856 protein-coding genes, 12 tRNA genes, 8 pseudogenes and 2 riboswitches (2 of these 878 cut by a window edge) are annotated in these 902105 nt (G+C 62.6%); of the genes and pseudogenes, 498 read left to right on the forward strand and 378 right to left on the reverse strand.

From position 1 onward, the window contains the following. The 4 genes from FA04_RS01050 to FA04_RS01065 all read right to left on the reverse strand — a co-directional run. Window positions 1–682, reverse strand: partial view of an LTA synthase family protein gene (locus tag FA04_RS01050; RefSeq protein WP_034797021.1) — the start only. It extends 911 nt beyond the left edge of the window; 682 of the gene's 1593 nt are visible here — the first part of the coding sequence; its start codon is at window positions 680–682; the stop codon falls past the left edge of the window. 97 nt (window positions 683–779) lie between these two features. After that, window positions 780–1619: an SDR family oxidoreductase gene (locus FA04_RS01055; protein ID WP_051659368.1), complete on the reverse strand. Its 840-nt coding sequence runs from the start codon at window positions 1617–1619 to the stop codon at window positions 780–782. Between the two features lie 84 nt (window positions 1620–1703). Continuing rightward, a complete protein-coding gene (locus FA04_RS01060; protein ID WP_034797019.1) occupies window positions 1704–3119 on the reverse strand; it encodes an aminotransferase class I/II-fold pyridoxal phosphate-dependent enzyme in 1416 nt (471 codons plus the stop codon). Then, window positions 3116–10627: a type I polyketide synthase gene (locus tag FA04_RS01065; protein WP_034797018.1), complete on the reverse strand. Its 7512-nt coding sequence runs from the start codon at window positions 10625–10627 to the stop codon at window positions 3116–3118. The genes FA04_RS01060 and FA04_RS01065 overlap by 4 nt, the downstream gene beginning before the upstream one ends. A 408-nt stretch (window positions 10628–11035) precedes the next feature. On the opposite strand from FA04_RS01065, the gene FA04_RS01070 reads away from it, so the two are divergent. The 3 genes from FA04_RS01070 to pncB all read left to right on the forward strand — a co-directional run bounded on the left by FA04_RS01070 (window position 11036) and on the right by pncB (window position 14352). Beyond that, complete coding sequence (locus FA04_RS01070; protein WP_034797015.1) at window positions 11036–12223, forward strand: polysaccharide biosynthesis/export family protein; 1188 nt, start codon at window positions 11036–11038, stop codon at window positions 12221–12223. A gap of 179 nt (window positions 12224–12402) precedes the next feature. Further along, window positions 12403–13002, forward strand: coding sequence for a bifunctional nicotinamidase/pyrazinamidase (pncA, locus tag FA04_RS01075; protein WP_034797595.1), 600 nt, complete (start codon window positions 12403–12405; stop codon window positions 13000–13002). 45 nt (window positions 13003–13047) lie between these two features. Further along, window positions 13048–14352 (forward strand): nicotinate phosphoribosyltransferase, encoded by a 1305-nt coding sequence (pncB, locus tag FA04_RS01080; RefSeq protein WP_034797014.1) that lies wholly within the window; start codon window positions 13048–13050, stop codon window positions 14350–14352. 346 nt (window positions 14353–14698) lie between these two features. Here the strand turns inward: pncB and FA04_RS01085 are convergent, their stop codons facing one another. Then, window positions 14699–15412 carry a DNA helicase gene (locus FA04_RS01085; RefSeq protein WP_034797013.1) on the reverse strand — a complete coding sequence of 238 codons (714 nt, stop codon included), beginning with the start codon at window positions 15410–15412 and terminating at the stop codon, window positions 14699–14701. A 324-nt stretch (window positions 15413–15736) separates the two neighbouring features. Further along, window positions 15737–15811, reverse strand: a tRNA-Thr gene (locus FA04_RS01090). A gap of 151 nt (window positions 15812–15962) precedes the next feature. Between FA04_RS01090 and FA04_RS01095 the strand changes: the two genes are divergently transcribed. The 10 genes from FA04_RS01095 (at window position 15963) to FA04_RS01140 (ending at window position 22508) form a co-directional block, all read left to right on the forward strand. Beyond that, window positions 15963–16214 carry a hypothetical protein gene (locus tag FA04_RS01095; protein WP_060644096.1) on the forward strand — a complete coding sequence of 84 codons (252 nt, stop codon included), beginning with the start codon at window positions 15963–15965 and terminating at the stop codon, window positions 16212–16214. A 259-nt stretch (window positions 16215–16473) separates the two neighbouring features. Continuing rightward, window positions 16474–17766, forward strand: a complete 1293-nt coding sequence (gene murA, locus FA04_RS01100; protein WP_034797010.1) for a UDP-N-acetylglucosamine 1-carboxyvinyltransferase — start codon at window positions 16474–16476, stop codon at window positions 17764–17766. A gap of 106 nt (window positions 17767–17872) precedes the next feature. Then, entirely contained in the window at window positions 17873–18313 is a 441-nt protein-coding gene (locus FA04_RS01105; RefSeq protein WP_034797590.1) for a DUF2948 family protein, read from the forward strand. A gap of 43 nt (window positions 18314–18356) precedes the next feature. Beyond that, window positions 18357–19661: a histidinol dehydrogenase gene (hisD, locus tag FA04_RS01110; RefSeq protein WP_034797008.1), complete on the forward strand. Its 1305-nt coding sequence runs from the start codon at window positions 18357–18359 to the stop codon at window positions 19659–19661. Next, window positions 19658–20134: a UPF0262 family protein gene (locus FA04_RS01115; RefSeq protein WP_034797007.1), complete on the forward strand. Its 477-nt coding sequence runs from the start codon at window positions 19658–19660 to the stop codon at window positions 20132–20134. The genes hisD and FA04_RS01115 overlap by 4 nt, the downstream gene beginning before the upstream one ends. A gap of 14 nt (window positions 20135–20148) precedes the next feature. After that, complete coding sequence (locus FA04_RS01120; protein WP_034797006.1) at window positions 20149–20616, forward strand: arsenate-mycothiol transferase ArsC; 468 nt, start codon at window positions 20149–20151, stop codon at window positions 20614–20616. 271 nt (window positions 20617–20887) lie between these two features. Beyond that, window positions 20888–21106, forward strand: a complete 219-nt coding sequence (gene infA / locus FA04_RS01125) for a translation initiation factor IF-1 (protein WP_004435948.1) — start codon at window positions 20888–20890, stop codon at window positions 21104–21106. Between the two features lie 147 nt (window positions 21107–21253). After that, window positions 21254–21874 carry a Maf-like protein gene (locus FA04_RS01130; protein ID WP_034797002.1) on the forward strand — a complete coding sequence of 207 codons (621 nt, stop codon included), beginning with the start codon at window positions 21254–21256 and terminating at the stop codon, window positions 21872–21874. After that, window positions 21843–22091, forward strand: coding sequence for a DNA gyrase inhibitor YacG (gene yacG, locus FA04_RS01135; protein ID WP_051659366.1), 249 nt, complete (start codon window positions 21843–21845; stop codon window positions 22089–22091). The genes FA04_RS01130 and yacG overlap by 32 nt, the downstream gene beginning before the upstream one ends. A gap of 341 nt (window positions 22092–22432) precedes the next feature. After that, a tRNA-Phe gene (locus tag FA04_RS01140) sits at window positions 22433–22508 on the forward strand. Window positions 22509–22585: 77 nt separating this feature from the next. Here FA04_RS01140 and FA04_RS01145 read toward each other — a convergent pair. Further along, window positions 22586–23485 (reverse strand): LysR family transcriptional regulator, encoded by a 900-nt coding sequence (locus tag FA04_RS01145; RefSeq protein WP_034796999.1) that lies wholly within the window; start codon window positions 23483–23485, stop codon window positions 22586–22588. Between the two features lie 98 nt (window positions 23486–23583). Here FA04_RS01145 and FA04_RS01150 point away from each other — a divergent pair, with 98 nt between their 5' ends. The 7 genes from FA04_RS01150 to FA04_RS01180 all read left to right on the forward strand — a co-directional run bounded on the left by FA04_RS01150 (window position 23584) and on the right by FA04_RS01180 (window position 31380). Further along, the gene (locus FA04_RS01150; RefSeq protein WP_034796997.1) at window positions 23584–24654 is read left to right on the forward strand and encodes a 4-oxalomesaconate tautomerase; all 1071 of its coding nucleotides are present in this window, start codon (window positions 23584–23586) and stop codon (window positions 24652–24654) included. A 54-nt stretch (window positions 24655–24708) separates the two neighbouring features. Then, window positions 24709–25689 carry a Bug family tripartite tricarboxylate transporter substrate binding protein gene (locus FA04_RS01155; RefSeq protein ID WP_234798726.1) on the forward strand — a complete coding sequence of 327 codons (981 nt, stop codon included), beginning with the start codon at window positions 24709–24711 and terminating at the stop codon, window positions 25687–25689. 1 nt (window position 25690) lies between these two features. Then, window positions 25691–26212: a tripartite tricarboxylate transporter TctB family protein gene (locus FA04_RS01160; RefSeq protein ID WP_082566601.1), complete on the forward strand. Its 522-nt coding sequence runs from the start codon at window positions 25691–25693 to the stop codon at window positions 26210–26212. Window position 26213: 1 nt separating this feature from the next. Beyond that, window positions 26214–27719, forward strand: a complete 1506-nt coding sequence (locus FA04_RS01165) for a tripartite tricarboxylate transporter permease (protein WP_034796995.1) — start codon at window positions 26214–26216, stop codon at window positions 27717–27719. Between the two features lie 196 nt (window positions 27720–27915). Beyond that, on the forward strand, window positions 27916–28962 hold the full coding sequence (locus tag FA04_RS01170) for an acyltransferase family protein (protein ID WP_034796993.1): 1047 nt from the start codon (window positions 27916–27918) through the stop codon (window positions 28960–28962). 177 nt (window positions 28963–29139) lie between these two features. Continuing rightward, entirely contained in the window at window positions 29140–30903 is a 1764-nt protein-coding gene (locus tag FA04_RS36660; protein WP_034796991.1) for a flagellin N-terminal helical domain-containing protein, read from the forward strand. Between the two features lie 255 nt (window positions 30904–31158). After that, a complete protein-coding gene (locus tag FA04_RS01180; RefSeq protein WP_034796981.1) occupies window positions 31159–31380 on the forward strand; it encodes a hypothetical protein in 222 nt (73 codons plus the stop codon). Between the two features lie 104 nt (window positions 31381–31484). Here FA04_RS01180 and FA04_RS01185 read toward each other — a convergent pair whose 3' ends face one another. The 7 genes from FA04_RS01185 to FA04_RS01215 form a co-directional block, all read right to left on the reverse strand. After that, window positions 31485–32732, reverse strand: coding sequence for a glycosyltransferase family 2 protein (locus FA04_RS01185; protein WP_034797586.1), 1248 nt, complete (start codon window positions 32730–32732; stop codon window positions 31485–31487). A 470-nt stretch (window positions 32733–33202) separates the two neighbouring features. Further along, window positions 33203–33589 (reverse strand): DUF930 domain-containing protein, encoded by a 387-nt coding sequence (locus FA04_RS01190; RefSeq protein WP_034796975.1) that lies wholly within the window; start codon window positions 33587–33589, stop codon window positions 33203–33205. Window positions 33590–33709: 120 nt separating this feature from the next. Next, complete coding sequence (locus FA04_RS01195; RefSeq protein ID WP_034796972.1) at window positions 33710–34171, reverse strand: YbaK/EbsC family protein; 462 nt, start codon at window positions 34169–34171, stop codon at window positions 33710–33712. 89 nt (window positions 34172–34260) lie between these two features. Further along, entirely contained in the window at window positions 34261–34449 is a 189-nt protein-coding gene (locus FA04_RS01200) for a hypothetical protein (protein ID WP_034796970.1), read from the reverse strand. 127 nt (window positions 34450–34576) lie between these two features. After that, a complete protein-coding gene (locus tag FA04_RS01205; RefSeq protein WP_034796969.1) occupies window positions 34577–34831 on the reverse strand; it encodes a GlsB/YeaQ/YmgE family stress response membrane protein in 255 nt (84 codons plus the stop codon). A 156-nt stretch (window positions 34832–34987) separates the two neighbouring features. Next, window positions 34988–36283 carry an L-rhamnose catabolism isomerase gene (gene rhaI, locus FA04_RS01210; RefSeq protein ID WP_034796968.1) on the reverse strand — a complete coding sequence of 432 codons (1296 nt, stop codon included), beginning with the start codon at window positions 36281–36283 and terminating at the stop codon, window positions 34988–34990. 14 nt (window positions 36284–36297) lie between these two features. After that, window positions 36298–38397 carry a bifunctional rhamnulose-1-phosphate aldolase/short-chain dehydrogenase gene (locus FA04_RS01215; RefSeq protein ID WP_034796967.1) on the reverse strand — a complete coding sequence of 700 codons (2100 nt, stop codon included), beginning with the start codon at window positions 38395–38397 and terminating at the stop codon, window positions 36298–36300. A 203-nt stretch (window positions 38398–38600) separates the two neighbouring features. Here FA04_RS01215 and FA04_RS01220 point away from each other — a divergent pair, with 203 nt between their 5' ends. From FA04_RS01220 to FA04_RS01250, 7 genes are all read left to right on the forward strand, one after another. Further along, window positions 38601–39413, forward strand: a complete 813-nt coding sequence (locus tag FA04_RS01220; protein ID WP_034796966.1) for a DeoR/GlpR family DNA-binding transcription regulator — start codon at window positions 38601–38603, stop codon at window positions 39411–39413. Between the two features lie 117 nt (window positions 39414–39530). Then, entirely contained in the window at window positions 39531–40520 is a 990-nt protein-coding gene (gene rhaS, locus FA04_RS01225; protein WP_034796964.1) for a rhamnose ABC transporter substrate-binding protein, read from the forward strand. 269 nt (window positions 40521–40789) lie between these two features. After that, entirely contained in the window at window positions 40790–42286 is a 1497-nt protein-coding gene (locus FA04_RS01230; RefSeq protein ID WP_034797583.1) for a sugar ABC transporter ATP-binding protein, read from the forward strand. Continuing rightward, on the forward strand, window positions 42283–43263 hold the full coding sequence (locus FA04_RS01235; RefSeq protein ID WP_034796963.1) for an ABC transporter permease: 981 nt from the start codon (window positions 42283–42285) through the stop codon (window positions 43261–43263). Before FA04_RS01230 ends, FA04_RS01235 begins: the two co-directional genes overlap by 4 nt. Further along, on the forward strand, window positions 43263–44267 hold the full coding sequence (locus FA04_RS01240) for an ABC transporter permease (protein ID WP_034796962.1): 1005 nt from the start codon (window positions 43263–43265) through the stop codon (window positions 44265–44267). The genes FA04_RS01235 and FA04_RS01240 overlap by 1 nt, the downstream gene beginning before the upstream one ends. Window positions 44268–44274: 7 nt before the next feature. Further along, window positions 44275–44589 carry an L-rhamnose mutarotase gene (gene rhaM, locus FA04_RS01245; RefSeq protein ID WP_034796960.1) on the forward strand — a complete coding sequence of 105 codons (315 nt, stop codon included), beginning with the start codon at window positions 44275–44277 and terminating at the stop codon, window positions 44587–44589. Between the two features lie 4 nt (window positions 44590–44593). Next, on the forward strand, window positions 44594–45982 hold the full coding sequence (locus tag FA04_RS01250; protein WP_034796958.1) for an FGGY-family carbohydrate kinase: 1389 nt from the start codon (window positions 44594–44596) through the stop codon (window positions 45980–45982). Between the two features lie 51 nt (window positions 45983–46033). Here FA04_RS01250 and FA04_RS34960 read toward each other — a convergent pair whose 3' ends face one another. Further along, a complete protein-coding gene (locus FA04_RS34960; protein ID WP_156552927.1) occupies window positions 46034–46276 on the reverse strand; it encodes a hypothetical protein in 243 nt (80 codons plus the stop codon). Window positions 46277–46671: 395 nt separating this feature from the next. Between FA04_RS34960 and FA04_RS01255 the strand changes: the two genes are divergently transcribed. The 13 genes from FA04_RS01255 to visR all read left to right on the forward strand — a co-directional run bounded on the left by FA04_RS01255 (window position 46672) and on the right by visR (window position 59524). After that, entirely contained in the window at window positions 46672–48288 is a 1617-nt protein-coding gene (locus FA04_RS01255; RefSeq protein ID WP_034796956.1) for a globin-coupled sensor protein, read from the forward strand. Between the two features lie 41 nt (window positions 48289–48329). Continuing rightward, window positions 48330–48623: an STAS domain-containing protein gene (locus FA04_RS01260; RefSeq protein WP_034796954.1), complete on the forward strand. Its 294-nt coding sequence runs from the start codon at window positions 48330–48332 to the stop codon at window positions 48621–48623. A gap of 4 nt (window positions 48624–48627) precedes the next feature. Then, window positions 48628–48993, forward strand: a complete 366-nt coding sequence (locus FA04_RS01265) for a response regulator (RefSeq protein WP_025425897.1) — start codon at window positions 48628–48630, stop codon at window positions 48991–48993. Window positions 48994–49012: 19 nt separating this feature from the next. Beyond that, window positions 49013–51304: a chemotaxis protein CheA gene (locus tag FA04_RS01270; RefSeq protein ID WP_034796950.1), complete on the forward strand. Its 2292-nt coding sequence runs from the start codon at window positions 49013–49015 to the stop codon at window positions 51302–51304. A 5-nt stretch (window positions 51305–51309) separates the two neighbouring features. Beyond that, window positions 51310–51780, forward strand: coding sequence for a chemotaxis protein CheW (locus FA04_RS01275; RefSeq protein ID WP_034796948.1), 471 nt, complete (start codon window positions 51310–51312; stop codon window positions 51778–51780). Then, window positions 51777–52685 (forward strand): protein-glutamate O-methyltransferase, encoded by a 909-nt coding sequence (locus FA04_RS01280; RefSeq protein ID WP_034796945.1) that lies wholly within the window; start codon window positions 51777–51779, stop codon window positions 52683–52685. Before FA04_RS01275 ends, FA04_RS01280 begins: the two co-directional genes overlap by 4 nt. Then, complete coding sequence (locus FA04_RS01285; protein WP_034796943.1) at window positions 52682–53740, forward strand: protein-glutamate methylesterase/protein-glutamine glutaminase; 1059 nt, start codon at window positions 52682–52684, stop codon at window positions 53738–53740. Before FA04_RS01280 ends, FA04_RS01285 begins: the two co-directional genes overlap by 4 nt. Next, on the forward strand, window positions 53740–54129 hold the full coding sequence (locus FA04_RS01290; RefSeq protein ID WP_025425902.1) for a response regulator: 390 nt from the start codon (window positions 53740–53742) through the stop codon (window positions 54127–54129). The genes FA04_RS01285 and FA04_RS01290 overlap by 1 nt, the downstream gene beginning before the upstream one ends. Further along, a complete protein-coding gene (gene cheD, locus FA04_RS01295) occupies window positions 54126–54680 on the forward strand; it encodes a chemoreceptor glutamine deamidase CheD (protein ID WP_034796938.1) in 555 nt (184 codons plus the stop codon). Before FA04_RS01290 ends, cheD begins: the two co-directional genes overlap by 4 nt. A 73-nt stretch (window positions 54681–54753) precedes the next feature. Beyond that, a complete protein-coding gene (cheT, locus tag FA04_RS01300) occupies window positions 54754–55146 on the forward strand; it encodes a chemotaxis protein CheT (RefSeq protein WP_034796935.1) in 393 nt (130 codons plus the stop codon). Between the two features lie 359 nt (window positions 55147–55505). Next, window positions 55506–57182 (forward strand): flagellar basal-body MS-ring/collar protein FliF, encoded by a 1677-nt coding sequence (gene fliF, locus FA04_RS01305; RefSeq protein ID WP_034796933.1) that lies wholly within the window; start codon window positions 55506–55508, stop codon window positions 57180–57182. Window positions 57183–58024: 842 nt separating this feature from the next. Next, the gene (gene visN, locus FA04_RS01310) at window positions 58025–58765 is read left to right on the forward strand and encodes a transcriptional regulator VisN (protein ID WP_034796931.1); all 741 of its coding nucleotides are present in this window, start codon (window positions 58025–58027) and stop codon (window positions 58763–58765) included. A gap of 12 nt (window positions 58766–58777) precedes the next feature. Further along, window positions 58778–59524 carry a transcriptional regulator VisR gene (gene visR / locus FA04_RS01315; protein ID WP_051659365.1) on the forward strand — a complete coding sequence of 249 codons (747 nt, stop codon included), beginning with the start codon at window positions 58778–58780 and terminating at the stop codon, window positions 59522–59524. Window positions 59525–59630: 106 nt separating this feature from the next. On the opposite strand, the gene FA04_RS01320 is transcribed toward visR, so the two are convergent. The 6 genes from FA04_RS01320 to motA all read right to left on the reverse strand — a co-directional run bounded on the left by FA04_RS01320 (window position 59631) and on the right by motA (window position 64900). After that, window positions 59631–60071, reverse strand: coding sequence for a hypothetical protein (locus FA04_RS01320; protein WP_034796929.1), 441 nt, complete (start codon window positions 60069–60071; stop codon window positions 59631–59633). Between the two features lie 5 nt (window positions 60072–60076). Further along, window positions 60077–61153, reverse strand: a complete 1077-nt coding sequence (gene flhB, locus FA04_RS01325) for a flagellar biosynthesis protein FlhB (protein WP_034796927.1) — start codon at window positions 61151–61153, stop codon at window positions 60077–60079. 198 nt (window positions 61154–61351) lie between these two features. After that, entirely contained in the window at window positions 61352–62383 is a 1032-nt protein-coding gene (gene fliG, locus FA04_RS01330; RefSeq protein WP_034796925.1) for a flagellar motor switch protein FliG, read from the reverse strand. Between the two features lie 29 nt (window positions 62384–62412). After that, entirely contained in the window at window positions 62413–63021 is a 609-nt protein-coding gene (fliN, locus tag FA04_RS01335; RefSeq protein ID WP_034796923.1) for a flagellar motor switch protein FliN, read from the reverse strand. Window positions 63022–63081: 60 nt separating this feature from the next. After that, window positions 63082–64017, reverse strand: a complete 936-nt coding sequence (locus FA04_RS01340) for a FliM/FliN family flagellar motor switch protein (RefSeq protein WP_034797578.1) — start codon at window positions 64015–64017, stop codon at window positions 63082–63084. Window positions 64018–64021: 4 nt separating this feature from the next. Continuing rightward, on the reverse strand, window positions 64022–64900 hold the full coding sequence (gene motA / locus FA04_RS01345) for a flagellar motor stator protein MotA (protein ID WP_034796921.1): 879 nt from the start codon (window positions 64898–64900) through the stop codon (window positions 64022–64024). Between the two features lie 182 nt (window positions 64901–65082). Between motA and FA04_RS01350 the strand changes: the two genes are divergently transcribed. The 14 genes from FA04_RS01350 (at window position 65083) to fliP (ending at window position 74824) form a co-directional block, all read left to right on the forward strand. Further along, the gene (locus FA04_RS01350) at window positions 65083–65862 is read left to right on the forward strand and encodes a DUF1217 domain-containing protein (RefSeq protein WP_034796919.1); all 780 of its coding nucleotides are present in this window, start codon (window positions 65083–65085) and stop codon (window positions 65860–65862) included. 2 nt (window positions 65863–65864) lie between these two features. Next, a complete protein-coding gene (gene flgF / locus FA04_RS01355) occupies window positions 65865–66590 on the forward strand; it encodes a flagellar basal-body rod protein FlgF (protein WP_034796916.1) in 726 nt (241 codons plus the stop codon). A gap of 18 nt (window positions 66591–66608) precedes the next feature. Continuing rightward, window positions 66609–68000, forward strand: a complete 1392-nt coding sequence (gene fliI / locus FA04_RS01360) for a flagellar protein export ATPase FliI (RefSeq protein WP_034797576.1) — start codon at window positions 66609–66611, stop codon at window positions 67998–68000. Then, window positions 68000–68554, forward strand: a complete 555-nt coding sequence (locus FA04_RS01365; RefSeq protein ID WP_034796913.1) for a hypothetical protein — start codon at window positions 68000–68002, stop codon at window positions 68552–68554. Before fliI ends, FA04_RS01365 begins: the two co-directional genes overlap by 1 nt. Before the next feature lie 179 nt (window positions 68555–68733). Then, window positions 68734–69114 (forward strand): flagellar basal body rod protein FlgB, encoded by a 381-nt coding sequence (gene flgB, locus FA04_RS01370; protein ID WP_034797574.1) that lies wholly within the window; start codon window positions 68734–68736, stop codon window positions 69112–69114. Between the two features lie 5 nt (window positions 69115–69119). Then, a complete protein-coding gene (gene flgC / locus FA04_RS01375; protein ID WP_034796910.1) occupies window positions 69120–69539 on the forward strand; it encodes a flagellar basal body rod protein FlgC in 420 nt (139 codons plus the stop codon). Continuing rightward, on the forward strand, window positions 69539–69880 hold the full coding sequence (fliE, locus tag FA04_RS01380) for a flagellar hook-basal body complex protein FliE (RefSeq protein WP_034796908.1): 342 nt from the start codon (window positions 69539–69541) through the stop codon (window positions 69878–69880). Before flgC ends, fliE begins: the two co-directional genes overlap by 1 nt. An 11-nt stretch (window positions 69881–69891) precedes the next feature. Continuing rightward, entirely contained in the window at window positions 69892–70680 is a 789-nt protein-coding gene (gene flgG, locus FA04_RS01385) for a flagellar basal-body rod protein FlgG (RefSeq protein WP_034796905.1), read from the forward strand. 17 nt (window positions 70681–70697) lie between these two features. After that, window positions 70698–71207 (forward strand): flagellar basal body P-ring formation chaperone FlgA, encoded by a 510-nt coding sequence (gene flgA / locus FA04_RS01390; protein ID WP_051659364.1) that lies wholly within the window; start codon window positions 70698–70700, stop codon window positions 71205–71207. Further along, the gene (locus FA04_RS01395; RefSeq protein WP_034796902.1) at window positions 71204–72319 is read left to right on the forward strand and encodes a flagellar basal body P-ring protein FlgI; all 1116 of its coding nucleotides are present in this window, start codon (window positions 71204–71206) and stop codon (window positions 72317–72319) included. The genes flgA and FA04_RS01395 overlap by 4 nt, the downstream gene beginning before the upstream one ends. Beyond that, a complete protein-coding gene (locus tag FA04_RS01400) occupies window positions 72316–72855 on the forward strand; it encodes a MotE family protein (protein ID WP_034796899.1) in 540 nt (179 codons plus the stop codon). Before FA04_RS01395 ends, FA04_RS01400 begins: the two co-directional genes overlap by 4 nt. Then, window positions 72852–73565 carry a flagellar basal body L-ring protein FlgH gene (gene flgH / locus FA04_RS01405; RefSeq protein ID WP_034796898.1) on the forward strand — a complete coding sequence of 238 codons (714 nt, stop codon included), beginning with the start codon at window positions 72852–72854 and terminating at the stop codon, window positions 73563–73565. The genes FA04_RS01400 and flgH overlap by 4 nt, the downstream gene beginning before the upstream one ends. An 18-nt stretch (window positions 73566–73583) precedes the next feature. Next, complete coding sequence (locus FA04_RS01410) at window positions 73584–74078, forward strand: flagellar basal body-associated FliL family protein (protein WP_034796896.1); 495 nt, start codon at window positions 73584–73586, stop codon at window positions 74076–74078. A gap of 8 nt (window positions 74079–74086) precedes the next feature. Continuing rightward, on the forward strand, window positions 74087–74824 hold the full coding sequence (fliP, locus tag FA04_RS01415; RefSeq protein ID WP_034796894.1) for a flagellar type III secretion system pore protein FliP: 738 nt from the start codon (window positions 74087–74089) through the stop codon (window positions 74822–74824). A gap of 212 nt (window positions 74825–75036) precedes the next feature. On the opposite strand, the gene FA04_RS01420 is transcribed toward fliP, so the two are convergent. Next, window positions 75037–76950 carry an O-linked N-acetylglucosamine transferase, SPINDLY family protein gene (locus FA04_RS01420; protein ID WP_034796892.1) on the reverse strand — a complete coding sequence of 638 codons (1914 nt, stop codon included), beginning with the start codon at window positions 76948–76950 and terminating at the stop codon, window positions 75037–75039. A gap of 369 nt (window positions 76951–77319) precedes the next feature. Here FA04_RS01420 and FA04_RS01425 point away from each other — a divergent pair, with 369 nt between their 5' ends. The 22 genes from FA04_RS01425 (at window position 77320) to FA04_RS01530 (ending at window position 97801) form a co-directional block, all read left to right on the forward strand. Continuing rightward, window positions 77320–78261 carry a flagellin N-terminal helical domain-containing protein gene (locus FA04_RS01425; RefSeq protein WP_064816979.1) on the forward strand — a complete coding sequence of 314 codons (942 nt, stop codon included), beginning with the start codon at window positions 77320–77322 and terminating at the stop codon, window positions 78259–78261. 289 nt (window positions 78262–78550) lie between these two features. Beyond that, complete coding sequence (locus tag FA04_RS01430; RefSeq protein WP_064816980.1) at window positions 78551–79492, forward strand: flagellin N-terminal helical domain-containing protein; 942 nt, start codon at window positions 78551–78553, stop codon at window positions 79490–79492. Between the two features lie 377 nt (window positions 79493–79869). Beyond that, the gene (locus FA04_RS01435) at window positions 79870–80844 is read left to right on the forward strand and encodes a flagellin N-terminal helical domain-containing protein (protein WP_034800723.1); all 975 of its coding nucleotides are present in this window, start codon (window positions 79870–79872) and stop codon (window positions 80842–80844) included. A 451-nt stretch (window positions 80845–81295) separates the two neighbouring features. After that, window positions 81296–81949: a hypothetical protein gene (locus FA04_RS01440; protein ID WP_034801362.1), complete on the forward strand. Its 654-nt coding sequence runs from the start codon at window positions 81296–81298 to the stop codon at window positions 81947–81949. After that, the gene (locus tag FA04_RS01445) at window positions 81946–83217 is read left to right on the forward strand and encodes a MotB family protein (RefSeq protein WP_034800725.1); all 1272 of its coding nucleotides are present in this window, start codon (window positions 81946–81948) and stop codon (window positions 83215–83217) included. Before FA04_RS01440 ends, FA04_RS01445 begins: the two co-directional genes overlap by 4 nt. A gap of 5 nt (window positions 83218–83222) precedes the next feature. Further along, window positions 83223–84524 (forward strand): chemotaxis protein MotC, encoded by a 1302-nt coding sequence (gene motC, locus FA04_RS01450; protein WP_034800729.1) that lies wholly within the window; start codon window positions 83223–83225, stop codon window positions 84522–84524. 20 nt (window positions 84525–84544) lie between these two features. Beyond that, the gene (gene fliK, locus FA04_RS01455) at window positions 84545–85936 is read left to right on the forward strand and encodes a flagellar hook-length control protein FliK (RefSeq protein ID WP_234798728.1); all 1392 of its coding nucleotides are present in this window, start codon (window positions 84545–84547) and stop codon (window positions 85934–85936) included. Next, window positions 85887–86444 (forward strand): transglycosylase SLT domain-containing protein, encoded by a 558-nt coding sequence (locus FA04_RS01460; RefSeq protein ID WP_034800733.1) that lies wholly within the window; start codon window positions 85887–85889, stop codon window positions 86442–86444. Before fliK ends, FA04_RS01460 begins: the two co-directional genes overlap by 50 nt. Window positions 86445–86713: 269 nt before the next feature. Continuing rightward, the gene (rem, locus tag FA04_RS01465) at window positions 86714–87385 is read left to right on the forward strand and encodes a transcriptional activator Rem (protein ID WP_034800735.1); all 672 of its coding nucleotides are present in this window, start codon (window positions 86714–86716) and stop codon (window positions 87383–87385) included. A gap of 91 nt (window positions 87386–87476) precedes the next feature. Next, complete coding sequence (locus FA04_RS01470; RefSeq protein WP_034800738.1) at window positions 87477–88688, forward strand: flagellar hook protein FlgE; 1212 nt, start codon at window positions 87477–87479, stop codon at window positions 88686–88688. A gap of 23 nt (window positions 88689–88711) precedes the next feature. Then, window positions 88712–90169 carry a flagellar hook-associated protein FlgK gene (gene flgK, locus FA04_RS01475; protein WP_034800740.1) on the forward strand — a complete coding sequence of 486 codons (1458 nt, stop codon included), beginning with the start codon at window positions 88712–88714 and terminating at the stop codon, window positions 90167–90169. Window positions 90170–90171: 2 nt separating this feature from the next. After that, window positions 90172–91218: a flagellar hook-associated family protein gene (locus FA04_RS01480; protein WP_034800742.1), complete on the forward strand. Its 1047-nt coding sequence runs from the start codon at window positions 90172–90174 to the stop codon at window positions 91216–91218. Between the two features lie 34 nt (window positions 91219–91252). Next, complete coding sequence (gene flaF / locus FA04_RS01485) at window positions 91253–91600, forward strand: flagellar biosynthesis regulator FlaF (protein WP_034800744.1); 348 nt, start codon at window positions 91253–91255, stop codon at window positions 91598–91600. Beyond that, on the forward strand, window positions 91597–92046 hold the full coding sequence (flbT, locus tag FA04_RS01490; RefSeq protein WP_034800746.1) for a flagellar biosynthesis repressor FlbT: 450 nt from the start codon (window positions 91597–91599) through the stop codon (window positions 92044–92046). The genes flaF and flbT overlap by 4 nt, the downstream gene beginning before the upstream one ends. Then, window positions 92037–92447, forward strand: a complete 411-nt coding sequence (gene flgD / locus FA04_RS01495; protein WP_034800748.1) for a flagellar hook assembly protein FlgD — start codon at window positions 92037–92039, stop codon at window positions 92445–92447. The genes flbT and flgD overlap by 10 nt, the downstream gene beginning before the upstream one ends. Window positions 92448–92454: 7 nt before the next feature. Then, window positions 92455–92721, forward strand: a complete 267-nt coding sequence (gene fliQ, locus FA04_RS01500) for a flagellar biosynthesis protein FliQ (protein WP_034800750.1) — start codon at window positions 92455–92457, stop codon at window positions 92719–92721. A gap of 131 nt (window positions 92722–92852) precedes the next feature. Next, window positions 92853–94940, forward strand: coding sequence for a flagellar biosynthesis protein FlhA (gene flhA, locus FA04_RS01505; RefSeq protein WP_034800753.1), 2088 nt, complete (start codon window positions 92853–92855; stop codon window positions 94938–94940). Next, complete coding sequence (fliR, locus tag FA04_RS01510) at window positions 94937–95689, forward strand: flagellar biosynthetic protein FliR (RefSeq protein WP_034800756.1); 753 nt, start codon at window positions 94937–94939, stop codon at window positions 95687–95689. Before flhA ends, fliR begins: the two co-directional genes overlap by 4 nt. A gap of 4 nt (window positions 95690–95693) precedes the next feature. After that, entirely contained in the window at window positions 95694–96107 is a 414-nt protein-coding gene (locus FA04_RS01515) for a hypothetical protein (RefSeq protein ID WP_034800758.1), read from the forward strand. An 80-nt stretch (window positions 96108–96187) separates the two neighbouring features. Then, window positions 96188–96742 carry a rod-binding protein gene (locus tag FA04_RS01520; protein ID WP_034800760.1) on the forward strand — a complete coding sequence of 185 codons (555 nt, stop codon included), beginning with the start codon at window positions 96188–96190 and terminating at the stop codon, window positions 96740–96742. A gap of 124 nt (window positions 96743–96866) precedes the next feature. Further along, window positions 96867–97235 (forward strand): hypothetical protein, encoded by a 369-nt coding sequence (locus tag FA04_RS01525; protein ID WP_034800762.1) that lies wholly within the window; start codon window positions 96867–96869, stop codon window positions 97233–97235. Further along, window positions 97235–97801 carry a hypothetical protein gene (locus tag FA04_RS01530; protein WP_034800764.1) on the forward strand — a complete coding sequence of 189 codons (567 nt, stop codon included), beginning with the start codon at window positions 97235–97237 and terminating at the stop codon, window positions 97799–97801. Before FA04_RS01525 ends, FA04_RS01530 begins: the two co-directional genes overlap by 1 nt. 67 nt (window positions 97802–97868) lie before the next feature. On the opposite strand, the gene FA04_RS01535 is transcribed toward FA04_RS01530, so the two are convergent. Next, window positions 97869–98858 (reverse strand): glycosyltransferase family 2 protein, encoded by a 990-nt coding sequence (locus FA04_RS01535; RefSeq protein ID WP_034800766.1) that lies wholly within the window; start codon window positions 98856–98858, stop codon window positions 97869–97871. A gap of 155 nt (window positions 98859–99013) precedes the next feature. On the opposite strand from FA04_RS01535, the gene FA04_RS01540 reads away from it, so the two are divergent. Genes FA04_RS01540 through FA04_RS01550 form a run of 3 tightly spaced genes read left to right on the forward strand, consistent with a single transcriptional unit; the run spans window position 99014 to window position 101948 of the window. Then, complete coding sequence (locus tag FA04_RS01540) at window positions 99014–100246, forward strand: glycosyltransferase family 4 protein (RefSeq protein ID WP_064817017.1); 1233 nt, start codon at window positions 99014–99016, stop codon at window positions 100244–100246. After that, window positions 100243–101058 carry a WecB/TagA/CpsF family glycosyltransferase gene (locus FA04_RS01545; protein ID WP_034800768.1) on the forward strand — a complete coding sequence of 272 codons (816 nt, stop codon included), beginning with the start codon at window positions 100243–100245 and terminating at the stop codon, window positions 101056–101058. Before FA04_RS01540 ends, FA04_RS01545 begins: the two co-directional genes overlap by 4 nt. Before the next feature lie 11 nt (window positions 101059–101069). Continuing rightward, window positions 101070–101948 (forward strand): DUF6492 family protein, encoded by an 879-nt coding sequence (locus tag FA04_RS01550; protein ID WP_034801367.1) that lies wholly within the window; start codon window positions 101070–101072, stop codon window positions 101946–101948. Window positions 101949–101963: 15 nt separating this feature from the next. Here FA04_RS01550 and FA04_RS01555 read toward each other — a convergent pair whose 3' ends face one another. Then, on the reverse strand, window positions 101964–103238 hold the full coding sequence (locus FA04_RS01555; protein ID WP_034800771.1) for a lipopolysaccharide biosynthesis protein: 1275 nt from the start codon (window positions 103236–103238) through the stop codon (window positions 101964–101966). 260 nt (window positions 103239–103498) lie between these two features. Here FA04_RS01555 and FA04_RS01560 point away from each other — a divergent pair, with 260 nt between their 5' ends. Together FA04_RS01560 and folD are read left to right on the forward strand one after the other, a co-directional pair. Beyond that, on the forward strand, window positions 103499–105511 hold the full coding sequence (locus tag FA04_RS01560) for a GumC family protein (RefSeq protein WP_051659563.1): 2013 nt from the start codon (window positions 103499–103501) through the stop codon (window positions 105509–105511). A gap of 251 nt (window positions 105512–105762) precedes the next feature. After that, window positions 105763–106662 carry a bifunctional methylenetetrahydrofolate dehydrogenase/methenyltetrahydrofolate cyclohydrolase FolD gene (gene folD / locus FA04_RS01565; protein WP_034800773.1) on the forward strand — a complete coding sequence of 300 codons (900 nt, stop codon included), beginning with the start codon at window positions 105763–105765 and terminating at the stop codon, window positions 106660–106662. Window positions 106663–106710: 48 nt separating this feature from the next. Here folD and FA04_RS01570 read toward each other — a convergent pair whose 3' ends face one another. Next, window positions 106711–107742: a substrate-binding domain-containing protein gene (locus FA04_RS01570; RefSeq protein WP_034800775.1), complete on the reverse strand. Its 1032-nt coding sequence runs from the start codon at window positions 107740–107742 to the stop codon at window positions 106711–106713. A 294-nt stretch (window positions 107743–108036) separates the two neighbouring features. On the opposite strand from FA04_RS01570, the gene FA04_RS01575 reads away from it, so the two are divergent. The 7 genes from FA04_RS01575 (at window position 108037) to FA04_RS01605 (ending at window position 115664) form a co-directional block, all read left to right on the forward strand. Next, window positions 108037–109395 carry an ABC transporter substrate-binding protein gene (locus FA04_RS01575; RefSeq protein WP_034800777.1) on the forward strand — a complete coding sequence of 453 codons (1359 nt, stop codon included), beginning with the start codon at window positions 108037–108039 and terminating at the stop codon, window positions 109393–109395. A 192-nt stretch (window positions 109396–109587) separates the two neighbouring features. Continuing rightward, window positions 109588–110601, forward strand: a complete 1014-nt coding sequence (locus tag FA04_RS01580) for a carbohydrate ABC transporter permease (protein ID WP_034800780.1) — start codon at window positions 109588–109590, stop codon at window positions 110599–110601. 1 nt (window position 110602) lies between these two features. Beyond that, window positions 110603–111748, forward strand: a complete 1146-nt coding sequence (locus FA04_RS01585; protein WP_034800782.1) for a carbohydrate ABC transporter permease — start codon at window positions 110603–110605, stop codon at window positions 111746–111748. Window positions 111749–111776: 28 nt separating this feature from the next. After that, window positions 111777–113429, forward strand: coding sequence for a beta-galactosidase BglA (gene bglA / locus FA04_RS01590; protein ID WP_371273163.1), 1653 nt, complete (start codon window positions 111777–111779; stop codon window positions 113427–113429). A 49-nt stretch (window positions 113430–113478) separates the two neighbouring features. Continuing rightward, window positions 113479–114567: an ABC transporter ATP-binding protein gene (locus FA04_RS01595; RefSeq protein ID WP_034800786.1), complete on the forward strand. Its 1089-nt coding sequence runs from the start codon at window positions 113479–113481 to the stop codon at window positions 114565–114567. A gap of 228 nt (window positions 114568–114795) precedes the next feature. Continuing rightward, window positions 114796–115203, forward strand: coding sequence for a hypothetical protein (locus tag FA04_RS01600; RefSeq protein ID WP_034800789.1), 408 nt, complete (start codon window positions 114796–114798; stop codon window positions 115201–115203). A 77-nt stretch (window positions 115204–115280) separates the two neighbouring features. After that, the gene (locus FA04_RS01605; RefSeq protein ID WP_234798730.1) at window positions 115281–115664 is read left to right on the forward strand and encodes a GFA family protein; all 384 of its coding nucleotides are present in this window, start codon (window positions 115281–115283) and stop codon (window positions 115662–115664) included. A 40-nt stretch (window positions 115665–115704) separates the two neighbouring features. Here the strand turns inward: FA04_RS01605 and edd are convergent, their stop codons facing one another. From edd to FA04_RS01630, 5 genes are all read right to left on the reverse strand, one after another. Continuing rightward, window positions 115705–117525, reverse strand: a complete 1821-nt coding sequence (edd, locus tag FA04_RS01610) for a phosphogluconate dehydratase (RefSeq protein ID WP_034800791.1) — start codon at window positions 117523–117525, stop codon at window positions 115705–115707. A 195-nt stretch (window positions 117526–117720) separates the two neighbouring features. Continuing rightward, complete coding sequence (gene pgl, locus FA04_RS01615) at window positions 117721–118419, reverse strand: 6-phosphogluconolactonase (protein ID WP_034800794.1); 699 nt, start codon at window positions 118417–118419, stop codon at window positions 117721–117723. Window positions 118420–118427: 8 nt separating this feature from the next. Further along, entirely contained in the window at window positions 118428–119903 is a 1476-nt protein-coding gene (gene zwf / locus FA04_RS01620; protein ID WP_034800796.1) for a glucose-6-phosphate dehydrogenase, read from the reverse strand. A 96-nt stretch (window positions 119904–119999) separates the two neighbouring features. After that, complete coding sequence (locus FA04_RS01625) at window positions 120000–121286, reverse strand: NAD(P)/FAD-dependent oxidoreductase (RefSeq protein ID WP_034800797.1); 1287 nt, start codon at window positions 121284–121286, stop codon at window positions 120000–120002. Between the two features lie 15 nt (window positions 121287–121301). Then, window positions 121302–122738, reverse strand: a complete 1437-nt coding sequence (locus FA04_RS01630; RefSeq protein ID WP_034800800.1) for a glutamine synthetase family protein — start codon at window positions 122736–122738, stop codon at window positions 121302–121304. 123 nt (window positions 122739–122861) lie between these two features. On the opposite strand from FA04_RS01630, the gene FA04_RS01635 reads away from it, so the two are divergent. The 3 genes from FA04_RS01635 (at window position 122862) to FA04_RS01640 (ending at window position 127308) form a co-directional block, all read left to right on the forward strand. Next, complete coding sequence (locus FA04_RS01635) at window positions 122862–124046, forward strand: BaiN/RdsA family NAD(P)/FAD-dependent oxidoreductase (RefSeq protein WP_034800802.1); 1185 nt, start codon at window positions 122862–122864, stop codon at window positions 124044–124046. A 235-nt stretch (window positions 124047–124281) separates the two neighbouring features. Then, window positions 124282–124428 (forward strand): hypothetical protein, encoded by a 147-nt coding sequence (locus FA04_RS35535; RefSeq protein WP_089044690.1) that lies wholly within the window; start codon window positions 124282–124284, stop codon window positions 124426–124428. A 354-nt stretch (window positions 124429–124782) separates the two neighbouring features. Beyond that, entirely contained in the window at window positions 124783–127308 is a 2526-nt protein-coding gene (locus tag FA04_RS01640) for a methyl-accepting chemotaxis protein (RefSeq protein WP_034800805.1), read from the forward strand. Between the two features lie 90 nt (window positions 127309–127398). On the opposite strand, the gene FA04_RS01645 is transcribed toward FA04_RS01640, so the two are convergent. Continuing rightward, window positions 127399–127602 (reverse strand): hypothetical protein, encoded by a 204-nt coding sequence (locus FA04_RS01645; RefSeq protein WP_034800807.1) that lies wholly within the window; start codon window positions 127600–127602, stop codon window positions 127399–127401. 89 nt (window positions 127603–127691) lie between these two features. On the opposite strand from FA04_RS01645, the gene FA04_RS01650 reads away from it, so the two are divergent. Continuing rightward, window positions 127692–128573 carry a LysR family transcriptional regulator gene (locus FA04_RS01650; protein ID WP_034800810.1) on the forward strand — a complete coding sequence of 294 codons (882 nt, stop codon included), beginning with the start codon at window positions 127692–127694 and terminating at the stop codon, window positions 128571–128573. A gap of 64 nt (window positions 128574–128637) precedes the next feature. On the opposite strand, the gene FA04_RS01655 is transcribed toward FA04_RS01650, so the two are convergent. The 3 genes from FA04_RS01655 to aceA form a co-directional block, all read right to left on the reverse strand. After that, on the reverse strand, window positions 128638–129747 hold the full coding sequence (locus tag FA04_RS01655) for a helix-turn-helix transcriptional regulator (RefSeq protein WP_034800812.1): 1110 nt from the start codon (window positions 129745–129747) through the stop codon (window positions 128638–128640). 269 nt (window positions 129748–130016) lie between these two features. Beyond that, on the reverse strand, window positions 130017–130256 hold the full coding sequence (locus tag FA04_RS01660) for an SMc00767 family acetate metabolism repressor (protein ID WP_034800815.1): 240 nt from the start codon (window positions 130254–130256) through the stop codon (window positions 130017–130019). Window positions 130257–130376: 120 nt separating this feature from the next. Next, window positions 130377–131666: an isocitrate lyase gene (aceA, locus tag FA04_RS01665; RefSeq protein ID WP_034800818.1), complete on the reverse strand. Its 1290-nt coding sequence runs from the start codon at window positions 131664–131666 to the stop codon at window positions 130377–130379. A 228-nt stretch (window positions 131667–131894) separates the two neighbouring features. Between aceA and FA04_RS01670 the strand changes: the two genes are divergently transcribed. Continuing rightward, window positions 131895–133304, forward strand: a complete 1410-nt coding sequence (locus FA04_RS01670) for a helix-turn-helix domain-containing protein (RefSeq protein WP_034800820.1) — start codon at window positions 131895–131897, stop codon at window positions 133302–133304. Here FA04_RS01670 and FA04_RS01675 read toward each other — a convergent pair. Then, window positions 133298–134266 carry a fatty acid desaturase family protein gene (locus FA04_RS01675; RefSeq protein ID WP_051659564.1) on the reverse strand — a complete coding sequence of 323 codons (969 nt, stop codon included), beginning with the start codon at window positions 134264–134266 and terminating at the stop codon, window positions 133298–133300. The genes FA04_RS01670 and FA04_RS01675 overlap by 7 nt on opposite strands. A 335-nt stretch (window positions 134267–134601) precedes the next feature. Here FA04_RS01675 and FA04_RS01680 point away from each other — a divergent pair, with 335 nt between their 5' ends. From FA04_RS01680 to FA04_RS01695, 4 genes are all read left to right on the forward strand, one after another. After that, window positions 134602–135696: a polyamine ABC transporter substrate-binding protein gene (locus FA04_RS01680; protein ID WP_034800823.1), complete on the forward strand. Its 1095-nt coding sequence runs from the start codon at window positions 134602–134604 to the stop codon at window positions 135694–135696. Between the two features lie 104 nt (window positions 135697–135800). Further along, window positions 135801–136943, forward strand: coding sequence for an ABC transporter ATP-binding protein (locus tag FA04_RS01685; protein ID WP_034801375.1), 1143 nt, complete (start codon window positions 135801–135803; stop codon window positions 136941–136943). Window positions 136944–136947: 4 nt separating this feature from the next. After that, window positions 136948–137859 carry an ABC transporter permease subunit gene (locus FA04_RS01690; RefSeq protein WP_034800826.1) on the forward strand — a complete coding sequence of 304 codons (912 nt, stop codon included), beginning with the start codon at window positions 136948–136950 and terminating at the stop codon, window positions 137857–137859. 3 nt (window positions 137860–137862) lie between these two features. Then, complete coding sequence (locus FA04_RS01695) at window positions 137863–138681, forward strand: ABC transporter permease subunit (RefSeq protein WP_034800828.1); 819 nt, start codon at window positions 137863–137865, stop codon at window positions 138679–138681. A gap of 78 nt (window positions 138682–138759) precedes the next feature. On the opposite strand, the gene FA04_RS01700 is transcribed toward FA04_RS01695, so the two are convergent. Continuing rightward, the gene (locus tag FA04_RS01700; RefSeq protein WP_034800829.1) at window positions 138760–140577 is read right to left on the reverse strand and encodes an AsmA family protein; all 1818 of its coding nucleotides are present in this window, start codon (window positions 140575–140577) and stop codon (window positions 138760–138762) included. A 186-nt stretch (window positions 140578–140763) separates the two neighbouring features. On the opposite strand from FA04_RS01700, the gene FA04_RS01705 reads away from it, so the two are divergent. Further along, window positions 140764–142716, forward strand: a complete 1953-nt coding sequence (locus FA04_RS01705) for an acetoacetate--CoA ligase (protein ID WP_034800830.1) — start codon at window positions 140764–140766, stop codon at window positions 142714–142716. Window positions 142717–143005: 289 nt separating this feature from the next. On the opposite strand, the gene FA04_RS01710 is transcribed toward FA04_RS01705, so the two are convergent. Next, window positions 143006–144688 carry an ABC transporter permease gene (locus tag FA04_RS01710; RefSeq protein WP_034801377.1) on the reverse strand — a complete coding sequence of 561 codons (1683 nt, stop codon included), beginning with the start codon at window positions 144686–144688 and terminating at the stop codon, window positions 143006–143008. A 92-nt stretch (window positions 144689–144780) separates the two neighbouring features. Further along, the gene (locus tag FA04_RS01715; RefSeq protein WP_034800832.1) at window positions 144781–148479 is read right to left on the reverse strand and encodes an ATP-binding protein; all 3699 of its coding nucleotides are present in this window, start codon (window positions 148477–148479) and stop codon (window positions 144781–144783) included. A 230-nt stretch (window positions 148480–148709) separates the two neighbouring features. Between FA04_RS01715 and FA04_RS01720 the strand changes: the two genes are divergently transcribed. Both FA04_RS01720 and FA04_RS01725 read left to right on the forward strand, forming a co-directional pair. Next, window positions 148710–149159 (forward strand): phasin, encoded by a 450-nt coding sequence (locus FA04_RS01720; RefSeq protein WP_034800834.1) that lies wholly within the window; start codon window positions 148710–148712, stop codon window positions 149157–149159. A gap of 189 nt (window positions 149160–149348) precedes the next feature. Continuing rightward, window positions 149349–149425: transfer RNA gene (locus FA04_RS01725), tRNA-His, on the forward strand. 49 nt (window positions 149426–149474) lie between these two features. On the opposite strand, the gene FA04_RS01730 is transcribed toward FA04_RS01725, so the two are convergent. Continuing rightward, on the reverse strand, window positions 149475–149675 hold the full coding sequence (locus tag FA04_RS01730; protein WP_034800837.1) for a hypothetical protein: 201 nt from the start codon (window positions 149673–149675) through the stop codon (window positions 149475–149477). 248 nt (window positions 149676–149923) lie between these two features. Here FA04_RS01730 and FA04_RS01735 point away from each other — a divergent pair, with 248 nt between their 5' ends. After that, window positions 149924–151687, forward strand: a complete 1764-nt coding sequence (locus FA04_RS01735) for an adenylate/guanylate cyclase domain-containing protein (RefSeq protein ID WP_034800838.1) — start codon at window positions 149924–149926, stop codon at window positions 151685–151687. 31 nt (window positions 151688–151718) lie between these two features. On the opposite strand, the gene FA04_RS01740 is transcribed toward FA04_RS01735, so the two are convergent. Continuing rightward, on the reverse strand, window positions 151719–152600 hold the full coding sequence (locus FA04_RS01740; protein ID WP_034800840.1) for a LysR family transcriptional regulator: 882 nt from the start codon (window positions 152598–152600) through the stop codon (window positions 151719–151721). A 128-nt stretch (window positions 152601–152728) separates the two neighbouring features. Here FA04_RS01740 and FA04_RS01745 point away from each other — a divergent pair, with 128 nt between their 5' ends. The 3 genes from FA04_RS01745 to FA04_RS01755 all read left to right on the forward strand — a co-directional run bounded on the left by FA04_RS01745 (window position 152729) and on the right by FA04_RS01755 (window position 156594). Continuing rightward, window positions 152729–154225 carry a CoA-acylating methylmalonate-semialdehyde dehydrogenase gene (locus tag FA04_RS01745; RefSeq protein ID WP_034800841.1) on the forward strand — a complete coding sequence of 499 codons (1497 nt, stop codon included), beginning with the start codon at window positions 152729–152731 and terminating at the stop codon, window positions 154223–154225. A gap of 232 nt (window positions 154226–154457) precedes the next feature. Then, window positions 154458–155549 (forward strand): YjgN family protein, encoded by a 1092-nt coding sequence (locus FA04_RS01750; RefSeq protein ID WP_051659565.1) that lies wholly within the window; start codon window positions 154458–154460, stop codon window positions 155547–155549. Continuing rightward, complete coding sequence (locus FA04_RS01755) at window positions 155539–156594, forward strand: M48 family metallopeptidase (RefSeq protein WP_034800842.1); 1056 nt, start codon at window positions 155539–155541, stop codon at window positions 156592–156594. Before FA04_RS01750 ends, FA04_RS01755 begins: the two co-directional genes overlap by 11 nt. Before the next feature lie 80 nt (window positions 156595–156674). Here the strand turns inward: FA04_RS01755 and FA04_RS01760 are convergent, their stop codons facing one another. Next, on the reverse strand, window positions 156675–157694 hold the full coding sequence (locus FA04_RS01760; RefSeq protein WP_370689548.1) for a Fe(3+) ABC transporter substrate-binding protein: 1020 nt from the start codon (window positions 157692–157694) through the stop codon (window positions 156675–156677). A gap of 213 nt (window positions 157695–157907) precedes the next feature. Here FA04_RS01760 and rirA point away from each other — a divergent pair, with 213 nt between their 5' ends. Further along, the gene (gene rirA / locus FA04_RS01765; RefSeq protein WP_034801384.1) at window positions 157908–158372 is read left to right on the forward strand and encodes an iron-responsive transcriptional regulator RirA; all 465 of its coding nucleotides are present in this window, start codon (window positions 157908–157910) and stop codon (window positions 158370–158372) included. A 64-nt stretch (window positions 158373–158436) separates the two neighbouring features. Here rirA and FA04_RS01770 read toward each other — a convergent pair whose 3' ends face one another. Together FA04_RS01770 and FA04_RS01775 are read right to left on the reverse strand one after the other, a co-directional pair. After that, window positions 158437–158892, reverse strand: coding sequence for a response regulator (locus FA04_RS01770; protein WP_089044704.1), 456 nt, complete (start codon window positions 158890–158892; stop codon window positions 158437–158439). A gap of 10 nt (window positions 158893–158902) precedes the next feature. Continuing rightward, on the reverse strand, window positions 158903–159616 hold the full coding sequence (locus tag FA04_RS01775) for a helix-turn-helix transcriptional regulator (RefSeq protein ID WP_051659566.1): 714 nt from the start codon (window positions 159614–159616) through the stop codon (window positions 158903–158905). 646 nt (window positions 159617–160262) lie between these two features. On the opposite strand from FA04_RS01775, the gene FA04_RS01780 reads away from it, so the two are divergent. The 8 genes from FA04_RS01780 (at window position 160263) to FA04_RS01810 (ending at window position 167803) form a co-directional block, all read left to right on the forward strand. Beyond that, window positions 160263–161858 carry an ABC transporter substrate-binding protein gene (locus FA04_RS01780; RefSeq protein ID WP_034800843.1) on the forward strand — a complete coding sequence of 532 codons (1596 nt, stop codon included), beginning with the start codon at window positions 160263–160265 and terminating at the stop codon, window positions 161856–161858. A 204-nt stretch (window positions 161859–162062) separates the two neighbouring features. After that, a complete protein-coding gene (locus tag FA04_RS01785) occupies window positions 162063–163067 on the forward strand; it encodes an ABC transporter permease subunit (RefSeq protein ID WP_034800844.1) in 1005 nt (334 codons plus the stop codon). A 10-nt stretch (window positions 163068–163077) separates the two neighbouring features. Continuing rightward, a complete protein-coding gene (locus FA04_RS01790) occupies window positions 163078–163986 on the forward strand; it encodes an ABC transporter permease subunit (protein ID WP_034800846.1) in 909 nt (302 codons plus the stop codon). A gap of 2 nt (window positions 163987–163988) precedes the next feature. Further along, window positions 163989–164831, forward strand: coding sequence for an ABC transporter ATP-binding protein (locus FA04_RS01795; RefSeq protein WP_082566271.1), 843 nt, complete (start codon window positions 163989–163991; stop codon window positions 164829–164831). After that, a complete protein-coding gene (locus FA04_RS01800) occupies window positions 164828–165658 on the forward strand; it encodes an ABC transporter ATP-binding protein (protein ID WP_034800847.1) in 831 nt (276 codons plus the stop codon). Before FA04_RS01795 ends, FA04_RS01800 begins: the two co-directional genes overlap by 4 nt. 181 nt (window positions 165659–165839) lie before the next feature. Further along, window positions 165840–166187 (forward strand): RidA family protein, encoded by a 348-nt coding sequence (locus FA04_RS01805; RefSeq protein ID WP_034800849.1) that lies wholly within the window; start codon window positions 165840–165842, stop codon window positions 166185–166187. A 177-nt stretch (window positions 166188–166364) separates the two neighbouring features. Beyond that, window positions 166365–166535 (forward strand): hypothetical protein, encoded by a 171-nt coding sequence (locus FA04_RS35540; RefSeq protein ID WP_090425577.1) that lies wholly within the window; start codon window positions 166365–166367, stop codon window positions 166533–166535. Window positions 166536–166672: 137 nt separating this feature from the next. Then, on the forward strand, window positions 166673–167803 hold the full coding sequence (locus FA04_RS01810) for an AI-2E family transporter (protein ID WP_370689547.1): 1131 nt from the start codon (window positions 166673–166675) through the stop codon (window positions 167801–167803). Window positions 167804–167821: 18 nt separating this feature from the next. Here FA04_RS01810 and FA04_RS01815 read toward each other — a convergent pair whose 3' ends face one another. After that, the gene (locus FA04_RS01815; protein ID WP_034800852.1) at window positions 167822–168619 is read right to left on the reverse strand and encodes a response regulator; all 798 of its coding nucleotides are present in this window, start codon (window positions 168617–168619) and stop codon (window positions 167822–167824) included. A gap of 188 nt (window positions 168620–168807) precedes the next feature. Between FA04_RS01815 and FA04_RS01820 the strand changes: the two genes are divergently transcribed. Further along, a complete protein-coding gene (locus FA04_RS01820; protein WP_034800854.1) occupies window positions 168808–169026 on the forward strand; it encodes a NepR family anti-sigma factor in 219 nt (72 codons plus the stop codon). A gap of 47 nt (window positions 169027–169073) precedes the next feature. On the opposite strand, the gene FA04_RS01825 is transcribed toward FA04_RS01820, so the two are convergent. Beyond that, the gene (locus FA04_RS01825) at window positions 169074–169322 is read right to left on the reverse strand and encodes a glycine zipper domain-containing protein (RefSeq protein ID WP_034800856.1); all 249 of its coding nucleotides are present in this window, start codon (window positions 169320–169322) and stop codon (window positions 169074–169076) included. Window positions 169323–169813: 491 nt separating this feature from the next. On the opposite strand from FA04_RS01825, the gene FA04_RS01830 reads away from it, so the two are divergent. Continuing rightward, a complete protein-coding gene (locus tag FA04_RS01830) occupies window positions 169814–170137 on the forward strand; it encodes a hypothetical protein (protein WP_034800858.1) in 324 nt (107 codons plus the stop codon). A 61-nt stretch (window positions 170138–170198) separates the two neighbouring features. After that, entirely contained in the window at window positions 170199–170396 is a 198-nt protein-coding gene (locus FA04_RS01835; RefSeq protein ID WP_034800861.1) for a CsbD family protein, read from the forward strand. Between the two features lie 106 nt (window positions 170397–170502). Here the strand turns inward: FA04_RS01835 and FA04_RS01840 are convergent, their stop codons facing one another. Continuing rightward, window positions 170503–170697, reverse strand: coding sequence for a hypothetical protein (locus FA04_RS01840; RefSeq protein WP_034801404.1), 195 nt, complete (start codon window positions 170695–170697; stop codon window positions 170503–170505). Between the two features lie 224 nt (window positions 170698–170921). On the opposite strand from FA04_RS01840, the gene FA04_RS01845 reads away from it, so the two are divergent. The 3 genes from FA04_RS01845 (at window position 170922) to FA04_RS01855 (ending at window position 173062) form a co-directional block, all read left to right on the forward strand. Next, complete coding sequence (locus tag FA04_RS01845; protein ID WP_034800864.1) at window positions 170922–171086, forward strand: DUF1328 domain-containing protein; 165 nt, start codon at window positions 170922–170924, stop codon at window positions 171084–171086. Window positions 171087–171241: 155 nt separating this feature from the next. Next, window positions 171242–171745 carry a TIGR00645 family protein gene (locus tag FA04_RS01850; RefSeq protein ID WP_082566270.1) on the forward strand — a complete coding sequence of 168 codons (504 nt, stop codon included), beginning with the start codon at window positions 171242–171244 and terminating at the stop codon, window positions 171743–171745. Between the two features lie 63 nt (window positions 171746–171808). Next, window positions 171809–173062 (forward strand): NAD(P)/FAD-dependent oxidoreductase, encoded by a 1254-nt coding sequence (locus tag FA04_RS01855; RefSeq protein ID WP_034800866.1) that lies wholly within the window; start codon window positions 171809–171811, stop codon window positions 173060–173062. A 74-nt stretch (window positions 173063–173136) separates the two neighbouring features. On the opposite strand, the gene FA04_RS01860 is transcribed toward FA04_RS01855, so the two are convergent. Beyond that, complete coding sequence (locus tag FA04_RS01860; RefSeq protein WP_082566269.1) at window positions 173137–173931, reverse strand: 3-oxoacyl-ACP reductase family protein; 795 nt, start codon at window positions 173929–173931, stop codon at window positions 173137–173139. A 51-nt stretch (window positions 173932–173982) separates the two neighbouring features. Here FA04_RS01860 and FA04_RS01865 point away from each other — a divergent pair, with 51 nt between their 5' ends. Beyond that, on the forward strand, window positions 173983–174600 hold the full coding sequence (locus tag FA04_RS01865) for a TetR/AcrR family transcriptional regulator (RefSeq protein WP_034800870.1): 618 nt from the start codon (window positions 173983–173985) through the stop codon (window positions 174598–174600). Between the two features lie 127 nt (window positions 174601–174727). Here the strand turns inward: FA04_RS01865 and FA04_RS01870 are convergent, their stop codons facing one another. Next, window positions 174728–175144, reverse strand: coding sequence for a hypothetical protein (locus tag FA04_RS01870; protein WP_051659567.1), 417 nt, complete (start codon window positions 175142–175144; stop codon window positions 174728–174730). 261 nt (window positions 175145–175405) lie between these two features. On the opposite strand from FA04_RS01870, the gene FA04_RS01875 reads away from it, so the two are divergent. Then, the gene (locus tag FA04_RS01875) at window positions 175406–176545 is read left to right on the forward strand and encodes a fumarylacetoacetate hydrolase family protein (protein WP_034800872.1); all 1140 of its coding nucleotides are present in this window, start codon (window positions 175406–175408) and stop codon (window positions 176543–176545) included. 36 nt (window positions 176546–176581) lie between these two features. On the opposite strand, the gene FA04_RS01880 is transcribed toward FA04_RS01875, so the two are convergent. From FA04_RS01880 to FA04_RS01915, 8 genes are all read right to left on the reverse strand, one after another. After that, window positions 176582–176830: a hypothetical protein gene (locus FA04_RS01880; protein WP_034800874.1), complete on the reverse strand. Its 249-nt coding sequence runs from the start codon at window positions 176828–176830 to the stop codon at window positions 176582–176584. 126 nt (window positions 176831–176956) lie between these two features. Then, window positions 176957–177220 carry a hypothetical protein gene (locus tag FA04_RS01885; RefSeq protein WP_034800877.1) on the reverse strand — a complete coding sequence of 88 codons (264 nt, stop codon included), beginning with the start codon at window positions 177218–177220 and terminating at the stop codon, window positions 176957–176959. 24 nt (window positions 177221–177244) lie between these two features. Further along, complete coding sequence (locus FA04_RS01890; RefSeq protein ID WP_034800879.1) at window positions 177245–177733, reverse strand: hypothetical protein; 489 nt, start codon at window positions 177731–177733, stop codon at window positions 177245–177247. A 17-nt stretch (window positions 177734–177750) separates the two neighbouring features. After that, window positions 177751–178962, reverse strand: coding sequence for a gluzincin family metallopeptidase (locus FA04_RS01895; RefSeq protein ID WP_034800881.1), 1212 nt, complete (start codon window positions 178960–178962; stop codon window positions 177751–177753). A 62-nt stretch (window positions 178963–179024) separates the two neighbouring features. Then, complete coding sequence (locus FA04_RS01900) at window positions 179025–179783, reverse strand: TfuA-like protein (protein ID WP_034800884.1); 759 nt, start codon at window positions 179781–179783, stop codon at window positions 179025–179027. Beyond that, complete coding sequence (locus FA04_RS01905; RefSeq protein ID WP_034800886.1) at window positions 179773–180939, reverse strand: YcaO-like family protein; 1167 nt, start codon at window positions 180937–180939, stop codon at window positions 179773–179775. Before FA04_RS01905 ends, FA04_RS01900 begins: the two co-directional genes overlap by 11 nt. A gap of 6 nt (window positions 180940–180945) precedes the next feature. Next, the gene (locus FA04_RS01910; protein WP_034800888.1) at window positions 180946–183924 is read right to left on the reverse strand and encodes an ATP-binding protein; all 2979 of its coding nucleotides are present in this window, start codon (window positions 183922–183924) and stop codon (window positions 180946–180948) included. Window positions 183925–184137: 213 nt separating this feature from the next. Beyond that, window positions 184138–184211, reverse strand: a tRNA-Gln gene (locus FA04_RS01915). A gap of 317 nt (window positions 184212–184528) precedes the next feature. Between FA04_RS01915 and FA04_RS01920 the strand changes: the two genes are divergently transcribed. The 4 genes from FA04_RS01920 to FA04_RS01935 all read left to right on the forward strand — a co-directional run bounded on the left by FA04_RS01920 (window position 184529) and on the right by FA04_RS01935 (window position 189296). Then, window positions 184529–186118, forward strand: coding sequence for a Ppx/GppA phosphatase family protein (locus FA04_RS01920; RefSeq protein ID WP_034800890.1), 1590 nt, complete (start codon window positions 184529–184531; stop codon window positions 186116–186118). After that, complete coding sequence (locus tag FA04_RS01925; protein ID WP_034800892.1) at window positions 186115–186852, forward strand: RlmE family RNA methyltransferase; 738 nt, start codon at window positions 186115–186117, stop codon at window positions 186850–186852. Before FA04_RS01920 ends, FA04_RS01925 begins: the two co-directional genes overlap by 4 nt. A 1-nt stretch (window position 186853) precedes the next feature. Beyond that, window positions 186854–187234, forward strand: a complete 381-nt coding sequence (locus FA04_RS01930; protein WP_034800894.1) for a VOC family protein — start codon at window positions 186854–186856, stop codon at window positions 187232–187234. A 295-nt stretch (window positions 187235–187529) separates the two neighbouring features. After that, window positions 187530–189296 carry a peptidoglycan D,D-transpeptidase FtsI family protein gene (locus FA04_RS01935; RefSeq protein ID WP_034800896.1) on the forward strand — a complete coding sequence of 589 codons (1767 nt, stop codon included), beginning with the start codon at window positions 187530–187532 and terminating at the stop codon, window positions 189294–189296. Between the two features lie 51 nt (window positions 189297–189347). Here FA04_RS01935 and FA04_RS01940 read toward each other — a convergent pair whose 3' ends face one another. Further along, entirely contained in the window at window positions 189348–190757 is a 1410-nt protein-coding gene (locus FA04_RS01940) for a DHA2 family efflux MFS transporter permease subunit (RefSeq protein WP_034800899.1), read from the reverse strand. 180 nt (window positions 190758–190937) lie between these two features. Between FA04_RS01940 and FA04_RS01945 the strand changes: the two genes are divergently transcribed. The 5 genes from FA04_RS01945 (at window position 190938) to FA04_RS01965 (ending at window position 196327) form a co-directional block, all read left to right on the forward strand. Next, the gene (locus FA04_RS01945; RefSeq protein WP_234798731.1) at window positions 190938–191924 is read left to right on the forward strand and encodes an MBL fold metallo-hydrolase; all 987 of its coding nucleotides are present in this window, start codon (window positions 190938–190940) and stop codon (window positions 191922–191924) included. A gap of 204 nt (window positions 191925–192128) precedes the next feature. After that, a complete protein-coding gene (guaB, locus tag FA04_RS01950; protein ID WP_034800902.1) occupies window positions 192129–193631 on the forward strand; it encodes an IMP dehydrogenase in 1503 nt (500 codons plus the stop codon). A gap of 83 nt (window positions 193632–193714) precedes the next feature. Continuing rightward, window positions 193715–194131: an MAPEG family protein gene (locus FA04_RS01955; protein ID WP_034800904.1), complete on the forward strand. Its 417-nt coding sequence runs from the start codon at window positions 193715–193717 to the stop codon at window positions 194129–194131. Window positions 194132–194273: 142 nt separating this feature from the next. Beyond that, the gene (adhP, locus tag FA04_RS01960; RefSeq protein ID WP_034800906.1) at window positions 194274–195302 is read left to right on the forward strand and encodes an alcohol dehydrogenase AdhP; all 1029 of its coding nucleotides are present in this window, start codon (window positions 194274–194276) and stop codon (window positions 195300–195302) included. Between the two features lie 149 nt (window positions 195303–195451). Next, the gene (locus tag FA04_RS01965; RefSeq protein WP_034800909.1) at window positions 195452–196327 is read left to right on the forward strand and encodes a dienelactone hydrolase family protein; all 876 of its coding nucleotides are present in this window, start codon (window positions 195452–195454) and stop codon (window positions 196325–196327) included. 12 nt (window positions 196328–196339) lie between these two features. On the opposite strand, the gene FA04_RS01970 is transcribed toward FA04_RS01965, so the two are convergent. Then, window positions 196340–197251 carry a hydrogen peroxide-inducible genes activator gene (locus tag FA04_RS01970; RefSeq protein WP_034800912.1) on the reverse strand — a complete coding sequence of 304 codons (912 nt, stop codon included), beginning with the start codon at window positions 197249–197251 and terminating at the stop codon, window positions 196340–196342. 172 nt (window positions 197252–197423) lie between these two features. Here FA04_RS01970 and katA point away from each other — a divergent pair, with 172 nt between their 5' ends. Next, window positions 197424–198908, forward strand: a complete 1485-nt coding sequence (gene katA / locus FA04_RS01975; protein WP_034800915.1) for a catalase KatA — start codon at window positions 197424–197426, stop codon at window positions 198906–198908. A gap of 91 nt (window positions 198909–198999) precedes the next feature. On the opposite strand, the gene FA04_RS01980 is transcribed toward katA, so the two are convergent. Continuing rightward, complete coding sequence (locus FA04_RS01980; RefSeq protein WP_034800917.1) at window positions 199000–199950, reverse strand: LysR substrate-binding domain-containing protein; 951 nt, start codon at window positions 199948–199950, stop codon at window positions 199000–199002. A gap of 206 nt (window positions 199951–200156) precedes the next feature. Between FA04_RS01980 and FA04_RS01985 the strand changes: the two genes are divergently transcribed. Then, a complete protein-coding gene (locus tag FA04_RS01985; RefSeq protein WP_034800920.1) occupies window positions 200157–200453 on the forward strand; it encodes a DUF1127 domain-containing protein in 297 nt (98 codons plus the stop codon). 299 nt (window positions 200454–200752) lie between these two features. On the opposite strand, the gene FA04_RS01990 is transcribed toward FA04_RS01985, so the two are convergent. The 6 genes from FA04_RS01990 to FA04_RS02015 all read right to left on the reverse strand — a co-directional run bounded on the left by FA04_RS01990 (window position 200753) and on the right by FA04_RS02015 (window position 207326). Then, window positions 200753–201583, reverse strand: a complete 831-nt coding sequence (locus FA04_RS01990; protein WP_034800922.1) for a DUF937 domain-containing protein — start codon at window positions 201581–201583, stop codon at window positions 200753–200755. A 126-nt stretch (window positions 201584–201709) separates the two neighbouring features. Then, window positions 201710–203083, reverse strand: coding sequence for a glutamate--cysteine ligase (locus tag FA04_RS01995; RefSeq protein WP_034800925.1), 1374 nt, complete (start codon window positions 203081–203083; stop codon window positions 201710–201712). A 243-nt stretch (window positions 203084–203326) separates the two neighbouring features. Next, complete coding sequence (locus FA04_RS02000) at window positions 203327–204064, reverse strand: 16S rRNA (uracil(1498)-N(3))-methyltransferase (protein WP_034800927.1); 738 nt, start codon at window positions 204062–204064, stop codon at window positions 203327–203329. 11 nt (window positions 204065–204075) lie between these two features. Further along, window positions 204076–205581 carry an inorganic phosphate transporter gene (locus FA04_RS02005; protein ID WP_034801417.1) on the reverse strand — a complete coding sequence of 502 codons (1506 nt, stop codon included), beginning with the start codon at window positions 205579–205581 and terminating at the stop codon, window positions 204076–204078. A gap of 136 nt (window positions 205582–205717) precedes the next feature. Then, window positions 205718–206224, reverse strand: a complete 507-nt coding sequence (locus FA04_RS02010) for an NUDIX hydrolase (protein ID WP_034801419.1) — start codon at window positions 206222–206224, stop codon at window positions 205718–205720. Window positions 206225–206537: 313 nt separating this feature from the next. Further along, window positions 206538–207326 (reverse strand): FadR/GntR family transcriptional regulator, encoded by a 789-nt coding sequence (locus tag FA04_RS02015; RefSeq protein WP_082572963.1) that lies wholly within the window; start codon window positions 207324–207326, stop codon window positions 206538–206540. 270 nt (window positions 207327–207596) lie between these two features. On the opposite strand from FA04_RS02015, the gene FA04_RS02020 reads away from it, so the two are divergent. Continuing rightward, on the forward strand, window positions 207597–208871 hold the full coding sequence (locus tag FA04_RS02020) for a DUF3422 family protein (RefSeq protein WP_034800929.1): 1275 nt from the start codon (window positions 207597–207599) through the stop codon (window positions 208869–208871). Between the two features lie 72 nt (window positions 208872–208943). Here FA04_RS02020 and FA04_RS02025 read toward each other — a convergent pair whose 3' ends face one another. Continuing rightward, complete coding sequence (locus FA04_RS02025) at window positions 208944–209840, reverse strand: LysR family transcriptional regulator (RefSeq protein ID WP_034800931.1); 897 nt, start codon at window positions 209838–209840, stop codon at window positions 208944–208946. Window positions 209841–209946: 106 nt separating this feature from the next. Between FA04_RS02025 and FA04_RS02030 the strand changes: the two genes are divergently transcribed. The 4 genes from FA04_RS02030 (at window position 209947) to glcF (ending at window position 214413) form a co-directional block, all read left to right on the forward strand. Further along, window positions 209947–211386: an FAD-linked oxidase C-terminal domain-containing protein gene (locus FA04_RS02030; RefSeq protein ID WP_034800933.1), complete on the forward strand. Its 1440-nt coding sequence runs from the start codon at window positions 209947–209949 to the stop codon at window positions 211384–211386. Then, window positions 211383–212594: a glycolate oxidase subunit GlcE gene (gene glcE / locus FA04_RS02035; protein WP_034800935.1), complete on the forward strand. Its 1212-nt coding sequence runs from the start codon at window positions 211383–211385 to the stop codon at window positions 212592–212594. The genes FA04_RS02030 and glcE overlap by 4 nt, the downstream gene beginning before the upstream one ends. A gap of 31 nt (window positions 212595–212625) precedes the next feature. Next, window positions 212626–213006 carry a DUF4870 family protein gene (locus FA04_RS02040; protein ID WP_034800937.1) on the forward strand — a complete coding sequence of 127 codons (381 nt, stop codon included), beginning with the start codon at window positions 212626–212628 and terminating at the stop codon, window positions 213004–213006. A 111-nt stretch (window positions 213007–213117) separates the two neighbouring features. Then, window positions 213118–214413: a glycolate oxidase subunit GlcF gene (gene glcF / locus FA04_RS02045; protein ID WP_034800940.1), complete on the forward strand. Its 1296-nt coding sequence runs from the start codon at window positions 213118–213120 to the stop codon at window positions 214411–214413. Window positions 214414–214479: 66 nt separating this feature from the next. On the opposite strand, the gene FA04_RS02050 is transcribed toward glcF, so the two are convergent. Further along, a complete protein-coding gene (locus tag FA04_RS02050) occupies window positions 214480–215175 on the reverse strand; it encodes a L,D-transpeptidase (RefSeq protein WP_034800943.1) in 696 nt (231 codons plus the stop codon). 191 nt (window positions 215176–215366) lie between these two features. Beyond that, window positions 215367–216140, reverse strand: coding sequence for a L,D-transpeptidase (locus FA04_RS02055; RefSeq protein ID WP_034800946.1), 774 nt, complete (start codon window positions 216138–216140; stop codon window positions 215367–215369). A 256-nt stretch (window positions 216141–216396) separates the two neighbouring features. On the opposite strand from FA04_RS02055, the gene FA04_RS02060 reads away from it, so the two are divergent. After that, window positions 216397–217041: a DNA-3-methyladenine glycosylase I gene (locus tag FA04_RS02060; RefSeq protein ID WP_034800948.1), complete on the forward strand. Its 645-nt coding sequence runs from the start codon at window positions 216397–216399 to the stop codon at window positions 217039–217041. 60 nt (window positions 217042–217101) lie between these two features. On the opposite strand, the gene copM is transcribed toward FA04_RS02060, so the two are convergent. Continuing rightward, entirely contained in the window at window positions 217102–217488 is a 387-nt protein-coding gene (gene copM / locus FA04_RS02065) for a CopM family metallochaperone (protein WP_034800951.1), read from the reverse strand. A 108-nt stretch (window positions 217489–217596) separates the two neighbouring features. Then, the gene (locus FA04_RS02070; protein ID WP_034801425.1) at window positions 217597–218025 is read right to left on the reverse strand and encodes a hypothetical protein; all 429 of its coding nucleotides are present in this window, start codon (window positions 218023–218025) and stop codon (window positions 217597–217599) included. 536 nt (window positions 218026–218561) lie between these two features. Between FA04_RS02070 and hisS the strand changes: the two are divergent. The 7 genes and pseudogenes from hisS to FA04_RS02100 form a co-directional block, all read left to right on the forward strand. After that, window positions 218562–219803, forward strand: a pseudogene (gene hisS, locus FA04_RS02075) (histidine--tRNA ligase); the annotation flags it as partial. A gap of 46 nt (window positions 219804–219849) precedes the next feature. After that, window positions 219850–220107: a zinc finger domain-containing protein gene (locus FA04_RS36665; protein WP_371273162.1), complete on the forward strand. Its 258-nt coding sequence runs from the start codon at window positions 219850–219852 to the stop codon at window positions 220105–220107. Then, complete coding sequence (locus FA04_RS02080; protein ID WP_371273164.1) at window positions 219992–221125, forward strand: ATP phosphoribosyltransferase regulatory subunit; 1134 nt, start codon at window positions 219992–219994, stop codon at window positions 221123–221125. Before FA04_RS36665 ends, FA04_RS02080 begins: the two co-directional genes overlap by 116 nt. After that, on the forward strand, window positions 221122–221817 hold the full coding sequence (gene hisG, locus FA04_RS02085; protein WP_034800957.1) for an ATP phosphoribosyltransferase: 696 nt from the start codon (window positions 221122–221124) through the stop codon (window positions 221815–221817). Before FA04_RS02080 ends, hisG begins: the two co-directional genes overlap by 4 nt. Before the next feature lie 146 nt (window positions 221818–221963). Continuing rightward, window positions 221964–222671 carry a glutathione binding-like protein gene (locus FA04_RS02090; RefSeq protein WP_034800959.1) on the forward strand — a complete coding sequence of 236 codons (708 nt, stop codon included), beginning with the start codon at window positions 221964–221966 and terminating at the stop codon, window positions 222669–222671. A gap of 87 nt (window positions 222672–222758) precedes the next feature. Further along, a complete protein-coding gene (locus FA04_RS02095) occupies window positions 222759–223982 on the forward strand; it encodes an NAD(P)/FAD-dependent oxidoreductase (protein ID WP_034801428.1) in 1224 nt (407 codons plus the stop codon). A 216-nt stretch (window positions 223983–224198) separates the two neighbouring features. Next, a complete protein-coding gene (locus FA04_RS02100) occupies window positions 224199–226997 on the forward strand; it encodes a bifunctional diguanylate cyclase/phosphodiesterase (RefSeq protein WP_034800961.1) in 2799 nt (932 codons plus the stop codon). Window positions 226998–227115: 118 nt separating this feature from the next. Here the strand turns inward: FA04_RS02100 and FA04_RS02105 are convergent, their stop codons facing one another. The 3 genes from FA04_RS02105 to groES form a co-directional block, all read right to left on the reverse strand. Continuing rightward, complete coding sequence (locus FA04_RS02105) at window positions 227116–227565, reverse strand: hypothetical protein (RefSeq protein ID WP_034800963.1); 450 nt, start codon at window positions 227563–227565, stop codon at window positions 227116–227118. A gap of 736 nt (window positions 227566–228301) precedes the next feature. After that, complete coding sequence (gene groL, locus FA04_RS02110) at window positions 228302–229942, reverse strand: chaperonin GroEL (protein ID WP_034800965.1); 1641 nt, start codon at window positions 229940–229942, stop codon at window positions 228302–228304. A 62-nt stretch (window positions 229943–230004) separates the two neighbouring features. Next, entirely contained in the window at window positions 230005–230301 is a 297-nt protein-coding gene (gene groES / locus FA04_RS02115; RefSeq protein ID WP_004675403.1) for a co-chaperone GroES, read from the reverse strand. Between the two features lie 433 nt (window positions 230302–230734). Between groES and FA04_RS02120 the strand changes: the two genes are divergently transcribed. From FA04_RS02120 to FA04_RS02140, 5 genes are all read left to right on the forward strand, one after another. Continuing rightward, complete coding sequence (locus FA04_RS02120; RefSeq protein ID WP_034800971.1) at window positions 230735–231583, forward strand: TIGR01459 family HAD-type hydrolase; 849 nt, start codon at window positions 230735–230737, stop codon at window positions 231581–231583. A gap of 13 nt (window positions 231584–231596) precedes the next feature. Next, a complete protein-coding gene (locus FA04_RS02125) occupies window positions 231597–232583 on the forward strand; it encodes a bifunctional riboflavin kinase/FAD synthetase (protein ID WP_034800973.1) in 987 nt (328 codons plus the stop codon). Between the two features lie 244 nt (window positions 232584–232827). After that, entirely contained in the window at window positions 232828–235737 is a 2910-nt protein-coding gene (gene ileS, locus FA04_RS02130; protein WP_034801431.1) for an isoleucine--tRNA ligase, read from the forward strand. Window positions 235738–235864: 127 nt separating this feature from the next. Next, window positions 235865–236485, forward strand: a complete 621-nt coding sequence (locus tag FA04_RS02135; RefSeq protein WP_034800975.1) for a hypothetical protein — start codon at window positions 235865–235867, stop codon at window positions 236483–236485. A gap of 114 nt (window positions 236486–236599) precedes the next feature. Further along, the gene (locus FA04_RS02140) at window positions 236600–237079 is read left to right on the forward strand and encodes a GNAT family N-acetyltransferase (RefSeq protein WP_034800977.1); all 480 of its coding nucleotides are present in this window, start codon (window positions 236600–236602) and stop codon (window positions 237077–237079) included. A 23-nt stretch (window positions 237080–237102) separates the two neighbouring features. Here the strand turns inward: FA04_RS02140 and FA04_RS02145 are convergent, their stop codons facing one another. Further along, window positions 237103–237552, reverse strand: coding sequence for a nucleoside deaminase (locus FA04_RS02145; protein ID WP_034800979.1), 450 nt, complete (start codon window positions 237550–237552; stop codon window positions 237103–237105). Window positions 237553–237625: 73 nt separating this feature from the next. Here FA04_RS02145 and FA04_RS02150 point away from each other — a divergent pair, with 73 nt between their 5' ends. The 3 genes from FA04_RS02150 (at window position 237626) to FA04_RS02160 (ending at window position 241233) form a co-directional block, all read left to right on the forward strand. Next, on the forward strand, window positions 237626–239701 hold the full coding sequence (locus FA04_RS02150) for a pseudouridine synthase (protein WP_034800981.1): 2076 nt from the start codon (window positions 237626–237628) through the stop codon (window positions 239699–239701). Window positions 239702–239707: 6 nt separating this feature from the next. Next, entirely contained in the window at window positions 239708–240268 is a 561-nt protein-coding gene (gene rsmD / locus FA04_RS02155) for a 16S rRNA (guanine(966)-N(2))-methyltransferase RsmD (RefSeq protein WP_034800983.1), read from the forward strand. 83 nt (window positions 240269–240351) lie between these two features. Then, window positions 240352–241233: a patatin-like phospholipase family protein gene (locus FA04_RS02160; protein WP_034800986.1), complete on the forward strand. Its 882-nt coding sequence runs from the start codon at window positions 240352–240354 to the stop codon at window positions 241231–241233. 71 nt (window positions 241234–241304) lie between these two features. Here the strand turns inward: FA04_RS02160 and FA04_RS02165 are convergent, their stop codons facing one another. Next, the gene (locus FA04_RS02165; RefSeq protein WP_034800989.1) at window positions 241305–243140 is read right to left on the reverse strand and encodes a monovalent cation:proton antiporter-2 (CPA2) family protein; all 1836 of its coding nucleotides are present in this window, start codon (window positions 243138–243140) and stop codon (window positions 241305–241307) included. A 147-nt stretch (window positions 243141–243287) separates the two neighbouring features. On the opposite strand from FA04_RS02165, the gene FA04_RS02170 reads away from it, so the two are divergent. The 6 genes from FA04_RS02170 (at window position 243288) to lpxK (ending at window position 249219) form a co-directional block, all read left to right on the forward strand. Then, a complete protein-coding gene (locus tag FA04_RS02170; RefSeq protein ID WP_034800992.1) occupies window positions 243288–244634 on the forward strand; it encodes a TldD/PmbA family protein in 1347 nt (448 codons plus the stop codon). Between the two features lie 84 nt (window positions 244635–244718). Then, window positions 244719–245534 carry a 3'(2'),5'-bisphosphate nucleotidase CysQ gene (locus FA04_RS02175; RefSeq protein ID WP_034800994.1) on the forward strand — a complete coding sequence of 272 codons (816 nt, stop codon included), beginning with the start codon at window positions 244719–244721 and terminating at the stop codon, window positions 245532–245534. 60 nt (window positions 245535–245594) lie between these two features. Beyond that, window positions 245595–245831: a DUF4170 domain-containing protein gene (locus FA04_RS02180; RefSeq protein WP_034800996.1), complete on the forward strand. Its 237-nt coding sequence runs from the start codon at window positions 245595–245597 to the stop codon at window positions 245829–245831. Between the two features lie 91 nt (window positions 245832–245922). Next, complete coding sequence (waaA, locus tag FA04_RS02185) at window positions 245923–247236, forward strand: lipid IV(A) 3-deoxy-D-manno-octulosonic acid transferase (protein WP_034800999.1); 1314 nt, start codon at window positions 245923–245925, stop codon at window positions 247234–247236. 24 nt (window positions 247237–247260) lie between these two features. Beyond that, on the forward strand, window positions 247261–247965 hold the full coding sequence (locus FA04_RS02190; protein ID WP_034801001.1) for an HAD family hydrolase: 705 nt from the start codon (window positions 247261–247263) through the stop codon (window positions 247963–247965). 213 nt (window positions 247966–248178) lie between these two features. Beyond that, a complete protein-coding gene (gene lpxK, locus FA04_RS02195) occupies window positions 248179–249219 on the forward strand; it encodes a tetraacyldisaccharide 4'-kinase (RefSeq protein ID WP_034801004.1) in 1041 nt (346 codons plus the stop codon). 53 nt (window positions 249220–249272) lie between these two features. On the opposite strand, the gene FA04_RS02200 is transcribed toward lpxK, so the two are convergent. Both FA04_RS02200 and mutL read right to left on the reverse strand, forming a co-directional pair. Then, complete coding sequence (locus FA04_RS02200; RefSeq protein WP_034801006.1) at window positions 249273–249506, reverse strand: DUF2093 domain-containing protein; 234 nt, start codon at window positions 249504–249506, stop codon at window positions 249273–249275. Between the two features lie 90 nt (window positions 249507–249596). Next, on the reverse strand, window positions 249597–251414 hold the full coding sequence (gene mutL, locus FA04_RS02205) for a DNA mismatch repair endonuclease MutL (protein WP_034801009.1): 1818 nt from the start codon (window positions 251412–251414) through the stop codon (window positions 249597–249599). A 381-nt stretch (window positions 251415–251795) separates the two neighbouring features. Here mutL and FA04_RS02210 point away from each other — a divergent pair, with 381 nt between their 5' ends. Continuing rightward, window positions 251796–253514, forward strand: a complete 1719-nt coding sequence (locus tag FA04_RS02210) for a response regulator (protein WP_034801011.1) — start codon at window positions 251796–251798, stop codon at window positions 253512–253514. A gap of 263 nt (window positions 253515–253777) precedes the next feature. Beyond that, entirely contained in the window at window positions 253778–255124 is a 1347-nt protein-coding gene (locus FA04_RS02215) for a putative bifunctional diguanylate cyclase/phosphodiesterase (RefSeq protein WP_051659581.1), read from the forward strand. 6 nt (window positions 255125–255130) lie between these two features. Here FA04_RS02215 and FA04_RS02220 read toward each other — a convergent pair whose 3' ends face one another. Next, window positions 255131–256069, reverse strand: a complete 939-nt coding sequence (locus FA04_RS02220; RefSeq protein WP_034801015.1) for a LysR substrate-binding domain-containing protein — start codon at window positions 256067–256069, stop codon at window positions 255131–255133. 92 nt (window positions 256070–256161) lie between these two features. Here FA04_RS02220 and FA04_RS02225 point away from each other — a divergent pair, with 92 nt between their 5' ends. Continuing rightward, window positions 256162–257712, forward strand: coding sequence for a trimethylamine methyltransferase family protein (locus tag FA04_RS02225; protein ID WP_034801018.1), 1551 nt, complete (start codon window positions 256162–256164; stop codon window positions 257710–257712). A 25-nt stretch (window positions 257713–257737) separates the two neighbouring features. Here the strand turns inward: FA04_RS02225 and FA04_RS34965 are convergent, their stop codons facing one another. Both FA04_RS34965 and FA04_RS02235 read right to left on the reverse strand, forming a co-directional pair. Further along, window positions 257738–258316: a hypothetical protein gene (locus FA04_RS34965; RefSeq protein ID WP_034801020.1), complete on the reverse strand. Its 579-nt coding sequence runs from the start codon at window positions 258314–258316 to the stop codon at window positions 257738–257740. A 116-nt stretch (window positions 258317–258432) separates the two neighbouring features. Beyond that, on the reverse strand, window positions 258433–259071 hold the full coding sequence (locus FA04_RS02235) for a PRC-barrel domain-containing protein (protein ID WP_034801021.1): 639 nt from the start codon (window positions 259069–259071) through the stop codon (window positions 258433–258435). A 355-nt stretch (window positions 259072–259426) separates the two neighbouring features. Between FA04_RS02235 and FA04_RS02240 the strand changes: the two genes are divergently transcribed. Further along, the gene (locus FA04_RS02240) at window positions 259427–260521 is read left to right on the forward strand and encodes a hypothetical protein (RefSeq protein WP_051659570.1); all 1095 of its coding nucleotides are present in this window, start codon (window positions 259427–259429) and stop codon (window positions 260519–260521) included. Window positions 260522–260584: 63 nt separating this feature from the next. Here the strand turns inward: FA04_RS02240 and FA04_RS02245 are convergent, their stop codons facing one another. The 5 genes from FA04_RS02245 to FA04_RS02265 all read right to left on the reverse strand — a co-directional run bounded on the left by FA04_RS02245 (window position 260585) and on the right by FA04_RS02265 (window position 265628). After that, the gene (locus FA04_RS02245) at window positions 260585–262309 is read right to left on the reverse strand and encodes an IlvD/Edd family dehydratase (RefSeq protein WP_034801023.1); all 1725 of its coding nucleotides are present in this window, start codon (window positions 262307–262309) and stop codon (window positions 260585–260587) included. A gap of 96 nt (window positions 262310–262405) precedes the next feature. After that, complete coding sequence (locus tag FA04_RS02250; protein WP_034801025.1) at window positions 262406–263290, reverse strand: SMP-30/gluconolactonase/LRE family protein; 885 nt, start codon at window positions 263288–263290, stop codon at window positions 262406–262408. Then, a complete protein-coding gene (locus tag FA04_RS02255; protein WP_034801028.1) occupies window positions 263290–263925 on the reverse strand; it encodes a 2-dehydro-3-deoxy-6-phosphogalactonate aldolase in 636 nt (211 codons plus the stop codon). Before FA04_RS02255 ends, FA04_RS02250 begins: the two co-directional genes overlap by 1 nt. A gap of 15 nt (window positions 263926–263940) precedes the next feature. Continuing rightward, the gene (locus FA04_RS02260; protein WP_177235696.1) at window positions 263941–264861 is read right to left on the reverse strand and encodes a 2-dehydro-3-deoxygalactonokinase; all 921 of its coding nucleotides are present in this window, start codon (window positions 264859–264861) and stop codon (window positions 263941–263943) included. Continuing rightward, window positions 264858–265628, reverse strand: coding sequence for an SDR family NAD(P)-dependent oxidoreductase (locus FA04_RS02265; protein WP_060529839.1), 771 nt, complete (start codon window positions 265626–265628; stop codon window positions 264858–264860). Before FA04_RS02265 ends, FA04_RS02260 begins: the two co-directional genes overlap by 4 nt. Window positions 265629–265782: 154 nt before the next feature. On the opposite strand from FA04_RS02265, the gene FA04_RS02270 reads away from it, so the two are divergent. From FA04_RS02270 to FA04_RS02325, 12 genes are all read left to right on the forward strand, one after another. Next, a complete protein-coding gene (locus tag FA04_RS02270) occupies window positions 265783–266601 on the forward strand; it encodes an IclR family transcriptional regulator (protein ID WP_051659582.1) in 819 nt (272 codons plus the stop codon). A 195-nt stretch (window positions 266602–266796) separates the two neighbouring features. Then, entirely contained in the window at window positions 266797–267537 is a 741-nt protein-coding gene (locus FA04_RS02275; RefSeq protein ID WP_034801035.1) for a LuxR family transcriptional regulator, read from the forward strand. A gap of 142 nt (window positions 267538–267679) precedes the next feature. Further along, window positions 267680–268453, forward strand: a complete 774-nt coding sequence (locus tag FA04_RS02280) for a LuxR family transcriptional regulator (RefSeq protein WP_051659571.1) — start codon at window positions 267680–267682, stop codon at window positions 268451–268453. A gap of 460 nt (window positions 268454–268913) precedes the next feature. After that, window positions 268914–270077 (forward strand): Mrp/NBP35 family ATP-binding protein, encoded by a 1164-nt coding sequence (locus FA04_RS02285; RefSeq protein WP_034801037.1) that lies wholly within the window; start codon window positions 268914–268916, stop codon window positions 270075–270077. A gap of 362 nt (window positions 270078–270439) precedes the next feature. Beyond that, complete coding sequence (locus tag FA04_RS02290) at window positions 270440–271417, forward strand: magnesium transporter CorA family protein (RefSeq protein ID WP_034801039.1); 978 nt, start codon at window positions 270440–270442, stop codon at window positions 271415–271417. Window positions 271418–271433: 16 nt separating this feature from the next. After that, on the forward strand, window positions 271434–273335 hold the full coding sequence (locus tag FA04_RS02295) for a potassium transporter Kup (RefSeq protein WP_034801041.1): 1902 nt from the start codon (window positions 271434–271436) through the stop codon (window positions 273333–273335). 346 nt (window positions 273336–273681) lie between these two features. Then, the gene (locus tag FA04_RS02300; protein ID WP_051659572.1) at window positions 273682–274803 is read left to right on the forward strand and encodes a cell wall hydrolase; all 1122 of its coding nucleotides are present in this window, start codon (window positions 273682–273684) and stop codon (window positions 274801–274803) included. A gap of 301 nt (window positions 274804–275104) precedes the next feature. Further along, window positions 275105–275464, forward strand: coding sequence for an AtpZ/AtpI family protein (locus FA04_RS02305; protein WP_034801042.1), 360 nt, complete (start codon window positions 275105–275107; stop codon window positions 275462–275464). Window positions 275465–275524: 60 nt separating this feature from the next. After that, entirely contained in the window at window positions 275525–276277 is a 753-nt protein-coding gene (locus tag FA04_RS02310) for a F0F1 ATP synthase subunit A (protein ID WP_034801044.1), read from the forward strand. A gap of 82 nt (window positions 276278–276359) precedes the next feature. After that, a complete protein-coding gene (locus tag FA04_RS02315; RefSeq protein ID WP_025426100.1) occupies window positions 276360–276587 on the forward strand; it encodes a F0F1 ATP synthase subunit C in 228 nt (75 codons plus the stop codon). A 76-nt stretch (window positions 276588–276663) separates the two neighbouring features. Further along, the gene (locus FA04_RS02320) at window positions 276664–277281 is read left to right on the forward strand and encodes a F0F1 ATP synthase subunit B (RefSeq protein WP_034801046.1); all 618 of its coding nucleotides are present in this window, start codon (window positions 276664–276666) and stop codon (window positions 277279–277281) included. Window positions 277282–277294: 13 nt separating this feature from the next. After that, the gene (locus FA04_RS02325; RefSeq protein ID WP_034801048.1) at window positions 277295–277780 is read left to right on the forward strand and encodes a F0F1 ATP synthase subunit B; all 486 of its coding nucleotides are present in this window, start codon (window positions 277295–277297) and stop codon (window positions 277778–277780) included. 299 nt (window positions 277781–278079) lie between these two features. Here FA04_RS02325 and FA04_RS02330 read toward each other — a convergent pair whose 3' ends face one another. Then, complete coding sequence (locus tag FA04_RS02330) at window positions 278080–278730, reverse strand: ribonuclease HII (RefSeq protein ID WP_034801051.1); 651 nt, start codon at window positions 278728–278730, stop codon at window positions 278080–278082. Between the two features lie 217 nt (window positions 278731–278947). Continuing rightward, on the reverse strand, window positions 278948–280105 hold the full coding sequence (locus FA04_RS02335) for a PA0069 family radical SAM protein (RefSeq protein WP_034801053.1): 1158 nt from the start codon (window positions 280103–280105) through the stop codon (window positions 278948–278950). Window positions 280106–280280: 175 nt separating this feature from the next. Here FA04_RS02335 and FA04_RS02340 point away from each other — a divergent pair, with 175 nt between their 5' ends. Further along, complete coding sequence (locus FA04_RS02340; RefSeq protein ID WP_034801056.1) at window positions 280281–280802, forward strand: glycosyltransferase family protein; 522 nt, start codon at window positions 280281–280283, stop codon at window positions 280800–280802. 293 nt (window positions 280803–281095) lie between these two features. Here the strand turns inward: FA04_RS02340 and moaB are convergent, their stop codons facing one another. The 4 genes from moaB to FA04_RS02360 form a co-directional block, all read right to left on the reverse strand. Then, the gene (gene moaB / locus FA04_RS02345; RefSeq protein WP_034801059.1) at window positions 281096–281638 is read right to left on the reverse strand and encodes a molybdenum cofactor biosynthesis protein B; all 543 of its coding nucleotides are present in this window, start codon (window positions 281636–281638) and stop codon (window positions 281096–281098) included. Window position 281639: 1 nt separating this feature from the next. After that, the gene (locus FA04_RS02350; RefSeq protein ID WP_034801062.1) at window positions 281640–282551 is read right to left on the reverse strand and encodes a 4-(cytidine 5'-diphospho)-2-C-methyl-D-erythritol kinase; all 912 of its coding nucleotides are present in this window, start codon (window positions 282549–282551) and stop codon (window positions 281640–281642) included. A 7-nt stretch (window positions 282552–282558) separates the two neighbouring features. Continuing rightward, entirely contained in the window at window positions 282559–284394 is a 1836-nt protein-coding gene (locus FA04_RS02355; protein WP_034801065.1) for a tetratricopeptide repeat protein, read from the reverse strand. Window positions 284395–284554: 160 nt separating this feature from the next. Beyond that, entirely contained in the window at window positions 284555–285571 is a 1017-nt protein-coding gene (locus FA04_RS02360) for a polyprenyl synthetase family protein (RefSeq protein ID WP_034801067.1), read from the reverse strand. 107 nt (window positions 285572–285678) lie between these two features. Between FA04_RS02360 and FA04_RS02365 the strand changes: the two genes are divergently transcribed. The 6 genes from FA04_RS02365 to FA04_RS02390 all read left to right on the forward strand — a co-directional run bounded on the left by FA04_RS02365 (window position 285679) and on the right by FA04_RS02390 (window position 289593). Then, window positions 285679–285900, forward strand: coding sequence for a putative signal transducing protein (locus FA04_RS02365; protein ID WP_034801069.1), 222 nt, complete (start codon window positions 285679–285681; stop codon window positions 285898–285900). Between the two features lie 11 nt (window positions 285901–285911). Continuing rightward, entirely contained in the window at window positions 285912–286682 is a 771-nt protein-coding gene (locus FA04_RS02370) for a tRNA1(Val) (adenine(37)-N6)-methyltransferase (RefSeq protein ID WP_034801071.1), read from the forward strand. A 173-nt stretch (window positions 286683–286855) separates the two neighbouring features. Beyond that, window positions 286856–287722, forward strand: a complete 867-nt coding sequence (locus FA04_RS02375; protein WP_034801074.1) for a S49 family peptidase — start codon at window positions 286856–286858, stop codon at window positions 287720–287722. Between the two features lie 34 nt (window positions 287723–287756). Beyond that, window positions 287757–287948 (forward strand): membrane protein, encoded by a 192-nt coding sequence (locus FA04_RS02380; RefSeq protein WP_034801076.1) that lies wholly within the window; start codon window positions 287757–287759, stop codon window positions 287946–287948. 125 nt (window positions 287949–288073) lie between these two features. Continuing rightward, on the forward strand, window positions 288074–289030 hold the full coding sequence (locus FA04_RS02385; RefSeq protein ID WP_060516372.1) for a glycine--tRNA ligase subunit alpha: 957 nt from the start codon (window positions 288074–288076) through the stop codon (window positions 289028–289030). Beyond that, window positions 289027–289593 (forward strand): AAA family ATPase, encoded by a 567-nt coding sequence (locus tag FA04_RS02390; protein WP_034801080.1) that lies wholly within the window; start codon window positions 289027–289029, stop codon window positions 289591–289593. Before FA04_RS02385 ends, FA04_RS02390 begins: the two co-directional genes overlap by 4 nt. On the opposite strand, the gene FA04_RS02395 is transcribed toward FA04_RS02390, so the two are convergent. Then, window positions 289586–289783, reverse strand: coding sequence for a cytidine/deoxycytidylate deaminase family protein (locus FA04_RS02395; RefSeq protein ID WP_034801082.1), 198 nt, complete (start codon window positions 289781–289783; stop codon window positions 289586–289588). The genes FA04_RS02390 and FA04_RS02395 overlap by 8 nt on opposite strands. A gap of 246 nt (window positions 289784–290029) precedes the next feature. Here FA04_RS02395 and FA04_RS02400 point away from each other — a divergent pair, with 246 nt between their 5' ends. The 6 genes from FA04_RS02400 to FA04_RS02425 all read left to right on the forward strand — a co-directional run bounded on the left by FA04_RS02400 (window position 290030) and on the right by FA04_RS02425 (window position 297317). Beyond that, entirely contained in the window at window positions 290030–290578 is a 549-nt protein-coding gene (locus tag FA04_RS02400) for a LemA family protein (RefSeq protein ID WP_034801085.1), read from the forward strand. Window positions 290579–290650: 72 nt separating this feature from the next. Next, window positions 290651–291922 carry a 3-phosphoshikimate 1-carboxyvinyltransferase gene (locus FA04_RS02405; RefSeq protein WP_034801088.1) on the forward strand — a complete coding sequence of 424 codons (1272 nt, stop codon included), beginning with the start codon at window positions 290651–290653 and terminating at the stop codon, window positions 291920–291922. 109 nt (window positions 291923–292031) lie between these two features. Then, window positions 292032–293972, forward strand: coding sequence for a DUF2207 domain-containing protein (locus FA04_RS02410; RefSeq protein WP_034801090.1), 1941 nt, complete (start codon window positions 292032–292034; stop codon window positions 293970–293972). Between the two features lie 112 nt (window positions 293973–294084). Beyond that, window positions 294085–296250: a glycine--tRNA ligase subunit beta gene (gene glyS, locus FA04_RS02415; RefSeq protein WP_034801093.1), complete on the forward strand. Its 2166-nt coding sequence runs from the start codon at window positions 294085–294087 to the stop codon at window positions 296248–296250. A gap of 120 nt (window positions 296251–296370) precedes the next feature. After that, window positions 296371–296751 (forward strand): cupin domain-containing protein, encoded by a 381-nt coding sequence (locus tag FA04_RS02420; RefSeq protein WP_034801096.1) that lies wholly within the window; start codon window positions 296371–296373, stop codon window positions 296749–296751. Window positions 296752–296813: 62 nt separating this feature from the next. Continuing rightward, complete coding sequence (locus FA04_RS02425) at window positions 296814–297317, forward strand: 2-thiouracil desulfurase family protein (protein WP_034801098.1); 504 nt, start codon at window positions 296814–296816, stop codon at window positions 297315–297317. 118 nt (window positions 297318–297435) lie between these two features. Here FA04_RS02425 and FA04_RS02430 read toward each other — a convergent pair whose 3' ends face one another. The 5 genes from FA04_RS02430 to FA04_RS02450 form a co-directional block, all read right to left on the reverse strand. Continuing rightward, entirely contained in the window at window positions 297436–297957 is a 522-nt protein-coding gene (locus tag FA04_RS02430) for a plant virulence effector HPE1-like domain-containing protein (RefSeq protein ID WP_034801101.1), read from the reverse strand. A gap of 105 nt (window positions 297958–298062) precedes the next feature. After that, window positions 298063–299334 carry a phosphoribosylamine--glycine ligase gene (purD, locus tag FA04_RS02435; protein WP_034801104.1) on the reverse strand — a complete coding sequence of 424 codons (1272 nt, stop codon included), beginning with the start codon at window positions 299332–299334 and terminating at the stop codon, window positions 298063–298065. A gap of 108 nt (window positions 299335–299442) precedes the next feature. Beyond that, window positions 299443–301812 carry a putative bifunctional diguanylate cyclase/phosphodiesterase gene (locus FA04_RS02440; RefSeq protein WP_034801106.1) on the reverse strand — a complete coding sequence of 790 codons (2370 nt, stop codon included), beginning with the start codon at window positions 301810–301812 and terminating at the stop codon, window positions 299443–299445. Then, window positions 301809–302849 carry an ABC transporter substrate-binding protein gene (locus tag FA04_RS02445; protein WP_034801108.1) on the reverse strand — a complete coding sequence of 347 codons (1041 nt, stop codon included), beginning with the start codon at window positions 302847–302849 and terminating at the stop codon, window positions 301809–301811. The genes FA04_RS02440 and FA04_RS02445 overlap by 4 nt, the downstream gene beginning before the upstream one ends. A gap of 172 nt (window positions 302850–303021) precedes the next feature. Then, complete coding sequence (locus tag FA04_RS02450) at window positions 303022–304218, reverse strand: MFS transporter (RefSeq protein ID WP_034801111.1); 1197 nt, start codon at window positions 304216–304218, stop codon at window positions 303022–303024. 109 nt (window positions 304219–304327) lie between these two features. On the opposite strand from FA04_RS02450, the gene FA04_RS02455 reads away from it, so the two are divergent. The 3 genes from FA04_RS02455 (at window position 304328) to ubiA (ending at window position 307154) form a co-directional block, all read left to right on the forward strand. Continuing rightward, complete coding sequence (locus FA04_RS02455) at window positions 304328–305143, forward strand: AraC family transcriptional regulator (protein WP_034801113.1); 816 nt, start codon at window positions 304328–304330, stop codon at window positions 305141–305143. A gap of 170 nt (window positions 305144–305313) precedes the next feature. Continuing rightward, window positions 305314–306120 (forward strand): MipA/OmpV family protein, encoded by an 807-nt coding sequence (locus FA04_RS02460; RefSeq protein ID WP_051659573.1) that lies wholly within the window; start codon window positions 305314–305316, stop codon window positions 306118–306120. Between the two features lie 74 nt (window positions 306121–306194). Beyond that, a complete protein-coding gene (gene ubiA, locus FA04_RS02465; protein WP_034801116.1) occupies window positions 306195–307154 on the forward strand; it encodes a 4-hydroxybenzoate octaprenyltransferase in 960 nt (319 codons plus the stop codon). A 400-nt stretch (window positions 307155–307554) separates the two neighbouring features. On the opposite strand, the gene FA04_RS02470 is transcribed toward ubiA, so the two are convergent. Beyond that, window positions 307555–308121: a DUF6101 family protein gene (locus FA04_RS02470; RefSeq protein ID WP_034801118.1), complete on the reverse strand. Its 567-nt coding sequence runs from the start codon at window positions 308119–308121 to the stop codon at window positions 307555–307557. Window positions 308122–308464: 343 nt separating this feature from the next. On the opposite strand from FA04_RS02470, the gene FA04_RS02475 reads away from it, so the two are divergent. Further along, window positions 308465–310939, forward strand: coding sequence for a DUF1217 domain-containing protein (locus FA04_RS02475; RefSeq protein WP_034801120.1), 2475 nt, complete (start codon window positions 308465–308467; stop codon window positions 310937–310939). A gap of 69 nt (window positions 310940–311008) precedes the next feature. Here FA04_RS02475 and FA04_RS02480 read toward each other — a convergent pair whose 3' ends face one another. The 3 genes from FA04_RS02480 to FA04_RS02490 all read right to left on the reverse strand — a co-directional run bounded on the left by FA04_RS02480 (window position 311009) and on the right by FA04_RS02490 (window position 314238). Next, entirely contained in the window at window positions 311009–312442 is a 1434-nt protein-coding gene (locus FA04_RS02480; protein WP_034801122.1) for an FAD-binding oxidoreductase, read from the reverse strand. Between the two features lie 144 nt (window positions 312443–312586). Further along, window positions 312587–313561: an L-threonylcarbamoyladenylate synthase gene (locus tag FA04_RS02485; RefSeq protein WP_034801125.1), complete on the reverse strand. Its 975-nt coding sequence runs from the start codon at window positions 313559–313561 to the stop codon at window positions 312587–312589. Window positions 313562–313638: 77 nt separating this feature from the next. Then, entirely contained in the window at window positions 313639–314238 is a 600-nt protein-coding gene (locus FA04_RS02490) for a DUF6656 family protein (RefSeq protein WP_034801127.1), read from the reverse strand. A gap of 317 nt (window positions 314239–314555) precedes the next feature. Further along, a riboswitch (cobalamin riboswitch) is annotated at window positions 314556–314756 on the forward strand. A gap of 104 nt (window positions 314757–314860) precedes the next feature. Here FA04_RS02490 and FA04_RS02495 point away from each other — a divergent pair. Then, window positions 314861–316105, forward strand: coding sequence for an aromatic ring-hydroxylating oxygenase subunit alpha (locus FA04_RS02495; RefSeq protein WP_034801129.1), 1245 nt, complete (start codon window positions 314861–314863; stop codon window positions 316103–316105). Between the two features lies 1 nt (window position 316106). Beyond that, on the forward strand, window positions 316107–317201 hold the full coding sequence (locus tag FA04_RS02500; RefSeq protein WP_034801131.1) for an FAD-binding oxidoreductase: 1095 nt from the start codon (window positions 316107–316109) through the stop codon (window positions 317199–317201). Window positions 317202–317422: 221 nt separating this feature from the next. On the opposite strand, the pseudogene FA04_RS02505 reads toward FA04_RS02500, so the two are convergent. Next, a pseudogene (locus FA04_RS02505) lies at window positions 317423–318460 on the reverse strand (glycoside hydrolase family 25 protein); the annotation flags it as partial. A gap of 416 nt (window positions 318461–318876) precedes the next feature. On the opposite strand from FA04_RS02505, the gene FA04_RS02510 reads away from it, so the two are divergent. Further along, a complete protein-coding gene (locus tag FA04_RS02510; RefSeq protein ID WP_034801454.1) occupies window positions 318877–319305 on the forward strand; it encodes a BA14K family protein in 429 nt (142 codons plus the stop codon). 131 nt (window positions 319306–319436) lie between these two features. Here the strand turns inward: FA04_RS02510 and FA04_RS02515 are convergent, their stop codons facing one another. Together FA04_RS02515 and FA04_RS02520 are read right to left on the reverse strand one after the other, a co-directional pair. Beyond that, on the reverse strand, window positions 319437–319871 hold the full coding sequence (locus FA04_RS02515) for a VOC family protein (RefSeq protein ID WP_034801133.1): 435 nt from the start codon (window positions 319869–319871) through the stop codon (window positions 319437–319439). 87 nt (window positions 319872–319958) lie between these two features. Next, on the reverse strand, window positions 319959–320948 hold the full coding sequence (locus tag FA04_RS02520) for a transporter (RefSeq protein ID WP_034801135.1): 990 nt from the start codon (window positions 320946–320948) through the stop codon (window positions 319959–319961). A gap of 289 nt (window positions 320949–321237) precedes the next feature. Here FA04_RS02520 and FA04_RS02525 point away from each other — a divergent pair, with 289 nt between their 5' ends. From FA04_RS02525 to FA04_RS02540, 4 genes are all read left to right on the forward strand, one after another. Next, window positions 321238–323019 carry an acyl-CoA dehydrogenase gene (locus tag FA04_RS02525; protein ID WP_034801137.1) on the forward strand — a complete coding sequence of 594 codons (1782 nt, stop codon included), beginning with the start codon at window positions 321238–321240 and terminating at the stop codon, window positions 323017–323019. 11 nt (window positions 323020–323030) lie between these two features. After that, window positions 323031–323783 (forward strand): crotonase/enoyl-CoA hydratase family protein, encoded by a 753-nt coding sequence (locus tag FA04_RS02530; RefSeq protein WP_034801139.1) that lies wholly within the window; start codon window positions 323031–323033, stop codon window positions 323781–323783. Window positions 323784–324140: 357 nt separating this feature from the next. Then, window positions 324141–326240, forward strand: a complete 2100-nt coding sequence (gene mcpU, locus FA04_RS02535; protein WP_034801141.1) for a methyl-accepting chemotaxis protein McpU — start codon at window positions 324141–324143, stop codon at window positions 326238–326240. Between the two features lie 300 nt (window positions 326241–326540). Beyond that, window positions 326541–328757, forward strand: a complete 2217-nt coding sequence (locus FA04_RS02540) for a methyl-accepting chemotaxis protein (protein ID WP_034801143.1) — start codon at window positions 326541–326543, stop codon at window positions 328755–328757. A gap of 128 nt (window positions 328758–328885) precedes the next feature. On the opposite strand, the gene FA04_RS02545 is transcribed toward FA04_RS02540, so the two are convergent. The 7 genes from FA04_RS02545 to FA04_RS02575 all read right to left on the reverse strand — a co-directional run bounded on the left by FA04_RS02545 (window position 328886) and on the right by FA04_RS02575 (window position 336508). After that, the gene (locus tag FA04_RS02545; RefSeq protein ID WP_034801145.1) at window positions 328886–330136 is read right to left on the reverse strand and encodes a class I SAM-dependent RNA methyltransferase; all 1251 of its coding nucleotides are present in this window, start codon (window positions 330134–330136) and stop codon (window positions 328886–328888) included. Beyond that, window positions 330133–330903 (reverse strand): TlyA family RNA methyltransferase, encoded by a 771-nt coding sequence (locus tag FA04_RS02550; protein WP_034801147.1) that lies wholly within the window; start codon window positions 330901–330903, stop codon window positions 330133–330135. Before FA04_RS02550 ends, FA04_RS02545 begins: the two co-directional genes overlap by 4 nt. Before the next feature lie 138 nt (window positions 330904–331041). After that, window positions 331042–332955, reverse strand: a complete 1914-nt coding sequence (gene dxs / locus FA04_RS02555) for a 1-deoxy-D-xylulose-5-phosphate synthase (protein WP_034801149.1) — start codon at window positions 332953–332955, stop codon at window positions 331042–331044. 246 nt (window positions 332956–333201) lie between these two features. Beyond that, window positions 333202–334125 carry a pirin family protein gene (locus FA04_RS02560; protein WP_034801152.1) on the reverse strand — a complete coding sequence of 308 codons (924 nt, stop codon included), beginning with the start codon at window positions 334123–334125 and terminating at the stop codon, window positions 333202–333204. Between the two features lie 165 nt (window positions 334126–334290). Next, window positions 334291–334542, reverse strand: a complete 252-nt coding sequence (locus FA04_RS02565) for an exodeoxyribonuclease VII small subunit (RefSeq protein ID WP_034801154.1) — start codon at window positions 334540–334542, stop codon at window positions 334291–334293. A 2-nt stretch (window positions 334543–334544) separates the two neighbouring features. Continuing rightward, on the reverse strand, window positions 334545–335474 hold the full coding sequence (locus tag FA04_RS02570; protein ID WP_034801156.1) for a histone deacetylase family protein: 930 nt from the start codon (window positions 335472–335474) through the stop codon (window positions 334545–334547). 62 nt (window positions 335475–335536) lie between these two features. Beyond that, a complete protein-coding gene (locus FA04_RS02575) occupies window positions 335537–336508 on the reverse strand; it encodes a zinc-dependent alcohol dehydrogenase family protein (RefSeq protein ID WP_034801158.1) in 972 nt (323 codons plus the stop codon). 16 nt (window positions 336509–336524) lie between these two features. Between FA04_RS02575 and FA04_RS02580 the strand changes: the two genes are divergently transcribed. Further along, window positions 336525–336926 (forward strand): acyl-CoA thioesterase, encoded by a 402-nt coding sequence (locus FA04_RS02580; RefSeq protein WP_034801160.1) that lies wholly within the window; start codon window positions 336525–336527, stop codon window positions 336924–336926. Window positions 336927–337113: 187 nt separating this feature from the next. Here the strand turns inward: FA04_RS02580 and FA04_RS02585 are convergent, their stop codons facing one another. From FA04_RS02585 to FA04_RS02605, 5 genes are read right to left on the reverse strand one after another with little or no spacing between them, the layout of a single operon-like run. Next, the gene (locus FA04_RS02585) at window positions 337114–338295 is read right to left on the reverse strand and encodes a thiolase family protein (RefSeq protein ID WP_034801161.1); all 1182 of its coding nucleotides are present in this window, start codon (window positions 338293–338295) and stop codon (window positions 337114–337116) included. After that, on the reverse strand, window positions 338273–339775 hold the full coding sequence (locus tag FA04_RS02590; protein WP_034801164.1) for an AMP-binding protein: 1503 nt from the start codon (window positions 339773–339775) through the stop codon (window positions 338273–338275). The genes FA04_RS02585 and FA04_RS02590 overlap by 23 nt, the downstream gene beginning before the upstream one ends. A gap of 4 nt (window positions 339776–339779) precedes the next feature. Then, window positions 339780–340343, reverse strand: coding sequence for a biotin transporter BioY (locus tag FA04_RS02595; RefSeq protein WP_034801167.1), 564 nt, complete (start codon window positions 340341–340343; stop codon window positions 339780–339782). A 36-nt stretch (window positions 340344–340379) separates the two neighbouring features. Then, a complete protein-coding gene (locus tag FA04_RS02600) occupies window positions 340380–340985 on the reverse strand; it encodes a CbiQ family ECF transporter T component (RefSeq protein ID WP_082572959.1) in 606 nt (201 codons plus the stop codon). Further along, window positions 340979–341659 carry an energy-coupling factor ABC transporter ATP-binding protein gene (locus FA04_RS02605; protein ID WP_034801169.1) on the reverse strand — a complete coding sequence of 227 codons (681 nt, stop codon included), beginning with the start codon at window positions 341657–341659 and terminating at the stop codon, window positions 340979–340981. Before FA04_RS02605 ends, FA04_RS02600 begins: the two co-directional genes overlap by 7 nt. A 132-nt stretch (window positions 341660–341791) precedes the next feature. On the opposite strand from FA04_RS02605, the gene FA04_RS02610 reads away from it, so the two are divergent. From FA04_RS02610 to FA04_RS02620, 3 genes are all read left to right on the forward strand, one after another. Next, window positions 341792–342988 (forward strand): winged helix-turn-helix domain-containing protein, encoded by a 1197-nt coding sequence (locus FA04_RS02610; RefSeq protein WP_034801172.1) that lies wholly within the window; start codon window positions 341792–341794, stop codon window positions 342986–342988. Between the two features lie 136 nt (window positions 342989–343124). Beyond that, window positions 343125–344540 (forward strand): metalloprotease TldD, encoded by a 1416-nt coding sequence (tldD, locus tag FA04_RS02615; protein ID WP_034801178.1) that lies wholly within the window; start codon window positions 343125–343127, stop codon window positions 344538–344540. Window positions 344541–344546: 6 nt separating this feature from the next. Further along, window positions 344547–345203: a hypothetical protein gene (locus FA04_RS02620; RefSeq protein ID WP_051659574.1), complete on the forward strand. Its 657-nt coding sequence runs from the start codon at window positions 344547–344549 to the stop codon at window positions 345201–345203. A gap of 25 nt (window positions 345204–345228) precedes the next feature. Here FA04_RS02620 and FA04_RS02625 read toward each other — a convergent pair whose 3' ends face one another. Further along, window positions 345229–346506 carry a D-alanyl-D-alanine carboxypeptidase family protein gene (locus FA04_RS02625; protein ID WP_082572958.1) on the reverse strand — a complete coding sequence of 426 codons (1278 nt, stop codon included), beginning with the start codon at window positions 346504–346506 and terminating at the stop codon, window positions 345229–345231. Between the two features lie 245 nt (window positions 346507–346751). On the opposite strand from FA04_RS02625, the gene FA04_RS02630 reads away from it, so the two are divergent. Beyond that, entirely contained in the window at window positions 346752–347783 is a 1032-nt protein-coding gene (locus tag FA04_RS02630; RefSeq protein WP_034801463.1) for a polysaccharide deacetylase family protein, read from the forward strand. 33 nt (window positions 347784–347816) lie between these two features. Here the strand turns inward: FA04_RS02630 and FA04_RS02635 are convergent, their stop codons facing one another. Then, a complete protein-coding gene (locus FA04_RS02635) occupies window positions 347817–348023 on the reverse strand; it encodes a GNAT family N-acetyltransferase (protein WP_256385271.1) in 207 nt (68 codons plus the stop codon). A gap of 397 nt (window positions 348024–348420) precedes the next feature. Next, window positions 348421–349110, reverse strand: a complete 690-nt coding sequence (pdxH, locus tag FA04_RS02640; RefSeq protein WP_082566261.1) for a pyridoxamine 5'-phosphate oxidase — start codon at window positions 349108–349110, stop codon at window positions 348421–348423. 71 nt (window positions 349111–349181) lie between these two features. Between pdxH and FA04_RS02645 the strand changes: the two genes are divergently transcribed. The 4 genes from FA04_RS02645 to FA04_RS02660 all read left to right on the forward strand — a co-directional run bounded on the left by FA04_RS02645 (window position 349182) and on the right by FA04_RS02660 (window position 352604). Continuing rightward, window positions 349182–349634, forward strand: a complete 453-nt coding sequence (locus FA04_RS02645; protein WP_034801195.1) for an RT0821/Lpp0805 family surface protein — start codon at window positions 349182–349184, stop codon at window positions 349632–349634. Between the two features lie 219 nt (window positions 349635–349853). Then, window positions 349854–350945, forward strand: a complete 1092-nt coding sequence (locus tag FA04_RS02650; protein ID WP_034801202.1) for a DnaJ C-terminal domain-containing protein — start codon at window positions 349854–349856, stop codon at window positions 350943–350945. Window positions 350946–351153: 208 nt separating this feature from the next. After that, entirely contained in the window at window positions 351154–351972 is an 819-nt protein-coding gene (fabI, locus tag FA04_RS02655; protein WP_034801205.1) for an enoyl-ACP reductase FabI, read from the forward strand. A 47-nt stretch (window positions 351973–352019) separates the two neighbouring features. Further along, window positions 352020–352604 (forward strand): histidine phosphatase family protein, encoded by a 585-nt coding sequence (locus FA04_RS02660; RefSeq protein ID WP_034801207.1) that lies wholly within the window; start codon window positions 352020–352022, stop codon window positions 352602–352604. 156 nt (window positions 352605–352760) lie between these two features. Here the strand turns inward: FA04_RS02660 and FA04_RS02665 are convergent, their stop codons facing one another. Next, a complete protein-coding gene (locus FA04_RS02665) occupies window positions 352761–353021 on the reverse strand; it encodes a DUF1344 domain-containing protein (RefSeq protein ID WP_034801209.1) in 261 nt (86 codons plus the stop codon). A gap of 296 nt (window positions 353022–353317) precedes the next feature. Between FA04_RS02665 and FA04_RS02670 the strand changes: the two genes are divergently transcribed. The 3 genes from FA04_RS02670 (at window position 353318) to ribB (ending at window position 358849) form a co-directional block, all read left to right on the forward strand. Next, window positions 353318–356497, forward strand: coding sequence for a bifunctional diguanylate cyclase/phosphodiesterase (locus tag FA04_RS02670; protein WP_051659576.1), 3180 nt, complete (start codon window positions 353318–353320; stop codon window positions 356495–356497). 114 nt (window positions 356498–356611) lie between these two features. Next, complete coding sequence (aroC, locus tag FA04_RS02675) at window positions 356612–357709, forward strand: chorismate synthase (protein ID WP_034801213.1); 1098 nt, start codon at window positions 356612–356614, stop codon at window positions 357707–357709. A 39-nt stretch (window positions 357710–357748) separates the two neighbouring features. Further along, a complete protein-coding gene (ribB, locus tag FA04_RS02680) occupies window positions 357749–358849 on the forward strand; it encodes a 3,4-dihydroxy-2-butanone-4-phosphate synthase (protein ID WP_034801216.1) in 1101 nt (366 codons plus the stop codon). A 130-nt stretch (window positions 358850–358979) separates the two neighbouring features. Here the strand turns inward: ribB and FA04_RS02685 are convergent, their stop codons facing one another. Continuing rightward, window positions 358980–359510, reverse strand: coding sequence for an invasion associated locus B family protein (locus tag FA04_RS02685; protein WP_034801218.1), 531 nt, complete (start codon window positions 359508–359510; stop codon window positions 358980–358982). A 366-nt stretch (window positions 359511–359876) separates the two neighbouring features. Between FA04_RS02685 and coxB the strand changes: the two genes are divergently transcribed. The 13 genes from coxB (at window position 359877) to rnhA (ending at window position 369834) form a co-directional block, all read left to right on the forward strand. Beyond that, window positions 359877–360758, forward strand: coding sequence for a cytochrome c oxidase subunit II (coxB, locus tag FA04_RS02690; protein ID WP_034801222.1), 882 nt, complete (start codon window positions 359877–359879; stop codon window positions 360756–360758). A gap of 20 nt (window positions 360759–360778) precedes the next feature. Then, a complete protein-coding gene (ctaD, locus tag FA04_RS02695; RefSeq protein ID WP_034801224.1) occupies window positions 360779–362467 on the forward strand; it encodes a cytochrome c oxidase subunit I in 1689 nt (562 codons plus the stop codon). Window positions 362468–362565: 98 nt separating this feature from the next. Next, window positions 362566–363522, forward strand: coding sequence for a heme o synthase (locus FA04_RS02700; protein WP_034801469.1), 957 nt, complete (start codon window positions 362566–362568; stop codon window positions 363520–363522). After that, window positions 363522–363662, forward strand: coding sequence for a hypothetical protein (locus tag FA04_RS34970; RefSeq protein WP_034801226.1), 141 nt, complete (start codon window positions 363522–363524; stop codon window positions 363660–363662). Before FA04_RS02700 ends, FA04_RS34970 begins: the two co-directional genes overlap by 1 nt. Window positions 363663–363673: 11 nt before the next feature. Continuing rightward, window positions 363674–364267, forward strand: a complete 594-nt coding sequence (locus FA04_RS02705; protein ID WP_034801235.1) for a cytochrome c oxidase assembly protein — start codon at window positions 363674–363676, stop codon at window positions 364265–364267. A 64-nt stretch (window positions 364268–364331) separates the two neighbouring features. After that, a complete protein-coding gene (locus tag FA04_RS02710) occupies window positions 364332–365210 on the forward strand; it encodes a cytochrome c oxidase subunit 3 (protein ID WP_034801236.1) in 879 nt (292 codons plus the stop codon). Window positions 365211–365310: 100 nt separating this feature from the next. Further along, entirely contained in the window at window positions 365311–365799 is a 489-nt protein-coding gene (locus tag FA04_RS02715; RefSeq protein WP_034801239.1) for a L,D-transpeptidase family protein, read from the forward strand. After that, the gene (locus FA04_RS02720) at window positions 365796–366179 is read left to right on the forward strand and encodes a DUF983 domain-containing protein (RefSeq protein WP_034801241.1); all 384 of its coding nucleotides are present in this window, start codon (window positions 365796–365798) and stop codon (window positions 366177–366179) included. The genes FA04_RS02715 and FA04_RS02720 overlap by 4 nt, the downstream gene beginning before the upstream one ends. After that, the gene (locus FA04_RS02725) at window positions 366148–366915 is read left to right on the forward strand and encodes an SURF1 family protein (RefSeq protein WP_034801243.1); all 768 of its coding nucleotides are present in this window, start codon (window positions 366148–366150) and stop codon (window positions 366913–366915) included. The genes FA04_RS02720 and FA04_RS02725 overlap by 32 nt, the downstream gene beginning before the upstream one ends. Window positions 366916–366969: 54 nt before the next feature. Further along, window positions 366970–367335, forward strand: coding sequence for a DUF1304 domain-containing protein (locus tag FA04_RS02730; protein WP_034801245.1), 366 nt, complete (start codon window positions 366970–366972; stop codon window positions 367333–367335). A 3-nt stretch (window positions 367336–367338) separates the two neighbouring features. After that, entirely contained in the window at window positions 367339–368349 is a 1011-nt protein-coding gene (gene ispH / locus FA04_RS02735; RefSeq protein ID WP_034801247.1) for a 4-hydroxy-3-methylbut-2-enyl diphosphate reductase, read from the forward strand. Window positions 368350–368389: 40 nt separating this feature from the next. Further along, window positions 368390–369370: a homoserine kinase gene (locus tag FA04_RS02740; RefSeq protein WP_034801252.1), complete on the forward strand. Its 981-nt coding sequence runs from the start codon at window positions 368390–368392 to the stop codon at window positions 369368–369370. After that, window positions 369367–369834, forward strand: coding sequence for a ribonuclease HI (gene rnhA, locus FA04_RS02745; RefSeq protein ID WP_034801253.1), 468 nt, complete (start codon window positions 369367–369369; stop codon window positions 369832–369834). The genes FA04_RS02740 and rnhA overlap by 4 nt, the downstream gene beginning before the upstream one ends. A gap of 49 nt (window positions 369835–369883) precedes the next feature. Here rnhA and FA04_RS02750 read toward each other — a convergent pair whose 3' ends face one another. Then, window positions 369884–370369 (reverse strand): peroxiredoxin, encoded by a 486-nt coding sequence (locus FA04_RS02750; RefSeq protein WP_034801256.1) that lies wholly within the window; start codon window positions 370367–370369, stop codon window positions 369884–369886. A gap of 73 nt (window positions 370370–370442) precedes the next feature. After that, the gene (locus tag FA04_RS02755) at window positions 370443–371285 is read right to left on the reverse strand and encodes a protein-disulfide reductase DsbD domain-containing protein (RefSeq protein ID WP_034801258.1); all 843 of its coding nucleotides are present in this window, start codon (window positions 371283–371285) and stop codon (window positions 370443–370445) included. A 169-nt stretch (window positions 371286–371454) separates the two neighbouring features. On the opposite strand from FA04_RS02755, the gene FA04_RS02760 reads away from it, so the two are divergent. Further along, the gene (locus FA04_RS02760; protein ID WP_034801471.1) at window positions 371455–372060 is read left to right on the forward strand and encodes a YqgE/AlgH family protein; all 606 of its coding nucleotides are present in this window, start codon (window positions 371455–371457) and stop codon (window positions 372058–372060) included. A gap of 115 nt (window positions 372061–372175) precedes the next feature. Here the strand turns inward: FA04_RS02760 and FA04_RS02765 are convergent, their stop codons facing one another. From FA04_RS02765 to thrC, 4 genes are all read right to left on the reverse strand, one after another. Continuing rightward, window positions 372176–375085, reverse strand: a complete 2910-nt coding sequence (locus tag FA04_RS02765) for an EAL domain-containing protein (protein WP_034801269.1) — start codon at window positions 375083–375085, stop codon at window positions 372176–372178. Then, window positions 375085–375696: a GNAT family N-acetyltransferase gene (locus FA04_RS02770; protein ID WP_034801272.1), complete on the reverse strand. Its 612-nt coding sequence runs from the start codon at window positions 375694–375696 to the stop codon at window positions 375085–375087. Before FA04_RS02770 ends, FA04_RS02765 begins: the two co-directional genes overlap by 1 nt. 306 nt (window positions 375697–376002) lie before the next feature. Next, complete coding sequence (locus FA04_RS02775) at window positions 376003–377304, reverse strand: M16 family metallopeptidase (protein WP_034801274.1); 1302 nt, start codon at window positions 377302–377304, stop codon at window positions 376003–376005. Between the two features lie 16 nt (window positions 377305–377320). Then, complete coding sequence (thrC, locus tag FA04_RS02780) at window positions 377321–378721, reverse strand: threonine synthase (RefSeq protein ID WP_034801276.1); 1401 nt, start codon at window positions 378719–378721, stop codon at window positions 377321–377323. A 281-nt stretch (window positions 378722–379002) separates the two neighbouring features. Here thrC and FA04_RS02785 point away from each other — a divergent pair, with 281 nt between their 5' ends. Beyond that, window positions 379003–379554, forward strand: coding sequence for a hypothetical protein (locus tag FA04_RS02785; protein WP_034801474.1), 552 nt, complete (start codon window positions 379003–379005; stop codon window positions 379552–379554). Between the two features lie 68 nt (window positions 379555–379622). Here FA04_RS02785 and FA04_RS02790 read toward each other — a convergent pair whose 3' ends face one another. Further along, window positions 379623–380729, reverse strand: coding sequence for an ABC transporter substrate-binding protein (locus FA04_RS02790; RefSeq protein ID WP_034801278.1), 1107 nt, complete (start codon window positions 380727–380729; stop codon window positions 379623–379625). 229 nt (window positions 380730–380958) lie between these two features. Beyond that, window positions 380959–381654: an HAD family hydrolase gene (locus FA04_RS02795; protein WP_034801280.1), complete on the reverse strand. Its 696-nt coding sequence runs from the start codon at window positions 381652–381654 to the stop codon at window positions 380959–380961. A 180-nt stretch (window positions 381655–381834) separates the two neighbouring features. Between FA04_RS02795 and FA04_RS02800 the strand changes: the two genes are divergently transcribed. Further along, window positions 381835–382503 carry a GntR family transcriptional regulator gene (locus FA04_RS02800; RefSeq protein ID WP_034801282.1) on the forward strand — a complete coding sequence of 223 codons (669 nt, stop codon included), beginning with the start codon at window positions 381835–381837 and terminating at the stop codon, window positions 382501–382503. A gap of 20 nt (window positions 382504–382523) precedes the next feature. On the opposite strand, the gene FA04_RS02805 is transcribed toward FA04_RS02800, so the two are convergent. After that, window positions 382524–383204, reverse strand: a complete 681-nt coding sequence (locus FA04_RS02805; RefSeq protein WP_034801284.1) for an ArsR/SmtB family transcription factor — start codon at window positions 383202–383204, stop codon at window positions 382524–382526. A gap of 93 nt (window positions 383205–383297) precedes the next feature. Between FA04_RS02805 and FA04_RS02810 the strand changes: the two genes are divergently transcribed. The 4 genes from FA04_RS02810 (at window position 383298) to FA04_RS02825 (ending at window position 385944) form a co-directional block, all read left to right on the forward strand. Next, on the forward strand, window positions 383298–383618 hold the full coding sequence (locus tag FA04_RS02810; protein ID WP_034801286.1) for an NIPSNAP family protein: 321 nt from the start codon (window positions 383298–383300) through the stop codon (window positions 383616–383618). A 3-nt stretch (window positions 383619–383621) separates the two neighbouring features. Next, window positions 383622–383972: an antibiotic biosynthesis monooxygenase family protein gene (locus tag FA04_RS02815; RefSeq protein WP_034801289.1), complete on the forward strand. Its 351-nt coding sequence runs from the start codon at window positions 383622–383624 to the stop codon at window positions 383970–383972. A 198-nt stretch (window positions 383973–384170) separates the two neighbouring features. Further along, window positions 384171–385301, forward strand: a complete 1131-nt coding sequence (locus FA04_RS02820; RefSeq protein WP_034801293.1) for a site-specific DNA-methyltransferase — start codon at window positions 384171–384173, stop codon at window positions 385299–385301. A 241-nt stretch (window positions 385302–385542) separates the two neighbouring features. Then, window positions 385543–385944, forward strand: coding sequence for a YkvA family protein (locus FA04_RS02825; protein ID WP_034801295.1), 402 nt, complete (start codon window positions 385543–385545; stop codon window positions 385942–385944). Window positions 385945–386001: 57 nt separating this feature from the next. Here FA04_RS02825 and FA04_RS02830 read toward each other — a convergent pair whose 3' ends face one another. The 3 genes from FA04_RS02830 to mutY all read right to left on the reverse strand — a co-directional run bounded on the left by FA04_RS02830 (window position 386002) and on the right by mutY (window position 388798). Beyond that, on the reverse strand, window positions 386002–386934 hold the full coding sequence (locus FA04_RS02830; protein WP_034801297.1) for a hypothetical protein: 933 nt from the start codon (window positions 386932–386934) through the stop codon (window positions 386002–386004). 98 nt (window positions 386935–387032) lie between these two features. Next, the gene (locus FA04_RS02835) at window positions 387033–387650 is read right to left on the reverse strand and encodes an HAD family hydrolase (protein WP_034801299.1); all 618 of its coding nucleotides are present in this window, start codon (window positions 387648–387650) and stop codon (window positions 387033–387035) included. 59 nt (window positions 387651–387709) lie between these two features. After that, window positions 387710–388798: an A/G-specific adenine glycosylase gene (gene mutY, locus FA04_RS02840; RefSeq protein WP_034801301.1), complete on the reverse strand. Its 1089-nt coding sequence runs from the start codon at window positions 388796–388798 to the stop codon at window positions 387710–387712. 92 nt (window positions 388799–388890) lie between these two features. Here mutY and FA04_RS02845 point away from each other — a divergent pair, with 92 nt between their 5' ends. The 3 genes from FA04_RS02845 to FA04_RS02855 all read left to right on the forward strand — a co-directional run bounded on the left by FA04_RS02845 (window position 388891) and on the right by FA04_RS02855 (window position 394022). After that, window positions 388891–389397, forward strand: a complete 507-nt coding sequence (locus FA04_RS02845) for a DUF721 domain-containing protein (RefSeq protein WP_034801304.1) — start codon at window positions 388891–388893, stop codon at window positions 389395–389397. A gap of 221 nt (window positions 389398–389618) precedes the next feature. After that, complete coding sequence (locus tag FA04_RS02850; protein WP_034801306.1) at window positions 389619–390455, forward strand: DsbA family protein; 837 nt, start codon at window positions 389619–389621, stop codon at window positions 390453–390455. A 105-nt stretch (window positions 390456–390560) separates the two neighbouring features. Next, window positions 390561–394022, forward strand: coding sequence for a chromosome segregation SMC family protein (locus FA04_RS02855; protein ID WP_034801308.1), 3462 nt, complete (start codon window positions 390561–390563; stop codon window positions 394020–394022). 1 nt (window position 394023) lies between these two features. Here FA04_RS02855 and FA04_RS02860 read toward each other — a convergent pair whose 3' ends face one another. Together FA04_RS02860 and FA04_RS02865 are read right to left on the reverse strand one after the other, a co-directional pair. Continuing rightward, window positions 394024–395793 carry a caspase family protein gene (locus FA04_RS02860; RefSeq protein ID WP_051659577.1) on the reverse strand — a complete coding sequence of 590 codons (1770 nt, stop codon included), beginning with the start codon at window positions 395791–395793 and terminating at the stop codon, window positions 394024–394026. Between the two features lie 59 nt (window positions 395794–395852). Then, window positions 395853–397733, reverse strand: coding sequence for a caspase family protein (locus FA04_RS02865; RefSeq protein ID WP_034801311.1), 1881 nt, complete (start codon window positions 397731–397733; stop codon window positions 395853–395855). A gap of 317 nt (window positions 397734–398050) precedes the next feature. Here FA04_RS02865 and ppdK point away from each other — a divergent pair, with 317 nt between their 5' ends. After that, window positions 398051–400717, forward strand: a complete 2667-nt coding sequence (ppdK, locus tag FA04_RS02870) for a pyruvate, phosphate dikinase (protein WP_034801313.1) — start codon at window positions 398051–398053, stop codon at window positions 400715–400717. A 49-nt stretch (window positions 400718–400766) separates the two neighbouring features. Here ppdK and FA04_RS02875 read toward each other — a convergent pair whose 3' ends face one another. Then, entirely contained in the window at window positions 400767–401039 is a 273-nt protein-coding gene (locus FA04_RS02875) for a hypothetical protein (RefSeq protein ID WP_034801317.1), read from the reverse strand. A 355-nt stretch (window positions 401040–401394) separates the two neighbouring features. Next, on the reverse strand, window positions 401395–401778 hold the full coding sequence (locus FA04_RS02880; RefSeq protein ID WP_034801319.1) for a hypothetical protein: 384 nt from the start codon (window positions 401776–401778) through the stop codon (window positions 401395–401397). A 267-nt stretch (window positions 401779–402045) separates the two neighbouring features. Here FA04_RS02880 and FA04_RS02885 point away from each other — a divergent pair, with 267 nt between their 5' ends. Then, window positions 402046–402954 carry a DUF1499 domain-containing protein gene (locus FA04_RS02885; protein ID WP_034801322.1) on the forward strand — a complete coding sequence of 303 codons (909 nt, stop codon included), beginning with the start codon at window positions 402046–402048 and terminating at the stop codon, window positions 402952–402954. Between the two features lie 25 nt (window positions 402955–402979). On the opposite strand, the gene FA04_RS02890 is transcribed toward FA04_RS02885, so the two are convergent. From FA04_RS02890 to FA04_RS02905, 4 genes are read right to left on the reverse strand one after another with little or no spacing between them, the layout of a single operon-like run. Next, window positions 402980–403591, reverse strand: a complete 612-nt coding sequence (locus FA04_RS02890; RefSeq protein ID WP_060644842.1) for a DUF4166 domain-containing protein — start codon at window positions 403589–403591, stop codon at window positions 402980–402982. Next, complete coding sequence (locus FA04_RS02895; protein ID WP_034801324.1) at window positions 403588–404040, reverse strand: thiol-disulfide oxidoreductase DCC family protein; 453 nt, start codon at window positions 404038–404040, stop codon at window positions 403588–403590. The genes FA04_RS02890 and FA04_RS02895 overlap by 4 nt, the downstream gene beginning before the upstream one ends. Before the next feature lie 2 nt (window positions 404041–404042). Continuing rightward, window positions 404043–404966 (reverse strand): MBL fold metallo-hydrolase, encoded by a 924-nt coding sequence (locus FA04_RS02900; RefSeq protein ID WP_034801327.1) that lies wholly within the window; start codon window positions 404964–404966, stop codon window positions 404043–404045. A 17-nt stretch (window positions 404967–404983) separates the two neighbouring features. Continuing rightward, a complete protein-coding gene (locus FA04_RS02905; RefSeq protein ID WP_034801330.1) occupies window positions 404984–405280 on the reverse strand; it encodes a cupin domain-containing protein in 297 nt (98 codons plus the stop codon). A gap of 203 nt (window positions 405281–405483) precedes the next feature. Between FA04_RS02905 and FA04_RS02910 the strand changes: the two genes are divergently transcribed. After that, window positions 405484–405558, forward strand: a tRNA-Gln gene (locus tag FA04_RS02910). A 125-nt stretch (window positions 405559–405683) separates the two neighbouring features. Further along, window positions 405684–405866, forward strand: a complete 183-nt coding sequence (locus FA04_RS02915) for a YegP family protein (protein WP_034801332.1) — start codon at window positions 405684–405686, stop codon at window positions 405864–405866. Window positions 405867–405929: 63 nt separating this feature from the next. Here the strand turns inward: FA04_RS02915 and FA04_RS02920 are convergent, their stop codons facing one another. Beyond that, on the reverse strand, window positions 405930–406367 hold the full coding sequence (locus FA04_RS02920) for a hypothetical protein (RefSeq protein ID WP_034801335.1): 438 nt from the start codon (window positions 406365–406367) through the stop codon (window positions 405930–405932). A 318-nt stretch (window positions 406368–406685) separates the two neighbouring features. Here FA04_RS02920 and FA04_RS02925 point away from each other — a divergent pair. The 3 genes from FA04_RS02925 to FA04_RS34975 all read left to right on the forward strand — a co-directional run bounded on the left by FA04_RS02925 (window position 406686) and on the right by FA04_RS34975 (window position 407545). Continuing rightward, a tRNA-Pro gene (locus FA04_RS02925) sits at window positions 406686–406762 on the forward strand. A 343-nt stretch (window positions 406763–407105) separates the two neighbouring features. Then, complete coding sequence (locus FA04_RS02930) at window positions 407106–407372, forward strand: hypothetical protein (protein ID WP_156552932.1); 267 nt, start codon at window positions 407106–407108, stop codon at window positions 407370–407372. Next, entirely contained in the window at window positions 407369–407545 is a 177-nt protein-coding gene (locus tag FA04_RS34975; RefSeq protein ID WP_156552934.1) for a hypothetical protein, read from the forward strand. Before FA04_RS02930 ends, FA04_RS34975 begins: the two co-directional genes overlap by 4 nt. Window positions 407546–407710: 165 nt before the next feature. Here the strand turns inward: FA04_RS34975 and FA04_RS34980 are convergent. Next, window positions 407711–407818: transfer RNA gene (locus FA04_RS34980), tRNA-OTHER, on the reverse strand. Between the two features lie 131 nt (window positions 407819–407949). On the opposite strand from FA04_RS34980, the gene FA04_RS02935 reads away from it, so the two are divergent. Then, complete coding sequence (locus FA04_RS02935; RefSeq protein WP_034801340.1) at window positions 407950–408210, forward strand: hypothetical protein; 261 nt, start codon at window positions 407950–407952, stop codon at window positions 408208–408210. A 155-nt stretch (window positions 408211–408365) separates the two neighbouring features. Here the strand turns inward: FA04_RS02935 and FA04_RS02940 are convergent, their stop codons facing one another. The 3 genes from FA04_RS02940 to FA04_RS02950 are packed head-to-tail and all read right to left on the reverse strand — an operon-like array spanning window position 408366 to window position 409594. After that, on the reverse strand, window positions 408366–409004 hold the full coding sequence (locus FA04_RS02940; RefSeq protein WP_051659579.1) for a hypothetical protein: 639 nt from the start codon (window positions 409002–409004) through the stop codon (window positions 408366–408368). Beyond that, window positions 409004–409258 carry a hypothetical protein gene (locus FA04_RS02945; RefSeq protein ID WP_034801343.1) on the reverse strand — a complete coding sequence of 85 codons (255 nt, stop codon included), beginning with the start codon at window positions 409256–409258 and terminating at the stop codon, window positions 409004–409006. Before FA04_RS02945 ends, FA04_RS02940 begins: the two co-directional genes overlap by 1 nt. Window positions 409259–409261: 3 nt before the next feature. After that, on the reverse strand, window positions 409262–409594 hold the full coding sequence (locus FA04_RS02950) for a hypothetical protein (RefSeq protein WP_034801346.1): 333 nt from the start codon (window positions 409592–409594) through the stop codon (window positions 409262–409264). An 89-nt stretch (window positions 409595–409683) separates the two neighbouring features. On the opposite strand from FA04_RS02950, the gene FA04_RS02955 reads away from it, so the two are divergent. The 5 genes from FA04_RS02955 to istB (FA04_RS02975) all read left to right on the forward strand — a co-directional run bounded on the left by FA04_RS02955 (window position 409684) and on the right by istB (FA04_RS02975) (window position 413199). After that, on the forward strand, window positions 409684–409968 hold the full coding sequence (locus FA04_RS02955) for a hypothetical protein (protein WP_034801349.1): 285 nt from the start codon (window positions 409684–409686) through the stop codon (window positions 409966–409968). 374 nt (window positions 409969–410342) lie between these two features. Further along, window positions 410343–410657, forward strand: a complete 315-nt coding sequence (locus FA04_RS02965) for a hypothetical protein (RefSeq protein ID WP_034801356.1) — start codon at window positions 410343–410345, stop codon at window positions 410655–410657. After that, entirely contained in the window at window positions 410654–410809 is a 156-nt protein-coding gene (locus FA04_RS34985) for a hypothetical protein (RefSeq protein WP_156552936.1), read from the forward strand. The genes FA04_RS02965 and FA04_RS34985 overlap by 4 nt, the downstream gene beginning before the upstream one ends. 73 nt (window positions 410810–410882) lie before the next feature. Then, window positions 410883–412415 carry an IS21 family transposase gene (gene istA, locus FA04_RS02970; protein ID WP_034804397.1) on the forward strand — a complete coding sequence of 511 codons (1533 nt, stop codon included), beginning with the start codon at window positions 410883–410885 and terminating at the stop codon, window positions 412413–412415. Beyond that, window positions 412405–413199, forward strand: coding sequence for an IS21-like element helper ATPase IstB (gene istB / locus FA04_RS02975; RefSeq protein WP_034804394.1), 795 nt, complete (start codon window positions 412405–412407; stop codon window positions 413197–413199). The genes istA (FA04_RS02970) and istB (FA04_RS02975) overlap by 11 nt, the downstream gene beginning before the upstream one ends. 127 nt (window positions 413200–413326) lie before the next feature. On the opposite strand, the gene FA04_RS02980 is transcribed toward istB (FA04_RS02975), so the two are convergent. Further along, a complete protein-coding gene (locus FA04_RS02980) occupies window positions 413327–413845 on the reverse strand; it encodes a hypothetical protein (protein WP_034802292.1) in 519 nt (172 codons plus the stop codon). A gap of 449 nt (window positions 413846–414294) precedes the next feature. Here FA04_RS02980 and FA04_RS02985 point away from each other — a divergent pair, with 449 nt between their 5' ends. Beyond that, on the forward strand, window positions 414295–415062 hold the full coding sequence (locus FA04_RS02985; protein WP_034802317.1) for a hypothetical protein: 768 nt from the start codon (window positions 414295–414297) through the stop codon (window positions 415060–415062). On the opposite strand, the gene FA04_RS02990 is transcribed toward FA04_RS02985, so the two are convergent. Together FA04_RS02990 and FA04_RS02995 are read right to left on the reverse strand one after the other, a co-directional pair. Further along, a complete protein-coding gene (locus FA04_RS02990) occupies window positions 415059–415310 on the reverse strand; it encodes a hypothetical protein (protein ID WP_034802290.1) in 252 nt (83 codons plus the stop codon). The two genes, FA04_RS02985 and FA04_RS02990, sit on opposite strands and share 4 nt — an antisense overlap. Further along, a complete protein-coding gene (locus tag FA04_RS02995) occupies window positions 415307–415669 on the reverse strand; it encodes a hypothetical protein (RefSeq protein WP_034802288.1) in 363 nt (120 codons plus the stop codon). Before FA04_RS02995 ends, FA04_RS02990 begins: the two co-directional genes overlap by 4 nt. Before the next feature lie 327 nt (window positions 415670–415996). Here FA04_RS02995 and FA04_RS03000 point away from each other — a divergent pair, with 327 nt between their 5' ends. Beyond that, on the forward strand, window positions 415997–416500 hold the full coding sequence (locus tag FA04_RS03000; protein WP_034802285.1) for a thermonuclease family protein: 504 nt from the start codon (window positions 415997–415999) through the stop codon (window positions 416498–416500). Window positions 416501–416872: 372 nt separating this feature from the next. Here FA04_RS03000 and FA04_RS03005 read toward each other — a convergent pair whose 3' ends face one another. From FA04_RS03005 to FA04_RS34990, 12 genes are all read right to left on the reverse strand, one after another. Further along, entirely contained in the window at window positions 416873–417703 is an 831-nt protein-coding gene (locus tag FA04_RS03005; protein ID WP_167550692.1) for a PAN domain-containing protein, read from the reverse strand. Between the two features lie 77 nt (window positions 417704–417780). Next, window positions 417781–418479, reverse strand: coding sequence for a PAN domain-containing protein (locus FA04_RS03010; protein WP_034802280.1), 699 nt, complete (start codon window positions 418477–418479; stop codon window positions 417781–417783). A 76-nt stretch (window positions 418480–418555) separates the two neighbouring features. Continuing rightward, window positions 418556–419680 carry a glycoside hydrolase family 3 protein gene (locus FA04_RS03015; RefSeq protein ID WP_234798733.1) on the reverse strand — a complete coding sequence of 375 codons (1125 nt, stop codon included), beginning with the start codon at window positions 419678–419680 and terminating at the stop codon, window positions 418556–418558. Window positions 419681–419724: 44 nt separating this feature from the next. Further along, complete coding sequence (locus tag FA04_RS03020; RefSeq protein ID WP_034802278.1) at window positions 419725–420609, reverse strand: PAN domain-containing protein; 885 nt, start codon at window positions 420607–420609, stop codon at window positions 419725–419727. Window positions 420610–420649: 40 nt separating this feature from the next. Further along, a complete protein-coding gene (locus FA04_RS03025; protein ID WP_034802275.1) occupies window positions 420650–421393 on the reverse strand; it encodes a PAN domain-containing protein in 744 nt (247 codons plus the stop codon). A gap of 53 nt (window positions 421394–421446) precedes the next feature. Next, complete coding sequence (locus FA04_RS03030) at window positions 421447–422490, reverse strand: hypothetical protein (RefSeq protein ID WP_034802272.1); 1044 nt, start codon at window positions 422488–422490, stop codon at window positions 421447–421449. Next, entirely contained in the window at window positions 422490–425204 is a 2715-nt protein-coding gene (locus FA04_RS03035; protein WP_051659623.1) for a virulence factor SrfC family protein, read from the reverse strand. The genes FA04_RS03030 and FA04_RS03035 overlap by 1 nt, the downstream gene beginning before the upstream one ends. Before the next feature lie 14 nt (window positions 425205–425218). Continuing rightward, window positions 425219–428338, reverse strand: a complete 3120-nt coding sequence (locus tag FA04_RS03040) for a virulence factor SrfB (RefSeq protein ID WP_034802269.1) — start codon at window positions 428336–428338, stop codon at window positions 425219–425221. 37 nt (window positions 428339–428375) lie between these two features. Beyond that, the gene (locus FA04_RS03045) at window positions 428376–429662 is read right to left on the reverse strand and encodes a hypothetical protein (protein WP_034802267.1); all 1287 of its coding nucleotides are present in this window, start codon (window positions 429660–429662) and stop codon (window positions 428376–428378) included. 6 nt (window positions 429663–429668) lie between these two features. Next, entirely contained in the window at window positions 429669–430595 is a 927-nt protein-coding gene (locus FA04_RS03050; RefSeq protein ID WP_034802265.1) for a hypothetical protein, read from the reverse strand. Window positions 430596–430864: 269 nt separating this feature from the next. Then, window positions 430865–431311, reverse strand: a complete 447-nt coding sequence (locus FA04_RS03055; protein WP_051659622.1) for a flagellin N-terminal helical domain-containing protein — start codon at window positions 431309–431311, stop codon at window positions 430865–430867. Window positions 431312–431528: 217 nt separating this feature from the next. Beyond that, window positions 431529–431711, reverse strand: coding sequence for a hypothetical protein (locus FA04_RS34990; RefSeq protein ID WP_156552940.1), 183 nt, complete (start codon window positions 431709–431711; stop codon window positions 431529–431531). A 641-nt stretch (window positions 431712–432352) separates the two neighbouring features. Between FA04_RS34990 and FA04_RS03065 the strand changes: the two genes are divergently transcribed. The 3 genes from FA04_RS03065 (at window position 432353) to FA04_RS35825 (ending at window position 435637) form a co-directional block, all read left to right on the forward strand. Next, window positions 432353–433450, forward strand: coding sequence for a hypothetical protein (locus FA04_RS03065; protein ID WP_051659621.1), 1098 nt, complete (start codon window positions 432353–432355; stop codon window positions 433448–433450). Further along, on the forward strand, window positions 433447–434343 hold the full coding sequence (locus tag FA04_RS03070; protein ID WP_156552942.1) for a helix-turn-helix domain-containing protein: 897 nt from the start codon (window positions 433447–433449) through the stop codon (window positions 434341–434343). Before FA04_RS03065 ends, FA04_RS03070 begins: the two co-directional genes overlap by 4 nt. A 130-nt stretch (window positions 434344–434473) precedes the next feature. Continuing rightward, window positions 434474–435637 (forward strand): 3'-5' exonuclease, encoded by a 1164-nt coding sequence (locus FA04_RS35825; RefSeq protein WP_156552944.1) that lies wholly within the window; start codon window positions 434474–434476, stop codon window positions 435635–435637. Window positions 435638–435727: 90 nt separating this feature from the next. Here FA04_RS35825 and istB (FA04_RS03080) read toward each other — a convergent pair whose 3' ends face one another. Together istB (FA04_RS03080) and istA (FA04_RS34210) are read right to left on the reverse strand one after the other, a co-directional pair. Further along, the gene (gene istB, locus FA04_RS03080) at window positions 435728–436504 is read right to left on the reverse strand and encodes an IS21-like element helper ATPase IstB (RefSeq protein ID WP_060644370.1); all 777 of its coding nucleotides are present in this window, start codon (window positions 436502–436504) and stop codon (window positions 435728–435730) included. A gap of 12 nt (window positions 436505–436516) precedes the next feature. Further along, window positions 436517–437821: an IS21 family transposase gene (istA, locus tag FA04_RS34210; RefSeq protein ID WP_257785191.1), complete on the reverse strand. Its 1305-nt coding sequence runs from the start codon at window positions 437819–437821 to the stop codon at window positions 436517–436519. 59 nt (window positions 437822–437880) lie between these two features. Between istA (FA04_RS34210) and istA (FA04_RS03090) the strand changes: the two genes are divergently transcribed. The 11 genes from istA (FA04_RS03090) to FA04_RS03140 all read left to right on the forward strand — a co-directional run bounded on the left by istA (FA04_RS03090) (window position 437881) and on the right by FA04_RS03140 (window position 447969). Beyond that, window positions 437881–439413, forward strand: coding sequence for an IS21 family transposase (gene istA / locus FA04_RS03090; RefSeq protein WP_034804397.1), 1533 nt, complete (start codon window positions 437881–437883; stop codon window positions 439411–439413). Next, window positions 439403–440197 carry an IS21-like element helper ATPase IstB gene (istB, locus tag FA04_RS03095; protein ID WP_034804394.1) on the forward strand — a complete coding sequence of 265 codons (795 nt, stop codon included), beginning with the start codon at window positions 439403–439405 and terminating at the stop codon, window positions 440195–440197. The genes istA (FA04_RS03090) and istB (FA04_RS03095) overlap by 11 nt, the downstream gene beginning before the upstream one ends. 35 nt (window positions 440198–440232) lie before the next feature. Continuing rightward, window positions 440233–441363 carry a hypothetical protein gene (locus FA04_RS03100; RefSeq protein ID WP_156552946.1) on the forward strand — a complete coding sequence of 377 codons (1131 nt, stop codon included), beginning with the start codon at window positions 440233–440235 and terminating at the stop codon, window positions 441361–441363. Between the two features lie 12 nt (window positions 441364–441375). Continuing rightward, complete coding sequence (locus FA04_RS03105) at window positions 441376–441741, forward strand: hypothetical protein (RefSeq protein ID WP_034789153.1); 366 nt, start codon at window positions 441376–441378, stop codon at window positions 441739–441741. A gap of 203 nt (window positions 441742–441944) precedes the next feature. Further along, window positions 441945–443831, forward strand: a complete 1887-nt coding sequence (locus FA04_RS03110) for an AAA family ATPase (protein WP_034789156.1) — start codon at window positions 441945–441947, stop codon at window positions 443829–443831. A gap of 2 nt (window positions 443832–443833) precedes the next feature. After that, the gene (locus tag FA04_RS03115; protein WP_034789159.1) at window positions 443834–444373 is read left to right on the forward strand and encodes a metallophosphoesterase; all 540 of its coding nucleotides are present in this window, start codon (window positions 443834–443836) and stop codon (window positions 444371–444373) included. Then, a complete protein-coding gene (locus tag FA04_RS03120) occupies window positions 444373–444657 on the forward strand; it encodes a hypothetical protein (protein WP_034789161.1) in 285 nt (94 codons plus the stop codon). The genes FA04_RS03115 and FA04_RS03120 overlap by 1 nt, the downstream gene beginning before the upstream one ends. Next, entirely contained in the window at window positions 444657–445274 is a 618-nt protein-coding gene (locus FA04_RS03125; protein ID WP_034789164.1) for a hypothetical protein, read from the forward strand. Before FA04_RS03120 ends, FA04_RS03125 begins: the two co-directional genes overlap by 1 nt. Continuing rightward, window positions 445264–445737, forward strand: coding sequence for a hypothetical protein (locus FA04_RS03130; protein WP_034789166.1), 474 nt, complete (start codon window positions 445264–445266; stop codon window positions 445735–445737). The genes FA04_RS03125 and FA04_RS03130 overlap by 11 nt, the downstream gene beginning before the upstream one ends. Window positions 445738–445963: 226 nt before the next feature. Continuing rightward, on the forward strand, window positions 445964–446485 hold the full coding sequence (locus FA04_RS03135) for a hypothetical protein (protein WP_156552948.1): 522 nt from the start codon (window positions 445964–445966) through the stop codon (window positions 446483–446485). A 14-nt stretch (window positions 446486–446499) separates the two neighbouring features. Beyond that, window positions 446500–447969 carry a site-specific integrase gene (locus FA04_RS03140; RefSeq protein WP_034789180.1) on the forward strand — a complete coding sequence of 490 codons (1470 nt, stop codon included), beginning with the start codon at window positions 446500–446502 and terminating at the stop codon, window positions 447967–447969. A gap of 271 nt (window positions 447970–448240) precedes the next feature. Here FA04_RS03140 and FA04_RS03145 read toward each other — a convergent pair whose 3' ends face one another. Continuing rightward, window positions 448241–449173: a ribose-phosphate pyrophosphokinase gene (locus FA04_RS03145; protein WP_034789183.1), complete on the reverse strand. Its 933-nt coding sequence runs from the start codon at window positions 449171–449173 to the stop codon at window positions 448241–448243. A 289-nt stretch (window positions 449174–449462) separates the two neighbouring features. Here FA04_RS03145 and FA04_RS03150 point away from each other — a divergent pair, with 289 nt between their 5' ends. Both FA04_RS03150 and FA04_RS03155 read left to right on the forward strand, forming a co-directional pair. Continuing rightward, window positions 449463–449876 carry a hypothetical protein gene (locus FA04_RS03150; protein ID WP_034789415.1) on the forward strand — a complete coding sequence of 138 codons (414 nt, stop codon included), beginning with the start codon at window positions 449463–449465 and terminating at the stop codon, window positions 449874–449876. Window positions 449877–450232: 356 nt separating this feature from the next. Continuing rightward, complete coding sequence (locus FA04_RS03155; RefSeq protein ID WP_051659149.1) at window positions 450233–451069, forward strand: glycosyltransferase family 8 protein; 837 nt, start codon at window positions 450233–450235, stop codon at window positions 451067–451069. 68 nt (window positions 451070–451137) lie between these two features. Here the strand turns inward: FA04_RS03155 and FA04_RS03160 are convergent, their stop codons facing one another. Next, a complete protein-coding gene (locus tag FA04_RS03160; protein WP_034789185.1) occupies window positions 451138–451317 on the reverse strand; it encodes a hypothetical protein in 180 nt (59 codons plus the stop codon). 490 nt (window positions 451318–451807) lie between these two features. Here FA04_RS03160 and FA04_RS35545 point away from each other — a divergent pair, with 490 nt between their 5' ends. Then, on the forward strand, window positions 451808–451951 hold the full coding sequence (locus FA04_RS35545; protein ID WP_090294740.1) for a hypothetical protein: 144 nt from the start codon (window positions 451808–451810) through the stop codon (window positions 451949–451951). Between the two features lie 130 nt (window positions 451952–452081). Here the strand turns inward: FA04_RS35545 and cysN are convergent, their stop codons facing one another. The 4 genes from cysN to FA04_RS03180 all read right to left on the reverse strand — a co-directional run bounded on the left by cysN (window position 452082) and on the right by FA04_RS03180 (window position 457487). Continuing rightward, window positions 452082–453587 carry a sulfate adenylyltransferase subunit CysN gene (gene cysN / locus FA04_RS03165; RefSeq protein ID WP_034789186.1) on the reverse strand — a complete coding sequence of 502 codons (1506 nt, stop codon included), beginning with the start codon at window positions 453585–453587 and terminating at the stop codon, window positions 452082–452084. Then, the gene (gene cysD, locus FA04_RS03170; RefSeq protein ID WP_034789188.1) at window positions 453587–454540 is read right to left on the reverse strand and encodes a sulfate adenylyltransferase subunit CysD; all 954 of its coding nucleotides are present in this window, start codon (window positions 454538–454540) and stop codon (window positions 453587–453589) included. The genes cysN and cysD overlap by 1 nt, the downstream gene beginning before the upstream one ends. A 43-nt stretch (window positions 454541–454583) precedes the next feature. Next, window positions 454584–455342: a phosphoadenylyl-sulfate reductase gene (locus tag FA04_RS03175; RefSeq protein WP_034789190.1), complete on the reverse strand. Its 759-nt coding sequence runs from the start codon at window positions 455340–455342 to the stop codon at window positions 454584–454586. Window positions 455343–455573: 231 nt separating this feature from the next. Then, the gene (locus FA04_RS03180) at window positions 455574–457487 is read right to left on the reverse strand and encodes a HAMP domain-containing methyl-accepting chemotaxis protein (RefSeq protein ID WP_034789192.1); all 1914 of its coding nucleotides are present in this window, start codon (window positions 457485–457487) and stop codon (window positions 455574–455576) included. Between the two features lie 382 nt (window positions 457488–457869). Between FA04_RS03180 and FA04_RS03185 the strand changes: the two genes are divergently transcribed. Continuing rightward, complete coding sequence (locus FA04_RS03185; RefSeq protein ID WP_034789195.1) at window positions 457870–458259, forward strand: DUF6152 family protein; 390 nt, start codon at window positions 457870–457872, stop codon at window positions 458257–458259. Then, a pseudogene (locus FA04_RS03190) lies at window positions 458256–458734 on the forward strand (DUF2214 domain-containing protein). The gene FA04_RS03185 and the pseudogene FA04_RS03190 overlap by 4 nt, the downstream one beginning before the upstream one ends. 8 nt (window positions 458735–458742) lie before the next feature. Here the strand turns inward: FA04_RS03190 and FA04_RS03195 are convergent. The 6 genes from FA04_RS03195 to betI all read right to left on the reverse strand — a co-directional run bounded on the left by FA04_RS03195 (window position 458743) and on the right by betI (window position 466172). Further along, complete coding sequence (locus FA04_RS03195; RefSeq protein WP_034789198.1) at window positions 458743–459378, reverse strand: flavodoxin family protein; 636 nt, start codon at window positions 459376–459378, stop codon at window positions 458743–458745. Between the two features lie 165 nt (window positions 459379–459543). Beyond that, window positions 459544–460437, reverse strand: a complete 894-nt coding sequence (locus FA04_RS03200) for a sigma-70 family RNA polymerase sigma factor (RefSeq protein WP_051659150.1) — start codon at window positions 460435–460437, stop codon at window positions 459544–459546. A 219-nt stretch (window positions 460438–460656) separates the two neighbouring features. Next, window positions 460657–462306 carry a choline dehydrogenase gene (gene betA / locus FA04_RS03205; protein WP_034789201.1) on the reverse strand — a complete coding sequence of 550 codons (1650 nt, stop codon included), beginning with the start codon at window positions 462304–462306 and terminating at the stop codon, window positions 460657–460659. 266 nt (window positions 462307–462572) lie between these two features. Continuing rightward, window positions 462573–464036, reverse strand: a complete 1464-nt coding sequence (gene betB / locus FA04_RS03210; RefSeq protein ID WP_034789204.1) for a betaine-aldehyde dehydrogenase — start codon at window positions 464034–464036, stop codon at window positions 462573–462575. Window position 464037: 1 nt separating this feature from the next. Beyond that, window positions 464038–465573, reverse strand: coding sequence for a choline-sulfatase (betC, locus tag FA04_RS03215; RefSeq protein WP_034789207.1), 1536 nt, complete (start codon window positions 465571–465573; stop codon window positions 464038–464040). Then, complete coding sequence (gene betI / locus FA04_RS03220; protein ID WP_034789209.1) at window positions 465570–466172, reverse strand: transcriptional regulator BetI; 603 nt, start codon at window positions 466170–466172, stop codon at window positions 465570–465572. The genes betC and betI overlap by 4 nt, the downstream gene beginning before the upstream one ends. A 146-nt stretch (window positions 466173–466318) precedes the next feature. Between betI and FA04_RS03225 the strand changes: the two genes are divergently transcribed. Further along, on the forward strand, window positions 466319–466867 hold the full coding sequence (locus FA04_RS03225) for an HdeD family acid-resistance protein (RefSeq protein ID WP_034789210.1): 549 nt from the start codon (window positions 466319–466321) through the stop codon (window positions 466865–466867). Between the two features lie 2 nt (window positions 466868–466869). On the opposite strand, the gene FA04_RS03230 is transcribed toward FA04_RS03225, so the two are convergent. Then, window positions 466870–467445: a TetR/AcrR family transcriptional regulator gene (locus FA04_RS03230; protein WP_034789212.1), complete on the reverse strand. Its 576-nt coding sequence runs from the start codon at window positions 467443–467445 to the stop codon at window positions 466870–466872. Between the two features lie 83 nt (window positions 467446–467528). Here FA04_RS03230 and FA04_RS03235 point away from each other — a divergent pair, with 83 nt between their 5' ends. The 4 genes from FA04_RS03235 to FA04_RS03250 all read left to right on the forward strand — a co-directional run bounded on the left by FA04_RS03235 (window position 467529) and on the right by FA04_RS03250 (window position 471508). After that, complete coding sequence (locus FA04_RS03235) at window positions 467529–467930, forward strand: hypothetical protein (RefSeq protein ID WP_034789430.1); 402 nt, start codon at window positions 467529–467531, stop codon at window positions 467928–467930. 34 nt (window positions 467931–467964) lie between these two features. After that, a complete protein-coding gene (locus FA04_RS03240) occupies window positions 467965–468399 on the forward strand; it encodes a DUF3995 domain-containing protein (protein WP_051659152.1) in 435 nt (144 codons plus the stop codon). Window positions 468400–468617: 218 nt separating this feature from the next. Beyond that, window positions 468618–470414 carry a GGDEF domain-containing protein gene (locus FA04_RS03245; RefSeq protein WP_034789215.1) on the forward strand — a complete coding sequence of 599 codons (1797 nt, stop codon included), beginning with the start codon at window positions 468618–468620 and terminating at the stop codon, window positions 470412–470414. A 95-nt stretch (window positions 470415–470509) separates the two neighbouring features. Beyond that, window positions 470510–471508, forward strand: a complete 999-nt coding sequence (locus FA04_RS03250; RefSeq protein ID WP_034789217.1) for an NAD(P)H-quinone oxidoreductase — start codon at window positions 470510–470512, stop codon at window positions 471506–471508. A gap of 12 nt (window positions 471509–471520) precedes the next feature. Here the strand turns inward: FA04_RS03250 and FA04_RS03255 are convergent, their stop codons facing one another. The 3 genes and pseudogenes from FA04_RS03255 to FA04_RS03265 form a co-directional block, all read right to left on the reverse strand. Continuing rightward, window positions 471521–471817 (reverse strand): hypothetical protein, encoded by a 297-nt coding sequence (locus FA04_RS03255; protein WP_034789220.1) that lies wholly within the window; start codon window positions 471815–471817, stop codon window positions 471521–471523. A gap of 10 nt (window positions 471818–471827) precedes the next feature. Next, on the reverse strand, window positions 471828–472313 hold the full coding sequence (locus FA04_RS03260) for an NUDIX hydrolase (protein WP_034789222.1): 486 nt from the start codon (window positions 472311–472313) through the stop codon (window positions 471828–471830). 89 nt (window positions 472314–472402) lie between these two features. Then, window positions 472403–473136, reverse strand: a pseudogene (locus tag FA04_RS03265) (DUF3750 domain-containing protein). 71 nt (window positions 473137–473207) lie between these two features. Between FA04_RS03265 and FA04_RS03270 the strand changes: the two are divergent. Further along, window positions 473208–474215, forward strand: coding sequence for an asparaginase (locus tag FA04_RS03270; RefSeq protein ID WP_034789224.1), 1008 nt, complete (start codon window positions 473208–473210; stop codon window positions 474213–474215). A 63-nt stretch (window positions 474216–474278) separates the two neighbouring features. Here the strand turns inward: FA04_RS03270 and FA04_RS03275 are convergent, their stop codons facing one another. Continuing rightward, window positions 474279–475031, reverse strand: a complete 753-nt coding sequence (locus FA04_RS03275; RefSeq protein WP_034789225.1) for a DeoR/GlpR family DNA-binding transcription regulator — start codon at window positions 475029–475031, stop codon at window positions 474279–474281. A gap of 92 nt (window positions 475032–475123) precedes the next feature. Between FA04_RS03275 and FA04_RS03280 the strand changes: the two genes are divergently transcribed. Together FA04_RS03280 and FA04_RS03285 are read left to right on the forward strand one after the other, a co-directional pair. Further along, window positions 475124–475495 carry an NUDIX hydrolase gene (locus FA04_RS03280; protein ID WP_034789226.1) on the forward strand — a complete coding sequence of 124 codons (372 nt, stop codon included), beginning with the start codon at window positions 475124–475126 and terminating at the stop codon, window positions 475493–475495. Between the two features lie 256 nt (window positions 475496–475751). Continuing rightward, complete coding sequence (locus tag FA04_RS03285) at window positions 475752–476372, forward strand: glutathione S-transferase family protein (protein WP_034789436.1); 621 nt, start codon at window positions 475752–475754, stop codon at window positions 476370–476372. A 17-nt stretch (window positions 476373–476389) separates the two neighbouring features. Here FA04_RS03285 and FA04_RS03290 read toward each other — a convergent pair whose 3' ends face one another. Beyond that, on the reverse strand, window positions 476390–477295 hold the full coding sequence (locus FA04_RS03290; RefSeq protein WP_034789227.1) for a bestrophin family protein: 906 nt from the start codon (window positions 477293–477295) through the stop codon (window positions 476390–476392). A 165-nt stretch (window positions 477296–477460) separates the two neighbouring features. Here FA04_RS03290 and FA04_RS03295 point away from each other — a divergent pair, with 165 nt between their 5' ends. Beyond that, entirely contained in the window at window positions 477461–478051 is a 591-nt protein-coding gene (locus FA04_RS03295; protein WP_234798734.1) for a dihydrofolate reductase family protein, read from the forward strand. Here the strand turns inward: FA04_RS03295 and FA04_RS03300 are convergent. Continuing rightward, window positions 478027–478407: an MmcQ/YjbR family DNA-binding protein gene (locus FA04_RS03300; RefSeq protein ID WP_034789228.1), complete on the reverse strand. Its 381-nt coding sequence runs from the start codon at window positions 478405–478407 to the stop codon at window positions 478027–478029. The two genes, FA04_RS03295 and FA04_RS03300, sit on opposite strands and share 25 nt — an antisense overlap. A 40-nt stretch (window positions 478408–478447) precedes the next feature. Then, window positions 478448–478642 carry a hypothetical protein gene (locus FA04_RS03305; protein ID WP_034789229.1) on the reverse strand — a complete coding sequence of 65 codons (195 nt, stop codon included), beginning with the start codon at window positions 478640–478642 and terminating at the stop codon, window positions 478448–478450. An 89-nt stretch (window positions 478643–478731) separates the two neighbouring features. Between FA04_RS03305 and FA04_RS03310 the strand changes: the two genes are divergently transcribed. Then, window positions 478732–479670 (forward strand): LysR substrate-binding domain-containing protein, encoded by a 939-nt coding sequence (locus FA04_RS03310; protein WP_034789230.1) that lies wholly within the window; start codon window positions 478732–478734, stop codon window positions 479668–479670. 28 nt (window positions 479671–479698) lie between these two features. Here FA04_RS03310 and FA04_RS03315 read toward each other — a convergent pair whose 3' ends face one another. Next, entirely contained in the window at window positions 479699–480361 is a 663-nt protein-coding gene (locus tag FA04_RS03315; protein ID WP_034789232.1) for a glutathione S-transferase family protein, read from the reverse strand. A gap of 197 nt (window positions 480362–480558) precedes the next feature. Here FA04_RS03315 and FA04_RS03320 point away from each other — a divergent pair, with 197 nt between their 5' ends. The 4 genes from FA04_RS03320 to FA04_RS03335 all read left to right on the forward strand — a co-directional run bounded on the left by FA04_RS03320 (window position 480559) and on the right by FA04_RS03335 (window position 485858). Continuing rightward, a complete protein-coding gene (locus FA04_RS03320) occupies window positions 480559–480927 on the forward strand; it encodes a hypothetical protein (RefSeq protein WP_060644840.1) in 369 nt (122 codons plus the stop codon). Window positions 480928–481051: 124 nt separating this feature from the next. Beyond that, window positions 481052–482422 (forward strand): PepSY-associated TM helix domain-containing protein, encoded by a 1371-nt coding sequence (locus tag FA04_RS03325; RefSeq protein ID WP_051659154.1) that lies wholly within the window; start codon window positions 481052–481054, stop codon window positions 482420–482422. Window positions 482423–482596: 174 nt separating this feature from the next. After that, on the forward strand, window positions 482597–484930 hold the full coding sequence (locus FA04_RS03330; RefSeq protein ID WP_034789234.1) for a putative bifunctional diguanylate cyclase/phosphodiesterase: 2334 nt from the start codon (window positions 482597–482599) through the stop codon (window positions 484928–484930). A 139-nt stretch (window positions 484931–485069) separates the two neighbouring features. After that, window positions 485070–485858: a L,D-transpeptidase family protein gene (locus FA04_RS03335; protein WP_034789236.1), complete on the forward strand. Its 789-nt coding sequence runs from the start codon at window positions 485070–485072 to the stop codon at window positions 485856–485858. Between the two features lie 74 nt (window positions 485859–485932). Here the strand turns inward: FA04_RS03335 and FA04_RS03340 are convergent, their stop codons facing one another. Continuing rightward, window positions 485933–486409: a MarR family winged helix-turn-helix transcriptional regulator gene (locus tag FA04_RS03340; protein ID WP_034789238.1), complete on the reverse strand. Its 477-nt coding sequence runs from the start codon at window positions 486407–486409 to the stop codon at window positions 485933–485935. A 116-nt stretch (window positions 486410–486525) separates the two neighbouring features. Between FA04_RS03340 and FA04_RS03345 the strand changes: the two genes are divergently transcribed. Beyond that, entirely contained in the window at window positions 486526–486948 is a 423-nt protein-coding gene (locus tag FA04_RS03345) for an organic hydroperoxide resistance protein (RefSeq protein WP_034789240.1), read from the forward strand. Window positions 486949–487037: 89 nt separating this feature from the next. On the opposite strand, the pseudogene FA04_RS03350 reads toward FA04_RS03345, so the two are convergent. From FA04_RS03350 to FA04_RS03360, 3 genes and pseudogenes are all read right to left on the reverse strand, one after another. Further along, window positions 487038–487318: pseudogene (locus tag FA04_RS03350) on the reverse strand (DUF1236 domain-containing protein). A gap of 454 nt (window positions 487319–487772) precedes the next feature. Next, a pseudogene (locus FA04_RS03355) lies at window positions 487773–487974 on the reverse strand (PhnA domain-containing protein). 80 nt (window positions 487975–488054) lie between these two features. Then, a complete protein-coding gene (locus FA04_RS03360; RefSeq protein ID WP_034789241.1) occupies window positions 488055–489629 on the reverse strand; it encodes a helicase HerA-like C-terminal domain-containing protein in 1575 nt (524 codons plus the stop codon). A 250-nt stretch (window positions 489630–489879) separates the two neighbouring features. Here FA04_RS03360 and FA04_RS03365 point away from each other — a divergent pair, with 250 nt between their 5' ends. Beyond that, window positions 489880–490272, forward strand: a complete 393-nt coding sequence (locus tag FA04_RS03365; RefSeq protein ID WP_034789243.1) for a hypothetical protein — start codon at window positions 489880–489882, stop codon at window positions 490270–490272. 75 nt (window positions 490273–490347) lie between these two features. Here the strand turns inward: FA04_RS03365 and FA04_RS03370 are convergent, their stop codons facing one another. Both FA04_RS03370 and wrbA read right to left on the reverse strand, forming a co-directional pair. Then, window positions 490348–491550 (reverse strand): MFS transporter, encoded by a 1203-nt coding sequence (locus FA04_RS03370; RefSeq protein WP_034789245.1) that lies wholly within the window; start codon window positions 491548–491550, stop codon window positions 490348–490350. After that, window positions 491550–492182, reverse strand: a complete 633-nt coding sequence (wrbA, locus tag FA04_RS03375) for an NAD(P)H:quinone oxidoreductase (RefSeq protein WP_034789451.1) — start codon at window positions 492180–492182, stop codon at window positions 491550–491552. Before wrbA ends, FA04_RS03370 begins: the two co-directional genes overlap by 1 nt. Window positions 492183–492290: 108 nt before the next feature. On the opposite strand from wrbA, the gene FA04_RS03380 reads away from it, so the two are divergent. Beyond that, complete coding sequence (locus FA04_RS03380) at window positions 492291–493202, forward strand: LysR family transcriptional regulator (protein WP_034789456.1); 912 nt, start codon at window positions 492291–492293, stop codon at window positions 493200–493202. Here the strand turns inward: FA04_RS03380 and FA04_RS03385 are convergent. The 3 genes from FA04_RS03385 to FA04_RS03395 form a co-directional block, all read right to left on the reverse strand. Continuing rightward, a complete protein-coding gene (locus tag FA04_RS03385) occupies window positions 493199–494359 on the reverse strand; it encodes an MFS transporter (RefSeq protein ID WP_034789246.1) in 1161 nt (386 codons plus the stop codon). The two genes, FA04_RS03380 and FA04_RS03385, sit on opposite strands and share 4 nt — an antisense overlap. 93 nt (window positions 494360–494452) lie before the next feature. After that, the gene (locus FA04_RS03390; RefSeq protein WP_034789248.1) at window positions 494453–495289 is read right to left on the reverse strand and encodes an aldo/keto reductase; all 837 of its coding nucleotides are present in this window, start codon (window positions 495287–495289) and stop codon (window positions 494453–494455) included. A 104-nt stretch (window positions 495290–495393) separates the two neighbouring features. Further along, window positions 495394–496575 carry an MFS transporter gene (locus FA04_RS03395; protein WP_034789250.1) on the reverse strand — a complete coding sequence of 394 codons (1182 nt, stop codon included), beginning with the start codon at window positions 496573–496575 and terminating at the stop codon, window positions 495394–495396. A gap of 139 nt (window positions 496576–496714) precedes the next feature. Between FA04_RS03395 and FA04_RS03400 the strand changes: the two genes are divergently transcribed. Then, window positions 496715–497608, forward strand: coding sequence for a LysR family transcriptional regulator (locus tag FA04_RS03400; RefSeq protein WP_034789251.1), 894 nt, complete (start codon window positions 496715–496717; stop codon window positions 497606–497608). 21 nt (window positions 497609–497629) lie between these two features. Here FA04_RS03400 and tam read toward each other — a convergent pair whose 3' ends face one another. The 6 genes from tam to FA04_RS03430 form a co-directional block, all read right to left on the reverse strand. Continuing rightward, window positions 497630–498403: a trans-aconitate 2-methyltransferase gene (gene tam, locus FA04_RS03405; protein ID WP_034789252.1), complete on the reverse strand. Its 774-nt coding sequence runs from the start codon at window positions 498401–498403 to the stop codon at window positions 497630–497632. 12 nt (window positions 498404–498415) lie between these two features. Further along, the gene (locus tag FA04_RS03410; protein WP_034789254.1) at window positions 498416–499078 is read right to left on the reverse strand and encodes a haloacid dehalogenase type II; all 663 of its coding nucleotides are present in this window, start codon (window positions 499076–499078) and stop codon (window positions 498416–498418) included. Window positions 499079–499268: 190 nt separating this feature from the next. Continuing rightward, the gene (locus FA04_RS03415) at window positions 499269–499829 is read right to left on the reverse strand and encodes a phosphatase (protein ID WP_034789256.1); all 561 of its coding nucleotides are present in this window, start codon (window positions 499827–499829) and stop codon (window positions 499269–499271) included. A 105-nt stretch (window positions 499830–499934) separates the two neighbouring features. Continuing rightward, window positions 499935–500618: a YoaK family protein gene (locus FA04_RS03420; RefSeq protein ID WP_034789257.1), complete on the reverse strand. Its 684-nt coding sequence runs from the start codon at window positions 500616–500618 to the stop codon at window positions 499935–499937. 108 nt (window positions 500619–500726) lie between these two features. Further along, window positions 500727–501767, reverse strand: coding sequence for a zinc-dependent alcohol dehydrogenase family protein (locus FA04_RS03425; RefSeq protein WP_034789258.1), 1041 nt, complete (start codon window positions 501765–501767; stop codon window positions 500727–500729). Then, window positions 501764–502297 (reverse strand): GNAT family N-acetyltransferase, encoded by a 534-nt coding sequence (locus FA04_RS03430; RefSeq protein ID WP_051659155.1) that lies wholly within the window; start codon window positions 502295–502297, stop codon window positions 501764–501766. Before FA04_RS03430 ends, FA04_RS03425 begins: the two co-directional genes overlap by 4 nt. A 152-nt stretch (window positions 502298–502449) precedes the next feature. Here FA04_RS03430 and FA04_RS03435 point away from each other — a divergent pair, with 152 nt between their 5' ends. After that, window positions 502450–503331 (forward strand): branched-chain amino acid aminotransferase, encoded by an 882-nt coding sequence (locus tag FA04_RS03435; RefSeq protein WP_034789259.1) that lies wholly within the window; start codon window positions 502450–502452, stop codon window positions 503329–503331. Between the two features lie 75 nt (window positions 503332–503406). Here the strand turns inward: FA04_RS03435 and FA04_RS03440 are convergent, their stop codons facing one another. The 3 genes from FA04_RS03440 to FA04_RS03450 all read right to left on the reverse strand — a co-directional run bounded on the left by FA04_RS03440 (window position 503407) and on the right by FA04_RS03450 (window position 505145). Continuing rightward, on the reverse strand, window positions 503407–503922 hold the full coding sequence (locus tag FA04_RS03440; protein WP_034789260.1) for a hypothetical protein: 516 nt from the start codon (window positions 503920–503922) through the stop codon (window positions 503407–503409). A gap of 184 nt (window positions 503923–504106) precedes the next feature. After that, complete coding sequence (locus FA04_RS03445; RefSeq protein ID WP_034789261.1) at window positions 504107–504694, reverse strand: TetR/AcrR family transcriptional regulator; 588 nt, start codon at window positions 504692–504694, stop codon at window positions 504107–504109. A gap of 112 nt (window positions 504695–504806) precedes the next feature. After that, window positions 504807–505145: a hypothetical protein gene (locus FA04_RS03450; protein ID WP_034789460.1), complete on the reverse strand. Its 339-nt coding sequence runs from the start codon at window positions 505143–505145 to the stop codon at window positions 504807–504809. A 218-nt stretch (window positions 505146–505363) separates the two neighbouring features. On the opposite strand from FA04_RS03450, the gene FA04_RS03455 reads away from it, so the two are divergent. Beyond that, window positions 505364–505966, forward strand: coding sequence for a superoxide dismutase (locus FA04_RS03455; RefSeq protein ID WP_034789262.1), 603 nt, complete (start codon window positions 505364–505366; stop codon window positions 505964–505966). 84 nt (window positions 505967–506050) lie between these two features. On the opposite strand, the gene FA04_RS03460 is transcribed toward FA04_RS03455, so the two are convergent. Next, on the reverse strand, window positions 506051–506734 hold the full coding sequence (locus FA04_RS03460) for a helix-turn-helix transcriptional regulator (RefSeq protein ID WP_034789264.1): 684 nt from the start codon (window positions 506732–506734) through the stop codon (window positions 506051–506053). A gap of 130 nt (window positions 506735–506864) precedes the next feature. Here FA04_RS03460 and FA04_RS03465 point away from each other — a divergent pair, with 130 nt between their 5' ends. The 4 genes from FA04_RS03465 (at window position 506865) to FA04_RS03480 (ending at window position 509931) form a co-directional block, all read left to right on the forward strand. After that, a complete protein-coding gene (locus tag FA04_RS03465) occupies window positions 506865–507500 on the forward strand; it encodes a LysE family translocator (protein WP_034789271.1) in 636 nt (211 codons plus the stop codon). Between the two features lie 230 nt (window positions 507501–507730). Continuing rightward, the gene (locus FA04_RS03470) at window positions 507731–508177 is read left to right on the forward strand and encodes a c-type cytochrome (protein WP_034789273.1); all 447 of its coding nucleotides are present in this window, start codon (window positions 507731–507733) and stop codon (window positions 508175–508177) included. Window positions 508178–508283: 106 nt separating this feature from the next. After that, on the forward strand, window positions 508284–509198 hold the full coding sequence (locus tag FA04_RS03475; protein WP_034789275.1) for a c-type cytochrome: 915 nt from the start codon (window positions 508284–508286) through the stop codon (window positions 509196–509198). Window positions 509199–509256: 58 nt separating this feature from the next. Further along, window positions 509257–509931 carry a nitroreductase family protein gene (locus FA04_RS03480; RefSeq protein ID WP_034789276.1) on the forward strand — a complete coding sequence of 225 codons (675 nt, stop codon included), beginning with the start codon at window positions 509257–509259 and terminating at the stop codon, window positions 509929–509931. A gap of 52 nt (window positions 509932–509983) precedes the next feature. Here FA04_RS03480 and FA04_RS03485 read toward each other — a convergent pair whose 3' ends face one another. The 8 genes from FA04_RS03485 to FA04_RS03520 all read right to left on the reverse strand — a co-directional run bounded on the left by FA04_RS03485 (window position 509984) and on the right by FA04_RS03520 (window position 518889). Further along, a complete protein-coding gene (locus FA04_RS03485; RefSeq protein WP_034789277.1) occupies window positions 509984–510571 on the reverse strand; it encodes a DJ-1/PfpI family protein in 588 nt (195 codons plus the stop codon). 10 nt (window positions 510572–510581) lie between these two features. Continuing rightward, window positions 510582–511085: a GNAT family N-acetyltransferase gene (locus FA04_RS03490; RefSeq protein WP_034789278.1), complete on the reverse strand. Its 504-nt coding sequence runs from the start codon at window positions 511083–511085 to the stop codon at window positions 510582–510584. A gap of 214 nt (window positions 511086–511299) precedes the next feature. Continuing rightward, the gene (locus FA04_RS03495) at window positions 511300–511713 is read right to left on the reverse strand and encodes a MerR family transcriptional regulator (protein WP_034789279.1); all 414 of its coding nucleotides are present in this window, start codon (window positions 511711–511713) and stop codon (window positions 511300–511302) included. A gap of 125 nt (window positions 511714–511838) precedes the next feature. Further along, the gene (locus FA04_RS03500; protein ID WP_034789280.1) at window positions 511839–512714 is read right to left on the reverse strand and encodes an alpha/beta hydrolase; all 876 of its coding nucleotides are present in this window, start codon (window positions 512712–512714) and stop codon (window positions 511839–511841) included. A 230-nt stretch (window positions 512715–512944) separates the two neighbouring features. After that, window positions 512945–513412, reverse strand: coding sequence for a hypothetical protein (locus tag FA04_RS03505; protein ID WP_034789284.1), 468 nt, complete (start codon window positions 513410–513412; stop codon window positions 512945–512947). A gap of 104 nt (window positions 513413–513516) precedes the next feature. After that, the gene (locus FA04_RS03510) at window positions 513517–515850 is read right to left on the reverse strand and encodes a glucose/quinate/shikimate family membrane-bound PQQ-dependent dehydrogenase (RefSeq protein ID WP_210338948.1); all 2334 of its coding nucleotides are present in this window, start codon (window positions 515848–515850) and stop codon (window positions 513517–513519) included. 424 nt (window positions 515851–516274) lie between these two features. Continuing rightward, window positions 516275–517780 carry a protein adenylyltransferase SelO gene (locus tag FA04_RS03515; protein WP_034789286.1) on the reverse strand — a complete coding sequence of 502 codons (1506 nt, stop codon included), beginning with the start codon at window positions 517778–517780 and terminating at the stop codon, window positions 516275–516277. Between the two features lie 152 nt (window positions 517781–517932). Further along, a complete protein-coding gene (locus FA04_RS03520; RefSeq protein ID WP_034789288.1) occupies window positions 517933–518889 on the reverse strand; it encodes a homocysteine S-methyltransferase family protein in 957 nt (318 codons plus the stop codon). Between the two features lie 238 nt (window positions 518890–519127). On the opposite strand from FA04_RS03520, the gene FA04_RS03525 reads away from it, so the two are divergent. Beyond that, window positions 519128–519742, forward strand: a complete 615-nt coding sequence (locus FA04_RS03525; RefSeq protein ID WP_034789290.1) for a TetR/AcrR family transcriptional regulator — start codon at window positions 519128–519130, stop codon at window positions 519740–519742. A gap of 52 nt (window positions 519743–519794) precedes the next feature. Here the strand turns inward: FA04_RS03525 and FA04_RS03530 are convergent, their stop codons facing one another. The 5 genes from FA04_RS03530 to gstA form a co-directional block, all read right to left on the reverse strand. After that, window positions 519795–520313, reverse strand: a complete 519-nt coding sequence (locus FA04_RS03530; protein WP_034789292.1) for a DUF1697 domain-containing protein — start codon at window positions 520311–520313, stop codon at window positions 519795–519797. Between the two features lie 71 nt (window positions 520314–520384). Further along, window positions 520385–522493 carry a S9 family peptidase gene (locus tag FA04_RS03535; protein WP_034789294.1) on the reverse strand — a complete coding sequence of 703 codons (2109 nt, stop codon included), beginning with the start codon at window positions 522491–522493 and terminating at the stop codon, window positions 520385–520387. 147 nt (window positions 522494–522640) lie between these two features. Then, window positions 522641–522853: a tautomerase family protein gene (locus FA04_RS03540; protein ID WP_034789296.1), complete on the reverse strand. Its 213-nt coding sequence runs from the start codon at window positions 522851–522853 to the stop codon at window positions 522641–522643. Between the two features lie 9 nt (window positions 522854–522862). Next, window positions 522863–523258: a nuclear transport factor 2 family protein gene (locus FA04_RS03545; RefSeq protein WP_034789298.1), complete on the reverse strand. Its 396-nt coding sequence runs from the start codon at window positions 523256–523258 to the stop codon at window positions 522863–522865. Beyond that, entirely contained in the window at window positions 523255–523872 is a 618-nt protein-coding gene (gene gstA, locus FA04_RS03550) for a glutathione transferase GstA (RefSeq protein WP_327437309.1), read from the reverse strand. The genes FA04_RS03545 and gstA overlap by 4 nt, the downstream gene beginning before the upstream one ends. Before the next feature lie 134 nt (window positions 523873–524006). Here gstA and FA04_RS03555 point away from each other — a divergent pair, with 134 nt between their 5' ends. After that, on the forward strand, window positions 524007–524438 hold the full coding sequence (locus FA04_RS03555; protein WP_051659156.1) for a winged helix-turn-helix transcriptional regulator: 432 nt from the start codon (window positions 524007–524009) through the stop codon (window positions 524436–524438). On the opposite strand, the gene FA04_RS03560 is transcribed toward FA04_RS03555, so the two are convergent. Next, window positions 524398–525318, reverse strand: coding sequence for a LysR family transcriptional regulator (locus FA04_RS03560; RefSeq protein WP_034789469.1), 921 nt, complete (start codon window positions 525316–525318; stop codon window positions 524398–524400). The genes FA04_RS03555 and FA04_RS03560 overlap by 41 nt on opposite strands. Before the next feature lie 147 nt (window positions 525319–525465). On the opposite strand from FA04_RS03560, the gene FA04_RS03565 reads away from it, so the two are divergent. The 3 genes from FA04_RS03565 (at window position 525466) to FA04_RS03575 (ending at window position 527139) form a co-directional block, all read left to right on the forward strand. Further along, the gene (locus tag FA04_RS03565; protein WP_034789305.1) at window positions 525466–525738 is read left to right on the forward strand and encodes a DUF2798 domain-containing protein; all 273 of its coding nucleotides are present in this window, start codon (window positions 525466–525468) and stop codon (window positions 525736–525738) included. Between the two features lie 164 nt (window positions 525739–525902). Further along, a complete protein-coding gene (locus FA04_RS03570; RefSeq protein ID WP_051659157.1) occupies window positions 525903–526268 on the forward strand; it encodes an SH3 domain-containing protein in 366 nt (121 codons plus the stop codon). A gap of 112 nt (window positions 526269–526380) precedes the next feature. Then, window positions 526381–527139 (forward strand): class I SAM-dependent methyltransferase, encoded by a 759-nt coding sequence (locus FA04_RS03575; RefSeq protein WP_034789309.1) that lies wholly within the window; start codon window positions 526381–526383, stop codon window positions 527137–527139. A 64-nt stretch (window positions 527140–527203) separates the two neighbouring features. Here FA04_RS03575 and FA04_RS03580 read toward each other — a convergent pair whose 3' ends face one another. Together FA04_RS03580 and FA04_RS03585 are read right to left on the reverse strand one after the other, a co-directional pair. After that, entirely contained in the window at window positions 527204–529363 is a 2160-nt protein-coding gene (locus tag FA04_RS03580) for an inverse autotransporter beta-barrel domain-containing protein (protein ID WP_034789310.1), read from the reverse strand. Between the two features lie 166 nt (window positions 529364–529529). Then, window positions 529530–530369: an SDR family oxidoreductase gene (locus FA04_RS03585; protein ID WP_034789312.1), complete on the reverse strand. Its 840-nt coding sequence runs from the start codon at window positions 530367–530369 to the stop codon at window positions 529530–529532. Between the two features lie 130 nt (window positions 530370–530499). On the opposite strand from FA04_RS03585, the gene FA04_RS03590 reads away from it, so the two are divergent. After that, the gene (locus tag FA04_RS03590) at window positions 530500–530856 is read left to right on the forward strand and encodes a winged helix-turn-helix transcriptional regulator (protein ID WP_034789314.1); all 357 of its coding nucleotides are present in this window, start codon (window positions 530500–530502) and stop codon (window positions 530854–530856) included. A 61-nt stretch (window positions 530857–530917) separates the two neighbouring features. On the opposite strand, the gene FA04_RS03595 is transcribed toward FA04_RS03590, so the two are convergent. Then, window positions 530918–531796 carry a VOC family protein gene (locus FA04_RS03595; protein ID WP_034789472.1) on the reverse strand — a complete coding sequence of 293 codons (879 nt, stop codon included), beginning with the start codon at window positions 531794–531796 and terminating at the stop codon, window positions 530918–530920. Between the two features lie 300 nt (window positions 531797–532096). Here FA04_RS03595 and FA04_RS03600 point away from each other — a divergent pair, with 300 nt between their 5' ends. Both FA04_RS03600 and FA04_RS03605 read left to right on the forward strand, forming a co-directional pair. Continuing rightward, window positions 532097–532519: a universal stress protein gene (locus FA04_RS03600; protein ID WP_029742913.1), complete on the forward strand. Its 423-nt coding sequence runs from the start codon at window positions 532097–532099 to the stop codon at window positions 532517–532519. A 65-nt stretch (window positions 532520–532584) separates the two neighbouring features. Next, on the forward strand, window positions 532585–532929 hold the full coding sequence (locus tag FA04_RS03605) for a TraR/DksA family transcriptional regulator (RefSeq protein ID WP_029742914.1): 345 nt from the start codon (window positions 532585–532587) through the stop codon (window positions 532927–532929). A gap of 2 nt (window positions 532930–532931) precedes the next feature. On the opposite strand, the gene FA04_RS03610 is transcribed toward FA04_RS03605, so the two are convergent. Further along, the gene (locus tag FA04_RS03610; RefSeq protein ID WP_034789317.1) at window positions 532932–533402 is read right to left on the reverse strand and encodes a GNAT family N-acetyltransferase; all 471 of its coding nucleotides are present in this window, start codon (window positions 533400–533402) and stop codon (window positions 532932–532934) included. Between the two features lie 243 nt (window positions 533403–533645). Here FA04_RS03610 and trhA point away from each other — a divergent pair, with 243 nt between their 5' ends. Continuing rightward, window positions 533646–534302, forward strand: a complete 657-nt coding sequence (trhA, locus tag FA04_RS03615; RefSeq protein WP_034789319.1) for a PAQR family membrane homeostasis protein TrhA — start codon at window positions 533646–533648, stop codon at window positions 534300–534302. A gap of 7 nt (window positions 534303–534309) precedes the next feature. Here trhA and FA04_RS03620 read toward each other — a convergent pair whose 3' ends face one another. From FA04_RS03620 to FA04_RS03630, 3 genes are all read right to left on the reverse strand, one after another. Further along, window positions 534310–534834: a hypothetical protein gene (locus FA04_RS03620; RefSeq protein ID WP_051659158.1), complete on the reverse strand. Its 525-nt coding sequence runs from the start codon at window positions 534832–534834 to the stop codon at window positions 534310–534312. Window positions 534835–534940: 106 nt separating this feature from the next. Then, on the reverse strand, window positions 534941–535348 hold the full coding sequence (gene msrB / locus FA04_RS03625; RefSeq protein WP_034789321.1) for a peptide-methionine (R)-S-oxide reductase MsrB: 408 nt from the start codon (window positions 535346–535348) through the stop codon (window positions 534941–534943). A gap of 86 nt (window positions 535349–535434) precedes the next feature. Continuing rightward, window positions 535435–537027, reverse strand: coding sequence for an EAL domain-containing protein (locus tag FA04_RS03630; protein ID WP_051659159.1), 1593 nt, complete (start codon window positions 537025–537027; stop codon window positions 535435–535437). Between the two features lie 423 nt (window positions 537028–537450). On the opposite strand from FA04_RS03630, the gene FA04_RS03635 reads away from it, so the two are divergent. The 8 genes from FA04_RS03635 to mucR all read left to right on the forward strand — a co-directional run bounded on the left by FA04_RS03635 (window position 537451) and on the right by mucR (window position 544216). Next, on the forward strand, window positions 537451–539811 hold the full coding sequence (locus tag FA04_RS03635) for a putative monovalent cation/H+ antiporter subunit A (RefSeq protein ID WP_034789323.1): 2361 nt from the start codon (window positions 537451–537453) through the stop codon (window positions 539809–539811). After that, on the forward strand, window positions 539808–540227 hold the full coding sequence (locus FA04_RS03640) for a Na(+)/H(+) antiporter subunit B (RefSeq protein ID WP_034789325.1): 420 nt from the start codon (window positions 539808–539810) through the stop codon (window positions 540225–540227). Before FA04_RS03635 ends, FA04_RS03640 begins: the two co-directional genes overlap by 4 nt. After that, the gene (locus tag FA04_RS03645; RefSeq protein WP_034789327.1) at window positions 540227–540604 is read left to right on the forward strand and encodes a Na+/H+ antiporter subunit C; all 378 of its coding nucleotides are present in this window, start codon (window positions 540227–540229) and stop codon (window positions 540602–540604) included. Before FA04_RS03640 ends, FA04_RS03645 begins: the two co-directional genes overlap by 1 nt. 7 nt (window positions 540605–540611) lie before the next feature. Then, window positions 540612–542174 (forward strand): Na+/H+ antiporter subunit D, encoded by a 1563-nt coding sequence (locus FA04_RS03650; protein WP_034789329.1) that lies wholly within the window; start codon window positions 540612–540614, stop codon window positions 542172–542174. Next, on the forward strand, window positions 542171–542647 hold the full coding sequence (locus FA04_RS03655; RefSeq protein WP_034789330.1) for a Na+/H+ antiporter subunit E: 477 nt from the start codon (window positions 542171–542173) through the stop codon (window positions 542645–542647). Before FA04_RS03650 ends, FA04_RS03655 begins: the two co-directional genes overlap by 4 nt. Beyond that, complete coding sequence (locus tag FA04_RS03660) at window positions 542644–543027, forward strand: cation:proton antiporter (RefSeq protein ID WP_034789332.1); 384 nt, start codon at window positions 542644–542646, stop codon at window positions 543025–543027. The genes FA04_RS03655 and FA04_RS03660 overlap by 4 nt, the downstream gene beginning before the upstream one ends. Further along, the gene (mnhG, locus tag FA04_RS03665; protein WP_034789334.1) at window positions 543024–543383 is read left to right on the forward strand and encodes a monovalent cation/H(+) antiporter subunit G; all 360 of its coding nucleotides are present in this window, start codon (window positions 543024–543026) and stop codon (window positions 543381–543383) included. Before FA04_RS03660 ends, mnhG begins: the two co-directional genes overlap by 4 nt. A gap of 401 nt (window positions 543384–543784) precedes the next feature. Next, a complete protein-coding gene (gene mucR, locus FA04_RS03670) occupies window positions 543785–544216 on the forward strand; it encodes an exopolysaccharide biosynthesis transcriptional regulator MucR (RefSeq protein WP_034789336.1) in 432 nt (143 codons plus the stop codon). A 132-nt stretch (window positions 544217–544348) separates the two neighbouring features. Here mucR and FA04_RS03675 read toward each other — a convergent pair whose 3' ends face one another. The 3 genes from FA04_RS03675 to FA04_RS03685 all read right to left on the reverse strand — a co-directional run bounded on the left by FA04_RS03675 (window position 544349) and on the right by FA04_RS03685 (window position 546288). After that, window positions 544349–544771, reverse strand: a complete 423-nt coding sequence (locus FA04_RS03675) for a SufE family protein (RefSeq protein WP_034789482.1) — start codon at window positions 544769–544771, stop codon at window positions 544349–544351. Window positions 544772–544945: 174 nt separating this feature from the next. Continuing rightward, on the reverse strand, window positions 544946–545656 hold the full coding sequence (locus tag FA04_RS03680; RefSeq protein WP_034789338.1) for a hypothetical protein: 711 nt from the start codon (window positions 545654–545656) through the stop codon (window positions 544946–544948). Between the two features lie 185 nt (window positions 545657–545841). Next, window positions 545842–546288, reverse strand: coding sequence for a DUF5330 domain-containing protein (locus FA04_RS03685; RefSeq protein WP_034789484.1), 447 nt, complete (start codon window positions 546286–546288; stop codon window positions 545842–545844). A gap of 641 nt (window positions 546289–546929) precedes the next feature. On the opposite strand from FA04_RS03685, the gene FA04_RS03690 reads away from it, so the two are divergent. From FA04_RS03690 to FA04_RS03705, 4 genes are all read left to right on the forward strand, one after another. Then, window positions 546930–548495 (forward strand): sensor histidine kinase, encoded by a 1566-nt coding sequence (locus FA04_RS03690; protein WP_082572955.1) that lies wholly within the window; start codon window positions 546930–546932, stop codon window positions 548493–548495. Continuing rightward, entirely contained in the window at window positions 548467–549429 is a 963-nt protein-coding gene (locus tag FA04_RS03695) for a peptidoglycan-binding domain-containing protein (RefSeq protein ID WP_034789342.1), read from the forward strand. Before FA04_RS03690 ends, FA04_RS03695 begins: the two co-directional genes overlap by 29 nt. 79 nt (window positions 549430–549508) lie before the next feature. Beyond that, window positions 549509–549868 carry a DUF1491 family protein gene (locus FA04_RS03700; RefSeq protein ID WP_034789344.1) on the forward strand — a complete coding sequence of 120 codons (360 nt, stop codon included), beginning with the start codon at window positions 549509–549511 and terminating at the stop codon, window positions 549866–549868. A 65-nt stretch (window positions 549869–549933) separates the two neighbouring features. Further along, window positions 549934–550857: a MerR family transcriptional regulator gene (locus FA04_RS03705; protein WP_034789346.1), complete on the forward strand. Its 924-nt coding sequence runs from the start codon at window positions 549934–549936 to the stop codon at window positions 550855–550857. Between the two features lie 62 nt (window positions 550858–550919). Here the strand turns inward: FA04_RS03705 and FA04_RS03710 are convergent, their stop codons facing one another. Next, on the reverse strand, window positions 550920–551993 hold the full coding sequence (locus tag FA04_RS03710; RefSeq protein WP_034789485.1) for a DUF2336 domain-containing protein: 1074 nt from the start codon (window positions 551991–551993) through the stop codon (window positions 550920–550922). A gap of 294 nt (window positions 551994–552287) precedes the next feature. Here FA04_RS03710 and FA04_RS03715 point away from each other — a divergent pair, with 294 nt between their 5' ends. From FA04_RS03715 to FA04_RS35550, 3 genes are all read left to right on the forward strand, one after another. Continuing rightward, window positions 552288–552989 (forward strand): SH3 domain-containing protein, encoded by a 702-nt coding sequence (locus FA04_RS03715; RefSeq protein WP_051659161.1) that lies wholly within the window; start codon window positions 552288–552290, stop codon window positions 552987–552989. A gap of 154 nt (window positions 552990–553143) precedes the next feature. Beyond that, window positions 553144–553425 (forward strand): hypothetical protein, encoded by a 282-nt coding sequence (locus tag FA04_RS03720; protein WP_034789348.1) that lies wholly within the window; start codon window positions 553144–553146, stop codon window positions 553423–553425. Window positions 553426–553747: 322 nt separating this feature from the next. Next, window positions 553748–553918 (forward strand): hypothetical protein, encoded by a 171-nt coding sequence (locus FA04_RS35550; RefSeq protein ID WP_164475067.1) that lies wholly within the window; start codon window positions 553748–553750, stop codon window positions 553916–553918. A 182-nt stretch (window positions 553919–554100) separates the two neighbouring features. On the opposite strand, the gene FA04_RS03725 is transcribed toward FA04_RS35550, so the two are convergent. From FA04_RS03725 to FA04_RS03735, 3 genes are all read right to left on the reverse strand, one after another. Beyond that, the gene (locus FA04_RS03725) at window positions 554101–554646 is read right to left on the reverse strand and encodes a DUF1254 domain-containing protein (RefSeq protein ID WP_034789350.1); all 546 of its coding nucleotides are present in this window, start codon (window positions 554644–554646) and stop codon (window positions 554101–554103) included. After that, a complete protein-coding gene (locus tag FA04_RS03730) occupies window positions 554639–555226 on the reverse strand; it encodes a DUF1214 domain-containing protein (RefSeq protein WP_034789353.1) in 588 nt (195 codons plus the stop codon). Before FA04_RS03730 ends, FA04_RS03725 begins: the two co-directional genes overlap by 8 nt. A 156-nt stretch (window positions 555227–555382) precedes the next feature. Beyond that, a complete protein-coding gene (locus FA04_RS03735; protein WP_060644838.1) occupies window positions 555383–557599 on the reverse strand; it encodes a transglycosylase domain-containing protein in 2217 nt (738 codons plus the stop codon). A gap of 152 nt (window positions 557600–557751) precedes the next feature. Here FA04_RS03735 and FA04_RS03740 point away from each other — a divergent pair, with 152 nt between their 5' ends. Further along, window positions 557752–558219 (forward strand): YcgN family cysteine cluster protein, encoded by a 468-nt coding sequence (locus FA04_RS03740; protein WP_034789489.1) that lies wholly within the window; start codon window positions 557752–557754, stop codon window positions 558217–558219. A 56-nt stretch (window positions 558220–558275) separates the two neighbouring features. On the opposite strand, the gene FA04_RS03745 is transcribed toward FA04_RS03740, so the two are convergent. Further along, window positions 558276–558614 (reverse strand): MmcQ/YjbR family DNA-binding protein, encoded by a 339-nt coding sequence (locus FA04_RS03745; RefSeq protein ID WP_034789357.1) that lies wholly within the window; start codon window positions 558612–558614, stop codon window positions 558276–558278. A gap of 308 nt (window positions 558615–558922) precedes the next feature. Beyond that, window positions 558923–559063 (reverse strand): hypothetical protein, encoded by a 141-nt coding sequence (locus tag FA04_RS35555; protein WP_164475066.1) that lies wholly within the window; start codon window positions 559061–559063, stop codon window positions 558923–558925. A gap of 807 nt (window positions 559064–559870) precedes the next feature. Between FA04_RS35555 and FA04_RS03750 the strand changes: the two genes are divergently transcribed. The 12 genes from FA04_RS03750 (at window position 559871) to FA04_RS03805 (ending at window position 574361) form a co-directional block, all read left to right on the forward strand. Continuing rightward, on the forward strand, window positions 559871–560125 hold the full coding sequence (locus tag FA04_RS03750; RefSeq protein ID WP_034789359.1) for a hypothetical protein: 255 nt from the start codon (window positions 559871–559873) through the stop codon (window positions 560123–560125). 140 nt (window positions 560126–560265) lie between these two features. Then, window positions 560266–560937: a two-component system response regulator FeuP gene (gene feuP, locus FA04_RS03755; protein ID WP_034789361.1), complete on the forward strand. Its 672-nt coding sequence runs from the start codon at window positions 560266–560268 to the stop codon at window positions 560935–560937. After that, the gene (locus tag FA04_RS03760; protein ID WP_034789363.1) at window positions 560927–562312 is read left to right on the forward strand and encodes an ATP-binding protein; all 1386 of its coding nucleotides are present in this window, start codon (window positions 560927–560929) and stop codon (window positions 562310–562312) included. The genes feuP and FA04_RS03760 overlap by 11 nt, the downstream gene beginning before the upstream one ends. A gap of 237 nt (window positions 562313–562549) precedes the next feature. Then, window positions 562550–562990 (forward strand): membrane protein, encoded by a 441-nt coding sequence (locus FA04_RS03765; protein ID WP_034789364.1) that lies wholly within the window; start codon window positions 562550–562552, stop codon window positions 562988–562990. Between the two features lie 130 nt (window positions 562991–563120). Continuing rightward, entirely contained in the window at window positions 563121–564263 is a 1143-nt protein-coding gene (gene ccmI / locus FA04_RS03770) for a c-type cytochrome biogenesis protein CcmI (protein ID WP_034789365.1), read from the forward strand. Continuing rightward, complete coding sequence (gene ccmE / locus FA04_RS03775; RefSeq protein WP_034789366.1) at window positions 564260–564712, forward strand: cytochrome c maturation protein CcmE; 453 nt, start codon at window positions 564260–564262, stop codon at window positions 564710–564712. The genes ccmI and ccmE overlap by 4 nt, the downstream gene beginning before the upstream one ends. Continuing rightward, window positions 564709–566697, forward strand: a complete 1989-nt coding sequence (locus FA04_RS03780) for a heme lyase CcmF/NrfE family subunit (RefSeq protein WP_034789367.1) — start codon at window positions 564709–564711, stop codon at window positions 566695–566697. Before ccmE ends, FA04_RS03780 begins: the two co-directional genes overlap by 4 nt. Next, the gene (locus FA04_RS03785) at window positions 566694–567149 is read left to right on the forward strand and encodes a cytochrome c-type biogenesis protein (RefSeq protein WP_034789377.1); all 456 of its coding nucleotides are present in this window, start codon (window positions 566694–566696) and stop codon (window positions 567147–567149) included. Before FA04_RS03780 ends, FA04_RS03785 begins: the two co-directional genes overlap by 4 nt. Before the next feature lie 327 nt (window positions 567150–567476). Continuing rightward, a complete protein-coding gene (locus tag FA04_RS03790) occupies window positions 567477–569036 on the forward strand; it encodes a Do family serine endopeptidase (RefSeq protein WP_034789379.1) in 1560 nt (519 codons plus the stop codon). 186 nt (window positions 569037–569222) lie between these two features. After that, complete coding sequence (locus tag FA04_RS03795) at window positions 569223–569921, forward strand: response regulator transcription factor (RefSeq protein ID WP_034789385.1); 699 nt, start codon at window positions 569223–569225, stop codon at window positions 569919–569921. Further along, the gene (locus tag FA04_RS03800; protein ID WP_034789387.1) at window positions 569918–571324 is read left to right on the forward strand and encodes a sensor histidine kinase; all 1407 of its coding nucleotides are present in this window, start codon (window positions 569918–569920) and stop codon (window positions 571322–571324) included. Before FA04_RS03795 ends, FA04_RS03800 begins: the two co-directional genes overlap by 4 nt. 82 nt (window positions 571325–571406) lie before the next feature. Then, entirely contained in the window at window positions 571407–574361 is a 2955-nt protein-coding gene (locus FA04_RS03805) for a bifunctional [glutamine synthetase] adenylyltransferase/[glutamine synthetase]-adenylyl-L-tyrosine phosphorylase (RefSeq protein WP_051659162.1), read from the forward strand. Window positions 574362–574420: 59 nt separating this feature from the next. Here FA04_RS03805 and FA04_RS03810 read toward each other — a convergent pair whose 3' ends face one another. Both FA04_RS03810 and pepN read right to left on the reverse strand, forming a co-directional pair. Further along, complete coding sequence (locus FA04_RS03810) at window positions 574421–576748, reverse strand: PAS domain-containing sensor histidine kinase (protein ID WP_034789389.1); 2328 nt, start codon at window positions 576746–576748, stop codon at window positions 574421–574423. Window positions 576749–576930: 182 nt separating this feature from the next. Then, window positions 576931–579579: an aminopeptidase N gene (pepN, locus tag FA04_RS03815; protein ID WP_034789400.1), complete on the reverse strand. Its 2649-nt coding sequence runs from the start codon at window positions 579577–579579 to the stop codon at window positions 576931–576933. Window positions 579580–580008: 429 nt separating this feature from the next. Between pepN and FA04_RS03820 the strand changes: the two genes are divergently transcribed. After that, the gene (locus FA04_RS03820) at window positions 580009–580947 is read left to right on the forward strand and encodes a DMT family transporter (protein ID WP_034789404.1); all 939 of its coding nucleotides are present in this window, start codon (window positions 580009–580011) and stop codon (window positions 580945–580947) included. Between the two features lie 8 nt (window positions 580948–580955). On the opposite strand, the gene FA04_RS03825 is transcribed toward FA04_RS03820, so the two are convergent. From FA04_RS03825 to FA04_RS03835, 5 genes are all read right to left on the reverse strand, one after another. Then, window positions 580956–582248, reverse strand: coding sequence for an MFS transporter (locus FA04_RS03825; RefSeq protein WP_034789411.1), 1293 nt, complete (start codon window positions 582246–582248; stop codon window positions 580956–580958). Between the two features lie 197 nt (window positions 582249–582445). Then, window positions 582446–582601 carry a hypothetical protein gene (locus FA04_RS35000; protein ID WP_089043881.1) on the reverse strand — a complete coding sequence of 52 codons (156 nt, stop codon included), beginning with the start codon at window positions 582599–582601 and terminating at the stop codon, window positions 582446–582448. Window positions 582602–582675: 74 nt separating this feature from the next. Continuing rightward, complete coding sequence (locus FA04_RS35005) at window positions 582676–582852, reverse strand: hypothetical protein (RefSeq protein WP_089043882.1); 177 nt, start codon at window positions 582850–582852, stop codon at window positions 582676–582678. Window positions 582853–583030: 178 nt separating this feature from the next. Continuing rightward, on the reverse strand, window positions 583031–583915 hold the full coding sequence (locus FA04_RS03830; RefSeq protein WP_034789494.1) for a uracil-DNA glycosylase: 885 nt from the start codon (window positions 583913–583915) through the stop codon (window positions 583031–583033). Between the two features lie 97 nt (window positions 583916–584012). Continuing rightward, entirely contained in the window at window positions 584013–585311 is a 1299-nt protein-coding gene (locus FA04_RS03835) for an Hsp70 family protein (protein WP_034789413.1), read from the reverse strand. Window positions 585312–585766: 455 nt separating this feature from the next. Between FA04_RS03835 and FA04_RS03840 the strand changes: the two genes are divergently transcribed. After that, on the forward strand, window positions 585767–587428 hold the full coding sequence (locus FA04_RS03840; protein WP_064816983.1) for an electron transfer flavoprotein-ubiquinone oxidoreductase: 1662 nt from the start codon (window positions 585767–585769) through the stop codon (window positions 587426–587428). An 81-nt stretch (window positions 587429–587509) separates the two neighbouring features. Here FA04_RS03840 and FA04_RS03845 read toward each other — a convergent pair whose 3' ends face one another. Next, window positions 587510–588415: an alpha/beta fold hydrolase gene (locus tag FA04_RS03845; protein WP_034804224.1), complete on the reverse strand. Its 906-nt coding sequence runs from the start codon at window positions 588413–588415 to the stop codon at window positions 587510–587512. A gap of 91 nt (window positions 588416–588506) precedes the next feature. On the opposite strand from FA04_RS03845, the gene FA04_RS03850 reads away from it, so the two are divergent. The 3 genes from FA04_RS03850 (at window position 588507) to FA04_RS03860 (ending at window position 591309) form a co-directional block, all read left to right on the forward strand. Beyond that, window positions 588507–589079 (forward strand): CGNR zinc finger domain-containing protein, encoded by a 573-nt coding sequence (locus FA04_RS03850; protein ID WP_034804222.1) that lies wholly within the window; start codon window positions 588507–588509, stop codon window positions 589077–589079. Between the two features lie 231 nt (window positions 589080–589310). Further along, window positions 589311–590309, forward strand: coding sequence for an ABC transporter substrate-binding protein (locus FA04_RS03855; RefSeq protein ID WP_034804335.1), 999 nt, complete (start codon window positions 589311–589313; stop codon window positions 590307–590309). 112 nt (window positions 590310–590421) lie between these two features. Then, window positions 590422–591309 (forward strand): ABC transporter permease, encoded by an 888-nt coding sequence (locus tag FA04_RS03860; RefSeq protein WP_034804219.1) that lies wholly within the window; start codon window positions 590422–590424, stop codon window positions 591307–591309. Window positions 591310–591382: 73 nt separating this feature from the next. Here FA04_RS03860 and FA04_RS03865 read toward each other — a convergent pair whose 3' ends face one another. Beyond that, window positions 591383–592291 (reverse strand): DMT family transporter, encoded by a 909-nt coding sequence (locus FA04_RS03865; protein WP_034804216.1) that lies wholly within the window; start codon window positions 592289–592291, stop codon window positions 591383–591385. A gap of 151 nt (window positions 592292–592442) precedes the next feature. On the opposite strand from FA04_RS03865, the gene FA04_RS03870 reads away from it, so the two are divergent. Together FA04_RS03870 and FA04_RS03875 are read left to right on the forward strand one after the other, a co-directional pair. After that, a complete protein-coding gene (locus FA04_RS03870) occupies window positions 592443–592916 on the forward strand; it encodes an Lrp/AsnC family transcriptional regulator (RefSeq protein WP_034804213.1) in 474 nt (157 codons plus the stop codon). A 167-nt stretch (window positions 592917–593083) separates the two neighbouring features. Next, window positions 593084–594007 carry a diacylglycerol/lipid kinase family protein gene (locus FA04_RS03875; protein WP_034804210.1) on the forward strand — a complete coding sequence of 308 codons (924 nt, stop codon included), beginning with the start codon at window positions 593084–593086 and terminating at the stop codon, window positions 594005–594007. Here the strand turns inward: FA04_RS03875 and FA04_RS03880 are convergent. Both FA04_RS03880 and FA04_RS03885 read right to left on the reverse strand, forming a co-directional pair. Next, window positions 593944–595473, reverse strand: coding sequence for an ArnT family glycosyltransferase (locus tag FA04_RS03880; protein WP_051659670.1), 1530 nt, complete (start codon window positions 595471–595473; stop codon window positions 593944–593946). The genes FA04_RS03875 and FA04_RS03880 overlap by 64 nt on opposite strands. Continuing rightward, entirely contained in the window at window positions 595466–596443 is a 978-nt protein-coding gene (locus FA04_RS03885; protein WP_034804195.1) for a glycosyltransferase family 2 protein, read from the reverse strand. The genes FA04_RS03880 and FA04_RS03885 overlap by 8 nt, the downstream gene beginning before the upstream one ends. A 130-nt stretch (window positions 596444–596573) precedes the next feature. Here FA04_RS03885 and FA04_RS03890 point away from each other — a divergent pair, with 130 nt between their 5' ends. Further along, window positions 596574–597527, forward strand: coding sequence for a lysylphosphatidylglycerol synthase domain-containing protein (locus FA04_RS03890; RefSeq protein WP_034804192.1), 954 nt, complete (start codon window positions 596574–596576; stop codon window positions 597525–597527). A 42-nt stretch (window positions 597528–597569) separates the two neighbouring features. Here FA04_RS03890 and FA04_RS03895 read toward each other — a convergent pair whose 3' ends face one another. The 5 genes from FA04_RS03895 to FA04_RS03905 all read right to left on the reverse strand — a co-directional run bounded on the left by FA04_RS03895 (window position 597570) and on the right by FA04_RS03905 (window position 600700). Continuing rightward, a complete protein-coding gene (locus FA04_RS03895; RefSeq protein ID WP_034804189.1) occupies window positions 597570–599072 on the reverse strand; it encodes an AMP nucleosidase in 1503 nt (500 codons plus the stop codon). Window positions 599073–599155: 83 nt separating this feature from the next. Continuing rightward, on the reverse strand, window positions 599156–599476 hold the full coding sequence (locus FA04_RS03900) for a YnfA family protein (RefSeq protein ID WP_034804329.1): 321 nt from the start codon (window positions 599474–599476) through the stop codon (window positions 599156–599158). Window positions 599477–599621: 145 nt separating this feature from the next. Further along, complete coding sequence (locus FA04_RS35010; RefSeq protein ID WP_162251053.1) at window positions 599622–599798, reverse strand: hypothetical protein; 177 nt, start codon at window positions 599796–599798, stop codon at window positions 599622–599624. 72 nt (window positions 599799–599870) lie between these two features. Beyond that, window positions 599871–600044: a hypothetical protein gene (locus FA04_RS35015; RefSeq protein WP_034804185.1), complete on the reverse strand. Its 174-nt coding sequence runs from the start codon at window positions 600042–600044 to the stop codon at window positions 599871–599873. A 314-nt stretch (window positions 600045–600358) separates the two neighbouring features. Beyond that, window positions 600359–600700, reverse strand: a complete 342-nt coding sequence (locus tag FA04_RS03905) for a DUF2147 domain-containing protein (protein WP_034804181.1) — start codon at window positions 600698–600700, stop codon at window positions 600359–600361. A gap of 595 nt (window positions 600701–601295) precedes the next feature. On the opposite strand from FA04_RS03905, the gene FA04_RS03910 reads away from it, so the two are divergent. Beyond that, entirely contained in the window at window positions 601296–601562 is a 267-nt protein-coding gene (locus FA04_RS03910; RefSeq protein ID WP_034804178.1) for a sel1 repeat family protein, read from the forward strand. Window positions 601563–601613: 51 nt separating this feature from the next. On the opposite strand, the gene FA04_RS03915 is transcribed toward FA04_RS03910, so the two are convergent. The 3 genes from FA04_RS03915 to FA04_RS03925 all read right to left on the reverse strand — a co-directional run bounded on the left by FA04_RS03915 (window position 601614) and on the right by FA04_RS03925 (window position 603805). Next, the gene (locus tag FA04_RS03915; RefSeq protein WP_034804174.1) at window positions 601614–602729 is read right to left on the reverse strand and encodes a pyridoxal phosphate-dependent aminotransferase; all 1116 of its coding nucleotides are present in this window, start codon (window positions 602727–602729) and stop codon (window positions 601614–601616) included. A 120-nt stretch (window positions 602730–602849) separates the two neighbouring features. After that, a complete protein-coding gene (locus tag FA04_RS03920; RefSeq protein ID WP_034804171.1) occupies window positions 602850–603227 on the reverse strand; it encodes a PilZ domain-containing protein in 378 nt (125 codons plus the stop codon). 221 nt (window positions 603228–603448) lie between these two features. Next, window positions 603449–603805, reverse strand: a complete 357-nt coding sequence (locus FA04_RS03925) for a hypothetical protein (protein WP_034804168.1) — start codon at window positions 603803–603805, stop codon at window positions 603449–603451. Between the two features lie 293 nt (window positions 603806–604098). Here FA04_RS03925 and FA04_RS03930 point away from each other — a divergent pair, with 293 nt between their 5' ends. The 3 genes from FA04_RS03930 to FA04_RS03940 all read left to right on the forward strand — a co-directional run bounded on the left by FA04_RS03930 (window position 604099) and on the right by FA04_RS03940 (window position 608300). Continuing rightward, the gene (locus FA04_RS03930; protein ID WP_051659669.1) at window positions 604099–606318 is read left to right on the forward strand and encodes a caspase family protein; all 2220 of its coding nucleotides are present in this window, start codon (window positions 604099–604101) and stop codon (window positions 606316–606318) included. Window positions 606319–606505: 187 nt separating this feature from the next. After that, a tRNA-Ser gene (locus FA04_RS03935) sits at window positions 606506–606595 on the forward strand. Window positions 606596–607259: 664 nt separating this feature from the next. Continuing rightward, complete coding sequence (locus tag FA04_RS03940; RefSeq protein WP_034804167.1) at window positions 607260–608300, forward strand: porin; 1041 nt, start codon at window positions 607260–607262, stop codon at window positions 608298–608300. A gap of 151 nt (window positions 608301–608451) precedes the next feature. Here the strand turns inward: FA04_RS03940 and FA04_RS03945 are convergent, their stop codons facing one another. The 3 genes from FA04_RS03945 to FA04_RS03955 form a co-directional block, all read right to left on the reverse strand. Further along, window positions 608452–609339, reverse strand: coding sequence for an alpha/beta fold hydrolase (locus FA04_RS03945; protein WP_034804166.1), 888 nt, complete (start codon window positions 609337–609339; stop codon window positions 608452–608454). Window positions 609340–609499: 160 nt separating this feature from the next. Then, window positions 609500–610030 (reverse strand): BA14K family protein, encoded by a 531-nt coding sequence (locus FA04_RS34225; RefSeq protein ID WP_060644858.1) that lies wholly within the window; start codon window positions 610028–610030, stop codon window positions 609500–609502. A 109-nt stretch (window positions 610031–610139) separates the two neighbouring features. After that, entirely contained in the window at window positions 610140–612206 is a 2067-nt protein-coding gene (locus tag FA04_RS03955; RefSeq protein WP_034804164.1) for a lytic transglycosylase domain-containing protein, read from the reverse strand. 293 nt (window positions 612207–612499) lie between these two features. Between FA04_RS03955 and dapA the strand changes: the two genes are divergently transcribed. After that, window positions 612500–613384: a 4-hydroxy-tetrahydrodipicolinate synthase gene (gene dapA, locus FA04_RS03960; protein ID WP_034804162.1), complete on the forward strand. Its 885-nt coding sequence runs from the start codon at window positions 612500–612502 to the stop codon at window positions 613382–613384. Further along, window positions 613384–613863, forward strand: coding sequence for an SsrA-binding protein SmpB (gene smpB, locus FA04_RS03965; RefSeq protein ID WP_034804150.1), 480 nt, complete (start codon window positions 613384–613386; stop codon window positions 613861–613863). Before dapA ends, smpB begins: the two co-directional genes overlap by 1 nt. Window positions 613864–614055: 192 nt before the next feature. Here smpB and FA04_RS03970 read toward each other — a convergent pair whose 3' ends face one another. Continuing rightward, window positions 614056–614637 (reverse strand): LabA-like NYN domain-containing protein, encoded by a 582-nt coding sequence (locus FA04_RS03970; protein WP_034804147.1) that lies wholly within the window; start codon window positions 614635–614637, stop codon window positions 614056–614058. A 464-nt stretch (window positions 614638–615101) separates the two neighbouring features. On the opposite strand from FA04_RS03970, the gene rpoZ reads away from it, so the two are divergent. The 8 genes from rpoZ to era all read left to right on the forward strand — a co-directional run bounded on the left by rpoZ (window position 615102) and on the right by era (window position 621987). After that, window positions 615102–615509: a DNA-directed RNA polymerase subunit omega gene (rpoZ, locus tag FA04_RS03975; protein WP_034804144.1), complete on the forward strand. Its 408-nt coding sequence runs from the start codon at window positions 615102–615104 to the stop codon at window positions 615507–615509. A 213-nt stretch (window positions 615510–615722) separates the two neighbouring features. Continuing rightward, window positions 615723–617957 carry a RelA/SpoT family protein gene (locus tag FA04_RS03980; RefSeq protein WP_034804141.1) on the forward strand — a complete coding sequence of 745 codons (2235 nt, stop codon included), beginning with the start codon at window positions 615723–615725 and terminating at the stop codon, window positions 617955–617957. 165 nt (window positions 617958–618122) lie between these two features. After that, on the forward strand, window positions 618123–618272 hold the full coding sequence (locus tag FA04_RS03985) for a DUF3563 family protein (protein WP_064816984.1): 150 nt from the start codon (window positions 618123–618125) through the stop codon (window positions 618270–618272). Between the two features lie 187 nt (window positions 618273–618459). Beyond that, window positions 618460–619014: a DUF2062 domain-containing protein gene (locus FA04_RS03990; RefSeq protein ID WP_034804125.1), complete on the forward strand. Its 555-nt coding sequence runs from the start codon at window positions 618460–618462 to the stop codon at window positions 619012–619014. Continuing rightward, complete coding sequence (gene acpS, locus FA04_RS03995; protein ID WP_034804122.1) at window positions 619011–619430, forward strand: holo-ACP synthase; 420 nt, start codon at window positions 619011–619013, stop codon at window positions 619428–619430. Before FA04_RS03990 ends, acpS begins: the two co-directional genes overlap by 4 nt. Window positions 619431–619589: 159 nt before the next feature. Beyond that, window positions 619590–620333 carry a signal peptidase I gene (lepB, locus tag FA04_RS04000; protein ID WP_034804110.1) on the forward strand — a complete coding sequence of 248 codons (744 nt, stop codon included), beginning with the start codon at window positions 619590–619592 and terminating at the stop codon, window positions 620331–620333. After that, window positions 620333–621049: a ribonuclease III gene (gene rnc, locus FA04_RS04005; protein ID WP_090294803.1), complete on the forward strand. Its 717-nt coding sequence runs from the start codon at window positions 620333–620335 to the stop codon at window positions 621047–621049. The genes lepB and rnc overlap by 1 nt, the downstream gene beginning before the upstream one ends. 8 nt (window positions 621050–621057) lie before the next feature. Next, the gene (gene era, locus FA04_RS04010; RefSeq protein ID WP_034804323.1) at window positions 621058–621987 is read left to right on the forward strand and encodes a GTPase Era; all 930 of its coding nucleotides are present in this window, start codon (window positions 621058–621060) and stop codon (window positions 621985–621987) included. A gap of 75 nt (window positions 621988–622062) precedes the next feature. Here era and arsC read toward each other — a convergent pair whose 3' ends face one another. Both arsC and FA04_RS04020 read right to left on the reverse strand, forming a co-directional pair. Next, window positions 622063–622491, reverse strand: a complete 429-nt coding sequence (gene arsC, locus FA04_RS04015) for an arsenate reductase (glutaredoxin) (RefSeq protein ID WP_034804105.1) — start codon at window positions 622489–622491, stop codon at window positions 622063–622065. Between the two features lie 102 nt (window positions 622492–622593). After that, a complete protein-coding gene (locus FA04_RS04020) occupies window positions 622594–623583 on the reverse strand; it encodes a glycerophosphodiester phosphodiesterase family protein (RefSeq protein WP_034804103.1) in 990 nt (329 codons plus the stop codon). Window positions 623584–623761: 178 nt separating this feature from the next. On the opposite strand from FA04_RS04020, the gene FA04_RS04025 reads away from it, so the two are divergent. The 4 genes from FA04_RS04025 to FA04_RS04040 all read left to right on the forward strand — a co-directional run bounded on the left by FA04_RS04025 (window position 623762) and on the right by FA04_RS04040 (window position 629346). Beyond that, window positions 623762–624760, forward strand: coding sequence for a glutathione S-transferase family protein (locus tag FA04_RS04025; RefSeq protein ID WP_034804100.1), 999 nt, complete (start codon window positions 623762–623764; stop codon window positions 624758–624760). Between the two features lie 316 nt (window positions 624761–625076). Continuing rightward, entirely contained in the window at window positions 625077–626384 is a 1308-nt protein-coding gene (locus FA04_RS04030) for an SAM-dependent methyltransferase (protein ID WP_051659668.1), read from the forward strand. A gap of 139 nt (window positions 626385–626523) precedes the next feature. After that, window positions 626524–628833 (forward strand): Tex family protein, encoded by a 2310-nt coding sequence (locus FA04_RS04035; protein WP_034804319.1) that lies wholly within the window; start codon window positions 626524–626526, stop codon window positions 628831–628833. A 195-nt stretch (window positions 628834–629028) separates the two neighbouring features. Next, complete coding sequence (locus FA04_RS04040; RefSeq protein ID WP_034804097.1) at window positions 629029–629346, forward strand: hypothetical protein; 318 nt, start codon at window positions 629029–629031, stop codon at window positions 629344–629346. 33 nt (window positions 629347–629379) lie between these two features. Here the strand turns inward: FA04_RS04040 and rkpK are convergent, their stop codons facing one another. The 3 genes from rkpK to FA04_RS04055 all read right to left on the reverse strand — a co-directional run bounded on the left by rkpK (window position 629380) and on the right by FA04_RS04055 (window position 632280). Continuing rightward, window positions 629380–630693 carry a UDP-glucose 6-dehydrogenase gene (gene rkpK, locus FA04_RS04045; protein ID WP_034804094.1) on the reverse strand — a complete coding sequence of 438 codons (1314 nt, stop codon included), beginning with the start codon at window positions 630691–630693 and terminating at the stop codon, window positions 629380–629382. A 169-nt stretch (window positions 630694–630862) separates the two neighbouring features. Beyond that, the gene (locus FA04_RS04050) at window positions 630863–631879 is read right to left on the reverse strand and encodes an NAD-dependent epimerase (RefSeq protein ID WP_034804092.1); all 1017 of its coding nucleotides are present in this window, start codon (window positions 631877–631879) and stop codon (window positions 630863–630865) included. Window positions 631880–631956: 77 nt separating this feature from the next. After that, window positions 631957–632280 carry an ArsR/SmtB family transcription factor gene (locus FA04_RS04055; RefSeq protein WP_034804089.1) on the reverse strand — a complete coding sequence of 108 codons (324 nt, stop codon included), beginning with the start codon at window positions 632278–632280 and terminating at the stop codon, window positions 631957–631959. A gap of 50 nt (window positions 632281–632330) precedes the next feature. Between FA04_RS04055 and FA04_RS04060 the strand changes: the two genes are divergently transcribed. Further along, window positions 632331–632813, forward strand: coding sequence for an SRPBCC domain-containing protein (locus FA04_RS04060; protein WP_034804086.1), 483 nt, complete (start codon window positions 632331–632333; stop codon window positions 632811–632813). Window positions 632814–632916: 103 nt separating this feature from the next. On the opposite strand, the gene FA04_RS04065 is transcribed toward FA04_RS04060, so the two are convergent. Beyond that, the gene (locus FA04_RS04065) at window positions 632917–633660 is read right to left on the reverse strand and encodes a L,D-transpeptidase (RefSeq protein WP_034804083.1); all 744 of its coding nucleotides are present in this window, start codon (window positions 633658–633660) and stop codon (window positions 632917–632919) included. Window positions 633661–633874: 214 nt separating this feature from the next. On the opposite strand from FA04_RS04065, the gene recO reads away from it, so the two are divergent. Further along, the gene (recO, locus tag FA04_RS04070; protein ID WP_034804316.1) at window positions 633875–634621 is read left to right on the forward strand and encodes a DNA repair protein RecO; all 747 of its coding nucleotides are present in this window, start codon (window positions 633875–633877) and stop codon (window positions 634619–634621) included. Between the two features lie 16 nt (window positions 634622–634637). After that, window positions 634638–635147 carry a PaaI family thioesterase gene (locus tag FA04_RS04075; protein ID WP_034804064.1) on the forward strand — a complete coding sequence of 170 codons (510 nt, stop codon included), beginning with the start codon at window positions 634638–634640 and terminating at the stop codon, window positions 635145–635147. A 180-nt stretch (window positions 635148–635327) separates the two neighbouring features. Here the strand turns inward: FA04_RS04075 and FA04_RS04080 are convergent, their stop codons facing one another. After that, window positions 635328–637340 carry a PhoX family protein gene (locus FA04_RS04080; RefSeq protein ID WP_034804061.1) on the reverse strand — a complete coding sequence of 671 codons (2013 nt, stop codon included), beginning with the start codon at window positions 637338–637340 and terminating at the stop codon, window positions 635328–635330. A gap of 195 nt (window positions 637341–637535) precedes the next feature. On the opposite strand from FA04_RS04080, the gene FA04_RS04085 reads away from it, so the two are divergent. From FA04_RS04085 to FA04_RS04095, 3 genes are all read left to right on the forward strand, one after another. After that, window positions 637536–640415, forward strand: coding sequence for a DUF2339 domain-containing protein (locus FA04_RS04085; protein ID WP_051659667.1), 2880 nt, complete (start codon window positions 637536–637538; stop codon window positions 640413–640415). Window positions 640416–640421: 6 nt separating this feature from the next. Next, entirely contained in the window at window positions 640422–641078 is a 657-nt protein-coding gene (locus FA04_RS04090; protein ID WP_034804057.1) for an HD domain-containing protein, read from the forward strand. A gap of 180 nt (window positions 641079–641258) precedes the next feature. Beyond that, window positions 641259–642110: an MOSC domain-containing protein gene (locus FA04_RS04095; protein ID WP_034804054.1), complete on the forward strand. Its 852-nt coding sequence runs from the start codon at window positions 641259–641261 to the stop codon at window positions 642108–642110. A 46-nt stretch (window positions 642111–642156) separates the two neighbouring features. On the opposite strand, the gene FA04_RS04100 is transcribed toward FA04_RS04095, so the two are convergent. Further along, window positions 642157–643089, reverse strand: a complete 933-nt coding sequence (locus tag FA04_RS04100) for a phytanoyl-CoA dioxygenase family protein (RefSeq protein WP_034804051.1) — start codon at window positions 643087–643089, stop codon at window positions 642157–642159. 127 nt (window positions 643090–643216) lie between these two features. Here FA04_RS04100 and FA04_RS04105 point away from each other — a divergent pair, with 127 nt between their 5' ends. From FA04_RS04105 to nadC, 5 genes are all read left to right on the forward strand, one after another. Next, window positions 643217–644083: a helix-turn-helix domain-containing protein gene (locus tag FA04_RS04105; protein WP_034804048.1), complete on the forward strand. Its 867-nt coding sequence runs from the start codon at window positions 643217–643219 to the stop codon at window positions 644081–644083. 98 nt (window positions 644084–644181) lie between these two features. Then, on the forward strand, window positions 644182–645420 hold the full coding sequence (locus FA04_RS04110) for an MFS transporter (protein ID WP_034804045.1): 1239 nt from the start codon (window positions 644182–644184) through the stop codon (window positions 645418–645420). A 173-nt stretch (window positions 645421–645593) separates the two neighbouring features. After that, entirely contained in the window at window positions 645594–646673 is a 1080-nt protein-coding gene (gene nadA / locus FA04_RS04115) for a quinolinate synthase NadA (RefSeq protein WP_034804309.1), read from the forward strand. A gap of 55 nt (window positions 646674–646728) precedes the next feature. Then, window positions 646729–648327, forward strand: coding sequence for an L-aspartate oxidase (locus tag FA04_RS04120; RefSeq protein ID WP_034804041.1), 1599 nt, complete (start codon window positions 646729–646731; stop codon window positions 648325–648327). Window positions 648328–648376: 49 nt separating this feature from the next. After that, window positions 648377–649285 (forward strand): carboxylating nicotinate-nucleotide diphosphorylase, encoded by a 909-nt coding sequence (gene nadC / locus FA04_RS04125; RefSeq protein WP_034804039.1) that lies wholly within the window; start codon window positions 648377–648379, stop codon window positions 649283–649285. A 132-nt stretch (window positions 649286–649417) separates the two neighbouring features. Here the strand turns inward: nadC and FA04_RS04130 are convergent, their stop codons facing one another. The 9 genes from FA04_RS04130 to FA04_RS04170 all read right to left on the reverse strand — a co-directional run bounded on the left by FA04_RS04130 (window position 649418) and on the right by FA04_RS04170 (window position 655099). After that, the gene (locus FA04_RS04130; protein WP_077961811.1) at window positions 649418–649663 is read right to left on the reverse strand and encodes a hypothetical protein; all 246 of its coding nucleotides are present in this window, start codon (window positions 649661–649663) and stop codon (window positions 649418–649420) included. A gap of 155 nt (window positions 649664–649818) precedes the next feature. Next, complete coding sequence (locus tag FA04_RS04135; protein ID WP_034804035.1) at window positions 649819–650841, reverse strand: NUDIX hydrolase; 1023 nt, start codon at window positions 650839–650841, stop codon at window positions 649819–649821. Further along, window positions 650789–651328: a tyrosine phosphatase family protein gene (locus tag FA04_RS04140; protein WP_034804033.1), complete on the reverse strand. Its 540-nt coding sequence runs from the start codon at window positions 651326–651328 to the stop codon at window positions 650789–650791. The genes FA04_RS04135 and FA04_RS04140 overlap by 53 nt, the downstream gene beginning before the upstream one ends. A gap of 1 nt (window position 651329) precedes the next feature. Beyond that, entirely contained in the window at window positions 651330–651938 is a 609-nt protein-coding gene (locus tag FA04_RS04145; protein ID WP_034804032.1) for a YfbR-like 5'-deoxynucleotidase, read from the reverse strand. Further along, on the reverse strand, window positions 651935–652783 hold the full coding sequence (gene ygfZ, locus FA04_RS04150) for a CAF17-like 4Fe-4S cluster assembly/insertion protein YgfZ (protein WP_034804031.1): 849 nt from the start codon (window positions 652781–652783) through the stop codon (window positions 651935–651937). Before ygfZ ends, FA04_RS04145 begins: the two co-directional genes overlap by 4 nt. A 155-nt stretch (window positions 652784–652938) precedes the next feature. Then, window positions 652939–653733 (reverse strand): hypothetical protein, encoded by a 795-nt coding sequence (locus FA04_RS04155; RefSeq protein ID WP_034804030.1) that lies wholly within the window; start codon window positions 653731–653733, stop codon window positions 652939–652941. 15 nt (window positions 653734–653748) lie between these two features. Then, window positions 653749–654018, reverse strand: a complete 270-nt coding sequence (locus FA04_RS04160) for a hypothetical protein (protein ID WP_089043914.1) — start codon at window positions 654016–654018, stop codon at window positions 653749–653751. A gap of 158 nt (window positions 654019–654176) precedes the next feature. Further along, on the reverse strand, window positions 654177–654629 hold the full coding sequence (locus FA04_RS04165) for a TIGR02301 family protein (RefSeq protein WP_034804029.1): 453 nt from the start codon (window positions 654627–654629) through the stop codon (window positions 654177–654179). Continuing rightward, window positions 654626–655099, reverse strand: a complete 474-nt coding sequence (locus FA04_RS04170; protein ID WP_051659666.1) for an NUDIX hydrolase — start codon at window positions 655097–655099, stop codon at window positions 654626–654628. The genes FA04_RS04165 and FA04_RS04170 overlap by 4 nt, the downstream gene beginning before the upstream one ends. 58 nt (window positions 655100–655157) lie before the next feature. Here FA04_RS04170 and FA04_RS04175 point away from each other — a divergent pair, with 58 nt between their 5' ends. Further along, window positions 655158–655937 (forward strand): SOS response-associated peptidase, encoded by a 780-nt coding sequence (locus FA04_RS04175; RefSeq protein WP_034804304.1) that lies wholly within the window; start codon window positions 655158–655160, stop codon window positions 655935–655937. Window positions 655938–655957: 20 nt separating this feature from the next. Here the strand turns inward: FA04_RS04175 and FA04_RS35560 are convergent, their stop codons facing one another. Continuing rightward, complete coding sequence (locus FA04_RS35560) at window positions 655958–656101, reverse strand: hypothetical protein (protein ID WP_164475065.1); 144 nt, start codon at window positions 656099–656101, stop codon at window positions 655958–655960. 414 nt (window positions 656102–656515) lie between these two features. Here FA04_RS35560 and cysS point away from each other — a divergent pair, with 414 nt between their 5' ends. The 8 genes from cysS (at window position 656516) to rarD (ending at window position 663624) form a co-directional block, all read left to right on the forward strand. After that, window positions 656516–657907, forward strand: coding sequence for a cysteine--tRNA ligase (cysS, locus tag FA04_RS04180; RefSeq protein ID WP_034804027.1), 1392 nt, complete (start codon window positions 656516–656518; stop codon window positions 657905–657907). 102 nt (window positions 657908–658009) lie between these two features. Then, entirely contained in the window at window positions 658010–658393 is a 384-nt protein-coding gene (locus FA04_RS04185; RefSeq protein WP_034804024.1) for a VOC family protein, read from the forward strand. A 12-nt stretch (window positions 658394–658405) separates the two neighbouring features. After that, complete coding sequence (locus tag FA04_RS04190; RefSeq protein ID WP_034804016.1) at window positions 658406–658897, forward strand: GFA family protein; 492 nt, start codon at window positions 658406–658408, stop codon at window positions 658895–658897. Then, the gene (locus tag FA04_RS04195) at window positions 658894–659370 is read left to right on the forward strand and encodes a GFA family protein (protein ID WP_034804014.1); all 477 of its coding nucleotides are present in this window, start codon (window positions 658894–658896) and stop codon (window positions 659368–659370) included. Before FA04_RS04190 ends, FA04_RS04195 begins: the two co-directional genes overlap by 4 nt. Further along, on the forward strand, window positions 659343–659864 hold the full coding sequence (locus FA04_RS04200) for a GFA family protein (protein ID WP_034804013.1): 522 nt from the start codon (window positions 659343–659345) through the stop codon (window positions 659862–659864). The genes FA04_RS04195 and FA04_RS04200 overlap by 28 nt, the downstream gene beginning before the upstream one ends. Before the next feature lie 2 nt (window positions 659865–659866). Further along, a complete protein-coding gene (gene pip, locus FA04_RS04205; RefSeq protein WP_034804012.1) occupies window positions 659867–660835 on the forward strand; it encodes a prolyl aminopeptidase in 969 nt (322 codons plus the stop codon). 24 nt (window positions 660836–660859) lie between these two features. Further along, entirely contained in the window at window positions 660860–662476 is a 1617-nt protein-coding gene (gene cimA, locus FA04_RS04210; RefSeq protein WP_034804010.1) for a citramalate synthase, read from the forward strand. Between the two features lie 215 nt (window positions 662477–662691). Beyond that, a complete protein-coding gene (gene rarD, locus FA04_RS04215; RefSeq protein WP_034804008.1) occupies window positions 662692–663624 on the forward strand; it encodes an EamA family transporter RarD in 933 nt (310 codons plus the stop codon). 68 nt (window positions 663625–663692) lie between these two features. Here rarD and FA04_RS04220 read toward each other — a convergent pair whose 3' ends face one another. Next, window positions 663693–664313 carry an LOG family protein gene (locus tag FA04_RS04220; RefSeq protein WP_034804006.1) on the reverse strand — a complete coding sequence of 207 codons (621 nt, stop codon included), beginning with the start codon at window positions 664311–664313 and terminating at the stop codon, window positions 663693–663695. A 244-nt stretch (window positions 664314–664557) separates the two neighbouring features. Between FA04_RS04220 and FA04_RS04225 the strand changes: the two genes are divergently transcribed. The 4 genes from FA04_RS04225 to pssA all read left to right on the forward strand — a co-directional run bounded on the left by FA04_RS04225 (window position 664558) and on the right by pssA (window position 670176). After that, the gene (locus FA04_RS04225) at window positions 664558–666321 is read left to right on the forward strand and encodes a LysM peptidoglycan-binding domain-containing protein (RefSeq protein ID WP_034804004.1); all 1764 of its coding nucleotides are present in this window, start codon (window positions 664558–664560) and stop codon (window positions 666319–666321) included. A 205-nt stretch (window positions 666322–666526) separates the two neighbouring features. Next, window positions 666527–668413 carry an ABCB family ABC transporter ATP-binding protein/permease gene (locus tag FA04_RS04230; protein ID WP_034804301.1) on the forward strand — a complete coding sequence of 629 codons (1887 nt, stop codon included), beginning with the start codon at window positions 666527–666529 and terminating at the stop codon, window positions 668411–668413. Between the two features lie 179 nt (window positions 668414–668592). Then, window positions 668593–669291 (forward strand): phosphatidylserine decarboxylase, encoded by a 699-nt coding sequence (locus FA04_RS04235; RefSeq protein WP_034803995.1) that lies wholly within the window; start codon window positions 668593–668595, stop codon window positions 669289–669291. A gap of 9 nt (window positions 669292–669300) precedes the next feature. Continuing rightward, on the forward strand, window positions 669301–670176 hold the full coding sequence (gene pssA / locus FA04_RS04240) for a CDP-diacylglycerol--serine O-phosphatidyltransferase (protein WP_051659665.1): 876 nt from the start codon (window positions 669301–669303) through the stop codon (window positions 670174–670176). A gap of 107 nt (window positions 670177–670283) precedes the next feature. On the opposite strand, the gene FA04_RS04245 is transcribed toward pssA, so the two are convergent. From FA04_RS04245 to alr, 5 genes are all read right to left on the reverse strand, one after another. After that, a complete protein-coding gene (locus FA04_RS04245; protein ID WP_034803992.1) occupies window positions 670284–671024 on the reverse strand; it encodes an SDR family NAD(P)-dependent oxidoreductase in 741 nt (246 codons plus the stop codon). A gap of 12 nt (window positions 671025–671036) precedes the next feature. Continuing rightward, on the reverse strand, window positions 671037–672524 hold the full coding sequence (gene purF, locus FA04_RS04250) for an amidophosphoribosyltransferase (protein WP_034803990.1): 1488 nt from the start codon (window positions 672522–672524) through the stop codon (window positions 671037–671039). A 145-nt stretch (window positions 672525–672669) separates the two neighbouring features. Beyond that, entirely contained in the window at window positions 672670–673293 is a 624-nt protein-coding gene (locus FA04_RS04255; RefSeq protein ID WP_034803987.1) for a CvpA family protein, read from the reverse strand. Window positions 673294–673417: 124 nt separating this feature from the next. Then, on the reverse strand, window positions 673418–674821 hold the full coding sequence (radA, locus tag FA04_RS04260) for a DNA repair protein RadA (protein WP_034804296.1): 1404 nt from the start codon (window positions 674819–674821) through the stop codon (window positions 673418–673420). A gap of 149 nt (window positions 674822–674970) precedes the next feature. Beyond that, window positions 674971–676110 carry an alanine racemase gene (gene alr / locus FA04_RS04265; protein ID WP_034803986.1) on the reverse strand — a complete coding sequence of 380 codons (1140 nt, stop codon included), beginning with the start codon at window positions 676108–676110 and terminating at the stop codon, window positions 674971–674973. 150 nt (window positions 676111–676260) lie between these two features. On the opposite strand from alr, the gene FA04_RS04270 reads away from it, so the two are divergent. From FA04_RS04270 to FA04_RS04280, 3 genes are all read left to right on the forward strand, one after another. Continuing rightward, the gene (locus FA04_RS04270) at window positions 676261–677118 is read left to right on the forward strand and encodes an AraC family transcriptional regulator (RefSeq protein WP_034804294.1); all 858 of its coding nucleotides are present in this window, start codon (window positions 676261–676263) and stop codon (window positions 677116–677118) included. 156 nt (window positions 677119–677274) lie between these two features. After that, a complete protein-coding gene (locus tag FA04_RS04275; RefSeq protein WP_051659671.1) occupies window positions 677275–677928 on the forward strand; it encodes an AzlC family ABC transporter permease in 654 nt (217 codons plus the stop codon). Then, a complete protein-coding gene (locus FA04_RS04280) occupies window positions 677925–678224 on the forward strand; it encodes an AzlD family protein (protein WP_034803985.1) in 300 nt (99 codons plus the stop codon). The genes FA04_RS04275 and FA04_RS04280 overlap by 4 nt, the downstream gene beginning before the upstream one ends. A gap of 117 nt (window positions 678225–678341) precedes the next feature. On the opposite strand, the gene FA04_RS04285 is transcribed toward FA04_RS04280, so the two are convergent. Further along, the gene (locus tag FA04_RS04285) at window positions 678342–679844 is read right to left on the reverse strand and encodes a replicative DNA helicase (protein WP_034803984.1); all 1503 of its coding nucleotides are present in this window, start codon (window positions 679842–679844) and stop codon (window positions 678342–678344) included. Between the two features lie 332 nt (window positions 679845–680176). Here FA04_RS04285 and FA04_RS04290 point away from each other — a divergent pair, with 332 nt between their 5' ends. The 3 genes from FA04_RS04290 to FA04_RS04300 are packed head-to-tail and all read left to right on the forward strand — an operon-like array spanning window position 680177 to window position 683454. Further along, window positions 680177–680620 carry a MarR family winged helix-turn-helix transcriptional regulator gene (locus tag FA04_RS04290; protein ID WP_034803983.1) on the forward strand — a complete coding sequence of 148 codons (444 nt, stop codon included), beginning with the start codon at window positions 680177–680179 and terminating at the stop codon, window positions 680618–680620. 5 nt (window positions 680621–680625) lie between these two features. Beyond that, on the forward strand, window positions 680626–682338 hold the full coding sequence (locus FA04_RS04295; RefSeq protein WP_082572951.1) for an MFS transporter: 1713 nt from the start codon (window positions 680626–680628) through the stop codon (window positions 682336–682338). Between the two features lie 18 nt (window positions 682339–682356). Then, window positions 682357–683454, forward strand: coding sequence for an HlyD family secretion protein (locus tag FA04_RS04300; RefSeq protein ID WP_051659664.1), 1098 nt, complete (start codon window positions 682357–682359; stop codon window positions 683452–683454). Window positions 683455–683557: 103 nt separating this feature from the next. On the opposite strand, the gene rplI is transcribed toward FA04_RS04300, so the two are convergent. From rplI to FA04_RS04330, 6 genes are all read right to left on the reverse strand, one after another. Further along, on the reverse strand, window positions 683558–684133 hold the full coding sequence (gene rplI, locus FA04_RS04305) for a 50S ribosomal protein L9 (RefSeq protein WP_034803982.1): 576 nt from the start codon (window positions 684131–684133) through the stop codon (window positions 683558–683560). 32 nt (window positions 684134–684165) lie between these two features. Beyond that, on the reverse strand, window positions 684166–685119 hold the full coding sequence (locus FA04_RS04310) for a membrane protein (protein WP_034803975.1): 954 nt from the start codon (window positions 685117–685119) through the stop codon (window positions 684166–684168). Between the two features lie 192 nt (window positions 685120–685311). Beyond that, complete coding sequence (gene rpsR, locus FA04_RS04315) at window positions 685312–685560, reverse strand: 30S ribosomal protein S18 (protein ID WP_025426448.1); 249 nt, start codon at window positions 685558–685560, stop codon at window positions 685312–685314. A gap of 26 nt (window positions 685561–685586) precedes the next feature. Then, complete coding sequence (rpsF, locus tag FA04_RS04320; protein WP_034803973.1) at window positions 685587–686033, reverse strand: 30S ribosomal protein S6; 447 nt, start codon at window positions 686031–686033, stop codon at window positions 685587–685589. A 274-nt stretch (window positions 686034–686307) separates the two neighbouring features. Next, window positions 686308–686820: a ClbS/DfsB family four-helix bundle protein gene (locus FA04_RS04325; protein WP_034803970.1), complete on the reverse strand. Its 513-nt coding sequence runs from the start codon at window positions 686818–686820 to the stop codon at window positions 686308–686310. A gap of 19 nt (window positions 686821–686839) precedes the next feature. Continuing rightward, complete coding sequence (locus tag FA04_RS04330) at window positions 686840–687883, reverse strand: aldo/keto reductase (RefSeq protein ID WP_034803965.1); 1044 nt, start codon at window positions 687881–687883, stop codon at window positions 686840–686842. Between the two features lie 339 nt (window positions 687884–688222). Here FA04_RS04330 and fabD point away from each other — a divergent pair, with 339 nt between their 5' ends. The 7 genes from fabD to gmk all read left to right on the forward strand — a co-directional run bounded on the left by fabD (window position 688223) and on the right by gmk (window position 695348). After that, complete coding sequence (gene fabD / locus FA04_RS04335) at window positions 688223–689167, forward strand: ACP S-malonyltransferase (RefSeq protein ID WP_034803962.1); 945 nt, start codon at window positions 688223–688225, stop codon at window positions 689165–689167. 39 nt (window positions 689168–689206) lie between these two features. Continuing rightward, window positions 689207–689944: a 3-oxoacyl-[acyl-carrier-protein] reductase gene (fabG, locus tag FA04_RS04340; protein WP_034803959.1), complete on the forward strand. Its 738-nt coding sequence runs from the start codon at window positions 689207–689209 to the stop codon at window positions 689942–689944. Between the two features lie 333 nt (window positions 689945–690277). After that, window positions 690278–690514, forward strand: a complete 237-nt coding sequence (locus tag FA04_RS04345; protein WP_003531676.1) for an acyl carrier protein — start codon at window positions 690278–690280, stop codon at window positions 690512–690514. A gap of 221 nt (window positions 690515–690735) precedes the next feature. After that, complete coding sequence (fabF, locus tag FA04_RS04350; RefSeq protein ID WP_034803942.1) at window positions 690736–692001, forward strand: beta-ketoacyl-ACP synthase II; 1266 nt, start codon at window positions 690736–690738, stop codon at window positions 691999–692001. Window positions 692002–692464: 463 nt separating this feature from the next. Further along, window positions 692465–693664, forward strand: a complete 1200-nt coding sequence (mltG, locus tag FA04_RS04355; RefSeq protein WP_034803938.1) for an endolytic transglycosylase MltG — start codon at window positions 692465–692467, stop codon at window positions 693662–693664. A gap of 133 nt (window positions 693665–693797) precedes the next feature. Continuing rightward, window positions 693798–694685 (forward strand): YicC/YloC family endoribonuclease, encoded by an 888-nt coding sequence (locus tag FA04_RS04360; protein WP_034804285.1) that lies wholly within the window; start codon window positions 693798–693800, stop codon window positions 694683–694685. 3 nt (window positions 694686–694688) lie between these two features. After that, the gene (gmk, locus tag FA04_RS04365; RefSeq protein ID WP_034803935.1) at window positions 694689–695348 is read left to right on the forward strand and encodes a guanylate kinase; all 660 of its coding nucleotides are present in this window, start codon (window positions 694689–694691) and stop codon (window positions 695346–695348) included. A gap of 82 nt (window positions 695349–695430) precedes the next feature. On the opposite strand, the gene rsmA is transcribed toward gmk, so the two are convergent. The 6 genes from rsmA to lptF all read right to left on the reverse strand — a co-directional run bounded on the left by rsmA (window position 695431) and on the right by lptF (window position 703019). Next, the gene (gene rsmA / locus FA04_RS04370; RefSeq protein ID WP_034803932.1) at window positions 695431–696258 is read right to left on the reverse strand and encodes a 16S rRNA (adenine(1518)-N(6)/adenine(1519)-N(6))-dimethyltransferase RsmA; all 828 of its coding nucleotides are present in this window, start codon (window positions 696256–696258) and stop codon (window positions 695431–695433) included. Beyond that, on the reverse strand, window positions 696258–697286 hold the full coding sequence (pdxA, locus tag FA04_RS04375) for a 4-hydroxythreonine-4-phosphate dehydrogenase PdxA (protein WP_034803929.1): 1029 nt from the start codon (window positions 697284–697286) through the stop codon (window positions 696258–696260). Before pdxA ends, rsmA begins: the two co-directional genes overlap by 1 nt. A gap of 13 nt (window positions 697287–697299) precedes the next feature. Then, the gene (locus FA04_RS04380) at window positions 697300–698241 is read right to left on the reverse strand and encodes a SurA N-terminal domain-containing protein (RefSeq protein ID WP_034803927.1); all 942 of its coding nucleotides are present in this window, start codon (window positions 698239–698241) and stop codon (window positions 697300–697302) included. A 184-nt stretch (window positions 698242–698425) separates the two neighbouring features. Beyond that, window positions 698426–700774: an LPS-assembly protein LptD gene (locus tag FA04_RS04385; protein WP_034803926.1), complete on the reverse strand. Its 2349-nt coding sequence runs from the start codon at window positions 700772–700774 to the stop codon at window positions 698426–698428. Beyond that, window positions 700774–701853 (reverse strand): LPS export ABC transporter permease LptG, encoded by a 1080-nt coding sequence (gene lptG, locus FA04_RS04390; protein ID WP_034803924.1) that lies wholly within the window; start codon window positions 701851–701853, stop codon window positions 700774–700776. Before lptG ends, FA04_RS04385 begins: the two co-directional genes overlap by 1 nt. Then, window positions 701850–703019 carry an LPS export ABC transporter permease LptF gene (gene lptF / locus FA04_RS04395; protein WP_034803922.1) on the reverse strand — a complete coding sequence of 390 codons (1170 nt, stop codon included), beginning with the start codon at window positions 703017–703019 and terminating at the stop codon, window positions 701850–701852. The genes lptG and lptF overlap by 4 nt, the downstream gene beginning before the upstream one ends. A 421-nt stretch (window positions 703020–703440) precedes the next feature. On the opposite strand from lptF, the gene FA04_RS04405 reads away from it, so the two are divergent. Together FA04_RS04405 and FA04_RS04410 are read left to right on the forward strand one after the other, a co-directional pair. Beyond that, window positions 703441–704934, forward strand: coding sequence for a leucyl aminopeptidase (locus tag FA04_RS04405; protein WP_034803917.1), 1494 nt, complete (start codon window positions 703441–703443; stop codon window positions 704932–704934). 41 nt (window positions 704935–704975) lie between these two features. Next, window positions 704976–705425, forward strand: coding sequence for a DNA polymerase III subunit chi (locus tag FA04_RS04410; protein ID WP_034803915.1), 450 nt, complete (start codon window positions 704976–704978; stop codon window positions 705423–705425). A 73-nt stretch (window positions 705426–705498) separates the two neighbouring features. Here the strand turns inward: FA04_RS04410 and FA04_RS04415 are convergent, their stop codons facing one another. Further along, complete coding sequence (locus FA04_RS04415) at window positions 705499–706425, reverse strand: Gfo/Idh/MocA family protein (RefSeq protein WP_034803912.1); 927 nt, start codon at window positions 706423–706425, stop codon at window positions 705499–705501. Window positions 706426–706649: 224 nt separating this feature from the next. Here FA04_RS04415 and FA04_RS04420 point away from each other — a divergent pair, with 224 nt between their 5' ends. Then, window positions 706650–707492 carry a GNAT family N-acetyltransferase gene (locus tag FA04_RS04420; RefSeq protein WP_034803909.1) on the forward strand — a complete coding sequence of 281 codons (843 nt, stop codon included), beginning with the start codon at window positions 706650–706652 and terminating at the stop codon, window positions 707490–707492. Between the two features lie 32 nt (window positions 707493–707524). Here FA04_RS04420 and FA04_RS04425 read toward each other — a convergent pair whose 3' ends face one another. Beyond that, window positions 707525–709414 carry an ABC-F family ATP-binding cassette domain-containing protein gene (locus FA04_RS04425; RefSeq protein ID WP_034803907.1) on the reverse strand — a complete coding sequence of 630 codons (1890 nt, stop codon included), beginning with the start codon at window positions 709412–709414 and terminating at the stop codon, window positions 707525–707527. 312 nt (window positions 709415–709726) lie between these two features. On the opposite strand from FA04_RS04425, the gene FA04_RS04430 reads away from it, so the two are divergent. The 3 genes from FA04_RS04430 to FA04_RS04440 all read left to right on the forward strand — a co-directional run bounded on the left by FA04_RS04430 (window position 709727) and on the right by FA04_RS04440 (window position 710977). Further along, on the forward strand, window positions 709727–710014 hold the full coding sequence (locus tag FA04_RS04430; RefSeq protein ID WP_034803904.1) for a hypothetical protein: 288 nt from the start codon (window positions 709727–709729) through the stop codon (window positions 710012–710014). A 144-nt stretch (window positions 710015–710158) separates the two neighbouring features. After that, on the forward strand, window positions 710159–710434 hold the full coding sequence (locus FA04_RS04435) for a hypothetical protein (protein WP_051659663.1): 276 nt from the start codon (window positions 710159–710161) through the stop codon (window positions 710432–710434). 90 nt (window positions 710435–710524) lie between these two features. Beyond that, window positions 710525–710977 (forward strand): MarR family winged helix-turn-helix transcriptional regulator, encoded by a 453-nt coding sequence (locus tag FA04_RS04440; RefSeq protein ID WP_034803889.1) that lies wholly within the window; start codon window positions 710525–710527, stop codon window positions 710975–710977. 10 nt (window positions 710978–710987) lie between these two features. Here the strand turns inward: FA04_RS04440 and FA04_RS04445 are convergent, their stop codons facing one another. Then, window positions 710988–712061, reverse strand: a complete 1074-nt coding sequence (locus FA04_RS04445) for a GGDEF domain-containing protein (protein WP_034803886.1) — start codon at window positions 712059–712061, stop codon at window positions 710988–710990. Window positions 712062–712338: 277 nt separating this feature from the next. Here FA04_RS04445 and FA04_RS04450 point away from each other — a divergent pair, with 277 nt between their 5' ends. After that, on the forward strand, window positions 712339–714939 hold the full coding sequence (locus FA04_RS04450) for an AMP-binding protein (protein WP_034803882.1): 2601 nt from the start codon (window positions 712339–712341) through the stop codon (window positions 714937–714939). On the opposite strand, the pseudogene FA04_RS04455 reads toward FA04_RS04450, so the two are convergent. Next, window positions 714925–715421: pseudogene (locus FA04_RS04455) on the reverse strand (DinB family protein). The gene FA04_RS04450 and the pseudogene FA04_RS04455 sit on opposite strands and share 15 nt — an antisense overlap. A gap of 148 nt (window positions 715422–715569) precedes the next feature. Here FA04_RS04455 and FA04_RS04460 point away from each other — a divergent pair. Together FA04_RS04460 and ndk are read left to right on the forward strand one after the other, a co-directional pair. Next, window positions 715570–716259 carry a glutathione S-transferase family protein gene (locus tag FA04_RS04460; protein ID WP_034803880.1) on the forward strand — a complete coding sequence of 230 codons (690 nt, stop codon included), beginning with the start codon at window positions 715570–715572 and terminating at the stop codon, window positions 716257–716259. A gap of 102 nt (window positions 716260–716361) precedes the next feature. Further along, a complete protein-coding gene (gene ndk / locus FA04_RS04465; protein ID WP_034803877.1) occupies window positions 716362–716784 on the forward strand; it encodes a nucleoside-diphosphate kinase in 423 nt (140 codons plus the stop codon). A 91-nt stretch (window positions 716785–716875) separates the two neighbouring features. Here the strand turns inward: ndk and FA04_RS04470 are convergent, their stop codons facing one another. Together FA04_RS04470 and FA04_RS04475 are read right to left on the reverse strand one after the other, a co-directional pair. Next, window positions 716876–717385: a hypothetical protein gene (locus FA04_RS04470; protein WP_034803874.1), complete on the reverse strand. Its 510-nt coding sequence runs from the start codon at window positions 717383–717385 to the stop codon at window positions 716876–716878. Next, entirely contained in the window at window positions 717382–717942 is a 561-nt protein-coding gene (locus FA04_RS04475) for a CGNR zinc finger domain-containing protein (RefSeq protein ID WP_034803871.1), read from the reverse strand. The genes FA04_RS04470 and FA04_RS04475 overlap by 4 nt, the downstream gene beginning before the upstream one ends. A gap of 67 nt (window positions 717943–718009) precedes the next feature. Here FA04_RS04475 and FA04_RS04480 point away from each other — a divergent pair, with 67 nt between their 5' ends. After that, window positions 718010–718906 (forward strand): branched-chain amino acid ABC transporter permease, encoded by an 897-nt coding sequence (locus FA04_RS04480; RefSeq protein ID WP_034803868.1) that lies wholly within the window; start codon window positions 718010–718012, stop codon window positions 718904–718906. A gap of 16 nt (window positions 718907–718922) precedes the next feature. Here FA04_RS04480 and FA04_RS04485 read toward each other — a convergent pair whose 3' ends face one another. The 5 genes from FA04_RS04485 to FA04_RS04505 form a co-directional block, all read right to left on the reverse strand. Next, window positions 718923–719387 (reverse strand): molybdenum cofactor biosynthesis protein MoaE, encoded by a 465-nt coding sequence (locus tag FA04_RS04485; RefSeq protein WP_034804281.1) that lies wholly within the window; start codon window positions 719385–719387, stop codon window positions 718923–718925. Window positions 719388–719391: 4 nt separating this feature from the next. Next, entirely contained in the window at window positions 719392–719652 is a 261-nt protein-coding gene (gene moaD, locus FA04_RS04490) for a molybdopterin converting factor subunit 1 (protein WP_034803865.1), read from the reverse strand. Then, entirely contained in the window at window positions 719649–720236 is a 588-nt protein-coding gene (gene pgsA, locus FA04_RS04495) for a CDP-diacylglycerol--glycerol-3-phosphate 3-phosphatidyltransferase (RefSeq protein WP_034803862.1), read from the reverse strand. The genes moaD and pgsA overlap by 4 nt, the downstream gene beginning before the upstream one ends. A gap of 129 nt (window positions 720237–720365) precedes the next feature. Further along, window positions 720366–722390, reverse strand: coding sequence for an excinuclease ABC subunit UvrC (gene uvrC / locus FA04_RS04500; protein ID WP_034803860.1), 2025 nt, complete (start codon window positions 722388–722390; stop codon window positions 720366–720368). Then, window positions 722387–723151, reverse strand: coding sequence for an SDR family oxidoreductase (locus FA04_RS04505; RefSeq protein ID WP_034803857.1), 765 nt, complete (start codon window positions 723149–723151; stop codon window positions 722387–722389). Before FA04_RS04505 ends, uvrC begins: the two co-directional genes overlap by 4 nt. A 368-nt stretch (window positions 723152–723519) precedes the next feature. Between FA04_RS04505 and FA04_RS04510 the strand changes: the two genes are divergently transcribed. Then, window positions 723520–724158, forward strand: coding sequence for an outer membrane protein (locus FA04_RS04510; protein WP_034803854.1), 639 nt, complete (start codon window positions 723520–723522; stop codon window positions 724156–724158). Window positions 724159–724218: 60 nt separating this feature from the next. Here the strand turns inward: FA04_RS04510 and FA04_RS04515 are convergent, their stop codons facing one another. The 4 genes from FA04_RS04515 to FA04_RS04530 all read right to left on the reverse strand — a co-directional run bounded on the left by FA04_RS04515 (window position 724219) and on the right by FA04_RS04530 (window position 726951). Continuing rightward, window positions 724219–724809: a glutathione S-transferase gene (locus FA04_RS04515; RefSeq protein ID WP_034803852.1), complete on the reverse strand. Its 591-nt coding sequence runs from the start codon at window positions 724807–724809 to the stop codon at window positions 724219–724221. A 61-nt stretch (window positions 724810–724870) separates the two neighbouring features. Beyond that, window positions 724871–725587 carry a ribonuclease T2 family protein gene (locus FA04_RS04520; RefSeq protein WP_082572950.1) on the reverse strand — a complete coding sequence of 239 codons (717 nt, stop codon included), beginning with the start codon at window positions 725585–725587 and terminating at the stop codon, window positions 724871–724873. Between the two features lie 2 nt (window positions 725588–725589). Further along, window positions 725590–726030 (reverse strand): hypothetical protein, encoded by a 441-nt coding sequence (locus FA04_RS04525; RefSeq protein ID WP_034803848.1) that lies wholly within the window; start codon window positions 726028–726030, stop codon window positions 725590–725592. 51 nt (window positions 726031–726081) lie between these two features. Further along, complete coding sequence (locus FA04_RS04530; protein ID WP_034803845.1) at window positions 726082–726951, reverse strand: 23S rRNA (adenine(2030)-N(6))-methyltransferase RlmJ; 870 nt, start codon at window positions 726949–726951, stop codon at window positions 726082–726084. A 69-nt stretch (window positions 726952–727020) separates the two neighbouring features. Here FA04_RS04530 and FA04_RS04535 point away from each other — a divergent pair, with 69 nt between their 5' ends. The 5 genes from FA04_RS04535 (at window position 727021) to FA04_RS04555 (ending at window position 734817) form a co-directional block, all read left to right on the forward strand. Further along, window positions 727021–729156, forward strand: coding sequence for a molybdopterin-containing oxidoreductase family protein (locus tag FA04_RS04535; protein ID WP_034803842.1), 2136 nt, complete (start codon window positions 727021–727023; stop codon window positions 729154–729156). 32 nt (window positions 729157–729188) lie between these two features. Continuing rightward, a complete protein-coding gene (locus FA04_RS04540; protein WP_034803839.1) occupies window positions 729189–730082 on the forward strand; it encodes a cation diffusion facilitator family transporter in 894 nt (297 codons plus the stop codon). A 43-nt stretch (window positions 730083–730125) separates the two neighbouring features. Then, window positions 730126–730722, forward strand: a complete 597-nt coding sequence (locus FA04_RS04545; RefSeq protein ID WP_034803837.1) for an NUDIX domain-containing protein — start codon at window positions 730126–730128, stop codon at window positions 730720–730722. Window positions 730723–730825: 103 nt separating this feature from the next. Then, window positions 730826–733435, forward strand: a complete 2610-nt coding sequence (gene mprF / locus FA04_RS04550) for a bifunctional lysylphosphatidylglycerol flippase/synthetase MprF (RefSeq protein ID WP_034803834.1) — start codon at window positions 730826–730828, stop codon at window positions 733433–733435. Window positions 733436–733494: 59 nt separating this feature from the next. Then, a complete protein-coding gene (locus FA04_RS04555) occupies window positions 733495–734817 on the forward strand; it encodes a virulence factor family protein (protein ID WP_234798751.1) in 1323 nt (440 codons plus the stop codon). 311 nt (window positions 734818–735128) lie between these two features. On the opposite strand, the gene purN is transcribed toward FA04_RS04555, so the two are convergent. Both purN and purM read right to left on the reverse strand, forming a co-directional pair. Beyond that, complete coding sequence (gene purN / locus FA04_RS04560) at window positions 735129–735797, reverse strand: phosphoribosylglycinamide formyltransferase (RefSeq protein WP_034803831.1); 669 nt, start codon at window positions 735795–735797, stop codon at window positions 735129–735131. Beyond that, window positions 735794–736864 (reverse strand): phosphoribosylformylglycinamidine cyclo-ligase, encoded by a 1071-nt coding sequence (gene purM, locus FA04_RS04565; RefSeq protein ID WP_034803829.1) that lies wholly within the window; start codon window positions 736862–736864, stop codon window positions 735794–735796. Before purM ends, purN begins: the two co-directional genes overlap by 4 nt. A gap of 259 nt (window positions 736865–737123) precedes the next feature. On the opposite strand from purM, the gene FA04_RS04570 reads away from it, so the two are divergent. The 4 genes from FA04_RS04570 (at window position 737124) to ppx (ending at window position 742747) form a co-directional block, all read left to right on the forward strand. After that, window positions 737124–738245, forward strand: a complete 1122-nt coding sequence (locus FA04_RS04570) for an AI-2E family transporter (RefSeq protein WP_034803826.1) — start codon at window positions 737124–737126, stop codon at window positions 738243–738245. A 26-nt stretch (window positions 738246–738271) separates the two neighbouring features. Further along, entirely contained in the window at window positions 738272–738961 is a 690-nt protein-coding gene (gene hdaA, locus FA04_RS04575) for a DnaA regulatory inactivator HdaA (RefSeq protein WP_034803824.1), read from the forward strand. A 64-nt stretch (window positions 738962–739025) separates the two neighbouring features. Next, complete coding sequence (locus FA04_RS04580; RefSeq protein WP_034803821.1) at window positions 739026–741212, forward strand: RNA degradosome polyphosphate kinase; 2187 nt, start codon at window positions 739026–739028, stop codon at window positions 741210–741212. An 11-nt stretch (window positions 741213–741223) separates the two neighbouring features. Further along, window positions 741224–742747 carry an exopolyphosphatase gene (ppx, locus tag FA04_RS04585; protein ID WP_034803818.1) on the forward strand — a complete coding sequence of 508 codons (1524 nt, stop codon included), beginning with the start codon at window positions 741224–741226 and terminating at the stop codon, window positions 742745–742747. Between the two features lie 62 nt (window positions 742748–742809). On the opposite strand, the gene FA04_RS04590 is transcribed toward ppx, so the two are convergent. Then, window positions 742810–744168, reverse strand: coding sequence for an esterase-like activity of phytase family protein (locus FA04_RS04590; RefSeq protein ID WP_034803816.1), 1359 nt, complete (start codon window positions 744166–744168; stop codon window positions 742810–742812). Between the two features lie 205 nt (window positions 744169–744373). Then, window positions 744374–745270 carry an AraC family transcriptional regulator gene (locus tag FA04_RS04595; RefSeq protein ID WP_082572949.1) on the reverse strand — a complete coding sequence of 299 codons (897 nt, stop codon included), beginning with the start codon at window positions 745268–745270 and terminating at the stop codon, window positions 744374–744376. Between FA04_RS04595 and FA04_RS04600 the strand changes: the two genes are divergently transcribed. Further along, a complete protein-coding gene (locus FA04_RS04600) occupies window positions 745269–745676 on the forward strand; it encodes a DUF2000 family protein (RefSeq protein ID WP_034803813.1) in 408 nt (135 codons plus the stop codon). The two genes, FA04_RS04595 and FA04_RS04600, sit on opposite strands and share 2 nt — an antisense overlap. Before the next feature lie 46 nt (window positions 745677–745722). On the opposite strand, the gene FA04_RS04605 is transcribed toward FA04_RS04600, so the two are convergent. The 4 genes from FA04_RS04605 to FA04_RS04620 form a co-directional block, all read right to left on the reverse strand. After that, on the reverse strand, window positions 745723–746772 hold the full coding sequence (locus FA04_RS04605) for an adenylate/guanylate cyclase domain-containing protein (RefSeq protein ID WP_034803810.1): 1050 nt from the start codon (window positions 746770–746772) through the stop codon (window positions 745723–745725). A gap of 161 nt (window positions 746773–746933) precedes the next feature. Next, window positions 746934–748106: a ribonuclease D gene (gene rnd / locus FA04_RS04610; RefSeq protein WP_034803806.1), complete on the reverse strand. Its 1173-nt coding sequence runs from the start codon at window positions 748104–748106 to the stop codon at window positions 746934–746936. A gap of 77 nt (window positions 748107–748183) precedes the next feature. Continuing rightward, the gene (locus tag FA04_RS04615) at window positions 748184–749584 is read right to left on the reverse strand and encodes a multicopper oxidase family protein (protein WP_034803803.1); all 1401 of its coding nucleotides are present in this window, start codon (window positions 749582–749584) and stop codon (window positions 748184–748186) included. Between the two features lie 93 nt (window positions 749585–749677). Next, complete coding sequence (locus FA04_RS04620; RefSeq protein WP_034803801.1) at window positions 749678–750919, reverse strand: MFS transporter; 1242 nt, start codon at window positions 750917–750919, stop codon at window positions 749678–749680. A 327-nt stretch (window positions 750920–751246) separates the two neighbouring features. Between FA04_RS04620 and aspS the strand changes: the two genes are divergently transcribed. Then, window positions 751247–753034 carry an aspartate--tRNA ligase gene (gene aspS, locus FA04_RS04625; RefSeq protein WP_034803798.1) on the forward strand — a complete coding sequence of 596 codons (1788 nt, stop codon included), beginning with the start codon at window positions 751247–751249 and terminating at the stop codon, window positions 753032–753034. An 80-nt stretch (window positions 753035–753114) separates the two neighbouring features. On the opposite strand, the gene FA04_RS04630 is transcribed toward aspS, so the two are convergent. Continuing rightward, complete coding sequence (locus FA04_RS04630; RefSeq protein ID WP_327437301.1) at window positions 753115–753546, reverse strand: serine hydrolase domain-containing protein; 432 nt, start codon at window positions 753544–753546, stop codon at window positions 753115–753117. Between FA04_RS04630 and FA04_RS04635 the strand changes: the two genes are divergently transcribed. Further along, entirely contained in the window at window positions 753533–754111 is a 579-nt protein-coding gene (locus FA04_RS04635; RefSeq protein ID WP_234798735.1) for a TetR/AcrR family transcriptional regulator, read from the forward strand. The two genes, FA04_RS04630 and FA04_RS04635, sit on opposite strands and share 14 nt — an antisense overlap. Before the next feature lie 22 nt (window positions 754112–754133). On the opposite strand, the gene groL (FA04_RS04640) is transcribed toward FA04_RS04635, so the two are convergent. The 5 genes from groL (FA04_RS04640) to FA04_RS04660 all read right to left on the reverse strand — a co-directional run bounded on the left by groL (FA04_RS04640) (window position 754134) and on the right by FA04_RS04660 (window position 760330). Continuing rightward, on the reverse strand, window positions 754134–755759 hold the full coding sequence (gene groL, locus FA04_RS04640) for a chaperonin GroEL (RefSeq protein ID WP_034803792.1): 1626 nt from the start codon (window positions 755757–755759) through the stop codon (window positions 754134–754136). Window positions 755760–755854: 95 nt separating this feature from the next. Continuing rightward, window positions 755855–756088, reverse strand: coding sequence for a hypothetical protein (locus FA04_RS04645; protein WP_034803790.1), 234 nt, complete (start codon window positions 756086–756088; stop codon window positions 755855–755857). A gap of 134 nt (window positions 756089–756222) precedes the next feature. Further along, window positions 756223–757230, reverse strand: a complete 1008-nt coding sequence (locus tag FA04_RS04650) for a lysophospholipid acyltransferase family protein (RefSeq protein ID WP_051659661.1) — start codon at window positions 757228–757230, stop codon at window positions 756223–756225. Further along, the gene (locus FA04_RS04655) at window positions 757217–758545 is read right to left on the reverse strand and encodes a cytochrome P450 (protein WP_226020675.1); all 1329 of its coding nucleotides are present in this window, start codon (window positions 758543–758545) and stop codon (window positions 757217–757219) included. The genes FA04_RS04650 and FA04_RS04655 overlap by 14 nt, the downstream gene beginning before the upstream one ends. 585 nt (window positions 758546–759130) lie before the next feature. Continuing rightward, entirely contained in the window at window positions 759131–760330 is a 1200-nt protein-coding gene (locus FA04_RS04660) for a hypothetical protein (RefSeq protein ID WP_034803785.1), read from the reverse strand. A gap of 446 nt (window positions 760331–760776) precedes the next feature. Between FA04_RS04660 and parC the strand changes: the two genes are divergently transcribed. Next, window positions 760777–763053 carry a DNA topoisomerase IV subunit A gene (gene parC / locus FA04_RS04665; protein ID WP_034803783.1) on the forward strand — a complete coding sequence of 759 codons (2277 nt, stop codon included), beginning with the start codon at window positions 760777–760779 and terminating at the stop codon, window positions 763051–763053. 173 nt (window positions 763054–763226) lie between these two features. Next, window positions 763227–763520, forward strand: a pseudogene (locus FA04_RS04670) (transcriptional regulator); the annotation flags it as partial. Window positions 763521–763646: 126 nt separating this feature from the next. Here FA04_RS04670 and FA04_RS04675 read toward each other — a convergent pair. From FA04_RS04675 to hemB, 4 genes are all read right to left on the reverse strand, one after another. Beyond that, complete coding sequence (locus tag FA04_RS04675; protein ID WP_034803781.1) at window positions 763647–764543, reverse strand: DMT family transporter; 897 nt, start codon at window positions 764541–764543, stop codon at window positions 763647–763649. Window positions 764544–764546: 3 nt separating this feature from the next. After that, complete coding sequence (locus tag FA04_RS04680) at window positions 764547–765335, reverse strand: arginyltransferase (protein ID WP_034803779.1); 789 nt, start codon at window positions 765333–765335, stop codon at window positions 764547–764549. Window positions 765336–765522: 187 nt separating this feature from the next. Beyond that, the gene (locus tag FA04_RS04685) at window positions 765523–765987 is read right to left on the reverse strand and encodes an RDD family protein (protein WP_034803777.1); all 465 of its coding nucleotides are present in this window, start codon (window positions 765985–765987) and stop codon (window positions 765523–765525) included. Between the two features lie 88 nt (window positions 765988–766075). Further along, window positions 766076–767092 carry a porphobilinogen synthase gene (hemB, locus tag FA04_RS04690; RefSeq protein ID WP_034803774.1) on the reverse strand — a complete coding sequence of 339 codons (1017 nt, stop codon included), beginning with the start codon at window positions 767090–767092 and terminating at the stop codon, window positions 766076–766078. A 183-nt stretch (window positions 767093–767275) separates the two neighbouring features. Here hemB and FA04_RS04695 point away from each other — a divergent pair, with 183 nt between their 5' ends. The 7 genes from FA04_RS04695 to FA04_RS04725 all read left to right on the forward strand — a co-directional run bounded on the left by FA04_RS04695 (window position 767276) and on the right by FA04_RS04725 (window position 773890). Then, window positions 767276–767713, forward strand: a complete 438-nt coding sequence (locus tag FA04_RS04695) for a DUF6163 family protein (RefSeq protein ID WP_034803767.1) — start codon at window positions 767276–767278, stop codon at window positions 767711–767713. 130 nt (window positions 767714–767843) lie between these two features. Then, window positions 767844–768356, forward strand: coding sequence for a transcriptional regulator LdtR (ldtR, locus tag FA04_RS04700; protein WP_034803764.1), 513 nt, complete (start codon window positions 767844–767846; stop codon window positions 768354–768356). Window positions 768357–768849: 493 nt separating this feature from the next. Beyond that, window positions 768850–770178 (forward strand): L,D-transpeptidase family protein, encoded by a 1329-nt coding sequence (locus tag FA04_RS04705; protein WP_034803761.1) that lies wholly within the window; start codon window positions 768850–768852, stop codon window positions 770176–770178. A gap of 184 nt (window positions 770179–770362) precedes the next feature. Then, window positions 770363–771658 (forward strand): serine hydroxymethyltransferase, encoded by a 1296-nt coding sequence (gene glyA, locus FA04_RS04710; RefSeq protein ID WP_034803759.1) that lies wholly within the window; start codon window positions 770363–770365, stop codon window positions 771656–771658. Window positions 771659–771668: 10 nt separating this feature from the next. Next, on the forward strand, window positions 771669–772142 hold the full coding sequence (gene nrdR, locus FA04_RS04715) for a transcriptional regulator NrdR (RefSeq protein ID WP_034803756.1): 474 nt from the start codon (window positions 771669–771671) through the stop codon (window positions 772140–772142). Between the two features lie 18 nt (window positions 772143–772160). Beyond that, a complete protein-coding gene (gene ribD, locus FA04_RS04720; RefSeq protein ID WP_034803754.1) occupies window positions 772161–773270 on the forward strand; it encodes a bifunctional diaminohydroxyphosphoribosylaminopyrimidine deaminase/5-amino-6-(5-phosphoribosylamino)uracil reductase RibD in 1110 nt (369 codons plus the stop codon). Beyond that, complete coding sequence (locus FA04_RS04725; protein WP_034803751.1) at window positions 773270–773890, forward strand: riboflavin synthase; 621 nt, start codon at window positions 773270–773272, stop codon at window positions 773888–773890. The genes ribD and FA04_RS04725 overlap by 1 nt, the downstream gene beginning before the upstream one ends. Before the next feature lie 73 nt (window positions 773891–773963). On the opposite strand, the gene FA04_RS04730 is transcribed toward FA04_RS04725, so the two are convergent. The 4 genes from FA04_RS04730 to FA04_RS04745 form a co-directional block, all read right to left on the reverse strand. After that, the gene (locus FA04_RS04730; RefSeq protein ID WP_034803749.1) at window positions 773964–774314 is read right to left on the reverse strand and encodes a hypothetical protein; all 351 of its coding nucleotides are present in this window, start codon (window positions 774312–774314) and stop codon (window positions 773964–773966) included. A gap of 282 nt (window positions 774315–774596) precedes the next feature. Next, window positions 774597–775172, reverse strand: coding sequence for a GNAT family N-acetyltransferase (locus FA04_RS04735; protein WP_051659660.1), 576 nt, complete (start codon window positions 775170–775172; stop codon window positions 774597–774599). 24 nt (window positions 775173–775196) lie between these two features. After that, a complete protein-coding gene (locus FA04_RS04740) occupies window positions 775197–775697 on the reverse strand; it encodes a cupin domain-containing protein (protein ID WP_034803747.1) in 501 nt (166 codons plus the stop codon). Window positions 775698–775888: 191 nt separating this feature from the next. After that, window positions 775889–776581, reverse strand: a complete 693-nt coding sequence (locus FA04_RS04745) for an HAD family hydrolase (RefSeq protein ID WP_034803745.1) — start codon at window positions 776579–776581, stop codon at window positions 775889–775891. Between the two features lie 230 nt (window positions 776582–776811). Between FA04_RS04745 and ribH the strand changes: the two genes are divergently transcribed. The 4 genes from ribH to FA04_RS04765 all read left to right on the forward strand — a co-directional run bounded on the left by ribH (window position 776812) and on the right by FA04_RS04765 (window position 781318). After that, window positions 776812–777273: a 6,7-dimethyl-8-ribityllumazine synthase gene (gene ribH / locus FA04_RS04750; RefSeq protein WP_034803742.1), complete on the forward strand. Its 462-nt coding sequence runs from the start codon at window positions 776812–776814 to the stop codon at window positions 777271–777273. Further along, complete coding sequence (gene nusB / locus FA04_RS04755; RefSeq protein ID WP_034803740.1) at window positions 777270–777752, forward strand: transcription antitermination factor NusB; 483 nt, start codon at window positions 777270–777272, stop codon at window positions 777750–777752. The genes ribH and nusB overlap by 4 nt, the downstream gene beginning before the upstream one ends. Before the next feature lie 5 nt (window positions 777753–777757). Beyond that, window positions 777758–778987 carry an MFS transporter gene (locus tag FA04_RS04760; protein ID WP_034803737.1) on the forward strand — a complete coding sequence of 410 codons (1230 nt, stop codon included), beginning with the start codon at window positions 777758–777760 and terminating at the stop codon, window positions 778985–778987. 195 nt (window positions 778988–779182) lie between these two features. Then, window positions 779183–781318: a sodium-translocating pyrophosphatase gene (locus FA04_RS04765; protein ID WP_034803733.1), complete on the forward strand. Its 2136-nt coding sequence runs from the start codon at window positions 779183–779185 to the stop codon at window positions 781316–781318. Between the two features lie 70 nt (window positions 781319–781388). Here FA04_RS04765 and FA04_RS04770 read toward each other — a convergent pair whose 3' ends face one another. Then, complete coding sequence (locus FA04_RS04770) at window positions 781389–781895, reverse strand: outer membrane protein assembly factor BamE (protein ID WP_034804258.1); 507 nt, start codon at window positions 781893–781895, stop codon at window positions 781389–781391. Between the two features lie 138 nt (window positions 781896–782033). Between FA04_RS04770 and FA04_RS04775 the strand changes: the two genes are divergently transcribed. From FA04_RS04775 to FA04_RS04800, 6 genes are all read left to right on the forward strand, one after another. Continuing rightward, window positions 782034–782573 (forward strand): ubiquinol-cytochrome C chaperone family protein, encoded by a 540-nt coding sequence (locus tag FA04_RS04775; protein ID WP_034803730.1) that lies wholly within the window; start codon window positions 782034–782036, stop codon window positions 782571–782573. Between the two features lie 88 nt (window positions 782574–782661). Then, window positions 782662–783213, forward strand: a complete 552-nt coding sequence (locus FA04_RS04780) for a YceD family protein (protein ID WP_034803727.1) — start codon at window positions 782662–782664, stop codon at window positions 783211–783213. 202 nt (window positions 783214–783415) lie between these two features. Continuing rightward, entirely contained in the window at window positions 783416–784474 is a 1059-nt protein-coding gene (plsX, locus tag FA04_RS04785; protein ID WP_034804255.1) for a phosphate acyltransferase PlsX, read from the forward strand. A 4-nt stretch (window positions 784475–784478) separates the two neighbouring features. Next, window positions 784479–785450 (forward strand): beta-ketoacyl-ACP synthase III, encoded by a 972-nt coding sequence (locus FA04_RS04790; protein ID WP_034803724.1) that lies wholly within the window; start codon window positions 784479–784481, stop codon window positions 785448–785450. A 92-nt stretch (window positions 785451–785542) separates the two neighbouring features. Next, window positions 785543–785881, forward strand: a complete 339-nt coding sequence (locus tag FA04_RS04795) for an integration host factor subunit alpha (protein ID WP_034803721.1) — start codon at window positions 785543–785545, stop codon at window positions 785879–785881. Window positions 785882–786021: 140 nt separating this feature from the next. Then, window positions 786022–786558 carry a MerR family transcriptional regulator gene (locus FA04_RS04800; protein ID WP_034803717.1) on the forward strand — a complete coding sequence of 179 codons (537 nt, stop codon included), beginning with the start codon at window positions 786022–786024 and terminating at the stop codon, window positions 786556–786558. A 190-nt stretch (window positions 786559–786748) separates the two neighbouring features. Here FA04_RS04800 and FA04_RS35565 read toward each other — a convergent pair whose 3' ends face one another. Further along, window positions 786749–786913 carry a hypothetical protein gene (locus FA04_RS35565; protein ID WP_089043959.1) on the reverse strand — a complete coding sequence of 55 codons (165 nt, stop codon included), beginning with the start codon at window positions 786911–786913 and terminating at the stop codon, window positions 786749–786751. A 396-nt stretch (window positions 786914–787309) separates the two neighbouring features. On the opposite strand from FA04_RS35565, the gene FA04_RS04805 reads away from it, so the two are divergent. Further along, window positions 787310–787386 (forward strand) — tRNA-Pro (locus tag FA04_RS04805). Between the two features lie 335 nt (window positions 787387–787721). After that, window positions 787722–788015: a hypothetical protein gene (locus FA04_RS04810; RefSeq protein WP_034803714.1), complete on the forward strand. Its 294-nt coding sequence runs from the start codon at window positions 787722–787724 to the stop codon at window positions 788013–788015. A 95-nt stretch (window positions 788016–788110) separates the two neighbouring features. Here the strand turns inward: FA04_RS04810 and FA04_RS04815 are convergent, their stop codons facing one another. The 5 genes from FA04_RS04815 to FA04_RS04835 are packed head-to-tail and all read right to left on the reverse strand — an operon-like array spanning window position 788111 to window position 793923. Then, window positions 788111–789304 carry a glycosyltransferase gene (locus FA04_RS04815; RefSeq protein WP_051659659.1) on the reverse strand — a complete coding sequence of 398 codons (1194 nt, stop codon included), beginning with the start codon at window positions 789302–789304 and terminating at the stop codon, window positions 788111–788113. 2 nt (window positions 789305–789306) lie between these two features. After that, window positions 789307–790551, reverse strand: a complete 1245-nt coding sequence (locus FA04_RS04820) for an O-antigen ligase family protein (RefSeq protein WP_034803711.1) — start codon at window positions 790549–790551, stop codon at window positions 789307–789309. Further along, the gene (locus tag FA04_RS04825; RefSeq protein ID WP_034803694.1) at window positions 790548–792110 is read right to left on the reverse strand and encodes an undecaprenyl-phosphate glucose phosphotransferase; all 1563 of its coding nucleotides are present in this window, start codon (window positions 792108–792110) and stop codon (window positions 790548–790550) included. Before FA04_RS04825 ends, FA04_RS04820 begins: the two co-directional genes overlap by 4 nt. 59 nt (window positions 792111–792169) lie before the next feature. After that, window positions 792170–793342, reverse strand: a complete 1173-nt coding sequence (locus FA04_RS04830; RefSeq protein WP_034803691.1) for a glycosyltransferase family 4 protein — start codon at window positions 793340–793342, stop codon at window positions 792170–792172. A gap of 5 nt (window positions 793343–793347) precedes the next feature. Then, window positions 793348–793923 carry a polysaccharide biosynthesis/export family protein gene (locus tag FA04_RS04835; protein WP_034804249.1) on the reverse strand — a complete coding sequence of 192 codons (576 nt, stop codon included), beginning with the start codon at window positions 793921–793923 and terminating at the stop codon, window positions 793348–793350. Window positions 793924–794126: 203 nt separating this feature from the next. Here FA04_RS04835 and FA04_RS04840 point away from each other — a divergent pair, with 203 nt between their 5' ends. Beyond that, a complete protein-coding gene (locus tag FA04_RS04840) occupies window positions 794127–796310 on the forward strand; it encodes a GumC family protein (protein ID WP_034803689.1) in 2184 nt (727 codons plus the stop codon). Window positions 796311–796367: 57 nt separating this feature from the next. On the opposite strand, the gene FA04_RS04845 is transcribed toward FA04_RS04840, so the two are convergent. From FA04_RS04845 to FA04_RS04855, 3 genes are all read right to left on the reverse strand, one after another. Then, window positions 796368–797612, reverse strand: a complete 1245-nt coding sequence (locus FA04_RS04845; RefSeq protein WP_034803686.1) for a GNAT family N-acetyltransferase — start codon at window positions 797610–797612, stop codon at window positions 796368–796370. Window positions 797613–797764: 152 nt separating this feature from the next. Beyond that, on the reverse strand, window positions 797765–798505 hold the full coding sequence (locus FA04_RS04850) for a metallophosphoesterase family protein (RefSeq protein ID WP_034803683.1): 741 nt from the start codon (window positions 798503–798505) through the stop codon (window positions 797765–797767). A gap of 33 nt (window positions 798506–798538) precedes the next feature. Continuing rightward, window positions 798539–798751, reverse strand: a complete 213-nt coding sequence (locus FA04_RS04855; protein ID WP_034804246.1) for a DUF2842 domain-containing protein — start codon at window positions 798749–798751, stop codon at window positions 798539–798541. Window positions 798752–798923: 172 nt separating this feature from the next. Here FA04_RS04855 and FA04_RS04860 point away from each other — a divergent pair, with 172 nt between their 5' ends. Beyond that, window positions 798924–800027 (forward strand): COX15/CtaA family protein, encoded by a 1104-nt coding sequence (locus FA04_RS04860; protein WP_034803680.1) that lies wholly within the window; start codon window positions 798924–798926, stop codon window positions 800025–800027. Window positions 800028–800103: 76 nt separating this feature from the next. On the opposite strand, the gene argC is transcribed toward FA04_RS04860, so the two are convergent. The 3 genes from argC to FA04_RS04875 all read right to left on the reverse strand — a co-directional run bounded on the left by argC (window position 800104) and on the right by FA04_RS04875 (window position 803063). Next, entirely contained in the window at window positions 800104–801036 is a 933-nt protein-coding gene (gene argC / locus FA04_RS04865) for an N-acetyl-gamma-glutamyl-phosphate reductase (RefSeq protein WP_034803677.1), read from the reverse strand. Between the two features lie 145 nt (window positions 801037–801181). Continuing rightward, window positions 801182–802144: an agmatinase gene (gene speB / locus FA04_RS04870; RefSeq protein WP_034803674.1), complete on the reverse strand. Its 963-nt coding sequence runs from the start codon at window positions 802142–802144 to the stop codon at window positions 801182–801184. A gap of 127 nt (window positions 802145–802271) precedes the next feature. Continuing rightward, a complete protein-coding gene (locus tag FA04_RS04875; RefSeq protein ID WP_034803671.1) occupies window positions 802272–803063 on the reverse strand; it encodes a phenylalanine 4-monooxygenase in 792 nt (263 codons plus the stop codon). A gap of 113 nt (window positions 803064–803176) precedes the next feature. Here FA04_RS04875 and FA04_RS04880 point away from each other — a divergent pair, with 113 nt between their 5' ends. Beyond that, the gene (locus FA04_RS04880) at window positions 803177–803650 is read left to right on the forward strand and encodes an Lrp/AsnC family transcriptional regulator (RefSeq protein ID WP_051659658.1); all 474 of its coding nucleotides are present in this window, start codon (window positions 803177–803179) and stop codon (window positions 803648–803650) included. 35 nt (window positions 803651–803685) lie between these two features. Here the strand turns inward: FA04_RS04880 and FA04_RS04885 are convergent, their stop codons facing one another. From FA04_RS04885 to FA04_RS04900, 4 genes are all read right to left on the reverse strand, one after another. Continuing rightward, the gene (locus tag FA04_RS04885) at window positions 803686–804024 is read right to left on the reverse strand and encodes an antibiotic biosynthesis monooxygenase family protein (protein WP_034803669.1); all 339 of its coding nucleotides are present in this window, start codon (window positions 804022–804024) and stop codon (window positions 803686–803688) included. A 90-nt stretch (window positions 804025–804114) separates the two neighbouring features. Beyond that, a complete protein-coding gene (gene rpsI, locus FA04_RS04890; protein ID WP_034803667.1) occupies window positions 804115–804582 on the reverse strand; it encodes a 30S ribosomal protein S9 in 468 nt (155 codons plus the stop codon). A 2-nt stretch (window positions 804583–804584) separates the two neighbouring features. After that, a complete protein-coding gene (rplM, locus tag FA04_RS04895; protein WP_034803665.1) occupies window positions 804585–805049 on the reverse strand; it encodes a 50S ribosomal protein L13 in 465 nt (154 codons plus the stop codon). Window positions 805050–805273: 224 nt separating this feature from the next. Then, window positions 805274–805705 carry a PaaI family thioesterase gene (locus FA04_RS04900; protein ID WP_034803663.1) on the reverse strand — a complete coding sequence of 144 codons (432 nt, stop codon included), beginning with the start codon at window positions 805703–805705 and terminating at the stop codon, window positions 805274–805276. A gap of 166 nt (window positions 805706–805871) precedes the next feature. On the opposite strand from FA04_RS04900, the gene FA04_RS04905 reads away from it, so the two are divergent. After that, a complete protein-coding gene (locus FA04_RS04905) occupies window positions 805872–806693 on the forward strand; it encodes an enoyl-CoA hydratase (RefSeq protein ID WP_034803661.1) in 822 nt (273 codons plus the stop codon). Between the two features lie 3 nt (window positions 806694–806696). Here the strand turns inward: FA04_RS04905 and FA04_RS04910 are convergent, their stop codons facing one another. After that, the gene (locus FA04_RS04910) at window positions 806697–807533 is read right to left on the reverse strand and encodes a DMT family transporter (protein WP_034804240.1); all 837 of its coding nucleotides are present in this window, start codon (window positions 807531–807533) and stop codon (window positions 806697–806699) included. Between the two features lie 186 nt (window positions 807534–807719). On the opposite strand from FA04_RS04910, the gene FA04_RS04915 reads away from it, so the two are divergent. From FA04_RS04915 to FA04_RS04925, 3 genes are all read left to right on the forward strand, one after another. Beyond that, window positions 807720–808148 (forward strand): CoA-binding protein, encoded by a 429-nt coding sequence (locus tag FA04_RS04915; protein ID WP_034803659.1) that lies wholly within the window; start codon window positions 807720–807722, stop codon window positions 808146–808148. A 204-nt stretch (window positions 808149–808352) separates the two neighbouring features. Then, window positions 808353–809636 carry an O-acetylhomoserine aminocarboxypropyltransferase gene (locus FA04_RS04920; RefSeq protein WP_034803656.1) on the forward strand — a complete coding sequence of 428 codons (1284 nt, stop codon included), beginning with the start codon at window positions 808353–808355 and terminating at the stop codon, window positions 809634–809636. 50 nt (window positions 809637–809686) lie between these two features. Then, window positions 809687–810031 carry a cupin domain-containing protein gene (locus tag FA04_RS04925; RefSeq protein ID WP_034803653.1) on the forward strand — a complete coding sequence of 115 codons (345 nt, stop codon included), beginning with the start codon at window positions 809687–809689 and terminating at the stop codon, window positions 810029–810031. Between the two features lie 35 nt (window positions 810032–810066). Here the strand turns inward: FA04_RS04925 and FA04_RS04930 are convergent, their stop codons facing one another. Then, window positions 810067–811305 (reverse strand): cytochrome P450, encoded by a 1239-nt coding sequence (locus FA04_RS04930; RefSeq protein ID WP_034803650.1) that lies wholly within the window; start codon window positions 811303–811305, stop codon window positions 810067–810069. A gap of 205 nt (window positions 811306–811510) precedes the next feature. On the opposite strand from FA04_RS04930, the gene FA04_RS04935 reads away from it, so the two are divergent. The 9 genes from FA04_RS04935 to FA04_RS04975 all read left to right on the forward strand — a co-directional run bounded on the left by FA04_RS04935 (window position 811511) and on the right by FA04_RS04975 (window position 824121). Then, window positions 811511–812158: a VOC family protein gene (locus tag FA04_RS04935; RefSeq protein WP_034803637.1), complete on the forward strand. Its 648-nt coding sequence runs from the start codon at window positions 811511–811513 to the stop codon at window positions 812156–812158. A gap of 159 nt (window positions 812159–812317) precedes the next feature. After that, window positions 812318–813175 (forward strand): endonuclease/exonuclease/phosphatase family protein, encoded by an 858-nt coding sequence (locus FA04_RS04940; RefSeq protein WP_034803635.1) that lies wholly within the window; start codon window positions 812318–812320, stop codon window positions 813173–813175. Between the two features lie 19 nt (window positions 813176–813194). Next, window positions 813195–814754 carry a phospholipase D family protein gene (locus FA04_RS04945; RefSeq protein ID WP_034803632.1) on the forward strand — a complete coding sequence of 520 codons (1560 nt, stop codon included), beginning with the start codon at window positions 813195–813197 and terminating at the stop codon, window positions 814752–814754. A gap of 287 nt (window positions 814755–815041) precedes the next feature. Beyond that, complete coding sequence (locus FA04_RS04950) at window positions 815042–815674, forward strand: ATP-dependent Clp protease proteolytic subunit (protein ID WP_034803630.1); 633 nt, start codon at window positions 815042–815044, stop codon at window positions 815672–815674. Window positions 815675–815958: 284 nt separating this feature from the next. Continuing rightward, window positions 815959–817236, forward strand: coding sequence for an ATP-dependent Clp protease ATP-binding subunit ClpX (gene clpX, locus FA04_RS04955; RefSeq protein ID WP_034803621.1), 1278 nt, complete (start codon window positions 815959–815961; stop codon window positions 817234–817236). A gap of 384 nt (window positions 817237–817620) precedes the next feature. After that, the gene (gene lon / locus FA04_RS04960; protein WP_034803619.1) at window positions 817621–820041 is read left to right on the forward strand and encodes an endopeptidase La; all 2421 of its coding nucleotides are present in this window, start codon (window positions 817621–817623) and stop codon (window positions 820039–820041) included. Between the two features lie 220 nt (window positions 820042–820261). After that, window positions 820262–820537, forward strand: a complete 276-nt coding sequence (gene hupB, locus FA04_RS04965) for a DNA-binding protein HupB (protein ID WP_034803616.1) — start codon at window positions 820262–820264, stop codon at window positions 820535–820537. Window positions 820538–820661: 124 nt separating this feature from the next. Further along, a riboswitch (FMN riboswitch) is annotated at window positions 820662–820844 on the forward strand. Window positions 820845–820931: 87 nt separating this feature from the next. After that, the gene (locus FA04_RS04970; protein ID WP_034803614.1) at window positions 820932–821846 is read left to right on the forward strand and encodes a DMT family transporter; all 915 of its coding nucleotides are present in this window, start codon (window positions 820932–820934) and stop codon (window positions 821844–821846) included. Window positions 821847–821913: 67 nt separating this feature from the next. Further along, a complete protein-coding gene (locus FA04_RS04975) occupies window positions 821914–824121 on the forward strand; it encodes an esterase-like activity of phytase family protein (RefSeq protein ID WP_162253358.1) in 2208 nt (735 codons plus the stop codon). 95 nt (window positions 824122–824216) lie between these two features. On the opposite strand, the gene FA04_RS04980 is transcribed toward FA04_RS04975, so the two are convergent. Both FA04_RS04980 and FA04_RS04985 read right to left on the reverse strand, forming a co-directional pair. Continuing rightward, the gene (locus FA04_RS04980; protein ID WP_034803611.1) at window positions 824217–824693 is read right to left on the reverse strand and encodes a MarR family winged helix-turn-helix transcriptional regulator; all 477 of its coding nucleotides are present in this window, start codon (window positions 824691–824693) and stop codon (window positions 824217–824219) included. A 228-nt stretch (window positions 824694–824921) separates the two neighbouring features. Next, window positions 824922–826760: a HAMP domain-containing methyl-accepting chemotaxis protein gene (locus FA04_RS04985; RefSeq protein ID WP_034803609.1), complete on the reverse strand. Its 1839-nt coding sequence runs from the start codon at window positions 826758–826760 to the stop codon at window positions 824922–824924. A gap of 379 nt (window positions 826761–827139) precedes the next feature. On the opposite strand from FA04_RS04985, the gene FA04_RS04990 reads away from it, so the two are divergent. From FA04_RS04990 to FA04_RS05000, 3 genes are all read left to right on the forward strand, one after another. Further along, complete coding sequence (locus FA04_RS04990; protein WP_034803605.1) at window positions 827140–828420, forward strand: metallophosphoesterase family protein; 1281 nt, start codon at window positions 827140–827142, stop codon at window positions 828418–828420. After that, window positions 828420–831875 (forward strand): ATP-binding protein, encoded by a 3456-nt coding sequence (locus FA04_RS04995; protein WP_034803602.1) that lies wholly within the window; start codon window positions 828420–828422, stop codon window positions 831873–831875. Before FA04_RS04990 ends, FA04_RS04995 begins: the two co-directional genes overlap by 1 nt. Before the next feature lie 87 nt (window positions 831876–831962). After that, complete coding sequence (locus tag FA04_RS05000) at window positions 831963–832361, forward strand: (R)-mandelonitrile lyase (RefSeq protein WP_034803594.1); 399 nt, start codon at window positions 831963–831965, stop codon at window positions 832359–832361. A 225-nt stretch (window positions 832362–832586) separates the two neighbouring features. Here the strand turns inward: FA04_RS05000 and FA04_RS05005 are convergent. Continuing rightward, a tRNA-Val gene (locus FA04_RS05005) sits at window positions 832587–832662 on the reverse strand. 458 nt (window positions 832663–833120) lie between these two features. On the opposite strand from FA04_RS05005, the gene FA04_RS05010 reads away from it, so the two are divergent. The 26 genes from FA04_RS05010 to FA04_RS05135 all read left to right on the forward strand — a co-directional run bounded on the left by FA04_RS05010 (window position 833121) and on the right by FA04_RS05135 (window position 858618). Next, window positions 833121–833197 (forward strand) — tRNA-Asp (locus FA04_RS05010). A gap of 76 nt (window positions 833198–833273) precedes the next feature. Then, window positions 833274–833350 (forward strand) — tRNA-Asp (locus tag FA04_RS05015). A gap of 299 nt (window positions 833351–833649) precedes the next feature. Beyond that, on the forward strand, window positions 833650–834015 hold the full coding sequence (locus tag FA04_RS05020) for an NADH-quinone oxidoreductase subunit A (protein WP_034803593.1): 366 nt from the start codon (window positions 833650–833652) through the stop codon (window positions 834013–834015). After that, entirely contained in the window at window positions 834006–834584 is a 579-nt protein-coding gene (locus FA04_RS05025) for a NuoB/complex I 20 kDa subunit family protein (protein WP_034803591.1), read from the forward strand. The genes FA04_RS05020 and FA04_RS05025 overlap by 10 nt, the downstream gene beginning before the upstream one ends. A gap of 18 nt (window positions 834585–834602) precedes the next feature. Next, on the forward strand, window positions 834603–835208 hold the full coding sequence (locus FA04_RS05030; RefSeq protein WP_034803588.1) for an NADH-quinone oxidoreductase subunit C: 606 nt from the start codon (window positions 834603–834605) through the stop codon (window positions 835206–835208). Between the two features lie 57 nt (window positions 835209–835265). Beyond that, the gene (locus FA04_RS05035; protein WP_034803585.1) at window positions 835266–836456 is read left to right on the forward strand and encodes an NADH-quinone oxidoreductase subunit D; all 1191 of its coding nucleotides are present in this window, start codon (window positions 835266–835268) and stop codon (window positions 836454–836456) included. Continuing rightward, on the forward strand, window positions 836456–836713 hold the full coding sequence (locus FA04_RS05040) for a hypothetical protein (protein ID WP_034803583.1): 258 nt from the start codon (window positions 836456–836458) through the stop codon (window positions 836711–836713). Before FA04_RS05035 ends, FA04_RS05040 begins: the two co-directional genes overlap by 1 nt. 16 nt (window positions 836714–836729) lie before the next feature. Continuing rightward, the gene (locus tag FA04_RS05045) at window positions 836730–837860 is read left to right on the forward strand and encodes an NADH-quinone oxidoreductase subunit E (protein WP_034803582.1); all 1131 of its coding nucleotides are present in this window, start codon (window positions 836730–836732) and stop codon (window positions 837858–837860) included. Window positions 837861–837871: 11 nt separating this feature from the next. Beyond that, on the forward strand, window positions 837872–839176 hold the full coding sequence (gene nuoF / locus FA04_RS05050) for an NADH-quinone oxidoreductase subunit NuoF (protein ID WP_034803581.1): 1305 nt from the start codon (window positions 837872–837874) through the stop codon (window positions 839174–839176). A gap of 7 nt (window positions 839177–839183) precedes the next feature. Further along, on the forward strand, window positions 839184–839834 hold the full coding sequence (locus tag FA04_RS05055) for an NADH:ubiquinone oxidoreductase (protein ID WP_034803576.1): 651 nt from the start codon (window positions 839184–839186) through the stop codon (window positions 839832–839834). A gap of 109 nt (window positions 839835–839943) precedes the next feature. Then, complete coding sequence (gene nuoG, locus FA04_RS05060; RefSeq protein WP_034803574.1) at window positions 839944–842025, forward strand: NADH-quinone oxidoreductase subunit NuoG; 2082 nt, start codon at window positions 839944–839946, stop codon at window positions 842023–842025. Between the two features lie 20 nt (window positions 842026–842045). After that, a complete protein-coding gene (gene nuoH / locus FA04_RS05065) occupies window positions 842046–843089 on the forward strand; it encodes an NADH-quinone oxidoreductase subunit NuoH (RefSeq protein ID WP_034803570.1) in 1044 nt (347 codons plus the stop codon). A gap of 64 nt (window positions 843090–843153) precedes the next feature. Next, on the forward strand, window positions 843154–843645 hold the full coding sequence (nuoI, locus tag FA04_RS05070) for an NADH-quinone oxidoreductase subunit NuoI (protein ID WP_025426590.1): 492 nt from the start codon (window positions 843154–843156) through the stop codon (window positions 843643–843645). Window positions 843646–843783: 138 nt separating this feature from the next. After that, window positions 843784–844398 (forward strand): NADH-quinone oxidoreductase subunit J, encoded by a 615-nt coding sequence (locus FA04_RS05075; protein WP_034804235.1) that lies wholly within the window; start codon window positions 843784–843786, stop codon window positions 844396–844398. Window positions 844399–844426: 28 nt separating this feature from the next. Continuing rightward, on the forward strand, window positions 844427–844735 hold the full coding sequence (gene nuoK, locus FA04_RS05080) for an NADH-quinone oxidoreductase subunit NuoK (RefSeq protein ID WP_034803568.1): 309 nt from the start codon (window positions 844427–844429) through the stop codon (window positions 844733–844735). A 7-nt stretch (window positions 844736–844742) separates the two neighbouring features. Continuing rightward, entirely contained in the window at window positions 844743–846737 is a 1995-nt protein-coding gene (gene nuoL / locus FA04_RS05085) for an NADH-quinone oxidoreductase subunit L (RefSeq protein WP_034803566.1), read from the forward strand. Then, window positions 846737–848248, forward strand: coding sequence for an NADH-quinone oxidoreductase subunit M (locus tag FA04_RS05090; protein WP_034803564.1), 1512 nt, complete (start codon window positions 846737–846739; stop codon window positions 848246–848248). The genes nuoL and FA04_RS05090 overlap by 1 nt, the downstream gene beginning before the upstream one ends. A 19-nt stretch (window positions 848249–848267) precedes the next feature. Next, a complete protein-coding gene (nuoN, locus tag FA04_RS05095; protein WP_034803562.1) occupies window positions 848268–849710 on the forward strand; it encodes an NADH-quinone oxidoreductase subunit NuoN in 1443 nt (480 codons plus the stop codon). Then, entirely contained in the window at window positions 849710–850474 is a 765-nt protein-coding gene (locus tag FA04_RS05100) for a biotin--[acetyl-CoA-carboxylase] ligase (RefSeq protein WP_034804231.1), read from the forward strand. Before nuoN ends, FA04_RS05100 begins: the two co-directional genes overlap by 1 nt. 25 nt (window positions 850475–850499) lie before the next feature. After that, window positions 850500–852167 carry a ribonuclease J gene (locus tag FA04_RS05105; protein ID WP_034803561.1) on the forward strand — a complete coding sequence of 556 codons (1668 nt, stop codon included), beginning with the start codon at window positions 850500–850502 and terminating at the stop codon, window positions 852165–852167. 57 nt (window positions 852168–852224) lie between these two features. After that, window positions 852225–852629, forward strand: a complete 405-nt coding sequence (mce, locus tag FA04_RS05110) for a methylmalonyl-CoA epimerase (RefSeq protein ID WP_034803559.1) — start codon at window positions 852225–852227, stop codon at window positions 852627–852629. Between the two features lie 130 nt (window positions 852630–852759). Beyond that, entirely contained in the window at window positions 852760–853029 is a 270-nt protein-coding gene (locus tag FA04_RS05115) for a DUF1467 family protein (protein WP_034803557.1), read from the forward strand. Window positions 853030–853777: 748 nt separating this feature from the next. Then, the gene (gene proS / locus FA04_RS05120; RefSeq protein WP_034803555.1) at window positions 853778–855106 is read left to right on the forward strand and encodes a proline--tRNA ligase; all 1329 of its coding nucleotides are present in this window, start codon (window positions 853778–853780) and stop codon (window positions 855104–855106) included. A 19-nt stretch (window positions 855107–855125) separates the two neighbouring features. Beyond that, window positions 855126–856436: a lipoprotein-releasing ABC transporter permease subunit gene (locus tag FA04_RS05125; protein WP_064816985.1), complete on the forward strand. Its 1311-nt coding sequence runs from the start codon at window positions 855126–855128 to the stop codon at window positions 856434–856436. Window positions 856437–856452: 16 nt separating this feature from the next. Then, complete coding sequence (locus FA04_RS05130; protein WP_034786709.1) at window positions 856453–857139, forward strand: ABC transporter ATP-binding protein; 687 nt, start codon at window positions 856453–856455, stop codon at window positions 857137–857139. Window positions 857140–857307: 168 nt separating this feature from the next. Continuing rightward, window positions 857308–858618: a lipoprotein-releasing ABC transporter permease subunit gene (locus tag FA04_RS05135; protein ID WP_064816986.1), complete on the forward strand. Its 1311-nt coding sequence runs from the start codon at window positions 857308–857310 to the stop codon at window positions 858616–858618. Between the two features lie 168 nt (window positions 858619–858786). Here FA04_RS05135 and FA04_RS05140 read toward each other — a convergent pair whose 3' ends face one another. Together FA04_RS05140 and FA04_RS05145 are read right to left on the reverse strand one after the other, a co-directional pair. After that, window positions 858787–859254, reverse strand: a complete 468-nt coding sequence (locus FA04_RS05140) for a DUF5680 domain-containing protein (protein WP_034795326.1) — start codon at window positions 859252–859254, stop codon at window positions 858787–858789. 83 nt (window positions 859255–859337) lie between these two features. Continuing rightward, window positions 859338–859907 (reverse strand): hypothetical protein, encoded by a 570-nt coding sequence (locus FA04_RS05145; RefSeq protein WP_034795336.1) that lies wholly within the window; start codon window positions 859905–859907, stop codon window positions 859338–859340. A gap of 418 nt (window positions 859908–860325) precedes the next feature. Here FA04_RS05145 and dnaE point away from each other — a divergent pair, with 418 nt between their 5' ends. Further along, a complete protein-coding gene (gene dnaE, locus FA04_RS05150; protein ID WP_034795337.1) occupies window positions 860326–863823 on the forward strand; it encodes a DNA polymerase III subunit alpha in 3498 nt (1165 codons plus the stop codon). Between the two features lie 109 nt (window positions 863824–863932). Here dnaE and FA04_RS05155 read toward each other — a convergent pair whose 3' ends face one another. The 4 genes from FA04_RS05155 to FA04_RS05170 form a co-directional block, all read right to left on the reverse strand. Beyond that, the gene (locus FA04_RS05155; RefSeq protein ID WP_034795339.1) at window positions 863933–865162 is read right to left on the reverse strand and encodes a L,D-transpeptidase family protein; all 1230 of its coding nucleotides are present in this window, start codon (window positions 865160–865162) and stop codon (window positions 863933–863935) included. A gap of 139 nt (window positions 865163–865301) precedes the next feature. Then, entirely contained in the window at window positions 865302–866594 is a 1293-nt protein-coding gene (locus tag FA04_RS05160) for a DNA polymerase IV (protein WP_034795342.1), read from the reverse strand. Between the two features lie 167 nt (window positions 866595–866761). Continuing rightward, window positions 866762–867403, reverse strand: coding sequence for a hypothetical protein (locus tag FA04_RS05165; RefSeq protein ID WP_034795346.1), 642 nt, complete (start codon window positions 867401–867403; stop codon window positions 866762–866764). Between the two features lie 2 nt (window positions 867404–867405). After that, on the reverse strand, window positions 867406–867675 hold the full coding sequence (locus FA04_RS05170) for a DUF3572 domain-containing protein (protein ID WP_034795349.1): 270 nt from the start codon (window positions 867673–867675) through the stop codon (window positions 867406–867408). Window positions 867676–867831: 156 nt separating this feature from the next. On the opposite strand from FA04_RS05170, the gene FA04_RS05175 reads away from it, so the two are divergent. Beyond that, window positions 867832–868203 carry a response regulator gene (locus FA04_RS05175; protein ID WP_003537642.1) on the forward strand — a complete coding sequence of 124 codons (372 nt, stop codon included), beginning with the start codon at window positions 867832–867834 and terminating at the stop codon, window positions 868201–868203. Window positions 868204–868220: 17 nt separating this feature from the next. Continuing rightward, on the forward strand, window positions 868221–869588 hold the full coding sequence (locus FA04_RS05180) for a PleD family two-component system response regulator (RefSeq protein WP_034795354.1): 1368 nt from the start codon (window positions 868221–868223) through the stop codon (window positions 869586–869588). A 579-nt stretch (window positions 869589–870167) separates the two neighbouring features. On the opposite strand, the gene rpmG is transcribed toward FA04_RS05180, so the two are convergent. The 10 genes from rpmG to FA04_RS05230 form a co-directional block, all read right to left on the reverse strand. Further along, a complete protein-coding gene (gene rpmG, locus FA04_RS05185; protein ID WP_034795357.1) occupies window positions 870168–870335 on the reverse strand; it encodes a 50S ribosomal protein L33 in 168 nt (55 codons plus the stop codon). A gap of 93 nt (window positions 870336–870428) precedes the next feature. Continuing rightward, complete coding sequence (locus tag FA04_RS05190; protein WP_034795359.1) at window positions 870429–871613, reverse strand: MFS transporter; 1185 nt, start codon at window positions 871611–871613, stop codon at window positions 870429–870431. A gap of 13 nt (window positions 871614–871626) precedes the next feature. Continuing rightward, window positions 871627–872331 (reverse strand): NUDIX hydrolase, encoded by a 705-nt coding sequence (locus tag FA04_RS05195; protein WP_034795362.1) that lies wholly within the window; start codon window positions 872329–872331, stop codon window positions 871627–871629. Next, window positions 872328–872783, reverse strand: a complete 456-nt coding sequence (locus FA04_RS05200; protein WP_034795645.1) for a DUF983 domain-containing protein — start codon at window positions 872781–872783, stop codon at window positions 872328–872330. Before FA04_RS05200 ends, FA04_RS05195 begins: the two co-directional genes overlap by 4 nt. Before the next feature lie 26 nt (window positions 872784–872809). Beyond that, window positions 872810–875182, reverse strand: coding sequence for a ribonuclease R (gene rnr / locus FA04_RS05205; RefSeq protein WP_034795365.1), 2373 nt, complete (start codon window positions 875180–875182; stop codon window positions 872810–872812). Window positions 875183–875184: 2 nt separating this feature from the next. Beyond that, a complete protein-coding gene (gene topA / locus FA04_RS05210) occupies window positions 875185–877851 on the reverse strand; it encodes a type I DNA topoisomerase (protein WP_034795369.1) in 2667 nt (888 codons plus the stop codon). A 229-nt stretch (window positions 877852–878080) separates the two neighbouring features. Beyond that, window positions 878081–879229 carry a DNA-processing protein DprA gene (gene dprA / locus FA04_RS05215; RefSeq protein WP_034795371.1) on the reverse strand — a complete coding sequence of 383 codons (1149 nt, stop codon included), beginning with the start codon at window positions 879227–879229 and terminating at the stop codon, window positions 878081–878083. Then, window positions 879229–879840, reverse strand: coding sequence for a glycerol-3-phosphate 1-O-acyltransferase PlsY (gene plsY, locus FA04_RS05220; protein ID WP_034795374.1), 612 nt, complete (start codon window positions 879838–879840; stop codon window positions 879229–879231). Before plsY ends, dprA begins: the two co-directional genes overlap by 1 nt. 30 nt (window positions 879841–879870) lie before the next feature. Then, the gene (locus FA04_RS05225) at window positions 879871–881163 is read right to left on the reverse strand and encodes a dihydroorotase (protein ID WP_034795376.1); all 1293 of its coding nucleotides are present in this window, start codon (window positions 881161–881163) and stop codon (window positions 879871–879873) included. Beyond that, window positions 881160–882101 (reverse strand): aspartate carbamoyltransferase catalytic subunit, encoded by a 942-nt coding sequence (locus FA04_RS05230; RefSeq protein ID WP_034795379.1) that lies wholly within the window; start codon window positions 882099–882101, stop codon window positions 881160–881162. Before FA04_RS05230 ends, FA04_RS05225 begins: the two co-directional genes overlap by 4 nt. Window positions 882102–882258: 157 nt before the next feature. Here FA04_RS05230 and FA04_RS05235 point away from each other — a divergent pair, with 157 nt between their 5' ends. Next, window positions 882259–883911: an acyl-CoA dehydrogenase family protein gene (locus tag FA04_RS05235; protein WP_034795383.1), complete on the forward strand. Its 1653-nt coding sequence runs from the start codon at window positions 882259–882261 to the stop codon at window positions 883909–883911. 48 nt (window positions 883912–883959) lie between these two features. Here FA04_RS05235 and FA04_RS05240 read toward each other — a convergent pair whose 3' ends face one another. Next, a complete protein-coding gene (locus tag FA04_RS05240) occupies window positions 883960–884895 on the reverse strand; it encodes an AEC family transporter (RefSeq protein WP_034795385.1) in 936 nt (311 codons plus the stop codon). A gap of 241 nt (window positions 884896–885136) precedes the next feature. Between FA04_RS05240 and FA04_RS35570 the strand changes: the two genes are divergently transcribed. Both FA04_RS35570 and FA04_RS05245 read left to right on the forward strand, forming a co-directional pair. Further along, complete coding sequence (locus FA04_RS35570; RefSeq protein ID WP_089045732.1) at window positions 885137–885277, forward strand: hypothetical protein; 141 nt, start codon at window positions 885137–885139, stop codon at window positions 885275–885277. Continuing rightward, window positions 885274–885615, forward strand: coding sequence for a DUF6105 family protein (locus FA04_RS05245; protein ID WP_034795388.1), 342 nt, complete (start codon window positions 885274–885276; stop codon window positions 885613–885615). The genes FA04_RS35570 and FA04_RS05245 overlap by 4 nt, the downstream gene beginning before the upstream one ends. On the opposite strand, the gene ruvX is transcribed toward FA04_RS05245, so the two are convergent. Beyond that, the gene (gene ruvX, locus FA04_RS05250) at window positions 885561–886046 is read right to left on the reverse strand and encodes a Holliday junction resolvase RuvX (protein ID WP_034795390.1); all 486 of its coding nucleotides are present in this window, start codon (window positions 886044–886046) and stop codon (window positions 885561–885563) included. The two genes, FA04_RS05245 and ruvX, sit on opposite strands and share 55 nt — an antisense overlap. 81 nt (window positions 886047–886127) lie before the next feature. On the opposite strand from ruvX, the gene FA04_RS05255 reads away from it, so the two are divergent. The 5 genes from FA04_RS05255 to FA04_RS05275 all read left to right on the forward strand — a co-directional run bounded on the left by FA04_RS05255 (window position 886128) and on the right by FA04_RS05275 (window position 890924). Further along, window positions 886128–886832: a metal-dependent hydrolase gene (locus tag FA04_RS05255; protein WP_034795392.1), complete on the forward strand. Its 705-nt coding sequence runs from the start codon at window positions 886128–886130 to the stop codon at window positions 886830–886832. A 109-nt stretch (window positions 886833–886941) separates the two neighbouring features. Next, window positions 886942–887229, forward strand: coding sequence for an Asp-tRNA(Asn)/Glu-tRNA(Gln) amidotransferase subunit GatC (gatC, locus tag FA04_RS05260; RefSeq protein WP_034795408.1), 288 nt, complete (start codon window positions 886942–886944; stop codon window positions 887227–887229). A gap of 50 nt (window positions 887230–887279) precedes the next feature. Then, window positions 887280–888761 carry an Asp-tRNA(Asn)/Glu-tRNA(Gln) amidotransferase subunit GatA gene (gene gatA / locus FA04_RS05265; protein ID WP_034795412.1) on the forward strand — a complete coding sequence of 494 codons (1482 nt, stop codon included), beginning with the start codon at window positions 887280–887282 and terminating at the stop codon, window positions 888759–888761. An 87-nt stretch (window positions 888762–888848) separates the two neighbouring features. Continuing rightward, complete coding sequence (locus FA04_RS05270) at window positions 888849–889340, forward strand: GNAT family N-acetyltransferase (protein WP_034795414.1); 492 nt, start codon at window positions 888849–888851, stop codon at window positions 889338–889340. Window positions 889341–889472: 132 nt separating this feature from the next. Next, on the forward strand, window positions 889473–890924 hold the full coding sequence (locus FA04_RS05275) for a GGDEF domain-containing protein (protein WP_082572948.1): 1452 nt from the start codon (window positions 889473–889475) through the stop codon (window positions 890922–890924). Window positions 890925–891001: 77 nt separating this feature from the next. Here FA04_RS05275 and FA04_RS05280 read toward each other — a convergent pair whose 3' ends face one another. Both FA04_RS05280 and FA04_RS05285 read right to left on the reverse strand, forming a co-directional pair. Continuing rightward, window positions 891002–891256 (reverse strand): YjhX family toxin, encoded by a 255-nt coding sequence (locus tag FA04_RS05280; protein WP_034795416.1) that lies wholly within the window; start codon window positions 891254–891256, stop codon window positions 891002–891004. 207 nt (window positions 891257–891463) lie between these two features. Beyond that, window positions 891464–891742 carry a DUF1294 domain-containing protein gene (locus FA04_RS05285; protein ID WP_034795432.1) on the reverse strand — a complete coding sequence of 93 codons (279 nt, stop codon included), beginning with the start codon at window positions 891740–891742 and terminating at the stop codon, window positions 891464–891466. A 160-nt stretch (window positions 891743–891902) separates the two neighbouring features. Between FA04_RS05285 and gatB the strand changes: the two genes are divergently transcribed. From gatB to FA04_RS05310, 5 genes are all read left to right on the forward strand, one after another. Next, a complete protein-coding gene (gatB, locus tag FA04_RS05290) occupies window positions 891903–893405 on the forward strand; it encodes an Asp-tRNA(Asn)/Glu-tRNA(Gln) amidotransferase subunit GatB (protein WP_034795650.1) in 1503 nt (500 codons plus the stop codon). 2 nt (window positions 893406–893407) lie between these two features. Continuing rightward, complete coding sequence (locus tag FA04_RS05295) at window positions 893408–893902, forward strand: GNAT family N-acetyltransferase (RefSeq protein WP_034795435.1); 495 nt, start codon at window positions 893408–893410, stop codon at window positions 893900–893902. Window positions 893903–894004: 102 nt separating this feature from the next. Next, on the forward strand, window positions 894005–894496 hold the full coding sequence (locus FA04_RS05300) for a GNAT family N-acetyltransferase (protein ID WP_234798736.1): 492 nt from the start codon (window positions 894005–894007) through the stop codon (window positions 894494–894496). Window positions 894497–894604: 108 nt separating this feature from the next. Then, window positions 894605–895000, forward strand: coding sequence for an NADH:ubiquinone oxidoreductase subunit NDUFA12 (locus FA04_RS05305; protein ID WP_034795438.1), 396 nt, complete (start codon window positions 894605–894607; stop codon window positions 894998–895000). 125 nt (window positions 895001–895125) lie between these two features. Then, window positions 895126–895578: a DUF2155 domain-containing protein gene (locus FA04_RS05310; RefSeq protein ID WP_034795441.1), complete on the forward strand. Its 453-nt coding sequence runs from the start codon at window positions 895126–895128 to the stop codon at window positions 895576–895578. A 37-nt stretch (window positions 895579–895615) separates the two neighbouring features. Here the strand turns inward: FA04_RS05310 and aat are convergent, their stop codons facing one another. The 5 genes from aat to FA04_RS05335 form a co-directional block, all read right to left on the reverse strand. Next, window positions 895616–896230, reverse strand: a complete 615-nt coding sequence (gene aat / locus FA04_RS05315) for a leucyl/phenylalanyl-tRNA--protein transferase (RefSeq protein ID WP_034795444.1) — start codon at window positions 896228–896230, stop codon at window positions 895616–895618. Between the two features lie 10 nt (window positions 896231–896240). Then, complete coding sequence (accC, locus tag FA04_RS05320) at window positions 896241–897584, reverse strand: acetyl-CoA carboxylase biotin carboxylase subunit (protein WP_034795446.1); 1344 nt, start codon at window positions 897582–897584, stop codon at window positions 896241–896243. A 12-nt stretch (window positions 897585–897596) separates the two neighbouring features. Continuing rightward, on the reverse strand, window positions 897597–898076 hold the full coding sequence (gene accB, locus FA04_RS05325) for an acetyl-CoA carboxylase biotin carboxyl carrier protein (RefSeq protein ID WP_034795447.1): 480 nt from the start codon (window positions 898074–898076) through the stop codon (window positions 897597–897599). A 25-nt stretch (window positions 898077–898101) separates the two neighbouring features. Further along, window positions 898102–898548: a type II 3-dehydroquinate dehydratase gene (gene aroQ / locus FA04_RS05330; RefSeq protein ID WP_034795448.1), complete on the reverse strand. Its 447-nt coding sequence runs from the start codon at window positions 898546–898548 to the stop codon at window positions 898102–898104. Between the two features lie 106 nt (window positions 898549–898654). Then, window positions 898655–899422 (reverse strand): DsbA family protein, encoded by a 768-nt coding sequence (locus tag FA04_RS05335; protein ID WP_034795449.1) that lies wholly within the window; start codon window positions 899420–899422, stop codon window positions 898655–898657. Between the two features lie 233 nt (window positions 899423–899655). Between FA04_RS05335 and FA04_RS05340 the strand changes: the two genes are divergently transcribed. Further along, window positions 899656–900813: a pyridoxal phosphate-dependent aminotransferase gene (locus tag FA04_RS05340; RefSeq protein WP_034795655.1), complete on the forward strand. Its 1158-nt coding sequence runs from the start codon at window positions 899656–899658 to the stop codon at window positions 900811–900813. A 114-nt stretch (window positions 900814–900927) separates the two neighbouring features. On the opposite strand, the gene FA04_RS05345 is transcribed toward FA04_RS05340, so the two are convergent. Beyond that, window positions 900928–902105: the end of an Rne/Rng family ribonuclease gene (locus FA04_RS05345; RefSeq protein ID WP_034795450.1), read on the reverse strand. The gene runs 1627 nt beyond the window's last position; the window shows 1178 of its 2805 coding nt (coding positions 1628–2805); the start codon falls outside the window, past its right edge — the gene reads right to left on this strand; it ends in the stop codon at window positions 900928–900930.

Consider the following 902105-nt stretch of genomic DNA (forward strand, 5'->3'; position numbering starts at 1 on the left):
TTTCGCGACGCACACCGAGCCAGATGATGAAACGGAAGACGACCGAGCCGAAGGTACCGAAGCGCACCGTGTTCATCTTGACGTCGAGGACCTTGAGCAGCCGCTGTACCAGCGCGGCCGTCGGGCGGTTCACCGGGCCGTAGAAGAGCAGGAGCCAGGGACCATAGGCGATGCCGAGCATCACGAGGATCCAGAAGGCCTTCCCCCGGTCCGGCAGAATCGCCGGCTCGAAGTACATGTAGAGGCCGGAAACGCCAAAGACGTAGAGGAAGGCGACGGTCCAGAAGACGACGTTCAGTGAGCTCGCATAGAAGATCGTCTTGTACTTGAACACGTCGACGACCAGCGCGATGTCGGAAAAGATCAGCGGTTCACGGATGAACTTGAACTTGGCGCGGGAAATGCCGGTGAAGATGATGAAGAAGCTCATCGTGCCCGCCGCCGCATAGAGCGGACGCCAGGATCCGGCGAAGAAACCGGCAAAGACCAGAGCGATGACAGGTAGGCGGGCAAGCACGTCGATCACGTCCTGCGTGCGTCCGAAAGGCGAAGGATTGGCGCGCCGCTCCCGCTTCGGCAGGGCGAAACGGTCGGTGAAGAAGATCACCGCGCAGGACAGCAGATAACAACTAAGCGTCAGTGTTATCGGATAGTCGTGCAGCTGAAAGGGAAGCAACGCCAAGCGGAAACCTTCATGTCTTCATGCCGGCCGATGCCGCTTTATGCGGCACAGCGTCCGCCCGACACTTAGATCTTATCGATGCTAGGTACAAGCACCGTCAGGTCCGGTGCTCGGACACTCCACGATTATGCGTCGCCGTGTTGCCGCACCGCACAATCGCCCGGTCGAACCACCAGTTGAGCAGGGGACGAACGGCGGGAGCGAAGCGTCCAAGTAGAAACAATGTCGTGCCGAAATAGACTTCGAACCGGCCGCGGTCGGTTCCCTTGACGATCCGCTTGGCCACCGCTTCGGCCGGCCAGGGCCGGACCGTGCCCATGATCGTGGCCGCTTCCGGCGGTCGCGCCGCCAGCTCGCGCTGAAACTGCGGCGTTTCCGTATCCGGCGGAAAACAGACGGAGACACTGACGCCGTGCGGACGGGCTTCTGAACGCAGCGCCTGGGCGAAGCCGTGCACGGCGAACTTGGAGGCGCAATAGGCCGAATAACCATAGATGCCGAGTAGCCCTGCGCCGGACGAGATCATCATAATCCGGCCCCGCCGGCGCCGCTTCATGCTGTCATAGACCGCCCGGACCGCATGCACCGTGCCGGAGAAGTTGGTGTCCATCTGCTGCCGGAACGAGGCGCTGTCGAGCTCCTCGAACCGGCCGGGTTCGACGATGCCGGCCGATGCCACCAGGATGTCGCAGGGGCCGAAGGCCTGTTCGCACCGACGAATGGCCGCTTCGACGTCGCTTTCCACCGCGACGTCGGCGGCCTCGATCCGGATGCTGTCGGCGTTCGCCCCACTGGATGCGATAAGTTTTGCCTGCGCGCCTTCCAGGAGGCCACGGGAGCGGGCAATCAGCGAGAGGCGCGCCCCGCGCGCCGCGTAGATCGATGCGACCGCAAATCCGATACCGCTCGAGCCACCGGTAATGATCACATGCGCCATGCTGGTATTCCGCTCCAGAGTTCGGGAGAGTGCGAAGCGGCTCTGCTTCCGCGACCACCTGACCCGGCAGCAAATGCGATCGGGTCAGCGCGCCGAGAGCGCTTTCATCATCTGGTCGATGTCGATGCCGCCAAGGCCGAAGTTGCGTTCGGTAAGGTCGGCCAGACGCTCGGCCGTGAGTGTTACCGTGCGCCGGATCTGCTCTTCCGTGTGGTCGCTGGTGATGAAGAAGCGCAGCCGAGCCAGGCCTTCCGGGACCGCCGGGTGGATGATCGGCAGCGCATTGACCCCTTCGGCAAGCAGGTCGTTCGACAGCTGCACCGCACGCAGGGAATCGCCAACCAGAACCGGAACCACGGAAAATCCGCTGCTGAGGCCGGTGTCGAGCCCCGCTTCCTTGGCAAGCTTGAGGAAGAGCGCGCCGTTGCGGCGCAGCGCCGCCGTGCGCGTCGGCTCCCGTTCCAGCACCTCCAGGCTTGTGGTTGCCGCGGCCGCCAGAACCGGCGCAAGGCCGACGCTGTAGACGAAGCCGCCGGCCGATGCCTTCAGCACCTCGACCAGCGCTTCGCTGCCGGCGATGTAGCCGCCGCAGCTCGACGTGGTCTTGGAGAGCGTGCCCATCCAGATGTCGATCTCGCGGGGATCGACGCCGAAATGCTCTGCAAGCCCGCGGCCGGTCTTGCCGAGAACGCCGAGCGAATGCGCTTCGTCGACCATCAGCCAGAAGCCATATTCGGCCCGGAGCTTCAGAAGCGCCGGCAGGTCGGCGACGTCGCCGTCCATCGAGTAGATGCCCTCGACGATGACCATGATGCGGCGATAGTCGCCGGCGACCGTGCGCAGCACGTGTTCGAGGTCGGCGACGTCATTGTGCTTGAACAGGCGTCGTGTCGCGCCCGAGAGCTTGACGCCGGCAAGGGCGCTGTTGTGGATGAACTCGTCGTGGACGACGAGGTCCTTCGGTCCCATCAGGCAGCTGATGGCGGCGACATTGGTGAGATAGCCGCTGACGAAACAGACGGCGGCATCGACGCCATAGAAGTCGGCGATCTTCTCTTCCAGCGCCACATGCACCGGACGCTCGCCGGCGACGAGGCGGCTCGCCGAGGCGGAAATGCCGAAGGTGCCGATGGTATCGCGTGCCCGCGCAAGCACCTCCGCATGGCGATTGAGGCCAAGATAGTCATAGGAGGCGAAGTTGATCAGCTTGCGGCCATCGATGACGGTGGTCGCGCCGGCGGCCGTCTGATGGGCACGATAGAACGGATTGGCGATGCCGAGCTGTTCGCTTGCAAACTTCTGCGTCATCACCTGCTTGTATTCCGGCAGGTCTTCGAAACGGGCCTGCTGCCGGCGCGCCGGCGGCGGCATCTCCCGCTCCGAGCGCGCCATGCGGTTGCGCTCGGAGGATTGATGCGTGTTTCTCATCCGGTCCAGCAGGTTCTCTTTGAGGCTGCTGGTCATCTTGGATGCGCCTGGACCGTTTCCGTTCGTGCTCATTGGCCTTGTGCTTTTTCCTTCGCCGTTCCGACGTGCCGCTGCGCAAGTTCGCTGACAATCTTGTCGTCGGCGGGCTCGGCATCGTCGCTCTGGTCGCGCTTGCTCACCTTCTCATAGAGCTTGCGGGCGACATCGCCAACCGTCGTGTTGTCGGCGACGCCGCTGAGCGGCATGTCGAAGCCGGTGTTCTGCTGGAAGCTCATGCCGAGTTCGACGGCCATGAGGCTGTCGAGCCCGATTTCCTTCAGAACCTTGCTGCGCGTGACCGTATCCTTCGATACGCGCAGGATTGCGGCGATTTCGCCGGCGACGAGGTCGAAGAGAATGTCTTCGGCTTCCTGCGGCGACTTGCCCTCGATCATCACGACGAGGTCCATCTTGGTGCCTTCGCCGCCCGTCGCATGCTGGTCGGCGCTGCGCAGGATGACTTCGAAGAGCGCGTTCTTGGCGACAGGCAGATTGCGTGCCGCCGACCAGTCGATCTCCGAGATCATCACGGTTGCCGCATCGACGGTGCCTGGATCGAAGGCCAGGTGGCTCTCGACCATGTCGAGTGCCGTCTGCGCCTTCAGCGCGGTCTTGCCGATGCGCTTGGCGAGGATGTCGTTCACATCCGTGTTCTGGACCAGATAGCCCCTGTCGGCGATGGCGCCGAACCCGACGGCGAGACCCGCAAGGCCGCGTGCGCGACGGGCGCGGGCGAGACCTTCGAGATAGCCGTTGGCTGCGACGTAATTCGCCTGTCCGGGGTTGCCGACGAGTGTCGTCGCCGATGAGAACAGGATGAAGTTGTCGATCTTGTCGTTGCTGGTCAGTTGATCGAGAACCGCGGCACCCTTGGCCTTGGTGTCGATGACCGGCCGGTTTCGCTCGCGGTTGAGGTTGCTGATCAGCGCGTCGTCGAGCACCATCGCGGCATGGACGATCGAGCGCAGCGGTGCCACGGCGCGCAACGTCTTGAGCAGGCGCTCCGTCGCTGCCGGATCGGTGACGTCGCAGGCATGAACCGTGGCGGATACGCCAGCCTTCGTCCAAGCTTCGATCATTGCCGTCGTTTCGGCGTCCGCCAGGCCGCGGCGTGAGCAGAGCGCGACCTTCGTCGCACCCTTTTCGACGAGCCAGTTGGCGGCAGCCAGGCCGAAACCGCCGATGCCGCCGACGACGAGATGCATGCCGTTCGGATCGACCTTCATGCCGCCATGCGGACGCTTGGCAACGCGATGCGTGCCGGCGACCGGAGGAAGCACGACGATTTTGCCGATATGCCCGGCATTCTGCATCAGTCGGAAGGCGTTGCCGATCTCGTCGAAGTCGAAGGCGCGATAGGGAAGCGGCGTCAGCTTGCCGTCTTCGAACAGCGCACCGATCTCGGTGAAGATCCGCTTGGTCAGCTTCGGCTGATTGACCAGCAACTGGTCGGCGTCGATGCCGAAATAGCTGACATTGCGGCGGAACGGCCGAAGGCCGATCTTGCTGTCGGCGTAATAGTCGCGCTTGCCAAGCTCAAGGAAGCGGCCAAAGGGCTTCACCAGCGCCAGGCTCTGCTCCATGGCCTCGGCGAACAGCGAGTTGAGCACGAGATCGACGCCTTCACCGCCCGTCACGGCGCGAACGTCGTTGACGAAATCGAGCGAACGGGAATCGAAGACGTGATCGGCACCCAGCATCGACAGGAAGCGACGCTTCTCGCGCGATCCTGCCGTGGCGATGATCCTGGCGCCCTTCAGCTTTGCGACCTGCAGCGCGGCAAGGCCGACGCCGCCGGCGGCGCCATGGATGAGGATCGTTTCGTCAGGCTGGATCCGTCCAAGCTCGACCATCGCGTAATAGGCAGTCAGGAACGCGACCGGAACCGTCGCCGCGGCGACGGGGCTGACCGATTGCGGCAACCTGGCGACGCCGGCGCGCGAAACGACCGCGTGGGTCGAGAAGGCGGAGGATGCAATCGCCATGACGGCATCGCCCACGGCGAGGTCATCGACGCCGTCGCCGACCGCGACCACGTGGCCGGAAAGCTCCATGCCGATCGTCGCGCCTGCGAAGCCGTCTTCGAGCGCCTCTTCCGGCAGAAGGCCCATCGCCCACATTACGTCGCGGAAGTTGAGGCCGGTGGCTGCGACCGCGACGACGACTTCACCCGGGCCTGCCGAGGGGATGTCGCTTTCTTCCCAGACGATGCTGCCCACCTGAGAGCTGACGCGCTGGCGGATGGTTGCAGCCTTGAAGTCAGCCGTTGCCGCGTGCCCATTGTCGACTGGGCCAGGCACGGCGCGGATCTCCGAAAGCGCAGCGCCAGCTTCGCCTTCGAGCAGCCATTCGCGGTTTACTCCCATCGCGCCAAGCAGCGGCAATGCCGCAGCCATCTGAGCATCCGTCGTCGGCGAACCGTCGATGTCGAGCGAGTGGACGTCGAGGAACTCGTATTCGTTCTGAAGCACGCGTGCGAAAGCCCAGAGGCCGGCATTGACGCCGTCGCTTGCGACCGCCTCGCCGACCGTCCGGCTGGCGATCGGTGCGCCGCCGGGCGCGACAAGCAGGAGACGGGGCCGTTTGTCCTCCGCTGGCTCCGCACCGCCGATATGCTGGCGCAATGCTTCGGCAAACGTGCCGAGCGCGAGGATCTGTGTTTGTAGAGAGGCGGAATCGTCGGTGCGCGACGCGGCCGCCGGCAAGGCAAGGAAGACTGCCCGAAGCGGTTGGCCCCCCAGCGTCTCGAAGGCTGGCAGGAGCGCGGCCTTGTCCGCAGCCGCATCGCCGGTCAGGCTGACACGAATGGCTGAATCAGAGGGCTCGCGCTGCTCGCGCCCCGCGATCTCCAGCAGGAGGTGGGGGACGGATGCCGGCACCGCCGCGTCTGCGGCAGCAGTTGCTGCGCCACGCGCTTCGAGCAGGATGACGTTGCCGCTTGCACATTCGCGGTCGGCAATGTCGGTGTCCCGCAGGTCGAGATCGTCGAGGCATTTCTGCCAGTGCGGCGCCGCCGCGAGGTTGCCGATCGGAAACTCCGCCGTCTGGCTGCGCGCGAACCAGCCCTCGGACAGGCCAAGCGCGAAGTCGTTGAACAGCGATGGCGCGCTGACCGCGGCAATCAGCCCACCCGTAGGGCGCAGTGCCGTGCGCAACGCTGTGCGAACCGCCACATCGTCCTCGATCAGGCCGTAGAACGCGTCGGACGCGCTGACAGCAAGATCGAAGGCCGCAAGCGTCGCGAGTTCGCCCTTCTTGAGGATGTGTACATGGGCGTCGTTTTCGAAGGCCAGCTCAAGGCCGCGCTGGGCGTTATCGCGTGCTTCGAACACGGTGAGGCTTGCACCATGCTTTTCGGCAAGAGTGGCCAGACGCTTAGTGAAACCGGCGGATACGCTGCCGAGTTCGACGATGCGCAGGCGCGCTCCGGCGGACTGTGCCGACAGCGCCGTTTCGACAGCCTCCAGCACGAAGGCCATGCGCTGGCGGCTTGCCTCCGAATGAACCGCCTGATGGTCGATCGTGGCGTCGCTGATGAAGCTCGATCCCGAGGCCGCTTCGTCGCCCGCATGCAAGGCATCGATGCGGGCAAGGGCTTCCGCATAGGCGTTGTTGATCAGCACGGCCTCGACGGCGCGGTCAGGCCGCTCGCCGTAAAGTTCGCTCAGAATTTCAGGCACGCTCGGCAGGTTGAATTCCTGCGCGACGGTCCACACACCATCCTTGTGCTCACAGAGCCCGGCATCTTCGAGCACGTAGAGGCAGCTCGTCAGAAAACACTGGAAGGCGAAATCGCCAGGCAGATTGCCGCCCTGGATCGTGGAACGCCCCTTACCGAGCTTGAGGGCGATCTCCTGGCAGGCGCGGTAGATCGCGGCATTGAAGAGCAGCGTCGCATTGTCGACACCAGCCTCGCCGGCGGCCGGCATTGCGATCGATACCGGCGCAAGGCTGTTGCGCAGAAGGCTTGGCAGGGCGGCTTCCGATTGTACTGCCTCGTAGTGGAAGGACAGCGCATCGAGCGTCTTGTGCTTGCGCAGATAGGTGCGGCGGAAACGGCAATCCTCGAAATGCGCGATCGGCTCGCCCGACTGGCCGAAGAAGTGGAACTTCGCCTTGATCGAATTGGTGCTGACGCGTTCAATTTCGATCATCGCGCGCGCGATCGGCAGGCCGCCATTGACGACACGAACCGAACCGAAGCGGACGGGAATATAGGGTGCGCCGCTCTTGTCGCCAGTGAATCGGTCGAAGAGCGCCACCAGCGCGTGGAAGGTCGCATCGACCGAGATCGGGTTCAGGGCATAGCTGACCAGCGGGTGTCCGGTGGCTTCGGCCGTCTTCAGCTCGACATCGACCAGGCGGTCGCCATAGGCAACCGCTTTTGCGAGCAGCTGGAAGCGAGGACCGTAGTCGAGGCCGAATTGCCGCGCCGTCTCATAGGCGCGACCCGGTGCCACCGTTGCCGTCTTGGCGAGGCCTGCGAGCGACGGATAGGCGCGGTCCCCGGCCGGCAGCGGCTTGCGGCAGCGGGCAACCGCGTGCACGGCCCAGTCGTCTTCCGACAGCCGTTCACGCGAGCGGATTTCGAGGTCGCCGGTCTCTGGCGAAAGGACGGTCGACAGCTCCATGATTTTTGTGTCGCTGAGTTCCAGCGGCCGGACGATTTCGAGATTGGTGATCTCGACTTCTTCGCTGCCATAGAACTGCTGTGCCGCAGCAACGGCGATCTCGATGAAGCCGCTGCCCGGCAGGATCGCCTTGCCGTCCACCACGTGTTCGGCAAGATCCGGGAAGAGATGGGCGTCGATATGGTTTTTCCAGCTGCCGCTGTTCGGATCGCTGCGCCAGCCGGTCAGGCGGTATGGTCTGGCAATCCGGCCGAACAGGTCGGTGGCATCAGTTGTTGCCGCCGGGCGCAGTTCGACGGGCTCGAAGGGCAGGCTTGGCAGGGCGATCGATGCATTGCGCTTGCCGAATACCCGGGTCGTATCCACGACGGCGCCGTGCGCAACGGCACGTGCCATCGCGGCCGAGATCGGATCCTGGCCGCTTTCGGCGACGTCTCTGAGCAGCGTGGGCACCACCATGCAGGGGGCTGCTGCCTGCTTGATCGTCTCCTTGACGTAGGACGACAGGATCGGGCGCGGCGAAATCTCGATGAACAGGCGGCAGCCCATTTCGATCGCGGCTTCCGCAGCCGCCTGGAAGCGGACCGGCTCGCGAACGTTCTTCCACCAGTATTCCGGATCGAGCTGCGTGCCCTCGAGCGCGGCACCCGTGACCGTCGAAAGGTAGGCGAGTTCGGTGCGGCGCGGTGCGATATCGGGGATGTCCGAGAGGAAGGCATCCTTCGCCCGATCGATGATCGGATGATGGAACGGATAGTTGATGTCGAGGATCTGGACCGGGATCTTCGCCTTGCGGGCGGCATCGCGGAAGGCCGAGATCTGGTCGGCCGGGCCCGAGATCGTCACGGAATTATGCGCGTTGACCGCAGCAACGCAGAGTTCGTCAAGACCGCGAGCCTCGGCAAAGGCGCGAGCAGCCTCTTCACCGAGCATGACGGCCGCCATCGTGCCGTGGCCGGCAAGCAGGTCCTGATGCAGCGAACGTTTCGCAACGATCGAAACGGCATCGACGAGCGACAGCGCGCCGGCCGCGTAGGCGGCGGCGATTTCGCCGACAGAGTGACCGAAGACGGCGACCGGCTTGATGCCCATGGCAACCAGCGAATCCGACAGGGCGGCCTGCACCGCAAACAGCAGCGGCTGGGCGATCTTGGTGTCGGCAAGCTTCTTGTCGAGATCAGGATCGGTCAGGAGATCGGTGAGCGCGATATCCGAATGGAACTTGAACAGCGCGCTGACCGAGGTGAAACACTGGCGGAAATGCAGGTTTTCGCGGAAGGCTTCCACACCCATGCCGGCCCATTGCGAGCCGTTGCCGGAGAACACGAACGCGACCTTGGCGTCGCGAACGACGGCCTCGCCCACCTCACCGATATCCGAGCCGGGCTTTTCCAGGTGGCTGGCGATCGCACGGACGATATCTTCGGGCTGGTCGCTGCGAGCGGCAAACCGATGGCGCATATGGGTGCGGTTGGCACCCGATGCGGCGATCATCGCACGGGCTTCACTCTTGGAAGCATGCGCGAAAGCGGTCTTGTAATCCTTGAGAAGGGCTTCCAGGCTCGACTGCGTATGAGCGCTTGCGAGGAACACATGTCCCGAAGACGACGGGTTTGCGGCCTTTTCATCGGCGGCCGGTTCCGGGTCGCTGATAACGACGTGCGCATTGGCGCCGCCGAAGCCGAACGAGTTGATGCCGGCAAGGCGCGCGCGCTTGCCGCGCAGAAGCTCGATCGGGTTTGCCGTGACGCGGACGTTCAGACCATCGAAGTCGATATGCTCGTTTGGCGTGTCGAAATGCAGCGAAGCCGGCAGGTAGTTGTTCTCAAGCGCCATCATGGCCTTCAGCATGCCGAAGAGGCCGGAGGCGGGTTCCGTATGGCCGATGTTCGACTTGATCGAGCCGATCGGCACAGGCGCCCGGCGCTTGGCGCCGATGACCGTTCCGATCGACCAGACTTCCGCCGGGTCGCCGACCTTGGTGCCGGTACCGTGGCCTTCGACGAAGGCCACCTGATTGGCGTCGATGCCGTTTCCTTCGTAGATCGCTCTCAGCAGGTTGGCCTGGGCTTCGCGCGACGGCAGCGAAATGCCGTTGGTGCGGCCGGCCGAATTCACGCCGGTCGCGACGATGCGCGCATAGCTGCGGTCTTTCTCGCGGCGCGCCCGGTCGGAACGGCGCAGCACGAAGACCACGCCGCCTTCGGCGCGCACGTAGCCGGCGCCGTCGTTGTCATAGGCGCGGCAGAGGCCTTCCGGCGACAGCATGCGTGCCTGGGCGAAGCCGACGAAGGGCAGGGGGTGGGCAAGGATGTTGACGCCGCCGACGATCGCCGTGTCGATCTCCCCGGCGTTGAGCGCCCGCATCGCCTGGTCGAGGGCGACCAGCGAGGAGGAACAGGCGGTGTCGACCGTCATGCTCGGGCCGCTGAGGCCGAAGATGTGCGAGATGCGGTTGGAGACGATCGACAGGGTGTTGCCGGTCATGAAGTACGGGCCAGCCGCGGCCGGATCCTCGACCGTCAGGTTGGCGTGGTCGAGGCTCGATGCGCCGATATAGACACCGACGTTTTCGCCGTGCAGCGACGTCGCCGAGATGTTGGCGTCTTCAAGCGCCCGCCAGGCGAGCTGGAGCAGCACGCGCTGCTGCGGGTCCATATACATGGCCTCGCGCTGCGACATGCCGAAGACGGCCGGATCGAAATCATAGAGTTGATCCAGCACGCCGGCCGCGAAGGAATAGGTCTTCCCCTGCGTGCCCATGACGGGATGCCAGAATCGCGCCACGTCCCAGCGATCCGATGGAATGCTGGTGACGGTGCACTTGCCCTGACGTAGAAGTTTGAACAACGCCGAGGGCGATTCTGCTCCAGGGGCGAGGCATGCACGCCCAATAATCTCAACAGCCATGTATGATCGAACGCTCTAAAATGCCGTTAAAGTTGCACCTGCGATTGCGCGGCGGAAGTTGAAATGCAATCGCCAATCGTCATGCTTGCGGGCTATCCCCAGCTATATTCGTTCCGCCTCATTAGTCAGCTTTTAACTTAAAGTCCCTAGCTTTCAACCCCAAAGACTGAAGATATACACGCTGTCAACGCCAGTCCAAGTCGGATTGGGCGACAAACCACGCTCAAGGTATCGAAGGTATGACCAGAAAGACGCGGGCTCAAATAAATTGCCCGTCTTGGTCTTGAGGTGACTTGTTGTGGGACGGCGATTGTGCTTTTCAGAGACCGGCGAAATTCCCTGCCGGGGGATGATGCGGCGCGGAACCATGAGCAAAATCATGGCTGTGCCGAATGTGGAGTGTCGTAGTTGAAACGAGTCAGTGCCCTTCTGCTTTGTTCCGCCCTCGTCGGGTGCCAGGCTGTGCCTGGTGAAGGGCCGCTGGCCGGAGCGATCGTCAAGGACGCCGGCCAGTCAGGCGCCGAGATCGGCCGCCAGAATGCAACGGTTTTCGACATCGTCGATGTGGACGGACGCTCCGCGCGTCTCGTTTCCGATTATGTCTCCTCGACGCTTAATCGCCGTTTCGGCATTGGCGGCGGTGTTGGCCGCGTCGTCATCGGCGTTGGCGACCAGCTTAAGGTCTCGATCTTCGAAGCCGGCAGCGACGGCTTGTTCTCGACGCAGGACTCCAAGCAGACGAGCATCGATCTCGTCGTTCAGCCGGATGGCAAGGCTGCCATCCCCTATGTCGGCCCGGTCAAGTTTGCCGGCCTGACACTGGAGCAGGCGCGCCAGGAAATTCTGGAAGCGCTGAAGCAGAAGGCGGTTGAGCCCGACGTCATCGTCACGAGCATGAGCACCGCCTCGCGTAACGTTACGGTTTCGGGTGCCGTCGGCAAATCGTCGGTGGTGCCGCTGAGCCTCGTCGACGAAACGATCAACGAGGTGATCGCCAAGGCCGGCGGCCCGGTCGCGCAGCCCTACGAGACCTTCGTCACATTGGTGCGCGGCAAGAAGACCGGAACGGTTCTCCTGAAGTCGATCATCGAGAACCCGTCGGAAAATATCCACGTCAAGCCGGGCGACCAGATCTTCGTGACGCGCGATCCGCGCCGCTTCACGATCCTCGGTGCGGTCAAGGCCAACCAGCGCGTCGAATTCGGCGCCAACGATCTCAATCTGCTCGAGGCGATGGGCCTTGCGGGCGGTGGCTCGGACTACACGCTCGACATGAAGGGCTATTTCATCTTCCGTTACGAAGAGCCTGATGTGGTCATGAGCCTGCTCGGTCAGCAGCGTTTCAACGAAATGCTGCGTAAGGGCATGAAGACCGACAGCGTGGGGCGCTACCCGATCGTCTACCGCTTTGACATGAGCAAGCCGGACAGCCTGATTGTCGGCCAGACCTTCCCGGTCAAGAACCGCGACGTCATCTATGCCTCGCGTCACCCGTCGGTCGATTTCTCGAAGTTCCTGAACTTCGTCGCCCAGCCGGTCGGCATCGCCAATTCCGGCTTCTCGATCGCAGATAACATCAACAATCTCGGAAACTGATCGTTTTCGATCGCATTTGTTCGAGGGCGTCGGCCATGGCCGACGCCCTTTTTGCTTATCTGCCCTTCCGATCTCGGAAGCCTGCGGAACTGGCTTGTCGTCGCTCAAATTCTGTGATTGATCTTGGACTTAAATCGATTTTGGTGATCGATAAGCAGTTGATCGTCCAGAGGTGAATGATGGCGGATAAAGCGTTGATCGTCGTGGATGTGCAGAACGATTTCTGCCCGGGCGGAGCGCTTGGTGTTGCGGGCGGCGACGAGATCGTGCCGATGATTAACGGGCTGATCGGCCGCTTCGAGCATGTGGTTCTGACCCAGGATTGGCATCCGGCCGGCCACTCCAGCTTTGCCTCCAGCCATCCCGGCAAAAATCCCTTCGAAATGATCGCCATGCCCTATGGCGCGCAGACGCTCTGGCCGGATCATTGCGTGCAGGGCAGCGCCGGCGCCGATTTCCATCCGGCGCTCGAATGGACCCGCGCCGAACTTTTGATCCGCAAGGGTTTCCGCGCGCAAATCGACAGCTATTCCGCCTTCTTTGAAAACGACCGCCGGACGCCGACCGGCCTTTCCGGCTATCTCAGGGACCGCGGTATCAAAAAGGTGACGCTCTGCGGGCTCGCGACCGATTTCTGCGTCGCCTTCTCCGCGCTCGACGCGGTGGCGCAGGGATTCTCGACCACGGTCGTTCTCGATGCCTGTCGGGGCATCGACCTCAACGGCTCGCTTCATGCCATGGTGACGCGTATGCGTGATGCCGGCGTCGAGCTGAACTAGCCGAGATGATCTAGCCTCGCCCAAGAGGAAGGAGCAATTTCACCGATGACGAAGACCGATATCGCCAGGCGCGTCTACAATCATGCCTGGAAACTCGACCCGATCGTACGCAGCCTGCTGGACACGGATTTCTACAAGCTCCTGATGCTGCAGATGATCTGGCAGCTCTATCCGGATGTCGATGCGACCTTCTCGCTGATCAACCGCACGAAGACGGTGCGGCTCGCCGACGAGATCGACGAGCAGGAACTGCGCGAGCAGCTCGATCACGCACGCGAACTGCGTTTCTCCAAGAAGGAAATGATCTGGCTTGCGGGTAATACCTTCTATGGCCGCAAGCAGATCTTCTCGCCGGAGTTTCTCGCCTGGCTCGCCAAGTTCCGCCTGCCGGATTATGAGCTGAAACGCAGCGATGGCCAGTTCGAGCTGACCTTCCGCGGCCGCTGGGCGGAGACCACCATGTGGGAGATCCCGGCGCTGGCGATCATCAACGAGCTGCGCTCGCGCTCGGCGATGAAGGGCCTCGGTCCCTTTACCCTCGATGTGCTCTATGCCCGCGCCAAGGCCAAGATGTGGTCCAAAGTCGAGCGGCTGCGGCAGTACCCTAACCTCAGGATCTCCGATTTCGGCACGCGCCGCCGCCACAGCTTCCTTTGGCAGCGCTGGTGCGTCGAGGCGTTGAAGGAAGGGATTGGCAGTTCGTTCTCCGGGACCAGCAATGTCTTGCTCGCGATGGACAACGATCTGGAGGCGCTTGGTACCAACGCACACGAATTGCCGATGGTGGCCGCGGCCCTTGCCCGCAACGACAAGGAACTGGCCGCCGCCCCCTACAAGGTGCTGCAGGACTGGAACCAACTCTATGGCGGCAATCTCCTGATCGTGCTGCCCGATGCCTTCGGCACAGCGGCGTTCCTGCGCGACGCGCCGAAATGGGTGGCGGACTGGACGGGCTTTCGGCCGGACAGCGCGCCGCCGATCGAAGGTGGCGAAAAAATCGTCGCCTGGTGGAAGAAGATGGGACGGGATCCCCGGGAAAAGCTGCTGATCTTCTCCGATGGTCTCGACGTCGACACGATCATCGAGACGTACCGCCACTTCGAGGGGCGCGTGCGCATGAGCTTCGGCTGGGGCACCAACCTCACCAATGATTTTGCCGGTTGCGCGCCGACGGAAATCAGCGGCCTCAGTCCGATCTCGATCGTCTGCAAGGTCAGCGAGGCGGATGGCCGGCCGGCTGTAAAACTCTCCGACAATCCGCGCAAGGCGACCGGTGACCCGGCCGAGGTCGAGCGCTACCTCAAGTTCTTTGGCTCGCAGGATTTCGTTGAGCAGGCGGTTAAGGTCTGACCGCCAAGTAACGCCTAAGTCAAACGACGCCGCGTGCTCAGCGATCTTGCAAAAAAAGAAACCGGCAGGAGCCGGTTTCAAAAGGGGATCAAAGATGTTGCGATTGTCCATCATCGCAATATCAAATCTGGCAGTGGAATCTTAAGGTTGCGTTAATCTGCCAACCTGCCGTTGCATTTTGCTTCTCTAGAATACGAACATGTAGAGAAGGATGATGACGATGAGCGGCACGCCCATAAGCCAGAGAACGATACCTTTCATTGAGAAGCCTCCGCGTTGCTGCCTTTGAAACGATAACGCAGCATCGGGAAATACGTTCCGGGTGTCAGCGAGGCAGGCTCTTGTTTCAGTTTATCGCCAGTAGCCTCGCTTCGCCCTTGTTCAAGAAGTAGGCCTTGTCGAAAAGCCGGAGATCGACGGGGTTCGGCATCCGGATATCGTCCAGGTCCGGAAGTGGTTTCACGGCGGCTTCGAAGGATCGATCGATCTGCGAGATGAAGATGATGATCAGCCCGCGTTGCCGCGCGAATGCCCTCAATTTGCGCACCTGATCGCCAAGAGCGGGATTGTCACGTCGCTGATCGAGAAGCTGGAGGTAATCGACGACCACCAGCGTGCCGGGATCGGCCTTGGACAGCTTGCCGACGATATGGTCGGCGCTGATCGTGTCGGAGCAATCGATCTCGAACAGCGGGGCAAACCGGCCATGGTCGGCCCCGATGGCCGCAAAACGCTCGATGACGTCCGTCACGGTATATTCCAGTGTGAAGAAGTAGGCGCGATGGCCGGCCCTCATCGCCTCTACGGCAAGCTCGAGGCTCTTCAGCGTCTTGCCCTGGCCGGGGCGTGCGCCGAGGACCACGAGATCTCCGGGAGCGAGCTGGGCAAGCATACTCGCCGCGGTGCCGGCAGTCGTTTGTCGTGCCGCAAGCAGGCTCCAAGTGGAGTAGCCCTCCTGAACGGCAATGCGATCAAGTGCTTCATGGAGCGGGATGGCTTCTTCACGGCACAGGCGTTTCGCCCTGCGTTTCAAATGGTAGATCGGTGCAGTCAGTTTCATCGGCAACCTCCTGGTACGAGCGATCGTCGCAGTCCCTCCTTGTGCGCATTGCCCCAACAGTCGGTTCGATGATGAGAGTGCCCGGTATGGAATCTACTTTCCCGATCGGAGGGGGGAGGCGTGGGCGCGCCCGAATCGCAGCATAACGCAGATGGCAGCAGGCGAAAATTGCATCCGATGAGAAATTCTGCGGCCTGGCGCGCGTCTTTCGCGGCGCCCTAGATCCTGCTCGTTTGGGGCGATAGGACAGGCGAAAACATTCGCAGACCGCAAAAGCACGCGGTGCTACGAGCGAGTATCAATTTGATTTCTTTAAGAGAAAACTGGTGCTGCTAGAGAGATTTGAACTCTCGGCCTCTCCCTTACCAAGGGAGTGCTCTACCCCTGAGCTATAGCAGCATCTCGCGGCCGGTTCGTGTGTCAGCCGCATCAAGCGAGGGGGCTATTGCCATAGCTCAGCGGCGAGTGCAAGCCGCAATTCGAAGTTTTTCGCGAAGAGCTGTGAGAAAAGTCACCGGCGCTTCCGAAGACCCTGGTTTTGCGCTATGGCATGGGCATGCAAACAGACGACGAAGAAGGCGGCAAAGCGGTGCCTCCGCCTGACGAACGGCAGGCGGATGGCAAGGTGCGCCAGAAAAAGATAAAGGATACGACCGAGGCGGACCTGAAAAAGGCGCGTCTTGCCAGGAACTTGCGCGACAACCTCATGCGCCGCAAGCAGCAGATGCGGGCGCGCCGATCTGGCGCTGCCGATGACGTCAGCGGTCTTCCTGCCGCAAAAACGGACGAATCCCAAGATTAGTACGGGCAGGAAGCGGCATCGCCGCTTCGTTCTCAATTTGCCGGTGGCATCTCCATCGGCGTTCGATTGCACAGGTTCGTAAATCGGGACCGATCGCGGGGGAAGCCGTGCAGCGACCTAAATGTTACAGCGCCAGGCGTCCGAAGGGATGCGCGGCGTTCAAGGCACTTCTAATTTCGCGGCGTCTCCACTAAAGAGGCGCCTTCAGACAACATCGGATTATTTTGGAAAGGCGGGCCAAGCCCGTTCGAGAGGCCTCATGGATCGCATCAGGATTGTAGGCGGCAACAAGCTCAACGGCGTCATCCCGATTTCGGGCGCCAAGAATGCGGCCCTGCCGCTGATGATTGCGTCGCTTCTGACCGACGACACGCTGACGCTCGAAAACGTGCCGCATCTGGCCGACGTCGAGCAACTGATCCGTATCCTCGGCAACCATGGCGCGGATATCTCCGTCAACGGTCGCCGCGAGCGCCAGGGCGAGAGCTACGCCCGCACCATCCATTTCACCTGCCGCAACATCGTCGACACGACCGCCCCTTACGAGTTGGTCTCGAAGATGCGCGCGAGCTTCTGGGTTATCGGCCCGTTGCTTGCCCGTGAAGGCAAGGCGCGGGTATCGCTGCCGGGCGGTTGCGCCATCGGCACGCGTCCGGTCGATCTCTTCATCGAAGGCCTGCAGGCGCTTTCCGCCAACATCGAGATCGACAGCGGTTACGTCAACGCGACGGCGCCGGCTGGCGGCCTGATCGGCGCGCGCTACACCTTCCCGAAGGTGTCGGTCGGCGCCACCCATGTGCTGATGATGGCAGCGACGCTTGCCAACGGCACCACGGTGCTCGGCAACGCCGCGCGCGAGCCTGAAGTCGTCGACCTCGCCAACTGCCTGAACGCCATGGGCGCCAAGATTACCGGCCAGGGCACCTCGACGATCACCATCGAGGGCGTTCGCTCGCTCTCCGGCGCCCGTCACCGCGTTCTTCCTGATCGCATCGAGACCGGCACCTACGCCATGGCCGTTGCCATGACCGGCGGCGACGTCATTCTCGAAGACACCGACATGGCGCTGCTCGACACGGCGCTGGAAGCGATCCGCCGCGCCGGCGCCGAGATCACCGAGACCAACAGCGGCATCCGCGTCGTGCGCAACGGCGCCGGCATTAAGCCGGTCGATATCGTCACTGATCCCTTCCCGGGCTTCCCGACCGACCTGCAGGCGCAGTTCATGGGTCTGATGACCATGGCGAAGGGCACCTCGCACATCACCGAGACGATCTTCGAGAACCGCTTCATGCACGTGCAGGAACTCGCCCGTCTCGGCGCCAAGATCTCGCTTTCCGGCCAGACGGCGAAAATCGAGGGCGTCGGCCGCCTGAAGGGCGCGCCTGTCATGGCGACCGACCTTCGCGCCTCGGTCTCGCTCGTCATCGCCGGCCTAGCCGCCGAAGGCGAGACCATGGTCTCGCGCGTCTATCATCTCGACCGCGGCTTCGAGCGGCTCGAAGAGAAGCTTACCCGGTGCGGCGCGCACGTCGAGCGCGTCAGCGACTGATTTGAACGGTTGCGCCTGATACCGTTGCGGTTTCAGGCGCAACATCCTATGTCCATTTCAATTGTGGCACGGCAAGATGTGCGGCGAAACGAAAGGAATGGATGGCATGACCGGATTGAAGCTGCTGGCGCTCGACGAGGAGGATCTCGCTGTCGTCTCCGCCCACGTCCAGGATGCCGTGTTCAAGGTTTCGGGCCTGGAATACGACGCGCGTCGCAAGCAGTTTTCTCTCATCGTCAACCGCTTCGTCTGGGAGACGGCCGATGGCAAGCGCCGCTCCTTTGAGCGCCGGCGTGCGGCTCTCCTCTTCAAACGTGTGAATGCAGTGCGCTCCGTCGGCTTCGACCGGCGTGACGGCGAGGCGGTGCTCGATCTGCTGACGCTGAAGTTCGCGCTGCAGGGCGAGGGGCCGGAAGGCACGCTGGAGTTGGTTCTGGCTGGCGACGCCTCGATCGCGCTTGACGTCGAATGCATCGAAACGCAGCTTGCGGATACCGGCGGGGCGTGGGAAACCGCTTTCAAGCCCAAGCATCCCGAAGGCGCTTGACGCTGATCGACCCGACCGACACTGGCATACAAGGACGTCCCCTTTGGCAATCAGGCTCAATTTTCTCGACGGTGACTTCGAACAAAAGTTCGCGGCATTCCTGACGACCAAGCGAGAGGTGTCCGAGGACGTCAATGCGGTGGTCAAGGCGATCATCGACGACGTGCGGGCACACGGTGACGCGGCGCTCGCCGAATACTCCAAGCGTTTTGATGGCGTCGATTTCCAGACGACGCCGATGGCGGTCAGCGCCGTCGAGATCGATGCAGCGATCCAGGCGGTCGAGCCGGAAGTTCTCGGCGCGCTAAAGGTCGCCGCCACCCGCATCGAGGCGCACCATGCCCGCCAGCGCCCGAAGGACGATATCTACCAGGACGCCATGGGCGTCGGCCTCGGCTCGCGCTGGACGGCGGTCGATGCCGTCGGCCTCTATGTGCCCGGCGGCACCGCGAGCTATCCGAGCTCGGTGCTGATGAACGCGCTGCCGGCAAAGGTTGCCGGCGTGTCCCGCATCGTCATGGTAGTGCCGGCAACCGGCGGCAAGGTCAACCCGGCGGTGCTGGCTGCTGCACGCCTTGCCGGCGTCGAGGAAATCTACCGCATCGGCGGCGCGCAGGCTGTGGCCGCCCTTGCCTATGGCACCGAGACGATTGCACCGGTTGCCAAGATCGTCGGCCCGGGCAATGCCTATGTGGCTGCGGCCAAGCGCCAGGTCTTCGGCACGGTCGGCATCGACATGATCGCCGGCCCCTCCGAAGTGCTTGTTATTGCCGACAAGCACAACGATCCGGACTGGATCGCTGCCGATCTTCTCGCCCAGGCCGAGCACGATGTCGGCGCCCAGTCGATCCTGATCACCGACGATGCGGATTTCGGCCAGGCGGTCGAGAGCGCAGTCGAGCGGCAGCTGAAAACTCTGCCACGCGCCGAAACGGCGTCGGCAAGCTGGCGCGATTTCGGCGCCGTCATCCTCGTGCCCGATCTTGAGAAGGCCGTGCCGCTCGCGAACCGCATCGCTGCCGAACACTTGGAGCTGGCGCTTGCCGACCCCGAGCCGATGGTGGCCAAGATCCGCAATGCCGGCGCGATCTTCGTCGGTCGCCACACGCCCGAGGTCATCGGCGACTATGTCGGCGGCTCCAACCACGTGCTGCCGACCGCTCGTTCCGCGCGCTTCTCCTCCGGCCTTGGGGTGCTGGATTACATGAAGCGCACGTCGATCCTGCGGCTTGATGCCGAACAATTGCGGATCCTCGGACCGGCGGCCATCGTGCTGGCAAAATCCGAAGGCCTTGAGGCCCATGCGCGCTCCGTCGCCATTCGCCTCAATCTCGGGGACGCTGGATGAAGGCGGACCGCAACCAGCGTCTCTGCGATGTCGTTCTGGACGAGACCATCGGCCGCTCGACCCCTGACGTGGAGCATGAGCGCGCGGTTGCGATCTTCGACCTGCTCGAAGAAAACCTGTTCGAGCCGGTCGGCCATCCAGGCGGCCCCTATAAGCTCAATCTCTCGCTCGTCGACGCCAAGCTCGTCTTTGCGATCTCGACCGACAAGGGCAGCGACGTCGCCACCCATATTCTGTCGCTGACGCCGTTCCGCCGGATCGTGAAGGACTACTTCATGATCTGCGAAAGTTACTACGAAGCGATCCGCTCGGCGACGCCGAGCCAGATCGAGGCGATCGACATGGGGCGCCGCGGCATTCACAACGAGGGTTCGCAGACGCTGATGGATCGCCTCTCCGGCAAGATCCGGCTGGACTTCGATACCGCCCGCCGCCTGTTCACGCTCGTCTGCGTGCTCTACTGGCGCGGGTGAGGGCGGCGACCGGCATGGCGGGAACCGAGGCTCAGCGCTTGAAAATGCCCCGCTCGGTCCTCTTCATGTGCGGCATGAACGCTATTCGCTCGCCGATGGCCGAAGCGCTCGCCAAGGCGGCGCTGCCGGCCGGAACCTATGTCGCCTCCGCCGGCGTGCGGCATGGCGAACGCGACCCCTTCGTCGACGTGGTCATGGCCGAAGTGGGCCTGAGCCTCGGTCGCCACCAGCCGCATACGCTCGATGAACTCGAGGATGACTATTTCGACCTTATCGTCACGCTGGCGCCGGAGGCGCATCACAAGGCGCTCGAATTGACGCGCTCCATGGCCGTCGACGTGGTCTACTGGCCGACGCCGGATCCGACGGTGGCTGCCGGCACGCGCGAGCAGATCGTCGATGCCTACCGCGCCGTGCGCGATCACCTATCGACGCTGATCAATCATCGGTTGATCGGCTCCAGGAAGTCGGAAGACGCTTGAGAGTGTTGCGAAAAATCCCGGCGCGGTCTGCAGTCTCCGTCGCTTCCATGCCGGCGTAAATCTCGATCGATTTAAGACTAGAGACATGGAGCGGTACGAAGTGCTATAGCGGCTTCGCGCTTCTGATCCGACGCGCGGCACAGTAGCCCGTCACAAAAGCGCAAAAGCCGGTCTTAGATGGTTCACAAATCCTCGTCGATTGTGTAGTTTCCGGCGAATTTTTCGGGATACCTGACGGTTCCCTAAACAAAGATAGAAAGAACAGTCCTACATGGCGAAAGAAGAAGTCCTTGAATTTCCGGGCGTGGTCACCGAATTGCTTCCGAATGCGACCTTCCGCGTGAAGCTCGAAAACGAGCATGAGATCATCGCTCACACTGCTGGTCGTATGCGCAAGAACCGCATTCGCGTGCTTGCCGGCGACAAGGTTCTCGTTGAAATGACCCCGTACGACCTTACCAAGGGCCGTATCACCTACCGCTTCAAGTAAGCCGCTCCGGCTCTTAGCAATTCCTGGAGCATTTCCGCTTCTTCTTCGAATCGCGAAAACGCTCTAACCTTTGGTTGGATTGCAATTCCAGACGTAAACCGCCTATCGCATTTTGCTGGAATTGCTCTGGAGTGACGGCTCGTTCCGATGACAGTGGCCAAGAAACTGATACTTGCGTCCGGTTCGCCGCGTCGCGTCGAGCTTCTGGCGCAAGCCGGCATCGAGCCCGCGCGCCTGATGCCGATGGATCTCGATGAGACGCCGAAGCGTGCCGAACATCCGCGTTCGCTCGCAAGGCGCCTGTCGGCAGAAAAGGCGCGAGCGGCGCTTGCTGCAGTCAAGGGCGAGGCCGGCTGGGACGGAAGCTACATTCTGGCAGCCGATACGGTCGTTTGCGTTGGCCGCCGCATCCTGCCGAAACCGGAACTCGTCAGCGAAGCCTCGAGCGCGCTGCATCTTCTTTCCGGCCGCAGTCATCGCGTCTACACCGGCGTCTGCCTGATCACCCCGGACAAGACCGTGCGCCAGAAGGTCGTCGACACCAAGGTGCGCTTCAAGCGCCTGTCCGGTTTCGATATCGAAAGCTATCTCGCCTCGGGCCAATGGCGCGGCAAGGCGGGCGGCTACGGCATCCAGGGCATCGCCGGCAGCTTCGTGGTCAAGCTCGTCGGCTCCTACAGCAACGTCGTTGGCCTGCCGCTTTACGAAACCGTCAGCCTGCTTGTCGGCGAAGGCTATGACGTGCACAATCGTTGGCTGGAAGGCTGAACGAGTGACCGACGAAACGAAGAAAAGCGCTTCGAACGTTGCGCCCCTGCGCGCACCGCGCCCGTGTCCGGAATGTGGCCGGCCGTCGCATCGGGAACACTATCCCTTCTGCTCCGACCGCTGCCGCAACGTCGACCTCAATCGCTGGCTCTCCGGCTCCTACGCTATTCCGGTCGCCGACGACGAGGCGAAGGCCGACGACGGCGACGACCGCTAGGCGTACCGCTGCGGCCGGACCCGCCGGTCCGGCTTTTCCTTCCCCACATCCTCTTTGCCGCGAACGACGCCTCGAAGATCCTCGCGCGTCACCGGGTGCGTGCAATCATCTTTTTCGGCTTCCAACGGCCACTTTCCACGAAAAATGGACCAGGGAGAGAATGCGATCTCTCTGAAACTCCTCGCTTTTTCGGCGTTTCGATTGTCCACAGGATTTCGGTCAAAAAACTTTCATTTGGCGCTGGACACCGCCGAACAAGATGCTATAACCCCGCTCGTTCCCAGGGCAAACACAAGCGCCCCGATGGTTCCGAAAGGAGCCGATGCCCGAAACGGCAGGATGCCCGGATAGCTCAGTTGGTAGAGCAGCGGATTGAAAATCCGCGTGTCGGTGGTTCAAATCCGCCTCCGGGCACCATCTTTCTTCTCGAAGATCTTGGTTCCTTCAAGCGCTGGCGTGTCGTTTCCTTGCGTCCACTATGCGGCTGCGCTCCCTCAATACGTCGTCCACTCCTGCACCAGCATCTCGCGAAAGCGGATGGCGGCCGGTGATAGTCTGCCGCCGCGGCGTTCGACGAGGCCGATGGTGCGGCTGACGGTGGGGGCGGTCAGCGGCACGGTGGCGATCACTGGGTGTTCGACCTGGGGTGTGGCCAGCCGCGGCATCACGGAGATGCCGAGGCCCGCCTCGACGAGGCCGAGCGAGGTCGACAGGTGGTTGACCTCGTAGAACCAGTTGAGCTGCACCTGGGCCGTTGTAAGCGCCCGGTCGAGCACGGCACGGTTGCCGCTGGTCTTGCTGACCCCGATCAGCGGGTGGCCGGTCAGATCCGCCCAGGTCAGTTGCTTCGAGGTCGCCAGCGGATGATCGCGGCGGCAGGCGAGCACGAACGGGTCGTCGACGAGCGGCGTGAAGCTGAGATCAGGGCGCGCCGCCCCAGTGATGTTGATGCCGAATTCGACCTCGCCGTTGGCGACCGCATCAAGCCCCTCATTGGCCGAGAGATCGAGGATTCGGAAGCGGATACCCGGGAATTTCTCGTTGAAGGATTGCACAACCCTGGGAAGAAAATAGAAGGCCGCGGTCGGGACCGAGGCGATGGTGACCTGGGCGCGGTGTCGCCCACCGAGGTCGCTGATCGAGAGGATCGATTCCTCGAATTCGTCGACCAGACGCCTGACCAGTGGCAGAAGCTCCCGCCCGACCTGCGTCGGCGCCACGTGCCGGGTCGTGCGTTCGATCAACTGCGCGCCGACGGAGGCTTCAAAGCCCTTGATCCGCCGTGAAAGCGCAGGTTGTGAAAGATTGAGCTGGCGGGCAGCTTCGTTGAACGAGCCGAGGTCGAGTACGGCGAGAAAAGCCTTGAGGTCGAGGAATTCGAAATTATTGCGCATATCGGAATAATTACGCCATTCTTTGCATTTCACAACAGATTTGATCCGTGAGATCCCTCCGATCAGCCGGTTGCGGCCGGTTCGAAGGAGCATGCGGAATGGATGACTTGATCAGGATACCCTGCGTGATGATGCGCGGCGGAACGTCGAAGGGACCGTTTTTTCTGTCTCGCGATCTTCCGGCTGATCCCGTCGAGCGCGACCGCCTGCTGATCGAAATCATGGGCTCCGGCCACCCGCTGCAGATCGACGGTCTCGGCGGTGGCAACTCGCTGACGAGCAAGGTCGCGATCGTCGGTCCGTCGAGCCGTCCGGAAGCTGATGTCGATTATCTCTTCGCCCAGGTGAAGGTGCTGGAGCGCAGCGTCGATACGGCGCCGAACTGCGGCAACATGCTCTCGGCCGTCGGCCCGTTCGCCATCGAGGCCGGCCTGGTTCTGCCGACCGGCGACGAAACGGTCATCAAGGTTCACAACGTCAACACCGGCAAGATCATCGACGCCCGCATTCAGACCCCCGGCGGCGCGATCGCCTATCAGGGAGAGGCCGCCATCGACGGCGTGCCGGGCAAGGCCGCCCCTGTCTATCTGGCCTTTCGCGATGCGATCGGCGCCAAGACCGGCCGACTGCTGCCGAGCGGCAAGGCGACCGATGTCATTCTCGGTCTTGAAGTAACGCTGCTGGACGGCGCAACGCCGGTGGTGATCATCACCGCCGAGGATATGGGCTACAGCGGCTCGGAGCCCGCTGCAGCTTTCGACGCCGATGCGGCTTTCATGGCCCGGCTCGAGGAAATCCGGCGGGAGGCCGGAAGGCTGATGGGGATGGGGGATGTCAGCCAGTCGGTTCTGCCGAAGCCGGTGCTGATCGGGGCGCCCGCGAGCGGCGGCGATCTGGCCGTGCGCTATTTCACGCCCGCCAATTGCCACACCGCGCTTGCAACGACCGGTGCCGTGAGCCTCGGTTTGGCGGCAACGATCCCGACCGGCCTCGTGGGTCGGCGTTTTCCGGAGCTTTCGCTGCCGGCGACGCTCGCCTTCGAGCACCCGACCGGTGAACTGCGGGTGAGGGTCGAGAAGGCAATAGGAGACAATAGCCCGACTGTGTCTGTGATGCGCACCACGCGTCGGCTGTTTGAAGGTGCGGCTCTTGTTCGCAAAGACGCTTAGGGTCTTGCAGAGCAACGTGTCGCGAATGCATTAACGAACTGGGAGGAGAACAAAATGCCCATGAAATTTACCCGTCGCGTCGCCCTGGCCCTGTGCGGGGCCGCCATGACCATGTCGGTCGCAGCCCCTATGATGGCGCAGGATGCGTATCCGTCCAAGCCGATCACGCTGGTGGTTTCCTATGCCGCCGGCGGCGGCACAGATGCCATCGCCCGCGTCTTTGCCGCGCGGCTTGAAAAGGCGCTCGGCGGTCGCGTCATCGTCGAAAACCGGCCGGGTGCCGCCGCCAACCTTGGAACCGAAGTCGCCGCTGCGGCTGATCCCGACGGCTACACCCTGCTGATCGGCAATCAGGGCCCGATGGTCGTCAACCCGCATATCTTCAAGCTGAAGGCCGATCCGGGCACGGACCTCGATCCGATCGCGATGATCGCGGATGCGTCCCTCGTCGTCGTTGTCGGACCATCGCTCAAGGTCAACACGCTCGGCGAACTGGTCGAGGCGGCCAAGTCCGGCGAGCTGGTCTATGGTTCGGCCGGCAACGCCTCGGCCAGCCATCTCGGCGCGCTGCTGCTCGGCCAGACCGCCGGCATCAAGGTCAGGCACGTTCCTTACAAGGGCGCAGGCCCGGCGGTGAACGATCTCGTCGGCGGCCACATTGACTTCATGGTCACCACCATTCCCTCGGCGATCGGGCTGATCGAGAGCGGCACGCTGAAGGCGCTTGCCGTCACCGGCGACAAGCGCTTTGCGAGCCTGCCGGATGTGCCGACCGCCATTGAAGCCGGCGTTCCGGGCTACACGGCCTCGGCCTGGTATGGCCTCGTCGGTCCGAAAGGCATGCCGGCGGACGTAAAGTCGAAGCTCGAGGCGGCGACGACCGAGACGCTCAGCGATGCCGACGTGCTCGACAAGCTGAAGAACGACGGCGCCGTGCCGTCCTCCATGGGCCCCCAGGCCTTTGCCGATTTCATGGCCAAGGAGCGCGCGCGCTGGGGCGACGTGGTGAAAGCGGCCGACATCAAGGTCGAGTAAGATGGAAGCCACGTCCACGAACACTGAAACCGAGCCCTCTGCGGGAGGGCTCGGCCGGGAGAGGCTTGCCGGCATCGTGCTGGTCGGCCTCGGCGGGCTTGGCCTGTGGGCCGGCTCCGATCTGCCCTTCATGACCTCGGAAGGCGTCGGCTCGGGGCTGATGCCGCGGCTGCTTTCCCTCGTCATCCTGGGGCTCGGGCTCCTGCAACTGGTGCTGAGCCGAAAGGATCCGGGGCCTTCGACCGGCCGCTGGGCGATCCGCGAGACGATCCCCGTCATCCTCGGCGTCGTTCTCTTTGCCGTTACGGTGCGTGGCTATCATCTCGGTCCGGTTACCATTCCCGGTCTCGGCCTCTCGATCGCCTGTCCGCTGGCGGTCGTCGCTTCCGGCCTGGCCGCGCGCGATGCCCGCCTTGGCGAACTTCTTGTCTTTGCCGCCGTGCTAACAGCCTTCTGCATCGGCCTCTTTCGCTATGCGCTCGGGCTTTCGGTTCCCGTTGCGCCCTGGCTTCTAGGATACTGAGATGCTGGACGTCTTTATCAATCTCGGCCTCGGCATGACCGTGGCGTTCACCCTGCAGAACATCGCGCTCTGCTTCATCGGCTGTCTCATCGGCACGCTGGTGGGCGTGTTGCCGGGCGTCGGCCCGGTTGCCACCATCGCGATCCTGCTGCCGGTCACCCTCTCGCTCGATCCGACCGGCTCGTTGATCATGCTCGCCGGCATCTATTACGGCGCCCAGTACGGCGGCTCGACCACGGCGATCCTCGTCAACATTCCCGGTGAGGCAACCGCGGTCGTCACCGCCATCGACGGCCACAAGATGGCCCAGAAGGGCCAGGCGGGGCTTGCGCTCGGCCTGGCGGCGATCGGTTCGTTCTTTGCCGGCACGGTTGCCACCATCGTGATTGCCGCTCTCGGCGTTCCGATGACGCGCATGGGCCTTCTCTTCGGCCCGACCGAGTATTTTTCGCTGATGATCATGGGCCTCGTTTTTGCCGTCGTGCTGGCGCACGGCTCGCTTCTGAAGGCGGTTTCGATGATCCTCATCGGCGTGCTGCTCTCCTGTGTCGGCGCCGATATGGAAACGGGTCGCGAGCGCATGACCTTCGGCCTTGAAATGCTCCAGGACGGCATCGAATTCGTCGTGCTGGCCATGGGCATCTTCGGCTTCGGCGAGATCTTCAAGAACCTTGCCGATCCGGAATCCCGCGATGTCGTGCGCAGCCGCATCGGCCGCCTGTGGCCGACGCTGAAGGAGCTGAAGGATAACTTCCCGCCGATCCTGCGCGGCACCTTCCTCGGCTCTGTCCTTGGCGTTCTGCCGGGCAACGGCGCGATCCTCGGCCCCTTTGCCAGCTATGCGGTGGAAAAGCGTATGTCGAAGCGGCCGCAGGACTTCGGCCATGGCGCACCGGCGGCCGTCGCCGGCCCGGAAAGCGCCAACAATGCCGGCGCGCAGACCTCGTTCATCCCGCTTCTCACCCTCGGCCTGCCGCCGAATGCGGTGATGGCGCTGATGGTGGGCGCGATGATGATCCAGGGCATCGTGCCCGGGCCACAGGTGATCGAGCGCAATCCGGAACTGTTCTGGGGGCTCATCGCCTCGATGTGGATCGGCAACCTCATGCTGGTCATCATCAACCTGCCGCTGATCGGTCTGTGGGTGAAGCTGCTGCGCGTGCCCTATCGCCTCCTGTTTCCGGCCATCGTCTGCTTCTGCTGCATCGGCCTCTACTCGATCGCCAACGATGCGGCCCAGGTAATGATGGCCGCCCTGTTCGGGATCATCGGCTACGCCCTCTACAAGCTCGAATTCGAGCCTGCGCCGCTGGCGCTCGGCTTCGTGCTAGGCCGCTTGCTCGAGGAGAAGCTGCGCCAGTCGCTGATCATCTCCGGCGGCAGCCCGCTGACCTTCCTGCAATCGCCGCTGTCGGCAATTCTGCTGGCGATCGCCGTCATGGCGCTTGTGATCGCCATCTCGCCGTCGATGCGGCGAAACCGCGACGAGGTCTTCAAGGAAGCCTAAGGTTTGCTTCTAAACGTTGGGAAGGCCACGGGCACGCCGCGCCCGTGGCCTTCCTGTTTTCGGGCAGGCGCGCGAGGTATCGTCGCCGATCGGTCAAGAACATCGCTCTCTTCACAAGTGCGCGGAAGCGGCGTAATCTCCAAGGATATTCTTAAGTAGAAATAATTTAAGTAATAGATCCTGCGGGGACAAAGGAATGGCTGCGACGGGAGCGCGCGGCGACAGGCGGGAGCAAATTGACGGGCTTCGCGTGATCGCCATGACGGGGGTATTGTACGTTCATTACTGGAACGAGCATCCCACACTTGAATCTGTTCGAGTTTCACTCTTCTTCATCATCAGCGGCTTCTTGATCGGGGTGATCCTGCTGTCGGCAAAAGACACCCAGGCAACGATCAACGTCACCAATTTCTACATTCGCCGCTCGCTACGCCTGCTTCCGGCGCTGTTCCTGATGCTGTTCGTGGCGGCACTGTTCAACATGGATGGCATACGCAACAGCCTGGCGTGGCACACGTTTCAGATGTCGAGCCTGTATTTCGCCATCACTCAGGACTGGGAGCCCTGGGTTGCCGCGCATCTCTGGAGCCTCAACATCGTCGAGCAGTTCTACCTTACCGCTCCGCTGATCATCATCTTCCTGAGCCGGCGGCACATATTCGTGGCCTATGTCCTCATCTTCACGATGTCGGTGATCGCCCGAACCTATAGCGACGAGCTCGGTCTTCTCGCCTGGTCAAACATCGTTCTTGCCTTTGACCCGGTGGCGGCAGGGGCGATCCTGGCGCTGGTCAAGGACAATGCCGATGTGCGGGCGGTTCTGACGAGCAAGCTCAACAACCTCGCATCTGTCGCGATCATCGCGTCGCCTCTCTTCGTCGGTTTCAAGTTCGGCCATTCGGAAACCTATAAGTTGCTTTGCATCTACGCGCTGGCCTCGATCGTTCTGAGTTCCTACATCGGATACAAGGGCGTGTCGGCCTATCTCCTGGCAAACCCCGTCACGCGCTTCCTCAGCCGCGTCAGTTACGCGACCTATGTGTACCACATGGCGCTCTGGTGGCTGGTCGCAGAACAGTGGCCGGCGCTCTACAGGGCGGGGCCGATGACGTTCCTTATCATGAGCACCATCACGGTCATCGTCGCGACGATTTCCTGGCATCTGGTGGAAAAGCACTTCGACGCCCTGAAAGCCCTGTTCCCCGTAACCCAACCGGTGCCGCTGGCGGCCGAGCGTGCCTGACCCCGCCTGCAGGGCGAGGAGCAAGGGCGCAATTATTGCCAACCATCGGAAGGGCTGACGCAATATTTGCGCCCCGAGGCGAGGTTTCTTAAGTCGGTGTTAACCACGTATTTGGTTGTATCGCCACAATCACAGCGGCCCATGAAGGGCATTTTTCAATTTTAAGATGTCACTAATATGGTCAGCATTCTCACGAACGCTGGAGCGATTTCTGCGCTCCAGACTCTGCGTACGATTAACTCCGACATGGCTCAGGTCCGCGGGCAACTGAACTCGGGCCTGAGAATTCAGACGGCGGCCGACAACGCCGCCTATTGGTCGATCTCGACAACCATGCGCTCCGACGCCAAGGCCGTGTCTGCGGTCCAGGACGCGCTCGGGCTGGGAGCGGCCAAGGTCGAGACGGCCTATGCGGCGATGGATGCCGTTACCGGTATTCTCAGCGAGTTCAAGGCCAGGCTGGTGACGGCGAGGGAGCCCGGCGTCGACAAGGGCAAGCTCCAGAAGGAGCTCGACCAGCTCAAGCAGCAGATCCTGAGCATCGTGGATTCGGCGAGCTTCAGCGGACAGAACTGGCTGAGAACCAATGTCTCCGACATCTATGACAGCGATCTGAATCGCACGTCCGTCGCCTCCTCGTTTTCGAGAGACGCCCGAAACGGCGTGTCGCTGAACACGGCCGACTTTTTCCTGCGGGACTCCTCGCTGTTCAACAGCACCGGCGGCGGCATCCTGCAGGCCGACACGCGGGATCTGAGGACCGTCGGCGGGATCCGCTTCGTGACCTCGGTCGATGTCGACGGCTACACCACCAACAGCAACTACAACAACCGGGCGGGCCAGGCTGGCGAATTCGTGTTCCATTTCACGGGGCCGCTCAGTTTTTCGAACGCGGGCGACAAGATCACGTTTGACGTCATCGTCGACAAGGACAGCAGCTCTCAAGGTCTCTCGCTGCCGCTACACGCCGGAAAGACGACCTCGGTCACCGTCGATCGCACCACCGTCGACACGGTGCTCGGCGCCACTGCCAACGGCGTGATATCGGACTACACGCAATATGCAGCAGTGCTCGACCACGCGGTCAAGCAGGCGGGGGCCGGCGCCACGGTCAAGACATATAGACACCCCTATGAGCCTTACGCCCCCATTATCAATCAAATCGGCTTCATGACACAGCAGAACTCCGGCCTCGACGGGTCCTATGTCGAGGTCGCCAATCTGGTCGTCAGCACGTCGAGCGGCGGCGGAGCTGGTCTCGTTGAAAACTCGGATTTCGGCGAGCGCGGATCGGAGATGACGCTGACGTTCGAGCAATTCGAGGTCTACAAGGACGTCGTCGTATCCTTCAATTTTTCGGTGAACGGCGAAGCTCCCAGCACCCATTCCTTCGACCGCAATCAGGTGAACGCGCTGCTGGGCAAGGATACCGGCAAGATCGAAACGGTCGACGAGATGGTGACGGTGCTTCAGTCGCTCATCACCCGGCCGAACACCATCATTCAGAACAACGGCTCAGGCGGCATCCTGATAAAGTCCGATCCGGCCGTCGATCGGAAATCCGGTGCCGGAACCTTTATCGGCTTCACCAACATTGACGTGAACATCGAACCGATCGCCCGCAGAAACTTCCTTGACGTCGATATCGCGGCCAACCCGCAATCGGTCGATTCCTATCTCCACTACATCGAAGTCGTCCTGCAGCGGACCATCGACGGTGCAGCGGCGCTCGGTTCGCTGCTGTCGCGCATCGACATGCAAACGACCTTCGCTCAAACGCTGATGGCGACGATCGACAAGGGGGTCGGGCGCCTGGTGGATGCCGACATGAACGAGACATCGACGCGGCTGAAGGCCTTGCAGTCGCAGGAGCAGCTCGGCATTCAGGCTTTGCAGATCGCCAACTCCGACGCTCAGAACATCCTGCAGCTCTTCCGCTGAGACAAGCCGCAGAGGTGGATTTGGAGGGCGCGATTAAGAGGGGAAAATATCGTCGGCTCTGCCGACCTGGCTTCGACTGACCCGGGAACTTAACCCAGCCGAGACTCCTCGGCTGTCACCTGCGTTACAGGCGTGTCGCAGCTTCTGCCTATTCTGGCGCCCGGGAGGACCTGAGCGGCGCAGTTCGTCGCCGCACAATTTAGGCCGCGACGTCCGGAAAAAACGGGGGCGCGGCCGGGTCAACGAGGATTAGACATGCGTAAACTTGCGACACTCTCTCTGGCAGCTTTGGTGACTGCGACGGTCGCCGTGGGCGGCGTTGCTCCGGCATTTGCCGGCGGAAGCTACTACAAGGGCGTATCGACAACGCCCATCAACGAAGGCCACAAGAGCGAGAAGTACAACCCTGAGGCCAAGGTCGTGAACCGCCCGCCGCCGCGCAACGGCGCCTATTACAAGGGCATCATGCGCAAGTAATGCGGTATCCGTGGGGCGTGCGTGGTCAAGCGGCCTTTTTGCCCGTCGCGCTACCCGGCATAACCTGCGAAACAAACGAGGGCGCCAGCGGCGCCCTTTATATTTTAAAGCAGAACGTGGTTGAGGATGTCGCTTTCGCTGACCACTAGGTTCGGCAGGTGCCCCTTGCGAAGATAGTGCTTGCGATCGCTGTCGGCCGTGACGAAGACGGCGGTGCGGCCAATTTCGTCCGGCGTGAGTTCCGTTGTACCGGGAACGACGGCGATATGGGAGCGCAGGCCAAGGTCACGCAACAGCTCTTCGATCGCACCATGGTCTTCGACGCCGTGCAGCACCAGACGATCGATCTCGGCGACCGCGTTCGTGTGCCACATCACCGTCTGCAGGGCGACCATGAGCGGCAGAACGCCCTTTGATCGCTGCAGTTCGGGATGGTGTTCGAAGCCGCCGAGCATCAGGCGAGTATAAAGCTCATAGGCGCGGATGTAGTCCTTCTTCGCGAGCCACATGCGCAGGGCGACCGTCATGCGCAGCATGGTGAAATCCCTCACCTGCGCATCGAGATAGGCCCGGCGCTCCGGTGTTAGCCGCACGGCGCCGCGCTTGGCACCGGAATAGAGAAAATATTCAAGGCCGCCGCGGTAGCTGTCCCAGGCGGTGAGCACGTCGGCATGGCCGGCTTGCGGTCGGTCGCGGGCGATCTTCGAACGGGTGACCTGTCGGTAGAACGGCTTTCTCAGGAAGGCGACGGCGCCCTGCTCCAGAAAATGGGCGAGATAGGCGAAGGCCCAGTAGGCGAAGTTCCTGGGCACCCAGGCCGACCGTAGCGCCGACGCCCGGTAGATGCCGATTTCCGGAAACACGTGTCGCTCGCAGAGGAAGTCGAACACTTCCTCGGAAGCGCGCTTCTTGAACTTCGTGTCCTTGTCGACGATGTAGAACGGCGGATCGTCGCGCTCCTCGACTTCGTCATGCGTGTACCAGGGCGCGTAGCAAGCGGTGACTTCCGGATTGAGATCCAGGTAGCGGATCGCCTCGCGCATGCCTTCGTTGATCAGGATGTCGTCGTCGGCGAGATAGAGCACATATTCGCCGGTCGCGCGGCTGAAGGCGCTGACGACGTTGGCGCCGGAACCGTAGTTCTCCGCCTGCCTGAGGTAGCGGATCGGCAGGCCCTTGGCGATGAAACGCTCGGCCACGTCGCGCGTGTCGTCCGTAGACGCGTTGTCGGAGATGATGATCTCGTACTTATAGGAGAATTGGTAAAGGTCGACGAAGTAGGCGAGCGACTTCTCGAGAAAGGCTGCGCGATTGTAGGTTGGAATGCAAATGCTCAGCTTAACCTGGCTCACGCGCCTCTCCATGGTGCTTTTCTCGCGCGGTTTCCAGTCTCTTCGGACGTTGCCGTTGCCCGCATCGCCAGCCTTGGCGCTGCCCGCACGGCGCAGGTGTTCCGCGCATACAGGGAACGCCCCCTGCACATTCCTTATTCCGCTTCGATCTTGTGTGAGCCTTGTCTTGGATAGGCGATGTCGGCCCCCTCTCGGCGCCGGTCGAGCGCAGTTAACGCTTTGTTAACCATGCTGGCGCACTCTCGGATCAGGCTCACGCCGCCCCTTGTGCGACGGACCGGAGCTGCCGGACGGGATACGCCGTCGCGTTCGTTCCGATGGAGCCGAGGTAAGGGTGTACGATATGGCAGAGCACATGATGAAAATGCTGATGAGCATCATGGCCGCGCTCTCGTTCGGCTCCCTGCTCTTTCTCGTGGCCATCCTCTAGGGCTCTCTGCCCTCAAGGCCACCGCGTCCTTCGACGCCTGTCAGGGATAAAGGTAGAATTCGTCCCAGCTCTCGTGCGGCACAAGCTCGCCGATCTTGTATTCGAAGGACAGGACATCCAGGTGCTCGGCGTCGGTGCGGCACTTGAACTTCAGCTTGTACCATTCGCCCTTGCTGCGGAACACGGCGCCCGGCGCCTTCATCTTGTCTTCCTTCACGACCGGTTCGGCGAAAGTATAGGCAATCACCTTGTCCGGTTTGAAGCTCGACTTGTCGGCGTTGATGCGCTCCATCGCTTCGGTGTCGCAGCGCTGCTCCAGGCGGGTCTGCGGGTCGAGCTTCTCGAACTGACGTACCAGGGACTGATCCATCGCCAGCGCCGGGGAGAATGTGGCGGTGAAGACGAGCGGGTACGCGAGTAGCTTCATGCTTGACGGACTCCTAGGAACGGAAAGGACCAACCCGGCAAATCACTGCCGGGGCGCGCCTGCGGTTTCAGTTAAGCTTTGTGGCCATTCCAAGGCAGGCCCCGTATCCGCAACGGCAAACTACGCTTCCGATACGTCGATCCACTCGGCGCCGGTCAGCTCGGCGATGCGGGTCGGGCTGATGTGCACAGCCGCATTGGTGGCACCGGCGGCCGGCACGACGATGTCGTAGGCCTTGAGCGACAGGTCGCAATAGATGCTGTGCGGCTTGGCGAGACCGAAGGGGCAGACGCCGCCGACCGGGTGGCCGGTCTCGGCTTCCACCTCGTCGAACCCAAGCATGCGGGCCTTTGTGCCGAAGCGGGCCTTGTACTTCTTGTTGTCGAGGCGGGCGTCGCCACGCGTGACGATCAGGATCACGTCGTCGCCGACGCGAAGCGCCAGCGTCTTGGCGATCTGGGCGGGCTCGACGCCGTGGCCCTCGGCCGCAAGAGCAACCGTGGCGGTGCTTTGTTGTAGCTCGATGACGTCGATATCTGGGGCGTGCTGGGAGAAGAAGTCTTTGACGGAGGTCAGGCTCATGGCGAACAGTTCACGCTATTGAAAAGGCAAGGGGCGGCCGCCGCGGCGCAAGAAGCGCTATGGTCCTTCGTGCCGGGCGCGCAAATCTCTCAATCGTCGTTGGAAGCGTCAAGGTCTTCCGGGCGCAGACCTTCCTGCTGCGGTGGCAGGTAGCCGTGATTGGTGAACCAGTTTTCGAGGATCGCGATGATCGCCTGATCCCGTGTCTGCATTCCCGGGTGATCCGCAATGAACGACTTGAGCGCCGTTTCGATCTTGTCGGTGTAAAGAGCGTTCATGCTCGCCTCCGTCTGGCTATGTGCGATGTCCCGTCCAGCAGATCACAGTGCTACAGCCCCCTTTGCGCGTCCAGATGGAACGGCCGGGGATATCCCGGGCGCGAAGGGTACTGCGGCCGACGATGGGTCAGGCCTGTTTGACAATGCGGATCAGCACCAGAAGGATGACGGCACCGATCGTCGCGTGCAGGATCGCTGAAAGGATGCCGGTGCCGAGGCTGATACCGATCGCCGGAAAGAGGAAGCCGGCGATGAAGGCGCCGATGATGCCGACGACCATATTGCCGATGAGGCCGAAACCGCCGCCCTTGACAATGAGGCCGGCGAGCCAGCCGGCGACCGCGCCGACGATCAGGAAGACGAGAATGCTTTCAATGCCCATGAACGGGTCCCTTTCCGTTGAATCTCCAAGGGAAAGATAGATCAGGAATTGAAATCAGATAGGGGGCAATTTCATCGCGCAGCGATTTTTTGAGCCGTCGAGCGTGGGATGCGGCGCCGGGCCTCAAATGGCAGCCCGGCGCCGCTCGTTTCAGGGTCAGACGATACCGCCCCCGCCGCCGGCAACGGCCGGGCGCTCAGCCGCGACTTTCGCGCGGTAACCGCTCTTGCGATAGGCCGCGACAGGTGCGATTGCGCCGCCGCTTTCGAGCCGCGCCATTGCGAGAATAGGCTCGACGTCGGTGCGGAAGGCTACCTTCAGCGTCTCGCTCGCCATCAGCGCGTCGTTGTCGTCCTGGTAGCCCGCGAGCGCCTGGCGGTCGACAATCAGCGCCTGGGCATAGGCGCGGCAGACCTCGGTGGCACTCGTCATCAGGCTTTCGATCGGGTCGGTGACGTTGTGGCTCTGGTCGAGCATGTGCGCCGGCTCGAACCCCTTGGCCTTGCGGGTCTCCGCATCGACGAGTTCGTTGAAGACGAGGAACAGCCGGTAGGGATCGATCGAACCGGTGTCGAGATCGTCGTCACCATACTTCGAATCGTTGAAGTGGAAGCCGCCGAGCTTGCCGAACTGGATGAGGCGGGCGACGATCATCTCGATGTTGACGTTCGGCGCATGGTGGCCAAGGTCGACAAGGCAGAAGGCCTTGGGGCCGAGCTCCTGGGCGATCAGGTAGTTGCTGCCCCAGTCCTGGACGACGGTCGAATAGAAGGCCGGCTCGAACATCTTGTGTTCGGTGTAGACGCGCCAGTCATCCGGCAGCGCCGCGTAGACCGATTTCATCGCGTCGAGATAACGCTCGAAAGCGCGGGTGAAGTTGCTCTGGCCGGGGAAGTTGGAGCCGTCGCCGACCCAGACCGTCAGCGCCTTGGACCCAAGCTGCCGGCCGATCTCGATGCATTCGAGATTGTGCTCCACCGCTTGGGCGCGCGTGGCGGCGTCGGCATGCGACAGCGAGCCGAACTTGTAGGAATGTTCCTGGCCCGGCGCGTCGGAGAAGGTGTTGGAGTTCATCGCATCGAAACCGAGGCCGAGCGACGTGCCCTTCTCCTTTAGTTCGGAAATGTCGCTCACCTTGTCCCAGGGGATATGCAGCGAGACGGTCGGCGTCGCCCGGGTCAGCTGCTGGATGACCGCGCAATCCTCGAGCTTGTCGAAGATGTTGCGCGGTTCGCCCTTGCCGGGGAAGCGGGCAAAGCGCGTGCCGCCGGTGCCGACACCCCAGGAAGGGACGGCAACACCGTAGGCGGTGACCTTCCGTTTGATCTCGTCGATCGCGATGCCGCGCCGGCTGAGCCTTTCGCCGAGGCTCTCATAATCCCGGCGAAGTGCAGTGAGCCGGCTTTCGTTCTCGGCCTCGACGGTCGCCTGGCTGATCATGGTGGTCGTCATGAAACTCTCCTCGATCAGCGGGTGAAGGACTGGGCGTTGCCCGCGTCGACATTGATGATGTTGCCGGTCGATTTCGCCGACATGTCGGAGGCGAGGAAATAGATCGCCTCGGCGATATCCTCGGGGAAGACGCTGAGCTTCAGCATCGAGCGCTCGCGATAATGCGCCTCGAGGTCGTCCACATCCATCTTGTAGGCGGCGGCGCGCTGTTCCTTCCACTCGCCAGTCCAGATCTTCGAGCCGCGCAACACCGCGTCGGGGTTCACGACGTTGACGCGGATCTGCGCGCCAGCCCCTTCGAGCGCCAGGCAGCGGGCGAGGTGGATTTCGGCCGCCTTGGCGGTGCAATAGGCAGATGCGCCGGGGGAGGCGGCAAGACCGTTCTTGGAGGCGACGAAGACGACGTTGCCGCCGGCCTTCTGCTGGCGGAAGATGCGGAAGGCTTCACGCGAGACGAGGAAGTAGCCGGTCGTCAGGATGTCGATGTTCTTGGTCCAGAGCGCCAGCGTCGTGTCTTCGATGGCGGCTGACGAGGCGAGGCCGGCATTGGAGACCAGGATATCGAGGCCGCCGAAGGCGAGCAGAGCGTCGGCAAAACCGCCCTCGACCGCAGCTTCGCTGGTGACGTTCATGCTGACGGAGCGGACGAAATCCTTGCCGTAGCGCTTGGACAGTTCGCCTTCGGCCGCCGCAAGCGCGGTCTCATCGATATCGGCGAGCACGACGCAGGCGCCTTCCTGCATCAGCCGGTTGGCCGTCGCCTTGCCGATACCGCCGGCGCCGCCGGTAACGAGCGCGATGCGGCCGGCGAGGCTCTTCGGCTTCGGCATGCGCTGCAGCTTTGCTTCCTCCAGCAGCCAGTATTCGATGTCGAAGGCTTCCTGTTCCGGCAGGCCGACATAGGTGGAAACGCCGGAGGCGCCGCGCATGACGTTGATGGCGTTGACGTAGAACTCGCCGGAGATGCGGGCGGTCGCCTTGTCCTTGGCAAAGGTGATCATACCGACGCCGGGCACGAGATAGACGACCGCGTTCGGGTCGCGCATGGCGGGGCTGTCTTCGTGCTTGCAGCGCTCGTAGTAGGCCGCATAGTCGGCGCGATAGGCGGCGATCGCTTCGGGCAGCGCTGCCAGCGTCTTGTCGACATCGGGACTGGCCGGATCGAAATCGACCACCAGCGGCCGGATCTTGGTGCGCAGGAAATGGTCGGGGCAGCTGGTGCCAAGAGCGGCCAGCGGCTTCAGATCCTTCGACGTGACGAAATCGAGCACGGCCTGGCTGTCGTCGAAATGGCCGACCTTCTTCTCGTCGGCGCTGATCAGCCCGCGGATGACCGGCATCAGCTTGCGGGCGACGTCGGCGCGGGCGGCCGCGTCGAGCGCCGGCTTCGCCGCGCCGCCAAAAGCAGGCTTGGTGTTCTCGGCCTCGAACCAGGCGATCGCCTTGTTGATGATCTCGACCGTCGTCTCGTAGGCTTCTTTCGCCGTGTCGCCCCAGGTGAAGAGGCCATGGCTTTCAAGCACCACACCGCGTGCGCGCGGGTTTTCCAGGCAGAACTTTTCCAGCCACAGGCCGAGCTCGTAGCCCGGGCGCTTCCACGGCAGCCAGCCGATGTCGTCGCCGAAGATCTTTGCCGTCAGCTCGCGGCTGTTCTTGGCCGCGGCAATCGCGATGATTGCGTCGGGATGCATGTGGTCGACATGCTTCTTCGGCACGTAGGCATGCAGCGGCGTGTCGATCGAGGCGGCGCGTGGATTGAGGTTGAAAGTGCAGTGCGGCAGGTAGCCGACCATCTCGTCTTCGAACGCGACACCGCGATAAATCGACTTCAGCGCGTTGAGCTTGTCCATATAGAGAGTGGCAAAACCGTCGAGCTTGATCGTTCCGACGTCGCCGCCCGAACCCTTGACCCAGAGCACCTCGACCGTGCCGCCCCCAAGCGGATCCTTCTCCATCACCTTGGCCGAGGTGTTACCGCCGCCGTAGTTGGTGATGCGCTTGTCGGAGCCGAGCAGGTTGGAGCGATAGAGCAGGCGCTCGGATTCGCTCATGCCGGCAGCCTTTGCCTCGTCCCAAAGGTTTGCAAGTCGCGCACCCTGCTGCTTGTCGAGCATCTCGAATTTCCTCCCGGTCTGATATCGCGCGGCTTGGCGACCGCGCAGAGATGTGGTTGGCATCAGATCACAGGACTTGAGCGTTAAAGTCAATCAAAAACGATCAAGTTCGCGCATATTGCGCTGCACAATGAAAAAATATGATTGTTTGTGATTGACAATGGTCGATCGTGATGGAAGCATGAACGCCATCGGAGGAACGCATGCACGAGAAAGAAAGACACCGGATCATTCAGTCGGCGGTTCAGGAAAAACCCGTCGTCACCGTCCAGGAGCTGGTCGATCTGACCGACAGTTCCGAGGCGACGATCCGGCGCGATATTGCAGCCCTCCACGTGCAGAAGAAGCTGCGACGGGTGCGCGGCGGCGCCGAGGCGATCAATCCGCCGCAATTCGTCGGCCTTGCCGGTCGTCCGTTCAAGGTCAACGAGGGCCTGCACGCCCGCGAAAAACAGGCGATCGCCAAGGAGGCGGTGGCGCTCTGCGAGGATGGCGAGCCGATCATCATCAATGGCGGCACCACGACCTTTCAGATGGTGCATTTCCTCAGCAATCGGCGAATGCAGGTTTTCACCAATTCCTTCCCGATCGCCGAGCATCTTTTGAAGCATTCGAAGAACACGGTGATGCTGTCGGGCGGCACGATCTACCGCGAGCAGAACATCATCCTCAGCCCCTTCGACAATGACGTGACGCGCAATTTCTATGCGCGCCGCATGTTCATGGGGGCACAGGGCTTAGGCCCGCTCGGCCTGATGGAGGCGGATCCGCTGTTGATCCAGGCGGAGCAGAAACTGATCGACCAGGCCGACGAACTCGTCGTGCTGGTGGACTCCTCGAAGTTTCACAAGCGGTCGAGCCTCATCCTTTGCGGGCTGAAGCGGATCGCCACTGTCATTACGGATTCAGGCATCGAGGACAGGCATGCCGCGATGCTTGAAAATGCCGGTGTGCGGCTGGTCGTTGCCAGCTCGAGAGCCGGCACAGATGCGGAGAACATGTCCTCGTCCGCCTGAGGGGTGGGCGAGGAGAGGGGAAGGTGACGCTCACGGCCGGAGGGGCCGGGGCATCGCCAATGGAGGAAATCGCGCCGGCGACGCTTGTCGCGTGCCGGTCATTGGGAGGAAATGAGCATGAAGATCCTGAAGTCACTGATGGTCACGGCCGCCGTTTCGCTGGCGCTGATGGCCAATGCCGCGCATGCGGAAAACAAGAAGATCGCGCTCGTGGTCAAGGCGCTCGGCATCGGCTTCTTCGAAGCCGCCAACAAGGGCGCGCAGGAAGCCGCCAAGGAGCTCGGCGACGTCGAGGTGATCTATACCGGCCCGACGACGACGACCGCCGAAGGCCAGATCGAGGTGATCAACTCGTTGATCGCCCAGAAGGTTGACGCCATCGCCGTTTCCACCAACGACACCGACGCCCTCGTTCCGGCGCTGAAGAAGGCGATGGATCGCGGCATCAAGGTCATCTCCTGGGACTCAGGCGTCGCCAAGGATGGCCGCCTGATGCACCTGAACCCGTCGTCGAGCCCGCTGATCGGCAACATGATCATCAAGCTCGCCGCCGACAACCTGCCTGAGGGCGGCGATGTCGCGGTGCTTTCAGCAACGGCGACCTCGACCAACCAGAACACCTGGATCGCCGAGATGAAGAAGGTCCAGGGCAACTACAAGGGCATCAATGTCGTCGCGACCGTTTATGGTGACGACCTCGCCGACAAGTCCTATCGCGAAACGCAGGGCCTTATTCAGTCCTATCCGAACCTGAAGGCGATCATCGCGCCGACCTCGGTCGGTATCGTTGCCGCCGCCCAGGCCGTCACCGACGCCGGCAAGATCGGCCAGATCAACGTCACCGGTCTCGGCCTTCCCTCGGAAATGGCCGGCCACGTGAAGTCGGGCGCCTCCAAGTCTTTCGCGATCTGGAACCCGATCGACCTCGGCTACTCCGCAACGATGGTCGCCTACGACCTGATCAACGGTGCCGAAGCCAAGCCGGGTGCTGAACTGAAGATGGGCCGCATGGGTGCCGTCAAGCTCGACGACAACAACGAAGGCGCGATGGCCGACCCGTTCGTCTACGATGCCAAGAATGTCGAGGAATTCGCCAAGATCTTCTGATCCGGCGAAAGCCCCTCATCCGCCTGCCGGTCCCTTCTCCCCGCTTGCAGGGAGAAGGGACAAGCGGCAACGGTTTGCCCCCCCCTTCCCGACGAGGAGGGAAGAGAGCGGCATGCCCGTGCCTTCTCACCGCATGCGGGGAGAAGGTTAGGGTGAGAGGCAAGCCGCGCGGGCGGATACGAGGGCATACGAGGCCCGAACGACTTCGCGTTAATCGAAACGACTGAATGGTGGACTGTCTCTTGCTGCAGGATACGCTCACATCGCGGATGAAGCCCGCCATTGCGCTCGAAGGGATCTCGAAGTCCTTTCCCGGGGTGAAGGCGCTCTCCGATGTTTCGCTGGCGCTCTATCCGGGGTCGGTGACCGCGCTGATCGGCGAAAACGGCGCCGGGAAATCGACGCTGGTGAAGATCCTGACCGGCATCTACCAACCGGACGAGGGCACGATCTCCGTCGGTGATCAGGAGGCTCATTTCCCGACGGCGCTGGCGGCCGCACGCGCCGGCGTCACCGCGATCCATCAGGAAACCGTGCTCTTCGATGAGCTCTCGGTCGCCGAGAACATTTTCCTCGGCCACGCCCCGCGCAATCGCTTCGGGCTGATCGACTGGAAGAAGCTCAATGCCGATGCGCGTGCCTTGCTTTCGCGCGCCGGTGCCGATCTCGATCCGACCATCCGCCTGCGCGATCTCGGTATCGCCAAGAAACATCTGGTCGCGATCGCCCGAGCGCTGTCGATCGATGCGCAGGTGGTGATCATGGACGAGCCCACGGCCGCCTTGTCGCACAAGGAAATCCACGAACTCTATGCCCTCGTCGAACGGCTGAAGGCAGACGGCAAGGCGATCCTGTTCATCAGCCACAAGTTCGATGAAATCTTCCGCATCGCCGACCGCTACACGGTGTTTCGCGACGGAACGATGGTCGACGAAGGGCTGATCGCCGATGTCAGCCAGGACGAACTGGTGCGCCTTATGGTTGGCCGCGCTGTCGGTTCGGTTTACCCGAAGAAGGATGTGGCGATCGGCGAACCGGTGCTCACGGTCTCCGGCTACCGCCACCCGACCGAGTTCGAGGACATCAACTTCGAGCTTCGCCGAGGCGAGATCCTTGGCTTCTACGGCCTGGTCGGCGCCGGCCGTTCCGAGTTCATGCAGTCGCTGATCGGCGTCACCCGGCCATCGGCCGGTGCCGTCCGGCTCGATGGCGAGGTGCTGGTGATCCGCAGCCCGTCCGAAGCGATCCGGGCTGGCATCGTCTATGTGCCCGAAGAGCGCGGCCGCCAGGGTGCGATCATCGGCCTGCCGATCTTTCAGAACGTCACGCTGCCGTCGTTGTCGCGCACCTCGCGCTCGGGCTTCCTGAAGCTTGCCAACGAGTTCGCGCTTGCCCGCGAATACACCACGCGCCTCGACCTGCGCGCCGCCTCGCTCGATCAGGATGTCGGCACGCTTTCGGGCGGCAACCAGCAGAAGGTCGTGATCGCCAAGTGGCTGGCGACGAAGCCGAAGGTGATCATTCTCGACGAGCCGACCAAAGGCATCGACATCGGCTCCAAGGCCGCCGTGCACGCCTTCATGAGCGAGTTGGCGGCACAGGGCCTGAGCGTCATCATGGTCTCCTCGGAAATCCCGGAGATCATGGGCATGTCCGACCGCGTCATCGTGATGCGCGAGGGGCGGATCGCCGGGCGCTTCGAGCGCGCCGAACTGACGGCGGAAAAGCTGGTGCGTGCCGCAGCCGGCATTCAGGAGGCCGCGTGATGGCAAACATCCTCAGGAATCGCGAACTGCTGCTGGTCGGCGCGATCGCCGTGCTGCTGGCGCTGATCACCTGGCGTTTCCCGCCCTTCGTCGCGCCCGCGAACCTCGGGCGCGTCTACAACGACACGTCGATCCTGATCATTCTGGCGCTTGGCCAGATGGCGGTGATCCTGACGCGCTGCATCGATCTTTCGATGGCCGCCAACCTCGCGCTCTCGGGCATGGTGGCGGCGATGCTGAACGCCGCCTTTCCGGGCCTGCCGATCCCGCTGATCATCCTTGCGGCAGTTGCGCTCGGCACTTTGCTCGGCATGATCAACGGCGCGCTCGTCTGGAAGCTTGACATTCCGCCGATCGTCGTAACCCTCGGCACGCTCACCATCTATCGCGGCCTGATCTTTCTCTTGAGCGGCGGCAAGTGGATCAATGCCCACCAGATGAGCGACGCCTTCAAGGCATTGCCGCGCGACGAGCTCTTTGGTTTCCCGGTTCTCTCCTGGCTCTCGCTGGTGATGATCGCGCTCGTTTTCCTGCTGATGAGCCGCACGGCGCTCGGACGCGCCTTTTATGCGGTCGGCGGCAATCCGCACGCGGCGGTCTATACCGGCATCGATGTCGGCCGCACCCGCTTCTCGGCCTATTGCATATCCGGCGCGCTTGCCGGGCTCTCGGGCTATCTTTGGGTGTCGCGTTATGCCGTCGCCTATGTCGACATCGCCGCCGGCTTCGAACTCGACATCATCGCAGCCTGTGTGATCGGCGGCATATCGATCGCCGGCGGCATCGGCACGGTAGCAGGCGCGGTGCTCGGTGCGCTGTTCCTTGGCGTGATCAAGAACGCCTTGCCGGTCATCAATATCTCGCCCTTCGCCCAATTGGCGATTTCGGGCATGGTCATCATTGTCGCTGTTGCCGTCAACGCCCGCGCCGAGCGGCGCAAGGGCCGCGTCATCTTGAGAAAGGCGGAGGCTGTCTGATGGCCGAGACGCACCTTACCCCACGACATATCCCCGATCGGCTGGAAGGCCGCAGCGCGCGCCTGCTGAAGAGCTGGGAAAGCCTGCTGCTTGTCGTCGCCTGCCTCATCTTTCTCGGCAACTCGCTGGCCTCGCCCTACTTCCTCGACCCGTGGAACCTCTCGGACGCGACCTTCAACTTCACCGAAAAGGCGATGATTGCCTTCGCCATGGCGCTGGTGATCATTTCCGGCGAGATCGATCTGTCGGTGGCCTCGATCATCGCGCTCGCCTCGACGGCGATGGGCTATGCCGTGCAACTTGGCTTCGACACGCCGGCGCTGGTGGTGATCGGTCTCTCTGTCGGGCTTCTTTGCGGTGCGATCAACGGCCTCTTGATCACCGGTCTCGGGTTGCCCTCGATCGTGGTGACCATCGGCACCATGAGCCTCTTCCGCGGTCTTTCCTTCATCATCCTCGGCGACCAGGCTTTCACCGGTTATCCCGACAGCTTCTCGTGGTTCGGCCAAGGCTATGTCTGGTGGGTGTTCTCCTTCGAGTTCACGCTCTTCGTTTCCCTCGCGGTCGTCTACGGCGTCGTCTTGCACAAGACAAATTTCGGCCGCGCGGTCTATGCCATCGGCAACAATCAGACGGCGGCGCTCTTCTCCGGCATCCGCGTTGCGCGCATCAAATTCATCCTCTTCCTCCTGACCGGGTTGATGGCCGGGCTTGCCTCGATCTGCCTGACCTCGCGCCTCGGCTCGACGCGCCCGTCGATCGCGCTCGGCTGGGAGCTGGAGGTGGTAACGATGGTGGTACTCGGCGGCGTCAACATTCTCGGTGGCTCCGGCACCATCCCGGGCGTCGTGCTGGCCGCCCTGATCATGGGTATGGTGACCTTCGGTTTCGGCCTGCTCAACGTGCCGGGCATCGTCATGTCGATCTTCATCGGCCTGCTGCTGATCTCGGTGATCGCGCTCCCCATTCTCTGGCGGCGCGCCCGTCAGCGTCTCGCACATTGAGGATCCGATGGAAAAATACGCGTTCCGTATGCGCCTGAACCCAGGCATGGCCGCCGAATACAGGGCGCGGCACGATGCCATCTGGCCGGAACTGGCCACCCTGCTGAAGGAGGCCGGCGTCTCCGACTACTCCATCCATCTGGACGAGGAGACCAGTCTGCTTTTCGGTGTGCTCTGGCGGACCGACGATCACCGCATGGCCGACCTGCCGTCCCATCCCATCATGCAGAAATGGTGGGCCTATATGGCCGATATCATGGAAACCCATGGCGATAACGAACCGGTGGCGGTGCCGCTGACGACCGTTTTCCATTTGGACTGAAAAGATGCGGGTTGTTGGCGTTATCGATATCGGCAAGACCAATGCCAAGGTCGCAGCCGTTGATCTCGACCGTTTCGAGGAGATCGCCGTCCGCAAGACGGCGAATGCGGTGCTGACTGATGGTCCTTATCCGCATTTCGATGTCGAGCGTCTCTGGGCCTTCCTGCTCGAAAGCCTCGCGTCACTCCATGCCGAACACGCCTTTGAGGCGATCTCGATCACCACCCACGGCGCGACCGCCGTCGTGCTCGACGCATCAGGCAACCTGGCGCTTCCGGTTTTAGACTATGAGCACGCCGGTCCCGACAGCCTCGCCGCCGAGTATGATAATGTCAGGCCGCCCTTTTCCGAGACCGGCTCCGCGCGCCTGCCGATGGGCCTCAATGTCGGCGCCCAGCTCTATTGGCAGCAGAAGACCTTTCCCGACGACTTCGCCAGGGTCGCCTCGGTCCTCACCTATGCGCAATATTGGACCTATCGACTGACAGGTACGCTCTGTAACGAGCTGACCTCGCTCGGCTGCCACACGGATCTCTGGACCCCACGGGCAGGGACATTCTCGTCTCTTGTCGAAAGCCAGGGCTGGACGCCCCTCTTCGCACCGGTGTTGAAGGCGAGCGATATCGCCGGAACGCTACTGCCAGAGCTTTGTTCGGCAACGGGCATTGCATCAGGGACCCCCGTCTATTGCGGCATTCACGATTCCAACGCCTCGCTGCTGCCGCATCTCCTGACACGTACCTCGCCCTTCTCGGTGGTCTCAACCGGCACCTGGGTGGTGATGCTTGCGGTCGGTGCCGAGGCGAAGATGCTCGATGAACACCGCGACACGCTGATCAACGTCAACGCGCTTGGCGATCCCGTACCCTCCGCCCGCTTCATGGGCGGCCGCGCCTTCCAGCTTCTGTTGGGGGAGGGGGCGCGCCCTGTGTCGCCGCAAACGGAAGAGGCCGTGGCCGGGGCCGGCCACATGCTGCTGCCGTCCATTCCCGAGGGATCCGGTCCCTTTCCGGCCGCAAAAGCGATCTGGACGACGGACGAACGGGAGCTTGGCCCCGCCGAACGCTTTGTCGTCGTCTCGTTCCATCTGGCGCTGATGACAGCCACCTGTCTCGACCTGATCGGCGCGCGCGGCGATATCGTCGTCGAAGGGCCCTTTGCTTCCAACAGGACCTATCTGCGCATGCTCGCCGCAGCGACGGGCCGGCCGGTCTTTGCCGATCCCCACAATATCACGGGTACGAGCCTCGGTGCTGCGTGTCTGGTTAAGGGATCCGCGGTCAGGACCGGGGTCGAGCCGCTTGCGGGCGAGATCGCGGAGAGCCTCGCCGCCTATGCGCAGGCATGGCAAAAGGCGACGCAGGACCATGTGTGCAAAGAAAAGCGGCCGTAGAACATCCGTCCCCGGCCGCAGAGATGCCTGGTTGTGTCAGTAAGAGACGGGCTAAAGCCCGATCAAAACACAGAGCTGCGCTTTGCCGACCGGTTGTGCTCGATGTTGAGCACGATCGATACTGCCATCATTGTCAGGATTGCTGTGAGTGCGGCGCCAATGCCAAGAACAATCATTGTTCGTTTCCTGTAAGCGCATCGTCATGATGTCGCTTTGCGTGATGCGAAGGTTTCTTCGCGCATGCAGCGCCCACTTCACTTTCGCTTCGATACGCGAGCGCAAGTCGAAGTACAATTCTAAACTCTTGTGATTGAGAACCTGTTGGTTTCAGGCGTGTTTATTACAGTTTTGTTGCAGCGCAAAAATGGCGCGTGAAAACACCCTGTGAATTTTAGTGATTCCGATTAGAGGCGAGGGACCGTTAACCTTCAAGCAAGGAATTAACCATAAACATGGTCCCACACGTCGGAATGGGATAATTCACAAGTCTCCTCAAGGCATGATGCCGCCCCGCCGTACCGGTTCCGGTCCGGTATCCATTCTTCACCGAATTTACTTGCGGGATGAACGACAGCAGACGCTTTTCGGCGGAGGCTGATCTCATCGATGTGGCGTGCACGTCCGGTGGACCGTGGCTCTCCCTGATGCTCCCCAGGCAAGTTCCGAACGTGCAGCACCGGGGATCAGCGTTGAGGCAGGAAGCATCGTCAGAACAGGCAAAAAAGGGCCAGGCAGGCAGCCTGCTGGAGCGCCTGCGCTTTGCCGGGCTCGACGACGAGAGCTGCAACCGCGTCCGCGATCACAGGCAAAAGCTTTCTCCCCGGATTGATCAGGCGCTTCGCGACCTCTTCCAGCGCCTCCAGACCTATCCCGACGCCGCCCGCCATTTCGACAGCGACCGCCAGATCGACCGCCTTCAGGATCTTCAGTCGTCGCACTGGAACGTGCTGACCGACGCACGCTTTGACGGGCTTTATGCCGAGCGCATCAAGGTGCTCGCAGACACCGCAAGCCGCATGGGCCTCGACCCGCGCTGGCAGATGGCAAGCCATGCCGTCGTGCTCGAACATCTCATCGTCGGACTGATCGAAGACGCCTGGCCGCGATCCTTCCTGCCGATTGGCAAGGCGCGCCGCCGCGAACTTTGCGACCTCGTCGCCGCTCTGGTGCGCACGACCTTCGTCGACAGCGAGATCGGCGTTTCGCTCCGCTTCAACGCCCTCCGCCAACAGCACCAGCGGCAGCTCGCCGAGCAGCGCAGCGCCGACGAGCTGGAGGTCAAGGCGCTCTTCGGCGACTTTGCCGAAGGCGTGAGCCAGGGTGATCTCGGCGCGCGGTTGCCGGAAACGGCGGTCGAAGCCTATCAGCCGATCGTGGCGAGCCTGAACGCGGCACTCGAACAGATCCAACAAAGTCTTCAGGCCTCCGATCAGCGCAGCCAGGCTGCCGGGGTACTGGTCGACCGCATGCGCGACGGCGCGACAGCCTTCACGGACAAGGCGAGCGCTGAAGCCGACGCGCTTTCCGGGCAGCTTGCCGTGCTCTCCGACATGGCCGGACGCATGGCGACCGGTTCGGGCCGGATCAGCGCCACGGAAACGAAGGCCAACGAGACCCGCATTGCCGTCGAGCGCAGCGGCGAGATAGCCGGCCAGGCGATTTCCGCCATGGCCGACATCGAGGCGTCGGCCGAAAAGATCGGCCAGATCATCGGCGTCATCGACGAGATCGCCTTCCAGACCAATCTTTTGGCGCTCAACGCCGGCATCGAAGCGGCGCGCGCCGGCGACAGCGGTCGCGGTTTTGCCGTCGTCGCCCAGGAAGTGCGTGCGCTGGCACAGCGCTCCGGCGAAGCGGCGCGCGAAATCAAGCAGCTCGTTTCCGGCACCAAGGCGCAGGTCGAGACCGGCGTCGAGATTGTCGGCCGCACCCAGGACGCGATCAGCAGCATCGTCGAGCAGGTCACGTCGATCAATTCCGCCGTCTCCGGCATCGCCCGCGAGGCGGAGCAGCAGGTCGGCGACCTCCGCGGCGTCGCGACCGAGATCGGCACGATCTCCAGGGGTGTCGAGGCAAGTGCCGCGCTGGCCGGCGAAACCGTCCGTTCGTCGGACGATCTTCATACGGTCATCGTCGAGCTCGGCGAGACCATCCGCCAGTTCCGCCTGGAGCGTCGCCATCCGGCCGCATCGGCGCGCGCCGGCCGCGAGCCCTTCCGTCACACATCCGCCGTCGTTGCCGAAGAGCCGGCCGCACCGTTGTTTGACGACGGGCTGCAGCGGCAGCTCGCCGGTTGGCAGCGCTGATATCAAGGGCAGTAGAGAGTTAGCAGTCGAGGAAGACAGAAATGGCCAGCAAGAAGACCGCCCAGAAGACGCTTAGCCTCGCTCCGGTTCTGGACCTGAATGAGGCAACGGCACTGCACGAGAAGCTGCTCGCGCTCAAGGGCAGCGATATCGTGATCGACGCTTCCGCGGTCGAGCGGGTCGGGACGCTTTGTGTCCAGGTGCTGATGGCCGGCGCCAAGACCTGGGAAGAGGAACATTTGTCTTTCACCTTCAGCAAGGTGTCGGACGCTTTCGAGAAAACGACACAGCTCATCGGGGTCGAGATCGACCACCTGATGGCAAAGGAGATTTGAGAAAATGAAGAAGCGAGTTCTGACGGTCGACGACTCCCGGACGATCCGAAACATGCTGCTGGTCACGCTGAACAATGCCGGTTTCGAAACGATTCAGGCCGAGGACGGCGTCGAGGGTCTTGAGGTCCTGGAAGAAGCCAATCCGGACGTGATCGTCACCGACATCAACATGCCGCGTCTCGACGGCTTCGGCTTCATCGAAGGCGTGCGCAAGAACGATCGCTACCGCGCCATTCCGATCCTGGTACTGACCACCGAAAGCGACGCGGAGAAGAAGAACCGCGCGCGTCAGGCGGGTGCAACCGGCTGGATCGTCAAGCCGTTCGACCCGACCAAACTCATCGATGCAATCGAGCGCGTAACGGCCTGAAGTCCGGGGATAGCCTCCAATGGATATGAACGAAATCAAAGAGATCTTCTTCCAGGAATGCGAGGAACAACTCGCCGAACTGGAATCGGGTCTGCTGAAGCTCAATGATGGCGACCGCGACCCGGAAACGGTCAATGCCGTTTTCCGTGCGGTGCACTCCATCAAGGGTGGCGCCGGCGCCTTCGGGCTGGACGACCTCGTCTCCTTCGCGCACGTGTTCGAGACGACCCTTGATTGCGTTCGTTCCAATAGGCTCGATCCCGGACCGGAAGTTCTGAAGGTGATGCTGAAGTCGGCCGACGTACTCGCCGACCTCACCAACGCTGCGCGCGATGGCGGCAGCGTCGACGAGGCGCGCAGCCGCCAGCTGATCAAGGAACTCGAGGCGCTCGCAAACGGCGAAGTTCCACAGGCGTCGGCAGCGCCGGCCGAACCGGTTGCCAAGCCCGTCGCTGCCGTGGCTCCGCCGCCCGTCAACGACGAAGGCTTCCAGCCGGTCGCCTTCTCCTTCGATGACTTCGACGCGGCTGAAGAGCCGCCGCTGATGGAAATGCCCACATATGAGATCGTCTTCAAGCCGAAGTCCGATCTCTACGCCAAGGGCAACGAGGCAACGCTGCTTCTGCGCGACCTCTCGCGCCTTGGCGAGATGAGCATCCATTGCGACATGGGCGCACTGCCGACGCTCGATCGGCTGAGCCCGGAGAGCGCCTATTTCTTCTGGAAGATCTCGCTCAAGACCGACAAGGGCGAGGACGCGATCCGTACGGTTTTCGAATTCGCCGAGTGGGATTGCGACCTGGAGATTTCGCTGGTCGAAGACGAGGCGACGCAGTCGGGCGAAGAGCTGCCGATGCAGCCCGTTCCCTTCGACCTGTCGATCCTTGACGACGAACCGGCGGTATCGGTCGGTGTCGTCGAGGAAGAAGAACAGCTTGCCTCCCAGCAGCAGGATCGCGACGCCGCGGTTTCAGCCGCCGGCACGGCCAGCAACGTGCTGCAGATGGCGCAGTCCGCCGCCCGCGCACCGGCTGAGAAGGCAGCTCCCGCGGCCAGCGCCGCCGCCCAGAGCGCTGCCGCCCAGCAGGCCGCTGCATCGGCTGCAACGCCGACCATTCGCGTCGATCTCGATCGCGTCGACCGCCTGATCAACCTTGTCGGCGAACTCGTGATCAATCAGGCGATGCTCTCGCAGAGCGTCGTCGAGAACGACACCAACGGCACGTCCTCGATCAACATGGGCCTCGAAGAGCTGCAGCAGCTCACCCGCGAGATCCAGGATTCGGTGATGGCGATCCGCGCCCAGCCGGTGAAGCCTGTCTTCCAGCGCATGTCGCGTATCGTTCGCGAAATCGCCGACATGACCGGCAAGTCGGTCCGCCTGATCACCGAAGGCGAGAACACCGAAGTCGACAAGACGGTCATCGACAAGCTCGCCGAGCCGCTGACCCACATGATCCGCAACGCGGTCGACCACGGCCTCGAAACGCCGGAGAAGCGCCTTGCCGCCGGCAAGAGCGCCGAAGGCACTGTGCGCCTGACGGCAAAGCACCGTTCCGGCCGCATCGTCATCGAGCTTGCCGACGACGGTGCCGGCATCAACCGTGAGAAGGTGCGCCAGAAGGCGATCGACAACGACCTGATTGCCGCTGACGCCAACCTCTCGGACGAAGAGATCGACAACCTGATCTTCCACGCCGGCTTCTCGACGGCCGACAAGATCTCTGACATCTCCGGCCGCGGCGTCGGCATGGACGTGGTCAAGCGCTCGATCCAGGCGCTCGGCGGCCGCATCAACATCTCCTCGAAGCCGGGCCACGGCTCGGTCTTCACCATGAGCCTGCCGCTGACGCTCGCCGTGCTCGACGGCATGGTGGTCACCGTCGCCAACCAGACACTGGTAGTGCCGCTGACGGCAATCGTCGAAACGCTGCAGCCGGAAGCCGCAGCGATCCATTCCTTCGGTTCCAACCAGCGGCTGATCTCGATCCGCAACTCCTTCTGCCCGCTCGTCGACGTCGGCCGGATCCTGAATTTCCGTGCCATCCAGGCGAACCCGGTCGAAGGCGTCGCCCTGCTCGTCGAATCGGAAGGTGGCGGCCAGCGCGCCCTGATGGTCGATGCGATCCAGGGCCAGCGCCAAGTGGTGATCAAGAGCCTCGAGGCCAACTACACCCACGTGCCGGGCATCGCCGCGGCGACCATTCTCGGCGACGGCCGCGTGGCGCTCATCCTCGATGTCGACGCGATCGTCGCCGCCTCGCGCGGGCATTCGCTGAAACCTGAAATGTCACTGGCTGCAGTCGGATAATGACAATGACCTATGCCGCAAAAAATCTGACCACGGACGGACGGGAGCTGATCGCTTTCCGCGTCGGTGATCAGGAATTCTGCGTAAACATCATGCAGGTGCGCGAGATCCGTGGCTGGACGCCTGCGACATCCATGCCGCATGCGCCATCCTATGTGCTCGGTGTCATCAACCTTCGCGGTGCGGTGCTGCCGATCGTCGATCTCTCGGCCCGGCTCGGCATGACTCCGGCCGACCCGACCGTGCGTCACGTCATCATCGTCGCGCAGGTCAAGAGCCAGGTCGTCGGCCTTCTGGTCGACGCCGTCTCCGACATCCTGACGATTACAGACGACAAGATCCAGCCGACGCCGGATGTCATCTCGTCGGAGTTCGAAAAGAGCTTCGCGCGCGGTGTGCTTGCGATCGAAGGCCGGATGATCTGTCTCATTGAACTCGAAGCGATCTTCCCGCAGGAAGAAAGGGAAGCCGCATGAGAAGTCAGCCCATCGCTGAACAGAAACTGTCGCCGGACGAGTGCCTGGCGAGCGGCGAGTATCCGTTGACCCGCCGCGATCTTACCGAGATCGCTGCGATGATCTATGCGGATGCCGGCATCTATCTCAACGAGACCAAGGCGTCGCTTGTTTATTCGCGGCTGTCGAAGCATATCCGCAATCTCGGGCTCAGGGGCTTCCGCGAATATTGCCAGCTGGTCGCTTCGCCCGCCGGTGCGGCCGCGCGGCGCGACATGCTTTCGCATCTGACCACCAACTTCACGCGGTTCTTCCGCGAGAACCATCACTTCGAGCACCTGAAGACCGACGTGCTGCCGGAGCTCATCGCGCGCGCTAAGGCCGGCGGCCGGGTGCGCATCTGGTCGGCCGCCTGCTCGGACGGCCAGGAGCCCTATTCGATTGCGCTGACGGTTCTGTCGCTGCTGCCGAATGCGGCCGACTACGACTTCCGGATCCTGGCAACCGACATCGACCCGAAGATCCTGGCGCTCGCCCGCGCCGGTGCCTACGACGCAACCGCGCTCGAAACCGTCAATCCGGCCATGCGCAAGCAATATTTCTCCGAGGTCAACAGCGGCGGCCGCTTCAAGTGGCAGGTCGACGATCGGGTCAAGCGGCTGATCACCTTCAACGAACTGAACCTGATGGCGCAATGGCCGTTCAAGGGGCCGTTCGACGTTATCTTCTGCCGCAACGTCGTCATCTATTTCGACGAGCCGACGCAGATGAAGATCTGGTCGCGCTTCGCCGGCATGCTGAACACCGACGGTCACCTTTATATCGGCCATTCCGAACGGGTGTCCGGTGACGCGAAGGCGCACTTCGACAACATCGGCATCACCACCTACCGCCACACCGGCAAATTTCATGGAGGACGGGCATGACCACTCCCGCTCGCGTTCTCGTCGTTGACGACTCCGCCACGATGCGTGGCCTGATTACAGCCGTGCTCAACGCGGATCCAGACGTGACCGTCGTCGGCCAGGCGGCCGACGCCATGGAAGCGCGCCAGGCGATCAAGCAACTCGATCCCGATGTCGTCACCCTCGACATCGAAATGCCGAACATGAACGGCCTAGAATTCCTCGACAAGATCATGCGGTTGCGGCCGATGCCGGTCATCATGGTCTCGACGCTTACCCACAAGGGCGCTGAAGCCACGATCGCAGCACTCGAGATCGGCGCCTTCGATTGTGTCGGCAAGCCGCATCCGGGCGATCCCCATCCCTTTGCCGGCCTCGTCGACAAGGTAAAGGCGGCCGCCCGCTCGCAGCGCAAGTTCATCATCACCGGCAATAAGGTCGCGGCGCCGGCTCCGGCCAATGCGAATACGGCGTCCGAGTACCGGGCCGGCCGCAAGATCATCGCCATCGGCGCCTCGACAGGCGGCGTTGAAGCCCTGATCACGGTGCTCCAGAAGTTCCCGGCCAATTGCCCGCCGACGGTCATCACGCAGCACATGCCGCACACCTTCACCAAGAGCTTCGCGGAGCGGCTGAACCGTCTCTGCGCGCCGGCGGTGCAGGAAGCGACGGACGGCGCGCGGCTCGAAATCGGCAAGGTCTACCTGGCGCCCGGTGGCGAGCGCCATCTGCAGGTCGCCAACCCGACGGCACCCTGCTGCCGCCTGGTGGACCGCGACCCGGTCAACGGGCATCGGCCTTCGGTCGACGTGCTGTTCGATTCGGTCGCCGAGCTTGCCGGACGCAATGCGATCGGTGTCATTCTGACCGGCATGGGGCGCGACGGCGCCTCCGGTCTCCTGAAAATGCGGCATGCCGGAGCAAAGACCTTCGGCCAGAACGAAAAGACATGTGTCGTCTACGGCATGCCGAGAGTCGCCTATGAATTGGGCGCCGTTGAAACCCAGCTCCCCCTCGGATCCATCGGGGAGGAGGTCCTGAAAGCAGCGGCGCTCCGCAAGGAAGGAAGCGAATAATGTCCATCGCCGAAAAAATCAAAGTTCTGATCGTCGACGATCAGGTGACGAGCCGCCTGCTCCTGGGTGACGCCCTGCAGCAGCTCGGCTTCAAGCAGATCACCGCCGCCGGTGACGGGGAGCAGGGCATGAAGATCATGGCTCAGAACCCGCACCACCTCGTGATCTCCGACTTCAACATGCCGAAGATGGACGGACTCGGCCTGCTGCAGGCGGTCCGCTCCAACCCGGCGACCAAGAAGGCGGCCTTCATCATCCTGACGGCCCAGGGCGACCGTGCCCTGGTTCAGAAGGCAGCGGCCCTCGGTGCCAACAACGTTCTGGCCAAGCCCTTCACCATCGAAAAGATGAAGGCTGCGATCGAAGCCGTATTCGGGGCGCTCAAATGAACATGGAAGCCGCCGGCAAGCGCGTGCATGTCATCCAGGGTGAGTACAAGGTCTTCAACGATCCGAACATCGTGCTGTCGACCATTCTCGGTTCCTGTGTGGCAGCCTGCATGCGCGATCCCGTGGCCGGCGTCGGCGGCATGAATCACTTCCTGCTGCCAGGTTCCGCGACGTCGCCCATGTCCGGCGGCGACGCGACCCGCTACGGGGTCCACCTCATGGAATTGCTCATCAACGGTCTCCTGAAACAGGGCGCCCGGCGAGATCGTCTCGAAGCCAAGATCTTCGGCGGCGCCAAGACCATCGCGCGGTTTTCCAATGTCGGCGAACAGAACGCCGCCTTCGCGCGCCAGTTCCTGCTCGACGAGGGCATCCGCATCGTCGGCGAGAGCACGGGCGGCGAGCACGGCCGCAAGCTCGAATACTGGCCGTCGTCTGGCCGCGCCCGGCAATACGCCCTGACCGGCGTCGAGACGCAGCGCACGGTGCAACTGGAGGAACGGCCGATCGTCGCGCCGAAGCCGGCCGAAAGCTCCATCGAATTCTTCTGATGCTGCGAGGCAGACGCCTCGCAGGCCTGAAATACGACTTCTACCGCAGCCCCGAGCCACGTGAGACATACACATGCAGACCGACTACCTGGGCCACATGCCGCACGTGGAAGAAGCGCTCCCCGAAGTGCTGATGCGCATCGTCACCGAATTGCATGACGTCGCCTATCTGATCGAGCGGATCGAGCCGCAACTGGCCGGTGACCACGGCGCCGATGCGCTTGCCAATCCCGACAAGATGATGGTGCTGCAGGGCATCGACCTTGCCGTGCAGAAGACCCGCGGGCTGGCCGAATTCATCGACACGATTACCGCATCGATCCCGGACGCCTGGATGGTCGACGTCACCACGGCCGTCAATCTGGTAAAGCTTGCCGATATGAAAAAGGCACTTGGCAACGGCATGTTGCGCCACGGCCACTCCCAACCGCTGACGAAGGCGGCCGGTGATTTCGAAGCCTTCTGACGCTCCCAGAGAGCGTCGCAGGACGCGGGTTCAAGAAACATCCATTTAAAATCAATGACTTGCTGCGCCGAATTCTGACGCGGCCGCGACTTTGTGCGCAGGTTTGGCTTCGTCCGACGGTCCGTTTCGCCCCAGTGGATAAGTTTTGCGGCGGCGCCTCCGCCGCTTCGGTCGGGCGCATCAAGCCAAGTTCGCGCAAGTTTCGTTTCCTACGGTCCGGATCGGGACTGGTGGATTCGCGCGCATTGGAAGTCGATACTCGGCATGTCGATACCCAGAAAACCCGAATGTTGGAACTGCGCAGGGCGCTCGGCCGATGATCGGCCCGTTGACCTTGCGATACTGGGTGCGGAAACAGAATGAGTCTGTTGGATCAACTCTCGACGTTCACGAAGAACCTGAGCAGTCTCGGGCAAGGCAAGCTGATCGCGTTGGCGGCGGCTGGCATTGTCGCGGTCGGCATGGTGCTCGGGGCCGGAATTTACGTCAACAGACCCTCGTTCGAGACGCTCTATGTCGGGCTCGAACGCAGCGATGTCACTCAGATCAGCATCGCGCTGGCCGAGGCCAACATCGACTTCAATGTCGGGGCTGACGGCGCCAGTCTGCAGGTTCCCGTTGGCATGACCAGCAAGGCGCGCCTGCTGCTCGCCGAGCGTGGCCTGCCGAGCAGCGCCAATGCCGGTTATGAACTCTTCGACAATGTCGGCTCGCTCGGCCTCACCTCCTTCATGCAGGAAGTGACCCGCGTGCGTGCCCTCGAAGGCGAAATCGGCCGCACCATCCAGCAGATTTCCGGTATCGCCGCCGCCCGCGTCCACATCGTGATGCCGGAGCGCGGCAGCTTCCGCAAGGCAGACCAGAACCCCACCGCCTCGGTCATGATTCGCGCCAGCGCCACGGTCGGCCGCAGCGCCGCCGCTTCGATCCGTCATCTCGTCGCCTCGTCCGTACCGGGGCTCGACGTCGATGACGTGACCGTGCTCGATTCGACCGGCCAGCTTCTCGCATCGGGCGACGATCCGGCCAACAGCGCCCTCAACCAGTCGCTCGGCGTCGTCCAGAACGTCCAGACCGAGCTTGAGAAGAAGATCGACAACGCGCTCGCTCCGTTCCTCGGCATGGACAACTTCCGTTCGAGCGTCACGGCACGTCTGAACACCGACACGCAGCAGATCCAGGAAACGGTGTTCGATCCGGAATCGCGGGTCGAACGCTCTACGCGCGTGACCAAGGAAGAGCAGAAGTCCAGCCAGCAGCAGCCGGACAATGCAGCGACGGTGCAGCAGAACATTCCTCAGGCCGCCCCGAAAGGCGGTGCCGGCCCGCAGTCGAGCGACCAGGCCGAGAAGAAGGAAGAGCAGACCAACTACGAGATCAACAGCAAGACGATCGCCACCGTCAAGAACAGCTATACGGTCGAGCGGCTCTCCGTTGCCGTCGTCGTCAACCGCGGCCGCCTGGCAGCGATGGTCGGCGAACCGGCCGATCAGGCCAAGATCGACGCCTATCTCGCTGACATGCAGAAGATCGTCGCTTCGGCTGCCGGACTCGATACCAACCGCGGCGACGTCGTGACCCTGACCGCCATGGACTTCGTCGAGACGCAGCTGCTCGACCAGGCGGTTGCCGGTCCGGGTGTGATGGAGACGCTCACTCGCAATCTCGGCGGCATCATCAACGCGCTGGCCTTCATCGTCGTCGCCTTCCTGGTGGTCTGGATGGGCATGCGACCGCTGGCACGCCAGCTCGGTCTCGGTGGCGGTGCCGGTCAGATCCAGGGCGAAGCAGCCGGCCTCGAACTGCCCGACTTCTCTCCGGCCAATGCCGGTGCCGGTGGCGCGCTCATGGACGGCTTCGGCTCGGACTTCGGCTTCGACAGCACCGACGACCTGCTCAGCATGGGCGACGACAGCGGCGGCTTCAACCGCCGCGTCAAGGAAGGGCCGGAGCGGCGCCTGGCCCGCATGGTCGAGATCAGCGAAGAGCGCGCGGCGAAGATCCTGCGCAAGTGGGCTCTCGACAAGGCGGCCTGACACTCAGAAAACAGCTTTGGAATTTCTTGCAAATCCCGCCCTCGTGGCGGGATTTTTCTTGTCCCCGCTGCCTGTGATCGCGCTCGCGATGGATTTCGATGTTCGGAGCAAATATTGCGGGAGTCCGGCCGCCGGTTTTCATCTGGCTTCAAAATTGCTTCAAGTTTCGAAGGGAGCTCGCGTGAGTCCCGGTGGAATCCCGGATGGTAATATTTTAACGATATCTTAATTTATAGATTCCGCGCGCCCGCATGACGTGCATTGTGCTGTGTCATCTACTATGACGGATTCGAGCAATACAGAGTTCAATCGAAATATATCTTTGTTATAGCCGAAATTAATTCTATGGCTTTCACAATTTATATATCGGTAAAATGAGCGTTGTCTGAAAATAGGCTGGTGCATTTGAGCAACAGCTATGTAAACAAAGTATAATATCGCGCCAGTTCGAAATTCTCTGTGCGCGAAGAACCGTCCTTTTTTGGGATGAAATTCCGCTATTTTCCACTTGCAACGCTGCATCGAATCCCGCCTGAGGCGCGGAAACCGCGGATTTTCAAGAGAAAAGCCTCGGTTTTTCAATGTGTTGCGATGCCGCGCCGGTTCCGGCGGTGGCGCAGGGGCGTTGGCAGGGGTGACTGATCGCGAATCGCGACATGCCAGCGGCACGAAGTAAATAGCCAGAAGAGGGCGATGTTTTTTTTCTCGCGTCGATGTACATTTTTAGCAGTTGATTCGTGTCCTGATCTGCGACTGGTGGTGATATTCGGCTTCGGCCGGCTGTTGGCGGCGGCAGCGCAAATGCAGTTCCGGGATGTGGATCCGGCACAGGGGCTGAACTCATGGACATTTCGCAAGCAGACATTGCTGTCTGGCCTTTGCCGACGGCACCGACACGCGCACGCGGCGGCGGGTTTTCGCGCGAGCAGCTTTTGCGACGACTGGGCGAAGTCGCCGGGCGCGGTGCTCTCGGAAGCGGCCTTTCGGCGCTGACGGAATATGTCGGCGCAAGCCATTATCTGTTGGCGCGCTATGATCTGTCACAGGACAGCGGTCTCGACCATGTGGTCTGCTCGGACTGGCCTTTCGACGTCGTCCGGCGGCTTTCCGGCGTGATCACCGCGCTTCATGCCAAGACCACCGAACTGGAAAAGTGCCTCGCGGTGTTGCAGCCGTGTTTTCATGCGCTGCCAGACAATACCGAGCTTCCGCGCGGCATCAGCCGCGAATATTGCGCGATCACCTTCAATGTCGGGCGCCTGCGTTTCTCCCTGATGCTTCTGGTCCCGGAAGACGTGATCCTGTCGCAGGAGAGCCTGCGTGACGTGACGTTGCTGGCGGGCTATCTGGCAAGCTTCACCACGCGCGCCGAAGTCCGCCATGACCGCGATTTCGAGCTTACGGAGCGCGAACTCGAGTGCCTGTTCTGGATTGCCGAAGGCAAGACGAGCGAAGAGATCGCGGTGATCCTCGGCATTTCGCGCAACACCATCAACAACTACATCACCAGCGTCATGCGCAAGACTGCGACCAGGACGCGGTCGGAAGCGATTGCCTACGCGGTGCGCAACAATCTTGTGTAAGGGACGGGCGCGATGACGCATTTTCTTGGCGGCGGGCGGATCGAGGACGAGCAGAAGCTCGCGAGGAACGGCAACCGCGCCGCGCGAGCGGCCACCTTGGTCACGCGCCTGCAAGCCATGCAGCGTCAGATCAACGCCAAGCACTTTGCAGTCCTGCGGCTCAACGGCAAGGGAACCGGCTGCGCCCGAAAGCTCACCTGTGTCCTCGACAACTGGGGCGTTGCTGCCGAAGCGAACGCCCATGATCTCGTCAATGCCTATGGCGAAGAACTCGTCGCTCATCTCGACCAGTCGCTGCTGCCGGTCCTTTGGGACGGCGCCGGCGAGCACCAGGCGGCAGAGCTTTCCGAGCTGGCGCCTTTCGCGCATCGCCTGAAGGGCCGCAAGCTTCCCTATTCCGGCATCGCCTTTCCCGTCAGGCTCGGCGCCCAGGGCAACGGCTATGTCGTCTTCGCAGGCAGCTATGTGGACGCCTCCACCGAGCAGGTGGTCGATCTGCACGGCCGCAGCTGCATGATCATGACCGATCTGCTGGCGGCCGACGAGAAGCGTGTCGCACCGGCGGAAACCTTGAGCGACCGCGAGATCGCCTGCCTGCAGATGGCGGGCGACGGTCACATCAGCGAAGAGATCGCCGAGCGCATGGGACTTTCGGTCCACACGGTCAACGCCTATCTGGGCGCGGCGACGACGAAGCTCGATTCGGTCAACCGCATCCAGGCGATCGCCAAGGCAATCCGCCTCGGCTACATCAGCTGAATCTGAACTAGACGGGTCGCTCCGGCCTTTTGAGCAGCGGCGCCGACGGAATTTAACCTGCCAGCGTCAATCGCACGTCCGCACGAGACCCGTCGGAGCGGTGCTTTCAGCTCGCCAGCGGCAACTCATAGGACTTGATGAATTTCGCCTCTGCCAGGCTCCGAGCCAGGAAGGCCGTGTTCTCGTGCGGGTCGGACGAGGGGTTCTGGAAATTGATGTGGCTGATCTCGATCCCGGCCGTCTCGTTGCCGAGCGACAGGCGGACATAGATGGTCACGCCGCGGGGTTTCAGTTCGAGGTCGAGCACGATTTCCGGCTCGCTGTCCCAATCCAGATTGTAGTTGCCGCCGAGGCCGAAATTGACCGTGCCGGGCAGAAAATAGAGCTCCGCTGCCGATTCGACGAGGTCAGCGAGGCTGGCATAGGACTCGAACCGCAATAGCGCGATGAAATCGGCGGCGTCGATGAGACGCAGTTCGGTCGCCACGGGGCGAATTGCTTCAGCTACGATCTGTTCCCGCTTCTCGGAGAATTCGCACTTTTTCATCGGAGTTATGTCATCCGTTTTGGTTGCGACGCATGCACCCGGTGAATGAGTTCGGCAACAGCCTTGTAAAACACCGGTGGAATCACACTATCGACCGAGACTTGTGCAAACATGGAGCGTGCAAGCGGCGGATCTTCGAAGACCGGAACACCGTTTTTCTCCGCAATCTCACGGATTTTGAGGGCAACCAGGTCCTGGCCCATTGCTACGACCACGGGGGCGTCGCTCTCCTCGCGGACATAACGCAAGGCGACGGCATAGTGGGTCGGGTTGGCGATGACGAGCGTGGCGCGCGGCACAGACGAGATCATGCGCTTGCGCGCCCGGTCGCGTTGCATCGAGCGCAGGCGCGATTTGACGATCGGGTCGCCCTGCGCCTGTTTCATTTCCTCCTTCACTTCCTGCTTGGTCATCATCAGTTCGGTGTACCAATGGTGCCGCGACCAGAAGAGGTCGGCGATCGCCAGCACAGCGGTCGACAGCAGAATGACGATCATTATCTCGTTGAGGTCGCTCGCCATCGTCGAGAACATCGTGACCGGATCAGAAAACATCAGGTCGAGCGTGGCGAAATAGTCGTTCCAGAGCACCAGAACGACGACGACTGACACGATGATGATCTTGAACAGCGACTTGCCGAATTCGACCAGGCCCTGGATGCCGAAGATCCGCTTGAGCCCGGCCATCGGCGAAACCCGATTGAGCTTTGGCTGGATGCGGTCGAGAACCGGCACGGGCAGGTTCTGGAAGATGGAGGCGCCGACGCCGAAGACGATGAGCAGGACGAAAGCCGGGACAACCAGGGCTGTCGATTTCCAGATAAGATGGGTGATCAGTGCCACGACGTCGGTGGCGTTTTCCAGCCGCCAGGCCTCCGGTTGCTCGAAGATATCCTTGAGCGCTTCGGTGAGGGTGGCGACGCCGTCGGTCAGGAAGAAGACGAAGAAAATGTAGATCGCGAGCGTCGATGCGAACATCGTGGCTTCACGAGAAAAGGGCACGTTACCCTTTTCGGCGGCGTCGGAGATCTTCTTCTCTGACGGGGCTTCTGTTTTGCTGTCTTTATCCTGATCGTCCGACATGAGACAGGACGGCTCCCGGTTCCTCTACAGCGACGCGCGTCCGGCGGACATACGCCCTGCATTGCGCCTCCTGTAGTGGACCGAGCGCGGGAACCAGGCAAGAGTTGAGCCCCGGCATTCGCCGGGGCTCAACAGAAATTACCCTTTGGGGAGCGGTAGCCCGGCCGCTTTGTGCGGCTCGTCAGACGGAGGCAGGCCTCAGGCCGCCTGCACGTCCTTTTCCTTGAGCTCGAGCTGTCCGTTCGCAGCCAACCTGATGGCTTCCTGCGTGATCGAGCGGCGTGCGATGGCGATATCGCGCGGATTGATGCCGGCATCGCCCATGGCGAGATCGGACTCGATCATGCGGCGCTGGCGCGCGCCGATCGAGGCGAGTACCGATTCGCGCAGTTCCGACGTCGAGCCGCGCAGCGCCATCGTGATGATGTCGGTCGACACGTCGTTGAAGAGCTGAACGCGGCTGCGCTGTGGCATGTAGAGCACGTCGTCGAAGAGGAAGATCTTCGGGCGTACCTTGTTGGCGGAGGCGGTGCTGAGCGATTCGAGCGAGGCGAGCAGCGTATCGACCTGCGGCTTGTCGAGTTCGTTCATCACCTCGGCGATCTTGGCCGGGCCCGCCGAATTGCGTTCCGCTTCCATCTCGCCGATCATTTCCATGACGCGGTTTTCGATGATCGCAGCGGCCTTCGGGTTGACGTCCTTCATGTTGACGGCGCGCTTCAGGATGTCCGGGCGCTGTTCTTCCGACAGCTGCAGCAGCACCTTGGCGCCGAAGCTGGAAGGCATCATCGACAGCACGTAAGCGATTGTCTGCGCATGTTCCTTGGCAAGCTGGACGGAAACGGCAACCGGGTCGCACTCCTGGAGGCGATCCCAGATGTTGGCTTCGTAGGACTGGAAGGTGGCGCGTCGGCCGAGCAGGCCATCGACTTCGTCCGGCGTCAGGCCTTCTTCGAGAATGCTCTCGATCGCCTTGGCGTTGTCCATGAGGCCGGCACCCTCGGTGAAGAGGTCTTCGAACTCGTTGACGAGCGCTTCGAGCTCATGCGGCGGAATGGCGCGCAGCGACTGCGCCGAGGCGATGATCGACTGCAGCTCGCTCTGGGTGAAGAACTTCAACAGCTTGCTGGCGACGCCCTTGCCCATGGCAAGCAGAACGGCCGCCGCCTTGTCCGTCTGGCTGAGCGGCCTTGATAGCGCCTGAGCCTCGAAACTTTCGAAATCCATCATGGATTCATCCTTCGCCCAATCATTGGGCCCTACGACTTCTTATTGCCCTTGATCTCGATGAGTTTGACGCCGAAGCGGGTATCGTCGCCTTCGAGAACGGTAATTTCGCCACGGCCGATCACGCGACCGTTGACCATGATCTCCACCGGCTCGCCGATGCGGCGATCCAGCGCGATCGTTGCGCCTTCGCTGAGGTTCATGAGGCCCGAAACCTGCATCCGGCTCGAGCCGAGCACGATCTGGACGTCGATCGGAATGTCCATGATCAGGTCGAGATTGGCGTTCATGCCGCTGCCGGGCGGTGTATCGACGGCCACATCAGCGCTGTCGAAGGACGTCGCGGCAAAATCCGTGCCGCCGAAGTCGCTCGTCGCGGCCGCGCCGCCGAGGTCGGCGCCGAAGTCGCTGGAGCCGAAATCGCCGCCGAATGCGTCGAGGCCGCCAGCGGCCGGTGCGCCAAAATCACTGCCGAAATCGGTCGTGCCAAGCGTTTCGGCGCCGAATTCGGAGCCGAAAGCATCAGGCGTGTCGGAATCCTGCTTCAGGACACCGCGCAGGTCATTGATCGCCTGGTCGAGTTCCATGTCTCCGACAGCGACTTCGGCCTGTTCGTTGATGGGTGCTTTTTTGGGTGCCATGTGAGAACTATTCCAGTTGAAGCTTGCCTCAGGCATGCTGCGAGCGCGCGGCAGGCCGATTTAACTCATGATGTGGCGAAGGATGTCCTGTTCGGATCCGTGCGTATCCTTGACCCGAACCGTGTATTTCGATCCGGCGCGCCCGAATTCGCAGACATAGAGGTCGCGGCCATTGGCGTTGACGTCGACGCGAACGTCCTGGGCGTCGAGGAAGGGAATGACGTCGCCCGGTTGCAGGCGGCTGATCGTGTCGAGCGTCAGGCTTTCGAGCCGGATGCGCGCCTCGATCGTCACCGCCGAACGGCGAACCTGTTCTTCCAGCTGCTCCGTCCACTCGGCCTTCGCCTTGCGCTGCTGTCCGCTTCCCTTGGGGAAGACGATCGTTGTCTTCAGAAGCACGCTTTGCGGAACGATGATCGAGAAGGTGGAAAGCACGGGGCCGAAGCCGATCGTCATGTCGATGGCGCCGGCGTGAACGTCCTCGATCATCGGATCGGGCTTGGCGCGCGCCACGCTGTTGAGCGGGCGTTCGACGATCGGCTCGAAACCGCCGGGGGCATTGACGGCGGTCCTGAGCACGTCGGCGATCTTCTCGAACAGCGGCACGGCCACGTCGATCTCGATCTGGGAGAGCGCGCGCGGCTGCGGCTCTTCGATGCCGGCGGGCTCGGCGCCGAGCAGCGCCTCCACCAGAGCGATGATGATCGGGCTGTCGCAGCCGATCTGAAAGTCCGTGCACCAGTTACGCAGCGAAACCTCGCTGATGAGCACGCCGGTGCCCATCGACGCGATCAATTCGCGGCGCATGCCGGTCCGATGGCCGGCATAGCCGATGGTGATGTCGAGACCCGTCTCCGCTCGGCAGATATCCGGCAGGAATTCGCCGAAGACCTGGCCGAGTTCGAGGGCCAGTCGGCCGATCACCCGGTCGTCGCCGAGCGCGCCGGTCATGCGCGCCAGAAGTTTACGGTCGAATGCGTGAACGTTGGAGGTCATCAGATCAAGCCGCCTTGCTTTCGCCGCCGCCACCGGGGTTCATCATTTCCTGCTCGACTGCGTCGATCGACGGACGCTCGTAGGCCGAGATGGTCTTGCGGCCATATTCGAGAGCAACCTGCGGAACCGAACCGTTCATGTAGGCAAGCAGCGTCTGCTTGACGATGATGTAGAGGCGGTTCTGCTTTTCACGCACCGATTTGACGTTGGCGACCAGCGGCGCGACGATCGAATAGGAGAGAAACACGCCGAGCAGGGTGCCGACGAGGGCGGCCGCGATCTTGGCGCCCAGAACTTCCGGCGCCTCGCTGATAGCACCCATCGCCTTGATGACGCCGAGAACGGCTGCGACGATACCGATCGCCGGGAAGGCGTCGCCCATCGTGTTCAGCGCGTGATAGCACTTCATCTTGTCGTGGGTGATGGTCTGGATTTCCTCGTCCATCAGCGCTTCGATCTCGTGCGAACGGGCGTTGCCGATGATGATCAGGCGCACGTAATCGCAGATGAAAGCGGTCAGTTCCTTGTTCTTCAGAACCGTCGGGGCCGACTGGAAGATCGAAGATTCCTCGGGGTTGTCGATGTGGCTTTCGATCTCGTTGCGCGACTTGGTGCGCAGGTCGCGCATCAGCGAATAGAGAACGCCGAGTGTGTCGAGATATTCGCGCTCTTTCGGCACCTTGTGGCGAAAGGCTTCGCCGAGCGCCTTGCCGGTATCCTTCACCACCTTCATGGAGTTGGCCATGATGAAACCGCCGACGCCGGCGCCACCGATGATCAACAGTTCGAAGGGCTGGTTGAGGACTTCCATGTGGCCGCCCATCGCCAGATAGCCGCCGAGGATACAGCCGAACGTCACAAGAAGCCCGATGATGATATTCATTTTCGATACCTGCCGCGATCTTATTTTCCGCTAACGGGATACGGTTTCATCCTTGCGTGAGGCTGGCCGGTCCTGGCGACAAGGCCACCTGGCGGAACAGGTTCGCGCAAGGCTGTCCGGTCAGGATTTGTCAGGGCAGGCTCAGGGGCTGCCTGTCTCATTCCGGCAGGGGCGGAGCGATCGTGACCACGACCTATACGAGCTACAAGCTGATTACGGCCGACTTGACGAAGTCGCTGGCCCGCGTTGCCGAGCAGCCGGATGTGGCGCGCGAGACCGCGTACTATCTGTCGAAGATCGGCGACGTCAAAACGATCGACGACTTCTTTGCCGATACCCGCCTCTACAATTACGCGATGAAGGCGCATGGCCTGGAAGACATGGCCTATGCCAAGGCCTTCATGCGCAAGGTGCTGACCGAAGGCGTCGACAACGAAGATGCCTTTGCCAACAAGCTGACCGACAACCGTTACAAGCAGCTCGTCGAATCGCTGAATTTTGCCGCCCACGGCGCGGCCGCCACATCCTTCGACCGTGCGCAGAAGGGCGTCGCAGAAAAATACACGCGCCAGACCTTGGAACAGGACGCAGGCGAAGAGAATGCCGGCGTCAGGCTTGCCCTTTATTTTTCGCGCATGGCGCCGACGATCAACAGCGGCTACGCCATCATCGCCGATGAGGCGATTGCCCAGGTGGTGCGCACGGCCCTGCAGCTGCCCGACGAATTCGCAGCGACCAATGTCGATCGCCAGGCCGAAACCTATGAACAGGCGCTCGATTTCAAGGACTTCCAGGACCCGACCAAGGTAGCCGAGTTTCTCGACCGGTTCACCGCGCTCTGGGAAACCAAAAATTCAACGGACGGTTATGATCCGCTCGCGGTCTTCGGCTCATCGAGCGGCTACGGCATTTCTTCCGATCTTCTCCTGTCCATCAACAGCCTGAAACTCGGGGGAAACTGAGCGTGCAAACCGGTCTTTACGTCGCGATTTCGTCGCAGATGGCGCTTGAAAAGCGCCTCAATACGCTTGCCGACAACATCGCGAACGCCAACACCGTCGGCTTCCGCGGCACCGAGGTGAAGTTCAACGAGATGCTCGGCGACACGAAGCCGACCAAGGTTGCCTACGTCAACAAGGGCGAGGAGTTCCTGAACACCAGCAACGGTTCGCTGACGCGCACCGGCTCGGCGCTCGACTTCGCCGTCAAGGGCGATGCCTGGTTCCAGATCGAGACGCCCGCCGGCCCGGCGCTGACGCGCGACGGGCGGTTCACGCTGACGGATACCGGCGAACTCGTCACCATTCGCGGCTATCCGGTTCTCGACGCCGGCGGCGCGCCGATCCAGCTCAACGGCAACGGCGGCGACATCACCGTCGGCGCCGATGGTGCGCTTCACCAGAACGGTGTCGCGGTCGCCTCGCTCGGCCTTTACGAGGCCGATTTCAGCAAGGGTTTCATCCGTCTCGACAACAGCGCCGTTCAGCCGGCGGCACAGGTCGAGCCGGTCGTCGACCGTTTCGATGTAGGCGTCATGCAGGGCTTCCTCGAGGAGTCCAACGTCAATGCCATTCAGGAAATGTCGCAGCTGATCATGGTCACCCGCGCCTTCGACAACATCACCGCCCTGCTGCGCGACAGCGAAGGATCGCTCGAAGAAGCGGTCAAGACGCTTGGCGGCAGCCGCTAATCTGTGACGGACATCGGCATGCAAAGCGAAGGCCAGAAAACGAGCACGGGATCGACATCTCTGGCGGCACTTGCCGGCCTGGTCGAACGCTATGCCAAACCCGAATTCTCGATCGCGCCCGGCGGTCACGTCCAGACGATCTCGCCTGGCCACTATACGGTGACTGGCCTGTCGCGGCATGTCCGGCTCGGCGATTTCGTCGCCCACAAGAGCGTCACCGGAACCCATCTCGGCGAGGTCGTTCGGGTCGAGCCGGAGCGGGTGGTCGTCTGCCCGATCGAGCCCGGCGATCCGATCGGCATCCACGACACGGTCATTCGCAAGGGCGCCTTCCGTGTCGCGCCGACCGACCAATGGTGCGGCCGCGCGATCAATGCGCTCGGCGAGCCGATCGATGGTCTCGGACCTCTCCAGCAGGGCGACGTGCGCCGCTCGATCACCAACACCGCGCCGCCGTCGATGACGCGCAAGCGAGTCGAGAAGGGCTTCCTGACCGGCGTGCGCGCGATCGACATTTTTTCGCCGCTCTGCCTTGGCCAGCGTCTCGGCATCTTTGCCGGTTCGGGCGTCGGTAAGTCGACGCTGCTCTCCATGCTGGCGCGCGCCGATGCCTTCGACAAGGTGGTGATCGCGCTGGTCGGCGAACGTGGCCGTGAAGTGCGCGAATTCATCGAGGATACGCTGGGCGATAATCTGGCGAAGTCCGTCGCGGTCGTCGCGACCAGCGACGAAAGCCCGATGCTGCGCAAGATGGCGCCGCTGACCGCCGTCACCATCGCCGAGCATTATCGTGACAACGGCGACAATGTTCTTCTGATCGTCGACAGCGTCACCCGCTTCGCCCACGCGATCCGCGAGGTCGCAACCGCGTCCGGCGAGCCGCCGATCGCGCGCGGCTATCCGGCCTCGGTCTTCACCGAACTGCCGCGCCTTCTGGAGCGCGCCGGCCCCGGCACCGAAGGCGCCGGCACGATCACGGCGATCATCTCCATCCTCGTCGACGGCGACAACCACAACGATCCCGTCGCCGACTCGACGCGCGGTATCCTCGATGGGCACATCGTGCTCGAGCGCAGTCTTGCGGAGGAGGGGCGGTATCCGCCGATCAATCCGCTCGCCTCTATCTCGCGCCTGGCGCGCAAGGCCTGGACCCCCGACCAGGAGAAGCTGGTCTCGCGCCTGAAGGCGCTGATCCACCGCTTCGAAGAGACCCGCGACCTTCGCCTGATCGGCGGCTATCGCCCGGGTGGCGATCCGGATCTCGACATGGCGATCAAGCAGGTGCCGGTCATCTACGAGGTACTGACGCAGACCGCCGGTGAGCGCCCGGCACAGGATGCCTTTTCCGATCTCGCCAACGCGCTGAAGGCGGCGGCGATGGGCAATCAGCCGGGTGCGAGAGCGAGGTGATGACCATGACCGATTATGATGCGGACGAGATGGTACATCAGCGCAAGCGCAGCCGCATGCCGATGACCGACAAGTTCCTGGCCGCGACCGGCGTGGCGCTTGCCGCTTTCGCGACCTTCTTTCCCTGGTATGCCTTCTTCCACCAGGACAAGTTCACCATGCCGCCTTTGTGGCAGGGCTCTACCCGTGATCTGCCGGAACGCACCGCGCGCAACGTCGTCTCGGTTTCTCCGCTCGCCATGCCCGACGCGGACGGCGACACCGTGGCCGCCATCGACCAGTTGACGACGGCGACCGTGCCGGGCATCGGCGCTGGTCCGGGACCGGAAGGTACGGCTGCCGAAGAGGGACTGTCGCAGCCCTTTCCCGGCAAGTCCGGCTTCAAGCTGATGCATGTCGCCAACGGCCGGGCGCTGATCGAGGATGCCAGCGGCATGTATATCGTGCGCATCGGCTCGGTTCTGCCCGACAACACGCGTCTTGCCACGCTCGAGCAGCGGGATGGCCACTGGGTCATGATCACCTCGTCCGGCGAAATGTACCAGGCCAACTGACGTAGACCCGCATTCCTTGCCCGTGACCGCCGCGCCATCTCTGACGGATGACGCGGCTTTCCGTCTTTTGCAGGCGATCTCCGACAGCAGAGGCCCCGATCCCTTGGGCATCGCTTTCCGACGAAAGTCCCACGCAAGATTACCGGCCTAGGTTCGCATCACCAAGCATGGAGCTTTTGATGCAACCGATTCAGCTTTTCGAACTCGCGTCCCGGCAGGCCCAGTGGCTGACCGTTCGCCAGAACGTGGTGGCCGGCAACATCGCCAATGCGAACACGCCGCACTACAAGGCCAAGGACGTCAAGCCGTTCGAAAGCGTGCTGCAGGACGCCGGCATCCAGATGGCGGCGACCAACAAGATGCACTTCACGGACGGCCTCGCAGCCTCTCAGGTGGCTGAAGTCGGCATGGTCGACGGTGTGCAGATCCAGCAATCCGGCAACAGCGTCGCGATCGAGCAGGAAATGATGAAGACCGGCGAAATCAAGCGCGACTACGAGCTCTCCGCCGGCCTTGTGAAGGCCTTTCACCGAATGATGCTAATGGCGGTACGGAAGTAAGAACCATGGATCCATTGACCTCGGCCCTCAAGGTATCGGCCTCCGGCCTGCAGGCGGAATCGACTCGCCTGCGCATCGTCTCCGAAAACATCGCCAACGCCCGCTCCACCGGCGATACGCCGGGCGCGGATCCCTATCGCCGCAAGACCATCAGCTTTGCAGCCGAAGTGGACCGCGCAAGCGGCGCCTCGCTGGTCGAGATTGAGCGGCAGGGCACGGACGATTCGGATTTCAACATCGAGTTCGATCCGGGCAATCCGGCCGCCAACGAAAAGGGCATGGTCAAGCTGCCGAACGTCAACATCCTGGTGGAGATGGCCGATATGCGCGAAGCCAACCGCGCCTATGAGGCGAACCTCCAGACCATCAAGCAGTCCCGCGACCTGATTTCCCAGACAATCGACCTGTTGAGAGCCTCGCAATAATGATCGATGCAGTTAAATCCCTCGGCGCCTTCTCGGTCACCAAAGAGACCGACGGCACCCACTCCACGTCATCCTCGTCGTCGATCTTCGGCATGCCGGCCGCCACCCAGGGCGTGCCGCAGGGGCAGAGCTTCGCTTCGGTTCTCGGCGACATGGCAAGCGACGCCATCGGCGCCATGAAGAAGGCCGAAGGCATGTCACTCGACGGCATTCGCGGCCAGGCAAACACCCGTGAGGTCGTCGATGCGGTGATGAGCGCCGAACAGTCGCTGCAGACCGCGATCGCGATCCGCGACAAGGTGGTCACCGCCTACCTCGAAATCGCGCGCATGCAGATCTGAAGGAACGAGACATGAAGGCCCTTTCCATTGCCGCCACCGGCATGAACGCCCAGCAGCTGAACCTCGAAGTCATCGCGAACAACATCGCGAACATCAACACGACGGGTTACAAGCGCGCGCGCGCCGAGTTCTCCGATCTGCTTTATCAAACCGAACGCGCCCAGGGCGTGCCGAACCGCTCCAACCAGGCGATCGTTCCGGAAGGCGCGATCATCGGTCTCGGCGTGCAGACGGCGGCCGTACGTAACCTTCACATCCAGGGCAGCATGGTTTCGACCGGCAACGAGTACGACCTGGCGCTGATCGGTCGTGGCTGGTTCCAGGTCGAGACGCCCGATGGCGAGACAGTCTATACCCGTGCCGGCGCCTTCAACAAGAATGCGCAAGGCCAGCTCGTGACGATCGACGGCTACACCGTTGTTCCGGGCATCACCGTTCCGCAGGACGCGACCGACATCGTCTTCACGAGCTCCGGCCAGGTGATGGTGCGCATCGGCAACGACCCCGCCATGCAGGAAATCGGCCAGCTGACGATCGCCAACTTCGTCAACGAGGCGGGCCTCGAGCCGCAGGGCGAAAACCTCTTCAAGCAGACGCCGGCCTCCGGCGACGCGATCGTCGGCACGCCTGCCGATCCGGGCTTCGCGCAGATCAAGCAGAAGTATCTCGAAGCGTCCAACGTCGATCCGGTCAAGGAAATCACCGACCTGATCTCGGCGCAGCGCGCCTACGAGATGAACTCCAAGATCATTCAGGCCGCCGATGAAATGGCGGCCACGGTGAGCAAGAACCTCAGGTAACGAAAGAGGGGGCAAACATGACGTTTCGCCGATCCGCAGACATCAAGGCTTCGAAGGCCGGCCGCGCCAGCGCGCGGCGGCTGGTGGCTGGCGCGCTCTTCGCCGCCGCTTTCCTGTTGCCTTCGGCAGGTTATGCGGAACGGTTGACGGCGGTGATCCCCACGCAGACCATCTATCCGGGCGAAACCGTCGATGCGAGCCGCGTCGAAGTCGTCGACGTCACCAACCCTGATCTCGCCGACGGCTACATCAGAACCCTGGGCGAGATCGACGGCAAGGTCACCAAGCGCACGCTTCTTCCCGGCCGGGTGATCTTGGCGAGCGCGCTTCGCGAGCAATATGCCGTCGAGCGCGGTTCGACCGTGCGCCTCGTCTTTAGCAATGGCGGCCTGACCATCAGCGCTGCCGGATCGCCGCTCCAGGACGCCGCCGTCGGCGAACTGATCCGGGCGCGCAACATCGATACCGGCGTCATCGTTTCCGGAACGGTGATGGCCGACGGCACTGTCCATGTGGTGGCGAAATGAAAATGCTTGCATGCAAATGGTTCCTGTCGCTGGCTGTCGCGTTCTCCATGGCGCTGACGCCCGCCTTCGGCGCATCCAGGATCAAGGACGTCGCCTCGCTTCAGGCGGGCCGTGACAACCAGCTTATCGGATACGGCCTCGTCGTCGGCCTGCAGGGCACGGGCGACAGCCTGCGCTCGTCGCCGTTCACCGACCAGTCGATCCGCGCGATGCTGCAAAATCTCGGCATCTCCACCCAGGGCGGCGAGTCCCGGACGCGCAACGTCGCGGCCGTACTGGTGACGGCGAACCTGCCGCCTTTCGCCAGCCCCGGCAGCCGCGTCGACGTGACCGTCGGCTCGCTCGGCGACAGCACGTCGCTGCGCGGCGGCACGCTGGTCATGACCTCGCTTTCGGGTGCAGACGGCCAGATCTATGCGGTCGCGCAAGGCTCCGTCGTCGTCACCGGCTTCAACGCGCAGGGCGACGCCGCAACCCTCAACCAGGGTGTCACGACGTCCGGTCGCGTGCCGAACGGCGCCATCATCGAGCGTGAGCTGCCGTCGAAGTTCAAGGACGGCTTCAACCTCGTGCTGCAGCTGCGCAATCCTGATTTCTCGACCGCCGTCGGCATGGCCGCAGCGATCAACAAATACGCGGCCCAGCAATATGGCGGCCGCATTGCGGAAGCGCGCGACAGCCAGGCCGTTCTCGTCGAAAAGCCGAAGATGGCGGACCTCGCGCGGCTGATGGCCGACATCGAAAACATCGTCATCGAGACCGACGTGCCTGCGCGCGTCGTCATCAACGAACGCACCGGCACGATCGTCATCGGCCAGGATGTCCGGGTCAACGAGGTGGCGGTCAGCTACGGAACATTGACCGTGGAAGTCAGCGAGACGCCGACAGTGGTGCAGCCGCTGCCCTTCTCGCGCGGGCAGACGGTGATGGAACCGAACACGACGATCAACGCGCAGTCCGACGGCGGCACGGTGGCGATCCTCAACGGTTCGAGCCTTCGCTCGCTCGTCGCCGGACTCAACAACATCGGCGTCAAGCCGGACGGCATCATCGCCATCCTGCAGAGCATCAAGACGGCCGGTGCCCTCCAGGCGGAGCTCGTGCTGCAATGATCGCAAACGACAATCATTCTCTCGGCCGGACCCGCAGGCTGCTGCTCGCCGCGGCGGCTGTCGCGTCCATGCTTTCGATGCCGGGCGCCTTTGCCCAGGACGTCACGGCGCCGCCCGCAAGCGACGCGACCCAGAACGAGATCCAGCAGTTCTGCACCAACATCGCCGACGCCGCGCGCGACCAGCGTTATGTGCTGCAGCGCAAGGATCTCGAAACGCTGCAGGCAAGCATCGACGAGCGCATCGCCACGCTCGAAAAGCGCCGCGAGGAATACGAAGACTGGCTGAACCGCCGCAACGATTTCCTGAAACAGGCGGAACTCAACCTCGTCGGCATCTACAAGACGATGAAGCCGGACGCAGCCGCCGGCAAGCTTGAGATGGTGAGGCCCGAGATTGCCGCCGCCATCGTCATGCAGCTGCCACCGCGCCAGTCATCGCTGATCCTGAGCGAAATGAGCGATGAGAAGGCGGCGATCCTTACCAACATCATCTCGAGCGCCAGCGACCCGAACACCTCGAAGGAACCATCATGAAAACGCGTCTAACGGCTATACTGACCGGGGCCGCCCTCCTTGCGGGATGTCAGAACCAAGCGCTCAACGAAATCGGCCGCGCGCCGTCGATGAGCCCGATCGGCAGCGGTCTGCAATATTCGCAGACGCCGCAGCTCGCCATGTATCCGAAGCAGCCGCGCCAGATGGTGAATGGCTATTCGTTGTGGAACGACCAGCAGGCAGCGCTCTTCAAGGACGCGCGCGCGATCAATGTCGGCGATATCCTGACGGTCGACATCAAGATCAACGAAGGCGCAACCTTCGACAACAAGACGGACCGTAGCCGCAAGAACTCGAGTGGCTTCAACGTCGGCGCCAGCGGCAAGTCTCAGACGAGCGATTTCGGCTGGTCCGGCGACCTGAAATACGGCTCGAATACCAAGACCGAAGGTGACGGCACGACGGAGCGTTCGGAAAAGCTGCGGGTGCTCGTTGCCGCCGTTGTCACCGGCGTTCTCGAAAACGGCAACCTGTTGATCAGCGGTTCGCAAGAAGTGCGGGTCAACCACGAGCTGCGCATCCTGAACGTCGCCGGTATCGTCCGGCCGCGGGACGTCGATGCCGACAACGTCATCTCCTACGACCGCATCGCCGAGGCGCGCATCTCCTATGGCGGCCGTGGTCGCCTGACCGAAGTGCAGCAGCCGCCCTACGGCCAGCAGTTCATGGATCTATTTTCGCCGATCTGATCGGCAGGGAACGGCAAGATGGAAGAACTCGATTCCAACGCTCCGAAGCCGCCGTCGAAGGTGCTGACCATCGCGGCCATCGCCGTGCTGACGCTGCTTGCCGGCGGCGGCGGCTGGCTGGTGGGCGGCCTGCTCGCACCACCGCCTCCGAAGGAGCAGGTGGAAGCGACCAAGGAGCCGGCCGCCAATGCGACCGGCGAAGAAGGCCTGCCGAAGGTAGCGACCGAAGCGAACGGCGTCGTCCAGCTCGACCCGATCACCACCAACCTTGCCTATCCCTCTGAAAACTGGATCCGCCTGGAAGTGGCGCTGCAGTTCGACGGCCTGCCTGACCCCAAACTCGCCGAGCAGATCCACCAGGATATCGCCGCCTACCTGAAAACCGTTTCCCTGCAACAAATCCAGGGACCACGCGGCTTTCAATATCTCCGGGATGACATCCAGGAGCGGGTTGACCTGCGCTCCGATGGGCGCGTAACCAATGTGATGTTCAGAACCTTCGTCATCCAATGATTCGATAAATGGTCCGGCTAGTCGCCTTTATAGTTGCCATGATGGCGATGTCCGGTATTGCCGGCGCCCAGAGCTTCCCCTCTGATATCCTGAATACGCCTATCGACGGCTCTGCCGCCTCGTGGATCATCCGCACCTTCGGTCTTCTGACCGTGCTGTCGGTGGCCCCCGGCATCCTGATCATGGTCACCAGCTTTCCGCGCTTCGTGATTGCCTTTGCGATCCTGCGCACCGGCATGGGCCTGGCGACCACGCCATCCAACATGATCATGGTTTCGCTGGCGCTGTTCATGACCTTCTATGTCATGGGGCCGACCTTCGATCGCGCCTGGCGGGACGGCATCGACCCGCTGATGAAGAACCAGATCACAGAGGCGGAGGCGATCCCCCGGATCACCGAGCCTTTCCGCGACTTCATGCTCGCCAATACGCGCGACAAGGACCTGCAGCTCTTCATCGACATCGCCAAGGAAAAGGGCCAGACGGTCGTCGTCGACGACAAGGTCGATCTGCGCGCGGTCGTGCCGGCCTTCATGATCTCGGAAATTCGCCGCGGCTTCGAAATCGGCTTCCTGATCATGCTGCCGTTCCTGGTGATCGATCTGATCGTCGCTACCATCACCATGGCCATGGGTATGATGATGCTGCCGCCGACGGCGATCTCGTTGCCGTTCAAGATTCTCTTCTTCGTCTTGATTGACGGCTGGAACCTCCTCGTCGGCAGTCTGGTGCGCTCCTTCAGTTAGAGCTGTCGCACGGAGAGTGCGCGGCGCGCTAGCGACGGCGACAAATCAAAAGCTCAAAGAGAAGAGCCGCATCCCGAAAACCGCGATGCGCTTGCCTTCGGCGCATGGCGCTCCGGATCATCCGCGCCATCGGGCTTTGCGATCCTCGAAACGGGACAACAAAAAAGGCAGCGCCGCGGCGCTGCCTTTTGTCTTTCAGGGATGATCGCCGTTCAGCGTTCGAACGACCCGATGCGCGGCGGCAATGCCGGAACGTCGATGTGATCAGGTGCCAGTCCGCGCTTGGCGCGGTCGGCCATCATTTCGTAGCCCGTTTCCAGGTGCTGGCAGAAACGCTCCGCATCGAATAGCGGCATCCGGAACCGGTTCTCGTCCAGCCTCTTTCGATAGTCGGCGATCTTGTCACGGTTGTTGTAGAGCGCGACAGCTTCCTTGACGTAGTCCTCCGGCCCCGTGGCCACGAGTTCCGGCACGCCGATGGCGTTCAGCAGGCTCTCGCTCACGCGTGAAGCGAAGTTCGTGCCCTTGAAGGACAGCACCGGCAGGCCTGCCCAGAGCTGTTCGGATGTGGTCGTGTGGCCGTTATAGGGATAGGTGTCGAGGCCGAGATCGGCGAGCGGAACGCGGTCGACGTGGTTCTGGTAGGCGAACTTGCCGCAGATGACGATGCGCTTGGTATCGATGCCGGCGCTTTTGAACTTGGCCAGCAGATTTGTGCGTGCATCCGCCCTGTCGCACAGCACCCACAGCAGGCTTCCGGGCGTCTGGCGAAGGATGTCGATCCAGAGATTGACCGTCTGAAGCGAAATCTTGCGATTTGCGTTGAAGGAGGCAAATACGAATGCATCCTCGGGAAGGCCGACATCCTTGCGCGACATCGCCCGGGGCCGGGCGCGCTCGTAGGGATCGTTGGGCTGGTAGGTCTCCGGCAGGCGGCAGTATTTTTCATAATAATGCGCCTTGCTGCTGTCCGGAAGCACACAAGGGTCGCCGATGATGTAGTCGAGATCGACGTTGACGGTGGTCCCAGGGAAGCCCAGCCAGCCCACCTGCACGGGCGCTGCAGCCCGGTTGAAGATGGAGACTCGGCTTTCGAGCGTATGCCCCTTCAGGTCGACGAGAATGTCGATATTTTCCTGGCGAATGACATGCGCAGCCTCGTCGTCGGAGAGGTCGCCGATCTCGACGATCCTGCCCCATCTTGCGCGTATGTCCTGGTCGCGCGCCGCAAGCGCGCTCTTGGTATGGCAGAAGAGGGTGACGTCGAAGCGCGTCTTGTCGTGCGCCATCAACACCGCCTTCAGCAGCTTCATCGTCGCATGGTCGTCCCAGAAGTCGGCGGAAACATAACCGATGCGAATGCGCTCGCCCCAGCGGTGCGGCGCGGCGCGGCGTACTTCCGTCAGGCTGCTCGGGAACGGGTTGAGCTGTGCGCCGGCAACCCGGTTGAAGCTTTCGTCGCCACACCAGGTCGCATGATAGTAGGGCGCTTCAGCTGCAAGAATTTCGGTCTGCCCGGCTTTCAGTGCCCGTTGGATGTCGCGTTCGTGCTTCTCGACCTCGGCATAGTCGTTGGCCTCACGCGCATAGACGAGATGGGCCGACCGCAGCGTGGTGTTCTTCGGGTTGTTGCGGAAGAGATTGGCGAGCGCGTCACGATCTTGCAGATCGTTGATTTCGGCGGTCAACAGCTTGAAGGCAAGCGCATTGTGCAGACGGTTGGTGCTCAGGGTCAGCGGCGCCTTGAAAAGCCCCAGGATTTCCTTTTCGCCGCGCTTGAGGAAGATCGAGGCGATGATGAAGGCGATCTCGGCATCTGTCTTGGCCTTCTCCAGAAGCGGCAGTCCGATGCTCAGTGCCTCGTCCTCCTGCCCGTTCGCGAAGTAGAGTTTCATGGCGTCGGTGAGGTAATCTTCCGCCCGCGAGCCGCCGGCTTCACCGGCGAGCTGGTAGGCACGGGCCGCCTCAGCCTTGAAACCGAGTTTCACGAGGACCTTCGCCAGAAGCACATAGGTCTTGGTGTCGCGGTTGATCTCCATCAGCACATTCAGCTGGTTGAGCGCGTCCGTGTACTGCCCCTTCTGGTATTGCCGGGAGGCGGTCGAAAAGATGGCTTGGGCGTTCACTAAGAGCTCCGTCGAAGAGGCGCGGCGACCGGCGCCGGCTTGCTAGTCCTTGTTCGAAGCCGAGTTTACCCGGGGGAGCTTGCCTCAGGCAGGAGCGAACCACCGTCCGACACATCTTTGCTGGCGGCAGCGGGGCTGTGATCTCAGCATCCGTGGCAGCATTAAAGTCTTGTTAAGTATAAGTTATCTCGGCCCAAGCTGCCTTGGGCATTTAATCAATTCGCAAGCTTTGCACGCGATAGTCCCTTTCACATGACGGGTTTGGTTTCTTCCGAGATAGTTGGAACCGAGTGGCATGAAGCCGATCCGCCATCACCGGGAAGTCCGGTATGTCCCCTAAATCGTCTAAAGTAATCAAGGGACACTCTAATGACGAGCATCATCACCAATTCTTCCGCCATGGGCGCACTCGCCACCCTGCGTTCGATCAACTCCTCGATGGAAACCACCCAGGAGCGTATTTCGTCGGGTCTGCGCGTCGGCACCGCGGCTGACAACGCTGCTTACTGGTCGATCGCGACCACCATGCGTTCGGACAACAAGGCCCTCTCGGCTGTTCAGGACGCCCTCGGCCTCGGCGCTGCCAAGACCGACGTTGCTTCGTCGGCCATGGAAAACTCCAAGGACGTCGTCGACGAAATCAAGAAGAAGCTGGTAACCGCCAGCGAGCCGGGCGTTGACAAGAGCAAGATCCAGAAGGAAATCAAGGAGCTGCAGAACCAGCTCGTGAGCATTGCCAAGTCGGCCTCGTTCTCCGGCGAAAACTGGGTTTACACCGACCCGAACAACGCTGCCGGCACGAAGTCGGTCGTTGGTTCGTTCAACCGCGACGCCAAGGGCAATGTCAGCCTGACGACGCTGCAGTACGACACCAACAAGAGCTCGCTGATCGAAGTGAACGCTTCGGGTGCCAACGTCACCAACGGCACGGGCCTGCTCTCCAGCAACATCTCCTACACCGACACGACCGGTGCGACCGTATCGCTGACCTTCAGCGTTCTGTCGCTCGACATCACCAGCATGACGAACGGCGCTCTGTCGCAGGCTCTGTCGGGTGTTGACTCGGTCCTGACCCAGATGACCGACGCTGCCGCCGACCTCGGTGCGCTCAACAGCCGTATCGATCTGCAGAAGGGCTTCGTCGAAAACCTCTCGGACTCGATCGAGAAGGGCGTTGGCCGTCTCGTCGACGCCGACATGAACGAGGAATCGACCCGCCTGAAGGCTCTGCAGACGCAGCAGCAGCTCGGCATCCAGGCACTGTCGATCGCCAACTCGAACTCGCAGAACATCCTGTCGCTGTTCCGTTAATCGACGGGTTGAAAGGGGGCGGGCCACGGTCCGCACCCGATGCAAAATACGAAACCGCGCTTCGCAAGAGGCGCGGTTTTTCTTTGTCGCCAATGCACTGATAAAACTTCGAAAAGTTTCTCTGGGTTTTAGGGTTCGTTAACCACGATGGTGTTTGTTGTAACCATCGAAACGACGGGTTGACCCGAACAGATTAAAGCGTCAGCAGGCATGAGGCTGACCGTCGTTTCCCGGTAATCCCGGAATGTCCCTTTCCATTTCATCTTTGCCAACAAGGGGCACTCAGCCAATGACGAGCATTCTGACCAACTCTTCCGCCATGGGCGCACTCGCCACCCTGCGTTCGATCAACTCCTCGATGGAAACCACCCAGGAGCGCATCTCCTCGGGTCTGCGCGTCGCCACCGCGGCTGACAACGCCGCTTACTGGTCGATCGCGACCACCATGCGTTCGGACAACAAGGCCCTCTCGGCCGTTCAGGACGCCCTCGGCCTCGGCGCTGCCAAGACCGACGTTGCTTCGTCGGCCATGGAAAACTCCAAGGACGTCGTCGACGAAATCAAGAAGAAGCTGGTAACCGCCAGCGAGCCGGGCGTTGACAAGAGCAAGATCCAGAAGGAAATCAAGGAGCTGCAGAACCAGCTTCTGAGCATTGCCAAGTCGGCCTCGTTCTCCGGCGAAAACTGGGTCTTCACCGACCCGAACAACGCTGCCGGCACGAAGTCGGTCGTTGGTTCGTTCAACCGCGACGCCAAGGGCAATGTCAGCCTGACGACGCTGCAGTACGACACCAACAAGAGCTCGCTGATCGAAATGAACGCTTCCGGCGCGTTCGTCACGACCGGCACGGGCCTGCTCTCCAGCAATATCTCCTACACCGACACGACCGGCGCGACCGTAGCGTTGACCTTCAGCGTCATGACGCTCGACATCACCAACATGACGGGCGGCGCTCTGTCGCAGGCTCTGTCGGGTGTTGACTCCATCCTGACCCAGATGACCGACGCTGCCGCTGACCTCGGTGCGCTCAACAGCCGTATCGATCTGCAGAAGGGCTTCGTCGAAAACCTCTCGGACTCGATCGAGAAGGGCGTTGGCCGTCTCGTCGACGCTGACATGAACGAGGAATCGACCCGCCTGAAGGCTCTGCAGACGCAGCAGCAGCTCGGCATCCAGGCACTCACGATCGCTAACACCAACTCGCAGAACATCCTGTCGCTGTTCCGTTAATCGATCGACCGAACATGACGGGCGATCCTCGCCCGTCACTTCGAAAAGAAGCCGCACATCCCCCGTGGATCGTGCGGCTTTTTCGTTTTGCGCTCCGGTATTCCATGCCCGCCAGGCGTACCGTATGCCGCCGGCATTCGTTCCATGGGTGACGGTACGCATCTTAACGCTTCGTCCATCTTCCCTTATTTTTGTTCACCTTTGTTACCGACTTCCTAACGGCATTAACCATTTGTTAACTATGAGATCGTTACATATTGGTTAAGAGCGAAGGGTCGCCTCCAGGGCAAAACAGGGGCGATTCGCATGATGCCAGTCCCATCGCTGCCGGTAACACTCCGGAATGTCCTTAGGAATTCATTCGGGACAGGTGACCAATGACAAGCATCATGACCAACACCGCCGCCATGGCGGCTCTCCAGACATTGCGTTCGATCAACTCCGACATGGCGGAAGTCCAGGACCGCATCTCCTCGGGCTACCGCGTGCAGACGGCTGCCGACAACGCCGCCTATTGGTCGATCGCGACCACCATGCGCTCCGACAATGCCGCGCTCTCCACCGTTCAGGACGCCCTCGGCCTCGGCGCCGCCAAGATCGACACGGCCTATGCGGCGATGAATTCGTCGATCGAGGTCGTCAGCGCGATCAAGAGCAAGCTCGTCGCGGCGAGTGAGCCGGGCGTCGACAAGCTGAAGATCGACAAGGAAATCACCGAGCTCAAGAACCAGCTTATCTCGGCCGCCCAGTCCGCATCCTTCTCCAGCGAAAACTGGCTCTACAACGCCGCCACAGCTCCGGTCGGCACGAAGTCCGTCGTGGCCTCGTTCAACCGTGACGCCAACGGCAATGTGTCGGTCACGACGCTCGACTTCGACACCTCGCAGTCGATGCTGATCGACAAGCAGAACGCGAGCCGAGGCATCCTGACCAGGAACTACGACGCCTCCCAGCTCACCTCTCCGCCCGGCACGGCGGGCGCGCGCCTGTACCACCTGATCGGCGCACCGGCGACGACGCCGATCGGTACGACGGCGGAAGTCAAGCTGACCGCATCGACGACGCCTGCCGAAATGGCCGATATGATCAGCGTCGTCGAACGTATCCTCAACCAGCTGACGGACGCCGGCTCCACGCTCGGCGCCATCACCAAGCGCATCGAGTTGCAGGAGGGCTTCATCGCCAACCTGATGGATACGATCGACAAGGGCGTCGGTCGTCTCGTCGATGCCGACATGAACGAGGAATCGACACGGCTGAAGGCGCTGCAGACGCAGCAGCAACTGGGCATCCAGGCGCTCTCGATCGCCAACACCAATTCCGAAAACATCCTGCGCCTGTTCCAGCAGTAAGGCGCAGCGGAGGACAGCGGCCGGAAGCGGCCGCCGATCCGCCAAACTGAGCCCATCACCCCGCATGCGGGTAACGGCACTTTGAGTTCTGCCACGTCGTCGGTCACGGCACCCGGTGGAAACGGTTGGACCGCGCTAATTGCCCTGGCGCGGTCCAACACATTCATTTTCGCACAAGTTTGACCGAATAGCCTTCCCTCGCAGTCCTGTCGGATGACTGCCGGCCAAAATGACCTTTGCGCCGCCGCCTGCATCAGATCGCTCCGGGAACAACCGACCCCGGATCACGCTGATGTACGTCAAGAATGCTGGGTCTGCCGTATCCGACGGTCGGGCCCGAGGGAGACATGTCAGCAGTGCCAGGAGCAATGGAAGTCCGCGCCAGGGAGCGCCACCTCTCAAGCAGATGGGGATCGCCGCATTGCCGCAGGTCCGCTGCAGGGGGCCGGCCATGAGTGCAATGCTCTCCCGTTATCTCAAGGACTTCAGCGCACCGAAAGTCGAGCTGTCGTTGATGCCTCCGAAATATTTCCCCGATCTGGATACCGACTATGCCGATGGCGAGCGCCTCGGCGCGAGACCAGCCATGCCGGAAATCGATATCGACGCCGAACGCCGGCGCGCCTTCGCCGAAGGGCGGGCCGAGGCGACCGCCGAACTCGTCTTCGAACAGGAAAAGCAGATAGCCGAACTTCAGGCGGCGCACGCGGCCGAACTCGAGGCGCTGACGCGGCGCTTCGAAGAGGAAACCGCGATCCGTCTCGCGCTGCGCATCGACGAAATGACCGAGGGGCTTGCCGTCGCACTCGGCGATCAGGCCGCCCGCGTGCTCGCGCCCGTCATGGGCGATGCCCTCATGCAGCGCGCCGTTGCCGATATGGCGCAGATGCTGCGCCAGGGACTTGTGGCCGGCGAAGGCTGCACCATCGTCGTCAAAGGCCCGGCGTCTCTCTTCGAGGCGCTGAAGCGCCAGCTCGGAGAAGACATGCCGTCCTTGCGGCACGTCGAATCCGACGATGTCGATCTCGCCGTCGAGATGGATGGCACCATCCTCGTGACGCGCATGGCCGCTTGGGCCGATACAGTTCGGAAAGTTCTCGCATGAGCGACGAAAACCACCACAACGGCAAGCACGAGATCATCATCGTCAAGCGCCACAGCGGCAGCCATGATGGTCACCACGGCGGCTCCTGGAAGATCGCCTATGCCGACTTCATGACGGCGATGATGGCCTTCTTCCTCGTGATGTGGCTGATCAATGCCGCCAACGAAGAGACGAAGGCGGCGATCGCTTCCTATTTCAACCCGGTGCAATTGACCGACCAGAAGCCTGCCGAACGTGGCCTGAAGGACCCGGCCAAGGATGCGCAGGGCGAAGAAACGCAGCAACGTTCGAAGGTTGACGGCGAGCAGGAAAAGTCCGGTGGCTCGGCCAAAACCGGCGATCAGCTGACGGCGACGTCGGGCGAAGAGACGAAGTACTCCGACGCCGACTTCTTCGAAAACCCCTATTCCGTTCTTTCCGAGATTGCGCGCGAGGTCGGCCAGCAGGCCAACATCAGCGTCAAGGGCGAGGGCGGTGCGGCCCAGTCCGGCCCGGCCACCGGCGCCGATGGCGGCGAAGCCTATCGTGACCCGTTCGATCCGGACTTCTGGACCAAGCAGGTCGAAGTGAAGGACGCCGGCAACACTGCCGAAACCGTTGCTGCCCTTGCCGACAAGTCGACGGAGCCCGCAGGCGCGACGCCGGCCGTCAAGAAGTCTGAGGCGGACGCGTCGCAGGAGCCGCATGAAGCGGCCGACAAGCAGGCCGGTGACGGCAAGGACACCGATACGGGAGCTGGCAAGGACCCGGCGGACGCCGCAGCTGGCGAAAAGCCGAAGACCGAGGTCGCCGAGGCCGACGCCAAGGAGCAGGCGGCCGAACTTCAGGCCGAGTTGAAGAAGCAGCTTGCCGGCGAGGCGGGTCAACTGGCCGAGGGACTTGTCGTGACACCCGCTGAAGGTGGCCTGATGGTGACGATCAGCGAGCGGACCGATGCGCAGATGTTTGCCATCGGCTCGGCCGTGCCGCAGAAGGAACTGGTACTGGCGATGGAAAAGATCGGCCGTCTGCTGGCTGAGCGTCAGGGTGTGGTTGCAATCCGCGGCCATACCGACGGCCGTCCCTTCAAGGATGGCACTTATGATAACTGGCGCCTCTCCGCCGCCCGCGCCCAGAGCGCCTATTACATGCTCGTCCGCGGTGGCCTGAAGGAAGATCGCGTCAGCCAGATCAGCGGCTTCGCCGACCGGCGGCTGCAGATCCCCGGCGATCCCTACGCCCCGGGTAACCGCCGCATCGAGATCCTCTTGCAATCGGCTCCGGGTTAAGCGCCATGCTGAGACGCCTGCGAACCGCTCTGATGGCCTGCTGTGTGCTGGCGACCCCCGTTTTAACCGGAGGTGCCAGGGCGAACGATATCGAGGAGCTCGCACCCTTCAAGATGATCCGGTCGCTGCAATATGTGCAGGACTCGGTCGTCCTTGGCGACCATTCGGCGATCGAAATGCAGCGCTTCATGCTGGGCGCCATCGACAAGCGCCTGCGTGCGGCCGACGCGGCGGTCTTCCGTGATCCGCGCAACGTCGATGCGGCGCTGGTCTATGCCATGAGCGGCGGCAATCCGGAGACGCTGAAGTACCTTGCGGATCACGATGTGGCCGGGAACTTCGATTCCCGCGTCACCGAGGCGCTGACGCAATATCTGAATGGCAAGGGCGGCCTGATCGTCGAGAGCCTGTCCAAGGCCGCGCCTGAGTACCGCAGCGCCCGCATCGGCCCCTATCTCTACCTCATCCTCGGCAACGCGACATCGCAGCAGGATCCTGTGGGCGCGATGAAGTACTACGACTGGGCCCGTCTCGCGGCCCCGGGTACGATCATCGAAGAGGCTGCCCTGCGTCGCTCGGTTTTCCTCGCGGTGCAGGCGGGCGACGCGGACAAGGGCTTCCGCTATGCGCTGACCTATGCCCGCCGCTACCTGACCTCCCCCTATGCCAGCCAGTTCGCGGATGTCTTCGTCGAACTCGCCGTCGCCCATTTCGATGGCGGGGCGCAGGGGCGAATTTCGGAGATCCTGGGTTTCATGGACGCGCCGCGCCAGCGCGAAGTCTTCCTTCGCGTCGCCCGCCGCGCGGCGATCGCCGGCAAGCAAGAACTCGCAAAGCTCGCGTCTGAACGCGCCGAGGCGCTCGGCGCAGACGGCGCGCCGCAGCCGAAACTGCTTGCCAGCTTCTATGCCGGATTGGCCTCGGTGCCTTCCAATGACGTGTTTGCCGCGACGGCGAGCCTGGCGGCGATATCGGATGCGGAGCTTTCGCCGCGCGACCGCGCCTTGCGCGACGCTGCAAAGGCGGTTGCGGACGCCGTCGTCCGGCCACCTGTCGGTGAAAGCCTCACGCAAGCGTTTGCGTCTAAACCCGATAGACCGGTTGAGGCGAACGCGTCGGCCGCAAGCGAGGAAACTGGCAGCGGCATGAGCCCCTTTGGAAGCGGGCAGACCCCGGCGGTTGCGCCGGAGACCGTGGCCGCATCCGGCGCTGACGAGGTGGCGGACCCGAAGCACGATGGCTTCGTGGCGAAAGGACGATCGAAGATCGAAGAGATCGACGCTCTCCTGAAGGGAGAAGACAAATGAGGGCTGAGGACACCCTGCGCATGCCTCCGACACCTGTCGGCACGGGAAGCGGACGAGCGGGCGGCAAGGAGCAGGCCGGTGGTGCATCGGCCGGCGCGTTTGAAGATGCCGTGGCCAATGCCGGGCGGCAAAGAAACAACGACCAGCCGGGTTCAGGCAAAGGCGGCAACGACGCCGCTGCCGGCAGCGACGCGGAGGCGGGAGCCTTGATCGACAAGGACAATATTGCCAAGGCCGCGGGCAGGGCTCTGACACGCAGCATCAGCCTTGGTCGCAACGACCAGTTCGACGAACACGCGCTGCGCGACCATTTCCAGGCGGCCGAGCGCGGCGTTGGCGGCAAACGTGCCGTCGACAAGACCGATCCGGCCAAATCGGCTGCCGTGTCCGATGATCTGGCTCAAGTGGAGGTCGATGAAGAACTCGCCAAGCGCATTGCCACCTTGACGAAAGGCATTGGCAAAGCGCCGGCAGATGGCGCCTCGGTCGATGGCGACGTCAACGCCGGCGGCGAGGGCGCTGAAGCCAAGCAGACAGCTACAGCGATGGACGATCTGCTGACGCTGCTGGGCGGTGCCCAGGCGACGCAGCCTCAGGGACAGGCGGCGGCCGCGCGCCAGGCAGCGGATGGCCAGATTGAAGGCGCGGCGCCCGTTGCCGGTGGCAGCGAGCATGGCGCGAAAGCCGAGGCACAGGCGGGCGAGAACGACCCCGACCGGCTCTTCCGCTTCGCCCGGGCTGACGGCAAGGGACAGGCCGTTTCCATGAGTCTCTCGAAGGACGGTGATGCGGCGTTCGACGCTGCCCGCTCGCAAGGCTCCGCCAAGGTCGAGAATGTCACCGTGCTCGAGGCCCGGCGTTATCTCGGCATCTCGATGAGCCCGAACACCAGCGCCGTGGCAGACGCCATCGCCGGTGAGGCCACCACTTCCCTGCAGCCAAGTGCTGCACTCGGTCAGCCGGGCGCGTGGACGCAGGCCGGCAAAACGCTCAACACCCTGAAGATCCAGCTTCACCCGATCGAGCTTGGCCTTGTCACGGCCACGCTGCGCCTGAAGGATGACGAACTGCAGGTCGAGCTGAAGGTCGAGAACGGCGACGCCTTCCGGCAGTTGCGCGACGACCAGAACGACTTGGTCAAGGCGCTGCGCGCTCAGGGCTTTGCGGTCGATCAGGTGAACATCGTATTCAACTCCGGCGGCGACACGTCGTCCGGCGGCGGGTCGCAGGCGCAGGCCCAAGCCCAGGCCGGGCAGCAGGGCCGAGAACGCGCCGATGGCAACGGCCAGGGACGACAGCAGCGACAGGACGACAGCCAGTCTTCGGCGGCGGAAAGGTGGGTTGGCAATGGCGGGACGGACGATGCGGCTGCCGGCACTGAGCGCTCTCGTACTGGTCACGTCTACATGTAGCGCTTTTGCCAGCGCGGACGCAGGCGTCTGCGAGCGCGAGATCATCAGCGCAGCGGCGAAGTACGATATCCCGGCCGGGATCCTCTATTCGGTCGGGCTGACCGAAACCGGCCGCAAGGGATCGCTTCAACCCTACGCGATGAACATCGAAGGCAAGGCCTATTTCGGTAGCAGCGAGCAGGACGTTCTGACCCAGTTCGGCAACGCGCGGGCACAGGGTGCCAAGCTCATCGATCTCGGCTGCATGCAGATCAACTATTACTTCCATGGCGAGCATTTCAGCTCGCCGCAGGAGATGCTTGACCCGCGCAAGAATGTCGAATATGCCGCGCGCTTCCTGGCCAATCTCCATGCGAGGCACGAGACCTGGACAATGGCCGTTGCGCGCTATCACGCAGGCCCGAACAACGACCCGGCGCAGAAGAAATATGTCTGCCGGGTGATCGCGAATCTCGTCGCGACCGGCTACGGCAAGTGGACGCCGAACGCCACGCAGTTTTGCCAATAAGCAACCATCAATTGTATTAGCATCCCATTTGCCGCATTGTGGCGACAATGCGCGGACAATGTGACCGCAAGCGATTTGTCGTAGTCCGTTAACTTTTCCACATTATTTTAGTGCCGCCTTGAGGCGGGTGCTACTAGATATAGATCAAATCGGCGAAACATGGTTAATCAATTATTAATTCCACCCAGTAACTTCCTCTAGTTGTTCATGAATCCCTCGATTCGTACCTCTCAATCAGTGCGGAGCCATACTGATTCGGAGGCGGGCGAATGATCGTAGTGGTTGATGAAAGAGAGCTGGTGAAGGACGGGTATACGTCCCTCTTCGGACGTGAAGGTATTCCCTCGACGGGTTTCGATCCCAGGGAGTTTGGAGAGTGGGTAAACGCGGCTGCCGATTCGGATATCGATGCCGTGGAAGCCTTCCTGATCGGGCAGGGCGACACCACCTTCACGCTGCCGCGGGCCATCCGCGATCGCTCGATGGCACCGGTCATCGCGATGAGCGACACGCCGTCCCTCGAAAACACGCTTGCACTCTTTGATTGCGGCGTCGACGACGTTGTGCGCAAGCCTATCCACCCCCGCGAAATCCTTGCCCGCGTCGCTGCGATCCGCCGGCGCCTGAAGGCGATCGCCAACTTTACCGACATTGGTCCGATCCGCGTTTTTGCCGACGGCCGCGATCCGGAAATCAACGGCGATGTCTTCGCCCTGCCGCGCCGCGAGCGCCGCATTCTCGAGTATTTGGTCGCAAACCGCGGCCGTCGCGTCTCCAAGTCGCAGATCTTCAACGCGATCTACGGGATCTTCGACGAGGACGTCGAGGAAAACGTCGTCGAAAGCCACATCAGCAAACTGCGCAAGAAACTGCGCAAGAAGCTCGGTTTCGACCCGATCGATTCGAAGCGTTTCCTTGGCTACTGCATCGACTGGAACTGAGCGCCACGCCGATGGGCGGGCACTGAACCAAGACAGGTTCACGCAAGGCCCGCTTCCTAGTGTCGCCGTAACAAGGAAATGAGGATCCGATATGAGTCTCTATGGCAGCATGAGAACGGGTGTGTCCGGTATGAACGCCCAGTCGAACCGTCTGGGCACGGTCGCCGAAAACATCGCGAACGCCAACACGACCGGCTACAAGCGCGCCTCCACTGAGTTCTCGTCGATGATCCTGCCTTCGGGCGGCGGCAACTACAATTCCGGCGGTGTCGAAACGCAGGTGCGCTACAGCATCTCCCAGCAAGGCGGCACCAGCTATACGACGTCGGCGAGCGACCTTGCCATCAACGGCGGCGGCTTCTTCATCGTTTCGGGCAATGGCGGTGAGAACTTCCTGACGCGTGCCGGCTCCTTCGTTCCGGACAAGAACGGCAACCTCGTCAACACCGCCGGCTTCACGCTGATGGGCTACGAGTACAAGGCCGGCGTCGATCCGACCGTCGTCGTCAACGGTTTTGACGGCCTGGTACCGGTCCAGCTCAAGGACGAGGGCCTGGTCGCCGCTGGCTCGACCAAGGGTACGATGGAAGCAAACCTGCCGTCGGGCGCGGCCGTCAACGATCAATCGAAGACCTCGATGGTTGTTTACGACAGCCAGGGCAACACCCGCATCCTCGATTTCACCTACACCAAGACAGGTCCGAACGCCTGGGGCCTGAGCGTCGTCGATCGCACATCGGGCACTACAGTCGGTACCCAGACCATGACGTTCGACGCGGCCGGCAAGCGCATCGGCGCCGTCCCCGCGACGCTGACGACGACGGCCATCAACAACCTGCCCGGTACCGGCGCCAACCTTGGTGCGATCACGATCGACACCTCCAAGACCACACAGCTCGGTGGAGACTTCAGCAGCACCGGCGGTGGCATCGACGGCAGCAAGCCGAGCAAAATGTCGGGCTTCGAGATCGACAAGGAAGGCATCGTTTACGTCAAGTATGGCGACGGCAACCTCATCCCCAAGTTCCGGATCGCCCTTGCGACCGTCCAGAGCCCGGACAAGCTGCAGCCGCAGTCCGGCAACGTCTACTCGCAAGGGGCGGATTCAGGCGTTATTGTCACCGGTTTTGCCGGCTCTGGCGCTTTCGGCAACATCCAGTCCAAGGCACTCGAAAACTCCAACGTCGACATCGCCAACGAGCTGACCTCGATGATCGAGGCGCAGCGCAACTACACGGCAAACTCCAAGGTGTTCCAGACCGCCTCGGACCTGCTTGACGTGCTTGTCAACCTGAAACGGTAATTGAAAGAGATACGGTCCGCGTCATGTCGCTGTCCTCCGCAATATCCATCGCACAGCAGGCCTTCAGCAACACGGCGCAACAGACCGCGATCGTGTCGAAGAACATCGCGAATGCGGGCAATGCGGATTATTCGCGTCGCCTTGCCCTCTTGGGCAGCACCGGCAACGGCGCGCAGGTCGTATCCATCTACCGGGCACAGAACGAGGCGCTGCTCAAGCAGAGCATCGCCAGCATCGGCGAAGCCTCCGGCCAGGCGCGGCTTCGCGATGGCCTGGAACTCCTGAAATCGGCTCTCGGCGGTAACAACTACGAGACTGCGCCGTCAAAGCTGCTGTCGGAGTTTCGCAACAGCCTGCAGACGCTGGCCTCGACCCCGGGCAACAAGACGATTGCGGCGGCAGCGGTCACCAGCGCCCAGGACCTTGCCGATTCCCTGAACAAGACCTCTGCCGCCGTGCAGAACATGCGCGAAGATGCCGACAAGGAAATCGCCCTTGAGGTCGACAAGCTGAACAGCCTGCTTGCGGACTTCGAGCGGGTGAACAACGAGGTCAAGTCGGCGACTGCATCCGGTGGCGATGCGAACGATGCGCTTGACCAGCGCGACAAGATCCTGAAGCAGATTTCGGAGATCGTCGGCATCTCCACCGTTACGCGCGGCAACAACGATACGGTGATCTTCACCACCGACGGCACGGTGCTTTTCGAGAACATTCCGCGCCAGGTGACGTTCGCGCCGACAACGACCTATGATGCGACCGTCACAGGCAACAAGATCTTCGTCGACGGCGTACCGATCGCCCCCGGAAGTGGCGCAGATACGACCGCCAAGGGCAAGCTTGCGAGCCTCGTGCAGCTGCGCGACGACATTGGGCCGAAGTTCCAGTCGCAGCTGGACGAGATCGCCCGTGGTCTCGTCGAGCTTTTCAAGGAAGGCAACCCCAGCGGGGTGCCGCCGGTTCCCTACCAGCCGGGCCTCTTTACCTGGGGAAGCGCGGGTGTGCCGGCTGCCGGCACCGTCGTTCCCGGACTGGCATCGAAGATCACTGTCAACGCTCTGGCCAAGGCCAACCCGCTTCTTTTGCGTGACGGCGGCTTCAACGGCGTTGTGTCGAACCCTGGCGGTGCGGCAAATCCGAGCCCCGGCTACACGGGCCTTCTCGACGGCTTCATCAACAAGATGGGCGAGAACATGACGTTCGACCCGTCGACCGGTCTCGACGGAACCAGCAGCCTGCTGAACTTCGCGACCGGGTCGGTCGGCTGGCTGGAGCAGACCCGAAAGACGGCATCGACCGCCGACGACAACAAGCGCGCTATGCTGTCGCGCACCCAGGAAGCGCTCAGCAAGCAGACCGGGGTCAGCATTGACGAGGAACTGTCGCTGCTGCTCGATCTCGAACAATCCTACAAAGCATCGGCCAAGCTGGTGAGTACCGTGGACGCCATGATGGCGGCCTTGATGGAAGCTGTGAGGTAATCATGAAGACGTCCTACGTTTCTAATCTGGCGATCCAGACCGCCATGCGCATGACGATTCAGCAGAACCAGATGGATCTGCTGAAGGCGACCCAGGAGCAGACGACGGGTCGGCACTACGACGTCGGCTTGACGCTTGGTGCGACGGCGTCGCGCTCGCTCAACCTTCAGCGCGAGATCGACCGGCTGAACTCGATGAAGAGCACCAACTCGGTCGTAACCCAGCGCCTCTCCGGCTCGCAGGGTGCGCTGGAAACGATGGCGAAAGCGGCCGAAAAGGTGCGCGACACGCTCGTTACCTACAAGGGCAACGATGCCGCGAGCCAGCTTAAGATCCAGAAGACCGAGATCTTGGGCGCGCTGCAGACCTTCACTGCCGCCGCAAACACGTCCTTCAACGGCGAGTTCCTGTTTTCGGGCATCAATACCGACGCCAAGCCTCTCGCCGACTACACCGCTACGTCGGCGGCAAAGACTGCCTTCGACGCTGCGTTTACGGCGTTCAAGACCGCCAACAGCATCACGTCCGACGACCAGATCACCGTCACCCAGATGCAGGACTTCATCAAGAATACGGTCGAGCCGATGTTCACCGGTACGGGCTGGGATGCAAATTGGTCGGACGCATCCAGCCAGAACATGACGAGCCGGATCAGCGCCAGTGAAGTCATCGAAAGCTCGACCAACGCCAATACCAACGGCTTCCGCATGTTTGCCATGGCAAGCGTAATCACGGCCGAGCTGATGGACAAGAACGTGACCCCCGAGGTGCGGGCGGCGATCGGTGTCGAGGCGTTGCAGTATGTAGAGCAGGGCATCGCCGGCCTCAATGCAGAGCGCAGCCAGCTCGGTATTTCGGAATCGCGGGTGAAGAAGGCGAACACCTCGATCGACGCGCAGCTCAAGCTGGTCAACACGCATGTCGCCGACCTCGAAGGCATCGATCCGATCGAGACATCGACCCGGATCAACACGCTCAAGGTGCAGTTGGAAACGTCCTATACACTAACGTCGCGACTACAGCAGATGAGCTTGCTCAATTTCCTCTAGTGTGAGGAGCCGGACAAACATGAAGGATGTCTGAATGTACCAATTTTCCTATGCCGAGATCATGGAGGACGGCGTCGCCGACTCCAAGAATCGAGAACGGCAGGTACTCGATCGCTCGATCGCGCTCATGGAAGCAGCGAAACAGCAGAAAGGGTATTCGAGAGAGGCCATCGAGGCCATCTACTTTACCCGGCGCCTGTGGATCCGTTTCATCGAGGATCTGCGTGCACCGGAGAACCAGCTGAACGAAGAGCTGCGCGCCAATCTGATTTCGATCGCCATCTGGATACTCAACGAGACGGAAAAGATCCGCAAACGCGAATCCTCCAACTTCCAGGGCATAATTGACATTACCACCATCATCAGGGATGGACTGAAATGAAGAGCACACTGCGTATCTCGCTGAAGTCGGGCGAACGGATTTTTGTAAACGGCGCGGTGCTGCGCGTGGACCGGAAGGTCGCGGTCGAGTTCCTGAACGATGTGACGTTCCTGCTCGAAAACCACGTGCTGCAGCCGGAAGACGCAACGACGCCGCTGAAGCAGCTCTATTTCATCGCGCAGATGATCCTCATCAATCCGGAAGGCGCCGAGCAATCGACCGCGATGTTCCGCAAGTCGATCGTCATGCTGCTCAACTGCTTCAAGAACGAAGAGATCCTTGCCGAGCTGAAGCGCGTCGACGGGCTGGTGACCAACGGCCGCGCCTTCGAAGCGCTCAAGGCGATCCGCGGCCTCTATGCAATCGAAGACCGCATTCTCAACACGCAGGAAATCACGCCGGCAACGGTCGAGCAGATTCGCAAGGAGATCGCACCATGGCGGTAAGCGGCGTCAGCAACAACGGCTACACCCCGAATGTTTCGGCCCAGGATTCGGGCGGCGACGCCGCAAAGGCATCGCTCAACTACGAGAGCTTCCTGAAGCTGCTCGTCGCCCAGATGAAGAATCAGGATCCGACGCAGCCGATGGATGCGACGCAGCAGATCGCCCAGCTTGCGACCTTCTCGCAGGTGGAGCAGACGATCAAGACCAACAAGAACCTTGAAAGCCTGCTGCAGCGCACGTCGCTGAGCGAGGCAGACGCCGTCATCGGGCGCACCGTCACCAGCGAAGACGGCAAGACCACTGGCGTGGTTAAGGAAGTGAAACTATACTCTGACGGAATCATTGCGGTGCTGGATAACGGCAAGGAGCTTGTTATCGGCCCGGGCGTCAAGGTGAAGTGATAACTCCATGAATGAGGCGGATGCCCTCGATATTGTACAGGCCGCGATCTGGACCGTGATCGTGGCCTCAGGGCCCGCCGTTCTCGCCGCCATGGTTGTCGGCGTCGTCATTGCCTTCATTCAGGCGCTGACCCAGGTCCAGGAAATGACGCTGACCTTCGTCCCGAAGATCCTTGCCGTCATGATCACGGTTGCCGTGTCCGCGCCCTTTATCGGCGCCCAGATTTCGATCTTCACCGACATCATCTTCTCGCGCATCCAATCCGGTTTCTGAGGCCGCAGCGCCAAAGCTGTTCGCATGCGGCGCCATGAAACCCTCGCGCAAGCTTGGGTCGCTATCTCCGTCTCTATAGTGGGGCAGCGCGTGTGAATGCTGCCTTGATCTCATGATGAGACGGAAGAGACATGGCACAGCAAGCAGCGCTGATCATCCCGAAAGTAGCACCGAAGGGCCGGGACGTCGGCTTCGCGCTCGGGATCGTCGCGATCCTGTCGATCCTCTTCCTGCCCATCCCGCCCTTCCTGATCGACATGGGGCTCGCGTTCTCGATCGCCTTTTCCGTGCTGATCCTGATGGTCTCGCTGTGGATCCAGCGTCCGCTCGAGTTCTCCTCGTTCCCGACCATCCTGCTGATCTCGACCATGGTGCGCCTGGCGTTGAACATCGCCACCACCCGAGTCATCCTTTCGCACGGCCACGAGGGCCACGGCGCTGCCGGCGGCGTCATTTCCGGCTTTGCCAGCCTCGTCATGTCCGGCGATTTTGTCATCGGTCTGATCGTCTTCCTGATCCTCATCACCGTGAACTTCATCGTCATCACCAAGGGTGCGACGCGTATCGCCGAAGTCGGCGCGCGCTTCACCCTCGATGCGATCCCCGGCAAGCAGATGTCGATCGACGCCGACCTGTCGGCGGGCCTGATCGACGAGAAGGAAGCACAGCGCCGCCGGCGTGAGCTCGAGGAAGAAAGCTCCTTCTACGGCGCCATGGACGGTGCTTCCAAGTTCGTGCGCGGCGATGCGATCGCCGGCCTGATCATCACCGCGATCAACATCTTCGGCGGCATCATCATCGGTTACCTGCGTCATGGCATGCCGATCGGCGAAGCGGCCGACGTTTTCGTCAAGCTCTCGGTCGGCGACGGTCTCGTCTCGCAGATCCCGGCGCTCATCGTCTCGCTCGCCGCCGGCCTTCTGGTGTCGCGCGGCGGCACGGCCGGCTCCACCGACCAGGCGGTCGTCGGGCAGCTCGGCGGCTATCCGAAGGCGCTGATGGTCGCCTCCGGTCTTATCATTCTCCTGGCGGTCGTTCCCGGCCTGCCGTTCCTGCCCTTCGCCGTGCTCGGCGGCGGCATGGCGTTCCTGAGCTGGCTCGTGCCGCGCCAGATCGAGGCTGCCAATGCCGCGCGTCGCGCCGAAGAGGCGGCCAAGGTCCAGCAGACCAAGGAAGGCGAGCAGGACTCGGTCAAGTCGGTGCTGAAGACCGCCGAGATCGAGCTGCTTCTTGGCAAGCAGGTCTCGACCCGCCTGCTTGGCGCGCACCAGGAACTCGCCTTCCGCGTGGGCAAGATGCGCCGCAAGTTTGCTGGCCAGTACGGCCTCGTCATTCCGGAGATCAAGGTTTCGGACGACATCAGCATTCCGGACAAGGCTTACCACATCCGCATCCACGGCACGACGATCGCGTCCAACACGGTGCGCGTCGGCGAAGTCCTGGTGGTCACCGGCGGCGGTCGCCGGCCGAGTGTTCCGGGCGACGAGATCCGCGAACCCGCCTTCGGCATGCCGGCGGTCTCGATCCTCGAAACCTTTACCGAGGACCTCAAGCGCGAAGGCTTCCATCCGATCGATAACGTCTCGGTGGTGTTGACGCATTTGAGCGAAGTGATCCGCAACAACCTGCCGCACCTGCTTTCCTATAAGGACGTCAAGGTGCTGATCGAGCGGCTCGATCCGGAGTACCGCAAGCTCGCCGACGAAATCTGCACCTCGCACATGTCCTATTCGGGCCTGCAGGCGGTGTTGAAATTGCTGCTTGCCGAGCGTGTCTCGATCCGCAACCTGCATCTGATCCTTGAAGCGGTCGCCGAACTCGCGCCGCATGTGCGCAAGACTGAGCAGATCGTCGAGCATGTGCGCGTGCGCATGTCGCAGCAGCTTTGCGGCGACCTCGCCGACAACGGCGTCCTGCGCGTGCTCAGGCTCGGCAACAAGTGGGACATGGTCTTCCACCAGGCGCTGAAGCGCGACGCCAAGGGCGAGGTCGTCGAGTTCGACATCGATCCGCGTCACCTCGAAGAGTTTAGCGAGCAGGCGACGAAAGTTATCCGTGAACATCTCGATCGCGGCATGCCCTTCGTGCTGGTAAGTTCGCCCGAATCCCGTTCTTATGTGCGCATGATCATCGAGCGCCTCTTTGCCACATTGCCCGTGCTCTCGCATGTCGAGCTTGCCAAGGGCCTTGAGATCAAGATCATCGGCTCCATTTCATGATCACCGACCCGGAGGGCACGGTGCTGGCGCTGTTTGCGGCCTTCTGCCGGATCGGCGGCTGCATCATGATCATGCCCGGGTTCTCCAGCGCGCGCGTTCCGATGCAGGTGCGGCTGTTCATTGCAGTCGCGGTTTCCATGGCGATCCTGCCGGTCATGTGGACGGACATCTATCCGCAGGTAACCGGCAAGGGGCACAGCTACATCTATTTGATCGCCGCCGAGACGGCGGTCGGCGCGGTCATGGGCCTTGTCGCCCGCTACTATGTCCTTGGACTGCAGTTCACCGGAACGGCGATCACCATGTTGATGGGCTTTGCCTCGCCGCCATCGTCGGATGTGATCGAAGATACGCCCGAAAACCAGGTGACCAGCTTGATCAGCTTCGCCGGCCTGATGGTGCTGTTCATGCTGGATTTCCATCATGTGATGATCGAGGCGATCGTTCAATCCTATCGGGCCATGCCGATCGGCACTCCCTTCGATCCGCAGGGTGTGCTGATCACGCTCACGGATTCGCTGGCGCAGATCTTCATGATCATGTTGAGGCTCGCGAGCCCCTTCATCATCTATGGCCTGCTTTTCAACGTGGCGATCGGCATGGTGAACAAGCTGGCGCCACAGATCCCGATCTACTTCATCTCGCAGCCCTATCTGATCATGGGCGGCTTGTTCCTGCTCTATCTCGGTATCGCTGCGATGCTGCGCCTGTTCGGCGACGGTTTCGCGCTGGTCATGCAGGGAGGATAGCGGCATGAAGACCCGCTCGCAGAAGCTCAAGCGCCTGGTCGCCGTCCAACGCCATCTGGAGCAGATGGCGGAGGCGGATTTCGTCGAGATGGTGCGGCAGCGCGAGGTTCTGGCTGAGACGATCGATGTCGTCGTCGATGCCATGGGCTCGGCTCATCCGATGCACCGCATGTTCTCCGGCCACTATTCCTCGCAGATCGGACGGCTTGTGCAGAAGGACCAGATGCTGCACGGCATCCAGCAAACGCACGAGGCGCGCATGCTGACGGAGCGCGCGAAAGCCGACCGGCTCGAGGAAAACATGAAGGAGGCCCGCCAGTCCGAGGACCGCGAAGAGGCCGACAATTCCATCTACGACCTGATCGATCAACACGTTACGGGCAACGCGCCAGCTTCCCGTAAGCTTGACGGGCGATAGTACGTTATTCCCGGTTTGCTCCGATGGCGGAGCGGATCCGGGCCGACCAATGCCCAGGCTCGATTTTGAGAGGATTCGTCATGGCCATCTCTCCGCCCAGCGATCTGGTGATGGATGTCGTGCGCGCCGCCGACCCCACCGAAGTGCAGGAAGCGCAGGCGCGGTTGAAGGCCAACCGTGCCGCGTTCAAGGCGACGAGTCTGGCGGAAAACGGCAACGGCTTTGCCGCTGCCGTCAACGTTCTCAATCTGTCGCCGGAAGGTTCGAGCGGGCTCGGCGACCTCAACAACCGCGTCGAACAGAAGAAGATTCCGGAGACCTATCGCAAGTTCGAGGCCATGGTGCTGCAGAACTTCGTGAAGTCGATGCTGCCGACCGAAAGCGAGAACGTTTTCGGCAAGGGCAATGCGGGTGATATCTGGAAGAGCATGATGGCCGAGCAGATCGGCGACGTGATCTCCAAGAGCGGTGGCATCGGCATTGCCGAACAGCTCGCGGGCGCCGAAGGCACCGATCGGGTTCAGGCATCGCTGGACGGTAACAGCCGAAACCTCGCCGCAAGCCTCGTGCAGGAATACGAGCGCAAGACGCTGACCGGCTTTACGACCGACAACGACAAGAACAAGCAAGCCTAGGGCGGGTGGGGGAACTGCTTGCAGTTTTCCGTCCGCACTTCGCTCTAATTCATAGAAATAGTTCGCGCTTGAGAATCCGGTCGATCCGACCAGAAATCATCGTGATCCAAATGGGAGTTGATTCATGGAAGCCATGGCATCCAATGACGTCCGGATCCAGAACGTGCTCGGCCGCCTGGAAATGATCCTCGACAACGAGAACAGCCGGATCGGCATCGACCCGGAATTCGATATCAAGACATCGAACGCGCACAAGAGCCGTTGCCTCTACGAACTGACGATGCTGCACCGTGACATGCTGCCGGGCGAAAACTCTTCGGCTTTCTCCTCGCATGCTCTGCACCTGCGCGAAAAGCTGTCGGTCAATTCGCAGAAGGTCGAGGCCCATCTCGAAGCCGTTCGCGCCGTCGTCGACCTCCTGAAGACCGCCGCCCAGGATGCCGATGCGGACGGCATCTATTCCGAAGCGCAGTTCCGCTATAGCGATTTCTGATGCTGAAGCTCGTTTTCACCGGGGTCTGGGTCTGCGCGGTCACGCTCGGATCCGTCTACTTCTCGATGCAAAGCGCCTCCGCGCCCGCCGTCCCGGACGGCGAGGCTGCCCGGCGCGCATCGGAGCAATATGTTCCCGGTGAGATGATCACCATTCCGGTCATCCGGGATGGTTCCGTTCAGGGCTACTTCCTGACCAAGCTTTCCTTCTCCGCCACCAAGGAGGGGATCAACAATCTTCGCGCGCCACTGCGCCAGATGGTCACCGATGAACTCTACGATTTGCTCGTCGGTTCGAAATTCATCGACATCGCCGACACCGGTACGTTCGACCTGCCCACCTTCAAGACGACGGTAAAGGACGGCCTGAACAAGAAGCTCGGCGACGAGGTGATTACCGAGGTGCTCGTCGAGCAGCTCGAATATCTGACCAAGGAAGACGTCAAACGCGTCGCCAACAGCCAGAATGTGCCGCGGCAAAAGCCGGTCCCGATCACCGACAAGAACGGCAACGTCGCCGGCGACAAGTTGCCTGAAGGCGCCGTCAAGGCAAGCAGCGCGCACTGATGATTGTTGGAAGGGACGCCCGGGTGGGTTTCCGCTCGGCCGCTTGCCCTCGACGAGGCGGTATCCGTCAGTTCTTTTCCGGGGTGCGGTACTGCTCGTTGATGAGGCCGAGTTCCGCCATCAGCCGGCCGATCGCCACATAGAAGTGGTATAGTCCGGCCGCTGCCAGCCCGCTCTTGTTCCACAGTTCCAGCCCGCGCGGCACCGATGCGCCAAGCAGCGCCAGCGATTTGCCGAAGGTCCTGAGCCGGCCTTTGAAGCTCGGGTCACGCCGATGTTCGAGCATCGTCGAGATCGCGCCGTTCCTGAGGCTGCGCGCCCGGATCCAGGATGCGCTGGTGCGGCGGGCGGGCACGGTCTCGGCAACCCAGGCGTCGGTTGCCCAGGCAAAGGAAAACCCTTTCGCCTTGCAGCGGCTGTAGAAATCCGCATCGCCGCCGCCGATGAAGTTGAAGGCGGGATCCAGGAAGGGTTGCGGCATCGCGTCCAGCACTCCACGCGTAACGAGCACGTTGCCGGAGGAATAAAGGATGGGCACCGGCCCGGTCGCGTCATAATGGGGCGTGAAGACCGGATGGCGTTTCCACTTCTGCCCGCCATCGCCTTCGAAAACCGGAAGCTGCGGGCCGCCGACCATATCGGCACCGGTCGTTTCCTGTGCCGCGATGAGGCAATCGAGCCATTCGGGCGCCGCCACTTCGTCGTCGTCGATGATCGCGATCGCCTTGAGGTTCGGGTAGGTTTGGAGCGCCGTCGCCCAACCGGCATTGTAGGCGTGGCAGTTTCCGCGCTGATGCGCGACGATCACGACAGAATCCGAAGGATGTCCCAGGAAGAAGTCTTTGGCCGCCGCAGCCCCGGCCAGCCCGTCGGCATCGTTTTCGACGACGACCGTGGCGTAGGAGATGTCAGGCCTTTGGGAAACAATGGTTTTCAGCGTCTTGACGACATGATCCGGCCGACGGAACGTCGGCAGCACGACGACGAGTTCGATGTCGCCGGCGTCTTCCAGCTCTGTCCGGAAGTAGACGGAAATGTCCTGGCCGGTCGTCGTCATGGCGAAACCTGTAGAAGCAAAATTGTGTCGCAATACAGCAGATCTTCCTAAACAGATGCTGAACCCTGGCGGCAGATTTTGAAAGGGGTCTTTAAGCGCTCCTTCACCCCATGCTGCTAATGAAGGCCGCAGTTCCATTCATGACGTGTGGCAAAATGCATCTGGTCCTGGTCTCTTCGCTCGTTCCCGTCGCCAATCCGGCGTCCGGTTTCGACATTGCCAACCGGGCTGTGCTCGATGGTCTGCGCGCGCTCGGTCACCGCGTCAGCGTCATCGGTTTTCTCCAGCCGGGACGCGTGCCCGCGCCCGATTGCGATATGCATCTTCTCGGCGAGCTGGAAGTCACCAATGCCAAGGTTGGCACGTGGCAGAAGTTGAGCTGGCTCGCGACGGCCTTCCTCAACCGCACGACCGTCTCATCCGGCAAGATGCTGATGGTGTCGTCGAGCCGGATTCAGTCGATCCTCGAGAGCCTCGCTCCGTTCGACGGTCTCGTGCTCAACTCGGTGCAACTGCCGGCCGCTTTCCAGCAGGTTTTCCGCCCCCATCCGTCGATCTATGTCGCGCACAATGTCGAGGCGGATTCTGCCTTTGAGAATGCCGAGCGGGCCAAGGGTACGGTCGAACGCTTTCTTTTCCGGCGCGAGGCGCAGTATCTCGAACGCTACGAGCAGCAACTGGCGCAGAATGCGGTGGCCGTCTGGACGTTTGCGGAGGCCGATCGCTTCGGCTTCGGCCGCGCCGTGAGCGACCGGGCCTTCGTGCTGCCGCTGGTCACCGGTTGGGATGCGGCAGTAGTGCCGACAGAAGCAGCCGACCTCCAGCAGGACCTCGGCTTGATCGGGACCTGGAGCTGGCGGCCGAACCGATTGGGGCTCGACTGGTTTCTCGCCGAGGTCGTATCGCATCTGCCGCAGGATCTTTCGATCGCGATTGCCGGCCAGATGGACGGCATACCGGCGGTTTCCCATCCCGGTGTTCGCTTCGTCGGACGGGTTCCTGATGCACGCGCCTTCGTCACGGAAAGTGCGGTCATACCGCTCGTCAGCCGGGGCGGTACGGGCGTCCAGCTGAAGAGCATCGAGACCTTCGAGCTTGGCATGCCATCCGTGGCGACGCAGGCGTCGTTGCGCGGCATCGAGGCGCTTCCTGAGAATTGCGCCGCGGCCGAAGATCCGGCCGAGTTCGCGCGCCTGTTGGTCGACAAGGTCACCCGCGCGCGCGGCGGCGACCGCCAACGCCTTGACGGTTCGGTCTTCCATCGCGCCCAGAAGGCGAAGCTGATGCGGGTCATGCGCAATGTGCTGGCCGGCCTCGCTCCGAGTGCCTCGGCCGAGACACCCTCGGTTCCGCCCGAGCTGAAGGTCCATGACGGGGGGCGGTCGTGACCAAGACGACCACCGGCGCGAACGCCGCCCTGTCCGGGCGCCTCATCCTGGGCATGCCGGTGGTCGATTTCGATTGGGGGAGTGCCTTTGCCTTTGCGGCCGACGCGCTGTCGCGCCCGGGCGGGCAAACAACGCTCGCCTTCCTCAACGCCAACAATGCCAACCTGATGATGCGCGACGGCGAGTACCGCGAGGTTCTCGGTCGCCAGGTCGTCTTTCCCGACGGTCACGGCGTCGATATTGCTTCCTATCTCTTTTACGGCAGCATGTTCCCGGCCAATCTCAACGGCACGGACTTCGTGCCGGCGCTGCTGACCTTCATCGACCGGCCGCTGCGCGTTGCGATGATCGGCGCCCGTGCGAAGGTGCTTGCGCGCGCGGCCGAGAATTTTCGCAGGCACGCGCCATGGCACGAGTTCCTCCCCGTTTCCGACGGGTTCTTCGATCGTGACCACTCCGAGCAAGTGCTTGCCGATGTCCGGGCGCTGAATGCTGATATCCTGCTGGTGGCGATGGGAAGCCCCGGTCAGGAGAAATGGGTCGATGCCCATGTGGGGCCGCAGGACGCCCGGCTGGTCATTACCGTCGGCGCGCTCTTCGATTTCGTCGCCGAGGCGTTTCCGCGGGCGCCGAAGTTCCTGCGCCGGATGCGGCTGGAATGGTTCTTTCGCCTGGCGGTCGAGCCGCGGCGCATGTGGCGTCGCTATGTCCTCGGAAACCCGCTTTTCCTGTTTTACGTCCTCTGGCACAAGCTGTCGGGGCGGGCGCGGGAAAACGTCGCCGACACCAGCCTTCGGACGGGAACATCGTGAACGGTCAGACCATGCGCACAGCCATTGTCACAGCGTCCTACGCCAATGACTTCGAGCGCTGCCGGCTGATGTGCGAAAGCATGGACCGCAAGCTTCAGGGCGATTGGAAGCACTATCTGCTGGTTGCCGATTTCGACGTTAAGCTCTTCCGGCAACTGGAGGGCTCCAGACGCCAGGTTATCAGCGAACGCGATCTCCTGCCCTGGTGGCTGCATCCCGTCACCGACCCGCTTTCGGGCGGCCGCCGGAAGCTGTGGCTCAGCCCCTTTGGCCTGCCGCTGCGTGGCTGGCATGCCCAACAGCTTCGCCGCCTGGTGCTCGCGCGCCACATCGACGAGGCGGCGATGTTTGCCGTCGATTCCGATGTCGTCTTCCTGCGCGCCTTCGATCCCGGCAGCCTCTGGCAGGGAGAGCGGTTGACGCTCTACCGCAAGGACGGGGCGATTAATGCGCAAATGCGCTCCAACCATCTCGAATGGCTCGCCCATTCCGACAGGCTTCTCGGGATCGGCCCCTACACGTTGCCGGCCAACGACTATATCAACACGCTGATCGCGTGGCGCACCGATACCAGCCGCAAGCTGCTCGAGCACATCGAGACGCTGCACGGTCGGAACTGGGTGAGGGCGATGACCCGCACCCGCGCCTTCTCCGAATGCACGATCTACGGGCGCTTCGTCGACGAGGTGCTGGGCGGGGAAGGTCATGTTCCCTCTGATGCCGCGCTCTGTCATGTGCTCTGGTTCGAAGACAGCTACCGGCAGGATCTCTCCGGACTCAGGGCGTTCTTGAAGGACATGGCGCCGCATCAGGTCGGCATCGGCGTGCAGTCCTTCGTCGGCCACGATCTCGACGATATTCGCCGGGCGGTGTTCGAACTCGCGGCCTGAGGCATCTGTCTTGTTTCAGATGACCCGATCAGCCGGCTTTCTGAGCGCCGAATAGGTCAGTCCGAACGAGAGCGCGTAGAGGACCAGGAAGATCCCGTTGAGCGCCGGCGCCCAGGTCGTGACGTCGGCCGTCGTCTGCAGCAACAGAACCAGCAGCCCCACCTTGACGACGCCGGCAATCAACAGGTTCAGCATGCGCCGCACAGTGCGGCCGGTCGCGTAGAGCAGTTCGGAGTGGTACTCGATCAGGTTGCGGAACGAGGGCACGAGCACGATCATCGCGACAATCGGCGCGGCTGCCGACACGTTGCGCCCGAGCCCATCGGGGAAGACCCACAGATAGAATGCCATGGCCGCGATGGCGGCAAAGGACGCAAGCGCCACCAGGAGTTCGATCGAGAGCCGGACACGCCAGCGGGCAATCGCCTCGGGCGTTCGCATGATGCGCTGGACGAGCAAGGTGTTGAATGACCGCACCGGCAGCGCCGTCAGGTCCGCCAGCCGCATCAGGATGGCATAGAGGCCGGACACCGCCGGCCCGCCAATGGCGAGTACCGCAATCTTGTCGAACTCCGATTGGATGTAGAACAGCACCTCGGCGCCGGCGACCGACACCGAATCCGCCCAGCGCCGGAAGTAAAGCCGTGGCTGCCAGCGCAGCCGGACAGGCGGGTAGAACCAGAGAAGGGCCACCAGAAGGCCGAGCGCATTCGCAAGCAGATAGAGGTAGGACCAGGCTTCGAGCGTTTTCCAGGGGAGCAACGCAAGGAGCAGGGCAGCGGCGGTGCGGATCGCCGTTCCGATCACCACGAGGAGGGCGCCGCGCCCGAAGCGACCGAGACCGTTCAGCACGATGACGGCGGTCTCCAGCCCGCGCCAGCAGAGGATCTCGGCCAGCATGAAGGCAGCAAAAGTGCCGGCAGCCATGTCGCGGGAAAAGAGGGCGAGGAAGGTGATCGCACAGCTGATTGCGATCAACGGCAGCGACAGCACGGCGCCGACCAGGAAGCCGGCGCTATAGGTGCCGACAAGCAGCGGCTTTACGGTCGCGACCCGATAGAGCGGCGACATGAAGCCGAAGGCAAGCACGCGCGATATCATGATGCCGGCGGCAGACGCGGTCGCGAACAACCCGAAATCGGCGATGGCGAGCGTGTTGGCAACGGCGATGAAATAGACGAGCGACAGCACGAGCCGGCCCGCCGAACCTCCGGTCATCGAGAGGTAAGCGTGGATGAGCGCCCGGTGGCGGAGATAAAGCGCTTTGATGCGATGGGGCACGGCCGACATTTCCAGTAGCGCGTTTCCCGCTCGATGCCGATGGAAACGCTCTATCTCCTTGATATCTCACAGTTCCAAGGGCAGGGCGCTCAAAGCGTTCACCTGGAATTGCGCTCGTCCCTCCGTCATAGGCGGGAAAGCTTAATAAGGCGTGAGATCACGCCGTTCGCGCCGTCACTTCCCGCCGAAATTAACGATTTGTTTTCCATGTTTCCTTAGGTTGGCTTCACTATTCGGAATTCGCCGTTTCGGCAGCCGCGGGATCAGTCATGTTCAACATCGACGACGAGAAACGCCCGGTTCCGCGTGCATCGTTGCTCGATTTTGCAGCAGAGGACGCGCGCGATCCCGCGCGTGCGCGAGACAGGCGCACCGCCGACCCGCAGGGTGCAGGCTCGTCCTTGCTCGGTCGTCTGTCCGGTTCCGGTGGATCAGCCAATCAATCAGCGGCCCGGCGCGAAAACCGTTCGAAAGGTCAGCCCCCGCGCGGCGAAACGGTTCGGCCGACAGCCAAGGCACCCGCCGCCCGTAACCAACCCGGCCTCGGCGGCATGCGTGGCAAGTTTGCGCGCTGGCTTGCCGATAGTCCGCCTGAGGGGGCTGCGCCAGTGACAGCCGACGGGCGAGCCGCAGGTGACCGCCCGCTCGTGGATATCAAGACCGTGGTGCGCGCGGTCTGGCAGCTCCGCAAGATCATTCTCGCGACCACGGCGCTCGGCGCCGTCGGTGGCGTCCTGCTGGCGTTGTCGACGCCCAGCGTCTTCGTTTCCGAAAGCAAGCTCTACGTCGATCCGCGCGAAGTGCGGCTGACGGATTCCGATCTGTCGAAACAATCGCTCGCAACCGAAGGCATTCTCGCCATCGTCGACAGCCAGCTCGAAGTGTTGCGCTCGCGAACGGTTATGGAAAAGGTCGCGGCCAGTCTCGATCTGGAAAAGGACCCGGAATTCGCCGGCAAGGGAGCTGGTGGCGACGCGTCCGCGCGCGTCCTGAAGACCTTGGGCGAGGCAATTCAGGTCTGGCGCGATCCGAAAACCTTCATCGTCACCATTGAGGCGAAGACCAGGGATCCCGAGAAGTCGGCACTGATTGCCAACCGATTGGTGGACACGTTCCTCGGCGAGGAGACCGCCGCGCAATCCGGCTTCTTCCAGAAGACGACGGTTGCGCTCGACGCGCGTATCAAGGAACTGAAGGCCGAACTGGACGCGGCCGAAAAGGCCGTCGAGGATTACAAGGCGAGCAACGACATTGTCGGCGCCGGCGGCGAATTGATCGCCGACAAGCAGCTCCTCAGCCTCAGTGATCAGGTCGCTGCGGCCCGCAATCGCATCGCCGAGGCGAAAGCCAAGGCCGAGGCGTCCGGCAAGGTGCAGCTCACCGATGTTCTGACGGGCGCCTATCCCGAGGAAATCAGTTCGCTGGCGCTCTCCGAACTGCGCAAGCAATACGCGGCGACCAGGGCGCAACTGAGCGCCCTTGATGCGAGCCTCGGGCCCCGCCATCCCCAACGCATCGCCGTTCAGCAGGCACTCGAGTCGTCGCGCTCGGAGATCGCCAACGAGTTGCGCCGCATCGCGGCTGCGGCGGGGACCGAGCTTGACCGCGCCCAGCGAACGGAACAGGACCTCGTGCAGCAGCTTGCCGTCCAGAAGGCGCGCCAGATCGATTCCTCCGCCGAATTCGTCGAGTTGCGCGAGCTGCAGCGAAAAGCGGCGGCGACCCGCGAGATCTACGAATCCTTCCTGAAGCGCGCCGGCGAGACGCGCGAAGAGGAAAAGCTGACCGCGAAGAACATCCGGGTGATCTCCAAGGCCGAGCCGGCGCTGCAGGCAAAAGGGCCCTCCCGCAAGATCATCGTGATCGCCGCCACCATGGCGGGTTTCTTTGCCGGCCTCGGCCTCGGCGTGCTGCTCGGCATCTATCGCAGCTTGAACGGATTGTTTCCCGCAACCCGGAAGGCCGAGGACGATGAGGCGCCCGAGCCGCCGGAACCCGATGGCGGCCCCGAGCCCACACGGCGCCAGCAGCCGCAGCCTGATCCGGCTTCGGCCAGGCTCGAGCTGCCGCCGCAGTTCAGTCCGGCTGCGCACCATGCGCAATCGCTAAACGCTGCCTATGCCGTTGCTCGCCGGAGCGCAACGGCGGGTCCGGTCACGGCTCAGCCTGTGCCGCAGACCGTAGACGAGGATGACGCCGACATCGCCAAGGTCCAGGAAGGCCTTCGCGCGCTGAGGTCTCGCGTCGAGCACTATTCCCGCCAGAAGCTCGCGCGCCGTTGATACGACGGGCGGAGAGGCACGCTTCATTCGCGAACGTCTTGTGAGGCTGAGACCTCACGGCTTTCGGCGAAACCACGTGCACCTCTCAGTCTTGAGAGGAAATATCATCGGGGCAATCGAAACGGCAGCCAACCTCGTTGTCGCCTCTTGCATTTATGCGTTTGGGACAGCATAGGGCGCGTTGAGGCCATCGCCTTTTCTGAGGCGAACTAGAGTATGCCGCGTGAACAGGAAGCCAGGAGGAACATGCCGTGACGACTGTGATTGATGGCAAGAAGGTCGCCGCTTCGGTGATCGAAAGCGTGAAGGCCGCGACCCGTGCGCTCGAAACGGATGCGGGTGTTCGCGCAGGTCTCGCCGTCGTGATCGTCGGCGACGATCCGGCAAGCCACGCTTATGTTTCTTCCAAGAGCAAGATGGCCAAGGAGTGCGGCTTCCTGTCGGTCCAGCACACCTTGGCCGAGGCAACGACCCAGGAAGAACTCGCTGCACTCGTGGCTAAGCTCAACGCCGATCCCTCTATCCACGGCATCCTCGTGCAGCTTCCGCTGCCGAAACATCTGAATTCCGAGCCGATCATCCAGTCGATCCTGCCCGAAAAAGACGTCGACGGCCTGCACGTCGTCAATGCCGGCAAGCTTGCGACCGGCGATCTCGAAGGCGGTCTCGTCTCCTGCACGCCGGCCGGCGCCATGGTCTTCGTGCGCCAGACCCATGGCGACGATCTCTCCGGTCTGAACGCTGTCGTCATCGGTCGCTCGAACCTGTTCGGCAAGCCGATGTCAGCGCTGCTGCTTGCCGCCAACGCGACGGTGACGACCGCCCATTCGCGCACCAAGGATCTGGCCGCCGTCTGCCGCAACGCCGATATCCTCGTTGCCGCCGTCGGACGCCCCGAAATGGTGAAGGCCGACTGGGTGAAGCCGGGCGCGACGGTCATCGACGTCGGTATCAACCGCGTACCAGCGCCGGAGAAGGGGGAGGGCAAGTCCAAACTCGTCGGCGACGTCGCCTTTGCGGAAGCCGCCGAGGTTGCAGGCGTGATCACGCCGGTGCCGGGTGGCGTCGGACCGATGACCATCGCCATGCTGATGGCCAACACCGTGATTGCCGCCTATCGCAAGGCCGGCCGCAAGCCGCCGCGCTTCTGATCCTGGCTCATATGGGATGATGAGACGCGTCGCGATTGCGGCGCGTTTTCATTTTTGCGGGGCAGGTCCGGTCGAGGCGCGCACGATGAGTTCGGCGCGCCAGAGTTCCTGCTCCGGATAGTCGCCGCGCTTCAGGATGCCGCCGATCAGCCGTGTGGCGATACGCGCCCCGGCGGCCCGCAGCGACGAGCGTGTCGTTGTCAGCGGGATGCTGAAATTTTCGGGCTTCAGCATCGGCAAGACGTCGTCATGGGCGATCAGCGAAATGTCTTCGCCGATTTTCAAGCCCGCCTGGTTGATCGCCCTGACAGCGCCAAGCGCCAGCACCGTACTTGAACAGAGCACCGCCGTCGGCGGCTGCGCGTGCTGCAGGAAGGGCTGCATGCTGCGGTAGCCGTGCTCGTCGGTCATCAGCGAATGCTGGACAAGCGCCTCGTCGAGCGAAAGGCCGTGTTCGGCGAGCGCCCGCAGCATGCCTTTTTTCCGGCGAATGGAAAAAGCCAGATATTCCGGCCCGTTGATCAGCGCAATCCGCTGGTGTCCGAGCTGTATAAGCAGCCGTGTCGCGTCGTAGAAGGCACTCGTATTGTCGATGTCGAGGAACGGATAGTCGCGGCTTTCGCCGATCGACCGGCCGTGCACGACGAAGGGGATCGACAGCGATTTCAGCATGGCGATGCGCGGGTCGTTGGCGCGCATATAGGCGAGGAAAAGCGCATCGACATTGCCGCTGGCCGCCAGGCGCCGGAAGGTCACCTCCTCGTCCTCCGGCGCGCTCGGATTGAGCACGAAGTGGAAGTCGTGCTTGACCGCCTCTTCCGCCAGCCCTGCCAGAAACTCGCCGAAATGTACGTCGGAATCGATGCCGGGCGCGATCGGCATGACCATGCCGATCGAATAGGCCTTGCCGGTGGCCAATCGCTGCGCTGCGCGGTTCGGCCTGTAGCCGGTCTCACGCACGGCCTGCAGCACGCGCTGACGGGTTTCGGCGTTGACTTCCGGATAGCCGTTCAGCGCCCGGCTGACCGTCGTCTGTGACAGGCCGAGCAGCTCCGCCAATTGCTTGAGATTGACCGCCATGGTCGGGATTCCTCTCAAAGCGCTTTGGATACCCATATGATTTTTGGTGTTTGGCCCCAGCGCCCTCCGGTTTGTGTAGCATCCGTTTTTCGAGCAACAAAGCGGAATTCAACTATTGCGCGGTGCAAAACGTTACCGCAGGGCACAATTACGTCGCATGGAGAACAGCGATGGGAAAGCTCTTGACTCCGCGCGTGTCGCAATGGTTTGTTAGCGAACTCAAAGCGCTTTGAATTTTTCGCGCGTTGTCGTCTGCCCGGCGGGATCCGGGTTCATCTTTGGGAGGAGAAGAACGTGAAGAGATCATTGCTGTTGGGCGTGGCCGCCTTTGCCCTGATTGCAGGTGCAGCCGGCGCCGCCGACCTCAAGTTCAAGCCGGGCGAAGATACGAAGTTCAACTGGGCGAGCTTCGAGGAGTTCAAGAAGGGCCACGACCTCAAGGGCCAGACGCTGACGATCTTCGGCCCCTGGCGCGGCGAAGACGAGGCGCTGTTCAAGAGCGTCTATGCCTACTTCACCGAAGCGACGGGCGCCGAGATCAAGTACTCCTCGTCTGAAAACTACGAGCAGCAGATCGTCATCGACACCCAGGCCGGCAGCCCCTCCGAAATCTCGATCCTCCCGCAGCCGGGTCTGATCGCCGATCTCGCCTCCAAGGGCTACCTGACGCCGCTCGGCGACGAAACCCAGAAGTGGCTGCTCGACAACTATGCCGCCGGTCAGTCCTGGGTCGATCTGTCGACCTACAAGGGCAAGGACGGCAATGCTGCGCTCTTTGCATTCCCCTACAAGATCGACGTGAAGTCGCTCGTCTGGTACTCGCCGGAGAACTTCGAGGACGCCGGCTACGAAGTGCCGAAGACCATGGAAGAGCTGAAGGCGCTGACAGAGAAGATCGCCGCCGATGGCGGTAAGCCCTGGTGCATCGGCCTTGGCTCCGGTGGTGCCACCGGCTGGCCGGCCACCGACTGGGTGGAAGACATGATGCTGCGTACGCAGCCGGCCGACGTCTACGACAAGTGGGTGAAGAACGAGATCCCGTTCACCGATCCGGCCGTCGTCGGTGCGATCGACGAGTTCGGTTGGTTCGCCAAGAACGACAAGTTCGTCGATGGCGGTGCAGCAGCGGTTGCCTCGACCGACTTCCGCGACAGCCCGAAGGGCCTCTTTGCCTCGCCGCCGAAGTGCTACCTGCACCACCAGGCGTCGTTCATCCCGTCCTTCTTCCCCGAGGGCACGAAGATCGGCGAGGACGCCGACTTCTTCTACATGCCGCCTTACGAGAGCAAGAAGGAGCTCGGCAATCCGGTGCTTGGCGCCGGCACGCTGGCGATGATCACCAAGGACACGCCGGCTGCACGCGCCTTCATCGAGTTCCTGAAGACCCCGATCGCCCATGAAGTCTGGATGGCGCAGACGAGCTTCCTGACGCCCTACAAGAGCGTCAATGTCGACACCTACGGCAACCCGCCGCTGAAGAAGCAGGGCGAGATCCTCTTGAACGCCACCACGTTCCGCTTTGACGGTTCCGACCTGATGCCCGGCAAGATCGGTGCGGGTGCGTTCTGGACCGGCATGGTCGATTTCGTCGGCGGCAAGTCCTCGGCCGACGTCGCCGACGGCGTGCAGAAGGCCTGGGACGCCATCAAGTAACAGCCCAAAACGGGCGGCAGAAATGCCGCCCGTTGCCGACCCGGGTTCGCTGCCAGAGCGGGACGAGGAGAAGCGTATGCGGTTCTCCGTTCGTTTCCCGCACTCTGCCTGCAAGACGCCGCGCGCCCCAATGAGAACGGCGACAATCGCCAGCCCTGCACGGGGACGTGCATCGAAGGGGAGGGACATGTCATGTTTTATCAGCTTGCCGCTGCTGCGGGGTTCATGCTGGCCGGTGTGCTCGGCTGCGCCGCCTATTTCTGGGGAACAAGCTTCGTCCTCGACCTGATCTTCCCGTCCAAGGGAAAATCCGGTGCGGTTGCGTCGCGGAACCTGCGGATCACCAATGCCATCCGGCCGTGGCTGTTCCTGGCGCCGGCGCTCTTCGCGCTTGCGACCTATCTCATCTATCCGGTCTTCATGTCGCTCTGGTACAGCGTGCACGATCGCGCCGGGCAGAATTTCGTCGGCGTCAGCAACTACGCCTGGATGATCAATGACGGCGAGTTCCGTCAGTCGATCTACAACAATTTCCTCTGGCTGCTCGTCGTCCCGGCGCTTGCGACCTTCTTCGGCCTGGTGATCGCTGCGCTCACCGACAGGATCTGGTGGGGCAACATCGCAAAAACCTTGATCTTCATGCCGATGGCGATCTCGTTCGTCGGCGCTGCGGTCATCTGGAAATTCATCTATGACTTCCGGCCTGAAGGGGCAGAGCAGATCGGCCTTCTGAACGCCATCGTCGTTGCCTTCGGCGCCGCGCCGCAGGCCTGGATCACGCTGCCCTTCTGGAACAACTTCTTCCTGATGGCGATCCTCGTCTGGATCCAGACCGGCTTTGCCATGGTCATCCTGTCGGCAGCCCTTCGTGGCATCCCGGAGGAGACGATCGAGGCTGCCGTCATCGACGGCGCCAATGGCTGGCAGATCTTCTTCAAGATCATGGTGCCGCAGATCTGGGGCACGATCGCCGTCGTCTGGACGACCATCACCATCCTGGTGCTGAAGGTCTTCGACATCGTGCTCGCCATGACCAACGGCCAGTGGCAGAGCCAGGTGCTCGCCAACCTCATGTTCGACTGGATGTTCCGCGGTGGCGGCGACTTCGGCCGAGGGGCTGCGATCGCCGTCGTCATCATGATCCTCGTCATTCCGATCATGGTCTGGAACATCCGCAATGCGGCCAAGGAAATGAAGGGGCACTGAGATGAACCCAGCGACACGCTCTCCCCTCATGTGGGTCGTCCACCTCTCGGTCTTTCTGATCGTCGCACTGTGGACGCTGCCGACCGCAGGCCTTCTGATCTCGTCGCTGCGCGACAAGGACCAGCTTGCCGTCTCCGGCTGGTGGACTTCCCTTTCGACTTCGTCGCAGAACACCGTCGTGAGAGCGCCCGGCCCCGAAAGCCAGGTGGAGCGCGACGGCAAGTTCGTGATCTCCGGCAATTTGCTCGAAGGTCAGCCGGGCCAGATCTCCGCCTTCGGCTTCAACAGCCGTGAGCCGACTGCGTTCAGGGCCGGCGAAACCGCCGAGCTCAACGACGGCGAGAAACTGACCGTTCAGGCCGACGGCAACTTCGAGATCGTTTCCGACAAGAAGATGGAGGGATCGCGCGGCCAGCGCGTCTTCGTCACCGCATCATCGCCGCCGCGCTTTACCTTCGACAACTATGTCGAAGTCCTGAGCGCCGAAGGCATCGGCCGCTCCTTCATCAATTCGCTGACGGTCGCCGTGCCAGCGACCATCATCCCGATCATGATCGCCGCCTTCGCGGCCTATGCGCTTGCCTGGATGCCGTTTCCGGGCCGTGCGATCCTGATCGCCGTGGTCGTCGGCCTCCTCGTCGTGCCGCTGCAGATGTCGCTGATCCCGCTCTTGAAGCTTTATAACGGCGTCGGCGCCTTCTTTGGCGTGCCGGCCAAGACCTATGTCGGCATTTGGCTCGCCCATACCGGTTTCGGCCTGCCGCTGGCGATCTATCTGCTTCGCAACTACATGGCCGGCCTGCCGCGCGAAATCATGGAATCCGCCCGCGTCGATGGCGCCAGCGATTTCGATATCTTCGTCAAGATCATCCTGCCGCTGTCCTTCCCGGCGCTCGCTTCCTTCGCGATCTTCCAGTTCCTGTGGACCTGGAACGACCTGCTGGTCGCCATCGTGTTCCTGGGCGCGGGGCCTGACGAACTGGTTCTGACCGGCCGGCTCGTCAACTTGCTCGGTTCACGCGGCGGCAACTGGGAGATCCTGACGGCCTCCGCCTTCATTACCATCATCGTTCCGCTGATCGTCTTCTTCAGCCTGCAGCGCTATCTCGTGCGCGGCCTGCTGGCGGGCTCGGTCAAGGGCGGCTGACATCTAAGGACTTTCGACGACAATGAGCATGACCGAAATGAGCACTTCCACTTTGCAGGCCGATCGGGATTGGTGGCGCGGCGCGGTGATCTACCAGATCTATCCGCGCTCCTACCAGGACTCCAACGGCGACGGCATCGGTGACCTCAAGGGCATCGTTGCCCGCTTGCCGCATATTGCCGCCCTCGGTGCCGACGCAATCTGGATTTCGCCGTTCTTCACCTCGCCGATGAAGGACTTCGGTTATGACGTCTCCAACTATAGCGATGTCGACCCGATCTTCGGCAGCCTTGCCGACTTCGACGCGGTCATAGCCGAGGCGCACCGCCTTGGCATCCGGGTGATGATCGACCTTGTTCTCTCGCACACGTCGGACCAGCATCCCTGGTTCGTCGAAAGTCGGTCGAGCCGGACGAACGCGAAGGCTGATTGGTACGTCTGGGCTGATTCCAGGCCGGACGGCACCCCGCCCAACAACTGGCTGTCGATCTTCGGCGGCTCGGCCTGGGCGTGGGATCCGACGCGCCTGCAATATTACATGCACAACTTCCTGACCTCGCAGCCGGACCTCAACCTGCACAATCCGGAAGTGCAGGATGCACTGCTGGCCGTCGAGCGTTTCTGGCTGGAGCGCGGCGTCGACGGCTTCCGCCTCGACACCATCAACTTCTATTTCCACGACAAGCAGCTGCGCGACAATCCGGCGCTGGCGCCGGAGCGCCGTAACGCCCAGACCGCACCGGCGGTCAACCCCTACAACTATCAGGAACATCTCTACGACAAGAACCAGCCGGAGAACCTCGAGTTCCTGAAGCGCTTCCGCGCCGTTATGGACGAGTTCCCGGCGATCGCTGCGGTCGGCGAAGTCGGCGACAGCCAGCGCGGGTTGGAGATCGCCGGCGAATATACCTCCGGCGGCGACAAGATGCAGATGTGCTACGCCTTCGAATTCCTGGCGCCGGATCCGCTGACACCGGCGACTGTCGCCGAGGTTCTGAGGAATTTTCAGAAGGCCGCGCCCGAGGGCTGGGCCTGCTGGGCGTTTTCCAACCACGATGTCGTGCGCCATGTCAGCCGCTGGGGGAAAGGCGTGGCCGACCGCGACGCCCACGCCAAGCTGCTGGCGAGCCTTTTGATGTCTTTGCGCGGCTCGGTCTGCATCTATCAGGGCGAGGAACTGGCGCTGTCGGAAGCCGAGCTTGCCTATGAAGACCTGAAGGATCCCTATGGCATCCAGTTCTGGCCGGATTTCAAGGGTCGCGACGGTTGCCGCACACCGATGGTCTGGGACGGTGCCACGGTCAATGGCGGCTTCGGCAGCGCAAAACCCTGGCTGCCAGTTCCGGCCGAACATCTCGCCCGCGCCGTGTCGGCGCAGCAGGGCGATCCGGCCTCGGTGCTCGAGCACTACCGTCGCTTCCTGCATTTCCGCAAGGCGTATCCGGCGTTTGCCAAGGGCGAGATCGAGTTCCTGAGCACGGACGGCTCGGTGCTTGCTTTCGTGCGCAGCCACGGCAACGAGAATCTTTTCTGCCTGTTCAACATGAGCGGCGTGCCGGCTGCGGCCACGCTGCCGAACGAGCCGGTGGCTGCATTGGAAGGGCACGGCTTCGTGTCCGAGGTCAAGAACGGAACGGTGCATCTGCCGGCCTGGGGCGCCTACTTCGCGCGGCTGGTGTGAAGGCAGATGACAACAGAGATAGACGGGAAGAACCGAAGAGGAGGGTGCAATGACGGGTCTGCTGCTTAAAGATATCCGCAAGTCCTACGGCGCGGTCGATGTCATCCACGGCATCAATCTCGACATCAAGCAGGGCGAGTTCATCGTTTTCGTCGGCCCGTCCGGCTGTGGAAAGTCGACGCTTCTGCGCATGATTGCCGGTCTCGAGGAGATCACTGGCGGCGATATGTTCATCGACGGCGAGCGCGTCAACACCGTGCCCCCGTCGAAGCGCGGCATCGCCATGGTGTTCCAGTCCTACGCGCTCTATCCGCACATGACCGTCTACGACAACATGGCTTTCGGCATGCGGATCGCCAAGGAAAGCAAGGAAGAGATCGACCGTCGCGTGCGCAACGCCGCCGATATCCTGCAGCTGACCAAGTATCTCGACCGTCTGCCGAAGGCGCTCTCCGGCGGGCAGAGACAGCGCGTCGCCATCGGCCGCGCCATCTGCCGTGACCCCAAGGTCTTCCTATTCGACGAGCCGCTCTCGAACCTCGACGCGGCCCTTCGTGTCGCCACCCGCATCGAGATCGCCAAGCTCAGCGAACAGATGGCGGGCACGACGATGATCTACGTCACCCACGACCAGGTGGAGGCAATGACGCTCGCCGACCGCATCGTCGTGCTGTCGCAGGGGCACATCGAGCAGGTAGGCCCGCCGCTCGAACTCTATGAGCGTCCGGCCAATCTGTTCGTCGCGCGCTTCATCGGCTCGCCGGCGATGAACATCATCCCTTCGACGATCACGGCGACCGGCGCGCAGACGACGGTGAAGCTGACCGGCGGTAAGAGCGTGACGCTCGATATCCCGACCGACTCCTCGCAGAACGGCAAGATTGCGAGTTTCGGCGTTCGCCCGGAAGACCTGCAGGTCTCGATAGGCGACGACTTCCTGTTCGAAGGCACGATCTCGATCGTTGAGGCGCTCGGCGAAGTGACCCTGCTCTATATCGAGGGTCTCGTCGACAAGGAGCCGATCATCGCCAAGATCCCCGGCATCCTGCCGGTTCACCGCGGCGACAAGGTGCGCTTCACGGCCGACAAGGCCAAGCTACACCTCTTCAACGACGAGGGCCGCAGCTACCGCGTCTGAAGCAATTGCAGGAAAAGTGCGAAGCGGTTTTCCGTCCGGAGTTGCGGCCTACTTCCAAGGAAACGTGCGAAGCGGCTTTGCGTTGAGGATTGCGTAACCAAGATTCCTGGTCACGAACTTGCTCCGCCCGGTTTTTGCCGGGCGGTTTTTCATCCGGTCGTCGGACCAACCGTCTGTTAAATCTCTGCCGCTAGTCTGTATCAAAAGGGGATATGGAAAGGCATTTCGATGAACGGCGCGGCACCTGTCTTGCAGCACTTCCTGAACAAGGAAGAGTCCTTCATGTACGATCGGGAGACCAGTTTCCCGATGGAGGACACGCGAAACGAGGCGCGCATCGAATACACTGAGAAGGGCATGACGCAACTGAGCTCTCGTCGCTGCGAAATCATCAAGCTTTCGAAAAGCGGCGCGCTGATCAGCATCCTCACGCAGTACCAGCTGCCACAGAATTTCTACCTGGATATCCCGAGCGCACGCATCCAGATGGTCGGCTGCCTGTTGAAGCGGGTGCATGCCAACAACGTCATCGAGGCGCGCTTCCTGCGCATGCTGACCGACCGCGACCTCAATCGTATCTTCGTCTACAGCAGCCATCCGAACCACCGCAACCGGACGCTCGACATCTACCGCTGAGTGCCATGCTGGGCTTGACGGCTCCACCGCGCTCAATGGATGGTTGTGGTCTCAATCAACGGATTCGGACCTGAACCATGCAGCGACCCTATCGGCTTTCGTGCCATTGCGGCGATATCGCCGTCGAAGTCGACCAAGAGCTTGGTGGTCTCGTCGACTGCAACTGCTCGACCTGCCGGCGCTCCGGCTTTCTGCACTGGAAGGTGGACGCCGCAAAGGTAAAGCTCTTGACCGAAAAGCGTCGCCTGTCGAGCTACATCTGGCGCGGCGTCAACGAGGGGCACCATTTCTGCCCGACCTGTTCGACCCCGATCATGCGCAGCGGCTATCCGGATAACAAGATCTCGATCAATGCGCGCTGCATCGAGGGGTTGATGTCTTCACGCTGGAAATCGAGCGCTATGACGGGCGCAACGACATGTTCCCCGGGCCACTGCCCTGAGCTTTTCACGATCGTTTGAAGACCAAGCGCCGCCCCAACGGGAGCGGCGCTTTTCTATGTCAGTGGAAGAGAACGCTGGCGCCCTGATCAGCCGCACCCGCGATCGCGCGGAACGGCGCGAACAGCTCGCGGCCCATGCCGAAGTCGTTGTCCGACAGATCGGCATGCGCGGGCACACGTGTCTTGAGTGCGATGTCCTCGACCAACACCTCGATCGTTCCGGCAACAGCGTCGATGCGGACGATATCGCCTTCCTGGATGCGGGCGATCGGGCCGCCGTCCTTGGCCTCCGGCGTCACGTGGATTGCCGCCGGCACCTTGCCGGACGCACCCGACATGCGGCCGTCCGTCAGGATGGCGACGCGCTGGCCGCGGTCCTGCAGAATGCCGAGCACGGTCGTCAGCTTGTGCAGTTCCGGCATGCCGTTGGCCTTCGGGCCCTGGAAGCGCACGACGGCGACGAAGTCGCCCTCGAGCTTGCCGGCCTTGAAGGCGGCATTGAGCTCGGCCTGGTCGTGGAAGATCTTGGCTGGCGCCTCGATGATGTGACGGTCCGGCTTGACGGCAGAGATCTTGATGACGGCCTTGCCGAGATTGCCGGTCAGCATTTTCAGGCCGCCCGAATGCTGGAACGGCTGATCGATGGTCGCAAGCACCTTCGGGTCAGCGCTTTCCTTCGGCGTCGGCACGCGTTCGACATTGCCGTCGGCGCCAAGCCGGACGTCGATCTTGTAGGCGTCGAGCCCCTGGCCGACGACGGTGCGCACGTCGTCGTGCAGCAGGCCGGCGCGAAGCAGCTGGCTGATCAGGAAGCCCATGCCGCCGGCGGCGTGGAAGTGGTTCACGTCGGCAAGCCCGTTCGGATAGACGCGGGCCAGCAGCGGAACGATGTCCGAGAGCTCTGAAATGTCCTGCCAGGTGAGCACGATGCCGGCAGCCCGCGCCATGGCGACGAGGTGCATCGTGTGGTTGGTCGAGCCGCCGGTCGCATGCAGGCCGACGACGCCGTTGACGATCGAGCGCTCGTCGATCATTTCGCCCGCCGGGGTGAACTCGTTGCCCATGGCGGTGATCGCCAGCGCCCGCTTAGCGGCTTCCTTGGTCAGCGCGTCGCGCAGCGGCGTGCCCGGATTGATGAAGGAAGCGCCGGGCAGGTGGAAGCCCATGATCTCCATCAGCATCTGGTTGGAGTTGGCGGTGCCGTAGAAGGTGCAGGTTCCCGGTCCGTGGTAGGACTTGGATTCCGCCTCGAGCAGTTCGTCGCGGCCGACCTTGCCTTCGGCGAACAACTGGCGGACCCGCGCCTTCTCGTCGTTCGGTAGGCCCGAGGTCATTGGTCCGGCGGGAACGAAGATCGCCGGCAGGTGGCCGAAGGTGAGCGCTGCGATCACGAGGCCCGGCACGATCTTGTCGCAGACGCCGAGATAGACGGTGGAATCAAACATGTTGTGCGACAGGCCGACGCCGGCGGCCATGGCGATCAGGTCGCGGGAAAACAGCGAGAGCTCCATGCCCGGCTGCCCCTGCGTGACGCCGTCGCACATGGCCGGCACGCCGCCGGCAACCTGTGCGACGCCCCCTGCCTCGCTTGCCGCCTGGCGGATCAGCGCCGGATAGGTCTCGAACGGCTGATGCGCCGAAAGCATGTCATTGTAGGAGGTGATGATGCCGAGATTGGCCACGCGGTCGCCCGCAAGCGCTACCTTCTCGGCGGGGGAACAGACCGCAAATCCATGCGCGAGGTTGCCGCAGCCGAGCACGCTGCGATGCGGACCGCTCGATGCCGCCCGGCGGACGCGATCGAGATAGGGCTCGCGGTGGGGTTTCGAGCGCTCGACGATGCGAGCCGTGATCGAGGCAATGCGGGAATCGGCGGACATGACAAATCCTGTTCCGGAGTCTTCAGACTCCTCATCTTCATCCAGTCATCGTCCGGAGCGCGGCGAGCTTGGGAGAGCGCAAGCCGCGTCCCGGCGTTTCTCAGAAACACCTGTCCATTCCGACGGGAGCGCGCCACCGGCTGAACGTGTCTCCAAAGTTCCTATCGGGCCGGTTCGGCCCAACATCATTCCGATCTACGGCGCCCAGTAAATCTGCACCGGCGACGCGGCGCGGCGCAGCATCGCGCGGATCGGCATGTCCTTCTCGTCGCCAGCTTCTTCGGCCTTGGCGAGAACCGTCTTCTTGCCTTCGCCTTCGATGTGCAGCACCAGAAGCCGCGCATCCTGGAGGCTGGCAAAAGTAAAGGTCAGCCGGGTTTCGCCGGCACCCTCGGCTTCCATCGTGATCACGCCGCGCGGCGTTGCCGGATCGATGGCGCGCGCGAGCTGCGATCCGCCCGGGAAGAACGATGCAGTGTGCCCGTCCGTTCCCATGCCGAGGATCGCCACGTCGAACGGTGCACCGATCTTCGCCGTTTCCCGGCTTGCGAGATCAGCCGCGGCCTCCGCTGTCGGGGCCGCCTGGTAGAGCGGCAGGAAAGTTGCTGCAGCGGCCTTGTCCTGAAGCAGGTTGGCCGCCACGAGGCCGTGGTTGGAGCGGTCGCTTTCCGGCGGCACGAAGCGTTCGTCGACCAGCGTCACCGTCACCTTGTCCCAGGCGATGTCCTTCTTCGAAAGCGCCTGGAAGAATGCCTTGGGCGTGGAGCCGCCGGAGACGGCGATGCTTGCGGAGCCGCGTGCGGCGACACCGGCAGCAAGAGCGCTGCTGACCGCATCGGCAAGGCCTTGCGCCAGTGCTGCGCCGTTTTCGAATGTATGAAGCTTAGACGTCATCGGCGCACCTATATCGCGTCGTTCCAGGTCCGGCCGTCACGCTCGATCAGCGCAATTGACTGGCTCGGACCCCAGGTGCCGGCGGTGTAGCCCTGAACCTGCTGCCCGGTTTCTTCCCAGGCCTTCAGGATCGGATCGACCCACTTCCATGCGGCCTCGACCTCGTCGCGGCGCACGAACAGCGTCTGGTTGTTGCGGATGACGTCGAAGAGCAGCCGCTCATAGGCATCCGCATTGCGCACGGCGAAGGCTTCGGCAAAGCTCATGTCCAGCGAGACGCTGCGCAGGCGCATGCCGCCCGGGCCCGGGTCCTTGATCATCAGCGACTGCTTCACGCCTTCGTTCGGCTGCAGGCGGATGACCAGTTGGTTGGCCGAGATGCGGCCGGCATTGCTGTCGAAGATCGAATGCGGGATCTGCTTGAAGGTGATGACGATTTCCGACATGCGGCCGGCAAGGCGCTTGCCGGTGCGGATGTAGAAAGGCACGCCGGCCCAGCGCCAGTTGCTGACTTCCGCCTTGATCGCCACAAAGGTCTCGGTGTTCGAAACGCCGCCTTCGAGTTCTTCGAGGTAGCCCTTGACCGGGCCGCCGGCCGAAGCGCCGGCGCGGTACTGGCCGCGCACCGTCACCTGCTCGACATTCGACGAGGTGATCGGCTTCAGCGCGCGCAGAACCTTCAGCTTCTCGTCGCGCACCGCTTCGGCGTCCATCGAGGTCGGCGCTTCCATGGCGACGAAGCAGACGAGCTGCAGGATGTGGTTCTGCACCATGTCGCGCAGCGCGCCGGCCTTGTCGTAGTAGCCGGCACGATTTTCAAGCCCGACGGCTTCCGACACGGTGATCTGCACGTGGTCGATATGGGCCGAGTTCCACAGCGGCTCGTAGAGCGCGTTGGCAAAGCGCAGCGCCATCAGGTTCTGCACCGTCTCCTTGCCGAGATAGTGGTCGATGCGGAAGATCTGCTCTTCGCGGAAAACCTTGCCGATCGTGTCGTTGAGTTCGGTCGCAGAGGCGAGGTCGCGGCCGATCGGCTTTTCGACGACGATGCGGGTGTTCTTGGTGATCAGCTTGTGATCGCGGATGCGCTCGGAGATGTCGCCGAAGATCGCAGGGCCGACGGCGAGATAGAAGGCGCGGATGCGCTCCTTGCCCTCTTCGAGGATCTTCTTCAGCGAGTCCCAACCCTGGTCGGACTTGGCGTCGACGGAGACGTAGAACAGGCGTGCAGCGAACTTCGCGACTTCCTCTTCCTTGTACTCTTCCGCCTTCAGATGTTCCTTCAGAGCATCGACGGCAAACTTGCGATAGTCCTCATGGCTGAGCGCCGCGCGCGAGGCGCCGATGATGCGCGTCGGCTCGGTGATCTGGCCTTCCAACTGGCGGTGATAGAGCGCCGGCAACAGCTTGCGCTCCGCAAGATCGCCGGTGCCCCCGAACACCACATAGTCAAATGGTTCGACGGGGATGATCTGGCTGCTCATGGGATATCTCGATCTGTTCAGGTCAGGGGCACATATAATCTAATCGATTTAAAGGCGCTAGAGTGCGGCGCAATAAAATGCCGCCGCAAGCGTTTTTCAAAACCTGTCGCGTAATGCGTACCAGCTAAGCGCGAAGAAGAGAAGGGCGGAGCGGAACCGGGTTCCGCCCGGAAAAGCCGGGATTTTCAGAGCCTTCAAGAGGTCGAGCTCGGTGCCCTTGCCGAGCGCCAGGTCCGCATAGAGCTTGCCGCAATAGTTGGAGAGCATCACACCGTGGCCGGAATAGCCGCCGATCGAGGTGACGCCCGGCATGACCTCGCGACAAAAGGGGGTGCGCGGCATGGTGATACCGACGGAGCCGCCCCAGGCGTGGGTGATCTCGACATTGGCGAGCTGCGGGTAGATCTCGCTGATCTGCCGGCGGATATGGGTGGAGATGTCGCGCGGATTGTCGGCCGTATAGGCTTCGCGGCCGCCGAACAGCAGCCGACCATCCCGCGACTTGCGGAAGTAGCGCACGACGAAGCGCGAATCGTCGACCGATTCGCCGCCGGGAATGACATCAGGGTGGTCCGAAAGCACCGTCGTCGCGCCGATGAAGGAACGGATCGGCATGACGTGGCTGGCGCTCACCGGCTCCAGGTTGCCGATATAGGCATTGCAGGCGACGAGAACGCGGTCGGCGGTGATGGTGCCGCGGTCGGTGGCAATGACGATCGCGCCACCCTGGCGGTCGATTTTCAGGGCCCTGGTCTGCTCGAAAAGGTTGGCGCCGGCAAGCGCTGCCTGTTTCGCAAGGCCGACCAGCAGCTTCATGGGGTGGATATGGCCGGTGCCGGCATCGCGAATGCCGAAGTGGTAGTGGTTCGATCCGAGCCGGCTTGCTGTTTCCTCGCGCTCCATGAAAGTCAGATGCGGATAGCCGAAGCGCGCCGCCATCGCTTCGGCATGGTCGCGATAGTCTTTTTCGAGGCTTTGCTTGTGCCCGACCGAGAGCTGGCCTGGCACGAATTCGATGTCGATCCCGTTCCCGTTCGCGAAGTCGAGCACGTAACGCTTGGCGTTCTCGGCCATGTCGAACAGTGCCTGCGCCCGCTCATGGCCGAGGCTTTCCTCCGTCTCATCCGCCCAGGCGCGCTGACCTGTGCCGAACTGGCCGCCATTGCGGCCAGAGGCGCCGTCGCCGAAGCGGCAGGCGTCGATCAGGGTGACGTCGACGCCTTGCTTGGCAAGGTTGTAAGCCGCCTGCAATCCCGTATAGCCGCCGCCCACGATCGCGACATTGGCTTTCCGCGATCCCGGCATGGCCGGATACTCCGGTCGGTCCGGAACCGTCGCCTCATACCAGGAGTAACCGGGCGAGATCGGGCTTTGCCAGGACATGGAGAACCTCTGAGGTCAGACGTTGAGAAGCAGGAATTCGCGTTCCCAGGGACTGATGACCTGCATGAAGGTCTCGAACTCGCCGCGTTTGACGCCGGCATAGATGGCGATGAACTCCGGGCTCAGCACCTCGGCCAGCGACGGTGCCGATTCCAGTAGGGCCACGGCTTCGAGCAGGCCGCGGGGCAAGTCGATCTCGCCCTCGTTGGCCGTGTCCTCGGTCGGCGCCGTCGGTTCGCGCTGTTCGATGATGCCGAGATAACCGCAGGCAAGCGAGGCCGCGAGCGCCAGATAGGGATTGGCATCTGAACTCGGCAGCCGGTTCTCGATACGCCGGGCGACCGGCTCCGACACCGGGATGCGGAAGGCGGTGGTGCGGTTGTCGTAACCCCAGGCGGTGTTGACCGGCGCCGACATGTCGGGCGTCAGTCGGCGGAAGGAGTTCACATAGGGCGCCATCATCACAAGCGTGCGCGGCACATAGTGCTGCATGCCGCCAATGAAGTGGAAGAATTCCTTCGATGCGGAACCGTCCGGGTTGGAGAACAGGTTGCGGCCGGTGTTGATCTCGACCACCGACTGGTGAATGTGCATCGCCGAGCCCGGCTGGCCCTGCATGGGCTTCGCCATGAAGGTGGCGTAGATGCCGTGTTTCAGCGCCGCCTCGCGGATGGTGCGCTTGAACAGGAACACCTGGTCGGCCAGCTCGATCGGATCGCCATGGCGCAGGTTGATCTCCAGCTGCGCCGGCCCTTCTTCGTGGATCAGCGTATCGATCTCGAGACCCTGCTTCTCCGAGAAGTGGTAGATGTCGTCGATCAGTTCGTCGAATTCGTTGATGCCGGCGATCGAATAGCCCTGGCCGCCGAGAATCGAGCGACCGGAGCGGCCCTTCGGTGGATGCAGGGGATAATCCGGATCGTCATTGGTGGCGACGAGGTAGAATTCGATCTCGGGTGCTACGACCGGCTTCCAGCCTTTCTGCTTGTAGAGATCGACCACGCGCTTCAGCACGTTGCGCGGCGTGTAGCTGATCTGTTCGCCCTGCGATCCGACGATGTCGCAGATCACCTGCGCCGTCGGGTCGGTCTCCCAGGGCACGACCGAAAGGGTCGAGAGATCGGGCACGAGCTTGATGTCGCTGTCGCGGGAATCGTAGCGGAACTGGCCGGTTTCGTCTGGATATTCGCCCGAGATCGTGTGGCGATAGACGGCGGACGGCAGCGCCAGCGAGGTATTGGAGGTGAACTTCGAGGTCGGCATCATCTTGCCGCGCGGAACGCCGGCAAGATCGGGCGTGATGCATTCGACGTCTTCGATGCCGCGGATCTTGAGCCAGTCCGTGGCTTCCTTCCAGGTCTTTACACCTCGGAGGGAGTGGAGGGCGGGAGGTATTTTCGAAGTTTTGCTGATTTTCGTTGTTTGTTGGGCAGCACTTCTCTTGGAGGGCATAAATCACCGGTTTTGGCTTCGGATAGCGCATCATAACCACAGATTGGCAATTGGCTAGATGGGCTTGATCATTGACTTTCTGCTTTGCCCCCGGAATGGAAGGACAAACGAGCGGAGTGTTTCGTGGCTGAAAAGACAGATGTGGTCATCATTGGCGCCGGTGCCGCCGGCATGATGTGCGCCATCGAGGCGGGCAAGCGCGGCCGCCGCGTGGCCGTGCTCGACCATGCCAAGGCGCCGGGCGAAAAGATCCGCATCTCCGGCGGCGGCCGCTGCAATTTCACGAACATCCATGCGGGACCGAAGAACTTCCTGTCGACCAACCCGCATTTCTCAAAGTCGGCGCTGGCGCGCTACACCCCGCGCGATTTCCTGGCTCTTGTCGAAAAGCATGGCATAGCCTGGCACGAAAAGACCCTCGGCCAACTCTTCTGCGACCATTCGGCGAAAGACATCATCAAGATGCTGCTTTCCGAAATGCGTGACGTGCATGCCGATCTTCGCCTCGAAACGGCGATCGAGAGTGTCGAGCGCCATGGCGCCGGTTTTCGCGTGATGACGGGCGAGGGGCCGATCGATGCGCAGTCGCTGGTCGTTGCCAGCGGCGGCAAGTCGATCCCGAAGATGGGGGCGACCGGGCTTGCCTACCGGATCGCCGAGCAGTTCGGTCTCGGGCTCATTGAAACGCGGCCCGGTCTCGTGCCGCTGACGCTCGACCCGGCGCAGCTCGAAGCGATCGGGGAACTGGCCGGCGTCGCCGCAGATGCGGAAGCGCGGTCCGGCAAGACGGCGTTCCGCGAGGCGGTGCTGATCACCCATCGCGGCCTGAGCGGCCCTGCGATCCTGCAGATATCCTCCTATTGGCGCGAAGGGCAGGAGATCGTGCTCAGGCTGATGCCCGACATCGACATTGCCGCGATCCTGAAAGAAATCCGCCGCACCCACGGCAAACAGGCGGTGCAGACGGCGCTCGGCGATATCCTGCCGCGGCGGCTGGCACAGTTTTTCGCCGACGGCGCAAAGCTGACCGGGCGCCAGCTTGCCGACCTCTCGGATAAGGCCATCAATCAGCTTGCTACCTCGATCCAGGCCTGGACCATCAAGCCAGCCGGTTCGGAAGGCTACCGGACGGCCGAAGTTACGCTTGGCGGCGTCGATACCAACGGGCTCGACTCCAAGACGATGCAGGCCAAGGCGGTGCCGGGGCTCTATTTTGTCGGTGAGTGCGTCGATGTGACCGGATGGCTCGGCGGCTACAATTTCCAATGGGCCTGGGCATCGGGCTTTGCGGCCGGCCAGGACGCCTGATCTCCCCGCTTTTGGCGGATCGAGCTTCAGTGATTGTTAATGTATCTCGCCGAACCTTTATCCTTGTCGGCACAGCCGGCAGTTGGTGGATCGGATTGTCGCGTAAACGGAAATAACACTGTTTCTAATTTTTTGACTTTCTTCCGCCACGGCATGGCTGCAATATAACTGTGACAGGCAATGCGGGGTCATCCGGACCGAACGTTGCCGGTCAATGTGACAAGGACAGGATGCCATGAACCAAATCCGCCGCCGTCCCCGCGCCATCGCGATCGCCCGCACCGATGAAAGCCGTCAGCAGAAGGCCGTGCTCACGCGCCTCGCCTTGATTGCATTCTTTGCCGTTGCTGCCCTCGCAGCCCTCCCGGCTCTTTGGTTCTGAGTTCAGGGGATCGGCCCTGAGCGGCCGTCTCTCGGGCGCATTTGACGCGTCCGCGCACGCCTACGGATTTTCTGTCGCGGGCGGAACGCGCTTATACAAATTTTAATCGTTCAAAACAGATAGTGTGACGATGTGAGTTTCGTCAGGTTCACGTTGCCGAGGAGTGGCGCCGTGGATCCGCAATGATTGCCGACGGACTGGCGGTGTGCGCCGCATGATTTTTCGAAAAACATCAGCCTGTTTGCGCATCGGGTGGCTCTCGATCGTTCGCACATTCACGCCTTGTCGTTGAGTGCGAAGACGTAGTGAGCCGTCGGGGGAGGCGAATGCGAGCTGCGAGCCAAGGTGTTTTCCATGTTCATCGATAGAATTCTTGCCCGCTTCAAGATCCAGACGAAGGTGCTGTTTTTCATCCTGCCCTTCGTCGTCAGCATCTGTGCCGTCGGTATCACCGGCCTCTATGCATCCGGCCTGCTTCAGGGACGCATGGAGATTTCCAACAGCGTGTTGCAGACCTTGAGCGGCTTCAAGGATGTCTATGCGGGCATGAACGCCTTCCTGCATTCGACCACCGAAGAAACACGTGATGCCGTGCAATCGACGATCTCGGCGCAGAAGGACGTGCTCGCCGATACCGCTGCACAGGTTGCCGGCCAGAACGGCCAGGACGAATTGAAGGCGGCGATCGCGGCGACCAGCGACATCGAAGCGCGCATCGGCGGCCTTTGGACGCTGCACGTTGGCGAGCAGGACCTGCGCACGGCAATGAGCTCGAACCTCGACGCCTTGCTGATCGAGCGCGCCAAGATCAATGAAGAGTCGAACCGCCTGCAATACGCCGTTCGCAAGAGCGAGAACGCCGCCAAGACCATGCTGCGCGAAGCCGAAAAGCTGATGCGCGCAAGCCGCTTCTTCAACGAGTTCGGCACCGAAGTGAGCAAGGCGATCACCGTCGAGGAGAAGCTGAAGGCGGTCAAGGAACGCTTCCCGATGATCGGCCGCACCGAGCGTGACATCTTCCGCCTGCTGCCGAAGGACGAAAAGTCGCTCACCGAGACCATCACCTCGGCTTCGAGCGAGATCGGCTCGATCCTGAAGGCGCCCGCCGGACCGGAAACGCTTGCCGGCATTTCCAAATATGTCGACCGCTTCCGCACTGCGAGCTTCCGCCTGGAAGCGGCTTCCGTCGGCAAGATGCGCGACGCCACGCGGATTTTCGCCGAACTCGACGAACAGATCGTCACGACGGAATCGGTTCTGACCGCTACCCGTAGGCTGTCGTCGTCGATCACCGATATCCAGATTTCCGCCGCCACCTTCATGGGGCAGACGAACGAGGGCAATCGCCAGAAGCTGCTCGACAAGTCGCTTGCCGTTCAGCAGAACATGGCGACGCTTCGCGGTGTCGCAAGCGACGGCGCATCCTTCGACAAGATCGCCGACACGTTGATGCCGATCCTGACCGCGATGAAGAAGGATGCCGCAGCGCTCGTCGAAATCACGGTCAAGCGCACCGCAGACTTCGACGCCGCCGGACAATCGATCAACCAGATCTGGACCGATCTCACCGAATTTGCCGAACAGCAGAAGGTTGCCGCCGGGACCGAGCGCAACGAGGCGAACCAGATCTCGGTTGCCGCCACCGTTGCCGGCGTCGTCATCGCGCTTCTGGCCGGCATCGCGCTGACGCTGACGCTGAAGAAGCCGATCGGTCAGATCACCGCGGCGATGCGTCGTCTCGCCGATGGCCGCCTCGACACGACGATCGATGGCGATGGTCGTCGCGACGAAATCGGCGACATGGCCCGTGCGCTCGGCGTGTTCAAGGAGAACGCGCTCTCCAAGGTCCGCATCGAAGCGGAAAGCGAGGAGCAGCGCAGCCGCGCCGAAATCGAGCGTAGCCGCAACGACCAGGAAAAACGCGAGCTCGATCGCCAGATCGATCTTGCCGTCAGCGAGCTTGCCGCTGGTCTCGGCCGCCTGGCCCAGGGCGACCTGTCGCGCCAGATCGACGTGCCGTTCCATGGTCGCCTCGAACAGCTTCGCCAGGACTTCAACGGTTCGCTGATCCGCCTGCAGGACACGCTCGCCCAGATCCGCGCCAATGCGCAGGCGATCCAGGAGAGCGGCTCCAGCATGCACCATGCGGCAGATTCGCTGTCGAAGCGCACGGAGGCCCAGGCCGCCTCCCTCGAAGAGACGGCGGCCGCCGTCGACCAGATCACCGTCACCGTCCGTTCCTCGGCCGAGCGTGCCGGCGAAGCCAACCATGCGGTGATCCAGACGAAACGCAGCGCCGATAGCTCGGCGACCGTCGTCACCAACGCGATCGCCGCCATGGGACGCATCGAGGAGGCCTCGCGCCAGATCGAGCAAATCATCGAAGTGATCGACGACATCGCCTTCCAGACCAACCTCCTGGCGCTGAACGCCGGCATCGAGGCGGCACGGGCGGGTGAAGCCGGAAAGGGCTTTGCCGTCGTCGCCCAGGAAGTGCGTGAACTGGCCCAGCGCTCGGCAGAAGCTGCGCGCGAGATCAAGGGCTTGATCAACAAGTCGACCAACGAGGTCAATGCCGGCTCGCACCTGGTCAAGGAAACCGGCGAAGTGCTGGCTTCGATCAGCGCCCAGATCGTCACGGTCAGCCAGCACGTCGAGATGATCGCGACTGCCAGCCGCGACCAGGCCGTGGCGCTCAACGAGGTCAACGGCTCAGTCAACCAGATGGACCAGATGACGCAGCAGAACGCCTCGATGGTGGAAGAGGCGACGGCGACGAGCCGCGCGCTCTCAAACCAGGCCGACACGCTGATGATGCTGGTCGAGCAGTTCCGGCTGGAGCCGGCGGCGGAAGACTACGACAACTACCGGGCGGCCTGAGGCGTGCGGTAGACGGTTTCGCTGGCGGCAGGCAACGCCGCCAGCCGAAAGCACGGCAACCGGTGCCGTGCGATATAACAAGGGCAGGGGCTAACATTGCACCGCGTGGCCGCAGGGCTTCGCGGTGCTTTTTTTATCGGCGTAGAGGCTGCTCTTGCGTCGCTTGGTGACCGCGGCCGCGAGTGTTGTGAAGGTTCGACGTAGAAGGGCGGGCGGTTTCGGATCGAAATCCTCGTCCCAGCGGCGCGTTTTCAGGGCCATGTCGGCGATGTAGACCATTGCCATCATTTCCATCGCGATGCTCCTTAGTTGATGGGCATCACTTCTTTTATGCAGCAAAACTAGTTTTACATACATCGGGTATCGCTCTATGTTTTTCACCGATGAAAGACATGGATTGGGATATCTATCGCTGTTTCATGAGCGTGGCGCGCGCTGGTGGGCTCACCGGAGCGGCGCAGGCGCTCGGCTCCAGCCCGGCGACCGTTGGCCGGCGGATGCTGGAACTCGAGGAGCGCACGGGCCGCGCGCTGTTTCTGCGCAGCCAGACCGGCTACCAGCTTACCGGCGATGGTGAACTGCTGTTCGAGCAGCTTCAGGAAATGGAATCGGCGGCGCGCCGGGTCGAGAGCTGGCGGCAGGAAGGCGAGGGCGTAACGGTCCGCATCACCGTCGGTACCTGGATCGCCTGGCTGCTGGCGGAGAACTTTCCGGCGCTCTGCACCGAAAGGGACGGCTTCAGCCTCGCGATCACGGTCGGCGAAACACGCGCCAGCCTCGCCTATCGCGAGACCGATATCGGCATCCGCGCCTTCGAGCCCGAGGAGGCCTATCTGGCGGCAAGTCCGGTCGGCGACGTCGCCTATGCCGCCTATCGTCAAAAGAACGCGCCGTCGGGCGCGAGCGCGCGATGGGTGGCCGTCGGCGAGGAGGAGGCGATCTCCGCCTATCTGCGCTGGCCGCACGAGCAGATGAAGGGGGGCTGGGAGGGGCGGATCGTCGCCACGGTCACGCGGCCGCGCTCGCTGCTCGATCTCGCCCGCGCCGGCGCCGGCTGTGCGGTGCTTCCTTGTTTCGTCGGCGATCTCGATCCGATGCTGGAGCGCGCCGGCGAGGAGATCCCGGCGCTCCGGCACCGGCAATGGATCGTCATGAACAATGAGGATCGCCACCGCAAGGAAATACGAACGGTCGTCGACCGCATGACCAGGCTGTTGCGTAGTCACGTGGACATCTTTGCCGGAAAGCGACCGCGCCGCAGCTGAGGCGGAGCAAGGACTGAACCCTGCTGCTGGGAACGCTACCGCCGTGGTCTTTTTTGTATATGGGTCAGCGCATCAGCAGCTTGACGAGTGCCGCCTGCGAGTTGACCCGGGTCTTGGCGTAGATGCTTTTGAGCTGCGTCCGGATCGTCTCATAGCTGACGCCGTTGGCCTGCGACATTTCCTTCAGCGTCAGGCCGGCGGCGATACCGCAGGCGATGCGGATTTCGGCGGGGGTCAGACCATAATTGTCCTTCAGATGGTCGTGCCTGAGATCGCCGAGCAGCGACGTCGCGGGCTCGACCAGAACCGCCACAGTCGGTCCGTCGAGAAGTTCGGTAAAGATGCTGGCACTTCGCCGCACCAAGGTAATGCGGAAGGCGCCGTGCTCCGCGGTCCTGACGACACGCAGTTGCGGCTGTGCCGGTGCGCCGACCGGCGAGGCCAGAAGCTCGAGCGCCGCATTGGTTTCCGGTTCGTCCATGAACAGGCGGCCGTTGACCGCGACCCGGAACGGTGAGCCGTTCGCCGCCATTCGCTCGGCGTTGTGGTTCATCGAGCGGATGCGCAGATTGCCGCCCACATAAATCACGCCGACGCCGATCGTATCGAGCAGGGTCCGGCCCTCATGCTGCTCGGCCATCATCAGGTCGCGCCGCCGCAGGAAGTCGAAGGCGCGCTTCAGGTGGGGCGCAAGAAGCGTGTACTGGTCCGCCGCCTGCTGGTTGAGTTCCTCGTCGGTCGACGAGGTGCAGGTCGACACGAGCAGGGTCCGCGTCGGGCTGCGCACGATGGTCACGCCGACGGTGGTCTCGCTGCCGGTCTGGCGCTTCAGCCAGTCATTGTAGAATTCCGATTTCATCAGCTCCGAGCGCGAGACGATATGCTCGCCGGAGAGACCGCGGCCCACCGGCACGAGAACCGATTTCGGTATCCAGGGATTGATCGCCGCGAAGTGATCGTTGAACTGGTCGATGGCATCAGAGGTAAAGCCGGAGACATAGGGCACGCACGACGCTGGCGCTGTGAGGTCATGATAGTGGAGCGCAGAGCATCCATCGGGCATGGTCGTCGTCAGCCGGTCGAGAAAATCCTGCCAGCCGCAATCGCCAAAGGCGGCGCCGTAGATCAGCTCCGTCAGTTCGGCGGTATCTGCAGGTTTCGTCGAACGATACATGCGTGCCTTTGTCTAAGACAGGTATGCCTAATATAGTCAGGCATCACGGGTTCGATCAACCTGAAATAGCGGAGACAAGCATTCGTTGCGTGCGTTGCCATCCTGACAACGCAGAATAGCCGGCAAAGAGCCGGCTATTCCAATTTCTCCCACTTTCAACCGGTTTCGGTGAAATCAACTTTTGGTTGCTCTCACGTTCGCGGCCACAGCTGTGTGGCGGAGCGCTAGCGGCGACAGCAGGATCGTCGCGAACAGCGTTGTGGCGAGCATCATGGCCGGCCCTGGGTGACGATAACCGGGATCAGCAGGTCGCCCCAGTTGCCTTCGCCGCCGTGGTGGCGGGCGGAGCGCACGAGCTCGACCGAAACGCCGGCATCGACGGCCTTCATGACGGACTGGTTGAGGCGGTGCAGGTCGTTGGCGACCATGCGGATTGCCGCCTGCTGGTCCGGGGTCATCGCCGAAGACTGTTCCTCGGCCCGTTCCTTGACGCGTGTCTGGACTGTCATTGGACTTCTCCTTGAGGTTCGAGGCTGGAGGTGCTTGCGGTTTTCCGCCCGCATCCATTTCACTTACGAGGGGTCGGCAGGAGCGCAGCGGGCAGGGATTGCCACGCTCCCGCCGGGCTTTCACTCTGCGGCCGGGCGGAATTGATCGTGCTCGGTCGATTCCTTCATGGCTGTTGTCGAGGACTGGCCGCCGGTGATCGCCATCGAGACGGCGTCGAAGTAGCCGGTGCCGACTTCGCGTTGGTGCTTGGTCGCGGTGTAGCCGTTGACCTCGGCGGCGAATTCCGCCTCCTGCAGCTCCGAATAGGCGGCCATCTGCCGTGCCTTGTAGCCGCGCGCCAGTTCGAACATGCCGAAGTTCAGCTGGTGGAAGCCGGCAAGCGTGATGAACTGGAACTTGTAGCCCATCGCGCCCAGCTCTCGCTGGAACTTGGCGATCGTCGCGTCGTCGAGGTTCTTTTTCCAGTTGAACGACGGCGAGCAATTGTAGGCGAGCAGCTTGCCCGGATGCGCCTTGTGCACGCCCTCGGCGAACTTGCGGGCCTGTTCCAGGTCCGGCTTGGAGGTCTCACACCAGATCAGGTCGCAATGCGGCGCATAGGCGATGGCGCGGGCAATGCAGGGCTCAAGCCCGTTCTTCACCTGGTAGAAGCCTTCGACCGTGCGGCCGGCATCGTAGTCGACGAAGGGGCGATCGCGCTCGTCGATGTCGGAGGTGAGCAACTTTGCCGCTTCCGCATCGGTGCGGGCGATGACCAGCGTCGGCGTGCCCATGACGTCGGCGGCAAGCCGTGCCGCGTTCAGGTTGCGGATATGGGCTGCCGTCGGGATCAGCACCTTGCCGCCGAGATGGCCGCACTTCTTCTCCGAAGCAAGCTGATCCTCGTAGTGGACGCCGGCAGCGCCCGCCTCGATGAAGGCCTTCATGATCTCGAAGGCGTTGAGCGGACCGCCGAAACCGGCTTCGGCGTCAGCGACGATCGGTGCGAACCAGGTGTCGACCGAAAGGCCCTTGCCTTCTGAGGTCTCGATCTGGTCGGCGCGCTGCAGCGTGCGATTGATGCGCTTGGCAAGCTCAGGCGCGGCATTGGCCGGATAGAGCGACTGGTCCGGATACATGGCCGAAGCGGTGTTGGCATCGGCTGCGACCTGCCAGCCGGAGAGGTAGATCGCCTTCAGGCCGGCGCGCACCATCTGCATTGCCTGGTTGCCCGAAAGTGCGCCGAGTGCGTTGACGAAGTCGTCTTCGTGAATGAGTTTCCACAAGCGGTTCGCGCCCATTTCGGCCAGCGAATAGCGGATCTCGACCGACCCGCGCAGCCGCTTCACGGTCTCTGCGGTATAGGGGCGATCGACGCCATCGAAGCGGCCTTGCGGTGCGCTGGGAACGAGCTTGTAAAAATCAGTCATTACTTCCTCCTGTCAAAATCAAACACCCATTCGACTTTTGTCGTATGGCGACTTGTGTTTCGAGTTCATGTGACAGTTTTTACATTGCGCTGCAGTATTCGGCTATTGGAAACGGTCGTTTGCAGAGATCAAAAGGGTTATGTTGTCTTGCCTTTGACAGGGCGGCGAAGTAAATTTGTAAAAAATGTAAAACGCCCTGCGCTGAGCGGATTGTAAAGGTAGTTACAAATGGCCGAGAACAAGATCTTTGCCGGCCCGCGGGTCAGGCGCATTCGTAACGGCCTGTCGCTGACGCAGACGGCCATGGCCGAGGCCCTCGGTATCTCGCCGTCCTATCTCAATCTGATCGAGCGCAACCAGCGGCCGCTGACGGTGCAGCTGCTTTTGAAGCTTGCCTCGGTCTACAAGGTCGACCTCGACGAGTTGCAGGGCGAAACCGGCGGCAGCCTCACGCAATTGCGCGAGGTTTTCGCCGATCCACTGCTGTCGGCCGAGCTGCCGGGAGAGCAGGAGCTGATCGAGGTGGCAGAAGCGGCCCCCAATGCTGCCGGCGGCGTCGTCAAGCTCTACCGCGCCTATCGCGAGCAGGCAGCGCGTCTCAGGGACTTGGCTGACCTCCTGGCGGGGCAGGGGCACATGGAGGCGCTTTCGGGCACACGGTTGCCGATGGACGAGGTACGCGAGACCTTCGAGGGGCGGCCGAATTATTTTGCCGGCATCGAGGCGGCGGCGGAAGCCTTCCACGAGGCGCTCTCGCCGGGTGATGATCTCATCGGCGCGCTCAAGGCCTGGCTGAAGAAGGAGCATGGCCTCGTCGTGCGCAGCCTGCCGGTCCATGCCATGCCGAACCTGCGCCGTCGCTTCGACAGGCACTCCATGCGCCTCTTCGTTTCCGAGCGGCTGTCGCCCTACGACCAGTTGCGCGAGATCGCGATGGAGGCCGTGTCGATTGCCTGCCACGAGGCGATCACGGCCGAGCTTGGGTCGTTACGGCTTTCGACCGCGGAGGCACGCCGTATTGCTCGCTTCGAGCTGGCGCGCTATGGCGCGCATGCGCTGATGATGCCCTATGCTGCGTTCCTCGCCGCCGCACAACGGGCGAAGTACGACCTCGATGTCCTGCGCGCCCGTTTCCAGGTCTCCTTCGAACAGGCGGCCAACCGGCTGACCATGCTGCAACGGCCGGGCGCCCAAGGGCTGCCATTCTTCCTGATGGAGATCGACAATGCCGGCCACCGATTGCGGAGGGCGGGCGCATCGGGCTTCCCTCAGGCAAAGTTCGGCGGTGGCTGTCCCAAGCTCAATATCCATGCCGCCTTCTCAGTGCCGGGCCAGCTACTGGTCGATCGTGTCGAGATGCCCGACGGCGCTGCATTCTTGACCATCGCACGCACGCTGGAGGGTCCGCAGGCGGCGTTCCACGAGCGCGTCCGGCGCACAGCCCTGCTTCTAGGCTGCGAAGCTTCGTTTGCCGACGAGACCGTCTACGGTTCGGTGCTGCTGCCGGCGGTCGAAATCGGTGCCGGCTGTCGGCTCTGCGAGCGCCAGGGCTGCCTGGCGCGTGCCGAGCCGCCCGTTACCCGGCCGCTCGGACTTGATGAGATGGCGACCGGGCTCAGCGTTTTCGATTTTCAGTAGCTGACGGGGTGCTGGTTGGGCAGAAGCGGCGCATTCGCGGCAAAGCATTCCGCCGGTAGCCCGGTAGTATAGCCGCGGGTGATATGGGCCGTGTCAGCATAGGCCTTGTTGCGCATCAGGATCGCGTGCAGTTCCGGTAGATTGTAGAACGGCACACCGGGATACAGATGGTGCTCCAGGTGGTAGTTGATGTTGTGGGGCGCGAAGAACAGCTTCTCCCAGGCGTGCGGATAGACGGTGCGTGAGCTCGTCAGTTCGTCGCTATAGTCCATGCTGCCGAAATGCTCGGCGACGCTGCGTATATAAAGGAACAGGCAGAAGAAGGTGAGGAACGGCACCACCCAGTAGAGCGCCACTTCCCGCCAGATGCCGAAGAGCGTGAAGATCGCGGCGGCGGCGGCGTAGAAGCCGACGCGCAGCAGCTTGTACTGCAGCGTTGAACGGTCGTTCTTGCCCATGCGTTTGGCCATATGCAGCATGTCGCGCAGCGAATTGACCGCGACGAGGTAACCGAGCAATTGCGTGACGCCGCGCGCAACCTTTTGCGGAAAGGTGAATTGCGGCATGCCGAGCTTCGCTGTCCAGTCCGGATCCTCGTCGCTATTGGCGTGCTGATGGTGGGCGAGATGGTTCTGGCGGTAGCCATCGACCGTGGCCAGCACCGGCCAGGCGAGCAGCAGGTCGCTCATCCAGTCGCTGAGTTTCCGGTTGCGGATGATGCGATAGTGCGCCGCCTCGTGGATCATGCAGCCGAGCGCATGCATGCGTCCGGCGATCAGCACCACAGCAATCAGGTAGACGAAGACATTGCCGAAATACTCGCTGACGGCGATGGCTGCTGCGATCATCGTCCAGTCGAATGCGATTGCCGCAAGGGCCTTTTGCGGCTCGAGCACCGACAGGCGCTTCAACTGCTTCGGATCGATCCTGCGGCTTTTCCCGCCGACGATCTGCTCACCCATGACGACACCTGAGATCCTGAACCGCAACTGTCGGGAAAATCGCATGGCGATCATGGTTAATCAATCGTAAATGGCGGTCCGTACAGAGGCGGCAAAGCTATGGTTAACGGTGCCGCCGCGGCCGGGTCGAAGGCGACAGGCTGGAAGCAAGGCGCCATAAGTGCCCGTTTTTCTTCGACTTGTGAAACTGATGAGCCCACAGGGCGGCGCTTCTTATCGGCACGAAAGCGCTTGAGGTTATCGAGAAAGATGCCTAACCTCCGGCCTGAACGAAGCGGATTGGACGGTGTCCCGGCGTGCCGGGCCCGATACGAAAAAACCAAGAGGGGAGTTGTATGTCCAAGCTCATCGTCACAACCCTGGCGGCAGCCGTTCTGGCCGGCTCGACCATGCTGGCCTCGGCGCAGGAGCGCGTGGTCAACGTCTACAACTGGTCGGACTATATCGACAGCAGCATTCTGGAAGATTTCACCAAGGAGACCGGTATCAAGGTCGTCTACGACGTCTTCGATTCCAACGAGATCCTGGAGACGAAGCTGCTTGCAGGTGGCTCCGGCTACGACGTGGTGGTGCCGACGGCAACCTTCCTGCAGCGGCAGATCGCCGCGGGCGTGTTCCAGAAGCTCGACAAGTCGAAGCTGCCGAACCTTTCCAATATGTGGGACGTGATCATGGAGCGTACGGCCAAGTACGATCCGGGCAACGACTATGCCATCGACTACATGTGGGGCACAACCGGCATCGGCTACAATGTCGACAAGATGAAGGCGATCCTTGGCACGGACGAGAAGCCCAACTGGGACGTCATCTTCAAGCCGGAACTGGCGGCGAAGTTCAAGGATTGCGGCATCCACATCCTCGATTCCCCGACCGACGTGATGCCTTCGGCGCTCGCCTATCTCGGCCTCAACCCGGATAGCCACGAGGCGGCCGATCTCGAAAAGGCGGCTGAGCTGCTGGCGAGCATCCGCCCCAATGTGCGCAAGTTCCATTCCTCGGAATACATCAACGCGCTCGCCAACGGCGACATCTGCCTTGCAATCGGCTTTTCCGGCGACGTCTTCCAGGCCCGCGACCGTGCGGCCGAAGCCAAGGCTGGTGTGACCGTCGACTACGCGATCCCGTCCCAGGGCGCGCAGATGTGGTTCGACATGCTTGCGATTCCGGCTGATGCACCGCACGTCGAGGAGGCGCACGCCTTCCTCAACTACATGATGAAGCCCGAGGTCGTCGCCAAGGCATCGAACTATGTCTTCTACGCCAACGGCAACAAGGCCTCGCAGCAGTTCCTCGACAAGGCCGTCATGGAAGATACCGCCATCTACCCGACGGAAGAGGTGATGCAGAAACTGTTCACGGTGACGCCCTTCGAGGCGAAAGAGCAGAGGGTATTGACCCGTCTCTGGACAAAGGTCGTAACCGGCCAGTAAGAGCGGAAAACGAATTGCCCGGACCTCAAAATCCGGGCAATTTTCTTAAGGGGGCACCGGGGAAAACGAGAGTGCCCATCGGCTGTATCATTCGGGGATAGATGATGAAGTCTCTCGGCAGTATCCGGCGGTCCTTTGCCCCTTGGGCGGATCCCGCTTCCAAGCCATTCATTTCCTTCAAGAACGTGACCAAGCGGTTCGGCGATTTCACCGCCGTCGACGACCTTTCGCTGGATATCTACACGCGCGAGTTCTTTGCGCTGCTCGGTGCGTCCGGCTGCGGAAAGTCGACGCTTCTGCGCATGCTCGCCGGCTTCGAACAGCCGACGTCGGGTGAGATCATTCTCGACGGACAGAGCCTGGCCGGCATTCCGCCCTACAGGCGTCCGGTCAACATGATGTTCCAGTCCTACGCGCTCTTCCCGCATATGAACGTGGAGAAGAACATCGCCTTCGGCCTGAAGCAGGATGGCATGCCGAAGGCGGATATTGCCGAGCGCGTCGCCCAGATGTTGAAGCTGGTGAAGCTCGAAAAGTTTTCCCAGCGCAAGCCGCACCAGCTTTCGGGCGGTCAGCGCCAGCGTGTCGCGCTTGCCCGCTCACTTGCCAAGCGGCCGAAGGTGCTGCTCCTCGACGAACCGCTCGGCGCGCTCGACAAGAAGCTGCGCGAGGAGACCCAGTTCGAACTGATGGATCTGCAGCAGGAACTCGGTCTCACCTTCGTCGTCGTCACCCACGACCAGGAAGAGGCAATGACCATGGCCGACCGCATCGCGGTGATGAGCCACGGCAAGGTCATTCAGGTGGCGACGCCTGCCGAAATCTACGAGGCGCCGAACTCCCGTTTCGTCGCGGACTTCATCGGCGACGTCAACATTTTCGAGGGCGCTGTTTCCGGCGCCGAGGGCGGCTATGTGCGCCTTGAGGGCACCAACGGTTTCCCGATCCGCATGGCATCGCCCGAGACGCCGGCTGCCGGCGGCAAGTCCGCCGTCGCCGTCCGCCCGGAAAAGATCCGCGTCAGCCGCCAGCCGCCGGCGCACGCGCCCGTCAACACCGTTCAGGGCGAGATCTGGGATATCGGTTATCTCGGCGACATGACCGTCTTCCACGTGCGCCTGAAGGACGGACGCGTGATCAAGGCCTCGTCGCTCAACGCGGTGCGCGCGGTCGAGGATCCGCTCGGCTACGACCAGGAGGTCTGGGTTTCCTTCGGCGAAGATGCCGGCGTCGTTCTGAAGGATTGAGGCCATGACCCGTGTCGCATCCGCCCTCTTCAGCCGCCTCGTCATCATCATCCCCTATGCCTGGCTGCTGTTCTTCTTCCTGATCCCCTTCTTCATCGTCTTCCGCATCTCGCTGTCGCAGACGGCGGTGGCCATGCCGCCCTATACGCCGGTCTTCGATCTGTTCGGCGGCCTGTCCGGCATCCTTGAAAAGGCGCGGGAATTCTCCTTCGACAACTACGTCTGGCTGACGGAAGACGTCCTCTACTTCAACGCCTATGTGTCGAGCGTCATCATCGCGGGCGTCTCGACCGTGCTGACGCTGCTGATCGCCTATCCGGTTGCCTACGGTATGGCGAAAGCGCCGAAGACCATTCGCCCGACGCTGCTGATGCTGGTGATCCTGCCCTTCTGGACGAGCTTCCTGATCCGCGTCTACGCCTGGATCGCGATCCTCAAACCCGAGGGGCTGCTCAACCAGTTCCTGATGAGCATCAACGTCATCGACCAACCGCTGATCATCCTCAACACCAATTGGGCGATCTATATCGGCATCGTCTATTCCTATCTGCCCTTCATGGTGCTGCCGATCTATTCGTCGCTTGAGAAGATGGATCACACCCTGACGGAGGCCGCGCTCGACCTCGGCTGCACGCCGTTTACCGCCTTCTGGCGCGTGACATTCCCGCTGTCGCTGGCGGGCGTCGTCGCCGGCTGCCTGCTGGTCTTCATCCCAGCCGTCGGCGAATTCGTTATCCCCGACCTGCTTGGCGGTTCGGAAACGCTGATGATCGGCAAGACGCTCTGGAACGAGTTCAACGCCAACCGCGACTGGCCGGTCTCTTCGGCCGTGGCGACGATCCTGCTTCTGATCCTGGTGTTGCCGATCGTCTACTTCCAGAACGCCCAGGCCAAAGCCGACAGCGAGGGGAGGTAGGACATGGGCAACTGGTCACGCTTCAACATCGCCTCGATCGTGCTCGGTTTCGGCTTTCTCTACCTGCCGATCGTGCTTCTGGTGATCTTCTCCTTCAACGAATCGAAGCTCGTCACCGTCTGGGCGGGCTTTTCGACCAAATGGTACACGCAGCTCTGGCATAACCAGGCGCTGCTCGATGCCGCCTGGGTGACGATCCGCGTCGCGCTGATCTCGGCGACCTTCGCCACCGTGCTCGGTACGCTCGCGGCTTTGGCGCTCGTCCGCTACACGCGCTTCCGTGGCCGCATGCTGTTTTCCGGCATGGTCTATGCACCGCTCGTCATGCCCGAGGTGATCACCGGCCTGTCGCTGCTGTTGTTGTTCGTTGCCATCGGTCTCGACCGCGGCTTCTGGACGATCACGCTGGCGCACATCACCTTCACCATGTGCTTCGTTGCTGTGGTGGTGCAGTCGCGGTTGCTCAGCTTCGACCGGTCGATCGAAGAGGCAGCCCTCGATCTCGGCGCCACGCCGGTCACGACCTTCTTCTCGATCACCCTTCCGGTCATCGCGCCCGCGGTGTTTTCCGGCTGGGTTCTCGCCTTCACGCTGTCGCTGGACGATCTGGTGATCTCGAGTTTCACCACGGGACCGGGCGCCACCACGCTGCCGATGAAGATCTACAGCCAGGTGCGGCTGGGCGTGACGCCGGAAATCAACGCGATCTGCACCATCCTCATCGGTGTCGTCGCCATCGGGGTGGTCGTTGCCTCGATCGTCACCAAGCAGCGCGAGGCGCAGCGCGAACGGGACGAGCGGGCGGCCTTCGCCCAGTCCTGAACGGTGCGAATTCGAGACTAGCGTGACGCGGCTTGTCCGCCACGAACCGACGGCTGGTGTCTCTGACGCCGGCCGTTTTCAGTTGGGTTCGCCAAGAACCGACAGGGGTGAGATCACTGCATTCGGCCAGGAACCGCCGACGAAGAAACGCAGCCTTTGCCCGGCATTCAATGTGTCGGTGTAGGTGCCTGCGAGCGCCAGGCTGCCGCTGCGGTAGGGAATGACGCCGTTGACCGAGAGATTGCCGGTCTGGCCGGCAAAGAGCGCTCGGTTCAGCCGCGCCGACCCTTCCCCGAAGCTGGCTTCGATATCCGCCGTCTGGAAGGCGAAGTTGCCGTCGCTCGCCTGCGCCAGCGAAAAGAATTCTCCGGCCCGGACAAGGTTCGCAAAGGCATTTGCGTCGAAGCCGGTGAGGTTGCCGTTGGCGAGCGAAAGCCTGATGCGGCCGGAAGCCTCGGCCACCTGCGCGCGCCAGAACGGGTGTTCCGTCGTAAGGTCCAGATTGACATTGCCCCGGCCGGTCGGAACCGGGCCGGTGAAACCGAAGTCAGCAAGGGCGGCGGCAAGGTCGGCATTCTTCAGCACCAGTTCCAGACGGCCACCGCCGGCCAGCCCCTCTTCCGAAGCGGCGAGCCGCCCGCTGAGCCGGCCATTGGCATAGGTGCTGTCGGCGACGTCGATGGAGGCGCGCCCGTGATCGATGATGACGCCGGCGGCGAGATCTTCGAGCCGTAGCGGGCCTACCAGTGCCTCCTGCGCCGACAGCCGCACATCGGCACGCCAGCTGCGCGCGAACGCGTCGCCGAGTTGTTGTGTGAGTTCGTCCGGCTCCAGCGGGTCGATGAACGGCTGCAGCCCATTGAGATCGATGCGGTCGAAGGCGAGCGTGCCTTCGACGCGGTGGGTATCGTCGATCGGCGTGGAGATGTCGAGGATGCCGGTCGCGTTGGCACCGCCGAGCGTCAGCTGAAGCTCGTCGAGCTTCAGCGAGGCCTTACCGCTGGTGACGTTGGCGCTGAGGCTGAAGCCGCTGTCCGGCAATGCGCCCGCCGCCTTGCCTTTGTACCAGGCGGCAAGGGCCTGCAGCGAGGCCGTCGAAACCTGCAGCCGTCCCGCGGCAGTCGGTGCAGGGGAGAGATTGCCGTTGCCTTCGAACGAGAGACTGAGCGCCGCCGAGGATAGCGACGTCTTGAGCGCCGCATCGTGGCCGGTCAGCAGCATCAGCGGTTCGTTGCATTCGAGCGTCCAGGCCACCGTCTGTCCGCCAAGGCTTCCCGAAAGCCGGGCGCTGAGCTGCTTGGTGAACGAAGGCCAGGAGACGGTTCCGGATATGCCGGAAAATTCCCGGGTCTGGTTGGTGACGAGGTCGATGATCTGCAGGCGGCCGTTTTCGACGGTGACATCGCCGAACGGCGTATCCTTCTCGGCAGCCTGTGTGTCCGGGGTACTCAGCCAGTGCGGCCGCTGCCAGTTGAGTGTGCCGTCCGTGTGCCGCTCGAGCGTGACGACGGGCTCGATCAGCCGGATATCGTCCAGCGCCGGTGTGCCGTCGATCGCTGAAAACAGGCTGAACGTCGCGGTAATGCTGCCGATATGCGCGAGCTTGCGGGACGATCCATCCGTAGTTTCGATCGTCGCCGAGCGGAGCGTCAAAGTCGGTTCCGGCCAGAAGCTGATCTCGGGATTGCCCGATATTCGGCTCTTTCCGCCGGACCAGGCGTCCAGCATATGCTCCACGGTCGGACGCACGTTCGTCGTCGAAATCACCAGAGGCAGGACGGCGTTGTAGCCGGCTGCAAGCCCGACGCCGATCGCGGCCGGCCACAGGAAATGGCGGCGCCGCAGCTGCGACAACAGGCGTACGTCGCGCATCATATGCAGAAATTTACGTCTCATGTCCGCCTGGTCGCCGTCGCTTGGGTCACGTGAGCTTGGATAGGCCTTCGGTCCTCAGAAATCAAATGCGACGGACAGGCAACAGACAGGTAAATGTCGTCCACGCGATGACGAGGCGCTTTCCGGTGCTGTTTATTTTGCGATGCAGCATGGTATAGAGGGCATGGAGCAGGAGTGGAGGAAAGCATGCACGCAGAGCAGCCGTTGTGGGTTCCAGGTCCGGAAATCCTTGCGCATAGCCCCATGGCCGAATTCATCGCCTGGAGCAGCAAACGCTTCGGCAGAACCTTTGCGGATTACGATGCCTTCCACGCCTGGTCGGTGGCCGAGCGCGGTGACTTCTGGACCGCGGTTTGGGAGCACTGCGGCGTCATCGGAGAACGCGGCGCAACAGCCCTCGTCAACGGCGACCGCATGCTCGACGCCCGCTTCTTCCCCGACGCGAAGCTGAACTTTGCCGAGAACCTTCTTCGCGAAACCGGCGACGGCGACGCGCTCGTCTTCCGCGGTGAAGACAAGGTCGAGTATCGCCTGTCGTGGGACGAGCTTCGCGCGCTCGTGTCGCGCCTGCAGCAGGCGCTGAAGGCTCAGGGTATCGGCCCCGGCGATCGCGTTGCGGCGATGATGCCGAACATGCCCGAAACCATCGCTTTGATGCTGGCGACCGCCTCGATCGGCGCGATCTGGTCGTCCTGTTCTCCCGATTTCGGCGAGCAGGGCGTCCTCGATCGTTTCGGCCAGATCACGCCGAAGCTGTTCATTGCCTGCGACGGCTATTGGTACAACGGCAAGGGCCAGGACGTCGATGTGAAGGTTCGCGCGGTCTCCAAGGCCCTTGGCGTGCCGGCGCTGATCGTTCCCTATGCCGGCGACAGCGCCGCGCTGGCGGCCTCGATCGAGGGTGGCGCAACCCTTGCCGATTTCATCGCGCCGTTTGCGGCAACAACCCTGACCTTCGAACGCTTGCCCTTCAGCCATCCGCTCTACGTGCTGTTTTCCTCGGGCACGACGGGCGTTCCCAAATGCATCGTGCATTCGGCCGGTGGCACCCTGCTGCAGCATCTGAAGGAGCATCGTTTCCACTGCAGCCTTCGCCGCGGCGAAAAGCTCTTCTATTTCACCACCTGCGGCTGGATGATGTGGAACTGGCTGGTTTCCGGATTGGCCGTCGGCGCGACCCTCTGCCTGTTCGACGGCTCGCCCTTCTATCCCGACGGCAACGTGCTCTTCGACTATGCCGCAGCCGAGACGTTCGCGGTGTTCGGCACCTCGGCGAAATACATCGACGCCGTGCGCAAGGGCGGCTTCGTACCGGCCAACACGCATGATCTTTCCACCCTTCGGCTGTTGACCTCGACCGGTTCGCCGCTGTCGCCGGAAGGCTTCTCCTTCGTCTACGAAGGCATCAAGTCTGACGTTCAGCTTGCGTCGATCTCGGGCGGGACCGACATTGTTTCCTGCTTCGTCCTCGGCAACCCGCTGAAGCCCGTCTGGCGCGGCGAGATCCAGGGGCCGGGTCTTGGCTTGGCGATCGACGTCTGGAACGATGAGGGGCAATCGGTGCGCGGTGAGAAGGGGGAACTCGTCTGCACCAAGGCATTCCCGTCGATGCCGGTGATGTTCTGGAACGATCCCGAGGGCGCCAAGTATCGCGCCGCCTATTTCGAGCGCTTTGACAATGTCTGGTGCCATGGCGACTTCGCCGAATGGACAGAGCATGGCGGCATCATCATCCACGGCCGGTCGGACGCGACGCTTAATCCCGGTGGGGTGCGCATCGGCACGGCGGAAATCTACAATCAGGTCGAGCAGATGGAGGAGGTCGCAGAGGCGCTCTGCATCGGGCAGGACTGGGAAGACGACGTGCGCGTCGTTCTCTTCGTTCGTCTCGCCGCCGGCGTCGCCCTGACCGACGACCTGACGAAGGCGATCAAGAACCGCATCCGCGTCGGCGCCTCGCCGCGCCACGTGCCGGCAAAGGTGATCGCGGTCGCCGATATCCCGCGCACGAAGTCCGGCAAGATCGTCGAACTCGCGGTCCGTGATGTGGTGCACGGCCGTCCGGTGAAGAACAAGGAGGCGCTCGCCAACCCCGAGGCGCTTGATCTTTACGCCGGACTGGATGCCCTTAAAAATTGAGGGCGCGTTAACGGATTCGCGTGATTGGAATTAACCAAGGCTTCAGACTTGCTGAAAAATCCCTAAAATTGCGGATCCGGCGGGTAAGGTCTTGTTAAGGATTGGGGGCGCATGGTCATGCCAACTTGAGGCCGATCGATGTTGGATCGGCGTTCGGCAGAGATGCCGTCGCGGACATGACGTCGTTACTTCTCGAGCGATTGTTGGTTTAGCATTCAACTATCGAGGTGGCCTCCCAGCCACCTTTTTTTTATGCGTTTCTCGCCCGCCAGGCCTTGCTGAACGGGGCTCAGGAGCGGCGTTCGAGCGACCGCGACACGAGGATGACCGGGATCATGCCGGCGACGACGATGATCATCGCGGCGACCGAAGCGTCTTCGACCTTGGCCCGAGACGCGTCTTCGTAGACGAGCGTGGCGAGCGTGTTGAAGTTGAAGGGTCTGAGCATGATCGTTGCCGAAAGCTCCTTCATCGTCTCGATGAAGACGAGGAGAGCGGCGGTCAGTACCGCCGGCCGCATCATCGGCAAAAGCACGGTGCGCAAAGTCTGGCCGCCGGTCCGGCCGAGCGCGCGCGCCGCCATGTCGAGATGCGGCGAAAGCTTCTGGAAACCCGCTTCGAGCGAGCCCTCGGCCATGGTGAGGAAGCGCACGCTGCAGGCGTAGATGATCGCAAAGCCGGTGCCGGTCATCATCAACCCGGTGGAGATACCGAACGTATCGCGCATGCCGGCATCGATAATGTTGTCGAGAGCGGCCAGCGGGAAGAGCACGCCGATCGCAAGAACAGTGCCGGGCACGCCATAGCCGAAGGAGGCGAGCCGCCCGGCGATGTCGCTCACCCGAGAATGCCCCGTGCGCGCCGCATAGGCGAGCACGAAACCGAGCAGAACGGTCACCGTTGCGGTCGCACCTGAGACGAGGATGCTATGAAAGAGCGCGTTGAGCAGCCGCGGCTCGATGAACTGGTCGATGCGCTTGAGCGCATAATTGCCGAGGATCAGCACGGGTACGGCAAAGCCTGAAACCACGGGCAGCAGGCAGGCGACCATGGCGGCCCACTTCTTCCAGCCGGACAGTATGAGCCGGGCAGCATCGTGGACGGCGGACGTCGTCTTCTGGCTGGAGAAGCGCTGGCGTCGCCGTGCGGCCCGCTCGATCATCATCAGGCCGATGACGAAGACCAGCATGATGCAGGCGATCTGCGCGGCGCCCGCGAGGCTGCCGCGGTTCAGCCAGGTGTCGAAGATCGAGAAGGTCAGCGTCTGCACGCCAAGGAATTCGACCGCGCCGATGTCGTTCAGCGTTTCCATCGCCACCAGCGTCAGGCCGATCATGATGGCCGGGCGGGCCATCGGGATCTGGATGCGGAAGAACACCTTCAGCGGCCCGGCGCCGAGCGTGCGGGCGACGTCGGCGGCCGCGCGTCCCTGCATCAGGAACATCGAACGGCAGGCGAGGTAGATATAGGGATAGAGAACCGAACTCAGCACGAGCACGGCGCCGCCGAGCGAGCGGATATCCGGAAACCAGTAGTCACGGCTCGTCTTGAAGCCGAAGATCGCGCGGATCAGTCCCTGCACCGGCCCGGTAAAGGTGAAAAGCTCGCCGAACGCATAGGCAGCGAGATAGGCGGGGATTGCGAGCGGCAACACCAGTGCTGCCGACAGGAAGCGCCGCAGCGGAAACTCGCAGCTTGCGACAAGCCAGGCCGTGAGGATGCCGACGAAGGCGGTCACGGCACCCGTCAGCGAGATCAAGAGCAGCGTGCGCCCGGTGGCGCGCGGAATGACGTTCTGCATCAGATGCGGCCAGTCGCCGCCGCCGCCCGAGATCGCCAGCCAGGCGATCGCGATGATCGGCATCAGCACGATCACCGATGTCAATCCGGCCCATGTCGCCAGCAGGGGATGCGAAAGACCGGTTCCGGCACGCGCATGGCGGCGCTTGATGCTCTGAGATGTGGACTGCAATCGATCGATTCCGCGGCATGACGGCAAGAAATGGCCAATGGCGGCCAGCAAACTGGCCACCACAAGTCAACATTTCCTTATAGCATCCGGCCTCAGTTCGCCAAGACGCGTTGTGACGGGAAGGAAATTTCCACCAGCGTTCCCTCGTTGGGTGCCGAGGTGATCGAGAAGTGGGCGCGGTTCGCCTCCGCCATCGCCTTGGTGAGCGGCAGCCCGAGCCCGGTGCCGTCGCCACGCTTGCGCGCGCCTGTCGTCACCTGCCGGAACGGTTTCATCGCCTGGTCCAGTTCGCCGCGGGTCATGCCTACGCCGGTGTCGCGGATCCTCAGCATGACGCTACCGTTCGCCTCGTAGGAGGTCGACACCACGATCTGGCCGCCCGAAGGCGTGAAACGGATGGCGTTCGCCAGAATGTTGAGCGCGATCTGCTTGATCGACCGGCCGTCGGCCACGACGTTCGGCACGGCTGCCGAAAGCGAGGTGCGGATGATGACGCGCTGGCTGTTGGCCTGCGGCTGGACGAGCGACACGGCTTCAGAGACCGCGTCGTTGATCTCGACGGCGCCGAAATCGAGTTCCATTTCGCCTGCTTCGATCTTCGAGATGTCGAGCAGATCGTTGACGATATCGAGCACGTGGCGGCCCGACCGGCCGATGTCGCCGGCATATTCGATGTAGCGCGGGTGACCGACCGGGCCGAAATGCTCGCTCGCCATCATGTCGGAAAAGCCGATGATCGCGTTGAGCGGCGTGCGGATCTCGTGGCTGACGCGGGCGAGGAACTCGGTCTTGTGGGCATTGGCCGTTTCCGCGGCGCGCTTGGCGTTCCGGAGTTCCTCTTCGGTGCGTTTCCACTGGGTGATGTCGCGGATCACGGCGCAAAAGCCATTGGAGGCCGAAAGTCGGCCGATGGTCATGAACAGCGGAATGAAGCCGCCATTCGCTTCCCGCCCGATCACCTCGCGTCCGTCGTTCAGCACACTCGCGACGCCGTGGCCGGAAAGCCCGTGCAGGTAGTCGATGACTGCCTTCTGGCTTTCGTGAGCGAAGAGCGCGGCGAAAGGTTTGCCGCGGATCTCGCCCTCGTCATAGTTGAAGAGCGCGCTTGCCGAGCGGTTCATCGAGCGGATGTCGCCGTCATGCCCGAGAATGACAACGCCATCGGTTGCGGTTTCGAGGATGGACTTGAGTTCGTCGATTTCCGTCTTCAGACGGTCGACGTCGTCACCGGAGATGGCATCGTCTGCTTTCGTCGACGGCGCGTTCGCGGCCGCCGGCGTCAGCGCCAGCATCAGCGCGCTCCGGCCTTCCCAGCGGATCGTGTGCAGCCGTGCGATGACCGGCCGCATCTGACCGTCCCTGCGGATCAGCATCATCGTGCCGTCGGGTTCCTGGTCGGTCGCCTCTTCGCCATTGGCAAAGAGTGCGTCAAGGCCGCCTTCCCGGACAAAGTCGTCGAGGTCGCCATAGGCGGTGAGCCGCAGAAATTCCGGATTGGCGTGCAGCAGCTTTTCCCCGCGATGCACGAGCATACCGATTGGCAGGCTGTCGAGGATCTCGCCGCTAAGGCCGATATCTGCCCCTTGCTGCTCGAGATGCACGTTCGCCTGTTCGTCCTCGGCTGCGCCGTCGTCGGTCTCTTCTCCGGTTTCTTCCACGCCAGTCGGTTCTTCTGCCGCTGGCGTCGAGGAAGTGATGGCTTCGTGCGCGTCTACCGGGAAGGGTGTGCTTGCATCGGCCGCTGCGTCGCTTTCCTCTGCCGGTGCGGTTTCCGCCGGCCTGCCAAAATGCTCGCCCAATTGCCGCGCGATCTCGCGGAACGCCGCCTGTTCGCCCCGCGTCAGCGCGGTCGCCGCGCGATGCTTCTCGAGTTCGACGATCTTGTCGGAGACGGGGGGCTCAGCGTTGTCGACGAGCTGTAGGGCAGGGCGCTCTCCCTGGAAGAGATCGTCAGTTGCGGCGACCTGTTCGTCCGCGGCAACTTCGGCTGCATGGTCCGGCTCTGCCTCTGCCTCCTCGCTGGAGGTGAGGGTCTGGTCTTGGGGCGCATCACGATCCTGCGCAGCTGCGACAGGCTCGGCCTCCGTTTCGGAGGACCTCTGCGCGACGACCTGCACCTCGTCGGCGGACCGCTCCTCGATCTCAGGGCCGACGGTCTCAGGATCGACCGCTGGAGTATGCGCGTGGTCTTCCGACGGCGTCGCTTCCGCGGCAGCTTCTGCCGTCATGTCCGTTGCGGCGCCGAACGTCAGGCCGTTGGCGTGCTCGTCTTCGACGGCATCGGCAAGGCGCACGATACCGAAACCGCGAAAGCCGTCGAATTCGCGTGCGCGCGAGTAGGTGGGCAGGGCCGCCAGGTCGACCGGAACCTTGAGGCTGGTGCCCTGCACGGGCCAGAAAATCGTCTTGCCCGACCAGGTGTCGCGGCGTTGCAGCAGCGCGCCGATCTTCTGATCAGGATCGAGGCCGTAGCGTGCTGCCACGTGGTTAAAGGTGGCGCCGATCACATCGGCGGCGCGCGGACCGACGGCGGTGGCGAATTCCTCGGATATCTCGCTGAAGCGGCCTTCGGCGTCGATCTTCCAGACGAAGCGGACGGCACGGCCGCCGGGCACGAAGGCGAAGTCGGCCTGTTCCGTTTCAGCGGTGCCGGCATCGGTCGCCTCTACCGTCTCATCCTCGCGAGTGACCTCTTCCGTCACGGGGATTTCCGCGGCAACCGGCGTATCGTTCGCGGTCACGTCGGTCGCGACTGCAAGCGCCGGCTCGCCGTCATCTTCCGCTGGCTCCACGCCCTGCGCCGACGTTTCCGCATCTGCGGCGGCAAGCGCCTCCGGTTCCTCCGGTAAAGCGACCTGGCCTGCAGCGACGTGGACGCCTGCGTCCTCAAGGTCGCCATCGTCCTGTGGCGCGGCAACCGGTTCGACGGACTCCGCCTGTTCGAATGCGTCGGCCAGGGCAGCGTCTTCGGCTGGTGCAGCGCTTTCGACCAGCGCTTCGGCCGGTTCGACGATATCCTTTGCCTCCGGGGCCGGTGTCTCGGCGGTCGGTTCCAGCTCTTCGGCCAGCGGCAAGATCGGCAACACTTGCGCTGCCGGGGTCTCTTCGTCCGGATCGAGCGTGCCGAGAATGGTCTCGACAGCAAAGAGCAGATGCAGCGACGGTTCGTCGGCGATCTTGCCGACCGCGGCCGGCAGGTGCCCCTTCCGCGTTGCGACCGGGCGCTTGATCAGCCAGTCGTGGTCTCGGCCGACCGTATCGACGAGCTGCTTGCGCGTCTCGTCCGACATGCCGAGATCGATGAAGCCCGGCGAGTGTGCGATGATGCCGCCGTTGCCATCGAGAACGGCCATGTGGGTGTCCGGGCCGTCGAGGCCGGCGATCATGCGCGCAGCGCGATCCTCAAGCGACAGCGGCGTGCCCGAATGCGGTGCAGTAAAGAGCACCGCGTCCTCGTCCGGGCGCACGCGGATCATCTCCACGCTCACATTCAGCGGTGTGCCGCGGAAACCCGAGAACTTCCGGATCGAAAGCTGGCGCCGGTCGCCGGCGCGCACGAGCTGCGCTCCCGCGGCCTTGAGCTGACGCAGCGACAGCTCGCCCTGGTCCGGTCCCGCATCGATGAAATCATAGATCGACCCGGCGCCGAAAAAGGCCGCGCCCTGGTCGTTGGCCCAGAGAATGCGCGCAAAGTCCCGCGAAAACAGGATCGCCGCGTCGCCGCGGGCAAAATGCTCCCGCACCCGCGCATGCACGGCGATATCAATGAAGGGATACTGTCTCGCGGGCATAAAGGGGGCCTATTGACGGATCGCTTGCGGGTTAACACTCTATTAATACCCGGCAGGCCCGCAAGGGTCCAGCGAGGGCCGGAGCTTCGTCACGGCTTTCAGCGCGAAAGGTTAATTCTCCGGATTTTGTGCACTGCACAATTTTATTGCAATGCACAAGCAAGTAGTTTATATAATGCGCATCAATCAACGGCGCCTCTGAAGAGGGCCAGACACCAAGGAGCGCTTTCATGGCTACCAAGAAGACCGACGACGTATTTTCCCTTTCCTCTTTCGACCCGGCGAAGTTCACCGACAGCTTCCGCGACTTCGCGGAAAAGGGTGCCGTCCAGTCGAAGGAAGCCTATGCCAAGATGAAGACCGCTGCCGAAGAGGCAACGAAGACCGTTGAAGCAACGCTCGAAAGCGCCCAGACCGGCTCCGTCGAACTCGGTCTCAAGGCCATCGACGCACTGCGCACCAATGCCGAAAACTCGCTGTCTCACATGGAAGCGCTGCTCGGCGTGAAGTCGCTGTCGGAATTCGTCGAACTGCAGACGAGCTTTGTCCGCAAGCAGGCCGAACTCGCCGTCGAGCAGGCGAAGTCGATGCAGGAAGCCACCAAGAAGGTTGCCGAAAACGTCACCAAGCCGGGCAAGGACGCCGCTGAAAAAGCGATGTCGTCCTTCAAGAAGGTCTAAAGTCAACCGAGCGCGCCGGCTGAACGATGGCGACAGACTGCTGTCGCCGAATTCTGCCATCTGCGCCCAAAACCAAGAATCCGGATGGCTTGCCATCCGGATTTTTTCCAGGATAATCTCAAGTTAAGGCTTGCAAAGCGACGGAAGTCTCCGTATGTGAGCCGCCAAGCGACTGATGTCGCTTTATGTGCGGTTGTAGCTCAGTTGGTTAGAGCGCAGGTTTGTGGCACCTGAGGTCGTAGGTTCGATTCCCACCAACCGTACCATTTCTTCCCTATACGATAGGTATCGCGATTTGCGGGGCGCCTTGCTTCTTCAGAACAGCTTGGCCAAGGCTCTGAGCGCCACCACGTCCTGTACGCCATTCTGATAAAGTTCGATCAGCCGGGCGGCGAGCGCCGTTGCCTCTCCCGACTGGCGCGACAGCTCTCGCTCTCTTAGTGTTTCCTTGAAGACATCGTCGATCTTGGTGAGTTCACCCGGCAGGATCGGCGGGCCCGGTATGGACACAAGCATCCTTTCACACTCCTTTGTCGAAATGGGAGCGCGAGCCGATTGCGACCGGCGTGCTCGCAGCCATCGCCTTGAGCAAGCAGCTCAATTCCCTGTGAAGGCAACGTCGGGATACCGCGCCAGGTTCCTGTCGCGGCAATACCCAATTCGGGCTAGCGCTTGGGCGCGGGTCGGATCCGGTTCGAATGGACATAGGGCTCATCCGCCGGTAAAATTTCGCCAAGAGGATTCCCAGTAAGGCGTCGCAATCCATGGCCAAAGAATCCATCACACGGCGGCTTGCCGCCATCCTGGCTGCTGATGTCGTTGGCTATAGCCGGCTGATGGAGCGAGACGAGAAAACCACCTATACGCAGCTCATGGCGCGCTGGAGCGAAGTGCTGGAACCGCTCGTCGAAACCCACCAGGGCCGGGTGTTCAAGCGAACGGGCGACGGCGTGCTGGTCGAGTTTTCCAGCGCGGTCAATGCGGTCGAATGTGCGGCTGCCTTGCAGCGGGCGATGATCTCCGCCAATGCGGACGTGCCCCACGATCAGCAAATCGTGCTGCGCGTCGGCATCAACATGGGCGACATCATGGTCGCCGACAGCGACCTCTACGGCGACGGCGTCAATGTCGCAGCCCGGATCGAGGCGCTTGCGAGGCCCGGCGGCGTGGCGATTTCGGACGGGGTGCACGAATATGTGCACGGCCGCATCGATCTCATTTTCGTCGACAGCGGCCATCACGAGGTCAAGAACATCGAGCGGCCGGTGCATATCTGGAGCTGGTCGCCGGACGAGTATGCCGACGCGCCCATCAAGGTCGCCGCCGAGGTGCCACCGCAGCTTCCGAGCCGGCCGTCGATCGCCGTGCTGCCGTTCGACAATATGTCCGGCGATCCGGAGCAGGGCTATTTCGCCGACGGCATTACCGAGGACATCATCACCGATCTCTCGAAGGTCTCCGGTCTCTTCGTGATCGCCCGCAATTCCTCCTTCGCCTATAAGGGCAAGTCGGCGGATATCCGCCAGGTGAGCCGCGACCTCGGCGTTCGCTATGTGCTCGAAGGCAGCGTGCGCCGCGCCGCCAACCGCATTCGCATCAACGCTCAGATGATCGACGGCACCACCGGGGGCCATCTCTGGGCCGAGCGCTACGATCGCGGCATCGAGGATATTTTCGAGGTTCAGGACGAGGTGACGCGCACCATCGTGACGGCGCTCAAGGTGAAGCTGACGGCCGGAGAAACGGAGCGGCGCGAGGGGCGCGGCAAGGTCGATCCGGAGGCCTATGATCTGCTCGTACGGTCGCGCCAGGCGATCCTGCGGTTCGACGCGGTATCGTCTGCGGAGGCGCGCAGCATGCTCGAACGTGCGATCGCCATCGACCCGGCGCTTGCCGCGGCGTATGGGTCGCTCGCGATCATTGCCATGACCGACTACATCAACCGGTGGAACGGTGGCACCGTCGACAATATCGAGCGCGCTCTCAAGCTTGCACAGAAGGCCGTCGAGACCGACGAGCATGAACCCCACGGCCACCACGCGCTCGCGATTGCGCTCTGCTGGAAGCGCCGCTTCGACGAGGCCGAGCGGGCCGCCCAACGCACGATCGAGCTCGACCCGAACTCCGCCGGCGGCCACACGCAGCTCGGCACGATCAGAGATTTCCTGGGCCAGTTCGAGGAGGCCTTGCCCTTCTATACCCGCGCCCACAGGCTCGATCCGCAGTTCGACCTGGCGCTGCATTTCCTCGGCCGGACCCTGCTCAATCTCGGCCGTTTCGACGAAGCCGAGATTGCCTTCAAGCGGCGCCTGGCCTTGGCACCGCGTTCGGACATGACGCGCTTCTATCTCGCCTGTCTTTATGGCCGCACCGGACGCCATGAGGAGGCGCGGCGCTACTGGCACGAGGTCTTCGAGGTCAATCCGGACTTTTCCATCGACCACTTCAAGCGGGCGATGCCTTACGAGGATCCGGCCGTCATTCCGCGGCTGATTGACGGCCTGCGGGAGGCCGGGATTTCGCTATAGGTGCGGCGCCGACGTCAGGCGTTTGAGCGCTTCATATGAAGATCTGGTGCTCCGCGGTCACCAGTTCCTGCAGAAAGGCGACGACGGTGCGAACGCGCACGAGATCGCGCGCGCTTTCGTGATAGGTGGTCCAGTAGGCACGGCGGATGGTCGTTTCCGGCAGGATACGTTTTAGTTCCGGCGCATGGCGGGCAATGTAATTGTGCAGAATGCCGATGCCGGCGCTGGAACGCACCGCCTCCGTCTGGCCGGTGGCGCTCGATATCTCGAACGAGGCATCCCAGCTGCGCATGATCTCGGCGGAAAAATTCAGCGACGGCGTGAAGATCAGATCCTCGACGTAGCCGATGCGGCGGTGCTCCCTGAGGTCGTCGATCGTCTGCGGCGTGCCGTGCTTTTCGAGATAGTCGGCCGAGGCGTAGAGGCCGAGCGTATAGTCGGTGAGTTTCGAGGAAACGAGGCGCCCCTGTTCCGGACGTTCGATGGTGATCGCGATATCGGCCTCGCGCTGCGACAGCGAGAACGACCGAGGGACCGGCACGAGCTGCAGTTTCAATTCCGGATAGCGCGCCGTCAGCCGGCCGAGCCGGGGTGCGAGGAAAGAAACACCGAAACCGTCGGGTGCACCGATGCGCACCGTGCCGGCGATCGCCGTGTCGATCCGGCCGATCTGCGATTGCGCCGCCAGCATTTCCGTTTCCATGCGCTCGGCTGCCGCAAGGAAGATTTCGCCCTCGGCGGTCAGTTCGCAACCGTTCGGCCGACGAACGAGCAACCGTGTCTTCATCGCCTCTTCCAGCGCAGTCACCCGACGGCTGAGCGTGGCATGATTGACGCCGAGCCGCTTGGATGCGGCCAGGATCTGTCCGGTCCGCGCGACGGCTAGAAACATTCTGACATCGTCCCAGTTCACAGTGCGACAATCCTATACAAAACCGTTGGACTTCAATTTTTGCACAACGGTTGCTGAATATCGGAAATTGATTTGTTGAAATCGTAGTGCGATCATGCCGCCACAATCAAGATCTGGAGGAACCATTCATGTACGAACTCGGTCATTTCATCGATGGCAAGCGCGTCGCCGGCAAGAGCGGCCGCGTCAGCAACATCTTCAACCCGGCAACCGGCGAAGTGCAGGGCACCGTGGCGCTGGCAAGCGACGCGGAACTTTCGGCAGCCGTCGAAAGCGCCAAGGCAGCACAGCCGAAGTGGGCGGCCACCAACCCGCAGCGCCGCGCCCGCGTGTTCATGAAGTTCGTCGAACTTCTGAACGCCAACATGAACGAGCTCGCCGAGATCCTGTCGCGCGAGCATGGCAAGACGATCGAAGACGCCAAGGGTGACCTCATCCGTGGCCTCGAAGTCTGCGAATTCGTCATCGGCATTCCGCATCTGCAGAAGAGCGAGTTCACCGAAGGTGCCGGTCCCGGCATCGACATGTACTCGATCCGCCAGGCCGTCGGCATCGGCGCCGGCATCACCCCGTTCAACTTCCCGGCCATGATCCCGATGTGGATGTTCGCCCCGGCCATCGCCTGCGGCAACGCTTTCATCCTGAAGCCGTCCGAGCGTGATCCGTCCGTTCCGATCCGCCTTGCCGAACTGATGATCGAAGCCGGCCTGCCGGCAGGCATCCTCAACGTCGTCAACGGCGACAAGGGGGCTGTCGACGCGATCCTGACGCATCCGGATATCGCAGCCGTTTCCTTCGTCGGCTCGACCCCGATCGCCCGCTACGTCTATGGCACCGCGGCGATGAACGGCAAGCGCGCCCAGTGCTTCGGTGGCGCCAAGAACCACATGATCATCATGCCCGACGCCGATCTCGACCAGGCCGCGAACGCCCTGATGGGCGCCGGCTACGGCTCGGCCGGCGAGCGCTGCATGGCGATCTCGGTTGCCGTCCCGGTCGGTGAAGAGACCGCCAACCGCCTGATCAGCAAGCTGACCCCGATGGTCGAAAGCCTGCGCATCGGCCCCTACACCGACGAGAAGGCCGATATGGGCCCTGTCGTCACCAAGGAAGCCGAACAGCGCATCCGCAGCCTGATCGACAGCGGTGTCGAGCAAGGCGCCAAGCTCGTCGTCGACGGCCGCGATTTCAAGCTGCAGGGCTATGAGCAGGGCCACTTCATTGGCGGCTGCCTGTTCGACAACGTCACGCCGGACATGGACATCTACAAGACGGAAATCTTCGGACCGGTTCTCTCGGTCGTCCGCGCCAAGACCTACGAGGAAGCCCTCGACCTGCCGATGAAGCACGAGTATGGCAACGGCGTCGCGATCTACACCCGCGACGGTGATGCGGCCCGCGACTTCGCCTCGCGCATCAACATCGGCATGGTCGGCGTCAACGTTCCGATCCCGGTTCCGCTCGCCTACCACTCCTTCGGCGGCTGGAAGTCCTCGTCCTTCGGCGATCTCAACCAGCACGGCCCGGACTCGATCAAGTTCTGGACCCGCACCAAGACCATTACCGAGCGCTGGCCTTCGGGCATCAAGGACGGTGCCGAGTTCGTCATGCCGACGATGAAGTAACAACGGGATAAAGATCCTCCCGCCTCGGGGCCTCCTTCGGGAGGCCCTTTTTTGTTGCATTCGGCAATACGGCACAACTAACTTGCGAACCGTGGGCAAGGGTCGTGAATTGATCGCTGCTCCAACGGCAGTCTGGCGGGCGGGGGCGCACCAGACGATTTGTGTTTGATCATGTGCTCCGGAGCGCTTTGCGGCGCGTCCGATGCACAAAGGATGGACGGAGGGGCCCATCATGGTCGTGGCCGAAGCGACGTCGTTTCAAGCAGCGCCGACACGCGACGTGTCGATCGATTTTCACCGTTTCTCGTTCATGGGGAGCGGCAAGGAATATTTCGGCATCTGGATCGTCAACGTGTTTTTGACGATCGTCACGCTTGGCATTTATTCCGCCTGGGCAAAAGTCCGGCGCAACCGATACTTCTACGGAAACACGGTTCTGCTCGGCCGTACCTTCGAGTACCATGCCAAGGGCAAGCAGATCCTGATCGGGCGAGTGATCGTTTTCGGCTATCTGATCCTCTACAATCTTCTGCTGACATTCGTTCCGATCGTCGGCATCGCGTTATTGTTGCTTTCGCTCTTCTTCGTTCCCTGGCTGGCCGCACGCGGGTTGCGCTTCAGCGCACGGGTGACGAGCTACCGCAACGTCCGCTTCGACTTCGTCGGCACGATGGGCGGTGCCTTCAAGGCGTTCATTCTGGGCGGGTTCCTTTCCATTATCACCTTGGGCCTACTGACGCCGCTCGCAAGCCGATGGGTTGGGCGCTACGTCGGATCGAACCTGCGCTTTGGCGGCAGGGCCTTTGAGACCAACCCGCCGTTCGGCCCGCTCTATCGCGGCATGTTCCTGGGTGTGGGGCTTGCGCTGGTTCTTGGCGTTGTTGTCTTCGCGATCTTGATGGGAACGCTTCGCGCATCGCCAAGTTTGCTCCAATCGCTGAACGATCCGAGGTGGGGATGGGTAGGCTTGGGCGCAGGATATGTGGCGTCCATGTCTTTCTACGCAGTCATCGCGTTGTTCTACAGTGCAGCCGTGCGCAACGCCGTTTGGGGGGCGACGGTTTTTGACGGAAAACATCGGTTCCTCAGCGGTCTTTCTCGGGGCCGCTACACGTGGATCGCCATATCGAACTTCGTCGTCACCATCCTGACGCTGGGCCTGCTGCGACCTTGGGCGGCTGTCCGCATGGCCCGTTACAAATGGACCCTGACGGGCGTAACCGTCTTTGGCGCCGTCGGAACGCTGATGAGCGAAATCGAAGCGGAAGCGTCGGCGGTTGGAGCGGAATTCATGGATTTCGAAGGGTTCGATTTTGGCTTCTAGCAGCATCGAGATCGCACGTGGCGAGTGGCATCCGGCCGGTTCCAGCCGGTCGGTGCCCTCGCGGTTGTTGGAAGAGGGGGGCAGCCTTAGGGCCGTAGACGATGCGAGCACCGAACTTGCCCGTGGCACCTTGGCAAGTGTCGATATTTCCGACCGCGTCGGAGCGATACCGCGTCGCGTCGAATTTGCAGACGGCTCGTTGTTCGAAACGCCGGACAACGAGGCAGTCGATCGTTTTCTGAAGCTGAATGGCAGGGTCAACCACATCCACGAATGGGAGCGCTTTCGTCCACGTCTCATCGCCGTCGTCGCAGCCACCGTGCTGTGCGGCGTTGCCATCTATCGTTATGCGGTTCCTGCGCTCGTTGAGGTCGCCGTCCTCGTGACCCCGCCGATCGTGCCGGAGATGATGTCGAAGGGCACGATGGAGACGATGGATCAGACACTGTTCGACAAAACGCAGCTGGCGATTGAGCGGCAGGAAAGGATCCGCGACGGCTTCAAGGCAATCGCCGCCCGATCAGGCCGCGGCGAGGCCGGTTACACGCTCAATTTCCGCAAGGGCGGTGTGGTCGGACCAAATGCGTTTGCGCTTCCGGATGGCACGCTGGTCGTCACCGACGAGCTCATCGAACTTGCCGGGGACGATACCGAAATGATCGTTGGCGTGCTGGCGCACGAGATCGGCCATGTCGAGCTCGAACATAGTCTGCGGCAGATCTACCGTGCTGCCGGCGTTGCCGGCCTCATCATGATGATCGGCGGCGATATCGGTTCGGGCGTGGACGACGTCCTGGTGCAGGGCGCTGGTCTCTTGTCGCTTTCCTATTCGCGCGGCGCAGAAACTGCTGCCGACCGACACTCGGTCGAGCTGATGCAGAAGGCAGGGCGAGATCCGACGGCGGCCGCGCGCTTCTTCGACCTGCTTGAAAAGAAGCTAGACGATCACGGCGACACCAGCATTCTCTCAACGCATCCAGGGACGCCGGAGCGGCGCAAGGCGATCCTCGACTACGCCGCGGAGTTGCGCGCCAAGGCGCAATGAGCCTCCTTGAATTTCGCTTGTTGAAACGAAAACAGCGGGCCGATGGCCCGCTGTTCGCATTCAAGCAATTGCCTTGTTGATCAGTCCTGCGGACCGTCGTTGTAGCCGACCTTGTCGACCAGTTCCGAAGCCTTCTTGCGGTTTGCGGCGATGTCGGCGAGCGGCAGTTCGTCCGGCTTGATCGTGCCGAAGGACTTCACGACGTCAGACGGCTCGGCGCCCGGCAGAACCGGATATTCGAACACCTGCTCGGCGTAGATCTTCTGGGCTTCGCCTTCCGACAGGAATTCCATCAGCTTCAGCGCGTTGTCCTTGTTCGGGGAATTCTTGGCGAGTGCCATGCCCGAAATGTTGACGTGCGTGCCGCGGTCCTTGGCGTTCGGGAAGAGTACCTTGATCGCCGCTGCCCAATCCTTCTGTTCCGGCTCCTTCTCGTTGGTCATCATCAGACCGACATAGTAGGTGTTGCCGAGTGCCAGGTCGCATTCGCCGGCCAGGATCGCCTTGGCCTGGTCGCGGTCGCCGCCGTCAGGCTTCTTGGCGAGGTTGTTCTTGAGGCCGGTCAGCCACTTCTCGGTCTCGGCTTCGCCATGGTGGGCGATCATCGAGGCGAAGAGGCCGATGTTATAGGAGTGCTGGCCGTCGCGGGTGCAGATCTTGCCTTTCCACTTGGGGTCGGCAAGCTCTTCATAGGTGATGTCGTCCTGGGCGACGCGCTCCTTGGATGCGTAGACGACGCGGCCGCGGGTGGTGAGGCCGAACCAGTTGCCTTCAGGGTCGCGGAAATGCGCCGGGATATCCTTGTTGATCGTCTCGTTGACGACAGGCTGGGTTACGCCTGCATCCTTGGCTTCGGTCAGGCGGCTGATGTCGACGGTCAGGATCACGTCGGCCGGCGAGTTGGCGCCTTCGGCCTGGATGCGCTCGACGAGGCCCTTGTCTAGGAAGAGCACATTGGTGGTGATGCCGGTTTCCTTGGTGAAGGCGTCGAGCAGCGGCTTGATCAGGTCGGGCTGCCGGTACGAGTAGATATTGACTTCACCATCGGCCCAGGCGGCGCTCGTTGCCAGCAGGGTTGCCGTCAGGGACAGAACGCCCATCGCTGCTCTTGAAACGGACATCGCTTCCTCCATTTTCTTGTTTGAGCTAAGTTAACAAAATTCCTCATCTTTCTGACCGGAGCGCTGAAAACAGTCAATCAGGAAACCGTAAACGCTCAACAAGAAGTGACTTTTCTGGCTTTTTGGAATTGTTCCAAACTACGATCCGTCCTATATGATGAGTTCGTGAACCTCTCGATGCCGGAGTGAATGATGCGTCTGACGAAGCAAACGAACTACGCGGTTCGCATGTTGATGTACTGCGCCGCCAACGGGGAAAAGCTCAGCCGCATTCCCGAAATCGCCAGGGCTTACGGTGTTTCCGAGTTGTTTCTCTTCAAGATCTTGCAGCCGTTGACCAAGGCCGGCCTCGTTGAAACGGTGCGTGGCCGTAACGGTGGCGTGCGCCTGCCGAAGCCCGCTTCGGCGATCACGCTGTTCGACGTCGTCAAGGTGACGGAAGACAGTTTCGCGATGGCCGAGTGCTTCGAGGCGGGCGAGATCGAATGCCCGCTCGTCGACAGCTGCGGCCTGAACTCGGCGCTCCGCAAGGCGCTGAACGCCTTCTTCGAAGTGCTGCAGGGCTACACGATTGACGACCTGGTCAAGGCGCGCCCGCAGATCAACTTCCTGCTCGGCCTGGAAGAAACCAAGCGTCCGCAGACCTCGGCGGCCTGATATCTCCGAGCAACGCCCGCGCAAATGGTGCGGCATGACCTGGCGGCTGAAGTGCCGCCGGGTGTTACTCTTGCGGTAGATATTCCCGCAATATGAAGTCGATCGCAGTGGGGTCGATTTCAGCCTTGTCGATGCGGAAATCGGCGCCGTAATCCTCCAGATTCTGAAAATAGGCATCGGCGAGCGATGCTGAGATTACCCCGATCGGGCCGATATAGCCCTGATGCCGGAGGGCCGGGACCGTCTCGCGGAAATCGAGCTGCGGCCGCAGACGGTTGTCGAGCAGGATCATCGATACGGGTTTGCCCGAGCGCAGGAATGCAAGCGCATCATCGATCGTCTGGCAGTAGTGCAGCTCGATGTCGATGCTGCTCACCTTGCGGATGAGCGCGCGCAGGATCAGGTTTTCTGCCGGGTCGTCGTCAACGAGCAGGATGTGTGCTTTTCGCGTCATGACCGAATACCCTTGCTGATGGCGGGCGTCCCGTTCGTTGGGCGTGGCGGTGCGAAACGCGGCCACGCATCGGCTGCTACTGGATGATCTGCTCTCGGATTGCCTTCGCCACCATCTGGGTGCGATTGACGACGTCGAGTTTCTTCAGGATCGTTGCGGTGTGTGAGTTCACCGTGTGCTCCGACACCGAAACGATGAGCGCAATCTCGCTTGCCGTCTTGCCGTGCGAGATCCACTTGAGGATTTCGGTTTCGCGCGGCGTCAGTCCCATCCCGGCCTTATTGGCAAGCGCGATGCGATAGAAATAGTCGAAGGCGGCGATCGCGTCATAGGCGAGCGCCACATGCTCGGCCCGGCCGATATCCTCCCCGTCTCCGAGAAAGAGCACGGCATAGCGCGCGCCGGTGGAAGCTGCGTGCACCGGTACGCTGACGAGCAGTTCGAAACCGAGCTGCACCAGCAGGTTCTGGCTGGCGTCGCAGCCGGGGTCGTCCGCCCGCCATACCGACGAGATCGCCGAGCGGTGCAGCGTCTTGTAAAACACGGAGTCGCCAAAGCGATGGCGCTTGTCGTATTCCTCCGCGAGCCCGGATGGCAGGTCGTGCAATACTAGGCGGGTGGACAGCATGCAGGCGTCGTTCTCGTTGCCGAGCTGCAGAATGCCGAAATGGCTGAAGCCGTAGCGCAATGCCATGGTATGAAAAATGCGGAAGAAATCGACGCGGTTGAGCGCCTTCTCTAGCTCGTCGCGAAGGTCGTATCGCCTGTGATTTTCCAGCAAAGCCGCCACGGACTGGCTATCCCCTTATCGTCGTGCGGCAGTTTATCCCGCGAGCCGCAGCGATCAATCGGCAAAGTGCGTTGCCGGTATTGCCGACAGGCAGGGTCATGCGCGTCCCTCGGCAAGCCCACCGAGCGACTGAAAGCTGTAAAAGGCGGCTGCCGGTCCCTCCCAAGGACGTCTGGGCACGTCGAATATCTCCCCCGAATTTGTATACATTTTATTGCACAATCCCGTTCGGGATTTCTACCATAGTATCTTGGGATTGACGAAAACCTGTCGAGGCCGAATCGCGTGTTCGTGCGGCCAACGATCACGGCATTCTCGGTAGGGGTATTCACCCGGAACCAAGGTGGCTTCCCCGGTGTGGCATCGCGCCGCCCAAGGGGCTGGCGGGGGAGGCTGCAGACCCTGTGGAAGCGGCCGGAACGTCGTGGATTTTAGGTGCCGCGGTGTACTGTTTTGTCAGGCGATTCTAAAACAGTGGACGAATATCCCGGCTCTACCTGCGGACGAATTTTTCGCATAGACAAATTTCTGCGGCGACTTATTGCAATGCGACGCCAAATGTCGTTCCATCCGGCCTTGACCGGGGGCAACGGCATTCCGCGTCAGGAAAACACGAGAACAAAAACAAATCTGGGAAGCAAAGCTCATGAAAAAGCTCACTACTCTGTTTGCAGCGACGGCGCTTGCCACGCTGATGGCCGGCTCCGCCTGGTCGAAGACGTTCGTTTATTGCTCGGAAGGTTCGCCAGAGGGTTTTGACCCGGGCCTGTACACCGCCGGCACGACCTTCGACGCGGCTGCGCACACGGTTTACAACCGCCTGCTCGAGTTCAAGAAGGGCACGACCGAAGTTGAGCCGGGCCTCGCCGAAAGCTGGACGATCTCCGACGACGGCCTGGTCTACACCTTCAAGCTGCGTCCGGGCGTCAAGTTCCAGACCACCGAATTCTTCACGCCGTCGCGTGATTTCACTGCCGACGACGTGGTGTTCTCCTACGAGCGCCAGCTGAAGGCTGACAATCCGTGGAACAAGTACATTGCTGGCGCTTCGTGGGAATACGCAGCCGGCATGGGCTTCCCGGAAGTCATCAAGTCGGTTGAGAAGGTCGACGACCTGACCGTCAAGTTCACCCTGACGCGCAAGGAAGCGCCGTTCCTCGCCAACATCGCGATGCCGTTTGCTTCGATCCTGTCGAAGGAGTATGCCGACAAGCTGCAGGCTGACGGCAAGATGGAGCAGATGAACCAGATGCCGCTCGGCACCGGTCCGTTCGCTTTTGTCGCCTACCAGCAGGATGCCGTCATCCGCTACAAGGCAAACCCGGACTATTGGGGTGGCAAGCAGAAGATCGACGACCTCGTCTTCGCGATCACGTCTGACGCTTCGGTTCGCTTCCAGAAGCTCCAGGCTGGCGAATGCCACCTGATGCCGTTCCCGAATGCTGCCGACGTTTCGAAGATGAAGGCAGACCCGAACCTGAAGGTCATGGAACAGGCCGGCCTCAACGTCTCCTACCTCGCCTACAACACGACCCAGGCTCCGTTCGACAAGCCGGAAGTCCGCAAGGCGCTGAACAAGGCGATCAACAAGCAGGCGATCGTCGATGCCGTCTTCCAGGGTGCTGCCCAGCCGGCCGTCAACCCGATCCCGCCGACGATGTGGTCGTACAACGACAAGATCGAAGACGACACCTACGAGCCCGAAGTCGCCAAGAAGATGCTTGAAGACGCAGGCGTCAAGGACCTGTCGATGAAGCTCTGGGCAATGCCGGTTTCGCGTCCGTACATGCTGAACGCCCGTCGCGCAGCTGAACTGATGCAGTCGGACTTCGCCAAGATCGGCGTCAAGGTCGAGATCGTCTCCTACGAATGGGCCGAATACCTCGACAAGTCCAAGGCCAAGGATCGTGACGGTGCCGTCATCCTCGGCTGGACCGGCGACAACGGCGACCCGGACAACTTCCTCGACACGCTTCTCGGCTGCAACGCTGTCGGCGGCAACAACCGTGCACAGTGGTGCAACCAGGAATTCGACGCTCTCGTGAAGAAGGCGAAGGAAACCTCTGACCCCGCAGAGCGCACCAAGCTCTACGAAGAGGCGCAGGTCGTCTTCAAGCGCGAAGCGCCGTGGGCGACGATCGACCACTCGCTCTCGGTCGTGCCGATGCGCAAGAACGTCGAGGGCTTCGTTCAGAGCCCACTTGGTGATTTTGCCTTCGACGGCGTGGACATCACCGAGTAATTTAGTTAACTGATCCTTAAGGGGGCGTTTGCCAAGGGCAAGCGCCCCTCTTTGCATCCACTATAGCGACCCTGAGTTCCGGCTGGAGCGCAAAAGGTCGCTGTGGCATTTCGACTTGCTGTATGCTTGGCCGTTAAGTGGGAAAGCATGCGGTGGTGCCAGCGGCGGGATACAATGCCGCGGCAACATGGCGCGGGGTTTAACATGTTCCGATTTCTCTTGGGGCGATTGGCTGTCCTGATACCGACCTTCGTCGGCGTCTCCATCATCGCCTTCTCCTTCATCCGCCTGCTTCCGGGCGATCCGGTTGCGCTGCTTTCGGGCGAGCGCGTCATGTCGCCGGAGCGACATGCGGAAATTTCACACGCACTCGGCTTCGACCGGCCGATCGTGGTGCAATACCTCGATTATCTCTGGGGCGTGCTCCAGGGTGATTTCGGCACCTCGATCGTTACCAAGAAGCCGGTCATCGATCAGTTCTTCGAACTGTTTCCGGCAACCGTCGAGCTTTCGCTCTGTGCGATCCTGTTTGCGGTCATTCTCGGCATTCCGGCTGGCGTGATTGCTGCGATCAAGCGCGGCTCGGCCGTCGACCAGGCGATGATGGGCACCGCACTCGTCGGCTTCTCCATGCCGATCTTCTGGTGGGGCCTGCTGCTCATCATGCTCGTTTCCGGCATGCTGCAGTGGACGCCGGTCTCCGGCCGCATCTCGCTGATGTACTTCTTCCCGCCGGTAACCGGATTCATGCTGATCGACTCGCTCCTGTCCGGTCAGGCCGGCGCGTTCAAGTCGGCCGTCAGCCACCTGATCCTGCCGACGATCGTGCTTGGAACCATTCCGCTTGCGGTCATCGCGCGCCAGACGCGCTCGGCGATGCTTGAAGTTCTCTCCGAAGACTACGTGCGCACGGCACGGGCCAAGGGCCTTTCGACCTTCCGGGTCGTCGGCGTCCATGCGCTGCGCAATGCGATGATCCCGGTGGTCACCACCATCGGCCTGCAGGTGGGCGTCATGCTCGCCGGTGCGATCCTGACGGAAACGATCTTCTCCTGGCCGGGCATCGGCAAGTGGATGGTGGATTCGGTGTCGCGTCGCGACTACGCCGTCATCCAGGGCGGCCTGCTCGTCATCGCCGCGGTGATCATGCTGGTCAACCTCATCGTCGACCTGCTCTACGGTCTCATCAATCCGCGCATCCGGCACTAAGGAGGGCGTCATGTCTCAAGCTGCTGCAACAAGCACCGTTTCGACCGATCCGTCCCGCCGGGCGCGATTGGCCGAGTTCTGGTATTACTTCTCCGAGAACCGCGGCGCCGTGATCGGTCTCGTGTTCTTCGTGTTCCTCGTTCTGCTCGCGGTCTTCGCACCGTGGGTCGCACCGCACGATCCGGTGGCACAGTACCGCGATGCGGTGTTGGTACCGCCGGTATGGCAGGAGGGCGGCCGCGCCGGCTTCCTGCTCGGCACCGACGCCGTCGGCCGCGACATGCTGTCCCGCCTGATCTACGGCACGCGCTTCTCGCTGTTCGTCGGTGTCATCGTCACGACCCTGTCGCTCGTCGGCGGTATCGCGCTTGGCGTCATCGCCGGCTACTTCCGTGGTTGGGTCGATACCGTCATCATGCGCGTGATGGACATCATCCTCGCCTTCCCGTCGCTGCTGCTCGCCCTCGTGCTGGTCGCCGTCCTCGGCCCGGGCCTCGTCAACGCCATGATCGCCATCGCGCTCGTCTTCCAGCCGCACTTCGTGCGCCTGACGCGTGCTGCCGTCATGAGCGAAAAGACCCGTGACTATGTCGTTGCCGCCAAGGTGGCCGGCGCCGGTCATGGCCGTCTGATGTTCAAGACGATCCTGCCGAACTGCATGGCGCCGCTGATCGTACAGGCGACACTCTCCTTCTCGAGCGCGATCCTTGACGCTGCGGCCCTCGGCTTCCTCGGCATGGGCGCACAGCCTCCGACACCGGAATGGGGCACGATGCTCGCCGAAGCCCGCGAGTTCATCAGCAGCCACTGGTGGGTGGTGACCCTTCCGGGTATCGCGATCCTGATCACGGTGCTGGCGATCAACCTTATGGGTGACGGCCTGCGCGATGCGCTCGATCCCAAGCTGAAGAGGTCCTGATCATGGCGCTTCTCGAAATCGAAAACCTGGTCGTCGAATTCCAGACGGCCTCCGGTCCCTTCCGCGCCGTCAACGGCGTGTCGATGAAGGTCCATGAAGGCGAAGTGCTTGCGATCGTTGGCGAGTCCGGCTCGGGCAAGTCCGTGTCGATGCTGGCCGCCATGGGGCTTCTGCCCTGGACGGCGAAAGTGACCGCCGACAAGCTCACTTTCAACGGCCGCGACCTGCTCGGCATGTCGGCAAACGAACGGCGCAAGATCGTCGGCAAGGATATTGCCATGATCTTCCAGGAGCCGATCGCCAGCCTCAACCCGTGCTTCACCGTCGGCTTCCAGATCGAGGAAGTGCTGCGCATCCACATGGGCCTCGACAAGGCCGGTCGCCGCAAGCGCGCAATCGAACTGTTCGAGGCGGTCGGCATTCCCGATCCGGCCGAGCGGCTCGGCCACTATCCGCACCAGATGTCGGGCGGCCAGTGCCAGCGCGTGATGATCGCGATCGCGATCGCCTGCAACCCGAAGCTCCTGATCGCCGACGAGCCGACCACCGCGCTCGACGTGACGATCCAGAAGCAGATCCTGGACCTCCTGATGAGGCTGCAGGCCGAGCACAAGATGGGCCTGATCATGATCACGCACAACATGGGCGTGGTCGCCGAGACTGCCGACCGGGTGGTCGTGCAGTACAAGGGCCGCAAGATGGAAGAGGCCGACGTGCTGACGCTCTTCGAAAACCCGAAGAGCAACTACACGCGCGCACTTCTGGCGGCGCTGCCTGACAACGCGACCGGCGATCGTCTGCCGACGATTTCCGAACTCTTCGTCGACGAAGGAGCGGCCCAATGAGCGTGATCCTCGAAGCGCGCAATCTGGTGCGCGACTACCATATCCCCGGCGGCCTCATCAAAAAGGCAAAGACGGTTCATGCGCTGAAAGGCGTGAGCTTTTCCGTCGAACAGGGCAAGACGCTGGCGATCGTTGGCGAAAGCGGTTGCGGCAAGTCCACGCTGGGCCGCATCCTCACCCTGATCGACCCGGCGACCTCCGGCGAACTGCTGATCGAGGGCAAGAAGATCGATATCTCCAAAGGCGACATGACGCCGGAGATGCGCCGCAAGGTGCAGATCGTCTTCCAGAACCCCTATGGCTCGCTCAACCCACGCCAGAAGATCGGCGACATCCTGATGGAACCGCTGGTCATCAACACCGACACGCCGGCCGACGAACGTCGCGACCGGGCGATGACGATGCTGAAGAAGGTCGGCCTCACCGAGCTGCACTTCAACCGCTATCCGCACATGTTTTCGGGCGGCCAGCGCCAGCGTATCGCCATTGCGCGCGCGTTGATGCTGAACCCGAAGCTGCTGGTGCTCGACGAGCCGGTGTCGGCGCTCGACCTGTCGGTCCAGGCACAGGTGCTGAACCTGCTCGCCGACCTTCAGGACGAACTGAAGCTCACCTACGTCTTCATCAGCCACGACCTCTCTGTCGTGCGCTATATCGCTGACGATGTCATGGTGATGTATTTCGGCGAAGCGGTCGAATACGGCAGCCGCGACGAGGTCTTTGCCGACCCGAAGCACAGCTACACCAAGACGCTGTTCGCAGCGACGCCGCGTGCGGATGTCGAGAGCATCAAGGCGCGCCTTGCCAAGAAGAAGCAGGCGGCCTGACCCGCCGCTGCTGATTTTTGCTGAAGAAACAAGAGAAGCCGGGCAGCCAATGCCCGGCTTCTTTGACTTGGGGGCTTGATGGTGTAGAGGTGTCGCGCCGCCTTCACTTCTCGCCTCTTGGCGGCGGGCAGCCGCTTTTTTGGCCGGACCGATCGTTCGGCCCAACCTCAGGAACACGTTCATGGAAATCAAGCGTTTCGAAACCGGCCCCCGTATGAGCCAGGCCGTGGTCTACAACAACACCGTCTACCTCGCCGGCCAGGTCGGCAACGCCGGTGACGATGTCGTGACGCAGACCAAGCAGGCGCTTGCCGAAGTCGACCGTCTTCTGGCGCTCGCCGGCACCGACAAGACCCGCATCCTCTCGGCCACCATCTGGCTCGCCGACATGGCAGACTTCCCGAAGATGAACTCGGTCTGGGACGCCTGGGCACCGCAGGGCCACACCCCGGCTCGCGCCACCGGCGAAGCCAAGCTCGCGACCCCGGACTACCTCGTCGAAGTCATCGTCGTCGCCGCTGCCGCCTAAGGCCTGCGCTACGGGATTTCTCGTCTTCTTATTCCTGCGCCGCCGGACTGCCGTCCGGCGGCGTTTTTCGTTCCCATTTCAGTTCCCTTGCGCGGAACCAAACGGCGCACCGGCACGTTAAGTGTCCAATCCGAAGAAGCAGGCCAAAACCGGCCGCCACGATTGGGAGGACTGTCTATGCTTTACTGGCTGCCCCGTGTCTGTGTCCTTCTCCTGGCGGGCGTCATGATCGGTTTCGGTCTTGTTCCCTACACCGCCGCAGGTGTCGCCCATACCTTGCTCGTCATCATTCTGGGGCTTGGCCTATTGTCGCTGACCCTGCATGTCTTCCCGCCGGAACACCATTGACCGTGCAAGATCATTCACGCGATGTGCCGCAAGCCGGGCCGGAGCAAAAGGCAGGGCGGCCTGATCTGTTGACCGGAAACGCGAACGAACCGCGCGCGGCCCTGGCTGAAGGACGGCGAGGCATGATCGCGAATACGCTGCGTCGGGCGGGTGCCGCCCAGCAGCGCAAGCGTGCGCGGTGGATCGTCGAGGAAGAGGCTGCTGTGGCGACGGCGGCGCCATCGACAGCCCCGCGGCGCGACGGCATCGATCTGATGGTCGCCTGGAGCATCATTGGCCTCTTCGCCATTGCCGCATGCGCGGGCATCTACGCCATGGAAACGATCCTCCTGCCGATCACGCTTGCGATCGTCGTCGGCGTCGTGCTCGGCCGGACGGCCGACGGACTGGCGCGTTATGGTCTGCCGCCGATTTTCGGAGGGCTACTGCTGGCGATCATTTTCGTCACCGGCCTCTCGTGGCTCGTCAACGCCCTCCTGGGTCCGTTGACGGCGCTCGCCTCGGAGGCGCCGAAGCTTGCCGAAAGCGTGGTGGCGCGGGTGATGCCGTTCATTGACCGGTTCGAGTGGCTGCGTCTGGCCGTCGCGCGCAGCGTCGGCAACGATGCGATTGCCGATACCGTCATGAAGAATGCCGGCCCGATGCTTGCCGCCACCGCCGCCGGGCTGACACCCGCTTTGGTGCAGACACTGATCTTCCTCGCAGCACTCGGCCTGTTTCTGCTCGGACGGTTGCAACTGCGCAAGGCGGTCATCCTTGCCTTTGCCAGCCGTGAGCGGCGGCTTAGCGCCATTCGCATCATGAACGGCATCGAGGATGCGTTGGCGCGATACTTCTCGATCGCCAGCGTCATCTATTTCTCGCTCGGCCTCGTGACGACGGTGATCGCTTTTGTCGGGGGTCTGGGCATGGCGCCGTTGTGGGGCCTGTTCGCTTTCGTCTCCAGCTTCATTCCCTATCTCGGCGTGACGGCGATGACGCTGAGCTTGCTGGTGGCGGGGCTGATGACGCACGAGGTGCTGTGGCTGGCATTGGCGCCGGCGGTGGCCTTCTTCGTCGTTCACCTTGCGATGGAAAACCTTGCCATTCCGGCCATCCTCGGCAACGAGCTCGAGGTGAACCCGTTCTTGATCTTCCTGGCGATCGTGTTCTGGACCTGGATGTGGGGGGCGGTCGGCGCCATGCTGGCGCTGCCGCTCTCTCTCATCGTCCTCGCCATCGTCGAGGAAATCAGCGACCAGCCGCCTGAACGTCAGCTGCCCGGATAAGGGGATGTGTTGCCCGGCCTAGCGCCGGGCAGAGCGTGCGTGCTCGTCGAAGAACAGCGCCTGGCTGATCAGTGCCTTCACCATGTCCGGATTGAACGGCTTGGTCACGAGAAAGGCTGGCTCCGGCCGCTTGCCGGTCAGCAGCCGCTCGGGGAATGCGGTGATGAAGATCACCGGCACAGCGGCCTGCGTGAGGATCTCGTTGACGGCGTCGATGCCCGAGCTGCCATCGGCAAGCTGGATGTCGGCCAGAACCATCTTCGGAGAGGTCTTGCGGTAGAGATCGAGCGCCTCGCCGTGGGTGCGGGCGATCCCGGTGACGCGGTGGCCGAGGCTGGTCACCATATCCTCGATATCAAGCGCGATCAGCGGCTCGTCCTCGATGATCAGGACGTCCGTTGCGACCTGGTGCGAAATGTCCTCCGAGGCGACTGTCAGGAGCTTCGAAAACTCGGCCTGGCTGAGGTTCATGACCTCGGCCGCATCGGCGATGGAGAAACCCTCGACCGATACGAGCAGAAACGCCTGGCGCGGCGCCGGCGCGATCAGCGAGAGATTGGCGGCCGCCTGTTTTTCCCATGCGAACGGTGAGGCATTTTCGCTGCGGTCGATCGAGATCTTTTCGAACTGCGAGCAGAACAGCTTGTAGAGGCTGATCCGGTCGTTCGAGGCTTCCGGAAAGAGGCTGATATCCTCGATCAGGGCTTCGAGAACGGCGGCCACATAGCCGTCGCCTGCGGCCTGCGAGCCTGTGACGGCCCGCGCGTAACGGCGCAGAAAGGGCAGGTGGGGCGCAATCCGGGTCGAAAGTGACATCAACGACTTCCTTACGTGCAATGCGATTCGTTTGATTTCTGAGGATAGGGGGTATGGGGCGGAATAGATGGATGTTTTGAACACGTTTTTCGGCTTAGAGCAAATGGGGGACGTGTTCGAAACGGTGTGCCGGCGATTTCGCAAGGGCAGCAAAAGCCGTGAAGGACTAAGCGGTGGTGGGACGCAGCATGGATGAAGAAACCGGAAAGCACGGCGGCGTAGGCCAACAGCGCGGAGGCACTGCCGAAACGCTCGACATCGGCGGCTCGATCGGCACCAGCTTGAGGGCGCTCTATCGGTCGCTGGAGCAGGAGCCCGTTCCGGAACTCTTTCTCAATCTTCTTGAAAAACTCGATGAAGCGGAGGCTGCGGCCAAAGTCCCGTCGAAGGGTGGGGTTCCGCTTTGAGGGGGGAAGAAACGGGCGGCTGCCCGTTTCTTCATGAGATGCGCCGATCAGCAGGCGGCTTCGTAGCGGCGGCCGTAGCGGTCGCGATAGATGCAGCGGCCCGGTTCGTTGGCGTTGCCGATGAGCGCACCGGCGACGCCGCCGATGGCCGCGCCCACGGCCGCACCCCTGACATTGCCCGTCGCCGCACCGCCGACGATGGCACCGCCGGTTGCGCCGATCGCCGCGCCCTTTTCTGTCTGCGTGCATGCCGCGAGGGGGAGGATCAGGCTTGCTACGATAAGTATCTTCTTCATGACGCGTTCCTATCCGAGGGTTGCTTTGTTGAACTGAGAATCAATTTTCGGTGAAATCGATTTGCCCGCGACTGGTGACGAACAGAATGACGACAATGAGGCATAGCCCGTACCCGATGCCGCGCCGTCCTGATCGACTTTTGATGTTACCTTTCGGCGCTCGCAATGAGCGAGCCGCTTGTGGTGTGTCCTTGCCTCGCCAGTATCTCCTCCGTCGCTCGGCCGCGGTCGCAGCGCTTGTTATCGTTGCGAAAACGAGACCGGGGCATTTTTGTTCCATTGTTGGGGTGGCCGACGGTCGATGGCCGTCCCGGTTGTGGGCCGTGGTCGCCCGCTGAACGCTGTGGGCGAATGACGCCTCCCGACCGTCTCTGGGCCGCTCAAACGCGCAGCTGACGCCAAGGTTCCAGGAAATATTTCGCGCCCATTCGCGGAACCGCAGATCGCACATTTCCGTTTGCTGTTGGAGTTTGACGCAAGGGAGCATGCGAATGGAACACATTGCCGCCATCATGGTCCTGGTCGGCTGCATGCAGACGACAGAGGCCTGCCGCGAAGTGCCGGCGCCCACCGTGGCTTTCGAGACCGTAGACGAATGCCGCGAACTGCTTTCGCCTGCGATCGAGGCGACATCGACGAGCTTCAAGCACGCTTATGGCGCCTGCGCGGAAGTCGATCCGGCGCTGTTCGTAGAAGACGCGACCATCGAGTGGCAGGTGAAGGCGCCTGGCCGTCTGCAGGTCGAGGTCAAGGTCGATGACGGCAGCTATGCCGTTGCCGCGCGAAGCGAAAGCGGCGCCAAGGCTCGTAACTGATTTCACCGGTAGCTCTTGGGCAATTGCGCTAGGGCGACTGCATCAACCGAAAGGATCGGAAATGAACTGGGACATTGTTGAAGGCAAATGGCACGAGTTGAAGGGTAAGGCTCAGTCGCAGTGGGGTAAGCTCACCAACGACGACCTCGATATCATCGATGGTCGCAGGGAAGAACTCGCCGGGCGGATCCAGGCGCGATACGGCGTTGCACGTGACGAGGCGGAGCGGCAGATCGACGAATGGATGTCGCGCCGCTAGGCGGTTCGCGGGAAGCAGTCAGTCTTGCTTCCCCGGAAGAACGACGCCAAGACAAAAGCCGCGCGACACCTGTCGCGCGGCTTTTTGTTTGTCATGCGCATCGCGCTTATTTCTTCTTTGCCTTGGCCTCTCGCCTGCGAAGTTCTTCAAGCAGAGACTGAAGCTTGGCGCTTTGTTTTTCGCCGTCCGTGTACAGGTCGCGCATCGTCTTTCCGATGTGAAGATTTCTATCGGAGAGATGCGTCCGCTCCCGTCCGGCTTCGGTCGCCGTTTTCCAGATATGTGCTGTCGGCATCTTCATTTCGACCCTGCGTTCCATGGATGAAGAACGTCAGAGTATTGCGAAGGTTCCGGGCATTTCCGGTGCAAACCGTGCCGATTTGGGACTCTTTCGTCTTTCATCGTAAACAGAATATTAATGTCGAGTGACGCCACGGAATTCCGCGCGCCGATTTTGATCGAGAACTGGAACAAATTGAAAGCTATCGCGTTTGCATTGCAGTGATTTAGGCAAGGAGAATTGCTATGTTATACTACGCGCTTGTCTTCCTCGTTGTGGCAATCATAGCGGGTGTACTTGGGTTTGGGGGTATTGCCGGCACGTCCGCGGGCATCGCGCAGATCCTCTTCTTCCTTTTCCTGGTCTTTCTGGTGATTTCGCTCGTTGCCGGCCTGGTGCGCCGCGGCTGAGCGGCCCTATTTGAGTTGTTAGGCATAAACAGGAAACGGGCGGCGTCACAGCCGCCCTCGATGTGTTTGGTGGCCGAATCGTCTTGCTTGCCCTTGCTGGTCCGCTTGGCTATTGATGCCCCAATTGTCGTTTTCGCCCCGGGGTATCGAACATCATGAAATCGCTGGAACTGCTCGTCGAGCGGATCATCCTGTCCAGCCGCTGGCTTCTCGTCATCTTCTACCTTGGCCTGGTCGCGGCACTTGCCCTCTACGGCATCTCGTTCGCCTTCAAGCTGCTGAAGATCGCCAGCATGGTCTTCGTCTATGACGATGCGCAGATGATTCTGGCGATGCTCGGCCTGATCGATGCAGCGCTCGTGGCCAGCCTGATCGTGATGGTGATGATTTCCGGTTACGAGAACTTCGTCAGCCGCTTCGACGAAGGCGATGCGGAGGTCTCCTTCCTCGGCAAGCTCGATTCCGGCAGCCTGAAGATCAAGGTTGCGTCGTCGATCGTGGCCATTTCCTCGATCCACCTGCTGCAGATCTTCTTAAACGCGCAGCAATATTCGAGCGAGCAGTTGATGTGGGCGACGATCATACATCTGGCCTTTGTCGTCTCGGCCGTACTGCTCGGCTATCTCGAGCAAATCATGAATGCGCTGAAGAAGAAGTGATATTGGTGCCGCGGCTTCAGCAAAGCCGCGGTTTGTCTTGATCGAGCAACGGGGCAGCCTGAGATGAAGACTGACGTAGTGGTTCTGGGCGCCGGCATCGTCGGCATTTCCACCGCCATCCATCTCGCCCGCCGCGGCAAGTCGGTGGTGCTGCTCGATCGTCGTGGCCCCGGCGAGGAAACCTCCTACGGCAACGCCGGCCTGATCCAGCGCGAAGGCGTCTTTCCATACGGCTTCCCGCATGATTTCGGCGCACTCTTCCGCTACGCGCTCAACAACACCATCGACGCCCATTACCATTTCCGCGCCCTTCCGGGCCTGGTGCCGTTCCTCGCCCGCTACTGGTGGCATTCCGGCTTTACCCAGCACCGGCGCATCGCCCAGCTCTATGCGCCGCTGATCGAGCATTCGATCACCGAACATCAGGATCTGATCGAGGCGTCCGGAGCCGGCGACCTCATCCGTAAGGACGGCTGGATGAAGGTGTTCCGCACCGAGAAGGAACGCGACGCCGCGTACAAGGAAGCGGAAAAGCTCTCGGCGGGCTTCGGCGTCAACCACCAGAAGCTTTCGACGAGCGAGCTGAAGACGCTGGAGCCGTCGATCAAGGCCGATCTCGTCGGCGGTCTGCGCTGGAGCGATCCCTGGTCGATCCGCGATCCGCACAGCCTCAACAAGGCCTATCTCGCCTACTTCCAGTCCCTGGGCGGACGGCTGATTTCCGGCGATGCGGCGACGACCGAACACGTACTCGAAGGTCCCGGTTGGCGCGTCGCCACCCCGGAAGGGCCGCTGGAAGCCCGCGAAGTCGTCGTGGCGCTCGGCCCCTGGGCCGATACGGTTACCCGCAAGCTCGGCTATCATTTCCCGCTGGCTGTGAAGCGTGGCTACCACATGCACTACGGCATGCAGGACGGCGCGCAGCTCAACAACTGGGTGCTCGATGCCGAAAAGGGCTACTTCCTGGCGCCGATGCTGCGCGGCATCCGTTTGACGACGGGTGCGGAATTTGCCTGGCGCGATGCGCCGAAGACGCCGGTGCAGCTGACGCGGGCCGAGCGGGTGGCGCGCGAATTCTTCCCGCTTGCCGAACGTCGCGACGAAGAACCCTGGATGGGCGCGCGTCCCTGCACGCCGGATATGATGCCGCTTATCGGCAAGGCGCCGCGTCACGAGGGCCTGTGGTTTGCCTTCGGCCATGCCCATCACGGCATGACGCTTGGGCCGGTCACCGGTCGGGCGCTGGCGGAAGCCATGACCGGCGAAAAGACGGTCATCGACATCGCGCCCTACCGGCCGGAGCGTTTCCTGGCCTGACACGGTCCGAAGCCATAGCATCACGAAGTAGGAAAAGGCCGGACGCTGCGTTTCCGGCCTTGTTCCTTGCCTGATCAGGCGTTGGTGCCGCCGTCGATGGTGAATTCGGCGCCCGTTACGCTGCGGCCGTCAGGCCCCGCCAGCCAGGCGACGACGCCTGCTACGTCGCTCGCCTCGTTGAAACGCGGGATCGCCATCAGTCCGCGCTGCGGGCCGGCATGTTCGCCGTTGGCCGGGTTCATGTCCGTGTCGGTCGAGCCAGGATGGACGATGTTGACGGTGATGCCCTTCGGCCCGAGATCGCGCGCCACCGCTTTGGTGAAGCCAATCAGCGCGCTCTTGCTCAGCACATAAAGGCTCATGCCCGGCCATGGGACGCGGGCGGCGAGGTTGCTGCCGATGTTGATGACGCGCCCGCCATCCGGCATGTGCGCCGAAGCGGCGCGCGTGGCGAGAAACACCGCCTTCACATTGACGTCGATCGTCCGGTCGAAATCCTCCTCAGTCACCTCGTCCACCGTTCCGGCGTCGAAGATGCCGGCATTGTTGACGAGGATATCGATGCGACCGTGTTTTTCCGCGACCGTCTTGACGGCGGCTTCAACCGCGCCCGGATCGCGGTTGTCCGCCTGGATCGCCAGTGCGCTGCCGCCATCCCCCGTGATCTCCGCCACGAGCGCCTCGGCCTTTTCTTTCGACTGGCTGTAGGTCACCGCCACGGTTGCGCCGTCGCTCGCCAGGCGCCTTGCGATCGCTGCACCGATGCCGCGGCTGCCGCCCGTCACCAGGGCCACCTTGTCTTTCAAACTCGTCACTGGTTTCTCCAAATCTGTAGTGATCGATACATATAAGGGGAAACGACTTGCCATCCGCTGTCAAGCGATTATGTATTGATCGATACAAAAAAAGGATCAGCCGAGATGAGCCGCGGGCGGCCACGCAATTTTTCGAGAGACGAGGCGCTTGCAAGCGCCATGCAGCTCTTCTGGGACAAGGGCTATGACAATACCTCGCTGTCGGATCTGACTCGGGCCATGGGATTGAACCCGCCGAGCCTCTACGCTGCCTTCGGCAGCAAGGCGCAGCTCTTCATCGAGGCCGTGGACCTTTACGGCCGCACCGACGGTGCCGGCATCTGGGATGAACTGGAGACGGTTCCGACCGCAAAGGCGGCGGTGCACGACCTGTTGAGACGCACGGCCGAGAATTTTACACAGCGTGGCGAGCCGAGAGGCTGCATGGTGGTTCTGTCGGCACCGCAGATGGCGGGTGGTGATGCGGAGGTCTGTGACGCACTGAAGCTGCGTCGGCTGGAGAAGCAGATGGCTCTGGAGCAGCGTTTCGAGCGCGCAGTCGAGGAAGGCGAACTGCCTGTGGGTGTCGACTGCGCCGCGATTGCCGCCTACGTCGCCTCGCTGCAGCACGGCATGTCGATCCAGGCGCGCGACGGCGCCACGCGGGAAACCCTGGTCGCGATCGCCGACTGCGCCGCAGCCGGCTGGGACGCGATGATATCCGCAAACATCCGGCCGGACTGACGAACGACGTCTAACGGACACAGCCGATCCGTCATTCGGCCTCATGATTTTTGTTCAGGTGAACGACGACGCGAGGGCCGGAGATCAAAAGCCTCCGGCCCACCGGTTTGCGCGTGCTCCGTCCTGCTTACGGCGCCGGCTGCGTCATTTCGGGTGTCGTGCCAGGGGTCGAGTTCGGGCTAGCGCCCTGTGTTCCCTGCTGCGGCGTTGCTTCCGGGGCCGGCTGGGTCGTCGTTCCACCGGCGGGAGCCGTGCCCGTATCGGCCGGCGGTGTGGCCTGGCCCGTCGTTCCGGTTGCCGGCTGGTCGGTGGTCGACGGCGGCGCTACCGTGTTGGCGGTGTCGCGGCTCAGTTCGGCCGGCAGCCAGGCGATCAACGCCAGCACCAAGCCGGCGAGCAGGATGATGATGATTGGCCAGCTGCTGCGTCTGGGGGGCTCGACAGGTACGTCGCTGAGGTGCGTTTGCGCAGTGGGTTGGGGCAGCGGCTGCCCAGTCACGGGGTCGATGACCGGCTTTTCCTTGAACTCTTCGTGCTGGTTCATTGCGTTGATCCTTTCTTGATCTCCTCGTGGCCTCGGCCGGCTGCTCCTGAACCTTCCCGGGGCAGCGGTGGGCGCCGGATTTCGTGCGCTCGCGAGACAGAGCGGCGGGGCGCGCTCGGATCGGCGCGCCGTAACCGTAAACGCGTGAAAATTTGCAATGTTCCGACCGCTACAACCCAAGGGACGTTCGATCGTCGTCGCCCGCTTTACAGCGGAGGTTTCCGCTGCATGATGGTAGCGCTCACGGGAGGGTAGAACGGCATGGCGGATCCGGTATTTCAAAATGGCACCTTTGTCGGTCGCGCCTGGCGAGCCGATGTCGGCGGCCCGTCGGTAGTTGTGATCCGTGACGGCGCGCTCTTCGACATCACCTCGAAGGCAGCGCCCACCATGCGCGACCTCCTCGAACACCCGGATCCCGTTGCGCACGTCCGCTCCACCCAGGGCGAGCGGCTTGTCGCGCTCGAGGATTGCCTCGGACAGAAGGCGGATCCGTCCGCCCTGCATCTCCTTGCGCCCTGCGATCTGCAGGCGGTGAAGGCCTGTGGTGTCACCTTCGCGCGCTCGATGATCGAGCGCGTCATCGAGGAGCGGGCGGCGGGCGATGCGTCGCGCGCCGAAACGATCCGCGCCCGCGTCACAGCCGTCATCGGCGACAGTCTGCGAAACCTGAAGCCCGGTTCGCCGGAGGCGGCCCGCGTCAAGGCAGCCCTCATCGAAGAGGGCGTCTGGTCGCAGTATCTGGAGGTCGGCATCGGCCCGGACGCGGAGGTCTTCACCAAGGCGCAGGTTCTCTCGGCGGTCGGCCCGGGCGCCGATGTCGGCCTGCACCCGGCCTCACGCTGGAACAATCCGGAGCCGGAGATCGTGCTTGCGGTTTCCTCGAGCGGCCAGGTGAGGGGTGCCACCCTCGGCAACGACGTCAACCTGCGCGACATCGAGGGGCGCTCGGCGCTGCTTCTCGGCAAGGCCAAGGACAACAACGCCTCATGCGCCGTCGGTCCCTTTATCCGCCTCTTCGATGAAACCTACGGGATCGACGATGTCCGCAAGGCCGAACTGACGCTCCTGGTCGAAGGCGAGGACGGCTACCGCCTGACCGGCCGCAGTTCGATGGCCGAAATCAGCCGCGACCCGCTCGACCTCGTCGCTCAGACGATTGGCCCGCACCACCAGTATCCTGATGGCCTGATGCTGTTCATGGGCACCCTCTTTGCGCCCGTCGAAGACCGCGACGAGCCCGGCCAGGGCTTCACCCACAAGCTCGGCGACGTGGTGACGATCGCCAGTGCCGAACTCGGGTCGCTGACCAACACGGTCAGGCTTTCGACCGAATGTGCGCCCTGGAGCTTTGGCGCAGCGGCGCTGATGCGCAATCTGGCAGGACGGCGGCTGCTGTAAGGAGCAAGCTCACGGCCGAACGCGTCTGCACGGTCACTATGTCATGTCCCGCATAACCCAGAGCGACCGACCCGCATGCGCAATGTCAGGCACGGCCCGTAGGCGCGCATCATCCCGGAGCCGTATGGCCTCCACCGTATCCATGGAAAAAACCCGCCCATCCGTCTCGTTGGCGTTTGGGGTAATCCACCAGCGCCGACCCTCCTGGCAAAGTCCGGCTTCCGGATGTTCCTGGATGTACTCGATCGCATAGGCTGCATCCGCTTTTCTATCGGTATCGAGCATGAGTCTTCCTCCGCCTGATCGTTTCGGGAGAGGTGTGATCATGCGCTTGTTTGGCCGAGGCCGCCAATGTCGACCTTAGCCACCTGATGAATAGCGTGCTGCTTTCGACCGAGTGCGTACCGACACCTACTTGGGGAAAGTGATTCCCTTACTTAGGTCCTCCAGATCGTACCTGTCGTCATGCGGCGTTCCGTTGATGTCCCCAGTGATCCTCACGTCTGCGATGCCGTTGTTTGTATCAGCCGAGAATTTGAGGCTTGTGTCCTTTTTGACGCTGCGCCCGACGATAGGTTCCAACTTGTCGTCCACGCAGTAGCTGCCGGGCAATTCGTCTATCATCGTTAAATTGTTGCAGTCCTGCTTAAATTTCACGGTTGAGGTGATCGACATGACATTCTCCGTTAGAGAGTCCGGCTAGTCGCGGTTTAGTCGGCGGTCGCGATGCGCCATCGATTGGGTGATCGCATATGAGGTCGGCGACCGCTTTCCGGGCAGGTTCGCGTCTAGAATGAGCGTCTGCGCATCGCCAAAGCTAGTCGCGATTTCAATCAACTCTGTCGATGCCCGAATGCGCCACATTTGATAGGATGCACCTGCGATCGAATCGAAGCCGCAACCGACCGCTGCTTCGGCCTTCGGGCCTGTCACGATGAAGATTCGATGGGAATCCAGCCTGTAGCAATGCCCGTCGAATGCGTAGCCGTAGGCCAAGACGATAGAGTAGTCGCCCGCCTTGAGGCCGCCACCGTCCTTAAACAGTTGGACCCGAAGCTCGGTACTATGGCCTTCACCGATATCGAACCTGCCATAGTCATCGTTTGCGTTGAGCTTGACGCCGTAGAGAACAAGCTCGTCCGCTTTGTATCTGCCAGTTGCCGGTGCCGGTACATGTTCGTAGTCCATCTCGTTCTCCCTCTGTTTCACCAAAGAATTTCGCGCCATCGCATGCAATCTTCAAACTGTTCGACATAGGCTCGACCACGTCCCCGATCGGCGGCCGTCAAAAAGGCTTCCGCTGCCGCTTCGAAGGTGACGTCGTCGGGTTCCAGAAACCGCCAGGAGCGAACGACGCTCTCGCCGACGATGTCTCGCGCCTCTTCTAGGGCAGCCTTGCTGGCAAAGTGCTTCAGCTCGTAGTCCGCTCTTGATGGGCGCAACGTCGCTTCGATGAGCTCTGGCGCCAGTTGCTGGCGCAGGTTGCCGAACTGGCGAGGATCGAGGTCGGACAGTCCTCGCTCGAAGAGCAGTGTCTGATAGACCTCGACCAAGCAGTCGAAGAGCCCTCCGGCAAATGGCTTGGAATGATCGTGCACTTCATGGCTGACGTCGCCCGCGCGCAGCGAATTGTTGAAGGTGCGGATCTGCCTTTCGTCGCTGAGCTCGGCGAAGCGATCGAGTTCGTTGTTGATCAAAAGGTTGCCGCCGGTGCGGCGCAGGATGCGATCCGCGGCTGTATCGAAATGCAGCAAGCCGAGCAGCGATGCGAAGTCGGCGACCGCTTCGTGATAGGCAAAAAACTCGCTGCCGGCGCCGTCGCCCTCAAGCAGGCCCAGTTCGCTGAGAAGGATCAGGTGGCCCATCTCATGGGCGACGGAATCGAAATTGAGCGCGAATCGCGACGTCACTCTCGCAGGTTCGCTTTCCCCGAATTCCACAAAGCCGAAGCCCGATTGTGCGTTGTCCCAGTCGGCAATGTGCGGAATGATCTCCAGCCGGCTCAGGGTCGGTTCGAAGAACCATCTGATTTCGCGCCCGACATAGCCCTCGAAGATATCCAGCACGCGCCGTGCGCAGGCAAAGCTGTGTGTCGCCAGAAAGGCAGGCGAGTCCGGCGTGATGTAATCGAAATGTCCGTCAGCGTCCGGTTCCACCGGCGGGCAGAGTGCGCCGGCATAGGGCGGCAGGATAGGGTAGGCATAGGGCCTCTTGGTTTCGAGCGGATCGGCGACATACATGCGCCGGTCGGACGGGCCGGCCGTAATCCCGCCTGCCGAAGGGGCGAGCCAGACCACCTCGGGTTTCTCGTAACCTGGAATGTATGGGGGTTGCGGAAAGACAAGAAAGCGCGTTCCGAGACGCGGTGAAGCGGCTCTGCCCGGGTCGGCGTCGGACGTGTGAGCGGCGGCATCCATGTTGGCCTCTCTCGCGGTTTCAATATCACCTGTGATTGTAAAATTCGATTAACTTGTTCGTACTAATCCGCTCGGAATATTTCATCGAGCAGCTCAGCGTATTGAAGATCGTATGCAAAAGCCTCGGTCATCTCGAACGCGTTGCTCTTGTCCGGGCCTTTGCGCCGAAGTTTAAAGGTGGAGATCGCCTTTAGTAGTTCGATTGCGTCAAGTTTCTTCTGTCTCGGTAATCCGATTGCGAGATGACGTCTTAATCGCTCAATATCAGGGTCGTTGTTATTATTCCTGACACTGTCGAGGATGGTGCTGTAGCTGCGCTCGGAATAATGAAGCGATCGTGCCGCCTGTTCGAGTGCAACGCGCAGTTCGTGTGTGATGATGCCCCTTCGTTCAGACTGTTTCAGTGTCAGTCTGATGTCAATGAGGGCTTCGGTGAGAGCTCTTGAACCCAGTTCGGGCGGCGCCATCGCCACAGCGACGTCGGCGTCGTCGGCAAGCCTCGTGCGCCGATACCAACGGTAGACGAAGCCATAGCCGATCATTCCTTCGTCGCTGAGTTCCGCCGCGCGGACGGCGCCCATGCTGGATGCGCCGCAGACATACACGCCCTTTGCCAAGGCCCAGAGGATCTCCTTATGCCGAACCGCCGGCCGCTGCGCAAACTCGCCATCGATGATCGCGATCACCGCTGGACGATGTTTCAGCACGGCGCGCACGACGTCCCCTTGCCCGGCTGGCGGAAGATAGGTCGCATCGAGCTGTGCTCGCGCCTCGGCGGCACTCAGCGTTGGTCCGAGGAAGACGATCGTTTCACTCCTCAATGCTCACCTCCAGGGGCGGGGCAACCACTCTGACCACATGCAGAGGGAGCGCTTCGTCCGAGAACAGGACCACGACGACGACCGCTTTGACACCAGCGGCGACCATCGCCTCGAGAATGGCCGGTAACGGGTTTTCGCCCCCGTGCGCAGGCTCATTTTCGGGAAAGGGCAGACCGCCGCGCGACAGGGTTTCGAACCAGGCGATCAGTTCGCTTCGTTCCGGTGGGGCGTAGAAGCGGCCAATCACGTCTTCCCGGGTCGCGGCGATGGCGCCGAGGCGCGACTGGCACGCCTCGAGAAGAGCCTTGGCAAGGGCGCGGTCATGATCGATGTCGCAGCCGAAGCCAGACGCCGGCAAGGGGGCCAGCGGAACCCGCGCCGGGTCTTCCATGACATGACACCAATAGGCGGGCAGGCCACTCGGGCTTGGTAACGCCCATACGCCCGCAGCCAGCCCCGCCTGGCGCAGCCGGCCAAGGATTTCGCCGGATTTGCCTCCGCCAATGGTGTCGACACCGATCTGGTAGCGGTCGAAGAAGTGCGGCCGCCGGGTGGCCAGATGATGCGCGTGGCGTTCGAGGATCTCAAGGCAGCCGTGAATCAGTGCCTGCTGCAGGCTCGTGCCTGCGGCAAGCCCGGTGGTGTTGCGTTGAAGCCAGTGCGGATGCGGAGAGGGGATGACGTAATTTGTGTCGACCGCCGCCAGCGGCACGGGCCGGAAAGAGCCGGAGATCAGATCCCAGCCTGAAATCCAGGCGAGATCGTTGCTGTCGGCCGGCGGCGTTGCAGCCGGATGGAGATGCGACCACATCCCGTCGGCATTCATGTCCGCAAGGCTGGCCCGCCACACGCGCTCCGCCGGTATGCGCTCCGATGCCCATCCTTCAAGCGATTCCATCAGGCCGGAGATGGCGGCTTGGGCATAGCTGAGGCCCTTGCCCTGATTGACCGAAACCGAGCGCGAGGCCGGGCGGACCACCTGCACGACCGGTATGCCGATCCGATCGAGCCCGGTTACCGATCCGAGGCGGGTGATCCCGAAATCCCGTCGGAGGGCGAGAATTTTCTCCACGGTTTGCCAGGTGTCGGGAGGGGCTGGGGAGGGGGCGTTCAGCACGCCCTCGAGCGATCGGTCCTGGAACGAAACGCTCGCCATCGCCGACTAGCCGAAGTGATGTCGCAAATCGTGCCCGGCGCGCTTGGCCAGCCATTCGGCGCCCTGCGTCTCGGCCGATTGCAAGGCATATCGCAGGTCGCGCCGTGCCCGCGCAGGAGCGTCGCCGAGCGCCAGCCGCAGATGCGCCCTTCGCCGGTAGAGCTCCGCAAGCCAGAACCATTGGCCGCTCTTGCGGCCAAGCGCGATGGCGTTCTCGATCGGGACGACCGCCGCTCCGGGATCTCCCATGCGTTCCAGGATCTCGGAGTGCATGTCGCTGTGGATCGACAGATTGTCGTCGGTCCCCGTGAGCTTTTGGAGGCGCAGCCCTTCCTCGAAGCGCGCAGCGCCCCGCTCCGGTGACGAGGCCATGGCTTCCGCCCAGCCGCAGTACATATTGGCGCGCGCCTGGCTCGCCACCAGGCCATTTTCGTCGGCGAGCGCCAGCATGCGTTCGCCGAGGCTGTGCACGTCTTCATATCGCTGCTGGCAGCGACGCAACACGATTCCGTAGTAGAGCGCATGCACCATGCTGCCGACATGCTCCGTCCTGTCGGCCCACTCCAGGCATTGCCGGATGGCCGCCTCGCTCGGTTCGTGTGCGTCCGTCAGAAGGTAGGACAAGGCGCTTTCGCCAAGGCCGCAGACCTTGGCGTCGTGGCCGCCGTAGAAGGCGCGATTGCGAAGCGCCCGTTCCGCGTCATATAGGGCGATGCCCTTGCCGACGCAGTCCAGGCAGTAGTCGTGATGGCCTGCATGGAAGCTCGTCGCCCAGCCGCAATGATAAGCTTGAAGCCGCGTTTCGGGATCCCGGGCGCCCTCCATGTCGCTCACCAGCACGCGCGCCCGCGATTGTTGCAGAGAAATGTTCGGAGCGGTGAACCACCAGCCCCAATAAAGCGGCAGGCGCTCTTCGCGGTTGGCGGAGCCGTCGCGCTTGAGCAGTGAAATGGCGCGCGCGTAGGTCCGGCGGGCCAGTTGCGACCCTTCGCCCTCGAGCGCCGTCGCCACGACGCCCTGAAGCTGCAGCAGGTCCAGCAGGAACGGACGGCGATCCACGTGCCGCCGCATCGCCGCAATCTCGCGGGCGCAAAGATCGAGCGACTGGCGGGCCTCGCGCATCGCCGATCGCAGGACGCACGCCTCCGCCGCCTTCATTGCAAATTGCGCCGCCTGGAGATGGAGGCCAGCTTCGGCGCATTGCCAGGCGGCCACGGCTGGCGGCACGCTCGGCACGTCCTCCTCGCTTAGCAATTGGGCGATGCGTTTGTGGAACCTGCGCCGGTCGGTGCGAAGCAGGCTGCCATAGGTCGCCTCGTGCTGCAGCACGTGGCGGAACTGGAAGGCGTCGTTGGATGTGGCGCCTTGTTCGATCACGCCATGCGCGACGAGTGCGGCAAGGTCCGCTTCGAGCGAGGCTGCCGCTGCGCCATCGAGCAGCCGATTGAGCAGGCTGACGCTGAACTCCCTGCCGATGACGCTTGCCAGTTGGGCAACGCGGCGCGCGCTTCCAACCTTCGCGAGCTTGACGGCTAGGAGATCGTTCAGCGACGAAACGCCTTCTTCGACGAGCAGCTTCGTCCAGCTGGCGGCGGCGGGCGCTACGGAATGCCGGCTGCGAAGCAGAAGCGCGAGTTCCTTGGCATAAAGCGGCAGTCCGTCGCATTGCTGCAGAATGAAGGACACCAGGCCTGCCGGTGGCGCGCCGCCCCATACGGAGGCGACCAGGCTCTTCATCGCCGCGGTTCCGAGGCCTTGGAGGGGCAGGCTTTCGGCGGCTGCAACCGCCGTCGGTCCACGCGAGGTCTGGACCACGAGAACCGGACGATGGCGAGCGTGGCTCACCAGGTGCTCGAGCATCGTCAGGGTCATGCTGTCGGCCCAGTGCACGTCCTCGATCACGATGAGCTTGGCCGCCTCGCCGGCGCACAGGATCTGCACGGCCGCCCGGATGACATCCTTTCGGAACGCCTCGCCGGAGAGATCGGCAACCTGGATATTGCCGGCCTTGCGTCGCGAATCGCCGCCGGTAAACGTGGCGATCGCGCGCGCCGCGCGCTCGTCGACGGGAAGCCCGATGCCGTGCAGGGCCTCCCGCAGCTGCGGTGCGTTGCCGCGCTGCAGGACATCCTTTCCCACGCTTGCTTCCAGAAAGCCGATCAGCGGCTGCATGGGCTCGCCGGTCATCCGTGCATCGCATTGCAGAAGAATATCGGCATCGTTTTCGCGCCCGAGCGAGCGGCGCAGTTCGGCGACGAGCCGGGACTTGCCGATACCGGCTTCACCGGTCACGGCGACCGATCTGCCAGTGCCGCTGCATGCGGCGTTCCACTCGATCGTGAGCCGCGCCAGCTCTTTCTCGCGCCCGCCCATCGGCGCGCCGCGCGCCGGGTTCGACCGGTCGCGGAGAGATCCAGGGCTTCTGGCAAGAGGCTGCCACAACGCCGACGGTTCAGAGAAGCCCTTGAGAGCGGCGTCGCGCAAGAAAGTATAGTCGAACCTGTTTCGGGTGAGCTGGTAGGTTGCCTCGGCAACAAGGACCGTATCAGGCTGCGCTTCCGCCTGAAGCCGCGCCGCCAGTATCGGTGCGGTGCCGACAATATCCTTGCCGTCGGAGGAGAGGACGACGACGCTGGTTGCGACGCCGACGCGCAACTTGAAGGGTACCGTGCGCGGGCGGTGGCTTTGCCGGGTCGCCATCTCAATGAGCTCCAGAGCCGCCTGGACGGCCATTTCGGCTGCGTCCTCGACCTGCGCCGGATAGCCGAAGTAGCCGCATCCGCCGTCGCCAAGCCGCCGGCTAAGATTGCCCCCATGGCGACGAATGATGTCTTCCGAACTGTTGTGGAGACTGGCGATGGAGCGGAGGTATTTCTCCGGGTCGTTGCTGAGCAACAGCTCGGTCGAACCGACGATATCGTAGAAAACCGCCGTCACCTGGCGCCTTTCGCCGCCGAGCTGAATTCGCGAATCGGACCCCTTCATTCTCGCCATCGCCCAACGTCAGCCGAGTTGACCACATCCCACTCCATTTGCCACGCATAGGCAAGCGACCATGGGGCAGAATATCCTAATATTCCTACCTCAGAGGTGACGGAGCTTACGGTGGGCAGGGATTTCGGCGCCGTATCGGGCCGCCAATGGCGTCAAAGCGACATCCAGCGCGATCTGAAAATCAAGGATTTAAAGAGAGAAGATTGGCTGGGGAACCTGGATTCGAACCAGGACTAACGGAGTCAGAGTCCGTGGGTCTACCGTTAACCTATTCCCCAAAGCCGCCGTCGGAGCGAAGCCCGTCGGTGTGGTTGGCGGGCTTATAAACAAATCGACGGCTGATGCAAATACCTTTTGCAAAAAAAATCGCGGCTGAAGTGAGATCGCAGCCATCGAGGGGGACCGGAACAGGGGCCCAGGTGCTCAACCCGGTGTGTTTGCTGGGTTCGGGCGCCCGACGCCTTTGTTGTGCACAAGCCGGTTCTCAAAAAAAGTTTGGCGAATGGGGGTTGCGCTGGTACAGTCGCGCCAACGAAAAATCGAGAGAGCGCCTTGAGCGGCCCTAAGGCCTTGCGCGGCGCCATGGTTGAAACAAGTGAAAGACCCCGATCACGGCGATAAGCCGTCCGAATCCGGGGCGTCGGCAGCAGGCCGCAGTGATGGATCGAAGCTCGGTCCGCGCAACGGCAAGGGCAAGCGTAAACGACGCAAGTCGTCTGCTTCGCCGTCTGCAATTGCCAGCCAGTCCGGCGCAGCCGGTTTGGCAGGGCGTCCCGCAGGAGAGAACGAAACGGAGCCGGCGCGCAAGCGCAAGCGGCGGCGTCGTTCGAAATCAGCAAAACAGCAGGCGCAGGCCGGATCCGCGTCGCAAAGCAGCGGCGTTCAGGTCGTCGATGCGTCGCTTGGCGAACGCAAGGGCCACAAGCGCAGCAAGAAGGCCAAGCACCGCCGCGGGCTCCAGGGGCGCCCGCTGACGAGCGGCGAGCGCCAGCCGGCGCAGCAGCGTGGCGCCGATGGCGGCGGCAATGCGCGGCAGACTTCTGCCGCCGGCAGCGGTCAGGCGGGCGCACAGCCGCGTTCGGGCAATCGCGGCGAACAACCGCGTGCACCCTATATCGCTGCTAGCGAACCGCCCGCGCCGCTCTATGCCGCACTTGATCTCGGCACCAACAATTGCCGTCTGTTGATCGCTCAGCCGACCCGTCCCGGCCAGTTCCGGGTGGTCGACGCCTTCTCGCGCATCGTCCGTCTCGGCGAAGGGCTCGGTGCCAGCGGCCGGCTGTCGGACGAGGCGATGGAGCGTGCCGTCGAGGCGCTGAAGATCTGCGCGTCGAAGCTCGGCGCCCGTACCATCCGCCGAAGCCGCCTGATTGCGACAGAGGCTGCCCGCGCGGCTGAAAACGGTGAAAGCTTCCTTGAGCGGGTTGCGAGCGAAACCGGTCTCGATCTCGAGATCATCAACCGCGAAACCGAGGCACGGCTTGCCGTTTCCGGCTGCTCGTCGCTGGTGGATCGCGAGACGCGCTCGGTCGTGCTCTTCGATATCGGCGGCGGCTCGTCCGAGATCGCCGTCATCCGCATCGGTGATTCGCGCTCGAACCGGCTCGCCAACCACATCACCCACTGGACTTCGCTGCCGGTCGGCGTCGTGACGCTTTCGGAGCGCCATGGCGGCCAGCATGTGACGCCGGCAAGCTTCGAGGCGATGGTGCAGGAAGTGGAAGGCATGCTTTCCCGCTTCGACAGCCCGCCTGTCGAAGCTCTGGCGAACGGCACGTCGGGCAGCGGTTTCCACCTGATCGGCACGTCAGGCACGGTGACGACGCTTGCCGGCGTGCATCTCGACTTGCCGCGCTATGATCGCCGCCGCGTCGATGGCCTGTGGCTGACGGACGACGAAGTCTCGGCCATGCAGGCGCGGCTTCTCTCCTGGGATTTCGACGCGCGCGCCGCCAATCCCTGCATCGGCCCTGATCGCGCCGATCTGGTGCTTGCCGGCTGCGCCATCCTCGAAGCGATCCGCCGGCGCTGGCCGTCGACCCGCATGCGGGTTGCCGATCGTGGCCTGCGCGAAGGCCTGCTCACCGATATGATGGCGGACGACGGCGCCTGGCGCCGCTCGCGGCCGCGCCGCCACCAGCGCGGTTCCAATGCCTCCGGCAGCCACGAAGGAAACAAACCATGACGAAACCCCCCGTCGGCGCCAACCGTAGCGGCCGCAAGCTTGGCCAGAAGGTCAAGAAGGGCAAGCTCAAGGCATCCTCCCGCCGCTGGATCGAGCGCCACATCAACGACCCCTATGTGCAGCGGGCGCAGCTCGAGGGCTACCGCGCTCGCGCGGCGTTCAAGCTCCTGGAGATCGACGAGAAGCACAAGATCCTGAGCGGCGCGCGCCGCATCATCGACTTGGGCGCTGCCCCCGGCAGCTGGTCGCAGATTGCCGCCAAGGTCACCAACTCCACCGATACCGATCCGCGCGTTGCGGCGATCGACTTCCTCGAGGTCGACCCCCTTCCGGGCGTGCGCATTCTTCAGATGGACTTTCTCGATCCGGAAGCGCCGGGCAAGCTGATGGAAGCGATCGGCGGAACGCCTGATCTGGTGATCTCCGACATGGCGGCGCCGACGACCGGCCACCGCCAGACCGACCACCTGCGCACCATGCATCTGTGCGAGGTCGCGGCCTATTTCGCCGTCGACGTGCTGGCCAAGGGCGGGCACTTCCTGGCGAAGACCTTCCAGGGCGGCACCGAGCGCGAGCTGCTCAACATGCTCAAGCAGAATTTCCGTCAGGTCATCCATGTGAAGCCGGCCTCCTCGCGCGCCGAATCGGTCGAGATGTTCCTGCTTGCCAAGGATTTCAAGGGGCGCCAGCAGGCCGGCAGCGAAACGGAAACCGAAGACGAAGCGGCCAAATAACATGCTGCTTTACGTCACCGTCGGCAGCAACGATCTGACACGCGCCGGCGCGTTCTACGATGCGGTAATGCCGACCCTTGGCTACCGCCGGCAGCGCCAGGACGAGACCGAGATCGGCTATGGCGCTGAGGGCGATCGCATCCGCTTTTGGGTGGTGACGCCCTTCAACCGCGCGCCCGCCACCTATGGCAATGGCGTGAGCATCGCGCTTGCAGCTGAGACCCGCGCCGCCGTCGACGCTTTTCATGCCGCAGCCCTTGCCAATGGCGGCACGGACGAGGGTGCGCCGGGCCTACGCCCGTTTCACGCAAATTTTTATGGTGCCTGGGTTCGCGATCACGACGGCAACAAGATCGCCGCCGTCTGCGAGCAGCCGGAGTAACCTGTCGCACGGCGCCGAGCTTCCAACGATGTCCTGATGGCGCACGCAGGCGCCACGGGGCCAGGCCGGCTTGTGCCGATCGGCCGCACTCCTGATCGCCCTCCAAAACCCGGCCCCCCCCAAAGACGGCGCATCGTGGTTAATCGGCCATTAACCAGTTGAGTGCAACTCTGGTGTTACTATCTGGTCCATTAGGACCTCCTAAGGTTTTAAATTTCACCGAGCGCTGGCTGCCGATCGACGATTGGCGACGGGTCGAGCACGTGCCCGGTTGGCTGCATGTGGAAGTACCTGGATGTCGATGATTTCGCTTGCCGTTCGGCTCAGAAGCCGCGCGCATTTTTCCGTCAAGAGGAATGGTGCCGGCAAGCCGGGGGTGATCATCGGCACCAGCGCCGGCCGCAGGAACCAGGCGCGGCAGCGCGTGGGGATCCTGATCGCCGGCTTTGCCGTCGTCTTTCTCGTCGTCGGCGGGCGGCTGGTTCAATATGGCCTGTCGGCGCCGGCCGAAACCGCGTCGATCGGCGGCAGCGGCCATGTCATCGCCTCTCGCCCGGATATCGTCGACCGCAACGGCCATCTCTTGGCGACCGATCTCAACACGATGTCGCTCTATGCGGAGCCGCGCAAGATCGTCGACGCCGACGAGGTCGTCGAGAAGCTCGCGACCGTGATTCCCAATCTCGATTGGCGCGATACGCACCGCAAGCTCCAGTCCGGATCAGCATTCCAGTGGCTGCGACGCCAGCTCACGCCGAAGCAGCAGTCGGACATTCTGGCGCTCGGCATTCCCGGCATCGGCTTCCGCCCGGAAAAGCGCCGTTTCTATCCCGGCGGCGTCACCGCTTCGCACATCCTCGGTCACGTCAATGTCGACAACCAGGGGCTGGCCGGCATCGAGCGCTATCTCGACCAGCAGGGCTTTGCCGATCTGCGGGCCGCTGGCCTTACCAGCAACGCCTCGCTCGAGCCTGTGCGGCTGTCGATCGATCTGCGCGTCCAGAACATCGTGCGCGAAGTGGTCGCCAACGCGATGACCGACTATGAGGCCGAGGCGGCCGGCGCTGTGGTTCTCGATGCAGAGACCGGTGAGGTGCTCGCCATGGCCTCGGTACCCGACTACGATCCGAACGAACCCTCGCGAACCTTGCCTGGCGGCGGCGTCGACAAGGAGTACGAAAAGGGCTGGTTCAACCGGATGAGCAACGCCACGTTCGAGATGGGCTCGACCTTCAAGAGCTTCACGCTGGCGATGGGCCTCGACGCGGGCAAGGTCAACCTGAACTCGGTCGTCGACGCGTCGCGGCCGATCCGCATGGGCGGCTTCACCATCAAGGACTTCAAGGGCAAGAACCGTCCGCTATCGATCCCGGAGGTCTTCCAGTACTCCTCCAACATCGGCACCGCGGCAGTTGCCGACATGGTCGGGATCGAAGGTCACCAGCAGTTCCTGACGAAGATGGGCCTCCTGTCCCGCATGCAAACCGAAATGCCGGGGGTCGCCATCCCGACCCAGCCGCGCACGTGGAAGAAGATCAATTCGGTGACGATCTCCTTCGGTCACGGCGTGGCGACCACGCCGTTGCAGACGGCCGTCGCCGCCGCGGCGCTGATGAATGGCGGACACCTGATCCCGCCGACCTTCCTGCCGCGCTCACCGGAGGAAACGAAGTTCGTCTCGCAAAGGGTGATCAAGGAAACGACCAGCGCCGACATGCGCTTCCTCTACAACTGGAACGGCGTGAAGGGCTCCGGCAGGCGGGCGCAGGTGGAAGGCTTCCATGTCGGCGGCAAGACCGGCACGGCCGACAAGGTCATCAACGGCCGCTATGCCAAGGACATCAACTTCAACGCCTTCCTTGCGGCCTTCCCGATGGATAAGCCCAAATACATCGTGCTGTCGATCATCGACGCGCCGAAAACCGGAGAAAACGGCGGGCGGACGGCCGCGGCCAACGCCGCTCCGATGGTCAAGTCGATCATCGGTCGGTCAGCGCCGCTCCTCGGGGTGAAGCCCCGGTTTGGAGACCTGGGCGCCGAACAGTGGCTGGCCAACTACTAAGGCCGGCACCGTTGCTGGGAAGGCACCGTCGATCAGTCGGTGCCCAAGGGATCATTTCCCCGCAGCCGTCTCGACTTCGCGCGCCGGCAGCCGGTGTCCCGACACGGAGGAGCCGGCGTTCTTCGCCATAGTGAGGAACGGGATCGCCGCGATCAGGTTGGCGGCGGCGATGATCATGAAAGCGGTGTGGAAATCGTCGAGCTGCAGCGGGCCGCCGCTGAGCTTCGTCTCGATTTCGAGGATCGCGCCGGCGACCGCAACGCCGAGCGCCAGGCTGATCTGTTGCAGCACCGCGCTCATCGAGGTCGCCTTGCTGGCATCCGCATCGTCGATATCGGCAAAAGACAGCGCGTTGACGCTGGTGAAGAAGAACGAGCGCGCAAAGCCGGCGATCAGGAGGATGGTGATCAGCACCAGATAGGGCGTCTCCGGCGTGAAGAAGCCGTTGGCGAAGGTGGTGATCGCCGCAATGATCGCAGCGATGATCAGCGTGGTACGGAAGCCGGCAAAGGCCAGAACGCGCCGCGCGTAGAACTTGGTGGTAATCGCGCCGACCGCGCCGATGAAGGTGATGAGGCCGGACTGGAACGGGTTGAGGCCGAACCCCACCTGCAGCATCAGCGGCATCAGGAAGGGAACGGCGCCGACCGAGATGCGGAAGATCGTGCCGCCGATCGAAGCGGCGCGAAAGGCGTTGTCGCGGAAGAGCTTCAGGTCGAGGACCGGGGCCGGATGACGCCGCGCATGGCGGATGTAGAGCAGGGCCGAAACAAGGCCGATCGCTACCGAGGCGATGCCGACAACGGGGGGCAGGGCAGGCAGGCTGATCACCGACAGGCCGAAGACGATGCCGGAGGCAGCAATGCCGCCGAGCAGGAAGCCCAGCACGTCGACCGGCGGCGGATCGAGCGGCTCCATCTTCGGCAGGTAGATGCCCGACAGGATGTAGCCGGCGATGCCCACGGGCACGTTGATCAGGAAGATCCAGTGCCAGGAGAAGTAGGTGGTGATGAAGCCACCGAGGGGCGGTCCGGCAAGCGGACCCACGAGCGCGGGGATCGTCAACAGCGCCATGGCCGACACCAGTTCGCTGCGCGGCGTCCCGCGAACCAGCACGAGGCGAGCGACCGGCGTCATCATCGCGCCGCCCATTCCCTGCAGGAACCGGGAGAAGACGAAGGCGGGCAGGCTGTTCGAAATGGCGCAGAAGATCGATCCGGCAATGAAGACCAGGATCGCCGCGCGAAAGATCCTCTTGGCGCCGAAGCGGTCGGCCATCCAGCCGCTCAAGGGGATGAAGATCGCCAGCGCCACCATGTAAGCGGTCAGCGCCAACTTCAGCGTGATCGGCCCGACGCCGATGTCGCGGGCGATTGCCGGCAGCGACGTGGAAATCACGGTCGAGTCCATCTGCTCCATGAAAAGAGCGACGGCAAGGATCATCGGGACGATACGGTTCATGAAACGATGCTTCGGACGGTCAGCGATAAGCAGAAGCTAATAATACCGGCCATGGCTTTTGTCGGGGCAAAACCGGTGATTGCGGATCAAAAGCCTGTGATCCCGACTGGCCTTTGCTGTCAAGACGCTAGTTCTGGCCGAGTTGTCGCCGATGGATCCAACAGAAAGCGGAAACGAACCATGAGTGAAATGTCGATGAAGCGCAGGACCTTGATGGGAGCGGGAACGCTCGGCGTGCTCGCAGCGCCCTCGCTGATGACGGGCATTGCAGTCGCTCAGGAAAAATCGGAAAACACCGGCATGAAAGCCAGCCCTCCGACAAGAATGCTCAAGCTTGGCGCGTTCAAGATCGTTGTCGTCAATGACGGCACTCGCGTCAGCGACAAGCCGCACGAGACCTACGGCACCAACCAGCCGCAACAGGCGGTGGCCGAACTGCTGCAGCAGAACTTCCTGCCGACCGATGCGCTGCTCAACAGCTATTCGCCGGTTCTTGTCGATACCGGATCGGACCTCGTGCTCTTCGATACCGGCATGGGCGAGGGCGGTCGGGAGACCGGCGCTGGCCGCCTGCTCGACGGGATCCGCGCTGCCGGCTATTCGCCGGAGCAGGTCTCGGTTGTCGTGGTAACCCATATGCATGGCGATCACATCGGCGGCCTCATGGAGGCCGAAAAACCGGCCTTCGCCAATGCCCGCTATGTGATGGGCGAAGTCGAATACGCCTTCTGGAAAGATCCGGCGCGCGCCGGCACGCCAGCAGAAAACGGTCACAAGGCCGTGCTGGAAAAGGTCGTGCCGCTTGCGGAAAAGACCACCTTCATCGGCGACGGTGCCGCGGTCGTTCCGGGCATTTCGGCCATTGCCGCTTTCGGCCATTCGCCGGGGCACATGGTGTTCCGTCTCGATTCCGACGGCAAGGCGCTGATGCTGACGGCCGATGCCGCCAACCACTATGTGTTGTCGCTGCAGCGGCCGGACTGGGAAGTGCGCTTCGACATGGACAAGGCGAAGGCAGCAGAGACGCGCCGTCGCGTGTTCGACATGATCGCCAACGAACGGCTGCCCTTTATCGGCTACCACATGCCGTTTCCTGCGGTCGGTTTCGTCGAGAGGCAGGGCGAGGGTTACCGTTTCGTGCCCGCAAGCTATCAGCCCGATATCTGATTGGTTGCCGCGCCTCTTCGCGCGAAATTGCTGCTCTGCAACAAATATCGGCCGACGGCGGGACATTTCCCGGCTTTGGCTATTTTCATCCTGACATATCCGTGTTACGAGCCCTCGCCAACTTCCAAGACACGCTTTGAAGTCGCCCGGTGGACAAAACGCAGCCCGTCCCCGGGGATTTTCGCTATTTGAAGGGAATTGGCCATGGCGCGCATCATCGAAACGGCAACTGGTCTGGAGGCTCTGACCTTCGACGACGTCCTGCTCCTGCCCGGGCATTCCGAAGTCATGCCGGGTCAGACCAACATCGCGACCACCATTGCCCAGGACATCGACCTGAACCTGCCGATCCTGTCGTCTGCCATGGACACGGTGACTGAAGGGCGTCTCGCAATCGCCATGGCGCAGGCCGGCGGCATCGGCGTCATCCACCGCAACCTGACGCCGGCCGAGCAGGCCGAAGAGGTTCGCCAGGTCAAAAAGTTCGAAAGCGGCATGGTCGTCAATCCGGTGACCATCGGTCCCGACGCCAAGCTCGCCGATGCGCTCGGCCTGATGAAGCAGCATGGCATTTCCGGCATCCCGGTCGTTGAAAACGGCGGTGCCGGTGGCCAGAAGCAGGGCCGCCTCGTCGGTATCCTCACCAACCGCGACGTTCGTTTCGCCTCGGATCCGAACCAGAAGATCCACGAACTCATGACCCATGAGAACCTGGTCACGGTCAAGGAAAGCGTCGACCAGCAGGAAGCCAAGCGCCTGCTGCACGCCCATCGCATCGAAAAGCTGCTCGTGGTCGACGGCGACGGCCGTTGCGTCGGTCTCATCACCGTCAAGGATATCGAGAAGGCACAGCTGAACCCGAACGCCTCCAAGGATGCGCAGGGCCGCCTTCGTGCCGCCGCCGCCATCTCGGTCGGCGATGACGGCTTTGAGCGCGCCGAGCGACTGATCGATGCCGGCGTCGACCTGATCGTCGTCGACACCGCCCATGGTCACTCGCAGCGCGTTCTCGACGCGGTCGCCCGCGTCAAGAAGCTCTCGAACTCGGTTCGCATCATGGCCGGCAACGTCGCGACCGCCTCCGGCACCAAGGCGCTGATCGATGCCGGTGCGGATGCGGTCAAGGTCGGTATCGGCCCGGGCTCGATCTGCACCACGCGCATCGTCGCCGGTGTCGGCGTGCCGCAGCTCGCTGCGATCATGGGCGCCGTCGAAGCCGCCCAGGCGGCCGGCATTCCTGTCATCGCCGATGGCGGCATCAAGTTCTCTGGCGACCTTGCCAAGGCGATCGCCGCCGGTGCTTCGGCCGTCATGATCGGCTCGCTGCTTGCCGGCACCGATGAAAGCCCGGGCGAAGTGTTCCTCTACCAGGGCCGCTCCTTCAAGGCCTATCGCGGCATGGGCTCCGTTGGCGCCATGGCGCGCGGCTCGGCGGACCGCTACTTCCAGGCGGAAGTGCGCGACACGCTGAAGCTGGTTCCCGAGGGCATCGAAGGCCAGGTCCCCTACAAGGGTCCGGTCGCAGGCGTCCTGCACCAGCTCGCGGGCGGCCTCAAGGCCTCCATGGGTTATGTCGGCGGCCCGACGATCAAGGAATACCAGGAGCGCGCCCAGTTCGTGCGCATCTCCGGCGCGGGCCTGCGCGAAAGCCACGCCCATGACGTGACGATCACTCGCGAAAGCCCGAACTACCCGGGCGCGCACTGATTGCGATTGCATTCGAAGGGCGCCGCGCCATCGCGCGGCGCCCTTCGCTATTTCAGAGTAAGCGTGTTTGAGGGAGTAGCGTAATGACGGGTTTCGAGATTTTCTGGCCGATCGTGGCGCATGTCTTCCTCGTCTTCTGCCTCTATGCTCTTCTCTCCTTCCGCCGGATGGGCCTGGTGCGCGCCGGTAAGGCGAATGCCGGCCAGTTTCGCGAAAACCGTGACGAGCCGGGCGAAAGCCTGGTGGTGAAAAACAGCATCGCCAACCAGTTCGAGCTGCCGGTTCTCTTCTACGTCTGCTGCGTGCTGCTCTACATCACCGAGGCCGACAACATCGTCTCCCTCGCTCTTGCCTGGCTCTTCGTTGCCCTGCGCTATGTGCACGCCTTCGTGCATGTGACCAGCAATCGCCTGCGCTATCGCCGCCCGCTGTTCATGGGCGGTGTTGCAACGCTGTTTGCGATGTGGGTGTGGCTTGCCGTCTGGATGGCGATGAGCTGATCCGGATAGGCGCACCGCCATTCTGACGCAGATCTGAGACAGTCTGCGCCTTCATCTTCCCGTCTTGATGCGTATCAATTACCCGATGCCGCTTTTGCGCGTAGTCTCTCCGGCGTTGGGCAACAACGCATCGGAGGACGAGATGACCGCAACGATGAAAGCCGCCGTGGTGCGCGAATTCGGCAAGCCGCTGGTAATCGAGAATGTGCCGATACCGGAGCCGGGTCCCGGCCAGGTGCTGATCAAATACGAGGCGACGGGCGTCTGCCACACGGACCTGCACGCCGCCAACGGCGACTGGCCAGTCAAGCCGAAGCCGCCCTTCATCCCCGGACATGAAGGCGTCGGCTATGTCGCCAAGCTCGGCAGCGGCGTCGCGCGGCTGAAGGAAGGCGACCGCGTCGGCGTTCCGTGGCTGCACACCGCCTGCGGCGGCTGCACGCCTTGCCGCACCGGATGGGAAACGCTCTGCGGCAGCCAGCAGAACACCGGTTATTCCGTCAACGGCACGTTTGCGCAATACGGCCTCGCCGATCCTGACTTCGTCGGCCGCCTGCCGGCAAAGCTCGAATTCGGGCCCGCGGCCCCCATCCTTTGCGCCGGCGTCACCGTCTACAAGGGCTTGAAGGAAACCGAAGTGCGTCCGGGCGAATGGGCGCTGATCTCGGGCATCGGCGGACTCGGGCACATGGCGGTGCAATATGCCAAGGCCATGGGCATGCATGTCGCCGCCGTCGATATCTTCCCGGACAAGCTGGAGCTTGCCCGAAAACTTGGTGCCGACCTCGTCGTCGATGCGCGCGACAAGGATGCGGTCGAGCAGGTGCGAGATGCGACCGGGGGCGTGCATGGTGCCCTGGTGACGGCCGTCGCGCCCAAGGCGATGGAGCAGGCCTTCAACATGCTCCGCTCCAAGGGAACCATGGCGCTGGTCGGCCTGCCGCCCGGCCAGATGTGCCTGCCAATCTTCGATACGGTTCTGAAGCGCATCACCATCCGCGGCTCGATCGTCGGGACGCGGCAGGATCTGGAGGAATCGCTCGAGTTCGCCGGTGAAGGCAAGGTCGCCTCGCACTTCACCTGGGACAAGATCGAGAACATCAACGCCATCTTCAAGCGCATGGAGGAAGGCAAGATCGACGGTCGCATCGTGCTCGACCTCAACGGCTGATCGGCGTGCGTGGGAGCTTCGACCTGTGAGGGCGAAAGGAAACACGCGGCAGTAACGCAAGTTTGTATGTTCCAGACCGCCCGCCGACCTATTCTGTCGCGGGCGGTTCTGTCTGCCGCCGCGGGAGATAAGAACCGAAGGAGGCTGGCATGCAGGAACCGAAAATCACGCAGGCGATGATCGACGCCTATGACGAGTACACGCATCTGACCCTCGATCGCCGTCGCTTCATGGAAAAGCTCACCGGTCTCGCCGGTTCCGCGGCTGCGGCCGCGGCGATCGCGCCGCTGCTGGCGGCCAATGGTGCCAAGGCGGAGATCGTGGCTGCAAACGACACCCGCGTGACCGGCGAGGACATCACCTATCCCGGCGCTGCCGGCGATATGAAAGGCTATCTCGTTCGTCCGGCAGAGGTGAGCGGCAAGCTGCCGGCGGTCATCGTCATCCATGAGAACCGCGGGCTGAACCCGCATATCCGCGACGTCGCGCGGCGCATGGCGCTCGAAGGCTTCCTGGCGCTGGCGCCGGATTTCCTGTCGCCTGCGGGCGGCACGCCGACGGACGAGGACAAGGCGCGCGAGATGATCGGCGCGCTCGATGCGGCGGCAACGACCGCGAATGCGGCGGCGACCGTGGCGTTTCTGGAAGGACACGCGCAATCGACCGGCAAGGTCGGCGCCATCGGCTTCTGCTGGGGCGGCGGTCTCGTCAACCGGCTCGCGGTCGGATCCCCGGATTTGAAGGCCGGCGTCGCCTATTATGGCGCGCAGCCCAAGGCCGAAGACGTGCCGAAGATCAAGGCGGCGCTGCTGCTGCACTATGCAGGCCTCGACGAACGCATCAATGCCGGCATCGACGCCTATCAGAAGGCGCTGAAAGACAACGGCAAGGACGCGACGATCTATGTCTATGACGGCGTCAACCACGCCTTCAACAACGACACCTCGGCCGCGCGGTATGACAAGGCCGCGGCCGATCTCGCCTGGAGCCGGACGGTCGAGTTCCTGAAGGCCAAGCTCGCCTGAGCGCTGCTACGCTCAGGCCGCTGCCGCCTGGAGAATATCGTCGGCGCAGCCGCTGATCGCCGCTGCGAGCGCTTCCATGTCGCGCTCGCGCGGGCTGCTGCGCCGCCAGATAAGCCCGATCTCGCGCGCCGGTTCAGGCGCGGCGAAGGGTACGATGCGGATGGAGTTGCGCGCCGCCTCGGTCGCGATCGCGATCTCGGGGATGAGCGTCATGCCCATGCCGTTGGCGACCATCTGCAGGAGCGTCGTCATCGAGGTCGCGCCGAACGAGACGAGACGGCGCTTGCCGGCCGTGCTGCAGACGGCGAGCGCCTGATCGCGCAGGCAATGGCCCTCTTCGAGCAGGAGCAACTGTTCGACATCCACCTGGTCTTCAGTCAGCGGCGACATCAGGATGTTTCGCTCGTCGTCCGCCATTGCCATGTAGAAGCGGTCGGAAAAGAGCGGCTTCGTCGAAAGTCCGTCGGCCTCGATCGGCAAGGCGGCGACGACGGCGTCGAGCAGACCCTCGCCGAGATCGGCGACCAGTCTTGATGTCACCGATTCCTTCAGTTCGATCTCGATTGCCGGGTAGACCTGGCGCAGGTGCGGCACCAGCCGCGGCACGAGGTAGGGGGCAAGCGTCGGGATGACGCCGATGCGGATCCGCCCTTCGAGCGTGCCGGAACTGGCGCGCGCGCTCAACTCCAGCTGATCCACCTCAGAGAGGATGGCGCGGGTACGGGCCAAAACCTCTTCGCCCTTGCGGGTCAAGAAGACGCCGCTGCGGCTGCGCTCCACCAGCTTCACGCCCAAGTGGTTCTCCATTTCCATGATCTGGGCGGAGAGCGCCGGCTGGCTGACATGGACGAGTTCGGCCGCCTTGCCGAAGTGGCGAGCGGAGGCGAGCGCATCGAAATAGCGCATCTGTCTGAGTGTAAGCATGATAGGAAAATCTTATCGATCTTTAATTTTTATGCAATTGGAGATTATCGAGGCGCCGTGGGAAAAACCTCTTGCCAGAGCGTTCGGGCTTTGATCGCCGCGCAGATTGCGGCCGGCTGCCGTCGGTCCTGTGCGACCACCCGGACGCGAAACCCTTTGACAGGAGGACGCGATGTCTGATCGACCCATATTGACGACGAGTGCCGGAGCCCCGGTGCCGGACAACCAGAATTCGCTGACGGCCGGCCCGCGCGGCGGCGTCATGATGCAGGACTATCAGCTTATCGAGAAGCTGTCGCATCAAAACCGCGAGCGCATTCCCGAGCGCGCCGTTCACGCCAAGGGTTGGGGCGCCTATGGCACGCTGAAGATCACCGGCGACATCTCGAAATACACCAAGGCCAAGGTTTTGCAGCCCGGCGCCGAGACGCCGATGCTGGCGCGGTTCTCGACTGTTGCCGGTGAACTGGGTGCTGCCGACGCCGAACGCGACGTGCGCGGCTTCGCGCTGAAATTCTATACGCCCGAGGGCAATTGGGACCTCGTCGGCAACAACACGCCAATCTTCTTCGTTCGCGACGCCTACAAGTTCCCGGACTTCATCCACACCCAGAAGCGCCACCCGAAGACCAACCTGCGTTCGGCGACCGCGATGTGGGATTTCTGGTCGCTGTCGCCGGAAAGCCTGCATCAGGTCACGATCCTGATGTCCGATCGCGGATGTCCGGTGTCGCCGCTGCACATGAACGGCTACGGCTCGCACACCTTCTCGTTCTGGAACGACGCCGGCGAGCGCTATTGGGTCAAGTTCCACTTCAAGACCCAGCACGGCCACAAGCACTACACCAACGCCGAGGCGGCAGACGTGATCGGCCGGACGCGCGAAAGCTACCAGGAAGCGCTCTATGGGGCGATCGAAGAGGGCAACTATCCGCGTTGGACGCTGCAGGTGCAGATCATGCCCGAGCTCGAAGCCGAGAAGACGGCCTATGATCCCTTCGACGTCACCAAGGTCTGGCCGCATGCAGATTATCCGCCGATCGAGGTCGGCGTGCTGGAGCTCAATCGCAACCCGGAGAACTATTTCGCCGAGGTCGAGAATGCCGCCTTCTCGCCGTCCAACATCGTGCCCGGCATCGGCTTTTCGCCGGACAAGATGCTGCAGGCCCGGCTGTTCTCCTATGCCGACGCCCACCGCTACCGGCTCGGAACGCATTACGAGCACATTCCGGTCAACCGGCCGAAATGCCCGGTGCATCACTATCACCGCGATGGCCAGATGAACACGTTCGGCGGCATTCAGACCGGCAATCCGAGTGCCTATTACGAGCCGAATTCGTTCAACGGCCCGGTCGAGCAGCCCTCCGCGATGGAACCGCCGCTACGCATCAGCGGCGACATGGCCCGCTACGACCACCGCGAAGGCAACGACGACTACGTCCAGCCGCGTGCGCTCTTCAACCTCTTCGATGCCGGCCAGAAGGCGCGCCTGTTCTCCAACATCGCCGCGGCGATGGGCGGCGTGCCGGGGCCGATCGTCGAGCGCCAGCTTGCGCACTTCAAGCGCGTCCACCCGGACTATGAGGCCGGTGTGCGCGCCGCCCTTCACGCGGCCCACGGCTACGAAGCCGACGCCGTCGGCGCGGCAGCCGAATAGACTGGTATCGAGTTCGGCCGCGTGCTGATCTCTGGACAAAAAAAGGCCACGCACCGGCTTGGTGCGTGGCCTTTTCCGCTTTCTGCAGCTCTTACCAGCCCGGCAGCATATGGCTCTGCCGGAGGCGCGGATAACGCGGGAAGCCCTTGATGTCGGCCTCGAGGTCGTCGTTGGCGCTGATCGGCGTGATGTTGTCGAGGCAGGCGGTGATGTGGTTGCTGATCGCGTTCGAAAGCGAGGGCGAAAGGCCCGGACGCTTCATGATGCCGATCTGCACCGGCGCCAAGGCCGGGAAGCCGTCCGCAAGCGTCAGCACCTTCATGCCGGGACGAAGCGCCGATTCCGGCAGGACAGAGACGGCCATGCCGGCCAGCACAGCGGCGGCGACGACCGTCGACGACCAGCTGGTGAACAGGATCTGGTACTCCCGACCCGTCGCATCGAGTGCGGCACAGGCCGCCTGGCGCCACAGACAGTCGCGCCGGCCGACAGCAAGCGGGATCGGTGCGTTCTCGGGCAGCGGGTGGTTGATCGAGCTCACCCAGCAGAGCGGTTCGGTCCGCACCACGTCCGACGCGCGGGCACGCGGATTGTGCGTGACGAGCGCGATGTCGAGGTCGCCCTTGGCCATCTTCTCGGCGAGGTCCACGGAGGGCTCGCAGATGATGTAAAGCTCGACATTCGGATGCGTCTTGGCAAAACGCATGATGATCTCGGGCATGTAGCGGTCGGCGTAATCGTCTGGCGTGCCGATCCGGAGCGTGCCTTCGAGGCGATTGTCGTCGAAGGAAGCGATCGCCTCGTTGTTGAGGCGGATCATCCGGCGCGCGAAATTGAGCAGCCGGTCGCCTTCGACCGTGAGCCGGTTGCCGCGGCCGTCCTTCATGAACAGCGCCTTGCCGATGCGCTCTTCCAGGCGGCGCATCTGCATGGAAACGGCGGATTGGGTCTTGAAGACCCGGTCGGCCGCCTTGGTGAAGCTGCCCGTATCGGCGATCGCGACAAAGGTCTGGAGCTGATCGATATCAAGGGGTGCGGACATGGCCGTAATGCATCCATAAGATTGTTTGATGAATATCATTAAAAACATTCGTTGGACTGATCAATAAGGATTTGCGATCTATCGGAGGCAAATTCATCGATCCCCGGCCGGCAATTTCGCCAGCGAATCCCAAACTCTTTGGCCCGCCCCTGCGTTTGATCTCCCGCAGGGGATGGGCCTCTTCGTGCCTGAAAGGAGAAATTGTCATGCGCACGACACAGCACGCCCTCGATCTCGACCTCGTTGCCGGAACGCAGTCCTATGCCTCCCGCGCCGTCGGCGTGACAGGCATGCTAACGTCCGTATGGCAGCTCCTCCGAAATCGCTATGCGATCGGCCGTCTGAACGACCTGGATGACCGCCAGCTCCTCGACATGGGGCTGAAACGCGAAGATGTGCGCGAGGCGATTACCTCGCCCTTCTTCGACAATCCGGCGAGTTACCTGACACGCGCGTCGCGAAACCGGGCGAGCCTCTTCTACAAAGGGGCCCGCCACGACTGATCGTCCCCAATGGCGCATCCCGCCGCTTGAGATGTGCCAGTCGAGCATGATCCGCGAAAGCCTGCCGCCGCCGCGGGTCATGCTGCGAAATTCGGTGCCGCTGACCTCAACGGTCGCGCGCCCAAACGTTCCCCGCAGGGTAGAGCCAATAGACCCTGCCGCTTGGCCCGGTGCATGACCAAGACATGCACCGGGCCTTTTTCTTTCCGAAGCTGTTCGAAACAACGCGCTGACGCCCGCACTTGCAGGCGATTGCCGTCCGATGGAGGCGCGGGATGTGCTGACGGGGAGGCTTGGCCTCAGCTCTTCGTGCCGGGGCCGGTCTTGTAAAGGTCGAACAGCGCCTCGACGTTCTTCTGGTATTCTTTCTGCATCTCCAGCCCGGTGTCGAACATGCTGTTCATGACCTGGGAGAATTGGGCCAGCGCCGGATTGTCGGCTGCCGGCTTCTGCGCGCCGGCGGCACCCGCCTGCATCATGTCCTGAAACGCCTTGACGAAGGGGTTGTCGGCAAAGACGTCGGCTGTCTTCGGCTTCTCTTCCTTCTTCGGGGCCATGCCGAAGAAGCCCTGCATCGCCTGGGTGAAGGGGTTGTCGAACGGGCTCGGCTGCGGTTCCGGCTTCTTGGCGAAACCGGCCGCTTCCATCCATTGCCGCATCGCGGTCGCCATCGGGTTGTTGGCAAAGGCATCGCTTGCGGCGGCAAATTGCCCGGTTGTCTGCTTGAACAGCCCGCCCATCAGCGTATCGGCCATCACAGGCAGCATCTGCTTGTAGATCTCCTGGCTGACGCCGGTGACCTGGGCCGCCTGCGCGGCGATCGCGCGCGACATTTCCTTCGAGCCGAACAGTTGCCCGAGAACGCCGTTGCCGTCGGCCATGCCCTGCGGCGTGAAGGCCTGGCTCATGTCTTCGAAGTATTTGGCGTAGTTGCCGCTGCCGAGCGCCGTCAGCAAGGCGCCGAAGTCGTAGGGGTTGGCGGTGTTGCGCTTGAAAGCCGCCGAGAAGGCCGGCAGCAGCGCCGCTGTCGCCTTCGTCATTTGCTCCTGGGCGATGCCGAACTGTTGCGCCATCAGCTCGATGGCCTTGCCGTTCTGCGCCTGCGCGAACATGTCGAAAAGCGGTGCCATCCCAGTTCCCCTTTATGGACGCGCGGCGCTCTAAGCGACGCATATCCTTGCACTATAACGGGAAATCAGGGACTGGGAACCGCTTTTTGAGAGGGCCGCGACGAGCACCGCGCCCCTGTCCGAGCCTTAATACTGGTACTCGGCAAAGACCGGGTCTACGGAGCCGTTCCAGCGGCCATTGTAGAGCGCCAAAAGGTCTTCCGCGAGCGTTGCCTTCTTGGCCAGCACCTCGTCGAGCGGCGCCAGGAACTGGCTTTCGTCGATACCATCGCCGTTCAGCCTGTTGCGGCGCTTCAGACCGCCGCGCGAAATGGAGATGACCTCGCGGGCAACGTCGTAAAGCGTGCCGGTGCGGAACTTGGCGGCAAGCGCCTGAGCCGGCACGGCGTTGCGCATGGCACTCACCTCTTCGAAGGTCCAGTCGCGCGTCAGTGCCTCGGCGGCGTCGAGTGCCTCGCGGTCGTAGAGCAGGCCGACCCAGAAGGCCGGCAGCGCGCAGATCCGCCGCCACGGGCCGCCATCGGCGCCGCGCATTTCGAGGAAGCGCTTCAGGCGCACGTCGGGGAACAGCGTCGAGAGATGGTTGGTCCAGTCGCCCATGTTCGGCTGCCAGTCGGCGACCTCGCCCTTGAGTGCGCCGCCCATGAACTGGCGGAAGGTGATGTGGGTGCAATCGTGGTAGTGGCCGTCGCGCACGACGAAGTACATCGGCACGTCGAGCGCCCACTCCACGTAGTCGGCAAAACCGAAATCGGGACGGAAGGCGGACGGCAGCAGGCCGGCGCGCTGGTTGTCGGTGTCGCGCCAGATGTCGCCGCGCCAGGAGAGAAGCCCGTTCGGCTTGCCGTCGGTAAAGGGCGAGCTTGCAAACAGCGCGGTCGAGAGCGGCTGCAGCTTCAAGGACACCTGCATCTTGCGGCGCATGTCCTCTTCCGAGGAGAAGTCCAGGTTCACCTGGATCGTGCAGGTGCGATACATCATGTCGAGGCCCTGGGTGCCGACCTTCGGCATGTAGCGGCTCATGATGCCGTAGCGCGATTTCGGCATGCGCGGGGTCTCATCAAAGGTCCACTTGGGGCTGCCGCCGATGCCGAGGAAGCGGATGCCGAGCGGCTCGGCGACTTCGCGCAGCACCGCCAGATGCTGGTTCGATTCCTTGCAGGTCTGGTGCAGGTTTTCGAGCGGCGCGCCGGAAAGTTCGAACTGTCCACCCGGTTCCAGCGAGATCGCGCCATTGCCCGACTGTTCGGCAAGGCCGATGATGTTGCCTTCGTCGATGATCGGTTCCCAGCCGCTTTTCGCCGCCATGCCGTTCAGAAGCGCCTGGATGCTGGCCTCGCCGAAATAGGGGACGGGGCTGTTGTCCGCCTTAAAGAAGGCGAACTTTTCGTGCTCCGTGCCGATCCGGAACCGCTCCTCCGGTTTCGAACCTTCTGCCAGGTAGGCGGTCAGGTCAGCGACAGAGGTTACCGGCGTCTGGTCGGTGGTATCTCGGGCCATGAGCGTCTTCTTTTGTTTGGGCGGCTCCCGCAGGTTAGCGGGAGTTGATGGAGGCTGCTTGAACCGTAATCAGGTGCGGTGCAAGTCAATTTCTTTCAAGATCTCATCAAAAAAAGTAGGACATTTGCTTGCTCTGGAGCAAGCACCGCGGAAATGGGTACTGGTGACCCAATCCTGCCTTGCCGGAGAGATCGTCCCCTTCTAGGGGAGCGAGCGGTGTCCGATTTGCCCGGGAACGACCGGCTATCGCCAGTCGCCGACAGTTGCCTGGATGACCGCCATGGCGGCGACGGCTGCCGTGTCGGCCCTGAGGATGCGGGGCCCGAGCGGAATGGCGGTGACGAAATCGAGGCTGTGCAGCAGCGTGCGCTCGGCTTCCGAGAAGCCGCCTTCCGGGCCGATCAACAGCGCGAGCTTCTTTTCCTTGATGCCGGCGAGGATCGGCGACGGATTCTGGCTGTCGCTGCCTTCGTCGCAGAAAATAATGCGCCGGTCGCTCTGCCAGGTGGCAAGCAGGTCTTCGAGCCGGCGCGGTTCCTCGACATGGGGAATGCCGAGTACGCCGCATTGTTCGGCCGCCTCGATGACGTTGGCGCGAACCCGCTCGATATTGCCAAGCTTGCCCTGCACATGTTGCGTCATGACCGGCTGCAAAGTGCCGGCGCCCATTTCGACGGCCTTCTGCGCGAGATAGTCGAGCCGCCCGACCTTGAGCGGGGCAAAGAGATAGACGAGATCGCAAGGCGCCGGCTGGGGGCGCGTCTGCTCGACGGGCGTCAGCACCAAGCGCTTCTTGCTGGCGAAGGAAAGCTCGGCCCGCCACTCGCCGTCGCGCCCGTTGAAGACGAGGATCGAGGCGCCTTCTTCGTAACGCAGCACGTTCACCAGGTAGTTGAACTGTTCCTTGGACGCTTCGTGCGCCGAGCCGGCACTCAAGGGGTGTTCGACGAACAGTCGCTGCATGCGAAAATTGGCGCGCATTGAGGAGGCCTTCAGGTGAAAATGCCGGAGAGGATGAAATAAAGTACGGCCGACAGGGCGGCAGAGGCCGGGACGGTGATAACCCAGGCGCCGATAATGGTGAGGAAATGCGAGCGACGGACGAGATGCCGGCGCCGCACCTCGGCAAAGTTGGTTTCCGCCGATTCCATGAAATCCGCCTGTCCCGTTTTTTGCCGGACATATTCGAGCCGCCGCTTGGAATTGCGGATGTACCATTCGCGGAAGAAGCCGACGCCGAAGACGGCGCCGACGGCCGTGTGCGTCGAGCTGATGGGCAGGCCGAGCGCCGATGCCAGCAGCACGGTGACCGCGGTGGCCAGTGCCACACAGAAAGCGCGCATCGGATTGAGCTTGGTGATCTCCTGGCCGACGACTCGGATGAGCTTCGGGCCGTAGAGCAGCAGACCGATCGAGATGCCGAGCGCGCCGATCGCAAGTTCCCACAGGGGCGCCGGTGATTTGTCCGTCGTGATGACGCCGTCGAGCGCCGAGACGATCGCAGCCAAGGGACCGATGGCGTTGGAGACGTCGTTGGCGCCGTGAGCGAAGGAAAGCAGTGCCGCCGCTACGATCAAAGGCAGGCGGAAGAGCCGGCGCAGCGACTGGTTGCGGTTTTCGAGCCCTTCCGATTGGCTGGCGATCCAGGGCTTTGCCTGCAGATAGACCGCAAAACCGGCGACGCCGCCGGCAGCAAGACCCACGGGCATGGTGATCGCGGCCACCTGAACCAGTGCGATCACCGCGAGATAGGCCATGAAGCAGCCGGCGGTGACGCCAAGGATGACCGGCATCCATCGCCTGGCCGCGGCGATCTTGTCCTCGCGGTAGATGATGAATTCCTTGAGGAAAGCGAGGAGGGCTGCGGCGATGGCGCCGCCGAGTAGCGGCGAGACCGACCAACTGAGCGTGATGCCGGCGAGCGACCACCATTGCACGCTCGAGAAGCCGGCCGCCGCGATGCCGGCGCCGACGATGCCGCCGATGATCGAGTGCGTGGTCGAGACCGGTGCCCCGGAATAGGTGGCGATGTTGATCCAGGCCGCCGCGGAAGCGAGTGCCGACATCATGATCCAGACGATTGCCTGTGGTCCAAGCACGTCTTCGCCATAGACGATGCCCGCCTCTATCGTCAGCGCGACCTGCCGGCCGGCAAGCAGCGCCCCGGCGATCTCGAATATCGCGGCGATGGCGAGCGCCGTCGCCATCGACATCGCCTTGGCGCCGACTGCGGCGCCAACGTTGTTGGTCACGTCGTTCGCGCCGATGTTCATGGCCATGTAGCCGGCAATGGCAGCCGCCGCGATGATGATCGGCGCGCTGGCGGAGCTCGTCACGAAGCTCGCGGCGAAGGCCATGCTCAAGAGCAGGAACAGCCCGGCGAGCGCAGGTGCCGCGAGGCTGCGCTTGACATGTTGCGACGCCTCTTCGGCAAGGCTGAGCTTGTCGAGGTCTTTGTCGATCGTTTGTTTTGCGAGGCGTATGCGCGGCTGTGCCACTACCTGGAACTCCATTGTCACGACGGCCACTAAGGCCACAGCGACACGCATTCAAGTGGATTTGATGGACATCCGTATGGCGCAGGCCGGGAACCCGCGTCTGGCGGCGTCGAATGCTCTTGGAATGCTTGAAAGGCTAGCCGTTCACAGCCTTCGGCATCGGGCTCGCTGCGCTCTCCATGCGTTCACCGAAGGCAAGGATGAGATCTTTCAGCGACGGTTCGGCAACCCGCGAGGCCGCTTCCTTGTAGTCGACCCATTCGAGCTGTCGGCGCCCTTCCTCGGGGAAGTGCTTGCAGAGATCGTCGACTTCCAACGCGTGCACCTGCACCTTGACCGAAATCTTCAGCCCGTGATCCATGCGCTTCTGGTAGAGATAGTAGCCGGCGGTCGCCTTCTGCACATGCCCCTTGACGCCGGCTTCCTCGTAGGCTTCGCGCTCGGCCACTTCATGGGCGCGCTTGCCCTGCATCGGCCATCCCTTGGGAATGACCCAGCGGCCGGTATCGCGGCTGGTGATCAGGAGGATTTCGAGGGCCTTGGTCTTCTTGCGGATCCGATAGCAGAGCGCGGCATACTGCATGCGCGCCGGTCGACGCAGCATCAATTGGACATCGGATGCGAGCCTGTTCAAGAAGTTCAAGGTCGTCTGTGCTCCTCTCGGCGAATCAGTGGCTTTAATTGCTTTGCCGGCCAGTATGGCAGCGTCCTGCAGCGTGTAAATGTCGCGGGTATTCGGCAGCCGGATATGCGGTTTGCTTTCCGCAGAACTGTGGTCCGGATACGACAGGATATGGTGTTTTCGCGGCATATTTGCAAACCGACCGACAGCCATACGTTGTCGTCGGATCACGATTGGTTTCGGGGTGGAACGGTTCGAGATCGCAAGGGCGATTGATTCCGACCGGAGAGGCGGCTGCAGGGTAGAGCCGGGGGTCGGGCGCGGGCCCGATCTGTCAGTTCGCGCGGTCGCGCTGCTGCATGCGCAGGCGGGCGATGCGGTTCCATTCTCCGGTGCGTTCCGCCTCGCGGGTGGCGGCGGCGACGAAGTCGATATGGCTCTGCGAGGCGGCTTTCGCCTTCGCCGGATCCCTTGCCATGATCGCCTCGTAGATCGCTTCGTGCTGCACAAGAAGCCGGTCGCGCGCCCCCGGCGCATCGAAGACCGAATTGCGATGGAAGAATATGCCCTGCTGGAGCAGCCGGTAGCAGGCGCGCAGCGTGTGCAGGAGAATGATGTTGTGGGCGCTCTCACCGATCGCCTGATGCAGCTCGATATCGGCTTCGAGTTCGGCGTCAAAATCGCCGGCGGCGTGCGCTCTGCGCATGCGCTCGATGATCCGTGTCAGGATGTCCCGGTCGTAATCCGTCGCGCGGGTGGCGGCGAGTTCCGCTGTCAGCCCCTCAAGCTCGCGCCGGTATTCGAGGTAATCCTGGGTTGCCTTGTGATGGCGCGCAATGAGGTCGATCAGCGGCCTGGAGAAGATCTGCCCGACGACGTCGGCGACGAAGGTGCCACCGCCGTGGCGGCTTTCGACCAGGCCACGCCCTTCGAGTTCCTTCAGCGCCTCGCGCAGGATCGGCCGCGACACGTCGAAGCGCTTGGAGAGTTCCCGCTCGCCGGGCAGACGGTCGCCGTCGCGCAATACGCCTTCGAGGATCAAAAGCTCGATCTGCTGCACGACCTCGTCCGCCGTGCGGCTATGGCTGATACGGGCGAAAAGGTCGATCTGGTCTTCGGTCACGTCTGGTCTCCAGATCACGCGGATTTCGGCCGGGTTTGCCCGAAATCGCGAATGTGGTCGGTTTGCATGCGGCAAGGGCGAAAGGAGCGTCGATGCTCAGCGCCGCAATCTAGGCAGGTCGCGCAAAGTGGTCAATTTGATTGTCCACTTGGGTGCGTCCGATTGGATGCGACTGACAAAAGTCAAACTGCGGCAATGCGTCCTTTGTTCTTTTGCTCTTTCCGTTGATAAGAAAGTTGTGATGAACGCGTGAGGGGGACAAGGCGCTTCATGGCAAAGGGTAGTTTTGCATTTCCGGTGGCGCCGATGCGCGCTTTGGCCTTGGGCGAGGTTCATTCGCGCCCCTATGCGCTGGTGACCACGCCGCGGGTGATCTTTCAGCTCGCCTTCCTGACAGATGGTGGCTCGATCGTCGATCACGCCGTGCTGTCGGAGCTTTCGCGGGCCCGCGGCATCGCGCCGCCCGGCCGTGACGCCAACCATCACGCGATGCCTTGGGGGCAGGGCACGCTGCGCTGGGAGCGTCATACCGAATTCTCCACCTATTTCTGGGACGCGCCGCCGCCGGAGAAATTCGGCGGCGATGTGCCGATCCATCCGTTCGGCGACGGCTTTTCGCCGCCCGGCTCTCTGATCTCCGGCATCCGCCTCGAGATCCGGCCGGATACGCCCGAGACCCGCGAGGCCATCGGCCTCTTCGATCCGACGAGCCTCTGTTACAGCGAGACCAAGAACGGCCAGGCGGTGATCGTCACCGACTTCCGCCAGAACGGTGACGGCCTGACGCAGATCCTGGTGATCGATCGCGGCATGACGGAAGCCGGTACCGGCGCACTCGTCCAGCGCTTGCTCGATATCGAAACCTACCGGACGCTGGCGATGATGGGCCTGCCGCTTGCGCAGTCGCTGTCGCCGGAAATCCGCCGGACGGAGGACGGGTTGACGGCGGTGACCCAGCGCATGAAGGAAAACGTGCGCGAGGAGGCCGACGACATGTTGGCCGAGATCACTCGGCTCGCGGCCGATCTCGAGGCCGGTGCCGCGCTCAGCCTCTATCGCTTCGGCGCCAGCCGCGCCTATTACGGCATCGTCCAGGAGCGCATCCGCACGCTCGCCGAAACGCCGGTGCCAGGCTACGAGACCATCGGCACCTTCCTCGAACGACGTTTGGCGCCGGCCATGCGCACCTGCCAGTCGGTCGAGGAGCGCCAGGCGAACCTGTCGCGCAAGCTCGCCCGCGCCACGGCGCTGCTTCGAAGCTGGGTCGACGTCGAGCTTGAACGGCAGAACAGCGCGCTTTTGAACTCGATGGACCGGCGCGCCAGGTTGCAGTTGCGCCTGCAGCAGACCGTCGAAGGCCTGTCGGTCGCCGCCATCTCCTATTACGTGGTCGGGCTGTTCGGCTATCTCGCCAAGGCGGTCAGCCACGAGCTGCCGATCGATCCCGGTCTCTTGACCGGGCTTGCCGTGCCCTTCGCCGTTGCCGGGGTCTGGCTGATCGTGCGCCGCATTCGCCGCCACCACGAGGACAGCGAGCATAAGTAAGCAATTCCAGCAAAAGTGTGCAGCGGTTTTGCGTCCGGAATTGCGGAAAACAAAGATGCCAGGCCGGTTCGCCTACTGCTCCCAATAGGGGATCGGTCCGTAGAGTTCGGCGAGATAGTCGATGAAGAGGCGCACCTTGGCCGGGAGGAACTGGCGGCTTGGGTAGACGGCCGAAAGCGTCAGCTGCTTCGAACCTTCCCATTGCGGTAGCACCTGCACCAGCTGGCCGCTGCGCAATTCCGGGCCGATATCCCAGGTGGAGCGCAGTGCAACGCCGGCGCCGGCGATGACGGCAGCGCGCACAATCTCCGAGGAGTTGGTGACGAGCGGCCCTTCCGGGTGCCAGACCAGCGCGCCCTCCGGCCCTTCGAGCTTCCAATTGTCGTTGTTATGCGCCGGCAGGCAGAGGTGGTTGGCGAGGTCGCCGATCTCTTTCGGTGCGCCGTTGCGGGCGATGTAGTCCGGCGAGGCGCAGAGCAGCCGGCGGACGGGGGCAAGCTTACGGGCGACGAGCGACGAATCCACCAGTTCGCCGATCCGAACCGCCATGTCGAAGCCTTCCGCGACGATGTCGGTGAATTCGTCCGTCAGCACGATGTGCAGTTTCAGATCCGGATGGTCCTTCATGAACTTGGTCAGATGCGGCGCGATGTGCATGCGGCCGAAGGAGGTGGGTGCCGATATCCGCAGCACCCCGAGCGCATGCGACGAGCGGCCCGACGCATAGGCTTCCGCCTCCTCGATGCCGGTCAGAATGCCGAGCACCCGGTCGTAGAAGCCCTGGCCGGCTTCCGTCAGCGAAATCTGGCGCGTCGTGCGTTGAAGGAGGCGCGTGCCGAGCCGGTCTTCGAGTCTCTTGATGCGCTTGGAGATCACAGCTGGGGAAAACCCCAGCGCCCGCCCCGCTGCCGACATACTGCCGGTGGAAACGACCCGTGCAAAAATCTCAAGATCGCCTAAATTCGTCATCAATCGTTGCCATTATTTCCAAAACGGAAAAGCTCAATAGCATTTGCGAGGCCTCTGTCCTAGTGGTAAAGAAAATGAACCAATCGATATGCGGCGGGAGGAGCTGATGGCGGAGACAATCGGTTTTCTGCAGCCGAAACCAGAGGTTATCGCCCGGCGCCGCGAGATTATCGCCGACCTCTCGGACCTGCTGCCCGAGGGCTGTCTGATCAGCGACGAGCGCGGACTGAAGCCGTTCGAGACCGATGCCTTCATCGCCTATCGCCGCATGCCCCTGGCGGTCGCCTTGCCGGAAACCACCGAACAGGTGGCCGCGCTCCTGAAATACTGCAGCCGCTACGGCGTTCCCGTCGTGCCGCGCGGGGCCGGTACCTCGCTTTCGGGCGGTGCCATCCCACAAGAGGATGCGGTCGTCATCGGCCTCTCGAAGATGTCGCGCATCCTCGATGTCGACCTTTTCAATCGCACCGCCACCGTTCAGGCGGGCGTTACCAACCTCAACATCTCCGAGGCGGTTTCCGCCGATGGCTTCTTTTATGCACCCGACCCGAGCTCGCAGCTCGCCTGCACGATCGGCGGCAACATCGGCATGAATTCCGGCGGTGCTCATTGCCTGAAATACGGCGTCACCACCAACAATCTGTTCGGCGTGAAGATGGTGCTGTTCGATGGCACCGTCGTCGATCTCGGCGGCAAGGCGCTGGATGCGGCGGGCTATGATCTGCTCGGCCTCGTCTGCGGCTCGGAAGGCCAGCTCGGTATCGTCACCGAGGCGACGGTGCGGTTGATCGCCAAACCGGAGGGAGCCCGCCCGGTGCTCTTCGGCTTTGCCTCCTCGGAGGCGGCCGGCGCCTGCGTCGCTGATGTCATCGGTTCCGGCATCATTCCCGTCGCGATCGAGTTCATGGACAAGCCGGCGATCGAGATCTGCGAAGCCTTCGCCCACGCCGGCTACCCGCTCGATGTCGAAGCGCTACTGATCGTCGAGGTCGAAGGCTCCGAGCCGGAGATGGATGCGATGCTCGCGAGCATCGTTGCGGTCGCGCGCCGTCACGGGGTCGCGACCATCAAGGAATGCCAGTCGGCCATGGAAGCGGCCGCGATCTGGAAAGGCCGGAAATCCGCCTTCGGCGCCACCGGCCGCATCGCCGACTATATCTGCATGGACGGCACCGTGCCGCTCAGCCAACTCTCCCATGTGCTTGCCCGCACCGGTGAGATCGTCGCGAGCTACGGCCTGCGCGTCGCCAATGTCTTCCACGCCGGCGACGGCAACATGCATCCGCTGATCCTCTACAACATCAACGACCCGGAGGATGCTGCGCGCGCCGAGGCTGCCGGGAACGATATCCTGAAGCTCTGCGTCGACGCGGGTGGCTGCCTCACCGGCGAGCATGGCGTCGGCATCGAAAAACGGGATCTCATGCTGCATCAGTACAACCAGATCGACCTCGACCAGCAGATGGCGGCGCGAGCTGCCTTCGATCCGCAATGGATCCTGAACCCGTCCAAGGTCTTCCCTCTTAAAGGGCGTCCCGCCGCATGATCGTGCATTTCGAACCGGCCAGCGAAGAGGGGATTGCGACCGTCGTTCGCGCCATGGCGGCGGACAAGGCGTCGCTCGCAGTGATCGGCGGCAACACGCGCTCCGGCCTCGGCAATCCTGTGCGCGCCGATCGGGTGCTGTCGACCCGCCGCCTTTCCGGCATCGTCAGCTACAATCCGGCCGAAATGACGATCACTGCGCTTGCGGGAACGCCACTGCGCGAGATCGGCGAGGCATTGGCCGAAAACCGGCAAATGCTCGCCTTCGAGCCGATGGATCACCGGCCGATCTTCGCCTCCTCGGGTGAGCCGACGATCGGCGGGGTCTTTGCCGCCAACGTATCCGGCCCCAGGCGCTATGTCGCCGGTGCCGCCCGCGACAGCCTGCTCGGTGTGCGTTTCGTCAACGGCGAGGGCGAGGCGATCAAGGCCGGCGGGCGTGTGATGAAGAACGTCACCGGTCTCGATCTGGTCAAGCTTTTGGCTGGCTCGCATGGCACGCTCGGCATCCTCACCGAAGTCACCTTCCGCGTCCTGCCGCTGCCGCCGGCGTCGGAGACCATCGTCGTCTCCGGGCTCAACGATGCCGAGGCGGCGGCGGTCATGGCCGAGGCAATGGCGCAGACAACTGAGGTTTCCGGCGCGGCGCATCTGCCCGAGAGCGTGCGCGGACGGTTCCTGGATGGCAACCTTCCGGATGGTGCAGTCACCGTGCTCAGGCTCGAAGGGCTGGAGGCATCCGTTGCGATCAGGGCTGAAAAGCTGACAAAGGCAGTCGGCCGCTTCGGCGCGGTGACGCGGCTTGATGCATCGCAAACAGCAAGGCTTTGGACGGAGATCCGCGACGTCAAACCCTATGCCGACGGTACCAGGAAGCCGCTCTGGCGCGCGTCCGTCGCCCCGTCGCTTGGCCATCAACTGGTAGCAGCACTGCGGCTGCAGACCGGCGTCGACGCTTTCTACGACTGGCAGGGCGGTCTCGTATGGTTGCGCATGGAGGCCGATCCCGAGGCGGAACTGGTGCGCCGTTACATCAAGGTTCTCGGCGGCGGCCACGCGACCCTCGTCAGGGCCGATGACAGCTACCGTCAGGCCGTTTCATCGTTTGAACCGCAACCCTTGCCCGTGGCACAGTTGAGCGAGCGCGTGCGCGCGAAGTTCGACCCGCACCGGATCTTCAATCCCGGCCGCATGGCCGCGATTTCCTGAGCGCATTCGCAAGGGAACAGGAGAGACAAGCATGAGCGATAAGGGTCCGCAGACACCGTTCTCCCGGGAGACCGATCGCTGGCTGGAGCCGGGCAAGATCAACGTGCAGGTGATCTATGTCCTTTATCTCGTCGGGTTTGCGGTGGGCATCACGCCGATCATCGGCGTCGTCATGGCCTATCTCAATCGTGGCAAGGGCGCGCCGTGGGTCCAGACGCACTATGTCTGGGCGATCCGGACCTTCTGGATATCGCTGCTGTTCCTGTTGATCTCGCTGTTGCTGACGGTGGTGCTTGTCGGCATCCTCGGCTTCATCGCCACCGCTGTCTGGATCGTCGTGCGCTGCGTCGTCGGCCTGCAAAGGGCCGCGCGCGAAGAGCCGATCACCAATCCCGAGGGCTGGATGGTTTAGGCCGGTATGCAACCGGAGACCGGCAAGGTCGAAGGAAGCTGAAAACAGAATGTTGCAATCGACCGCGGCGCGAAGCGCCCGGTTCCGCAGGACGAAGAGTGGAGTTCGCACTTGCAGACCAATTTTACCGCCGCGCAGCTCGCCGATCCGCACGTGGCCGAATCCGAGGCCATTCTGCGCAAGTGCGTGCATTGCGGCTTCTGCACCGCGACCTGTCCGACCTATGTTACGCTCGGCGACGAGCTCGATAGCCCGCGTGGGCGTATCTATCTCATCAAGGACATGCTGGAGAACGGCCGGGCGGCCGACAAGGAAACGGTCACCCATATCGACCGCTGTCTGTCGTGCCTCGCCTGCACCACTACCTGTCCCTCCGGCGTCGACTACATGCATCTCGTCGACCATGCCCGCGTGCATATCGAAAACACCTATCGCCGCCCGTTCAAGGACCGGCTGGCGCGTTCCGTGCTCGCAGCCGTGCTGCCCTATCCGCAGCGCTTCCGCCTGTCGCTGAAGGCAGCCGGCCTTGCCCGGCCGCTCGCCGGATTGATGAAGCGCGTCGCCTTCCTGAAAACTCTTGGCGTGATGCTCGATCTGGCGCCCGCCGTCGTGGCGGAGCCCTCGGCTTCGGCCACACCCGGCGTTCATGCGCCCAAGGACAAGCGTGTCGGCCGCGTTGCGCTGCTCAGCGGCTGCGCCCAGCCCGTGCTGAAGCCGGAGATCAACGAGGCGACGATCCGGCTTCTGACGCGATTTGGTGTGGAGGTGGTCGTTTCGGCCGGCGAGGGCTGCTGTGGCGCGCTGGTGCATCACATGGGCCGCGAGAACCAGGCGCTCGAAGCCGCGCGCCGCAACGTCGATGCGTGGCTCAAGGTTGCCGACGAAGGTGGACTCGACGCCATCGTCATCACCGCTTCGGGTTGCGGAACGACGATCAAGGACTACGGCCACATGCTCAGGCTCGATCCCGCCTATGCGGAAAAGGCCGCACGGGTCTCGGCGCTGGCCAAGGACATCACCGAGTATCTGGCGACCCTCGACCTGCCGGAACAGGAGGCGCGCGGCATGACGCTCGCTTACCATTCCGCCTGTTCGATGCAGCACGGCCAAAAGATCACGCTTGCGCCGAAGCAGCTTCTGAAGCGCGCCGGCTTCGTCGTGCGCGATCCGGCCGAGGGCCATCTCTGCTGCGGTTCGGCCGGTACCTACAACATCCTGCAGCCGGAAATCTCGGCCAAGCTGAAGGCGCGCAAGGTGAAGAACATCGAGGCGACGAAGCCGGATGCGATCGCGACCGGCAACATCGGCTGCATCACCCAGATCGCCAGCGGCACCAAAATCCCCATCCTGCATACGGTCGAATTGCTCGACTGGGCCTATGGCGGGGCAAAGCCTGAGGAGCTCTGAGGCAAAGCAAAAGGCCGGCCACCTTTCGGGAGCCGGCCTTTTTGGTGGGTGGAAGTTTCGGCGTCCTCAGCCGCCAAAGATCTGGCGGAAGATGTCGACGCCGCGATCGTCGAAATAGGTGTCGCCGGCCTTGCTGCCGGGGCCGATGACGATGACCTTCGTGCCGACGTCGGCGCGGTCGTAGAGATGCTCCACGTCCTCGTTCATCATGCGGATGCAGCCGGAAGACATGTTCTGGCCGATGGTCCAGGGCTGGTTGGTGCCGTGGATACGGAAGATCGTGTCGCGGCCGCCCTTGTAGAGATACATGGCGCGGGCGCCGAGCGGGTTGTCGATGCCGCCTTCCTGGGTGATCGGCAGGATGCGGCCCTTGGCGGCCTCGCGGCGGCGCATTTCGGCCGGCGGCGTCCAGGTCGGCCATTCGGCCTTGCGGCCAACCTTCACGACACCCGACCAGCCGAAGCCGTCCCGGCCGACGCCGATGCCGTAGCGCGTCGCGCGGTTCGGGCCGTCGATGTAGTAGAGAAACTTGTTGTTGGTATCGACGATGATCGTGCCGGGGGCTTCGTCGGTGCGGAAGCGAACCTTGGTGCGCCAGTATTGTTTTGCCGGCTTCTTCGGAGTGGCCACGAGTACAATGTCTGACGACTGGATCTTGGGGCCTGCTACGGGCGCCGGCGTGAAAGCCGAGGCGCTGGCGGCCACAAGAATAGTGCTGGTCGCAATCGCGATTGCGACCACTTTGCTGGCATGACGCTTCATTTACGATTCCCTCTAAACCCTCGTTGCAGGCAGGCTATGCAAAACGCATCGAAGTTCAAGCCCGCGATACATCCGGTAGATCAAACGTGATCACAAAACTTGCCTGTCCTTACGCTGCTGTTGCCTGAAAATCACGCATAGGCAACAGCAACACGGGTGAGGAGAGGGGAATATTCTATGCAGTGCTGCAATTAGATGACGATAACCTTCGTGCCCACTTTCACGCGCTCGTAAAGATCGACAACGTCTTCGTTGCGCATGCGGATGCAGCCGGAGGAAACGGCATAGCCGATCGTCCAGGGCGCGTTGGTGCCGTGGATGCGGTAGAGCGTCGAGCCGAGATACATGGCGCGTGCGCCGAGCGGATTTTCCGGGCCGCCGTCCATGCGCGCCGGCAGGTAATGGCCCTTGGCCGCCTCGCGGGTGATCATCTCCTGCGGCGGCGTCCAGCTCGGCCATTCCGCCTTGCGGGTGACCTTGTGGGCGCCGGCCCATTCGAAGCCCGGCTTGCCGACACCGACGCCATAGCGCCGTGCCTCACCGTTGCCGGTCACCAGATAGAGGAAGCGGTTGTTGGTATCGATGACGATCGTGCCCGGCTTTTCCTTGCTCTCATAGGCGACCGTCTGCGGCAGGTACTGCGGGTCGAATTTCGATTTCACCGGCCGCTGGGCGCGCATGGCATTGGCCGGCTGGATCAGCGGATTGACGGCGCGGCGCTTGACCTGAGGTTTCGCGACCTGTCCCTGCTGATAGAACTGTTTTCGGGTGGCCTGCGGAATCTGCTGCCGGTAGATAACCTGCCGCGTGCGCGCCTGCTGTCCGCCGAGCTGCATCACCCAGGGGGCGGTGAGGTCGGGACTGACGACGACGGGCGGCCTGTTCTGATACCGGTCCTGTGCTCCGGCCGGGCCAGCCACGAGGGTCAGAAGAGAGGCGGCTATAAGAAGAGACTTTTTCAACATCGGACGGACTCGCTACCTTTCGCCGAAAATCACTGAAGGGGGCGCAGTCTGCCGGTGAGCGGAATGCTCGAACGGACGGGTTGCGCCTTGGCAATGGGGGCAATCGTGTCATTTGGAGGGCGACCGAATGGTAAACGGTGCCTCGTTAAAAGCCGATGGCGCCGATAAAGCTTTGGGTAGGGTTATCCGCTGCTTTAGGAATCTGGTTTGCAAATGGTAAAGGCAGGAAAATGAGCAGGATGGAGCAAAGAGGGCGATGACGGCCAAGGGCATTGTGATCGGTGAGGACGGATTTTTGCGTTGCGCCTGGCAGGGCAATCTCGACGATTATCGTCGCTACCATGACGAGGAATGGGGGCGCCCGGTCACCGACGACCGCCGGCTTTTCGAGAAGATCTGCCTGGAAGGTTTCCAGTCCGGCCTGTCCTGGCTGACGATCCTGCGCAAGCGCGAGGCGTTTCGCGCCGCCTTCGCCGGTTTCGATTTCGACGCGGTCGCAAAGTTCGGCGACGCGGAAATCGGGCGTTGCCTTGCCGATACAGGCATCGTGCGTCATCGCGGCAAGATCGTCTCGACGATCAACAACGCGCGCCGCGCCCAGGAACTGAGGCAAGAGTTCGGTTCGCTGGCGGCCTATTTCTGGTCCTATGAGCCGCAGGCAGCCGAGCGTCCGCAGGTGGTGACCTATGAAGCGATCGTCGCCAATCCGACGACCCCGACCTCGACCCGCATTTCCAAGGATTTGAAGAAGCGCGGCTGGACCTTCGTCGGCCCGACGACGATCTACGCCTTCATGCAGGCCATGGGCCTCGTCAACGATCACATCGAAGGCTGCCACTGCCGCACGGTCGTCGAGGAGTTGCGTGGCAAGCTTGCAAGGCCCCAGGCCCGCGTCGCCTGATGAGTGCGCCCGTCGTCTGCCTGACGACGGGTGTTTGCCGGTGGCGTTGGGACTGCGGGTTCAGCCGCCGTTCTTGGCGAGCCACGCCTTCATCGTCCTGATCTCGCCTTCCTGCGCCTTGATGACCTCTTCGGCCAGCTTGCGCAGCGTTTCGTCCTTACCGTATTCGAGCTCCACCTTCGCCATGTCGATCGCGCCCTGATGGTGGGCGATCATGCCGCGCACGAAGTCGATGTCCGCCTTGCCGGTGTAGGTGATGTCCATGTCCTTGTGCATGCGGGCATTGGCTTCGGCGAAGGCTTTGCTCGAAGGCGAATTGTCGCCCTTCGGCATCGCGGTTTCGGTCGCTCCATGGTGCATGCTGCCGTGTCCGGACTCCTCTGCCAACGCAGGAAAGCCGAGGCAGGCGGAAAGCGCGAGGGCGGCGATCAGCGGTTTCAGCGACATGGTGTTTCCTTCCTTATCTGATGTCTCGTGCCAAGAGGCCGGCCGTGGCCGGCTCCTTGGCACTCCATCAATCTAGGGAAGGGCTGGCTGCGGATTCAACCCGTCCGTTCAGGCGTCAAGCGCAGGACGCTCGCGCGGAAAGGCGAAAATGCCCTGCAGCATGTTTTCGCCGGTGGACGCGTCGAGCGACGACCGGCCGACGCAGAAAAGCTGTGCCGCCTTCAAACTTGGCAAGCGCACGAGCGCCGTGAAGCAGAACGAAGACGGCGACGCGGTTGCCTGCTCGAGGATGTTGAGCACTGTCACGCGATCCCGGCTGTCATAGGCACGCACCAGATCGACGATGCCGCAGGAGCGGTTGGAAGCGCCAAGCAGGGCGGCGGTTCGCTCGCCCAGATGAAAGACGCCGCTGGCCAGATCGCAGCGCCATGTCTCCACGAAATAGTCGCTTTCATCGAGGTGGTCCATCCAGGCCGAATGCGCCCCGAGGTGCCCGGGTTGGATGGCTCCCGAGCCAGGTGTCATGAACCTCAACATGATGCCCTTCTTCTCGCCGCGCGGACGTGATGTCTCGTTACCGGAGACCGCCACTGCCGCAAGGCGCTTCGATGCGTTGTTTGCCATTGAAGTGTTTTCCCGATGCAGTCATTGCATCGAAAACTCGTTTGTAGGTACTCGGCCCTTGGCCGCGAAGATAGACGATCATCGGTGCAGCCGGAACGTCGTCGATCGGTCAGGCGATAAACTTTTAGTGATTGCATATCGTCTAATGCGCCTTGTGGTTGAGGTCAAGTCCTCCCCGACGCGTCGCGATGGTGCGTGTCGATCCCGATGACGCGAAGCTCACCCGTGCTAGGCTTTGACGCAAAGCGCCGGCGCATGGCCCGGGCGAACGCTTTGCGCGGTGCAAACCCTTGCCGCCCCCCACTTGATCCGATAGGGAAAGCAGCCAACAAGAGACAGTCCGGAATGCTCCCATGACCGAGAAACAGAAGAAACCGCAGAAGCTCAAGGCGCGTCTTCCGCGCGGCTTCGTCGATCGCTCCGCTGCCGATATCCGCGCGACGGACGAAATGATCGGCAAGATCCGGGCGGTCTACGAGCATTATGGTTTCGACCCGGTCGAAACACCGCTGTTCGAATACACCGATGCGCTCGGTAAGTTCCTGCCCGACAGCGACCGGCCGAACGAAGGCGTCTTCTCGCTGACCGATGACGACGACCAGTGGATGTCGCTGCGCTACGACCTGACGGCGCCGCTCGCCCGTCACGTCGCCGAGAACTTCAACGAGATCCAGCTGCCGTTCCGCACCTATCGCGCCGGCTACGTCTTCCGCAACGAGAAGCCTGGCCCGGGCCGCTTCCGCCAGTTCATGCAGTTCGATGCCGACACCGTCGGTGCCGCCGGCGTCCAGGCGGACGCCGAAATGTGCATGATGATGGCCGACACCATGGAAGCCCTTGGCATAGCGCGCGGCGACTACGTGATCCGCGTCAACAACCGCAAGGTGCTCGACGGCGTCATGGAGGCGATCGGTCTTGGCGGCGACGACAAGGTCAATGCCCGCCTGACGGTGCTGCGCGCCATCGACAAGCTCGACAAGTTCGGCCCCGAAGGCGTCAGGCTCCTGCTCGGCGAAGGCCGCAAGGACGAAAGCGGCGACTTCACCAAGGGTGCGGGCCTCAATGGCGAGCAGATCGACAAGGTCCTGTTCTTCGTCGGCATCCAGAATTATGCCGAAAGTGCCGACGAACTGGCAGTGCTCGTTTCAGGCACCGCCAAGGGCGGCGAAGGTGTCGAGGAACTCAACACCATCCGCAGCCTGGTCCTGAGCGCCGGCTACGAGGCTGACCGCATCAAGATCGACCCCTCGGTCGTGCGTGGTCTCGAATATTATACCGGCCCCGTCTTCGAGGCCGAGCTGCAGTTTGCCGTCACCAACGAGAAGGGCGAAAAGGTCGTCTTCGGTTCGGTCGGCGGTGGTGGTCGCTACGACGGTCTCGTGTCGCGTTTCATGGGGCAGCCGGTCCCGGCGACCGGTTTCTCGATCGGCGTTTCCCGCCTTATGACGGCGCTGAAGAACCTCGGCAAGCTCGGTGCATCTGACGTGCTCGCGCCTGTTGTCGTCTGCGTCATGGACCGCGACATCGAGGCGATGGGCCATTACCAGCGTTTCGTGCAGCAGCTCCGCCATGCCGGCATCCGCGCCGAAATGTACCAGGGCAACAAGAAGAACTTTGGCGATCAGCTGAAATATGCCGACCGCCGTGGCTCGCCGCTCGCCATCATCCAGGGTGGCGACGAGCGCGCCGCCGGTGTCGTGCAGATCAAGGATCTGATCGAGGGCAAGCGCCTGTCGGGTGAGATCGAGGACAACGCGGCCTGGCGCGAGGCGCGCGTGGCCCAGGTTTCCGTGCCGACGGCCGAACTGGTCGAAAAGGTGCGCGAGATGCTGGCGGCACAGGCCGAGGATCGGGCAAGGGGCTGACGACTATGGCCCTCATCAATCTGCCTGCCTTTGCCGATGCGCTGCTTGCCGACTTCGAAAGCCTCGGCGCGCTGCGTGTCGACACTCCGGTGATCCAGCCGGCCGAGCCTTTCCTCGCCATGGCCGGTGAGGATCTGCGCCGCCGCATCTTCATGACCGAGAGCGAGACCGGCGAGAGCCTGTGCCTGCGGCCGGAATTCACCATTCCCGTCTGTCTCCGCCATATCGAGGCGGTGACCGGAACGCCGAAGCGCTATGCCTATCTCGGCGAGGTCTTCCGCCAGCGCCGCGAAGGCGGCAACGAATTCTACCAGGCCGGCATCGAGGATCTTGGCGACACCGATACGGCGGCAGCCGATGCGCGCGCCGTCTCTGACGCGATGCGCATCGTCGCCAACCGGGTGCCGGGCCGGTCTCTCAGCGTGACGCTTGGCGACCAGGCCGTGTTTGAAGCCGTCGTCGGTGCCTGTGGCCTGCCGGCTGGCTGGCAGAAGCGGCTGATCCACGCCTTCGGCGACCAGAAGCACCTGCAGAAGCTTCTGACCGAGCTCGCCCATCCGCGCACGGTCGGCGTCTTCGGTCCTGAAGTCGTGCGGCTGTCGATGGACGGCCTGCTCGAAGACGAGGACCGTCTCGTCGCGCATGTCGCCGCAACGATGGAAGCGACCGGCTATTCGACCAACGCTAGCCGTTCGCCGCAGGATATTGCGCGCCGGCTGAAGGAGAAGATGGAACTGGCGAACACGCGGCTTGACCGCAGAACGCTGGATCAGGTCGCCGCGTTCCTGGCGCTCGACGTGCCGCTTGCCGATGCGCCGGCCGCACTCTTCGCTTTCGCGCAGAAATCCGGCCTCAAAATCGATGATGCGCTCGCCCGTTTCGATGCCCGCGTTGCCGCCCTTAGCAAGGCCGGTTCCGACATCGGCGCCATTCGTTATCGAGCGGCCTTTGGTCGTCCTCTCGACTATTATACCGGCCTGGTTTTCGAGGTTGAGCTTGCCGGAACGCATGCCGTCCTTGCCGGCGGCGGCCGCTTCGATCGGCTGCTGACTCTGCTCGGCGCCCGCGAGCATATCCCGGCCGTCGGCTTCTCGCTCTGGCTCGACCGCATCGAAAAGGCGATTGCCTCTGAAGGAGGCGCCCAATGACCATCACTATCGCCTTGCCGTCCAAGGGGCGGATGAAGGATGACGCTTCGGCGATCTTCGAACGCGCCGGCCTGAAGATCGTTGCCGTCGGCAACGACCGCTCCTATCGCGGCCGCGTCGAAGGTGCTGATGATGTGGAGATTGCGTTCCTTTCGGCGTCGGAAATCTCGCGAGAGCTCGGCAACGGCTCAATCGATTTCGGCGTAACCGGCGAAGACCTGGTGCGCGAGGGGCTTGCCAACGCCGATGCGCGCGTCGAGTTCTGCGCCCGTCTCGGCTTCGGTCATGCCGACGTCGTCGTCGCGGTGCCTGAGGTCTGGTACGACGTCGACACCATGGCCGACCTTGGCGACGTTGCCGCCGATTTCCGTGCCCGCCATGGTCGCCGTCTGGCGATCGCCACCAAGTACTGGCGGCTGACGCAGAACCATTTCTCGGGCAGCCACGGCATCCAGCTTTACCGCATCGTCGAAAGCCTCGGGGCGACCGAAGGCGCGCCGGCCTCTGGTTCCGCCGACATTATCGTCGACATCACCTCGACCGGTTCGACGTTGAAGGCAAACCACCTGAAGATACTCACCGATGGCGTGATCCTGCGTTCCGAAGCTTGCCTGGTTCGGGCGCGCAAGGCGGCTCACGAGGGCGATCCTGTGGTGGCACGGATTATCGCGGCCGTGCGTAGCGTCCTTTGACGCTGCGAACGGGGCATGCGCGGTCTTGACGATCCCGCCGGTTACAAAAATAAAGTAGGGCCCTCAAAAGGCGCGCCCTCCGCTCCTATGTAAGTCTGCGTGCGGCGTTTCTGCCGCCTCCCGCTGTTCCGTTCCAGGAGACCTTCATGGCCGATCTGTCCGCCTTTCCGATCACCAAGCGCTGGCCGGCGAAAAACCCTGATATCATCCAGCTCTATTCGCTGCCGACGCCGAACGGCGTGAAGGTTTCGATCGCGCTCGAAGAGCTGGGCCTGCCCTACGAACCGCACCGCATCGCCTTCGATACCAATGACCAGAAGTCGCCGGAGTTCGTCTCGCTCAACCCCAACGGCCGCATCCCGGCGATCATCGATCCCAACGGCCCGGATGGAAAGCCAATCGGGCTGTTCGAGTCCGGCGCGATCCTTATCTATCTCGCTAAAAAGACCGGCAAGCTGCTGCCTGCCGACGCGGCCGGCCGCTACGAAACGATCGCCTGGGTTATGTTCCAGATGGGCGGCGTCGGTCCGATGTTCGGCCAGTTCGGTCACTTCTTCAAGTTCGCCGCCGACAAGGTCGCCAACAATTCCTACCCCGTCGAGCGCTACCGTGACGAAGCCAAGCGGCTGCTCGGCGTGCTCGAAACCCGCCTTGACGGGCGGCAATGGCTGATGGGCGACGATTACACGATCGCTGACATCGCCACCTATCCCTGGGTCGAAGGTGCGCGCAGATTCTATGGCGGTGCCGAGGTCCTGGATTACAAGAGCTTCCCCAAGGTGATGGCCTGGGTCGAGCGCGGCCTGTCGCGCCCGGCGGCTCAAAAGGGCATGGACGTGCCGCGCAAGGAATAGCAAACGGCGTGGCCTGTGCCAGAGTTGACGAAGCTCGGGCGGAAGGCTAGGCCTTGTTGTACAGATGAATAAAGGCAGGTGGGAAGCGTGTCCGGAAGGCTTGTTGTTGTCGGTGGCGGTCAGGCCGCCTTTGCTCTAGTTGCGAAGCTCCGTGCGCTCAAGGACGAGCGGCCGATCACCATCGTCGCCTCCGAAGCAAGCCTGCCCTATCAGCGCCCGCCGCTCTCCAAAAAGTATCTCCTGCGCGAGATGAGCCTCGACCGCCTGCTCTACCGGCCGGAAGCCTGGTACGGCGAGCACGCTGTCGACGTGCGCCTCGAAACGACCGTGATCGGGCTTGACCGGGCCGGCAAACACGTGACGCTCAGCGATGGCACATCGCTCGACTATGAAGTGCTGGCCTTTGCGACCGGCGCCACGCCGCGCCGGCTGCCGGCCTCGGTCGGCGGCGATCTCGAGGGTGTCTTCGTCGTTCGCGACTTCAGGGATGCCGACAGCCTTGCCGAGGAGATGAAGCCCGGCCGTCGCGCGCTCGTCATCGGCGGTGGTTACATCGGTCTTGAAGCGGCAGCCGTCGCGCGCACCTGCGGCCTGGACGTCACGGTCATCGAAATGGCCGACCGCATCCTGCAGCGTGTTGCCTCCTCGGCGACGTCGGGGCTCGTGCGCGACATTCATCGTGGTCGCGGCGTCGATATTCGCGAGGGTACCGGTCTCAACCGCCTCGTCGGCGACAATGGCCGTGTCACCGCGGCGGAACTCTCCGATGGTTCCACCTTGCCGGTCGATGTCGTCATCGTCGGCATCGGCGTGACCGCCAATGATCGCCTGGCCCACGACGCCGGGCTCGAAACCGCAAACGGCATCGTCGTCGACGCGCATGGCCGCACCTCCGATCCGGCGGTCTTCGCGATGGGTGATTGCGCCGTTCTTCCCTTCGAGGATCTGCGCATCCGGCTGGAGTCGGTGCAGAATGCCGTCGATCAGGCCGAAGCGGTCGCGGCTATCCTTGCCGGCAGTGATGCCCCTTACGATCCCAAGCCCTGGTTCTGGTCGGACCAGTACGACGTCAAGCTGCAGATCGCCGGCTTCGGGCTCGGCCACGACGAAACCATCGTCAGGCCCGGCCAGCGCGAAGGCAGCGTGTCGGTCTGGTATTTCCGGCAGGGGCGCCTGGTGGCCGTCGATGCGATCAACGACGCCAAGGCCTATGTGACCGGCAAGAAGCTGCTGGAGAGCGGCATCAATCCTGACCGAGCCGTCATCGCCGATCCCCAATCCGACCTCAAGGCGCTGCTGTCGCAAGCATAGGCGGCGAACCACGCCAGGCGGCGCTTTTTGGCAGGCTGCAACTTGAAGGCGGCGTGGTTTCAAAATTCGTTAACGACGAAACTATTGTCTTGCTGGGCAATTGCCCGGCAGAGCCTCGATTTATCACTTCCTTAAATCACCTGACGCCAACACAGGCAGCTTAAGTGGAGGCGAGAGGTCTCGTTTCCCGACAGAATTTGATTTAGGCGATTGGCGATGTTCAAGGTTCTTACATGCCTGGTGGTAGAGCATAATCCCAGACTGGTCGTTTTGGCCGCACTTGTGTGCTTTCTCGCGAGTTACGGAGCAGTAACGCTGCTGCAGCGCGCCCGCGGCTCCTCGGGCAAGGCGAAAGCGATCTGGGCGACGGCCGCCGGCATCGCCAGCGGCTTCGGCATCTGGGCGACCCACTTCATCGCCATGCTCGCCTATGATCCCGGCGTCGTCCTCGGCTACCAGATGGATCTCACCGGCCTGTCGCTGGCCGTTGCCATCATCCTCACCACGACGGCCCTATTGATCGCGACCCATGTTCAGGACCGCCTCGGCTGGATTGCTGGCGGCTTCGTTCTCGGCGGCGGCGTCGCCTGCATGCATTTTCTTGGCATGGCGGCGCTCGACGTGCCGGGCAGCATCCGCTGGAATGCGGCACTGGTCGTCGCCTCCGTGGTCGTCGGCTCGCTGTTTGACATCGCCGCTCTGCGCACGATCGCCAGTGTCGGCAAGCCGCTGAAGGCGAAGATCCTTGCCACCCTGCTGATGACGCTCGGGATCGTCGCGTTGCATTTCACCGCCATGGGTGCGGTCACGATCGAGGCCGATCTGCTGACGCCGACCCATGCGGGCATGATCCAGCCGCATCTGCTTGCCTTCGTCATCGCCGGCACCGCCTTCTTCCTGCTGTCGATGGTGCTGATCGCCGCCGGCTTCGCCCATCATGCCGAGCTTTCCGCCGCTGCTGCCGAACGGGAATTCGCCCGCTTCGTGCGCAGCGTGAAGGACTACGCGATCTATATGCTCGACACCGACGGCCGCGTCGCCAGCTGGAACGCCGGCGCCGAGGCCAACAAGGGCTATAAGGGCGAGGAAATCGTCGGCAAGAATTTCGCCTGCTTCTACTCGCAGGAGGATCAGCGCGACGGCGTACCGCAGCGGGCGCTCGAGGTCGCACTGGCCGATGGTAAGTACGAGAACGAAGGCTGGCGCTATCGCAAGGACGGATCCCGGTTCTGGGCTCACGTGGTGCTCGACCCCTTCATGGACGACGACGGCAAGCACGCCGGCTTCATCAAGATCGTCAAGGACATCACCAAGGCGAAGCTTGACGCCGACCGTATCGCCGAAGTCAGCAACAATCTCGATGTCGCGCTCGAAAACATGTCGCAGGGCATCTGCCTGTTCGACAGCAGCGACCGGCTGTTGCTCTCCAACCGTCGCTGCCGAGAGATCTTCGGCTTCTCCGAGACACTCGCCGGCAAGGGGCTGACCTTCCGCGAAATCCTCGATATCGTCTTTGCCCGCATCTACACAGATCCGGAGATGGCCCGGACCAAGGCCGAGGAGCTCTACCAGAAGCACCGGATCGAAATGGTCGGCAATGGCGGCGGCGATATCGTCGAAAAGCTCGTCAACGGCCGCTCGATCCTGACCAAGCATCGCACGCTGCCCGATGGCGGCTGGGTGAGCACCTATGAGGACATCACCGAGCGGCTCGACACCGAGGAGCAGATTACCTTCCTTGCCCGCCACGACAGCCTCACGGGGCTGCCGAACCGGCTGCAGTTCAGCAGCTATCTCGAAGAGGAGCTGGACGCGGCCGCCTGGTTCAACCGCAAGGTCGCCGTCATCGGCATCGACCTCAACAAGTTCAAGGAAGTCAACGATCTGCACGGCCACGCCGCCGGAGACTTCGTGCTGGTGACGATCGCCCAGCGCATGAAGGGCCTTCTGCAGGAAGGCGAGTTCGTGGCACGCTTCGGCGGCGACGAGTTCGCGGCGGTCAAGCGCTTCGAGGAACTCTCCGAGCTTAACGACTTCCTGCGCCGGATCGAAAAGAGCCTGCATGAGGAAATGCGCTTTGGCGATTTCGAGCTCAAGTCCGGCGGCAGCATGGGTGTCGCGATCTATCCGCAGGATGCCGAGACGGCCGACACGCTGATCAACAATGCCGACCTTGCGATGTACCGGGCGAAGGCCGCCCTCAACCAGACCGTCTGCTTCTACGAGGTGTCGATGGATGAAGCTGCCCGCCAGCGGCGCGCGCTTGCCAACGATCTCTGGGACGCGGTCGAGAAGAAGCAGCTTGCCTTGCACTACCAGGTGCAGAAGTCTGTGATGAGCGGCGCCGTCATCGGCTACGAGGTGCTCCTGCGCTGGAGCCATCCGGAACGCGGCATGGTGCCTCCGAGCGAGTTCATCCCGCTTGCCGAGGAATGCGGCGCGATCCTGCCGATCGGCGAATGGGTGCTGCGCGAGGCCTGCCGCGAGGCGGCGGGCTGGGAGAGCAGTCACAAGATTGCCGTCAACCTTTCGCCGGTCCAGCTTGCCAACGGCGACATCGTCAGTCTGGTTCAGGACGTGCTTGCCGACACGGGTCTCGACCCGAACCGGCTGGAGCTCGAAATCACGGAATCGACGATCATCGACGACAAGGAGCGGGCGCTGCTGACGCTGCGCCAGATCAAGGAACTGGGCGTCACCATCGCGATCGACGACTTCGGGACCGGCTATTCGTCGCTCGAGACGCTGCGGTCCTTCCCCTTCGACAAGATCAAGCTCGACCGGAGCTTCATGTGGGAAGTGGAAGGCAGCCCGCAGGCCAAGGCGATCGTGCGCGCCATTCTTGCGCTCGGCCAGAGCCTGTCCGTGCCTGTCCTTGCCGAAGGCGTCGAAACGCAGAAGCAGCTCGATATCCTGCAAGCCGAGGGCTGCGACGAGGCGCAGGGCTATCTGCTTGGTCGCCCGGCGCCGATCACGGTGCTCTTCACGGGCAAGGACGACGCGGCGGCAGCCTGAGCCGTACGTCCGCGTCTCTGCCGCACACCTTCACCGCAATCGCCCATGGGGCGGTTGCGGCGGCCATATGTGATCGAGGGTTCTCTACACTCGGGCCCGTGCGCGGGCAGGGGCGGGCTTACTGGCGCAGCAGTGCGCGACCCGCGACTTCCACGAGAAAGCGTGGAAAGAAAAAGATGCCGGTGATCATGCCGGAATAGCGCTGTTCGAGGCCGGAGGATTCTCCGATGCAGAATAGCGGCTGCTTCTGGCCGGACTCCTCGAGCGCGATCGTCGTCGAAAAGCAGAAAGACGAGCAGCTCGTTGCCGCCTGTTCGAACAGTTCGAGCACGTGATTGCGATCGGCCGGATCGTAGCAGCGAACGAAGTTCAGAAGGCCGCACTCGCCGTCACGCAGGCCATGGATCGCGGCCGCCTTCTCGCCGAGCCGGAACAGGCCCGTCGACAGGTCGCCGGACCACCCCTCCGAGACGCAAAACTGCTCCATGAATTCATGATGCGGTAGGCCCGGATGCAGATGTCCCGAAGAGCCGAGGGGAGCGGAATTTGCTCTGGTGATCTTAAACACGGTCTACCCCAGCAGAGTTCCCGGAGCTGCCTTCGGCGCCCCAGGGAAACGCGTCCCAATGTGCAAACTGCGCCCGACATGACCAATACGAGAGCGCACGCCACGTGATGTGGGTGTTTTCTCAAGTAGAAAGGTCTATAGATAGTAGTGGATCTCGCCGGCGAACTTATTTCGAAGGAGAGTGTCGGCTTAATTTGCGATTAAATACTTTTATTCTTTAGGTATAGTCTCGAAGAATTTCCGGATGGGCAGCGAATACGAAAAAGCCCCGGCGATTGCCTGTCTGCCTTAAGTGTGCCGCCCAGTCTCCCCTCAATCTTCGCTCACTTGGGGCGCTGTTATAGTTCGTTTTTTTTCGACTTCAACGGTTTTTTGAAGCCTGACTACAACCGATGGGTTTTTTCCTGCCGACTGTTCGGCAGATGCTCTCCGGCGATGAGTGGCATTGATAAAAAACAAGAAAGGCGACCCGAAGGCCGCCTTTCCGATCCGGATGGATCCTTGCAATAAGGCTTTCGCCATTATCACATCATGTCCATGCCGCCCGTTCAGTGCGCTTGACGCGCTGAACCACTTTAAGTGCATGGGCGAAGCTTTATGGACGATGCTGCGATAAGGCTGTCGCCATTATCACATCATGTCCATGCCGCCCGTTCAGCGCGCTTGACGCGCTGAACCACTTTAAGTGCATGGGCGAAGCTTTATGGACGATGCTGCGATAAGGCTGTCGCCATTATCACATCATGTCCATGCCGCCCATGCCGCCCATGCCGCCAGGCATGCCAGCCGGGGCGTCCTTCTTCGGCAGTTCGGCGATCATGGCTTCCGTCGTGACGAGGAGGCCGGCAACCGAAGCAGCGTCCTGAAGGGCGGTGCGAACGACCTTGACCGGGTCGATGATGCCCATCGAGATCATGTCGCCGTATTCGCCGGTCTGGGCGTTGTAGCCGAAGTTGTCCTGGTCCTTGTCGAGGATCTTGCCGACAACGATGGAGGCTTCGTCACCAGCGTTCTCAGCGATCTGGCGGGCCGGAGCCTGCAGAGCGCGACGAACGATGTTGATGCCGGCTTCCTGGTCGTCGTTTGCACCCTTGACGGTGATCTTGACGGAAGAACGCAGCAGGGCAACGCCGCCGCCCGGTACGATGCCTTCCTGAACAGCAGCGCGCGTCGCGTTGAGAGCGTCGTCGATGCGGTCCTTCTTTTCCTTCACTTCGACTTCCGTCGAGCCGCCAACGCGGATCACGGCAACGCCGCCAGCGAGCTTGGCAAGACGTTCCTGCAGCTTCTCGCGGTCGTAGTCGGAGGTGGTGTCTTCGATCTGGGCCTTGATCTGGGCAACGCGGCCTTCGATGTCGGCCTTCTGGCCGGCGCCGTCGACGATCGTCGTGTTTTCCTTGGAGATCGAAACCTTCTTCGCACGGCCGAGCATGTCGAGCGTGACGTTTTCGAGCTTGATGCCGAGGTCTTCGGAGATCACGGTGCCGCCCGTCAGGATGGCGATGTCTTCGAGCATGGCCTTGCGGCGATCGCCGAAGCCCGGAGCCTTGACGGCAGCGATCTTCAGGCCGCCACGCAGCTTGTTGACGACGAGCGTTGCAAGAGCTTCGCCTTCGACGTCTTCAGCGATGATGAGGAGCGGCTTGCCGGTCTGAACGACAGCTTCGAGAACCGGGAGCATGGCCTGGAGGTTCGAGAGCTTCTTCTCGTGAAGGAGAACGAAGACGTCGTCGAGGTCAGCGACCATCTTTTCCGGGTTGGTGACGAAGTAGGGCGACAGGTAGCCGCGGTCGAACTGCATGCCTTCGACGACTTCGAGTTCCGTTTCGGCGGTCTTGGCTTCTTCAACCGTGATGACGCCTTCGTTGCCGACCTTCTGCATCGCTTCAGCGATGTCGAGGCCGATCTGACGCTCGCCGTTGGCCGAGATCGTGCCGACCTGTGCAACTTCTTCCGAAGTGTTGATCTTCTTGGCCTTGGCCTGGAGATCCTTGACGACTTCGGTGACAGCGAGGTCGATACCACGCTTCAGGTCCATCGGGTTCATGCCGGCAGCAACAGCCTTTGCGCCTTCGCGAACGATCGCCTGGGCAAGAACGGTTGCAGTCGTGGTGCCGTCGCCGGCGATGTCGTTGGTCTTCGAAGCAACTTCGCGGACCATCTGGGCGCCCATGTTTTCGAACTTGTCTTCGAGTTCGATTTCCTTGGCGACCGATACGCCGTCCTTGGTGATGCGCGGAGCGCCGAAGGACTTGTCGATGATGACGTTACGACCCTTCGGGCCGAGCGTGACCTTTACCGCGTCAGCGAGGATGTCGACGCCACGCAGCATCTTTTCGCGCGCGGTGCGGCCGAACTTGATTTCTTTTGCAGCCATTAGAGAAAACTCCCGGGCTCATTGCCCATTGGTTGTCATAAAAAGGGGTGGACGCCGGCTGATCAGCCGATGATGCCCATGATGTCGGCTTCCTTCATGATCAGAAGGTCTTCGCCGTTGATCTTGACTTCGGTGCCCGACCACTTGCCGAACAGAACGCGGTCGCCAGCCTTGACGTCGAGGGCAACGACCTTGCCGCTTTCGTCACGGGCGCCCGAACCGACGGCGACGATTTCGCCTTCCTGCGGCTTTTCCTTGGCGGTGTCCGGAATGATGATGCCGCCCTTGGTCTTCTCTTCAGACTCAACGCGGCGAACGACGACGCGGTCGTGCAGCGGGCGGAAGTTGGTGCTTGCCATTAGTCTAATCCCTCGATCAAATGACATTACGGATCGCTGATCGACCCGATGGATGGGTGTTAGCACTCTCATTTATCGAGTGCTAGCGATGCCGAGATAAGCTTGGGTATGGGGTGAGTCAAGGATCGGCGCCTAGATTTTTTGCTGACGGCAGTTGCCCTGGACGGGCGCAGCAGGCGCGGGCACAGGCAGCCTAGCCCCATTCTTGGCGAAATGTGGGCGATCGCGTCGATGAGTGGCATGGGCGGGATTTTGACGGTTGATAACCACGACAATGTGCTTCTACGCGGCGGGCCGCATCTGCAGTGCATTTTTCCTGGTTCTCGACACCGCCGGAATCCTTGGGAGGGTGCGCCTTTTTCGGGAGACGAGACTTGTAATCTCCTGTCTTCCTTGCCATGCAAGCCGGAAACCGTGTTTGCAGGAAGCCAGGATGGCCGCAAGGATCAACAGTTTTCGCGAAATCGCCAAGCGCTACGATGTCGTTTTATGTGACGTCTGGGGCGTGCTTCACAACGGCGTGCAGGCTTTCGCGTCCGCCTGTGAAGCATTGGCCGAGGCGCGCGCCGCCGGACTGACCGTCGTGCTCATCACCAATTCACCGCGCCCGAGCCCGATGGTGAAGGTGCAGATCCGCAGTCTCGGCGTGCCCGACGAAGCCTATGATCGGATCGTCACTTCGGGCGACGTGACCCGGGCGCTGATCGCTGCCGCCGACAAGAAGATCTTCTTCATCGGCGCCGAGCGCGACCTGCCCCTGCTCGAGGGGCTGGGGACGCAGATCGTTTCCTCGGAAGATGCCGAGACGGTCGTCTGCGCCGGCTTCTATGACGACGAGACCGAAACGCCCGAGCATTACCGCGCGACCCTGACGGGCCTTGCCAAGCGCAAGATCCCGTTCATCTGCGCCAACCCGGACCTCGTCGTCGAGCGTGGTCACCGGCTGATCCCCTGCGCCGGTGCGATTGCCAAGCTTTACGAAGAGCTGGGTGGCGAGGCGCGCATCGCCGGCAAACCCTATATCGCGATCTATCGCGCCGCCCTGGGCGAGGCGAAGGCCGCGCGCGGGGCGATTGACCTGACCCGTGTCATCGCCGTCGGCGACGGCATGCCGACGGACGTCAAGGGCGCGCAGGACGCGGGCCTGGATCTGCTCTATATCAGCGCCGGTATCCACGCCCAGGAATACATGAACGAAAGCCGGACCGACGAGGCGAAGCTTGCCGCCTTCCTCAAGAAGGAGGGCGCCTCGCCGAAATACTGGATGCCACGGCTCGCCTGACGGGAAGACGGAGATGACGGTTTTTCATCGCAACGAGACCCGTGATCCGCTTCCGGAGCACTTGCGCGGCGGTGTCGTCGCCATCGGCAATTTCGATGGCGTTCACCGCGGCCACCAGTCGGTCCTTAACCGGGCGCTGGAGGAGGCCAAGTCGCGCGGCGTGCCCGCGCTGGTCCTGACTTTCGAGCCGCATCCGCGAACCGTTTTTCGCCCGGACACTCCAGTCTTCCGGCTGACGCCGGCGCCGCTGAAGGCGCGCATCCTCGAAGGCATGGGCTTCGGCGCCGTCATCGAATATCCCTTCGACCGTACCTTCTCTCAGCTTTCCGCCTCGGATTTCATCCACCGCATCCTGCTTGAATGGCTGCATGCCTCGCATGTGGTGACCGGTTTCGACTTTCATTTCGGCAAGGGCCGCGAAGGCGGGCCCGCCTTTCTGATGGCGGCAGGCGGCGACAACGGGTTTGGTGTGACGCTGGTCGATGCCTTCCGTGATGAAAATGCATCCGTCATCTCGTCGAGCTATGTCCGCGCGCTGCTCGGCGAAGGCGATGTCGCCCAGGCCGCGGGCATGCTCGGCTACCGTTATCTCGTCGAAGCCGAGGTGATCGGCGGCAAGAAGCTCGGTCGCGAACTCGGTTTTCCCACCGCCAACATGCGGCTTGCACCCGAGGTGGAACTCCGACCCGGCATCTACGCCGTGCGCTTCCGTCGTCCCGACGGCTCGCTTTACGACGGGGTCGCCAGTTTCGGGCGCCGGCCGACGGTCGACAGCGACGGCGAACCGCTGCTCGAGACCTTCGTCTTCGACTTCTCCGGCGATCTCTATGGCGAAGTCTGCGCCGTGACTTTCTTCGGTCACCTGCGCGACGAATTGAAATTCGATGGCCTCGATCCGCTGGTGGCGCAGATCCGGCAGGACGAGGCCGAGGCCCGCGCGCTGCTTTCCGGCGTCACGCCACTCGGTGACATCGACCGCAAGCTCAACTTCGCCCGATAAAAGATTTCGGTCTTCGCGCGGCGGCGGACCTTTTCAAAAGGCCGAAAACGCCTTAAACAACCGGCCACCATGACCCGGCACCGTCGATTGATCATCGATCAGCGAATTATTGGCCCGGCCTTCCGCGTGCTGTGATCAGCCGGAAGGTCCGGGATTTCGGCGTTTCCGACGCCCCAGTCATCTCTCGATACCGAGCCCATTTCGTATGCGCGGCCGTTCGCGCGAAGAAGCGATTGCAAAAACCATGACCGACACCGCTGAAAAGATCGACTACTCCTCGACCCTCTATCTGCCGCAGACGGAATTTCCGATGCGCGCGGGCCTGCCGCAGAAGGAGCCGGAAACGGTGGCCCGCTGGCAGAAGATGGGCCTCTACAAGAAGCTGCGCGCATCGGCTGCCGGCCGCGACAAGTTCGTGCTGCACGACGGCCCGCCCTATGCCAACGGCAACATCCACATCGGCCACGCGCTGAACAAGATCCTCAAGGACGTCATCAACCGCTCGTTCCAGATGCGCGGTTTCGACGCCAACTACGTACCCGGCTGGGACTGCCACGGTCTGCCGATCGAGTGGAAGATCGAGGAGAAGTACCGCGAGAAGGGCCAGAACAAGGACGAGGTTCCGGTCAACGAGTTCCGTCGGGAATGCCGCGATTTCGCCGCCGGCTGGATCCAGGTCCAGGCCGAGGAGTTCAAGCGTCTCGGCATCGAGGGCGACTTCGACAATCCCTACACGACGATGAACTTCCACGCCGAAGCGCGCATCGCCGGCGAACTGATGAAGATCGCCAAGCTCGGCCAACTCTATCGCGGCTCGAAGCCTGTCATGTGGTCGGTCGTCGAGCGCACGGCGCTTGCCGAAGCCGAAGTCGAATACGCCGATGTCGAAAGCGACATGATCTGGGTGAAGTTCCCGGTCACCGAAGGTCCCGACAGCCTTGCCGGCACCTTCGTTGTGATCTGGACGACCACGCCCTGGACCATCCCCGGCAACCGCGCCATCGCCTACTCGTCGCGTTATGCCTATGGCCTCTACGAAGTGGCGACCGCCGAGAACGATTTCGGCCCCCAGCCGGGCGAGAAGCTGATCTTTGCCAAGCGCCTGGCCGATGAGTCTGCCGCCAAGGCGAAGCTCACCTTCAACTTCGTTCGCGACCTCGAGGCCGATGAACTGTCGTCCGTGACCTGCGCCCATCCGCTGCACGGTCTGGGCGGCGGCTACGCCTTCAAGGTGCCGTTGCTCGACGGCGACCACGTGACAGACGATGCCGGCACCGGCTTCGTGCACACGGCCCCGAGCCACGGCCGCGAGGACTTTGATGCCTGGATGGACAATGCCCGCGCGCTCGAAGCCCGCGGCATCTCCTCGGCGATCCCGTTCACGGTCGATGATGCCGGCTACTTCACCGCTGACGCCCATGGTTTCGGCCCGGACGCCGAAGGTGGCGCGGGCCGCGTCATCGACGACAAGGGCAAGAAGGGTGACGCCAACGATCGCGTCATCAAGGCGCTGATCGCCCGTCACGCGCTCTTCGCTCGCGGTCGCCTCAAGCATTCCTATCCGCATTCCTGGCGCTCGAAGAAGCCGGTGATCTTCCGCAACACGCCGCAATGGTTCGTCTACATGGACAAGGCCTTTGGTGATGGCACGACCCTGCGTTCGCGCGCGCTGTCCGCCATCGACGACACCCGCTTCGTTCCGGGCGCCGGCCAGAACCGCCTGCGTGCGATGATCGAAGGCCGTCCGGACTGGGTGCTCTCGCGCCAGCGCGCCTGGGGCGTGCCGATCGCGATCTTTGCCGACGATCAGGGCGAGATCCTGATCGACGAGGCCGTCAACGCTCGCATCCTCGACGCTTTCGAACAGGAAGGTGCCGATGCCTGGTTCACCGAAGGCGCCAAGGATCGCTTCCTCGGCAACGACCACGATCATGCCAAGTGGCATCAGGTCATGGACATCCTCGACGTGTGGTTCGACAGCGGTTCGACCCATACCTTCACGCTCGAAGACCGTCCGGACCTGAAGTGGCCGGCCGACGTCTATCTCGAAGGTTCGGACCAGCATCGCGGCTGGTTCCATTCCTCGCTGCTCGAAGCCTGCGCCACGCGCGGCCGCGCACCCTACAACGCCGTTGTCACCCATGGTTTCACCATGGATGAGAAGGGCGAGAAGATGTCGAAGTCCAAGGGCAACACCGTCACCCCGCAAGAGGTGATGAAGGATGCCGGCGCCGACATCCTGCGCCTGTGGGTGATGACGACGGATTATTGGGAAGATCAGCGCCTCGGCAAGACGATCATCCAGACAAACATCGACGCCTATCGCAAGCTGCGCAACACGATCCGCTGGATGCTCGGCACGCTCGCCCACGACAAGGGCGAGGAAATTGCCTATGCCGAGATGCCGGAACTCGAAAAGCTGATGCTGCATCGCCTGGCCGAACTCGACCAGGTCGTGCGCGAAGGCTACGACGCCTTCGACTTCAAGAAGATCGCCCGTTCGCTGATCGATTTCTCGAACGTCGAACTCTCGGCCTTCTATTTCGACGTTCGCAAGGATGCGCTCTACTGCGACGCGCCGTCGAGCCTGCGCCGCCGTGCGGCACTCGCCGTCATCCGCAAGCTCTTCGATTGCCTCGTGCTGTGGCTGGCGCCGATGCTGCCGTTTACGACCGAAGAGGCCTGGCTGTCGCGCAAGCCCGATGCGGTCTCGGTGCATCTCGAACAGTTCCCGGCGATCCCGGCGGAATGGAAGAACGATGCGCTCGAAGCCAAGTGGGAGAAGATCCGTGCGGTCCGCACCGTCGTCACCGGCGCGCTCGAGATCGAACGCAAGGACAAGCGCATCGGCTCGTCGCTGGAAGCCGCACCGGTCGTCCACGTGGCCGATCCGGAGCTGTTGAAGGCGCTGGAAGGCCAGGATTTCGCCGAGATCTGCATCACCTCGGGGATCACTGTCGAGACCACCGAAGGTCCGGCCGACGCGTTCCGGCTGGCTGACGTGGCCAAGGTCAGCGTCGTGCCGAAGCTTGCCGAGGGCCAGAAATGTGCTCGCTCCTGGCGGATCACGACCGATGTCGGTTCTGACGCACTCTACCCGGACGTGTCCGCCCGGGATGCCGCTGCCTTGCGCGAGCTTGGTTTCAAGGCTTAACGCATTGTTACCGGATGAATTGCACTCCTTGCGTTCATCCGGTAAAACCTGCCCGAAATTTGGCGGATTTCTCCGCCATGGGCGCTTGAGTGGCCGCGCTGACTGGTGGCCGGCTGGAAGGAATCTCATGGAAATGACGCGAGAGTTGCGAGTGTTTGCCAGCGTGGCCGCCATTTTGACGAGCGGCCTGGTGCTTACGGGCTGCATCGGCGGGCCGACCTACGGCACGGACAAGACGGCCGGCGAGCAGCTCATGGACGACCTCGGCAGCGTCGCCAGCTTCGGTCCGCCGAAGCGGGATCCGGTCAAGTACCAGCCGCGTCCTGGTCTCGTGCTGCCGCCGTCCACCCAGCAGGCGTCACTCGTCGAGCCGCAGAAGTCGCTCGCCAGCCGTGAGGGGAACCCGGAATGGGTCGAGTCTCCGGAAGAGGTGCGCAACCGCCTGCGTGAAGAGGCCGACGCCAACAAGAACAACCCGAACTACGTCTCCCCCCTTGCCAAGGCCAGCGCCAACGGCCGCCGCCTTTCGGCAAAGGAGCAGCAGGAGGCCTACCGCGAGGCCCGCAAGGTCGAGCAGGGCGCCTATTCCGACAAGCGCCGCTTCTTGAGCGATCCGCCGCTCGACTACCGCCGCCTGCCCGAGGGCACGGAGACCGACCTCGGCGAGCCGGAGAAGGACAAGGAGCGCCGCCGCAAGAAGGAAGCGCAGGTCAAGAATTCCGGCACCAAGTGGTATTGGCCCTTCTAAGACCAGTTCGCCGTTTCATTTGAAACGGCGAATGCCTCACCCTTTTGCATCCATGCAGCTCCGGACGAAAGCACTTCGCGCGTTTTCTGGAATTGCCTAAGCAGCGCCAGAGCCATGACCATCAGCATTCGCGACGCCCGCCCGGAAGATGCAGAGACGATCCTGCGCTTCATCACGGAACTTGCCATCTACGAAAAAGAGCCCGACGCCGTCGAGGCGACGGTCGGGATGCTCCAGGATTCGCTTTTCGGCCCGGGCGCCATCACCCGCGCCGTGATCTGCGAGAAGGACGGCAAGCCGGCCGGCTTTGCCATGTGGTTCTACAACTATTCCACCTGGCAGGCGCGCAAGGGGCTTTATCTCGAGGATCTATACGTCACGCCGGATTGCCGCGGTTCGGGCGCCGGCAAGATGCTCCTGAAGCACCTGGCAAGGATTGCCGTCGAGGAAGGCTGCGGCCGCTTCGAGTGGAGCGTTCTCGACTGGAACGAGCCGGCGATCCGGGTCTACGAGGCCGTGGGTGCCGAGCCGATGTCGGAATGGACGCGCTACCGTCTCTCGGGCGCAGCACTGACGAGCTTCGCAGCCGACTGAAGCAAGAATACGGACGTGCCTTCTCAGCGCTTGCTGGCGAAGAAATCCCTCAGGATCTCGGCAGATTCCCGCTCGGCGAGGCCGGAATAGACGTCGGGGGCGTGATGGCAGGTGGGCGAGCCGAAGAACCGTACGCCGCTGTCGACCGCACCGCCTTTCGGATCGTCCGCGCCGTAGTAAAGGCGGCGGATGCGCGCAAAGGAGATCGCCGCGGCGCACATCGTGCACGGCTCGAGCGTCACGTAGAGGTCGGCGCCAGCAAGCCGTTCGTCGTTGAGGACTGCGGAGGCTTCGCGGATCGCGACAATTTCGGCATGGGCCGTCACGTCGTTGAGCTCGCGGGTCCGATTGCCGGCGCTGGCGATGATCCGGCCGTCGAAAACCACCACGGCGCCGATCGGCACTTCGCCGCGTTCGGCAGCCTTGCGGGCCTCTTCAAGGGCCGCATCCATGAAGCGTGTCGTCTCAGCCATCGCTCAAACAATAATTTCTCTTAACCCACGGGCCGCGACCTGATAGGACAGCCGCAAAAGGCAGGCAACACAAATGACATCCAAAGACAAGCCCACGCGGCCTGGCGGCAAGTCCGCTGGCCGGGACAAGAAACCGCATTTCGCCGACAAGAAGGGCGCTGCGCCGAAAAAGGCTGCAGGAGCCAAGGCTTCCGGCCCGAAGTCTTTCGGTGCCAAGGGCCCCGGCAGGAGCTTCGACGCAAAGACGTCTGATCCCAAGGCCGGCGCTTCGCGTCCGGCCCGGGAGCGCCCGGCAGCGGCTGCAGCGGCCGCCGACGAGCCGCAGCGCATCTCGAAGATCCTGGCGCGCGCCGGCGTTGCCTCGCGTCGCGACGTCGAGCGCATGATCATGGAAGGCCGCATCAGGCTCAACGGTGTCATCCTCGACACGCCCGTGGTCAACGCGACGCTCGCCGATGCGATCGAGGTCGATGGCCAGCCGATCCGCGGTATCGAGCGCACGCGCCTCTGGCTCTATCACAAGCCGGCCGGTCTGGTGACCACCAATGCCGACCCGGAGGGCCGTCCGACCGTATTCGAGAACCTGCCGGACGAGCTGCCGCGGGTTCTGTCGATCGGCCGCCTCGACATCAACACCGAGGGCCTGCTGCTCCTCACCAATGATGGCGGCCTTGCCCGCGTGCTCGAACTGCCGTCGACCGGCTGGCTGCGCCGTTACCGCGTGCGCGCCCATGGCGAGATCGATCAGGAAGCGCTCGACAAGCTGAAGGACGGCATCGCCGTCGATGGCGTGCTGTACGGCGCCATCGAAGCGACGCTCGACCGCGTCCAGGGCTCGAACGTCTGGATCACGATGGGGCTTCGCGAAGGCAAGAACCGCGAAATCAAGAACGTGCTCGGCGCGCTCGGCCTCGACGTCAACCGCCTGATCCGCATCTCCTACGGCCCGTTCCAGCTCGGCGAACTGCCGGAAGGACACGTCCAGGAAATTCGCGGACGCACGCTGCGCGACCAATTGGGACCGCGCCTGATCGAGGACGCCAAGGCGAACTTCGACGCGCCGCTTTACAATGATCAGGCGGCGACCGTTGCCGGTGAGGCTGAAGACGACGCCGCCGACACGCGCAGGCCGGAGCGCAACAACCGCTGGGAAAAGCCGGAGGACAAGCGCGAGCGTGCCCTTTCTCGTCTGGACACCCGTCGTGACGACCGCCGCGACGGTGGTGGTCGTGGCAAGGATGGTGCCCGCGGCAAGGGTGGCCCGCGCGAAGACCGCGACGCCAAGTTCGAGGATCGGCCGAAGCGCGCGCCGGCTCAGCGCGCCCGCACGGCCAATGTCTGGATGGCGCCGGGCGCCCGCCCGCTCGCCGAAAAGAAGCCGAAGTCCGTTGATGGCGATGCCACCGAGAAGTCCGCCCGTCGCGAGCGTCCGGAAAGCGCGCCTAAGTCCAAGCGCTACGGCCGCAACAAGGATGGTCTGGCGACGAAGACGACCGGCAAGTTCGACCCGGACCGCAAGGGTGGCCCGCACAGAGACTTCGACCGCGCCGATCGTCCGGCCTCTGCCGCGCCGGTCAAGCGTCGCGACGACGAGGGCGAATGGATCAGTGCCAGCGAACCTGCCCGTCGCGGCAAGGACGAGGGCCGCGATGGCGGTTTCGGCCGGCGCAAGTCGGGCGACGCGGGTGACCGCAGGTCGCGCGATCACGGTGACCGTCCTGCGCGCCGTGACGGCGGCGACCGTCCCCGTTCTGAAGGCGGACCGCGCAGCTATTCCGACAAGCCGAGGGCGCCACGCGCCGACGGTGATCGTCCGCAGCGTCGCGAAGGCGGTGAGCGTTCGTTCAGTGACCGTCCGGCTCGCAGCGACGGCGGTGATCGCCGGTTCGACAAGCCGCGGGCTCCACGCGCTGACGGTGACCGTCCGCCGCGTCGCGAAGGTGGCGACCGTCCGTTTGGCGACAAGCCTCGCGGCAAGTCGTTCGGCGGCAAGCCCTCGGGCGGAAAATCCTTCGGTGAACGCTCCGGCGGTCCGCGCGGCGGTAAGCCTGGTGGCGGCAAGCCCGGCGGTGGACGCCCCGGCGGTCCTGGTCGCTCCGGCGGCGGGCGCCCGGCTGGCGGCGGCAAGCCGCGCGGCAGAGGAAACTAAGCGGTCGTGCGGATCGTCGGCGGAGAGTTTCGGGGTCGCAGCCTGGCGACCCCAAAGTCCAACGATATCCGGCCGACCACGGACCGGACGCGCGAAAGCCTGTTCAACATTCTGAGCCATTCCTATCCGGACGCGCTCGACGGCACGCGTGTGCTCGACCTTTTCGCGGGCACCGGCGCCGTCGGCTTCGAGGCGCTGTCGCGCGGATGCCGGCATGCGCTCTTTGTCGAGCAGGGCGTCGAGGGCAGGGGCCTGATCCAGACCAACGTCGAGACGCTCGGCCTGCAGGGCCGGGCCAAGGTCTTCCGGCGCGACGCCACGAGCCTTGGCGGCGTCGGTACGATGGAGCCGTTTCATCTCGTCTTCGCCGATCCGCCCTACGCCAAGGGGCTGGGCGAAAAGGCATTGGAGTCGGCTGCCATCGGCAACTGGCTGGTGCCCGGCGCCCTGGTGATCCTCGAAGAGCGGGCAGATGTCCAGCCGGCGCCGGTCGCAGTCTTCGAAAACCTTGACGTCAGGGTGTTCGGCGACACGCGCATGCATTTCTATCGGTTTCGCGGAGCCTGATGCCGTAATTTCGGTTGAGTTGCCGGGATAGGCTCAGCCGGACGACGCCATTTTCTCAACCCGCCCAGCGCGGAGGCATGCCGATGAAGCAGGATCTTTCGATGACGCATGGATCGGCTGGGGCCCCGGCGCGGCCCACCGTCGCGCTGGCGCTTGGCGGTGGCGGCGCCCGCGGTCTTGCGCATATCCATGTCATCGAGGCACTGGATGAACTCGGCATTCGGCCGGTCGCGATCGCGGGCTCGTCGATCGGCGCGATCATGGGCGCCGGCATGGCGGCGGGTTTGCGCGGCGAAGAGATCCAGGCCCATACGCTTTCCACCGTCGGCCACCGGCGCGAAGTGGTCAACCGCCTGTGGCAATTGCGGCCGTCGAGCCTTTCCGAAGCGATGGCGAGCGGCTTCCGTTTCGGCCAGTTCAATGTCGAGCGGGTGCTCAAGGCCTTCCTGCCCGAGGCCATCCCGCAGAAATTCTCCGACCTCGAAATCCCGCTGAAGGTAGTCGCCACCGACTATTACGGTCAGACGGAGAAGATCTGCGAGAAGGGCGACCTCCGCAAGGCCCTGGCTGCGTCTGCGGCGCTGCCGGCGATCTTCACGCCGGTCCGGATCGACGGGCGGGTCATGATCGACGGCGGCATCTACAATCCCATTCCCTTCGATCACCTGCGCGGCCTTGCCGATATCGTCATTGCGGTCGATGTCGTCGGCGGGCCGGATGGCGACGGCAAGGCGATCCCGAGCCGGATCGACAGCCTGTTCGGCGCGAGCCAGCTGATGATGCAGTCGATCATCGCCATGAAGCTGAAGGAGGGGGCGCCGGACATCCTGTTGCGTCCCGATGTCGGCCGCTACCGCGTGATGGATTTCCTGCGCGCCCAGGACGTGCTGAACGCAACGGCTGCGATCAAGGACGAACTGAAGCGCGCCCTCGAAGAGCGGATGACAGCGCCAAGGCTCACCTGAACCTTGGTGTTTGAAGCTTGGGGCCTGAACAACCTTGGCAATGACGGCGCGTGCCGTCGCAGCGTGAGCGGTTAGGCGCTTTCGCGCTCGTCCGCGGGAAGGCCCGGGAGGATCCGTTCGCCAGTCTCTTGCGAATGGTCGACCTCGCGCTTCGGCTTGACCAGCGGCTCCGGACGCACAGGCCGCGAGTGCAGCATGTCGCGGCCGGCGGTGATGCCCTCGGCCTCCTGTAGCACGAGGCGCGCCTCGTCGCGCTTGCGGATGTCGTCCATGATCGCGATCGCCTCGTCGTCGCCGACCCCCAGTGCCTCCAGTGTCTTGCGGCCGAAGAGCAGGCCGGACTCGAAGGTCTCGCGCAGTTCGTAGTCGACACCCTTGGCGCGCAGTTCCAGCGTGTGCAGACGATCGTAGGAGCGGGCGTAGATGCGGGCATTCGGATATTCGGATTGCACGAGATCGATGATGTGGTCGGTCGTTTCCTTCTTCTGGGTGCAGACGGCGACGATCTTGGCCCGTTCGATGCCCGCGGCGCGCAGCACGTCGAGACGGTTGCCGTCGCCGAAGTAAATCCGGAAGCCGAAGGTCGCGGCCTGGCGCACGCGCGCGGCGGAATGATCGATGATCGTCACATCGCGACCGCCGGCAAGCAGGATCTGGGCGGCGATCTGGCCGAAGCGGGAGAAGCCGATCATCAGCACATCGGCATTGGCGCCGTCGAAGTCTTCTTCGATCTCTTCGTCCATCTCGTCCTGCTCGCGCATCAATTTCGGCGCGAGCATTGAGGCAAGGGGCGTCAGCGCCATCGACAGGGTCACGATCGCGACCAGCAGCGAGGCGTTGCCGTCCGAGAAGACGCCGGCGCTTGCCGCCGCCGTGAACAGCACGAAGCCGAACTCGCCGCCCTGCGGCAAGAGCAGGCTGATGCGCACGGCGTCATTGTGATGTGATCCGGTGAAGCGGCAGAGCCAATAGAGAACCAGGCTCTTCAGTGCCATCAGCAGCGGCACGGCGATGATGATCAGCTGGTAGCGCTCGACGATGACGCCGAGCTCTAGCGACAGGCCGACCGCCATGAAGAACAGCGCCTGCAGGATACCGCGAAACGGCTCGATATCCGCCTCGAGTTCATGGCGGTAGGAGGACTCGGCCAGCAACACGCCTGCAAGGAAGGCACCCATGGCCATCGACAATCCGGCGAGCTGCATCATGGTCGCCGCCCCCATGACCACAAGCAGTGCGGCGGCGATCATGACATCGCGTGCGCCGGTGCGAGCGATGAGCTGGAACAGCGGGTTCACAAGGTAGCGCCCGGCAGCGAAGAGCACGACGATCGCAGTGGTGGCGATGGCGAAATCCTCGAGCGGCGGCGTGGTGTCCTCGGGCGCCTGTGCCGCCAGCAGCGGGATCAGCGCCAGAAGCGGCACGATCGCGAGATCCTGCAGCAGCAGGATCGAGAAGGCGCGTTGCCCGTAGCGCGTGTTGCGGTCGTTGCCCTCGTCGAGGATCTGCATGGCGAATGCCGTCGACGAGAGGGACAGTCCGAAGCCGGCGATGATGCTGCCGCCATGATCGAGGAGGCCGAGGGCATAGATGGCGTAGGAAAGCAGGATGCCTGTCAGCAGCACCTGCGCCGTGCCGAGGCCGAAGATGTCGCGCCGCATCTGCCAGAGGCGCGAAGGCTTGAGTTCGAGCCCGATGATGAAGAGCAGGAAGACGACGCCGAGTTCCGAGACGTGCAGGATCTGCTCGCCTTCGGTGATGCTTTGGGCGACAGGTCCGATCAGCACGCCGGCCGAAAGGTAGCCGAGGATCGTGCCGAGCCCGAGCCGCTTGAAGATGGGAGCGGCGATCACTGCGCCACCGAGCAGCATCAGGGCCTGGGAATAGATGATCGGTGTCGTTGCCATGCCTCAGGCTTTCACTGTTGCTGAACCCGGCCCCCAAGCGGAGCATTCGAGAGCGCTTCATTTGCGGTGTTTGAGCGGGAATCGGGTCGATGCCCTTGATGCCTGCTTCGCCGCACAATAAATGGGGCAGGAATGAAAGGCCACACCATGTCAGACACGATCGATTCTGCCGACCTCGAAAAACGCGCATCCGAACTCGTGGACCTCGCCCGCAAGGCCGGCGCCGATGCGGCGGACGCGGTGGTGGTGCGCGGGCGCTCCCGCTCCGTCTCCGTCCGCCTCGGCAAGGTCGAAGCGACGGAAGCCTCCGAAAGTGACGACTTTTCGCTCCGTGTTTTTGTCGGACGGCGTGTCGCCAGCGTTTCGGCCAATCCGGGTTTTGACCTGAAGCTGCTCGCGGAGCGCGCGGTTGCCATGGCCAAGGCTTCGCCGGAGGATCCCTTCGCCGCGCTGGCGGACGCCGACCGGCTGGCGAAGTCCTATCCGGACCTCGACCTTTTCGACGCCACGGCGGTTTCCACTGAAACCCTGACCGAGGCAGCGCTTGCCGCCGAAGAGGCGGCACTCGCGGTCTCGGGCGTTACCAATTCCAGCGGCGCTGGGGCATCGGCCGGCATGGGCGGGCTGGTACTTGTCACCTCGCATGGCTTTTCCGGCTCCTACATGGCCACCCGCTTTGGCCGCTCCGTCAGCGCGATTGCCGGCGAGGGCACCAAGATGGAGCGCGACTACGATTATGATAGCCGCCTCTTCTTTGCCGACCTGCGCGACGCCGACGAAATCGGCCGCCTGGCCGGCGAGCGCGCGGTCGCCCGCATCAATCCGCGCCAGGTGCCGACCGCCAAGAATGTCACCGTCGTCTTCGATCCACGCATAGCCCGCGGCTTCGTCGGCCATCTGGCCGGCGCAATCAATGGCGCGGCTGTCGCCCGCAAGACGAGTTTCCTGCGCGACATGATGGGCAAGCAGATCCTGAAGTCGGGTCTTTCCGTGACCGACGACCCGCTGATCGTGCGTGGCTCCTCTTCGCGTCCCTTTGACGGCGAAGGGGTCAGCGGCGAGAAACTGGCGATGGTCGAAGATGGTGTGCTGAACCACTGGTTCCTGTCCACATCGGCAGCGCTCGAACTCGGGCTTCAGACCAACGGCCGCGGCGTGCGCGGCGGTCCGACGGTCAATCCGTCCTCGACCAATCTGGCGCTCGAGCCGGGATCGATCTCGCGGGACGATCTCATCCGCGGGGTTGGCACCGGCTTCTACGTCACCGAACTGATCGGCCAGGGCGTCAATATGGTGACCGGCGAATACAGCCGCGGCGCCTCCGGCTTCTGGATCGAGAACGGCGAGCTGACCTTTGCCGTCTCTGAAGTCACGATCGCGTCCAATCTCAAAGACATGTTCATGGCGCTGACGCCGGCAGACGACATCGACCGCAAGTTCGGCGTCGCGGCGCCGACGCTCGCCATCGAGGGCATGACGCTCGCCGGCCTCTGACAAGGCCGCTGGAAAAGCAGGCGCGGGAAGCCCGCGCCGATCCCGCCTTCCGGACAAGGGAGAGGCGGGCTGACGGGGTTTTGAATGTCTGACACAGCACCACCGGGCGCGGACTGGAAGCCGGATCTCGACGTGATCCGTGCCGCGGCGGTTGTCGCCGGCGAAACCGCGCTCGGCTATTTCCGCAAGGCGCCCGACGTCCGCTGGAAGAACGAAGGCCGCTCGCCGGTAAGCGAGGCGGATCTTGCCGCAAACGATGTGCTGAAGACGCGCTTGCTTGCGGCCCGGCCCGATTACGGCTGGCTGTCGGAGGAGACGGACGACGATCTGAGCCGGCTGTCGCGCGAAACGGTCTTCGTCGTCGATCCGATCGACGGCACGCGGGCTTTCATCGCCGGCAAGGAACTCTGGTGCGTCAGCGTCGCCGTCGTGCATCGCGGCCAGCCCGTTGCCGGCGTGCTCTATGCCCCGGCGCTCGATGAACTCTTCGAGGCGGTCGCAGGCGGCAGTGCGCTGAAAAACGGTGCCCAAATCTCGGTGCGCGAGGCAAAACCCGGGGAAACACTGCATCTGGCGGCTGCCGAGGACACGATCGGCAAGCTTCCGGCGCCCTATCGCAGCGCCGTTACCCGTATCCCGCATGTGCCGTCGCTTGCCTATCGGCTGGCCATGGTTGCCGACGGGCGGATCGACGGCACGCTGGTGAAGAAGAACTCCCACGACTGGGACCTGGCTGCAGCAGATCTCATTCTAGCGAGCGCCGGCGGCGCGCTGGCCGATCTCGATGCGCAGCCGCTCTCATACAATCGATCCACTGTCGTTCACGGGGTTCTCTGCGCGGCGGCAAAGCCGCTCTTGCCGGGCCTGATCGCCGCATCGCGGTCCATGGAGCCCCATTGACCTTTGAGGCTGAATGCCTCAAATCAACGCCCACACCCAACAAGAATAAATGGAAGTCCGATGGCTCACGACACCGAGAAAAAACAACGTCTGCACCTCGTCTTCGGCGGCGAACTCACCACGCTGACTGACGTACATTTCCGCGACCTGGACAAGCTCGATATCGTCGGCATCTACCCGGACTACGAAAGCGCCCTGACTGCTTGGAAATCCAAGGCGCAGATGACCGTCGACAACGCTCACATGCGTTACTTCATCGTCCACATGCACCGTCTGCTCGACCCGGAAAACGGCTGATGCCGATGAGGTCGGGATGCGCGGTGTTTACCCGCATGCCAGTCGCCCTTAAGTCTCTCCGGGCCGGAACGGCCGGGGAAGGTGGCCTGTCATGAGCAGCTTTCGCGCGCGCCTGGCGCTGTCCAGCTACCGCTGGATCGGCTCGGCCATCTATCCTCTCGTCTGGTCCTACCTTGCCATTCGCGCGGCGAAGGGCAAGGAGGATCCGGCGCGCCGCCGTGAGCGCTACGGCCATGCCAGCGAGCCGCGGCCGCAGGGCCCCCTCGTCTGGTTCCACGCGGCAAGCGTCGGCGAAACCAACGCCGTCATCCCGATGATCAAGGAAATTAGGCGGCGCGGCATCCACGTCGTGCTGACGACCGGGACGATGACCTCGGCGCGTGTCGTGGCCGAGCGCCTGGGGTCGACGGTGATCCACCAGTATGTCCCGCTCGATTTCAAGCCGGCCGTCAGCCGTTTTCTCAACTACTGGGAGCCGGATCTGGCGATCATCGCCGAATCCGAGATCTGGCCGATGACCATCCTGGAACTCGGCCGCCGCCATATCCCGCAGGTTCTGGTCAATGGGCGTATGTCCGACCGGACCTTCGCGCGCTGGAAGCGTCGGCCGGCGCTCGCCGATGCGCTGTTCGAGAATCTCGCGCTCGTCATTGCCCAGTCCGATGTCGATGCGGAGCGCTTCCGCACGCTCGGTGCGCTGCCGGTCATGGTGTCGGGCAATCTCAAGGTCGACACCGACGCGCCGCCACACGATCCGCAGGCGCTGAAGGAGTATCGCCAGCAGATCGGCACGCGCAAGACCTGGGCGGCGATCTCGACCTTCGACGGCGAGGAGGCGGCCGCCGGTGTCGTGCACCGTGCGCTCAAGGAGCGAACCGGCCTTCTAACGATCATCGTTCCGCGCCATCCCGATCGCAGCGACGCCATCGAGGCGGCGCTGACGGCCAAGGGGCTGAAGGTCGCCCGGCGCACGCGCCGCGACGCGCTGACGCCGGACGTCGATATCTTCCTTGGCGACACGATCGGCGAAATGGGTCTCTATCTCCGCCTGACGGAGGTTGCCTTCGTCGGCCGTTCGCTGTTTGCCGAAGGCGGTCAGAACCCGCTGGAGCCGGCCATGCTCGGCTGTGCCATCCTGTCAGGCGGCAACGTCCAGAATTTTCGCGAGACCTACCAGACGCTGGCCAAGAACGGCAGCGCCAAGATCGTGCGCGATGTCGAGATGCTGGCCAAGGGCGTCAACTATCTGCTCGCCAACGACGACATGCGTCGCTCGATGATCGATGCCGGCCTCGAAACCGTGCAAGAGATGCGCGGCGCCCTGTCGGCGACGATGAAGGGACTTGAGCCCTATATCAATCCGCTCATCGTCAAGGCGCGTCTCAACCCGCCGACCGACAACTGATCCAGCAGGAGACGAAGCCTCGTCATGACCGCAGCCAAAGCCATAGCCGGCATCCTGTTCGACAAGGATGGAACCCTGCTCGACTACGCAAAGAGCTGGGTACCGGTGAACTACGAACTGGCGCGGATCGCGGCAAAGGGTGATGAGGCTCTGGCCCGCACGCTGCTTGCAGCCGGCGGCATGGACGCCGACACCGGCCACGTGCTGCCCGACAGCCTGCTTGCCGCAGGCAACACGGTCGAGATCGCGACCGGCTTCGTCGGCGCGGGCGCGCCCTTCACGGTTGCCGAACTGACGACCCTGCTTGACGGCCTGTTTGCGCGCTCGGCTGAATATGCCGTGCCGGTGACCGATCTCGGCGCTTTCTTCGCCGGGCTGCACGCCAAGGGCTACCGCCTCGGTGTCGCCTCGAGCGACAACGAGCGTTCGATCCGCGAAACGGCAAAGCGCTTCGGCTTCGAGGATTACCTGCACTATGTGGCGGGCTACGACAGCGGCTACGGCGTCAAGCCGGAGCCGGGCATGGTGCTTGGCTTTTGTGCTGCGACCGGCCTTGAGCCGCAGCAGGTCGTCGTCGTCGGTGACAACAATCACGACATGCACATGGGCCGCAGCGCCGGCGTCGGCATGACGGTCGCCGTCCTGACGGGTACCGGCTCGCGCCAGTCGCTTGCGGCGGCTTCCGACCATTGCCTCTCGGATATCACCGAACTCGAAGCTGTCCTCTAGATCGAGTTGCGGCAGCACTTGCCGCGATTGCCTTCAGTTTTGCATCGTGATCGGCCCGGTTCAGCGCCCCTGCCGTGGCCGTATTGGTCTCCATAGCTTGCGTTTTTTCCCGTTCTGACGTTTTTTGTCGCAATCCGCCGGTTTCGACCGGCGAACAAACCGTCCCTCCCGGAAACGGAAGGACCTGAGCGGCCGGGAGGCCACGGAACGAAGATGGTATCGGAAGCGCCGCCATTCTGGTGGACCAAGGCGGATTGGCGTGCGCGCGCGTTGTGGCCGTTCTCATGGGTTTACGGACGGATTGCCGGCATGCGCATGGATCGCGCGCAGCGCGCCTCCGTGCCGGTCCCGGTCATCTGCATCGGCAATTTCACCGTCGGCGGCGCCGGCAAGACGCCGACCTCCATCGCGCTTGCGCGCGTCATCCGCGAAAAGGGGCTGAAGCCCGGCTTCCTCAGCCGCGGTTATGGCGGCTCGCTCGACGTGACGACCGTCGTCGATCTGGAACATCACCGCGCCCGCGACGTCGGCGACGAACCATTGCTGTTGGCGAAGGAGGCCTTGACCGTCGTCTGCCGCCGCCGCGTCGATGGGGCTCGCCGGCTGGTGAAGGAAGGCGTCGACATCATCATCATGGACGACGGTTTCCAGAGCGCGCGGCTGGCCTTCGACTTCGCGCTTTTGGTGATCGATTCCCGCCGCGGCATCGGCAACGGCTATCTGGTGCCGGCGGGCCCGGTGCGGGCGCCACTGTCGAACCAGCTCCGCCACGCCACGGCCCTGCTCAAGATCGGTGACGGCATCGAGGCCGACGCCCTGATCCGTCGCGCCGCCCGCGCCGGCAAGCAGATCTACGAAGCCGACGTCATAAGGCGCGACGACGGATCGCTAAATGGCGTCAAGGTGCTTGCCTGGGCGGGCATTGCCGATCCGGAGAAGTTCTACCGCACCGTTCGGGAGACGGGCGCCGTCATCGAGGAAACCCGCAGTTTTCCCGACCACCACCATTTCTCCGAGGACGAAATCGCCGATCTGCTCGACCAGGCTGCAGCGCTCGGCTGCCAGCTCGTTACCACGGCCAAGGATCTGGTGCGCCTGGAGCCCGGCCACGGCCGCGCCGCCGAACTCGCCGCAGCGAGCAGGGTGATCGAGATCGATGTGCGCTTCGACGACCCGATGGCGCCGAAAAAGATCATCGAGACGGCGCTTGCCGCGGCGCGTGCCCGCAAGCTGCGCGAAGGCGCGGCTAAGTAACGGCGCCCTGTGGGTCGTGGCGCCGGAGTGCCGTCGTTGGTGTCCGGGCTTGATTAGCGGCGCTGGTTGGGCAGCGCGCCTGCGCGCTTTTCCGCCTCGAGCGAGGCTTCCGCGTCGACATAGGGCTCCTGCCGGGCGACGCTCCAGTAACGCAGTTCGTCGACGGGGATGATCTTGCCGGTCATCGCGCAGACCACGTGCGAACCCGCAAGCACGATCTGAAAGTCGCCGTCGAGATAACGGATCTTCGCTTCGCGCGAAGCGCTTCCTTCAAACCGGTTCATCATGCTCGGCGCCTGTTTCCGTCTTCGTTATTGGTTCTCTGGTCTAGCTCGCCGTCCGGAAAAATGCCAGTCGCATTTCGCCAGGCGTGAAGATCAGCTCCGGCCGAACAGCCGTTCGATATCGGAGAGCTTGAGTTCGATATAGGTCGGCCGGCCGTGATTGCACTGGCCCGAGCCGGGCGTCGCCTCCATTTGCCTCAAAAGCGCGTTCATCTCCTCGGTGCGCATGCGCCGTCCCGAGCGCACCGATCCGTGGCAGGCCATGGTCGCGGCGAGATATTCGAGCCGGCTCGTCAGCCCGCTTGCCGTATCCCATTCGGCAAGCTCGTCGGCGAGCTGGCGCACGAGACCGACGGCATCCATTTCGCCGAGCATGGCCGGCGTTTCGCGCACCGCAATCGCGCCCGGTCCGAAGCGCTCGATCGCGAGACCCAGGCGGGAGAACTCCTCCGCATGGGCCATCAACCGGTCGCAATCGTCTTCGGGCAGGTCGACGATCTCCGGGATCAGCAGCGCCTGGGCGGCGACCGGTCGCGAATGCAGCGCCGTACGCATCGCCTCGAACACCAGCCGCTCGTGCGCGGCATGCTGGTCGACGATGACGAGGCCGTCATCGGTCTGGGCGACGATGTAGTTTTCGTGCAGTTGGGCGCGCACGGCGCCGAGCGGGAACGATTGCGGCGGCGGCGGTTGCGGGGCCTCCGGCGCCGGCACGGGCATTTCTCGCTCGAACGGGGTGGCGACACGCGCGGAAGGGGCGGAAAATGCCGCAAAGCTTGCCTGCGGCTGCTCGCCGAGGTGGCGCAGCATCGCGTCGAATTGTGTCGGCCGGGAAGGCGACGTCTCGGCGCTCCAGGGCTGCGGGCGGTAATCGCCGGAGCGGAACGCCTGCATCATGCCGCGGGCGCCCGTCGTTGCGGCGCGGTCGCCGTCGCGCGTCAGCGCCTGACGGATCGCGCCGATGATCAGCCCGCGGATCAGGCCGGGGTCGCGGAAGCGCACGTCGGACTTTGCGGGATGCACGTTGACGTCGACGAGCGCCGGGTCGAGCGTGATCGACAGCACGGCGACCGGATAGCGGCCGCTCGGGATCGTCTCGGAATAGGCGGCACGGATCGCTGACAGCAGCAACTTGTCCTGCACCGGGCGGCCATTGACGAAGACATATTGCTGCAGCGAGTTGCCGCGATTGTAAGTCGGCACGCCGGCAAAGCCGGTCAGTTCGACGTCTTCCCGCGCCGCATCGATCTCGATCGCATTGTCGCGAAAATCCTTGCCGAGCACTTGCGCCATGCGCGCCAGCCGGTCGTCGCCGGTTGCCGGGAATTCGAGTGTCGAGCGGTCGCTGCCGGAGAGCACGAAACGGACCGCCGGAAACGCGATCGCCATGCGGCGCACCACTTCCGAAATGGCCGCCGCTTCCGCCTTCTCGGTCTTCATGAACTTCAGTCGGGCCGGGGTGGCGAAGAACAGATCGCGCACTTCGACGACGGTGCCGGTATTGGCGGGCGACGGGCGGACCGCCTCGGTTTTGCCGCCGGTAACCGCAATGACCGCGCCTTCGCTGGCGCCGGCCGTGCGCGTCGTGATCGACAGCCGGGCGACCGAGCCGATCGAAGGCAGGGCCTCGCCGCGAAAGCCGAGGGTGCGGATGTCGAAGAGGCTGTCGTCGAGCTTCGACGTGCAGTGCCTTCGGACCGCAAGTTCGAGGTCGCCAGGTGCCATGCCCGAGCCGTTGTCGGTGACCCGCAGCAGCGTCTTGCCGCCGCCGGCGGTCGCGATCTCGATGCGGGTCGCGCCGGCGTCGAGCGCATTCTCGATCAGCTCCTTGGCGGCGCTGGCCGGACGTTCGATCACTTCGCCGGCGGCGATTTGGTTGATGAGGGTTTCTGAAAGCTGCTTGATGGCCATGGCCCATTTTCCGGGATTCGCCGCGGAAACGGAAGAGGGGACGGTATCTCGTCCCCGGTCGCGAGCGCTTGGTGCCGACACCCTTGAAAAATGATCGAGGGTTTAATCGGCCCTTAACACTCTGCTGCGATTTTCCACAACAACCTGAATGATCACGGGTTTTGTCTTTTGAGCCTTGCGGCGTAGCTGGACGCCGCACTCCCGCCGCTCGAAGAGACGCCTGCCAAGGCCACCCCAGCATGTCCCGAAATGAAACCGCCGTTGCAGCGCCGCGCGTCATTATGAAGACGCGGCAGGCCGTTGTGGCACTTTGGATGGCCGCCTGTTCCCCCTGATCTGACGATCCAGGGACACATGCGGTAGGCGAGTGAGGACAGTGCGATGAGCGATGGGGCGCCGAACGGCGCGGACATCAACAGGGTCATTCTTGAGTCGAGTTGCGACGCACTCGGCATCGCTGTGCTTGTCTGCAGCCGGGACGATACCATTCTCTTTGCCAGCCGCACGATGCTGCAATTTTTCCCGGTCCCGGCGGAAGCCCTGATGCCGGGCGCGCGGCTCAGGGATTTCCTCGGTGCCGTCTATGACACCGGTGTCCGTCCGGGCACCGTCCCGGAAAACAGCCGCCGACGCACCAACCGCGAGGAATGGATTGCCGAGCACATGGCGCTGCATTGGCGCGAGCGCTACGAGAGCGTAGAGCGCGCCGGCCGCACCCGCTGGGTTTCGATGCGCAAGCGCCGCCTGTCGAGCGGCATGGGCATCCTGTCGATCAGCGACGTCTCTGACCAGAAGAAGCGCGACGAACAGCTTCAGACCGACCTGGAGCGGGTGGAGCTGACCGAGCAGATCCTCGACGCGCAGCCCAATCCCATCTGCGTCAAGGATCGCAATCTCAATTACATCGCAGTCAACAAGGCCTTCTGCCTGATCCATGACCTGGCGCAGGACGCCATCCTCGGCCGCTCAGCCTGGGACCTGGTCGAGAGCGACCTGGCGGAGCGCTTCGAACAGTCCGATCGCATGGTGCTTGAAACCGGCAAGCCGTTTTCGCAGGCCGAGCACATCGTGCGTGCCGACGGCAGCGACCTCTGGGTGCTGACCCGCAAGTACCGCGTCGGCATGCCCGGCCGCCATTTCGTCGTCACCTGCATGAACGACGTGACCGATATTGCCGTCTGGTATCCGGGCGGCGAGGAGCCCTCGGGCGAGGTCACCCTGCAGATCCGCGACTACAGCATTTTTGCCGCGGCGCAGAATTTCTACGATCCTTTCCGGGCGCTGAATGTCCAGCAGCTCGTCGAGGCGGGGTCGATGATCGAGACCTTGCCGGCGCGCGGCCTGCGGGTGCTTCTGGCGACCGACGACCGAGCGCTGGAGGAGCGGCTTGTCGCCCGGCTGCGCGGCTCCGGGCTCGACGCCTGCGCCGTTCGCGATGTCGACGAATTGCACGCCTTCTGCGCTGCTGTCGACGAGGCGGGGCTGAAACTCGACATCCTGCTGCTCGACGCGGCTTTCCCCGAGCGGCAGAAGATAGCTGCCGGCTGGCGCGACAGCCCGATCCTCCCGGTGTCCGCCGATCAGGACGGGGCGGCGGTGCTTGCGGAAGTCTTCCGTGTTTGTTCCGAGCGCGCGGGTGCCGCGCTGCAACCGGAATGGTCGCTGTCGTTCGAGGCCGAAGAGATCGCGCCGCCGCCGCCGGCTCCGCAGGTCGACGTGCTCGTTGCCGAGGACAATCAGATCAACCAGTTCGTCTTCACCCAGATCCTCGAGGGGCTCGGCGTTTCGCATCGGATCGCCGCCAACGGTCGCGAGGCCGTCGAACTCTGGCACGAACTGCAACCGGCCCTTGTGTTGATGGATGTGTCGATGCCGGTCATGAACGGCTTCGACGCAACCGTCGCAATCCGGTCGGCTGAAAAGGGACGCGCACAGAAAACTCCGATCATCGGGGTTACCGCCCAGGCCTTGGATATCGACCTGCAGCAATGCAAGGCATGCGGCATGGACGACCACATCATGAAGCCGGTGAGCCCCGATATGATCGAGGCGGTGTTGAGAAAATTCATGCCGGTGAAGGCAGTACGAACGGCAGGTTGAGTAAAAGGCGTGTCAACTCGCTAGAATTGGGGAGGCCAATGGCAAATCTTGGAGCGGCACGATATCGGATTGTTAACCGCCGATTGCGATCGTCTGCCCCGAATTGCCGCTAAAGTGTAGAGCCCCATCCGTATGCCTCGCATCCACCTCGTTGCCCAAGCCCCGGTCGTGTCGGAAAGACACAGCCGGTCTTCGTCGTGGCGCACGCTGGCGGCGGGCTCGATCGCACGCCATCCCTGCCAGATGAGTGGGGGACGGCGATGATGACAGCGGAAACTCCTTACCACCGTGTTGGCCGCGAGGCGCCTGCGGCCCGGGGTGATGTCGATCAACTGACGGGGCTCGGCAACGCCCGTTGCCTGCGCCAGTGTGTCCTTGATCTCGCCGAGGAGCGTGCCAGCGACCCGGCCCCGTTCACCATCGGCCTTGCCAATATCGATGGTTTCAAGCCGATCAATGACCTGTTCGGACCGGAAGCGGGCGACGAAATCCTCTGCCAGGTGGCCTATCGCCTGAAGGCCTGCGCGCCCGAGGGCGCCACGATCATCCGTTTCGACAGCGATGAATTTGCCTTCGTGTTGCCGCTGATCTTCGAGCGCAAGGGCGCCGAGAAGATCGGACAGATGCTGAAGGAGGTGCTGTCGGCCCCCTTTGATCTCGGCGACCGTCACGTTCGTCTGTCCGCCTCCTTCGGTTTCGCCGTTTATCCCTTTGCCGGAGAGGTATTCGAGGACCTCCTGAAAAGCGCCGATACCGCGCTTTATCGCTCGAAGCGCCGCGGCCGCGGGCAGATCACCGTCTACTCGCAGGAGATCGCCCAGGAGATGAAGCGCGCGACGCAGCTTGAGCAAGCGCTGCGCAACGCCATCATCGCCAACGAGGTTGACGTGCACTTCCAGCCGATCGTCGATCTGCGCAACGACGCGGTTGTCGGCTTCGAGGCCTTGGCGCGCTGGTGCGATGCCGATCTCGGCTATGTCTCGCCGGCGGTGTTCGTGCCGCTCGCCGAAGAGCGTGGTTTCATCGATTCGCTCGCCGAGGTCCTGCTGCGCAAGGCAGCCCATGCCGCGCTTTCCTGGCCGAAGGAGCTCTTCCTCTCCTTCAATCTCTCCTCGGCGCAGCTCACGGATCCGACCACCAGCCGGCGCCTGCTGTCGATCATCAGCCAGATCGGCCTCGACCCGCGGCGCCTGGAGCTGGAAATCACCGAAACGGCCGTCATGGCCGATGCGGATATCGCCCAGAAGATCGTTGCGGAACTGCGCGCCGCCGGCGTCCGCGTCTCGCTCGACGACTTCGGCACGGGCCAGTCGAGCCTTGGCCGGCTGCGCGACTTCTCCTTCGACAAGGTCAAGATCGACCGGGCCTTCGTCTCGCGCATTTCTGCCGATCGTGCCTCGGAGCATATCATCAAGGCGATCGTGTCGATGTGCGAGGGGCTTGAGCTCGAAGTCGTCGCCGAAGGCATCGAGGATTTTTCCGAAGCCCTGAAACTGAAGGCGCTCGGCTGCGGACTGGGGCAGGGCTACTTCTATGGAAAGCCCGCCGATGCGGTGGCGACGATGCGCTATCTTGCCGATCGCTACCGCGATCTTCCCGCCCAGGCCTGATCCGGGTTAGTCCTCGGCGCCGGACATCGCTGCGCGGTCGCGCCGCCCCTCATCCAGCAGCCAGTCACGCACCCTTTTGGCCTGCGCATTCAGTTCGCGCGATCGCGGCCAGACGACGTAGAAGGCAAGGCCCGTCTTCAGCACGTGTCCGGCGACCGGGACCAGCGCGCCCGAGCGGATCTGCGGATAGATCAAGTGTTCCCAGCCGAGCGCCACGCCTTCGCCGGATAGCACCGCCTGGATCACCAGGACATAGTCGTTGATCGAAAGCCGGCGCGCCTGTTTGGGATAGGCAAGACCGGCGCTCGCAAACCACTCGGTCCAGTCGCAGGCGCGTCGGACCGGCTCTTCCAGGTGGATGAGATTGTGGCGTGGCAGGTCGGCGGCCGTTTTCGGCAAGCCGTGCCGCTCGATATAGGCGGGTGTGGCGACCGCGTTGACCACCTCGTCGGCGAGCAGGGCGGCATGGTAACGCGGCCAATGGCTTGGGTCGCCGCCGCGGATGCCGAGCGGGATCGGCTCTTCCTCCAGATCGAGGTCGCGCACGCTGGTCTGGATCCGGAGATCGATTTCCGGCAGGTCCTCGCGCATGCGGTTGAGGCGCGGCAGCATCCACATCGAGGCAAAAGCGGTGGAGGCCGCGAGCGTCACGTTGGTCTCGCGGCCTTTGGCGCGAATGTCTTCGGCCGACTTCTGGATGCGCGACAGGCCGACGGAGACGTCGGCATGAAACTTCTCGCCCGCTTCCGTCAGCTCGACCGCGCGGTGCACGCGATGAAACAGCGGCACGCCCAGCTGTTCCTCAAGACCGCGCACGGCGTAGGAGACTGCAGCCTGGGTCATGCCGAGCTCGTTGGCAGCACGGGTGAAGTTCTGGTGGCGGCCGGCTGCCTCGAACACGATGAGGCTTGTGGCGGACGGGAGCAGGCGGCGCAGGTTTTCCATAAATGACCCTTATAGCATGGATCGAATTTTTCCAGCGTTACAGTGGAGTTTTTCGCCCATAGCATCATCTGAGATGATGGGAGGATATGGGCATGGATACGGCACTGGCAACGGACGCGGCGGTACCGAGACGGACACGCGGCACACGGCCGAACCGGCGCGAGGGCGCAGGACGCAGCCTCGGTGTTCCCTACATCACCAGAAACATTCCGACCTACGATATCCTCGGCGAGGAAAGCCTGCTTCGGATCGAAGCGATTGCCGATCGAATCCTTGCCGAAGTCGGCATCGAGTTTCGCGACGACCCGGTTTCTCTCGATCACTGGCGAAGGGCCGGCGCGAAGGTCGACGGCGTCCGGGTGACCTTCGAACCGGGCATGCTGAAGGAAATCGTCGCCTCGGCGCCGCACCAGTTTACCCAGCATGCCCGCAATCCGGCGCGCAATGTCGAGATCGGCGGCAACAACGTCGTCTTCTCGCCGGCCTATGGCTCGCCCTTCGTCATGGACCTCGACAAGGGCCGGCGCTACGGCACGATCGAGGACTTCCGCAACCTGATCAAGCTGGCGCAGTCGAGCCCCTGGCTGCACCATTCCGGCGGCACGATCTGCGAGCCGGTCGACGTGCCGGTCAACAAGCGCCACCTCGACATGGTCTACAGCCATATCAAATATTCCGACCGCGCCTTCATGGGTTCGATCACGGCGGAAGACCGTGCCGAAGATTCGATCGAGATGGCGCGCATTCTCTTTGGTCGCGATTTCGTCGATCGCAACTGCGTCATCCTCGGCAACGTCAACGTCAATTCGCCGCTCGTCTGGGACGGGACGATGACGAAGTCGCTACGCGCCTATGCGCGGGCAAACCAGGCCGCGGTCATTGTGCCCTTCATCCTTGGCGGCGCCATGGGGCCGGTCACCAATGCCGGCGCCATCGCCCAGTCCTATGCCGAGACGCTTGCCGGCTGTGCACTGACCCAGCTGGAGCGCAAGGGCGCCCCGGTCATTTTCGGCAATTTCCTGTCGTCCATGTCGCTGCGCTCGGGCTCGCCCACCTTCGGCACGCCGGAACCGGCGATCGGCAGCATGGTCGTCGGCCAGCTTGCGCGCCGGCTCGGCCTGCCGCTGCGCTGTGCCGGCAATTTCTCCAATTCGAAGCTGCCGGATGCACAGGCGATGCAGGAAGGCGCGATGTCGATGCTCTCGGCGGTGCATTGCGGCGCGAATTTCATCCTGCATTCCGCCGGCTTCGTCGATGGGCTGCTCGCCATGTCCTACGAGAAGTTCGTTATGGACACCGACTTCTGCGGCGCGCTGCATGCCTATCTTGCCGGCGTGGTCGTCGACGACAACACGCTGGCCATGGACGCCTTCCTGCAGGTCGGTCCCGGCAGCCATTTCCTCGGCTGCGACCACACCATGCGCAACTACCAGACCGCCTTCTGGGATTCGGCCCTTTCGGACAACGAGCCCTTCGAGAAATGGGTTGAGGAGGGCGAGACCGACATGGCGACGCGTGCCAACCGCGCCTGGAAGAAGACGCTTGCCGAATATGAAGCGCCGCCGCTGGATGTGGCGCGCGACGAGGCGCTGATCGATTATGTCACGCGCCGCAAGGAGAGCATGGCGGATGCTTGGTACTGACGAAGCCGGCATTCTCGGTCGCCTTTCAAGGAACAGGAAACGACATCGTCGAAAGATCCGCTGCTGCAGCCTTCCCGCCTGAGCCGACGACCTCGTCGTGTCGAGCTGGGATATCATCGCCGGGACGGTGAAGCCGGAGGGGCCGGTGCCGCTCTATGACGACAACGGCGCCTATAGCGGCATGATGGCGGCCGAGCTGATCGCGCGAGGCGGCGGCGAGCAGATCGTCTCGCCCGAGCGCATGTTCGCGCCCGAGGTCGGGGGCATGAACCATGTGCCCTATGCGACCGCCTTTGCCGAACACAATGTCCGGGTGACGATCAACACGCGGCTGAAATCCGTTCGGCGGGAGTGCAATGGCCTTGTTGCGACGCTCGGTTCCGATTTTTCGGACAAGGCAACGATCAAGGGGCGTGTCGCGCCACTGGTGGTCGAGGTGCCGATGGACGACCTCTGTCGTGAACTCGAGCTGCTTTCTCGGAAGCTGGGGGGCGTCGATTACAAGGCGCTGCTTCGCGGTGAGAACCCCACCCCGCAGAAAAACCTCGATGCCCGCTTCGACATGTTCCGGATCGGCGATGACGTCGCCAGCCGCAACATCCACGCGGGCATTTACGATGCCTACGCGACGGAGTGCTCGTCTGACGCAAAGCCAAGGCGGCGGTGCCTGGCACCGCCGCCCGTTGGAAGGCGTACTGAACAGCTTGGAATGCTACGACGTTACTGCTGCGGCTGTTCGGTACCCTGCTGCATCGGCTGCGCCGGTGCAGTAGTCGTGGTCGAAGAGGTCGTCGACGTGTCAACCGGCTGGTTGGCGTTCTGTTCGGCAACCTGCTGCGCCTTCGTCTTGAACTCCGGAGCCGACTTCAGCGTATCGGCGGTTTCGGTGGTCGTCAGCTTCAGCTTGTCCGTGTTGGGCTGCTCGGCGATCGTGATGCGATCAAACGGAACCGCTACGTCCTTTTCGCCGAGACCCAGGAAGCCGCCGACACCGATTACGGCCGCTTCCACGCCGCCATCCTTCTTCATGATCAGGTCGTTGATCTCGCCGATGCTTTCGTCACCGGCATTGTAGACGCTCTGGCCGATATAGGTGCTGGTTGCGATCTGGTCGCTTGCCTGCTCGGTCAGATAGGTGGCGTCCGATTGCGCCATATCAGCGGTCTTGGTTTCCGTGATCGGCGGCTTCGTTTCAGCCTGATCGGCCGGAGCCATGGCGTCCGGGGCGGGCTGCGCCGGCTGCATTGTCTGCGGCTGTTCCATCGGCTTGGTTGCGTCCTGCGCGAAAGCCACCGGGGCGACAGTAAGACCCGCGAAGAGCGCGCCGGCTGCGACGGTTGTTACGAGTTTCTTGATCATCTCAAACTGCCTTTCCTTGACGTTTCGATCAGGGCGCGGCCTGGCTTCTGCCGCCAGGTCGACCGCGCCGGTGATATGGTGTCAACGCCCGGGAGCCCGAACGGTTCCGGAAAAAATAGTCAAAGTTTCAGGTCGAAAGGTCCGTTGCCGGTGAACGTGACCCTCGTCCGCGATTTTCCAAGGATTGTCGGCAATCTCGCGCGGACATGTATTTTGGATTTCGAATATATGTATTTTAGTGATCAATTATGTACTTTGGGTCATTCATGAATTCTTGAGCGTTCTTGTCGATACTTGGCAGATGGCAGGAAATAGCGCGCAGCGTCGTCACCCTGTTATCCCGGGATGGTTTTCGATGTTTTTGCCGCGCCGCTTTCTTTCTGTTTCCTTGCTCTCCGTTCTGGCGATGGCCGGCCTCGTTCTGATCGAGCGCAATCTTTTTGGGCTGCGCTATTTTTCGGAACGGGTTCCTGGCGTCGAGCCCTACAATCTCTGGCATGCCTGGGTGGCGCTGAGCCTGTCACTCGCGGCGGTTCAGGGCTTTACCCGCGATGCCGCCTGGCTGGGCGCGCCGGAGCTGCGGCTGGCGTCCGGCCGCGAGCTTGGGCTTTGTGTCGCCGGCTGGATGCTCGCCGTGCTGATGGCGCTGGTGTTCGTTGCCGATCCCCTCGGTTTCAGCCTTCTGGCGCGTGAAGACGGCCTGGTCGAATGGGCCTCTGCCCTGCTGATCTTCATCGCCAGCGGTTTCTTTGCGTTTGCTGCCGTCGGGCAACTGCGCGTGGCCCGTTCAGGAATGGGACGTCGCGCCTGGATGGCCGCGGCTTTTGCAGCGCTTCTGGCGCTTTGCTTCTTCGTGGTCGGCATGGAGGAGATATCCTGGATGCAGCGCGTCTTCGGTATCGCCACGCCGGAGGGCCTGCTCGCGCTCAACAAGCAGCAGGAATTGAACCTGCACAACATCTCCACCGGCTTCTCGGAACTGCTCTACTACACCGGCAGCTTCTTCCTTTTGACGCTGGCGCCCTTCGTCTGGCTCTATCTGCGCAAGAGCATCAGCCTTGGTCGGCTCGATGCTTTTGCGCCGAGCGTGCTGGTGCTGGCGGCAAGCGCCCCGATGGCCGCCTTCAACAGCGACAACTGGAGCATGTTGCCGACGCAGATGATGGTGATGATGACCGTGATCATACTGCTGATGGTTGCCGATATCGCGCTGAGGGCAGGGCACTGGCGCGAGTTCATCGTGCTGACGGCAGGCGCCATTCTGATCGTCGCGATCCAGGAGCTGTTCATTCTCCAGGCTTCCACGCTCGTGCGCCTTTGGGACCCGACCGAGTACAAGGAGTTTTTCATTGCGCTCGGGCTCGCCATCTACGGCTTTGAAACCTGGTCGCGACTGCGTTCGCCGGCCGCAAGGCTTTCGCCGTTGGGCTCCCGTCCCCTGGCCGGATAAAAATACCCCGCCTGACGGGCGGGGTATTTGAAACGCGTCTGCCTCGAACTGCGTCCGAAGCCGTCAGTGGCTTTCGCGCAGCACTTCGCTGCCGCTGCCGCCGACGAGGAAGTCGAGGTCCGCACCCTTGTCTGCCTGCAGCACCGTGTCCTGGTAGAGCTTGTAGTAGCCGCGGGTCCATTTCTGCGGCGGCGCCTGCCAGGCGGCCATGCGCGTGGCAAACTCTTCCTCGCTGATCATCAGGTTGAGCTCGCCCTTCATCGCGTCGAGGCGGATGCGGTCGCCGGTCTTGACGATGGCGAGCGGCCCGCCGGCATTCGATTCCGGGCTGACATGCAGGACCACGGTGCCGAAGGCGGTACCGGACATGCGGGCGTCGGACACGCGCACCATGTCGCGCACGCCCTTTTCGACGAGGCGCCGCGGGATCGGCATGTTGCCGACCTCGGCCATTCCCGGATAGCCCTTGGGTCCGCAGCCCTTGAGCACGAGGATCGTGTCTTCGGTCACCGGCAGGTCCGGATCGTCAATCTTCGCCTTCAGCTCCTCGATCGTCTCGAAGACATAGGCCGGACCTTCATGGACGAGGAGATGCTCGCTTGCGGCCGACGGCTTGATGACGGCGCCGTTTGGGGCAAGGTTGCCCTTGAGCACGCGAATGCCGGCGGCAGCCCGCAGCGGATTGTCGAGGGGGCGGATGACGTCGTCGTTGTAGACTTCGGCATCCTCCCAGTATTTGCTGATCGGCACGCCGAAGACTGTCGGCGCGTCGGCATGCAGCAGATGCTGTATGCGGTTCATCACCGCCGGCAGGCCGCCGGCATAGGCGAGGTCTTCGATCAGATACTTGCCGGACGGCATGCAGTTGACGATGCACGGCACCTGGCTGCCGACGCGGTCGAAATCTTCAAGACAGAGATCAACGCCGGCGCGGCCGGCGATCGCCAGCATGTGCACGACGGCATTGGTCGAGCCGCCGACGGCGGCGTTGGCAATGATGCCGTTCTCGAAATTCTTCTTGGTCAGCACCTTCGACAGGCGCAGGTCTTCATGCACCATCTCGACGATGCGTTTGCCGGTCATGTGCGACAGCGCCATGCGGCGGGCGTCGACGGCCGGCAGCGCCGCATTGGTCGGCAGCGACAGGCCCATCGCCTCGACGATCGACGCCATGGTGGTGGCCGTGCCCATCGTCATGCACACACCCGGTGAGCGCGACATGCCGCTTTCTGCCGCCATGAATTCCTGCATGCTCATATCACCGGCGCGTACGGCCTCGGAGAACTTCCAGACATCCGTGCCGGAGCCGATGTCCTTGCCCTTCCACTTGCCGTTCAGCATCGGGCCGGAGGAGACGACGATCGTCGGCAGGTCGACCGACGCCGCACCCATCAACTGGCCGGGGGTTGTCTTGTCGCAGCCGCCGAGCAGCACCACGCCGTCGATGCCATAGGCGCGGATCGCCTCTTCGACATCCATGGCAAGCAGATTGCGAAAGAGCATCGCGGTCGGGCGCATCTGCGTCTCGCCGAGCGAAGACACCGGGAACTCGACCGGGAAACCGCCGGCCTCCCACACGCCACGCTTCACGCCCTCTGCCAGAATGCGCAGATGGCTGTTGCAGGGCGTGAGTTCCGACCAGGTGTTGCAAATGCCGATAATCGGGCGGCCGTCGAAAACGTGGTCCGGAAATCCCTGGTTCTTCATCCAGGAGCGATGGATAAACCCATCCTTGTCGGTGCCGCCGTACCAGTGACGGCTGCGCAGTTCTTTCTTCTTGTCGCTCATGCGAGCTTCCTCCTCACCATGCGATCAAACGCGTGGCTGAATTGTATGACTTTTTATTGGCGCTTCGCCAAGAGTTACTCGGCCAAGAATTTCCGGTCAGAGACGGAAAGACGGTTCGAACCGGCCCTTGACACTGACGCCGAGATCGAAGGCCTTGCCGGCATGCGGGTCCGCCGCACGCGTTGCCTCGTCCATGTCCTGCCAGGCGGATGTCACCAGCATGCGGTCGGCCTTCGCTCCGATGAAGGCGGTACAGCTCGGCTGGCTCGTCGGCACGGCGTAGCGCGCGATGCGCGCGCCGTCGGGGCGGTAGACATCGACCGTGCCGCTGCCCCAGCGGGCGTTCCAGATCAGGCCGTCGGCATCGCACACGGAGCCGTCGATACCGCCAGCTTCGCCACTGCCGTCGACGAGCAGGCTCGGTTCGCCTTTCGGCAGCCCGGTCGCGGCGTCGATATCGACGCGCATCAGGTGATTGATGTCGGTATCGACGAAATAGGCGACGGTTCCATCCGGCGAGAAGCAGATGCTGTTGGGAATGGTGATGGCGGCATAGAGCTTCGTCACCTTGCTGCCGGCGACGTGATAGATCGCGCCGGAGCCCTTTTCGGCGCTGCGGCCCATGGTGCCGATCCAGAGCGAACCGGACGCATGAACCCGGCCGTCGTTCGAGCGATTGATGGGTTCGTCCTCAAGCGTGGTCAGCAGGCTGAAGGCACCGGTCCGCGTATCCCGGATGAAGAGGCCCTGGTCGGAGGCGATCAGCTGCCGGGTCGGATCGATGACGGCGAGCACGCTGCCGAGGAAGGGTAGGGCGTGCACGGACTTGCGCCCGCTTTCGAGGTGCAGTTCATGCAGTTCCTGGCCCTTAATGTTGAACCACCAGGCAGTGCCGGTGGCCGGGTCATAGGTCGGACCTTCGCCGAGGATCGACGTCGCTTCGCAGAGAATGCTGCCGGAAAAGGGGATGGTGTCGCTCATCAGCGCGCTCCGTAGACGGCGTCGTAGGCCTTGATGGTGGCAACGGCGCGCTCGCGCACTTCAGCCGCGCTCATGCCGGGCTTGTAGAGGCTGGAACCAAGACCGAAGCTGCGGATGCCGGCCTTGGCATAGTCGCCGAAATTCGCGTCCGAAACGCCACCGACGGCAGCGATTTCCAGCTCTGGCGGCAGGATCGCGCGGATCGCGGTGATGCCGGACGGGCCGAGCACGCTTGCCGGGAAGAACTTGAGGCCGGTGGCGCCCGCCGCCGCGGCCGAAAGCGCCTCGGTCGGGGTGAGCACGCCTGGCATGGTCACCATGCCCTTTTTGGCGGCGAGAGAAATCACCGCCGGCTCGACATTGGGGCTCACCATCAGGCGGCCGCCGACATCGGCGAGTTGTTCCACCTGTGTCGTCGTCAGCACCGTGCCGGCGCCGATCAGGCATCCCTCGGGCGCCATCTTCACTGCCGTCTCGATCGAGCGGAACGGATCGGGCGAATTCAGCGGGATCTCGATCGCGGAGAAGCCGGTCTCGATCAGGGCACCAACGACGCCTGCGGTTTCCTCGGGCTTGAGGCCGCGCAGGATCGCGATCAGCGGGTACTTCATCGACGGAAAGGGAATGCGGGTCATGAGCGTGTCTTTCGTTCAGAGGGGCCAGATCGCCTGGGCGGCGGTCGAAAGGCCGGAGCGGACGGCCGTGTCGGCATCGACCACCTGAAGAGGGCAGTCGAGGCTTTCGAGCGCAGCCTGATAAAGCGTACCAAGGGATCCGGAGGCGACGAGGCAGATGCTGTCGATCGTCTTGGCTGAAGCCAACGCGCCGGCGATCTCCAGGCCGATCAGCGTGCCCGACAGCAATGCCTTGGCGTCGGTCGCGCTTGCGCCGTGCAGCAATTGGCCTGAGCGCGCGCCGAAGATCAGGCTGGTGGCGAGCGCCGGATTTGTGCGTGCCTCGGCCACCGCCGCCGCAAAGGCGGGATGATCGCCGGTAAACGCATGCGCGTCGGCGATCGAGTGGCTGAGGATCGAGTGCTTGGAGATCACGTCGAACAATTCGCCGGTCATGAAGGTGGAAAAGCCGCTGACGGCGCCGTCTTCGAGCCGCACCCATTTGCTGTGTGTGCCCGGCATGCAGACGAGATGTAGACCGCGACCGAGGTCGCTTGCCGCGCCGAGCAATTGCGTCTCCTCGCCGCGCATCACATCCGGGTGCCGCCGATCACGCTGCGCCAGACCCGGCAGGATACGGATGTCGCGATCGAGATCCGGCACTGCCACGGCATGGGAGGCGATATCGGCGAGCGCGGCCGGCGTATCGAGGTAGCCGGCCTCCACCCAACCCTGCTTGGCCCCGGCCATGCCGCAGATGATCGCCGGCAGGTGGCCTGGCGCATCGACGGCGGCCAGGTGCTTTTCGAGGATCGCATGGAACCCGGCCTTGTTGGCCGTGGTCATGCCTTCGCCGCTTCGGCGCTCGGCGAGCACCGAGCCGTCCTCGCCGATGATCCACAGCCGGAAACTCGTGGTTCCCCAGTCGACCGCGGCATAATAGGCTGCCGTCATCAAAGTGCGCCTCCATCGATGATCATTGTTTGCGCGGTCATGCCCGACGAGCACGCCGACGCGAGAAAAAGGCAAGGGCCGACGAGATCGTCGGCGGTGAGGCTGCGCTTCAGGCACTGCCGTTCCTGCATGCCGGCGATTGCCGCGTCGCTCAGCCACAGCCGTTTCTGGCGCTCGGTGACGATCATGCCGGGCAGGATCGCGTTGACGCGGATGTTGTCCTGGCCGAGCTTTCCGGCGAGCGATTTGGTCAGGCCGACGATCGCGGCTTTCGCCGTCGCATAGGCCGGGATTTCGGCCATGTTGAGCAGATAGGCGATCGACGAGAAATTGACAATCGACCCGCCGCCGGCTTCGCGCATATGCGGCGCAACCGCCTGGCTCATGAAGAAGAGGTGCCTGAGGTTGACCGCCTGGCTCTCGTCCCAGCTCTCTTCGGTCACGCTTTCCAGTGGCTCGCGATCGTCGCGCGCCGCATTGTTGACGAGCACGTGGAGCGCGCCGAGAGCGGCCGCCGCAGTCTGCGCGGCCTTTTTTACCGCTTCGATGTCGCGCAAATCGGCGGGAATATAGACCGGTGCCGTGCTTGCCTTGATGGCGAGCCTTTCGACGAGGTCGAGGCTTGCCCTCTCGTCGATATCGACGAAGGCCACCCGTGCACCCTGGTCGACGAAACCCTCGACAAGCGCTGCGCCAATGCCGGAACCGCCACCGGTGACCAGCACCGCGCGGTCTTTGAGATCATGAAATTGTGCCTTCGGCACCGGCATATTCCTGTATCCCCGATCAGTCCTATGGTGAAGATTTGTTCCATTATTTGGAACTTGATTTTATTATATGGAATTATCACGTCGAAGCGTCTACCTTGTCAAGGTCGCGCGCCCGATCGCGCGACTGCAATCGGAAACAAACAAGCGAGCGACGATGACGGATGAAGCGGCAGGCGGAGGGGACGAAGTGCGTGCGGAGGCTGGCACGGGCACGCTCGGCAAGGCAATCACCGTCCTGGAAGCGGTGGTCACCGCCGATGGCCCGCAGCGTTTTACCGATATTCTCGCCCGGTCCGGCCAGCCGCGCGGCACGTTGTACCGGCTGCTCAGCCATCTGGTCGAGGAAGGACTGCTGATCCAGCGCCGCGACCTCTCCTATGAGCCTGGCCTTCGGCTGCTGACGCTGGCCTATCGTTCCTGGTCCGCCAATCGCTTTCGCGACGTTGCCGAGCCTCACCTGCAGCGATTGCACGAACTGACCGGTGAGACCGTGCATCTCGGCATTCTGCGCGAGACCGAGATCGTCTATGTCGACAAGGTAGAAAGCCGCCAGACGGTGCGCATGAGTTCGCAGATCGGCAAGGCGTCGCCGGCCTATTGCACTGGCATCGGCAAGGCGGCCCTGTCCTTGCTTGGACAGCCGGAGTTGGAAGGTATTTTGGCCCGAACCGAGTTTCAGGCCTTCACGCCGCACACCCATCGCTCGGCCGCCACCTTGCTGGCGGAGATCGAGGAAATCCGGCGCGACGGCCACGCCTTCGACCGCGAGGAACATGAAACGGAGATCCGCTGCGTTGCAGCACCTATCCTCATTCCCGGCAGCGAACTTGCGGCCGGCCTGTCGGTGACCGGGCCCGCCTATCGGGTGACCATGGAACAATTGTCGGCCTGGGCGGCAGCGGTTCGGGCAGCGGCGCAAGCGGTTGGCGAGGACGCGGCGATCCGTCTTGGGCCCGGCCGTGGTGGACCTTGAATTCACTTTACGGTAAATTAGAAACATCGACTGGACGTGGCGCGTCTCGCTCGATAGCTTTAATATATCAGACTCAGGTTCGTGGATGGTCTTAGTCTGGTTCGTTTTTGGTATTGGTATAAATTTTTGACGTGATCTTCATGCGGCGTCAGCGGCCGGTTCCCGCATGGAACCGGATGTGGAAAAGGGCGGAAGATGATTGATTTCAGCGCGAATTTGTCGGCGTTGGCGCTTCCTGATGGGCGAACCATCCGTGGGCCGATTTGTTGCGAAGAGGATATCAGGCGCGTGATCGCCCAGGTTGCGGATTCCTACGGTTTCCGTGGTTTCCTGGTGCTTGCCATTCCGGAAACGGAGAGCAACAGCCTGTCCGTCAACGCCTTGATGACGAACTACCCGGCCGCCTTTCTCAAAGGCTATGACAGTGCCGGCTTGATCAATGGCAGCCCGGTGATCCAGCGGCTTCGGCGCAGCACCATCCCCTTTACCTACGACGCGCACCAGCTTGCGCGCCGCCGAGCCGACGGCAAGGGCGATGCGGCGGTCTGCGTCTTCGAGCAGGCGAACATGCCGCGCGGCCTCTATCTGCCGGTGCACGATGCGAGCGGCCACCGCGCCGCGATCGCCTTTGGCGGCGACCGTCCCGTGGTTTCCAATGACGAGCTTCAGGAGCTCAACCTTTGGGCCGGCGTGCTCTACAGCAAATACATGGAGGTGCGCGATCGCGACAAGCGCGGTGCGGGAAGCCTTTCACGCCGCGAGGTCGAGTGCCTGCGCTGGGCGGCCGCCGGCAAGACCACCAGTGAAATGGCGAAAATTCTGGCGCTGTCCGAATATACCGTCAACCACTACCTCAACCGGGCAACGCGCAAGCTGGATTCGGTCAATCGCGTTCAGACCGTCGCAAAGGCCGTGCGCGCCGGGTTGATCAACTGATCGCCGGCACGCGTCGCGCGCGAGCTGATGGCAATATCGGCCTTCACGAGGGGAAATACACAGACTTTTGGGTCGAAGCGGCAGGGATTTTCGATCATCTGTTGGCATTGGCAGGCGGCTCGGTCTATTTGATACGTGATGAATGCCATGGAACGCGCGAATGCAGGATACGATGACGACCGGGATGACTGACGCAGATCTGCCCCGGGGCGGCGATTTCGCGTCCGAGATCGCAAAGCTTGAGACCCAGTTCGATATCATCCGCTATATGCGGCGGATCACGCAGGTTTTTGGCTTCAAGACGTTTCTGATCTGCTCGATCCCCTCGATCGACGTGGAGCGCCTCGCCGCGAGCACCGTCATCTCCAACATGCCGGCCGAGCTGCTGAACAAGTATGACAGCCTGTCGATGCTGCGCTTCAGCACCGGCGTGCGCCGCCTGCGCGAGACGACGACGCCGTTCCAGGTGACGCTTGCAGCCTGGGAGGGAGAGGGCGGCAAACCGGAATCGGCGGCCGAATACATCGAGATGCTGCGCGAGAACGGTATCTTCCAGGCAAGCTACTTCCCGGTTCATGACGCCGAGGGCGGCCGCGGCGCTGTCATCCTGATGGGCCCGCTGGTCGAACTGCCGATGACCGTCACCATGGAACTGCAGATGATTGCAATCCATGTCTATAACCGCCTCGCCGAAATCGGCTCCGTGTGGAAGAGTAGCGGCGCAGCACTTTCGGAGCGCGAGATCCAGTGTTTGAGCTGGACGGCTGCCGGAAAGACCAGCGCCGAGATCGCCGGCATCCTCGGGCTCTCCGAGCATACGGTCAACCACTACCTCAACCACGTGACCAAGAAGCTCGACGCCGTCAACCGCACTCAGGCGGTCGTGAAGGCGATGAAGAAGGGCTACATCAGCTAGCCCCAAGTCGGCCCTGCGCCGCAAGCCTCTTCCTGAATGTCCTCGACCTGATGCGATCGAAAGAAGCTTGGGGAAGCCCGGCATGCTGTCGCCAAGGTTCCGTCATCTGGGCGATCTGCTCCATCCTTGGACGATTTGCAGACGGTTGCTCAGAAACTGGGCATATGCCATCGCCGGCCGATGAATGGCGGTCGAGATTATCTTTTTGAAATTGCTGCCTATTTCCGCCAGATCTGAAACTGGCACGCATCCTGCATTTCTATTGGCATGTCCAGAGGGGACTAAAAAGAAGACAGCGCCCAAGAAGGTCGCGACCGAAAGGGCCACTGCCCGCCTTGAAGGTGATCCCGGATGTACGGACACCGAGGCGGGTGGTGGCCCTTCCTTTTTCCGATATGTCGCATTGGCGAAGCGCCCCGCCTCGACTATCTAAGAGATAACAAAAGAATGAGAGGGCGCGATGCCGGAAGTCACGAAAGAAGTGGTGCTTGAAAAGTTGCGCACGGTGCGTGGCCCGGGCATGGAAGGCAATATCGTCGACCTCGGGCTCGTGTCTGATGTCTTCATCTCCGACGGCAAGGCCTATTTCTCGATCACCGTGCCGGCCGAACGCGCCAAGGAACTGGAGCCGATGCGGGCTGCAGCCGAGCGCGTGGTGCGTGACATTCCCGGGATCACCGCGGCAATGGTCGCTCTGACGGCCGATCGCAAGGCAGCCGCAGGCAGCGCGCCGGTGCAGCGCCCGCAGCCGCAGGCACCGTCCCATGCAGGCCACTCCCACGCCCCGCGTCCGGCTGGCGGACCGCCCGCCAAGGCGGGGATCCCCGGCGTCGGCGCGATTATCGCCGTCGCTTCGGGCAAGGGCGGTGTCGGCAAGTCGACCACGTCGGTCAATCTGGCGCTGGCACTCCAGGCAAACGGCCTGAAAGTCGGTCTGCTCGATGCCGATATCTACGGCCCCTCGATGCCGCGGCTGCTGAAGATTTCCGGCCGGCCGCAGCAGATCGAGGGCCGGCTCATCCGCCCGATGGAAAATTACGGCCTCAAGGTCATGTCCATGGGTTTCCTCGTCGATGAGGAAGTGGCGATGATCTGGCGCGGACCGATGATCCAGTCGGCGCTTCTGCAGATGTTGCGCGAGGTCGCCTGGGGCGATCTTGACGTGCTCGTCGTCGACATGCCGCCGGGCACGGGCGACGCCCAGCTCACCATGGCCCAGCAGGTGCCGCTTGCCGGTGCCGTCATCGTCTCGACGCCGCAGGACCTGGCGCTGATCGATGCGCGCAAGGGCCTTGCCATGTTCCGCAAGGTGGAAGTCCCGGTGCTCGGCATCGTCGAGAACATGAGCTACTTCGTCGCGCCCGACACCGGAAACCGCTACGACATCTTCGGGCACGGCGGCGCCCGCAAGGAGGCAGAACGCATCGGCGTACCCTTCCTCGGCGAGGTGCCGCTAACGATGGGAATTCGCGAGACGTCGGATGCAGGAACGCCGCTGGTCGCCTCCGACCCGGCAGGCGAGGTCGCGCGCGTCTACCGCGATATCGCGACAAAGGTCTGGGAACAGGTATCGGCCACGCAGCAGGACAAGAGCCGCGCCGCGCCGAACATCGTGTTCGAGTAGTTTGTCTCGAAGCGGTTCTGCCCGGCTGCCGGGCACGAATCGTTTTGCCCTTGATTCGGTTTTGATTTAAGCAAACATGCTATAGGGTGGCGCCGAACTGGCGGCGCATGCCCGCGTGCCGGATTGCAAGAGGGCATTGATTTTGCGTTTGCGTTGCGCCATATGCCTTGCCGCACTTGCGAAGGTGCCCAACTTGACGCCCTCTCGCCCGAGATCTTGGCCTCTCGCGATGACTGAGTTGAAGACTTTGTCCTGACTGGCGGAACGTCCCATCCGATGGATCTCTATTGTGGGTATTTTGTGGCGCACGACCTTTCGCCTCTTCCATTCGACCCTAAGGTTGGCATGACGAGGACGCTCGCATGATCACCGGCTATTGCGCCGATGGCACGGCCGTCGTCCTGACGCCCGCCGACCCGCCCGAGAGCTTGCGTTCGGACCTCATCTGGCTGGATCTGGTCGAGCCGAACAAGGCGGAAGATCTGATGATGGAAAAGCTGCTCGGCATTTCCATCCCGACGCGCGACGACCTCAAGGACATCGAGCCTTCGAGCCGTCTCTATATCGAGGAGAACGCCGTGTTCATGACGGCGTCACTGGTGTTTCGTTCGGACACGGAGATACCCGGCCTGACCGACATCGGCTTCATCCTGGCGGGTAGCCGGCTCGTCACCATCCGCTATGCCGAGCCCCGATCCTTCGCCCTCTTCAAGGCGTCGATGCACCGCTTCCCCGGAAATTGCCGAGACGGCGCGGTGGTTTTGACCCGGCTCCTGGAAACGATCGCCGACCGGACCGCCGAAATTCTCGAAGAGGCCGTGACCAAGATCGACGATCTGTCGATCGCCGTCTTCGGCGACAAGGCCGCCGGCAAGCGCCGCCCGCCGCATTTTCTCGAGGCGCGCCTGCGCGACGTTGCCGGGCATCATCGTCTGGTCGCCAAGACCCGCGACAGCCTCGCCTCGCTCTCGCGCCTGCTGACATTCGTCTACACCGTTCCGCAGGTGCAGGACGACAAGGAAACGCGCGAACTCTGCCGCTCGATTTCGCGCGACATCCAATCGCTGTCCGAACATGCCGGGTTCATTTCCGGCAACATTACCTTCCTGCTCGATGCATCGCTCGGCCTGATCAACGTCGAGCAGAACGCCATCATCAAGATCTTCTCGATCGCGTCGGTCGTGCTTCTGCCGCCGACGCTGGTCGCCTCTGTCTACGGCATGAACTTCCGCGTCATGCCCGAGCTGGAATGGCAATTCGGTTATCCCTGGGCGATCGCGGCGATGGTGATATCGGCCGTGATCCCCTTTTTCTTTTTCCGCTGGAAAGGCTGGCTTTGAACGCCAGTAGGTTTGCATGACCCAATCGCATGCCCCTTCCACTCATGAGCCGAAGGACCTGCGCCGTCTGCTGGTTCTCGGGCTTGGTTCGATCGGTGTCGTCTATGGCGATATCGGCACCAGCCCGCTCTATGCCTTTCGCGAAGCGTTGCGCCCGGTTTCCCATGACGGTGTGACCGATGCGGAGATCATCGGCCTGATCTCGCTGATGATCTGGACGCTGACGATCATCGTCACGATCAAATACGTGCTGTTTCTTCTGCGCGCTGACAACCAGGGGGAGGGCGGTACGCTGTCGCTGCTTGCCCTGTTGATGAAGTCCGCCAACGGCCACGCCGCCATCCTCTTCTTCATGGGCATTGCCGGCGCCGCGCTCTTTATCGGCGACGCGATGATCACGCCGGCGCTGTCGGTTCTTTCGGCGGTCGAAGGTCTGAAGCTGGTGACGCCGGCGCTGTCGGAATATGTCGTGCCGATCGCGGTGGTCATCCTGTTGATGCTCTTTGCGGTGCAGTCGAAGGGAACCGCGGCGGTCTCGAATTTCTTCGGTCCGATCACGCTCGTCTGGTTTCTGGTGATGGGCGGCATCGGTTTCGTGCACATCTCCGACGACTTATCGATCTTCAAGGCCTTCAATCCCTACTACGCCGTGAGCTTCATGCTCAGCGAAGGCTATGTCGGCATCATCGTGCTCGGCGCCGTCTTCCTGACGGTGACCGGTGCAGAGGCGCTCTACGCCGACCTTGGCCATTTCGGCCGCCGGCCGATCCAGTGGGCCTGGTTCCTGATCGTCTTTCCGGCATTGACCCTTAACTATCTCGGCCAGGGCGCCTTCGTCCTGAAGAACCCGGAAGCGATGTCCGACCCGTTCTTCCTGATGTTCCCGAAATGGGCACTGCTGCCAGTGGTCATTCTGGCGACGGCGGCAACCATCATCGCCAGCCAGGCGGTGATAACCGGTGCCTTCTCGCTGACGCGCCAGGCGATCCATCTCGGCTTCCTGCCGCGCATGGCGATCTTCCATACGTCCGAGACCCATACTGGCCAGATCTACCTGCCGAACGTCAACACGCTCCTGATGTTCGGCGTCATGGCGCTGGTCTTCGTCTTCGGTTCGTCCGAATCGCTGGCGACCGCCTACGGCATCTCGGTGACCGGCGCGATGGTGGTGACGACGGTGCTTTCCTTCGAGTTCCTGCGCATGCGCTGGAACTGGTCGGCGCTTGCGGCCGCCGCTGTGCTGTTGCCGCTCTTCGCGCTGGAGTTCATCTTCCTCGGCGCCAACATGCTGAAGATCCACGACGGCGGCTACGTTCCGGTGCTGATCGCCGCCACCTTCATCATCATCATGTGGACCTGGCGGCGCGGCACCGAAATCCTGCACGCCAAGACCCGCCACATCGACATTCCGCTGGCGAGCTTCATCAAGTCGATCGAGCGCAAGAGCGAACATGCGCCGGTGGCCGTGCCCGGAACCGCCGTGTTCCTGACGAGCGATCCGGAATCGACGCCGGCCGCACTGCTCCACAACATCAAGCACAACCACGTGCTGCACAATCAGAACTTCATCCTGACGATCCGCACGGCCAATACGCCGAAGGTGCCGAAGTCGGAACGGGTGAGCATGCAGCCGTTGTCGGACCGGTTCACATTGCTCGAAATGCGCTTCGGCTTCATGGAAACGCAGAACGTCTCGCAGGCGCTCGGTCTCTTCCGCAAGTCGGGCCTGAAGTTCGACATCATGTCGACGTCCTTCTATCTCGGCCGCCGCAAGCTCGTGCCCGATGCCGAGAGCGGCATGCCGCACTGGCAGGACCGGTTGTTCATCGCGCTTGCGAATGCGGCAATCGATCCGTCGGACTACTTCCGCCTGCCAACCAACCGCGTGGTCGAACTCGGCTCGCACGTGATCATCTGACGTTTGCCCGGTCCTTGGCCGGGCCGCGGGATGGGCCGGATATACAACGCAACGAAGCCGCCTTCCGATGGGGAGGCGGCTTCGTTGCGTTGTGGGGGCATCCACCTTTCAGCGATCGCGCATTAACCAAACATCAAGGTTAATGCTTCATTTTCAAAGCACGAACGGAGCGGTCCCGGCGAAGTGTCCGGCTGCTTGATTGTCTAATCTTCCCGCGCGGAATTCTCGACGCTGGCGCATAGCCGGCGCGGGCGAAGCCGTGCCGCCTGATAGCGTTGCGTGGAGTCGGTTGGTGCGTAAGAGTCGGAACCTGCGTCTAAAGTCTCGCCTGAACCCGTCCGCCTGGATGGCGCCCGCGATCATCGGCCTTGCGCTTTATCTCGGCTTTCCCTCGTCTGTGGCCTATGCCGACCTCGCGACCTTCCTGTCCGGCATCAACCGGGGCGGCGAGCGCTGGCGCATGTATATGACGCCGTCGCCGGCCGGCTCGATCCACGAAGCCGAAATGGTGTTTGCCGATCCGGTCACCACGGGCGCGCTTGACGGCGGCGCCGGCATCACCATGCCGGACGGCAGCCGCGTCGCGCTGACCGCGGAAACCAAACATTCGGGCACGCCCGACGAAGACCGCGTCAACCGTCAGGCCAAGAAGGGTCGCGTCGTTGCCGTGACCCCGGTAACGCCGCCCAAGGATTTCTCCGCCGGCTCCATCCTGCAGCGCACCAGCTCCCTGATGGAGCCAAGCCTGGGGGAGGGGGAGAAGATGGTCTTCGCCAAGTCCCGCATCGAAGGCAAGGAGATCGAGATCGCCACCGCCTTCTACCGGAAGACGCCGCCAAAGGCGGAGCCCGGCGTTTCGCCGATGCTGGCCAAGCTCGTTACCAACGATCGCCCCGACATTCTTGCGACTGCTTACGTCCGGCCCGAGCCGGACTACGCGCGTGAATCGCCCTTCGATTCGATCCTGCGCGAAGACAGGAACGCCGGTCGCTTCATTCCCGAGATTGCGCCGGACGACCACGCCTGGGCCGCCACCGCATTGCCGGGGTCGGTCTTCAGCAAGGAAGAGCAGACCTGCCTGGCTGAAGGCATCTACTTCGAAGCCCGTAGCGAGCCGCTCAAGGGTCAGGCCGCGGTCGCGCAAGTGATTCTCAATCGCGTGCGCAATCCCACCTATCCGAAGACCATCTGCGGCGTTGTTTATCAGAACAAGGCCTGGCGCAACCGTTGCCAGTTTTCCTTCGCCTGCGACATGATCCGCGACCTTATTTATTCCCGCTCGCACTGGAAGACCGCCAAGGAAGTTGCGATGGCCGTCACCGCCGGCAAGATCTGGCTGCCGGAAGTGGGCTCTGCCACCCATTACCACGCAACCTACGTCAATCCGCCGTGGGCGAAGACGATGAAGCGGGTCGGCAAGATCGGCATGCATATATTCTATCGCACCTATGGCGGCGGCTGGAGCTGATCCGCGCCCGACGCGATTCCGCCGCCTTTCCTGCGCACACGCGGAAGGGGGGATTCCCGCCGGTCTCCGGCCGGAATCCTGCCGCGACCTTGTCGAAGATCGATGAACGTGTGCTTAACCCATTGAATTTCATGGAAAACATTGTCCACGATCAAGCGACCTGCACGCCTTGACTATGCGGGTGCCTAAAACTATGTTGCGCGCGACTTCAAATGGGGCCGAAACGTGGCTTGTGCGAAGGCCTATTGTATGACCGAAATCGCGGTCTGAGACCCGATAAGGACGACAAGGGAGTAGCCACGTGGCGGAGAAACCTGAAGAAAGTCTGGAAGCGCGGCTGAAGCAGCTCGGCGACAAGATTGAGGCCAAGAGGCCCAATACGCCTGATGTAGCGGAAGCCAGGGCCGCCGAAAGCCGTAAAGGTTATGCGGCGGCGATGAAGCTCTCGAGCGAGTTCATCGCCGGCATCGTTGTCGGGGCGTTTCTGGGCTATCTTTTGGACCACTTTGCGGGTACAGGGCCGTGGGGATTGATTATCTTCCTGCTTCTCGGCTTCTGCGCTGGCGTGCTGAATGTGCTGCGCTCGGCCGGTATGGTGGCGACACCGGAAGCCGGAAGAGGCGGTTCTGGGAATGACAAGAAGGACGGCGACGCCCGCTGAGGCGTTGCCCCGAAGAAAACGGTTTCCGCTCTCGGGCGGGTAGAACGAAAGAGAAGCGCGGTGTCAAACGATCCGACCCACCAGTTCCTGGTCAATAAGATTGTCCCGATCGAAATTGGCGGAATGGACTTTTCCTTCACCAATGCGTCGCTGTTCATGGCTGCGACCGTGGGTGTTGCCGCAGGCTTTCTTTATCTGACGACGTCGCAGCGCGGTCTTATCCCGACCCGCATGCAGTCGGTCTCGGAAATGTCCTACGAATTCATCGCCTCGATGCTGCGCGAAGGTGCCGGCAGCGGCGGCATGAAGTTCTTCCCGATGGTGTTCTCGCTGTTCATGTTCATCCTGACGGCGAACCTGCTCGGCATGATGCCCTACTTCTTCACGGTCACCAGCCAGATCATCGTCACTTTCGCTCTGGCGCTGTTCGTCATCGGTACCGTCATTCTCTACGGTTTCTACAAGCACGGTCTCGGCTTCCTGAAGCTCTTCGTGCCGCATGGCGTTCCTGGCGTCCTTCTGCCGCTCGTCGTCGCGATCGAAGTCATCTCGTTCCTTTCCCGCCCCATCAGCCTCTCGGTCCGTCTTTTCGCCAACATGCTGGCCGGGCACATCACGCTGAAGGTCTTCGCAGGCTTCGTCACCTCGCTCAGCGCCCTCGGCGCGGTCGGCATCGGTGGCGCCATCCTGCCGCTCATCATGACCGTCGCCATTACCGGTCTTGAGTTCCTCGTCTGCTTCCTCCAGGCCTATGTCTTCGCGGTACTGACTTGCATGTACCTCAACGACGCTGTCCATCCCGGAAGCCACTAAGGAATAACAGTCGCTTGCTTCCGGCCGGATCTCCGCCGGAAGCGCAATCCTAAGCCGCAACACCATTCGAAGGAGTTCAAACATGGAAGCGGAAGCAGCAAAGTACATCGGCGCAGGTCTCGCTTGCCTCGGCATGGCCGGCACGGCTCTCGGCCTCGGCAACATCTTCGGCAGCTACCTCTCTGGCGCGCTGCGTAACCCGTCGGCTGCTGACGGCCAGTTCGGCCGCCTCGTATTCGGCTTCGCCGTTACGGAAGCTCTGGGCATCTTCTCGCTGCTCGTAGCCCTGCTCCTCCTCTTCGCCGTCTAATATCGGCTGGAGTTTCGGCCGCGACCCGTCAAAAGGTCGCGGCCGCGCATATTCTTGAGTGCACCTGGAGGTGAGCATGTTTGTGACCGCGGCTTATGCCCAGCAGTCAACCACCACTGAAGGCGCCGAAGCACACGATGCCGCTGCGGCCGGTGAGGTGCACACCGAAACGGGTGTGGCTCACGAAGGCGAGGCTGGCTCCGGCGTGTTCCCGCCCTTCGATACGACCCATTTCGCATCGCAGCTGCTTTGGCTCGCGATCACGTTCGGCCTCTTCTATCTCCTGATGTCGAAGGTCATCATTCCGCGCATCGGCGGAATTCTGGAAACCCGTCACGATCGGATCGCTCAGGATCTCGATGAAGCGTCCCGCCTCAAGGGCGAAGCCGACGCTGCCATCGCTTCCTACGAGCAGGACCTGGCAGCCGCCAAGTCCAAGGGTCACAAGATCGCCGACGACGCCCGCGAATCCGCAAAAGCCAAGGCCAATGCTGACCGCACCGCCGTCGAAGCCGACCTTGCCAAGAAGATCTCGGCTGCAGAAGACCGCATCGCCGACATCAAGGCAAAAGCACTGGCCGACGTCGGCGCCATCGCCGAGGAAACCGCAACGGCTGTCGTCAAGCAGCTGATCGGCGGAACCGTCACCAAGGCCGAGATCACCGCTGCCGTCAAGGCATCGGCTGGCAACTGAGGAGCACTGAACTATGCATCTTGATGCAACTTTCTATGCCTTCGTTGGCCTGATCCTGTTCTTCGTCCTGATTGCCTATCTCAAGGTTCCGGGCATGGTCGGCAAGGCGCTCGACGCCCGCGCCGAAAAGATCGGCAACGAGCTGACCGAAGCCAAGCGCCTGCGCGAAGAAGCACAGGGCCTCGTCGCTGAGTACCAGCGCAAGCGCAAGGATGCCGAAGCGGAAGCTGCCGGCATCGTCGCTGCCGCCCAGCGCGAAGCCGAAATGCTGACCGCGGAAGCCAAGCAGAAGACCGAGGAATACGTCGTTCGTCGCACGGCTCTTTCGGAACAGAAGATCAAGCAGGCCGAAAGCGACGCGATCAACGCGGTTCGTTCCGCTGCCGTCGATCTCGCGATCGCCGCTGCCGAGAAGGTCATTGCCGCCAAGGCGGACGCCGGCGCCCAGAGCGATCTGTTCAAGAAGGCACTTGGCGACGTCAAGGCACGCTTGAACTAAGCGCTCGGACATTCGATTGAAGAAAGCCCCGCTTCGTGCGGGGCTTTTTTTATGCCTGTCTGCAGAGAACGCGCTGGCCCGAACAATGGGTGGCGCCAGCCTCCGTCAGAGATTTGCGTAGGCGTTTCGCCACATCAGGTTCGGCCGCCGAAGTAGGACCAGTGTTCAAGGGCTAGCGTAGCGCACGTCAGCACGCGCGCCGCCGGTATGGCTTTTGACGCGAGAAAAGCTGTTGACGAGATATGTCGGAAGCGGAACCGAAAACGCCTGCGTAGCGCTGGTCAGGGATTGCGCAAAGGTTAGTCGTCCCGGCGCAGCGGCCGGAAGCTCATGCGGTGCAGCGGGCAGGGGCCGTGGGTCTCGATGGCGCGACGGTGGGTCACCGTCGCATAGCCGGCATGGAGCGCGAAGCCGTAGCCGGGATGTGCGAGATCGGCACGGGCCATCATGCGGTCGCGGGTGACCTTGGCGACGATCGAAGCGGCGGCGATCGACAGCGACCGCGCATCGCCCTTGACGACCGCCTTGGCGTGGCAGGTGAGGCCGGGCGGCACGTCACGGCCGTCGACGAGCACGAAGCGTGCGTTCGAGGGCAGGCCGGCCACGGCGCGCCGCATGGCTTCAAGGCTTGCCTTGCGGATGTCGGTGGCGTCGATCGTGCCGGCCGAAGCCGAGGCGATCGACACTTCGGACGTGGCGAGGATTTCTTCGAACAGTTTTTCGCGCGCCTGCGCCGTCAGCTTCTTGCTGTCGTCGAGGCCCGCGGGAATGGCGTCCGGATCGAGGATGACGGCGGCGGCGACCACCGGTCCCGCGAGCGGCCCACGCCCGGCCTCATCCGCTCCGGCGACCGGCCAGAAGCCATCGCCCTTGGCCGAAAGCTCGAAACTGAAATCGGGCGCTTCGATGATATCGGGAAAAAGGGGAGAATCGGACGATCTGCGAGACATAAGTCTAATTCGCATGATCGACCGATTCTCTTCAAGCCCCCAAGTCCGAGTGCGGCGGCGGACGGGGGATTACCGGGGCCCACGGCGGGTAAGGGGCACCGGAACTGCTATGCGATCTGAGGCGCCCGCTATCGGGTTCGCCTGGCGGTGCGGGGCGATCATCTCTCGCTGCGCGCCGATTACGAATTGCGGATGCTACCAGGCGATCGGAAAGCCTTCAAAGAAGCGAGAGCTGCACCCCCGTTCCGAGCGGCGGCACGAAGAGATCGTCGCGCAGCTGCCGGCGCGTCGGGTTGAAGCCGAGGCGCTTGACCGCCAAGTCGAAGCGGCGGCCAATCTGCCACGCATAGGGGCCGGCGCCCTTCATGCGTTTGCCGAATTCGGCGTCATAGTCCTTGCCGCCACGCATGGAGCGGATGAGCGACATGACGTGCCGGTAGCGGTCCGGATAATTGCGCAGCAGCCAGTCGCGAAAGAGCGGGCTGACCTCGAGCGGCAGCCGCAGCAGGACATAGCTTGCTTCCGTTGCTCCGGCTGTCCTTGCTCCTTCGAGCACGCGCTCGATCTCGTGGTCGTTCAGCGCCGGAATGATAGGGGAAACGAGAACACCGGCCGGGATGCCCGCTTCGGCAAGCATGCGTATCGCCTCCAGCCGCTTGCTCGGCGTAGAGGCCCGCGGCTCCATCGTGCGGGCGAGCTTCCGGTCGAGTGTCGTGACGGAGATGCCGACGCGAACCAGTCCCTTTTCCGCCATCGGCGCCAGGATATCGATATCGCGGGTGACCATCGCTGATTTGGTGACGATCATGACCGGATGGTTGGCGTCCCGCAGCACCTCGAGGATCTGGCGCATGATGCGCCACTCCTTCTCGATCGGCTGATAGGGGTCGGTGTTGGTGCCGATGGCGATCGGCCTCACCTTGTAGTCCTGCCGCGCCAGTTCGCGCTCCAGAAGTCGCGGTGCATCCGGCTTGGCAAACAGCTTCGCTTCGAAGTCGAGGCCGGCCGATAGGCCCATATACGCGTGCGTGGGGCGGGCGAAGCAATAGATGCAACCATGCTCGCAGCCGCGATAGGGATTGATCGAGCGGTCGAAGGAGATGTCGGGAGACTCGTTCCTCGTGATCACCGTGCGCGGCTTCTCGACCTGAACCTCGGTCTTGAACGGCGGCAGATCCTCCAGGCTTTCCCAACCGTCGTCGAACGTCTCGCGGCTGCGCGGTTCGAACCTGCCGGACATGTTGATCCCGGCGCCGCGCCCCCGGCGGCGATCGATGTCGATCCGGAGGCCCGTTGCGCTCATCATCGCTTCGGCCACATCTGCCGTGTTGGCGGGCGCAAGGGCACCCTGCCTGATCTGAGACAGCTCGGTCATTGGAATCTCCCCGGAATCAGATATTTGATCCCGTTTTGTTCTGATTATTTTCCTATCGCGAATGAGAGAACGATTCAAGAACAAAAAATTGGAATTTCGGTTTTGTCGATCAAGGCACCGCTTCGGTCGATGTCCTGGATGTAGCAATTGCCGTGCCGATGCGTTACGAGAAACCATGCTCACGATCATCATGGAAACCCGCGACAACGAAGCCGAACTGGCGCAGACGCTTGCTGTGTTGGTTGCCGGCGCCGTGGAGGGGCTGGTCAGCGATGTGATCATCCTCGATCATGGTTCGAAGGATGGTTCGTCCGATGTGGCCGATGCCGCTGGATGCCGTTTCTGCCGGGATTGGGATCTCGCCGATGTGGTGGGTTCGGCGCGTGGCGAATGGCTGATGTTGCTGGAGCCGGGCGCCCGCCCGATCGGCCGCTGGATCGATGAACTGGCCGAGTACGTGTCGATGAACAAGGCACCGGCCCGCTTCTCCGGTTCGAGACTGCATCGCAGGCCTTTCTTCCGCCGGCTGACCCGGCGGGGAAAGCCGCTGGAGACAGGCTTTCTCCTGCGCAAGAACGATGCTCTTGCGGCCGCCCGCGGCAATACGGGCCTGGATGCCATGACGAATGTCCGCTCTGTCCGCAAGCTCTCGACCGAACTTGTTCCGGCCTGGGTCGCCGTCGAAGCCAGGCGGTAACGCCGGTTCGTAGCGCGCAAAATTAAAGGTGCCAGTCCCGGGGGGACGGCACCTCCAAGCGGCTCTCAAATGACCTTGTTTGGTAGATTTCTATCCGGGCAGCATTCTGGCTACCCGTCGTATCCAACATTGCATTCCGCCTGGGGGACAGAGGCGGAAGGGTCTTGCGGCGCGAGGAATAGAACGTGCGGCGGTCGTTCCTCGCTGTGTCAACGCTTGGAGACTAACGAGAGGAGAAGCGACCGTCAGTTACTAAGGTAACAGGTCGGCCAAGCCGGAACGGTCCAAGCTCTTCAGCCACGTTTCAGATGCTCGTCGAGCCGCGGCATGATCTCCACGAAATTGCAGGGCATGTGCCGATAGTCGAGCTGTTGCTTGAGGATGCCGTCCCACGCATCACGGCAGGCACCGGGCGAACCCGGAAGGACGAAGATGAAGGTGGCGTTGGCAACGCCGCCAGTTGCCCGCGACTGGATCGTCGAGGTGCCGATCTTCTCGAAGGAGATACGGTGGAAGACTTCGGAGAACCCGTCCATGCGCTTCTCGAACAACGGTTCCAGCGCCTCAGGCGTCACGTCCCGCCCGGTGAAGCCCGTTCCACCTGTCGTGATCACCACGTCGATGTTGGGATCGAGCGTCCAGGCCTTTACCTGGTCGTAGATCTTCGTCTTGTCGTCGGAAACGATGGCGCGCGCCTCAAGCCGATGGCCGGCGTCACGCACCCGCGCTTCCAATGTGTCGCCCGACTTGTCGTCGGCGCGCGTGCGCGTGTCGGAGACCGTGAGGATGGCGATCCCGACAGGAATGAACGGACGCTTTTCGTCGATACCGGCCATGCTATTTCCCTTTGCCCACTGTCCTGCAGGCGAGAACGTACCACCCGGGGTAGGCCTCCGAAAGAGCGCGCGCTGTCGCAGCCGCGCGCACGTCGCTGTCGAAAAGGCCGAAGCATGTGGCGCCTGAGCCCGACATGCGCGTGAGCGCCGATCCGGCTTCGGTCAATGCCTTGCAGACCGTGCCGATCACGGGCTCAAGGCCCTCTGCCGGCAGCTGCAAATCGTTGCGCATCGTTGCGATCGCAGAAATCCACTCGGCCGCCGTGCCGGCTCTGTGAGGCGCAACGAGCGGCGGGTTCGTCTTGTTGGCGAGGGCCCGGAAGACAACCGGCGTCGAGACGGCGACGAGCGGATTGACCAGCACGACCGGCAGCGCGGGGAAATCCGCAAGCGGCGTAATGTCCTCGCCGATCCCCTTCGCGAGCAGTGGCGTGCCGGCAAGACACATCGGCACGTCCGCTCCGAGCTGCAGCGCGATGGCGCCGAGGCGGGAGGGTTCGATCGTCGCGCCCCAAAGATCGAGAAGCCCAAGAAGCGTCGCCGCCGCATCCGCGGATCCGCCGCCAATGCCCGAGGCGAGCGGCAGGTTCTTCTCGAGATGCAGGTGGACCGGCCCGGCCGTGTCGGGGTCAAGTGCCTGCAGTTCGGCGCGCAGCAGGTCCCGTGCCTTTAGAACCAGGTTGCCGCCCGCGCCGGCATCCATCGGCAGCGCGGCGGCAAACGCGCCCGAAACCGTGAAGCGATCCGCATCCGCCGGCGAGAGACCGATGCGATCGCCGCAATCGGCAAAAGTGACGAGACTTTCGAGAAGATGGTGGCCGTCGGCGCGCTGGCCGACGACGTGAAGGGCCAGATTGATCTTGGCGGGGGCTGCACGCGTCAGCGCGAAGCCCGCGATGTCACCTTCCGACATGGAACGGTCAGGACTTCTTGTCCGGCGCCGGTGCTTCCGGGGTCACCTTCTTCGGCGCGGTTTCCTTGGCATCGGCCGAGGCGGGGACCGCTTCCTTGAGCGGCGGCAAGCCGTTCTCGATCTTTGCCTTGATCTTCGGGATCTCTGCTTCCTCGGGCTTCAGTTCGAGCGTCTGCGTCCACTGGAACACGGCTTCGAGCTTGCGGCCGACGCGCCAGTAGGCGTCGCCAAGGTGATCGTTGATCGTCGGGTCGCCGGCCATCAGTTCGGCCGCCTTCTCCAGTTCCACGACTGCGTCGTCGAAGCGGTTCATGCGGAAATAGGCCCAGCCGAGGGAATCGACGATATAGCCGTCATCCGGCTTCAACTCGACGGCCTTGCGGATCATCTCCAGGCCTTCTTCGAGGTTGATGTTCATGTCGACCCAGGAATAGCCGAGATAGTTCAACACCTGCGGCTGGTCCGGATTGAGCTCCAGCGCCTTGCGGAAGTTCGGCTCGGCCTTGTCCCAGAGCTTCTGGCGCTCATAGGCGATGCCGCGTTGGAAGAACACCGTCCAGTCGCTGCGCTTCGGGACGGAGCCGATCTGTTCGACGGCGCGATCGTAGAGTTCGCCCATCTCCTTGTAGTCCTTGGCGTCGGAAAGCACGCTGCCATAGGCGAGATAGTTGCGGATGTTCTTCGGATCGACGTCGATGAGCGCCTTCAGGTGCTTCTTCGCCTCGTCGACCTTGCCGATGCTGGCGAGGCTGAGCCCGAGCTGTAGTTCCGAAACGCGCCGCATCGGCGAGGTCTCGGGAATGGCCTTGTAGAGTTCGATCGCCTCGTTCGGTTTCTTCAGGTTTTCGGCGATGCCGCCGAGCATGACCAGGATGTCGGCGCTGTCAGGGTCGAGCCGGCGCGCGGTCTGCAGGTAGAGCGAGACGATGTCCTCGGCGCCGTCGCGGTTGAGTGCCGCACCGATCGAGAAGAGCACGGCCGCAGCGCCCTGGGTGGCGTTCTTGACCTGCTGTTCCTGCGGAACACCATTCTCGATATCGGTCCTCAGCGCCTGCAGCGGCGTGTAGTTGTTGACCATGTTTTCGCCGACGGCGACGGTATCGAGCGCCTTCTGCTTGTTGCCTTCGCGCGCCTCGAAACGGGCAAGCGCTTCGACCGCGCGCATGAAGGTGTCGGGAGCGGCACTTCCGCCCTCGCGGTCGAGAATGGCATCGTTGAGCCTGGTGCGCGCCGTCTGCTTGTCACCCGCAGCAACCGCGATCGCGCCCGCATGATAGTTCTTGAACACGCGGAACCATTCAGGACCGTCAAGGCCGTTGATCTCGGCGAGTGCTTCCTTCGGCTTGCCCTGGCCGAATTTCGCCCAGGCCGAAAGCAGGCCGTTCATCAGCCGGTCGAGATCGTTCGGACCCTGGTAGTTCAGAAGCTTCTGTGCGTTGCGATACTCGCGCTTGCGGATCGCCTCGATCGCGCGAATGACCGTCGTGATGCGCTCGACGGCCGGGTCGGACTTCAACTGCTCGGCAATCTTCGCGCCTTCGTCGAACTGGCCCGCCATCAGAAGCGTGATCATCAGCCGCTGCTTGACGTCGTTGTTGTTCGGCTCGAACTGCAGCGCGATGCGGTAGAGTTCTGTGGCGGAAGCGAAGTCGCGGTCCGTATCGGCGGTGCGGGCAGCGAGAAACGCGCCGGAAAAGGTATTGACCGACTTGATGTCGAACGGCTCAGTTTCCTCGACGGCTGCGGTCTTCTCCTCGGCAAATGCCTGGTAGCCGCCGCTGACAGCAGCGAGAGCCAGCAGTGCTGCGCCGCTGAGGAGGCGGAGAATCGTCTTTTGCCGCATGTCAAACCTTTCGCGCCGATTGCTCGGCTTTCGCACCACTAAGGGTTGTTTTCGGAGTCAGCCACATATAGCCCAACGCAACTCTTGAGGAACAGAATGGCTTTTTTGGCGCAACGCGGCAAGAAAATCCTGTCGCTCGTTCTGACCTGCCCGGAGCCCGTCAGCTGACGCGATCGATGCAGAAGTCGATGACTTCGGTGAGCGCCGATTTCCAGGGAGACGCCGGCAGCGGCGCCAGCGCATCGCGGGCAATCGTGCCGTAATGCTGGGCGCGCGCGATGGTGTCGCTCAAGCCCCCATAGCGCTTGATCAGGCCGAGTGCCTTGTCGAGGTTCGCGTCGCTGCTGTCGCCGCCTTCGATCGCCTCGCGCCAGAAGGCACGGTCTTCCGCCGTTCCGCGGCGATAGGAGAGGATTACCGGAAGGGTGATCTTGCCCTCGCGGAAGTCGTCGCCGACATTCTTGCCGAGGTCGCTCGACGAGCCGCCATAGTCGAGCACGTCGTCGACGAGCTGGAAGGCGAGGCCGAGGTTCATCCCGTAGGATTTCAGCGCGTTGCGGTCCGATTTGCTGGTCTGGGCAACGATCGGCCCAACTTCGGCCGCGGCGGCAAAAAGGGCTGCGGTCTTGGCACGGATGACCTGGAGATAGTCGTCCTCGGTCGTTTCCATGTTCTTGGCGACGGAGAGCTGCAGCACTTCGCCTTCGGCAATGACCGAAGCTGCGGTCGACAGCACGTCGAGCGCGTCAAGCGAGCCGACATCGACCATCATGCGGAAGGCCTGGCCGAGCAGGAAGTCGCCGACCAGCACGCTTGCCTGGTTGCCCCAGATCGTGCGTGCGGTGGATTTGCCGCGGCGAAGGTCGCTTTCGTCAACGACGTCGTCATGGAGAAGCGTCGCGGTGTGCATGAATTCGACGCTGGTTGCGAGCTTGACGTGGGCGTCGCCCTCGTAGCCGAACATCGCAGCGGAGGCGAGCGTCAGCATCGGGCGCAGGCGCTTGCCGCCCGAAGAAATCAGGTGGTTGGCGACCTCGGGAATCATCTGAACGTCGGAGCCGGCCTTCGACAGGATAAGCTGGTTGACGCGCTCCATGTCCGCAGCGGTCAGATCAACGAGCGGCTTTACGGACGCCTGTTTGTTTTTGCTGTCTTCCAGCGGTATCACTACGCCCACACCGGGACTCCTGTTTTCATTGTCGCTTTCGACAATAGGAAGGGGTGTCCCGTGCGGCAAGAGGCGAATTGTCCCGCTTGCTGAAATAGGACAGGAAAAACCGCCGGATGAAGGAATTGATCCGTACCAACGATGCCGTCGTGCTCTCCTTTGCCGAGAGCCTGATGAAGGATGCCGGCATCGCAAGTCTCATCGCCGACCAGGGGATGAGCATTCTTGAGGGCTCGCTCGGACTCTTGCCCCGTCGCTTTCTGGTCGCCGAGGAAGACGCGGACGCGGCGCGCCGGATCCTGATCGATGCCGGGCTCGAGGCGGAGTTGCGCCCTTGAGCACGGAGCCGATGCCGGCTGCGACCGAAACCGTCGATGCATTTCACCGCGGCAAGTTCCATGTCGTCCAGCCACTCGGCCAGGGGCATCGCTCCGGCATGGACGCCATGCTGCTTGCGTCGCTCGTTGCATCGGATCGTCCCTGCCGGGTCGCCGATCTCGGTGCGGGCGCGGGTGCAGCCGGCATGGCCGTCGCCTCGCGGATCGACGATGCGGAAGTGGTGCTGGTGGAGCGCTCGCCCGTTATGGCGGAGTTTGCCCGCCGCAGCCTGGCGCTTGCCGAAAACGCCCGTTTTTCCTCGCGCGTCTCGGTCGTTGAGGCCGACGTTTCACTGACCGGCAAGGCGCGTGTCGCGACGGGTCTGGCGGATGACAGCTTCGATCATGTGATCATGAACCCACCCTTCAACGATGCCTCGGACCGCAAGACTCCGGATGCGCTCAAGGCCGAGGCCCATGCGATGAGCGACGGGCTGTTCGAGATCTGGGTGAAGACGGCGGGCGCGATCATGAAGCCCGGCGGGCAACTGTCGTTGATCGCTCGGCCGGAATCGATCGCCGAGATCATCGCCGCTTGCGGCCGCCGCTTTGGCGGCATCGAGATCACGGCGCTGCATCCGCGGGTCGGTGAAAACGCCGTGCGCATCCTGGTGACGGCGATCAAGCAGAGCCGCAAGCGGCTAGTCTTCCGCGCCCCGCTCGTCATGCACGAGGAGGGGCATCGCTTCGCAGACCATGTCGACGACCTCAACAATGGCCGCGCCGCCTATCGCCGCCGCTGATTTACCGTATGCGGCATTGCGTTCGCCGCATCAGTGCATACATGGCATGGAAGAGCCCCTGGCGGGCGATCCGGCGAAGCATTCCGCTTTTCGCCGATGAGACGCGGTCATGTCTATGATTTCCGGTCGTTCCGGCTCAAAATCATGGCATGTCCCAGCAGGCAGGAGTTGAAATGAAGGCGTTCCTGAGACGGTTGTTGCCCAAGCGTTTTCGCAAGGAAGGCGTGACGATCCCCGTCGTCCGGCTCCACGGCGCGATCATGGCCGGCGGCGGTCAGTTCCGGCCGGCGCTCAACCTGGCGACAGCGGCCCCGCTTCTCGAAAAGGCCTTCGCAATCAAGGAGGCGCCTGCTGTCGCGATCTCCGTCAATTCGCCTGGCGGCTCCCCTGTGCAGTCGCGATTGATCTACCAACGCATCCGCGATCTCGCCCAGGAGAAGAAAAAGCGTGTGCTGATCTTCGTCGAGGACGTCGCCGCATCCGGCGGCTATATGATCGCGCTTGCCGGCGACGAGATCATTGCCGACCCGACGTCGATCGTCGGCTCGATCGGCGTTGTCTCCGGCGGGTTCGGTTTTCCGGAACTCCTGAAGAAGATCGGCGTCGAGCGGCGTGTCTATACCGCTGGCGAAAACAAGGTGATGCTCGATCCGTTCCAGCCGGAAAAGGAAAACGACATCGCGTTCCTGAAGAACCTGCAGCTCGATATCCACGATACCTTCATCCAGATGGTCAAGGCCCGTCGCGGCCAGCTGCTCGCCGACGATCCGGATATCTTCTCCGGCCTTTTCTGGACCGGCCGGCGCGGGCTGGAGCTCGGCATCATCGATAGTCTCGGCGATCTGCGCGGCGAGGTGAAGAAGCGCTATGGCGACAAGGCGCGGCTCGAGCTCATCCAGCCGGTGCGCAGCCTTTTTGGCCGCCGGCAGAGCGGCGCGGCCATTGCCGGTGCTCTGGTCGAGCCAATGGCCGCTTCCGCAGCGGCGGGACTTGCCGAAGCCATCGAGGAAAGGGCATTGTGGGCGCGGTTCGGGCTTTGATGCCTGCCCGGCCTGAAATGTCCTTGGAGGGAAAATGCCGCAACTCATCCTGCTCCTGATCGCAGGTTTCGTCTTCTGGCTCGGCTATCGCAAGTTCGTGGCGGATGCCCAGAAGCTGACGCGCCAGCGCGAACAGGCTCGCCGCGAGGAGCAGACCGGGGCGCAGGGAACGTTGGTGCAGGACCCGGAAACCGGCGAATACAGGCTGAAGCGCGACGGCGAGTGAGGGCGGTCGGAACGCGTCGGTGTGGCTGCGGTCTATTTGCCCGCCCGCTGCCGTAGCGCTTGACCCCTGTCATCAGGCGTGGCACCTGTCCGGCACATTTTCTAGAAGAAATCCGGACGCGATCCATGACCACTCTGCCTGATCATATGAACCCGAAGCGCTCGTTTCAGGCTCTGATCCTGACACTCCACAATTACTGGGCCGATAAGGGTTGCGCCGTGCTGCAGCCCTACGACATGGAAGTGGGCGCCGGTACCTTCCATCCGGCAACGACCCTGCGCGCGCTGGGCCCGCGTCCCTGGCGTGCGGCTTACGTCCAGCCGTCGCGTCGCCCGACCGATGGCCGCTACGGCGAAAACCCGAACCGCCTGCAGCACTACTATCAGTATCAGGTAATCCTGAAGCCGAACCCGTCCAACCTGCAGGAACTCTATCTCGGCTCGCTCGAGGCGATCGGCCTCGACCCGCTGCTGCACGATATCCGCTTTGTCGAGGATGACTGGGAAAGCCCGACGCTCGGCGCTTGGGGTCTCGGCTGGGAGTGCTGGTGCGACGGCATGGAAGTGTCGCAGTTCACCTATTTCCAGCAGGTCTGCGGCATCGAGTGCTCGCCGGTTTCGGGGGAACTGACCTACGGTCTCGAACGCCTCGCCATGTATGTGCAGGGCGTCGACAACGTCTACGACCTGAACTTCAACGGTCGCGAGGGTGCCGAGAAGATCAGCTATGGCGATGTCTTCCTGCAGGCCGAACAGGAATATTCGCGCTACAATTTCGAATACGCCAACACGGCGATGCTGCATCAGCACTTCATCGATGCGGAAGCCGAGTGCCAGGCGTTGCTGGCTGCCGGAGCACCGGGCGACCACAGCAACAACCACCTGCACAAATGCGTCTTCCCAGCCTACGACCAGTGCATCAAGGCAAGCCATGTGTTCAACCTGCTCGATGCCCGCGGCGTGATCTCGGTCACCGAGCGCCAGAGCTACATCCTTAGGGTGCGCACGCTCGCCAAGGCCTGCGGCGAAGCCTTCCTGTTGACCGACGCCGGTGGCGCGAACCTCAACCGGGACGCCGCTTGAGCGTAGAACCGTCCGGCCTTGTCGTTCACATCAACGGCTGGCCGGGTACCGGTAAGCTGACGATCGCGCGCCATCTTGCTGAAAGGCTGGGCGCGCGGCTCGCCGACAATCACACGCTGATCAATCCGGCCGAGGCACTGTTTGCGCGCAGTGACCCGCTTTATCGCTCGCTTCGATCGGCGGTCCGCCAAAGCGTGTTCGAGCACCTGGAAAGGGCGGCAGCCGAACGGTCGTTCATCTTCACCGATGCGCTCTCGGACGATGCCACCGACACGCGTGCCTTCGAGGACTGCGCCGCACTCGCGCAAAAACGCGGCGCTCGCTTCGTTGCGGTCGTGATCGATTGCGACGTCGAGGAAAATCTCAAGCGCCTGACACGCGCCGGCCGGAGCAAGCTGCACAAGCTGACCGATCCGGAAGTTCTTCTGGGATTGCGGCGCGCGCACCGGCTGCTGCGCGGCAGAAGCGACCGATTGATTGAAATCGATGTGACGACGCTCGGCGCTGATGAGGCGGCAGCGGCGATCGCGGCGCGGATCGCTGAACCTTCGACTGTCAGATGACGAAGGTCGTGCCGGCGTCGTTCTTGCAGTACGGCTTCATTGTGGGATAGGCGCCGGTATAGACCTGACCGGAGTAGGTCTGAAGAGCGCGGCGAACACCGCTCGGCCGTTCCGGAGAATGCGCGCTCGCATAGGCAACGAAGAGCGCCGTAAAGGCGATCACGTTGATGAGAGTTGCGAGCGTTTTCATGGTCTTCACTTCGTTTCCGGGGTTGTTCGATGAACCGACTATCGCCCATCGCCGGTCCGGTCGCCGTTCCCGATGGAACAGGAAAGCCGGTCTTTTGACGTGAAAAGGCGTGGCATCGGGAAACACAGTGTTCACGGTGCAGCGGGAATTGGGGAGGAGCAGGTTTCTCTGGCCAAATGCTGCAGAAAGCGCTTTGAAGCTGAGAAGCGAATGCTAATCTCTGCGCGAGTTTTTGGAGGGTGCCCTATGATCGGTCTGGCAATCGCCGTCGTCGTGATTCTGTATCTGGTTTTCGTCTATAACGGTCTCGTCAAGGCGCGGCAGATCGCCGAGGAGGCGTGGTCCGGTATCGATGTGCAGTTGAAGCGCCGCGCCGATCTGATCCCGAACCTGATCGAAACCGTGAAGGGCTACGCCGCACACGAGAAGTCGACGTTCGAAGAGGTGATCGCCATGCGCAACCGCGCACAGGCGGTGCCAGCCGGCGACGTCGAGGGGCGGGCCCAGGCGGAAGGCGCGCTCTCCCAGGCGCTCGGCAAGCTCTTTGCGCTGGCGGAAGCTTATCCGGACCTCAAGGCCAACGAGAATTTCGCCGAGCTGCAGCGCTCGCTGGAAACGATCGAAGGCGAAATCCAGATGTCGCGCCGCTATTACAACGGTGCGGCCCGTGACTTGAACGTCAAGGTCGAGAGCTTCCCGTCCAACCTGATCGCCAACGCCTTCCGCTTCGTCAAAGCCGGCTATTTCGAGATCACCAACGAAGCCGACCGCGCGGTGCCGCAGGTCAAGTTCTGACAGCCACGCCTCCCGAACATTCCTCGCCGCGGGATCCCGCCGCGGCGCCATTCGCATCAAGAGACCTATTCGATGACCTCCGATAGCATGAAAAAACTGACCATCCTGCCGACCGACCACCCGCTCCGCGGTCATGTGCGCCCGCCGGGCTCGAAGTCGATCACCAACCGGGCGCTGCTTCTGGCCGGCCTTGCCAAGGGCACGAGCCGGCTGACGGGTGGCTTGAAGAGCGACGACACCCGCTACATGGCGGAAGCCTTGCGCGCGATGGGCGTCGAAGTCAGCGAGCCGGATGAAACGACCTTCGTCGTCACCAGCACGGGCAAGTTGCTCCCGCCGGCAGCTCCCTTGTTCCTCGGCAATGCCGGAACGGCGACACGCTTCCTGACGGCTGCTGCCGCGCTCGTCGATGGCACGGTCGTGGTCGATGGCGACCAGCACATGCGCAAGCGGCCGATCAAGCCCTTGGTCGAAGCACTCGGAACGCTCGGCGTCGAAGTCACCTCCGAAACCGGCTGCCCGCCGGTCACCGTCAAAGGCACCGGCGGCTTCCCGGCCGGTCGCGTCGTCATCGATGCCGGCCTGTCGAGCCAGTATGTCTCGGCCCTGCTGATGGCGGCCCCCGGCGCCAAGGGTCCTGTCAACATCGAGCTTGCCGGCGACGAGATCGGCGCGCGCGGTTACATCGACCTAACGGTTGCCGCCATGCGTGCCTTCGGCGCCGAAGTCGAGCAGCTGAGCCCCTCCGTCTGGCAGGTCGCGCCGACCGGCTACAAGGCAGCCGACTATGTCATCGAGCCGGATGCTTCGGCGGCGACCTATCTCTGGGCTGCGGAAGTCCTGACCGGCGGCGCCATCGATATCGGCGTTCCGGCGGACGCCTTCTCGCAGCCGGATGCCCGCGCCCATGCGGTGATCGCGAGCTTCCCGAACCTGCCCGCCGTCATCGACGGCTCGCAGATGCAGGACGCGATCCCGACGATCGCCGTGCTTGCCGCCTTCAACAACACGCCGGTGCGCTTCGTCGGTCTCGCCAACCTGCGCGTCAAGGAATGCGACCGCGTGCGCGCGCTGTCGCTCGGTCTGACCGCGATCCGGCCGGATCTGGCGCACGAGGAAGGCGACGACCTGATCGTCTCTTCCGATCCCACGCTTGCCGGCCAGACCTTGCCCGCCTCGATCGACACCTTCGCCGACCATCGCATCGCCATGAGCTTTGCGCTTGCCGGCCTGAAGATCCACGGCATCGCCATCGAAGATCCCGGCTGCGTTGCCAAAACGTACCCGGCCTATTGGGATGCACTCGCTTCGCTCGGCGTCGAATTCACCGGCGACCGGCCTTGATACCGTGCGGGATGTGCGGCCGTGTCTGCGGTTTCCGCGCGCATCCCGTTCTCACCCATAAGAACCGATCTCGTGTCTTGAACCTCAACCGGAAGAAAGCTTGATCCGCATGGTCCGTTTCGCTGCCGCATTTGCCGTTCTGGTGTTTTTGCTGGCAACGGCAGGCGTCGGTCGGGCGGAGGAGGTCTTCTCCGCCTATCGCTCCGTCATCGATGTCGCCAAGGACGGCACGATGACGGTGACCGAGACGATCACGGCGACGGTCGAGGGCAACAAGATCCGCCGAGGTATCTATCGCGATATGCCTTTGACCTTCACCGACGCGAAGGGCAAGCGCAGCAAGGTCGATTTCAAGCTGCTCTCGGTCGAGCGTGACGGTGAGGAGGAGCCCTATCGCACCGAGACGATCAACGGCGGCATCCGCATCTACACCGGTTCGGCCGAGGTCTTTCTGGAGCGGGGGGAGCATACCTTCCAGTTCACCTACGAGACTGGCCGGCAGATCCGCTTCTTTGACGATCACGACGAACTCTACTGGAACGTCACCGGTACGGAGTGGGATTTCCCGATCGACGAGGCGAGTGCGACCGTGACGCTGCCGGAAGGCGTAAGGGCCGAAGCGCTCGATTACTTCACTGGCGGCTATGGCGCGACCGGCAAGGATGCGCGCGCATCCAGGGACGGCAGCGAAATCTTCTTTGCCACCACCCGACGTCTCGATCCGCGCGAAGGGCTGACGATCGCCATCAAGATGCCGAAGGGCAGCATCGACAGGCCCACCTCCAGCCAGGAAAATGCCTGGTGGCTGCACGACCATCTGGCGCTCGTCATCGCCGGTGCCGGCCTTGCCGTCGTCCTGCTTTACTATAGCCAGGCCTGGCTCAGGGCCGGGCGTGACCCGGACCGCGGCGTCATGGTGCCGCGCTGGGATCCGCCGGAGGGCATCTCACCGGCGCTGGTCAATTACATCGACAACAGGGGCTTTTCCGGCGAGGGCTGGACCGCGTTGTCGGCGGCAGCACTCAATCTCGCGGTCAAGGGCCACGTGGTTCTCGAAGACCTGAAGAACGCCATCGTCATTGCCGCCACCGGCAAGAAACCCGACGAAAAGCTGCCGACCGGCGAGGCGGCCGTGATGAAGGCGGTCGATGCCGCTGGCGGCAAGCTCACCATCGACCCCGCCCACGGCACACGGGTGCAGGCGACCGGCGCCGATTTCCGCAACGCCATGGAGCGCGAGCATCGCGGCAAGTACTACCACGCCAACAGCGGTTACATCGTCGCCGGTGTCATCCTTTCGGTGTTGGCGGTTGCGGCCGTGTTCCTGTTCGGGGATCTCAGCGAGGACAGCCTGCCGCTGGTGATCGTTCCTGTTTTCATCGCCTTCTTCGTCTCGATCCTCGCCGTCTCCTTCGGCAAGTCGCTTCGCCGCGAAAGGAGCCTGATGAGTCGGATCATGTCGATCGTCGTGGTCGCCTTCATCGGCTTCGTCGCCTTCACCATCTTCTCGACCATCCTTGCGGCCGTCTTCTATTCGGCAGCCGAAACCGACGAACTGCCGCTGCTCTTCGTGATCGGCGCGATCGTGCTCGTCAACGTGCTGTTCTTCTTCCTGATGGGTGCGCCGACGCCGCTCGGAACGCGGATGATGGATGGCATCGACGGGCTCAGGCAATACATGACGCTCGCCGAGAAAGACCGGATGAACATGCAAGGCGCGCCCGAAATGTCGCCCCGGCATTTCGAGACGCTGCTCCCTTACGCCGTGGCGCTTGGCGTCGAGAAGCCCTGGACCGAGACCTTCGATCGTTGGCTGCTTGCCGCGGCGGCTGGGGCGGCTGCGGCCGCTGCATATCAGCCGGGCTGGTATCACGGTGACGGCTTCGGCTCGAGCACCTTCGGCGATCGCATCGGCGGTTTTGCCGGATCCATGGCCGACACGATGACGTCCTCCCTGCCGCCCCCACCCAAATCGTCATCGTCGGGCTTTTCTTCCGGCGGCGGCTTCTCCGGCGGCGGCGGTGGTGGCGGTGGTGGCGGCGGCTGGTAAATCCGCCTCGCACTTGCCCTTGGAAAACCAAATTCATCGCGGCGCTTGGTGACAATCTTGCCAGAGATTGCTAAGTCCGCCGCAACCGTCAGGAACAGAAAAAGTCACTCCCATGCCCGATCTTCTTATCGAACTCCGCTCCGAGGAAATTCCTGCCCGCCTGCAGCGCAAGGCGGCCGGTGACCTCAAGAAGCTGCTGACCGATGCCCTGGTCGAAGCGGGCCTGACCTATGAGGGGGCGCGCGAGTACTGGACACCGCGCCGGCTGACGCTTGACATCCGCGGCCTCAACGCCCGCTCCGCCGATGTTCGCGAAGAGCGCAAGGGTCCGCGCACCGACGCCAACGAGAAGGCGATCGAAGGCTTCCTGCGCGGCGCCGGCCTTTCCTCGATCAGCGAGGCGCACGTCCATAGTGACCCGAAGAAGGGCGACTTCTACGTCGCCCATATCGTCAAGCCGGGCCGTCCCGCCGAAGAGATGATCGCCGAGGCGATGCCGGATATCATCCGCAATTTCCCCTGGCCGAAGCCGATGCGCTCCGGCGTGGCCTCGGCCAAGCCTGGTTCGCTCCGCTGGGTCCGCCCGCTGCAGTCGATCGTCTGCACCTTCGGTTCGGAAACCGAGGAAACCCATGTGATCCCGTTTGAAGTCGACGGCATCGTCGCCTCGAACGTCACCTATGGTCACCGCTTCCACGCGCCGGAAGCGATCACGGTTCGCCGCTTTGCCGACTATGCCGAGAAGCTGGAAAAGGCGAAGGTCGTTCTCGATGGCGAGCGCCGCAAGGAAATGATCCTGGCCGACGCCCGCAATGTCGCCTTCGCCAACGGCCTTGAGCTCGTCGAAGACGAAGGCCTGCTCGAAGAAGTCTCCGGCCTCGTCGAATGGCCGCAGGTGCTCATGGGCAGCTTTGAGGAAGCCTATCTCGAGATCCCCTCGGAAATCATCCGGCTGACGATCAAGACCAACCAGAAGTGCTTCGTCACCCGCGCGCCGGGCGCCGACACGCTCTCCAACAAGTTCATCCTCGTCTCGAACATCGAGGCGAAGGACGGCGGCAAGGAGATCGTGCACGGCAACGGCAAGGTCGTGCGCGCCCGTCTTTCGGACGCAGCGCATTTCTGGCACCGCGACCAGGGTAACTTGCCGGATCTCGAAACGCTGGAAGCATCCGCCAAGAAGTTCGATCTCGATCTGAAGAAGCCGCTCGATCAGCGCATGGCCAAGCTCGACGCATTGAAGGTCACCTTCCATGCCAAACTCGGCACGGAAGGTGAACGCGTTGCGCGCATTCGGGCGCTCGCGGCCGAACTTGCCAAGGTGACCGGTGCGGATACGAAGCTCGTCGATCGCGCCGTCGTGCTGGCCAAGGCCGACCTGCGCACCGAAGCTGTCGGCGAGTTCCCCGAGCTTCAGGGCATCATGGGACACAAATACGCGCTGCTTCAGGGCGAACAGCCTGCGGTCGCCGACGCGATCGAAGACCATTACAAGCCGAATGGCCCCTCGGACCGCGCTCCGACCGATCCGGTGGCGGTCACCGTCGCGCTTGCCGACAAGCTCGACAAGTTGGTCGGCTTCTGGGCAATCGACGAAAAACCGACCGGTTCGAAGGATCCTTACGCGCTGCGCCGTGCCGCACTCGGCGTCATCCGCCTGATCCTGGAAGGCAAGGCGCGCCTGGCGCTGCTACCCGCTTTCGAAACGGCGCTCGTGGCCCTTCGCGCGCAGAAGCCGGAACTTTCGGCTGACATTTCCGCCGACCTGCTCTCCTTCTTCCATGACCGCCTCAAGGTCTACCTGCGCGATCTCGGCGCCCGCCACGATCTGATCGACGCGGTGCTGACGCCGGATTCGGATGATCTTCTGATGATCGCCCGCCGCGTCGAGGCGCTGACCGCCTTCATCACTGACGAGGAAGGCCGCAACCTCCTCGCCGGCACCAAGCGCGCGACGCAGATCCTGGCAGCCGAAGAGAAGAAGGGAACGACCGTCGCCGACGCCGTCGATGCCGGCCTCTTCCGTCTCGATGCCGAAAAGGCGCTGCACCAGGCCGTCGAAGCCGGTTCGGGCGAGGCGCGCGAGGCGATCGCCAAGGAGGACTTCCGTTCGGCCATGGAAGCACTGGCAAAGCTGCGCCAGCCGGTCGACCAGTTCTTCAACGACGTGCTGGTCAATGACGACGATGCTGCGATCCGGGCCAACCGCCTGGCGCTGCTGGGTCTCATCCGCTCGGCCACCGGCACGGTCGCCGACTTCTCGAAGATCGCCGGCTAAGGCACGGCTGCCTGCCGCCGGCTCGCTGGCGGCCTCGGCGGTCCCTCGCGCACAAACGTTCAAGCTGGTTGGGAGCCGGCGCCCTATATCCTGTCTCCATCATCATCATGGAGACAGCCGATGAATGTCGCGACGAAGACCTACAAGCCGATCAATTTCGCTGAGAAGCTCTCGCTCTTCAGCGATCAGTGGCAGCCGCGCGTCCTTGCCGAACTCAACGACTACCAGTTCAAGATCGTGCGCATCGAGGGCGACTTCATCTGGCACGATCACAAGGATACCGACGAGGCCTTCATCGTCATCGAGGGCACGCTGCGGATCGATTTTCGCGACGGGTCCGTGACGCTCGGTCCCGGCGAAATGTACGTCGTGCCGAAGGGCGTCGAACACAAGCCCTATGCGGAGCACGAGGTGAAGATGCTCTTGATCGAGCCGCGCGGCACGCTCAACACCGGGCATGAGGGTGGCGAACGCACCGCGCAAAACGACCGCTGGATCTGATCCCTTGTCCGGGCACTGCGATCGCGCTTGCTGACCGGCAGGGCGCCGGAGTAGAGAAAGGCATGCCCGCAAAAATTCTCGTCAGCGCCTGCCTCATGGGCCATGCCGTCCGCTACGACGGCCAGTCGAAGCCGCTCCTGCACCCGGCGATAGACCGCTGGCGCGCGGAAGGCCGTCTCGTGACCATCTGTCCGGAAATGTCGGCCGGCATGCCGGTGCCGCGTCCGCCGGCCGAGATCGCCGCCGGCGCTGTCGGCAAGGACGTGCTCGCCGGCAAGGCGAGGGTGGTGGAGATAGACGGCGGCGACGTCACCGAGGGGTTCATACAGGCTGCCGAAAACGCTCTTTCGCTTGCCAGGCAAGCCGACTGTCGCTTCGCGCTCCTGATCGATGGCAGCCCGTCCTGCGGGTCGGGTTTCGTCTATGACGGGAGCTTTTCCGGCGCGCGCCATCCGGGTGAAGGCGTAACGGCCGCCTTGCTCCTCGCCAACGGCGTCGAAGTCTATTCTGACAGACAGATAGAGGCGCTGGTCGCGCGGATCGATGAATTGGAAGGCTCGCAATAAAAAGATTGCGCCCCCGCTTCTCTCAGGGGCGCAATCTCTCGCTCTTACAGCGATACGCCCGTCAGCCTTTGAATGCAGGGGACGGCTGAGCGGGGCAGGGAACTTTCCCGATAGGCGATCAGTCTAGCCGAAGTTCGAGGGTGGACGGATCAAAATCCTGTGAGCTCTCGTCGGCCACGGGCGCAGCCACCATGGACGCGCCGATCGGGGTCACCGCGGCGGTCTTTGCGGTCTGATCGATGGAAAGAAACTCCGGCCTGGACGCCTGCGGGTTCTGGTCGTTTGCGATGTTCGAGACGGTCACCGTTGCAGCATCGTCGGTTTCGGCCGCGGCCGTCCTGATCATCTCGTGGGACGGCTTGCTGACGAACACCACCGGCGACCCGCCGAGCCAGGCCTCCGTGCGCACCATCTTCATCTCGCCGTTGATTTTCTTGAGCTCGATCGTCTCGTCGCCCGCCGCGATCGTCGGGACGACGTAGGTGACCTTCTTCCGCGACTGCAACGGCGGGCAATCGGCGCAGGAAACCGTGGAGACGCTGGCATTGTCGGTCGTGCCGGAGGCGATCGCTTCGATCGACGACGCCGCGGCGTTGCCAGCAGCAAGCCCAAGGACGGTGGTGATCAGCAACAGGCGCATCGTTTTTCTCCCGGATCGTTACCGGCGAGAATATGCGCGCTCCCTTACTTTCCCGTCAGGAGAATTGGTAAAAATAGAATGATCCGCGAATTGACCGGTTTCCGGTCAGGCCTTCTCGCGCGCGACCGCGCGCCAGCCGATATCGTGCCGGTAGAAGCCGTTGTCCCAGGAAACGGCCGACAGCGCCGCATAGGCCCTGTCCTTGGCCTCGCCGGCACTTGCCCCTGTCGCCGTAATGTTGAGCACACGGCCACCGGTTGCGACCAGGCCTCCGTCCTTCATCGCTGTGCCGGCGTGGAACACCTTGGTGGTGTCGGATGCTGCGGGGAGGGCGTCAATCGGGGTGTTCTTCGCGTAGCTGCCCGGATAGCCCTTGGAGGCCATCACGACGGTCAGCGCCGTCTCGTCGCGCCATTCCACAGTCATGCCGGCGAGCGTGCCGGTCGCCGCGGCATAGAGAAGCGGCAGAAGATCGCTCTTCATGCGCATCATCAGCACCTGGCATTCCGGGTCGCCGAAGCGGACGTTGTATTCGATGAGTTCCGGTCCTTTGGCGGTGATCATCAGCCCGGCAAAGAACACGCCGGAGAAGGGATGGCCGCTTTCCGCCATGCCGCGCATCGTCGGCTCGATGATTTCCTTCATCGTGCGCTCGATCATCTCTGACGTCATGACCGGGGCCGGCGAGTAGGCGCCCATGCCGCCGGTGTTCGGTCCGGTATCGCCGTCGCCGACGCGCTTGTGGTCCTGGGCCGACGCGAGCGCCAGCGCCGTCTTGCCGTCTGAGAGGCAGAAGAAGCTTGCCTCCTCGCCGTCGAGATAGGCTTCTACGACCACTTCGGCGCCGGCGGCGCCAAAGGCGCCGGCGAAACAGTCGTCGACGGCGGCGAGCGCCTCGTCGAGCGTCATGGCGACGGTGACACCCTTGCCGGCGGCGAGACCATCGGCCTTGATGACGATCGGTGCGCCCTGTTCACGCACATAGATCTTGGCGCTCTCCGCATCGGTGAAGCGGCCATAGGCGCCGGTCGGAATATCGTAGCGGGCGCAGAGATCCTTGGTGAAGCCCTTGGAGCCTTCAAGCTGGGCGGCCGCGGCAGAGGGGCCAAAGACGGCGATGCCGGCTGCGCGCAGCACGTCGGCGATGCCGGCGACCAGTGGACCCTCAGGTCCTACCACGACGAAATCGATCGCTTCCTTGCGGCAGAAGTCGGCGACCGCTGCATGGTCGTCCGTGTCGAGCGCGATGATTTCCGCTTCTTCGGCGATGCCGGGATTGCCCGGTGCGGCATAAAGCTTCGTCAGTTTCGGCGACTGCGCGATCTTCCATGCAAGGGCGTGTTCGCGCCCACCCGATCCGATCAGAAGAACCTTCATTGCAGCCCCCGATATCCCGAAAAATGTTGCGCTGCGGTTAGGACGGCAGGGCGGCAAGGTCAAGGGAAAACGGGAGTTCGGGTGGCGATTCTCGCAATCGCCACCATCTCAGGCGATGGCCTGGCGGCTCTGTTGCTCGTCCAGCGCTTCGTCGTGCGCATAACGCGCGGTGCGTGTCAGCGCCCAGATCGCCAGATCCTCGATCGGCAGCGGCTTGCTGATGAGGTAACCCTGGAACAGGTCGCAGCCGGCAGCCGTCAGCATGGAGAGTTTCTCCGGCGTGTCGATGCCTTCGCCGACGACCGCGACGTCCTTGGCGTGGCAGAGCGCGATCAGCGCCTTCAATACCGGCAGGGAATGCGACGCGGTGAGGTTCGACACCAGCGCCCGGTCGAGCTTGATGGTATCGGCGGTGTATTCGATGATCTGCTGCACGGACGTGTAGCCGGCGCCGAAATCGTCGATCGAAAGCCGGAAGCCGTTCTGGCGGAGCGCATCGATGTTGCGGCGAAGCTGGTCGCTGAACTTGACGGCGAAGGTTTCGGTAAGCTCGATCTCGATCGAGCGTGCCTCCAGCCCATGCCGTTCCAGGCAGTCGGCGAAGTGGTCGGCGATCGCCTTGGAATGTAGTTCGGCCGAGGAAATGTTGATGGCGAGCACTGTTTCGGGGCCGAACAGGGCCTTCAACTGGCCGCAGTCGGACATCGCCTTGTTGATCACCCACCAGTCGATCTTGGTGAAGAGCCCCGAGCTTTCGGCGATCGGCACGAATTCATCCGGCGTGACGTTGCCGAGCACCGGCGAGTACCAGCGCAGCAGCGCCTCGCAGCCGGTGACCCGGCCCTCGGTATCGACCATTGGCATGTAGACGAGGTGGAACTGTTCGTCCGGATCGAGCGAGCGCAGCTCGTCCTGGATCTGGCGCAGCCGCGTGCGCTTGTCGTGAAGCGCGCGCGAGTAGCGGGCGGAGCGGTTCTTGCCGCTGGTCTTGGCCTGATACATTGCCGCATCGGCATTCGCGATCAGTTCGGTGAGGTTGGTGGCGTCATCCGGGCAGATCGCAGCGCCGATGCTTGCGGTCACCGGATAACGCTTGTCGGAGACTTCGAAGCCGTCCTCGAACAGCGAGAGGATGGCGCCCGAAATTTCCCGGACCGTTCCGTCGCCCGGGCGCGAGCGCACCAGCACGGCGAATTCGTCGCCCGAAAGGCGCGCGAGGATCGCCGGCTTTTGGCCGCGGCGCTCGGTGATCACGTCGACCCGCTCGGCGATGCGGGCCGCCAAGGTTTTCAGGAGTTCGTCGCCGATCTCGTGACCATGCTTGTCGTTGACGAACTTGAAGTTGTCGATGTCGATGAAAAGCAGGCTGCACTTCTCGCCGGCCGCGATCGCCTCGCGAACGACGCCTGCGGCGAGTGCGTTGAAGTGGCCACGGTTGCTGATCCCGGTCAGCGTATCGGTCCAGGAGCTGCGTTGCACGAGCTTCAGCGATTGCACCGACTGGCGGTGCAGTTCGCGGATGTTTTCGGTGAGACGCCCGATCTCGCCCTTTTCTTCCATATCGCGGATTTCGTCGCGCGCACCCACCATCACGGCCATCACATTGGCGTCGAGAGTGGCGATCGGATCGGTGATGAAGCGGCGGATCAACATGATGATCAGCCAGATCGAGAACAGGCTCATGGCGACGGCGCCGAGCGCCAGCAGGATTTTCTGCCGCGCCATCAGCGCGTCGAAATGCTCGCTCGAAACGGTGAGCGTCGCATAGAGCGAAGGTCCGAGATGCACGCTTGCCGAAAGGTCGTCGGTGATGGCCTGCGGCCAGGGCTGCAGAACGATGTCGGATCCGTATTCCTTTTTCAGCGCCTGCTGCATGTCGAGGAAGCGGTCGGGCTGGATCGCGACCTGGACGAGCAGGGCGTTCGATTTCTTGCTCGGCAACGGCCGGGTAAAGGCAATGGGGTCGAGGAAGAAGGAATAGACGATGCGCGGTCTCTGGCCCGCTTCGTAGAGATAGGTCCAGTCAGCGAGCTTGTCTTCGCGGATCAGCCGGCGGGCGAGGTTGAGCTGTGCCTCGTCGATCTCGGCGAACGGATCCCAGCTGTTTTCAAAATAGTATTCGGACTTGAGTTCCGAACTCAGAAGCGCGAGCGAAACATAGCCCGTCGGATCGTCGAGCAGCGATTTGACGCTCTCCTGCAGCCGGACGCCGAGCGCATTGGCCCTGTAGCTCGCATCGGTTTCGGAAACGTACTGGCGCAGCGAATTGCCGTTCAGCAGCGCATTGAGAAAGCCCTTGCTGCGGCCGATCTCGTTCTGGAAGACGGCGGCCGCATGTTCAAGGCGCTGCGACAGCTTGGCATGCTCGAGCGCGCGAATGGAGCGGCTCTGCGTGACGTGGACCGAGACCGCCGCCAGCAGATAGCCGGCAAGCACCACGGGAAAGATCAGGATGAGCGCGCGTTTGCCGAGGTTCACTGGAAATTCGCCAATGTGCTGATGATACGCCGGCGCAGTTGCACCGACTCTGTGGACAGTTCCTGTTGATACTGGCTCTTGGCCAGAATGTCGGGCGAGGGGTAGATCGCCGGGTCGGAGCGAACCTCTTCCGGCAGGAGTGCGTGGGCCGCCCGGCTTGCCGTCGGCATGTTGAGCGCCAGCGCGTTGGCGGCGGCACTTCCCGGCGAACCGAGATAGTCGAGCAGCGCCAGCGCCCGATCCTTGTTTTGCGAATTGGCAACGACGGACATGCAGTCGAGCCAGGAGAGTGTGCCTTCCTTCGGAACCGCATAACGCCACACGCCAGGGGTGCCGGCCTTGGCGTTCAGCACGTGCTGGTCGCCGCTGTAGCCGAGCGCCATGTAGATGTCCTTGCTGACTGCAGGGTTCTGGATCGCGCTGATGATGTATTCGTAGGTGAGCACCGAAGGGGCCTGTTCCTTCATCAGCGTAAAGGCGGCCTTCAGCGTGCTGCTGTCGTTGGTATTGATCGATTGGCCGAGCAGCATCAACGGGGCGACGAAGGCCTCGTTGTGGTCGTCGTACATGGCCACATGCTTGGCAAGCGCAGCGGCAGGGCGCATCAGGTCCTGCCAGGAGGTCGGCGCTTCGGCTAAGACGTCGGAACGGTAGAGAATGCCCATCGTGCCCCAGAGATAGGGCAGGCCCCGGCCGGAGCAGCGCTTGCGCCAGCTCTCGTCATAGTCCCTGAGCGAGGCGACGTTGGTCTCGTCGATTTTTTCGAGAACGCCCTTGCGACCGAAGAGAGCGGCGCTGTTTTCGCCGGTTACCACCAGATCGACGCGGCTGTTCGGATCGGCCAGCACCTCGTCGCGGGTATCGCCGCTGTCGTAATAGACCTGGTGCACTGACACGCCTGTAATCGACGACCAGCGGTCGAGGATCTTCTGGTCGATATAGGATTCCCAGATGAGCAGGTTCAGGGTCTCGGCCGGTGCCGCCGTTGCAAAGAGCAACGTCGCCAGTAAGGCCGGAATCGCCGTTCGCCCCTGCATTGTGTACCCCTGCCCAAGCCCGTCAGACGACCGTAGCGCGCAAAAATTGATGAATGATTACGTAGGGCTGCGACGAGTGGCCGGGGTGCCGCGTGCCGTTTGCCGCGCAGACGAAAACCGGGCGCCGCATGGCGGCGCCCGGTCCGATTTTCTGTTTTTTCTGCCGGAGCGGCTACCGCGTCGGGAGCTTCGGCAGGAGGATCGTCAGGATGCCGAGCAGCGGCAGATAGGAGCAGATCGTGTAGACGAACTCGATGCCCTGCCGGTCGGCGAAGATGCCGAGTACGGCAGCGCCCATACCGCCGAAACCGAAGGCGAACCCGAAGAAGACGCCGGCAATCAGTCCGACGCGACCGGGAACCAGCTCCTGGGCGAAGACGACGATCGCCGAGAAGGCCGAGGAGAAGATCAGGCCGATGATGACGGAGAGCACGCCGGTCCAGAAGAGGTTCGCATAGGGCAGCATCAGCGCGAAGGGGATGACGCCGAGGATCGAGAACCAGATGACGAAGCGGGCGCCGTAGCGGTCGCCGATCGGGCCGCCGAGGAAGGTCCCGGCTGCGGCAGCGCCCAGGAACAGGAACAGCATCAACTGCGCCTGCTGTACGTCGATACCGAATTTCTCGATGACGAAGAAGGTGAAGTAGCTGGAGATGCTCGCCATGTAGACGTTCTTGGTGGCCGTCAAAAGCACGAGCACGGCAACAGCCCACATCACCCGGCCCTTCGGCAGAGGCAGCGCCCGGCTCGGCGCAGCGCGGCTCATGGTCGTGCGGCGATGGCGGACATACCAGGTGCTGACCCAGGAGAGCACGAAGAAGCCGATGATCGCGACGATCGAGAACCAGCTGAGGCTGCCCTGGCCGAAGGGGATGACGATGAAGGCGGCGAGCAGCGGACCCATGGCGCTGCCGGCATTGCCGCCCACCTGGAACAGCGACTGCGCCAGGCCATGGCGGCCGCCGGAGGCGAGGCGCGCGATGCGGGAGGACTCCGGATGGAAGATCGCCGAGCCGACGCCGATCAGGCTGGCAGCAACCAGAAGAACCCAGAAGTCATGGGCGTTGGCGAGCAGGATCAGGCCGCTGCAGGTCGACAGCATGGCGAGCGGCAGGGGATAGGGCAGGGCCCAGCGGTCGGTGATGATGCCGACGGCCGGCTGCAGCATCGATGCCGTCAGCTGGAAGGTAAAGGTCAGGAGGCCGATCTGCACGAAGTCGAGCGAGTAGTTCGCCTTCAGCAGGGGATAGAGTGCCGTCAGCAGCGACTGCATGATGTCGTTCAGCATATGGCAGAAGCTGACTGCCAGGATGACGGAGAAAGCCGTCTTCTCCGGGGAGATCCCGGAAGTTGAAGTCACGGTAGACATGGGTGATTCCTTGCCGTCTCGAAGGTTGTGTGCGGCGTGGCCTATCTCTACTGAGGTTGCCGTTGGCCTGCTTTTGTGATCTGGTCGATTTCTTTCGTGAGTGGGCCAAATGCCGATCCGCCGATATCCGCTGCCGCAGCTTCCCGATGACGATCACTTCCGGAACCTCGACTGGGTCGAGACGGGAAACGCCCCGGTGCTCGCGCTCGGACGGGATTACAATGCCGGCCTCCTCGTGCCTTTTCACAAACACACCCGGACCCAGCTGTGGTGGGCGCGCGGCGGCGTCGTGCTGATGCGCACCGAGCGCGGGCGGTGGATGGTGCCGCCCGGCCACGCTTTGTTGATCCCGGCGGGCGTGGAGCATTCGGCCGAGATGATCAGCGACGTGCGCATGCACTCGATCTATTTCGCGCCGGACCTTTTGCGAGCCGAGCGGCCGATGGTCATGGAAATCAACCCGCTGGCCGGCAGCCTCGTCGATGCGCTCGTCAGCGTAGAGAACGAGGCGATGTCGGAGCGGCGCGAACAACTGGTGACTGATCTGCTTTTGGAGGAAATCGGCCGGCTGCAGGAGCGCCCACTCGGCCTGCCGTTCCCGCGCGACGAAAAGCTTGCGGCGCTCTGCCGGCAATTCCTGCAGGCGCCGTCGGCGGCCGCAAGCATCGACCAGTGGGCCGACAGGCTGGGTCTCAGCCGCCGCTCGTTCACGCGGCTGTTTCGCAACGAGACGGGCGTCAGCTTCGTCACCTGGCGCCAGCAGGCCTGCATCTTCGCCTCGCTGCCGCTTCTGGCCGACGGCGAGCCGATCATCAATGTGGCGCTCGATGCCGGTTATGAGAACGTCGCGGCCTTTACGACGATGTTCCGCCGCATGCTCGGCAGCCCGCCGAGCGTCTATCTGAAGACCTATCTCGGCCAGTGACCGCGGGCAGCTACGGCGCTCATGGGAAACGAAAGCTGAATTGACCTGGTTAACGGAATCGTAGGAACAAGGGCCAATAACTCGCCCTGTGCCGTTCCTGCCCACTCCCTCCTTCGGCCCGACGGCACGGCCAATTTCGCCCCGGCGAATGAATCTTCCGGAGTTGTTTCTTGCGTATCCGTTCTCTTGTTTTCCTTTCTGGAACCCTTTTGCTGTCGGCAAATGCCGCCTCCGCCGGTGACGGCCAACATTTCTGGTCCGGTGACTGGTACCTGAAGGTCGGCGCCACCGGCTTTTACGGCCCGAAATACGAAGGCGCTTCCAAGCGCATGTTCCAGGCGGCCCCGCTGATCTCGCTCGGCAAGGCCGGCAGCACGGTCCGCTTCTCCTCGCGCAACGACAACATGTCCTATGCGCTGGTCGACCAGGGCAGCTTCCGCGCCGGTCTCGTCGGAAAGCTGATTTTCGAACGCGATGCCGGCACGTCCAGCGACCTCAAGGGACTTGATCCGGTCAAGTTCGGCGGTGAAGCCGGCGGCTTTGCCGAGGTCTACCCGACCGACTGGCTGCGTGTGCGCGCCGAAGTCCGCCAGGGTATCCGCAGTCACCACGGCGTCGTTGCCGATGTCGCGGCGGACGCCTTTGCCGATGTTAGCAGCAATGTCCGCATTTCCGGCGGCCCGCGCCTGTCGGCAGCTAGCAGCGGCTACTACACGGCCTATTACGGCGTGAATGATCGCGAGGCGACGGCCTCCGGTCTCAGCAACTATACCCCGCATGGCGGCGTCGGCTCGGCCGGTGTCGGTGCTGCGATCACTTGGCAGGCAACCGAAAAGCTCGAGACGAGCGCCTATGCCGAATACAAGCGCCTGCTTGGCCCGGCGGCCGATTCCAGCCTCGTTCGCGAACGCGGCAGCCGCAACCAGGTTCTCGTCGGTCTGTCGGCAACCTACCGCTTCGACTTCACGCTTCCCTGATCAGGCGTTTTCCTCCCGTGGTCGGCGGCGATCTCGCCGCTTGACCGGCCGGGCCTGCGGCGTCAAACAGGGATATGAACACAATCTCTGCCGATTCCGGCCGCGTTCAGGACGCGCCGTCCAACAACTGGGTCTATCGAGTGCTGCCGCGTGCGCTCTGGCCCTATGCGCAGCTTGCCCGCTGGGACCGTCCGATCGGCTGGCAATTGCTGCTGCTGCCTTGCCTCTGGTCCGTGGCCCTGGCGTCGGGTGTGTCGGCGAGTGCCGGTCAATTCTCCTTCGGCCGCTTCCTGTTCCATTGCTTCCTGTTCACTGTCGGCGCCATCGCCATGCGTGGTGCTGGCTGCACCTACAACGATATCGTCGATCACGACATCGACATGGAGGTTGCCCGTACCCGCTCGCGGCCGCTGCCGTCGGGGCGCGTCTCGCGCCTTCAGGCCAAGGTGTTCACGGTGCTGCAGGCACTTGTCGGCCTTGTCGTGCTGCTGCAGTTCAACACCTTCTCGATCGTGCTCGGCATCCTGTCCCTGGCGATCGTCGCGATCTATCCCTTCGCCAAGCGGTTTACCGACTGGCCGCAGTTCTTTCTGGGATTGGCGTTTTCCTGGGGCGCGCTGATGGGCTGGGCGACCGAATTCGGCACGTTGTCGGTTGCCGCCGTTCTGCTTTACGGCGCTGCCATCGCCTGGACGATCGGTTACGACACGATCTACGCTTACCAGGACAAGGAGGACGATGAACTGATCGGCGTGCGCTCGACGGCGCGGCGTTTCGGTGAAAACCCGCGCCCCTGGCTGATCGGCCTTTATGGCATCGCGACGCTGCTCGTCCTTCTGTCGTTCGTTGCAGCCGGCGCCGGTGCCGTCGCCTATGTCGGCCTCCTGATCGCAGCAGCGATGCTGACCTATCAGATCCTCGTCCTGAACATCCATGATCCTGCACAGTGCCTGGCGCTGTTCAAGTTCAACAGCATCGTCGGTCTGATCATCTTCGCCGGGCTGGTGCTGGCGCTTCTCCTGCGCCTGATATGAAAAATCCTCCGTTGCGGCGGAGGATCGTCTTCATTGCCCCATGGTCGGCCTGCCTGTTGCGGGCCGCAAAAATCTCAGGCCCAGCTGATGTCGCGGGCGGCCTTGCGCTTCCTCGCCTCGTGACGCGCACGGAAGCTGGACAGGACGGCGGCAACGACTGAGGCGATGTGCTTGCGCATCGGGTTTCTCCTTCTTTCGTGGTCTTGGCTATGCAGCCCATATGGCACGAAGAAGGCGACGCAACTGTTTCCGGGGGAACATTCGGTAAATCGTCGGGGGAGGCGGCGACGACCCAGTGCATGCGTGCACGAAGAAAATGTCCCGACAGATCTGACCTCGCCAAACGCGACAGCCGGCCGCAGGGAACGGCCGGCTGTCGCGCTGGAGGTAGGCTCTTCAATCAGCTGCGGGCGATGATCTCGCGCCCGTCGATCTTCATGTGTACGCCAAGCGTGCCGGTGGAGCGGCGCACGAGGAAGCGCGGGCGGCGCTCTGCGAAGAAGGAGTGGCGGCGGCGCGGCTTGACGGGCGCGGTGCGCACGTCGCCAAGGTGCTCTTCGAGCGGCCTTGCCACGCCATCCGCTTCGACCATGAGCATCGGAATGCGATAAGCTTCTGCCCAGGCGCGCCAGTCGGCTGCGATGTCGGACAGGTCGTGTGCGACGAGCAGCGGGACACAGAGGTCCGGGTCGTCGTGATGAAGTTCCAGCGTCACTGTAACGTCTCCGTCGCCGTGATCGATCGCGCGAGCCGCGACCCCCTTGAATGCGCGCGCCGGCAGTGCGATCGAAAGCGGCAGGCCGCTCGATGGTAGCACCTTGCGCAGAACTGCGCCACGCTCGTCCAGGCTGATCGTGACATTACCGGTGTGACCGCGCAAGGCGTAGCTCGCCTGCTGTGGAAAGCGCTGCGGATCAAGACGGAGCGTGTTTTCGACCCATGCGGGTTGAGAGAGTGTGTTGCGCATTTCAATCGCCCTTGTTTTTCCTTGAGAGCCGGTTTCCGGTCTTCTCGTCGGGACTTTTCGTCCTCTATGAGCGGGAGAATAGGCGGCGCCCTTTCCGAACGACTTAAAATTCGCGGTTAAGAAAACTTTGCGTTTCTCGATGGTTAGCAAAAGCCGACCGGTCAGGGTTTCCGTTTCGTCAACAGCGCGGCCGCATTCGTTCCGATCAGGCGCACCTTTGCCGTCGTTCGAACTGCCGGGAAAAGCCACACGCAAGCCAGTCCTGCAATCATGACGCGTCAGAATTCTGTTTCGGGGCTCGGGTCCAGCCTGTCCCCATGGGTAACCGACAAGGCGCCAGGGCATGGTATCGACCTATCTCGACTACAGTCGCATCACGCGGGACATGAGGAGCAGCCTCAACCGCATTGCCCAGCAGCCGCAGATCGCGCGCGAAGCGGAGTATTATAAAGAGAACATCGGCAGCGTGAAAACTGTCGAGGAGTTTCTGAACGACTATCGACTCTACTCATACGCGATGAAAGCGCATGGCCTGGAGGACATGACCTATGCCAAGGCCTTCATGCGCAAGGTGCTGGAAAGCGATCTTTCGGACGAAAGCAGCTTTGCCAACCGTCTCACCGATGAACGCTACCGCAACTTCGCGCAGGCCTTCAGCTTCAGCTCGTCGAAGCCGGTGGCTCAAACCAACGCACAGCAGGATGCGCTGATCGGTCTCTACAACGAGCGGATCGCCAGCCTCGACACGGCCATGCGCGGAGAGATGGCCTATTTTGGCGCGGCCATGGATCTCGTCACCGATGTCGACAAGTTCCTCGGCAACGAACGACTGCGTTCGTTTGCCTTCACCGTCTTCGATATTGACCCGAAGACGTTCAACTACACCGAGGTCCGCGACGCGCTGACCAGCGACCCTGCCGCTCTGACCGCAAGCCGCACGGCCGCTGTGACGAGGCGGGAAGAAGCGCTCAAGCTGCAGACTGACCTTCAGACGCGGCTCAAGTCCCTCGGGGAGATTAACAGGCTGACGTCCGAACTTGCGGAGGCGCCCGCTGCCGACAAGCCGGCGATTCAGGCCAAGATCGACGAGCACAACGCGATCGTCGCCGATCTCGATGCCAAGCTTCCGCCACGCGATCAGGCGCCCGCGCTGCTCGCATCGCTCGGCGAGGAATTGAACACGCTGAACGGGCGCATCCGCAATCTCGAAACCTACATCAAGTTGGCGGAAACCTTTAACTTCAACGCTGATGGCAGCGTGCCGGCCGGCGAAAAGGCGATAAGCGACGCAAAGAAGACGGAACTCAACAACATCTACGTCTTCAAGAAACCGGGCGAAACGCCGCTCGGCGGCGCGCGCCTGACCGGCGCCGGGGCACTGCTCAACAAGGAATATTACGAAGGCAAGATCGCCGGCGTCACCAGCATCTCCGAGCTGACCAGCGACAGCCGGCTGTTCAACTACCTCGTCACGGCCTTCGGCCTCAAAGCGTCGACGACCGTGCCGTCGACGATCGAAAACATCCTCACCAGCGACATCAACGACCCGAACAGCTACGTCAACACGCAGGGCGGCGAGTACAATGCCGCCTTTAAGGAAATGCACAAAGCCTTCAACTTCCGGCCCGACGGCACGCTGCAGCCCGGCAAGACGGCGCAGGACGCCGATCAGTTGAAGAAGACGTCCGACGGCTACATGGTCCGCTACAATGACAAGGGCGATGCCGAAGACGAAGCCTTGGTCAAGCGCTTCAAGCTGCTGGTCAATTCGATGGAGTCGGTCGACAAGCTGCTGGCCGACAATGGCGTACTGAAGTTCACGCTCAGCGCCTTCGGTCTCGAAGACGAGGGCCTGAGCAAGCGTGATCTGAAGCGCATTCTGACGAGCGATCTCAACGATCCCAGAAGCTACGTCAACACGCTGCGCGACGAACGCTACGTCAAGCTCGTGAAAGCGTTCAACTTCAATCCGGACGGGACTCTCGGCGCACCAAAACTCGCCCAGAGCGACGGCGACATCATGAATACGGCGCGGGCCTATATCGTCGCCAAGTCCCGCTTCGGCACGGACGACGAGAAGAAGATCGCGAAGGAAAAGGCCCAGGAAGAAGCCAAATATTACACCTCCGAGATCGCGAAGATCGAAACGCTGGATGCCTTCCTCAAGAACCGCCGGCTGGTCGACATGGTTCTCGTCGGCGCAGGCATCGATCCGGAGACGGTCAAGTCCGACTATCTCAGGAGTATGTTCACGTCGGATCTCGAAGATCCGAAGAGCTTCATCAACACCGACCCGAATGGGCTGAAGTATCGCGAGATCGTCTCGTCCTTCAACTTCGACAAGGACGGCAAGATCGTCAGGGGCGAGGCAGGGCAGATCCAGACCCGCCGCGGTCTCGTCACCACCGTTGATCTCTTCCTCAATCAGTCGCTCGAAGAGAAGGAGGGCGCCGATAACGGCGGCATTCGCCTGGCGCTCTATTTCAAGCGCAAGGCCTCGGACATCAACACGGCCTACGACATCCTGGCCGATCGCGCCCTGTTCGAGGTCATCAAGACCGCCTACAGCATGCCGGAGGGCTTGCAGAACGCCAAGATCGAGGCCCAGGCGGCCTTTATCGAGCGCACCGTCAACATCAAGGAACTGCAGCAGCCGGGTCAGCTTGAGAAGCTTCTGCAACGCTTCACGGCGCTCTACGACGTCGAGAACAACCAGGATGTATCGCCCGGTCTCGCGATTCTGACTGGCGGCGGCAGCGCTGGCGTCAGTGCCGAGACCTTGCTGTCGCTCTCGCAATTGCGCGCAGGCGGCCGCTGACGCACGCCGTCTGACGGTCAGCCCAAGCCTGTTGCTGCATCGCCGCGCGCCGCGCGAAACGGCGCGTCGTCAACCGTCGGCGCGCAGCACTTTATCGGGGTTCATGATGCCTGCGGGATCGAACGCGTGCTTGATGCGTTGCATCAGCTCGATTTCGATCGGCGCCCGGACCTCGGCGAGCTCGTCGCGCTTCAACTGGCCGATGCCGTGCTCGGCGGAGATCGAGCCGTTATACCCAAGCACGATGCCGTGGACGATGGCGTTGATTTCGCGCCAGCGGTCGAGGAAGGCCTGCTTGTCGGCGCCGACTGGCTGCGAAATGTTGTAGTGGATGTTGCCGTCGCCCATGTGGCCGAAGGAGCAGATGCGGGCGCCGGGGATCGCTTTCACGACGGCGGCATCCGCCTCCTTCATGAAGGCCGGAATGCTGGAGACGGGCACGGAGACATCGTGCTTGATCGAGCCGCCCTCGGGCTTTTGTGCCGGCGACATGCTCTCGCGCATGTGCCACAGCGCCTTCGCCTGTGTCTCGTTGGCGGCAATCACTGCATTCTCGACGAGGCCGGCCGCATATCCCTGCTCCAGCAGATCCTGTACCATCCGTTCCGCGCTTTCGGCGCTATCGGACGTCGAGATATCGATCAGCGCGTACCAGGGATGGACCGTTTCCATCGGATCACGAACGCCGGGGATGTGCTTGGTGGTGAATTCGACGCCGAGCCGCGGCATCAGCTCGAAGCCGGTCAACGCCGGCCCGCAAAGGCTGGACGCCTTTTCAAACAGAGCGAGCGCATGCTCGACGCTGCCGACTCCGGCAAAGGCGACCTGATGCCCGAGCGGCTTCGGGAAAAGCTTGAGCACGGCGCCGGTGATCACGCCGAGCGTGCCCTCGGCACCGATGAAGAGATCGCGCAGGTCGTAACCGGTATTGTCCTTCTTCAACCGGCGCAGCCCGTCCCAGATTTCGCCGGTCGGCAGCACCACTTCGAGGCCGAGGCAAAGCTGGCGCATACTGCCATAGGCAAGCACGGCGGTGCCGCCTGCATTGGTGGAGAGATTGCCGCCGATGCGGGCTGAACCTTCCGAGCCGAGCGACAGTGGGAACAGGCGATTGTGCTCGTCCGCCGCCTTCTGGATATCGGCGAGGATACAGCCGGCATCGGCGACGATGACATTGCCGACCGGATCGATGTCGCGAATGCGGTTCAGCCGTTCCAGCGAAAGAACGATGTCTGCCTTGCCCTCCCGCGGGATCTGCCCGGCGACATGGCCGGTGTTGCCGCCCTGCGGCACGATCGCCGTGCGGGTGGCGCTCGCGAGCTTCATGATGCGCGAGACCTCGTCGACGTTGGCCGGACGCAGGACCATCGGCGTCGTGCCGCGGTAAAGTCCGCGCGATTCGACGAGATAGCGCGCCTTGTCGGCTTCGTCCGTCAGCACGTTGGTGTTGCCGACGATCTCGGCGAAGGAAGCGATGAGTTCGGGAGAGGGAAGGGTGGTCATGGGCCTCACTTCGCATTGCGCCTGCGCGCGCTATCGGATCGGTCGATCTGAGGATCTGGTCCTCGGTTCCTGGTCGGCGGCGATCATAACCGCAATTGGTGCCGTTCGATGAGGGTGGGTGCGGAGAAGATGCCGCACACTATCTTACCCTCGTGGTGCCGCCGCCCGTTGTAACCGGTCGATGATGGCTTCCCCCAACCCGTCCGAAGGGATCGGCCCGAAGGCGATGGTCTCTGCGCCGCTGGCATCCGCCCGCTTCATATAGTCGAAGAGATTGGCGGCGGCTTCGCGCAGATTGCCAGTCGGGCTGAGATCGAGAACGACGGCCGCCTGCTCTTCGCCGGCGATCCGATTGCCGCCGAAACGGATCAAGGCTTCGCCGGCATGCACCTCGGCGGCATCGAGCCGGACGGCAGCGCCGGGCGCGTAGTGCGAGGCGAGCATGCCCGGCGCCTCGATCGTCGCTCCCGCCGTCTCCGGCCGGGTCACCGGACGACCAAGCAGGCGTTCGATCTCGGCGGCATCGAGGCCACCCGGCCGAAGCAACCGGATCTCGTCGCCGTCGACCTTGATGATCGTCGACTCAAGGCCGATTTGGGCCTGGCCGGCGTCGAGGATCAGCTTCAGTTTGTCGCCGAGATCGGCTTCCACATGGACCGCACTGGTCGGGCTGATTTTGCCCGACGTATTGGCACTGGGCGCGGCCAGTGGTCGCCCGAAGTGAGCGATTACCCGGCGCGAGAAACCGTCGGGCATGCGGATGCCGAGCGTGTCGAGGCCGGCGGACGCCAGCGCATGAACCGTGCTGTCGGCGCGCTGCCGAAGGATCAGCGTCAGCGGGCCGGGCCAGAAGGCTTCGGCCAGCTGCCTCGAAATCGGATCGAAATGCACATGGGCTTCGGCCATCGCCATGTCGGAAACATGCGAGATCAGCGGATTGAAGCGCGGGCGCCCCTTCATCTCGTAGATGCGACTGATCGCATCGGGATTGGTAGCGTCGGCGGCAAGGCCGTAGACGGTCTCGGTCGGAATGGCGACCGGCTCGCCTTCGCCAAGAACGGCGCAGGCGCGCGCGATCGCGCGGTCCGGTTCTCTATCCGTGTCGATGATCTCAGCCATGCCGTTTCCTTTCCGACGCTTCCTTAACGGACGCACCGGAAAAACAGAACGATTTTCTTTGAAGGAACCGGTTCGGCTCAGAGGCTGCGAATGATGCGACGCAACGCGTCATCCTTGGCGCCAAGCATCAGTACGTTTTTCAGCGCGACCTTGGGATCATCCGTGCGAAACAGCAGCCCGTTGTCACGAAAGTTGCGGTTGATGACCATTTGCCCGGCTTGGGCGCCCGGTTCGATGGCGACGGCGAAGTACATGCGTGAATAGCCGGGCTGGATACTCTCGAAAAAATGCGTCTCGTCGCCCAGGTTGCAGAAGAAGTTGGCGAAGTAGAAGGACCAGGTGATGTCCTTGGAGGGAGTAACCGGCGTACGCGCCGCCGTCACGTGACAGTAGCCGAGATGCGGCCGGCCGACGAGCGTGCGGTGGAAGATCATCTTCGGGAACTGGATCGAGTTGTGGAACCCGTTGATCCGCTTATGGGTCGTGTCGCCGGCGGTGCTGAGCTTCTTGCCCGTCCTGTCTGCGACTTCCTCATAGCTCAAATACCGGCGTTCGCTCGGCAACCATTGCCTGCGGTTGATCCGGCCCGTACGCAGGAATTCGGTATGAACCGCCACCTTCGGCGGGATTGTCGGCAGCTTCTCGGCTGTCGCGTCGTAGTATCTCAACTTTGCCATGATCGTCAGCGCGCCATCTGCCTGCCTGCAGGACCTCTCTCGTCCGCCGGCTAGGCTAGCGGCTCATGGTTAATGAATGATTTCGTCCTGGCTGCATCATTAGCGTTCTCTATCTGACGCGATGTCGCAAACGGGCGAAGCCCTCCCGCATCTGCGCCGACCGCGCCGCAAAAGTCGGCAATTGCCCAAGATGTGATCTATCTATATGTTTGCAATGTAAAAATTCTAAGACGGTGGCCTTTTGTGGCGGTTTTTTCCGTGTCGTCATTCTGGAATTGGATGTCGCTATCGGGCAGCTGCCAAGGTGACTTCCGCGATTACATATCCTTACTCAAGGTGCCGTCTTCGAAGGGAAGATGGAGAATTGGGAAGCCGGTCAAATCCCGGCGCTGCCCCCGCAACGGTGGTGGAGCGAAAGCCTCGGCAAAGGCCACTGGACGGTTCGTCCGGGAAGGCGCCGGGCAGGTCCGAAAGGACGGCTCCTGAGCCCGGAAACCAGCCTTGACGGACATAACCGTAACGGGTTGCGGCGGGCAGCCGGATCGGAGCCTCAAACGCATGGGCGTGCGCCCGTGCGGGTTCCTGTCCTGCCTCTCCGAAACATGGCGCATGAGGACAGGACATGGACACCAGAAACGATATGCTTCGAAAGCTGAAGGGCAGGCAGGACGGCTACAGCCTCGACCGGGCCTTTTACATCGATCCCGACTACTACAGGCAGGATCTGGAAAACATCTGGTACAAGGATTGGCTGTTTATCGGCCATGACTGCGAGATCCCGCGGGCCGGCAATTACTTCACCGTCCAGGTCGGCGACTACCCCGTTGTCATCACCCGCGACCGCCAGGGCGCCATCCGGGCTCTGCACAATTCCTGCCGCCACCGCGGCTCGCGCGTCTGCACGCAGGCGAAAGGCTCGTCGGCAAAGCTTGTCTGTCCCTATCACCAGTGGACCTACGAACTCGACGGCTCGCTGCTCTTTGCCCGGCAGATGGGAGAGGATTTCGACAAGGCCGCCCACAGTCTGAAGCCGATCCATTGCGAAACGGTCGGCGGCTACATCTTCATCAACCTGTCGGAAAAGCCGATGGATTTCACGGCGTTCCGCGACATGGCCTTGCCGTATCTCGCGCCGCATCGGCTCGGCGAAACCAAGGTCGCGTTCGAAAGCACCATCATCGAGAAGGGCAACTGGAAGCTCGTCTGGGAAAACAACCGCGAATGCTACCATTGCGCCGCCAATCATCCGGAACTCTGCCGCACCTATCCTGAGGCGCCGACGGCGACCGGGGTGCAGGGCGCCAAGGATGATCCTGTGATCGCCGAACATTGGGCGAAGTGCGAGGCCGAGGGCCTGCCGAGCGAATTTAAGATGTCGCCGACCGGTCAGTTCCGCGCCGCCCGCATGCCGCTTGTCGACAATGCCGAAAGCTACACCATGTCGGGCGCCCGCGCCGTCAGGCGGGCCCTGTCCGCCGACGTCTCCCAGAGCCAGATCGGCACGCTCTTGATGTTCCACTATCCCACCACCTGGAACCATGTGCTCGCCGACCACGCCATCACCTTCCGGGTGCTGCCGCTCGGGCCCGAACTGACGCAGGTGACGACGAAGTGGCTCGTCAACAAGGATGCGGTCGAAGGCGTCGACTACAATCTAGATGAACTGACGCATGTCTGGACCGAGACCAACGACCAGGACCGTCAGATCGTCGAGGAAAATGCCTTCGGCATCCGCTCACCGGCCTATGAGCCCGGTCCCTATTCGCCCGAGCACGAGGGTGGCGTGATGCAGTTCGTCGAGTGGTACTGCAAGTTCATGGAGCAGCGCCTTGCCGGCGACGCGGCTCCGCTTTCAAGGGTCGCCTGACATGCAGATGGCCTCTTCGTTTCACCATTTCGACGCGCTCCACGTCTGGATCGACCGGCAGCAGATGCTCGAATGCACATCGGCGGTTGTCGAGACCGCCGATGTCATGACCTTCACCTTCCGGGCCGAAAAGCCCGCCTGGTTTCGCTATCTGCCCGGGCAATTCGTGACCCTCGAACTGCCCGTCGCCGACGAGCCAGTGATGCGCACCTACACCCTGTCGTCGACGCCCTCGCGGCCGCTGTCGATCGCCGTGACCGTCAAGGCGCAGTCAGACAGCATCGGCACCCGCTGGATGTTCGAGCACCTGAAGCCCGGAATGAAACTCCGCGCCTTTGGCCCGCTCGGCGATTTCAGCTTCGTCCGCCATCCCGGCGACAAGTACCTGTTTATCTCGGCCGGCTCCGGCATCACGCCGATGATGTCGATGACGCGCTGGATGGCGGACTGCGTGCCGGAGACGGATGTGACCTTCATCTCCTGCGCGCGTCGGCCGGAGGACCTGCTGTTCCGTTCGGAGCTGGAGGTTCTGGCGACGCAGATGTCCGGGCTGAACCTCGGCTTCATCGTCGAGGGACATGAGGCACGCCACGGCTGGCACGGGCTTCGCGGCCGCATTGATGGCGCCAAGCTGCCGCTGCTTGCGCCCGATTTCATGGACCGCACCGTTTTCTGCTGCGGCCCCGAACCGTTCATGCGCGGCGTGCGCGAGATGCTGAAATCGGCCGGTTTCGACATGGGCCGCTACCACGAGGAGAGCTTCCAGCCGGCCGCCGCACCTGCGGCGGAAGAGATTGCCGTGCGCGCCGGCGCCGGTGACGAGGGCGAGGTCCAGGCCGCCAAGATCGCCTTCACCATGAGCGGCAAGGAGATCGAGGCCAAGCCCGGCCAGACGATCCTGCAGGCGGCGCGCGCCAACGGCGTGCGCATCGGCGCTGCCTGCGAAGGCGGCATCTGCGGCACCTGCCGGGTGATGAAGGTCTCAGGCGAGGTGGATATGAGCCACAATGGCGGCATTCTCGACGACGAGATCGATGAGGGCTACATCCTCGCCTGCTGCTCGCGACCGCTCGGAGACGTCCAGATCGAAGCTTGAAGGCTTTAATGATGTCGCGCAAAAGTGTGCAGCGGTTTTGCGACAAAGACATGCATAACAACAAGCGCTTAAAGCCTGTCGCGTGAATGCTTTTCACGCGACAGGCTTTAGGGCGCGTTGCAGGGGATCGGATTGGCGGAAATGCTTGCCGGGGCGTCGGTGCCGGCCCCCGTCTTGGAGCAGGCGCCCTGGGCGGCATCATTGCCGGCGATCGCCACCTGCAGGGCACGTTCCTGGCGGGCGAAATCGATCGAGCCGGTCACCAGCATGTCGACACCGCTGCCGGCGCCGCTCGTAGCGTCAGCGCGGCTCACGAGCAGCGGCTCGCTAAACATCGCAGTCGCCCTTGCGATCGCCTGCATGCCCGTTCCCCGCTCGGCTTGGGCGACGAGCATCAGCGGCAGTGGCTTTTCCGGCAGCAAGGCGCCCTGTGCCCAGATCGCTTTCAGCGCCGGCGGCGACATTGCCGCCACATTCACGTCGATGTCGTCAAGCGTTCCCGGCACGCGGTAGGGGCAGCGGCGCTTGCCGCAGTTGATGCCCGAGGAGAACTGCCACAGCGCGTAACTGTCCCAGTTGCCCATCGGGAAAACCTGGCGGATATCCGGTTTGTAACGGGCGTACCAGAGCGGCAGGCGCGACAGCAGCCGGTGTTTGGCCCGGTGCGCGGCGATGTATTTGGCGGTGATGTGGTTGGTATAGAGGATCGGGTAGCGCCCGGTCCGGGTCTTGATGTGCCCGGCGAAGATGGCGGCGTCCTCCAGCGACATGTACTTGTCCGGATCGATGCCCTCGAGATCGAGCACCATCAGCTCGTCGTCGCGCGGATCGGCGTAATCGAGGAAATGGTTCGCCTGGTCGACGGGATTGCCCGGGCGGGCAAGATGGTAGGCACCCCACAGCAGCCCGTGCGAACGGGCAATCATCCGGCGGGTCTGGTAGAGCTCGCGGCTGACGGCGTATTTGCGCCACATGGTCTTGCAGTGGTTGAAGGTGTCGCCGTTGTGGTCGCCGGTGCAGGAGAAGCTTTCGGGCAGGCCGTCGGAGGCCTTGGCGATGAAACCGGAAACGCGCTTGTCGCCAAGCATCGTTTCCCAGTCGATGCTGTTCATCTCATAGGCGTCGACGATGATGGCATTCGACTTGGTCTTCCAGGGCTCCATTTCACCGGCGCGTGCGATCGCCGCCGCGAAAGCCAGACCGATGAAGGTCGCGAGGCGCAGAATCATCCCTGTCGTGGAGATACACCGCTTTGCCATTCTCTGAGATTGCCGACAGTATCGTTAACGCATCGTAAATCCCAGCCCCCGAGCGGACTGTGCGGGAGCGACGCGCGAATGTATACCGACCTGTGGCTGTATATAAGAAATTGCTTTCATGTTCGCGATCTGACGATCAGCCGGGAAGGCGTTGGTCGACGATGCGGCAATGCCTTGCTGCAGCAACGGGTGCTGGCCGCGCCACCTGATCCCGCAGGAGGCGGAAGATGGAACAAAACCGGTGACTTATGCGTTATCGGTCGATTTCGGATTTCCCGGCTGAGGGACATCCCCGTATCGGCCTCGGTCCGGGTGAAATCATGGAAAGGTTGAAATGCCGCGGCAACCCGAAACCGGGCCGCGCAAAATGCGTTCGGTGATGGAGGGATTTTATGAAGAACGTGCTGAAGTCCGGGATGAGCCGGTGGTTTTCCGTGGCCGTTGCGGTGGCTGTGCTGGCGACGTCGGCCGCCCCGTCGCAGGCCTTCACGCCGACACCGCCGCGCCTTGAGCGGCAGAGCGATGCACAGAACGTCCAGTATCGCCGACCGGGCATGGAGCGTCGTGGCGGCTATTACTACTACAACGGCTACCGCGGTTATAACTACCGCCGCCCTGGCTATCGCTACTACAATGGCTGGTGGTATCCGATGGCAGCCTTCGGCACCGGAGTGATTATCGGTGGAGCGATCGCCCAGCCGCCGCGCTACACGCGTCCTGCCCCCGTCTATGGCAGCCGCCATGTGCAGTGGTGCTATGACCGCTACCGCTCATACCGGGCCTACGACAATACCTATCAGCCCTATGGCGGCCCGCGCCGCCAGTGCTATTCGCCCTATGGTTAAAGGGTAGGCAGGGCCGGGCGCTTCCGCTCCTGGCCCTTTTTCGCCTGGGATCACATGAGGCCGCCATAGCTGCGAGCGATGGGCCTGGCCGATGATCGCGCCGTGCCTGGTGAGAACTTGTCCTGCAGTGGCTAAAGTTCTTGGGCGAGCCCGATGAGCAGCCCCTCGGGACCGCGGATATAGCAAAGCCGATAGGCGTCCTTATACTGGACCACTTCGCCGACCAACTGCGCGCCGCGTTTGCGGAGCCGCTCAACCGTATCGTCGACGTCGTCGACCGCGAGCATGACGCGGAGGTAGCCAAGCGCATTGACCGGGGCAGTCCGGTGATCGGCGACGACCGGTGCTGCGAGGAAGCGGGAAAGCTCGAGCCTGCTGTGGCCATCCGGCGTACGCATCATGGCAATTTCGACATGCTGATCGCCGAGCCCGGTGACACGCCCGGCCCATTCCCCGTCGATCGTCGCCCGCCCTTCGAGCTCAAGGCCAAGTTCGCGAAAGAAATCGATCGTCTCTTCGAGGTCTTCGACGACGATGCCTATGTTGTCCATTCGCTTGAGCGCCATGTTTCCAATCTCCACGGTGTCGTTCCGGTCTACGGGGACGTCGCTCCAAACAACACCGAACGCCTGGGGAGAGTTCCGACCGGTGTCTCAGAGAATGCCGATCCGCCGGAGAATCCACCAGGCAAAGCCCATGGAGAGTGCGATGAACAACGCCGCATAGAGCGTGCCGGTGCCGTCGGCGAAGGGCAGCGCCCCGGTATTCATGCCGAAGAAGCCGGTGACGAGCGTCGGCGGCAGGAGGAAGGCGGTCATCAGCGACAGGATGTAAAGATGCCGATTGGTCTCCGAAGAGATCTTGCTGTCGATCTCTTCATGCAGCAGACGCGCGCGTTCCTGCAGGGCGAAGACGTCGCGGTCGACCGCTTCGAGCCGGTCGGAAAGCCGCTCGGCGGCGTCGATGAACCCGGGCGGTACCTCGTCCTCATCCGATGCGCCCGCCCGCCTGAGCAAGGCGAGGATCGTGCGAAGGTGCCGATGCAGCCGCACCACCGTGCGCCGCAGCGGCGCAAGCCCCGGCTGCTGCCGATGCCCAGCCTCGCCATAAACATGGTCCTCGATGACGTTCAGATCCTCGGTCAGTTCCAGAACCAGCGAGATCAGCGTGCGCTGGAATTCGACGACGATCATCTCGAAGAGGTCGATCGGCCGTGCGCATTTCGTGCTCTTTTCCACCGCTGCCTTGACGCGGTCGATGCTGCGCAAAGGATGCAGGCGGGTGGTGATGATGATGCGGTCGCTGACGGCGAAATGCAGCCAGCCGATCGTCTTCGTCACCGCGTCGAAGGTGCGCTCGAAATCGACGAGCGTGCCGTGCACGATATCGTCCGAAACGGTGATGGCCGCCTGGGTATCGTGGCTCGTCAGCGTGGCGACTGCGAGCGGCGGCAGGTTGCCGATCCGCTCGATGAGCGCAGGCGTTCGCGCGTCCGAGAGCGCGAGGTGAACCCACACCCATCCTTCCCCGGATAGCAGGCTGTCGATCGAGGCGTCGGTGGCGATCCGCTGGCAGCGGCTTTCGCCCGGCAGGAAACGATAGGCCCAGACGATGCCGGGTATTTCAGGGGAAATCAGGTTCATCTGAACGCCTTGTCCAGGGTCCGCCGCCTGTTCCGATCCATCGTTGGCAACGGGAGGGAGGAACACGCAGCCATTCAAAGTGCTAAAGTGACAGTCGCGCGTCCAGCGACGACGCGCGGCACCATCTGTCTTGGCTTCTATGCGCCGTTGATGACAGTTTTGTTACGGGCGGCCGCAGCCCGATGTTCGGGAAGCCGACGGCAATTGACGTTGACGTTTACGTAAAAATCAATAGTGTTCGGCGCACGAGGCCGCGCCCGGCGCGACCTGGCTATCTGGGAGGATCATCATGTACAAGGCACCCGTCGACGAGATCGCATTCACGCTGAAGCACGTGGCAGGCATGGGCGATGCACTGCAATCGGGCGCGCTGGGTGATCTCGGTGAAGACCTGGTCGATGCCATCCTTTCGGAGGCCGGTCGGTTCGCGACGGAAGAGGTGGCGCCGCTTGGCGACATCGGCGACAAGCAGGGGTCGCGCCTCGTCGAAGGCAAGGTCGAGACCCCAAACGGTTGGCGCGATCTCTACCACAACTGGATCGCCGGCGGCTGGAACGGGCTGACGGCCCCGGAAGATTTCGGCGGCCAGAACCTGCCGCATATGCTGCACGTCGCCGCCATGGAAATGTGGAACGCCGGCTCCATGGCCTTCGCGCTTGGCCCGACGCTCACCATGGGCGCCGTCGAGGCGCTGGAAAAGCACGGTTCCGATGAGCTCAAGGCCACCTATCTGCCGAAGATGGTCTCCGGCGAATGGACCGGCACCATGAACTTGACCGAGCCGCATGCCGGCTCCGACCTCGGTGTGCTGAAGGCCCGCGCTGAGCGCCGCGACGACGGCACCTACCGCATCTTCGGCCAGAAGATCTTCATCACCTGGGGCGAACACGACTTCACCGACAACATCGTCCATCTGGTGCTGGCGCGCCTTCCGGACGCGCCGGCCGGCACCCGCGGCATCTCGCTGTTCCTCGTGCCGAAATTCCTGGTCAACGCGGACGGTTCGCTCGGCGAGCGCAACGATCTCTTCTGCCATTCGCTCGAACACAAGCTCGGTATCCATGGATCGCCGACCTGCACGATGATCTATGGCGACGGCAAGTTCGGCGCTGAAAAGGGCGCGATCGGCTATCTGATCGGCGAGGAGAACCGCGGCCTCGCCTGCATGTTCACGATGATGAACAACGCCCGTCTGGCCGTCGGCATGCAGGGCGTGGCCATTGCCGACGCCGCGACGCAGAAGGCGATCGCCTTTGCCAAGGAGCGCACCCAGGGTAAGGCGCCTGGCTGGACGGGGCAGGGCATGAGCCCGATCATCGAGCACCCGGATGTTGCCCGCATGCTCCTGACGATGAAGGCGCTGACGCAGGGCTCGCGCGCGATTTCCTACGCCTGCGCCCACGCCGTCGACATGGGGCATGCAGCCGAAGGCGAAAAGGCGAAGTTCTGGCAGGAACGCTCCAGCCTGCTGACGCCGATCGCCAAGTCCTTCTCGACCGACGCCGGCGTCGATGTCGCCTCGATGGGTATCCAGGTGCATGGTGGCATGGGCTTCATCGAGGAAACGGGTGCTGCCCGCTATCTGCGCGACGCCCGCATCGCGCCGATCTACGAGGGTACCAACGGCATCCAGGCGATCGACCTCGTCACCCGCAAGCTGCCGCTTTCCGATGGCGGCCACGTGCGTGGCTTCATTGCCGAGTTGCGCGAGATCGCCGCGGCAGTTCGCGCCTCGAACCGCGACGGTTTTGGCGAGACGGCTGCACGCCTCGATGCGGCGCTGGACGATCTTTCGGCCGCGACCGAGTGGCTGATTGCGGCTGTTGCCGGCGGCAAGCTCGCAGAAGCACTCGCCGGCGCCACCGCCTACCAGCGGCTCTTCGGCCTGGCGCTGACCGGCGCCTATCTCGCCAAGGGTGGTCTGGCGGACGTCAGCGATGGCAAGGACGATCAGCGCATTGCGCTCTGCCGCTTCACCGCCGAAAACCTGCTGGCCGAGACTGCCGCACTGAAAGACCGTGTCGTCAACGGTGCCGACAGCCTCGCCGTCGCTCGCGCTGTTCTGGCCTGAAAGGACCCATCATGACCGACCACGTGCTCATCGAACGGCCGGAAGCCCACCCCGGCGTCCAGGTGATCCGCTTCAACCGGCCGGAAAAGAAAAACGCCATCACGCGCGACATGTACGCGAAGATGACCAATGCGCTGACGGTCGCTTCTAGCGATCCGGCCGTGCGCGCCACCGCCTTTCTCGGCACCGATGGTTGCTTCTCCGCCGGCAACGACATGGCCGACTTCCTCGCCTTCGCCATGGGCGGTTCCATGGGCATAGAGGTGATCGAGTTCCTGAAGGCACTCGCGACCGCAACGAAGCCTGTCGTTTCGGGCGTCGACGGTCTCGCGATTGGCATCGGCACGACGATCCATCTGCATTGCGACCTGACGATTGCGTCCGAGCGCTCGGTCTTCAAGACGCCCTTCGTCGACCTGGCGCTGGTGCCGGAAGCGGCCTCCAGCCTGATCGCGCCGCGCATCATGGGTCACCAGCGGGCCTTCGCGCTGCTTGCCGCCGGCGAACCGCTCACCGCAGGCGAGGCCGTGGACGCGGGACTGATCTGGAAGATTGTCGGCGCGGACGCGGTCGAGCGCGAAACCCTGGCGCTTGCTGGCCGGCTCGCCAAGAAGCCGCCGGAGGCGCTTCGCATCGCCCGCGATCTCGTCCGTGGCGACCGCAGCGACGTGCTGGCGCGTATCGACGAAGAGGCGAAGCACTTCGCCGCGCAATTGAAGAGTGCCGAGGCGCGGGCCGCCTTCGAGGCCTTCATGCGCCGCTAAACCAGTTTGGATTTGTGATGGGTGAGACGGGTGCCTCTGTGCACCCGTTTTGCATTCGGGGGCAAGCTCTTACCCGGCCGGCGGTAAAGATCCCGTTGCCGCCGCCATCGCGAACTTGAATAGATCAATTTTAATTTGTTCTTAAATACCGGTCGCTAGCGTCCTGCGCGATAGGCCCATCCCTATTTTGGGATGGCCCCAGCCGCATGAAGCAGGGCTGGCCTCGCCTTCGGGCATGTTCAACGTTTTCCCGTCAGCCTCTGCGCGCCGTCTTCACGGACGGACGACGGATGCTGCGCGAAAATCATCAAGAGCTCATGTCCGGCGGCCGCCGCCGGCACCCATTGGGAGCCCACCTTGTCCAAGCGATCGAACCTCATGACGCGCATTCTCGTTGCCGCGTCCTGTGTCGTCGTCGGCGCTTTCGCCGGCTTTTCCGTTTACATCGACAGCCTGCAGCGCGACACGACCACCAAGGCCGTCGAGGAGAACATTGCCTCCTCCGGCACCCAGGCCGCGCAGAGCGTCGCCAAGTGGCTGAACGGCCGCGTCACGCTGACGGCGATGGTGGCTGATGCCACCGGCAACGTCGCGGATGACGGTGGGGTCCAGCCGATCCTGAAGAACGACGTTCTCACCAGCGAATTCATGTCGACCTATGTTGGCAACGAAAGCGGCAAGTTCATCACCTGGCCCGACAATCCGATGCCGGCAGGCTATGACCCGCGTCAGCGCCCCTGGTACCAGCAGGCCGTCAAGGCTGACGCTCGCGTGCTGACCGAACCCTATGTCGACGCGTCCAGCGGCGCGCTGATCATCAGCGCCGCCGTTCCGGTCAAGCGCGACGGCAAGCTCTATGGCGTTGCCGCCAGCGACTTCTCGCTCGATACCCTGGTGACGATGATCAAGGGCGTCGATGTCGGCGGTGAAGGCTTTGCCTTCCTCGCCAGCAAGGACGGCCAGATCCTGGTTCATCCCGATGCCAAGCTGGTCACCAAGTCGCTCGCCGATGCCTTCCCGATCGACACACCGGCAATCGGCTCCGGTATCATGAACACCGAGCTCGACGGCAAGCCGATGCTGGTGAGCTTCGTTCCGGTCCAGGGCCTGCCCTCGGTCGAATGGTATGTCGGCTTCGTCATCGACGCCGACGCCGCCTATTCGGCGATCGATCAGTTCCGCATTGCCGCGACCATCGCCACGATCCTTGCGGTCGGCGTGATGCTCGTCTTCCTCGCGACCTTCCTCAACCGCCTCGTCATCCGTCCTGTCACGGATATGACCAGCGCGATGGAGAAGCTCGCGTCGGGTAACCACAACGTTGCAATCCCCGGCGAAGAGCGGACCGACCAGATCGGCTCGATGGCCGCCGCCGTCGCCGTCTTCAAGGCCAATGCCGTCGAGCGCGCCCGCCTCGAAAGCGAGGCGGATGCGAACCGTTCGCTGTCGGAACGCGAGCGCCTGGAACGCGAGGCGCAGAAGGCGCGCGACGCTGCCGAAGTGCAGCAGGCTGTCGATGGTCTGGCAACCGGCCTCGGCCGTCTTGCTGACGGCGATCTGGCCTATCGCATCGACAATCCCTTCGCCGATCGTCTCGATCGCCTGCGCGCCGACTTCAACAATTCGGTCGCCAAGCTGCACGACACGCTCTGCGCCGTCGGTGCCAATGCCCGCGGCATTGATGCCGGCGCGACGGAAATCCGCTCGGCCGCCGACGATCTCGCCCGCCGCACCGAGCAGCAGGCAGCCTCGGTCGAAGAGACCGCCGCAGCGCTTGAAGAGATCACCACGACGGTCAAGGACTCCGCCCGTCGGGCTGAAGAGGTCGGCGCGCTGGTCGCCCGCACGCGTGCCGGCGCTGAGAAGTCCGGCGAAGTCGTTGCCAACGCCGTAGATGCGATGCATGCGATCGAGAAGTCCTCGGGCGAGATCTCCAACATCATCGGCGTCATCGATGATATCGCCTTCCAGACCAACCTCCTTGCACTGAACGCCGGCGTCGAGGCGGCCCGTGCCGGTGAAGCCGGCAAGGGCTTTGCCGTCGTCGCGCAGGAAGTGCGTGAACTCGCCCAGCGCTCGGCCAATGCGGCCAAGGAGATCAAGGCACTGATCACCACCTCCGGCAACCAGGTCCGCAACGGCGTGACCTTGGTCGGCGACACCGGCAAGGCACTGGAGACGATCGTCGCCGAAGTCCAGGAGATCAACAAGCACGTGAGCGCGATCGTGACCGCGACGCGCGAGCAGTCGACGGGCCTCCAGGAGATCAACACGGCGGTCAACACCATGGATCAGGGCACGCAACAGAACGCGGCCATGGTCGAGGAACAGACGGCGGCAAGCCATGGTTTGGCGTCGGAAGCAGCCTCGCTCAACGCACTGCTGGCCCAGTTTAACCTCGGCGATACGCAGAGCGTATACGCGGCAGCGACCAGCCACCGCCGCCGGGCAGCCTAGTCCTCGCCGACATTTGAGAAGCAAAAGGCCCGGGAGACCGGGCCTTTTCTTTGCGCAGTGCATCAGGATTCTCGCTTTTCACTGCAGGATCGCGAGTCATCCCCTTGTTTCTTAAGCTTTGATAAAGCGCTCGCGCATACCGTTTCTTCGCCGCGAAATGACTTCGCCCGCACGTCGCCTCCAGCATTCATCATCGCGATGTGCCCCAGACACCTGTCCCAATGCTCAGCGTGCCCGTCACGCAATCGATGATTTGGCCGCGCACGACCGCAACGGCGGAGGCGCGAGGGGAGACATACGGTGATCCTAAAGACTGCAACGGCAAGAAACATGTTCGCCATCGTGATGACCGGCCTGTTGACCTCCATGGTCACCGCCGCCGTCGTCTTCTGGCTCTCCTATCAGCAATTGCGCGAGCGCAGCATCGCCGAAATGACCAATGCCGCATCCGCAAGCGCGCGCAGCGTCGAGACGAAGTTTGCCGAGGCAAAGACGCTCGCAAACAACATCCGCTCCGCGCTCTATGCGGTAAAGGGCACCGGCGAGCCGTCGCGCGCCGAAATCGAAACCCTGATGAAACGCTGGATCGTCGACAATCCGCTTGCCGTCGGCATGAGCACCGGCTGGGAGCCGAACGCCTTCGACGGCAAGGACGCCGAATTCGTCGGCAAGCCGGGCCATGACGCGACCGGCCGCTTCGTTCCCTATATCGCCCGCTCCGGCGACAAGGTGATCCACGAGGCGCTCGCCGATTATGACAAGCCGGGTCCCGGCGACTACTACCAGATCCCGAAGAAGACCGGCCTCGACATGGTCACCGAGCCTTATGTCTACCCGATCAACGGCAAGGACGTGCTGATGACCTCGATCATGGTGCCGCTGAAGAAGGACGGCGCCTTCATCGGTGTGGTCGGCGTCGACATGGCGCTCGGCGAACTCTCGACCGAACTCGCCAAACTGAAGCCCTTCGGCACCGGTTTCGTCTCATTGCTCAGCAAAGATGGCAGCATCATCAGCCATCCGGATGCCAAGGTCCTCGGCAAGGTGCTGAAAGACACGCCGCTCGCGGGTGAGGGGTGGGGTGACCTCCTGAGCCACACCGGCCAGGCCTTCGCGCTGAAGCACACGGATGGCAGCGGGCATCTGGCCGTCGCCGTACCGGTCAACCTGCTGCCCGACACCGAATGGTACGTCGTGGTCTCGGTGCCCGAAGCCACGGTCTTTGCCGGCCTTTCGCATCTCGCGATGATTTCGATCGCCGTCATTGCCGTTGCCGCCGCGATCATGATCATCGTCGGTTGGACACTGGCGAGCCGCTTCCGCAAGCGCGTCGCCAATGTCATCGGCGTCACCGGCCAGATCGCCGCTGGCGAGACCGACGTCGACCTGTCCGAGGCCGAGCGCAAGGATGAGATCGGGGATCTCGCCCGGTCGCTGCGTGTCCTGCGTGATGCGACGATCGCCAAGATGCAGCTCGAAAGCGAGGCGGATGCGAACCGCTCGCTATCGGAACGCGAACGTCTGGAACGCGAAGCGCAGAAGGCGCGCGATGCTGCCGAAGTGCAGCAGGCCGTCGATGGTCTGGCAACCGGTCTCGGCCGTCTTGCTGACGGCGATCTGGCCTATCGCATCGACAATCCCTTTGCCGATCGTCTCGATCGCCTGCGCGCCGACTTCAACAACTCGGTCGCCAAGCTGCACGACACGCTCTGCGCCGTCGGTGCCAATGCCCGCGGCATTGATGCCGGCGCGACGGAAATCCGCTCGGCCGCCGACGATCTCGCCCGCCGCACGGAGCAGCAGGCAGCCTCGGTCGAAGAGACCGCCGCGGCACTCGAGGAGATCACCACGACGGTCAAGGACTCGGCTCGCCGCGCCGAAGAGGTTGGTGCGCTGGTCGCCCGCACCCGTGCCGGCGCTGAGAAGTCCGGCGAAGTCGTTGCCAACGCCGTAGACGCGATGCATGCGATCGAGAAGTCCTCGGGCGAGATCTCCAATATCATCGGCGTCATCGACGATATCGCCTTCCAGACCAACTTGCTCGCGCTGAATGCCGGCGTCGAGGCGGCCCGTGCCGGTGAAGCCGGCAAGGGTTTTGCCGTTGTTGCTCAAGAAGTGCGTGAACTCGCCCAGCGCTCGGCACAGGCCGCCAAGGAGATCAAGGCGCTGATCACCACCTCGGGAAACCAGGTCCGCAACGGCGTGACCTTGGTCGGCGATACCGGCAAGGCACTGGAGACGATCGTTGCCGAAGTTCATGAGATCAACAAGCATGTGAGCGCGATCGTGACCGCGACGCGCGAACAGTCCACCGGTCTCCAGGAGATCAACACGGCCGTAAACACCATGGACCAGGGCACGCAACAGAACGCGGCCATGGTCGAGGAACAGACGGCGGCAAGCCATGGCCTGGCGTCGGAAGCAGCCTCGCTCAATGCGCTGCTCGCCCAGTTCAACCTCGGAGAAGGGCAGGGCTCTTACGCAGGTGGGGGTGGATACCGCCGCCGCGCGGCGTGACGACGGATCGGCGTCCGCGGGTCATGCTAAGACGAGTGCAAAAACAAGAGGATAGCACGCAAGCGTGAATCAGTCTGGCAGACGCTTCAAGTCGAACGATAACGAAGGCCCGGGAAACCGGGCCTTTCTCATTTCTCCAGCGTGACCACCGCCTCGACATGGGCCGACCAGAGGAACTGGTCGATCGGCGTCACCGAGGTGATGCGGTACCCGGCGGCAACGAGGATCGAGAGGTCGCGCGCAAGCGTCACTGGATTGCAGGAGACGGCGACGACCTTCTTGACGCCGGAGCGGGCGATCTCGTGACACTGCACGTCCGCGCCGGCGCGTGGCGGATCGAAGACGACCGCGTCGAAGACCTTCAGTTCCTGCGCCATGAGCGGGCGGCGGAAGAGATCACGCTTCTCGATGGTGACGGGCTTGAGCCCCTGCGTGTTGCGAGCCGCCAGATCAAGCGCCTTCAGCGCCTTGTCTTCGCCTTCGACCGCATGCACCCGCGCCTTGCGGGCGATGCGCAGCGCAAAGGTGCCGCAGCCGGCAAAGAGGTCGGCGACGCGCTTGGACTTGCCGAGATGGTCGAGCACCAGCTTCGCCATTGCCTCTTCGGCCTGCGCCGTCGCCTGGGTGAAGCTGCCGGGCGGCGGCGAGACGGAAACACCGCCGAAATCGATGACAGGCTTCACCGGCTCGACAATGATCTCGCCATTGAGGCTGACGCGGGCGATGCCGCGCTCACCGAGCACGGCTTCGACCGTGCGGCGGCGCTCGCGGTCGTCGAGCTTCTTGATGCCATCGACCGAGAGGTCGAGGCCGGAGAGCGTTTCGAGCACGGTGATGCGGAACGGCTCGGCATTGACGGCCATGGCCGCGCCGACTTTGGCAATGGTGGCGAGCTTCGAGACGATACCCGGGCTCGCGATCGGACATTCCGAGATCGCGACGATATGGTGGCTTTCCGCCTGGTTGAAGCCGAGAAGCAGATCCTTCTCGGTCTTGCGGGCGGTGAAGACCGCGCGGCGGCGCTGGCCGGGCTCGGCGGTGATGAGCGGCGCCACCTCGGGAGTAAGCCCTTTCGACTTCAGGGCGGCGATCACCAGATCGCGCTTGAAGCCGTGGTAGAGCGTGTCGGAGGCATGTTGCATCGTGCAGCCGCCGCAGGTGCCGTTGATGCCGTCCGGCCCGAAGTGCCGACAGTGCGGTTCGACGCGCTCGGGTGAGGCTTCTCTCACCGACATCAGCGTGCCGTGCGATTTGTTGACGGCGAGCGCGACGCTTTCGCCGGGCAGGGTGAAGGGTGCATAGATCGGCCCGTCAGGACCTTCGGCAATGCCGTCGCCCTGAGCGCCCAGCCGCTTGATGGTGACGGCTTCAGTGGTCATGGCTTCTTGCCTGCCAGCAGGTATTCGACATTGCCGTCGCCGCCGGCAATGGGGGAGGGGATAAGGCCGAGGCTTTGCCAGCCCATGTCCTCGACAAGCCAGCGCTCGAGTTCGGCGGCGACATCAGGTGCGCTGTCGGGATCCTTGAGCAGGCCCGCCTTGCTGATGGCGTCGCGGCCCGCCTCGAACTGAGGCTTCACCAGCAGGATGCAGTACGAACCGGGAAGCGCCATATCGAGTGCCGGCGGCAGCGCGAGCTTGAGCGAGATGAACGAGACGTCCGAGACGACGAAGGTGACTTCGCGGTCGTCGATGTCCTCCTCGGTCATCGCGCGTGCATTGAGGCCCTCAATGCTGGTGACGCGTTCGTCACCTTCGATGCGCGGATGGATCTGGCCATGGCCGACATCGATCGCGACCACATGCTCGGCTCCACGCTTCAACAGCACTTCGGTGAAGCCACCGGTCGAGGCGCCGATATCGAGACAGCTTTCGCCTGCAGGGTCGAGCCCGAAATGATCGAGTGCCGCGACCAGCTTCAGCGCGGCGCGCGAGACATAGTCCTGCGCCGGGTCATCGATGGTGATCGTCACGCTCTCGGCAAACATCGACGCTGCCTTGGTGACCGTGCGGCCGTCGACCTTGACGGTCCCGCGCTGGATTGCGTCACGGGCACGCGCGCGGCTTGCGACCAGCCCCGAGTTCAGCAGCAGCTGATCGAGGCGGACCCGGTTCTTGTGTTCTTCGTTCTGGCGATCTTCTGACATGTGTTTCTCATGGCGACTTGCCGCCGCAATGGCAAGCCCCCTGTGCTCGCAGCCATCGAGCCCTTCCTGCAATTCCGTCCGGAAAAGCAAAAACCCCGGGGACGAGCCGGGGTTTTTGCTTGAAGTCGCACGGAAGCCTCAGCCGGCAGCGCCGATGCCGATATCCTGCTTTTGGCCGAGTGCCTTGAAGACGGTCGAGACGATGCCGGCGCGGTCGAGGCCCGCGGCGGCATACATGGCCTCGGGCTTGGCCTGTTCCATCCAGACGTCGGGCATGACCATCGGACGAACCTTGAGGCCGCCGTCGAGCAGGCCGTCCTCGGCGAGGAACTGCAGCACGTGGCTGGCAAAGCCGCCGACGGCACCTTCCTCGATGGTGATCAGCACCTCGTGGTTGCGGGCAAGCTCGCGGATGAGGTCATGGTCCAGCGGCTTGGCAAAGCGCGCATCCGCGACCGTGGTCGAAAGCCCGGCGGCGTCGAGGTCTTCTGCGGCCAGCAGACAGTCGGCAAGGCGCGTTCCGAAGGAAAGCAGCGCCACCTTGGAGCCCTCCTTGACGATACGGCCCTTGCCGATCTCGAGGATCTGGCCCCGCTCCGGCATCTCGACGCCAACGCCTTCGCCGCGCGGATAACGGAACGAGATCGGGCCGGCGTCATAGGCAGCAGCCGTGCGCACCATGTGCTTCAGTTCCGCCTCGTCGGCAGCCGCCATCACCACGAAGCCGGGAAGGGTGGCGAGATAGGTCGTGTCGAACGAGCCCGCATGCGTCGGACCGTCGGCGCCGACGAAACCGGCACGGTCGATCGGGAAGCGCACCGGTAGGCCTTGGATCGCCACGTCGTGGACCACCTGGTCGTAGCCGCGCTGCAGGAAGGTCGAATAAAGCGCTGCGAACGGCTTGTAGCCTTCGGCGGCAAGGCCGGCGGCAAAGGTTACGGCGTGCTGCTCGGCAATGCCGACATCGAAGCAGCGCGACGGATGGACCTTGGCGAACTTGTCGAGCCCGGTGCCGGACGGCATGGCGGCGGTGACGGCGACGATCTTGTCGTCGAAGCCGGCTTCCTGCGTCAGCGCATCGGCGAAAACAGAGGTATAGGCGGGCGCGTTCGGCTTCGCCTTCGCCTGGGCGCCGGTGATGACGTCGAACTTGTTGACGCCGTGGTACTTGTCGGCGGCAGCTTCCGCCGGCGGATAGCCCTTGCCCTTCTGCGTCACCACATGGATCAGCACCGGACCTTTGGCGTTGTCGCGCACGTTGCGCAGCACCGGCAGCAGATGGTCGAAGGAATGCCCGTCGATCGGGCCGATATGGTAGAAGCCCATCTCTTCGAAGAGCGTGCCGCCGGTGACGTAGCCGCGGGCATGCTCGACCGCGCGGGTGATCGCCCGGTCGACGGTCTTGCCGAGATAGGCCGTCAGCTTCTTGCCGACTTCGCGGATGCCCATATAGGTGCGGCCGGAGGCAAGGCGCGCTAGATAGGCGCTCATCGCGCCGGTCGGCGGCGCGATCGACATGTCGTTGTCATTGAGGATGACGATCAGCCGCGCGTCGAGCGCACCGGCATTGTTCAGCGCCTCATAGGCCATGCCGGCCGAAAGCGCGCCATCACCGATGACGGCGATGACATTGCGGTTCTTGCCGTCGAGGTCGGCGGCGACCGCCATGCCGAGGCCGGCGGAAATCGAGGTCGAGGAGTGCGCGGCACCGAAGGGGTCGTATTCGCTCTCGGCGCGGCGGGTAAAGCCCGAGAGGCCGCCTTCCTGACGCAGCGTGCGGATGCGATCGCGGCGGCCGGTGAGGATCTTGTGCGGATAGCACTGGTGGCCGACATCGAAGATCAGCCGGTCATGCGGCGTGTTGAAGACCTTGTGGATGGCGATCGTCAGTTCGACGACGCCAAGGCCCGCGCCAAGGTGCCCGCCGGTACGCGACACCGCGTCGATCATTTCTGCCCGGACTTCTCCGGCAAGCTGCGGCAGATCCTTGTCGTCGACCTTCTTCAGATCGTCGGGATAGGTCACCTTGTCGAGCAAGGGAGTAGCCGGCATCGGATTGGTTGGCAGTTGTGTCACGCTGCATGCCTCATGCGCGCCCCAAAGGTCGGGCGCGCGATAGTTGGTGGGTACCGTCGAAGCGGCTCTTTAGACGCAATCGTTGCTGAATGCAAAATTAGGCGTTCCTGCGTCGTCAACCAAGAGACTAGCGCATGATTCTGTGAATCGAAATCGATTCAAGCGCCATGAGGCAATGTTGCGCGGTTTTCCGCATCCATCCTGTGCCACTTTAGGTCGCGGTCAGCCCTCGGGCAGCGGAACGAATTCCTCTTCGTCTCCGGGCACGATGTCGAAGCGTCCGCTGCGCCACTCTTCCTTGGCTTTCTCGATGCGCTCCTTCGAAGACGAAACGAAATTCCACCAGATGTGGCGGGACGACCCGAGCGCAGCACCCCCGAAGAGCATCACGTGACAACCCTGCGGTCCGGCCGTGACCGTGATCTCGTCGCCGGCACGGAAGACGAGCAGCTGGTTGTCTGCAAAATGATCGCCGGCAATGATCGCCTCGCCGGAGAGGATATAGAGCGCGCGCTCTTCCCATTGCGCCGCGAAGGGGGCGCTCTTGCCGGGTGCAATGTTGAGATCGACATAGATCGTGTCGGTGAAGACCGAGACCGGCGACTTCGAGCCCTCGAAGTTGCCGATCACCACCCGCGCCTTGATGCCGTCGTCGCTCATATGCGGCAGCATGCGTTCTTCGGTATGGCTGAAGATCGGGTCGATTTCTTCCTTGTGATCGGGCAGCGCCAGCCAGGTCTGCAGGCCCGAGATCGAACGGTCGTGGCCGCGCTGGTTCTCGGGCGAGCGCTCTGAATGCACGATGCCGCGGCCGGCCGTCATCAGGTTCACGTCGCCGGGACGGATGACCATCTCGGTGCCGAGGCTGTCGCGGTGCTTGATCTCGCCGTCGAAGAGATAGGTGACGGTCGAAAGACCGATATGCGGGTGCGGACGCACGTCGATCGCCTCGCCGGCGCGCAGCAGCGCCGGACCCATGCGATCGAAGAAGATGAAGGGGCCGACCAGGCGGCGCTTGGCTGTCGGCAAAGCGCGACGAACCTGCAGCCCGCCGATGTCGCTGGTGCGCGGAACGATCAGATGTTCGATGGCGTCGCAGGCGGGCTTGTCGCCGGCGAGCGGGTCGGGGCCTGGAAAGAAAGACATGGCGCGTGCTCCCGTTTTTGCTGTCGCTTCAAGTCCTAACGCCTATGACATCAGGCGGGTAGGGGCGAAGCAAGGACGCAGTGTTTCCGCGCGACGATCAATCCGATCTTGGCAATTCCGGGAAAAGCGTGAAGCGATTTTCCGCCCGGAATTGCGATGAAACGATCAGTCGGCGTCGAGCGGCTCCACGCCCTGCGGTCTGCCGGCGCGGTCGAGGCGGATCTTTTCGATGCGGTCCTCGGCGGCCTTCAACAGCGCCTCGCAATGCTTCTTCAGCGCTTCGCCGCGCTCGTAGATCTCGATCGACTTGTCGAGGGCGACATCGCCGCGCTCCAGCGCCGAAACGATCCGCTCCAGTTCCTCGACGGCCTGCTCGAAGGAGAGGGCGGAAACGTCCGGTTGCGTAGTGGTGTTCATGTCTACCCTCTCATCAGTCTCAAGATGTGCAGGCCGGCCGATTCGGCCAGGCCCTGAAGGTCATAGCCGCCTTCGAGCAGGCTGACCATGCGGTTGCCAGCGCTGCGATCGGCGATCTCGTGCAGACGCCCGGTCGCCCAGTCGAAATCCTCGGCGACGAGATTGATCTGCGCCAGCGGATCGCGGTGATGCGCGTCGAAGCCGGCGGAGATCAGGATGAAGTCCGGCCGGAAATTGGTGAGTGCTGAAAGCACGCGGCTGCGGAACGCCTCGCGGAAATGTTCACTGCCCATGTTCGGCGACAGCGGCGCGTTGACGACATTGCCCTTGATACCCGTCTCGTCCTTGGCGCCGGTGCCGGGATAGAGCGGCATCTGGTGCGTCGAGCAGAAGAGCACCGAGGGGTCGTCCCAGAAGATGTCCTGCGTGCCGTTGCCGTGGTGCACGTCCCAGTCGACGATCGCGACCCGCTCGGCGCCGTGGACCTTCTGGGCATAGCGGGCGGCGATCGCCACCGTGTTGAAAAGACAGAACCCCATCGCCTTGTTCTTCTCGGCGTGGTGTCCTGGCGGCCGCGCCGCGACGAAGGCGTTGTCGGTCTCGCCGGTAAAGACGGCGTCCACCGCTGCGGTCGCTCCGCCGATCCCGGTTAGCGCCGCGTCGAGGCTCAAGGGGCTGGCACAGGTGTCGGCCTCGAAATGGTTGAGGCCTTCCTCCGGAATGGCGCGCCTGACGGCAGCGAGATGCTCTTCCGGATGTGCGAGCAGGACGAGATCCTCACTCGCCTTCTTCGCCTCGATCCGCTTGAGATCGGAGAAGTTCGGATGTTCGAGCGCAAGGTTCAGCGCCTTCAGCCGGTCCGGCCGCTCGGGATGCCCTTCCGGAACCTCGTGTTCCAGAAAGACCGGATTTTCATAGAGGAACGTGGTCATGCCCGGAACCTAGTGCGCCCACCCTGCAAGGTCCATGGCGAGCCGGTCGAAAGGCGCAATTTTCAACAGCGCGGATCGATGAGCAGCTTGCCGTCGCGGCTCGGATCCGCCTGATGCGCGAGCGCCGCGTCGAGCTTGCTTAGCGGATAGATTTCGGCGATGCGGCTGGAAAAGAGACCCGATCGCAAACCTTCGAAACTCTTGGCAAAGGCCGCTTCGATCACGGGTCGCCCGGCCGAATGCACCCAGGTCCGCAGCCACAGGAAGGAGAAGCGGATGTCCGGCCGCGCCTGGATCGCCGCCTGCGGCACCGGAACGCCGCTGAGCGCCCCATACTGGATGAAGGCGCCGCCCGGTTCGAGCGTGCGCAGAATAAGATCGCCGGCAAACGGACCGCCAACAGCGTCGATGATTGCGTCGAGGCGAAGCTGCGGCACGCGGCCCTCGTCGCCAAACACGATGTGGCCGGGGACCCCGGTTGCCAGCCGCTCGGCGCTGCGCGCGCTGCGGACGATCCCGGTGGCATCCGCGTCTTCGCCGGCCAGCAGCTTCATCAGCATGCCGCCGATCGCCGACCCTGCCGCGGTGACGCCGATACGGCGGCCACCGAGCGGGCCGAAATGTTGGCGCAGCGCCTCGACCAGTTGCAGCGCCGTCAGCGGATTGACGTAGCAGGTGGCCGCATCGGTCTCGCCGATGTCGTCGGGCAGGGCGAAACACCATTCGGCCGGCCGGATCAGATATTCCTGCCAGAGACCGCTGGCACCGATGGGCACCACGCGATCACCGGGTTTCAGCGACGTCACGCCAGGGCCGACGCGCGTCACCGTGCCGAAGCCTTCGAAGCCCGGCACGAAGGGCAGCGTGGTGCGGGCGCTATAGGCGCCAGTCACCGGGATGAGATCGGACGGGTTGATGGCGGCAAGCGACAGCGCAACCTCGACTTCGCCCGCCGCAGGCGCCACGCGCCCGGCGTCGACCATCGCAATCACTTGCCGGGGATCACCGAACTGGCTAACGAGGGTGGAGCGCATCGTCAGGGAGCCTCGCATGGACGGCAGGGAGCTGGAGAACGTCACGGAAATCCGGATTCCGTTTCGCGATATAGACATGCACGGCCACATGCACAATGCCGCCTATTATGCCCACGCCGAGGCCGCGCTTTCCAGCCTCTGGCGTCACCGTCCGCATGTGGTGAACGAGCCGAGCTATCTCGTGCGCCGCTCGGCCTGCGTCTATCACCGTGGTCTGCGCTACGACGAGCCGGCCCGTCTTACCGTCAACGTGGCGAAGGTCGGCGGCAGCTCGATCAGTTTTGTCGTCAAGGTCGAAGCACGCGGCCAACTCGCTGCCGAAGTCGAGGTCGTCTGGGTCGCGGTTGATCCGCAGCGACACACGCCGCTGCCGCTGCCGACGGCGACGCGCGAATGGCTGGCGGCCTATTCGGTCTAGCCAAAGCGATTCCGGGAAAAGCGCGCAGCCGTCACAATAGACGACGCTCCAGCTTTCATGGTGTTTTTGGCCCGTCCAGGCAAAAGGCGCCCCCCCTCTGTCCGGCAGAGCAGAGGGGGCATCTATCTCGTTACCAGACCAGTGTCGCGTACTATGCGAAGCGGTTTTCCGTCCGGAATTGCGCCGCCTAAACCGCGCGAAACAGGGTGACGATGCCCATGCCGCCGCCGACGCCCATCATCGCCAGTCCTTCCGTGCCTTTCGGCGATGCCAGCATCTGCGAGAAAAGCCGGACGGTGAGGATCGCCCCCGAGGCGCCATACGGATGGCCGAGTGCGATGGCGCCGCCGTCGAGATTGACCCTTTCCGCGGCGATATCGAGTTGGTCGAGGCTGCCGAGCACCTGCGAAGCGAAGGCCTCGTTGAATTCGATGAAATCGACCTTTGCCGGATCGAGCGCGGATTGCCGTGCCTTCAGCTTCTGCATTGCCGGGACCGGGCCAAGCCCGAGCAGATTGGGATCGACGCCCGCGGTCGCCGCGTCGACGAATTCGAGTGCGAAGGAAACGCCAAGTCGTTGGGCCTCGGCAAGGTTCGTCACCAGCACCACCGCCGCGCCGTCGTTGATCGGGCAGGCATTGCCGGCCGTTACCGTCCCGCCCTCGACGAAGACCGGCTTCAGCCGTTGCAGCGTCTCCAGCGAAGCATTGGCACGAGGGCACTCATCGCGCGACATAAGGTCCGTCGCTGTTTCGACCGGCACAATCTCGCGGGCGAAGCGGCCGGCAACGGCGGCCTCGACCGCGCGACGGTGGCTTTGAAGCGCAAAGGCGTCCTGGCGCTCACGGGAGATCTTGCAGGCGGTCGCGACGTTTTCGGCGGCGACGCCCATATCCGGATCACCGATCTCGTCTGGTGCCATGCGGGCGCGCTTGACCGGCGCGAGTTCGCCGCCGCGCTCCAGCGGCGGTCTCAGGCGGATATGCGCACGGCTGGCGCTCTCGGCGCCGCCGGCCAGGTAGAAACGGCCGGCGCCCGCCTGGATCATCCGTGCGGCAAGGGTGATCGCCTCCAGCCCGGAACCGCATTGGCGGTCGACGGTGACACCCGGCGTCGAGACCGGCAGGCCGGCTTCGAGGGCGGCGAGCCGGGCGAGATTGCCGGCGCTGTTGGCGGCGTTTCCGAGAAGAACGTCGTCGATCTCGCTCGCCTTTACACCGGTATCGCGGAGAATACGGGCGATCAGCGGTGCCGCCAGCTGCGACGGTTCGATATCGCGAAGCGTGCCGTTGACGCGGCCGATCGGTGTGCGGAGAGCGGCGATAATGACAGGTATGCGTGCCGGGTCAGTCGATGAGTTCGAGAGCATCGTTTCCATCCGCGATCCATTGTCTGAGCGTGCCCGCCGCCACCTTGCCCGACTGCGTCATCGGCATATTCAGGCAGAGCCAGATGCGGCGCGGATGCTTATAGCGCGGCAGGTGGGCGGCGAGATGACGCTCAAGCGCTTCTCGATCAAACATACCGCCTTCCGGCTCGATGACGGCGACGAGTTCGCTGCCGAGATCCGGGTGGTCGAGCCCGAGGACGAGAGCGGCGTGCACGCCGGGATCTGCGGTCAGCGCGGCTTCCACTTCCTGCGGGTAGATGTTGTTGCCGCCCGAAAGCACCATGCCGCCGGACCGGCCGAGGAGGTGCAGGGTGCCGCACTCATCGAGGAAGCCGAGATCGCCGACCGTCGCCAGCGACCCGAGACGACGGAAGCCGGCACCATCGGTGGTGCCGACATACCCGTCGGATATGAGGGCGCTGTCGACGAAGATCGTGCCCGTCTCACGGGTTGGCATTTCGCCCCCCCTGTCGTCGCGAATGCTGAGCGTAACACCCGGGAAGGCACGGCCGACGGCGGTGGCCGAAGCGGTGTCGCCGTTGGTAGCAACACTGATGAAGCCCAGTTCCGAGGCGCCGTAATATTCGATGATATCGGCTTGAGGAAACGCGAGTGCCGCGCTGTCGCGATCGTTTTCGGTCAGCTTGGCGCCGGCGACGGTGATCTGGGTGACGGATGTTTGCGGCCGGTCGGCGGCTGCAGCGCAGAGCCGCCGCAGCATCGTCGGCACCAGCGCCAGTCGCTTGACCTCTTTCGCCTCGACGATGGACATCGCCCGGGAGGCCTCGAAATGCGCGGCCCCGATGAATTCGGCGCCGGCGACAAGGGTTTCGGCAAGCGCATAAAGTGTCAGCCCGTGCGCGAGCGGACCGGGCGCAAAGGTGCGGGTGGCGCGGTCGATGCCGAAGAAGGGTTCGCCCGTGGCCAAGCTTCTGCGCCACGAACCGCGATCGCGGATGATCGCTTTCGGCGTTCCTGTCGTGCCCGAGGTGAAGACGATCAGGAATGGCTCGGTGTCGTCGCCGATTGCGAGCGGCTTTCGCTCGTTGCCTTCGGCCTCGCGAAAGGTTCGCGTCTCGCCGCTTGCGGGCGCATGGAGCGAGAGGTTGGCGCCATCGGCCGTGACAATGAGATCGGGCGAAAGGCGATCGTGCATCGTCTGGCGCGTCGCCTCCGGCAGATGCGGATCGATCAGCGCGACGCAGTTGCCGCCGCTGGTGGCGGCCAGGAAGGCAGCGGCGAAGAGCGGGTGATTGCCCGTCTCCAGTGCGATCAGGCGAGAGCGGTCGCCGAGCACGCTGCGGCGTTCGGCAATCCTAACCAAGTCTCCGAAACGTTCGGCAAGTGCGCCGGCGATGCGTGCGAGGTCACCAAAAGTGAAAACCCGGCCCTCGATTTGGAAGGCCGGGGCATGCGGATGGTCTTGCGCGTGGCGATGGATCGCGGCGGCAAACGGCATCGGCTCAGGCGCGGGCCGGCAACAGCGGATAGCCGGCGTAGACCGCGCGTGCGGCAAGCGTCGCGATCGCAGCCTTCAGCAGGTCGCCCGGAATGAAGGCGAGCGAGCCGGCTGCAACGGTCATGAGCGGGGTGCCGGTGACGGCGGAAACCCAGGGCATGCCGATCGCATAGAGCACGACGATGCCGCCGAGGACGGAGGCGAGGAAGAAGCCGATGAACTGGCGCGTTTCGGCCTGGCCTTCGCGCACGGTGCGCTCGGCGATCAGGCCGGTGACGAAGGTGGCAACGACCCAGCCGATGATGAAGCCGCCCGACGGGCCGGCAAAGACCGCAAGGCCGCCGCGGCCGCCCGAAAGCGCCGGCAGGCCGATGGCGACCAGCAGCAGGAACAGCAGGAAGGCGAGCGCGCCGCGCCTGGCGCCGAGAATGCAGCCGGCGAGCATGACGCCCATGGATTGCGCAGTGATCGGGACCGGAATGAAGCCGAGCGTGATCGGCGGAATGAAGCCGAGCACGACGACGATCGCGGCGAAGAGGGCGATGAGCACGAGATCTCTGGTATTCATGTAGTTCCGCTTCCCTGTTTTTTAGAATTCGCGAATTTATTGACGGCGAAATCCGCGCGCGTCAATCGCGGCAGCAATCGTGTCGGCATCTTTCAGCGTCAGGATGATCAGCGGCCCTATGATCGTCAACGGCCGGACGGGCAGTCCGCGGGCGTGATGGGCTTCGCGGATTGCCTGATAGCGCGCAAAGATATCCGGGACGAAGCGCAGTACGAGCCCGAGCGCCAGGCTGACATCGGCCCCCTTCAGCCAGCCCAGCCGTTCCAGCGGGCTCAAGAGGATGGTGATCTCGTCCATGAAGGCGCTGATCGTCGTCGTCGCCGTGACGGCGGCTGCAAACAGAACCAGCGCCATCAGCCGCAAGGTTAACGTGGCGACCTCGGCAACGGACAGGTAAAAGAGATTGACGGCCGCCAGAAAGAAGATCGTCAGGAAGACGAAGCCGACGCGCTTCAGCGCCTCCTTGGGCGTGAGGCCGGCGGAGAGATAAAGTGCGGCGGCCACGATGAAGGCGATCGCCTGAACCGCGAGCGAAGCGCTCAAAAAAAGGCCGATGCTCGACGCCACGAGTGCCATCAGCTTGACCCTGACCGGCAGCCGGTGGAGCAAGCTGCTGCCCTCGATGTGCAGGCTCGTCAGCATCCGGCGATCTCGTGATAGCGGCGGATCGCGTCTTGCGGGTTGCCGTCGAAGGCAAGACGGCCCTCATGGAAGAGCAATAGCCGTTCGACATTCTCGACGAGACCGAGATCATGGGTGATCACCACCGTATCCTCCGGCAGGTCGTCGATCGCCACGGCGACACGGCGGCGGTTCTTCAGGTCAAGCTGGTTCGTCGGCTCGTCGAGGATCAGGATCTTCGGATCGGTAACGACGACGCTCGCCATGGCGACGAGCTGCGTTTCTCCGCCCGAAAGCTCATGCACGCGCCGCCTTGCCAGGTGTTCGATGCCGAAGCGCGAAAGTGCTGCCTGCATGCGGCGGTCGACTTCTTCGCGCGAAAGCCCGCGGTTTTTCAGCCCGAAGGCGATGTCCTCGGCGACGATCGGCATGATCAGCTGGTTGTGCGGGTTCTGGAAGATGAAGCCGGCCTCGGAAAGCACGGCGCGGTCGTCTTTGATCGTATCGAGCCCGTTGACCGTAACGCCGCCGGAGGAAGGCTTCACCAGACCGTTGATCAGCCGGGCGAAGGTTGTCTTGCCGGAACCGTTGAGGCCGATGATGCCGATCCGTTTTTCGTTGAGCGTGAGCGTCAAGGGGTGCAAAGCCACCCGCTCGCCGAAGCGGACCGCGCAATCGGTAAAGCGGATGTCCATTCCGTTCCTCGCTGTCTCCGGCCCGCGCCGTTTTCGGGTTGCTCTATAGGCCAAGTGCGACAACAAGGGCAATGCAGTCCGCGGACCGATGCGGCATTTGAATTATGGGAATAAAAGCCTATTGTTATCGTCATGACGATTCGCCTTTCCAACAGCGACGCCCGTCGCATCTTCCTCGCCAAGCAGGGCCTTTCAGGCGCGCCCAACCGCGCGCTCGGCAAGGAAGGCCTCTTGAAGCTCATCCACGACATCGGCTTCGTGCAGGTAGACAGCATCGCCACGGTGGAGCGCGCCCATCACCAGATCCTGTTTTCCCGCAACCAGACCTATCGTCGAGAGCATCTGACGGCGCTGCTGGAGGACGATCGCGACCTCTTCGAGCATTGGACCCACGATGCCTCGATCATTCCAAGCAGCTTCTTCCGCTATTGGAAGCATCGCTTCAAATGGGAAGGTGAGACGATCGTCGAGCGGTGGAAGGCGTGGCGTGGCGAAGGCTTTGAAAAAGGCTGCGACGACACTTATCAACGTATTGCCGAAGGCGGCCCGGTGCTCGCCCGAGACTTGAAGGAAGCCGAACACCAGTCTGGCGGCTGGTGGAACTGGCATCCGTCGAAGACGGCGCTGGAAGTGCTGTGGCGCACGGGCAAGCTGGCGATCGCGCGGCGCGAGAATTTCCAGAAGGTCTACGATCTCACGGAAAGAGTGATCCCGCCGCACCACAACGAGGATGACGTCAGCCATCCGGAGTTCATCGACTGGGCTTGCCGCAGTGCGCTGGAGCGTCTCGGCTTTGCCACCCATGGCGAGATTGCCGCCTTCTGGGATCTGGTGTCGCCCGAGGAGGCCAAGACCTGGGTGGCGGAGCATCGCGACGAACTCGTGGAAGTGCAGATCGAAGCGATCGATGGTGGACGCCCGCGTGTCGCCTACGCCTTCGCTGGATTCCCGGACGCACTTGGCGATATCCCTGAGCCGCCGGGCCGGGTGCGGGTGCTGAGCCCCTTCGATCCGCTGCTGCGCGACCGCAATCGTACCGAGCGCCTGTTCGGGTTCTATTATCGCATCGAGATCTTCGTGCCCGAGGCCAAGCGCGAATATGGCTATTACGTCTTCCCGCTGATCGAGGGCGACCGGTTGATCGGCCGCATCGACATGAAGGCGGACCGCAAGCGCGGCAGCCTCGATGTCCGCAAGCTCTGGCTCGAAAAGGGCGTCCGCGCCTCGGCAGGGCGCCTGGAACGCATCGATGCCGAGCTCGATCGGGTTGCCCGCTTCGCCGGCGTCGAGCGGGTGGAACGGCTCGACGGCTGGAATACGTCGCTGTAGCGACTTGAGCTGCTGCATGCTTGCGTCGATCAGTGCGGATCGAGGAAACATGCGGCCTGTGATATTTTCCTTGGCTTGAACCCGCCGCCTTCCTAAATGGAGGCGATAGAAATTCCTGACGCGGGAGCGTGCCACTATGAACACCGATCTGATGAGCCTCTTCGATGCCGACGAGGCAACGGTCCGCAAGGTTCTCTCGGAAACGCTCGCCGGTGCCGACGACGGCGAACTGTTCCTCGAACATGCGCAGGCCGAGGTGCTTTCCTTCGACAACGGCCGGCTAAAGGGCGGCAGCTTCAATACCGACCAGGGTTTTGGCTTGCGCGCCGTTGCCGGCGAAGCGGTCGGCTACGCGCATTCCGGCGAACTTTCGCTTTCGGCGCTCCGCCGTGCTTCCGATGCGGTGGCGCAGGTGACGCGCGGTTATGCCGGTTCCTATGCCGCAGCCCCTCAGCGCACCAACAAGAAACTCTACGGCGACGAAAACCCGATCGGCGAACCGAGCTTCGAGGCGAAGGTCGCGCTGCTCCAGGAAATCGACGCCTATCTGCGCGCCAAGGATCCGAAGGTCCGTCAGGTGACGGCGACCATCGCCGCTAGCTGGCAGGTCGTCGACATCCTTCGCGCCGATGGCCACCGCGTCCATGACGTCCGGCCGATGACCCGCATCAACATCTCCGTCGTCACCGGCGAAGGCGATCGCCAGGAAAGCGGCTCCTTCGGCACCGGCGGGCGTCGCGGCTTCGGCGATTTCGTCACCGCGGAAAACTGGAAGCAGGGCGCCGACGAGGCGCTGCGCCAGGCACTCGTCAATCTCGAAGCGATCGATGCGCCCGCCGGCACCATGGACGTGGTGCTTGCCTCCGGCTGGCCGGGCGTCATGCTGCACGAAGCCGTCGGCCATGGCCTGGAAGGGGACTTCAACCGCAAGAAGACCTCGGCTTTTGCCGGCCTGCTGGGCCAGCAGGTGGCCGCCAAGGGCGTGACGGTCGTCGACGACGGCACCATCGAGGCCCGCCGCGGCTCGATTTCGATCGACGACGAGGGCACGCCGTCCGGCTACAACGTGCTGATCGAGGACGGCAAGCTCGTCGGCTACATGCAGGACCGGCAGAACGCCCGGCTGATGGGCATGCAGCCGACCGGCAACGGCCGTCGCCAGGGCTATGCCCATGTGCCGATGCCGCGCATGACCAATACCTACATGCTCTCCGGCGACAAAACGCCGGAGGAAATCATCGCCTCGGTCAAGAAGGGCATCTATGCCGTCTCCTTCGGCGGCGGCCAGGTGGACATCACCTCCGGCAAGTTCGTCTTCGGCTGCACCGAGGCCTACCTGATCGAAAACGGCAAGATCGGCGCGCCGGTGAAGGGCGCCATGTTGATCGGCAACGGTCCGGACGCGATGAAGCGTGTCACCATGGTCGGCAACGACACCAAGCTCGACACGGGCATCGGCAATTGCGGCAAGGCCGGCCAATGGGTACCGGTCGGCGTCGGCCAGCCGCATCTGCGCATGGATCAGATCACCGTCGGCGGCACGCAGGCGTAAGGTCCGATGGCGGTCTTCAAGCTGTCCTTTCTGTCGCCGAAGACCGCCACACCGACGCACGAACTGAGGTTTGATCGCGATGCCGCCGAGATCGCGCGGGCGTTGGGCCTGCGCAACGGCGTCTTCCTGGATCATGCCTGCTACCGTCTGGATCAAGACGACCTGACGCTGCTGGCGTCGGCCGTCGGGCTTGCCTTGCCAGAAACAGGCGAGGAAGCTGAGCTTCGGCGGCCGCATGCGTTCGATACCGTGCCCTATCTGGTGCACACCGGCTATGAGCTTCCGCTGATGCTGGAAGGGCGCAAGCCCTTCGCCTTCTTCAGCGACGATGCCGCGTCGCCCTGGCTTGCCGAAACCAAAGAGTTGTTCGCGCCGCACGTTGCCGACGGAACTTTGCTTGCGGACATGTTCGAGTTCTCGCGGATGTGCCCGACAACGACCGGTGGCGAGAAGGAGCAGAGGGTTCTCTACCTCACCTATGCGTTGCCGGGGGATGAGTGGCGTTTCGAGCGCTTCAGGCAACGCTGCCACCAGCTCTTTTGCAATTGGCGCCCATGGACGGCAGAAGACGAGCGCGAGGAGGGGCTGCTGCTTGGCTATAGCCAGGAGCAGTGCGACTGGTGGCTCGCCAACCGCTTCCGTAGAGCCGTCGTGCAAGAGTGACGAAGGCTCTGAGGCCGGCGGCCAATCAGCCGCGCGACGGCAGCATCATGCAGTCATAGGAGCGCTCTTTGAGGGCATCGCAGGCTGCCGCTGCCGCGTCGCGGCTCGAAAAGCCGACGAAGCGGGCACGATAGATCGCTTTGGCACCCTTACCGACGGCTTCCGTGTAGGGCGTGGCGCCCGCGAGCGGCGCACCGGCTTCCGAGCGCGCCTGCGCCAGCAGCATGCGCGCAGCCTCGGCTGATGGTGCCGCCGAAATCTGGATCTGCCAGCCGCCTGACGCAGCTGGAACTGCAGCCGTCGTTTCGATCTCGGCAAGCTCCGTCGGTCGTTCCGCGGGGATGGCGGACGTCGATGTCGCTGTAATCAGGGCAGCAACCGAATCCCGCTTGGCCCGCTGCGGTGCGGTGTAGGGCATCGGAACCTCGGATGTCGCGACCGCGGCTACTTCGACGGGGGCTTCAATCGTCTTGCCGCCGCGCTTGGATGCCACCAGCTGCCGTCCGCCCTTGGCTGCCTTGCCGACATGGCGATCGAGAAGGGCCGCCATCTTGGCGTCGCGGCTGCGCGCCGTCTTGCCGCCGAGAACGACGCCGACCACCCGGCGATTGCCGTCCTTGACGGCGCTGACGAGGTTGAAGCCGGAGGCATTGGTGTAGCCGGTCTTGATGCCGTCCATGCCGTCGTAGCGGTACATCAGGTTGTTGTGCCCCCGCACCTTGCGGCCGCGGAAATTGAAGCTTTCGGTCGCAAACAGCCGGTACTCCCTGGGGAAGTCGCGCATCAGCGCCACGGCGAGCGTCGACATTTCACGCGCCGTCGTCACCTGCTTGCTGGCAGGCAGGCCGGAGGCATTGATGAAGATGGTCTTGCTCATGCCGAGCTGACGCGCCTTGGCGGTCATCATGCGGGCGAAATTCGCCTCGGAGCCGCCGAGCTTCTCGGCCATCGCTGCCGCGGCATCGTTGCCCGAGCGCACGATCATGCCGAGGACCGCCTCGCGCACCGTGATCGTCATGCCGGACTTGAGGCCGAGCCGCATCGGCGGCTTGGCGGCCGCCGCCTTCGAAACCTTGATCTTGCTGTCCCAGGAAAGCTTGCCGCTCTTCAGCGCCTCGAAGGCCATATAGACCGTCATCATCTTGGTCAGGGAGGCAGGATGATTGAGGACATCGGCGTTTTCAGACGAGAGGACCTTGCCGGTGCGCGCATCGAGCACCAGCGAGGCGCTTCCGGCGACGGCTGTCGCCGTCCCGAGCGCCAGTGCGAAGGTCGCCAGCAGGAGGCAGCGCAAAGTTTTCATATCGATCCCCGTCGAGTAGCGCCCTCGGCAAGGCGCAAAGCTGTTTCGTTTTGTGACAAGATCCGTGTCTTTGCTGCAACTTTAGGGCGGAATGTGGCGAGCCGACCTTGTTTTCGAGGTTGTGGTAAATGGCCGATGAACGCTCTCCCCGTTCAACAAGGTTTAACGCCCTCGCCGTTAACTTTCCAGGCTGTTAGTCCGCGCCGGAACCTCGCGGGCCAGATTTGGGGGCGACCATCAAGGGCATGATCAGGACAATTGTTCGCCGCGCCGCAATTGCCGGTGGGCTGGAAGTCGCGGGGGGGCTGAGCCGCGCCGGGCTGATTGCCAGCGCGCGCGGGCAGGGGGCGATCTTTACCCTGCATCATGTCCGGCCGAAATCTGCCCGTGCCTTCGATCCCAATGCGCACCTGGAAATCACGCCGGAATTCCTCGATGTCGCGTTGAGGACGCTGAAGCGCGACGGCTATCGCTTCACCCCGCTCGAACACTTGCCGGAGGCGCTGGCCGCCAAAGGTGGGCCGGTCGCCTGCTTTACCCTTGATGACGGCTACCGGAACAATCTCGAGCGCGCGTTGCCGGTCTTCCAGCGCCATCAGGCGCCATTCACGGTGTTCGTTACCGGCGGGTTCGTCGATCGCACCCATACGCTTTGGTGGGAGACGCTTGCCGATATGCTCGCAACGAGCGAGAAGCTGCGCTTTGACTTCGGCCGTGGCGTAGAAACATTGCAGGCGTCGACCGCGGCCGAAAGGCATGCCGTCTTCAATCGCATTGCGGCGTTCATTCACGGCCATGATGAGGCAAAGGCGATCGCTTCCTTGAACGCTGCAGCCCTCGATGGCGGCATCGATCCGCAGGCGATTACCGAACGCCTCACACTGGACGAGGCCGGTTTGCGGCGCCTGATCGAAAGTCCTATCGCGAGCCTCGGCGCCCACACGATCAGCCACCGCGCGGTCGCGCGCCTGACGGATGCTGAGGCGCGGCGGGAGATCGAGGGATCGCTGCGGCGCGTCGAGGCGATCACCGGTCGGCCGCCCCAGACTTTCGCCTATCCCTATGGCGACGCGCCGGCGGTATCCGAGCGCGACCACCGCATCGTCGCCGATTTGGGTTTCACCCTGGCCGTCACCACCCAGCCCGGCACGCTCATCGCTCGCGCGCAAGCCAGCCTTTATGCGCTACCGCGCATTTCTCTGAACGGCCATTTCCAGCGCGCCCGCTACGTTTCGGCTCTGGCCTCCGGCATACCGTTCCGCCGGGCGGCCGGCTAGAAAAGGCGACTTGGGCAGCCGAGTGCTTCGACGTCAATTGAAGGCGAAAGCCATGAGAATGCTGTCCTGGTAGACACCGTCGTGTTTCCAGTCGCGAACACGACGGCCTTCGATCTGGAAGTCAAACTGCGCGTAGAGCGCCCGGGCAGCGGCGTTCTCATGAAGGACGGAAAGCTCGATGCGTTCCAATCCGCGTTCGCGAGCGCGTTGCATCGCCAGTTGCAGGCGGCGGCGTCCAATTCCCTTCCCACGTTACCGAGGAGCCCCATGCCCACGGTCCCGACATGCGCCGAACGGGTGAGGCATCCAGCCGGATATCGCACCAGCCGACCACGCGATCGTCGACTGCAACGATCTGGGCGCCCGGGCGCGATGCAGGACTGTCATGTATGCGGCATCCGTCGAAGGGTGGTGCGCTTAGCCGTGAAAGCCAGCGGCCTTCCTGGGCGACGTCATCGAGGCAGCGGTGACAACCGGCTATATCGTCGAGCGTCGCGTCACGAACATCGATCGTCATCAATAGGCACTCAACGAAAATGCCCGGCTCGGGCCGGGCAAAAGAAAAGATCCGCTCGGCCACCTGCATGGCCGAGCGTCGTGATTGCATCTGGCGCCTCTCTTGCGACGGACGCGCGGCTTATGGGTACATACGCACCTTTTCCCAGCCGCCTTCGGGTGCCTCGCGGCGAAACTCCATCCGGTCATGAAGCCGGAAGGGGCGGTCGTGCCAGAATTCGATCGACGTCGGGCAGATGCGGAAGCCTGACCAATAGCTTGGGCGCGGGATTTCGCCGAGCGCGTGGCGGGCCGTGTATTCGGCAACGGCCTTTTCCAGCGCGAAGCGGCCTTCGAGTGGCCGCGACTGCTTCGAGGCCCAGGCGCCGATGCGGCTGCCGCGCGGCCGGCTCTTGAAATACTCGTCGGCCTCCTCGTCGGTGACGATCTCGACCGGGCCGCGCACGCGCACCTGCCGACGCAGCGATTTCCAGTGGAAGCACATCGCCGCCTTGCGGGCGCCAAGGATCTCCTCACCCTTCTGGCTTTCGAAATTCGTGTAGAAAACGAAGCCGCGCTCGTCGAAACCCTTAAGCAGCACCATGCGGACATTCGGCAGTCCGTCGGCATCGACGGTTGCGAGCGCCACCGCATTCGGGTCGTTGATCTCGCTACCTTCCGCGTCCTTCAGCCATGTGCCAAACAGGGAAAAGGGTTCATTTGATTCGGTGAAGTCACCGCTTGTTAACTCATTCGCCGCCATATTGCGTTCCAATGCCGTGATGTCTGGCGCGGAAATACTTCGGGATGAGCCCGACCGGTGTTTCCGCATCGAAAATGTCGGAGCCTGTATGTTGACCTTGTCGAGAAACGTGCGGCTCCAGCGAGTCTGACAGGATTGCCGTGCAAGACATAGCAAAGTGGATCGACGCCAAGAAGGGGTATTCCTTCGCCTTGCTGCGTAGCGCGGCAATTTGCCTGCCGGTCCTGGCGCTGTCCGGCTGCATGGGGGCTGGCCTCGACCTTTTCGGCAGCGGAGTCGACCGCACGGTTTCGACGGGCACAGTTCCCGTTGCCAAGACCTCCGATGGCCTTTCCGATGCGGTGATGGTTCGCAACGCCGTGACATCGGCCGAGCTCAACAGCGGCGCCATCAATCCTATTCCCTGGGCCAATGCGACCTCCGGCAGTGCCGGTGTCATCAGCAGCATCCAGGAAGACCGCGCCAGCGGCATGCTCTGCCGCCGCTTCACCACGACGCGTCATTCCTACGAAGGCATCGCCAAGTTCGACGGCAGCACTTGCCAGGGCGGCGACGGCGCCTGGTATCTGACGAGCTTCGGCCCGCGCGCCTGAGGGAGCGTTCGACGCAAGCCGTTGAAATCGGTGATTAACCACGTTTTGGCAAATGCGCGCATGACGGCCGACGTTGCCGTCTCAACGGCCACATGAGGCCGCGTGGCTAACCACTATTTAGCAACTTCTCCGGATCATCGGTGTTCAGTGGACGGGCGACAATGGCGCCTGCAATCGGGGCAAAGGCGGGCATCAGGGAGAGGCCGCCGATCAGAGAAGATGGTAGAAACCATGCGTGATCCCTATGTGATCCTCGGGGTGCGGCGCAATGCCGGGCAGGATGAAATCAAGGCCGCCTGGCGTTCGCTGGCAAAGGCCGTGCATCCGGACCATAACCAGGACGATCCCAACGCCGCGGAGCGTTTTGCCGAAGCCGGCAAGGCCTATGAGCTGCTGCGCGACCCGAAGCTCAGAAGCCGCTACGACTATGCGCGCCGCGAAGCCGAGCTTCGTCGCATGGAGGCGATGAAGGCAAAGATGCGGCCTCAGGAAGAGGCGCCGGTCGACGCCGAGACCGCCGAGGACGCCATTTCACAGATTTTCGGCGCGGAGACCCGCAGCAAGTCGGCCCGCCCATCGCCGAAGCCGACGCCGAAACCATCGCCCAAGCCGGCTGCGGCAGCAAAGGAGCCGGAGCGCCCGGCCCAGGCTTCCGAAAGCAAGCCGGAACCAGCCCTCGAACCGCAGCAGGAAAACGCTCTCAAGACAGAGACTCCGCTGATGCAGCGTGCAGCAGCACCGGCCGCCGAGCTTGTGGCGGCGATCGTCCGGCGCATCCGGGGTCGCGCGGCAAAGACGGCCGAGAAGGTCCCGGATCTTCCCGTCGATCTCGCCGTCAGTATTGAGGACCTGATCAGCCGCCAGCGCCTCAGCGTCGAGCTTCCCGACGGCGAAAGCCTGAAGGTGCAGATCCCTCCGGGCGCCGTCGACGGTCAGAGCATTCGTCTGGCGGAGCAGGGCTATCGGGTGACCGGCATGACCCGTGGCGACGTCGTCGTCACGCTCAGGGTCGACCAGGGCGGGACGTTCCGCGCCCGCGGCCTCGATCTCATGACCACCTTGCCGATCGATCTGCAGGGCGCCGTGCTCGGCTGCGAACAGGTGCTCGAAACCCCGGTCGGGCAGGTTACGGTGGTCGTGCCGGCCTGGTCCGGCTCCGACAAGGTCCTCCGCCTTGCGGGCAGCGGGATGCCCGGTGCTTATGGTACGCATGGCGATCTGCTGGTCGAATTGCGGCTGGTCCTGCCCGAGGCGCCCGACGACAAGATCACCGATCTGATGAAGTCGCAGCGCGACGGCCTCTATCTGTGACAGGCCATTTGTGACAGTTCGCTGACACACTGAACCAATATTACGGGGACTAACAGTTCCTGATCTCAGCCGTGCTTGAACCACCCTTGCGGCTATGCCATAGGCAATTCTCGACATTTTGCCGCACCCGTTCTCGTGGGGCGTCTGTGACATTTTTGATCTTTGGCACCGGCGACGGCCGATGCTGGAATAGTATTGGGGACTTACCATGGCTCAGGCATCCGGTCTGATGAAGGGCAAGCGCGGCGTCATCATGGGCGTTGCAAACAACCGTTCCATCGCATGGGGCATTGCCAAGGCCATCCACGCGCAGGGTGGTGAAGTTGCGTTGACCTATCAGGGCGACGCTCTGAAAAAGCGCGTCGAGCCGCTGCTCGCGGAAATCGACGGCTTCATGGCCGGCCATTGCGACGTCAGCGACGAAGCCACCATCGACGCGGTCTTCGACGCGCTTGAGAAGAAGTGGGGCAAGATCGATTTCGTGGTGCATGCGATCGGCTTCTCCGACAAGGACGAACTGACCGGCCGCTACGTCGATACCTCGGCCGACAACTTCGCCAAGACGATGCAGATCTCGGTCTATTCCTTCACTTCGGTTGCCCGTCGCGCTGAAAAGCTGATGACGGACGGCGGATCGATGCTGACGCTGACCTATTACGGCGCCGAAAAGGTCATGCCGAACTACAACGTCATGGGTGTCGCCAAGGCTGCCCTGGAAGCAAGCGTCAAGTACCTCGCCGTTGACCTCGGCCCCAAGAACATCCGCGTCAACGCGATTTCTGCAGGCCCGATCAAGACGCTGGCCGCTTCGGGCATCGGCGACTTCCGCTATATCCTCAAGTGGAACGAGTACAACGCGCCGCTGCGCCGCACCGTCACCATCGAGGAAGTCGGCGACGTCGGCCTCTACATGCTTTCGGACCTGTCGCGCTCGGTTACCGGTGAAGTGCACCACGCCGACAGCGGCTACCATGTCGTCGGCATGAAGGCTGTGGACGCGCCCGATATCTCCGTGATCAAGGACTGACCGAACCGCCAAGGCGGATTCGGCAGCCTGCTGCCCGGAGACATGTTGTGCTGATCTATGTGATCCGTCACGGACAGACCGACTGGAACGCCGAAAGCCGGCTCCAGGGGCAAAAGGATATCCCTCTCAATGATTTCGGTCGCCAGCAGGCGACCGGCAACGGCGTGGCGCTTGGAGGCATCCTCGGCGCCGATGCCCGGCATTTCGACTTCGTCGCCAGTCCGCTCGGCCGCACGCGCGAGACCATGGAGCGTGTCCGGCGGGCCATGGGGCTCGATCCGGACGCCTACCGCACCGACGAGCGGCTCAAGGAAGTTTCCTTCGGCGATTGGGAAGGGCACACGCTGCCAGAACTCAAGCGCTCTGCGCCACAGAGGATCGCCGAGCGGCGCGCGGTGAAATGGGACTTCATTCCGCCCGGTGAGGATGCCGAGAGTTACGAAATTCTGTCCTGGCGCATAGCCGCCTGGCTCAGGGACGTGACGAAGCCGACGGTCTGCGTCAGCCACGGCGGCGTCATTCGCGTGCTCTTCAAGCTTTTCGGGGAAATGGAAGCCGAGGAGGCCGCGACCGCGGCGATCCCGCAGGACCGCCTTCTGCGCATCTCCGGCAATGCCATCGGCTGGGTCTGATAGCCTGAAGCGTAGGGCGTAGATTGGCGCAGCGACGCGCAAAGCGCTTCACATGGATGCCCGCGCGAGGGGCATCCGATAAAAGGTCATTTTCCAGAAATGTGAAAATCCGGTTCGGGCGAACCGCGCAGCGGCCTGTAGGAAAGGCCGCGCTTTCTATTGAACGATTTCGAGATCGTTGATGACCCGCTTGCCGTCCACTTCCGTGTAGAAGACGAGAACCTTTACGCCGGCCTTCAGGCCCTCGAAATTGAATTCCTCGGGCGCCTGATAGTTCTTGCCGTCGTCAAGCGACAGGCTCAGCCTTTCGGTATCAACACCCGTAATGGTAGCTTCAACGTCGGCGCTTTCGGCAAGGGCGGACAAGGGGGAGAGCAGCCCTGCGGTGGCCATGAGTGCGGCAATAACAAAACGCATTCTTCTTGCCCTCTTCAACGTTTCTGCGAACATCCTTGTCACTCCCCTTTGATCCCCGATTGTGGCAAAAATTGCCTTGCGGCGTGGCTTTTGGCCGGACGCCCCCGCTTTTTTGATGGTCTATCCGAACTCTGGAGACTGGACGGCGGTACCGTATTTTTCAAGCGGGCAGGGGCCGAACTCCGGGTATCGGCGGGGTGGTTTCCCCATGAATTATAGGGTTTGCCAAGGAATTGTGACGAAAGCCAATCTTAAGACTCGCTCGCTACCTTTGGTTGGGGATCGAGGGGAAGAGATTGAAGATCATTGATGTTCTGCGCCAGCGCATTCGGGCCGCCGCCAGATTTGCGAAACCCTCGCTCATTCCGGCGGCGATCGCGGGCCTCGTCGTGTTTACGGGCGGGCATGTCTATGAGCGGCAAAACCGTGAAAACTTCCAGAACGACCTCAGGATCGACGTCGAGAACGAACTGAACCTCATTGCCAACCGCCTGCAATCGGAGGTTAACACCAGCATTGCCGCGCTGAACGGTTTTGCCAACAGCATCGGCGTGCATCCGGCCATGACAACAGACGATTTCACCGTCATGGCGACGAAGCTCCTCCTGCAGAATCCGCAAATGGTGCGCGCCTCGGCAGCGCCCGGTGGCGTCGTGCGGATCGCCTTTCCGCGCGAGAGCCAGCAATGGTTCGTCGGCAGCGACTTCAACCGATTCGGCGCGACAAGACATGCCATCGAGCGCGCGTCCTCGACGGTTAGGCCGGTGATGATCGGCCCGATCCGGTTGCCAAGCGGTCGCAATGGTTTCGAGCTGTTCCTGCCAGTCTTTTCCAAGATCCAGGGACGCATGGAGCGTTGGGGCTACGTCGAGGCCATACTCGACGAGAAGGCGCTGTACCGCGCCGCGCGCCTGCTCGAGTCGGGCGGCGAGGCGCCGGAACTGGCGCGGGACCACCGCCATGTCGACGTTCACCTGGCGATCCGCGATATTTCCGAGCCGGACCGCATACAGGATGCGTTCTATGGCGACGACGCTCTTTTTCGCGCTGCGCCGGTCAACCGCCGGTTGGAGCTAGCAGGCGGCGTGTGGGAGCTGGCGGCCATGCCCGTCGGCGGATGGCAGCAGCTTCCCGAAAACAGCATCTTCATCCAATTGGCGATCGCCGTCGCCGTCACGGTGGTGGTTATCCCGATCCTCCTGGCTGGCGGCCTCGTCAACGAGCGACAGCGCAACATCGCCAAGCTGAAGGCGCGGGAAGGGGAGGTGATGACGCTGTCTCACCGCCTGAACCTCGCGCTCGACGCGTCGAAGATCGGTATCTGGGAAATCGACGTAGAGAGCCAGCAGCGTTCCTGGGACGACCGGATGTTCCACCTGCATGGACTGGAGGTGCATCTGGACGAGCCCACGTACGACGAGTGGCGCGCGACCGTGCATCCCGACGACATAGGTATTGCCGCCAATGCGCTGTTCCGTAGTCTCGATGACGGCCTCGAGTACCGATCGCAGTATCGTGTCATTCTGCACGACGGTACGGTGCGCCACATCCGCAATGTCGGATCCAGCCACCGCGGCGCCGATGGCCGCGCCAAGGTCACCGGTATCAGCTGGGATGTCAGCGACGATGTGCTGAAGAACGAGCGGCTGAGTGCGGCCAAGGCACAGGTCGACCAGCAGAACCTTGAGCTCGAGCAGGCGCTGAAGGGTCTCTACGAGCGTGAACAGGATCTAGAACTCCTGTCACGACGTCTCGACCTCGCTCTTGATTCCTATCGCTGCGGCATGTGGGAGGCCGATCTCGACAACAACGTCGCCTATTGGGACGAGCGCATGCATCAGCTCTACGGGCTGGTCTATACCGACGGCGCCACCAACGAGCAGACATGGCTTCAAGCGCTGCACCCCGATGACCGGCAGCCGGCGCTCAACGCGGTCAATCGCGCCATCGAAGCGGACGAAACCTATGTGCATCAGGTGCGGGTGATATTGTCGGCCGGAACGGTTCGCCACATCCGCTCGGTCGGCAAGCTGCACGTCGCCCCGGACGGTGCACGGAAATTCGTCGGCATGGCGCTCGATGTTACCGACGACGTGCTGATGACGGAACAGTTGCGCGCGGCCAAGGCCATGGCGGACGCAAAGAACGCCGAGCTGGAGCAGGCCCGGGTTCGCATCGAGCACAACGCACTGCATGACCCGCTGACAGGGCTCGGCAACCGCCGCATGCTCGACAAGGCGCTGGAGCGACTGACCCTGGACGCCGGCAGCGACCGTGAGGACATCGCCATCCTTCATATCGATCTCGACCGGTTCAAGCAGATCAACGACACCCTGGGTCACGCAGCCGGCGACGCCATGCTGATCCATGCCTCGGAGATCCTGCGGGCGAACACATCGTCGGGCGACATCATTGCCCGCATCGGTGGCGACGAGTTCGTTGTCGCCGTTACCGGCGAACAGGGCGAGGCGACGCTTGCTGCCCGTTGCGACCGGATCATTGCCGCGATGCGGCAGCCGGTCGACTACAACGGATTTCCCTGCCGTTTTGGTGTCAGCATCGGCGTGGCAGTCGGGCATGGCGCCGACATCGACGCGCGCAAGCTGCTTGTTAACGCCGATATCGCGCTCTATCGCGCCAAGGAGGCGGGCCGGAACCGCTACCAGTTCTTCACCGAGGTGCTGCAGGCGGAAGTGGTGACCGCCAAGCGCATTGCCGACGAGATTTTGGAAGGCATCGAGCGCGACGAATTCGAACCCTGGTATCAACCGCAGTTCGATGCGACGACGCTCGCGCTTTGCGGCGTCGAGGCACTGGTGCGCTGGAGGCATCCGCGCGAGGGCATATTGACGCCGGATCGTTTTCTCGGCATCGCCGACGAACTCAACGTGACGGCGATGCTCGACCGTCTCGTTCTGGAGAAATCTCTCACCGATCAGATGCGATGGGCAGCGGCCGGCATTCGGGTTCCCAAGATCTCGGTCAATGTTTCGGCCAAGCGGCTGCAGGACGACGACCTGCTGTCCTCGCTTGAAGGCATGAGCATCACGCCCGGACAGATCTGTTTCGAACTGGTGGAGTCGATCTTCCTCGACGAAAGCGACGATATCGTCGCCGCCAACATCGAGGGCATCAAGAAGCTCGGGATCGATATCGAACTCGACGATTTCGGCACCGGCCATACCTCGATCGTCAGCCTTTTGAAGATCAAGCCGAAGCGGTTGAAGATCGACCGCCAGCTCGTCGTTCCGGTTTTGAGCGCCCGCAGGGAGCAGGCGTTGGTGCGCTCGATTATCGAGATTGCCCGCTCGCTCAATATCGAGACCGTGGCCGAGGGCGTGGAAACCATGGCGCATGCCGAAATGCTCGGCATTCTGGGCTGTGATGTGCTGCAGGGCTACGCATTTGCCCGGCCGTTGAGCGCGGAGAAGTTTCTCGCCTTTGCAACCGAACGCGGCTTGCGCCTGGCGTCGTGATGAAGGAGGTCGCGTCGGGTCGCAAAAGCCTTTCCCCATCTCCGGCTTTCCACTAAGAGAAGGCATCCGCGTACAAAACGTACGGCCGTTGCTTGCTTAGGGTCGGTTGCCTTCATGTCGCATAACACTTTCGGTCATCTCTTCCGCGTTACCACCTGGGGCGAAAGCCACGGGCCGGCGCTCGGCTGCGTCATCGACGGCTGCCCGCCCGGCATCCGTTTCACGCTCGCCGAACTCCAGGTCTGGCTCGACAAGCGCAAACCCGGCCAGTCGCGCTTCGTGACACAGCGCCGCGAGGACGATCTGGTCAAGGTTCTCTCCGGCGTCATGTTCGACGAGGACGGCGAGACGATGATCTCGACCGGAACGCCGATCTCGATGCTGATCGAAAACACCGACCAGCGCTCGAAGGACTATTCCGAGATCGCCAAGCGCTATCGCCCGGGCCACGCCGATTACACCTACGATCTGAAATACGGCATCCGCGATTATCGCGGTGGCGGCCGTTCCTCGGCGCGCGAGACCGCGGCGCGCGTCGCTGCCGGTGGTGTCGCCCGCAAGGTCGTGCCGGGTCTCGTCGTGCGCGGCGCGCTCGTGCAGATCGGCAAACACAAGATCAACCGCGCCAACTGGGATTGGACCGAGGTCGACAACAACCCCTTCTTCGCACCGGATCCGGAGATCGTGCCGGTCTGGGAAGAATATCTCGATAGCATCCGCAAGTCCGGATCCTCGATCGGCGCCGTCGTCGAAGTGGTTGCCGAGGGCGTGCCCGCCGGCATCGGTGCGCCGATCTATGCCAAGCTTGACCAGGACATCGCCTCGAACCTGATGTCGATCAACGCCGTCAAGGGTGTCGAGATCGGCAACGGTTTCGGTGCGGCCGAAATCACCGGCGAGGAAAACGCCGACGAAATGCGCATCGGCGCTGACGGCAAGCCGGTCTTCCTGTCGAACCATGCTGGCGGTATTCTTGGTGGCATCGCCACCGGCGAGCCGGTGATCGCGCGTTTCGCCATCAAGCCGACCTCGTCGATCCTCACCGAGCGACGCTCGGTCGACAGCGACGGCAACGAGGTCGATGTGCGTACCAAGGGTCGCCACGATCCGTGCGTCGGCATCCGCGCCGTGCCGATCGGCGAGGCGATGCTTGCCTGCACGATCGCCGATCACTACCTGCGTGACCGCGGCCAGACCGGCCGCCTCAAGTAATTCGGCTTCAACCGGCCCAGACAATTCGGGAAGAACACCATGTCCTATGATCAGAAGCGTGTCGTCGATGCCATTCGCGCCTTCGAGGCCGGCGAAATCGTCGTCGTCACCGATGACGACGGCCGCGAGAACGAGGGCGACCTGATCGTCGCGGCGGTGCATTGCACGCCGGAAAAGATGGCCTTCATCGTGCGCCACACCTCGGGCATCGTCTGCACGCCGATGCCGCGCGAGGAGGCCAAGCGCCTGAACCTCAACGCCATGGTGGCGGAAAACGATTCCGCGCACACCACCGCCTTCACAGTCTCGGTCGACTTCAAGCACGGCACGACGACGGGCATTTCCGCCGACGACCGCACGCTGACGGTACGCAACCTCGCCAATCCCAATGTCGGGCCGACGGACTTCGTTCGCCCCGGCCACATTTTCCCGCTGGTCGCGCGCGAAGGCGGCGTTCTCATGCGCTCCGGCCATACGGAAGCTGCCGTCGACCTCTGCAGGCTCGCCAGCCTGCCGCCGATCGGCGTCATCTGCGAACTCGTCAATGACGACGGCACCGTCATGCGTGGGCCGCAGGTGGCGAGCTTCGCCGACACCCATGGCCTGAAGCAGGTTTCGGTCGCCGATCTCATCGCCTATCGTCAGCGCAAGGAAACGCTGATCGAGCATGGCGGCTCCTTCGATATCGAGACGCCCTATGGTCCGGCCAAGGGACATTCCTATTCTCTGCCCTGGGATCCGATGCAGCATCTCGCCGTCGTCTTTGGCGACATCCGTGACGGCGTCGATATCCCGGTTCGCCTGCATCTCGAAAATGTCGGCGCCGACGTCTTCGGCAGGGACTGCCAGATCGACCGCATCATGAAGCGCATTGCCGATGAGGGCAGGGGGGTCATCGTCTATCTGCGCGAAGGCTCGGTCGGCGTCGGCGTGTCGCAGACGGCGCGCAAGGGCAAGCACGAGCGCGAAGCGCACGACGAGGCGCAGGCGCGCGAAAACGAGTGGCTGGAAATCGGCCTCGGCGCGCAGATCCTGAAGGATCTCGGCATCAGCTCCATCAGGCTGCTCGCTTCGCGTGAACGCCACTATGTCGGCCTCGAAGGCTTCGGCATCAAGATCGTCGGGACCGACATCATCTAAAGACGCGTCGCTCTCGCATGCATCAGGCCCGGATCATCGATCCGGGCCTTGTCTTTTATGCTCGGCGGCAGCCAACAAAAAAGCCGCGCTCGAAGCGCGGCTCTTTGTTTGTCTTTGAATTTGTCGCCGTTCAGGGCAACGCGTCGTAGCCTTCGCCGAAGCCCTTGAGGTCGACAGGGATGCCGATGCCTTCTTCGGGCGACTGGAAGACGATGAAGGTCGCGGTCGCACCGGAACGGAAGGTCTTCAATAGTTCGTCCTCGAGCACCACTTCTGCGTAGCAGCCGTCGGAGAAGCAACGCACGAAATAGGCGCGGCCGATATCCTTGCCGTCGACGTTCAGGCCGAGGCCGTTCGGCAGAAGCACGCCGAGCGGAGCGAGTACGCGCAGGATCTTGGCCTTGCGATCCGCAGTCTTCAAAACGACCACCGACAGGCCAACTTCGGGCCGGTCTTCGGCGATGACGTTTTGCATCAGCGCGCACTGGTCAGCGGAGGCGCCCGGCGGCTGATCGCAGACGATCGACCATGCGCCATGGTTGGACTTGACCGTGCCGGGTGTTCCGGCGGGCTGCTGGGCCAGGCTTTGAGCCGGGAGAGCGAGAACGGCAAGGCCGAAGGCGGCGAAGGCCGACAGTCGGGAAAAGAGGGGCAGGCCCATGTAAACCTCAAAACGTCGAATCATCAGGGCTATTCTTGAAGCGCGCAGGAATAAATGAAAAGCCCTGCGGGGCACATTCCAGCGCCATATGGCGGAAATTGGGCGGGTTGGGCGCCCTATCCGGCGCGCCGCCGTCAAAGCGCTGTGCAATCGGATCGCCAAGCGCGCAGAAGAGCCCCTATAGGTGGTTTCGCCACGGGTTTCGAGGGGTGCCTGTGTGAAAAGCTGCGTTTGTGCAAAAATGCCGCATGGGGTTGATTGGTCAGATGTTGCGGCATCGGACAAACTGTGGTTTGAAGCGCAGCAGTATCGCAGGGATTCTGCGTTCCGGTTTGATCCTGATCAAGCGCATTGGGGAGACACATTGTGAAAAACAAGGCTTATGCAGTTCTGGCAGCGCTTGCCTGTCTGCTTTTTGCTTCGAGCGCCTTTGCTGACAAGCCTGTCGAATGGCAGACGAATTTTCAGACGGCCGCTACGGGCATCATGGAAGAAATCACGTGGTTTGAACATTATACCCTGTGGTTCATCATTCCGATTACTCTCTTCGTTCTCCTCCTTTTGATCATCGTTGTGATCAAGTTCCGCGAAAGCGCGAACCCGGTTCCGTCCAAGACCAGCCACAACACCGCGATCGAAGTCGTCTGGACCGTCGGTCCGGTCGTCATCCTTCTCTTCCTCGCCATTCCGTCCTTCCAGCTCCTGACCGCGCAGCTGACGCCGCCGGCCAATCCGGACCTGACGCTCAAGGCGACCGGCAACCAGTGGTACTGGTCCTACGAGTATGAAGTCGGCGAAAGCCCGCTCACCTTCGACAGCATCATGATGAAGGAAGAAGATCGCGCGACGCTCGGCAAGGAAGACAAGAAAGAATATCCGCGCCTGCTCGCCGTCGACAACGAAGTCGTCGTGCCGGTCGGCAAGACGGTTCGTGTTCTCGTCACCGCTGCTGACGTGATCCACGCTTTTGCAATGCCTGCCTTTGGCGTGAAGATCGACGCCGTTCCCGGTCGCCTGAACGAAACCTGGTTCAAGGCCGAGCGCGAAGGTCTCTACTACGGCCAGTGTTCCGAGCTCTGCGGTAAGGACCACGCTTACATGCCGATCGCCATCCGCGTGGTTTCGCAGGAAAAATACGACACCTGGCTCGCAGCCGCCGCAACGAATGTTGGCGATGCGAACAAGGCGCTCATGGCGTCCATCGACTCGGCCAAGACCGTCGACGTCGCCGCTAACGCCGCACAGTAATCGGAAGGGGAGCTCGACCCATGGCTGGAACAGCCGTTCATCACGACCAACGCCATGATCACTCCGATCATGGCCACGCAGACCATGCGCATAAGCCTTTGAGCTTCTTCCAGCGCTGGTTCCTGTCGACCAACCACAAGGACATCGGCACGCTCTACCTGATCTTCGCGATTTTCGCGGGCATCATCGGCGGCACGCTGTCCATCTTCATGCGCGCCGAGCTCCAGGAGCCAGGCATCCAGATCTTCCACGGCCTGGCGCAGATGGTTTACGGCTTCGAGGGCGATGCTGCCATCGATGGCGGCAAGCACATGTTCAACGTGTTCACGACCGCGCACGCGCTCATCATGATCTTCTTCATGGTCATGCCGGCGCTGATCGGTGGCTTCGCCAACTGGATGGTTCCGATCATGATCGGTGCGCCGGACATGGCGTTCCCGCGCATGAACAACATCTCCTTCTGGCTGATCATTCCTGCCTTCCTGCTCGTGCTGCTTTCGATGTTCGTCGAAGGCCCGGCTGGTGCCTACGGCGCAGGGGGAGGGTGGACGATCTATCCGCCATTCTCGACATCGGGCATGCCAGGACCGGCGATGGACTTCGTCATCCTCGGCCTGCACATTGCCGGCGCGTCCTCGATCCTCGGTGCGATCAACTTCATCACCACGATCCTGAACATGCGCGCTCCGGGCATGACGCTGCACAAGATGCCGCTCTTTGCCTGGTCGGTTCTGATCACCGCCTTCCTGCTTCTGCTCTCGCTGCCGGTTCTGGCAGGCGGCATCACCATGCTGCTTACCGACCGCAACTTCGGCACGGCCTTCTTCGCGCCTGAAGGCGGCGGCGACCCGATCCTGTTCCAGCACCTGTTCTGGTTCTTCGGTCACCCGGAAGTCTACATCCTGATCCTGCCGGGCTTCGGCATCGTCAGCCACATCGTTTCCACTTTCTCGCGCAAGCCGATCTTCGGCTACCTCGGCATGGCCTACGCCATGGTCGCGATCGGCGCCGTCGGCTTCATCGTGTGGGCACACCACATGTACACCGTCGGCATGTCGCTCGACACGCAGCGCTACTTCGTCTTCGCGACGATGGTCATCGCTGTTCCGACGGGCGTTAAGATCTTCTCGTGGATCGCGACGATGTGGGGTGGTTCGATCCGCTTCACGACCCCGATGGTCTGGGCGATCGGCTTCATCTTCCTGTTCACCGTCGGTGGCGTCACGGGCGTTCAGCTCGCCAACGCCGGCCTCGACCGCTCGCTGCACGACACCTACTACGTGGTTGCTCACTTCCACTACGTTCTGTCGCTCGGCGCCGTCTTCGCAATCTTTGCTGCCTGGTACTACTGGTTCCCGAAGATGACCGGCTACATGTACTCCGAGTTCGTCGGCAAGCTGCACTTCTGGGTCATGTTCATCGGCGTGAACCTGATCTTCTTCCCGCAGCACTTCCTCGGCCTCGCAGGCATGCCGCGCCGTTACATCGACTATCCGGATGCCTATGCCGGCTGGAACATGGTTTCGTCCTACGGCTCCTACATCGCAGCCGTCGGCGTCCTGATCTTCCTCTTCGGCGTCTTCGAAGCCTTCGCCAAGAAGCGCGTCGCTGGCGACAACCCGTGGGGCGAGGGCGCGAACACTCTGGAATGGCAGCTGTCTTCGCCGCCGCCGTTCCACCAGTGGGAACAGCTCCCGCGCATCAAGTGACGGGCAAAGAACAGAAGCCGCCGGTTCCGGCGGCTTCACCCCGCCGGGCAACCGGCGACACACGGCCCTTGCGGCCGGGACTTTTGCAGGGACAGGACATGACGGTCATCGACAATCACGAAGCAGTCGGCATGGAAGGCGTACCGCGCCTGTCCGAAGCCTCTGCGCGCGATTACTTCGAGCTTTTGAAGCCGCGTGTCATGTCCCTGGTCGTCTTCACGGCATTCGCCGGGCTGGTGCTGGCACCAGGACACATCAATCCTTTCATCGGTTTCATCGCCATCCTCTGCATCGCCGTCGGCGCTGGCGCCTCGGGCGCGCTGAACATGTGGTATGACGCCGACATCGACGCGGTCATGACCCGTACCGCCAAGCGCCCGATCCCGGCAGGCAAGATCCTGCCGCAGGAAGCGCTGGCATTCGGCCTGACGCTGTCTGCTTTTTCCGTGATCATCCTCGGGCTCGCCGTCAATTGGCTCGCAGCCGGGTTGCTCGCATTCACCATCTTCTTCTACGTGGTCATCTACACGATGTGGCTGAAGCGCTCGACGCCGCAGAACATCGTCATCGGCGGTGCTGCCGGCGCTTTCCCGCCGATGATCGGCTGGGCCTGCGTGACCGGCGCCGTGTCGGTGGAGAGCATCGTGCTTTTCCTGATCACCTTCCTATGGACCCCGGCGCATTTCTGGGCGCTCGCCCTCTTCAAGATGGGCGACTACGGCGCTGTCGGCGTACCGATGATGCCAAATGTCTGCGGCCAGGCGACCACCAAGAAGCAGATCGTCATCTACGCCGTTCTGACCGCACTTATCGGCATCTGTCCCACCTTGCTCGGTTTTGCGAGCATTGGTTACGGCGCAGTCGCAGCGGCCCTCGGCCTTGGCTTCGTATGGTACTCGATCGGCGTGCTGCGCATGCCGGAATCAGATGAGCGCATGCTGCCGGCCAAGAAGCTCTTTGCCTTCTCGATCATGTATCTGTTCGTGATCTTCTCCGCCCTGATGGCGGATCACCTGATCGTCAATATCTGGCTGAATGCCGGGAGTATTGCCTGATGGAAACCGTCAAGCTCACTGATGCCCAGAAGAAATCGCGCTGCGGCCGCAACATCGCGCTCGGCTTCGTGCTCTTCGGCCTCGTCGTCCTCTTCTACATCGTCACGCTGATCAAGTTCGGCAACGGCATGGTCAACTGAGGCGAAATGGCATGACGAAATCACCGCAGACCACAAGCTCGCAGCGCTCCAACCGCGTCGTCGTCGGCACTTGCCTCGCCTTCGTTGGCGGCATGGTGGGCATGGCCTATGCGGCTGTACCGCTTTACGACATGTTCTGCCGCGTCACCGGCTATAACGGCACGACGCAGCGCGTCGAGCAGGCGTCGGACGTCATCCTCGACGAGAAGGTCAAGGTCACCTTTGACGCGAACACTTCGGGCGGCCTGCCCTGGGAGTTCAAGCCGGTCCAGCGCGACATCGACATCCGCATCGGTGAAACGGTGCAGGTGATGTATAAGGCAAAGAACCTGTCGTCGAAGCCGACGACGGGCCAGGCGACCTTCAACGTCACGCCGATGCAGGCGGGCGCCTATTTCAACAAGGTCCAGTGCTTCTGCTTCACCGAGACGACCCTGCAGCCGGGAGAGGAGATGGAGATGCCGGTGGTATTCTTCGTCGATCCGGACATGGTCAAGGCGGTGGAGACCAAGGACATCAAGACGCTGACCCTTTCCTACACCTTCTATCCGCGCGAACCGTCGAAACCGGTCGCACAGGTGAAGACGGAACAGAACAAACTTTGACTGGAGGTCCTTTTCGGCTATGCCGGAAGGGCGACAAGAGAGAGACATATCGGGGATTACTGACATGGCCGGTGCGCATCAGAAGAATCACGACTACCACATCATCGACCCGAGCCCCTGGCCGCTGCTTGCTTCCATCGGCGCCTTTGTCATGGCGTTCGGCGGCATCTGCTACATGCGTTACCTGTCGGGTAGCTCGCTGAAGATCTTCGGCCTCGAGCTTGCCAACGTCTGGATCCTGCTCGCAGGCCTCATCATCGTGCTCTACACCATGTACGGCTGGTGGTCGGACACGGTGAAGGAAGCGCACGAGGGCCACCACACCCGCGTCGTTTCGCTGCATCTGCGCTACGGCATGCTCATGTTCATCGCTTCTGAAGTGATGTTCTTCGCGGCCTGGTTCTGGGCCTTCTTCGATGCGAGCCTGTTCCCGGGTGAAGCCATCCAGGCAACCCGCGCTACCTTCACCGGTGGCGTCTGGCCGCCGAAGGGCATCGAAGTGCTCGATCCGTGGCACTTGCCGCTCTACAACACCGTCATCCTGCTTTTGTCGGGCACGACGGTGACCTGGGCGCATCACGCGCTGCTGCACAATGACCGCAAGGGCCTGATCAACGGCCTGACGCTGACGGTCGTGCTCGGCGTGCTGTTCTCCTTCGTCCAGGCGTACGAATACGCCCACGCTCCCTTCGCCTTCAAGGACTCGATCTACGGCGCGACCTTCTTCATGGCGACCGGTTTCCACGGCTTCCACGTTCTGGTCGGCACGATCTTCCTGCTCGTCTGCCTGTTCCGCGCACTGCGTGGTGACTTCACACCGAAGCAGCACTTCGGCTTCGAAGCGGCCGCCTGGTACTGGCACTTCGTTGACGTCGTCTGGCTGTTCCTGTTCTTCTCCATCTACATCTGGGGAAGCTGGGGCGCGCCGATCGCGCACGGCTGATAGCGCGAGCATCTAAGTCAAGGAACAAGGCGGTTGCAGTCATGCAGCCGCCTTGTTCTTTTGGTGGTGTGCCCGCAGATCGGCTTGAGGGGAGACGGAAATGAGGTTGGCCTTGGTGGCTGCGACGCTAGTGGTATCCGGCGGTTTTCCCGCTGCGGCGGCCGATAGCGCGGACAGGGTTGTCGTGCACAAGGAGCGGCGGCTGTTGCAGCTCTTGCAAGGTGACCAGGTGATCCGTGAATACACGGTTGCCCTCGGCGGCAACCCCATCGGTCACAAGCGTCAGGAGGGAGACCAGCGGACGCCGGAAGGGCTCTATTCTCTCGACTGGCGCAATCCCGGCAGCGGTTACTACAAGTCCATCCACGTCTCTTATCCGGCGCTGGCCGATGTCTCTGCCGCTGCCGCGAACGGTGTCGATCCGGGCGGCATGATCATGATCCATGGCCAGCCCAATTATTTCGGCTGGCTGGCCTTTTTGACGCAGCGCTTCGATTGGACGAATGGCTGCATTGCCGTTACCAATGCCGAAATGGAAGAAATCTGGGCCATGGTTCCCAACAACACGCCAATCGAGATCAAGCCGTGAGTGAAGACAAGGCACATTTCCCGCCGGTTGACCCGGTGATGACCGGGATCAAGGGGCTTTGCCCGCGCTGCGGCCAGGGCAAGCTTTTCGACGGGTTTCTGAAGGTCAAGCCCGCCTGCGCAAGCTGTGATCTCGACTACAAGTTCGCCGATGCCGGCGACGGTCCCGTGGTCTTCGTGATCCTGATCGTCGGCTTCATTGTCGTCGGCGCGGCGCTCTGGGCGGAGGTCAACTTCAACCCGCCGCTCTGGCTGCATTTCATCTTGTGGATCCCGCTTGCGGTGATTTTCAGCCTCGGCCTGACGCGGATGCTGAAGGGTATCCTGATCAACCTGCAATATCGCAACAATGCGCGTCCCGGCGAGATCGACCGTGGCTGAGATCGCGACCAGCAAAAAGCGTGGCCTGATCGGCCGCATCGGCACGTTGCTGCTGCTCGTCGCGACATTTGCCATTCTTGTCTCTCTCGGTACCTGGCAGATGCAGCGGCTACACTGGAAGGAAAGCTTGCTTTCAGCCATGGCCGAGCGCAGGTCTGCGCCGCCGGCGACGCTTGCCGAGATCGAGAAGATCCTCGCTGATGGTGGCGACATCGACTACCGCACGGTTTCGGTGACCGGTGGGTTCGACCACACCAAGGAGCGGCATTTCTTCGCGACGTTCAATGGCCGCACCGGCTATTACGTCTTCACGCCGCTACGGCTGGACGACGACCGTTTTCTCTTCGTCAATCGCGGTTTCGTGCCTTTCGAGCAGAAGGATGCATCGACCCGGCTTGCCGGCGAGCTTCCCGCCTTCGTAGGCGTTCATGGTCTTGCAAGGCCGAAGCTTGACGGAAAGCCGTCGTCGCTCGTTCCCGACAACGACCTCGCCAAGAACATCTTCTACTGGAAGGATCTCGACACGATGGCGTCTTCGGTCGGCCTTCCCGCCGACAAGGTCGTGCCGCTGTTCGTCGATGCCGATGCGACGCCCAATCCGGGCGGTCTGCCGATTGGCGGTGTCACCCAGTTCGACCTGCCCAACAACCACCTGCAATATGCGCTGACCTGGTATGGGCTGGCAGCGGCTCTGGTGTTGGTCAGCGGCATCTATGCTATGCGGCGCGGGCGATAGTCTCGCGTTTGCCGTCATGCTAACCGTGTGGGACGAACGGCGGTGGGAGCAATTATGACGATCATTGCAAACACATTGATTGCTTTGACCGGCTTGCTGCATATCGGTTTTCTGGTGCTGGAAATGTTCCTGTGGACCGGGCCGAAGGGAAGGGCCGTGTTCCGCATGACGGCCGAGCAGGCCGAGGCGACACGGGTGCTCGCGGCCAACCAGGGGCTCTACAACGGCTTTCTTGCCGCCGGTCTGTTCTGGTCGTTGATCCAGGCGGAAGCCGCCTTTGCCTTTCAGCTGAAGGTGTTCTTCCTTGTGTGCGTGGTCGTTGCCGCTATATATGGCGCGTGGTCGGTCAAGCCGCGCATCCTCCTCATCCAGGGCGGCCCGGCGATCGCAGCGCTCGTTTTCCTACTAATGGCATCCTGATCCATGGCATCATCAGCGGCAGAAAAATCCCCGATCACCATCCGCCTTTGCGGCCCGCGCGGCTTTTGCGCCGGCGTCGACCGCGCGATCCAGATCGTCGTCCTGGCGCTGAAGGAATTCGGCGCACCGGTCTATGTCCGCCATGAGATCGTCCACAATCGCTACGTCGTCGAAGGCCTCGAAGCCAAGGGCGCAATCTTCGTTGAAGAGCTCGACGAGATCCCGCCGGAGCACCGCAAGCAACCGGTCGTCTTTTCGGCGCACGGCGTGCCGAAATCGGTGCCCGCCGACGCGGATGCCCGCAACCTTTTCTATCTCGACGCCACCTGTCCGCTGGTCTCGAAAGTCCACAAGCAGGCGATGCGCCACAACCGCCTCGGCCGCCATGTGGTCCTGATCGGCCATGCCGGCCATCCGGAAGTGATCGGCACTATGGGCCAATTGCCTGAAGGCACGGTATCGCTGGTCGAGACCGTCGAGGACGCCGACGTCTATCAGCCGCCGGACCCGGACAATCTTGGTTTCGTCACCCAGACGACACTGTCGGTCGACGACACCGCCGGCGTCATCAAGCGGCTGCACGAGCGCTTCCCGAACCTGACGGCGCCCGCCGCCGATTCGATTTGCTACGCCACCACCAATCGCCAGGAGGCGGTGAAGCAGGCAGCACCCGGCTGCGACCTGTTCCTGGTCGTCGGCGCGCCCAACTCGTCCAATTCCAAGCGGCTTGTCGAGGTGGCCCTTCGGGCCGGCGCGAAAAAATCAGTGCTGGTCCAGCGGGCGTCGGAAATCGACTGGGACGAAATCGGCGATATCTCTACGGTCGGCCTGTCGGCCGGCGCGTCTGCGCCGGAAGTAATCGTCAACGAGATCATCGAGGCGTTTCGCGAACGCTACGACGCTTCGGTGGAACTTGCCGATACGGTCGAGGAGAACGAGAACTTCCTCGTAAACCGCGAGATCCGCCACGTGCCGCTGACGGCTGCCGACATGGCCTTCGTCAACGGCGAATAAGCCGCATTCCCTGCCCGCATTTTCTTGAGAGTGGACACCCTTGGCCGTTTACACCGATATTACGGAAGATGATCTCGCCCGTTTTCTCACCGCTTATGACGTCGGCCAGCTGACCTCCTACAAGGGGATCGCCGAGGGTGTCGAGAACTCCAATTTCCTGCTGCACACGACCAAAGGCTCCTACATCCTCACGCTCTACGAAAAGCGCGTGAATGCCGGCGACCTGCCGTTCTTCCTGGGCCTCATGCATCATCTGGCCGAACGTGGGTTGTCCTGCCCGCTGCCGCTGCCGCGCGCCGATGGCGAGCTACTCGGTGAGCTCTCCGGCCGCCCTGCCGCCGTCATCTCCTTCCTCGAGGGCATGTGGCTGAGAAAGCCTGAAGCCAAGCACTGCCACGAAGTGGGCAAGGCGCTGGCGGCCATGCACGTCGCCGGCGAAGGCTTTGCGCTGAAGCGCACCAATGCGCTCTCCGTCGGCGGCTGGCGGCCGCTCTGGGTCAATTCCGAAGCGCGCGCCGATGAGGTTCAGGCAGGTCTCAAGGACGAGATATCGGCGGAGCTCGAACATCTGGAGCGCCATTGGCCGAAATCGCTGCCGGAAGGCGTCATCCACGCCGATCTCTTTCCGGACAACGTCTTCTTCCTCGGCGACCAGCTCTCCGGGCTGATCGACTTCTACTTCGCCTGCAACGACTATCTCGCCTATGACGTCGCCGTCTGCCTCAATTCCTGGTGCTTCGAGAAGAACGGCTCCTACAACATCACCAAGGGCATGGCGATGCTTTCGGGCTACGAGAGCGTGCGCAAGCTGACGCCCGCCGAGGTCGACGCCCTGCCGCTGCTTTGCCGCGGCTCGGCGCTGCGCTTCTTCCTGACGCGCCTCTACGACTGGCTGATGACGCCCGCGGGCGCGTTGGTGGTCAAGAAAGATCCGCTCGAATATCTGACGAAGATCCGGTTCCACCGGGCGATTACGTCCAGCGCCGAATATGGCCTGCGCCGGGACGGGGGTCAGGCATGAAACATGTCGATATCTTTACCGACGGTGCCTGCTCGGGCAATCCGGGGCCGGGCGGCTGGGGCGCTGTGCTGCGCTATGGCGAGGTGGAAAAGGAGCTGTCCGGCGGCGAGGCCGAGACCACCAACAACCGCATGGAGCTGCTGGCGGCAATCTCGGCGCTCGACGCCCTGAAGAGCGCCTGCGAGGTCGATCTCTACACCGACAGCAAATATGTGATGGACGGCATCTCCAAGTGGATCCACGGCTGGAAGAAGAACGGCTGGAAGACTGCGGACAAGAAGCCGGTGAAAAACGGCGAGCTCTGGCAGCGGCTCGACGAAGCCAATCGCCGCCACAAGGTGACATGGCACTGGGTCAAGGGCCATGCCGGTCATCCGGAAAACGAACGCGCCGACGAGCTCGCCCGCAAGGGCATGGAACCCTACAAGAAGGGGCGTCGTTCGGACTCACTTCTCGTGAAATGAAAAAAACGGGCCGTAGAGGCCCGTTTTTCATTTGCACTCGCTTCTGCGCTCAGAGCTGCTCGAGCATGGCGGCGGCGCCCGAAACGGTCGCCTGGCCAGGGCTTTCTTCGAGATTGAGCGACTTCACCACGCCGTCCTCGACGAGCATCGAATAGCGCTTGGAGCGCACACCGAGCGTGCCGGCCGACAGGTCGATGTCCATACCGAGCGCCTTGGTGAAGGCGGCGTTCCAGTCCGAGAGGAAGTGAATCTTGCCCATGCCGCCCGACGTGGTCGCCCAGGCACCCATCACATGCAGGTCGTTGACCGAGACCACGGCGATGTCGTCGACACCGCGGGCAAGGATCGCGTCGCGGTTTTCGAGATAGCCGGGCAGGTGGTTGAGCGAGCAGGTGGGCGTGAACGCGCCGGGAACGGCAAAGAGCACGACGCGCTTGCCGGCAAAGAGCTGATCGGTGGTGACCTCGACGGGACCGTCGGCGGTCTTTTCCTTGAAGGTTGCGGCTGGCAGCTTGTCTCCGACGGCAATGGTCACGGCGCTCTCCTTGCGTTGCTTGCGTCTCGGTTCTCCGCACTCGTCGGAGAACTCGGCGGACTATAGATGCGCCCTAATCAAAGGCAAGGGTCGTCTCCATGCTGCGGCCCTGGGCGCGCACAGTCAAAACGATCGGCTTGCCTTTGAGTTCCCTGTCCTTGCCCGTGAGCCTCACCGGAACGGCTGCGTTTAACGCCCTGTCGCCTGCAGGCAGGATCTCAGGCTTGCCGAACGAAATGCCTGAAGGTCCGGCGAGAAAGAGTTCCGGATCCTTGTCGTCGGCGGGCAGGCGAACCGACAGATGCATCAGCGCCTTGTCGGCATCGTAGCGGCTCGCCGTCACCGAGAAATCAGCCGACGGCGCCTCCGGCAACGCGGCAACGGCATCGTCGATCCGCGCGCCGTCGAGCGGATTGTCGAAGCCGCCTTGCTTGATGGCGAGCGTTAGCTCGCCCTGAATGGGGATGCAGATGTCCTCGCAGATGCCGAGGAACACGGAGGCGCGAATGGTAACGTCGCCGCTGCCGTGGACGCGCTTCAAGGTCAGCGGAAAGGCGACCGGCCTGTCATAGCCGATGTAGCGCACGACGCCGTCGTCGAACGTCTTGGGCACCGGGAAGCCGATCTTTTCCAGCTCCACGTCGCCTGCCGGGTCGAGCGTCACCTGCGGGGGAATGCCGCTTGCACCCGGCTCGCGCCAATAGGTCTTCCAGCCAGGGTTGAGCTTGACCTCCAGCGTCGCCGGGATCGTGCCATCCTCTTTGGGCTGGGCGGCGACCAGACGGATCATGCCGCCGGGGGAGGTGACCCACTCGCTGGTGGCCGCGTTGGCGCCGAAGGGGAGAAAAAAACAGCCGGCAAGGCTTGCCGCGCCGATGAACTGGGCCATTTTCTGGTGGGTGAAGCACTGGATCATACGGCAAGCAATATCGCTTTTGCCAAAACCGCTCCAGACGCTGCGACGGACGCAACGATCATAATTGCTTGATCGGACACGGCGAAGTGAACGCCGTGCGTGCAATAATTATGGGCCGCGACGCTGAGGCGCTTTTCATTTCGCGGCGAATTGATAGGCTGTTCGCATGATGGCTACTCCGATGGCGCAAAAGAGACGCGAGCGAGGCTTTCTTGACGGTCAGTTCCTGATCGCCATGCCCGGGATGTTTGACGCCAATTTCGCTCGCACGGTCATCTTCATCTGCGCCCATTCGGACGATGGCGCCATGGGCTTCATTCTCAACCGGCCTCAGCAACTGACCTTCCCCGACGTGCTGCTTCACCTCGATCTTCTCGATGAGGACGAGGCGATCCGACTCCCGCAGGTAACACGGGATTTCCAGATTCAGGCGGGCGGTCCGGTCGAGACCGGGCGCGGCTTCGTGCTGCATTCCGACGATTATCTGAGCGATTCCAGCATTCCCGTCAGCGACGATATCTGCCTGACGGCGACGCTCGACATCGTCCGCGCCATTTCGCGCGGGGAGGGGCCTGTGCGCGCGACAATGATGCTCGGCTACGCCGGGTGGGGACCGGGCCAGCTCGAATCGGAAATCACCCAGAATGGCTGGCTCACATGCCCGGCGCGCGATGAACTGATCTTCGACAAGGCGCTCGACGACAAATACGATCGGGCGCTGGCGCTGATGGGTGTTTCGGCCGCGATGCTCTCCATGGATGCCGGCCACGCCTGATTGGCGGCTGACCGACCTTTCCCAGATCCTTGATGCAGAAATGAAAAGCCCGTCGGATTGTAACCGACGGGCCTGGAGACGTTGGTCTGCGCGCTGAGCGGCGTCGCCTTGGCGATTACGCCCGCTTCATCAGTGGAAAGCGTTCCTTCAGCAGGCGCTGGATCGATTCCGAACCGATCGGCGGACCGAAGAGGAAGCTCTGCCCATAGTCGCAGCCCATCTGCGACAGCTGGATTGCGTCGTCCTCGGATTCGATGCCCTCGGCCACCACCTGCATGTCGAGCTCGCGCGCCATCGTGATGACGGAGCGCAAGAGGATGCCGCGCTTGTCGCTTGGGTCGCGCACCAGCGCCTTGTCGATCTTGATCGTGTCGAAGGGGAAGCGGGTGAGGTAGGAGAGCGACGAGTGGCCTGTGCCGAAGTCGTCGAGTGCCAGCTTGAGACCGGCTTCCTTCAGCTTTTCGAGTACGAGACGGGCCTGCTCCGGATTTTCCATTACCAGCGATTCAGTCAGCTCCATCTTCACCTTGCCCGGGTCGCAGCGGTTCTTGGTGAGAATGGCACGGACGTCGTCATAAAGCTCATTGTTGAGAAGCTGCGCGCTCGAAAGGTTGATCGAGACGAAGATCGGCAGATCGCCGGTCTGCAGCTGCCATTCCGTCAGGTCGCTGGTCGCCCGGTCGAAGGCGAACATGCCGAGCTGGTTGATGAGGTCGGAATTCTCGGCGATCGGGATGAACTCGGTCGGCGAGATGTTGCCACGCTTGGGGTGATCCCAGCGCATCAGGGCCTCGAAGCCGGCGATCTCGGCATCGTTCAATCGCACGATCGGCTGGTAGACGAGAGAAAGTTCCTTGCGCTCGATTGCCTTCTTGAGATCGGCTTCAAGCTGCATGCGGTCCGAGCCGGAGGTGCGGAAGGCCGGGCGGAAAGGCTCGACGCGGTTGCCGCCTTCCTTCTTGGCCCGGAACATCGCGAGCTCTGCGTCGTCGAGAAGGCCGGTCGCACTCTGTTCCTGGTCGAGCCAGGAGACGAGCCCGATCGATGCGGTCAGGTTGATTTCGCGGTTGCCGTAGTTGAGGGGCACCATGATCGCCTTGCTCACCGCATCGGCGAAATCGGCGACTTTGGCCGGATCGCGCTCGGACATCAGGATCAGGCCGAACTGGTCGCCACCGAGGCGAGCCAGCGTGTCCTGCGGGCGCAGCAGCCGGCGCAGGCGTCGCGTCAGCGCGATGAGGATGTTATCGCCGGCGGCAATGCCCAAGAGATCGTTGACCTGCTTGTAGCGGTCGATGTCGATCGCAAGCACCGTCGGGCGGACCGAGTTGCTGCCGTCGGCCATCAAGAGCATGGCCTGCAGCCGGTCGAGGAAGACCTGACGGTTCGGAAGCCCGGTCAGATTGTCGAGCAGGGCGTTGTGCAGCAGCCGTTCGACCGAGTTGCGCTGTTCGGTAATGTCGATGATCGTGCCGACGCAGCGGATGATTTCGCCGTTGGCACCAAGCACCGGCCGGGCACGGATCGAGAGCCAGTGATAGTGGCCGTCCTCGGCGCGTACGCGGAATTCATGGTTCAGCTTGCCGCGGCGGCGTTCCAGCAACACGTCGAGCGTGGCGCGGAAGCGGTCGCGATCGTCAGGGTGAAGCCGCGGAAGCCAGTTGCGCAAGGGGCCGTGCATGCTGCCGAGCGACAGGCCGAGCTGCGTCGAGATATCGGGCATCGTCACCACCCGGTCGCGGGCGACGTCCCAGTCCCAGACGGTGTCGCCGGAGCCGGTGAGCGCCAGCGACTGGCGCTCGAGATCGGAGAACAGGCCCTGCTGGTAGCCGCTGCCGGCGACCGCGTGCTGCATGACGGTAAAGCCGATCAACAGTACGATCAGCACGAGACCACCGCCGAGCGCCGGCTGCACGATGTCGTTGGCGAGCTGGCCGGTGACCGTCAGCCAGGCGCCGAAGAGCCAGACGAGGATCAGCAGCCAGGCGGGAACGAGAAGGATCGCGCGGTCGTAGCGGTTGAAGCCGAGATAGGCGATCAGGACGATGCCGACCGTGCCGGTCAGCGCGAAGGAGAGGCGGGCGATGCCGGATGCGATCGCTGGGTCGTAGACGGCGACGCCGAAGAGCAGGCCGAGGCCGAGGATCCAGGCGAGCGTCGCATAGCCGAGATGCTGGTGCCAGCGGTTGAGATTGAGGTAGGTGAACAGGAAGATCACGAGGCCGGCCGCAAGGAAGACCTCTGTGCCCGCGCGCCATATTCGCTCGTCCCCCGCCGTCACGCTGATGAGCTTCGACAAGAAGCCGAAGTCGACGCAGATATAGGCGAGAACGGCCCAGGCAAGGGCTGCCGTTGCCGGCAGCATCGAGGTTCCCTTGACGACGAAAAGGATGGTCAGGAACACCGCAAGCAGGCCGGCAATGCCGAGCACGATGCCGCGATAGAGCGTGAAGGCGTTGACCGTGTCCTTGTAGGAGTCCGGCTCCCAGAGATAGATCTGCGGCAGTTCCGGTGTTGCCAGTTCGGCGACGAAGGTGATGATGACGCCCGGCGCCAGCGTGATGCGGAAAACGTCCGCCTCGTCGCTCGGTTCGCGGCTGAGCGCGGAGCCTTCGCTTGGCGTGATCGAAAGAATGCGCTTGGAGCCGAGGTCCGGCCAGAAGAGCTTGGAATTCACCAGTCGGAAATGCGGTGCGACGATCACGCGGTCGAGCGGTTCGGCCGAAACGTTGGCGAGCGCGAACACAGCCCAGTCGCCCTGATGGTCCGCACTGTTGGAGCGCACTTCGATGCGGCGCACGATGCCGTCGGTTCCGGGTGCTGTCGAAACCTGAAAGGCTTCGTTGCGGCCGCTGTAGATTTCGGTCGTTGCCGTCAGGTCGAGCGCCGTGTCTTCGCGCGAAATCTTGACCGGCTCCAAAGCCTGGGCCGCGCCGCCGAGCGCACAGAAAATCGTCGTGAGCGTTATCAGAAACGCTGCCAGCTTGGAGGCTGACCAGGCGAAGGGCGAGCGGGCTAGAGGCATCAAAGGGGCATATTCCTGTTCGGTAGGGCATCGTCGGACAGGAGAGAAAAGAGCAGATGGTCTCGCCACTGGCCGTTGATTCTCAAGTACTGTCTTAAATAGCCTTCACGCTCAAAACCGGCCTTTTCAAGGAGCCGGATGCTTCTTGAGTTGTCCGGAATACAGGCTGCTTCAATACGGTGCAACTCAAGGGTCGAAAAGATGTAGGGGATCGCGAGCCTGAGGGCCGCAAACATGTGGCCTTTGCCCGCGTGGCGCGCGCCCATCCAGTAGCCGATCATGCAGTTTTGCCCGGCGCCGCGGCGAATGTGGCCGATCGTCAGTCCGCCGAGCAGGACCTCGCCTGGCTTGTGGAAAAGGAAGAGCGGTACCGCCTGGCCGGAGGCATATTCCTGCTCGTTGCGGACGACCCGGCCGCGGAAGGCGCTTTCGGTCATTTCGTCGGTGCGCCAGGTCGGCTCCCACGGCTCCAGGAAGGCGCGGCTGTCGCTTCTGAGCTGATACCACTGGCGATAATCGGAATAGCGGGGGAGGCGGAGCAGGTAATTCTGGTCGGCGATTTCGACCGTCTCCGGCTGCCGCGACAGGAACCGAAAAACCGATCGTGTCATAGCTGCCTCCGAGGCCGTTCCGTTTACGCGCGAGGACCTTGTACCATCCGCCCGACGGCACGTCTTTGCGCCGTCACAAATCGAAACGTTGCACAACTTTGCGCGCAAATCGAATCCGATTTTGCGAAAAGTCGCAAAGACTTCACCATTCGGACATGCGGTCATCATCCGTGGCGCGCCGGCTGGCCGAACGCAGTTTCCAGGCGACGCTTGAAAGCGCCTTCCGCGCGAAATTGCGCAATGTTTGGGAGGCCGGGATCGCTTCATCGTTTTGATGAAATGGAGCCCGGCCGTTCAGCCTTCGGCTTAGCTTGCGACGGCGTGCGGGACGGCGGCCTTGCCGGTCAGTGACGACAGGATGTCGCCCATCGGGGCAAGTTGTTCCAGCGGGCCGATCGCCGAAAGCGTCGGCGTGGTGTCGAAGAACAGCCGACCGGCAAGGTCGGTCAGGCGTTCGATGGTGATGCCGGAGAGGCGCTCCATCAGTTCTTCATTCGGGATCGGGCGACCGTAGAGCATCATCTGACGGGCGATCTGGCCGGCACGGGCCGCCGGGCTTTCCTGACCCATCAAAAGCTGTGCGCGGATCTGGGCACGGGCGCGCTCGATTTCCTGCTGCTCGATGTTCATCGAGGATTTGCGCAGTTCATCGACGATGACCGGCATCAGCTCCGGCAGGTTCTCGCCGCCGGTCGCAGCATGCACGCCGAAGATGCCGGTGTCGGAGAAACCCCAGTGGAAGGCATAGACCGAATAACAGAGGCCACGATGCTCGCGCACTTCCTGGAAGAGGCGCGAGGACATGCCGCCGCCGAGAATGTTGGCGAGGATCTGCGAGCAATAGAAGTCGCGCGCGTGGTAGGCCTTGCCTTCAAAGCCGAGCAGCACCTGCGCGTCCATCAGGTCGCGGGTTTCGCGGCTCTCGCCGCCGGTGTAGAGGGCAGTCTCGAGCACGGGCGTTGCGATCGGTGTGCGCGGCAATGACGAGAAGCGTTCTTCGACCTGGCGAACAAAGGATTCGTGTTCGACGGCGCCGGCGGCGACCACGAACATGCGGTCGGTCGTGTAGTTGCGGCCGAGATAGTGCCGGATCTGGTCGGCGGAGAACGACATGACCGTGTCCGGCGTGCCGAGGATCGGCCGGCCGACGGTCTGATTGCGATAGGCGGTCTCGGCGAAGCGGTCGAAGACGACATCGTCGGGTGTGTCGTCGGCAGCGCCGATCTCCTGCAGGATCACGTGCTTCTCGCGGCGCAGTTCTTCCTCGTCGAAGCTGGACTCGGTCAGAATGTCGGCGAGAATATCGACAGCAAGCGGCACGTGGTCCTTGAGAACCCTGGCATAATAGGAGGTCGTTTCGGTGGAGGTCGCAGCATTGACCTCTCCACCGACGTTTTCGATCTCTTCGGCAATCTGGCGGGCGGTGCGCCGCGCGGTGCCCTTGAAAGCCATGTGCTCCAGCAGATGGGCAATGCCATGTTCGCCGAGAGTTTCATTGCGCGAACCGGACTTGATCCACACGCCGAGCGCCACACTTTCGAGATGCGGCATGTGCTCGGTTACCACCGTCAACCCGGAAGGGAGCCGGGTGCACTCAACTTTCATCATACGTTTCTTCTCGTTCTTACCCCCGGAGACGGGTACGCTCGCCGATAAAGGCTTCGACGGTTTTCAGGTCCGGATCCAGGATATCGAAACGCTCCTCCCTGTTCATCAGGTCAGCAAGCCACGTCGGAAGCGCCGGGTCAATACCACTTGCCGATTTTACCGCGTCCGGGAATTTCGCCGGATGGGCGGTGGCAAGCGTCACCATGGGAGCGGATGCCTTCTCGTGTTTGGCGGCGACGAAGACGCCGACGGCGCTATGCGGATCGAGCAGATAGCCCGTGTCTGCAAGCGTCTTTGCGATCGTCTTGGCGACTTCTTTCTCCGAGGCGCGACCGGCGCGGAACTCCTTGCGGATCGCCTTCAGCGCCTTTTCGCGGATGGTGAAGGAACCGGACTGCTTCAGCCCGTCCATCGCCGAGCGGATTTCGCCCGGGTCGCGATCGTTCGCCTCGAACAGAAGCCGTTCGAAGTTCGACGAGATCTGGATGTCCATCGACGGTGCGGTGGTCGCCTTGACGTCGCGCATCTCGTAGCGGCCGGTCTTCAGCGTGCGGGCGAGAATGTCGTTTTCGTTGGTGGCGATGATCAGCTTATCGATCGGCAGGCCCATGCGCTTGGCGACGTAGCCGGCGAAGATATCGCCGAAGTTGCCGGTGGGGACCGTGAAAGAAATCTTGCGGTCTGGGCCGCCGAGCGCGACCGCCGTCGTGAAGTAATAGACGATCTGGGCCATGATGCGCGCCCAGTTGATCGAGTTGACACCCGAAAGCTTGACGCGGTCGCGGAAGGCGACGTCGTTGAACATCGCTTTGACGAGGTTCTGGCAGTCGTCGAAGTTGCCGTTGACTGCAATCGCATGGACGTTCGATGCGCTCGAGGTCGTCATCTGCCGCTGCTGCACCGGTGAGACTTTGCCGTGCGGGAAAAGAATGAAGATGTCGGTGCGCTCACGACCGGCAAAGGCGTCGATGGCGGCGCCCCCGGTGTCGCCCGAAGTCGCGCCGACGATGGTGGCGCGCTCGCCGCGTTCGGAAAGCACATAGTCCATCAGCCGGGCGAGCAGTTGCATCGCCACGTCCTTGAAGGCGAGCGTCGAGCCGTGGAAGAGCTCCATGACGAAGGCGTTAGGTCCGGTCTGCACCAGCGGCGCCACCGCCGGGTGGCGGAAGGTGGCATAGGCCTCGTCGATCATTTCGCGGAACTTGGCCGCCGGGATCTCGCCATTGATGAAGGGTTCGAGCACGGTAAAGGCAATGTCCTGGTAGGATTTGCCGCGCAGGCCGCGAATTTCCTTCTTGGAAAACTTCGGCCATTCCTTGGGGAGATAGAGACCGCCATCGCGCGCAAGACCGGCAAGCAGCGCGTCGCAGAAGCCGAGAGGAGCGGCTTCGCCGCGCGTCGAGATATACTTCACCATCGTTGTCCTTCGTCCCACCTCAAGGATTGCGGCGACCTTGGGAAACGTCGTCGCGACACGCTCGTCTTATTGCGTCAGTCCTTGACAAAGTCTGCATCTATTCTTGTCACCGACCCAATTTCCGGTCGCAAAACTAGCTTCGGAAAATTCGGAAGGGACGAACTGACCCAATCGATTTTTCAGTTTGTCGCTGCTATAGACGATGCCCGAAGGCCATGAAAGGTCTTCCGGCCGAGATTTCGGTCAAGGAGTTTCAACCGGTCCAGCAGAGGTTGTTCAACGTGTTTGGCAAAGTTTCCCGGCCTGTTCTCGCAATATCTTTTCTCGCAGTCCTAGCCGGCTGCAATAAGACGCAATCCGGTGGGGCGATCGACGCAGGCGGCAGTGCCGCTGCTCCGACGCCGGCCGTCGTTCAGGCCGCATGCCCGCAGGTCGTCATTCGTGACGGCACAAATGTGCATGCCAGCTACGCAAAGGGGGCCAAGAACGACCCGACGAAGCTCGTCTATCAGGCCTCCCTGGCAGACACCACGCGGCAATGCGTGCAGAGCGAGAGCGCGTTGACGATAACCGTCGTGGTCCAGGGCCGCGTCGTCAGCGGTCCTGCCGGTGGTCCCGGCAAGGTCACCATGCCGATCCGCGTGGCTGCAACCGACGAAGACAAGACGCTCTATTCGGAACTGACGCAGCATGCGGTGGAAATCCCCGCAACCGGTTCGGCCCAGTTCGTCTTCACCAAGGCCGACGTGACGCTGCCGGCCGGCGCCGGATCCAATGTCACCGTCTATGTGGGCTTCGACGAAGGCCCGCCGGCCAAGGGCAAGAAGAAGTAAGCAGCGGCCTATGCCGCAAAAAAAACGCCGGGGCTTGCCCCGGCGTTTTCATTTCCGTCGTGTGCGGCTTATTCAGCCGGAACGCTCTTGCCGCCTTCCCACTTGTAGAGCGAGAAAGCCTGCGAGGTCAGGTCGCCGGCTTCGCTGTAGGTCAGCTTGCCGAGAACCGTGTCGATGGCTTCGCCAGACTTGATCGCAGTTGCAACCGCGGTCGCGTCTTCGGCGGAGCCTGCCTTCTCGATGCCGGCCTTCAGCACCTGGACGGCAGCATAGGCGTTGAGCGTGAAGGCTTCGGCCGGGATGTTCTTCGCCTTCAGCGCTTCGACAGCCGGAGCCGAGGCGGGGTTGCTGGTCGCGTCGCTGGCATTGGTGTAGACCGTGCCGGTCGCAGCTTCGCCGCCGATTGCCCAGAACTCGGTGTTGGACAGGCCGTCGCCGCCGAAGATCTGCGCCTTCACGCCCTGGTCGTGCATCTGGCGTGCCAGCAGGCCACCTTCCGGATGGTAGCCGCCGAAGTAGACGACATCGACGTTTTCCGACTTCAGGCGGGTAACGATCGCGCTGAAGTCCTTGTCGCCCGGGTTCAGGCCTTCATAAACGACTTCGGTGATGCCGCCGGCATTGATCGCCTTCTTGAAGCCGTCAGCAAGGCCCTTGCCGTAAGGCGCCTTGTCGTGGAGGACGGCGATCTTCTTGTCCTTGAGGTTCTTGACCACATAGGCAGCGGCGACTTCGGCCTGCTGGTCATCGCGGCCGCAGGTGCGCAGCACGTTCCAGAGACCGCGGGTGGTGAGGTCAGGCGTGGTTGCCGTCGGCGTCACCATCAGGATGCCGTTTTCGGCAAGGATGTCCGAAGCCGCCATCGAGGTGCCCGACAGAACCGGGCCGACGACGTAGCGGATGCCTTCACCAGCAGCCTGGTTGGCAACCGAAACGGCCTGCTTCGGATCGCCGGCGTCGTCGAGCATCTTCAGCACGATCTTCTCGCCATTGATGCCGCCAGCCTTGTTGATCTCGTCTGCAGCCGTTTCCGCGCCGTTCTTCACCTGCTCGCCATAGGCCGCGACCGGGCCGGTGAGCGGCGTGATCACGCCAATGGTGATGTCGGCGAAGGCGAGCGGGCCAAAGGCGACGCTGGCCGCCAGGGTCAGGCCGGTCAACATTGAAAGACGCATTGTGTTTCCTCCTAAAAATACCCCGATGGGGCTTGCTTGGTACGGCCCTCGTGCGCGGCTCCTCGAAAACCGGGAAGATTTTCTAGGGGACGTGACGCCACTGCAATGTGTCATCATGTCCCTCGGCGTCTAATTGGACGTCTGCCGTGTTGGCCGAAGGCTTCTTTCCCGCTCCGGCCGAAAAGCCGGAGCGAAAGGGGCATGGCGGTGTGCGACCGCCTGCGGCCAATCAGGCCGTCATCGACTCCGACCATGCGGAAAGGGCCGCGATCACGCCCGGCAACGCCGTCATGCGCGAAATCACCGTTTCCGCACCCGCTTCGGTCAGCTGGTCGGCATGCGAGGGATGGGTGTGCGAACCGCCGGTGAAGCCGACGACGCGCATGCCTGCGGCACGTGCACCGTGAATGCCGTGCACGGAGTCCTCGATCACCAGCACCCGCGACGGGTCGACGCCCATCTGCTTGGCGCCGTGCAGGAAGATATCCGGCTTCGGCTTGACGCGGTCGGCGCCGAGGTCGCGCGCGGAATAGATGTGTCGGCCGAAATGGTCCTTGATGCCGACCTTGCCGAGCATCATGGCAAGCCGCGCCGAGGTCGAGTTGGAGCAGATGCAGTGCGGCAGCGTCAGTTGCGCCAGCATCGGCTTGACGCCGTCGATGATGTTGAGGTCGCGGGCAAGGCGCTCGTCGAGGATGACGTCGACCTTGCTGATGAGCTGGGCCGAAAGCGGGATGCTTGCTTCCTTCTCGATTTGCAGCAGCGTGTTGTGCCAGGTCATGCCGGCAAAACGCTCCGCCATTTCCTCGACGCTGATCGGGTAACCCGCTTCTGTCAACAGTGCTGCTTCGACTTCCGACGCGATGATTTCGGAATCGACGAGAACGCCGTCGCAATCAAAAATGATGAGATCGATACCGGTCATATGGAACAGTTCCCTGGGAGGAGAGGCGCCGCAGGCGGGGGGAGGAATGTTCGCGCGGCGCGGGGCTTTCGTACGGCAGAGCTTTTATACGATGGTAGGCCAAAGCTCAACCATTGGAAATTATCGAAACCGCCCGTGCGCTTGCTCGACAGCATTGTTTCGCGGCTCTATCAGTAGGCGATGGAAAAGCAGCAGGACGACACGCTCGCAAGTCGCATCAGCAAGGCCCTGGCCGAGCGGATCATCTCCGGCATGCTCATGCCCGGGGAGCGCTTGCGGCAGGATCATATCGCCGAGGAGTTCGGTGCGAGCCACGTTCCCGTTCGCGAAGCCTTTCGACGGCTGGAGGCCCAGGGCCTTGCCGTCAGCGAACCGCGCCGCGGCGTTCGCGTTGCCTCCTTCGACCTGAAGGAGGTGAGGGAGGTCGCCGAAATGCGCGCTGTTCTTGAGGTTCTGGCGCTTCGCCATGCCATCCCGCATCTAACGCCGGCGATCCTCGATCGGGCCGAGATGGCCACGGCCGCCGCCGATACTTCGCGCGACGTGCGCTCCTGGGAGGCGGCAAACCGCGCCTTCCATCGGCTGATCCTCGAACCCTGCGGCATGCCGCGGCTGCTGGCGGCGATCGATGATCTGCATGCAGCGAGCGCCCGCTTCCTGTTTTCCGCCTGGCGCACGAGCTGGGAGGCGCGCACCGATCACGATCACCGCGCGATCCTCGCCGCCTTGCGCGAAGGCCGAGGCGACGAGGCGGCAAAGATCCTCGAACGCCATGTGGGCTGGATCGGCAAGACGCCGGTCAGGACCGCCGCGGGCGAAACCCGCGAGGCCTTTTCCATCGTCGGCTAGAGTGGTTTTGCTGGCAGCCGCTACTGCGGAAACAGCTCGGAGAAAGCCTTCTCGCCATTGGCGGTGAAGCGGATGGCGCGGCTGTTCGCCTCGCGCTTGGCCCAGCCCTTGTCGATGAATAGCGTCAGCAACGCTTCGCCAAGCGAACCGGCCAGATGCGAGCGGCGCTCGCTCCAGTCGAGGCAAGTGCGGCAGATCGGGCGGCGGGATTTCTTGAGTGCTGAATAGTCGATGCCGAGCGCCTCGATCCGGTTCTGCCCGTCGGGCGTCAGCGCCAGGTCGTCGCCGGTGACTTCGATCTGCTTTTCGGCAATCAGGCTGTCATACATGCGCACGCCATAGTCGCCGGCCAGATGATTGTAGCAGACGCGCGCTTTTCTCAGCGCCGGATCCTTCGGCCCGCGGCGGTGCCGGTTCATGCCGCGGCTGGCGGCAAAGCCCATCAGGTTCTCGAGCATCAGCCCGACTTCGTCTTCTGCCAGCTGAAAATAACGGTGACGGCCTTGCTTGCGCTGGCTGAGCAGACCGCCGGCCTCGAGCTTGGACAGGTGGGAACTGGCGGTCTGCAGCGTGATGCCGGCATGTGTCGCAAGTTCGGTTGCGGTCAGCGCACGTCCGCCCATCAGCGCCGTCAACATGTTGGCGCGGGCGGGATCGCCGATCAGCGATCCGATGAGAGCGATATCTGGACCTTCCTTCATACTTCGATCGTAGTCGAAGCATCCGCGTCGAACAAGGAGGCATAGTCACTCCATCGAAGGCTTGGCGCCTTGCCCGACCACAAGGAGACGACGATGATCACCTGCTTCATCCGCTATGAAATCGATCCCTTCAAAAAGGAGGAGTTCGCCACCTATTCGCGCAACTGGGGCGAGGCGATCCCGCGCTGCGGCGCCGATCTTATCGGCTACTTCGGCCCGCATGAGGGGTCGGCGACAACGGCTTACGGCGCCTACAACATCGAGAGCCTCGCGGCCTACGAGGCCTATCGCGCCCGGCTTGCCGCCGATCCGCTCGGCCGGGAAAATTATGCCTTCTCCCGCCGCGAGCGGTTTATCCTGAAGGAGGATCGTATTTTCCTGAAGAACGTCTCGACGCCCATCGGAGCAAAGTGAAACATGATTGCCGTCATCTTCGAAGTCCTGCCGGCCGAGGGCCGGCGTGACGCCTATCTCGGCATTGCCGCCGACCTGCGCCCGCTGCTCGACGACATCGATGGCTTCATCTCGATCGAGCGGTTCCAGAGTCTGGCCAATCCCGACAAGGTGTTGTCCCTGTCTTTCTGGCGCGACGAGGAGGCGGTGAAGGCCTGGCGGAACGGCGCCGAACATCGTGCCGCCCAGGATGCGGGGCGTCACGGCGTCTTTGCCGATTACCGCCTGCGCATCGCCTCCGTGATCCGCGACTACGGGCTGAACGAGCGCCATGAGGCCCCCTCAGACAGCCGCGCCTTTCACGATGCCCGGTGAAACGGCGTCCGCGACGCTTGAACGGGGCGGCGGGAGGCGGGTGAACGCCCGTTCCCGCCTTTCCTGTCCACTCCAGAAGACCTCTCTAACATAGCGCGACTACGCACTTTTTCGAAACGGCCTTCAGGCTTTGGTAACCATCTTCGGTAACCATACGCTCCATGATCCGTTCCGAGTAAGCGTATTTGCGAGTTGTCCATGTCTTCAGTTGTTTCGCTTGCCGAAGTCTCCCGTTCCACCCGTCCGTTGGGCTGGCTCGACAGCATCATCAAGGGTGACTGCGTTGCCGCGCTCAATGCGCTTCCCGACAATTCGGTCGACGTCGTTTTCGCCGACCCGCCCTACAACCTTCAGCTCGGCGGCATGCTGACCCGTCCCGATCAGTCGGTGGTCGACGCCGTCGACGACGAATGGGACCAGTTCGCATCGTTCGAAGCTTACGACGCCTTCACCCGCGCCTGGTTGCTCGCCTGCCGCCGCGTGCTGAAGCCGACCGGCACCCTTTGGGTGATCGGCTCGTACCACAACATCTTCCGCGTCGGCGCCATCCTGCAGGATCTGCACTTCTGGATCCTCAACGACATCATCTGGCGCAAGACCAACCCGATGCCGAATTTCAAGGGCCGCCGGTTCCAGAACGCTCATGAGACGCTGATCTGGGCGACGCCGAACGCCAATGCCAAGGGCTACACCTTCAACTACGATGCGATGAAGGCGGCCAATGACGACGTGCAGATGCGCTCCGATTGGCTGTTCCCGATCTGCTCCGGTCACGAGCGCCTGAAAGGTGACGACGGCAAGAAGGTGCATCCGACCCAGAAGCCGGAAGCGCTGCTCGCCCGTATCATGATGGCTTCGACCAAGCCGGGCGACGTCATTCTCGATCCCTTCTTCGGTTCCGGCACGACCGGTGCCGTCGCCAAACGCCTCGGCCGCCACTTCGTCGGCATCGAGCGCGAGCAGGATTACATCGACGCGGCATCGGCACGCATCGACGCGGTCGAACCGCTCGGCAAGGCGATGCTCTCTGTCATGACCGGCAAGAAGGCTGAGCCGCGCGTCGCCTTCAACACGCTGATCGAAAGCGGGCTGATCAAGCCCGGCACGGTTCTGACGGACGCCAAGCGCCGCTACAGCGCGATCGTTCGTGCAGACGGCACGGTCGCCTCCGGCGGCGAGGCCGGTTCAATTCATCGCCTGGGCGCCAAGGTCCAGGGGCTTGATGCCTGCAACGGATGGACATTCTGGCACTTCGAAGAGGGGAACACCCTGAAGCCCATCGACGAACTCAGAAGCGTCATTCGAAATGATCTGGCAAAACTGAACTGATCAACCAGTTCCGCCGGATCCTTCGAAAAGCGCTCTAACCGGTTTTTGTACCTTCAGTCCCGGAAAGAGAGCTTTAAATGCCCGGAATCCTCAATGTGAGGATTCCGGGCATTTGTATGTTTGGGCCATCCGATGGAGCGTTTGAAGCGAGCTCTAGGGCCCTGAGGTCGATTGCCAATCTTCGCATCCGCTCATAGGGTTCGGACAGAGCAACCTTCATCCGAACAAGAGTGTTATCCGCATGGCCGTGCCCGATCGTCTCCAGCGCGCGAAGCAATGGGCGCGGCAAATCAAACGCGACGTCGTTGCGCTCTGGTTCGCCGCGCGAGATCGTCGAACGCCGTTTTCGGCGAAATTCGTTGCCGGCACTGTGGCGGCCTACGCACTTTCGCCGGTCGACCTGATCCCCGATTTCATTCCGATACTCGGCTACCTCGATGATCTTATTCTCGTTCCGCTCGGCATCCTCTTGGCCGTACGTCTGGTGCCGCCAGCGCTGATGGAAGAATTCCGAGAGCGGGCGGCGGCATTGGAAGGACGCCCGTCCAGCCGCAGCGGCCTCCTCGCGATCCTGAGTGTCTGGTTCGTGGCCGCAGTCATTGCGGCCTGGCTGGCATGGGGCTTCACCGCGGCCAGGCCCTGACAATGGGCGGCGGCGACCCGTGCCGCCGCCGCGCGTTGAATGGAGGATACGCCGCCTTTAGAGAGCCGGCGTTCCCTGTGGGCGCAAGTGGTAGAGGGTTCGGGCGCCCTTATCCTCGAAGCCGCAACTGGCGAGCACAGGCTCGAAGCGTGCTCTTTCGTCTTCCTGTAACTCGACGGTGGCGACCCTGATATCGGGATAGGCCGCGGGTATGCGCTGAAGCAGGGCGGCAACCAGGGCAATCAGCCCGCAAGACGGGGCATGGTGTTCGGTGATGTGGATCATCATTTCATCGCTCCAGACAAAGGCGTAGGCCTCGGCGACCACGAGGTCGTGATGTTCCAGCCACTGCATCAGCAGCCCGCCCTCATCCCAGTCAGCGATACGTTGGGCGACGGAGTCCGCGTCCCAGGTCGTGGAGCAGGTTTCTCCACTGCAGTCCGATATCCCCGCGCGTGTGAGGAAGTCCACGAACTTTGCGAGGAGATTTTCTGGGAGAGTCGCCTGGACGGCGTAAACGACGGCACCGTCCTTGGGTTTTGCGATTGCGGCCGGCCAGCGCTTGGGTGACGCCTGCCAGGTCCTGAACAGATCCCGAAGCGCGGTCGCGCCGGTCATTTCGACGACCTGCTGGTTGAGGGCGGTTTTTCGGGAGTGCCAGATGATGCCTTCTGAACCGGCCTCTACGGCTGCAAGCCGAAAGAGCCGCGCGAGAATTTCGGCGTCGTGCAGGTCGTGCGACGGCATGGCGTGCCAGCCTCGATCGGCCGCTCTCTTGTTGTCGCCTTCAGTCGGCGGCCGAAGGCTGAGCCAGCCCGCCAGTTTGGCATCGCGTCTGGCGACGACGAAACGGGTATCTGAAAACCGTTCTCCAAACTCTTCCGGAGGCACCTCGTCGCGAAAGCTGGCCTCGGTCGTCGCGTAGAGCTCGTCGATGAAGGCGTCCTTGGCGGCGCCGTCTCGAATTACTGAAAATTCTAAACTATTCATATATTGCCTCTGCGATTACGCAATCGCAGGTAGTAAATATGATTCGTGGCGGAATCGTGCCGCCACGAGCAGGAGCCATCGTCGATCGGCAGTTCAGCCTACGGATGAATGCCGTAGCCGGCGAGATCGGCCTTCAGCTTTTCCGGATCGACGAAATGCACCGCATGCCAGCCGGCAAGCCGCGCAGCTTCGACGTTGGGAATGCTGTCGTCGATGAAGAGGGTGGCCGATGGGTCGAGATCGAAGGTCCGCGTGTGCGTCTCATAGATGGCGATATCGGGCTTGATCAGCTTGACGTCGCCCGAAACGGTGACGCCGCGTGGCAGCGTCAGGAAGGGATAAAGGACCTGCGCCTCGCGGAACGTGTCGGAGGCGAAGTTGGTCAGCATCGTCACGTCGCGCCCTTCGGCGATCAGTCGCTCCAGGAGCGACACCGTCTCCACATAGGCGTGCGGCACCATCTCCTGCCAATATTTGCGGAAGGCGCGGATCTGTTCTTCACGCTCGGGAAAGTCCTTGATCAGCAGCGCTTCCGCCTCTTCCCAGGAACGGCCGCGGTCCTGCTCGATATTCCAGTCGTGGGTGCAGACATTGGCAAAGAACCACTCGCGCTCGGCCTCGTCGGGGATGATGCGGCTGTAGGGCAGGTTGGGGTCGTAGTGGATAAGCACCTTGCCGATGTCGAAGACGATGTGGCGGATATCGATGCTGCTCATGAACGTATTCCCTGCTTGAACTTTCGGAGTTGGAGCGGGACGGGTGGCCCCGTACCGTGCTAGCGTTCCGCCTTGAAGGCATGCGGGATCGCCTGGGCGATCGCCTTCTTCATCACCGTCGGCAGCGCCTGGGCACTCAGCGAGTGAACCGGCTCCCACCAGCCGTTGCCCTGCGTCCCGGCGCGCGCGACATTGGCGCGGTAGACCGAGAGACGCAACTCGAAATGCGTGAACACGTGGCTGATGGTGCCGCAATCTTCCCAGGCCGCTGCAAAGGGTTGGGAGGCAAGCGAGGTGTCGCCGTCCTGCCGCGATGTCCAGTCAGTGCCGGGCACTTCGGACATGCCGCCAAGCAGGCCTGTCTCGGCCCGCTTGCGCAGATAGACCGCGTTGTCGGCGTCGATCGCGACGAAGGCGGCGCCGCGCCGAAGCGGTTTGTCCTTCTTCTGCGCCTTGCGCGGAAAGGTTTCCGGGTCTGCGACGGCAAGCGCGCGACAGTGGGCGCGGAAGGGACAGAGCGAGCAGGCGGGCCGTTTCGGCGTGCAGATCGTCGCGCCGAGATCCATCATCGCCTGGGCGAAATCACCCGGCCTGCTCTCAGGGGTGAGCGCGGCGACGCGGGCCCGCATCTCGGGCTTTGCCGCCGGCAGCGGCGTTTCGATTGCATAGAGGCGGGAAATCACCCGCTCGACATTGCCGTCGAGCACGGCGCTTCTGCGATTGAAGGCGATCGCCGCGATCGCGGCGGCGGTATAGTCGCCGATGCCGGGAAGGGACTTCAGCCCATCCTCCGTGTCGGGAAAGCGGCCGCCATGATCGTTCGCGACGGCCTCGGCGCATTTCTTCAGGTTGCGGGCGCGCGCATAATAGCCGAGCCCGGCCCATGCCTTCATCACGTCCTCATTCTCGGCGCGCGCAAGGTCCTCGACGGTCGGCCACAGTGACAGGAACTTTTCGAAATAGGCTTTTACCGCCTGCACCGTCGTCTGCTGCAGCATCACTTCGGAAAGCCAGACATGGTAGGGATCGGCGACGATGCCTCGGCGCGCCATCGGCGGCGAAACCCGCCAGGGCAGGTCGCGATGGTGCCTGTCGTACCATTCCAAAAGCAGGGGTGCGGCGTCCGCCGCCGGTATCGTATCGTGCATGATTTGCCGGGAGTTCCGTTTCCGGCCTATACTTGGCGAAGCGGAGCCGCGGCATCAAGGCTCAATCGACATTGCCTACAGAAAGTCCATACGTGAGCGAGCAGAAGACCCGGAAGGGCGTCGTCCAGATCAGCGAAGTCGCGAACGGCCTGATCGACCCGGTGCTCGCCAAGCGGGCAGGCATCAACACCATGCTGCTCGGCTCCTGGGACGAAATCGCCGGCGAGGACTTTGCCGATTGCACGCGGCCCGAAAAGATCGCCTGGCCGCGCCGGGCCTCCGAGATCATGGGCGAGGGCGGCCATCAGCCGGGCGTCCTGACGGTTGCCTGCGAGGGCGCGCGCGCCCTGTTTTTGACCCACGCTCAGGGCGAATTGATCCAGCGCATCAACGGCTTCTTCGGCTTCTATGCGATCGGGCAGCTGCGCATCGTTCAAAAGCCCGTCTCCCAGCAGCCGAAACACCGTGGCAAGCCCAAGCCGCTTTCGGGCGAACCCGCCCGGCGGCTCGAGGCCATGGTCGAAGGCATCGAAAGCGAGGAGCTGAAGGCCGCCTTGCGTCGGCTGGGGACCGCCGTGCTCAATCCCCGGCGCCGCTAAGGCACGGCGCGCAAAACTATGCAGCGGTTTTCGCGACTACGAGACGCGAAAACCAGAGGCTTAAAGCGCAAGCAGCGAATCGGAAAGATCGCGACGCGCTTTTGGGCGGCCATCGCTCGGTCACAATTCTTTGAATTCTGTTGACGCCGCGCCACTTGCCGCCCTGCGCGGGGCAAGATATCGAATCCGCACTGCAATTCCCTCCGAACACGGGTCAAATCATGTCCGCTTCCGCAATGAACCTTACCAAGCGCCTGCTCAGCGGTGCCGCCATCGCAACTGTCGCCCTGGTGCTTGCTGCCTGCAGCGACGAAAAGAAGGAAACGGCCTCCACCACACCGGCCGCGACCACCGAAGCCGCCAAGGCTGAAACCAAGCCGGCAACGGACGCGACCACGACTGCATCGACGACCGCGACCCCGGCCACCACCGAAGCCAAGCCCTCTGCCGGCACCGAAGTCGCCCAGACGACGGCTGCTCCCGTCAAGGTCGAGCTCCCCTCGTCGGAAGGGTCCGTCGACGTCGCCAAGCTGATGGAACCGGGCGCCCTGCCGGAAATGGCGATCGGCGACGCCAACGCGCCGGTGACGATCGTCGAATACATGTCGATGACCTGCCCGCACTGCGCCGCCTTCCACAACAACACCTTCGAGGCGATCAAGACCAAGTATGTCGACAGCGGCAAGGTCCGCTTCGTGCTGCGCGAATTCCCGTTCGATCCGCGCGCGGCGGCTGCCTTCATGCTGGCGCGCTGCGCTCCGGAAGGCCAGTACTTCCCGATGATCTCGATGCTGTTCAAGCAGCAGCAGCAGTGGGCCGCAGCCCAGAATGGTCGCGACGCTCTGCTGCAGATGTCCAAACTCGCTGGTTTTACACAGGAGAGCTTCGAGGCCTGCTTGACGAACCAAAAACTTCTGGATGATGTGAACACTGTTATGCAACGGGGCGCCAAGGAATTCGGGGTTCAGTCGACGCCGACCTTCTTTGTCAATGGCGAGCACTATTCGGGGGACATGTCGGTTGACGTTATGTCGGCCCTCATCGACAGCAAGCTCTGATCCTTCGCTTTTCCTGAAAACGGGCGACGGCAGCAGCTGTGCGCCCGTTTTTCTTGTCTGGGCTGATGGTAGAGGGGGGGACCTCGTAGCCCCAGCGTCCGCTCCATGAAGTTCAACAAGCTTCGCCTGCTCGGTTTCAAGTCCTTCGTCGAACCGACCGAATTCATCATCGAGCGCGGATTGACCGGTGTCGTCGGACCGAACGGTTGCGGCAAGTCGAACCTCGTCGAAGCCTTGCGCTGGGTGATGGGGGAGAACTCCTACAAGAACATGCGCGCTTCCGGCATGGACGACGTGATCTTTTCCGGATCCGGCAATCGTCCCGCGCGTAACACGGCCGAGGTCGGCCTCTATCTCGATAACAGCGACCGCACGGCACCCGCTGCCTTCAACGACAGCGACGAGATCCAGGTCAGCCGCCGCATCGAGCGCGAGCAGGGCTCGGTCTACCGCATCAACGGCAAGGAAGCGCGCGCCAAGGATGTACAGCTTCTCTTCGCCGACGCGTCGACTGGTGCACGCTCGCCGTCGATGGTCGGGCAGGGGCGCATCGGCGAACTGATCGCCGCCAAGCCGCAGGCCCGTCGCCAGCTCCTGGAAGAGGCGGCCGGCATCTCCGGCCTGCACTCTCGCCGCCACGAAGCGGAGCTGCGTCTGCGTGCCGCCGAGACCAATCTCGAGCGTCTCGACGACGTCACCTCGCAGCTCGAAAGCCAGATCGAGAGCCTCAAGCGCCAAGCGCGCCAGGCCAACCGCTTCAAAATGCTCTCGGCCGATATCCGCAAGCACGAGGCGATCCTGTTCCATATTCGCTGGGTACAGGCCAAGGAGGCGGAGGGCGAGGCGACGAGCCAGCTCAACCAGGTGACTGCGCTGGTCGCGGAAAAGGCGCAGCAGCAGATGCAGGCGGCCAAGGACCAGGCGATCGCCAGCCTGAAGCTGCCGGAGCTGCGCGAAAACGAAGCGAAGTTCGCCGCCGCCCTCCAGCGTCTGCAGATTGCCCGCTCACAGCTCGAAGAGGATGCCGGCCGCATCCTCAGGCGCCGCGACGAGTTGCAGCGCCGGCTGGCGCAGCTTGCCGAGGATATCGCCCGCGAGGAGCGCCTTGTCGCCGACAATGCCGGCATTCTTTCGCGTCTCGACGAAGAGGAAGCCGAACTCAGCGACATGCTCGCCGAGGCCGACGACCGTGCGACGGAAGCGCGTGAGCGCCTCGAAGACGCAAACGAAAAGCTCGCCGGCAGCGAGGCGCTATTGGCGCGTCTAACGGCGGAACGCGCCGAGGCACAGGCCGGCCGCAACCAGCTGGAGCGCACGCTGCGCGACCTGTCGGAGCGCCAGGCACGTCTTGCCCGCCAACTTGGCGACCAGTCGCGCGATCTCGACGAACTCGACCGCCAGATGGCGGCCCTTCCCGATCCGCACGAAAAGCAGGGTCAGGTCGAGGTCGCAGAAGCTGCGCTGGAAGAAGCCGAAAGCAATGTGCTCGCGATCGAGGAAAGCCTCGCTGACGCGCGGCGCATGGAGGTCGAGGCGCGTCAGCCCGTCGATCGGACGCGCGCGACGCTGAACGGCATCGAGACCGAGGCACGCACCATCCGGCGCATGCTGGAGGCGGTGGCCGGTGGCGCCTATCCCGCCGTCGTCGAGGAGATGAAGGTCGACCGGGGCTTCGAGACCGCATTGGGCGCGGCCCTTGGCGACGATCTCGACTCGCCGCTCGAAACCGACGCGCCGGCCCATTGGCGCGCGCCGGGGGATCATGTCGGGGACGACGGATTGCCGGAAGGCGTGAGCCCGCTGATTGCCCATGTGAAGGCGCCCGACGCGCTGACCCGCGCCCTGAAGCAGATCGGCATCGTCGCAAGCGAGGCGGAAGCCGAGCGGCTGCTGCCCCTGTTGAAACCCGGCCAGAGCCTTGTCACCAAGCAGGGCTCCGTCTGGCGCTGGGACGGCCACGTGACCGGCTCCGAGGCGCCAAGTGCTGCCGCATTGCGGCTGGCGCAGAAGAACCGGTTGGCCGAACTCGATACCGAGGCCGACGGCGCCGCTGAGGCGCTGCGCCTCGCGGAGGCCGAACTTGCCTCTGCGGGCAGTCGCATCCGCGCCGAGGACGAGCGGCTGCGGCTTGCCCGCGACGCGCAGCGCATGATCACCCGACAGCTCGGCGAAGCCCGCGACGCGCTCGCCGCAGCTGAACGCGCCTCGGGCGACCTTGCCCGCCGCCGCGCGGTGCTTGCCGAATCGCGCAGCCAGATCGAGGCGCAGGTCGAAGAGGTGGCCGAGCAGATCGAGACGGCCAACGACGCGCTCGCCGATGCGCCCGATCTCTCCGAACTGGAACTGACGCTGCGCACCCAGGCGGCCGATGTCGCAGCCGATCGTGCCGCCGTCGCCGAGGCCCGTGCTGCGCATGATGGCCTGGCGCGCGAGAACGAGGCGCGTCAGCGGCGCATCGCGGCGATTGCCAATGAACGACAGACCTGGAAGGCGCGCGCGGCGAGCGCCGATGAGCACATCGCGACCCTGCGCGACCGCGAGGCAGAAGCCCGCGACGAGGTCGAAGAGCTGATCGATGCGCCCGACGAGTTCGAGGACAAGCGCCGGGCGCTGATGAACGAGTTGCAGAAGGCGGAAGCGGCCCGACGCGAAGCGGCCGATCTGCTTGCCGAGGCTGAAAACCGTCAGCGCGAGGCGGACCGGTTGGCGGCAACCGCGCTCTCCGAACTGGCGGAATCGCGCGAAAAGCGCGGCCGCGCCGAAGAGCGGCTGGTCTCCGCCCGCGAACGCCGCGTCGAGATCGAGGCCCGCATTCAGGAAGCGCTCTCCTGCGCGCCGCACGAGGTCATGCGATTGACGGGGCTTGCCGTCGACGAGGCACTGCCGGACATGCGCAACATCGAGCGCGAACTCGAACGGCTGAAGATCGAGCGCGAGCGGCTTGGCGCCGTCAACCTGCGTGCCGAAGAAGAACAGAAGGAGCTTTCGGAAAAGCTCGCCCTGCTGCTCAGAGAGCGCGACGACGTCATCGAGGCGATCCGCAAGCTCAGGAGCGCCATCCAGAACCTGAACCGCGAGGGCCGCGAGCGCCTGATCGCCGCATTCGACGTCGTCAACGTACAGTTCCAACGGCTGTTCACCCACCTCTTCGGGGGTGGCACGGCCGAGCTGCAACTGATCGAGAGCGACGATCCACTGGAGGCCGGCCTTGAAATTCTCGCCCGCCCGCCGGGCAAGAAGCCACAGACCATGACGTTGCTTTCCGGCGGCGAGCAGGCGCTGACGGCGATGGCATTGATCTTCGCCGTGTTCCTGACCAATCCCGCGCCAATCTGCGTGCTGGACGAAGTGGATGCACCGCTCGACGACCACAATGTCGAGCGCTACTGCAACCTGATGGACGAAATGGCGGCGTCGACCGAGACACGCTTCATCATCATCACCCACAACCCGATCACCATGGCCCGCATGAACCGCCTGTTCGGCGTGACCATGGCCGAGCAGGGCGTATCCCAGCTCGTCTCCGTTGACCTGCAGACGGCGGAACGCCTGCGCGAAGTCGTCTGATTCACTCAAATTCGGCGATGAAACCGGATACCGGCCGCGATGGGTCGCGCGCTTCCCAGGTGTCGACGTAGGCGGCGAGGGGGACCTTGTTTGCTCGATAGGCTGCGTAAAGCGTTGCCGCCCCAGCCTTTTCCGGCGGCCGCCTGAACCACCTGCCGAAGGTGACGGCAGCGCCCGTCGTCCATCTCCACCCTTCGGCACTGCCGTTCTCGTTGGAGAGCCCGAGCCATGGCCCGACCCGCCGGTGCTCGCCGCCTTCGAACGAACTGCTGAAGAACCGGTCATCCGTATTCACGAGTGAGGCGACGAACGTATTTTCATCGCTGGAATCGATCGTGGCAAGGTGACCGCCGCAGCGCTCGACGATCGCCTTCGCTTCCTGCCAGCCGACTTGCTGCCCGTCATAGACCGCTGCATAGAGGTGTCTGGCAAAGGTGCCATAGGTCAGTGGTAGAGGCGAAAGACACCGCACCATGGCGATCACCGGTTCGTCCTCCAGTCCCTCGAGATCGGTGGCGTCATAGCGACGTGCGCTGGTAGCCGAGAGAATGTCCTGATCGATGCGGGCAAAGGTGAGACCCAGGCTCGCTCCGGTCTCCTGATCGAGAAATCCGGATTGCTTTAGCCCGCGGGCCGCCTGAAATGCCGTGACCGCCCTGCGTGTCTGGCCACCGAAGGCGCCGTCCGTCGCGCCCGTGTCAAAACCCTTACTCTGCAGGGCCTGTTGCGCGGCTGCGCGCTTGTCCTTGCTATCGAGCATCTTCTGTTCCTGTGCCATCGCAGCCAGGGATGATCTGAAGTCGTCGCTTTTGCCGAGCCGCTGAATGGATTGACGCGCCGCGTCGGCGTAGCTGCTCTCGCCATGTTTGGCGATGAAGCGCTTCCAGGTCCTGGCCGTGTCCACGCGCATCGCCTTGTTGAAGTCGAGCGCGGCGATATCGACGTTGTCAACTTTCAAGGGTCGAGGCGCTTCAAGCGTGGCGCTGCCGTCGAGGTAGAATTCCAGATCGAGAGAGGAGAGGATCTGCGGCGACTGTTTGCCGCCCGTTGCCGAGCGCACCTCACGGATCACGCGCTTGAAGGCGGTGCCGATTTCGATCCCTGGGCCGGAGAGGTTGGCTATCAGCGCCCGGGTGAAGGGCGAATGCCCGTCGGTTCCGTCAGCCGCCACCTGTCCGGGCGCCGCAGCAAAGGCAACGAGCGTGCCGGCGCCCTGTGTCTCGATCGGTGCCAGACCTCTGGTGGCGCCGCCGCGGCTTGTGCCCGCCACGTCACGATTGAGTCTGTCTGCGAGCGGATTGTTGCGGCAGGCGTCGAGGAAGATCAGGGAGATTTTCGCGCGTTGTTCCAGCGCGTTCATGATCTCCGACAGCGGCATGGTTTCTGCCGGAACGTCAAACTCGCTTTCGAGCCGTGCGTCGGTGCCGACGAGGAAGTTCTCGCCGCGCAACTGCATGCCGTGACCGGCGTAGTAGAACAAGGCGGTATCGTCAGGCCCGATCTTGCGCGAGAAGTTTGAAAGTGCGCCGGCAAGACCACGGCGATCGGCGTTGAGCACGAGGTTCGTTTCGAAGCCCTGGTCCTTGAGAAAGGTGTTGAAGGCTTCTGCATCGCGTGAAGCATTGGGCAGCGTTCCAGCAAGCACATAGTTGCTCATGCCGATGACAAGCGCCAGTCGTTTGCCATTGCCTTCGGCGGGGGCATTCCCTGTGGTGAAGGGCACGATCAGAGCGCAAAGAACCAGCCATAGCAGCTTCACACGCCAGTTCATGACCTTGCCTCCTGCTTATGATTGACTCAGCCGTGCAGGTGTTGAATTGCCCCAAGCGGTCACTCGAATTCGAGGATCAGACCGCCCGTTCCATCGGTTGGCCCCATATCGTCCCAGCTATCGACGTAGACGGATTTCGTGTCGGCTCTGCCGTTGCGATGGGCGTAGTACATGCCGATATCGTCGCCCTTCTTGCCTTCGTTCGGCATGTCCTGGAACCATTTCGTGTAGGTCAGGGGCGCGCCGGTGTCCCAGCGCCAGCCGCCTCTGGGCTCCTTGCCCTGTGGGTCCTGCGTCAGGCCGATCCAGGGGCCCATCTTGTAGCTGACATTGCCTGAGGGGTCGTAGCCGGTGTTGAAAAAGGTCTGATCGGCGTTGAAAAGCGATGCGACGAAGGCGTTCTCCTCTTGAGACGAAATCGACGCGAGGTGCGCGCCGCAACCGCCGGCGATCCCCCGCGCATAAACGGCCAAAATTATTCCCGTCCGCACTGCGACATAGAGGTGCCCTTCGAACACGCCATATACGGTTTCGAAGTGGCGCAGGCAGGTCAGCGCCCGCAGGACGGTTTGATCGGTTTCCAGACCCTCGAGGTTGGCAACATCATAGCGTCGGGCCTTCGGAGAGCTGTATATGCCCTCGGCTCTGTCGTTGACTTTGATGCCGAGGGCTTCTGCCGTGCGCTCTGTGATGAAGCCGCTTGCTGGCTGCTGGTTGGTGCTCTGGAACCGCTTGATCGCTTCGCGCGTCTGTCCACCAAAAACACCATCGGCCGTGCCCGCCGCAAATCCGCGCGAGGCGAGTGCCACCTGGACGTTTCGTCGCTTGTCCTTGTCCGGCAATAGCCGCGCTTCGACGGACTGAGGCAGATGCGACTGGTTGCGCACGGCGGCGGGTTCGATCTGCGCCAGCGCCTGGCGTCCGAGGTCGGCATATTCGCCGGTGCGGTGTTTTTCGACGAAGAAGTGCCAGATGCGCGCCGTTCCGATCTTCAGCGCCTTTTTGAAGTCCTTCTCTGCCTCAAGCGCTTCGGGATCCATGGCCGGCACAGTGAGTGCCGGCTGCACCGGCTGAACCGCCGCAGTCTGCGGCATGGCCGTCTGTACCGCCGGGGTTTGCACCGCCGGGGTCGTCTGGGGCGCTGCGGTTTCCGGCCCGAAGTAGAACTCTAGCGACAGGGATGACAGGATCTGCGGCTGCTGCTTGCCCTGCGTCTCCTTGCGCACGTCACGCACGACCCGCTTGAAGGCGGTGCCGACCTCGAGGCCGGCGCCCGAGAGATTGGCGATCAGCGCCCGCGTAAAGGGCGAATGCCCGTCGGTGCCGTCGGCGGCGACCTGTCCGGGGGCTGCGGCAAAGGCGACGAGCGTGCCGCCGCCCTGCGTTTCGATCGGCGCCAGCCCGCGGGTCGCCGCACCGCGGGTCGCACCTTCGACTTCGCGTGTCAGCCGCTCGGCGAGCGGATTGTTGCGGCAGGCATCGAGGAAGACCATCGAGATGCGGGCACGTTTTTCCATCGCGCCGATGATCTCGGACAGTGCCACGGTCTCGGCCGGCACGTCGAACTCGCTTTCGAGCTTGGCATCGGTGCCAACAAGGAAATTCTCGCCGTGCAACTGCATGCCGTGGCCGGCGTAGTAAAACAGGGCGGTATCGTCAGGCCCGATCTTGCGCGAGAAGTTTGAAAGTGCACCGGCAAGGCCGCGGCGATCGGCGTTGAGCACGAGGTTCGTTTCGAAGCCCTGGTCCTTGAGAAAAGTGTTGAAGGCTTCTGCATCGCGTGAAGCATTGGGCAGCGTTCCAGCGAGCACGTAGTTGCTCATGCCGACGACGAGCGCCAGCCGCTTGCCGTTTCCTTCGGCAAAGGCGTTTCCCATGGTGAAAAGGACCATGAGCGCCGCCGAAAGGAGCCAGGTTGTCAGATTTGCACGCCACCTCATGACCGACCCTCCGAGCCATCGAGACGGAAACGGATTGCCATGACGGGATATTCCTGGATGCACCCCCATCGCACATCTGTATATTAGATAATTGTTATGTTTCGGGCAATGTCGGATCGGGCCGCCTGGCGCAGCCTTTTCAGGAATTTCGGCTGCAATTTAAAGCCACCGACACGATTTGTGGGAGGTCAAGCGCGATGTGTAGCAATGTTACAGAAAATGATGCGCTGCAGCATAAATCTTCGCCGGGTGCATTTTCAGCCTGAAGCATATACTGTAAATCGTCATTAAAGACTGTTTCTGGGTGGAGAGCAGGCATGACGAAATGGGTTTACACCTTCGGTGGGGGCAAGGCCGAGGGACGTGCGGGTGATCGTGAGCGCTTGGGTGGCAAGGGCGCCAACCTTGCCGAGATGTGCAACCTCGGCCTGCCGGTTCCGCCGGGCCTGACGATCATCACCGATGCCTGCAACAGCTTCTTCGACAATGACAGGCAGATGCCGGATGGTCTGCGCGACCAGGTGCGCGAGGGGATCAGCCGGATGGAAGAGGTGACCGGCCGCGTCTTCGGCGACACCTCCCGTCCGCTGCTGCTTTCGGTTCGCTCAGGCGCGCGCGCGTCCATGCCCGGCATGATGGACACGGTTCTCAACCTCGGTCTCAACGATCAGTCGGTACATGCGCTTGGCCATGACGCCGGTGATGCCCGCTTTGCCTGGGACAGCTATCGTCGCTTCATCCAGATGTATGGCGACGTCGTCATGGGCGTCGACCACGACGTATTCGAGGAAATCCTCGAGGACGAAAAGGCGCGCCTCGGCCATGAGCAGGATACCGAGCTTTCGGCGGTGGAGTGGCAGAGCGTCATTGCCCGTTACAAGGAAGCGATCGAGGAAGCGCTGGGCGAACCCTTTCCGCAGGATCCGGAAGTGCAGCTCTGGGGCGCGATCGGCGCCGTGTTTTCGAGCTGGATGAACCCGCGGGCGATCACCTATCGCCACCTGCACGCCATCCCCGCCGCCTGGGGCACCGCCGTTAACGTCCAGGCGATGGTCTTCGGCAATCTCGGCAATTCGTCGGCGACTGGCGTTGCCTTCACCCGCAACCCCTCGACCGGCGAGAACGAGCTTTACGGCGAGTTTCTGGTCAATGCACAGGGCGAGGACGTCGTTGCCGGCATCCGCACGCCGCAGAACATTACCGAAGCGGCGCGCCTTGGCTCCGGCTCCGACAAGCCCTCGCTCGAAAAGCTGATGCCGGAAGCCTTCGCCGAGTTTCGCTCGATCTGCGATACGCTGGAACGCCACTATCGCGATATGCAGGATCTGGAATTCACCATCGAGCGCGGCACGCTCTGGATGCTGCAGACGCGCTCCGGCAAGCGCACCGCCAAGGCGGCGCTGAAGGTCGCGGTCGATATGGCGGAGGAGGGGCTGATCTCCGAACAGGAGGCCGTTGCCCGCATCGATCCCGCCTCGCTCGACCAGCTGCTGCACCCGACGATCGATCCGCATGCGCGCCGCGACATCATCGGCTCGGGCCTTCCGGCCTCGCCGGGGGCTGCGACGGGCGAGATCGTCTTTACCTCGGAGGAAGCGGTGCAGGCCGACAAGGAAGGCCGCAAGGTCATCCTCGTCCGCGTCGAGACCAGCCCTGAAGATATCCACGGCATGCATGCCGCCGAAGGCATTCTGACGACCCGCGGCGGCATGACCAGCCACGCCGCCGTGGTTGCCCGCGGCATGGGTACCCCTTGCGTTTCCGGCGCCGGCAGCATTCGTGTCGACCTTCGCAACGAAACGCTGACCGCCGGAGGCGTGACGCTCAGGAAGGGCGACGTCATCACCATCGACGGCTCGTCCGGCCAGGTGCTGAAGGGCGCGATCGCCATGCTGCAACCGGAACTTTCCGGGGACTTCGGCAAGATCATGGCCTGGGCGGACGCCACCCGCCGGATGACCGTCAGGACCAATGCCGAAACGCCGGCGGACGCGCGCGCCGCTCGCTCCTTCGGCGCCGAAGGCATCGGCCTCTGCCGCACGGAACACATGTTCTTCGAGGACGACCGCATCAATGTCATGCGCGAAATGATCCTCGCCGACGACGAAGAAGGTCGCCGTTCAGCGCTCGCCAAGCTTCTGCCGATGCAGCGCTCGGATTTCGCCGAGCTGTTCTCGATCATGCACGGCCTTCCGGTAACGATCCGCCTGCTCGACCCGCCTCTGCACGAGTTCCTGCCGAAGACCGACGAGGAGATCGCCGACGTTGCCGGCGCGCTCTCGCTCGATCCGTCGGAACTGCGCCAGCGCGTCGATGAACTGCACGAATTCAATCCGATGCTCGGCCACCGTGGTTGCCGGCTGGCCATCTCCTATCCGGAGATCGCCGAGATGCAGGCGCGTGCCATCTTCGAAGCCGCCGTTGAAGCGGCGCACGAGACCGGAGCGGCCGTCGTTCCCGAAATCATGGTGCCGCTTGTCGGCCTCAAGGCAGAGCTCGATTACGTCAAGGCGCGCATCGATGCGGTCGCCAAGGAGGTGATCGGTGAGGCGGGTATCGACATCGACTATCTCGTCGGTACCATGATCGAATTGCCGCGTGCAGCCCTGCGCGCCGGCGTCATCGCCGAAGCGGCCGACTTCTTCTCCTTCGGCACCAACGACCTGACGCAGACGACCTTCGGCATCTCGCGCGACGACGCCTCGCAGTTCCTGGCGACCTACCAGCAGAAGGGCATCATCGAGCAGGACCCCTTTGTCTCGCTCGATTTCGACGGCGTCGGCGAACTGATCCAGATCGCAGCCGAGCGTGGTCGTCGCACCAAGAACGGTCTGAAACTCGGTATCTGCGGCGAACACGGCGGCGACCCGGCCTCGATCCGCTTCTGCGAGGACGCCGGCCTCGACTACGTCTCCTGTTCACCCTTCCGCGTGCCGATCGCCCGGCTCGCCGCGGCCCAGGCCGCGATCAACGGCAAGGGGTAACGTCTATCGCCAACGCCGCCCAAGCGGCGTTGGCTCGGCATGATCCGCTTCACCTGGCCTGGACGATTACCGGTCGTGAGACGATGACCGGCCGGTCCCAGCCCCACATCATCATGTCGTTCTGGTAGCGGAAGGCGCGCGATTCGGCGCGGCGGTCGAGCTCGATCCGCTGCAGGCAGGTGGCAAACGCATCGGTGCCGCGGCGGAAGCCGTAGGACGCGCAGGTGTTGCCGTCGGCGATGCGCCGTTCCTCCGGCGTCATCGTCTGGCATGCCGTCAAGAGAAGCGCGGCTGCGATAAGGATGGACAGTCGTTTCATCATGGTTCTCGCGCCTCCTGGGCGCAACCGGGTCGTGTGAGGCCGTACCGGTCTGCGTCTCGCCGTGAGCAATCGAGCGGCACACCACTCAACGCCTCGAATCACAATCAATATAGGGACTTGTATCGAGAATCGAAACGAACGATGCCAATTCTGTGCCATGTCGCGGTTGTAGGCGAGGGCACCTCACACCCGTCGTTGACGTGTGTGTGTGTGAGCCTGTTCCGGAGGGGTGTCGGGGTGTGATCCCTGCGCGATGGTCCGATTGCGCGTAATCCGCTGCCAAAACGCATTCACCGTCGCTTGCTGCCTCGCCCAGGGATGTGGTTGGAGTTGTCCCTGTGAGAGGCCTGCAGTGCTACATGCGTTCGAGCACGCCGACAAAGGATTCGGCGAAGCGCTCGAGGTCGCGCGTGGTGTCGCTCGGATGTTCGATACGGACGGCTCGGCCTTGTTCGTCGAGGCAGGCAAACAGGATCGAAGCGTCGCCTCCGGCATCAGCCAGACGGAGCACGGCAATGCTGCGGCAGTCTTCGATCAGATCAGAAGCGGGCAGGGCAAACAGAAACTCACCGCCGACGTTGTCAGCAACCGTGCGGACGAAGCTGGTGAAATCGGCATTGTTGCCGGAGAAACCATCGAGGGAGAGTTCGAGCTCAAGGAGCCCCATGGGGATGCCGCCGTCTCCGGCCGGTAGGGCAGAGGGGGTGGCGATGGCCACGGCTGCTTGCGATGCGCCCATGTCGGTTCTCCGTCGATTGCCGAGCGCCCTCGATTGATGTTGCGCGCTGGCCGTTGCCTCCGATTGAAACTCCGCGTGCCCTTTGAATCCCGGGCGCGCGGGCACATTCCCATGTGTTGATAGGTGGTTAACGAGAATGGCGATTTTGCGGCGAACTGTAAGGTAGGCCCGGAGCGCGGTGGCGGACTGCCGCATTGCCTGTTCCCTCGGCACGGGGCATGGTCTAAGAATGCGGTCTGTTTCGCGGCAGGGAATTGATTCAACTATATGATGGTCCGGTACGAGCGCCCCTATTCCTTTGCCGCCCACTGGGCGCGCCGCTTCGCCCGTGTCTCGTTCCTGCTTTTTGCGCTCTCGCTGCTGGCGCACCGCTTCGGTCCGCTGACGACACCGCATTTCCTCGCCCTTGTCGGCCTCGCCGGCGCCTTTGCGCTGTTGGGCGTGCTGTTTGCCGTCGTCGGGTTGGCGCGCTTGTGGCAGGTTGCGGCGATTGGTGGCCTGGCGTCTGCTGCGGCGCTTGTCTACGCCGCGCCGACGCTCGGTTTTATCGGCTATGGCGTCGTCCAGTATCTCACCCGCCCGGAAATCTACGACGTCAGCACGGATACGGTGACGCCGCCGCCGTGGCTCAAGGTGCCGCAGGCGGAAGAGAGCTGGCTGAAGCGCAAGGCGGCGGTAACGCCTCAGGACCGTGAAGCGCAGATCCTCGCCTATCCGGCTCTGACCGGCCGGCGCTACGATGGCGCACTCGACCGCGTCTATCAGGGGGTGCGCAACGTCATCGAACAGAGCCGCGTCGGCATCACCGAAGAACTTGGTGTCGAGAACGCCCGCGCCGATCTGGAGGATCTGGCAGTACGGCCGAATGCGGGCGCGGATACGAACGCCGAACCGGAAAATGTACCCGTTCCGGCGGCGCGCCCGGAGATGGCTCTCGAAGGCGCGATTGCAGGGCGCCGCGCCAGCGATGTCGTGCTGCAGGGCGAGTGGCGCACGCTGATCGCGGGTTTTCGTTTCGATGTATTGATCCGGCTGCGCGAAGAGGCGGAGACCACCTTCGTCGACCTGCGCGTCGCCTCGCGTTACGGGCCTCATGATCTCGGCATGGGCGCCGCCTTCGCCGATCAATTCCTGCGGGCGCTCGATGCCGAGCTGTTGGGCATTGCCGGCGACTGATCGGCGGAGTGCCCGCCAGAAAACGTCATTCGTCTACGAGGGCTTTGCGACCACCCAAGTCGGCTGTCGGCTCGCCCGCTGGCCGTAGCCAGCCGCGATAACGCACGATCAGGCTGGTCGACGGGCTTGCGACCTCCACGTGGAAATGAAACAGGCCGTCACGATCCTCCTCGAACGTCCGGCCACCCGGCGCAAGCAGTAAAGGAAGCGGAAGGCCAAGAAAGGACCAGGCGCGAACCGAGAGATGCAGGCGGTTTTCGGCGGGCTCAAGCGCGCACAGGACACGGAACGGTCCGAAATCTTCCGCGAGCAGTGGTTCGTTCCGCCTCTCGGCCTTCCGTTGCGAGCTGCGCAGGACTTTCCCACCGAAGCGTCGGGTCCAGACTTCCCGACCATTGCTGCATGCGAAGTGGATTTCAACAGGGACGTCAGCGCCTGCACCGGGAAAGCCGAGCATGGAGGCGACGAGCCGAGCCCCTATCGAGCTGCCGCGCTCGATGACCGCACGTCCGCGAAAGGTGGCATGCCCCTCTGACAGGTGGTGCAGGGCGCGGATCGACGCGGGCAGGTGGTTCCATTGCCGGCCGAGGATCTGGCGGTAAAGGCTCTGTTTTTGGACCATGTCTTCCATCGTCATGCGATGAAGCGCCCACGCTCCTCAGGCGTCGGCACCATGCAGCTCTGGCGGCGGCCGGCGATGCGGTAGCGGTTTCTCGCCACGAGATCATAGAGCGGATCGCGAAGGGCAGCGGGCAGGATCCGGCAGATGTTGGCGAGCGACCACGGCAGACCCAGCCGCGCAAGCGTGCGGATCGATCCGTCGGATTTGATGCGGGCGATGCCGTCCTCGATCAGCATGTTGCTCTCAAAATGGAAGGTATCGAGCCCGTAGTGCCGGTAGAGCGCCTGGCCAAGCGGCGACTGTGCTGTCAAATAGCGATATTGCGCCCGTCGGTCGTGGCGAAGCAGAAAGCGCACCCAGCCGGAACAAAAGATGCATTCGCCGTCGAAGACGATCACCGGCTTGTCGTCGGCAAAGGCGGGCACCGAAGCATCATTGCGATAGCTGTAGGCCTCGCGCCGCATGATCAGCCCGCTCCGCCGGGCGCCAGCCGGTAGGCGCCGAGAAGCGAGGGCGGGCCATCGGTTTCGATCCGTCCCTGTTCGATCAGGTCTTCGAGATGGGCGAGCACCGAAAGTGCCGCCGCCCCATGCAGCCGCACGTCGGTGGACGCATAGATGACCTTGACCATGTCAGGGATATGGCTGTCGCCGGCGCGGATGCGTTCGAGCACGGCACGCTCGCGCATCTTGCGGTGGGCGCGCAGGCCGCGAAGGAAGGAGGCAGGCTCGATCACAGGTCCGCCATGGCCGGGCAGGTAGAGATGCTCGTCGCGGGAAAGCAGCTTTTCGAGCGAGGCCATGTAATCGGCCATGGCGCCATCGGGCGGCGCGACGATCGTCGTCGCCCAGGCCATGACGTGGTCGGCGGAAAAGAGAATGCCGGTGCCATCGAGCGCGAAGGCCATGTGGTTGGCCGTATGGCCGGGCGTGGCAAGCCCCGTCAGGCTCCAGCCGTCGCCCTCGATGCGCCCGCCGTCGGCAAGCCCGAGATCGGGGACGAACTCCATGTCGGAACTCTCGGCGAAAGGATTGCTCTCGCCCGCATGCAAGGGACGGGCGGAGCGATGCGGGCCTTCGCCGACGATCACCGCACCTGTGGCAGCCTTCAGCCGGCGCGCCAGCGGCGAGTGGTCGCGATGCGTGTGGCTGACGGCGATATGGGTGACCTCACGGCCGGCGAGCGCCGCCATCAGCGCCTGGAAATGCGCCTCGTCATCGGGGCCGGGATCGATGACGGCAACGGAACGTCTTCCGACGATATAGCTGTTGGTTCCGTGAAAGGTGAAAGGGCCGGGATTGTTGACCGTGATGCGCTGCACATCGTCCGCAACCATCACGGCCTCGCCATGGGCCGGCTTGAAATCGAGATCGAAGTCCGGGCCCTGCATGCGTCTCTTCCTGGATTTCACTTGTATTCGATCTCGATGAACGACATCGGCTCTTTGCCGGCATTGACGACGTTGTGCGCCATGCCCGCCTCACGGCGGTAGGCGGCACCCTTGGCGATATCGACCCGCCGGCTGCCCGCCTCTTCCTCGAGCAGGAACTGGCAGTCGGTCATCGGCACCACCACATAGCCGAGCCCGTGCACATGGTGACCGGTGTCGGCGCCGGGCTCGAAATCCCAACGGGTGATCCTGACGACCGTGTCGTCGACGAGTACGGTTGGAACGGCAGGGGGGCGGGCGCGAAACTGGCTCATGAAATTCTCCATCTGCCGGGACAATAGGAGGTGCGGTCAGCGAAGGGAAGGGTACATCCGGTACCCACGGCGAGCGCCCTTCGGCGTCGTCGCCAACAAATCCGCCGAAAATTCAACTTAGTGCCAACTTAGTGATTGTGACGGGCGGCGAGCTTTGATAATCAGGCGCTCGATTTGGCGGACGTATTGTCCCGTCAATCCGTTGGGGCGTCGCCAAGCGGTAAGGCACCGGTTTTTGGTACCGGCATTCCCAGGTTCGAATCCTGGCGCCCCAGCCACATTTTTCCAGGCAGTTGATCCATTGGGCGGGCGATCGCGCGCGCCGGATTTGCATGCACTCTTGTCAAGTCATCTTGCAACTGACACGCTAGTTTCGTTGATTCCAACATGTGTGAGGGAGAAGATGGCTCACAAATTCGAAATCTACAAAGACAAGGCTGGCGAGTTCCGTGTTCGCTTCAAGTACAACAGCGAAGTGATGTTCTCGACCGAGGGCTACAAGACCAAGGCCAGCGCGCAGAACGCCATCGACTCGATCAAGAAGAACGGTCCCGACGCGCCCGTCGAGGACAACAGCGCCGGCTGAGTTCGACGCAATCCCCTAGAAAAAACCCGCCGATTTTCACCGGCGGGTTTTTTGTTTGTTGGTTTAGCCTGCGGTTGCCGCCGGCTTGGTCTGGGCCGGGGCGCCGAGGAACTCTTCGCACCAGCTCGGGCCTTCGGCACGCTTGCGGTCGCCGGCAATGTGGATCGAGCGGATGACGTAGTCGGACGAGACGGTCAGTTGCACCGCGCAGCTCAGATACTCGGTGCGCGCCGAGGAAATGCGCTTGCCGCGCTTGCCGTCCTTGGTGGTTTCGTACTGCGCCGGGATCTTGCGGGTCTTGTAGCCGCCCTTCCAGCTATAGACCGTGGAGCTGCCGCTTTCGACGTCGGAGATCGGCGGACCGTACTGGGCGAAGAAGCCGCCGGCCGGCTGGCCGAGCCAACGGGCTTCGACTGCGTTCCTGGAAATCCCCGTCCCGGTCGTCGTGCAGCCGGCGAGCACGAGCGCGAGGCCCGCCACCGTCATCATGCGGAAGTTCATGTTTCTGCCCCTTTGGCTCTCGTTCTGAAATCGGCATGGCACGGAAGCCCGTATCCCCTGGCTTTCCGCGCTTTCCGTTGAGCCTCTAGCGCCAAAAGAGACGAAAGGAAATGCACGCAGCGGTTCCGGTTCCAGGAAATTATGAAGCGTTGCAGAAAGTCCCTATCACGCGCATCTCCGGGGCGCCGTTGGTGCTGACCAGGGCCATTTTGCGCCTACGTTTTCCACCGTCACGATTTTTTTGGAAAAGGCGCAATGTTTTTCGAGATAGGCGCTTGTGAAATCAAAATGCCTGTTCTATAGAGGCGCCGCTGGTCACGGAGTGTAGCGCAGTCTGGTAGCGCACCACGTTCGGGACGTGGGGGTCGGAGGTTCGAATCCTCTCACTCCGACCAGCTTGATTTTAAACGCTTTTTCCCGAATCTTGCGAAGCGTTTTTGGCCTCAAAATTGGCGGACCTGACAGAAACTCTGACAGAAACCCTCGTTTCGGTCAGAGCGAATATCCTCGTCGCGCCGCCGGAATCGAACCAGTCTACCCGCTGTCGCGGTGCGTGTGCCATCACACTCCAGGCGCAAACCACGAAGTGATGCCGACCGCTATGCCGACATCACTGCATGAAGGCAGGGGATAGCGCCCCCGCCAAAAGGATATCCTCACGATGCCGTAGGCGGCCGCGAGGAGAAAGAGCCGGCGGAAATGCTTGCAACGGCTCCGCGCTTCCAGGAGATTACGTCGATGAGCGACGAGCTAGACCGGCTGATGTGGGAGATCAACGACGCCTTCGATGAGTTTCATCGCGGCATCAGCGACGGCCTGCGCATCAACTGGATGCCAACTGGACCTGGCTTCCGACTCAGAGACCTCGAACGGTACGAAGCCTTCCTTGAAAGTTCCCCAGCAGAGCAGGCCGAGTTTTTGAAAACTGTCCACTCCGACGAGTTGAAGTTCTGGCATGAGTTGCAGAGCGCTCGGGCGGCGTATCTGGCAGACCAACCGACATGACGGATATCGTCAACGACGAAGAGCGCCAGAACAGAGCCAAGGCCGCCCGTGAGCGATTCGAACGGGCGACGTCGGATATGGCGTCCGAGGGACGCTTCGCAGATGCCGAGGGGATGAGCGAGATCGAAATGATGGAATATGCGACGCGGCTTCAGCAGGAGGCCCGGAAGTAAGATGGCGGCCCGTGAGGGTCGTCAAACCGCCGATCTACATCGACGGGTAACCCCGGTTCCCGGTAGTGCGCGACTACCGAGGCCATCATACACGAGCCGCCTCTGGCCGCGCCCTCAGGCGCAATGACGTTAGGGCCGAAGCCCGCCGCGACCGCAGCCGCATCGTGATGGCAAGAGGGATTCGAACCGACTACCTGCCGCACATATGACCGTCTGCCGCCTGCAGGTCGGGATCGGGTCGTGCGGTCGCTCTACCATTGAGCTACTGCCATCACGGACATGATCGTGCCGGAAATCAGTGCATCGGAAAAGCGCCGGCGGAATATAATCAGCACGGGAAGCCGAAGACGGTAAAAGTCGGAGCCGATGGGGAACCCGAGGAAGTCACCGAACATATCGACAGCGTGCTTTTCCAGCTCGACGGCTACAAGGCGCTCAATCCGGAACGGAAAGCGCTGGCCCCGATCCTCGAGAAGCTGTCGGCCGATCTGCGTAAAGTCGGGCATGTCACCGATAGCACGGTGCAGCAGATGTCTCCCTTGGACCGCACGGCGCTTTCGAGGGAGCTCAGGCGCATTCTGACGTCTATGCAGAGCGTTCACGACGCGCTCGCTCACGAGCTGAGGTTCCTGAACCAGATCAACGTCAACCGCTTCCGCCAATGAGCAGCCGACGCACGCTCCCCCGTCGAGTTCGAATTCGAGGGCAAGGAAGGGACGATCTCGATCCGAGGCTACAAGGAGTTCAACGGCATGCCGATTCCCGAGGAGTTGCGCACGTCCTATCTGCCCTCGATCGATGTTCTGGAGCCGCGTCGGAATTAGTCGCGTGTGCTATAGGCCGCTTTCACCCAGATCGTTCCTGCGAGTTCAAGCCAGTGGAACCCTCGATCATCGGGATACGGTAGCCTCGAAGCCATGTTCGCGATGAACACACGGTAATCGGCGACCGTGACTCGGAACTCACTTGTGCTGCCGATCTCGCGGTCGTTGAACGAATGAATCGCGTTGCGGCGGGACTGGATGATGCCGATCAATTTCCGCTCGGCATCCGGGAATATCTTCCGACGCTCAATCAGTTGCCTGATCTTCTCCATCGCCAGCTCGTCAGGCGGATAGTGCTGGCCCTTCTTGGCACCTTTTTTCCGTAGCGCGTCGATCGCGGCGAGGTCCTCGGCGGAGTTGTTGTAGTCGTTGATGTAGACACCGAAAAACAGCCTCAGCGAACTCTCCATGATACTGCCGAGATTGGCCCATGCCAGGATCAGGTCGCCATCTGAAAGCGTAGGCGGTTCAATCCAGCGGTGAAGAGACCGAGCGAGCGAAGGCGTCCAGTCAAGCCTCGCGGATGCCAGCAGCGTAGCGCCGTCCGATGGAGCCCAACCGTGGGCTTTGCTCCAGAAGCCCGCAAGACCAGCCTGGATAGTAACGATGTCGGCGACATGGGATTCGTACGTCATTAGCCCTTCACTGTGTTGAACGGCGTCGGCCGCCAAGGATACGCTTTGAAGGGGTTGTGGATCGTCTTACCCGGAACCTGCGGCACGCGGGTGTCTTCGTACTGCGAGAGATCGGCAGTCGTGTCCTCGAGAATACGGGCTTTTTTCAGCTTACCGCGAAGTCCCGTGTTCAGAATGCGGTAGCTGTCGGGGTTGAACGGCTTTGCCAACTTCGAGTTCGGACCCTTGAGCTTGTTTTTCTTGCGCTTCGGCATCGGTCACTTCCTCACAGGGAACTGCTGATACATGGGCTCGACAGCTGAGACGACCGGAAGATCAGGATTTCGGGCGCACGTCGCGCGAACCTCTCCAAGGATGACGTCCATCTTCATTGTCGAGAAATCGCGATATCCCTGGCCGCTTGCCTGGTTCGTCATATTTATGCCGGTCATAAAACCTGTGGCCCAGGCAAAGAGCTGGGACTGAAAAGGCTTGCTGTCCATGTGTGGCAGCACCTCCCGGCAGAGCACAGCGCCGAGACCCGCAACGTTTTGCGCGGCGGCGGGACTGACAACGGACGCAACGATGAAGGCGGCGGCAAAGGTTCTCATTCGGCTCTCCTGCGCCGACAATCTACACAATCGTACATGGAAATCGAGTGCATTGACTCGCGGCAAAAACAAGAACTAAACGTGAACGTATGAAACACCGACGCGGCATCGATCTCACCAAGGGCGAACGGGGCCAGCCGATCTATGTCGGTGAAGCCATGGACGTCATGGCCGACGTTACGCGGATGATGCAGTGGGAATGCATTGGCGGTCGCTGCGCCCGGTGTGAGCGCGAAGGCTGGGTTGACCGCTGGGAGCTCCAGCAAGGGCGATCCAGTATCGTACTCAGTGAGATCGCTAAGCGCCTACGTTGCCGCGGCTGCGGCAACAAGACCGGAAACAAGGTAATTCTCGGTCGACTACCCCGAGACTGATCGCCAAAGAAGCGCGACGATGCCGATCGGGATCGCGATAGTCACCAGCGACAACAGATAAGCCCCAAAGACTGGTGTGCTACGGTTGCGTTCGGCATCGAGCTTTGCGAGTTTTGCATCGCGGGTCGCACGCTCATGTCCGTGCGTTCGATTGATGCGTGCGCGCTGAACGCTGTCGGGGTCTTGCAGAGCCGCAATGAAGAAGCGAACTAGCCTTGGATGCTGCAAAACGGTCTCCTCTCGAACTGACCAACGCGCTACTCCTACACGAGCCCCATTAACACATCGATCGCTATATTTGCTGTCGTCGACTTGAATCCACAACTCTGCCGCGTCATATGTAGTGAAGACAACTTTGTTGACAGAGGCATGACATGGCAAACTTCGGCAATCCCGCTTTCGGCGCAGCGATGGGCAATGCGGGCGGCATGATGCTTCTAGCCGCCGGTGGCGTCGGCCTCATCAACGCTTTGGGCGACGGCATCGCGGCCGCACGCGAGGCTCGCTACCAAGCGCGCTATGACGACGCGCTCGATACGGCGATCAACCACGCAAACGAGATGACGGCCATGGCGCGTGCCGCGATGGAAATGCTCGCCGAACTCGAAGCGGAGAACATCCGTCTCCGCGCCGCATGCCAGCAGCGTCAGGCCCACATTGACCGCCGCAAGAAGGGCCGTGCGCAATGAACGAGATGACTGACGAACAGTGGCAACGCATCCGTCAGCATTTCGGGGACGTCGCCTACGAACACCCCGAAATGGCGGACATGATGCTCGAGATCGTCGAGCAGCTGGAAACTGTTGGTTTCCGCGCGGAACTGAGCCGGTTAGGCGCATAATTTCCATTGAGAATTGAGCCATGTGAACCTTCCCCTCAACGCGGTGAGCGACGGGGGCAACGGAGTGATCCACATGGGACTTTTAAACATCATCCGTCGGATGGCACTGCGCGAGAAGCTGTCGGTTCGCGAGATCAGCCGACGAACCGGATTGTCGCGCAACACGATCGCGAAGTACTTGAGCGCTGGCACGATCGAACCGAAGTTCGCGATACCAGAGCGACCAAGCAAGCTCGATCCTTTTGCCGATAAACTGGCCGGCTGGCTGAAGACCGAGGCCGGGAAGTCGCGCAAGCAGCGTCGAACGTTGAAGCAGGTTCACGCCGATCTGGTGGCTCTTGGCTTTGCCGGTTCTTATGGCCGGGTGGCCGCTTTCGCCCGTGATTGGCGGGCTGATCGGCAGCGTGAGCAGCAGACGACGGGCCGCGGCATATTCGTTCCGCTGTCTTTCCGCCCAGGTGAGGCATTCCAGTTCGATTGGAGCGAGGACTATGCCGTCATAGGCGGAGAGCGCGTGAAGCTTCAGGTCGCGCACATCAAGCTGTCGCACAGTCGGGCTTTTCTGGTCAGAGCCTACCTGCTGCAAACGCACGAGATGCTCTTTGACGCCCATTGGCACGGCTTCCGTGTGTTCGGCGGCGTACCTTGTCGCGGCATCTACGATAACATGAAGACAGCAGTCGATCGCGTCGGCCGCGGCAAGGAGCGACAGGTCAATATCCGCTTCCTCGCGATGACGAACCACTACGTCTTTGCGCCTGAGTTTTGCAATCCCGCCGCAGGATGGGAGAAGGGCCAGGTCGAGAAGAATGTTCAGGATGCCCGACCGCGGCTGTGGCAGCAGATGCCGGACTTTCCGGATTTGCTGGCGTTGAATACCTGGTTGGAACAGCATTGCCAGGACCTGTGGCGGGAGACGCCGCATGGCACCTTGTCCGGTACGATCGCGGATGTTTGGGCTGATGAGCGGGCAGCATTGATGGCATTGCCTACCGCTTTTGACGGCTTCGTCGAGCAGAGCAAGCGCGTCTCGCCGACATGCCTGATCACCTTCGAGCGTAATCGTTACAGCGTGCCTGCGTCTTTTGCGAACCGGCCCGTCAGCCTGCGGATTTATCCCGAGCGACTGGTCGTTGCAGCCGAGGGCAATATCCTCTGCGAACATCCGCGGATCATAGAACGCAGTCACGACAAGCCACCACGAACGATTTACGACTGGCGGCATTACCTTGCCGTCATCCAGCGCAAGCCCGGTGCCCTGCGCAATGGCGCACCCTTCCTGGAATTGCCACTGGCCTTTCGGCAACTGCAGGACCAGATGCTTCGCCGCCCCGGTGGTGATCGTGAGATGGCCGATATCCTTGCCCTTGTCCTTCATCACGATGAGCAGGTCGTCGTCAGGGCTGTGGAACTGGCCTTGGATGCGGGCGTGGCGACCAAGACGCATGTGCTGAACCTGCTGCATCGACTGATCGACGGCAAGACGACCGACGGTCCCGATATCGATACGCCACAGGCGCTGACCTTGCTGCGCGAGCCTAAGGCCAACGTCGAACGCTATGACGGTCTGCGTGTCCGGATCGTGGGAGGTCGTCATGCGTCATGATCCTGCCAGCGCCGCCGTCGTCATCATGCTGCGTAGCCTGAAGATGTATGGCATGGCCCAGGCGGTCACGGACCTGATCGAGCAAGGAGCGCCAGCGTTCGATGCGGCCGTACCCATCCTGTCCCAGTTGCTGAAAGCCGAGATGGCCGAGCGCGAGGTTCGCTCCATCGCCTACCACATGAAGGCTGCCCGCTTCCCGGCCTACAAGGACCTCTCCGGCTTCAACTTCGCCGCCAGCGAGATCAACGAAGCGACCGTGCGCCAACTGCACCGATGCGAGTTCATGGACGGCGCGCAGAATATCGTGCTCGTCGGCGGGCCGGGCACAGGAAAAACACATGTCGCGACAGCTCTCGGCATTCAGGCGATCGAGCATCATCGCCGCAAGGTCCGCTTCTTCTCGACCATCGAATTGGTCAACGCGCTCGAGCAGGAAAAGGCCAAGGGCAAGGCAGGCCAGATCGCAGAGACGCTGGTTCGCCTCGATCTGCTGATCCTCGATGAGCTTGGATACCTTCCGTTCAGTGCTTCAGGCGGAGCGCTGCTCTTCCACCTGCTGAGCAAGCTTTATGAGCGCACCAGCGTCATCATCACCACCAACCTCAGCTTCAGCGAATGGGCCACCGTCTTCGGCGACGCCAAGATGACAACCGCTTTGCTCGACCGCCTGACCCACCGTTGCCATATCCTGGAAACAGGAAACGACAGCTTCCGCTTCAAGGCCAGCTCGGCCGCTGCGGCACAAAAGAGAGGAGAAAAAGCCAGCCCATTGACCAAACTCTGATCAGAAAACCATACTTAGAGGTGGCTCACTTCTCGGTGGAAAAACCGGCTCAGTTCCGCGTGGAAACCAACAGCTGGAAACACCAAAATGAAAGAAGCCCGCCGAAATGGCGGGCTTTACGTTTGCGTTATCCGGGCATCTTGAACTGGTTGCCGGTCTTATCGGCCCGGCTCTTAACGCGCCAGAACATCTGTTCCTGAACGGTCATCGGCTTCGGCGGTTCGAGAACTGCCACTTTGACCGGCTCTCCCGGAACGAACGTCCTGACGCCGAAAACACCGTGGTCACGGCCCTCGACGAACTTGCGGATCGCGGAGAGACCAGCTCGACCGAGCGCGTCGAGTTCAAGGTCGCTCATGTCGAGCAACGTTGTCCTCAGGTCCTCTTTTACAGGTCCGAGGTCGAACGTCGCGCGAGCGGCCGGAGTGGCTCGCGTGTAGCTGAGGACGGTATCGACGCCGTCGCGGTCAAGCGTATGTACGGCAGCATGGCGCGCCCGAGCCTCCTCGAATTCGTCGCGTAGCTGTGTGCCCGAAACGTCCGGCTTGAATTCCGGGTTCGGCATCGCCCGACCCCCGCCGTTGCCGAAGATGACCGAGAATGGCCATCTGATCAGCTGCTCGGTCCAGTGCACCGCGCCAAGCATTCCCTTCCACAACCCTGATGCGGCCGACAACAAAAATCTACCGATTGCTCTCAACATGATGATTTCCCCTCGTTGGTGTTGCATGCCGATCTTTTGGCGACCGAACGCAAGGCACAAAAAAATGCCGAGGCGAACCTCGGCCCAGATGCACAATGTTTCAGCGATCGGCGCACTCTGAAGGGATAGGTGCCGCTCGCCTGATTCATGATGTTCCGGCCGCCAGCGACGAGCAAGTCGACCGACAGGAAATCATGGTTTCCAGCAGCCACGCTCCTCACCAAGGAGATTGTTCGTCAGAACCCTGCGTTTCGTAGCTTCGGTCATACCGGCCAGCTCTGCGGACTCAGTGTTTGACCGAGGAGAGCGTGGCAGCGGCGCGTGAGACTTAGCTATTGTGCAAGCGAGATCATGTGCTTATTTGCTACCAGAGGGTGCAATGGGGATCGATTATGGAGCAGTACTGGGCTTACTTTTGGGCCGCGTGGGATTGGGGCAAGTCCATGATGGCCTTGCTGGGTCTCGGCGGCATTACGATCGGCGGCGCTGCTGCGGTAGGCTACGGGCTTTTCAAGTGGCTGGGCGAGAAGTGGATAGACCAGAAGTTCGATAAGCAGATGGAAGCTTACCGAACCGAACAGACCAGGGAACTGGAACGGCTTCGGCATAAAATAAATGGCGTTTTCGACCGCACGATCCGACTACACACGAAAGAGTTCGAGGTTCTGCCTGATCTCTGGGGAAAGCTGGTCGAGGCCCATGCCTGGTCGTCGAACTACGTGTCGCCAATGCAGAGCTATGCGGATGTCGGTCGGATGGACGATGAGGAGCTGAGCGAATATCTGGATGGCACAACTTATATGGCGGTGCAAAAGCGTGATGTGAAGGCCGAAACAAACCCGCATGAGCGGCAGAAGGTGTTCACGAAAGTCGCCGACCTTTACCGGCACAACGACGCTATGCAGCGCATTCGGGAGTTCGCGGTTGCGCTACGCAAGGAAGGCATCTTCGTGAAGCCTGAAATCAGGGCCGATATGGAAAAGTTGCTCACCCTGATCCGAAATGCTGTTTTCGAGAGGAGGTCGAACGAAGAGGACGATATCCGCCCTCGGCTACGCGATGACTACAAGCTCTTCAAACGCGACGCGCAGCCTCTGCTCGACAAGATAGAACTGGATGTTGCGGCTAGACTCTGGGACTCGACGACCACCGAAGTCTAGGTCTGATCCTGTTCGATCGGAGTCTGCGGAGCAACATGGCGCTGGATCGGCAGCAATATCGTCTCCGGAACGTTTCGGCCTGACGAGGGCTTGCGACAGGACTTAATCGTCAGCGGCGACACGCGTGCGACACTGGCGGCCGCCTTGTAGTCAAGGCCGCCGATGTCGAGCAGGAGTGCGAGCTGCTCCTGCGACGTCATCGTTAAGCCGTCGGGACGCCGATAGAGGGGATTGCGGTTCGTGATCATTCACCGCGCCTTTCATAGATGAGTAGGGCTTCCTCGACGGTGTCTGCATCGACCCAAATGGCATCGCCGTTGTCGCTGAGACCGACCCGACAGTTTTCAGGGTCGACGACGGCGAACAGGTCGCCAGCGCGGAGTCCCTCCTCGTCGTAGACAGGGACGAGGCGCGGCTGGATGGTGTGGACATCCTCGACGTCGACTGCTTCGGTGAAAACCGGGATCAATCCGGAATGAGCGAGATCGTGAAGCAGGGCGTTGCCCACCGCCCAAAGTGGCACGACTTTCGCCGCGCCATACTTCGCTTCGACCAGTGCGGCGATGTCTTGGATTTCAGTACTTTCTGTCTTGATGGCCTGAAGCATTTTATTCTCTCTTGGTGCGCCGGGTTCCAAATCGGCGACGGGCGGGGGGTGTTTTCCGACCGCAGAGTAATGATTGCTCGTATCCTTGATGGATACAAGTCAAAATCAAATAAAAATTGATAATATTAACGCTAGTTAACCATTATATACTTAGGAAATGCTTTAAAAATATTTGAAATAGGAAGGGCGCACGGTTATTTTTGGAACCCCTGTGCCCCCCAGGAAAGAATACAGACTCAAGAGCTGCATCCGTCCGAATAATGTGAAATTGGGGGCCGCAATAGTCAAGGCAACCATGGGTTTACGAACCTGTGATAAAAGCCTTTCATGCGCGACAACGTCCTCAAGTTTCAACCACCCAAGATAACCAAACCACCACGGCAGACGCCGCAATGGTTGCGGCGAATCCTGGTTGTTATCGGTGTCGCCTTCGGACTTGTGGCGGTCTGGGCATACTTTTACGTGACAACACCGATTCAGGCGCAGGCGGCAACTTTCGGCCGTTGCGGCGTCATCAGGTCCGACTGCGTCGTCGACGGCGACACGCTCTGGATCGGCGGTGAGAAGGTCAGGGTGGCGGATATCGACACACCTGAGATCAGCGAACCGAAATGCGATGCCGAGAAAGCTCTCGGTGAGCGGGCGAAGGAACGGATGATTGAACTTGTGAACGCCGGAGCCTTCGAAATGCGGGCATGGGAAGGCCGTGATGCGGACCAGTTCGGCCGGAAACTGCGCGTTCTGGTTCGTGACGGCCGAAGCCTTGGCGACGTTTTGGTTTCAGAAGGGCTGGCGCGCACCTGGAGAAGCCGCAGGGAGCCTTGGTGCTGACGATGTTGACGACGATCGGCAGCATGATCGGTCACGCTTACCTGGAAATTGAGAACCACCGACGTCCATCGGCATCGGGGGCTTCAGTATGAAGCGCCGCCGCCCGTGCCTATGGGGACCATGTCGAGCGCATGAGCGCGAGGCGAGGCCGTCTTTGAGTGAGCGCAACGCGGATCGCAAGTCCGTATTGGAAACGGTCAGGAACAATGGTCGATGAAATCATGGCGACGGCTGCGCTGGCCAAAGAACTGCCGTTGCCTACCGGCCGACTTCACGGTCATGCATAAAATCCGCGTCAGAGCCAAAAAATTGGACGCCGATTACGCCGCCACAAGGGAGGCAAATTTAAATCTGCATGCCGAAACACAGACATCACTCCCGAGGCTGGACTTTCGCGCCGCTCTCGTGCCCGTTCCTCGGGAAGCGGTTGTCTGCATGTTCGTACAGGCGGCACTCTCTCTGGCTACGAATGAAAGTGAAAGCTGCGCACTGCTCGCGCTCCCAGCAAAGGTTCTCGCATTGGTCCCTAGAGCCGACGACGCGCGGTTGGCCGAGTTGCGTGCCGCTGATCCTCGATTTGCTATAGTACTCCATTACAACCTGAGTTTCACGATAGCCTGGGTGCTCCGTTCCGCCCATCAGGCCCGTTGTCGCGCGTGGATCGAGCCGGAGCTTACCGACGCCGTTCTTTAGAAAACAGTTCTCGTTCCATGCGTTGAAGGTGAATGCCCTGCATTCGGCGTTTCCACGGCATAGGTCTTCGCACTGGGCCAGCGACGTTGCGGGGCTTTGTTCAAGGTCGAACCCGGTCAAATCGAAATTCACGTTGTGAGTGAACGTGCGGGCCTGAAAGTCATCCATAGGTTGCGCCGTTTGCACCGTCGCTTCGCGATAACCAGGGACTGGATAGCGGGTCGAGGCGTTGAAACTGGTATCCTCGCGCGCTCCTGATACCGCTCCGTAGATGCGGCATTCGTTCGTAGCCGAGGAGTGATCGAAGCCGACGCAGCCCGATCGGTCTGAACAAATCCTCTGGCATTGCTCCATGTCCAACGGGACGGTCGCCGTGATCAGGCCGTTCAGTACAGTCCCCGGATAGTCCCTGAACTGCGCAGTGCCAGCCTGTTGAGCATTGGCGACCTGACAAAACATGAGCGCCAGCATCGCGGCCGCCATCCTGGCGACACTCGAAAATTCGAACAAGGCTACTCTGTCCATAGGCGCGCTCTCTGTTTATGTCCGGTCATTGATCGGGAGGGCTTCGACCTGCGGTCACCCTTTCATTGCGGATCGAAGCGAAGGTTGGCGTTGTCTCCCGTCGAGTTCCAGCTCTCGACGGAGCAGTCTTCGCCCCGTTTTGGCGCGGCTCCGCGCAAATAGAGCGGGACCGACGACTGCGGATCGAAGGGACCCTGGACGTCATATTCGATGATGCCGCATCGGCTGCTGGCCAGCCTCGACTTGCCTGCTAGGATGCCATCCGACAGGGTTCCCCTAAACAGGGTATAACCGGAACGGACGCCGACTTTCAGGAGTTGGTCCTTGGGAAAGTCATAGACGATCTCGATACCGACCGTTCCGTCCGCTTTTGGCTTTTGATGCAGGGACATCACGCTGCCGTTGTGCACCCATCGAGAGATGCTCGGCTGGGCCACGGGAGCGGGCTGCAAGTTCGACGGCGGGCGGAACCCTGCGACTTCGCTCCTGGTTGCCGAAAACAGCCCACGAAACTCCCTTGCCGTCCCGATTTCGGAGAACACGCGGCAGACCTTGGCTGCCCCGTCGTGTTCGAACCCCGCGCAACCGGAACGCTCGCTACAAAGCTGGCGACACCGTTCCTGTTCTGTGTTGTCGAGCTTCGCTGTTTCCTTGCCGCTCAGGGCCGTATCGGGATATTCGAGGAATTCATCACTGGGGTTGGCATAGCCTGTGATCGCGTGTGGGAGCACCGCAAGGGCACAGACAGCCGCCCAAATCATGGCGCACTTGAAAGTGCCGACGGGACCCCTGCGTGTCGGACTTCGACGAGGCGCGCCATCTGTCATCATCAATCCCCTAATCTGGTTGGGCTGGTGTCGCACCGGTCGGCGCGATACCACTCTTGAGACGCATGATCCTGCCATATGACTCCTTGATGCGGGCGAGGAAGGCCGGATTCGCCATCGCTTCCCTTTCGAGGAGATCGGCGATCTTCTCGGGTATCAGCGGGTCTGGGTTCTTGTCGTTGGCGAACACCAGGAGGTCGTTGCCGGCGATGACCGCCTGCCTCACCGTGTCCTCGAAACTCCTCGTCTTGATGATGGCACCCATCTGGAGGTCGTCGGTGATGACGACACCCTTGAATCCCATTTTCTTCCGCAAAAGGCCGACAAGCGTGGCAGGAGACAACGACGCGGGCGTGTTCTCGGCCCCCGGAATGTTTCTGTTGACGACGTGTGCGGACATGACCAACTCCGCGTCTCCGCTGGCCATCAGGTCGCGATAGGGGGCCAGTTCCTGATCGCTCCACGTTTCCGAGACGTCTGCCATCCCCTTATGGGTGTCCGCTACGCTCGAGCCGTGGCCAGGAAAATGCTTCAGCGAGGTCAGGACGCCGTGCGCGCGGTGGCCTTGCACGAAAGCCCTCGCGTAGGCAGAAACTGCGCCGTCGTCGGCCGAGTAGCTACGTCCGAGGCGGCCAATGATCGGGTTCTCCGGGTTCGTGTTGAGATCGACCACGGGACCGAGGTTGAGATTGAAGCCGCACCCCGATAGACCCGCGGCCATCTTCCCATATTCGGCCTTGGCATCGCGTGGCTCCATGCTGTGGGCGACTGATGCGGCGCTAGGGCTTTCCCGAAAACCAACCGCCTTCGTCAGCCGTTCGATCCGACCTCCCTCCTGGTCCACAGCGATCAGGAGGGGAACCCGGGATACGCTCTGAAGGCGTTCGTTCAGCCCCTTCACCGCACGCAGGCTTCTTATGTTCCTGCTAAGATAAAGGACGCCGGAAATCTTCCCTTCGGCCGCCTGCGCCATGACGGTCTTGAAGCCTTGATCATCCGGCTTGTTTCCAACGAAGCCGACCAACACCATCTGTCCGATCATCCGACGCAGTTCCGCATTCCCGCCCTTCGCCTTTGCGACCGGTTCTTCGGCGTGTGCGATCGCCCCCGCCAAAAGCAACGGCAGTGCGGCCAACGCTGCGACGATCCGTGTGACTGCACGCCTTGTCATCATTAAACTCAGTAATCCCTGTTCGGTGTGGGTCTGACGAAATCGGGGACGATATCGCGGTTGCTCTTGCGGGCCGAAACCATGCCTTTGGTGGTGCGGGATGGGAAAAGACTGGTGCCGTATTTGAGGTAGCAGTGGTCCTGGCGCGAGAAATAGACCCAGGTAAAGCCTCCGCAACTCGCGTTGCCCTCGCATCTGCGCATGCATTGGTCGTAGGATTGCGCCGGGACCTCGCCGAGATCGTTCCCAGGCAGGTCGCTCATGAGGAAGAGGTCCCATTCCGCGTTCAGCTGAACCCTCGCTTCAGCCGGCTTCGCACGGAAGAACATGCCTGAGGTCACGCCGGCCGCTGACTGGACGAATTCGTACCCCGTCTTGATGAAACAGCGATTCTGCTCACCGTTGAACGTGAAGGCTTTACACGTGTTGTCCCGCTCGCAAGCGCTGGCGCACATCGCCGGGTCGTTCATCTCCAGTCCCTTGGGAACGATGTCGCCGCCGTAGAGATCGACCCCAGTGAACTGCGCGAAGTGCCATGACGCGGCATCCGGTGGAGGAGGGAGGTTGGCAGGGTCGCGATACCCGGCGATCCTGTTCCTGGTCCCCGCCGAATAGGAAAATTCCGACTGTCCTGCCGAGACGGCGGCGTAGAGACGGCACATATTGGTGGATGACGAGAAGTCAAAGCCCGCACAGCCCGACCGTTCCTCGCATATCCGACGGCAATCGCCCCCAGGCCGCTTGAACTCCGCGCTGACAAAACCCCTCAGCATGGTCTGCGGATACTCGAGGATTGGCGGATCGGCCTGCTGTGCCGTTGCGGGGCCGGACGAAAGCCCTCCCAGCGCGGCAACCAAGACAAACAACCAAAGGACAGATTTGTGAAACTTCATTCTGTAAACGTCCAGCCTCCAAGGCCTCTTGCCGCTTGGCTCAGGGGTTAAGCGATCCCTCGCAATAGGTGCTTCCCAGGAAGCTCTCGAATGCGTTGGTGTAGATCGAACCTGTGTTGCTCGCCTCCTGGCACATCGACGTCAGTAGGGTGACCGCTTTCGAATTGCCCTCGAGCGCCAGTTCGAAGTAGGACCTCGCCGCCTTGTTAGCGTCCATGGACGGAACGCGGTCGGCGGCGAAGGTGCGCGGGTCATACCATTGGGCTACTTCCAGCTTCGCGTCCGTGTTTCCTCGTTGCATCGACAGTTGTATTGCTTGGTTCCCGATGTCGCGCTTGCCTCTGTCGAAAGCCTTCCGGCTTAGGTCCAACAGTTCGTCCCCGTCGTGATCGGACTGTTTTAGCTTCTCGAAGAGGCCTTCGAGCGGTGGATTGGTCGGATCGCGAAAACCAGCCACCACCGCTCGTGTCTCGGAGGTCGATCCGGGAGCTTCCCTCACGGAACCGATGCTGGCGAAGATGCGGCAGACACCCTTCTCTGAATAGTCGAAACCGACACAGCCGGTGCGCGCCGCGCATATCTTGCGGCATTCTTCGAGGGGCTTTGGAAGCTCCGCGCTGTTGATCCCGTTGATGGCCGTGTTGGGATAGTTAAACAGCTCCGCCGCCGTGGTTCCGTCCTGCGCGAAAGCAAATGGAGTCACGGCAAGCCAAAGCGTCGCGATTCCAGCGCTGACATACCACGACACGAAGCCACGCTTTGCACCCACGTTTATCACGCGCATTCGATTCGCTCTCCAAACCTTGGTCAGAACGGAATTGTCCCTGGTTTCGGCCCTCATGGGTCAAGGCTCCCTTGGCAGTAGGTGCTTCCGAAGAAATCACGGTAGGGTCCATCGCTGGACTTTGAGGCCTCGCAGATCGATGTCAGCAGGCTCTTGGCCTCGGCGTTCCCACCCAGAGCGAGTTCGAAATAGGCGCGTGCAGCGCGGTTGGCATCGATCGCCTGCACCCGGCTGTCGTCGAAGGTTCGCGGGTCGTACCACTTTGCCTGCGTCAGCTTTGCAGTGGTGTTCCCCCGGGCGACGGAGATGTTGATCGCCTGGTTGGCGATGACGGTGTCCCCAGCGTCGAAGGCTTCTTCGGTCAGCGACAGCAATTCGTCCCCGTCGTCGTCCGACGCCTTGAGGCGCTCGAACTTGGCCGAAAGAGATTCCGACGGGTCGGTCGGCGTGGTGGCTTCCGCTTCCTGCAGGGGGCTGTCCGGGCTGTTCAGAGGACCCCACTTCCAGTAAGCAAAGCCACCGCCTCCGGCGAGGATCAGAAGCAGAAGGATGTAGGCCCAGGCGTAACTGCGTTTCCGCTTCTCCTTGGCTTCGACCTTTTCCGCCTCAGGCTCGGTCTTTTTCAAGGTTACCGTCGGCTCCACCGGAGCAGGCAAAGGAGGCCGTACGACCAAGAGTTCAGGCTGCTCCTCCACCAAGGCTTCGATCTCTGTCGTCTTGGGAGGGATTGTCGGCGGTTCTGACAGCGTCCCCGAATATCCCTTGGGACTTTGCATGATCTCTGGCCAGAAGGCCTGACCGAAAGTTTCAGCGTTCTCGACCTGCAGCCTTACATAGAGACTGTAGGGGATGCGGTCGCAAACTGCCGGGCCAGCCCTTAGGATGACCTTGGAATCCGACCGTGAGACAAGTTCGACATCCATCGCGATAGGGCTAGCTTGCCACCCGTCAGGCCCGAGATAAGGGGTGTCGGTCGATTTGCGGGATACGAGAAGCCGGTGCGGGCTCTCCGGGAGATGGGCGTCGTGGAACGTGATCAGCGCATGACCGAAGTAGCGCGACTCGTCCTCGAGAACCTCGATGCGGACTTCTTTCATCAGACCGCCTTTCCAAGTTGGATCGAGGAGGCAGATTCTCCGAGGCCGACGATGATGGTCCGCAGCCGTTCGTTCTGCTCCACGTTCAGCGTGAACCCTTCGCCCGACATCACGTTGTCCACGACCAGCTGGTGGAATGCGTACATCCACTCCGAAAGCGCCAGATAGGCGAAGTTGTTTCGTTCGGGCGGCAGGCCGTCGCAGTTCGCCCTGGGCGGCCGCTTCGCAAACACGCTGATCGTTCCGTCTTCGGAGCCGTCAGGAGCGCGTGGCCTTTTGTCCTCAGGTACAATGTCGAAGCCAAGGGTGCTGGCGAACCGGTTAATGTGGCTGGTTGCGAAGAAGCCGGCCTTTTCGAGCAGGATGTCCGGTCTTTCAATGGCATTCCCTGCCAGCTTCTGTAGGTCGACGGCGATGCGTCCCTCGAGTTCCGAGCGCCGTGCGCCGGCGATCAGTTCCGAGACGAGTTCCCCCGCTGTTTCCGCATCCAGTCCCATGGCCTGTAAAGCTTCGTCGTTTCGCGTCATCGCAAACAGGTTCTCGGTCCAGTGACCAACCGCCGCCCGCGCGAGATAAGCTTCTTTCGGCATGGATTTGAGAGGGACCGCGGAAACGGCGGTTACGGAGGCCTTCGATGCCGCGGCTGCGGGTTTCTTGCCTCCAGGCAATGGAGGCGCGGCCTTGCCGGGGATCGGGGGTGCTTTCCGCGTGACTGTCGGCGTTTCGGTGCCCGCCACAGGGCCGTCGTCTCCGTTCGAGAATCCCCTGAGTCGGCTTCCATAGGCGATATGCAGATGCTCGGATATCCCGTTCTGCGAGATTTGCAGCATCCTGATGGCGCTGCCGAACTGGTTGCGGTCCCAGGCTTCTGAGAGACCCGCGAGTATCCGACCGGATACCTCCTGACGCTCCTCAAGCCGCTTGTTGATGTCGCTGTCCACGAAGTACGGCGAAACCACGCGCCGGATTTCCTGGCCGATGGCGGCGAGGCGCTCCTTGATCTGGTTGAACTTGATTTCCGGGCGGCAGATCGCCGCCAGGTTCTGCGCGAGATAGTTCACGCCGCCGTCGTTGAGCTTGAGGGCCTCGTCAAAAGCGCGGGCGGGATCGGCGAAATGCGCCTGTACTTCCTCGACCTGGAGATACGCCTTCCTGAGGACGGCGACCTTTTCGACCTTGTCGGGAAGGATTTCGACTTCGGTGTTCCCCTTGTAGCGGATCATGAACTCCGCCTTGAAGTTCGGGTTCCTCAGCCAGTAGGTGTTGTTGAACGGTCGGCCCGGCGTCCATTCGAACGGCCAGCGGTGCGCCTTGCCGAAATAACTCGTCAACGACGACCCCAGACGTGCTTTGAACCGATCCGAAGGACTGTTCCCTTCGTCGCCCGCCCGCTCGTTAAAGTGCTGGTCCATCATCGTCAGGACCAAAAACAGCGCCGTCTCTGCCCTCGCACGGTCCGCGGCGGTGGCTCCGTGCGTCGTCTGTATCCACCTGTCGATCATGTCCGGCAGTTCGACGACTTCCTGGTTGGACGGCTTGATGCAGAGGAGGATGCTCGAAATCTCCTGCTCGGCTACATATCGGTCGAACAGGAAGGCTACTTTGCCCCGTCGGAACAGGTCCTGAAGCGCGTCGGGCTTGTCGTCGAAGAAGTTCTCGAAATCGACTTTCTGCCTGCTTCTCGCCCCAGGAAAGTCCAACAGGTCGGTATGCTCGAAGAAGGGCCACGGCTGGTCGGCGATCGCGATCCTCAATTCGGCGGCCAAGGCTGTCACGACCGAGCGGGCAAGCATGACGGGTGCGCCTGTCATCGACCGGATTGAAAGGTCCTCCGTCTGTCCGTCGGTTCCAAGCCCGCTCAGGGTCGCGACGTCGATGATGCTCCTGTCTCGCGGGACGAGCGCGTCGATTTGGCAGTAGGCGTCTGTGGGGAAGCCCAACCTCTCAAGTGCAGACACCAGTTCCACGTACACGCGGGTGAACTGCGGAATGCCACCCCACAATACTGAAAACAGGTTGGCGCGATCCTCGACCGAGAGCCGCGGTGCCAGATCGGCTGCGGTTTCCCAGTATGCGGACAAGGTCTCGATGTACGAGAGGCCCGAGAACTGCTTCTCGAAGTACTCCTGCAAATCCCACACGTCTTCTTCGCTCGGACCGCGCGACGGCCTGGCTCCTGCGCGCGCCCTAGCCGTATCCAGGACAGAGAGAACCGTATCAGGCTTGAGGGGAGGTCGCTTCTTGGGTTCGCCGTCGAGGAAGAAGCTGTTGCCAAGGATTTTCGCTATGTCGGTCTCGCTCAGCATCCTGAGGACAACGGGCGAGCCCGGCGGGCTCGGCTCCTGGCGGATGGAGAACCTGGTGACGAGGCCTGTCGATTCCCGGTCGCCGCCTGGATTGATTTCGCGGATGAAGTCCACGTCCCGGCCGAGATCGCCAAAACGGGCCATCAGCGGCTTGTCTCCGTCGCGGGCAAGGACCGACACGAGGTATGATTTGCCAGCCTGGCTCGGCCCGAAAACGCCGACGCACATCGGACGGTCGATTGCCGCCTGCGCCTTCCTGGCGGCGATAATCGATTTCCTGATCTGCTGCTCCGCGATCTTGCGGCTCGCGCCAACCCGGTCGGCATTCGCCGTATCCGAAACCCAGACAAGGCTTTGCTGGGCCAGATCAAGGGCGTTGCTACATACTTTCTTCAACTCGGCTTGCATGATGATCGCCCGACTTATTGAATGGATAGAATTCCGGTGTCGAGCCAGTACCCGTCACCAGTATCGATTGCCAGCGTATCCAGCTTCAGTTCCATCAGGCGTTTGACCGGTGCGCCCGAAGCATCCTCGGCGTCCTCGATGACGAATTCCTCTCTGGTGAGCTCGCTGGTCATCAGAGCCGCCTCGTTAGTCTCCTCCTCGTCCGCGTTCTGCGCGTTTCTCGCGATCGTGACCTTGATCGGCCGCGCGACGTTGCGGGTCGACCTCGACTGGGCCACTGTCAGCTTGTAGAGCGGCGTCGCCACCCAGCGCTCAAGCGGCAGTTGCCTGAAGCCTATGCGGACAGGGCTGTGATAATCGAACTCCGCCTCGTCCGTCGCTCCGCTGTTGTCGAGGTCGATGTCGTGGAACAGCAACTTCTCGTCCGCGAGCGACGTGCCGTTCTCGAGAAGCCCGATGTAGCGCGCCGTCGAATGCATCCGTAGGTATTGCGAGTAGAGCGTGAAGTTGGTGATGGACGATGCTGACAGCGCGCAGAGCATCGCTCCGACCACCGCAGTGGTCTTTGGATCGTCGATATGGGTATTACTTACCCCTCGGAACGGATACCAGGTCCCGACACGGTAATCCCTGATCGGAATGACGGCATCGGTCCTGACGGCCATCTTGTTCGTGAAGAGGCTGATCATTTGCGGAAGTCGCATGGGCCGACCGGTCAGCAACACGACATCCGCGTCGAGGTGGTTGATCGCCTCCGCGATATTGTCGAACACGCTGTCGAATGTGGCTAGGACGCACTCGTCTACTTCGACCGGATCGATAAAAATGTCGCAATCGGCGATCCGAAGTTCTTTCGCGCCAAGCGCGTGAGCCTTCTCCTTGATGTAGCCAAGAATCCTTTCGTCTACTGGAACTTCGGCTTCTTCGTCGCCGCGCATGTCGAAGAAGCTGGACACCTTGCGGGTTTCCGTGTGCCTCGAGTTCGCCGACATCGCTTCGCACTCGGAAAGGATACCGATCGCGATGGGTTGCATGACCTGAAGCACGAACTGACGCCTGAGGTGCTTCTCCTGTTCGGACATCGTGGGATTATCCCCAGCGAAGCGGTCCTTGAGAAAGTTCCTGGCGCTTCCGACCCCGGCTGCCCTGAGCTGGTCTTCGAGGCGGGGAATGACCAGCCGCTCGATGATGGTCTTGAGGAGATCATCGCCAGCGATGCGGAAGCCTTCCCTAAAATTCTGCTCGGGATAGAGCGCCACGTTGTCGGTCTGGAAGTATGTTGTCACCATCAAGTCGGTGGTGCCGCCCCCGACGTCAACGCTTGCGATCCTGAGGCTCCGTTCCTCCTTCCCCTTGTTCTTGCCCGCAGGGAGTGAATCCGGCCTGATCCTGTCCTTTCCGAGGAGGTCGAAGAGCGTGCGGATCGACCCTAGCTTTTGCACCGCCTCGCCGTAGAGATAGACGAGATGGACCGAGCTGGCCTCGTCCCACGAGCAGTGTACTTCTGGGCGTTTGCTGTTGATCCCGTTTTCCGTTTCGCTCCATCCGGCGAGCGACCAGACCAGCTTCACCGCCGCCTCCGCTCGCGATTTGAGGATGCGCTGCTCCTGTACCGGCGTCGCCGACGGGATCGTCATGATGATCCGGCGAAGCCGTCGTGGAACGTCCTTGAGTCGGCGTTCGCGCCTGACCCCCGGGTTATTCATCATCGACATTGCCTGCGATATGATCTCGGCCAGCATGAAGGTGAAGAACGACGACTTCGAGAACGAGAATCGGCTGGCGGTCTGGAGTTCCTGCTCCATGATCTTGAGTTTGTAGTTCTGACGGTCCGTCTCGAGTTGCTCGAGCACGTCGCCCCTGTCGTTTACGAAACGATACATGGTGCGCTCGACGAGGGGCTGTAGCGTTCCGTCCTCGTCCGGCGTCGCCGACCGGAACTTCCAGGGCTGGAGAACAGGGTCCGAACTCCAAAGGTAGCGTTTTGGAGACGACATGCCAGTCGATGCTTCGGTTCCCTCGGACTCTCCCCGCAGACGCGAGGCTTCGGGGCCGATACGTAAAAGACTGGGCCAGAAGAACGCCTTCGACCGTCCGGACCGACGCGCCTTGTCCTCGGTGCCGAATTCCGCCGCGACAAGTTCGCACTGGCTTTCGAAAGGGTCGCGGTAGACCAGCTCGGGTCGCGAGAGGTCACGCAACTCCATGACGAGCGAGTTGTTCAGGTCCACGTTCATATCGTCAGGGAATGACTGAATGAGAAGGCCGCACGAACGGGAGTTTCCAATGTCCAACACGAGATCGACATCGATCGGCTGGACTGCTTTGGTGTCGCTCACCGTGTCGATCAAGGTCACCTTCCCGATCTCGATCGCGCTCGCGATGAACTGGACGAACGTGATGTAACGCGCGAGATGTTCGAACCTGTAGGGGAAATCGTCAGCACGAAGCTCGCGCCCGCGCTTTTCCTGCTTCTTGAAGTTCTTGAAAATTTCTCGCAACCAGTCGTCTACCCACTGCTGAACGTCCACGTCGCCTCTGTCGGGAACGGTGATCTTGTGGGACAGGAACGAGATAATGTCGGGCAGGCGGCTCATCAGCCGGAAGGATTCCGTCCTCCCCGCATCCTCGGGGGTGGGCGCAAGGTAGGGCCGGTTCGGCTTCTTGGGAGCCAGTGAAGTGTCGAACGCGAAGATGACTCGGTGGGTCGCCTCTTCGTCCTGGTAGGTCTTGCGCGTTTCCGTCACGCGCACGCGCACCCAGTCGGTCGGTCCCTGTGAGTAGATTTCGTTCCCGAAGTCGTCCTTGCCGGGTTCGATCTTGAAGAACGGCATCGGCACCCACCTATTCAGGAAGGTGTTCAGCGCCAGAGATTTGTTGACTTCGTAGTTCGCGACATCGTCGGCGTGAGAGGAATGGGGAAAAGGCGCGGTCGGATCGTCGTCTTTCCAGTTTGTCAGAAGCCGCACGAGCGTCTTGCCGTCTGCGTCTACCTGCCCTGGTGAATTGCGTTCGACGAAAGAGCGGGACAGACGGGGCGTCTGGTCGAAATCGAATCCAAACTCGACGAACTGGATGCCGCTGTCGGGAACCAGTGTCAGCCCCTCGCTGAAATCCGCTAGGTTTGTTAGCATGCCTTCACCATTATGCAGGTTATGTTTCGGACAACTGTCATGGGACTGTGAACTCCATAACCTTGACGATTTCCTTCTCGTCCTGAACGACGCCGGATTTGATGATCGGCTCTTTCCCCTTTTGCTCGACGACCACCTCGAAGGGAGTGGAGGTCGGCGGGCCGCTTTCGTTTGTGCCGAAGTACTTCACTTCCACGCCATATCGCCCCGGCATCAAAGCCGATTCGCCGAAGCGCACATGTTCGATGGGACGGTCGACCCGCTCCCTGTAGTTTCTGTCGATTTCAAGCCGCCCTCCACATGCAAGGGCATCATGGGCGACCTTCTTGCCGTTGGGGCAGATCACGTAGAGATCGAGGTCGTGGGTATTGTTCCAGAGCAGACTGATCGTGGTTTCGTTGGGATTGAGTTCGACACCGGCCTCGGTCACGCGTTTTCGCACTTCGTCAACCGGATCGACGGATGGGACGGGGACGCACTGCATCGCGGTTCCTCGTACTTGGTCCGTGAGAGATGCCAATTCTGTCGTCAGGGCTTTTGCGTCCGCCTGCTTTGCCTCGATCTGGGGATCGGCGATCTGGCGGCAAAATGCTCCGTCTCCCCATCCAAACACGTAGGTTCCGCTAAATGGCATGCGGACGCCGCATGCGGGGAGAAGCATCCAGCCGATGACAAAAGGAAGGATCAGGGCAAATGCCCAAAGAACGGACGAAAGGACGCGAAGCCAATCCCTCTGAGGTGAATTTGCCAACGCGCTTGTCGATGTCGAGTTGGCGACTGCTTCTCCTTCGTGCGGTAGATTTTGGTCGATGACGACCTGCTGCGTAGCCGGAAAAATCCGGTCCCGGCGATTGATCGTATGACTCCCGGTCAATTCCGACGATCGAGGTTCATATCCCCAGGCGGTGAGGATGATGGAAGCCTTCCCTGAAGGAACATCGCCTCCAAGCCAGATGAACTCGTCGCCCGGGTGGCAGATTGCGTTACGAAGCGCTGCGGCCGTGGTTCGCGCTGCTTGATCGTTTTTCTCCTCATACCTACCTGCGGCGGCCGCAATGACGGACACCTCGGCTTGGAGGCGCTTCCTGTAGTAGTCCGCAAGTTCGTCGGGAAGCGAGGTGAGCTGGGTCAACTGATCATCGGTTTCGGCATACCAGTCGATACCCGATCCGTCGGCGCGCGCTACGGGTTCCGCGAGCCTTAGACCGATTTTCCCTTTGAATTCTCGCTCCAGGATTGCCTGCAGGCGTGGTAGAGACCGCTCGGCGGCCGAGCCGACGGGACGCATATTCAGTAAAGGCGTGGTCGCGATAAACTGGCTCATGGCGCGTCACCCACCCTGCCCAACAGGTGAATTCTCCAAGGGAGGCAGCCCCACAAGGGCTCTGTCTATCTCGCACGCGTTCTTGCCGGCTTCCGTCTGCAACACGGCGATCTGCCGTGTCAGTTCGTCGTTCGCCGTATTCAGTTGTGTCAGAACACCTTGATCGCCCCGGTTTTCGCGCTCGTATACGAGGTTCCCTGGCCATGCAACGTAAGCGAGGATACCGCCGAACAAGGTGACTAGAGCGGCAGGTGCCAACCAACGATGGTGTCGTGACGGAGCGGTTGCGACGATTGAGGGCGTTGCCGATGCCACGGCCTGCTTCTCCACGACCGGAGCCGCATGTGCGGCGTGCGTGACGTGAGCCTGTTCCCGGACTTCTATTTTCCCCGCATTCGCCCATTGTTTGCCTGGCAGCCGTGTCGCCACGTTGCTCCCGATGAACCGTCCGACCGTGTCGTCGGTGTGCCTTGCATATGCGCTCTGGGTCGCTGTCGCCTCCGCGGGTAGTGCGCCCCAGTTGGTGAGGATCGCATGCTCTCCCACGGCCATGATCGAACCGTGGTCATACACGTTGAGCATAGCGGCGACGGTCTCGCCGATCTCCGGATCGTTCAGCGCGGGTTTAAGCTTGCCTATTCGCCGGACGAGGTCCTCCTCGATCCGAGACAGCTTGCCCCGGTCTATAGCAGACAGTTCCTTGGGATCGTCGTCATGGCTGCCGAACCAAGCGACGTTCAGGACATCTCCCCCGTCTTGTCGCTTCACGTTCGGCTCGGCGAAAATCCTCGACGCACCGTCGCCGCACAACGCGTCTATGCGGGCAAAGGTTGCGTCGCACCCCGACCACAGGGAAGCGCCCTTGGCGGACAGAACTTCCGAGGACCTGACCTTCGTTGATCTGATGAAATGAAAGTTTCCTGCCTTTGGCATGTAGCCCCCGCCATACCAATCAACCACAAATCACTGTTACGCCTTTTGCACTGATCTACCAAGGGTCTAATTGCAACGCAATGACAACTTAGGCGCATGTTAACTTATAGTTAACTTTATTAATTCTGGTTCGGCCAAGTAAAAGAGGCGAAAACGGGGCCTGATATAAGTCACGACAAGAACAACACCGCCGCCGCTGAATTGCATGTGGTTCACTCGTTGCCCCCGTCGCTCACCGCTTTGGGTGGAAGGTGGAAGGTTCACATGGCTCAATTCTCAATGGAAATTATGCGCCTATTCGTGACGCCGAGATCGGCTGCGAGCCAATTCTGGCCATTGAAGGATGCGGACAGGGCCACGGTCTTCATCTGATCCTGAAGTTGCGAGATGTCTTTCTGGATTTTCGACCTGTCCGTTCCAGGTTCCCTGCCGGTGACGAGTTTCGACTTGATCTCGGAAATGATGGCAATCGAGTTGCTCAGTCCGGTGTAAGCCACGTCGATTGTCGCAGCAGAGATCGAAAGCGTGTCCGCAATCGCTGAAATCGCCTTGTTGTCTGATTTCATCGTGGTGGCGATCGACCAATAGGCCGCATTGTCGGCCGCCGTCTTGACCCGCAGGCCCGACGACATCCTTTCCTGCTCATCACCGAGCCGACCGTTGATCAGTGTACTCAGGGCCGCCATAGCCGAGATGTTGGTGAGGATGCTTGTCATCAGACTTCGCCGTTTTATCAATGTCTAAAATGAACGGTATCGTCATGATGCCAGGTTGGCCGGATGGGGCCGCCAACTGACTATGGTTCACAAAGCCTTAATGGAGATGGCAAGTTGGCAGGGTAGAAATACCGGTCAGGCGTGAAATCGATCAGCGACCGCGATGTAGGTGAAGAAGAAACCTCTTCCCGTCGTTTCCCAGCCCCGCCAGATGCAGTCAAACTATTTCGATGGCTGCTGGTACATCTTTCCGTCCATACCCCATCTGGTGGCCACGCTGACGGCTTTCACGTCTGACCTGCTTTCGTGCTTCCTCTTCCTTCCAGGCTTGCTGGCGATCCTCCAGCGCCTTTCTCAGGAACTCCGGCATGGGACGACGTTTGATGGCCGTCTGTTCCACCTTCGGTTCTTCCTTGCTTTCTACGAGGATTGAAGGCTCCGTTTCGAAGAGCACTGAGGGCGCGGCACTCAAAGCATTGGATTCCCTATACGGAATCGCCGGGTACTGGAGTCCTATATTTAACCTCTGTGTGGAGGCAGGGGAGGGTCGCCCAGAACGCCACGGGCGGCATATTGCGCCCGGTCGGTCGCAGAAGGTGGCGCAGCCTCTCCGACGCCACGGTTGGTCGCTGATCCGGCTCAGGTTTTCAGTCCTCAAGTCAGATAAGGCCATGGGTTCCCCGACTCGGCGATGGGCGCGAAGGTCGCCAATAAACGAGCTATAGCCCGACAGATATAGCGACCAGGTCGCACGACGCACAACAACGCGTTGGTTTATTTGACGCTACCAAGCGCCCGCTGCGGGAACCGGCCAAAAGCTCGCTACTGGCTTCAGACTGGCCGGAAAGTCGGCAAGGCGTCGGGTAATGGCGCATTCGCGATCTGTATTCTGGCGATCGCTCCACGGACGGCAGTGTCCTCAAAGGCTGTGCGCAATAATGATAAATATTATTCACCGTTGCCACGTTTAGCTATTGATATGATGGCGATGATATTGCTATATCACCATAATTATTCGATGGGGGCGTCATGGAAATTCAAATGACACAACATGCAATTGCCCGGGCACAGCAACGAGGCATACCGAAGGCGATCATCGGCAACCTTTATCGATTTGGAGAGTCGAGAAACAGCAAGGGCGCGACAAGCATCTTTCTCTCACGGAAAGCCCTGCGCTCGGCCGAGAACGAGCTAACCGCCCAAGAATTTCAAACGCTTTCGAAATACCGCAATAGCTTCCTTGTTGTCGGGGACAAGCAGCAGATCGTCACCGCTGCGCGTTCCCTCAAAAAAATTCTACCGCCAGTAACCATGCCACAGGAGTCTGCTGCTTTGGATAAAGCAATCGACAACTTCAGCCGCTACGCACCGATCATCAGCTCTGTGAGGACGACAGACCCCCTTGCCAAGCCCACTATCAAATCAGCCCTCGAATACAAACGCGATGGCCATCTTGAGGTCACGTATTCACCGTTCGACCATGTCGCCACGAACTCGCGGCTTGTGATCGTCGGAATCACACCAGGACGAGCGCAGGCAACAAACGCCCTTGTGGCGGCAAGCCAATCTCTCCGACGCGGCGACGCTGTCGAGGTGGCATTGAGGACGGCAAAGCTGACGGCCAGCTTCAGCGGTAAGCAGATGCGCACTAATCTCGTGCGCATGCTCGATTGCATCGGCCTCAATCGCCTATTCGGAGTCGCCTCGGCCGACGAGCTCTTTACGGCTGCCGGCGAACAGGTCCATTTCACGTCTGCATTGCGGTATCCGGTGTTCGTTGATGGCGAAAACTACAACGGCACACCGCACATGATCAAAACACCGATCCTGCGAACCCTCATCGAACGGTATCTCGGTGAAGAAGCTCGGATGCTTCCAGATGCGGTGTGGCTTCCTCTCTGCCCTAAGCCTGCAATGGCCTTGCTCCACCTTGTGAACCTTGGCCATCTACGCCCCCAACAAATCTTGGATGGAATGCCGCATCCCAGCGGCGCAAACGGTGAGAGAGTAGCGTCCTTCGTTGGCGCGAAGGAGGCGCACCTGCTTTCCGACAAAACGAACGCGCAGCAGCTCGCGGCAGCGAGGGAACGGCTGACCGATAAGATCGATCGCCTCGCCAAGCTTGGGGAATTCGCATGAACGAGAAAGCCAGTGGAAACGTGCCATTCACGAAAGATGAAATGCTGGAGGAACTGAAGGGCATCCTCTATTGCCAGGCATCTCAGGTCGCGCTGGTCTGCAATCCTGAGATGGCTGTCGTGTTCTTCGGCGTTAACGTCGATGACTGGCACGACAGCGCAAAGACAGACGATCTCGCACAAGTCGATCTCAAGCGCTTCGACGTCACGAGGAATCTTGATGTCGCCTACGACTATGCGTTCCAGACCGGAGCCTATTGGATTTACGGCATGGACGAAGACATCGAAGTGGCTGCGTTCGGTCGCGGGGTCAACCCGTGGTCCTTCGAGGGAAGCTTATCTCCCTATCTATATGATGACAGCAAGGCACGTCATGTCGTCGATATGGCGCTCGGCCGATATAAACTCGAACAGGGGGACGATCTTTCCGTCAGGGAGCTAGCGCTTCTTGCCAGCATGACGGAAGCTGCCGTCCGAAATTCATTGAGCAAAGAAGGCATTGAGACGCGAGGCAAGCCTGCCAAGGTTTCGGCGGAAACTGCCTTAACCTGGCTGCAGGGACGGCGGGGCTTTATTCAAACCCGCAAGGAGGAAACAGTCGTTCAAAATCGCATCCTGCACGCGAAAGTCGCCTTCGGTCATTATCCGTTTAACGAGGCACTTGCCGCACTCGTCCGAAGCGAACAGATCGACCTCGCCGAAGTCGCTCGGAAGGCGACCGTCGATGCTTCCGACATCGAGCGCATTCTCGGCGGAGAAGAATACAACCTCGATCTCGAAATGTTGCGCCGGATCGGCGAGGCACTCGAGATTGATGCTCCCCACTTCGTAGGTGTCGCCGTCGAAAACGCCATTCGAAGGAAGCACCATAAATCCCAGCCGTCTGCCGACTGAATCACAAAACTCGTTGGCCTTACGCTGTCTGCAATGGTGTTTCAGACAGCTCTTCCTGCTGGGGAAATTGCTCCCATTGGTGGCGGCTTTCTCAAATGAGCTTCAAGACAGTAAAAGTGAGGGGAAAAAGATGGACCACTCCGCCAAGGTCATCCTGGATGAGCTTCTGGACGCCAAGCCGCGCCCGACTGCCGAGGCTCCAAGGGATTCGCGCGGCCTCTACGGTCTCGTGGATCACAACGGCATTCTCCGCTACATCGGATCGACGAGCTCCGCCAACGAAACGTTCTACAAGCGCATCCATCAGCGTCACCGGACAGGCTCGGAAAGCACAAGTCACTATTTCTCGCGCATGTACAATACGGGTCGTATGTGGCGTGACCGCGATGACAAGCTGACGGCGGCCGACGGGTCGATCGCAAAGGAGCTTCGCAATGCCTTCGTGGCCGACCATTGCAGCGCTGTGTGGGTAACTTTGCCCGACTATCTGGATATCGCAGGACTAGAGCGGGCCGTTCTTTCCCTGGCACCCCCCAACGTGATCGCCTGGAACGGGCGCGCGATGGAAATCTACGGCGAGCCTACAGATCTTGTCGATGCGACGATCCGGCGGCTCGGGTGGGGCACGAGGGAGTTAGATGCCATTGAGCGCCAGCGACTTCGTTACGTCAGCAGCAGGATCATTGCTTCGCCTTCGGCTCCCTTGATTAAACCGCAAGCGACGAAGCCGTTCCTCATTGACGATTTCCGCTTCTTCGCGCTCGACGTGGAGACGGCGAATGCCGACCGGTCGAGTATCTGCCAGATCGGCATAGCCTGTGTCCGCCCGGACAATTCGATCGAGACCTGGATGACCTACGTCGACCCGAAAACTAGCGACTGGTCTTGCAGCAAAATACACGGCATCACGGCCCGGACCGTGGCAGGAGCTCCGTCCTTTAGCGAGGTGTACCCGCACCTGTTGAAGGCTCTGGCGGACAAAATCGTGTATCAACACTCCGGCTTCGATCAATCTGCCATTGCCTCGGCCTGTGCCAGAAATGCATTGAGCTTGCCGACATGGGAATGGCGTGACAGCGTGCTGGTCGCCCGTCTTGCCTGGCCCGAGCTAAAAGGCAACGGCGGTCATGGACTCTCCTCTTTGAAGCAACACCTCGGATTGCGTTTCACCCACCATGATGCCGAGGAAGACGCTAGGGCGTCTGCAGAAATCGTGCTGCGTGCCGAGAGCCGCTCTTCAAGGCCCGTGACAATCGATCTGCCTGTTCGACCGTCACCCTGCGGATTTCGCTAGATCGGGACAGTCATTTCAGCAAGTCGCGGACAAGCGTTTCGCTAAGTCGCGGACAACGGGTGCGATCGAATTCCGGTTGCCTGGTTGCTGTTACGGGTGATTGATTTCGGTTATTTCGCCGCCGGTCAAGAGCGTCGGCGTTTTTCGTTTCCGCATGCTGTCGCCTTCGAGCGTTATGCGGTGAGCGTTGTGAACAATACGGTCCAAAATCGCATCAGCTAAAGTGGCCTCTCCGATCATTTCGTGCCAGGCCGCCACGGGAAGCTGAGCCGTGATCAGGGTCGATTTCCGCCGATATCGTTCCTCGAAGATTTCTAGCAGATCGAGGCGCTGTCGATCGTTCAAGGTGTGGGTTCCCCAGTCATCCAGCACCAGCAAGTGAACGCGCGCAAGCTTGTCGACGAGGCGCGGAAAGCGTCCATCGAGTCTGGCAAGTGCGAGATCCTCAAACAGCCGCGGCATACGAACGTAGAGGACTGAGTAGTCGAGGCGGGCCGCCTGTCGTGCGAAGGCGCAAGCAATCCACGTCTTTCCGGTGCCTGTTTGGCCGGTTAGGATCAGATTCTCGTTTGCCTTCAGCCATGCACCTTGCGCCAGAGATAGGACGTTCCGGCGATCAAGACCGCGGTGAGATCCAAAATCGATGTCTTCGATCGAGGCATTGGCAAAACGAAGCTTTGCTGTAGCGAGCCTGTTTGTCAGCCGTCGGTCTGTTCTCACGGCGATCTCTCGGTCGAGCATCAACCCCAACCGTTCGTCGAAGCTAAGGTCGTTTCCATGAGCCTGCTCGATAAGCTCGCGATAGGCGGTCGCCATCCCGGCAAGACCAAGCGCATTCATCTGATCCAGTGTTGGATGTGTCAGCATCTGATGTCCTCTTCATTGGTAGTAGGTTTTGCCGCGGATATTGCCGTGCGGCGGCGCCGGCTTCACAGCCTCGCTCATGGCCGGAGCCTGATCGAGACCAGATCTGAGAATGTTGGCGACAGACGAATAGCTGAGCGCGTTGATGACCAGCGCCCGCTCGCAAGCCAGCTCCAGCCGATCGGATTCGTAACGGCGCGCCAGGGAGAGAACGCCTTGAGCGGATCGGTAGCCCTGCTCGGGGTGTGGGCGATCGCATAACAGACGTTCGATAAAGGTCGCCGTATTGGTCCCGACTTTCGCTGCTTCCTTGCGCAATGTGTGGGGTGTCGTGTTTGCGTAGCGCTGGTGAGCCTTGGGCATATGTTCATTGACGGTAATGTGGCCCGAGCGCTGCGAGCTTCGGATGTGGCTGGCGACACGCTTGTGGTCAAAGAAGATCTCGACTGCCCGATACGTCAACCTGATATCGACCCGTCTTCCGATGAGACCGTGCGGCACGGAATAGAACGTCTTGTCGACGTCGACATGGTAATCGGGATGGACCTTGGCGACCTTCCATTCCGCATACTCAAACGGCGTTGAAGGCAGCGGCTTGAGCTGGGAGCGCTCGACTTCATCGAACAAAGCGCGCCGAGATTTGCCATATCGCCGCATCGTTCGGGTGTTGAGGTCCTCGATCAAAGCGCTGATGCGGATATTGAGATCGACAAGGCTGAAGAAACGGTCGTTTCGAAGTCTGGCCAGAACCCACCTCTCGACGATTAAAACCGACCCTTCGGCGGAGGGCTTATCTCGAGGACGCCTCGGGCGTGCCGGCAATATTGTCGTATCGTAATGATCGGCGAAGGCTGCAAATGTCGCATTCAACGTCGGCTCGAACCAAAGAGCCTTGGCCACCGCAGACTTGAGGTTGTCGCAGATCGTGGTCTTCGTCACGCCACCGAAGTAACTGAAGGCCCGTTGGTTCGCTTCGATCCAATCCGGCAGCTTTTGGCTGAAGCTGGCATAAGAGAACGTCAGTTGTGACGCGCTTAGCACCGCCACATAGATCTGCGCTTCGCGGATCTCGCCGGTAGAGGGATCGATGATCGGGATCGTATGGCCGGCATAGTCGCATTCCATCGCCACGCCACCAACGTGACGGCTGCGATAGGTGGGCTTGGCTCGGCTTTCGTGATCGGCAAACCGGCAGCAAAACCACGTATAGCCATAGCCATCCGGATGGGCCTCACGATATTCCTGCCATAACAGATTGAGCGTCACTGTTGGTTTCCGCGCGGAACTGAGCCGGTTAGGCGCATAATTTCCATTGAGAATTGAGCCATGTGAACCTTCCCCTCAACGCGGTGAGCGACGGGGGCAACGGAGTGATCCACATGGGACTTTTAAACATCATCCGTCGGATGGCACTGCGCGAGAAGCTGTCGGTTCGCGAGATCAGCCGACGAACCGGATTGTCGCGCAACACGATCGCGAAGTACTTGAGCGCTGGCACGATCGAACCGAAGTTCGCGATACCAGAGCGACCAAGCAAGCTCGATCCTTTTGCCGATAAACTGGCCGGCTGGCTGAAGACCGAGGCCGGGAAGTCGCGCAAGCAGCGTCGAACGTTGAAGCAGGTTCACGCCGATCTGGTGGCTCTTGGCTTTGCCGGTTCTTATGGCCGGGTGGCCGCTTTCGCCCGTGATTGGCGGGCTGATCGGCAGCGTGAGCAGCAGACGACGGGCCGCGGCATATTCGTTCCGCTGTCTTTCCGCCCAGGTGAGGCATTCCAGTTCGATTGGAGCGAGGACTATGCCGTCATAGGCGGAGAGCGCGTGAAGCTTCAGGTCGCGCACATCAAGCTGTCGCACAGTCGGGCTTTTCTGGTCAGAGCCTACCTGCTGCAAACGCACGAGATGCTCTTTGACGCCCATTGGCACGGCTTCCGTGTGTTCGGCGGCGTACCTTGTCGCGGCATCTACGATAACATGAAGACAGCAGTCGATCGCGTCGGCCGCGGCAAGGAGCGACAGGTCAATATCCGCTTCCTCGCGATGACGAACCACTACGTCTTTGCGCCTGAGTTTTGCAATCCCGCCGCAGGATGGGAGAAGGGCCAGGTCGAGAAGAATGTTCAGGATGCCCGACCGCGGCTGTGGCAGCAGATGCCGGACTTTCCGGATTTGCTGGCGTTGAATACCTGGTTGGAACAGCATTGCCAGGACCTGTGGCGGGAGACGCCGCATGGCACCTTGTCCGGTACGATCGCGGATGTTTGGGCTGATGAGCGGGCAGCATTGATGGCATTGCCTACCGCTTTTGACGGCTTCGTCGAGCAGAGCAAGCGCGTCTCGCCGACATGCCTGATCACCTTCGAGCGTAATCGTTACAGCGTGCCTGCGTCTTTTGCGAACCGGCCCGTCAGCCTGCGGATTTATCCCGAGCGACTGGTCGTTGCAGCCGAGGGCAATATCCTCTGCGAACATCCGCGGATCATAGAACGCAGTCACGACAAGCCACCACGAACGATTTACGACTGGCGGCATTACCTTGCCGTCATCCAGCGCAAGCCCGGTGCCCTGCGCAATGGCGCACCCTTCCTGGAATTGCCACTGGCCTTTCGGCAACTGCAGGACCAGATGCTTCGCCGCCCCGGTGGTGATCGTGAGATGGCCGATATCCTTGCCCTTGTCCTTCATCACGATGAGCAGGTCGTCGTCAGGGCTGTGGAACTGGCCTTGGATGCGGGCGTGGCGACCAAGACGCATGTGCTGAACCTGCTGCATCGACTGATCGACGGCAAGACGACCGACGGTCCCGATATCGATACGCCACAGGCGCTGACCTTGCTGCGCGAGCCTAAGGCCAACGTCGAACGCTATGACGGTCTGCGTGTCCGGATCGTGGGAGGTCGTCATGCGTCATGATCCTGCCAGCGCCGCCGTCGTCATCATGCTGCGTAGCCTGAAGATGTATGGCATGGCCCAGGCGGTCACGGACCTGATCGAGCAAGGAGCGCCAGCGTTCGATGCGGCCGTACCCATCCTGTCCCAGTTGCTGAAAGCCGAGATGGCCGAGCGCGAGGTTCGCTCCATCGCCTACCACATGAAGGCTGCCCGCTTCCCGGCCTACAAGGACCTCTCCGGCTTCAACTTCGCCGCCAGCGAGATCAACGAAGCGACCGTGCGCCAACTGCACCGATGCGAGTTCATGGACGGCGCGCAGAATATCGTGCTCGTCGGCGGGCCGGGCACAGGAAAAACACATGTCGCGACAGCTCTCGGCATTCAGGCGATCGAGCATCATCGCCGCAAGGTCCGCTTCTTCTCGACCATCGAATTGGTCAACGCGCTCGAGCAGGAAAAGGCCAAGGGCAAGGCAGGCCAGATCGCAGAGACGCTGGTTCGCCTCGATCTGCTGATCCTCGATGAGCTTGGATACCTTCCGTTCAGTGCTTCAGGCGGAGCGCTGCTCTTCCACCTGCTGAGCAAGCTTTATGAGCGCACCAGCGTCATCATCACCACCAACCTCAGCTTCAGCGAATGGGCCACCGTCTTCGGCGACGCCAAGATGACAACCGCTTTGCTCGACCGCCTGACCCACCGTTGCCATATCCTGGAAACAGGAAACGACAGCTTCCGCTTCAAGGCCAGCTCGGCCGCTGCGGCACAAAAGAGAGGAGAAAAAGCCAGCCCATTGACCAAACTCTGATCAGAAAACCATACTTAGAGGTGGCTCACTTCTCGGTGGAAAAACCGGCTCAGTTCCGCGTGGAAACCAACAGCTCAGGCATCGACAAGCCGAAGCACAAGGTCGAACTGGGGCGCTTGGTCGACTATCTCTGCATCACCAAACCGGAACGGGTGTGGCAGAGCCTAGAGCGCCTGATGTCGACGTTGGTCAAATATCGGATTGTCGATCCCAAGACGTCGAAACGGGCGATCAAGCCGCTGATCGAGCAGGTCGCGATGACTACCAATCGCCTGACCGCAAAGACCGTCATCGACTACTCGATCCCCGGCGTCATCCGGGACACGATCCTGCAATCGCGGTCGTGGGCATGGCTCGACATCAACGCGTTCCCACGGTTTACGACAAAATACACCGGCAGGCTGTACCCCAAGCTGGCGCTAATGGCCGGCTACGACTACCGGGTCCGCAAGCCGTGGGAGCCGACCATCGAAGAACTGGCACAGTTCATCGGTTATGCGGAACCTGGCGAGGACATCCATGTCGGCAGCTTCATGAGGGCGATAGACAAGGTCCTCGCCGATCTCGAGGAACATGTCTATCGTTTCCAAGTCACGTGCGTAAAGCCGAGGCGGGGATCGGGAAGAGGCGGGCCGAGAGAAGGGACCTTCTTTTTCCAGACGACCACCGCCTCGAAGAGCCTGTACGAGCATCAGCCCGCCGTCCTCGGCCCGACGCAAATCAATCGCATCGAGTTCCGGCAACACTCTCCTCTGGCGTCTCGGGAGCACCCGGAGACGAGGTGGTTCGCTCAGGCGCAGATGATGACCGGGATCGACGCCGACGAGCTTTCCGATCGCTGGCGTCTGAATGTCGCCGACGCTCGGCTGCATCCGGAGAAACGCTTGGGGGCGATGGCGGGCGCTCTCCTGACGTCCGTCCTCGACGACGAAGGTCTCCGCCAGGCTTTCCGCATGTGGATCAACATGTGCGTGATTGTCGGCGACGACAGTTCCGAATTGCCGGTGGTTACAGACGGCACGCCCAGAATTGTGCGCGGCAACATCGCCGGCACCTGGATTGAGGAAGAGGTCTGGTATTCCGAGGACGACGAGGACGACGAACGCGAGGACCTGCGGACCGCAGGAGACTTCGCCGACCTGGCATACGGCGATGCCGAATATTGAACTGGAGGGACAATGGAAACGATCAAACAGAAATTCATGCGCATCTACGCAAATCAGATCAACATTTTGACGCAGGAGCACATGCGCTCATTCCCAGTCACCGGCTATTGCCGGATCGACATGGTGGGCGACGACGCCCTCAAGGGTGTCATCGGTGGCGAACTCTATTGTCTCCTCGGCAGCGCCCTGAAGCGCCTTCGGGAAATGGACGCCGAGATCGTGCGCCGCCGCCTCTACCTGAGGCTCATCACTTGTCTTTCGAAGATGAACCTCGGAGAACTCGAAGACGAATGTCTCGACATCCTCCGCATGCCGCGGCCGGAGAAGACAGCGGTCAAGAAGCCCGCAAGGCAGCACAACGCACTTCTGTTCGTCTGATGAATCTGTCGATCGCACCTCATTAACCGTGCGGTCAATCCACTCACGAATGCCGAGTTGACAATCAGGGTCGCACGCGGCAAGGTTGCAAATAAGTTGACCACGAAAGTCGAGCCGAAAGCCATGAACTCACTGCGAATAGAGATAGCCGCCTGACCCCTCCGGGGGATCAACGCTATCGTCTATTCGTAGGAGTGCATCACATGGCTAAAGCCAAAGAGCGCCTGTCTTTCGAGCGCCGCATCGCCGACCTTCATCTTACCCGCCATCTCCGTCCATATCGCCGCGCAAAGGCGTGCTACCTCGTCGCGGTCCTCCCGGCGGGCGTATCTTCTCTCGTCTGGAAAGATGCGGCACTGACGTGGACGAAAACCGATGAGGACGTCGATTGGCGCTACAAAGACCCTGTCGTCGTAGCTTCCGAAAGCATCCTCGACGATCTGGCGGTATCCCGCGAGCGTGTCGTAGTACTGATCGAAAACGATGACCGCGACGACCTGCTCAAGCACGTCACCATCGCGGCCGCGGATGCGGTCATCGATATCGATTGCATTGATCCCAAGCTCATCCAGCTGGCTTTCCGCGAATTCACCGGCGGCGGTATCTCGTACGATGACGCCGCCGTTCTCGCCACGCTTCCTGCTTCCCGTCGCCGCTTGGTCTCGCTCACCGGCCGCCCCGTGTCGGAAACGATCGGACGCCTGTCGGAGGCTCTGAAAAAGGAAGACGTCGCTAAGTCCGAAGATGCGGTTGCGGTGAAAAAGAAGAAGTCGGTTCGACCGCTTGAGGAGTTGCACGGTTTCCGAGAGGCAAAGACCTGGGGTCTTGAGCTGGCCCGCGACCTCGCAGACTATCGTGAGGGCATCATCCAGTGGACGGACGTCGATAATGGTCTGCTGCTCTCGGGTCCTCCGGGAACGGGCAAGACTACGTTTGCCAAGTCTCTCGCGGAAACATGCGGTGTTGGCCTTGTCGTCGGTTCTTATTCGACCTGGATCGCCACCGGCGACGGTCATCAGGGTGACTTGCTGAAGTCGATGCGTCAGGCGTTCGATCTCGCGCGCAAGCTCGCGCCGTCGGTCCTGCTCATCGACGAGATCGACAATTTCGTGAAACGTGGAAGCATCGGAAACGGTCGCGCGGACGAATGGATGCGAGGTGTTGTCAACGGCCTGCTCGAATTGCTCGACGGCGCGACATCGCGCGAGGGCGTAGTCGTTATCGGGTCATGTAACGATCATTCCGTGATCGATGAGGCCCTCCGTCGCCCGGGTCGCCTGGATCGCCACATCGAGATTGGACCTCCCGACGCCGGAGCTCGAATGCGCATCCTCGCTGACTATCTCGGCGTCGACCTCGACCTTTCTCCTTACCTCCGACGCACAGAAGGAATGAGCGGCGCAGACCTCGAACGCGCAGCTCGCGACACCCGCCGCCTAGCACGTCGCGAACGCACGGAAATCGCGCACCATCACATTATCGCGGCGCTTCCCCCTCGCGCTCCGCGTCCGGCCGAGTACCTCCGCCTGATCGCTCGGCACGAGATCGGACATGCTGTTGTCGGTGCTGTGCTCGGGGGCCGCCTGCTGCATGTGTATCTGCTGAAAGAGTATGATCCCGCGGTTACGACCTCTGTAGCCGGCGCGGCTGTTTTCCGGATCGAAAAACACGAGCATCGCACCGCTGATAAGCATCGCGATCTCATTTGCACCAAACTCGCAGGCATGGCGTCCGAGCTGATTCACTACGGCAGCCATGGCGACGTCTGCGTGGCCGATCTCGACGAGGCCTCGGCGTTGGCGACGTACATGCTGTCAAGCCTTGGAATGGGTGACACGCTGACGTCCGCCGGTCATCGCGAGCCCCACGAATTGGCGGAAGCTCGTGTGATGGACCCGGCGCTTGCCCGCGACGTCGAAGCATTGCTTCAGGAGCAGGCTGCGCGTGCGCGTGAAATTCTTGAGCAACACCGCGACGCCGTTGATGAACTCGTTGAACTGTTGATCTTGCGCGGTCGCCTCATGGGGCCGGAAGTCCGCGACACGATCCGCTCTTATGAGCAGGGTCCCTCGCTCCCGAAGGCGGTGTAGACATGGCTTTCACGCGGAAGTTTTACATCGCAGACACCCACCTGATGCACGAGCGCCTGGTGTCGATGCAGCCGCGACAGTTCGCATCGATCGACGAGCATGACGAGGCGATCATGTCGCGCTGGAATGCCGTCGTCGGCGACGAGGATATCGTTTATCACCTCGGCGATGTTGCGTTTGGGCTCGCCAAGAACGCCGACCGTGTCCGGGAGATTTTCGGCCGCCTCAACGGCCGCAAGTACCTGATCATCGGCAACCATGATCTCGACAAGCGTGGCAACCTTCACGCGGCGCTGGCATCTCTGGACTGGGCGGCGCGCCCGGAACATGCGCTGCGCACCCGTGACGGCGGTCACGATATCTGGTTGGCGCATTACGCCGCCCGAACATGGCCATGCAGCGGCTATGGGAGCTTCCATTTCTATGGACACAGCCACGGCAAGCTTCCGGGTGTCGGCCGGTCGCGCGATGTCGGTGTCGACATGCCTGACGTCGATTTCACGCCAAAAACATTCTCCGAACTGACGAGAGGAATGATCTGATGACCGCCGACGAACTCAATGAATTGTACGGTGCGATCATCGCCCCGACGGCGGCAGTGTCGGTACCCGAACCCTGGATGCCAGCGATCCAAGATGCGCTTGCCGCTTTTCGCGATCTCCCGACGGACGTCCGAGCATTCTTCATTGTCACCGGAATCCGCGACAACGACGGGTTGGTCTTCGATGTCGGCGCAGTGCCTCATCTGATGCCGCCCGACGGTCTGAAGCGTATCGCTGAAATCGTCGAGGCGGCACAGGCGGCCGTCAAAGGGAGCTTGCACTGATGCGTCTGGAGCACGATCTCGCTGTCCGGCGAGAAGCCCGCGATATCATTGCAGACGACGTCGCAATCGGCGTAGGCGACGGCTGGCAGCACCTTGTCGGCCGCGCTCTCGTGACAATCCGCGACGTCACCGACGGTAAGGTCAACGCCCGCCAAATCAAAGAGCGCCAGGGGCTGCTCTCGATCTTCACCGACATCATGATCCGCGGTTCCGAAACGATCGCGCAGCGTGTTTTTGATGTCACCAATGGCGCAGCCGATCAGTCGGCATGGGTCTGCGAGATGTGCGGCTGCGGCGGCCGCCTGATTGCCGGAAACCGCCTCCGGGTGCGCTGCCAAGTCTGCGAAGCCGACGAACCTGAGCGCGAACGAGTTTGGCGCGAGCATCGTGACGACATCTTGGAGGCCGCGGCAACATACATCCGAGTATGCCTTGAACATTCTCGTCTTTTCCCAGTCTACAACATTGTCATCCGCGTCTGCTTGGACGACCGGGATCACCGCCTCTTCCTAGACGAAGTCCATGACCGCCTTGTGTGGTGGCGAGCTGGTTCATGGATCGAAGGCGTCGAAGACGCGCTGCGTCAGGATTTCAGGAGGCTCGACTTTGCCCGATGACCACCTTGTCCGCGACCAGCGCACACGCCGTGCCGGAGAAATCCGGTCGGCCGCCTTCGCCTACGTGCGGGAGTGCGCACGGGAGCGCCGAGTCCTCGACATCGAGCAATACGGACAGCATCGCTGGCGTCGTGACGGCGACGAGAAGCGTAGGGTCATGTGCGATGCGCTCCCGGCCGTCGTCCGCAGTGGCATCCCAGTTGTTGACGTATGGCAGCGCTTCGAGGTCGCCGGCATGATCGCCCGCCAGCTCGTGGGCGCACGGAGCTACGCCGATCTCTATCGCATCCTCCGGGATAACCAGATGCCGATCGGGTTCAAGCCTGTCGACGTCGCTAAGTGGGCTGCCGACGGCAGGATTTCACGTGCCGATGTCGGGGAGATTTTCGGAATTCCAGACTCCGAAATCGACGCCTTTATCGAGGCTTGGCTTGGCGATTCAGAAAACCCTCAAAAGTTGTAATTTAAGACCTCGCTGCGTGAGGAGCCTTGCGAAAACTTGAATTAATTCGTTCAAATGTGATTCATTCCAAGTCACTGATTTTACGGAACTTATAACCTATATGTTACACAAGTCGCCCAGTGTGTAACATATAGGTTTCTCCCGCGTCTAAGTTGCATTTAATAGTTGACAGGATGGTGCAGGATGGTGTTTCTGCGGCTGACAGAAACGACGTGGGGCATTGCTGATGATCGACAGAGACGAAGAGCTGGACGTGGCTGAACTCAGCCGGCGGGTATTGGCGGACATTGATGAAATGGCCGTCGAGTTCGAGCTGGGCATGCAAAACGTCTCGCGACATCTTCACGCTGCCAAGGACGCGTTCCAGGTCGAGGCAGATGGCAAGGTCGCCCGGCCTTTCGGCGACGACACGCCGCTCAAGCTCTCCGACGCGATCTATCTGCTCATCCTCGGCGGCGAGGTTCGTCGAAACGGAGGCCGCATCGCGTCGCCCACGTTCACGAAGCGCTCGCTCGAGGGGGCAATCCGAACCGGTCATCTTGAGGGCCGTATGATCCGCGGAAAATGGACCGTCACGATCCTGGCACTCAGGGCGTGGCTCGACGGCGGCGCTCAGTCCGAGGCTAAGCCAGCCGCAACCAAGCCTGCCCGATCGGCTACGGCTCGGTCCAATCGGGAGCGAGAGCGCGGGATGGCCGCAGACGCCATCGCTCGTCAGATGCTCGATTCCATCAAAACCAAGAAATAAGAAGGGAGATCGCCGTGGGCAGACCGAGCGCAGGCGCACGATGGTGGCACGACAAGAAGACCGACAAGTACTTCATTCGTGACATCGATGACGGAAAGAGCGTGAAATTCAGCCTCGGCTTCGGAGAGTCCGATGAACCGAATTTCGAGAATCGCCGTGAGACCGAGCTTGCGAAGTACATCGCGCAGAAGCACGCTGGAGAGAAACAGCGCATCAAGCACCAGGATGCGTCGGATGTCTTCGTAGCCGAGGTTATCGCGAGGTACATCGAGGTTCGCATTCAAAAATGGGAACTGCACGACTACGACAATCCGCCGGCTCGTGTCGAAGAACTAAAGGCACGTCTCGGCGTCCTTCTGGACTTCTTCGGCCAGATGACCGTAACCCAGCTTGATCATGATGCTGTTGGAGACTTCGTCGATTTTCTCGACGAACGGACCTATCAGCGCGAGCTGGCCCGTGCGCAGCTCTCTTATGAGAAGGCGAAGAAGCGGCGGAGCTGGAAACCCGAGGAAGAGACTGGCCCAAAACCCGTTGATAAGCGCTTCAATCCCAAGGCGGCTATCCGATACCTTGACGACCTCAACTCGGCTATCGCGGTCGCCGTGCGGACGAAGCTTCTGAAGTACGGCACCACAGTTCCCACGCCGAAAGACTACAAGCCGAGAACCGCCGTATTCACGCGCAAGCAGATGGCCGATCTGATCAAGGCAGCGCGTCGCAAGCGCGGTCATGCATTCATCGACAACAAACCCGTGAAGGACGCGCCGATCTGGATGCATCTCGCTCGATTCCTGCTAATCGCGATCTACACCGGCTCGCGCAAGGACAAGGTTTGGCGGACGTCGTTCAAGAACGAGAAGGATTGCCCCTGGATCGAATTCAAAGGCAGCGGCTCCACGAGGATCGCAATCTACCATCGCATCGGTGACAAAGAAGTGGAGCACGCCAAGAAGCTCGCCCCGACGATCCCTGTTCCCGCCCGCCTTGCCGCTCATCTTGAGCGCTGGAAGCGCATGGGCCTGAAGTACCCCTGCCAGGGGCTAGAGGGCCGCGTCGGCAACCCCCGCACGGCAATGGAGAACCTGTTCGCGGAAGTTCTTGGGGACGACCACGACGCGGTCATTCACACTCTCCGCCACACGGCCGCGACATGGCTCGTATCTCGTGCGGAACTCCCGATGGCGGCCATCGCTTCCTATCTCGGCATGTCCGTTGAGACGCTCGTTCGGCGCTACGCGAAGGTGAGAATGATCGATCACATCCGTGTAGGGAGGTCCTTCACGCAGAGCCGCGCAGGGTCTGAGCATCATAGCGATCCGGACAGCGTCGAGTTCCAGAGCGGCCGTTTCGTGTCTCCGGCACTAACAAACGGCCTGACAGATACTGACAGAAACAAATGGGTCAGGAATGTTTCGGAACGTGCGGAAAATCAAAATAACGCAATGAATTCAGTTGACGCATCGGATGACGCTGCTGCATAGTGGCGTCAACTCCACGTTCGGGACGTGGGGGTCGCAAGTTCGAATCTTGCCACTCCGACCAGCCAAATCAACCGCTTAGCCGATCTTTCCCGAAATATGCGCCAAAGCGCGGATCGACTGCGGACTGCTTCAATCATCACTTCTATAATGCATTTGTATCTTGCGCCGCGTGACGCTGTGGTCTTTTCGGATGAGCGGGCGGATTACGTTCTTTTCTCACCGGCAAACGCCGCCTGGCTCAATCGAAACGGCTTTGCACTGTTCGCGTGGTTCAGTCGAAAAGGCTTGAAACGCTTTGCTCTCGCGCGGTTCGGGCAAGGGCTTCTCCGAGCAGCGGCGCGACGGTGACGCGGCGGATGTTGGCGGTCTGGCGTTGCGCTTCGGTGTCTTGAATGGAATCGGTCAGCACCAGTTCCCTGAGGTTGCTGGCGCCAATACGCTCGCAAGCCCCCTCGGAAAGCACGCCGTGGGTGATGTATGCCGAGACCTCTCTGGCGCCCGCTTCCAGCAAGGCGTCAGCCGCATTGATCAAGGTCCCGCCGCTATCGATGATGTCGTCGATCAAGAGGCAGGTCTTCCCGAAGACGTCACCAATGATGTTCATGACCTCCGACACGCCGGCGCGGGGGCGCCTCTTGTCGACGATCGCAAGATCGGTGCCAATGCGCTTGGCGATGCCGCGAGCCCGCGCCACGCCGCCGACGTCAGGCGAAACGATCATGAGATTCCCGACGTCGTAGCGCTCTTTGATGTCGCGGGTCGTCACCGGCGCCGAATAAAGGTTGTCGGTCGGGATATCGAAAAAGCCCTGAATCTGGTCTGTATGCAGATCGAGCGTCATAACGCGATTAACACCCGCGCCGGCGATCATGTTGGCGACCAGCTTCGCCGAAATCGGTGTGCGGCCGGTGGCGCGGCGGTCCTGACGGGCATAGCCGAAATAGGGGATGACGGCGGTGATCCGGCGCGCAGACGAACGGCGCAGCGCATCGGTCAGGATCAACAGTTCCATGAGGTTGCCGTCGGCAGGAGCACTGGTCGACTGGAGGATATAGACATCCTCGCCGCGCACGTTCTCGTGAAGTTGAACGTTGACTTCCTGGTCGGCGAAGCGCCCGACCGTACAGTCCGTGAGGGGAAGATTGAGATATCTGGCAATGGCTTCGGCAAGGGCGCGGTTGGAGTTACCGGTCACCAGCTTCATGAGCGCAATCCTGTTACAGGGAGCCTTTGAGGCAGCTTTAGAGCCTCGCTGGTGGATTCACAACCAGTGCTGCACACTTTTGTGACGCAACCGGTTTGGGGTTGTTTGAGATGGCTATTCGCGACGCTGCACTCCGGTGCCTTAATGTCTGCGCAAATGCCGTTCGTCGCCGCTTAAAAGCCGTTGGTCGAATAGAGGTGTATTCGCAACGGGGTTGCTCTGTCGGCATGCGGGCGAAGCCTCTAGGTTCCCGCCATTCAATCACGGACGACGGGGAACGGGAATGTCGATCAAGCATCTATCCATTGCGACGGTTCTGCTGGTGGCCGGCCATTCGGTGGCGGCGGCGCAGAGCTGCGAGAAGAATTTCAAGGCGAGCGGCGTTCCGCTGGTGACGCCTGTTTTCTATAAGACCTGGCAGGAGTTCCCGAAGCTGAAGCCCGAGACCGCTCTGCAGCGGATGGCGCGGGGCGTCGCGGCGGAAGGCTTTTCCGGGATCGAGATCAACAAGGCACTCGGAACCATCGAAGCTTACCAGGATACGGCAGGCTCCGGGCGGCTGCAGACATTGCGAGTCGTCGCCCGCAAGCGCGGTTCAGGCACGCGGGTTGATGCGATGTTTGATATTCAGGTGGGGCAGGTGGCCACCAAGCAGGTGGTGCAGGAAGGCCTTTGCAACATCATCCGGTCCGCGACCGAATAGGTGCCGCGCGCAGGTCTTTTACACGATCTGCGCGAGATTCTGCGGACAAACAACTATTATCTGCTCTGCCCACTTGACGCGGAAGCATGGTGTGCGAAGTCATTCGCCATGAAGAGAAGCACACCAGTGCATCCGCGTGTTTTCGGGTAAGAGATGACCTATTAATTTCATTGATACTTCCGTCGCATATTGCGCGACACCATGAGCGTGGCCCTCGCTTGGCGAGGGTCACGCCATTTCAAATGAAAGCAATCAAAGCGTCTACCGGTATGTGCGGTCGAGCGAGATCTTGCTTTTGGCCTGGACACTGCATGCGGCCCTGTGGCTGCGCGTTGCATTGCTGAAATTGACTTTAAATGATTGTTGCATGCTCGATCGACAGGCGCTTCGCGGAACTCGCGGGTGTCATGCTTTACTCGCTCGAAAAGAACGGTGGCATTCCAGATGCGCAGGTCTTTATCCTAGGTGACGGGCTGCGGGCGTCCGACAAGGAGATGCTGCAAGCCTGTGCCAAACGGAAGCTGTGCTTCATCGATGTCGAAGGCGACATTCTCTCAAAAATCTCAGGCCTGAAGACGACGAGCTACTGGAGCCGCGCTACCTACGCTCGACTGTATCTGCCGGAATTGCTAGCCGACCGGCACGACCGTCTGCTCTACCTGGACGCTGACACGCTGATCAAAAAGAGCCTGGCACCACTGGCCGATCTGTCGTTTGAAGGCAGGGCCGTTGCAGCCGTTCCCTATGATGACCCGACGCGTTTCAATCCGTCGCTCGGCCGAGAGGCGAACACACCCTACTTCAACGCGGGAGTCCTGCTGGTCGATATCGATGCCTGGAACGCGCAGGACTACACGGCTCGCATTGCCAGGCTGCTTCAGGCGCGTTCGTTCGATTTCTTGGATCAGGACGTACTGAACCTTACGACCGAAGGGAATTTCGTTCATCTCCCCGGCCACTGGAATGCGCAGAAGGGGTGGGAAGACTATTCTCAAGCTTCCATCGTGCACTTCACTCACGCCAAGCCGAACACGAAAGAATGCGAGCACCCGGAGAAGGCGACGTTTCTGGAGTACCGGAAACAAACGCCCTGGCGTTCGGCGCGACTAATCACAAATCGCGACCGGCGCATTCGCACGCTGCTGCTATCGATCAGAAAGAAGTGGCAGTGGCTCTCGGCGTTTGCTCGGTAGCTGCGCTTGACTTGTGTAGGGGCGGTGCGGTGCGGGCCGCATAGCACCGCCGCCCGCCATGCGCTCGGTCAGCCCCGCTTTTCCAGGCCGTTCAGCACGGATTGCGCGGCGGCCTGTGCCTCCAGCATCGACGTGAAGTTGCCTTGGGCGGGGTAGGTGACGCCGCGGAACTTGATGACGAAGCACCATTTGCCGTTGATGCGTTTCTCGACCTTTACGGTGGTTTCCGGTTGCTTGTCGGTGCTCACCCTGTCGTCTCCCTGATTCGGCATTCTTGCGCCAAGGCCGCCCAGATACGCCGAGGAGAGCGGTTCTGTCCACCGCAGGGTGCGCGACCGTCGATGCAAATGTTCCGGGCGAGGGGGTGAAGGCGAACGTCGCGTCCGCTTTCATTAGTCCATAGTCAGGCGGACTGTCCCACGGCGTTCGGAAACGGTGAAACAGCCCTATCGATCCTCATGATCGACGCGCCAAGTTACGAATGCGGCGTTGGATTGATAGTCGTGATCGCGCGAGGCTTGCGTCATGGTGAAGCGATTACCAGCGTTGTTTCATTTTGAAACAGCGCCTCTCCGGCTTGATAACGCCGCAACGGAACCTTGACCTCGGCGATCGCGGCGCCGACGCAGGCCGTTTATTGTTCACATGGAAACGACGTGTTCGCAGATTGGTGTCTTATCAGCGTGAACAATCGGGGCGATATTTCCATCAACACTTGTTTTTGCCCGAGAGGCTCAGATGTTGAAGGAACCAATTTTTAACTTTCGCGAGATCGCCATTTGGTCCGCTATTCTTGGCAGCGTCGTCGGCTACCAGCTTTGGCAGCACGCCGATCCTGCGCCGCTGACGATCACTCTTCCTGCGATCGAGCAGCAGCTTTGATGGATGCCTGCGGAGTTGCGCCTCCGGCAAGCTGTCGAAATGCGTCCACGGCGATCACCACTGGTTCTCAGCCGTCCATGCAAAATAAAAAGGGGCCGCTCCGGCCCCTTTTTGCTGCGTGCGATGTCGCTCACCCGTCGATGTCGTCGATGATCTCCACGGCCCTGCCGGCGGAGACGCGGCGAACTTCGGCTTCCTCGCGGCGACCGGCGAAAAGTTCGGTCGCCATCAGCTGGTCGGCAAGGTCGGCCGGCAGCGAGAGGATGACGCGGGCGTCTTCCGTGTGGATGCCGCCGAGCGCCGAGCGCTTGGCGGTGATCATGCCGCCCGCCACCGTGTTGTTGGTGTCCGGATCGATCAGGATGAACGCGCCGGTGGTGCGGTTCTGCTCGTAAGTGTCGAAGATCGCCTGCTCGTCGAAGGCAAGATGCACCTTGCCGATGGCGTTCATCGGCAGCTGATCGGCCTGGTTCCACTTACCGGTCTGGAGGTCAAGCTGGCTTGCCGGCTGCACCTGGACGCGCTGGCGTCGGCTGCCACTCTTCAGCCAGTAGCGCTTGCCGGGCTGGATGCCTTCGGCCTGCAGCGCGACGAGCTGGGCGTCGAAGGAAAGACCGGTCAGCGGCTGGCTGTCGATCGCGACGATCATGTCGCCGCGCGAGACGTCCACTTGGCGGTCGAGCACGAGCGTGATCGCGTCGCCGGCGACCGCTGCGTTGCGCACGAGATCGAAGGTGACGATCTTGGTGACGTTGGCAACCATGCCCGAGGGCAGGATGACAACACTGTCGCCGGGCTTCACCGAGCCGCCGGCAACCGTGCCCTGATAGCCGCGGAAGCTTTCGCCGGGCCGCGAGACGCGCTGCACCGGCAGGCGGAAACCAACGGTCTGGGCCGAACGGGTGGTTGCCAGCTCCAGTACCTCGATCAGCGTCGGGCCGTCATACCAGGGCATCGAGGCGCGGCCGTCGTAGACGACGTTCTCGCCCTTTAGCGCCGAGACCGGGATGGCGATGACCTGGCGCACGCCAAGCGACAGCGCCAGCTCGCGGAACTCGTGGCTGATCTCTTCGAAACGGGCGCGGTCGTAGTCGGTGAGATCGATCTTGTTGACCGCCAGCACGAACTGCTTGATGCCCATCAGTGTCGCGATCGTCGCATGCCGGCGGGTCTGTTCGAGCAGTCCGACGCGGGCGTCGACGAGCAGCACGGCGAGGTCGGCGGTCGAGGCGCCGGTCGCCATGTTGCGGGTATATTGCTCATGACCGGGCGTGTCGGCGACGATGAACGAGCGCTTGTCGGTCGAGAAGTAGCGATAGGCGACATCAATGGTGATGCCCTGTTCGCGCTCGGCCTGCAGCCCGTCGAGCAGCAGCGCGAAATCGGGAAGGCCAAGATCGTTCTGCTTGCCTTTGGAATCGCGCTGAAGCGTCGCTGCCTGGTCTTCCTTGACCGCCTTGGTGTCCCAGAGCAAGCGGCCGATCAGTGTCGACTTGCCGTCGTCGACCGAGCCGCAGGTGATGAGCCGAAGGGGACGGCTGTCACGGGTGGCGCGCGCCGGCTCCTGCGCCGGGAAAGCGAGAACTTCGCCAGCTGCAACGTGCTCGACGGCATTCGCGGTTGCGGGTGCGGTCATCAGAAATATCCTTCGCGCTTCTTCTTTTCCATCGAGCCGGATTGGTCACGGTCGATGGCGCGGCCCTGGCGTTCGGAAACGGTCGCGGTTTCGAGTTCGGAGATGATGTCGTCGAGCGTCGTCGCGGTCGAACGGATGGCGCCGGTCAGCGGGAAGCAGCCGAGCGTGCGGAAGCGGATGACTTCTTCGCGCTTGGTCTCGCCAGGCAAAAGTTCGAGGCGCGGGTCTTCGGCGAGGATCATCATGCCGTCGCGTTCGACGATCGGGCGCTTTTCAGAAAAGTAGAGCGGCACGATCGGAATGTCTTCGGCCTGGATGTAGCGCCAGATATCGACCTCGGTCCAGTTGGACAGCGGGAAGGCGCGCACGCTCTCGCCCTTGCGGATCATGCCGTTGTAGACGTTCCAGAGTTCCGGACGCTGGTTGCGCGGGTCCCAGCGGTGGTCGGGCGTGCGGAAGGAGTAGATGCGCTCCTTGGCGCGGCTCGCCTCTTCGTCGCGACGCGCGCCGCCGAAGGCAGCATCGAACTGGCCGGCGTCGAGCGCCTGGCGCAGCGCCTCGGTCTTCATGATGTCCGTATAGAGCGCCGAACCGTGGGTGAACGGCGTGACGTTCTCGGCGGCACCGCGCGGATTGACGTGCTCGATCAGGTCAAGGTCGTAGCGCTCGACGATCTCGTTGCGGAACGCGATCATCTCGGCGAATTTCCAGCCGGTGTTGACGTGCAGCAGCGGGAAGGGAACGCGGCCGGGATAGAAGGCCTTGCGTGCCAGATGCAAGAGAACCGAGGAATCCTTGCCGATCGAATAAAGCATGACCGGGCGCTCGAACTCGGCGGCCACTTCGCGGAAGATGTGGATCGCTTCGTTTTCCAGCGCCTTCAGATGCGGATCGAGCGGCGGCTTGGCACTCTGCGGATTATGCAGTTCCGTTTCCGGATGGATGTGGGGCATTTCAGTCTCCGGGAGGATTTGTCTTCGGACGAGCGCGCCAGCCTCAGGCGGCGCTGCTCGAATTGGGGATGATGGAGCTTGCGGCGGCCTCGGGAACATGCAGACCACATTCGCGCTTCTCGTCGTTCTCCCACCACCAGCGGCCGGCGCGCTCGGGCTCGCCGGGCTTGATGGCGCGGGTGCAGGGCTCACAGCCGATCGACGGATAGCCGCGGGCGTGCAGCGGGTTGACCGGAACGGCGTGCGTGGCGACGTAGCTGTTGATGGTCTCGATGTCCCAGTCGGCCAGCGGATTGATCTTGATCAGGCCGCGTTCGGCATCTGCCTCGGCAAAGGGCGTGGAGGCACGGTTGCCCGACTGGCCGCGGCGCAGCCCGGTAACCCAGAAGCTTGCTCCTTCGAGTGCGCGCGCAAGCGGCTTCAGCTTGCGCACGTCGCAACAGGCATGTCGCGCTTCGACGCTTTCATAGAAACCGTTGAGACCGTAGCGCGCCGCATAGGCATCGATGTCGGCCTTTTCCGGATGGTAGCGCTTGATCAGGATGTCGTAGGCTTCTTCCGTCTTGTCGATCAGCGCCGCGGTCTCATCGAAGAGACGACCGGTCTGAAGCGTGACGACATCGACGGCAAGCTTGTTCTTGCCGATCGCGGCGGTAATCACCTGATCCTCGATGCCGAGCGAGGTCGTGAAGACTGCCCGCCCTTCAAGGCTTGCAACGAGCGCCAGCCGCCCGGCGAGATCCAGGCTTTCGAGCCTCTCGTTCAGTGCCTTGGCGGTGGTTTCGAGGGATGACGTGGTCATGGCTGCGTCCTGTTCCAACTTGGGCGGAATATCGCAGCCGAACAGGACAATGGACAGAAATAGCGGTTTCTAATGCTGTTTGTTTGGAGCAAATCTGCCTCTCAGATCGAAAAGCAGCGAAAAACCGAATATAGACTATTAATTTACTAGATTTAATACTGTATGTGGCAAAAGCTAGAGACGCGAACCCTGCGGCTCGCGTCTCCTTGTTTTGCGGCCGAAGCCTGATCGTCAGAACTCCGCCCAGCCGTCCTCCTGTGGTCGCGCGCCGCCGCGATAGGCGCCGGCGAGCTTGCGGGTCAACGCACGTGCGGGCGAGGGGGCTGCACTTTCCGTGGCACCACTTGCCACGAGGCGTGGTCCTGCCGAAGAGCCGTTGCCGGTCCTGAAGCGCATCAGGAGGTCGTTGAGCGCGCCGGCCTCGCGGGCAAGGCTGTGGCTGGCGGCGGTCGATTGCTCCACCATCGCCGCATTCTGCTGCGTGCCCTGGTCGATGGCATTCACCGCCGTATTGATCTGCTGGATGCCGGCTGCCTGTTCGCGGGCGCTTTCGACGATCGCCGTCACGTGGTTGCTGATCTCCTTGACCTCGACGATGATGCTTTCGAGTGCCGCGCCGGTCTCTCGCACCAGGGTGACGCCGGATTTGACCTGCTGGCCGGATGTGGCGATCAGCACCTTGATCTCCTTGGCAGCCTGAGCCGAGCGCTGGGCAAGCTCGCGCACTTCCTGGGCGACGACGGCAAAACCCTTGCCCGCCTCACCGGCGCGAGCCGCCTCGACGCCGGCGTTGAGCGCCAAGAGGTTCGTCTGGAAGGCGATGTCGTCGATCACGCCGATGATGCTGGAGATCTCCCGCGACGAGGCTTCGATGCCGCTCATGGCGGTGACGGCATTGCCGACGATTTCGCCGGATTTCTCCGCAGCACCTCGGGTGCGGGTGACGAGCGTGCCCGCCTCTTCCGCGCGCCGGCTGGCATCGGCGACGGTGGTGGCGATCTGGTCGAGCGCGGCTGCGGTTTCCTCGACCGAGGCGGCCTGTTGTTCCGTGCGCTTGGAGAGGTCGCCGGCGGCGGAGCGGATTTCGCTGGCGCCGGCATTGATGCTGCGGGCATTCTCCCCGACCGAGCGCAGTGCCTCTTCGAGGTTGGTGACCGAGCTGTTGAAGTTGGTTCGCAGCGCGTCGAGCCGTTCGGCAAGCGGCGTGTCGATGCGGAAGGTCAGATCACCTTCGGCAAGGCGATCGAGACCAAAGCCGAGCGCGCTGACTGCCGCCTGGACCTCGGCCGCCTCTTTCGCCTTCTGTGCCTCGCGCTGTTCACGCTCGCGTTCAGACAGCGAACGACCGGCTTCGGCCTCTTGCTCCAGCCGCTCGCGTTCCAGCGCATTGTCTCGGAAGACGGCGACAGCGCCGGCCATCTGGCCGATTTCGTCGCGGCGACCTTCGCCGAAGATCAGTGCCTTGAGATTGCCGGCGGCAAGCTGGCGCATGGCTTCGCGCAGGCTCGTCAGCGGGCGCAGCAGGCCGGCAATGACGAACCAGACGGTCGCGCCAAGCATGAGCAGGGCGAAGCCGGCAATCACACTTTGCCAGAGTGTCAGGTTGTCCTTCTCGGCATTCGCCGCTTCGAGTTCGCCGTTAGCCTCGGAAAGCTGCAGCTTGATCAAGTCGCTGATTGGCGCGGCGAGGGGATCGACTGATGAGTAGAGCTTGGTATCGACAAAGCGTTCGAGTTCGGCCTTGTCCTGACGCTGCATGATCTGCACGAGATCGCGGATCGACGCATCACTTGCGATGCGCGCCCTGTCGAAAATCTCGGTCAGCGTCTTTTCCTCCGGCGTGAGTCGTGTGGCTTCGTAGGTGCGCCAGCGCGTATCGATGGTCGCAAGCGCCGTGTCGATCGCTTTTGCGCCGGCCGCCCAGTCTAGGGCGCCGCTGCGGACCTTATGGCTCGTGTCGACGATTTCGACCGCATACATGTCGGACACCGTCTTCAAGTGGTCGACCGGCAGCAACCGGTCGGCGACAATCGATTCAGTGCGTTTGGAGATGGAAGTCAGCGCACTGAAGGCCGTAACGATCATGACCAGCATGGCGACGGCGAGCAGGGACAGACAGACGAGCAGGCGTGCTTTGATTGTCATGAATAACGCTCCGCGGTTGCCCGCAAGGCAAATCATCCTCGGCCGATGGCCGCGGGCATGGCCGCAAAGGCATCGGTAAGCGAGCTCGCCTTGGCAGGGGAGTGATGTCGATGATGGGATGGAGCACGCGATATTGCGCGGCGAAACTGCCGTCATGGCATGTTCGCCCAGCGTTCACTCCGTCTCATATAGACATAACAACCGGAGATTAAGAATGGCTAAATTTTAAGCTGTTGATTAAAGTTCGCGCAACCCAAGATTATCGCAACCATAGGCGGTGGCTGTCTGCGATGCTCAAGAAGTGTTGAAGACCGCGTCCTTTCGCAAACCGCTCTTCGGGTTCAAGCTGCCACCTCTCCGAAACAGGCGAAGGAGCAGGGACATGTTGAATGCCATTTCACGCCGTGGCGTTGTCGCAATCATCCTGACGGGGCTTCTGGTTACCGGCGCCTATGCCCATCACGGATGGTCCTGGGCCGAGGCCGACCAGATCGAGCTCAAGGGCACCATCCGCGAGATCTCGATGGCGCCGCCGCATCCGACCTTACAGGTGGAGTCGTCCACGGATGGCATGTGGCACGTCGAACTCGGCAATCCCCGCCAGACGGAGCGCTCAGGCTTTGTCGAGGGATCGGCCAAGGCCGGTGACGAGATCATCGTTCTCGGCAACCGTTCGCTCGACCCGAACGAAAAGCGCATGAAGGCGGTGCGCATCACGGTCGCCGGCAAGACCTATGACATCTATCCGGAACGCATCCGGGCCGGTGGATGAGCGGCGCGGAACTCGTCGAGTGGATCGCCGGCTGGCCGGTGGGCGCGGCGCTCAGACGCTCGGCGATCCTCTATCTCGTGGTCAACGCGGCTCATATTCTCGCGATCGGCCTGCTCATCGGCGCGATCGTACCGCTTGATCTGAGGCTGCTCGGCTTGTCGGTGATGCGCCCGTCGCGGTGCTTGGACCCTTTCTGGCGCAAGCGGCTGCGATCGGCCTGGCGATGGCGATCGTCACCGGCTTTTGCCTCTTCAGCGTCAGGCCTTCGGCCTATCTCGCCAATCCGGCGTTTCTGACCAAGCTCGCGCTGCTGGCAATCGGAACGCTCAATGCACTGTCGGTCCGCGTGGGTACGGCCTGGTCGGTCGCGCGCGCAGGGGGAGCCGTTGCGTTGCGCCTGCGTGCGCAGGCGCTTGCCTCCTTGGTCACATGGCTGGGTGCTCTGCTCGCCGGCCGCTGGATCGGCTTTCTCTGACGCTGATCCTATCGCTCGCCTGCCGTTCTCCACGCGGGAAGGGCAGGCTCCTGTTCGACCGTTCTTCCTCGCACGAATTGCAGCGTTGTCTCGGCCACGCGTTGGCCGAGATGACTTGCCGTCTCAAGATCGGATGGTGGCGGCGCCAGATCGGCGCCCTGGTCGACATAGGACTGGGCGCCGGCGCCCAGCCAGAAGCCAAGCCGGTTGAGATCGTCAGGTGATCCTTTGGTCGAGTGGTTGGCCGGTGGTAGGTCGAGGTTGATCCAGTGCATGCCATGCTGGGCAGCAAAGAGAGCAAGTTGCATCAGCGTCGCGAGTTTATCGCCCGAGGCGGTTCCCGAGTTGGTGAAACCGGCAGCAAACTTGTTTTTCCAAAGGTAGCCCTTGGCCATCACGGCACTGGAACTCGCTTCCTGAAATGACTTGAACGCGGCTGACTGGCCTCCGACATAGGTCGGCGTGCCGAAAATGATCGCCTCGGCCGAGCGGAGATCGTTCCACCGTGCCGGTACATCCTCAACCGCTAGGAGCAGACCTTGTGCGCCGTCGACGCGCTCGATACCGGCTTTAACAGCCTTGGCCTGGCGTGCCGTGTGCCCGTATCCGCTGTGGTAGATGACGGCAATGCATATGTTGCTCATGGTTTGGTCTCCTATGGTTTGGTGTTGGGCCTGCCGAGCGAGTAGAGGCACGCGCCTTCGGCGCGTGGCAGGTTAAGTTTGTTTGGAGCAGGGGCGATCAGCAGAGCTGTCGGCTCTGGTGCCTGTGCGCGGGGGCGCGATCGTTAGGGCGCGGTCACCCGTCACTCAATGAACGGCCGGAGCATCGAGATATGTCAGCGCTTCTGGGAGGTGTTTTAGCTTGTCCGGATTGCGCGTGACATAGATGACGGTGATTCTATCCCGCTCGATCTCGATCGCGGTGGTCTGCAGGACCCCGTCTTCGATGGTGATAAAACCGGGCAGCCCATTGATGAATTCGTAACGCACGAGCCGCGACATCGCCCGGGCAAAGATCAGCCTCAGCGAGGCGTGCAGCATTATCACTTCGTCTATTCCGACGATCGGCCGTCTTGGCGCCACTGTCTTGCCGCCGCCGTCGGCATAGACGATCGCGCCGGTCGCAAGCAGCGAACGGAGCTTGTGCAAATCGCCGCCACGGGAAGCGGCAAAGAAGGCGGCGGCGATTTCCATGCCCTGTTCCCGTGGCATCGCAAATCGGCGGCGGGTCTCGCGGACATTGACACGGGCACGACTGGCCAGTTGACGGCAGGTTGCTGCCTTGCGGCCGAGCGTCTCGCCGATTTCATCGAAGCTGACACCGAAGACGTCGTGCAGCAGGAAGGCCGCTCGTTCCAGCGGCGACAGGCGTTCCAGTGCCATCATCAGAGGCAGGGTAATGTCGTCGAGTTCGTCGCACTGCTCGACGACCGGTTCCGGCAGCCATGGCCCGAGGTAGGTTTCGCGCCGCCGCCGTGCCGACTTCAACTGGTTGAGGCAAAGGCGTGTCACGATCCGGCCCAGAAATGCCGATGGTTCTTTGACGGCCGCACGGTCGGCGTTCAGCCAGCGCAGGAATGCTTCCTGTACGACATCTTCGGCTTCGCTGACGGAGCCCAGCATGCGATAGGCGATGCGGATCAGTCGCGGGCGTACCGCGCCGAAGGTCGTTCTGACGTCTTCGTCGATCATCCCGGCCATCACGCGCCCCGCTGCGATATGGCGCGGCCGGCCCCGAAATGGCTAGCGCGCACACGAGGCCATGATGGCATCACCGCTGCGGCGGTCCCATGCGGATCGGGCTTCGCTGTCATCTTCGTCTCCTTCATCTCAAGCACTCGAGAAGACAAGACAAGATAACACCGGCGAATGTGACATGCGGCCGTCGATCGCCGGCAAAAAAGTTCGCCTTGCCGCGAACTATCTGTCGCTGACCTGCCAGCGCGGATTGATCCACGGTTCCTGGTTCGATCTGGCGAGGGGCTGCTTGCCGAGAATGTGGTCGGCCGCCTTCTCGCCGGTCATGATCGACGGGCTGTTCAAGTTGCCGTAGGTCACGTGCGGGAAGATCGAGCTGTCGGCGACACGAAGCCCTTCGACACCGATGACGCGGGTCTCCGGATCGACCACCGCCATCGGGTCGTCCTTGGCACCCATCCGGCAGGTGCCGCAGGGGTGGTAGGCGCTTTCCAGATGCTCGCGCAGGAACGCGTCGATCTGTTCGTCCGACTGGACTTTCTCGCCCGGCTGGATCTCCGGACCGCGATAGTGGTCGAAGGCTTTCTGGCCGAAGATCTCGCGGGTGAGGCGCACGCAGTGGCGGAACTTCTCCCAGTCCTCCGGGTGGCTCATATAGTTGAAGCGGATGACGGGGTCGGCCATCGGATCGGAGGAGCGCAGCGTGACGTTGCCGCGCGACTTCGAGAGGTTGTAGCCGACATGCACCTGGAAGCCGTGGGTGTTGGCGGCCGCCTTGCCGTCGTAGCTGATCGCCACCGGCAGGAAGTGGTACTGGATATCTGGCTGCTTGACGCCGGGGGCCGAGCGCAGGAAGGCGCAGGCCTCGAACTGGTTAGAGATGCCGAGGCCCTTCTTGAAGAACAGCCACTGCGCGCCGGCAACGCCCTGCCAGAACCAGGGCAGCCAGGAATAGAGCGACACGGGCTTGGTCGAAATCTGCTGGAAATAGAACTCCATATGGTCCTGCAGGTTTGCGCCGACGCCTGGTCGGTCAACCTTCACCTCGATGCCCATGTCCTTCAGGTGCTCGGCCGGGCCGATGCCCGAGAGCATCAAGAGCTTCGGCGAATTGAACGAGGAGGCCGAGACGACGACCTCACGGTTGGCCTTGACGACCTCGATCTTGCCGCCGCGCTCGATCTCGACCCCGCTCGCTCGGCCGTTCTCGATGATGATCCGACGGGCGAAGCAACGCACGAGCGACACGTTCTGCCGCTTCATCGCCGGCTTCAGATAGGCGTTTGCCGCCGACCAGCGCCGGCCCTGCCAGACGGTCTGCTCCATCAGCCCGAAGCCTTCCTGCTTCGAGCCGTTATAGTCATCGGTGAGTTCGAAACCGGCCTGCTGGCCGGCCTCGATAAAGGCATGGAACAGCGGATTGTGGACCGGGCCGCGTTTAACGTGCAGCGGTCCGTCGGTTCCGCGCCAGCCGGCTTCGCCGCCGTGGCTGTTTTCCATGCGCTTGAAATAGGGCAGCACATCCGCATAGGCCCAGCCGCGCGCGCCGACTTCTTCCCAACGGTTGAAGTCTTCCGCATGGCCGCGCACATAGACGAGGCCGTTGATCGAGGAGGAGCCGCCGATCACCTTGCCGCGTGGCGCGGTGATGCGGCGGTTGTTGAGGTTCGGCTCAGGCTCAGACAGATAGCCCCAGTTGTAGCGCTTCATGCTCATCGGCCAGGCAAGCGCTGCTGGCATCTGGATGAACGGCCCCGCATCCGTTCCGCCATATTCCAGTACCAGGACGGTATTCTTGCCGTCTTCTGAGAGGCGATAGGCGAGCGCCGAGCCGGCGGAGCCGGAGCCGATGATGATGTAATCTGCCTGCATAAGCGTGGTCTTTCTTTTAATCGTTGCCCCTCGGCATGCCTCTCATCCGCAGTGACGGGATGCGCCGCTCATACGCACGGTGAGGGATCCGCCCCTCATCCGGCTGCCGCCACCTTCTCCCCGCAGGCGGGGAGAAGGAAAACGCGGATATGTCTTGCTCCCTCTCTGACGTCCCTATGCGTTGCCGCGTGTGGTCTGGCGAGCAGGCCTCGTCCCCTCTCCCCGCGAGCGGGGAGAGGGCTAGGGGGAGGGCCAAATCAACAATCTCAATACGGCGCCTGCACCGGTCCCATGCCGACATAGACGGTCTTCAGCTCGCTATAATGGTTGAGCGCCGCGACCGAATTCTCGCGGCCGAAGCCGGATTGCTTGGAGCCGCCGAAGGGGATTTCCACCGGGCAGAGATTGTAGGTGTTGATCCACAGCGTACCGGCCTCCAGCTGGTCGACGACGCGGTGGGCGCGCGTAATGTCGGCGGTGAAGACGCCGGCCGAAAGGCCGAATTCGGTGGCATTGGCGCGGGCGATCACCTCGGCCTCGTCGTCGAAGTCGAGCACGCACATGACAGGCCCGAAGATCTCCTCGCGGGCGATCGTCATCCCGTCGGTGACGTCGGCAAAGACGGTCGGCTGGATATAGGTGCCTTCGGCATTGACCGCATTCGGAATGCCGCCACCGGTCACCAGTCGCGCACCTTCGGCCTTGCCCTTCTCGATATAGGAGAAGACCTTGTCGCGCTGCGGCGCCGAGACCATCGGCCCGAGCTGCGTTGCCTCGTCCATCGGGTCGCCGATGACGATCGCCTCGGTGCGGGCTTTGAGCCGCGTCAGGAACTGTTCCTTGATGCCCTTGTGCACGAAGACGCGGGTGCCGTTCGAGCAGACCTGGCCGGTCGAATAGAAGTTGCCGAGCATGGCGCCGCCGATGGCGCTTTCGAGGTCGGCGTCGTCGAAGACGATCAGCGGCGACTTGCCGCCAAGCTCCATGGTGACGTGCTTGAGTTCGGCCGCTGCTGCACCCGCCACCTTCTTGCCGGTCGGGACCGAGCCTGTCAGCGATACCTTGGCGACGTCGGGATGGTTGACGAGCAGGGGCCCGGTGGTGCGATCGCCCTGGATGACATTGTAGAGGCCCTTCGGCAGGCCGGCTTCGACGAGAATTTCGGCGATCTTCAGGGCGCCGAGCGGCGTGTTTTCCGAGGGCTTGAAGACCATGGCGTTGCCGGCGGCGAGCGCCGGCGCGCCCTTCCAGCAGGCGATCTGCTGCGGATAGTTCCAGGCGCCGATCCCGACGCATACGCCAAGCGGCACGCGCTTGGTATAGGCAAAGTCGCCGCCAAGCGGGATGTAGTCGCCATTGAGCGCCGTGGCGATGACACCGCCGAAGAACTCGAAACTGTCGGCGCCGGAGGTCGGATCGGCGACGATCGTCTCCTGGATCGGCTTGCCGGTGTCGAGCGTTTCGAGCTCGGAGAGCTCGCGGTTGCGCTCGCGCATGATCTCGGCGGCGCGCTTAAGGACCCGGCCACGCGCCGTCGGGCTCATAGCCGCCCATTCCGGCTGGGCGCGCTTGGCAGCGGCAATCGCCTTTTCGACGATCGCCGGCGTTGCCGCATGCAGCCGGGCGATCACTTCGCCGGTCGCCGGGTAGATGCTCTCGATGACAGTGCCTTCGATGTCCTCGACATATTCGCCGTCGATGAAGTGCGAGGCTTGCGGTTGGGCTTTCATGTCATTCTCCCCGCGGATAGCGTTTGGATTCCTCGAGATTGTCGAGGTTCATATGGTTGCGCATGTAGCGCTCGGATGCCTTCTGCAGCGGCTGGTGATCCCAAGGGTAATAGGCGCCGTTCCGGAGCGCCTCGTAGACCACCCAGCGCCGGGCCTGGCTTTCACGCACGGCCGCATCGAAGGCCGCCATGTCCCAATGGGCGGCGCACATGTCCTGGAACGCCTGCAGGGTTGCCGCCTGTACCGGCGTTTCGGGCTTGGCAGCGAGGTTTGTCAGTTCCAGCGGATCCGCTTCGAGATCGTAGAGCTGGTCGGGATCGAGCGCACAGTGGATGTATTTCCATTTGCCTTCGCGGATGGCGACCAGCGGCGCGTAGGAGGCTTCCGCCGCATATTCCATCAGCACCGGCTCTGAGCGCTCCTCGCCGTTGATCATGGGCACCAGGCTGATGCCATCGGTCCAGGGCTTGACCTCGTCCAGGGAGATGCCGGCGAGATCGGCGAGCGTCGGCGTCACGTCGAGATTGGAGGTCGGCGCCAGATGCAGGCCGGGCGTCACACCCGGTCCGGCGACCATCAGCGGCACGCGGGCCGACCCCTCGAAGAAGTTCATCTTGAACCACAGGCCGCGCTCGCCAAGCATATCGCCGTGATCCGAGCAGAAGAGGATCAGCGTGTCGTCGAGCATGCGGGTGCGCGTCAACGTATCCAGAAGTTCGCCGACCTTTTCGTCAAGATAGGAAATGTTGGCGAAATAGGCGCGGCGCGAGCGGCGGATGTTGTCTTCCGTCAGGTCAAAATTGACGTAGTCGCAGGAATGCATGATGCGCTTGGAATGCGGATCCTGCCGGTCGTCCGGCAGCATGCCGACCTCGGGCAACAGATGCTCGCAATCCTCGTAGAGGTCCCAGAACTTCTTTCGCGCCACGTAAGGGTCGTGCGGGTGGGTGAACGAGACCGTCAGGCACCAGGGGCGGCGCTCCGCGTCATCGTTTTCGCGCGACAGCTGGTAGAGCTTCTGGTTGGCAAGGAAGGCGACCTCGTCGTCATATTCCATCTGGTTGGTGATCTCGGCGACGCCGGCGCCGGTGACCGAGCCGAGATTGTGGTACCACCAGTCGATGCGCTCGCCGGGTTTGCGATAGTCCGGCGTCCAGCCGAAATCGGCCGGGTAGATGTCGGTCGTCAGCCGTTCCTCGAAGCCGTGCAGTTGGTCCGGGCCGACGAAATGCATCTTGCCCGACAGCGCCGTGTAGTAGCCGGCGCGGCGCAGGTGGTGTGCATAGGTCGGGATCGACGACTGGTACTCGGCGGCGTTGTCGTAGACGCGGGTGCGGCTCGGCAGTTGCCCGGCCATGAACGAGGCGCGGGCAGGGGCGCAGAGCGGCGACGAGGTGTAATTGTTGCGGAACCGGGCCGAGCGGGCGGCGAGTGCCTTCAGGTGCGGCGCATGCAGGAACGCGGCCGGTCCGTCGGGAAAGAACTTTCCGTTCAGCTGGTCGACCATGATGATCAGGATGTTCGGTCTTGCGGTCATGCGGCCGTTCCCTGGTATGTGAGCCGATCGATGTGCGAGGTGACATAGTCTTCGGTAAGTGCGATCGAAGCTTCGATGCTGATCGGCGCGGAGCGCAGACTCTGGCGGATATAGAGCCCGTCGATCATCGCAGCTGCGCCTTCGGCAATGCGTTCCGCGTCATCATCGGCACAAAGCGTCTTGAGGCTCGCCAGCAGATTGGATCGCAGGCGCCGGGCATAGACGACGAGCAGCCGCCGCACCTCTTCCGAGCGCTGCGCTTCCGAGTAAAAGGCAAGCCAGGCGGCGATCGTATCGGGGGCGAACTGGCTTGCCTGGAAGGAGACGCGGATGAGCGCGCTCAGCCTTTCGCGCGGGCCTGCCACGGTGCGGAGCGCCGTCACCGTGTCGTCGCGCAATTGCCTTAGAAGGCTGCGGATGGTCTCGATCAGCAATTGTTCCTTGCTGCCGAAATAGTGGTGGGCAAGGGCAGGGGAAACGCCGGCGTGGCGGGCGATCTCGGACATGGTGACGGCAAGCGTGCCCTGGTCGCCGATCACGCGCAGCGCTGCGTCGACCAGCGCCTTGCGGCGCACCGGTTCCATCCCGACCTTCGGCATCCGTCTCTCCCTTGACGATGATCAGTCTATTTTTGATTGACTCATCAATCAATAAAAATCGACTGTGTTTTCACTTTCCTTTTGTGCAGAAATCCGGCTCAATCCCCGCGTTAGCGATCTCGCGTTGCAAAGGACTGGAGGTTGAGATGACCCACGCATTCGATCGAGCCGACAAGTCAGCGGTTGCCGGTAAATGGGGGTGGTTCGTCGCCCTCGGCGTGCTGTTGATCATGTGCGGCGGCCTTGCCTTCGGCAATCTGCTGATGGCGACGGTCGCGTCCGTCTATTATGTCGGGATCATCATGCTGGTCGGCGGGCTGTTCAACCTCGCCCACGCCTTTCAGGTAAAGGGCTGGGACAGCGTGCTCTACTGGGGCCTGAGCGGCGCCTGCTATACGATCGCCGGCCTTTTTGCCTTCATCAATCCCGTGCTCGCCTCGTCCTTCCTCACCTTTATCATGGCGATCGCCTTGATCGTCGCGGGTTGCTTCCGCATCTGGGTTGGCCTGAAGCTCAGGCCGCTGCAGGGCTGGGGCTGGGTTGCACTCGGCGGTCTGGTCACGCTTGTGGCCGGCCTGATCATCGCTGCCGGCTGGCCGGTCAACAGCCTCTGGATCCTCGGCCTGTTTCTCGCCGTCGACCTCGTCATGCAGGGCTTGTCGCTGATCGCCTTCGGCGTTCTGGCCAAGGGCTGAGTTTAGCGCGAGGTTCTGCTGCCGAGCAGCGCCTCGAGCAGCCGGAGCAGATCGCCGCGAAGATCAGCAAGACCGTTTGCAGCGAGCGCCTCAAGTCCGATCAGCGCGCCGTAGAGCGCGCTGGCGCCGCTGCGACTCTCACTTGACGAAAATCCGCAATGACCGAGCAGGTCGGCAATGTAGCCAAGGCGGCGTTCGTCGACGGACTTAAGGGTCATGGCGGCCATGGTGTCGAAGCGCGCCCATTCGCGGACCGCGCCGTCCGTCAGCAAGCCGCCATAGGGAAGGCTGCGTTCGTCGGTCGCGGCATGCACCAACAACCGCAATCGCTCCTGCGCCGTTACTTCCACGGCTTCGATTTCCGCGATGATCGCGTCTGTCGCTTCGCGCGCCCAATGGGCTAGCATCTTTGCCTTCAGATCCGGCACATCCTTGAAATGCCAGTAGAAGGAGCCCTTGCTCACCTTCAGGTCGCGGGCGATCGCCTCGGCCCGGATCGCCTGCACGCCGCCGGTCGTCAGTGCGCGGAAGGCGGCCTTGATCCAATCATCGCTCGTGAGGGTACTTTTTGTCGTCATAGCCTTCCATACGTCACCGTATTGACTGATGCAACCAGGTCGCGTACATACGCTGCCGTATGGTGAAGATTGGAGGCGAAGGCATGAGCAAATGGCTTCTGGCAGCGGGCATCCTGTCCCTGGCGACAACGGGCATTCATCTCTTTGCCGGCGGGCCGGAGGTGCATGTGCCTTTGCTTGCAAGCAGCCCCTCGGCGCTGCTTAAAACCTATGTCTCGCTTCTCTGGCACGCGACGAGCGCCATCCTCCTGATCAACAGTATCACCCTGCTGTTTGCCGCCGTGAACGGGCGTTACCGTGCGCCGCTGGCCGCTGCGGTGATCGTGCAATATCTCGCCTATGCGGTGCTCTTCATCGGCTACGGGCTTGCCCATCTCGGTTCTCTCTCGACCACGCCGCAATGGGCGGCCTTTCTCCTCATGGCCGCGCTCGCGGCGATCGGCGTGCGGTCGGGCAAAGGGTCTCCGTCAACCGTGACCGCTTGAGGCGGTCCGCCCACAGGCAAGCAAGGAACCCATCATGTTGGCGGCAATCGCGATCCTGCTTTTCCTCGTTCTTTCCGGTATCGCCGGGCTGCATGCCTACTGGGCGTTCGGCGGACTTTGGCCCTGTGACGACGAAGAAACGCTTGTCCGCACGGTGGTCGGCACGAAGCACCGGTCGGCGATGCCGCCGGTCTGGCTGACGCTGGTCGTCGTCGTACTCCTCTTTGCGGCGGCGCTCCTGCCATTGTCCGTGACGCCCGTCTTTGCAGGGCTTTTGCCGCCGATCCTCGGCCATGGCGGCCTTGCCGGGCTTGCCGCCATCTTCGTCGCCCGTGGCCTCCTGGCCTTCACCACCGCGTTCCACCAACGCCACGGCACGGAGCCCTTCGTGACGCTCGACCGTCGCATCTACGGTCCGCTCTGCCTGGTCATCGGTGCCGGATACCTGACATTGCTCGTTCTCGTCTGAACCATCCTGGCGCGACGGTCAGGATGGGGCAGACGCCGACCGATCGCAGGACTTGCTCATGAAACTACTGATTTCATTAGAGTGTTTGCATCTGATTGGCGCAGTTGCGGCTGTCACATAGCTTTCATCAAAGCTTCATAATGGGGAAAGACTTCGTTGACGCTTGCTGGCCATGCTGCCGGCGTTCGACCGTCCGTCCCATATTTCTGGAGCCCGGCATGTCCGCCGCCCCCGCCGAAATTCTCTCGTTGCGCCGGTTCGGCGACGACCAGATCGTAACGCTCGCCAAGTTGGTGATCGAAACCGCCTTCCAGCCGATCGCAGAAGCGGCGACCGGCACCGTCTTCGGCTACGAATCCCTGATGCGCGGCTTTCAGAAACTCGGCTTTGCCTCGCCGCTGGAGCTGCTCGACAAGGCGGAAGAAGAAGGGCAGCTGCTGGCGCTCGAACACATGATCAACAGTCGCGCCGTCGCCGGCTTTGCGACGCTGCCCGATCATTCCGCACGCACGCTGTTCCTCAACTTCGACTCACGCCTCGTTGGCGGTGAAGGCGACATCGTCGAACGCCTCGTCAACCACTTGAAGCGCGCCAATATCGCCCCGTCGTCACTCTGTTTCGAGCTTTCCGAGCGCTTCGATGGCGGCAAGATGCCGGATTTCTCGGCCCTCGTGCGTGATCTCCGGCTTGCCGGTTTCAAGCTGGCGATTGACGATTTCGGCGCCGGCTTCAACGGGCTGAAGCTGCTCTGCGACCAGCCGGTCGACTATGTGAAGATCGACAGACACTTCGTCTCGGGCATCGAGGCCGATGCCCGCAAGCGCCATCTCGTCCGCCACACGGTCAACACCGCCCATGTGCTCGGCACGCGGGTGATTGCCGAAGGTGTGGAGACGGAGGCGGAGTTTCTGACCTGTCGCGACCTCGGCTGCGATCTGGTGCAGGGTTATTACGTCGCCCGGCCGACGACGCATCTGAGCGAACTTCTGCCTGCCTATCCGCATCTCGACCAGAGCGTCGCCAGCCGGCGGTCCTCGTCGACGCTGGACGGCATCCTGATCCGCAAGCAGATCGAGCAACTGCCGACCGTTCGCGAAAGTGACGAACTCGATTCCGTCTTCGATCTCTTCCGGCGCAATCCGCGCCAGGGATTCTTCCCGGTCCTGAACGCCAATGGCGAGCCGCGCGGCATCCTGCACGAGTATCACGTCAAGGAGCTGATCTATCACCCTTTCGGCCGCGATCTCCTGAAGAACCGGATCTACCAGCGGCGGATTTCGCACTTCGCCAGCCCGGCGCCGATTGCCGATCTCGACACGCCGGCGGATGAAATGCTGAAAATCTTCGCCGGCATGGACGGCAGCGATTGCCTGATCCTGACGGAGAACATGCGCTACGCCGGCACGCTCTCGGCCTCGTCGCTCTTGAAGATTATCAACGAAAAACAATTGAAGATGGCGCAGGAGCAGAATCCGCTGACGGGTCTGCCCGGCAACCGCGCCATCCGCGACTATGTCCAGGACGCGATCCTCGACGGCGATCATGCGCGTTACTTCTGCTATTGCGATTTCGACGACTTCAAGCCCTTCAACGATACCTACGGTTTCCAGAAGGGCGATCTCGCGATCACGCTCTTTGCCGCCCTGCTGCGCCGCCATTTCATCGGCGAGGAGAAATTCCTCGGCCATGTCGGCGGCGACGACTTCTTCGTCGGTGTCAGCGGCTGTTCGGTCGAGGAGCTGGAAGCGGTGCTGAACCGCCTGCTCGACGATTTTCGCTCCGACGTAGGCCAGCTCTATTCGCCAGAGCATCAGGCGGAGGGCCGCATCAGCGGCTACGGCCGTGACGGCTCGGCGAAGGATTTTCCGCTGATGCGCTGCTCGATCGCCGTCCTTGGGCTGCCCGAAGGCTTTGTTTTCTCCGACGCCCAGGCCGTCAGCGCCCGAATCGCCGAGATCAAGTCGCGCGCCAAGGCGAGCGATACCGGTCTTGTCATGGATGCACTCGGCGGCTGAGCTGCGCTTTCGACGGCCGGTCGTTCGACAATCAGCCTTTTCGCCTCGCGTTTCCGGCGCTACCTATGCGCCTTGAGAATTCGCGAGGTAGTGCCATGTCTCTTCCATTGGAAATGCAATTCGTTGACCTTCCAGCCCCGGGCGGGCCTGAAAACATGGTGCTCGCGAAGGGGCCGTTGCCAGAGCTCAAGCCGGGCGACATCCTCGTTCGGGTGGAGGCGGCGGGCATCAACCGTCCCGACGTTTTGCAGCGCAAGGGCGACTATCCGCCGCCGCCGGGCGCAAGCCCGATCCTCGGCCTGGAAGTGGCGGGCGAAGTCGTGGCGCTCGGCGAGGGGGCTCAAGGGTTCCGGATCGGCGACAAGGTCTGTGCGCTCGCCAATGGCGGCGGCTATGCGGAATATACGGCGGTGCCCGCGACCCAGGTGCTCGCCTGGCCTAGGGGCTATGACGCCGTGAAGGCGGCCGCCCTGCCGGAAACTTTCTTCACCGTCTGGGCCAATGTCTTCGATATGGCCGGGCTGAAAGCGGGCGAAACCATCCTCATCCACGGCGGCTCCAGCGGCATCGGCACGACGGCGATCCAGCTCGCCAAGGCCTTCGGCGCCGAGGTCTTCGTCACTGCCGGCAGCACCGAGAAATGCCGCGCCTGCGAAGCGCTCGGCGCCAAGCGGGCGATCAACTATCGCGACGAGGATTTCAAGACGGTCGTTCTCGAAGAGACCGGCGGGCGTGGCGTCGATGTCATTCTCGACATGGTCGGCGCCCGCTATTTCGACCGCAACATCGGTTCGCTCGCCAAGGACGGCCGTCTGTCGATCATCGCCTTCCTCGGCGGCGCCAAGGTTGAAGGGGCGAACATCGCGCCGATCCTGACCAAGCGGCTGCATGTCATGGGCTCGGCCTTACGTCCGCGCACGGCGGCGGAAAAGCAGGCGATCCGCGACGGTCTGGTTGAGAAGGTCTGGCCGCTGCTGGAAGCGGGCAAGGTCGCGCCGGTCATCCATTCCGTCCTGCCCTTCAGCGCGGTCGCCGACGGCCATCGCCAGATGGAGCAGGGCGACCATGTCGGCAAGATCATCATGTCCCTGTGATCGGAACGATCGTCAGGCCTGTGATCGGCGGCGAAGAGGAAAACGATCTTCGACCATCGTCGCCCTTGTAATCGCTGATGGATCGCTTACCTTCAAATCATCAGCAACGAACAGAAAGGAAGGTGGTCCAATGTCTAATGAGATTTCGGTCTTGGTGAAGGGCATGGAAGAGGTGAAGGTGTCGAGGCAGCCCTCGGCATAATCCCCGCCTTCCTTCGGGTCTGAAAGCCCGGGCCAGTCATACGGCCAAAACTCATGGAAGGGTCGCCTCGCGCGGCCCTTTTCCATTTTTAGCACTTGGCTCAGCATCAAGCCTCGCCTAACCGGCCGATCCGACCGGCGCCGTTTCCTGGATCAGCAGCCAAGGGTTCGGTTCGTTGTCGACGAACTCGTCCCGGATATGCTTCAGCACTTTCCTTTGCCCGGCAAAGGGCACCATGCGGAGCGCTTCGTCAAAGCTCACCCAGCGAAACGCGCTGTGTTCGGCATTGAGCCGGACCGTGGCGCCCTTGGCTGCAAAGCCGACGAAGACGGGCAGCAGGCTGATGGCATTGCGGTCGGCCTCGTAAAACTGCTCGCAGATGTCGGCGGAATAGAAGCGGTCGGGCCGCAGGCCCGTTTCCTCCTCGACTTCGCGCAGGCCCGCCTGCCAGGCCGTTTCATTCGCTTCGATCGCGCCGGCGACTTGGCACCAGGTTCCCGCAAGTGTTCCGGTGCGCTTGAGAAGGAGAACCTCGAAGGTGCTCCCAGCCGGGCGGAGAACGACAACCGAAACAGCAAAGCTCCTGATCGGTATTTCATGCATGCGGGCGCGTCCTCCTGATTCGACCGGCGCACCATGCAATGCAAATCACCGGCGCTCAACCTAAGCGATGGCCCGTCAAGCCTGGACCATCATATGCCGATGCGTCCGATCGCCGGAACCTTGATGCCGGGATTGGCGAAGTCGAAACCGGCGACAAGGCCGAAGAAATGCAGCTCGAGGCCGCTGCGAACACCCGCCGAGATACCGGCCAGGCCATAGAGCGTCGCGTGCAGGTCGCGCCCGTCGGCATCGATCTGGAACAGCTTTCCCTCCGGCAGATAGTCGCGGCCGACTGCGTCCGGCGGCAGCACGGCGCCGAGTTCCGGTACGGTTCGCAGCACGTGGGCGACGAAGGTGTTGGAGTTCGGGCCGGGCCAGATCCGGTAGCCGCCAGGCGAAGCGTAAGGGTAGCTGGCGATCGCCGCCTCGATCTTCGGGATCAGCCGCGTGGCGTCAGCGCCGGTCACCGAGACGACCAGCCGCGGCTCATTCGAGTACCAGCGTGCATCCGCCGGATAGCCGTTCTTGCGGATCGGTTTGCCCCAGCCGACCTTGTCGTAGCGATCGTAGGTGGCAGCGCCCTCATTCTTGGTCACGATCCAGGCGTGGCTCGCGACAGCACCCTTCATGCCGTGGTCGCCGAGAACACGTAGATCGCCGCGTCCGCGCTTTCCGTTGCCTTCGGCAGGATCCCGGCCGAGGACCAATCGGCGTCGCGCCAGCTTTGCGGCCGGTCCTGCATGTACCACCAGCCGGCCGAGGCCAACGCCGGCAGCAGGTAAATGACGAGAAAAGCAGCGGCCAGCCTGCGGGCGAATTTCATGAAAACTCCGTTCCTTGCCGGTAAAATCCTGCTAAATGCACGGAGCAATTTCGGATATTTGAGGGCAAGGCATGTCAAATCCCGTTCTCGTCGAAGTTACCCGCGGAAACCTCGTCGAAAGCCGCCACCGCGGCGTGGTCATTGCCGTCGACGGCGACGGCCGGACCGTCTTCTCTCTGGGCGAAACCGACAGCGCCGTCTTCCCGCGCTCGGCCTGCAAGGCGATGCAGGCGCTGCCGCTGATGGAAAGCGGCGCGGCCGACGCCTACGGCTTCGGCAACCGGGAACTGGCGCTTGCTTGTTCGTCCCATTCCGGTGAGCCGGAACATGTGGAACTGGCCGCCAAGATGCTGGCCGCCGCAGGCCGCGATGTCTCGGCGCTCGAATGCGGCGCCCATTGGTCGTCCGACCAGAAGACCTTGATCGGCCAGGCCCGCAGCCTGGAAGCGCCGACGGCGCTGCACAACAATTGCTCCGGCAAACATTCCGGCTTCATCTGTGCCTGCTGCCATTCGGGCACGGAGGTGAAGGGTTATGTCGGCTACGACCATCCGCTGCAGCGCGAAATCCGCGGCGCTATGGAAAGCCTGACGGGTGCGATCCTTGCCAAGGACAATTGCGGCGTCGACGGCTGCTCGATCCCGACCTATGCGGTGCCGCTGAAGGGGCTCGCACACGGTTTCGCGAAGATGGCGACCGGCGTCGGCCTTGAAGCCGAGCGCGCCCGCGTCTCGCGGCGGCTGATCGAGGCCTGCATGGCCGAGCCCTTTTTCGTTGCTGGCACCAAGCGCGCCTGCACGCGGCTGATGAAGACGGCGCCCGGCCGCATCTTTGCCAAGACCGGGGCGGAAGGTGTGTTCTGCGCCGCCATTCCGGAAAAAGGCATCGCGATCGCTTTGAAGTGCGAAGATGGTACGACCCGGGCTGCCGAAGCCATGGTCGCGGCAACGCTTGCCCGCTTCTTCAGGGACGAGCCCGAGCTGCACGCGGCGCTGATGGCGCAGGCCAACCATTCCATGCACAACTGGAACGGCATCCATGTCGGCGACGTCAGAGTGACCGACGCTTTCGCCGCCTGAACTGTGGCGGGCCATCTCGGCCCGCTCACTTTCCCGACGTTCCGCTGTCGGCGCAGTGCGCCATCAAGCGCCGATGATCGCAATGTCCGTGCCGTCATAAGGGGCGAGCATGTCGTCGCTGATCTCGTTGGGAACGATGAAGCCCGAGAGCTCAGGGATCGCGGCCACGTGGTGCGGCGAGACCGCATCGAATTTTTCCACCGTTGCGAGCACGTAGGTTTCCGCGGCCTGGCCGAGGATCGCCCGCTTGACGGCCGCCTCCTCGAAGTCGCCGGTTGAAACACCGTGGGCCGGGTGAATGGCGGTGACGCCGAGGAAGAACAGGTCGGCTCGGATGCCGGCAATCGCTGCAAGCGCTGCTGCTCCCGTCGCGACCATCGAATGCTTGTAGAGCCGCCCGCCGATCAGGATAACCTCCGCTTCGTGGCGCTCGAGTTCGGCGGCGATCGTCGGGCTGTGGGTGACGACGGTCAGCCGCATGTCGCGCGGCATCGCCCGGGCAATCTCTGCATTGCTGGTGCCGCCATCGAGAAAGATTGTCTGACCGGCTTCGATCATCGCAGCCGCCTTTTGTCCGAGCCGGCGTTTGACGTCGCCGGCGATCTCCTGACGCGCCGCAAAGTTGGGCAGCGGCGGCACCAGAGGCAGCGCGCCGCCGTGCACGCGCTTCAGCAGTCCCTCCGCCGCCATTTCGCGCAGGTCGCGCCGGATCGTGTCCTCGGACAGGTTCAACTCGTCAGCCATGCGCTTGGCAACGACCTCGCCGTCTCGCGCCAGTCGCGCCGAAATCAAAGCCCGCCTCTGTATCGTCAGCATGAAATGTCTCCTTGACTCTTCACGATATTGCACGAAATATCACGATTATTCCAGAATAATCTGGATCGTTCATAGCATCTCGGGAGAGAAAAATGCTGATCTTGATCGCAGGCCCCTATCGTTCGGGAACCGGGGACGACCCGGCGAAAATGGCCGCCAACCTGAAGCGGCTGGAAGAGCCGTCCTATGCGCTGTTCAAGGCAGGCCACGTGCCGATGATCGGCGAGTGGATGGCGCTGCCGGTCTGGCATGCGGCTGGCGGCGCACGGATCGGCGACGATCTCTATGAGGAGATTTTTCATCCTGTGGCGGGCCGGTTGCTGGCGCTTTGCGAGGCGGTTCTGCGCCTGCCGGGCGACAGCAAGGGGGCCGATAACGACGTGCGCATTGCCCGCGAGCGCGGCATTCCCGTCTATTATCGCCTGGAGGACGTACCCGGCTGCAGCGAGCCGCTGGTCGCGTGAACGCGCAGGCCCGGCAGTTGTAGCCTGCCGGGCCCCCCTAAACGCGGACGGCAGCGATCTGCGGCGCCTTGCCACTTCTGCTTGTCAATCGGGGTGACTTCCTTTCTTCTGCAGCCGGTCTTTGCTTTGGAGCGACACGGCAGGAAGCGCGCGGTTCTCCGCTCGCATGCCGCTTCTATCCATGGAATTGACAGAGCCGGTTCGGTCCATCGACATCACGTCAACCGGTCCGCATGATCGCAGAGGAGAGCTCAAAGTGTTGAAACTGTTCTACGCCCCCGCAACCTGTTCACTGGCTTCGCATATCGCGCTGGAAGAAGCGGGCGCCGAATACGAGGCGCGCCGTGTCGATTTTTCGACAGCCGAGCAGACCAAACCCGACTATCTCGCGGTGAACCCGAAGGCGCGGGTCCCAGCGCTCGTGACCGACAGGGGCGTCATCACCGAAACGCCGGCGATCCTGACCTACATCGCGCAGGCCTTTCCAGCTGCGAAGCTCGCTCCGGCGAACGACGCCTTCGCCTTCGCGCAGTTGCAGTCGTTTCTGAATTACCTCTGCTCGACGGTGCATATTGCCCACGCCCACGGCCGCCGTGGCGCACGCTGGGCCGACGATCCGGCCGCGCATGAGGCGATGAAGGCCAAGGTCGCCTCCAACATGACCGCCTGCTACGAACTGATCGAAAGCAAGATGTTCGAAGGGCCGTTCGTTTTTGGCGACAGCTATTCGATCGCCGATCCCTATCTCTTCACCGTCGCCGGCTGGATCGAGCCGGACGGTGTGGATCCCGCGCGCTTCCCAAAAATCGTCGATCACCGCAACCGCATGACGGCACGTCCGGCCGTCGCCCGGGTGCTGGCGATGCTGAAGGTCTGACGCCTCGGCAGTTGCGGCTACATCAGGATGTAGTTCTTCGGCTGCGGCAGAGGCGGAAGGTTGGTCTCGCCCAGCGCCTCGCGCAGGTTGATTTCGATGGTCTCGGCAAGCGCAACGATCGGCAAGTCGTTCGGCAACACGCCGAACGGCTCCTCCAGTTCGTCGCCGAGCGCGTCGAGGCCGAAGAAGGTGTATGCGACAAGCGCGGTGACGAAGGGCGTCGCCCAGCCGAGCGCATCGGCAAAGCCGAAGGGCAGCAGAAAGCAGAAGAGATAGGCGGTGCGGTGCAGGAGCAGCGTATAGCCGAACGGCACGGGGGTGTTGCGGATCCGCTCGCAGGCCGCAAGCATGGCCGACATCTTGCCGAGCGTGCCATCCAGCTGCGCCCACTGAAAGTCGCTGATCGTGCCGGTTCCGTGCAGTCCGGCGAGAATGCCGCCCATTTCGCGCAGCAGAAAGTCCGGTCCGTTGCGGCTTGCCTTGTAGCCGGCAACGAGATCTGTCGGCAGCCGCGCTAGCGGTCTGCCGACATCGCTTCCCGGCCGCAGATGGCAGACCAGCGCGTGGCCAAAGGCGATCGTGATGTCGAGCAGGCGCTGCCGCTCGGTTCCGGCAAGGATCAGCGTCTGGCGGGCGAGGTCGCGTGCGGTGAAGATCAACTGTCCCCAGGCCTTCCGCGCCTCCCACCAGCGGTCGTAGCAGGCATTGTTGCGGAAGCCGAGAAACACGGAGAGCGCGATGCCGAGCAACGCGAAGGGGCCGCTGCTGACGCTCGGCACCAGGCCGGGATCGACGCGGTGCGCCCAGACGACGAAGGCGGAGAGCGCAAAGACGAACAGCACTTGCGGAAAGATCCGCTGGATGACCGAACCCCGGAGGATGAAGAAGAGTTTCAAAAGGGTGGGGCGGTTGCGAACGATCATGGAAATACCTGTCCGGCTGTTCGCTTAACCGGTATAGGCGCCGGCTTGGAAATGGAAGAGCCGTCCGTTCGGCGACGTCCCTCGCGTAACCAGGATTATTTTGCCTGGGATGTCGGGCTTCCTGTCTGCCGCGCGTCCTTGGCGTGTAACGCCGACAGGGAGACAATGATGATGCGCAAGGTGGTTGCAGGCATGCAGATGTCCATCGACGGTCTGATCGACGGGCCGGATGGCTATACGGACTGGGTCGATTCCTGGTCGGATACGTTCGACCTCCTGCCCGAGATCGACGCCTGCGTCCTCGGGAACGGCATGTATTCGGGCTACGAGCAGTATTGGAGCGCGATCAAGCGCGACCCGCATGCGCCGCTGGAGTTCACCGGCCAGTTGCCGACGCCCGAAGAAATCGAATATGCGGACTTTGCGCTTGGCACGCCGCATTATGTCCTCTCGAAAACCCGTTCCGACGTCGAATGGGAAAACGCCAGGATCGTGCGCGACGTCTCCGAAATCGAGACGCTCAGGCAGGCGCCGGGCCGCACTATCTATGTCGTCGGCGGCGCGCGCACGGTGTCGAGCCTGATGGACCACGGCCTGATCGACGAACTGCGTCTCACCATCCACCCGCTCGTGGTCGGCAAGGGCAAGGCGCTGTTCGACACAGTGGCGGAGCGCCATCATGTGCAGCTCGATAACGTGAAGCGACTGGATGGTGGCAAGGTCTGCCTGGTCTACAAGGTCGGCGGCGGAGCCTGACCTGGCTCGAGGAAGCTCGCGGCGAGCCGCCTTGGCGCCTTCTCGCGCCAGGCGGCAACCAGCCGCCCGGTTAGGCTTTGGTCGTCGATTTCCGAAAGCCGCACCAGCATAGCGGGCCAGCCCTTGTAGTGATCCGTTTGAAAGTAGAGCCCCGGGTCGAGCTCCAGCAGCATTTCCTTTTCTTCGAGCGCGCACATGACGACCAGCGTCTCGCCATCCTTCATGCGCACAAAACTCTTGTCTTTCACCAGCAGCGCCGGCGTACCGTAGGACGTGCCGATCGTCACTTCGGGCAGGCCTGCGGCCTCCGCCAGCCTGACGACACGGATGAAGTTGCGCTCGAGATCGTCGCTCATCCGGCCAGCATATCATAGTGCAGCTTCAAAGCCGCAGGTCCTAGAGGCGGCTGCCGGTGCACTCCGCCGTGCGTGGCCACGGCCAACCCGGGAAGGGCAGGTCACCGAGTTCGCGCCCATCCATCCGTTCGAGATCCGGATGCTGCAGCGGATCGCGCGCCCAGGCGAGCGGCGCATCGTCCTTTCGGTCGTCGGATGTTTTGAGCGGCGTCAGTTTCGAGAGAAGCCTAAACATGGCGGACCATCCTTTCGATGCTTGGATGATCCGCCTGTCCTGTCATCTTTTCAATTGAGAATGGCAGAGATCGTGTTTAGAAAAACTATATGAGAGATCTGAACACGGTACATTTGAACGGGCTGCGCGCCGTCGAGGCTGCCGGCAGGCTGGGATCGCTGGCCGCCGCGGCGGACGAATTGGGCGTGACCCCTGGCGCCGTCAGCCAGCAGATTGCCAAGGCGGAGGCCCAGCTCGGCCGCGTGTTGTTCGAGCGCACCCCGCGCGGCCTCCTGCCCACCGATTTCGGCGAGCGCTTCCTCGCGCGCATCAGCAACGCCTTTCACGAGCTGGCAGAGGCCGTGGCTTCAGCGCGCCGCCGCGACGAGTCGGTGCTGACCATCTCGGTCGCGCCGGTCTTTGCCGCCCGCTGGCTGGTCTATCGGCTCAACCGTTTTGCCGAACGCCATCCCGACATTCGCCTGCGCATCGACGCGACGACAAAGCTCGTCAATCTCGACACGTCGGATGTGGATGTCGGCATTCGCGTTGGTACGGGCGAGTGGCCGGGCGTGAAATCCGAGCCGCTGTTGCAGCAGGAGGTTTTTCCGGTCTGTTCGCCGGCCATGGCCGAAGGGCTTCGGAAGCCTGCAGATATTCTAAAACTGCCCGCTGTTATCGACGGCCATTCGATGTTCAGCTGGGAGGTGTGGCTCCGCGAAGTCGGGCTCTCGGGCGCGGAAGTGAACGTGCGCCACACATTCAACGAGGCGTCGCTGGTGCTCGACGCCGCGATCTCCGGGCAGGGGGTGATGCTCGCCTGGCAGACACTCGCCGGCTTTGCGATCGCGCAGGGCAGCCTTGTGGTACCGTTCGGCATCCGGGTGCCGACGGGCTTCGGCCACTACTTCGTCAGCGCGCCGTCACGGCGCGAAAGCAAGGCCGCCAAGGCGTTCAAGCGCTGGGTTCGTGATGAGGTGGAGGAGGGCATGCGCCTGCTCGACATCAAGGCGCCGCGCGTTCGCTTCGACGCGGCGACCATGGGCTGATCGCAGGGAGGCCCCCCTTATTGACCGCTCAGTCCGCCAGTTCTTTCAGGCGTTCTTCCATCATCGCCTTGAAGGCCGGGCGGGCATGGCAACGGGCAAGCCAGGCCGAAACCCGCGGATGCTTGTCGAACAGCTGCGTCTGGCTCATGGCGTAGCGGAAGACCTCCGCAAGATTGAGGTCGGCGACGGTGAAGCGATCGCCGACGAGATAGTCGCGTCCGTCGAGGTGGCTTTCCATGCGGGCAAAGACCTTGTCGAGCGACGTCACGCATCTGGCGATCATCGCCTTGCCTTCATCCGTGTTCTCGGCGCCGTAGTCGTAGGTCAGGATGATCTCTACGGTGTGCGGCTCAACCTCGGTCGCCGCCCACATCGTCCAGTTGCCGATCAAGCCTTCCTCGGCGATATCGGCAGGCGCCAGTGGGCCGCCATACTTGCGCGCGAGATAGAGATTGTTGGCAAGCGATTCCGTCAGCACCACGCCATCATCCTCGATCGCCGGGATCAGCCCCATCGGATTGACGGCGAGGAAGGCGAGCGACTTGGTGTTGATCGGCGCATCAGCAGCCAACGGATCGGCGACGCGGCGTGCCTGGATGACCGGTACCGATTGGAAATGGATGCCGAGTTCCCGCGCCATCCAGTAATTGCGCGATGCGCGCGAGCGATAAACCCCATAGATCGTCAGCATGCCGTGTTCCTCCCGTCCTGCGTTGTCGCCTGTCTTAGGCAAGCATCGGGAGTGACGGAAGCGGGCGGCGCTGATAGCACACATGAAATCTTTTGATGGTCCGTGCGGCGCTTTGCCGACTTGCGTTTGCGGTCGCAGATCTTTAGCTGTCGCCCGTCGATTTGGGGATGCATTTGGCAGGGCTTTTAGGGGATCGGTTGACGAACTTGGCGGCGCGCATGCTTTGCGCGCTGGTTCTCGTCGTTTCGGCCTTGATCCAGCAACCGGCCGCCGCCATGCCGCGGTCGCCGGATGCTATCGCCTACGTCCTCCCGGATGGCAGCCTTGCCGATCTTTGCCTCTCTGGCCACGACGATCCCGATGGAAAAGGTGGCACGAAGGGCCACGGCTGCCAGTCCTGCTGCTTGGTTGCGCCCGCCGACCTGCCGGCGCCTTACCCGATCGTCTTGCCGTCGCAAGCCCGCGCGCGCCCGCTTTCCGTTCCAGCCGGCGATTTCGGTTTCGTTCGCTCGGTGCTCTTAACCGGAGCGGGGCCAAGGGCGCCACCAACGGTTTTCTCCACCTGATACGCGCTTGAACGACAGCTGATTGGCCTTGCGGCGTCCATCTTCGACGCGCATTGCCGTGATCGGCGGTCGTCCCGATCACCAAGAGGCGAAGCCGTGCAAACGGTCCTTCCCGGAGAAAACCATGACAACCGCATCCTTCACCAATGCCGTGGACAGCTCCGCGGCCACAGAGCGCGGCATCTCGCTCTACCGTGCCATCTGGCGCTGGCACTTCTTTGCCGGCCTGCTCGTCATCCCCTTCATGATCAGCCTGGCGCTGACCGGGGGGCTTTATCTGTTCAACGACGAGATCGACGATACCGTCTTTGCCTACCGCAACGTCGTGGCAGCGGGCGCCGAACGGATGTCGCCCTCGGCGATCGTCGCGACGGCGGTGGAGTCCGTGCCGGGCAGCGTTGCCGTCTCCTATCGCACGCCGGCCGGCGTGGATCGCTCCGCACGCGTCACTGTCGGCATCGGCAAAGCGCGCATGCTGGTCTTCGTCGATCCCTACACCGGCTCGATCCTCGACCGGGTCGCGCCATCGGAGGAGTTCAACCAGGTGGTTGAGGACCTGCACAGCCTCGACTATTTCGGCAAGTCGGTCGAAACAATCATCGAGATCGTTGCGGGCTTTGCCATCCTGTTGGTCTTCACCGGCATCTATCTCTGGTGGCCGCGCCAGCAGACCGGCGGTGTGTTGACCGTGCGCGGCACGCCGGCACGCCGGGTGTTCTGGCGCGATCTCCATGCGGTGACCGGTATCGGCGCCGGCCTGCTGATCGTCTTTCTCGCCTTCTCCGGGCTTCTGTGGTCCGGCTATTGGGGTGCAACGGTCAACGGCAAGCTGACGGCGATGGGGCTCGGCTATCCGGCAGCGCTTTGGGATGAGGTCCCGACCTCCAGCAAGGTGTCGACCGACGTGTTGCCCAGGGCCAATTGGCTGATGGAAAACGCGCCGGTTCCGGCGTCCAGCGGTGGCGCCGACGAGCCGGTCGGGATCGATCGCGCCGTCGCGATCGCGGATGCTGAGGGCATGCTGCCCGGCTACGAGCTCGCGATCCCGCTCGACGAGACTGCCGTCTATACGGCCGCCATCTTTCCCGCCGACCTTGCGCGCGAGCGCACGATCCATATCGATCAATATTCCGGGAAGCCTCTCGTCGACATTTCCTTTGGCGATTACCCGGCGTTCGGAAAGGCCATCGAATGGAGCATCAACGTGCACAAGGGGCAGGAATGGGGGCGCGTCAACCAGCTCCTGATGCTGGCCGCCTGCATTTCCATCGTGCTCGTTTCCCTTTCCGCCGTCATCATGTGGTGGAAGCGGCGCCCGGCGGGACGCATCGGCGTGCCCCCGATGCCGCCGCGGCGCAGCGTCTATGTGGGCTTGTGGCTCATGGCCATTGTCTTCGGGCTGGCGTTTCCGTTGACGGGCATCTCGATCGTCGTCATGGTGATCGTCGATCAATTGCTGATGCGCGTTGCACCGGTGCGCCGACGGTTGTCCTGAACGGACATTAAGGGGTGGCGTCATCCACCCCTTCTATCGCCTCTTGCAACTTGACCGTTGCAACCTCTACACGATTTTTCTACAGTTATTTAGGAAGAGCTAACTCTTGCTCGTCTAACGTGAAGTGGGGAAAGATCGACCAGCGACGCGGCGAAGAGCGTCGGGAGGCCTTGCTTGGCGAAGAACACGTCCCGCAATCCGCGATATGCCGCTCTCAATGCCGGCGGCAACGCGGAAACGCGCCGCCTGATCGACGCCAGCAATCGGCTGGCCGAGGAGGTCGCGCGCATCTTTCCGAGCGAACCCGATATCGCCGATCGCCACTACTGGTTGGAGACCATTATCAACCACGTGCCGGACTACATCTACGCCAAGGATGTGGAGGGGCGGTTCCTGATCGCCAATCAGGTGACGGTTGCCGACAACGGGCTCGAAGCCATGAAGGATATCGTCGGCAAGACCGATTTCGATCTCCATCCGCCGCAGATGGCCAAGGCGATTGCCGACATCGAGCGTCGCGTCATCGAAACCGGCGAGCCGATCTTCGGCATCGAGGAACGGGCCATCGTCAGCAAGGGCCGCGATCGCTGGCTGATGACCTCCAAGGTGCCGCTGCGCAACAAGAGCGGCAAGATCGTCGGCATCGTCGGCGTTTCGCGTGACATTTCCGACCGCAAGGCGGCCGAGCGGCTGCTCGAAGGGCAGGCGCGCCTGCTTGAGATGATCGCCAACGGCCGGCCGCTCGACGCCTTCTTCCGCGACATGATCCTGTTGATCGAAGCCTTGATGCCGGGCATCAAGGGCTCGGTGCTGCTGCTGTCGCCCGATGGCCGCTATCTCTTCCACGGCGCAGCGCCAAGCCTCGACGAGGCCTATTGCGCGACCATCCACGGCGTCGAGATCGGCCCGCGCATGGGCTCCTGCGGCACGGCCGCCTGGCGCGGCGAGCAGGTGATCGTCTCGGATATTCAGGTCGATCCGCTCTGGGACGATTATCGCGAGCTGGTGCTTCCCTACGGCTTCCGCTCCTGTTGGTCGACCCCGATCCATTCGCGCGAGCGCAAGGTGCTCGGCACCTTCGCGCTCTATTCCGATGTCGTCGGCGTGCCCGACGACGGACAAAAGGAACTGATCGCCATGGCGGCGCATCTCGCCGGCATCGCGATCGAGCGCAAGCAGGCGGAAGATCGCATCAGCTTCATGGCGCACCACGACGCGCTGACCGGTCTGCCCAACCGCGCACAGTTCGAGGAACAGGTCGCCGAGGCGCTGGAAGCCCTGCGCGGCAGCGGCCAGTGGGCGGTGCTCGCCTTCCTCGATCTCGACAATTTCAAGCTGGTCAACGATACGCTCGGCCACGCCGCCGGCGACGAACTCTTGAAGGTCACGGCCTCGCGCATGCGCGCTTCGGTGCGCAAGTCCGACATGGTCGTGCGGGTCGGCGGCGATGAATTCATCCTGCTTTTGAACGGGCTTCCCTGCGAGCGCGATATCGTGCTGGCTCGGCTCGAGGATATCCGGCGAGCGATCGCCGCGCCGATGCAGATCGAGGGCCGCAGCCTGCAGGTCACCTGCAGCATGGGGGTCGCCTGTTTTCCCAATCAGGGCAAGACGGTCGGCGAACTGCTCGCCAATGCCGACATGGCGATGTACCGGGCCAAGGAGCTCGGCCGCAACAACCTGCAGGTCTTCACCGAAGAGATGGCCGCCAAGGCGCATGAGAAGCTCAAGCAGCAGGAGGAGCTGCGCCAGGCGCTCGCGCGGCAAGAGTTCTTCCTGCAGTTCCAGCCGCAGATGAATCTGGCGACTGGCCGCGTTTTCGCGGCCGAAGCGTTGCTGCGCTGGCGCCACCCCGAACGCGGCACGGTCTCGCCGGCGGCGTTCATTCCGCTCGCCGAGGAAACCGGGCTGATCGTGCCGATCGGCGACTGGGTGCTGCGCGCGGCCTGCCGCCAGGCCAGGGCCTGGCAGGATGAGGGCCTGCCGCCGCTGATCATCAGCGTCAACGTTTCGGCGCGCCAGTTCCGTGAGCGCAACTGGGCCGCCCATGTCGCGGCAATTCTCACAGAGACCGGGCTTGACCCGTTCCGCCTCGAACTGGAACTGACCGAGAGCCTGATCATGCAGGATGTCCCTGGCGCGATCGCCACCATGCACGAGCTGCAGGCGATCGGGGTGCACCTGGCGATCGATGATTTCGGCACCGGCTATTCGAGCTTGAGCGCGCTCAAACGCTTCCCGGTGCGCCGACTGAAGATCGACCGGTCCTTCGTCGCCGACATTCCGACGGATCTCGACGACAACGCGATCACCGCCGCGATCATTTCGCTTGCGCGGAACCTCGGCCTTCGTGTCATTGCCGAGGGTGTGGAAAACCAGGCCCAGGTGGAATTCCTGCGCCAGAGCGGTTGCGACGAAATCCAGGGCTACTTCTTCAGCCGGCCGCTCTCGGCTCCGGATTTCGAGGCGCTGATGCTGCAGCCGCGGTTCAGTATCCACAGCGTTTGAGCCCTGCCACCCTCGCGACGCAAGCTTCGTTCCAGCCGTAAATGCAAGCATCGCCCCAATCCGTGGGGGCTGTGCGTAGCACTTCGTTAAGCAAATTCATGCAGCACTCCTCATGCCGCACTCAAGCCCCCAGAGTTCGATGTCCTCTTCAGTCCTTTTCTCCCGTCGCCAGTTTCTTCGCTCGTCCGGCGTGGCGCTCGCCTCCGCCGGTCTTGCGAGCTGCACTTCGTCGATGAACACGGATGTCTTTCGCTATGAGACGGCGCCGGTGTTCCGCAATCCAGCGGTCGAGGGACGGTTTACCGATCCGCGCGCCGAAGGCATCTATGAAAGGCAGGATGGCCCAGGGCCAGTTCCAACCGGTCTTCCGCCGCAGGGCCTCTATGTCTCGGACATCTATGCCTCTGTGAGCGACAGTGGCTATCAGGTGCCGGAAATTCCCTATCGCCAGATCGACGCGCGCTTCTACCGCCAGGAGGTCAGCGATCCCTTCGGCGAGCAGCCGGGCACGATCGTCGTCGATACCGGTGACCGCTACCTCTATCTGATCCAGCCGGGTGGCCGGGCGCTGCGTTACGGCGTCGGCCTCGGTCGCGAGGGTTTTGCCTGGTCGGGTCGCGGCGTCATCCAGTGGAAACAGAAGTGGCCGCGCTGGACCCCGCCGGACAGCATGGTCGCCCGCCAGCCACAGCTAAAGCCCTATTCGGCCCAGAACGGCGGCATGGCCCCAGGCCTCAACAATCCGCTTGGTTCGCGCGCGCTCTACATCTTCCAGAACGGCCAGGACACGCTTTACCGTGTTCACGGCACGCCGGAATGGAAGTCGATCGGCAAGGCGGTCTCGTCGGGCTGCGTGCGCATGCTCAACCAGGATGTCATGGATCTCTACGATCGCGTCCGCGGCAAGGCGCCGATCCTCGTTATCTGATGACGGGCAGGGACGGATATCCGCCCCTCACGTTTCCGCACAGCACCCACCGCGTCGAGCGGAAGGCGGGTCGGTCAATCCTCGCCGGGGCCGGCATTGAGCTGCCGCGTCAACTGATGCAGCGTTTCGCGAATGTCTTCTGCTTGCTTCAGGCTGCATCCCGAGGCCTTGCTGATGCCGATCAGGATGCCGAAGGCCTCGTTTTTCAGGTGCTGGCCCTCGTCCGTCAGCCGCACGATCACCTGACGTTCGTCGCTCGGGTCGCGCTGGCGACCGACATAACCGGCTGCCTCCAGGCGCTTGAGAAGCGGCGACAACGTGCCTGAATCCAGACCGATCTCCTCGCCGATCCGCTTGACCGTCATCTCGTCCTGTTGCCAGAGCGCCAGGAGCACGAGATATTGGGGATAGGTGAGGCCGAAACGATCGAGCAGCGGCTTGTAGGCGCGGTTGAATGCATGGGCCGCAGAATAGACCGCAAAACACAGCTGCTTGCCGAGCGCGAGTGCTTCCTCGGGAATGTTGTCGCTATGTGCCGCCTTGTTCGCCATGCGCCATTGTCGCAAAAAGACGCTCGAAATGCAATTTGCAAAATTAATTTGCGTACAATTGAATTTTGCGCTATCTAAATCGCATTCACTCAGGAAACGCAAAGGAGACCCCGCCAATGCCCATTCTTTACCGCACCACTGCATCCGCAACCGGTGGCCGCGCCGGCCAGGCCAAAAGCGCCGACGGCGTGCTCGACGTCACGCTCACCGTTCCGAAGGAACTTGGCGGCGACGGCGCCCGCGGCACCAATCCCGAGCAGCTCTTTGCAGCCGGCTACTCGGCCTGCTTCCTCGGCGCGCTGAAATTCGTTGCCGGCAAGGAGAAGGTAAAGCTTCCGGAAGACACCACGGTGACGGGAACCGTCGGCATCGGTCCGCGCGAGGATGGTACCGGCTTCGGCATCGACGCTGCGCTCGAAATCTCTTCGCCGGGCGTCGACAAGGCCGTGCTCGAAGATCTCGTCCAGAAGGCGCATATCGTTTGCCCCTACAGCTATGCAACCAAGGGCAACATCGACGTCAAGCTGACCGTCGCCTGAGTTTCTCAGATTGAGTTCTCTCAGATCCCCTGTTGAAAGAAGCCCGGCGGTCTCCGTCGGGCTTCTTTTTTCAGGCATGCTGTGCCGGTCTACTGCAGAACCTCGATGACCCGCCTGCTCTGCGGATCAACCAGCACCCTTTGCTGGTTGACGACGACATAGCCGTAGGTCGGTTGCTGCGGGATCGGGTAGACCTCGACCGTGTCGGGCAAAGGGTCGCCCACGACGACAGTGCCGTCATAGGTCACGGATGGGCTGGTTTGCTGAAGGACGTAGGTTTTGACCTCGCCGGGAACGTCGTGGTCTGAGCCAGGGCGACGCCGGAAAAGGCAAGGCTTGCCACAAAACCGGCTAGGATGATTTTCTTCATGACAGTACCTCCTGTCCCTAGCCAACGGTCCGGCGACCGATTGGTTCCCCTGCCGCGGCGCGGGAACCTATGCTTCGACTGGGAGCTGCTGGAACCTATGCTCGGGCTGAGGAGTTGATGAGCAGGAGGTAAAATAGGATGATCGCCAGGCCGAAAACCAGAACCTACGCGCTTGCGCAGCGAGAGCTCGAATGCGCGACCGCATTGCGCTAGGAGTTCCAACTGCTGACGGATCTCGCCGAGCGGGTAGGGTGGCATTGGGACGAGATCGCCTTGGCTCTGCTGGAGTTGACGGACGAATACGCCGCCACGCAGCGGGCCGCCGTTGCGGTGAGGGGGCGCCGCTTGAGCGCTTCACCCTCCCCAACACACGGCATTGACAAGACACGGCATTGATCGGCACGGCGGGCCGTCGAGTCATTTCGCCGTGCCGTTCCGGCATCCCGCGCGGGCCTTAAGCCTTCTTCAGAAATTCGGTGCGCATCACCCGACCCTTGGTCTTTTCGACGCGGCACTCGACTTCATCGGGGGAGGATGCGCTTGACCATCGTCCCGCGCTTCAGCGTCGTCGAGGTTCCCTTGCCTTTCAGGTCTCTGATCAGGGTGACGTTGTCGCCGTCCTTGAGGATGGCGCCGATTGAATCCTTCACATCCATGCGGATGTTCCAGAAATGACGAAGCGCCCTGATTTGGTCAGGGCGCGTGGGAATGGATGGGCCGCGTCGGCCGGTCTTGGTTAGCGTCGGCTAAGGCTGCCGAGGATGCCGCGCACCAGGGCGCGGCCGACCTGGGTCGCGACTGTGCGGGCGACCGATTTCATCGCCGCTTCGACGACCGTCTCGCGCTGGTAGCCGGAGCTGCGCGGGCGCGCCTGCTTGCCGGCCGGTGCCGCCGGATCGTCGTCGCCAAAGCCCGGCAGCGTCCAGCGGCTGCCGCCGGTGCTCGCCTCGCTCGTCTGCTGCTCGGCCTGAGACTGTGCCTCGGCCTGTGCGTCGGCAGCCTTTTTGGCGCGCGCCGCCAGGATTTCGTAGGCCGATTCACGGTCGAAATCCTCATCGTAAAGCTCACGGACCGGGCTGACATCCATGACCTTCTTCCGTTCGGCCTCCGTCAGGGGACCGACGCGGGACTGCGGCGGTCGCACCAGCGTACGCTCGACCATCGAGGGCGCGCCCTTGCCTTCGAGTGTGGAGACCAGAGCCTCGCCGGTGCCGAGATTGGTGATCACCGTGGCGCAGTCGAAATCCGGGTTCGGGCGGAAGGTGTCGGCGGCAGTCTTCACCGCCTTCTGGTCGCGCGGCGTATAGGCGCGCAGCGCGTGCTGAACGCGGTTTCCGAGCTGACCGAGAACCGTGTCGGGCACGTCGAGCGGGTTCTGGGTGACGAAATAGACGCCAACGCCCTTGGAGCGGATGAGGCGCACGACCTGTTCAACGCGCTCGATCAGTGCCTTCGGCGCGTCGTTGAAGAGCAGATGCGCCTCGTCGAAGAAGAAGACCAGCTTCGGCTTGTCCGGGTCGCCCACTTCCGGCAGCTCCTCGAACAGTTCCGACAGCAGCCAGAGCAGGAAGGTGGCGTAGAGCCGCGGGTTCATCATCAGCTTGTCGGCGGCCAGCACCGAGATCGCGCCGCGGCCGTCATTGGTGGTGCGCATGATGTCGGAAATCTTCAGCGCCGGCTCGCCGAAGAAATGTTCGGCGCCCTGCTGTTCGAGGATCAGCAGCTCGCGCTGAAGCGAGCCGACCGAGGACTTGGAAATGAAACCGAACTGATTGGAAAGCGTGCTGGCATTGTCGCCCATGTAGTTGAGCAGCGCCTGCAGATCCTTGAGGTCGAGCAGCGGCAGTCCGCCCTCATCGGCGATCTTGAAGGCGATGTTGAGCACGCCTTCCTGCGCGTCGGTCGCGTTCATAAGCCGCGACAGGAGCAGCGGGCCCATCTCCGACATGGTGGTGCGAACGCGATGGCCCTTCTCGCCGTAGATATCCCAGAAGATGACCGGGAATTCCTGAAACTCGTAAGGATTGGTCGGCAGGCCGATCTGTTCGGCACGCTTCAGGATGAAATCCTTGGCCTCGCCGATCGCGCCGATGCCGGAGAGGTCGCCCTTGACGTCGGCGCAGAAGACCGGGACGCCAGCGTTGGAAAAGCCTTCGGCAAGCACCTGCAGGGTGATCGTCTTGCCGGTGCCGGTGGCGCCGGTGACCAGGCCGTGTCGATTGCCGAACTTGAGCTCCAGATACTCGCCCTTGTTGATCGAATCATCAGGCTTGCGGCTGGTGCCGATAAAGAGCTTGCCTTCTTCCAACATGTGGGCTTCATCTCCGTTTCATCAATGAAAGCGGGCGGTTCGCAGTGTCGCAGGGGCGCGCCGTCATCGAAATGTGCCTGGATTTCTGTTATAGGTGGTGCGGTTGCGCCCGGCAACAAGGCTGTGCCTATCCGCGACCGGAATGCGGCGATATCGATAGGTCGATAGTCACGGCTCACGGCTTGTTATTTGGTGGGCGATCATTTACCTTGACGTCAACGTCAAAAATCCAAAATGAGGGAGTTTCTCCATGAATGAACTGGTCACGCGCGTTGCTGAAAATGTCGGCATCGAGCCGGCAACCGCCGAAAAGGCTGTCGGCATGATCCTCGGCTTCCTGCAGCGCGAAGCCGCCGACGGTCCGGTTGCCCAGATGATTGAAGCGATCCCGGGCGCGTCCGAACTGATCGCTCAGTACAACGGCGAAGGCACGGGCGGCGGCGGCCTGCTCGGCGGTCTGATGTCGGCAATCGGTGGTGGCGGCGTCATGGCGCTCGGCCAGCAGCTGATGAGCCAGGGCCTCGGCATGGGTGAAATCACCGGACTTGCAAAGGAAACCATCGCGTTCGCCAAGGAGAAGGCCGGCGCAGACGTGGTCGACGAAGTCGTCGCTTCGGTTCCGGGTCTCAGCCAGTTCGTCTGATACCGGCGACCCGAACGTAAAAAAGCGAAGCCCACCGGCGTCTGCCGGTGGGTTTTTTGTTGCCTGCGGCCCCTGTCAGCGTTCCGGCCTGCTTTCCCGTAGCGTCCGTTCGAGTGTGGGCGTCAGCGCGATGCAAAGAACGGCACTGGCGCCGATAAAAGCCGCACCCGATGTCCATCCGTAGAACTCGATCGCGGTTCCGACCGCGACGGGGCCGACGAGTTGCCCGAGATTGCTGCCCTGCATCAGCAGGCCCATCGCCATCGGCGCAAGCGCCGGACGTGGCGACAGGAGCGGCACCGATGAGATCAGCGTCGCCGGAATGAGCCCGCCGATCGCGGAAAACAGGAGGCAGAGCGCCAGGATCAGATGTCCGCCTGAAGGGCTCAGGAAGATCCAAAGGCCGGACACGCCGGTCAGCAACGCGGCGCTTGCGACCAGCCTGCCGCGGGCGAAGCCGCGGGACAGAAGATGGCCGGCGGCCAGATTGCCGAAGACGTTCACCAGCGTGATGACGGCGCTCAACAGGCCAACGGTTCCAAGCGAGACCTGCAGGCGCTCGATCAGCAGGATCGGCAGAAAGCTGGAAAGCGTGAAGCTCATCAGGCTGTAGAGCGAAAACAGCGCGAAGAGCAGCACGGGCCCGCGGCTCGTCAGCGTTTCCGCGGCATCATCCCGGAAGCGGGTGGCGACACGGGGCGTTTGCCGGGATGGCGACACGGCCAGGAAAATGGAGGCGAGGCTCGCAAGCGTGAGCAGCCCGTTGCTCCACCAGATCGCCTGCCAACCGGTAAAGGCGGGCCCCGTCAGCATGGCGATCGCCATGCCCGCGGGCATGAAACAGCTCCAGAGGGCAAAGACGAGGTCGCGGCGCTCCTGCGTCACCAGACGCATGAGGATGGCGGGACCGGCGACGACGACAAGCAGAAAGCCGAAGCCCTCGATGATGCGCGACAGCAGAAGCAGCGTGAATGCTGGGCTCGCCGCGCCGGCAAAGGAACCGAACGCCAGCAGCGCCATGCCGATGCCAAGCAGGCGCCGGTCGCCGACAGCTGTGACGAACGCGCCGGCTACCATGCCCCCGACGACGCCAACGACTGCGAAGACGGAGGTGATCCAGCCGAGGGCAGAAAGGTTGAGCCCAAGATCGGATTGAAGCAGCGGGCCTGCAATCAGCCCCTTGCCCACCTGCATCGCCGCGACCACGCCGGCCGCAACAACGGTCATCACGCCCGACCAATCGGTTCTTTCGCGAACAAAGGCTGCGGCCGTGGCCATCAGGCGATCTCCCCAACGCGGGTGCGTCCGGCAACCAGCGCTGCCGCCAGTTCCGCCACGTGGCGCCCCTGGAAGCGTGCGCCTTCCAGTTCGTTGGCGCTCGGCTGCCGGTCGCCGCCGTTGCCGTCATCGGCCAGCGTCGAGGCGCCGTAGGGTGATCCGCCGGTGATTTCGTCCATGCGCATCTGGCCTTTGAAGCTGTAGGGAAGGCCGGTGATCACCATTCCGAGATGCAGCAGTACGGTATGCGTGGCGAGTATCGTCGATTCCTGGCCGCCATGCTGGCTTCCGGTCGAGGTAAAAACGCTGCCGATACGCCCGACCAGGGCATCGCGTGCCCAGATCCCACCCGCCTGGTCGAGAAAGTTCTTCATCTGGGCGGCCATGTTGCCGAAGCGTGTCGGCGTGCCGATGATGATCGCGTCATAGTCGGGCAGTTCGGCGACGGTTGCCACCGGTGCATCGTGGTTGCGCTTGTAGCCGGCCTTGACGGCCACGGCTTCCGGGACGATTTCCGGCACGCGCTTGAGCGCGACGGTGGCGCCGGCGGTGCGCGCACCCTCGGCGACGGCGTTCGCCATAGTCTCGATGTGGCCGTAGGAGGAATAGTAGAGCACGAGCACCTTGGTCATTTCGGTTTCCTTTTTGTGGGCGGCATTGCCGTTCACAGAAAAGATGGGTGCTTTTCTCGATCTCTTGGAGTGATATAATTTTCATCAAGATGATCTATGGAATCGATCATGCTCGATGCCCTTACTCTCGATCAGATGCGGACCTTCGTGACCGTCGCCGAAAGCGGAAGCTTCCGCGCCGGCGCCGTCAGGCTCTCACGGGTGCAATCGGCCGTCAGCCACGCCATCGCCAACATGGAGGCCGAACTGGGGGTCGGCCTTTTCGACCGGTCCGGCCACCGGCCGGTCCTGACGGCGGAAGGGCATGCGCTGCTCGCCAATGCGCGCGACATCCTGTTGCGGGTGGACGCGATGCGCGCCCGGGCACGCGGGCTCGGCGAAGGCATCGAGCTTGAGCTTTCTCTGGTCGTCGATACGCTGTTTCCGATCGAGACCGTCGGCCTGGCGCTGAAGGAGATGCGCGGCGCCTATCCGGATGTGTCGATCCGGCTTGCGGTCCTGCCGCTCGGTGGGCCGCTCGACGGCCTGGTCGATCGCCGCTTCACGCTCGGCATCACTGTCGGCGAAGATTTCCGCGACCCGGCGATCGCCCGTCGGGCGCTTGCGACGGTCGAACTCGTCGCGGTCGTTGCCGCAAATCATCCCTTGGGGCTGCGCGCAGGGGGAGACGTGCTCGACAATGCCGAGCTTGCGGACCATCTGCAGATCGTCCTGTCGGATCAGTCGCAGCGCACGGTCGGGCGCGACTACGGCGTGCTCTCGCCGCAAACCTGCCGTGTCAGCAGCCAGGACACAAAGCATGCGATGATCCGCTCGGGCCTCGGCTGGGGTCGATTGCCGTTCTGGCAGGTGGAGCGCGACCTTGCGGAAGGCCGGCTCGTGCGCATGCCGACGGCCGCCCTTGGCCGCAACAGCCAGGTGGGGGCCGAAGCCTATCTCGTTCATCGGATCGACGAGCCGCTCGGGCCGGCCGCCCGCATCTTCAGCGAGGCTCTCGCCCGGATCTGCGCGGAGGGCTAGCGTCGGCCGTTGAGCGCGAAGGCAAGCGTGAAGACCACCAGCACGACGCCCACGCCGATCGGGCCAGCGATCGGGTTGATAAAGTTCATCAGCGCGCCGGTCGCGCCGGATCCAGCCGCGCTGCCGGCGGCATAGGCGAGCGAAAAGGCGGCACTGCCGGCAACCAGCATGCTGCCGCGATACTCTTCCCCGAGCATGGTGAGCGCCGCCGTATAGAGCGCGAAGCTCGCCGCGCCGATGAAGGCGAAGGTCAGAAGCAGAGCGATATCGGACGACAGCAACGGCACGAGCAGATAGCCGCTGGCAGCGATCGCGGCCGCCGAGATCGCCACCCGGCGGCGCGGCAGGCGGTCGAGAAGCACGCCGATGAAAGGCTGTGCCACAGCTGTCGGTATCGCCAGCGCCGTTACGCTCAGCGCGGCAAAGGCCTGGCTGTGGCCGGTCTTGACGAAATAGACCGGCATCGCCGAGATCGCGGCGATATCGGCAAATCCGAACATCAGCACCATGAGGATCAGCATCGGCGCCTTCCCGAAAAAGGCGAAGAGGTCCCGCGTCGAGGACGGCTCGGGCCGGGTGCGGGCGCCCATGGTCAGCAGCCCCGTGAGGAAGGCGACGAGTGCGATATAGATCGCCAAGAGGGCAAAGCCGAGACCGCCGCTGGTGCCGAGCAACGGGATCGCCAGCGGACCGGCCGCAAAGCCGCCGCACATGCCGGCGCCATAGAGGCCGGAGACGCGGCCGCGCAGCCGGTCCGGGCAGGCGGTGTTCAGCCACGCTTCACCAAGCATGAAGACCATGCTGACGAAGAAACCCAGGGCAAAGCGGGCGATAAACCAGATGACGAGTTCCGACGTCGAGGCAAGTGTCGCGAGACAGATGGAACAGCCGATGAGGCTGGCGATGATCAGCTTGTCGGCCGAGGCGAGCCGCGTCAGCCGCCCGAGAATAAGCGTCGCAACACCGAGACCGGCGGCAAAGCCCATGGCATTGAGGCCGATCATGCCGGCCGAAACGCCGCGGCTCTCAAGCGAAAGCGAGATCAGCGGATAGGTGAGACCCTGCGCCACCGAGAAGGCGGTGACACCGAGAACGACGGCGATAATCGCCGGCCAGTCGGGAGCAAAATCGCTCGCCTTTGCCTCGTGCAACGACATCGCCCCCTCCCTACGATCCGTGTCCTTGAGGCGATGTCCATATCGTATCCGCCGCCGGCAGGGAATTGGCCGGCGGCGAAATGATTGCGTTCGTTAAGCAGCCTTGTCCCAGACGGGGGCAAGGCCTTCCGGGTTGACGATGCGGCCGTCGGCACGCGCAAGGGCGTGGATTTCGGCCATTTCGCCGTCGCCGAGCGCAAAGTCGAAGATCGCGAAGTTTTCCTTCAGGCGATCGATCGTCGCGGTCTTTGAAAGGGTGATCACGTCCTTCTGCTGCACGAGCCAGCGCAGCGCTACTTGCGCGGCCGTCTTGCCGTGGCGGGCACCGATCTCCTTCAAGAGTGGATCGCTCGGCACCTTGCCGTTCGCCATCGCATAGTAGGCGGTGATCGACATGCCGTGCTTGCGGGCGGTCTGAAGCACTCTGGTCTGATCGAGATAGGGGTGGTACTCGACCTGGTTGGTGGCGATCGGCGCGTCGCTCAGCTTCACGGCCTCTTCCATCTGCGCCGTGTTGAAGTTGCTGACCCCGATGTGGCGAACCTTGCCGGCCTTGTGCACTTCGTTGAGAGCGCCGATGCGCTCGGCCATCGGCACGTCGCTGCCGCCCGGCCAGTGCAGGAGAAGCAGGTCGACCTGGTCGGTCCGCAGCTTCTTCAGGCTTTCGTCGACCGAGGCGAGGAAGTCGCGATGGGCATATTTGTCGACCCAGACCTTGGTGGTGAGGAAGATATCGGCGCGTGACACGCCGGAATTATGGATGGCCTCGCCGACTTCGGCCTCGTTGCCGTAGATCTGCGCCGTATCGACGTGATGGAATCCGAGCTTCAGGGCTTCCGGCAGAACGCGCAGCACATCGGCGCCGGGCATGCGGAAAGTGCCGAAGCCGAGCGCCGGAATGTTGGCGCCGTTGGAATTGACGGAATGCATCGTGGGTAACTCCTTGTACTGGGCATGTTATGCTTGATAAGCCCCCGGCCACCTGGCCGGGCGAAAAAGGAATGAGGCTATAGGTGGTCCTCGCAGACGGCGGTTCAAGCCGTTTGGTAGGCCGCCCCGGTGCGACGATCAAGGGCGCCGCTCAGGAGCGTGAGCAGCAGGGCTGCGGCGACGAGCAGGGCACCGATCACGGGCGTCATGCCAAGGCCGAGCGGCGAGGCGACGATGACGCCACCGAGCCAGGCGCCGACGGCGATGCCGAGGTTGAAGGCCGCGATGTTGAGCGCCGAGGCGACATCAACGGCGCCCGGACGATGTTGCTTGGCAAGCTGCACGACATAGAGCTGCAAGCCCGGCACATTGGCGAAGGACAGGAAGCCGAGGGCCGCAAGCGTGACCAGCGTCAGCACCGGCGAGGGGGCCGCGAAGGTGAAGAGCACGAGCACCGCCGCCTGCGCCAGGAACAGGCCGATCAGCGCCTTGACCGGGTCGCGGTTGGCGATCTTGCCGCCGGCAATGTTGCCGATGGCAATCGCGATGCCGTAGAGCACCAGGATCAGGCTGACGGCGCTTTCCGAAAAGCCGGTGATGTCCTGCAGGATCGGCGCCAGGAAGGTGAAGGCGACGAAGGTGCCGCCGTAGCCGAGCGCGGTCATGGCAAAGACGATCAGCAGGCGGCCGGAGCCGAGCACGCGCACCTGGTCGATGAGCTTTGCCGGCGGCGCCTTGGACAGCGTGTTCGGCAACAGGGCTGCGATCGCGACAAGAGCGACGACGCCGAGACCGGTGACGGCCCAGAAGGTGGCGCGCCAGCCGAAGGTCTGGCCGATCCAGGTGCCGAGCGGCACACCGGTGACGATCGCGACGGTCAGGCCCATGAACATCATGGCAATGGCCGAGGCGCGGCGGTCTTCCGGTACGAGGTCGGCGGCAATGGTCGAGCCGACCGAGAAGAACACGCCATGGGCAAAGGCAGAAATGACGCGGGCGACGAGCAGCGGTTCATAGCTCGGCGACAATGCTGCGGCGGCATTGCCGACGATGAACAGCGCCATCAGGCCGATCAGCAGCGGTTTGCGCTCGATCCGGCCGGTGAGCGCGGTGAGAACAGGCGCGCCGAAGGTGACGCCGAGCGCGTAGACGCTGACGATCAGGCCGGCGAGCGGCAGGGTGACATTGAGGTCGGTGGCAACCGTCGGCAGGAGGCCGACGATCACGAATTCCGTTGTTCCGATCGCATAGGCCGCGATCGTCAGCGCAAGTATGGCAATAGGCACGACGAGACCTTTCCCACCCGGCTGGGAGCACCGGGCGTGTGGTTGTTGTTGAAGTCGGGTGGAATATGAGCCTTTGCACTCATCACGATAATACGCATAATCAGACAAACGTTTGTGAATTGAGTTCAAAGGGAAGCGCATGGACAACCGAGCCGGTGAGATGGAGGTTTTTGTCGCCGTGTCAGAGACCCGCAGCTTCTCCGCTGCGGCGCGGCGCCTGAAACTGTCGCCGTCGGCCGTCAGCAAGCTGGTGACCCGCATCGAGGACCGGCTTGGCACGCGCCTGCTCGTGCGCTCGACCCGGACCTTGCAGCTGACCCCAGAAGGCGAAGTCTATTTCCAGCGGGCGCAACGGATCCTCGGAGATATCGCCGAGACCGAGCATGTCGTTGCCGCCGGCGGACGCATGGCGCCGCGTGGGCTCTTGCGTGTGAACGCCGCCGTCGGCTTCGGCGAGCGCTACATCATGCCGCTCGCGCCGGAGTTCCTGGCGCGATACCCGGAGGTCCAGCTCGACCTGACGCTGACCGACAGCATGATCGATGTCGTCGGCGAACGCACGGACGTGGCGATCCGCACCGGACCGCTGCGTGATTCATCCCTGAAGGCGCGCAAGCTGATGGAAACCCGGCCGGTGGTGATCGCCACGCCCGCCTATCTTGAAAAGTATGGGATCCCGCAAACCCCTGACGATCTCGACGGCCACAACTGCGTTCGCTTCAACTTCCGCCGCAGCGTCGACGAGTGGGCGTTTCGCGCGCCGGGCCAGTCTCAGATCGCGCACCGAACCGTCTCCGGCAATATGCAGGTATCGAGCGGTTCGATCGTCCGCCAGCTTTGCCTTGCCAGCGTCGGCATCGGGCGCATCGGTCGTTTCCATGTCGAGCCGGATTTCGAGGCTGGAACGCTGGTGCCGCTGCTCGAGGACTATCAGTCGGGCGAGATCGAGACGGTCTACGCCGTCTATGCCGGCCACGAGCATCTCGCTGCCCGTATCCGCGCCTTTATCGATTTTCTGGCGGAGCGCATGTAAGCGCCCGGCGGGCAGACGAACTCAGCCCGCCTTGACCGCCACGATGAAGAACCTCGGAAAACGCAACAGTACTTTGCCGTCGCTCGTTGCCGGATAGGCCGCGCGTATCCGGTCGGTGTAATCGGCGAGAAAGGCGCTCCGCCGGTCCTCGGGCAAGGTATCGAGATAAGGTCTGAGGCCGGTCCCCTTTACCCACTCGACGATCGCTTCGGCATTGGCGAGGCGATGATAGTAGATCGTATGCCAGACCTCGATGCGCGCTGCCCACGGAACCAGGCATTCGACATAGGTTGCCGGCGGCGGCATCGGGTTGCGGCGGATGGTCTTGCCGGCAAAGGCTTCAGCGAAAGCCGGGCTGCGCGCGGTCTCTTCCATCAGGAGGTGGCTCGGCTCTCCGAGGTTGTCCGGCATCTGCACCGCGAGCGTACCGCCGGAGGCAAGCGCCTTCATCAGCCTTTCGAAGATAGTGAGATGGTTCGGAAGCCACTGGAAGACGGCGTTGCCGTAAAACAGCGAGGCGCCGGCGGGAGGAACCCAGGCCGCAAGATCCGCCTTTTCGAAGGATACCCCGGGCAGCCGCTTGGCGGCGGCAAGGAGCATGTTCTCGTCGCTGTCGAGGCCGGAAAGCGTGGTCCAGGGAAACCGGTCGCGGATGAGCTCGGTCGAGTTCCCCGGGCCGCAGCCGAGGTCGAAGGCGAGGCCTTCTGGCAGGTCAGGCACTTGGGCGAGAAGGTCTCTGGCTGGTCGGGTGCGTTCGTCTTCGAACTTGAGATACTGCGCGGGCGACCAGACCATCAAAGAACTCCTTCAGATACCGAATTGCAGGCTTTCGAGAGAGGGCAGGATCAAGGCAGGCCCATGATCGCGGTATTCGTCCGGCATGTCTGCCCGATTGATCCACACGGTGCGGAAGCCGAATTTCGTCGCCCCGGCAATGTCCCAGCGGTTCGACGACTGGAACGAGACTGCGTGCGGGTAGAGCCGGTAGCTGGTGGTAACGAGATCGTAGACGGCGGGCGCCGTCTTGAACGCCTTCACCGCGTCGACCGAAAAGACGTCGTCGATGACGATATCGAGTGCGGCGTTGCGCACGGCCGACGCGAGCATGGCCGGCGAACCGTTGGAGAGGATGGCGATCCGCGCCCCGCGCTCCTTGAGACCTTTCAGAACGGCCGGCACTTCCGGATAGCAGTCGAGCGTCCAGTAGGCGTCCAGCAACCGCTTGCGCAGCTTCGGGTCGGCGGAGGGAAAGCGCGCGAAGGCAAAGTCGAGCGCCTGTTCGGTCAGCTTCCAGAAATCCTGGTAGCTGCCCATCAGCGAGCGCACCCAGGAATATTCGAGCTGCTTGGCGCGCCAGAGTTCGGAAAAAGCCTGTCCGTCCGGACCGATCTCCTCAGCGTGGCGCCTGACCGCCGCATGCACGTCGAAGAGCGTGCCGTAGGCGTCAAACACATAGGCCGCGTGGGACATCGTTTCCTCCCGTCAGTTGTCTTCGGTGCTGGCTGACATGGCGAACATGCCACATCAAAGCCTATCCGAAAACAAAGGCTTACAGCATCACGCCCGATCGGACAGCCCGCTGTCACCGTTCTTTACGCGGATCATGTCAAATATTTGTGCGTCGCACAACCGCTGGCCGCTCAAAGGCAGGTTTCCTGCCTTAGCCCTTGGCCGGTTTCCAGACTTTTGCCGGGAAGCGTAGCGCCTGCTTGGCGAGCTTGCCCTTGAACCCGAGCGCCGTGTCGCACAGGTTGACCACATGCCGGTTCGGCTTGGCTTCCGGGCGAAGCGCATGCAGGGCCGCGGCTGCCTCTTCCGGCGGCATGTAGCGTGCCAGAATGCCCAGCGTCAGCGCCGTCGCGCGGCCAATGCCCCGCAGGCAATGGACGAGCAGATGCGCGTCCTCGGGCAAGCGGTCGATGAAAGCGAATGCGGCGTCGATCGCCTGCGGACGCGCCGCATCCGGTTCGTCCGGATCGGTGGTGTCGCCGAAAAAGAGTTCCAGGTGATTTTCCGGCGGCAACTCGATCATCGACAAAAGCCGGCTGCCGGGTGCGCGCACGGAGATGAGATGCGTCGGCGCCCAAAGCGCACGATTGTGCCGCGCCTCGGTCTGCGAGCTGACGATGACACGGATCGGCCAGCCGGCCGGATGCGCCGGATTGGCGTTGAGGATGGGATGGTAAAGTTCATCCGCAGTAACGGCTGCCGCAAGCGCCATGGCAGGACCTCGCTCGTGATTCTTCAGCGCGGATTTTGCCCTGAAACCCGTCCGGGCTTAAGGGCAAAATCTTGGGGGAGGCGAAAAGCTGTGGCCGGAGCGGGATCAGCCCGGATGGATGTAGCGCTTCGACCAGCGCGACGGCACCAGAATGGTGGCCAGCGTGAGCCCGGCGCTAAGCGCGAAGGAAGCCCAAAGAGACGCCGGGCCGAAATGGCGCTGCAGGACGGCGCCGGCGACAGCGCCAGAGAACATGCCAAGCCAGGGCACGATCTGCATGAGCCATTGGCGGTTGGTGTTGCCGAGCAGCCAGCGGCCGAGACCGCGCCCGAAACGGGAAAGGGCACCAGTCACGTAGGTGAGCCCGATCGGCAGGCCCTCGATGTGCTCGACGGCGGCATTGACCAGGCCCATGGCAAGCACGATGCCGTAGAAATAAAAGGGCTTTGGCATCGAGGTTCCGAAGCCAGCGCAGAGCATCAGCACCAAACTGACCATCGAGAGGACGCCGACGACGCCGAGGCGTGCGGCCGCAATCACGCCGAGCGCGTTGCCGATGATGAACGCTCCAAGCGCGCCGACGAGCAGCAGGGCGCCGGTGAAGTCGCCGTCGCCGAGCGCGATCGCCGCCCGCGTCGTGTTGCCGCTCATGAAGGAGACGAAGTCACCGATGCTCAAGAGCCCGATCGCGTCGGTCATCCCGGCGAGAAACGAGATCGTCGCGGCGACGGCCAGCGCCGTGCCGGTGCGCTGCCGCTTGATCAGTCTTCGTCGTCTCGCAATGGTCATCTGCCTTGCCCCCGATTGGGGACAAGGCTAGCGCATGCGGATGGTGAGTCGGAATGGGCGGTCATCATATTGCCTACCGGCTGCGGCGTTCACGGCTTGCCGTGGCCGTCAGAAGCGGGTGATGACGCTGATTCCGAGATCGGTGGCGCGGTCCATGGCGACGAGGGCAGGGATCGCCTCTTCAAGAGAAATTTCCCGGCCGATCAGTTGCTGCGGCTTCAGCTTGCCGTCGGCGATCATCGCCAGCATGGCGTCGTAGCGCCAGGCCTGCATGCCGTGGCTGCCATAGATTTCGAGTTCGTGGCCGATCACCTGCGCCATCGGGATCTGTGGCGTCGCCTGGTCGCCGAGCATCAGGCCAACCTGGACGTGGCGGCCGCGCCGGCGCAAGTTCTTGATCGAGTTGAAGCAGGTCACGGGATTGCCGAGCGCGTCGATCGAGACATGGGCGCCACCGCCGGTGATATCCTTCACCGCCGCTGCCACGTCCTGCACGTCACGGCCATTGATGACAGCGACCGCGCCGAGTTTTTTGGCGAAGGCGAGCTTGTCTTCGGCGATGTCGATCGCGATCGGCTGGGCGCCGAGGGCCGCCGCGATCATGATTGCCGAGAGGCCGACGCCGCCGCAGCCATGCACCGCCACCCACTCGCCGCCCTTGACCTTGGCCTGGTCGGCGATGGCGCGGAACGACGTTGCGAAGCGGCAGCCGAGGCTCGCAGCCGTGGTGAAGTCCATGCTTTCAGGCAGATGCACGAGGTTCTGGTCGGCAAAGTCGAGCGCGACATATTCGGCAAACGAGCCCCAGTGGGTAAAGCCCGGCTGGAACTGCGCCTCGCAGACCTGCTGGTTTCCGGAGCGGCACTCGCCGCAACGGCCGCATCCGGAAACGAAGGGCACGGTCACCCGATCGCCGACCTTGTAGCGCATGACGCCGCGGCCGGTGGCGGTCACCACGCCCGCCAGCTCGTGGCCGGGCACATGCGGCAGGCGGATATCGGCGTCATGGCCCATCCAGCCGTGCCAGTCGGACCGGCAAAGCCCTGTTGCCTCGACCTTGATGACCACGCCGTTCTCCGTCGGTGTCGGATCGGGAAGGGTACGGATTTCCGGCATCTTCTCGAAGGCGTCGTAATACATGGCTTTCATCGGGTCGCTCCTTGCAATGTCTCAATGGGTGGGGCGCGGCCGTCGATGTGGCGTGCCATCAGAAATTCGTCGACCTCCCGGTCGCCGTCGAGCATGCCGCCGGGAACGTGCCCGATCTTGTAGAAACCCGCACGTTCATAAAAGCGGATCGCCGTCGGATTGTCGGCACGCACCACGAGTTCGAGCAGTCGGATGCCGGCCGAGCGCGCATGATCGGTCAGTTGCGCAAGCAGCTGTCGCGCCACGCCGGACCCGCGGGCCTCGTCGCACACATAGACCATGATGATCGTGCCCCGATGCGCCAGCCGGCTCGCACGCTCGCGCATCAGGCCCATGATGCCGACCGGCTCATCGCTGTCGAAGGCCACGAATACGGCGTTGGCGATCAGCCGCGCGCGCCATTCCTCAGCCGAAAGGCGCTCCCAGTCGGCCGCTGTCGAGGCGAAGGCCTGCGGCTCGCGGTTGAGCGCTTCCAGCCTGATGCGGCGGAAGATGTCCACGTCGTCTGCGTCGAGATGCTTGATGCGCACGGCTTTCCCTTTTCTTTGGCGCAGAGACTAAGCGAGAGGCCTTCGCGGTACCAGAACGGCCGCCATGACATTTTTTGATAGACCCATTCACCCCGATGCTGTTTTTTCGGGGTATGCGGAAAGACTAGAATAAAAACCTCAAGGAGACGCAGATGGCCGTCGATACATCCCCCCGCTCAGTGACCTGGACCTATGTCGATGGTGAATGGCTCTCGGGCAATCCGCCGCTGATCGGCCCGACCTCGCATGCGATGTGGCTGGGCTCGACGGTGTTCGACGGCGCCCGCGTTTTCGACGGCGTCGCTCCCGACCTCGACCTGCATTGCCAGCGCGTCAACCGCTCGGCCGCCGCACTTGGCCTGAAGCCGACGATGGCGGCGGAAGAGATCGAGGCGCTGACCTGGGAAGGCGCCAAGAAGTTCGACGGCAAGACGGCGCTTTATGTGAAGCCGATGTACTGGGCCGAGCACGGCGCGGCCGGTGTCGTCGCCATCGACCCGGAATCGACTCGTTTTGCGCTCTGCCTGTTCGAGGCGCCGATGGGCAACGGCCACGGCGGCTCGTCGCTGACGCTGTCGCCCTTCCGCCGTCCGACACTGGAATCGATGCCGACCGACGCCAAGGCCGGCTGCCTCTATCCCAACAACGCGCGCATCCTGACCGAGGCCCGTTCGCGCGGCTTCGATAATGCGCTGGTGCGCGACATGCTCGGCAACATCGCCGAGACCGGTTCTTCCAACGTCTTCCTGGTCAAGGACGGTGTCGTCTTTACGCCGGCCGCCAACCGCACCTTCCTTGCCGGCATCACCCGCTTCCGCGTCATGACGCTGCTGCGCGAAGCCGGTTTCGAAGTGGTCGAGGCGACGCTGACGATGGCGGACTTCGAAGCGGCTGACGAGATCTTCACGTCCGGCAACTACTCCAAGGTGCTGCCTGTGACGCGTCTCGAAAGCCGCGACCTGCAGGCCGGCCCGGTCGCCGCCAAGGCGCGCGATCTTTACATGGACTGGGCGCACGCGGCCCGCGACGTCTGACACCGCGCGTATGCAAAACCCCGGCGCACGGTCGTACCCGCTGCGCCGGGGCAAGATGGCCTTCGGTTCAGGCACTCAGCGCGAGCGGGGCGCGCGCGCACCGACCACGGCGCGCCTGTGGATCAGGTAGGCCTGGACGGAGAGGCCTGCGAGGAAGATCACCAGCCAGGCAAGCAGCGTCGTCTGCACGATCGGCGATTCCGGGCCGCTGGCAAGTGGCTGCGAGGCGGGCAGGCGCTTCAACGTCTCGGCGATCGCCGGCACGATCAGCAGGAAATAGCTGAACGAAAGGCCAAGCGTTGCCAGGTAGGGGCGCAGGCGGCCGAAAAATTCGAGCCTTTGTGCTGCAAGGCTTCCACCGATGACGAGCAGCGTGACGATCCCGAGCGCATGGCCCGCGTTGAAGCCGCCGGTGCTCGAAAGCCCCGCGGACGTCAGCACCGCCAGGATGATCGCGGCGAGGTAAAGCTTGCCGGAGCGCGTGCCGGGAACAATCGCACCATACCGGGCAAAGCCATAGAGGCCCGCCACGACGGGGGCGAGGCTGATGACGGTATGGATGATGCCGAGTGTGGAAAGCGGATTTGCCATGATCTTCCTCCTTCGTTGGACCGACTAGTTGGTCGGGAGAGATTTGAAAAAGAAACGCGATGATTTCACCTGCCATCGCGTCCGTTCGGTTTGATTTCTAGCGCTCGCAAATGTGGCCCGCCGTTCCCACGGGAACAACTGTCTTTTTCGACCGGTGTCGCTTCGAAGGGTCGGAGCTTCGGGGTCAGACATCGCTTGGCGCCTGAAGCTGTGCCAAGGCGGGCCGTGCGATCGCCGAAAACGTGGCTTGATCCGAGCCGGCGACGCGGGCCGCGAGCATTGCGCCGTGGACCGTCGCCATCAGCGCCTCGGCGGCCGCCTTGGGGCCGTGAGCGGTCCTCAGGGATCCCTTCGCTACGCCATCCTCGATCACGGCTCCGAGCCAGCCGGAAAGGTCGGCAAAATGACCGCGCACTTGCGCGACGACAATATCGGGAAGCGAAGGTATTTCCGAGGCCAGAAGGGCGCCGATACAGAAGGGCATGTCCCGTTTGGCGATACATTCTTCCCAGAAGCCGACATAGGCCTCGAGCCGGGCCGCCGGATCGCCGACAGCTGCTAGCAGTCCTTCAACGCTGCGGCGATTGTTCTTGCGGTAGCGGGCAAGCACGGCTGCGGCCAGGTCCGCCTTGGTCGGGAAGTGATGGTGGATGGTCGCCTTGCCGATGCCGACCACGGCCGAGATGTCCGCGTAGCTGAACGCGCTGTAGCCCCGCGACACCATCAGGCGTTCGGTTGCGTCCAGGATTCGTTCGGAAGTATCGCTCACCATTAGCAAAATCTATCAACCGGTCGGTCGAAGCTCAAGTGAGGAGCAGTCCACATATGCAGTGACCGGGGCCGACGTGGGCGGCAACTGGACGGCTTGCGCCGGGCCGCGTGCGCTATTTCTTCTTTGCCGGCACGCCCACCTTGACCGCGTCGGGTGCAAGCTCACCACCGAGCTCGACCGTCTTCTTCTGCTTGTCGAAGACGCAGATCTGTGTGATGGCGGCCTTGGAGCCCTTGGGCGTGCCGATCACCAGCGCCAGCCCGAAACTCTGCGAGCCGAAGGGGTCTACGACGACGCTGGGTTTTTGCAGCGAGGTGGCGGCGGCGAGGCACTTCTTCGAAACCTCTGCCCGGAATGTCTCCCACGCGTCGCCGGAAGAGGCTGCTGCACTGGACGCAGCAAAAGCGGCGATGGCGGAAAGGGCGAGGGCAGGGATGAGACGCTGCGGCATGGACTGTCCTTTATGCATGGTTGCAACGGTCGCGAAGCTGCAGCCAAACCGTGGCATGAATGTGCTTGAAAGTGTCATGCTTTCAAAATGATGTTGAAAGTATATTCCGTGGGTTGAGGAAAAATTGGCATTGCATCGGTTGCCTCCATGAGGGTCGGTGCCTATGTTCCCGCTCACGGATTTCCCGACGAAATTCCATGCCAAGAGGAGATGCCCACATGGCTTTCGAATTGCCGAACCTTCCCTATGACTACGATGCGCTGGCGCCCTACATGTCGCGCGAGACGATCGAGTACCACCACGACAAGCACCATCTGGCTTACGTGACCAACGGCAACAAGCTTGCTGAAGAGGCCGGCCTCTCCGACCTGTCGCTGGAGGAAGTCGTCAAGAAGTCCTACGGCACCAACCAGCCGCTGTTCAACAATGCCGGCCAGCACTACAACCACATCCACTTCTGGAAGTGGATGAAGAAGGGCGGCGGCGGCACCAGCCTGCCGGCCAAGCTCGACGCGGCCATCAAGTCCGACCTCGGCGGCTACGACAAGTTCCGCGCCGATTTCATCGCCGCCGGCACCGGCCAGTTCGGCTCGGGCTGGGCCTGGCTCTCGGTCAAGAACGGCAAGCTCGAAATCTCCAAGACCCCGAACGGCGAAAACCCGCTCGTTCACGGCGCCTCGCCGATCCTCGGCGTCGATGTCTGGGAACACTCCTACTATATCGACTACCGCAACGCCCGTCCGAAGTACCTCGAAGCCTTCGTCGACAGCCTGATCAACTGGGATTACGTGCTCGAAATGTACGAAGCGGCTTCCAAGTAAGCTGCCCGTCTTCGATGCATGACGTTTGGACCCGGCGCTTGCGCCGGGTCTTTTCGTTTGTGCTGGGTACCGATGAGGCCAGGCTCAGGTGGTCTTCCAGCCGCTGATCCAGAGTTCCCTGAGGCGGTTTCCCTCGCCTGGAAAATAGGCGCCGACCGCCTCGCAGTGCTCGACACGGTCGGCGCGAAAGTTGCGGATCGCCTGGCGCAACTCGCACCAGCCGACGATGTTGGCAGTTTCCGAATAGTAGATCAGCGCCACCGGCCGGATCGTGCGTTCTGTGGCGCGGCCGAGTTCGTCGCGATAGTCGAGTTCGAGCTTCTGCTCGTCGCGGATCGCCCGGCGTACCAGAGCGAGATCGATGCCGGCGGGCGAGGGGGCGATCGTTCCCCAGGCGTGCAGCGCCCGCGAACGAAAGGCCAGTCTCAGCGGCTCGGGCACGGCTGCAGTGATTTTCTGGTTGACGCGGCCGGCGGCTGCCTTCAGTTCCTCGTCGCCGGTTCGTGCCAGCAGCGCCAGAGCCAAGGCGATCGCTTCCGTTTCCTCGATCGAAAACATCAGCGGCGGCAGGTCGAAGCCGGGCCTAAGAATATAGCCGATGCCGCGGCCGCCTTCGATCGGCACGCGCATCGCCTGGAGTGCCGCGATATCGCGGTAGATCGAGCGCACCGTCACCTCCAGCGTCTCGGCCATTTGCGCGCCGGTCACGGGCTTTTTCGCAAGCCGGAGGATCTGGATGATCTCGAAAAGCCGTGCCGCCTTGCGCATCGAAAACCTCCCCCGTCGTCAACGCTCCTGACACTACCTTGTCAGTTGACCGGATTTATACCATCAGCCAACGGATTGAAAAAACAGCAATTCGTTTGAGAAGTGAAAACCCGGACGACGGACAACTGACATGACCTACACGGAAAACCTCTGGCTCTTCTTCACCCTTCTGTTCGGCATCATCATCGTGCCGGGTATGGACATGGTCTTCGTCCTGGCGAACTCGCTAACGGGAGGGCGGGCCTCCGGTCTGTCGGCGACGGCCGGCATCATGGCGGGCGGCGTGCTGCACACGCTCTATGCGGCACTCGGCGTCAGCGTCATCCTGCATCTGGTGCCCGGCCTCTTCAACGTGCTGCTCGTCGCGGGTGCAGCCTATATCGCCTGGATCGGCTTTTCCCTGGTCAAAAGCTCGATCACCATCGGCGGCATCGACGGCGCGGACGGGCTGTCGCGCTGGGCGAGTTTTCGCCAGGGCGCGCTGACGAGCCTGATGAACCCGAAGGCCTATCTCTTCATGCTGGCGGTCTATCCGCAGTTCCTCAAGCCGCAGTTCGGGCCGATCTGGTCGCAGGCCTTGGTCATGGCCGCGATGATTGCGGCGACGCAGCTCGCTGTCTATGGCGGCCTTGCCCTTGCTGCCGGCCGCGGCCGGGATTTTCTGGTCGGCAGCCCTGAGACGACCATGTGGATCGGCCGGGCCGCCGGGGCGGTGCTCGTTCTGGTCGCGGCTTTCACTGTGTGGCAGGGCTGGTCGGCACAGTGAAGCTGTCCCGGTTTCTGCAAAGTATAAACATGAATATTAAAGTCATGTTATTGGCGGGCCTGTTGAAATCCCGAAATTACGCCGGCCGACGGAAATTCCTTTGTCCTAACAAGCACATCAAAAAAATGTTACTTCCGTCGAATACTCAAGATGACATCATGCGGCCGCATTGGGCATGAAGGCCAGGCAGGCAGATTCGCCGAATAGATTTCATTGACCGGGAGATCCTGATGAAAATACGCGCACTCATGTTGGCTGCCGCTCTTGCGGGCCTGGGTGTTACTGCCGTGACTGCAGCCGACGAGCCGCAGGTGGTTCGCCAGCAGGCGATGAAGAAGGTGGGCGCTGCGACTGGCGCGCTTGCCGGCATCGCCAAGGGCGAGAAGCCCTATGACGCGGAGGTCGTGAAGGCATCGCTGACGACGATCAGCGAGACGATGAAGACCTTCCCGGACCATTTCCCGGCCGGCTCGGAAGCGGGCCACGAGACCGAGGCGAGCCCGAAGATCTGGGAAAACCTGGATGACTTCAAGGCCAAGGCCGCCAAGCTCGGCACCGATGCCGAGGCGGTTCTGGCGCAGCTGCCCGCTGACCAGGCGGCCGTCGGCGCGGCCCTCGGGGGCATCGGCAAGGACTGCGGCAGCTGTCATGAGAGCTACCGCCTGAAGAAGAATTGACCGGCGGCAACGTCCTATCCGGCTGAAAGAGGAGGCACGCGACGTCCCGCCGCGTGCCTTCACTCGTATTGAGCACACTGTTTGCGGCAGGGCATGAGGGGAGACTATGGGTCGTCGGGCGAGAAAGCTGATATCGGGTCTTGTGGTGCTGGGCGTCGTCGGCGGTGCCGCGTTCTGGTGGCTGACGAAGCCGGCACCCTGGAGCGCCTCCCATTGGGAGGGCCTCGGAGAACCGGATCTTGCCAATGGCGAACAGGTCTTCTGGGCCGGCGGCTGCGTCAGCTGTCATGCCAACAAGGGCGCCGAAGGTGACGCGCGTCTGGTGCTTTCGGGTGGCGCGCCGCTGAAGAGCCCCTTCGGCACCTTCCACGCGCCGAACATCTCTCCGGACGAAACGGCCGGAATCGGCGCCTGGACGCTCGCCGAGTTCGGCAACGCCATGACCCGCGGCGTCGGGCGCAACGGCGAGCATCTCTATCCGTCGTTCCCCTACGGCTCCTATGCGCGCATGGCGGCCAAGGACGTCAACGACCTCTGGGGCTTCATGAAGACGCTGCCGAAGAGCACCGAGGTGGCGCCGCCGCACGAATTGCCATTCCCTTACAACATGCGGATAGCCTTGGGTGGCTGGAAGCTGCTGTTCCTGACCGACAAGCCACGCGCCGCGGTGGACGCCAACGACCCGAAGCTCGCCCGCGGGCAATATCTCGTCGAGGGGCTTGGCCACTGCGGCGAATGCCACACGCCGAGAAACGCGCTCGGAGGCTTCGAGCCGGATCAGTGGCTCGCAGGCGCGCCGAACCCGGAAGGCGAGGGCCGTATTCCTGATATCACGCCCGGCTCCAAGAGCATCGGCAGCTGGAGCGCCTCTGATATCGCCTCCTATCTGGAAACCGGCTTCACGCCGGAGTTCGATTCCGTCGGCGGTTCCATGGTGGAAGTGCAGAAGAACATGGCAAAACTGACGCCGGCCGACCGCGAGGCGATCGCCGCCTACCTGAAGGCGGTACCGGCGCTCTAACGCTTGATCTTCGTAGCAAGGCGCGCTCAACTCGGCTTCATAACGAGGAGGAGACTGAATGCGCCCACACGAAACCGCGCCCTACGACCAGTGGATCGAACGCAGCCCCGAGGAGATGGTGGCCCGCGCTGCGGACTTCTACGAAGAGGTCAACCGCCGCCGCACCACGCGTTACTTCAGCGATCGTCCGGTGCCGCGTGAGGTCATCGAAACCTGTCTGAAGGCGGCGGGCACGGCGCCGAGCGGCGCCAACCATCAGCCCTGGCATTTCACCGTGATCGAGAGCCCCCGGATCAAGGCCGAGGTGCGCCACGCGGCGGAAGAGGAGGAGCGTATCTTCTATCGGGACAAGGCGCCGCAGGAGTGGCTCGACGCGCTGGCGCCGCTCGGCACCGACGAAGACAAGCCCTTCCTTGAGACCGCTCCCTACCTGATCGTCGTCTTCTCGCAGAAGCGCGGTGGTCCCAATCCGGGCGATCTGAAAAAGAACTACTACATCAACGAAAGCGTCGGCATTGCCACCGGCATCCTGATCACGGCGCTGCATCATGCGGGCGTTGCGACACTGACCCATACGCCGGCGCCGATGAACTTCCTCAACGAGATTTGCGGTCGGCCGGACAGTGAAAAGCCGTTCCTGATTCTGGTGGCCGGCTATCCAGCCCCGGATGCGACCGTGCCGGTGGCCGGCAAGGTGAAGAAGCCGCTCGATCAGATCTCGAACTGGCTCTAGGCCTGTTGCCAAAAGTGGAGAGGCCGCTTTCTGCACCGAAATGGAAGGCGGCTTACCCGATGCTGCCGCTGTCGTCGGGCCGATGCTCCCGCCCGTAGAGTGCAAGAAATCCGTCGAGCTCCGGTGAGCCGAGACCGAGGCCATGCAGGATCTCGCCGGAAAAGCTGATCGGCGCGGTGCCGGCGGCGGTGACGACGTGGCCGCTGCGCATCGCCTGCGGCTGATCGCGATAGTGCGAAGCACCATGATAGCCGGTCAGCGCCGCAAGGCTTTCGGCGCTGTTGCCGGTGTGGTCGACGCGGTCGAGAAGGCCGCATGTTGCAAGGGCATGGACGCCGCCGCAAATGGCTGCGACCACCCGCTTGTTGCGATCGAAGGCACGGATCGTCGAGGAGAGATCGGGCGCCTCGTTCGTGTCCCAGATTGCGCCGCCGCAGATCACCAGCCCGTCGAAGCCGGCCGGGTCGAGGGCATCGACGGAGAGATGCGCCGAGACGTCGAGGCCGCCCATCGAGGTGACACGCGCGCCGTCGACGGTGGCAACCTCGATATCGACGCCGAGATGGGTGCGCGCCGCCGCCATCAACAGCGCACATTCCCAATCGGCGAAGCCTTCGCACAGGACGATTGCAAGACGCATCGGCAGCTCCTCAGCCCAGCTTCTGCATATAGCGCATGCCGGTCACCGGGCGAGGGACGAAGCGTTCGGATTCGTAGAAATGGTGTGCCTGGAAGTTGCCCGTGGCGGCGCTGACCGAAAGGAAGTCGCAGCCGGCCATCTTCGCCTGCTCACGCGCCTTGGCGACCAGGTGGCGGCCAATGCCTGTGCCGCGGCTTTCCGGGCGAACGAAGAGGTGATGCAGCTCCATGCCGCGTGCGCCTTCGGCGGCCCGGTAGATCGGCACGAGGATCGCGTAGCCGATCAGCCGGTTGCCGGCCTCGGCGACGAGCGCCGTAATCCACGGCGTACGGCCGAAAAGGTCACGCTCCAGCTGTTCGGGCGTGATCGGGGCGGCGTCGCCGTGATGGGCCGAAAGTTCGGCGATCATGTCGCGCAGTTCCGGCAGGTCGCGCTGCTTGGCGCAACGGATCGTCACCATCGGCGGGCGCGTCGCCGGTGTCGCATGAAGGGTGGGGATGGCGGTCTGTAGCATGTCTGGGCTCCTCGGGTTTTCTCGCCATCAGGAGCCGGAAAAACAAAAGCCGCCTGATGGCGGCCTTGTTGAATATGATCAGCAGGCCGCTCCTATCGGAACAGCCAAAAATACACGCGGCAAATGGGTGCGTTCTTGATCATGGGCGCTAGATTGTTTGTTTTCGTGATTTTGTCAACGGGGATTTTTCAAGGCGACTAATTAAGCTGCCGCCTCAGTGCTCGCTCTCGCACATAGAGTGGTCGGCGAGCGCCCGGATCACGTAGCAGTCGCCGACGGTGTGATTGCCGTCGCAGGCGACGATGCGTTCCAGTTCCTGCTCCAGCTTCCTCAATCGCGCGATCTTCTCGCGCACCGTTGCCAGGTGCTCGCTGGCGATGCGGTCGGCTTCGCCGCAAGGTCGCTCCGGATGCTGGCTGAGGGCGAGCAGGTCCTTGATCGAATCGATCGACAAGCCGAGGTCGCGCGCATGGCGGATAAAGGCCAGTCGCTCAAGTTCGCCTTTCTCGTACCGCCGCTGATTGCCTTCGGAGCGCTCGGGCGCTGCGATCAGTCCCATCTGCTCGTAGTAGCGGATCGTCGGGATTTTGACGCCGGTGCGCCGGGAGAGATCGCCGATGGAATACATGCTCGCCTCAAACCTATAGCTTCTGGAGCAATAGATAGTTGGGCGCGACCAAGTGTCAATGGTTGGGAAGGGGAGGGGCCGGTCTCGGCCCCTCCGAATGCTGGACGCTGCGAGGGCGGCTTGTCCTAGCCGCGGTCGTTTTCGAGGAACGAGAGCAGGGCTTCGTCGAAGAGATCGCTTTCTTCCAGCTGCGGCGTATGCCCGCTCTGTTCGAAGAGCCGCACCGTCAGGTTCGTGAAGTCCGCCCGGTACTCGTCCCAGCTGAAGGCCGGGGCGACGAGATAGTCCGAGCGGCCGAGCGCAAGCAGCACCGGCGCTGCCAGCCTGTTCAAACCCTTGCGGATATTGATATCGCGAAACACCTCGCCCCAGAGATGGTCGAATACCGCGTTGTTGGCAGTGACATCTCGCCAAAGAGTCGTTGCGTCGAAGTCCGGCTGATGCCAGCTCTTCGCGCCGAGCCGGATCAGCAGGGCTTTGAAACGTTCCTCAGGCCGCGCCGTGATATCGTCGCCAAGCTTGGCCATCTCCCGTGCGAAGATCGCTTTACGGGTCGGCGACACCGTTTCTTCCCAGATCCGGTCGGCGAGCGCCATATGACGAGCCGAATGGCTCGGACCGGTGCCGACCATGATCACGTGGCTGACGCGCTCCGGGTGTCGCTTGGCATATTCGAGGGCCATATAGCCATGGCCGGAGTGTCCGAGAATGGCGAAGCGTTCGAGCCCCAGATGCGCCCGCATTCGCTCGATATCATCGAGCACCGTCTCGAAGCCGATGTCGCCAGCGGCATAGTTGGTCCGCGCCGGTGCGAAGCCGCGGTGGTCGATGAAGATCAGCCGCAACTTCTCGCGAAGCGCTTGGGAGAAGGTGCGGGGGTAGTAGGCGGCGCTGCCGATGACGAGCAGCGGCGTGCCACTGCCTTCGATCCTATAGCCGAGGTCGAAGGGGCCGGCGCCAAGGCTGCCGGCTTCGGAAACAAATCCGTCTTTGGTGGTCATGAGGATGATCCTAGCGATGGCCGGTGAACGGTCATGTCCGTGTCAGGACGTTCAGGCGGCCGAAAAAAAAGCCATGCCAAAAACCGCCGAAGGGCGGCTGTGGCGTCGGTCGTTTTCTGCCGGCGAAAGTCGCTAACGGATCAGGCGCATGGATCTTGGTCCTCTTTGGAGGATCGCTGGATATCATCGATTGTCCGACCGAGACAAGCCGATCGGCGCAAACCGCCCTCTCAGGGGATGTCGTCGCCGCCGTTGGCGAGATCGGCGGTCGCCACGTCGCGCTGCTGCTCGACACCCATCGCGCGCTCGACAGCCTTGCGGATCTCTTCCTCGGCGGCCTGCCGCTGCTCGGGGGGCATCTCCTTGAGATCCGATTCGGTCAGGCCCATCGCCTTGAGGACCTGTTCGCGGATTTTCTCAACCAGGCTCTTCTTCGCTTCCTTCAGAAACTCGTCGCTGACCGAACCGTCCGAGGCCGCAGGGCCTTCTTTGGCGGAAATCGAAGCCGTGCTCTCGCCGTCGCGCGCCGCCGTCATCCACAGCGCGTTGGAAAGGGCGTTCGAGGTCGAAGGCGGCGCGATCGTCGGGGCCTGGCGCGGGCGCGCATCACCGCCGCTCTCCTCGATCGGCGCGATAGTGCCCGCCTGCTGGCGGCGCTGGGAGAAGTAGTAGTTCGAAATGCTGTTGTCGATCTTCATGGGAATCCCCCGGAATCTGTCGTCCGGGGGAAGCTGCTGTCGCGGGCTTGCGCGGAGCTTACTTTTGCAACCTTCTAGCGAGAATTAGGGATGCTTCGCGCGCGTCAAGGCAGAGTGTAGGCGATGATGTAGTCACCGGGCCTGGTGCCGACCGAGCCGTGGCCGCCGGCAACGATCAGCACATATTGCTTGTCGCCGACCGCATAGCTCATCGGCGTCGACTGGCCGCCGGCGGGAAGGCGCGCCTCCCAGAGCTGGCGTCCGGTCGTGAGGTCATAGGCGCGCAGATAATCGTCGACAGCGGCACCCAGGAAGGCGACGCCCCCCTTGGTGATCATCGGCCCGCCGATGCCCGGTACGCCGACCTTGAACGGCAGCGGCAACGGCGTCATGTCCTCGACGGTGCCGTTCTTGTGCTTGTAGGCGATCTTGCCGGTCCTGAGATCGGCTCCAGCGACGTAACCCCACGGCGGCGCCTGGCAGGGAATGCCGAGCGGTCCAAGGAAGGGGCCCATGAAGACGCCATAGGGCGCTCCATCGTTGCGATTGAGCCCTTGCTCCGATCCCTTCTCGTCCTGGCCCTTCGGCGGCACCTGGTCGCGGGGCACGAGCCGCGAGGTGAAGGCGAGATAGGTCGGCATGCCGAACATCACCTGCCGCTCCGGATCGATCGCGACGGAACCCCAGTTGAAGGTGCCGAAGTTGCCGGGATAGACGAGCGTGCCCTCGATCGACGGCGGCGTGTAGCGTCCCTCATATTTCAGCGAGCGGAACGCGATGCGGCAGGCAAGCTGGTCGAACAGCGTGACGCCCCACATGTCCTTTTCCTGTAGCGGTGCAGGCATGAAGGTGAGGCCGGAGACCGGCTGGGTCGGGGCGGTGAAGTCCTCGGGGATCGCGCCACCCGGCGCCTGCACCTCCTCGACCGGGATGATCGGTTCGCCGCTCCTGCGGTCGAGCACGTAGATGTCGCCCTGTTTCGTCGGTCCGACCAAAGCTGGCACGACGGTGCCGTCCTCCTTGGTGATGTCAAGCAGCGCCGGCTGCGCCGGCACGTCCATGTCCCAGAGGTCGTGATGTACGGTCTGGCGAACCCAGCGCACCGCGCCCGAATTGATGTCGAGCGCGACGATCGAGGAGGAATATTTCTCGACGTGTTCGCTGCGGCCCATGCCGAGCTGGTCGGGCACCTGGTTGCCCATGGGGATGTAGACGAGGCCGAGACCCTCGTCATAGCTGAAGACCGACCAGCTGTTCGGCGAGTTGGTGGTGTAGGTCTGGCCTTCGGGGAGCGGTGCCGTCACATCAGGGTTGCCGCTGTCCCAGTTCCAGATCAGAGCACCGGTGTTGATGTCGAACGCGCGGATGACGCCGGACTGTTCCTGGGTGGAATAGTTGTCGTTGACCGCACCGCCGATGATCAGCTTGCCGGCGACGGCAACCGGCGGCGACGTCGAATAATAGTAACCGGCCGGGTTGTATTTCATGCCCGTTTCGAGATGCAGGACGCCATTGTCGGCAAAGCTGGTGCAGACGGACCCCGTCGCCGCATCGAGCGCGATCAACCGCGCGTCGGAGGTCGGAAGGTACACCCGTTCGGCGCAGGGGCTGCCCGGGGCTGCAGCCGGGTCGGCCCAATAGGTAACGCCGCGGCAGGTCTGGTGCTGGCGGTCCGGGTTCATGCCCGAGTTGCTGTCATATTTCCATTTCTCTTCGCCGGTTGCCGCATCGAGCGCGATCGCCCAGTTGTGCGGTGTGCAGGCATAGAGCGTGTCTTTGATCTTGAGCGGCGTCACCTGATAGGTCGTCTCGCCCACGTCGTCGGGTCTCTTGATGTCGCCGGTCTGGTATTGCCAGGCAACCCTCAGCCCCCCGACATTCTCAGGCGTGATCTGATCGAGCGGCGAGTAGCGCTGGCCGAAGGCGGTGCGCCCGTACTGGTGCCATTCGTCCGGCGGTACCGAGCCGCCGAGCGGTGGATTTTCAGCGACGACATCGCTCGGCAGATCGCCGCGTATGTCGTGCGGGTCCTGCATGATTGCGTAGCCCGCGACACCAACCGATACCAGCACCGCAAATGCCAGCGGCCAGCCACTCACGGCATAACGCTCGCCCGTCGGGCTTTCGAAGCCGAGCGGCCGGCGCACGGCCGGCAACAGCAGCCAGAGCCCCAGAAGGACGATGACGCCGCCACGCGGGCCAAGCTGCCACCAGTCGAAACCGACCTCAGACACCGCCCAGCCGAGCGAGCCCAGGATCATGAACGCATAGAGCCAGATCGCCGCCGATTTCCGCATGAACAGCAGCACCGCCGTCAGCAGGAAGCCGATGCCGATTGCGAGGTAATAGGGGCTGCCGCCAAGCATCAGCAGCTTGGCGCCGCCGCCGCCAAGCGCGAGGCCGATGATTGCAAAGACGATGGCCGTCAGAACGAGCATGATGGGAACTCCCGCATCGAAGAACGGTGCAGTGGCACGGTTCTTTCCATTGCGGCGGTCCGTCGCCGGGACCGCGTGAGACAGGTGGCTTCGAAGCGGCGGTCGCAAGCCTGTCGCGGCCGCCCGGTCAGGGAAGGCGCAGAGCGCCTGTCCTGTTAGCACCTAACGCGCCGTCTCTGCCTTTCAATAGCCACATTCCGCAACGCGGAAATATTCGCAGGCCCGCAATAAAGTTGCGGTCAAGGCGACCGAACGTGGACGACCGGTGCGTTTAAGCGCCGCTGGCGGCGCGTTGGCTGAGGGCAGCCAGGTGCCCGTCCCCGCGTAAAAACAGCGGCATAGAACGATTTGATGAATCGGCCTGGCAGCAGAAGCGCAAGGCCGCGGAAATACGGCGCACCGGAATGCCGCATTCCCGAGACGGCTATGTGCCGCAGAAGGTGCGCTGGACTTCCTCTCCCGGGCTCGGCGGAGCCTGGTAGCGGGCAAACTGCGGCTGGTCGGTATAGGGGTTGGCGGTAACTTCGACCAGGGCCTCAAAGAGCGAGAAGTCCGCATCCTCGGTCGCGGCCGCGATCGCCTCTTCGATCCGGTGGTTACGCGGAATAAAGGCCGGGTTGACCGCCATCATGGCGGTCGCGCGTTCATCCGGCGTCGCCTTCTCGCGGCTGAGACGCTGACGCCACTCTTGCAGCCACGGCCCGATTGCCCCGGTAGAGGCAAAGGTCGAGGCGAGTGCGGCATCGGCGGCCGGGTCGCGGGCGCTGTCGCACAGCCGCCGGAAGGTGAGGGTGAAATCCGCTTCCCCCTGATGCATGGCCGTCAGCAGCGCCTGCAACAGGTCGAGATCTCCCTTTTCGCTCATGGCCAATCCGATCTTGCGCCGCATGCCATCCAGCCAGTGGCGCTGGAAGATCGCGCCGTACTCGCCGAGCGCATCATTGGCCAGTTCCACCGCAGTATCCTGGTTGTCGTCGAAGAGCGGCACCAGGGTTTCTGCCAGGCGCGCCAGGTTCCATTGCCCGATCGCCGGCTGGCTCGCATAGGCATAGCGACCGATCTGATCGATCGAGGAAAACACCTTCTTGGGATCATAGGCATCGAGGAAGGCGCAAGGGCCGAAGTCGATTGTCTCGCCCGAGATCGTCATGTTGTCGGTGTTCATCACGCCATGAATGAAGCCGACGTGCAGCCAGCGCGCGATCAGCTCCGCCTGGCGCGCGGTCACCGCCTTGTAGAAGGCAAGATAGGGCCGTTCAGCGTCCCTGACCTCAGGGTAGTGGCGATCGATCGCGTAGTCGGCAAGCACCTTCACCGACTCCATATCGCCGCGCGCCGCGAAAAATTGGAACGTGCCGACGCGCATATGGCTTGCCGCGACCCGCGTGACGATGGCGCCCGGCAGGATCTGTTCGCGATAGACCGGTTGCCCGGTGACGACGGCGGCAAGCGCCCGTGTCGTCGGAATGCCGAGCGCGTACATCGCCTCGCTGACGATGTACTCGCGCAAGACTGGACCGAGTGCCGCGCGCCCGTCGCCGCGCCGTGAGAAGGGGGTCTGGCCCGGTCCTTTGAGCTGGATGTCGCGCCGCTTCCCGTTGCGGTCGATCACCTCGCCAAGGAGGATCGCCCGGCCATCACCGAGTTGCGGCACGAAGGTGCCGAACTGGTGGCCGGCATAAGCCATGGCAAGCGGATCGGCACCGGCGGGAAGGCGGTTGCCCGAAAAGATCTCGGCGCCCTCGCGTTCGAGCGTCGCCACGTCGAGACCGAGCTCCTCGGCCAATGGCTTGTTGAGCTTGATCAGCCAGGGCTCCGCCACCGGAGTGGGCGCGACGCGCGCGAAGAACTGCTGCGGCAGGCGCGCGTAGCTGTTGTCGAAGGCAAAGGCTTCGGCATTTCCGGTCGGCGAGGCGGGAGCGTAATTCATGACAGGGCGGTCAACGGCCTTTGCCGGGATGTCCGGCTGCCGTCCTTTCCGTTCAAGTCTACACAAACACTGTGGCTTTCGCGAGGGTGGCGACGAGAAGGCGCCCTCCCGCAATTGCTTGCGAGAGGGCCGGGAGGGCGAGGCCCCGCGCCTCAGGCGCTAAGCGCCGTCGGTGGAAGGCAGGCCTCGCAGATTGCCGCGATGTGGCGATGGTCGGTGCCGCAGCAACCGCCAAGGATGCGCAATCGTGGCAAATGCGTCGTCAGTGTTCGATAACGCTGGCCGAGGTCGAGGGGATCCCCGGCATCCAGGATTTCGCTGTTGTCGAGCTCGGCATGGCTCATCCTGGAAGCGTTGGCTCGGATACCGGCGATGCGCTGCGCCCAGGCGCTCCCCGTATCGAGGCTGGTCTCGAAATGATCGGGGTGGGCACAGTTGATCATGTAGTAGTGCGGATAGCCGCCGGTCGCCGCATCAACGGTCTCGATCGCGGCCCGAAGGGTTCGGCCGTCTGGGAGCCGGCCGTCGGTTTCCACCGTGAAGGCAATCGAGCAGGGCATGCCATGGCTCTGGGCCGCCCGGGCAATGCCGGTCGCCTCGTCGATGCTGGTCAGCGTATAGGCGCCGACGATATCGGCGTCACTGGCGGCAAAGGCGGAGATCTGTGGTCCGTGATAATCCTCGGCCTCATCCGCGCTCATGCGGCCCAGGCGATAGCCGTCGCCGCGCGGCCCGATGGCGCCGCTAAGCACGATCGGCGCTTGCGGACGTTCGTACTCGGCGCGCAGTTCCGCCAGCATGTAGATGGCGTTCTGGTTGACCTCGGCCAGGGCCGCGGCGTCATAGCCGAGCTTCACGCCCCAATCGGCGCTGGCGCGCCAGGTGGGTGTGTCGAGCACGAAGCCGGTGCCGTGCTGCTGTGCAATTGCGAGATATCGCTTGTAGTAGTCGAGCAAGCGCCGGCGCCCGTCCGCCGTCGAAATGAGCACGAAGGCGGCAAAATGCGGGAGGGAGATGCCCTCATGAAAGATCAGCGTCGTTTCGATGCCACCGTCACTCAGGAACAGTCCACCCTTCAAGAGCGGCAGGCTGCGTCTGTATTTGGCCATATCGGTCTCCACCGGTTCAGTCTTGGCTGAAGGGCCCGCGGATGCCTCCAACACCGCAGAACCAAGTAAATTTCTGCCTTATGATCATCTTCTAAACTAGACGACTTGCGGTATACTATTGCTAATATACTAAATTAGTGTCGAAAAATCAGTGACTTACTGGCTTGCAGCCGCCGCTGCGCTAGGAGCTGGCCGCCGAGTAATTGCTGGAAACCGTACCAATGGTAGGGAGCAGCTAATGCGAAAGGGTGAGGAAACGCGCGCCAGAATCCTCGACGTCGCCGAGGCGGCGGTGCTTGCCAAGGGTTTCGGCGCGACTTCGATCGACGAGCTGATCGCCGAGACCGGCATCACCAAGAGCGGATTCTTCTACCATTTCCGCGACAAGAACGAACTCGCGCGGGCTCTGCTCGAGCGCTACATCGAGAACGACGAGCGCATCTACGACGAGATCTTCGGCCGCGCCCATCAATTGTCAGACGACCCGCTGCAGGCTTTTCTTCTGGGACTGAAGATGCTGTCGGAAATTCTCGCTGACCTGCCGAACGGTCATCCCGGCTGCCTGGTCGCGGTCATGTGCACGCAGGAGCGTGCTTTCGATCGCGAGATCCAGGAGATCAACCGGCAGGCGGCGCTGATGTGGCGTCGGCGTTTCGGCACGATGTTCGAGGCGATCATGCAAGTCTACCGGCCACGCGAGCCGCTCGACGTCGACCAGCTGGCCGATATGGTTTCGACCGTGCTTGAAGGCGGCATCATCCTGTCGAAGGCGCTGAAGCAGCCTGAAAGCCTGCCGCAGCAGCTGCTCGTACTCCGATCCTTCGTCCGGCTGCTGTTCCAGCCGGCAGCGTGAGCAATTCCAGGAAAAGCGCGGTTTTCCGTCCGGAATGGCGCCTTGCGGTGCGTCAGCCTTCCATCTCAAGCGCCAAGGCAGCAAGCTTGCGCACCGTGTTGAGGTTGCGCGCGGTGCCTGGTTTGGCGGCCGGCAGCTTGAACTTCGAACGGCCGGAGCCGTTCGGGAAGTGGATATAGATCTCAGCTCCGGCAACCTGGGCTTCTTCGCCATCGGGTGCCACGAGTTTGTCGAGCGCGTCTGATGGTGCCGGCTCGCGCAGGAAAACGACAAGCAGCAGATTGGGCTTGGCGTCCGGGAAGGGGGCCTGATCGGCGATCGCCTGCAATTGCGCGCCGGTCCTGATCATCACGCCTGGCGCCTTACCGAGCTTTTCCTGAAGTGCGCTGTCCAGCATTGCCGCCGCCTCTGCCGCCGGCAGATCGGAGCGGAACAGCACGTTGCCGCTCTGGATGTAGGTCTTGACGTCGGCAAAGCCGAGCCCCTCGCAGATCGCCTTGAGGTCGGCCATTGGAAGCGATCCCGTACCACCGACATTGACGGCTCGCAGCAGGGCGACGTGGACGGGCATGGTGGGACCTTTCACATCAGGTGGCAACGGGATGAGAAAAACCGCAAACAGGTTTCCTCATCCCGATCCGTTTACATCTTGCCGGCGACCTTGATGGCAAAGGCGTATTCGAAGGCGATCTCCTCGAGCCGCTGGAAGCGGCCCGAAGCGCCGCCATGGCCGGCGTCCATATTCGTCTTCAACAGGATCGGCGCGCTGCCCGTCGTCTTCTCGCGCAGCCGCGCGACCCACTTCGCCGGCTCCCAATAGGTGACGCGCGGATCGGTGAGACCGCCGAGTGCCAGGATCGCGGGATAGGACTTCGCCTCGACATTGTCGTAGGGCGAGTAGCCGGCGATGATGTCGTAGAACTCGCGGCTCTCGATCGGGTTGCCCCATTCCGGCCATTCCGGCGGGGTCAGGGGCAGGGTGTCGTCGAGCATGGTGTTGAGCACGTCGACGAAGGGTACGGCCGCGATAACGCCGGTGAACTTCTCCGGCGCCATATTGGCGATCGCGCCCATGAGCATGCCGCCGGCGGAGCCGCCTTCTGCGACGATCTTCGCGTAGGACGTGAACTTCTGTTGATTCAGATAGTCAGCGGCCGCTATGAAATCCTTGAAGGTATTGGTCTTCTTGGCCATCTTGCCGTCTTCGTACCAGGCAAAGCCGCGATCCTTGCCGCCGCGGATATGGGCGATGGCATAGACGAAGCCGCGATCGGCCAGCGACAGGCAATTGGTGTTGAAGCCGGCTGGAATGGTGATGCCATAGGCGCCATAGCCATAGAGCAGGCAGGGCGCCGAACCGTCGAGCGGCGTGTCCTTGCGGTAAAGCAGCGTCACCGGCACTTCGGTGCCATCCCAGGACGGCGCGAAGACGCGGCGGGTGACATAGTCGTCCGGGTTGTGGCCCGAAGGCACTTCCTGGGTTTTCAAGAGCGTGCGCGCGCGCGTCGCCATGTCGTAGTCGAAGAGCTGCGACGGCGTGGTCATCGACGAGTAGGAGAAGCGGATGACGTCGGTGTCGTATTCGGCAGCACCGGAAAGGCCGAGCGAATAGGCCTCTTCGGCAAAGGCGATCGCGTGCTCTTCGCCGGTCTTGCGGTCGCGGATGACGATCTCCGGCAGGCCTTCGCGGCGCTGCAGCCAGACGAGGTGGCGGGCATAGGCCATGTGGCTGAGGATCAGTGTGCCGGGCTTATGCGGCACCACCTCGCGCCAATTCTCCTTGCCCGGTGCCGTGACCGGCGCTTCGACGATCTTGAAGTCCTTGGCGCCGTCGGCATTGGTGAGGATGTAGAAGACGTCGCCGCCTTCGGTCATCGCGTATTCGAGCCCGGTGACGCGCTCGGCGACGAGCTTCGGCTCAGCCGTCAGATCCTTTGTCGAGAGCAGTCGGTATTCGCTCGTCTCGTGATCGTGGATGTCGATGTAGATGAAATCGTCGAGCAGCGAGCCGCCGACCGACATGAAGAAGCCGGGATCCGTCTCCTCGAAGACCAGCCGGTCGTCGGTCTGGGCGGTGCCGAGGATATGGTGGAAGATCTTCGACGGGCGGTGGTTGTCGTCGAGCACTGTGTAGAAGAAGCTCTTGCCATCGGGCGCCCAGGCGCCGCCGCCGCCGGTGTTCTCGATCACGTCTGCCAGGTCTTCGCCCGTTGCGAGGTCGCGCACCCGAAGCGTGAAATACTCCGAACCCTTGTCGTCATAGCCCCAGATGCCGAGGCTATGGTCGGTCGAATGGTCGAGCCCGCCAAGGCGGAAATAGGCCTTGCCTTCGGCTTCCTTGTCGCCGTCGAGCAGCAATTGCCGGATCGCCTCGTCCTTGTGGTCGCCGTCACGGGGAATGCGGAAGTAACGCGGCTGCTCGCCGCCGGTGACATAGGCATGGCCGTAGGCGAAGGGACCGTCCTTGACCGGGATCGAGCTGTCGTCCTCCTTGATCCGGCCGCGCATCTCGGCAAACAGCGTCTTCTGAAGAGCCTTAGTGTCATCCATCGCCGCGTTCATGTAGGCGTTTTCGGCCTCCAGATGCTTGCGGATATCAGGATCGAGGATCGAGGGATCCTTGAACATCGCCTGCCAATTGTCCGCGCGCAGCCAGGCATAGTCGTCGGTGCGGGTAATGCCGTGGCGCGTGTCGCTGACCGGCTTCTTTGCGGCGACGGGAGCTTTGGGGAGGTTGCTGAATACGGACAAGATACGTCTCCGGGATCAATGCGGCGGGAGACAATGAGATAGAGACCCTGTCGAAAGCGATCAAGCGCAATCGAGCTACGCGCGGATCACCGCGGCATCGGGTGGGCTGCTGCCCCTTCCATCGTGGTGGGTAGGGGCAGCGTGTTGCTACGATTTTTCGCCGACCTTTCGCCGGTACGCATCAACCGGCAATCCACCGACGCCCCAGTCTTCGAGCGCCACTTCGTCGATGACAACGAAGGTGGTGGCCGGATCCTTGTTGAGCACGGTGTAAAGCAGATCGGTGACGCCCTTGATCAGGGTTGCTTTCTGCTCGGGGGTTGCACCCTCGCGGGTTATCTTGATGTTTACGTAGGGCACAAGCTTCTCCTATTGCGCGGATGCGATGTCGTAATGGAAGACCTTGGCGATGATCTGCCAGCGGCCGTCAAGAAAGACCAGGGACAAAAAGTCGGTGAAGGCCTTCTCGCCGATGGCGCATTGCACCTTGGCAAATGCGGTTACGGGGCCTGCGAACTCAATGGAAAGAATACGGTCGATGCGCGCTTCGTCTCGGCTTTCGGGCGAGGGACGTTTTTCGACGATCGGAAAGTACCTGTTCATGTCGAGTTCGAGCAGGGTTCCGTCCGTTGCGGTGGCATAGAGCGCCTTCGGGTGGAAGACTTGCCTGAGAATGTCGGTGTCGCTGCGATAGAGCCCGTCGAAGTAGCGTTGCAGGACGTGGACGATGGCTGCGAACTGCGGATCCTTCGGTGACGCGCTCATGCCGCGACCAGGCCTTCCGCCCGCATTGCGCTGCGCACGGCAGGACGTGTGCCGATCCGTTGCATGTAGGCTGCGAGATGCGGCCATTGCGTGAGCGCGATCCCGGTGCCGCTGCTCCAGTTGACGACCGTGAAGAGATAGGCGTCGGCGACGGAGAAGACCTCCCCGAGCAGGTAAGGGCGCGCGTCCGCGAGCAGGCTTTCGACATGGGTCAAGCGTTTCGCCACCTGCAGCGTGGCTGCCTCCTTTGCATCGGGGGATGCGGTCGGGTCGAACAGCGGCGAGAAGGCCTTGTGCAGTTCCGATGAGATGAAGTTCAACTGTTCCTGAAGGCGGGTGCGCGCCAGCGTGCCGTTTTCAGGCGCAAGTTTCGCCGCCGGAAAGCGATCGGCGATGTACTGCACCACAGCAGCACCTTCGGTAACGACCTCGCCGCTTTCCAGCACCAGCGCCGGTACGTAGCCCTTGGGGTTGACCGCCTTGTAATCCGCACCGGTCTCGGTGCGATGAGTCTTGGTATCGACCCGGACGATCTCGAAATCGGCACCGGCCTCGTGCAGGCTGATATGGGGGGAAAGCGAACAGGCGCCGGGGGCGTAATAGAGCTTCATCATCTGGTTCCTTCTGAAATGATTGTCCGTTTGTCGAGGACGGCGGAACCTAAGCGGAAGCGGTAACCTTTGTATATCAGATAACCTTATGTTACCTCCCTTTCCGGTTTCCCCGCGGTAACTGGAAAGTTTTGCCCATGAGCTTGAAAATTCGGAAAAATCGGGCCGCGGCCTTGCCGCCGAACTGCCCGGTCGGCGAGTGCATGGTGCTACTCGGCGGCGCATGGACGCCGAACATCCTCTGGTCCTTGAGCGCCGGGCCGCGCCGCTTCAGTGAACTGAGGATCGACGTGCCCGGTATTTCGGCAAAGGTGCTGAGCACTCGGTTGAAGGAACTTGAGGAGAAGGGTGCTGTCGAGCGGCGGATCATGCCGACGTCGCCGCCTTCCGTGGAATACAGCCTCAGTGAGCTCGGCGCGGAGTTCATCCCGGCCATCCATGCCATCGTCGAGGTCGGCTATCGGCTGAAGCAGCGGCGAGGCGTCGAGGTCGTGCGCAAGGAAACGGCTGCCGCTCCGGTCCCGGTCACTACCAGCGCCCCTTCAGGCTCTGCACCGCATGCTCGATGAACGCGCGCACCTTCGGCGTTTGCGCCTGGCGGTCGGCAAAGCAGGCATAGAAATCGAAGGGCTCGTGGTCGGTGCTGGCCAATCCCTCCTGCGGCAGTTCGCCGAACAGCGGCACCACCAGCCCGCGTTCGATCAGCGGCGCTGCGATGAAGGCGCCGAGCCGGGTGATGCCGGCGCCGGCGATCGCCATCTCGGCGAGCGTGTCGATATCGTTGCTGACGATCGTCGCCTTCAGTTCCGGCTCGAAGCGCAGGCCGTCGCGGGTAAACGCCCAGCGAAAGATCCGGCCATGCCCCGCATAGCGGTAGACCAGGCAATCGTGGTGCACGAGATCTTCCGGTTGCTGCGGGCGGCCGCGTCGCTCCAGATAGGAGGGGGCTGCACAGATGATCATCGGCACGGAGGCAAGCTTGCGGGCAATCAGCCCCTGTTCGAGCTGCAGACCGAAGCGCACGCTGATGTCGATGCCTTCGCCGATATGATCGATCTCGCGGTCGGTGACGACGAGCTCGATCGAGACATCCGGATACCGGGCGGCGAAGGAGGGGACGAGCGGCGCCACCACATGACGACCGAAGGCGACGGATGAGGCGATCTTGAGCGGCCCACGCGGCTCGGTGCTGAGTGCCGAAACGGCTGCTGCTGCAAGCTCCAGCTCGTGTACGACGCCGCGCACCCTCTCGTAGTAAATCCGCCCGCTCTCGGTCAGGCCCAACTGGCGCGTGGTGCGGCTGAGCAGCCGGCTGCCGAGCGTTCGCTCCAGGCGGGCGATGTTCTGGCTCGCGGAAGCGGGTGTAATCCCGAGCTTTCGTGCCGCCGCGGCGATGCTGCCTTCCTCGACGCTCCTGACGAAACTCTCGACGCCGCGCAAAGTGTCCATAACCCAAACCATCGAATAGAAACATCTATTCGATGGTTTTGCCTGTTTCTGAACAAGGCTGCAATGGCCTACTTGGCTGCGACGCGATCCGTATAGTGCGGCCAGAAACGAGGGGGTGGTCCCCTCGATCAAACCAGGAGACTTCTGATGGGAGACACCCTATCGGCGCCGCGGCTCGCGCGCAGCCGCAAGCTGCCGCCGCGTGCGGCCCCCGTTGCCTTCGCCTTCTTCATGTCGGCGATCATGGCGTTTCTGATGTGCTGCGTCATCGTCGGCGTCAACACCGGCATCGACGCCGGCTACCCGGCCCGCGTGCTCGGTTCCTACGCGCTCGCCATGCCCGTCGCCTTCGTCTGCGTGCTCATGGTCCGCCCCGTGGTCGCGCGGCTGGTCGGCGTCGTCTGCCGCCTGCCGGGCTGACAAGACCCCGTCCCGGAAAACCGGGACGGGCGGCGTGCCCACGTCGTCATGGGATAAGGGGCGCTCTCGTCGTGAAATCCATTCAGTTGCAATTCAGCCGAGGGGTCGCATTCTGTTTTCTGCCGCAACGACTGGCGGTCTGATCAAGGGGCAAGGAGATGGGCATGTTGAACAAGCTGGTGCAGGCGGCCATTCTGGCCGGGGCGCTCTCCGCCGCACTTCCCGCTACCGCAAGCACATTTGTCGCCTGGGAAGTGTCCGGGGTCGACTGGAACGACGTGCTCAACGCGCGCGCCTGGCCATCCTCCTCCTCGGCGATCCGCGCCGGCTATCCCAACGGCACGAAACTGCAGATGACCGGCCGCTGCATGAACGGTGTCGATCTCAAGCGCATCGCCCGCTGGTCGGCTTCCGCCCAGCGCCAGGCCGTGCGGGCCACCTGGTGCCAGATCTGGCACGATCCGCAGCGCAGCGGAAACTGGCAGGAGGGCTGGGTTTACGGCAAGTTCATCCGGCCGGCGCGCTTCTGACACGTTTGGACGATGACGATAAAGCGTCGGCGTGGCTGGCAAACAACAGCCCTGGTCGCATACTCCCGTATAAAGCACAGCGTTGCTTTGTTTTATCGGGAGCAGAGGTATCGTGAACAATACCTATGGCAGACTTGCCTCTCATGTTTATAATTTAGACAAATATATTGGAAAGTCCTTCGGCGACATCGAGTATTATCGGCAGAGGCTCGACGGCTATCGTGGGCCGATCCTCGAACCAGCCGTCGGCAACGGCCGAGCGCTGATCCCGTTGCTGGAGGCCGGTTTCGATGTCTGCGGGTTTGATGCCTCGCAGGACATGCTCGACTATTGCCTCGCCCAATGCGCCGGCCGCGACTTGGCGCCGGCCCTGTCTCGCCAGACCTTCGAAACCTTCACCTATGCAAAGCGCTTCGATGCGATTGTCGTACCCGCCGGTTCGTTGCAGCTGATCGCCGATCATGCAGCGGCATCAGCCGTGCTGAAGCGCTTTTACGATCACCTGGCGCCGGATGGTCGGTTGATCTTCGATCTTTACCCGGGCGACATGGTTGCCGACCTGCAGCCGAATATCCGGAGCTGGCAAACGGAGACGGGCGACCTTTTGACCCTGACCAGCCAGCGTGTGAAGACCGACATCATCGGCCAGACGACCGTTTCCCACCTGCGCTACGACCTCTGGCAAGAAGGACGACTGGCGTCGAGCGAGCTTGAATTCTTCACCATGCGCTGGTGGGGCATTCAGGAAATGCTGCTGACGCTGCAGGCAGCCGGTTTCGAAGATCTCGTCGTTTCCGGCGACTATACCTTCGGCCGTGCTCCAAGGGACGGTGACCATGTCGTCACCTTCGAATGCCGACGCCCGGTATAGGTCGCGCGTCGAAGCAAACCGGACAAAAGAGCCACGCCCGGTCGCCCGGGCGTGGCTTCGGTTATCAGCGGCAACGGGCCGCGGCGTTGCCCTGATCGAGCTTGACGCCGTTGACGGTCAGCACCGAACCCGGCGACTGGGTGATCGTCCCGGCCGACCAGCCGTTGTCGAGCAGGCAATCCTTCGGCGTGTTGCTCACGCTGACATTGCCGGTGATGTCTTCGGTCGGGCCCGAGAAGTAGAGGCCCGCCTTGCCGGCTTTGTCGACGGTCATGTTCTTCAGCACGACGTCGCGCACCGGTCCTCCAAGGAACTCGAACTCGTTGCCGTAGATGAAGGCGCCATAGGTGCCGGCATTCGTTACCTTGACGTCCTCGAGCGAAATCCCGGAGACGGGATTGAAGAAGATGCCGGCGTTGCGGGTACCGTCGACGGTCAGTCCTTTGACGTTGACGTTGGTGGTCGTCGCATCGAGGTTCGGGCTCGAGACCAGCATCAGACCGTTGATGCCGCCAAAGAGCCGCATGTCGTTGATCGCGACGTTGGAGGTGCCCTGCAGCACAACGAGATCCATGTCCCGGTCCTGCTTGGCATTGTCGACCGTTACACGGTTGAGCCTGACATCCTTGCCGGCGACGAGCAGCACGCCTTCGCGGCGGGAGTTGCTGATCGTCACCTTGTCGAGCGTGACGTTCTGCGTGCCGGTGACCAGTTCGTAGTCTGTCCGTCCGACCTTCCTGAACTCGCCGCCGGCAAAGACCCCATAGGTGACCTTGTCGATGACAGTGTCGCGCACCGTCACGTTTCGGCTGCCGACGGAGCTGACGGCGGCATAGGGCGCCTTGTTGGGGTTGTAGATCGAGAATTCGCAGGTCGTGTTGTTCTCGCAAATGTAGAGGTCGTGGATGCGGCTGTCCTGAACCAGCGCGCCATTAACGCGCGTGAAGCGAATGCCGTCGTGGTTGGTGGCGCCAATGTCGACCTTGTCGACGGTGACATCTGCGGTATTCGTGGCCGAAATGCCGGCTAGGCCGCCGCGGACCGAAAGCGACGAGATGGTGCTGCCCGACGCCATGGCAATCACGTCCTGGGCCGGGTTGTAGCCGGTGATCGTGGTGGCCGCACCCTGATTGACGAAGGTTGCGGTCGCGCCGCTGCGCGCGCCGCTAACGGCAATTGCGCCGCCGCCGCCAAGGAGTGTCTGGCCGTTGCCGAGTGCGAGTGTGCGGTCGAGACCGAGGTTGCCGTCCGCGAGGATCAGCGCGTCGGCGCCGGCAGCCCCGATCAGGGCGTTGATGTCGGAGGCATTGCCGGAAGCCGAGGAAAGGGTTACCACCCGGCCGGCATTACGGCCGGTGCCGGCAAGCTGCGCGGCCTCGACATCGCCGGTGGCGCCCGCATGGGTGCGGATGCGGGTGGCGCGCTCGACACGCTGGGTCATCGGATCGAAAGCGTCGGCGGTCGAGCCGGTCGCGCCGAACGGGATGCGCAGCCGTGCCATGACGGCGCCCTTCAGCTTGTCCTCGTTGTCATAGGTGCCGGTCACGCCGAGCGAGACGGTCGATCCCTCGGAAAGGCCCGGCAGGTCGGCAAAGGTCAGTTCCGCACGCAGCTTGGCGCCGAACATGTCGCCGAGGTTGCGGCCGCCATACCAGTAGCTGCCGCCGAAAACCTTCAGCTGAACGTTGGAGTCTTCCGCAAAGACAGGCAGGCGCCCGCCGATTTCGGCGTCGATGCCGCGCCGCGCCCGTTCCTTGCCTTCCTGGAAGACGAGCACGTGGTCGCGCACATAGGCGGCATTGAAGGCGCTCAGCGTCTTGGCGCCGGTCAAAGGCAGATAGAAGTTGCTGCGCATTTCGAGGTCACCGCTGAGCGCCTCGAGGCCGAAGGACAGCTGGCTGAAGGCGTTGCCGTGGTCGCTCTTCAGATAGTCGTAGTAGCCGTAGCCGCCGATGACCCATTGGTCGTTGGCGCGGAAACGATAGCCCACGCCGACGGAGCCCTGGCGGACGGAATCGTTGGCAATGGCCCCGCGTGTATCGATGAAAATCGCATTGCCCGAATCGAGCACGAAGGGGAGGAAAAAGCCGCCGCCGGCAGCTGACCCGCCGCTGAAGAAGCCGCCTTCGATTTCCGCCTGCGGACGAAAATCCACCGCCAGCGCGGGGCTCGAAAGAAGGGTGCTGCTCGCCAGGGCAGCCGCAAGAAAACTCTTATTTTTCATATTATTAACTCCGCATGAATGCGACCTTGGGCGAGGCCGATTGGGCATGCGGTTAAAATATGTGAGTATAATACTCAAGTTTATTGATCGGTTGTCTGGGAACTATCCAGCGGCGTGTTGACGCAGGCCGCCCGCGCGGGAACGAGCGGCCATCGTCCGGGTTCGGTCAGGCCCTGAGAGCCTCGGCATTGTCCTTGGCGTAGGTTTCCAGGCTACGCGGCTCGTGGCCTGTCAATATCTTTACGTCGCCGGTAGGGTTTGCCACCCAGCCTTCGCGCACGGGATGGAAGATCGACGCGAGGAAGTGGGCGTAGTCCTCGGGCACCCCGGCGCCGACCAGCACGCCGACGAAGGTCTCGTCATCGACAGGCGTGTAGGCGATGGGCTTAACGGTCACGCGTGACAGGATCGCTGCCGCCTCGCCGTAGCTCAGCGCTTCCGGCCCGGTGAGGTTGAAGGCGCGGCCGTTGAAGGCTTCGCTGGTCAACGCTGCCACGATGCTTTCGGCAATGTCGCGTGTATCGATGAAGCTCGTCCTGCCTTCGGCCGCCGGAACCGCGATCGCGCCGTGGCGGATACCCTCGATCCAGTAGCTCTGGAAATTGTCGGAGAACCAGTTTGGCCGGAGGATGACGAAGGGTGTTCCGGTTTTCTCGAGCTGCAGCTCAAGTTGGCGATAGGGGATGTTATCGTCCGCATCGACGCCGATGACGGTCATCAGCACGACCTTGATGCCGCGCGCGGCAGCGGCGGCCATGATCGGTCCGACCAGCCCGACCGGGTCGAGATATCCCGCCGGTGTCAGAACGAACAGGCGGTCGACGCCGTCGAGCGCCGGGCCAAAGGTCGTGGCATCCTCGTAGTCGAAGGCGACGGCTTCCGCGCCATCAACGGCTGTCGCCTTTCGGGACGCAGCCCTGACCGTTTCGCCACGTGCGGCCAGCGCCCGTACCACCTTGCTGCCGATCGTCCCGTTCGATCCAAGAACCAGAATCTTGCCTGCCATCACCGTTCTCCTGAGTATCCAAATGAAACCATGTTGCGGATGGATACTGGATATTGGTCCGGGAAAATGCTGTAAAGGAGGCAGTTTTTGGTGACATGGTTTCCGCCCGGAAACCGCGATGGGGTGCCCGATGGAGTACGACGTCTATATCCAGACCTGTCCGACCCGCCTGGTGCTGGACAGGCTTGCCGACAAATGGGCCGTGCTGGTGCTTGGAAAGCTCGATGAACAGCCGGTGCGCTTCAACCAGTTGAAGCGCGAGATCGACGGCATCTCGCAGAAGGTGCTGTCGCAGACCCTGAAGAAGCTGGAGCGGGACGGGCTCGTCAGCCGCAGCGTCTTTGCGACGGTGCCGGTGACCGTGGAATATGCGATCACTCCGCTCGGTCGCACGCTGACATCGACGGTCGCGGCGCTGACGCGCTGGGCGGAGGAGAACATCGAGGCTGTGCTGCAAGCCCAGCAAAAATACGACCGCAGCGCCTGAGGCGGCTGCGGCCGGCAAGTTTGCCACTGGCGCAAAGGCGCCTGTGGCCTGGGAGAGAGGATCAGGCGACGAGCTTGAGGCCGATGCCCCAGGGGTCGACGAGGCTGTGGCCATTGCCGTTGCGGCTGACAGCGATTTCCAGCGTATCGAGCTTCGCGAGCGCCGCTGTGAGCTCGCCCGGCTCCTTGTACTGGATCGTATAATCCGAAAGTCCGGTCATGTGGCCTTCGCGCTTCGGCGCACCCCGCGAGTTCCAGATATTGGCGGCGACGTGATGGTGGTACTTGCCCGCGCCGAAGAAGCTCGCGCCGGGATAGCGTGCCATCAGCCCCAGGCCCAGCACGTCGCGGAAGAAAGCATCGGCCTGAGGAATATCGGACACCTGCAGATGGATATGGCCGATGGCCGTCCCGTCCGCCATGCCGCCCCAATTGTCCTTGGGTGCTTCGTCGTAGAGCGCCTGCAGATCGAGCGGCAGCGTATCCATGCCGACGGTCCCATCCGGCTTAAACGTCCATTCGCTCCGCGGTCGGTCGCGATAGACTTCGATGCCGTTGCCTTCCGGATCGGCGAGGTAAATCGCCTCGCTGACCAGGTGGTCGGACGCGCCCTGCAGCCTGATATTGTTGTGCGCGATATGGGCGAGCCAGCGGCCGAGTTCTTCGCGGCTCGGAACAAGAAAGGCGTTGTGGAAGAGGCCAGGCGCGTTGCGTGGCGCCCGCGCGGCGTTGCCTTCGGTCGTCAGCGTCAGCAGCGGGTGGCCATTGACGCCCAGCGTCTCGCCGCTCTTGCTCGCTTCGATCGGGCTCAGGCCCATGATCTTCTGATACCAGGCGGACACGGCCGGCAGATCCTGGACGACCAGATGCGCATGCTCGACATGCGCGGGCATGGCAAGCGCATGGTCGGTTGGCATGTCGAAAGTCTCCTGCGAGGTCATGTCTGTCTCCTTGGCATCGAAGCTACGGCCGGTTCGCCGTTTCAGTTTCATCGAAACTGTTGGGAATATGGGCCGCCTCGTTCGTTCACGGAAGCCTGTCAGTCACTTGATGTTGTGTTCGACGCGCGTTGACAGTGGTTGTCGTCGCCCTACCTCATTTCGAGTGGGGCCATGCGCGCGCAGCGCTTTCGATTTGATTTCAATCAAAGCCGAAGATGCCGTCGAGGCGCAATCTTGAGACGAGGGATTGGCCTGTGGCAACAGCCTGGCGATCCGCGTGGGCAACAGAAGGAGTACAGCATGTACAAGAAGATCATCGTCCCGATTGCCATGGATCAGCTCGAACACGGCGAGTCCGTGCTCGGCATTGCCGAAAAGCTGATCGATGAGGGGGGCGAGATTATCCTGCTGAACGTCGTCGAGGATCTGAACGCCTATGCGCAAGGCTACATGATCGTGGATTTCCCGCTGGAAATGGTCGAGGAATCCCGAAAGCAGGCGTTAAAGACGCTCGAGGCGCTCAAAACCAAGCATGGGATCAAGGGCCGCATCGAAATCCGCACCGGCGGGGCCGCCGGCACCATTAACGCCCTTGCCAGCGAAGAAAACGCCGATCTCGTCATCATCGCGTCCCATCGGCCGGGTCTCATCGACTACTTCATCGGATCGACGGCAAGCCGGGTCGTCAGCCATTGCCCCTGCGCCGTTCTCGTCGACCGGTAAGCCACGAACAACAAGAGCGCATGCGGCGCGAGACCTTCGCGCCGCCACCGCCAAGGAGTCTTCAGATGGACAAACATGGGCTTGACGACTTTCACGACCGCCTGACACGCCGCAAGGCGGAGCTGCAGGGGCGTCTGGTCAGGATCGAGCACGATCTCGATGAGCCGATGAACGCTGATGTCCCGGACCGGGTGACCGAGCGGGAAGGGGACGAGGTTCTCGAAGGCCTTGGCCTTGCGGGCCAGGAGGAGATCCGCGCGATCGATGCCGCGCTCGATCGGATCGCCGCCGGCACCTTCGGAACCTGCGTGCGCTGCGGCCTGCCGATTTCGGCGGCGCGCCTGCAGGCTGTGCCTCATGCGCCACTCTGTCAGGAGTGCGCGGCCGAGGTCGCCCGCGGCGGGCGTTGACGTCAGGCGGTCGGACCGCTCCCCAAATCCACTTTCAGTCGGGGAAGGAACCGCCCGGGGATCACGCTCGACGCGACGACCCCGTCATCGACCGCGCCCATGCGGCGATAAAAGTCGGCAGCGCCGGGATCCGCATCGATCGTCATGACTATTGCGCCGCGCTTGCGGGCGGCTGCGACGCACCAGTCGAAAAGCTGCCGGCCAATGCCTGCCGCCCGTGCTTCCGGCTCGATGAACAGCTTGTCCAGTTCGACCACCTGTCCGCTCCCGCGGACCTGCGCCAGGCCGAGGATGCGCTCGCCCTCCATGGCGACCTGAAGCTCCGAATCCATCCAGTCGTCGGCTGTGAGCGTCAAAGCCGCCCGGCATGCCTCAAGGAAGGCGGCGTCATAACCCCAAACGGCCTTTGATCGCACGCAGAGGTCGCTGAGCGCGGCCGCCTGATCCGGCTGAGGGCTACGCAAGACTGACATGATGATCCTCCCGATCGCATCCTTCGGCCGTTCATGTGGTCATCGCCGTGGCCTTCGGCAAGTCTCCCGTCAAACTTCTCAGACCGGTCATGCGATTGTTGTAATGCGTTGCAAAAGTTGATGCTTTTGCCACGTCCCTGCTTCTTTGCCGCGGCGCGGCCTTGTGGCAGGATGGTGGAAACGTTGCGGTGCGACGGGGCATGCGCGCCGCCGGAGAAGAAAAGGCTCGGGGAGAGGGAAGACGTGGAATTCGCAGGCGTCAAATGGAACTATGACCGTTCGGAACTGATTGCCGACGGCATCGTTCACGGCATCGGCCTGGCGGCTGCCTTGGTTGGCGTGACCGCGCTGATCTTCTACGCAACGGTGTGGAGCACGACCGGTCAACTCGCGGCCGCCGCCGTCTATGGCGCGGGGCTGCTCGCGACCCTCTCGATCTCGTTTCTTTACAACCTCTATCCGGTTTCACGCACCAAGTGGTTCCTGCGCCGCTTCGACCATTCCTCGATCTTCGTCTTGATCGCCGCGACCTATACGCCCTTCCTGCAGCGCGGCCTCGATGATCCCTTCCTGTTCGTGATGCTGATCGGCATCTGGGCGATCGCCGGCCTGGGCGTCGCCATCAAGTGCTTCTTCCCGGGCCGCTTCGACCGGCTGGCGATCCTGCTCTATCTCGCCATGGGATGGAGCGGCGTGCTCGCGGTCGGCCCGCTGCTGTCGGCGCTGACGGCAACGACGCTTGTGCTGATCCTGATCGGCGGCATCATCTATTCTGCCGGCGTGATCTTCCATGTGTGGGAAAAGCTGCGCTTCCAGAACGCCATCTGGCATGGCTTCGTCGTAACCGGAGCGGCGGTACACTATTCGGCCGTGCTGACCTGTTTCAGCGCCGCGTCCTGAGCGGCGATCAGTTTGGCGCTTCGCCGGCGGCCGCGGCGACCGGTGGATGCTGGCAACCTTCTGAAGGTCTCAACGCCTCTGCCATGCGCGAAATCACGCCATCGAAGCTGGTGAGCCGGGTCTTGCGGTACTGCAGGCGGAAATAGGCGGCGCTGCCGTCACAGAGCGCGATCGCGCGGGTGTAGAATACTTCGTCACCGCGCGCGCCCGAGAAACTCGCCCAGGCGGCCGTCACACGCGAATAGGAAATCCGCCAGTCACCCTCCCGCTCGTAGCCCATGCGGTCGTTGACGTCGGTCTCGAAGTCACCGTCCATGAGCGTGCTGCCAAAGACCGAAAGGGTCGCGCCGTTGTCGTTGGCGTGAAAACTCGCGCCATCGCCATTGTCGCCCCGGCTCTGCAGCTCGAAACCGGGAGGAATGTCGAGCACGTAGCCAAAGCGGGCGTTGGCGTAGGGAACCCAGTCTTCGGCCGCCGCCGCTGTGAGGGCGGAGGGAAGCAGCAATGCGAGTGCTGTCAGGATGCGTAGCATGCGGACCTCCTCTCGCTTGCTCGATCTATTGCTTCTAGCGCGGCTGGCGCCATGGGACCGTTCCCGGCGGAACAGCATCCCATGCCACTCCTTCCGCGCCCCGGTGTCAATCCTCGGTAAACGTCATCGCATGGCCGTTCAGGCAGTAGCGCAGCCCCGTCGGCGGCGGGCCGTCGGGAAAGACGTGGCCGAGATGCGCATCGCAATCGGCGCAGCGGATTTCCGTGCGCACCATGAAGTGGGAGCGGTCCTCGATCTCGCGGATCGCCTGATCGTCGACCGCAGCGAAGTAGCTCGGCCAACCGCAACCGGAATCGAACTTGGTGTCGGAGCGGAACAACGCCCGGCCGCAACAGACGCATTCGTAGGTGCCCGTCTGTTTGTTGTTGAGGAACGGACCAGTGAACGGACGCTCGGTGCCCTGCTGTCGCGTGATGCGATACTGCTCCGGCGAGAGCTGTGCCCGCCATTCCGCATCGGTTTTCACCACTTTCGGCGTCTTTACGGTCGTCATGAACGTCTCCTGTCGTTGCCGCGACTATATAGGAATGCAGGACCGCGCGCGCAAACATCACCAGGCCGCGTCCGCGTGAAGGGGCCTCAAGCGATTTCGCGGCGGATCACCGCCGGCCCGGCCCCGAGTCTGCGTTTGCTGTCATTGTAGAAGGCGATGAACTCGGCCGCCGGCAGCGCCTTGGAGAACAGCCAGCCCTGGCCGTACTGCACGCCGCGCTCGATGAGATAGTCGGCCTGTTCCTGCCGCTCGATCCCCTCGGCGACGATGTAGAGATCGAGCGATTTGGCGATGTCGATGATATGCGGCGTGATCGAGCTGGTGGCCGAATCGGTGCCGACAGTATCGATGAACGACTTGTCGATCTTCAGCGCATCGAGCGGTAGCTCCTGCAGGTATTGCAGGCTCGAATAGCCGGTGCCGAAGTCGTCGATGGCCACGGAGTGGCCACGCCGGCGCGCCTCCTCGATCGTCGCCCGGGCGGATTTGACGTCCATGAAGCCGCGTTCGGTTGCCTCCAGCCAGATCTGTTCTGTAAGCACGCCGGTGTTTCGAAGCGCCGTCTCGATCACCGGCAGGATGCGCCCGGATTTCAGGTCGTCGGCGGCGAGGTTGATCGCGATGTGCAGCGAGCGGTCGGCGACGAGCACGCTCTTCAATTCGGCGACCGTCGCATAGAGGACCTGATCGGTGATTTCCTCGATCAGTCCGTTTTCTTCCGCAAGAGGGATGAAGAGATCTGGCCGGACCATCTGCCCATCCGGTCGCCGCCATCGCACCAGGGCCTCCGCACCGACGCAGATGCCGGTCTTGAGCTCGATCAGCGGCTGGTAGTGGACGATGAACTCGCGCCGCTGCACGGCAATCGAAAGCTCGCCAAGCGGCGACAGACGACGCCGGGATAGCCAGACGACAAGCCCGACCATCAGCGCCGCGACCAGCGCTCCGCCTGGTAAGAGCAGCAGGCGTTCCCGATCCATGTCGCTTAGAATGGCGATGCTGGGCGCAGTGGCAACGGCGATCCAGTTTGCGTCCCGTGATGTTGCAAAAAGGTCGTCGGCGTTGCTGCCGGTCTTCGGAAGATCGGCGAGCCGTTCCGTCAGCGACGGGTCAGGATCGTTGAGGGTGCTGACCAGCACGCCGTTTTTGGTGGCGACTGCAAGCCGGGTGCCGGGCTCGGCGATCACGTCGACGAACCGGACCGGGTTGGTCAGCACCGTGTAGGAGCGATACCGGAACGCCGTCATGGGCGCGCCGGTGCTGATCGTCGGATACATCCGCGGGATGACTTCGACGCCGTTGCTCGCAAAGAAATCGGCAGGCGGCGAGCGGGTGAGCCGACGCGGCGGGTAACCCCACGAGGTGCATCTGAGCAACCCGTTCTCGAAGTAGCCGATATCCTCGATGGCGGTCGTGTTGACGACGAGGGAGCGCAAGGCTGCGATATGCGTGGCCATGCATGGCGGCATATCGAACCGGTCGGCCGTCTTCAGCGCCCGGGACGCTTCTCCGAGCGCGGCGTCTGCGCGCATGATGGCATAGTCGGCCAGGCGGGCGAGCCGGGCCTGTTCGCCGCGCACGGCGATCGACCAGGAAAGATAGTAGGCCGCAAGCATCGGCAGGATCGCGCCGAGGGCGGCCAGGATACTGGCGATGACGACTATGCGAGATCGTTCCAAGCGGGTCCCGCCCTATTCGAGATAGTGATGTTCTGTTCCGTGCCTGTCGTTATCGATACTGAAGCGGGCAACCGCTTCTGAGCCGTTGCAAGGTCTGCCGGCGGAGGCTTCTGGTCGGTTCGCTCTGAATTGAGAAAGTCTGCAAATACAACTATCACGTCTTGCAGTTCCGTTTCCAGAATGTTCGATCTATCCCCCGCCGCCCGATGAATATTTTGCTAACAGCATTTTAATTGTTGTTGGCGGACACCGCGTAAATCGCGCGAATCTGGTAATGCAAGGCTTCCGCTTCGGTTCGTCCGGCCGAGCTGACGGATATATAACGCCGATTTTATCCGGATAAGGCTTGAGACCCCAACACCCTTCTTTTATGTCGGGAGTCCGATCGATCATACGATGAAATAAAAGGAGCAGGCCAGGACGATGGATGTTGCGGCCCTGACATTTCTGGCCCTCGCACTGCCTTTCGTCGCGGCATTGCTCGCGCCGCTTCTGACACGTCTTCTCGGGCACAACGCCGCCTGGGTGCTTGCGCTGTTTCCCTTGGCGATCGTGCTGCACTTTATCCGTTTCTGGCCGGAAGTCGCCAAGGGCGAGGTGGTTACGGGCGGCTATGCCTGGATACCCTCGTTCAACGTCAGCTTTTCCTGGCTGATCGACGGCCTGTCGCTCACATTTGTCCTGCTGATTGCCGGCATCGGCGCGCTGATCGTGCTCTATTCCGGCGGCTATCTGAAAGGCCACCCGCAGCAGGGGCGGTTCTTTTCCTTCATCCTGATGTTCATGGGCTCGATGCTCGGGGTCGTCGTCTCCGACAGCTTCCTGATGCTCTTTGTATTCTGGGAACTGACCTCGATCACCTCGTTCCTGCTGATCGGCTTCGATCATTCGCGCGAGGCGGCAAGGCGCGCAGCCCTGCAGGCGCTGGTCGTAACCGGAGGCGGGGGCCTGTTCCTGCTTGCCGGACTGCTGATCATCTGGAATGTCAGCGGCGTCACCCAACTCTCGCTGCTGTCTGCCTTCGGGCCGGAGATGCGCGAAAGCCCGTTCTATCTGGCGGCGCTGCTCCTGGTACTTGGCGGCGCCTTTACCAAGTCGGCCCAGTTCCCCTTCCATTTCTGGCTGCCGAACGCGATGGAAGCCCCGACGCCCGTCTCGGCCTATCTGCATTCGGCGACCATGGTGAAGGCCGGTGTCTATCTCCTGATGCGGCTGAACCCGGTGCTCGGCGGCACACCTGAATGGCAGATCCTTTTGCCGCTCTTCGGCGGCGCCACACTCGTCATCGGCGCGGCGCTCGCCTGCCGCCAGACTGACCTGAAGTTGATGCTCGCCTACACGACGATGGCGTCCCTCGGCCTGCTGGTCATGCTGACAGGGCTTGGCGCACCCCACGCGATCGAAGCGGCGGTGCTCTATCTTGTCGCCCATTCGCTGTTCAAAGGCGCCCTGTTCATGGTCGCCGGCATCATCGACCACGAGACCGGCACGCGCGACGCGACGAGGCTCGGGGGACTTCGCTCCGCCATGCCGCTCACCTTCGTCATAGCGCTTGCCGCGGCATTCTCGATGGGCGGACTGTTTCCCTTCTTCGGCTTCATCGCCAAGGAGGAGATCTACTACGCACTCTCAGGCTTCGATCGCCGTTCCCTGGTCTTTGCCGCGATTGCGATCCTCGGCAATGCACTGATGTTCGCGGTGGCCTTTGCCGTCGCGCTCAAGCCGTTCGTCGGTGCAAAGATCGAGACGCCGAAGGCGGCCCACGAGGCTCCGATCTTGCTCTGGCTCGGGCCGGCGCTGCTTGCCGCCAAGGGGCTCTCCGCGGCGCTGCTTTCCGGACTGACGCATGAACTGGTATCGACGCCGATGGCGTCGGCGATCGCGGGCGAACCCCGTGCGGTCACGATTTCGGTCGTTCCTCACGTCGGCTTGCCCTTGATCATGTCGATCGTGACCGCAGTCATCGGCATCGGCTTTTATCTGAAGCTAGACCGTGTGCGTGCCTTCATGGCGACGATCCTTGCCGATATCGGCTGGGGTCCGGATCGTGGCTTCGACCAGTTCATCCGCGGGCTCGTTCGTTTCTCCGTCGCACTGACCCGCCGGCTGCAATCCGGGCGCCTCGAAGTCTACATGACCGCGACCTTCATCCTCATTGCCTTCGTGCTTTTGGTCGTGCCGATCGCCTATGGCGAGTTCCCGCGCCCGCCGCTCTTTGCCGCCGACGTGCCGCTGCATGAATTGGCGATCATGGCGATCGCGGTCATCGGCCTCATCGCGGTGGTGCTTGCTGCCGACCGGTTGACCGCCATCGTTTCGCTCGGCATCCAGGGCTTTGCCGTCGCGGTCATCTTCCTGCTCTATGGCGCGCCGGATCTGGCCTTCACCCAGTTCATGATCGAGACGCTTTCGGTCGTCGTCCTTGCGCTTGTGATGACGCGGCTCCGGTTGTCACCATCGGACCATCGTCCGCTTGCGCAAAAAATCCCGGATGTCGCGATCGCCCTTGCCTGCGGTCTCGGCTTCGGGCTGATGCTGTTGAAGGTGACGGGTGTACCCTTCGATGCGACGCTCACCGACTTCTTCAATCTCTACTCGAAGTCGATCGCCCACGGCGCCAATGTGGTGAACGTCATCATCGTCGATTTCCGCGGCACGGACACGCTGGGCGAGATCGCAGTGGTGATGGTCACGGGTCTTGCGATCCTGTCCTTGGTTCGCTTGAGGGCGGGTTCGCTTCGACGCGTCGCCGATAACGATCCGGATGCGGAGGAAGGCGCATGAAGTCGGTGATTTTCCGCGCCGTCGCGCCGTTCCTGACGAGCCTCATGGTGCTGTTTTCGATCTTCGTCCTGTTGCGCGGCCACAACGAGCCGGGCGGCGGTTTCATCGGCGGCTTGATCGCGGTGTCTGCGCTGGCGATCTACGGCATCGCCTGCGGTGTCGAGACGGTGCGCCGCGCGATCTATTTCCACCCGATGGCGATTGCCGGGGCAGGCCTCCTGGCCGCGACGGTCGCCGGCCTGATCTCGATCGCCGCCCGCGTTCCCTTCATGACCGGCCTGTGGGTCTATCCCTCGGTGCTCGGCCTGGAAGTACCGCTCTCGACGGTGATGCTGTTTGATTGCGGCGTTTATCTCGTGGTCGTCGGCGCGATCAGTTCGATTGCGCTTTCGCTCGAAGAGCGGGGAGGCGAATGATGGAAGCCTGGTTCGCTCTGCTCGTCGGCATCTTCTTCACGGTCGCCGTCTATCTGCTCCTGTCGAAGTATGTCATCCGGGTGCTGCTTGGCGTTGCCATCCTCGGAAATGCCGTCAACCTCCTGATCTTTACCGGTGGCAGGCTCACGCGTGGCATCCCGCCGGTCGTTCCCAGCCAAAAGGATGCGCTCGTCGGCCCCGCCGCCAACGCCCTGCCGCAGGCGCTGATCCTGACGGCGATCGTCATCTCCTTCTCCTTTTTCGCGTTCCTGCTGGTTCTTGCGTGGCGGGCATACGAGCAGCTGCAAACCGACAATACCGACGAGATGCGCGTTGCCGAGCCGAAGGACGAGCCGGCCGCGCCGCTTGGATACTGACCGACCCATGGCCGCTACAACCTCTCCCCCCGCAGATCTCTCCGCCGCGCTCGTGCTCGAGCCCGTCGCGTCTGCCGACTGGCTGGTCATCCTGCCAGTTGCCTGGTGCCTCGCAATCGGCGCGCTGCTCGTGATGCTGCGCCGGAAAATTGATTGGCATCCCTACATCGCGGTTGCCGGCCTGGCCGGGCTCGTCATCATCGACGCGCTCCTACTTCGCCATGTCCTTGCAAGCGGACCGGTAACGATGGTCATGGGGCGCTGGCTGCCGCCTTTCGGCATCGCCTTCACCGTCGACCTGACCGGCGCGCTCTTTGCTTTGACGGCCTCCGTCGTGGCGCTTGCCGGCGGCATCTATTCGCTCGCCGACATCAACGACAGCGGCCGGCGCTACGGCTTCTATCCGTTCCTGATGCTGCTGATGGCCGGCGTCTCCGGCGCCTTTCTGACCGGCGATATCTTCAATCTCTATGTCTGGTTCGAGGTGTTGCTGATCTCGTCCTTCGGCCTGATCGTGCTCGGCTCCGAACGCGAACAGATCGACGGAGCGGTGAAATACGGCTTCCTCAACCTGGTCGCGACGACCCTGTTCCTGATCACGACCGGCTATCTCTATGCGAGCTTCGGCACGCTCAACATGGCCGACATTGCCCGCAAGGCCGAGGGGCTCGCGGGTACGGCGCCGCTGATGACGCTGACGGCGCTGTTCGTGCTTGCCTTCGGCATGAAGGCTGCTGCCTTTCCGGTGAACTTCTGGCTGCCGGCGTCCTATCATACGCCGCGCGTGGTCGTGTCGGCGCTCTTTGCCGGTCTGCTTACCAAGGTCGGGATCTACGCCTTGATCCGCGTTACCGTCATGCTGCTGCCGGTCGAGCGCGAAGAACTGAGCTTCGTCATCGCCATTGCCGGCGCGCTGACGATGCTCGTCGGCGTTCTGGGCGCGTTGGCGCAGACGGATTTCCGCCGCATGCTCGGCTATCTCGTCGTCTCCGGCATCGGCTCGATCCTTGCGGGTGTCGCTGTCGGCGGCCCGGGCGGCATCGGCGGCGCGATCTTCTACGCGCTGCATTCGATGCTCGTCATGACCGCGCTTTATCTCGCGTCCGGTGTCGCGGCGAGGCTCGGCGGCAGCTTCTCGCTTGTCTCTCTGGCGGGCCTCTATCGCCGCCATGCCGGTTTCGCGGCGCTGACGCTCATGCTTGCCTTCGCCGTCTCCGGCCTGCCGCCGTTCTCCGGCTTCTGGCCCAAGGTGATGCTGGTCAAGGCGGCGCTCGATATCGGCGCCTGGTGGCTGGCGGCGGTCCTGCTTCTGACCGGCTTCCTGACGACCATCGTCACCGGCCGCTTCTTCCTGCTCGCCTATTGGCGTGATGCGGCCTCTGGTGAGGGCGGCGCTGCGTCTGCGACGATCGCGCCGACGGCACTTCTGCCGCTTGCAGCCTTGACTGTGCTGGCGCTCGCGATCGGTCTTTATCCGGAGCCGTTGCTTGCCATGGTTCAGAGTGCAGCGGCGGGCCTTTCCGAGCCGTCGGCCTACCTGGACTCGGTCTTCCCGGGAGGTGCCCCGTGACCAAGTTCCTGACCATCAATCTCGTGTTCACGGCGATCTGGGGCGCCATCAGCGCCAGCTTCTCGCCGGCCAACCTGATCCTCGGTTTTGCCGTCGGAGCACTGTCGCTCTTTCTCATCCGGCGCGAGCTTCAGCCGGTTGCCTACCCTGTGCGCCCGATCAAGCTTTTCCTGCTGACGGCGCTGTTCTTCAAGGAACTGGCAATTTCGGCGACCAAGGTCGCCTTGCTGGTCATTCAGCCGAAGATGGTGTTGAAGCCCGGCATCTTCGCCTATCCGCTGACGGTCAAGAGCGACTTCGAAATCGCGCTGCTGGCCAATCTCATCACGCTGACGCCGGGAACGCTGTCGGTCGACGTCTCCGACGACCGCCGCACGCTCTATGTTCATGCGCTCGACTGCGCCGATCCGGGTGGCCTCAGGCGCGATATCGCCAATGGCTTCGAGCGCCGGATCAAGGAGGCTTTCGAATGACCCTGTCGGCGCAGATTCTCGCCCTTGCCACCGGCTTTGCGTTTGTCGTCCTGTCCGCAGCGCTTCTGATAACGGTCTGGCGCATCATCCGCGGCCCGACATTGCCGGATCGGGTGCTCGGCCTCGATATGCTGGTGGCGATCGCCATCGGCCTCATCGCTGTCGTTGCCATCCGCACCGGCTTCAACCTTTACATCGACATAGCCATCGCGCTCGGCCTTGTCGGTTTCCTGGCAACGGTCGCCTTTGCCCGCTTCGTCCTCGCGCGCGGCCTGTCGCCGGAGAGGGCGGCTGTCGAAGGGGGCGGAGTGCAGGTCAAACGCGCGTCGGCGACGAGAGGCAAATCGACGCAGCGCAAGCGCAAGGGGGCGCGCCGATGAGCCCGGTCCTCGAGATTGCCGTCACCCTGCTGGTCGCCGTTCTGTTGGTTGTCGGCGCGATCTTTTCGCTGCTGGCGGCGATCGGCATCATCCGTTTCCCCGATCTCTATACGCGCATGCATGCGGCCTCCAAGGCCGGCACGATCGGATCGGGCCTGTTGCTTCTGGCCGCAGGCGTGCATTCTCTCGATCCAGCCATCTTGATTCGCGCGCTCGCAGGCTTCTTTTTCTTCGTTCTGACTGCGCCGATCTCGGCTCATCTCCTGGCAAAAGCCGCACATCAGGTAGGTTACAGGCTGACAAAGCTGTCTGTCATAGATCAGCTTCCGCAAAAGGAAGAGCCGCGTCGCGACTGATCGACGACAGTTCTGAAACTGTATTTCAGAACATTACGATCGAGTGTGGCCATTTTAGCAATTTGGAGATAAACTTGCTAAGTGTCGCTAAATTTATGTTTGGATTTTTCGCGCATCGATGTTAATCGAGTAAATGTAAAGTGTCGTCGTGGAAAATACTTTGATCTGAAATTCCAGCTTGAGTTGTGAATGCTGATTGTTGCTTTGAGAGTTCGGTCGTCACCGGTGACTCGGCAGCAGGTTTTGTAATCAAATTCCAGCTCTTGATATCGCGGCCGGTGTTTCTCCTTGCCGCGTTGATGGTCCATCCCAAGGCAGCCAAGGCTTCCTGACGGCTCTTGCAAGCGTTCCTCCCCCGAAACGCCGTTTCGGGTTGTGCTTAAGTCCGATAGGAGAAAGAAATGACTGAAACAGCGCTTGGCGCGAGCCATGAACTTCTGGTTGAGCTGACGGCGGAAATCGTTGCCGCTTACGTCAGCAATCATGTGGTTCCGGTCGCCGAGCTTTCCACGCTGATCGCAGATGTGCATTCGGCGCTGAACAACACGGCGGCTCCCGCGCCGGTCGTCATCCCCGTCGAAAAGCCGAAGCCGGCCGTATCGGTCCGCAAGTCCGTTCAGGACGACCAGATCACCTGCCTCGAATGCGGCGGCACCTTCAAGTCGCTGAAGCGCCACCTGATGACCCACCACAATCTGTCGCCGGAAGAATACCGCGAGAAGTGGGACCTGCCGACCGATTACCCGATGGTCGCGCCCGCCTATGCGGAAGCACGTTCGCGCCTCGCCAAGGAAATGGGTCTCGGCCAGCGCCGCAAGCGTCGCGGCAAGTAAGACTGGTCGTCCCGCGGGCCCAATTGCCCCGCGCATGACGGATATGGGCATGTTCACAAAGGCCGGACCAGAGTGTCCGGCCTTTGTGTTTCGATGGCAATGGAGAAGGTCGTGCGTCCGGCCCCGCGCTGTTCAAGCCGCCAGGCGAAGCTCCGCCTCGTTCTTGATGCGGCGGATCATCGAGCGCAGACCGTTGGCGCGCTGGGTCGACAGATGCTCGATCAGGCCGATCTTGCCGAAGGTGTCGATCGCATCGATCCGGGCGATGTCGGAGGCATGTTTGCCGGAGTAGATGGCAAGCACGATGGCGACGAGCCCGCGCACGATATGGGCGTCGGACTCGCCCTCGAAATTAAGGACGGGATCCTCGGGATTGCCGGCCGCATTGGTGACGAGCCAGACTTGGCTGGCACAACCCTGAACCTTGTTTTCCTGCGTGCGCTTGGCCTCGGGCATTTCCGGCAGCGCTTTGCCGAGCTCGATCACATAGCGATAGCGATCCTCCCATTCTTCAAGAAAGGCGAAATCGTCGATGATCTGGTCGAGCGTCGTCATGGTCCGGTCCATTCGTCGGGAGATTATAGGCTCGCCGGTCCTTGCCGCGAACACTTTCATTCCTGTTCTTGCCCGCCGCTTTCACGCGCTCGGGCTTTCAGCCTTCATATAGGCGATGGCAGAGCCATTGAGAACCGGCAAATATACGACGGATGCGGAGCACCTATCTCTTGGTCAGACCGAGATGCTTGTCGGGATACTGATTGAAAAGGTCACGTTGCCGCCAGCGCCCTCGATATTGCCGGTGGCGGCCGAAAGCGACTGGCCGGCGGTCCGGGCCTCATCCGCATCGCGGCCGGATCCCTTGGCGCGTAATTCCTGCTCCGCCTTGCGCAGCAGTTGCTTCACTTGTTCGGCAACGGATTTGAGTTCGGCTGCCACCTTCGCCAGGGGATCGGAGCCGCCGTCATCCCCGCCGAATTCGCGATAGGCACGCTCGGCAAAGCTTGTCCGTTCCGAAGAGGGCTCAGCCTCACCGCCGGCCACGGGGGCATCGGTTTGCGCGCTGGACGCATCTGCCTGCACGGTGCCGGCATCGGCAAGCACGGCTGCGGCCGAGGCGGATGCGACGCCGCTTGCCGCTCCCCCGCCGCCGGCGTCGGCCAGCTGCTGGGCGGCCGTGCCGAGCTGTTGTGCAAGCTGCTTGGCGAGCCTTGCAAGCGTTTCCGGGTCCGATGCGAAGAACCGGAGCATGCGGAGCTGCTCCTTGACTTCGTCGAGCTTCTTTTTAGCGGCAGCGGCGCGGTTCGCAGCACTTTCGTCATCGCGGCCAAGAAGCAGGGCGGTCGAGGCAGGGCTCTTGCTTTCGCCAACTGCGCCGGGGGCGGCGCCGGACGCCGCCGGGCGTGTCACGCTGGCGTTCGAGAAAAGCCCATAAATCTGCATTGTCTGCCTCCAGCCGTCGGTGCGGCGGACCTAAGCAGGCAGGGCTTGCGTGTGGCTGTGCGGCGAGAAAATCAGCGGTTGCGGGTGCAAAAAAGAAAACGCCGCGAGGGGATGGGATCCTCGCGGCGGCCGCAACGGGACGGCAAGTCAGGCAGTAAGTCAGGAATGTGCAGGATGCGGCGCGGTCACTGGATAACGGCAGCCTTGGGGTCGAGGCGCTTTTCCGGAACCGGGGTGCGCTTGAAGACGGGTTCGGCGTCGAGGGTGCTGACCTCGCTCGCCGGAGCTGCCACGTCGGCAGCCGGCGTGACCGTACCGGTCGTCACCTTGGCATCCGGCGTCGTGGCATCGGTTTCGGCAAACTGTGTGTCGAGGAATTCGTAGGCGATGCGGGCGCCTTCGCGGGCTCGGTGGCCGAGGGCAACGAAGGTTTCGGCACCCTTCTGGCAGACATCCGGCTTCTGGATGCAGATGGCGCTGATGTATTGGAACGCCTCATTGGCAGCAGAGAAGGTGTCGCCGAGTTCTACTTTCGGGGCGTGTTCGAGTTTCTGCGCGCTCGAAGGGTCGAGGAACGGCAGCAACACCAGTACCAGCGAAAACCAGAATGTCGCCTTGATGAGAAACCACATGTTCTGCCCATCCTTCGTTCGGCTGCCGCGGCCCGCCAGTCTTGTAGCCGGCTTTTGCACCTTCGACATCCCGCAGCGCCGTGGTATCCCCTGATACCCGTTCACGCCACCTTCTAATCCTTGGAGCCTGCCGGCGTTCTCTTGGTGCCCGGCCCCTTGTTGAGATCGACATTACGGCGGGAATCACAAGACGGCTTTTCGAAATCGAGCGGCATTTGCTTCAAATTTTAATGAAATGCCGGTGTCCGGCGATTTGCAGGGCATTTGTGTCGCATTTTAGCGTTCGCCGTTAAGGTTCGTGGCAGAGCCGGGCGCGGCAACCCCGAACGCAGCGGCAATCGCACGCCAAAAGCCGCGCCACAATCGTTAACACAGTGCAGAAAATGCACAGAAATCCGTTGCTTACGCCCCATTAACCACAAGAAATGAAGGTCGCCCGATTTGGCTCAAAACGGGATTTTTCGACCGTTTCGCACGGTTCCGGCACGGCCGCGTTTATTCTTTCATTAAGCCGGGGATGCGAGATTCCGACATGTCACGAGGCGGCTTGAGTCTCGATCCAAAGGGTCGTGAAAACAGAGAGCGTCGGCCTCGCAAGAACAACAAATGTAGCAGGGTAAAGCGTGAGCGTATTGCGTAACATGGCTGGCAGATGGACGTCCCGTGTGGACGAGGTCGCGGCCCTGTGGCTTCCCCGTCGTGAGGCGTCTTCGCCGGCCGATCTCCGCCATGCGAAGCGTTTGCGCACGCTGGCAGCGGTTTCCCTGACGGCCCTGCCGGTGGTGCCGCTTGCCCTGTCGCTCGCCATGCCCGTGTCTTCGGCTCTTCCTTTGGGCACCGCTCTTTGGGCCTCGGCCTCGCTGCTTGCGGCTGCCGGCGCGATTGTTCGCGGCCGCGCGCCGGAAGATGTGGCACCGCCATTGGAGCCGGTCGTTCCGGATCTGTCTGCCGCCTATGACCTCTTTGCGGGTCTGGTGACTGTGCATGATCTGCGCGGCAACGTGCTTTCCGTGCACGGCCGCGACGCGGCCGAGCATCTGACCCTGATGCGCGATCCAGCGGGCCGGGGTTTCATCGAGCAGATCCACATATCCGATCGCATCACCTTCCTGAGCGCGATCGACATTCTTCGCCAGGGCGGCGACCGGGCGACGGTCGACATCCGCATCGAGCGGCGCACGCTGCCGATCGAAGGCGAACAGTTTGTCTATATGTCCTGTGAGCTGGCGCCGCTGCGCGACGACAATGGCCGGCTGGTCGCGATCCTCGCTCAGTCGCGTGATGTCTCGCAAGAAGCGGGCCTGCGCGCCGAAGCTGCGGCCAGAACAGCCGAGGCGGTATCGGCAAACGATGCCAAGACGCGCTTCCTTGCCGCCGTCAGCCATGAACTGCGCACGCCGCTCAATGCCATTCTCGGCTTTTCCGACGTGCTTGCCGGCGAGTATTTCGGCAAGCTCGAGAACGATCGCCAGCGCGAATATGTGGGCCTGATCCATAAGTCCGGCGAGCACCTGCTTTCCGTCGTCAACACCATGCTCGACATGAGCAAGATCGAAGCCGGTCGCTACGAGCTGATGCCCGAGCCCTTCGGTGTGGCCGAAGCCGTTTCCGCCTGCGAGGCGATGTTGTCGCACCAGGCCACGGAAAAGGGCGTGAAGCTTGCAAGCCGCATCACCCGCGGCATCGGCGAGATCAACGCAGACCAGCGCGCCTTCCAGCAGATCCTCATCAATCTGGTCGGCAATGCCATCAAGTTCACCGATCAGGGCGGCGTCGTCACGATCGATGCGGAGGCCGACGGCGCGATGCTGAAGCTTTCCGTCAGCGATACCGGCATCGGGATTGCGGCCGACAAGCTGGCGCTGCTTGGTCAACCTTTTGTCCAGATCCAGAACGATTATACTCGCCGCTACGAAGGCACCGGCCTTGGCCTCTCGCTGGTCAAGGGTCTGGTTGCGTTGCACGGCGGAGAGCTTTCCATCCGTAGCCGCGAAGGCGAGGGTACCGTCATCGTCGTCACGCTGCCGCGTGATGGCTCCGGTATCGCCTGCGCGGAGCAGGAAGAAGCGCGTACGCCGGTGACGGTGGAATTTCCACCGCGCCTGAAGGATTGTGATGTCGCCCCGGCCGCCGAAGGGGGGCGGTTCGAGGGGAAAAGCTTGAACGAGGAACGGGGATATGGCACCGCGCAAGCGAAAACAGCCTGACCGGAAAAAGGTTGCGCGGCAAACGCCCGGCCTGGCCGTGCGCGGGCTGGTCCTTGCCGGACGGGGTGCTGGGCTTGCCGGTCGTCTGATGGCGCGCCATCCGTTGGTGTCTGGTGGCTCGGCCGCCTTCCTCGTCGTGTTCTCCTTCGTTGCGGCCAATGCCATGTGGTATCAGCACGGCACGCACCCGTCGCCGCTGTTGCGCACCCGCGTCCCGCTCGTCAGCGCCGAAACGGCGCAGCGAATCGCCATCGCCAAGGGCGAGGAGATCGAGCCGCGAAAGGTGACCACCTTCGTTATCGAGCGCGAGGGTGAGGCAAAGGCTGAAAACGTCGAGGATGTGATCGCGTCTGCCTCCGCGGACGTCGCGTCGGAAAAGCCGTCGCCCGAACGGGTCGCGAGCGTGCCGGATCCGGCGCAGTCGAAGCTTGTCTCCGAGATCCAGAAGGAATTGGGCCGGATCGGCCTTTATGACGGCGCGCCGGATGGACGGAGCGGTCCGCGCACGGCAGCCGCGATCCTGAGGTTCGAGGAGCGGGCGGGTCGCACGGGAACCGGCGCGGCGAGCGTCGAGCTGCTGCAGGCCTTGAAGTCTGCACCGGCTGAAAAGGCCGCCGCGGTTCCGGCTGGACGGCCGCTTTCCGAAACGAAGGGCGGGGGCGTGGAAATCGATCCGGTCGCTGCGGCCATCCGCTCGGCCGAGAAGGAAAGCACCTTCGTTCCGCGCGCGGAAATTCCGGTATCGAGCGAACTGGTGCTGAACATCCAGAAGGGTCTCAGCAACCTCGCCTATGCGGACGTGGCGGTCGACGGTGTTGCCGGAGAACAGACGCGGGCAGCCATTCGCCACTTCGAAAAGCACTACCGCCTGCCACAGACCGGCGAACCCAATCCCCAGGTGCTGAAGAAGCTCAAGGAAATCGGCGCGCTCTGACGCATTTAATGCACGCCACGCGCCTGTCGTCGCTCAGCTGTGGTTTGCCTCCTTCGCTCCGCGCGTGTATCAGCCTCCCATGCGCCTGAAGTCCCACATCTTCGTCTCGTCCCTGCTGCGTCGTGCGTTTTCGCTTGGCGGCTATGCCGCGGTGCTGCGCAAGGGAGCAGAGGACGCCGGCGCGATCTTCATTCGCCAGCGGACGCGTTTGGGCACCGAGACGCTCTTTGCCCCGGCGCCGCAGAATTTCTTCGCCGACGAGATTGATCTCGGCCGCAAGTTCGAAGTGCGGCTCAGCGACAGCGACGCCGAGCAGGTCGACGCGGCGCTTGCAAGCGAGATCCGCTTCGATCCGGATTGCTGGATCGTGGAGATCGAGCTGGACGACCGCGGCGATCTGTTCGAGGTCGTTGCCGAAGATGGAAAAGGCCGGCCCTGACGCCGTCTTGCCGAATGCGCCGACCTGCTTGACTCTCCACTTGGTGGAGGCCGTAGGACGCGTTTATGGACGATCAAATCTTTTCGATAGGCGAAGTTTCGAAGCTGAGCGGCGTACCGGTCAGGCGGCTTCGGTTTTACTCGGACAAGGGGTTGCTGCCACCGTCCACACGGACGGAGAGCGGTTACCGCATGTATTCCGGGGCCGACCTGGCGCGGCTGGACCTCGTTCTTGCCCTGCGTGAAGCGGGCGTGAGCCTCGCGGACATCCGCAAGATCCTGGCCAACCGAACCTCGTTTACCGACGTTCTGGCTTTGCGGCTTCGAACGCTCGAAACGGAAATCCGGTCAAAGCGCCGGATCGCCACGGCCTTGAGAATGGCTTTGAGGATCCATGAACCCTCCCCAACGGATCTCAGGAGATTGTGGACCGTGACCAGGATTTCAAAGACGGAATTTCGTGCCGCGCTCGAGCGTTTCTATGATGACGTCGCCGGCGGCGCGCCGATGGATGCGGCGTGGAAGACGAAAATGATGGATGCCGGTACGCCGGACCTGCCGGACGACCCGACAGCCGAACAGGTCGACGCGTGGGCGGAACTGATGGAGATGCTGTCGGACAAGGCCTATGCCGCCGAGATGCGCGCCCACATGTCGGACCTGTGGACGCAGGAGTTCGATCCCGCCGCCTACGCTCAAGCCGCCGATGCCACCTTTGCGCGGGTGAGAGCGGCGATCGACCATGGCCTGGGGCCCCAGTCGGCCCTCGGCAGAGAGATCGCTGCCGACTGGCTGGCGCAGTCGGCAAGGGCGATGAAGCGGGCTCCGGATCAGGTTTTCCTGGATTGGCAGCTCGAACAGTACCGCAAGCACCACGCCCGTTCGGCGCGTTACCAGGAATTGATGGCGGTGTTGCAGGGGCAGGCGCCGCAGGCTCCGACCGGTCGCGAGTGGAGCTGGATCATCGACGCGATGAAGCAGCTTTTCTAGGGCGGGGAGGTCGGCTCCATCGCTGAAGTTGCGAGACATGCCCGCGTGAACGGCAGCATGTGTCAGCTGCGGCGGCGGCCAAATAGTCGCTGCGGCTGGCCGTTGACGGACGTTGCTGCAACTTTGCGCGGGCCGACGTGGCGCGTGTCGTTTGCAGTATTTTCGGCAAAATAGGCTTCGTGCCTTGCCGCGGGCGCCGCGTCTTCGGCTTCCGCCTCGAGCCAGGCATCGAGCTGCGCGCGACAGGCGGTGCGGTCCATGGCGCCAATCAAGGCGCCGGCATGGCTGGTTTCGCCAAAGGGCTCGCGAAGATGTGGATAGAGGGCCTGAAGCACGAAGCCGGCATCGGCCACATCGACGTCGAGTGCGACCAGGCTCGTTGCCAGCAGCTGTCCGGAAATATCGAGCAGGATGCGCTCGACCTGCGCATCCCTGGTGCCGAGCGCCTGACCGAGGACACGCGAGAACAGGATGATTTCGCCGCTCCTCGCAAAACGCACGAGCAGAGCGGCATGTACGTCTGTCATCGTCGCGGACGACGGCGTCTGTGGAATATTTTGCGGACGGGCGCCAGCGAGCGCCTTGATCTCGCGGCGAAGCGCCTCTTCGCGCGCTGTACGCAATGAAGCGGCTTCGTCTTCCTGGCTCGCTTGCTCTGCTGCTGCCGCTTTCACGGCGCTGCTGCGCGCTGCCAGTCCCGGCGGGTTGTGATGTTCGACGAGCGCATCGACGACGAGCGGAGAGAGGTTCGGGCGGCGGCCAATGGCGGCGGCATGTTCCGGCCCGCGCTCACGGATGATCGTTATCAGCGTCCGGTCCGCGATCGCCTTCGAACGGGTCAGGAAAATTGCCGCGATGGCGATCGGCATACCGCCGATCAGCGCTGCGACTGTCTCTGGAACTTGCTGGCATTGCGAAAGGGCGGCTGCAGCCTGCCGGCGGGCTTCGTTGCTGGAACCAAGGAAGAGCGGCTCGAACAGTTCGGCAAATTGCTTCATGTCGGACTTGCGGGGAAAACGCAGGTTTTCGAAACCGGTGACGGTCGCCATCAGGACGACGTCCTTCAAGCGGCCAGTCTGTGGCCTTTCCAACTCACGAAAGCGATCCGTCACGATAATTCCCTGCACGCAAAACATGATCGCCATTGCCGGCGATCCGGAACGGCACACGTCGCAAAAATTAGAAGAAAAGCGTTAGCGTACTGTTAACTATGGATGTTGGAGCTTTATTCAGGCTTGCGGCACACCCAGGGCGGGCGGAGCGCCTACGGATCGCCGCGCCGGCACGGCAAATCTCGGGGACATCCGCGGCCGTAGCCATAAAAAATCCACATGCTGTCATGAGTTATCGCGGCGACGGTGAAGGGCCCGGACGCCCGCCGACGTTGGGGGCCGTGTGAAGAGGGGCCTCTCCATGGGAGATATGGAACTGTGAAGAAATTTATTCTGCGCGCAGCGGCGGTCTGCGCGCTCCTTGTGGCTCCGGCGATTGCGCAGGCTGCCGAGGGCTTTGCTACCGCCAACGTCAACATGCGCTCCGGTCCGAGCACGCGCTACCCGGCGGTGTCGATGATCCCGGTGGGCGAATCAGTCGAAATCCATGGCTGCCTTGCGGATCTGCCGTGGTGCGACGTGTCGTTCTACGGCGGCCGTGGCTGGGTTGCCGGCCGTTATGTCCAGGCCGACTATCGCCGCAACCGCGTCTATGTCGAACCGCGTTATTATCGCCCGCTCGGCATTCCGACGGTTGTCTTCCAGTTCGACAACTATTGGGACCGCAACTACCGCGGCCGCGATTTCTATCGTGAACGCGATCGCTGGCGCCGCGGACCGGATTGGGTCGATGACCGGCGTGATAGCCGCGATTGGGAGCGGCAGCGCGAGCGCGAGCGCCGTGACTGGGAGCGTGAGCGGCGCAGCAATCAGCGCGACTGGGAGCGCCGGCAGCGCGACGAGGACAAGTGGCGCGACGACGAATGGCGCCGTCAGCGGACAGAACGCGAGGATCGGCGTGATTGGGAACGCCGCGACGACGGCGTGCGCGTGCGGCAGGACGACGGCACCGTCTATGAGCGCGCCCGTCCGGCTCCGATGGTTCGCTGCCAGATCGACGATCCCTACTGCGAGAACTGATCCGCACACGGGGCGTCGGCGCGCCTTGTCTGATGGAAAAAAACGGGCGGCCCTGGTCGCCCGTTTTGCGTTTCGCGAACCTGCTTTCAACGGTTTTTGGCGGAACCAAACGCCAGCCGGCGCGTTGAGCCCGCGCAGACAAGGGAGCGTTGTAATGGTCGAAAAGAAACTGCAAGCGGTGGAAAAAGTTGCCGTGAGTGAAGCCGAATCGGACGCCCGCGCCGAGGTCGACGCACAGATCGCCGAGCTGCGCGCGGAAATCGCCCGCCTGACGGAAGCGGTCACGGCGATCGGAACGAGCACGAAAGCGGTTGTGCAGGGCGAGGCGGATCTTCTGGCTGAGCGCGTGCGCGAGCGTGTGCGCGACGAGCCTCTGTCGACCCTGGTTGCCGTTGCGGGCGTGTCGTTCCTGTTCGGTTTGATGTCCCGGCGCTAGCGGCGAGGCGGGTCTTCGCCCGGATTGCCGTTGTTACCTTGGATACATCGCCGGGGCCGTTTGACAGACATACTGAACGCAGGTTGGGGTTGCAGATCGTTTATTAGTAATCTGTTAACCAACCTGTGGCTCAATCGAAGTGGACCCGGTATCATCGGGTCGCGTCGTGAACCAGGACAGCAACATCCGGGCGACCGGAAGAAGGAGCAAACGAGAAAGGCGCGCCTGTCCAGGAAAGATCTGGGAAAATGCGCTGGCCCGAGAAGGGCAGGGTGAAATCTGTACGGTAGTTCATCCGTCTCAAGACTTTGTGGAGACGAGCATGGCAGACGTTATCAGAATTCAGGACCGCAAGGTTCGTATACCTCCGCACCGGCCTCCGGCCATTTCGGGTGGAGCGAAAGTGCTGCTGTTCACCGGCATCCGCTACGAGCGCCTCGATCGCGACCCGCAGCCGACAGCGCCAGACGGACGCCGCATCAAGAAGCAATGAGCCGCGGCACTCCTGCGTATTAGGCGACCGAAACGGTCGCGTTCAAGACACTGTCCTTGCCCGGTTCTGCGGGCTCATCCCCCATGCACTGCTGCGCCCGACGCGGCATCGAATCATCGCCGCGCATCTCGGCGTGGATTTTCTTAGCTTGCCCCTGTTGCTCGACGACCATAGCGGATGGTCTAGCGACGGAACGGTTCGCAGGTCGATTCCGCAAGGAAGTTCCGGACCTGCTCTTCAAAGCTGTCGACCGGCGCCATCGCTCTCAGCACGGCAAAGCCATCCTGTTCCTTCATCTCGACCATGATCGATTGTGCAAGCGCCTGTGGCGGAGATTTTCGCAACTCGACCAACTGGATTGGCGTTGCGACGACAAGGTCCAGTTTGCCGTTGACCGCCGTGTGGTCGTTCATGCTGAAGACCTCGTTCGAATTGCCGTCGAAGACGGCGAGCGACCAGAACGGCACGTTGCCGCTGGCGAGGAAACGCGCCGGTCCATCCGAGATCGAGAAGCTGCAGACCGCGGTTCTCAGATAAGGATCGTCATTGGCAAGGCCAGTCGGCCCTGGTGTGCTGGTCAGCGCAAAGAAACTGTCCATCTCCAAAAGCCCGAGGATGCGGGTATAGGCATCACGGCCGGTGAACTGCGGCAGCGCCAGCACGATGATGATGTGCAGCAGGGCGGCGCCGACCAGACCGAGAATTGTGGCGAAGAGCACGCTACGCATCGCCGCAACCCGTCTTGGTGATAACCGGCATGGCGAGATCGATCAGGCCGGACGAGCCGGCCGTCGGCGTATCGAGCAGCGTCAGCACCAGCCGGAACGTGCCCGAGTGGCGCACGGCCAGCCAGTTGTCGGGCTTCGCATTCGGCGACACATGGATGCTGAAGTTGCTGTTTTCGCCACGCAGAACGCTCCAGGAATTGAGCGCCGAGGGGAGGTCGGAGCCGGGCCTCAGTGGCAGGCCTTCGGCATTTGCGGCGTAAAGCGTCCAGAAGCGGGCCTGCGGTGTCAGCCCCGCAACATCATAGGAGCAGGCCGCCTGAAGCTTCTCGCCCTTGCTATCGACCTGGGCACTGAACATCAGCCCTTCGGCGCCGCCATAGAGCAATTCGCCGGCGCGCGCCCGATGTGCCTTGGCATAGGGGTCGGCATTGGCCGTCTGCGCCTCGGGAAAGGCGACCCAGGGGCCGATCGCGATCGAGCCGAAGCCGACGGTCGCTTTCAACGCCCATACCGCCGAGGCGATGCCGCCGCCGAAGGCGATGGCAAGGGTAAGCGCGACGAGGAAGGGGATTCGAAACAAGGGCGACTCTACCGGATATGGTCCTGCAGCGTAGCACCGCCGCGTTGACACCCTATGTCGCCGAAATCCGCGCCCGGCGCAACGGCGACCGCATCGCCGGTCCCGAACCCGACACCGCACTCGCGAAGCGGAAGAAGAGTGGACATGCCCGAAACGTCAGTTGCTGGCGGCATCGGGTGTCGCCTGTGCGGACCGTGATTCTTCATCCGCGCCGAGAGAGGCAAGCTTGCCGCCGGCCTTCTCGGGCGCCTTCAGTGCGGGGGCCTTTTCGAAGGTCTCGCCGATGCTGCGCAGCAGCCGGGTGACATCGGTCGAAAGCGAGCGCGGCCGCACCAGCGGCGGCAACGCGTTTTCGTCCGGCTTCGCGGTTGCCACCTGCGGCGGCTGCTTCGCCGGCGCCGTCGGCGCGGTGATCCCCGGGATCGTCCGGTGTTCGATGCCCTGTTCGGCGTAGTCCATCAGCCGCTTGAAGGTCATCGCCGGCAACGAGCCGCCGGTCATGTTGTTGGTCGAGGTGTAGTCGTCGTTGCCGAACCAGACCGCGGTCGTATAGTCGCCGGTGAAGCCCACGAACCAGGCGTCGCGATAGGCCTGTGTTGTGCCGGTTTTGCCGCCGACGACGATGCCGTTATCGAGCGCAGCCTTGCGCGCCGTACCGATGACCGGGATCTGCGTCAGCATGGAGTTCATCGACGTATTGGCGGTTTCGGAGAGGATGCGCCGCGCCGGCGGCTCGTCGCGTCCGAAATCGTAGAGAATGTCGCCGTCATAGTTGAGGACCTGGCTGATCCCGTGCCGGCGTGACTGCATGCCACCGGCCGGGAAGACCGCGTACGCCGTCGCCTGGTCGAGCACGGTTACTTCCGAGGTGCCGAGCGGCATGGTCTTGTCGGTGCGGATCGGCGTCTCGATGCCCATGTCCTTGGCCGTCTGGGCGATCAAGTCAGTGCCGAGCTTGTCCTTGGCGAGGCGCACGGGAATGGTGTTGATCGACTTGGCGATGGCCGTCAGGATGGTGATGCGGCCGGCATAGCTGCGGCCATAATTCTGTGGCGACCATCCGCGCCAGGTGATCGGCGCGTCGACGACAACCGTTTCCGGCGTCATGCCCTTTTCCATCGCTGCCGCGTAGGTATAGACCTTGAAGGAAGAGCCCGGTTGACGCAGAGCTCGTGTCGCACGGTTGAACTGGCTCTCGCCATAATCGCGGCCGCCGACCATGGCCCGCACGGCGCCGCCGTTTTCGACCATCACCAGCGCACCCTGCTTCACGCGGAAGCTCTCGCCATATTGGCGCAGGCTCGATTCCACTGAATCTTCAGCGGCATTCTGCAGGCCCATATCGATCGTGGTGCGCACGATCAGCGAGTGCTGCGCGAAGGGGCGGGCGATGCGCTGGACTTCGTCGAAAGCCCAGTCGAGGAAGAAGTCGGGCGCCTTCACCTGGGCGCGGTCGATGACCGTCGCCGGGTTGAGGCGTGCGGCGATCACCTGGCCTTCGGTCATCAGGCCGCCCTGGACGAGGTTGGTCAGAACCTCGTTGGCGCGTCCGCGTGCGGCCGGCAGGTTGACGTGCGGGGCGTAGCGGGCTGGCGCCTTGAAGAGGCCGGCAAGCATCGCCGACTCGGCAAGGCTCACGTCGGTGATCGACTTGCCGAAATAGAACTGCGCCGCGGCTGCCGCACCGAAGGTGCCGCCGCCCATATAGGCGCGGTCGAGATAGAGCCGGAGGATTTCCTTCTTCGACAGGTTGCATTCGAGCCAGACGGCGAGGAAAGCTTCCTTGATCTTGCGCTCGATCGTCCGCTCGTTCGACAGAAAGAGGTTCTTGGCGAGCTGCTGCGTCAGTGTCGAACCGCCCTGGACGACTCCACCGGCGCGTGCATTTTCGGTCATGGCGCGGGCAAGGCCGAGGAAGTCGATGCCCCAATGGTCGAAGAAGCGCCGGTCTTCGGTCGCCAGCACCGCCTTGATCAGATGATCGGGCAGCTCGTCGATCGGTACGGAATCTTCGTGGATGATGCCACGATGGCCGATCTCGTTGCCGTAACGATCGAGGAAGGTGACGGCGAAATCGCTCTGGGCACGCCAGTTGCCCTTGGTTTCCTCGAAGGCCGGAAGGGCGAGCGCCAGCATCAGCACCGAACCGACAGTGCCCCAGTTCATGCCTTCGCCGAGCACCTCGAAGACGGCTTTTTTCCAGCCCGTCGCGCGGAAGCGGCGGAAGAAGATGGTAGTGTCTTCCCACCATTGCCCCAGCTTGAAACCGGCATTCCAGACTGAGGAATCGATCCAGGAGTCGATCCTGAGAAAGATGTGCCGTTTCTTCGGCCGATTATCGTCTTTCCTCGGTTCCCGCACGGTCTCAACCACCTGAAGGCTCTACGGCATCATGCCGGCGCCATGTAATATTTGCACGGCGTCAAATTCCAATCTACTTGCATATCGCGCCGCCGGCCTTAAAAAACCGGCAATTTTCTGCGAAATTTCTGTATCGCGAGCGATTTGACGAAAGTGTGATGACGATGGGCGAAATGCCTTTCTGGAAGGCGAAAAGCCTTGAAGACATGACCGATACCGAGTGGGAAAGCCTCTGTGACGGCTGCGGCCTCTGTTGTCTCAACAAGCTCGAGGATTGGGACACCGGCGAGATCGCCTGGACCTCGATCCGCTGCACGCTTCTCGACGGCGAAAGCTGTCGCTGCAAGGACTATCCCAACCGCCAGGCGACCGTGCCCGACTGCATCCAGCTGACGCCGAAGGCCGTGCGCGAGATCACCTGGCTGCCGCCGACCTGCGGCTACCGGCTGGTGGCTGAAGGGCGCGATCTCTACTGGTGGCATCCGTTGATTTCGGCCGATCCGGAAACGGTTCACGCCGCGGGCATTTCCGTCCGCGGCCGCACCGTTGCGGAAGACGGCATCGACGTCGACGACTATGAGGATTATCTCGTCACCTGGCCGCTGGAAGTGGGGCAGGAAAACGTGGAGTGACAAGGGGTTAGTCGAGGCGGCGGAATCGTTTTGGCAGTGTGTCGCCCGCGACGCCTCTAATGGCTGCCGCCGTTCTTCTTGACGAGGCTCTTCGGCGCAACGTTGCGCCACGCCGTCTCCATCGACTGCCGCACGAGATCCTCGTCGGCCTGGACGAAATAGAGCGAGGTCCAGCCACGGTCGCCCCAGCCGCCGGGCACCGCGGCGCAGACGCCGGGTTCCATCTCCAGAAGCATGCGCTGCTGATCCGGTGTGAACTTGAAAACGGCGCGCCCGGCTTCCGGCAGGCTCATGAAAATACGCTTCCCAACGCGGAAATCTCGCGTTCCGAAATGCGCATTTTCCTCCGTTCCAGGCAGGCTCAGCGCGAGTCTTTCGATCTCTTCCGTCAGCATGAAGAAAGATTAACATGCTTTTGCCGAATGGCAAAAAGGCTGAAAATCACTACAAAAATTGCAAGGGGTGTCCTTGAAGCGCGGGCTCGAGAAGGGCGCTGGCGGAGCCTGATCGGGCTGCCTTTATGGCTTTTGCGGTCAGTGGTCGATCACCTGCGGCATAGGGCCGGAAACGCCGCGACCGGCGGTGGTAGGCTCACCGCCGGTTCGCTACGGAATGTCGAAAAACGCCTTAAACAGGCGCTGTCCGACGACAGTCTATGGATATGAAGGGCCGGTGACGCCTAGGCGCGCCACTCTGGCGGGCCTCATTCGGCCGGTGCGACCGGCTTCGGCGTTGCCTCGCTCGCGGCGCGCATCTCACGCCATTCGCTCTCGAAACGGTCGAGCAACGATTGCGGTACTTTGGACTGCTGAGATGCGGGCTGGTTGTTTGCGAGCGTCTGCATGCGATCCTCCCGGGTTCTGTGACGGTTTCATGATGTAAGGTGTGGCGGACAATTTCACATCGCAAAGGCTTTGTAAATCAGTGGCTTAAATCATTTAAACGATTGAAAAATCTTTAAATCGATTAATTTTTCGTTTATACACAGCACGCATCGCGTCCGGACGTCAACAGGTTTAAGTTGCAGCTACTTTTGAAGTAATTTGCGCGCATAGATTGCGGCAAAGGGCCAGCCGTTTCGCGGCTCTCTATTAAGAGAGAACGGTGCTGCGGCGTGATCGGTGCCGCCATGACGGATTGCGTCGACTGGTTCGAAGGACACGATGGCTGAGCCTTGTTCGGGAGCGGCGCCGACGGACCTGAATCAGTTTCTGAGATGTTTGATTCACGCTGCGAGCGACAGCCGCCAAAGGATTCAAAAGAATCGAGAAAATGCGTGCGCAGCCATGCCGCGCTTGATCGGGAACGGGCTCTTTCGCGTTAGCGCATGCCGGCGAAGAGATGCTAACGAAACATGCTTAACGAAAGCTGACCGTTGTCCGGCGTCGTCGGGCCGCCTTGGGTTTCGGGCCGTGTTCCTCGCGTGATTGCGTCGCTAAAACTGTCGCAGGAAGCGGCTATGGCTTGGCAAGAGAATGAGCAATGCGGGTTTCCACCAGGGAAGAATCGCCGCAATCTAAGGTCGGAATTCGGGGAAGGTAATGCGTTTCCCGGTAGTGCCTGCCGGTCCAAATGGCCGACATTCATTTGCCATTCAGCCTCGTTCGGTTATTGCTTCTGCCATGATGCTTCCCAAGTCGAAAGTGCGTTCATGTCTTCACCAGTGATCATAGCCGCGCTTGCTGCAGGCCTCGCCGGCTTCAGCCCGCCTGCGATCAGCGTGCCGTCGGATATTGTCGTTCGTGTGTCCGGCGATTGCAGCGCGGCTGCAGCGCAGGTCGTTGCCGACACTGGTGGCGAGTTGCTGTCGGCACAGCCGACGTCCGATGGCCAGTGCGTGATCACCGTGCTTGTTCCTGGCAATGGCGGTAGGCCGAAGAAGGTCACCGTCAAGGTGCCGATGTAGGCTATCCCTGCAGCGCCGCGTGCCGTATCTGGCGTACGAAGGTCGCTGTAGCACTTTGAATGGCTGCATGTTCTTATCCTTAAATCAGCCAGATTTGGCGAAGCATGCAGCAGGATGGCCGCGAGAGGAAGTAAAGACGGATGCGCATTCTGATTGTCGAGGACGACGCCAACCTGAACCGGCAGCTCGCCGAGGTGCTGAAGGAGGCCGGCTACGTCGTTGACCAGGCCTATGATGGCGAGGAGGGGCACTATCTCGGCGACGCCGAGCCCTATGATGCCGTGATCCTCGATATCGGCCTGCCGGAAATGGACGGCATCACCGTGCTTGAGAAATGGCGCGGCGACGGCAAGACCATGCCGGTCCTGATCCTGACGGCGCGTGATCGCTGGAGCGACAAGGTGGCTGGCATCGATGCCGGCGCCGACGACTATGTTGCCAAGCCCTTCCACGTCGAAGAAGTTCTTGCCCGCATCCGCGCCCTGATCCGGCGCGCCGCCGGCCATGCGAGCTCGGAGATCGTCTGCGGCCCGGTCCGCCTCGACACCAAGGGTTCCAAGGCAACGGTCGATGGCGTCGCATTGAAGCTGACGTCGCACGAGTTCCGGCTGCTCTCCTATCTCATGCACCACATGGGCCAGGTCGTTTCGCGCACAGAATTGGTCGAGCATATGTACGATCAGGATTTCGATCGCGATTCCAATACGATCGAAGTGTTCATCGGCCGGCTGCGCAAGAAGATCGGCAACGATCTGATCGAAACGGTGCGCGGTCTCGGATACCGAATGCAAGCGCCGGGCAATGGCAATTAGATCGCTCACCGCACGCGTTCTGGTGGTCTCCACCGTCTGGGCGGTGGTGGCTCTCGTCGTGATCGGCGTGGTGATTTCCGAGCTTTATCGCCAGGGCTCCGAGCGCGGTTTCAAAGACCTGCTGCGCGCCCAGCTCTTCAACGTCGTCAACTCGATCTCCGTCAACGAGAGGACGGTGCTGTCGGGCAGTCCGCAGCTTGGCGACCTCCGGTTTTCGCAGCCGCAGACCGGTTGGTACTGGATCGTCGATCCGATCGGCGAGTTCGATACGCCGCCCCTGATCTCGACCTCGCTCGGCAACGGCAAGCTACCGATCGCCAGCGTCGACGAGGTGCCGTTCGATACCGGCTATGTTCGCTTCTACACCACCAAGGATCCCTTCGGGAACGAGGTCGAGGTCTCCGAGACCGAGGTCGTTCTCGACATCCAGGGCCATACGGCGCGCTTTCGCGTGGCGGGCAACCGCGACGTGCTCGAGGCCGATATCAACCGCTTCACCCGCAACCTGACGATCGCGCTCTCCATCTTCGGTCTGGGAGGGCTCGGGGTCAACGCGCTCACCATTCTCTTCGGCCTGAGGCCGCTCGATGAGGTCCGGCGCTCGATGGAGAAGATCCGCGCCGGCGAAAGCGAACGGTTGGACGGCGCTTTCCCGCGTGAGATCCAGCCGCTCGCCAACGAGGTCAATGCCCTGATCGACAGCAACCGCCGCATCGTCGAGCGCGCCCGCATGCAGGTCGGCAATCTTGCCCATTCGCTGAAGACACCGATCGCGGTCCTGCTCAACGAGGCCCGGGTGCTCGAGGCATCGCATGGCGAGTTGGTGCGCACTCAGGTCGATGCAATGCAGACCCAGGTTCAATCCTATCTGAGCCGCGCCCGGATTGCGGCGCAGCGCGAGTCCGTGCTGGCGCGGACCGAAGCGCAGCCGGCGCTCGAACGCCTCGTGCGCGTCATGCGCAAGCTCAATCCGGAAAAGCAGGTCCATCTGTCGATCAACCCGCCGGGACTGGTTCTTGCCATGGAGCTGCAGGACGTCGAGGAGACCGTTGGCAACCTGCTCGAAAATGCCGCCCGCCACGCCCGTGGCGAGGTGTGGCTGAATGTCAGGCCGGCACCGAGCGAGGTTCATGCCAAGGAGCCCGGCCGGCAGTGGATCGTTCTCGACATCGACGACGACGGGCCGGGGCTCAATCCCGACCAGATCGCAGTGGCGATGAAGCGCGGCAAGCGGCTCGACGAAAGCAAGCCCGGAACCGGGCTCGGTCTTTCGATCGTCAGCGAGATCGTCCGGGAGTATCAGGGCACCATCACCCTGTCACGACGGGACGAGGGAGGGTTGCGTGCGGAACTGGTTTTGCCGGCGGCCGTTTAGAGGGTGATGAGGAAATGCGTGGTTCCGGCGTCGCTCGCTTGCGAATCCATCGTGATTTAGGGGTCACACCCGTGCTTGAAAATGTCACACCCGCAGGGCTCGCCGTTGCCTCGGCACGCGGGGAATGCCAAAAGAAAATCAAGGACTAGTCGTCATCGTGCTCGAATGGAACGAGCTTAAGAATGCGGCTTCGGATAGGATGATTGAGTGTCGCGGATCATGAGGAACCAGGCAGAAATGACACGGGCTATTGTCGTCGGCGGCAGGATCGTTGTGATCGCCTCGGCCGTCGCGCTTGCCGGATGCGGCACGACGGGCAGCAAGGGCGCGGCCGCCGGCCTCGGCTCGACGGCAACGCGTGGTGCCACCTCGACCAATTACATCGCGGCACTCCAGGGTGGGGTGATCGCGCGTCTCACCGATCTCGACATCGGGACATCCGACCGTCAGCGCGCTCTGGAAGCGGAATACCGCGCACTTGAAGCGGCCCCCGGTGGGCAGCCGGTGACCTGGGACGGGCGCGGCGTCAACGGTTCGGTCGTTGCAGCCGCTCCCTATCAGGTCGGGTCGCAGAACTGCCGCCAGTATAGCCACACGGTTACCGTCAAGGGACAGCCGAAGACGGCGCGGGGTGCTGCCTGCCGCAACCCGGACGGCAGCTGGACACCGCTGACCTAAGGCGTAGCCGGCCGGGCTCTCCCGGATGTGCTCAGGCGGATCGAGCCGCCGTTGCGGCGAAACGCCTCAAATCTCCGTCATAAGGGGTTTTCGAGTTGGAATGGCATGGGGGCCATAGTATTGAGCTTCCATGTTGTTCTGGATCCTCGTCGCCACTCTGACGGCGGCTGTCGCTGTCGTGCTCATCCTTCCGCTGCTGCGGGCGGGGGAAGCCCCGTCGTCTCCCCACAGCCATGATGTCGAGGTCTATCGCGACCAGCTCGAAGAGTTGAAGCGGGACCAGGATAGCGGCCTGATCGGCGGCGACGACGCCGAGCTTGCGCGCGCCGAAGTTGCGCGCCGGCTGCTGGCTGCTGGCGAGAGCGACAGTGAGGCGATTGCGGCTGCCGCGCCGCGCCGCGGTGTCAGCCGCCTGGCCCAGGCCTTCGTGCTTCTCTGTCTTCCGGCCGTCGGCCTCTGTCTTTACTTGCTGACGGGCAGCCCGGGCATGCCGGCGCAGCCGCTGGCCGCACGCCTGGCCGATCCCAATGGCGACATCAACATCCTGATTGCCAAGGCTGAGAATCATCTGGCGGTAAACCCGAATGATGGCGCCGGCTGGGACCTGCTTGCGCCGATCTACATGCGCAACGGCCGTGTCGAAGATGCGGTCGATGCCTATGACCGGGCGATCCGCCTGCTTGGCCCGACGCCGGCACGTCTCGGCGGCTATGCCGAGGCGATGGTCGTGCAGTCCGACGGCGTCGTGACGAGCAAGGCGCAGGACGCGCTGAAGCAGGCGCTGACGCTCGATCCCAATGACCCGCGCTCGGAATTCTATCTTGCCCTCGGCCTCAAGCAGGAAGGCAAGAAAGCGGAAGCGCTGACTGCCTTCAACCGACTGGTCGCGACATCACCCGCCGACGCGCCCTGGCTGCCGCTCGTCAAACAGCACGTGGCAGAACTGGGCGGCGCCGGCGCCACCAGCGCTGCAGCGCCCGGCAATCCGAGTGCCGATGACGTGGCCGCCGCCGAAAGCATGAGCGCCGGCGATCGCCAGGAAATGATCCGGGGCATGGTCGGCAGCCTCGAAAGCCGGCTGAAGGAAAATCCGGATAATCTTGAAGGCTGGGCGCGTCTGATCCGCTCCCATGTTGTCCTTGATCAACGAGACAAGGCACTGGCCGCGCTAAGGGAGGGCCTGAAAACCTTCCCGGCCGATGGCGACGGCGGCAAGCAGCTGCTGGCGCTGGCGCGTGAGCTCGGGATTGCCACCGACGGAGTAACGCAATGACGCGCAAACAAAAAAGACTGGCGATCATCGGCGGCGGTGTCGGCTTCCTGGTGCTTGCAGCCTTCCTCGTGATGTTCGCCTTCAGCCAGGCGATCGCCTATTTCTATGTGCCGAGCGACCTCGAAAAGGCCAACGTACCGCCGGGAACCCGCATCCGCCTCGGCGGTGTCGTCGAAACCGGCTCCGTCAAGCGCGGTGACGGTAAGACGGTGACCTTCACCGTCACCGATACGCTGAGCGGTGTGCCGGTCACCTATACCGGCATCCTGCCTGACCTGTTCCGCGAAGGGCAGGGTGTGGTGACGGAGGGAACCTTCGTTGCCGGAAGCTCGGTCTTCGTGGCCGATTCCGTTCTCGCCAAGCATGACGAGACCTATATGCCCAAGGATGTCGCCGACCGTTTGAAGGCGCAGGGCGTCGAGCTCAGCGGGAAGGAAACCATCAAGTGATCATCGAGCTCGGACACTACGCTCTGGTTCTGGCGTTGGCGACGGCGGTCATTCAGGCCGCCTTACCGATCCTTGGCGCACGATTGAACGATCGCGGCCTGATGGAACTCGCATCCAGCGCCGCCGTCGCCTGCTTTCTGCTCGTCGCTTTCGCTTTTGCCGTCCTCACCTTCGCCTATGTGACCTCGGATTTCTCGGTCCGCAACGTCTGGGAAAACTCCCATTCGCTGAAGCCGCTGATCTACAAGATCTCGGGCGTCTGGGGGAACCATGAAGGCTCGATGCTGCTGTGGCTGTTGATCCTGACGTTCTTTTCGGCGCTGGTTGCCGCCTTTGGGCGCAACCTGCCGGAGACGTTGAAGGCAAACGTGCTTGCCGTCCAGGCCTGGATCGCGATGGCCTTCGCGCTCTTCATCCTGCTGACGTCCAATCCGTTCGCTCGGCTGATGCCCGCGCCGGGCGAGGGCAAGGACCTGAACCCGATCCTTCAGGACGTCGGCCTCGCCATTCATCCGCCACTGCTCTACCTCGGCTATGTCGGTTTTTCGGTCTGCTTCTCCTTTGCCATCGCGGCCTTGATCGAGGGCCGCATCGACGCCGCCTGGGCTCGCTGGGTCCGTCCCTGGACGCTTGCCGCCTGGACCTTTCTCACCGCCGGGATCTCCATGGGTTCGTACTGGGCCTATTACGAGCTCGGCTGGGGTGGCTGGTGGTTCTGGGATCCGGTCGAAAACGCCTCCTTCATGCCGTGGCTCGCGGGTACGGCGCTTTTGCATTCGGCGCTGGTCATGGAAAAGCGCGAGGCGCTGAAGATCTGGACCGTGCTACTTGCGATCATGACCTTCTCGCTGTCGCTGCTCGGCACCTTCCTCGTGCGTTCGGGTGTCCTGACTTCGGTCCACGCCTTCGCCACCGACCCGACGCGCGGCATCTTCATCCTCGCCATTCTCGTCTTCTTCATCGGCGGTGCGTTCACGCTCTTCGCCCTGCGCGCCTCGCACCTGAAAGCCGGCGGCATCTTCGCGCCGATCTCGCGTGAGGGTGCGCTGGTCTTCAACAACCTCATCCTGACGACGGCGACCGCGACGGTCCTGACCGGCACGCTCTATCCGCTGGTGCTCGAAGCGCTGACCGGCGACAAGATCTCCGTCGGGCCGCCCTTCTTCAACATGACCTTCGGCCTGTTGATGCTGCCACTGCTCTTTGCGGTGCCTTTCGGCCCGCTGCTTGCCTGGAAGCGCGGCGACCTTGCTGGCGTTTCGCAGCGGCTCTTCGCAGCGGTTGCCATCGGCCTGCTCTTCGGCGTCACCTATTATTACTTCATGAATGGCGGCCCGGTTCTGGCGCTCTTCGGCATTGCCCTTGGCGTCTACGTGATTGTCGGTTCGTTGACGGACCTGGCGCTGCGCTCCGGCCTCGGCAAGGTCGCAGGCAACGTCGTCTGGCGACGCTTCTCCGGCCTGCCGCGTTCGGCTTTCGGCACGGCGCTTGCGCATATCGGCCTCGGCGTCACCCTGATCGGCATCGTCGCCGTCACGGCCTTCGAGACCGAAACCGTGGTCGAGATGAAGCCCGGCATGACGGTGGATGCCGGTGGCTACACCCTGCGCTTCGACGGCATGCGCAATGGCAGCGGCCCGAACTATTCCGAGGAGTCCGGCCACTTCACCATCAGCCGCGGTGGCGCTGCGATTGACGACGTCTGGTCTTCGAAGCGTCTCTACCAGGCGCGCCGCATGCCGACGACCGAGGCGGGCATTCGCACCTTCGGCTTGAGCCAACTCTACGTCTCGCTCGGCGATCAGATCAGCGAAGGCGGCATCGTCGTGCGCATCTGGTGGAAGCCGATGATCCTGTGCATCTGGGGCGGTACCCTGTTCATGATGGCGGGTGGTTTCGTCTCCTTGAGCGACCGCCGCCTGCGCGTCGGCGCGCCGGCCAAGGCCAAGCGACCGAAGGCGGTGCCTGTGGGGGCTGCGGAATGAACCGTCTGCTCCTGGCACTCCTGCTGTTGCTCGCGCCTGTCGGCTCGGCCTTTGCCGTCAACCCGGATGAAGTGCTTGCCGATCCCGCGCTCGAAGCGCGGGCGCGGGCGATCTCGGCGGAGCTGCGCTGCATGGTCTGCCAGAACCAGTCGATCGACGATTCCAACGCCGAGCTTGCCAAGGACCTGCGCGTGCTTGTGCGCGAGCGGCTGGCGAACGGCGACAGCGACAAGGCCGTCATCGATTACGTCGTGTCCCGCTATGGCGAATTCGTACTGCTGAAGCCGCGCTTCGAGACGAAGACCCTGATCCTCTGGGGCATGCCGGCGACCCTGCTTCTCGTCGGGGCGATTACCCTCGTCATCGCCTCTCGCCGTCGCGGCGCCCAGCCAAAGGGGACGCCGCTTTCCGAGGACGAGAAGGAAAAGCTGAAGAAGCTGCTTCAGCCTTAATGCAGCGCTCGCCGAACGCGCATTCGTTGGATCGGCTTCAGCACTAATCTCTTGATATCGCTTGAGATCCCTGCCGGTGGCGGGCAATTCCGTTCGCGCCAACGCGCAGTCCCCGGCAGGCCTTTGGCCGAGCCCGGGCCAGCTCTTCACAACATTACCAAAAATTCATTTTCCGGACAGAACTCAGTAAGGTCCCATCCGTTACATCTTTCGTCATCGGCTGTTCCTCCAGTCAGCCAAAACGAATTCCGCCTTCCCTGAGGCGGCTTCGCAACCAGGTTTCGGTGCCGTCTCCGATGGCATCTAGGAAGAGAAAAGGCAAAACGGATGTTTACGACCAAATCCCTGCGTCCCTCCCTCAAGACCGTTCTGAAGACCTCGACCATCGCCGGCCTTGCCGCCGTCATGCTGACCTCGGGTCTGCCGGCAAGCATCTCGCAATCCTTTGCCGATCCGGTGAAGGTGGAAGCGCCGTCGGTGCCGAGCTTTGCCAATGTCGTTGATGCCGTTTCGCCGGCCGTCGTTTCGGTGCGCGTCCAGTCGCGCGTCAACCCGGTGGCCGAAGATGGCGGCGACTTCAGCTTCGATTTCAACGGTCGCGGTTTCGACGATCTGCCCGACGATCACCCCCTGAAGCGCTTCTTCAAGGAATTCGGTCCGCGCGGCGATGACCGTGCCGACCGCGGCCCCAACCGCCGTGGCCCGCATGGCGAAGGCCGCCTGCGTCCGACCGCTCAGGGCTCCGGCTTCTTCATCTCCGAAGACGGCTACCTCGTCACCAACAACCACGTCGTTTCCGACGGTTCGGCCTTCACGGTCATCCTCAACGACGGCACCGAACTCGATGCCAAGCTGGTCGGCAAGGATAGCCGCACGGATCTCGCCGTGCTCAAGGTCGATGACAAGCGCAAGTTCACCTATGTCGGCTGGGCCGATGACAGCAAGGTCCGCGTCGGTGACTGGGTCGTTGCCGTCGGCAACCCGTTCGGTCTCGGCGGCACGGTGACCTCCGGCATCGTTTCGGCGCGTGGCCGCGATATCGGCTCCGGCCCCTATGACGATTACCTGCAGGTTGATGCGGCGGTGAACCGCGGCAACTCGGGCGGTCCGACCTTCAACCTCTCCGGTGAAGTCGTCGGCATCAATACCGCGATCTTCTCGCCGAGGGGCGGCGGCAACGTCGGTATCGCCTTTGCCATCCCGTCGACCGTTGCCAAGGATGTCGTCACCGACCTGATCAAGGACGGCTCGGTTTCCCGCGGCTGGCTCGGCGTGCAGATCCAGCCCGTTACCAAGGACATCGCCGAATCGCTCGGCCTTTCGGAAGCAAGCGGCGCGCTCGTCGTCGAACCGCAGACCGGCTCGCCGGGTGAAAAGGCAGGCATCAAGAAGGGTGACGTCGTAACCGCGCTGAACGGCGACACGGTCAAGGATCCGCGTGACCTTGCCCGCAAGGTTGCGGCAATCCGCCCGGGCACCACGGTCGATCTGGCCCTGTGGCGCGACGGCAAGGCGGAAACCGTCAAACTCGAAATCGGCACGCTGCCCAAGGACGACAAGGACGCTGCCAAGAGCCAGGACGACCAGTCCGAAGAAGCCCAGCCGTCGAGCGAGCAGGCACTGGCCGACCTTGGCGTCTCTGTCGTGCCGTCTGATGATGGCAAGGGCGTCACCATCGCCTCGGTCGACGAAGACTCTGATGCCAGCGATCGCGGCCTGAAGCAGGGCGAAAAGATCGTCTCGGTGAACAATCAGGAGGTGAAGTCCGCCGACGACATCCTGAAGGTCATCAACACTGCCAAGAAGGACGGCCGTAGCAAGGCGCTCTTCCAGATCGAGGCCGACAACGGCAGCCGCTTCGTGGCCCTTCCGATCGACAAGGGCTGATCGCGGCAGTCAAATGATTGACCGGAGCGCCGCGATTTCCAAGTGATGTCGCGGCGCTCGCCGTTTGGAGCGGGATTTGAAAAGGTGTGTGCGGTTCTCCGCCCATCCCGCTTTCCCTCACGAGAGCACTCGCCAACCCGGTTGTCGAAAGTCGAAACCGGTTGAGACAGACAGGGGTCCGGGACTATGGTCGCGCGTATGAAGATTCTCATCATTGAAGACGATCTCGAGGCGGCAGCCTATCTGGCGAAAGCCTTCCGTGAGGCGGGCATCGTGTCCGATCACGCCAGCGATGGCGAGAGCGGCCTGTTCATGGCCAGCGAGAACAATTACGACGTTCTCGTGGTGGACCGCATGCTGCCGCGTCGAGACGGTCTCTCTGTCATCACCGAGCTTCGTCGCAAGGACATCCACACGCCGGTGCTGATCCTGTCGGCGCTCGGCCAGGTGGATGACCGGGTCACGGGTTTACGCGCCGGCGGCGACGATTATCTGCCGAAACCCTACGCCTTCAATGAATTGCTCGCCCGTGTCGAGGTGCTTGGGCGCCGCAAGGGCACGCCCGATCAGGACATGGTTTACCGCGTTGGCGATCTGGAACTCGACCGCCTTTCGCATTCCGTGCGCCGGCAGGGAAAGGAAATTCCCCTGCAGCCGCGCGAATTCCGCCTGCTCGAATATCTCATGAAGAACGCCGGCCAGGTCGTCACCCGCACCATGCTGCTGGAAAACGTCTGGGACTACCACTTCGACCCGCAGACCAACGTCATCGACGTGCATGTCTCGCGGTTGCGCTCGAAGATCGAGAAGGATTTCGATGTGCCGCTGCTGCGCACGGTGCGCGGTGCCGGCTACATGATCAAGGATGACCGGGCGTCCGCATGAGCAAGCTTCGCGTTCTCTTCAGAACGACCGCAGTCCGGCTTTCCGCCCTCTACCTCATTCTTTTTTCTCTCTGTGCTGCCTTTCTCGTCTTCTACGTCACCGGCATGTCGGAGCGGCTGCTGCAGCAGCAGACCCGTGACGCGGTCACCGCCGAGGTGGCGCAGATCGAGCAGGTCTATAGCCGCGCCGGCATGAACGGCCTGTTGCGCTCGCTCGAGCGGCGGGCACGCCAGCCGGGAGCCAATCTCTACGTGATTGCGGGACCGAGCGGCGAAATCCTCGCCGGCAACGTTGCCAGCCTGGAGCCGGGCCTGCTCGACAGCGAAGGCTGGACCGAACGTCCCTTCGCCTATCAGCGCTATACGGACGAGAGCAAGAAGGACACCCACGTAGCGCTTGCCCATGTGCTGGTGCTCGACAATGGTCTGCGCATTCTTGTTGGCCGCGACCTGCAGGAGCCGCAGAAGTTCCGCGCCCTTGTGCGCCAGGCTCTGATGGTGGCGCTCGGCGTCATGGGGCTTGGCGCCCTCGTCATCTGGTTCGGCATCGGCCGCAACGCCTTGAAGCGCATCGACCGCATGTCGGAGGCGAGCACCAAGATCATGGCCGGCGATCTGTCGCAGCGTCTGCCGATGAGCGGCTCCGGCGACGAGTTCGACCGGCTGTCGGAATCACTGAACGCAATGCTCAGCCGCATCGAGAAGCTGAACGAAGGGCTGCGGCAGGTCTCCGACAACATCGCTCACGATCTGAAGACGCCACTGACGCGGCTGCGCAACAAGGCGGAAGCCGCACTTTCCCGCAAGGGCACGAGCCAGCGCGGTGCGCTCGAGGAGATCATCGGCGAATCCGATCAGTTGATCCGCACCTTCAACGCGCTTCTGATGATTTCGCGCGTCGAGGCCGGCTCGTCCGTCGCCGAGATGAGCGACATCGACCTTTCGCAGATCGTCGCCGATTGCGTCGAGCTCTACGAACCGGTGGCCGAAGATGGCGGTCTGAAACTTGAAGCCGAAATCGCCCAGGATCTCGTGATTTCAGGCAACCGCGAACTGGTCGGCCAGGCCCTCGGCAACCTCATCGACAACGCGGTCAAGTATGCCGATGGCGCCGGGAACCCTCTGATCAAAGTCTCGCTCGAAAAGCGCGAGGGGAATGTGTTGCTGTCGGTTGCCGATCATGGATCGGGCATCCCCGCAGCGATGCGCGACGAGGTGATCAAGCGTTTCGTTCGCCTGGATGAGAGCCGGTCCAAGCCTGGCACCGGCCTTGGCCTGTCGCTGGTCGAGGCCGTCATGGAGATGCATCACGGCGCGCTGCATCTCGCCGACACGGTTCCTTCCGCCGAAGATGGCGCCAAGGGGCTGACGGTTCAGATGGTTTTCCCGATGACTGCAACCTGATAGACCGGTTTTGGGAGAACGAAGTGGAGTGAAGCAGCGCGCAGTTGTTCCGCGCCGTCCGCTCCGGCCAGAGGGAGACGGCATGCAGGAACAGGTGCAGCAGTGCTGGGCGATCGAGACGACGCCGATCCGTCCGGCGACACAAGCCGATGCCAAGACAGCGCTTTCGGTCTTGAAGGATATGGCCAAGGGTCATGAAAAGGTCGCAAGCCTGCTTGCGTCCGAAACGCAGTTCAAGACCTTCATCGTCTCGGCCTTTGCCCTTTCGCCTTTTCTTCGCGACACCGGCGACAGTCGCCCCGCCATTCTCGAAGAGCTTCTCTCGACCGATCTCACGGCTTTCCTGAGCGAGCGCGTGCGCGGAGCCCGCGATGCCTGGAAGCCGAATGAAGGCGGCGCGGCATTGCCGGATACCGAGATCATGGCGCGGCTCAGAAGGGCCAAGCGCGAACTTGCCTTCGCCGTCGCTCTCGCCGATCTCTCCCGCCATTTCGACGGGCGCGAGACCACCCGTTGGCTCAGCGAATTCGCCGGTGCGGCCGTGTCGGCGACGATCGATCACCTGCTCCTGAGCGCGCATGAGAGCGGCAAGTTGAAGGTCAAGGATGCCGCAAACCCGAGCGTCGGTTCCGGCGTCGTCGTGCTCGGCATGGGCAAGCTCGGCGCCTTCGAGCTCAACTATTCCTCCGATATCGACCTCGTTGTCTTCTACGATCCGCAATCCGGCATCATCGTCGATCGCGACGATGCCTCGGAAACTTTCGGCCGGCTGTTGCGCCGCCTGATCCGCATCCTGCAGGAGCGCAGCGGCGACGGATACGTCTTCCGGACCGACCTGCGCCTGCGCCCGGATCCGGGCTCGACGCCGCTGGCGATCCCGGTCGAAGCGGCGATGCTCTATTACGAGGGCAGGGGGCAGAACTGGGAGCGCGCCGCCTTCATCAAGGCGCGGCCGGTCGCCGGCGACATCGAGGCTGGCGAGCACTTCCTCAAGGATCTGGTCCCCTTCGTCTTCCGCAAGTATCTCGACTATGCGGCGATCGCCGACATTCATTCGATCAAGCGCCAGATCCATGCCCACAAGGGGCACGGCGAGATCGCGGTCAAGGGCCACAACATCAAGCTCGGCCGCGGCGGAATCCGCGAGATCGAGTTCTTCGTTCAGACCCAGCAGCTGATTGCCGGTGGCCGCATGCCGGACCTGCGCCAGCGAGCGACGGAGCCGATGCTGCGGGCGCTCGTCAAGGCCGGCTGGATCGACGAGGAGACGGCTGACGAACTCGTCGAAGCCTATTGGTTCCTGCGCGATGTCGAGCACCGGATCCAGATGGTGCGCGACGAGCAGACGCACGTCCTGCCCGAGACCGAAGCGGAACTGAAGCGCATCGCCTATATGCTCGGCTTCGAGGATACAGCCGCCTTTTCCAAGGCCCTCTCGCGCGTGCTGAAGACCGTCGAGCGTCGCTACGCTCAGCTTTTCGAACAGGAAGCCAAGCTCTCGACCGAGACCGGCAACCTCGTCTTCACTGGCCAGCGCGACGACCCGGACACGCTGGAGACGCTGAAGAAACTCGGCTTCCAGCGGCCGTCGGACATCTCCCACACGATCCGCACCTGGCACTATGGTCGCTACCGCGCGACACAGTCGGTGGAGGCGCGCGAGCGGCTGACAGAGCTGACGCCGGAGCTGCTGCGGGTTTTTGGCGAAAGCCGCCGCGCCGACGAAGCGCTGCTGCGTTTCGACAATTTCATCTCCGGCCTGCCTGCCGGCATTCAGCTGTTTTCTCTGCTCGGCAACAATCCGGGCCTCCTGTCGCTGATCGTCAATGTCATGTCGTCGGCCCCAAGGCTTGCCGAAATCATTGCCGCGCGCCCGCATGTCTTCGACGGCATGCTCGATCCCGGCCTGCTCGCCGAATTGCCGACGCGGGAGTATCTGGCGCCACGCATCGCCAACTTCGTCGGCGGTGCTCGCCATTATGAGGAGGTGCTCGATCGCCTGAGGATCATAGCCGCCGAGCAGCGTTTCCTGATCGGCATTCGGCTCCTGACCGGCGCGATCTCGGGCGCGCAAGCCGGCCGCGCCTTTACCGATCTTGCCGACCTCATCATCGCCGCGGCGGTAAAGGCGGTTGAGGATGAAGTTCGCTCCGTTCACGGCGATTTCCCTGGAGGCCGTATCGCCGTTGTCGGCATGGGCAAGCTCGGCAGCCACGAGCTGACTGCGGGATCCGACGTCGATCTGATCCTGCTCTACGATTACGACGAGACGGCAACCGAGTCCGACGGCGCCAAGCCGCTTGATCCGACGCGATACTTTACGCGGGTGACGCAGCGCCTGATCGCCGCACTTTCCGCGCCGACGGCGGAAGGCATCCTCTACGAGGTCGACATGCGGCTTCGTCCCTCCGGCAACAAGGGGCCGGTCGCAACCAGGATCAACGCCTTTGCTAAGTATCAGCGCGAAGAGGCCTGGACGTGGGAGCATCTGGCTCTGACCCGGGCGCGCTGCATCTGCGGCGATGACCGGCTGATGGCCGAGGCCAACGGGATCTTCGCCGAGATCCTCGAGCGCAAGCGCGATGTTTCCAAAGTCAGCGCCGACGTGATCTCCATGCGCGAGATGATCGATAGCGAGAAACCGCCGAGCGACATCTGGGACTTCAAGCTGATCCCGGGCGGTCTCGTCGATATCGAGTTCATCACCCAGTATCTGGCGCTCGTAGCGCCGGCCAAGGGCGTTCAGCCGCTGACATCAGGCACCAACACCGCCGACGCGTTGAAGCTGCTTGGTGATGCGCTGATGAACCCCAACGATCTCGATGTTGCGCTGGAAGCGCTGCATCTTTTCACCGAATTGTCCCAGATCGTGAGGCTCTGCATCGAGGGCGAGTTCGAGCCGAAGGAAGCGCCAGCGGGCCTGATCGATCTCGTCTGCCGGGCAGGGGACTACCCGGACCTGAAAACCTTGGAGGGGGACGTTCGCAGGCTCTCCAAAGCCGTGCGCCGTGTCTTCCAATCGGTCGTTTCAGTGTGAGGGAGGGCAGCGGGTAAACGGAAGGCGCGTGGAAGACCGCGCGCTGCTCCAGACCCGCTTTAACCGCGGTCCGGAATCCTGACCGAGATGATGGTCCCGACATTCTCGGTCGAGTGTATTCTCATGCTGCCGCCGTGCAGGCGGGTGAGTGAGCGCGAGATCGCGAGCCCGAGGCCGGATCCGCCCTTGCTCTTGGCGTACTGGCTCTGCACCTGTTCGAAGGGCTGACCGATCTTCTGCAATGCGTCGCGCGGAATGCCGATGCCGGAATCGGCGATCGTGAGCGTCACCGCGCCCGTCACCTTGCGTGCCCGAAGCGAAATCCGCCCGCCCTCATTGGTGAATTTGACCGCATTGGACAGAAGGTTGAGCAGCACCTGCTTCATTGCCCGCCGATCGGCGACCATGGTGAGGCCCGAGGAGATCTGCTGCACGACGTGAATGTTCTTCTGCTCCGCCGGTATGGTGGTGAAGCGCAGCGTCTCTTCGATCAACGGCGCAAGGTCGATCGTCTCGCGGCTGATGCGCATGTGCCCGGCCTCGATCTTCGACATGTCCAGGATGTCGTTGATGACGTTGAGCAGATGTTTGCCGCTTTCGTGGATGTCGCGTGAATACTCGTTGTACTTCTCCGAGCCGAGCGGCCCGAACATCTGGTTCTGCAGGATTTCCGAGAAGCCGAGGATGGCGTTGAGCGGCGTGCGCAGCTCATGTGACATGTTCGCGAGGAACTCGGACTTGGCGCGGTTGGCCGCCTCCGCACGGTCCTTCTCCGCCTGGTAGTTCGAATTGGCGACCGAGAGCTCGGTCTTCTGCCGCTCCAGCGTCATGCGCGAGGCCGAGAGGTCGCCGATCGTCGCCATCAGCCGCCGTTCGGATTCGCGCAGGCGCACCTGGTGCCGCTTCAGAAGCGTGATGTCGGTACCGACGGAGACAAGGCCGCCGTCGCGTGTGCGCCGCTCGTTGATCTGCAGCCAGCGCTCGTCGGCCAGCTGCACCTCGCTCGTCTGTGACTGGTTGCTGTGATCCGGGTCGGCGATCCGCCGCTCGACCACCGGCCGTGCTGCCGCCGTATGCACGGCTATGCGTTCGGTGCCGGGCACCAGGACGTGATCCGGAAGCTTGTAGGCCTCCTGGAAGTGGGTGTTGCACATGACGAGGCGGTCGTGCTTGTCCCAGAGCACGAAGGCCTCGGAGGTACATTCGATGGCGTCGGCGAGCCGCTGGTCGGCCTCCGCATAGCGCTGCGCAAGACGATGCTGTTCCGTCACGTCCATGGCGATGCCGATCAGATGCGCCCGGCCCGAGGCCGTGCGGATGATCTCGGCGCGGGCCCGTAGCCACACGTAGTGACCGTCCGCATGCCGCATGCGGAACACCTGGTCGATCTGGCGCGCGTCGCCACGCGCGATCGTGCGCGCCACGCTGTAGATGCCGTGATCATCCGGATGCATCAGCCTTGCGGCGTCACCGAAGGAGAGCACGCTGCTTTCGCCCGGCATGCCGAGCATTTCGTACATCGAGCGCGACCAGAACAGCCGACGGTTGGCAAGATCGAAATCCCAGAGGCCGCAACGGCCGCGCGAGAGCGCCGTCTCGACCCGCAGGTTCGATTCGGCAAAGACCGAATCGGCGTCGCGGGCACGCTTGGCCTGTATGTAATAGGCGTAGAGCACCATCAACAGGATCGCCGAGATACCTGCAAACAGGGTGACGTTCAGCGAAACCTCGTCTCGCCAGGTCGTTTCGAGCTGGGTGACCGGCGTTGCGGCCAGCACGACGCCAGCCGCATCGGGCAGCTGCGCCAGCGCCACGATGTGGTCGGCGCCTGCGATCGCCGTCTTCATGACGCTCGAATGTTCGCCGAAATATTGCAGCGTCGCGATGTCGGGCGCGGCCGCAGCGAGCGTGCGGCCGATGAGCGGTCCACCGCCTTCCGTGCTTGCAAAGATCCGCCCGTCCTTGCGCACCGCGAGGATGAACGTTCCGGGATCGAGCATGCCGGTCGGCAGAAACTGGCTGAAGCGTTGCTCCGCCTCGGCACGACGGCCCTCATCGAACAGCGCGACTCCGTCCGTCTGGAAGGCGGCGCCGGCGATCGCCGCCGCAAGACCGACGGTCTGGCGCGAACTTTCCTCCATGCGGGCGTGCTCGTCCATGATGCTGGACATGCGCGAAACCGCAACGATGATCAGGAATGCAATGATCAGGATCGGGATGGAGCGCTTGAGAACAGGCTCCGCGTTTGCCAGGCGGCGTGAAGCCGGCCCGGCAAAGATCTTCGCCTGCGAGATAAACTCCTGCTCCAGGCCGGTAACGCCTGGAAGCTTGAGTCGCAACCGCCCGTCGGCTGCGCTCGCTGGTCGCGCGTCCGCCATCTTTCCCAATTGTCTAAACCCTCTGATGATTCGGCGCGCCGCTCGCCCGAATCTGACTCAATGAATCACAGGGCGATTCGCCTTGTCCAGAGGCACTGGTAAAGATTTGTTAACCATTTCTTATCGTTGGAAAATAATAGGCCGGGCCACCTTGGTGGCCCGGCCCCAGGAAAATCAGGCGTTGGCGATGCTCAGGCCTTGAGCATGCGCTCGACGATGTCGCCGACATCGGCCGAAAGTTTCGACGCGCCGGCGATCTCTTTCAGCGCCTTGCGGGCATGCCCGGCACGTTTGTCCTCCAGCGAACGCCAGGAGCGCATGGAGGTCAGGATGCGGGCCGCAAGCTGCGGATTGCGCGGGTCGATGTCGAGGATCTGGCGCGCGAGGAACCGGTAGCCTTCGCCGTCGGCGCGGTTGAACCCGGTCGGGTTGGCGAAGGCATAGGTGCCTACCAGCGAGCGTACGCGGTTCGGATTGTTGCCGTTGAACAGTGGCTCGTTCATCAGCGCCTTGATGCGATCGAGCGTTCCAGCGCCCGGGATCGTCGCCTGCACGGCGAACCACTTGTCGATGACGAGCGCGTTGTCGGCGAAACGCTTGCGGAATGTTGCAAGCGCGTCTGTCGCCTCGGCCGAATCCGGGAAGCGGTGCGCCAGCAGCGCCAACGCATGGCTGAGATCGGTCATGTTGTTGGCGGCCGCAAAGGCCTTCGCGGCACGCTCGGGCCCTTCATCGGCCTGAACGAGGTAGGTGAGCGCGCTGTTGCGCAGTGCCCGCCTGCCGGCGCTTGCCGCATCCGGGCTGAACCCTCCGCTGGAGACGAGTTCGTCGGAGAGTTTGAGGAAGGTGTCGCGCCCGGCGGCCGCAACCGCTGTCAGGATCTGCTGGCGGGCCGCGTGGATCGCGTCCGGATCGTTGTTGGTGCCGATCTCGCGGGCGATATCGGATTCGCTCGGCAAGGCCAGCGCCTGCGAACGGAAGGCCGGCTCCAGGCTGTTGTCGGCGGCGGCCCGGATCAGGCCGTCGATCAGGGCCTTGTCCGAGGTGACCGGCTTGCCGGCGCGGACATTCGCCGTCGCCTCGACCAGATTGCCAAGCGCAATGGCATTGAGCGCCTGCCAGCGGGCGAAGAGGTCGCTTTCGTGATGCGCGATCAGCGCCAGATCGTCGGCATTCTGCTCGATATGCAGGTTGATCGGCGCGGAGAAGCTGCGGTTGAACGACGGAACCGGGCGCGAGGGGATGCCCGAGAAGACCACCGTCTGATTGCGCTCTGTCAGATGCAGGACATCGTCGGTCATGTCGGCGCCGGAAACGGCGGCAAGCGCGGCTTCGCTGCCGTCTTCGAGCAGCAGACCCATCTTCAGCGGAATGTGCATCGCTTCCTTGGCGCTCTGTCCGGGCGTCGGCGGCACGGTCTGTTCGAGCGACAGGGTGAAGGTCTGCTTGGTCGCGTCATAGGCGCCCGAAGCGGTGACCAGCGGCGTTCCGGCCTGGTGATACCAGAGCGCGAACTGGCGCAGATCCCGACCGCTTGCCGCCTCGAAGCAGGCGACGAAATCCTCGATCGTCACCGCCTGGCCGTCGTGCCGGTCGAAATAGAGATCCATACCCTTCTTGAACAGATCGCGGCCGAGGATGGTCGCGATCATGCGGGTGACTTCCGATCCCTTTTCGTAGACGGTCGTCGTGTAGAAGTTGTTGATTTCGCGGTATTTCGTCGGGCGCACCGGATGGGCGAGGGGACCTGCATCCTCCGGGAACTGTTCCGACTTCAGATGCCGCACTTCGGCGATGCGCTTGACCGCGCGCGAGCGCATGTCGGCGGAGAACTCGTGGTCGCGGTAGACCGTCAGGCCTTCCTTCAGGCAGAGCTGGAACCAGTCGCGGCAGGTGATGCGGTTGCCGGTCCAGTTGTGGAAGTATTCGTGCGCGATGATCGCCTCGATGTTGGCGTAGTCCGCATCGGTCGCCGTTTCCGGGTCCGCAAGCACGTATTTGTCGTTGAAGATGTTGAGGCCCTTGTTCTCCATGGCGCCCATGTTGAAGTCGGAGACGGCGACGATCATGAAGATGTCGAGGTCGTATTCGCGACCAAAGGCCTCTTCGTCCCACTTCATCGAGCGCTTGAGCGCATCCATGGCATAGGAGGCGCGAGGCTCCTTGCCGTGTTCGACATAGATCTTCAAGGCAACGTCGCGGCCGGACATCGTTGTGAACGTATCCTCGACCACGCCGAGGTCGCCGGCGACCAGCGCAAAGAGATAGCTCGGCTTCGGATGCGGATCGAACCAGGCGGCGAAGTGACGGCCGTCGCCCATGTCGGCGCCGCCGAGATAGTTGCCGTTCGAAAGCAGGAGGGGAGAGGACGCCTTGTCGGCGATGATGTTGACCGTGTAGACGGCAAGTACATCGGGACGATCGGGGAAATAGGTGATGCGGCGGAAGCCTTCGGCCTCGCACTGGGTGCTGTAGACGCCGTTGGTGCGGTAGAGCCCCATCAGCTGCGTATTGGTCTCGGGCGAAAGCAGGGTGGTGATGGTGATTTCGAACGGGGCGGTTTCGGGCAGGCCGCGGATCGTCAGCGTATCCTCGGCGACATCGTAGAGCGTCGTCGCAAGCTCTTCCTGGTCGAGCAGCAGGCCGGTCATGGTCAACTCGTCGCCATCAAGCACGAGCGGCGCGGCACTGTCGACACCTTCGCGGCGATGGAAGATCAGCCTGGCCTCGACCTTGGTCTCCTTCGGGTCGAGCTCGAAGGTCAGATCCACTCTCTCCAGAACGAAGTCGGTCGGCCGGTAGTCTTCCAGATGAATGATCTGGCCAGTATTTGTCCGCATGGTCAGTCCCGCTTGCACCGTTCTACTGGAGAATTTGTAGAGGGTGCCTGTGATGGTGAAAAGGCCAAGGGGCGAAAAGCTGGGCTGTGCCACACGATTGTGATGCCGGCGACCGCACTTCCGACAGAAAAGACATGGCGCCCGTTATTCTTCCCGCTCCCTTATCGGACCGATGTGTATCGAAGTGGGACTAACAAGACATGAATTGGAAAGGTTTTTTTCGGGGCAGCTAAAGAAAAGCCGGCCGCCCTACTGTCGAAGGTTAATCGATCAAGAAAAAACGTCATTCATCACGAAGTTTGATCCGACTTTCGAGAAAAGCGTCGCTAAGGTGGCCCGGTCCTGCAGCGGTGCTCTCCGCTGAAAAATCTCCAAACCAGCCCGCGTGCCAGCTGATCGCCGGTCAAGGCTGTTCGAAAAGTGCCCTCAATGGATGCGGAAGTCGAAAGCCCGATGAAGGGGATCCTGCTCAAGGTCCTTTCAGTCGTCATTTTCGTTTGCATGTCGACGCTGATCAAGGCGGCCGGAAACGAGATCGCCACCGGCCAGATCACCTTCTACCGCTCGGCCTTCGCCATGGTGCCGATCCTCGGCTATCTCGCCTTCCGCGGACAGCTGCGCGACGCCTTCAAGACCGAAGATTTTACCGGCCATATCGCTCGCGGCTTCGTCGGCATTCTCGCAATGAGCTTCGGTTTTTACGGCCTCGTACACCTGCCGCTGCCTGAAGCCATCGCCATCGGCTATGCCATGCCGCTGATCGCCGTCGCCTTCGCCGCGATTTTTCTAGGCGAGTCGGTGCGGCTCTACCGTTGGTCGGCCGTTGTCATCGGGCTGGTCGGCGTGATGATCATCACCTGGCCACGGCTGACCCTTTTTCGCGAAGGCGGCTTCGGTTCGCTGGAGGCACTGGGCGCTGCTGCCGTGCTGGTTTCGGCGGCCCTGGGCGCAGTTGCCATGGTGCTGGTGCGAAAACTCGTCAAGAATGAACGCACCCACACGATCGTGCTCTATTTCTCGCTGTCGGCCTCGGTCTTCTCTCTCGCGACCTTGCCCTTCGGCTGGCCGTCGATCTCGCGCGAGGCCTTCCTGTTGCTGATGGTCGCCGGTTTCTGTGGCGGTGTCGCCCAGATCCTTTTGACCGAAAGCTATCGCCATGCCGACATGTCGACCATCGCACCGTTCGAATACACTTCGATCGTGCTCGGCCTGATCATCGGCTACTTCCTGTTCGACGATATCCCGACGGCCGCCATGCTCGTCGGCACGGCTATCGTCGTCGGTGCAGGCATCTTCATCATTTTCCGTGAGCATCGGCTTGGCCTCGAGCGCCGGGGCGCTCGCAAGCATGTGACGCCGCAGGGCTGAGCCACGGCCTACGGCCGCGGGTTTTCCCAGGCAGGAACCGTATCGTCGTCGATCAGCGGTTCCTGTGCCGCCTGCTGGGCAGCCGGGCTCGTCACATCAGGGCCGGGCGTCGGCATGACGCTCGTTGCCTGGAAGTCGGTCTTGACGACGAGCCCCTTGTGCTGCTCGCGCCGCAGAATGCGCCAGGCTGCATAGCCGCCATAGAGCGCGAAGTAGACGGCAAGGACGAGAAACAGCGCCGCCGGGCCGAAACGATCCATGACCGGACCGACCATCAGCGGGCCGGAAATCGTGCCGAGCCCGTAGGTGATCATCAGGCCCGAGGATGTTTCGACATACTCGTTGGGTTTGGCGAGATCATTGGCATGGGCGACGTTCAGTGCGTAGATCGGGAACAGCACCGATCCGACGAAAGCGGCGATGATGTAGAGAACGGCGGGCTGGCTGCCGATCGATGCCGACATCACCAGGCACGAGATGACGCCGACGATGCCGCAGCCAACCATGACGATGCGCCGGTCGATCTTGTCGGAGAGACGTCCGATCGGGATTTGCGAGAGGGCGCTGCCGGTCAATAGCGAGGCGAGCAGTGTCGCGCCTTCCGCCGTCGAAAGTCCGATCTTCTGGGTGAAGACCCCGCCGAGGTTCAGCCAGGCGCCGGAGAGCGCACCGGCGAGAAAACCGCCGACGACGGCGACCGGCGAGCGGCGGAAGAGGGCGGGGATATCGAACTTCGCCTGTGCCGGTGGCGCGGGCATGGGAGAGGAGGAGAGCGCCGTCGGCAATAGCGCCAGCGAGAACAGCACGCTGCAGAGCATGAACAGCGACGTGTTAGTCGGATCTCCGAGCGGCACCATGTACTGCCCGCCGATCGTGCCGACCATCGTCGTGATCAGGTAGAGCGAAAAGAGCAGGCCGCGGTTCTCGTTGGTGACGCGCTCATTGAGCCAGCTCTCGATGACGAGATAACTGCCGGAGATGGCAAAGCCGGCAATGGCACGGAAGACGATCCAGGCGCGCCAGTCGACGATGAGGCCGCAGAGCAGGATAGCTATGGAGAGCAGCGTGATCAGCGCGGTGAAGACGCGCACATGGCCGACACGCAGCACGAATTTCGGCGTGACGACGCAGGAAAGGGTGAAGCCGACCGTATAGCCGGTGGCGATCACCGAGACCGTCAGCGTCGACCAGTTCTCGGCGACGGAACGCACGGGGATCACATAGCTCTGCAGGCCGAAGCCGACCATCATGAGCAGGGTCGACACCATCAGGCTGAAGACGGAAGCGAGGCTGGCCAGCATCGGCGCTCCTGGAAACGTGGCGCTTCGTCATTTGTCCGATGACAAGCAAACGCAGATGGAGCGAGGAACGGTCTGGCAGGGCCGGATGAGCCTGACACTCCTTAGTCGGGACGAGTGTGGCTCTATCCAGTTTTTTACGCCCTGTCGATTGCGACAGGCGATGGCAAAAAGGCGGTGCTTATACCTGCGGGCAGCAGTCAGTTCGGCAGCAACGGGCTCACGGCCGTGCGATGGGCGCGGCGTGCATCCTTCTTGGTGCTGAGAACGGTATATTCGCGCGAGGCGCGCACGGCCGTACCGATGTCGGAGATCGAATCGAGCAGGACCTTGAGGCTGGCAATCGGCTTGGTCATGGGTTCGTTCCTTTCTTCGTGTCGGGTCAAACGATGCGTCACGCGATACGCAAAAGCCGCGTATCGCGTGGGGATCAGCGCTGGATGAAGTCGGCGAAAATCTGCGCCGGACGGGTGGTCCGGGCGAGGCCAATCGCGGTCATCTGCTCGTTGGCTGCCGTGCCAAAGCGGTTGAACGGCGTCCGGTAAGCAGCGCCAGTGTGGCGGAGCGTCTCAAAGCTGCTGTGGATCGGACGAAAGCGGGCAGTCATGGTTCAATTCCTTAAATTCCATTCCTCCCGTGCCGGTATATTGCGCTGCAACATAACGTTTTGCAATGCGTCAAAATGCGCCGCTGATATGCGCAAACCGCATGGCTTTCTTCATTCTTTGTTCATGAAACGGGCAAGCGGCCGGGAGCACGATCCGGGCAGGGCGCTTTCCTTAGGATCAGCCGTGAATGCGGGCCTTGAAGGCAAGCAGGTCCTGCCAGGCGAAGCGCTTGTTGATCGGCGCCGTCACCAGGTCTTGCGGATGCAGCGTGGCAAGGGTCGGCACGTTAATGCCGCCGATCGCAAGCTCGCGCCATTCGCCGCGAAGCTGGTGGATCGTGTCGTTGCCGCCGAAGAAGAAACGGGCGGTGAAATTGCCGAGCAGCAGCAGATGCTTAGGCTCTGCCAGCGCGATCTGGCGTTCGATGAAGGGTCGGCAGATATCGGCCTCGCGCGCCGTCGGCACGCGGTTACCCGGCGGGCGCCAGGGCACGACATTGCTCAAGAGCACGCTCTCGCGCGTAAGACCGATGCCCGCCATCATCCGGGTCAGCATCTCGCCGAGGCGGCCCGCAAAAGGCTGGCCGTCGCGATCGTCGTCGGCATAGGGCATCGGGCCGACGATCATGATGCCGCTTGCCGGATCACCCTCGGCAAAGACCAGATTGCGGGCGCTGTTCCTGAGATTACAGCCGGCAAAACCTTCCATCGCAACGCGGAGCTCGGCGAGCGACCGGGCCGATTCGGCGGCAAAGCGCGCCTCTTCGATCGCCTGCGCATCGGGGATGGCGACCGCAGGGGCGTTCGCGACTGGGGCAGGTGCGCGGGAAGGGGTGGGAGCAGCGGCCGCCGCTGTCTGGCGCGCCGTCGGTTGCGAAGCGGGTGCCTCCGTCCGGTTGCTGGTTGCCGCCACGCGGGCGTTGCCGCGTGCTGCCTTCATCGCCTCGAACTCGGCGAAACGGTCGACCGGTTCCTCTTCCAGCAGCCATTCGACGCCCGCATCGCCGTGGAAGGCGAGAAGGGCGGCAAGCTGCGCCGGAGAAAGGTCGTTGGCGGAAATCATGGCCGCCAACCTAGCCCATAAGCGGCCGGACCGGAACCGCTTTTCCGGCGCTCGACCCTCCTATCCAAGGTCATGCACATCCGGTTCGCGCGTCGGCTCAGGCCGCATTCGCGGTCCAGTGGGCGATGTCCTCGTGCTCGCCGATCAGCGCCAGGCCATGGGCGATCGACAGCAGTTCGCCGCCGCTCTCGATCCGGTCGGCATCGAAACGCCGCTCGAAGATGCCGCGTACGGCCGGAACGAAGGAGGTGCCGCCGGTCAAGAACACCTTGTCGATCGTCTCGGGTGCCGTTGCCGTCGACTGCAGCACATCATCCAGCGCGCCCTCGATGCGGGCGAGCTCCGGCGCGATCCAGCCTTCGAAATCGCTGCGGCGAACGGTGCGGCGCGACATTTCGCCGAGCGGGGCGAAATAGAACTCGGTCTCGTCCTCCTTCGACAGTTGCATCTTCGTGGCCGAGATCGCGTTGTAGAGCGGATAGCCCTCGTCATGCTCGATCAGGTCAACGAAGGCCTCGAGCTTTTCCGGCTCCAGGCTCTGGCGCACGAGCTTCTTCAGATCGGTGAAATCTTTCAGTGTCTTGAAGATCGAAAGCTGATTCCAGCGGCCGAAATTCGCGTAGTAGTTCGACGGCACTTCAAGCAGCTTGTCGAAGCTCTTGAACAGACTCCCCTTTCCGATCAGTGGCGAGACGACGTTGTCGATGATGCGGAAGTCGAAATGGTCGCCGGCGATGCCCACGCCCGAATGGCCGATCGGGGTTGCCGTCAGGCGCCCGGCCTTGGTCTCGAAGCGGATCAGCGAATAGTCGGTGGTGCCGCCGCCGAAGTCGGCGACGAGCACAGTTGCGTCCTGCTTCAGGTTCTGGGCGAAGTAGAAGGCCGCTGCCACCGGTTCGTAGACGTAGTGCACCTCCGGAAAGCCGAATTCGGAGAGGGCTGCGCCATAGCGCTCGAGCGCCAGCGCAGGGTCGGGGCTGGAGCCGGCAAAGTGCACCGGACGGCCGACGACGATGCGGCTGTACTGGTCCGCCCAGCCGTCACCGGCATAGTCGCGCAGCTTGGTCAGGAACACGCGCATCAGGTCTTCGAAGCTGTGGCGCTTGGCAAAGACCTGCGTGCCCTGGAAGAGGGGGCTTGCGGCAAAGGTCTTGATCGACTGCAGGAAACGACAGTCACCGGGATTGTCGATGAAGGCGCGGATTGCGGCCTGGCCCGCCTCGACCTTCAGCGCCTGGGCGCCAAGCTTGGCATCCTTCATGAAGGAGAGGGCAGTACGCATGGCATCGGTCGAGCCGGCGAGGCTGTCGAAGCGCATCGAGTGGGTCGTTTCGCCCGCGGCAACCGCCAGAACGGAATTGGTGGTGCCGAAATCAAAGCCGAGTGCCTTGACCATGAGTGTCTCCTTGCATCTGGCGTCGCTTCGCCGCCCGGAGTGGGGCCGGTGGCGCGCGACGCAACATGAATTCCGTGGGCCGCTTTCGGGGATCGATGGGCGGCCGGCTTCAAAGCCGAAAGACACGCCGTCCGGACGCCGAGAGGCGCCTTGCCGCGTGCCGATTGCGAATGGGGTGTGCCAGCGCGTACCGCTGGAAGGGTGCGGCGGCCTCGTCGCACGGCTCTTCGGCAAAAGCAAGGCCGCATGGGTCATAGCTTCGCTGCGCGACAAATTGATTTATTTACGTTTACGTACACGTCATATAGATATTTGCCTATACTCATGACCTCATGCGCAAAAGCGGGCATCGTCTGTCGCATCCCGGCTCGACAAGCCAAACTGCATTTGCCATGACGGAATGATATGCCCTGGGAACGGAGCCGGCAGAAGACCGGTGAGACTGGAGAGACGGTATGACCGAACAAGACCTGCCCGAACGCGAGAGCATGGAGTTCGACGTTGTGATCGTGGGTGCGGGGCCGGCGGGTCTTGCGGCGGCGATCCGGCTGAAGCAGGTCAATCCGGAGCTTTCGGTCGTCGTGCTCGAAAAGGGCGCTGAAGTCGGTGCGCATATCCTGTCGGGCGCCGTCGTCGATCCCATCGGCATCGACCGCTTGCTGCCGGACTGGCGCGCCGACGCCGACCATCCGTTCAAGACCGAGGTGACGGACGATCATTTCCTGTTCTTGGGACCCGCCGGCTCGATCCGCCTGCCGAACTTCCTGATGCCGCCGCTGATGAACAATCACGGCAACTACATCGTATCGCTTGGGCTCGTCTGTCGCTGGCTGGCGACCAAGGCGGAGGAACTCGGCGTCGAGATCTATCCGGGTTTTGCCGCCACCGAAGTGCTCTACAACGACGAGGGTGCGGTCATCGGGGTTGCCACCGGCGACATGGGCATCGAGCGGAACGGCGAACCGGGCCCGAACTTCGCCCGCGGCATGGCGCTCTTGGGCAAATACACGCTGATCGGCGAGGGCGTGCGCGGTTCGCTTGCCAAGCAGCTGATCGCCAAGTTCGATCTCTCCAGGGACAGCGACGTCCAGAAGTTCGGCATCGGTCTGAAAGAGCTCTGGCAGGTCAAGCCCGAGAACCATCGCCCGGGTCTGGTGCAGCACTCCTTCGGCTGGCCGCTCGGCATGAAGACCGGCGGCGGCTCGTTCCTCTACCACCTCGAAGACAACATGGTCGCCGTCGGCTTCGTCGTGCACCTCAACTACAAGAACCCCTATCTCTTCCCCTTCGAGGAGTTCCAGCGCTTCAAGACGCATCCGGCGATCCGCGGCACGTTCGAGGGCGGCAAGCGGCTTTCCTATGGCGCACGTGCGATCACCGAGGGCGGTTACCAGTCGGTACCGAAGTTGTCCTTCCCCGGTGGTGCGCTGATCGGCTGTTCGGCCGGTCTCGTCAACGTGCCGCGCATCAAGGGCAGCCACAATGCGGTACTTTCAGGCATTCTAGCGGCCGAGAAGCTGGCGGCGGCGATCGCCTCTGGCCGCGCCAATGACGAGCCGATCGAGATCGAACGCGGCTGGCGCGACAGCGCCATCGGCCAGGACCTGAAGCGGGTGAGGAACGTCAAGCCGCTGTGGTCGAAGTTCGGCACGGCGATCGGCGTTGGGCTCGGCGGTCTCGACATGTGGACCAACCAGCTGTTCGGCTTCTCCTTCTTCGGCACGCTGAAGCACGGAAAGACCGACGCGCAGTCGCTCGAACCCGCAGCGCAGCACCAGAAGATCGACTATCCGAAGCCGGATGGGGTCCTGACCTTCGACCGGCTGTCGTCGGTGTTCCTGTCGAACACCAACCACGAGGAAGACCAGCCGGTTCACTTGCAGGTGAAGGATATGGAGCTGCAGAAGCGCTCCGAGCATGACGTCTATGCCGGTCCGTCGACGCGCTACTGTCCGGCCGGCGTCTACGAATGGGTGGAGAAGGACGGGAAGGACGTCTTCGTCATCAACGCCCAGAACTGCGTGCACTGCAAGACCTGCGACATCAAGGACCCGAACCAGAACATCAACTGGGTGCCGCCGCAGGGTGGCGAAGGCCCGGTCTATCCGAACATGTGAGTTCGGGAGGCGGTCTTAGATCCGCGGCCATTGAGGTTTACAAAGGCGCCGGCGGCCATTGGCCACGGCGCCTTTGTCGTTTCATGCCTTCGCCCAGATGCGATCAACGAAATCGGCAATCAGCGGTGCGATCTCCGGCAGGTTTTCTTCCAGCGCGAAGTGGCCGGTATCGAACAGGTGGAGCTCGGCCTCAGGAAGGTCGGTGAGGAAGGCGCGAGCGCCCTTCTCTGTGAAGAAGGGATCGTTACGGCCCCAGGTGATCAGGGTCGGCGGCCGTTCGCGGCGCAGCCACTCTTGCCATTCGCCGTAGCGGGCAAGGTTGCTCTTGTAGTCGAAGGCAAGATCGATCTGCGGCTGGCGGCGATCCGGGCGATCGAGGAAGTGCTGATCCATGGTCCAGCCGTCAGGTGCGACCAGGTCCGGATCCTTCGTCCCGCCGACATATTGCGCACGGGTCATCTCCAAGGTCAGCAACTGTCGCACCTGCTCTTCAGCGCCTTCGTCCTCGGATTTGAGCGCAATGAAGTCGCGGGCAATGTCGGAAAGCCCCTCCAGATAGGCATTGCCGTTCTGGACGATCAGCCCGGCAATGCGCTCGGGCTTTCTGCTTGCAAGACGAAACCCGACGGGCGCGCCGAAATCGAAGGCGTAGAGGACGAAGCATTTCAGCGCGAGCGCATCCACGAACGCTTCCATGACATCCGCCAGCTTGTCGAAACTGTAGACGAAACTGCCGCCTTCGTTCGTCGAGGTCGGCGCGTCGCTATGCCCGAAGCCCGGATAGTCAGGCGCGATCAGACGGTAGTCGCTGCCAAGCGCGTCCATTAGCCGCCGGTACTGGTGGGAAGACGAGGGGAAGCCGTGCAGAAGCAGGATTGTCGGGAAATCGGCCGGCGCTCCGGTCGGCACGCTCTCGCGGTAGAAGACGCGGACGCCTCCGGCCTCGATGAACCGGTGGCGGATCGATGGAATGCTATGCCTGCTCATTTAACACTCCTATTGGTAATATTTATGCATTAGAATTGCGCCAGAAAGCCTAATGCGTCAATATCGAAATTATGCATTATGTGAGGCCTGCATGGATCTGGTTCCTTTCGTCGGAGAGCCCCTTGCTCTCGATCTCGTCAACACTCGCCCTTTGACCGCGAGCGGCCGTGTCGATCTCTTCGCGGCCGATGGCGGGCTCGCGCATTGGCTGGCGTTGGAGGGGCCTCGCATGTCGGATGTCGCGTTTGCCAGCATCGGTGCGGCCGACGCCGACGATCTCGCGCCAGTCCTTGCCGTCCGCTCGCATGCGGCGTCGGCCATCGCACATGTGATGGACAGGCAACCTGTTCCGGCCGCGGATATCGAGGGCCTTAACGCGGCAATGGAGGCAGCACCGGTCGTCCGCCGTCTCGATTGGACCGATCCGCCGCGGCTCGTCAGCGAAAGAACGGCGGAGCCCATGGTCCAGCTAGCCGGTTTCCTCGCCGAGGACGCTGCGGCGTTGCTTGCCGGCGGCGACGCCAGGCTGATCCGCAAATGCGAGGCGCAGGATTGTGTGATGCTGTTCGTCGGCAGCAATGCCCGGCGGCGTTGGTGCTCGGCGGCGCGCTGCGGAAACCGGGTGCGCGTGTCGCGCTATTACCAGCGCAGCAAAACGTCCTGACGACCACTTCAACGATGCGCAAATATTAGGAAAGGCACCCGTTGACGCAAATGGGAAAGTCCTTGCCGGAAAAGCCCGTTAGCTTTCATGATGTCATCGGCTTGAAGCCGACGGATCTGCAGGCCGTTCGGTCCCTGTTGTCTTGAGTTGGACCGAGCCCTGTGACGCTGTCGATCCCCGCGGTGAGATCGGCAGTGCGACGGGATGCACCGCCAAAACAAGGGAACGGAAATGAAGAAGCTTCTTGCAACGACTTGCCTGGCCGCGGGCCTCTTTGGCCTCGCCGGCGCAGCTTCGGCCGCCGAATGCGGCGACGTGACGATCGCCAACATGAACTGGCAGAGCGCCGAGGTGCTGGCGAGTGTCGACAAGATCATCCTGACGGAAGGCTACGGCTGCAATGCCGAATTGGTGGTCGGAGACACCGTGCCGACGATCACCTCGATGATCGAAAAGGGCCAGCCGGATGTCGCACCCGAAGGCTGGGTCGACCTGCTTCCGGATGTCGTCAATCGCGGCCTCGAGGAGGGCAAGCTCGTCGGCGCCGCCGTGGCGCTCTCCGATGGCGCCGTCCAGGGCTGGTGGGTGCCGAAATACATCGTCGATGCCAATCCCGACATCAAGACGATCGATGACGCCTTGAAGCATAAGGAACTATTCCCGGATCCGGAAGACGCAAGCAAGGGCGCCGTCTTCAACGGCCCGCAGGGCTGGGGCGGCACGGTCGTGACGACGCAGCTTTATAAAGCCTATGGCGGCGAAACGGCTGGCTTCACGCTGGTCGATACCGGTTCGGCCGCCGGCCTCGATGGCTCGATCGCCAAGGCCTATGAGCGCAAGCAGGGCTGGGTCGGCTACTACTGGGCGCCGACGGCCCTTCTCGGCAAGTACGAGATGGTGAAGCTTGAGCATGGTGTGGCCGCCGATCCGGCCGAATGGAAGCGCTGCAACACGGTTGCCGATTGCCCGGATCCCAAGAAGAACGACTGGCCGAAGGACAAGGTCCAGACGCTGGTGACCAAGGCCTTCGCCGATCGCGCCGGCCCGGCTATGGATTACCTCAACAAGCGCGCCTGGACCAACGACACGGTCAACAAGCTGATGGCCTGGATGACCGACAATCAGGCGAGCGGGGAGGAGGGCGCCAAGCACTTCCTGCAGGAAAACCCCGATATCTGGACCCCGTGGGTTTCGCCCGAGGTCGCCGAAAAGGTGAAGGCCGCGCTCTGATCGCGATGGTCATAACCAGCGGGCGGCGCAGTCATGTGCGCCGCCTCTTCGTTCGAGGTCCGGCAAAGGCAAAACAACAATCGCGGCCGGCGAAATCTGAAGGGGAAATGGAATGGACTGGTTGACCCAGTTTCCACACATGGATGACGAGAGCCTGAGAACCTTGAAAAAGGCGATCGACGAGGGATTTCGCGGCTTCACGCGCGCCTATGGCGACGCGATCGAAGGCTTCTTCGAGCCCTTGCAATTCTTTCTCATCCAGTCGGAGCGCTTCATGACGAAGACGCCCTGGCCAATCATCCTGATCTTGATCGCTTTCATCGCCTGGGTGGCAAGCCGCAACTGGAAGATCGTCGCCGGCTGCATCGGCACGCTGCTTCTGATCGGCTACTTCGACATGTGGGACGACACGATGAAGACGGTCTCGATGATCTTCGTCTGCACCGTGCTGTCGATCGCCGTCGGCATTCCGATCGGCATCGTCATGTCCCGTTCGGATCGGTTTCAGAACATCGTCAATCCGATCCTCGACGTGATGCAGACCATGCCGAGCTTCGTCTATTTGATCCCGGTCGTGATGCTGCTCGGCATCGGCAAGGTGCCGGGGCTGATCGCCGTTGTCATCTACGCGATCCCGCCGATGATTCGCCTGACGAACCTTGGCATTCGCCTCGTCGACAAGGACGTGCTGGAGGCGGCCGATGCCTTCGGTTCGTCGGCGTGGCAGAAGCTCAAGAACGTCCAGATGCCGCTCGCCTTGCCGACGATCATGGCCGGCATCAACCAGACGATCATGATGGCGCTCGCCATGGTGGTCATCGCCTCGATGATCGGTGTTCAGGGCCTCGGCCAGCCGGTGCTGAAGGCGATTGCCAACCAGTACTTCACGCTCGGCATCTTCAACGGCCTTGCGATCGTCGGCATTGCCATCATCTTCGATCGCGTCAGCCAGGCCTACGGTCACCGGCTGCAGAAACACCGTGAAATCATTCACGGCTGAGCTTGTCGTCGAGACAGAAAAAGGCCCCGGAGCGAACACCTCCGGGGCCTTCCCATTTTAACGAGTTTTGCGTTCAGGCCTTGGACGAAAGAATGCCGGTCGAAAGCGCGACGCCGGTAGCGGTGACGACCGCGGCGAGGATCTCGAAGGGGCCGATCTGCTCGCCGAGCAGGACGGCGCCGCCGACCATCGCGAGAACCGGTGTCAGTGCCGTGAAGGCGGCCGCCTGGGTGCCGCCAAGGCTCTTTACGGCAAAGCCGTAGGCTACCATGGCGACGAGGCCGGACAGGATGCCCTGGCTGGTGACCTGCAAGGCGATCTCCTGGACCGGAACGCTGGCAAGGGTGGTTCCAAAGCAGGTGGCAAGTCCGAGATGGATGAGGAACGACCAGATGGCGATCAGGGCGCTTCCCTGCAGCGGGCTGAGGCCGGAGCGGCGGAAGGCATGGGTATAGATCGCCCAGAGGGTCGCCGCAGTCGGCAGCAGCGCATAGCCGCTCCAGCCGGTCGAGGCCGCACTTCCGAGGCTTCGCGTCAGGAGGATGGCGACGCCGGCAAGGATTGCGGCAAAGCCGAGCACGCGCATCCGGTCCGGCCGCTCGCCGAAGACCGTGATGCCGATGAGCGCGGTGGCAAGCGGCATCGAGCCACCGAGGAGAACGCCGACCGAAGAGGCCGGAACGGAGTGGATCGCAAAGGCGGAGACCTGGAAGAACAGGGCGCCCGAACCGGCGACCATCAGGACGAGCAACAGCAGCGGCAGCTTGCGCGGCAGAAGTCCGGTCTTCAGCCAGACCGGGGCAAGAAGGATCGCCGGCACGCCGTAGCGGATCAGCCCGAGGTCGATCGTGCCAAGCGCGGTGCCGGCCGAGTGGCGGGTCGCCAGTATCCAGCCCGCCCAGATGAGGACGGTTACGAAGGCGCCGGCATAGCCGGCGGCGACAGGCGTCGTATTGCCGCGATCGAGAGCGAGCGCAACCATTTGAATTTCCTTCCCGAATTGGATACCTGAGAGGCTTTTGGGTCTGGAAGGAGATTACGCCCTGATAGCGGGGCATGTCCTTGCGATTTGTGCCTGAAATAGACTATCGTCAGCAACAATGTGCCAATAACAACAACTGAAGTTCATAAAAATGCCAAGCCTCGATAAATTCGACCTCGCCATCCTTAGAATCCTTCAGCAGGACGCGCGCGCAACGAACGTCGAGATTGCCGAAAAGGTCAATCTTTCGCCGTCGCCCTGCCTGCGGCGCATCCGCAACCTGGAAAAATCCGGCATCCTGCGCGGCTACAGGGCCGACATCGATCGTAAGGAAGCCGGTCTCGGGCTGACGGTCTTCGTCGAAATCAAGGTTGGGCGCCATAGCCGCGAGAACGCACAGCAGCAGCAGGAGGCGCTGCTCGCCATCCCCGAGGTGGTCTCCTGCTTCCTGATCTCCGGCAATGCCGATTTCCTCGCCGAGGTCGTCGTCGAGGATCTGCCTGCCTATGAGAAACTCTTGACCGAGACGCTGTTGGCCTTGCCCGGCGTCACCGACATCCGGTCCAATTTCGCCATCCGCTCGATCAAGACAGGCGGGCCGCTGAAGTTGCCCGAACCGCGCTGATCGCTGCATTGCTGTGACACTCGGCTTCTGTTGTGCTGGTCGTGATGGAGCGGACGAACGACCGGCGCTCCCGTTAAGTTTCGGTAAGGTTCTGGAATTGGCCGCAATCGCGCTTATTTGATCGCGGTGAGCCGCATTGCCGCGGCAATGGAGCCGACGAGCCGTTCATGAAAATCAAGGCAATCTTCAATCGCGACGGCGGAACGTTCCGCACGACGGACATGGCCGCCTATGGCCAGAAGGTCGAAGACGTCTTCCAGGCCGCAGGCCACCAGATCGAGATTGCAGCGGTTTCCGGAAACGAGATGCAAGAGGCGTTGGAGCGGACCTGCCGTCGCGACGACCTCGACGCCATTCTTGCCGGCGGAGGTGACGGCACGATTTCGGCCGCCGCCGGCGTCGCCTGGAAGAACCGCATGCCGCTCGGCGTCGTTCCCGCCGGAACGATGAATCTTTTTGCCCGCACGCTGAAGCTGCCGCTCGATATCTGGAAAGTGCCGGAAGTGCTGGCGAATGGCGTGATTATCGACGGTGACATCGGCAGCGCCGATGGCCGTGCGTTCGTGCATCAATTCTCCATGGGGCTGCATGCGCGCATGGTGCGCTACCGCGAATCCTACAGCTTTCGCTCAAGAGCGGGAAAGATCGCCGCCAGCACCCGCGCCGCAATCGGAGTGATTCTCAATCCTCCGGATTTCGAGATCGAGTTCGATGTCGATGGTCACAAGGAGAGCCGTCATGTCTCGGCGGTCTCGGTTTCCAACAATCCGTTCGGCCGCGACACGCTGATGTATGCGGACGACGTGACCGCCGGCCATCTCGGCTTTTACACGGCGCCGCCGCTGAGTCCGCCGGGTGTCGCCAAGCTCGCGCTCGATGTAATGCGCGGCAAGTTTCGCGACAGTCCGCTGATTACCGCCATGAGCGGTCATGCCCTCGATCTGCATTTTCCGAAGGTCGAACGAAAGATCAACTGCGTCATCGACGGCGAACTTCTGCCCATGGGCCGCGACGTCGCGCTTCGCATTCACCCTGGCGAGCTCAAGCTGCTCGTCGGCGCGGATCGCGACGGATCGTCGATCCAGAAGTAGCCGAAACTGTAGCGATCCTCGAGCGTGCCGTGGAGATAGGGCAGGGCGAGTTGCTGCGGCTGCAAGTGCGTTTCCGGCACGCCGAAGGATTTGAGGACATCGACGAGTGGCGCCGGTGGCGCTGCATCGGCCTTGCCGTCGTTGGTCCAGACAACGAGAAGCGGCCCGGCCAGCTGACCGATCGCCGGGCTGCTGTTGTTGCCGGGCACGTAGACCTTGGCCCCGTGCAGGCGCGTTCGCAGATTGCCGGCCACCTGCTTGTTGGTGGCCAGAACCATCGCCGGTTCGTGTCCGTGCTGCTGAACGACGGTGTCGACGAGGGTGCTGTAGGGAATGCTCAGTCTCGAAACCTTGCCGAACCAAGGGCGCACGACTGCGCGGGTAGACACCACGACCAGCGTGGTCACGATGACGAAGCCGATAAAGAGGGCGACGGGCCGGACGCTACGTGTGGTGTCAACGCCGGACGCCTCGACCTTGAGGGCCAGATAGAGCGGCAGCAGGACGAGGAAGAGAACCAGCCACTTTTCCCGCATATGGGTGGCGCCGGTGACCAGCATGATGACGAGAACGGCGCCGAGACAGAGGACCAGCATGCGCCCGACGACCCGAGCCCAGAGGCTGTCGGCGCGCCAGATCGCCGGCAGGTCCTTGCGAAACACGAGGGCGAAGACGGCGAGGATGATCGCTGAGCCGCGAAGCGTCGAGGCAAAGAGCGCGACGATCGCCTTCAACGCCTTCGACACGAAACCGGCTTCCTGCCCCGTTCCCATTTCCTTGAAGGTATTGCTCGACGCGGCGCCGATATTTTGCAGGACCCAGGTGCCGTGCGGCAGGGCAATCAGCGCGCAGACTGCGATTGCGACAAGGATGCGCCAGTCGAAGAGCCGGGCGCGAAGTTTCGGTTCGGGCAGGATCGCGACGATCGCCGCGACCGGAACGATCACGAAGTTGTACTTTGAGATGACGCCGATCCCGACGGCGACGCCTGTAAGAGCGTAGGCAAAGAAGGTCGGTCGGCTCATCGTCCGCAGGAATGCGTACAGGAAGAGCGAAACGGCAAATAGCGCGGCGACCGTGTGCGAGAGGTCGCGCTGGGCAAGCAGGAAGATCGGCGGCAGAGCGAGGACGCCCATTGTCGTGATGGCTGCAAGGCGCCGGTCGCCGAGAACCTCGCGGGATGCAAGGCCGAAGAAGAGACAACAGAGGAACAATAGGCCGTTCTTGAGTACGGTCATCGTCGCCACTGACGGGCCGAACAGCGAGGTCAGCCCGTATTGCAGCCAATTGTAGAAAGGCGGTTGCGAGCCGTAGCCGAGCATCAGGAACTGCGAGACATAGGCCTGCTCGGATTCGTCGATCTCCAGCGAAGTCGAAGCGGAAAGCCTCAGTGCGATGCAAAGCAGGAAGTAGCCCGCAATCAGCGCAAGGATCAGGTTTGGCCGGCGGTTGACGGCCTCAAGCATCTGTCTGGTCCCGCACGAAGACCTGCCGGACGATATAGTTCGTCGTGCCGTCGTCGCTGAAATAGGTGCGCGCCATCATTTCCGCGAGAATGCCCGTGGTGATGAGCTGAACCGACGACAGGAACAACATCACGCCGACGATCAGCATCGGGCGGGTTCCGATATCGTTGCCGAGCACGAACTTGTCGAAGCCGAGATAGAGGAGGATCAGGGCGCTGAGCGCCCCCGTCGCAAGGCCGATCGAACCGAAGAAGTGTCCCGGGCGCGCCTTGTAACGCATGAAGAACAGCACCGACAAAAGATCGAGAATCACCCGGAAGGTTCTGGAGATCCCGTACTTGGATTGGCCATGCTGCCGTGCGTGGTGGGTGACCGGCATTTCGCCGATGCGGCTGCTCGGCACGACGCCTGCGACCCAGGCGGGGATGAAGCGATGCATTTCGCCCATCAGCTTCACCTGCTTGATGACGGACGCGCGATAGACCTTCAGGCTGCAGCCATAGTCATGAAGCCGGACGCCGGTGATCTTGCCGATCAGGCGATTGGCGCACCAGGACGGGATTTTTCGAAGGAGCAGGCCATCCTGCCGGTTCTTTCGCCAGCCGACGAGCAGGTCGAGCTGACGCTCCTCGATCGCTGTGACCATCTCGGGAATATCGGCCGGGTCGTTCTGCAGGTCGCCGTCGAGCGTGGCGATCAGGCGGCCGGTGGCGGCATCGATGCCCGCCTGCATCGCGGCCGTCTGTCCGAAGTTCTTTTGCAGTTCAACGATCTTGAGGTCGATGCCGGGATCGGAAAGGGCCTTTCTTGCATTCACAAGCGTTCGATCGGTGCTGCCGTCGTCGACGAGGATCAGTTCCCAAGGGGACGGAAAATTCGCCAGCGCATCGCGGACCCGCGTAATCAGCGGCTGAATGCTGTCTTCTTCGTTGAATACGGGAATGACGACGGATAGCTCTATGGGATGCATGGGAACCGCTCATACATACGGCGCTCACGCTGCCGCAAGAATTGGACTGCTTACATAATCGTTTTCTTGCACAGTTATCGGTGATAACCAACGTTCAATCTTGCCCTTCAACACGGGAAATCGAGGCCTGATGACATCGGATTGCGAGCCTGACCGGCGATCCTGGCTCGTCCGCAACCGGATGACATTGCTGTCGGCGGGCGCCATTGCGGCCTACGCGGCCTTCGTTGAGTGGTTCTGGGGCTGGTCGGCGCTCTTGCGCCAGTGGTCCGAAATCGGCGTTGGTGCCGCATCTGCGGCCCTCTTGCTGCTCATCGCGACCTACTTCATTCGCTGCTATCGCATCTACGATTACTTCCCGAGCGAAACGTCGGGGCGTTTCCTGCCGCTCTTTCGGGTCACCCAGGTCCACAATCTCCTGAACATCATGCTGCCGTTTCGGGCCGGCGAGACCAGCTTTCCTCTCCTGATGCGTTCGGAGTTTTCTGTCCCGCTCGCCAGGGGGACGGCCGCTCTTCTGGTCATGCGCCTGCTCGACCTGCATGCGCTCCTCGTCGTGGCCGTCGTCGGATTGGTCTTCGGCAGAGGGTCGATCGGGCTCTGGCTCGTCTGGTTTGCGGCGCTTGCCTCGCCGCTTCTCTTCTTTCTCTTGAAGGACCACGCAATCGCGCTGGCGCGCAGGCTCCTGCCGGCAAAGTTCGAGCCGGTCGTCGAGGAATTGGAGGCGGGCCTGCCGGGCACCGTGGCTGCGTTCCTGCGCGCCTGGGGCATGACCATCCTCAACTGGGCCGTCAAGGTAATCGTGCTCGCCTGGGTGCTGGCGTTCATGGGAGTTGCGCCGCTTGCGGCCTGTTTTGGCGGCGCGCTCGGAGGCGAGCTTTCTTCGGTGCTGCCGATGCATGCGCCGGCTGGCGTCGGCACCTATCCGGCAGCGATTGCGGCCGGTGCCGTTTCCTTCGGCGCCCCCGCCGGCCGGGCGGGCCTCGAACTGCTGGCGACGGCCGGCGTCAACGCGCATCTCCTGATCATCGTGTCCGCAGTCGCGGGCACGCTGTTGTCGATGGTTTTGGGGAAACGTCGCTAGAGCGCCGTGCCGTGGGGCAATGTCCTAGCGACGTTTTGACCTCTACTGGAACGAGGTCTCGTAGAAGCTTCTGAGCTTGCGCGAATGCAGCTTTTCCGGCGGCATCGCCGCGAGCTTCTGCAGCGCCAGGATGCCGATCTTCAGATGCTGGCTGACCTGCGTCTTGTAGAAGGCCGTTGCCATGCCCGGCAGCTTCAGTTCGCCATGCAGCGGCTTGTCGGAGACGCACAACAGCGTTCCATAGGGCACGCGGAAACGGAAGCCGTTGGCGGCGATCGTTGCCGATTCCATGTCGAGCGCGATGGCGCGCGCCTGCGACAGGCGCTTGACCGGGCCGCGCTGGTCGCGAAGCTCCCAGTTGCGGTTGTCGATGGTGGCGACGGTCCCGGTGCGCATGATCTGCTTGAGATCGTAGTCCCGATAACCGGTCACTTCGGCCACGGCATCCTGCAGCGCCACCTGCACTTCGGCGAGCGCCGGCAGCGGGATCCAGACCGGCAGGTCGTCGTCGAGCACGTGATCCTCGCGCATATAGGCATGGGCAAGCACGTAGTCGCCGAGCCGCTGGCTGTTGCGCAAGCCGGCGCAGTGGCCGAGCATCAGCCAGACGTGCGGGCGCAACACGGCGATATGGTCGGTGATCGTCTTGGCGTTGGACGGGCCGACACCGATGTTGACCATGGTGATGCCGCCGTGGCCCTTCTTCTTCAGGTGATAGGCCGGCATCTGCGGCAACCGCGGAAGGGTAAAGTCCGTCTCCGGCTTGTCGGCCCCGGCGGGCGTAATGATGTTTCCGGGCTCGACGAAGGCTGTGTAGCCGTTGCCGCCTTCCGCCATCTGCTGGCGGGCCCAAGCGCAGAATTCGTCTATATAGAACTGGTAGTTGGTGAAGAGCACGAAGTTCTGGAAATGATTGGCGCTCGTCGCCGTGTAGTGGCTGAGGCGCGCCAGCGAATAGTCGATGCGCTGCGCCGTGAACGGGGCAAGCGGCGACGGTTCGCCCGGACCTGGTTCGTAGGAACCGTTGGCGATCTCATCGTCCGTGGTCGTCAGATCAGGCGCGTCGAACAGGTCGCGCAAGGGGATGTCGATGGCATTGGCGGCCGATGCCTCGACATAGGCGCTTTCGCCGAAGGCGAAATGCAAGGGGATCGGGGTGGCCGATTCCGAGACCGTGATGCCGAGACCGTGGTTGCGCGTCAACAACCCGAGCTGTTCCTTCAGATAGTGCCGGAAGAGTTTTGGCCGCGTGATCGTCGTCGTATAGACGCCGGGCGCGCTGACATAACCATAGGAAAGACGGGAATCGACATGGCCGAAGCTGCTCGTCTCGATGCTGACCTGCGGGTAGCAGGCGCGATAACGGGTCAACGGCTTGCCGCCCTTGCCCAGCCCCTCGAACGCCTCGCAGAGGAACCGGGTATTGCGCTCGTAAAGCGCCTCGAGGCAATCGACTGCGGCCGCAGGATCATCGAAATACTGCGGCTCGAAAGGCTCGGGCGTTGCTGTGGAAAGGACGGAGTGTGAAGAGATTCGCTTGTTCATGTCGCATTATAGGCTGCGGCTTCTGACAAGCAAACGACAAGATGGCGGCACGCACAACCGCGGGGCGATTTGAGGCCCGTTGCTCAACGCGGGCCGGCGAGGATGATCGCACTGCCGATCAGCGCAACCGTCATGCCGGCAAGATCCCAGCGGTCCGGTCTGACGCCTTCCGCCAGCCAGAGCCAGATGAGCGATGCGGCGATATACACGCCGCCATAGGCCGCATAGGCGCGGCCGGCCGCGGGGCTGTCGATCAAGGTCAGCAGCCAGGCAAAGAGCGCCAGCGAGACGATTCCGGGAACAAGCCAGAGCGCAGACTTGTCGAGCTTCAGCCAGGCCCAGAAGGCAAAGCAGCCGGCAATTTCTGCAAGGGCGGCGAGGGCATAGATGAGATAGGCGGGCATCGGTTCGGGTCTGGTGGCCTTGGCTGAGACGAATCCTCTGGAAAACCAAGGATAGGAAAGCGGCTCGCCGATGCGCAAGCCGGTTAAAACAAAAGGGCGCAATGTGCGCCCCTTTCAGCTCGTAGTTCCGATCCGCAACGATCCGTCAGGTCATGGCCTGGCGCTGCAGGGTGACGAAGAGGACAAGGCCCGCGCCCTGCTTGCCGATGCCCGTGCCGCTGGCCTTGGAGTAGGCGAGCGCCCCGACCGGCGCCATCAGCAGGCTGGCGAGCGCCAGGACGCGCAGCGACAGAAAGGCTGAAGTCGAAAGTGCTGCCAGCATGTTCGTCTCTCCATCAGACCACGAAGTGATCGGCTTCAGTTGAGGCTCTGGAACTTAGCCTGCCTGGCTGCGTTAGAGCTTGGCCTGGCAGTACTGTGCCGTGTGGGCGGTGCAATCGGTCAGCGAACCGAGATAGGTGTTGCTGCGGCGACGTTCGGTGTCAGCGCTGACTGCAGCTGCAAGAGTGACAGCGAAAACGACCATCAGAAGGCTGATGATGGTGAGGCGCCGAGCGAGGATATCCATGGTTCTGTCCGTTGTTTGGAGGCAGGTTCAAATCGATTGAGTGTGTTTTCGCATACCCAAACTGAATTGATGCTGAGATGTCCGTTCATCTGGCGTTCATCTTCGGTTGTACGCCCACGGAGCCGAGAGCCGGCCGACCCCGGTGGCACTGTCCGTCGAAACGGAAGGCGTATGCTCGGGCCATTTCAAAAGGCCGGTTGAGGGCGCCGGCGAAAGGCCGCTCGGCAGATCCTTCGCGCCCATAAAAAAGGGCAGCCATCGGCTGCCCTTTCATCGTCGTAATCGTAGCGGCGATTTCTGCCGCGCCGGCTCTGTTAGAGACGGGTCCATGTCTGCGACTTGCACAGCACCTTCAGCACGCAGCCCTTCATCTTCAGCGAATTGCCGTTGACAGCGCCCGAGCCGCTATAGGTCTTGTCGGTGTCCGGATCGGTAATCTCGCCCGAGTAGCTGCCATCGGTGCCCGAAAGGTTGCCGATGCGCTTGCCGGCATGCTTGCCGGTCTTCAGCGTGATGCAAAAGGCGCCGCCGCAGGGGGCGATTTCCGCCGTGGCGCCGCTCGCCGTCTTCCAGTTGCCTAGGATCGGTTCCGCCGCCGCGGCGGTTCCGGCAATGCCGAGAGCCAGCGTCGCGGTGATGAGCAATGTACGTAGCATTCGTGTCCTCCAGATTGAGGCTGCCGGCGTGGTCCGCTCCGCCGGCAGCTCAAGATGTCCTCGTATGAAAAGGCAGTCTCCTCACCGCCGCGGGCAAGATAGCTTACGCGCACGTAAAGGTAAACCAGCCGAATCGCGGCCTTTGCCGCTTTTTCCTGGGCGGTTTTGAGCGCTTCTTGCGCAAGGAATTGCGCGGACTTTGCTGGCGCCGATCTTTTCGTGGTTAGCGTTTGGTTGAAATCGTCGATTGAATTTTTCGTAAATTTTGAGGCGAATGCGCCGGATTTCAAGCCTTCCGATGTTTAACAAAAACTCAAGTTTACCAAGCGTTTGAACTTTGTTTGTCGCAAATTAAGCATGCATTTTAAGCGCCCATTGAAGCCCGTCAGGCATAGTGAAGCCATAAGACGAGCGGAACGAAACGCTCCGAAAAACCACCGAGGACGACACCGCAAAAAAGACGGCGCGCTTCGGAAAGGCCCGCAAAGAGGCAAGGTCGAACAGGGACCAAAACAAGTGCTGATCTGGAGCATGGTCCGCCCCAAACGGGCGGGCTGCTTCGGAAAAACCAACCAGGCAAGACAGGGACACGACAATGGCACGCTTTGATATGCAGATTGCTTCGGATGCCGCGATGGGTGGTGACAACCAGGCGGAAGTCTTTTGCGACATGGGTCTGGCCTACGCGACCGGCCACGGTCGCCCGGTCGATCTCGTCGCCGCCCACAAGTGGCTGAACATCGCGGCGATCAAGGGTTGCGACCGCGCCGTCGATCTGCGCGCCGACCTGGCGATGACGATGAGTAAGCCGGACCTCGCAGCGGCGCTGCGCGCAGCTCGCGAATGGATGACGGTTCACTGATCGGACGGGCGGCGCCCGACGGCGCCGCAAGCTGGGCCTTGAGAAAAGGGGTCAGGCGAGTTTCTTCAGGACCGCGGGCATAGCCGCTTCGAGCAGGGCCATCTCCGTCTCCGGTCCGGTGCTGATCCGGATGCAGCGATTGAGCGGCGCCACCCCCGGCATTCTTATGAAGATGCCGTGGTCGCTCATCAAGGTATCGACGATCGCGCGGGCATAGACCGCGTCCCGGCCACAATCGACGGCCACGAAGTTGGTGGCTGAGACGAGCGGGGCAAGGCCATTTTGCGTGGCGATAGCAGCAATTCGCTGCCGCGACGCCGCAATCTTGGCCGTCACTTCCTTCAGATACACCTCGTCCGCAAGCGCTGCGATTGCCGCGGCGACGCCGATCCGGTTCATGCCGAAATGGTTGCGGATCTTGTCGAAAGCCTGGGCCGTGCCCGGCGTGGTGACCACATAGCCGACACGCGAACCCGCAAGCCCGTAGGCCTTCGAGAACGTGCGCGTGCGCACCACGTTCGGCATGTCGATCAGGGCGTCGATCGGTGGTAGCGCTTCGGCCGGTGCGGTTTCACAGTAGGCTTCATCCAGAATGAACAGCGTCGTTTCGGGCAGGCCCCTCGCGAACTCGACAATGCGTTCGGCCGACCACCAGCTTCCCATCGGATTGTCGGGATTGGCGAAATAGACGAGCGGCGCATTTTCCTGCTTCACGGCTGCCAGTAACCCATCGAGGTCTTCCCGGTCCCCCGCATAGGGCACTGTGACGAGCCGGCCGCCATGGCCGACGACGTGGTAATTGAAGGTGGGGTAAGCCCCGAGCGAGGTGACGACCGGCATGCCCGGCTCGATCACCATGCGGACGATCTGGCCGAGCAAGCCGTCGATGCCTTCGCCGATCGCGAGATTGGCCGGGTTGGTTCCGAGATGGGCTGCAAGCGCTTGTTTCAGATCGTGATTTTCCGGGTCAGCATATTTCCAGGTTCCGCTGGCTGCCTCTCTCATCGCTGAAAGCACGCTCTCCGCCGGACCGAAGCCGCTTTCATTGGCGCCGATGCGCGCCGCGATCGCGCGCCCGCGCTGGCGTTCGATCGCCTCCGGCCCGACAAAGGGGATGGTGGACGGTAGGGATTGGATGAGCGGCGTGAAGCGAGAGAATGCGGACATGCTGAAGATAAGGCCCCGTTCGGATGACGTACGGGGGAACTTATCGCATGCTTTGGCAATTCGGAATCGTTCCCGAAAGAAAAGCTGCGGGAATCTGCCGCCTTTCGTTTTGTGGCTGGCCTATCGCCGCGGCTTTGCGTTTTTGACTTGCCCGGTGAAGAACTCCTGCCGGATGATTTCGCGCAGCAAGGTCTGCTCGATCGGCTTGATGAACTGGACGCCGATGCGCTCGCCGTTGCGATAGACCTCTGCACAGCCGATCCGAAGCGAAGTGCCGACGATGTGCAGATAATAATGTTGCGGCAGACCGATATTGGTGTCGACGGCAAAGCTCGCGCCGCCGCGCGATATGTCGATCATCCGGCAGGACCGGACCGAGACGCTTCCGAGCCCCGGCTGCACGGCGGTCAGCGTGCCCGCATGGCCGATGTTGAAACGCTCGTAGCGCCGCTCGTAAAATGGCGAGGGGACGCAGGAATACATGGTCTGGTTCTGCATGCGTCTTTCTCCGCCAGTGCCGGGTCGCACGGCACGATCAACCTTTGACCGCATTCGTGGACCCCGGACAATTCATTTGTCCCACATCATATCGGTGGACGATTTCTACCGATGCTAGAATCAGTCTTGCAGAAGAAACTTGCAATCCCCTGAAATCGATCACTAAAAATCTAATGTCGGGGCTCGAAATCTAATGTCGGGGCTCGCTTGATTTGAGGAGATCAAAGTCCGCCGCTGGAAAACTGCATGCGGATCAGGCGTCTCAGGAAATCTGCCGAAAGCAGCATGTTGAAACGCACCCCGAGTTCCGCGCTCTCACGGTAAACCTCAGAGCAACCGATTTCTTCCTTGAAGCCCTCGATCTCGAGGAAGAAGTGCTTCGGCAGCGGGATCGTCGCATTGAAGTCGAGCATCGCGCCGGCAATAGAGATATGGCGCAGCAGGCACCGATACTTTGTCTTGGCTTTCAGGTGCTGCCCAATGACGAGGATCCTGCACGGCCGCTCGATGAAATAATGCTGGTGGGTCGTGGCGAGCTGGCCTGGCTTTACCTCGGCGACATGCATTTTCATCGACATGGCAAGCTCCGTATCAGCGCAGCCCTCGGCGGATCTGTGGTGTTCTTGGCGGACTCGCCGCGCCCCCCGTGATTGAGCTAAGCACGCCGCCTTGCTTAAACCTTGTGCCATCGGCAGGCGTCGTCGCTAAATTTGGCATGCGCGCACATTGAAAGCCCCAACCTCATACGTAATACTTTCATTAGACATGACCGGGGCGCCGACGGCCGCCTCCGAGGGTAATCGGGCGAGGCATCGTCTGTCGTTCACGCTGGGCAAGGCGGAAGACGATGATGGGTGCTGGAGGGAATAACATGGCCTTGGGGCTTGCGCGGCGGTGGCTGCCGCTTTCGATCGTCTGTGTGGCGCTGCTTGTGTCGATGCCATCAGGGGCATGGGCGGCAAAACGCGTCGCGCTGCTGATCGGCAATGAGAAATATGAAGCGACGTCGCCGCTCAACAACCCCGCCAACGACGTCGAACTGATGAAGGCTTCGTTCGAGGATGCCGGGTTCGATTCGGTGACGACGGTGCACGACGTCGGTCGCCAGGAGATGGTCAAGGCGCTGCGCGACTTCGAGGATCTCGCGACCGGTGCCGAAGTTGCGATCGTCTATTACTCAGGCCATGGCATGGAGATGAATGGCGAGAACTTCCTGCTTCCCGTCGACGCGCAACTGAAGACTGACAAGGATATCGAGGACGAGGCGATCGGCCTCGATCGAGTTCAGCGTTCGCTCGAAGGCGCGACCAAGCTCAAGCTGGTGATTCTCGACGCCTGTCGCAACAATCCTTTCGAGCAGAGCATGACGCGTTCGATCTCGACCAGGGCCGTTTCGCGCGGACTGGCGCGCGTCGAGCCCGAATCGGCCGATCTGCTCGTCGCCTTCGCCTCGAAGGCCGGCACGGTCGCGCTCGACGGGGAGGGCAAGAACAGCCCCTTCGCCACGGCACTCGCCAAGTATCTGACGGAACCGGGCGTCGATGTCCGCATCGCGCTTGGAAAGGTTCGCGACGAGGTGGTGTCGGTAACCAATCGCGGCCAGGAGCCTTTCGTCTACGGCTCGCTCGGCGGCGCCCAGATCTTTCTCAACATCAAAGAGGTGAACATCACCGTCACCAATAATGGCGGACAGTTGTCGCCCAACAGCCAATCCGAGGCGGCTGCCGACTGGCAGAACATCCGCGATCTCGCGGACAAGGACCTGTTGACCGCCTTCCTGGCCAAGCATGGTTCGGACCCGGTCTATAAGATGCTCGCGGAAAAGAAGCTGAAGCTCTTGAGCGAAGCCGAGCAGACATCGAGCGTGACGCCGGACGAGATTGCCTGGGACGCCTTGAAGCAGTCGACCGATGCGGCGGCGCTGACGCGCTTCATCGAGCGCTACCCTGACAGCAAGCACAAGGCGGAGGCCGAGCAGCAGATTGCAGCCCTCGAGCCGCAGAAGGGCCTCAACGTCTCGCCGACCGGCAAGGACACCCAGGCTTCGCGCGATTGCTATCTGCTTGCCGGCGAGCCGCAGTCGATGCCCGGTTTCCTCGGGGTCAATTTCCTGAAGCTCGACGCCGAAAGGGCGCTCACCGCCTGTGCCCAGGCCGTCAACGAAAACCCTGACGATATGATGCTCGTCAATATGTTGGGGCGCGCGCAGGACGCCGGGCGGAATTATGTCGAAGCGCGGCGCAACTACCGAAAGGCGGCCGACGGCGGTAACATGTATGCGTTGACCAATCTCGCCTGGTTCTCGGTCTACGGGACCGATGGGCCGGTGGACGTCGACGAGGGCAAGCGCATGTTCGACCAGGCGGCCCGCGCCGGCAATGCCTATGGGCAGGCCTCGCTCGGCTGGCTCTATCGCGAGGGCTATGACGGCATCGCGCAGGACTATGCGGAAGCCGCCCGGTGGTATGAACTGGCGGCCAATCAGGGCTATGCCAATGCCATGGCGACGATGGGCTGGTTCTATCGCGAAGGCCTTGGCCTGCCGAAAGACCTCCAACAATCGCTCGCCTGGTATAAGAAGGCCGCCGAAAGCGGCGACGCCAACGCGATGTCGTCGCTCGGTTGGGCCTATCAGAACGGACTGGGGACTGAGCAGAGCTACCCGGAAGCCAAGATCTGGTACGAGAAGGCGGCCAACGTGGGTGATTCCTATTCCATGGCGCTGCTCGGCTGGTTCTACGATATCGGCAATGGTGTCGCGCAGGACTATGTGCAGGCGCGCACCTGGTATGAGATGGCGGCCAACGCCGGCAGCGCCTATGCGATGGGCAACCTCAGTCGCCTCTATGATTACGGCCTCGGCACCAAGGCGGACGCGAAGGAGGCGGTTCGCTGGGCTGCAGCCAGCGTCGAGGGCGGCGATCCGGCGAAACTCGATGAACTGAAGAGCCAGCCCAACAATTTCACGCCCGCATTCCGCAAGGAAATGCAGAACCTGCTGAAGGACCGCGGGTATTATGGTGGTCCGGTCGACGGCGAGTTCGGCGCGGCGACCCAACAGGCGATCGAGCGCCTCGCGCGCAAATCGTAAGCAGCAGGCGATGCGCCGATGTGGAATCACATGGCTGCGTACGCTGATCTTGCCTGCGGAGATGAGGGCGAACACGACGCGGCACGACGGGGGTTGCCGATCGGCCCACATGAAAATGCGAGGATTTCCCGGAAACCGACAAAAAAATCTTGCATTGGCCGCTGAGTGACACTAGTCAGGCGCTAACGGAGAGGTGGCCGAGTGGTCGAAGGCGCTCCCCTGCTAAGGGAGTATACCGGAAACGGTATCGAGGGTTCGAATCCCTTCTTCTCCGCCATTGTCCCAAATAGCCCCATGTCCTTTGCGCCCCGCCCTTCGAGCGAGCATTTGGTTTCGGCTATCTCTCGACTGAATTTCATTTATTGTGGTTCGTGAGCCGTTGCGGCAGTCGTCGCCAGGGGCGCCCGTGCATTCTTGGTGCTGCGCGGTGCTGATCTTTGCATCGTTCAGAATCACCTGGTCGGGGCGTTTGCCGAATCTCTGCGTTGATTCTGCTGATTCCTCAGGCCGCCATCCTTTCTCCACCAAGCGCTTTCTTGGAGCGAATGCTGTTTTAGGCATTCACTGGACATCTGAAACGGGGTTCGCGTCCAGCTTTTCCCCTGTTTTGGGCGGGTTTCTGCCTCTTTCTGAAACAGGCGACCCCCACCTTCCTTATGCTAACCCCCCGTCGCTAAAGGGTTTTCTTAATGCTTTGTTAATTTTCTGCGGGGGTCTGCGGCGATTTTGTGTCGTTTCAGCAACAGGCCTCGGCGAAGGGCGATGCAAAGGACGTGAACTCGCTAGTTGGACGTTGCGCCGGTGATCCGGTCTTGTATTTTCAACTCCGGAAGCAAGGGCGGTTGATCGTCCGACTTCTTGAACGTTGGGGATGGGGCAGGGAAAGCTGTCCTTCAGCAAAATACCCAGACCCGTTTGAAACTTTTGACTGGAGGTCAGAAATGAACATCAAGAGCCTTCTTCTCGGCTCCGCTGCAGCTCTCGCAGCAGTTTCCGGCGCTCAGGCAGCCGACGCTATCGTCGCAGCAGAGCCGGAGCCCATGGAATACGTTCGCGTTTGCGACGCTTTCGGCACTGGCTACTTCTACATCCCGGGCACCGAAACCTGCCTCAAGATCGGCGGCTTCATCCGTGTTCAGGGTTCGTTCGGTGAAGACGCTGCTGACAGCCGTTACAACCAGGGCAACCTGGGCGGTCAGTCCACGTCGGACTGGGACGTTTTCTCCCGCGCTTACATCTCGTTTGACGCCAAGAGCGACACCGAGTACGGCACGCTCACCGGCTTCTTCGCTGCTGAGTTCAACGCTGACAACGACACCGACATCGGCGACAGCTTCATCGACGTTGACGAAGCCTACATCCAGCTCGGTGGCCTCAAGGCCGGCTTCTTCTACAACTGGTGGGATAAGGGCCTGAACGGCGAAACCGACTCGCTCGGCAACTTCACCGAATTCAACTCGATCGCCTACCTCTACGACGGCGGTTCGTTCCAGGCCGGTCTCTCGGTTGACGAACTCGAAGGCACCTCGACCAAGTCGAACGGTGTTGGCGTTTCCGGTATCGTTTCGGCTTCGCTCGGCGGCGTTTCCTTCGACCTGCTCGGCGGTTACGACTCTGAACTCGAAGAAGGCGCAATCCGCGCTCTGCTCTCGGCTGACCTCGGCCCGGGCGTCTTCCAGGTTGCTGGTATCTGGGCTTCGAACCCGAACGCTTACTGGGAAAAGTCTGAGTGGACCGTTGCTGCGTCGTACCGCTTCAACGCGACCGACAAGCTGGCCATCACCCCCGGCGTTCAGTACTTCGACAACCTGAGCCACGGCTCGCTCACCGACTTCAGCGGTGACGACGCATGGCGCGCTGGCGTCACGCTCGACTACAAGATCACCGAAGGTCTCGCGACCCGCGTGTCGGTTCAGTACGAAGATGCTGACGGCGAACAGGATCAGGTATTCGGCTTCGTCCGCCTGCAGCGCGACTTCTAAGATCGTCTGACCTCGGTCAGAAGAGAGAAACCCGGCTTTCGAGCCGGGTTTTTTCGTTTTGGTATGGCACCATGAATTTTGGTCCTGCACTTGCATCATCGTGCTTGAGGAGATCAGGGAGTAAAGACCGCGTCGGCGCGGCTTCCTTGGGTCAGCGCGAGCGCGCGAGGTCGTTTAGAAATGCGGTGATGGCGTCGCGTGGACCGTCCAGATGAAGCAGCGGCGCATGGCCCTGGCCAGGCGCGATGAAGGCGGTCATCGCATTATGTCGTCGGCGCATTTCGCGCACTGTCGTCTCTGAAAGAAGCCGCGAATGCTCGCCCCTGACGATCATCAGGGAGACTTGGCTCATGGCGTCAAAGGGTGTCCACAGATCGGGCAATGGTGTTTCGCGTGTCAATCCGCGCAGGGACTGCGCGATTGCTGGATCGAAATCGGGAACCGGGATGCCGTCCTCGTCGCGAAAAATCGCTTTGGCCATGTCCGACCAGTCGCCGTCGCTTAAGACTGGAAAGTCGCCGCCGTGCAGTGTCCTCAGGTAGCCGGGTGCCTTCGCCCAGCTTGGCGAAGCGGCGCTGGAGTTGAGGTAATCCCGGATCGCAAGCAGACCTTCAATTTCGATCACAGGCCCGATATCGTTGAGCACTGCGGCTGCAATCAACGAAGGGGCGCGATCGACGAGGTTGTGGAGGATCAGGCCACCTCGCGATGTGCCGATAAAGATTGCTTTTTCGACCGCAAAGTGAGCGCAGGCCGTTATCACATCGGTCGTTTCGACGGCCACCGTGTAGTGGCTCTTATCGGCGTCGCGTTCCGAGTTGCCGCGCCCCCGATAATCCAGTGCGATGACGGGAATGCCCCGTGACGTCGAAAGAAAGCTTGCGAGTTCGTGAAAGTCCCGGCTGTTGCGGGTGAGGCCTGGCAGGCAAATGATCGGTGTTGCCGCGGATGGCGAAGGGGGAGGGCCGTAGCTTCTTGCGTAGAGCAGCAGCCCATCGGAACTACGGAAGTTATGCTCGTGGAATATGCCTTGGCCCATGCTGCTCCCTCTCGGACAGCTAAAATCTATCCGTTTGAAGGTGAGGGGCAAGTTGTTCGGGCCGACATAGCTGTTCGGCGGCCCGAGCGTGGCTGGCGATATCCAACAGATGTGACTTTTCCCCTTGCGTTGGCAGCGTTCTGCTCAACAACTTTTTAGCTCAATAGGGCGAGCTACATTGGCGTCGCGGGCCGCCATAGGGCTGATAGCTGTTGTCCCAGGCCCTATAGGAACGATAGCGCGCATAGCACCAACGCTGGTGTGCATTGCCGCTGACGGCTCTTGGTCCGTTGTAGTATCTCGGGTTGTTGTAATATCGCGGTTGGCTCAACAGACCGCCGATGATCGCGCCTGCGGCCAGTCCGCCGATCACCGCCCCGACGTCGTTGTCGTCGTGGTCATAGTGGCGGCGATATCGATCCCGATAGTACCTGTCGCGGTAATACCCGCTGCGATTATAGTCGCGGTAGTCGCGATCCCGATAATAGCCATGTCGCCCGCGAAGTTCGCAATAGGGAACGGCGCAACTGGATCGGCTCTTGCGTTCTTCGCCGCGCTCGTAGGAGAATTGAACCTGTTGGACATTGGTCGTCGCGGAGACGATTGGCGGAGCGCTCGGGAACGCGCCGGCGGGCGGCACGCTGCTCAAGGCGCTCGCCAGCGAAAGGGCGACGATTGTCAAGGTCTTCATAACGTTCACCATTTCCTTCGGAAAAGTCTGGCTTTAGAAAGGAAATGGTTGAAGGCGCGGTTTGTGCCGTTGACGCTGATCACAATTATTTGATCGCGGCTGAGGCCGGCTATTGCCGTCCCATTCTCAGGTCTTCGACGATATCGGCTTTTTGCCCGAGCCTCGATTTGTAGACCTGATAGTTCTCCATCACCCGTTGGACATAGTTGCGCGTTTCCTGAAACGGAATGCGTTCGATCCAATCGACGACTTCGTCGATCGGCTTGCCGCGCGGGTCGCCGTAGCGGTCGAGCCATTCCGGAACGCGGCGCGGGCCGGCATTGTAGGCGATAAAGGTGAGGATGTAGGAGCCGCCGAAACTGCTGATCTGTTCGCCGAGATAGTGGGCGCCGAGCGTGGCGTTGTAGCCGGCGTCGCTCGTCAGCCGGTCCTGCGAGTAGGCAAGGCCGTAGCGGCTAGCGACGCCCTTGGCCGTTCCCGGCATCAACTGCAACAGACCGCGGGCGTTGGCGGTGGAGATGGCGCCCGGGTTGAAGGCGCTTTCCTGGCGCGCGATCGCATAGGCGAGTGCCTTGCCGGACCCGTCGATATTGGCGCTTGACGGGATCACGCCCACGGGAAACGCAAGCGCTGCAACATCGATTCCGCGGCCAAAGGCAATCTTGCCGACCTGGAGCGAGAGCTGGTGATTGCCGGTTTTTTCCGCTCGGGCGGAAAGCAGCGCCAGTTCGCCGGGGCTCGTCAGTTCGTCGGCAAGCGCCCGGTAGATGCTGTCGGCGCGCCAGGTGTGGCCTGTGCCTTCAAGCCGAGTGATGGCGCGCACCGCTTCGCGGTTTTCGAACCGTGATCGGTCCTCTGCCGTCGGGGCGGGGTAGGCGACGTTCAGCGTCTTGCGACCCAGCCGGGCGGCTGCGAGTTGCCCGTAGAATGTTCCGGGGTAGCGGGCTGCGTTTGCGAAATATTCGTTGGCGTCACCCGGTCCGCCGGCCTCGGCCGAGCGCCCAAGCCAGTACCAAGCGCGCGAAGCGGAGAGGGGACGGCTCGACACTTCCAGAATGCGGCGGAAGTGACGCGCTGCGGTCGCCGGGTCCTCCATGCCGCGCAGGGCATACCACCCGGCATGAAACTCGGCGTCGATAATATCGGTCGCCTCGGTCGCGAGATGGCCGGCGGCGATCCGATAGGCGCCTCGAAAATCGCCGCTGTCGAGCAGCCCGCGGCTGACGACGCGTTGCTCGACCCACCATTCGCCAGGGTTGACCAGGGCGCCCTTGTCCTTGGGCATGCGCGCAAGGAGCTTCGCTGCTTCCTCGTATTTCTTCTGTTTGCGCAGGTACTCGATCTGAATGAAGAGATAGGCTGCGTCCTTGCGCCAGGCGGGATCGACCGCTGCGATGAGGGCCGGCGCCTTGTCGCTGCCACGGCTGACCGCCGCCCAGGCGCGATAAAGCGATTGAGCTTTTCCAAGGTCGCCGAACCGTTCGGCCTGCTCGGCGCGGTTGCGATAGAGAAGCAGCACCATGCGGCGCTGATGATTGTCTGTGGTCAAGAGGCCGGAAAACTCGTCAAGGATCTTGGTCTCGATGTCCTTGTCGAGCGTGTCGCGTTGCCAGATCGCACGCAGGTTCTTGGCGGCTATGTCGGCTTTTCCGGTGGCGACGAGAGCACGCGCAAGAATGAGGGAGCCTTCCGTCGTTTCCGGCTGCGTGTTGCCGAAGGCGGCGAGTACATCGGCTGCCGGCGGGTTCTCTCGATAGAGCGCTCGCTCGGAGTTGGCGCGCAGCGATTTCAGCCCCGGCCATCCCTGCAATTCCCGTTGGGCATCGGCGATTTCAAAGGAAGGTACGCCCCGCTGGCCGGAAACGGCGATCGCCCAGGTCAATATGTGCCGGTCGAGCGTGCCTTCGGTCATCGCGTCGCGTACGGCAATCGCTGCGGCCGGCTGCTTGTTGGACAGAGCATCGAGCCCCGTCTTGAGATCGCTGCTGACGGGTCCGGCAGCCGTCGCTATGGCATTCGTGGTTTCGCTCGCGGCAATGGGGGCCGCCTTGTCCAAGAGCGCGGGCTTGCGTGTCGGAACCGGTATGCGGTCAAGGGTTTCTGCGTTGCCCGTTGGCGCTGCCAGAAGCACCGCGCCGATGATGGCGGCGACAGGCAGATATATTGACCCGCGCATCAAGAACCCCGTGTTCCCCGTGTCCAACATTCATCCGCCGCCAGATTGCCCGATGACAAGACGGGCGGCCAGTATCGATCGTAACAATTGCGCCAAACCCGCTCTCGCCCTGGTTGGGCGGTCGTGATTATGCAGGCCAAACATCAAGCTTTTGCATGAAAACCGGCGTGAAATGCCGTGTTACAACGCTTGCCGCAGCCACCTCACATGATTATGGTGCGGCAGTTTTTTAACCGTCGATTACGGCCAAAGCATGAGTGCAGACTTCGCTTTTACGCCGTCAGGAGTTGTGCATGTTCAAGGGTTCCATTCCCGCTCTCGTAACACCGTTCACCGCCACCGGCGCGGTGGATGCGGATGGTTTCGTCGCGCATGTGGAATGGCAGATAAAAGAAGGCAGCCATGGCTTGGTGCCCGTTGGCACCACCGGCGAGTCTCCGACCCTTTCACATGATGAGCACAAGAAGGTGGTCGAGCTCTGCATCGAAGCGGCTGCCAAGCGCGTGCCTGTTATCGCCGGCGCCGGCTCCAACAACACGACGGAAGCGATCGAGCTTGCACAGCACGCCGAAAAGGCTGGCGCGGATGCGATCCTCGTGGTTACGCCCTACTACAACAAGCCGACGCAGAAGGGCCTCTTCGCGCACTATGCCGCGATCGCCGAGAGCGTGAAGCTGCCGATCGTCATCTACAACATCCCCGGCCGCTCGGTCGTGGATATGAGTGTCGAGACCATGGCGGCGCTCAGCAAGGCTTACGCCAACATCATCGGCGTCAAGGATGCCACCGGCAAGATCGAGCGCGTCTCCGAGCAGCGCATGGCCTGTGGTCCGGAGTTCGTCCAGCTTTCGGGCGAAGACGCAACCGCGCTCGGCTTCAACGCCCATGGCGGCGTTGGTTGCATTTCGGTCACGGCAAACGTTGCGCCACGCCTTTGCGCCGAGTTCCAGCAAGCGACGCTTGCCGGCGATTATGCCAAGGCGCTTGCCTATCAGGACAAGTTGATGCCGTTGCACAAGGCGATCTTCATGGAGCCGGGTCTCTGCGGCGCCAAGTATGCGTTGAACCGCCTCGGCCGTATGAGCCGCACCGTGCGCTCGCCGCTGTTGCCGACGCTCGAGCCGGCAACCGAGTCTGCGATCGATGCAGCACTCAGACATGCAGGATTGACGAACTGATGGCACCCAAAGGAAGCCAGCGCACGGTCAACAAGGTTGTGGCGGAAAACCGTAAGGCCCGCTTCAACTACGAGATCGTCGACACCTACGAGGCCGGTCTGGTTTTGACCGGCACCGAGGTCAAGTCGTTGCGCGAAGGCAAGGCCAACATTGCCGAATCCTATGCGACGGACGAGGGCGGCGAGATCTGGCTGATCAACTCCTATCTGCCGGAATATCTGCAGGCGAACCGTTTCAATCATGAAACGCGGCGGCGGCGGAAACTGCTCCTGTCGAAGCGCGAGGTCAACCGGTTGCAGGGCGCCGTCAACCGCGAAGGCATGTCGCTGATCCCGCTGAAGATCTACTTCAACGATCGCGGCCGCGCCAAGTTGGAGCTGGCGCTCGGCAAGGGCAAGAAGCTGCACGACAAGCGGGAGAGCTCGAAAGAACGCGACTGGAACCGGCAGAAAAGCCGCCTGCTGAAGGACCGCGGCTAAGAAAAATCGCTTTGCGTTGCATCCGACAAAGACGGCCGATGCAACGCAGCTGTCGGCCACGGCGCGCTGAAAGCCCTGCCTGCAATTCTTGATATTTATTGAGAGAACTCAACGATCGACGCCGTTGACGCGGAGTGGTTCAAGCGGCGCTCGCGCAATCGCGATCACGCGCCTTGCGTTCGAATGAACGCCTCAGATCTCGACCGGATCGGCCACCGGCTCGGTGTTGTGTCGCGGGGTACGTTCGGACGGTTCGCGGCCGATTTCGGCACGCAGCGTCGCAAGATCGATAAAGTGGTCGGCCTGGCGGCGCAGGTCGTCGGCAATCATGGGCGGCTGCGTCGACATGGTCGAAACGACAGAAACCTTGCGCCCCCTGCGCTGCAGGGCTTCAACCAGCGTGGTGAAATCGCCATCGCCGGAGAAGATGACGAGGTGATCGACGGTTTCGGACTGTTCCATGGCATCGATCGCCAGTTCGATATCCATATTGCCCTTGATCTTGCGGCGGCCGAGCGAGTCGGTGAATTCCTTGGCCGGCTTCGTCACGACCTTGTAACCGTTATAGTCTAGCCAATCGATGAGCGGGCGGATTGAAGAGTATTCCTGATCCTCGATGAGGGCCGTGTAGTAGTAGGCGCGCAGCAGATAGCCGCGCTTCTGGAATGCTTTCAGGAGCTTACGATAGTCGATGTCGAAGCCGAGGCTTTTCGATGCCGCATAAAGATTCGCGCCGTCGATAAAGAGTGCGATTTTTTCGCGGGGGTCGAACATCGTCTTTCCTTTTTCAATCGCGGCGCATCAAAGGCCGCCTGCCGGCGGGTGCGCAAAAGTAAGTCGATTACATTAATAATTGCTGATATGGCAAATAATGTAGCTTATGTATTGCATTATTCCAGCCGCGCGCTCGCGAATATAGCTAGTTTTAGCAGTTGCTATAGATCGTCCACATCTCTGGGTCGCTTTTTCCATCAGGGGCTTTATTTATGGCCAGAAAATACAACCGTAATGTGTGAGCGACGTCTCCAACTCATTCGCATCTCATTTTATCACGAAGTGTGACGTTACGTGAGCGTCCCTTGAAGGAAAAACTTGAACTTGCCTTGTTTTGATTGTATCCGGGCGCTTAATTCCAGAAATCGGACCCGATGAGGCGCCGTCAGGCGACTGCTCCGGTTTCGTGTTGTCAATCCGTGCAGCGGCGATGCCGCCGCGCTTCGAGCCCAAAAGGACAGGCAATGGCCCGCGTCACCGTCGAAGATTGCATCGACAAGGTCGATAACCGTTTCGAACTCGTTCTGCTTGCCAGCCACCGCGCGCGCCTGATTTCTCAGGGCGCCGCCATCACCATCGATCGCGACAACGACAAAAACCCCGTCGTCGCGCTCCGCGAGATTGCAGACGAGACCCTGTCTCCCGGCGACCTCAAGGAAGACCTGATCCACTCGCTGCAGAAGCATGTCGAAGTGGACGAGCCCGAGCCCGATCCGGCTTCGCTGCTTCAGACCGATGCCGAGACGACGTTTACCGAAGTCGCCGAAGACGAAGATCAGCCGGAAGCCATCACCTTCGACCGCATGTCGGAAGAAGAGCTGCTTGCCGGTATCGAAGGTCTGGTGCCGCCGGAAAAGAGCGACGACTACTGAGATCCGTCGCGGAACGCCCGTTCCCACGTGTTTTCAAAGCAGTGCGCCACTCGTATGATTGGCGCACTTTTTTATTGATTTCTTCTAGAGCGAGAAAAGGAAACTGTTTGCGGTTTTCCGCCCGCATCCCGCTCTAAATTAGGAGAACGATCACGTTTATGATTTTAGGTCGATGGGACCTGAAATCATCATGATCTAGAGGATCGCCAGCGAATGATGCGCCAATACGAGCTCGTTGAGCGCGTGCAGAAGTACAAGCCCGACGTCAATGAAGCCTTGCTCAACAAGGCTTACGTCTATGCGATGCAGAAGCATGGCCAGCAGAAGCGGGCAAGCGGCGATCCCTACATATCCCATCCTCTGGAGGTGGCGGCGATCCTGACCGAGATGCGTCTCGACGAGTCGACCATCGCCGTTGCTCTTCTGCACGACACGATCGAGGACACGACGGCCACACGGCAGGAAATCGACGATCTCTTCGGCGAGGATATCGGCGCGCTCGTCGAAGGACTGACGAAGATCAAGAAGCTCGATCTCGTCACCAAGAAGGCCAAGCAGGCGGAGAACCTGCGCAAGCTGCTGCTCGCCATTTCGGACGATGTGCGGGTTTTGCTTGTGAAGCTCGCCGACCGGCTGCACAACATGCGCACGCTCGACCACATGTCGGCGGAAAAGCGCGCCCGCATCTCCGAAGAGACCATGGATATCTACGCGCCGCTCGCCGGCCGCATGGGTATGCAAGACATGCGTGAGGAGCTCGAAAACCTCTCGTTCCGCCATATCAATCCCGAGGCCTTCGAAACGGTCACCCGGCGACTGGAGGAATTGTCCGAGCGCAACGAGGGCCTGATCAAGAAGATCGAGGACGAGCTTCGCGAGCTGCTTCAGGCCGAGGGCCTGAAGGCAGCGCAGGTGAAGGGTCGGCAGAAGAAGCCCTATTCGGTCTTCCGCAAGATGCAGTCGAAGTCGCTGTCCTTCGAGCAGCTGTCCGACGTCTGGGGCTTCCGCATCATCGTCGACGATATCCCGTCCTGCTACCGGGCGCTCGGCATCGTCCATACGCGCTGGCGCGTCGTCCCGGGCCGCTTCAAGGATTACATCTCGACACCGAAGCAGAACGACTACCAGTCGATCCACACCACCATCGTCGGCCCTTCCCGCCAGCGCATCGAGCTACAGATCCGCACCCGACGCATGAACGACATCGCCGAATACGGTATCGCGGCGCACTCGCTCTACAAGGACAGGGAGGGCAAGGAGGGTGCGTCGGCAGATGCGGCCCTGTCGCCGACGTCGAACGCCTATTCCTGGCTCCGGCGCACGATCGAATCGCTCGCGGAAGGCGACAACCCGGAAGAGTTCCTGGAGCACACCAAGCTCGAACTTTTCCAGGATCAGGTATTCTGCTTCACGCCCAAGGGCCAGTTGATCGCACTGCCGCGCGGCGCGACGCCAATCGACTTTGCCTATGCCGTTCACACAAATATTGGCGACACCTGCGTCGGCGCCAAGATCAACGGCCGTATCATGCCGCTGGTCACCCGCCTCAATAATGGCGACGAAGTGGAGATCATCCGCTCGGGCATCCAGGTGCCGCCGCCGGCCTGGGAAGAAATCGTCGTTACCGGCAAGGCGCGCTCGGCGATCCGCCGCGCGACGCGTGCGGCCATCCGCAAGCAATATGCCGGCCTCGGCTATCGCATTCTTGAGCGCACCTTCGAGCGCGCCGGCAAGAGCTTTTCGCGCGAGGCGCTGAAGCCGGCGCTGCATCGGCTCGGTCAGAAGGAAGTCGAGGACGCCATCGCCTCCGTTGGCCGTGGCGAGCTTTCCTCGCTCGACGTGCTGCGTGCGGTCTTCCCGGATCATCAGGACGAGCGGGTCACGGTGAAGCCCAGTGCCGACGACGGCTGGTTCAATATGCGCAGTGCCGCCGGCATGGTGTTCAAGTTGCCGGGCCGCGGCAAGGATGCCAACGGTGTCGCCCAGGTCGAGGGGCCGGAGGCCCTGCCGATCCGCGGTCTCTCGGGCAATGCCGAGGTTCATTTCAGCCCGGCCGGGGCCATCCCGGGCGACCGCATCGTCGGCATCATGGAGAAGGACAAGGGGATCACCATCTACCCGATCCAGTCGCCGATCCTGCAGAAGTTCGATGACGAGCCGGAGCGCTGGATCGACGTGCGCTGGGATCTGGACGAGGCCAACAGCAGCCGCTTCATCGCCCGCATCGCGATCAGCGCCCTGAACGAGCCGGGGACGCTGGCCGAGGTGGCTCAGGCGATCGCCACCAGCGACGTCAACATCCGGACTTTGTCGATGGGGCGCGTGGCTGCGGACTTCAGCGAACTGCAGTTCGACCTCGAAGTCTGGGACCTGCGCCAGCTCAACCACCTGATCACGCAGCTCAAGGAATTGCCGAGCGTGTCCATGGTGAAGCGCCTGTTCGAATGAGCCGACTGGCCGCGCCTTGCGCAAATGCCTGCAAAACAGGCAGCCTGCGCGGGGCGAAATGGCAAGCCATGCCATCAGCGCATGGCTGCCGCTATTTCCTGTGTCTGGTGGAACAGGGACCTCTAAACTATCTTCTCGGTCGGGAGGTAAACAAAGAGGTTTGCCATGTTTAGTCAGTTGAAGAAGATCACCCGCGCTCTGCGCGTCCCCACTCAGGAAGAGCGCGAGCTCGCCTATCTCAATAACTCGGTCGACCGTATCGACCTCGAGTACCGCCAGCGCCAGATCGATCGCGGCCTGTTCCGTAACTACTAAGCCCGCTGCGTCCCGTCTTCTGGCGGGATGCCGAGCCATGCGTTCGGTGGATGGCTCGCCTGCGACATGCGCGCGGCGCCTGTGCGGGTTGCAAGCGACAGGCAGGACGCCTATCTTGCGGCCAGAAAACAGGCGGACGCGCGGTCTTGTGCCGGCTGACGGCTTCAAGACGCGGTCATGACGGCATATGTTATTCAGGCGCAGAAAACCGGTTACGATTTCCGAAAGGCTGCGGTCCCTCGTTTGGCCGCGCAAGGGTTTTGCACGCGGCCTGCGTTATGTGACGCTGCGTGTGTTGCGCCTTTCATCGACACCGCATTCGATTGCCGTCGGCGTGGCGGCGGGTGCCGCTTCGTCCTTCACGCCGTTTTTCGGTCTGCACATCCTTATAGCGGTTGCGCTCGCTTTCCTGTTCTCGGGCAATCTCGTGGCGGCGGCGATCACGACCGCGCTCGCCAATCCCGTCACGATCCCGATGATCCTGACGGCGTCCTACGAACTCGGGACGGCAATCCTCGGCGTCGAGAGCGCACACGCTGCGAGCTCGGCCGACGTCATGCGCATGGTCGAGCACCTCGACCTTCCGGCCCTTTGGGGTCCGGTGTTCAAGCCGATGCTGGTCGGCTCATTGCCGCTCGCGGCAGGCGGCGCCGTCCTTTCCTATATTGCGGCCTACCAGGCGGCCCGGCTCTTCCAAAAGCGCCGCCGGGCACGCACCAAAGAGCTCGGATCCTCTTCATGATCATAGGCATAGGCAGCGATCTGATCGATATCAGGCGGATCGAAAACTCGCTTTCCCGCTTCGGCGAGCGCTTCGTTCAGCGCTGTTTCACCGAAATCGAGATCGCCAAGTCCGAAGGGCGGAAGAACCGCGCGGCATCCTACGCCAAGCGCTTCGCCGCCAAGGAAGCCTGTTCCAAGGCGCTCGGCACAGGCCTCGCGCAGGGCGTCTTCTGGAAGGACATGGGGGTCATCAATTTGCCGGGCGGCAAGCCGACAATGAACCTGACCGGCGGTGCCGCCGCGCGTCTGGAGCAGATGTTGCCGCCGCATCATCGCGCCGCCATTCATCTGACGATTACCGATGATTTTCCACTGGCCCAGGCCTTCGTGATTATCGAGGCGCTGCCCGTTGCCCCGATTGAGGGAACGGTTTAGAGCATTCCGCTGGAAAAACCGGCCCTGACCGATTGAAGGGGCGGCGGTTTGCAGCATATGAGACCGGGATTGCGCGCAGTCCAAAGCCGGACCGAGAGTACGGACAAAAGTTGAGAGCAGGCCCGCGCGGGCGTTGCGATGATAAAGGAACACAGTAGCGTGGCAGAAAAGACAGAAGCGAAGCAGAGCGGCCTCTGGGAGAACGTGAAGGTCGTCATCCAGGCATTGCTGCTGGCCTTGGTCATCCGTACGGTTCTCTTTCAGCCCTTCACCATTCCGTCCGGCTCGATGATGCCGACGCTGCTGGTTGGCGACTACATCTTCGTCAACAAGTTCGCCTACGGCTTCTCCAAGTACTCGCTGCCGCTTTCGCCCGATCTGTTCTCCGGCCGCATCTTCGCAAGTGAGCCGAAGCGCGGCGATATCGTCGTCTTTCGCTTCCCGCCGAACCCGGATATCGACTACATCAAGCGCCTCGTCGGCCTGCCGGGCGACCGCATCCAGGTGCGCAACAGCACCCTCTACATCAACGACAAGCCGGTCGAGCGCACGCCGGATGGCGGCTTCCGCGCCGACGACCAGTACGACACCGGCGGCGACGTTCCGGTTTTCCGCGAAACGATGGACAATGGCGTCTCCTATGACACGCTTGACCAGTTCCCGGATGCGCGCGGCGACAATACCCGCGAATTCATCGTGCCCGCCGGCCATTACTTCATGATGGGCGACAACCGCGACAACTCGGCTGACAGCCGCTTCGACGTCGGCTTCGTGCCTGCCGAAAACCTCGTCGGCCGCGCCAGCATGATCTTCTTCTCGCTCGGTCACGACACCTCGTTCCGCGAAGTGTGGAAGTGGCCGACGAACCTGCGCTACGACCGTCTGTTCAAGGCGGTCGAATGATGAAGTCGCGGTCGCTGGGCGCGGAGGATCGGGTAAAGCTTGAGGCCGTGATCGGTTATCAGTTCACGGAGAAGGAGCGCCTTGATCGGGCGCTCACCCATTCCAGCGCGCGAAGCGCCAAGGGTTCCAACTATCAGCGCCTCGAATTCCTGGGTGACCGGGTGCTCGGGCTTTGCGTGGCGGAGCTTCTGTTCCAGACCTTTCGCGATGCCAATGAGGGCGAGCTTTCGGTCCGACTAAACCAGCTCGTCAGCGCCGAAAGCTGCGCCAAGGTCGCCGACGACCTGGAGTTGCACCAATTCATCCGCACAGGCTCGGACGTCAAGAAGATAACCGGCAAGGCGATGATGAATGTGCGGGCGGATGTGGTAGAGTCGCTGATCGCCGCCATCTATCTCGACGGCGGTCTCGAAGCTGCCCGCGGCTTCGTGCTGCGCCATTGGAAAGATCGCGCGGTGCGTGCCGATGGGGCGCGCCGCGATGCAAAGACCGAATTGCAGGAATGGGCGCATGCCAAGTTCGGCATCGCGCCGGCCTACCGGACGGATGAGCGCTCCGGCCCCGACCACGACCCCCGCTTCACGGTAACCGTCGAAGTTACGGGTGTCGCGCCGGAGACCGGAACGGACAGATCCAAGCGCGGAGCCGAGCAGGTGGCCGCGACGAAATTGTTGGAACGCGAAGGCGTGTGGCGGAAGAGTTCCGCCGGAAATTGACGGAAAACATGACGGACATGGAAAAAGATACGGCCGCCGAAGGCGCGCCGACCCACTCGGGCTTCGTGGCGATGATCGGAGCGACCAACGCAGGCAAGTCGACCCTGGTCAACCGCCTCGTCGGTGCCAAGGTTTCGATCGTCAGCCACAAGGTGCAGACGACGCGCGCGATCGTGCGTGGCATTGCCATTCATGACAACGCCCAGATCGTTTTCATGGACACGCCCGGCATCTTCAAGCCGCGCCGCCGGCTCGACCGCGCCATGGTCACGACCGCCTGGGGCGGCGCCAAGGATGCGGACGTGATCATGTTCCTGATCGACAGCGAACGCGGCCTGAAGGGTGATGCGGAAGCGATCCTCGAGGGGCTGAAGGAAGTGCACCAGCCGAAGATCCTGGTGCTGAACAAGATCGACCAGGTGCGTCCCGAAGACCTCTTGAAGCTGGCGGCTGCCGCCAACGAGACGATCAAGTTCGAGCGCACCTTCATGATCTCGGCGCTGAACGGCTCGGGCTGCACGGATCTGATGGATTACCTGGCTGAGACGCTGCCGGAAGGCCCCTGGTACTATCCGGAAGACCAGATCTCCGATCTGCCGATGCGCCAGCTTGCCGCTGAAATCACCCGCGAAAAGCTCTTCTTGCGGCTGCACCAGGAACTTCCCTATGCCTCGCATGTCGAAACCGAGAAGTGGGAAGAGCGCAAGGACGGCTCGGTGCGCATCGAGCAGGTGATCTATGTCGAGCGCGAGAGCCAGAAGAAGATCGCGCTTGGCAAGGGCGGCGATGCGATCAAGGCGATCTCGACCGCATCGCGCAAGGAGATCTCCGAGATCCTTGAGCAGCCGGTGCACCTGTTCCTGTTCGTCAAGGTACGCGAAAACTGGGGCGACGACCCCGAGCGCTTCCGCGAAATGGGTCTGGAATTTCCGCGATAAGGCCGCACGCACACCGTTTGGTGTGATGTTTTACGGCACCCGTTGAAACGGGTGCCGTATCAAACGCAGGCGGCCTCAGGCGCCCGCTATCAGCTTTCCTTTTGCATCGAGAACCGGTTCGCCGTCCTCCTTCGAGAACGGGCCCTTGTGCGTGTCCGGCAGGATGTCGAGCACCCGTTCGGATGGACGGCAGAGCCGCGTTCCGATCGGCGTCACCACGAAGGGGCGGTTGATGAGGATCGGGTGGGCCATCATTGCGTCGATCAGCCGTTCGTCGCTGACCGTGGGCTCGCCAAGCCCGAGTTCCGCATAGGGCGTGCCTTTCTCGCGGAGTGCGTCCCGCACCGTCAGGCCGGCATCGGCAATCATCTTTTCCAGCGCCTGCCGCGACGGCGGGGCCTGCAGATACTCGATCACCGTCGGCTCGATACCGGCGTTGCGGATCATCGCCAGCGTGTTGCGCGAGGTGCCGCAGGCGGGGTTGTGGTAGATCGTGACGTTCATACGCTTGCCTTCCGCGGTGTTGAGACCGCCGTTGCGGCCAGCTTCGACGGTTGCTCAAAGCCATAGGGTCGAAGCTTGCCGCAGGCAAGTCGGCCGCCTGTGTCAGTTCGTACCGGCGTCAGCGACCTGCCGCTTTGCGAGCGCCGGGCCGATCATCTCGATCCGGTTGGTCCAGATGTAGCCGGAGAACCCTGGCGGCACCATTTCCAGATCCTGCATCGTGTCGATGCCGGTGGTGAAATCGCCGCCGCCATAGGGACCGAGCAGGATGATCTCGCTCCCGGCCGCCTTCATCCGTGCAGCGAAACGGTCGGGCCAGCCCCAGAGAAGCGGCGCATAATTGCCGGGCACGATCACAAACGTGTTCTTGCACGCGTCCGGCATCAGGCCGCTCCAGCCGTAGCCGAGATAACGGGTCAGGCACGCCATCGTCGACGTCCGGTCGTAGCCTCGCATCCCTTGCAGGCGTTTCAGCGTCTCGCGGGTCGGCTCCTCGCCGCCATAGACGCCGAACACGGCCTCCCGCCATTGCGGTTGCGCGTCGACACGCGTTGCGAGTTCAGCGCCTTCCTCGGCGCGCCGGCTCTTGAAGTTGATCAGGAACTTGCGGTCGGGCAGGGCGGCCAGCACCTCCTCGAGCGTCGGCATCTGGCCGACGCCCTTGCCGCGGAACGGGAAGGTCTTGCCTCCGTCCGCCGTGTAGCCATAGCCGATGTCGAGAGACTTCAGCGCCGTCATCGGCGTTTCCTCGGTGACGCCCTTGGCCTCGGTCCGGCAATCGAGCGTCCAGTCGTGGAAGACGGCGAACTGTCTGTCGGGCGTCAGATGCACGTCGAGTTCGACGACATCTGCGCCGGCGTCGAAGGCGGCCTGCATCGAGGCGATCGTGTTTTCGAGATAGGGATGCTCCGGCGTCCTGATGATCGTTGCCGTACACGTGTCCCTGCCGACGTTGTCCTTCGGATAGGTTTGATGCATGCCCCGGTGGGCAAGCAGTTTTGCGGTGCCCGCCGGCGGCGCGACGAACAACGATGTGTTCAGCAACCACACGACCGCGACAAACAGCACGAAAATGGCAAGCGCTTTCTTCATCCTGATTCTCCTCTGGGAATCGGGATTGCCCGACATTGTGGCGCGACGATGTTGTTTTGCACGTATCGCGTGCGTGCGTGTCGCGGATTGCGAACAATGTGTCACCCGCGCGCGCGGTTGACCGTGGTCCGGGCCCCGTGAGAGGTAGCCGTCCAGACTTGCGATCCAGGAGAAAGAGATGCCGCAGCTCGTCGAGGGAAAATGGGTCAAGGGCGACGTTGCGGCGAGCGAGATGAAGGGCGGCGCGTTCCATCGCGAGCCGACGCGGTTTCATCGCTGGATCACGCCCGATGGCAGGCCGGGCCCGGAAGGGCAGGAGGCCTTGCCAGCCGAGGCCGGGCGCTTCCGCCTGTTCGTTTCCTATCTCTGCCCTTGGGCCTCGCGTACGATCGCCTTCCGCAATCTCAAGGGCTTGCAGGACATTGTCGGCTTGACCGTTTCCAATCCGGAACTGGGCGAAGATGGCTGGGTCTATGACGAGCCTGTCGATGCCGGCGCGCGCGTCGGCAAGATCCGCTTCCATCACGAGCTCTATGTGGCGAGCGATCCGACCTACACCGGTAAGGTCTCTGTTCCCGTGCTCTGGGACATGCGCGAAGGGCGGATCGTCAACAACGAGTCCGCCGATATCATCCGCATCTTGAACTCGGCCTTCGATGGGCTCACCGGCAACCGGCTCGACTTCTACCCCGAGGCGTTGCGTGCCGAGATCGACCGTTGGAACGGCCCGATTTACGAGCGTGTCAACAACGGCGTCTATCGATCCGGCTTCGCCAAGACCCAGGGCGCCTATGACGAGGCGGTGGCAAGCCTCTTTGGCATGCTCGACGAACTGGAGGCCCACCTTGCGGACAATCGTTACCTCGCCGGCGAGCACCTGACCGAGGCCGACATCCGCCTCTTCGTCACCCTCGTTCGCTTCGACGCGGCCTATCACGGGGCGTTCAAATGCAACATCCGCCGGATCGAGGATTATCCGGCGCTGTCGAATTACCTCCGCGAGATCTACCAGTGGCCAGGTATCCGCGAGAGCGTACGCATCGACCATATCAAGCGCGGCTACTATGGCATCGTCCACATCAACCCGACGCGCATCGTTCCGGCAGGCCCGCTGCTCGATTTTGACCGGCCCCATGACCGCGCGCGTCTACCCGGTCTAGGCGTCGCTGAAATCTAGGTTTGTTTCTCAGCATTTGCTAAGGAAACAAATTTATGAGGGGCCATAAAGAACCCATTGTCAATCGATCGAAGCTTCCTACCTTATTTTGAGTTCTGATGGATAGGAGCCCGATGGCGGCTGCCTGACGAATTCGCGGCGATGTGCCCGCCGGATACCCGTGAGGCTACGCCCGTGCCGGTTCTCGCCGCTTCCGGACGCGCTGGCGCCTGTTCCCGATGCGCCCCGCGCAACCACTCCTGAAGCCCCGAAAGAGCCGACCCTTCGCATCTCTCATGCACCAGGACACGTTCGGTAGCTCTGGTAGGGGTGGGATATGAATGCAGCATTGTTGACATTGCTTCGCCGTCTGGTGCGCAACGGTAACCTGACGGTTGTATTTTCTTCCGGTGAAAAAGTGATCCTGGGTGACGGCAGCGGAAAGCCGGCATCAATCCGCATCATCGATGCGGAGGCGGAGGCGGCGATCGTTCGTGATCCCGGTCTTCGTTTCGGTGAAATGTATATGGACGGGCGTGTCGTCATCGAGAAGGGCGACATCTTTGATGTGCTCTCGATCGTCAAGGAAAACGGCATCGAGAACGCGGCCAATGCCACCAACACGATGACCGGCCTGTGGCATGTGTTGCGTCAGCAATTGCTGAGCCGAATCCCGGTCAATCGTAACCGGCACAACGTCGCCCATCACTACGACCTTGATCGCAAGCTTTTCGACCTGTTCCTCGACGAGGACTGGCAATATTCCTGCGCCTATTTTCAACCGCAGGGCATATCGCTCGATGCCGCGCAGCTCGCCAAAAAACGGCATATCGCGGCAAAGCTCCTGCTGGAGCCGGGCCAGAAGGTGCTGGAGGTCGGCTCCGGCTGGGGCGGCATGGCCATGTATCTGGCCGAATCCTCGGGCGTTGAGGTCACCGGCATCACGCTCAGCGAAGAGCAGCTGAAGGTCTCGCGGGATCGTGCCGCCAGGCGTGGGCTCTCCGATCGGGTCCGCTTCGAACTGCAGGACTACCGCACTTTGCAGGGCCGGCAGTTCGACCGCATCGTCTCGGTCGGCATGTTCGAGCATGTCGGCATCGGCAACTACGGCAACTTTTTCGACAAGATGAACGCGCTGTTGAAGCCCGACGGCGTCATGCTGCTACATTCGATCGGCCAGATCTACAAGCCCTGGGCCACCAACCCGTGGATCGAGAAGTACATCTTCCCCGGCGGCTATATCCCGGCGATTTCGGAGGTCCTGCCTTCCGTCGAGCGCACGCGGCTGCTGGTGAAGGATGTCGAAATCCTGCCGATGCACTATGCCTGGACGTTGAAAGCCTGGCGCGAGCGTTTCGTCGCCCGGCGCGAAGAGGCGATCAAGCTCTATGACGAGCGGTTCTTCCGCATGTGGGAGTTCTATCTGGCTGCGTCTGAGACGGCCTTCCTCTACGACAAGCACTTCATCTTCCAGCTGCAGATCTCACCGTCTCTCGGTGCCGTCCCGGCCTCGCGCGGCTATATCGAGGAGAGGGAGCGGCAATTGATCGAGTTCGAAAAGCGCCGGCCGCCGCTCGAGCCAGTCAACACCTGGGACGTCGTGCCCGAGCAGGAGCATGTCGAGCCTGCCGCCATGGCGTGCTGAACCATCGGCCGTCCCGCCTGAAAGCGGGGCGGTCGATCCATCTTCTGTGGAGTTCCGGTTTTCCGCTGAAGGCCTTCACTTGGCCTTCAAGGTCTGCGCCTTTATGGTCGCCGATCAACAGCAAAGACGGAATTCCCATATGGCCAGCCCTGCAAAACCCATCGCCGCCATCATCGCCAGCGAAATCAAGGCGACACCTTCGCAGGTCGTTGCGGCGGTCGAGTTGCTCGACGAGGGCGCCACGGTGCCGTTCATCGCGCGTTACCGCAAGGAAGTGACGGGCGGGCTCGACGATACGCAGCTGCGTATGCTTTCGGAACGGCTGACCTATCTGCGCGAACTCGAGGCGCGCCGTGCATCGATCCTCGAATCGATCCGCGGCCAGGACAAGCTGACCGCCGAACTCGAAGCCAAGATCGCCGCCGTCGAAACCAAGGCCGAACTCGAGGACATCTATCTGCCCTATAAGCCAAAGCGCCGCACCAAGGCGGAAATCGCCCGCGAGCGTGGCCTCGGGCCTCTGGCAGAAGCGATCCTTGCTGATCGCTCCATAGCACCTGCCGACCGCGCCGCGGCCTTCCTGACTGCAGAGGTGGCCGATGTGAAGACGGCGCTCGATGGTGCGCGCGATATCATCGCCGAAGGCATGACGGAGAATGCCGATCTGCTCGGCCGCCTGCGCAACCACATGAAGGGGGCCGCCTTCCTGCGCGCCAAGGTCGTCGACGGCAAGCAGGAGGCCGGTGCCAAGTTCTCCGACTACTTCGATCATTCCGAGCGCTGGGCGACGACGCCAGGCCATCGCGCGCTGGCCATGCTGCGCGGCTGGAACGAAGAGGTGCTGTCCGTCGATATCGTCGTCGACCAGGACGATACCTCGCCGGTCAAGCCGGTCGAGCGCATGATCGCCGCCGCCTACAATGTCGGTGGCCACCTGCCGGGCGACAAGTGGCTTGCCGAGATAATCGGCTGGACCTGGCGCGTGAAGCTCTCCATGTCGCTGTCGCTCGATCTCATGCGCGAACTGCGTGAGCGCGCCGAGGAAGAGGCGATCCACGTCTTTGCCCGCAACCTCAAGGATCTGCTGCTGGCCGCACCTGCGGGATCGCGGGCGACCATGGGGCTTGATCCGGGCATCCGCACCGGCGTCAAGGTCGCCATCGTCGACGGCACCGGCAAGTTGCTCGAAACCACAACCGTCTACCCGTTTCCGCCGAAGAACGATGTCCGTGGCACCCAGGCGGAACTCGCTTCGCTCATTCGCAAGCACAAGGTGGAGCTGATCGCCATCGGCAACGGCACCGGCAGCCGCGAAACCGAAAAGCTCGTGACCGACATGCTCTCGCAGCTCCCGGCGCCGAAGCCGACCAAGGTCATCGTTTCCGAGGCCGGCGCCTCGGTTTACTCGGCTTCCGAAACCGCCGCCCTGGAATTCCCGGGTCTTGACGTTTCGCTGCGCGGTGCGGTCTCGATCGCCCGCCGCCTGCAGGATCCGTTGGCCGAACTCGTGAAGATCGAGCCGAAGTCGATCGGCGTCGGCCAGTACCAGCACGATGTCGACCAGTCGAAGCTCAGCCGTTCGCTGGATGCGGTGGTGGAAGACGCGGTGAATGCCGTCGGCGTCGACGTCAACACGGCTTCTGCGCCGCTGCTGGCGCGCGTTTCAGGCCTCGGCAAATCCTCCGCCGAGGCGATCGTCGCTCATCGCGATGCGACCGGCCCGTTTGCGAGCCGCAAGGAACTGTTGAACGTGCCACGGCTCGGCGCGCGCACCTTCGAGCAGTGCGCGGGCTTCCTGCGCATTCCCAACGGCAAAGAGCCGCTCGACGCCTCGTCGGTCCACCCGGAGGCCTATGGTGTCGCCAAGAAGATCGTTGCTGCCTGTGGTCGCGACGTACGTGCGCTGATGGGCGACAGCGTCGCGCTGAAGAGCCTCGATCCGAAGGTTTTCGTCGACGAGCGCTTCGGCTTGCCAACGGTCAAGGACATCCTTGCGGAACTGGAAAAGCCCGGTCGCGACCCGCGCCCGAGCTTCAAGACCGCGACCTTCGCCGACGGTATCGACGACATCAAGGACCTGAAGGTCGGCATGCAGCTCGAGGGCACCGTGACCAATGTCGCCGCCTTCGGCGCCTTCGTCGACATCGGCGTGCACCAGGACGGCCTCGTGCACGTGTCCCAGCTCGCGGACCGCTTCGTCAAGGATCCGCATGAGGTGGTAAAGGCCGGCGATGTGGTGACCGTTCGTGTCACGGAGGTCGATGTTCCGCGCAAGCGGATCGGCCTCACCATGCGCAAGGATGGTGGCGCCGAGACGGGCCGCGAGCCGCGGTCGGGCGCGCCGGGCGGCAACAACAATCGTGGTCCCGCCCCGCGCCAGCAGAAGCCGAAGCAACCGGCTCAGGGCGCCTTCGGTGCGGCGCTGATGGAAGCGATGAAGCGCAAATAGGGCAGGCCTTCGCCGCGGGCGCATCCGGCGCCTGCGGCCGCATGCTCTATAAATTAGCTAATTGTAATAATCCGGCCTTTCCACCATACTGACCGCAGGGCGGCGCGGACATATTGTGCCCATGCCGCAGCCGGCCGGCGACGGAAAGGTCAACGCAAACTCCTTCGCCGGGCGTCCGGTGAAAGGAGTTCGGTGATGGTGGGCAGTGCGATCCGCGGCCTGGCATTGGTCGCCCTCTTGGCGGCGGGCGTGGCGGCGCGTCCCGTTCCCGCGATCTCCCAGGCTCCGGTCAATTGTGCCGACCGGTCCGAAGTGATCGCGTTTCTGACGCGGCAATATCAAGAGAAGCAGGCGGCAACCGCGCTGATCAACCAGCAGGCGATCATGGAGATCTACGCTGCCGACAACGGCAGCTGGACGCTGATCGTCACCGACGTCAATGGGCGAAGCTGCGTCATCCTCGCCGGCAAGAGCTGGGAAACCCTGCCACCCTTGCCGATACCGAAAGCCTAGCTTCTTGGGGCTGAGCGGGCGCAGCCGCTCCTGTCAGAGCGACCGGCCGACGCTCGAATAGCTGAAGCCGTGCTTCACCACCTCGTCCTCGCGGTAAATGTTCCTGAGGTCGACGAGAATGGGTGTCTTCATCACGGTCTTGAGCCGGCGGAAATCAAGCGCCCGGAACTCGTTCCATTCGGTAACGATGACCAGCGCATCGGCTTCGTTGGCGGCCTCGTAGGGGTCGCCGGCGTAGTCGATCCCGTCGATCACCTTCTTCGCGTTTTCCATGCCCTCCGGATCATAGCCGATGACATGGGCGCCAGCGTCCTGCAGCGTCTGGACGACCACGATCGCCGGGCTGTCGCGCATGTCGTCGGTGTTGGGCTTGAAAGTGAGGCCGAGGATCGCGATCTTGCGGCCGCGCACGTCCCCGCCGGCCGCTGCGATGACCTTGCGGCCCATGGCCCGCTTGCGGTTGTCGTTGACGGCCACCGTCGTCTCGACCAGTCGCACCGGGCTGTCATAATCCTGCGCGGTCTTCACCAGCGCCAGGGTGTCCTTCGGGAAGCACGATCCGCCGTAACCTGGACCGGCATGCAGGAATTTCGAGCCAATTCGGCCATCGAGGCCGATGCCGCGGGCGACATCCTGGACATTGGCACCGACCCGCTCGCAGAGATCCGCCATCTCGTTGATGAAGGTGATCTTCATCGCGAGGAACGCATTGCCGGCATATTTGATCAGCTCGGACGTGCGGCGCGAGGTGAAGACCAGCGGCGACTGGTTGAGATAGAGCGGACGATAGACCTCGGTCATCACGTCCCGTGCCCGCGCGTCGTCGCCCGAAAGGCCGATGACGATGCGGTCGGGCCGCTTGAAGTCCTCGATCGCGGCACCCTCGCGCAGGAATTCCGGGTTGGAAACGACGGCGAAATCGGCGTCCGGATTGGTTTCGCGGATGATGCGCTCGACCTCGTCGCCGGTGCCGACCGGAACGGTCGATTTCGTCACGATCACGGTGAACCCCTTGAGGTTCTCGGCAATCTCGCGCGCAGCCGCATGCACATACGAAAGGTCGGCATGGCCGTCACCGCGCCGTGACGGCGTGCCGACCGCAATGAAGATGACATCGCTGTCGGCGACGGCGGCAACGAGATCAGTCGTGAAGGTAAGGCGGCCCGAAGCGACGTTGCTGGCCACCAACTGGTCGAGACCGGGTTCGAAGATCGGAATGCGCCCCTGCATCAAGGCGTCGATCTTGCTCTCATCCTTGTCGAGACAAACGACGTCGTGACCGAAGTCCGCAAAACACACGCCGGAAACAAGGCCAACATAGCCGGCGCCGATCATCGTGATTTTCATAGGCTCTTTCCCTTGTTGTGTTCCACAGCGAGCTCAGTTCATAGAACGTGCAATTGCGTATTTTTGCAATTGCTTATGCGCTCAGGTTCGCACCCATTTATGCTCGATTGCGCTTAAAGCAAGCCGTCCCGCCAGCAGAATAATCCGTGGGGAGTAGCTGGTGAGCGGCTCACCGGTTCGCGTTGTAGTAATCCTTGTACCAGGCAGCGAAGCGCGCCACGCCCTCTTCGACAGAAAGCGAGGGCTTGAAATTGGTCAGCGCTTCGAGAAGGTGGGGGGAGGCGTAGGTGCGGGGCACATCGCCCTGCTGCATCGGCAGCATGTTGCGCACCGCCGGCTTGCCGACCGCCTTCTCGACCGTTTCGACGAAGGTCATCAGTTCGACCGGCTGCCCGCCGCCGATGTTGACTACGCGGAAAGGCCCCTGGCGCGAGAGCGTGTCCTCGGCCTTTTCCTCCGCCACGCGGTTTTCTTCCGCCGGCGCCACATGGGAAAGCCGGAGAATGCCCTCGACCAGGTCGTCGATATAGGTGAAGTCGCGGCTCATGCGGCCTTCGCCATAGATATCGATCGGCTGTCCCTTGTGGATGGCATCGACGAACTTGAACAACGCCATGTCGGGCCGCCCCCAGGGGCCGTAGACCGTGAAGAAGCGGAAGGCAGTGGTCGGCACCTTGTAGAGATGGGCATAGCTGTGCGCCATCAGCTCCATCGACTTCTTGGTGGCGGCATAGAGCGTCATCGGCTCGTCGGCACGGTCGGTTTCGGCAAACGGGATTTTTTCGTTGGCGCCGTAGATCGAGGAGGTCGAGGCCAGCATCAGGTGCTTAGGGTTAAGCTCCCGCGCCAGTTCCAGCATGTTCCAGGAGCCGACCAGGTTGGAATCCACATAGGCCTTCGGGTTCTCGAGGCTGTAGCGCACACCCGCCTGGGCGGCGAGGTGGATGATGACTTCGGGTTCGGCGAGCTCGGCCGCCCGGCGCAGCGCGTCTCTGTCCTCAAGCATGCCGACGACGGGCTTGAAGCCGTTCGAGCGAGCGAGGATCGCGTGCCGATTCTCTTTCAGCGTAACGTCGTAATAGGGGGTCATCCCGTCGAAGCCGACAACGAAATGCCCTTCGTCGATCAGCCGCTTGGCGAGGTGAAAGCCGATGAAGCCTGCGGTGCCGGTGATGAGGTAGCGCACGACGATGTCCCCAATTTACGTATCGGCCGTTCATACGAAGAAAGCCGATCGATTGAAAGCCGAAACCATCGGTCTGGTTACCGGTCGAGGTCCTGTTGCAGGGCGGACAGCACCGACATCGCATGGCCGGCATACTGGCTGATCCAGCGATCATGGATCGCCTGGATCGGCAATGCGTTCAGATGGTTCCAGCGTTCACGCCCCTCGCGGCGGACGAGTACGAGCTCGGCCTGCTCAAGGACTTTCAGGTGCTGCATGACCGTACAGCGGTCGAGATTGCTGAAGCGCTCGCAGAGCATGCCGGTGGTCTGCGGCTCCTGGCGCATGGCGTCGAGCATCTGCCGGCGCAGCCCGTTGGCGAGCGCCTTGAATACCAGGTCGTCTTTCGAATCGGTTGACATGTTATGTTTCTATAACATACTCTTGTTGGCCCCGACAGGAGGAATACGCCATGCCCTTTGAATTTCGTGTGAACGGACGGATCGGCCGCCCTGTCGCCCAGGTATTTGATGCGGTCGTCAATCCGGACCAGCTCAGCCGCTACTTCGTGACGCTCGGCGGCATCAGCGGGCCGCTGGTGGCCGGCGCAACCGTGACCTGGTGGGGCGAGGTGCCGATCCAGGTGGAGGTGGTCGAGCCCAACGAGCGTATCGTCTTTTGCTGGGGCGCCATGGTCGCCGAGGGCGAAGATGCCTACCAGACCCGTGTGGAGATGCGCTTCCAGCCGCTGGAGGATGGCGCCACGATGGTGACGATCGCCGAAACCGGCTGGCGCGAGAACGCGCAGGGGCAGAAGAGCTCCTACGTCAACTGCGAGGGCTGGTCGCAGATGCTCGCCTGTATGAAGGCCTGGCTCGAATACGGCATCAACCTGCGCGACGGCTATTACCTCAGCGAACTCTCAGGCAAGCCGGCGCTCGAGCCGCAGGCCTAGCCGGCCGGTCGTCTGCAGTGCGGCGCCGACTTGAGCGACGGGCGTTAATGTGCCTGAATGCGCCGGGCGTCACTGAGGTGCGCTCGGCTGAGCATTCGGCGTCTCAATACATCGGAGGAAGGCCGCCATTGGCGGCGCTCGCCATAGGAATGCCGCCGGCCGGCTCTGTCATCGGCGGTTCGGCCTGCAGCACGACGACGCGCGAATCGACCGGTACGCGGCTGTAGAGGTCGATGATATCGGGATTGAAGAGACGGATGCAGCCGCTGGACACGGCCTTGCCGATCGACCAGGCCTCGGTCGTGCCGTGGATGCGAAACAGCGTGTCGCGGTTGCCCTGGAATAGATAGAGCGCGCGGGGGCCAAGCGGGTTGCGCACGCCCGGCTCCATGCCGCCGGCAAGCGGGCCGTAACGTTCCGGCTCGCGCGCCACCATCTCTTGCGTAGGCGTCCAGCGCGGCCATTCGGCCTTGCGCGCGATCCGCGCTTCACCTTCGAACTCAAGGCCGGCCTTGCCGACGCCGATGCCGTAGCGCATCGCCATGCCGCCATCCTGCACGAGGTAGAGGAAGCGGTTCTGGGTATCGATCACGATCGTGCCCGGCGGCTCATGCGTCTGGTAGGCGACCTGCTGGCGCAGATAGCGCTTGTCGACCTTGCTGATGTCGATGGCATCCAGTGGGAATTTCTCGTTCGGCAGCGGGCCGTACATCGCCACGTAGTATGGATCCGGTCCCTTCGGCTTGGCTGGCCCCGACGTGGTGACGCAGCTTGCGAGCGTCGAGGTGGCGAGAAGAAGGGCGAAGAGCTGCGCCAGGCGGCCGGCGCTGTTCCGGGACACACACATAATAAAGTTTTGATCCTGCTGATTGTCATTTTCGGGCGGGAGACACGGCTTTTGCCGCCCTTCCGTTCTAATGTCAAAGACGGCGTCGGGGCGGCGACAGCATGTCGCAAATGAGGCAACCATTAGGTGTGGCCGAAAGGCTACAGTCGGCAATGGTGTTTTGCTTCCGCAAGACAGCTTGATCCGCTTTCGACCACGGGTGTATGCCATAGCCATGCAATGGAGCGATCAGGCCATCATTCTCGGGATCCGGCGGCACGGCGAAAGCTCGGCCATCGTCGAGGTCATGAGCGAAACCCACGGCCGGCATCTCGGCATGGTGCGCTCGGGGCGTTCGCGCACGATGCAGCCGGTGCTGCAGCCGGGCAACTCGGTGGAGGTCACCTGGCGCGCCCGGCTCGACGAGCACATGGGCGAATTCCGGATCGAACCGGTGGAGCTGCGGGCCGCCCGGCTGATGGAAACGGCAACCTCGGTCTATGGTATCCAGGCGCTCGGCGCTCTCCTTAGGCTGCTTCCCGAGCGCGACCCGCATCCGCATCTCTATGAGGCGCTGGCCGTCATCGTCGACCATCTGGCCGATCCCGCCGACGCCGGCGAATTGTTCGTCCGTTTCGAACTCGCAGTCCTCAACGACCTCGGCTTCGGGCTCGATCTCACGGAATGCGTGGCGACGGGCGCCCGCACCGAGCTCGTTTACGTCTCGCCGAAATCGGGCAGGGCGGTCTGCCGGGAGGCCGGAGAGCGTTATGCCGACCGCATGTTGGCGTTGCCGGACTTCCTTTCGGCCGAAGCGCGAAGGGCTGCGGATCACGACAGCCTCGCCGCCGCCTTCCGCCTGACCGCCTTCTTCCTCCACCGCCATGTCTATGAGCCGCGCGGCCTCGACGTTTCTTCCGCCCGCGACGGTTTCGTCCATGCGGCGCTGAAGGCGCTGAAAGCGCAATCCTCAGCCGCCTGATTCCCAGGAGTTATCGATGTACCAAGAGCTTTATCCCGGCATGTCCGTATCCGGCGTCGGCGTGCTGTCGCTCGACCGCGTCGCCCGCGATGGCGGTCTCAAGGCAATGCAGGATCTTTTGAGCGGCGAGCTGCCGGCGCCGCCGATGTCGAAGACGCTGAAGTTCGGGTTGAGCGAAGTCGAGGAGGGTCGGGTGGTCTTCAAGGGGCTGCCGACCGAGGAACACCTCAATCCGCTTGGCACAGTGCATGGCGGATGGACGGCAACGATCATGGATTCGGCCCTCGGCTGCGCTGTCTTCACCACCGTCAAACCTGGGGAGGCCTATACGACGGTCGAGTTCAAGGTGAACCTCGTGCGGCCGCTGCTGCCCGATATGGGCGAGGTCTTCTGCGAGGGGCGCATCGTGCATCGTGGCCGCACCATCGCGACCTCCGAAGCCTGGCTGCGCGACCGCAACGGCAAGCTGCTCGCCCACGGCACCGAAACCTGCGCCATCTTCCCGATCGACAATCTCAGGCGTTAAAGCAATTCCAGGAAAAGTGCGAAGCGGTTTTCCGTCCGGAATTGCGTCACTTCAAGCTGAGCAATTCCAGGAAAAGTGCGAAGCGGTTTTCCGCCCGGAATTGCGTCGGTCAAGCAATGTCGGAAGCAAGAAACGCCGCGCAGAATGGCGCGGCGTTCCTTTTTGTAATCGCAGTCCTGATCAGCCGATGCGGCCGCCGCCCTGCTTCGTTACGGCGACGACAGCCGGGCGTACCGGCATGTCGTCCTGGAAGTCCGGCCAGCGGGTGGCCGGCGTCTCGTAAGTTGCAAGGCCGGCGTCGCCGGGGTGCTGGACGGCGAGGAAAAATGTGTCCGAGGTCGGGTTGAAGCAGGGGCCGCACATTTCGGCGCCGACCGGCACGCGGAAGAAGAGCTTCGACGTGCCGCGGGCGGCGCCGTCCGTGTCGATCGCCCAGATACCGTCGGTGCGGCCGGTGTCCTTCTCGTTGTTGCCGTCGGTCGATACCCAGAGGCGGCCATCGGTGTCGATGGCGCAATTGTCGGGCATGCCGAACCAGCCGTTCTTGGTGGTGGCGGTCGAGAACGAAGCGCCGACCTCGGCAACGCTCGGATCGCCGCACTTCAAGAGAACGTCCCAGCGGCTCTTCAGCGACGCGAAGTCGCCGTCGGTCTCGGTGATCTCGACGATGTGGCCGAAGGCGTTCTTGGCGCGCGGGTTGGCCGCGTCGACTTCTTCGGCCTTGCGCTTGGTGTTGTTGGTCAGCATCACGTAGACCTTGCCCGTCTTCGGGTTCGGCTGAACGTCTTCCGGACGGTCCATCTTGGTGGCACCGAGCGCGTCGGAGGCAAGACGGGTGTTGATCAGCACGTCCGCCTGCGAGGCAAAGCCGTTGGCTTCGGTCAGCGGGCCTTCGCCGTGCGTCAGCGGCATCCAGGTGACGGAGCCGTCTTCGTCGAACTTGGCGACATAGAGCGTGCCCTCGTCGAAGAGGTCCATGTTGGCGGCGCGATCGTCAGGGTTGAAAGTGCCCTTGGTCACGAACTTGTAGACATAGTCGTAGCGCTCGTCGTCGCCGGAATAGAGCACGACGCGGCCGTCCTTGTTGACGATCGATTCGCAGCCTTCGTGCTTGAAACGGCCGAGGGCTGTGCGCTTCTTCGGCACCGACGTCGGATCAAGCGCGTCGACCTCGACGATCCAGCCGAAGCGATTGGCTTCGTTCGGCTCTTTGGAGACGTCGAAACGGTCGTAGAAGGACGCCCATTCATACTGGCCGCCCGGTGCGCCCAGCCGCTTCAGCTGCTTGTATTCCGGATGGTTCTCGGCAATCTCGCCGCCGAAATAGCCGTTGAAGTTTTCTTCGGCCATCATGTAGGTGCCCCAGGCGGTGACGCCGCCGGCGCAGTTGTTGAGCGTGCCGAACACCTTTTTGCCGGTCGGGTCGGACGGCGTCTTCAGGCGGTCGTGACCGGCGGCCGGGCCGGTGATCTGCATCTCGGTGTTGACGGTGATGCGACGGTTGTTCTTGCCGTCGAGAACCGGCTGCCACTTGCCGTCGACCTTGCGGATCTCGATGATCGTGCCGCCATGTGCGGCCATCTCGATGTCGACCAGCTCCTTGCTGTATTCGCCGAGAACGACCTTCTCTTCCTCGACTTCCTTGCCGTCCTTCGTCACCTTTTCCTTCACGACGCTGGCGAAGGCCGGGAACATCAGTTCGGCATTGGTGTATTCGTGGTTGACGACGAGCAGGCCGTGGTCGGCGCTGCCGTCGAGCGGGATGAAGCCAACATAGTCGTTGTTGTAGCCGAACAGCTTTTCCTGGGCAGCGGCCGTCTGGTTCTTCGGGTCGAACTCCGGGCTGTCGGCGAAGATCTTGTCGCCCCAGCGAAGCAGGACGTCGGCATCGTAACCTTCGGCGACCTGGTGCTTTTCGTCGACGCCGGCTTCGATCTCGGTAAAGTCGAAGCGCGAACCGTCCTCGGCGCGTGCCTCTTCGGCGGTCAGGAGAGCGAGCGGGCTGACGGTGGTCGAGATCGCGGCAACTGCCAGCGAGCCGCCGATGAACGACCGGCGCGAGAAGCGGCGGTGGATGATGTCGCCCATTGTCGGATTGGCGGAACAGTTGTGGCCGACGTCTTCCAGCTCTTCCCTGCGTTCCGTCAGCGTCTTGAATTCGGTCTCTTCCGTCTGGCCGAGATGCTTGTCCATGATCGGGTCTCCTGGTTGAACGATGGAAACCACCGCGCAAGGCAGCGGTGTTCATCCGCCTGTACCAGCTGCCCCATGACAGTTCTGCGACATTTCCGTGAAGAGATTACAGCGCTCGGCCGTCTATAGATTTGGCGCTTGCATAAAAGTCTGTATGGTTGCGCGCGCCGGCGATTGCGACTGCCAGGGGAAAGTATGTTCGAACTTATTGCTTTAGCTGCCTTTATTCTGGCCCTGTCCGCCTATCTCGGCAACCGAAGGACGACCGAGCGTCTTGGTGCCGAACTCGCCGCCCTCAAGGCGGAGGTCGTGGCGCTGAGGGCCGCTCCGGGCGGAGGCGCCCCGGCTGAAACGGCGACCGAGGCGTTTGCGGCTGCGGACGAGTTGCCGGCCATGTCGGAGACGCCGGAGCCAGAGACGCTGGACGATGCCGCTGCCGCCTTCTCGGCCAGTGCGCGCGAGGGCGCGCGGATTTTCGGCGATGCGGAAGGAGCCGCGGCCAAAATCGAGGGCGAGGAGACGATCGCTGCCAGCACGGAAGCACCGCAGCCGGTCGCAACCGTACCCCGTCAGACCGAAAGCCTGGAAAGTCGCCTCGGCGCCCGTTGGGCCGTCTGGGTTGGCGGCATCGCGTTGGCGCTCGGCGGCGTCTTCATGGTCAAGTATTCAATCGATGCCGGGCTGTTGAGCCCGGCGGTTCGCCTGACGCTTGCTGCCTTGTTCGGCCTCCTGCTGATGGCGGCGGGCGAGGTCATCCGTCGGCGCGCGGTGCCCGTGATCGCCAACGAATTCCAGAACGCCATGATCCCCGGCATCCTGACGGCGGCCGGTGCCGTCACCCTCTTCGGGGTCGCCTATGCCGCCTATGGCATCTACGACTATATCGGCACGGGCACGGCCTTCGTTCTCCTGGCGGCGATTTCGCTCGCCACTGTTGGTCTGTCGCTGCTGCATGGGCAGGCGCTCGCTGGCCTCGGCCTGCTTGCCTCGCTGATCACGCCGGCGCTGGTTTCGAGCAACGAACCGCGCCCCTGGGTTCTTTTCGGCTTCCTCGCGATCGTTTGGCTCGCGACCCTGCTTGCATCGCGGCTGCGCCGATGGACCGTAGTGCCGACGCTTGCCAATGTTGGCATAGGGCTCTGGGGCCTTGCCTATGTCGCTGCGGCATCGCCCTTCGAAGCACGGCCGGTCGCTTTCGTCCTACTTGTGATGATCGCCGGCATCGGACTTATCTGGCCTGCCGCCATCGAACGGGAGCCAGTGGCAGAAGCGCGCGAAGTGCGTGATGCGACTGAAGGGTCCGAAATGCTGGAGCCGACCGAAGCGACAACCCGACCCCGGGCCGTCGTCGGGCCATGGGAACGCCTGTTCGTTCCACCGCACGCGGCAATCTCCATTTCGGCCGCGATCGTCGTCACCATGCTTGCGCTCCTCCTCATCAGCCCGGCAGTCTATGCGGTCCGCTTTCCGGTGGCGGAGTTTGCAGTTGTCGTTGCGGCGCTGGCGGCGTTGGGCGCCTGGCGGACAACGGCAGTCTATCCCGCCGTGCTTTCAGCGGTCGGCGCTGTTGCTGGCGTCTGGAGCCTGACGGCGCTGAGCGGCGTGCTCGCCTATCTCGATCCCTCGCTGGCCGACGCTCTTCCGGCAGTCGTCCTGCCCGGGCGCACCGCGATGATCACCGCAATGCTGCTTGCGACGCTGTTCGTCGCACTCGGCGGTTTCGTGCTGTCGCGCCGGCTCGTCGCCCATCCGCAATATTCGACACTCTGGGCGGGCATCGCCGCGGTCGTTCCGGTCGCGCTCGTCGCGATGTCGTTCCTGATGACCGGCAACTATTCCTTCGACCTGCCGCACGGCCTGTTCTCACTCGTCGCCGGGGCGGCGCTGTTGGCGCTTGCGGACTGGCTCTACCGCCGCGAAAGCGAGGCGATGGCGCGCGATACGGCGGCCGGCTTGCTGGTGGCCGGCTCCTTCACCTTTCTCGTGTTTGCCCTCCACGCCTGGACGGACGGGCTGGTCACGACGCTTGCGATCGCCGTGCTTGGAACGGCCTATGCGCTCGCCACGCGGATCCGCACCTGGCCGATCCTGCCGTGGATGACTGGTGCAGCTGCCGTCGTCGTACTCGGGCGCATCGCCTGGGAGCCGACGATCGTCGGTGCCGGCAATCTCGGCACCACGCCCGTCTTCAATGCGCTGCTGCCGGGCTACGGCATTCCCGCCGTGCTGCTTGCGGGCTCCGCCTATTTCCTGAGATCCTGGCCAGGCACGCGGGTGCGCAACCTGCTGCAGGCGCTTGCCAGCCTTTTCGTGCTGTTGACGCTCGCGATCCTGGTGCGCCATGCGATGAACGGCGGCGTGCTCGACAGCGCGGTGCCGACCCTCGGCGAGCAGTCGATCTACACGCTGCTGGCAATCGGCGCCTCGGCGATCTTCATGAGCCTCGACATGAAATCACCGAGCCCGGTCTTCCGCTACGGCGGCATGGGCCTCGGCGTGCTCTCGATGCTGTCGGTGCTTTCGGCGCATCTCCTCGGCCTCAACCCCTATTTCAGCGGCGAACTGCTGGGGCGTATCCCGTTCTTCGACCTGCTGTTGATCGGTTATCTGTTACCGGGGCTCGGCTATGCGGGGCTCGCCTGGTATGCACGCGACAAGCGGCCCTTGCCCTATGTCATGGCACTTGCGGTCAGCGGCGCGGTGCTTGCTTTCGCCTGGGCAAGCCTCACGGTGCGCCGTGTCTGGCAGGGGGAAAACATTGCGGACTGGAAGGGCTTTCTGCAGGGCGAGACCTACACCTATTCGGTCGTCTGGCTGCTGCTCGGCGTGCTGCTGCTGGTGCTCGGCTCGCGCTTCCATGCCAAGAGCATCCGCATCGCGTCGGCCGTTCTGGTCTTCGTTGCCGTGCTGAAGGTGTTCCTGATCGACATGTCCAACCTCGAAGGTTTCCTGCGGGCTCTGTCCTTCATCGGCCTTGGCGGGGTATTGATCGGGATAGGGCTCTTCTACCAGAAGATCTTGTCCGGCGTTGGCGCTGCACCGACGGCGCCGGCAAAGCCTGCCGAACAGCAATAGGACATCATGACAGAGATTTCGAAACTCGCGGCCGCCTTCGCGCCGCATGAGGAACTTGCGGCGGCGTTGCTGCCGCATGCCTTCGCCGCCGATGACGGCTCGCACGATGCCGCACATCTGATCCGTGTCTGGAAGAATGCCGCCCGCATCCAGGCGGAGGAGGGCAGTGAGGCGCGTTTGCTCGCCGCCGCGGTGCTGCTGCATGACTGCGTCTCGGTCGAGAAGAACTCGCCCCTGCGCACGCAGGCATCACGACTGGCGGCCGAAAAGGCGACGGGCATTCTGAAAGATCTCGGTTGGGGCACGGATGAGATTGCCGCGGTGGCGCACGCCATCCTGACGCACAGCTTCTCGGCGAACATCCCGCCGGAAACCCTGGAGGCGAAGATCCTTCAGGATGCCGATCGGCTGGATGCGATCGGCATGGTCGGCGCTGCCCGCTGCTTCTACATCGCCGGGCGCATGGGCAGCGGCCTTTACGACCCGCTCGATCCGTTGGCTGAGGCGCGGGCGCTCGATGACAAGGCCTTCGCCATCGATCATTTCGAGACCAAGCTCTTCCGGCTCGCTGACGGGTTCAAGACCGAGGCCGGCCGCCGTCTGGCTCACGAGCGTGAGCAGCGGCTACGCGACGTACTCGCCATGATGCTGGATGAAATCTAGTTGCCGGGAAGGGCGTGGGGCGCTTTTCTGCGAGCGATTGTGCCGCGCCGATTGCACCGGAACATTTCTCCGTTTCCATCAAGCCGAGAAATGATCTAGGCCTTTCAACGGATTGCAGCCGCCCGGTGAATCGGATCGTCAGGCGCTTGAATCAGTTTTTGAAGATGGAAGGAACTGTCCATGAAGGTGACCGGCCTCAACATTCATCCGCTGAAGAGCGGTCGCGCGATTGCCCGCGAGACGGTCTCGGTCAATCTCGACGGCGTCGAGGGTGACCGGCGTTTCATGCTGATCCAGCCGGATGGGCGCTTTATCACCCAGCGCGAACTGCAGACATTGGCGCAGGTTGAGGCGAGCCACATCGATGGCGGCGTGCACCTGAGGATGGGTGAGCGGGAGATCTCCGTCCGCTTCGATCCGGACCGTCGTCTGAACGTCGTCGTTTGGGGCAGCGAGGTCGATGCCGCCGTGTCGGATGAAACGACGGACGAGGTTCTCTCTTCATGGTTCGGCCGCCCGGTCAGGCTCGCCCATATGGACGCCTCGGCCGAACGGCTCGTCGGCGCCGAATGGGCAGGAGCGGCCGCACCCGTCGGCTTTGCCGATGGCTTTCCGATCCTGATCACGACCACGGGTTCGCTTGCCGATCTCAACCGGACGCTCGCCGAAAAGGGCCAGGAACCGGTCGGCATGGAACGGTTCCGCACCAACATCCTCGTCGACTGCGATGAAGCCTGGGAGGAGGATTTCTGGGAGAGCGTCGAGATCGGCGGCATCCGCTTCGATCTCGTCAAACCCTGCTCGCGCTGCATCATGACGACCCAGGACCAGATCACCGGCGAGCGCATCGGCGGCAATCCGATCCAGGGGTTGGCGGAGAAGCGCATGTCGGCCGACCGCCGCGTGACCGGCGTGCTCTTCGGCTGGAATGCGGTGCCGCGCAGCGAAGGCACCGTGAAGCTCGGCGATGAGGTCAAGATCATCGGCCGACGCGGCGAGCGCTGGCCGATGAAGGTGCGTGCTTCGGCTTAGTTCAGAAGCAATTCCGGACGGAAACGATCTCACGCGTTTCTCGGTATCAAGCCCAGGGCGTGATACCGAGAAGCTTGGCGCCCAGATCCGAAAGGCTGGCGGGGGAGGCGTTGTGCTTTTCCCATTCGCGCGGGTCGCCGGGAAAGGCGTCGCGCTTCGGATGGTCGAGCTCGCGCCACAGGTGCACCCGTTCCTCGCGCTCGGCGACATTGCCCCATTCTGCCGGATGCATCGAAATGTACTGCGCCATGCGCACGCGGCCATCGGAATGATTGGGCCGCACGCCGTGGGCCAGCAGGCTGTTGAAGATCATCAGGTCGCCGGCCTCCATCTCGATGTTGACGGTCGAAAGACCGGTCATGTCGGGGTGCATCGGGTCGCGGTCGGCGCTTTGAGTCTTCTCCCAGCTTTCGAAGTTTTCGAACAGTTCCGGCACGCATTGGAAGCCGCCGACGTCGCCGTCCTGCTTCTTGAGGCTGAGCACGCCCTGAACGCCGATCGGCAGCGGCCGGATTGAGGTGTCGACGTCCCAATGTATGAAGCCGTTGGGATTGCCCTTGACCTTCTTCGGTGGGTTGAGGTTGGCGCGGTCGATCGTCACCCACAGGTCTTCGCGGTCCCAGATGTCGACGAAGGCGCCGTAGATGCGCGGCTCCTGGCGGTTGTCCCAGAGATACTGGTGATTGTAGATCTCCAGCATGCCGGTGTTGTTGAGTTCCTTCATCTTGTGCTCGCGTCGCTGCGGCGCATACCAGGTCGAAGGGTCGGCCGGATCCTTTTCGTCGAAGCGCCAGAGCAACTCGACGAGCCGCTCGACATTGGTCGCCGGTACCGCCTGACGGACGATGACGTAGCCCTTGGTGATCCAGTGCTGCCAGTCCGCTTCCGAAAGCACGCGCAGAGGCAGCCGCTTCCGGATGTCCTTCAGTTGAATATCGAGATGGGCCGCCGTCGGGTGACTGTCTCTGAGTGGCTGCATGTGGATCTCCTCGCCTGGCAGGTTTGATTGGTGATGGAGAAAACCTAGCCCTTTCAACGGTGCCGCTGTTGCACGCAGCCTGCTTACATTGATACTATTCTGGCTTCTGAGGAGAGAATGGTGCAACATGAAGGCTGTTTTGCAGAAGATCTCGAGGCCGACCAATGCCTCATCAATCTTGCTAGACCGCCGGCTCGACGATGCCATCCCGTTCCAATGGCACCATCATCCCGAGTTCGAACTGACGCTGACGCTCAACTCGCGCGGCCAGCGCTTCATCGGAGACCATATCGGTGCCTATGAGGACGGCGATCTCGTGCTGGTCGGCTCCAACCTGCCGCACACCTGGCACTCCGCCGGCAAGGTCGACGAGGCCGAACCGCACGTGGCGCTGGTGCTCTGGTTCCATCCGGAATGGGTGGAGCGCCTGGAGGAGGGCTTCGTCGAACTCGCCGGCGTCAAGGCGATGTTCGAGCGTTCGGCTCCAGGGTTGCAGTTCACGCCGGAAGTGGCCACCCGCGTGCGGCCGCTGTTCGAAGGGTTGCGCCGGTTGGCGCCGGAGGAGCGCCTGCCGGACGTCCTGTCGATGCTGACGATCCTGGCGCGCGAGCAGGCGGTAACACCACTGTCGAGCCGGGTCGTCACGCCATCAGGCCGATCGGTCGACCGCGGCCGCCTCGACCGGGTGCTCGACCATATCCACCTGCATTACGCCGAAAACCCGTCGATGGACGAACTCGCGGATCTGGCCGCGCTCAGCCTTTCCGGCCTGCATCGCCTGTTCCTGCGCCACCTCAACATGCCGGTCTCGGAATATCTGATGCGCCTGCGGATCGGCGAGGCCTGCGCGCTGCTCAGTGGTTCGGCGCGTTCGATCGCTCATGTCGCCGATGCCGTCGGCTATCGTTCGCTTGCCAACTTCAATCGCCAGTTCAAGGCGGCCAAGGGCATGACGCCGAGAGCGTTTCGCGACCGGTTCCGCAGCGCCGCTTGATCAAGGCATCAATTCCGGTGATTGCGGCGTCAATTTAATTGGCTTTTATCTGTTTTAGCAGCCGCCTAGGATCGCGCTCCATCAATCGGAGAGATTCCATGTCCGCTGTTTCCGGAGCATCCGCGCCGTCCAGTGCCCGTCAGGAGATGCCCTGGCTGATCATTGCGGCCGGCTCGGTCGTCGCGATGCTCACCTTCGGCCCGCGCTCGGCGATGGGCTTCTTCCAGCTGCCGATGCTCGCCGATACGGGCTGGGACAGGACGACCTTCGGCCTTGCCATGGCATTGCAGAACCTCTGTTGGGGCCTGAGCCAGCCCTTCTTCGGCGCGATTGCGGACAAGTTCGGAACGTGGCGCGTGCTCGCCATGTCGGGCCTTCTCTACGCTGCTGGTCTCTTCATCATGGCCTTCGCCAACGCGCCGATCTGGCTGCACATCGGCGGCGGCGTGCTCGTCGGCATGGCGGTGGGCTCCGGCTCCTTCGGCATCCTGCTCTCCGCCTTTGCCCGCAACGTCACGCCGCATCAGCGGTCGCTCGCCTTCGGCATCTGCACGGCGGCGGGCTCGGCCGGCATGTTCCTGTTCGCGCCCCTGAGCCAGGGGCTGATCTCGGCCTATGGCTGGTCGGACAGCCTGGTCTATCTCGGCGTCCTCATGCTGGTCGTGCCGTTCTTCGCGATCCCGCTGCGCGGCAACGCGTCCTCCGGCCGCCAGAGCGAGGCGCAATTCAAGCAGTCGATCGGCGAGGCGCTGAAGGAGGCACTTGGCCACAAGAGCTACCTGCTCCTGGTTTCCGGCTTCTTCGTTTGCGGCTACCAGGTTGCCTTCATCACCGCGCACTTCCCGGCTTACATCGGCGATATCGGCATCGACGCGCGCTATGCGGTGATCGCGCTGGCACTCATCGGCTTCTTCAACATTATCGGCTCTCTGTCGGCGGGCTTCATCGCCCAGCGCTACTCGAAACCCTATTTCCTGGCGCTGATCTATATCGCGCGCTCGGTGGCGGTGACGGCCTTCCTGCTGCTGCCGCAGACGCCGACCTCGGTCATCGTCTTTGCCATCGTTATGGGCCTGCTCTGGCTTTCGACCGTGCCGCCGACCAATGCGCTGGTCGCGATCATGTTCGGTACGCGCCACCTCGGCCTGCTCGGCGGCATCGTCTTCCTGTCGCACCAGGTCGGCTCATTCCTGGGTGTGTGGATGGGCGGCTACCTCTACGACCACTTCGGTTCCTACGATCCGGTGTGGTGGCTCGGTGTAGCCCTCGGCGTCTTCGCCGCAATCGTCCACTGGCCGATCGAGGAGAAGGGCGTGGCACGGCCGGCGATGGCCTGATCGCGAACCAAAATCAGAAGCGCCGCGAAAAGCGGCGCTTCTATTCTTGAATTCTGTCACAAAACTTTCTAAATCAACCCATGCGGCTTTGCCGCTTTTGTTTTGGTTCAATTATGCTCAGATTGAGCATAATTGAAAACCCGCCCAGGAAGAGGGGCGGAGAGGAGATGTCGATGACGCGCCTTGCACCCCGCACCGCGGCCGTGGCGAAACCGGTTTTTGTCAGCGCCGCTGAGCGCTTCGGCATCATCGAAAGGCCCGAGCTTGCCTTTACGCCGGCGATCGCGCGCGAAACCGAGCATCTCTACGAGAAGGTCAAGGATTTCATCCCGGCGATCGAGTGGCCGGTCTACGCGCCCTATGTGCACGCCATCAACCGGCTGAAGAAGGAGCGTAACGCGGTCATCCTCGCGCATAACTATCAGACGCCGGACATCTTCCACTGTGTCGCCGACATCGTCGGCGACTCGCTGCAGCTCGCGCGCGATGCTGCCAAAGTCGATGCGGAAATCATCATCCAGTGCGGCGTGCACTTCATGGCCGAAACGTCGAAGTTGCTGAGTCCGGAAAAGACCGTACTGATCCCCGACGCCAAGGCAGGCTGCTCGCTGTCGGAATCGATCACCGGCGCCGATGTCCGCCTGCTGAAGCAGCGCTACCCCGGCGTTCCCGTCGTCACCTACGTCAACACGTCTGCCGACGTGAAAGCCGAGACCGACATCTGCTGCACCTCGTCGAACGTGCTCGATGTCGTCGAGAGCCTGGAATCCGACACGGTTCTCTGCATTCCCGACGAATACCTGGCGATGAACGTCGCGCGCCAGACCAACAAGAAGATCCTGACCTGGAAGGGCCACTGCGAGGTGCACGAGCGCTTCACGGCCGCCGAGTTGCTCGCCTACAAGGAAGCCAATCCGGGCATCGAGATCATCGGTCATCCGGAATGCCACCCGGACGTGATCGCCGTCTGCGACTTCGCCGGATCGACCTCCGGCATGATCAACTACGTCAAGGACAACCGCCCGTCGAAGGTGCTGCTCGTCACCGAGTGCTCGATGGCGTCGAACATCCAGGCCGAGATCGAAGGCGTCGAGTTCGTCAAGCCGTGCAACCTCTGTCCGCACATGAAGCGCATCACGCTGCCGAAGATCCTCGACAGCCTGCTGACCATGACGGAGGAGGTTCTCGTCGATCCTGATATCGCCGATCGCGCCCGCCTTGCGGTCGAGCGCATGGTAAACCTCAAGCAGTAACAATTTCCGCCGGGTCATACCGGATGCAGGCATGCGCATTGGAGGAGAATGAATCATGCTGACCGACCATTTCCGCCCGCAATCCTTCAACGGGATTGACGATATCGTCATCGTCGGTGGTGGCTTGGCCGGCCTCTTCTGCGCGCTGAAGCTGAGCCCGAGACCGGTGACGATCCTTGCCGCAGCCCCGATCGGCCACGGCGCCTCGTCGGCCTGGGCTCAAGGCGGCATCGCCGCTGCGATGAGCCCCGGCGACACCTTCGAGAAACATGTCGCCGACACGTTGGCCGCCGGTGCCGGCATCGTCGACGAGAAGATGACGCGCATGATGGTGGCCGAAGGCCCGGCGCGCATTCACGATCTGCTCGAATATGGCGTGCCCTTCGACCGCGATCTCGAAGGCAAGCTGCTGCTCTCGCGTGAGGCGGCCCATTCCGAGCGACGCATCGTCCGCGTCAAGGGCGACATGGCCGGCAAGGCGATCATGGAAGCGCTGATAGCCGCCGTCCGCCGGACGCCGTCGATCCGCGTGATCGAAGGCTATGTAGTCGAGGAACTCGTGCGCGAAGGCCGATTCATCTCCGGCGTCATCGCCCGGCCCGATGCCGGCCAGTCGAAGAAGCGTGTGGCCTTCCCGGCCCGTGCCGTCGTGCTCTGCTCCGGTGGAATCGGTCATCTCTATGCTGTCACGACCAACCCGTGGGAAGCGTGCGGGCAGGGGCTCGGCATGGCCGCCCGCGCCGGCGCGATCATCGCCGATCCGGAATTCGTGCAGTTCCACCCGACGGCGATCAACATCGGCAAGGATCCGGCGCCGCTCGCGACCGAGGCGCTGCGCGGTGATGGCGCCCAGCTTCTGAACGCCGCCGGCCATCGCTTCATGCTCGATATCCACCCGGACGGCGAGCTTGCGCCGCGCGACATCGTTTCGCGTGGTGTCTTTGCCGAGGTCCAGGCCGGCCGCGGCGCGTTCCTCGATTGCACCAAGGCTGTGGGCAAGCATTTCCCCGAGATGTTCCCGACGGTCTATGCCTCTTGCATGGCGGCCGGCATCGATCCGGTGACGCAAGCCATCCCGGTCGTGCCGGCGGTTCACTATCACATGGGTGGCGTGCTCACCGATGCCGAAGGTCGCACCTCGATCGATGGTCTCTGGGCTGCTGGAGAAGTGACCTCCACCGGCGTGCACGGCGCCAACCGGCTCGCCTCCAACTCGCTGCTCGAAGCCGTCGTCTTTGCCGCCCGCATCGCCGAAAACATCAAGGGCACGCTGCCGACGCCGCAGCTTACCGAATGGGGCGACAATGCCGGCGAGAACGACGATCCGGTGACGGTCGAGGACAGCCCGCAACTGAAGATCCTGCGCCAGGTGATGAGCGATTGCGTCGGCGTGATCCGAACCCGCGAGAGCCTGGTAAAGGCGATCCGCGAGATCGCACAGCTCGAGCGCGACAACACCCGCATGCGCTTCACCAACATTATTACCACGGCCAAGTTGATCGCCGTCGGCGCGCTGCGGCGCACGGAAAGCCGCGGCGGTCACTTCCGCGCCGATTGCCCACAGGAACAGCCGGAATGGCGCCGCCGCACCTATCTGACGCTCGCCGACGCCAACCGCCTGGCGAGCGAACTGGCGGAGACGGAAGCGGCGTGATTTCACGCGCGCCGCTTGCATGGACCGACACTCAAGGACGAAAAAGCAGATGACCGCAGCCCTCCGCCCCGAACTTCCCGCACTGATGATCGAGGACCAGGTGCGTGCCGCACTTAACGAGGATCTCGGCCGCGCCGGCGACATTACCACGCTCTCGACCATCGGGCCGGAGCTGACCGCAAAGGCCGGCATGAACGTGCGCGATGCGGGTGTTGTTGCCGGGCTGGAGCTTGCGCGTGCCGCCTTCCGTCTGGTCGATCCGTCGATCCACTTCGAGGCATTGGTGGCGGATGGTGACCGGGTCGCGCCGGGCACGGCGATCGCCCGGATCTCCGGTCGCGCCCGCGGGCTGCTGTCGGCCGAACGTGTCGGCCTGAACTTCCTGATGCACCTTTCGGGCATCGCAAGCTATACGGCGAAATTCGCCGACGAGATCGCCCACACGCGTGCGAAGGTCTGCTGCACCCGCAAGACCATTCCTGGGCTGCGGGCGCTGGAAAAATACGCGGTGCGTCTGGGCGGTGGCTCCAATCATCGCTACGGCCTGGACGATGCCGTGCTGATCAAGGACAACCACATTGCCGTATCCGGCGGCGTCGCCAGCGCCGTCCATGCGGCGCGTGCCTATTGCGGCCATCTCGTCAAGATCGAGATCGAGGTCGATGGCCTCGATCAGATGCGCGAGGCGCTGACGGCCCAACCCGACGTCATCCTGCTCGACAACATGGGGCCGGACTTGCTCCGCGAGGCCGTTGCGGTCAACCGCGCGTTTTGGCAGCTCTCCGCCGACGCCTATGCGGTCGATGCCCGTCGGACGCGGTTGGAGGCTTCAGGCAACGTCAAGATCGATACGGTGCGGGCAATCGCCGAGAGCGGCGTCGATTACATCTCGACCTCGAAGATCACCATGGCCGCCCCGACGCTCGACATCGGCCTTGATGTGGTGATCGAAAGGTAAGCAACTCCAGGAAAAGTGCGAAGCGGTTTTCCGTCCGGAGTTGCGCCCAAAAGAGGCCAACGCCAGGAAAAGTGCGAAGCGGTTTTCCGTCCGGAGTTGCGTCTTTTCAGAAGCTAACCGAGGTTTTGAACGTCAACGCTGCATGATGAACGGGCAGGAGAAACGTTCGCCGACGGTGATCTGCGTGCCGCAGTCGTAGCGGCAGGTCCGGAACTGCCCGTTCAGGTCCTGGCTGTTGAGATTGCAAATGGTTGTCTGCGGCTGCATGCCGCCGCCCTGTTGGTTCTTGAAGTAGTCGGGCATCTTCGGCTTTTCGTCGGTTCCCGATTGGGGCGAGGTGCCGAGCAGCGACGTAAGCAGGGTCAGGACGAGCAGCATGGTTGTCACCTCGGTCGTAAACGCCGCATGGTTTGCGGGCAGCGAAAGTTCGGTCGCGTCCCACTGCACCGATTATAGCATCATCCCCGCACATGTAGGGCGTTCTGTCGGATGTTTTTAGGTGCCGATCCACCGTTTGGTGGGCGGTACTGCCCTCATCGCCCACCGACCTTGAGCCCCGGGGCAGGGCGCTCGTCGAGGATCTGGCGGCGGAAGCGGAAGAGGGCGGCCGGCCGCCCACCGGTGGAAGACAGCGTCATCCCCGTCGGCTCCACCAGTTCGGCCCCTTCGACCAGGCGGCGGAAGTTCTGCTTGTGCAGGTGGCGCCCGGAGATCGCTTCGACGGTTGCCTGCAGATCGGTCAGCGTGAACTCGGGCGGCATCAGTTCGAAGACGACCGGCCGGTACTTGATCTTGCCGCGCAGCCTCGCCATTGCCGTGGCGACGATGCGGCGATGGTCATGGCGCATCGCCAGCCCGGCGGTCAGAACGTCGTTGCCATTACCGTGGCCGTCGATGGCCGCCTCGGGCACGAGCCCTGCCTCGTAAAGGAGCTCATAGCGCTCCAGCACGCGTTCCTCGTCCCAGGGAAAATCGCCGAGGCCGAAGGCCAGGCGAATGCGCGCCCGGCGCCCGGCAATCCGGGCGGCTCGGTCGTCACCGGACACACCTGTTTCCCAGCGGGCAAGTGCCGGCAGGAGCGCCTGGTCCAGCACCGCCGGGCGACCCTGCCGCCAGTCCTCCCAGGGCAGGTAGCCGTACCAGTCGCGCCAATGCGCGCCGGCTTCGGCCAGCCGCTCGGTGTTTTCGGCATCGGTTCTCGTCAGGGCCAGATAGCCGACCGAGACCATGTGCTTGCCTTCTTCGCCCGGCAGCCGCTGACGGCCGCGATCGCCGAAGGTGTAAAGCTGTTCGATATAGCCGAGCTTCAGCGCCGTACGCTTTTCGACGCGATCGCGCAGGCTCGTCTCAAAGGTCCGGTGGAGCGCCGGATCGAAGGGGCCGAAGGGCAGGCTGTCACGCGCATCGCCGTCACTTTCGCTGACGGCGAGGATGCGCGGGCTGCGGTTGACGACGGCGACGATCGCCGCATTGAGGCCGATCTCGACCGTTGTCGGCTGCGTCTCAATCGGCAACGGCTGCTCCTTCGGAAGCAAGCGGCAGAAGGAACGGCGCATTGCCGTCGGCATCCGCGCCGCGACCGATCGCGCGAACGGCGGCGATCAGCCTTCCATTGCGCGCAAGCACGCCGTCGCCAATCTCGACGAGCCGGCTGTTGGGGGTCGCATAGGGCGAGGCGCGGCGCAGCCGCTGCACCAGCTCCGCGTCGTCCTGGTCCGGCTCGGCCGCGAGCGCGGCGATGAGGGCGGCTGCCGGCGAACGGGAGACGCCCATCCAGCAATGAACGAGGAGCGGCCGTGCACGGTCCCATTCGCGCGCAAAGGCGACGATCTGCCGGACATGGTCTTCCTGCGGCGCAATGAGGTCGCCGGTGCCGGCAAAGGTGATGTCGTTCATGCCGAGCGTCAGATGTCGCGCCTTGGCGATGACGCCGGGGCGATGGAAATCCTGGCCCTTGGCGACGAGGCTGATCATCTCGGTGCAGCCATGGCGGACGGCCATTTCGGCAATGCGGGAAAGCGGAGAAACGATGATGCCGGGCATGTCAGATTTCCGCGCGCGCGGGCACGCGCTGCGCTTCCAGCGTGAGGAACCGTTCGGTGAACAGGCGCTGCGCCTCGACCGCCGGCAAGGGATCGATCAGCAGCGTCTCGCGGGTGATGCCGCGCGGCTGGCCGAAGAACTTGCGCGCCTCTTCGACGGAGAAGCCGGCAAGCACCGTTGCTTCGAAATAGGCCGCGACATGATCGGCCTTCTTGATGCGGTCCTTCAATTCCTTGGAGCAATGCGGCGGCAGGCCGAAACGAAGGTGGATGGCGCTTTCCAGCCGCTTCTCGACCGATTTGTAGCCGCCGCCGACCACCGCCTTGAACGGCGAGATCATGTCGCCGATCACATATTCCGGCGCGTCGTGCAAAAGCGCCAGCAGGCAATCGTCGGTGCTGCACTTGTTGCTGCGGCGAAAAATATCTTCGACCATCAGGCTGTGCTGGGCGACAGAGAAGGCATGATCGCCGGCGGTCTGGCCGTTCCACCGGGCAACACGGGCGAGGCCATGGGCGATGTCGCCGATCTCGACATCGAGCGGCGAGGGATCGAGCAGGTCCAGCCTTCGGCCGGAAAGCATGCGCTGCCAGGCGCGGGCCGCCGTCACGCGCTTGCCTCGTCCGTGCTGGTCGGGAAGGTGAGGCCGGTCCATTCGGGCAGAACCATTGTCACCGGCACGTCGCCGGCGAGCAGCGGGATCCCATTCGCCATGGCTTCACCGGCCTTGTCGATGCGCACGATCGCGAGCGCCGACTTGCCCTGCACCGTGCCCAGCGCGCCGATCGCCTTGTCGTTCGCCGTAATCGTCGTTCCCGTGGGAGGAAGGGCGGCGTCCGCCGAAACGATCACGACCCGGCGGCGCGGCGTGCTGCGGTGCTGCATGCGCGACACCACTTCCTGACCGACGTAGCAGCCCTTCTTGAAGGAGAGGCCGCCGTTTTTGTCCAGGAGCACGTCATGGGGGAATGCGTCCTGCACCGCATAATCGGCACCGGCATTCGCAATGCCCGCCGCGATCCGCAGCCGTTCGAGGTCTTCTGCGCCGGCCGTGTCGCCGGTGGCTTCCCCATAGGCGCGAAAGAGCGCAACGCCCGCCTTCTCGAAACGGTGGTCCCGATAGGCACCCGTCGGTTCTGCTTCGTCGAATATCACGGTGACGGCGTCGGAAGTCCTGATCGAAAGCTCGACTGCCGAGCGAAGCTTGTACATCGTCATGCGCTTCAGCAGCGCTTCGGCCTGGTCGCTTGCCGTTTCCAGCCGCAGGCCATCGCCGTCGCGGGAGATCAGGAACTCGAACAGGATCTTGCCCTGTGGCGTCAGAAGCGCGCCAGGACGCGCCTCGTCGGGTGCAAGCGCGTCGAGGTCGGTGGTGATCAGTCCCTGAAGAAGATCTTCGGCGTCCTTGCCGGAAATGGAGACGATCGCACGATCGTCGAGGCGAACTCTGGGCATCGTTCGAATCCTGTTCGACGGGAGGGGAGGCTCCCGCGCTAACCTAGCAAACGATCACCTGGTAGCCGTGGCCGACTCAGGCCCCGGTCTCACCGGCGATCTCTTGGCGAAGAGGTAGGATGTTCGGCTGTCATCGGCAAGCAGGTCGCCGGCGCTCAGTCGCCGGCGATGAAGAATTTCCACTTGCCGTCCGGCATGATGCCGACGCGATAGAAGTTGTAACTGCCGAATTCTTCCATGTCGGCAAAATCGCCGGCGGTGACCAGGCGGAACAGGTCGACCTTTTCCGGTGCCGTCAGCGTCGAAAGCTTCTTTTCCGCAAAATAAGGCCAGACATAGGCCTCCTGCGGCGTGCCCTTGTCTACCAGCACGAAGCCGGTCGACAGCACGTCGAGCAGGATCGCGAGAATTTCGACGCCTTCCTGGTCGCCCGAAAGGCTCTTCAGGATCGACACCGGGTCTTCGTCGCCGGTGACGCCGGTGACCTGGGTCTGGTTCGGGCCCTTGCCGAGCAATGGGCGCAACCGCTCGATGTCGCCGGAAGCCGCCGCCTCGACGATCAGCTCGCGCATGCGGGCGACCGGCGCCGGAATCTTGGAAACGTCGGTCAGGACTTCGACAGGCCCGGTCGGCTCCGGCTCTTCAGCTTCGGGAGCATCTTCCTTGGTGGCTGTCGCCGACTTGTTGATCAGCGGGTCGGGCATCGGGATTTCGAGCGGAAGCGTCTCTTCCTCATCCGGCTCTTCGGCAACGGGTTCGGCGGCAGGCGGCGTCGCCTTCTGGTCGCCGGCGGCAGGCTGTTGCTCGGCCGGAACGGGTTGCGGCGCGCCCTGCAATTCGCTGAGAGCGAAGGCGGGGGAAACCGCTGCCGGGGTGGTCAAGGCGACACCGGCCAACAGCAGTGTGGCGAGGCGAACCGGAAGGGTCCGGTTTGCAAGATTCCGATGCATCGGGCAGTCCTGATATTACTGAATCGTGCGCTGGGGCGAGAATTCGCCGGCGAGCACGCGCTCGCGAAGCGAATTGAGCATTGCCTCGGCGCCGTCTTCGCCATGAAGCCGAACGGTTTCCCGCATGGCAAGAGCAATGGCCGCATCGGCGATGATTTCCGGCTCGATACCGTCGGCCATTCCGTCCGCCCAGGCCTCGCTCTGGTGTTCCAGCGCAGCCTGCATCTTCTCGTGGACGATCATGTCATCGATGTCGGTCAGGCTTGGTTCCATCATTCGTTCCATGCGACTTCCATTGTGCAAGCGGTTCATATTATGGCCGTTCGGCTGAACTCCGACTGAACGACCGTGACGGACTCGCCACTTCTTACCACTCTCTTAACGAACTTAGCAGCCTTTTCCCGAAACGACACGGGGTCGTGAGAAAAGAGGTTAATTTATTGCTAATTTCCAAAGCGGGCGACGATTTCTGACGCAAGTGTTGCCCCTTCGGCACGATATCGCTGTTCGGCGACGATCGCAGGGCCTGTGCAGTTCGTATAGACCGATGCGAAGGTGCGGTACCCGCGGTTGAAGGCGGCAGTCATCCGCTCGCGTCGTTTGACTTCAGTGGCGGTTTCCTTGTCGATCAGATCCTGCATCGAGCGGCGCCAGACGTCTTCCGGTTCCTTGACGCAGAGATTCCTGAGGTAGTGCACGGAGCCGAGGATCTCGGAGAGCCGAATCAGCCGCTGGTCATAGGGCGTCGGCTTTTCTTCCACGGCGGCCGGGGCAGGGGCTGCGGTCTCGGTCTTGGCCGCCTCTTTCGTCGGTGTTTTTTGCGCCGCCGCGCCAGTGGCGACCGTCAAGGCGATGCCGGCGAGCGTAAGCCTTGCGAGGATCGGGACAGGGATCATGATTTCATCAAGCCCGAATTGGCGGCGGTTTCAAGGCCGTCGCCGGATGTCGCGGCGTTCGCGCCGGTGCCGGAGAGTCTTTCCACACATTCGCGCACGCTGTCGGGGATCGGCAGGGTGAAGATCTCTTCAGGCGTGAACCAGCCGAGCCCTGCCGCGTCGTCGCTGGCGATGGCAACCGCGTCGGCATCCGCCTCGGCCCGGAACACCGAAAGCAGGAAGTGCCGCCCTTCGGACTCCTTGCCTGGCAGATCGTAGATTTCAAACAGCACCGGATCGCGCGCCTTGATGCCGGTTTCTTCGAACAATTCGCGAAGCGCTGTCTCCGCCGGCGTCTCGCCGGGCTCGGCACGGCCGCCCGGAAAGGCGTACATGTCGGCCGACGGTGGGTTGGCCCGGCGAACGAGCAGATAGCGGCCGTCGCGTTCTAGAATGACGGAGGAAGCAAGTTCGGGCTTGGTCGGCATCAGGGAATCAAATCGTCTCGGTAGCGTTGACCCATCCTACGTGAAGTGCCACATCGATGTCATGTGCGGACGTTTTGCGCTGACGGCGACCCCCGACGAAATGATGGAATTGTTCAGCCTGCTGGAAAGCGACGACTTTCCGGCGCGCTTCAATATCGCGCCAACCCAGCCGATCATGGTTGTCGTGGCCGGCGAGTGCGCGGCACCCGGCAGCAACCTGCCGGAGCGCAAGGCGGTGCTCGTGCGTTGGGGCTTTATGCCGGGCTGGGTGAAAGACCCGCGTGACTTTCCGCTGCTGATCAATGCGCGGGCCGAATCGGCAATCGACAAGGCCTCGTTTCGCGCCGCCATGCGCCACCGGCGTGTTCTCGTGCCGGCCTCCGGTTTTTACGAATGGCGCCGGCCGCCGAAAGGCAGCCGCGAGCCGTCGCAGGCCTATTGGGTGCGCCCGCGGAAGGGCGGCATCGTCGCTTTCGCCGGGCTGATGGAAACCTGGTCCTCGGCCGACGGCTCCGAGGTCGACACAGCGGCCATCCTGACGACGGCCGCCAACGCCTCGATCCGGCAGATCCATGACCGTATGCCGGTCGTTATCCAGCCCGAGGATTTTGCCCGCTGGCTGGATTGCAAGACGCAGGAGCCGCGCGAGGTTGCCGATCTCTTCGGCCCCGTCGCGGAGGACTACTTCGAGGCGATCCCTGTCTCGGACAAGGTCAACAAGGTCGTCAACACCGGTCCCGAAATCCAGGATGCCGTCACGCCCAGGTCGGTTGCGAATGCCCAGCTAAAGGGCAAGGACGAGCCGACCGAGCCCGATGGCGGGCAGATGTCTCTCTTTTAAGGAAAAGAGCGTCGGAACCGTCAGGCTGGCCGCTTGGTCAGCTTGCCAGCCGGCTTCGCCTTCACCTGCAACGCTGCGGCAAGTACGGCCTTCAGGCCGAGCGGGCGATACTGTTCGACGAGGTTGGCGGATTTGGTGATGTCTTTGGTCTTTGCGGCTTTCACTTGCACTCACTCCTTGATGCTTTCCCGAACCGGATACACTGCCGCTTTCGCACGTCTTCACGAAAGCGACGCTCCTCCTCGCTCTCCGGAGACAGGATTTCGTGGTGTGCTACCAACTACACCGCGAATCTGTTTTCCGCATGGCGATCTCAGATAAGCCTAATCATGACAAATCCATGACCGCGGAATCCTTTCGATAGTCGGCTGTGCTTGCACGCGGCTGACCTCTTGACCGAAATCGGGTGACGCGCGATAAGTGAGGCCATGAAAACGGTTATCTGCATTATCTGCCGGAACATTATTCGCTAGCGCTCCGCTGGCCTGGCCGTTTTCGTCTCCTAAAATCCAAGATGACAAACGCGCGGGCCTCCCGGGCGCGGTATTTTACGGTCGTATGCATCTTGGAGAATGGCAATGGGCGGAACGCCGACACTGAAGCTGTACAACACGCTGACGCGGGAGAAGATCGAGTTCAAGCCGATCGATCCCGACAACGTTCGCATGTATGTCTGCGGCCCGACGGTCTATGACTATGCCCATATCGGCAATGCCCGGCCGGTCATCGTCTTCGATGTCCTGTTCCGGCTGCTGCGCCATGTCTATGGCGCGGATCACGTCACCTATGCGCGCAACATCACCGACGTCGACGACAAGATCAACGCGCGGGCGCTGCGGGACTATCCGACCCTGCCGCTCAACGACGCGATCCGCCGGGTGACGGAGAAGACCGAAACGCAGTTTCTCGACGATGCCAGGGCGCTCGGCTGCCTCGATCCTGATGTCCAGCCGCGGGCGACCGACAACATCGCCCAGATGATCGACATCATCGAAAAGCTCATCGCCAAGGGCCACGCCTACCAGGCGGGCGGCGAGGTGCTGTTCGATACCAAGTCGATGGCCGATTACGGTCAGCTCTCGAAGCGCAACCTCGACGAACAGCAGGCCGGCGCCCGCGTCGCCGTCGAGGCGCATAAGAAAAGCCCCGGCGATTTCGTGCTGTGGAAGCTCTCCGGCGACAACGAACCGGGCTGGGAAAGCCCGTGGGGCAGGGGCCGTCCCGGCTGGCACATCGAGTGCTCGGCCATGAGCAGCCGCTATCTCGGCGAGGTCTTCGACATCCACGGCGGCGGGCTGGATCTCATCTTCCCGCACCACGAAAACGAGATTGCCCAATCCCGTTGCGCCCATGGCACCGAGGTGATGGCGAATGTCTGGATGCACAACGGCTTCCTGCAGGTCGAAGGCCGCAAGATGTCGAAGTCCGAAGGCAACTTCGTCACCATCTACGAACTGCTGCACACGGAAAAGTTCGCCGGCCGCCAGTGGCCGGGCGACGTGCTGAGGCTCGCGATGCTGATGACGCACTATCGCGAGCCGATCGATTTTTCGGTGAAGCGGCTGGAAGAGGCAGAGCATCTGCTCTCCAAGTGGCCGGTGCCGGGTGACGCCACGGGTGAGGCCGACCCGGCCGTGGTCGCCGCACTTGCCGACGACCTCAACACGGTCGCAGCCGTCCAGGCGGTCCATGCGCTTGCCCAGAAGGCGGCGACCGATTCGAAACTGCTCGGCACCTTCGCCGCAAGTGCTGCGCTGATCGGCGTGGTGCCGCAGGCGGTCGAACTCGACGAGGGGCTGGTCCGCGACATCGACAGCCGCGTGCGGGCCCGTCTGGAACTGCTGAAGGCGAAGAACTTCGCGGAAGCCGACAAGATCCGCGATGATCTGCTGGCGCGCGGTGTTCAGCTGAAGGACGGCAAGGATCCGGCAACCGGCGAGCGGGTGACGACCTGGGATATCAAACGGTGACGGTGGGCCGCCCCCAGAGCCCTGTCCGATCAGAGCGATCGGACAGGGCATCTGAAAGGGCAGCGAAAAGCGAAGCGCATGCATGAAAGAGGAGTTCGTGCGATGATCGACCATACGGGCATTCCCGTCGCGGATTTCGACCGGGCGCAGTCGTTCTATGACAAGGCCTTTGCTCCGCTTGGCGCCTCCTTGCTGATGATGGTGCCGTTGGAGCACACCGGCGGCGTGAAGGTTGGCGGTTATGGCCGCGAGCGGCCGGTTTTCTGGCTGCATGAAACGGCCGAGGCAGGCCCGGGCCGCCACTACGCCTTTTCGGCGCGCAGCCGCGCCGAGGTCGATGCCTTCTATGAAGCGGCGATTGCCGCCGGCGGACGTGACAACGGCAAGCCGGGGCTGAGACCGCACTACCACCCGGACTATTACGGGGCCTTCGTATTCGATCCCGACGGCAACAATATCGAAGCCGTCTGCCACGCGCCGGGCTAAGGAGGAGTTGCGATGAGTCTCGACAACAGGCCCCATTATGCCGGCGGCTGCCAATGCGGCGCGGTCCGTTTCCGCGTCGAGGGCAAGCTCGGTGACGCATCCGTCTGTCATTGCCGCATGTGCCAGAAGGCGAGCGGCAATTTCTACATGCCCTTGGTTTCGGTTCGCGGCGCGCATGTGACCTGGACCCGCGGAGAGCCCAAGCGCTTCCAGTCGTCAAACGCCGCGCGACGCGGCTTCTGCGCCGATTGCGGCACGCCGCTGACCTACGAGGCACCGGATGGCATGGCGCTGGCGATCGCTGCCTTCGACGAGCCGCAAGGCATCGTGCCGACCATCCAATGGGGAGTCGAGGGTAAGCTGCCCTATGTCGATCACGTTGCCGATCTGCCTGGCGTTCATACGCTGGAAGATCCGGACGCAATCGAGTTCCTGACCAATCTCGTTTCCTATCAGCATCCCGACCACGACACCGAGACCTGGCCCCCGGAGGAGAAGCGATGACCGAAAACGTTCGAACAGGTGGATGCCAATGCGGCGCGGTCCGCTTCCGGATCAAGGGTGAACTCGGACGCGCGTCGATCTGTCATTGCCGCATGTGCCAGAAACAGTTCGGCTCGTTCTTCTCGGCGCTGGTGACGGCGCCGAAGGATGGCGTCGAATGGGTGCGGGACGAACCGAGCTATTTCCAGTCCTCGGTCAACATCGACCGTGGCTTTTGCCCGAAATGCGGAACGCCGATGACCTATCGGCATCCGGGTGGCCTTGAGATCGCCATCGGCACCTTTGACGATCGCACCGATCTGGCGCCGAAAATCCAGGTCAATCACGCCTCGCGGCTGCCCTGGGTCGATACGATCTTCGAGCAGCCGGTGCTTGAGGATCAGGATTTTTACGCCAGGCAGGAAAGCATCATCTCGTTCCAGCATCCCGACCACGAGACCGATCAATGGCATCCCTCGGGAGCATTCCGGTGACCATCGCGCGCATCTATACGGGCGGATGCCAATGCGGCGCCGTGCGCTACCGCGCCGAGGGCGTGCTTGCGGACCCGCATATCTGTCATTGCCGCATGTGCCAGAAGGCGACCGGGAACTATTTCATGCCACTCGCCAATGCGTCCCGAGACACGTTCGATATTACCCGGGGCCAGCCGTCCTGGTTCCGCTCGTCGCATCTGGTGCGCCGCGGTTTTTGCAGCGATTGCGGCACGCCGCTGTTCTACGATATGCCCGACGAGAACTTCATCAACATCGCGCTCGGCTCGCTCGACGACCCCGATGACGTACAGCCCGTTTACCAGTCCGGCGTCGAATCCCGCGTCATATGGTTCTCACGGCTCGCGGGCTTGCCACCAAGGGAGACGGATGACGGTAGCGAGGTCTCGGCGACCCGCCATCTGATCGTTCTCGAAACCAACCGCCAGCATCCCGACTACGACACCGTGCACTGGCCGCTCACGAAAGACTGAAAATGACGACTGTTCTGCGTACGCTTTATCCGGAAATCGAACCCTATGCGTCGGGCCACCTCGAGGTCGGCGACGGTCACACCATCTATTGGGAAAAGGCCGGCACGCCGGGCGCTAAGCCTGCCGTCTTCCTGCATGGCGGGCCAGGCGGCACGATCTCGCCGAACCACCGCCGCCTGTTCGATCCGACGCTCTACGACGTAACGCTGTTCGACCAGCGCGGCTGCGGTAAGTCGACGCCGAATGCCAGGATCGAAGCCAACACCACCTGGCATCTCGTCGCCGATATCGAGCGGCTGCGCGAGATGGCCGGCGCCGACAAGTGGCTGGTCTTCGGCGGTTCCTGGGGATCGACGCTGGGGCTTGCCTATGCCGAGAAGCACCCGGAACGGGTTTCCGAACTGGTGCTGCGTGGCATCTACACGCTGACCAAGGCCGAGCTCGACTGGTACTACCAGTTCGGCGTCTCGGAGATGTTCCCGGACAAGTGGGAGCGTTTCATCGCGCCCATTCCCGAGAACGAGCGCCACGAGATGATGCACGCCTATCATCGCCGCCTGATGAGCGAGGACAAGGCGACACGCCTTGCGGCCGCCAAGGCCTGGAGCATCTGGGAAGGTGAGACGATCACGCTGTTGCCGGAGCTCGCAACCAGCGAGCCCTTCGCCGACGACGATTATGCTGACGCCTTCGCGCGGATCGAGAACCACTTCTTCGTCAATGCCGGCTGGATGGAAGAGGGCCAATTGCTGCGCGACGCCCACCGGCTGCACGGCATTCCCGGCGTCATCATCCACGGGCGGTACGACATGCCGTGCCCGGCGAAGTACGCCTGGCAGCTGCACAAGGCCTGGCCGGGATCAGAGCTGCATCTGGTCGAGGGAGCAGGCCATGCCTATTCCGAGCCGGGCATCCTCGACCGGCTGATCCGCGCCACGGACCAGTTCGCAGGCAAGACCGAGCAAAAGTAAACCGAGCATATTTGGACGAGAGCCATGACCAGGGAACGCATCTACCTCTTCGACACGACGCTGAGAGACGGGCAACAGACGCCCGGCATCGACTTTTCCGTCGAGGACAAGATTGCGATTGCCGGCCTGCTCGATCAGTTCGGCATGGACTATATCGAAGGCGGCTATCCCGGCGCGAACCCGACCGACACGGAATTCTTCGGGCGCAAGCGTACCCAGAAGGCCACCTTCGTCGCCTTCGGCATGACCAAGCGCGCCGGGGTTTCCGCGTCGAACGATCCGGGCCTCGCGGCGCTGCTCGCGGCCAAGAGCGACGCCATCTGTCTTGTCGCCAAGAGCTGGGACTATCACGTCGAAGTGGCGCTCGGCTGCACCAACGAGGAAAACCTCGACAACATCCGGGCCTCGGTCGAGGCGGTGGTCGCCTCCGGTCGCGAGGCGATGGTCGATTGCGAGCATTTCTTCGATGGCTACAAGGCCAACCCCGCCTATGCGCTCGCCTGCGCGAAGACGGCCTTTGACGCCGGCGCGCGCTGGGTGGTCCTCTGCGACACCAATGGCGGCACGCAGCCTCCGGAGGTGCGCGAGATCGTTGCGGCCGTGATCGCTGCCGGCGTGCCCGGCGCCAATCTCGGCATCCACGCCCATAACGATACCGGCCAGGCGGTCGCCAATTCGCTTGCGGCGGTCGAGGCCGGCGTACGCCAGATCCAGGGCACGCTGAACGGCATTGGCGAACGCTGCGGAAACGCCAATCTCGTCACGCTGATCCCGACGCTTGCTTTGAAAGAGGCCTATTCCAGCCGCTTCGAAACGGCGATCGATGCCGACCGCTTGCTGGAGCTGACGAAGCTCGCCCATTCCTTCGACGAGCTGTTGAACCGCTCGCCAGACCAGCAGGCGCCTTACGTGGGCGCGTCGGCCTTTGCAACCAAGGCCGGCATCCACGCTTCGGCATTGCTCAAGGATCCGCGCACCTATGAGCACGTGGCGCCGGAAAGCATCGGCAACCTGCGCAAGGTCATGGTGTCCGACCAGGGCGGCAAGGCCAATTTCATCAACGCGCTGAAGCGCCGCGGCATCGTCGTCAGCAAGGACGACCCGAAGCTCGACAAGCTGATCGCCATCGTCAAGGAACGCGAAGCGACCGGCTATGCCTATGAAGGGGCGGATGCGAGCTTCGCGCTGCTCGCCAGCCGCATTCTCGGCACGGTGCCGGATTTCTTCCACGTGGAAAGCTTCCGGGTGATGGTCGAGCGCCGCTTCGACGCCAACGGCCATCTGAAGACGGTGTCGGAAGCGGTGGTGAAGGTGGTCGTCGACGGCGAGACGATGATGTCGGTCGCCGAAGGCCACGGCCCGGTCAACGCGCTCGACCTGGCGCTGCGCAAGGATCTCGGCAAGTACCAGTCGGAAATCGAAGACCTGGAGCTCGCGGACTACAAGGTCCGTATCCTCAATGGCGGGACCGAGGCGATCACCCGCGTTCTGATCGAATCGACCGATGGCACGGGCGCACGCTGGTGGACCGTGGGGGTCTCCGACAACATCATCGATGCGTCTTTCCAGGCGCTGATGGACAGCATCGTCTTCAAGCTGCTCAAGAACCGCGACCACGTCGGGCTGATCGCCGCCGAGTAATTTCGGCGATCGGCCCGGTAACGCTGATGAACTGGCCGGGGGAGGGTGAGCAAAACTCATTCTCCCTTCACGGAAATGAATTGGTGCATCACCGGCCATTGGGGTAGGACGCACCAATGGGAGATCGTGCCGGCCGACTGGCTGTGCCCTCCCTTCTGACCGGTGAGCGGCCGTTGCCGCCAGGGCTCTCCGGCAAAACACCAGGAAAAGATGATATGGCCGAGCCGAAAGCACCCGCCGAAAATACCGATTCCGCACAAGGCTTTGCCTTCGCGCTGACCGCCTATCTGCTTTGGGGCTTCCTGCCGTTCTTCATGAAGGCTGTCGCCCATATCCCGGCGCCGGAAGTGGTGGCGCACCGGATCGTGTGGTCGGTGCCGCTCGCAGGTCTCGTGCTGCTCTGGCTCGGGCGCACCGACGATATCAAGACGGCACTGCGCTCGCCGCGCATGCTGTGCATGGCCGCACTGACTGCCGTGCTCATCACCATCAACTGGGGCATCTATGTCTGGGCAATCGGGGCGGGCCGCGCCATCGAAACCGCGCTCGGCTACTACATCAATCCGCTCTTCTCGATCTTCCTCGGCGCCGTGCTTTTGAAGGAGAGGCCGAACCCGGCGCAGATGGTCGCAATCGCGCTCGCTGCTTCCGCCGTCGCCGTGCTCGCCTTTGATGCCGGCGGTCTGCCGTGGGTGTCGATCGGCCTCTGCCTGTCCTGGGGTTTCTACGCCTTCTTCCGCAAGACCCTGCCGGTTGGCCCCAACCAGGGCTTCTTCCTGGAAGTCCTGCTGCTGAGCGTTCCGGCCATCGGCTACATCATCTGGCTGGAGACGACGGGGCAGGGCCATTTCGGTGACACCGGCATGGCCGACGTCCTGTGGCTGTTGTCCTGCGGCATCGTCACGGCCGTGCCGCTGATGATCTATGCCAATGGCGCCAAGCTCCTGCGCCTCTCGACCATCGGCATCATGCAGTACATCGCGCCGACGATGATTTTCGTGATCGCCGTCTTCGTCTTCCATGAGCCCTTCGGTACGGCAAAGCTCATCGCCTTCGGCCTGATCTGGGCGGCGCTGGTGATCTATACCGGCGCGATGCTGGCTGAAAGCAGGGCGCGCCGCGCCCTGCAGGCAAGCCCGGCCGAATAAGGTCGGTTGCGATAGAAACAAAAAAGGCGCGCCGGGGGCGCGCCTTTTTTGTTGGCTGAACAGGTTTCTCAAAGCTTGGAGATGATCTCGGCTTCGCCGTCGCGGCCGTTGCCGCCGTTGGCGGCCGCCAGGATGGTCGGCACGATGTCGGCGGCATCGTTGACGACGAGCGGCTGCACCAGATGCGCCGTGTGGACGAAGCCCTCTTCGCGCATGTGCTGCAGGAGGTCCATCATCGGCCTCCAGAAATTGTTGATGTTGCCGAAGACCATCGGCTTGCGGTGACGGCCGAGCTGCGCCCAGGTCATGATCTCGACGATCTCTTCAAGCGTGCCGATGCCGCCCGGCAGAGCCACGAAGGCGTCGGCGCGTTCGAACATCGTGTGCTTGCGCTCGTGCATGTCGGCCGTGACGATCAGTTCGTTCAGTTGGCCGAGCGAATGGCGGGTCGCTTCCTTGTCCATCAGGAATTCAGGGATGATCCCGGTGACTTCGCCGCCGTTGGAAAGCACGCCGCTGGCGACCGCTCCCATGATGCCGCGTGTGCCGCCGCCATAGACCAGGCGAAGCCCGTGATCGGCGATGGATCGGCCGAGCGCGCGGCCGGCCTCCATGTAGGCATTGTCGCGTCCCGGCTGTGACCCGCAATAGACGCAGATGGATCGAATCGTGCTGTTCTCGGTGCTCATGCCCCCCAAAAAACATTGCAGCGCAGCATGGGTCAAGAAAAATGAGGGGAAACCCGGCTTTCTGTGGGTTGCCGTGCCTTCGGCTGCTTGTATGCCGAATCGCGAATCGCTAGCAATTTCAGTGATTGATTGAAGAAATCGGACGAGTTGCTTGCTGTTGCGCTATAATGACGGCGCAAGCCCGCACCGCAGGCCGATGAGAGGGCATGCGCGGAGCGTTGCTCCGCTCCGTGTGGAGAGTGGCATGATCAAAAATAAGGCCGGCTGGGTGGCCATTTCTGTCCTCGTGGCAGCAACAGCGTTGATGGTATTCGTAATTCAACCGAACTTGCGCGACGACGGCCAGAAGCCAACGGCGGAGCAGGCGGCAGGCACCGCGACACAGTCGACCGAGGCGACGCCTGCGACCAGTGGCCCGCAGGCGGCTGGCGCCTCTGCCGAGACAGCAAAGACGGATGCTGCGCCGCAGCAGGAACAGTCGAAGGCCGACGCGGCGACTGCCGCCAATGCGCCTGCAACCGATCCCGCCATTCCCGGTTTCGATGTGTTGCGCGTGGAGCCCGATGGCTCGACGGTGATCGCCGGCCATGCCCAGCCGAATTCGAAGCTTGAGATCCTGAGCGGCGATACGGTGGTCGGCACCGCTGATGTCGGCGCGACCGGCGACTTTGCCGCGGTCTTCGACGATCCGCTTCCGGCGGGTGACCATCAGCTCACGCTGCGCAGCACCGGCGAAAACGGTGCGGTGAAGAGCTCCGAGGAGGTCGCGACCGTTTCTGTTCCCAAGGATCCGTCCGGTCAACTGCTTGCCATGGTCTCGAAGCCCGGCATGGCGAGCCGGCTGATCACGACGCCGGATACGGTGGAGGGGACAGCGGCTGTGGACGCCAAGCCGGCCGAGGTTGCTTCCGCAACGCCGCAGGCGGTCGATACCGCTACTGCGCCGGCCAAGCTTTCTGGCGTGCCGGGCCTGCAGGTGAGCGCCGTCGAGATCGAAGGCAGCAAGATGTTCGTTGCCGGCAGCGCCAAGGCAGGCGCCTTGGTTCGCGTCTATGCCGACGACAGGCTCGTCGGCGAAATGAAAGCCGACGACAAGGGCCACTTCGTCGTCGACGGCCAGATCGAGTTGACGGTGGGCAGCCACATCATTCGGGCCGACATGCTGAACGAGGATGGCACCAAGGTCGTGATGCGCGCTTCGGTTCCCTTCGACCGGCCCGCCGGATCGCAGGTCGCGGCCGTGGCACCTTCGGGCACGCCGTCCGCAACCGCGGGTCTCGATGGCCTGCGTGCGGAAGCTGGAAAGGCGCTCGCGCTGCTGAAGGGTCTCTATGCCAATGGCAAGGTGCCGAACGGCGAGCAACTGGCCGCCGCCCGTTCGGCGACCGAGATCGCGTTGAAGTCGCTTGCCGATTTCCGCCTCGCCGACAGTTCCGACCAGACGCTCGTCGCTTCCGCGACGCGGGCCGCAAAGGCCTCCGCAAGTGCGCTCGCGGCGCTGAAGGCTGCACCTCAGGACGCATCGAGCGTGGCGACGGCACTTGCCAAGGTTGATGAAACGGTTGGTGCGGTCCTTGCCGAGCAGGGCAGCGCCACGCCGGCGTCGCCCGAGAAGGCCCAGCCGAAGGACAATGCCCCGGCTCCGGGCGAACTGGCAAAGGCAATGGGTGCTGGAAGCGCAGTTGTAAACGACGCTGCACCGGCGCAGTCGGCGACCGAAACCGCGGCCGTTGCAGCCTCGCCCGACCAGCCCCAGACGCTCGAGCAGGCTCCGCTCAAGGAGAGCAAGAGTTCGGTGATCATCCGCCGCGGCGATACGCTGTGGCAGATCTCGCGTCGCGTCTACGGCGCCGGCCTGCGCTACACCACGATCTATCTCGCCAACCAGGACCAGATCGAGGATCCGGACCGCATTCGCCCGGGTCAGGTCTTCGGCGTGCCGGACAAGGCGCTGCCGGACGACGAATCGCGGGAAATTCACAAGAAGCACATGAAACAAGAGCAATAAGCAGCCGATCGGCGGCCGCCGACATTGCGGCGGCTGCGACGGATGCTTATCTCCAGACCAAGGGCGGCGCCTTCGACAGGGCGCCGCTTTTCATTGAACGGTGATGACGGCGCCGCAGGTCTTCGTTTACAGGGAAGGCTCGGCGCAGAGCTTGGATGCGCAACAATCTGCCTCCAAGCGCGCAAACGTAAGAGCGGATCAGAACGTGGCACCCCAGAAGAAAACCGTTTCGGCCGATACCAGCAATCCCTTGCATACGATCGCCAATCTCTGGCCCTACATGTGGCCATCGGACAGGGCCGATCTCAAGCTTCGGGTGATCTGGGCGACGGTCATTCTGATCATCGCCAAGGTCGTCCTGATCCTCGTTCCCTATTCCTTCAAATGGGCAACCGATGCGCTGAACGGCAAGCCGGATGTCCTGGGCTTTCTGCCCGTGTTCATGACCGGCGCGGTCATGCTGGTGCTTGCCTACAACCTCGCGCGTCTTTTGCAGGCCGGCTTGAACCAGCTGCGCGATGCGCTGTTTGCAAGCGTCGGTCAGCACGCGGTCCGGCAACTGGCCTACAAGACCTTTGTGCACATGCACCAGCTGTCGCTGCGCTTCCATCTGGAGCGGCGCACCGGTGGGCTTTCTCGCGTCATCGAGCGCGGCACCAAGGGCATCGAAACGATCGTCCGATTCACCATCCTCAACAGCGTTCCGACCCTGATCGAATTCCTGCTGACGGCAGTGATCTTCTGGTGGGGCTACGGCTTCAGCTATCTCCTCGTCACCGCCGTCACCGTCTGGCTCTACATCTGGTTCACCGTGCGCGCGAGCGACTGGCGCATCGCCATCCGCCGTTCGATGAACGACAGCGACACCGACGCCAACACCAAGGCGATCGACTCGCTGCTGAACTTCGAGACGGTCAAGTATTTCGGCAACGAGGAGATGGAAGCCCGTCGCTTCGACAAGTCGATGGAACGCTACGAGGCGGCGGCGACCCAGGTCTGGACGTCGCTCGGCTGGCTCAACTTCGGCCAGGCGTTGATCTTCGGCGCCGGTACGGCCGTGATGATGATCATGTCGGCGCTTGCCGTGCAGCGTGGCGAGCAGACGTTGGGTGACTTCGTCTTCATCAACGCCATGCTGATCCAGCTTGCGATCCCGCTCAACTTCATCGGCTTCGTCTACCGCGAAATCCGTCAGGGGCTCACCGACATCGAGCATATGTTCGACCTGCTCGACGTGCGCGCCGAAGTGGTGGATCGCCCGAATGCGAGCGAACTTGTCATCGGCAAGGGCGCCATCGCCTTCAAGGATGTGCATTTCGCCTATGACGCGGCGCGTCCGATCCTGAAGGGCATCACTTTCGAAGTGCCCGCCGGCAAGACGGTCGCCGTCGTTGGCCCCTCCGGTGCCGGCAAGTCTACGCTCTCGCGGCTGCTCTATCGCTTCTACGACGTGCAGGAAGGGGCGATCACCATCGATGGCCAGGACGTGCGCACAGTGACGCAGAAGAGCCTGCGCTCGGTGATAGGCATGGTGCCGCAGGACACGGTGCTCTTCAACGACACCATCGCCTACAACATCCGCTATGGCCGCGTTTCGGCGAGCGAAGCCGAAGTCGAGGCGGCGGCCGAAGCCGCGCAGATCGCCGAGTTCATCCGCACGCTGCCGGAGGGCTTCCAGGCCATGGTCGGCGAACGGGGCCTGAAGCTTTCGGGCGGCGAGAAGCAGCGCGTTGCGATCGCCCGCACCATTCTCAAGGCGCCGCCGATCCTGATCCTCGACGAGGCGACCTCGGCACTAGATACGCGCACGGAGCAGGAGATTCAGTCGGCACTCGACGTCGTTTCGCGCAACCGCACGACGCTTGTCATCGCGCACCGGCTCTCGACCGTCATCAACGCCGACGAGATCATCGTGCTGAAGGACGGCGTCATCGCCGAGCGCGGCACCCATGGCGAGCTGATCGATCGCGACGGCCTCTATGCCTCGATGTGGAGCCGCCAGCGCGAAGCGACGCAGGCCGAAGAGCAACTGAAGCGCGTGCGCGAGAGCGACGATCTCGGCATCGTCACCCGCGGCGAGCCGGCGGTTTGATGGCGTCTTTTTCTTTGCTGAGCGCGACGCGTTTTGTCGCTACCGGGCGGGCAACGTTGCCCGCCGGGACATTTCGCGCTAGAGCGGGGGGCAGGAAAAGCGTTTGCGGTTTTCCGTCCGCATCCCGCGCTAACTTATAGAAAACGATCACGTTCCACGGAAAATCTGGAGTAGAGTTCATGAGCCTGGTCAATACGATCCGCAACACGCTTGTCCCGGTGCACAAGGAAGGCTACCGCTTTGTTGCGATCTTCTTCGTCGTGTCGCTGGTGCTTGGCTTCCTGTGGGAGCCGTTGATGTGGATCGGCTTCGTGCTGACCGCGTGGTGCGCTTACTTCTTCCGCGACCCCGAGCGCATGACGCCGCTCGACGACGATCTGGTGATCAGCCCGGCCGACGGCCGCGTCTCGTCGATCGCGACGGTCCTGCCACCGGAAGAACTGAACCTTGGTTCGGAACCGATGCTGCGCATCTCCGTTTTCATGAATGTGTTCAACTGCCACGTGAACCGCGCGCCGATGGCCGGCACCATCACCCGCGTCGCCTATCGCGCCGGCAAGTTCGTCAATGCCGAGCTCGACAAGGCGAGCCAGGAGAACGAGCGCAACGGTCTGGTGATCGATACAAAACACGGCGCCATCGGCGTCGTTCAGATCGCCGGTCTCGTTGCCCGCCGCATCCTGTGCTGGAAGTACGAGAACGGCTCGCTGGAGGCCGGTGAACGCTTCGGCCTGATCCGCTTCGGCTCGCGTCTCGACGTGTTCCTGCCGGCCGGCTCCGAGCCGCGCGTCAGCGTCGGGCAGACTGCCGTTGCGGGCGAAACCGTGCTCGCCGAGTTTGGCTCGGCCAAGGGCCCGGTCATCAGCCGCCGCGCATAAGGAGTGTCTATGGAAGGCTCTGAACAGGAAAAACCGATCGACACGCGGCAGGCGTCCGAGGACGCCAGCGGCTCGAGCGATACCGCACGCGGCCCACGGCTGCGCGAAATCCCGCTACGGTTGATGATCCCCAATCTGATCACCGTGCTCGCGATCTGCGCCGGCCTCTCGGGTATCCGGCTCGCCTTTGAAAACCGCATCGAGCTTGCCGTTGCCATGGTGTTGCTCGCCGCCTTTCTCGACGGCATCGACGGCCGTGTCGCGCGCGCCCTGAAGGCGACGTCGAACTTTGGCGGCCAGATGGATTCGCTCGCCGATATCATCAACTTCGGTGTCGCGCCGGCCCTCGTGCTCTATGTCTTCATCCTCGACCAGGCGCGTTCGATCGGCTGGATCGCGGCACTGATCTACGCGATCGCGATGGGCCTGAGGCTCGCCCGCTTCAACGTGATGGCGGAGCGCCAGGTCAAGGCGTCCTGGCAGTCGGAATATTTCGTCGGCGTGCCGGCGCCCGCGGGCGCCATGCTGGTGCTGTTGCCGGTCTATCTCGGCCTCCTGGGCCTGGCGCCAGAACGCACCTTCGCGCTCATCGCATCCGCCTACACGGTGCTGATCGCCTTCCTGCTCGTCAGCCGTCTGCCGGTCTGGTCCGGCAAGTCGGAAAACAGCCGCGTGCGCCGCGACCTCGTTCTGCCGGCCATCCTCGGCGTCGTCTTTTACGTCGCGACGCTGATGACCTACACATGGGAAACGATGGCGGTGACGGCGCTTGGCTACCTGATCACGCTGCCCTTCGGCGCGCGATCCTGGCAGCGCAAATATGGCGGCGATTGGCCTGCCCATCCTTCGACCGGCGGCGACGGCCTGCCGGGCGACAAGGACTAACGCAAGTCCGCGAGAGGCGTGAATGGCTTTCCGACCGGCAATGCCCAAAATGAAAAGGCCACCGTGACGACACGGTGGCCTTTCTCATTTGAGCGGTGTGACGAAGCTTATTCCGGCAGCCGGTAGTCGACAATCTTGTCTTCGCGCACGATGTAGAGCTTGCCGGTCTCGGTCTGGTTGGGGCCAACCAGCGGCAGCAGCTTGGCTGCGACTTCCGAAGGATGCGGCACGGTTTCCGGATCCTCGCCCGGCATCGCCTGAGCGCGCATCGCCGTACGGGTGGCGCCGGGGTCGACCGAGAGGATGCGCAGCGGCAGGCGCTGCGTCTCGCCGGCCCAGGTACGGGCCAGAGCCTCGACGGCAGCCTTCGAAGCGGAGTAGGGCCCCCAGAAGGGCTTGCACTTGTGTGCAGCGCTCGACGACAGGATCAGCGCACGGCCGGCATCCGACTTGATCAGCAGCGGCTCGAGCGAACGGATCAGCCGCCAGGTGGCGTTGACGTTGATGTTCATCACCTTGTCGAACACCTTCGCCTCGACATGCCCGATCGGCGAGATCGTGCCAAGCACGCCGGCATTGGCAACGAGGATGTCGAGCTTACCCCAGCGTTCGTTGATCGCGCCACCGAGCTTGTCGATCGCCGGCATGTCGGCAAGGTCGAAGGGCACCAGCGTCGCCGAGCCGCCCGCAGCCTTGATCGCGTCGTCGAGTTCTTCGAGACCGCCGACGGTGCGGGCGCAGGCAACCACATGGGCACCGGCCTTGGCCAGTTCGAGAGCGGTGAAATAGCCGATACCGCGCGATGCGCCGGTGACCACGGCCACCCGGCCTTTGAGATCGATCGTCATTTTTCTGTCTGATTATCCGTTGCTGGCGAGAACCGAGAGTTTGCGGACATTGCTGGCGCCTTCCTGGTCGAGAAGGCGGGTCGGATAGTCCCCGGTGAAATAGTGGTCGGTGAACTGCGGCGACTTCGGATCGCGCTTTTCGCCGCCGACCGCCTCATAAAGACCGTCGATCGACAGGAACTCGAGCGAGTCCGCGCCGATGTAGCGGCACATAGAGGCGAGGTCCGCATGCTGGTTGGCGAGCAGCTTGTCGCGGTCCGGCGTGTCGATGCCGTAGAAGTCCGGATGGAAGATCATCGGGCTCGCGACGCGCACATGCACCTCGCGCGCACCGGCCTCGCGCATCATCTGAACGATCTTTACCGACGTCGTGCCGCGCACGATCGAATCGTCGACGAGGATGATGCGTTTGCCCTCGATCATCGCGCGATTGGCGGAATGCTTGAGCTTGACGCCGAAGGCGCGGATCTGCTGCGTCGGCTCGATGAAGGTGCGGCCGACATAATGGTTGCGGATGATACCGTATTCGAAGGGGATGCCACTCTGCTGGGCATAGCCGAGGGCGGCCGGCGTGCCGCCGTCCGGCACCGGAACCACGACGTCGGCCTCGACCGGCGCTTCCTTGGCGAGGTTGATGCCCATGTTCTTGCGCGACACATAGATGCTGCGGCCGCCGACGACCGAGTCCGGCCGGGCGAAGTAGACATATTCGAACAGGCAAAGACGCTCGGGCTGCGAAACCTCCGGCTTGCGCGCGTCGATGGTGATCGAACCGTCGGGCTGGATCTCGCAGATGATGACTTCGCCGTTCTCGACGTCGCGGACATAGGTCGCGCCGATGATGTCGAGTGCGCAGGTCTCGGAGCAGAAGATCGGCTTGCCGTCGAGTTCGCCCATCACGAGCGGACGGATGCCGATCGGATCACGTGCGGCGATCAGCTTCGTGCGCGTCATCGCCAGCATCGAATAGCCGCCTTCCATCTGGCGGATGGCATCGATGAAGCGGTCGGAAGAGGACGCCTGCTTGGAACGGGCGATCAGGTGCAGCACGACTTCGGTGTCGGACGTCGACTGACAGATGGCGCCGTCGGCGATCAGCTGCCGGCGAAGCGTGAGGCCGTTGGTGAAATTGCCGTTATGGGCGACCGCAATGCCGCCGACTTCGAGTTCGGCAAAGAGCGGCTGCACGTTGCGCAGCGCCACTTCGCCCGTCGTCGAGTAGCGGGTGTGGCCGATCGACATGAAGCCCGGCAGTTTCGCCAGCGTCGCCGGATCCGTGTAGTGGTCGCCGACGAGGCCCATGCGCTTCTCAGTGCAGAACTGCTTGCCGTCGAAGGTGACGATGCCGGCTGCTTCCTGGCCGCGATGCTGGAGCGCATGCAGGCCCAGCGCCGTCAGCGCCGCGGCGTCCGAGTGCCCCAGTATGCCGAAGACGCCGCACTCTTCGTGCAGCTCGTCGCCTTCGAGTTCATCGTGGATTTCGATGGATCTATCGGTCATCACAGTCGCCTTTGCTCCGTACCGGTGCGCATATCGTGATCAGGCCCGCCGTCTTCAAGCAATCTTAGCTGAAAACGGCTGCAAGCGTTATTCCCCAAAAGGACAAAGCCCGCGGGGCGGGCTTTGTCGGCAAATCGTTCCTGTCTCAGCCGTTGGTGGCCGGGGCGTCGTCGGCGGGCGCCTGGTCCGGCGTCGTCGCAGGTGCCTGGCCGGGCGTCGTTGCCGGCGCTTCGCCTTCGCCTTCGCCGGTCGTGTCCTTGCCGCGCAGGCGATCGAGAATGGTGGCGTCAGCTTCTTCGGGCAAAAGCGCGATCAGCTTGTTGCCGAGATTGTCGAGCAGCGGCTTCGACTTGGCCTGGGTGACCCAGGTCGGCTGCTGCTGCGGAGCGACGAGCCAGTTGAAGAACAGCATGGCGACGACGACCAAAAGGATGCCGCGGGCAGCGCCGAACAGGAAGCCGAGCGTGCGGTCGAGCGCGCCGATGCGGCTGTCGATGATGAAATCGGCGATCCGCATGGTGATGAAGGAGATGATGATCAGCGCGATCAGGAAGATCACCGCCGCCGATCCGATCATCGCGACCGTGTCGCTGTTGGTATACTGCTTCGCATAGGGCAGGAGATGCGGGTAGAGGAAGTAGGCGGCAGCCGCCGCACCCACCCAGCTCGCGACCGAAAGCACCTCGCGCGAGAAGCCTCGAACCATGGCCAGGATTGCGGAAAACAGGGCGACGCCGAGAACGATACCGTCGAGAATTGTAATGGGCATTTTGTCCTTACTCCGGACCCGGTTCGTCCGGGTCTCCTCAAGCCTATCCGCCATCGGCCCTGAGTTCAGGGCATTTGCAGCCTGTTTGCGGCCCTTAAAGGGCGGCCTGCGGCATCCGCATCTTTCAGTCTTCGTCCTCCACCGGTCTCAGCGCGTTTCGCGACCCCGCGATGCGCGCCACCAGATCGGGCAGGCTTTCCATCTCGCTCCAGCGGCCATTGCCGTTTTTCGGCAGTTCGGTCGAAGCGGACGGCAGGACCGCCTGGGAGAACCCGAGCTTCTCGGCTTCCTTAAGGCGTTGTGCGGTATGCGCAACCGGCCGGATGGCACCCGACAAGCTGACTTCGCCGAAATAGACGCAATCCGCCGGAAGGGCAAGCCCGGCAAGCGATGAAACCAGTGCGGAAGCCACAGCTAGATCGGCCGCCGGCTCGGAAATGCGGTAGCCACCGGCGATGTTGAGATAGACGTCGTGCTGGCCGAGCCGCACGCCGCAATGGGCTTCCAGCACGGCAAGGATCATCGAGAGCCGTGCGGAATCCCAGCCGACGATGGCGCGTCTCGGCGTGCCGAGCGAGGTCGGGGCGACCAGCGCCTGCACTTCGACGAGAACCGGGCGGGTGCCTTCCATGCCGGCAAAGACGGCGGCGCCCGGCGATTTCTCGTTGCGTTCGCCGAGAAACAGTTCCGACGGGTTGGCGACCTCGCGCAGGCCCTTGTCCGACATTTCGAACACGCCGATCTCGTCGGTCGGGCCGAAGCGGTTCTTGACGGTGCGCAGGATACGATAGTGATGGCCGCGGTCGCCTTCGAAATAGAGCACGGCGTCGACCATATGCTCGACGACGCGCGGACCGGCGATCTGGCCCTCCTTGGTCACATGGCCGACGAGCACGACGGCGGTTCCCGTCTGCTTGGCAAAGCGGATCATCGCCTGCACGCCGGTGCGAACCTGGGTCACTGTGCCCGGCGCGGAATCGACGATGTCGCTCCAGAGCGTCTGGATCGAATCGATGATCACGAGATCCGGGCGCTTGCCTTCCGACAGCGTCGCCAGAATGTCCTCGACGTTGGTCTCAGCAGCGAGCAGCACATCGCTGTCGGCAGCCCCCAGCCGCTGGGCGCGAAGACGCACCTGCGCCACAGCCTCTTCGCCCGAGACATAGATGACGCGATGCTTGCGGCGCGAGAGCGCTGCCGCTGCCTGCATCAGCACCGTCGACTTGCCGATACCGGGATCGCCGCCGACGAGCAGCGCCGATCCGCGCACGAAGCCGCCTCCGGTCACCCGGTCGAGTTCCGAGATGCCTGTCTGGATGCGTGGCGCGTCTTCGATCTCGCCCGAGAGGGTGGTGAGCGCCACCGGGCGTCCCTTCTTCGGCGCGCGCGACGGACCGCCGCCGATGCCCGCCGTCGGGTCGTCCTCGATGATCGTGTTCCACTCGCCGCAGCCTTCGCATTTTCCCACCCAGCGAGTGTGGATCGTGCCGCAGTTCTGGCAGATGAATTGGGTACGCGCTTTCGCCATCGGCATCGACTTTCGGAATGTGAGACCGCCGACGTCGCGAGGGGACGTCGGCGGCAAAGAATCATCTGTATCGTCACATAATGCCGCAAAGTGCGGAACAAAAGGTGAATTTCTGCAAGAATAACCGAAAAATGAGCTGAAGGAGCGCGTCAGACGCTGTCGATATAGTGCCTGATATAGCGGCGGCCGAGACTGGTCAGCATCTCGTAGCCGATCGTCCCTCCGGCGCGCGCGACATCGTCGATGGCGATGTGCCGGCCGAAGAGCTCGATGTAATCACCCGGTCGTACCGCGCTTTCAGGAAGGTCCGTGACGTCGAAGAGACTGAGGTCCATGGTGACGCGCCCGACATGCGGGACCTTCTGGCCGTGCAGGAAACCGAAGGCCCCTGATGGCGTTGCCTGCCTGAGCGTGACGCCGCCGCCGGACACGGAACGGTGATAGCCATCGGCATATCCCACAGCCACCGTGGCGATGCGACTGTCGCGGTCGAAGCGGGCAGAGGCGCCATAGCTCGCGGTGCCGCCGGCGGCCACGTCGCGCACCTGGATGATCCGTGCTTCGGCGGTCACCACCGGCTTCATCGGGTTGGGGATGTCGTTCACCGCCTCGCCGCCATAGACGGCGATGCCCGGCCGGGTCAGGTCGAAATGATAGTCGGGCCCGAGGAAGACGCCGCCGGAGTTGGCAAGGCTCGCATCGACCCCTTCATAGGCAGTCGACACCTCATGGAAGCGACGGAGTTGAAGGCCATTCAGCCGATGGTCCGGATCGTCGGCGCTGACGAGATGGCTCATGATCAGCACCGGCGAAAAGCTTGCCGGCCGCGCCGGGTCTGTCGCAAGCGCAACGGCCTGCTCGACCGTAAGGCCGAGCCGGTTCATGCCGGTATCCACATGCAGCACGCAAGGGTGGTCGCCACGCTCGGAAAGGGCGGCCATGAACACGGCCAGCTGCTCGTCCGAGTTGATGACCGGCACCAGATCGTTGTCGAAGAACAGCGCCTCGTTGCCCGGCCACATCCCGGCGAGAATGTAGATCCGGCCGTCCGGTGCAAGCGGACGGAGTGCTGCGCCTTCCTCGGCATTGGCGACAAAGAAATCGCGGGCGCCGGCCGCATAGAGGGCAGGGGCCGCCTGCGCGATGCCGATGCCATAGGCATCCGCCTTGAGCACGGCTGCGGCACGCGCCTTGCCGGAGCGCTTGTTCATGGCCCGCCAGTTGTCGACAAGCGCGCCAAGATCGATCGTGAGCCGGTTGGAAGCGGAAAGGAAGTCTGGAGGAAGCATGCCGGGCACTCTGCGTGGATGATCCAGGATCAATACAGCCAAGCGCAGAGCGTCGCAAATATTCCCCTGTCGCGGCGCCCTCGCGGATGGACCAGGCAAACGAGCACTTTTGTGCAAGACGCAGCCGCGCAGGCGCACTATGGTTTTGCCATGCAGACAATTTCGCAGGAAGAAGCCATCGATGTCATGCCGATAGAGGGCGCCGAGCGCACGCGCTTCTGGCGGGATTCCCGCTTCATGGGCATGGAATGTCTGACGGCGACCTTCATCACCCATGAATTTGCGCCGCACGCGCACGAAACCTTCAGCATCGGCGCCATCGAGGCCGGCTCGCAGATCAGCAAGATCAAGGGCGAGCGTTCGGAGGCCGGCCCCGGATACTTTTATCTGATCAATCCCGACGAAATTCACGACGGTCATCCGGGCGGCAGCGGCTATCGCTATCGCATGGTCTATCCGAGCGCCGAACTGCTGGTGAGCATCATCGAGGATGTCACCGGACGCGCTTTCAAGGGCACGCCATCCTTCTCCAAGCGTGTTTTGCAGGCGCCGGACCTGGCTCTTTCCTTCCATCAGGCCCACCGCACGCTCGAAGTGTCGGGGGCGACGCTCGAGGCGGAGGAAAAAATGTTCGCGGTGCTTGCCGCGATGTTCGAGCGCCACGGCAGCACGATCATCACGCCGATCGAAACGCGCGAGCAATCGGCCGTGCACCGGGCGCGCGACTTCCTGGCGGAAAACTATGCCGAGGACATCGGGCTCGAGGAACTGGCGAAGGTCGCCGGCCTCAGCCGCGCCCACCTCATCCGCGCGTTCCGCAAGGAGTTCCACATCACCCCGCATGCGTTCCTGACCGACAAGCGCGTGCGGGCGGCAAAGACGTTGCTGCGGCACGGCTGGTCGGCGGTGGACGCAGCCTATCAATGCGGTTTTGCCGACCAGGCGCATTTCAGCCGTCATTTCAAGGCGCGCACCGGCGTCACCCCTGGGGCCTTCCGCGCCGGCTGATCACTTTCGTTCAAGACGATCCGCAGCCCGAGTCCTAGAACACTCGGGCAATTGCGATCGCGCGCCTGTGTGGAAGGGCGGCGCATCGCGCGAATGGAGACGTGGACGTTGCAGGAAAGAAGTGCGTTCCAGGAATTTCGGGCCGCGGCGGTCGCCATGACGCCGCTGATCGTCGCGGTCATGCCGGTCGGCCTCGTGTTCGGTGCGGTGGCGGCGAGCAAGGGACTTGCGCCGGCCGAGGTGACGCTGATGAGCGCGCTGGTCTTTGCCGGCGGGTCCCAGTTCGTCGCGATGGATATCTGGACGCATCCGGCGTCCTGGGCGGCGCTTGGCTTTTCGGCGCTGCTCGTCAACATCCGCCATGTGCTGATGAGCGCTTCGATCGGCGGCAAGCTCGATAGTTTCTCCGGCCCGGCGCGCTATGCCTCGATGCTGCTTCTGGCCGACGAGATCTGGGCCATGGCCGAGATGCGGGCGAGCAACGGCAAGCTGACGCCTGCCTGGTATGCGGGCCTTGCGGTGCCTTTCTACTGCCTTTGGGTGCTGACGAGTCTTGCGGGCGCGTTGCTTGGGGCCTTCCTGGGCGATCCGAAGGTTACCGGCCTCGACTTTGCGTTCCCCGCCGTCTTCATCGTGCTGGTCATGGGGTTCTGGAAAGGACGGGAGACGGGTGCCGTTCTGGCGGCTAGCGCTTGTGCTGCCGTGCTCACGCATCAGTTGCTGCCAGGTGTCTGGTACATCGCTGCCGGGGCTGCGGCCGGGGTCGTGGTCGCGCTTCTCTCCGGTGCACGCAAGGAGGCCCATGCATGACCGTCGATCCAAATACACTGCTTGCCATCGTCGCCATGGCGGTTGCGACGATCGCGACCCGCATCGGCGGTCTCGTGCTGATCCGGTATGTGACGATCGGGGAAAGCCAGAAGCGCGCACTGGAGGCGATACCGCCGGCCGTGCTGATGGCGGTTATCGCGCCGACGGCCTTCGTGACCGGCCCGGCGGAAACGATCGCCGCTGCCGCGACGGCCGTGGCCGCCATGCGGCTGCCGCTCCTGGTATCGGTCGCCGTCGGTGTCGTCTCGGTAGCGCTGCTGCGCCTCGTGTTCTGAGAGGTTTGTGCTGGCGCGGCGCGCTTCAGCCAAAAGGCACGTGCCATTTGAGATTGAGAGCGGGCTGGGAAACCGCAAACATTTTTCCCAGCCCGCTCCGGCCGCCCCCACGGAACCCTAGTGTTCTTCGTACTGGGTGAAGGATGGATCGGCGAGATCGGTGAAGCGCGTGAATTCCGACTGGAAGGCGAGTTTCACGGTACCGGTCGGTCCGTGACGCTGCTTGGCGATGATCACGTCGGCCGTGCCCTTCACCTGCTCCATCTTCATCTTCCATTCTTCGTACTTCGGGTCGAACTCGTCGCGCGGCTCCAGGTTCTTCACGTAGTATTCCTCACGGAACACGAAGAGCACGACGTCGGCGTCCTGCTCGATCGAGCCCGATTCACGAAGGTCGGACAGCTGCGGCCGCTTGTCTTCGCGGCTTTCGACGCCACGGGAGAGCTGCGAGAGCGCGATGATCGGAACGTTCAGTTCCTTGCCGAGCGCCTTGAGGCCGGTGGTGATCTGGGTGATTTCCTGCACGCGGTTGTCGCTGGATTTGCCCGAGCCGGTCATGAGCTGGATGTAGTCCACCACGAGGCAGTCGAGGCCGCGCTGGCGCTTCAGGCGCCGCGCGCGGGCGGAAAGCTGGGCGATCGAGATACCACCGGTCTGGTCGATATAGAGCGGCACCTTCTGCATCATCTGCGAGCAGGCGACGAGCTTTTCGAAGTCGGCCTCGGAGATGTCACCGCGGCGGATCTTCGAGGAGGAGACTTCGGTCTGCTCGGAGATGATACGGGTGGCGAGCTGTTCGGACGACATTTCGAGCGAGTAGAAGCCGACGACGCCGCCGTTCTTGGCCTTGAACGAGCCGTCAGCCTGGACTTCCGGCTCGTAGGCCGCAGCAATGTTGTAGGCGATGTTGGTGGCAAGCGAGGTCTTGCCCATGCCGGGGCGTCCGGCAAGCACGATCAAGTCGGAACGCTGCAGGCCGCCCATCCGGCCATCAAGCGACAGGATGCCGGTTGAAATGCCCGAAAGGCTGCCGTCGCGCTCGAAGGCCTGGCCGGCCATGTCGATGGCGAGCGCCACGGCGTCGTTAAACGACTGGAAACCGCCGTCGTATCGACCGGTCTCGGCAAGTTCGAACAGACGGCGCTCGGCGTCTTCGATCTGGCCCTGCGGAGGCATGTCGAGCGGCGCGTCATAGGCGATGTTGACCATGTCCTCGCCGATGGTGATCAGCGAACGGCGCAGCGCCAGGTCATAGATCGCCCGGCCATAGTCTTCGGCGTTGATGATCGAGACGGCAGCGCCGGCAAGGCGCGCAAGATAGGTCGCGACGGTCACGTCGCCGACCTTCTCGTCGGCCTTGAGGAAGGTCTTGATGGTGACCGGGTTCGCCATCTTGCCCATGCGGATGATGTCGCCGGCGACTTCGTAGATCTTGCGGTGCAGCGGCTCGTGCAGATGCACCGGCTTCAGGAAGTCCGACACGCGGTAGTACGCGTCGTTGTTGACGAGGATCGCGCCAAGCAGCGCCTGCTCGGCCTCGAGGTTGTTCGGGGCCTCGCGGTAGTGCTGGTCCGCCTGATCCTTGCCGATAGGGGATAGCTTTCGCGACGCTTCGCTCATTCGTTTATCTCTGCCTCTGTCTGGTGTGGCACCGGTTTGCGTTTTAGCGCGGGCCGGGTCAAGTGCACGAGGGACACAGTCGCGAAGCGACGTCACCGCGCCCGGCGCTGTTCCCGTTGTTCGACTGATCCACAGGCGGGGGCTCGCAAATGTGCGGATTATGCCGTCGTCACAAATTTGGTCGTTGACGCCGCGAATCACCCGAACCTTCCCGACGAAACGAAGTGTAGCGCCGTCCTCCTCTGCCTCAAATCCGCATCTTGAAAATCCACCGCATTTGGATTAGATAGAGGCAGAATAATTAGCATGCTAGTAATATGGAAAAGATACCAATGTATCAACCCACCGTGAACCGCGAACTGTTCGATGCCCTGTCGCTGCTCAATCGCAAGCTGCGCGCCGTGTTCGATGCGCGGGTGAAGGAGAAGGGGCTGACGCTGTCGCGTGCCCGCGCGCTCTTCGCCTTGACGAAGAAGGATGGCCTGAACCAGCGGGAGCTCGCCGACGAACTCGACATCGAGACCCCGACACTGGTGCGCCTGCTCGACGGCATGGAGAAGCAGGGCTTCATCGAGCGGCGGGTCGAGGTCTCCGACCGACGCGCCAAGCAGATCCATATGACCGAACTCGGCCGCACCGTTGCCGACGAGATCCTCAGGCTTGCCGACGAAATCCGGGCCGAAGTGCTGCAAGGCATCGACGCAGCCGAGCTTGCCGTGACAAAGCGGGTGGTTCGTGCGATCGCCGACAATGTTCAGTCGCTGGCGCGGGAGTGACGGCGATGGGCGCAGTCGCGACGGCCGCCGCAAACGACAATCGCCTTGCCTCCGAGCTTGAGGCCGCGGAGGCCGTCGACGAGGACCAACACGGAGAAACCGTTATTGCGCCGGAACCGGCGCCAACCCCCGTGCCGGCCCCCGTCGAGAAAGGTCTGTTGCTTTCGGCGGTCTATGTCCTGGGCTCCGTGCTCCTGTTCCTGACGCAGGGGCTCGGCATGAACCTGGCGCTCGCCAACCTTACGCAGGTCCAGGGCTCGCTTTCGGCGACCTCCATCGAAGCCGGCTGGCTCTCGGCGGCCTACATGGCGCCGAATGTCAGCCTGTCGATCGCGCTGGTGAAGATCCGCGCCCAATACGGGCTGCGCCGTTTTGCCGAAATCAGCATCGCCGGTTTCGTCGTCGTCTCGTTGATGAACGTCTTCGTTTCCGATCTGCATTCGGCGATCGTCGTGCGCTTCATCAGCGGCATTGCCGCCGCACCGATGTCGACGCTCGGCTTCCTCTACATGCTCGAAGCCTTTCCGCCGGCGCGCAAACTGACCGTCGGGCTGGCGCTGGCGCTCACCTGCACGACGATTTCCGCGCCGGTCACCCGCCTGATCTCGCCGACCTTGATCGAATATGGCCAGTGGCATGCGCTCTACACGCTGGAAATGGCGCTGGCGCTGATCGCGCTGCCGATCATCTACCTGCTGCCGCTGACGCCGGTCCCGCATGCCAAGGTTATCCAGCGCATGGATATCCTGAGTTACCTCCTCGTCGCCGTCGCCTTCGGCTGCCTCGCCGTGGTCCTGACCATGGGGCGCCTCTACTGGTGGTTCGAGGCTCCTTGGCTCGGCGTCCTGCTGGTCGTCTCGATAGCGACGCTGACGACCGCGGTGCTGATCGAGCTTTATCGCCCGGTGCCGTTGATCGACGTGCGCTGGATCGCTTCAAAGGAGATCGTGCACTTTGCCGCCGTTCTCTTGATTTTCCGGCTGGTCGCCTCCGAACAATCGACTGTTGCTGCGAACTTCTACCAGCAGCTCGGTCTCCAGTTCGAGCAGGTCGCAACCCTCTATTGGATCATCCTTGCTGCGGCCATCGGCGGCGGTCTGCTTTGCGCCGCGCTGATGAATCCTGGACATGCGGAGCGCGTGCATATTCTGGCACTCGGCCTCCTGGCGGCCGGCGCCTACATGGACAGCCAGGCGACCAGCCTGACACGGCCGGAGCAGATGTATCTGAGCCAGGCGATGATCGCGTCCGGAACGGCGCTCTTCCTGCCGCCGGCCATGGCGCGCGGCTTCAAGGCGGCGCTCGCCAAGGGGCCGAGCTATATCCTCAGCTTCATCGTGATCTTCCTCTTTACCCAGAGCATCGGCAGCCTGATCGGCTCCGCCGCCTTCGGTACCTTCGTCACGATCCGTGAAAAGTTTCATTCCAACCTTCTCGCGGAACAGATCGTGCTCTCGAACCCTCTGGTTGCCCAGCGCGTCAACCAGCTTTCCGCCGCCTACGCCAAGGTGATGGGCGACAAGACCCTGCTCGGCGGCGAGGGCACCGTGTTGTTGTCACAACAGGTGACCCGCGAAGCTTACATCCTCGCCTACAACGACGCCTTCCTGCTTGCCTCGGCGGTCGCGCTTTTCGCGCTCGCCGGGCTGCTGCTGCACATCTCCCACAACTGGCTCAGGCAGAGATTGTCCGCTCCTGCGCCGATGCCGGCCACCTGATTGACAGAGTTGACGACCATGTTGAAATCCCTGCGCTCTCCCACGAGCATCATCGTTCTTCTCGCCGGCATCGCCGGTATCGCCCTTGTGCTCTACGCCTGGCGGCTGCCGCCGTTCCACAGTTCGGTGGAATCGACGGAGAATGCCTATGTGCGCGGCTTTGTAACGATCATGAGCCCGCAGCTTGCGGGCTATGTCGCCGACGTTCCGGTGCACGACTACGAGACGGTCAAGGCCGGGCAACTGCTGGTCAAGATCGACGACCGCATCTATGCGCAGAAGGTGGCGCAGGCGGAAGCCACGCTTGCCGGGCAGAAAGCCGCACTTGCCAATTCCTTTCAGCAGGAGCTTTCCGCCAAGGCGGGCATCGCCGCCAGCCAGGCGCAGCTCGATGGTGCCAAGGCTGCCTTCAATCGGGCCCGGGCGACCTGGGACCGCATCCGCCCGCTCGCGGAAAAGGGTGTTTCGACCCGCAGTGATGCCGACCAGGCGCGTGCAGGCTTTGAGCAGGCCGACGCTGCCGTGAGCCAGGCAGAGGCCGGGCTGGAAGTGTCGAAGCAGGCGCTGGCGACGACGCTTGGCGCGCGTGCCGGATTGCAAGCCGCGGTGAGCGGGGCGGAAGCGGCCGTCGAACTCGCGCGAATCGATCTCGACAACACCCGCATCGTCGCGCCGCGGGACGGCCGTCTCGGTGAGATCGGCGCGCGGATCGGTCAATATGTGACGGCCGGCTCGCAACTCCTGGCGCTGGTGCCGAACGACGTCTGGGTCGTCGCCAATTTCAAGGAAACGCAGCTCGACGGCATGAAGGCGGGCCAACCCGTCGCCATCGCGGTCGACGCGCTGCAGCGGAACGAGCTGACGGGGCATATCGAGCGGTTCTCGCCCGCCGCCGGTTCGGAGTTCAGCATCATCCGTCCGGACAACGCCACCGGCAACTTCACCAAGGTGGCCCAGCGCGTCGGCGTGCGCATCGTCGTCGATCCCGGCCAGCCGCTGGCGGAAATGCTGTCGCCCGGCCTTTCGGTCGTCGTGCGCGTCGACAAGGACGCGCCGGTGCGCGTTGCACCGGACCAGGCGAACATCGGTGTCGCGCCTGTTGCTGCCCACGGATAAGACGGCCGAGGCCCACAGAGCCATTGCCAGAAACGGCCGCGCAACCAAGAAAAAAGCCCGGATCGATGATCCGGGCTTTCGCGTGTTGAATGGCCTTTAAGGCTTATTCTTCTTCGCCTTCGAATTCGGCTTCCGGGTTGAAGAAGTCTTCCGGCTTCAGGGCGTCTTCGTCAACGCCGTAGATGGCGTCGGCCGAGGTCAGGCTTTCGCCCTTTGCCTGGCGACCGGCTTCTTCGGCCGAACGGGCAACGTTGACTTCAACCGAGATCTCGACTTCCGAGTGCAGGTGCAGCGTGACCTTGTGCAGGCCGATCGACTTGATCGGCTGGTTGAGGTCGACCTGGTTGCGGCCGACGTTGAAGCCTTCGGCAGCGAGCACTTCGATGATGTCGCGGGCAGCAACCGAACCGTAGAGCTGGCCGGTTTCGCCAGCCGAGCGGACGATGATGAACGACTTGCCGTCGAGCTTCTCGGCAACAGCCTGGGCTTCCGACTTGCGCTCGAGGTTGCGGGCTTCGAGCGTCGAACGCTCAGCTTCGAAACGGGCCTTGTTGGCAGCGTTGGCGCGCAGCGCCTTGCCGAGCGGCAGGAGGTAGTTACGGGCAAAGCCGTCGCGAACCTTTACGGTTTCGCCCATCTGGCCGAGCTTGGCGATACGTTCGAGAAGAATGACTTCCATGTTGGTTTCCTTTCAGAGTTCCAGTTCGTTGGTCAGTTTTTTCCAACCGGCGTGACCGCGATGGTGCGTCGCGTATCGATCAGGCCGGACAGGAGGAAGAAGAATGCCGGGATCGTGAACACGAGCACCGACAGGTATGCAATCCACAGCACGGGAAGCCGCCAGGACTTGCCGCGTGTGCGGAAATGGAAGGAGGCGAAACCGGCAAGCAGGAAGCCCGCGCCGAAGGTTCCGCAGATCAGCGCGCCGATCGTTGCGGGTGCGCCGCCGAGGAAGGTGAGGACCAGGCCGCCGAGAAAGATGAAGATCGCGTTGCGGTGCATGCGCAGCGTCGACGGAATGTCCTCGCGCGGGCGCAACGACCGGCCGGACATCTGCACGATGCGGGTGGCGAGGTAGTAGGCGGTAAACAGCATCAGCACCCAGATCGCGCCCTGGACGAGCGGCAAAGCGAGGGTGAAAAGCGACTTGATCTGGGCGATGGCAGCCGCATCCGGGTTGTAGGCGCTGTCCTGCGCCTTCACGGCCTGAATGACGATATCGACCATGCGATCGGAGATATCGGCTCCATAACCGACGATCACGCCGACGATGATCATGCCGACGGTCACCAGACCGGCGAGATGGCTGAGGATATCGGAGAGCGGATACCAGGCAAGCGCCTCATCCGGGCCGCCGAGTTCGGACGCCGGGCGGGCGAGATTGGCGAGATGGCTCAGCCAACCGGCCGGGATCAGCGTGACAACGAGGATCAGCAGCGCGAAGTAGGGCGAAACGAGAACGGCACCGGTGGCGCCGGCCGTGACGATCGCGGTGATCGCTGCGGCATTGCCCCAGCCGAGGCCGGCAATCAGGATTGGAAGTGCCGAAGCGGCATAAAGGACGATCGCAAGAGACGACTGCGTATTCGCGCCCATCGACAAGAGGGCGGCGGTAAAGCCGGCGAGAACGCCGGTCAGCAGCGATGTCCTGTTCACATTCGTCACGTTCGCTGTCCTGCTTCGTGCAGTTAGGGGATGGCCAAAGCGCAGCCCCAGCATGGGATTTTGGCGCATCGCGCCGGTTCCGATCCGCGCCCATCGCGGAAGGGAGAGAAAGAGGCGCTCACGTTAGGGGAGCGCCTCTCCCAACAAGTCGGGTTCCGTCGAGTCAGAAGACTGACGGAGAGTCAGCCGTTCTTAGGAAACGACGTAGGGCAGCAGGCCGAGGAAGCGTGCACGCTTGATCGCCTGGGCGAGTTCGCGCTGCTTCTTCTGGGAAACGGCCGTGATGCGGGAAGGAACGATCTTGCCGCGCTCGGAAATGTAGCGCTGCAGAAGACGGATGTCCTTGTAGTCGATCCGCGGAGCGTTTGCGCCCGAGAAGGGGCAGGTCTTGCGGCGGCGGTGGAACGGGCGACGAACCGGAGCGGAAGAAACTTCAGCCATTGTCTTAATCTCCTAAAGCTTCTTGATTACGCGCGGTCTTCGCGCGGACGGCGCGGGCGGTCTTCGCGGTCGCCACGGTCCGGACGCGGACCACGGTCGCCGAAGCCACGCTCCGGACGGTCGCCATCGCGGCGCGGACGGTCGTCGCGGTCGCGCTTCTGCATCATGGCAGACGCGCCTTCCTCGTGCTTCTCGACGGCGATCGTCATGTAGCGCAGGATGTCTTCGTTGATGCGCATCTGGCGCTCGATTTCGTGAACAGCCGCTGCCGGAGCATCGATGTCCATGAGAACGTAGTGAGCCTTGCGGTTCTTCTTGATGCGGTAGGTGAGGGACTTCAGGCCCCAGTTCTCGACGCGACCGACCTTACCGCCGTTTGCTTCGAGCACGCCCTTGTACTGCTCGACGAGACCGTCGACCTGCTGCGGCGTGATGTCCTGGCGGGCCAGGAATACGTGTTCATAAAGAGCCATTGTGGCTTGCCTTTCTTGCGTTAATCAGCCCGGACCTCGGCGGCTAAGCCTCAACGACTGTTCTTAGTGGCTGCAGGCAGCCGGCAAGAAAGTGTTGTATCGAGACGGTCGAGAGCGGAGACACGGGAGGCCGGAAAGACGTGCAATCCTAACGGCTCCCCTCGAGGAAGCCGGCCCTCCGTTCAGCCACCAGCCAGAAGACCGGGCATTTCGAACAGCGCGCTTATACGCATTTTTCCGCGGAAGGCAAGGCTTGCCGCGTCTTTTCCGCTTTCTACGCCAGCCCGTTCACCTTTTTCCATTTGCGCAGGCGGCCGTGGGCGTTGGCATAGGGAGAGGAAGTATTGAACTGGATCATGCGTCCGAGCGTGAATTTTCCGTACCATGGCCGCCCGTAAAGCGTCCGCTCGTCGCGATCCCTGATGAGTACCTCGAGCGTCTCCTTGCTGCGCTTCAGTCTGGCGACAAGCTCGCCCGGCGAAAGAGCGTGGAAGTCCGCATAGAATTTCTGCGCAAGCCGTCCGAGTTCGTTCCATTGATAGCCCGTCTCGGGGAAGTCGACCAGCTCGCCGCGCTGATCGCGATCGATCCATTTGATCACCAGTTCGCCCCAGCCGATGAGGTAGGCGACGAGGTCGCCGACGCTCATCATCGTGCCCTTGGCGTGGCCTTCGAGCGACGGTTCGCGGTAGCGCTCGTCAGGAACCCGTTCCAGCTCGCGCATCAGCCTGGCGAACTGGACGTCGATCGCCGCAAGCAGTTCCGCTTTCGTCTGGGGTACCGGCATCGGCGATCTGGTCTCACGCTCAGATCGGCATCGGGTAGATCCGGTGCAGCCGCCGGATCCCGTTCACGATGTCCTGCGACAGCGTCAGGTCGATGGCGCCGAGGTTGGTCTTCAACTGCTCCATCGAGGTCGCGCCGATGATGACGGAAGCCATGAACGGCCGCGCCAGGCAGAAGGCGATGGCCATCTGCGCCGGATCGAGGCCGTGCTCGCGTGCCAGTTTGACATAGCCTTCGACGGCCGGTTCCTGGTGCGGCGTGAAGCGGCCGCCGAGATCGCCGTTGATCGAAAGTCGCGAGCCCTTCGGCTTCGCGCCATCGAGGTACTTGCCGCTTAAGAGGCCGGCGGCGAGCGGCGAATAGGCGAGCAGGCCCACGTCTTCGTGGTGCGACAGCTCCGACAGGTCGAGGTCGTAGGCGCGGTAAAGCAGGTTGTATTCGTTCTGGATCGAGGCGACGCGCGGCAGGCTATGACGCTCCGCCATGTCGATGAACTTCATCGTGCCCCAGGCCGTTTCGTTGGAGAGGCCGATGGCGCGGACCTTGCCGGCTTTCACGAGGTCGCCGAGCTTGTCGAGGATTGCCCGGAGGTCACTCGCGACATGATCCTTGTCCTGCCTGGACGGGTCATAGGACCAGGCGTTGCGGAAATGGTAGTGGCCGCGGTTCGGCCAATGAAGCTGATAAAGGTCCACATAATCGGTCTTCAGCCGCCTGAGGCTGGCGTCGATCGCCTGGTCGATGCCCTCGGGCGTCGTCGGGTTGCCGTTGCGGATATAGGGGCGGCCGGGGCCGGCGACCTTGGTCGCAACGACGACCTCATCGCGCCGGCCGCGCCTGACCAGCCATTCGCCGATGAAGCGTTCCGTGTCGCCATAGGTCTCTGGCGAAAGCGGGGTCGTGGGGTAGAGTTCGGCCGTATCGATGAAGTTGACGCCCTTGTCGAAGGCGTAATCCAGTTGCTCGTGCGCCTCGGCGATGGAGTTCTGTGAACCCCAGGTCATGGTGCCCAGGCAGATTTCCGAGACTTTGATGCCGGTGCGGCCAAGCGTGTTGTAGCGCATCTAGATAAGTATCCTTGTGAAGGGCGGCGCCGACCTGGGAGGGAAGGGGCGCTGGCACCGGGAATGGAGCGGTCGCCTCGACCCTGGTGATCGGGTAGGGCAGAGCGACATCGGGCGGCAAACTTACGCCTTGATTGTTGAAGATCAAGGGCAAAAGGCCCCGTCGGCCGTGTCCGTGCCGGCCTCCAAGCTTGACTCGTCGGTAAGGAATGTGAATGGAGAGGAAGCCGGAGATGTATGGTTTCTGCCTGCATCCCGCTCTAACTCATAAGAACCGATCACTAGGATTTCGTGTCGCGCCGACCCGAAATCCTAGTGATCTAGGGAAGGGACGATCCCATGAGCATTGCATTCACGTTTCCAGGCCAGGGCAGCCAGGCTGTCGGCATGGGCAAGGATCTGGCCGACGCTTTTCCGGAAGCGGCAGCCGTCTTTGCCGAAGTCGATGAAGCACTCGGCCAGAAGCTGTCCGAGATCATGTGGAACGGCCCCGAGGAAACGCTGACGCTGACGGCGAACGCCCAGCCGGCGCTGATGGCCGTATCGATGGCCGTCATTCGCGTGCTCGAAGCCAAGGGCCTCGACCTCAAGTCCAAGGTTTCCTTCGTCGCCGGCCATTCGCTCGGCGAATACTCGGCGCTCTGTGCTGCCGGTACCTTCTCCATTGCCGACACGGCGCGTCTCCTGCGCATCCGCGGCAACGCCATGCAGGCGGCGGTTCCCGTCGGCAAGGGCGCAATGGCGGCGATCATCGGCCTCGAACATGCGGATGTCGAAGCCGTCTGCCGCGAAGCCTCCGCGCTCGGTTCCTGCCAGATCGCCAACGACAATGGTGGCGGCCAGCTGGTGATCTCCGGCGAGAAGGCTGCCGTCGAGAAGGCCGCAGCACTCGCTTCCGAAAAGGGCGCCAAGCGCGCTCTGATGCTGCCGGTCTCTGCCCCCTTCCATTCCGCGCTGATGGCGCCGGCTGCCGACGCGATGCGCGAGGCGCTGGCCAAGGTCGAGAAGCGTAATCCGGTGGTGCCTGTCATCGCCAACGTGCTCGCCGCCCCGGTCAGCGATGCCGACGAGATCGCCCGGCTGCTGGTCGAGCAGGTCACCGGCCAGGTCCGCTGGCGCGAGACGGTCGAATGGTTTGCCGCCAACAATGTCACGACGCTTTATGAACTCGGCTCCGGCAAGGTCCTGACCGGGCTTGCCCGCCGCATCGACAAGACCGTCAACGGTATCGCCGTCAATACGCCCGCCGATATCGACGCAGCACTCGCCGCCTTGCTCGCCTGAGCGAACGCCTAGGCGCTCCAGTTATAAGGAATCAAAGAGATGTTTGATCTTTCCGGCCGCAAGGCTCTCGTTACCGGTGCATCCGGTGGTATCGGCGAAGAAATCGCCCGCATGCTGCACGCCCAGGGAGCGACCGTCGGTCTGCACGGCACCCGCGTCGAAAAGCTGGAAGCGCTTGCCAACGAACTTGGCGATCGCGTGCAGCTCTTCCCGGCAAACCTTTCCGACCGCGCCGAAGTCAAGGCGCTCGGCGAGAAGGCCGAAGCCGAGCTTGGCGGCGTCGACATCCTCGTCAACAATGCCGGCATCACCAAGGACGGTCTCTTCGTGCGCATGAGCGACGAGGACTGGGATGCCGTTCTCGAAGTGAACCTGACGGCCGTGTTCCGCCTGACGCGCGAACTCACCCATCCGATGATGCGTCGCCGTTTCGGCCGCATCGTCAACATCACCTCCATCGTCGGCGTCACCGGCAACCCCGGCCAGGCGAACTACTGCGCCTCCAAGGCCGGCATGATCGGCTTCTCCAAGTCACTGGCCCAGGAAATCGCGACGCGCAACGTCACGGTCAACTGCGTGGCTCCGGGCTTCATCGAAAGCGCGATGACCGGCAAGCTCAACGACAAGCAGAAGGACGCGATCATGGGCGCGATCCCGATGAAGCGGATGGGCACCGGCGCTGAAATCGCTTCGGCGGTCGTTTACCTCGCTTCCAACGAAGCGGGCTACGTCACCGGCCAGACGATTCACGTCAATGGCGGCATGGCCATGATCTGATCCGCTTTCCGGGATGGGCCGCCCGCCGAGATTGTGCGGTGGGCGATCTTCAACGTCCCGGGACGCCGCCTGCCAAATGCCTGAAATTCAATGTTGAGCAAGCGAATGACAGGCATTTTCGGACTTTGCGACAGCGTTAAACCGTGTTAATCGGGCCATGACTGTTAGCAGTCGACCGGTCCCGCCAGGTGCCCGGCAGCCTTGGCTGCCTTGGGTTTGCCGCAGTTCCGGTTGGATGGATTGCCGGGTGGGCCGTCTTGGTCTATCAGGCTTACAGAAGAGTACCGGTGCCGGAATAGGCGCCTACAGAAACGAAGGTCGAGGAACTCCGACATGAGCGATATCGCAGAACGCGTAAAGAAAATTGTTATTGATCATCTTGGCGTCGACGCCGAAAAGGTCAGCGAAGGCGCAAGCTTCATCGACGACCTCGGCGCGGACTCGCTCGACACCGTCGAACTGGTCATGGCTTTCGAAGAAGAATTCGGCGTTGAAATCCCGGACGACGCTGCTGACTCGATCCTGACTGTCGGCGACGCCGTCAAGTTCATCGAAAAGGCTCAGGCCTAATACCTTAAAGCGGCTTCGGCCGTGGACGGGCCGCCTAAAGCGGCCCGTTTCAGCCCAGGGAAGTGGGCTATCCCGCGCTGAGCGGGGATTTCGATCAGCAAGCGTTTCCCGCATATCCCTCTGATCGTGAATAAGAACCTTAAAATGGATGCCCGGATCGGGTTCGTTACACGTGGTCCGATCCGGCTCTGAAATGGAAAAGTCAGGGTGGGTCGCGGACTATGAGACGTGTCGTTATCACCGGTACCGGCATGGTATCTCCCTTGGGTTGCGGAACTGAGGCGACGTGGGCGCGCCTGCTTGCCGGGCACAATGCCGCGCGCAAGGTGACCGAATTCGAGGTCGAGGACCTTCCTGCCAAGATTGCCTGCCGCATTCCCTTCGGCGACGGCACCGATGCTACCTTCAATGCCGACGACTGGATGGAGCCGAAGGAGCAGCGCAAGGTCGATCCGTTCATCGTCTACGCGATGGCTGCGGCCGACATGGCGCTGGCCGATGCCGGCTGGAAGCCGGAGAACGATGAAGACCAGATCGCGACCGGCGTGCTGATCGGTTCGGGCATCGGCGGTCTCGAAGGCATCGTCGAAGGCGGCTACACGCTGCGCGACAAGGGTCCCCGCCGCATCTCGCCGTTCTTCATTCCCGGCCGGCTCATCAATCTTGCCTCGGGCCAGGTGTCGATCCGCCACAAGTTGCGCGGTCCGAACCACTCTGTCGTCACCGCCTGTTCGACCGGCGCGCATGCGATCGGCGACGCGAGCCGCCTGATCGCGCTCGGCGATGCCGACGTCATGGTGGCCGGTGGTGCGGAATCGCCGATCTGCCGGATCTCGCTCGCCGGCTTTGCCGCCTGCAAGGCGCTATCGACCCAGCACAATGACGATCCGCAGAAGGCCTCGCGCCCCTACGATATCGACCGTGACGGTTTCGTCATGGGCGAGGGCGCCGGCGTCGTCATCCTCGAAGAGCTCGAGCATGCCAAGGCCCGTGGCGCCAAGATCTATGCGGAAGTCGTCGGCTACGGCCTTTCGGGCGATGCGTTTCACATCACCGCTCCGTCGGAAGATGGCGACGGTGCCTATCGCTGCATGCAGATGGCGCTGAAGCGAGCCGGCCTGACGGCTGCCGATATCGACTACATCAACGCCCACGGCACCTCCACCATGGCCGACACGATCGAGCTTGGCGCCGTCGAGCGCCTGGTCGGCGAACACGCGTCGAAGATCTCGATGTCCTCGACCAAGTCGGCCATCGGCCACCTGCTCGGCGCTGCCGGCGCGGTGGAAGCGATCTTCTCGGCGCTGGCGATCCGCGACAACATTGCGCCGCCGACGCTGAACCTCGACAATCCGTCGATCGAGACGAAGATCGACCTCGTGCCGCATGTCGCGCGCAAGCGCGAAATCAACGTGGCGCTCTCGAATTCCTTCGGCTTCGGCGGCACCAACGCCTCGTTGGTCCTGCGCCGCTACACCGGCGCCTGATCGCGCGCCCGGAGCGTCGCTTGAGCCAATTGTCGCGCCGACCGTCAAAGGCGGCGCGATGATCCAGCTTTTGCCGTATTGCTCGCTACAAGCATGTGGTGGGAGGAGGCGTCGTCACGGAAGACGGCGCTCGCCGACCGCGATGTTCGCGCAAGGCATATCTGTCAGATTGCCCTTCAGTCATTGCCTGGAATTGCGGTTTGCCGGGTTTTTGCCGCGGGCCGTGGTTCCGGATTAAAGTGTCGGTCGTCCGCCGCGTTCTCTTGAACGGACGGTGATTCGACACATTTCTGTGGTTCTTCGGTGAGATTGCACCGACTGCGGATTTTTGAGTAACTGCGGACGTCGGCCTTCTGGGCGGCACCGTTTTATAAATTTGACCTATGCCTGCCACGGTCCAGTCCGAAATTCGCACCGGAAGCAGGAAGAGAATGAGGCCGCGAATTTCGGGTTCGGGATAATCGTGAGCGACTCAAACGATAACGGCGCGGCGCAATTTGGCCGCAGTGAAAACGCGAGCAACGGACCGATCATTCCGAAATCGGCAAACGAGGCCCTGCGTCCGGAAAAAGTGCCGCAACCGCCGAAACGATCGCGCAAGGCCCGCAGCCAGGTCGTGATCTTCCTGAACTTTGTCATGACCGTCATTGTCTTTGCAGCGCTCGCCGCTGCCGGCACGGTCTATTATGCGATGCACCAGTACGAAAAGCCGGGTCCGCTGCAGGCGAACCAGAACTTCATCGTCCGGGGCGGCGCCGGCATGAGCGAGATCGCCAGCGGGCTCGAGCGCGGCAACATCATCACCGATGCGCGCGTTTTCCGTTTCGTTTCCGAAGCCTACCTCGACAATGAGACGCTGAAGGCCGGCGAATATGAGATCAAGGCCGGCTCGTCGATGCAGGAGGTCATGCAGCTCCTGAAGTCGGGCAAGTCGATCCTCTACTCCGTCTCCCTGCCGGAAGGCCTGACCGTCAAGCAGATGTTCCACAGGCTGGCCGACGATCCGGTGCTCGTCGGCGACCTGCCGACGGAGCTGCCGCCGGAAGGCACCCTGATGCCGGACACCTACAAGTTCACGCGCGGCACCAAGCGCGGCGAGATCGTCCAGCAGATGGCCGCAGCCCAGAAGGTGCTGGTCGGCCAGATCTGGGAAAAGCGCGATCCCAACCTGCCGGTGTCGACGGTTGAGGAGCTCGTGACGCTTGCCTCGATCGTGGAGAAGGAAACCGGTCGCGCCGACGAGCGTCCGCGCGTCGCCTCCGTCTTCATCAACCGGCTCGACAAGGGCATGCGGCTGCAATCCGACCCGACGATCATCTATGGCATCTTCGGCGGTGACGGTAAGCCGGCCGACCGGCCGATCCTGAAGTCGGACATCGACAAGCAGACGCCTTACAACACCTATATCATCAAGGGGCTGCCGCCGACGCCGATCGCCAATCCTGGTCGTGCAGCGCTGGAAGCGGTCGCCAATCCGTCGCGCACGCCTGAGCTTTACTTCGTTGCCGATGGCACGGGCGGCCACGTCTTTGCCGAGACGCTCGACGAGCACAATGCGAATGTCCGCCGCTGGCGCAAGGTCGAGGCAGAGCGGGCGGCAGAAGCGGCGAAGGCTGCGGCTGACGCGGGCACCGCCGAGCCGGCAGCCACGCAGCCGCAATAACGCCGGCTGCTGGCGGCGCATAGCCGCGCAGCGGTGCTTGCATTGTGGACGGACGAATCACGGCGCGGATATCCCTTGCGGGATGCCGCGCCGTCGCCTTATTGCTTCTGCTGAAACCGCAACGGAGGTGATGATGCCGCTCCAATCGATGACCGGCTTTGCCCGGAGAGAAGGCAGCAGCGGCCGCCGTCGTTGGGCCTGGGAGCTGCGCTCCGTCAACGGCAAGGGCCTGGACCTCAGGCTGCGCCTGCCGCAGGGGCTCGAGCGCTTCGAGCCCGAGGTGCGCAAGCTCGCAGCGGAGTATTTTTCCCGCGGCAATCTTCAGGTCGGCCTCTCCGTCAGCGGCGGCGAGGCGGCCGTCGAGGCCGTGGTCAACCAGGCAGCTTTGACGGCGGTGCTGAACCTGCGCGGCCAACTCGGTGATCTCGTCGATCCCGCGCCACTCCGGTTCGACACGCTTCTCACTATCCGCGGCATCGTCGACTTCCGCGAGCCGGAAGAAAGCGAAGAAGAGCGTGCGGCGCTCGATGCCGGTATCCTGGCAGGTCTGGCGGGTGCGCTCGCCGATTTGCGCGCGATGCGAGAAGATGAGGGCGCGGCACTCTGTCAGATCCTGCTGGGACAGGTCGAGACGATCGAGCGGCTGACGGCGACGGTTGAGTCCGACCCGTCACGTAGCGCCGCTGCGATTGCCGATCGGCTGGCGCAGCAGGTAGCTCTGGTGATGGACAACGGCTCGTCGCTCGACCGGGACCGGCTCCATGCCGAAGTCGCTTTGCTCGCCACCAAGGCGGATCTTCGCGAGGAGATCGACCGGCTTGGTTCCCACATCGTTGCCGCCCGGGAGCTTCTGTCGAAGGGCGGTCCCGTCGGGCGCAAGCTCGATTTCCTCGCACAGGAATTTAACCGAGAATCGAATACGATCTGTTCCAAGTCCAACGCGGCCGCTGTGTCTGCCGCCGGCATCGAGCTGAAGGTCGTCATCGACCAGTTCCGCGAACAGGTCCAGAATCTGGAGTAAGGTATGAACCCGGCGACCCCTTCGCCCATCAAGATCGCCCGTCGTGGGCTGATGCTCGTCATTTCCTCGCCGTCGGGCGCAGGCAAGTCGACCATAGCGCGCAATCTCCTGGAAGCCGATCCGGAGATGAGCATTTCGGTCAGCGTGACGACACGTCAGCGGCGCCCAAGCGAGATCGATGGACGGCACTATCACTTCAAGTCGATCCGCGAGTTCGAGGCGCTGAGGTCCACCGACTCGCTGCTCGAATGGGCGGAAGTGCACGGCAATTTCTACGGTACACCGCGCGACGCGGTCGAGGCGGCCATGGCCGCGGGCCGCGACATGCTGTTCGATATCGACTGGCAGGGCGCGCAGCAGCTCCAGGAGAAGATGGCGGGCGACGTCGTCTCGATCTTCATCCTGCCGCCGTCAATGGCTGAACTGCAGTCGCGCCTGCATCGTCGCGCCGAAGACAGCGAAGAGGTGATCGCCACGCGCCTTGCCAATTCGCGCGCCGAGATCGAGCACTGGCGGGAGTATGATTACATCGTGCTCAACGACGACCTCGACCGCGCCTTTGCGTCCGTGCGTGCGATCGTCGAGGCCGAACGCCTGCGCCGCGACCGGCGCCCCGGCCTGTTCGATTTCGTCAACGGGCTGCTGACCGAAAACCCGTTCTAAGGCTTCAAAAGAAATGGCTCCGTGAGGAGCCATTTTTGACTCACGTTATTTGTAGCGCGCGCCTTGCGATCCATATGCCCGCTCAGAGGCAGTTGGCCAGGCGACAGAACTCTTCCACTGAAAGTGTTTCGGCGCGTCGCTGCGGGTCGATATCGGCCTTGGCAAGCAGCGCCTCGCCACCGAGTGGCTTCACGCTCTGCCGCAGCATCTTGCGGCGCTGGCCGAAGGCTGCATGCGTCACTTTCTCGAGCGCCGAGACCGAGCAGGGGATCGGGTTTTCCACCGGCTCCAGATGGACCACGGACGACGTCACCTTCGGTGGTGGCGTAAAGGCCTGCGGCGGCACGTCGAATGCCATCCGCGCCGTTGTGCGCCAACCACAGAGCACGCCGAGGCGGCCATAGTGGTCGTCATCCGCGTCGGCGACGATCCTCAGGCCCACTTCGCGCTGGAACATCAGCGTCAGCGACTGCCAGAAGGGCGGCCAGCGCTCGGGCAGCAGCCAGTTAACGAGCAACTGAGTGCCGACATTGTAGGGCAGGTTGGCGATGATCTTGACCGGCCCATCGTCGGCAAGCGTCTCGAACGACGTCTTCAAAGCATCGCCTTCGATGACCTGTAGCCGATCGGGATAATGCGCGCCGATTTCGGCAAGTGCCGGCAGGCAGCGCGCGTCCCGCTCAATCGCAATGACCTTCTTGGCACCGAGCGCGAGGATGGCGCGGGTGAGGCCTCCCGGTCCGGGGCCGACCTCGATGACCGTTACCCCTTCGAGCGAACCGGCGGTCCGCGCGATCTTCTGCGTCAGGTTGAGATCGAGCAGAAAGTTCTGGCCGAGCGCCTTCTTGGCATCGAGGCCGTGACGCTGGATGACGTCGCGTAGCGGAGGAAGACCGTCAAGGGCGGCCATCAGCGGGTATCTCCTGGCATATTGGCCGCAAGCGATGCGGCAAGGTCGAGCGCGGCCCGAAGGCTGTCGTCGCGGGCGACGCCCTTGCCGGCAAGGCTGAAGGCCGTGCCGTGGTCGGGCGACGTGCGGATGAAGGGAAGACCGAGCGTGACGTTGACGCTATCGTCGAAGCCGAGCGCCTTGGCCGGGATCAGCGCCTGGTCGTGATACATGCAGATGGCCACGTCGTAGGTGGCGCGTGCGCGATCATGGAACATCGTATCTGCCGGCAGCGGGCCGACGGCATCGATGCCCTCGGCACGCAGCCTGTCGATGACGGGCCGGATGACGGCGTCGTCCTCGAGACCGAGCGCACCGTTTTCGCCCGCATGCGGGTTCAGCCCGGCGATCGCGAGCCGTGGCTGTCGAAGTCCGAAACGATTGCGAAGGTCGGCCGCAGTAATCGCGCAGGTGCGGTAGATGAGGTCCGGCGTCAGTTGCTCCGGCACGTCCTTCAAGGGGATATGGATGGTGACGGGAACGGCGCGCAGCTTCGGTCCGGCCAGCATCATCACCGGCAGCACCGGCTGTCCCGTCGCCTTTTCGGCAAGATCGGCGAGATATTCGGTATGGCCCGGGAAGCGGAAGCCGGCGTCATAGAGAACCGCCTTGGCGATCGGGTTCGTGACCACGGCCGAGGCCTGTCCGGCGGTCACCAGTCGCACGGCCGTGTCGATCGCCCCGATCACGGCGCTGGCATTGACGGTGTCCGGCTCGCCCTCCTTGACCGGGGCAGGGCAGGCAAGCGGCAGCACCGGCAGCGCCGTGTCGAAGAGGGAGAGGGCGCCGGCGCAATCCGTCTCGCGGATGGACACCGTGTAGCCGAGCATCGAGGCGCGCGCGGCAAGGACCGCGGGATCGCCGATGAAAAGGAAGGGGGCCGTCGCATGGTCGCGGCGGCCGAGCCAGGTCGAGAGGCTGATGTCCGGCCCGATACCGGCCGGGTCGCCCATGGTCAGGGCGAGGGGCCCGCCGGTAGTTTCGCGCATGTTTCCGTCGTGATTACTTGTTGACGATTTGCGCCTTCTTGCGCAGCTCCTCGAGGTACTTCTCGCTGTTCGGGTCTTCGCCACCGGCCTTCTTCTTGCCGATATCCTCGGCGCGGAAGACGATTTCGGCGGCGGTGTCGTCGTTGACCTCACGCTTCTTGCAGATCGCCAGGTACTCCACGCCCTTTTCTGTCACGCGGGTTCCGGTGGTGCCGTTCTCGCCGGCCTTCTCGATCAGCGGCTTCCATTCGTCAGGCAGCTGCTGGGCAAGCATGCGGCCGAGGCTGCGGATCGACACGTCGCGATAGTTGGCGGCAAACACCTTCGAGGTTTCGCAGCCCGGGAACTGAGCGCGCGAGGCGTTGGCTTCCGCCTGCCGCTTCGCGGTGATCGCGCCGCGCTTCTTCTCGGGAATGACGAAGATCACCTGCTGCAGGAAATACTCGGTGGTCACCGGTTTCTGTCCGCCGCCTTCCATCATGCGCTTGACGAGGTCGGCGCCCTGGAGGCGGTTAGAGCTGCCGTAACGGAAGTTGACCGCACGCGGCCAGCTCATCTGCACGGCGATGAATTGCTTGAAATGTTCGGAGCCGACGCCGGCCTGATCGAGAATCTTGCCGAGCTGCTCGGTCGAAAGCTTGTTGCCCGAGGCGAAGCGCGCATAGGCGGCATCGACTTCCTGCGTGCTGACGGACTGGCCGATGCGTGCGATCTCGGCACGCTTGAGAACTTCGTCGACGAGTTGCTTCTTGGCTTCGTCGTTGCCGCCCTTCTGGCGCTGCAGGCGAAGGAAGGCCACGCGCTTGGCGATGTCGCCGGAGGTAATCACCGTGTTGTTGACCGTTACCTTGACCGTGCTCGCTGCTGCCTGAGCTCCGGAGCATATTGCAACGCTCAAGGTGCCGGCCAAAGCCAGTACCGACAGTGTCCTCAAGATCGACATTTTCCCGCCCATTCTCTTTTCCTATATCCCGGACTATCACCGTCGACAGGCTTTGTCCGCCTGCCGGCCTTGCGCCGTTGCCTTATCTTGTCGGAGGGAATGCATAATACATGCGGCCAAACGATGACAAGACCGTTTGACGGTGCCGATATCGACGAATGGGCGAACTTTTGGCTCGCCCACTCGCTTGACGATATCAATAATAGTCGAGCTCTTCGAACTTGGTGTCGCCGACGTTCACGTCGCCGAGTGTACGGAAGCTGATTCTCGCGCCGATCGACCAGTCGTTCGCGACATTGGCATCGGTATCGCGTTCCTGCTTGTAGACGATCGAGAACAGCGTGTCCTGATCGTCATAGGTTATGCCGAAACCGTTGCGTGAGATGACATCCTTGTTGATGTCATAGGTGATCGCGCCGAACACCGACCAATAGTCGTGGAACCGGTAGGCGGCGGCGGTCTGGATTTCGTCCTGGTTGGACAGAGATCCGTAGAGCGGCTGCGCTTCGATGCGCGTATAGGTCATCGCGGCCTGCCAGGTCGTGCCGAGATAGCCGACGGTGGTATCGGCGCGGCGCAGCGACAGGTCCTTTTCGTCGAGGCGGCCGGAAACGCTCGCCATCAGGCCGGACGGTGCGTCGATGCCGAACATGGCAACGTAGTCAGAACTCTTGGTCTCAAGACCGGAATTCGCCCCGGCCTTGACCAGGTCGTCCGTCGCAAACGAGTTCAGGCCACCCAGATGGAAGGATTGGCCGACGATGCCACGCAGGCCGTAGCCGCTATCGAAGGTCCCCGTGTAGCGGAAGCCGACATTGGCGCGGGTGCCGCCCTCGATCCGGTCGAAACCGGAGAACTTGTCGCGGTCAAAGAGGTTCGTTGCGTCGAACACGAAGCTCTGCGCGTCTTCGTTCGGCAGGCCGCCGGCGTACTGCTCGTTCGGGCGCGCGTAGAGCTGTGCGATCGGCTCGACGACGTGACTGCTGTCCTCGCCGACGAACAGGATCGGGTAGCGGGCTTCGAGGCCTGCGGTCAACATGCGCCGCGTTGCCGCATCGCTCGTGTTGAAGTCGCCGGTGTAGGCCGGACCCGGATTGTCCATGTTCAGCCCGATGGCATCGCCGCGCGCTGCCATCAGCGGCGTGAGGACCAGGCCGCCCGGGGCGATGAAGGTGCGCTTCCACTCGAGTTCGCCGGTCAGGCGGTGCGAGGTGCCTTCTAGGCCGCGGAAGCGGACCACGCCCGGTTGGGTAAACGCGTCGAGCCGGTTGCGCTTCACGTTCGTGAAGTTGAACGTCGCGGAAAGCTCGCCGCCCAGCACGGGATCAGGCGCCTTGTAGGAATAGTCGAGGACCTGCGCCGCCGGCTGCTGGTTTTCCTCGATGCTGTTGGCGTCGGCGTCCTGAATGTCGAAGTAGAAGGCGCGCAGATCGAAGTAGTTCCGCTTGCCGAGCCCCGTCAGGTAGGCCTGGTTGGTATAGGTGGTGCCGTCGAACGTCGACAGCTCGTAGGTCTTGGCGAAGTTGGCGTCGGACTGGACGAGTACGTTCCAGCCGAAGGTCCAGCGCGGATTGATCTCGAACTCAGCCTTCGACGCGATCATGCCGCGATTGGTATGCATCGCGTCGACGGTGCCGGGCGTGAACTTGCCCTTATCGAGCTGGCTGATGCCGGCGAAGTTCAGCGTATGGAAGCCGTTGTGGAACCGCTGGCGGAATTCTCCCTCCAGCAGGAAGCCCTGTCGCGTCAGGCCGGTAAGCGTGGCCGTCGCGTCCATATAGGGCGAGATCGCCCAGTAGTAGGGGACGCCGACGCCAACTCCGAGTTTCTGGGCCGAGCGGAACGTCGGAAACAGGAAGCCGCTCTTGCGCTTGACCGTATGGTCCGGCAGCTCCATGACCGGAATATAGGCGATCGGCTTGCCGAACAGCTCAAAGCGCGCGTTCTCCAGACGGATGGTCCGCGTGCGGCCGTTCTGGATGACGCGCTGGGCCTTGATGTGCCACAGCGAGCGATGTTCCGGCTTGGTCGAGCACGGCGTGCAAGCCGTATAGACGGCCTCGTTCAGGATGAATTCTTCGCCGTTCCGGCGCTCGCCGCTCGTGGCAGCAAGCCGCGTCAGATCGGTGGTTTCGATGCGCATCTGCTCGAGGAAACCGTCCCCGAAATCGTCGGTGACATCCATCTTGTCGGCATAGACGACATTGCCGCCGGGCTCGATGAACTGGATTTCCCCGGATGCATAGATGCGGCCATTCTTCTGGTCGTACTCGACCTGACGGGCCACCATCTTGTAGCCGCCGTAATCGATCTGCACGTTGCCGCGCACGATCACTTTTTCGGCGTCCTTGTTGTAGACGAGCTCATTGGCGGACAGAAGCAGCTTGGCGTCTTCCGGCATGTTCGGGCGCAACGAATCGAGGCGGTCCGAAGCCTGCTGCGCCATTGCAGGCGCACTCATTCCCATGGCAAGTGTCTGCAGCGCCACGCCTGCAAGCAGGGCAGCGTTGATCAGCCTTATACGTTTGCGGTTCACTACCGCCACTAGCCATCCTCCTGATTTAAAAGAATCGTCGAGCCCAGCGCCATCGCTACAACAACTGGCAACCAGGCTGCAACGAAAGGAGGCACAATGCCGCTGCTCCCGAATGCTTTGACAAGCACGGTGACGACATAAAGCACGAAGCCTGAAAGGATGCCACCGAGAATTACGGAGCGCGATTGGTTAAACCGGCTAAATTTCAGCGACACGCAAGCGGCGATCAGCGTCATGGCGACGAGCAGCAGCGGCAACGACAACATTGAGTGGAATTGAGTTTCCATGCCGTTGGTCGAAAAACCGAAGGAGCGGGCCACTTCGATCTTGCGCGGCAGGTCGAAAAACTGAATGGAATCAGCCTTTGCAAGACGTTCCTGAACAAACTCCGGCTTAAGATTGGTGGCCAGCTGTGCTGTTTTCAAACGTTGCGGAAGCTGCCCATTGCGCGTTTCCGTGACGTCGTTAAGAAGCCAGTAACCATCTTCGAGTTTCGCCGACGCCGCATCCTGTCTCAGAATGATCGTGCCCTGTGGATCAAAGTGGATGACGGTGACGTTGAGAAGCGTGGTGCCGTTGTCCTGAACCGAGCGCGCGCCGATGATCGTGTCCGTGCCGTTATAGATCTGCCGCAGCCACGGGATCGAGCCAGCATCGGCGTTCCGCGTGGAGCCCCATTCGGCCAAAAGCGCCTCGCCGCGCTTCGTTCCCCAGGCAGCAAGCGGGTTGAGCGCCACGACCGCCAGCACGCCGAAGAGGAAGGAGCCGAGGATGAAGGGCCGCAGGAACTGCCAGACGGAGATGCCGGCTGCGCGGGTCACGACCAGCTCGTAGCGGCGGTTGAGCGAAATCAGCGCCGCCATGGCCGAAAACAGCGCGACGAAGGGTATCGTCTGCTGCAGGATCAGCGGGATCCGGAGCGCGGTCATCAACAGGGCGCCGGAGATGCTGTAGCGCGGCAGGTTTGCCAGCCGGCTTGCCTGCTCGCTGAAGTCGATGATGAAGACCAGCGAGAAGATCCCGACGAGGAACCAGAACGTCGTGATCACGTAGCGCATGAAGAAGTAGCGGCCGAGCGTGCCCATCATGACGGCTGCCCTTTCTCGGCGTCAGGCCGCATCAGGCGCAGGCGAACCAGGAGTTCCTGCAGCTTTTCCTGCCCGGTCATCGGAATGTCCAGTCGCCTGTTGCTGACGAGCTGGTGAATGCAGAGGGCGCCCGCCATCAGCGGCACGGCATACATCAACGGCACGAACCACACGGAGTCCTCGGCGCTGTTGCCGGCATAGAACGTCATCCAGCGGATGAGCAGGGCCGTGCCGAGCGCGCTGACCATCGGATGAAGCCGAGCTTCGCGGTGGGAGCGTGCGTCACTGCTGAAGACCAGCGCAATCAGGCCGAAGAGAAGGGGGAAGGTCCATTCCGTGAAGCGACGGTTGAGCTCGGCGGTAAAGGCGAGCGGATTGTTCTTGTAGACGTGATCTTCCGGGTCCGGATTGATCAGGCCGGGAAGGTCGCGGTCCTTCGCTCGAATGGTCGCCTCGCGCGTCGTCTTGGTCATGTCGGCGAGATCGAAGGCATAGGAGTCGAACTTGATGATCGACACGCTGCCGTCGGGGAGCTTGCGCTGCACTTCCCCGTCTTTCATCACCAGCGCCGAGCTCTTGTCGTCGATGGCGCCTTCGCGGGCATAGTAGACGAGCTCGAAGCTCGGATTGCGCGAATCGGCGACGAAGATGCCCTGCAGCACGCCGCCGCCCCGCCGCGCGCCAACCTGGACATAAAGATTGTCTGCGACCTTGCGGAAGGTGTTCTCCTGCACGACGGACGACAGCAGATCGGCGTTGGCGGTTGCCAGCATCTTGCGCAAGGCCATACGCGAATAGGGCTCGACGAAATTGTCGACCACGAAGGAAAGCACGCTGAGGCCCAATGCCAGGTAGACCACCGGCCGGATGATCGCCATGCGCGAGCTGCCGGCGGCGTTGAGCACCGTCAGCTCCGAATCGGTGTTCATCGTCGTCAGCGTTTGTGTGACGCCGATCACCAGCGCAAACGGCAGGATGATCGTGATGACGGAAGGCAGGATGAGGGTCGCCACTTTGGCGAAGGCGAGCACGGATTGGCCGTTGTCGGTGACGAGGTTGACGTTGGTCAGCGCCTGAGTCGTCCAGGTGATGCCAAGCAACGGCAGGAGCGTCGCGAGGAACATGATCACGGCACGCCGGAATATGTAGCGTTCGATCAGCTTCATGCCCGTGTCCGGTCCAAAATCCTGCTCATGTTTCTGTTCCGGCGGCGGTTATCGAACCGGATTTCGCCCATGTCCGTAAACCGAAGCCCGGTTCTTTGCCAGCCACCCGTGCTGCTCGAATTGTGCAGCAACAGGGATAATTTAAGGCGAAGAACCTCGGTTAACCGCATGTAAACATCTGCGGGCATCTTGCCAAGCGGTTGAAAAGCGAGAAGGGTGCCGGCAACAGCTTTGACGGTGGCGAATGATGCGAATATTTGCCACTGTAACCGCCCGGTAACAGGCCGGCTTGCCATAAGCCTTGCCGTGTCGTCCGGTTGCGTTGTGCGGCCTAGATCCCCTTGGGCTGGCGCTCGATCTCCCGGAAAGATCCATTCGATCCAAAGGGTTGCGTCCAGACAGGAAATACCCGGAGTTTTCAATGTCGATGAAGTTTGAGTTCACCTTTGCCAAGTCCCATAAGCCGAGCGGTGGCGTCGCCGTTCTGCTGAAGAGCGCGGGCGCGTCGGCGGCTGCCGGCGCCGATGTCGCCGACCCCGAGAACGTCATCGCAAGGGCGGCGAAGATCAAGAAGTTTACCGGCAAGGCATTCTCCTCCCTCGACATCGTCGCGCCGCACGGCTCGCCCGCCGATCGAATCGTCGTGCTCGGTCTTGGAGACGCGGATGCGCTGACGGACCATGACTGGCTGAAGGCCGGTGGAGCCGTCGCTGCGAAGCTTGGTTCGGTCGACAAGGTGACGGTCTTCATCGACGCGCCCGACGCCAACGTGACCGGAAAGGCGGCAGCGGACTTCGCACTCGGCATGGAGATGAATGCCTACGCCTTCGACAGCTACAAGACCAAGAAGGCCGACGACGACGCGAAGCCATCCGGCAAGCCGACCAAGGTGACGATCGTCACCGGCACGGTCATCGCGGCGAAAAAGGCGTTCACGGCGGCGCAGGCCGTTGCCGAAGGCGTGTTTCTCGCCCGCGATCTGGTGAACGAACCGGCCAACGTGCTGGGCCCGGTCGAGTTTGCCGCCAAGGCGAAGGAGCTGGAAAAGCTCGGCGTCGAGGTAGAGATCCTCACCGAAAAGGAAATGAAGAAGCTCGGCATGGGCGCGCTGCTCGGCGTCGCGCAAGGGTCGAGCCGCCCACCGCGCCTCGTCATCATGCAGTGGAAGGGCGGCAAGTCCAAGGACCGTCCGCTTGCCTTCGTCGGCAAGGGCGTCGTCTTCGACAGCGGCGGCATCTCGATCAAGCCGGCTGCCGGCATGGAGGAAATGAAGGGCGACATGGGTGGTGCGGCCGCCGTCACCGGCCTCATGCACGTGCTCGCCGCCCGCGAAGCCAAGGTCAACGCCATCGGAATCATCGGCCTTGTGGAAAACATGCCCGACGGCAGTGCGCAGCGCCCGGGTGATATCGTGACCTCCATGTCCGGCCAGACGATCGAGGTGATCAACACCGACGCCGAAGGCCGTCTCGTGCTGTGTGATGCGCTCTGGTACTGCAACGATCGCTTCAAGCCGCAGGCGATCATCGATCTCGCGACCCTGACCGGCGCGATCATGGTTGCACTTGCAACGCATCATGCCGGCCTGTTCTCCAACGACGACCGTCTGGCGGGGCAGCTTCTTGCCGCCGGCATCGCGACGCACGAGCCCCTGTGGCGCATGCCGCTCGGCCGGGAATACGACAAGATGATCGACAGCAAGTTCGCCGACATGAAGAACACCGGCGGCCGCCACGGTGGCGCGGTTACCGCGGCGCAGTTCCTCAAGCGCTTCGTCAAGGATACCCCCTGGGCGCATCTCGACATCGCTGGCACCGCGATGGGTGCGCCGACCGACGAGGTCAACCAGTCCTGGGGTTCGGGCTTCGGCGTGCGGCTGCTCGATGAGCTGGTGCGGGCGAGCTACGAGGCCTGATCGGCAATGCCGGACGTGATGAAAGGCGGGAGGCAATCGGCATGACCGAGATCCTGTTCTACCACCTGACGGAATCGAAGCTGGAAGACGCGCTGCCGCCGCTGCTCGACAAGAGTGTCGAGCGCGGCTGGCGCGTGGTCGTACAGACGGTCGATGCAGACCGCCGCGATGCGCTCGATACGCATCTCTGGGTCTATCGCGACGAGAGTTTCCTGCCGCATGGCACTGACGCCGGCGACTTTGCTGCGGACCAACCGGTGTTGCTCGTCGCCGACGATGGCAATGCCAATGCGGCGACGGTGCGTTTCGTCATCGATGGCGCGAGCCCACCTGACGTTTCGGCCTATGAGCGCATCGTCTTCATGTTCGACGGCTACGACCAGGAACAGCTCGAAGGCGCGCGCGGCCATTGGAAGCGGCTGAAGGGCGAGGGGCACACCTTGACCTACTGGCAGCAGAACCGCGACGGCCGTTGGGAAAAGAAGGCCTGAGTTTACAAGCGTTACGACAAAAAAAGCCCGCGGCCGAGACCGCGGGCTCTTTGTTTCCGGCATGTCCGGAAGATCAGTCGTGGAAGGCCTCGACGAACTTGCGCTTGCCGAGCATGAAGGCATCTGCGACGTGGCGCAACGGCGCCAGATCGACGTCCGACTTCCCGGCTTTGACGATTTCGGCGAAGCGCCGGTAGAGCATCGGATATTCCTGCTCGGGCTCCTCGTGCACGAGCTTGCCGTCGATGGAGAGCTTGGCGCCGCCTTCCGACAGCACCATCTCGCCCGCCGCCGTGCGGGCAACGATGTCCCAGCTCTGCTTGCCGGTCTGGCGCCAGTCGAATTCCGCCGCGACCGGCAATTTTTGGCCGTCGGTGAAGGTGATGTTGGCGGCGATCGGCGCGTCACGATTTTCGGGGAATTCGAGCACGGCCGACGTTACGAACAGCGGGCGTGGCAGGATGTGGGTGACGATCGACAACGCGTTGATGCCCGGATCGAAGATCCCGAGGCCCCCGGCCGCCCAGATCCATTCCTGGTTCGGGTGCCAGTGGCGCACGTCTTCCTTCCAGATGACCTGGACATCCTTGATCGTCGTCGTTGCCAGGAAGGACTTTGCAGCTTCCACGGCCGGCGCGTAGCGGGAGTGCCAGCTTGCAAACAGCGACAGCCCCTTCGATGCTGCCAGCGCCTCGAGGTCCGCGACCTCGCTGAGCGTCGCGCCCGGCGGCTTTTCCAGAAACACGTGCTTACCGGCGTCGAGCGCGACGCGAGCTGCCTCGTAGCGATACTGCGGCGGCATGCAGAGCGACACGGCTTCAATCGCAGGAACCGCGTCGAGCATCGCCTCGATCGATTTGAAATTGTCGATGCCGTCGACCGTCCCATGTCGGCTCGCGGCGGCAATCAGCTGATAGTCGCTGTTCTTGGCGATCGCCGGAAGGTGCTGGTCGCGAACGATCTTGCCGATGCCGACAAGCGCAATTTTGATGGGGGCCATGGTGTTCCGCTCGATTTGTATGACTTATTGTCGGCTCTTGTAGCAGATTGCACACCGGGAGCAAGCCGCCGCTCCGCCCACGGCTATGACATCGATGTCGATGGAATCGACAGATTGTCATTCCCTCTCAACGTCGCCGCACTAACTCTACCGATGGACGTGCGATGCCGTGCCGTCAACTGGACTGACATGGGTGGTCTGACCACCCGAACGAGGAGTGAACGATGCAGCAGCAGATCCGTCGGGCAAGCCGAGCCGACCTCGACATCATGATCGAGTGGGCCGCGGAAGAGGGGTGGAACCCCGGCCTCGGCGACGCGGGGCCTTTCTGGGCAGCCGACCCCGAGGGCTATTGGGTGGCGGATGGAGAGGGGGCGCCGGTCGCCGCGATCTCACTGGCGCGGTACAACGAAAGCTTCGGCTTTCTCGGCTTCTTCATCACCCGGCCGGATCATCGTGGCAGGGGCATCGGCCGACAGCTGTGGCAACAGGCGATGTCGGTTGCCGATCGGCGCATCGTCGGTCTGGACGGTGTGGTCGCGCAGCAGGAGAACTATAGCCGGTCCGGCTTCGTCTACGCCCACGCGAACATCCGCTACGGCGGCATCATCGACGTGGTCGAGCCGCCGGGCGCGGATCTGCTGGAGGTCGCGCCGGTGCACATGCCGCTCCTCATCGACTATGATCGCCGCTTCGTCCCGGCGCGTCGCGAGGTGTTTCTGCGCGAGTGGCTGAAGGCGAGCGACGGGCGGCGCAGCGTCTTGCTGCTGCGCGATGGCGCGGTGGCGGCCTATGGGACGATCCGGGCCTGCCGCAACGGCTTCAAAATCGGGCCGCTCTTTTCCGACACCGAGACCGGCGCCGATCTGGTCTTTCGCAAGCTTGCCGCCGGCGTCAACGGCAGCGAAGTATACCTCGATATCCCTGAACCGAACGCCTCGGCCAAGGCACTTTGCGATCGCTACAATCTCAAGCCCGTGTTTGAGACCGCGCGCATGTATCGTGGGCCGGATCCGGGGCTGCCGCTGGCGCGAATTGACGGAATTACCACTTTCGAGCTGGGCTGACGGAGGGGAGGCGACGGCGGGGCCGGCTTCTGTCAGCCGGCCATCGCGTCTTCATATTCGGCGGAAAGTTCGAGCCATTGCTCTTCGGCATGCGTGAGTTTCGCTGCCGCGTCGGAGCGTTCCTTGGCCTTTTGTGCAGCCTTGGCCGGCGACTTTTCGTAGAGCGCCGGATCGGCAAGTTCCACATCAAGTGCCTGAATCAGTTTCTCCAGCTTTCCGGTCAAGGATTCGATTTCGTTGATCTTCTTGCGGAGCGGCGCCAGCGAGGCGCGCTTGTCGGCATTGACCTTGCGCTGGTCCGCCTTCGAAAGGCTGTCGTCGACACCGGTCGGCCTCGGCTTCTCGTCCTTCGCCTTGGGGCCACCGACAATCAGGCTGCGGTAATCTTCGAGGTCGCCGTCATAGCTCGTCACGGTACCGTCGCGCACCAGCCACAGCCGGTCGGCCGTCGCTTCGATCAGGTGCCGGTCGTGTGAAATCAGGATCACGGCGCCGGAATAGTCGTTGAGTGCGGTGATCAGCGCGTTGCGGCTGTCGATGTCGAGGTGGTTGGTCGGCTCGTCGAGGATCAGAAGGTTCGGCGCGTCGAAGGCGGCAAGGCCCATCAGCAACCGCGCCTTTTCGCCGCCGGAAAGATCCTTGGCGGGCGTTTCCATCTTTTCCGTCGCAAGCCCCATCTGCGCCACGCGTGAGCGCACCTTGGCTTCAGGCGCTTCCGGCATGCGCCGGCGCACATGCTCGACCGCACTTTGCGTCGGGATCAGGTCGTCGAGCTGATGCTGGGCAAAGAAGCCGACCTTGAGATTGGGAGCGATCTTCAGTTCGCCCGCCTCAGGCGCGAGGCGACCCGAGATGAACTTGGCGAAAGTGGACTTGCCGTTGCCGTTCGAGCCGAGCAGCGCGATCCGGTCGTCCGTGTCGATCCGCAGGTTCAAGCGCTTGAGGATAGGCTTGCCGGGCTCGTAGCCGACGGTACCGCCGGTGACGGCGATGATCGGCGAAGCCGCTTCCTTCTCCGGATCCGGGAAGGAGAAGCCCTGGACATGATCTTCGATCACGGCCGCAATCGTTCCCATGCGCTCCAGCGCCTTGACGCGGCTTTGCGCCTGGCGCGCCTTGGTGGCCTTGGCCTTGAAGCGGTCGATGAAGCTTTGCAGGTGCTTACGCGCCGCATCGTTCTTGGCCTTCGCCTTCATCTGCAACTCGTCGGCTTCCGCCTTCTGCCGCTCGAACTGGTCGTAGGGCCCGCGATAGAAGGTGAGCTTCTTCTGGTCGAGATGCACAATGGCGTTGACCGCCGTGTTCAAGAGGTCGCGGTCGTGGCTGATGATGATGACCGTGTGCGGATAACGGCGGATGTAGTCCTCGAGCCACAGCGTGCCTTCAAGGTCGAGATAGTTGGTCGGCTCGTCGAGCAGCAGCAAATCCGGCTCGGAAAAGAGTACGCCCGCAAGCGCCACCCGCATCCGCCAGCCACCGGAAAACGACGAGGCGGGACGCAGCTGTGCTTCATGGTCGAAGCCGAGGCCGGCGAGAATGCTTGCAGCACGCGCTTCGGCCGAATGGGCGCCGATGTCGGCAAGCCGAGTCTGGATCTCGGCAATCCGGTGCGGATCGGTCGCGGTTTCGGCTTCGGCGACCAGCGCCGTGCGCTCCTTGTCCGCCTTGAGCACGATCTCGATCAGCGGTTCTTCTGTGCCGGGCGCTTCCTGCGCGACCTGGCCGATGCGCGCGTTTTTGGGTAGCGCGATCGTGCCGGCTTCCGACGCGAATTCGCCGGTTATGATGCGAAACAGCGTGGACTTGCCAGCGCCGTTTCGGCCCACGAGCCCCGCCTTCGTGCCCGCCGGAAGCGTCACGGATGCGTTTTCGATGAGGAGACGTCCCGCGATGCGGGCGGAAAGGCCGGAAATCTGGATCATTGCGGCCTTTTGCCCGGACTTGGCCGGGAAGGCAAGAGGTGTCGGCGTGCTGTTGCCACCGCTGTGGCGGGTCGGGAATTCAAGAGGTCATTGTTATCGATTTTTGAACAAGGCGTTCCGACAATCGATACTACACATCCTCATCGTGAGGGACCATCTCAACAACGGAAGGGCGGGGAACGCTCTTCTGACCGCCTCGATCGACCGAACGCCAGTGGCAGAGGCCCCGCGTTCCGAGGGACGACCGATCCGGCCAAGGACATTTTTGATGAAACCTCGTTCAGCCGAACGAGCCTCCCAGGAGCAAAGACCATGAAAACCGCAATCCAGACCGCTCTTTCCGCCGCTCTCGTTGCAACCGCTATCCTCGGTGGCGCTTCTGCTGCCTTTGCCGGCGGCAGCTACTATGAAGGCGTCAGCCCGACCCCGCTCTATACCGAGCGCACGCCGGCCGTCACCGGCAAGTCGTCCTTCACCATCGGCAGCTCCGAAGCCGGCTATGTCGATCGCACCAACACCGGCTCGGTCGCAAACTTCAGCGTCGCGCCGAAGAGCGTGATCGGCGGCGAAGGCGAATACTACCAGGGCATTTCGCGCTAACGGCGATGAATGAGGGGGCGCGGGTTTTGGCCCGCACCCCATTTCAAGGGATTTGATGGATCACCGTGATGATCCTATGAGGCGACCCCAAGCGCCTATGCGGGCCTAGTCCCCGACCTTCTACCTCCACCAAGGAACAGATTGATGAAGAAGTCCTTTGCCGCAATCCTCGTTGCGGCGGCCATGCTCGGCGGCGCGTCCGCCGCTGTCGCAGGCGGAAGCTACTACGAGGGCGTTAGCTCCACGCCGCTCTTTACCGGCCGCGCCGAAGCCTCCGCCGGCACCGGCGTGTCCGCGACCGCAAGCCGCGGCGACTACTATGCGGGCATCGAAGACAGATCCGTCGACAAGACGGCAAGCGGCGCGATCGCCAATGGCGGCGCCAGGGCTTTCGGCGAGGCCGACCAAAACAAGCAGTAAGTCACGCCAGACGGTTGACCGAACAACCCGGTCCCGCCCACGCGGGGCCGGGTTGTTTCGTTTTGGCGTTGCCAAATGAGGTACATTGCCATGACAGAAAAAGTCGAAGTCGCCGAGCGGCTCTTCGAGCTCTACCACTGCGTTCATCGCCTGGTGAACGCATCGATGTCGGAGGAAGGCGTTTCGCTCGCGCGCAGCAAATTCCTGTTTTATCTGAACACGCTCGGCCCCTGTCGCTGCGCGGATATCGCCTCGGCGCTCGGCTTTGCGGCCAGAACCGTCACCGAAGCGATCGATGGCCTGGAGCGGGGCGGCATGGTCCTGCGCGAACCGGATCCGGAAGACCGCCGCGCGAAGATCATCTCGATCACCGACCGCGGTCGGCTGGCGCTGGAGGCGGCACTGCAGCCGCGCCATCGCACGATCGATGAGCTGTTCTCAGCGCTCGACGATTGTGAACGCACCGAATTCTTCCGGCTGCTCGGCTGTCTGCGTGAAAGGGCGTCGGAAATCGACGAAAGCCGTCACCCGGACGCCGCCTGATTTGCAAGCGTCAAGCGGCGCTCTGGCCGTAGCCCCTGCCGCGGCCGAGGGCCGCCGAATAGCACAGGATGCCGGCGCCATCGCGTGCGCCGGCGAGGGCCTGCTCCGCCTGGGTCAGCAGATCGGCGCTCGTCGATGCCGGTTGCGCAAGGGTGATGCCGGCCGCAAGCGAAAGCGTCTCGGCCGTGTGCGCCCGTCCGGGGAGGGTGACCGTCAGTTCCTTCACCGACTGCCGCAGACGCCGGGCAATGGCCTCGGCATTTTCGGTGCTGACATCCCGGCACACGAAGGCAAACTCCTGCTGGCCCACGCGGGCGACGAAATCGTCCTTCTTGATCGACTTGCGAAACAGCGTCGAGAGCTTGGAAAGCGCCTTCGCGGCGACCGTGCCGCCGTGGTGCTCCGCCATTTCACGCAGCCCTTCCACCGAGGCAAGAAGCAGGGCAACCGGCTGGTCTGCCCGTTCCGCTTCGAGGATCGAGTCGAGTTTTGCCGTCAGCGCCAGGCGGTTCGGCAGGCCCGTGGCCGGGTCGCGGGTCAGGGATCGCCGGCTTTCGGCAAGCTCGCCTTCGAGTTCGGCGAGACGTGTCATGCTGGTTTCCAGCGCCTGCTGGAGAGCGCCTTCTTCATTCGTCAAACGGCCAGCCGCTTCCCGCAGTCGCGCGGCGTCGTCGGCGAATTCGGACATGCCTGCAACGGGGTCCGTGGCCAGGCGGCCGGCGAAATGGTCCAGTTCATCCTTGAAGCTCTGTTTCTGCAGCAAGGCGAGCCTGAGCTTTCCGGCAATCTCGGCAAGCGCTTCCTGGCCCGCGGCTCTCGCGCGGTCCGCGGCAAGTGCTGCATGGGAGATGAGGTGATGCCTGAGACCCAGGGCATCCAGCGCATCCTGCTGCGGGTTGTGCCCGAGTGCGGCGAGTTCGCGGGAAAGCTCCGGCAGGCGACCGGATAGCGCCTCGTAGACAAGCTCGTAATTGCGGGGCAGGGCCGCGATCCCGTGCGCCGACATCGCATGCGCCACCTTCAGAATGATCGCCGCCTGCCTTGCCTGCGATCGGCTGGCATCCGCTGGAACTTGCCTGTTCATTCTGTCGTGGCCCCCGGTCGCTTCTCGATCTCTGGCTTGATAAGCCGCCACTATGAGAAGGCTGCATTTAAGGGAGTCTGAAGATTTCGGGCTCTGGGCGATTCCCGCCCGGTATGGTTGCTAAATTCCATCGGTCCTCCGTCCACTGCAACCGCATGTCGCGGGGAATGGACGGTCGTCAACTGTCGCCATCTTTATACTTGACGCCTTTAGTCACCAATTATATTCGGCGCTGCTAAATCGGGCATCGAGCCCGGGCAAACAGCGACGGTCAAGCATGTCCCTCTCGTTCATTGCGGATCTGGCGAAATGGGGCGACCGGCCGGCGCTGGTCTTTTCCGGGCAACGGATCGTCACCTATCGCGAACTCCATGAGCGGGTCACCCGCCAGGCACTTGCCTTTCGCGGTCCGCGCGGGCTGGTAACGATCGAGGCCGAGCTTTGCGAGCATGCGATTGTCGCCTATCTGGCAGCGCTCGCCGCCGGGCATGCCGTCGCCATGCAAGCCCCGAAGAACGGCGCTGCCGGCTCCTGGGTCGATGCCTTCGAGCCAGACTTCGGCTTCCGTCGCATCGATGGCCGCTGGCGCACGGAGCATCTGCGACAAGGCGATCGGACGCCCCATGACGAACTGGCCGTCATGCTCTCGACATCGGGCAGCACCGGTTGCGGCAAGGCCGTGCGTCTCTCGCGGGAAAACATTTCCGCCAACGCTGTGGCGATCGCGGACTATCTCGGCCTGACGGCGGAAGATCGCGGCTGCCTGATCCTGCCGCTCCATTATTCCTACGGCCTGTCGGTGCTGAATTCTCACCTGGCCGTCGGCGCCAGCCTCTATATTCCCGGCGGCTCCATCCTCGATGCCGGTTTTCTCGATGGTCTCGCGGAAAGCGGAAGCACGAACCTCTCGGGCGTGCCCTACTCCTACGAGCTGCTGGAAAAAGTGGGCTTCCGCGACCGTCGCTTCGCCAAGCTGCGTTTCATGACTGTCGCCGGTGGCCGCTTGAGCGCTGATGTTATCCGACTCTACAACGACCATCTCGGCACCCAGGGTGTGGCTTTCTTCGCCATGTACGGCCAGACCGAGGCCACCGCCCGCATCGCCTATGTGCCGCCGGCTCAGCTTTCCGGCAACGAGGACAGGATCGGCGTCGCCATTCCAGGTGGACGCCTTCTGATCGTGAGCGAGAGCGGCGTGCCGATCGAAAGCGACGGCGTGGCTGGCGAACTCGTCTATCGCGGCCCGAACGTCATGATGGGCTATGCCATTTCACGGCATGACCTCTGCCGCGGCGCCGACCTTGCCGAATTGCGGACCGGCGACCTCGCCATGCGCCATGCCGACGGCCTGTTCCAGATCGTCGGCCGCATGAAGCGGATCTCCAAGATCGCCGGGTTCAGGATCGCGCACGATGTGCTGGAAGCGGGGCTCGAGGCGCGCGGCATCACCGCTGCCGTCGTCGGCGACGATGCCGGCCTTCACGCCTTTTACGCCGGCAGCCGCGATGCCGAAGAGATCAGGCGGCTCTTGGCGCAGGCAAGCGGGCTGACATTGGCCCACCTGAAGGCGACGCCCCTTGCCGAGATGCCGCGGCTTGCCAGCGGCAAGATCGATTACAACGGGCTGAACATGGCGGCCCGCCAGGCGGCGGCCAGTGGCGGTGATGATAACGGCGGTATCGAAGGGCTCTTTGCCCAGGTCTTCTATCCGAAGCGGGTGAAGCGGTCCGACAGCTTTGTCTCGCTCGGTGGCGATTCCTTGCGCTTCGTTCAGCTGTCGATCGGGCTGGAAAAGGCGCTGGGGCAAGTTCCGGATACCTGGGAGACCTTGCCGATCGCCGAGCTATCGCTCCAGGAACGGCGCGAGACTGCCACGCGACGGATCGGCACGGACCTCTTGATCCGTGCGCTTGCCATTCTTCTGGTCGTCCTGCACCACGAGGTCCTGTGGCCGATCCCCGGCGGGTCGGCGGCAATGGTCGTTCTCGCCGGCTTCAGCCTTGCGCGCTTTCAGATGGGAGCGCTGCTTGCAGGCGACGGCTGGGCGATCCTGCGGCCGCTCGCGCAGGTGCTGATCCCCTATTATCTGATCGTTGCGGCCTATGCGGTCGCCTGGGGTGAGGTGCCCTGGGCCTCGGTCTTTCTCGTCGGCAACTTCGGCGTGGCCCTGCCGGAAACGCACGGCATGGTGCCCTATCTCTACTGGTTCATCGAGGCCTATTGCCAGATGATGGTGGTCTTCGTCGGGCTCTTTGCCGTCCCGCAGTTTCGCCGTTTCGTGTCGGCAAAACCCTTCGCCGCCGGGATGGCCTTGCTTCTGGCCGCGCTTGTTACCCGTCTGGCGCTGCCACTCGTCTGGCCGATCGGCAATCGCCAGATCTTTACGCTGCCATGGATCTTCTATCTCGCCGTCATTGGCTGGTGCGCCGCCGTTGCGGAAACGGCCAGGCAGCGGCTGCTGTTGATGCTGGCCGGCACGGGGGCCCTCCTGTTCTTCGGCCTCTACGAAGGAGTCTGGATCGGCACGAAGATCAAATATCTGCTGCAGATCGCCGTCCTGGCAGCGCTGCTTTACCTTCCACGCGTCAGTCTGCCGCGCTGGTCGGCTCAGCTCATCCTGCCCCTGTCGGCGGCGGGTTTCCACATCTACATCCTGCACCGCTTCGTGCCGGAATTGCTGATGGTGCCGATGCAGCCGGCCTTGCCGCCGGCGGCTTTTTCGCTGCTGTCGATCGTCGGCGGCGTGGCGCTCGGCCTCGTCGCATGGCTCGGCCAGCGTCAGCTCTTGAAGAAGCTTACCGCATGGCGCGGGCGTGAGATCCGGCCACTGCGGCTGTTCGGCTTCGAGGCGTTACGCTCGCCGTTACGCCCACTGTGATCCTTGGGTCCTCAGAAACTGGGCCAGGTCCAGTATCAGGGACGGGCGCCCGTCGCGTGCGCCTGACCGCGATGGTGGGTCTGGTGGTTGAAGAAGTGGCCGAGCGTCGGCGCCAGCCTCTGCGCGACGGCCGCCGGATTGGTGAGCGTTCTGTAGCTAAGCAAAGCGCCAAGGCGCTCGTCGCTGAGGTTGTCGATCCAGGCGATGATGCGTTCGTCCTCGGCCGCCCGCGCGGCGGTAAGCCCGGCGAGGTCCTCGTGCAGGGTCGTGTCGAGTGAAGCAGGGGTATTGCCCTCGCCTGTGAAGCGCTTCATCCAGATGCGGTCGGCAACGAGGATATGATTGAGGGTTGAAAGCAGTGAGCCGAAAAAGGCGCCGCGGTTTTCCCGCAATTCGGCATCGGTCAGCTCCGCAGCAGCAGCATAGACGAGGCGGTTCGCCCAGCGGTTATAATCGGCGAACATGCGAAAATGATCGAGCATCGGCTACCTTCCTGATGGCTGCGGTTGCGGATGGCGACGCTAACCCGGAACCGCATTCCTGTGTCTGATATCATTCATGAAATTTACTGATTTGATGACGCGGCGGATATGTCGTTCAAGAGGACGCCAATCGTCCCGGAGAGTTTGCATGACTAGAAAGCTCTATTCGCTGTGTGGATCCGACAGGGCGCGTCCCTTCTCGCCGCATGTGTGGAAGACCGCGATGTCGCTGGCCCACAAGGGGCTCGACTTTGACACCGTGCCGATCGGTTTCACCGAAATCCGAGCGATCGAGGACGGGGCGACGAACCTGGTGCCGTTGCTGCGGGATGGAGAAAAGCTCGTGAAGGACAGCTTCGAGATCGCCCTTTATCTCGAACGGACCTATCCGGACCGTCCGGCGCTCTTTGCCGGCGAGGGGGCGATGGCGATCTCCCGCTTCGTCGAGGGTTGGTCGCAGGCGACGCTGCACCCGGCCGTCACCCGCATCATTATCCGGGACATTCACGACCGGCTGGACCCCGTCGATCAGGCCTATTTCCGCGAGAGCCGGGAAAAGCGCTTCGGCACGTCGCTCGAGGCCGTGGCCGAAAGTGGCGGATCCTCTCTCGCAACCTTCTCGGAAAAGCTCGAGCCTTTGCGCCATCTGCTGAAGATTCAGGATTTTCTGGGTGGTGCAACGCCGCTTTTCGCCGACTACATCGTCTTCGGCGCGTTTCAATGGGCGCGCATCGTCTCGCCGCAGCGCCTGCTTCAGCCGGGTGATCCCGTCACCGCCTGGTTTGAGCGCTGCCTCGATCTGCATGGCGGGCTCGGGCGCAGTGTGACGGCTGCGTGAAACCCGCCTGGCCTAAGCCGAATCATCGGTGAACCCCCTTGTTTTGCGCGGAATTGGCGGCTAATGAACCGCCACTTCTCAAGAAACAAGGGATTTGAGCCAATGGCTATTGAACGTACCTTCTCGATGATCAAGCCGGACGCGACCAAGCGCAACCTGACCGGCGCCATCACCAAGATGCTCGAAGATGCCGGCCTGCGCGTCGTCGCTTCCAAGCGCGTCTGGATGAGCCGTCGCGAAGCCGAAGGCTTCTACGCCGTTCACAAGGAGCGTCCGTTCTTCGGCGAACTGGTCGAGTTCATGTCCTCCGGCCCGACCATCGTTCAGGTTCTCGAAGGCGAAAACGCAATCGCCAAGAACCGCGAAGTCATGGGCGCCACCAACCCGGCAAACGCTGACGAAGGCACGATCCGCAAGGTTCACGCTCTCTCGATCGGCGAAAACTCGGTTCACGGTTCGGATGCTCCGGAAACCGCTGCTGAAGAAATCGCCTACTGGTTCTCGGGCACCGAGATCGTTGGCTGATTCAAAATCTTCGGTTCGAGCCATAGCGGCTTGAATTGACTCAGGATTTGAGCCGGAGCGGAAACGCTCCGGTTTTTTGTTGCCCGGTCTCTCAGACGGGGCACTTCGCGGTCTCGAAATGGGCTGGTGCCTTGCCGCCGCTGAAGACCGCCGGGTTCTTGTCGTAGGCCGGGCCCTCGACCAGCGGTTTGGCCGGCATGATGTCCTGATCGACATCGGAGACGACGGTGGTCTCAAGCTTCTGCAGTGACTGGCCTTCGGGGCCTTTGACCTCGATCGACACCGTATAGGGGCGATCCTTCTTCACGCAGGTGACATCGGGGCTTTCCAGCACCACCTTCTCCAACTTCGGAAAGAGCTTGCGCTCCAGTGTCAGCGCGTCGCCGCCGGCCGGATTTTCGAAGCGCGCCACCACGATGCTGCCGTCGGGCACCGCCTCGGCCTTGGTCAGCGTGACCATGTAGGTCGCATAGGCGAGGCGGTAGTTGAAGACGAACATCTTGCCCGTCAGCTTCAGCGGATCCGGGCCGCTCTCGCGCTGACATGCCGCAGCGGCAAGTGCGATGGCAAGTGTGGCCAAGATCCCGAATGTCCTTGTCATGGGCCTGCTTCTTCCCTGTTGCGGTGATAGTGGCGCTTGGCTTTGGTGCGGTTGCCGCAGACGGCCATGTCGCACCAGGTGCGGCTGCGGTTGCGGCTGCGGTCGAGAAACAGCCAGCCGCAATTCGGGCAGATCTTCAGCCGATCGGGCTCGGGGTTGGCGGCAAGCGTGAGCGCCGATTGCGCCGTTGCGGTGTCGAGCGAAAGCAGGCCGCCCTGGTGCGTCGAGCCGCGCAAGACGCCGGCGATGGCTTCCAGCAGATCCGCCAACAGTTCCGGCCGGCCTGTGTCCGAGATCTCTGCGCGAAAATGCCGGTCGGTCGCTTCGCGCAACTGCAAGAGCCGGTCACGGTTCTCCGCGGCGACAGGCGCAAGCGCGCCGAAGCGTACACTCTCCGCGCTGTAGCGGTTGGCGGCTTCTGCAAAGGAATGGAGTGCGACGACATCGGCGAAGCGGTCGATCCGGCGTTCGGGATCGAAACGCAGGACGATGGAATTGGCGACATCCAGTGCCAGGGCGCCGCCGGCAAATCGATGGGCTGTCCAGGTGAAGGTCATGCAAAAATCCTAACTGGTAAAATGGATTTTACCAGTTATATTGATCTTGTCACGCTCCGGATGCGCCATGCTCTATTTTCTGCAGCAGCTCGCCAATGCCGTTCCCGTCGCAGCGCTCTACGCGGCGCTGGCCTTTGGCTACGCGATCGCCTTTGCCGTGACCCGCCGGGCCGATCTCACCTATGGTGCGCTCTTTGCCTTCTCGGGCCAGATCTTTGTGCTGTTTGCTGCTTTCGGCTGGGACCGGCTGTGGCTGGTGCTTCCGGCCGCCCTTGGTCTCGGTACGGCGGCTGCCCTGACTTTCAGTGTTGGTGCCGGGCTCGTCGCCGGGCGGTATGTCATGCGGCCGTTGGCCTTCTCGTCGGCCAACACCGTCGTCGTCGCCTCGCTCGGCTGCCTGCTGGTGCTGATGGAGACGGCACGGCTTGCCTCGGAGACCCGCAGCCTGTGGCTGCCGCCGTTCCTCAATGCCAACATCGTCTTCTGGGATGATCCGCGTTTCCCGGTCACGTTGACCGTCATCCAACTCGGCGATACCGCGCTGATGGCGGCGTTGGTGGCGGCCGGGCACTGGTTCCTGACCCATTCGCGGGCAGGGCGGTTCTGGCGGGCCGTCTCCGAAGACCGGGGGGCTGCAGCGCTTTGCGGGGTTGACGCGGCCACTGTCTACATCGCCGCCTATGGCGCGGCGTCCCTGATTGCTGCCCTTTGCGGCATCCTCGCCGCGTCCTACTACGGCAACATGGATTTCGGCACGGGGCTTACTTTCGGCGTCAAGGTACTGTTCATCGCCGCCATCGGCGGCCAGGCCTCGCCGCTCTATGCAGCCCTCGGCGCTGCCGCGGTCGGCCTGCTCGAAACGCTATGGAGCGCCTATGGGCCGATCCTCTGGCGCGACTTTGCGATCTTCGGATTTCTGGTGATCGTGCTGGCGGTGACGCGCAAGGAGAAGGTCATTCCCTGACCTCAAGGAACGGCGGCTACTTCGACCAGCGGTCCCGTGCGGTGTCGTCGGCATCCTTGGCGCTGACCCAGCCGCCGGTCGTGCCGTCGCCCAAATGTTCCTTCTTCCAGAAGGGAGCCGATGTCTTCAGGAAATCCATGATGAAGTTGGCGCCGTCGAAGGCGGCCTGCCGGTGCCGCGAGGCGGCAACGACAAGCACGATGTTCTCGCCGGGAAGGATCTTGCCGTAGCGGTGGATGGCGGTGGCCGCCTGGAGCGAGAAGCGCTCGACCGCCTCCTGGCATATGCGTTCGATCTCCGCCTCGGCCATGCCGGGGTAGTGTTCCAGTTCGAGGGCGGCAAGCGTGCCTGCCTCGTCGCGGCAAAGCCCGGAAAAGGTGGTGATGGCGCCGATGTCGGCACGCCCGGCCGAAAGCTTGGCGACCTCGCTATTGAGGTCGAAATCCTCGCGCTGGACGCGCACGGTCACCGGCGCGCGCATGGCCTCAGCCACCCGTCATCGGCGGAAACAGGGCGATCTCCCGGGCGCCGGCGATCGGCTCCTTGTGGTCGACATGTTCCTGGTTGATGGCCGCGCGGATGACGTTTTCATGTTCGAGCGCCGCCTCGTATTCCTCGCCGAGCGTCTTCAGGTGCTGAAGCAGATCGGCAATGGTGACGACACCGGCGGGAAGGTCGAGGGTTTCCTCGCCCTTGCCGATACGCTCGCGCACCCATGAGAAATAGACCAGGTTGACGGTGCTCATTCGTTGACCACGTGCTTGAGGCCGGCGCGGAAGTAATCGTAGCCCGAATAGAGCGTGATCGCGGCGGCAATCCACAGGAGCACGATACCGGCTTCCGTCGTATAGGGCAAAATCTTGTCGCCGGCCGGGCCGGCAAGCAGGAAGGCGATGGCGACCATCTGGATCGTCGTCTTCCACTTGGCGATGCGGGTAACGGGAACGCTGACCTTCAGCGCCGCCAGATATTCGCGCAGGCCCGAGACCAGGATTTCACGGCACAGAATGATGATCGCAGCCCAGATCGACCAGCCGGCGATCGTGCCGTCGGCGGCGACGAGCAGCAGGATGGAGGCGACCAGCAGCTTGTCGGCGATCGGATCGAGCATCTTGCCGATGTTCGATGTCTGCTTCCAGATGCGCGCTAGATAGCCGTCGAAGAAATCGGTGATCGAGGCAACGGCAAAAAGCGCCACTGCCGTCCAGCGCGCGAAGTCCGAACTGTGCAGCCGTCCTTCGACGAAGAAGCAAAGGACGATCAGCGGCACGATCAGGATGCGGAAGTAGGTGAGCAGGTTCGGGATGCTGTAGGCGACGGGCGTGGGCATGGATTCGTGTTCTCTGGTTCGTCAGGTACAGAAATGACTTTGCTGGCCGGAGGTCAACAGGTCATCGTCGTCAACTGTCATATTTGCCCTATCGCATGTGAACGCCGGGTGAATTGTGACATCAGGTTTTCATTTCCCGGCATCGTCGTGGAAATGTTCGTAGACCAGCCGCGCCACCGTTTCGGAAATCCCGGCGACGGCCATCAGGTCGTTGATGCCGGCGCGCGAGACGGCTTTGGCGGTGCCGAAATGCGTGAGCAGCGCGCGCTTGCGCGTCGGCCCGATGCCGGCGATCTCGTCGAGCGGGTTCTTGACCATCTCCTTTTTGCGGCGAGCCCGATGCGAGCCGATCGCGAAACGGTGCGCCTCGTCGCGCAGCCGCTGGATGAAATAGAGCACCGGATCGCGCGGCGGCAGCGTGAAGCTGTCGCGACCGAGCGCGAAGAAGCGTTCGCGGCCGGCGTCGCGATCGACGCCCTTGGCGACGCCGATCGCCGTCACGCAGTCCTCGACATCGAGCTCCTTGAGGATGGCGCGCACCGCGGTCATCTGTCCCTGACCGCCGTCGATGAGAATGACGTCGGGCCAGGCGGGGAAAGCGGCATCGTCACCGACCTCCGCGCTCCGGTCCGGTTTGCCCTCTTCCTTCAGCAGCCGCGAGAACCGCCGCGTCATCACTTCGCGCATCATACCGAAGTCGTCGCCCGGGGTGATGTCGGTCGATTTGATGTTGAACTTGCGGTACTGGCCTTTGACGAAGCCTTCCGGCCCCGCCACCACCATGCCGCCGACGGCATTGGTGCCCATGATGTGCGAGTTGTCGTAGATCTCGATGCGGCGCGGCGTGCGCTCCAGCTTGAAGGTTTCCGAGAAGCCTTCGAGCAGGCGCGACTGCGAGGCCGTTTCTGCCAACTTGCGGCCGTGCGCCTCGCGCGCATTGGCGAGCGCGTGATCGACGAGATCCTTCTTTTCGCCGCGCTGCGGCACCTGGATCGCGACCTTGTATCCGGATTTTTCGCTCAGCGCCTGGCCGAGCAGTTCCTGCTCTTCCACCGCTTCGCAAAGCAGGATCTGCCGCGGACAGGGCTTGTCGTCGTAGAACTGTGCGAGGAATTGCGAGAGCACCTCGGCCGTCGGCAGCGACGGGTCGGCCTTCGGGAAATAGGCGCGGTTGCCCCAGTTCTGCCCGGTGCGGAAGAAGAACACCTGGATGCAGGAGATGCCACCCTCGTGGTGGATCGCAAAGACGTCGGCTTCCTCGACACCAGAGGGGTTGATGCCCTGGTGGCTCTGGACGTGGCTGAGTGCGGCGAGGCGGTCGCGGTAAAGCGCTGCCCTTTCGAAGTCGAGGTTCTCGGCTGCCTCGCCCATGGCGGCGGCGATCGTCGCCTTCACCGCTTGGCTCTTGCCCGAGAGGAAGTCCTTAGCCTCCTGAACGAGTTCCGCATAGCCTTGATCGCTGATTTCGCCGGTGCAGGGCGCCGAACAGCGCTTGATCTGGTAGAGCAGGCAGGGGCGCGTGCGCGTCTCGAAGACGCTGTCGGTGCAGGTCCGAAGCAAAAAGGCGCGCTGCAACGAATTGATCGTGCGGCCGACCGCGCCGGCGGACGCGAAGGGACCGAAGAAGTCGCCCTTGCGGCTGCGTGCGCCGCGATGCTTGTAGAGTGCCGGTGCACGGCTGTCGCCGGTCACCAGGATATAGGGAAACGACTTGTCGTCGCGCAAAAGCACGTTGAAGCGGGGCCTCAGGCGCTTGATCAGGTTGGCTTCGAGCAGCAGCGCCTCGATCTCGGTGCGCGTCGTCACGAACTCCATGTTCGCGGTCTCGCGCACCATGCGGGCGATGCGGTTGGAATGGCCGCGCCCCTGGGCATAGTTGCTGACGCGCTTCTTCAGGCTGCGCGCCTTGCCGACATAGAGAACGTCGCCGGCCTCGTTGAACATGCGATAGACGCCGGGGCCATTCGGCAGCAGCTTGACGAAGGCCTGGATCAACTCTGCGCCCTTCAGTCCCTCGGTCTCCGAGTGATTCTCGTGCCACTCGACGACGGCCGCAATGCCGCTCCCGTCAGACACTTCGATCAGGTCGTCGTCGTCTTCCGCTTCGCTGCCATCATAAAGGATGCCGCCGTCGGCCGGCACGCGTCCATTCATTCCACTATCTCCCTGATGTCGGGCGTTTCCCAGGCGAGGTGCTGGCCCCCGTCCAGCGCAATCATCTGTCCGGTAATCGACGGCGTGTCGAACAGGAAGCGGATCGTCCGTCCGAATTCGTCGAGCGTCGGCCCGCGCTTCAAGATCAGCGCATCGACCTGCGCCTCAAAATCCTTCGGGTCCTGCCGTTCGTTCGGCAGCGTCGGTCCGGGGCCGATGCCGTTGACGCGGATGCGCGGGGCGAGTGCCTGCGCCATCGTCCGGGTGGCCGTCCAAAGCGCCGACTTGGACAACATATAGGAATAAAAGCGCGGATTGGGAGCCCAGACGCGCTGGTCGATCACATTGATGATGAGCCCGCTGGCCTTGGCCGGCAGTTGCGCGGCGAAATCGCGCGCCAACAGGGAAGGGGCTTTCACATGCAGCGCGAAATGCTGGTCCCAGACCTCTTCGTCGAAGGCATCGAGGCTATCCTTCTTGAACAGCGACGCATTGTTGACGAGCAGATCGATCGGCCCGAGCGCTGCTGTCGCGCGCTCGATCAGTGTCGATGTCGCGCCCGTATCCGTAAGGTCGGCTCGAATCGCGACGGCATTCGTTCCCGTCTTCTTCAGGGTTTCGGCCAGGGCCCGCGCTTCGTCAAACGAGGCATCGGCATGAATGGCGACCGCAAAGCCGTGGGCGGCCAGGTCCTCCACTATAGCTTTACCGATCCTCTTGGCGCCCCCGGTTACGAGAGCCGCCTTCAGTGCTTTCTTCAACGTTTCATCCCGCTTTTTCGAATCTTCGCGTCAGCGGACGAAGATATAGGGAAGAAACGCGGGGCTGAAACACTCCCTGACGATTCCTTGCCCAAAAATTAATGGAATTGGCGTAAATTGTATTATTTTGCGTACTTATAGTATAGCTTTCGTTAATCTTGATTTATGGTTAACAAATATCCTGTGGCGCCAAAGCAACATCAAACTTCGGGCGCGTTTGTGCCACCAAAATTTCACATTTTGGCTCTTGTGAATCCGCATTTGCTGGCCAATTTCAGCTCAACCGGGCGGGTTAAATTAAGAGTTGCCTGATGTTTCACTGTGGGACCCCAAGCCCTCGGCGCATCGGGACGAAAAGGAGAATGTTTATGCGTACGCTCACCACCACCCTCATGGCTTCGGCTATGTCCCTCATCGCCTTCCAGGCCGCCCAGGCTGCAGACGCGATCGACGAAGTTCCGGCAGCTCCGCAGGCCGAATACAGCGAGCCGGCAGTCAAGAACTGGTCCGGCGCCTATGTCGGTGGCACCGCCGATTGGAAGCATGGCCAGCACGATGCGACCGGCAGCAACACCGCAGCCGGCTTCGGCGGCGGCCTCTATGGTGGCTACAACGTTCAGGACGGCCAGATGGTATACGGCGGCGAAGCCGATATCGGTTACTCCGGCCAGGATTCGACTAAGGGCAACCTGCGCATGAAGCAGGGCGTCAACGGCTCGCTCCGCGGCCGCGTCGGTGTCGATCTGAACCCGGTCCTCGTCTACGGTACCGCAGGTCTTGCCGTCGGCCAGACCAAGGGCACCGTCGGCGGCGCTTCCGACAAGAACACCATGGTCGGCTGGACCGCAGGCGTCGGTGCTGAAACCTTCGTCACCGACAACATCACCGCACGCGTCGAGTACCGTTACACGGACTACGGTTCGAAGGACTTCCGCATGGGCAGCACCAAGGTCTCGTCCGGCTACGACGAGCACGCTGTTAAAGTCGGTATGGGCGTGAAGTTCTGATCGGCTTCTGCCGGATCAAAGAAAAGGCCGGGGAGACCCGGCCTTTTTTGTGTCTGCACGTTAGGCCTTGAACTTGGGGTAATCCGGGAAGTGTTTTTCGAACTTCGCCGGCCAGTTCTTCAGCTTGGCGCGCCCCTTCTGCCATTCGCCGGCAAACCGCAGCTCGATGTAGCGCAGCATCGCCGCGAGTGCGAAATGGCCTGCATTGAGCTTGGCCCCGGTCTTCGGCAGGTTGGCATTCAGATGGTCGAGGCTGCGCTCGACCTTTTCCCATTGCCGGTCGATCCAGGGCTGGTGCACCTTTTCCGGCGGATGGGAGCGTTTCTCGTAGACGATCGACAGCAGGCTGTCACAGACGCCGTCGCATAGCGCTTCCAGCAACTCGACGTCGGTGCGCTTTTCGGCGTTCCTGGGATAGAGCTTGCCCTTGGTCTCCCGGTCGATGAAATGCATGATGGTACGGCTGTCGTAGAGCGCCCGTCCGTCGTCGAGAATCAGCGTCGGGATCTTGCCGAGCGGATTGTTGTCGATCAGCTCCGGCGGGTTGGCATTGGTGTCGGTCAAGACACTTTCGGCCGCATAGCCCGCATAATGCGCCGCCATGCGCACCTTGTTCGAATAGGGCGAGGCGGGCGAGTACAAGATCTTCATCGGGCGTCTTTCCTTCCAGGGATTGCGAGATGGGTTTCTGACAGGTGCCTTCTGCGGCTGGTCAAAGCGCCGGGGGCAGCGACACGCTTTCCTTTCGGCAGGCCTGGCGATCGACCGCCGGGCAGGCGCGGAAATTGAGCGACTTGTCGAAGCAGATCCGGATTTCCTCGAGCCGACTACCCTCGCAGGTCACGGCGACCGCGTCCTTCGTCATGCCGGGATTCTTGGCAACGAGCGCATCTTCGATGGCGGCGACGCGCAGGCCCTTTTCTTGCGGGGGAGGTGCGAGCTCCAATGGCAGCGTCAGCCGGTCCCAGGCCGCGCGCGTGACGGCGAAGTATTCCTCCTGACTGAGGCCGGAGCAGGTCCCGTGCTTGCGCCATTGGTGGCCGATCAGGCCCATCGATGGAATGAGGTCGAGATATTGCTTGCCGAGCGACGACGGCACGCGATCGGACTGTCGTGTCGGGCAGAAGTCCGGATAACCCCGTTCGTTCTGCGGCCACAGGCCATGCACGATCAGGCCGCGATTGCCGCCGACTTCGCACTGGCTGGATTTTCCCTTGGGGTCATTGTCGCCGCACCAGGTCGGCGACCAGGAAAGCGAGAGCACATAGAAATCGAAGCCGCTGCCGACCGGCACCGTAACGGCCGCCTTCGTGGCTTGCGTTCCCGTCGCCGTCGGCGCCTTTTCAGTGTTCTGATCGCTGCAGCCAACGAGGGCTGCTGCAACGAAAAGCGCCGGCAGAAGCCGGCGCGTTTTCCGGAATGATCTCATGATTAACGGAGCGAGGCGCAATAGGCGCCGTAGACATACCAGGGATCGAGGCCGCCGACGCAGAACTCGATGCTTCTGCCGACGCCGGCAAAGCCCCACGGGCGTTCGATGAGGTAATAGAGCGCACGCTGTTCGCCGTTGGTCATCACAGCGGTCCCGTAGCAATATTCACGCTCGACGAGATGCGTCTCGTCGCGGAACTCCTGCCGATTCTGCCCCATGTCGCGGATCTCGGCGATCGAGAGATTGGCGTGCAGGTAGTTTGCATCCCGATACTCGAAACGGGATGTGATGAAGCCGAGAACCGAGGATTCACTGCAGACCCCGGCGTTGTAGGATTGCGCCTGGCTGCTGCCGATGTAGTCGGCGGCAATGGCGCCCGGCGCCGTAGCGCCGGCGAGGGAAAGCGAAATGAGAAGCGTGGCGGCGAGCGTGCGAGTCATGGGCGTCTCCCTATGTCGTCGCATGAGATTGCGGTGCGTCGCGCCCGTCCGTCAAGCCCCTCGGGTTGTCTGTTCTTCCCCGCGCAGCCAGAAGCAGCGACTGGACGCGAAACGATCCTGCCCCAACCGGCTTTTCAGGAACGGCAGCAGCAGGTCGAGCTCGCTCTTCAGCGTGAAGGGCGGGTTTACGATGATGAGGCCGGAACCGGAAAGCCCTGTGGTTTCCCGGTCGCTTCTGACGGACAGTTCGGCGCAGAGCATCTTCGGGATGTCCAGCGCCTTCAGCGCCTCATGAAACGCTTTGATCGGCGCGCCCTGCTTCAGGGGATACCACAGGCAATAGACGCCGCCGGTAAAGCGGCGGTAGCCGCGCGCAAGGCCATCCACCAGCCGTTCGTATTCGCCCTCCTTTTCGAAGGGTGGGTCGACGAGAATCAATCCGCGCTTTTCCTTCGGCGGCAGGTGCGCGCCCAGCGCCAGCCAGCCGTCGAGCTCGGTGACGCGGCTCTGGAAATCGGCGTCGAACAGCCGGTGCAGCGTTTCGTAGTCGTCCGGATGCAGCTCCATCGCCGAAAGCCGGTCCTGGGGTCGGAAGAGCATGCGCGCGAGCTTCGGCGAGCCAGGGTAGAGCGTCAGCTCGGAGCCGGGGTTCAGCGCGCGGATGGAGGACAGGTACGGGGCGAGGATCACCGCGATCTCCGGCGGCAGTTCGCCCTCGAGCAGCCGGCCGACGCCGTCGCGCCATTCGCCGGTCTTCTGCGCTTCCTCGCTGGAGAGGTCGTAGAGCCCGATGCCCGCATGGGTATCGAGAACACGGAACGCCTTCTCCTTCTGCTGGAGGTAGGTGACGAGCCGTGCCAGCACTGCGTGCTTCAGGACGTCGGCAAAATTGCCTGCGTGATAGATGTGCCGATAGTTCATGAGCGCCGCCGATGGCTGTGATCAATAGTTGCGATGGGTGGGCGATTGGCTCTTTGAGCCGAAATGCCGATGCCATATAGAAAAGCCATGAACGTTGCGACCCCCATCAAAGCAGAAAAAACCATCGGCCACTCGGTCTGTCCGCACGACTGTCCCTCGGCCTGCGCCCTGGAAGTCGACCTGACCGCCGAAGGGCGGATCGGCCGTGTGCGCGGTGCAGCCGCCAATACCTACACCGCCGGCGTGATCTGCGCCAAGGTGGCGCGGTATTCCGAGCGCATCTATCATCCCGACCGTCTGATGGTGCCGAAGCGCCGCAAGGGCGCCAAGGGCGAGGGCGGCTGGCAGGAGGTGAGCTGGGAGGCCGCGCTCGACGAGATCGCCGATCTGTTCATTCGCGCCGAGCAGAAATATGGCGCCGAGACCGTGTGGCCATACTTCTACGCGGGCACCATGGGCCAGGTGCAGCGCGACTCGATCGACCGGCTGCGTCACGCCAAGCGCTATTCCGGCTTCTTCGGCTCGATCTGCACGAACATGGCCTGGACCGGCTTGAGCATGGCGACCGGCGCCTTGCGCGGCCCCGACCCGCGCGAAATGGCCAAGGCCGATTGCGTGGTGATCTGGGGCACGAATGCGGTTGCGACCCAGGTCAACGTGATGACCCATGCGGTGAAAGCCCGCAAGGATCGCGGCGCGAAGATCGTCGTCATCGACATCTACGACAACCCGACGGTCAAGCAAGCGGACATGGGCCTGGTGCTGAAGCCGGGCACCGACGCAGCACTTGCCTGCGCCGTGATGCACATCGCGTTTCGCGACGGCTACGCCGACCGGGCCTACATGGCGAAGTTCTCCGACGATCCGGCCGGCCTTGAAGCGCATCTGAAGTCGCGCGGGCCGGAGTGGGCGTCGGCGATCACCGGCCTTTCGGCCGAGGAAATCGAGGCCTTTGCAAAATTGGTCGGCACGACGCCGCGGACCTATTTCCGGCTCGGCTACGGTTTCACGCGCCAGCGCAACGGTGCCGTCGCCATCCACGCGGCGGCATCCGTGGCGACCGTGCTCGGTTCCTGGAAACACGAAGGCGGCGGTGCCTTCCACTCCAACAACGATATCTTCAAGCTCGACAAGCGCGAGTTGATCGGCTCGGCCTTTCACGATCCGGATGTGCGCATGCTCGACCAGTCGCAGATCGGCCGGGTGCTGACCGGCGACGCCGAGGCGCTGCGCCACCGCGGGCCGGTGACGGCGATGCTGATCCAGAACACCAATCCCGTGAACGTCGCGCCGGAGCAGCGGCTGGTGAAGCGCGGCTTCCTGCGCGACGACCTCTTTGTTGCCGTGCACGAGCAGTTCATGACCGATACGGCTGCTGTTGCCGATATCGTGCTTCCGGCCACCATGTTCCTGGAGCATGACGATCTCTATCGCGGCGGCGGCCATCAGCACATCCTGATAGGCCCTAAGGTGGTAGAACCACCCTCGACCGTGCGCACCAATCTGTTCGTCATCGAGGAACTGGCCAAGCGCCTTGGCGTTGCCGATCATGCCGGCTTCGGCCTGACCGAGCGTGAGCACATTGATCGGCTGCTCGCCAACTACGGAATCGGCTACGAAGAGATGAAACGGGAGAAGTGGCTCGACTGTCAGCCCGCCTTCGAGGAGGCGCACTATCTCAACGGCTTTGGCCACCCGGACGGCAAGTTCCGCTTCAAGGCGGATTGGACGGGGACGCCGGCGCCGAACCGGCCGCCGAAGTCGATGGGCATTCAGGGGCCGCACCAGGCGCTGCCGGAGTTTCCTGATCATGTCGACCTCATCGAGGTTGCCGACGCCGAGCACCCGTTCCGGCTGGCGACCTCTCCGGCTCGATCCTTCCTGAATTCGACCTTTGCTGAGACACCGTCCTCGACCCAGAAGGAAGTGCGCCCGGAAGTGATGGTTCATGCGGAAGATGCCGCAGAACTCGGCATTGCCGATGGCGATGTCGTCCAACTCGGCAACGTCCGCGGCGAGGTGCGTCTGCATGCGAAGATCGGTGGCGGCGCCCGTCGCGGCGTCGTCATCGCCGAGGGCCTGTGGCCGAATGGCGCGCATCTCGACGGGGAGGGCATCAATGTGCTCACCGGCGCCGATGCGGTGGCGCCGTATGGTGGTGCCGCCTTTCACGACAACAGGGTCTGGGTAAGGTTGGCGCGCTAAGTCAGGTTGTAGAACGGCAGACGGAACCTCCCATGAGCGGCGACCACCACCATGCAGATGTCACGAGCACGCCGGTTTCAAGGCTCTGGGCCTCGCTTGGCCTGACCGGCGGCTTCATGCTGGCCGAAGTCGTCGGCGGCATCCTGACCGGCAGCCTGGCGCTGATATCCGACGCCATGCACATGCTGACCGACACAGCGGCCCTTGCGATCGCGCTCGTCGCGATCCATGTCGGCCGTCGCCCGTCAGACCTCTTGCGCACCTATGGCTACGCCCGCTTCGAGATCCTGGCTGCCGCCTTCAACGCGCTGCTCCTGCTCGGTGTCGCCTTCTACATCCTCTATGAGGCCTGGAAGCGGCTGTCCGAGCCGCAGGAGATCCAGTCCGGCAGCATGCTGGTGATTGCCGTCGTCGGCCTTCTCGTCAATCTCGCCTCGATGCGGCTGCTCACCAGCCACAAGGACGAAAGCCTCAACGTCAAGGGCGCCTATCTCGAAGTCTGGTCGGACATGCTGGGCTCGCTCGCCGTCATCGTCGGCGCGGTGGTCATCTGGCTGACCGGCTGGCAGTGGGTGGATTCGCTGCTCGCTGTCGGCATCGGCTTCATGGTCTTTCCGCGCACCTGGGTGCTGCTGAAGGAGTGCGTCAACATCCTGCTCGAAGGCGTGCCGCCGGGCATGCGCCTCGCCGATGTCCACGCGACGATTGCCGCCGTTCCCGGTGTTGCCTCCGTGCATGACCTGCACCTCTGGGCGATCACCCAGAGCCAGCCGTCGCTGACCGCCCATGCGGTACTTGCCGACGGTGCCGATGCCGAGACCGTGCGCCGCGCAATCGAGGAGCAGTTGCGCGCGACGTTCGACCTGCACCACACGACGCTGCAGATGGAGCGGGAAGATCGCGCGGCAGCGGAACATATCCACTGATGGCTGAAAGGGCGGGATTGCACTCGCCGGAGAAGGAAGTTGCATGAGCACCCAGCATGACCCACGCGTCAGGATCGTCGGCCGCCGCACGCTGTGGAAGGGCTTTGCGCACCTGGAAGAGGTGACGTTCGAACAGCAGATGTCCGATGGCGCGACCGTGACGCTGAAGCGGGAGATCCACGACCATGGCAATGCGGCGACCATCCTGCTCGTCGATGCCAGGCGCCAGAGCGTCATCCTGGTGCGGCAGCTTCGCGTTCCCGTTCTGCTCCAGGGCGACCCGGCTTATCTGATCGAGGCGGCCGCCGGGCTCCTCGACGGCGACACTCCGGAAGAGGCGATCTGCCGCGAGGCGCTGGAGGAGACCGGCTACCACGTCCAGGACGTTATCCACCTCTTCGATGTCTATATGAGCCCGGGGGCGCTGACCGAGCGCACGAGCTTCTTTGTCGGCCACATCGACGCCACCGAAAAACGCGGCGACGGCGGCGGGCTTGCGCATGAGGGCGAGGACATCGAAGTGCTGGAAATCCCCTTCGACGAAGCCGTCGCAATGATCGCGACCGGAGAGATCTGCGATGCCAAGACGATCATGCTGCTGCAGTGGGCCCAACTCAACCGGCAGCAACTGTTTGCCTAAGGGATTGTTTTATAAGAGTATAATTTATTACCGATATTTCACTTTTTGATCCGTATCGGGTAAGCTAAAGCGCTGATGTCCTCATTATCGACATGGGCGCTTCATGACATCCTCCCTACCGGAACGTGCAACCGACGACGAGCAGCAGGCGGAGGGAGGCTGGTTCTCCTTCCTGCGTCGCAATCGCCGTTATCTATCGGCTGCCGGTACGCTCTTCGTAATCGCACTTTTCGGCTTTGCGATCTTTCACCTGACGTCCGAAGTCCAGTACGACGAGGTCGTCCAGGCATTGGCGGATACCAGTTGGATCTCCGTCGCGGCGGCGGTGTTCTTCACCGCATTGAGTTTCCTCGCGCTCACCTTCTATGACGTCAGCGCTCTTGATTACGTCAAGCGAAAGCTGCCCTATGCCGACGTGGCGCTGACGGCGGCCTCGGCCTACGCGGTCGGCAATACTGCGGGGTTCGGGGCGCTCAGTGGCGGCGCCATCCGCTACCGCTCCTATTCGCGCCTCGGCATCGAGCCTGAGAACATCGCCCGCATCATCGCCTTCGTGACGCTCGCCTTCGGGCTCGGGCTGCTGGCGGTGACTTGCCTCAGCCTGCTTGCCGTCGGCGAGTATGTGGCGCCGATGACCGGGATGGATCCTCTGGTATTGCGCGTAATCGCGGCCGTGATCCTCGGCGGTCTGTTCACAGTGTTCTTTCTTGCCCGTGACGGGCGCGAGGTCAGCATCGGGCGTCTGACGCTTCGGCTCCCGGATTCGCGCACCGTTTCGCGCCAGTTCCTGGTGACGGCGCTCGATCTCGCCGCCTCGGCGACCGTTCTCTATGTTCTTCTACCCGCCGGCACGATCGGCTGGCCGGCCTTCCTTGCGGTCTATTCGCTGGCCGTCGGCGTTGGCGTCTTGAGCCATGTGCCGGCCGGTCTTGGCGTCTTCGAGACGATCATCATCGCGACGCTCGGCCACAATGCCGATGTCGACACCATTCTTGGCGCGCTGGTGCTCTACCGCGTGATCTATCACGTTCTGCCGCTCGTGATCGCGATCGCCGTCGTCATCGGCATCGAACTCCGCCAGCTGTCCGGTCATCCGGTTGCCTCCAGCGTGCGGCGCATCGGCGGCCGCATGACGCCGCTGCTTTTGGCAACGCTCGGCATCGTGCTGGCGATCATGCTGGTTCTTTCCAGCGTGACCCCGACGCCCGACGAGAACCTGGCATTCCTCGAAGGACTGCTGCCCTTGCCGATCGTTGAGGGCGCACACTTCCTCGCCAGCCTGCTCGGCCTTGCCCTCGTGGTCGTCTCGCGCGGACTGGCGCTGAGGCTTGACGGCGCCTGGTGGGCCTCGATCGTGATCGGGATCGCCGCGCTGCTGCTGTCGCTGATCAAGGCGATCGCCGTGGTGGAAGCGGGCATGCTGGCCTTCTTCCTGGTGGGGCTCATCGTCAGCCGCCGCCTGTTCGTGCGGCCGGCCTCGCTGTTCGGGCAGGCGCTGACGGTGCCGTGGCTGACGGCGCTCGGGGTCATCTGCCTGGGCGCGCTGGTCGTGCTGCTCTTCGTCTATCGCGATGTCGAATACAGCCATGAGCTCTGGTGGCAGTTCGAATTCTCCGCCGAAGCCCCCCGCGGCCTGCGCGCGCTTCTCGGCGTAACGATCGGCGCGAGCATGCTTGCGATCTGGAGCCTGATGCGCCCGGCAACCGGAGCCGCCGAGCCTGCCTCCGACGACGCGATGGAGCGGGCGCTCTCGATCGTCGAGGCGCAGGACATGTCCGATGCCAATCTGGTGCGCATGGGCGACAAGAGCCTGTTGTTTTCCGCCGACGGCCGAGCCTTCATCATGTATGGCCAGCGTGCTCGTTCCTGGATCGCGCTTTTCGATCCCGTCGGCCCGATCGATGCCTGGCCGGAGCTGATCTGGCACTTCATCGAAAAGGCGCGCGCGGCCGGCTGCCGGGCGGTTTTCTACCAGGTCTCGCCCCTGGGGCTTGCATACTATGCCGATGCCGGGCTGCGCGCCTTCCGGCTCGGCGAACTCGCGCGCGTCGACCTCGCCCGCTTCGAGCTGAAGGGGGGCAAATGGGCGAACCTGCGCCAGCAGGTGAGCCGCGCCCAGCGCGACGGGCTCGAGTTCCGTGTCGTAGCGCCCGAAAACGTTCCGGACGTCATGCCTGACCTGACCGCGGTCTCCGATGCCTGGCTCGCGCATCACAATGCCAAGGAGAAAGGCTTCTCGCTCGGTGCCTTCGATCCCGAGTATCTTCGCGAGCAGCCGGTGGCGATCCTCACCTGTGGTGGGCGTACGGTCGCATTTGCCAATATTCTGGTGACGGCGACCAAGGAGGAGGGGACCGTTGACCTCATGCGCTTTTCGCCGGATGCGCCGAAGGGCGCGATGGATTTTCTCTTCGCCCAGGTGATGGAGTATCTGAAGGCCGAGGGGTACCGTACCTTCAACCTTGGCATGGCGCCCCTGTCGGGCATGTCCACGCGCCAGATCGCGCCGGTCTGGGACCGGGCCGGGCGCACCTTCTTCGAACACGGCGAACGTTTCTACAACTTCAAGGGCTTGCGCGCCTTCAAGTCGAAGTTTCATCCGCAGTGGCAACCGCGCTATCTTGTCGCCAGTGGCGGCATCAATCCGATCCTCGCCCTGATGGATGCGACATTCCTGATCGGCGGCGGTCTCAAGGGAGTGGTGAAGAAATGATCCCTGTCGCGAACGCCTGGAAATGCCTGACTTCGGCGGCGCTGCTGCTCTCCGCATCGATGTTCCCCGCTCTCGCGGAAGACGCGCCGAAGAGCTACGATACCGGGATGATCCCGTCGCCGCGCATCATGCTGCCGAAGGAAAAGGCGGCCGCACTTGTTGTGCTGCTGTCGGACGCCGCCGGCTGGACGGACAAGGAGCAGGCGATCGCCGACACGCTCACCGATGACAAGACAGTCGTTGTCGGCATCGACCTCAAGGCCTATCTCGCTTCGCTCGCCAAGGATGATGGCGACTGCATCTACATGGTCTCCGACATCGAATCGCTGAGCCAGCAGGTGCAGCGTGCCGTCGGCACCGACGCTTACCAATTGCCCGTCGTCGCAGGCGTCGGTGCCGGTGGTGCGCTGGCACTCGCCATCGCTGCCCAGACACCGCCTGCCACCATCGGCCAAACACTTGCGATTGATCCGGAAGAGGGGATCGCGCTTGAAAAGCAACTCTGCACCCCGGCCGAAAAGGTGAAGAAGGGCGACCGCATGGTCTATGGCCTGACCGACGGGGCATTGCCGGATCCGGTTTCCGTCGTCTTTTCACCCGCGGCATCGGCCGACGGGCGCTCCCATGTGGCGGCATTGATCGCCAAGCATCCGGACGTCGAGCAAGAGGACAGTGACGACGACGCCTATACGACGCTGTCCGATCACCTCACCGATATCATCGACAGCGAGCGCGACGCCGGCAATCCGTTCGGCTTGCCCCTGACCATCCTTGACGCAAAGCCGACCCGTGACACGATGGCGGTGATCTATTCAGGCGACGGTGGCTGGCGCGACATCGACAAGGAAGTCGGCGACGTGCTGCAGCAGCAGGGCGTACCGGTCGTCGGCTTCGATTCCCTGCACTACTTCTGGTCCGAGCGCGATCCGCAGGTGACGGCGGACGACCTTGCCAAGGTGATGAGCTACTACCGCAAGCACTGGAACGTGCGAAATGTGCTCCTCATCGGCTATTCCTTCGGTGCAGACGTCCTGCCGCGAACCTTCAACCTGCTGCCGGCCGGCGAAAAGGCCCATGTTCGCCAGGTGACCTTGATGGCCCTCTCGCACATGGTCGATTACAAGGTCTCTGTGCTGGGTTGGCTAGGGGCTTCTGGCGACGGCAAGGGTGGTGATCCGCTCGACGATATCAAGCGCATCGACCCGGCGTTGGTGCAATGCATCTACGGCACCGACGAAGAGGATGATGCCTGCCCGCAACTGAAGGGCACCGGCGTCGACGTCATCGGCATCGACGGCGGCCACCACTTCGACGAGGATTATCCGGCGCTGACACGGCGCGTGCTCGACGCCCTCGATCGCCGGCTGGCTTCGGCGAAGTGAACGGTCGGTGTGTGGGGGCGTGAGGCTTACCCCCCTCTGCCCCGCCGGGGATCTCCCCCCACAAAGGGGAGATCGGCTAGACGCGCCCACCCGCTACAACTGAACGAGATTGCCCGCCGGCTCGATGTTGACGATGGGGGTATCCTTCTGCGCCAGATAGAGTTGCCACCGGCGAACGGGCAATGACCGCCGAGCGGTCGCCATCTGCTGATCTCCCCCCTTGCGGGGGAGATGCCGGGCAGGGCAGAGGGGGTATTCTGGCGTTAACCGCGTGTGATGCGCTGTGGTCGGGACAAAGCAACCCGGCGTGATTACGCAGCCGGCGAAATCAGCGTACCCGTCGCCTCGCCAAGGCTCTTGCTCACAGCGCGACCGCCTTCCATGCGTATCTTGCCCTCGGCCATCAGCCGAAGCGCCATCGGATAGGTGCGGTGCTCGACGGTCAGCACTCGGGCAGCAAGGCTGTCGGACGTGTCGCCGGGCACGACTGGAACCACCGCCTGCGCCAGGATCGGGCCTTCGTCCATGCCTTCGGTGACGAAGTGCACGGTGCAACCGGCGACCTTCATGCCGGCGTCGATAGCCCGCTGATGGGTGTGCAGGCCGGGGAAAAGCGGCAGCAAGGACGGATGGATGTTGAGGATACGTCCCTCGTGGCGCTGGATGAACGTCGCCGACAGCAGACGCATATAGCCGGCGAGGCAGATGATGTCCGGCGACAGCCGGTCGAGCTCGGCAAGGATTGCCGCTTCGTGGGCGTCCTTGCTGTCGTAGTCCTTGCGCAGGAAAGCGCGCGTGGGGATGCCAAGCGCCTCGGCTTTGGCGAGGCCGCCGGCATCCGCCTTGTCGGCGATGACGGCGACGATCTCGGCCGGGAAATCCGGCTCGGCCGTTGCCTTTGCGAGCGCCAGCATGTTGGAGCCGCCACCAGAGATGAAGACGACGACCCGCTTCTTGCCCGTCGAGACTTCCGTCGTCATAGGGCCAGGTTGCCCTTGTAGATCGTGCCGGCTGCACCTTCGTCGCGGGCGACCATGCGGCCCAGCGTAAAGACGGTTTCGCCTTCGCCGGTGAGCACGGCGGAAACCTCTGCGGCCTTGTCGGCCGGAACGACGGCGATCATGCCGACGCCGCAGTTGAAGGTGCGCAACATTTCATTGGCGGCAACGCCGCCGGTCTGGGCGAGCCACGAGAACACCTTCGGCGCCTTGATCGCGTCGAGGTCGATCTCGGCAGCGAGGTGCTTTGGCAGCACGCGCGGAATGTTCTCAGGGAAACCGCCGCCGGTGATGTGGGCGAGCGCCTTGATCGAACCGGTCTCGCGGATCGCCTTCAGGAGCGGCTTCACATAGATGCGCGTCGGCGTCATCAGGAGATCGGCAAGCGTACCTTCGCCGAACGGAGCAGGAGCATCCCAGGCAAGGCCCGAGAGCGTGACGATCTTGCGCACCAGCGAATAGCCGTTGGAATGCACGCCGGAGGAGGCGAGGCCGAGGATGACGTCGCCTTCGGAGATGTCACCGGCCGGCAGCAACTGACCGCGTTCGGCAGCGCCGACGGCAAAGCCCGCGAGATCGTAGTCGCCGCCCGAATACATGCCGGGCATTTCGGCGGTCTCGCCGCCGATCAGCGCGCAACCGGATTCGCGGCAGCCTGCAGCGATGCCGGCGACGATCGCGGCACCCTGGTCCGGGTCAAGCTTTCCGGTCGCGAAATAGTCGAGGAAGAAGAGCGGTTCGGCGCCCTGGACGACGAGGTCGTTGACGCACATGGCGACGAGGTCGATGCCGACGGTGTCGTGCTTGTTGGCGTCGATGGCGATCTTCAGCTTGGTGCCGACGCCGTCGTTGGCGGCCACCAGAACCGGGTCGGTGAAGCCCGCGGCCTTGAGATCGAAGAGACCGCCGAAGCCGCCGATTTCGCCGTCGGCGCCGGGCCGCCGGGTCGAGCGCACATGCGGCTTGATCTTCTCGACCATCAGGTTCCCGGCGTCGATATCAACGCCCGCGTCGCTATAGGTGAGACCGTTCTTTCCCGACTGGCTCATGCTCGTTCTCCAAGGCTCGTCGTGCGACAGGTATTTTGCGGATGCGATTGGCACGGCAGGCAAGGGAGTGCAAGCCGAGAGCACGCCTTGGCGGCGTTTTTTCACCATTTTGCCCATATCCCACGGCGCAAGCCAGTCAGCTTGGCTATAAACTGGATGACTGCACCGGTCGGACTTGACCGTTACGCGCACCGCCCCCTATCTCCTTGACAGGGTTGTGATACGCAACAGTGGCGAGCGGCGCCTCACGAGGAGTGTCATGGATATCAAGGTCAGCGGTTCCGGATTGCAGCGCCAGGTCATTTTCTGGCTACTGGTGCTTGCCGCCTTCATTGCCTTCCTCATGGTTTTCAGCTCGATCCTGCTGCCGTTCCTGGCCGGCATGGCGCTTGCCTATTTCCTCGACCCGGTCGCCGACCGCCTGGAGCGGTTCGGCTTGAGCCGGTTGATGGCGACGGTCGTGATCCTGATCGGCTTCGTCGTCGTCTTCGTGCTGGCCCTCATGGTCATCATTCCTGTCGTCGTCAGCCAGGCGGCCGATTTCATTGCGAACATCCCCGGCTATGCCGCCAAGCTGCAGGTGCTCGTCAACGAAGCGCAGACGCGGCTGATTCCCGATTGGCTCGCGAGCCAGATGCCGTCGCTGAAGCAAAGCTCCGGCAAACTGCTCGAACAGGGTGCTGCCTTCCTCGGCACGCTCTTCCAGCAGATCTGGAACTCCGGCGTGGCGTTGCTCGACGTCATCTCGCTGCTGGTCGTCACCCCTGTCGTCGCCTTCTATATCCTGCTCGACTGGGACCGGATGGTCGAGAAGGTCGATAGCTGGGTTCCGCGCGACTACGTCTCGGATGTGCGCCAGATCGCCCGCGACATGAACGCGACGATCGCCGGATTTGTGCGCGGGCAGGGCTCGCTCTGCCTCATTCTTGGTCTTTATTACGGGATCGGCCTGTCGCTGGTCGGTCTCAATTTCGGTCTGCTGATCGGTCTCTTCGCCGGCATGATCAGTTTCATTCCCTATGTCGGATCCATGGTCGGCCTGGTGCTCGCCGTTGGCGTCGCGCTGGTCCAGTTCTGGCCGGACTATCTGTGGATCGGCCTCGTGCTTGCCGTCTTCTTCAGCGGGCAGTTCATGGAGGGCAATATCCTCCAGCCGAAGCTGGTGGGCAAAAGCGTCGGCCTGCATCCGGTCTGGCTGATGTTTGCGCTGCTTGCCTTCGGTGCACTGTTCGGTTTCGTCGGTCTTCTGGTCGCGGTGCCCGCAGCAGCCGCCATCGGCGTGCTTGTCCGCTTCGGCATCCAGCGCTACCTTGATAGCGACCTCTATCACGGGCACGGCAAGGCCGTGGAAAAGAAGGCGAAGAGCGACAAGGCCGCCTGATTTCCGACGATTGTCCCGAGTACAGCATGACAAAACGCCCATTCGAACAAATCCCCCTGGCTTTCGGCCACGACCCGGCGACGGGTCGTGAGGACCTGCTCGTCTCCGACAGGCTGAGCGCGGCCATCGCCATCGTCGACCACTGGCCGGACTGGCCGGCGCCCGTGGTCATCATCGCCGGCCCGGTCGGCTCGGGAAAATCGCATCTCGCCAGCATCTGGAAGGAGCGGGCAGGAGCGGAAGTGATCCACCCGCTCGCCGGCTCCGATGCCGCGTTGATCGCGGCCGAAAGACCTGTTCTCTTCGAGGATGCCGACCGCAGCGGCTTCGACGACACGACGCTTTTCCACGTCATCAACAATGTGCGCCAGCACGGCACCAGCCTGCTGATGACGACGCGGCTCTGGCCGATGTCCTGGCCGGTGACGCTGCCGGATCTGCGCTCGCGCCTGAAGGCGGCGACCGTGGTCGAGATCGGTGAGCCGGACGACGAATTGCTGACGCAGGTGCTGATCAAGCTCTTTGCCGATCGCCAGCTTTTCGTCGACGAGCGGCTGGTGGGCTACATCGTCCAGCGCATGGAGCGCTCGCTGGAGGCAGCGCAGACGATCGTCGAGCGCATCGACCATCTGGCGCTGGCCCGCGGCACGAAGCTTTCACGCGCGCTCGCTTCCGAAGTTCTCGAAGAACTGGGAAATCAGCGTCGGTCCGATTGACTGTCACAGAACCGTCGTCAAACTGAGATAGCCGGTGCAGCCGGAGCAATGGGATCTGAAAAGCATGGATAACGCGCTATCTGCGGTGAACGAAAACCAGGCATCGGCGGAGGACGTCGACCTGCTGACGAGCCCGCAGCGCTTCATCAACCGCGAATTTTCCTGGCTGCAGTTCAATCGCCGCGTGCTCGAGGAAACGCTGAACACGGCGCATCCTCTGCTGGAGCGTGTTCGCTTTCTGTCGATCTCGGCCGCCAACCTCGACGAGTTCTTCATGGTGCGCGTCGCCGGCCTCGAAGGCCAGGTGCGCCAGGGCCTCTCGATGCGTTCGCCCGACGGCAAGACCCCGGTCGAGCAGCTCGAAGACATCCTGAAGGAAATCGACAATCTGCAGATGGAGCAGCAGGCCTCGCTCGCCGTGCTTCAGCAGTATCTCGCCAAGGAAGACATCCTGATCGTTCGCCCGGCCTCGCTTTCGGTGCAGGACAGGAGCTGGCTTGCCAACGAGTTCGATCAGTCGATCTTCCCAGTGCTGACACCGCTCTCCATCGACCCGGCGCATCCGTTCCCCTTCATTCCGAACCTCGGCTTTTCGATGGGCCTGCAGCTCGTCAGCAAGACCGGCCGCGAGCCAATGACGGCGCTCCTGCGTCTGCCGGTGGCACTCGACCGCTTCATCCGGCTGCCCGACGTCAAGAACGTCATCCGCTACATCACCCTCGAAGACATGGTCAGCCAGTTCATCGACCGACTGTTTCCGGGCTATGAGGTCAAAGGCTCCGGTACCTTCCGCATCATTCGCGACAGCGATATCGAGGTGGAAGAAGAGGCGGAAGACCTCGTTCGCTTTTTCGAGACCGCGCTGAAGCGCCGTCGCCGCGGTTCGGTGATCCGCATCGAGACCGATTCGGAAATGCCGGCGTCGCTGCGCCAGTTCGTCGTGCAGGAACTGGGCGTCCCGGAAAACCGGATCGCCGTCCTGCCGGGACTGCTGGCACTCAACACTTTGTCCGAAATCACCAAGGCTCCACGCGACGATCTGCGCTTCGAGCCGTACAATCCGCGTTTCCCCGAGCGCGTGCGCGAGCATGCCGGCGACTGCCTGGCGGCGATCCGCGAGAAGGACATGGTGGTGCATCACCCCTACGAGTCCTTTGACGTGGTCGTGCAGTTCCTGTTGCAGGCAGCGCGCGATCCTGAAGTCGTCGCCATCAAGCAGACGCTTTACCGCACGTCGAACGACAGCCCGATCGTGCGCGCCCTGATCGACGCCGCCGAGGCCGGCAAGTCGGTGACGGCGCTGGTCGAGCTCAAGGCCCGCTTCGACGAGGAGGCCAATATCCGCTGGGCGCGCGACCTCGAACGCGCCGGCGTCCAGGTCGTCTTCGGCTTCATCGAACTGAAGACCCACGCCAAAATGTCGATGGTGGTGCGGCGCGAAGAGGGCAAGCTTCGGACCTATTGCCATCTCGGCACCGGCAACTATCACCCGGTCACCGCGAAGATCTACACCGACCTGTCGTTCTTCACCTGCAACCCGGTCATCGCCCACGACATGGCGAACATCTTCAACTTCATTACCGGCTACGGCGAGCCGGAGGCGGGCATGAAGCTGGCCGTCTCGCCGCACACGCTGCGCCCGCGCATTCTCAGGCACGTCGACGAAGAAATCGAGCATGCCAAGGCCGGGCGCCCGGCGGCGATCTGGATGAAGATGAACTCGCTCGTCGATCCGGAGATCATCGACGCGCTCTATAAGGCGAGCCGTGCCGGCGTCGAAATCGACCTGGTGGTGCGCGGCATCTGCTGCCTGCGCCCGCAGGTCCCGGGGCTCTCGGACAATATCCGTGTCAAGTCCATCGTCGGCCGATTCCTCGAACATTCCCGCATATTCTGCTTCGGCAACGGTCACGGGCTTCCATCGGAGAATGCCCTTGTCTATATCGGCTCGGCGGATATGATGCCGCGCAATCTGGATCGGCGGGTCGAGACGCTCGTGCCTCTCATCAACCGGACTGTGCACGAACAGGTTCTGTCGCAGATCATGCTGGGTAATCTCATCGACAACCAGCAGAGCTACGAAATTCTTCCCGATGGCACCTCTCGCCGGATGGAAGTCGGCAAGGATGCCGAGCCTTTCAACGCACAGCACTATTTCATGACCAATCCCAGCCTCTCCGGCCGGGGCGAGGCCCTGAAGTCCAGCGCACCGAAGCTCATAGCCGGCTGGAAGAGCGGCTGGCACAAATAAACTGGAATTGCATGGTCGAATCTGAAGCGCAGGGGCGTCTGCCCGGCATCCGCCCGGTTTCCGTTATCGATATCGGTTCGAACTCCATCCGCCTTGTCGTCTATGAAGGCCTGAGCCGCTCACCGGCCATGCTGTTCAACGAAAAGGTGATGTGCGGTCTCGGCAAGGGCATCGATGCGACCGGACGCATGGATGAAGACAGCGTCGAGCGCGCGCTGAAAGCGCTGCACCGCTTTCACGCGCTCTCCAAGCAGGCGCGTGCGACCTCGATGTATGTGCTGGCGACGGCCGCCGCACGCGAAGCGAGCAACGGCCCCGCCTTCATCGAGAAGGCGGAGGCGATCCTCGGTCACAAGGTCCGCATCCTTACTGGCGAGGAAGAGGCCTATTATTCCGCGATGGGCATCGTCAGCGGCTATCACGATCCCGACGGTGTCGTCGGCGACCTTGGCGGTGGCTCGCTGGAACTCGTCGAGGTCTCCGGCACGAAGATCGGCAAGGGCATCACCCTCCCGCTCGGCGGTATTCGTTTGTTCGAGCACAGCAACGGCTCACTCACCAAGGCGCGCACCTGGGTGCGCAAGTTCATGAAGAACTCGGCGGTGCTGAAGACCGGCACGGGACGGACGTTCTATGCGGTCGGCGGCACTTGGCGTTCGATCGCCAAGCTGCACATGGAGATCCGCGACTATCCGCTGCACATGATGCAGGGCTACGAGATTTCCTTTGACGAGGCGATGGCGCTTTTGCCGGAAGTGATCGAGCCGAAGAACATCAAGCCGTCCGCCTATTCGACGATCTCGAAGAGCCGCCGCAGCCTTCTGCCCTTCGGCGCGATCGCCATGCAGGAAGCGCTGGAGATCATGAAGCCGGAGCGGATTTCCTTCTCGGCGCTCGGCGTTCGCGAAGGTTATCTTTTCTCGCTCTTGAGGGACGAGGAACGTGCTCAGGATCCGCTGCTGACGGCGGCCAACGAGATCGCCATCCTGCGTGCCCGCTCGCCCGAGCACGCCCGCGAACTGGCTGACTGGACCGGTCGCATGGTGCCGTTCTTCGGGATCGAGGAGACGGAAGAGGAAGGCCGGTATCGCCAGGCGGCCTGCCTGCTTGCGGATATCAGCTGGCGGGCGCACCCCGACTATCGCGGTCTCCAGGCGCTCAACATCATCGCCCACTCGACCTTCTCCGGCATTACCCATGCCGGCCGCGCCTATATTGCGCTTTCCAATTATTACCGCTTCGAGGGGCTCAACGACGACGGCGCCACGAACGCACTTGCCGGCATCACCACGCCGCGCCTGCTGGAACTGGCAAAGCTGCTCGGCGGCCTCTTGCGTGTCGCCTATCTTTTCTCCGCATCGATGCCGGGGATTGCCCGTAACCTGACGTTCCGCAAGTCGTCTCTGCCGGACGTGGACCTCGAAATCGTCGTGCCTGCGGACTATTCGGAATTCCAGGGCGAGCGCCTGGACGGACGCCTGCAGCAGCTTGGAAAGCTCACTGGCAAGCGTCTCGCTTTCCACTTCGAAAGCTGACGCCGAAAAGTCACCGGTCAAACGGGAAGGGCGCGCGAACCGATGTTCGCGCGCCCTTTTGATTAATCGGCCTTGAGGAAGTCGCCGACTTCGAGCAGCACGAACTCGTTGTCGTCGGCCTTGTCGAGTGCGCGGCCGGCCGAGAACGGCAGGTTGTTGTCGTTGCCGACGATGATGTGGGTCTCATCGACGCGGTCGACGTTCTCGATGGTGACGAAGGGCATATCGTAGAAGCCTTCGCCGCCGCCCTGACGCTTCTTGTTGTCCGGATCGGCGATCTTCAAGAGGTCGATGTAGCCGATCTTGCGCACGGCCTTGCCGGCATTGCTGTCGTCAAAGGCGATCTTGTAGATGCGCTTGACCTTGGAGCCCGTTGCGAAGCAGTCCGGCTTCGGGTCCTTCGGATCGGCGCAGGCCTTGTCCACCGTGCCGGCGCCATTGTCGCGCTCGATCACCAGCGCGGTCTTGTCGTCGAGCATGTTGAAGTCGCCGATCGCCTCGCCGCCTTCAGCCAGCGGATAGAGCCAGCTGCGGCCGGTCCAGGCTTTGCTCGCAACATCGAGTTCGATGATGCGCAGCGCCGGGCGGCCATCGGCCTGCTCAACCGTTTCGCTGTCGGTCCAGAGCGGGCCTTCGAGCAGGCCGTAAAGCTTGCTGCCGTCCTTGGAAAGCGCCATGCCTTCATAGCCGCCGGAGCGCTTCAGGTTGAAGGCGGGCGTCTTCTTCGAGGGATCGCCCTGCAGCGTCAGCGTCGGATTGTCGGGCGAAAGCACCGGCTTGCCGTCGACCGTGGTCGCGATCACGTCGGTCAGCTTGCCGTCGAGATCGAACTTGAGGATGTAGGGGCCGAACTCTTCACCGACCCAGAAGCCGTCCGCAACCGGCTGGATCGATTCGACGTCGAAGTCGGCGCCGGTGAGATAACGCTTGTCCGAGCCTTCCATGACGATCGGGAAGGGGGCCTTCTTGTCCGGGTCGGTCAGGAACAACGTCTTCAGTGCTTCGACCTTGCCGGCGTCCCAGTCCATCTTCACGTGGTGCAGCATCAGCATGGCGTCGTTGGAGTTCATCTTGCTGCCGAAACCGTTGTCGGAGAGGCTCCAGAAGGTGCCGTCTTCCATCGCCTTGATGCCGGAAAAGCCCTGCATCGGCTGGCCGTCGAAGGGCAGCGACAGGCCGGTCAGGCGAACGCCGTCCTTGCCCGGAACGGTGCCGAGCGCTTCGGCACGCTTGCGGTCCGCGGTGGTGAACTTGCCGGAGGTCTTGAGGTATTCCGGTGCGTCCGAGGGGGCGGCGATGATCGTGTTGGCCGGCAGGATCGCGTGGCCCTTCAGCGTCGCGGTAAAGGACTTTTCCTCGGCCGAGGCGGCCATCGTCATCAAAAGAGAAAGAGCCGCGGTGGCGAGAAGCGTTTTCGTCATGAGGTTCACCTTGGGTTGGAGCCTTCTGCATGTCTCCTTGGATCGCCCTAGATCCAAGGAGGCAGACGTGCAGCAAATTCGACGTGCTGCAGCGACCCTTGCGCGTCCCAGGACGCGCGGCGCTGCAGTCCGCAACCCGATAGGCGGCTATGATGACGGTTGGGTGATGCTTGCTTTACAACCCGATGAAGCTTTGGTGACAGGATTAGCCGGCGACGGCGAGGCTTGCCCAGCGGCCGGGCGTCAGGCCGTAGGCGCGCTTGAAATGACGGGTGAAATGCGCCTGGTCGGCAAAGCCGGTTTCGAGCGCAGCACCGGCAAGGCTTTCGCCCCGGGCGATCATCTGCCGTGCCCGCTCCAGCCGGCGCATCAGCAGGTAGCGATGGGGGCTGGTGCCGAGAACCCGGCGGAATTGCCGGGCGAGCGTGAAGCGATCGAGCCCGCTCACCGCCTCAAGTTCCTGCGAGCCGACGGGCCGTTCGAGATTGGCGCGAAGGAATTCGCTCGCCTGTAGAACGGCACGCTTGTCGGCCTTTGCGGGCTTGGCGTCCTTGGTGCCGGCGTGACGGTAGAGCCCCTCGGCGATCCGCACGAGAATGTCGTCGAGCGCCAGTTCGTCGATGCCATTGTCGAGATCCATCACGGCTTCGCCGACCGCCTGCCGCAGCGCCTCGTCGCCCACGACAGGGGCTGCGACGAAGGGCAGGGAGCGGTCGGTTTCATCAAGGGCTGCGAGTAGCCGTTCCGGCTGCAGATACATCATCCGGTAGCGCAGCCCGATCTCCGTTCCCGCGCCGCCATCATGGATCTCGTCCGGGTGGAGGATGATGATGCTTCCAGGATTGCTGAAGCGGCTTTCGCCGCGATACTGAAACGTCTGGACGCCGCCGAGCGTTACGCCGATGGCATAGGTGTCGTGGCGGTGCGGCTCGAAAAATTTTCCATGCAGGCGCGCCTCGATGCGCTCGATGCCATCGACGGCAGGCGCAACCCGAATGCCGTCGCCAGGCGCGCCGCACAATCGTTCAAGATCGATCGCAGCGCCGTCCGATAATGCGTCTTCCGGCACGCCCTGTCGGGCTGAAATGGAGATGGCCGTCATGTTCGATACCAAATTTGCAATCGTCTTGCGCGAGGACCTGGCAACCTGGCAGAAGCTCAACGTCACCGCCTTCCTCGCCACCGGGATCGCCGGACAGAAGCCCGGGATCATCGGCGAAGATTATCGCGATGGCGCCGGCAACGTCTACAACGCCTTGAGCATCCAGCCGATCATCGTCCTTGCCGCAGATGGGAAGACGCTCGGCAACATTCAACGGCGCGCGATCGAAAGAGAGGTCAAAGCTTCGATCTATGTCGACGGCATGTTTGCCACCGGTCACGACCACGCCAACCGTGCGGTTTTCGCCGAGACCAGGCCGGACGACGCGGCAGTCGCCGGCATTGCCATTCATGCGGACAGGAAGCTGGTCGACAAGATCACCAAGGGTGCCAAGCTGCACGGCTGACGGCGATCGCGATCCGGCCGATCGATGCCCTGCGCGCCGGCCGGGATCACTCGGCCGCGGTCGATGCCAGCTGAGGAGCCGCGCTGCCTGCGCGCAACGACAGAACGCCAAGCTTCTGCCCGCGTCCTCTGACGGCGTGCTCGCCGAGATCCTCGACCCGCACATAATGCGGCAGACGCATCTTGCGGGCGAGATCGGTGGAGATCAGTACCTGGTGGCCGAGCGTCTTGCAGAAACCTTCGAGCCGGGCGGTGGTGTTCACCGTATCGCCGAAATAGGTGATCTTGTGCCGGTCGAGCCCGATTTCCGCCGCAACGATGGTGCCGCCATGAAGCGCCGCGCGCAGCCGCGGAACCTCGCCGAACTCCTTTTGCCAACGGCGCGCATCCGCATCGATCATTTCCAGAATGTCGAAGACGCAATGAATGCAGGCCGCATTGTTGGTTGCGCGATCGAAAGGCCAGGTAATGACGGCGGCGTCACCGATATAGTCGTCGATCGAGCCGCGGTAGCGCATGACCGGGTCGGCGATCGTCGCAAACAGCCTGCCGAGATACTCCTGCATCCGCAGGTCGCCGTGTTTCTCGGCATAGGCGGTCGAGCCGGCCAGGTCGATGAAGAGGAAGACGCGTTCTTCCTCGACCGGTCTGCGATAGCGGCCGGTGAGCAGGCTCAAAAAGACGTCGCGCCCGAGGAGTTCGCGAACCCTGAGGATGAAGACGAGCGAACCTGATACGCCGAGCGCGAAGATTAGGACCGTCTTGGACGGCATCATCGCGTCCATCCAATGGTCCTCCATGACGCCGCCCGACTGCATGAGCAGGCCAGCGGCGGCATATCCGATGTCGAGAAGCACGAAGTAGATCACCAGCGACGCGACGAAAAAGACCGGCGTGGAAAAGGCGTGGATCCGTCGATGCAGGCGCCGGAAAATGATGCGTCGCTCGAAGGCGATGATCGGCAGGCACATGAAGAGCGCATAGGTCGCGCCGATCAGGGCGCCCTTGCCGTAGAAAACCCATGCGTAGACCGCGCCGGCGCCTGCAACGACCAGCAGCAAGAGAAGTCCTTCGAAAGTCGAAAAGCGCCAACGCATGCAGAAAGCTCCGGTACCGGAAGAGGCGGCATCCGTGTCGGTCGGCGTTGTCCAAGGCGCCGGCTCACGTCACATCGTTTGATACGATGGTGATTCTGTTCCGCCCGGCCCTTCGCTAGAGCTGGATTCAGGCGGAAACTTGTCTCCGCCCAATCCCTTTTTCAAGCTGACGCGGACGTGATCTCGGCGCTGATTTCCACTGCTTCGATCTTCTTGTCGACGAAGCGCAGGGCAACGTCGCCGTTGATCAGCTTCAGTGCCGTTTCGCCGAAGAGTTCGCGCCGCCAGCCCTTGAGCGCGGCGACATCCGCCTTCTCGCCCTCGGCAGCTATTTTGTCGAGATCTTCGCTGTTGGCGATGATCTTCGCGGCGACACCCTGCTTCTCGGCGATCAGCTTCAAAAGCACCTTCAGCATCTCGCCAGCGGCCGCAGCACCTTCCGGCGCATGGCTTTGGCGCGGAAGCTTCGGCAGATCGGCCTTCGGGATCGCCAGCGCCTCGTTGACGGCCTCGACGACCGCCGTTCCGGCGGTGGAGCGTTCCCAGCCCTTGGGAATGGTCCGGAGCCGTGCCAGTGCTTCCGCATCCTTCGGCTGCTGCTGGGCGATCTCGTAAATGGCGTCATCCTTGAGGATGCGGCCGCGCGGCACGTTGCGGGCGCGTGCCTCGCGCTCGCGCCAAGCGGCGACCGTCTTCAGCGCGGCGAGTTCGATCGGCTTCTTTACCCGCATCTTCAGCCGCTGCCAGGCGTCGTCAGGGTGCAGGTCGTAGGTGTCGCGGGCTTCGAGAATGGCCATCTCTTCGGTCAGCCAGAGCGAACGGCCTTCGCGCTCGAGTTCTGCCGCCAGGTATTTGTAGATGTCGCGCAGATGCGTCACGTCGGCCAGCGCATAGTCGAGCTGCTTTTCGGTCAGCGGACGGCGGCTCCAGTCGGTAAAGCGCGAGGACTTGTCGATCTGCGTGCCGGTGACGCGGTTGACCAGCTGGTCATAGGAAACGCTGTCGCCAAAGCCGCAAACCATCGCTGCGACCTGCGTATCGAAGATCGGATGCGGAATAAGGTTTCCGAGATGGAAGATGATCTCGATGTCCTGACGCGCGGCATGGAACACCTTGATGACCTCCGGGTTGGCCATCAGCGCGAAGAAGGGCGCAAGATCGATGCCCTTCGCCATCGGGTCGACGATGACGGCAAGGTCCGGGCTCGCCATCTGGATCAGGCAAAGCTCCGGCCAGAAAGTCGTCTCGCGAAGAAATTCGGTATCGATCGTAATATAATTTGATAGGGCCAGCTGCTGGCAGGCGGCCTCAAGGTCTGCTGTTGTTTCAATCATCAGATTTAAATCACTGTGGCGAAAATGCGGCTTGGAATTTCGTGTAACTCTTCGCGGCATCTGTCACAATCGAAATCTCAGACGACTTTGAAATAACCCGTCATGCCGGTCTTCTGGTGCTCGATGATATGGCAATGCACGACCCAATCGCCCGGATTGTCCGCCACAAGCGCCACTTCCGCCTGTTCATCGGGCAAAAGCAGGATCGTATCGGTCGGCGGCGGCAGGAAAGTCCGCTTGTTGGAATTGAGAATGCGGAAGCTCAGGCCGTGCAGATGGATCGGGTGCGCATGCGGCGTCCGGTTGGCGACCTCCAACACATAGCTCTTGCCGAGCTTCATCTCCTCGATCGGCGCGATCGGATCGGGCGTGTCGCCCGGCCACGGAACCTTGTTGATCGCCCAGAAGGTGTAGCCAAGCGAACCGCAGATCGAAGGCGTCGCCTTGTGCTCGGCCGTCGCCGTCAGTTCGAGCGGCACGCGGGTGGCGGTGGAGAGGTCGGCTTCCGCGATCGGGTTGGCGGGCAGAGGACCGACATCCCGAAGGTCGCGCTTGAGCGACGCTCCGGCTGACCGGAAGCGCGCGATCGTCCAGGGATGCGATCCACGCAGGTTGCCGAGCGCAACCGTCTGACCCTCGCCGTCGGGCATGCGCACGACAAGATCGACGCGCTGGCCGGGCCCAAAATCGTAGCGATCAAGTGCAAAGGGCTTGTCGACCGGATTGCCGTCGAGCGCGATGACCTTCGCCTCAGCGCCCTCAAGGCCGATCGTATAGATGCGGGTGACGTCGGTTGCGGCGATGCGCACGCGCACCAGGCCGCCGGCCGGTGCGTCGTAAGTTGGCTCCTGCTGCCAGTTGGCGGTGCGCACCGTGCCGTAAGTGCCGCCGCGGGCCGCATCCCGCGGCTTGAATGCGTCGATGAACGCGCCGCCGGTGCCGAGCCGCCAATCGCGCAGGTTGAGCACGATCTCGGCATCGAACGTCGGATCGTCCGGGTTTTCGACGACGATCATGCCGGTCAGGCCGGCACCCATCTGGGTCAGCGTGTTGCAATGTGGATGATACCAGAAGGTGCCGGCATCCGGCGGGGTGAACACATAGTCGAAACGGTCGCCCGGATAGACATAGGGCTGCGTCAGTTCCGGCACGCCATCCATGGCGTTGGCAATGCGCAGTCCGTGCCAATGTACCGTCGTCGGCTCGTCCAGCCGGTTGAAGAGGCGGGCCGCATAGGGCTCGCCCTTGCGCATGCGCAGGACGGGCGGCATGCCGGTACTTGGAGCCTCACCCAAGCCGTAGGTCATGACCTTGGGCGTAAGCCCATCCTTGGCGATCTGGGCTTCGGCAAGCTGTGCCATCAGGATCTGCGGATCGGGTGCGGTGCCGGCGCGCGCCGCCATGCCGGCGCCGAGCGCGAAGGCGCCTCCGAGAGCAGCGGAGCCTTGGAGGAAGGTGCGACGGCTGATGACGGGCATTTCGGCAATCTCGGCTGCTGTTTGAGGTGCCCCGGTTCTAAACCTGATTATTGCGTTCAGCAATTATCCGGATCGCGCGCATCTTGCCGCAGGTCAGCGATCCTTGCGCTTGTGGTTGTTGCCGGCGGCGAGCTTGTTGAAAAAGGACGAGGTGCGCAGGAGATTGCGGAACGGCAAGGCGCGCTCCCCGGCGGGCACCGGCCCGCGCGCCGTCATGCGCTGCAGGGTGTAGAGCATGAACAGGAAGAGGATCGCTGCCGTGTAGATGAACAGCGCCTGCGGCCCGAAGACCTCGAGCAGGAAGGAGGCAAACAGCGGCCCGATGATCGCGCCGAGCGACCAGAAGAACAGCATGCCGGCGGAGACGAGCGCATGCTGCCCCTCGGCCGCGTGGTCGTTCGCATGGGCTGAACAGAGCGAATAGAGCGGCATGGCAAAGGCGCCGAACAGGAAGATGCCGGCAAAGTTCAGCCATTCGTCGTTGCCGGCGCCGAAGGCGAGAAACAAGCCTGCGAGCAGCGACCCGAAGGTGGCGATCAGGATGATCAGGCGGCGGTCGAACCGATCGGAATAGTGGCCGAGCGGATACTGCAGCACGACGCCGCCGATGATGCCGGCGCTCATGAAGGTGGCGATTGCCGTCACCGACAGGCCGATGCCCTGCGCATAGATCGGCCCGAGCGAGCGGAAGGCGGCGTTGGTCAGACCGACGACGATGCAGCCGACGGTCGCAAGCGGCGAGATGTTCCAGAGCGCTTTGACGTCGAAGCGGATCGCCTCCGGGGCCACAGGGCTCGAGCGGTCGGCAAAGGAGATCGGCACCAGCGACAGCGTCAGCGCCATGGAGATGATGGCAAAAAGCTCGAAGCCGCCAAGCCCGATGCCAGGAATGACATATTGTGCGGCCGTGACCGAGCCGAGGTCGACGAGGCGATAGACCGAAAGCGTGCGGGCCCGGTTTTTATTGGTGACGCTGGCATTGAGCCAGCTCTCGACTGTCGCAAACAGGCAGGCGAAACAGATGCCGGCAAGAAGCCGCATCAGGAACCACATCAGCGGATTGATGACGAGCACCATCGAGATGGCTGCGGCCGAAGCGATCGCCGCCATCGCCGAGAAGGTGCGGATGTGACCGATCGAGCGCAGGATGCGGGTGACGTAGACGCAGCCAAGCGCGAAGCCGATATTGTAGCCGGCGCCGATAACGCCGATCAGCGATGTCGAGAAACCTTCTTCGAGTGCACGCAGCGAGATGAAAGTGCCCTGCAGGCCGTTGCCGCCGATGAGGATGCCTGCGGTGACGAGGAGGGGGATAAGCGGGCGAATCTGGGACATGGGGCAGGCGACATCCGGGCAGGCGGCCACGACTCGGGTGGGATCACTATCGGGCCTTGCTCATGTGTAGCCCCGCATTCTGCCGCCGGACAGTCCCGAATTGTGACGATTGCCGTTCTTTTCGCGCCATTTCGGCCGCCTTCTGTCACAAGCGGTCTTGGACTGGCTCTTGCCTTCGTTTACAACGCACCTCCATCGGGGGCGGCAGCGGGCGCTGCAGCTTGACAAAGGCTGCGCATCATGCGCTTTTCCGCCCGATTTTGACCATGTTGCCGCGCGCTGTGTCCCACGAGCTTGCGCGGCTCTTTGCAATTCCGGGATAAGACGATGCACCGTTACCGCAGCCACACCTGTGCCGCCCTCCGCAAGTCGGACGTCGGTTCCACCGTTCGCCTTTCGGGCTGGGTCCACCGCGTCCGCGACCATGGCGGCCTGCTCTTCATCGACCTGCGCGACCACTACGGCATCACCCAGGTCGTTGCCGATCCCGACAGCCCCGCCTTCAAGGCGGCCGAGACCGTTCGCGGCGAATGGGTCGTGCGCATTGACGGCCTCGTCAAGGCGCGCATGGACGACACCGTCAACAAGGGCATGCCAACCGGCGAAATCGAACTCTATGCGCAGGAGATCGAGGTTCTCTCGGCCGCCAAGGAACTGCCGTTGCCGGTCTTCGGCGAGCCGGACTATCCGGAAGACGTGCGCCTGAAGTACCGCTTCCTCGACCTGCGTCGCGACACGCTGCACAAGAACATCGTCAAGCGCACCCAGATCATCTCGTCGATGCGCCGCCACATGGGCGACGTCGGTTTCACCGAATACACGACCCCGATCCTGACGGCCTCGTCGCCGGAAGGCGCGCGCGACTTCCTCGTGCCTTCGCGCATTCATCCCGGCAGCTTCTATGCCCTGCCGCAGGCGCCGCAGCAGTACAAGCAGTTGCTGATGGTCGCTGGCTTCGACCGCTACTTCCAGATCGCCCCGTGCTTCCGCGACGAAGACCCGCGCGCCGACCGTCTGCCGGGCGAGTTCTACCAGCTCGACCTGGAAATGAGCTTCGTCGAGCAGGAAGACGTCTGGTCGACGATGGAACCGGTGATCCGCGACATCTTCGTGGAGTTTGCCGACGGCAAGCCGGTGACGGAAAAGTTCCCGCGCATTCCTTACGAAACGGCGATCCGCAAATACGGCTCCGACAAGCCGGACCTGCGCAACCCGATCGAGATGCAGGCGGTTACCGAACACTTCGCCGGTTCCGGCTTCAAGGTCTTCGCGAACATGATCGCGTCTAACCCGAAGGTCGAAGTCTGGGCCATCCCGGCCAAGACCGGTGGCTCGCGCGCCTTCTGCGACCGCATGAACGCCTGGGCGCAGAGCCAGGGTCAGCCCGGCCTCGGCTACATCTTCTGGCGCAAGGAGGGCGAAAAGCTCGAAGGCGCCGGCCCGCTCGCCAAGAACATCGGCGAAGAGCGCACGGATGCGATCCGCACCCAGCTCGGCCTCGACGACGGCGACGCCTGCTTCTTCGTCGCCGGTGACCCCGCCAAGTTCTACAAGTTTGCTGGCGAAGCCCGCACCCGCGCCGGCGAGGAACTGAACCTCGTCGACCGCGACCGCTACGAATTCTGCTGGATCGTCGACTTCCCGTTCTACGAATGGCTGGAAGACGAAAAGAAGATCGACTTCGCCCACAACCCCTTCTCGATGCCGCAGGGTGGTCTGGAAGCGCTGAACGGCGAAGATCCGCTGTCGATCAAGGCCTACCAGTACGACATGGTCTGCAACGGCTTCGAAATCGCCTCGGGCTCGATCCGTAACCAGCTTCCGGAAGTCATGGTCAAGGCGTTCGAGCTGACCGGCAAGTCGCAGCAGGAGGTCGAAGATCAGTTCGGCGGCCTCTACCGCGCCTTCCAGTACGGCGCACCGCCGCATGGCGGCATGGCATTCGGCATCGACCGTATCGTCATGCTGCTCGTCGGCGCCAAGAACCTGCGCGAGATCTCGATCTTCCCGATGAACCAGCAAGCCGTCGACCTCCTGATGGGCGCACCGTCCGAAGCGACGCCGGCCCAGTTGCGCGAACTGGCGATCCGCCCGATTCCGCAGAAGAAGGACTGAGGTCGAACGGACCTGACCCCAAAAGGAAAGCCCGGCGATCGTCTCGCCGGGCTTTTTCTTTGTCTGCGCCAGATGTCTGTTCAGTGCCTGCCGTAGACGGCGTCGCGAACCTCGCGGGTGAACGGACCCCACATGCCCTCGAAGGTCGTGTTCGTCATGGCGACGACGGTGATCTTCTCGACGGGATCGACGAACCAGTTGTGACCGTAGGCGCCGCCCCATTGGATCGTGCCCTTCGATTGCGGCGTGGCGCCAGCCTTGGGATCGACGAGCACGGCCCAGCCATAGCCGAAGTCCCAGCCCGGACCCTGCGTCTGAGCTTCGGGCCCGGTCTGGTCCTGCATCATCGTTTTCACCGTCTCTGCTGACAGGATGGGGCTGCCGCCCTTGCGGAGGGCTTCGAGGAAGGTCAGCACATCCTTGGCCGTCCCGGCCATGCCGGCCCCACCTGAGGGGAATTTCTGGGCGTCGAGGATGCGGTCCGGCGAGAACGTCAGTTTGCCTTCGCCGATTGGTGCCGCCGGCGAAACCTTCTGGCGGCTCGGCTACGAGGGGGCGTCGATCGCCGATCTCACCGCCGCCATGGGGATCACGCCGCAAAGCCTCTATGCGGCCTTCACCTCAAAGGCAGATCTCGATCGCGAGGCGCTCGAACAAAATCGGCGCGAGGAGGGGGCGGCGGCCGGCCGCAATCTTGCTGGTGGAGGGCACGTGATCGAGGTAATCGGCCAGTTGCTGCGCGCCTCGGCCCATGAATTTACCCGCCCCGGCCGACCGAAGGGCTGCATGATCTCAACCGCGGTGCTGACCTGCGCCGTCGAAAATCAGGCAATCGCAAGTCACGTCTCGGCACTGCGCAGTGAGACGCTGGCCTTGCTGGAGTCGCGCTTTCGGCAGGGCATAGCGGATGGAGAGCTACGTGCGTATACCGATGCCGGCGGCCTCGCGCGCTTCGTCGGCGCCATTCTCCAGTGCATGACCGTCCAGGCGCAGGACGGTGCCAGCGAAGCGGACCTCTTGCCGATCGCTGAACTTGCGATCGACGAGGTCGGGCGCCACCGGCAGCCGTCCGGTTAGGCGACCGACCGCCTGGCGCGGGTCAGAAATCCATGCCCGGGCCGGGCGGTGGCGTGGGTACGTTCTTCTTCGGTTTTTCGGCGACCATCGCTTCGGTGGTCACAAGCAGGCCGGCGACCGACGCCGCATCCTGCAGCGCCGCCCGCACGACTTTCGCCGGATCGATGACGCCCATGCGGTAGAGATCGCCATATTCACCGGTCTGCGCGTTCCAACCCTGGGCGAAGTCGCTCATCTCCCGAAGTTTGCCGACGATGACCGAGCCTTCGGCGCCGGCGTTTTCGGCGATCTGGCGCACCGGCGCCTCCAGCGCCCGCCGGACGATCTCGACGCCGACGCGTTGGTCTTCATTTTCGGGCTTGAGCCCATCGAGCGCGTGGACGACGCGGAGCAGCGCGACGCCGCCGCCAGGCAGAATGCCTTCCTCCACCGCGGCCCGCGTCGCATGCAGCGCATCGTCGACCCGGTCCTTCTTCTCCTTCACTTCCACTTCCGTCGAGCCGCCCACCCGGATCACCGCGACGCCGCCGGCAAGCTTGGCCAGCCGTTCCTGCAGCTTCTCGCGATCGTAGTCGGAGGTCGTTTCCTCGATCTGCGCCTTGATCTGGCCGACGCGCCCGTCGATGTCCGCCTTGGTGCCGGCGCCATCGACGATGGTGGTGTCCTCCTTCTCGACCATCACCCGCTTGGCCCGCCCGAGATTGGCGAGCGTCACGTTTTCAAGCTTGATGCCGAGATCTTCGGAGATGACGGTCCCGCCCGTCAGGATGGCGATGTCCTCGAGCATCGCCTTGCGCCGGTCGCCGAAGCCCGGCGCCTTGACGGCGGCGATCTTCAGCCCGCCGCGCAGCTTGTTGACGACCAGCGTCGCCAGCGCTTCGCCTTCCACATCCTCGGCGATGATCAACAGCGGCCGGCTTGCCTGGATCACTGCTTCGAGAATCGGGATCATCGCCTGCAGGTTGGAAAGCTTCTTTTCGTGAATGAGGATGTAGGGGTCTTCGAATTCAACCCGCATCTTCTCCTGGTCGGTGACGAAATAGGGGGAGAGATAGCCGCGGTCGAATTGCATGCCTTCGACGATCTCCAGCTCGATTTCGGCCGTCTTCGCCTCCTCGACCGTAATCACGCCTTCGTTGCCGACACGCTCCATGGCCCTTGCCAGATAGCTTCCGATTTCGGCGTCGCCGTTGGCCGAGATCGTGCCCACCTGCGCGATCTCCTCATTGTTTGAAATCTTGCGCGCATGGGTCTTCAGTTTCGCGACGATCGCGTCGACGGCGAGATCGATGCCGCGTTTCAGATCCATCGGGTTCATGCCGGACGCGATCGCCTTGACGCCCTCCTTGACGATGGCCTGTGCGAGCACGGTGGCCGTCGTTGTGCCGTCGCCGGCCACGTCGCTGGTGCGCGACGCGACCTCCCGCAGCATCTGCGCGCCCATGTTCTCGAACTTGTCGTCGAGCTCGATTTCCTTGGCGACCGACACGCCGTCCTTGGTGATGCGCGGCGCGCCGAAGGCGCGTTCGATGACGACGTTGCGTCCCTTCGGGCCGAGCGTGACCTTGACCGCATCGGCGAGAATGTCGACGCCGCGCAACATCCGATCGCGGGCATCGCTACTGAACCTGACTTCCTTGGCAGCCATTGTGGACCTCCCTCAACACGAACATATGGCCTCACGCACCCAGCCGCCCGGAAGGCGGCTTGCAATCGGACGTACCCGGCAACCGGCTTTCGCGACTACAGTCCCAAATTCCGCTCTTCTTCGTTGTCCGGGGTCAAGATATCGATCAGCGCCGCAACGCGGCCGGCCGGCAGATGGCGGCCTTCCCCGATCAGCGCTTCATCGTTGTTGACCCAGGCGATCGCCTCCGCAAGCTCGCCGGCCGTCGCGCCGGTCGCAAGCAGTTCGGCCATCAGCGTCTCGTCAACCGGGCCAAGGATGGCTGTAATGTCCGCCTGCTTCAGTCCCATGGGTTTCTCCTTCCGTTTTATCGGTCAGGAACAGGGATTTCGGTCCTTGGTGGAATAAATAGGCCAGACCCGGCCGGCATCAAGCGCCGATCGCAAAGCCGCGACGTGCAGGCGTTAAAAAGGCGTGAGTAAGCTCACTGCGGCCGTAGCGCGTTATCGAGGAAATACCATTGGTCGAGATGGGCGCGGACGACCGGCTCGATCGTGTCGTTCAGCAACTGCATGTCATCCAGCAGCCGGGCATTGGGGCGCTCCTCCGCCGGCAAACGTATCGGCGGCAAGGCCGTGCATTCGAAGCGGAAGTCGTCGGTGCGAAGGCCGTACCAGGGGCAGATCGTAGCGCCCGTCATGCGCGCCAGCCGTATGGCGATGGCGATGTTGCCTTCCTGATGCGGCCGGCGGCCGAAGAACGGCCCGCGGATCATGCCGCCGAACCCCTCGTCGCAGAAGATGCTGACAACGCCGCCGCCTTTCAGAACCTTCAGTGCCGGCCGGATCCCGTCCATTCCCGGAGGCAGAAACTGCAAGCCAGCCTTGCTGCGCACCCGACCGGCGATCCACGCCTTGGCCCGGCCCTTGGGCGGCACATAGAAGGCATGCGGCTGGAGGCCGAGCTTGCGGAATGCGATCGTGCCCACTTCCCAGTTGCCGAGATGCAGGCCGACGAGAATGACTGGGCCGCGGTTTGCCGCCTCACGGATGGGTGCAAGGCCCTCGGTCTTCAGCCGCTCCGGCCGCTGCTGCAATCGGTTGACGACGGAGAACTCCGTCATCAACCGTCCCTGAGCGCGACAGTTTTCGAGAAACAGTGCCTCGCGTTGCGGGGCGTCAAGGTCCGGCCGCAACTGTTCGATGGTTTCACGGGCGCGGCGGGTTGCCACCTTGTGGAAGCGCGGAACCATGAAGAGACCGAGCGCCGCCCCGAGCCTGGAGCAGGCGTCCATCGGCAGAAGCTTCATGCCGAAATGGGCGGCGATGTTGGCGACGTTCCAAATGTTGTCGGTGATCCAATAGCGCCGGAAGGCCCGCGCCCTGTCGCCACCCGCCAGTGCATCGGCGAGCCGCGGGGCGCTTTCCTCGGCGAAGATCCAGGCCCTGCGCTTGCCGATCGGCTGCGCCGCGTGCGGATCATCCGGCGCCATGCGACGGGGCCTCTCGCTTGTGCAAGGTGACCGGCAGGCCATTCTTCGGCCTGAGGGTCAGGCGGCAGATCGGTTCGACCGCGTGGCGCTGGCTCACACGAACCCGGTAGCGCTGCGCGATGATCGCCAGGCACAGGATCGCTTCGGTCAGCCCGAAATGCAGGCCGGGGCAGACGCGCGGTCCGCTGGCAAAGGGGATGAAGCTGTAGGGCGTCGGGCGCCGGCCTTCGGTGAACCGTTCCGGATGGAAGTGGTGTGGATCCTGGAAGAGGCTTTCAGTCCGGTGAAGGAGCCACGGCACGATCAGCACGAGCGAGCCCGGCTCTGCGGCAACGTCGCCGATCATATCCGCCTCGCGGGTCTGCCGCGCCAGGATCGGAACCGGTGGATAGAGGCGAAGCGTCTCCTCGATAACTGCCCGGCACCATTCGAGCTGAGGCACGTCGTCGATCGTCGGTGTCCGGTCGCCGCAGACCCTGGCGATTTCGTCGTGAACGGCCTTCTCGACCCAGCCTGCCTTCGAAAGCAGATACCAGGTCCAGGTCAGCGTCGCCGCCGTCGTCTCGTGCCCGGCCATGAAGATGGTCGCGGCCTCGTTGCGCAAGGCGACGAGGTCGAGTTTCAGTTCCGGGTTTCGTTGCTGGCGCCGGATCAGCAGCTCGACCATCGAATTGTGGTCGCCGCGTCCGGCAAGGTGATCCTCAACCACCTTGTCGATGGTTGCGTGGATGCGCTTGACCGAACGACGCAGGCTCGGCGTGCGCAGCACCGGCAGGCCGTCGTCAAAGCCGAGGAAGTAACCGATGTTGATGGAATCGACCAGCGACTGGTAGCTGGTGAAGCCCTCGGTCACCGCCGCCGCGCTACCGTCGCCGAGCTGGTTGCCGAAGACGCTGCGCGCGATGATTTCGGCGGTCAGCCCCGCCATTTCGTGCAACGCGTTGACCTCGGCGCCATCGGGCATGCGGTTCCAGCGCTCGACCAGTTCGCTGGTCGTATTTTCCATGACGGGCCCGAAAGAGGGGACCCGCTTGGCGTGGACGATGTCCGCCACCAGCGGCCGGCGTTGCTTCCAGGTGTCCCCGTCCGAAATAAACAGCCCGTCGCCCAGCAGGAATTCGAGTGCCCGGCGCATCTGCGGGCTCTTGCGCTCGAAGTTTTCGTGACGCTTGACGACGACCTGCCGGATCAGGTCGGGCGAGTTGACGACGATGATCTGCCGCCCAAGGATCCGGGTCTGCGAGATCGTTTCGGTATAGTCGCTCGCCCGCCAGATCGACAGGAAATCCGTTCGCGCCTGGAGCAGCAGCCGCAATGGCTTACCGGGCGGGCCCGTATAGTAGTCAGCTCGGACAGGGGCGAATTTCCCCTCCAACAATTCTTCAGTGAAATTTACAGACTGCTGGAGCCAGGCGAGCATTTACGTCCGATCTGCCGTAACGTGGAGACGATATTCGGGCATGTATTTGTATATTTGCACAAAGTCCGAGACGTCCCCTTCGAGGCTTAAATGCTCTCAAGTTCGTTGGAAATCGGATTCTGAATTGCCTGAGGGTGGCATGCACGATTTCGATGAAGAACGCCATCGCCTTACGGTGAAATTTTCTTGGCGCAAGCAATAGCTCACCGGGAAGAAAAGAGTCCCGCAACCGATGCGCGCTCCACAAGGGCGTGCAACGTGATCCGACTATGCGGTTCGCAAGTAAAGGGCGGTGCTTGTTCTTTCAGGGGAGGGCGGCGGCGCAGCTTTCGGCCGGCGAAGTCCGCCGAGTGAATGCCGTGGGCCACATGGGAAGCCGGTGCGGCGCCATCAAGCCTTGCGTGCCTGTCTCGGCGCGCAAGGCTGGTCGTCATGTCGGTTTCTCCCGGGCTCGGCTGAGGCCGGGAGAAACCTGAACGATTAGTCGTTCGCCGTTACCTTGACGCCGAGCACCGACGGGATGGTGTTCGGCGCGCCCATGGCGGCACCCATGATCATCGGGAACGGAACCGGCTTTTCCGGTGCCGCGCTGATCGTCAGGCTCTTCGGGCCATCGAGATAGGCGTTGACGGCAGCCGACACCTGGTTCTGCAGTTCCGGCACGTTGAGCTGCGCCATCATGATCGGCACCAGGCCCTTCAGCGACTGTGCCATCTGCTCACCGGTCACGCCCTGCTGCGAGCCGGCATAGTCGAGCGCCTTCTTGGTGATCGAGGCGTCGTCGAAGCGGATTTCGGCGCTGTTGAAGGTCAGCTGCTGCATGAGGCCCATCATGGCGAGACCCATCGCCTGGTTGGCCTCTTCCTTGTTCGGATTGGCTTCGGCAGCCTTCATCGCTTCCTGCATCGATTTGACGAAGGCAAGCGTGTAGCCGGAGATGTCGAGAGCGAAGTTCAACCGGCCGACATTCTTGAAGTCGAGTGCATATTCTTCGAGCGCGACATTGCCGCTTTCGACTTCCCAGCTGCCCTTCATCGTCAGGGCGCCGTCGATGGTGGTGAGGCCGAGCTTTTCGATCGCCTCTTTGGTCTTGGCGTCCTCGACCGACGACAGGTCGGCCTTGATGCCGGAAGCGGTCGCGTCGAAGTCGAAGCCGGCGTCATTTTCCTGGCGCGCGAGGTTGGCTTCGGTGCTTTCGAGCGAGAAGACTTCCTTGCCCTTGGAGCTGACGGCGATCGGGCCGGTGCTGGCGCTTTCATAGAGAATGATGTCGTTGATCGTTCCGCCGGTCGCATTGGCCGGGATCGTCAGGCCGGAGAGCAGGATGTCCTTGACGGAAATGGCACCCTCGTCCTGGCTGACATTGACGTCGGGGAACGAAACAGTTTCGGCGTAATAGCCGCCGCCTTCGGTCTCCTCGACGCCCTCAAAGGTCAGGTCCCCGATATTCAGGTCCACAGCGTCGCCCGGCTGGCTCGCGACCTTCAGCTTCACGCCGGTCACCGTCACCTTGTCGCCGTCGACTTCGGCCTTGTCATAGGTGATCGAGGTGCCGTTCGCGTTCGTCGCTGCGTCGAGTTTCTTCATCAAATCGGCGCCATCGAGCGCGAAGGCCGGGCCGGTCAGCGTGAGAAGCGCGGCGCTCGCCATCATCAGGCGGATCTTGCGCGTGTGCATCATTTCGAGTTCCTTCGTGAAAATCTTTGATTGTGTAGCTGTTTAAGAAGATAAGGCGTCGCTGATCTGGTTCCCTTGGAGAGGGCGTCAACTGTAGGCGCATGGCAGCATTCGTCTTTGTCGGCGGCGCGCGGCCGCCAGTTCCGTCTGCCAATGCGCGTCCTGCGATCCCCCTTGCAAATCGTCCAAATCAACTCCAGCCGAAGCTATTACGAAACAGGGCGAAATTATATTCGCTTGGGCGAACCGCACATCTTCCTGCTCGGGCATGCTTTCCGGGACGTTACCTGTCGGCAGCCTCCGACGCATAGCGGCGCGACCGTTGCACGAACATTGCGCCGGGGCAAGCGGATCGGTGCGCGAGCCGGTTATTTGGGGCGAGGGGGTTCTCCACAAGCGCAAGCCCTGAAAACCTTGCCGTTCCGGGTTTGTTGCGCTAGCAAGAACCTATGGGACAAAGCCTCAATCCCCCGTCAGGCGGGGACGATCACATTCAGCCGGTTGACCTCAAGGCGGCGCTGGAAGAGCGTTACCTCGCCTATGCCTTGTCGACCATCATGCACCGCGCACTTCCGGACGTCCGAGACGGGCTGAAGCCCGTGCATCGTCGTATCGTGCATGCGATGAGCGAGATGGGGCTGCGCCCCAACTCCTCGTTCAAGAAATGCGCGCGTATCGTCGGCGACGTGATGGGTAAGTTCCACCCGCACGGCGACGCCTCGATCTACGACGCGCTGGTGCGCCTGTCGCAGGAATTCGCGATCCGCTATCCGCTGGTCGACGGCCAGGGCAACTTCGGCAACATCGACGGCGATAACGCCGCGGCGATGCGCTACACCGAAGCGAAGATGACGGACGTCTGCTCGCTGCTCCTGGAAGGCATCGACCAGGACGCGGTGGATTTCCGCCCGACCTACAACGAGGAAGACCAGGAGCCGACCGTGCTCCCCGGCGCTTTCCCGAACCTGCTCGCAAACGGCGCGACCGGCATCGCCGTCGGCATGGCCACCTCGATCCCGCCGCACAACGCGCATGAACTTTGCGACGCGGCGCTGCATCTCATCCGCCATCCCGACGCGACCGTCGAGGATCTGCTTTACGATCCGGCCAACCCGCAAAAGGGCGGCATCGAAGGGCCCGACTTCCCGACTGGCGGCGTGATCGTCGAAGGCCGGGAAAGCATGGCCGAATCCTACCGCACCGGCCGCGGCGGTTTCCGTGTTCGTGCCCGCTGGGCGCAGGAAGACCTTGGGCGCGGCGGCTACCAGATCGTCGTCACCGAAATCCCCTATCAGGTGCAGAAGTCCCGCCTGATCGAAAAGATTGCCGAGCTCCTGGTCGCCCGCAAACTGCCGCTGCTCGAAGACATCCGCGACGAATCGGCCGAAGACATCCGCATCGTCCTCGTGCCGAAGACCCGTTCGGTCGATGCCGGCATCCTGATGGAATCGCTGTTCAAGCTGACCGAGCTCGAAAGTCGCATTCCGCTTAACATGAATGTGCTGTCGCTCGGACGCGTGCCGCGGGTCATGGCGCTGAACGAAGTGCTGTCGGAATGGCTGGCGCATCGCCGCGAAGTGCTGCAGCGCCGATCGCGCCACCGGCTGGCCGCAATCGACCGCCGGCTCGAAATCCTCGGCGGCTACCTCGTCGCCTATCTGAACATCGACGAAGTCATTCGCATCATCCGCGAAGAGGATGAGCCGAAGACGGTGATGATGGAGCGGTTCTCGCTCACCGATCTCCAGGCCGAGTCGATCCTCAACATGCGCCTGCGCTCCTTGCGCAAGCTCGAGGAATTCGAGATCCGCACCGAGTTCGATGCGCTCTCGAAGGAGAAGGCCGAGATCGAGGCGTTGCTCGCCTCCGACGAAAAGCAATGGCAGACCGTCGCCTGGGAAATCGGCGAAGTCAAAAAGAAGTTTGCCAAGGCGACCGAGATCGGCAAGCGCCGCAGCACCTTTGCCGATGCGCCGGAAGCCGACGTAGAGGCGATCCAGCAGGCGATGATCGAGAAGGAACCGATCACCGTCGTCATCTCTGAGAAGGGCTGGATCCGCGCGCTGAAGGGCCACATCTCCGACACGTCTTCGCTCCAGTTTAAGGAGGGTGACGCGCTGAAGGTGGCGTTCCCGGCGCAGACGACCGACAAGATCCTCGTCTTCACGACAGGCGGCAAGGTCTATACGCTCGGCGGCGACAAGCTGCCCGGCGGTCGCGGCCATGGCGAGCCGCTGCGCATCATCGTCGACATGGAGACCGATCAGGACGTCCTGACGGCCTTCGTTCACGACCCGGCGCGCAAGCTCATCGTCGCCTCGGTCGCCGGCAACGGCTTCGTCGTCACCGAAAGTGATATCGTCGCCAATACCCGCAAGGGCAAGCAGGTGATGAACGTCTCGGCCAGCGACGAAGCGAAGCTGGTCGTTCCGGTCAAGGGCGATCACGTGGCCGTCGTCGGCGAAAACCGCAAGCTGGTCGTCTTCCCGCTCGTTCAGATCCCCGAGATGGCACGCGGCAAGGGCGTGCGGCTGCAGCGTTACAAGGATGGCGGCATCTCCGACATTCGCTGCTTCACGATCGCCGACGGTCTCGTCTGGGAAGACAGCGCCGGCCGGGTCTTTACCAAGACCAAGGACGAACTGATCGAATGGCAGGGCGACCGCGCTTCTGCCGGCCGCGTCGTTCCGAAGGGCTTCCCGCGCAGCGGCAAGTTCAGCGGCTGACCGGGATAAGGAGAGCCATGCGGTCGAGAGGCCGCGTGGCTCCTGTTTCGTTTTGGCGCAGTTTGGCGCAATCTCTTAAATCATTGGAAATCCAAATGAAACGCAGGCGCAACTGGCGCTTGTAAGCCGGAAGGCTATAATGGATCACTGCGCGTCCAACAGGGATGACAGCGATGCCGAATGCCACAGCCCTTGATGACGTCCTGCTGGCCCTTGCCCACCCGGTCCGCCGCCGGATGTTCGAGATCCTTTTTGCCGGTGAGGCGCGCGTCGCCGATATTGCCGTAGCCGTCGCGGTAACCCGCGAAGAGCTGGAGACGCACATCGCGCTCCTGGAGGCTGCAGGCCTCGTCACCCGCCTCAAACGGCGCGACGGCGACGCCTTGATCGGCAATCCGGCGCCGTTGAGCGTCGCGGCCACCTGGATCAACACCAACCGCGAACTGTGGGTCATGCGCGTAGAGATGCCCGGCGTCCGCCCGGCTTCGCTGGGACAGCCGCAGGAGCCGTTGCCGGTGCGCGATCGGGGCGTCGACCACAAGCAGCGTCGTCCGCGGCCCAGCGGTCAGCGCGACGACAAGTCTTGAACAGCGTTACTCGGCGCAGGCAACGGCCGCTCTCAGCGAGCGGCTGCGCAACTGCCAAAGCGAATGGCCGATCAGCGCGAAGACGAGAATCGAGCCGCCGATCAGCGTCTGCGTTGTCGGCGTTTCAGCGAAGACCATCCAGACCCAGATCGGCGCGAGAATAGTCTCTAGCAGATAGAACATGCCCACTTCCGGGGCTGAGAGATAACGCGGCCCGGTCGCAAGGCAGAAGAAGGCGAGCGGGATCATCACCAGGCCGTTGAAGAGGATGTAGCCGGGGGCGGCGATCGTGAAGCCGCCTGCCGGCAGCATCAGGAGAGCGACGGCCGCCGGGAAGATCGCCGTCACCAGCGGCACCAGCGCCATGTCGCGCTTGCTCGCACGGCTGATCGTAATCGCGCTTGCCAGCAGAAAGGCGGAGGATGCCGCCATGGCGTCGCCGAAGAGGTGACCGCTTTCCAGTCCGTCCTGGACGATCAGCCCGACGCCGAGCACCATGACCAGCATGGTCACGAGCGTCGCGTTCGATGGTCTCTCCTTCAGAAAGATCCAGGAGAGGATGGCGGCAAACATCGAGGTGAAGGCGAGGATGAAGACCACATTCGCCGTCGAGGTGTTGAAGACGGCGAGCAGGAACGTGCAGGAATTGATTCCGTAGAAGACGCCGACCAAAAGGCCGGTCTTGCCCGGCAGCAGCGAAATCTCCCGGCCGAGCACCCGGTTGAGTACGAACCAGGCGCCGAGCGCGATCACGAAAGTCGACAGGCTGCGCACGGCGAGCAGCGACCAGACGTCGCCGCCGGCGGATCGGATGAGCGGAATGTCGAAGGAGAGGGCAAGGCCGCCGAGGCCGGTGATGGCAAGGCCGCGCCGGTGCATCGCGGCATCGGAAGATGAACTCAATTTCTAACCCGTTTTCGTAGGAGCGGCTTCCAGGGTGGTGTCTCCGCCTTCATAGCGCTCCCAGCCACGGGCCATGAGGTGCTCTTGCGGCAAAAACTTTGTTTTATACCCCATCTTGCGCGAGCCTTTCACCCAGTAGCCGAGATAGACGTGGGGAAGGCCGCGCTCCCGGGCGCGGCGAATGTGATCGAGAATCATGAAGGTGCCGAGCGACCGCTCTTCCTGCGTCGGGTCGAAGAAGGAGTAGACCATCGACAGTCCGTCGCCCATGCGGTCGGTGAGCGCCGCAGCGATCAGCGGCCCGCGTGCCTTCTCGCTGACGCCGTCGCCTTCGACCCTCAGGCGATATTCGATGATCTTGGTGTGCACATGGGTGTCCTCGACCATCATCGCATAGTCGAGCACCGACATGTCCGACATGCCGCCCTTCTGGTGGCGTCGGTCGAGGTATCGGCGGAAGAGGTTGTACTGCTCGCTCGACGGCTCGGCCGGATATTCCGCCGAGATCACGTCGTGATTGGCGGCAAGCACCCGGCGCATGGAACGGGTGGGCTTGAACTCGTTGGCGAGGATGCGCACCGAAATACAGGCGCGGCAGGTCTCGCAAGCCGGGCGATAGGCGATGTTCTGCGAGCGTCGGAAGCCGCCTTGCGTCAGGAGATCATTGAGCTCGGGCGCGCGCTCGCCCACCATGTGGGTGAAAACCTTCCGCTCCATCTCGTTCGGCAGATAAGGGCAGGCTGCCGGCGCAGTCAGATAAAATTGCGGAGACGGTGCGGTCTGTGTGTTCATCGAGTGCGGAGGTCACTCTTCGCGCTGTGGTTCATGACAGTAGCATGGCGCAAGAATGGAAAACGTCAACTCACTCGTTTGCCGCTTCCGCCTGCGCCGGCCGATATTTTAGTGGTGACCACAATAGGTGGCGGCGGTGAGGCGGAAAACACCGCCTTACGCTTTCAGCTCTATGCCTGCGCCGGTTTCAATACATGTCGCGGCGCACCGTGACGGTACCGATCAGCAGGTCGTGCAGCAGGCGGCTGCGGTCGGTGAAAAGGCCGATCAGCAGGATCAGCGGCGTCAGCAGCGCGTTGGCGATCCAGAAGATGACGAGGTGGACGATCGCCGTCAGGAAGTCCATCGGGCGTCCATCAGTTCGAGCAATCGCCAGGCCCATCAAGCGCATACCGGGAGAGGCCTGTTCGCGGCCACCGACCGTCAGGCCGAAATAGAGCATGGCGACGATCGCAAAGAGCGCCGGATAAAGCATGAAGCCGAGGCCGAGCGTCAAGATGCCGAGGAAGAAGACGACGACCGCCGCGGGGATCCAGAGGAGCGCGATGATCGCGTAATCGAGCAGAAAGGCAAAGACGCGTCGCGACAGCACGCCCTGATAGGCGCGCCAGTCATTGCTCGGCAGCCTCAGTTCTTCGTTGTGCATGGTCATCGGTCAAAAGCCTCGTTTGGTTGCAGCAAGGATATGGGATGGCATTCCCTGCAAAACAAGGATCGGAGCCGGGATCAAGCGGTGCGTTTCAGCGGCCTTTGGCGAGAATGCGGGCCACTTCGACCGCGAAGTAGCTGAGGATGCCGTCGCAGCCGGCGCGCTTGAAGGCGAGCAGCGTTTCGAGCATCACCTTCTCGCCATCGATCCAGCCGTTGGCAGCCGCCGCCTTCACCTGCGAATACTCGCCGGACACCTGGTAGGCAAAGACCGGCAGGCCGAAGGCTTCCTTCATCCGCCAGCAGATGTCGAGATAGGGAAGGCCTGGCTTCACCATCAGCATGTCGGCGCCTTCCTCGACGTCGAGGGCTGCGTCGCGGATCGCTTCGGTGCCGTTGGCCGGGTCGATGTAATAGGTCTTCTTGTCGCCCTTCAAAAGGCCGCCGGTGCCGATCGCCTCGCGATAGGGACCGTAGAAGCCGGAGGCGAACTTCGTCGCATAGGACATGATGCCGACATTCTGGTGGCCGTGAGCGTCGAGCGCCTGGCGGATGGCGCCGATGCGTCCGTCCATCATGTCGGAGGGGGCGATGATATCGGAGCCGGCGTCCGCCTGGGCGACGGCCGCCCTTGCGATCGTCTCGACCGTCTCGTCGTTGACGATCTCGCCATTGCGCAGGATGCCGTCATGGCCGTGGCTGGTGAAGGGGTCGAGCGCGACGTCGGTGATGATGCCGATCTCAGGCACGGCTTTCTTGAAGGCGCGCGTCGCCTGGTTGATCAGGTTGTCGGCCGCAAGACTGTTGGAGCCGGTATCGTCGCGCAGCGACAGGTCGATGTTGGGGAAGGTGGCGATCGCCGGGATGCCGAGACCGGCCGCTTCCTTTACCGCTTCCACGGCCTTGTCGATGCTCATGCGGTTGACGCCCGGCATCGCGTCGATCGGCTGGATGATGTTCTCGCCCGGCACGATGAAGATCGGCCAGATCAGGTCGTCGACGGTCAGGCGGTTTTCCTGCACCAGCCGGCGCGTCCAGTCGGCCTTGCGGTTGCGGCGCATGCGGCGATGGCCGGTGACCCTGTCCACAAGATTTGTCCTGTCGTTCATCGCGCCGCGCCTTTCCCGTGAAAATCGTCGATAGCCAAGCGCTTTATCATGGGCTGGCCGCCATTGGGAACCGCGCGGCCGGCGAACCGGCTGCGGCATTTCTTCTCTTTAAGAGGAGCCGTGGGGGAGGGGACGGCGCGATGCCGCTGGCGGATGGCAAAGACCCGCCCTATCTTGCCGGCCATGCTTCATGATTCTGCCCATGTGCCGAAACCGTCGCTGACCGAGATCCTCTTCGGTCTCTTTCTGCGTCTGGTCTCCGCCTCATGCATCTGGTTCGCGCTGAACTACTGGGCCATGCTGATCGGCTTTTCCCATGGCGGCGCCGGACGCTTCGATCTCCTGACGCCGGAGTGGCGGGCGGCCGCAACCGCACTTGCCGTCATCTATCCGGTCGCCGCCCTCGGCCTGTGGCTGCTGGTCTCCTGGGGGCCGGTCGTCTGGGTGGTTGCGGCAGCCATCGAGATCGTGATGTACGAGTTCTATCCGGCCAGTTTCGGCGGCCGTCCGCTGCTGGTCGTGCTGCATGCGGCGGTTGCCGTTACCTTCGTTCTTTTCCGCGCGGCGATCTTCTACCAGCGCTGGCGGCTCGCCAGGCAGGTAAGGGTTGATTCACCCTGAGACAGGGTCGCCAAATGGCAAGCTCTTGTTAAGGCTGCGGTTTAAGTAGAATTTTAGACGTATTCGATAGGGTCTCACTCAAGGCGGGAAGACAAACAGACACCGCCAAACAAAACAGTGAGGCAGTCAAATGAACACCAAGATGAAGCCGCAGGCAGTTCAGCCCCGAGACCCCCAGGAAGAAACCATCCGCGGTCTCTATATGGAATCCCTTCACCTCGTCGAGCGTCTGCACCGCCGCCTGCTCGACGTCATCAAGGACGAGTTCGACCGCGAAGGTCGCAGCGACGTCAACGCCGTTCAGGCCCTGTTGCTCTTCAACATCGGCAACTCGGAACTGACCGCCGGCGAACTTCGCTCCCGCGGCTACTACCTCGGCTCGAACGTCTCCTACAACGTCAAGAAGCTCGTCGATCTCGGCCTGATCAACCACCAGCGCTCCCGCGTCGACCGCCGCTCGGTCCGCATCAGCCTGACGGAAGACGGCCAGGAAATCGCCGAAACCGTTGCCAAGCTCTACGAGCGCCACGTCGGCTCGATCCAGAAGGTCGGCGGTATCGGCTCGGACGAGTTCACCCAGATGAATAAGCTCCTGCAGCGCCTCGATCGCTTCTGGAACGACTCGATCATGTATCGCCTGTAATCAGGCCAAAACCTCCAGTTCAAGGGTCGGGCGCAATCCCTGCGTGTCCGACCTTTGCCATTTGCGGCACCCCGTTCTGTTGCCAAAAAGCTGCACCGCTGCGGCACGCTTTCCTCGCGTTCGCGTGATTTTTCAAACCAAAAACATTAGTAAATCAAAATGTTGCCGTTTCCGGTTCGGCTGCAACCCAGTCGCGTCCGGCGAAAAGCAAAAGGCATGCCATGTCGCCGTTCGCTCGCGCCCAGACACGAATTGGCCATATTGCTATGACAGCGACGACGACATGCGGTAGGTGCGCCCACGTGTTTTCTTGCGTGTGGATTCGTTTCGCGTTTCGCCTGCCGGATGAGGGTCCTCACTCGCGGCATCGTGAAGACATGTGAGGGCAGGGTGGCTCGTTGGTTGACCTTTGTTAACCACGATCGTGTTAGGGCTCCGGCAACGTGCGTGTCAGCGCATAGGGCGCGTGCCGACGCATTGGGATGGTAGGATTATGTCGAAAAAGAATGGAATTGATGCATTCTCGCGCCGCGCCTTCTTGCGCTCGGCAGCGACCTTCGGCGCCGTGGCAGTCGCCGGCGCGGCAAGCGCACAGGACGCTCTGAACGAGATCATCAATTCGCCTCGCCGTGGCTCCTGGGACGACCAGTTTGACGCGAAAGGGGCATCGCGCACCGCGACGACGGTCGTTTCGAACACGCCGGTTTTCGGCCCGGAAACGATCGCCCATGTGCAGCAGGCGATCTTCGACTATCAGAACATCGTGTCGCAGGGCGGCTGGCCGTCGGTCCAGACCAGCGTCAAGCTTGAACTCGGCGTCACCGATCCGTCCGTGCAGCAGCTCCGCCAGCGCCTGATGGTTTCCGGCGACCTGCCGCGTTCGGCCGGCATCTCCTCGTCCTTCGACAGCTACGTCGAAGGCGCGGTCAAGCGCTTCCAGGCCCGCCACGGCCTGCCGGCGGACGGCGTCATCGGCGAATACACGCTGAAGGCGATCAACGTCGACGCCAACACCCGCCTCGGCCAGCTCCAGACCAACCTCGTGCGCCTGCAGTCGATGTCCGGCGACCTCGGCCGCCGCTACGTGATGGTCAACATCCCTGCGGCCTACATCGAAGCGGTCGAGAACGGCCGCGTGGCGCTGCGCCACACGGCGATCGTCGGCAAGATCGACCGCCAGTCGCCGATCCTCAACTCGAAGATTTATGAGGTCATCCTCAACCCTTACTGGACCGCGCCGCGCTCGATCATCCAGAAGGATATCATGCCGCTGATGCGTAAGGATCCGACCTATCTGGCGCGCAACTCGATCCGCCTGTTTGATGGCAGCGGCGGCGAAGTGTCGCCGGAGACGGTCGACTGGAACGCCGAAAAAGCGCCGAACCTGATGTTCCGCCAGGACCCGGGCAAGATCAACGCGATGTCGTCGACGAAGATCAACTTCCACAACGAGCATCAGGTCTACATGCACGACACGCCGCAGCAGGGCCTGTTCAACAAGCTGATGCGCTTCGAATCGTCGGGCTGCGTGCGCGTACAGAACGTGCGCGACCTTTCGACCTGGCTTCTGAAGGAAACGCCCGGCTGGTCGCGCCAGCAGATCGAGGCGACCATCAAGACCGGCGTCAACACGCCGATCACGCTCGCCGAGGAAGTCCCTGTTTTCTTCACCTACATCACCGCCTGGTCTGCCAAGGACGGCGTCGTGCAGTTCCGCGACGATATCTATCAGCGCGACGGTGCCACCGAACTGGCGCTGCAGACCCCCTATGGCGTCGAGCAGTCGCCCGGCTCGGTCGACCAGGACGCCTTGCCGCAATAAGCGAATTTGCGACACGGAATTCTTCGAGCCGCGCTTCCCTTGGGAGCGCGGCTTTTTCATGGGTTGAGCGCCGCGATATTTCGGCGCGGCAGATGGGGGAAATGACGCAAACCGCACAGCGGATATTGCTCTCGCCGTGCGAGGAAGCTAAAGAACTGCCACCCTTGAGAGGAGCCTCGCGCCGATGACTGCACAGACGAATGACGCCTTCTTCACCCGCTCTCTGGCCGACAGCGATCCGGACATCTTCGGTGCGATCGAAAAGGAGCTGGGTCGCCAGCGCCACGAGATCGAGCTGATCGCCTCCGAGAACATCGTTTCCCGCGCCGTGCTCGAAGCCCAGGGCTCGATCATGACCAACAAATATGCCGAGGGCTACCCGGGCAAGCGCTACTACGGCGGCTGCCAGTTCGTCGACATCGCCGAGGAATTGGCGATCGAGCGCGCCAAGAAGCTCTTCGGCGTCAACTTCGCCAACGTTCAGCCGAACTCCGGTTCGCAGATGAACCAGGCCGTGTTCCTGGCGCTCCTGCAGCCGGGTGACACCTTCATGGGCCTCGACCTCAACTCGGGCGGCCACCTGACGCACGGTTCGCCGGTCAACATGTCCGGCAAGTGGTTCAACGTCGTCTCTTACGGCGTGCGTGAAGACGATCACCTGCTCGACATGGACAACGTCGCCGAGCAGGCGCGCAAGCACAAGCCGAAGCTGATCATCGCCGGCGGCACCGCTTACTCGCGCATCTGGGACTGGAAGCGCTTCCGCGAGATCGCAGACGAAGTCGGCGCCTGGCTGATGGTCGACATGGCGCACATCGCCGGTCTCGTTGCCGGTGGCCAGCATCCGTCGCCGTTCCCGCATTGCCACGTTGCAACGACGACGACGCACAAGTCGCTCCGCGGCCCGCGCGGCGGCATGATTCTGACCAACGACGAAGATATCGCCAAGAAGATCAACTCGGCCGTCTTCCCGGGTCTCCAGGGCGGTCCGCTGATGCACGTCATCGCCGCCAAGGCCGTGGCACTCGGCGAAGCGCTGCAGCCGTCGTTCAAGGACTATGCGGCTCAAGTCGTCAAGAACGCCCGCACGCTCGCCGAAACGCTAAAGGCCAACGGCCTCGACATCGTATCGGGCGGCACGGACAACCACCTGATGCTCGTCGACCTGCGCAAGAAGAACGCAACCGGCAAGCGCGCGGAAGCCGCCCTTGGCCGTGCCTTCATCACCTGCAACAAGAACGGCATTCCTTTCGATCCTGAAAAGCCCTTCGTCACCTCGGGTGTCCGTCTCGGCACGCCGGCCGGCACGACCCGTGGCTTCAAGGAAGCCGAGTTCAAGGAAATCGGCGAGCGGATCGTCGAGGTTCTTGACGGCCTGAAGGTCGCCAACTCCGACGAGGGCAATGCCGCCGTCGAAGCCGGCGTTCGCGACAAGGTCATCAAGCTGACCGATCGCTTCCCGATGTACGGCTACATGTGATCGGTCGCCCATGCGCTGCCCCTATTGCGGTTCTGAAGACAGTCAGGTGAAGGATTCCCGTCCGGCAGAGGACGGGAATGCCATTCGCCGCCGCCGGATTTGTCCGGATTGCGGAGGTCGTTTCACGACCTTCGAACGGGTGCAGTTGCGTGAACTGATGATCATCAAGAAAACCGGTCGGAAGGTTCCTTTCGACCGGGACAAGCTTCTGCGGTCCTTCGAGATTGCGCTGCGCAAGCGTCCGGTCGATCGCGACCGCATCGAGCGGGCGGTTTCCGGTATCGTCCGTCGCCTTGAAAGCTCCGGCGAGACCGAGATCCCTTCGGAAGAAATCGGCCTGCAGGTGCTCGAAGCGCTGAAGAGCCTCGATGACGTGGCCTTCGTGCGCTACGCTTCGGTCTATCGCGATTTCTCCCATGCGGAGGATTTTGAGAAGGTCATCACCGAGATCAGCGCCAAGATCGCGCGCGATCCCGGCGAGTAGATTACGCTGGATAGAGCCATGACAGCGCCCAACCGTGAAGACGAGAGGTTCATGGCCGCGGCGCTGAGGCTGGCTCGCCACCATCTCGGACAGACATCCACCAATCCCTCCGTCGCCTGCCTGATCGTCAAGGACGGCGTTATCGTCGGCCGGGCCGTAACCGCGCGGAGCGGCCGCCCGCATGCCGAAACCCAGGCACTGACGGAGGCCGGTGCGAAGGCAAGGGGTGCTACGGCCTATGTGACGCTGGAGCCTTGCTCCCATCACGGCAAGACGCCGCCTTGCGCCGATGCGCTTGTCGCCTCCGGCATATCCCGCGTGGTGATTTCGATCCTCGATCCGGACGTGCGGGTTGCCGGGCGTGGCGTCGTGCGCCTGCGCGATGCTGGCATCACCGTCGATATCGGTGTTCTCCCCGAGGAAGGGCATCACGCGCTTGAAGCCTACCTCATGCGCCAGGTCAGCAAGAGACCCTATGTGATTCTCAAGCTTGCGGTTTCGGCCGATGGCATGATCGGCCGCAAGGGTGAGGGGCAAGTGCGCATCACCGGTCCGATTTCGCGCGGGCAGGTACAGATGCTGCGCGCGGAGACCGACGCGATTCTGGTCGGGATCGGCACGGCTGCGGCTGACGATCCGGAACTGACCGTGCGCTTGCCGGGGCTCGAACATTGTTCGCCGTTGCGCATCGTTCTCGACCGCCGGCTCGACCTGCCGCTTTCCTCCAAACTGGTGTTAACGGCGCGGGAGGTCCCCGTCATCGTGGTCTCCAGCGACGGATCCGGCGATGCGGATGCGGACGTTGATGGCGGCCGAGCAGCACGCAAGGCGGCCCTGGAGGCCGCCGGTGTCGAGGTGCTCGAAGCCGGCTCGATCGCCGACCTTCTTGCGGCACTCGCTTCCCGCGGTATCTCCTCGCTGATGGTCGAAGGCGGTGCTGTGGCTGCACGCGCCTTTCTCGATGCTGATCTGGTCGACCGTATCCAGCTCTACACCGGACCGGGGACCATTGGCGAAAACGGCATTGCATCCCCATTTGACCGTAAGTCCGTGCCGGCAGGCTTCCGGCGCGTCGCCGAGGCACGGTATGGCGGCGATCTGTTCGAGGAATACGAAAGAGAAAACTGATGTTCACAGGCATTGTTACCGATATCGGCACCGTCGACGCCGTCACCCCGCTGAAAGAAGGCATCAAGCTGCGTGTCGCCACGAGCTACGACCCGAAGACCATCGACATGGGTGCCTCGATCGCCCATTCCGGCGTCTGCCTGACGGTGACGGCTTTGCCTGAAGCCGGCAGCAACGAGGGCTGGTTCGAGGTCGAGGCCTGGGAAGAGGCGCTCCGCCTGACGACGATCGCCGGCTGGACCAAGGGAACGCGCATCAATCTCGAGCGCTCGCTGAAGATCGGCGACGAGCTCGGCGGCCACCTGGTTTCCGGCCATGTCGACGACAAGGCGGAAATTCTGTCGGTGGAAGCGGAAGGCGACGCTGTGCGCTTTCGTCTGCGCGCGCCTGAGCATCTGGCGAAATTCGTCGCGCCGAAGGGATCGGTCGCGCTCGACGGCACGTCGCTGACGGTCAACAAGGTCGCCGGCGCCGAGTTCGACGTGCTCCTGATCCGCCATTCGCTGGAGGTCACGACCTGGGGTGAGCGCAAGGCCGGCGATTTCGTCAACTTCGAGGTGGACACCATGGCGCGTTATGCGGCGCGCCTCGCCGAATTCCCGGCACCAAAGCCGGAGTAAGCCGACTTCCTCTTTTGCCGAATGCAAACCGCCCCCAATCGGGGGCGGTTCTGGTTTCGGGAGGTGTTGACACTCAACGCACGTAGAGGGTCAGGCTGCCATCGGCTGCCTGTTCGGCGCCGGCAATGTTGTTCATCTCGACATTCTGCGCCTTGAGCTTGGCTGCAAGCGGCTTGTTGCCTTCGACGGCCGCGTGCAGGGACGAAATCTGTTGCGGCGTCGCTTCGTTGATCCACATGCGCGTCTGGCTCGATTCCTTCAGCGTATCCACGTCGACGACGTTGAAATGATCGCCCTTGAAATCGCGAACGGTGTGGTCGATTTCGGCCGGCCAGTTCATGGCTGCGCTCGCAGCATAGGAGACGCCGCCGAAGGAAAGGGCGGAGAGAGCAGCGATGACGGAAAGCTTGGCTATGCGGTTCATGGTCATGCTCCTTTGTTTACCGGCAACAAGGCGCAAGCCGACCCGTTACGGGAACGCGGAACCTTGCGGGTTTCCGGGCCGGTGAGGATCGCCCATTGCGGCGGCCAGCAGGGTTCGTTTGCGGGCGTTGTCACCCGCAAGCAAAGGCGCTGGACTGTTTCGACTGATTGGTCGGCGTTTGCTCCCTTCTTGGGGAGGGCGCGTCGTGCCAACGACTAGGAAACTGGGCCGGAATGTGGCCCTTTCCATGGCGCTGGCATCAGGAAAACAATTAAAAATTGTTCATGTTTCGGCGTGCGCGCGAGCCCTTCGGTCGCCTGTCGCAGCTGCTGCCTTCTGGTGGCGCTCGAACATGATCACGTGGTTGCCGTGATAGGTCGTCCGCCAGAATTCCTTGAAGCCGTGCTTCTCCGCGACCCGGATCGAGGCGCGGTTTCCGACGTCGATGATGCAGGTCTTGCGCAGCTTCGGAAACTGGTGGTCGGCCCACTTGAGCGCCGCACTGACGGCTTCCGTCGCCAGCCCCTTGCCGTGCGCCTTCGGTGACAATGCCCATCCGGTTTCCATCGTCCCTTCGAGCGAAGGCGTGATGGCGCGGTGCACGTCGTGGAAGCCGGCCTCGCCGAGAAAACCCCCGGTCTCCCGGTCCTGGATGGCAAAGAAGCCGAAGCCGAAATAGTGCCACATGCCGACTTGGCGCAGGAACCGCGTCCAGGACTGTTCGCGCGTAAACGGCACCCCGCCGACATAGCGGATCACCTCGGCATCGCCGAACAGCGCGGAATAGGCGGGGAAATCGTCACGGCGGTAGGGGCGCAGGATGAGGCGGTCGGTCTCGATAATGGGAACGCTATGCATATTCGATCCTAAGCTGTGATGAAATCAGGCGCCGGGCTCGCCGTCCCAGTAGTCGACATCGCTTTCCGGACGGCCGGTGAAAAGGAAGCGTCTTTGGCCATCGGAACCACGCGTCCTGGCAAGGAATTTGCCGGAGTCCGGATACTCGCAGATTTCCGTGGCCGCCTTGGTCGAGATGGAAAGGTACTTGAGCGGCACCGAGCCGGTGTTGATCAGGTGGTGGGCCGTTTCCGGTCCACCCGCAGGGGCGCCCAGAATGTCGCCGGGGCCGACCGGATATCGCTCGCTGCCGAAGCGATACGTGCCTTCGCCTTCGATGATGATGAAAAGTTCTTCTTCGACGTGATGATTGTGGAACGGGCAGCCGGACTTGCCCGGCGGTACTTCACCGTAGCCGATGCCCAGATCCTTGAGGCCGAGTAGCGCGCCGAAGGCGGCGTCGCGGGATTCGAAAAAGGTGCCTTGCGTCCAGTGGTCGAGTTCTAGGTTTTTGGGATTAACGATCGGCTTTTTCGTATCGGTCACATGTTCCTCCCTCGCGTACCGTTGTCGCGGCAACGCTAATACGTTCTATCCGTGTCGCGCGTTCGTCCCGTCGTCAACCTGCGATCGCTAAAATTAGCGACGATGGTTACAGGAATACATCCTAGTGTTGCAATCCATTGGCGAAAGCATCTGGGCGCTATCGCGCGTTGGTTTAACGCCGAGCTGCGCGCTCACGTTCGTCTGCCGTTCAGCGCCGTGGTGACCTCGTGAAGACACCTAGCGATCCCAACGCAAAGGGTTTTCATTTCTTCGGTCGGTGGCAGGAGATCGGGCACCATGACCGTCATCATGCCGGCAGACGAAGCCGAACGCACGCCGTTGTGGCTGTCTTCGAGAGCGAGGCAATACTGCGGCGCGATACCGAGCCGACTTGCAGCCGTCAGGAACGGGGCCGGGTGCGGCTTGCCATGATCGTAGTCGCCAAAGGCAACGACCGTCGGGAAGCGGTCGCGCAATCCGTGCCGGTCGAGATTGCGCTGGACGTCGTGATGTTGTGACGAGGTGGCAATCGCAGACGGCAGGCCCATGCCGTCAAGCAGGTCGAGGAGATTGACGACGCCAGGCTTCAGCCGCAGCTCGGTCGTCGCCATTGTCGCAAATTGCGCCGAGGCACGCTCCCAGAACTGAGCGAGGTCGAAGGCATCGCCGAAGCGACCGCGAAGCAACATGCGCGTCGCCTCGGCCGAAAGCCCGATCGTATCGAGATAAAGGGAGACAGGCATGTTGTGACCGAGCGCTGCCGCTGTCTGGATCATCGCGTCGCGGTAGAGCGCTTCGGTGTCGAAGAGCAATCCGTCCATGTCGAAGACGACGCCAAGAGGTTTCATGGGCAGGACGATGTTGGTCGAACCGATTTCGGGCATACGAAAAATCCAGCTTGATATCGACGGCTTCGAACTTGGAACCAGCAACGCGGCCGCGCAAGACCCACGGCATTGGCATTTTGCAGCGGCAACGGCCGCATGTTGCGGCCCTGTAAACGCGGCAAAAGGCCGTCTGCGGCGGAATTTGCTTGCCATTCGGCGCCGGGCGTGGTTTTACCGCCGCCTCAGCCGGTCGCATCCGGCGCGGAACTCTCAAAGACAGGTGATCCATGGCAGAGACCACGGCAGCCCACATCCTGATTGTGGAAGCGCGTTTCTATGACGATATGGCCGATGCATTGCTCGACGGCGCCAAGCATGCGCTGGACGCAGCCGGGGCCACCTATGATATCGTGACGGTTCCGGGTGCGCTCGAAATCCCGCCGGCGATTGCCATGGCACTCGACGGCGCCGACGAGGGCGGCACCGAATATGATGGTTTCGTGGCCCTTGGCATGGTCATTCGCGGCGAAACCTACCATTTTGACATCGTCGCGAACGAGTCTTCGCGCGCGATCATGGACCTCGCCGTCAGCGAGAGCCTTGCGATCGGCAATGGTATCTTGACGGTGGAGAACGACGATCAGGCCTGGGCGCGCGCCCGCCGGTCGGAAGGCGACAAGGGTGGCTTTGCTGCGCGTGCGGCACTGACCATGATTGAACTTAAGAAGAAATTGGGCACGGAAAAGTGACGAAAACCCCCTCGGATCAACCGCTGAAGCAGGTCAACCAGCGCGGTGCAGCACGCCTCGCTGCGGTGCAGGCGCTCTATCAGATGGACATCGGCGGCACCGGTGTCCTGGAAGTGGTTGCTGAATACGAAGCGCATCGCCTCGGACAGGATGTCGACGGCGACACCTACCTGAAGGCGGACGCCTCCTGGTTCCGGTCGATTGTCGCCGGTGTCGTGCGCGACCAGCGCAAGCTTGATCCGCTGATCGGCTCGGCCCTCCAGGACGACTGGGCTCTGTCGCGCCTCGATTCCACCGTGCGTGCCATCTTGCGCGCGGGTACATTCGAGATGCTCGAGCGCAAGGACGTGCCGGTTCCGGTGATCGTCACGGAGTATGTCGAGATCGCCAAGGCTTTCTTCTCGGATGATGAGCCCAAGCTGGTCAATGCCGTTCTCGACCGCATTGCCAAGCAGGTCCGCGGCGAACCGAGGAAGTAAGGTCGATGGTTGCGGCTGCTGCTGAGGACATGGGGAACACCCTTCGCGAAACACGCCGCAACGTTTACCTCCTGACAGCCGCACAGGCCGTTCTTGGCGTCGTCGGGCCCATCTGCTTTTCGGTCGGCGGTGTCGCCGGCTACCAGATGCTGGCGGAGGACAAGTCGCTGGCCACCGCGCCGCTCACCGCCTTTAACGTCGGCATGGCGCTCGGCGTCGTGCTGGTAGCGGTGTTGTCGCGCCTGATCGGCCGCCGCTTCGCCTTCATGAGCGGGACCGCAATAGCGGCCGCCGGGGCAGCACTCGCCGCCGTCGCGCTCTTCCGCGAGAATTTCTGGCTTTTCGCCTTCGCCCTTGCGATGCTCGGCTCGTCGAACGGCTTTACGCAGAAGCTGCGGTTCGCCGCCGCCGACGCCTCGCCGTCGTTCTACAAGCCCAAGGCAATCTCGCTGATCCTTGGCGGCGGCATCGTTTCGGCCGTTCTCGGTCCGCAGATCGTCATTTTTGCTGGCGACCTGTTCGCGCCGGTTTCCTTTGCCGGGGCTTTCGTCGTCCTGATGCCGATTTGCCTGGTTGCAGCCCTGTTTTTCGCGCCGCTGCGGCTGCCCGAGCCGGGCGCAATGGTGAGTGCCCACCACGATCAGTCTGTCCGTCCCCTCGGCGAGATTGTCCGCAGCCAACGCTTCGCCACCGGCATGATCTGCGGCATTTCCAGCTACGCGCTGATGACCTTCATGATGACCGGGGCGCCGGTCGCCATGGTGATCGGCTGCGGCTTCTCGACCGAACTCGCCACGCTCGGCATCCAGTGGCACGTGCTGGCGATGTTCGCGCCAAGCTTCGTCACCGGCATGCTCATCAGCCGCTTTGGCGCCGAGCGCATCGTCGGCTGCGGCCTCCTTCTGCTGATGGCCTGCGCCGCGGTCGCGCATATGGGTATCGAGCTCTGGAACTTCTGGGGCGCGCTCGTATTGCTCGGCCTTGGCTGGAATTTCGGCTTCATCGGCTCGACGGCGATCGTTGCCAGCAGCTATCGCCCACAGGAGGCCGACAAGGTTCAGGCCTTCCACGACATCATCCTGTTCACCACGGTGGCACTGTCGTCGTTTGCCTCGGGCAAGGTGCTCACGGCCTATGGCTGGGACATGCTGAACGCGGTCGTATGGCCGGTAACGATCGTCTGCCTTATCCTCCTGCTGCTTCTGAAGCGGGCGCCGCGCAAGACCGCCGCCTAACGCTCCATTCCCCTGAAATCTAAAGCGAACGAGGCGCCGCCAGTGGCGTTTCTCGGGGCTTGACGATCTCCTGTTGCAACCGCACTCTGGCCGCGCCGTGAGGGGTGCTGCTTGAGGAGGTGGTGCGTGATTCGCGGTTTTGAGGGGCCTGCGGCCGGGAGTGAGTCCGCGGGTTGTAACGGAGGGTAATGCGAAATGACCATTTTATTGGGCGTTATCGCATGCGGGTTGCTCGCGGTGGCTTATGCCATCTGGGCAACACAGTCGGTGCTTGCCGCCGACCAGGGGAACGCCCGCATGCAAGAAATCGCAGGCTACATTCGTGAAGGGGCGCAGGCCTATCTCACGCGTCAATACAAGACCATTGCCATTGTCGGCGTCGTCGTATTCATCGCCGCTTGGGTTCTTCTTTCTCCCGCCGCCGCTTTCGGCTTTCTGATCGGTGCGATCCTTTCGGGTGCCGCGGGTTTCATCGGCATGCATGTTTCGGTCCGGGCAAACGTCCGCACTGCCCAGGCGGCGTCCGTGAGCCTCGCCTCCGGCCTCGATATCGCATTCAAATCCGGCGCGATCACCGGCCTTCTTGTGGCCGGCCTCGCGCTCCTTGGCGTCTCGGTCTACTACGTCGTCCTCACGGCCGGCCTGGGTCATGAGCCCGCCTCGCGCGAAGTCATCGACGCACTGGTGTCGCTCGGCTTCGGCGCATCGCTGATTTCGATCTTCGCCCGTCTCGGCGGTGGCATCTTTACCAAGGGTGCCGACGTCGGCGGCGACCTCGTCGGCAAGGTCGAAGCCGGCATTCCCGAGGATGATCCGCGCAACCCGGCAACCATCGCCGACAACGTCGGCGACAATGTCGGCGATTGCGCCGGCATGGCAGCCGACCTGTTCGAGACCTATGCGGTCTCGGTCGTGGCGACCATGGTTCTGGCGGCGATCTTCTTTGCCGGCACGCCTGTGCTTGCGACCGTCATGGTCTATCCGCTCGCCATCTGCGCGGCTTGCATCATCACCTCGATCATCGGCACCTTCTTCGTGAAGCTCGGGTCCAACAACTCGATCATGGGTGCGCTCTACAGGGGCCTGATCGTGACCGGTGTCCTGTCGATCCTCGGTCTCGGCGCCGCCACGTCCTTCACCATCGGCTGGGGCACGATCGGCACCGTCGCCGGCAAGGAGATCACCGGCTGGAATCTGTTCCTCTGCGGTATTCTCGGCCTGATCGTAACGGCCCTGATCGTGGTGATCACGGAATACTATACCGGCACCAACAAGCGGCCGGTCAACTCGATCGCCCAGGCGTCGGTGACCGGTCACGGCACCAACGTGATCCAGGGCCTGGCCGTCTCGCTGGAATCGACGGCTTTGCCGGCGATCGTCATCGTCGGCGGCATCATCGCGACCTACCAGCTTGCCGGCCTCTTCGGCACTGGCATCGCCGTCACCGCCATGCTTGGCCTTGCCGGCATGATCGTGGCGCTCGACGCCTTCGGTCCGGTCACCGACAATGCCGGCGGCATCGCGGAAATGTCGCATCTGCCGCCGGAAGTGCGTAAATCCACCGACGCGCTCGACGCTGTCGGCAACACCACCAAGGCCGTCACCAAGGGCTACGCGATCGGCTCGGCCGGTCTCGGTGCGCTGGTGCTCTTCGCCGCCTACTCGAACGACCTCAGCTACTTTGCCGCCAACGGCGACAAGTATCCGTACTTCGCCGATGTCGGGCAGATCTCCTTCGATCTCTCCAACCCTTACGTGGTCGCGGGGCTGATCTTCGGCGGTCTCATTCCCTACCTCTTCGGCGGTATCGCGATGACTGCGGTCGGCCGTGCGGCCGGGTCGATCGTCGAGGAGGTTCGCCGCCAGTTCCGCGAGAAGCCCGGCATCATGCAGGGGACCGAACGGCCGGACTATGGCCGCGCCGTCGACCTTCTGACAAAAGCGGCGATCCGCGAAATGGTCATTCCTTCGCTGCTCCCGGTGCTGGCGCCGATTGTCGTCTATTTCGGCGTGCTGCTGCTCTCGGGCTCGAAGGCTTCGGCTTTCGCGGCTCTCGGTGCCTCTCTGCTCGGTGTCATCGTCAACGGCCTCTTCGTGGCGATCTCGATGACCTCGGGCGGCGGTGCCTGGGACAACGCCAAGAAGAGCTTCGAGGACGGGTTTGTCGACAAGAACGGCGAACGCCATCTGAAGGGCTCCGACGCCCACAAGGCGTCGGTAACCGGCGACACCGTCGGCGACCCCTATAAGGACACGGCCGGGCCGGCTGTGAACCCGGCGATCAAGATCACCAACATCGTGGCGCTCTTGCTTCTGGCCGTCCTCGCCTGATCGCATCGATGCGCAAACAAAAGGCCCGCGGAACATCGTTCCGCGGGCCTTTTGTTTGGAATGGGGAGGCTTAGTTGCCGAAGTCCTTGAACAGGCTGCGCGCCGCGGCCTGACCGGCGCCGGGGCCCGTCAGCAGCTGGCCGAGGAAGCTCGTTTCCTTGCCACCTGTCGGCGTCGTGCGTGTCAGCATGTCGAAGACCTTGCCGTCCTTCAGCGTATAGTGAGCCAGCTGGCTGACGGTGCCTTCCTTGTCGAAATAGACGGCCAGGATCGACTGGTCGATCAGCTTGGGCTTCATGAAGGCAACAGGGCGCTTGCGCGTCTGCGAGATGTAGTAGAACACTTCGTTGTCGAAGGTCGCGGTCGTCGACGGCGTGCCGAGCGAGAGCAGCACCTGCTCGCGGCTGGAACCGACCGGAACGAGGTTTAGCGTTTCCTGATCAACCACATAGCCCTGATGGAGAACTTCACCGACATTGGCGGACTGGCAGGCGGAAAGGGTAAAACCGGCGATGGTGGCTACGACCGCCACGCGGCCGAGGGTCTTAAAATTTTTTCTCAAATACCGCTTCGTCAACGACAGCTCCCCTTGGAGAAACGATGGCAGATCCGCCATTGCAATTCGTGCCTGCTTCGGTAAACCAGCTTCGGCTGTCATGCAACAACGTCATGGGCGCTTGCGCGCATTTCGAGAAAGCCAAGCCCGAGCTTTGTGATGATTTTTGGACTGTTTAAAAGAAAAAGTGGCAACACCGCGATTGTCGAGCGGCAATATGCATTGCTGACGGCGGCGGCACGCCAGCCCTACCTTTACACCGACCTCGATGTTCCGGACACGGTCATGGGCCGGTTCGAGATGCTGTCGGCGACGCTGATCCTCTATTTCCGCCGCACACGTGCGTCGGCAAGGCCTGGCCAGGAAATCGCCCAGGAGATCATCGATGCCTTCTTCGAGGATGTGGATCACTCGATCCGCGAGCTCGGCGTCGGCGATGCCGGCGTGCCGAAGAAGATGAAGAAGTTGGCCGGCATGTATTACGGTCGACTCGAATCCTATGCGGCGGCGCTGGAAGCAAGGGACGTCGAGGCCCTGGCGGCAGCGCTCAGGCGCAACTTCCATCCTGATGGCGGCGACGCGGCGCCTTCGATGGTTGCGCTTGCTGGCTATCTGCTGGCGGTTGAGGCCCAGCTCGTCGATGTCGCGGAAGACGCCGTCGAAATCGGCCAGTTGCACATTCCGCCGGCTGGGGCGTAATAGAAAACAAGAGCGTCGCCACCGGCAGCCGGTTGGCGGCTGCGTTCGCGATGGGTGCCAGGTAGCCCGCGCGAGGAAGGATCCAATCATGAAAGACGAAAGTCAGGCGGCCTTTTCTTATCCGGTGAAAGTCGGGCACATTTCGGCGAACGCGGTCAGCGTGCATCTCTCCGCCAACGAGCGCGAGCGCAAGGCGCTTGCCGCGCTTTGGAACATCAACGAGGTTCTGTCGCTCGAAGCCGACCTGCAGATCGCGCGCTGGAAGAAGGATGGCGTGAAGATCAAGGGCGACGTCAGGGCCCGCGTCGTGCAGAGCTGTGTCGTCACTCTTGAGCCGGTCGAAGCCGATATCGACGAACCGGTCGAAGCGATCTTCGTGCCCGAGGGCTCGCGGCTTGCCCGCCAGGCGAGCAATGACGGTGGCGAGATGATTCTCGACCCTGACGGCCCCGATATTCCCGATACCTTTATCGGCGACACCATCGACGCCGGCGTCGTCGTCAGCGAGCAGGTTGCACTCGCGATCGAGCCTTATCCCCGTAAGCCCGGCGTGACGTTCGGCGAGCGCATCGAGAGCACATCTGCCGATGACAAGAAGCCGAACCCCTTTGCGGTCCTGAAGGACTGGAAAAAGGACTGAGGTCGCGAAAGCGTCATCTACAATTCGGTTGTCACGCAAAGGAAAAGCAGTATTTTGGCCCCAAACCGGCCAGAAGAGCCGCTAAAGCGATCTGCCGCGTGCTTGGCTCAAGCGTCAGAAGCAATATGTTTCGTCAATGCGTTTCCGTTGAGTACGCCGCGGCGGCACGTGTTGTGTGGCAGAAATGAAGGATAAGACACGCGTGGTCAGAATTTCACTTGACGTGATGGGGGGCGACTATGGTCCTGAAGTCGTCATCCCCGGCGCCGCAAGGGCGCTTGAACGTCATCCGGACATCAAGTTCGTTTTGTTCGGCATCGAAGCGCAGTGCGCGGGCCTCCTTGAAAAACATCCGAAGCTGAAGGCCAACAGCACCTTTTACGACTGCGAGATTGCAGTCGCCATGGACGAGAAGCCGAGCCAGGCGCTTCGCCGCGGCCGCGGCAAGTCAAGCATGTGGAAAGCGATCGACGCGATCAATGCCGGCGAGGCAGATGTCGTCGTTTCCGCCGGCAATACCGGCGCGCTGATGGCCATGTCGGTCTTCTGTCTGCGCACCATGCAGGGAATTCAACGGCCGGCGATCGCCGCCATCTGGCCGACGCTGAAAGGCGAGAGCATCGTGCTCGATGTCGGCGCGACGATCGGCGCGGACGCGCAGCAATTGATGGATTTCGCGCTGATGGGCGGCGCCATGGCACGGGCGCTGTTCGAGATCGAGCGGCCGATGGTCGGGCTGCTGAATGTCGGCGTCGAGGAAATCAAGGGACAGGAAGAGGTCAAGGAAGCCGGCCGCCTGATCCGTGAGGCCAACATCGACGGCTTCGACTATTACGGCTTCGTCGAGGGTGACGACATCGGTCGCGGGACCGTCGACGTCGTCGTCACGGAAGGTTTTTCCGGCAACATCGCACTCAAGGCCGCCGAAGGCACCGCGCGCCAGATCGCCGAATATCTGCGCGCGGCGATGTCGCGCACGCTTCTTGCCAAGATCGGCTACATCCTGGCCAAGGGCGCATTCGACCGCCTGCGGGAGAAGATGGACCCGAGGAAGGTCAATGGCGGCGTGTTCCTCGGCCTCAATGGCGTCGTGATCAAGAGCCATGGTGGTGCAGATGCCGAGGGTTTTGCAGCCGCGATCGATGTCGGCTACGACATGGTGAAGAATGGCCTGAAGTCGAAGATCGAGCTCGATCTGGCGAAGTACCATGGCGGCGAACCGCCCAAGGCCCTTTCCGCCGGCATGAATGATGAGGTTTGAATAGATGATCCGTTCCGTCGTTCGCGGTTTCGGCGCAGCTTTGCCGAAGCGCGTGGTCACCAATCAGGAGCTGGAATCCAAGGTCGATACGTCCGATGAGTGGATCGTGCAGCGCACCGGCATCCGGCAGCGCTACATCGCCGGCGAGGGCGAAACCACAGCTTCGCTCGGCGAAGGTGCCGCGCGTGCTGCGCTCGCCAATGCTGGGCTTACCCCTGATGATATCGACCTGATCATCCTGGCGACCTCCACTCCCGACAACACGTTTCCGGCAACAGCTGTCAACATCCAGGACCGCCTCGGTATGCGCCATGGCGCGGCCTTCGACATGCAGGCGGTCTGCTCGGGCTTCGTCTACGCGGTTACCACGGCGGATGCCTATATCCGCGGTGGGCTTGCTAAGCGCGTGCTGGTGATCGGCTCGGAGACCTTCTCGCGTATCCTCGACTGGAACGACCGCACGACCTGCGTGCTCTTCGGTGACGGCGCCGGCGCCATCATCCTGGAAGCCCAGGAAGGCGAGGGCACCATTGCCGACCGGGGCGTGCTGACGGCGAAGCTTCGCTCCGACGGCGCACATCGCGACAAGCTCTATGTGGATGGCGGCCCTTCGACCACTGGGACGGTCGGCCATCTGAAGATGGAAGGCCGCGAAGTCTTCAAGCACGCGGTCGGCATGATCACCGATGTGATCGAGGCTGCCTTCGAGGCGACCGGGACGACGGCCGAAGATCTGGATTGGCTGGTGCCGCACCAGGCCAACCGGCGCATCATCGACGGCTCCGCCAAGAAGCTCGGCATCCCTCTCGATAAGGTTGTGGTCACGGTCGATCTCCATGGCAACACCTCCGCAGCCTCCATTCCGCTGGCGTTGAATGCGGCGGCGGGCGACGGCCGGATCAAGAAGGGCGACCTCGTCCTGCTCGAGGCCATGGGCGGCGGCTTCACCTGGGGCTCCGTGCTTCTCCGCTGGTAAAGAAATTGCTTAAGCAACAGACGCTTGACCGCAAAAGGCAAGGGCAATAGTCTTCGGACGCTGATCGGCGTACCAGACGTTGGTGGGGGAAGATGAGCGGAAAAACAGTAACACGGGCGGACTTGGCTGAGTCGGTTTTTCGCAAGGTGGGTCTGTCGAGGACAGAGTCTGCCGAATTGGTGGAAACCGTCATTGACGAAATATGCAACGCAATCGTGCGTGGCGAGAGTGTGAAGCTGTCCTCTTTCGCGACCTTCCAGGTCCGCGACAAGAACGAGCGCATCGGGCGAAACCCGAAAACCGGCGAGGAAGTGCCGATTTCGCCCCGGCGCGTGATGACCTTCAAGGCGTCGAATGTCTTGAAGCAGCGCGTCCTGAAGGCGCATCTGGGCCGCAGGGCCAAGCAGAAACCGGTATCTCCCGTTTCGTGAACGCCTGACGACAGCCACAAATGTGGTTGAAAACCCATCCATAAGCCGTTGAAATGGAGCCGATTCGTGCCATCATTGGCGCGGTATCGGCTTCACTACGGCTTTCGAGCCTGAGTCGCACGGCATGGATTGGGAACGATATGGAAAAGAGCCCGGACGCTTTTCGCACCATCAGCGAGGTCGCTGACGATCTCGATCTGCCGCAGCATGTCCTGCGTTTCTGGGAAACCCGCTTCCAGCAGATCAAGCCGATGAAGCGCGGCGGCGGCCGGCGGTACTACCGGCCGGAGGATGTCGACCTTCTGAAGGGTATCCGGCATCTGCTCTATGATCACGGCTATACGATCAAGGGCGTGCAGAAGCTCCTGAAGACCAACGGCAACAAGTTCGTCGCGGCGATTGCAAGCGGCGATCTCGCGACCGTCGAGGCGCTGGCAGCCTCCAGCAACGAGGAGCCGGCACCGCCGAAGGCTGGTCTTTCCGAGGAGGATCAGATCGTCGGCCGTGCCAAGGCGCCGGCGAGCCGCCGCTTCTTCTCCTTCGGCGGCAGCAGCGACGACGTGCCGGAGATCTCGCTCGGAAAATCCTCGTCAGTGGGCAAGGAAGATCGCGCTCTGCTTCAGGAGGCGCTCTACGACCTCCTGGAATGCAAGCGGCTTCTCGACCAGGTGCGCTGAGAAAGCCTTTCAGGCGATTATCAAGACCGGTTCCGCACGGCCGAACGTCTGCCGAATGCGGTTGCCTCCACAGACACCTTTTACACGATTGCCAAGATGGTGCCGTCGGCGGGGTGCCCGCCGACGGGGGGCATATGCGCGCCCGTCCGCAGGGCGCCCGCGCGATTATCCCAGCAAGGATTGAAAAGCGTCAGTAGGAGATTCGGAAGCCGCCGGGGCTCGCCGCGGAGACGTCAGGCTCCGGGTAGGGGCCGGTCCACTGCGCATAGGTCGTGTTGGTCGAACCGGAGGTTGCACAGCCGGAGAGCGTGAGAAGCGCAAGCGCGGTGAGGGCCATAAGGGACTTAAGAGGCATGGTTTTCTCCTAGAAGGGGAGACGCTCCAGGCCTCAAGGGCCAGTATCAAACTGTCCCTCAAATCATCCATGATGGCAAGCTAACGTTGCGTTAGGCAGCAAGTTTCGAGCGACGGGATCTCGTTTTGGTGAAGGTTCGGTAGACGGACGGGCGGTCGGTGATTTCCTCGTCAAGCAGCATCGGAAATTGCAGACACCCAGTGGCGCGCGAATGGCGGGAGCTTTCTATGTCCGCAGTCGCTTCACAGGTGCGACGCCATGCTGTGAGTTTGCGGAAGTCCCGTCGGACTTTCAGTTCCCAAGCATACTTTTCCACGCCGTTTGTTCCTTTTTCGATCCAGGCCGCATTTTCCCGCTTGCGCTCTAAGCGTTGGTTATATAGGGGTTTCCTCGGTTCGGAGCGTAGCGCAGCCCGGTAGCGCACTTGACTGGGGGTCAAGGGGTCGTGGGTTCGAATCCCGCCGCTCCGACCATTTTCCTCTTTGATTTCAGTCATACAGCAGCGCTACCGCAATTGGCGGCTGGCGGTAGCCAGCAGTTCCACGCGTAAAATCGCGCATTCGGGCACCCATTGCCCCGGCAAAAATCTCAAACGCCTGCTGATTTGTTTCGCTTTGGCCCACCGTGTCTGCTCCGAGATCGGATGCGGTTTTGTCGCTTGCGCCTGACAAAATTTATCGCCCATCGGAAATCGCTAAAATGCCTCGTTCCGGTGCGATGGTCCACGCGGCTGGGGTCGATCGCCGTCCTCGCGAAAGTGATGGAATGGCCTCATGGCGGGCGTCTGTCTGCCAAGGGAGGAAATGTAATGAAGACGTTTTCGAAGATTTTTGCCGCGTCGTTGCTCGGGCTTTCGGCCCTGACGGCAATGCCGCTCATCTCGGCGTCCGGCACTGCCCGTGCAGACGACGCCGTCATCCTCGTTCCGGGCCAGCCCACCGGCTCGCCGGGCGATACGGGTACAGCGAGTTCCAACCCGGACACCGGTGCTCCGAGCTCCAACCCTGATACCGGCACCGCAAACGCCAACGGTGATACCGGGGCGCCGAGTTCAAATCCCGATACCGGTGGCGGTTCGGGCGCAGAAGGGTCGACGCCTTAAGCGTTCCTGCGACCGCAGCAAAAGAGGTCCTTCAGCAGGGCCTCTTTTTCTGTTTCCCGAGAATACAGAGCGGCAATCACGCCGTTCTTTCTGCGCTACCTGGTTGACTGGAGCAGGTCGACCGTCTGCCGCTTTGAGGCCGCCTTCTGGTAGAGGGCCTCTGTGCGATCGAGCATGACGGCGAGCGTAAAGCGGTCCTTCAGGTTTTCGGCGCTAGCCGACAGGGCCTTGAAGGTTTCGGGCTCCGCCGCCTGGATCATGGTCTTGGTGAGCGCGGACGTGTCGTCGCTATTGGGCAGGATATAACCGTTCCGATCGTCCTCGATCACCGTGCGTGCGCCACCGATGTCGGTTGCGATGATCGCCTTGCCGGCGGCGGCCCCTTCGAGCATCACATAGGACATGGCCTCGTAGCGGCTTGGCATCACCAGGAGGTCGAAGGCGGGAACGGCTTGCGGGCCGGTGAAGGCGGAGGTCAAATGCATGCGGTTCTGCAGTCCGCTTGCGGCGATCGCCTTGCGAAGGTCACCTTCGAGCTCGCCACTGCCGACCATGACCAGGTGGCTGTTTCTGACGGAAGCGGCGACACTCTTGAACGCTGCGATCAGCCGTTCCGGCGCCTTCTGTGCGGAAAGTCGTCCAACGAAGCCGAAGACGAAGGCATCGGGCGCGATACCGAAGCTGGCGCGCAGCGTCTGCGCCATTTCGCATGAGGGCGGTGCCACGCCGTTGACGATCACCGACATGCGCTTCTCGGGCATATGCAGCGAGAGCGCATGGTGGAACTCGTCGTCGGAGACGCAGATCAGGTGATCGGTAAAGAAACGGGCCAGCGCCCATTCGATCGTGCCGTAGATGAGCCGTCCACCACGGCCGAGCGTCGGGTCCAGCGTGCGAAAAGCGTGGGGCGTGTAGATCCGCGGAACATGAGAGCCAGGCAGCCGCAGGCGTGTCAGCGCACCGGCCTTGGAACTGTGGCCATGGATGATGTCGAAACTGCTGGCCCGCATGATGCGCCGGAGTTCGAGAAAGCGGCCGAAGTCAGACGGTCCGGGTGCGCGCTTCATGTTGACGGCGTGTACGGCCGGCAGGCCGATTGCCTTCAGTTCACGAACGAAACCTTCCTCGGCGCGCACCGGCGAATAGACGGCCTCGACGTGATGCCCGCGCTTGTGCATGCCGCGGCACAGATCGAGAAAGTGCCGGCCCGAGCCGCCGCCACTCGGCTCCAGCACCTGCAGGAGCTTGAGGGGAGGGGCCGGCGACCGGCGCGGAACCACATGTTCCATGGTCAGGAGCTCCGGCCGGCGCGCGCCTGCCGGCGATGGCGATATTCAAGGGCGGCGCATCCCCAGATGATTCCGATGAGCAGATAGAAGTGGCGCCAATGGTCCGTGTCGATGACATTGCCGACCCCGACATGGCCGAGAACGGCGACCCAGGCGATCATCAGATAGGTCTGCCAAGGGCGGTTGAGCAGCAGAAAGCGAAAGCCGAGCGAGAGCGTCCAGACGATCAGCGTCACGTAACTGACAAAGCCGAGCCAGCCGTAGGACGTCAGCGACTTCAGCCAGACGTTGTGCTCATCCTCCGGGAAGATCGTGCTGAAGACCATCGGGCCGATGCCGAGCGGCTTTTCCATCGACATCAGGAAGCCGAGGCGATGGCGATCGAAGCGGCCGAGGTGGCCGCCGTCATAATCCTGCACCAGCTGCGAGCGGCTGGAAAAGAGTGTTGCGACCTGCTCGGACTGCAGCGCGACGAGGAGGGCGCCGACGATCATGATCCCGCCGACGAGAGCCAACACCAGAATCCGCAGGCGGAAGAGGCCGTTTCGCTCCTTGAGCAGCATGACGAAGACGAAGGCGACGACACAGAAGAGGTTGAGGGCCCAGGCTGCGCGGGAGAACGAAAGAAAGACGCCAAGCGCCAGCACCATCAGCGCGGCGATCTTCGGGGGGGCTTTCTGGATGGGCTGCGTGAGGATGCCGTGGATGAGGTACATGGCCGGCACCGAGAGGAACGGGCCAAAGACGTTCGGATCCTGGAACGCGCCCTTGGCGCGGCCATAGAGCGTGAAGCTTTCCGCGCCCGGCACGGCGCCGAAATAGCCGAGGATGCCGAGCAGGGCGGTGATGATGGCCGCCGCCGTCCAGGCATTGAAGATCAGCCGCAGGCGTTCGTGGCGGTCCTCGATGATGGCTGCGAAGAAGACCGAGGAGAGCGCGAGGAAGCCGGAGACCGCCATGTACATCGGCCCCTTCGTCAGGTCGGTCATGACCGTCAGGGACAGGATGCCGCCGACCATGAACAGGGTCAGAAGCGTCAGCAGCGGGGCGACGCTGCGCGAGATCTTGAGGCCCACGAGCGCCCAAAGGCCGATGAGTGCGACCAGGAACAGCTCATAGGGCGCCGGCTCGAAAATGACGAAACCGGAGAGAAACACGGCAAAGGCGACGAGCCCGGAGCCAAGCAGCGAGAGCGCCGCGAGCTGGGGGCGAACGATCGGGAGCCGACCTGAATCGACGGTGCTCAATAGGCGTTCTCGGTATTGAGAAGCCGGAACGGCGTCAGGAACAGGATCTTGAGATCGAAGAGCAACGACCAGTTTTCGATGTAGTGCAGGTCGAAGGCGGTGCGCAGGCGGATCTTGTCGTCATTGTCGATCTCGCCGCGCCAGCCGTTGATCTGCGCCCAGCCGGTGACGCCGGGCTTGACGCGGTGGCGGGCGAAATAGCCTTCGACGACGTCGGAGTAGGTCCGGTTCTGGGTCTGGGCGAGCACGGCGTGCGGCCGCGGCCCAACGAGCGACAGCTCGCCCTTCAGCACGTTGAAGATCTGCGGCAGTTCGTCGATCGAGGACTTGCGGATGAAACGGCCGACGGGGGTGACGCGCGGGTCGCGCTTGGTCACGGCGTTGCGGGCCGTCGGGTCGCTCATATGCGTATACATCGAGCGGAACTTGTAGACCTCGATGGTCTCGTTGTTGAAGCCGTGCCGCTTCTGCTTGAAGATGATCGGGCCCGGGGACGTCGCTTTGACGGCGATCGCCGCGCCGAGCATGATCGGCCACAGAAGTACGAGGGCGACCAGGCTGAAGAAGATGTCGAAGCCGCGCTTGGCGACCGAGTCCCAATCGGCGATCGGCTTGTCGAAGATGTCGAGCATGGGGACATCGCCGACATGGGAGTAGCTGCGCGGGCGGAACCGCAGGTTGTTGGCGTGGGCGGCGAGCCGGATGTCGACCGGCAGGATCCAGAGCTTCTTCAGAAGCTGGAGAATGCGCTTCTCCGCCGTCAGCGGCAGCGAGATGATCAGCATGTCGATGCGCGCCAGGCGGGCGAATTCCACCAGTTCGTCGACCGTCCCGAGCTTCGGGTAGCCAGCGATCACATTGGGCGAGCGGCGCTCGTCGCGGTCGTCGAAAATACCGCAGATGCGGATGTCGTTGTCGGGCTGGTCCTCGAGCGTGCGGATCAGGTCCTTGGCCGGCTGGCCGCCGCCGACGACGACCGCGCGGCGTTCCATCGTGCCGTTTCGGGCCCAATGGCGGATGGAATAGGCGATGAAGGCGCGCTCGGCGATCAGAAAGATTGCGCCGCCGATGAACCAGCCGCCGAACCAGACGCGCGAATACTGGTGGCCGGATTTCAGAAAGAACAGCGCGATGGCGATGCCGCCAAACGCGATGGCCCAGGAGGCGAGGATGCGCGGCATCACCCGCAGCCAGGCGCGCAGCGCCGGGATCTGATAGGTGTCGGCGATCTGCATGGCGGCGACCGCCAATGCGGAACCACCGACGAGAATTGCCAGGTACAGCGGCAGTTGTTCGAAGCCCGGCTGGACATAGAGCGCGTTGATGGCATAGCCGATCGTAAAGAGCGCGCTGAATTCGAACAGGCGCATCAGCCCCATGATCATCGCAGGCGAATAGGTATCGGCGCTGAACTGCTCGGCGATCTGCCGCGCCAGCGGATTGAGATCCGTGGTCGTTGTTTCGCCCGGCATTTCGCCGGGCGCGCGGGCGCGGATTTCCGAAATCTTCTTGCGAAGCGCTTCGGGATCGAACGAACCCGGGCGGTCAAACTTGTTCATGGCTGTCTTCCGGCGCTGAAGTCCCTCAGCCGGGATAGCAGAAAGCCACTAAGAAACGCTTACGTTGTGGGCAACACGCTATCGGCGGGCGGCTGGTAACGGCACAATTCCCGATAGAGGCTTAGCATATCCGCCGACATTACCGAAGCTGCAAATTGCGACTTGAACGTGCTCGGATCGGGCATCACACGTGCCGCCCAGTCCTTCTCGGTGATTGCGCGGGCCATGATGTCGGCGAGCGACCGGGCATTGGCGGGTTCGGCAAGTGCGGTGCTGTCGCGTCCGAGAATTTCCGGGATGCCGCCGACACGGCTGGCGATGACCGGCTTCCGCGCGGCAAGCGCCTCGAGCACGATATAGGGCATGGACTCGGCGCGCGAGGGAACGACGATGTTGCGCGTCAGCGCGAAGGCCTCGCGCGTCTTCATCGCCGGCTGCATGCGGATGCGGCGGGCGAGGCCCTGCTGCAGCACCAGATCGCTGTATTCCTGCTGCTGCGGGCCGTCACCGATCATAAGCGCCGACAGCGGCCTGCCGACAAGCCTTTCGGTCTGGGCGAAAGCTTCCACAAACAGATCGGGACCCTTCAGGTCCCGCATCATGCCGATATAGAGAAAGTCGACCGCATCCGGCCCAGGCGGGACGGTCTCGAACTCCCGGTCGTCGATGCCGTTGTAGATCAGTTCGTTGCGCTCACGCGGCGCGCCGACCTTTGCGAAATAGGTCTGCCGCTCGAAATCGCAGACGAAGACGAGGGCGTCGGTAATCCGCTGCTGGATCCGTTCCGCCGGGAAGACCAGCCGGCCTGTCATAGAGCCTGGACGGTAGTGCAGGCTGCCGCCATGCGGCGAATAGAGGCGGGCTACGCGATACCTGTTGACCCGCAAGGCTGAACCGATGAGCCGGGCAATGACGCCGCCTTTGGCGCCGTGCCCATGCAACACATCCGGTCGCAAACTTCTGATTTCCTTATAGCCGCGCCACAACGCGGCAAAATCCGACGGCCCGACCGAGCGATGGATCGGCATCCGTATCAGGCCGAGCGCCAGATAGGGGCGGATTTCGTCGAACAACCGATCCTCGTGCCTGCCACCTGTCGTGCTGTCGCAGAGGATCCCGACCTCATGGCCCGCCTTGGCATGCGCCTCGGCCAGGTCGCGCACGTGGCGGAATATCCCGCCGACAGGCGACCTGAAGCAGTGGATGATGCGCAAAGGCCGCTCTTGTTGCATCGAGATCAGAACAGGCGTTCGCGAACATAGATCGTGTCGCCGGCAAGAACCGCGTCGGTGATCGGAACCCGGCCGGTGATGATGCGGCCATTGATCTTGCGCGTGATGTCGGCGTTCGACTGATTGGCGCGCGGAGAGAAGCCTCCGGCGACAGCGATCGCGTTCTGCACGGTCATGCCGGGCACATAGGCGTATTGGCCAGCCTGGCCGACTTCGCCCATGATGAAGACGGAACGGTAGCGATCGACCTCGATCGTGACGTCTGGATCGCGCAGATAGCCCTGCTTCAGCTTGGCGGCGATCATGCCCTCCAGTTCGGGTAGCGTCCTGCCGCGCGAGGCGACGGTGCCGATCAGGGGGAAGGCGACGTAGCCGGCCTGATCGACCGTGTAAGTGCCGCTGAGACCGGCCTGTTCGAAGACGTTGATGCGCAGGCGGTCGCCGCTGTCGAGCCGATAGGGCTGGATCGTGGCTTCACTGAAGGCCTTGGGTGCGGGCTGGTAGCTCGTGCAGCCGCCGAGCAACATCGACAGCGCTGCCGCCGTGATCGCGAGACCCGTCTTGATAGCTGCGGTGGACATGCGGTTCATAGGCTCCGGAAACGACCAGCTTTTGTGACGTTATCGGTCCGTTAGGGTTAATAGCAGGTAAACTCGCGGTAGAATTTTCGCGGAGACCTGGCGATACCGCCCCGTCTTTATCATCCGCAGGTTGATCGCATTAACCCTTGCGTTACCATGTTCCTTTACGGTCCGGCGAGATTTGAAGGTTCGGAGCGACTAGCATGTCGGGAAGCGGCAGCGCACAACAGGATGTGGATATCGACCTCGGCGGCCTGTTTCGCGCCGTCTGGGATCGGCGCGTCAAGGTTTTGCTCGCCACCGTCGCTGTGGCGGCGCTTGCCTTCGGCGCAGCAAAGATGATCGCGCCGGATTACCAGAGCGAAACCCGTGTACTCATCGAATCGCGCGAGCCGGAGTTCAGCGGCCCCAACCAGGCTTCCCAGGCGGGCGCCGACCGCGTCTTCGATGAATCCGGCATCCTCAGCCAGGTACAGGTGCTCAAGTCGGCCGATCTCATCAAGCAGGTCGCCCGCAACATGAAGCTCTATGAGCTCAAGGAATTCGACCCGTCGTCGGCACCCTCGGCGCTTTCGGATCTTCTCGTCATGCTCGGGCTGAAGAAGAACCCGCTGGAGATGCCGCCCGAGGAGAGGGTGCTCAAGGAATTCTCCGACAAGCTCCAGGTCTACCAGGTGGAGAAGTCGCGGGTGATTGCGATTGGCTTCACCTCGAAGGACCGCCAGCTTGCGGCTGCCGTGCCCAATGAGATGGCGAAGGTCTTCCTGGCGCTCCAGAGCGGTGCGAAACTCGACACCAATTCCGAGGCGACACGCTGGCTCGAACCGGAGATCGCCAATCTGCGCGAGAAGGTGCGCGACGCCGAGGCGAAGGTGGCGGCCTATCGCGCCTCGTCGGACCTGCTGCCAACCGGCGAAACCACCAACTTCGCGACGCGGCAGCTCACGGACATCTCGACGGAGCTGACCCGGGTGCGCGGCGAGCGTGCCAATGCGGAGGCGCGTGCCGCCGGCGTGCGTTCGGCGCTTGCGAGCGGCCGCGCGCCGGACACCATCGCCGACGTCGTCGGTTCACAGATGATCCAGCGGCTGAAGGAAACCGAGGCCAATCTCCAGGCGCAGGTCGCCGATCTTTCGACGACCCTGCTCGACGGTCATCCGCGCCTGAAGGCGCTGAAGTCGCAGCTCGAAGGCATCCGCGGCCAGATCAGCTCCGAGACCCGCAAGATCCTGACGAGCCTTGAAAACGAGGCGAAGGTCGGTGAACTGCGCGAACAGCAGTTGACCCAGCAGCTGAATGCGCTGAAGGCGCAGTCGGCTCGGGCGGGCGAAGAAGAGGTGGGGCTGCGCGCGCTCGAGCGCGAGGCAACGGCGCAGCGGCAATTGCTGGAGACCTATCTCGCGCGCTACCGCGAAGCGACATCGCGCACGGTGGAGAATGCGACGCCGGCCGATGCACGGGTCATTTCGAGTGCCGTGGTTCCGACCGGCGCGAGTTTCCCGAAAGTGCTGCCGATCACGGTCGTCGCAGCGCTTGCCACGTTCCTCCTGACCTGCATTGGCATCATGCTCGGCGAGCTTTTCAGCGGACGAGCCTTGCGGCCGGTCGCGGCTACGGGCGAACGGGCACCGGTCCACCCGCGTCCGGCGCTGGCCGCAAGCGTCGCCGATTTGCCGCCGGTCGAGATGGCTCAGGCTTCGCCTGCAATTGCGCCCGCCGCAGATGACGCCGTCGACTTGCTGCCTGCTATGGACGTGTCGCTTGCACCGGACATGGAGGAAGAGGCAGCCGAGGCGGATTTCTCGATCGAGGCCGTCGCCGAGCATCTGCGCGCCACCAACGTGCGCGTTGCGATTTCGGTTTCGCCCGGCGGAGACGAGGGTTCTACCGCCACCGTGATGCTCGCCCGGTTGCTGGCCGAAGAGGAGCTGAAGGTCGTATTGATCGACCTGACGGGTTCTGCCTGCCCGACACGCCTGATGGCGCGCTCGCAACAGCTTCCTGGTATCACCAACCTGCTGGCGGGGGAGGTGCCCTTCACGGACACGATCCACGCCGACCGTTTTTCCGACGCGCACATCATTCCTCAGGGCGATGCCGATCCGCGTCAGGCGATGCGCGGCATCGACCGGCTGAAGATGATCATCGACGCCTTGACCAACGCCTATGATCTCGTCCTGCTCGAATGCGGCCCTGCCGATGAAATGGCTGTTGAGAAGATCGCTGGCCGCGATGGCGCGGAAATCATCCTGTCGGCGCCGTCGGTGAGCGATGAGCGGATCGTCGAGGTGCTGACCGGATTCGGCGCAGCGGGCTATCGCGACATCGTGCTGATGACCGGCCAGGTACAATCGGACCCCGAATACCCGGACCGCGACGCGGCATAATGGTGTCGCCGGCCACCGGCGACAACGCGCCGGGGCCCCGTCCTCTTATCTCGGTTATCAGTCGGCGCTGCTGTCGAAGGTCTTGTCTTGCCTGTGCCGTCGCGTGCGCTGGATGCGGGCATAAACGGCCCGGTTCGCCTTGATCGCCCTTTTTGCCCTCACGACGAGGTGATGCCGCAGGCCTGCGAGCCGGCCGGCGAACGTCACCGGCAACACGATGTCGCGCAGCGGTGTCTCGATCGTGCACCAGGAGCGTTTGTAGGGCTGGTCGCCGACGCCGAAATCGAACAGGCGCACGCCTTCCCCCGATAGGCGCTCGATCATGCGGTAAAACAGCAATTCACCCGGGCTGGCATCGCCGGCCAAAGCTTCGTCGATCGACCCGAACTGGCAGATCACGTGATCTGCCTTGCGGGAAAGTCCGGCGACGGCGACGATGCGGCCGTCGTTTTCGCCCCGCAGGCGGATGGCATTGAGTTCCATGAGTTGAACGTCGTCGCCCATACGGGCGGCGAGCGCATGGAAAAACGCCTGCGTTTCCTTGTCCTGGAAGACATCGGGAAGGCCGAGCGCAGCAAAACGCGTCGCCTTCTGCCGAAAGAAGGTATCAAGCAGCGCGTGGGCCTCGTCACCCGTACGCGCGACCACATAGTCGTAGCCGCCCATTTCAGCCAGCCGTCGCTCGGAAATGCGCATCTTCTTGCGCCGCCGCTTGGCGTTGAGCTGGGCCAGTGTCGGCTGAATGCCGCCGAGAAGGGGAAGCTGAAACGACGGGTTGGGATTGGCAACGTTCGAAAGCAGGGAGAAGGGGCTGGGGGCACCGCGCCAGTCGCTCGGTAGACGATCGAGCATGACGATGTCGGCAAGGCCGCGCAGCGCGCCACAGATGGCGCGGGCAAGCGCGTCGGCAAGCGCGGGCGTGCTGATGATCGCCGCGGCGTTGGGGGCAAAGAGCCCGGTGTTGAGGTTGCTATGCTCGGTTCCGATCAGCTTTGCCGTTCGAAACAAGCGTCCGCGCGCCACTTCCAGCGGCAGGACGAGCAGGAGTTCGCCATCGAAGGTAACGCGCAGAAGGGCCAGGTCGCTGACATGGGTCGCAGCCCAGGCGCTGCACCATTGATAGGCATGATGCAGCGAGTTCTCAGGAAGACCGTCGAGCACGCGCCACTCGGTTTCGAGCGCCTCCATATTGCGGTGAAGCGAGATTTCGAAGCGGCCGGCGGCATCGGTCGGATCTGCACGCAAGGACGCGTGCGCGCGGCGGTCGCCGGAGCCGTCCATGGTGAGTTCCGAGTTCGTCATCGCAGGTGCCGTCCGGTCCTTGTTGCGGAGAGATTGAACCTCAAGCCCGCTACGATCGCTTTAATTCGGGAATACTTATGAAGCCGATTGGGAATAACCGGCGAACGCGGTTAGCAAAGCGTGAAGCGAGGAATGTGAAGCGCGCGCAAATTTCAATCGAGAAAGCCGGTGGCCAACGCCTTTGCCCATTCCATGCGGTTGCGGCTGGCCGCAAGCTGGGACATTGCCATCCAGTCATAGGGGACATTGCGGAAGGTGACGTGCCACCCCGAGGCCGATTTCTCGATGATCGCGTAGCGGGCGTCCGGGGAGCCCGCTTCGACCTTGTGCGGCACCGGTTGGTCGTCGTCATACCCGGGGCAGCCGACGCTGCCGGGATTGACGACGAGGCGGCCGTCGGAAAGCCGCACGGCGCGCTGGATATGGGTGTGGCCGCACAGGATAACCGGATAGTCGACGCCGGCTGCTTTCGCTTCTATGGCCGAATGCTGCGCCATGTGGACGGTGCCGACGGCCGTCAAGGCCTCCAGCCAGTAGGTCTCGTCATCCGTCGGCGTCGCATGGCACAGAAAGAACGTTTCCTTGTGGACGTGCGCGACGGGTAGGGTGGCCAGCCATTCGCGGTGCTGCGGCTGCAATTGATCATAGGCTGCGCGATCGGACAGCCCCATTTCATGCGGATCGATCGTCAGGAGATAGCGATCGTGATTGCCGCGGATCGAAAGGATCGCCCGTTTGATGAGGATGTCGGCCGTGCGTGCGGCATTGAGGGGGCCGCTCAGATGGTCGCCAAGATTGACGATATCGGTGATCCCTTGCGCATCGATGTCGGCGAGTACCGCTTCGAGCGCAAGATCGTTGCCGTGGATGTCAGCGATAACTGCAAGTCGCATGGGCGTCCCCCCGAATGGCTACCGGATTGAGGATCAACGATCCTTGGCGGGCTTTTCCATCCATTTGATGATCAGCATGGCCGGCAATATCCAGAGCAGGCCGGTGAAGAAGAAGTAGGCCAGATGCACGTACCAGGGGGCAGCGCCGAGCAGCAGCGAGGCGAAGGTGACGGCGGCCAGCGCATAGACGACGACGAGGATGATGATCAGGATCGTGCCGATCAGCTTTCTGAGGCGTACGGGCATTTCATATCTTTCACATGGGCAAATGCGCGCGGAGCGGCCGCGACCGCATGCCGCAAAGGTTTCGGCCTTGTTTTGCATGCCGCTCTGGTGCAAATCAACGGCTTTCCTGAGGTGCGACCGTTGATCCGTCCGGTTGCACCGCCGACAACCCTACGACACCAGAGGGAACATGATGGCCGGCGTCGAAATGGCGACTGAACAAATGCTTCGAAACGAGATCGGCAGGACCGACCGCAACCGCCGGCAGATCCGCGGCTGGCTGGCAGTCGTGCTGTTCACCCTCTTTGCCCTGGTGCTCGTCGGCGGCGCGACGCGGCTTACCGAATCGGGCCTCTCCATCACCGAGTGGAAGCCGATCCATGGCGTGATCCCGCCGCTGACGGTCGCCGAGTGGGAAGAGGAATTCCAGCTCTACCAGCGCATTCCGCAGTATCAGCAGATGAACAGCAGCATGACGGTAGACGAGTTCAAGACGATTTTCTGGTGGGAATGGGCGCACCGTCTGCTTGCCCGCACCATCGGCCTGATCTTCGCGTTGCCGCTTGCCTATTTCTGGTTCACCGGAAAGGTCGAGCGCAAGCTGCGCATGCCGCTGCTCGGTATCCTTGCGCTTGGCGGTTTCCAGGGGTTCATCGGGTGGTGGATGGTTTCATCGGGCCTCGTGGAGCGCACCGAGGTCAGCCAGTACCGGCTTGCGACGCATCTCGTCATCGCCTGTCTGATCTTTGCCGCCTGTATGTGGATCTTCCGCGGGCTGAGCGCGCATTCGAATGACACGGCGCCCACCGACCGTTCGCGCAAGATGGCGGCGATCATCGCCATCTTCAGTCTGTTCCAGATCTATCTCGGCGCGCTCGTCGCCGGTCTCGATGCCGGCTTCAGCTACAACACCTGGCCGCTGATGGATGGCGCGATCATCCCGCAGGACCTGTTCCTGCAGCAGCCCTGGTGGATCAACCTGTTCGAGAACCCGAAGACGGTCCAGTTCGTCCACCGCATTGGCGCCTATGTGCTCTTTGCCTTCGCACTGATGCACATGATTGCCTCGCTGCGGGCCGCACCCGAAACCACCCATGCGCGCCGCGCCGTGCTCCTGTTCCTGCTCGTCTCGGTGCAGGCGGTGATCGGGATTACCACGCTGGTGCTGCAGGTGCCGGTCGGCTGGGGCGTGGCGCACCAGGGTGGCGCGCTTGTGGTGCTTGGCTTTGCCATCGCCCACTGGCGCGGTTTCTACGGCGAGTACCCGCGGCCGACGGCGATCGAACTGCGCGACTGACGCCGGACGAGCTCCGGAAAAAGAAAGACCCCGGCGAGCGGCTCGCCGGGGTCTTTTGTTTTGAGCTCAGTGCCGATCAGGCCGACAGCATCAGGTCCATGTTCTGGACCGCCGCGCCCGAAGCGCCCTTGCCGAGATTGTCGAGCAGGGCGACGAGGTTCACATGGTTGCCGCCAGGGGTGCCGAAGACGAAAAGCTTCATCGTGTCCTTGCCGGCAAGCTCGGTGGCGTCGATGCGGCCGAGCTTTTCACTCTCCTGGAGCGGCACGACCTCGACGATCGACTGGCCGGCATAATGCGCGACGATTGCAGCATGGATCGTCTCCAGCGTCGTGCCGGCGGCGAGGTCTTCGAGATAGAGCGGCACCTGGACGATCATGCCCTGTGCGAACTTGCCGACCGAGGGCGCAAAGACCGGTGCGCGGTCGAGCAGCCCGTGCATCTTCATCTCGGGCACATGCTTGTGCTTGAGCGTCAGGCCGTAGAGGAAGTGCGGTGCGCTGATGTGATCCGCATTGGTCGCGTCTTCCATCTGCGCGATCATCTGCTTGCCGCCGCCCGTGTAGCCGGAGACCGCGTTGACCGTCACCGGATAGCCGTCCGGCAGGATGCCGGCCTGGCGCAGCGGCCGGATCACGCCGATCGCGCCGGTCGGATAGCAACCGGGATTGGCGACGCAACGGGCGCTGCGGATCTTCTCCGGCTGCGCCTTGTCCATTTCGGCAAAGCCATAGGCCCAGTCGGGCGCAATGCGATGCGCGGTCGAGGTGTCGATGATGCGGACCTTGTTGTTGCCCGAGACCATCGAAACCGCCTCGCGCGAGGCGTCGTCCGGCAGGCAGAGGATGGCGATGTCTGCTTCGTTCAGAAGATCTTCTCGCATCGCGGCATTGCGTCGTTCCGCTTCCGGAATGGAAAGCAGTTCGAGATCGCTACGGCCGGCCATGCGCGTGCGGATCTGCAGGCCCGTGGTGCCGTGTTCGCCATCGATGAAGATCTTCGGTTTCATGATTTTCCCGTTCTGCCAGACAGTTAGAAGCCGTTCCGGAATCATTCTGGCATAGAATTGAATCAATTTCTCAACGGGCCGGCGGAACGCCGCCAAACCCACCTGTTCCTATATAAGCAGCGGCCATTCATCGCAACGGCAGCGCTCAGCGAAGCGGCGCACGCTCGGCAAGCTTCTCCGCATGCAGGCCCAACATATACATCGCGACCGTCGCACCGGCGATTGCGGTGACGTCGGCATGGTCGTAGGCTGGCGCCACTTCGACGACGTCGCTGCCGACCACCGTCAGCGCCCCGAGCTTGCGCAGCACCGAAAGGATCTTGGCGCTCGACGGGCCGCCGGCGACCGGGGTGCCGGTGCCGGGCGCATAGGCCGGGTCGAGGCAGTCAATATCAAAGGTCAGATAGGCCTTGCGTTCGCCAACCTGCCTTATGATCGTCTCGGCGATCTCGGCAGCGCTCATCTCTTCGACGTCGTAGCCATAGAGAATGCGGATGCCGCAATCCTCGGGCGCGTGCGTGCGGATGCCGATCTGGATCGAGGCATCTGTATCGATCAGGCCCTCGCGCGCCGCACGGCCGACAAAGGAGCCGTGGTCGATGCGACCGCGTTCATCCGGCCAGGTATCCTGGTGGGCGTCGAACTGGACGAGGGCGAGGGGGCCGTGCAGAGCCGCCTGCGCCTTCAGGATCGGGTAGGTGACGAAGTGGTCGCCGCCGAGCGTCTGCAGATAGGCGCCGCTCCTGATGATCTTAGTCGCTTCGCGTTCGATCGTTGCCGGCGTCTTCGAATGATTGCCGTAGTCGAGCAGGCAGTCGCCATAGTCGACCGTCGCCATCTCCGCGAAGAGATCGCGGTCGAACGGGTACTGCGGATCGTTGTCGAAGATTGCCGAGGCGCGGCGGATCGCCTGCGGCCCGAAGCGCGCGCCGGGGCGGTTCGAAGTGGCGGCGTCGAAGGGAATGCCCCAGACGACGGCATCGACACCCTTCAACTGCTTCGAATATTTGCGGCGCATGAAGGAGAGAATCCCGGCATGGGTCGGATCGGACGCCGCCGATGTGAGTGAGCGCGCCGTCAGCGCATGATCGATCGTCCTGTTCGCCATATCCCGCCTCTGCCTCGGAGCCGGAAAGCGCGCATCCTCTGCGCGCATCCCGCTCAAACCTGTGGTGGCGGAAGGTTGGACAATCGTTGCCGGCAAGGCAAGGCCCTGCCGGCCGTTTCTTCGGCGATTACGAGGCCTTGGCTTCGTAGGTCGGGGCGAAGTCGCCAAGCGCCTTGGCTTCGGTGATGCGCGCGGCGATATCCTCTTCGATGATCGTTTCCAGCTGGGCGAAACTGTCGATCACGTAATAGATCGGCTGGACGATATCGATGCGATAGGGTGTACGCAGCACAGTCATCAGGTCGAACGGGCGGAACTCGACGCCTGGAGTTCCCATCGCATTCCGTGTCTCGTTAGGCGAAGACACGATGCCGGCGCCATAGCAGCGGCGGCCCTTCGACGTGTTGATCAGCCCGAACTCGACGGTGAACCAGAAGATCCGGAACATGTGCCAGGAATAGCCCTTGCCTAGCGAAACCGCCTTTTCGCCGAAGCGACGGACGAAGTTGGCGTAGCTCTGGTTGGTCAGTAGCGGGCAGTGACCGAAGACCTCGTGGAAGATGTCGGGTTCTTCGATGTAATCGATATGCTCGCGGCGGCGAATGAAGGTCGCCAGCGGAAACTTGCCTTGGGACAGCAGTTCGTAGAAGCGGGACGGCGGAATGAGGGCGGGAACACCTTCGACACCGAAGCCGGTGGTTTCGGCAAGGCGGCGGTTCACGTCCTTCAACTGCGGCACGTGGTCAGGGCCGAGATCGAGCGTCTTGGCGCCCTCGAGGTATTCGTCGCACGCCTTGTCGGCCAGAAGTTTCATCTGCCGCTGGTACAGCTCGCCCCAGATCGCATCTTCTTCCGGGGTATAGTGATAGGTGCCGTCCGGTTCCGGCAGTTTGGCCGTGTAGCTGCTTTCCTTCGTCATGACGTCTCCTCATTCGTCAGATGAACTCTCCTGTTGCAATTGTATCGCGGATGGAGCGAGTATTTGTTCCACAGTTGCCACGTTGACGCCTGATCGCGGGAGGAAAATTCGAAATGCCGTCCGATGTGAAAGAAAGTCTTCAGCCTGTGCGAAAGCTGCTGCGGCTCATTCAGGCCGATAGCGGCCAGTCGCTCTCCGATCTCGCGGAGAAAGCCGGCATGTCGCAAAGCTCGGCCTGGCGGCGGCTGCAGGAACTGGAGACGGATGGCGTCATTCGCAAGCGCGTGGCGCTGCTCGATCCGGCAAAGCTCGACTTGAAACTCTGTATCATCGCCCATGTGACGCTCGAAGATCATCACGACGAGGCGATTGCCGCCTTTTCCGCCGTCGTGCGCGACCGGCCGGAGATCATGGAGTGCTACGCTCTATCCGGCACATTCGACTACATGCTGAAGATCCGCGCCAATGACGTCGAAAGCTACGATACCTTCATGACGCGCTATCTGATGCGCAATCCCCATGTGCGCACCGTGGTGTCGAGCTTCGTCCTGCGCGAACTCAAGTCGACGACGGAGTTGCCGATTTAGCCCGCTTGTGGCGGCGACCGTGCGCAGCCGCAGAACTAGGGGCGTTCGAAACCGTATTGGCGCTCGATCTTGCCCACACGAACCTGATAATCCTCGTACCAGCGCTCGCGGCCGAGGCGCTGGGCCGTCAGGTGGCGGACATTGTTTTTCCAGGCCGCGATGCTCTCCTCATCCGCCCAGTAGGAATTGGTTAGGCCGAAGCCGTCGGCGCCGCGCACGCTTTCGAGACCGAGAAAACCCGGCTGCTCGCGCGCAAGTCGCTCCATTTCGTCTCCCATGTTGTCGTAGCCGTGGTCGCCTGCCGTGCGCCGCGAGGCGAACGTGACGATGTAATAGGGCGGCGCTGGGGTCTTGGCGACGGGGGAGCTTGTCATGCTGTGCCTCGAGGGGTCGACGTTGCGGCGGATGATAACAAAAAAAGGCGGAGCAAAGCCCCGCCTTTCCAAGTGTCGCAGTTGAAGCGATTAACGCTTCGAGAACTGGAACGAACGACGTGCCTTCGCACGGCCGTACTTCTTACGCTCGACCACGCGGCTGTCGCGGGTGAGGAAGCCACCGCGCTTCAGGACCGAGCGCAGGCCCGGTTCGAAGTAGGTGAGTGCCTTGGAGATGCCGTGACGAACGGCACCGGCCTGGCCGGAAAGACCACCGCCAGCAACGGTCGCGTCGATGTCGAATTGGCCGTCACGGGCAGCAGCGACGATCGGCTGCTGCAGGATCATCTGCAGAACCGGACGGGCGAAGTAAGCCGCGTAGGGCTTGCCGTTGATGGTGATCTTGCCGGTGCCCGGCTTGACCCATACGCGGGCGACAGCGTCCTTACGCTTGCCGGTCGCGTAGGAGCGACCCTGGGCGTCGACCTTCTTGACGTGAACCGGAGCAGCCGGTTCCGCGGTCGTGGCGATTTCCTTGAGAGCGGAAAGGTCAGCCATTATCAGGCGCTCCTTGTGTTCTTGCTGTTCAGCTTGGCGACGTCGAGGACGGCCGGCTGCTGTGCTTCATGCGGGTGGTTGGCGCCTGCGTATACGCGCAGGTTCTTCATCTGGCGACGGCCAAGCGGACCGCGCGGAACCATGCGCTCGACGGCCTTCTCGATGACGCGCTCCGGAAAGCGGCCTTCGATGATCTGGCGCGCGGTGCGCTCCTTGATGCCGCCGGGGTAGCCGGTGTGCCAGTAGTACTTCTTGTCGGTGTACTTCTTGCCCGTCAGAACTGCCTTCTCGGCGTTGATGACGATGACGTTGTCGCCGTCGTCAACATGCGGGGTGAAGGTAGCTTTGTGCTTGCCGCGCAGGCGGTTTGCGATGAGGGAAGCGAGGCGACCAACAACGAGGCCTTCGGCGTCGATGATGATCCACTTCTTCTCCACCTCTGCAGGCTTCTGAATGAAGGTTGCCATATCAAAATCTTTCTTTGGACCCGAGCGGCGAACCGCTGGGCGTTTCTTGTTGCTTGGTTTTGTCCAGTTTCCCGGGCAAAAGAGAAAGCGGCCCTCAGAGGACCGCGATCTGCGGCAGCTTATACGCAAGTGCGAAACAAGCGTCAAGAACGCGAAATCTGCGACATGGAAATAAAGATAAGCAAAAACAATATGTTATATGTATGGTATTTTGATACCACAAATTATCGCGGCGGAATCGAATAGGTCGCTGTGGCATGCGCAACGAGGTCGTCGTCGCCAACCTTGACGATCGACGCGTCGAGAACGGCGAGCCGCTTGCCGAGTTTGAGGATGCGGCAGGTGCATTCGAGCGGTTCCGGCTCGGGCTTGCGCAGGAAGTTGATGTTGAGATTGGTGGTGACGGCAAGCGCAACCGGTCCGATATGGGCGATCAATGCGACATAGGCCGAGACGTCCGCGAGCGCGAAAAGCGTAGGGCCGGAAACCGTGCCGCCTGGCCGGATATGCCGTTCGTTCGGATCGAGCCGCATGGTGGCAAAGCCGGGTCCAACAGCCGTGACATGGAAGACCTTGCCGTCGGTATGGACCTGCGGGAAATCCGTGTCGAGAAATCGGTTGAGGTCGTCGACGGTCATGATCGGCTCGATGGTCATGCATTCTATCCTTCAACATGTCTGTCCGTCACCTGAAACCGGCTGGTGGCCGGACGCAAGGCGGAAAATGGTCGTAGGCGGAATGCGTCACCGGGGTGTGCTGTCGGCTTGCACGGCACGCGTGGCCGGCGTACCACCAACCAAATTCAAGTTTCAGGAGAAGAAGATGGCCGACGTCGTGTCGTTCAAGAAGGAAGAGCCGAACGGCCTGCTGCTGCGTGAACAGTCAGGGCCCGTCTTGCGGCTGACGCTCAACAACCCGCCGGCCAACGTGCTGTCGATCGCCATGATGGAGGCGCTGCACGCCGAGTTCGATGCGGTCGCCACCGCCAAGGACATCAGGGTCGTCGTGCTCGCCGCCACGGGCAAGCTGTTTTCCGCCGGTCACGATCTGAAAGAAATGACTGCGCACCGCGAAGACGACGACCGGGGCAGGGCCTTCTTCGAACGGACGATCCGCCTCTGCGGCGATCTCATGCTGAAAATCACCCGGCTGCCGCAGGCCGTCATCGCCGAGATCGATGGTTTGGCTACGGCAGCTGGCTGCCAGCTCGTCGCAAGCTGTGACCTCGCGATCTGCACTGACAGCTCCACCTTCTGCACGCCCGGTGTCAATATCGGCCTCTTCTGCTCGACGCCGATGGTCGCGCTCACGCGTGCGGCACATCGCAAGCAGGCGATGGAAATGCTGCTCACCGGCGAGACCATCGACGCTTCGACCGCCAAGGATTTCGGTCTCGTCAACCGCATCGTACCGCAGCAGTACCTGCGCCAGGTGGTCGACAAATACGCAGCAGTCATTGCCTCGAAGTCGCCGCAGGCGCTGAAGATCGGCAAGGAGGCCTTCTATCGCCAGGCGGAGATGGACCTGCCAGAGGCCTACGACTATGCCGTCGGCGTCATGGTCGAGAACATGCTCGCGCGCGATGCCGAGGACGGTATCGGCGCATTCCTCGGCAAGCGCATGCCGGAATGGAAGGAAGACTGACGCTCAGGCGAGCTTCAGGAGCAGGGCGCCGAGCGCGATGACGCAGGCCGCTGCGATGCGCCAGACGCTGACCGGTTCCTTGAGGAACACGACCGAGATCACCACGGCAAAGAGGATCGAGGTCTCGCGGAGTGCCGCGACGGTTGCAACCGGCGCCTTGGTCATCGCCCAGAGCGCCAAGCCATAGGCGCCGATCGAGCCGGCGCCGCCGATGAGGCCCCGCCACCAGTTCTTGTAGACGTGGCGGGCGACCGGCTTGATGCCGCGCCGGGCAAAGGCCCAGGTGAAAAGCAGAACCGGCGGCAGCAGCGCCATCCACAGCGTGTAGGAGATCGCATTGCCCGAGACGCGCGCGCCGATGCCGTCGACAAAGGTGTAACTTGCGATGACGCAGGCATTGAGCAGCGCAAGCACGATCGCGTTCTTGCCGCCCTTGCGCGACTCGAAGGCGAGCGTCAGCACCCCGGCAGAGATCGTTAGGATACCGATCATCGTTCCGAAGGTGAGCTTTTCGCCGATCAACGCCCCACTGGTCATCGCGACGATCAACGGCGCCGCTCCGCGCATCAGCGGATAGACAAGGCCGATGTCGCCGGCGCGATAGGATGCGGCGACGAGCTGGAAATAGGCGAACTGGAACAGTGCCGAAACCAGGATGTATGGCCACGCTTCCGGTTTGGGCAATGGCATGAACGGCAGGAAGGGGATGGCGACGGCTGCGGCCCCGAGCGCGATCATCGCAGCGTCGAGCGACTTTTCCGTTCCCGCCTTGACCAACGCATTCCAGGTCGCGTGCAACAACGCCCCGAACAGGACGAGCGCAATGACATCAAGCGGCAAGATTGAAACCTCGGAAACGGTGTAGCGGGCGTTGAGACGCTTGTCGCGCCGCACGGGCGCAAAAGCAACCGGAAAGTCTTGCGGAAGCGGCAATCTTTGGCGGGGGACGAGCGGGCCGCACGGTTGACTTGGCCGGCCTCGCCATCATTATACGACCGTTTAACACGAACGGATCCGAAGCTGCAGATGAACCACGACGCTTACCCGGACTATTATCTCGCAGACATCCTGCGCGAGACCAAGACGATCGCCCTTGTCGGCGCTTCGCCGAATCCTGAGCGTCCGAGCCATCGGGTCATGGCGTTTCTGCTGCGCAAGGGCTACCGGGTAATCCCGATCAATCCCGGGCATGTCGGCAAGAGCATCCAAGGCCAGGCCGTGGTCGGCCGGCTCGCCGATATCAAGGAGCCGATCGATATGGTCGACGTCTTCCGCGCTGCCGACGCCCTGCCGGCGCTCGTCGACGAGATTCTCGCGTTGGAGACGCTGCCGAAGGCGATCTGGGGCCAGCTCTCCGTGCGCCATGACGGCGCTGCGGCGAAAGCGGAAGCCGCCGGCATCAAGGTGGTCATGGACCGCTGTCCGGCGATCGAGTACCCACGCCTGATCGGCTGATCTCGGGCGGCACATCGCCGGCGGACCATACAACCGTCAGTTCTTGAAAAATCCTCTTTGACCGCATGCGAAGGCTCTGGAATAGTGCCGCGGCTTGCGCGTGCAACTGCGCAGGTTCGATAGCGGTTCACGCGTAGATTCAAGGTGATAGAGCATCTCCGGCGCGCCGGTTGGCGGCCGCGCTCTGGTCACGGGAGGGACGAAATGACGAAAGACAATCCTGGTTTCAACACGCTCGCAATCCATGCGGGGGCGCAACCTGACCCAACCACGGGTGCACGGGCGACGCCGATCTACCAGACGACGAGCTTCGTCTTCAACGACACCGACCATGCGGCGGCACTCTTCGGTCTCCAGCAGTTCGGCAACATCTATACCCGCATCATGAACCCGACGCAGGCAGTGCTCGAAGAGCGTATTGCCGCGCTCGAAGGCGGCACGGCGGCGCTCGCCGTCGCCTCCGGCCACGCCGCACAGCTCCTCGTCTTCCACACGATCATGAGCCCGGGCGACAATTTCATTGCCGCCAACCGGCTTTATGGCGGCTCGGTCAACCAGTTCGGCCACGCCTTCAAGTCCTTCGACTGGCAGGTCCGCTGGGCCGACCCTGCCGATCCGGCTTCCATTGAGGCGAAGATCGATCGGCGCACCAAGGCGATCTTCATCGAGAGCCTCGCCAATCCCGGCGGCACCTTCGTCGATATTGCCGCCATCGCCGAGGTTGCCCGCAAGCACGACCTGCCGCTGATCGTCGACAACACCATGGCCACACCTTACCTGTTGCGGCCGCTGGAGCATGGCGCCGATATCGTCGTGCATTCGCTGACGAAGTTCATCGGCGGCCACGGCAACTCCATGGGCGGCGTCATCGTCGATGGCGGCACCTTCGACTGGTCGAAGTCCGGCAAGTATCCGATGCTGTCCGAACCGCGTCCGGAGTATGCCGGCGTCGTGCTGCATCAGACCTTCGGTAACATCGCCTTCGCCATTGCCGCGCGTGTCCTCGGCCTGCGCGACTTCGGTCCGGCGATCTCGCCGTTCAATGCCTTCATGCTGGTAACGGGCTCCGAAACGCTGCCGCTGCGCATGCAGCGCCATTGCGACAACGCACTTGCGGTCGCCAAGTGGCTGAAGACGCACGACAAGATTTCCTGGGTCAACTATGCCGGGCTGGAGGACGACCCGAACCACGCCCTGCAGCAGCGCTATTCGCCGAAGGGCGCCGGTGCCGTCTTCACCTTCGGGCTCAAGGGTGGCTACGAGGCGGGCAAGCGTTTCGTCGAGGGGCTGGAAATGTTCTCTCACCTCGCCAATATCGGCGACACGCGCTCGCTCGTCATTCACCCAGCCTCGACCACGCATCGCCAGCTCACGCCCGAGCAGCAGGTGGCGGCCGGTGCCGGCCCTGACGTCGTGCGCCTGTCGGTCGGCATTGAGGATGTTTCGGACATCATCGCCGATCTCGAACAGTCGTTGGCAAAGCTTTGAAACACTAGCTGCGAAGGGCGCGCCAGCGCGCCCTTCGCAAGGGTGCCAAGATGACGAATATGCAGAAGTTTGACCTGTCCACCGCCGAGGCGGAAATCGGTACGCCTGCGGCCGACCGGCTCATCTCAGGTGCGCCGCAGTTCAAGACCTGGAACCTTGAGGAGGCCGAAGGTGGTCTCTATGCCGGGGTCTGGGAATCGACGCCCGGCAAATGGCGGATCGTCTACGAGGAGTGGGAATACTTCCACATCCTCTCAGGCTATTCGATCGTCACGCAGGATGGCGGCGAAGCGGCGCATCTGCGCGCCGGCGACAGCATGATCCTGCGTCCCGGCTTTGAGGGCACCTGGGAGGTCGTGGAGACGACCCGCAAGGACTATGTCATCCGTCTGTGATCGCTGGGGCACCGGAGATCAGTCTTCGGTGCTCGTCACCAGACGAGGTCGAGGCGTTCCAGGCCGTGAAAATGGAACGCGTCCTTGACCTCGGGCTCGTTCTTCAGCCGCATGTTCGGCAGGCGCTGAAACAGAATAGGCAGCGCCAGATTGAGCTCCAGCCGGGCAAGCGGCGCGCCGATACAGAAATGCAGGCCCGCTCCGAAAGAGACATTGGCGCCTTCGTCGCGCGTCGGCCGGAACGCGTTCGGTCCGGTGAACTTCTTCGGGTCCACGTTCGCCGCTCCGAGCAGCAGGCCGATCTTGTCGCCCTTTCGCAGAGTGACGCCTTCATCGAGTTCGATATCCGAGAGCGCATAACGCTGGAAAATATGCAGCGGTGCCGCAAAGCGCAGACACTCCTCCACCGTCAGCGCGGTTGCCGTCTCCGTGGCAAACAGGTCTTTCGCCGGAAGCCCGGATTGCAGGATTGTCTTCACCGCGTTGCCGATCTGGTGCACGGTCGCCTCGTGACCTGCGTTGAGGAGGAGGGCGGTGGTCGAGACCAGCTCCGCCTCCGACAGCCGCTCGCCATCCTTTTCCGAGGTAATCATGTGCGTCAGCAGGTCGTCTGCGGGGGTGCGGCACTTCTCGGCGATGATGCCGCGCAGATAGTCGGCAAAATCTGCGGAGGCTTGGTTAGCGTCGAGTTCGGTCTCGTAGCTCGGGTTGAAGACATACATCCGAACCATGCGATGCGACCAGTCGAGCAGATCGGGCGCCGCTTCGACGGGAATGCCGAGCATGCGGGCGATGATGGTCACGGGAAGCGTTTCGGCAAAGCTTTTCAGCAGTTCGACCTCGCCGTCATCGGCAAAGCTGTCGATGAGGGCATGCGACAGTTGCTCGATGTCCGGCCGCAGCTGTTCGATCTGCCGCGAGACGAAGGCCCGGTTGACGAGCGTGCGCAGCCGCGTGTGCGCCGGTGGTTCGAGTTCCAGCAGCGAATGCGCTTCGAGCGCGTCGAAATCCTTCAGATGCGGCTTCGGCAGCGGCAGGCCGAGTTCGTCGCGTGTCGCCACATGCAGTATCTGCCGGCCGAAGCGTCGGTCGCGCAAAAGCGCGTTCACCAGGTCGTAGCCGGCGAAATACCATTGCTGACGTTCCTCCCAGAAGAAGGCCGGGCACTGCGCATGGATCTCGGCATAGGCTGCGAGCGGATCACGGTAGAAGGCTGGATCCCGCGCGTCGATGGAAACGCGCCTCAGCGTGCGGTCGATGGAAATGGCAGGCATGGCAGCGGCTCTTCGCGGACTTCAATGGTCCCTATGTCTAAGGGAACCGCGGTTCGGCCGGCAAGGGCGGATATCGGCACCCGCCGCCATCGGGGCGTTGACAGCACGTGCCATGGCGGCCAATCTCTGCTGGCTGCGTAGGGCGCATCGGCAGAGGGCTGAAAGGGCAACGCCCGCCTACGGAACACAGACCGTAGTTGCGCCCATGCCAAACCTTGAAAACCTGAAGAAGCAAGCGAAGCAATACCTCAGATGGCATCGCGACCAATACTATCCGGTCGCAGCCGAGATCAGGGCTGCCTTGCCGCGCTTCCGCGATCTTGACGACGAGACTATTCTCAAGTCGGAGTTCAAGCTCGCCGACGCGCAGGAACTGATCGCGCGTCAATCGGGGTTCGACAGTTGGCAGGCGCTCAAATCAGGAGCCCTGACAATGACCATGCAATCCAAACCCGCCACACCGCAGCCGGTGCTGCAATCGACAGCCGCGCAGTTGTTCGTTGCCGATATCAGCGCCGCATGCGACTTCTTCACCGAGAAGCTCGGCTTTGCGGTCGATTTCGTCTACGGCGATCCGCCCTTCTACGGGCAGGTGATCCGGGACAATGCTCGGCTCGCTCTGCGTCTCGTCTGCGAACCCGTCTTCGTCGGCGACATCCGGCAGCGCGAGCACCTGCTTTCCGCCTCCATCGCCCTCGATACCGCCAATGACATCAAGCAATTGTTCCTGAGCTACCAGTCGGCCGGGGTCTTTTTTCACCAAACGTTGCGCACGGAACCCTGGGGCGCACGGACGTTTATCGTGCTCGATCCCGACGGAAATCTGATCCTGTTTGCAGGGCCGGCCGATTGAACGAAAGCGCGGGAAGGGGCGCCGGTAGCGCGCGTTTGCTGCCGGCGTCCGTATCTCCAGGCGTGCTATCCGCGGGGAACAAACTTCCGCTTTCCTCCCTTTTTCTGTGGCACCAGGCGACCTATTTGCGCATGATGCGGCCAGCAAGCAGGGAGCGGCATGGGAAAAAACCAGTCCAGTCTATCGGCGGGGATCGTCGCTGCGATCCGCAAGAGACGCCCCACCGTCGTTCATCGCGAAGCCGCGGTCAGCCGTGGCGATATCGTAATCGCCTCCTACAACATTCACAAATGCGTCGGCACCGACGGGCGCTTCGACCCCGGTCGTACCGCCAATGTCATCGGTGAGTTGGGCGCAGATATCGTCGCGCTTCAGGAGGCCGACCAGCGGTTCGGTGAGCGTGCCGGTCTGCTCGATCTCGAGCATTTGCGCCGCGAGGCACACCTTGTTTCGGTGCCGATTTCCGGATTTTCGACCAAGGGGCATGGCTGGCACGGCAATGTCCTGCTGCTGCGTGAGGGCGCCGTTTCCGACGTGCGGCAGCTCAAGCTGCCCGGCGTGGAACCGCGCGGTGCGCTGGTCGTCGATCTCGATCTGAAAGTGGGGCCGCTGCGCATCATCGCCGCCCATCTAGGACTTCTGCGGCATTCGCGTGCCCAGCAGGCCGAGGCGATCCTCGAGGCAGCGTCCGACGCGAACGGGCGGCCGACGCTGCTCATCGGCGACCTTAATGAATGGCGGATGGGGCGGCGTTCGTCGCTGTCCTTCCTCAGCCCGGTATTCGATCCGTCCCACGCGACGGTCGCCAGTTTTCCCTCACGCTTTCCCCTGTTGCCGCTCGACCGTGTGCTCGGAAACCCGCATAGCCTGGTGACGTCGGTCGCCGTGCACGATTCGCCGTTGGCGCGGATTGCCTCGGATCATCTGCCGGTAAAGGCCTCGATCGACCTGAAGGCGGCGCAGCCGGAACAAAGAGACGGCCGACGGGTCGAAGCCGGGCGTACGGGGGCGGCCTAAAGGCACGGGCGAGTTTTCGATGGGATCCTCTATCCTGTTCACCGTTGCCGCCATCCTCGGACTGGTTGTGGCGACGGTTCTCTATGTCTACGGCCGGTTCGGCCGCCGCCCGCACGGGCCGCCGTCAAGCGCACTCCCGCTGGCCGATGCCGGCACGGAGCTCGACCGATATGTGGCGCCGCTCGTTGCGGGGCAGGCGGGTGCCAATGGGGTGGCGCTTGTTTCCGATAATATTGAGGCCCTGGTGGTCCGAGCGCACGCAGCACGGCGCGCCGGACGCAGCCTCGACCTGCAGTACTACTACTGGAAGGGCGACCTGACCGGTCTTCTTCTCGCCCGCGAGATCCTGGCCGCCGCGGACCGTGGCGTGCGCGTCCGGCTGCTGCTCGACGACATCAATGCGGGCATCCATGACCGAATGTGCATCGCGCTCGACGCCCATCCCCATATCGACGTACGGCTCTTCAATCCGAGCCGGGCGCGCACCGACCGCTTTCGCCGCGGCTTCGAAATGGCGATCCGCGCCTTCAGCGCCACGCGCCGCATGCACAACAAGCTCTGGGTAGCCGACGGCCGCGTTGCGATAGCCGGCGGCCGCAACATCGGAGACGCCTATTTCGATGCCGCCGAGCTCTCCAATTTCCGTGACCTCGATGTCTGGATGGTCGGACCCGTGCTGGAGCAGGCATCCGCCATGTTCGACCGCTACTGGAACAGCACATCCGTGCTCCCGATCGCGGCGCTGCGCACGCCGCGCAAGCAGTATCTGCCGGCACTGCGCGATTCCGTCGAAGGATTGGCGCGCACGCCGGCAGGCCGGTTCTATCTCGAGCGCGTCGACAAGGCGGTTGACGAGGCGGAGATCTACCAAGGCACACGGCGGCTTCACTGGAGTTCCGAGATCCGTCTGGCATCCGATCCGCCGGAAAAGGCGCTGATGCAGCGGCGCCAGAACTGGCTGTTGCGCGAACTCTTTCCGCTGATCGAGGCAGCCACGCGGGACTTGCGGATAATCTCGCCCTATTTCATTCCCGGCGTTGCCGGCACGCGGGAACTCGCCGCCATTGTTTCGCGCGGCGCTCGCGTGGCGGTCCTGACCAATTCGCTTGCAGCGACCGACGTTGCCGCCGTTCACGGCGGTTATGTCAAATATCGCCGGAAGCTCATCCGGGCCGGCGTCGCGCTCTTCGAGTTGAAGGAGCAGGGCGATGTCGCCGAGGGACACCGCATGACATTGTTCGGACGCCGCAACGCGAGCCTGCACAGCAAGGCGTTCGTGGTCGATGGCCTGAACGGTTTTGTCGGCTCGATGAACTTCGATCCGCGCTCCGCTTCACTCAACACGGAAATGGGCGTCGTCTTTCAGGATGCGGCACTCGCCGGCGAACTGGCTTCCATGTTCGAGGAGGAAACTTCGCCGTCGATCAGCTACCGGGTCGACATCGAAGGATCGCGTCTTGTCTGGCGTGATCGCGCCAATGGCTCCGAGCGGCTGGTGCGCCACGAGCCGGACGCGAGCCTGGCAAGGCGCATGATCGCCGGGGTAATCCGTGTGTTGCCGATCGAGTCGCAGCTGTGAACAGCGCCCAGGTTCGCGGATTTCCCCTTCGTTTACCGATATCACCGAAGCCTGTGTGCAGAGTTTGCGTCCATGGCCTCAACCGAGGATATCGATGGAAAAATGTTCTATCGCCAACCATGTGTGGAGGACGGCCGAACTTCGAAGCAAAGCGGACCTTCGATTAAGCTTATCGAAGCTTCGCGACTTGAAGTGAAGGGTGTTGACACTCTATGTAGGAGCAGAAGGTAAATCCCGTGATTCCCGGTTCGCAAAGGTTTTGCGAACCCGATTGATGAAGGTTCGATATGAGAAATCCCGTTGATACCGCCCTGGCACTGGTGCCGATGGTTGTTGAACAGACCAACCGCGGTGAACGTTCCTACGATATCTTTTCGCGCCTTCTGAAGGAGCGCATCATCTTCGTGACCGGCCCGGTCGAAGACCAGATGGCAACGCTCGTCTGCGCCCAGCTTCTTTTCCTTGAAGCAGAAAACCCTAAGAAGGAAATCGCGCTCTACATCAATTCGCCGGGCGGCGTCGTCACGTCGGGCATGGCGATCTACGACACGATGCAGTTCATCAAGCCGGCCGTTTCGACGCTCTGCGTCGGTCAGGCCGCCTCGATGGGTTCGCTGCTCCTGGCCGCCGGCCACAAGGACATGCGTTTCGCGACGCCGAACGCGCGCATCATGGTTCACCAGCCCTCGGGCGGTTTCCAGGGCCAGGCCTCGGATATCGAGCGCCACGCCAAGGACATCCTGAAGATGAAGCGCCGCCTCAACGAGGTCTACGTCAAGCACTGCGGACGGACCTATGAAGAGGTTGAGCAGACGCTCGATCGCGATCATTTCATGAATGCGGACGAAGCTCTGAGCTGGGGCCTTGTCGACAAGGTTCTGACCTCGCGCGAAGAGATCGAGGGCGGCGAGCAGGCCTGATAACGCGCATTTGTGTCGGGATAGATGTAATTGTGACACAATTGTAATGGCTCAAGGGCTTTATCGACAGGGTAAAGCCGGTAATATGAACCATTAATGCTATGTTGGAATCTGTCAGCGTAGTGTTCGTTCGGAGTTGGGAGAGTCGTTGCGACTGCGTCGGGCGTTTACGCCTGGGGCGGTGAGTACTCCCGGAAGCCCTGTTTGAGGTTGAGGCTCAGGGCAAATTGAGTGGTCCGCGATACTTATCTTGAAAGTGTCCGGCGTGCTGGAAGGAAGTGGAAATGAGCAAGGTCAGCGGAAGCAACGGCGGTGACTCGAAGAATACACTTTATTGTTCGTTCTGCGGCAAGAGCCAGCACGAAGTCCGAAAACTGATTGCCGGACCGACCGTGTTCATCTGCGATGAATGCGTCGAACTGTGCATGGATATCATTCGCGAAGAGAACAAGACCTCGATGGTCAAGTCCCGCGACGGTGTTCCGACGCCTCAGGAAATCATCAAGGTTCTGGACGAATACGTCATCGGCCAGCAGCAGGCGAAGCGCATCCTTTCGGTCGCCGTTCACAACCATTACAAGCGCCTGGCGCACGCCGCCAAGGGCAGCGACGTCGAGCTTGCGAAGTCGAACATCATGCTGGTCGGCCCGACCGGCTGCGGCAAGACCTATCTCGCCCAGACGCTCGCCCGCATCATCGACGTGCCGTTCACCATGGCCGACGCAACGACGCTGACCGAAGCCGGTTATGTCGGTGAAGACGTCGAGAACATTATCCTGAAGCTGCTTCAGGCTGCCGACTACAACGTCGAGCGCGCCCAGCGCGGCATCGTCTACATCGACGAAGTCGACAAGATTTCGCGCAAGTCCGACAACCCGTCGATAACCCGCGACGTATCGGGCGAGGGCGTGCAGCAGGCGCTTCTGAAGATCATGGAAGGCACGGTTGCCTCGGTACCACCGCAGGGCGGCCGCAAGCATCCGCAGCAGGAATTCCTGCAGGTGGATACGACCAACATCCTGTTCATCTGCGGCGGTGCCTTTGCCGGCCTCGACAAGATCATCTCCGCCCGTGGCGAGAAGACCTCGATCGGTTTCGGCGCAACGGTCCGCTCGCCGGAAGATCGCCGTGTCGGCGAAGTTCTGCGCGAACTGGAGCCGGAAGATCTCGTCAAGTTCGGCCTGATCCCGGAATTCATCGGTCGTCTGCCGGTTCTGGCGACGCTGGAAGATCTCGATGAAGATGCGCTGATCCAGATCCTATCCGAGCCGAAGAACGCTCTGATCAAGCAGTACCAGCGCCTGTTCGAGATGGAAGACGTCGAACTGACCTTCCACGAGGACGCGCTTCGCGAGATCGCGCGTCGGGCGATCGTGCGCAAGACCGGTGCCCGTGGCCTTCGCTCCATCATGGAGAAGATCCTGCTCGACACCATGTTCGAGCTGCCGACGCTCGAAGGCGTGCGCGAAGTGGTCATCTCGGACGAGGTGGTCAAGGGCGCTGCCCGGCCGCTCTACATCTACTCGGAACGGTCGGACGAAAAGACCAACGTTTCGGCCTGAGCGTCCTGAATTACCCTTTGAGAAGCCCGCCTCGTGCGGGCTTTTTCATGTCTGCTTCATGTGTTCACACTTAGCTGTTGAGACACCTGCGCCGGGGCGCAGATTTCACAATTCGATTGTTGCTAAAGTGCCGCAAACAACGCAATGATGTGACGATTCAATGAAGGACCTTAATGGTTGCGGTCCATGAGCTTGTAGTCCGTCGCAAGGTCCGCAACAGCATTGATGCGTAGTCAGAAGGACCCGGCCACTGTTTGTGGATGTCTGCGTCGAGCCTTGAAATGGACGCGGTCGCACTCCACTTTCATGTGGAAAATATGACAGCCGGGAGTGCCTGTAGGGCTCCCGGATACGGGCCCGAAATCGGGACGGAAAGGAAATGACATGACGAACAAAACGTCACCGGCGACTGAAAGCGCGACCTACCCGGTCCTGCCGCTCCGCGACATCGTAGTCTTCCCGCATATGATCGTGCCGCTTTTCGTCGGCCGCGAAAAATCGATCCGTGCGCTTGAGGAAGTCATGGGCACCGACAAGCAGATCATGCTTGCCACCCAGATCAACGCCACAGACGACGATCCGGAACCGTCCGCGATCTACGAAGTCGGCACCATCGCCAACGTTCTTCAACTGCTGAAGCTGCCCGACGGCACCGTCAAGGTACTGGTCGAGGGCCGCGCGCGCGCCAAAATCGACGGCTACACGCCGCGCGAGGAATTCTATGAGGCTTCGGCGCATAGCCTGAGCGAGCCGGAGGAAGATCCGGTCGAGATCGAGGCGCTCAGCCGCTCGGTCGTGTCCGAATTCGAAAGCTACGTAAAGCTCAACAAGAAGATCTCTCCCGAGGTCGTCGGCGTTGCCAGCCAGATCGAGGACTATTCGAAGCTGGCCGACACGGTCGCTTCGCACCTGTCGATCAAGATCGTCGAAAAGCAGGAAATGCTGGAGACCACCAGCGTGAAGATGCGCCTGGAAAAGGCGCTCGGCTTCATGGAAGGCGAGATCTCCGTCCTGCAGGTGGAAAAGCGCATCCGCTCGCGCGTCAAGCGCCAGATGGAGAAGACCCAGCGCGAGTACTACCTCAACGAACAGATGAAGGCGATCCAGAAGGAACTCGGCGACGGCGAAGACGGCCGCGACGAGATGGCCGAGCTCGAAGAGCGTATCGCCAAGACCAAGCTTTCCAAGGAAGCGCGCGAAAAGGCTGATGCAGAGCTGAAGAAGCTGCGCCAGATGAGCCCGATGTCGGCGGAAGCCACCGTCGTTCGCAACTACCTGGATTGGCTGCTCGGCCTGCCCTGGGGCAAGAAGTCGAAGATCAAGACCGACCTGAACCATGCCGAGGAAGTGCTCAACGTCGATCATTTCGGCCTCGACAAGGTCAAGGAGCGCATCGTCGAGTATCTCGCCGTGCAGGCGCGTTCGACCAAGATCAAGGGCCCCATCCTGTGCCTCGTCGGCCCTCCGGGCGTCGGCAAGACCTCGCTCGCCAAGTCGATCGCCAAGGCGACCGGCCGCGAATATGTGCGCATGGCGCTGGGCGGCGTTCGTGACGAAGCCGAGATCCGTGGCCACCGCCGCACCTATATCGGCTCGATGCCGGGCAAGGTCGTTCAGTCGATGAAGAAGGCGAAGCGGTCCAATCCGCTGTTCCTGCTCGACGAAATCGACAAGATGGGCCAGGACTTCCGCGGCGATCCGTCGTCGGCGCTGCTCGAGGTGCTGGATCCGGAACAGAACTCGACCTTCATGGACCACTACCTGGAGGTCGAATACGACCTGTCCAACGTGATGTTCATCACCACCGCCAACACGCTGAATATCCCGGCGCCGTTGATGGACCGCATGGAAGTGATCCGCATCGCCGGCTACACGGAAGAGGAAAAGCTGGAAATCGCCAAGCGGCATCTGCTGCCGAAGGCGATCCGCGACCACGCGCTGCAGCCGAAGGAATTCTCGGTCACAGACGGCGCGCTGATGGCGGTCATCCAGACCTACACCCGCGAAGCCGGTGTGCGTAACTTCGAACGCGAGTTGATGAAGCTCGCCCGCAAGGCCGTGACCGAGATCATCAAGGGCAAGGCCAAGAAGGTCGAAGTGAACGCTGCCAACATTAACGACTATCTGGGCGTTCCGCGCTTCCGCCACGGCGAAGCCGAACGTGACGATCAGATCGGTGTTGTCACCGGTCTCGCATGGACTGAGGTCGGCGGCGAGCTTCTGACGATCGAAGGCGTCATGATGCCCGGCAAGGGCCGCATGACCGTCACCGGCAACCTGCGCGACGTGATGAAGGAATCGATTTCCGCGGCGGCTTCTTATGTCCGCTCGCGCGCAATCGACTTCGGCATCGAACCGCCGCTGTTCGACAAGCGTGACATCCACGTGCACGTACCGGAAGGTGCGACGCCGAAGGATGGCCCGTCGGCCGGCGTCGCCATGGCAACCACGATCGTGTCGATCATGACCGGCATCCCGATCTCCAAGGATGTCGCAATGACCGGCGAGATCACGCTGCGCGGCCGCGTGCTGCCGATCGGCGGTCTGAAGGAGAAGCTCCTGGCAGCGCTGCGGGGCGGCATCAAGAAGGTGCTGATCCCGGAAGAGAACGCCAAGGATCTCGCCGAGATCCCGGACAACGTGAAGAACGCGCTCGAAATCATCCCGGTTTCGCGGGTGGGCGAAGTGCTCGAACACGCTCTGGTGCGCATGCCGGAACCGATCGATTGGGACCCGGCAAACGAGCCGGCAACCGTAGCACCGGTTGATTCGCAGGACGAAGCAGGCTCCTCCGTCGCCCACTGACGGGGGCTTGAAAATGGGTGCAGCCGGCTCGCGCGGCGCTCATTTTGCAGAAAAATTGGGAAGACCGGCCATTGGCCGGTCTTTTTTGTTGTAAAAGCGCCCTGCAAGCCTTGCATTCCAAGGGATTAGGCGCAATTGGGAAAGGCAAGACGCGGGCGAAGCGCAAGCCGCCGCGCCTTAAAACACAGTCGTTTCGAACCAATCTGAAAGGGGTGGAAACATGAACAAAAATGAGCTCGTGTCTGCCGTTGCTGAGAAGGCCGGACTTTCCAAGACCGACGCATCTTCTGCAGTTGATGCAGTTTTCGAGACCATCCAGGCTGAGCTGAAGAACGGCGGCGACATTCGCCTGGTCGGCTTCGGCAACTTCTCGGTTTCGCGCCGCGAAGCCTCGAAGGGCCGTAACCCGTCCACGGGTGCGGAAGTTGACATCCCGGCACGCAACGTGCCGAAGTTCACGGCCGGCAAGGGCCTGAAGGATGCCGTCAACGGCTGATGAGATTTGCTTGGCGGCCGGACACGAGGCCGGCAGTCCAGGTATTCGAGGGTTCGGCGCAAGCCGGACCCTTTCGCATTTTTGGGGCAGCCCTTGCGAGTGTCCGTCATTTGCTCTAGGGCTTGCCCATTCTCAGGGCGGGGTGAAAGTCCCCACCGGCGGTAAGGGCATGACAGCGCGGCGTCTTGGAGACGCGCGAAGGTGGCCCAAGCCCGCGAGCGCCTTTCCTCGATTTTTGGGGAGAGGGTCAGCAGATCCGGTGCAACTCCGGAGCCGACGGTCATAGTCCGGATGAAAGAGAATGGTCGCTGGCACGAAGGGTAGGGATGCCCGGCGTCGTGCCGTGCGCTCATGCGTCCTGATTTGTGTTTGGTCCGCTTTCAGGGTGCATGACATGAATCAGACTTCCCTCGGCTTTTTCTCCTCGCGCGCCATGGCCGGAGCCGGCTTCATGGTGTTGGCTGGGATCGCTTTCGCCGGCCTCAATGTCGTCACCCAATGGCTGACGATGAAGCTCGGTTTTCCAGCCACCGCCATGGCGTTCTGGCAATATGCCTTCGCCTTCCTCTTCTCACTGCCGTTTCTGCGACGCGTCGGGCTGTCGGCCATGCGCACCGACTATCCCTGGCGTCACGTCGTGCGCGTGGTGCTGGCCGCCTTCGGTGTGGGGGCCTGGGTCTCCGGTCTGGCGCACGTGCCGATCTGGCAGGCGATCGCGCTGGTCATGACCTCACCGTTCTTCATCATCCTCGGCGCCCGCCTGTTTCTCGGCGAACGCGTCGGCGCGGCGCGCTGGGCCGCAACCGCGGTCGGTTTCGCCGGGGCGATGATCATTCTCGAACCGTGGTCGGACAGCTTCAGCTGGGCCGCCCTTTTGCCGATCCTGTCGGCGCTGTTGTGGGGCGCTTCGTCGCTCATCACCAAGAGCCTCACAAGTCTCGAGCGCCCCGAAACGATCACCGTATGGCTGCTTGTGCTTCTGACCCCGATCAACGGCGCCATCGCGCTTTCGGCCGGCTTCACCATGCCGGATGGGACAGCACTCGGCTTCCTGCTGCTCGCCGGGATACTGACCGTAGTCGCGCAATATCTGCTGACGCTCGCCTATACTGTTGCCGACGCTGCCTATGTGCAGCCCTTCGACGATCTGAAGCTGCCGCTTAACGTCTTTGCGGGCTGGCTGGTCTTCGGTTACGCGCCGACAGGATATCTTTGGGTCGGCGCAGTGCTGATCCTTGGCGCCTCGCTGTTCATCATGCGCAACGAGATGCGGCGCGAGCGCGCCGCGCCTGCAACCGGAACGGTGTAAAACCCAAGCGTTGTCATTCGGCTGTCATCGGCATCGCGCAGAACCCCCATGTTTTCAGTGTTCGCACATGGGGGATTTCATGACCATCACTTCGCGCGTGACCGCGCTTGCGGCCGTTCTTCTTGCATCCGCAGCATTTCCTGCGGCGGCCGAGCCCGTCTTCAACCGCATTGCATCCTTTGCTGTTGCCGATAACCTGCCGGAAGGCGATGCGCGCAAGGCGCCGACATCTGCCGAAATCATCACGGCCAGCGAAGACGGCAACACGCTTGTCTATTCCGACAGCCCCGGCAAGCGCGTCGGCCTGATCGACATCACCGATGCCAAGGCGCCGAAGGCAGCCGGCACGGTCTCTTTTGCCGGCGAGCCGACCTCGGTCACCATCGCCGGTGCAAAGGCACTCGTCGCGGTCAACACGCGCGAAAGCTTCGTCAAGCCTTCGGGGCTTCTTGCGATCGTCGATCTGGCCTCGAAGAAAGTCGATGCGACCTGCGATCTCGGCGGCCAGCCGGATTCGATCGCCGTCAACAAGGACCGCACGCTGGCGGCCATCGCCATCGAGAACGAGCGCGATGAAGAGCTGAACGACGGCAAGATCCCGCAGATGCCGGCCGGCGACCTCGTCATCTTGTCGTTGAAGGATGGTGTTGCCGATTGCGGTTCGCTGAAGCGCGTGACGCTGACCGGTCTTGCCGAAATCGCCGGTGAAGACCCGGAGCCGGAATTCGTTTCCTTCAACGGCAAGGACGAGATCGCGCTGACGCTGCAGGAGAACAACCACATCGTCATCATCGACGGCAAGACGGGAACGGTGAAGACGCATTTCTCTGCCGGCACGGTCGACCTCAAGAACATCGACACCAAGCGCAACGGCGCGATTGCCTTCAAGGACGAGCAGCCGGGCCGCAAACGCGAGCCCGACGCGGTGAAGTGGCTCGGCGACAACCGCATCGTCGTTGCCAACGAAGGCGACTATGAAGGCGGTTCGCGCGGTTTCACGATCTTCGACACCACCGGCAAGGTGCTCTTCGAATCGGGCGCGAGCTTCGAGCATGCGATTGCCGCCATCGGACACTATCCCGAGAAGCGCTCTTCGGCCAAGGGCGTTGAGCCCGAGGGCCTGGAAGCGGCGAAGTTCGGTGACGACAACCTGTTCTTCGTTCTGTCCGAACGTGCCTCGATCGTCGGCGTCTACAAGGATACGGGCGCCGAGCCTGAGCTGCTGCAGCTCCTGCCGTCGGGCATCTCGCCGGAAGGCGCCGTCGCGATCCCCGCGCGCAATCTCTTTGCGACCGCAAACGAAGTCGATCTCGTCGAGGACGGCGGCGCGCGCTCGCACGTGATGATCTATGAGCGTGCCGAGGGCGAAGCGGTCTATCCGCAGATCCGCTCCGCCGAGAAGGATGGCCTGCCGATCGGCTTCGGCGCACTCTCCGGTCTCGCTGCCGTTGCCGACAAGCCCGGTTTCCTGCGCGCCGTCAACGATTCGGTCTACTCGTCGCAGCCCACGATCTTCACCATCGACGCCACCCAGAAGCCGGCGCTGATCACCGAAGCGCTCGCCATCACCCGCGATGGCGCACCGGCGCAGAAGCTCGACATCGAAGGCATCGCCAATGACGGGGAAGGGGGCTTCTGGCTCGCGTCGGAAGGCAACTCCGACAAGCTCTACAGCCACGCGATCTTCCACGTGAACAAGAAGGGCGAGATCAAGAAGGAAATCGCCCTGCCGGAAGCGCTGCGTGCCGGCGAAACCCGCTTTGGCTTCGAAGGCATCACCGTTGTCGGCGAAGGCGACGAGCAGACGCTGTGGATGGCGGTTCAGCGCGAATGGAAGGATGACGAGAAGGGCTTCGTCAAGCTCGTCTCCTACAACCTGAAGAGCGAAGAATGGGGCGCCGTGCGCTACCCGCTCGAAAAGGCCGGTGACGGCTGGGTTGGTCTGTCGGAAATTTCCGTCCACGGCGACTATGCCTATGTCATCGAGCGCGACAACCTGATCGGTCAGGCTGCCAAGCTGAAGAAGATCTATCGCGTTGCGCTCTCGGAACTGAAGCCAGCTGCCCTTGGCGGTGAACTGCCCGTCGTCAAGAAGGAAGAGGTTCGTGATCTCATTCCGGAACTGAAGGCGCTGAATGGCTACGTCGTCGACAAGGTCGAAGGCTTCACCGTCGATGCCGCCGGCAACGGCTATGTCGTCACCGACAATGACGGCGTCGACGACTCCTCTGGCGAAACCCTGTTCTTCTCCATTGGCGCAATCAACGCGATGTAAGCGTTACCGCCCGGAGAAAACGGGAGAGGCCGGGACATGACGTCCCGGCCTCTTTCTGTTTCGGCACTTGTGATTTGCGACGAGCGAGAACGCTCCTAGCGGGCGATCGCGATCTGCGCTGCCTCTTCGGCCTCATCCTTGCGCTTGCGGATCTCGTCCGTCCGGTCGACCAGCTTGCCGACGATATCAAAGAGCGCGTCGAGTTCTTCGTCGTCGAGGGCCGAGAAGATCTCCTCGAGCAGCTGCTTGCGCGGGTGCTCTGCGGCTTCCAGTACGACGCGGCCCGTTTCGGTGATCGAGACGATCTTGGCGCGCCGGTCTTCAGGATCGGGCTTGCGCATGACCAGGCGGTCACGCTCCAGGCCGTCGATCGCTTCGGTGACGGTGCGCGGCGCGAAGTTCAGCGCGCAGGCGATGTCGGTCGAACGACAGGGGCCGAGCTTGCTGAGGAAGAAGAGGAACTTGCTGCGCGCCAGCGACACGCCTTCCTCGGTCATCGATTCGTTCACCAGCCGGTGAACCCGGTGGTAAAGCTCGAACAGTCTATCGGAAACTTCAAATGTCTTCTTCATGATCGTCGCTGGAATTTCATGAGGTGCCATGTGAAATGGCAGTAACATTAGTGATAGTTATAATTGCCGCATTTGTCGACACAAACCTCCGGCGTTTCACGGTAACTCCATTGCCGACAAAGAAACGGCCGCCATTTCTGGCGGCCGTTTCACTCGATGTGGCAAGAAATTCTCGCGACAGGCGACCGTTTGCGCGTCACACGACTTGCGCGTCGCCTCCGATCGCGATCAGGCGGCCCAGCGCGCGCCGTTGGTCGACTGGGCGTAGCCGTGACCGCCAGCCTCGGCGAGCGTGAAGCGCGCGATCAGTTCGCGCAGACGGCCGGCTTCCTGGGCAAGCGTCGCGCTTGCCGCATTGGCTTCCTCGACCATCGCCGCGTTCTGCTGGGTGACCTGGTCCATCTGGTTGACGGCCGTATTGACCTCGGAGAGCCCGGCGGACTGTTCCTGTGCCGAGACGGCGATCGCGTCCATATGCTGGTTGATCGTGACGATGAAGCCTTCGATCGTGCGAAGAGCCTCGCCGGTTTCGCGCACGAGACGGACGCCGCTTTCGACTTCAACGGCGGAGTTGCGGATCAGATCCTTGATCTCCTTGGCCGCGTTGGCCGAGCGCTGGGCAAGCTCGCGCACTTCCTGAGCGACGACGGCGAAACCCTTGCCGGCATCACCGGCACGTGCTGCTTCGACGCCGGCGTTGAGCGCCAGCAGGTTGGTCTGGAAAGCGATCTCGTCGATGACGCCGATGATGTTGGAGATCTGGCTCGACGAATGCTCGATGCGGCCCATGGCGTCGACCGCGCCGGAGACGATCGCGCCGGACTTGCGGGCGCTTTCGTTGGCCTGGCCGGCAACGCTGCGGGCCTCGTGAGTGCGCTTTGACGAATTGCCGACATTGACCGTGATCTGGTCGAGTGCTGCCGCCGTTTCTTCCAGAGACGCTGCCTGCTGCTCGGTCCGGCGCGACAGGTCGTCGGCGCTCTGGCTGACTTCACGGGCACCGCTGTCGATGCTGCCCGATGCTGACGAGACGGCGGCAAGCGTGTCGGCGAGCTGGGCGACAGCCTGGTTCAGGTCGTGACGCAGCTGCTCGAAATCGGGCGAGAAGGGTTCGTTGAGCTGGAAGGCGAGATCGCCCGAAGCAAGGCGGCGCAGGCCGCTCGCAAGACCGGCGGTGGCTTCCTGAAGGCGGCGCTGGGCTGCTGCTTCCGCTTCTTCCGTCACGCGCAGACGCTCGGCTTCCGCCTTGGCGCGCTGTGTCTGGGCGTCGGCTTCGAGATGCTGATTGGCGATCGCCGCCTGGCGGAAGACCTCGACCGCACGGGCCATCTCGCCGATTTCGTCCTTGCGGGCACCATAGGGGATGCTGCTGTCGGTGTCACCTTCGGCAAGGCGTGCCATCGAGCGGGTGATGATCTGGATCGGGCGAGCGATGCCGCGCACGGCATAGAGGATGGCGCCGAGCACGATGACGGCGGCAAGGGCGATGACGCCGATCTCGATCATGCGGATCTGGTCATGCGTGGCCGAGCTTGCGGCAACGGCGGCATCCGCGCCGGTGAGGTTCAGCGCCCGCATTTCCTTGATCGCCTCGTCGACCTTGCCTTCGGTCTCGCGCATCTCGACCTTGAAGACGCTCTGCGCCTTCATGTTCTCGAGGTTGTTGGAGAGCTTGACCATGCCTTCGGCGACGGAGAGATAGGCCTGATAGGCAGTCCGGACATTGTCGAGCGCCGCCTTGTCGGCATCGGTGACCATCAGGCTCGAATATTCGTCGGCGAGCTTGTTGAAGCCTCCGACGGTCTCACCGATGACCTTTTCCGCTGCCTTCTTTTCAAACGGCGTCAGGGAAATCAGATGGCGGGCAAACGCCATGCGGGTATCGGAAAGCTGCGTTTCGAGCGCGCGGGAAAGCGAGACGCGCGGTAGCCAGGTGGTGGCGATCTCGTTGTTGCGCTCGTTCATCATCTTGATGCCGCCGAGAGATGAAACGGCAAGCGCCGAAACGATAACGGCGACCACGAGGAAAAGGGCAATAAGCGTGTGGGAAATCTTGAGCCGTGACATGGTACCCCCGGAAGGACGGCCGTCCGTAAAATTGTACTTGAATTAAGTCATTCCGGCTCTTGATCGTCATGACGGAGCGGATAGCCGAAGCAGGAATCATTCCGGTGCCTGGACGCGCTTGAAACGCAGCCGGGGCAAACCTATCGAACAAGATCTTACAAAAGCCCTAATCAATTAAAGTGAGTATAATCTGATATTTGCAGGTAGCGCCGCGATGTCTTGAACAGACGATGTTAACAATCGCCGCCAACCGCATTTGTATTAGCGCCGCCTTTACTTCAGCAGGCTGAAATATGCTTGCCGGGAGCCTGCGCATTTCGCAAGTGGATGACGTGTGACGGCTGATTGACGGGCGGTGGCGGGACGGCCATGGTCGGCCATGCCCTTCCGTTTCGTCCATACCGCAGACCTGCATCTCGATTCGCCTCTCCGCAGCCTCGCCCTTAGAAATGCCGACCTCGCAGAGATCGTGCGCGGGGCGTCGCGGCAGGCTCTGGTCAAGATCGTCGATCTCTGCATCGCCGAAGAGGCCGATGCCCTGCTGATTGCCGGCGATCTCTATGACGGCAGCCAGACGTCGATGAACACGGCCCTGTTTCTCGGACGGGAACTGCGCCGGCTGGATGAACACGGCATCCGCGTCTTCATCATCCGCGGCAACCACGACGCCCAGTCGCAGGTCACCAATGAACTGACCCTGCCGCCATCCGCCCACGTCTTCAAGGGCAGGGCAAAGGCGGTGGTCGCCAAGACGCTGGCAAGCGGTCGCGACGTCTATGTGCACGGCGTAAGCTTCGCCAGCCCGCATGCGCCCGAAAGCCTGCTTCCGGCCTTCCAGCCGCCGGTGCCCGGCGCGGTGAACATCGGCATGCTGCACACGAGCCTCGCAGGTGCCGCGGGTCACGATCTCTATGCCCCCTGCAGCGTCGCCGATCTCGTTGCCCATGGCTTCGATTACTGGGCACTTGGCCACATCCACCAGCGGCAGGTCCATGCGGCGGAGCCCTTCATCGTCATGCCGGGTATGCCGCAGGGTCGCGACATCAACGAAGTCGGCGTGAAGAGCGTGTCGTTCGTCACGGTCGACGACGACGGCCATGTCAGTCTTGCCGAGCGGGCGATCGGCATCGCCAGCTTCGAACGCCTTCGTGTCGATCTGACGGGCATCTCGGAATGGCGCGACATGCTCGATGCCGTCAGGCAGGCGCTTTCGCACACCTGTGGTGAAGCAGCGGCAGAGAACGTCATCCTGCGTCTGACGCTCGCCGGCGCGACGCCCTTGGCCTGGCGCCTTCGCCGTGACGCGGACCTGTTGCGGGCGGAGATCGACAACATCGCCGCCGGCATCGCCGGCTGCTGGATCGAGAAGGTCGAACTCACCTGCGGCAACGCCCGGACCGAAAAACCGGGCGCCATGCTCGATCCCGTCGAAGAGCTGGCGGCGCTCGTCGAAGCGGACGTCTTGCCGGCGCACGGGTTTCGCCAGGACGTGCTGGCGGCCGTGGAAGACGTCCTGCAACAGCTTCCGCCCGAGCTTCGCCAATCGCTGGCACCGGACGAAGAGGCGGTCGCGCGGCTGGCGTTTGAAGCCGGTCTGTCGGGAACCGCCGAGGTGCTCGCCCATCTTCATGGCGGCGGCGCCGGCGAGGGTGGCCACTGATGCGGATCAGCGCGCTCGATCTCGTCCGCTACGGCAAGTTTACCGATCGTCGCCTTGACTTCGGCGATGGCGTGCCCGGCACTCCCGACCTCCACATCGTCTACGGCCCCAACGAGGCTGGAAAGTCGACTCTGTTTTCCGGTTTTCTCGACCTGCTCTTCGGCATCGAGCATTCGAGCCCCTACGGCTTCCTGCACCCTTACCAGACGATGCGCGTGGGCGGCACGATCGAAGCGGCCGGCCGCAGCGATCGCGTCTTCCGGATCAAGCGAAAGACGAACTCGCTGGTCGGCCTCGACGACCAGCCCTTGCCCGACAACCTGTTTTCCGGAGCGCTCGGCGCGATCGATCGCGACACCTACCAAATGATGTTCTCGCTGGACGACGAGAGCATCGAGAAGGGCGGCGAGGCGATCCTGAAAAGCGAAGGCGAACTCGGGTCGCTGCTGTTTTCGGCAAGCTCGGGCCTTCCGGACAGCACGGCGATCCTTGCAGCCCTGCGCGGGCAGGCCGACGGCTTCTACCGGCCACAGGCGCGCAAGCATCAGCTTGCGGAACTGAAAGGCGAGCTTGAGGCCCTGAGGGTCGAACGCAATGCGCTCGATATCAATGCACGCGAATATGCGGCGCTGCGCAAAACGCTGACGCAGGCGCGTGAACGCCACGATGAAGCGATCACGCGTCGAGCCGAGTTGCGGCTGGCGCGGGCCCGCCTGAAAGCCGAGGTCGAAGCGTTGCCCCATTTCGGCAGGCTGCGCGCCCTCCGCGCGGAACTGGCGGGCGCTCCGCCGCTGCCGGTACCGCCAGCGGAGTGGGCGAGTGAACTGCCGGCGCTTCGGCGCCAGGAGGCGGAGACCGAGATCAGGCTACGACAGATCGACAGCGAGATGCAGCATCGCCGCGATGCGCTCGAGGAAATGCCGCTCGACAAGGAAGGTCTCTGCCTGATCGAGCGCCTGACCGCGCTTCAGGAAACCGCGCTTGATGCACGTTATGTCACCGCGGCGCGCGACATGCCGTCTCGATTGGAGGATCTGGCGCGGACCGGGGCAGAAATTCTTGGCTGCCTGTTGCGGCTCGGCGAACCGGCCGACCGCGATCCCGCGTCGCTTTTACTTGCGGCCGGGACCGGCGCGCAGCTTCAGGATTTGGCGCGCCGGCACTCGGCCCTCGTCGAGCGTGTCGCTTCGGCTCGCCTGGAGCTGCAGAGCGCCGTCGAATCAGATCGGGACGCTGAAGGCGATTTGCTACGGCTCGAAGAGCAGGGGGCAGCGGACGTCTCCGGACTTGCCGAAAAGCTGTCGCTGTTGCGACGCAGTGACTGCGTCCTGCGCAAGCAGGCGGCGCAACAGGCCATCGACCGGTTGGATGCGGAACTCGCCGACAAGCTTGTGCAGCTGAGGCCCTTTGCCGGAACGGCCGATGACCTGCTCGCGCTCGACGCCCCGTCGCCGGCAACGCTGGAGACCTGGCGCAGGGCAGCTGCCAGTCAGGAGGAGCGGCATTTGCGAGTTGTCGACCGCATCGCCGCCGAGCAGGAGTTGCTGGCGGGGGACGAGGCGCGGCTGGCCGGGCTGTCCGCCGTTGGCGGCACGATGGACGATTTCTCGGCCTCAGCACTGCGTCAGCGCCGCAATGAAGCGTGGCGCCAGCACAAGGCGGAGCTTGCTCTGGAAACGGCCACTGCCTTCGAGCAGGCGATGAGCGAAGACGATGAGGTTTCCGCGCGACGCCTTGCGGACACGGCGCAGCTTGCCGACATGCGCGGCTTGTCGCTGTCGATCGCCGAGCGGCGTGCCCGCATCGCGACGCTGCGTCAGCAGGAGAAGCAATCTCTGGCCGACGCGGCGACGCAAGCGCAGGTTTTGGCAACAGCCGTCTTGGCCTGCGGCTTACCTAGCGTGATGCGTCTGACGCAGCTGGAGGCTTGGCTGACCACACGGCTTGCGGCGCTGGACCTGCGCGCGCATTTGCGCGCGGCGCGCCAGGATTTCGATCGCGCCCATTCCGAGGAGGCCGAAGCGATTGCCGGCTTGCGCGAGGAGCTTGCGGCCATAGATATCGACGGACGCCTGCCGGAGCGGCTCGACAACCTTCTCCTTGCCGCCGAGCAGGCGGTGTCGCAGGCGCGTGCGCTGGACGGCGCCCGCAACGCAGCCCGTGAGGCGGCAAAGCGGGCGCGAACGCTTCTGGAAAGCCGGCAGTCGGCGCTCGATCTGGCTGAAGACGCGATGGACGCGTGGCAAGAACAATGGTCGGAACTTCTTGCCAAAAGCTGGTTGGCCGCGCGGAGCGAACCGCTGACGCCAGAGCAGACCGGTCCGATGCTGACGATCCTGCAGGAGCTCGATAAGCTGACGCAGCGCAAGGCCGACCTCGAATATCGCATCGCCGGCATGCGCAAGGACCAGGTTGAATTCGACCGTGCCATTGCCAAGCTTGCCCGCGGGACGGCCGCTGATGACACACTGACGACCTACATGACGTTGAAGACGCGCGCCGCCGAGGCGCAGCGGCTTTCGGATCGCCGCGCAACCTTCCTCGCCGAAATCGCCCGCCTGGAGGAAGAGCGGCGTGTCGCCTGTGCGGAGCGGGAACTCCATGTGGCGCGCAGGCGGCAGGTGCTTGAATTCTTCGACTGCGAAACGCTCGATGAGGCCGCGCAGCTATTCGAGGCCGGTCGGGAACAGCAGCGCCTGCGTGAACGCATCGCCGAATCGGAGGCGGATCTTGCCTCCCGCCTTGATGTCGCCGAGAGCACGCAGGCGGAGGCTTTGCTCGCGGAACTCGATGACACGGCGGTGCGGCTGGAGCTGGCACGGATGGATGCCGCACTCGAACAAAGCGACCGCGACGTCAGTGAACTGCATACGGAGATGCGGGAAAGAGAAAAGGCGCTCGCGGCTGTCGAAGGCGGCGACACGGTCGCAGAACTCGAACAGAAGCGGCGGACGTTGCTGCTCGACATCGAAAACAAGGCGCTTGCCTATCTGCGGCTTCGCGCCGGCGTAATCGCCGCCGAGACCGCGCTCCGGCTTTTCCGCGAGCGGCATCGCAGCGCAATGATGCGGCGCGCGTCGGAGACCTTCAGCCGGATCAGCGGCGGAGAATATTCCGGCCTGTCGGCGCAGTCCGACCGGGGACAGGAGTTCCTGATCGCCAATGCGGCGGCCGGTGGGTCGAAGCTTGCCAAGGATCTCTCCAAGGGCACGCGCTTTCAGCTCTATCTGGCGCTCAGAATCGCCGGCTATCACGAAATCGCAGCCGCGCGCGAATCGCTGCCCTTCATCGCCGACGACATCATGGAGACCTTCGACGACGGACGCGCCGGCCGCGCCTTCGAGCAGATGGCCGAAATGGCCCGCGTCGGCCAGGTGATCTATCTGACGCACCACGAGCATCTTTGCGAGATCGCCCGTGAGGCCTGTCCGACTGTGACAATCCACAGGTTATGATAGGCTCGCGGGCGAGGTCGGGCCTGTTGGCCGTAGCGCACTTTCGCTGACGACGAGCGCCACACACGAAAATGGGAGGAACGAGATATGGACATCATACCCGGTGGATCGAGACCTTCGATGCGCGCCCCGGCGGAATACTTCACCGGCACGGTACGCCAGGACCCGGTGATCGAGGCCGCAGACCCGGCGCGCGTCCGCGCTGTCAGCGTCACCTTCGAGCCCGGCGCTCGGACGGCCTGGCATACGCACCCGCTCGGCCAGACCCTGGTTGTCACCGCCGGCCGTGGTCTCGTGCAAAGCTGGGGTGGCCCTGTGCAAGAGATTCGTATGGGCGATGTCGTCTGGTTCCCGCCGGGCGAAAAGCACTGGCACGGTGCAGCACCCGATACGGCCATGGTGCATCTTGCGATTCAGGAAGCGCTCGACGGCAAGGCTGTGGATTGGCTGGAGCATGTCAGCGACGAGCAGTATCGCGGCGGGTAGCGCCGGTGGGCCTATCGATACGTTGGGATTTGGCGGGTTTGCTGCTCCGGCGAGGCTGACGGTGGCGGGTATCGCGATCGAGGCCGTCGAATCCCTGATTCCCGACCGTTGACGGCTGAGCTCTAAAGCCAAAGCAATTCGAAGCGGCAGGCCTATCGCAAACGGCACGCGATAACGCGAACAGCAATTTGAGCAGATTTGGTGATGATTTTCTGTGGGAGAAAATGGTGGGCGATGAGAGACTCGAACTCCCGACATCCTCGGTGTAAACGAGGCGCTCTACCAACTGAGCTAATCGCCCTTCCGCGTTTGGACCGGATCAGTCCGCCGCGTCGGTGGCCGTGATCTAGGCGTAACCGAAAAAAACCGCAAGAGCATTTGTATCGTTTTTATGATTTTTTTTGTTGGCGGTTGCGCGACACCCTGAAACTGCGGGCTTCGTGCTTGTGGACAAAATGCGCGGACGGTGCCTCGGTAACGGCGAACGGGGGAGGGAGGGGAGGCAATCCGGAATCAGCCTCCGTGTACGCGCATCGACGAGTGCGTGTTGGGATAGGTGACGACGGGCCGGTGGCGGCAGGCGCCATTGGTCCATTCCGATTTCGATCCTTTTATCGCCCTGTGGATCAATTTTCACTCCGTCACGGATTTGTCTTCAAACACGCTTGACACCCCAATCCGAACCGCTTAGTTAGCCGCTCATCGAACGGCGCTGCTGCTCGATGCGGGGCGGAAACGCCTCAACCAAGTCAAGATGATGCGGGTGTAGCTCAGTCGGTTAGAGTGCCGGCCTGTCACGCCGGAGGTCGCGGGTTCGAGCCCCGTCACTCGCGCCACTCTTGATCTGGATTTGCCTAGGCGTTCTCAACGAGGGCCGATGGTGATACTAATGATCGTTCGCGGTCATCATGCGCGGGTGTAGCTCAGTCGGTTAGAGTGCCGGCCTGTCACGCCGGAGGTCGCGGGTTCGAGCCCCGTCACTCGCGCCATTTCTTCTCTCCGTCCTTCCTGTGAATTGCGCCGGCCCTAGGGCCGGATTGTGCGCTGCGGCAATCTGTCTCGTCTCGCTTTGTTTTACCGTAAAGTTCGCGTCGGCCCGCGAATCCGCGCTTTGTCGGTATCACCCGTCCGATCCTGTGTTGCGAAGCGGTTTAAATGGCCCCTCAAGGCTTGCGCGACGGCGCGGGCTGCGCTAACCACTCCGGCGTTGCAACATATTTTTCGGCCTGCGAGATTTGTTGTTCTGGCGCTCTCCCATGCGCCCTCCCGCAGGCAGGGACGGATAACAATGACTGAACTTCTCGGTTCCTACGTTCCGATCGCGATTTTCATTGGAATCGCATTGGTGATCGGTGTGGCGCTTCTGATTGCTCCCTTCGCCGTCGCCTTCAAGGCTCCTGATTCGGAAAAGCTGTCGGCCTACGAGTGCGGCTTCAATGCGTTCGACGACGCCCGCATGAAGTTCGACATCCGCTTCTATCTCGTGTCGATCCTCTTCATCATCTTCGACCTCGAAGTTGCCTTCCTCTTTCCTTGGGCGGTTTCGTTCCACGAGCTGGGCTGGTTCGGCTTCTGGTCAATGATGGTCTTCCTCGGAGTGCTGACGATCGGCTTTATCTATGAATGGAAGAAGGGAGCGCTGGAATGGAACTGACCTCCGGCACCACGCTCGTTGCGCCCAAGCCGAAAGGGATCATCGATCCCTCCACCGGCAAGCCGATTGGCAGCAATGATGCATTCTTCGGCGAGATCAACAATGAGCTCGCCGACAAGGGTTTTCTAGTCACCTCGACCGACGAGCTCATCAATTGGGCCCGTACCGGTTCGTTGATGTGGATGACCTTCGGTCTCGCCTGCTGCGCGGTCGAAATGATGCAGATGTCGATGCCGCGCTACGACGCCGAACGCTTCGGTTTTGCGCCGCGCGCCTCGCCGCGCCAGTCCGACGTCATGATCGTCGCCGGCACGCTGACCAACAAGATGGCGCCTGCGCTCCGCAAGGTCTATGACCAGATGCCGGAGCCGCGTTACGTCATCTCGATGGGTTCGTGCGCCAATGGCGGCGGCTACTACCACTATTCCTATTCGGTTGTTCGCGGTTGCGACCGCGTCGTTCCCGTCGACATCTACGTGCCAGGCTGTCCTCCCACGGCAGAAGCGCTGCTTTACGGCGTGCTCCTGCTGCAGAAGAAGATCCGCCGGACCGGCACGATCGAGCGCTAAGGGCAGGGGGTCTTTGATATGAGTGAAGCCCTGAATGAGCTTGCGTCCTACTTGCGCGAAACGCGCGGTGCGCTGATCTCCGACGCATCGCTGGCCTATGGCGAGCTGACGCTGACGACGACGTCGGCGAACCTGATCGCGCTGCTTACGTTCCTTCGTGACGATGTGCAGTGCGCCTTCGTCAATTTCGTCGATGTCTGCGGCGTCGACTGGCCACAGCGGCCGGACCGTTTCGACGTTGTCTATCATCTCTTGTCGCCGCGCCAGAACCTGCGCGTGCGCGTCAAGGTCGCAACCGGCGAGAACGAGCCGGTTCCGTCGGCAACGCCGGTCTATCCCGGTGCCGACTGGTTCGAGCGCGAAGCCTACGATATGTACGGCATCCTGTTTACCGGCCATCCTGACCTGCGTCGCATCCTGACGGACTACGGTTTCGAAGGACATCCGCTGCGCAAGGACTTCCCGGTCACCGGTTTTGTCGAGGTGCGTTACGACGACGAAGCAAAGCGCGTCGTCTACGAACCCGTCGAACTGAAGCAGGAATTCCGCAACTTCGACTTCCTCTCTCCCTGGGAAGGCACGGACTACGTGCTGCCCGGCGACGAGAAGGCGAAAGCACGGTGAGACTAAGTGGTCCGCGGTAGCCGGTGAACGGCTGTCGTCCGACCTGGAGCAATCGGTATGACCGAACATAACGTCCGCAACTTCAACATCAACTTTGGTCCGCAGCATCCGGCGGCGCACGGCGTTCTTCGTCTGGTGCTCGAGCTTGATGGCGAAATCGTCGAGCGCGTCGATCCGCATATCGGCCTGCTGCATCGCGGTACCGAAAAGCTGATCGAGACCAAGACCTACCTGCAGGCCGTGCCCTATTTCGACCGCCTCGACTACGTGGCGCCGATGAACCAGGAGCATGCCTACGCGCTGGCGATCGAGAAGCTGACGGCGACCAAAGTTCCGATCCGCGGCCAGCTCATCCGCGTCCTCTATTCGGAAATCGGCCGCATCCTCTCGCATCTTCTGAACGTCACGACGCAGGCCATGGACGTCGGCGCGCTGACGCCGCCGCTCTGGGGCTTTGAAGAGCGCGAAAAGCTGATGGTGTTCTACGAGCGTGCCTGCGGCGCGCGCATGCACTCGGCCTACTTCCGTCCGGGCGGCGTCCATCAGGACCTGCCGCACGAACTCGTCGAAGACATCGGCAAGTGGATCGATCCGTTCCTGAAGACCGTCGACGACATCGACGAACTCTTGACCGGCAACCGCATCTTCAAGCAGCGCAACGTCGACATCGGCGTCGTCAAGCTTGACGATGCCTGGGCCTGGGGCTTCTCGGGCGTGATGGTGCGTGGCTCGGGCGCTGCCTGGGACCTGCGTCGTTCGCAGCCCTATGAGTGCTATTCGGATCTCGAGTTCGATATCCCGATCGGCAAGAACGGCGACTGCTTCGACCGTTATCTGATCCGTATGATCGAAATGCGCCAGTCGGCCCGCATCATGCGCCAGTGCGTCGATCGCCTGCTCGGCGATGCCAAGGTCGGCCCGGTTTCGTCGCTCGACGGCAAGATCGTTCCGCCGAAGCGCGGCGAGATGAAGCGTTCGATGGAAGCGCTCATCCACCACTTCAAGCTCTATACCGAAGGCTACCACGTGCCGGCCGGCGAAGTTTACGCCGCCGTCGAAGCGCCGAAGGGCGAATTCGGCGTCTATCTCGTCTCCGACGGCACCAACAAGCCCTATCGCTGCAAGATCCGTGCCCCAGGTTATGCGCATCTGCAGGCGATGGATTTCCTCTGTCGGGGACACCAGCTTGCCGACGTTTCGGCCGTGCTGGGCTCCCTCGATATCGTGTTCGGTGAGGTGGACCGCTGATGCGTCTCGCGCCCCTGGCCACGCTCGCTCTTCTCGCGCTTGCATCGACCGTTTCTGCGCAGGAGCAGGTCGAAAGCGGCGCGACGTCGGGCGGCATGCGCGGGGGCTCGATGGCCGATCTCGTTGCCAAGGGCTACGAGATCAAGGCCGCGGTCGCCAATGGCACGCGCTACATCGTATTTTTGCAGAAAGACCAGTCAGCCTATGCCTGCGAATTCGTCTCGGTGACGAAATCGCGGTGCGGTTCGATTAACTGATAAGGTGTCCACTAGAATGTCCGTTCGTCGACTAGCCGAAGACACCGTCCAGCCAGCGAGCTTTGCCTTCAGCAAGGAGAACGCCGCCTGGGCGAAGGAAACGATCAATAAGTACCCCAAGGGTCGAGAGCAGTCTGCCGTCATCCCGTTGTTGATGCGCGCTCAGGACCAGGACGGCTGGGTCACGAAGGCCGCCATCGAGTCGATCGCGGACATGCTCGGCATGCCGTACATCCGCGCGCTCGAAGTTGCGACCTTCTACACCCAGTTCCAGTTGAAGCCGGTCGGCACGCGCGCCCACATTCAGGTTTGCGGTACGACGCCCTGCATGCTGCGTGGCGCCGAAGACCTGATCAAGGTCTGCAAGAGCAAGATTGCCCATGATCCCTTCACCCTGAACGAGAGTGGCACGCTTTCTTGGGAAGAAGTCGAATGTCAGGGCGCCTGCGTCAACGCGCCGATGGTTATGATCTTCAAGGACACCTTCGAAGACCTGACGCCCGAGCAACTCGAGCAGATCATCGACCGTTTCGAAGCAGGCAAGGGTGCTGAAATCACCCCCGGTCCGCAGATCGATCGCATCTATTCGGCTCCGGAAGGCGGCCCGACGACCCTCATGCTTGCGGATGCGGCTCCGGCCAAGGCTGCGTCCAGCGCCGCCAAGAAGGTGAGCGATGCTCCGGCCGTCTCCGTACCGCCGTCGAATGCCGGCCGCGCCAAGACCGCGTCGGCCGTGACCGACGCATCGCTGAAGACCCCGGCGACGGCAAAGGCGGAAGCCGCTGCCAACGCCAAGGTGGAAGGCGACACTGTCGACAAGTCGAAGCCGGCCAAGGCTGCTGCCGTCTCCGGCAAGCCGTCGCTGGAGGACAAGAACCGTCCGGCCGGCATCGAGAAGCCGGCAGCGACCGACGATCTCAAGATGATCTCGGGCGTCGGTCCGAAGATCGAGGGTACGCTCAACGAACTGGGCATCTACACCTACGCGCAAGTTGCTTCGTGGAAGAAGGCGGAGCGCGAGTGGGTCGACGGATACCTGAATTTCAAGGGCCGCATCGAACGCGACGACTGGGTCAAGCAGGCCAAGGCGCTCGCCAATGGCGGCGAAGCCGAATACATCAAGGTCTTCGGCAAGAAGCCGCGGTAAAGAGGTGAATTATGCTCAGAGATGAAGACCGCATCTTTACCAATATCTACGGCCTCAAGGACAAGTCCCTGAAGGGCGCCATGGCGCGCGGCCACTGGGACGGCACCAAGCAGCTGCTCGAAAAGGGCCGTGACTGGATCGTCAACGAAGTGAAGGCTTCCGGCCTTCGCGGTCGTGGCGGCGCCGGCTTCCCGACGGGCCTCAAGTGGTCCTTCATGCCGAAGGAAAGCGACGGCCGTCCGCATTACCTCGTCGTCAATGCCGACGAGTCCGAGCCCGGCACCTGCAAGGACCGTGACATCATGCGTCACGATCCGCATACGCTGATCGAAGGCTGCGTCGTCGCCAGCTTCGCCATGGGTGCCCATGTCGCCTACATCTACGTCCGCGGCGAATTCGTCCGCGAGCGCGAGGCGCTGCAGGCGGCGATCGACGAGTGCTACGCCTATGGCCTGCTCGGCAAGAACAACAAGCTCGGCTACGACATCGACATCTACGTGCACCATGGTGCCGGCGCCTACATCTGTGGCGAAGAGACGGCGCTGCTCGAAAGCCTTGAAGGCAAGAAAGGCCAGCCGCGCCTGAAGCCGCCGTTCCCGGCCAACATGGGCCTCTACGGCTGCCCGACGACCGTCAACAACGTCGAGTCGATCGCGGTCACCCCGACCATCCTGCGCCGCGGCGCCGGCTGGTACACGAGCTTCGGCCGGCCGAACAACCACGGCACCAAGCTCTATTCGGTCTCCGGTCACGTCAACCGCCCGTGCACGGTCGAAGACGCGATGTCGATCCCGTTCCATGAGCTGATCGAAAAGCACTGTGGCGGCATCCGCGGCGGCTGGGACAACCTGCTTGCCGTCATTCCCGGCGGTTCGTCCGTTCCTTGCGTGCCCGGCGCGCAGATGAAGGACGCGATCATGGATTTCGACGGTCTGCGCGAGGTCGGTTCCAGTCTTGGAACCGCCGCCGTCATCGTGATGGACAGGTCGACCGACATCATCAAGGCGATCTGGCGTCTCTCGGCCTTCTACAAGCACGAGAGCTGCGGTCAGTGCACGCCGTGCCGCGAAGGCACCGGCTGGATGATGCGCGTCATGGAACGCATGGTTCAGGGCCGCGCCCAGAAGCGCGAAATCGACATGCTGTTCGACGTCACCAAGCAGGTGGAAGGCCACACGATCTGCGCGCTCGGCGACGCAGCTGCCTGGCCGATCCAGGGTCTGATCAAGCATTTCCGTCCGGAAATGGAAAAGCGCATCGACGAATATACGCGCAATGCGTCGTCGCATGGCGCGGTTCTGGAAGCGGCGGAGTAACCCGACGATGGCCGGCGCACGCGAAGAGGGACAGATGAAGGGACAGGCCGAAGCAGGCATTCCGTTCGCACGTCCGCTTGGCGGCGATCCGGCCGACCCGTTCGGCATGGGCGAATGGATGAAGGGCCTTTCACAGGTGCCGCTGCATCCGCTGATGGTTCACCCGGCAGCCGCAGTTGCAGCAGCGACCGCGATCGGCTTCGGTCTCACGACCCAGATTGCGGGCGCCATGATCGGCGCGATGCAAGGGGCCGTCGAGGCGGCGCAGAAGCGGGCAGAGCCCGCATCGTCTGACACGACGACTGCCGTTGTCGCAAAGACGGTGCAGGCCGACGCAAAGCCGGAACCGGTCGCCAAGCCGTCCGCGCCTGCCAAGCGCGCAGCCGCAAAGCCGGTGGTCGAGAAGGTTGCCGCTCAAAAGGTGGTCAAGGTTCGCGCGACGCGCGCCAAGGCGAAAGCCACCGACGACCTGAAGCGGATCTCCGGCATCGGCCCGAAGCTCGAGCAGGTGCTGAACGCGAAGGGCATCAGCGGCTTTGCCGACATCGCCGGTTGGAGCGAGGCGGATGTCGCCCGCTTCGACGACGAACTCGGTTTCGGCGGGCGGATCAAGCGGGACGATTGGGTTGGACAGGCCAAGGCGCTGAAAGGCGCTTGAGACAACAGGGCGGGGACCGGGGACGGCCATCGCCCGCAAGCAGCAAGGCTGTGTTGGAATTGTGCGTCGCCGATGGGCCGACGGACGGAAGACAGGATTGAGTACGAAGATGGCAAAGCTGAAAGTCGACGGAAAAGAGATCGAGGTACCGGATCATTTCACGCTGCTTCAGGCGTGCGAAGAGGCCGGGGCTGAAGTTCCGCGCTTCTGTTTTCACGAGCGGCTTTCGGTCGCCGGCAACTGCCGCATGTGTCTGATCGAGGTGAAGGGAGGGCCGCCCAAGCCCGCCGCTTCCTGCGCCATGGGCGTGCGCGACCTCCGTCCGGGCCCGAACGGCGAAGCGCCGGAAGTCTTCACGACCACGCCGATGGTCAAGAAGGCGCGCGAAGGCGTGATGGAATTCCTGCTGATCAACCATCCGCTCGACTGCCCGATCTGTGACCAGGGCGGCGAATGCGACCTGCAGGACCAGGCCATGGCCTTCGGTATCGACAGCTCGCGCTACCAGGAAAACAAGCGCGCCGTCGAAGACAAGTATATCGGCCCGCTCGTCAAGACCGTGATGAACCGCTGCATTCACTGCACGCGCTGCGTTCGCTTCACGACCGAAGTTGCCGGCATTGCCGAACTTGGCCTGATCGGCCGCGGCGAAGACGCCGAGATCACCACCTATCTCGAGCAGGCGATGACCTCCGAACTGCAGGGCAACGTCGTTGACCTCTGCCCGGTCGGTGCGCTGACCTCGAAGCCGTTTGCCTTCACCGCCCGTCCGTGGGAGCTGAACAAGACCGAATCCATCGACGTGATGGACGCGCTCGGTTCGGCGATCCGCGTCGATACCCGCGGCCGCGAAGTCATGCGCATCATGCCGCGCGTCAATGAGGACATCAACGAAGAGTGGATCTCCGACAAGAGCCGCTTCATCTGGGATGGCCTGAAGACGCAGCGCCTCGATCGTCCATACGTCAAGAAGGACGGCCGTCTGCAGCCGGCAACGTGGGGCGAAGCCTTCCAGGCGGTCAAGGCTGCCGTCGCCCAGACTTCCGGCGACAAGATCGGCGCCATTGCCGGCGACCTCGCTTCGGTCGAAGAAATGTACGCGCTGAAGCAGCTGATCGCAGCGCTCGGCTCCGAGAGTGTCGACTGCCGCCAGGATGGCGCCGCACTCGACCCGTCGCTCGGTCGCGCCAGCTACCTTTTCAACCCGACGATCGCTGGCATCGAAAGCGCTGACGCGCTGCTGATCATCGGCTCCAATCCGCGCTTTGAGGCTTCGGTTCTCAACGCCCGCATCCGCAAGCGCTACCGCATGGGCAACTTCCCGATCGCCGTGATCGGCGAGCCGGGCGAACTGCGTTACGAATACGAGTATCTCGGCGCCGGCACCGAAACGCTCGCCGAGCTCGTCTCGGGCAAGGGCAAGTTTGCAGCGACCTTAAAGAAGGCGCAGCGCCCGATGATCCTCATCGGCCAGGGTGCTGTTGCAGGGGAGGGCGGCGATGCCGTTCTTTCTGCCGCCGCCAAGCTCGCAGGCGCCGTCGGTGCGATTACCGCCGAGTGGAACGGTTTTGCCGTTCTTCACACGGCCGCTTCCCGCGTCGGTGGTCTCGACCTCGGCTTCGTTCCGGGCGCGAACGGCAAGACGGCGGCCGAGATGGTCACCGCCTCCGACGTTCTCTTCCTGCTCGGCGCTGACGAGATCGACCTTGCGGAACGCAAGTCCGGCTTCACGGTTTATATCGGCTCGCACGGCGACAACGGCGCACATGCCGCCGACGTCATCCTGCCGGGCGCGACCTACACCGAAAAGTCCGGCACCTGGGTCAACACCGAAGGCCGCGTTCAGGTCGGCAACCGCGCCGGCTTCGCACCGGGCGACGCACGCGAGGACTGGGCGATCATCCGCGCGCTCTCCGACGTGCTCGGCAAGAAGCTGCCCTTTGATTCGCTTGGCGAATTGCGCTCGAAGCTCTATGCGGCCCACCCGCATTTCGCCGATATCGACGCGATCGCGAGCGGCAACGGCGACGAAATTGCCGCACTTGGTCAAAAAGCAGGTGAGATGGGCAAATCCGTGTTTGCGTCTCCGGTCAAAGACTTCTATTTGACGAACCCGATAGCGCGCGCATCCGCCGTCATGGCCGAATGCTCGGCTTTGGCACGCAACAATTTCAAAGCTGCGGCGGAATGAGCGCGAGGGAATAGAGTATCATGGACGCTTTCGTTTCGACCTATGTCTGGCCCGCGATCATCATGGTCGCCCAGTCGCTGCTGCTCCTGGTCGCGCTGCTGCTTTTCATCGCCTACATCCTGCTCGCAGACCGTAAGATCTGGGCTGCAGTTCAGCTCCGCCGTGGTCCGAATGTGGTGGGCCCCTGGGGACTTTTCCAGTCCTTCGCCGACCTTTTGAAGTTCGTCTTCAAGGAGCCGGTTATCCCGGCCGGCGCCAACAAGGCGATCTTCCTGCTCGCCCCGCTCGTCTCCGTGACGCTGGCGCTCGCCGCTTGGGCCGTGATCCCGCTCAACGCCGGCTGGGTGATCGCGAACATCAACGTCGGCATCCTCTTCGTGTTCGCCATATCTTCTCTTGAAGTTTATGGCATCATCATGGGCGGCTGGGCGTCGAACTCCAAATATCCCTTCCTCGGCGCGCTTCGCTCCGCGGCACAGATGGTCTCCTACGAAGTCTCGATCGGCTTCGTTATCGTCACCGTCCTGCTCTGCGTCGGCTCGCTGAACCTGACGGACATCGTCAACGCGCAGTCGAGCGGCATCGGCACCAACCTCGGCCTGCCGGCGTCGTTCCTCGACTGGCATTGGCTGGCGCTGTTCCCGATGTTCATCGTGTTCTTCATTTCGGCGCTGGCCGAAACGAACCGCCCGCCTTTCGACCTTCCCGAAGCGGAATCCGAACTCGTCGCCGGCTTCATGGTCGAGTACGGCTCCACGCCTTACATGATGTTCATGCTCGGCGAATATGCCGCCATCTGCCTGATGTGCGCGCTGACGACGATCCTGTTCCTCGGTGGCTGGCTGCCTCCGGTGGACGTCTGGTTCCTCAACTGGGTACCCGGCATCATCTGGTTTGTGCTGAAGGCATCCTTCGTGTTCTTCATGTTCGCGATGGTGAAGGCTTTCGTGCCGCGTTACCGCTACGACCAGCTGATGCGTCTTGGCTGGAAGGTCTTCCTGCCGATCTCTCTCGCAATGGTCGTGATCACTGCGTTCGTTCTCAAGCTGACGGGAGCCGCATGACGATGGCTCACGTTTGGCAGCATACCGCCGGTCGCTCCCAGGCCGGCAACTCTGGAGGTAAATGATGGCCGGTCTTTCGCAAGCCGTCAGCTCGCTGTTCCTGAAGGAATTCGTCGGCGCGTTCTTTCTGTCGATGCGCTATTTCTTCAAGCCGAAGGCGACGTTGAACTACCCCTTCGAAAAGGGACCGGTCAGCCCGCGCTTCCGCGGCGAGCATGCGCTGCGCCGTTATCCGAACGGTGAAGAGCGTTGCATCGCCTGCAAGCTGTGCGAGGCGATCTGTCCTGCACAGGCCATCACCATCGAAGCCGGCCCGCGCCGCAACGACGGCACACGCCGTACGGTTCGCTACGACATCGACATGGTGAAGTGCATCTATTGCGGTTTCTGCCAGGAAGCCTGTCCGGTCGATGCCATCGTCGAGGGCCCGAACTTCGAGTTCGCCACCGAGACGCGCGAAGAGCTTTACTACGACAAGGACAAGCTCCTCGCCAACGGCGACCGTTGGGAACGGGAAATCGCACGCAACATCGCAATGGACTCGCCCTATCGCTGAGGCCAGAGCGTAGCGCCGCCCCGGGGAGGGCGGTGCATGTGACATAGGTTTGGGCAACGGCCGGACGCGTGTCCGGCTTTGCCTGTGGAGTGGGGCCAGAAGCGCCTCACGCCGTGCAAGACGAAGAAGGCACCGATCATGGGTCTGCAGGTTCTTTTTTTCTATCTCTTTGCCTTCATCGCGGTGGCGTCGGCATTCATGGTCATTGCGGCCAGGAACCCGGTTTATTCGGTTCTGTTCCTGATCCTGACCTTCTTTAACGCGGCAGGTCTGTTCCTGCTGACTGGCGCCGAATTCCTCGCGATGATCCTGCTGGTCGTTTATGTCGGCGCGGTCGCGGTGCTGTTCCTGTTCGTGGTCATGATGCTCGACATCGACTTCGCGGAACTGCGGGCCGGCGTGCTTGAATATGCGCCGGTGGGCGCGCTGATCGGTCTGATCCTTGCAGCCGAGCTCATCATCGTGGTTGGCGGTGCGACATTCTCGCCTGAGATCGCCAAGTCGATTTCGATGCCGATCCCGGCGGTCGCCGACCGCACGAACACGGCAGCGCTCGGCGACGTGCTCTACACGCACTACGTCTACTTCTTCCAGATCGCCGGCCTGGTCCTGCTCGTAGCCATGATCGGCGCGATCGTGCTGACCCTGCGCCACCGCGAAAACATCAAGCGCCAGAACATCCCGCAGCAGGTTGCCCGCACGCCCGAGACCGCCGTCGAAGTGGTCACGGTCAAGCCCGGCCAGGGCATTTAAGTCGGACGCGAGATCGAGGAACAAAAAAATGGAAATCGGAATTTCCCACTATCTCACCGTCAGCGCCATCCTGTTCACGCTGGGCGTCTTCGGCATCTTCCTGAACCGGAAGAACGTCATCGTCATCCTGATGTCGGTCGAACTCATTCTTCTTGCGGTCAACATCAACATGGTCGCCTTCTCGGCGTTCCTGAATGACATCACTGGCCAGGTCTTTGCCCTGTTCATCCTGACCGTCGCGGCTGCGGAAGCGGCCATCGGACTTGCAATTCTCGTCGTCTTCTACCGCAACCGCGGCTCGATCGCTGTTGAAGACGTCAACATGATGAAGGGCTGATTGGGCTATGGATACCATCATCAAGGCTATCGTCTTCCTGCCTTTGATCGGCTTTCTGATCGCCGGCCTCTTCGGTAGTTCGATCGGCGCCAAGGCATCGGAATATGTCACCAGCGGTCTGATGATCATTGCCGCTGCGCTCTCCTGGTACGTCTTCTTCGACGTCGCCATGGGCCACCAGGAAATGATCAAGGTGTCGGTGCTGCGCTGGATCCAGTCCGGCACCTTCGATGTCGAATGGGCGTTCCGCGTCGATACGCTGACCTCGGTCATGTTCGTGGTCGTCAACACGGTGTCGACCCTCGTGCATGTCTATTCGATCGGCTACATGCACCACGATCCGCATCGTCCGCGCTTCTTTGCCTATCTGTCGCTCTTCACCTTCGCGATGTTGATGCTCATCACGTCGGACAACCTGGTGCAGATGTTCTTCGGCTGGGAAGGCGTGGGTCTTGCGTCCTACCTGCTCATCGGCTTCTGGTACAAGAAGCCGTCGGCCAACGCTGCTGCGATGAAGGCCTTCATCGTCAACCGCGTCGGTGACTTCGGGTTCGCGCTCGGTATCTTCCTGGTCTTCGTGCTGTTCGGCTCGGTCAACCTGGAAACGATCTTCGCTGCCGCCAAGACCTATCTGCCGGCCGAAGGTGCGGGAGCAGGGGAGGCCGTCGTCACCCTGTTCGGCATGCACCTCGACAAGGCTGACGCCATCACCGCCGCATCCCTGCTGCTCTTCATGGGCGCGATGGGCAAGTCGGCGCAGTTCCTGCTGCACACCTGGCTTCCGGACGCCATGGAAGGCCCGACCCCGGTTTCGGCTCTTATCCATGCCGCAACCATGGTTACCGCCGGCGTCTTCCTCGTCGCCCGCATGTCGCCGGTGTTCGAGCTGTCGCCGGATGCGCTGACCGTCGTCACCATCATCGGCGCGATCACCGCCTTCTTCGCGGCGACCGTCGGCCTCGTCCAGAACGACATCAAGCGCGTCATCGCCTATTCGACCTGCTCGCAGCTCGGCTACATGTTCGTGGCCCTCGGCGTCGGTGCCTATGGCGCGGCGATCTTCCACCTGTTCACGCACGCCTTCTTCAAGGCTCTGCTGTTCTTGGGTGCCGGTTCGGTCATCCACGCCGTCGATGGCGAGCAGGACATGCGTTACATGGGCGGTCTCAGGAAGCACATTCCGGTTACCTACTGGATGATGTTCATCGGCACGATCGCACTGACCGGCGTCGGCATCCCTGGCACGATCATCGGTACCGCAGGCTTCTTCTCGAAGGACGCGATCATCGAGTCCGCCTATGCCGCCCACAGCTCGGTTTCCGGTTTCGCCTATGCGCTGCTCGTTGTCGCGGCACTCTTCACCAGCTTCTATTCGTGGCGCCTGACCTTCATGACCTTCCATGGCAAGCCGCGCGCTTCCTCGGATGTCATGCATCACGTGCATGAATCGCCGCAGGTCATGCTGGTGCCGCTCTATATCCTTGGCGTCGGTGCGCTGGTCGCCGGCTTCATCTTCCACGATCACTTCTTCGGCGAAGGCTATGCCGAATTCTGGAAGGGTGCGCTGTTCACCTCGGCGGAAAACGAAATCCTGCATGAGTACCACCACGTGCCGAAGTGGGTTAAGTGGAGCCCGTTTGTCGCCATGGCGCTTGGCCTCTTCACGGCCTGGTACATGTATATCCGCCGGCCGGAACTGCCGAAGTATCTGGCAGAGCAGCACCGTGGCCTCTACCAGTTCCTGCTCAATAAGTGGTACTTCGACGAGCTCTATGACTTCCTGTTCGTACGCTCGGCCAAGTGGCTCGGCACCTTCCTGTGGAAGGAAGGCGACGGTCGCGTGATCGACGGCTACGGCCCGAACGGCATTGCCGCACGTGTGCTCAACGTCACTGACCGCGTTGTCCGCCTGCAGACTGGTTACCTCTATCACTACGCGTTTGCGATGCTGATCGGCATTGCCGCGCTTGTTACTTGGATGATGTTCAGGAGTTCCTTCTGATGACCGATTGGCCCGTACTTTCCGCGGTCACCTTCATGCCGCTCGTCGGCGTCCTGCTTCTCTTGCTCACAAGGGAAGACAGCGCCTACGGCCGCCGGAATATCCTGAACGTTTCGCTGCTGACGACGATCTTCACCTTCGCCGTGTCGGTCTACATCTGGTACCAGTTCGATTCCTCGAACCCGGGCTTCCAGATGATCGAGAAGCACGAGTGGCTCGGCACCGGCATTTCCTACCATCTCGGTGTCGATGGTATCTCGATGCTGTTCGTGGTGCTCTCGGCCTTCCTCATGCCGTTCTGCGTACTGGCGAGCTGGCTGTCGATCGAGAAGCGGCTGAAGGCCTACATGATCGCGTTCCTGGTCCTGGAAACGTTCATGATCGGCGTCTTCGTGTCGCTCGATATCGTGCTCTTCTACGTGTTCTTCGAAGCCGGTCTCATCCCGATGTTCCTCATCATCGGTGTCTGGGGCGGCAAGGACCGCGTTTACGCCAGCTACAAGTTCTTCCTCTATACGCTGCTCGGCTCAGTGCTGATGCTGCTCGCGATCATGGCGATGTACTGGCAGGCCGGTACGACCGACATCACGCAGCTACTGGCCTATAACTTCCCGCGCCAGATGCAGACTTGGCTGTGGCTCGCCTTCTTCGCCTCCTTTGCGGTGAAGATGCCGATGTGGCCGGTCCACACCTGGCTTCCCGACGCACACGTTCAGGCGCCGACGGCGGGCTCGGTCATTCTGGCCGGCGTCTTGCTAAAGCTCGGCGGTTACGGCTTCCTGCGCTTCTCGCTGCCGATGTTCCCGCTGGCCTCAGATTACTTCGCGCCGTTCGTCTTCACGCTTTCGGTCGTCGCCATCATCTACACCTCGCTGGTGGCGCTGATGCAGACCGATATCAAGAAGTTGATCGCCTATTCGTCCGTTGCGCACATGGGCTACGTGACGATGGGTATCTTTGCCGCCAACGTTCAGGGCGTGCAGGGTGCGATCTTCCAGATGCTGTCGCACGGCATTGTCTCCGGCGCGCTCTTCCTTTGCGTCGGCGTTGTCTACGACCGCCTGCACACCCGCGAAATCGCCGCCTATGGCGGCCTCGTAAACAACATGCCGAAGTACGCCGTCGCCTTCATGGTGTTCACCATGGCGAACGTCGGCCTGCCGGGCACGTCCAGCTTCGTCGGCGAAGTCCTGACCCTCGTCGGTGCCTTCCGTGCCAACACCTGGGTTGCGCTCTTTGCGACCTCGGGCGTGATCCTCTCGGCAGCGTACGCCCTCTGGCTTTATCGCCGGGTCGTCTTCGGTGCCCTGGAGAAGGAAAGCCTGAAGTCGTTGCTCGATCTTTCCGGTCGCGAAAAGGCCATCCTTTATCCGCTGGTGATCCTGACGATCTTCTTCGGCGTCTACCCGGCACCGATCTTCGATGCGACCGCGGCCTCCGTGGATCTGCTCGTCAACAACTACTCCGCAGCCCTGCAGGCAGCGCAAAACGTTGCGCTTTCGGTGCAATGACCACAGGACGTGATTGGACATGACTGCTGAAACCCTCCTTGCAAGCCTGCAACTCTCGATCCCCGAGCTGATCCTCGCGGTCGGCGCGATGGCGTTGCTGATGATTGGCGTGTTTTCCGGCGAGAAGTCGGCGTCGACGGTCACCGGTCTTGCGGTTGCCCTCCTGATCATCGCTGGCCTCTGGCTCGTGCTTAAGACCGGTGAAGGCGAAGCCTATGGCGGCGCCTTCCTGTCGGACCCCTTCGCCAAGTTCATGAAGGTTCTGGCCCTGATCGGCTCCATCACCGCCCTGGTGATGACGGTCGGCCATGCGCGCTCCGCCCAGATTGACCGTTTCGAGTTCCCGGTGCTTCTGGTGCTGGCAACGCTCGGCATGCTCTTGATGATCTCGGCCAACGACCTGATCTCGCTCTACCTGTCGCTGGAACTGCAGTCGCTGGCCCTTTATGTCGTCGCTGCCATCAACCGAGACAGCATCCGCTCGACGGAAGCCGGCCTGAAGTACTTCGTCCTCGGTGCGCTTTCTTCGGGCATGCTGCTTTACGGCATGTCGCTGATCTACGGCTTCACCGGCCACACCGGCTTTACCCAGATCGCGGCTGCGCTGACGGCTGAAGGCCGCTCGCTCGGCCTGATCTTCGGGCTGGTTTTCGTACTCGCCGGCCTAGCCTTCAAGATCTCGGCCGTGCCGTTCCACATGTGGACGCCTGACGTTTATGAAGGCGCGCCGACGCCGGTCACCGCCTTCTTCGCGGCGGCACCGAAGGTCGCCGCCATGGCGATCCTCGTTCGCATCGTCATCAACGCCTTCGAGCCTGTCGTTGCAGACTGGCAGCAGATCATCGTCTTCATCTCGATCGCATCGATGCTGCTCGGTGCCTTCGCGGCGATCGGCCAGAAGAACATCAAGCGCCTGATGGCCTATTCCTCGATCGGCCACATGGGCTACGCGCTGGTCGGCCTTGCTGCCGGCTCCATGGCTGGTGTTCGCGGCGTGCTGCTCTACATGCTCATCTACATGGTCATGACGCTTGGCACCTTCGCCTGCATCCTGGCGATGCGCCGCAAGGAAGGCGAAAACGTCGAGAACGTCGACGATCTCGCCGGTCTCTCGCAGACCAACCCCTTCATGGCGACGGTGCTGACCGTCCTGATGTTCTCGCTCGCCGGCATCCCGCCGATGGCAGGCTTCTTCGGGAAGTACTTCGTCTTCATGGCGGCCATTGAAGCCCAGCTCTATGCGCTCGCCATCATCGGCGTTCTCGCATCCGTCGTCGGCGCCTACTACTACCTGCGCGTCATCAAGGTGATGTGGTTCGACGATGCCAAGGGCGAGTTCGCCCGCACCGCCGGCGAACTGCGGCTGGTGTTCGGTCTCTCGGGCCTGTTCGTTCTCGGATACGTGCTCATCGGCGGCCCGCTCGGAAACGCCGCTGAAGTCGCGGCGCGGACCTTCTTTTGATCGCCTTTGAAAGTGGCGGCCGGATCTCGCTCGACGATTTCCGGCACGTCGCTCTCGATGCGGTCGGGTCGACCAACAGTGAATGCCTGGCGCGTGCGCGCCAGGGTGACCCGGGCAATCTCTGGGTCACGGCCATCAGGCAGACCGGCGGGCGCGGACGTCGCGGCCGGGCATGGTTCTCCGAACCGGGCAATCTCTACGCTTCGCTTCTCCTCATCGAGCCGGCACCGGTCGAGTACCTGCACTCTTTGCCGCTCGCTGTCGCCGTCGCCGTTCACAGGGCGATCCGACAGGTGATGCCGCCGGGTTCGGCGCCGGTGGAGATCAAGTGGCCGAACGACATCCTGATCGACGGCAAGAAGACCTGCGGTATCCTGCTTGAAGGCGAAAGCCTCCCGGACGGGCGCCGGGCGCTGGTCATCGGTTGCGGCATCAACATCGCGGTCCAGCCGGATGAAGGGCTCTATCCCGTGACGTCGCTGGCCAACGAAGGTGCGTCGGTTTCGCCCGACGAACTGTTTGCTCGCCTGTTCCTGACGATGGCGGAGACCCTGCAGGTTTGGGATCGGGGCGCCGGTATCGCTACGACGATCGAACAATGGCGGGCGGCAGCCCGCGGCATCGGTGAAACGATAACCGTGAACCTGCCGGACCGGTCGCTTTCAGGGCGCTTTGCCGGTATTGATGAGGCCGGACGGCTGGTGCTCGACACCGGCAACGGCATGACGCAGGCGATTGCCGCCGGCGACGTATTTTTCGGATAAATTTGGAACAGGGGCGCAACACGACATGGCGCAAGAAGAAGAATTGGTGTTCTTGCCGCTCGGCGGCGTCGGCGAAATCGGCATGAATCTTGGCCTGTACGGCTACGGACGGCCGGGCAGCCGCCAGTGGATCATGGTCGATTGCGGTGTGACTTTCCCGGGGCCAGAGCTCCCGGGGGTCGACCTCGTGCTCCCCGATATCGGCTTTCTCGCCGAAGAGCGCCGCAATCTCAAGGCGATCATCATCACCCATGCGCACGAGGACCACTATGGCGGTCTGAACGACCTGTGGCCCGGTCTCAATGTGCCGGTCTATGCCTCGCCGTTCACGGCAGGCATGCTCGAAGCCAAGCGGGACTTCGAGAAGAGCCGGGGCGAGATCCCCATCACGATCTTCAAGCAGGGCGACCGTATCAATGTCGGCCCCTTCGAGATTGAGGCCGTCGGCGTCAACCACTCGATCCCCGAGCCAATGTCGCTGATCATTCGCACGCCGGTCGGCACCGTGGTTCATACCGGCGACTGGAAGATCGACCTTCACCCGTCGCTCGGACCGTTGACCGACGAGACACGCTTCCGCCAGATCGGCGATGAAGGTGTGCTTGCGCTCGTCTGCGATTCCACCAATGCGATGCGCGACGGCGTTTCGCCGTCGGAGCAGGAGGTTTCCGAAAGCCTGACGAAGATCATCGCCAACGCTGAGGGTCGGGTGGCGATCACGACGTTCTCCTCGAATGTCGGGCGCATCCGCTCGATCGCCGAAGCGGCGGAAGAGGCCGGCAGGGATGTGCTTCTGCTCGGCAGTTCGATGAAGCGGGTCGTCGCCGTCGCTACGGATCTTGGGCTGATGGAAGGCATCAAACCTTTCCTCGCCGAAGACGAGTTCGGCTACGTGCCGCGCGACAAGGTCGTGGTCATCCTGACTGGCAGCCAGGGCGAGCCGCGGGCAGCCCTTGCCAAGATCGCCCGTGACGAGATGCGAAATGTCGCCTTCTCGGCTGGCGACACGGTCGTGTTTTCCTCACGCACGATCCCGGGCAACGAAAAGGCGATCAACGACATCAAGAACGGCCTGGTGGAACAGGGCATCCACATCATCACCGACAGCGAGGCGCTGGTGCACGTATCCGGCCACCCGCGTCGCACCGAGCTGCAGCAGATGTACCAGTGGCTACGGCCGCAGATCCTCGTACCTGTTCATGGCGAGGCGGCGCATCTGACGGCGCATGGCGAACTGGGCCGGCAGTCCGGCATCGCCAGCGTTCCGCGTCTCAGGAACGGCGAAATGCTGCGTCTTGCGCCAGGTCCCGCCGAAGTGATCGACGAAGCGCCCCATGGCCGCATCTACAAGGACGGCAGCCTCATCGGCGATTTCGAGGAGATGGGCATCGGCGAACGCCGCAAGCTCTCCTTCGCCGGCCATGTCGCCGTCAACGTGGTTCTCGACAGCCGCTACGATTTCATGGGCGACCCGGATATCGTCGCGATCGGCTTGCCGGAGTTCGACGACGAGGGCGAGGACATGGAGGACACGCTCTATGACGCCATTCTTGGCGCCGTCGAGAGCATTCCGCGGGCAAAGCGCAAGGATCTGGCAATGCTGCAGGAGGCGGTCCGCCGCGCCGTGCGCAGCACCGCCAACCAGATCTGGGGCAAGAAGCCGATCGTCACGGTGTTTGTCACCAAAGTCTGATTGGCCGGTCGCCCGTGACCATGTAAGCGGAACCGGACGTCAAAGCGGGAGATCGCAATGCTTGGAAGAGTGAACCACATCGCCATCGCAGTGCCGGATCTTCACTCCGCCGCCGAAAGCTATCGCTCGACGCTCGGCGCCTCCGTCACCGAGCCACAGGCTTTGCCCGAACACGGCGTCACCGTCGTGTTCGTCACGCTTGCAAACACCAAGGTCGAGCTGCTGGAGCCGCTCGGCGAGGGCTCACCGATTGCCGCTTTCCTGGCGAAGAACCCTTCGGGCGGGATGCATCACATCTGCTACGAGGTAGAGAACATCCTGTCGGCGCGCGACGCGTTGCGCGCCGCCGGAGCGCGAGTGTTGGGCGATGGTGAGCCGAAGATCGGCGCCCATGGCAAGCCGGTGCTCTTCCTGCATCCCAAGGATTTTCAGGGTACGCTGATCGAACTCGAAGAGGTGTGACAGTAGATCGCGCGATGCCGGTTTGTGCGATCGGGCGGTCAGCGCTATAAGGCGGACGGAATGTCGCGGAAGTCGCGGCGAAACGCGGGTTGCTCGCTGTCTTGCCGATCGCCTTCACCGGGAGCTTGAAATGCCGCTTTTTTCGACCTTTGCCATCTACTTCATCATCTGGTGGATCACGCTCTTTGCCGTGCTGCCCCTCGGCGTGCGCACTCAGGCTGAAGAAAACAGCGTCGTTCCGGGGAGTGTCGAGAGCGCCCCGGCGAAGTTCAACGCCAAGCGTGTTGTGCTTTTGACGACGGTGATTGCGGCCGTCATTCAACTTGCCTGGTATATCCTGTCCGTCAGGCTCGGCTACGGCATAGATTCCATTCCGCGTTTCTACCCAAAATTTGATTGATAAGTTCATCGCGGCCGCCGCGTGAGCCGGTCGCTCTCAATGCGACATGTTCTGTGCAATTTGATGGGCACATCTGTGCCTTGACGGAGCCTGCGCGCATGCCCGCGGGCAAAACCCGGGCAATTGCAGGATTGACCGCCGTGAAATTGACATAGTTCAATTTTGCAAGGTGCTTCGCGCGTCTGTCTCTTGCTGAAAAGCAAAAAAAAACAAGGCTAAAAGCCTTGTTTTTCAAGTTTCGCGTGATCTTTAATCCGTTTCCGGCGGCAGCGACGAAGCGCGCCTAAGATCTTATCCTCCCAAGACTTGACCGCGAAAGTCGGCAAGAATTTAGTCTTCATGCCTGTTTTGTGAGCCGAAACTAGCCCAAACATTGGGCTCTGTCATCCTGTTTTTTTGCATTTTTGCTACAGTTGGGTAAAATATTCCCGTTGACAATTACTGTCGTAATCTTGTTACTAGCGTGCTCTTTTGACGCAGGAGCGGCGTCGAGTTCCCCCTGAAAATCCGTGGATGCTTTCTCTGCCCGTGACAACGGAGAGCAGGGTTTTCTTCCGCCGGCGAAGCAGCTATGAACGCAAGGCTCCTAAAGGTTCCTGCCGGCTTTGCCGGTGATGGAAAATGGAGAGCCCGACCCGAAAAGCAGCGGTCGCCTTTACCAATCAAAAGGTGAAGCCGGCATCTCGCTCAACGTCATTTCGCCCGAATCCGCCGATAGTGCGACGTTCATCAAGTTCTGGAACCCGTCATGCGCCTGTCCCGCTTTTTTATGCCCATCCTGAAGGAAAATCCCAAGGAAGCGGAAATCGTTTCCCACCGCCTCATGCTGCGCACGGGCATGGTCCGGCAGCAGTCTTCGGGCATCTATACCTGGCTGCCATTGGGCAAGCGGGTTCTCGACAAGGTCAACGCGGTCATCCGCGAGGAGCAGAACCGCTCCGGCGCGATCGAGCTTCTGATGCCGACCCTCCAGTCTGCCGAGCTGTGGCAGGAAAGCGGTCGCTACGACGCCTACGGCAAGGAAATGCTGCGTATCAAGGACCGGCAGGACCGGCCGATGCTCTACGGCCCGACGAACGAGGAAATGATCACGGACGTCTTCCGTTCCTACGTGAAGTCCTACCGCGACCTGCCGCTCAATCTCTACCACATCCAGCTGAAGTTCCGTGACGAGATCCGTCCGCGCTTCGGCACCATGCGCTCGCGCGAATTCCTGATGAAGGACGCCTATTCCTTCGATCTCGATCGGGAAGGGGCCGAACACGCCTATAACCGGATGTTTGCCGCTTACTTGCGCACCTTCGCGCGCATGGGCCTTCGCGCCATTCCGATGCGCGCCGATACCGGCCCGATCGGCGGCAATCTCAGCCACGAATTCATCATTCTTGCCGATACCGGCGAGTCCGAAGTCTTCTGCCATAAGGATTTCCTCGGCTTCGATATTCCGGGCGAAGACACGAATTTCGATGACGTTGCCGGCCTGAAGACGATCTTCGACAAGTGGACCTCGCGTTATGCGGCGACGTCGGAAATGCACGACGAGGCAGCCTTCAACGCGGTTGCCGAGGGCGACCGACTGTCGGCCCGCGGCATCGAAGTCGGCCACATCTTCTATTTCGGCACCAAGTACTCCGAAGCCATGGGCGCCAAGGTTCTCGGCCCCGACGGCAAGGAGCATGCAGTGCACATGGGCTCCTATGGCATCGGCCCGACCCGTCTGGTGCCGGCGATCATCGAAGCCTCGCATGACGACAACGGCATCATCTGGCCGAAGTCGATCGCGCCGTTCGATGGCGTCATCATAAACATGAAAGCGGGCGATGCCGCTTGTGACGGCGCCTGCGAGACGCTCTATTCTGAACTCGGCAAGGCTGGATTCGAGGCGCTGCTCGACGACAGGGACGACCGCGCTGGTGCGAAGTTCGCGACGGCTGATCTGATCGGCGTTCCGGTCCAGATCATCGTCGGACCGCGTTCGATCGCCAATGGCGAAGTCGAGGTCAAGGACCGCAAGACCGGCGAGCGCGAGACGATGACCGTCGAAGCGGCGATCAACAAGCTGATCGCAACGAAGTGACGAGGCGAGGGAAGGCAGGATGACCGCCGTGACTGAAAATCAGGTGCAGGCCGCAGAGCGGCCTGAAAAGTCCTCCAGCCGACCCTTTTCCGCCTTCGAGCGTATGGTGGCGTGGCGCTACCTGCGCTCCAGACGCAAGGAAGCCTTCATCTCTGTCATCGCCGGCTTCTCCTTCATCGGCATCATGCTCGGCGTGGCGACGCTGATCATCGTCATGGCGGTGATGAACGGCTTCCGCACCGAGCTCATCTCCCGCATCCTCGGCATCAACGGCCACATGATCGTCCAGCCGATCGACGGTCCGCTCAACAATTATCCGGAACTGGCGACCAAATTTTCGGGCGTCAAGGGCGTCACCATGGCGATCCCGATGGTCGAAGGCCAGGTCCTGGCGCAAGGGGTCGGTGACAGCTCGACCGGTGCGCTGGTGCGCGGTATCCGCGCCGACGACTTGAGCAAGATGAAGTCGGTTTCTGACCACATCCAGTCCGGCGATCTCGTCGGCTTTGCCTCCGGCTCTGGCGTGGCTATCGGTTCGCGCATGGCCGAGCAGCTTGGCATAACGGTCGGCGGAACGATTACGCTGACCTCGCCCAACGGCGACGTGACACCGCTCGGCATGAACCCCCGTGTGAAGGCCTATACCGTCTCGGCGATCTACGAGATCGGCATGTCGGAATATGATTCAACAATCATCTTCATGCCGCTTGAAGAGGCACAGCTGTTCTTCAACGCCGAGGGACTGGTTCAGTCGATCGAGATCTTCGTCGAACATCCAGATGTCGTTGAGGAGTTGCGCCAGCCGATCGAGGACGCGGCCGGACGGCAGATCTTCATCACCGACTGGCGCGACCGCAACAAGACCTTCTTCTCCGCGCTCCAGGTGGAGCGCAACGTGATGTTCATGATCCTGACGCTAATCGTGCTGGTCGCGGCGCTCAACATCATCTCCGGCCTGATCATGTTGGTGAAGGACAAGGGCAGCGACATCGCGATCTTAAGGACCATGGGCGCGACCTCCGGCTCGGTGATGCGCATCTTCTTCATGACGGGGGCTGCAATCGGCGTCGCCGGAACGGTCGCGGGCGTGGCGCTCGGCGTCGTCGTCTGCCTCAACATCGAATCCATCCGACAGTTCTTCTCCTGGATCTCCGGAACGACGCTGTTTAGCCCAGAGCTTTATTTCCTCAGCCAGCTTCCGGCCGACATGAACGCAGACGAGACTGCACTCGTCATCGTCATGGCGCTGACCCTTTCCTTCCTCGCCACGATCTTTCCGGCCTGGCGCGCCTCGCGCCTCGATCCGGTGCAGGCCCTGCGTTACGAATGACAAGGACATCACCTCAATGAATGCGCGCGTGGCACTGCAGCTTTCCGGCGTCGAACGACACTATGGGGAAGGCGAGACGTTCCTTTCCATCCTCAAGGGTGCGGACTTCACGCTGAGAAGCGGCGAGACTGTGGCGCTGGTCGCGCCGTCAGGGACCGGAAAATCGACGCTGCTGCATGTGGCGGGTCTGCTGGAACGCCCCGATAGCGGCGAGGTGCTGGTCAACGGGGTGTCCTGCGGCGGGCTCAATGACGATCGGCGCACGGCGATCCGTCGCAACGAGATCGGTTTCGTCTACCAGTTCCACCACCTGTTGCCTGAGTTCTCGGCGCTCGAAAACATCATGATGCCGCAGTTGATCGCCGGTCTGCCCAAGGCGGAAGCCGCGGAGCGGGCTGGGGCGTTGCTCGACTATATGCGCATCGGCCACCGCGCCGATCACCGCCCGGCGGAACTTTCCGGCGGCGAGCAGCAGCGCGTTGCGATTGCGCGTGCCGTTGCCAACGCGCCGCTCGTTCTCCTTGCCGACGAACCGACAGGCAATCTCGATCCGGAGACCGCCGGTTATGTCTTCGAGGCGCTGGAAGCGCTGGCACGGCAGTCGGGCCTCGCGGCATTGATCGCGACGCACAATCACGAGCTCGCCGGACTGATGGATCGGCGGGTGACGATCGAAGACGGCAAGGTCGTCGAGATGAAGTGAGTGTGCCGGAGGGCGGACGCGACGACCACTCGGACGCCGCCACGTCAGCCTGCCTTTCGCTGGCGCACGTACAAGTCTCTCGACGTAAATCTAGACCGCCGTCGATGATCGTCGAAGCGGTGATCGACAAGCTGGTCGCAACGAAGTGACGAGGCGAGGGAAGGCAGGATGACCGCCGTGACTGAAAATCAGGTGCAGGCCGCAGAGCGGCCTGAAAAGTCCTCCAGCCGACCCTTTTCCGCCTTCGAGCGTTTGGTGGCGTGGCGCTACCTGCGCTCCAGGCGCAAGGAAGCCTTCATCTCTGTCATCGCCGGCTTCTCCTTCATCGGCATCATGCTCGGCGTGGCGACGCTGATCATCGTCATGGCCGTCATGAACGGCTTCCGCACCGAACTCATCTCCCGCATCCTCGGCATCAACGGCCACATGATCGTCCAGCCGATCGACGGTCCGCTCAACAATTATGCCGAGCTTGCGACTAAATTCTCGGGCGTCAAAGGCGTCACCATGGCGATCCCGATGGTCGAAGGCCAGGTTCTGGCGCAAGGGGTCGGTGACAGTTCGACCGGCGCGCTGGTGCGCGGCATCCGCGCCGACGACTTGAGCAAGATGAAGTCGGTTTCTGACCACATCCAGTCCGGCGATCTCGTCGGCTTTGCCTCCGGCTCTGGCGTGGCTATCGGTTCGCGCATGGCCGAACAGCTTGGCATAACGGTCGGCGGAACGATTACGCTGACCTCGCCCAACGGCGACGTGACGCCGCTCGGCATGAACCCGCGTGTGAAGGCCTATACCGTCTCGGCGATCTACGAGATCGGCATGTCGGAATATGATTCAACAATCATCTTCATGCCGCTTGAAGAGGCACAGCTGTTCTTCAACGCCGAGGGACTGGTTCAGTCGATCGAGATCTTCGTCGAACATCCAGATGTCGTCGAAGAGTTGCGCCAGCCGATCGAGGATGCGGCCGGACGGCAGATCTTCATCACCGACTGGCGCGACCGCAACAAGACTTTCTTCTCGACGCTCGAGGTCCAGAGCAACGTGATGTTCATGATCCTGTCGCTGATCGTGCTGGTCGCGGCACTCAACATCATCTCCGGCCTGATCATGCTGGTGAAGGACAAGGGCAGCGACATCGCGATCCTGCGGACCATGGGCGCGACCTCCGGCTCGGTGATGCGCATCTTCTTCATGACGGGGGCTGCAATCGGCGTTGCCGGAACGGTCGCGGGCGTGGCGCTCGGCGTCGTCGTCTGCCTCAACATCGAATCCATCCGACAGTTCTTCTCCTGGATCTCGGGAACGACGATATTCAGCCCTGAGCTCTATTTCCTCAACCAGCTCCCGGCCGATATGAACGCAGACGAGACCGCACTCGTCGTCGTCATGGCGCTGACCCTTTCCTTCCTCGCCACGATCTTTCCGGCCTGGCGCGCCTCGCGCCTCGATCCGGTGCAGGCCCTGCGTTACGATTGACCCCACGCTGTGACTTGCAACGTCGTTTCTTGAATGAATGCGTGCGTCTGACACAGCGATTACCAGCTTCGCCGGCCATCCGCGGCGTTTGGCGTCCAAAGCGCGCCGCGATCCTTCAGATTCGCGAACCGCTGCGCGCTCTTGCGTCACTTGCTGCGGGCCTTGCCCTCAACGCCTGATCAGACCGCCGCGATAGTCGAGCTCGTAGGCTTCCTCGCCGTCGACGAAGATGACCTCATGCCCGGAAAAATGTGAGGTGTCGCCGCGGCTGTTGTCGATGTAGTAGCCATGGGCGTGCCGGAACTCCGTGCCGCCGAGGAAATGCCGCTTGTCGCGGTACATCGCCTGAAGCGCCGCCCTGATGACGACGCCTGCCTTTTCGCCGTTTATGAGGTCAGGTCGGATGATCCGGCCGAAGTAGTTCATCGCCCAGTGCGGCTCGTCATTCTGCCACACGGTCTCCTGGCCTGCGAAATCGGTCCCGCCGAAATAGCTGTCGAGGTAGCGCCAGCTATCCCGCTCGTAGCCGATGTCGTGGGAACCCGGGCGTGACGACGGTCGCTGCCCGCCGCCGCCGACATAGGTTTTTGATTTGGCTTCAACGATGAATTCTCTGAGTGCTTCGAGCGCGGCCATGATTGTTCCTCATACGTTCGCGCCGGAGGATGTCGTGATCCGCTGAAGTTGTAAAGAACAAATAGAGAACAATCACCCGGTTATTACAGGCCGCACGCCTTCTGCCCGCGATCGTCGCTCCAGTCCTTGAGAAGGATGAGCTCGCCTTTCGCGGTGATTGGCGTGTCGTTCGATTTGCCCTTGCCCGTCAGCACGTTGAGGTCGCATTGCGCGGTGTTGTCCGGATCGAGCGTATCGTAGGACGAGTAGGTGTAGCCCGCCACCACGAAGTCGAAGTTGCGATAGGCGACCGTCAGCTTCTGTTCCCAGCGGTCGCGCCCGATGGCATCGTTCTGACTGGTGATGAGCAACGAGCCGCTCGGCAGCGCCTCGATCGACGGCGCTTGGCCGACGAGTTCGAACTGACCCCAGACCTTGTTCGGAATGGCCGACTTTAATGCCAGCGCGCCGTTGTCGCCGGTGAGATAGAGATAGATGCCGTTGTCCTCGTCGCTGCCTTGGGCGGGTCGTACGATGAGCGCGAGATCCTGGCTCCCGTCCTTGTTCCAGTCGCCGGTCGCCGCCGAGACGATGCGGGCGGGGTCTATCGTCTCTGCTGCGGAGACGGTGGTCGGAAGCAGGATCAGCAAGGGGAGAATCAGGCGTGCAAGCATGTCGGAGCGCTCCGCGTGGTCGTTCCTCTTGATATGCGGGCACCGCGCTTTCCTCAAGCGGCTTCGTCGTCAGTTAACCTGCATTCGGGCGCGATGTTAACCATCGTGAACAGAATGCCTGTGCACTGCTTGACGCGTGAACAAAAATGGAACAAAGTAAAAACATAACGGAAAAGGAGCCATGTTATGACTGATTTTGTTCGTGACCTCGCCGCCTTCGCGTCGATGAGCCTGTTCATCGCAAGCATCTCTTTCATTGCGCTCGGCCTCTGAAGGCGGGCGTCAACATCTTCTCTCAAGCACCTCCGCAAAGCGTCTCATCCCCGTTGAATAAGGGGGACGACATGCCAGGGGAATCTGGACATGACGGGCGATAAACGGGATATCCTTCCGACTGGACAGGAATCAGGGTGCGACAATGGCAGACGACAGCAAGGCAGCATCGAGTGAGGCGCTCGGCACGGATCCGCAGTTCGTGCATCTGCGCGTCCACTCTGCCTTCTCCTTGCTCGAAGGCGCTCTGCCGCTGAAGAAGGTCATCGGCAAGGCGGTCGCCGATAACCAGCCGGCGATCGGGATCGCCGACACCAACAATCTCTTCGCAGCCCTCGAATTCTCGCAGAAGGCAGCCGGTGACGGGCTGCAGCCGATCACCGGCTGCCAGCTGTCGATCGACATGGAGGACGAGACCGAGGGGGATCGGCGCGGCCATGGGCATCAGCTCGCCAAGCTGCCGTCGATCGTGCTCATCGCCGCCACCGATGACGGCTATACGCGCCTCGTCGATCTCGTCAGCCGTGCCTATCTCAGCGGCGAGGGCAGCCAGGCGACGCGCATTACGCGCTCCTGGCTTGGCGAATGCGGCACCGAGGGCTTGATTGCGCTGACCGGCGCGTCCGGTGGCCCGGTGGATATCGCCATGAAGGCGGGCTCCACGGCGCTCGCCGAAGCGCGTCTCGAAGCCTTGCATGATCTCTTTGGCGATCGGCTCTATATCGAGCTGCAGCGCCACGGTGGCCACGACCGGCGGCACGAGAGCCGGATGATCGAGCTTGCCTACAAGTTCGACATTCCGCTTGTCGCCACCAACGAAGCCTTCTTCCCGTCGCCCTCCGACTATGAGGCGCATGACGCCCTGATGGCGGTAGCGCACAACGCCATGGTGTCGGACGACAGCCGGTTCCGCCTGACACCGGACCACTATCTGAAGAGCCGCAAAGAAATGGCGGCGCTGTTTGCGGATCTGCCCGAGGCACTGGAAAACACGATCGAGATCGCCCGGCGCTGCTCCTTCATGCTGAAGACCCGTGGGCCGATCCTGCCGCGCTTTACCGGCGCGACGGCGGATCCGGAGGAGGCCGAGCGCGCCGAGTCGGACGAACTGCGTCGCCAGGCGGAGGAGGGCCTCGAAGACCGTCTCGCGAGACTGGGTATGGCGCCCGGCTACACCCAAGAGGAATACCGCGAGCGCCTGGCCTTCGAATTGAGCGTCATCGAGCGCATGAAGTTCCCCGGCTACTTCCTGATCGTTGCCGACTTCATCAAATGGGCCAAGCAGCACGACATCCCCGTCGGGCCGGGTCGCGGCTCGGGCGCCGGCTCGCTCGTCGCCTATGCGCTGACGATCACCGACGTCGATCCGATGCGCTTCTCGCTGCTGTTCGAACGCTTCCTCAATCCCGAGCGCGTCTCGATGCCCGACTTCGACATCGACTTCTGCCAGGACCGGCGCGAAGAGGTGATCCGCTACGTGCAGCGCAAGTACGGTCGCGAACAGGTGGCGCAGATCATCACCTTCGGTTCGCTGCAGGCCCGTGCCGCCTTGCGAGACGTCGGTCGCGTGCTCGAAATGCCCTATGGTCAGGTCGACAAGATCTGCAAGCTGGTGCCCAACAACCCCGCCAACCCGACGCCGCTTTCCAAGGCGATCGAGGAGGAGCCGCGCCTGCAGGAAGAGGCCGAGAAGGAGCCGGTGGTCGCCCGCCTTCTCGATATCGCCCAGAAGATCGAAGGCCTTTACCGCCACGCCTCGACCCACGCCGCCGGTATCGTGATCGGCGACCGGCCGTTGTCGCAGCTGGTGCCGATGTATCGCGATCCGCGCTCCGACATGCCGGTCACCCAGTTCAACATGAAGTGGGTCGAGCAGGCCGGTCTCGTCAAGTTCGACTTCCTCGGCCTGAAGACGCTGACGGTGTTGAAGGTCGCGGTCGATTTCGTCAAGCAGCGCGGCATCGAGGTCGATCTCGCGAGCATCCCGCTCGATGATCTGAAGACCTACGAGATGCTGTCGCGCGGCGAAACGGTCGGCGTGTTCCAGGTGGAAAGTGCCGGCATGCGCAAGGCGCTGATCGGCATGCGGCCCGACTGCATCGAGGACATCATCGCACTCGTGGCGCTCTATCGCCCAGGCCCGATGGAGAACATCCCGGTCTATAACGCCCGTAAGCATGGCGAGGAAGAGGTCGAGTCGATCCATCCGAAGATCGACCACCTGCTCAAGGAAACGCAGGGCGTTATCGTTTACCAGGAGCAGGTGATGCAGATCGCCCAGGTGCTCTCTGGCTATTCGCTCGGCGAGGCCGACCTTCTGCGCCGCGCCATGGGTAAGAAGATCAAGGAGGAGATGGACAAGCAGCGCGCCCGTTTCGTCGACGGCGCCGTCAAGAACGAGGTGTCGAAGCCGCAGGCCGACCTCATTTTCGACCTGCTCGCCAAGTTCGCCAACTACGGCTTCAACAAGTCGCACGCGGCAGCCTACGCGATCGTGTCCTATCAGACCGCCTACATGAAGGCGCATTATCCGGTGGAGTTCCTGGCGGCGTCGATGACGCTCGACATGTCCAACACCGAAAAGGTCAACGACTTCCGCCAGGATGCCAAGCGTCTGGGCATCGAGGTGATCGCCCCGTCGGTACAGACCTCGTTCCGGCACTTCCAGACGGGCGAAAGCCGCATCTATTACTCGCTTGCAGCGATCAAGGGCGTGGGCGAGTCAGCGGTCGAGCACATCGTCGAGGTTCGAGGCGACAAGGCCTTCGCAAGCCTCGAAGACTTCTGCCTCCGGATCGACCCCAAGCTGCTCAACCGTCGCGTTTTTGAAAGCCTGATTGCCGCCGGCGCCTTCGATTGCTTCGGCTACGACCGGGCGGAGCTGGTCGGCGGGCTCGATCGTATTCTCGGGTTTGCCCAGCGGGCTCAGGAAAACAAGACGAGCGGGCAGAGCGACATGTTCGGCGCAGGGGCGGCCACCGGGCCGGAGCGCATTGCGCTTCCGACCTACACGCCGTGGCTTGCCTCGGAAAAGCTGCACCGTGAGTTCCAGGTTCTGGGCTTCTATCTGTCTGCCCATCCGCTCGACACCTACAATGCGCTGCTCGCCAAGATGCGCGTGCAGACCTTCGGCGATTTCGCAGGCGCTGTGAAGAAGGGGGCGACGGCCGGAAGGCTCGCCGGAACAGTAACCTCGAAGCAGGAGCGCAAGACGCGCACCGGCAACAAGATGGGAATCATCGCCTTCTCGGATTCCTCCGGCCAGTTCGAGGCGGTACTGTTCTCCGAGATGCTGCACCAGTATCGAGACCTGCTCGAGCCCGGCAAGTCGCTGGTCATGACCGTGGCGGCGGAAGAGCGGCCGGAAGGCATCGGCCTGCGCATCCAGACGCTGCGGTCGCTCGAAGAAGAATCGCTGCAACTGCAGAAGGCGCTGCGCGTCTATGTGCGCGATTCCGGGCCGCTGAAGTCGATCGCCTCGCACCTCAACACGAAGGGCGACGGGCTCGTCTCCTTCGTCGTCATCAAGGACAATGGCCAGCGCGAGATCGAGGTTGAACTGAACGAGAAGTTCCGGATTTCGCCGGAGATCGCTGCAGCATTGCGCTCGGCGCCGGGCGTCATCGACGTCGAACTGGTGTAATCCGAGGCGGGGCTCCGCTGAATTGCAGTGGAGCGGCGATTGAGCCGGCTTGGAACCTATCGACCCGCGGCGGGACGCTCGCCGGGTGCTTGTCTGCCGGTCTCGCAGATCAGTCGCCGGGACGTGTCCGAGTAATGGTGATGAAGTCGGTGCCCTGACCGGTCTCCAACCCGCTTTCCACATCGGCAATCGAGAGCGACGAGCCCTCGGCGAGCAACGCTTCCACGCGCCTGCGCACAACGTCGGAGATCGTCATGCGCGCCAGCGTGCGCTGGATGCCGTTATAGGCGAAGGGATCGGCCTCCGTGGAGATGCCGAGCCGCTTCTTCGTCGAGGCGGGCAGGTGGTCCTCGAGCGAGACGCCGAACCATTTGCCTTCGGCACCTTCTTCTTCATTGTGCCGGAACTGGAGGAAATGCGTTCCGAGCGCCTCTTCCGGCTTGTCGATCGTAAGCCCGGCTTCAAAGAGCGGCTTGAACCCTTGCCGCACGAGGATCTTGCCGTTTTGCGGTGGCGTACGTCCGGCCTTGCGCAGGAGCCGGTCGGTCAGGTCCGGTGTCAGCTTGCCGTCGCCGTCGATGCCTTCGCTTGCCTGGAAGGCACGCAGGGCCGCAATCGTCGCCGGCCCGGCATGGCCGTCGATCGCGCCCGGCGCGTAGCCGAGGAAATCCAGGGACGTCTGAACCTCGCGCATGGTGTCGCGGGTATCGCTGCGGGTGATCAGGATACGGATCGGCTCCTCGGTGGATCGCGCCGAATTGGCGCCGCCGGGCGGCTCCCGCATCGCCACTTCCACCGGCGCATCGCCGGCCTGGCTGATCGCCGGTCTGAGCGGCACGTCGGAAAGCGGCGGCTGGAGATCGATCGGGGCCGGGCGGAAGAGTAGGGCGCTCTTGACCTCCAAGGGCGTTATCTGCCGGTCGGAGATCAGCACGTGCACGCCGCGCTCGGTCAACTTGTAGAGCGAGGCAGCAAATTCGCTCGGCAACCGCACGCAGCCATGGGACGCCGGATAGTCCGGCACATGGTTGGAGCCATGCAGAGCAATGCCCGACCAGGTGAGCCGCTGCATGAACGGCATCGGAGCGTTCGAATAGATGTTCGATTTGTGATGACGCCGCTTTTCCAGGATAGAAAAGATGCCCGATGGCGTCGTGTGGCCCGCCTTGCCGGTCGAGACCGGTGATGTCGCAATGACAGCGTCGCCGTCATAGACGACGAGCGATTGCTGATCTTTCGAGACGATGATCTGCAGCGGCCCGCGACTGCCTGCAAAGCCGGTAGCCGGCGACAAAAGCAGTGCGACGACGCTGGCGGTGAGAGCGAAACGCGATACCATACACTCAACCCAACACGTGACTTGGCGAACAAGCCTAGCCTTCAATCTTTAAGGAATTCATCCTGCTGTGTGGGCTGTCGATCAAGGTTGCGTGATCGCTTTGCGAAGCGTGCCTGCTCGGGCAAGCACGCTTGTGGTCTCATGGATCGCGTTTTCTGGTGCCGAAAGTGTAGCCGGTTTCGACGCTCGCCTTGCCGAATTTGTCGCGCAGCTTGTTGATCGCGTCCTCGGCCGCAGCGCGCCTGGTGGCCGCGGGATCGACGAGATCGGGCGGATCGGCGAGATCCGGGGCGGAGAGATCGCTGACGCCGATGCCGATCAGCCGATACTTCGTTCCGTCCGCCTCTTTTTCGAGAAGCTGCAGGCCGATGCGGAAAATGCGGTCGGCAAGGCGGGTAGGGCTATCCAGGCGCCGATTGCGGGTGCGGATCTTGAAGTCGGCGGTTTTGAGCTTGAGAACGACCGTCTGGCCGGCGAGTTCCGACTTTCGCAGCCGGTGGGCCACTTGCTCGCTGAGGCGCCGCAGATGCGTGACCAGGTCGTCATAGCGCGCGATATCGTCGTTGAACGTCGTCTCTGCGGAAACGCTCTTGGCTTCGCCGTCGATTTCGACCGCTCTCTCGTCGAGCCCGCGCGATAGGCGAAAGAGCCGCTGCCCCATGGTGCCATAGCGCCGCATCAGGTCGCCTTCTTCCATGGTCTGCAATTGCCCGATCGTGCGCACGCCGTCACGCTCCAGCGTGGCGGCAAAGGCCTTGCCGACGCCCCAGATCAGGGTCACCGGCTTCTCGCGCAGGAACTCCAGCGCCTCGGCTTGGCCGATGACGGAAAAGCCGCGCGGCTTTTGCAGGTCGGACGCCACCTTGGCGAGAAACTTGCAATAGGAGAGGCCGACCGAGACGGTGATGCCGACTTCCTGCTCGATCCGGCGGGCGAGCCGCGCAAGCGTGCGTGCCGGTGGATCGTGATGCAGTCGCTCCGTGCCGCTGAGTTCGAGGAAGGCTTCGTCGATCGACAGCGGCTGCACCAGCGGGGTCAGTTCCTGCATCAGCGTGCGCACCTCGCGGCTGACGCGGGCGTATTTCTCCATATTGGGCTTGATGACAATGGCCTGGGGGCAGGCTTCCAGCGCCTTGAACATCGGCATGGCCGAGCGCACGCCGTGAATGCGGGCGACGTAGCAGGCGGTGGAGACCACACCGCGCTTGCCGCCGCCGATGATCACCGGCTTGTCGGCAAGCTCCGGGTTGTCGCGCTTCTCGATCGAGGCATAGAAGGCGTCGCAGTCGATGTGCGCCAGCGTCAGGTCATAGAGCTCCGCATGCCGCAGAATGCGCGGGCTGCCGCAGGCAAGGCAGCGCCGCACCGACGCCGCCTGTTCCTTGAGGCAGTCGCGGCAGAAGCCTGGAGAGTGAGCAGCGCTGTCGGGCATATCGGGAACAAATATTGAACATTGCGACCTTAAGCTCTACTCTAGCGAGTCTCAAGGAGGCGCGATTGGAAATCACAATGCAATTGTCGCCGTTGAAAAGGATCACCGGGCGCGTCTTTCGCAGCGCCGGCGCGGCTGAATTTGCGCCGACGGGCAGCCGATCCGGGCTAGCCGCGGAAGTGCGCGCGAATGGCTGCGGCTGCCTCCGGCCAGTCTGCGACGGCGCGGATGTCGGCGTCGAGCTTCGGCGCGAGCGCCTTGAACTCCGAGTCGGCCATGAGGTTTATCGGCAGGCAGGTCGGCGCGTGATCCTTCACCGATCGCAGGTTGCGAAGCATGTCGTCGATGAAGACGAGGGGGACGGTGCGGCTGCCGTGAAGTTTTTGGACGATCGGCCCCTTCGGCTCTTCGGACGCAAGCAGCGGATAGGGCAGGCCGAGCCGGTCAAGAAGAGCGCGACGAACCGCAGCGTGCTGCGGCGGCATCGCAGTCAGAAAGACGATATCGGCTTCCTCCGACAATGCGGCCAGGGTCTCGACGACCTTGGCGGCGGGCGTTTGCCAACGATCCTGCGAGCCGTAGAAGGTGTCGAGCAGGATCTTGACCTCTGGCTCCGTCACCGGCTGCTCGTCCGCGTGGGTGATGATGTTGCCGGTCAGGCGAAACGATCGGGGCAGGAGGACATGGCCGCAGCTCCCAAGGAACGCTTTGAACGGATTGATGAATTCAAGCACGACATCGTCGATGTCGCTGACGATCAGCGGGCGGTTTCCAAGCGTGATGCGGTGAGCTGTCGGCGCGTTTGCCACCCTCAATCCTCGAAGCCTGCGTGGCCGGAAAGTGCCATATGGGCGCGCACGACGTCTTCAGGCGCCGTACCGGTCGCCGTGCAGAATGCCATCAGGGTCGGCTCATGGTCCATCAGAAAGGCGACGAGCCCGCCCATGAAGCCGGGTTCGGCAATCGCGTTGCGCAACGCCGTTGGGTCCGTGCCGGTCAGCGCCAGAAAGCGGGACAGAAGCTCAGGCTCGCCGGCAAGCCAGGAGAGAATGTCGATGGCGATTTCGTCGGCGCTCTTCAATGGTTTGTCCCCGTATGGTTTTTACGTGCGGAGTTACCTATTTTTCAACCAAATAGGCCTATCTCTGACGTTGAGGAAATGGGTCGAGTCGTCGGCTCCGCACGTTAATTGTCCTGAGGAGACTTGCAAGGTGACGATGGACAGCAAGGGATCGACATGCCCAAACAGGTGATGATTGTTGAGGACAACGAGCTGAACATGAAGCTCTTCCGCGACCTGATTGAGGCCTCCGGCTATGCGACGATCCAGACTCGCAACGGCATGGAGGCGCTCGAGCTCGCGCGCAAGCATCGGCCCGATCTCATTCTCATGGACATCCAGCTGCCGGAGGTTTCCGGTCTGGAAGTGACGAAGTGGCTGAAGGAAGACGACGAGCTACACGTCATCCCGGTCATCGCCGTGACCGCTTTTGCTATGAAGGGGGACGAGGAGCGGATCCGCCAGGGCGGGTGCGAAGCCTATGTCTCCAAGCCGATCTCCGTACCGAAGTTCATTGAGACGATCAAAACCTACCTGGGCGATGCCTGAGCGGCGGGAAAATTGATATGACTGCGCGTATTCTTGTTGTCGATGACGTTCCGGCCAATGTGAAGCTGCTCGAAGCCCGGTTGCTTGCCGAGTACTTCGACGTGCTGACGGCCAGTGACGGTTATGCCGCCCTGGCGCTCTGCGAAAAGACGCCCATCGACCTGGTGCTGCTCGATATCATGATGCCCGGTCTCGATGGTTTCGAAGTCTGCGAACGGCTGAAGGCGAACCCGAAGACGGCACATATCCCGGTTGTCATGGTCACCGCGCTCGACCAGCCTTCTGATCGCGTGCGTGGCCTGAAGGCCGGCGCCGACGATTTCCTGACGAAGCCCGTCAACGATCTGCAGCTGATGTCGCGGGTGAAGAGCTTGGTGCGCCTGAAGAACGTCAGCGATGAGCTGCGCCTGCGGGCCCAGACGGCGCAGACGATCGGGCTTGAAGATGTTGGCCGGGCGGACCGGCCTGACGAGCCCGGCAACGTCCTGCTCGTCGATGGCCGCGGCTCGTCGCAGGAGCGGCTGCAGCGCGCCCTCAAGCCGATTGCCGAGGTCTCGGTCATCTCCGATCCGCAGGCGGCATTGTTCGAGGCGGCGGAGAACAATTTCGACCTCGTCATCGTCAATGCGAATTTCGACGACTACGATCCGCTGCGCCTCTGCTCGCAGTTGCGCTCCCTGGAGCGCACCCGGTTCATCCCTATCCTGCTGATCGCCGAGCAGGGCAGCGACGAGTTGGTCGTCCGCGCGCTCGATCTGGGCGTGACGGACTATCTGATGCGGCCGGTCGATCCGAATGAACTGATTGCCCGGTCGATGACCCAGATCCGGCGCAAGCACTGCAATGACAGGCTGCGGTCGAGCGTGCAGCAAACCATCGAGCTTGCCGTCACCGACGGCCTCACCGGGCTGCATAACCGGCGCTATTTCGACACGCACCTGAAACTGCTGATGGATCGGGCTGCTGCGCGCGGTCGGCCGCTGTCCATCTGCATGACCGATATCGACCGCTTCAAGCAGGTTAACGACACCTACGGCCATGACGTTGGCGACGAAGTCTTGCGGGAATTCGCCAATCGCATCCGCACGACGGTGCGGGGTGCCGACCTTGCCTGCCGGTTCGGCGGTGAAGAGTTCATCGTGGTGATGCCGGATACGTCAGCCGAAATGGCGGCCGGTGTCGCCGAGCGTCTGCGCACGATCATCGAAAGCCTGCCATTTGCGATCCCGCAGGCGGACGGCCCCCTGAAGGTCACCGCGTCCATGGGGATTGCCACGCTCAGGCCCGGCAGCGACACGGCCGAAGCGCTGCTGAAGCGCGCCGATATGGCGCTCTATCAGGCCAAGCACGAAGGCCGAAATCGGGTGGTGGCAGCCGCCGCCTGAGCTGCGCCTCCTGCGTTTCTGGCCTCAAAGCACCCCAGGGAATTTCTTTGCCCGCCTCTTGCGGCCTGCATTCAAAGTTGTATTCTCGCGTCACCTGTTGCTACCGGGGAGTTTGGGTGGCAGCAGAGATCATGCAGTGTGCCTGTCCAGGTCTGATACAGAATTAACCATGCGCCGAGCGGCACCGCTCCGCGCATTAAGAATTCGTTGATTTTTTTTTATTTTCAGGTGATGCTCATGAAAGAGGGGGCATCCAGCCTTCTGCGATATTCGTTACCCCATGATGCTCAGGTCCGCCGCATCTCCTGGGTCGTGGGGTCGGTCGGTTGGCTTTTGGCGTCCGCGGAATCCTCGTGCCGCAGTCAGAGGCCAGCCGACCCCCTTTCCGACACGCCGTCCCGCCTTCGGGGCGGCGTTTTGATTCTGGGGGAATAGCAGGGGCGGGCGAGCCGTTTCCTCCCCCTGGCGTGGAACCCGTTTCACTCAGCGCCTACGCTAGATGCTCAAGGCATTGGCCTAAAAAGGAAAGGGCGCCTGACCTTGCGGTCGGCGCCCTTCAATTCCCGAAAACCGGCGATCTTACTTGATCTTGGTTTCCTTGAATTCGACGTGCTTCTTGACGACCGGGTCGTACTTGGTCTTCGTCATCTTTTCCGTCATCGTACGGCTGTTCTTGGTCGTGACGTAGAAGAAACCCGTGTCGGCTGTCGAAAGCAGCTTGATCTTGATGGTGGTGGCTTTTGCCATGGTCGTCCTGCCTTTGTAACAATGAAAGCCGTGGACAACCGGTTGCGGGCCACGGGCAAGGTTGGCGCGAAACTACAAATCGCGGCCGAAAAGTCAAGACCGTTTTGGTTTCAAAACGATCCTGACCACCGAAAGCGCGACATAGAGACCGAAAAAGCCGGCGATCGCCCAGGCAAAACCGTTGTTGCCGGTGGCGTCCATTGCCGCGCCGATCGCCTGCGGTCCAGCGACGGTACCGACGGCGTAGGAAAACACGAAGGCCGCGTTGGCGGCGGCGAGATCCGCGCCCTGAAGCCGTGAGCCCAGGTGGCTGAGGCCGACCGTGTAGAGGCCGGAGACACAGCCGCCCCAGAACAACAGCACAATTGCCATCAGGAACCAGCTCTCGACCAACAGCGGCAGGAACAGCGCGCCGATAAGACCGATCAGCGTCATCGCAGAGAGCAGTGTGCGCCGGTCTTTGACCCTGTCGGAGAGCATGCCGACCGGGATCTGGAAGATGAAATTGCCGACCCCCATGACCGTTAGCAGAAGCGCTGCCTGCGATTCGCTGAAACCGGACCGCGTCCCGAAGATGAGGAACAGCGAGAGACCGCCTGATTCGACCGCGCCGAATATGAAGACGGCAGCCGTTGCCGTGGGCACGAGGAAGACGTAGCGCAGGAAATGCCGCTCGGGCTTCTCGTCGATGACGGGGCTTTCGTCGCGTGCGAGGAAAATCGGCACGGATGCCAGGAGGATGACGCCGGCGCCGACGAGGAAGGGCAGGAGGCCTTCGCTGCCGAGGATCGAAAACAGCAGCGGGCCGGTCAGGAACCCAAGCGACAGGAATGTGCCGTAGATCCCCAGCACGAAACCGCGCTTGCTCGGCGGGGCCGTCGCGTTGATCCAGAACTCGGAAAGAATGAAGAGGACGGTGATCGCTCCGTGGAAAACGATTCGGAGCGGGAACCAGAGCCAGAAATTGGTGATGTAATAGAAGCCGAGCGCGCTGGTGGCCGCGATTAGCACGGCCCATAGCATCGTTGGCGCTACGCCATGCCGGTGGGCGAACTTCGTCGTGAAGGGGGCAGCCACCATCGATGCCAGGCCCGCCATGGCGGAATTCAAGCCGATGAGGGTCGAGGAAATTCCGCGCTTCTCCATGATGATGGATAGCAGCGGCAGGCCGAGGCCGATGGCGATGCCGACCGCGCTGATGGCAGCAACGGCCGCGATCAGCGACCGCCAGTGAATTTCCTCAACCGGTGCAGCCGTACCGGGCGATGGCTGTGACATCTGACGCGGATCCTTAGAGCAATGTGCGCACGAAGCGCCCATGGCGCGAGGTATAGAGTGGAACCGGTCGTTCGCAGGGCAGCGAAGGATCGGCGTCCAGTCCGTTCCTGAGGTCCGCGAGGATGACCGCGGTGATGTCAGGTATCCGTAGCGACGGAGTAACGTTCACATCGATCCACTGCAAATCCTGAAGCTCCCGACTGTCCAGGAACCGCGTGGGATCGATTTCGGCCTCGTCGGCGAACACGGCGAAGAAGCGCGTATCGAACCGCCTCGTGTTGCCTGGAGGGGTGATGGCCCGAGCCATATAGCGCAACTTTGCAAGATCGGGAAGAAAGGGAACGGGAGCTTCGGCCGAAGGAAGCGGCGCGCCTATGGCGATGCCGGCTTCCTCGTAAAGTTCACGCAGGGCGGCAAGCGCGAGCGCGCGCGCCCGGGTATCCGACAGTCCGCGCGCGCCGGCCACCTTCAGCGTTCGCAGGACGGAGGGATGGAGATCGGAGCCGAAGCCAATTCGATGATCGCCGGTATCGCGGCGTCCGCCGGGGAACACATAGAGATCCGGCATGAAGGCGTGCGCACTGTGGCGCCGCCCCATAAGCACACGCACGCGGCCGCCAACGCGATCGAGCAGCATGATCGAAGCGGCATCCCGGGGCCGCATGGTCGCGGGACGCGGAGGCTTGGGTTCGTTGCCCGTCTCCCGCGCCGGCCTCATGCCCGTTCGTCTCTCGGGGGCAACACGTCCTCAGGCGCATCTTCGTGTCCGCCGAAGCCATGCATCTTCAGCGCCCATTGCAGGCCGATGACGGCGCCTTTTACAGGCTGCAGCAGCGCCAGCGAACTGATGACGGTGATCGGTGCCCAGATGGCGAGATGCTGCCAGCTGTTGAGCGGAAGGATGAGGTCGGTCGCCATGTAGCCGGCAAGCACGAGGTGGCCGACGATCGTGACGACGATATAGGGCGGGAAGTCGTCGGCGCGGTGGTGGTCCATGCGCTCGCCGCAGGCCGCGCACGTCTCAACCGACTTGAGGTAGCTGCGAAACAGCTTGCCGCTGCCGCACGCTGGACAGCGGCCGAGAAAGCCGCGTTTCATCGAAAGACCAACGGAGCGCTCGTCGCTTTTGGACCCGCCCAGATGAAGTGTTTCGCCTGACGCCGCTTTCATGTGCATTCCTCTGTCCTATCGGGACCCTATCGCCGGCCGCGCGGCGGCCGTGTCCCCGGCTTCTTCCGGGCGCCGGTGCGATCCCTGCGACCGGACTTGTGGAAGGAGCGCGTTGCCGTCGGCATCTTGCGTCCTTCGCTGATCATCTCGAAGCGGAGCGCACCGGCAAGCGGCACGGCCTCGACGAGCTTGACGCGTACCGGATCGCCCAGGCGATAGCCGAGCCCGGTCTTCTCGCCGGAAAGCGCCTGATGCGCCTCATCGTAGATGAAGTAGTCGCGTCCAAGTGTTGATATCGGAACGAAGCCGTCGGCGCCATAGGCCGGCAGGGTGACAAAGAGTCCCGCCTTGGTGACACCGGAAACGCGGCCGTCGAATTCCTCCCCGACGCGACCGTTGAGATGATGCGCGATCAGTCGGTCCACCGTGTCGCGCTCGGCCGCCATGGCACGGCGCTCGAAAGTCGAGATCTCGGCGGCGATGTCGTCGAGTACGGCCTCTTCCTGCGGTGTCAGCCCGCCTTCGCCAAGGCCGAGCGAGGCAACCAGCGCCCGGTGCACGATCAGGTCGGCATAGCGCCGGATCGGAGAGGTGAAATGCGCGTACTTCAAGAGGTTGAGGCCGAAGTGCCCGATGTTCTCGGGGCTGTAGATCGCCTGGCTCTGCGAGCGCAGCACCATCTCGTTGACCATGGTTTCGAAGGGCTTGCCTTCGGCCTTGGCGAGGATGCCGTTGAAGTGGTTCGAGCGCATGTTCCCGCCCTTGACGAGCGAGATGTCGAGCGTCGCCAGGAATTCACGCAGGCTTTCCTGCTTGGCAAGCGAGGGCTGGTCGTGGACGCGGTAGATCAGCACCTGGCGCTTCTGCTCCAGCGTCTCGGCGGCGGCAACGTTCGCCTGGATCATCATTTCCTCGATCAGCTTGTGCGCGTCGAGGCGTTCGGGAACGAAGACACGGTCGACCGTACCGTCGGGTTTCAGGATGATTTTGCGCTCGGGCATGTTGAGCTCGAGCGGCTGGCGCCGGTCGCGGCCGCGCGTGAGGATGCGATAGCCTTCCCAGAGTGGCTTCAGGATCGTCTCGAGGATCGGCCCGGTCTTGTCGTCCGGATTGCCGTCGATCGCTGCCTGCGCCTGCTGGTAGGAGAGCTTTGCCGCACTCTTCATCATGATGCGATGGAAGGTATGGCCGGCCTTCCGGCCTTCCTTGGAGAAGCGCATGCGCACGGCAAGCGCCGGGCGATCGACGCCTTCCTTGAGCGAGCAGAGGTCGTTGGAGATGCGCTCGGGCAGCATCGGCACGACCCGATCGGGAAAGTAGACCGAGTTGCCGCGCTTCAGCGCTTCAAGGTCCAGAGCGGACTTCGGACGCACGTAGTAGGAGACGTCGGCAATCGCCACCGTGACGATGACGCCGCCGGGATTGTCCTCGGACGGATCCGGCTCCGCATAAACGGCGTCGTCATGGTCCTTGGCGTCGGCCGGATCGATGGTGATCAGCGGCAGCGTGCGCCAGTCCTCGCGGTGCGCCATGGTGGCGGGGCCCGCGGCGTTCGCCTCCTCGATCACCCGTTCCGGGAAAACGTGGGGAATGCCGTGGGCATGGATGGCGATCATCGAGATCGCCTTCTCCGAGGCGACCGAACCGATGACGGTCTGCACCTGCGCGCGCGGCAGACCGTAGCGGCCGAGACGCGACAGCTGCACCTCGACCAGATCGCCGTCCTCAGCGTTGCCGGTGAACTCCGGATCAACAAGTATTTCCTCGCCGCGCTTTTCGATCGGCATCAGGCGGCCACCGCCGCCGGGCGTCGAGCGGAAGACGCCGAGCACGGCATCCTTGCGCTTGTCCAGCACCTTGATGATGCGCGCCGTATAGGCCGGGCCGCCCCGTTCCTTGGCCGGGAAGATCTTGGCGAGAACGCGGTCGCCGAGACCGCCGACCGGAGCCTTGCCCTTACCCTTGGCGACGACGGATTGCTTGATCAGCACCGCCGGCGCGACGCCGTCGTCGTCGAGCCATTCGGCCGGGCGGCCGATCAGCTCGCCATCGACATCGCGGATGGTGATGTCGAGCACGGTCACCGGGGGCAGGGAGCCCGGACGCACCAGCGACTTGCGCTTCTTTTCGACCAGGCCGTCGACTTCCAGCGACTTCAGCAGGGCCTTGAGTTCGACACGGGTCTCGCCCTTCAGGCCGAAAGCCTTGGCGATTTCGCGCTTGGAGGCGCGGTCCGGGTTTTCAGCGATGAAGCGCATCAGCACGTCACGCGGCGGGACCGCGCCGTGGATGATCGGCTCGCTTGGCTGGGCCGATCCGGCCTTTGCCGCGCGAGCAGGCTTCTTGCCCTGGCTTCTCTTGCCGGACTGTTCGGTCGGGTCGCGCGGTATTCTGGTCAAGATCAGTCCTTCTTGGCCTTGGCGGCCGTCTTTGTTTTGCTCTTGGCGGGCGCCTTGGCCTTAGCCTTGGTCGCCTTGGCGCCGTCCTCGGACTTCGCCGCTACCTTGGTCGTCTTGGCCTTGGTTGCCTTCCCCTTGGCCGTTCCGCCCTTGGCAGCACGCTCCGAGATCAGCACAAGTGCCTCCTCGACCGTCACCGACTGCGGATCCTTGCCCTTCGGCAGGGTGGCGTTGACCTTGCCCCAGTTGACGTAGGGGCCGTAGCGACCGTCACGAACGGTGATCGGGCCACCGTCGGGATGGTCACCGAGTTCCTTGAGCGACGCGGCAGCGGTGCGGCCCCGGCCGGCACCGGCCTTCGACTGTTTGTCGGCGAGAACCGAGACGGCGCGATTGAGGCCGATCGAGAAGACGTCCTCGATCGATTCGAGGTTGGCATAAGTGCCGTCGTGCAGCACGAACGGTCCGTAGCGGCCAAGCCCGGTTGAGATCATCTTGCCGGATTCCGGATGGGCACCGATATCGCGCGGCAGCGACAGCAGCGCTACCGCCTTCTCATGGTCGATCGTCGACGGCGTCCAGCCCTTCGGCAGGCTCGAGCGCTTGGCTTCCTTGCCGTCGCCACGCTGGACATAGGGGCCGAAGCGGCCGCTCCTGAGCGTGATTTCCTCGCCGGTATGCGGATCCTTGCCGAGCGCCTGCGGTTCGTTCGAGACCGCCGCCTCCTCGCCGTTGCTGTCGGAGGAAAGCTGGCGGGTGAAGTTGCACTCCGGATAGTTCGAGCAACCGACGAAGGCGCCGTACTTGCCGAGCTTCAGCGACAGCTTGCCGGTGCCGCAGACCTGGCAGATGCGCGGATCGCCGCCGTCCTCGCGCTTGGGGAAGACCAGCGGCGCCAGTTCCTCGTTCAGCGCGTCGAGCACGTTCGTGACGCGCAGTTCCTTGGTTTCCTCGATCTGGGCGAAGAAATCCTTCCAGAAGTCGCGAAGCACGTCTTTCCAGTTGACCTCGCCGGCGGAGACCTGGTCGAGCTTTTCTTCGAGCGACGCGGTGAAGTCGTAACCGACATAGCGTGTGAAGAAGCTTTCCAGGAACGCCGTCACCAGCCGTCCCTTGGCCTGGGGGATGAGCTTGCGCTTGTCGTTGGTGATGTAGTCGCGATCGAGCAGGGTCGTGACGGTGGCGGCATAGGTGGAGGGACGGCCGATGCCGAGCTCTTCCATCTTCTTGATCAGGCTTGCTTCGGAATAGCGCGGCGGCGGCTCAGTGAAATGCTGCGAGGCATTGATCTTCTGCTTGGCGAGGTTTTCGCGCGCATTGATCTCCGGCAGGCGGCCATCCTCGTCGCCGTCATCAGTCTGTTCGCCGTCTTCCTTGGCATCCGTATAGGCAGCGATGAAGCCGTCGAAGCGGATAACCGAGCCGGTGGCGCGCAGACCGGCCTTCTGGCCGCCATTGTCCGCAGTGATTTCCGCGGTCGTACGCTCGATCTCGGCCGATGCCATCTGGCTGGCGATGCCGCGCTTCCAGACGAGGTCGTATAGCCTGAGCATGTCGCCATCGAGGAAACGGCGAACCTGGTCCGGCGTCCGGTTGAAATCGGTCGGGCGGATGGCCTCGTGCGCTTCCTGGGCATTCTTCGCCTTGGTCGAATAGAAGCGCGGCTTTTCCGGTAGATAGCGGTCGCCGAACTGGCTGGCGATCGCAAGGCGCGAGGCTTCGATCGCTTCCGGCGCCATCTGCACGCCGTCGGTACGCATATAGGTGATCAAACCGACCGTCTCGCCGCCGATGTCGACGCCTTCATAGAGCTTCTGCGCGACCTGCATGGTGCGCGAAGCGGAGAAGCCGAGCTTGGAGGAGGCGGCCTGCTGCAGTGTCGAGGTGGTGAAGGGCGGCGACGGGTTGCGCTTGACCGGCTTTGCTTCGATGCTATCGACCACATAGGCGGCGCCATCGAGCAGGGTCTTGAGACGATTTGCTTCTTCGCCGTTGCCGACAGCCTTCGGCGCAAGACGCTTGCCATCGGCCGAAACGAGACGCGCCTCGAACTCGTCGCCGCGCGGCGTCTTCAAGAGCGCCGAGATGTTCCAGTACTCCTCGGAGATGAAGCGCTCGATCTCGTTTTCACGATCGCAGACGAGGCGCAGCGTCACCGACTGCACGCGGCCAGCCGAGCGGGCGCCCGGCAGCTTGCGCCAGAGCACCGGCGAGAGGTTGAAACCGACGAGATAGTCGAGTGCGCGGCGCGCCAGGTAAGCGTCGACCAGCGAGGTGTCGATGTCGCGCGGATGAGCGATCGCTTCGAGAACGGCCTTTTTCGTGATGGCGTTGAAGGCCACGCGCTTGACCGGCTTGTCGCCGAGCACCTTCTTCTTCTTCAGAAGGTCAAGTACGTGCCAGGAAATCGCTTCACCTTCGCGATCCGGGTCGGTTGCGAGAATGAGGCCGTCAGCGGATTTGACCGCGTCGGCGATGTCCTTCATGCGTTTCGCCGAGGCACTGTCGACTTCCCAGGACATCTCGAAGTCTTCGTCCGGACGGACCGAACCGTCCTTCGCCGGCAGGTCGCGCACGTGACCAAACGAAGCCAGTACCTTGTAGCCGGGGCCCAGGTACTTGTTGATCGTCTTTGCCTTGGAAGGCGATTCCACCACTACAACATTCATCGTCATTTTCTGAGACAACCGGTCCTGGTTCGGCGTCAGCGCCGTTTGCGCCGTACTTCGCCTGATATCGACGCCCCGAAATGGACAGGGATTCGAACGGGGTCAAGGGGGTTCGCCCAAAATAACGAAGAGAGGCCAGTGGGCGAACCATGCGGAAACACGCTGAATCTGCGATCTGAAACGCGTGATTGGTCCCGCTGGCGTGCCCGCCTGTGGCTGTGGCTTGTCATCATTCGGGCGTCGCGAGCGACACGAGGCCGCCAGCATGGCGATCAAGCCGACCGGCCAGATCAAGTTCCAGCAGAAGCAGATAGACCTGAGCCGGCGAAAGCCCGGCGTGGCGGACGATATCGTCGATCTCGACCGGCGTCGGGCCGAGCGCGGTGCTAACCGCGACGCGGTCTCTGTCGCTCGCGCTCACCGGAACACCAGCCCGCGCCTGACCATCCGGTTCCCGCACGCCCGGCAGCGGCAGCTCCAGCTGGCTGAGTGGCGCCAGCGCCTCGATCACGTCATCCGGGCCGGTCGTGACGATCGCGCCCTGTTTCAGGAGATCGTTGGTGCCATGGCAGCGCGGATCGAGCGGCGAGCCGGGAACCGCAAAAACGAGCCGGCCGAAATCGGCGGCGTAGCGCGCGGTGATGAGCGAGCCGGAGCGGTGCGCGGCCTCGACGATCGCAACGCCGAGGCTGATGCCGGCGATCAGCCGGTTGCGGCGCGGAAAGTCGCGCGCCCGTGGCTCCCAGCCGAAAGGCATTTCGCTGATCGCGAGGCCCCGACCGGCCGTGATTTCTTCGAGCAGGCCGACGTTCTCGGGCGGATAGGGGCGGTCGAGACCGCCGGCAAGGGCGGCGATCGTGCCGGTCTCGAGACTGGCACGATGGGCGGCCGTATCGATGCCACGCGCGAGGCCCGAGGTCACGACATAACCGGCGCGGCCGGCGTCGAGCGCAATCATCGCCGCAAACTTTGCGCCGCTGACCGACGCATTGCGCGAGCCGACAATGCCGAGCGACGGGCGGCCAGCCGCGCTGAGATCGCCTTTCATCGCGAGCAGAGGGGGAGCACCGTCGATCTGCCGCAGCGCCGAGGGATAAGCCGCTTCGCCGATGCCGACGAAAACGGCGCCGTGGCGTCGGGCAGCTTCGAGTTCCCGTTCGACCTCGCTTACGGAAGCCACACGATAGGTCTGCCTGGTTCCACCGCGCCGCGACAGTTCAGGCAAGGCGTCGAGCGCGTTGTCAGCGGTGCCGAAATGGTTGATCAGGTCGCGGAAGGCGATGGGGCCGACATTGTCGCTGCGAATGAGCCGGAGCCAGGATATCTTCTGTCGTTCGGTCAGCGCCACTCCGTTTCGTCCTGCGCTGGCGTCAGACATTATCCCTTGTCTCCGATCTTGCTTTCCGTGCCGGCGAGCAGCCGCCGAATGTTGGCGCGGTGCTTCACCCAGGTGATGACCGTCATGGCGGTAAAGAGGAGGGCGACCTTCTCGTTGCCTGCCGCGTAAAGTAGAACCGGAATGATAGCCGTTGCAACCAGGGCGGACAATGAGGAGTAGCGGCTGATTTTCGCCATGCCGAGCCAGATGACCGCGAAGGCAAGCACCATGAGGGGAGCAAGGCCGAGCAGGACGCCGATATAGGTGGCGACACCCTTGCCGCCCTTGAAGCCAAGCCAGACCGGGTAGAGATGGCCAATGAAGGCGGCAAAGCCCGCGGCGATTCCCGCCTCGACGCCCCAGTAGGATGCGATGAACGCTGCGGCGGAGCCTTTCAGGGCATCGAGCAACAGCGTTGCGGCAGCAAGCTTCTTGTTGCCGGTTCGCAGCACATTGGTCGCGCCGATATTGCCCGAGCCGATCTTGCGTACGTCGCCGAGCCCGGCCATGCGCGTCAGGATCAGTCCGAACGGGATCGAGCCAAGCAGATAGCCGAAGGCAAGGCTTAAGAGCGTAAAGGGCAGCCCAAGCTGCCAGGACAATAGATCCACCGGTTCCCCTCCCGCGCGACCGCTTTCGGCTTAGGCCGAATGCACCAGCTTGCCGGCAACATAGGTTTGCACGACCCGCCCGGTAAAGCGCGCATTTTCAAACGGCGTATTCTTGGAGCGAGAAACGATCGCCTCTTCGTAAAGCACCCAAGGCTCGTCGAGATCGAGGACGGTGATATCGGCCTTGGCGCCGGGTTTCAGCGTACCGGCGTCGAGACCGAAGATCGCCGCCGGCCGCGTCGACATCGCATCGATCAGGCGCATCAGCGGAACCTGGCCGCTGTGATGCAGGCGAAGCGCGGCCGCGGCCAGCGTTTCCAGGCCGATCGCCCCATCGGCAGCATCGGCAAAGGGCAGCCGCTTGGTGTCGACGTCCTGCGGGTCGTGCGAGGAGACGATGATATCGATCGTGCCGTCGGCCAGTGCCTCGGCCATGCCGATCCGGTCGTCCTCGCTGCGCAGCGGCGGCGAAAGCTTGAAGAATGTCCGGTATTCGCCGATGTCGTTCTCATTGAGCGCGAGATTATTGATCGACACGCCGCAGGTGACGTTGGCGCCACGCTCGCGTGCGGTACGGATCGCGGCGGCCGATTCGGGAACCGAGATCTGGGCGGCGTGATAGGCGGCACGCGTCAGTCCGGCGATGCGCAGGTCGCGCTCGAGCGGAATGATCTCCGCTTCGCGCGGGATCCCGGAAAGGCCGAGCCAGCTTGCAAGCAGGCCCTCGTGCATGACGCCGTTGGCACCGAGATACTTGTCGCGGGTCTCAAGAGAGATGACGGCGCCGAATTCGCGCGCATAGGTCATGGCGCGGCGCAGGACCAGCGTGTCGTGAATCGAGCGACGACCATTGGTGAAGCAGACAGCACCCGCTTCGCGAAGCAGGCCGAACTCGGTCATCTCTTCGCCGGCAAGACCCTTGGTCAGCGCTGCGGCCGGGTGTACGTTGACGAGCGCCTTGTCGCGCGCCGTCTTCTTCACATACTCGACGAGCGCGATGTCGTCGATGACAGGGTCGGTCTCCGGCATGGCGATGAAGGTGGTGACGCCGCCGGCAGCGGCGGCCCGCGATGCGGACTCGAAGGTCTCGCGGTGTTCGCTTCCCGGTTCGCCGACGAAGACGCGGGCATCGACGAGGCCCGGAACGGCGGTGAGGCCGGCGCAGTCCTTGACGAAGGCGCCATCCGGCGCGCCCTGGTTCTGGGCATCGGCACCGGCAGCAAGGATAAGGCCGTCGTCGCCGACGATAACAGTGCCGACTTCATCGAGATTGCGCGAGGGATCGACGATGCGAAGGTTCTTCAGAACGAGTGGTCTGGTCATGTGCGCGGCCCCTGGTTCTGCGAGAGAAGCAGCGTTTCCATAACCGCCATGCGCACGGCAACGCCCATCTCGACCTGCTGTTCGATCACGCTCTGCGGCCCGTCGGCGATTTCCGAGGCGATCTCGACGCCGCGGTTCATCGGCCCGGGATGCATGACAAGCGCATCCGCCTTGGCTGCCTTCAGCTTTTCCGCATCGAGCCCGTAGTAGTGGAAGTATTCGCGTACAGACGGCACGAAGGACCCGGCCATGCGCTCGCGCTGCAGGCGCAGCATCATGACGACATCGGCATCCTTCAGGCCCTCGGCCATCGAGTGGTAGACTTCGACGCCCATGTCGGCGATCCCGGAGGGAAGCAGCGTCGCCGGTGCGACGACCCGAACCCGTGCGCCCATCTGGTTCAGGAGCAGGATGTTGGAGCGCGCAACGCGCGAGTGAAGCACGTCGCCGCAGATCGCCACGATGATGCGCGAGAGCTTGCCCTTGGCGCGGCGGATCGTCAGCGCGTCGAGCAGCGCCTGCGTTGGGTGCTCGTGCTGGCCGTCGCCCGCGTTGACGACGGAGCAGGAGACCTTTTGTGCGAGAAGGGCTGCGGCTCCGGCCGAGGAGTGGCGCACGACCAGCACGTCCGGGTGCATGGCGTTCAGCGTCATTGCCGTGTCGATCAACGTTTCGCCCTTCTTCACCGAGGAATTGCCGACCGACATGTTCATCACGTCGGCGCCAAGGCGTTTGCCGGCAAGTTCGAAGGAAGATTGCGTGCGGGTCGAGGCCTCGAAGAAGAGGTTGATCTGCGTCAGACCCCGAAGCGTCGACGTCTTCTTTTCTCTTTGACGGGAGATTTGGACGGCTTCATCGGCGCGATCGAGCAGATAGGTGATATCCTGCTCCGTGAGCCCCTTGATGCCGAGCAGGTGGCGATGCGGGAAAGTGATCATGGGCCGCCCTTGCGCTCTGGAAATGTGGTCGCTCTATAAGACCTGGTCCCCGGCACGGCAAGGCTTGCGCGGTTCAGTCCGCAGAAAACTTGCAACGGCGATCCTATCTTTTCTTCGCCCCGTTCCGTGGTCGAGAAACTTGCGCTAGAACCGGCCCATGAATCAGATGAACCGGACTGAACAGAAACTCGCCGAGCTCAACCAGCCCAAGCCCTGGTCCGGTGTCAACGCCTATCGCTCCGATCCGCTGGTGGTCGACATCACATCGGGCATGAGCAAGACGCTGCGCGATGAGTTCGACGTGCTCGGCCGCTACGTCACCTCGCCGGAGGCCCAGGAACTGGCGCGCATGGCGAACGAAGGTCCGCCGAAGCTGAAGACCCACGGGCCGCGCGGCGAGCGTCTCGATGTCGTCGAGTTCCACCCGGCCTGGCATGCGCTGATGCGCCGCTCGATGTCCTCGGGCCTGCACGCGTCCGCCTGGGAAAATCTGCCGGACGAGCGCAGCCAGTCGCACAAGACGCGGGCGATCCGCTTCTATCTGACGGCGCAGCTCGAATGCGGTCATCTCTGCCCGCTGACGATGACCAGTGCATCGCTGGCAGCGATCACTGCGTCGCCGGCGGTGCAGAAGGAGTGGGCGCCGAAGATCCTGTCGCGAAAGTACGATTCCACCAACCGTCCGTGGATGCAGAAGTCGGCCGTCACCGTCGGCATGGGCATGACCGAGAAGCAGGGCGGCACCGACGTGCGCGCCAACACTTCGACGGCCGAACGGGTGGGCGAGGGCATCTATCGGCTGAATGGCCACAAGTGGTTCATGTCGGCGCCGATGAGCGACGCTTTCGTCATGCTGGCGCAGACCCGCGAAGGGCTTGCCTGCTTCCTGGTGCCGAGGCTCCTGGAAGATGGCAGCGCCAACGGCCTGCGGTTCCAGCGGCTGAAGGACAAGCTCGGCAACCGCTCCAATGCGTCTTCCGAGGTCGAGTTCTCAGACACGTTCGGTTTCATTCTCGGCGCGCCGGATGCCGGCCTCCGCACGATCCTCGACATGGTGACGCTGACGCGGCTCGACTGCGCGCTCGCTTCCGCCGGCATGATGCGCGCCTCGCTTGCCGAAGCCGTACATCATACGCGCGGCCGCAAGGTTTTCGGCAAGCCGCTCGTCAGCCAGCCGATGATGACGCGGGTGCTCGCCGACATGGCGCTCGACGTTGCCGCGGCAAGCGCACTTTCGTTCCGCCTGGCCGAAGCCTTCGACAAGGCGCGCAGCAGCGTGGAAGACGCGGCCTACGCGCGGATCATGACGCCGGTTGCGAAATACTGGGCCTGCAAGATCGCGCCGGCTCTGATCTATGAGGCGATGGAGTGCCTCGGCGGCAACGGCTATGTGGAAGAGCGGGCACTGGCGCGCCACTACCGCGAAGCGCCTGTGAATGCCATCTGGGAAGGCTCCGGTAACGTCATGGCGCTGGATGTGCTGCGGGTTCTCGCCAAGGGCAAGGATCTGTTCGAGCAGCTCTTCGTCGTGCTGGCCCGTGATCTCGGCCCGTCCGGTCGCAAGACGATCGACGTGCTGCGCGCGGCTATGTCGCTGTGCGAGCGTGATGAGGGTGCGGCCCGCATGCTGGTCGAGCAACTGGCGCTCGCCGCCGCTGCCGCCGAGCTCTACCGTCTCGGTGCCGGTCGCATTGCCGATGCCTTCCTCGAATCGCGCCTGGCTGCCGGGTGGCGCTCGACCTACGGCATGCTCGATTCGCGCTTCGATTCCGCCTACATCCTCGACCTTCTCTATCCCCCTGCGGCCTGAGCCGCAGGACGTCCGGCGTAAGCCGTCAGGCCGCTGCGGGATAGGCCGTCAGCCCCCTGCGGCGTAAGCCGTCAGGTAGAGGACCAGCGGTATCGTGAAGAACGAAACGACCGTCTGGACGGTCGCGACCGCCGCATAGAGTTCGGCGTCGCCATCCATCTGCTTGGCCAGTAGATAGCCGTTCATCGCGGTCGGCACGGCCGCGCCGAGCGCGATGACCAGCAGAGCATCGCCGCGAATGCCGAGCAGGTAGCTCGCGCTCACCATGAAGACCGGCATCACGATCAGCTTGAGGAAGACCGCGAGCAACGCCGTCCTGCTGGGCTTGAGCGCATCGGATGCCCGCAGGCCCGCACCGACCATCACCAGGCCGAGGCTGAGCGAGGCGCTTGCCAGCATATCGATCGTGGCCATCACTGGGCCGTAGATCTTCAATCCGATCATGTTGACGAGAATACCGAGCACCGAGGCGACGATCAGCGGATTGGTGACGATCTTGGCGAAGAAGCGGCGGAAGTCGCGATTGCCACCGCCGAACCAGACGAGAACACCGATATTGTAGAGATTGATCGGGATGATCACGAGCGTCATCACCAGGGCGGTCAGTGTCAGGCCGATCGGGCCATAGAGTTTCTGCGCGATCGCCAGCGCCATGAACCCATTCCAGCGTGTCGCCGTCTGGAAGACCGAGGTGAAGGACGCACCTGATACCTGGCGGTTCCGCAGCATCGGCCACAACAGCAGCACGACGACCGACATCAAACTGACGCTTCCGATCGTTGCGATCGCCGTCGCATCGGCCTTCAATCCGGCAAAATCGGCCTGGGCGAGCGTCGAAAACAACAGCGACGGGAAAAGGATGAAGTAGCCGAATTGCTCGAGCCCGAGCCAAAGACCCTGATCGATCAAGGTCGAACGCTTGAGCCAGGCGCCAAGCAGAACCAGGAGGAAGACGGGAAGAATGCTTTCAAAGACGACGGTCATGGGGGAGGGCCTGCGTGCGGGACGTCTATCGCTACCTCAAATCATCGCCGACCGGAATGCGCTGGTGGCACGAGGCGGCGATCAAACGGGAGTGTCCCGCCTTCAAGGATCCGCGACCGGACTGCCCTGTGAAAATTAACCTTAACAAATGGTTTACGTTGCGCGGGTCGCCGCAAGGGCGGAGATTGATCCGGCATTTTAATGGATTCCGGAATGGAGCGGTTCGGTGAGAACTGGTCTTATGATCATCATGATGATGTTTTTTGCCGGACTGGCGCTAGATATCGCAGTTCCCGCGATGGTTCTTGTGGCCGTCGTGCTGGCTGACCGCGCGATTTACCCAGTTGTCTTTCGGCAGATCTCGGAAAGGGGAGCCGCATGAAGTGGTTTCTGATCCTTTGGGGCGGGCCGATCCTGCTGCTGGGCTCCTGGTATGGCCTGTCGTACTACGACATGAGCTTCGGCTTCTTCATGCTGACGAGGCAAACCCATGATCTGGTGTTCCAGATCTACGGCAATGTCCTCGGCATCCCGCCGGAAACCATTCCGCCGCTCGTAGCCCGCGCGATCGTCGTCGACAGCCTGATCGTTTTCGCCATTATCGGCTTTCGCAAGCGCCGCCAGATCGCCGCCTGGTATCGTCGCCACTTCGGTGCCGCGGCCCCTCAGTCCGAGAGGCCGTCTCTTGCCAGCGACGCCAGCCTGTCGAGCGCGCCCTGAAGAATGAACGAGGCCGCGGCCGAATCGATGCGTTCGGCCCGCTTGCGTCGTGACACGTCCATCTCGATCAGCACCCGCTCGGCCGCGACGGTCGAAAGCCGTTCATCCCAGAAGGCAAAGGGCAGGGGCGTTTTCTGTTCCATGTTGCGCACGAAGGCGCGGGTCGCCTGACAGCGCGGCCCCTCGCTGCCGTCCATATTGACGGGCAGGCCGATGACGAAGGCCGCGATCTTTTCTTTCGTCGCTGCCGACAGCAGCGCCTCCGCGTCCACGCCGAACTTGACCCGACGGATCACCTCGCGCGGGGTCGCAAAGCGGCGACCGAGATCGGAGACCGAGAGGCCGATCGTTTTCGTGCCGAGGTCGAGGCCTGCAATCGCCTGGTTCGGCTGTAGCTGGGCTGCGAGTTCTTCGATGGTGAGAATTGCCATGGGATTGTCGATTCGATCTTTGCGCGGAGAGTTGTCTGATCCATATGCTGTTGCGACAGACAAATCATCAGGGAGATCGTCATGAAGATCAAATGGCTCGGCCATGCCGCCTTTCACATCGAAACGGCAAAGTCCAAAATCCTGATCGACCCCTTCTTTACCGGCAATCCGGCGTTCCGCGACGAGGAGCGCCGGGACGCGACCGCCGGGCTCACCCACATTCTCCTGACCCATGGTCACGGCGACCATGTCGGCGATACCATTGCGATCGCCAAGGAGACGGGCGCGACGGTCGTTGCCAATGCCGACCTTGCCGCCTGGCTCGGCCGGCATGGCGTCAAGGCGCTGGAAATGGGGAACACCGGCGGCACGATCAATCTCGGTAGTTTCTCGACGACCTTCGTCAACGCGCTGCATTCGTCGGCGCAGTTGACCGAGGACGGCGTCTCGCACTCGCTCGGCAATGCCAACGGCCTGGTGCTGCATTTCGAGGACGAGCCGACGCTCTATCACATGGGTGATACGGACATCTTCTCCGACATGGCGCTGATCAACGAGCTGCATCAGCCGGAGATCGGCATCGTGCCGATCGGCGATCGTTTCACCATGGGCGGGGCGGTTGCGGCCCTGGCCTGCCAGCGCTTCTTCAAGTTCTCGACAGCCATCCCCTGCCATTACGGCTCGTTCCCGATCATCGACCAGACCCCGGAAACCTTCGTTGCCGGCATGGAAAGCGCGTCGACCAAGGTGGCGACGCCGCACGTCGGCGGCGTCGTCGAGATCTGATGTTGCGCCGGGCCTTTTGACGAGAGGCCCGGTCCTCCGGTAATTCCCCCGTTGCGTGGCTCGCCCTGCGCCATTATAGCGGGGGAAGTTCCAGTTACCGGAGACGATCATGTCCGTAGACCTTGCCACCGTGAAGCGCGTCGCGCGCCTTGCCCGTATCGCCGTCAGCGAAGAAGAAGCCGAACGGATGATGGGTGAGCTCAATGGCATCCTCGGTTTCGTCGAGCAGCTCTCCGAAGTGAATGTCGATGGCGTCGAGCCGATGACCTCGGTCACGCCGATGGATATGAAGAAGCGGACGGACACGGTATCGGACGGCAACAAGGCCGACGACATCGTTGCCAATGCGCCGAATTCCGATCGCAATTTCTTCCTCGTTCCGAAGGTGGTCGAGTAATCTCCCGCCAGCCGCCCCGACGTTTCTGATTGCGAAAGCCAGATTTTACCATGACCGACCTTACCAGCCTGACGATTGCCGAAGCCCGCAGCAAGCTCGCCGCGAAGGACATCACCGCCGTCGAACTGACCGACGCCTATCTCGGCGCGATCGATGCCGCCAATGAGGCGATCAACGCCTACATCGCCGTCACACCCGAAAAGGCACGAGAGATGGCCAAGGTCTCGGATGCGCGTATCGCCGCCGGCAAGGCCGGTGCGCTCGAAGGCATCCCGCTCGGCATCAAGGACCTCTTCGCCACCGAAGGCGTGCACACCCAGGCCTGCAGCCACATCCTCGACGGTTTCGCGCCGCGCTACGAATCGACCGTGACCCAGAACCTCTGGAACGACGGCGCCGTCATGCTCGGCAAGCTGAACATGGACGAGTTCGCCATGGGCTCGTCGAACGAGACCTCCTACTACGGCGCGGTCAAGAACCCGTGGCGCGCCAAGGGCTCCAATCTGGATCTCGTGCCGGGTGGCTCCTCCGGTGGTTCCGCCGCAGCCGTTGCCGCGCATCTCTGCGCCGGCGCGACCGCCACCGATACCGGCGGCTCCATCCGCCAGCCGGCAGCCTTCACCGGCACCGTCGGCATCAAGCCGACCTATGGTCGCTGCTCGCGCTGGGGCACCGTCGCTTTCGCCTCGTCGCTCGACCAGGCAGGCCCGATCGCCCGTGACGTGCGCGATGCCGCGATCCTCCTGAAGTCGATGGCAAGCGTCGACACCAAGGACACGACCTCGGTCGATCTGCCGGTGCCGGATTACGAAGCCGCGATCGGCAAGTCGATCAAGGGCATGAAGATCGGCATTCCGCGTGAATACCGCGTCGATGGCATGCCGGAAGAGATCGAAGCGCTCTGGCAGCAGGGAATTGCCTGGCTGAAGGAAGCCGGTGCCGAGATCGTCGACATCACCCTGCCGCACACGAAATACGCGCTGCCGGCCTACTACATCGTCGCTCCCGCCGAGGCCTCCTCGAACCTTGCCCGCTATGACGGCGTTCGCTACGGCCTGCGCGTCGACGGCAAGGACATCGTCGACATGTACGAAAAGACGCGCGCCGCCGGCTTCGGTCACGAAGTCAAGCGCCGCATCATGATCGGCACCTACGTGCTTTCGGCTGGCTACTACGATGCCTACTATCTGCAGGCGCAGAAGGTGCGCACCCTGATCAAGCGCGACTTCGAACTGGCGTTCCATGCCGGCGTTGACGCCATCCTGACGCCGGCGACGCCGTCGTCTGCCTTCGGCATCGCCGACGAGGATCTGGCATCCGATCCGGTCAAGATGTACCTCAACGACATCTTCACGGTAACGGTGAACATGGCCGGCCTTCCCGGTATTGCCGTTCCCGGCGGTCTCGACCACAAGGGCCTGCCGCTTGGCCTGCAGCTGATCGGCAAGCCGTTCGAGGAAGAGACGCTGTTCAAGACGGCGCATGTGATCGAACAGGCGGCCGGCCGCTTCACACCCACCAAATGGTGGTAATCTCTTGAGGGGCGGTACCGACGAGGTACCGCCCTTTCTTCTTCGGTTGCATTGAAAGCCACTCTTGTCGCGGAAGGAGACCGCGTCATGCCCGTCATCCGCCATGCCCGCGCCGGCGACGTCGACCGGCTGGCCGAAATCGGCCTTAGATCCTGGCAGTCGGCAATTGCGGGCCTCGCCGATGGCGAAAAGATGCGGCGCGTGGCCGAGGCCGCATTTCTCCGTTTTCTGTTCGATCACTGGCTTTCCGTTTTGCTCGTCGAAGGCGAAGGCGCCATCTGCGGTTGGGTGGCGTGCGAGAACTTCGACAATGCGATCTCCGATCTATGGATCGAGCCGCAGCTCCAGGGCAGGGGCTTCGGCGGGCTGCTGTTTGCTGAGATCGAGCGTCGTATTGCTGCGGACGGATTCGACGCGGCCACCACCAAGACGCACGCGCGCAACGACCGCGCCGTGCGCTTCTTCCGCAATCACGGCTATGGCGTGAGTTGGCTGTCGACCGCCTATGCGCCGCAACTCGACAGCGACGTTGCCTTCATCGGTCTGAGCAAATCTCTGGAGCAAAGCCCGGATCATTGACACCCCGCCACCTCATGCATGGCAGCCACGCGCAAAGCCGGCTGGCCTATTCACACCGCATTCATTAGGCCCATGAAATATTATGGGGTATGACGTTGTGGTGGGGCACCGCAAGGGGGGCGCTTGTTGCAGATGCTGGATAAAACGGTTCCGCGACCGTTGGTTCTGAGACCTTTCCACCATTCGTTTTGGCTTGCCGGCCTGGGCGTGATCGTCTTCACCGCCTGCGTGCTCGGCATCTTGAGTCGCCCGGTCGGCATGCTGGCTTCGATCTGGCCGGCAAATGCGATTCTGCTCGGCCTGCTGATCAGAAGACCGTCGCTCGCCAGCCCGGCTGGATGGCTGACGGCGGCATTGGCCTACGTTCTTGCGGACCTGGTGACCGGCGCGGATCTCTATGAAGCCGCGGCGTTGAATGCGGCCAACATGGTCGGCGTCGTCATCGGATTCCTGCTCTATCGCCGCTTTTCGCCGGAGCATCGGCACCTGCGCCGGGCGCGCTCGGTCCTTTACATGTTCGCTGCCTCCTCCTTGGCGGCGATGGGCGCCTCGCTCGTCGGAGCGGTCGCGGTTCACCTGTCCTTCGGCAAACCCGTCGCGGACGCATTCGTCGCCTGGCTCACCACCGAGCTGGTCAATTATGTGGTTCTGCTCCCGGTGTTCCTGGCAGCGCCGCTTCCTGAAGACGGTTTGCGATCCCGTGCCACGAGAATGACGGTTTCAACGGCCTCTGCTTCTGCAACCGTCTGGCCGTTCGTCTCCCTGGTCTTGTCCTGCGCTGCGGCGCTCGTCATCGGCGGCCCAGGCGCTTTCGCTTTCCCGGTGCCGGCACTCTTGTGGTGCGCGCTCAGCTATGGCTTGTTCCCGGTGACGATCCTGACGGCGATCGTCTGTGTGTTGACGCAGATTGCCGTTGCCTCCGGCGCCCTGCATCTCGGCGTCAGCGGCGTTGCCGAGGAGACGCTCACCTCCACCCGGCTGGGGACGACCCTTCTTGCGCTCTGCCCGCTGGCGGTCGCCAGCGTCGATGCCGCACGACGGGCGCTGATTGGGCGCCTGTCCCATGCGGTCGATTATGATTTTCTGACCCAGTGCCTGGCGCGCGCGACCTTCATGGCGCGCGCGGCCGCGCTGATCGCAGCGCCGGTCGCCCGAAAAGGCGGGACGGTGGTAATGATGCTCGACATCGACCGCTTCAAGGCGATCAATGACACCTATGGTCACGCCGTCGGCGATCAGGTGCTGGTCTCGGTCGCAGGCGCCGTTCGCGGGACGCTGCGTTTTGAGGATCTCGTCGGTCGGCTTGGCGGCGAAGAGTTTGCCGTTGTGCTGGTTCGGCAATCCCCGACTGATGCGCTCAAGGTCGCCGAGCGACTGCTCGAGGCCGTGCGCGCGCTCCATATCGATCTGGAGCAGGGCGGAAGGATCGCCGTCACCATCAGCATCGGCGCTGCCGAAGTCATGACCCGCGACACCGGTCTCGACGGCCTGCTGCTTGCGGCCGACCGCGCGCTCTACCAGGCGAAGGCTGCGGGCCGTGACCGCGTGCAATGCGCTGCCCCGTCGAGCGCTCACGCAACGTAAGTCACTTTCCGTAAAGTAAAGTGCGCATCTGACGATACCGGGCATGCTGGCATGCCCGGTATCGTTCGTATTCGCCGCTAGCGGTTGTTAAGTTCGGAGCGCACGAGCTGCAGCCCGCGTTCCGTGATGCGGTAGGGTTTTCCGCCGGACGATGAAATCGCCTTCTTCCGCTTCAATTTGCGGAAAAGTTCGAGGTCGAAGCCGGGATAGACCCAGCCGTCACGGGTGAAGCACCGGATTTCGGTGATCGCCTTGTCGTCGCGGGTGATTTCGATGCGGCCGCCCTGGGCCAAATGATGAAGAATGCGCTGTTCTGCGCGCGAGATGTCCATTGTCTGAATGTTCCGGAATCGCGTTCGTTTGAACGCAGGAAAACGTTCCGCAAATTACTGAAGATGCGGGGTGACGTTTCCGGCCCGTGCGCGCAATCAAAGCGGATTACGCGGACGGGCTTTACCGGGACTCAGGCGAAGAACGGAACATAAAAACTCCAATAGAACGGTGCCTTCCTAAAAGGCCGTCGTTCGCGCGTCAAGGTGTCATTGCAACGCCAGGGTGCCAATGGCCGCCAGCGCCACTTGCAAGACGATGATCAACGCGAGGCGCGTGCGAAAGGGTTCCTTACGCGTCTTGTGTCGGAAGATATGGCGCGCCGTCATCGCTCCCGGGCTGCCGCCGAAAAAGGCGAGAGTGAGCAGGGTCCGCTCGCTGATCCGCCGTCGGCCGGAGCGCGCCGCTTGCTTGTCGTACCAGAACAGCCCGAAGGCCGCCAAGTTGATGAGAATTGCGAACGAGAGCAGGGCAGGGCCGATGGACATGAGCGAAGTCTTGCCGATAGGCGCTAAACGGTGGTTAAGAGAGGCTCGCCGTCCGCATGAGATTGCATATGGCGCTTCTGATCCAGCCGAACAACTTGCACCGGCGGACCAATTGTTCTACCGAGAAACCAAGAATTCAGGCTTCAAAGAAGAGCATGATATGAGCATTGTCGACGTCCGCACCCCCGATCCGAAACGCTTCATCCCCGGCGCCACTGGCGACTGGGAAGTCATCATCGGCATGGAAGTCCATGCCCAGGTGCTTTCCAATTCGAAGCTGTTCTCGGGCGCATCGACGGAGTTCGGCAATGCGCCGAATGCGAACGTCTCGCTGGTCGATGCCGCTATGCCCGGCATGCTGCCCGTGATCAACGAGGAATGCGTGAAGCAGGCGGTACGCACCGGTCTCGGCCTCAAGGCCGCGATCAACAATCGCTCGATCTTCGACCGCAAGAACTATTTCTATCCGGACCTGCCGCAGGGCTATCAGATCTCGCAGTTCAAGGATCCGATCGTCGGCGAGGGCAAGATCATCATTTCGGTCGGCCCGGATCGTCAGGGCCAGTTCGAGGATGTCGAGATCGGCATCGAGCGCCTGCATCTGGAACAGGATGCCGGAAAGTCGATGCACGACCAGCATCCGTCGATGTCTTATGTCGACCTCAACCGCTCGGGCGTGGCGCTGATGGAGATTGTCTCCAAGCCGGACATGCGCTCGTCGGATGAGGCCAAGGCCTACATGACGAAGCTGCGCTCGATCGTGCGCTATCTCGGCACGTGCGACGGCAACATGGACGAAGGCTCGATGCGCGCCGACGTCAACGTTTCCGTGCGTCGTCCGGGCGAGGGCTTCGGCACGCGCTGCGAAATCAAGAACGTCAACTCGATCCGCTTCATCGGCCAGGCGATCGAATACGAGGCACGCCGCCAGATCGGCATTCTTGAGGACGGTGGCAGCATCGACCAGGAGACCCGCCTGTTCGACCCGAACAAGGGCGAGACCCGCTCGATGCGCTCCAAGGAAGACGCGCACGACTACCGCTACTTCCCGGATCCGGACCTGCTGCCACTGGAGTTCGACGACGCCTTCGTCGAGGCGCTGAAGGCCGACCTGCCGGAACTGCCCGACGACAAGAAGGAGCGCTTCGTGCGCGACCTCGGCCTCTCGGTCTATGACGCCTCGGTGCTCGTCTCCGAAAAGTCGATCGCCGATTATTTCGAGGCGGTTGCCGAAGGGCGTGACGGCAAGATTGCCGCCAACTGGGTCATCAACGACCTGCTCGGTGCCTTGAACAAAGCCGGCAAAGCCATTGAAGAGACTCCGGTTTCCCCGGCACAGCTCGGCGGCATCATCGATCTCATCAAGGCCGAGACCATCTCCGGCAAGATCGCCAAGGACCTCTTCGAGATCGTCTGGAACGAGGGCGGCGACCCGGCCGAGATCGTTGAAGCGCGCGGCATGAAGCAGGTGACCGACACCGGCGCCATCGAGAAGGCCGTCGACGAGATCATCGCCGCCAACCCGGATCAGGTCGCCAAGGTGCAGGCCAAACCTTCGCTCGCCGGCTGGTTCGTCGGCCAAGTGATGAAGGCGACCGGCGGCAAGGCCAATCCGCAGGCCGTACAGGCGCTCGTCAAGGCCAAGCTCGGCATCGAGGAATAACGATGTTCTTCGTGCGCACGGCAAGCGAGCGCGACCTGGAGAAGGTTCGCGCTCTGCTGATCGAAACGTGGCACGCGACCTATGACACTTTCTACGGTGTCGAGAAGGTCAACGAACTCACGGAGCGCTGGCATTCGCTGCCGGCGCTCAAAGCCCGGCTCGCGCGCAAGAACGCCGAGTTTCTTGTTGCCGACGATGGAAGGCAGCTGGGCGGCATGGGCTATGCGGCGATGTCCGACACGCAAGCCAAGACGGTGGTGCTGCACCAGCTCTATGTCCTTCCGAAGTTCCAGCGCCAGGGCGTCGGTCGCGATATCTTCGCCGAACTCGAAACCTGCTTCCCGGACGCCGAGCGCATGCGCGTCGAGGTCGAGCCGCAGAACCTGCACGCGCTCACCTTCTATCGCGCGCACGGCTTTGCCGAAGTGGGCGAGACCCCGGTTGACGACCCGTCCGGTCTGCCGGCCATCGCTCTGGAAAAGCCGCTTCTCGGCTAGGCGATCCGTCCGATTGCCTGAAGTTTCGCATGCCTGTGGATAAGCTTGAGAGGCACGGCTCTGTCATCGCGCCGTTACCTCCGGGTGTTTGATCCGCGGGCGATGAACGATGTGAGCGGGGAAACCATGGACGCGACCGAACTCTTGATCCGCAAGGCCGAGCGTAAGGACCTCGAAGCGATCGTCGCGCTCTTCGCCAATGATCCGCTCGGCGGCCACGGCGACACGACCGACCCCGAGGCCTTCGCGGACTACGCCGCTGCCTTCGACCGGATTGAAGCCTCGACGCTGCAGACGCTCTTTGTCGCGGTTCTTGAAGGGCAGGTCGTCGGTACTTTTCAAACCGCGCTGCACACGTCTCTGTCGGGGCGTGGAAGCTCCAGCCTGATCGTCGAAGCGGTCCAGACGCGTGCGGACATGCGCGGCCGTGGGATCGGTGAGCGCATGATGCGCCATGCGATCGGCGAGGCGCGGGAGAAGCGCGCAAAGAAGGTAAGGCTCACGTCCAACGCCGTGCGCACCGATGCGCATCGGTTCTACGAGCGTCTCGGCTTTGCGCGCAGCCACTTCGGCTTTCAGCTGCCGTTGAAATGACCGCCTCCGCCTCGGAATCACTGGACAAGCCCTGAGCGGCGGGGCATAAGCGGGAACATTGTTTTGGTATCTGGCCGCCTTCCCAACGGCCGGTCAAGGACGGCATCCATGAAGCTCCTGCTGCAGATTTTCACCTGGTGGAACGAACAGACGATCGGAACGCGCTTTCACACCTGGCGCCACGGTCAACGGGTCGGTCAAGACGAGCTCGGTAATGTCTACTACCAGGGCGGCAAGGACTCCGAAGGCCGCACCCGCCGCTGGGTGATCTACAACGGCTACGCCGAAGCCTCCGCCATTCCGGCCGGCTGGCACGGCTGGATGCATCACCGGACCGACGTTTCTCCGGCTGATGAAAAGTACACGCCGCGCGAATGGCAGAAGGCGCACCGCGTCAATCCGACCGGAACGGCCAACGCCTACCGCCCGCAAGGCTCGATTGCCGCCACCGGCAAGCGTCCCCGCGTGACCGGCGACTACGACGCCTGGACGCCCGGCTCCTGAACAATCTGTTCTCAGTGACGACGACGGACCGCGGAATGGGTTCCTCGATCATGGCGCGGCCACAATTGATGGTTAGCGCCTGAAATCCATCGATGACGAACAGGATACGCGGGAGACAGGCGACTATGGCAGGTTCTGATCTGCGCAAGGCAATCGGCCAAGGAACGCGGCGTTTGGGCTTGTCCCTGCTTGCCGCCTTGCCGCTGGTCGCATCTGCGGAAGCGGTTGACGCAGCCCGCCTTTCCAACGCCGTCGCCGTGTTCTCCGGCATCGACAAGATCACCGGCCGCATCACTACTTTCGACGTCTACATCGGCGAGACCGTGCAGTTCGGCGCCCTTCAGGTCACGCCGCGCGTCTGCTACAGCCGTGACGACACGGAAGCGCAGAAGATCACGACCTTCGTCGAGGTCGAGGAAATCACACTCGACCGCAAGATCCGCCGCATCTTCACCGGCTGGATGTTTGCCGATAGCCCCGGTCTGAACGCCGTCGAGCATCCGGTCTATGACGTCTGGCTGCAGTCCTGCAAGGCGACCTCGGACCTGCCGCCGCCGGACACCGCGCAGAAGCGCTGAGCGGCGGCGTATTCCCATTCTTTGAGATTTGGCTTGGTTAGAAGGCGAGGTCGGGCGACGACATCGCGTTCGCCAGAAGCACTTCGTATTCCGCCTTTGGCACGTCGATGGCACCAAACGACTTCAGGTGCTCGGTGGTGAACTGTGTATCGAGCAGTTCGAAGCCACGCGCCTTCAGTCGCTCGACCAGATGGACGAGGCAGATCTTCGAGGCGTCGGTGCGTCTGGAAAACATGCTTTCGCCGAAGAAGGCCGAGCCGAGCGAAACGCCGTAAAGTCCGCCAACCAGTTGGTCGCCTTCCCACGCCTCGACGCTGTGGGCATAGCCCATCGTATGCAGCGTCGCGTAGAGCGTGCGGATCTTGTTGTTGATCCAGGTGGTTGGCCGGTCGGGAGCAGGGGCAGCGCAGCCGTCCATGACCGCTTCGAACGCGGTGTTGAAGCGGATGTCGAAGGGCTTTCGGCGGATGGTTTTGGCGAGGCTGCGAGAGGTGTGGAAGCCTGCGAGCGGGATCACCCCGCGAATTTCCGGCTCGACCCAGAAGATTTCCGGGTCGTCAGCCGAATCGGCCATCGGGAAGAGGCCGATCGAATAGGCGCGCAGCAGCATGTCCGGCGTAATATCGGGCTGCTTGCTGCGCGTCCCCTTCAATGTCAGGTCCTTACTCGGACGTGGCGGCCAGATGCTTCTCCAGCCAGTGGATATCGTAGTCGCCGTTGGCAATGTCCTGATTATTGATCAGGTCCTGGAACAGCGGAAGCGTCGTCTTGATGCCGTCGATGACAAATTCGTCAAGCACGCGGCGCAGACGCATCATGCATTCGACGCGGGTACGGCCGTGCACGATCAGCTTGCCGATCAGGCTGTCGTAGTAAGGCGGGATCCGGTAGCCCTGATAGGCACCCGAGTCGACGCGCACGCCAAGACCGCCCGGCGCATGGAAATGCGTGATCGTGCCCGGGGATGGGACGAAGGTGCGCGGGTCTTCGGCATTGATGCGGCACTCGATCGCGTGGCCGGAGAACACGATGTCTTCCTGCCGGACCGAGAGGCCACCGCCGGAGGCGACGCGGATCTGCTCGTGCACCAGGTCGATGCCGGTGATCGCCTCGGTGATCGGATGCTCGACCTGAAGACGGGTGTTCATTTCGATGAAATAGAACTCGCCGTTTTCGTAGAGGAATTCGATCGTGCCGGCGCCGCGATACTTCAGCTTCTTCATGGCGTCGGCGCAGACCTGACCGATCTTCATGCGCTGGTCGACGTTGAGCGCCGGGGAGTTTGCCTCTTCCCAGACCTTCTGGTGACGACGCTGCAGCGAGCAATCGCGTTCACCGAGATGCACCGCATTGCCGGCGCCGTCGCCGACGATCTGGATTTCGATGTGGCGCGGCTTGGAGAGGTACTTCTCCATGTAGACGGCGTCGTTGCCGAAAGCGGCAAGCGCTTCGGTGCGGGCCGTCGCAACGGCTTCCTCGAGGTCAGCCTCGCTGCGGGCGACCTTCATGCCGCGGCCGCCGCCGCCGGCGGTCGCCTTGATCAGGACCGGGAAACCGATCTTGCGGGCGACTTCGAGGGCGTTTTCCGGCTTTACTTCGCCGTCGGAGCCCGGAACGACCGGGATGCCAAGTTCCTGCGCCGTTTGCTTGGCGGTGATCTTGTCACCCATGATGCGGATGTGTTCCGCCGTCGGGCCGATGAAGGTGATGTCGTGCGCTTCAAGGATTTCGGCGAACTTGGCGTTTTCCGACAGGAAGCCGTAGCCTGGATGCACAGCGTCGGCACCGGTGATTTCGCAGGCGGCGACGATCTGGTGAATGTTCAGATAGCTATCGCGCGAGGGCGGCGGGCCGATGCAAACGCTCTCGTCGGCGAGGCGCACATGCATGGCGTCGGCGTCGGCCGTGGAATGAACGGCGACCGTGGCGATGCCGAGTTCCTTGCAGGCACGAAGCACGCGAAGGGCGATTTCGCCGCGATTGGCAATGAGAATTTTCGAGATCATCGCCGCGCCGCCTTATTCGATTACGATCAGCGGTTCGCCATATTCGACGGGGGCTGCGTCCTGGACGAAGATTTCGGTGACCTTGCCCGAGCGCGGAGCCGGGATCTGGTTCATTGTCTTCATCGCTTCGATGATGAGGATCGTCTGGCCTTCCTTGACCGTGGCGCCGACTTCAACGAAGGGGCGGGCTCCCGGTGCGGGAGACAGATAGGCAGTGCCGACCATCGGTGCGGTCACGGCATTCTTCGATGCACGGGCGCTCTCGGCGGCAGGAGCAGCAACGGCGTTTGCAGGAGCGGCCACTGCGGCGGGCATCTGGTAAGCCGGCATCTGCGGCATGGCCATCGGCATGGCAACCGGCGTGCCGTTGCGCGAAACGCGAATGCGCAGGTCGTCCTGCTCGACTTCGATCTCGGTCAGATCGGTATCCTTGAGAATGTTGGCGAGATCGCGGATCAGCGCCTGGTCGATACCTGGTTTCTTGTCAGCCATGGAATATGAGCCTCTTGTGTTCTTTTTATTTCGACGGATTTGTCAGGTTCTTTAGCGCATGCAGCGCAAGAATGTAACTCTGGGCGCCGAAGCCGCAGATGACGCCCTTGACGGCGGGTGCGATCATCGACTTGTGGCGGAACTCCTCACGCGCATGGATGTTCGAGAGGTGCAGTTCGACGACCGGAATGCCGATGGCGCGGATGGCATCGTGAAGCGCGATCGACGTGTGGCCATAGGCGGCCGGGTTGATTGCCACGCCCGCGGCGACGTTGCCGGCCTCGTGCAGCCAATCGACCAGCATTCCCTCATGGTTCGACTGGCGGAAATCGACGTCGAATCCGAGCGCCTTGCCTTCTGCCTTGCACATGGCCTCGATGTCGGCCAGCGTCTGGCCGCCATAAATACCCGGCTCGCGCTTGCCCAGCGCATTCAGGTTGGGGCCGTTCAGCACGAAAATGGTCGATGGCATAAGGGATTCCGGTCCGGTCATGGAGGGTTACCTATAGACTGATGGTCCCGCGAGGAAAAGCCCTTTGGGCCCTAGCGGGATTTGTCCACAGTCATGGGAAGGTTTGTCAGCAGGCGGTCTTGCCGCATTCGCGCATATTGGCGACCTTGCCCTCGATCTCCTCGGCGCCGACGGCCCCGAAGACCGCTTCGTTGCCGATGACGTAGGAGGGCGTTCCGGTGATGCCGAGGTCGTTGGCAAGGCTGTAGGCCTCGCGCACGGCCGCATCATGCGGCTCCTTTTCCATTTTCGCGCGCAGGTCCTTTTCGGAGACGCCGAGCTTGGCGGCAACTGCAAGCGCTGTCTCCTCCGTGGCGCGGTCTTCCCCGCCGAGCAGCGCCCGGTGGAAGTCGCCGTATTTTTCCGGAGCGACCAGGCGGAAGGCGGCGCTCACCTTGTGGGCGGCCAGCGAATCCGGTCCGAGGATCGGCAGTTCCTTCAGCACGAAGCGCACGTTCTTGTCCTTGGCGAGGATGTCGTCCATGTCGGAAAGCGCGCGTTTGCAGTAGCCGCAGTTGTAGTCGTAGAACTCGACAACGGTGACGTCGCCCTTGGGATTGCCGAGCACCATGTCGTAGTCGGAATTGAAGATCGCCTTGTTGTTCTCGGTGATCGCGCTTTCCGCCGCTTCCTGCTGCTTGGCGCGCTGTTTCGTCGTCAGCGCCTCCTGGACCTCGAGCATGATCTCCGGATTGGCGATCAGGTATTCCTTGATGAAGGCGCCGATCTCTTCCTTCTGCTTCGCGTCGAGCGCGAATGCGTTCTGGGGCAGGCTGACCCCGGCTACGAGCGCTGCGAGCGTCCCGGCGGCAATCATCTTGGTGCTGAAGTTCATTTCTACCTCGTTGTCCTTGCGTATCCCGTGTGTCGTCCATCGCGTGTCGCCGGGTCAACCGGCTGTTCTGAATGACAACAGGATTCCTCGTATTCGCAATATGCCGGCAGCATAGGGTGGGTGCCGCGGAAACGAAACGGCAAAATCGGCGGAAATACGGCACTCGCGGACTTGTGAAGGTCATTTTCATCGGGCAAAGGGCTGGAGAACAGCCGCATATCGAGGATTTTCCGTTGGTAGATTTGTCAAAACGCAGTGCCGTCGAACCTTTCCATGCGATGGACGTACTGGCGGAGGCGACCCGTCGCCGGGATGCCGGCCACCCGGTGATTTCGATGGCCGTCGGGCAGCCCGCCCACCCGGCGCCGAAGGCAGCTCTTGAAGCGGCGCGCAAAGCGCTTGAACATGGCCGGCTCGGCTATACCGATGCGCTCGGCACCTTGTCGCTGCGCACAGCAATCGCCCGGCACTATGAAAAGCGCCACGGCATCGCGCTCGATCCGCAGCGGGTCGCGGTCACCACCGGCTCATCCGCAGGCTTCAATCTCGCTTTCCTGGCCCTCTTCGATCCTGGCGATTGCGTCGCGATCGCGAGGCCCGGCTATCCGGCCTATCGCAACATCCTCGCAGCGCTTGGCCTGACGGTCGTCGAGGTCGAGGCCAATGCCGAGACCGGCTTCACTCTGACGCCTGAAAGTCTTTCGCGTGCCGCTGCGAAAATAGGCCGTCCATTGAAGGGCGTGCTTTTGGCGAGCCCAGCCAACCCGACCGGAACGGTGACGGGTAGGGCGGGCATCAAGGTGCTGGCTGACTATTGCCGGGCCGAATCGATCGCCTTCATTTCCGACGAGATCTATCACGGACTGACCTTTGCCGGCGAAGAGGCAAGCGCGCTGGAGGTGACCGACGAGGTAATCGTCATCAACTCCTTCTCGAAATACTATTGCATGACCGGCTGGCGGATCGGCTGGATGGTGCTGCCGGCTGACAAGGTGCGCGGCTTCGAGCGCATCGCCCAGAGCCTCTACATCTCGCCGCCCGAGCTCTCGCAGATCGCGGCAGAAGCAGCGCTCAACGCGCATGAGGAGCTCGACCGTTACAAGGCCGCCTATGCCGCCAACCGGGACATGCTCATGAAGCGGTTGCCGGAGATCGGCTTCTCGATCGCCTCGCCGATGGACGGTGCCTTCTACGCCTATGCGGATGTCACCCGCTTTACCAATGACAGCATGGCCTTTGCCAAGCGGATGCTCGCCGAGATCAACGTCGCGGCAACCCCGGGATTCGACTTCGATCCGCTGGAAGGGCACCGCACGATGCGCTTCTCCTATGCCGGCGCCGAGGCCGACATGGTCGAGGCCATGGACAGGATCGCGCGTTGGCTGGCGTGACGCTCTGAACAGGCAGGCAGGGGCAAGTCCCTTCTGCCATCCGCCCAAAGGAAAAGGCCCGGATCGCTCCGGGCCTTTCGTGTTTTCAGAGTTTGGCGCTGGCCGCGCGGCCTCTTAGAAGAAGCCGCGGCGCTGCCACCAGCCGCCCTTTTTGGGCTTGCCCGGCTCTTCCTCTTCGGGCTTCGTCGCGCTCGACGTCACCACCGGTTCGGAAGCGATTTTCGAGAGGTCGCGGTTCGCACGCACAGGCTTGGTTTCGGCAAGGTCGGCCGCAGCCTCTTCCACCGCTTCGACGGCCGGGTCGGCAACCGCAGGCTGGTCTTCGATGGCTGCCTGGGCAACTTCGTCGACGCTTACTGCCGGTTCTTCAGCCTTGACGGCCTTCTTGCGGGTGCGCTTCGGCTTGGCAGGCTTTACGTCCGCCACCTCGGCTTCTTCGGCAACCACAGCCGTTTCCTCAACAGCGACAGCCACTTCGACCTCGGCCGCAGCGGCAGGTGCCTCTACGGTTTCGGCTTCTTCTGCGCCGTCGTCGCCGGCTTCCGCATCGGCACCGGCTTCAAGCTGGCCTTCGCCTTCACCTTCGCCTTCCGGACGGTTGCGGCGGCCGCCACGCTTGCCGCGGCGGCGGCGCTTGCGCTTCTGATCGCCATCGGCGGTCGCGGCGTCTGCATCGACGCCCTCGTCATCGCCTTCGTCCTCATCGGAACCGTCGTCGGCATCGCCTGCCGATTCGGAGACCTGGAGAGCGCTGCCTTCGGCCTGCTGGCCGCCCTTGCCGCGCCGGCGGCGACGGCGCTTGCGCTTGCGTCCGTTCTGATCGTCGGACTGAGCAGCAGCCTTCGGCTGTTCCTGCCGCTGTTCGCCGGCAATTTCTTCTGCTTCTTCCTCGTCGAGATCCTCTTCGATCACGACGTCGTCTTCTTCCTCTTCCGGCTCGAAGTGCAGCAGTTGTTCGATCTTGACCGGGTTTTCGACCGGCTCGCCACGATCGATCGCGAAGTGCTGTGCGCCGACATGGGCATCAGCCTCGATGATGATCGAAACGCCGAAGCGGGCTTCGTAGTCCATGATCGTGCCGCGCTTCTGATTGAGCAGGTAGAGCGCGATATCCGGGATGGTGCGCACGGTGATGTCGTGCGTCGTGTTCTTCAGCAGGTGTTCCTCGATGCCGCGCAAGACGTGCAGTGCAACCGAAGACTGCGAGCGGACGTGACCCGTTCCGTTGCAGTGCGGGCAGGTCTGCATCGTCGATTCGAGCACCGAGGCGCGAATGCGTTGGCGCGACATTT

The sequence above is a fragment of the Ensifer adhaerens genome (assembly GCF_000697965.2).
In the GTDB taxonomy this organism is placed as follows: domain Bacteria; phylum Pseudomonadota; class Alphaproteobacteria; order Rhizobiales; family Rhizobiaceae; genus Ensifer; species Ensifer adhaerens.

Excerpts from the sequence above, each read along its gene's own strand:
- FA04_RS01055 (WP_051659368.1), bottom strand. The coding sequence starts at position 1,619 with ATGGCGCATGTGATCATTACCGGTGGCTCGAGCGGTATCGGATTTGCG.
- FA04_RS01060 (WP_034797019.1), bottom strand. The coding sequence starts at position 3,119 with ATGAGCACGAACGGAAACGGTCCAGGCGCATCCAAGATGACCAGCAGC.
- FA04_RS01065 (WP_034797018.1), bottom strand. The coding sequence starts at position 10,627 with ATGGCTGTTGAGATTATTGGGCGTGCATGCCTCGCCCCTGGAGCAGAA.
- pncA (WP_034797595.1), top strand. The coding sequence starts at position 12,403 with ATGGCGGATAAAGCGTTGATCGTCGTGGATGTGCAGAACGATTTCTGC.
- pncB (WP_034797014.1), top strand. The coding sequence starts at position 13,048 with ATGACGAAGACCGATATCGCCAGGCGCGTCTACAATCATGCCTGGAAA.
- FA04_RS01085 (WP_034797013.1), bottom strand. The coding sequence starts at position 15,412 with ATGAAACTGACTGCACCGATCTACCATTTGAAACGCAGGGCGAAACGC.
- FA04_RS01095 (WP_060644096.1), top strand. The coding sequence starts at position 15,963 with ATGGGCATGCAAACAGACGACGAAGAAGGCGGCAAAGCGGTGCCTCCG.
- murA (WP_034797010.1), top strand. The coding sequence starts at position 16,474 with ATGGATCGCATCAGGATTGTAGGCGGCAACAAGCTCAACGGCGTCATC.
- FA04_RS01105 (WP_034797590.1), top strand. The coding sequence starts at position 17,873 with ATGACCGGATTGAAGCTGCTGGCGCTCGACGAGGAGGATCTCGCTGTC.
- FA04_RS01115 (WP_034797007.1), top strand. The coding sequence starts at position 19,658 with ATGAAGGCGGACCGCAACCAGCGTCTCTGCGATGTCGTTCTGGACGAG.
- FA04_RS01120 (WP_034797006.1), top strand. The coding sequence starts at position 20,149 with ATGGCGGGAACCGAGGCTCAGCGCTTGAAAATGCCCCGCTCGGTCCTC.
- infA (WP_004435948.1), top strand. The coding sequence starts at position 20,888 with ATGGCGAAAGAAGAAGTCCTTGAATTTCCGGGCGTGGTCACCGAATTG.
- FA04_RS01130 (WP_034797002.1), top strand. The coding sequence starts at position 21,254 with ATGACAGTGGCCAAGAAACTGATACTTGCGTCCGGTTCGCCGCGTCGC.
- yacG (WP_051659366.1), top strand. The coding sequence starts at position 21,843 with ATGACGTGCACAATCGTTGGCTGGAAGGCTGAACGAGTGACCGACGAA.
- FA04_RS01145 (WP_034796999.1), bottom strand. The coding sequence starts at position 23,485 with ATGCGCAATAATTTCGAATTCCTCGACCTCAAGGCTTTTCTCGCCGTA.
- FA04_RS01150 (WP_034796997.1), top strand. The coding sequence starts at position 23,584 with ATGGATGACTTGATCAGGATACCCTGCGTGATGATGCGCGGCGGAACG.
- FA04_RS01155 (WP_234798726.1), top strand. The coding sequence starts at position 24,709 with ATGCCCATGAAATTTACCCGTCGCGTCGCCCTGGCCCTGTGCGGGGCC.
- FA04_RS01160 (WP_082566601.1), top strand. The coding sequence starts at position 25,691 with ATGGAAGCCACGTCCACGAACACTGAAACCGAGCCCTCTGCGGGAGGG.
- FA04_RS01165 (WP_034796995.1), top strand. The coding sequence starts at position 26,214 with ATGCTGGACGTCTTTATCAATCTCGGCCTCGGCATGACCGTGGCGTTC.
- FA04_RS01170 (WP_034796993.1), top strand. The coding sequence starts at position 27,916 with ATGGCTGCGACGGGAGCGCGCGGCGACAGGCGGGAGCAAATTGACGGG.
- FA04_RS36660 (WP_034796991.1), top strand. The coding sequence starts at position 29,140 with ATGGTCAGCATTCTCACGAACGCTGGAGCGATTTCTGCGCTCCAGACT.
- FA04_RS01180 (WP_034796981.1), top strand. The coding sequence starts at position 31,159 with ATGCGTAAACTTGCGACACTCTCTCTGGCAGCTTTGGTGACTGCGACG.
- FA04_RS01190 (WP_034796975.1), bottom strand. The coding sequence starts at position 33,589 with ATGAAGCTACTCGCGTACCCGCTCGTCTTCACCGCCACATTCTCCCCG.
- FA04_RS01195 (WP_034796972.1), bottom strand. The coding sequence starts at position 34,171 with ATGAGCCTGACCTCCGTCAAAGACTTCTTCTCCCAGCACGCCCCAGAT.
- FA04_RS01200 (WP_034796970.1), bottom strand. The coding sequence starts at position 34,449 with ATGAACGCTCTTTACACCGACAAGATCGAAACGGCGCTCAAGTCGTTC.
- FA04_RS01205 (WP_034796969.1), bottom strand. The coding sequence starts at position 34,831 with ATGGGCATTGAAAGCATTCTCGTCTTCCTGATCGTCGGCGCGGTCGCC.
- rhaI (WP_034796968.1), bottom strand. The coding sequence starts at position 36,283 with ATGACGACCACCATGATCAGCCAGGCGACCGTCGAGGCCGAGAACGAA.
- FA04_RS01215 (WP_034796967.1), bottom strand. The coding sequence starts at position 38,397 with ATGCTCGACAAGCAGCAGGGTGCGCGACTTGCAAACCTTTGGGACGAG.
- FA04_RS01220 (WP_034796966.1), top strand. The coding sequence starts at position 38,601 with ATGCACGAGAAAGAAAGACACCGGATCATTCAGTCGGCGGTTCAGGAA.
- rhaS (WP_034796964.1), top strand. The coding sequence starts at position 39,531 with ATGAAGATCCTGAAGTCACTGATGGTCACGGCCGCCGTTTCGCTGGCG.
- FA04_RS01230 (WP_034797583.1), top strand. The coding sequence starts at position 40,790 with ATGAAGCCCGCCATTGCGCTCGAAGGGATCTCGAAGTCCTTTCCCGGG.
- FA04_RS01240 (WP_034796962.1), top strand. The coding sequence starts at position 43,263 with ATGGCCGAGACGCACCTTACCCCACGACATATCCCCGATCGGCTGGAA.
- rhaM (WP_034796960.1), top strand. The coding sequence starts at position 44,275 with ATGGAAAAATACGCGTTCCGTATGCGCCTGAACCCAGGCATGGCCGCC.
- FA04_RS01250 (WP_034796958.1), top strand. The coding sequence starts at position 44,594 with ATGCGGGTTGTTGGCGTTATCGATATCGGCAAGACCAATGCCAAGGTC.
- FA04_RS01260 (WP_034796954.1), top strand. The coding sequence starts at position 48,330 with ATGGCCAGCAAGAAGACCGCCCAGAAGACGCTTAGCCTCGCTCCGGTT.
- FA04_RS01265 (WP_025425897.1), top strand. The coding sequence starts at position 48,628 with ATGAAGAAGCGAGTTCTGACGGTCGACGACTCCCGGACGATCCGAAAC.
- FA04_RS01270 (WP_034796950.1), top strand. The coding sequence starts at position 49,013 with ATGGATATGAACGAAATCAAAGAGATCTTCTTCCAGGAATGCGAGGAA.
- FA04_RS01275 (WP_034796948.1), top strand. The coding sequence starts at position 51,310 with ATGACCTATGCCGCAAAAAATCTGACCACGGACGGACGGGAGCTGATC.
- FA04_RS01280 (WP_034796945.1), top strand. The coding sequence starts at position 51,777 with ATGAGAAGTCAGCCCATCGCTGAACAGAAACTGTCGCCGGACGAGTGC.
- FA04_RS01285 (WP_034796943.1), top strand. The coding sequence starts at position 52,682 with ATGACCACTCCCGCTCGCGTTCTCGTCGTTGACGACTCCGCCACGATG.
- FA04_RS01290 (WP_025425902.1), top strand. The coding sequence starts at position 53,740 with ATGTCCATCGCCGAAAAAATCAAAGTTCTGATCGTCGACGATCAGGTG.
- cheD (WP_034796938.1), top strand. The coding sequence starts at position 54,126 with ATGAACATGGAAGCCGCCGGCAAGCGCGTGCATGTCATCCAGGGTGAG.
- cheT (WP_034796935.1), top strand. The coding sequence starts at position 54,754 with ATGCAGACCGACTACCTGGGCCACATGCCGCACGTGGAAGAAGCGCTC.
- fliF (WP_034796933.1), top strand. The coding sequence starts at position 55,506 with ATGAGTCTGTTGGATCAACTCTCGACGTTCACGAAGAACCTGAGCAGT.
- visN (WP_034796931.1), top strand. The coding sequence starts at position 58,025 with ATGGACATTTCGCAAGCAGACATTGCTGTCTGGCCTTTGCCGACGGCA.
- visR (WP_051659365.1), top strand. The coding sequence starts at position 58,778 with ATGACGCATTTTCTTGGCGGCGGGCGGATCGAGGACGAGCAGAAGCTC.
- FA04_RS01320 (WP_034796929.1), bottom strand. The coding sequence starts at position 60,071 with ATGAAAAAGTGCGAATTCTCCGAGAAGCGGGAACAGATCGTAGCTGAA.
- flhB (WP_034796927.1), bottom strand. The coding sequence starts at position 61,153 with ATGTCGGACGATCAGGATAAAGACAGCAAAACAGAAGCCCCGTCAGAG.
- fliG (WP_034796925.1), bottom strand. The coding sequence starts at position 62,383 with ATGATGGATTTCGAAAGTTTCGAGGCTCAGGCGCTATCAAGGCCGCTC.
- fliN (WP_034796923.1), bottom strand. The coding sequence starts at position 63,021 with ATGGCACCCAAAAAAGCACCCATCAACGAACAGGCCGAAGTCGCTGTC.
- FA04_RS01340 (WP_034797578.1), bottom strand. The coding sequence starts at position 64,017 with ATGACCTCCAACGTTCACGCATTCGACCGTAAACTTCTGGCGCGCATG.
- motA (WP_034796921.1), bottom strand. The coding sequence starts at position 64,900 with ATGAATATCATCATCGGGCTTCTTGTGACGTTCGGCTGTATCCTCGGC.
- fliI (WP_034797576.1), top strand. The coding sequence starts at position 66,609 with ATGCAAAGCGAAGGCCAGAAAACGAGCACGGGATCGACATCTCTGGCG.
- FA04_RS01365 (WP_034796913.1), top strand. The coding sequence starts at position 68,000 with ATGACCATGACCGATTATGATGCGGACGAGATGGTACATCAGCGCAAG.
- flgB (WP_034797574.1), top strand. The coding sequence starts at position 68,734 with ATGCAACCGATTCAGCTTTTCGAACTCGCGTCCCGGCAGGCCCAGTGG.
- flgC (WP_034796910.1), top strand. The coding sequence starts at position 69,120 with ATGGATCCATTGACCTCGGCCCTCAAGGTATCGGCCTCCGGCCTGCAG.
- fliE (WP_034796908.1), top strand. The coding sequence starts at position 69,539 with ATGATCGATGCAGTTAAATCCCTCGGCGCCTTCTCGGTCACCAAAGAG.
- flgG (WP_034796905.1), top strand. The coding sequence starts at position 69,892 with ATGAAGGCCCTTTCCATTGCCGCCACCGGCATGAACGCCCAGCAGCTG.
- flgA (WP_051659364.1), top strand. The coding sequence starts at position 70,698 with ATGACGTTTCGCCGATCCGCAGACATCAAGGCTTCGAAGGCCGGCCGC.
- FA04_RS01395 (WP_034796902.1), top strand. The coding sequence starts at position 71,204 with ATGAAAATGCTTGCATGCAAATGGTTCCTGTCGCTGGCTGTCGCGTTC.
- FA04_RS01400 (WP_034796899.1), top strand. The coding sequence starts at position 72,316 with ATGATCGCAAACGACAATCATTCTCTCGGCCGGACCCGCAGGCTGCTG.
- flgH (WP_034796898.1), top strand. The coding sequence starts at position 72,852 with ATGAAAACGCGTCTAACGGCTATACTGACCGGGGCCGCCCTCCTTGCG.
- FA04_RS01410 (WP_034796896.1), top strand. The coding sequence starts at position 73,584 with ATGGAAGAACTCGATTCCAACGCTCCGAAGCCGCCGTCGAAGGTGCTG.
- fliP (WP_034796894.1), top strand. The coding sequence starts at position 74,087 with ATGGTCCGGCTAGTCGCCTTTATAGTTGCCATGATGGCGATGTCCGGT.
- FA04_RS01425 (WP_064816979.1), top strand. The coding sequence starts at position 77,320 with ATGACGAGCATCATCACCAATTCTTCCGCCATGGGCGCACTCGCCACC.
- FA04_RS01430 (WP_064816980.1), top strand. The coding sequence starts at position 78,551 with ATGACGAGCATTCTGACCAACTCTTCCGCCATGGGCGCACTCGCCACC.
- FA04_RS01435 (WP_034800723.1), top strand. The coding sequence starts at position 79,870 with ATGACAAGCATCATGACCAACACCGCCGCCATGGCGGCTCTCCAGACA.
- FA04_RS01440 (WP_034801362.1), top strand. The coding sequence starts at position 81,296 with ATGAGTGCAATGCTCTCCCGTTATCTCAAGGACTTCAGCGCACCGAAA.
- FA04_RS01445 (WP_034800725.1), top strand. The coding sequence starts at position 81,946 with ATGAGCGACGAAAACCACCACAACGGCAAGCACGAGATCATCATCGTC.
- motC (WP_034800729.1), top strand. The coding sequence starts at position 83,223 with ATGCTGAGACGCCTGCGAACCGCTCTGATGGCCTGCTGTGTGCTGGCG.
- fliK (WP_234798728.1), top strand. The coding sequence starts at position 84,545 with ATGCCTCCGACACCTGTCGGCACGGGAAGCGGACGAGCGGGCGGCAAG.
- FA04_RS01460 (WP_034800733.1), top strand. The coding sequence starts at position 85,887 with ATGCGGCTGCCGGCACTGAGCGCTCTCGTACTGGTCACGTCTACATGT.
- rem (WP_034800735.1), top strand. The coding sequence starts at position 86,714 with ATGATCGTAGTGGTTGATGAAAGAGAGCTGGTGAAGGACGGGTATACG.
- FA04_RS01470 (WP_034800738.1), top strand. The coding sequence starts at position 87,477 with ATGAGTCTCTATGGCAGCATGAGAACGGGTGTGTCCGGTATGAACGCC.
- flgK (WP_034800740.1), top strand. The coding sequence starts at position 88,712 with ATGTCGCTGTCCTCCGCAATATCCATCGCACAGCAGGCCTTCAGCAAC.
- FA04_RS01480 (WP_034800742.1), top strand. The coding sequence starts at position 90,172 with ATGAAGACGTCCTACGTTTCTAATCTGGCGATCCAGACCGCCATGCGC.
- flaF (WP_034800744.1), top strand. The coding sequence starts at position 91,253 with ATGTACCAATTTTCCTATGCCGAGATCATGGAGGACGGCGTCGCCGAC.
- flbT (WP_034800746.1), top strand. The coding sequence starts at position 91,597 with ATGAAGAGCACACTGCGTATCTCGCTGAAGTCGGGCGAACGGATTTTT.
- flgD (WP_034800748.1), top strand. The coding sequence starts at position 92,037 with ATGGCGGTAAGCGGCGTCAGCAACAACGGCTACACCCCGAATGTTTCG.
- fliQ (WP_034800750.1), top strand. The coding sequence starts at position 92,455 with ATGAATGAGGCGGATGCCCTCGATATTGTACAGGCCGCGATCTGGACC.
- flhA (WP_034800753.1), top strand. The coding sequence starts at position 92,853 with ATGGCACAGCAAGCAGCGCTGATCATCCCGAAAGTAGCACCGAAGGGC.
- fliR (WP_034800756.1), top strand. The coding sequence starts at position 94,937 with ATGATCACCGACCCGGAGGGCACGGTGCTGGCGCTGTTTGCGGCCTTC.
- FA04_RS01515 (WP_034800758.1), top strand. The coding sequence starts at position 95,694 with ATGAAGACCCGCTCGCAGAAGCTCAAGCGCCTGGTCGCCGTCCAACGC.
- FA04_RS01520 (WP_034800760.1), top strand. The coding sequence starts at position 96,188 with ATGGCCATCTCTCCGCCCAGCGATCTGGTGATGGATGTCGTGCGCGCC.
- FA04_RS01525 (WP_034800762.1), top strand. The coding sequence starts at position 96,867 with ATGGAAGCCATGGCATCCAATGACGTCCGGATCCAGAACGTGCTCGGC.
- FA04_RS01530 (WP_034800764.1), top strand. The coding sequence starts at position 97,235 with ATGCTGAAGCTCGTTTTCACCGGGGTCTGGGTCTGCGCGGTCACGCTC.
- FA04_RS01535 (WP_034800766.1), bottom strand. The coding sequence starts at position 98,858 with ATGACGACGACCGGCCAGGACATTTCCGTCTACTTCCGGACAGAGCTG.
- FA04_RS01540 (WP_064817017.1), top strand. The coding sequence starts at position 99,014 with ATGCATCTGGTCCTGGTCTCTTCGCTCGTTCCCGTCGCCAATCCGGCG.
- FA04_RS01550 (WP_034801367.1), top strand. The coding sequence starts at position 101,070 with ATGCGCACAGCCATTGTCACAGCGTCCTACGCCAATGACTTCGAGCGC.
- FA04_RS01555 (WP_034800771.1), bottom strand. The coding sequence starts at position 103,238 with ATGTCGGCCGTGCCCCATCGCATCAAAGCGCTTTATCTCCGCCACCGG.
- FA04_RS01560 (WP_051659563.1), top strand. The coding sequence starts at position 103,499 with ATGTTCAACATCGACGACGAGAAACGCCCGGTTCCGCGTGCATCGTTG.
- FA04_RS01570 (WP_034800775.1), bottom strand. The coding sequence starts at position 107,742 with ATGGCGGTCAATCTCAAGCAATTGGCGGAGCTGCTCGGCCTGTCACAG.
- FA04_RS01580 (WP_034800780.1), top strand. The coding sequence starts at position 109,588 with ATGTTTTATCAGCTTGCCGCTGCTGCGGGGTTCATGCTGGCCGGTGTG.
- FA04_RS01585 (WP_034800782.1), top strand. The coding sequence starts at position 110,603 with ATGAACCCAGCGACACGCTCTCCCCTCATGTGGGTCGTCCACCTCTCG.
- bglA (WP_371273163.1), top strand. The coding sequence starts at position 111,777 with ATGACCGAAATGAGCACTTCCACTTTGCAGGCCGATCGGGATTGGTGG.
- FA04_RS01595 (WP_034800786.1), top strand. The coding sequence starts at position 113,479 with ATGACGGGTCTGCTGCTTAAAGATATCCGCAAGTCCTACGGCGCGGTC.
- FA04_RS01600 (WP_034800789.1), top strand. The coding sequence starts at position 114,796 with ATGAACGGCGCGGCACCTGTCTTGCAGCACTTCCTGAACAAGGAAGAG.
- FA04_RS01605 (WP_234798730.1), top strand. The coding sequence starts at position 115,281 with ATGCAGCGACCCTATCGGCTTTCGTGCCATTGCGGCGATATCGCCGTC.
- edd (WP_034800791.1), bottom strand. The coding sequence starts at position 117,525 with ATGTCCGCCGATTCCCGCATTGCCTCGATCACGGCTCGCATCGTCGAG.
- pgl (WP_034800794.1), bottom strand. The coding sequence starts at position 118,419 with ATGACGTCTAAGCTTCATACATTCGAAAACGGCGCAGCACTGGCGCAA.
- zwf (WP_034800796.1), bottom strand. The coding sequence starts at position 119,903 with ATGAGCAGCCAGATCATCCCCGTCGAACCATTTGACTATGTGGTGTTC.
- FA04_RS01625 (WP_034800797.1), bottom strand. The coding sequence starts at position 121,286 with ATGTCCTGGCAAAGCCCGATCTCGCCCGGTTACTCCTGGTATGAGGCG.
- FA04_RS01630 (WP_034800800.1), bottom strand. The coding sequence starts at position 122,738 with ATGCCCTCCAAGAGAAGTGCTGCCCAACAAACAACGAAAATCAGCAAA.
- FA04_RS35535 (WP_089044690.1), top strand. The coding sequence starts at position 124,282 with ATGAACCAAATCCGCCGCCGTCCCCGCGCCATCGCGATCGCCCGCACC.
- FA04_RS01640 (WP_034800805.1), top strand. The coding sequence starts at position 124,783 with ATGTTCATCGATAGAATTCTTGCCCGCTTCAAGATCCAGACGAAGGTG.
- FA04_RS01645 (WP_034800807.1), bottom strand. The coding sequence starts at position 127,602 with ATGGAAATGATGGCAATGGTCTACATCGCCGACATGGCCCTGAAAACG.
- FA04_RS01650 (WP_034800810.1), top strand. The coding sequence starts at position 127,692 with ATGAAAGACATGGATTGGGATATCTATCGCTGTTTCATGAGCGTGGCG.
- FA04_RS01655 (WP_034800812.1), bottom strand. The coding sequence starts at position 129,747 with ATGTATCGTTCGACGAAACCTGCAGATACCGCCGAACTGACGGAGCTG.
- FA04_RS01660 (WP_034800815.1), bottom strand. The coding sequence starts at position 130,256 with ATGACAGTCCAGACACGCGTCAAGGAACGGGCCGAGGAACAGTCTTCG.
- aceA (WP_034800818.1), bottom strand. The coding sequence starts at position 131,666 with ATGACTGATTTTTACAAGCTCGTTCCCAGCGCACCGCAAGGCCGCTTC.
- FA04_RS01670 (WP_034800820.1), top strand. The coding sequence starts at position 131,895 with ATGGCCGAGAACAAGATCTTTGCCGGCCCGCGGGTCAGGCGCATTCGT.
- FA04_RS01675 (WP_051659564.1), bottom strand. The coding sequence starts at position 134,266 with ATGGGTGAGCAGATCGTCGGCGGGAAAAGCCGCAGGATCGATCCGAAG.
- FA04_RS01680 (WP_034800823.1), top strand. The coding sequence starts at position 134,602 with ATGTCCAAGCTCATCGTCACAACCCTGGCGGCAGCCGTTCTGGCCGGC.
- FA04_RS01685 (WP_034801375.1), top strand. The coding sequence starts at position 135,801 with ATGAAGTCTCTCGGCAGTATCCGGCGGTCCTTTGCCCCTTGGGCGGAT.
- FA04_RS01690 (WP_034800826.1), top strand. The coding sequence starts at position 136,948 with ATGACCCGTGTCGCATCCGCCCTCTTCAGCCGCCTCGTCATCATCATC.
- FA04_RS01695 (WP_034800828.1), top strand. The coding sequence starts at position 137,863 with ATGGGCAACTGGTCACGCTTCAACATCGCCTCGATCGTGCTCGGTTTC.
- FA04_RS01700 (WP_034800829.1), bottom strand. The coding sequence starts at position 140,577 with ATGAGACGTAAATTTCTGCATATGATGCGCGACGTACGCCTGTTGTCG.
- FA04_RS01705 (WP_034800830.1), top strand. The coding sequence starts at position 140,764 with ATGCACGCAGAGCAGCCGTTGTGGGTTCCAGGTCCGGAAATCCTTGCG.
- FA04_RS01715 (WP_034800832.1), bottom strand. The coding sequence starts at position 148,479 with ATGCCCGCGAGACAGTATCCCTTCATTGATATCGCCGTGCATGCGCGG.
- FA04_RS01720 (WP_034800834.1), top strand. The coding sequence starts at position 148,710 with ATGGCTACCAAGAAGACCGACGACGTATTTTCCCTTTCCTCTTTCGAC.
- FA04_RS01730 (WP_034800837.1), bottom strand. The coding sequence starts at position 149,675 with ATGCTTGTGTCCATACCGGGCCCGCCGATCCTGCCGGGTGAACTCACC.
- FA04_RS01735 (WP_034800838.1), top strand. The coding sequence starts at position 149,924 with ATGGCCAAAGAATCCATCACACGGCGGCTTGCCGCCATCCTGGCTGCT.
- FA04_RS01745 (WP_034800841.1), top strand. The coding sequence starts at position 152,729 with ATGTACGAACTCGGTCATTTCATCGATGGCAAGCGCGTCGCCGGCAAG.
- FA04_RS01750 (WP_051659565.1), top strand. The coding sequence starts at position 154,458 with ATGGTCGTGGCCGAAGCGACGTCGTTTCAAGCAGCGCCGACACGCGAC.
- FA04_RS01760 (WP_370689548.1), bottom strand. The coding sequence starts at position 157,694 with ATGGGCGTTCTGTCCCTGACGGCAACCCTGCTGGCAACGAGCGCCGCC.
- rirA (WP_034801384.1), top strand. The coding sequence starts at position 157,908 with ATGCGTCTGACGAAGCAAACGAACTACGCGGTTCGCATGTTGATGTAC.
- FA04_RS01780 (WP_034800843.1), top strand. The coding sequence starts at position 160,263 with ATGAAAAAGCTCACTACTCTGTTTGCAGCGACGGCGCTTGCCACGCTG.
- FA04_RS01785 (WP_034800844.1), top strand. The coding sequence starts at position 162,063 with ATGTTCCGATTTCTCTTGGGGCGATTGGCTGTCCTGATACCGACCTTC.
- FA04_RS01790 (WP_034800846.1), top strand. The coding sequence starts at position 163,078 with ATGTCTCAAGCTGCTGCAACAAGCACCGTTTCGACCGATCCGTCCCGC.
- FA04_RS01795 (WP_082566271.1), top strand. The coding sequence starts at position 163,989 with ATGGCGCTTCTCGAAATCGAAAACCTGGTCGTCGAATTCCAGACGGCC.
- FA04_RS01800 (WP_034800847.1), top strand. The coding sequence starts at position 164,828 with ATGAGCGTGATCCTCGAAGCGCGCAATCTGGTGCGCGACTACCATATC.
- FA04_RS01805 (WP_034800849.1), top strand. The coding sequence starts at position 165,840 with ATGGAAATCAAGCGTTTCGAAACCGGCCCCCGTATGAGCCAGGCCGTG.
- FA04_RS35540 (WP_090425577.1), top strand. The coding sequence starts at position 166,365 with ATGCTTTACTGGCTGCCCCGTGTCTGTGTCCTTCTCCTGGCGGGCGTC.
- FA04_RS01815 (WP_034800852.1), bottom strand. The coding sequence starts at position 168,619 with ATGTCACTTTCGACCCGGATTGCGCCCCACCTGCCCTTTCTGCGCCGT.
- FA04_RS01820 (WP_034800854.1), top strand. The coding sequence starts at position 168,808 with ATGGATGAAGAAACCGGAAAGCACGGCGGCGTAGGCCAACAGCGCGGA.
- FA04_RS01825 (WP_034800856.1), bottom strand. The coding sequence starts at position 169,322 with ATGAAGAAGATACTTATCGTAGCAAGCCTGATCCTCCCCCTCGCGGCA.
- FA04_RS01830 (WP_034800858.1), top strand. The coding sequence starts at position 169,814 with ATGGAACACATTGCCGCCATCATGGTCCTGGTCGGCTGCATGCAGACG.
- FA04_RS01835 (WP_034800861.1), top strand. The coding sequence starts at position 170,199 with ATGAACTGGGACATTGTTGAAGGCAAATGGCACGAGTTGAAGGGTAAG.
- FA04_RS01840 (WP_034801404.1), bottom strand. The coding sequence starts at position 170,697 with ATGAAGATGCCGACAGCACATATCTGGAAAACGGCGACCGAAGCCGGA.
- FA04_RS01845 (WP_034800864.1), top strand. The coding sequence starts at position 170,922 with ATGTTATACTACGCGCTTGTCTTCCTCGTTGTGGCAATCATAGCGGGT.
- FA04_RS01850 (WP_082566270.1), top strand. The coding sequence starts at position 171,242 with ATGAAATCGCTGGAACTGCTCGTCGAGCGGATCATCCTGTCCAGCCGC.
- FA04_RS01855 (WP_034800866.1), top strand. The coding sequence starts at position 171,809 with ATGAAGACTGACGTAGTGGTTCTGGGCGCCGGCATCGTCGGCATTTCC.
- FA04_RS01860 (WP_082566269.1), bottom strand. The coding sequence starts at position 173,931 with ATGGCAAGTCGTTTCCCCTTATATGTATCGATCACTACAGATTTGGAG.
- FA04_RS01865 (WP_034800870.1), top strand. The coding sequence starts at position 173,983 with ATGAGCCGCGGGCGGCCACGCAATTTTTCGAGAGACGAGGCGCTTGCA.
- FA04_RS01870 (WP_051659567.1), bottom strand. The coding sequence starts at position 175,144 with ATGAACCAGCACGAAGAGTTCAAGGAAAAGCCGGTCATCGACCCCGTG.
- FA04_RS01875 (WP_034800872.1), top strand. The coding sequence starts at position 175,406 with ATGGCGGATCCGGTATTTCAAAATGGCACCTTTGTCGGTCGCGCCTGG.
- FA04_RS01880 (WP_034800874.1), bottom strand. The coding sequence starts at position 176,830 with ATGCTCGATACCGATAGAAAAGCGGATGCAGCCTATGCGATCGAGTAC.
- FA04_RS01885 (WP_034800877.1), bottom strand. The coding sequence starts at position 177,220 with ATGTCGATCACCTCAACCGTGAAATTTAAGCAGGACTGCAACAATTTA.
- FA04_RS01890 (WP_034800879.1), bottom strand. The coding sequence starts at position 177,733 with ATGGACTACGAACATGTACCGGCACCGGCAACTGGCAGATACAAAGCG.
- FA04_RS01895 (WP_034800881.1), bottom strand. The coding sequence starts at position 178,962 with ATGGATGCCGCCGCTCACACGTCCGACGCCGACCCGGGCAGAGCCGCT.
- FA04_RS01905 (WP_034800886.1), bottom strand. The coding sequence starts at position 180,939 with ATGGCGAGCGTTTCGTTCCAGGACCGATCGCTCGAGGGCGTGCTGAAC.
- FA04_RS01910 (WP_034800888.1), bottom strand. The coding sequence starts at position 183,924 with ATGAAGGGGTCCGATTCGCGAATTCAGCTCGGCGGCGAAAGGCGCCAG.
- FA04_RS01925 (WP_034800892.1), top strand. The coding sequence starts at position 186,115 with ATGACGAAACCCCCCGTCGGCGCCAACCGTAGCGGCCGCAAGCTTGGC.
- FA04_RS01930 (WP_034800894.1), top strand. The coding sequence starts at position 186,854 with ATGCTGCTTTACGTCACCGTCGGCAGCAACGATCTGACACGCGCCGGC.
- FA04_RS01935 (WP_034800896.1), top strand. The coding sequence starts at position 187,530 with ATGTCGATGATTTCGCTTGCCGTTCGGCTCAGAAGCCGCGCGCATTTT.
- FA04_RS01940 (WP_034800899.1), bottom strand. The coding sequence starts at position 190,757 with ATGAACCGTATCGTCCCGATGATCCTTGCCGTCGCTCTTTTCATGGAG.
- FA04_RS01945 (WP_234798731.1), top strand. The coding sequence starts at position 190,938 with ATGAGTGAAATGTCGATGAAGCGCAGGACCTTGATGGGAGCGGGAACG.
- guaB (WP_034800902.1), top strand. The coding sequence starts at position 192,129 with ATGGCGCGCATCATCGAAACGGCAACTGGTCTGGAGGCTCTGACCTTC.
- FA04_RS01955 (WP_034800904.1), top strand. The coding sequence starts at position 193,715 with ATGACGGGTTTCGAGATTTTCTGGCCGATCGTGGCGCATGTCTTCCTC.
- adhP (WP_034800906.1), top strand. The coding sequence starts at position 194,274 with ATGACCGCAACGATGAAAGCCGCCGTGGTGCGCGAATTCGGCAAGCCG.
- FA04_RS01965 (WP_034800909.1), top strand. The coding sequence starts at position 195,452 with ATGCAGGAACCGAAAATCACGCAGGCGATGATCGACGCCTATGACGAG.
- FA04_RS01970 (WP_034800912.1), bottom strand. The coding sequence starts at position 197,251 with ATGCTTACACTCAGACAGATGCGCTATTTCGATGCGCTCGCCTCCGCT.
- katA (WP_034800915.1), top strand. The coding sequence starts at position 197,424 with ATGTCTGATCGACCCATATTGACGACGAGTGCCGGAGCCCCGGTGCCG.
- FA04_RS01980 (WP_034800917.1), bottom strand. The coding sequence starts at position 199,950 with ATGTCCGCACCCCTTGATATCGATCAGCTCCAGACCTTTGTCGCGATC.
- FA04_RS01985 (WP_034800920.1), top strand. The coding sequence starts at position 200,157 with ATGCGCACGACACAGCACGCCCTCGATCTCGACCTCGTTGCCGGAACG.
- FA04_RS01990 (WP_034800922.1), bottom strand. The coding sequence starts at position 201,583 with ATGGCACCGCTTTTCGACATGTTCGCGCAGGCGCAGAACGGCAAGGCC.
- FA04_RS01995 (WP_034800925.1), bottom strand. The coding sequence starts at position 203,083 with ATGGCCCGAGATACCACCGACCAGACGCCGGTAACCTCTGTCGCTGAC.
- FA04_RS02000 (WP_034800927.1), bottom strand. The coding sequence starts at position 204,064 with ATGCGCGCCAATTTTCGCATGCAGCGACTGTTCGTCGAACACCCCTTG.
- FA04_RS02020 (WP_034800929.1), top strand. The coding sequence starts at position 207,597 with ATGGCAAAGGGTAGTTTTGCATTTCCGGTGGCGCCGATGCGCGCTTTG.
- FA04_RS02025 (WP_034800931.1), bottom strand. The coding sequence starts at position 209,840 with ATGACGAATTTAGGCGATCTTGAGATTTTTGCACGGGTCGTTTCCACC.
- FA04_RS02030 (WP_034800933.1), top strand. The coding sequence starts at position 209,947 with ATGGCGGAGACAATCGGTTTTCTGCAGCCGAAACCAGAGGTTATCGCC.
- glcE (WP_034800935.1), top strand. The coding sequence starts at position 211,383 with ATGATCGTGCATTTCGAACCGGCCAGCGAAGAGGGGATTGCGACCGTC.
- FA04_RS02040 (WP_034800937.1), top strand. The coding sequence starts at position 212,626 with ATGAGCGATAAGGGTCCGCAGACACCGTTCTCCCGGGAGACCGATCGC.
- FA04_RS02050 (WP_034800943.1), bottom strand. The coding sequence starts at position 215,175 with ATGAAGCGTCATGCCAGCAAAGTGGTCGCAATCGCGATTGCGACCAGC.
- FA04_RS02055 (WP_034800946.1), bottom strand. The coding sequence starts at position 216,140 with ATGTTGAAAAAGTCTCTTCTTATAGCCGCCTCTCTTCTGACCCTCGTG.
- FA04_RS02060 (WP_034800948.1), top strand. The coding sequence starts at position 216,397 with ATGACGGCCAAGGGCATTGTGATCGGTGAGGACGGATTTTTGCGTTGC.
- copM (WP_034800951.1), bottom strand. The coding sequence starts at position 217,488 with ATGTCGCTGAAACCGCTGATCGCCGCCCTCGCGCTTTCCGCCTGCCTC.
- FA04_RS02070 (WP_034801425.1), bottom strand. The coding sequence starts at position 218,025 with ATGTTGAGGTTCATGACACCTGGCTCGGGAGCCATCCAACCCGGGCAC.
- hisG (WP_034800957.1), top strand. The coding sequence starts at position 221,122 with ATGACCATCACTATCGCCTTGCCGTCCAAGGGGCGGATGAAGGATGAC.
- FA04_RS02090 (WP_034800959.1), top strand. The coding sequence starts at position 221,964 with ATGGCCGATCTGTCCGCCTTTCCGATCACCAAGCGCTGGCCGGCGAAA.
- FA04_RS02100 (WP_034800961.1), top strand. The coding sequence starts at position 224,199 with ATGTTCAAGGTTCTTACATGCCTGGTGGTAGAGCATAATCCCAGACTG.
- groL (WP_034800965.1), bottom strand. The coding sequence starts at position 229,942 with ATGGCTGCAAAAGAAATCAAGTTCGGCCGCACCGCGCGCGAAAAGATG.
- groES (WP_004675403.1), bottom strand. The coding sequence starts at position 230,301 with ATGGCAAGCACCAACTTCCGCCCGCTGCACGACCGCGTCGTCGTTCGC.
- FA04_RS02120 (WP_034800971.1), top strand. The coding sequence starts at position 230,735 with ATGGCCGCAAGGATCAACAGTTTTCGCGAAATCGCCAAGCGCTACGAT.
- FA04_RS02125 (WP_034800973.1), top strand. The coding sequence starts at position 231,597 with ATGACGGTTTTTCATCGCAACGAGACCCGTGATCCGCTTCCGGAGCAC.
- ileS (WP_034801431.1), top strand. The coding sequence starts at position 232,828 with ATGACCGACACCGCTGAAAAGATCGACTACTCCTCGACCCTCTATCTG.
- FA04_RS02135 (WP_034800975.1), top strand. The coding sequence starts at position 235,865 with ATGGAAATGACGCGAGAGTTGCGAGTGTTTGCCAGCGTGGCCGCCATT.
- FA04_RS02140 (WP_034800977.1), top strand. The coding sequence starts at position 236,600 with ATGACCATCAGCATTCGCGACGCCCGCCCGGAAGATGCAGAGACGATC.
- FA04_RS02145 (WP_034800979.1), bottom strand. The coding sequence starts at position 237,552 with ATGGCTGAGACGACACGCTTCATGGATGCGGCCCTTGAAGAGGCCCGC.
- FA04_RS02150 (WP_034800981.1), top strand. The coding sequence starts at position 237,626 with ATGACATCCAAAGACAAGCCCACGCGGCCTGGCGGCAAGTCCGCTGGC.
- FA04_RS02160 (WP_034800986.1), top strand. The coding sequence starts at position 240,352 with ATGAAGCAGGATCTTTCGATGACGCATGGATCGGCTGGGGCCCCGGCG.
- FA04_RS02165 (WP_034800989.1), bottom strand. The coding sequence starts at position 243,140 with ATGGCAACGACACCGATCATCTATTCCCAGGCCCTGATGCTGCTCGGT.
- FA04_RS02170 (WP_034800992.1), top strand. The coding sequence starts at position 243,288 with ATGTCAGACACGATCGATTCTGCCGACCTCGAAAAACGCGCATCCGAA.
- FA04_RS02175 (WP_034800994.1), top strand. The coding sequence starts at position 244,719 with ATGTCTGACACAGCACCACCGGGCGCGGACTGGAAGCCGGATCTCGAC.
- FA04_RS02180 (WP_034800996.1), top strand. The coding sequence starts at position 245,595 with ATGGCTCACGACACCGAGAAAAAACAACGTCTGCACCTCGTCTTCGGC.
- waaA (WP_034800999.1), top strand. The coding sequence starts at position 245,923 with ATGAGCAGCTTTCGCGCGCGCCTGGCGCTGTCCAGCTACCGCTGGATC.
- FA04_RS02190 (WP_034801001.1), top strand. The coding sequence starts at position 247,261 with ATGACCGCAGCCAAAGCCATAGCCGGCATCCTGTTCGACAAGGATGGA.
- lpxK (WP_034801004.1), top strand. The coding sequence starts at position 248,179 with ATGGTATCGGAAGCGCCGCCATTCTGGTGGACCAAGGCGGATTGGCGT.
- FA04_RS02200 (WP_034801006.1), bottom strand. The coding sequence starts at position 249,506 with ATGATGAACCGGTTTGAAGGAAGCGCTTCGCGCGAAGCGAAGATCCGT.
- mutL (WP_034801009.1), bottom strand. The coding sequence starts at position 251,414 with ATGGCCATCAAGCAGCTTTCAGAAACCCTCATCAACCAAATCGCCGCC.
- FA04_RS02210 (WP_034801011.1), top strand. The coding sequence starts at position 251,796 with ATGAGCGATGGGGCGCCGAACGGCGCGGACATCAACAGGGTCATTCTT.
- FA04_RS02215 (WP_051659581.1), top strand. The coding sequence starts at position 253,778 with ATGACAGCGGAAACTCCTTACCACCGTGTTGGCCGCGAGGCGCCTGCG.
- FA04_RS02220 (WP_034801015.1), bottom strand. The coding sequence starts at position 256,069 with ATGGAAAACCTGCGCCGCCTGCTCCCGTCCGCCACAAGCCTCATCGTG.
- FA04_RS02225 (WP_034801018.1), top strand. The coding sequence starts at position 256,162 with ATGGATACGGCACTGGCAACGGACGCGGCGGTACCGAGACGGACACGC.
- FA04_RS02235 (WP_034801021.1), bottom strand. The coding sequence starts at position 259,071 with ATGATCAAGAAACTCGTAACAACCGTCGCAGCCGGCGCGCTCTTCGCG.
- FA04_RS02240 (WP_051659570.1), top strand. The coding sequence starts at position 259,427 with ATGTTTTTGCCGCGCCGCTTTCTTTCTGTTTCCTTGCTCTCCGTTCTG.
- FA04_RS02245 (WP_034801023.1), bottom strand. The coding sequence starts at position 262,309 with ATGAGCGACAAGAAGAAAGAACTGCGCAGCCGTCACTGGTACGGCGGC.
- FA04_RS02250 (WP_034801025.1), bottom strand. The coding sequence starts at position 263,290 with ATGAGCGACACCATCCCCTTTTCCGGCAGCATTCTCTGCGAAGCGACG.
- FA04_RS02255 (WP_034801028.1), bottom strand. The coding sequence starts at position 263,925 with ATGACCCGCATTCCCTTTCCGTCGATGAAGTACCCGCTGATCGCGATC.
- FA04_RS02265 (WP_060529839.1), bottom strand. The coding sequence starts at position 265,628 with ATGCCGGTGCCGAAGGCACAATTTCATGATCTCAAAGACCGCGCGGTG.
- FA04_RS02270 (WP_051659582.1), top strand. The coding sequence starts at position 265,783 with ATGACGGATGAAGCGGCAGGCGGAGGGGACGAAGTGCGTGCGGAGGCT.
- FA04_RS02275 (WP_034801035.1), top strand. The coding sequence starts at position 266,797 with ATGATTGATTTCAGCGCGAATTTGTCGGCGTTGGCGCTTCCTGATGGG.
- FA04_RS02280 (WP_051659571.1), top strand. The coding sequence starts at position 267,680 with ATGCCATGGAACGCGCGAATGCAGGATACGATGACGACCGGGATGACT.
- FA04_RS02285 (WP_034801037.1), top strand. The coding sequence starts at position 268,914 with ATGCCGGAAGTCACGAAAGAAGTGGTGCTTGAAAAGTTGCGCACGGTG.
- FA04_RS02290 (WP_034801039.1), top strand. The coding sequence starts at position 270,440 with ATGATCACCGGCTATTGCGCCGATGGCACGGCCGTCGTCCTGACGCCC.
- FA04_RS02295 (WP_034801041.1), top strand. The coding sequence starts at position 271,434 with ATGACCCAATCGCATGCCCCTTCCACTCATGAGCCGAAGGACCTGCGC.
- FA04_RS02300 (WP_051659572.1), top strand. The coding sequence starts at position 273,682 with ATGGCGCCCGCGATCATCGGCCTTGCGCTTTATCTCGGCTTTCCCTCG.
- FA04_RS02315 (WP_025426100.1), top strand. The coding sequence starts at position 276,360 with ATGGAAGCGGAAGCAGCAAAGTACATCGGCGCAGGTCTCGCTTGCCTC.
- FA04_RS02320 (WP_034801046.1), top strand. The coding sequence starts at position 276,664 with ATGTTTGTGACCGCGGCTTATGCCCAGCAGTCAACCACCACTGAAGGC.
- FA04_RS02325 (WP_034801048.1), top strand. The coding sequence starts at position 277,295 with ATGCATCTTGATGCAACTTTCTATGCCTTCGTTGGCCTGATCCTGTTC.
- FA04_RS02330 (WP_034801051.1), bottom strand. The coding sequence starts at position 278,730 with ATGTCTCGCAGATCGTCCGATTCTCCCCTTTTTCCCGATATCATCGAA.
- FA04_RS02335 (WP_034801053.1), bottom strand. The coding sequence starts at position 280,105 with ATGACCGAGCTGTCTCAGATCAGGCAGGGTGCCCTTGCGCCCGCCAAC.
- FA04_RS02340 (WP_034801056.1), top strand. The coding sequence starts at position 280,281 with ATGCTCACGATCATCATGGAAACCCGCGACAACGAAGCCGAACTGGCG.
- moaB (WP_034801059.1), bottom strand. The coding sequence starts at position 281,638 with ATGGCCGGTATCGACGAAAAGCGTCCGTTCATTCCTGTCGGGATCGCC.
- FA04_RS02350 (WP_034801062.1), bottom strand. The coding sequence starts at position 282,551 with ATGTCGGAAGGTGACATCGCGGGCTTCGCGCTGACGCGTGCAGCCCCC.
- FA04_RS02355 (WP_034801065.1), bottom strand. The coding sequence starts at position 284,394 with ATGCGGCAAAAGACGATTCTCCGCCTCCTCAGCGGCGCAGCACTGCTG.
- FA04_RS02365 (WP_034801069.1), top strand. The coding sequence starts at position 285,679 with ATGAAGGAATTGATCCGTACCAACGATGCCGTCGTGCTCTCCTTTGCC.
- FA04_RS02370 (WP_034801071.1), top strand. The coding sequence starts at position 285,912 with ATGCCGGCTGCGACCGAAACCGTCGATGCATTTCACCGCGGCAAGTTC.
- FA04_RS02375 (WP_034801074.1), top strand. The coding sequence starts at position 286,856 with ATGAAGGCGTTCCTGAGACGGTTGTTGCCCAAGCGTTTTCGCAAGGAA.
- FA04_RS02380 (WP_034801076.1), top strand. The coding sequence starts at position 287,757 with ATGCCGCAACTCATCCTGCTCCTGATCGCAGGTTTCGTCTTCTGGCTC.
- FA04_RS02385 (WP_060516372.1), top strand. The coding sequence starts at position 288,074 with ATGACCACTCTGCCTGATCATATGAACCCGAAGCGCTCGTTTCAGGCT.
- FA04_RS02395 (WP_034801082.1), bottom strand. The coding sequence starts at position 289,783 with ATGAAAACGCTCGCAACTCTCATCAACGTGATCGCCTTTACGGCGCTC.
- FA04_RS02400 (WP_034801085.1), top strand. The coding sequence starts at position 290,030 with ATGATCGGTCTGGCAATCGCCGTCGTCGTGATTCTGTATCTGGTTTTC.
- FA04_RS02405 (WP_034801088.1), top strand. The coding sequence starts at position 290,651 with ATGACCTCCGATAGCATGAAAAAACTGACCATCCTGCCGACCGACCAC.
- FA04_RS02410 (WP_034801090.1), top strand. The coding sequence starts at position 292,032 with ATGGTCCGTTTCGCTGCCGCATTTGCCGTTCTGGTGTTTTTGCTGGCA.
- glyS (WP_034801093.1), top strand. The coding sequence starts at position 294,085 with ATGCCCGATCTTCTTATCGAACTCCGCTCCGAGGAAATTCCTGCCCGC.
- FA04_RS02420 (WP_034801096.1), top strand. The coding sequence starts at position 296,371 with ATGAATGTCGCGACGAAGACCTACAAGCCGATCAATTTCGCTGAGAAG.
- FA04_RS02425 (WP_034801098.1), top strand. The coding sequence starts at position 296,814 with ATGCCCGCAAAAATTCTCGTCAGCGCCTGCCTCATGGGCCATGCCGTC.
- FA04_RS02430 (WP_034801101.1), bottom strand. The coding sequence starts at position 297,957 with ATGCGCCTGTTGCTGATCACCACCGTCCTTGGGCTTGCTGCTGGCAAC.
- purD (WP_034801104.1), bottom strand. The coding sequence starts at position 299,334 with ATGAAGGTTCTTCTGATCGGATCGGGTGGGCGCGAACACGCCCTTGCA.
- FA04_RS02445 (WP_034801108.1), bottom strand. The coding sequence starts at position 302,849 with ATGCAGGGGCGAACGGCGATTCCGGCCTTACTGGCGACGTTGCTCTTT.
- FA04_RS02450 (WP_034801111.1), bottom strand. The coding sequence starts at position 304,218 with ATGTCTACCGTGACTTCAACTTCCGGGATCTCCCCGGAGAAGACGGCT.
- FA04_RS02455 (WP_034801113.1), top strand. The coding sequence starts at position 304,328 with ATGCCGATCCGCCGATATCCGCTGCCGCAGCTTCCCGATGACGATCAC.
- ubiA (WP_034801116.1), top strand. The coding sequence starts at position 306,195 with ATGAACACAATCTCTGCCGATTCCGGCCGCGTTCAGGACGCGCCGTCC.
- FA04_RS02470 (WP_034801118.1), bottom strand. The coding sequence starts at position 308,121 with ATGCGCAACACACTCTCTCAACCCGCATGGGTCGAAAACACGCTCCGT.
- FA04_RS02475 (WP_034801120.1), top strand. The coding sequence starts at position 308,465 with ATGGTATCGACCTATCTCGACTACAGTCGCATCACGCGGGACATGAGG.
- FA04_RS02480 (WP_034801122.1), bottom strand. The coding sequence starts at position 312,442 with ATGACCACCCTTCCCTCTCCCGAACTCATCGCTTCCTTCGCCGAGATC.
- FA04_RS02485 (WP_034801125.1), bottom strand. The coding sequence starts at position 313,561 with ATGGCTGAGATCATCGACACGGATAGAGAACCGGACCGCGCGATCGCG.
- FA04_RS02490 (WP_034801127.1), bottom strand. The coding sequence starts at position 314,238 with ATGGCAAAGTTGAGATACTACGACGCGACAGCCGAGAAGCTGCCGACA.
- FA04_RS02495 (WP_034801129.1), top strand. The coding sequence starts at position 314,861 with ATGGACACCAGAAACGATATGCTTCGAAAGCTGAAGGGCAGGCAGGAC.
- FA04_RS02500 (WP_034801131.1), top strand. The coding sequence starts at position 316,107 with ATGCAGATGGCCTCTTCGTTTCACCATTTCGACGCGCTCCACGTCTGG.
- FA04_RS02510 (WP_034801454.1), top strand. The coding sequence starts at position 318,877 with ATGAGCCGGTGGTTTTCCGTGGCCGTTGCGGTGGCTGTGCTGGCGACG.
- FA04_RS02515 (WP_034801133.1), bottom strand. The coding sequence starts at position 319,871 with ATGGCGCTCAAGCGAATGGACAACATAGGCATCGTCGTCGAAGACCTC.
- FA04_RS02520 (WP_034801135.1), bottom strand. The coding sequence starts at position 320,948 with ATGAACCTGATTTCCCCTGAAATACCCGGCATCGTCTGGGCCTATCGT.
- FA04_RS02525 (WP_034801137.1), top strand. The coding sequence starts at position 321,238 with ATGTACAAGGCACCCGTCGACGAGATCGCATTCACGCTGAAGCACGTG.
- FA04_RS02530 (WP_034801139.1), top strand. The coding sequence starts at position 323,031 with ATGACCGACCACGTGCTCATCGAACGGCCGGAAGCCCACCCCGGCGTC.
- FA04_RS02545 (WP_034801145.1), bottom strand. The coding sequence starts at position 330,136 with ATGACCACTGAAGCCGTCACCATCAAGCGGCTGGGCGCTCAGGGCGAC.
- FA04_RS02550 (WP_034801147.1), bottom strand. The coding sequence starts at position 330,903 with ATGTCAGAAGATCGCCAGAACGAAGAACACAAGAACCGGGTCCGCCTC.
- dxs (WP_034801149.1), bottom strand. The coding sequence starts at position 332,955 with ATGCCGGCTACTCCCTTGCTCGACAAGGTGACCTATCCCGACGATCTG.
- FA04_RS02560 (WP_034801152.1), bottom strand. The coding sequence starts at position 334,125 with ATGTCTTTCTTTCCAGGCCCCGACCCGCTCGCCGGCGACAAGCCCGCC.
- FA04_RS02565 (WP_034801154.1), bottom strand. The coding sequence starts at position 334,542 with ATGAACACCACTACGCAACCGGACGTTTCCGCCCTCTCCTTCGAGCAG.
- FA04_RS02570 (WP_034801156.1), bottom strand. The coding sequence starts at position 335,474 with ATGACCACGTTCCTCTATGAAAATCCGGTCTTTCTGGAACACGAGGTT.
- FA04_RS02575 (WP_034801158.1), bottom strand. The coding sequence starts at position 336,508 with ATGCGCTCCACCCTCGTTAGCCAGTTCGGTGATCCCCGGCAAGTGATT.
- FA04_RS02580 (WP_034801160.1), top strand. The coding sequence starts at position 336,525 with ATGGACGGCAGGGAGCTGGAGAACGTCACGGAAATCCGGATTCCGTTT.
- FA04_RS02585 (WP_034801161.1), bottom strand. The coding sequence starts at position 338,295 with ATGCTCTCGAACTCATCGACTGACCCGGCACGCATACCTGTCATTATC.
- FA04_RS02590 (WP_034801164.1), bottom strand. The coding sequence starts at position 339,775 with ATGCCGTTTGCCGCCGCGATCCATCGCCACGCGCAAGACCATCCGCAT.
- FA04_RS02595 (WP_034801167.1), bottom strand. The coding sequence starts at position 340,343 with ATGAATACCAGAGATCTCGTGCTCATCGCCCTCTTCGCCGCGATCGTC.
- FA04_RS02600 (WP_082572959.1), bottom strand. The coding sequence starts at position 340,985 with ATGCTGACGAGCCTGCACATCGAGGGCAGCAGCTTGCTCCACCGGCTG.
- FA04_RS02605 (WP_034801169.1), bottom strand. The coding sequence starts at position 341,659 with ATGGACATCCGCTTTACCGATTGCGCGGTCCGCTTCGGCGAGCGGGTG.
- FA04_RS02610 (WP_034801172.1), top strand. The coding sequence starts at position 341,792 with ATGACGATTCGCCTTTCCAACAGCGACGCCCGTCGCATCTTCCTCGCC.
- tldD (WP_034801178.1), top strand. The coding sequence starts at position 343,125 with ATGAACACCGATCTGATGAGCCTCTTCGATGCCGACGAGGCAACGGTC.
- FA04_RS02620 (WP_051659574.1), top strand. The coding sequence starts at position 344,547 with ATGGCGGTCTTCAAGCTGTCCTTTCTGTCGCCGAAGACCGCCACACCG.
- FA04_RS02625 (WP_082572958.1), bottom strand. The coding sequence starts at position 346,506 with ATGAAAACTTTGCGCTGCCTCCTGCTGGCGACCTTCGCACTGGCGCTC.
- FA04_RS02630 (WP_034801463.1), top strand. The coding sequence starts at position 346,752 with ATGATCAGGACAATTGTTCGCCGCGCCGCAATTGCCGGTGGGCTGGAA.
- pdxH (WP_082566261.1), bottom strand. The coding sequence starts at position 349,110 with ATGCGGAAACACCGGTCGGGCTCATCCCGAAGTATTTCCGCGCCAGAC.
- FA04_RS02650 (WP_034801202.1), top strand. The coding sequence starts at position 349,854 with ATGGTAGAAACCATGCGTGATCCCTATGTGATCCTCGGGGTGCGGCGC.
- fabI (WP_034801205.1), top strand. The coding sequence starts at position 351,154 with ATGGCTCAGGCATCCGGTCTGATGAAGGGCAAGCGCGGCGTCATCATG.
- FA04_RS02665 (WP_034801209.1), bottom strand. The coding sequence starts at position 353,021 with ATGCGTTTTGTTATTGCCGCACTCATGGCCACCGCAGGGCTGCTCTCC.
- aroC (WP_034801213.1), top strand. The coding sequence starts at position 356,612 with ATGTCGCATAACACTTTCGGTCATCTCTTCCGCGTTACCACCTGGGGC.
- ribB (WP_034801216.1), top strand. The coding sequence starts at position 357,749 with ATGTCCTATGATCAGAAGCGTGTCGTCGATGCCATTCGCGCCTTCGAG.
- FA04_RS02685 (WP_034801218.1), bottom strand. The coding sequence starts at position 359,510 with ATGGGCCTGCCCCTCTTTTCCCGACTGTCGGCCTTCGCCGCCTTCGGC.
- ctaD (WP_034801224.1), top strand. The coding sequence starts at position 360,779 with ATGGCTGGAACAGCCGTTCATCACGACCAACGCCATGATCACTCCGAT.
- FA04_RS02700 (WP_034801469.1), top strand. The coding sequence starts at position 362,566 with ATGACGGTCATCGACAATCACGAAGCAGTCGGCATGGAAGGCGTACCG.
- FA04_RS34970 (WP_034801226.1), top strand. The coding sequence starts at position 363,522 with ATGGAAACCGTCAAGCTCACTGATGCCCAGAAGAAATCGCGCTGCGGC.
- FA04_RS02705 (WP_034801235.1), top strand. The coding sequence starts at position 363,674 with ATGACGAAATCACCGCAGACCACAAGCTCGCAGCGCTCCAACCGCGTC.
- FA04_RS02710 (WP_034801236.1), top strand. The coding sequence starts at position 364,332 with ATGGCCGGTGCGCATCAGAAGAATCACGACTACCACATCATCGACCCG.
- FA04_RS02715 (WP_034801239.1), top strand. The coding sequence starts at position 365,311 with ATGAGGTTGGCCTTGGTGGCTGCGACGCTAGTGGTATCCGGCGGTTTT.
- FA04_RS02725 (WP_034801243.1), top strand. The coding sequence starts at position 366,148 with ATGCGCGTCCCGGCGAGATCGACCGTGGCTGAGATCGCGACCAGCAAA.
- FA04_RS02730 (WP_034801245.1), top strand. The coding sequence starts at position 366,970 with ATGACGATCATTGCAAACACATTGATTGCTTTGACCGGCTTGCTGCAT.
- ispH (WP_034801247.1), top strand. The coding sequence starts at position 367,339 with ATGGCATCATCAGCGGCAGAAAAATCCCCGATCACCATCCGCCTTTGC.
- rnhA (WP_034801253.1), top strand. The coding sequence starts at position 369,367 with ATGAAACATGTCGATATCTTTACCGACGGTGCCTGCTCGGGCAATCCG.
- FA04_RS02755 (WP_034801258.1), bottom strand. The coding sequence starts at position 371,285 with ATGATCCAGTGCTTCACCCACCAGAAAATGGCCCAGTTCATCGGCGCG.
- FA04_RS02760 (WP_034801471.1), top strand. The coding sequence starts at position 371,455 with ATGGCTACTCCGATGGCGCAAAAGAGACGCGAGCGAGGCTTTCTTGAC.
- FA04_RS02765 (WP_034801269.1), bottom strand. The coding sequence starts at position 375,085 with ATGCCTCTAGCCCGCTCGCCCTTCGCCTGGTCAGCCTCCAAGCTGGCA.
- FA04_RS02770 (WP_034801272.1), bottom strand. The coding sequence starts at position 375,696 with ATGACACGATCGGTTTTTCGGTTCCTGTCGCGGCAGCCGGAGACGGTC.
- FA04_RS02775 (WP_034801274.1), bottom strand. The coding sequence starts at position 377,304 with ATGATGAAAGTTGAGTGCACCCGGCTCCCTTCCGGGTTGACGGTGGTA.
- thrC (WP_034801276.1), bottom strand. The coding sequence starts at position 378,721 with ATGGTGAAGTATATCTCGACGCGCGGCGAAGCCGCTCCTCTCGGCTTC.
- FA04_RS02790 (WP_034801278.1), bottom strand. The coding sequence starts at position 380,729 with ATGCGTCTTTCAATGTTGACCGGCCTGACCCTGGCGGCCAGCGTCGCC.
- FA04_RS02795 (WP_034801280.1), bottom strand. The coding sequence starts at position 381,654 with ATGACCGGTATCGATCTCATCATTTTTGATTGCGACGGCGTTCTCGTC.
- FA04_RS02800 (WP_034801282.1), top strand. The coding sequence starts at position 381,835 with ATGGAAAAGCAGCAGGACGACACGCTCGCAAGTCGCATCAGCAAGGCC.
- FA04_RS02805 (WP_034801284.1), bottom strand. The coding sequence starts at position 383,204 with ATGAAGGAAGGTCCAGATATCGCTCTCATCGGATCGCTGATCGGCGAT.
- FA04_RS02810 (WP_034801286.1), top strand. The coding sequence starts at position 383,298 with ATGATCACCTGCTTCATCCGCTATGAAATCGATCCCTTCAAAAAGGAG.
- FA04_RS02815 (WP_034801289.1), top strand. The coding sequence starts at position 383,622 with ATGATTGCCGTCATCTTCGAAGTCCTGCCGGCCGAGGGCCGGCGTGAC.
- FA04_RS02820 (WP_034801293.1), top strand. The coding sequence starts at position 384,171 with ATGTCTTCAGTTGTTTCGCTTGCCGAAGTCTCCCGTTCCACCCGTCCG.
- FA04_RS02825 (WP_034801295.1), top strand. The coding sequence starts at position 385,543 with ATGGCCGTGCCCGATCGTCTCCAGCGCGCGAAGCAATGGGCGCGGCAA.
- FA04_RS02830 (WP_034801297.1), bottom strand. The coding sequence starts at position 386,934 with ATGAATAGTTTAGAATTTTCAGTAATTCGAGACGGCGCCGCCAAGGAC.
- FA04_RS02835 (WP_034801299.1), bottom strand. The coding sequence starts at position 387,650 with ATGAGCAGCATCGATATCCGCCACATCGTCTTCGACATCGGCAAGGTG.
- mutY (WP_034801301.1), bottom strand. The coding sequence starts at position 388,798 with ATGCACGATACGATACCGGCGGCGGACGCCGCACCCCTGCTTTTGGAA.
- FA04_RS02850 (WP_034801306.1), top strand. The coding sequence starts at position 389,619 with ATGTCCGCTTCCGCAATGAACCTTACCAAGCGCCTGCTCAGCGGTGCC.
- FA04_RS02855 (WP_034801308.1), top strand. The coding sequence starts at position 390,561 with ATGAAGTTCAACAAGCTTCGCCTGCTCGGTTTCAAGTCCTTCGTCGAA.
- FA04_RS02860 (WP_051659577.1), bottom strand. The coding sequence starts at position 395,793 with ATGAACTGGCGTGTGAAGCTGCTATGGCTGGTTCTTTGCGCTCTGATC.
- FA04_RS02865 (WP_034801311.1), bottom strand. The coding sequence starts at position 397,733 with ATGAGGTGGCGTGCAAATCTGACAACCTGGCTCCTTTCGGCGGCGCTC.
- ppdK (WP_034801313.1), top strand. The coding sequence starts at position 398,051 with ATGACGAAATGGGTTTACACCTTCGGTGGGGGCAAGGCCGAGGGACGT.
- FA04_RS02875 (WP_034801317.1), bottom strand. The coding sequence starts at position 401,039 with ATGATGAAACGACTGTCCATCCTTATCGCAGCCGCGCTTCTCTTGACG.
- FA04_RS02880 (WP_034801319.1), bottom strand. The coding sequence starts at position 401,778 with ATGGGCGCATCGCAAGCAGCCGTGGCCATCGCCACCCCCTCTGCCCTA.
- FA04_RS02885 (WP_034801322.1), top strand. The coding sequence starts at position 402,046 with ATGATGGTCCGGTACGAGCGCCCCTATTCCTTTGCCGCCCACTGGGCG.
- FA04_RS02890 (WP_060644842.1), bottom strand. The coding sequence starts at position 403,591 with ATGACGATGGAAGACATGGTCCAAAAACAGAGCCTTTACCGCCAGATC.
- FA04_RS02895 (WP_034801324.1), bottom strand. The coding sequence starts at position 404,040 with ATGCGGCGCGAGGCCTACAGCTATCGCAATGATGCTTCGGTGCCCGCC.
- FA04_RS02900 (WP_034801327.1), bottom strand. The coding sequence starts at position 404,966 with ATGCAGGGCCCGGACTTCGATCTCGATTTCAAGCCGGCCCATGGCGAG.
- FA04_RS02905 (WP_034801330.1), bottom strand. The coding sequence starts at position 405,280 with ATGAGCCAGTTTCGCGCCCGCCCCCCTGCCGTTCCAACCGTACTCGTC.
- FA04_RS02915 (WP_034801332.1), top strand. The coding sequence starts at position 405,684 with ATGGCTCACAAATTCGAAATCTACAAAGACAAGGCTGGCGAGTTCCGT.
- FA04_RS02920 (WP_034801335.1), bottom strand. The coding sequence starts at position 406,367 with ATGAACTTCCGCATGATGACGGTGGCGGGCCTCGCGCTCGTGCTCGCC.
- FA04_RS02930 (WP_156552932.1), top strand. The coding sequence starts at position 407,106 with ATGAGCGACGAGCTAGACCGGCTGATGTGGGAGATCAACGACGCCTTC.
- FA04_RS34975 (WP_156552934.1), top strand. The coding sequence starts at position 407,369 with ATGACGGATATCGTCAACGACGAAGAGCGCCAGAACAGAGCCAAGGCC.
- FA04_RS02940 (WP_051659579.1), bottom strand. The coding sequence starts at position 409,004 with ATGACGTACGAATCCCATGTCGCCGACATCGTTACTATCCAGGCTGGT.
- FA04_RS02945 (WP_034801343.1), bottom strand. The coding sequence starts at position 409,258 with ATGCCGAAGCGCAAGAAAAACAAGCTCAAGGGTCCGAACTCGAAGTTG.
- FA04_RS02950 (WP_034801346.1), bottom strand. The coding sequence starts at position 409,594 with ATGAGAACCTTTGCCGCCGCCTTCATCGTTGCGTCCGTTGTCAGTCCC.
- FA04_RS02955 (WP_034801349.1), top strand. The coding sequence starts at position 409,684 with ATGAAACACCGACGCGGCATCGATCTCACCAAGGGCGAACGGGGCCAG.
- FA04_RS02965 (WP_034801356.1), top strand. The coding sequence starts at position 410,343 with ATGGCAAACTTCGGCAATCCCGCTTTCGGCGCAGCGATGGGCAATGCG.
- FA04_RS34985 (WP_156552936.1), top strand. The coding sequence starts at position 410,654 with ATGAACGAGATGACTGACGAACAGTGGCAACGCATCCGTCAGCATTTC.
- istA (WP_034804397.1), top strand. The coding sequence starts at position 410,883 with ATGGGACTTTTAAACATCATCCGTCGGATGGCACTGCGCGAGAAGCTG.
- istB (WP_034804394.1), top strand. The coding sequence starts at position 412,405 with ATGCGTCATGATCCTGCCAGCGCCGCCGTCGTCATCATGCTGCGTAGC.
- FA04_RS02980 (WP_034802292.1), bottom strand. The coding sequence starts at position 413,845 with ATGCTTGGCGCGGTGCACTGGACCGAGCAGCTGATCAGATGGCCATTC.
- FA04_RS02985 (WP_034802317.1), top strand. The coding sequence starts at position 414,295 with ATGGAGCAGTACTGGGCTTACTTTTGGGCCGCGTGGGATTGGGGCAAG.
- FA04_RS02990 (WP_034802290.1), bottom strand. The coding sequence starts at position 415,310 with ATGATCACGAACCGCAATCCCCTCTATCGGCGTCCCGACGGCTTAACG.
- FA04_RS02995 (WP_034802288.1), bottom strand. The coding sequence starts at position 415,669 with ATGCTTCAGGCCATCAAGACAGAAAGTACTGAAATCCAAGACATCGCC.
- FA04_RS03000 (WP_034802285.1), top strand. The coding sequence starts at position 415,997 with ATGCGCGACAACGTCCTCAAGTTTCAACCACCCAAGATAACCAAACCA.
- FA04_RS03010 (WP_034802280.1), bottom strand. The coding sequence starts at position 418,479 with ATGATTTGGGCGGCTGTCTGTGCCCTTGCGGTGCTCCCACACGCGATC.
- FA04_RS03020 (WP_034802278.1), bottom strand. The coding sequence starts at position 420,609 with ATGAAGTTTCACAAATCTGTCCTTTGGTTGTTTGTCTTGGTTGCCGCG.
- FA04_RS03025 (WP_034802275.1), bottom strand. The coding sequence starts at position 421,393 with ATGCGCGTGATAAACGTGGGTGCAAAGCGTGGCTTCGTGTCGTGGTAT.
- FA04_RS03030 (WP_034802272.1), bottom strand. The coding sequence starts at position 422,490 with ATGAAAGAAGTCCGCATCGAGGTTCTCGAGGACGAGTCGCGCTACTTC.
- FA04_RS03035 (WP_051659623.1), bottom strand. The coding sequence starts at position 425,204 with ATGCAAGCCGAGTTGAAGAAAGTATGTAGCAACGCCCTTGATCTGGCC.
- FA04_RS03040 (WP_034802269.1), bottom strand. The coding sequence starts at position 428,338 with ATGCTAACAAACCTAGCGGATTTCAGCGAGGGGCTGACACTGGTTCCC.
- FA04_RS03045 (WP_034802267.1), bottom strand. The coding sequence starts at position 429,662 with ATGAGCCAGTTTATCGCGACCACGCCTTTACTGAATATGCGTCCCGTC.
- FA04_RS03050 (WP_034802265.1), bottom strand. The coding sequence starts at position 430,595 with ATGCCAAAGGCAGGAAACTTTCATTTCATCAGATCAACGAAGGTCAGG.
- FA04_RS03055 (WP_051659622.1), bottom strand. The coding sequence starts at position 431,311 with ATGACAAGCATCCTCACCAACATCTCGGCTATGGCGGCCCTGAGTACA.
- FA04_RS03065 (WP_051659621.1), top strand. The coding sequence starts at position 432,353 with ATGACACAACATGCAATTGCCCGGGCACAGCAACGAGGCATACCGAAG.
- FA04_RS03070 (WP_156552942.1), top strand. The coding sequence starts at position 433,447 with ATGAACGAGAAAGCCAGTGGAAACGTGCCATTCACGAAAGATGAAATG.
- FA04_RS35825 (WP_156552944.1), top strand. The coding sequence starts at position 434,474 with ATGGACCACTCCGCCAAGGTCATCCTGGATGAGCTTCTGGACGCCAAG.
- istB (WP_060644370.1), bottom strand. The coding sequence starts at position 436,504 with ATGCTGACACATCCAACACTGGATCAGATGAATGCGCTTGGTCTTGCC.
- istA (WP_034804397.1), top strand. The coding sequence starts at position 437,881 with ATGGGACTTTTAAACATCATCCGTCGGATGGCACTGCGCGAGAAGCTG.
- istB (WP_034804394.1), top strand. The coding sequence starts at position 439,403 with ATGCGTCATGATCCTGCCAGCGCCGCCGTCGTCATCATGCTGCGTAGC.
- FA04_RS03105 (WP_034789153.1), top strand. The coding sequence starts at position 441,376 with ATGGAAACGATCAAACAGAAATTCATGCGCATCTACGCAAATCAGATC.
- FA04_RS03110 (WP_034789156.1), top strand. The coding sequence starts at position 441,945 with ATGGCTAAAGCCAAAGAGCGCCTGTCTTTCGAGCGCCGCATCGCCGAC.
- FA04_RS03115 (WP_034789159.1), top strand. The coding sequence starts at position 443,834 with ATGGCTTTCACGCGGAAGTTTTACATCGCAGACACCCACCTGATGCAC.
- FA04_RS03120 (WP_034789161.1), top strand. The coding sequence starts at position 444,373 with ATGACCGCCGACGAACTCAATGAATTGTACGGTGCGATCATCGCCCCG.
- FA04_RS03125 (WP_034789164.1), top strand. The coding sequence starts at position 444,657 with ATGCGTCTGGAGCACGATCTCGCTGTCCGGCGAGAAGCCCGCGATATC.
- FA04_RS03135 (WP_156552948.1), top strand. The coding sequence starts at position 445,964 with ATGATCGACAGAGACGAAGAGCTGGACGTGGCTGAACTCAGCCGGCGG.
- FA04_RS03145 (WP_034789183.1), bottom strand. The coding sequence starts at position 449,173 with ATGAAGCTGGTGACCGGTAACTCCAACCGCGCCCTTGCCGAAGCCATT.
- FA04_RS03155 (WP_051659149.1), top strand. The coding sequence starts at position 450,233 with ATGATTGTTGCATGCTCGATCGACAGGCGCTTCGCGGAACTCGCGGGT.
- FA04_RS35545 (WP_090294740.1), top strand. The coding sequence starts at position 451,808 with ATGTTGAAGGAACCAATTTTTAACTTTCGCGAGATCGCCATTTGGTCC.
- cysN (WP_034789186.1), bottom strand. The coding sequence starts at position 453,587 with ATGACCGCACCCGCAACCGCGAATGCCGTCGAGCACGTTGCAGCTGGC.
- cysD (WP_034789188.1), bottom strand. The coding sequence starts at position 454,540 with ATGCCCCACATCCATCCGGAAACGGAACTGCATAATCCGCAGAGTGCC.
- FA04_RS03175 (WP_034789190.1), bottom strand. The coding sequence starts at position 455,342 with ATGACCACGTCATCCCTCGAAACCACCGCCAAGGCACTGAACGAGAGG.
- FA04_RS03180 (WP_034789192.1), bottom strand. The coding sequence starts at position 457,487 with ATGACAATCAAAGCACGCCTGCTCGTCTGTCTGTCCCTGCTCGCCGTC.
- FA04_RS03185 (WP_034789195.1), top strand. The coding sequence starts at position 457,870 with ATGTTGAATGCCATTTCACGCCGTGGCGTTGTCGCAATCATCCTGACG.
- FA04_RS03195 (WP_034789198.1), bottom strand. The coding sequence starts at position 459,378 with ATGAGCAACATATGCATTGCCGTCATCTACCACAGCGGATACGGGCAC.
- FA04_RS03200 (WP_051659150.1), bottom strand. The coding sequence starts at position 460,437 with ATGGCCGGGATGATCGACGAAGACGTCAGAACGACCTTCGGCGCGGTA.
- betA (WP_034789201.1), bottom strand. The coding sequence starts at position 462,306 with ATGCAGGCAGATTACATCATCATCGGCTCCGGCTCCGCCGGCTCGGCG.
- betB (WP_034789204.1), bottom strand. The coding sequence starts at position 464,036 with ATGAAAGCCCAACCGCAAGCCTCGCACTTCATCGACGGCGAATATGTC.
- betC (WP_034789207.1), bottom strand. The coding sequence starts at position 465,573 with ATGACCGCAAGACCGAACATCCTGATCATCATGGTCGACCAGCTGAAC.
- betI (WP_034789209.1), bottom strand. The coding sequence starts at position 466,172 with ATGCCGAAGGTCGGGATGGAACCGGTGCGCCGCAAGGCGCTGGTCGAC.
- FA04_RS03225 (WP_034789210.1), top strand. The coding sequence starts at position 466,319 with ATGACCCACGCATTCGATCGAGCCGACAAGTCAGCGGTTGCCGGTAAA.
- FA04_RS03230 (WP_034789212.1), bottom strand. The coding sequence starts at position 467,445 with ATGACGACAAAAAGTACCCTCACGAGCGATGATTGGATCAAGGCCGCC.
- FA04_RS03235 (WP_034789430.1), top strand. The coding sequence starts at position 467,529 with ATGAGCAAATGGCTTCTGGCAGCGGGCATCCTGTCCCTGGCGACAACG.
- FA04_RS03240 (WP_051659152.1), top strand. The coding sequence starts at position 467,965 with ATGTTGGCGGCAATCGCGATCCTGCTTTTCCTCGTTCTTTCCGGTATC.
- FA04_RS03245 (WP_034789215.1), top strand. The coding sequence starts at position 468,618 with ATGTCCGCCGCCCCCGCCGAAATTCTCTCGTTGCGCCGGTTCGGCGAC.
- FA04_RS03250 (WP_034789217.1), top strand. The coding sequence starts at position 470,510 with ATGTCTCTTCCATTGGAAATGCAATTCGTTGACCTTCCAGCCCCGGGC.
- FA04_RS03255 (WP_034789220.1), bottom strand. The coding sequence starts at position 471,817 with ATGCTGAGCCAAGTGCTAAAAATGGAAAAGGGCCGCGCGAGGCGACCC.
- FA04_RS03260 (WP_034789222.1), bottom strand. The coding sequence starts at position 472,313 with ATGCATGAAATACCGATCAGGAGCTTTGCTGTTTCGGTTGTCGTTCTC.
- FA04_RS03270 (WP_034789224.1), top strand. The coding sequence starts at position 473,208 with ATGTCAAATCCCGTTCTCGTCGAAGTTACCCGCGGAAACCTCGTCGAA.
- FA04_RS03275 (WP_034789225.1), bottom strand. The coding sequence starts at position 475,031 with ATGCTGACGATACAGAGGCGGGCTTTGATTTCGGCGCGACTGGCGCGA.
- FA04_RS03280 (WP_034789226.1), top strand. The coding sequence starts at position 475,124 with ATGCTGATCTTGATCGCAGGCCCCTATCGTTCGGGAACCGGGGACGAC.
- FA04_RS03290 (WP_034789227.1), bottom strand. The coding sequence starts at position 477,295 with ATGATCGTTCGCAACCGCCCCACCCTTTTGAAACTCTTCTTCATCCTC.
- FA04_RS03295 (WP_234798734.1), top strand. The coding sequence starts at position 477,461 with ATGATGATGCGCAAGGTGGTTGCAGGCATGCAGATGTCCATCGACGGT.
- FA04_RS03300 (WP_034789228.1), bottom strand. The coding sequence starts at position 478,407 with ATGAGCGACGATCTCGAGCGCAACTTCATCCGTGTCGTCAGGCTGGCG.
- FA04_RS03305 (WP_034789229.1), bottom strand. The coding sequence starts at position 478,642 with ATGTTTAGGCTTCTCTCGAAACTGACGCCGCTCAAAACATCCGACGAC.
- FA04_RS03310 (WP_034789230.1), top strand. The coding sequence starts at position 478,732 with ATGAGAGATCTGAACACGGTACATTTGAACGGGCTGCGCGCCGTCGAG.
- FA04_RS03315 (WP_034789232.1), bottom strand. The coding sequence starts at position 480,361 with ATGCTGACGATCTATGGGGTTTATCGCTCGCGCGCATCGCGCAATTAC.
- FA04_RS03325 (WP_051659154.1), top strand. The coding sequence starts at position 481,052 with ATGACAACCGCATCCTTCACCAATGCCGTGGACAGCTCCGCGGCCACA.
- FA04_RS03335 (WP_034789236.1), top strand. The coding sequence starts at position 485,070 with ATGTCCTCTTCAGTCCTTTTCTCCCGTCGCCAGTTTCTTCGCTCGTCC.
- FA04_RS03340 (WP_034789238.1), bottom strand. The coding sequence starts at position 486,409 with ATGGCGAACAAGGCGGCACATAGCGACAACATTCCCGAGGAAGCACTC.
- FA04_RS03345 (WP_034789240.1), top strand. The coding sequence starts at position 486,526 with ATGCCCATTCTTTACCGCACCACTGCATCCGCAACCGGTGGCCGCGCC.
- FA04_RS03360 (WP_034789241.1), bottom strand. The coding sequence starts at position 489,629 with ATGTTGGAAGAAGGCAAGCTCTTTATCGGCACCAGCCGCAAGCCTGAT.
- FA04_RS03365 (WP_034789243.1), top strand. The coding sequence starts at position 489,880 with ATGAATGAACTGGTCACGCGCGTTGCTGAAAATGTCGGCATCGAGCCG.
- FA04_RS03370 (WP_034789245.1), bottom strand. The coding sequence starts at position 491,550 with ATGGCCACGGCCGCAGCCTTTGTTCGCGAAAGAACCGATTGGTCGGGC.
- wrbA (WP_034789451.1), bottom strand. The coding sequence starts at position 492,182 with ATGACCAAGGTGCTCGTGCTCTACTATTCCTCCTACGGCCACATCGAG.
- FA04_RS03380 (WP_034789456.1), top strand. The coding sequence starts at position 492,291 with ATGCTCGATGCCCTTACTCTCGATCAGATGCGGACCTTCGTGACCGTC.
- FA04_RS03385 (WP_034789246.1), bottom strand. The coding sequence starts at position 494,359 with ATGTCGTTGCACGAGGCAAAGGCGAGCGATTTTGCTCCCGACTGGCCG.
- FA04_RS03390 (WP_034789248.1), bottom strand. The coding sequence starts at position 495,289 with ATGCATTCCGTCAATTCCAACGGCGCCAACATTCCGGCGCTCGGCTTC.
- FA04_RS03400 (WP_034789251.1), top strand. The coding sequence starts at position 496,715 with ATGGACAACCGAGCCGGTGAGATGGAGGTTTTTGTCGCCGTGTCAGAG.
- tam (WP_034789252.1), bottom strand. The coding sequence starts at position 498,403 with ATGGTCTGGTCGCCCGCGCAGTATCTCAAGTTCGAAGACGAACGCACC.
- FA04_RS03410 (WP_034789254.1), bottom strand. The coding sequence starts at position 499,078 with ATGTCCCACGCGGCCTATGTGTTTGACGCCTACGGCACGCTCTTCGAC.
- FA04_RS03415 (WP_034789256.1), bottom strand. The coding sequence starts at position 499,829 with ATGGCGCTTGCGGCAGCCGTTACTGCGGATGAACTTTACCATCCCATC.
- FA04_RS03420 (WP_034789257.1), bottom strand. The coding sequence starts at position 500,618 with ATGACCATTGCGAGACGACGAAGACTGATCAAGCGGCAGCGCACCGGC.
- FA04_RS03425 (WP_034789258.1), bottom strand. The coding sequence starts at position 501,767 with ATGAAAGCCATGTATTACGACGCCTTCGAGAAGATGCCGGAAATCCGT.
- FA04_RS03435 (WP_034789259.1), top strand. The coding sequence starts at position 502,450 with ATGGCCGTCGATACATCCCCCCGCTCAGTGACCTGGACCTATGTCGAT.
- FA04_RS03440 (WP_034789260.1), bottom strand. The coding sequence starts at position 503,922 with ATGGCAAATCCGCTTTCCACACTCGGCATCATCCATACCGTCATCAGC.
- FA04_RS03445 (WP_034789261.1), bottom strand. The coding sequence starts at position 504,694 with ATGGTGAGCGATACTTCCGAACGAATCCTGGACGCAACCGAACGCCTG.
- FA04_RS03450 (WP_034789460.1), bottom strand. The coding sequence starts at position 505,145 with ATGCCGCAGCGTCTCATCCCTGCCCTCGCCCTTTCCGCCATCGCCGCT.
- FA04_RS03455 (WP_034789262.1), top strand. The coding sequence starts at position 505,364 with ATGGCTTTCGAATTGCCGAACCTTCCCTATGACTACGATGCGCTGGCG.
- FA04_RS03460 (WP_034789264.1), bottom strand. The coding sequence starts at position 506,734 with ATGCGCAAGGCGGCACGGCTTTTCGAGATCATCCAGATCCTCCGGCTT.
- FA04_RS03465 (WP_034789271.1), top strand. The coding sequence starts at position 506,865 with ATGACCTACACGGAAAACCTCTGGCTCTTCTTCACCCTTCTGTTCGGC.
- FA04_RS03470 (WP_034789273.1), top strand. The coding sequence starts at position 507,731 with ATGAAAATACGCGCACTCATGTTGGCTGCCGCTCTTGCGGGCCTGGGT.
- FA04_RS03475 (WP_034789275.1), top strand. The coding sequence starts at position 508,284 with ATGGGTCGTCGGGCGAGAAAGCTGATATCGGGTCTTGTGGTGCTGGGC.
- FA04_RS03480 (WP_034789276.1), top strand. The coding sequence starts at position 509,257 with ATGCGCCCACACGAAACCGCGCCCTACGACCAGTGGATCGAACGCAGC.
- FA04_RS03485 (WP_034789277.1), bottom strand. The coding sequence starts at position 510,571 with ATGCGTCTTGCAATCGTCCTGTGCGAAGGCTTCGCCGATTGGGAATGT.
- FA04_RS03490 (WP_034789278.1), bottom strand. The coding sequence starts at position 511,085 with ATGCTACAGACCGCCATCCCCACCCTTCATGCGACACCGGCGACGCGC.
- FA04_RS03495 (WP_034789279.1), bottom strand. The coding sequence starts at position 511,713 with ATGTATTCCATCGGCGATCTCTCCCGGCGCACCGGCGTCAAAATCCCG.
- FA04_RS03500 (WP_034789280.1), bottom strand. The coding sequence starts at position 512,714 with ATGACCACCAAAGACGGATTTGTTTCCGAAGCCGGCAGCCTTGGCGCC.
- FA04_RS03505 (WP_034789284.1), bottom strand. The coding sequence starts at position 513,412 with ATGAAGATCGACAACAGCATTTCGAACTACTACTTCTCCCAGCGCCGC.
- FA04_RS03510 (WP_210338948.1), bottom strand. The coding sequence starts at position 515,850 with ATGCTCGTTCTGACGGCCATCGTCTTTGCAATCATCGGCCTCGCGCTT.
- FA04_RS03515 (WP_034789286.1), bottom strand. The coding sequence starts at position 517,780 with ATGAATTACGCTCCCGCCTCGCCGACCGGAAATGCCGAAGCCTTTGCC.
- FA04_RS03520 (WP_034789288.1), bottom strand. The coding sequence starts at position 518,889 with ATGGCCAAATACAGACGCAGCCTGCCGCTCTTGAAGGGTGGACTGTTC.
- FA04_RS03525 (WP_034789290.1), top strand. The coding sequence starts at position 519,128 with ATGCGAAAGGGTGAGGAAACGCGCGCCAGAATCCTCGACGTCGCCGAG.
- FA04_RS03530 (WP_034789292.1), bottom strand. The coding sequence starts at position 520,313 with ATGCCCGTCCACGTCGCCCTGCTGCGAGCCGTCAATGTCGGTGGTACG.
- FA04_RS03545 (WP_034789298.1), bottom strand. The coding sequence starts at position 523,258 with ATGAGCGCGTCACCGAAGGATCCGCAGTTCGCAGCCATCGTCCACGTC.
- gstA (WP_327437309.1), bottom strand. The coding sequence starts at position 523,872 with ATGATGAAGCTCTATTACGCCCCCGGCGCCTGTTCGCTTTCCCCCCAT.
- FA04_RS03555 (WP_051659156.1), top strand. The coding sequence starts at position 524,007 with ATGAGCTTGAAAATTCGGAAAAATCGGGCCGCGGCCTTGCCGCCGAAC.
- FA04_RS03560 (WP_034789469.1), bottom strand. The coding sequence starts at position 525,318 with ATGGACACTTTGCGCGGCGTCGAGAGTTTCGTCAGGAGCGTCGAGGAA.
- FA04_RS03565 (WP_034789305.1), top strand. The coding sequence starts at position 525,466 with ATGGGAGACACCCTATCGGCGCCGCGGCTCGCGCGCAGCCGCAAGCTG.
- FA04_RS03570 (WP_051659157.1), top strand. The coding sequence starts at position 525,903 with ATGTTGAACAAGCTGGTGCAGGCGGCCATTCTGGCCGGGGCGCTCTCC.
- FA04_RS03580 (WP_034789310.1), bottom strand. The coding sequence starts at position 529,363 with ATGAAAAATAAGAGTTTTCTTGCGGCTGCCCTGGCGAGCAGCACCCTT.
- FA04_RS03585 (WP_034789312.1), bottom strand. The coding sequence starts at position 530,369 with ATGGCAGGCAAGATTCTGGTTCTTGGATCGAACGGGACGATCGGCAGC.
- FA04_RS03590 (WP_034789314.1), top strand. The coding sequence starts at position 530,500 with ATGGAGTACGACGTCTATATCCAGACCTGTCCGACCCGCCTGGTGCTG.
- FA04_RS03595 (WP_034789472.1), bottom strand. The coding sequence starts at position 531,796 with ATGACCTCGCAGGAGACTTTCGACATGCCAACCGACCATGCGCTTGCC.
- FA04_RS03600 (WP_029742913.1), top strand. The coding sequence starts at position 532,097 with ATGTACAAGAAGATCATCGTCCCGATTGCCATGGATCAGCTCGAACAC.
- FA04_RS03605 (WP_029742914.1), top strand. The coding sequence starts at position 532,585 with ATGGACAAACATGGGCTTGACGACTTTCACGACCGCCTGACACGCCGC.
- FA04_RS03610 (WP_034789317.1), bottom strand. The coding sequence starts at position 533,402 with ATGTCAGTCTTGCGTAGCCCTCAGCCGGATCAGGCGGCCGCGCTCAGC.
- FA04_RS03620 (WP_051659158.1), bottom strand. The coding sequence starts at position 534,834 with ATGCTACGCATCCTGACAGCACTCGCATTGCTGCTTCCCTCCGCCCTC.
- msrB (WP_034789321.1), bottom strand. The coding sequence starts at position 535,348 with ATGACGACCGTAAAGACGCCGAAAGTGGTGAAAACCGATGCGGAATGG.
- FA04_RS03635 (WP_034789323.1), top strand. The coding sequence starts at position 537,451 with ATGGATGTTGCGGCCCTGACATTTCTGGCCCTCGCACTGCCTTTCGTC.
- FA04_RS03640 (WP_034789325.1), top strand. The coding sequence starts at position 539,808 with ATGAAGTCGGTGATTTTCCGCGCCGTCGCGCCGTTCCTGACGAGCCTC.
- FA04_RS03645 (WP_034789327.1), top strand. The coding sequence starts at position 540,227 with ATGGAAGCCTGGTTCGCTCTGCTCGTCGGCATCTTCTTCACGGTCGCC.
- FA04_RS03650 (WP_034789329.1), top strand. The coding sequence starts at position 540,612 with ATGGCCGCTACAACCTCTCCCCCCGCAGATCTCTCCGCCGCGCTCGTG.
- FA04_RS03660 (WP_034789332.1), top strand. The coding sequence starts at position 542,644 with ATGACCCTGTCGGCGCAGATTCTCGCCCTTGCCACCGGCTTTGCGTTT.
- mnhG (WP_034789334.1), top strand. The coding sequence starts at position 543,024 with ATGAGCCCGGTCCTCGAGATTGCCGTCACCCTGCTGGTCGCCGTTCTG.
- mucR (WP_034789336.1), top strand. The coding sequence starts at position 543,785 with ATGACTGAAACAGCGCTTGGCGCGAGCCATGAACTTCTGGTTGAGCTG.
- FA04_RS03675 (WP_034789482.1), bottom strand. The coding sequence starts at position 544,771 with ATGACGACGCTCGACCAGATCATCGACGATTTCGCCTTTCTTGAAGAA.
- FA04_RS03680 (WP_034789338.1), bottom strand. The coding sequence starts at position 545,656 with ATGCAGATTTATGGGCTTTTCTCGAACGCCAGCGTGACACGCCCGGCG.
- FA04_RS03685 (WP_034789484.1), bottom strand. The coding sequence starts at position 546,288 with ATGTGGTTTCTCATCAAGGCGACATTCTGGTTTTCGCTGGTACTGGTG.
- FA04_RS03690 (WP_082572955.1), top strand. The coding sequence starts at position 546,930 with ATGGCTGGCAGATGGACGTCCCGTGTGGACGAGGTCGCGGCCCTGTGG.
- FA04_RS03695 (WP_034789342.1), top strand. The coding sequence starts at position 548,467 with ATGGCACCGCGCAAGCGAAAACAGCCTGACCGGAAAAAGGTTGCGCGG.
- FA04_RS03700 (WP_034789344.1), top strand. The coding sequence starts at position 549,509 with ATGCGCCTGAAGTCCCACATCTTCGTCTCGTCCCTGCTGCGTCGTGCG.
- FA04_RS03705 (WP_034789346.1), top strand. The coding sequence starts at position 549,934 with ATGGACGATCAAATCTTTTCGATAGGCGAAGTTTCGAAGCTGAGCGGC.
- FA04_RS03710 (WP_034789485.1), bottom strand. The coding sequence starts at position 551,993 with ATGTTTTGCGTGCAGGGAATTATCGTGACGGATCGCTTTCGTGAGTTG.
- FA04_RS03720 (WP_034789348.1), top strand. The coding sequence starts at position 553,144 with ATGGTCGAAAAGAAACTGCAAGCGGTGGAAAAAGTTGCCGTGAGTGAA.
- FA04_RS35550 (WP_164475067.1), top strand. The coding sequence starts at position 553,748 with ATGGCAGACGTTATCAGAATTCAGGACCGCAAGGTTCGTATACCTCCG.
- FA04_RS03725 (WP_034789350.1), bottom strand. The coding sequence starts at position 554,646 with ATGCGTAGCGTGCTCTTCGCCACAATTCTCGGTCTGGTCGGCGCCGCC.
- FA04_RS03740 (WP_034789489.1), top strand. The coding sequence starts at position 557,752 with ATGGGCGAAATGCCTTTCTGGAAGGCGAAAAGCCTTGAAGACATGACC.
- FA04_RS03745 (WP_034789357.1), bottom strand. The coding sequence starts at position 558,614 with ATGCTGACGGAAGAGATCGAAAGACTCGCGCTGAGCCTGCCTGGAACG.
- FA04_RS35555 (WP_164475066.1), bottom strand. The coding sequence starts at position 559,063 with ATGCAGACGCTCGCAAACAACCAGCCCGCATCTCAGCAGTCCAAAGTA.
- FA04_RS03750 (WP_034789359.1), top strand. The coding sequence starts at position 559,871 with ATGTCTTCACCAGTGATCATAGCCGCGCTTGCTGCAGGCCTCGCCGGC.
- feuP (WP_034789361.1), top strand. The coding sequence starts at position 560,266 with ATGCGCATTCTGATTGTCGAGGACGACGCCAACCTGAACCGGCAGCTC.
- FA04_RS03760 (WP_034789363.1), top strand. The coding sequence starts at position 560,927 with ATGGCAATTAGATCGCTCACCGCACGCGTTCTGGTGGTCTCCACCGTC.
- FA04_RS03765 (WP_034789364.1), top strand. The coding sequence starts at position 562,550 with ATGACACGGGCTATTGTCGTCGGCGGCAGGATCGTTGTGATCGCCTCG.
- ccmI (WP_034789365.1), top strand. The coding sequence starts at position 563,121 with ATGTTGTTCTGGATCCTCGTCGCCACTCTGACGGCGGCTGTCGCTGTC.
- ccmE (WP_034789366.1), top strand. The coding sequence starts at position 564,260 with ATGACGCGCAAACAAAAAAGACTGGCGATCATCGGCGGCGGTGTCGGC.
- FA04_RS03785 (WP_034789377.1), top strand. The coding sequence starts at position 566,694 with ATGAACCGTCTGCTCCTGGCACTCCTGCTGTTGCTCGCGCCTGTCGGC.
- FA04_RS03790 (WP_034789379.1), top strand. The coding sequence starts at position 567,477 with ATGTTTACGACCAAATCCCTGCGTCCCTCCCTCAAGACCGTTCTGAAG.
- FA04_RS03795 (WP_034789385.1), top strand. The coding sequence starts at position 569,223 with ATGGTCGCGCGTATGAAGATTCTCATCATTGAAGACGATCTCGAGGCG.
- FA04_RS03800 (WP_034789387.1), top strand. The coding sequence starts at position 569,918 with ATGAGCAAGCTTCGCGTTCTCTTCAGAACGACCGCAGTCCGGCTTTCC.
- FA04_RS03805 (WP_051659162.1), top strand. The coding sequence starts at position 571,407 with ATGCAGGAACAGGTGCAGCAGTGCTGGGCGATCGAGACGACGCCGATC.
- pepN (WP_034789400.1), bottom strand. The coding sequence starts at position 579,579 with ATGCGGACAAATACTGGCCAGATCATTCATCTGGAAGACTACCGGCCG.
- FA04_RS03820 (WP_034789404.1), top strand. The coding sequence starts at position 580,009 with ATGGATGCGGAAGTCGAAAGCCCGATGAAGGGGATCCTGCTCAAGGTC.
- FA04_RS03825 (WP_034789411.1), bottom strand. The coding sequence starts at position 582,248 with ATGCTGGCCAGCCTCGCTTCCGTCTTCAGCCTGATGGTGTCGACCCTG.
- FA04_RS35000 (WP_089043881.1), bottom strand. The coding sequence starts at position 582,601 with ATGACCAAGCCGATTGCCAGCCTCAAGGTCCTGCTCGATTCGATCTCC.
- FA04_RS35005 (WP_089043882.1), bottom strand. The coding sequence starts at position 582,852 with ATGACTGCCCGCTTTCGTCCGATCCACAGCAGCTTTGAGACGCTCCGC.
- FA04_RS03830 (WP_034789494.1), bottom strand. The coding sequence starts at position 583,915 with ATGATTTCCGCCAACGACCTTTCTCCGGCGCAGCTTGCCGCCCTTCTC.
- FA04_RS03835 (WP_034789413.1), bottom strand. The coding sequence starts at position 585,311 with ATGGTCAAGGCACTCGGCTTTGATTTCGGCACCACCAATTCCGTTCTG.
- FA04_RS03840 (WP_064816983.1), top strand. The coding sequence starts at position 585,767 with ATGACCGAACAAGACCTGCCCGAACGCGAGAGCATGGAGTTCGACGTT.
- FA04_RS03845 (WP_034804224.1), bottom strand. The coding sequence starts at position 588,415 with ATGAGCAGGCATAGCATTCCATCGATCCGCCACCGGTTCATCGAGGCC.
- FA04_RS03850 (WP_034804222.1), top strand. The coding sequence starts at position 588,507 with ATGGATCTGGTTCCTTTCGTCGGAGAGCCCCTTGCTCTCGATCTCGTC.
- FA04_RS03855 (WP_034804335.1), top strand. The coding sequence starts at position 589,311 with ATGAAGAAGCTTCTTGCAACGACTTGCCTGGCCGCGGGCCTCTTTGGC.
- FA04_RS03860 (WP_034804219.1), top strand. The coding sequence starts at position 590,422 with ATGGACTGGTTGACCCAGTTTCCACACATGGATGACGAGAGCCTGAGA.
- FA04_RS03865 (WP_034804216.1), bottom strand. The coding sequence starts at position 592,291 with ATGGTTGCGCTCGCTCTCGATCGCGGCAATACGACGCCTGTCGCCGCC.
- FA04_RS03870 (WP_034804213.1), top strand. The coding sequence starts at position 592,443 with ATGCCAAGCCTCGATAAATTCGACCTCGCCATCCTTAGAATCCTTCAG.
- FA04_RS03875 (WP_034804210.1), top strand. The coding sequence starts at position 593,084 with ATGAAAATCAAGGCAATCTTCAATCGCGACGGCGGAACGTTCCGCACG.
- FA04_RS03880 (WP_051659670.1), bottom strand. The coding sequence starts at position 595,473 with ATGCTTGAGGCCGTCAACCGCCGGCCAAACCTGATCCTTGCGCTGATT.
- FA04_RS03885 (WP_034804195.1), bottom strand. The coding sequence starts at position 596,443 with ATGCATCCCATAGAGCTATCCGTCGTCATTCCCGTATTCAACGAAGAA.
- FA04_RS03890 (WP_034804192.1), top strand. The coding sequence starts at position 596,574 with ATGACATCGGATTGCGAGCCTGACCGGCGATCCTGGCTCGTCCGCAAC.
- FA04_RS03895 (WP_034804189.1), bottom strand. The coding sequence starts at position 599,072 with ATGAACAAGCGAATCTCTTCACACTCCGTCCTTTCCACAGCAACGCCC.
- FA04_RS03900 (WP_034804329.1), bottom strand. The coding sequence starts at position 599,476 with ATGCCCGCCTATCTCATCTATGCCCTCGCCGCCCTTGCAGAAATTGCC.
- FA04_RS35010 (WP_162251053.1), bottom strand. The coding sequence starts at position 599,798 with ATGCTGGCAGCACTTTCGACTTCAGCCTTTCTGTCGCTGCGCGTCCTG.
- FA04_RS35015 (WP_034804185.1), bottom strand. The coding sequence starts at position 600,044 with ATGGATATCCTCGCTCGGCGCCTCACCATCATCAGCCTTCTGATGGTC.
- FA04_RS03905 (WP_034804181.1), bottom strand. The coding sequence starts at position 600,700 with ATGCTACGTACATTGCTCATCACCGCGACGCTGGCTCTCGGCATTGCC.
- FA04_RS03910 (WP_034804178.1), top strand. The coding sequence starts at position 601,296 with ATGGCACGCTTTGATATGCAGATTGCTTCGGATGCCGCGATGGGTGGT.
- FA04_RS03915 (WP_034804174.1), bottom strand. The coding sequence starts at position 602,729 with ATGTCCGCATTCTCTCGCTTCACGCCGCTCATCCAATCCCTACCGTCC.
- FA04_RS03920 (WP_034804171.1), bottom strand. The coding sequence starts at position 603,227 with ATGCAGAACCAGACCATGTATTCCTGCGTCCCCTCGCCATTTTACGAG.
- FA04_RS03925 (WP_034804168.1), bottom strand. The coding sequence starts at position 603,805 with ATGTCGATGAAAATGCATGTCGCCGAGGTAAAGCCAGGCCAGCTCGCC.
- FA04_RS03930 (WP_051659669.1), top strand. The coding sequence starts at position 604,099 with ATGGCCTTGGGGCTTGCGCGGCGGTGGCTGCCGCTTTCGATCGTCTGT.
- FA04_RS03940 (WP_034804167.1), top strand. The coding sequence starts at position 607,260 with ATGAACATCAAGAGCCTTCTTCTCGGCTCCGCTGCAGCTCTCGCAGCA.
- FA04_RS03945 (WP_034804166.1), bottom strand. The coding sequence starts at position 609,339 with ATGGGCCAAGGCATATTCCACGAGCATAACTTCCGTAGTTCCGATGGG.
- FA04_RS34225 (WP_060644858.1), bottom strand. The coding sequence starts at position 610,030 with ATGAAGACCTTGACAATCGTCGCCCTTTCGCTGGCGAGCGCCTTGAGC.
- FA04_RS03955 (WP_034804164.1), bottom strand. The coding sequence starts at position 612,206 with ATGCGCGGGTCAATATATCTGCCTGTCGCCGCCATCATCGGCGCGGTG.
- dapA (WP_034804162.1), top strand. The coding sequence starts at position 612,500 with ATGTTCAAGGGTTCCATTCCCGCTCTCGTAACACCGTTCACCGCCACC.
- smpB (WP_034804150.1), top strand. The coding sequence starts at position 613,384 with ATGGCACCCAAAGGAAGCCAGCGCACGGTCAACAAGGTTGTGGCGGAA.
- FA04_RS03970 (WP_034804147.1), bottom strand. The coding sequence starts at position 614,637 with ATGTTCGACCCCCGCGAAAAAATCGCACTCTTTATCGACGGCGCGAAT.
- rpoZ (WP_034804144.1), top strand. The coding sequence starts at position 615,102 with ATGGCCCGCGTCACCGTCGAAGATTGCATCGACAAGGTCGATAACCGT.
- FA04_RS03980 (WP_034804141.1), top strand. The coding sequence starts at position 615,723 with ATGATGCGCCAATACGAGCTCGTTGAGCGCGTGCAGAAGTACAAGCCC.
- FA04_RS03985 (WP_064816984.1), top strand. The coding sequence starts at position 618,123 with ATGTTTAGTCAGTTGAAGAAGATCACCCGCGCTCTGCGCGTCCCCACT.
- FA04_RS03990 (WP_034804125.1), top strand. The coding sequence starts at position 618,460 with ATGTTATTCAGGCGCAGAAAACCGGTTACGATTTCCGAAAGGCTGCGG.
- acpS (WP_034804122.1), top strand. The coding sequence starts at position 619,011 with ATGATCATAGGCATAGGCAGCGATCTGATCGATATCAGGCGGATCGAA.
- rnc (WP_090294803.1), top strand. The coding sequence starts at position 620,333 with ATGAAGTCGCGGTCGCTGGGCGCGGAGGATCGGGTAAAGCTTGAGGCC.
- era (WP_034804323.1), top strand. The coding sequence starts at position 621,058 with ATGACGGACATGGAAAAAGATACGGCCGCCGAAGGCGCGCCGACCCAC.
- arsC (WP_034804105.1), bottom strand. The coding sequence starts at position 622,491 with ATGAACGTCACGATCTACCACAACCCCGCCTGCGGCACCTCGCGCAAC.
- FA04_RS04020 (WP_034804103.1), bottom strand. The coding sequence starts at position 623,583 with ATGAAGAAAGCGCTTGCCATTTTCGTGCTGTTTGTCGCGGTCGTGTGG.
- FA04_RS04025 (WP_034804100.1), top strand. The coding sequence starts at position 623,762 with ATGCCGCAGCTCGTCGAGGGAAAATGGGTCAAGGGCGACGTTGCGGCG.
- FA04_RS04030 (WP_051659668.1), top strand. The coding sequence starts at position 625,077 with ATGAATGCAGCATTGTTGACATTGCTTCGCCGTCTGGTGCGCAACGGT.
- FA04_RS04035 (WP_034804319.1), top strand. The coding sequence starts at position 626,524 with ATGGCCAGCCCTGCAAAACCCATCGCCGCCATCATCGCCAGCGAAATC.
- FA04_RS04040 (WP_034804097.1), top strand. The coding sequence starts at position 629,029 with ATGGTGGGCAGTGCGATCCGCGGCCTGGCATTGGTCGCCCTCTTGGCG.
- rkpK (WP_034804094.1), bottom strand. The coding sequence starts at position 630,693 with ATGAAAATCACGATGATCGGCGCCGGCTATGTTGGCCTTGTTTCCGGC.
- FA04_RS04055 (WP_034804089.1), bottom strand. The coding sequence starts at position 632,280 with ATGTCAACCGATTCGAAAGACGACCTGGTATTCAAGGCGCTCGCCAAC.
- FA04_RS04060 (WP_034804086.1), top strand. The coding sequence starts at position 632,331 with ATGCCCTTTGAATTTCGTGTGAACGGACGGATCGGCCGCCCTGTCGCC.
- FA04_RS04065 (WP_034804083.1), bottom strand. The coding sequence starts at position 633,660 with ATGTGTGTGTCCCGGAACAGCGCCGGCCGCCTGGCGCAGCTCTTCGCC.
- recO (WP_034804316.1), top strand. The coding sequence starts at position 633,875 with ATGCAATGGAGCGATCAGGCCATCATTCTCGGGATCCGGCGGCACGGC.
- FA04_RS04075 (WP_034804064.1), top strand. The coding sequence starts at position 634,638 with ATGTACCAAGAGCTTTATCCCGGCATGTCCGTATCCGGCGTCGGCGTG.
- FA04_RS04080 (WP_034804061.1), bottom strand. The coding sequence starts at position 637,340 with ATGGACAAGCATCTCGGCCAGACGGAAGAGACCGAATTCAAGACGCTG.
- FA04_RS04085 (WP_051659667.1), top strand. The coding sequence starts at position 637,536 with ATGTTCGAACTTATTGCTTTAGCTGCCTTTATTCTGGCCCTGTCCGCC.
- FA04_RS04090 (WP_034804057.1), top strand. The coding sequence starts at position 640,422 with ATGACAGAGATTTCGAAACTCGCGGCCGCCTTCGCGCCGCATGAGGAA.
- FA04_RS04095 (WP_034804054.1), top strand. The coding sequence starts at position 641,259 with ATGAAGGTGACCGGCCTCAACATTCATCCGCTGAAGAGCGGTCGCGCG.
- FA04_RS04100 (WP_034804051.1), bottom strand. The coding sequence starts at position 643,089 with ATGCAGCCACTCAGAGACAGTCACCCGACGGCGGCCCATCTCGATATT.
- FA04_RS04105 (WP_034804048.1), top strand. The coding sequence starts at position 643,217 with ATGAAGGCTGTTTTGCAGAAGATCTCGAGGCCGACCAATGCCTCATCA.
- FA04_RS04110 (WP_034804045.1), top strand. The coding sequence starts at position 644,182 with ATGTCCGCTGTTTCCGGAGCATCCGCGCCGTCCAGTGCCCGTCAGGAG.
- nadA (WP_034804309.1), top strand. The coding sequence starts at position 645,594 with ATGACGCGCCTTGCACCCCGCACCGCGGCCGTGGCGAAACCGGTTTTT.
- FA04_RS04120 (WP_034804041.1), top strand. The coding sequence starts at position 646,729 with ATGCTGACCGACCATTTCCGCCCGCAATCCTTCAACGGGATTGACGAT.
- nadC (WP_034804039.1), top strand. The coding sequence starts at position 648,377 with ATGACCGCAGCCCTCCGCCCCGAACTTCCCGCACTGATGATCGAGGAC.
- FA04_RS04130 (WP_077961811.1), bottom strand. The coding sequence starts at position 649,663 with ATGCTGCTCGTCCTGACCCTGCTTACGTCGCTGCTCGGCACCTCGCCC.
- FA04_RS04135 (WP_034804035.1), bottom strand. The coding sequence starts at position 650,841 with ATGCGCCGTTCCTTCTGCCGCTTGCTTCCGAAGGAGCAGCCGTTGCCG.
- FA04_RS04140 (WP_034804033.1), bottom strand. The coding sequence starts at position 651,328 with ATGCCCGGCATCATCGTTTCTCCGCTTTCCCGCATTGCCGAAATGGCC.
- ygfZ (WP_034804031.1), bottom strand. The coding sequence starts at position 652,783 with ATGCCCAGAGTTCGCCTCGACGATCGTGCGATCGTCTCCATTTCCGGC.
- FA04_RS04155 (WP_034804030.1), bottom strand. The coding sequence starts at position 653,733 with ATGCATCGGAATCTTGCAAACCGGACCCTTCCGGTTCGCCTCGCCACA.
- FA04_RS04160 (WP_089043914.1), bottom strand. The coding sequence starts at position 654,018 with ATGGAACGAATGATGGAACCAAGCCTGACCGACATCGATGACATGATC.
- FA04_RS04165 (WP_034804029.1), bottom strand. The coding sequence starts at position 654,629 with ATGATCCCTGTCCCGATCCTCGCAAGGCTTACGCTCGCCGGCATCGCC.
- FA04_RS04175 (WP_034804304.1), top strand. The coding sequence starts at position 655,158 with ATGTGCGGACGTTTTGCGCTGACGGCGACCCCCGACGAAATGATGGAA.
- cysS (WP_034804027.1), top strand. The coding sequence starts at position 656,516 with ATGGGCGGAACGCCGACACTGAAGCTGTACAACACGCTGACGCGGGAG.
- FA04_RS04185 (WP_034804024.1), top strand. The coding sequence starts at position 658,010 with ATGATCGACCATACGGGCATTCCCGTCGCGGATTTCGACCGGGCGCAG.
- FA04_RS04190 (WP_034804016.1), top strand. The coding sequence starts at position 658,406 with ATGAGTCTCGACAACAGGCCCCATTATGCCGGCGGCTGCCAATGCGGC.
- FA04_RS04195 (WP_034804014.1), top strand. The coding sequence starts at position 658,894 with ATGACCGAAAACGTTCGAACAGGTGGATGCCAATGCGGCGCGGTCCGC.
- FA04_RS04200 (WP_034804013.1), top strand. The coding sequence starts at position 659,343 with ATGGCATCCCTCGGGAGCATTCCGGTGACCATCGCGCGCATCTATACG.
- pip (WP_034804012.1), top strand. The coding sequence starts at position 659,867 with ATGACGACTGTTCTGCGTACGCTTTATCCGGAAATCGAACCCTATGCG.
- cimA (WP_034804010.1), top strand. The coding sequence starts at position 660,860 with ATGACCAGGGAACGCATCTACCTCTTCGACACGACGCTGAGAGACGGG.
- rarD (WP_034804008.1), top strand. The coding sequence starts at position 662,692 with ATGGCCGAGCCGAAAGCACCCGCCGAAAATACCGATTCCGCACAAGGC.
- FA04_RS04220 (WP_034804006.1), bottom strand. The coding sequence starts at position 664,313 with ATGAGCACCGAGAACAGCACGATTCGATCCATCTGCGTCTATTGCGGG.
- FA04_RS04225 (WP_034804004.1), top strand. The coding sequence starts at position 664,558 with ATGATCAAAAATAAGGCCGGCTGGGTGGCCATTTCTGTCCTCGTGGCA.
- FA04_RS04235 (WP_034803995.1), top strand. The coding sequence starts at position 668,593 with ATGAGCCTGGTCAATACGATCCGCAACACGCTTGTCCCGGTGCACAAG.
- pssA (WP_051659665.1), top strand. The coding sequence starts at position 669,301 with ATGGAAGGCTCTGAACAGGAAAAACCGATCGACACGCGGCAGGCGTCC.
- FA04_RS04245 (WP_034803992.1), bottom strand. The coding sequence starts at position 671,024 with ATGACGATCGATCTCAAAGGCCGGGTGGCCGTGGTCACCGGCGCATCG.
- purF (WP_034803990.1), bottom strand. The coding sequence starts at position 672,524 with ATGACCGATAGATCCATCGAAATCCACGATGAACTCGAAGGCGACGAG.
- FA04_RS04255 (WP_034803987.1), bottom strand. The coding sequence starts at position 673,293 with ATGCCCATTACAATTCTCGACGGTATCGTTCTCGGCGTCGCCCTGTTT.
- radA (WP_034804296.1), bottom strand. The coding sequence starts at position 674,821 with ATGGCGAAAGCGCGTACCCAATTCATCTGCCAGAACTGCGGCACGATC.
- alr (WP_034803986.1), bottom strand. The coding sequence starts at position 676,110 with ATGCTTCCTCCAGACTTCCTTTCCGCTTCCAACCGGCTCACGATCGAT.
- FA04_RS04270 (WP_034804294.1), top strand. The coding sequence starts at position 676,261 with ATGCAGACAATTTCGCAGGAAGAAGCCATCGATGTCATGCCGATAGAG.
- FA04_RS04275 (WP_051659671.1), top strand. The coding sequence starts at position 677,275 with ATGACGCCGCTGATCGTCGCGGTCATGCCGGTCGGCCTCGTGTTCGGT.
- FA04_RS04280 (WP_034803985.1), top strand. The coding sequence starts at position 677,925 with ATGACCGTCGATCCAAATACACTGCTTGCCATCGTCGCCATGGCGGTT.
- FA04_RS04285 (WP_034803984.1), bottom strand. The coding sequence starts at position 679,844 with ATGAGCGAAGCGTCGCGAAAGCTATCCCCTATCGGCAAGGATCAGGCG.
- FA04_RS04290 (WP_034803983.1), top strand. The coding sequence starts at position 680,177 with ATGTATCAACCCACCGTGAACCGCGAACTGTTCGATGCCCTGTCGCTG.
- FA04_RS04295 (WP_082572951.1), top strand. The coding sequence starts at position 680,626 with ATGGGCGCAGTCGCGACGGCCGCCGCAAACGACAATCGCCTTGCCTCC.
- FA04_RS04300 (WP_051659664.1), top strand. The coding sequence starts at position 682,357 with ATGTTGAAATCCCTGCGCTCTCCCACGAGCATCATCGTTCTTCTCGCC.
- rplI (WP_034803982.1), bottom strand. The coding sequence starts at position 684,133 with ATGGAAGTCATTCTTCTCGAACGTATCGCCAAGCTCGGCCAGATGGGC.
- rpsR (WP_025426448.1), bottom strand. The coding sequence starts at position 685,560 with ATGGCTGAAGTTTCTTCCGCTCCGGTTCGTCGCCCGTTCCACCGCCGC.
- rpsF (WP_034803973.1), bottom strand. The coding sequence starts at position 686,033 with ATGGCTCTTTATGAACACGTATTCCTGGCCCGCCAGGACATCACGCCG.
- FA04_RS04325 (WP_034803970.1), bottom strand. The coding sequence starts at position 686,820 with ATGCCGGTACCCCAGACGAAAGCGGAACTGCTTGCGGCGATCGACGTC.
- FA04_RS04330 (WP_034803965.1), bottom strand. The coding sequence starts at position 687,883 with ATGCGCTACAACACGCTTGGCCGCACCGGCATCAAAGTCTCGGAAATC.
- fabD (WP_034803962.1), top strand. The coding sequence starts at position 688,223 with ATGAGCATTGCATTCACGTTTCCAGGCCAGGGCAGCCAGGCTGTCGGC.
- fabG (WP_034803959.1), top strand. The coding sequence starts at position 689,207 with ATGTTTGATCTTTCCGGCCGCAAGGCTCTCGTTACCGGTGCATCCGGT.
- FA04_RS04345 (WP_003531676.1), top strand. The coding sequence starts at position 690,278 with ATGAGCGATATCGCAGAACGCGTAAAGAAAATTGTTATTGATCATCTT.
- fabF (WP_034803942.1), top strand. The coding sequence starts at position 690,736 with ATGAGACGTGTCGTTATCACCGGTACCGGCATGGTATCTCCCTTGGGT.
- FA04_RS04360 (WP_034804285.1), top strand. The coding sequence starts at position 693,798 with ATGCCGCTCCAATCGATGACCGGCTTTGCCCGGAGAGAAGGCAGCAGC.
- gmk (WP_034803935.1), top strand. The coding sequence starts at position 694,689 with ATGAACCCGGCGACCCCTTCGCCCATCAAGATCGCCCGTCGTGGGCTG.
- rsmA (WP_034803932.1), bottom strand. The coding sequence starts at position 696,258 with ATGGCCGCCCTTGACGGTCTTCCTCCGCTACGCGACGTCATCCAGCGT.
- pdxA (WP_034803929.1), bottom strand. The coding sequence starts at position 697,286 with ATGCGCGAAACTACCGGCGGGCCCCTCGCCCTGACCATGGGCGACCCG.
- FA04_RS04380 (WP_034803927.1), bottom strand. The coding sequence starts at position 698,241 with ATGGGCGGGAAAATGTCGATCTTGAGGACACTGTCGGTACTGGCTTTG.
- lptG (WP_034803924.1), bottom strand. The coding sequence starts at position 701,853 with ATGATGGGCACGCTCGGCCGCTACTTCTTCATGCGCTACGTGATCACG.
- lptF (WP_034803922.1), bottom strand. The coding sequence starts at position 703,019 with ATGAAGCTGATCGAACGCTACATATTCCGGCGTGCCGTGATCATGTTC.
- FA04_RS04405 (WP_034803917.1), top strand. The coding sequence starts at position 703,441 with ATGTCGATGAAGTTTGAGTTCACCTTTGCCAAGTCCCATAAGCCGAGC.
- FA04_RS04410 (WP_034803915.1), top strand. The coding sequence starts at position 704,976 with ATGACCGAGATCCTGTTCTACCACCTGACGGAATCGAAGCTGGAAGAC.
- FA04_RS04415 (WP_034803912.1), bottom strand. The coding sequence starts at position 706,425 with ATGGCCCCCATCAAAATTGCGCTTGTCGGCATCGGCAAGATCGTTCGC.
- FA04_RS04420 (WP_034803909.1), top strand. The coding sequence starts at position 706,650 with ATGCAGCAGCAGATCCGTCGGGCAAGCCGAGCCGACCTCGACATCATG.
- FA04_RS04425 (WP_034803907.1), bottom strand. The coding sequence starts at position 709,414 with ATGATCCAGATTTCCGGCCTTTCCGCCCGCATCGCGGGACGTCTCCTC.
- FA04_RS04430 (WP_034803904.1), top strand. The coding sequence starts at position 709,727 with ATGAAAACCGCAATCCAGACCGCTCTTTCCGCCGCTCTCGTTGCAACC.
- FA04_RS04435 (WP_051659663.1), top strand. The coding sequence starts at position 710,159 with ATGAAGAAGTCCTTTGCCGCAATCCTCGTTGCGGCGGCCATGCTCGGC.
- FA04_RS04440 (WP_034803889.1), top strand. The coding sequence starts at position 710,525 with ATGACAGAAAAAGTCGAAGTCGCCGAGCGGCTCTTCGAGCTCTACCAC.
- FA04_RS04445 (WP_034803886.1), bottom strand. The coding sequence starts at position 712,061 with ATGAACAGGCAAGTTCCAGCGGATGCCAGCCGATCGCAGGCAAGGCAG.
- FA04_RS04450 (WP_034803882.1), top strand. The coding sequence starts at position 712,339 with ATGTCCCTCTCGTTCATTGCGGATCTGGCGAAATGGGGCGACCGGCCG.
- FA04_RS04460 (WP_034803880.1), top strand. The coding sequence starts at position 715,570 with ATGACTAGAAAGCTCTATTCGCTGTGTGGATCCGACAGGGCGCGTCCC.
- ndk (WP_034803877.1), top strand. The coding sequence starts at position 716,362 with ATGGCTATTGAACGTACCTTCTCGATGATCAAGCCGGACGCGACCAAG.
- FA04_RS04470 (WP_034803874.1), bottom strand. The coding sequence starts at position 717,385 with ATGACAAGGACATTCGGGATCTTGGCCACACTTGCCATCGCACTTGCC.
- FA04_RS04475 (WP_034803871.1), bottom strand. The coding sequence starts at position 717,942 with ATGACCTTCACCTGGACAGCCCATCGATTTGCCGGCGGCGCCCTGGCA.
- FA04_RS04480 (WP_034803868.1), top strand. The coding sequence starts at position 718,010 with ATGCTCTATTTTCTGCAGCAGCTCGCCAATGCCGTTCCCGTCGCAGCG.
- FA04_RS04485 (WP_034804281.1), bottom strand. The coding sequence starts at position 719,387 with ATGCGCGCGCCGGTGACCGTGCGCGTCCAGCGCGAGGATTTCGACCTC.
- moaD (WP_034803865.1), bottom strand. The coding sequence starts at position 719,652 with ATGAGCACCGTCAACCTGGTCTATTTCTCATGGGTGCGCGAGCGTATC.
- pgsA (WP_034803862.1), bottom strand. The coding sequence starts at position 720,236 with ATGCCCACGCCCGTCGCCTACAGCATCCCGAACCTGCTCACCTACTTC.
- uvrC (WP_034803860.1), bottom strand. The coding sequence starts at position 722,390 with ATGAATGGACGCGTGCCGGCCGACGGCGGCATCCTTTATGATGGCAGC.
- FA04_RS04510 (WP_034803854.1), top strand. The coding sequence starts at position 723,520 with ATGCGTACGCTCACCACCACCCTCATGGCTTCGGCTATGTCCCTCATC.
- FA04_RS04515 (WP_034803852.1), bottom strand. The coding sequence starts at position 724,809 with ATGAAGATCTTGTACTCGCCCGCCTCGCCCTATTCGAACAAGGTGCGC.
- FA04_RS04520 (WP_082572950.1), bottom strand. The coding sequence starts at position 725,587 with ATGAGATCATTCCGGAAAACGCGCCGGCTTCTGCCGGCGCTTTTCGTT.
- FA04_RS04525 (WP_034803848.1), bottom strand. The coding sequence starts at position 726,030 with ATGACTCGCACGCTCGCCGCCACGCTTCTCATTTCGCTTTCCCTCGCC.
- FA04_RS04530 (WP_034803845.1), bottom strand. The coding sequence starts at position 726,951 with ATGAACTATCGGCACATCTATCACGCAGGCAATTTTGCCGACGTCCTG.
- FA04_RS04535 (WP_034803842.1), top strand. The coding sequence starts at position 727,021 with ATGCCATATAGAAAAGCCATGAACGTTGCGACCCCCATCAAAGCAGAA.
- FA04_RS04540 (WP_034803839.1), top strand. The coding sequence starts at position 729,189 with ATGAGCGGCGACCACCACCATGCAGATGTCACGAGCACGCCGGTTTCA.
- FA04_RS04545 (WP_034803837.1), top strand. The coding sequence starts at position 730,126 with ATGAGCACCCAGCATGACCCACGCGTCAGGATCGTCGGCCGCCGCACG.
- mprF (WP_034803834.1), top strand. The coding sequence starts at position 730,826 with ATGACATCCTCCCTACCGGAACGTGCAACCGACGACGAGCAGCAGGCG.
- FA04_RS04555 (WP_234798751.1), top strand. The coding sequence starts at position 733,495 with ATGTTCCCCGCTCTCGCGGAAGACGCGCCGAAGAGCTACGATACCGGG.
- purN (WP_034803831.1), bottom strand. The coding sequence starts at position 735,797 with ATGACGACGGAAGTCTCGACGGGCAAGAAGCGGGTCGTCGTCTTCATC.
- purM (WP_034803829.1), bottom strand. The coding sequence starts at position 736,864 with ATGAGCCAGTCGGGAAAGAACGGTCTCACCTATAGCGACGCGGGCGTT.
- FA04_RS04570 (WP_034803826.1), top strand. The coding sequence starts at position 737,124 with ATGGATATCAAGGTCAGCGGTTCCGGATTGCAGCGCCAGGTCATTTTC.
- hdaA (WP_034803824.1), top strand. The coding sequence starts at position 738,272 with ATGACAAAACGCCCATTCGAACAAATCCCCCTGGCTTTCGGCCACGAC.
- FA04_RS04580 (WP_034803821.1), top strand. The coding sequence starts at position 739,026 with ATGGATAACGCGCTATCTGCGGTGAACGAAAACCAGGCATCGGCGGAG.
- ppx (WP_034803818.1), top strand. The coding sequence starts at position 741,224 with ATGGTCGAATCTGAAGCGCAGGGGCGTCTGCCCGGCATCCGCCCGGTT.
- FA04_RS04590 (WP_034803816.1), bottom strand. The coding sequence starts at position 744,168 with ATGACGAAAACGCTTCTCGCCACCGCGGCTCTTTCTCTTTTGATGACG.
- FA04_RS04600 (WP_034803813.1), top strand. The coding sequence starts at position 745,269 with ATGTTCGATACCAAATTTGCAATCGTCTTGCGCGAGGACCTGGCAACC.
- FA04_RS04595 (WP_082572949.1), bottom strand. The coding sequence starts at position 745,270 with ATGACGGCCATCTCCATTTCAGCCCGACAGGGCGTGCCGGAAGACGCA.
- FA04_RS04605 (WP_034803810.1), bottom strand. The coding sequence starts at position 746,772 with ATGCGTTGGCGCTTTTCGACTTTCGAAGGACTTCTCTTGCTGCTGGTC.
- rnd (WP_034803806.1), bottom strand. The coding sequence starts at position 748,106 with ATGATTGAAACAACAGCAGACCTTGAGGCCGCCTGCCAGCAGCTGGCC.
- FA04_RS04615 (WP_034803803.1), bottom strand. The coding sequence starts at position 749,584 with ATGCCCGTCATCAGCCGTCGCACCTTCCTCCAAGGCTCCGCTGCTCTC.
- FA04_RS04620 (WP_034803801.1), bottom strand. The coding sequence starts at position 750,919 with ATGTCCCAGATTCGCCCGCTTATCCCCCTCCTCGTCACCGCAGGCATC.
- aspS (WP_034803798.1), top strand. The coding sequence starts at position 751,247 with ATGCACCGTTACCGCAGCCACACCTGTGCCGCCCTCCGCAAGTCGGAC.
- groL (WP_034803792.1), bottom strand. The coding sequence starts at position 755,759 with ATGGCTGCCAAGGAAGTCAGGTTCAGTAGCGATGCCCGCGATCGGATG.
- FA04_RS04645 (WP_034803790.1), bottom strand. The coding sequence starts at position 756,088 with ATGGGACTGAAGCAGGCGGACATTACAGCCATCCTTGGCCCGGTTGAC.
- FA04_RS04650 (WP_051659661.1), bottom strand. The coding sequence starts at position 757,230 with ATGGCGCCGGATGATCCGCACGCGGCGCAGCCGATCGGCAAGCGCAGG.
- FA04_RS04660 (WP_034803785.1), bottom strand. The coding sequence starts at position 760,330 with ATGATGCACACGCGCAAGATCCGCCTGATGATGGCGAGCGCCGCGCTT.
- parC (WP_034803783.1), top strand. The coding sequence starts at position 760,777 with ATGGGACAAAGCCTCAATCCCCCGTCAGGCGGGGACGATCACATTCAG.
- FA04_RS04680 (WP_034803779.1), bottom strand. The coding sequence starts at position 765,335 with ATGAACACACAGACCGCACCGTCTCCGCAATTTTATCTGACTGCGCCG.
- FA04_RS04685 (WP_034803777.1), bottom strand. The coding sequence starts at position 765,987 with ATGACCATGCACAACGAAGAACTGAGGCTGCCGAGCAATGACTGGCGC.
- hemB (WP_034803774.1), bottom strand. The coding sequence starts at position 767,092 with ATGAACGACAGGACAAATCTTGTGGACAGGGTCACCGGCCATCGCCGC.
- FA04_RS04695 (WP_034803767.1), top strand. The coding sequence starts at position 767,276 with ATGCTTCATGATTCTGCCCATGTGCCGAAACCGTCGCTGACCGAGATC.
- ldtR (WP_034803764.1), top strand. The coding sequence starts at position 767,844 with ATGAACACCAAGATGAAGCCGCAGGCAGTTCAGCCCCGAGACCCCCAG.
- FA04_RS04705 (WP_034803761.1), top strand. The coding sequence starts at position 768,850 with ATGTCGAAAAAGAATGGAATTGATGCATTCTCGCGCCGCGCCTTCTTG.
- glyA (WP_034803759.1), top strand. The coding sequence starts at position 770,363 with ATGACTGCACAGACGAATGACGCCTTCTTCACCCGCTCTCTGGCCGAC.
- nrdR (WP_034803756.1), top strand. The coding sequence starts at position 771,669 with ATGCGCTGCCCCTATTGCGGTTCTGAAGACAGTCAGGTGAAGGATTCC.
- ribD (WP_034803754.1), top strand. The coding sequence starts at position 772,161 with ATGACAGCGCCCAACCGTGAAGACGAGAGGTTCATGGCCGCGGCGCTG.
- FA04_RS04725 (WP_034803751.1), top strand. The coding sequence starts at position 773,270 with ATGTTCACAGGCATTGTTACCGATATCGGCACCGTCGACGCCGTCACC.
- FA04_RS04730 (WP_034803749.1), bottom strand. The coding sequence starts at position 774,314 with ATGAACCGCATAGCCAAGCTTTCCGTCATCGCTGCTCTCTCCGCCCTT.
- FA04_RS04735 (WP_051659660.1), bottom strand. The coding sequence starts at position 775,172 with ATGCATAGCGTTCCCATTATCGAGACCGACCGCCTCATCCTGCGCCCC.
- FA04_RS04745 (WP_034803745.1), bottom strand. The coding sequence starts at position 776,581 with ATGCCCGAAATCGGTTCGACCAACATCGTCCTGCCCATGAAACCTCTT.
- ribH (WP_034803742.1), top strand. The coding sequence starts at position 776,812 with ATGGCAGAGACCACGGCAGCCCACATCCTGATTGTGGAAGCGCGTTTC.
- FA04_RS04760 (WP_034803737.1), top strand. The coding sequence starts at position 777,758 with ATGGTTGCGGCTGCTGCTGAGGACATGGGGAACACCCTTCGCGAAACA.
- FA04_RS04765 (WP_034803733.1), top strand. The coding sequence starts at position 779,183 with ATGACCATTTTATTGGGCGTTATCGCATGCGGGTTGCTCGCGGTGGCT.
- FA04_RS04775 (WP_034803730.1), top strand. The coding sequence starts at position 782,034 with ATGATTTTTGGACTGTTTAAAAGAAAAAGTGGCAACACCGCGATTGTC.
- FA04_RS04780 (WP_034803727.1), top strand. The coding sequence starts at position 782,662 with ATGAAAGACGAAAGTCAGGCGGCCTTTTCTTATCCGGTGAAAGTCGGG.
- FA04_RS04790 (WP_034803724.1), top strand. The coding sequence starts at position 784,479 with ATGATCCGTTCCGTCGTTCGCGGTTTCGGCGCAGCTTTGCCGAAGCGC.
- FA04_RS04795 (WP_034803721.1), top strand. The coding sequence starts at position 785,543 with ATGAGCGGAAAAACAGTAACACGGGCGGACTTGGCTGAGTCGGTTTTT.
- FA04_RS04800 (WP_034803717.1), top strand. The coding sequence starts at position 786,022 with ATGGAAAAGAGCCCGGACGCTTTTCGCACCATCAGCGAGGTCGCTGAC.
- FA04_RS35565 (WP_089043959.1), bottom strand. The coding sequence starts at position 786,913 with ATGCCTCTTAAGTCCCTTATGGCCCTCACCGCGCTTGCGCTTCTCACG.
- FA04_RS04810 (WP_034803714.1), top strand. The coding sequence starts at position 787,722 with ATGAAGACGTTTTCGAAGATTTTTGCCGCGTCGTTGCTCGGGCTTTCG.
- FA04_RS04815 (WP_051659659.1), bottom strand. The coding sequence starts at position 789,304 with ATGGAACATGTGGTTCCGCGCCGGTCGCCGGCCCCTCCCCTCAAGCTC.
- FA04_RS04825 (WP_034803694.1), bottom strand. The coding sequence starts at position 792,110 with ATGAACAAGTTTGACCGCCCGGGTTCGTTCGATCCCGAAGCGCTTCGC.
- FA04_RS04830 (WP_034803691.1), bottom strand. The coding sequence starts at position 793,342 with ATGCAACAAGAGCGGCCTTTGCGCATCATCCACTGCTTCAGGTCGCCT.
- FA04_RS04835 (WP_034804249.1), bottom strand. The coding sequence starts at position 793,923 with ATGTCCACCGCAGCTATCAAGACGGGTCTCGCGATCACGGCGGCAGCG.
- FA04_RS04840 (WP_034803689.1), top strand. The coding sequence starts at position 794,127 with ATGTCGGGAAGCGGCAGCGCACAACAGGATGTGGATATCGACCTCGGC.
- FA04_RS04845 (WP_034803686.1), bottom strand. The coding sequence starts at position 797,612 with ATGACGAACTCGGAACTCACCATGGACGGCTCCGGCGACCGCCGCGCG.
- FA04_RS04850 (WP_034803683.1), bottom strand. The coding sequence starts at position 798,505 with ATGCGACTTGCAGTTATCGCTGACATCCACGGCAACGATCTTGCGCTC.
- FA04_RS04855 (WP_034804246.1), bottom strand. The coding sequence starts at position 798,751 with ATGCCCGTACGCCTCAGAAAGCTGATCGGCACGATCCTGATCATCATC.
- FA04_RS04860 (WP_034803680.1), top strand. The coding sequence starts at position 798,924 with ATGGCCGGCGTCGAAATGGCGACTGAACAAATGCTTCGAAACGAGATC.
- argC (WP_034803677.1), bottom strand. The coding sequence starts at position 801,036 with ATGAAACCGAAGATCTTCATCGATGGCGAACACGGCACCACGGGCCTG.
- speB (WP_034803674.1), bottom strand. The coding sequence starts at position 802,144 with ATGGCGAACAGGACGATCGATCATGCGCTGACGGCGCGCTCACTCACA.
- FA04_RS04875 (WP_034803671.1), bottom strand. The coding sequence starts at position 803,063 with ATGACGAAGGAAAGCAGCTACACGGCCAAACTGCCGGAACCGGACGGC.
- FA04_RS04880 (WP_051659658.1), top strand. The coding sequence starts at position 803,177 with ATGCCGTCCGATGTGAAAGAAAGTCTTCAGCCTGTGCGAAAGCTGCTG.
- FA04_RS04885 (WP_034803669.1), bottom strand. The coding sequence starts at position 804,024 with ATGACAAGCTCCCCCGTCGCCAAGACCCCAGCGCCGCCCTATTACATC.
- rpsI (WP_034803667.1), bottom strand. The coding sequence starts at position 804,582 with ATGGCTGACCTTTCCGCTCTCAAGGAAATCGCCACGACCGCGGAACCG.
- rplM (WP_034803665.1), bottom strand. The coding sequence starts at position 805,049 with ATGGCAACCTTCATTCAGAAGCCTGCAGAGGTGGAGAAGAAGTGGATC.
- FA04_RS04900 (WP_034803663.1), bottom strand. The coding sequence starts at position 805,705 with ATGACCATCGAGCCGATCATGACCGTCGACGACCTCAACCGATTTCTC.
- FA04_RS04905 (WP_034803661.1), top strand. The coding sequence starts at position 805,872 with ATGGCCGACGTCGTGTCGTTCAAGAAGGAAGAGCCGAACGGCCTGCTG.
- FA04_RS04915 (WP_034803659.1), top strand. The coding sequence starts at position 807,720 with ATGAACCACGACGCTTACCCGGACTATTATCTCGCAGACATCCTGCGC.
- FA04_RS04920 (WP_034803656.1), top strand. The coding sequence starts at position 808,353 with ATGACGAAAGACAATCCTGGTTTCAACACGCTCGCAATCCATGCGGGG.
- FA04_RS04925 (WP_034803653.1), top strand. The coding sequence starts at position 809,687 with ATGACGAATATGCAGAAGTTTGACCTGTCCACCGCCGAGGCGGAAATC.
- FA04_RS04930 (WP_034803650.1), bottom strand. The coding sequence starts at position 811,305 with ATGCCTGCCATTTCCATCGACCGCACGCTGAGGCGCGTTTCCATCGAC.
- FA04_RS04935 (WP_034803637.1), top strand. The coding sequence starts at position 811,511 with ATGCCAAACCTTGAAAACCTGAAGAAGCAAGCGAAGCAATACCTCAGA.
- FA04_RS04940 (WP_034803635.1), top strand. The coding sequence starts at position 812,318 with ATGGGAAAAAACCAGTCCAGTCTATCGGCGGGGATCGTCGCTGCGATC.
- FA04_RS04945 (WP_034803632.1), top strand. The coding sequence starts at position 813,195 with ATGGGATCCTCTATCCTGTTCACCGTTGCCGCCATCCTCGGACTGGTT.
- FA04_RS04950 (WP_034803630.1), top strand. The coding sequence starts at position 815,042 with ATGAGAAATCCCGTTGATACCGCCCTGGCACTGGTGCCGATGGTTGTT.
- clpX (WP_034803621.1), top strand. The coding sequence starts at position 815,959 with ATGAGCAAGGTCAGCGGAAGCAACGGCGGTGACTCGAAGAATACACTT.
- lon (WP_034803619.1), top strand. The coding sequence starts at position 817,621 with ATGACGAACAAAACGTCACCGGCGACTGAAAGCGCGACCTACCCGGTC.
- hupB (WP_034803616.1), top strand. The coding sequence starts at position 820,262 with ATGAACAAAAATGAGCTCGTGTCTGCCGTTGCTGAGAAGGCCGGACTT.
- FA04_RS04970 (WP_034803614.1), top strand. The coding sequence starts at position 820,932 with ATGAATCAGACTTCCCTCGGCTTTTTCTCCTCGCGCGCCATGGCCGGA.
- FA04_RS04975 (WP_162253358.1), top strand. The coding sequence starts at position 821,914 with ATGGGGGATTTCATGACCATCACTTCGCGCGTGACCGCGCTTGCGGCC.
- FA04_RS04980 (WP_034803611.1), bottom strand. The coding sequence starts at position 824,693 with ATGAAGAAGACATTTGAAGTTTCCGATAGACTGTTCGAGCTTTACCAC.
- FA04_RS04985 (WP_034803609.1), bottom strand. The coding sequence starts at position 826,760 with ATGTCACGGCTCAAGATTTCCCACACGCTTATTGCCCTTTTCCTCGTG.
- FA04_RS04990 (WP_034803605.1), top strand. The coding sequence starts at position 827,140 with ATGCCCTTCCGTTTCGTCCATACCGCAGACCTGCATCTCGATTCGCCT.
- FA04_RS04995 (WP_034803602.1), top strand. The coding sequence starts at position 828,420 with ATGCGGATCAGCGCGCTCGATCTCGTCCGCTACGGCAAGTTTACCGAT.
- FA04_RS05000 (WP_034803594.1), top strand. The coding sequence starts at position 831,963 with ATGGACATCATACCCGGTGGATCGAGACCTTCGATGCGCGCCCCGGCG.
- FA04_RS05020 (WP_034803593.1), top strand. The coding sequence starts at position 833,650 with ATGACTGAACTTCTCGGTTCCTACGTTCCGATCGCGATTTTCATTGGA.
- FA04_RS05025 (WP_034803591.1), top strand. The coding sequence starts at position 834,006 with ATGGAACTGACCTCCGGCACCACGCTCGTTGCGCCCAAGCCGAAAGGG.
- FA04_RS05030 (WP_034803588.1), top strand. The coding sequence starts at position 834,603 with ATGAGTGAAGCCCTGAATGAGCTTGCGTCCTACTTGCGCGAAACGCGC.
- FA04_RS05035 (WP_034803585.1), top strand. The coding sequence starts at position 835,266 with ATGACCGAACATAACGTCCGCAACTTCAACATCAACTTTGGTCCGCAG.
- FA04_RS05040 (WP_034803583.1), top strand. The coding sequence starts at position 836,456 with ATGCGTCTCGCGCCCCTGGCCACGCTCGCTCTTCTCGCGCTTGCATCG.
- FA04_RS05045 (WP_034803582.1), top strand. The coding sequence starts at position 836,730 with ATGTCCGTTCGTCGACTAGCCGAAGACACCGTCCAGCCAGCGAGCTTT.
- nuoF (WP_034803581.1), top strand. The coding sequence starts at position 837,872 with ATGCTCAGAGATGAAGACCGCATCTTTACCAATATCTACGGCCTCAAG.
- FA04_RS05055 (WP_034803576.1), top strand. The coding sequence starts at position 839,184 with ATGGCCGGCGCACGCGAAGAGGGACAGATGAAGGGACAGGCCGAAGCA.
- nuoG (WP_034803574.1), top strand. The coding sequence starts at position 839,944 with ATGGCAAAGCTGAAAGTCGACGGAAAAGAGATCGAGGTACCGGATCAT.
- nuoH (WP_034803570.1), top strand. The coding sequence starts at position 842,046 with ATGGACGCTTTCGTTTCGACCTATGTCTGGCCCGCGATCATCATGGTC.
- nuoI (WP_025426590.1), top strand. The coding sequence starts at position 843,154 with ATGGCCGGTCTTTCGCAAGCCGTCAGCTCGCTGTTCCTGAAGGAATTC.
- FA04_RS05075 (WP_034804235.1), top strand. The coding sequence starts at position 843,784 with ATGGGTCTGCAGGTTCTTTTTTTCTATCTCTTTGCCTTCATCGCGGTG.
- nuoK (WP_034803568.1), top strand. The coding sequence starts at position 844,427 with ATGGAAATCGGAATTTCCCACTATCTCACCGTCAGCGCCATCCTGTTC.
- nuoL (WP_034803566.1), top strand. The coding sequence starts at position 844,743 with ATGGATACCATCATCAAGGCTATCGTCTTCCTGCCTTTGATCGGCTTT.
- FA04_RS05090 (WP_034803564.1), top strand. The coding sequence starts at position 846,737 with ATGACCGATTGGCCCGTACTTTCCGCGGTCACCTTCATGCCGCTCGTC.
- nuoN (WP_034803562.1), top strand. The coding sequence starts at position 848,268 with ATGACTGCTGAAACCCTCCTTGCAAGCCTGCAACTCTCGATCCCCGAG.
- FA04_RS05105 (WP_034803561.1), top strand. The coding sequence starts at position 850,500 with ATGGCGCAAGAAGAAGAATTGGTGTTCTTGCCGCTCGGCGGCGTCGGC.
- mce (WP_034803559.1), top strand. The coding sequence starts at position 852,225 with ATGCTTGGAAGAGTGAACCACATCGCCATCGCAGTGCCGGATCTTCAC.
- FA04_RS05115 (WP_034803557.1), top strand. The coding sequence starts at position 852,760 with ATGCCGCTTTTTTCGACCTTTGCCATCTACTTCATCATCTGGTGGATC.
- proS (WP_034803555.1), top strand. The coding sequence starts at position 853,778 with ATGCGCCTGTCCCGCTTTTTTATGCCCATCCTGAAGGAAAATCCCAAG.
- FA04_RS05125 (WP_064816985.1), top strand. The coding sequence starts at position 855,126 with ATGACCGCCGTGACTGAAAATCAGGTGCAGGCCGCAGAGCGGCCTGAA.
- FA04_RS05130 (WP_034786709.1), top strand. The coding sequence starts at position 856,453 with ATGAATGCGCGCGTGGCACTGCAGCTTTCCGGCGTCGAACGACACTAT.
- FA04_RS05135 (WP_064816986.1), top strand. The coding sequence starts at position 857,308 with ATGACCGCCGTGACTGAAAATCAGGTGCAGGCCGCAGAGCGGCCTGAA.
- FA04_RS05140 (WP_034795326.1), bottom strand. The coding sequence starts at position 859,254 with ATGGCCGCGCTCGAAGCACTCAGAGAATTCATCGTTGAAGCCAAATCA.
- FA04_RS05145 (WP_034795336.1), bottom strand. The coding sequence starts at position 859,907 with ATGCTTGCACGCCTGATTCTCCCCTTGCTGATCCTGCTTCCGACCACC.
- dnaE (WP_034795337.1), top strand. The coding sequence starts at position 860,326 with ATGGCAGACGACAGCAAGGCAGCATCGAGTGAGGCGCTCGGCACGGAT.
- FA04_RS05155 (WP_034795339.1), bottom strand. The coding sequence starts at position 865,162 with ATGGTATCGCGTTTCGCTCTCACCGCCAGCGTCGTCGCACTGCTTTTG.
- FA04_RS05160 (WP_034795342.1), bottom strand. The coding sequence starts at position 866,594 with ATGCCCGACAGCGCTGCTCACTCTCCAGGCTTCTGCCGCGACTGCCTC.
- FA04_RS05175 (WP_003537642.1), top strand. The coding sequence starts at position 867,832 with ATGCCCAAACAGGTGATGATTGTTGAGGACAACGAGCTGAACATGAAG.
- FA04_RS05180 (WP_034795354.1), top strand. The coding sequence starts at position 868,221 with ATGACTGCGCGTATTCTTGTTGTCGATGACGTTCCGGCCAATGTGAAG.
- rpmG (WP_034795357.1), bottom strand. The coding sequence starts at position 870,335 with ATGGCAAAAGCCACCACCATCAAGATCAAGCTGCTTTCGACAGCCGAC.
- FA04_RS05190 (WP_034795359.1), bottom strand. The coding sequence starts at position 871,613 with ATGTCACAGCCATCGCCCGGTACGGCTGCACCGGTTGAGGAAATTCAC.
- FA04_RS05195 (WP_034795362.1), bottom strand. The coding sequence starts at position 872,331 with ATGAGGCCGGCGCGGGAGACGGGCAACGAACCCAAGCCTCCGCGTCCC.
- FA04_RS05200 (WP_034795645.1), bottom strand. The coding sequence starts at position 872,783 with ATGAAAGCGGCGTCAGGCGAAACACTTCATCTGGGCGGGTCCAAAAGC.
- topA (WP_034795369.1), bottom strand. The coding sequence starts at position 877,851 with ATGAATGTTGTAGTGGTGGAATCGCCTTCCAAGGCAAAGACGATCAAC.
- dprA (WP_034795371.1), bottom strand. The coding sequence starts at position 879,229 with ATGTCTGACGCCAGCGCAGGACGAAACGGAGTGGCGCTGACCGAACGA.
- FA04_RS05225 (WP_034795376.1), bottom strand. The coding sequence starts at position 881,163 with ATGACCAGACCACTCGTTCTGAAGAACCTTCGCATCGTCGATCCCTCG.
- FA04_RS05230 (WP_034795379.1), bottom strand. The coding sequence starts at position 882,101 with ATGATCACTTTCCCGCATCGCCACCTGCTCGGCATCAAGGGGCTCACG.
- FA04_RS05235 (WP_034795383.1), top strand. The coding sequence starts at position 882,259 with ATGAATCAGATGAACCGGACTGAACAGAAACTCGCCGAGCTCAACCAG.
- FA04_RS05240 (WP_034795385.1), bottom strand. The coding sequence starts at position 884,895 with ATGACCGTCGTCTTTGAAAGCATTCTTCCCGTCTTCCTCCTGGTTCTG.
- FA04_RS35570 (WP_089045732.1), top strand. The coding sequence starts at position 885,137 with ATGATCATCATGATGATGTTTTTTGCCGGACTGGCGCTAGATATCGCA.
- FA04_RS05245 (WP_034795388.1), top strand. The coding sequence starts at position 885,274 with ATGAAGTGGTTTCTGATCCTTTGGGGCGGGCCGATCCTGCTGCTGGGC.
- ruvX (WP_034795390.1), bottom strand. The coding sequence starts at position 886,046 with ATGGCAATTCTCACCATCGAAGAACTCGCAGCCCAGCTACAGCCGAAC.
- FA04_RS05255 (WP_034795392.1), top strand. The coding sequence starts at position 886,128 with ATGAAGATCAAATGGCTCGGCCATGCCGCCTTTCACATCGAAACGGCA.
- gatC (WP_034795408.1), top strand. The coding sequence starts at position 886,942 with ATGTCCGTAGACCTTGCCACCGTGAAGCGCGTCGCGCGCCTTGCCCGT.
- gatA (WP_034795412.1), top strand. The coding sequence starts at position 887,280 with ATGACCGACCTTACCAGCCTGACGATTGCCGAAGCCCGCAGCAAGCTC.
- FA04_RS05270 (WP_034795414.1), top strand. The coding sequence starts at position 888,849 with ATGCCCGTCATCCGCCATGCCCGCGCCGGCGACGTCGACCGGCTGGCC.
- FA04_RS05275 (WP_082572948.1), top strand. The coding sequence starts at position 889,473 with ATGCTGGATAAAACGGTTCCGCGACCGTTGGTTCTGAGACCTTTCCAC.
- FA04_RS05280 (WP_034795416.1), bottom strand. The coding sequence starts at position 891,256 with ATGGACATCTCGCGCGCAGAACAGCGCATTCTTCATCATTTGGCCCAG.
- FA04_RS05285 (WP_034795432.1), bottom strand. The coding sequence starts at position 891,742 with ATGTCCATCGGCCCTGCCCTGCTCTCGTTCGCAATTCTCATCAACTTG.
- gatB (WP_034795650.1), top strand. The coding sequence starts at position 891,903 with ATGAGCATTGTCGACGTCCGCACCCCCGATCCGAAACGCTTCATCCCC.
- FA04_RS05295 (WP_034795435.1), top strand. The coding sequence starts at position 893,408 with ATGTTCTTCGTGCGCACGGCAAGCGAGCGCGACCTGGAGAAGGTTCGC.
- FA04_RS05300 (WP_234798736.1), top strand. The coding sequence starts at position 894,005 with ATGAACGATGTGAGCGGGGAAACCATGGACGCGACCGAACTCTTGATC.
- FA04_RS05305 (WP_034795438.1), top strand. The coding sequence starts at position 894,605 with ATGAAGCTCCTGCTGCAGATTTTCACCTGGTGGAACGAACAGACGATC.
- FA04_RS05310 (WP_034795441.1), top strand. The coding sequence starts at position 895,126 with ATGGCAGGTTCTGATCTGCGCAAGGCAATCGGCCAAGGAACGCGGCGT.
- accC (WP_034795446.1), bottom strand. The coding sequence starts at position 897,584 with ATGATCTCGAAAATTCTCATTGCCAATCGCGGCGAAATCGCCCTTCGC.
- accB (WP_034795447.1), bottom strand. The coding sequence starts at position 898,076 with ATGGCTGACAAGAAACCAGGTATCGACCAGGCGCTGATCCGCGATCTC.
- aroQ (WP_034795448.1), bottom strand. The coding sequence starts at position 898,548 with ATGCCATCGACCATTTTCGTGCTGAACGGCCCCAACCTGAATGCGCTG.
- FA04_RS05335 (WP_034795449.1), bottom strand. The coding sequence starts at position 899,422 with ATGAACTTCAGCACCAAGATGATTGCCGCCGGGACGCTCGCAGCGCTC.